Source organism: Bacillus sp. BACIII, from assembly GCF_057836745.1.
Genome location: NZ_CM174437.1, coordinates 1,572,461 through 2,387,500 on the forward strand (window position 1 = coordinate 1,572,461; position 815,040 = coordinate 2,387,500).

Below are 815,040 nucleotides of genomic sequence, written 5' to 3' on the forward strand. Positions count from 1 at the left end.
GCTGTTCTTCAATTAAGGAAAGTATTTGTTTGATCTGCACTATTTTCCCTCCAGCAGCTGATAAACTTGGTCAGCAGAAAGTTCACCGTTTTTCAATTGTTCTAATAAGAAGAGAATTTCCCGATCTTCATTTTTACGTCCTGCGGTTAATTCTCCCCCGGTCATTTTTCTGACAGAAAAGTCTTTCATGCTCACGGCTATTTCGCCGCTCTCGTTAATAAAATCAATGTTATACGTATAAAAACCGGTTTCTCTCACCGAGACATGGCATCGGGCAGTAAGCGCCCTCTTAATGTGAAGCTCTCTAAGTGAATATGGAACAAATAAGCCCTCTTTCTCATTATCTCTTAACAAAAATGCCGCCGCCTGAAAACCGCCGTCAATTAATGAAGGATGGAGTGTAAAATGTGAAAACCCGTTCGCTAAATGAGCCGGGAGCTCCAATTCTGCCATTAACTCCATATCACTGCGGTATACGGCTTTCAACGTTTGAAAACTGCTATAATATGTCAGGCCCATACGACTGAAGCGGTGATAACACTCTTCCCGGGTTATGGCAGCCTTACTGCTGCGTTTGAACTTATCAATATCGACATACTCAGGATTGCTGTTTATGTCTCCGAATACTGTTTCACTTTGTGTGCAGATTTGCTGCACGCCATCCGGACCCTCTTTACATATCGTTACGTTCAACTTACCTTGTTTCATTTCCAAGTCGGTATAAATGTGCAGCGTTTTTCCTTTATATAATATAGGTCTGTTCCACATCACGTCTTTTATTTTATATACTTTACTTTCTCCGCTTATTTCCGCACAAACAAGAGCCATTTCAAGCGAAGCGGCTCCCGGCAGCACATAGTCTCCTGAAACAAGATGATCAGTGACGAAAAATTCAGTTCCGGAAATAACAGTTTTAAATGCTTGTTTCTTTAATGTTGAGACATTCTCGCTGATTAATGGGTGAAGACTTTTGCTATTAACCTCGCTTTTGTTCTTTTTCGGAGTAAACCAATAACTCTCTTTTGCAAACGGATAGGTTGGCAGCGGCACTCTATTCAATTTCTGATTGCCGATTGTCTTCCATTCAAACTCGGCTCCATTGGCCCACCATTGTGCGAGCAGCTCCTCTTTTCCGCTTTGAAGAGCCTCCTGAATCATATATTCAGAAACAGCTGTACGCTCTTCAGTGTTTTCGCTTATAAATACGCCTTTTTGCACCTTGCTGTCATCAAGAAAGCTGACGTACTTATCTCTCAGCTCAGTCAGACTCGCTGCACATACGGCAATTCTTTCGTTCATTGCTTCCCGGCCGTTTTGCAATGTAAATTCCATGTCACTGGCATTAACGGTCCTGTCACCGGCAATCACACGATCCAAGTACTGAACCATAAGCCGGATATACTCAAGTAATTGATCTTTGGTTTTCGCAGATAAAACAAAAATGTGTGTTTTACCGTTGTTTTCCGGCACTTCTTTTTGAGGTTCCCTATATTCCTCTAAAACAATATGCGCGTTCACACCGCCGAATCCGAATGAGCTGACACCTGCTCTCCTCGGCAGATCGTTGTTCTCTTCATCTTTTATCGGATTCCACTTTTGAGCGGTTTCTGTGATATAAAATGGCGTATTTTCCAGTTTGATGTATGGATTGAGTTCTGAAAAATGGGCGAGTCCCGGTAGTTTGCGATATTTAAAAGCCAGTAACACTTTCATCACTCCGGCTATTCCGGCAGCGGTTTCGAGATGGCCGATGTTTGTTTTCACAGACCCGATTCCGCAGCATTTCTGTTTCGCAAAGGGAATGTCCCATTCATGATATAACGTTTTAAATGCCTTTATGATGCTGTTCACTTCAATCGGATCGCCAAGACTTGTCCCTGTGCCATGCGCTTCTATATATCCCGCAGTGGCAGGGCTGACCCTCGCCTTCCGCCAAGCTTCGGTTAATAAGTCCGCCTGTGCGTTCGGATTCGGAGCTGTCAAAGAATTGGCGCGGCCGCCGTGATTTACAGCTGACCCTTTAATCAAACCATATATATGATCACCGTCTGCCTGTGCTTTGCTGAGCGGCTTAAGCAATACTGCAGCCGCCCCTTCACTCCTTACATAGCCGTCAGCGCTTTTATCAAACGTTTTGCACTTTCCATCTTTGGAAAGCATACCTGCTTTATCAAAAGCTATAAACAGAGTAGGGCTTGTCATAATATGCACACCGCCTGCAATCGCCATTTCAAAATCGCCTCTTTGAATCCCCTCAGCCGCACGATGAAGCGCAACTAACGAACTTGAACAGGCAGTGTCAATCGGTTCGCTCGGACCCGTCAGATTCAGCTGGTAAGAAATACGATTTGCCAATATACAATGATTTAAACCGGTTGCGGTCTGCGCCTGAACAGAGACACCATTTTCATTCAGACGTTCCGCATAATCCGTTGTGGCGACCCCTGCAAACACCGCGGTTTTCGTCCCTGCCAAATCAGACGGCTTATAGCCCGCATCTTCTATTGTTTTCCATACAGTCTCCATAAAAATTCTTTGCTGGGGATCCATTAATTCTGCTTCGGCGGGAGAAATCCCGAAAAACAACGGATCAAAACTGTCCGCGCCTTTGATAAATCCGCCTTTTTTTATTTTTGTTCTATTGACGTCCCTGATCGGATCGCCGTCAAACTCTTTCCAGTTCCAACGGTCTTCAGGAATGTCTGTAATCATATCCCGCCCTTTTTCAATTCCTTCCCAAAAGTCTTCCAGCGAATCTGTTTGGGGGAAACGGCCGCTTATTCCCACTATTGCAACCGGCTCATTCATATGTCTTTCCTCTTGCCTGGTTTTGTTTTCAGGCTCAGGGGAATGTTCATAGGATTCCGCCGGAGGCGCGCTGTACAATGTTTTTTCGTCAGCTGCAGAAAAAGATTCTGTCTCAGCAAAAAGGATTTCTCCGTATTGCTCGATTACATAATCAGTAAATTCAGCCAGTGAATTGCATTCAAAGAAAATGGACGGCAATAGTTCCGTACCATATTGTTGATTGATTTCATTTCCGAGTCTGGTAAACGTAATAGAATCAAATCCGTACTCGCCGAATGAAGTCTCTTCTTCTATTTCCTTTCTGTCAATCTTTAAAATACTTGACATCATCTTTGCGATGCCCTCAATCAGCATTTCTCTCCGGTCTTTCGCTTCAGATTCCTCCGAAGAAAAAGAGCCGTACAGATGAAGCTCTTCGGAATACTCACTCTTTAAAAAGTCAAGAAGTTCATTAAAATCAGTAAGGCCGAAAAAATCTGACGGCATCATTGATATTTCTAATGTTTCGTTTAATTCGTTGCCCAGCATTGTAAACATAATTGAATCAAATCCGTATTCACTTATCGGCAGTTCAAAATCAAATTCCCGTTCTTCAATTTTTAATACGCCGGTGATGATGCGCGTCAAAGTGCTTTTTAAAGATTCAGTTATTGACAGCTCTTTCGGTTCGTGATTTTCGTCGGCGATTGCCGGGTCACTTTTTCCGCTGTCAATCGTTATCATTCGTTCCAGCTTTAATTCATTACCGCTAAATACCATTATTTGATGTTCACACCCTGTCATTGCTTGATCAAATGCTGCAAGGCCTTCTCGTTTTTCCAGAGGCAGCATTCCGAAACGGTCATAAAGGAACTTCTCTGAATGAATATCAATTTGCATACCGCCTTCTTTCCATAAAGGCCAATTAATCGAGACTGTTTTTCCAGGTTTATTTTCCGCCGCTCTCATTTCCGCAAAATAATCCATAAACCGGTTTGCATAAGCATAATCGGTTTGTCCGGCATTCCCGATTATTGCGCTGATAGATGAAAACATAACAAAAAAGTCCAGAGGTTCTCTGTCTGTATACCGGTCAAGCCATATCGTTCCGTAAACCTTGCTGGCCAAGACTGAATCGAGATCCTCTTCACGCTTATTGATGAGTAATGAATCTTTTATCACACCGGCGCTGTGAATAATTCCTTTAACAGGACCTAATTTGCTTTTGACGAGTTTTATCAGGTTGTTGACATTTTCCTTATCAGAAATATCGGTTCTTACATAAAAAACCTCTGATCCGTTTTTTTCGAGCTCTTTTACATTGCTTACGGCTTCCTCAGAAAGCTCTGACCTGCCGATAAGCACAAGCTTGATTCTCCCTTTTCGCACAAGATGTCTGGCGAAAATCAGTCCCAGACCGCCTGTTCCTCCTGTAATGAGGTAAACTCCCCCTTCTTTTACTTCCATCTTTTTGGGGGGCTCTGCACTTTCAATTTCTGCAGAGTGTTTCACCTGCCTGATTCCATCTCTGTATCTGATTTCTGAAGAAGTATCATCGCTTGTGACTGTTTCTTTCACAAGGTTTTTTAATTCAGGCAGACCGGTGTTCAGCTGTAACTGAATTTCATCGCTGTGTATTTCAATATTTTTACCGGACAACATTGGATGTTCTAAATGAAGCGACCTAAAAAAGCCGCTGATTGCCATTTGATAAGGGTAGATTTGATTGTTCCTTGTGAAAAATACATGTGATATCAGGATTTTATGTCTTGGGATTGTTGCTAGCAGAGCTTTCGTTACATTGAAAACCGGCAAAACAGCCTCTTCCAGCTTTTCATGAATGTTATGCTCAATTCCCGTTTCAGGGCTCATCCCGATTAAAATGACGCGGTCAATTGTCACTTGTCTTTCTTTAAGAATCGCCAGCAATTTCTTATAGCCTTCAAGTTTGACGCTGTTCAATTCAAAGGAATCAGCTTCTTTTTCTTGAAAACTGCCGCCATGGCGGACAAAGATCATGTTCAGGCCGATATCTTTATATGCCTTGCGGATCAGCGGTTCTGATATATCCTGACGGAGTGAAATCACAAGGCAGCTGTTTAAACCGCTGCCTTCAGGCTGATGAAGCATAGGGGCCCGCTTCCACATATCAGTGTAATACTTAGCTGAATGCCGCTCATTTTGAGTCTGCGGTGTAACCCTTAATGCCTTCAACGCTAAGTTTTTTATTTTAAGACTTACAGATCCGTTTTCATCCATAAATAGTATATGAAACCTTTTGACATCATCATGTTGTCTTTCATCGGCAGCTGTAATGTAAGCATAGCCGTTTGCCGAAGGTGCGTGAAGAATCTCCAGCTCACCTAATTCAAAAGGCAAATATGCGGTGTGATCCCCTTCTTGACCGGACATAAACCCGGTTGTGGATTGAAAAATTCCATCCAATAAACACGGTTCCAGCAGCGTGCCGGATTTTTTATGAATGCTCTCAGGAAGTGATATTCGTGCAAGAACAGCATTTTCATGGATAAACAGCTGTTTTATTACCTGAAAGCTGGCTCCATAGTCCAAACCGCTATGCCGGAAGTTCCTATAACACTCTGCGCCGCTGATTAATCTTTTCTGTCCGGTTAACCAGCTGTCCAACTTAAAATGCTCTGTATGAGAGGCATCTTTATCTCCGCATGTGATAATGTTTCCTTGGCAATGAACTGCCGCATCAGGTTGCATATCGGTTTTCACCACAAATCTGCCGTCCTTTTGATTCGGCAGCAGATCTATCATTATCGTCTTTTCTTTTTCAACGGTTATCGGAACCGCCCATACAACCTGACTCAGTTTTATGACTGATTTTCCGTACAGCCTCTCTCCCGCTTCTCTGGCCGCTTCGATGATTGCCGCTCCGGGCAGAACCGTTTTCCCATGCACAACATGGTCTTTTAAATAATATTCAGAATCTAAAAGCGTTTTATAAAATCGGCACTCACCTGCAGAAAAATCAAATAAAGGAGCTGTACCGGCTGCTGATTTTGTTTGCGCCTTATTTGACACCCACAGTCTGTTTTTTAAGAAAGGGTAAGTCGGCAGCGCAATTTTTGCCGGTTTTCTGCCGGTGCGGAAGTCACCCCAGCTTAAATTGCCTCCTGATACCCAAAATTCAGCCATTTCGGCTAATGTAGTTCTGCCGGATTTGAGCGGAAGATCCGATTGCCGCTGTCCGCGTTTATGATTCGGCTTTTTCCCTCTAAATATTTCGTGATCGTCAATTCCATTATAAAAGTGATTTAATTTCAACATCAGATCATCGATATTATTTGAAATGACAGCAAGCCTTTCTGGCATGGCTTCACGCCCTTCAAGAAGGGTATACGCAATATCAGAAAGGTGAAGCGGCTTATTTGTTCCCGCCGGCTGCAAAAACTCGTCCTGCTTATGACGGGCCTTTTGAAGATATTCCTCCAGCTGTTTTGCCGATTCCCGTAAACTCAGTGAATGCTTGGCTGAGAGTACGATAAGTTCCTCACTTTCCTCACAATCCGTATGACAGTCAGCAGCAGACTCATACTCTTCCACAAGGATATGAGCATTTGCCCCGCCCGCTCCGAAAGAACTTAATCCCGCGCGCCGCGGATATTTGCTGTCAGAATGTTTTTCATTCGCGGGTTTTATCCAGTCGGCGGTTTCCTGCTGAAGGCAAAAAGGTGTCTCTTCCAGATAAAGATCCGGATGCACCCGTTCAGCATGCAGTGTTGCGGCAATTTTTTTATACTTCATTTGTAAGATAATCTTTGTCAGGCCGGCAATACCCGCAGCCGCTTCGAGATGACCGATGTTAGATTTAATCGATCCGAGAGAGCAATATGAAACATCTTCGGTATAAGCTCTAAACGCCTTGGTCAGACCTCGGACTTCAATTGGGTCACCCAGCGGCGTCCCCGTGCCGTGGGCTTCAATAAAGCTGACACTTCTGGCGCTCCAACCGGCCGCTTTAAGAGCTCCTTGAATTAAATCCGCCTGTGCGGCAGGATTAGGCACCGTATAGCCATTCGTCTTTCCGCCGTGATTAATTGCCGTTCCTTTAATGACGGCGTACACAGTATCATTATCACGTATGGCATCTTTAAGCGGTTTAAGAATAACGGCCCCGACACCTTCCCCCGGTACGAAACCGTCGCCGCCTTCTCCAAAACTTCTGCATTTTCCCGATTTTGAAAGCATCCCCATCTGACATCGGTATAAATAGTCAGAAGGATGAAGATACAAATTTACTCCTCCCGCAACCGCAACCGAGCACTCACCCTTTGTTAAACTTTGGCAAGCCATGTGAATTGCCGTTAAGGATGAAGAGCAAGCCGTATCTACAGGGACACTGGGACCTGTAAAGTCAAATGTGTAAGACACTCTGTTCGCGAGAGACCATGGGAACGAATTTGGAAGTACATCGTTTTTATCCGTCGGTATTCTTTCGCCGAGCAGCTTGTAAGAATTGGTTGTCACTCCCGCAAATACACCGACATGTTTTTCGGTCTGCTTTCTCAACCCTTCAATGGTATAACCCGAATCTTCAAATGCTTTCCACACGGTTTCGAGAAATATTCGTTCCTGAGGATCCATCGCTTCTGCTTCTCTCGGCGATATTTGGAAAAACAAAGAATCAAATGATTCAGCATTCTTTAAAAATCCGCCCCATTTGCAATAAATTTTCCCCTCATGCGCTTTAGCGGGATCTGGATCATAGTAGGTCTCATAATTCCATCGTTCTTTCGGAATTTCTGTGATTGCGGTTCTCTCTTTTGATAGAAGCTCCCACAATTCTTCGATATTTTCAGCCCCGGGATAACGGCCGCTGATACCGATTACCGCTATCCCGTCAAGATGTTCTTTTTCCTCCGCCGCAGGTGCAGTGATGTTTTGTTCCGGCCTGGCAGGGGTAATGCTCTGAATCTGTTTTCCTTTTTCCTCCCGTAAAAATAAACGCCCCAGCCGATCCGGATATTCCTTTACAAGATGATCTGCTAAATCTCTGATTGTATGAAATTCAAATAAAAGCGTTTTCGAAATTGCTCCCAGTGATTGCTCCAGCTTTGTGTTGCATTGATGAATCATAACCGAATCCATTCCATATTCAGCCAGATGCACATCTTGATCGATCTCTTCCCGTTCTGCACCGATCTCAGAGGAGATGATATTGGTTAAAAACAAAACTGTCTGATCCAAAATATCGCCTTGAGCCAAAGGAATGGCACTGCCTGTCTCTGTTTCGTCCGTCAAAAATCGCTGCTGCATAAATTGTTCAAAGCGCTCATGATCACCGCAGACTGCAATATTATGCAGCTGACCCGAAGTTACAATCCGCGAAAACCATTGCGTTCCGTCTTCAGCAGGAAGTTCTTCGAGCCCGGAACCATGAAAAAGAGACGTCCGCCCTTGACCTGACAGGTTCGCCCCCATTCCGATGTCTTTCCATAAAGGCCAATTGATTGTCAGCGTGCGGCCGCTGCGCAGAGAATTTTGCCGTTTCTGTTCCCGATACTCTGCAAAATGATCTAAAAAGCCGTTTGCATATGCATAATCACACTGTCCTTCGTTCCCTGCAATAGAGACGACTGAAGAAAAAACGGCGAAAAAATCCAATTCCAGCGACTTCGTTGCATGATCAAGATTCAATGCACCATGAACTTTTGGAGCAATCACCTCTGAAAGTTCCTGCTTTGTTTTTCGAAAAAGCAGCGAGTCTCTGATAACTCCTGCACAATGAATGACGCCATGAAGACCTGCATGCTGATCTGTAATACCGTCAATCATTTTTTTTACCGCTTCTTTATCGGATATATTCGCCTGTATATAATAAACCTTTGCTTTAAAGCTGTTCAGGTATTCTAAATGTTTCTGCTTATCTCCGTTTAAAGCAGATCGCCCCGATAGAATAATGGTGGATTTTTCAGTTTTCGCGCAATATTCAGCGACTTTACTGCCAATCCCCCCAAATCCCCCTGTAATTAAATACACTTTATCTTTTTCAGGGTATTGAATGGTCTTTGTGTATGTTTCTCTCTGCTTCTCTAACATCCGTGCATATCTTACGCAGCCTCTGTAAGTGATATGAATATGCCGATCAGGTGCTGTGTTTATTTCTTTATAAAGAATGGCAGCCTTCTCTGAAAATGAAACGGTTGCAGAATCATGTTCAAAGCAAACCGTCTTACAATGCAGCTGCGGATATTCTTGTTTTACCGATTTTAAAAAACCGTTCACACCTTCAAAATACGGCAATTTTTCTTTTTGATCTGCGCTGAATGTATAAATGAACGTTACTTTGTTTATAAGGTTCTCGCTGATTAAAGCCTTAGTCAGATAAAACACGGAATAAATTCCTGATTCGAGTGTTTCTTCCAGTTCAGGCCGTTTTTCAGACCACGTATGCAAAATTGCATCAGGCGCTGCGCCTTTTTCTTTTAACAAACGAATGACACCTTGATAATCTTCGGGACGCTGCCTGTTGATCGTGAAAACACTGTCGCTTATCTGCTCTAAACGGTCACCGGGCATAATAAGATATGCGGACGTATTCTCTCTTTTTTTCAACTCTTCAAAATAGTCTTTGTTTCCGGAGAACAACAAAATAGTACAGGCTTGTCCGCTGTCCGCTTCATTCTCAAGTGCGGTTTCTTTCCATACCGGCGTATAAAGTGCCTGATTCTTCTTTTCTGAAAAAGCCGCGTCTGATTTTACCTGCTGAGGGTTTAAAGAAAATTGACAGCGCTCAAACGGATAAGGCGGAAGCGGGGCTTTTCTTTTATGATAGTCACCTAGTTTCGCCCATTCAATCTCTTCTCCTGAAAGCCACATTTGCATAAATGAATGATAAAGAGCCTCATCAGCTGCTTTGTCCGTTTCAAAAGCAGCCGCTTTGTTTAGTTTTGCTGATGGAGGGAGCGATCCGAATTGAAAAACTGAAAAATCAGAAATATCCATATCCGGCTCCGTTCCCTTTTCTTCCGTGTGATGCGGCATATGATCAGCTATCTCCTGAGACACGGCATCCATTTGATTGTATTCTGTCATCAACGGAAAACGAGTTTTATCATAAAAACCTGCCGGCTGCTCATTCATACAAGCAACAGCCTGTTTAATTCCGTCTTGCTTTTTCAATAACATGCTCAGAAAAAGTTCTTTAGACAAGATTCCTTCGTCCAGTAAATTTAATATTTCCAGAACATAATCATTATTAAAGAATCCATCATAATCTGTTAAATCCCATCTCTTATACAGTCTTCTCAAAGAGGCAAGGATAGCCATGATCGCCGCTTCCTCATCAGCCGGCAATGCGTTTCTTTTATCCGCCGTGCGATTCACAATTAAAGATAAAATCTCGATTTCCTGAGTCTTTCCCGCTTTATCCCACTCTTCTAAAAACCCTTTAAACGTATATTGGTGCTCAAGAAGCAGCCGTGTTTTCCCGTACAGACGGTCTGTAAAATCAGCCGGGAAGCTCAGACCGTTCAGCAGCATCCTTACATAATCTTCATTTAATCGAACCGGCGGGTACGTTTTTGAAGTGTACGGATTGACAAATGGAATGGACGGCGGCTTACAGGATATGTGCGAAGGTTTTTCAGCGCCTGTGATTACAGAAATGGCCTTTTCAATTTTGATGATATCCGCTGCTGCAAGAGCGACGTAATATCCGTCTCCGGCGCCTGTAATGAGGCTTGGCTTAAAACCGGATGCCAGGATACTTTTTATGATTTCCGTATTGATAACTAAAGAATACAAGCGGATTTTCTCAGGCGTCCATTTTCTTTTAAATGAACTGTGCAATGTTGGTATACCCTTCAGCACCGGCCTTACGTTCTTTTCTAAATCAGGGAACACCCGTTTCAAAACGGCAAATTGTTTATAACTTTCCCATTTGAAATCACCGATGGCAAGCGCCCATTCAGAATCTTGTTTCCTCCGAAAACTTAATCCCTCTTTAAGCTGATTTTTAAATTCCTCCTTGCTGCCTGCCAATAAACCAGCCCTGTAATCAAACGATGTCCTTGTTAAAAGGGTGCTGCTGATCACTTCATTTGATATTTTGCAAAATTCCTCTGAATCGTCAGCAAAGGTTCTCCAATGATGTATCATTTGTTTCATGCTTTCTTCACTTTTAGCGGAAAAAAGGAAGGGTACCCTTCCTTTTCTGTCAGATTCGTCTTTTGTATGTATAAATTCTTCGATGATGACGTGAGAGTTAACACCCCCAAAACCGAAGGAGCTGATTCCCGCCCTGAGCGGAGCCCCGTCTGCCGCCTTCCAATCACTTGAATCAAGCGCCGGCCTAAACGGTGTTTTTTCAAACTGTATAATTGGATTTACCGTATGTACATTCAGGCTTTTCGGCACCCTCCGGTGTTTCATCATCATTAGAACTTTTATCAATCCGGCCATTCCCGCTGCTGCTTCTGTATGACCGATATTTGTTTTCACACTTCCGATCCTGCAATATTGAGTATCCTCAGTATATTGCCGATACGCTTTTGTCAATGCTTCTATTTCTATCGGATCGCCCAGAGATGTACCTGTGCCATGTGCTTCTACATAAGAAACCGTCGCAGCATCGACAGCAGCGTTGTGTAAAGCTTCTGAGATGACCCGGCACTGCGCTTCTGCTCTGGGAGCGGTTATGGAACGGGATTTACCGCCATGATTAACAGCTGTCCCTTTTATGATCCCGTATATATGGTGACCGGCTTTTACTGCATCACCAAGGCGCTGCAACAATACAACGCCTGCCCCTTCTCCGGGAACGTACCCGTTCGCCGCTGCGTCAAAAGTTTTACATTTGCCGTCAGGACTCAGCATTCTGGCTTTAGAAAAAGAAATATATTTTCCGGGTTGGAAATTCAAGTTTACTCCCGATGCGATTGCATAATCGCTTTCTTTTGTCCGCAATGACTTAACCGCTTCATGTAAAGCAACAAGCGACGATGCACAAGCGGCATTTACAGACATGCTTTTTCCGGTCAAACCGAATGTGTATGAAAGCCGGTTGGAAAGCATAGCTTCGAAACTTCCTAAACAGGCATAACTGTCGATTTCCGATTCAGCATGACCTGTCTGCCGGTAGTCAGAATTCATAATGCCCGCAAAAACAGAAGTGGTTTTACGCTGGAGATCCTGTAAAGAGACCCCGGAATCTTCGATGCACCGCCAAGTTTCTTCTAAAAGGATTCTTTGCTCAGGATCCATGTTTTTCGCTTCCCGGGGAGAGATATTAAAAAACTTATGGTCGAAATGGTCAGCTTTATGAATAAAACCTCCCCACTTGCTGATTGTTTTGTTCGGTATACTGATATCAGCTGAATAATAAAGATCGGGATCCCACCGTTCAATCGGCACTTCCCGGATGGAATCTTTGCCGCTATTTATGTTTTCCCAGAATTCATGATAATGATCTGCATCGGGGAATCTGCAAGCAACCCCGATTATCGCGATATCCGCACCCTGTTTATTCAAATGAACCATTGGCCTCCACCCGCCCCTTCTTTAGTGTAGAAATAACGTATCCAATCTGCGCCTTAGCAGACTTTCGGTCTCATTCATCAATTTTTCACCAATGTCATCGACATGTCTGTTTCTCCATGATTCCAAATCCGTGCCCTTTACCCAATGATTAAAAGCGCCTAAAGACGGGCCGCAATGAACTTGGAAATTCACCTTTTGTTCTTCCTGCCCTTCCAAAGCAAGCAGACATCCTCTTTGCAAATACCACTTAAATAGTAACAGCATCTTATATTTTTGATTGCACTCAGCTTTTTGGGCCAGGTTCGGCTGTTTTTCTATTATGCTTTCGTAGATTTCATCAAAAGTCTTGTTAAAATAATCATTTTCGAGCTGAATCTTTGTCTTTTCATCTATCTCACTCAAAGACTCATATTGTTGGTAGATTTGAAATAATTTATTTGCCCTGACCGGAAACAGCGTGCCCTTTTTCAGCACCTGAACCTTTGTTCCGAACTCAAACAGAGTCTCCGAAGGCGCATAAGCAGTATCACATATTCCTGTCTCACTCAGCATTTCTTTAATAAAACCGCTTGTTTCGGCTTCAACTGTACATTGATTAATAGATCCCGTCATAATAAAATCAGCGCCCATTAAAAAAGCAGACGCCGCAGACTCGGGAGTTCCGATTCCTCCCGCAGCCCCGACTCTGATCTTCCTTGCGTATTTGTGTGTTTCCATCATCTCATCCCGCAGGTTAACAAAAAACGGCAGCATCGCCGTCAATGAGCCCTGTTCAGTATTACTACCACAATCTGCTTCAATAATGATATCGTCTGCTGCCGGAATACGGCTGAGCCACTCCGCCTGCTCTTCCGTCAGCATACCGTGCTGACACATTCTCTTTACGATACTTTGAGGAGGCGGACTCAGAAATGCGGCCGCAACTTCCGGCCGTGAAACTTTGGCAATGATCCGATTATGAGGTATAACCCTGCCGCTTTTGTCTATCTTCAACTGATGCGCTTTGTAATAAATTAATGGTGCGCTGACGGAAAGATACGAAGACGCTTCTATTACTCGTACGTCATGCTTGATATATAAATCTATCAATTCCTTTTCTCTATCTTGATGATCCGGCTCAAATCGCAGATTCATTCCGTAGGGCTGACCATTTTTGAGTGTCTTCTTAATAGAAATAAGGGCCTGTTCAATTTCCCTTATAGGTAAACCCGCTGTGCCAAAGAACCCCAGCATTCCTTTCTTCCCGAGGCGGATCAGCATTTCAGCAGAAGAGATCCCTCTATGCATCGCACCTGCCAAATACGCGTATGTCAAACCGTAATCTTCTTTGAAAGATTGATCACCCAATCGGGACACCGGTGAAGCTGTACCGCTCTCTATATTTTCGGCCAAGAGGCTATGCTCTTTCCCGCTTTCCGAATTGTCCTTGTTCCCTTCAGAAAAAAAGAGACTGTCTTCCGGCGCACTGATAGTAAGCGGTTCCTCATCTCTTTGTATGGTGTGAATTAATTTAGTCAGAATGTTGCCGGGACCGATCTCTTCAAACACAGTTACGCCTTGTCCCATTAGATACCTGATGCTTTCAGTCCATTTTACCGAGTTTGTTATTTGTTCAATTAAATTCCGTTTGATATCTTCTTGTTTATAAGGTCTTGCCGTATAGTTAGAAATGACTGGGAAATTCAATTCAGAAAAATGAAACTCCTCGATAAATTCCGCAAATTCACGCTGTGCACTTTCCATGAAACGAGAATGAAAAGCTCCGCCGACTTGCAATACGATATAAGCTTTCGCCCCTTCTTTTTCAAAAAAAGGGGCTGCCCGCTTTATCTCATCTGCAGCCCCTGCTATCACAATTTGTGAAGATGTATTGTAATTGGCGATATCTATTTGGCCGAATTCATACTTTTGAAGTATTTTTTTTATGTGATGCTCATCCAGTCCGATCACAGCAGCCATTCCGCCCTCGGAAGCCTCACTCATTAACTCGCCTCTTTTAGCAACCAGCCGGAGACCTGTCTCAAAATTAAAAACGCCGGCCGCCAAAAGCGCAGTATATTCACCCAGACTATGTCCTGCAACAGCATCAGGGCGTATATGACCTTCTTTTAAACTCTTTAAATATTGCAGTGCGCTCACTGTATAAATTGCAGGTTGTGTATACTTTGTATCAGTCAGCCTCTCTTTTTCATCTGAAAGGCATAAATCCTTTATGGAGTATCCTAAAATATGATCTGCCTTTTTAATGAGCTCACTGAATTCATCGAATAAGTCTCTGCCCATTCCTTTAAACTGCGCTCCCTGTCCGGGAAAGACGTAAGCAAGCATTTGTTTTCCTCCTGTTCCGTATTTCTGCCGTTTCTTTTCGTTCCGATTTTGATTAACTTTTTCACTTCAATTTTAAAATTGTCGTTTACTCTCAGCACCCTTACTTGCATTACTAAGCAAAATAAAAAAACCTTTATGCCGGATAAAGGTTTAAAAGCAAAAAGCATGTACAAATACCATGTTACCGTAAATATAAATAGATAGAATTTTCTGATAATTAAAATCGCATTTTCATTCTGCTTTATATATATATCAATATAATAAAAACATTCCAACGTGCCGAAACAACGATTGGTTTTATGTGAATATTTCCCTAAATAAATCCTATACCATGATTTACTTGTTGTCAATGGGAAACACACGTAAATACCAATTCTTCAGCCGCCTTTTTACAGGCGGCTGAACTCGGTTGTTATCAGTTCATCAGCCCATGCCGATTTGCCTTCACTATACTATTTGCGGAATAATAGTTCTTTCTCTTTGTTGTAGTCTTTAGTATATTGATTGAACTCATCTGCTTGTTTATGCACCTTTTCGTAAACTGAGTTTACTTTGCTGATTTGCTCTTCCAGCTGCGCTAATGTGAGCTTTTTATCTTTTATCAGTTTATAAAGGTCCTGATCAAGTGAAATGGCTTTTTCGTACTTTTTGTACAAAAGATCATAAGATGCATACCTTTTCCCCATTAAAGCGACAGCATGCCCGGCTTTTTCTTTTACTTTCTTATCCTTTATTTCTTGAGAAGTTTTTTTTGCGGATTCAAACGCTTTTTTTGAATCATCAATACTGTCTTTTTCTGCTTTCAGATGTTTTTTTCGCTGATTTGCATTGCTCAGAGCCTGATCAGACAGTGTGACAATTTTCTGGTAATCATCCATATTCAACTTAACCGCGCTGTCGTATAGCTGATGCTCTTTTTTCTCCAATTTTTCTAATGTTTTCTGCTCTTTTTGAAACGGTTTTTCCGCCTGTACGGCTTTTTCCATCGAATCATGAATCGTTTCAACCGGGTCTTTCCCCCCGCAGCCTGCAAGCAGCATACTTGCGGCGGCGAGCGCTCCGATTCCCGCCAGCATCTTTTTTTGTAACATATTCACTTAAAATCCCCCAATCTTGACAATTTCCACTATAGAAGCCCGAACGCCTTTTGACAATAGCTGAGCTGTAATTGGTATTCCCGGAATTTTTGGGAAAAGACATTCATGGCGCCGCGAGAGCGTACTTGCGTAAAAAATTGAGAAAACAGGGCGGATGACCATACATCTTTTTGGCTTTTACATAGTTTATAGTAGACGCCGGCCCTGCTGAAAAGGGTCAGCGTAATTAAAAGAGGAGGTTTTTTTATGTACGGATATGGATTTGGCGGCGGATTTGGCGGCGGTTGCTGCGGCGGATACGGTTATGGCGGCGGATACGGATATGGCTGCGGAGGCGGTTACGGCCGCACATTCGCATTAATCGTCGTATTGTTTATCTTATTAATCATCGTCGGTGCCGCTTATTTAGGCTGCGGCTGCTGACCTTATACACCATGAACATCGGCCGGCCTGCTATGGCCGGCCAATTGTTTCGTTGCGCCGCGATAAGGAAGTTCGCTATAATTTACATATTAAGCTTTAGGAGTGAAGTTTCTTGATTACTATGGAAAATATTGTCCGCGACGGACATCCCGTGCTCAGAGAGATCGCTGAAGAGGTCCGGCTTCCCGCTTCTGACGAAGAAAAACAGCAACTTGCTGATATGATTGAGTTTGTGAAAAACAGCCAAAATCCTGAATTAGCCGAGAAATACAACCTTCGTCCCGGAGTCGGTCTTGCCGCTCCTCAAATAGACGTAAAAAAACGGATGATCGCCGTTCATGCTGAAGATGCGAAAGGCACTTTATACAGCTATGCCCTTTTCAATCCTAAAATCGTCAGCCACTCAGTGGAAAAAAGCTACTTGACGAGCGGAGAAGGCTGCCTGTCAGTAGACGAACCCATTCCCGGCTATGTGCCGCGCTTCGCACGCATCCGAGTAAAGGCGACGACGCTTGAAGGGGAACAGATTGACATCCGCCTCAAAGGTTTTCCGGCCATCGTGTTCCAGCATGAAATCGACCATTTGAACGGTGTGATGTTTTACGATCATATCGATCAGGAAAATCCATTAAAAGAACCTGAAAACGCCATTGCTATTGACCGTTAAAAAGAACCGGCACTTCTTGAAGTGCCGGTTTTCTTCATTTCAAAAGCCCCAGTTCTTTGACAGCCCAGATGATTCCCTCTTCATCAACCGGCTTTGTGACGAAATCAGCGGCATCCTTTAATTCCGGAACTGCATTTCCCATCGCCACCCCGGTACCGACAAAACGGATCATCTCAAGATCATTTAGTCCGTCTCCGAAGGCATAAGTGTCGCTTATGCTGTACGGAAGGCGCTCAAGCACTCTTTTAATGCCTTCCGCTTTTGAACCGCCCTTCGGAAGCACATCCGTTGACAGTTCATGCCAGCGGACATAATCAAACTCCGGAAAAGCAGCGTATGCTTTTTCTTCATGTCCGCGGCAGAATAAAAGCAGCTGATAAATATCTTTTCCTTTATAAAATGTTTCATCAACTTCGGGATAAGGCGCTTTCAGACTGCCGATTCCTTCCGAGACGTGCGGATGTCCCGGAACGGTCGTTTTCATCGTGTCTTCCGCCATGAATACGACGGGGTGCTCCCCTTCCGCCGCCTGCTTTAATAAACGCGCGACCGCATCTTCCGGCAGCGGATTTTTATAAATAACATTGCCTTCAAACACGACAAACTGGCCGTTGTATGAAATAAATGATTCAATCTCCAGCTCTTCCAGAATCGGTTTTACCATAAACGGAGACCGCCCGCTGGCGATAAAAACGTGATGGCCGGCCTCTTGAAGCGCCGCCACGGCGTTTCTTGCGCTATCGGGGATATGTTTATCATGGTCATAGATCGTGCCGTCAATATCAAAAAAGATCAGTTTTGGTTTCATGTCAATTTCTCCTTTATCCCGTTATCAGTCGTGTCTTGTTCAATATCATCATACAGAAAGTTTTTCTTCCGGCAAACAGCCTTGATGAAATTCCAATTTTACCCACGAAAACAAATCCGGTTTTGCCGCATACTACTGCTATAAAGGGCTTTAAAGGAGGTATATGATGCTGCGCCGATTACGGAAGAAACTCAGAAGACAGTGGGGCGGAATGCTCCGGAAAAAAGTCATCGCGTAGAAGGGATCTTTCGGTTTTTGAAAGTCCCTTTTTTGCTCGAGACTTTCCTTATAATCCGTTTTCGAATATAATAGAATAAGCGAGTCTAACATACGGCATTTAAGGAGAGATTTGGATGATTTATAAGGTATTTTATCAAAAGAAGGCTGACGAAGTACCTGTTCGGGAAAAAACAGATTCACTTTACATTGAGGGCGTTTCAGAACGGGACGTCAGAACGAAACTGAAAGATAAGAAATACAACATTGAATTTGTTCAGCCTGTGGACGGTGCTTTTTTAGAATATGAGAAGCAGAGCGAAAATTTTAAAGTATTGGAGTTATGAGCGGAATGAAATTTGTAAAAAATGACCAGACTGCCGTTTTTGCCCTCGGCGGATTGGGCGAGATCGGGAAAAATACGTACGGGGTGCAGTTTCAGGATGAAATTGTACTGATTGATGCGGGAATTAAGTTTCCTGAAGATGAACTTCTCGGCATTGATTACGTAATCCCCGATTACACGTATTTAGTAAAAAACGAAGACAAAATTAAAGGTCTGTTTATCACCCACGGTCACGAAGACCATATCGGCGGTATTCCGTACCTGCTCAGACAAGTAAATATTCCCGTTTACGGCGGTAAACTCGCGATCGGCTTACTTCGGAATAAACTTGAAGAGCACGGGCTGTTAAGACAGACAAAATTAAACATCATCGGTGAAGACGACATCGTTAAGTTCCGGAAGACGTCTGTATCCTTCTTCAGAACGACACACAGCATTCCGGATTCATACGGAATCGTCGTCAAAACACCGCCGGGCAATATCGTACATACCGGGGACTTTAAGTTCGATTTCACACCGGTAGGCGAGCCGGCAAACTTGACAAAGATGGCCGAAATCGGGAAAGAAGGTGTTTTGTGCCTGCTTTCTGACAGCACGAACAGTGAGGTGCCCGATTTCACCATGTCAGAACGCCGTGTAGGCGAAAGCATTCACGATATTTTCCGAAAAGTGGACGGCAGAATTATATTTGCGACATTCGCTTCGAACATACACCGTCTTCAGCAAGTGATTGAAGCTGCCGTTTTAAACGGCAGAAAAGTTGCCGTATTCGGACGCAGTATGGAATCGGCTATTGAGATTGGACAGACTCTCGGTTACATCAGCTGCCCTAAAAATACGTTTATTGAGCATAACGAAATCAATCGTATACCCGCCAATAAAGTAACGATTTTATGTACGGGCAGCCAAGGTGAACCGATGGCGGCGCTATCACGCATCGCTAACGGCACGCACCGTCAGATATCCATTAATCCCGGAGATACGGTTGTCTTTTCTTCTTCTCCGATTCCCGGAAACACAATCAGCGTAAGCCGCACCATCAACCAGTTGTACCGTGCGGGCGCAGAAGTCATTCACGGTTCGCTGAATGACATCCATACATCCGGACACGGCGGACAGGAAGAACAAAAATTAATGCTCCGTCTGATTAAACCGAAGTTCTTCATGCCGATTCACGGGGAATACAGAATGCAGAAAATGCACGTCAAACTCGCGACTGATTGCGGCATTCCTGAAGAAAACTGCTTTATCATGGACAATGGCGAAGTGCTGGCGCTCAAAGGCGAAGAAGCCGCTGTGGCAGGCAAAATCCCGTCCGGTTCCGTGTACATTGACGGAAGCGGAATCGGTGACATCGGCAATATCGTGCTCCGCGACCGCCGCATTCTTTCAGAAGAAGGCCTTGTTATCGTTGTTGTCAGCATCAACATGGACGACTTTAAAGTATCGGCAGGACCTGATTTAATTTCAAGAGGTTTTGTATACATGAGAGAATCCGGTGATTTAATCAACGACGCACAGCAGCTCATTTCGAACCATCTTGAGAAAGTAATGGATCGGAAAACAACGCAGTGGTCCGAAATTAAAAACGAAATTACCGACACGCTCGCTCCGTTCCTATATGAAAAAACAAAACGCCGTCCGATGATCCTTCCGATCATTATGGAGGTCTAAAAAAAAACTGCACTCGTGATGAGTGCAGTTTTTTTATTGCAGCGGAATATGCTGAAAGGCTTTGACATCAAACAGACCGGCTGCCGTCATTTTAATATCCGGAATCACCGGAAGCGCTAAAAACGATAATGTAAGAAACGGATTGAAATTACCGGTGAATCCGAGCAAAGGAAGCTTTTCATGAAGCACGCCCAGGCTGTCATTCACCCATTCCGCAGACTTATCAGACAAAAGCCCGGCGATCGGAAGCGGGACAGAGTGAAGCAATTCTCCGTTTTTCACGGCTGTCAGCCCTCCTCCGGTGTCACGCAGTCTGTTGATTGCTTTTGCCAAATCGGCATCGTTTGTACCGACAGCGATGATGTTATGGGAATCGTGAGAAATGGTTGTGGCAATGGCGCCTTCTTTTAACCCGAACCCTTGTACAATCCCGAGACCTATCATTTTTTCTCCGCTGTGGCGTTCAACGACGGCGATTTTTAATAAATCATTTTCTGTATCAGGGCAAAATGTGCCGGCAGACGGTGCAGGGACTTCTCTTTTCCTCGTCTCTAAATGATTTGGTATAATTTCGATTACATTCATCAGCCTGCCCTCTTGAATCGGCATGCGAAAATCTGATTCAGTCAGCGGCGCTTTCAGCCGTACTGTATCTAACAGCGCCTGATCCTGAGAATAAGAGCCGGCGGACTGCTCATAAACCGGGCAGCCGTTCTCGGCAACGGTCCGGCCGGCGACCAAGGTCTTTGTGACGGCAGCCTCCCGTAAATCTGAAATAAACAAGAGATCCGCGTCAAAACCCGGTGCCACCGCGCCTTTTGTTTCAAGGCCGTAGCACTCGGCCGCATTTAAGCTGGCGAGCTGATACGCAAGGAATGGATCAAGTCCCGCTTTTATTGCCATTTTGACTTGGTGGTTCACACTTCCTTCTGAAAGCAGATCGTCTACATGTTTATCATCCGTACAAAAGAAGAAGCGGCGCGCATTTTTTTCGTTCACCGCCGGCAGCACATTAAGCGTATTTTTGGCCACCGATCCTTCGCGCAGCATGACATACATTCCCCGCCGGATTCTGTCCAGCGCCTCTTCTTTTGTCGTCACTTCATGATCATTTGACACTAACGCGGTTCTGTATATATTGATGATATCTGAAGACAGGCCGGCTAAATGTCCGTCAATCCGTTTTCCGTGAAGCTTGGCGTCAAGCAGTTTCTGAAGCATATCCTCTTCACCTTCGGCAACAGACACGTAGTCCATTACTTCCGCCAGTCCAAGCACCTCTTTTTCCTGATAAAAAGGCTTTAAATCTTTGGCTTTTAATACGGCTCCCGAGCGTTCAAAGCTTGCGGCCGGAACACAGGAAGGAAGCATGAAACGGATGTTCAGCGGCGCTTTTTTCGCCTGCTCTATCATAAATGAAATGCCTTTTGCCCCGGAAACGTTCGCGATTTCGTGAGGATCAGTAATGACAGTCGTCACTCCGTGAGGGAGGACTGCTTTTGCAAATTCAATCGGAGTAACCATAGAGGACTCGATATGAACATGTCCGTCAATAAAGCCCGGAACGATCATTTGGCCTTCTGCATCAATGACTTCTTCCCCTTCATACTCGCCCAACCCGACGATCACTCCGTCCGTAATGGCGATATCTGCAGAAATCCATTCCTGGTTAAATACATCCATGATTTTTCCGTTTTTAATGACGGTATCGGCTTTTTGTCGGCCGGCCGATGCATTCAGCCGTTCAGCCAGTGTTTCTTTGTTCAAAATGAGGCCTCCTCTTTTTCTTTATATGGTACAATATGCTATCGGATCGCCTGATCATAGTCAATAAAAACTGCAGAATATACCGCTTACACGATAAATGTCTTTCTATTCTGACATATAAAAAAGGCCGTCCTTTTACGGACGGCTTTTCACTTTGTATGAAGCACTCTTTTTTCAAATCGGGAAATGTCCGTAAGAGAGCCGATAACGATGAGAATATCTTCTTTTTGGATCATTTCAGTCGCCAGCGGAGATACGATTACTTCTTTTTCTCTCTTGATGGCCACGATGTTAATGCCGTACTTCGCGCGTATGTCCAGATCAAGCAGTGTGTTGCCCGCAAGCCTGCTGTTGGCTACGATCTCCACGATGCTGTGTTCGTCAGACAGCTCTAAATAATCAAGCACATTATTTGATACGATGTTGTGGGCAATGCGTTTTGCCATGTCACGTTCAGGGTGGACGATGTGGTCGGCCCCGATTTTCGCAAGCACTTTTTCATGATAGTCGTTCTGCGCTTTGACCGTGATCGTGTTCACGCCGAGTTCCTTTAAGATCAGCGTCGTTAAAATGCTCGCCTGTATATTTTCGCCGATTGCCACAATAACGTGGTCAAAATTGCGCAGCCCCAGATTTTTCAGCACCGATTCATCGGTTGAATCGCCGATGACGGCGTGTGATGCGATTTTGGCATATTCATTTACTTTATCTTCATCAATATCCATTGCCATGACTTCAAGGCCTTCTTCACTTAATGCTTTGCAAATACTCCCGCCGAAGCGTCCGAGACCGATAACGGCAAACTCTTTTCTCATAACAGTACTCCTTTAAACAATATCTCTAATAGGAATAGTATCACATTTTCGGCAATGAGTTCATATGGCGTTTGAGCTTTTCTGAAAAGGCGGGCGATAAATACAGGTCTGCTCCGCGTTCGATTTCTTCCTGATAGTGACCCGGAGGCGCAATTTCCTCAGCTTTATCAAGCACAAGAAACGTCAGGCAGCCCCTGTATATACGGCCGCCGGCATTCACTTCTATGAACGCGGGACGATATGTATGGCTATCAACACCTTCCCTTTTATACAGATAGGTTGCCGCTTCAAACGGGAGCTTGTACAGCACGCCTTCAGTACGGCCGCCGTCTTCAACAAGATCGGCTCTGGAACCGTCAGGACGCCTTAACGTGAATCTCGTCGAATACCCTTTAACAACCGCCCCTCCGACCGGCTCGGCGAAAAAGTGATCGACCCCCGCCTGTTTAAAACGGGCATTATCCATACATGAACCGTAAGCGAAATAATAAACCGGGCTGTCATCCTCCCGTTTCATAAAACGATATTCTTTCCAGTCTCCGCTTTTGATCCGGCTGAATGAAGCACACTGCTCGGGCTTTACGACATATGCGAAGGCCGTTTTATTCCCGAGATCCGTCGTCACAGCGACTTCCTCCCGGTCAAAATCGGCATAATGCGCATCCAGCTTACGGATCATCTGATGATCTGTTTCATACAATTCTCCGTATACAAAAGCTGTTTCTGCTAAAGACGCCGCGGGCTGGCCTTTTTCTGTTTTATACAGCACGCCGTTTATCGCGGCCTGCTCGCACACACACGGAGCGCCTTTCAGCAGCTCATGATTTTCTTCACGCTTCCGTAACAAACCGTATACAAAAAGAAGCAAGTTATTTTTCCTCCTTTTGGACAGCATCCGCTTCTAACGGCAGAAATACCTGAAACGTACTGCCTTCTCCATTTTTGCTCTTAATGTTAAGTTTACCATTATGCTCCTTGAGAATTCGTAAACAAATCGGAAGGCCGAGGCCTGTCCCCTGATCTTTTGTCGAGAAAAACGGTTTCCCGATGTTTTTAAGCTTTTCTTTTGACATGCCGTTTCCTTCATCCTGTATGCTGATCACCGCGTATTCTTCATCCCGTTTTGTGTAAATATGAATATTCCCGCCGTCAGGCATCGCCTCAATCGCATTTTTAATAATATTGATAAATACCTGTTTCAGCTGGTTTTCGTCACCGTTGACCATACAGGACTCAGTCTGCCTGAAATCCTTCTCAATCACAGTGTTTGACAGCACTGCGTTTGTGTCAAGAAGCGTCGCCACCTGCCTTAAAATATGGTTGAGATGATGGGCGGTAAACGTCACGGTCTGCGGCTTGGCGAGCAGTAGCAGCTCTCCCAGCACAAGATCTATCCTTTTAATTTCCGAAAAAATAATATCGAAATAATCCGTTCGTTCCGGATACTGAGCTTTCATCAGCTGAAGAAAGCCGCTGACTGATGTTAAAGGATTTCTTACTTCATGGGCGATTCCTGCCGCAAGTTCACCGGCGATAGCCAGCTTTTGAGATTGCATGGCAAGCCGTTCATTCGTTTCCAGAAGCTCATCAACCGCTTTTTTCCGTTCACTGATATCAGACATCGTCCCCAGGCTTCCGACAAATTTCTGTCTGCGGTCATAATACAGCTTATAATGAACTTCTCCCCAAAAGATAGTGCCGTCTTTTTTAATATATTTAGCCGTGAACATTCCTGACGGGGACAGCTGCTTAATTTGGGAGATAATATAATCAATGATATGCTTCTCTTTTATAAAATAATCATTATACATCGTGCCCATACATTCGCTGATGGAATAGCCCGTAATCGCCGTCCAAGCTTGATTCAAATATGTAATATTCCCTTGTGAATCCGTCTGAAAAACAATTTCCTGCAGATTGTCCATGATCCGGTTTTTCTCATCTGAAAGCGCCTTTGCTTTCTGCTCGCTGTCCTTCAGCTCCGCCAGCAGCTGCTTTTTATGATCTACATAATAAGCCAGCAGCCAGACGCTGATTAACGTGACGGCGGTAAAGGTGATATCAACAGGCCAGTTAATCGGATTCCGCTCAATTATGTAAAATAAATAATCCCAAAACATAATAAAAATCATTGCCAAGATTAATGAAATGATACGCGCTTGATATTTTCCCATAGTCCCACCTGCCGCTAGCATTTCTACATATATTGTAACATTGTTGACCGCATTATTGACTAAAAAATGATAACTATTCCCAATTATTTGAGCAGGTTTGCTTGATTTTACCGTGAGTTTTTGCACAAGTTCATAATAAAAGGACGGAATGACGCTCCGCCCTTTTTATCATTATGATTTATCTTTTAACGCTTCCTCGATTTCCTCAAGCAGCATTTTCGCTCCTTCAGGGCTTAAGATGATTTTACCGTTGCCGTATTCCTGATTGTCGGGGGTAATTTCTCCGGTCATTAAGCAAATGCCGTGCGGTTTGTATTTTTTCAAGACAATTTTGTCTCCGTCAACAAAAAATTCAATACTATCTTTAATAGCGATATCCAATGCTCTTCTCAATTCAATCGGCATGACAATACGCCCTAGTTCGTCTACTTTTCTTACTACACCAATTGATTTCATAGAAATCCCCTACTTCCTTTAATGTCTCTTATATATGTCCAAGGAAAATCCTTCATAAACGTAGACGAAAGTAACGGAGCAAAAGTTTCTCCGCATCCGGTAATGAATGTTTTTTTACAGAAGAAAGCCTTTTTGAAATACGGGATACAGACTTTCCCTCCTTTTTTACAAAAACATTTCATTCCCGGCGGAAACCCCCAAAAATCGTGGTTTTTCTCAGAAACTTTAAATGTAGAATCAATTAAATCAGGATAGGGATTGGGTGAAAATATGTTTCAATCAACTGAGATCGGAATCGACTTAGGAACCGCTAATATACTTGTTTACAGTAAAAATAAAGGAATTATTTTAAACGAGCCTTCCGTTGTCGCTGTAGATACAACAACGAAAGCGGTGCTTGCCATCGGAACGGATGCCAAAAACATGATCGGAAAGACGCCGGGGAAAATCGTCGCCGTACGGCCGATGAAAGACGGTGTCATTGCTGATTATGATATGACAACTGACTTATTAAAACACATTATGAAAAAAGCCGGAAAAAAAATCGGGATGACCTTCCGCAAACCGAATGTCGTCGTCTGCACGCCTTCAGGATCAACAGCCGTTGAACGCCGCGCCATCAGTGACGCTGTCAAAAACTGCGGAGCAAAAAACGTTCACTTAATTGAAGAACCCGTAGCAGCTGCAATCGGAGCCGACCTGCCGGTTGACGAGCCGGTCGCAAACGTCGTCGTGGATATCGGAGGCGGTACGACTGAAGTCGCCATCATCTCATTCGGAGGCGTCGTGTCCTGCCACTCTATCAGAATCGGCGGCGACCAGCTTGATGAAGATATCGCTTCGTTCGTCAGAAAAAAATACAACCTGCTGATCGGAGAACGTACGGCAGAACAAGTGAAAATGGAAATCGGTTTTGCATTGATTGAACATGTGCCGGAAACGATGGAAATCCGCGGCCGTGACCTCGTAACCGGTCTGCCGAAGACGATCAGACTGCAGTCTAATGAAATTCAGCACGCGATGCGTGAATCGCTCCTACATATTCTTGAAGCCATCAGAGCGACTCTTGAAGATTGTCCGCCGGAACTAAGCGGGGACATCGTTGACCGCGGCGTCGTGTTAACCGGCGGGGGTTCGCTTTTAAACGGGATGAAAGAATGGCTGACAGAAGAAATCGTCGTTCCCGTTCATTTGGCCGCAAATCCGCTTGAATCAGTGGCTATCGGCACGGGGCGTTCGTTAGACGTCATCGACAAGCTGCAAAAAGCGATTAAATAATAAGATTGTGCTTCTTTTTTCTCCGGCCGGCTCATATTGTGAGAACTGGAGAAACATTAAGGAGGAAGCATATGCTTAGAGATGTGGGAAGACGCATAGCGGTAGCTGTCATTTTAAGCGGAATTATCTTGGGGGGTATGAGCATTTCGCTGGCCAATATGCCCCATTCTCCGGCCGGCAGCACCGTAAAACTGAATCATCCGTAAAGACGCAGCAAAGGCTGTGTCTTTTTCATTTGCGCTCCTTTCTTTTCTTTATGAGGCGATATTTGATATGATGAGAAAAACCGATGAGGAGGAATGAACGATGAGTTCGTTTACTGAAAAGTTAAATACATATGCTCGGCTGGCGGTAGAAGTCGGCGTCAATGTCCAAAAAGGACAGCATGTCGTCATCAATGCCTCAACCGATGTCCGGGAACTTGTCAGACTGCTGGCCAAACATTCGTATGAAAAAGGCGCAAAAAACGTCACCGTAAATTGGCAGGACGATGAATTGTCCAGATTAAAATACGAAATGGCTCCGTTTGAAGCGTTTGAAGAATATCCTGAATGGGAAGCGAAAGGCAAAGAAGAGCTCGCGAAAAAAGGAGCTGCGTTTATTTCTGTCGTCTCATCCGACCCCGACCTGTTAAAAGGCACTGACGGGAAACGGATTGCAGCGTTCCAAAAAGCCGCCGGAAAAGCATTGCATACATACAGACAATATATTCAATCAGATAAGGTCAGCTGGACGGTGATCGGAGCCGCTTCAACAGGCTGGGCGAAAAAAGTGTTCCCGGATCGGCCGGAAGAAACAGCCGTTCAGCTTTTATGGGAAGAAATTTTCAAAACGACCCGCGTAAATGAAGAAAACCCAGTGGAAGCATGGAAAAAACATGACCAAAACCTTCATGAGAAAGTGGAACACCTGAATAAAAAACATTACAGCGCCCTGCACTATCAAGCTGAAGGAACAGACTTAACCATTGAATTGCCGAAAAAACATGTATGGGCGGGTGCGGGAAGCGTGAATGAGAACGGGAACGAATTCATGGCCAACATGCCGACAGAAGAGGTTTTCACTCTTCCGCAGCGTGATGGGGTGAACGGCACGGTTTCCAGCACGAAACCGCTGAGCTACGGCGGCAACATTATTGATAACTTTACACTTACCTTTGAAAACGGCCGCATTGTTGATGTGAAAGCTGAAAAAGGCGAGGAGATTTTAAAAGGCATCGTCGAAACCGATGAAGGCTCGCATTATCTCGGAGAAGTGGCCTTAGTGCCGTACGATTCACCGATTTCAACATCGAATATTTTATTTTACAACACACTGTACGATGAAAACGCATCAAACCACTTGGCGATCGGCAGCGCGTATGCCTTTAATATCGAAGGCGGCAAGCAAATGACACGGGAAGAGCTTGTCAAAGAGGGCTTAAATGAAAGCATTACGCACGTAGATTTCATGGTCGGCTCCAAAGATATGAATATCGACGGGATTACCGCTGACGGCAAAAGAGAACCGATCTTCAGAAACGGAAACTGGGCATTTTAATAAAAAAGGAGGCGCTTCGGCCTCCTTTTTTATTTTGCTTCATACATTTGCAGGTTGGCAAAGACAGTTTCCAAAACAGGGGTATCAACTGACAAGCCTTTCGCTTTCTCAAGCAGAAAACCGTGTAAATGATCACCTTCTGTCACCCGGCCCTTTTCCATGTCTCTCAGCATCGACGATTTCATGTGATAAGACATGCTTGTCAACGTACGATAACTCTCTTCTTCAAGGTCAGCGTCCTTCGGAATGCCCGCAGCCTTGAAAATGGCTCCGATTTCTGCAAAAAGACGCTTTGCCGTATTGCGGCCGCCTTCTGTATCTAAAATCGGTCCGACCGGCTGTTGAAACAAAGTGGTCACTCCCGCCTGCGCGGTAATGAACATGTACTTTTTCCAAATATCCTTTTCAATATCCCGGCTGATGATGACATCCGCTTTCACACCCGCAAACGCTTTTTCCAGCTCATTTATACGTTCTGTGCGTTCCCCGCTCCATTCACCGAACACAAAGCGGTGGGCAGCGCTCGTATGAAGAATGTCCCCTTTTTCGTTAAGAGCGCTCTCAATAAAGCAGAGGCCTCCTAACACCTGCCGTTTTGAAAAAGCTTCGAACAGCTCGTTATAGTGCCTGTACCCGTTTAAAAAAGGAATAATGACCGACGAAGGTTTGACAAACGGTTTGACATCTCGAATAACATCCTGTAAAGAATACGCTTTTGATGCGATGATAACGGCGTCAAACTCTCCTTCTTCGCCCGCCATGATTATTTTCGGCTTGATTGAAACATCACCATTTGCACTTTTGACGGTCAATCCCGTCTCTTTTAATTGTTCCGCCCGCTTCTGACGGACGAGAAACGTAACGTCATTTCCCTTCTCTGCAAGACGTGCGCCGATATATCCGCCCACTCCCCCTGCTCCGACAACTAAAAACTTCATGATGCATTCCTCCGTCTCTTTTCAATTCATATGTTCCTTTATTGTAACGGGAAGTCAGAAGATTGAAAACTTTTCCCGCAAATAAAAAGCAGAGTCTCCTCTGCTTTTTTATTACGCGTATAGCTCTTCAAGCTTTTTCTGCACATCCGCATTTTCAAGAAATTCGTCATAAGACATTTGTTTGTCAACGATGCCTTTAGGCGTTAATTCAATGATGCGGTTGGCAATTGTCTGTACAAACTGATGGTCATGAGATGAAAACAGCATAGCGCCTTTAAAGCTGATTAAACCGTTGTTAAGCGCCGTAATGGATTCCAGGTCTAAGTGGTTTGTCGGTTCATCCAGAATTAAAATGTTCGCGCCGGAAAGCATCGCTTTTGAAAGCATGCAGCGTACTTTTTCTCCTCCGGAAAGAACGTTTGATTTTTTGTTGACTTCTTCCCCAGAAGAACAGCATGCGTCCTAAGAAGCCGCGCAGAAAGCTTTCGCTTTGGTCATGCGGCGAGTATTGGCGGAGCCAGTCTACAAGGTTCGCATCGCTACCGTCGAAATATTCGCTGTTGTCTTTCGGGAAGTACGCCTGAGAAGTGGTGACGCCCCATTTGAATGTGCCGCTGTCAGCTTCCATTTCCCCGGAAATGATTTTGAACAATGTCGTAACGGCAAGCTCATTGCGGCCCGTAAACGCGATTTTGTCTTCTCTGTTCATAATAAAGCTGACGTTATCAAGCACTTTAACGCCGTCAATCGTTTTCGTTAAGCCTTCTACCCGCAGCACGTCATTTCCGATCTCGCGTTCCGGCGTGAAATTGACGTAAGGATAACGGCGTGATGACGGTTTGATATCATCAAGCGTAATTTTATCAAGGAGTTTCTTTCTTGATGTCGCCTGCTTTGATTTAGAGGCGTTGGCGCTGAATCTGGCCACGAACTCCTGAAGCTGTTTAATCTGCTCTTCTTTTTTCTTATTGGCTTCCTGAGAAAGCTTTAAAGCAAGCTGGCTGGATTCATACCAGAAATCATAGTTGCCGACATACACTTGAATTTTATTAAAATCAAGATCGGCGATGTGCGTGCACACTTTATTTAAAAAGTGACGGTCATGGGATACGACGATGACTGTGTTCTCAAAGTTGATCAGAAACTCTTCCAGCCACTGAATCGCTTTCAGATCCAAGTGGTTCGTCGGTTCATCAAGCAGCAGAACATCCGGCTTGCCGAACAGCGCCTGCGCCAAAAGCACTTTCACCTTTTCAGAACCGCCTAAGTCCGCCATTTTCTTCGTATGCAGGTCTTCAGAGATGCCCAGACCCTTTAACAAAATAGCGGCTTCACTTTCAGCTTCCCATCCGTTTAATTCCGCAAACTCTCCTTCAAGCTCAGCGGCGCGGATGCCGTCTTCATCAGAAAAATCCGGTTTCATATAAATCGCGTCTTTTTCCTGCATGACTTCGTATAAACGTTTATGTCCCATAATGACGACTTTCAGAACTTCGTAATCTTCATATTCAAAATGGTTCTGCTTCAGAATGGCAAGGCGTTCGCCCGGGCTCATATGGACATCGCCGGTCTGAGGCTCCAGTTCACCGGATAAAATTTTCAAGAATGTTGATTTTCCGGCACCGTTTGCGCCTATTAATCCGTAGCAATTGCCCGGCGTAAATTTAATATTGACATCTTCAAATAACTTGCGATCCGCAAAACGCAAGCTCACATTATTTACAGCAATCATTTATAATCCTCCATCGTGTCTAACATCAATAAAAGTATACCATGAATAAAGGGGAAGAGAAATGTTTCCCTGCGAATATAAGGGTTTTGAAAAGACGCAAGCGCCAAACCCGAAGCCCTGTGATACAATAGATATATATACATATTCATCACGGAGGAACAAGTTGAAGCTTTTAACACTCACAGAATATTGTCTTATGATTTTCTTTACCGGGGTTTTTCTGGCCGTCACAGGCTTTACCGCACGTGACATCGGCTTGTACGTCGGAATCGCCCTCATTTACACGTTTTCGCATCTCTTTTCAAAACGGATGCTTGAAAAACGCGGCAAAGAGAAGCAGCAGGTGAATCTTTTTTTCAGCGTTCTGGCCATTGTCGGATCAGTGCTGGCCACGGTAATGTTCATCGCCATCGCCGCCTCGTTTGCCAAATGAAAAACGCCGGCCGTCCGAATCGGGCAGCGCGGCGTTTTTATTTTGTCTGACGCATATCATGAAACGGGAAGAACACAAACTTCGAGGTGCCAACGATCCGTTTTTCGGCAATTAAACCGAGTCCGTTCCGGCTGTCCATTGAGTTCAGCCGATTGTCGCCCATGACGAAGTATTTGCCTTTCGGAACCTTTACGGGGCCGAAATCTCCCGTCAGGTTGACTCCCAGTTTTTTCGCTTCTTTTTTATTGCTCGCGAGGTACGGTTCATCGATTTTTTTGTCGTTTATATAAAGCGTGTCATTTTTCATTTCCACCGTTTCCCCGGGTTTTCCGATAAGCCGCTTTACATAATGGACTTTCGATGTATCGCCGTTAATAATGACGATATCCCCCCGCTCGATTTCTCCGATATAATTGACGCTTTTGTTGACAAACAGCCTTTCACCGTCATGTAATGTCGGGTACATTGATGATCCTTCCACTAAGTACGGTTCAAACAGGAAATGGCGGATTAAAAGCGCAAGAGCGACCGCTATAATGATGGCCTTTCCCCATTCCCAATACGTGTTGGATTTTCTTTTTACCGATTTTTCAGAAGTAGGTTTTTGTTCTTCAGTCAACGTGGTTCCTCCTAGACGATCACTGTTACGGTTCATGTACTATCTTTACTTTATCACAACTCATCACAAAATACATAACGCTTCTATGCGCATATGATTGAAAAAAGCGCCCGTAAAGGACGCTTTTTGTTTATTTCTCTACTACCGGTTTTTTGACGATTCCCAAGATAACCGCTGTTACAACCGCTCCGATCACGATGCTCATTAAGTAAAGCAGCGGATGGTTCGTAATGAATGCAACGAATATTCCTCCGTGCGGTGCAGGGAGTGTTACCCGGAAAAACTCTGTCAGTCCGCCCGCTACCGCGGAACCGATAACGGCTGCAGGGATGACGCGAAGCGGATCAGCCGCTGCAAACGGGATGGCGCCTTCTGTAACGAAAGCAGCTCCCATGAAGTAGCACGTAATACCGGCTTCACGGTCACGTTTAGAGAATTTATGTTTAAAGAATGTTGTCGCCAGTGCAATTCCAAGCGGCGGAGCCATTCCGCCCGCCATGATGGCTGCGTGCGGGGCATAGTTTCCGGCGCCGATCATCGCAATACCGAAAGTGAACGCCGCTTTATTGAGCGGGCCGCCCATGTCGATAGCCATCATACCGCCTAAAATAATCCCCATTAAGACAAGGTTTCCGGTTCCAAGGCTTTCAAGCCAATTTGTTAAGAAATTCATAAACGCTGCTACAGGTGTGTTAATGACAAACTGCATCAGGACACCGGTGATAAAAATACCGAGCAGCGGATAAATCAATACAGGTTTTAATCCGTCAAGAGTCTGAGGAATAAAGACAAACAGCTTTTTCAGCAGGACTACGACATAACCGGCTAAGAATCCGGCAATCAGTCCGCCCAAGAATCCGGCATTCGCCTGCGTAGCCATAAATCCGCCGACCATACCCGGCGCAAATCCCGGACGGTCCGCAATACTCATTGCGATGAATCCGGCAAGAACGGCAACAATCAGTTTTAACGCATTATCGCCGCCGATAAAGTTCAGCGCTGCAGCAAACGTGTTGTATGTCGGATCTTTCGGATCAGCTGAATGAATTCCCCAGAAGAATGAAATCGCCACGAGGATTCCGCCGCCGACGACAAATGGCAGCATGTTGCTGACACCGCTCATTAAGTGTTTATAGAAAGTGCTTCCGATGCTTGTGCCTGATTTCTGTTTCGGGCCGTCTTCATTAGAAGAGGCAGATCCTCCGCCGCTGCCTTCGTAAATCGGGGCATCTTGATTAACGGCTTTTTCAATCAGTTCTTGAGGACGTCTGATACCGGCCGTTACGGGCACTTGAAGAACATGTTTGCCTTTAAAGCGCTCCATTTCAACCTGTTTATCAGCCGCTACGATAATCGCAGGCGCATCTTCAATTTCCTGAGCCGTCAGCTTATGCTTGATTCCGCTTGAGCCGTTTGTCTCTACTTTAATGTCGACGCCGAGCTCTTTCGCTTTTTCTTTCAGTGCGTCAGCAGCCATGAATGTATGGGCGATACCTGTCGGACATGCAGTAACCGCAAGAATTTTGCCCTTTCCGGACGGCGCTGCCTGTTCTTCCTGCTCTTCTTCTTCCTCATCGTCATCTTTGTCATGCTGATTGATGATGTCAATGATCGCATCTTCTGATTCAGCCTCAAGAAGCTGTTTGCGGATTTCTTCACGCATGAGAAGCGTTGAAAGTCTTGATAATGCTTCAAGGTGCGTATTGTTTGCTCCTTCGGTTGCCGCAATCATAAAGACCAGGTGTGCCGGCTGGCCGTCTAATGATTCATAATACACACCTTCTTTTGAACGTCCGAATGCGATGGCCGGGTTAATGACGCTCGCCGTCTTCGCGTGAGGAATGGCAATGCCTTCGCCGATTCCCGTCGAGCTTTGGCTTTCACGATTTAAAATGGCTGCTTTGTAAGCCTCTCTGTCATTTAATCTGCCGGCTTTGTCAAGCACTGTCACCATTTCATCGATAACGTTTTCTTTCTCTTTGCTTTCTATATTGAGATGAATTGTATCTCTTGTTAACAGCTCAGTTATCTTCACTTTTCTTTCCTCCTCTATAGACGTGTGACTTTAACTTCAGGAAGAAGCTGCTGTACAAACTCTTCAGTTCCGAGCTCCTCAGAAAACGCCGTCGCGCTTCCGGAAGCAACACCTAGACGGAACGCGTCTTCCAAAGGCAGCTGTTTTGAGATTCCCGCAAGGAATCCCGCGACAACGGAATCACCCGCGCCTACCGAATTGACCAGCTTTCCTTTAGGAACATTAGCGAGGAAAACCGCCTCTTTCGTAAATAAAAGCGCACCGTCGCCAGCCATCGAAACAATCGCATGTTCAGCGCCTTGTTCAATTAATTTTTTGCCGTACGGAACGGCTGCTTCGGCTGAGTCAATGACCGTATTGAACATTTCGCCAAGCTCGTGATGGTTCGGCTTCATCAAAAACGGTTTCATTTCTGTCGCTTTCATCAGCGCTTCACCGGAGATGTCTACCACTACCCGGGCATTCTGCTTTCTGCATGCCTCAGCAATTTTTTCATACGTGTTATGCGGAAGAGACGATGGGATGCTTCCCGCTAAAACGACGATGTCTCCTTCTTTCAGAGCGGAGAACTGTTCTAAAAAGGCACTGAACACTTCGTCTGAAATCGTCGGGCCCTGACCGTTAATTTCCGTTTCATCGCCTGTTTTCAGTTTTACATTTATACGCGTGTCTTCATCCACCTCAGAAAAAGCCGTTTCCAGACCTTCCTGCTGCAAAAATGACGTGATATAATTTCCGGTAAATCCGCCGACAAACCCCAATGCTTTTGACGGCACATGGTGTCTTTTCAGTAATCTCGAAACGTTAATGCCTTTCCCGCCGGGGTACTTCGTGTCATAGCTGGAACGGTTTAAACCGCCTACGGCAAAATCTTCAACGTGAACGATATAGTCAACAGACGGATTGAGGGTTACAGTGTAAATCATGATTTCACTACCTTTACGACAGTTTTTTCTTGGTAATTATCGAATGCAAGTTCTTCAGCTTCAGTGGTAATGATAACGGCATCGCCCAAAGCGGCGAACGCTGCGAAAGAAATCTCGCCGAATTTGGAAGGGTCGGCTAAAACATACGCGTTTTTCGCCTGTCTCACAGCCTTTGTCTTCAGAAGAGCCTCATCCGGATCGGGTGTTGTAAAACCGGCTTCAATGTGCACGCCGTTCACTCCGAGAAAGCTTTTGTCAAACCGGTACTGGCTGACTGCTGTTAATGAGGCGCCGCCGATCATCGCACCTGTTCGATGCTTCACATATCCTCCGAGAAGATAAAAGGGGATCCCTTTCCTTATTAAAGCGTCGATATGCATAACTCCGTTTGTCACAACCACAATGTCCTTTGTTTGATCTATAAAATCAATCATGTGCAATGCAGTTGTTCCCGCATCAAGATAAATACAGTCACCTTCTTCTAATAAAGATGCCGCTTTTTCTGCAATCTTCAGCTTATCTTGAAGGTTTTTGGAGGATTTTTCAAGCATATCGGGTTCTTGCCGGCTGTTGGAAAGCTTAGATGCCCCGCCGTGAACGCGCTTTAAAAACCCGCGCTCTTCAAGCGTTGATAAATCCCTTCTGATTGTTGATTCAGAAGCGTTTGTCATGCTTATCAGCTCTTGAATCTTTACCACGTCACGCTTTTCAATCTGATCAAGGATCAGCTGATACCTTTCAGGAGTGAGCATATTCCGCCTCCTTTGAAAACGTATTCATTTCACCTACAAGATTATTGTAAACGCTTTTTTTACTTCGAGCAACTAAAATCACTCAAATTCATTCAATAACTATCAAAATCTTTCACATTTGTTCATATTAACGTATGTACATAGGGTTTGTAAACTGTAAATTCGACAAAAAGGGGGACAATTGTACGACATTTCTTTTTATCATAAATGAAAAAAGTCTATTATATTCATTCAATCTTTAAAACACAGAAAAAACCCCATGCGGACTGCATGGGGACGTTTCACTATTCATACCGTAAAGCTTCAATCGGATCTAAGCGGGATGCTTTGTTGGCCGGCAGCATGCCGAAGATGACACCGATCAGCATACTGAACAGCACGCCGATACAAACCACCTGCCAGGAAACGAGCGACGGCCAGCCCGCGATAAGGGAAACGAGTGATGCTCCCCCGTAGCCGAGACCGATTCCGATTAAGCCGCCGATTAAAGTAAGCACAACGGATTCAATTAAGAATTGTGTCAGAATCTGGCCTCTCGTGGCACCGAGCGATTTGCGGATGCCGATTTCTCTTGTCCGTTCCGTTACTGATACGAGCATAATATTCATGACCCCGATTCCGCCGACGACGAGAGAAATACCGGCGATCGAACCGATGATTGTCGTCATGACGGTCGTGACCTGACCGATGCCCGCGGCGATTTCTTCCATATTCATGACTTGATAGGCCTCTTTTGTGCCGTGATTGTCATTTAAGAGGCGGGCCGCTTCTTTACCTGTTGTTTTGATTTGATCAGCGGATTCCGTCTGAATCGAAACGTTGCTGTAGTCATTTGTGCCGAAAGACGTTTTCAGCATGTTGAACGGGACATACATTTCACTGAGCCCTAATGATAAAAACCCGCTCTCTTCTTTTAATACACCGATTACTTCTACGGGCTGTCCGCCGGCCCAGACGATTTTTCCAAGCGGAGATGTTTTCCCGAACAGCTTTTCAGCCATTTTTTTCGAGATGATGCCCGCTCTTTTCCCGGAAAGGAAATCGTTATCCGTAAATGTCCGCCCATCCTGAACGTCCAGCTTTTTTACGTCCGTGTAGCCGCTGTTAATGCCATTCAGCGTAATGTCCGTTTCTTCTTCATGATAACGGGCCGTCATTGATTTTACAGCGGAAGCGACAACCTGCTTTACGCCGTCCACTCCTTTTAATCCATTAATATCTTCTTCTGTAAAACTCGCTTGCTGCAAAGCGTTCGGATTGGCTGTTAATTCTTCATCGCTCGGCAGATAATACAATTCAATTGTATTGCCCGGCCCGCTGATGGATTGCTTCAGCATTTGCTCTCCGCCCTGGCCGACAGCCACAACAACGATTACTGAACCGACGCCGATAATGATGCCGAGCATCGTCAGAATCGATCTCATCTTGTGAGCTCTGACGGAGCTGAGAGCCATCCGGAGATTTTCTAACAGGCTCATTCCCCCACTCTCCTCTGCTCAGAATCGCGGGAAACGATACTGCCGTCACGGACGAAGATCACTCTGTTTGTACAATCCGCCACTTCAGGCTCATGTGTGACAAGCACCACGGTCACGCCCTCTGCATTAAGCTCTGTGAACTGCTCCATAATGGAAATGCTTGTTTTCGTATCCAGCGCGCCGGTCGGCTCATCAGCCAAGATAAGCTTCGGTTCGTTAACGATGGCTCTTGCAATCGCGACACGCTGCTTTTGGCCGCCGGACAGCTCATTCGGCATGTGAAGCATCCGATCCGCTAAGCCGACTTTTTCCAGCGCATATTCGGCCCGTTCCTCACGCTCTTTTTTGCCGATACCTGCGTAAATCATGGGAAGTTCGACATTTTTTCTTGCATTCAATCGCGGCAGCAGCTGAAATTGCTGAAAAACAAATCCGATTGATTTGTTCCGGACCGCCGCAAGCTCTTTTTCCGTGCATGAAGATACATCTTCTCCCGCAAGTCTGTAACTGCCTGATGTCGGTCTGTCCAGACAGCCGATGATATTCATAATCGTAGATTTACCTGATCCCGACGGTCCCATAATGGATACATATTCCCCTTGTTCAATCGTCAGGTCGATTGAACGGAGGACATCAAACGTTTCCTTGCCGATCTGATAGCTTTTTTTCACCTTTGAAAGCTGAATCATCTATGCTTTCACATCCGTTCCGTCAGTCAAACCGTCAGCCGGATTCAGAATGACTTTATCATTCTTTGAAAGTCCCTCTTTTATCTCCGTTAACTGATTCGAGGTGTCGCCGACTTTGACTTTCACGCGTTTGGCCTTCCCGTCTTTTACCGTAAAGACCCAGTGCTCATCTCCGTCTTTTTTGACTGCGGAGGACGGCAGCGTATCGGCTTTCCGCTTGTCGGTTTCAATGTTCATAATGAGTTTAAACCCCGGTTTGCCCTCCGGAAGCTTTCCGATCAGCTTGACCTGAAACGGATACTGCACGGCTTGTTCCGTGCTTTCACCCGAAGCAGCTCCTGACTTTTGTTCCGGAACGAGACCGACAGCCGTCACTCTTCCCTTCCATGTTTTATCCGGAATGGCGTCTGATGTAATTGTAACGCTTTGTCCCTTTTTCACTTTCAGTGTGTCGTATTCAGACAAATTGCCGGCAACGATCAGGTGTTCCGGGTCGCCTATATGTATTACCGGTTCTTGAATATCCGATTTTTTAGAAGCGGCTTCTTGATTTACCGAGATAACCGTTCCGTCCATCTCACTCTTGACATTGAGATTCGCCACCTGGTTTTCAAGAGATTGCTTTTGCAGGTCAGATTGCTTTAATTCAATTTCAGCCGTTTTTTGCTGAAGCTGCAGATCAGTCCGTTCGGATTCAATCTGTTTTTTGGCTTCCGCTTCTCCCGCTTGTTTTGCCAAATCTTTTTCTTTACTGTTTAAGGCTTGTAGTTTTTCTTGAATTTGTTCGATTTGCAGCCGTTTTGATTGTTCTGTCAACTCATTTTGCTCTTTATCAAGGTTGAGCTGTTCGTTTGTATACGTGACTAGCGACGACCCTTTTTTTACTTTGTCGCCTTCTTTTACTTTTACTTTATCAAGGGTTCCTTTATCCGCTTCATAAAAAACATACTGTTCTTTGGAGAATTTAAGTGTTCCCGGAACCATGACCGCAGATGAGATTTCTCTTTTTTCCATAGTCCCGGTATCAACTTTTTCCCCGGCGCTGCCGCCCGCGGGAGCGGCCGACTTATAAATATTGATACTGATGAATACTGCAACAATGACTGCGATGCCGATTCCGATCCAAAGTTTTTTCATGTTATACACCTGCTGCCACTGAATTTAACAGTCCCCCGACTGCCGATACCAAAAGCATAATAACAAACAGGACAATTGCGGAAATCCAGCCTGCTTTTTTAGAAATGCCGCCGGTATAGCGCAGACCTAACGCGAGCAGAATATAGCTCCAGATGCTGAAAATATCGATCGCGCTTAAAAAGACCGATACGCCGTCTCCGGCCGGTATGACACTCGCCAAAGATGTGACAGGGTACAGTGAGCCCGCACCGGTAAAATAAATGACAAGTCCGTTAATGACTAAGCCGATGTTAGTAATAAATGCAGTAAAGAGGCCGAGTGAGAGCATTTTTTTATAAGTTGTCACGCCGCCTGAAATTTTGACGCACAGCCAATAAATAAGCGGAACGATAAAGAGAGCGATAATGCCTCCGAAAATCCCTCCGAAAATCGAGCCGAATTTCGCGATGGTTTTGGTCATTTCAACCTGATCATCGGTCAATCCGTCAAGAGATGAGCTGTTCAGCAGTTCTTCATAATTCATTCCGAGCCCGCGCAAAATACTCCCCGCCGCGATGAGAATGATGACAATCAGGAGAGGAATGCCGATGACCGGGTGTTCTCTTAATCTTTTAAACTGCACAACAGGACTTGTAATGACGCCGAAAATTGACGGCTTTTCCGTTACTGCCGTATTGTTTTTTTCCAGATTTGGTTCCATATTGCTGATGCCTCCTATGTATTATTCTGTTTATACGTACGCATCCAGCTTATAAAAGTTTCAATTTTTTTGCCGTTTGCGTATTTATGCTAAATTGTAACACAAATTCTTAAATGTACGTTCCATAATTATGTAAAAAATGACCAGCGCCGGACTGATATGAAAGCAGGCTCAAAATCTTGTGGTGACACCTTTTTAAGCCTATGTATGTAAAGAAAACCGCACAATTAAAAATTCCTTAAAGTTCCATTTGGTTTCCCTCTGGAATTCAGCCTTTCTTGCCGATGTTATCGGCGTACTGTGCAAAAAAGCCGGATGACAATAATGCACATCCGGCTTTTATTCACCCTCCGCTTACAGGCGGGATAAAGGCAATGGTATCGCCTTCTGTTACGATGCTGTTGTCTTTTACGTAAGTTTCATTGATTGCGATCATGGCATTGTCTATCGTCTGAAGGCCGTACCGTTCTTTTAACAGCGTTTTTACAGCAGACGCTGCCGCCTTCTTTTCGTCAAGTTCAATGACCGGTGTTCCCGCCTGCTCCGCAAGCCCGGCAAACAAAAGTACTTTAATCATCGTGATTCCCCTTTATTTAAATCCGGTTTTCCGTTCGGATAAGGCGTCGTTTCCAGCTGATCGCCTATCCATTCTTCGCCGTCTTCCCAGATCTCTTTTTTCCAAATCGGAACAATCTGTTTTATCCGTTCAATGGCATATTCATTCGCCTCATATGCCGCCTTTCTGTGCGGAGAAGACACGGCGATTACGACCGCTGCTTCTCCGATATCAAGGACGCCGACGCGGTGAGTGATCGCAGCTTCGGCTCCCTCCCATTTCGCGCTGATTTCATCGCCGATTTGAGAAAGCATTTGAACAGCCATCGGTTCATATGCTTCATATTCAAGACGCACCGTCCGCCGTCCGGCAGTCCACTCTCTGACCGTGCCGATAAACGTTGTGATGGCCCCGGCTTCGCGCTTTTCAACTTTTTTCACGATATTTTCCGCAATGATAGGTTCCCTTGTAATTTGAAAACGTTCCATTTATGCAGATCCCCCTTTCAGCTGCGAAAGCACAAACATAATGGCATCCGGATCATCCGCATGGAATACGGGTATGCCCGCATCTGCAGGCATATGCTCCGTACTTCTGCTGACAACCGCGAGCACGCGCTCCAAATGCTTCAGCTTTTGCCAATCTTCGCTGCTTTTAATCATAATGATTTTCGGATGCAGCGCATGTTTAAAACCCTCAATGAGAAGACAGTCGATTCCCACATATTCATACAGGCCGATCAAACCAGCCAGATCCCATTTTTTTCGCGCCGTAAGCTGCAAGACCCCGTCCCCTTCTACTGCCGTAACCGCGGCACCGGCTTTTGATAAGCGTTCTGAATCCTTTCCGTCAGAAAAAGGTTCCGGCTCTCCGCCATGTCCGTGATGCTTTAAACATCCAACCGTGCATTCTTTCGGCGCCGCTTTCAGTATACGTTCGATAAACGTTGTTTTACCGCTGTTTTGAAAGCCTACGATCTGGACGATCGGGAAAGAATTGACCACGGCCATTCACTTCCATTCTCATCGCGGATGAGAAGCACGTGAACCGTCCGTCCCGCTTCATATCCCCTCGTTCCTCCCGGCAGAAGGATAAACGCGTTTGCTTCAGCAAGAGATGTGACTGAGCTTGACTTGTCGAGACCGACCGGTGACGCCATCATCTTTCCATCTTTGTGATAAACAAACGCCCTCACAAATCTCGCAAACGGATTCGGCTTTGGAAAGTCGTTTGTTAACACGGCTTCCGCCCATCCGGCGTGAGGTTTTTCATTCAGAAGCCACGACTGAATCATCGGTTTGACAAACAGGGTGAAACCGACGTAACATGCCGACGGATTGCCTGAAAGGCCGAACAGCAGCATGTCATCAGCCCGTGCGACAGTTGTCACACTCCCCGGGCGCATTGCCACTTTGTTAAATAAAACGTCCGCTCCCAGCTTAGCATAAATGTCAGGAAGAAAATCAAAATCACCGACTGACACGCCGCCGGTCGTGATCAGAAAATCGGTTTTTTTCATGGCTTCCTTCACCGCCGCATAACTGTCATCAAAATCATCGGAAATTTTGCCTAAGTTCAGCGGCACCGCACCCGCTTCAATGATCTGGGCATACACCATGGCCGCGTTGCTATTGCGGATTTTCCCGGGTTCAAGCGGATCGCTTACATGAAGAAGTTCGGTTCCCGTGGCGATAATCCCGACCACCGGCTTTCTCACTACAGGAACAGAAGAATAGCCGAAGGTTGCCAAAAGAGCGGTGACGCCCGGCGTGATTTTCGTTCCTTTTTTTAAAAGCGAGCTGCCCTTTTTCGCATCTTCTCCTTGGTATGATATATTATCACCCGCATGGAAAGGGCGTTTTACCGACATGTAATCCGTGCCGTTTTCAGAGTGCGTTTTTGTCAGCTCAAGCATCACTACGGCATCCGCGCCTTTTGGAATCTGCGCCCCTGTCATAATGCGGACCGCTTCATACGGTCCGAGCTCTTTTTCTGACACGGCGCCGGCTCCGATATGGTCAATGACTTCAAACGTGACGGCATTGTCACGGGAAGCCGTCTTTGAATCGCACGCCCTGATGGCAAAACCGTCATACGGAGAACGGTCAAAGGCAGGCACATCATGGTCCGCCTTAACATCTTCCGCCAAATAGCGGTGAAGGCTGTCCTCCAGCGGCACCCATTCGGTATCCCCCTGTTTTTTATATCGGCTCACTCGGCGGACTGCTTCGCCCACCTGTATCGGCGTTCTTTTTTCAAGCATAGCAATACCTCCCCTTACTACAGTCCGATCACTCTGGCCAGAACTGAATTTGCTTCTTTGATGTCATTTGTACCGTGAATCAGAGCCCGTCCGTCTTGAAAAATAACGATTCTGAAGCGCTCGTATGCCATGTGCAGCAGAAATTCATTTGCTTCGACTTTGCCGATCTGCTTCAGACGTTTGACGAGCTCTTCTTTGTCCAGCCTCTTTAACGCTTCCGATCTGATTTGAACGGTGTCTCTTCCGCACAGCACGCTTGCTTTCGGCCTGTTTTCAGGCTGCAGGTACGGGTATACGGGCTCCGCGCCGCAGGAAGGGCAATGATCCCGTTTGGTCTGATCCACATTTACGCTCATATTGGTGTTATTCCACACATCAAACGTAAAAAAGCGCCGATTGACCGCTTCATGGTTACCTGTCAGCAATTTCAGCGCCTCAGCCTGCTGATAAGCAGAGACGATATGAACCGCCGGAGGTATGATGCCTGCTGTATCACATGTCGCTCCGCCTACGGGTATTTGCTCAAACAGACAGGATAAACACGGCGTAACCTCAGGGATAATCGTCATACACATCCCCTGACTGCTGACACAGGCACCGTAAATCCAAGGCGTTTTCGTTTTCAGCGCCAGATCATTGATGACCATTCTCGTTTCAAAATTATCTGTCGCATCCACGATGCAATCCGCTTGTTCGATCAGCGGTTCGAGCGTTTCCGCCGTACCTTCGGCTGCATAAGCATCTATATGTATGTCACTGTTTATCGCCAAAAGACGCGTCTTTGCCGCCACGGCTTTCGGCAGGCGTCCTCTCGCGTCTTCTTCTGTATACAGCTGCTGTCTTTGTAAATTGCTCCATTCCACATAATCCCGGTCAATAATCGCCATACGGCCTGCTCCGGCTCTTGCCAGCCCCTCTGCTGCGGCTGTTCCGAGGGCCCCGGCCCCGACAATCAGGACACTGCTGTCAGCCAGCGCCTTCTGCCCTTTTTCCCCTATCGGCTTAAATCTTGTCTGCCGCGAATAGCGCTCTTCCATCTGTGTTGTCCCCTTGCATTTTTATTTCCATCATACCATGTTTCCTCACCATCAGTCCTGATGTGAAGACTCGATAAGCGCCAAAAGTCTGGCGTAATCATCCCGGGTGTTGATATTGACGAACTCTTCCGGCCCGGCGCCGATGTCTTCAGCCTGAACATAACAGACAGACAGATGTTTCAGCGTGTCTGCCATTTTCAGCTTGTTTTGTGCCAGCTGATCAAAAAGCACCTCTTGCACCCGTTTATGATAAACCGCCAAGAGAGGCTGCGCTCTGTTTTCACAAATCGGAATGACAGCGTCCACATTTCCGGTCAGCTTCATTTCAAGCGCTGCCATGGTCTTTCTAGTCACGAGCGGCGTGTCACAGGATATGACCGTGTATGTTTCGCCTTCCGTTTGTTTCATTGCCGTATATATGCCGGCCAGCGGCCCCATTCCCCGAAACTGCGGCACATCGGCAAAAACATGTCTCTCTTTGTTTGCTAAGAACCTTTTTATATGTTCAGGGCGGCTGATCATCACCGTCTCTCCGCAGCCGAAGGCTTTTTTCGCCTGTTCATAAAACATGCCGCCCTTCCACTTTGCAAAAGCTTTCGGTTCCCCGAACCTTCGGGAAGCTCCCCCTGCTAATATTACATTCACCCGTTTCATGTCATCTCTCCCCATTCTATATAAAAGCATAGCAAACGCCTCAGCCGAAATACAATATTACAGTGCTTGTCAGTTTAATTAAGAGGAATAGCCGTCTGTCCCATCCCATATTGTAGTGTTAACATCATGAGGGAGATGGTTCTTATGAAAATATCAGGTCCGTTTTTCCACGACACTTCTCAAGAGAACCTTTATTTGAAGTCTGAACTTTCGAGATGCAGAAAACTGATTTCTGAGTTTGAAGCAAGCTACTTTCATCAAAAAAACAATAAGCTTCAAGAGGAAAACGCTAATATTAAAGAGCGGCTTCACAAGCTTACTGACGAACTGGAAGCAATGGCTCAAAAACACAAACAGACAAGTAACACGGAACGGTCTCTGCATGAAATCAGGGCCGGGCTGCTCGATAAAATCGTCATTCTGCAAGAACTGCTGCAGAAGGAAACGTTTCGGCGGAAAAATGAGATGGAAGAAAAACACCGTCTCCATCTTACGAATGTAAAATTTGAAGAAGAAAATAAAAACTTACATACCCGTATCCGCTCACTTGAGACCGCCATGGAAACCGAACAGACTGCTCACGAAGATACGAAACGGCGTTTTCAGGCTGCTGCAGAAGAAAATATCCGGCTGCAAACACAAATGACAGAAAAAGAATACCAGCTCAAACATATTAAAATAGAAATTAATCATATGAGAGATCGAATACTAGAAACAAAAGAACGGCTTGTAGAAATAGAAAAAACGAAAGAAAAGTTATTTCAAGAAACCATTCTCTCGTACAAAAGGCAGCTGGACGAAAGTGATGCTTGGATTGCCGGCCATTTTGCTGATATTGACAGCCGGACGGCGGAACCGGCAGAAAAAGAGCTGGAGCTTCCTTCCGCTGCGGCCGGGACTGTTCAGGCAGAAGACTTGCTTAAAGCGGTCACCGAACAAGTCATCTCCCTGCAAAAACAGTTTGCACAATCAGAGTCCCGTGATCAGTCGTTTGAAGAAAAGCTCGACGCGTTGAAAGAACGGGCTGATGAAGAAAAACCGTTCCAGAAATATGTCGTCAAGCTTGAAAAAAAGGCGTTAAAAGATACGCGGGACAACGCAAAAAAACTGCTTGAGTAACGCAAGCAGTTTTTTACTGTTTATTCAGCAGCCGTATCATTTGCCGTTTCTTCTGTTTCCTGAGAAATTTCTCCCTCAAGAATATATTGGCCGCGGTATGGTTTTTTCACTTCCGGATACATTTTAATTAAACTTTGCATAAACGTTGTCATATTAGGGATTTCAAGGCCGCTTTCCTTCTCAATTTCCTTTTGCAGCTCCGAACTTTTGATCGCCGCATTGTGGCGCTTCAATGTTTTAATGGCTGCTTCGCGCAGTTTTGCCGCTTTTGAACCCGGTCTTGCCGTCCCTCTTCTTCTTCTTGTAGAACCGTCCGGAATGCCGGCGGGAAGAGACGTAATAGACTGCATTTGCGACTGTGAGGATTGAGGCTGTGTCTGCGGCTTTTGGTAGCTTCTCATTTCCTGTGCCGCAAGCTCTGCAAGCACTGGGAGAGAGTCACTTTTTTTCTCCGGACGAAACTCTTTTTTTGTATCGGACAGGCTGCCCGTATTGTCTAATTCTCTCAGTTTTGCATATATTTTATCACGTTCTATTTGATATTCACGAATGACTTTTACCTCTGCCTCGTTCAATTGTTCTAAACGTAAGCGCAGCGCTTCTCTTTCATTAAACATGTGTAAAACCCCCTGTCAAAAATTTAAACGCTTTTATTTAGATATTAGATTACAAAAGTAATTTTATCAACTATTATTTTAGCATTTTACTATTTTATTTACTCTATGAAAAATTGCTTATTTTCTGAAAATGGTACTTTCTATACAAAAACCCTTATCATATAGGGGATTCTGGGCGGTGTTCCATTTTATTCAATCACTTCAAAATATAACTTGAAATTACTTGTTTAATGAAAATTAGCGTAATATCTACAATTTTCGACTATAATATGTAAAAGCTAAAGATACGGAGAAAACATGCGATACAGCGTGTTTTCTCCTGTTTTTCTTCATTTTCGTTTTCACTCCGGCTCAACAATCACGCATGTCATTTTGGAATTTTTTATCCAATAAGCACAAAAAAACCCTATTACCTAACGGCAAAGGGTTTGCAGAACCGAGACAATAGTCCGATGGAGATTGTCCCAATTATTCAGAAGCATGCTCCATTTCTGAAAGTACGCGGCTGACGCGTTTTTCAAGCATTGTCATCCCGTCTCCTCCCGCTTGAAAATGACGGAGCTGTCCGGTTTTATCAAAAACGTAATAAGCCGGCACATATTGATTCTCAAATGCTTCAGTCAGCGTATGGTTGCTGTCCACGTAAATCGGCTGAGAGATATCGTGTTCAGCCGCTGTTTCCTTGATTTTCTCAAGGTCAAGATCATCTTCGGAACGGGGCATATGAACGGCTGCCACATTCAACTGATCTTTATATTTATTACGAAGCCCGTTCACCTCAGGCATCGCTTCTTTACACATGCCGCAGCTGACGGACCAGAAGTGAATCAATACCGGCTTGTCACCGATCAGCTGTTCCTTCGTGACTACTCCGTTAATCCAGGCTTTGGCGCCTGTCAATTCAGGCATTTGCTGATGTAATTTCATCTGATGTCCCTCCTTATGAAAAAGATTTGTGAGCTTTCGTCCGCACTCTCATTTCGATCGGGCAACATCAGGCTGTTTTCCCCTCTAAAGTAAATGATTTGGCTGAACTGCCATGTTAAAATGAGAGCGGAGAATCTTTAGTTAATATCTTCACGAAAATAATGAGATTGAAACCGTTCAATAGAAAAAATCATAACGGTAAATAACTGATTTCTATTAAAAGGTTTATTCTATTGGAAAACGGGTAAATAACTTTTAGCTTTTTCTGCAATAGACTTGAAAGGAAGACATCACTATGATTGATTTAAAACACTTTGATTGGGCCGGGCTCATCACTTCTGCGGGGATTTTCATCGTCAAGCTGGCACTTATTATTTTAACGTATTTTATTTTCAGAACGGCAGGCAAAAAGCTGATTAAACATCTGTTTCAGAAATTCGAGCAGCAAAACAACCTCTCCACGGGCCGCGCTTATACTTTGCGGAGTCTCGCGCTGAATGTGTACGGATACATACTGATTTTCGTTTTTATCGTCATGATATTGGATTTATTTCACTACAATCCGAGCGCTCTCATAGCAGGCGCCGGCGTGGTCGGTCTTGCAGTCGGCTTTGGCGCTCAGGGGCTTGTCAGTGACATTGTCACTGGATTTTTTATCCTTTTGGAAAAACAGATCGATGTCGGTGATTATATTACGGTTGCCGGCTACAGCGGCATTGTCGAGCAGGTCGGGCTGCGTACGACGCAAATCCGGAGCTTTGACGGCACGCTTCACTATCTTCCCAACCGGGGGATCACGAATGTGAGCAACCATTCCCGCGGAACGATGCAGGCGCTTGTCGATATTAAGGTGCCGCTTGAAAAAAACCTTGATGAAACCATTCAAGTCCTGCAAAACGCCTGTGACAAAGCAGCCCTTGAGCTTCCGCAGATTAAGGAAGGACCGGATGTCATCGGGGTTCAGGATTTAAGCACATCAGAAATGGTCATCAGAATCATCGCCAAAACAGAAAATATGGAGCAATGGCGGGTTGAACGCGTGCTGCGGAGAGAAATGAAAATCGCGCTCGACCGTTTGAAAAACGCCTCTTCTGCCGAATAGAAAAACCGAAGCATAAGCTTCGGTTTTTTCTTTTTAATGAAATTTTTTTTCTACTTCGCTGCAGATTTCGTCAGCTGTCATTCCGGAAGCCGTAATGACGGGAGCCTGAGTTGACGTATCGGCAATGCCTTGGACATTGCTGTCAAGTCCGGTTACGACACAGCAGTCACAATCCTTCGCATCCTCAGGAGTCTTCATCATCACTACGTCATATCCCTTTTGTTTTAACGCCTGTTCTACATCCGATAAAGATTGTTCAATTCCAATTTTTTTCGTCATATTGAACACCTCCGTTACGTAGAATGCTCAATTTTTGTTAGATTATTCTTCTTTTCGGATTTAATTGGCATACTCCGAAAAATATCCGACCATGACATTTACTGCGGTTTCCATCGCAGCTTCATCCGGATTCAGCTTTGCGTGATGAAGCCCGTGGGAAGAATCGGCACCGAGCCAGAACATGAAGCCGGGATATTTTTTCAGCATATACCCGAAATCTTCTCCGGTCATCGCTTCTTTCGCCGTCTTCACTTCTGCAAGATGATGATCACTGACAAATTGCATAAATTCTTCGGTCAGGCCGCTTGTATTATAAACTTGATGATAAACGGACGGGTACGTGACCTTTCCTTTACAGCGGAAGCCGATTTCAATTCCTTTGACGAGTTCTTCAATCCGCTTTTTCACCATATGCATTGATTCTTCAGAAAGCGTCCGGATCGTTCCTTCCAGATGAGCACGCTCTGCGATGATATTTTGCGCCGTGCCTCCGGTAATCGTTCCGACAGTAATGACCGCGCTGTCAAGCGGGTCCGTATTTCTGGATATGACCGTCTGCAGCTGCGTGACAAGCGTACTTGCGGCGACGACCATGTCATCTGCTGTATGCGGATATGCCGCATGTCCGCCTTTCCCCTCAAGGTCGATGACAAGCTCGCTCGTATTTGCAAACAGCAATCCGCTTTTGGTGGAGATTGTGCCGACCGGCAGCTCAGGTGCTATATGGAGAGCCGTGATCAAATCCGGCGTCCATTTTTTCAGCACATCGCTTTCAAGCATCGGTTCCGCTCCGCCCGGTCCTTCTTCAGCCGGCTGGAATAAAAAGAGCAGATCATGCTTGACCGGGTGATGGACAAAATGATCAATAATGCCGAGCGCGATGGTCATGTGCATATCGTGGCCGCATGCGTGCATAAAACCGGGATGTTCAGATGCAAACGGAAGCCCCGTCTGTTCTTCAATCGATAAAGCATCTATATCCGCTCTGTAGGCGAGCATTTTTTCCGGAGCCGTGCCGTTGACTTTGACAAAGATGCCGGTTCTCCACGTTTCGATTTCAATTCTATCTTCCGGATATTGTTTTAATATATTCAGCAGGTACTGCTGTGTTTTATATTCCTGAAAGCCGATTTCCGGGATGCGGTGCAGATCTCTCCGGATTGCTATGAGCCGCTCTTTTTCCATATGTATTCCTCCTTAAGATAAGAATAAGGCGTGGATTTTATCATCCACGCCCATTCTATCAAACCATTCCTTACAGCTGGCGTAATTCCTGTTTGATTTCTGTTTTGCCTTTTGTTTTTTCATCGATATCTTTGATTTTTTTCGCTGGTGTTCCTGCTACAACGGTATATGGCTCAACGTCATTTACTACGATGGCTCCCGCAGCGACAACCGCGCCTTTTCCGATTGTTACGCCTTCAAGCACAACCGCATTTGCGCCGATGACAACATCATCTTCCACGACAACAGGCTTAGCGCTTGGCGGCTCAATAACGCCCGCTAATACAGAACCCGCTCCGATATGACAGTTTTTTCCGACAGTCGCGCGTCCTCCGAGCACAACGTTCATATCAATCATTGTGCCTTCGCCGATGACTGAACCGATATTAATGGACGCCCCCATCATGATAACGGCATTATCGCCGATTTCGACTTGGTCGCGGATAATAGCGCCGGGCTCGATGCGCGCTTTTACATCTTTCAAGTCAAGCATCGGAATCGCAGAGTTGCGGCGGTCATTTTCAATGACGTAATCCTCAATTTTGTCTTTGTTTTCTTCAATTGCCGCTTTAATGTCAGTCCATTCGCCAAAAACAACGCCGGATTGGCCGTTCAGGAATGTTTTAGCGGAATCGCCAAAGCTGATTCCCTCAAGATTGCCTTTTACATACACTTTTACAGGCGTTGATTTTGTACTATTTTGAATAAATGAAATAATTTCATTTGCATCCATCATTTTCATATGTATTGTCCTCCTCTGATTTTCTACCTCATTACTGTAACAAAGGAAGGATGCAAAAACAAGAAAAAAAGGAACAAGCCTTTATTCTGCCGGCTGTCTGCACATTGCGGCAAACTGTCTTCCGAATTCCCTGAGCTCTTCTTCCTCGCTGCCTTCAGGGTTGTTTTCAATTTTGACCGATGGCAGCACCACCCGTCCTCCCCGGGCCGTGATCACTTTTTCCAATTCGTCAACCGCTCCGCAAAAAAACGCATAGGACGTATCTCCGGAACCGAACAGAGCAAATGTTTTCCCTGCAAACTCCAGGTTTTCCATATCTTCAGCGATATCGAGCATTTCATCAGGAAGATCCCCGTCTCCCCACGTATATGTGCCTAATAAAATATACTCGTAGTCATTAAAAAGTTCGGCATCGATATCCATCGCTTCATATCTGTCTACAGATGCTTGTGCTTCGATCAGCCCTTTTTCAATCAAATCCGCCATTGCCTCGGTGTTTCCTGACATTGTCGCATAAACAAGCAATACTTTCCCCATCTCCGTCTCTCCTTTATGTATAGAAACTAATGTGCGAGCCGGGCCGCCTCATACGGTCTGACAAACTTACATTCGTAAAGGCCCGCGCAAAAAAAGCTTTCTTTCTGATTGGCCACCCGCCATCCGTGACCGCGGATCGTATCAAACCATTTTAATTCTCCGGCGGCGAAATCAGCTTGGTAAATGCGCGAAAATCCGTTTTCGTCCTGTGCCGAAGTGACATAAATAATACCGTCATCCTCAGAAACGTCGAGAAATGATTTTTCCCGTACGGCGGGCGCGGCTGTAATGGCAAACGCCTCTTGCGTCCGCACGTTTCGGACGGCAACCTCGCCCCGTTCTCCCTTTGCCGCTCCCTTTGCGGCAATGAGCCAGTCCTTCTTGTACATGAGCATGGAAGCCGTCATGCGCTGTCTTTCACGGCTTATACGCCGGATGCGGTCTTCTGTCAGATCATACGCCCAAATGCCGCCATAATTCATATGAATCCGGGTGCCGATATAAATCGTCTGACCGTGCAAACAAAGCGAGCGGATGACAGGCGGCTCCTTTAAATGTGAAAAGGGCTTAGCCACATGCCAAGTGACGCCGAAATCATCAGATAAGTAGAGGCAGTGCGTGCCGTGCGCACAGACAAAACCGTCATTCCGCCCGGCAACGGCCCAAACGGAGGCGCTGGTCGGAAATCGAGATGCCGTCCAGGTCTTTCCCTGATCGGCCGATCTGAGGACGGCGCCTTTTTCCCCCGCCGCGAATATGTAAGGTCCGATGTAAGTCAGCACATGAATCTTGCTTTTCATCCGGTACAGTCTATTCCAGCCTTCTTCTGCAGAAAAATGAAAAATGCCTTCGCCTTTTACTGCGACAAAAAATCCTGAAGACACTGATGCCATGACAGCCGTCGCGCCTTTATGAAACATGGCACCGGTCTCCTTGGTGAGCAGCCCATGCAAGAAAACCGCGGACAAATTCTTTGCAGCATTCCTGATCCTCAGCCGTCTCAGGCGCCAATTCGATTTTCAGCGTTTCCGGATATAAATTGGCTCCGGCCTGTTCAAACGCATCGCAAAACAGCGTAACCGCTTCACAAAACTTCGGATAGGCGTGATCGCCTGAACCGAAACAAGCCGTTTTCAGTCCGTTGAGCTGGCGGTGCAGAATATCTTCATAAAAATCTTCCGCTTCGTAAGGAAGATCACCATCTCCCCATGTGTACGTGCCGACAAAAACATAATCATATGCTTCGAGACAATCTGCATCTGCCTCATCCATGTCAAGACAGTCAATTGCAATCTGATGCTCGCTCAGTGTTTCTTTTATAATGCCGGCAATATCCTCCGTATTCCCCGACATGCTTGCGTATATCATTAATGCTTTCTGCATATGATCACCCCGTAATTGATAATGATTTTCATTGACATATACATTACTTTAAATGATAATGATTTTCATTGTCAATAAAAAATAAAAAAAGACAGCTTAATTGCTGTCTTTCTAAAAAGGGCTCTCCTGCTTCAGCATATCTTTGATGACAGAAACGAAAGCCTGCACCTGTTTTAATTCAAATGCCGGCTCATAACCGAGCAGCCATGTGTCGCGGCCGATCGGATGGTCCTTTGCATCAAGCAGGGGCATTTTATTTACTTTGTCTTCCTCAGCTAAGGTGACTGACGGCAAAATGGCATAACCGATTCCGTGCAGCGCCATCTGCTTGCACGTTTCAATCTGATCGACGAGGATCGTCTGTTTCGGCGAGGTTTTGAATTTTTGATGCCACCAATGCTGAATTTCCTGAAAATATGTACTGTCACTTTTGAACTGGATAAACGGCCGGTCGGTATGGGCTATATCATCAATGCAGGAAATTTCCGTATCGACCAAATATAAATGATCGGTCATTAGATATTCTTTTCGGCCTTTCCATTCCGGGTTTCCCCGGATAATGCCGATATGTACCTGATCTTCATACAGACTTTTCAGCATTTCGCTGCTCCATCCTGTAATGAGGGAAACCTTTGCATTCGGGTATCGCTCCACATATGTTTTTAACACTTTCGGAAGCCAGTGCTGCCCGATAATGGAGGCGACGGCAAGCTTCAATGTGCCGTGAATTTCCCCTTCAAGTTCATCAATATTTTCTCTTATTCTCTCTTGCCGGTCCGTGACATCATTTGCAAATTGGATGATTTTTTCTCCTGCCGGCGTTACCGTGAGTCCTTTTTGAGATCTTAGAAAGATCTTTGTTCCCCAGGCTTTTTCAATGGTCTGCAATCGCTGGGACAGAGCCGGCTGTGACACGAATAACCGTTCGGCAGCCTTCCTCATGTTTAATTCCTCAGCTAAAATTACGAGCATATGAAGCTCTTGAAGCTGCATGTCGTCCTCCTTTTCAATGCCTTTTCGTATTTCTTATCTACCATTCTAATAAATTAAAGGCTGCCGAAGCAAGTGCGACCAATATGTATACGTTTTCTTTTTCTGGCGTGCAAAGAACAAATAGGCCGATCGTGCAAGCCTACTTATTCAATGACCTGATGTGACTGCTCAGCTGCTTTAATACGACTCTTCTCGTAAAGATGCCTTCAAAGACGCCTTCATCATTTTCAACGCAGACAAAACCGTTGTTAATGACCATGCTGAACCCTTTGATAATCGGATCATTGATGTGGAGACGGGGAATGTCTTTCAACATGACCTCCTCAACCGTAATTTGATCCAGCTTCTCAAACTCAATCCGCTCAAGTCCGAAAATGCTGTTCATAATCATATTTGTGCCAATCAAACCGTGCAGACGGTACGAAGCGTCAAGGACTGGAATAGCGGTATAGCCGGTTTTCGTCAGCACTAAAAGAGCATGCTCAAGGTTGTTTCCGACTTGTACGTGCGCCACTTTATCCGCCTCGATCATAAATTGTCCGACTGTTGCATCAAGAAGCTGATCTGATTGTAAGCTAATCATGTCACTTCGACCCCTTTACATTTTTCATCAAAACATGTATTCCCTATATCGCAATAATATAAACATTATCATTTTTTGTCGAAAAGTTTCCGTCAATAAAAAAGATACTCTTTGCAATCGAGTATCAATTTTTAGGCCGCTGATTAATTTTCGTTCCGGAAACGGTCATAAAGCGTTACGAGTTTTTTATAAGTGGTTCCATCAACGCTTTTTGACCCTGCTTCTATATCGTTGATTTCGCTGGTCAAAAGCTCAATGGCATATTCATGATTGATCAGGATATTCAGCAGAAGTTTTTGTTCTTCTTCCGTAAATCGTTCACCGATAAGACTCATACGTAATCAGGCCCCCTATTTTTAACTGAATACCTCTGAAAGCAAGGTTATATTTGCTTTCAGCTCTACCGCTAGAATAAGTAAACAGAAAAAAATCGTCAACCGCATAATTCGACAATTTGCGGATTCTGTATGACATATTATTTTGTGTAACGATTGGCATAACTGAATGCTGTGCAGGAATCGGGCTTGATTTTTGCTTCAATGCCCATCGAGGTAATACGGCCGGTCATTTCTTGTATCAATTCTTTTGTCAGCCCTTTTTGGCCAATATCCAAGTGCACTTCAAATGTAAGATCCGCCCCTTCATCAGCGAAAGGCAGGAGCAAATCGGTAATTTCCATGAAACGTCCGTCGAGGATATGCGCAGCCATCTCCTGGCTGAATGCGGTTTCCAGCGATATTTTTTCGCGAAGGCTATGTATCGGTCTGGCGAGATCGTGATTTTTCAAACAGCCCCAAGCTCCCTTGCCTGTACGGTGCAAGTGTATAGCCGTAATAAACTTCGTGAAGTCGCGGTAAACTTGTGAATCAGTCCCCACAGACAGCACGTATGCTGATCGGGGGTCTTTATTGACAAAGCGTTTCAGCCGCTCCATCACGTCTTGAAAGGTCATCTGTGCCTCAGAAAGATTATAAAACAGAAAAGAATCAGCCATGTACGGACACTCCTCTTTCCAAAATCTACAACCAAACGAACGAGCACGGTTCCTTTGCATGATTTAATAAAGCTCCGCTTGCTAAAAGACGGGAAGCTTGGTCAGCCTGAAAAATCAAACCAAATTACTGAAGGAGCTCAAAAATTTCAATAGAAATCATGTCAATGTTATCAAACGGATATGTGTTAGGTTTTTCACCTTTTTGGAAAACCGTCAGCTCAAACGTTTGATTCTTTTCAAAATATTTAACACTGCATATTTTCTCACCATTTACTTCGAAATAACGCTGCATCGGCTCATTAGCCGCTTCGGCTGTTTCTTGCAGACTTTGCAGCCGTGTGATGATACCCATTAATTGTGACATTCTAAAAAAAGACTCCTTTCAAAAAACAACTTCAAATCAACAAGTATTTATTATAATACAAGTTCTACAGAGCATCATACCATAAAGTAGACCGGGATGGCATTTTCCCGCTGGATTTTCAATAAGAAAATCAACGGGAAAACCGTGTTTTCGAATAGTTTGAAGCTTTTTTCGGAATGTCATACACCTTTTATAAATGATTTTTCGCTTTTTGAGCCGCCATTGTCAGATGTATGTGAGAAGAAGCCTTTTTATGCGCAGGAAGGCATAAAAAAACTTGGCGGGGGTAGCGCCAAGCTTTTTCGGATCTTGATCTGATAGAGGGGTTGGGGAACAGAGAGTAACTTCTCTCTATAACTAAATGATAATGATTATCAGTATCATTGTCAATTGTTTTTTTAAACTTTTTCACATTTATAAAAAAAAGCGGCTTACAGCAGCCGCTTTAAAGTAATCCGTCCTGTTCATATAAATAAGAGTAAGGCAGATCGATAAATAAATACATATTGTCATCCATCGGGTATGAAAAGGTTCTGATCATCTCACCCGTTTCAATATCACTGTACAGGTCACTAAAAAAGCCTTTTCTTGAATTACGCATCTTCATGATGTTTTCTAAAAAGTACGGACGCCAGCTCCAGTTTTTCTCCCTGTATTCAGGCTGATAAAGCCATTCGCCTGATTGCTTGAACACATTTCCCGTCAGCTGATAGCCTTCTTCATCACACATATAAATTCTGAAACAGCAGTCCGTCAGGTTTTCCGCCAGTTTCTTAATAAACTCATCATCCGCCTGATGGGTTTTCTTCAGCTCGGAAACTGCCTGATTGACCCGCTTATAAAAATTCTCAGAGTGTTCGTATACTGTCTCCAGCTTCTTTTTTTCTCTCGTGATAAATTGCTGAAACTCCGTTTTCAAGCGTGCTTTTAACAGGCTCCGGTCTATAAAATCGCCGCTCGGCGCCTGCAGATAATAGCCTTGAAAAAATCGGCCTCCGTTTCTCCATGCGTACTGGAGCTGGAAATCAGCTTCTATATCTTCATACAGCAGCGCGGCGCCGATTTTTCTCGCCAGCAATGAAATGCTGTACAGCACATGCTCATAGGATGGTGACGGCTGAGATACCTTCAGCGCCTGCAAATCTATTTTCAGAAGGTCCGGTGAAAGAAGCGCGATTCTGTCCAGGTTGCTGCTCTCCTTACCTATATTGTCCACTGCGATTTTAATGCCGTATGTACGATAGTAGGCAAGCATATGGTACAGCTGTTCAATGTCGCCTTCGAAATTGTGCTCGGTGATCTCAAGCACAATACGGTTCAATTCAATGCCCTGCTCTTCGTATTCTTTCAAAAGCTCAAGAAAGCTTTCGCCGTGGTCAAGCATCAATACATTCGCATCCTGATTGATAAAAATCAATAGATCACGATCAGCTTCTTTAAACCTCTCCAGCGCCTGCCTGATGACTCTGTCATCGACCTCAAGCTTATATTCTTCCGGAATGCCGGAATCTAAGAAAAACGGCCCTAGGCTCTCAATCTCCGTATCTGCCAAAATCCGGCCAAGCACTTCGTAGCCTGCGACTCTTTGTTCCTCAGCGTTAAAAATCGCTTGGTAATACGGAATGACATCATCAATATTCGTCAGTATATCAAGTGGGTCCAACATGTTATCACCTGCTTCTCTATCTTTGTCTGATTATACACAATTATATCAGCACCACAAATGTTTAGATTAGGGGAAAAGGAGGCAGTATGGCAGCAGCTTAAATAAAAGGGGGGACATTTTTAAGATCACTCTTTAGACCGGTTCATTAAGGACGTTGTTCATTTGTTTCACAATCACAAATAAAAGGATAAATATAAGAGCATTATAACCGGCAGCTGTCCAAAAATAATGGCTCCAATCAGTTCTGTTATATATCCAATCATCCTCATGTTCCAACTGAAAGAAAGTTCCTTTTTTATCTAAAGTGCCAAATGTAAGAGTTGTTAACCCGCCAACACTCTTGGAAACGTCAACTCCATACATTGAACCGGCATGATCAGTATGATTTATTGGCATATACGTATAATCAGATAAAATTGTTTCCGCCAGCTTAGTTGGCAGAGACACATATACTACAGCCGATGTATCGCCTCCGAGCCCACTCAAATACTCCCTGGCTTTAATAAATTTCGTTTCATCAGGAAAATCGATGTGATATAGCTTTTCAAATCTGATTATTTCATCAGATGTAAGATTGGTATTTTGATAATACTGTGGAGTAAAAGCACAAATCATAAAGTACCAAATATTAAAGATGATAACTAAACTGCTTAAAAATAGTACAACGAACCATTTTAATAATTTCTTCAATTAATCGCCCCTTAATCTTTCAAAATTATATCATAATTTTGAATAGAAAATAAAACAAGCGAACAGCCGGCTTTGGCGTTCGCTTGTTTTGCAAAATAGTCAATATACGAAAAATTAAAACGGATAAGGATTCAGCCACTGCCCGCCGTCCATTGTGATACAATCCCCGTTTATGTAGGACGCTTCATCAGAAAGCAAAAACGCTGCCAACGCGGCGATTTCTTCCGGTGTGCCCAGCCGGCCAAGCGGGACACTGTTCATAGTGCAGGACATTGCTTTTTCCGATTCAAACAGCTTTTCCGCACCGCCTGTTCGTTCAATCGGGCCTGGGGCTATCGCGTTTGTGCGGATGCCGTATTTGCTCCCCCATTCAACGGCCAGCGTTCTTGTCAGTGACAATACCCCCGCTTTGGCTGCAGCGGAATGAACGACCCCTGCTCCCGCTCCCCATGCGTATGTGGCGGCCATATTCAATATGACACCCTTCTGCTTTTGCTCGATCCAATGTCTTGCCGCAGCTTGGCTGCAAAAAAAAGTGCCGTTTAAAACAATCTCAATAACCGCTTTCCATCCGTTGGGCGTCAGCTTTTCTGCCGGGCAAATAAAATTACCGGCCGCATTGTTAATCAGCGCATCAAGCCGGCCAAAGACTTTTACCGCTTCTGTCATCATGTCTGAAGCGGCGGATTCTGAACGGACATCCATTTGAAAACAGGCGACCTGTCCCTCAAAGGTCTCAATTTCTTTTCTTGTTTCCTCAAGTGCTTCCTGGTTCCTCCCCGTCACCATGACGTGCCATCCCAGTTCAGCCTGTTTTTTCGCCATGGCTTTTCCCATGCCGCTTGAACCGCCTGTAATGATTACCGCTTTCTTATCCATAACAACCCCACCCCTTTTATTGAATGAATAATCATTCATAATTCTATCACAGATGGCTCTGCCCGTCATTACATGCTGAGAAGGGATTTTCCGGCCAAGCTGATGATATAATAGAAAAACTCTGACAAAGGTTGGTTTTACATATGGAGAAAATGACGAGAAGAACATTTTTAAAAAGAGGATTCGGCATTTTTGGCGCGGCTCTTGCGACGGCTTGCGGAGGCTACGGCTATGCCCGGTATATTGAACCGCGCATGATTGAAATCACCCGGCATACAATTACCAGCCGCCTGATTCCACGCGGCTTTGACAATTTTAAAATCGTTCAATTCAGCGATACGCATCTCAGTGACGTGTTTACAACAGAAGACTTGAATAAAACAGCGGAAAAGATCAATCAGCTAAAGCCTGATCTGCTTATCTTTACGGGAGATTTAATTGATAAGCCGCATTTATATCATGATCATCAGCATGCGCTCGCCGTGCTGGAAAGGCTTGAAGCTCCTTTCGGCAAACTTTGTGTATACGGAAACCATGACCACGGAGGCTATGGCACGAACACGTACAAGACCCTGATGGAAGCAGCTGATTTTCAAGTGCTTCGAAACGGCTTTCGTCAGGTGCAGCTGGCAGATGGAAGCCGGATTGAACTTGCGTCTTTGGATGATTTAATGCTCGGAAAGCCAGATTATGAAGGCACTCTATCCCGTCTTTCCGAAGATGCGTTTTCCATTTTACTCGTTCACGAGCCGGATGCCGCACTCAAGATCGGCGGACATCCCGTAAACCTGCAGCTGTCGGGACATACTCACGGCGGTCAGGTGCAGCTTCCGTTTTTCGGGCCTCTCATTACGCCCCCTTACGGAAAAACGTATACCGACGGCATGTATTCGCTGCATGACACAACCGTTTATGTCAATCGCGGGCTCGGTACGACAAGGCTGCCGTATCGATTTTTAGCAAGACCGGAAATCACGCTGTTCACATTGAAAACCGCACAAAAATAAGACTTTTATCCCGATGCGCAAACAGCCCCTCCTTAATATGTATATGGAAAAGAACAAAAAGGAGGGTGATGAAACTGCTGACCTATCAAGTGAAACAAGGAGAAACCATCTCAAGCATTGCGCAAGACTTCAGAATAAGCACGGCCGCTCTCCTTCAGGCAAATCCCTCAATCCAATCGGTCATTTATGCGGGACAGCATATTATCATACCGAATCTTCCCGACCCATCCACTATTCCCTATTCCATTGTCGTGTATATCGGAGCGAAGAAACTGGAGTTATACCGCCTTGGCAGGCTCATCCGTACGTATCCGATCGCAGTCGGAAAAATATTGACGACCACGCCGACCGGAGAATTTTACATCGTGAATCGCCAGCCTAAGCCCGGCGGTCCGTTCGGCGCTTATTGGCTCAGCCTCTCTAAGCTCCATTACGGCATTCACGGGACAAATAATCCTTCCTCCATCGGCAAAGCGGTATCAAAAGGATGCATCCGCATGTATAATCAGGACGTCACTGAACTTGCCGCTACCGTCCCTAATGGAACAAGGGTGACGATTATAAGATAGAAAGATCTCATTTGTTTATGGAACGAGCTGATGATAATATATTACAGTGGGACCTTTAGGGTAAGGAGCGTGTTTATGGATATATTTAAAAATCGCAATTTTGTCCGTTTATTTTTCGCAGCACTCGCTTCTCAAATGGGAACGACTGTAGGTAATATGGCTTTCGCTTTTTACTTGCTGGATCGCTTTGCCAACCAGCCGGCATACACGACTTTGGCAGAGCTCATGTATTCGCTGCCGACAGTTTTCGTATTTCTGATTGTCGGTGTCGCAGCTGACCGGCTCGACAGGAAAAAGGTCGCAGAAAATTGTGACTGGATCAGGGCGGGACTGACGATCGTATTGTTTGCGGCATTATACAGCGGGAATATTCCTCTCGTGTTCTGCATTTTGTTCATCAGAAGCGCCGTGACCAAGTTCTTTTTCCCGGCAGAAGCCAGCCTTGTACAAGCTATTCTGCCTAAGGAGCATTATGCGAAAGCAGCGGGGCTTAACCAGATCCTGTTCAGCATCTTTATGGTATTCGGCGTCGGTATGGGTGCGTTTATGTATAAAACGATCGGTGTTCACGGAGCCATCATCCTTGATTTTGTCAGCTTTATTGTGTCAGGCTTTCTGATCCGCGCCTGCCGCATTCCGATAGAAGCCCGTCAGCCGAACGGCCCTTTTAAATGGGGAGATTCGTTTCTGAAAGACTCGGTCGCTGATTTTAAAGAAGGGATCGTATATATTATTAAAAACAAATTGCTTGCTTCTCTTATTTTCGGCTTTTTTATTTTTGGATTTGTCAACGGCGGCTTTGCCGTACTTCCGATGTTTACGATGAAATACGGACTAGCGCCCGATCATTACGAATCACACACTTCCATCTTCACCGTCGCACTCGGCTTCGGTTTGCTTGCCGGAAGTGTGATCGGAACGATGATCGCAAAAAAAGTCAAACCGCATCATTTGATGTCGCTTCCGATTTTGGCTGCCGGACTGCTCATTTTTGTCCTCGGCTATACGGATCAGCTGTGGATTTATTATGCGGCGGCTTTTGTCCTCGGCATGTGCATCGGCCCTGTCAATATCGCCATCGGCGGCTGGATGCCGAAAATCGTTCATCCGAAAATAATGGGCCGGGTCAGCGGCTGGCAGGATCCCTTTATGATGTTTGCCCAATCGATTACACTCGGACTTGTCGCCCTGTTATTCCCGAAATTCGTTTCCAATATTGATTACCTTTATTACGGCATGGGAATCGTGATTTTGGCGGTATTTGTGTTCTATTTTATCGCCCTTCCGAAGTACAGCGCCGAGGCGGCGGAAATCGATGTGCAGCAATCATTAAAAGCTGATTCTGAAAAACATGCAAATCCTGTCTAATAAAGGAAAAAAATGCGCCCTTTTCATCAGAAAAAGGCGTATTTTTATATTCAATATTTGCATTTCAACGCTAAAAAAGTATAATCTATATATGAACTTGATCAATGCAAAGGAGAGAAATAATGGACGACCACGCTTATTCGAAAGAGCTGCAGCCAACCATCGAGAATCTTTCAAAAGCTGTTTATACTGTGAACCGCCATGCCAAAACCGCCCCCAACCCTAAATACCTTTATCTGCTGAAAAAACGGGCATTACAAAAGCTTGTGAAAGAAGGCAAAGGGAAAAAAATAGGGCTTCACTTTTCAAATAATCCCAGGTTTAGCCAACAGCAGTCAGACGTACTTATCTCTATCGGAGACTACTATTTTCACATGCCTCCAACAAAAGAAGACTTCCAGCATCTTCCGCATTTAGGTACATTAAATCAATCGTACCGCAATCCTAAAGCACAAATGTCTTTGACAAAAGCGAAAAACTTATTGCAAAAATATGTGGGCTTAAAGGAAAAACCGCTAGCCGCCAACAGGCAGCAGCCCGCTTATCATAAACCCGTGTTTAAAAAACTTGGTGAGAGTTATTTTTAATTCCACTGCAAAAAAGCCGATGCATGACGCATCGGCTTTTTTTCTATTCAATCACGTACGTATCCACTTTTTTAATTAACTCGCTGATTTCAGGCTTGCTGATCTGTTCATCCGCTCCGACGACTTCGCCCCGGTGGCGCAGATCATCCGTAATCAGGGACGAAAAGATCATAATCGGCACGTCAGAGCTTTGCGGGTTATCCTTAAGGAGCTTCGTCAAACGGTGCCCGTCCATTTTCGGCATCTCAATGTCGCTGATGATCATGTCAATATGGTCTGACAGATTTGCTCCTTTATCCGTTAATTCCACGACATATTCATACGCTTCTTTTCCATTTTCAAACGTAACGATTTCACTGTACCCCGCTTCAGTCAGTTCATCCGTCAAAAGGCGCATCAGAAGCGGAGAATCTTCTACGATAATCAGTTTTTTACCCGCCCGTCTTTCATCAAATCCTTCCTGATGGACATGGTAAGTCTCAACTCCGGATGCCGATTCAATGTCGTAAATGATCTTCTCATAATCAGGTAAAAAGATCATCGTGTCTTCCAGTTTAATGATACCCGTTAAGTGCCGCTCCATGCCCTGATTCAGCGAAGTCGGCTTTTCAATCGCCTCCCAGGACACCCTGTGGATCTGTGATACGGAACCGACGTGAAAGACGATTTTCCGCTTGTTGAATTCCGTCACGATATATTTATCGTCTTTTGCCCCTTCGGCATCAACGCCGAAAAAGGTATACAGGCTGATGACGGGAAGAATTTCGCCTCTCAGCTTAATCATCCCTTCTACGTCTTTGTGAGACTGGGGCACAGATGTGACATCTACCGGCTGAATGATTTCCCGGACTTTCATCACATTTATGCCAAATGTATTGACGCCTACTTCAAATTTGACGATTTCTAATTCATTTGTGCCTGAATCCAATAAAATATCGTATTGTTGTAAAGACAATTCAATCCCTCGCTATCCGCATTCAGTATTGTACTGTTTATATCGGCTGTAAACGGAAAAAGTGAATGTATTCAGGCCAACTGGCTATTAACTCTTTATAAAAAGATTCTTTTTTCTGATATCCCATTGACTTTTTGACATCGAGTGGTAAAATAGTCAAGGATTTTTCAGGAAGAAGGGTGTAATAAATGGGTACAGTAGTTATATTCGACCAAGATCAAATGACGGTGCTAGAAGATATCAGTAAAACGGCTTACCTGCAAATGAAAAAAGAAGCGAATGAGTGTCCCGATAAGCCCGCTCCGTATATCGTATGGCGGGAAAACATCAGCTTTGAATACGGGTATTAATGACATTCGCCACATATCACAATAGATAGATCATGATACAATGAAGACAATCATTTCAGCTGGTTGTCTTATTTTTTTCTGAAAGAAGGTATGTTTTCACATATCGGACATATACTCGGGATAGTTCACTTAAATAGATGACAAATGCTCAGCTAGTGGTAAAATAGGATAAACTCAATATATAGTATAAGGTGATGAATTATGGAACATTTGCTTAATCCGAATGTAAAAGAAATTGAAATTTCAGGAATTCGCAAATTCTCAAATCTTGTAGCTCAGCACGATAATGTCATTTCGCTTACGATCGGCCAGCCGGATTTCTTCACGCCGCACCATGTCAAAGCGGCGGCCAAAAAAGCAATCGACGAGAACGCTACGGCGTATACTCCGAATGCGGGCGGTCTTGAGCTGAGACAGGCCGTACAGCTTTATATGAAGAAAAAAGCGGATCTGAATTATGAGGCCGAAACGGAAATCATCGTCACAACCGGGGCGAGCCAAGCGATTGACGCGTCTTTGCGGACGATTTTATCTCCCGGCGATGAAGTCATTCTGCCCGGACCGATTTATCCCGGCTATGAACCGATTATCCGCATGTCCGGCGCCGTTCCCGTTCATGTGGACACGACGACACACGGATTTAAGCTGACGGCGCGGCTCATTGAAGAATCGCTGACGCCTAAAACAAGATGCGTTATTCTTCCTTATCCGTCAAATCCGACCGGAGTGACATTGTCAGAAGAAGAGCTGAAAAACATCGCAGCCGTACTGAAAGGCAGAAATGTTTTTGTACTGTCGGATGAGATTTACAGCGAATTAACCTATGACAGGCCGCATTATTCGATTGCGTCTTATTTGAGAGACCAGACGATCGTGATCAACGGCCTGTCAAAATCACACAGCATGACGGGCTGGAGAATCGGTTTCATTTTCGCACCGAAAGACATTGCCAAGCACATCTTAAAAGTTCACCAATACAGTGTGACATGCGCCTCCTCGATCTCCCAGAAAGCGGCGCTTGAAGCGGTGACAAACGGCGTTGATGATGCGCTTATTATGAGAGAACAGTATAAAAAGCGGCTTGATTATGTATATGACCGTCTTGTGTCAATGGGGCTTGACGTCGTAAAGCCGTCAGGCGCATTTTATATCTTCCCTTCCATTAAGTCATTCGGAATGTCATCGTTTGATTTTAGTATGGCTCTTTTAGAGGATGCAGGTGTGGCTCTGGTGCCCGGCAGCTCATTTTCAAAGTTGGGTGAAGGGTATGTGAGGCTGTCATTCGCATATTCACTGGATACATTGAGAGAAGGTTTGGACCGGCTGGAAGCGTTTATTTTAAAAACGAGAGAATCCATGCAGACTATTTAAACAACGGCGTTACGCCGTTGTTTTTTATTGTTTCGGGAATGTAATGTGAAAAGCTGTGCCTTTATCCGGTTTGCTGTCTACTTGGATCGCTCCCTGATGGTTTTTAATAAGGTTGAATGTGACCATCAGCCCCAGGCCGGTTCCTTTTTCTTTCGTTGTCAGAAACGGTTCGCCTATTCGTTTCAGCACGTTTTCTGGTATCCCGTCACCCTCGTCTTTGATCGTCACCTTAACGGAATATTCATCTTCTGTCATGAGAATGTGGACCGTTCCTCCATCAGGCATCGACTCAACGGCATTTTTTATCAGATTGATAAACACCTGCTTCAGCTGATTTTGATCACCGTTAATAAACATGCTGTCCCGTTCGTAATCCGTTTTGATGAAAATCCCTTTAAGATTTGCCTGCGTCTCTAAAAGAGCGGTTACTTCACTTATAATTTTCTTTAAGTTTACACGCTCTTTCACTGCGTTATGCTGAGGTTTGGCAAGCATTAAAAGTTCACTTAAAATCAATTCGATTCTGCTCAGTTCAGAAAACACAATTTCAAAATAATGTTCGTTTTCTTCCATCGTCGGCTTCATGAGCTGTAAAAATCCTTTGATCGCCGTCAGGGGGTTGCGGATTTCGTGAGCGATTCCCGCCGCCAGCTGCCCTGCGATAGACAGCTTTTCCGACTTCAGCATTAATTCCTCCGTCTGCTTCCGCTCAGAAATGTCACGCAGAATGACCTGCACGGCCGTTTCTCCGAAAAACGTCGTCGGAATGCAGACCATTTCCGTGTAGATCAGCCGGTTTTTAAAAGTAAACCACGATTGTTTAATGATTTCGGACTCGGTCTTTCGGTCGATAATATGTTGAATCCGCTGTCTCACGTCGTCATGATCACAGGGATGAAGCTGATCATAGACGTTTTTTCCGATTAAATCTTCATAGGTTTCGGCTTCAAACAGCGAAATACCCGACTCATTCATGAATACCCATTTGTCATTGTGAATCACGGCGATCGTATCAATTGAATTCTGAATGAGGAGCTGATAGCGCTCTCTGCTTTTTTGAAGAATCGTCTGGAATTTTTTCCGTGAAGAAATATCAATCAGAAGCAGTAATTCCGCCCGCTGATTTTTATATGTCGTCGGCGCCGCCTTCACTTCTAAATGAATGGGCGTGCCGTCAAGCCTTCTCCACGTCTGTTCAATCATTCCGACTTCCATTCCTTTTTGCATCCGCACAATTCGGTTTTTCACAATGTCATGATACTCTTCTTCGATAAACTCATAAGAGCGCCTGCCGATCACCTCGTCTTTGCTTTCGGCTCCCAGCATGGCAAGCATCGCGTTATTGGCATAGGCGATTGTGCCGTTGATACTGACGTATAGAGGATTCGGCAGCGTTTCAACAAGACGCTCAAATTCGCCGTTTCCAGCCGCTTCTGCTGACTGTTGTTCTGCCTTTGGCTTCTTTTGTTCATACATATAAGACCTGCACGGTGTCTTCTCCTTAAGCACCTTGATTTTAAGGATAATTTCCCGATCTGTCCCCTCCATTTGCGGTGTGACAATTTCCACACCTGCTTCAAGCCAAACAATGGTATGATCTTTTTTAATAAGGCGAAAGGTGCAAGGCATTAAATGATGCTCATTATAGAAGTAACTTTCAACCAAAAATTGATCTTCCTCATGCAGGAACGTTTTGAGAAACGATCCGATCATCTCTTCCTGGGAATAACTGAAATACGATTTGCAGTTTGCAGAAATATACATAATACGCCCATTAGACGTCAAAACGGCATGAAGATCGGTTTTCGATTGAAGCTGTTTGACATGCTGAGTATCCTGTTCCACAGAATCCCTCCTTTGCATTTTACTCACACTGCAGGCTGGTCACAGGCTGATATTAAAAGAATTTCCACTAGATTGATTCGCTAAAAAATGAGCATTCTCCTTCTATTCTTATTGTGAACGTCAATTTTCCTGAATGAAAGAAAGGGCGCACGATATGTTCGGCCGCCCTTTCATTTGTTATTTTTTATTGTATTTCTTTTCAAGCTCTTTGTAAGCGTCAACTGCTCCCTTGGCAATGTTTTTACTGACGGGATCGTGATCATCTCGAACAGACGGAACGACGACGCTGAATGCCACTCGTGGATGTTCTGACGGATAATAACCGACAAAGGTCAGATTATACGGCTCTTTTCCCCACCAGTTTTTGTTCGTGCCGTAATAGTGCGTCTGCGCGGTTCCCGTTTTTCCGGAAACATCAGAGCCGGAACCTTGGAATGTTGAATAAGCCGTTCCTTGAGGTGAGCTTGTGACCAATTTCATTCCTTTATGAACCTGATCAAAATCGCTCGGGCTGTTATTTACTTTGTTCAAAACTTTAATATCACGCTGTTCAATCGCTTTTCCAAGTTTGTTTTTGCTGTCCGGTTCATGAATGCTTGTGACGATCCGCGGCTGCACGCGATATCCGCCGTTTGCGATGGCCGAGATATATTGAGCCATTTGAAGCGGCGTATATGTATCAAACTGGCCAATCGCAAAGTCAAGCAGCAATCCCCCGACCAATTGCGGATTTGACTGCATTCCCGCTGATTCCTGAGGAAGGTCAATCCCGGTTTTCACACCTAGGCCGAATTGGGCGTAGTAGTTGCGCATTTTTTTAATATCGTCTAATCCGGCCGGCAGTGTGCCGTACGGCTTGTAGGTAATGCCAGCTATATGCATGGCCACATGAAACATATATACGTTTGAACTTCTTTGCAGCGCGGTCAGCTCAGTAATGGCTCCCATTTGTGTCCACGATTGTTTTTTCGTTCCGCCTTTAAACGTAAGGGGCGCATCGACAAACGTTTTATAATGCGGGAGGCCGCTTTGGTAACCCGCAAGAACAGTCGCTCCTTTAACAGAAGATCCCATCTCATATTGGGTCGTAAATGCTCCGATCGCAAAATCCTGTGTTTTATTCGTTTCGAGATCAATGCGTTTTCCCGCCATTGAGAGAATATCCCCGTTGTTCGGATCCATCATGACGGCAAATCCTCGGTCAACCATATAGTTGCCGGCGGCGCGGCTTCTTCTCAGCTCTTTTTCAATGACTTTTTCGACTTTCGACTGTAATTCCATATCGAGCGAGAGCTGCAGATCGTAGCCTCTGCTGCCTTCATCGACGGGCTTTTGGCTGATGACTTCACCTTTGCTGTTTTCCACATACTCTACTTTTTCTTTATGTGCGTTTAAATAGTCTTCATACTGATATTCAATGTAGCTTTTACCCACCCGGTCATTCAGTGAGTAGCCTCTTGTGACATAATAATCTTTCCGTTCGCCCAACAATCCCTGTTCCGGTGTCGTCACACCGCCGAACAGAGAGTACAGCGTTTTGTCGTACGGATATTTCCGCGTCCAGTCATTGATTACGTCAATGCCGGGGAGCTCTTTCAGGTGCTCGGATACGACGGAAACTTCTTCATATGTCAGGTCGCTTTTCGGTTTCTGTTTGTTGTTTTCATGTTCGTCAAGCAGTGAACCGCTGTTTCCGTTTCCGTTCAGCTTATTCGGGTCCATTGATTTGACGACTTGCGGCTGATAGGCGTTTCCGCTTGAAAAACGCGTATAAATCGCCGCAATTTGCAGCTCTTTTTTATCTTTTTTGATCGCATCAATCTCCTGCTTCGGGACGCGTTCAATCTGGCGTTTGTACACTTCTTGGGATTTCAGGCTGTTTTCTGAATCCTTCATAAGCTTTTCCGCCTTCTTCGGATGTGCGGCAAGCCAGTAATCAATGATATTTCGATCCTTCATAAATTCAGTATCAATATGGATCAGTGCGGCAAGATTTTTTGCCGTTTTCAATTTGTCCTTTGCCGAGGTTTTTGAGGTAGAAACGTATACAATTTCAGGCACAGCCTGGTTATCAACCGCCACTCTGTTCCGCTTGTCATACATCTTTCCCCGCGGTGTCGGATAATAGGCGGTTTTTGCATTTGCTTTCTCCGCATCCTGGCGGTGTTTATCCCCTTCGACAATCTGGACGATGCCGAGTTTAAAAATCAGTGCCGTAAAGAGAAGGAAAACAACTAAAAAATAGAGATTCATTCTCAGCGCTCTGTAACGTTTCGTTTTTTTCTTTGGTTCACGCGCGACTTCAGCCACTTTCTGTTACACCTCTCAAATCATTGAATATATTTACATAAACAGATTTTAATTGTAACATTTTTGTAAAAGTTGTTACAGCGAAAACAGGTAAAAAAAACTGTCAAGATCAAATTATCTTAAAAAATATCTAACACTTCAAATAACTTGAAGTGATGTAACGGATTTTAAAATATAAATACAGATCGTTTTTCCTGATATAAAGCCATTTTTCTATGCTCAATTACAATTATGACAAACGTTTGTTGTCAAAGGAAATAAATGCCTGCATTATGACAAAAAAGCTGTGATAAGATTTTTCATGTAGAAAAAAACAACTTCTCTGGGAGGCTATAAACTTATGAAGAAAGCATTTCTCTTATCTGCCGCCGCGGCAGTCAGTTTGATTACATTCGGAGGCATTCAGCAGGCATCTGCCAAAGAGCTGTCATGCCAGCACGTCGTTACTGTGAAAAAAGGAAACACCGTACAGCATCTGACTCTTCAAGAGGCTGTTGAAAAACTACATATGAAAAAGAGCGCGAAACAGCTGAGCTTTAAAAATGAGAAAGAACTGAAACAACAGCTGCAAAAACACGCAAAGCATTCTGATATGACAGTTAAAGACGTTCAAAAAGAAACACCGGCAAAAACGGCACCGGCAGCTGCTGAAAAACCGAAAGCCGATCAAAACCAGACGGCTGACAATGCAAAACAGACAGATAACACAAACAACAGCAGCGAGAAAACTCCTTCATCTGTCAGTGCGTATGAAAAGAAAGTCGTTGAATTGACAAACGCAGAGAGACAAAAGCAAGGCTTAAAACCTCTGCAGATTGATGATAAACTAAGCAAATCAGCTCACGCAAAATCACAAGATATGAAAGACAAAAACTATTTCGATCACCAAAGCCCTACTTACGGTTCACCTTTCGATATGATGAAGTCTTTCGGAATCACTTATAAAACTGCCGGTGAAAATATCGCCAAAGGGCAGCCGACTCCGGAAGCAGTCGTCAAAGCTTGGATGAACAGTGAAGGCCACAGAGAGAACATCATGAATCCTGAGTTCACTCAAATCGGTGTCGGTTATGTAGAATCAGGAAACATCTGGACACAGCAATTCATCGGAAAATAAACAAAAAAAGATTGCCCCGCGGGGCAATCTTTTTTCTGTCGAAAAAGTGAATGAGACGGCGCAAAAGTGCTCAAAACCGGTAACCCGGAGACGCCAAAATCTTTATTTATGAAATTCACAACATAATCAACATGCGTACGGGCAAGGGCCTGACATTTTATAAATTTATAAACTTTTGAAGCTCCCGGCACCTCTGTGCCGGGAGCTTTTTTGTAAAATCTTAAACGTGAGGATTAAAGTGGTTTTGCTAGCCTTTACTTCTTTAGTAATACTTTTTTATAATAAAAAGTAGAATTTACCTATTTTTCCGTTGAATACTTTTCCAAAATTTATTAGTATAGTGAATGGGTTTCTAAATAAATGGCGAAAGGAAGTTTCAATTGAAAAAAATTGTAATGACACTATTCACAGCTGCTCTTTTGACATTCGGGATTTTCTCAAACAGTTCAGAAGCGTTAGCCATGACTTCAAAAGGAGCAATTAAATTCCAAACAGATGCTAATACTTACTCAAAACACGCTACTTCTATTGTCGTAACAGGTACTGTGCCTTCAAAATATGAGGTAAACTGGGGTGTTACAGTTTTTCTTGAAAATAAAAAAGGAGATATAGTCAAATATATAGATGTTAATAGACATAATGTTCGCAATTTTAAAGTAAGCTTTTTGACGAAAAATATTCCAGCAGGCAAGTATGATGTGCAAGTAGCATTGACCTGGGGAACTCAAACCCATATAGGAGAACTGAAACACTATATTACTGTACAACATTAAAATTCATATTATTAACAAATGGATTTAACGTTGATTTCATCTGGAATTCTCAAAAAACAACATGTAATGATGAAATCTCTGAATCGAGGATGTTTTCGTAAATCTCTTGAATTTTTACGATACATCCTCTTTTATTTTTCAGTTTTGCTAGAAGGCTAATCTATAGTATTTCAATTTTCGGATGCCAAATTATTAGGTTTTAATTGCGGGAATCAACTCGATTTATTGCTATGTACATTTGGGTTACTCGAATTCATAGTTGAATCAAACATGATACATCCTACTGTTGGAAAGTTGTATTAATCCTTATAATTATTCGGAAATCCCCCTTTTGATTTATAATAGACAATCTGCATCAAACAAACGAGGGGGATTCCAAACAGTAGAATATTATAAACGGATATACATTAATACATTATCCTGCCAAGTTCCTGTCTTCATTAAGGCCCTAAGAATACAAGGTTTGCAGATCATTGTTTACAAAACACTACCAACAATATCGTAAGTATTCGCTTCCTCGGCATCCATAAAATAGTCGCGTTCGGGCAATCTTATTTCATTTCACCCAAAGCTTATAAATACTTTGAGTCCCGCTGTTTTCTTCTCCTTGCGCGGAAAGCTTGTCGTATAATGATTTGGCCAGCGCCAATCCAGGCATTTCTTCTCCCATGAGCTCCGCTTCTTCAAGAGCAATTCCCATGTCTTTAATAAAGTGTTTCACGTAGAATCCTGGTGCAAAATCGCCTTTCAGCATACGGGGAGCGAGGTTGGACAATGACCAGCTTCCGGCAGCTCCGGTTGTAATGCTTTTCAGCACTTGTTCCGGGTTCAGACCGGATTTTTCAGCGTAAGCCATCGCTTCAGCCACTCCGACCATTCCCGCTGCAATCGCGATCTGGTTGCACATTTTCGTATGCTGGCCGCTCCCTGCCGGCCCTTGATACTGAATATTTTCCCCCATTACGGAGAAAAGCGGCAGACATGCTTCAAACGCTTCTTTTTCTCCTCCAACCATAATGGCAAGCGTTCCGTTCCGGGCGCCGATGTCACCGCCGGAAACGGGTGCATCCAGGGCGTGAATTGATTTTTCTTTGGCTTTCTCCGCAATCTTCTTCGCCAGAGACGGTTTTGATGTCGTCATGTCAATGACAAACGCCCCTTCTTTTGCATGACGGAGAATGCCGTTTTCACCGAGATAGATTTCCTCGACATCACTCGGATAGCCGACCATGGTAATCATGATGTCAGCTTTTTCCGAAAGGTCTTTGACCGTCTCCTGCCAGACCGCTCCCTTATTCAGAATCTCTTCCGCTTTTTGTTTCGTCCGCGTGTAGACTAAAACAGGATAGCCCGCTTCTAAAATGTGCGATACCATACTGTTTCCCATGACACCTAAACCGATAAATCCGACCGTTTTGTTCACTGCGCTTTCCTCCCCTGCTGCGTTTCATATATACTATTTCATGTCTATATTACCATATGACAGGCTGATAGAGCCCGCGTTACAAGGTGAATTTAGAAATGGCGCTGATCAGATCTTCGCTCGCGCTCTTTAACATGTCGGTCGATTGCTTCACTTTTTCAAGCGTAACTAGCTGTTCATCAGTTGAAGCATTCACTTCTTCCGCGGCTGCCGCTGATTCTTGAGAAATGGCGGAGATGCTTTGAATCGCTTCTTGTATCGCGGCTTGTTCTTCACTCATTTTTTGAATGTCATTGTAAATATGATCTATTCCTTGAACGAGAGACTGCATTTCCGTCGTAATCAGATTGAGCACTTCGCCCGTTTCATGAATGGCGCTGTTTTGTTCATCATTCATTCTGCTTGCCTCGATCATTGCGTGCGACGCTTCTTTCGTCTCTGATTGAATCAGCCGGACCGTCTCACTGATATGGCCGGAGGAAAGAGCTGATTGTTCAGCAAGCTTGCGGACTTCTTCAGCGACAACGGCAAAACCCCGTCCGCTTTCTCCCGCTCTTGCGGCTTCAATACTCGCATTCAGCGCCAAGAGATTCGTCTGATCCGAAATCGCGGATATTGCCGTTACGACTTCCTCTATGTTTTTCGTTTGGTTTTCCAGATCAGTCAGCATTGCCTCTACTTTTTTCGTTTCTGAATTGGCTTCATTTGACTTCATCAGCAGCTGGCCGAGCGCATCCAGGCCTTTGTAGCTGGCGTCCTCTGAAGATTTTGAGAGTTGTTTTATGCTGCCCGCGCGATCGGCGATTCCTCTTATTTTGACTGAGAGATTTTCAGATTTTTCATTGATCGTCTCAACCTCTGACGCTTGCTCAGTCGCTCCGGCGGCGACTTCCTCTATCGCTTTTGCAATTTGTCCGCTCGTTTCATTTGTCTCTTGTGAAATGACGGTTAATTGGTCAGATGTATCGGACACTTTTTCTGAAGAGGTCTTGACCTGTTCGACCATGTCTTTCATATTTTCAACCATTTGGTTAAAGTCTTTTGTTAATTCGCCTACTTCATCTTTTGATTTTGTCTGGGCGCGGACGGTTAAATCTCCCGCTGAGACCGAATTTGTTTTGGCGATCAGCTGCTGAATCGGCCCGGTTATCGTTTTCGCAAGGAAATAGCTGAGCCCGATCGTAATCACAAGGGCGATCAGCGACATAAAAATACTCACTGTATTCATTTTGTCGGCTACTCCCATCAGCTGATCTTTTTCAAACTGCGTTCCGACTTTCCATCCGGTTTCTTTTATCGTTTGATAGACGACCATATTCCCTTGCAGCTCTTTGATGCCTTCTTTGTCTGAACTGATGTCTTTTAATGCCTGATCTTCCGAAATATTTTTTCCCTGTTTTGACGGATGCGCCAGAAGAGAACCGTTTTCATCCGCTAAAAACGCAAATCCTTTATACGGAACCTTTTGCTGATTGACCATGCTCTGAATGGAGGACAGCTTCAAATCTAAGCTCGCCACTCCGATGACGGTTCCGCTGTTTTGAATGGCTTTTGAAGCCGTCACGATCATATCCCCTGTCACAGCATCTTTATAAGGCTCAGTCCAGACAACCTTATCAGGTTTTTCTGCCGCCATTTTATACCACGTTCTATTTGTCGGATCATAGTCTTTGGCAAAGTCAGCCTTCGGATATGTATACATTTGTTTGTCTGCGGTTCCGACGTATGCAAGCGCGACATATTTGTCATTCTGTCCGATCTGCTTTAACTCATCGTTAAAGAGCCGCGCTGTTTCTTTATTCCCATCTGTCAAAAATGTGCGGGACAATTCACTGCCTGCTAATCTCAATAATACAGTCTCATCATTTTTCAGCTGAAGCTCAATGTTCTGACCGAGTGAATTGGTGACATTTTCTGTCGTGCGCTTTGCTTCATCTGTCATCATCGGCTTTAATGTCAAATATGAAGATACCGTTAAAAAAACAACCGTTACGATAAGCATTGCCGATACAAACACAGCAATTTTAATATGCATTTTTTTAAACATAACCATCCCCTCCTGAGAGTTATATCGGTCTTTCGGCCAAGAAAATGAATAAACCTTGAAATAAATATCAAAAATTTCCGTCATTTGGCGCAGCAAAAAAAGAGCCGTCATGCCGACAGCTCCGCCTTACGTAAAATATTCGATTTTCGCTTTCGGAAAATAGGTTTCGATATAAGACTCGAGCGTTTCCCTTAAGGCATGTTCTTCGTCCTTTTGGTATATATACTTGCCGATTCCGTAACGTCCCCATTTGTATCTTCGCTTTTCTTCATCCAGCTCAAGCTTTGTTTTCGGATAGTTCTTCTCGATCACCCGTTTGGCCGGTTTTGTAAAACGGTGCTGGATCAGTTCAAATGTAATATCATGCCGAACATCTTCATCAAGTGCCGCATCCAGTTTCTCAAACAGTTCCTTATAGCCTTCCTCCCAGCCATCATGAATATAAATGGGCGCCACAATGAAGCCGAGCGGATAGCCCGCTTTAGCGACTTTGACGGCGGCTTCAATCCGTTTGTCGAGCGGAGAAGTTCCCGGTTCAAAGTTTTTAATGACATAATCCGCATTGATGCTGAATCTGAATCTTGTCTTTCCGTTATGCTTCGCATCAAGCAAGTGATCGACATGATGAAATTTGGTCACAAATCTGAGCTTTCCCAATTCGCTTTGTCCGAAATGCTCAATGGCTCTTTTTAATGTATGTGTCAGATGATCAATTCCGACGATATCAGACGTACAAGAGGCTTCAAATCTTGTAAAGTCCGGCGCCCGTTCTTTCATATACTCATCAGCCTGATCCAGAATCTCTTCCACATTGACATATGTCCGGATGTAAGGCTTTGACCCCATCGTCGTCTGCAGATAGCAATAGTGGCAATGCCCCATACAGCCCGTCGCAAACGGAATAGCATATTCGGCGGATGGCTTTGAAGAATCGAATTTCAATGTTTTCCGGACGCCGATCACCAAGGTTGATTTCGCGTTCCGGTATTGCTGCAAATGATTTTTCCCCGGAATATTCCGGACTTGATTATGCGATGTCGTTTCTCTGATTTCAAGCCCCATGTTTTCAAACTTATGTTTCAGCTCTTGTCCTAACGGGTATTCGAGCGCTCGCGGTTCAATATAAACAAGCTGGGGAACAAACGGCTTCAGCATAGACAGACACTCCCTTTACATAGTCTCATGTTGTTACTTTCCGTCCAAAAGAGAGTGAATATGCGTTGTAAACATTTCCTTTGATCAGCGGTGCCGGTCTTCTTCAAAAAGCTCGCTGTAAAGCGCTTCTGCTTCTTCATATGTCGAAAAGACCGCATCATCTTCGGCCAGCGGATGATAGGTTTCGTGTAAAAAAAGAGACAGTTCCCCCTCATGGTATGGGTGATGAACGATCTCCGCCTCTTTAATATGGGCAACATTGGCCGCATGCGGATTACGGTAAATGACGTAGACCGTATCCCCCGCTCCAAATGATTTTGTCATGATAATCCCTCCTGTTGAATGTTATTGTTCCCCCCTTTTTTCCGAATATGAAAAAAACCAGACGGCTTACACCGTCTGGCTGTTGTATTACTTATTGAAAGTTTCTTTAACGAATGCGACAACCTCTTCAGTCGTGCTCATAGACAAGATTGTTTCTTTGAATGATTCAGCTTCTTTTTTAGAAAGCTTGCTGATCTGCGTTCTTGCCGGAAGGATGGACGTAGCGCTCATTGAGAACTCATCTAAGCCTAAGCCGAGAAGAATCGGAATCGCAATTTCGTCTCCTGCCATTTCTCCGCACATGCCGACCCATTTGCCCTCTTTGTGAGCGGCTTCAATGACAAGCGTGATAAGACGGAGAATCGCCGGATTGTATGGCTGATACAGATAAGCCACGCGCTCGTTCATGCGGTCAGCAGCCATTGTGTATTGGATCAAGTCATTTGTTCCGATACTGAAGAAGTCAACTTCTGTGGCAAACTGATCTGCGATAACGGCTGTAGACGGAATCTCTACCATCATACCGACTTCAATATCGTCAGAAACCGTTACGCCAGCTTTGACGAGTTTTTCTTTTTCTTCAAGAAGAATCGCTTTCGCCTGTTTAAACTCGTTTACTGTCGCAATCATCGGGAACATGATTTTTAAGTTTCCGTATGTACTTGCACGAAGCAGCGCACGCAGCTGAGTTCTGAAGATTTCTTGTTCTTCAAGGCAAAGGCGGATGGCTCTGTAGCCCAAAAACGGGTTCATTTCTTTAGGAAGCTGCAGGTAAGGAAGCTCTTTGTCGCCGCCGATATCCAATGTCCGCACGACTACTGATTTTCCTTCCATACGCTCAAGAACCGTCTTATAAGCGTCGAATTGCTCGTCTTCTGTCGGAAGCTGGTCGCGTCCCATGTAAAGGAATTCCGTACGGTAAAGCCCTACAGCTTCTCCTCCGTTTTCAAGAACGCCTTTTACATCATCAGGGGTGCCGATGTTTGCGGCAAGCTCTACATGATGGCCGTCTTTTGAAACAGTCGGTTCATTGACGAGCTTAGCCCATTCAGCTTTTTGCGCCAGGTAGGCACTGTGCTTTTCTTCATATTTCTTTAACGTTTCACTGGAAGGATCGATGATCACATCACCATCGATGCCGTCTACGATCACCGTAACACCGTTTTCAATTGTGCCTGTAGCCGCTTTTGTTCCGACAACAGCCGGGATTTCAAGCGAACGGGCCATGATTGCGGAGTGTGAAGTGCGTCCGCCGATATCAGTTGTAAAACCTTTTACAAACTGACGGTTTAATTGCGCCGTATCAGACGGTGTCAAATCTTCAGCCACGATGACAACCTCTTCTGAGATCATGCTCGGGTTCGGAATTTCCACGCCCAGCAGGTGCCCTGTCACACGTTTTGTTACGTCACGGATATCCGCCGCACGCTCTTTCATGTATTCGTTATCCATTGATTCAAACATGGTCACGAACATGGAAGCCGTTTCTTTCAAAGCGAATTCCGCATTAACTGAATCTGTGCTGATTTTTTCCTTTACCGGGTTTAACAGCTCAGGATCACTCAGAACCAAAAGGTGCGCGGAGAAAATGTCAGCTTTGTCTTGTCCCAGTTCTTTTAAAGCATGCTCTTTAATTTTCTCAAGCTCTTCTTTAGAACGTACAATCGCTTCATCAAAACGGCTTACTTCAGCCGCAGCATCAGCAATGTTTTTCTTTTCAACCGTTAAGTCCGGCTCTTCAAGCCGGTATGCTTTTGCAATCGCAATTCCGGCTGAAGCGCCTATTCCTTTTAATTCTTGCATTACTCGCCGAGTCCTTCGCTTTTCATTGTTTCTTCTAAAGCGTTAAGAGCGTCGTTTTCGTCAGCACCTGCAGCGGAAATTGTGATTTCAGCGCCTTTAGCGATACCTAGAGACATAACGCCCATGATAGACTTAAGGTTTACTGTTTTGCCGTTATATTCTAAGTTTACGTCAGCATCATATTTGCTTGCAGTCTGTACAAGAACTGTCGCAGGACGAGCGTGGATTCCGGAATCTGCTGTTACTTTAAATGTTTTTTGTGCCATGATTATCATTCTCCTTTAAATTAAAGCTATTTTACTACACAATATTATATCATACAGCCGTACTTGTCATCTGACAAGCACGGCGTATTTATATGCTTATTTTCCGATTTTCACAATATCTTTTTGTTCCCGTTTTACAGTACCTTCGGCCGAAAGGGAAATCGTTTCACCCTCAGCAAGATTTGTAAAGACAATCGGTGTCATTAATGAAGGAACATGAGGTTTAACCGCCTCAAGATCAACTTCAAGCATCTTTTGCCCCGGTTCAACCCGGTCACCCTCAGAAACAAAAGAAGTGAATCCTTCACCTTTCAGGCTGACTGTATCGATTCCGAAATGAATCAGGATCTCTCTTCCGCCGTCAGACTGGAGGCCGATCGCATGTTTTGTCGGGAAAACATTCAGCACTTTTCCGCGGACAGGCGATACGACGATTCCTTCTTCCGGAAGAATCGCAAAACCGTCACCCATCATTTTGCCTGAGAACACCTGGTCAGGCACATCCGTAATCGGATGGATTTCGCCGGTGATCGGAGAAGCGAACACTTCTTCACCCTGCTCGTTTTGGAGCGGATCCGCGATAACCTCTTCAACCTGCTGGCTGACTTCTTCTTGTGCGGATACTTTCGGTTCAGGGCGCGGCGTGCGTCCTGCGATGATATCCTGCATCTGAGTTTTTAAACCGTCAGAGCGCGGGCCGAAAATGGCCTGAATGTTGTTTCCGACTTCAAGGACGCCTGATGCGCCAAGCTGTTTCAGACGGGCCTTATCCACTTTCTTCTGGTCGTTGACCGTCACACGAAGTCTCGTGATACAAGCATCAAGGTGTTTAATGTTTTGCTGATCACCCATCGCCTGAAGGATTTCATAAGGAAGGTCGCCGGCTTCGCCTGATGCGCCTGCCCCTTCATCCGCAGCTTCTTCTTCACGGCCCGGCGTTTTCAAGTTGAACTTCCTGATCGCAAACCGGAAACCGAAATAGTAAATGAGGGCTAATCCTAAGCCGACCGGAATGACAAGCCACCAAGCCGTCCGGTTAGGCAGAATTCCGAACAGGAAGTAGTCAATCAGACCCCCTGAGAAGGTCATACCGATTTTTACATGCAGCAGCTGCATGAGCATAAAGGAAAGTCCCGCGAATACGCAGTGAATCGCAAACAGGATAGGAGCCACAAACAAGAATGAGAATTCAAGCGGCTCGGTGATTCCCGTTAAGAAACTTGTCAGAGCGGCAGAACCCATGATTCCGGCTACAAGTTTTTTCTTTTCAGGCTTCGCTTCATGATAGATTGCAAGCGCTGCCGCCGGAAGGCCGAACATCATAAACGGATATTTCCCCGTCATAAATGTACCTGCCGTCAGCTGTACGCCGTCTTTAATCTGAGCCATGAAAATCCGCTGATCTCCGCGGATAATGTCTCCGGCTGCATCTTTATAGCTGAAAAATTCATACCAGAACGGCGAGTAGAAAATGTGATGAAGACCGAACGGAATCAATGACCGTTCAATCATTCCGAAAATAAAGGCCGCCAAGGTTGGATTCGCTTCCACAAGTCCCGTTGAGAAGGAATTCAGACCATGCTGGATCGGAGGCCAGATTACTAACATAATAAGACCGAGAATTAATGCGGAAATTGATGTGATAATCGGGACGAACCGCTTACCCGCAAAGAATCCGAGATACTGCGGAAGTTCAATTTTATAAAACTTGTTGAACAATAACGCGGCCAGAACCCCGACGATAATACCGCCGAACACGCCCGTCGCCAAAGTCGGTATCCCCAGCATGTTAATATAGGCCGGGTGGTTTTCCGCAAAAAACTTAGCACGTTCAATTTTGTCAGACGGAATACTGCCGTTTGCCATAAGCACGGCGCTCATGGATACGTTCATGACCAAGTATCCGATAATGGCCGCGATTCCGGCAACGCCGTCTCCGTTCGCAAGACCGATCGCAACCCCTACTGCAAAAAGAAGCGGCAGGTTGTCAAATACGATTTGGCCGGCGCTTTCCATAACGTTCGCCACAAGCTGAACGTTATCATTGCTTAAGAAATGCATGACTTGGATCATATCTTTGTTCTGCATGGCATTCCCTAACGCAAGCAAGATCCCCGCAGCCGGTAAAATCGCAACCGGAAGCATAAGAGCACGGCCGATTTTTTGGAGAACGCCGAATAATGCTTTAAACATAAAGAATGTACCTCCCCTGTTAGCTAGTGTGACCTTACAGCGAAAATTCATGACAACGAATTCACAGGCGCAAGTCTTCAGTTTAACCGTTTACATTTGCCCTTTTACACAACAAAAAGCATGAGTAAATAAGGGTGTGCAAAATAACGGGGCCGTTCTTCCCGTTTTTTACCCTCAATCACTCATGCCTGATCGAATCAGTGACACGTTTTTAAAGGTCTCAACTGAAATTATGAAATTTTATTGGTTAATCGGTACAGATGAAGCGTGAGATAAACCGCTTCCGCCTCATGAACTGGTTTTTTCAGCATTTGCTGTAAGATTTTTATCAGTTTCCAAGCAGTATTGTAGCATAGCGGGTATTCATTTTTCAATAATAACATTAACTTTTCTGGTTCTTTTGTCTGCTCTTCCCGTTTAATCCTATCTATGGTAAATCTGATATGCCGGATCAGCCGCAAATAGTGGACGCTTTCTTTATTGACTTTCATTTGGAAAGATTCCTCTATCACCTGAACGAGCCGGGACATCAGCTGCGAATGCTGGTTGACCTCTGAAAGGGAACGGTTCGTCAGGGCGGAGTGGATATGAAGAGCGATAAAGCCGATCTCCCCTTCCGGAAGGCAGATTCCAGTCTTTTCATTAATCATGCCGACGACTTCACGGGCAATCTGAAATTCTTCCGGATAAAGCGTTTCGGTTTCCATAAGAAAAGGGTTTTTAATGTCAAAGCCCTGCTGCAGCCGCTTTACCGCAAAGGCGATATGATCCGTCAGCGCAATATGGATATGTTCATTTAACGGTTGGCTTGTTCGGTTCCTGATATGATAAATGACGTCATTGGAGATGTCGACAAGTGTCTCGTCCACATAACCGAGGAGCTTTTTAAATTGTTTTTGTTCTTTTTCATCCTTTAAGATGAACATCTTGTCATACCCTTTATCTTCAATGACATCCGCTTGTTTTTTTCCAAAGCCGATTCCTTTTCCGATCAAGACGACCTCACTGTATCTATCATGTGTTGCGATCAGCACATTGTTATTTAATACCTTCTCAACTGTAAAGGACCCCTTCATGATCCTCAGCTCCTTTGTCATTCAATACCTCATATCGTACAAAACGAACAGAAAGCGCGTCAATTCTTTTTTTAGACGGTTGATCGTTCAATAAGACGGTAATCAAAAATCTTCCTTGCCGGAGGCCCGCCGCTGATCCGATTCTTAAGCATGTGAAAAGCCTGCTTTCCCATTTCTTTCGTTTGTATATCTATTGTGGAAATACCTAACATCTTGCTGATATCATGATTGTCGATGCTCAAAATCGCCAGCTCTTCCGGAATGCGCGTCCCGTTTGCCTTGGCTTCAAGGTAAAGACCTGCGGATACTTGATCATTCGCCGCAAACAGCGCAGTCGGTTTGTCATCCCAGCTCTTCCATCTGTGAAAAAGGGCTTTCCCGTCAAGCAGCGTCAGCGCCTTTTCCACAACCAGCTCTTCCCTGTAAGGCCGGCCGATCTTCTTCAGCGCCTCTTTGTATGCGGCAATGCGGACTTGACTGTTTTTCCCCTTTTTTCTGGCCAGGCTGATCGCTATTTTTCGGTGTCCCTTTTCTATCAGATAATCCAGGCCGTGCCGAAATGCTTCCCCATGCGGATTACTGATTGAGGACAGCTCAGCCGCATCAGTGTGCTGGCAGAGGATAATCGGTTCTTTCACGGTAAGCAGCTGCTCATCGGAAATTGCTTTGGAGCAGATAATCAGGCCATCCACCTGGCGCTCCTGTAATTGCGATAAAGCAAAGCGTTCTCTTTGCTGCTGATAATCCGTCTGGTATAAAGAAAGATGCACGCCTGACGCTTCGGCAGCCTCGGCAATACCCGTGACAAGGTCTGCAAAATACGGAAGATTCACCGACGGCAGCACAACGCCGATCATATCGGAAAAGCCTTTGGATAAATGCACGGCATGGATGTTGCGCGTATAGCCGAGCGATTGTACCGCTTTTTTCACTCTTTCTCTTTTGTCTTCGCTTACATAAGGATGATCGTTTAATACTCTTGATACCGTTGTAACGGAAACCCCGGCAGCGCCGGCAATGTCTCTGATCGTAGCCATGGCGTCCCCCCTTTCTTTTTTCCCTTGATCTGGAATGCGTTTCATACAGTAAGCTAAAAACAAATACAGCCTATTCATTTGAAAGGAGAATAACAGTGATGGGGATTCTTTGCTTAATCGGTTTGTGTCTGGCCATACTCGGCGGCAGTTATCTTGCTATGCGGCCGCTGCGGGAAAAGCATGATATCAAACCATTTCAGCATTTTGATGACTTTTTCATTTAACAAGGTGATAAAAAAGGACGCTGCGTTCCAGAACCGTCCTTTTTTATCACAAAGCTTAGCTTTCTATTTCAGGATCGTTAATTCTTTCGGATATTGCGTTAATGCTTCGGCGCCGGCTTTTGTGACAAACACATCGTCTTCAATACGCACGCCGCCTACATCCGGCACGTAAATCCCCGGTTCTATCGTGTACACCATACCTTCTTTGAGGAGCGTGTCGTTCGAGCTGCTCATTGATGGATATTCATGAACCGAAATCCCGAGTCCGTGGCCGAGGCGGTGGGGGAAATAGTCTCCGTATCCGGCTTTTTCAATAATGCCGCGGGCTTTTAAATCAAGATCGCCGATTCTCACACCTGGTTTGCTTAATTGAAGCGCCGCCTTTTCAGCTTTAAGCACCGTTTCGTAAATCTCTTCCTGTTTCGGGCTGATTGATTGGTATGCGAATGTCCTCGTAATGTCTGAGCAGTAGCCGTCAAGAATAACACCCAGATCAAATAGAACGAAATCGCCTTTTTTCAGGCGGTCTGTACCCGGATTGCCATGAGGCTCGCCTGATTTTTCTCCGAACAGCACCATCGTTGAAAACGACATGCCCTGCACGCCTTTTTTCTTCAGCTCAAACTCTATCTGCGCCAGCACTTCAGTTTCACTCACGCCCTCTTTAAGCGCTGCGACACCGACTTCAACTCCGAAATCCGCAAGTTTTGCCGCTTCCCTGAGAATGCTGATTTCTTTCTCATCTTTTACGAGACGGAATTGGTTGAGCGTTTCTTCTGCCGAAGCGAACGCGGCGCCCCCTGAAGCATGCTTGAGTTGTTCTGAACGGGCAAGCGAGATCGAATCCTTTTCAACCGCGATGGAATCAAGGCGCACATTTCGTTTTGTGAGCTCGGCTTTGATCAGGTCCCACGGGTCTTCGTGATCGCCGTAGCCGATAATTTCATGCTCCCACCCGGCACTGCGGGCTTGTCCTGCTTCCATTCCCGGACAGACGAAAAACGGCTCCTGTTCTTGAAACAGGAACAATCCCATTAACCGCTCATGCGGATCCGTATAAAAATCAGTTAAATAAAATACGTTTTCCTTTGTATGTATAAACGCTGCATCGTGTCCTTCTTTTTTCAGCCAATCTGAAACACGTTGTAATCTATTCATTTTTGTTTTTCCTCCTTACCAAAGTGGCTCTTTATTCATTCTATCAGTTTTCCGGCGTTTATGCTGTGAACGAACATTTAACAAAACAGCCGCCCGATGTGCGGCTGTTTTGTTTATTTTAATAATCTGAGTCCGTTCAGTATGACCAGAATCGTGCTTCCTTCATGCCCGATAACGCCAAACGGCAGTTCCATCACCTGCAGGAAGTTGGCGCAGATCAACAGGCAGATGACCGAGAGCGAAAAAACGATGTTCTGCTTAATAATCCGGTTCATTTTCCGTGAGAGCCTGCACATTTTCACAAGCTTATGAAGATCATTTTTCATCAGGACCAAGTCAGCCGTCTCTAAAGCCACGTCCGTTCCCCCTCCCATCGCAATACCGACGTCAGCGGTTTTCAGAGCGGGCGCGTCATTAATGCCGTCTCCGACCATGGCGATTGTGCCGTACGTTTCTTTCAGTTTCTTCACTTCCTCTGCCTTTTGGTCAGGCAGGCAATCGGCAACAACCGTCGTCATGCCAGCCTCGTTTGCGATGGCAGCCGCTGTTTCAGGCTGATCTCCGGTAAGCATGGCTGTTTTAATCCCGAGTGATTCAAGCTCAGCCATTACGGCTTTGGCTTCTGGCCGGATTTGATCCTTTAACGCAAAACAGCCCGCTATCCTGTCATCTTTCTTAACAAAAACCAGCGTACAGCCTTTATCTTTTAACTCATTTCCCGACGTGTTCAAAAAAGCGTCTGCCTCCTCTTTCCCTGCAAATCCAGCTTTTCCGATCATCCATTTGACGCCTTCTATATCGGCCTGAACACCGAATCCGGACGTCTCGTCAATCGATGTATGGCCTGCAGGCGCGGCGCCCCGGCTTTCGGCAAATTCAGCTATCGCCTTTGCAAGCGGGTGGCTTGATTGCTTTTCAATCGTATACACCGCTTGCATGATCTCATCCTCATTCACATATTCCGCCGCTTGGAATGCAGCAACTGCCGGCTGTCCCTTTGTGATCGTGCCGGTTTTGTCAAAAGCAATCATCCGGACGCTTCCCAGCTGCTCTAAAAACACACTTCCTTTAACCAACAATCCGTTGCGGGCTCCATTTGAAATAAGGGAAAGCGCAGCGGGCATAATGGAAGCGACAAGAGCGCACGGGGAGGCGACCACCATAAACACCATCGCCCGGTAAAAGGTTTCACTCCAGCTCCAGCCTAAAGCAAAATGAGGAACGAATAAAAGCAAAGCCACGGCTAAAAGCACGCCTTTTACATAGACACTTTCGAAACGCTCAATAAATGCCTGAGCCGGTGACACGCTGTTTTGAGCCGATTCCACCAGCCGGATGATTTTTCTGAATAGAGACTGCTCATTTGTTTTCGTAACTCGGACCGTTAAAGAGCCGTTTCCGTTTACCGTTCCTGTAAACACAGAATCTCCGGCTGTTTTTTCCGCCGGCATCGATTCACCCGTCAGCGCCGATTCATCAAGACTCGTCGCGCCTGACTCGATGATCCCGTCGGCCGCTACGCGTTCGCCCGGCTTAATGACGATCATGTCGCCGATCATGAGTTCAGCGGCCGGCACCCGCTTTTCCTGTCCGTCTTTAAGCAGGGTCGCTTCCTCCGGTTCCAGTTTCATCAAGGAGGTTAAATCACGGCTGCTTTTATTCATCGTATACGTTTCCAGCGCGCCGCTTAACGAAAAAATAAAGATAAGAACAGCGCCTTCCGCCCAATACCCGATAAGGGCAGAGCCGACAGCCGCAAAAATCATCAGAAGTTCAACATTTAAAGCCTTCGTCTCCAGCGTATCTTCAATTCCTTCTTTCGCTTTTGCAAATCCGCCGATCACAAAGGCCAGGATATACAAAGTAACGGACAGGCCTTTTGCTTCGGTGAAAAACCAGGCCGCAAGAATAAGCGCGCCCGATACGAGAGCCGCAATGAGTTCCGCATGCTGGAGCCACTTTTTTCCGGACCGCTCTTCTTGAATCTGCTGTTGTGAATGGGTTTGAGTCACCACTTGTTCATTCATTATGAATTCTCCTCTCTAATTGAGAACGCAAATCATCTTCATTTCCCTGATAAAAGCAAAACTGCCGCCTTACAGGCAGCATTTTCACAGTAATATCGCGGTGTTTTTCTTTATTATAGCACGCCGGCGAAAGATTTCAATTATAATTGTTTTAATTTCTTTTTGATAATAATTATCATTAGAATCCCTTCAGCTGTTCATGATATGCAAAAAAGGTGCGGGAGGAAATCCCCCCGCACCTTTTTATTTCTCAGACCATTCTTTTAATTGTGAAGCGGTCATCGGACCGACGATCTTTTTTTCGATTTCTCCTTTTTCATTCAGCAGAAATGACGTGGGAATCGTCATGATCCCGTATTCCTTCATAAGCTCGCCCTTAGAGTCAAGAACAACCGGGAATGTGAGATGGTGCTGATTGACAAAGTTTTGAACGGCCTCTTTGTTTCGCTCAGCATTCATAAGATTTACCGTTACAAGACTTACATCATTGGATTGATGCTGTTCATAATACGTTTGAAACTGAGGCAGTTCTTTTTTGCACGGCGGACACCACGATGTCCAAAAATGCAAAATGGTTTTCTGCCCTTTATTCGGGACCGATATCTCGTCTCCTTCAATCGTCTTCATCAGAAACACGGCGGGAACTGCCTGTTTTTCTGATGAAGCTTTTGCTTCAGGCATCCAGAGAGAGGCAGCTATCAAAAGGACTGCGCATGCAATAAGACGGTTTTTATGCATAAGATCTTCCTTTCACGCGTTTCGGATAGCTTGCCCCTCCTTACTGAAATGTATCAGCCTTTTCAGCTCTCGATCCGGGGCGCTGTTCTTCCGCCGCCAGTCAGGAACACGGAGACACCGAGGTCTTTGCAGATCGTCGCGTAATGTAAACTTGTCAGAAGAATCATGCCGGTATTCATGCCAAGTATAATGCCGAGCATTTGCAGATTCGGCATAGAACCAAGTACATACATCATCGAAAGACCCACAATGCTGCTCCATACATTATGATAAAACGCCGTTTTCACATGACCAATGCCGATCAGACAGGCCTGAAGCGGCATCACAAACAGCTGAAAAAGAAAATACGGCCACAAAAGCTGCAAAAAATACTGCGCTTCCGGAGACTGAAAAAATAAATGGGTCAGCGGGCCGGCGAACTGAAACATGATCCAGACTGCCGGAATGCCATAGCCGAACGTAATAAAAATCGCTTGTCTCAGCCGTTTCAGTACAATGTCATATTGAGACAGCGCGTACGCTTCTGAAATGCTCGGAATCATGACAACCATCAGTGAATGAGCGATAAATGCGGGAAACGAACCGATCGTCACCGCTACACCGGCAAGCATGCCGTATTGATCAATCGCGGCTGCCCCGGCCGCCCCTGAGGCCAGCAGCGCTCCTTTTACTAAAAACGGTTCAATGGCATTTGTCACCGCGTGAAAAATACGAAGCCCCGTTGTCGGAATGGATACCGCCAGAAGACGTTTCCGCACATCCTTGCCGCGCAGATGAATGTGCTGATGGCCGGAAAGCGTCCTCCTCGCCAAAATAAACTGCGTATACAAGTATACGAACACCACGACATCACTTGCGACCAGCACAAATAACGAAATGAGCACGGCCATATCAATTTCAAAAGAGTACCATTGAAAAAAGATAAACAGACAAAGCACTTGAATGATTTTTTTCAAAACATTCGCAACCGCGATTTTCCCCATCTGCTGCACACCCATAAAATAGCCTCTGGCGATGGATGTAAAAGCGACGACGGGGATGAGTCCGATGACAATCCCTTTAATAAAAGGGTGGTACGTATCGAATACAGGAATGAACGGCAGCGCGATGCTTGCGGCCGCGGTTGAAAACGCGGTAAATACGGCGGTCATTCTGAAGGCATGCCGGAGCATGCTTTCATGCAGCTTCTGATTGGATTCCGCGATGAATTTTGAGATGGAGATCGGAAGCTCCAGACTGGCGATCACGATAATGAGAAAAATGGTGGGCAGAATGCTCATGTAAAGCCCCATCCCATGCTCGCCAAGCTCCCGCGCCAGTATCATATTCACGACAAATTCCAGACATTCAGCGAAAAAGGCGGCGATGGATAAAAGAATGATCCCTTTCACAAATCGATTCATGGTGTCTCTCCTTGTCTCTCGTTCTTTCATCATCATATGAGACAAGTTCTGAAAATATTTTCGATTTCTTAAAATTGAAAAAAGCATAGCCGGGATATTTGGTCCCGCTATGCTTACATAGCAAATACGTGTCTGCCGATCCGTTCGATAATTTTTCGGGAACGGATCCAATGGTCAGAAGCTGTTTTCGGATTGTAGAAAAACAATGCGCTCGTTTCTCTGCCAGGATGGTTAAGCGCCTCATTTGCGGCGGCGATGGAATCCTTATCCGGCTTTTGATTAATGCTTCCGTTTGCTACCGGTTCAAATGCATTCCTTTGATAAATCACACCCCGAATGGTATCCGGGAAGCCTTTCTTTTCAGTCCGGTTCAGCACGACGCTGGCTACCGCGACCTTTCCTTTATAAGACTCACCCTTCGCTTCTGCGTGCACGAGACGTGACAGAAGTTCCCTGTCGGCACTGGAATACGTTTTTTTCGGCGGCTGATAAGCCGTTTTCTCCGGTTTGGCTTTCTGCTCAAGATGAGATGACAGCTTTATCAGATGGATCGAATGCTTATGATCCGTATTTGAAAGCTTCGGAACCGAGCTTTTTTTATTTAAATCAGCAACCAGTGTGCTGGATTCTTGCTTTGGCTTCTTCGCTAAAGTAAACAGAGCTTCTGTATGTTCAATTTTTGTTGCAGGCATAAAACATAGAAAAAAGACAGCCAAGGCAGCAAATTTTGTCGTCATACGCTTTCCTCCTTAAATACTTCACTACCTTAACAAGAGCAGTGCGCAAATTCACGGTTAAAGATTTTCCAGCACTCCCAATCAGCTTTTATGATGGAAGAAGTTCGTTAACGGCCTTATTATTGGCAGAAAAACGGCCGTCATTTTCACAACATTAACCAAATTGCAGTAAAAGTATCCATCGGAGGGATTTTACATTTTGTTTACATCTGTTACAGCAAGATGAAATGAGCAGCGAAAACAAAAAAAGACTCCTCATATGCGAGGAGCCGTCAGCTTCTTGGCTGTTCTAAATACTGGAAAACAACATCTCCGCCCTGCTGTGCAATACCGCGGAAATGCTTAAAATCTTCCTGCTTCGATAAAACTGCTCGAAATGCAAGAAAATGTTCTTTCTGCACCCTGAATTCTTTGATTTCACCGGTGCGTATTTGGTTGATACGTTCTGATATTTCTTCAGGCAGCAACGAACACAGCCCCCTTTTCTCGGCTTTTTCCCGAGAATCAATATACCATCTTTCCCCCGCCGGGACAATGATTGAGCAGGCCGATACCCATATCGCTTTACTTCTTAAAGAAAATACTGCAAAATATTTTCAAACAGGATTTATGATAAAGGAGAGGAAGCTCGTGAAAATTGCTAAGGTTGGAAACGTCATTGAATTTAAAAACGGATTAACCGGTGTTGTTGAAAAGGTAAATGAAAACTCCGTCATCGTTGATGTAACCATCATGGATAATTATCGTGATCTTGAATTAGATTCCCTCACTGTCGTCAACCATAAAAATTATAAAATCATCAGAGACTCCTATTAACCCCCACTGAACATCCGAACCATTTACATATCCCGCACAAAAGCTGCCGCCCGGCAGCTTTTTCAAATGTTTCAGATTTCCGTCATTTCAACGAAAAAATCTCCGGTCTCATCTTTATTATAAAGATTTGCGATGGATGTATGGTAGTTGGTTATTTTGCCGCGGAATTCAAGACCCCGATCGGGCGCCTTAATTTCAAATGTTTTTTCATACAAAAGGACGGCAATGTCATGATACGTTTCAGAGGTCACCTTCAGTATAAATGAGATGACGCGGCCGTTTTTTCCCGCACTTTCTTTACAGTCATACATTTCAAGCCTTACACCGTTTAACTCTAACGGCTCCATGACAAACACTCCTTCTTTTTACAGGACATGCTATCATGCTGATCATTCATTTACAATTGATCCGCTCCGGATAAGAAAAAAACGGCGCAGGTCTTCACAAACATACGTTCCCTATTTTATAATAAAACAGACGAGCTGCCATCCAGCACCCGTCACGTAATGAAGCGGCGAGTACACTCCCCCCGGGTTTACTCGTCTTTTTCTTTTCTCCAGGTGATTTCTCTTTTCATTATACAAGGTCTATGCGGATATCATGCACCTTTCCGGCGGCGCGCCACAGACGAAAAATACCCCCGCTTAAAAGGCGGGGGTATTTAGGCTGCGCCTGGAACATTAACGGTTGTCAATCGTCTCCGGATAGATATCATGATTCATCATCCGATGTTCAGCCATTTTTTCATATTTTGTTCCCGGTCTGCCGTAGTTTGTATACGGGTCAATGGAGATTCCGCCTCTTGGCGTAAATTTGCCCCATACTTCAATGTAGCGGGGGTCCATTAATTCGATCAAGTCATTCATGATGATGTTCATGCAGTCCTCGTGGAAGGAAAGGCAGGTCAAAGTCTTGTCCCATAAGTACTTGCTTCAGACATTAATCATGAAGTCACACCAATTTCACACCTTACCAAACGATTGATTTTAACCTTTTTTGGGGACTATTTGTAATCTCTGCGCAGTGAAATTATACCTGTGCTAGCCCGCCATCTACGAACAATTCAACACCCGTCAAGTAACTGCTTTCGTCTGAAGCAAGGAAAGATACAGCGTTTGCTACTTCTTCAGGTGTCCCAACTTTTCCAGCTGGAACAGTATTTCTGGTATTTTCCATTGCTCCTTCTAGTGCATCACCAAAAAGCTCATCGTATGCAGGTGTAAGAATAGCTCCTGGACTAACCACATTTACACGGATTTCAGTACCTTTTAGGTCAAGAATCCAGTTGCGAACCAGTGCTCTTAATGCTGCTTTAGATGCTCCATATACACTAAACGCTGGGTTGCCAATTGATCCAGCAGTAGAGCCCGTTACAATAATAGAACCTACTTTGTCCGGGAATAGTGATAACGCTTTTTGAACAGTAAAGATGGTTCCTTTAACGTTAATGTCGAACGTTCTATCAACCTGCTCTTCAGTAATTTCACCTAATGGAAGGAAGTTGCCGATGCCTGCATTAGCAAAAAGAATGTCCAACTTACCTTTTTCCTGCTTTATCATGTCATATAGTTTGTCTAAGTCTTCAAGCTTAGAAATATCACCTTGAACACCGGTTACGTTCTTGCCAATTTGGTTAACAGCTTTATCAAGTTCGTCTTGTCTACGTCCCGTGATATAAACATATGCACCTTCGTTTACAAATTTTTGTGCTGTAGCAAGACCAATCCCACTTGTTCCACCCGTTACAAGCGCTATTTTACCTTCAAATTTACCCATACTTAACACTCCTTTAGAATTAATTTTATTTTATGTCTAGTACCTTTACGTACTTGAAGAACAACTTACAAGATATAGTATCCTTCAGTAAGCACATTATCGGAAGTACCCACTTTTTTGTGATATAGTAACTAAAAAGTAATAAATGTGGAATGGAGAGCTTTAGACATGAAAAAATTTAGTTGTGGGTTTGAAGTGACAAAGGAAGTTATTGGAGGAAAATGGAAAGGCCTTGTATTATACTTTTTAATGAATGGACCAAAGAGAACGAGTGAATTAAAGCGCATTATCCCAAATATAACTCAGAAAATGCTGATTCAAACACTTAGAGAGCTTGAAGCCAGTGGACTTGTGAGCAGAAAGATGTATAATCAAGTACCGCCGAAGGTTGAATATTCATCCACTGAACTTGGAGAATCTCTTAAACCTATCTTGCAGGAGCTCTGTCAATGGGGAAGCCATTATGCGGAGCAAAAGTATACAGAAGGTGAATATGAAATTGTACAACCAGAACAACTAAGTTAGGATTGATGTAGCTGCTGAAGTAAATGCTAAACAACTTCAATACCATCACCTAACAGATGAAGAACAGTCAGAAATAAATGAGATATTCAATTTTGAAAGTGAAGTTCTAATAAGAAGTGTCATCGACTATATTCAGGAGAACTTTGATGACATTCAAAAAAGAGCTGTTTCAAATGTTAAAGAGAAGGTTCAGAAACTTAGCCAAAAAATAAATGAAGATATTGATAATAATATTTAATGCCTATGATCTCTAGATAGGCATTTTTTCATTCGGATAAAAAAGAAAAGACGTACAAATTGTACGCCTTAATCTGCTTCTGTACTATCAATTTTTCACTGCATAAAAGTCACAGTTCAGGTTGCACCTCAGGTCACACTTTTATTGAGCTTAGTGCGGGTCACACTTCGCTGTGACTCGGTTACAATTCCGCTGAAAATTAACGCTGAATGTTCGGATTTTACTGTGACTCCACTTCGTTTCACACTCCGTATCACACAACGGAATAATTAACGATTATCAATTGTCTCCGGATACAAATCATGGTTCATCATACGGTATTCGGCCATTTTCTCATACTTCGTGCCAGGCTTTCCGTAGTTTGTGTACGGGTCAATGGAAATTCCGCCTCTTGGCGTGAATTTGCCCCATACTTCAATGTAGCGCGGGTCCATTAATTCAATCAAGTCATTCATGATGATATTCATGCAGTCCTCGTGGAAGTCACCATGGTTTCTGAAGCTGAATAGATACAGCTTTAATGATTTGCTTTCAACCATTTTTTCGTCCGGAATATAGCTGATGTAGATGGTTGCAAAATCCGGCTGTCCCGTTTTCGGGCAAAGCGACGTAAATTCCGGGCAGTTGAATTTAACGAAATAATCACGGTTCACGTGTTTATTCGGGAATGATTCCAAAACCTCCGGCGCATATTCAAATAAATAGTTTGTCCCTTGATTCCCCAGGAGTGTAACTCCTTCTAATTCTGATTCTTTTCTTGTCATGTAAATTCTCCCTTTCTATTAAACTCCCCGTTTATTGCCCCAAAGCAATGTATGAAGCTGAGGCAGGACTCTGACGAGATTCAGATCCGAATCGGCAGAAACCTTATCAACGAGTTTTTCATATTTTTCGAGCAGATGCGCAATTAATGCCTGGTCATCCGTCGTGTGGACATTATCGTTTCCGACCTGAAGATAAAACGGGATATTCGGATACCGCTTATGCACGGTTTTCGCGAATTGCAGATCTTCATCATTAAAAATGACGACCTTTAAACTGACTGCGCTAAGCCTTTCAGCCGCATCAAGCGAAGACACGATGTGATCGAGCTTTGCAAAGTCGGTTGTCATCCCTGAACTCGGCGGCTTCGGTGAAATCGTCAAGTCGTTAATCATTGTAAACCAATCCTGATAGACCGTTCCCTGCGTTTCTAAAGCGGCGCGCACACCATGTTCTTTCAGCAGCAGAATCAGCGCGTCAAGCTGCTTTAACAGCGCCGGGTTTCCTCCTGAGATGGTAACATGAGAAAAGGCATCTCCGCCGATTTCTCTCAGCTCGCGGTAAATGTCTTCCGCCGTCATCCAGCGGATATCTTTTTTGGCTGAGCCGTCCCATGTAAAGGCGGAGTCGCACCAGCTGCAGGAGTAGTCACAGCCTGCCGTGCGGACGAACATGGTTTTCTGGCCGATGACCATGCCCTCTCCTTGTATCGTCGGTCCGAAAATTTCTAAAACCGGGATTCCTTTAGCCATTCAAATCACCTTTTTTCGGGCGGTAAACGCAATAGCTTGTCGGGGTTTCCCTGACAAAAACCTGGACGCAGACCGGCTGATTCTCCAGTGTTTCGAGGTAGGACTGAACTTTATCGTAAATCGTTTTGGCTACGACTTCGGTTGTCGGCAGCGAATATCTGTCATCATCGGAAAATTCATCATGGTCATTCAGCAATGTATGATCGTAAGCGCCGTGCACCAATTTCTTCAGCACGCTGAAATTCACGAGAAAGCCTGAATCATCCAGTTCATCCCCTGCAACTGTAATATTTACTGTATACGTGTGGCCGTGGACTCTGCTGCACGCTCCGGCACTTTCACGGGGAATAAAGTGCGCTGCTGAAATGTGCATGTCCTTATTCAGCTCAAACGAATAAGGATGCTGAACCTGCGGGTAAATTTGAGAAAGCAATTAGTTCCGCTCCCCTTTCATTTTCATATATTCATCATATCCTTTATTGCGAAGCAGACATGCCGGGCATTCTCCGCATCCGTCCGCAATGATGCCGTTATAGCAAGTCAATGTGTTATTCTTTACAAAATCAAGCGCGCCGAGCTCATCAGCAAGTTTCCATGTTTCCGCTTTGTTCAGCCACATAAGCGGCGTATGAATGACGAACGGCTTTTCCATCGCCAAGTTGACGGTGACATTGCAGGACTTGACAAACTCGTCCCGGCAGTCCGGATAGCCGCTGAAATCAGTCTCGCATACACCGGTGATGATGTGGCGTGCGCCGATTTGATATGCAAGAATCGATGCAAAGGATAAAAATACAAGGTTGCGCCCCGGCACAAATGTTGTCGGCAGTTCCCCGTCCTTCGCTTCAATTTCGATATCATCCCGTGTCAGCGCGTTTGGCGCAAGCTGGTTTAAAAGAGACATATCAAGCAGATGATTTTTGACACCGAGCTTTTCGGCAATCGATTTAGCTACATCAATTTCTTCTTGATGACGCTGATTGTAATGGAATGTAACGGTTTCTACTTCTTCAAAGTTTTGCAAAGCCCATAATAAACACGTCGTGCTGTCTTGACCTCCGCTGAATACCACAACCGCTTTTTCTTTTTTCATGTCTTTCTCTCCCTTATCTATCATTCAATAAAAAAAGCGCCTTTCTCGGAGAAGGCGCCCTAAAAAACATAAAAAAACCGTATCCAAGGATACAGCTCGTCCTTAGTTTTTTATAGAGGGTGTAGCTAGAACCTCTCCCGCATCAATACGGATTTTCTTCTTTTTTCACTTTTGCTATCATACCATAATGCCGTTTCCCCTGACAATAAAAAAAACAGCCTGAAACCTGTGTCAGGCTGCAAAAGCGGGATTAAGCCCCGCGTTTTTTCCCGGGAAATACCATCAGCGCAATCCCGATCAGCACAAATAAGGCGGGCCAGAAAACAGAAACCGGGATGATCGGCTGATACATCAGCGTAAAGCATAGCGCGGTCAAGGTCAGAACCGCAACCGGAATGAGCAGCGCCTTTTGTTTCCCGCCGAACAGCCACAGTTCAAATAAACCGAATGCCGCCGCCAACAGGTAAACAGGCCATGTCATATCGGAATAGGCCCAATGGGTCGCCGTTTCAAAAACAAACAAGATCCCCGTAACCAATAAAATGCCGCCCGGTACGAGAAGTCCTGCGTTTTTGACCGGTTTCGGACCGAAAATCGGAATGTGAAAAGCGGCTGCAAGCAAAAGAATGAGTGCGGGCCAGCCGCGTTCGCTGATGACTTCATTTATATTGGTGAATATGCCGAAAATCCCCATTGCGCACAGAATCGCAGCAGCAGCCAATAGCCCCCTTTGCTTTCTTCCGAACAGCCAGGCTTCAAACAGGCCGAACGCGACGGCAAAGAGGTAGACAGGCGATGTCATATTTGCGTATGTCCAGTCTGTCAGCGTTTCAAACCATAATAACCCGCCGATCACAAGCAATGTTCCGCCCGGAATGAGAAGGCCCGTTCTTTTTTTCGGCTGCATGAAGGCAGCGGCGTGAAACAGAAGCGCTACTGCAATGATCAAAAGCGGCCACAGCCCTGTCAACAGCATACCGGCAAAGCATAGGGCGCCCGTCCCTGCCAAAATCATAGCAGGAATCAATACGCCGACCTGTCTCCCGCCGAAGTACCACAGCTCAAACAGACCGAGAGCAGGCGCCCATATATAAACAGGCCACGTCACGCCTGAATACGCCCATCCTGTTGCCGTCTCAAAACAAAACAGGCAGCCCAGCACAAGAAAAAGACCGCCGGGAACGAGTAGTCCCGTCTGTTCAGGCGTTTTTTTCGAAAAAACAAATCCGGCGTGAAACCCCGCGGACATTATAATGAAAAGAAACGGCCACGCCGAACCGGCGGAAAGATGTATAACTCCCGCCTTCTGTAAAAAAAACGCAATGCCGATACAAATAAAAAGAAATCCCAATAATACACGTCGATCTTTCATCTCTTACTCCTCCCCATCATTTCCCAGTTCATTATACAGAAATGACAGGAAAAAAGAAGGGGGATTTCCAAAAAATACAGACATTTTCCTTATTTACGTTGTTTTTCTCTCGGGACTTTTTTGCAAACCAATGCGCCGATAAAGGCCAGACTCACATATCCAAACACCGGATAAACGGTGGAAATCAGCTGTCCGTAGCCGATTTGACTGACAATAAACGCAAACATCAAAATGCCGCCGTAAATATATGTACTTTTTATATGAAGAAAACTGTTTAATTGTTTTTCCAATCCATATAAATTGCCGATAACCGACGTAAACACTTCCCCGAAAATAATAAACAAATAGATGATATGAAGCGAGCGCGAATACAAATACACAACTTGAGCCATCGGAATGTCAAACTCCAGCACATCGGGCAGCACCGATAATGATAAGAAGCTCGCGGCAAGCACCAGCGTCAAAAGAGCGCCGCCTAAATAAGCCCCCCTTCTGATCACCTTCTCTGATGACATTTCATTCGCAAGCGGCACAAGAACAGCTTGGGCGAGTGATAAATTTAACGCGCCGTAAGAGACGGCGGACAAAACCCAATTCCACTTGTCAGGCCATACCCATTCGTCCGCATTTCTCGCACTTGTAAATACAAAAGAATCAGCGGCAACGATAAAAGAAAAGGAAATTAAAAGCGGCACAACCAATACATTGACGCCGAACACACCTTTTACGCCGCTTGTCATGACGGCAAAACTCAGGACGATTGTCAGAAGGATCCCCGCTTGTGCAGGCCAGCCAAGCTGTTCATGAAACAGCGCTCCCGCTCCGGACAGCATGACGGAGGTCACTCCAAGCAAGATAAACATCATAAATATGTTCACGGCGCGTCCGATGGACCGGCCGAATAAATATGTGTTCAATTCCTGATAAGATGATGCATGAATCCGTTTGGATATAATCATGATTTTGGCGCCTAAATAGATAAACATCAGGCCGCTTACCATAATACCGAACAGACCGATCCAGCCAAACCTCAGAAAAAATTCAACGATTTCCCGTCCCGTGGCAAAACCGGCTCCTACAACCGTTCCTACGTATACGAATGCAAGCTGACTTGCAGAACCTTTTCTTTGTCCCATTTCACCCTCCGGCTAAGCTCAGATTTGTCCAGGCCTTTTTATCAGCATATGAGACAAGTCGCCTGAAAAGAAGAACAAATCATCCTTCCCCAAAAACGAATTCAGTTCTCCCCTTTAAGCAAAAATATTGAAAGAAAAAAAGGACCGGCGTATACTCTTCATCAAGAAAGGTCAAACACTTCAAATGCCGCTTTTCATGCTGTAAACTTTGATTTTTCGCGGTTTAAAACAAAACACTTGAAAGTCAAAGAAGGTCAGAGTATACTATTAATCAAAGAAGGTCAAAGTTAAGGCCTTATTTTCTAATTCATTTGGTCAAAGAAGATCAAACAAGGAGGTTTTGGCAAATGCGTTGTCAACACTGTCAGAAAAACGAGGCGACGATTCGCCTGAACATGCAAGTCAATTCCATTCAAAGACAATTCGTTTTATGTGAAACATGTTATACAGAGTTAACCCGCAAACCGGCTATGAGCATGGGTCCGCAATCTTTCGGATTCCCGTTTGAGCAAGGCTTCGCTCCCGGTCAAAATAAACAGCAGGACAGCCGTAAAAAGGGTCTGCTCGATGAGCTCGCTCAAAACGTCACAAATGGCGCAAAAGCAGGTCTGATTGACCCTGTGATCGGACGCGATGATGAGGTGGCGCGTGTAATTGAAATTTTGAACCGCCGGAATAAAAACAACCCGGTGCTTATCGGTGAACCCGGTGTCGGCAAAACGGCTATTGCAGAAGGTTTGGCGCTTAAAATCGCTGAAGGCGATGTGCCGAACAAACTGAAAAACAAAGAACTTTATCTGCTTGATGTCGCTTCCCTCGTTGCCAACACAGGAATCAGAGGCCAGTTTGAAGAAAGAATGAAACAATTAATGAACGAATTAAAAGAGCGGAAAAACGTCATTTTGTTCATTGACGAGATTCACCTTCTCGTAGGCGCCGGCTCTGCTGAGGGATCAATGGATGCCGGAAACATCCTGAAACCGGCGCTGGCCAGAGGCGAACTGCAGGTCATCGGGGCGACAACGCTGAAAGAGTACCGCCAGATTGAAAAAGATGCAGCGCTTGAAAGACGCTTCCAGCCTGTCATGGTTCATGAGCCTTCTATCGAACAAGCCATCAGCATTCTTGAAGGCATTAAAGATAAATACGAGAAATACCACGGCGTCACATTCAGCGATGAAGCGATCAAAGCGTGTGTTACACTTTCTTCCCGCTACATTCAGGACCGCCATCTGCCGGATAAAGCGATCGACTTGTTAGATGAAGCCGGTTCTAAGGCAAACCTGGAGCTTGATACCGTAAATGAAGAAGATGCGGCTGAGAGACTCAAAGCAATTGACGCGGAGAAAACAAAAGCGCTTCAGGAAGAAAATTATGAGCTTGCCGCGAAACTGCGCGATGAAGAAGCGGCGTTGGAAAAGCAGCTGGCGCATGAAACACCGGCCGCTTCTTCAGAAATCGGGGCGGAGCATATTCAAGCCATCATTGAACAGAAAACAGGCATTCCGGTCGGAAAGCTCCAGGCTGATGAACAAGTCAAAATGAAGGAACTTGAAGAGCGCCTTCATGAGCGCGTCATCGGTCAGGAAAAAGCCGTGAAAAAAGTGGCGAAAGCAGTCAGACGAAGCCGCGCCGGCTTAAAATCAAAAAACAGACCTGTCGGCTCCTTCCTCTTTGTGGGACCGACCGGGGTCGGAAAAACCGAGTTATCAAAAACACTCGCAGATGAACTGTTCGGTACAAAAGATTCCATCATCCGGCTCGATATGAGTGAATACATGGAAAAACACGCCGTTTCTAAAATCATCGGTTCACCGCCGGGATATGTCGGACATGATGAAGCCGGGCAATTAACGGAAAAAGTGCGACGCAATCCGTACAGCATCGTGCTGCTTGATGAGATTGAAAAAGCGCACCCTGACGTCCAGCATATGTTCCTGCAGATTATGGAGGACGGCCGTCTGACAGACAGCCAAGGCAGAACGGTCAGCTTCAAAGATACCGTTCTGATTATGACAAGCAACGCGGGAACCGGCGAAAAACAAGCAAAGGTCGGGTTCCAGTCTGAAGAAAGCGTCATGGAAGAACAAACGCTGATTGATTCACTGAGCGCGTTCTTCAAACCGGAGTTTTTAAACCGGTTTGACAGCATTATTGAATTCCAATCTCTGAAAAAAGAACATCTCGTGAAAATCGTCAGCCTGCTTCTCGCAGAGCTTGAAGACACATTAAAAGAGCGCGGTATCAGCCTGAGCGTCACCGATGATGCGAAAGAAAAAATCGCTGAAATCGGCTATCACCCTGCTTTCGGAGCACGCCCGCTCAGAAGAACCATCCAGGAATTGATCGAAGACGAAATGACAGATCTCTTATTGGATGACAATGAAATAAAAGCCTTCCATGTCGTAATGGAAGAAGACGGCATCAAAGTCCGTGCACAATAAGAAAAAGCGGTTCCCTGTCTGGGGAGCCGCTTTTTTGTATCTTTTGCCATGCCGGAGGACAGAAACTGTGAAGAATTCGGCAACAATTTCGCAATCACCCTAAAGTTCCATCCACTGCCACCGATATTAACCATAGAAAGCTAGTATAAAGGATTTGGTGAAAACTATGGATAAAACATCGATTATCGGTATCATCCTCGCCCTGATTGCTTTAAGCGTGGGCATGGTGCTGAAAGGGGTCAGCTTAAGCGCACTCGCTAACCCGGCAGCTATTCTGATTATTTTGTTCGGTACGATTTCTGCGGTGATCATCGCATTCCCCGGAAAAGAAATCAAAAAAGTGCCTGCCCTTTTTAAAGTGCTGTTTAAAGAAAACAAACAGCTGACCATTGCGCAATTAATTCCCATGTTCTCTCAATGGGCGCAAATCGCCAGACGGGAAGGTCTGCTCGCATTGGAAGCAAGCATCGAAGACGTGGATGACGCGTTTTTGAAAAACGGACTGAGCATGGCGGTTGACGGACAAAGCGCAGAATTTATCAGAGATATTATGACTGAGGAAGTTGAAGCGATGGAGGACAGACACCAGGCCGGCGCGGCTATCTTTACCCAAGCCGGCACATATGCGCCGACACTCGGCGTTTTGGGTGCGGTCATCGGCCTTATCGCCGCTCTTTCCAATATGAACAATACCGAGGCGCTCGGACATGCCATCAGTGCGGCGTTTGTCGCCACCCTTCTCGGAATCTTTACGGGATATGTACTATGGCATCCTTTCGCCAACAAGCTGAAACGCAAATCAAAACAGGAAGTCAAACTGCGTGAAATCATGATTGAAGGCGTTCTGTCGGTGCTTGAAGGACAGGCGCCGAAAGTGATCGAACAAAAACTTCTCATGTATCTCCCTGCGAACGAACGAGCAAAAGTCATTGAACAAGAAGGAGAGGCAAACAATGGCGAGAAAAAAGAAGAAGAAGCATGATGACGAGCATGTGGATGAGTCTTGGCTGATCCCGTACGCGGACCTTCTCACCCTTCTTTTGGCTCTGTTCATTGTATTGTTCGCCATGAGTTCTGTCGACGCGGCGAAATTCCAAATGCTGTCTAAATCATTTAACGCCGTTTTTACAGGAGGCACGGGGGTCCTTGAATATTCAAGCGTCACCCCTCCCGAAAATGAAAAAGACGGCGTTGACCAGTTAAAAAAAGACAAGGAAAAAGATAAAGAACAGAAAAAGAAAGAAAGAGAAGCAGCCGACCGCGAAGAGCTTGAAGGTGTGCAAAAGCAAGTCAAACAATTTATAAAAAACAAAAAGCTTGAACATCAGCTGGAAACAAAGCTGACAAAAGAAGGCCTCTTAATTACCATTAAAGACAGTATCTTTTTTGACTCAGGACGGGCGGATATCCGCCAGGAAGATATTCCGCTTGCGAAGGAAATCTCGAATCTCCTTGTGCTGAATCCGCCAAGAAACATTATCATCAGCGGGCATACGGACAATGTGCCGATTAAAAACTCGCAATTTCAATCAAACTGGCATTTAAGCGTCATGCGTGCTGTCAACTTCATGGCTATTCTTACAGAAAACCCGAAACTTGACGCAAAAGTATTCAGTGCCAAAGGTTTCGGCGAGTATAAGCCGGCTGCGTCGAACAAAACCGCGGAAGGACGCAGCAAAAACAGGCGTGTCGAAGTATTGATACAGCCGCGAAACGCCGCCCCTGACGAAAATCAGTAATATAAAAAAGGAAGCCTTTCAAATGGCTTCCTTTTTTATTTCTGATGAAAATGTTTAGCGTTTAATCCCACTCTTTTCAGCATTTCCGTACACATTTCTATCTCTTCATCACTCAGCACACTGATCATTTCTTTAATTTCGGCTGCATGATCAGGGAAAATATCGTCCAAAAGACGGATTCCCTTTTCGGAAATCTGTGCGAAAGTCACCCTCCTGTCAGTCGGCGAGGCTTTTCTGATGAGAAGTTCTTTTTTCTCTAATTTGTCAACAACGTATGTAATACTTCCGCTCGCTAATAAAATTTTGTCGCCGATCTGCTGCAGCGGCTGGTTGCCTTTATGATACAGCAGCTCAAGCACAGCAAATTCCGTCGGATTCAGGCCGTGCTTATGAATATGTTTATTCATATGGTCGTTTATGGACCGGTACGCACGCGACAGTACAATAAATAATTTCAATGAGTTTTCTGTTTTATCCGTCATACATTCAATCATCCTTTTACAAAAGAAACCGTTACAGAGAAACATTAATAAACAAAATGAAAAATGTCAACAAAAATGTTTCCAAAATTTCTCTTCTTTTTGACGGACCTTAATAAAATAATTTGTTTTTATAGCATTTTGGTTATTTTTTCTTATTAAAGAAGTATAAACAATGATATAATACCTCTATTCAAGTGTAATGTTGGAGCGATGCAGAGTGAATACATTTAAAGGTGCCCGGGGAAAGATCAAACTTTATCTCTTATTGGTGATCATCCCGGCACTTATTATCAGCTTTTTCATATATGAAAAAGAAAAGCAGAAAATAGCCGATAAACACATACAGGAAGCCAGTATGATGCTCAATCTTCACCGCAATAAGCTCAATTATTTAATCGGTGAAACAAAAGCCCGGATGACAACACTTGCGATCGCTGTCGATAAGCCTGTCAATGAAGAAAAGATAAATGAAATTCTCGATCAGGCTTTTGAGGATGAACCAAGATTCAGCGGATTGTATATGCTGAATTCCAAAGGTGACGTCATCGCAAGCACGACCGATCTGAAAACAAAGGTGAATTTGGCCGACAGACCGTATTTTACGAAAGCAAAAAAGACGAAAAAAACGGTCATCACAAACGACTACTCCAGCAGAATTACAGGCCAGCGCATCTTTACGATCTGCGTGCCAGTGTTAGACGCAAACCGGGAGGTCACGGATTATTTAGTGGCCGCCATACAAGTCGATTATTTGAGAAATATGATCAATATGCTGAGCCCCGACGTTTATGTCAAGGCAACCCATGAGGATAAAGTGATATTTGCCAGCGGACGGACAGATCAGTCAGAAGGCGTGAAACCGGTCAGCGGCTATCTGGATGATATTAATTGGAACATCAATGTTTACCCGAAACCGGTAGAGCTGAACGAGCTGACCAAAAGCGTGCTGCTGCCGATGTCCAGTATTGCCGTGCTGCTGAATATTCTGTTCATCCTCGTTCAATATTATCTGCTTAAGCGCAAGACCGAGCTGGAGCGCGCTCAAAACGAGGCGCAAAAATTGGAGCTGATCGGAACGCTTGCCGCAAGCACCGCTCATGAAATACGCAACCCGCTTACAGGGATCAGCGGCTTCATTCAGCTTTTGCAGAAAAAATATAAAACGGAGGAAGATCAACTGTATTTCTCAATTATTGAGCAGGAGGTTAAACGGATCAATCAGATTGTCAGTGAGTTTTTAGTGCTCGGCAAACCGACCGCGGAACGATTGGAAGTGAACTCGCTGCAGGATATTCTTGATGAGATTATGCCGATTATTTATTCCGAAGGGAATCTTTATAATGTGGAAGTGAATGTGGAGATTCTCGTCAATCGGCCGCTCAAGGTCAACTGCACGAAAGACCATATTAAACAGGTGATCTTAAATGTCGCGAAAAACGCGCTCGAATCAATGCAGGAAGGCGGCAGGCTGTCCATCTATTTAGAGGCCCTCGACGATAAAGCGGTCATTAAAGTGGCCGACAACGGAATGGGTATTTCTGAAGATATGCTTGAGCACATTTTCCTTCCGTTTGTCACATCAAAGGAAAAAGGCACCGGCCTCGGTCTTGTCGTATGTAAACGGATCGTGCTGATGTACGGCGGTTCGATTGACATTCAAAGTGAAGTCGATAAAGGCACAGAGGTCACCATTACCCTCCCTGCCGCTTCACGATGAAAAAACACCCTGAAAGAGGGTGTTTTTTATATAAGAAGAATATGTGTAAGAGGATATACAGGGGAACGGCATCATAGCCGGCAGATAGATACGAGGCGCTTCGTGAGCTGTGCCAGCGGAAAAGCCCGCTGACTGTACGCGGTCATCTTTTTAGATGCGGCGGTTGATCATGAAGCGCATTCAGTCTTCGTTATCTGTTTATCATCAATCATTTGTTTGCTTCATATGCAGGCATGACGTCACCGCGGGAGAACAAGCCTATTTTCTTCACAAGGCCCTGTATTCCTTGGTGATGTGTGCGTTCACGGTTTATCAGCTGCTGATACGCGTTCATCAGACTGTCCAGTTCCTGGCTGTGTCTGATCGTGTCATATCCCGTAAATCCCTGCCTGTTAGCCGCATCTATCATCATTTTTCTCTTTTCATCAATAGATACTAGCAATTTTTCTTGTTCAGAATAACTGCCCATTCACTTCACCCCTCACCGCTAAAAGAATAGGAAACAAGTTTGATTGGGTTATTGAGCATTATTACAGATTATACTTTATTTGTAAACATTTTTTTACTAAATAACTTAATTTTTCATTTCATATTGGAATCTTTACTATGATTACGAGAATAATACCCATTCAGGTAATGATATAAACAAAATGCGCCCATTTAATGCATAAAAAAACAGAGATTTTATATTACAATAAAAAACCTCTCATGCGGCTGACCGCATGAGAGGTTCGGACATCTATCCGTTTTGCACACTTTCATTTTCATAAATCGGCACCCATCCTTCAGTCGTCACGAAGATTCGGATTGCGACGACCCGGCGGTCCTCCTGAAGCGTAAAGTAGTGGCGGATGTTCTCCGGAACCGAAATCAAATCCCCCGGATTTAAACGGACATCAAAAAAAGTGCCGTCTTTGCCCTGAATGACGAAGATGCCGTGCCCGCTGACGATAAATCGGACTTCATCATCCGTGTGGTGATGTTCTCTTTGAAAATTTTTCAACAGCTCATCAAGATTGGGTGTTGTATCTGATAAAGAAATGACATCCTGAGACCGATAGCCGCGCCGGGCTGAAATATCCTGAATCTCCTTGTCAAACACCGTGAGAATCCGGTTTTTTTCATCTTCGGTTAGATCGTATTTCTCCGAAAGCTCAGGCGGAAGTTTTTCAATGTTCCACTGCTCATAGATCACCTCTTGTTCGTCTAAAAAGCGCGCTACTTCTTCCTGATGTTCAATGATCGTATTCTTTTCGTCATGAATTCTGATTGTCGCCATTTTGCATTCCTCCTTTTATTTTACAAGCTGCGGCCGAAGTGACAGAAGCTTGATGTGACAGCTGAATAAAAATTCATAGGCTTCCAGCACCCTTTTCGCCTCAAACGCGGTCCGCCCCCATGCTGTAATGCCGTGATTGCGGATTAATACCGCGCCTGATCCGGCGTCTGCATGGCGCGCGAAGCTTTCGGCCAATGCCGGGATGTGCGCCGGATTGTCAATGATCGGAACGGTCACCGACGCGTTTTCCTCCCACAATCCGAGCGCCTTAATAATCTCCTGCCCCTGAAAGGTGATCTGTTTTTCATCCCCGTAGAGCTCTGAGATGACATTATTATTAACGGTATGGACATGCAGACAGCAGCCCGCGTCTGTCTTTTGGTATAAGTACGTATGGAGAAGCGTTTCTGCCGAGGGTTTTAAGGAATGGCCGGTCTCAGCGGGCTCCCCGTTCTCATCGACTAAGAGAAAATCTTCGTCTGTTTCTTTTCGTTTGTCTTTTCCGCTTGCCGTAACGAGAAACGTCAGCGGCCCGTCGGATACTTTGATGGAAAGATTCCCGCTTGTAGCCGGGAACCAGTCTCTTTCAGCCAGCTCACGCTTTACTTCGGCAAGTTCGCGCCAGCGTTCTTCTTTTGCAGCCATGCCTGCACCTCCCCGATATTTTCGATGCCTGTTTTCACTTCATGAAAATCTTGAAAAGGCTGATGCCGAAGACCAAGCTCTTTGCATTCAGTCAAAAGATAATCTCTCGCAAAACACATATCGGATAACTTTGCAGCCTCGACATCCGTCACCGAATCACCGATCATAATGAGAAATTTCTGCCGGTCGGATAGCTTCCGGATGACTGACGGTTTGCAGCAGCCGCACTGATTCGTGCAGGCTTCGTCACAGGCGTGCGGCCAATTGATATGAATATATTCATTGTCAAAGGATGCATGATTGCAAAAGATCCGCTCTTTTTCTACGATGCCTTCTAAAAGCGGATGCACAAAAAAGTCCATCCCTCCGCTTACGATGTAAAACGGGAGATCGTTTGACCGGACAAACGAAACAAAATCCAAAAAGCCGTCCCGTATTTTCGCATCCTCCAGAATAAAGTCCGTCAGCTCTTCTTTTAAGCTGCTCGGCAGCAGCCCGAACATCCGGCCGACTCCTTCCTGAATTGATATACTTTTAGACAGAACACCGTCTTTTAATTCAAGCCACTCAGGGGGTGCGAATTTTTTCATCATACTGACAATGTTGTCGTTCATGGTGACTGTTCCGTCGAAATCACAAATAATCAGCGGTGTGCGGGTCATACGGTTTCCGCCTTTCCCCATTTGTCTAATGCGAGCTGAAGATCTTTGCACGACGCGGCTTTTTCTTCAATCGGCTGTGCTTCAAGCACCGCATCAATGATGGCGCGGAACGCTCTTCCGCCGCCCTCGGCTCCTTTCGGATGGCCGTGGATGCCTCCGCCTGCATTGATGATGTGATCAATACCGAAATCACGCATCAGCAATGGCACCATGCCGGGATGAATGCCTGCTGACGGGACGGCAAACGTCGGGTGAAAGACGTCGTCTTTTACACATTCATGATGGATCGCAAGTGCGGACTCCTTCGGAAGAGCAACAGATCCGTATGGTGACGGAAATAAGCTGAAATCGGCGCCGCAATAGCGGTTCAGCTTGCCGAGCAAAAGGGCGTGCGATAAACCGTAAACTGGAGATGATGTAAACGCGCCGCTGACCGCCGGATGCGCCATAATCGGAAGCGGGATTTCCCCGTCTTCAGCAAGGCTTTGCATGACGTCTAAGCCGTAGGCGAACACATTCAGTAAGAGGGCGTCTGCCCCGAGTTCTGCCGCGCGTCTTGCTTTATCCCGCAATTCAGAAGTCCTCCCCGTCAGGTTTACGGCGTACAGCGTGTTATGCCCCGTCTCCTCCCGCGTTTCCTTCAGGACTTGTTTTCCTTCGATAATGCGGGTCTCAAACGGAGCCAGTTCATTTTCAAAGAAAATTTCGTCATCTTTAATAAGATCCACGCCGCCGAGCGCCTGTTGTCTGAGCTGCTCTTTAATGTCGGCAAGATCCCGTCCGATCACCCCTTTAAAGATGCTCATCAGAAGCGGTCTTTCAAATTCGCCCAACAGTTTGCGAATGCCGTATATACCGAATTTCGGCCCGGGAAGGGAGCGTTTAAACCCTTCGGAAAATTCAAGATCAGTCAATTTTATTTTTCCGTCCAGTGACAGCTTTCCGAATACCGTCGTCAGGACGGCCGGTATATCTTTTGAAAAGTTCGCCTCAGGATAGGCGATGGTGATAATGGATTGTGTTTCGTTTTCTTTGGCCCCTTCTTTATCCTCAACTTTCACGACCCGGCCTTTATGCTTTCTGAGCTGTTCCTGTTTCACCAGGGGCAGATCCGTCCAGGAGCCTACCGTCAGCCCCGCCGCAATCTGTTCCGCCCGCTTTTCACTGTCCTTTGTGTCTGTCAGAAGATATGTTGCCAATACTTCGCTCATGCGTGAACGCCTCTCTTTCTTTCGCAAAATATAAAAAAGCCTCTTCCTTATGAGCAGAAAGAGGCTTCGTGTTATGTCCGAATCTTATCTCTCAGCTCCTGCTGCAAGAATTAGCACCGTGCTTTATCAGTCGGTTGCCGGGCTTCATCGGGCTCGTCCCTCTGCCTGCTCTTGATAAGAATAATGATTTTATAAAGTATTTTGAATTATCGCATTGTTATCCTGATATGTCAATGCTTTTTCGGGTGAAAAGATTCAGCTTCCCGATCCGTTCCGCAGCTTCTTTAAGTCTTTCTTCACTTGTCAGAAGACCGACTCTTATATAGCCTTCTCCCCATTTTCCGAACCCGTTTCCGGCTGCGACCGCGACATCCGCTTTTTCCAAAAGCAGATCTGAAAACGACTGCGACGTATAACCGTCCGGCACCGGAAGCCATGCAAAAAAGGAACCCGCCGGAGCCGTCACATCCCAGCCGATATCACGGCAGGCTGCAATCCAGGCATTGCGTCTCGACTCATATCTGTCATTTTGCGCTGCGACGCACGTCTGATCCGCCAAAAGAGCGGCGGCTGCCGCCTGCTGCGCCGCGGGAAACAGGCTGACAAACATATGATCTTGATAAAGGTTGATCGCTTCGATGACAGACGCGTTTCCGACGGCAAATCCGACCCGCCAGCCCGCCATGTTATACGTTTTGGACAAAGTATAGATTTCAATCCCCGTTTCTTTTGCGCCTTCTGTCTGCAAAAAGCTCAGCGGTTTATGCCCGTCAAAACCCACGGCCCCGTATGCGAAATCATGAACGACACAAATGCCGTTTTGTTCCGCAAAGCTGACTGTCTCCTCGAAAAACGCTTCTGTCGCCACAGCGCCGGTCGGATTATTCGGATAATTGAGATACAGCAGCTTCGCCTCGTTCTGCACCTTTTCAGGAATTGCGCTGTAATCGGGGAGAAACCCTCTATCTTCCGTCAGCGGCATCATTTCCATTTTCGCTTTCGCCAGGGCGACCCCCGACCAGTAGTCAGGATATCCGGGATCAGGCACAAGAATGGTATCTCCCGGGTTCAAAAGACATTGCGGAAGCTCAACAAGCCCCGCCTTGCCTCCGAACAGCACGGCTACTTCCGTTTCCGGATCAAGCGTCACCCCATACTCCCTTTCATAAAATTCAGCCGCGGCTTTTTTGAAGCTGTAAGCGCCCCGGAATGATGAGTATTTATGATTTTCCGGCCTTTCGACGGCGCGCTTCATTTCTTCAACGATATGCTGAGGCGTCGGCTGATCGGGGTTTCCCTGTCCTAAATTGATGATGTCTTTGCCTTCTTTCAGCTTTTGATTGACCTTTTGCACCAAAGATGCAAAAAATTGTTCCGGCAGCTGTTTGAGTACATCTGAGACTTCAAAGTTCATATTTTCACCTTCTAAAAATGTCTTGAAATGATAGTCCATCATCATATATGGTTAAATAAAAAAAGTAAAGAGAAACTTGAGGTGTATAAAAAATGAAATGGACCGTTTCCTGTTTGCAATTTGATATTTCATACGGAAATCCTTCAGAAAACTTCAAAAAAGCAGAAACTTTAATCGAGCAAGAAAGCCGCCATGCTGATGTCATCGTGCTTCCTGAGCTGTGGGCGACCGGCTATGATCTCACACGGCTTGACCAGCTGGCGGATGAAAACGGCGAAGTTTCGGAACAATGGCTTAAAAAAACGGCCAAAGCATACAACGTACACCTCGTTGCCGGATCTTTTGCGGTCAAAGAAGGCGAAAACGTCTATAACACTATGTACATCGCAGATAACAGCGGGCAGATCGTGAAGCGGTATCAGAAAGCCCATCTGTTTCAGCTGATGGACGAACATCTGCATTTGGCGGCAGGAAACAGTGACGGTTCCTTTGAGCTTGACGGTGTCAAGTGCGCCGGGCTGATCTGCTATGATATCCGGTTCCCCGAATGGATCAGAAAGCATACGTCCCAAGGAGCGAATGTCCTGTTTATCTCTGCGGAATGGCCTCTGCCCCGCCTCGATCATTGGCGGAGTCTGCTTGTCGCCAGAGCCATTGAAAACCAATGTTTTGTCGCGGCCTCTAACTGCACGGGGTCAAATCCCGATAATGAATTTGCCGGCCACAGCCTGATTATTGACCCGTGGGGCCGGATTTTAGCCGAAGGAGATCGGACGGAAGGCGCAGTCCGGGCGGAAATCGATGTTTCAGAAAGCGCGTCCGTACGCGAGACCATCCCGGTATTCAAAGATTTGCGACGTGATTTATATTAATTTTCAAAAAAATGTTGACAAGAATATCCGGCACCTGCTAATATTTTCATCAACTGATTAATCCGAATTGTGATACAAATCAATATATTTTTCTCTTATCGAGAGTTGGGCGAGGGATTGGCCTTTTGACCCCAACAGCAACCGACCGTAATTCCATTGTGAAATGGGGCGCGTACATTTTGCGCCGAGACGATTGTCTCATAGGGCACGGTGCTAATTCCATCAGATGTTATCTGAGAGATAAGAGGCGGACTGCACTGTTTCGGCCTCCTTCTCTTTCAGAGAAGGAGGCTTTTTTTCGGGCGTATTCTCCGTCACGATCTCTTACTGCCACTACATAATTGGAGGGTAAATCCATGTCTGCAACTAAAACAAGTCTTTATGAACAATTAACGGAAAGCTCCGCCGCAGCGTTAGCTGTGAAGCTCGGCTTATTTCAAAGCAAAAGCACTCTCACATGCCGTGAAATCGGCGACGGCAATTTAAATTACGTCTTTCACGTTTTCGATAAAGAAAACAAAAAGGGACTGATTATTAAACAGGCGATTCCTTACGCGAAAATCGTCGGGGAAAGCTGGCCGCTTACGATTGACCGGGCGAGAATCGAAAGCAGCGCCCTCATCCGCCAGGGCGAACACGTGCCCCATCTCGTTCCGGCCGTTTACTATTCCGATACTGAAATGGCGGTTACGGTAATGGAAGACCTTTCGCATCTGAAGATCTCAAGAAAAGGACTGATGGAAGGAAAACACTATCCGAATTTATCAGCCCATATCGGTGAGTTTCTGGGAAAAACGCTCTTTTACTCATCCGATTATGCGCTTGATGCGAAAGTAAAACAGCAGCTCGCAAAGCAGTTTACAAATCCCGAACTTTGCAATATTACAGAAAGGCTTGTGTTTACAGAACCGTTTTTCGACCATGAAACAAACGATTTTGAAGAGGAGCTGCGCCCATACGCAGAAAAAATTTGGAACAATTCCCGGCTGAAAGAAGGCGCTGATGAATTGAAAGCCGTCTTTCTGAATTCCGCGGAAACATTGGTTCACGGCGATCTGCATACGGGAAGCATCTTTGCCGATGAACATGAAACAAAGGTCATTGATCCCGAGTTTGCTTTCTTCGGACCGATCGGCTTTGACATCGGCCAATTTATCGCAAATCTGCTGTTAAACGCCCTCAGCCGGGACGGTGACGACAGACAGCCGTTATATGACCACACCGCCGCCGTATGGGACACATTTGTAGAAACATTCAGTGAAGCATGGGAGAAAGACTGCCTGCCTTCCTGCAGACACCTGCTGGAAGATACACTGAAAAACGCGTTTGAGGAAGCGGTCGGTTTTGCGGGATGCGAACTGATCCGGCGCACGATCGGGCTCGCCCATGTGGCTGACTTGGATGAAATCACTCCGTTTGATAAACGAATTGAACGGAAGAAGCTGGCGCTTGAAATCGGCGCCTATTATATCGAAAACAGAAAAGAACTGAAGCATATCACTGAGGTTCTGGATCAATTTAAGCTCCATGTAAAGGAATGATGCAGCATGACAAATGAATTTGCCATCCCCCGTTCCGTGGAATGGAAAGAAACACACATCCGCATTTTAAATCAGCAAAAGCTCCCTGATGTCACTGAGTATGCGGATCTTGAAACAAAGGAAGATGTATTCGACGCGATTGTCACACTGAAAGTAAGGGGCGCTCCGGCCATCGGTATAACTGCGGCGTTCGGACTCGCGCTTGCCGCCAAATCGTTTGAAACCCGCGATCTTTCTGATTTCCGCCGTCAGCTCGCCGATGTCAAAGCATATTTAAACAGCTCTAGACCGACTGCCGTCAATCTCACTTGGGCGCTTGACAGACTGACGGATTCCATCAGGAGTGCAATCTCAATCAATGAAGCGAAGACAACACTCGTTCATGAAGCCATTCAAATTCAGATTGAAGATGAAGAAACATGCCGGATGATCGGCCAAAATGCGCTGCACCTTTTTAAAAAAGGAGACCAGATCATGACCATCTGCAATGCGGGTTCAATTGCCACAAGCCGGTACGGTACGGCGCTTGCCCCCTTTTACTTAGCGAAACAAAAAGACCTCGGCCTTCATATTTACGCATGTGAAACAAGGCCCGTTCTCCAAGGATCGCGGCTGACGGCGTGGGAGCTGATGCAGGGCGGGATTGATGTCACGCTCATTACTGACAGCATGGCCGCCCATACAATGAAGGAAAAACATATTTCAGCAGTCATTGTCGGCGCTGACAGAATTGCTAAAAACGGAGATACGGCCAACAAAATCGGAACGTACGGCCTCGCGATCTTGGCAAACGCCTTTCAGATTCCGTTTTTTGTGGCCGCACCGCTTTCGACATTTGACTTGCAGATTGAAAACGGCGATCAGATTCCGATTGAAGAAAGAGATCCGGATGAGGTCAGACAGATCTCAGGCATACGCACCGCTCCCGAAGATGTGCCGGTCTTCAATCCGGCCTTTGACATCACACCGAGCAGCCTGATTTCAGGCATTATCACCGAGAAAGGAATTGTGATGGGTTCTTACACGGAAGAAATTGAACAATTATTCGCAGACTGCCAGCTGAGCTGAAAAACCGCTGATGATGTTGCCTCAGGCAATGTCAGCGGTTTTTTTGTCTGCATAATGTCAGCACTTCATCTTTTTGGGCGGCTGAAATCAGATGCATTTTAAAAAACAGCTCTGCATAACCGGCTATCTTTTGCGGACGGCTCATTTTCATCAGGCTTCGTCCTCCTTTTTCATCAGACCAACTTTTTTCACTTAATAAAATGATATGTCGGACGTAAAAAAACGGAACGTGCCATATGCTTTATTTTTCTTTATAGGATATTTGTTCGATGTTCAGCAGCGCCGCTTTTACATCCGTCTTCGTGCCCGCGTATCCCGTTAAGGCGCTGTTTTTGCCGATTACCCGATGGCACGGGACAAAAATCGGCAGCCGGTTGCGTTTATTGGCCTGTCCGATGGCGCGCACCGCTTTCGGCTTGCCGATAGCTTCAGCTACATCGCCATAGCTTCGTGATTCACCGTAAGGAATCATCGCCAGCGCGTTCCATACCTTTTCCTGAAAGAGTGTGCCTTGTTGTTTCAGAGGCAGTGCGAAATGCTTTCTCTCTCCGGAAAAATATGATGTCAGCTGCTGTTTCGCCTCCGACAGCAAATCGGTTTCGCACGATTTTACGCCGGACGTATCTTTCCGCCATTCCTCAAAATCTTCCCCGGTGAGAAACAGGCCGGTAATAAAGCCATCTTCCTCCGTCAGGCTGACCGTTCCAAACGGTGCGTTCACACTTGTAAAGCAGATCATTCGCCGCTCCTTCTTTCTTCTGTATTCTGCCGGATCGGAAGCGTCAAATGAAAAACCGTGCCCTTCCCTTCTTCACTTTCCACATGAATGCGGCCCTGATGCTCTTCGATGATTTTATAACTGACCATGAGACCGAGGCCCGTCCCCCTGTCTTTTGTCGTGTAGAATGGCTCGCCCAGACGTTTTAATTTGTCTTCAGAAATGCCTGTTCCTTCATCTTGAAGGGATATCAGAATGTGGTCTTTATCAGAAGGCTGGATCGTCACGTAGATATTGCCGCCGCCCGGCATGACTTCAATGGCGTTTTTTAAAATATTGATAAACACCTGTTTTAATTGATTCGGCTCACAATAAATCGGCGGGATGTTCCCGGTCTGGTTCAAATGGATCTGCACATTGACAAGATTGGCCTGGGCATTCAAAAGATCAGCCGTGTCTTTCATAATCTGCGTCACGTCTTTTTCTTCATATAATATTGCCTGAGGTTTCGCTAAAATTAAAAATTCGGTAATGATAGACTCGATGCGTTTTAATTCTGAGGTAATGACGTTAAAGTACAGGGAATATTCGCCTTCAATGCTTCCTTGCAAAAGCTGAATGAACCCTTTCAGCGCAGTCATCGGATTTCTGATTTCGTGGGCGATGCCGGCCGCCAGCTCTCCTACGACGTGAAGAGTGTCGGATTTCCGCAGCCTCTCCTCAAGCTCTTTGGCCTCGGTGACATCTTTAAAGATGGCCAGGTTCATATTTTGAATGATATTCCTTTTAAAGGAAAATTCCAATTTGCGGCTGTCACTGCTGCTTAACAGGAAGGGAATTTCATTATCCATTCCTTCCAGATCGATCTTTTTGGCGGGTACACCCGCGTTTTCAATTTCAAATAAAGAAAGAATATCCGGAACGGTATGCGCTCTCAGCTCATCATCGGGCATGCCGAGTATACGGCTTGCGAGAGGATTCGCGTCAATTATGCGGAATTGGTTGTCAAACAAGACTTTTCCGTCCATTGAGCCGTTGAATACTTTTCTGAATTTCAGCTCGCTTTCCCGCAATTCTTTTTCCATCCGCTTACGATCGCTGACATTTCTTAAAATGGTTAAATGCTGACCTTCGAGTATGGTTCGTTTTGATGTGAACTCAAGCTCTTTGTACTGGCCGTTTGCCATTTGAAACAGCATCTCTTCCCGGATTTCCCCGTATTTTTCATATTTCTTCTTAATCTGCTTGTATTTTTTCTGGGGATCAACGATAAACGTACATAAATTCGTCTCCGTCAGCTTATCCATCGGCAGCTCAAAAATGCGGCACGCCGACTCATTTGCTTTGGCAATTTTTCCGTCATCAGACCAAATGACAATCGCGTCCATGGCGTTTTCAAAGATTTCGCGGAAGCGCTCTTCGCTTTTAAAAAGTTTCAATTCCATCGACCGTTTCTCCGTTATGTCTCTCATAATAGACATGTAAAACCCGCTGATTAAGTTGGACGTAATCGTAAACTCAAACAGCTTCTCCTCGCCGGACCGGAGCTTGACCGGCAGTTCTCCTTTGGCGTTTCCTTTTCTCCGGAGGGTGTCCCAGATTTCTTTCAGGTGCTTTTTGTTTTCTCCGTCGGTAAAATGGCGGAGCGACAGATGGGACAGTTCATTCTGGCCGATCTCAAAGCTTTTGCAAAAAGAGAGGTTCGCATCAATAAACCCGCCGTCCTTATCAAACAGCACGATGCCGTCGACAGCTCTGTCAAACAAATCTTTGAACAGCTGCTCGTTCATGGAGAATTCACGCTCTAAGATTTTTTTAGAGGAGATATCCCTCATGACCACAAAAAAATAATCCTCCCCAATTCCGTCTCTGGCGAGGAATTCAATGTATTTCGTCGCGCCGCTGTCAAGCTTAATCGGCACCTCTTTCCACAGATAGCCCTTTTTCAAAAATTTTTTCACGGCCTTATTCAGTTCTTCCTGAGGCACGGAATATAAAAAGTCCAGAACGGAGCGGTTCATGAGGCTCTCTGCCTCAATCTGCATCATCCGGGCCGCGGCCTCGTTCGCCTGGACGATTTTCATTTCCTTATGGCATATAAAAATGGCATCAAGCGTGTTATTCATAATCACATGATACCGGTTCAAATCACTCTTCAGGCGGTCATTTTCCTCCTTCAGCCGCTTCAGCTGCTCTTTCAGCGACTCCTTTGTCTGCAAATCCAGAGTTTCAGCCATTCAGTACACTCCTTCTTCAAAAACCTATCCTTCAATATTTCTACAAAATACCTCATCTTCCTTCATTCGCCCTATACATTTCAGAAAATTTCAATGATATGACAAGTTAGAGTCTTTTTCTACGATCCTTACCTCCTCGTTACATCATCCTAACAATCCCTTTTTTCCTCCTTCAATTTTTTGTTTTTTATTTTAAAATGAACATCATCAGGAAATAATCATGCAGTGGATGATTTTTGAAGAGAAGGTGATGCTATGACAAAATCGCGAGACAGTTATTTTGACAACGCCAAGTTTATCTTGATTTTTCTGGTGGTGTTCGGCCATATCCTCCGGTCATTTATTAACGGAAATGAGTTTATGCTCCATCTCTACAAATTCATTTATACTTTTCATATGCCGGCCTTTATCCTGGTTTCCGGCTATTTCGCAAAAAACTTTAAGCGGAAAGGTTATGTAAAAAAGCTGGCTGTGAAGCTGATTATTCCGTACTTGATTTTTCAGGGCATCTACTCGGTTTTTTACTATTTGATTCAGGATGAAAGCATGACAAGCGTCAATCCGATTGATCCGCAGTGGTCTCTTTGGTTTTTAGTCAGCTTATTCTTTTGGAATCTGCTGCTGTATCCCTTTACGAAGCTGCCGAAAATGTGGGCGCTTGGGGCAAGCTGCGGGCTTGCCGTCATGATCGGGTATCTTGATTTCATCAGCAGCACGCTGAGTCTTTCACGGACGTTTGTCTTTCTTCCGATGTTCCTCGCCGGGTTTTATTTGAAAAAACAGCACTTTGATTTACTTCGGGCCAAAAGGGGCAGGCAGATTGCCGCGGGCGTACTGGGCATTGTTTTCCTCTTATGCTGGTGCATTGATTTTGATTACTCGTGGCTGTTCGGATCGGAGCCTTATTCTACATTCGGCACAGTGACGCTTTTGAGCGGTCTGTCGCGGATCGGCTGGTATGTATTGGCCTTTGCCGCCACCTTCAGCTTTTTGGCGCTCGTTCCGCAAAAGCGTTATTTCTTTACGAAGTGGGGGACGAGAACGTTTTACGTCTATCTGCTGCATGGATTCATTATAAAAACGCTGCGGCAGATTGGGCTTGAAGATCATCTGTCCGATTACCAGAATTTAGTTATTCTCTTGATGTTAACGGCCGCCCTCACGTCCATTCTCTCCAGCAATGCGGTGAAAACGGCCGCACAGCCGTTTATTGAATTGCGGATCACCGGCTGGCTTGAAGCGATTAAAGGAACAAGGAACGGGGCTTATTCGAAATAATGTGAAATACCTCTTAAGCGTTATCGCCTAAGAGGTATTTTTTATTTTTTGCCGTCTTCTTTTTTCTTTGGCTTCGTCTGTTCAAGCGTTTCAATCCATTTTCCGGCGTTATAATCTCCGAGCTCACTTGAAAATTCTTCTTCAAGCAATTTAGGGTCCATCGGCTTTTTATGATTTTGCATGTCTTTGCTGTGCCGGTTTGTTTTCGTCATATTATTCTCCCCCTTGTCTGCCGTGCTTTGATTTGCGGTTTGCCCCTCTCAGTCCGGGATCGCCGTCATATTGTGTTTTGTATGCATCTTTATCCATGCTCTCAGTCGGTGTATTGTTGTTGGTCAAAGCTTCATTCTTCGCTGCTTTTCGTTTCATTTGATTTCCTCCTTCTGTCTGCAGATCTGTTTTGAATTCATCAAACATTTTTTTAAGGTCGCGCACTGTCACATTTTTGGCATCATCAATGAGCTCATAGCCGATCTGTCCGTTCGGCTCAAGCAGCACATATTTAAAATCCTGTATGTCCCCGAGGCCTTCCTGCCTGATCCGCATGGAGAGCTGCGCCTCGGTGAAACGCATCTTTTTTAAATTTTCCGGGATGACTTTTCCGTCTCTGACAACGGCGACGGTTTTCCCTGAAAACAAAAACTCAAAAAAGTTTGATTTGATTTCTAAATATTCCATCAGAATCAGTACTGCGATAAAAATCGACGCCGCGAAAATGGTTTCCCATAAATTATGTTCAATAAACGGCTGAATAATAATCGAGCCGATGGAAATCATGATGACCGTCTGAGTCACCGACAGCTGGCTGATCGATTTCCGTCCGGCAATTCGCAATAAAAAGGTACCGACAGCTATCATAATCAAAGATTTCCAAAAAACGGCAAGCAATGACGTCACCTCTTTACGAATTAGAATCTCCAACGAAACGGTTTCCACCCATCCATTTTCCGGTAATAAAAAAACACCGCTTTTCAAAAAGCGGTGTCAGCCGATAATGATTCTTTCCTTCGGATAGTGATAATTTGCTTCGATTTCCTTTCTGCCGATTAAATAAAGGAACGTCAAAATACCGATTCGGCCGATAAACATGACCACCATGATCACGCATTTTCCGATGTCGCTTAAATGCGGAGTGATTCCCAGCGAAAGCCCGGTCGTTCCGAAAGCGGAACAAACTTCAAACAGCAGTCCCAGCAGCGTCTGATTTTTCTCCGTCACTGCCAGAATCAGCGTTGACCCAAACACGAGCAGAATCGCCATCATCGTAACGACCAGCGACTTTATGACATCAGCCTGATGAAGCTCGCGCTTAAAGACCTTGACCGCTTTATTTCCGCGGGCAAAATGAAACAGGGCGAGAAGGTTGAGCGCAAATGTCGTCGTACGGATTCCGCCGCCGACCGAGCTCGGCGATGCGCCGATGAACATAAGGGCGCAAATGAAAAATAATGTCGGCGCCGACAGCTGGCTGATATCAATCGTCGCAAGCCCGCCGCTTCTCGTAGCGGTTGATTGAAAGAGACATAAAAATAAAACATCATGCCAGCTTTTTCCCTTCATGACATGGGTGGCTTCAAGCGCGTATATTCCGACAGCCCCGAACAAAACGAGCAGTCCGAACGTTACGGTCGTAATTTTCGTGAACAGCGTAAATGAGTATCTGCGCTGTTTTGAAAACAAAAAGTCCTTCACTTCTACGAGCACCGGAAACCCGATCGCACCGAAAACAATCAGAAGCATCGTAATAAACTGCACAAAATAGTCATGCCTGAACGGAACGAGTGAATTTCCCGTAATATCAAAACCGCCGTTCGTCGTTGCGCTGACGCTCGCAAAGAAGCCGTGCAAGTACGCCTGTTCAAACGAATCATAGTACGTTAAAAAATAGGTTCCTAAAATGATGCCGCCTAAAAACTCGATTAATAAAATCAAAAACAGCACTTGCTTCATCAAGTTGACGATACCGGAAAACTGCGATTGATTCTGGTCCACCATAATGAGCTTCCGTTCCCGCAAACCGATCCGTTTGCCCATAATAAGCCAGACGAATGTTCCGAGCGTCATAATGCCGATCCCGCCGAATTGAAGCACGAAAGCCAAAATGACAATTCCGGCCGTGCTGAATGTGTCAGCCGTGTTGACGACCGTTAAACCGGTGACACTGACTGAGCTGACCGCCGTAAACAGCGCGTCTATAAACGACCAGCTGGCCCCTTGTTTGTGGGCCGCCGGCAGACTTAACAAAATAAATGCCACCGTCACAGCAAGAAAATAATATAACGCAATCAGCTGTGCAGGCGACAAAACCTGTATGAATTTCTTCAGCTTTAATTTCATAAGATAGTTCCTTCTGCCTCTCAAATGTAGTACGTAATTATTCTAATGATATTGGGAGATTTTTTAAAGGGCTTTTTAGAAAGATTTTTCATTACCTTATGTAATTTGCCGATCTTTAAACAAAAAACCTCTGAAACGATTGTCAGAGGTTTTGTTGATTATTTGGCTTCCAGCCTGCGGATGCGCTCATCCAGATCAGGGTGTGTGGAGAACAGTGACGAATGCTTTTTGCCGTTAATTTTCAACGTCTGCACCGCCGTCTGGTCCTCTTCATTCACATGTCCCGTATAAGACTTCAGCGTACGCAGGGCGTGAATCATTTTATCCTTTCCGGCAAGGTCGGCACCGCCGCGGTCAGCGTGGAACTCTCTGTGACGCGAGTATGCGAAGACGACAAGACTGCCGAGAATGGAAAAAATAATCTGAAACACGATCATCGCGATAAAATGGACGACCGGCGCGAGATCTTCTTTGACAAAGCGGCTCGCAATCCATGCCGCGATACGGGAAAGGAATACGACGAACGTATTGACGATTCCCTGAAGCAGCGTCATCGTGACCATGTCACCGTTTGTAATGTGTGCGACTTCATGGGCAAGAACCCCTTCCACCGCAGCATCATCCATCTGCTGCAATAAACCTGAGGAAACCGCGACAAGCGAACGGCGCTTAGAAGGACCGGTCGCAAAGGCATTGACCTCAGGTGAATGATAAATGCCGACTTCAGGCATTTTCGTCATACCCGCTGCACGGGACAATCTGTGCACACGGTCAACCAATTGCTGCTCTTCATAGCTGAGTGACTGCTTCTTCGGATTTAACACCCGGACGCCCATCATCGTTTTGGCCATCCATCTGGACATACCGAGAGAAATAAAAGAACCGACAAAACCGACGACAAGACTGAACACGAGCAATGCCATCAGATCAATGCGCCCATTTTGTATATACGAGCCGACACCGGTAACGCTTGTAATAATCGTAAGCACAATTCCGATTGTCGTAATGACCAAAAGGTTCGTTAAAATAAACAGAAATATTCTTTTCGCCATAATTACCTCCGTCTTTTTTAAGATCAAAAGAACTTATTTAATTAAATTATAAATGATCTGTTTGAAAATGCAACAATTTCGACGTATGATGTTAATGTAATTCTCAGTGATATAAGAAAGTGAACACACGTAATCAATCAGAGGTGAACCATGAACACGTTTAAACTGACCCGAACCGATATGGTGCGGCTTCTTTACGCGTTAAAAGGCCAAGGAGACGCAACCCCTCTCCAAATCTTACTGCAATCAGCGGACATGACATTGGATGAAGCGGAAAGCCGGCTGCACATCCCTGAATTTCTGACGAGATTCGAACGAAAAAAAGAGAAAAAGGAATACGGGCTTTCAACAAACGAGATTGTCGAGCTGGGAAACCTGTGCGAGCTGACGTCTTTAAAATCAACCGCCGTCCAAAACTGGGTGAAGCGCGATATTAAAGATTTAATCGGACACCCTTTACTCGGAAAAAAATATACAATTGAACAAGCTGTCATCCTTCTCATTGTACGTGATTTAAAATCAATTTATGACTTCGAACATATACGCGCCATATTAAAAATCGCTTTTAACACGATCACCGACAGATCAGATGACGTCATCAGCCCGATCAGCTATTATGAGAGCTGCGCCCAGGTGATTGATTATCTTCATCATAAGACAAACCCGCCGATGAAGGAAACGAGCCTGCAGGAGCTCGTTGAACAGCAGACGGACAAGCTCAGAGGCTGCTTTAAAGAACTCGAAAGCGGGCAATGGAACAATATCAGGTCCATACTCGCGGTTACCGTGCTCTCCGTTTTGACTTTCCATATCCAAGCCTCCGCCTACAAAATGACCAGCCATTTATTATAATTCATACGTTTTTTTGCCCCGGTGTCTGCGCCGGGGTTTTTTCAGGTGCACAACAATTGCCAGCATAATCAATACCGTTCCGTTTGAAACTAAAACGCGTAAAAACATCTTGCCAGAGAAAAGGAGATGAAAAAGATGGCGAGCAGAAATAAACTCTTAGTTCCAGGGGCTGAGCAGGCACTTGACCAATTTAAATACGAAGTGGCTCAAGAATTCGGCGTGAACCTTAGCTCTGATACAGCAGCACGCGCAAACGGCTCTGTAGGCGGGGAAATGACAAAGCGGCTTGTACAGCAGGCTCAATCACAATTAAACGGCAAAACTCAATAATGCAGCTTATTCGCCGGGATTTCTCGGCGAATTTTGATGTTTATCAGCATTCTCCCTTCCGTGGCGGTAGCCGTTCGGGTTCCTTCGGTCTGACGGATCTTCATGGCGCCGATAGGATTCCCAATGTTCATTTCGTTCATGATTCCAGTAATGATTGTTATACCTCTGCTTAGGCTCTTTGTCATTTCCGTTTTCCTGAGGATTTTGTGTTTGGGGCTGCTCTGTTTCCCCATCTTGTTCCTTCTGGGTATTTTCCTCTGATCCGGAAACTGCTTTTTTTTCGTTTTGCTGATTGCCGTCTTGACTGTCCGGCTTCGCATCTTCCGTGCCGGGCGTTGTTTCATTGTTATCCGGCTGCTCTGCTGCCTTTTCTTCATCAGGAGCCGTGTTGTCATCAGCCGCCGGTTTTTCTGTGTCCGGCTGCTTATTTTGATCGGTATCTGTTTCAGTGTTTTTCTGTTCGTTTTCACTATCGTCGGTTTTCTTTTCAGGCTGTTTATCTTCTGTTTTCTTTTCGTTTCTTCTTATGTAGCTGCCTGTTGACATCCCTTCCTGTTTTGCTTTTTCCCTTGTTTCCATATCCGATTCAAGAGATTGAAGCTGGTAGGTGCCCTTATATTTTTCAGTCATGTCAGCCAGCTGTTTTTTAACGCCTTTTTTATATGTATTGTCATCTGTATTTTCGTAAACCGTGGAAATTAAAATCTCTTTTGATTCCTTTACATATCCATGCTTGCTGCAATCGGTAATAATATTACTGATGACTTCCTTAAAATCGCTGCTTTTCCAGTCTCCGATGTCACTTATGACCTTTTGGGCGTCATGGTTCAGCGGTGTGAGTTCAATGACTTCGTATTTGCTGTTTAAAGCCATTTCAATGCTTGGATTAATGTCAAGCGTCATATACGCGTAAGCTTTGTTATCAGAAAAAACCGGGAGCATGATTAAAATAAATAGGATAATAGCAGTCATTGTAAACACTCCCAATTTAAAAGGGCGCAGTTTCAGAAAATCAAAAAAGCTGGCCCTTCTTCCCATACGCGTTTCGCCTTCAAACGTAATTTCCTCTCCGATTTCACAAGCGCGGTGATCATTTTTAGTTTTCAAAAATTGTCCGTCAGGGGTTAGCAACGTGACGAATTTTTTATTTTTCTCTACTATGATCCCTCTTCTCATGAGTGCAACACCCCTTTAAGATAATCTTTTAAATAAATATAATCACCGGAAATAATAATACTCATGGCGATGATATATTTTCGGTTCCGTTCGATCGTTTTTCTGCTGACCGACACGAGCTGCTCCAGCTGTTTGACCGGAAGCTGTTTCTTCTGGTGCAAAATAGACGCCAGCTCTTCATTTTCCACAAGCGTGTAGGCTACCTTAATCGCATTCTGCCTCGCATCTGTATGCTTCGGCGATTGTTCCAGCAGCTCTTTAAAAGACAGACCGTATTCTTGCAGCTGCTTCTGAAAAAAAAGAATTTCCTCCCGGCGCTGCTCCTGTTCTATCTGTTTGCGGTATTCATCAATGGAAAGCTCCGCTTCAATAAGGCTTTGCGAAGACTCCTGGTCGTCGCCTTCCTGCACATCCATATTGATATGCTGGGCGGCTCTTGCTTCTTTTCTGATATAATCTATTACTTTTCTTTTTATAATCAGCTCTGCAAATGCAAGCAGCGAATTACCTTTTTCAGCCGAATATTTTTCAATGGCTTCGTTAAACGCGATCAGCCCGATGCTGAATTCGTCGTCTTTTTCATCTATATATCGTTTACAAACGGATGAAACCGTCTTCGCGATAAAAGGCTTATATTGCTGTATTAAATCGTTCTGCAGATCTTTGTCGCCTTTTTGTATTTTTTCAACAGATGTTTCAAGCGTTTGCTTCTTTTTTCCCAATTTAAACAAAAGGCTAAGCACTGGTTTCACCTCAGTTCCTCCCTATAACTACTCATAATCATAGCTAATTTAGTAGGGATTCGCAAAGGAAGAAAAAGAGAAATCGATTTCATTTGTCACAATTATGACAAGCCAATAAGACGTACTATACATGATTTCGTGCGATCGGGCAGAATTAAGGGGGTTTTCTCTGTGTTTTTTGTAACAAGGCTGTTATAAAATTGTTATCATATGTCTTAAATGTAAGCGTTTCAAACAAAAAAGGGAACCTGTTTTTTAAAAAACAGTCCCCTTTAAGATTCCTTTTACGCGTGTTCTCTTTCCGCCGATGCCGCGTCCTGCTCTATTTGTTTTGTTCCTGACATAAACCATCCGCAAACCGCAATGGCTGCCAAAACCGTCCAGAAAATGATTTTCCAAGCCGCAGAGTGAATAACATCCGCCGGAATGGCGCCGAGTTCCTCATGAGCCAGAGTATAAAGAGCGAGCTTCACGCCTACCCACCCGACAATAACAAATGCCGCCGTTTCAAGGCCCGGTCTGGTTTTTAATAAGGAAACAAACATGGACGCCGCAAAGCGCATGATGATTAAACCGATAACACCGCCGGCTAAAATAACGAGAAACTGACCGCCATCCAAGCCGCCGATGGCAGGAAGCGGCGTTTCCGGAAGCGTTACGGCAAGCGCGACCGCCGCTAAAATGGAGTCAACGGCAAAAGCGATATCAGCCAGCTCCACTTTCAATACAGTCTGCCAAAACCCGCTCTCTTTCTGCGTTTTCTGCCCTGTGCCTTGTTTGAATACATACCGCTTCAGCAAATGACTGACCGCGATGTAAAGCAGATATAAGGCGCCCAGAGCCTGAACCTGCCAGACATTCACCAGAAAAGAAATGGCAAACAGCGACCCGAAACGTAAAATAAAAGCGCCCGCCAATCCGTAAAATAAAGCCTTCTTCCTTTGTTTTTCCGGAAGATGCCTCACCATCACAGCCATCACCAGCGCGTTATCCGCCGCTAAAATCCCTTCCAGCCCGATTAAAACGAGAAGAACCCATCCATACTCCAATAATAATGCAAAGTCCAATCCAATCCCTCCGTTTCTTTTCTATCATCCGAGCTTATACCGGCGTTTTTTTACGCAAAAAAGACCTTTGCCGATATAAGGCAAAGGTCTTGCTAGACATGAATGATTGGCATGCCAACAAAGCCGATGGATATGATCCATGAATTGACGACTTTGTTTCCGGAACATCCGGACGCTACTCCCCTTTGGGATTTCAAGAAATATTTTGTTTATACGCTCATGATAAAGCCTGTTTCATCATTTGTCAACGCTTAACTTTTTTAGCAAATTGAGAAATTTTTTCTGTTTTATCCCGATGTTTTCCTCTTTTTAAAAGCAGATAAAAGACAAGAAGCAACACAATGAATATACCGAGCGGCAGCATATATTGATCAAGAATGGAACCGACGCTTTTCCAATTTTCCCCGAGCTTCATTCCGAGGTATACGTAAACAAACGTAATCGGGAGCATCGCTGCATATGTATAAAGAGAAAACACCCAGACATTCATTTTCGCAATTCCGCACGGCAGAGAAATCAGCGTCCTGACCCCCGGTATAAAACGGCCGCTGAACGCTACCAAACCTCCGTGTTTCTGAAAGAAATGATCTGATTTCTGAAGCGATTCGGGTTTTATCCATACATACTTTCCATACTTCAGCAAAAACGGCCGGCCTCCCAGCCTTCCGATTCCATATAAGACCAGCGGACCCGAAACACCGCCGAGCGATCCGGCAAACACGGCTCCGGCAAGCGTCATATCCCCTTTTGACACCCAGCAGCCCGCAAGCGGAAGTACAATTTCCGCCGGGATAAATTCTATACTCAGCGCCAAAAAAATTCCGGCGTAGGATAAGCTTTTAAACGCTTCTATTATTGATATGATAAAACCTTCGATCATTTATCACTCCAGGCAACTTGTATTCTGAATCTTAAGAATCATTTTAACACAAAACCTCGAAACTGAAATATTTTTATGTCTCGCCGATATAAATGAGGATCGTTTCAGATCGGTAGTAGTAGGAGGAATCATCTTTTGGAATTACATGTACAATACAATGTCCCGCTTGTCGGGCTATCCATCCTGATTGCTTGTCTGGCGGCATTTACTTCACTTGAAATTTCCAGAAAAATAACGCTCAAAACGGGGATTCACAGTAAGCTGTGGCTGTTTGCGGGTTCAGTTATCATGGGTTTCGGCATATGGTCAATGCACTTTGTCGGAATGCTTGCCGTTTATATGAACATGCATATGAATTATGAAGCTGTGCCGATGTTCTTTTCTGCAGCCGCCGCGATTTCCGGATCTTTTGCGGCTTTATACATCGTCAGCCGGAGAATCTTAACATTCAGCCGGCTGATTACCGGATCTGTTTTTATGGGAGCGGGAATTTCTCTCATGCATTACATGGGGATGTCGGCCATTTCCCGGGTAATGATTATGTATAATCCTTTTATGTTCTGTATGTCTATTCTGATTGCCATGGCTTCTTCTTTCATTTCGCTGAAAGTATTTTTCGGTTTGGCAGCAAAGAAACCGACGGAACCTTTTACTTTTCACAAAATCATCGGTTCTGTATTCATGGGCGCGGCCGTTTCAGGGATGCATTATACCGGAATGATGGCTGCCTCATTTTATGAAGACATGAGAAAGCCGGCAAACGATATGGAAATTCATTCGTTTCATTGGTCCGTTTATATTACGCTGATCATCTTTTGTTTTCAGATGTTATTGTTTTTCAGCTCACATTTCGATCGTCAGTTTTTCCGCCACAATGAACGTATGAAAGACCATGAACAGCGGTTTCAATCATTAATCAATCATAATATTGACCCGATTTTCATCCTATCTCCTGACGGTAAAATTCTTTACTCTAATGAAGCAGGGGCCGAGATGAAACACAATCTCGGACTGGACAGCCAAAATTGGCGCCGGCATATCAGCAGGCAGCTGAAAACCTATTTTAAACAAGTAAAAAAAGAACAGCAGGCCCTGCATATTGATGCTGATCTGAAAACAGACGTCGGCTTATTTTATATTAATGTTACCTTTATCCCCGTTTTGGTCGATAACGGACTGGACAGTATATATGTCATCTGCAAAGACATGACCAAACAGCGGAAAGCCGAGAAGGACATTCACCGTATGGCGCATTATGATTCTTTGACAGACCTGCCGAACCGCCGGCATGCCGTTCAGCGGTTGACAGAAGTTCTGGAAAGAGATCATTCATTCGGACGCTTGACCGTTGTGTTCTTTCTCGATTTAAATCGGTTTAAAATTATTAATGATGCGCTCGGGCACAATGCCGGAGACGGACTTCTTCAATCAGCGGCTCAGAGACTCTCCTCCATCATCCCGGATAATGGTTTTATCGCCCGTCTTGGCGGTGATGAATTTATTATTATTTTAACTGACGTCCCTTCTGAGAACGATGACATTGATGATTTAGCAAAACAGATCATCCTGCAGTTCGAAAAACCGTTTACCATTCAGGAGCATGAGCTGATCACCTCTGTCAGCATCGGCATCGCCGTCTCTCCAAAAGACGGGTCGGACGGAATGGAACTGATGAAAAAAGCCGATATGGCGATGTACGCCTGCAAAGACCGAAACAAAAGCAAATACAAATATTACTCTGCCCAAATCGGAGAAAAAGAAGCGAAAAAGCTTCGGCTTGAGATGGAGCTGAGAGAAGCGATTGAGAAAAAAAGGTTCGTCCTTCATTATCAGCCTCAATACAGCGCTTCTGATCAGCTCATCACGGGAGCTGAAGCGCTTCTGAGAGTGGCCGGCGCGGATGGGAAACGGCAGAATCCCGGAGACTTTATCCAGGCCGCCGAAGAAACCGGGCTGATTATTGACCTCGGCAAATGGATCATCACCGAGGCGTGCCGGCAGGCGAAGGAATGGCATGAAAAAGGATATCACCTTCCAGTCGCCATTAATATTTCGGCCAAACAGTTTCAATCAGAAGAACTGGTTCCGTTTATTCAGAAAACACTTTCCCATTACAAGCTTCCTCCCCGGCTGCTTGAAGCAGAAGTGACTGAAAGCATGACAATGGAAGATCACGAGCACAGCAAAAAAGTGCTTACCGCACTAACTGAGCTGGGAATCAGTGTAAGCATTGATGATTTCGGAACGGGTCACAGTTCTCTCAGCTACTTGAAGGACTTTCCGATTCACAGATTGAAAATAGATAAATCATTTATAGATGATCTTCAGACACATCCTAAATCTGCGCAGATCACCGGCGCCATTATTGCCATGGGCCATCAGCTTTCTCTTTTAGTCGTTGCTGAAGGGGTTGAAACGGCGATGCAAAAAAAGATTTTAGATGAAAAAGGATGCGATTTTCTCCAGGGATACTATTTCAGCAGGCCATTGCCTCCTGAGGAGATTGAACAGCTCCTCAATGAAGCGCCGGGCCACCCATAAGTTTCTACACATGGAACGGACCCGATTATCCACAATAAAGAAAAAAGGAGTTTTTATTCATGCACACGATGTGGAAGGGTTCGATCAGTTTCGGCCTCGTCAATATCCCGGTCAAGCTCTTTGCGGCCACTGAAGATAAAGATATAAAATTCCGCAGTCTTCATAAAGAAGATCATGCGCCGATTAAATACGAAAAGATCTGTACCGGGTGTGAAAAGAGTCTGGAGCCGGATGAAATCGTTAAAGGCTATGAGTATGTAAAGGGAAAATACGTCATTTTGACAGACGAAGACCTGAAAGACGTAAAACAGGAACACGAAGAAAAAGCGGTTGAGATTGTTGACTTTGTCCAGCTGCAAGAGATTGATCCGATTTATTTTAACCGGTCTTATTATGTCGGCCCTGGAGACAACGGCACAAAAGCCTATACACTTTTGCGGGAAGCGCTGAGGACGACCGGTAAAATCGGGATTGCCTCTATTACGATCCGTTCTAAGCAGCAGCTTGCGATTCTTCGGGTGTATGACAACTGCATCGTGATGGAATCCATTCATTATCCGGATGAAGTCAGAAATGCCGGACATGTGCCGGGCGTTCCGGAGCAGACAGCGGTTAATGAAAAAGAGCTGCAGACGGCGATTACGTTAATTAATGAGCTGACAACCGAGTTTGACCCAGAGCAATACGAAGACACATACCGGAAAGCCCTTCTCGCCAAAATTAATGATAAGCTTGAACATGAAGAAGCGGGCGTAACACCCGCTGCTGCCGGCCCGCGCGAAGATGTCATTGATCTTGTCAGCGCCCTTCAGGCAAGCATCGACCGGACGAAGCGGCCGAATCGCGAGCAGGCTGCACCGGCGCGGACAAAAGACGCCGCACCTGCAGGCGGCGAAGGCAAAAAGCGGAAGACGACCAGACAAAAAGCCGGAACGTCTTAATCATGGTGCTGACGATGCAGCCGATTTTGACCTCTTCACCGCCCATAGGCAGTGAGTGGCGCTATGAGGTAAAGTATGACGGATTCCGCTGTCTTCTCCGCATAGACGAAAGCGGGGTCACATTGACCAGCAGAAACGGCCAGACGCTGACGAATCAATTTCCGGAAATCACAACCTTTGCCGTCCGGTGTTTTCAGCACATGAAAGACCGGTTCCCCATTACGCTTGACGGAGAGCTTGTCTATTTAATCAATCCGTACAGAGCGGACTTTGAACATATTCAAATCCGCGGGCGTTTAAAACGGGCGGAAGCCATTGAAAGCACCGCCAATAGACGGCCGTGCCGCTTTCTGGCATTTGATCTCTTAGTTCTGGAAGGTGCCGGCACCGTCTCATTGCCGTATGTGAAGCGGAAGCGCGCCCTTTTCAAACTGTTTGAAGAAGCAAATCTTCCGAAAAGCCCCCATCACTTAGCGGAAGAATCCATTCAATACATTCCGGAACACACTGACTTTGATGCGCTTTGGGACAAGGTCGTCCGCCATGACGGAGAAGGTATCGTAGCAAAAAGGGCTTCCAGCGGCTGGGCGGAAAATAAACGCTCCCCCGACTGGCAGAAGTATAAACATATGAAAACGGCTCACGTGCTATTAACCGGGTTTAATCCGAAGAACGGGTACGTGACGGCCTCGGTATTAAAAGACGGCACCATTGTCCCGATCGCTTCCGTTTCCCACGGCATGCAGACGGAAGAAAAAAACGCCGTCAGAACCATTATGGAGACTCACGGCAAAAAACAAAAAAGCGGCGAATATATACTTGAGCCTTCCATCTGTATGACCGTGCAGTATTTAACCATATTGCAGGACACGCTGCGTGAAGTATCTTTTGTTTCTTTTCAGTTTGAAATGGATTGGACTGAATGTACGTATCAGCAGCTTATCCTCCGTTCTAAAACGCTGCCGCCGAAACTGCAGTTCACAAGCCTGGACAAGACCGTTTTTAAGAAGTCTGAAAAAAAGAAAGAGGATTTCCTTTGTTATATGGTGAAGATGAGCGATTTTCTTATGCCTTTTCTTAAAGATCGGGCCGTCACGGTGATCCGTTATCCGCATGGGGCGCCGGGCGAATCTTTTTTTCAAAAAAACAAACCGGATTACACGCCTGACTTCGTCTCAAGCGTATTTGACGGAAGCCATGAACACATCGTATGCAGCAGCGTATCGTCTCTTTTATGGCTCGCCAATCAGCTGGCACTGGAATTTCACGTTCCGTTTCAGACGGTGCATTCTGAAAGGCCCGCAGAAATCGTCATTGACCTTGATCCTCCGTCAAGGAATGATTTTCCTATGGCCGTGGAGGCGGCGCATGTGCTGAAACAGCTGTTTGACTCATTCAGCATTACATCATTCCCGAAGCTCTCCGGGAATAAAGGCATTCAGCTCTACATCCCGCTTTCACCGGAAGCATTCACCTATGAGGAGACCCGTACGTTCACAATGCTCATCGCCGATTATTGCGTCAGGACGCGTCCGGATCTTTTTACGACAGAGCGGTTTATCAAAAACCGAAACGGCAGGCTCTACCTTGATTATTTGCAGCATGCCGAAGGAAAAACGATCATCGCTCCTTATTCGACCCGGGGCAATGAACTAGGAACGGTTGCCGCCCCTCTTTATTGGAACGAAGTCAACTCCTCTTTAACACCCGATGATTATACGATTGATACAGTGGTGAATCAGGTCAGGACAGAGGGAGATCCGTTTTATGATTTTTACCGGAATCCGCAGGACGGCCCGCTTTCAAACGTGCTTGAGCAAATCAAGAGAAAGAGCTGACGCTTTTCGTCAGCTCTTTTCAGTCTGATACGTGCACATCAGTTTATCTTTGGAAATGAATAAATAGCAGGAATAAGGAATGTTTTTGAGGGTGAGCTGTTTTTCAGTAAAATATAAAATTGGAATATGTGCCGCTTTTTTAAACAGCCTGTAGCAGCAGCTGGACGGCTTTATTACATCAAATCCGAGTCTTGCCGCCCCTTTATGAAGCATTGTAATGCCGACGACGCCTTTAATCTCGTCTTTCCGTTTATGCTGGTTAATATAATCAGCTAAATGAGGCATGGATTGATAAACCTTCTGATATAGCATAATCCCCCTTCTGACCGCGCTTTCAATAGGCTGCAGTTCTTTCAGGAGTTTGACGTTATGAAGATGAATCTTGACTAACACGTCGTTTTTTTTAATTCTGGTTCCGTCGCTCAGGATGACCTCTTTCCCTTTATATCTTGTCAAACGAACGCGGAATACATTCGATTGCTGTTTATCAATCAGCGTCAGCCGGGTAAAGAAGAAATAAAGCGGATCAAGTAAGTACCATATAGTCAGCAGACAGCTTCTCACACGTTCACCTTCTTTATATTCAAAGCACTTTCATATTTTGGCATGGGGCATGTCACATTATGATTGGTAAATAATGATGCCGCCCTGTATCAGCATATGCAAAATCCGCTTCAGGCTCTACCGTCGGACAGAAAAAAACACTCTCCTTGAAGAAGAGTGTTTGTATCCGCTTTCTTTTAACGGAAAAGCAAGTGCTGGCTGTGGATCCCCGCTTTTTTCAATAAGGCGATCAGCTGTTCCTGTTCCTCAGGCATCAGTCCTGAAAACGCTCTCGCAATTCTCAATGAATGAATCGGATAAATTTTGTCTAAATACTCATTTCCTTTATCAGTTAAATGGGCGTAAACAGACCGTTTGTCCTTCGGGTCTTGTTCTCTGACCAAAAACCCGTTTCTTTCAAGCTTGTCGATGACATAGGTGACATTCCCGCTGACAAGCAAAAGACGCGACCCAATTTGCTGGAGCTTTTGCGGGCCTCTCGTATACAGCAGCTCCAAAACGGCAAATTCAGTCGGATTAAAACCGTGTTCTTTACTGTCGCGGATGCTGTGTTCAGACACACTTTTGAAAGCCCTCGCAAAAACTTTGTACAAATTCATCGAACGCATCACTTCTTCTTCGTTAAATGATAATCTCATCATATCTACCCCGTATTTAAGATTTTTATAAAAAAATAATGTAAACCCTTACAAATCATAATAGTTGTTCTTTGTTTTATATTCTATTCGTGCCGTTTTTCAGAATTCCTTCTTTTTTATATAAAAAAATACCCTTATACATCATTTAATTTGTATAAGGGTTTCGTTCTTTATAGGGAATGTTCCGGAAAAAATACGCGTATTCCTTTCTCAGCTCCGTGATTGTCATGGAGTTCAGTATTTCTTTTGTATAGACTCCGATCTGAAGAAGCTTTTTGGAATAATGGTTTCTCTCTTTGTCCAGTGCATTTTGAAACAAATGACTCATGACGCCCTCCTTTGTTTTCCGTTATTCTATGATCAGAATACCGCTTTTATTTCAATGACGTATGAAGCCATTGTAAAACTTATGTGGAATTATGATGTTTTTCGGTAAAGTCCGTTCTGAACGGCTCTGAGCAGCGGAAAAGCGTGTTCCCCGGCAAGCTGCATAAACGTCTCCAGCATTTCATCGCGTTTCATATCTAATTCAATGATTTCTTTTGCCAGCGAAACCGCTTTTTCTTTCTCCATTCATATCCTTCCTCTCATTGTATCTGTAAAGTAAGCATAAAACGGGATACAGAACCATGCATTAACCTTGTTAATTTTTCTGACGCTTTTTTCTAAAATCTTCTATTTCACGTCAGAAAACCTGACAAGCGTCAGGTTTTTTCTCTTTTTTTCTTATATAATATGAGTAAAAGACATCCAGGGGTGGAAAAATGACGACAGACGAACAATCTTACAAAGATAAAAAAGTAATCTCGATCGGCATTGTAAGCGAATTAACCGGATTGTCAGTCAGGCAGATCAGATACTATGAAGAACGGAAATTAATTTACCCGCAGCGCTCATCGCGGGGAACGAGAAAATATTCCTTCGCGGACGTTGAGCGGCTGATGGATATTGCCAACAAGCGTGAGGACGGCGTGCAGACGGCTGAGATTTTAAAAGACATGCGCAAAAAAGAGCAGGCCCTCAAAAACGACCCGCAGCTCCGCAAGAAAATGCTGGAAGGACAGCTTAATGCTCATTTTAAATATAAAAACCGCTGACAAAAAAAGGTCCGCCTCCTGTGAGACGGACCTTTTTTTATAAAGCATGAAGAAATGCAGTTGCAATGCCGAAATAAATTAATAAGGACAAAATATCGTTCAGCGTCGTAATCAGCGGCCCGGATGCAATCGCCGGGTCTATGTTCAGTTTATGAAGAATAATAGGGACGATCGTTCCGGCCATCGTACCGATAATCAGCGTTGCAAGCAGCGATGAACCGACGACAAAACCGAGCGTTAAGTCTTTCTGCCAGACGGTTGCGACAATCGTAATCGCAATCGCACAGACAATACCGATGTAGATGCCGGCTCTTAATTCCCGGAAAATCAGTTTAAAGATGGTTTTTTTATTCATTTCTTCTTTAGTCAATCCTCTGATAACGACGGCGAGTGACTGTGTGCCTGTATTTCCCGTCGTTCCCGCGATCATCGGCATGAAAAATGCGAGGGCGACGACTTTTTGCAATGTATCTTCAAAATAATTCAGGATGCTTCCGGAAATCAATCCGATAAACAAAAGGAGAATGAGCCACGGCAAGCGGCGGTACGCCGCCACGTACGCTTTCGTATCAAATGTAATCGCCTTACCGGAGGCGGCGAATTTTTCGTAATCTTCATCAGCCTCTTTAATCACGACGTCGATAATATCATCGACAGTCACGATGCCGACAAGCACATTATTTTCTTCAACGATGGGAATGGCTAAAAAGTCATACCGCTGGATCAGCCGGGCGACTTCTTCCTGATCCTGGAGCACCCCTGCTGAGATGACACGCGTAAACATGAGATCCTGCACTTTATCGTCAGGCTCGCCGAGAATTAAATCTCTGTAAGACAGCACCCCGACAAGCTGCTTACTGTCATTAATCACGTACAAGTAGTTAATTGATTCTGCGATTTCCGCAAAGCTTTTCAGCTTCACGACCGCATCTTTTACTGTATAATGCTGCGAAATCCAGACGAAGCGGTTCGTCATCATCCGGCCCGCGGATTCTTGCGGATAGTTCATCAAAAGCTGTACGGCCTTTGATTCCTCGGCCTCCATGCTGGACAAAAGCTGCTCTTTCAGCTCTTCATCCATCTCTTCCAGCAAAGCGGCGAGATCGTCGTTATCCATTTTATTCATTGCGAGAGTGGCTTTCGTTTTACCGACTTTATGGAGAACGGCAAGCTGAAATTCCCGCTCCAGCTCTCCGATCATGTCGGTGATGTCATCAACCGTCATATATGACAGATAGCGGGCCCGGTGCTTTTCCGGCATTTCTTTAAATAAAAAGGCCATATCATAGGGCTGAAGCTCGTCTATCATGTTTCGGAATTCTTTTATTTTTCCGTCCCGCAATAAAATGATAATGCGTAATATGAGTTCGTCATAGGTCATATTTTGGACCATCGGGACTCGTACCTCCTTTACGGAGACGCGCCGTCCGTCAAGGGAAGTGCGGCGGTTTGTCTCCTCATCATGTCGTCACTGGTTATCTGGCTGTATATGGGTACTTCTTCTGACATACTCGAATGGGGAGAATCCATACTCCGCACCTCCTTATCATGCTCAGTCATGTACGTTTTGAGGCATAAAAAAAACCTTCCGAAATGAAGGCGAAAACAAGCACGGCAAATAAACGTGCGGGGCCTTCATTCGTAGAGCTTTAGCACTGTATGGCATAGGACAATCATCCAGCTGCGTTAAGAATCACCTTATGTCGATGATTCCTGTTGACCCATTGGCGTCTTTGGACATTTTTGGGCAGCAGCGTATCTCCATACAGGAGCCTCACCTAACGAAGTTGTTATTTGAATTGACACACTGAGATTACAGAAAAAAAAGGAATGTGTCAACCTTTAAATTGTTATTTCAGCATATGCCTATAAAATAAACGGAATAAAGGCATAAAGCCCTTATTCCGGCAAATCGCTTTCATCCTCTTCTGAAAGTAAATGATAGGATTCATGCAGCATGAGCGCGTATTCCCCTTCTCTTGTCGGGTGCGGTACATACTCAGCCTCGTTGATATACTGCTCTTCCCTTTTCTTCACAGAACAGACCTCCTTTTCAACTTTAGATTGTCCAAAAGAAGATCCGTTATCATAAGAAAGAAAAACTCTCCGAAAAAGCGGGATAATGCGGTTATATTTTTCGGATGGTGAAAAAGTTCCGCAACAGCCACGGACCCGGTTTGAAGCCGAGCGTTAATTGCCACGCGCCGATCGCCTGCAGTCCGAATTCCCGCACGAGAACCATTTTTTCACTCATGCTCCGCACATCCTCGAACCATACTTCATGCGTTCTTCCATTTTCATCCGTATACCGGAAGTAAGGGGAACGATCCCTCTGAGAGTAGCGGATCACTGATTGATATTTCATGGCGGTTTCCATGGCGCGCTGATTGGAGATCGCCGATCCGATCGTCCCGGGGCGGTACGGAATCACCCAATCATATCCGTACAGCGGCACACCGAGAATCACCTTTCTTCTCGGCACTCTGCTGATGGCAAAATTGATGGTTTCTCTGACCTCCGTCAAAGGCGCTACGGGTCCCGGCTCACTGCCGGCGTGGTGCCAGTCGTACGCCATGATGAACATATAATCGACGACGGCTCCGATTCCCCCGTAATCATATCCCCTCAGCCACGGCACCGCTTCATTTGTTTTCGCCGGAACCGATATCGTTAGCGCGAGCTGGTGCTCTGAGAGCCGGGTTTTTAACTGCCGGAGAAATCCTGTAAACAGGTCCCGGTCGGCTTCCCTGATCCGTTCAAAATCAATATTTACACCGCCGTATCCCTTTCTTACGGTCAGGTAGACGATATTATTGACGAGATTCGTTCTCGCCGTCGGGTTCTGCAGGACTTGATGGGCTAATTCCGGGCTGAACCCTCCTTCTGTCAGATTCGTGATGACCGCAAGCGGCCGCACTCTGTTTTGCCATGTGGTTTCTATCGCGGTTCTGTCGTTTAAATCATTCATGATATCTCCGTTTGGGCCAAAATGATATTCAAACAAAGAAATCGCCGATGAATAGGGTGCAAAATCATTAATGAGCTCTCTGTCCGCTTCAGGTGTCCGAATGACGTAAAATTGCAGGGTTCCCGCCAAATAGTTGGAGATATCCGGAATTCTCACTTTTAAACCCGGCCGCAGCCGGTTCGGCGGAATATCCGGGTTTGCCTGCATCAGCTGCATCTGCGGAACATAAGTCTTACTTGCGATAACGGCATACGTATCATTCGGCTGAACCGTATATTCATTAAGAGGGATCAAAAGCGCCTGCCCCGGAACGATATTCGTTTCCTCAAGCCCGTTGACGCTTCTGATGCTGTCAACAGGGTATCCGTACTTTCTGCTGATGGAAAATAACGAGTCACCAGACTGCACTGTATGAACAAACATAGATGTCCTCCGTTTCCTTTTGATCAAAAGGGCTCTTCTTATCTTTATGAATGATCTTCCGGTCCGATTCCAAACTCTGTTTAGAGAAAGGCTGTTTACAAATCAGATATGATCAACTATGATGATGTCATCATAAAAAACTGTATAGGAAACGCACTAGGGGTGCTGTTATCGGCTGAGATAAAACATGCGGCAGGCGTGTTTTGATCCCTTATAACCCGATCTGGATAATACCAGCGTGGGGAAGTGCAGATTGACCGGAGCGCAGGGTTTTTTCCATGCGTTTTCGTTCTGCTGCTGCATATTCCCTCGGATATGCAGTTTTTTATTTTTCATTAAAAAACGGGGGAGGACACCGCAATATGAAACTTACGATCAATCGTCTTTCGTAAAATCAACTCTTTCATACATACGACTATCCGATAAGAAAGCAGGAGATCACAATGAAAAATTGGAAAATGAGAGAAATTGTCGTCATGTCCGTCATCAGTGTTGTATTTGCTGTCGTTTATTTATTATCAACTCATGCAAGCAATATAGCGGCAGGGTTTTTCGGCCGGATGAGCTACGAACCGATTTACGGTATTTGGTTTATCGTCTCGGTGATTGCCGCCTACATTATTCAAAAACCGGGAGCGGCGCTTGTTTCTGAAATCATCGCCGCGTTTGTGGAGTGTTTACTCGGAAATCCGTCAGGGCCGATGGTGATTCTGATCGGCATCGCGCAGGGAATCGGTGCGGAAGCGGTCTTTTTTGCGACACGCTGGCGGGTGTATACCCTGCCCGTGCTCCTTTTATCCGGTATGGGGTCTTCTGTTGCGAGCTTCATTTATGACTTGTTCATTTCCGGATACTCTGTTTTGAATCCGGGTTTATTAGCCGTCATGCTTCTCATCCGCCTGGTCTCAGGTGCGCTTCTTGCCGGCCTTCTCGGCAAAGCAATCAGTGATGCGCTGGCTTACACAGGGGTGCTGAACGGCATGGCGCTCGGAAAAGAATTCAAGAAGAAGAAACAGGTGAACCAAGATGCAGGCATCTGAACCCCTTCTATCGGCCCGCCGTCTTACCTTTTCTTATGAGCAAGATGAGAAGCCGGTTTTTCAAGACGTGTCATTTCAGCTCCGCAAAGGAGAACGGGTTTTATTGCTCGGGCCGAGCGGATGCGGCAAAAGCTCGCTTGCACTTTGTTTGAACGGTCTGTACCCGGAAGCCTGCGATGCGGTTCAAACGGGAACCGTTTCCTTATACGGAACACCTCTTTCGGAGCTGTCAGAACCCGCCGCCCGATCTATCGGCGTCGTGTTTCAAGATCCGGATCAGCAGTTTTGCATGCTGACGGTTGAAGATGAAATAGCCTTCGGTCTGGAAAATTTGCAATATACAAAAGAAGAGATGGACTCAATTATTGAGGATGTTTTGGAAAAATTAGAAATCACTCATCTGAAAACACGGACGATCGCCTCGCTGTCAGGCGGTTCAAAACAAAAGGTCGCGCTCGCCTGTATCATTGCGATGGAGCCGGAACTCATTATTTTAGACGAACCGACGGCACAGCTTGATCCATATTCCGTGCGTGAATTGGTGCGGCTGATCAAAGAACTGCAGGCCGAAAAAGGCTTCGGACTTCTCGTTATCGAGCATCAGCTTGATCATTGGACGCCGTGGATGGACAGGACGATTGTCCTTGACGGAACGGGTCAGAAAGTGATGGACGGAGAGACGGGCGCGATCTTTGAAACAAAACTTGAAGAGCTGACACAGCTCGGCATTCCGATTCCGCAGGTGATCTCATTGCAGAAGCAAGTCAGCATCCCTTTTACATTGTGCAAAGAAAGACTGTTTCAGGAACCTGTACCGCCCTTTCCCGGCCCCTGGCCCGCCGCGCTTTCGACAGAGGACGCGCTGAGTGTTCACGGGCTGTCATTCATAAGAGGAACAGACACCATTTTTCAGGACGTGAGCTTTTCCGTAAAAAAAGGGTCAATCACCGCGATTGCCGGCCCTAACGGAACCGGAAAATCCACGCTCCTGTCCGCCGCGGCCAAACTCATCCGCCCTGTGAGCGGCGACATCAAAATAGACGGCAGACCAGTAGATTCCTATTCGGAAAAAGAGCTTCGGCGGCTGATAGGGTATGTTTTCCAAAATCCTGAACACCAGTTTGTCACAGATTCCGTCATTCAAGAGCTGCTGTTCGGCTTTGAAGACGGTAAAGCCGCAAAGGAGAAAGCTCTTCAGCTCTTAACCCGGTTCGGCCTGAGACGCTATGCCTCACAGCATCCGTTCTCTTTAAGCCAAGGACAAAAACGCAGGCTCAGCGTCGCGACGATGCTTATGCATCAGGTGAAAGTTTTGCTGCTTGATGAACCGACTTTCGGGCAGGACGCAAAAACGGCGCGTGAGTGCATGCTGATGCTTCAGGAGATCCAAAAGGAAGGAACGGCTGTTTTAATGGTGACACATGATATGGAGCTCGTCTCAGATTATGCCGATACGATCCTTGTGCTCTGCGGCACGAAGCTTGTGTACCGCGGAACGCCCGACTCATTGTTTTCTGATCATATCGGAATCGCGGAGCGGGCGCATTTAGCTTTGCCCCTGCGGTATGAATGGATGAAACACGACAGGAGGCGGAGAAATGAACCTGCGGCTGGAGGCTGTTAACCCGTCAATTAAGGCGGCGGCTGTTTTGTTATGCGTTGTTATGCTGTCGTTTATTTATAACCCGTACACGCCTGCTTTGTTTTATATTATCATTGCCGGAGGCGTCCTCTTGGCGGGACATGTGCCGCTGAAAAAATGGCTGCTGTTTACGGTTCCGTTTGTCATTCTTGCCTTCGGATCTTTATGGACAGCCGCCGTATTCGGAAACGTCCCGACAACCGAAAGCAATCTGCTGTTTAAGCTCGGACCGATTGCCGTCAACAGTGATAATGCGGCGCTCGGGATTTCTATCGCGTTTCGTATTTTATGTTTTTCCGCTTTGTCGATGATGTTTCTTTTCACAACCGATCCGATTCTGTTTATGCTCAGTCTGATTCAGCAATGTAAGCTCCCGCCGAAGCTTGCTTACGGCGTGATCGCCGGGTTCCGGTTTCTTCCTCTTCTGAAAGATGAAATCCTGATTATCAGACAGGCGCACAGAATCAGAGGCGCGGCGTCTGATTCCGGGCTGAAAGGAAAGCTCTTTGCCTTCAGGCGCTTTACCATCCCGCTTTTGGCAGGCGCCATCAGAAAGGCGGAACGCACAGCGATCGCAATGGAATCTAAAGGTTTTACAGGGAGCCGAAACCGCACGTTTTACAGAACGGTTACTGTGCGCCGCGCCGACTGGTTCTTTTTCATGCTCGTGCTCCTTTTATTCGGCGCAAGCTGTCTCATTTCACTGTTGTTTTTATAAAAACAGGCCGCCGGAGTGATTCGGCAGCCTGTCTTTATATGTATGTTACTGATGATAATTGAGAGCCTGGGCGAGGTTGGATTTAATCGTAATATCCGAGAAATTAATGCCGAGCTGTACGGCGGTTTGGGCAATTTCCGGCCTGATCCCGGATAAAGTGGACGAAACGCCGATCAGGTTCAGCGCCTCAATTAATTTAAAAATCTGGTGCGCCACCATTGTATCGACAACCACTACGCCCGACAAGTCGATTAACAGATGCTCAATCAGCCGGTTTGCACATGTACTCAGCGTATTTTCAAGAATGTATTTGGCGCGTTCCGTGTCAATATTGCCGACAAGCGGCAGAAGCCCCGTCCGATTGCTCAGCGTAATAACCGGCGAGCTTAATTCTAAAATCATTTCTCTTTGTGCATTCAGCTGCATTTTCGAATTATATTCGGCGTGATCGACAAATGTGTAAATCGTAAAATCAAATACTTGAACGATTAAATTCTCCCATCTCTTCCTTTCTCCCTCGGCAAACGAAGATTCATGTTTATCGGCAAACGCATCATAATAACTGATGTACAATCTCCGGTTTCTCATGAATTCACGGACCACATACTGGACCGGGGTATCCAGATGCTTCTGGTCTTTCGCAAGCTCAATCACCCATCGCTCGAACTCTTCTAAAAATTCTTTTTCCGGCATGATATACATTTTATTAATATGCCGGTAAAATTCTTTATCTTGCTCCATCAGCTCTTCTATGATGACGGGATTTGTCAAAGAGTAAATCGAATTCGGATCCGAATCTTCCATCGTTTCAATCCATTCTTTCGCAATTTGATCCACCCGTTCGGAAAAATAGTCGTACAATGCTTCATTTATCTTCATACCTCTTCTCCTTTCCCATTTCCAATTATAGCGTCAGCTGATGCCGAATCAAAATAAAAGCCGTTGAACCATCCAATTATTTGAAATTATTTAGTGCAATAGATTGCGCCTTTTTTATGAAAATGCTTCAAATGACTCTTTCTGAACGGCATAATCTGCCATAAAATAGTAGCAACACCCTTGAATCCACTCGCAAGCATAAAAAAGGAGGGCTTTTTTATGAATGGTGAAATGCGGTTGATTCCTTATGTCACGGATGAGCAGATCATGGATGTGAACGAGCTTCCTGAGGGTATTAAAGTGATTAAGGCGCCAGAATTGTGGGCAAAAGGGTTTAAAGGAAAGGATATTAAAATCGCGGTGCTTGATACAGGCTGCGACATTAATCATCCTGATTTGAAAGACCGGGTTATCGGCGGAAAAAACTTCACCGATGATGACGAAGGCAAAGAAGACGCGATTTCCGATTACAACGGCCACGGGACACATGTTTCCGGAACGATTGCCGCCAATGATTCAAACGGCGGAATTTCAGGTGTTGCGCCGGAAGCGAGCCTTTTAATCGTTAAAGTTCTCGGCGGTCAAAACGGCAGCGGCAAATACGAATGGATCATTAACGGCATCAACTACGCCGTTGAACAAAAGGCGGACATTATTTCCATGTCACTCGGCGGCCCGAACGATGTGCCTGAACTGAAAGAAGCCGTCACAAATGCGGTAAAAAGCGGTGTACTGGTCGTTTGCGCAGCAGGAAATGAAGGTGACGGAGACGAGCGGACAGAAGAACTGTCGTATCCGGCCGCTTACAATGAAGTGATCGCCGTCGGATCAGTCTCAATCGCCCGTAAATCGTCAGAATTTTCAAACGCAAATAAAGAAATCGACCTCGTGGCGCCCGGAGAAAACATTCTCTCCACCCTTCCCAACCATAAATACGGGAAGCTGACGGGCACTTCAATGGCCGCCCCGCATGTGAGCGGAGCGCTGGCCTTAATAAAAGGGCTTGAACAGGACTCGTTTCAGCGGACGCTTTCTGAAGCCGAAATTTATGCCCAGCTTGTGCGGCGTACTCTTCCTTTGGGCATCGCCAAAACATTGGCCGGGAACGGGTTTCTGTATTTAGACGCACCTGATGTGCTCATGGAAAGAGCCGAACAGGCACAGCTGCTGTCTTTCTGATATTTTTCTCATATAATGATTGATCCGCTTGTCAACATCACCAATTTTTAAAATGTGAGATTTTCTATTGACAGTGATCTGAATAAGCTGATAAGATAACCAACAAATGATGTAACTTTTCAAAAAAATTGAAATATTTTCTCTTATCGAGAGTTGGGCGAGGGATTGGCCTTTTGACCCCAACAGCAACCGACCGTAATTCCATTGTGAAATGGGGCGCGTGATTTTTGCGCCGAGACGATTGTCTCCTAAGGCACGGTGCTAATTCCATCAGACGTGATCTGAGAGATAAGAGAGGCTTACATTTTGATGTTAAAGCCTCTTTCTCTCATGAGAAAGAGGCTTTTTTGTTACATCTCACTTAAAGGAGGAGACTTAATGACTACAATCAAAACTTCAAATCTCGGTTTTCCGAGAATCGGCTTGAACAGAGAATGGAAAAAAGCGCTTGAGGCTTATTGGAAAGGAAACACTGATAAAGAAACGTTTCTTAAAGAGCTTGACGGTTTATTCTTATCAGCTGTCAAAACACAGCTTGACCAAAATATCGATATCGTGCCGGTCTCTGATTTTACTCATTATGACCATGTGCTTGATACAGCCGTCAGCTTTAACTGGATTCCGGAAAGATTCCGCAGCATCACGGATCCTGTTGATACATATTTCGCGATTGCCCGCGGTGTTAAAGACGCCGTTTCCAGTGAAATGACAAAATGGTTCAACACCAACTACCATTACATCGTTCCTGAATATGACGAAAGCATTGAATTCCGTCTGACGAGAAACAAACAGCTTGACGACTACCGCCGGATCAAAGAAGAATTCGGAGCGGAAACGAAACCTGTCATTGTCGGTCCGTATACATTCGTCACACTTGCGAAAGGATACGAAGAATCAGAGGCGAAAGCGATTCAAAAGCGCCTTGTTCCTCTTTATGTACAGCTGCTGAAAGAGCTTGAAGCAGAAGGCGTCAAATGGGTTCAGCTTGATGAGCCTGCCCTTGTGACAGCCTCTGCTGAAGATGTCCGCGCCGCAAAAGAACTCTATGAATCTATTACAAAAGAGCTTTCAGGGCTGAATGTCCTCCTGCAGACATACTTCGATTCGGTTGATGCATATGAAGAACTCGTTTCGTATCCTGTACAGGGAATCGGGCTTGATTTCGTGCATGATAAAGGCAGAAACCTTGAGCAATTGAAAAAGCACGGCTTCCCGAAAGATAAAGTGCTGGCAGCCGGTGTGATCGACGGCCGAAACATTTGGAAAATCGATGTTGAAGAACGCCTTGATGCGGCTTTGGATATCCTCAGCCACGCTGATGTTGAGGAGTTATGGATTCAGCCTTCAAGCAGCCTTCTGCACGTGCCGGTGGCGAAACACCCTGACGAGCATCTTGAAAAGGATTTGCTGAACGGCCTGTCATACGCTAAAGAAAAACTGGCGGAACTCGGCGTCTTAAAAGAAGGGCTTCTGTCCGGCAAAGCGGCCGTCAGTGAGCAGATCGAAGAGTCAAAAGCGGCACTTAAAGCTTTGAAAGCATTCGCAACAGGAGCGAACTCAGCTCAAAAAGAAGAATTGAATCAGCTGACAGAAAAAGATTTCTCCCGCCCTGCAAGCTTTGAAGAACGATTGGCGCTGCAAAATGAATCACTCGGTCTTCCCCTTCTGCCGACGACGACGATCGGAAGCTTCCCTCAATCTGCAGAAGTGCGGAGCGCACGGCAAAAATGGCGGAAAAAAGATTGGACGGATGAACAGTATCAAGCGTTTATTAATGCGGAAACGAAGCGCTGGGTTGACATTCAGGAAGAAATCGGCTTAGACGTGCTCGTTCACGGAGAATTTGAACGGACGGACATGGTCGAATACTTCGGTGAAAAACTGGCCGGGTTCGCCTTTACGAAATATGCATGGGTGCAGTCTTACGGTTCACGCTGCGTACGTCCGCCTGTCATTTTCGGAGATGTCGAATTTATCGAACCGATGACGGTAAAAGATACGGTCTACGCCCAATCGCTGACAGAAAAGCACATGAAAGGCATGCTGACGGGACCTGTCACCATTTTAAACTGGTCATTCCCGCGCGTGGATATTTCAAGAAAAGAAATCGCCTTCCAGATCGGGCTTGCCCTCAGAAAAGAAGTAAAAGCGCTGGAAGATGCCGGTATTCAGATTATCCAAGTGGATGAACCCGCGCTCCGTGAAGGACTGCCGTTAAAAACGCAGGATTGGGATGAATATTTAACTTGGGCCGCAGAAGCTTTCCGATTAACGACGTCTTCTGTGAAAAATGAGACGCAGATTCATACGCATATGTGTTACAGCAACTTTGAAGATATTGTCGATACGATCAATGACCTTGACGCTGATGTCATCACAATCGAACACAGCCGAAGCCACGGAGGATTTTTAGAATATCTGAAAGATCATCCTTACGTGAAAGGCCTCGGACTCGGTGTATACGACATTCACAGCCCGCGCGTGCCGGCTACTGAAGAAATCTATCAAATTATCGATGATGCGCTTGAAGTGTGTCCGACAGACCGCTTCTGGGTAAACCCGGACTGCGGGCTGAAAACAAGACAGCAGGAAGAAACCGTTGCGGCATTAAAAAATATGGTCGACGCTGCGAAACAGGCGCGAAAAAAACAAGCTCAGCTTGTATAATGAAAACAGCCATCCCTAATGTGCGGATGGCTGTTTTTTTGAGCATGTTACTTATTCTTCAGCGCCTCTGCAAGTTCACTCAGTGAATCATGCTGCTTAATTTGATAGCCCCGCCCTTCTTTCTGCAAATACCCTTTTTGGCAGAATTGCGTCAGCACATGCAAGAGATGACGGTAAGATACACCTAAATAATCACAAACCGTTACGTGCTTCTCTTTAAAATCCTTCATACGCCGTCTGCAAAATAAAATCAGCAAGCCGATTTTCAACCGGGAACGCCAGACTTTGTGAATACTTTGAAGCCATAAGCGTTGCCTTATCACTTAAAAACTTAGCCAATTCACGCAGAAAATTCGCATCCTGCAGCAATTGCGCGCGGCAGCGGCAAATCGGCAGAGCGAAACAAACAGTCTTCGCTGAGGCCTGAATGCCTTTTGTGTAATATACTTCATGTAATAGTTCCATCTCTCCGATGTAATCATTTTTGTTGATAAAATTAATTAACGATACTTTTCCGTTTTGATGGGTTACATATATTTTCGCTTTTCCTTCAATCACGTAAAACAGGAAGTCCGGCCTCATGCCCTCTTGAATCATCCATTCATCCCGCTGATATTCCCGCACTTCCATATACTCTTCAGCGGGAAAAGAAAATAAATGCGCGATTGAGTGTTTTTCTATCTGATGCCGTTTTTTCTCACCTTTATAAATTTCCATCGTCCACCCCGAAATATATGAGATATCTCATATTATCTTTACGTTTTACATGATAACATGCCAATGAAAAGGAGGAACGGGAATGAACGCATATCGCTGGATGAGTCTGCATTTTTTTAGCTTTTTTATGACATGGGGGATTTTTCTGCCCTATTGGACGGGATGGATGGTTCATATAAAAGGGGTTTCCGTATCCGAAGCCAGTTTCATTATGAGCTTAGGTCTGGCGGCAAGAGGAATTTCCACATTGCTTTTCTTTCCTTATTTATCCGGAAAATTCAGCAGCAGAGCCATATTGAACGGAGCCAGAATCGGTACGCTTCTTGCGCTTTTATGTTATATTCCGGCTGACTCTTTTCAAAGCCTGCTTCTTGTCACATTAGGGCTGCATGTGTTTTATCCGGCTTTGATGCCTGCTTTGGACAGCGCTTGCGGCGTTTTGGTACAGCATAATGAATTAAGAGATTACGGAACCAGCCGGCAATGGGGGTCCGCCGGATTTGTTTCAGCCGGCGTCATCCTGTCCGTCTTTACAGGTATATTTGGAGATCAAGTGATTTTATGGGCACTGCTTTTGGGCACTCTGATATTCGTATGCCTCAGCTTTATGCATGCGCCCGCTGTTCTTTCAAAACGGCCGAAAACAGATTGTACAAAAAAAGAGGGCATGCTTGCCTTATTCCGCATCAAACATTTCGGTCTGGTGCTCGCAATCGTTATCTTGCTGCAGGCGGCACATGCGTCTTACTACAATTACGGTTATCTCTTTTTGCAGGAAATCCATGCACCCGCATATGCAATCGGAATCATCATCAACATCGCCGTCATTGCGGAGATCATTTTCTTCGCAATCGCTGACCGATGTTTTCATCAATTTACGGCTGGTGCTTTGCTCGCTTTGGCTGCGCTTGGTGCAACCGTACGCTGGATACTCGTATTTGCCTTTCCGCATGTCATCATTTTCTGCCTCGCGCAGACGCTGCATGCCTGTTCATTCGCGATGGGACACTATGCATTTATGAAATATTTAATTAAACATATTTCCCCTGCGCAAGTCCCGAAAGCCCAAGGCATATATTCAGCGCTTGCGCTCAGCTGGAGCACTGCGGTATTTACTATTTTCGGAGGTTTTTTATATGAAATTGAACCCCGGTACGCCTTTATCGGAATGATTGTTTGTACGATCCCCTCTATGCTTCTTGCCCTTTTATACAGAAAACTGGAAATGAAAAAGAGAGTTTTTGCAGGACATGCACAAGATATATAGACAAAGCTTTCTTTATATATATGATCCCATTTCCGGCTGTTATTTTGACCGATTTGCCAATGTTTTAAGATGTATCTTCCGCTATAGTTAAAGTAATCGATCAACCGAGGGGGATTTGAGATGAATCAGCATATTTCATTTTTAAAGAGGGCGGTCACGCTGGCAGTTGAGAGCGTAGATGAAGGCGGAGGGCCTTTTGGCTGCGTCATCGTTAAAAACGGCGTCATTATCGCCGAAGGGCGGAACAATGTGACCTCCAGCAACGATCCGACAGCCCATGCTGAAGTAACAGCGATCCGGAATGCGTGCCGGACGCTTCAAACATATCAGCTTGATGATTGTGTGATTTACACAAGCTGTGAACCCTGCCCTATGTGTTTAGGCGCCATTTATTGGGCGAGGCCAAAAGCGGTATATTACGCATCCAGCCACTCAGATGCTTCTGACGCAGGCTTTGATGACACCTTCATATATGATGAAATCAAGAAACAGCGGACGGAGAGATCAATTCCTTTTTATCATCTCAGCTTCTCCGATCATACCGCGCCCTTTGACGTCTGGAAAACTTCCGCCCGCAAAAAAGTATATTAATCCAGAATAACCTGCTTACAACGCAGGTTTATTTTTCGTGAACGCAATTGATTCATTAAGGTCATTCTTTCAGAAAAATGGACAGCACAAGTGAATATATTGATACAGTACTGCTTTACGCTTTTTTTCGGGGACTTTATACGTAATGAAGACATTTTCTGTCAACTCATAAGGAGGGACATTGTGTCACAGCCTAATTTACCTAACATCACCCCTGTCGTGACCCATTTCAGAGACGATACCATTGACCTTCTTCTTTCATCAATTGCTATGGAAGAGCTGGGAATGGCACATATTCTGAATGCGGAAGGAGAAAAAATCCAATATGCGCTCGGAACGATTCCCGGATTAACAGGGCCGCCGTCAAGTCTTGCGGATATTTTGAACTTGAATGAGAGCGTCCGTCATACGCTTGACAGTTTAATGAAACAGGAGCTTCTTCTCGGTTCAAAATTGGACAGTATCTCAAATATCTCTGCACTGGCGGGGCCGACTGGGGCAATCGGGCCTGCTGGAACGACGGGGCCGACCGGGCCCACAGGCAGCACTGGTGCTGCCGGAGCCACCGGACTGACTGGACCCACTGGTATCACTGGAGCCACCGGCGCTGCGGGTGTTACCGGAACAAGTTTAACGGCGACTTCCGGATTTGCAAGTAATACGGGCGGCGGTGTTGTCGCTGTTGTTATCGGCGGCACAGCCATTTCCTTGCCGAATGATCAAAACCTTTCCGCAGATATTACGGCTAATGCTGCTAATACTATGTTTACCGTTGCGCCGGCAGGGCGGTACTATATCTCCTACCAGATTAATTTAGCAGCCGGCCTGCTTGTAAGTTCACGGATCCTGATTAACGGCGCCCCGCCTGCAAGTTCAATTATTGCACCTGCCGTGTCATTGGCAAACTTCACCAACTCCTTCATTGTGAATTTGACAGCAGGCAGCACCATCCAGCTTCAGCTGTTCGGATTATTAGGTGAGGCGGCATTGCTTGGAGGAAGTGCCGGTGCGGCGTTGAACATTATTCGATTATGTTAACGGAACAAAAAAGGATCAGGCGTTTGTCCGCTGATCCTTTTTTAATTGTGTCAGAAGTTCTTGTGCAGGTTTAAATTGAGGATTAAATTTCACGGATTTTTTGGCGTAAGCGACGGCCGTCATATCATGGTTTAATGCAGCATGGCATTTCGCCATATGATAAAAAGCTCTGAAATCGCCGGCACCTTTTAAATGTAAGTGGCCAGCATTTTCTTCTTCAATCTTCGTTCCGTTTTCAAATGCTTTGATCGCCGCTCTGTACTTTTCCAAATGATATAATATAAGGCCCTTATAATAATGAAGATTGCAGTAATCAGGATAAAGCCTGAGCACCTTGTCAATCCCTTGCTCCGCTTCTTCATACCGTTTCAGTTCAAGCAATATTGTATATTTTAAATGATACAAGAGAGACGGAGGCATTCTTTTTTCACTTAAAAATTGAAAAATTGAGCCGTTGACAAGATGTAATGCTTTTTCATAGTCTTTTATTCTATAGCATTCGCTTGCCAAATGATAAATAAGCCACGGATCCGGATTTTCCTCTGAAAGCTCTTCATTTAAAATGCTGATATTCCGTTTATGTTTTTGTTTGATCTTTTCTTCCTGCTCCAAATAACCGTAGTGATGAATCACACAAGGAAGCGTAAAAAAAGCATTGTTTTCTTCCTCATTGGAAGAGGTGATATTTTCGTGTATTCTGCCTTGATACAGAAGGCCTTCATGATTACGGAACAGTCTCGGCTGCATGCTTTCAAACGCTTCATTTTCATCCAGCTGCTTCCCCGTGTAATTGATGATTTTTAAAAGTCCCCGGCTCGGTAATTCATCATGAAGCAGCGAAGTGATAAAGCGGCCGCTCTCTTGATCGAGCTCTTCATCCGCGTCAAGCATTAAAATCCAATCCCCTTTTGCATGCTGCAGGCCGTAATTTCTCGCCTTGGCGAAATCATTCTCCCATTCTAAATCAAACACTCTGGCCTGAAAACTTTTGCAGATATCTTTTGTATTATCTTGTGATCCGGTGTCTACAATGACGATCTCGTCCGCAATATCTTGTACACTTGATAAACACCGGGAGATATATCTCTCCTCGTTTTTTACAATCATGCAAAGCGTCAGTTTACATTCAGCATTTCCGCTCATGTTCTCACCTTTCCCGCTTTTGGAGTTGTTGATTGAACCAAGGCTTTTCAGGTGTGCCGTTCATCGTTACGAAGACAGGCCGCCCCCATCTGACAGCAGGTTCGGCAGATGATTCCGGATCCCATTCCCGAAGCTGCCTGACCGCCCGTTGCGTAATGGGATGCGTCCGGAATTCTGGCGGGCTTTCAGAAATGAATTTTTTCGTTCGTTCCGTCACTGTCTTCATTTCATGAAAGTGCCGCTCATACATTCGCTTCTGCTCTCTTTCCATGCTGATCATTAAAAACAGCCGCCCGCCTGTTTCCGCCTGCCAGCGGCACAATGCGGAGAACAGCCTGATTTCTTCTTTGTAATTTGAATCCTTTCTTTTATCAACGGTCACAGCTAATATATGTAACAGCGCAATTGTGAGACAATGCATCGCTTCAAAAGATGTCTGTTTCGCTTTTGAGAGGCTTTGATACGGCATATGCTTCACCCATCTCTTCCTTTTGAACGCTCCCCGCCTTTCCTCCGCCATTCGCATTCCTCACACTCCTCGCACTCACAGCAGCCAATGCGGCCGTAAAACAGACCGTCGCACGGATCTTCAGGCGGAGGATTCGGAAAGCGCGGATCACATGAGTCGCTTGGGTTGTCGCACGGGTCATCCGGCTCATCACGATCCCAAGGTTCATCTGGGTCCCGCGGGTCATCCGGATCATCACCATCGCAGGGTTCATCTGGATCCCACGGGTCATCCGGGTCATCAGGATCGTCCGGGTCACTCGGATTGCTTCGGTCGTCAGGATCCATGCAGGCTTCAGAATCCTGTAAGTAGATAATGTCCTCAAGCTTCGTCTGCAAAAGGAGCTGGGATTTCATGACTGTGCGCAGAAGCCGTTCGGTGCTTCGATTGATGGCTGACAATTCCCCCAGAGAAGGATCACAGGAAGCGCCGAGAAACGTTTGAATTCGATCTGCTTCCGCCTGCAGAATATGGGATAGTCCGATTTCTTCCATAGCCACAGATGAAAGAAGGAAGTTCAAAGTCTCACATTTGGAGAGTGTAATGTCGGGGGTGATGTTCGGGATATTTGGAAGAGACATCGATTTCTCCCTCGTTTCTCTTGGTGTCATTATGCAAAAGTGCTATATCGTATTCTTATTCCGGGGGAGAAGAGTTCATTACTGATGTTTTCGTTAATAAAATATCCCGGATTTTATATCCGGGATATTCGTTCGTTTAATTATTTGAGTTCAAGTTTTACGTCAACATTTCCTCTTGTCGCTTTTGAATACGGACAGAACTCGTGAGCGGCGTGTACAAGCTTCTCCGCCGTTTCTTTATCAAGGTCTTTTGTATCAATGACGAGCGTTACGCCGATTTTGTATCCCCCGTCACTCTCATCTTTTAAAAGGCTGACCTGCCCTTCAATTTCAGAGGTCATGTCGATATTCTGTTTTTTGGCAGCGAGCTCAAGCGCTCCCCCGAAGCAGGCAGCATATCCTGCCGCAAAAAGCTGTTCAGGGTTTGTGCCCGTTTCTCCGTCTTTTTTTGCATTCGGCATGATGATGTCAAAATCCAGCACCCCGTCTTCGGATTTAATATGTCCTGACCGTCCGCCGACTGCGGTCGCTTTTGCAGTAAATAATGCCATAATTATCAGCCTCCTCATTGTACTTATTGTTTATATTACCCATGCTCATATTTTTAAACATATTAGAATAGGAAATGGGCCGTTTTTCGGCTACAATAGGGGTAACGTTAACAAACAAAGAGTTGGTGAAGAAGTTATGGCAGAAAAAGAATTTGAACATATGAAACTGGAGAATCAGCTTTGCTTTTTGCTGTATGCAAGCTCAAGGGAAATGACGAAACGGTACAAGCCGCTGCTTGATAAGCTCAATGTGACCTATCCGCAATATTTGGCGCTTCTTTTATTATGGGAGCATGAAGAACTGAATGTAAAACGGATGGGTGAGCTTTTGCACCTGGATTCAGGAACGCTGACACCGATGCTGAAACGGATGGAGCAGCGCGGAATCATTATAAGAAGGCGGTCGCCTGAAGATGAGCGCTCCGTGACGATCAGGCTGACAGATGAAGGATGGGCCATGCAGAAAACGGCGGCGGATATTCCCATTGCCATGCTGGAACAGACAGGACTGTCAAAAGAGGAATTAAAGCAGGTAAAGCAGTCGCTTTATGAGGTTTTGAAAACGCTGCACGGCGTAAAATAAGGATGCCCATTCGGGGCATCCTTATTTTTATTCTGCTGCCAGAAGCTTTACTTCTATATTTCCTGCCGTCGCTTTTGAATACGGGCAGACACCGTGCGCTTTTTGGATAAGTGCTTCCAGCTCCTGTTTCTCAATGCCGGATGCTTTAACCTCAAGCGTAACGCCGAGTTTATATCCTTGATCTGCTTCATCTTTCAGCAGACTGACATGCGCAGTGACCTCTGTTTCAATACTCAGGCGCTCTTTTCTCGCTACGAGCTGAAGGGCGCTGTCAAAGCAGGCTGAGTACCCTGCAGCAAACAGCTGTTCAGGGTTTGTGGCGTGTTCGAGACGTTTCGCTCTTGGCGTTCCCGGCATGGCAACATCAAGATTCAGCACACCGTCAGAAGACGTGACTTTTCCCTCCCGTCCGCCGGCGGCTGATACTGTTGCTGTAAATAATGGTTTTGTCATGTGAATTCACCTCTTTTATATTTTGTACAATTAAATTTTACACAATATATAGTGAATCGTCAATCTTTCTGTATAAAAAAAGCCTACCCTTTTTTCAGGATAAGCTTAAGAGACTATACTCGAATTTGTCCGTTTCCTTTGATGATGATTTTTGTAGATGTTAACGCCGGAAGCCCCATCGGCCCTCTCGCGTGAAGCTTTTGCGTGCTGATGCCGATTTCGGCCCCGTATCCGAATTCAAAACCGTCTGTAAACCGGGTTGAAGCATTATGATACACGGCAGCGGCGTCTACGGCCGTCTGGAAGTATGCCGCATGCTCGGCGTTCTCCGTCAGAATGGCTTCTGAATGGTTTGTGCCGTACTGCTGAATGTGGCGGACAGCCTCCTGTACGTCCTGCACCGTTTTCACACTGAGAATCGGCGCCAGGTACTCCGCTCCCCAATCGGCTTCTTCTGCTTGTTTCGCTTGAGGTTCCAATCTGCAAATCACCTGGTCTCCTCGGAGCTCCACCCCTTTTTCTGTCAGCTGATTCAGCAGCTTTCGCCCGTGTTCTTCGGCCCATTTTTCATGAATCAAAAGAGATTCAATCGCGTTGCAGACGGAAGGACGCTGTGTTTTGGCGTTGATGACGACTTCGCTTGCCATATCTGGATCTGCGGACTCATCTATGTACACGTGGCAGTTTCCCGCTCCGGTTTCTAACACGGGTACGGTGGATTCCCTGACCACAAGATCAATTAAATTTTTGCCGCCGCGCGGGATCAATACATCCAGCCCGTCATTTAATGTAAAGAGCTGTTTGGCGGTTTCTTTGCTTGTATCTTCTATGAGCTGAACGGCATCAATCGGAAGCTTTGACAGCCCAAGTGCGCGTTTCATCACACTGACAAGCGCTATGTTGCTGTGGACGGCGGAAGAACTTCCTCTGAGCACAACCGCGTTTCCGGTTTTCAGGCAGAGTGTGGCCGCGTCTACGGTAACGTTCGGTCTGGCCTCATAGATCATGCCCACTACTCCGAGGGGCACGCGGATTTTTTCAATGGATAATCCATTCTCTTTTTGAATGGTCTCCAACGACTCACCGACGGGATCTTCAAGACCGATTAACAGTTCCACAGCGTCCGCGATATCGAGCAGGCGTTTTTCATCAAGAGTCAGCCTGTCAATAATGTCAGGTGTCAATCCTCTTTTCTGTCCTGCTTCAATATCTTTCTGATTCTCTGTTAAAATCAGCCGGCGTTCATTTCTGAGTCCGTCTGCGATACATTGGAGCGCTTCGTTTTTTTCAGCCGTCGTTTTCATGACCATTTCGGCAGCGGCTGCTTTTGCCAAGGCTGCTTTTTGCAATACTTCACTCATTTGTTTTCCCCCTCGTCAAATAAATTCACCCAATCATCTCTGTGAATCACTTCCACCTGCTTCGTGTCCGGAAGCTGATCGCTCCGCTTCCCTTTAGCTTCTAAAATCTCATCGGATGAGTACTGCGTCTGGCCTTTTCCGATGATGCCGGCGGGCCCTCTGACTTCCACCACAGCCCCTTTCGGAAAACTGCCGCAGACATCGGCGACACCGGCCGGGAGCAGACTTGACCCGTTATGGATCATCGCCTGCTCCGCTCCCCCATCAATGATGATTTCTCCTGATATCGGAGAATGAAACATGATCCATTGCCGTGTGTTATTCACTGAGGACAGCTCTTTATCGCCGATATATGTGCCGTCACCTTTTCCGTCTAAAATCACCCTCAGTTTTTCCCGTCCGGAGCCGGTTCCGATAAACACCTTCACTCCAAGCGACAATGCGGTCTGGGCGGCGAGAAGTTTTGACTTCATGCCGCCGGTGCCGACCTTTGAGCCTGTTGATCCGGCATACCCGAGCAATTCAGGTGTGATGTCATTCAGATAGTCAAACCGCTTTGCGTCCGGGTTTTCATTCGGATTGGCATCGTACAGGCCGTTAATGTCTGTGAGAATCATTAATTGGTCTGCATGAATCAAACCGCTCACAAGCGCCGACAGCATGTCGTTATCACCGAACGTCAGCTCTTCGACAGATGTGGAATCATTTTCATTGATAATCGGCACGACTCCCCGCTCCAGCAGCTCCATTACCGTAGCGTACGCATTTCTGTACCGCTCTCTTTTTGAGAAATCATTTCTTGTTAATAAAATTTGCGCCGGCGTCAGACCATATCTTTTTAAATGGTCCATGTATTGCTGCATTAAAAGCGTCTGGCCGACCGCGGCAGCCGCCTGCTTTCCTTTTATCGTAACGGGGCGCGACGGATAGCCGAGAGCGGAAAAACCCGCGGCCACAGCGCCTGAGGTAATGAGAATGACTTCATGCCCGTCTTCTTTTAATAATGAAATGGCTTCCGTATGCTCTTTGATTTTGGTTTCATCAATGCTTCCGTTACTGTTGGTGAGCGAGCTGCTCCCGATTTTCACAACAATTCTTTGCTTTTTCATCGTTTCTCCTCCGTGGCAATCAATCCAAACCGGCTTTCTTCAATAAAAAAAGCCCATTCCGTCCTGAAAAATAAGGACGAAATGGGCTTTCCGTGGTACCACCTTGTTTGAACGCGTTTTGCACGCGTCCCGCTTTCCTGTAACGCCAGGTTATCGCGCCTGAGTTTTCCCCTCAGGACTCCAAGGCAGGTTCGGCAGGTTTCATGCGGCAAAATGTTTCAGCGGGCCATTTTGCTCTCTGTCACAGAAATTTCTGCGTACTGATCCTCTTCAACGCTCAATGATTTTTTTATATTATGCAAAGAAAAAAGGTTCTTGTCAAGACATTTTTATCCATAAAAACAGCCTGCCTCCCCGGCGGGCCGCTATCAATTAAATACGATCGTTTTGTTTCCGTGAACGATGACACGGTCTTCCAAGTGCCATTTTACGGCTCTCGCCAACACGCTGCGCTCAATGGTTCTGCCGATATTCTTCAGATCCTCCGCGTGATCTCTGTGATCGACGCGTTCAATATCCTGTTCAATAATCGGGCCTTCGTCAAGATCGTCCGTCACATAGTGAGATGTCGCCCCGATTAATTTCACTCCGCGCTCATAAGCCCGTTTATACGGATTAGCGCCGATAAAGGCCGGCAGGAATGAATGGTGGATGTTAATAATCCGATTCGGATGGGCAGATACAAAATCTGACGTCAAAATCTGCATGTAGCGGGCAAGAACGATCACATCAATCTCATACCGCTCCAGAAGCTCAAGCTGGCGCCGCTCCACTTCGGCGCGGATGTCTTTGTTGGCTTTCATGTAATGGAACGGAATATTCAGCGGCTCGACCACTTCTTTCGCCTCTTCATGGTTGCTGATGACGACAGCAATTTCGGCCATCATATTGCCGCTTTGCCACTCCCAAATGAGTTCATGAAGGCAGTGCAGCTCTTTGGATACAAAGATTGCCACGCGCTTCAGCTCACTTGCCAGAGAGAGGCTCCATGTCATGCCGAATGTCTGGGCGATTGAAGTGAACGCCTGCTTTAAATCCTCTTTTTTCTCACGAATGCCCTTGCAGTCGAATTCAATTCTGAGAAAAAACGTCCGCCTTCAGGGTCAGTCGTATATTGATTTGATTCAATAATATTTGCGCCGTGGTCAAACAAAAACGCGGACACAGCCGATACAATTCCCGGCTGATCGGGGCAGCTGACAAGCAGGCGCCCTTTTTCCTCATTCCCGTCGCGGTATTCTTTCAGCCGCTGTGTCATATATGAATTCATATGCTTTAATCCCTCGTATCTTCATAATTCGTAACTTATTATAGATTATACTGAAAATTTGATAAAAATCAATTTATGATAGAATTTTCAGCCCTGCGGCGGCGCACAAAATAAGCGCAATGAAAAAGATGCGCTTCGCATCCTTCTGCTCGCCGTAGAAAAGAATGCCGGCTAAAGCGCCGCCCGCCGTGCCGATACCGGTCCAGATCGCATAGGCCGTTCCCATCGCAATCGTCTCCATCGCATAAGAAAGCAGGGAAAAAGAAGCCGCGAATCCGACGATAATGAAAAGAATCCATTTGACTTTCTTTTCTTTCTGGAATTGATTCATTAAAATGACCCCGAGCATTTCACAAAGGCCCGCGGCAATCAGACTGATCCAATGCATTACGCGTTCTCCCCCTTCGTCTCAGGCTCATCCTGTGTGACCAGTTTTAATCCGATGACACCGATCAGCAAAACGCCGATCAGCACGATTTTCACCGGATCGGCCTGCTCTTTGAAAAGCAAAATTTCACTAAGCACGGTGCCCGCTGTCCCGAGTCCGGTAAAGACCGCATATACCGTTCCAACGGGCAGGCTGTTTGTCGCCTTGATTAATAGATAAAAACTGATGATGATTCCCATAATTGTGGCGCTCCACGTCAGTGCCGAATCAGCATGTTTCAGGCCGGTGACCCATACAACTTCAAATACGGCCGCTATGACCACTAAACCCCATTTCATGTTCTTCACCCTTTCTGTTTCCGGACAATACAAAAAGCCCGGATAGTCGTCTCACATGAGATTGACTCTCCCGGGCTTTTTTCCCTCCGTGTGCATACGCGGGAATATGTCCGCATATGTGTTTTCTCTCGGACCAGGCCATGTATGAACATGCGGAACCCTAGAAAACATGTCTGTTCGTATCATACTACATTTCGCCGAAACGTTCAACGCCAGATGTGATATCAAAAACCGTCAGCTGCCTCTCCCATTTGTTAACAGTCTCTCCTGGCACCATGCCGATTTTTTCCGCGACGCGGACGGAAGCAAGATTATCCGGGTCAATCAGCGCCGTGATGCGTCCGTATTGCTGTGTATGAAAACCGTAGTCCAGACAGGCTTTTGCAGCCTCCGTCGCATAACCGCATCCCCAGAGGCTGCGGGCAACCATATAGCCGATTTCCATCAATGTGTTTCCGTTTACCGTCTGCGGAACGATTCCGCATTGACCGAGAAATGCGCCCGTCTCTTTATCCTCTGCGATCCAAAGACTGACGCCGTATCCTTTGGCCAGCCGTTTGTTCCAGGCAATCCATTCCTTCGTTTCACGCCTGCTTTTAAGAGAAGGATAATATTTCATGACCTCTTTGTCGGTAAACAGCCCGTACAAATTGTCTTCATCGTCATCCCGCATGGTCCGCAGGCGGATACGCCCGGTTGTCAGGATGGTGCCGGAAGATTTATGTTTCATCATACACGCCACGCTCCTTTCCCTGTAATAGATTATGGATCCGGCAGGAAAAGTCCTTTTTCAGCGTAAAAAAACCGCCTTTTTAAAAAAGCGGTTTGACGATTGATTACCAGGGCTTATCTGTTCCAAGCGCCTCAGCCAGGGCCTTGCTGTGTGTTAAGCGGTTTTTTCGTTCTCCGGCGCGCTGAACGGCCGTCTTGTGAAGCATGATTTCTTCCTCGGTTTCAGGCACGATCCGCGGAACGGCCACCGATTTCCCGTTTAAATCAAGCGCGACAAAGGTCAGAAACGACGTTGCCGCAAGCTCGCGTTCACCCGTCATCAAATGCTCTTTAATGACTTTGACAAACACCTCCATAGACGATGTGCCGACCCATGTGACGTAGGATTCAAGACATACGGAATCCTGTTGGCCGATCGGGCGCAAGAAATCTACAGAGTCCATTGAGGCCGTGACTGTTTCACATCGGCAGTGGCGGGCTGCGGAAATTGAGGCGATATCATCTATGTAGCTCATCAGCTTTCCGCCAAACAGCGTATTGTGATTATTCGTATCGAGCGGAAAAACCCTGCTTGTCTTGACAACCCTTGTTTCTTTGCAAAACCTTGATTCTGGCAACTTCATATGATTTAAACTCCCCTTTGTGTCTGGTCGTACTGCATCTGTACTTTATTAAACAATAATTTGACCATTTTGTCTAAAATTTTAAATGTTAAGTTGGTTAGATATTCTATCAGAAATGTTTCATTAATCATCGCATCCGGGAATAATAAACGCACATTGATTACTGATAGGAGGCTGTCACATGGACGTATCCATTACCAAATCCACACAGAAACCGGCATGCCGCAGTGAATATGATGCTTTGAAGACCGTTATCTTATGCCGGCCGGAACACATGGCCATCAAAGATATTATTAACGGAACACAAAAACATTTCAAACAAGAAAATATTGACATCCCCGCCGCCCTCAAACAGCATGATGCATTTATTGACATTTTAAAATCCCATCAGATTGAAGTCGTCCTGCTTCCCGCAGATCCCGGATTGCCCGAGCAGGTATTCACCCGGGATATCGGATTTGTCTTAGGAGAGACGGCGTTTATTTCAAGCATGGCGGCTTCAGTCAGGCAGGGAGAAGAAAAAGTCTTTCAAAACCTGCTTGACGAGGAGAACATCCCTTATACACGGCTCAGAAAAGCGAACATTGAAGGCGGCGACGTCATGATCGCAGACGGCACTGTTTATGCCGGGCTGAGCGAGCGCACGGATAAAACGGCTGTCCGGGAGCTGCAGGAAGCGCTGCCGGAGATGACCGTTGTGCCGATCCCTCTCAAGTCGGATTTCTTACATTTGGACTGTGTATTTAATATGATCTCGGAAACGGAGGCGCTATACTGCAAAAATGGCTTGGGGCAAAAAGAAATTGATCTTCTCGCCGAACGTTTTGAGCTGATAGAAGTGCCTGAAGAAGAGCAATTTACGCTCGGCCCGAATATCCTGTCCATCGGGAATCAGACAATTATCAGCCTGCCCCAGCACCGTCATACGAACCGCGAGCTTAGAAAAAGAGGATATACAGTCATTGAAACCGAGTTTTCCGAAATTATTAAATCAGGCGGTTCCTTCCGCTGCTGCACCCTTCCGCTTGTCAGAACATCTTAAACATTTACAAGGCAGTTTCCTTCAAGATACGTTAATATAGAGAAGACAAGACTTAAAGGGGGAAACCGAATGGCGAAGTACATAGGATATGCAGGAACATATACAAAAGGCGGAAGCGAAGGCATTTATTGTTTTGAACTTGATACAGAAGCAAAACGGCTCAGCCGGCCGAAGCTGGCTGCAAAGCTCGGCAACCCGACGTACGTCACACCGAACTCTGATAACAGCATGCTGTATTCCATTGAAAAAGCAGACGGTAAAGGCGGCGTGGCAGCCTATCAGATTCATCAGAACAGCGGGGAATTAACTTTTGTGAACCATCAGCTGATTGAAGGCCCGTCACCGTGCCACGTCAGCATTGATGAGAAACATGAATATGTGTTAACCGCGAATTACCACAGCGGAAAAGTGCACGCCTTTCCGGTCAATGAGGACGGAAGCCTGCGGGAGCCGGCAGCCGAAGCCGCTCATGCGGGGACCGGCCCTCATGAAAGACAAGAGAAACCGCATGCCCATTTCGCAGGCTATACACCTGAGCATAACTACATTGCAGCCCTCGATTTAGGGACGGATACGCTGTATACGTACCAAATGAAAAACGGTGCGCTCACTGAGGTGAAAACCCATTCTTTCGCGCCCGGTTCAGGGCCGCGCCACATCGTTTTCCATCCGGCGGAGAAATACGCCTATGTCATGACGGAAATCAGCAATGAAGTCATTGCGCTTGAATACAACCCGACCTTAGGTGAATTCAGAGAGCTTCAGGTCATTTCCGCTTTGCCTGAAGGATTTACGGACAAATCGCAGGGCAGCGCGATCCGCATATCTAAAGACGGCAGATTTCTTTATGCGGCCAACCGCGGACATGACAGCATCGCCATCTTTAAGATCAACCAGTATTCCGGTGAATTGTCTCTTATTGAATGGGTGCCGACAGAAGGAAACTGGCCGCGTGATTTCGCGTTTGATCCGTCCGAAACATTCCTTGTCGCGTCAAATGAAGAAACGGGAAATCTGGTTTTGTTTGAACGTGACCCCGAAACGGGCGGACTGACTCTGCTTCAATCCGACGTACCGGTTCCGTATCCGGTCTGCGTGTCATTTCTCCATCAGGTTTAATCAAAAAGAAAGCTGACGGCATAAGGTCAGCTTTCTTTTTTATATAAGTGGCAGGCGACAAAACGCCCTGTCTTCACTTCCTCAAGCTCAGGCGTTATTCTGCCGCAGATCTCCATCGCTTCAGGACATCGCGTCCTGAACACACAGCCGCTCGGCGGGTTAAGGGGACTCGGCAGCTCCCCTTTCAGAATGATCCGTTCACGCTTGTCCTCAAGAAGCGGATCAGGAATCGGGATTGAGGATAAAAGCGCCTTCGTGTAAGGGTGAAGCGGTTCCTTATAAAGCGCAGCGCTTTCTGTGATTTCCATCATGCGCCCCAAATACATCACGCCGATCCGGTCGCTGATATGCTTAACCATTGATAAATCGTGGGCTATAAATAAAAATGTCAGCCCTTTCTCTTTCTGAAGCCTTTTTAACAGGTTGACGACCTGGGCCTGTACGGACACATCAAGCGCGGAAATCGGCTCATCCGCCACGATAAACTCGGGGTGCAGAGAAAGCGCTCTGGCAATCCCGATTCTCTGCCTCTGTCCGCCGCTGAATTCGTGGGGATACCGGCTGCCGAAATCCGGATGAAGCCCGACAGATTCAAGCAGTTCATCGGCCATCATCAGCCGGGCTTTACGTGTATTGTAAAGATTATGGATTTCCATCGGCTCCATAATAATTTCCCTTACGGTCAAACGCGGATTTAACGAGGCGTAAGGGTCTTGGAAAATCATCTGCAGCTTGCGGAAGAGGACGGACCGCTGTTCTGCCGCGGCACGGTGTATGTCCGTCCCTTCATATGATACCGACCCGGCCGTCGGGTCATACAGACGGAGAATAACCCTTCCGAGCGTCGATTTACCGCAACCCGATTCCCCGACGAGTCCGAATGTTTCCCCTCTTTGAATGTGAAAACTGACACCGTCGACTGCTTTGACGGCTTTCTTTCTTCCGGCGTCAAAATGCATTTTCAGCCCGCTGACTTCAAGGAGCGGAGATGCCGTCATATTCATTCCCCCTTTTCGCTTATACAGCGGCGTACGGTGCATAATTCTTTTTCATAGACGGTTCCTTTCAAACGCAGCACTTCGATGGCTTTTCCCGTTTTCGGGGAGTGGAGCATCCTGCCGTCTCCAAGCGCCAAACCGACATGGTGTATCGCGCCTTTTCCTTCTTCATAGGCGAAAAACAAAAGGTCTGCCGGCCGGATATCGTTTACTTCTGCGCCGCGTCCCGCTTTTGCCTGGTCCCGGGCATCCCGGGGAAGGGTATAGCCGTTTGCTTTAAATATCGAATACATCAATCCGGAGCAATCAAACCCGAAACCGCTCAGTCCTCCCCATAAATACGGAAGCCCGAGAAACATCATTGCCGTTTCGATAACATCTGCGGCGCGCCCTTCCGTATGCCGAAATTCGTCTGCGTCAGCTTCATTTATGAGCCGTTCCCCGAGCGGCGTCATCACGCGAAAAAAGCCTTTTCCACGTCCTGATGCCGGAAGACGCGTTAAGAAACTCACTTCCAAGTCCGGTTCGCCGTTTGTGTGATATAAAAAAGCTGTCGGTTTGGTAATCCAGACGGCAGGAGAAGATGTTTGAAAGCCGGATGCTGAAAGCTGGCTTTTCTTCATCCAGCCCGGATATCCGCGCGTGTCCTTTTTTGAAGGCTGACCGGGAACGGCAACAAAAGCCCACTCTCCTTCTTCTTTGAGAATGATCACCTCTTCTCCGAAAAGCACTTGCGTTTGGACAAGATTTGCCGTGCATAATTGGAGCCGCTCTTCATATCCCATAGCCGCCAGCCATTTTCTGATCTTGGGCGGGTTTTCGAGCATCGGTGCATCATGCGAACGGGGAGATGACGGCAGCGTCCATATGTTGGCTGCCGCCGCAGTTACGGCTGCACTCATTGTTTCGCCTCCTCTTGTACCGACACACCGGTAATGCCGAGACCCGGTTTATCGGGGATCGTAATCTGGCTGCCGCTGTATGTGATGCCGCCTTTAATGAGATCATTTTTCAGCATAAGCGGCGCATCAAAATCAAACTTTGTCACATTGCGTTTGCCCGCTGCAAAATGGGCTGCGGCGGTGATGCCGAGCTTGGTCTCAATCATGCTGCCGACCATGCATTCCACACCGCACGTTTCCGCCATCGCATTGATTGTTTCCGCCTGCTTGATGCCGCCCGCTTTCATCAGCTTAATATTGATTAAATCGGCGCTTCTCGTCTGCAGCACGTGAAAGGCCTGACGTGGCGTAAACACGCTCTCATCCGCCATAATCGGCGTGTCTACGGCATCGGTGACCTGCTTCAGCCCGCCGATATCGTCTTTGTGAACAGGCTGTTCGACAAGCTCAATGCCGAGTCCGGCGTCTTCCATCTTTCGGATCGCGGTCACGGCTTCTTTCGGCGTCCAGCCTTGATTCGCGTCCAGTCTCAGTTTGACGTTTGCGCCGACACGTGATCTGACCGCCTGAATCCGCGCCAAATCGTCTGATATATCACCTATGCCGACTTTTATTTTTAAAATACGAAACCCTTTATTTACATAATGGTCTGCGTCCCCCGCCATCTCCTCTGGAGAATTGACGCTGACGGTAAAATCCGTTTCCAGTGTATTCCGATAGCCGCCGAGCAGCCGGTAAAGCGGCTGCCCGTGCATTTGCGCCCATCCGTCATATACAGCCATATCTACAGCGGCTTTTGCGCTTTGATTCCTTTCCAATAGCCGGCTGATATCATACAGCACAGCTTCCATGCCGGAAAGGCTCCGCCCCAAGAGAGCGGGCTTCAGCACATCGCAGACGGCGCTTTCAATACCGGCTACGCTGTCGCCTGTAATCACAACCGTCGGCGGTGCCTCGCCCCAGCCGGTCAGACCGTTGTCAAATGTGAGCTTCACAATGACCGATTCAGCATGGTATACCGTGCGCATTGCGGTCTTAAACGGCTTTTTCAGCGGGACGGATATCCGCCCCGTTTGAATATCTGTTATCCTCACGCCTGATCACTCCCTTCCCGAAACCCCCGATTCAATCGTTACCGCTTTGGCCGCCGTATCCATAACCGCGCGGGCTCCGATCGGAACGGCGAAGCTCGGTGAACAATGGCCGATTTTAAAGCCTTTAAGCGCAGGCTTTCCTGACTTAACAATGTAATCGTTCAGCACTTGCTCTAAAGTAAGAGACTTTTCTTTATTCTTCGGTTCGCATTGGTGAAAATCACAGACCAAAATTCCTGCTGCGTCTGACAGTTTTCCGGCCATTTTTAATTGATTCAGCATTCTGTCGATTTGATACGGTTCCTCATCAATATCCTCGATAAACAGCAATTTGTTTTTTGTATCAATTTCAAACGGCGTGCCGAGTGTCGATGTAACGAGGGATAGATTGCCGCCCGCAAGCTCTCCCTCGGCTCTTCCGTCTGTCAGCACCTCTAAGGGGGAAATGTCCTCCGTATAGGTGAATTCCGTTTCTGCAAAAAGCTGGTGATATGACGCCTTTGTCAGCGGATCAGCATCATCCAGCCCGACATCCGTACTCAGCATCGGGCCGTGAAATGTGACGAGTCCTGTATTTTGATGAATGGCGGTATGTAAAAACGTAATATCGCTGTATCCCCAGAAAATTTTCGGATTGCGGCGGATTAAGCCGAAGTCGATATCAGCGGCAATGCGGCCCGTGCCGAATCCTCCGCACGCGCATATCACTGCTTTGACTTTCTGATCGCTAAACATGTCATGAAGATCATCGAGACGCGCGCGGTCCTCTCCCGCCAAATAGCCGTGACGGGCTTTCAGCGCCCGGCCGAGTTTCACTTGAAGACCAAGCTCATCTTCTAAAAAAAGCAGCGCGGTTTGCAGCGTCCCGCTCTCAGGCGGGCTCGCAGGGGCAATCACACCGATCGTGTCGCCTTTTTGCAGTGCTTTCGGTTTATAGTTCATGGCTTTTTCAATCTCCTTTTCCATGGATTGAAAAGTGAAACAGACCGCTCCTTTAACGTCAAAAGAGCGGTATTTGTTTCCGTTGTGATATCAGGACTTTTCCGCCCATTTCAGATCAATGTAACCGACGGGATGCCGGACAATCCCTTTCACGCCGCTGTTCTGCAGATGCACCTGATTGTAAAAATAAATCGGAATGATCGGTGCCTCGTTCATGAGCAGCTTTTCCGCTTTATGCATGAGCGCAAAACGTTTTTTTGCATCGGCTTCCTGTTTTGCCTGCTTGATATATTCGTCGTAATCCGCGCTGCCCCATCCTGTGCGGTTCATGGAATTCCCCGTCTGGAAGGCTTCAAGAAAACTGATCGGATCTGCGTAATCCGGTAAAAATGAGCTTTGAGAAAACTGGAACTTCAGTCCTTTCTGCTCCTCTAAAAAGACGTTCCATTCCATATTGGCGAGCTTAATGTCTATACCGAGCACACTTTTGAGCTTCTGCTGCATCGCTTCCGCTATTTTCTTATGCTCCGGTTTTGTGCTGTATGTCAGTGTGACTTCAGGCAGCTTATCATAATGCTCTTCTGCCATGCCCTTTTCCAGCAGTTTTTTGGCTTCTGATTCATTCGGGGTTAATAAACTGCCGCCCGCTTCGCGGAAATCTTTCCCGTCAGGCTGCGTAAATCCCGGAGATACGAAAGCATGCGCCGGCTTTTCCCTGTTTTTGGTCACATAATCCGTGATTTCTTTTTGATCAATAGCTGCAGCAAACGCTTTTCTGATCTTTTCATTTTGGAACGGCTCCATTTTTACGTTAAAGCGATAGAAATAAAGTCCGGCCTGATCCCACGTGCGGACGTTTTTTCCGCTCATCAGCTGCTCACTCAGCTCTGCCGGCACGAAAGCGGTATCCAAATCCCCCGACTGGAACATTTGATAGTCTGTATTCCGGTCACTGACCATCGCCCATGTGACTTGATCCAGTTTCACCGTCTTTTTATCCCAATACGTCTCGTTTTTGACCATCGTCATGCTGTCATCATGCTTCCATTCCGTCAGCTTGAACGGTCCGTTGCCGACAAAGGTTTTCGCTTCAGTGAACCATTTCGGATCAGCCTTGGCGGCCTTTTCATTAATCGGGAAATACGCCGGATTGGACACGACACTGAGAAAATAATCCTGCGGTGCCGCCAATGTGACGACCAGTGTTTTTTTATCTTTTGCCTCAACTTTCACGTCTTCTTTTTTGCCTTTTCCGCTGTTAAATTCTTCCCCGCCTTTGATCATGTAGCCGAGAAATGCGGATGATGCGCCCGTTTTCGGATCAAGCATCCGTTTCCAGGCGTAGACGAAGTCTTCCGCCGTGACGGGATCGCCATTTGTCCATTTGGCGTTATTACGGATATTGAAGGTATATGTCAGCTTATCAGCGGACACCTTCCAGCTTTCCGCCATAGCCGGTTCGGGCTTATTATCTTTTCCAAGCCTCGTTAAACCTTCCATGATGTTATTCAGCGGCTGCCAGGAAACATTATTAAATCCGATCGGCGGGTCAAGTGAGGTCGGCTCATTTTCGTTATTGAGCCGGAGCACCGATTCGCCCCCCTGTTCTTTTGCTTTGCCGGGTTCTGTCCCCGCCTGCTCATTGGCCGTACAGCCCATCAAAGCAAACGAAACAACAGCAATCACTCCGATCGCCCATTTCTTTTTCATTTGAATCCCCCTTTTTCCTCTGGTGCCGTCAGCTGTTTGTGCTTCAGCCGCTCGGCACGGTGATCCTGAAGCCAGCAATTGACGAAATGGCTTTTGGATTTCACGGTTGTTTCCGGATATACCTTTTCACAGACGATCATCCTGTCCGGACAGCGGGCGGCAAACGGACAGCCCGGCGGCGGATCGAATAAATCAGGCGGAGTCCCGTCAATCGGCGAAAGCTCACTGTCCTCCATATCCAGCCGCGGCACTGAGCGGAGCAGCCCCTTTGTGTAGGGATGAGCCGGCCGGTAAAAAATATCATGCCTCGTGCCGATTTCGGCGATTTTTCCCGCATACATGACGGCGACCCTGTCAGCGGTTTGAGCGACAACACCGAGGTCATGCGTGATCAGAATTATAGATACGCCTGTTTTTCTTTGAATCTTCTTAAATAATTCAAGGATTTGCGCTTGAATCGTCACATCAAGAGCCGTTGTCGGTTCATCGGCGATCATGATTTCCGGCTCACAGATCAGCGCCATCGCGATCACGATCCGCTGCCGCATGCCCCCGCTTAATTGGTGAGGATACTGCTTCAAGCGGGATTTCGAGTCAGGGATTCCGACCAGATCCAGCATGGCGAGAACCTCGGATTCAGCTTTTTTTCTCGTCATGGCGCGGTGTTCCAACAGCGCTTCCGAAAGCTGCTCCCCTATGGTTAACGTCGGATTGAGCGCCGTCATCGGGTCCTGAAAAATCATAGAAATGTCGCGCCCCCGAATTCCCCGCATTTCCCGCTCCGTCATTTGACAAAGGTCTTTCTGTTTAAATTGTATGCTTCCGGATTCAATCTTTGCCGAATGTTTCGGAAGAAGACCCATCACGGCTTGTGACGTCACGCTTTTTCCGCAGCCCGATTCACCGACGATCGCAAACGTTTCACCTTTATATAAATCAAAGCCGACGCCTCTGACGGCTTTTACGGTGCCGCCGTATGTCGAAAAAGTAACATGCAGATTTTGAACTGATAGAATTGGCTGCGTCATTTTCCCTACCTCCTCAGTTTCGGATCTAACGCGTCCTGCAAGCCGTCTCCAAGCACGTTAAACGCGTACATCGTTAAGGAAATGAAAAAGGCGGGGAAAAACAGCCGCCACCAATGGCCTGATAAAATCGCCGGAAGCCCGTCGTTTGCCATGACGCCCCAGCTTGCAAACGGCGCCTGAATGCCGAGTCCGAGAAAACTTAGAAATGATTCCGCAAAAATCGCCGCCGGCACCGTCAGCGTCATTTGGACAATAATGGCTCCCATCGTATTCGGCAGCAGATTTTTCTTAATGATCCGAAATGTTTTCGCTCCAAACGTTTTCGAAGCAAGCACGTGTTCATCATGCTTCATCCTCAGCACCTGCCCTCTGACAATCCGCGCCATGCCGACCCATCCCGTCACGGTCAGAGCGACGATGATGGAACCGAGCCCCGGTCCCATCAGCACCATTAACAAAATGACAACGAGCAGATACGGCAAGCCGTAGAGAACTTCGATGATTCTCATCATGGTGCTGTCTGTCCGCCCACCTTTGTAGCCGGAGATGCCGCCGTAAATGACGCCGATCAAAAAGTCAATTAATGCCGCCATCACACCGACAAATAAAGAGATCCTCGCTCCGTACCACGTTCTTGTAAACACGTCCCGTCCCAGTTCGTCGGTTCCGAACCAATGTGAAAAAGACGGCGGAAGATTCTGCTCGGCGAGCGTCTGCCTCGTCACACTATGCGGTGATATCAGCGGACCGAACACAGCTGAAAGAAACAGGCAGCATAAAATCACAAGGCCGGCCATCGCCAATTTGTTCTTTTTAAGCCGCCGCCACGCATCCTGTGTGTAAGACAGGCTCGGACGCTTCACCGACTCGGTTTCACCCTTTCTTTCCATGCCCGGCTGAAACCAGTCATCTGGCACTTCTGTGTGTTTTACCGTTTCTTGCGGGAGATTCATCAGGCTCACCCTTTCTTATGAAGTTTTATGCGCGGATCCAGCAGGCCGTATGCCAAATCAACCAGAAACAGCATGACGATCAAAATCACACTGTAAAAAACGGTCGTTCCCATAATCACCGGGTAGTCACGTTGATTGATGCTTTCCACGAAATATTTGCCCATTCCCGGAATGGCAAAGATTTTCTCGATGACGAAACTGCCCGTCAGGATACTTGCAGCAAGCGTGCCGAGTACTGTCACAACGGGCATAAGAGCATTTTTCAAGGCGTGTTTGATGACAATTTTGACAGGGGAAAGACCTTTTGCTTTTGCCGTGCGGATATAATCCTGAGTCAGCACTTCGGCCATGCTTGACCTTGTCAGCCTCGCGATAATGGCCATAGGGCCGACGGCAAGCGCCACAGTCGGCAGCACCATATGTATGGGACTCGTCCAGGTGGCTGCCGGAAACCATTTCAGATGAACAGCGAATTGCTGAATCAGCAGTGTCGCCATAATAAAATTCGGAATGGAAATCCCCAGCACCGCAAGGCTCATGGCTGCATAATCGAGAAAGCCGCCGCGTCTGAGAGCGGCCGTTATGCCGAGCGCGAGCCCTGATATAACTGCGATGATGATCGCCGTTATCCCAAGCTCAAAGGAAACGGGAAATCCGCGTTCAAGCATGGCGTTTACACTGTCTGACGGTTTTTTGATTGAAGGACCGAAATCAAAGGTGAGAATGGATTTTAGATAAATGGCGTATTGAGTGATAAGAGGTTCGTTCAGATGGTAGTAGGATTCGAGATTTCGCTGGACCGCTTCGTTTGTGCCCCGCTCTTCGTTAAAAGGCGAGCCGGGTATCACTTTCATCATGACAAATGTCAGAGTGGTGATGACGAGCACGGTCACAATCATGGCGATAAAACGTTTGATAAAATACCGCAGCATGCCGTTCACCCCTTTAACAGAATGTTGTTCTCATGGCGAGTTCTGTCATGACGAGCATGGCCTGATAAGCTTCCGGCATGTCTTTTGCCTGAAATTGAACGGTTGTCGTTTTCGGTACAATTTCTGTGCCCGGCATTAAATGGGCCCATTCAGCCTGTCCGTAGTTGGCAAATTCAATGCCTAATACAGGTCGATCAGGCGGTGTCAGCGGCTTGACCTTATCTTTATTTTTGAGCGCATAAGCTGTTTTTTCCGTCAGGAGCCGCCCGGCTTTTTGAGGAGACAGGCATTTGACAGCGGTTCTTGAAATGGTTTGTTTGACAGCGGCAGTCGTCACATTCGGTATCAGCTCCTCCGCTTCTTTTGCGGCGCAATCGTCTCCTGCTGCCATGATAACCGGGACGCCGTAAAATCCGGCGAGGTAGGCATTCAGCCCCAGTTCACCGACCGGCTTATCATTTATGTAAAAATGGCGCACGCCGAAAATCATACTGTGTGACATGACGCCCGGCATCGAGGCTCTTGCATGATAGCCGATAAACATCGCGCCCGCATATGATTCATCAAGCCCCTGCATCATAGAAAACGGCTTGACATCCCCCGTGATCAGCTCTGCCTCAGGATGAAGTTTTTCTGCAAGCAGATTATTCATCTTAGAATGGCTGTCATTTACGGTCACTTCCGTGCATCCGTTATTAAACGCTTCAGCGATGCACCAGTTTGCTTCTTCGGTCATCAGAACCCTGCCGCGCTCATAATTGTGCATGCGGGAATTGACAAATGTTTCATCCGGCAGTCCGGAAATCCCCTCCATGTCTACAGATAGATACAGTTTCATATAATGCCTCCTTTTTTATTTAAAATTCCGATATTAAATTATGAATATTCTAACAAATTATATTAAAAAAGGATGAAACATGCAATATATCATTATGCCATTATAGGAAAAAACAAACCCTTTTCACGGGGAAAAGGGTTTGCTGATAGAAAAAGTTACATACTGTTTTTGTTTATAGGGTGACCCTGAAACTGTCTGACCGCACTTCTATATTCGCGATCGGGAATGACCTGATGCCTGATCGGTTCAGGAGCCTGCGGCGAAGGCTCTTCAGCCGCCTGCCTGCGTACGGCATGCGGTTTATGCGCCAGCTTATGTCCCATGCCTGTCGCATTCATCACAAATGATAAACACACTAAAAGCAGGCTAAAGATAAAAGCAATAAGAAACAGATCGCTGTATGTCCCCATCAGCTGGTCATAGTGCGATTGTGTGCTGTGCGCGCCCCAAAGCGTGCCCGAAGCATCTCTTTTCGTAAAATACCCGATTAATACAGGCGCGCCCATATAAATGAACAGCCGTAAAAACTGAACGGCCGTCATGCGTTTCACCAGTTCCGGAAGCGGCCCGCCCAAAGCTGCGCCCATCAGTCCGGCCGCCACGATAAGCCCTGTTCCGGCCGCCAGCATCACGAAAAGACCCGCAAATAGAATAAGCGGCATATGATGATCCGTCGTCATCCATTGAAAATTCACGAACACCAATATCACAGAGCCTGTTATGCCGAGCATGCCCGGGCCGACTTTATCATATGCGAAAGCACTGATGACAGCGGCAACGGCCACGCCTCCCAAAAGGCTCGCATATAAGAAGATTAAATGGGTTTGTGACAAATGGTATGCGGTCTGAAGCTCCCCGCGAAATGCAGAAAGGCTGACCGCTATGGAAATGCTGGCAGCAGCGATCATGAAAACACCCAGAATCGGCTTTGGAATCAGCATCAGTTTAATCGAAATCAGCGCATGTTCGTTTCTGTACTGCATAATCAGCAGAATCAGCAGAATGACGAAGCTTCCGCCAAATCCCGCCAATGTATGCCAAGACGAAAAGCCCCATTTCGGCAGATGAATAAACGTATAAGCGGTCAGCACAGCTGATACACCCGCCAAAAGAAAACCGATGCCGTCAAATGGAGATTTTTCAGCATTTTTATGAGCATCATCCCGCAGCCACACATAACTGAAAATCAAGCCGAATAAAGACAGCAGGCCAAAAATGATAAACAGCCAATGCCAATGGCCGGCGCTTGCCGCCGCCGTGCCTAAAACGGTTCCCATAATGACAGACCCGTAAAATCCGCCGATTAACACAAATAAGGCGTGATTGCGGCGCTCAATCGGAAACGAAAGCACCAGCATCGGAATCATAATCATCAGCATAGTGCCCGCCGCAGCTCCTTGCAGCAAACGGCCCGCAGCGAGCAGGTAAATATCATTTGTCACAGCAGCAAGCAGCGCACCGATGACAGCTGCAGCCATAGAAACCATATAGACAGGCCGGGAGCCGAACCTTTTTCTTAAATACGGCCCAGCCGGCACAAATAAGGCGAATGCCATATTACCGATAATAATCGGATGAAAAGAGTCAAAGTTTTCCCCGCCGACCGTCTGCCGGACAAGGCTTTGGACAGCCGCAAGAGCGGTGTTCGACATCAGTCCCGGCCCGACCGCCAGCACAGCAAGCAGAGAAATAATCCAGTGATGTTTTTCTTTCATTTGACAGCCCCTTTCTAAAATTTGACAAAGCGAAAAAGCTAACAGATTCCCCCCATTAGCTTGACAGAATTTTCATATCTTTTCATGTGAAGGATTGAACATAATATCTTATTTATTATTTCAAATCCGATGGAAATTGTCAATATAGAGCGCCGCCGTCCGATTATGTCTTTTTCACAATTTCCCACAATCTTTTCATTATTATCCCACACTTTTTGTTTAAGATGGAGTCAGTAATAATAGGCAAATCATGCTATGATGAAATAGAGAAACGGAGTGAACATGATGGATAACTATCGTGATGAAAATCGGACAGACCAAAAAGAACAGGAAGTCCTTTTAGTAAAAGAAAATCAGCAGCCGGCGAGATATTCCGCGCCGGACGAGGACAAGAAAAAACGAAGCTTCGGCTGGTTCAGACCGCTTCTCGGCGGGGTGATCGGCGGAGGGCTCGCTCTCGGCATCTATACATTTACGCCGCTTGGGGACCATCAGACTCAAGATACTTCAAATCCGGCTCCCGCTCAGGAAACGTCTTCAGTAACCGCTAAGCAGACATCTTCTGATTCCGGCAGCGGCAAATCGGCAAACAGCTCATCCGCAAATTCAAGCAGCATTTCGAATATGGTGGAAGACATTTCACCGGCGATCGTTGGAATCACGAATCTGCAAAAGCAGCAAAACAGTTCAGATTTATTCGGATTCGGTTCCGGTTCAGATTCGAACTCAAATTCATCGGGTGAAGATGCGGAAACAGGCTCAGGTTCCGGCGTTATCTTTAAGAAAGCAAACGGCAAAGCGTATATTATTACGAATAACCACGTGGTTGAAGGCGCCTCTTCCCTTAAAGTGTCATTATATGACGGCACCGATGTAACAGCTAAACTCGTCGGCCGTGATTCACTGACAGACTTGGCCGTATTAGAAATCAGTGATAAACACGTAACAAAAACGGCAAGCTTCGGCAGTTCATCCGCTCTCAGAACGGGTGAATCCGTGATCGCCATTGGTGATCCGCTCGGCAAAGACCTGTCCCGCACCGTCACACAGGGAATCGTGAGCGGCTTAAACAGAACGGTCTCGATTTCCACGTCAGCCGGTGAGTCAAGCATCAACGTCATTCAAACCGATGCCGCGATCAATCCCGGAAACAGCGGCGGGCCGCTCTTGAATACAGACGGCAAAATCATCGGTATCAACAGCATGAAAATCAGTGAAAATGATGTAGAAGGCATCGGCTTTGCGATTCCGAGCAACGATGTAAAACCGATTGCCGAAGAGCTTCTCACGAAAGGACAGGTGGAGCGCCCATATATCGGGGTGAGCATGATCGACTTGGAGCAAGTGCCGCAAAACTATCAGGAAGGCACACTCGGGCTTTTCGGCAAACAGCTGAATAAAGGGGTTTACATTCGCGAAGTGGCACAGGGATCCCCTGCAGCCAAAGCCGGATTAAAAGCAGAAGACATCATTATCAGCTTGAAAGGGAAAGAAACTGACACGGGCAGCGAACTTCGCAATATTCTCTATAAGAATACGAAAGTCGGCAGCACCGTTGACGTGAAGATTATCAGAAACGGCAAGGAAATGACGAAAAAAATGAAACTGACTCAAAAAGAAGAAACTTCGTCTTAACAAAAATCCAAGGCAGCAGCCTTGGATTTTTTTACATCAATAATGAAACTTTAAAGCGCAGACCGTCCGTATGAAAGATTGTACAAAGGAGGATACATACCTATGAAACATACCGGACTTTTGCTGGTCGTTACCGGACTTATCTTATTGCAGCTGAGCATTCAGCTTCCTCAGCAAAACGTTGCTTGGGGCATGACGCTGGGTGCAAGCATTTTATTGAACCTGACGGGAACCGGCCTGATCATGCGCTCTCTGCACATCCAGACCGGCCGCAGATGAATGAAAAAATCCGCGGGACACAATGTGTTCCTGCGGCTTTTTTTTTTGACATAAAAGCACCCTGCCCGGGTGGCCGGACAGGGTGTTTCGGTTAAGACATATGCTGATCCCGATAAACCTTTTCGTTTTTAATGCCGTACGCTTTTTGCACGATATAGAGCGGACGGTCTTTTGCTTCATCATAAATCCTTCCGATATACTCGCCGATCATTCCGAGCATTAAAAGGACGATGCCGCTGAATAACAGCTGTATCACAATCAGAGAGGACCAGCCCGTTATGGTGCTGTCTGTAAAGAGTTTCATATATAAAACGATAAACATATAGAGAAAACCCGCCCCGGACATCATCATTCCCGCGTAGCTTGCCGCCTTGAGCGGTTTATGGGAGAACGTTGTGATACCGTCCATGGAAAGCTTCAGCATTTTTTTAAGCGGGTATTTCGTTTCTCCCGCAAGCCTCTCATCACGTTCATATTCAACAGCAGTCTGCTTGAAGCCGACCCAGCTGACGAGCCCCCTGACAAAAGGATTTTTCTCTTTTAATCTTTTCATTTCGTCACAGACTTTTCGGTCCAGCAGGCGGAAATCTCCGGTATCGAGCGGAATATCAATATCAGTCACGCTCCGAAGCAGCCGGTAAAACATAGAAGCCGTCTGTTTCTTGAAAAAGGTTTCTCCCTTTCGTTTTGTTCTGACGGCGTACACGACATCGTAGCCTTCTTTCCACTGTTCAATCATATCAAGGATTAGTTCGGGAGGGTCCTGCAAATCGGCGTCAATGACGACGATTGCATTTCCCTCTGCGTAATCCATGCCCGCGGTGATCGCGATCTGGTGTCCGAAGTTTCTGGAAAAATCAATAATTTTCACTCTCGGATCAATCAGACTGTGTTCTCGTAATATTTCAATACTGCGGTCTTTGCTTCCGTCATTGACAAAGATTAATTCATAATGATCTTTTGTTTGATCCATGACTTCTTTCAGGCGCTGATAGGTTGTCTGAATGACGGGTTCTTCGTTATACACCGGGACGACAATTGAATATTGAATATGTCTGCTCATATTTTTTCCTCCTATTCATCAGATTGCAGTTCGTATAGTGAAGCTGACTGATTCATTCCGCCGGGGCCGCCGCCCATCCGGCTGTTTTTACTTGTAGCCTTGCTGCGCTTTGTATCAGCTGCATCATGATTTTTCGTTTGCTGATCTGTGCTTGTTTGCCATTTATCTGAAGATACTTTCTTACCGTTTTTCTCAACCCATTCAACAATTTCGTTGTTTCCGCCTTTGCCCATTCCGGATGTTAAGAAGTATTTTACTTTTCCTTCTTTTACGAGCTTTTTAAATTGAGTCAGCGTGATGGCCGGGTCAGATCCGCTGAATCCGCCGATCGCCATGACCGCTTTTTTCGTTTTGATAATGTAAGGCGCCGCTGTGTTGGAATCGGTTGTTGCAAATAGATAGTCCGCTCCGGCGTTATGTTTCTCTAAATAGTTGATCAGTTTTTTATTTACAGAGGCGTTATTCATTCCCATGCCTTTTCCGCTTGTTGACGCAAGCTGAGGGCCTGTTTCAGGCAATGAGCTGTTGCCCCCGTACAGAAGCGGTGTGCTCGCCCAATATATCGGCATCACCAGCAAGGCGAGAAGAGCGGCAAGTGACAGATAATAACTGAGCGGTTTTTGGCGCTGTTTGAACACGGACAGAGCGATTGCAGACAAAGCTCCGATAACGCCAACACCGATGCTCCAGCCTGCGCCGATTTGGTCAATCCAGTTTCTGAGGATAAACAGCTCAAATCCGGTTGTCACAAGAATAGCGGCCGGCAGAAGCCAAGACTTCCAGCCTGTCTCCGTGCGGTACAGATGGACGAGGGCGACCCATCCCGCACCGGCAAGTGCCGCAATCGGAGGCGCCAGCATAATGAGATAATAATGGTGGAAAAACTCCGCCACACTGAAGAATCCGGCAATCGGCACTAGCCACGCTGCCCAAAAGATCGTTTCCTTCTGTTCTTCTGACAATCTTCTTCTTTCTCTCGCTCCGGCGATCAGTAAACCGGCCATTCCAAAAATCGCAAACGGCAGGAGCCAGCTGATCTGATCAGATAATTCTTGTTGGAAGAGTCTCAGCGGACCGGGGGTTCCCGTACCGAACATTCCTGAACCTGATTGCATTTTTGAGCCGGTGCCAGCGCCTCCTTTTCCTCCGCGGCTTGGAGGGCCTCCTTGACCGCCATTCGGCATTTGCCCGTTAGATGGAGGTCCCGTCATGTTGCCGTTTTGAGATTCGCCTTCGCTTGAAGACTGTCCGGGCGGCGCCTGCAGTTGTGAAGAACCGGCGGAAGAAGCCTTTTCTTTCGAAGCGTTTCCGTGCGGCATGCCCTGACCGCCGCCGGAACTTTGGCCTGTCAGCCGCTGAATCCCGTTATATCCGAAAGCCAATTCCAATACGGAGTTGGTCTGGCTGCTTCCGACATATGGCCGTTTGCCGGCAGGGATATTGTCAACAATGAGCGGCCATGACAACGAAACGGCCGCTAATACGGCCAGCGCGCTTACCAATGAAATGATTTTTTTCTTAATGGTTGTGTTTGCCGCAATCATATAGAACAGCAAGAAAGCCGGTAAAATCATATAAGCCTGAAGCATTTTTGTATTAAAGCCTACCCCGACGACAAAGAACGCCGCCAGAAGCCAAATCAGTTTTCCTTTTCGAATCGCTTTAAAGAGGAGCCATGTAGCGAACAGCAGGAAAAAGACGAGTAAAGCATCGACATTGTTTGTCCGCGCGACCGCTGCAGCGATCGGGGTGCATGCCATGACAAATGAGGCGATGCGGGCCGCCGTTTTTCCGAACGTCGGCTTTATTAATAAGTACATGAATAGAACTGAGCCTACACCTGCCAATGCTTGAGGCAGGATGACACTCCACCCGTGCATACCGAATATCAGCGCGCTGATCGTTTGAATCTGGTATGTAACAGGCGGTTTATCTACCGTGATAAATCCGGCTGCGTCAAATGAAGCGTAAAAGAAATTATGAAAGCTTTGAAGCATACTCGTTACCGCTGCGGTGTAATAAGGGTTCACCGTATCGTCATTCCAGATGTTGTACATATTCAAGAATGCGGAAGCGAGTAAAATGAGGATTAAGACCGCGTCTATCTCGCGTTTTTTCATTTTCACCTGTGTTTTCACTCCTTTGGTTGAACTTTGAACAAGTGTAACAACCAAATGTGAAAAATTTATTAATAAACAAAGACAATTATTTTGCCGTTGACAAATGGGTAAAAAGAAGGACAAAACGGTTTTAGAAAGCAAAAAAAGATGCCTCCCTCAAGCCGGGAGGCATCTGTCATTATTCCTGATTTATTGAATCGGTTTCAGCCGCGCTTCTATTTCAGAACGGCGGTGTTCGAGATAAGGCGGAAGCGCCACCGTTTTGCCGAGCTCCTCAGGTTTTTCATCAACCATAAAACCCGGACCGTCCGTTGACAATTCAAACAGAATTCCGTTCGGTTCCCGGAAGTACAGCGCTTTGAAATAATAACGCTCTACGATGCCTGAGTTGCTGAAGCCTTCTTTTGTAATGATGCGGTGCCATAAAGCAAGCTCCTCTTCATTCTGAACGCGGAAGGCCACATGGTGGACGCTGCCTTTTCCCGGACGCTCGCGCGGAAGATCGTTTCTTTCAATCAGATGGACTTCCGTGCGCGCGCCTCCGTTTCCTGATTCCAGCACTGTAACTGAGCCACGGTCTTCATGCGTTTCTTTTCCGATTTCAGTGAAGCCGAGCACATCGGTTAACACACGCAGCGTCGGCTCCGCATACGGGACGGTCAATTCAACGGGCCCAAGACCGCGGAAAGAATATTCTTCCGGAATGCCGCTTTGTTTCACCGCTTCACCGATGTCTTTTCCTTTTTCGTCAGCCGTCAGTACAAGCCGCTGTCCTTCGTGATCCTGAAAAGCGAGTGTCTCTCTGCCCGCTATTGTCATGATGTCGCCATGAGCGACCTGATGCTCTTCAAATCGTTTTTTCCAATATTGCAGCGCTTGTGCGTCCGGGACACGCAGGCCGATTGAAGAAATACTGTTTGTTCCCGCATGAAACGGCGCAATCCGCGGAATTTCGAAAAACGTCAATTCAGATCCCGGATTGGCTGTTTCATCACCGTAAAACAAATGATACATCGTCGGTTCATCTTGGTTTACGGACTTTTTCACAAGTTTCAGTCCCAGGATGTCCCGATAGAAATCTAAATTTTTCTGCGCATCAGCCGTCATTGCTGATACATGGTGTATTCCGTTAACTTTCATTATGTTATCCTCCACTCAATTATCTCGATTTCGAGATATTTTATATATACAATTTATGTTATCCGGAGCATAAAGTCAACACATCTGCTTTGCCGACGGTCTGCAGATTTCCGCCTTTAAAAACAACGAACTATAGGGATTTAAAAACTCTTATTGTTCGTTTTTAAAATAAGATATTTTCCTTATCAAAAGCGAAAACCTTTGTTTTTAAGCAAAAAACCGAAATCAGAAAATTTATTTTATTCGTGTTTCAGCAATTAGGGTTTACAATATGGAAAATAGTTTTTTCAGCATGACGATTTTACATCTGGAGGGAAAGGATATGCAGATTGAAGAAAACGGACTAAAAAAAGAGATCGGCCTTACCATCGCCCTCTCACTTGTTATCGGCACCATCATCGGTTCCGGCGTATTTATGAAACCAGGCGCCGTGCTTGCCTACTCCGGTGATGCAAAAACCGCGCTTATCGCGTGGCTGTTAGGAGGCATTTTGACGCTTGCAGGCGGCTTGACCGTTGCGGAAATCGGCACTCAAATTCCGAAAACGGGCGGACTTTATACATATCTTGAAGAAGTGTACGGCGAATTTTGGGGCTTTTTGTGCGGCTGGGTGCAAATCATCATTTACGGACCCGCGATTATCGGAGCAATCGGCTTGTATTTCGGCTCTTTGATGGCGCACTTGTTCAATTGGGATTCCGGCTGGTCTAAATTGATCGGAATTGCAGCCGTTTTGTTTTTAAGCATCATTAATATTATCGGAACGAAATATGGCGGCATCGTCCAGGGAATTACGACGGTCGGCAAATTGATTCCGATTATCTGCATGATTGTGTTCGGTCTTTGGAAAGGCGATCAGCATATTTTCACAGCCGTCACAAGCAGCATGTCGGAAATGAATTTCGGCGCTGCCGTACTGGCTACCTTGTTTGCCTATGACGGCTGGATTCTGCTTGCGGCTCTCGGCGGTGAAATGAAAAACCCGGAAAAACTTCTCCCGAGAGCGATGACGGGCGGACTTTTGGTTGTCACCGCCATTTATCTTTTCATTAACTTCGCACTGCTGCACATTCTTCCCGCGACCGACATTGTCAAACTCGGTGAAAACGCCACAGGCACCGCTGCCGGAATGCTGTTTGGCGGCATCGGGGGAAAATTGATCAGCGTCGGGATCATCGTCAGCATTTTCGGCTGTTTAAACGGAAAGATTCTCGCTTTTCCGCGTGTCTCGTTTGCAATGGCGGAACGGAAACAGCTGCCGTTTGCCAGACAGATTTCACGGGTGCATCCGACGTTCCGCACTCCTTGGATTGCCGTGTCATTTCAGATCGCGCTGGCCATTATTTTTATGATCATCAGCAATCCCGATAAACTGTCTGAAATCTCTATTTTCATGATTTATATTTTTTACGTCATGGCCTTTTTCGCCGTTTTCATCCTAAGAAAAAAAAGCGGCGGAAAACCGCGCGCCTACAGCGTGCCTCTGTATCCGGTCATTCCTGTTTTGGCCATAGCGGGTTCACTGTTTGTGCTGATCAGCACGATCATTACAGATACACTGAGCTGCGGGCTTTCCATCTTGATCGGTCTTGCCGGACTCCCGCTTTATTTTTGGCTGAAAAACGGCAGAAATGACTGACAAAAACGGTTCCTTTTACGGGAGCCGTTTTTTTTCGGCAAAATCACGTGCAAAAGTTGACAGCAAATTCACATCTTTTGTTATACTTTTTAAGCAAGAGGTCTGAATTCGAAGTATGTTACGTTTTTTTGGCAAAGTGGGTAACATAAGAAAAACAGGATGAGACACGTTTTTACGAAAAAATCAAGAGGCGTTTTTTTCGACTTTATCTGTTTTTTTTCGACAAAAGGCTATATAATAATTTGATGTGTGCATTGTCTCATTCAAACAATGGAGGGTTTTTAATGATAAAAAGAAAAAAAGATAAGTTCTCACTCCTTTTAACAGAAATCGCAAAAAATATAGATGAAACTGCAGAGTATTTTGTGAACTTTAAAGTCACAAACCAAACAACACTTAAAGAATTTGCAGATACGTTAAAAGAATACGAAACAAAAGGTGACAATCATGTTCATGTCATGATTAAAGAGCTTAACAAAGCATTCATCACTCCTATTGAACGCGAAGATATCCTTCAGCTGACAAACAGCCTGGATGATGTGCTTGACGGAATTGAACATTTCTCTGCCATGATGGAGATTTTCTCAATTACTTCATCAGACGAGCATATCGACAAATTCAGCGGATATATCAGAGAATGTGCGAAAGAAATTTTAATTGCAACTGAGCTGTTGGCAGAAAACCGCTTAAAGGACATTCAGCCTCACGCCATCAAAATTAAAGAGTATGAGCACAACTGTGACAACCTGCACAGAAAATCATTAAAAAATCTTTTCGGCCATGAAACAGATCCGATCAAAGTGATCCAATATCGTGAAATTTACGAAACGCTTGAAGAAATTGCTGACTCTTGCCAAAGCGTTGCCAATAATCTTGAAACCATCATTATGAAAAACGCGTAACGAGGGGTTATAATGGATACTCTATTACTTTTAACGATATTAATTGTCATTTGCGCTTTGGTATTTGACTTCATTAACGGATTTCACGATACCGCCAACGCAATCGCCACCTCAGTTTCGACAAAAGCGCTGAAGCCGCGGCACGCGATTATCATGGCCGCCATCATGAACTTTCTCGGAGCGATGACGTTTACCGGTGTGGCGAAAACCATTACGAAAGATATTGTGAATCCTTATACATTAGACAACGGATCGGTTGTCATTCTTGCTGCTTTACTCGCCGCAATCGTCTGGAACTTGATCACATGGTATTTCGGCATTCCAAGCAGCTCTTCACATGCGATTATCGGAGCGATCGCCGGTGCGGCCATTGCAGCATCAGGTTTTGCGACGCTTAATTATAAAGGGTTCATTAAAATTATCGAAGCACTTATTTTATCACCGATCATCGCCTTTGTTCTCGGCTTTATCGTCTATTCGATCGTGAAGCTGATTTTTAAAGACAGCAACCTGGCGAAAACAAATAAACGCTTCCGCAGAGTGCAGATTTTGACGGCTGCCATTCAGTCCTATACACACGGAACAAACGACGCGCAAAAAGCGATGGGTATCATTACGATGGCGCTTATGACGGCCAATTTACATAAAAGTGATACGATTCCTTTCTGGGTGCAGCTCTCCTGTGCCCTGGCAATGGGTCTCGGCACATCCATCGGCGGCTGGAAAATCATTAAAACCGTCGGCGGTAAAATTATGAAAATCCGTCCGGTAAACGGCGTATCTGCCGACTTAACCGGCGCAGCCATTATTTTCGGGGCCACGTTTATTCATCTCCCTGTCAGCACGACGCATGTCATTTCGTCTTCCATTCTCGGTGTGGGCGCTTCCCACCGCGTAAAAGGCGTAAACTGGGGAACGGCTAAACGGATGCTCATTACATGGGTCATCACCCTGCCGATTGCAGGTACACTCGGCGCCATCGCCTTTTTCATCTTAGATCTCTTTTTCTAATGACGGCATCCGCTTCTTTACAGAAGCGGTTTTTTTTGTGACAGGAAAATGATGTCATGACATAGAATGAACATAGCAGACCATTTTTCGAATTGTGAGGGATGCTCATGCTTATGTTTTTTCAGATTATGGTGTGGACGATGGCCGCCGCACTCATTTTATATGTGTACGCATCCTGGCGGTATGAGGCAAAGGTAAAAGAAAAAATGTTTGCCATCCGTAAAACGTGGTATTTACTATTTGTACTGGGCTCCATGGTCTATTGGACATATGATCCCGAATCGCTCTTTTCCGCATGGAGACAATATTTGATTGTTGCCGTCTGCTTTGCTCTTATTGATGCGTTTATCTTTTTGAGCGCATATATCAAAAAGCTCGCCGGCAATGAATTAGAGACGGACACGAGGGAGATTTTGGAAGAAAATAACGAAATGCTTCACTCCTATCTTGAAAAACTGAAAACCTATCAATATCTGTTGAAAAATGAACCGATCCATGTATATTATGGAAGTACAGAAGCTTATGCAGAAGGCATCAGCAGACTGCTGGCCGCTTATGCAGAAAAAATGAATGTCACGGCTTCATTGTGCGACTATTCGGCACAGTCGGATAAGGACCGATTGACGGAGCATATGCCTGATGCGGCAGACGTTCAGTCCCGCCTTAACCGAAAAGACGTCTACTATGATCAAAAGGGCAGGCTTGTGCTTATTCCGTTTACAGTCCAGGACCGCCATTATGTGATCAAACTGACGTCAGAAACCCTGTTGACGGAATTCGATTATTTGCTTTTCACATCGCTCACGAGCATTTATGATTTAATGCTGCCAATAGAAGAGGAAGAGGAAGGTGACGGATAATGGAGCAGGCATTTCAAAACGGGCAGCCGGAACAAAGAGCGAAACCGTTCAAAATGTTTAAAAAACGCTCAATGACAAGTATCGCAAGTTACCAAGTCAGCCCTCATACCGCCAGAATTTTCAAAGAAAACGAACGGCTGATTGACAAGTATAAACAAAAAAAAGCTTGATTACACTAAGGACAGGAGACACGGCTCTTGTCCTTATTCCTTTTTTCCTTATATTTCATATAATAAAATCAACAAAGAGATGCGACAGGTGATGATGTGAAGAAAATTGTAAGGCGTGTAAAGTTTGTGGATTACGGACGGTTCGGGCTTTCCGCTTATTCGCTGAGGATGCGGGCGAGGAGTCTCGGGCTATTGAACCGATTAAAAAAGAAGAAAGGCTGAATCCCGTAATGTGATCGGGACCCAGCCTTTTATTTTTTAAAGCTGCATCAGAATTTTCGCTTTTACAGCGGGACCGTAGATGCCGTCAGACGGCAGTCCGTTTACAGATTGGAATCGGGCCACGGCATTTGCGGTTTTCGGTCCGTAGATGCCGTCAATGCCGTTATTGACAGCTCCTTTTTCAGGGTAAAAATAAAGCGCGGCGAGCGCGTTTTGCACCTGGTATACTTTTTCACCGGACGTGTACGGCTCTGTCAGCTGAATCACCTCATCAGGAAGAGGATACAGTGCTTCAACCGGCGGGCTGACAAACAGCACTTGTCCGACTTTAATCAGGTTCGGGTCTGCGATGTTATTCCATTTCTGCAGATCAGCCACGCTGACGCCGAATTTTCGCGCGATGGCCGACAGCGTATCTCCTTTTTGAACAGTATACGTCTGTCTTTCCTCAGAACCGATTCCCGCTTTAAACTCGTCCCATGTATCCAACAGTCTTCTCGGGCAAAGCTTTCCTGACCAATGTTTGTGCGCAACGACATTTGAAAGCGGGATGCCGTGCGACGTCATTAATGTGCGGATGAGCCATTGGGCGTTTGCCACGGCCTTTGAAAAGTTGCCGTCGGCGTTTTCACAAATTTCAATACCGATAGATTTGCGGTTGCCGTCCCCGTTTCCGTCTCCGGCATGCCAGCCGCTTTCGTTGAGCGGAAGATGCTGATAAATTTCTGTATCATCGACTGTGAAATGCCAGCTTGTCGGCGTATCGGGGTTTTTCACATAGTTTGCGTGACTTTTGGCGTTAGCGCCGGCTGCGGTATTGGCCGTATTGTGCACCGTAATGTAAATCGGTGTCATTGCATAGCCGGGGCGGTTATTGTTTCCTTCCGGGATAAAATCCTGTGTGATTTTCACCATGTTCTCATCTCTCCTATTTCGATAAATTGTTTATTTTTAATAAAGCCTGCTGTTTTTTCCCTTTTGCTGTGACGTAATTGTTTTTAAACCAGGCTGCGGCTGTCGTTACGATCGTAAAAACGGCCGACCCGGCGGCATACAGTGTATCTGCAAGCTGGCTGACCTGGTCCTCCTGAATATCAAGCGGCGATTTGCCGAACATCAGCAAAGTCTGGTTTAATAAAGCAAGCAAAAGAAGCACCGTCCTGACGACCGTGCCTTTGTCCGCGAATTTCATATCGGTTTCCCCCTTACTTTTGCAGCAGATTGTACATGATGGCGATGGCTCCGCCAATGACGCCCGTGCAGATTGCTGTCACGATCGCTCCTGTAATGGTCCGCTTAATCCATGTTGTGTTTTCGTCAATTTTGTTCAGTTTTTCATTCAGCGTCATGATTTGCTGATCCTGCCGGTCGGATACCCGCTCTAATGCGGCCACCCGCTGTTCAAGCACCTTTTGTTCACCTTTGATGCCAGCGAATTCTTTTTGCACCGCTTGTTCATCCAGAAGCACTTCTGCTCCCCCCTCTTACATTGTTCTCACCTCCCTTCGGAAGCTTCATTCTTAAGAAAATGCCGTGCCTTTGACAGACAGGCTGCCACCGGAAATGCTCTTGATTTCCATGACGATTTCTTTAAAGCCGGCAATATCAAATAACCACACTTCTTCTGTGCCTGACGTGCCGGCGGCTGGGGTTCCGTCGTCAGATCTGATTCCCCTGATCGGCACATTTTTCCCCGAGATAGACCTTCCCCAAAACGCGACATGGCTCGACTCAGCCGTGCCGGTGATTTCGACGAGCAGTTTTTTCTCCTTATTTACAGAAAAAACAGCTCCTTCGGCGGTGCTTTCGGTCTGATGATGAAAAACAAAGTCGCTCTGGCTTTGATTAATGTCTACAGGTAAGGGCTTTGTTTTTTGCAATTGAATATCGATTTCTCCCGCACCAAGTGATTGATAAAGGACAAATTCAGATTGCTGCAAATTCCCGTTCACATATCGGAAACGATAATACCTTTTAGTAAGATACACCCATTTAGACGCAGAAAGCTCACCCGGAGCAACCTCAATTGCTGCAGTGGTTGACCATGAAAAGTTATTGTCACTTTCTTCAATAAACAGCGTGCCTCCGCGATCAGCATAGGCAAATCCTTTTACTTTAGAAATAAGCACTGCACCAAGGCGATCCTGTCCGTATTGATTGTAGACCTCTGTCGCTTTCAGAACCGAGTTAGTTAACAGCTCGGCCACGCCCGATAAATGAGATACAGGTGTTACAAAATCTGTTTTTTCTCCTCTGTAAGGCTTTACAGCACCTGCTTTTCCGCTCCGGTCTGCCGGAAACTCATATTGATATTTCACGATCATCATCCTCCTTTTTCTGTTTATTTCAAAAAAAACCAAAATAAAAAAGCCTTACATGGCTTTACCTGTGATCTCCTCATATTGATCGGACGATATCAGAGACTGACGAACCCCTTCTTGCAGATCTTCTATCGAACAGTCTTTATAACGCAAAGCTTGTTTAACCATATCTGTCGTCGCCCACTGATAATGAAGCGCCAGCACCCAAAAATTCATTATGCATTTTCTCCTTTCAATGATAAAAGTGTAAGCTTAACGTCTGACAGTGCATTTCCGAGCTTTCCGTTCAGCTCTTCCAGCTGCTTGCGCGCAAGTTTTTCCTTTGACAGCTCCTGTGCAAGCATTTCTATTTGATCAGCCGGCTCATATGGCGGATTTTTTTGCAGTTCCTCCCACCACGCCTCAAGCTGTTCTTTAGTAGGTATGGGAGCGTTGAGGTTCCATTGAGCTATATATGACGAAGTACCGTTCCCGTCATTTTGAACAATGAAGTCTTTAGTGGGATCTGATTTTGGATATTGATATAGAATTGCTTTCCCTATATTCATTATTTCCTCCCTGAGTTGCGTTAGTCTACTCTCGGATAGTTCAGTCCTCCGATTTCCTGTATATCAAAAAAATTAAACATCCCTTTTTGATCAGCTACACCTCTTTTCAGAGACATATCTCCTCCATAGTTGCAATAACAATAAATCTCTAAGTAATCACCTTTATTCATCGGGACTGTTGCATTGCCATTTAAGGATACATTCATTTCTGTTGAACTATTGTTGAAGTACCCCCTCAGATGATCAAGATTTTTATAATGCGTCCCATTTAAATATACCTTCACAAGAAAGTTAATATATGACGGATAATTAATCATATAAAGTCCGGTTCCAACCATATACATACCATCATTCGGGGCTATAAACCTATTATTATTTATATCAAACGCATTGTGGCTGTCCTTTATTTTTCTGTTAAATTTAATTTTCGTATGCTCAGTGCTGTCTAAATATTGAACACCAGTCGTTCCAATGTTAGCATGGGCAAACCCTGAAATTTTACTCCATCTTGTCCATCCTGAACCACTCCACCAATGTCGTAACCATACCCCCGTACTATTGAAATAAGTACCGGATTCATTACCCGTCCCATAAAAATATTGTGCGAATCTATAGTCGGAATATCTCTCGTTTTTTACTACTCCATAGGTAAGCGGATAACCAGTGGTGTTCCCTTGCCCTATATCCATCATCGTAATTCCCTTAGGATATTCATCGCCACCTGTTCTTGCATCAGTTATCGCGTTTGATCCAGTAATAATAGTGAGCCTATCATTTGAATAATTTTCTTGAACAAAGGATTTCGCTTCAAAAAGAGCTTTGTCTGCTTTTTTCTGGGATTCCGTTTCAGTCTCAATCTTATTCCATCCTTTAAACAAGCCGTCTGTATGAATGGTTGCCATCCAAAAGGTTCCGTCATAACTTTTGGATGCTAATATAGTTTTTCGGCCTCCATTGCCTGTTTCAATAACATCATAGTTATACCAAGACGCATCTCCTGCAACAGGATTATTTGTTACCACATTTCCTACTGCAAAATAGAGGCCAGTGGGCAATGTTAATAAATCAGTACCATCGGGGATCTTAGTTCGGAAGCCTTGGGCATCAGTTAATTTATATAACTGTGCATTATTCCATTTGTCCTTATCGGATTTTGTTACGTGAATATCTGTTTTATTAGCATGGGCATCTATCTTTGATTGCACATCAGTTGTAGACTCTATAGGATACCAATTGATTGCTGTTTGATTAGAGTTATAGTAAAACCACCATGCGTTACCCTTCACATCTACGGCATAACCATTACCTATTCCCGGCTGCCCCACTAATTGCATGCCGCGTAAGCTTGTATCTGATGGGTTGTCTGTTACTGCGTTGGTTCCGTAAAAAGTTACAGAACCAACGTCTTTTAACGAGTCATAAAACGAGCCGGAAGTTAAATTGATTTTTTGAGTGCCGTTATCGGCGGTGATTTTAAACAGCTGCCCGTCATTCCACTTCTGGCGCTCTTCCTTCGTCACATGCCGGTCCTGATCTTGATGGTGCTGGTCGAAATCTTTTTTTGCTGCCTGCTGGACGTTATCCACGTTTCCGAGGCCGATTTGCGCCTTTGTCGTTTTGTGCGGGTTGTTCATGTCATTTTTATGGGCCGCCAGATCCGTGTGTGCGTCTTTTATGCCTTTTTCCCAGCGGTTGACGTCATCTTCGTTAATCGGATCGTCCGGGAGCCAGTCTGTTTTTTCTTCGTAAGCCATCGTTACACCACCTCAAAAGTAAATCTTAAATCAAGCGTTCTGTTATTGCTGAGGTCCAAATTTGTTTTTCGTTCTGTGATGATGCTCCCTGTTTCGTCAAGCATCTGCACGGTTTCAATATGTTTAATGTCTTCTTCCCTGCGTGTGAGAACGGTGACTGCGGCATCTTTTACAGAAATGTCCGCAATCGGTGTTTCTTTGCCGTTTAACAGCACTTTTGTGATCCTGTTTTTCAAATCGGCTGCGGCACGCTGTCTATATGCGGCTGATATCATGGTAAGACCACCTCGTTATTGTTGAGTGTGACGGAATAACCGACCTTCAGTTCGCTGACTTTTCGGTATCTCCGATTGTTGAGAATGACCCGGTCTTTGATTTCCAGTGTTTCGTTTAATGCGGCTCTGAGTGTATACGCCAAATGAGCGGGTTTGATTTTTTCAAGCGTTTCAATCAGGTCGTTCATGTGCTGCAGGTCATCAAGCTCCATATCGGCATAAAAACGATATTCCCCCGGAAACATCCGAACGTAAGCTGACGGATGTTTTAAAAAACGGTTTAGCGCCTGTTCGATCGCTTGATGGGTGATGGGCGGAATATTCGACATCTTCGAGATCAGCCTGAGCCGTCTCATGTCTTCCGTGTCACCTGACTCCCGCGGTATTTTTAATATTTTTTCCCAGCGGTCAAGCCCCCACGTCGCCGTCGTAATAAAAAGCTGGTCTGTCAAATCGAAAATATCGTTATTCTGCCGCTCAAACTCGGGAGCTTCCGCCTCAAGAATTTCCGCCATCTCTTTTAATTGAGTTAAAAACGGCGGGAGGTATGCCGTCATCTCATCGAGTCTGCTCAAGGATTGTCACCTCTTTGAGTTTAGGAATTTCCACATCACTGAGCACAAGATTTTCCGCCGCACCGTTCATTTTGATATCTGCGTAGTCACTGACGGATGCCGCGTTATAAACGATGTTGTTAATTTGTGATAAGCGGACGGTGTTTTCTTCGAAGGCCATTTTCTTAAATAAATTCAGGATGCCTTTTTCAATCTCCGCTTTCACGTCATCGATCGAGCTGTTCAGCTCAGGCAGCACGGAAGCGGAGATTTCAATCTCTTTCCATACCGCGCTTTCCACTGTTACTGCAGCTCCGATCGGCGCCTGGCCTTCTCCCTGGCCTTCATCGGGATCAATATAATCCTTTACTTTCTTGATCAGAATATCTGATGCCGGTTCCAAATTCGCATTTGTGATGACAACTTTCACCGTTCCGTCTCCGTTCCAAAGCGGGAAGATTTTCGCTCTGCCGACACCGTCCACTTCTTCAGCCCACTGTTTATAATGCTGTTTATTTGCGCTGACTGCCTCCCGGCGGACTCGGGTAAAATATCGTGTCCTTAAGCTGCTGTCATCTTCTTCCTCACGGCCGGGAATTAATATATCGCCCATGACCGCTTTCTCAAGCCCGGGAATCGTATCAAGCGGCAGCAGATTTTGACCTGTAATGCCGGCATTCCCCGCTTCTCCGGCCGTTTCACATTCGAGCGTTCCATCCTCCGTATATTGAAAATACAGGTTATCGACGAAAAAACGGGAGCCTGTCGGAATGGTGATGCCCGCTGTGAATTCTCCGGCTCTGACCGCTTTTGTGGCAGGTGTTCGTTCAATTCCCGCTTCGGCAGCCCGCCTGTCCAAAAATTCTCCTTGAGCCGTATCGGAAAAAACAAGCTCCAGCACGGTATCAAGCCAAATATAAGACTTTGCGAGCTCAGCGGCCGCAGGCGCGAGCGCATTGTAAATGACGCTTCCTTCTCTCGTATCAATATCCGCCGTAATGCGCGCCAGCATTCTGTCCATAATGCCGTCAAACGTCTGAGCTTCAAACATCCTCTCCCAGCACCTCCTCTATCTCAAGCATGCCCTCATCCGCTTCAACGGTAAAAGAGACGATGAAGGCATCATCTTTTTTCTCAATCTCAAAATTGGCAACAGCCAAAATCCGGTCATCATACAGCAAGGCTTCTTCTATCAGTCTTGGAATCTCCATTTTTTTATAAGCATCCGTCGTGTTCTGATCAGAAAGCACTTCCTGCAGTTCATTCCCGATATCATGGCTGAAAACCGAATATGAATACCGTTCTGTGTGAAGAGCGATATAGACGAATTGTCTGATGGCGTCCAGTCCGTTTATCAGTTCATTGGTAATCCGGTTGTTTTCAAAATCAATTCGGTAGGTTTGTGAAGTTTCAATGGCCTCACTCGCATCCTCCAAATCTTCAAATTCGATTTCCGGTGTCAGGGCCATTGCACCCGCTCCTTTTTGATTTGTTCATGTGAAAAAGCCCTCTTCAGAAAATGAAGCGGCTTTAACAGGCTGATATCTTTAATACATTTCTGTCCAGACGGATGAATTTTCAAAGTCACACTCCCGGCATTCATCGAATGCGGTTAGATTTTATCCAGCACAAAAAAGGACTGTCCTCCTGTTAATGCGGCGGTCATCACCCGGTCTCCTGCCTGAAGCTGATCATCTTCCCCGGATTTCAGCCGCTTCGGCACAATGAGTGCATCAGACGGAATCAAAAGTTTGTCGTGATCTTTCAGCTTCAGCTCGAGCGGCGAAACCGAGGTCACTTCGGCCGTCATCAGCTCAACCGGCGCTTCGGCGTCTACCGCCCCGACGGCTAAATGTTTAATGGCATCGCTTAATCTCATCAGGATGTCCCCTCCGGAAGTGAATTTTTCTCCGTGACATCAATCGTCATGGTATGCTTTGTTCCTTGGAATTCATGGCGGTCCGTATCTACATAATAGGTTTTCTTCAGTCCGATTTCCGGAATTGAGATATAGACCGGCAATCCGCTTTCCAACCCCGGAATACCGATCGCCTGTATATTTTTCAGCTCTTTCTTAACGCCTTTTTTCTCAGCCTGCTTCACTTTTGCGCGCTGTTTCAGCTGGGCTTCGTTAATGTCGTCAGAAACCGTTTCGGTATACTGTAAAACGCCGAATGTTTTCATGCCCGCGCTGTCTGACGCGGAAGCTTTCACGGTTTTATCGTCTTTTTGCAGCCGCATGACGACACGGGTTGCGGTATCATCAATTGAGGTGCTGTATTGATACCCTGTAATATTAACTCCTGTTTCCAGCACCCAAATGTCAGACGGGTCCGGCCATTCACGCAAGCCGAGTCTGCCTTTTTCTGAATAGAGCTGATAATTGCGGCCCGTCTGGCTTTTTGTCTGTTTTAACGCTTTTAACATCATATCGTAAAGGCTTGTATCATTTTTGAAAACGAGTGATTTAATGGTATGCCCTGTGTTGGCAATGGATGTCACGGGAATTTGAAAATCGCTGGCGATCCTTTTTAATATTTGATCGGCGCGCTTGTTGGAAAACACATAAACGTCCTGGTTTTTCACAAGGTATTGGAGCATATCATATGCGGTGAAGGCGACGGTATGCTCATCCGGCGTTCTTGCAAAGACAATGCCGCGGAACAGCTCTTTTCCGTTCCATTTGAACAAAACCGTATCCCCTTCTGATACGCCGTAATACGTCTGGCTGCCCTGCTTTACGACAATTGTCGCTTCGATGGAGCGGGGCGCCTGATATCTGTGTCCTTCCAGCGTTACGCTTTCTGTGACAAGCTCAAGCCACTCCGTTTCTTTTATGACAAATAGTTCAATCATCTTCTCACCCGTTTCATTGCGGTATCTTTAGCTTCTGCCCCGGGAAGATCCAATGCCCCGGCTGCCGGATATTCCGTTTGCTGCGCTTAATCATGGCGGTTTTATTCGCGTTCCAGATTTTCCGCCACTCCGTGTGGTTTCCGTAAAACTTGCCGGCGATGTCCCAAAGTGTATCCCCTTTTTTGACGGTATAGGTTTTGGGTGAAGCTTTGGACGGGCGCTTCGCTTTCGTTTTTTTCTTTTGTTTGATTTTTCTTGGCGAAGCGGTTTTATATTCTTTCAGTACGATATCAAAATTCCGGTCGCCGATTTCATTGTCACCTTCGCTGTAATTGAAACTTTCAATACTGCATGTGACATTGATTTTTGTCCCTGTAATCAAAAACTGAACGGGTTTTTTCGCTTTCATCCATGTTTCAATGGCTGAAATGGCTTTTTCCGGTGAAGGAATGCTTTGATATTCGGCAATCGGGGTGTATCGTTTCGGAAAAAAAGAAGAGAACGAAATTTCTTTCGCTCCCGGTTCTTCAATAAACGTCACCTCTCCAAGACCCGTGACTTTCACGGAATCATTCTGCACGCTGTTTGCGATATCAATCGCTTCAGGGAGAACGGGAAGCCGAAGCTTGTCCTTCCCCTGTGACAGCCAAAATTCGTAAACAGATTTAGTCAAAAGCAACAGCCCCCTTTGCTCCGGTATAAATGTCTTTTTGCAGTTCATCAATCAGCGCCTGTTTGATTTTGGCGGCGAGGCTGTCGGCGTCCTGTCCGTTATGGAAATGCTGATCGCCGCTGAATTCGATTTTAATTTCTTTTGTTCCCGTTTTTTGAACGGTTTGTCCGCCGCCTTTAACAGCTGCGGATACCGTGCCGGCTGAAAGTGCCGCCGGTTCCGTCTGAGACGGATCGGACACTTCCATGCCGAGCGCTTGAGCCGCTTTTTGAAGCAGATAACGGCCGCGGATGCCCCGTTCTTCAGGGATGATCCACTCCCGTTTGTTCCCTTCGCCGACACGGGCGATCTGCTCCTTCGTAATCAGACCTCCGTTGGCATAACCGACGTATGGGCCGCCGCGCGCCATACTCTTAATCCCCGGCACATTGTTGATCGAGCCGTATCTGCTTTTAATATAGCCGATAGCGGCAGCGGCGTTGTGGATTGGATTTCTGATATCATTCATTCCCGGCGCTTTGTGAGATTCAAAGGTGCTCGGAATTGTCTGCATTAAGCCCTGTGACGGGTGTCCGGCTTTGGCGTTGCTGTCCCATAAGTTAATGGAATTAGGATTGCCGCCTGATTCATTCTGTGCGATCGTCATTAATCCGGGAAGCCAGCTGATCGGAGTATTGGTCGCTTTCATTGCGGCCAATAGCCACTCTTTGACGCTTCCTCCCGCTGCACCCATGCCGGAAAAGGCCGCTGCAAGCGAGCCTGCCTGTTTTTCGGCGTATTTTTTCACGTCAACTGAGCTGAGCCCTTTGACGACGCCGACTGAAGCAAAGCGTCCGAGACTCATCATGACACGGGAAGGAGAGTGAATATCAAGCTCTTCCCTGAATGCGTCCTCGACTTTTTTGGCCAAATCTTTGGCCGCCTGTTTGACTTCGCTTCCTTTCGCAGTCATCCCTGATACGAAGTGTCCGATCAGGCCTGACCCCCAGCCGTTCGCAGAATCTCTTGATTGCACAAACGGTTTATTGATGTGTGTGCTCACGTATTGCGCGGTTCCCGTATCTTTTGCATTCTGTCCGGCCGAAAATCCTTTAACTGTGGCGGTTCCCCACGAGGACGATTGATTGACCGCCGATTGATAAGGTGTTTTCACCTTTGTTTTTAAAAACGAATCGGTGCCCGTCTGTGACGTATTCTGACCTTTCACATAGCCCGCAACGACTTGCTTTCCGTAATCGGGCGAAGACGAAATGAGGGCGTTAAACGGCGTACTGATATTTTTCTCTTTCCAGCCGTCCATATCCACCGCTTTATTGCTGATCCCGCTGTCAAAGCCTTCTGTAAACTGTTTGCCGAGTGATGAAGCCGTCCCGGCAAATCCGGAAGCATCCATAGACGCAGCGGCCGATACAGACGCCGAAGAAGAAACACCGCCCGCTCCCGCCGGTGCAGCGGAAGACTGAGCCGAAGCCGCGCCCATATCGTCGACGACACGCATGCCGAGCTTAGACGCAGCTTGTGAAAGCAGCATTTTCCCGCGCCCGCGGTTGTTGTCAACGGGAATAACAAATTCTTTACCGGCTTCACCGATCCACGAAATGGTCGGCTTTGTAATGTAGCCGCCTGTGGCGTTTTTGTCCGGTTTTTTCTTTTTATCTCCGCCGCCTGTGACGAAGTCCATTACGCCTGAAATCAATTTGCCGCCGGTTTTATCCCAAATCTTTTTCACCCAGTCGAATGCTGCAGAAAAAGCATCTGATATGGCTGTTCCCACTTTTACAAGAGGTTCTTTTATATTTTTCTCAAACCAGCCGCTTAACCCTTTCCATATATCCTTTACCGTATCTAAAGCAGTCGTGAAAGCGTCTGATATTCCTTTTCCGACTTTCTCCACCATGTCTTTCACCGGGTTCCAGACAGTATCCATGAACCAGCCGGATACCGTACTGAAAACAGATTTAATTTTATCCCAAGCTCCTGTGATTTTACTCCAAATGGACGTCGCTACTCCGACTACAGCCGATTTTACGGGCTCCCAGACAGTGCTCATAAACCAGCCGGATACTGTGCTGAAGACACCTTGAATCGTCGTCCACGCATTCACGATATTTGACCAGATGCTTGTCGCCACTCCGACTACTGCCGTTGAAACCGGCGTCCATACATTCTCCATGAACCAGGATGACACCGTGCCGAAAATCCCTTGAATCGTCGTCCATGCATTCACGATATTTGACCAGATGCTTGTCGCCACTCCGACTACAGCCGTTGAAACCGGCGTCCATACATTTTCCATAAACCAGGATGAAACGCTTCCCCAAGTATCTTGTATTGTTGTCCAAGCACTTTGTGCCGCTTCGGAAATATCATTCCACGTGTCTTTCAGAGCCCCTGAATCAAAGGCCTCTCCTAAGCTGGAACCGCCTAAACTGCCGGCGATGCCGCCTACCGCGCCGCCAATTAATGTGCCCACTCCGGGAACAACGCTGCCTATTGCCGCGCCGGCCGCTGCCCCGGCAAGACCGCCTCCCGCCGAGCCGACTTTTTCTCCTGCATTATCTTTATTGATGCCGGCCAAATCAGTAAGTGACAACAATTCACCTATGCCTGGAATTCCTTTAGCGGCACCTTTCAACCCTTTCATACCGCCTTTCAGCGCCTTTGAACCTCCCAAGTCTTTCAAAAATGCGCCGATTCCTTTTCCTGCCCCTTTTGTTTTCGGCGTGTTTACAGATGCCTGTTTGCTTTCCTTTACAGAGGAGCCTCTTTTCGAAGATTTATTTCGCCCTTCGACTTTACTGCTTTTGCCCATTGTCACCCCGGTACAGCAGCAGCATCCCCCAAGGGCCCCGCCGGTTTTTTTGGCTGACTTTCCTGAAGATTTTGGCGCTGTTGCCGTGCGCTGTGAACCCTTTGTCAGATCAGGACGCTTCGGGCCGTTGGAGCCGCCGGCAGAAAGGCCGCCCTTACTCTTTTCTTTTTTCGTGCCGCCGCCTAATAATCCGCCGATATTGAGTTTGCCTAATTTTTCGGCGATGCCTGCGAATATTTTTTCTATTAATTCCCCGGCTTTTTCGATGATTTTGTCCGGGCTGAATTTCTCAAATTTCTTTGCAATCTTGCCGACAATTTTATCAACAAATGCCTCAGCTTTTTCGATGATCGCATCAGGACTGAACTTGCCGAACTTTTTATCAATGCCTCCGAACAGTGAGGATGTAAACTGCTCCACTTTTTCCAGAATCTTATCCGGATTGAGAAAATCGAATTTCTCAGAAATTCGGTCGATCGTGTCATTTACAAATTGTTCGGCGCGGTCGATTAGCTTATCAGGACTGAATTTACCGACAACGTCGTCGACTTTCTTCATAAACGAATCAGTAAAATGATCCAGCTCTTTCAATATGGCTTCCGGACTGAATTTGCTGACAACGTTATCTATCTTTTTCATAAATGAATCAGTGAATTTATCCAGTTCTTTCAATATGGCTTCCGGACTGAATTTGCTGACAACGTCATCTATCTTTTTCATAAACGAATCAGCGAATTTATCCAGCTCTGCTAAAATTGTCTCCGGGCTGAATTTACTTGCGATTTCATCCACTTTTCCCATGAATGACGTCGTGAACTTGTCCAGCTCCGCTAAAATCGTTGCCGGGCTGAATTTATTTGCGATTTCGTCCACTTTTCCCATGAATGACGTCGTGAACTTGTCCAGTTCGGTTAAAATTGTCTCCGGGCTGAACTTGCTCGCGATTTCGTCCACTTTTCCCATGAATGACGTCGTGAACTTGTCCAGCTCCGCTAAAATCGTTGCCGGGCTGAATTTATTTGCGATTTCGTCCACTTTTCCCATGAATGACGTCGTGAACTTGTCCAGCTCCGCTAAAATTGTTGCCGGGCTGAACTTGCTTGCGATTTCATCCACTTTTCCCATGAATGACGTCGTGAACTTGTCCAGCTCCGCTAAAATCGTTGCCGGGCTGAATTTGCTTGCGATTTCATCCACTTTTCCCATGAATGACGTCGTGAACTTGTCCAGCTCCGCTAAAATTGTTGCCGGGCTGAATTTGCTTGCGATCTCGTCCACTTTTCCCATGAATGACGTTGTGAACTTGTCCAGCTCTGCTAATATCGTTGCCGGGCTGAATTTGCTCGCGATTTCGTCCACTTTTCCCATGAATGATGTCGTGAACTTGTCCAGTTCGGTTAAAATCGTTTCCGGACTGAATTTGCTTGCGATTTCGTCCACTTTCCCCATGAATGATGTCGTGAACTTGTCCAGCTCGGTTAAAATCGTTGCCGGGCTGAATTTGCTCGCGATTTCGTCTGCCTTTTTCATAAAGTTTGCGGCGAATTTGTCCAGTTCCGCGATAATCGTTTCCGGATAGAACTTGGATGCGATGTCATTGACTTTTTTCATGAAGGTGTCTGCAACGGAATCAAGCATTGAAAAATCGGTTTTCGGCGAAGCAGGAGCAGCGGATGCAGAAGCTTTTCCGAAGTCCGGCATATTCTTTTGCATTGCAGCCAGCTGTGCTGTCACCTTTTCGTTTAACGATAATTGAATGACATTGTTTTTTCCCGTCAGCGAATCAATGCCCGCTGAAATTCGGCCGACTGTTTTCATGACATGATCTATGACGCGTATAGTGACGGAGTACCCGTTTTTTAACGCAGATTGCATGTAGCGTTTGATGCGTTCCATGGCAGGAGTCACTTCGTCTGACGCATACAGTGAAACGGTAAATCCTTTGAAACCCGCAGCCAGATTCCGCAATCTCTCAAATGCCGCTGTCGCGCTGTCTTTTGCTCCTATTTTAATGGTTAAAGACGCAGGCAGACCCGCTAATTGGGCTTGCACCTTTTGAATGACGGCACTGGCTCCGTCTTCAGCTGAAATAGAGATCGTTTGTGCGCCCAGCTTTCTTTTCATAGAGCGCTGAATGCGGTCAATTGTTCTTAAAACAGATTTACTCTCTTTGCGTATATCAATTTCACTTTGGCGTTTTGTCATTTTCCTGTATTTCTCAAGCGCTCTGAAGCCATTTTGGATTTTCCTTATTTTCTTTGAAACCCGATCTTCCAATTCAAAACGGGCGGTCAGCTTTGCCATGATGTCGCTCCCCCTTTCTTCGCTTGTTTTTCAAGAATGTCCAGCTTGTAACCGATTAAACCGTACAGCAGCGCCTTAAAATGCCTCGGTGCTTCATATAACTCTTTCAGTTCTGATGGAGAATAATGAAGCTCGTGCATCGCGTAATAAAGATACACGGCTTCCTTATTCCCATCTTTTATCAGTTTTTTGCTTCTTGCTCCAGATCTTCTAATTCATCTTCAAAACCATTGATCTCAATCGCTTTATTCAGCCAATTTGCATATTCGCCGCCGACGGAAAGAACGCGTTTTGCGACTTCGACCGGATCTGCCGTTTTGTAGGCATCACGGAGCTCCTTAGACCGAAAATCAGGGTAAATCGTAGATTCAACTGCGATCCGCGCATAAAAACGCTGGCTGTCTAAGTCTTTTACGCGGCCTCTGCCTTTTACATTTTTATAAGTCGTGCTTTCCTTTTCCAGTTCATCAATGCGTTCCGTCGTAATGGCTTTAAAAATAAAAGGCACGATGTTTCCTTTTTTATCGACAAAACGCTTTGAAAGCGGAACGCGGATCTCCTCAGCCTCGACTGTTTTACCCGGCATAAAGAATGACAGATCATATACTTGTTCGTTTTTTTCGCTCATGATGAAAACTCCCTTACTCTTTTTTTTATAAAAAACAGGCCTGTACAAGGCCTGTTTCATTCATACTGATTTTGATTAAAACGTTTCAGAAAGCTTTTCCGGCACATCGAAATCTTCAAAGGTAAACGGCACTTCTTCTTCAAGCGCCTCTGAGTCTACGTCCAGTCCGGCGATTTTTGCAGAATCAAAGTTGACGTCATACAGGGTGACGCGTTCTGTTCCGCGCCCTGATGATTTGTCATCAAGAACGGCTTGCAGCGTAAAATACGGGTCGCTGCCTTTTTTCACGTAATCCATCATAAGCACAGCGAATTTGGATGTGACTTTATAGAACGTCGCCGTGCCCGTTCCGTTGGCGCCAGTCGTTTTATGCCCCGTCATGCGGCGTCCCATGATGTTTACTTCTGATTTATTTTTTTCTACGTTTGCTTCAAAGGTTTTAATATGCGCCATCTCTTCTCCATCGAGAAATAAACGGCCTTCTTTTCCTGAAATTGTGTTTTGCGCTTTTAATGCCATCTTAGTTTACCTCCACATTAAAGTAGAATTTTTCTGCTGCATCCACAGGCTGCACGGCGAGATCAATTAAAAAGCCGTCGCGGTCTTCATTAAGGCCGATTGTAATGTCTTTATCTGAATCAAAGTTAGCGATGCCGCCCGCATCCTGAAGCGTTGTCAAATATTGAATAATCATCGTTTTGACGAATTGAAGGCCGTCGTTTGTCGCAGGAAGATCGCTTCCGGTGCCTTTTTTCGATTTAATTAAGGCTTTCAGTTCACGTGTCAAATCGTTATTCACCGCATCAAGCACACGGACGATTTTATTTTTCGCGAACTTTTTGTTTTTCTCTGCCGTAAATGTCACCAATGAGTTGATATCTTTTTCAACGCTGACTGACTTATCACGGGCGTCATAAGAGAAAAGGAATTCACCTTTGGAAAGGCGTTCGATCACTTCATCATGAGTCAGACGATGCAGCACATCGACCGCGCCTTCGTATTCAACGAAAGTTAAGGATTGGTTAAATGCAGCGCCGGCACTTGCGCCTGCCACCCACGCGGTCGCATCTTCAGCTTTAATTTCGGTTCCGTCTTCAAGCAGGACGCCCTCAGTCACATTGATGATACCTTCGTAATCTCCGTTGTAATGGGCAGTCACCCCTTGCACTTTCTGTCCCTGCGCATCGCGAAGGCGTTTAATGAATGCGGCAAATGTCGCTTTCAGCTGATCGTTATCCGCGACAGGAAGAGCGATGACATCGAAATTCTCCGTTTCAGCCGCAGCTAAAAAATCCGTATAGTCTGAGTTGACCGGCGCTTTATCAGTTCCTCCCGCAAGACGGATGCCTGCCTGCGGATTTAACGTTTCTCCGGACTCCTCGTCAGTGCCTGTCAGCGGGATGGAAGCCGACAGCTCGCCCGTTCCCGTGAATGTGACATAGCCGTTTGCTTTTAATTCTTCGGCTTTTTTCACCGTTTGTTTGTCAACTTCCGCTTCATCCATGTATGTGGTCACATCGAAAGCAGTCTGGTCAAGGACGTTCTCACTGATGCGGATGATGATGTCATTTCCTTTTGAACCGCCGTACAAAGCGGTTGCTTTTACACCTTGCGAAAGATCGGCGCTCGCTCTGATTCCCTCTGTCAGACGGTACATCAAAACGGTTTTTGCTTTCTTTTTCGCCTCGCGCAGCAGAATCAGTGACGGATCTTCAATACTGAGCCCTACTTTTTTATTCAAATCTTCAATGCTTGAAATAGAGACGAATGTTTTCGCTTCCCCCCAGTTAGATGCGACGGGAAGGGCGACAATCCCCCGTTCACCGATTGTGACCCGCTCTTGGGCAGTTGTCTTAAAGTTAAAATAGATCCCGGCACGTTCTTTTTCTTTTCCTTGCGTAAATGTTCCGCCGTTCATTATTGCATGACCTCCTTGGTTAAAAATGCTTGAATGTAAGTCTGGGCTTGCGCTTTTGTCATTTGTTTCTGCTTCACGCCGAATAAAGCCCCCTGGAGAATCTCAGGTTTTACGCCGAAAAGCTCCTTTGCGTGCTTTGTTAAATCCGCCGTGTCAAAAAGAACGGCTCTTTCTGCCGTTGCGGCGTTTTTCTTTTTATGTTCTTTCACTTTTGTTTCACCCCGCTGTTAATGTCCACATCCCGCAGTGCGGGAGATGTTTGTTTCTGATAGTAGTAGCGGCTCGTCCAGCGGATGGTGATCACTGCCTCGCCTTTGTCTCCGACTCTTGTTTCGATACGGCTGATGCGGACGAAATCACCCGTATCCTCTCCTGATTCCGTAAGCAGCGGAATGATCTGTCTTGATTCTCTCACCGCATCAGCGATCCGGTCGGCTGCAGAGAGCGCCTGCACCGAGTCAGCATGAAACAGCTTCACATTCAGACTGTATGTCTTCTTAAAGGTGGAAACTGTGTCATTCTCGTCAAAAACATACGGGGGCGGGATGTAAAGGGACGGCACCTGAAATTGTTCAGGCAGTTCATTTTCATATACGGGCACGCCGCACTGCTGATACAAAAAAGCGGCGATTGAACCGGTCTCGCGATTCATCCGTTATCTCCCCCTAACGTGCTGAGCCACTGATTGAAGCGCTTGTCCAGCGAACCGGCAAAGATTGTTTCATACATAAGAAGGGCTTTGTCCCAAAACCCATTCCCGCTGATCCACTGTTTTTTAAGGGCCATTCCGGTTGAAGCTGACGGATCATAGATGAACCGGGAGCCTTGAAAATACCCGGGCACCCATCTGACATTTTCATCTGAGACGGTCCAATGTCCGTCATTTATGAATGAGGCATACTCTACATTGGTGCCGATTTCAAGGGTCAGTCCCCCGTTTTCAATGATCCATACATGATCCTGCGCTCCTTTTCGGAAGGAAGACAGCAGGTTTTCTGTATCAATCCCTCCCGAATGCATAAGCTCCTCCCGTACCAGGTCGAGAAAATCCTCCCCTGATTGTTCCAGCCATCGGCCAGCCTGACGGGCAAATTCTCCGGATGATGCCTTTTGCAGCGACCGATTCCATTTTTCCAGGCTCTTTTTGCTCATAGTCTGTCATCTCTCACAGCGATGGCCTCCCAATGGTGCTGTCTTGCTTTCTTCGGCATTTCCAGAATATACGCCTGTCCTTCCCAAATGATTTTGTCATTCACACGCACTGCAGCCTCTTTTGGAAAATGAACGAGAAACCGCTGATATACTTTATGATCAGGCGCAAGCTGAATAAGCCGCTGCTGTTTTTCAACAAACAGGCACGGCACTTCTTCAGCGTCGGGAACGTCCGGATAAGTAAAAACAGGCTGGAGCTTTTCAGCGGGAATGCCGAAGCGCCCGGCCTTCGGAGCTGACACCGTCTCATGATAAATATCGCATCTGTCAGTGAGCAGCCGTTCATAGCTCATAACGGTCTCACCTTAGCGCTTATAGAAACCGGGGAATAGCCCGGCGCGATATATTCACAGAGCAAATGGTATACCGCCGGTTTTCGGATTCCGCCTTCACCAGACACTGTATAGGAATAGTCGCCTATCTTTTCAGATTGATAGGCGGAAGCGGCGGCTTCATTCTGATTGATCAGCGCAAAATATTGAGAAAGCTTTAATAACGCAAGCTTAACCTTCTCGGGAAGCGGTGAGTAAACAGGATCAGTGAACGAGTGCCCCGCCATTCTGGCCGCTTCCGCTTCCGCCTCCAGAATGTCCTGTATAAGCAGCGGCTCCGGCCTGTTTTTGACTTCATCATAAACTGAATATGAGACAACGTCAGACGGCTGAATTAACATAACTGCCACCCCCGGCTTATTCTTTAACGTTTACGATTTTGGCGCTTGCATCTTCTTCTTCAAATTTGCTGTCAAGTTTAGCCGTCAGTACGATAATAAATTTGCGGCTGCGGATATCTTTATCTACTTCGATTCTGATATTCCGTGAAAAACCGAGAATGATATTTTTCGGATGAGTCAAAATGATGTCAGACGCATCGTACTGGGAATCACCTTCCCCGACTGAGTACGGCTGCAGGTTGGAAACCCCTTTGACCGGAACGCCGAATGCTGAGGATAAACCGCCCTGCACCGCAAGATCACCCAGGTTGGTCTGACGGTCAGCCACACGGTCTTTCCATTCAATCTCCATGCCTTGAGACGTGTAAAATCTGAATTCCTGAGGCAGGCGTAAATATTTTGCCGGAATGGCTTTTAAACCTTTTTTAAATGTAGCTCTGGACAGTTCTTCCCCGTTTCCGTCGATGACGTGAGACACAGTCTGTTTACGGATTCCGTCAAGCTGTGCCAAATACGGATCAGAAGAAGATGTATCGCCGTTTACGACAAGCTCCTCAATATCGACTGCCGCCCGCTCCGCCAAAATCTGCATGATCGTCTGCTGCAGGCCGTCTTTTTCAATATTATTTTCAAGCGTGTCATAGGTGATATTAATTTCCGCAATGACTTCTTTCGTATTCAGCTGCACCGTACTTGTTGCCGGGACGGTCAGCTGATCGTCAGTTAAGGCTTTTCCTTCCTCAGCGGCACGCAGAATCCGCTGGCCGAAACCGATTTTTTCAAATTTCTGCGAGTCATTTTCCATTTGAATCACACGCGATTCGCTGAAAATAGTCGGCGTGTTCTGCACCATGCGGATAAATGCTGAAGCTTGTGCGGGGTTCATTAAACCGCCGCTTTTTAAAGCGGAAAGTGACATTTCCGCCTTTCTGATGATATCTTGATTTCTCACTCTACAGTTCCTCCTTCTGACTGGGCTTAAAGCAGTCCGCTCCAAATGGATTTTTTAACAGGCTCTTGGCCGCCCGTCTCTTCTTCCGGCTGCTTTGATGCGCCTCTTACTTTTTCAAGCGCTTCAATGCGTTTAATAATCGGCGCCAGCATGTCCTCAACAAGCGTTTTCAGCTTTTCTTCATCAGACGGCGCAGCCGCCCCGTCTTTGTCTTCCGTGTTTTGGTCCAAGCTGTCAAGCCGCTTTAAAAGCGGGTGCAGCGCGTGTTCAATCGATTCTCTTACGTCTTCTTTTCTCATCTTGTTCAAGTCCTCTCCCTTGCGGTTTCTTGATTTGCGGTCACGGTCGAGAAATTGCTTGACCGCGCCGAATAAGCCGGCTTGCTTTTCTGCCGGCTCTTCGTAAACGTCAGCGGTTCCCGCCATGCTGTAGCCCGTAATGATACCGGCTTTAATCTGATCCCATACTTCATCCGAAGCTTTGGTGACAAGCACCCAAGATCCTTTCCGGATCACAGCATTCCCGATTTCAAAGTCATCCGGGGCGACGTACGACTCCACCACCTCGCCGGTCCCGCCTTCAAAATTATGATTTGTATCGATGTTGCGGGCGTCCGCCAAAAAACCGTGAGCGGCCTTTTCAATCTCTTCAGCCGTCATATAATCGCCATGGGCATCCGGGACATCCGGCTCGTAAACGATGCCGTAAACAAGCTTCTGCTCATCCGATTCGCTTTTTGTAAACACCTGCACCTTTTTTTCAAATGACGGAAGGCCTCCGGCTGCTTTTGTGAAAAAAAATTCCGTTTGGTTCGCCGCCTTATCGACATAGCTCACAAAACTGATGACGGCATTTCTCAATTCTCTCGGCACGAGATGTTTTCACCCCCTTTCAGGATTGCTCCTTTTTCCCTTTCAGCACCGGCCGGCTGTAGTACTCTTCAGGCCATTCCTCAAGCGTCTTGCCGAGCACTCTTCCGGCCAGATCACGGAGGTCATTAGGAGAGACCGCGCCGGCGGAAATAAATGGCGTAAGCACCTTCGCAATTTCAAGCGGATCGCGAAAATCAGGCCCCTTTAATGTGAGCTGTACATCGTGGAGACCCAGTTCAGGCAAAAATAACGTGTTGAGCTTATTAATCAGCGTTTTCCGCTCCGGCTGAAACACCTGCTCCTCCGTGATTTTGCGTGCCGTATCGGCTGTGGCTTTGTTGTATTCCTGCGCCTCGCCCGTATAAAGCGGCGGGAGACGAAACGCGGAGCGGAGTTTATTTCTGCTTTTGTCGTCATATTCAAGAAACAGCGCATCCTCCTGCAGAATTTCCGCAAGTGATTTAATTTCCACAGACACAGGCGTAATGTCTTCGCCTCCGTGAAGGTCTTTTTCCTTCGCAATGCCTTCCGCCTCAATCAGCAAAAATTTGTGGGCGTTTTCCACCCCTTCAAGGTCATTCATATAATCGTGTAGCTCTTTGTACGATGCTTCAGACAGCATGCCGTTTTCAACCGTAATGGCAGCCGGTACGTGGCGGCCCTGTTTGAAATACATAAAATTCAGTTCTTCCGCTTTCCGGGCGCCGTACAAGTTGACGATATTGCCGACCCAGCGCGGAATACCGTACGTGCCGCTTCCGATTTTCAAGTGAACGGCTTCATTTGCCCTGTACTTTTCAGGCAGGGTTTTTACGTATTCGCCGGTTCTCATGTCCATCATGCGGGGATCGCCGTATTCTTTGAAAAACACTTTCCGTCCGTTCAGCATCTGAACATATTTACGGAACCGTTTTTGCCTTTTAATCGTTTTGGATGCGCCGTTTTCTTCATAGGAAAACGCGACCTCAACAGGATCAGTCACACCGCATACCCGCATATGCTTTACATCCAGATATTCAATCCCCGCCGGTTTTCCCAGCCCGTCCCGGAGCACCTCGAGAAAACCGTTGCCTGTTTTTTCACGGTCTTCTATCGCATATCCGAGGATCGTCTCAGCCGATTCATCAAAATGAAGACATTTGTAAAAGCTCTCCAGCTTCATCCAGTTTTTTTCGGCCCGCTCCTTTTTGCCCGGAGAGCAATCTGAACTATTTACGTCAAAGGTATATTCCACATCGAATCCAAAACCCGTAATATTAACCCGGTATGCGTCAATGCACTGCTGAAGAATGGTCGAGTATTCGGCGATCGTTTTCAGCTCGATCAGATTATAGGGCGGTGAAATGATATCTTCTCCGTACAGATCGGCAAATTGATCTTCGTGCATCTGCCTTGCCTGCGGCGCGGCTATTTTTGATTTAATGACGGTGGCTCTAACGTTTTGATTGTTGGGCAACGTTTACCTCCTCCTTTCCCGATTCGGACGCATCCGTTTTTGCGATGACTCTTTCAGATCCGCCGCGTCATAATCATCCAGCGCGTACCAAATGGCTGAAAGTGTGTGGGGATCAATTGAAAACTCATCTTCCGACAGAGCGCCGTTTTTGTTTTTCGCATATGTTAAGTTCTGCAATTCGCGGATCGTATTTTCACAGCTGTCTGAGCAATAGATGTGTCTGAACCGTTTCAGCTTTTTCGTATACTGGAGCCTTGAGCCGGGAAATTTTTTGGCCGCGACCATGCAAAAGCCCTGCCTGCGGAAATATTGGATGCTTTTCGGCTCGGCCGAATCCGCTTTGATCAGCTCTTTTTGATCCGCCAATTCCTGAAGCTCTTCAGCTGTCTGGTCATCGGTCATTTTGTTTTTGTAATACTCCCAGAAAATATAAAGCTCTTTTTGATCGGGATCGACGGCAAGCCGGATGACCGCATTGTATGACTCTTCAAAACCGAAATCCATGCCCGTCCGAAACAGAGGGCGCCTGATGGCGGCAATCCGCTCAGTTACTTCGTTGTGCTCCAGGACCTGAAATTGCGGAAATACACGGATGCCGTTCACGCCGAACTGTCCTTTGCGGGCGATCCGGTACAAATCGGGATCGTATTGCCGTAAGCTGTCCAGCTGCTTAATATAGCTTTTCGGCAAAAACAGATTGTCGCACGCAGTGGAATGATGGTAATACGTATCTCCCTTAACGACGGTGCCTTTTTCATACAGCATCTGATCATCCAAAACGAACCGTTTTTTTTGCTCATCACGAAAAAAATGCCGGTACGTCCAATTGGAAGTGCCGACGGGATTTGTGGTGCATATCATATGAAGCGAAAGCTCGGGATGGCGCAGACGGCCGATCAGCTCCTTAAAGCCTTCATATTTCACTTCTGAGCATTCTTCAATCCAAATCAGAGAAATATGATGAATGGATTTCAATTTGGCCGGGTTGTCCATCCCCTTAAACATAATCCGGCTTCCGTTTGAAAATCTCAGCTGCATCGGTGAAGATACGGCCTTTACGGCATGTCCCAGCTCAAGCTCCTCGATAATGTCCTCAAACAAGGCAAAGGTAGAATCTCTGTGCGTATCGAAAACTTCCCGCACCACAAGCGCCGTCCGCTTTTCACGAAGCAGCTTCAAGATGATTTTCAGCGCGGTATGATAGCTTTTTGACGACCCATAGCCTCCGACGAGAAATTGGTATGTTTCATTCCAATTGAACAAATAATCTTCAAAGCGCGGGTTGACCGCTTTTTCAATCATGGCCGTTCCTCTTTCCGCGTAATGACAATGTCAATCGGCTTTTGGCTGTCTTCTGATTTTTCCAGCTTCTGCTGCGCCAGCTTTAATTTTTCATTTTCAATTTTTTGTTTAAATTGATCGGGGAAAAGGTCAAAGTACAAAGACAGCTTTTCAAGAGCCTTCATTTTGTCGGCAAGTTTGATTGCAATGCCTTCTTTCCCGAGTTTTGCCTCCGTGACGATCGTTCCGTCCAGCAGATTCGAATCTTTAACATCAACGTAGCTGATCTCCTGCATAATCGGATTATCATTTTCGTCAAAGAGCGGCCCTGATTTTCCGAAGGCCTGAACCTCTTTTTTTCCGAAGGTTACATAATCGGTAATGTCGGCAAAAGCGATTTTCACATAGACTTGAAGAACGTCCATCGCTTCGACAAACACTTTATTGACCATTTCCTTTTTCATGCGGCTGATTTCTTTGGCGACTTTTTCGTTTTTTAACAGCCTGCTTCCCGTGACATGCGCGCTTTCCGGTGAATACCCGGCTTTTATCGCAGATTGGGTGGCGTTAAAGCTTTTCACATAATAAAGACAAAACAGCCGCTGCCGTTCGTTTAACTCATCACTTTCGGCCGGGGCGATTTTCCCGCCGCTTTCCGCGTTCTTATCGAGCGCCTCGTCCCAGCGCCCTTCTTTTTTCCATCTGCCGATCGTTCTTGCGGACACGCCTGATTTGCCGGCAAGGGCGCGGTTTGTGATGCGGCCTTTATGAGACTGATAGATTGTAAATGCCTGTTCTCTTTTTGCGTTTTTCATGCTACGGCATCACCGCCACCTCCGACATGGATGTCTATAATAAAAAGCGGCTTCTTTCGGGCCGCTTTTTGTAATCGTCTGTTCACTTCTAAGTGGCAAACGTATGACAACATTTTAAGCAGGCGACTGATTTCTTTGTTCCTGCTGTTTTTGAATTTTTAGAAGCGCCCGTTTGACCGTCGTCTGTACGGTTGATTTTTTTACATTCAGCAATGCGGCGATCCGTTCATATGAAAAGCATTCCGCTTTGTGGAGCAGCAGTATTTCTTTTTCTCTTTCCGTTAAAACGGCTAATGCTTCCCGCAGTCTGATTCTGTCTTCTTCAGTCACATTCCCGGAAGGTTCGAACATCAGCGCCTGTGAATAGGTATCTATGATGCTCGGATCTTTAATCAGCATCCTCTGATAAGCGTCTCTGCGGTCTATTGCTCTTCTTATGCCGGGCTGCCGGCCTTTTTCAAGCCATTCGGTGATATATTCCAAATCTGTAATGATCGTTCTGATGATTTTTTTATCTTTCAGTTCTTCTGAAGTCAGCGCCGCTTCATCGGCTTCCCCCAGCTGCTTGTACCATTTTTTCGTCTCTTTCAGCGTGCGTTTATATTCAAATAGTAAGTCTTCCATCATAGATCCTCCTCTTTTTCGGACAAAAAAAGGACACCAACCAATGCGCAGCATATGCGCGATTGATCAGTGTCCGCAGGCTTTCCGTCTTGGACGTATTTTGTTTTCTCGATTAATTCAATTTAAAGCCGATTTCATATTCGACACGGGCCAGGTCGCCTTTTCTCGTTTCGACAAGCGTTTTGCCGTGCTCCGGCGCCTCGGCGAGCCAGGCTTCATTCTTCAGCCCGTCTACAATAATCACCCGCACCTTGCCTTCTTCCAGCTGGCTTTTTAATGTTGTATGTTCAATGTCTGACAGTTTTTTAGGATTCATGTTTTACGTCCTCCGTCTTTTTCAGGATATTCACTTCATGTATGAGGCTTTCGAGCTCATTTATGAACGCTTCTTTTTCTTCAGCACTTTCTCCCCGGAGCAGGCGGAGAGCCGTTTCGGCCGCCTCAAAAAGTTCCGGGGCTTTCGCCATCATTGCCGCGTTGATCCGCTGTGAGTATGAACTTAAGTTGAAAACGGCCGCGATAAGCCTTCCGTTTGAATAAGGAAATTTCTCTTTTTCCGCTTCGCTGTAAGCAGAATAAATGTAAATGGGTTTTTCTTCTCCGCTGTGTACGGCCCGCCATGGAGCGGGGCTGTTGTTTACTTGCAATGTTTATCCTCACTTTCCATCAGCCTCATGCCATGCTTCAATTTGCTTTTCGATCCGTTTCGCCCTGAACAGCAGGCAAAAAAGCCATTTGATATATTTATACACGTGCATCAAGCCTCGCTTTTGCGTCTTGAACCATTCGCTCAAGACGTTTAATGACCGGCGTTAAATCAGTTCCTGTTTTGCAGTTCGGGCAAGGGTGAAAGACAGCGCCGAAACTTGTTTCCGTCACAACGACCCTCTTTGGCCCGCACAGTTTACACATTATCTCGCCCCCTCTAATCTGTGGTTGACTTCGTATGGGTTTCCATTAATGATGACTAAATAATCGCTGCACATCTCATATATTCTTGTGCCCAATGCTTCATCAACCTGCACCAGCTCGTCACACGCCAGCTCACTCGAGATAAGAAGCGGTTTATGATTTAAATAGCGGTAATTCACGACGGCGTACATTTGTTCAATCTGCCAATCGGTCGCCCGAGGTTTTCCGTGCAGCGGTTTGAACAGGTCGTCAATAAAAAGCACATCCGCCCGTTTCATACGGGTCAGTTTTGTATCGAGCAGATCAAAATCATTTTTTAAATCTGTAAATCCCTCCACAAAAGGAAAATACAGCACCGGTGTCTGCTTCTGTCTCATGACATGATTGCTGAGAGCAGTCAGAAGGTGGGTTTTCCCCGATCCCGGACGCCCTAATAAGGCAATGCTGTTTTTCCGGCAGTTTTTAATCTTGTCGAAGTTGTCAGCAAATTCAAGGGCGCATTCATATGCGTCAACGATCGCCTGAGGCTTGCCCTGCGTAATAAATCCTTTGAAATCCAGCTTCCGAAAAGCGCCTGTAATCTCACTTGCGCTGAGGATGCGCTCTGCTTTTCGTTCTGCGGCGCAGCGGCACTTAACCCACACATCCATGCCGAGCTGTTTTTCGAGATAACCGCCCTGATCTTTACAGAGCGGACAGTCAAAGCGGCTTTCGTCTGATTCTTCCGGTCTGTCCGCCAGTAATGGACGTTTTCCGTTTTTCAGGTCGGCCAGTATCTGCTCGATCGTTCGTTTTGTCATGTATCGTATTCCTCTCTTTTTTTGTTGTGATTGTCCTTCCCGCAATTCGTGCATTCAAGCGGTCTTCCATAAACTTAGCGCAATAGCTGAAAGCCTTGATCGTTTCAGCTGAAGAGGTGCGCCGCTGTTCAAAAGCGGTAAAGCATTCGCCGAGCCATTTGATTGCTTCTTGTGCTGACGCGCCGAGGGAAACAATACGGGCGATGGCCTGATAATCTCTTGGCGACGGGTAAACACTCCGCCCCTCCTGTGCAGACCTTAATCTGATAAAATGGGCGGCAATGTCGTTAATCGCTTCTTCAGCAGTATGATTTTTTGTTATATCTATTTCTCTCCGGACATTTTTGTCCCGGTGATCTGCCGATATTGTCCGGTCAGTTGCTTCCGGGCGGGTCAATGTCCCTTTTTGCGAAAATCTTTTCGAGTGTTTTACGGACATGATAAGTCCGTAAGGCGCGCGGACGGTTTTGATATACTCATGCTGTTCCAAGCTCTCGAGCCACCGCCTGACGGTTTTTTCACTGACTGCGAATATATCGGCCATTTCTCTGGCTTTTATTGGCTTATGTCCGAGGACGAGCCCCCACTTGACGCCGTCTTTTACGTGTTCCTTTGTCGTTGAACTGATGAGCCATAAAAACAGCCATAAAGCGGAACCTATTTTGTCATAATGTTCAGAATTCAATAATCCGGAATAGATAAAAAACGGGTAGCTTTTACGATTCATAACGGACATCTCCGTTTTTCTTCAAACTTATATAGTGTTCATACTGCAATCGGTTATCAAATCGGAACACCGGAAGTCCGCAAGCGGTAAAAGATATCGACCCGCCTGCTTTTCCTAAACTTCTTTGGTCAGCCGGATTGCTGCTGAAACGGATGATAATCGGATGCATCTCTCACCCTCCTGATCAATTTCTTATCACTTTTCGATACATTTTGTATCCCTGTGATGTTGATTATAAACGATACTTTTCGTATCATCAAGACCTTTTTGATACTTTTTTTATCATCTCTTTATTTTGATACATTTTGTATCTATAATGATAAGTAACTTAGGGTGTTGAAAAAAGAGAGGTCGTTCGGATGATAGGCGGAAGATTGAAAAGTCTCAGAGGAAAAAAAACGCAGGAAGAAGTCGCAAATCATATCGGTGTCTCGCGCGCCAGATATTCTCATTATGAAAACGGCCGATCTGAACCCGATTATGAAACGCTGCAAAAGCTTGCGGATTATTTCAAAGTGTCGACGGATTATTTGTTAACCGGAAAAGAACCTTCAGATGAAGACATGTTTGCCGATCCCGACCTGCAGATCGCATATCGGGACATGCAGGACTTTTCACCGGAAAGCAAACAGCAGGCCATTGAATTCATTAATTATTTAAAAGAAAAAGAGAAAAACCGCAAGCCGAAACATAAATAATTCGCTCTTTTCTTTAAAATGCTTAACGTTCAGCCGATATAATATCTGAATGTTTATTTTTGAAAGAAAAGGGAATTGATTCAAAGTCCGATCAGGGCTTTTCTTTCTCGCTTAAAAAAGAACATATGTTCGAAAGGGTGTATTCAATTGGGCGATTTTTTAACACATCTTGAGGAATACGTCAAAAACTTATATTGCCGCATGGGAATGACCGCCCCCCTCCATATTGATATGCAAACGATTGCCAAGGAGCTTGACATTTGGATTCATTTTGAAGATACGCACAGCATGATGCTGAAGCGGGACGGCATGTACAGCATCGTCCTGAACCAAAGAAAGTCACCCGAGGAACAATGGGAGGATTTTGCACACGAACTGTGCCATGTGCTGAAGCATACCGGGAACCACTTTTACATGAACAAGCTGTTCAGGGAACTGCAGGAATTCCAGGCCAACCATTTTATGTACCACTTCTGTGTACCGACCTTTATGCTGTTAAACATGGAGCTTCCCCAGCGGAGGAACCACGCCGTCATTTTAATCGCAGCCGCTTTCCGGGTGACGGCGTCATTTGCGGAAAAAAGGCTTGAGCTGTTTGAACGGCGTAAAGCAGGTATTCAATTTCAGAAGCGGCTCACTTGTCTGCTATCCGACAAGCGGCCGAATGTGTATTACGAAGGCAGGCAGACACACTTGCATGCCGCTGAAGAACAATCGCCGTATTTTATTGAAAATTAGCGATTCTCTGCCGGCTTAAAACGCAGCCGGCAGAATGTCATCATGTTGACATCGGAGGAAAGGTTCTTGCATCATGAAGCTGTTCTCACCGTGCTGCCAGCCAAGCACTTCTTGCTCCCCACAGACCCTGTGAACCCTGTTCATTTATCATAAAAACCGAGTTTGACGGCATCTACATACCGAAAAAACAGATCCGTTGGCGTGTATTCTTCTCCCCGGCAGCCAAAATTGCTGAACAGCGCATTTCTCTGTGCCGTGCTTACTTCCAATTGCAGCCCCATTTTCCTTTTTGTCCGATTCACAATATTCCCGGGGTTTACACCTGCCAGCCGGTCGTTCATGTCCGTCAGCTCGGCGCTAAAACCCACTTCACGCAGCAGATCACAAATCAGTCTGGCTTTTTCCAGATCCGCGCCCCCGACGAGTGTATTTGCCGTTTCCCGATCATGGTACCCATGAAAAGCCAATGCATAATGATGAGCGGTCACTTTTTCTAAAGCCAGCGGTTCATCAAAGCGTGTGCTTGTCAAGTGGAGGGAGCGGTTGCCGCACTGCTTTGTGCCTTCAAATAAGTAAATTGAGCTTTCGTCAGAAAATGCCCGCACCAGTTCACTGACACCGGGCTCAATTCTGCCGCCGTGGGGTGCGAGGACGATACGTTCACTTCCATCATTTTCTTCATAGATAATTCTGTATTCCGATTCAGCAGCACAAAGAGCTGCGAAGCTGTCATATCGATCTTTCATGTTTAACATGCTCTCCTTTTTCAGTCAGCACCAGTTTACTCTACTCATCTAGGAATGAAAACCTTTTTATCGTATGATTTGAAAGAATACGTATCAGGAGGGATATGTCATGGGGTTTATCAATGGATTGCTGGGTAATGCGTCGACAATATCGACGGCTGAAGCAAAAGAAGAACTGGCCCGTATTCTGCTGGAAGGTGAGAATGTCAACGCCGCGTTTAAACTCGTCCGCGATATCATTGTCTTTACGGATAAGCGTCTTATTCTTGTTGATAAACAGGGACTTACGGGTAAGAAAACAGAGATTCAATCCATTCCGTACAAAAGCATTTCCATATTCAGCGTAGAAACCGCCGGCCGCTTTGACTTAGATTCAGAGCTGAAAATTTGGATTTCCAGCGCGGAAATTCCCGCTGTCTCAAAGCAGTTTAAAAAAGATGAAAGCATTTATGATATTCAAAAGGCTCTTGCCGCAGTTTGTATGTAAAAAAAACGGAAGCCCGGGGAGCTTCCGTTTTATTGATTACAGCTTTTCCTCGATTTTTGCCTTCGTTTTCGGGCCGTAAATTCCGTCTGCCGTTAATCCGCTGACGGATTGAAAACGTTTTACGGCATTTGCCGTTTTCGGGCCGTAAACGCCGTCAGCCCCGTGATGTTTTGCGCCTTTATCAGGATAAAAATAAAGGGCGGATAAAGCGCTTTGCACTTGTTTCACGTTTGTCCCTTTCGTCAGCGGGTTTGTCACTTTAATCACTCCGGACGGGAGCGGATAGGAAGACGCAGCCTGACTTTTCGAGGAAGATCCCGTCTGAGACAGCTTGATCACCTGCCCGACTGTAATGAGATTCGGGTCGGTGATATGGTTTAAACTTTGCAGCGATTTTACACTGACACCGTGTGTTGCGGCAATCTCCGACAAGGTGTCGCCTTTTTTCACATGGTATTCAGATACCGAAGAAGAAACGGCGGCCTTTTTCGCCGGCATACTGCCGTTTAATTTCTTTTCAATTTTCGCCTTCACTTCATCCCAGCGGCCTTCAGACAAAATGCGGTGCGGGCAGTACTTTCCGTTCCAGTCCTGGTGCTTTCTGATTCTGTCAATCCCCCATCCCCGCTCCTTCAGAAGCTGAGCGGCAAACTCAATCGCCAGTTCTTCTGCGGCTCTGTACCGTTCGCCGCCTGACTTGCTGTAACAGATTTCGATAGCAATCGACTTCCGGTTTCCGGTGCCGTTTGTGCCGTCTCCCGAATGCCAGGCATTCCGATCCAGCGGAATGCCCTGAATCACTTCTTTGTCATCGACTGCAAAATGATAACTCGTTGATTCGCTGTTCCCCGTCATATAGCTGATTTCATTGGCGGCGGATGCGTCGTTTGCCGTGTTATGGATGGTAATATACTCCGGCGTCATTGGGTTCGGACATTTTAACGCATATTTATCAGCCGATACGAGCCGTTTTTTCACTTCAATCCCCACTCTTCATCTCTCCTTATGCCTTTTTCATAAATAGGTGGCATTCGTAGGACAGACGCCTTGAGTATATAGACCCCCGCAATCGGATAAAAGTGGAATGTTTGCGCTTAGGCAAAAAAAAGACCCTTCCTAAGAAGGGTCTTTACTTATGTTTGGTTGCGCGCGGCAATATGAAATGTGCCGTCCGCTTGGTTTTCCAAATGGCTTTCATGGCCGATTCCCTGTGTAAAGCTGAACCCGACAGCAACAAGCAGCAATCCTGACAACAGTTTAGATTTCATATAGACAATCTCCTCTCTGGATTTGTTTTTGGGCGTGCACCATTTTTTCATAAAACGTGAGCGCTTTTTCAGGCTGTCCGTGCTCCATGTAAAATTTAGCTGCGTCATGCGCCAATTCTTCAACATACGGATACAGCATGTGCTCCTCCAGAAACTCAAAGGTGTGCCTGACGCATGCGTTATCCATCTTGCCGTATAACGCATGTAAAAATTGAAACAGCTTGACAAACAATTCATCATTGTATTCGCGGGCGATACTAAGCCCGAGGCGGTATTGCTTCTCTGCTTCGGCAGTGGTGTTCTGTTTATAAAGGACCTGTGTTAATGAGTAAATAGAATGCGGAAGATTATCGAACTTTTCTGACTTGCAAATGGAAACGGATGTCTCAAAATATTCGGCTGCTTTAGAGAGGTCTCCCATTTTTTCATAGCAGTTTCCGAGATTATATAAGGCTGAACTAATAAGACGGGGATTGCCTTCTTGTTTCGCAAGATCTAAAGCAAGTTCTAAGTGGGGCAATGCTCTTTCTGGATACTGCATGTCATCATAATTCCCTGCAATAACGAATTCACATTGGATTCTGCGGACGTTGTACGTCTCATACGATTGGTACGTTTCAAGGGCTTGTACGGCATAACTCATGGAGACGTAGGTTTGTTTCAGGTTGTAAAATATCTCGGCCATTTTAAAAGCAAACTCAGCTTTCTCGATGTCATCAGAAACGAGTGCAAGGTTTTTTTCAGCCCGTTTGTAATACATCATGGCGTTTAGGAACATCTTCTGTTTAAATTCATACATTCCTCGAAAAAAATTAAAATAGTAATCAAGCAGTCCTGTCAGCTTATACTGGCTGCCTTCAATGTCTTCCAATAATTCTGAAAACTCAGGCTGAGAAGGGTCCTCCTTTAAGGGCTTAATGTAATCCAGCATGACGCGGTGTCTGAATTCCATTAATGAATAATACAGCAGCAGATCCTGATCTTCTTCCATATCCTCGATCTCTCTCTCTACTTCACGTTTGACGCGCTCCGCCTCAAGGACGTGAAACTGCCGGATATGGGTATACCATTCATTAATTTTGAGCCCGACAAAAGAGGACGGAATAGTCTGCTTCATCCTCAATTAATCCCCCCTTTTGGAATGACCGAGATATGTCATATTTTATCATATTTGCTAGAAAAAGAAGAACGCAAAAAGACCGCAATTGTCGAATTTCGGAAATCCGCAACGATTTATCTTCATCAAGAGCTTATTGCTTGTTTCTTCCGTGCCGTTGATATAGCATATCCTTGCATCATTTTAATTCTTGATCAAATGGGGGTTTTCACATGACAGCACAAAATCAATTGGTCAGCCACTTTCTGTCACATCGAAACGTGACGATTGAGCTGGCGGAAAAAATCAGCCGCGAACATTACGATTACAAGCCGGCAGAGACATCAATGTCCGCTCAGGAACTTGTAAAACACATCGTTTATTCTTTTCTCATGTTTGCAAACGTCATTAAGGACGGAGACGGATCAGCCATCCAGAACAAGCCGAAAGAAGAAGCGGAAACAGACCTCGTCAAACTGGCGGAAGCATGTACTGAAAAAACGACAGACATCCTGTCACAGCTGACTGAAGAGCAGCTGAACCGCGAAATTGACCTGACTGCCTCTTTCGGCAGAAAAATTACCGGCTCCGCTCTCCTTCAGCTTGCCATGGAACATGAAATTCATCATAAAGGCAATCTTTTCGTGTATGTAAGAGAAATGGGCCACACGGAACTTCCGTTTTATCAGCAAAAATCATAATCCGGCCATCCGCCGGTCTGCGAAATAACAGCAGGCCGGCGGATTTTTTTGTTCTGTATAAAATTTTCCGAAAATTTAATTGATAATCGCCCCTTAATCATATATAATCTGATAAAAATAGTAGGATTATTCAGGAGGCACACAGATGACTGTAAGCATTGTGTTTATGGGGTTCATTGTCGGAACGCTGGTCGGATTGACGGGTGTGGGAGGAGCGGCGCTTTTGACTCCTTTACTGATCGTTTTGGGAATCAACCCGTCAATTGCCGTCGGCACGGACCTTTTATATAACTCTATCACCAAACTGTTCGGTGTCGTTTCTCATTGGAAGCAGCGCACCGTTCATTTTAAACTTGTCGGCTACTTGGCGCTCGGAAGTATTCCCAGCGCAACAGCCGCCATCGGCATTCTTCACCTGTTTCCCGCTTTTCACCAGCATCAGGAGCAGATTATCAAACAGGCGCTCGGCTACGTGCTGACTCTTGTCGCCATTTCCATTATCGCCCGCCTTTTTTTCGATAAAAAACTGCGGCCGAACCGCTGGCAGCAAAAAACGCTTGAAGAAAAACGGACACTTATGATACTGATCGGCGTCATTTTCGGTTTCATCGTCGGCTTGACATCTATCGGGTCCGGCTCATTATTCGCGATCGCTATGCTGTACCTGTTCAGAATGAAAACTGCAGAAGTGGTGGGAACAGATATCGCACATGCCTTTCTGCTCGTAACGGCCGCAGGTCTGTTAAACGCAAGCTTCGGCAGCGTCGATTATCTGCTCGTATTGAATCTTCTGCTCGGCTCCGTACCGGGTGTGCTCCTCGGCAGCTTCTTTTCGCCGAAATTTTCTCCGCGCCCGCTGCAGTTTGTGATGGCGGCGATTATTTTGATCAGCGGAATAAAATTAATATAAAAAAAGCGTCCTTTACAGGAACGCTTTTTTATTTGGAAAATACCCCCAACGAGGCACCTCTATTATTACCTTACACTTATTAAAATATAAACAGCAAACGTAACAATGTATACCAGAAATGATCCAGCCATAAATTTCACGGGTTTTCTTGAGACGTTTAATACTCCTCTTAATCCGTCATTCAAAATCATTCCGAAAAATGTCACCAGTGTAACTCCTAAAGCGAGCATTGAAATCAAAAAAAATAACCTGCTCCATGTCAAATTATCCTCCATTTACATTCTATTTTTTCAAATATGCCGATTAGTCTGGGAAAAAGATAAGACGATTGCGACCGGACATTTTCATTACCAGAAATGAAACGTTACGAGGTTCATAGCAGCAGAAAAAAATGTCTCTATTAAAAAACCATTCCGTATTGATTGCTCTTTAAAGTGTCATTCCATGATTATAACTTAATCAAGTATGCAGTAACATTTTTCTTCTGCCTGCATTTTCGGGACTTCCCATTTTCACAATCCAATTCAAAAACAAAAAAGCAACCCTTTCACGGATCGCCTTTTCCCTTATAACGTCACACCGGACTTAAAAATCGATCTGCCGGACTGATAAAGTCCGCAAGAAATTGCCTTCACCGAACTGAAGGAATTTTTCAGGATATTGAATGCAGCTGCCGCAAGCTGTCCGCTTCCTGCTGCATTTATGCACACGTTAACATTTTTCCGTACAAAAAACCCGGATATTCAGACGGGCGGTTTATGTGAGTTTTTTGATTGAATCTCTTATCATCACCTCAGTGTTTTCATATATTTTTTCCGCCGCCGTATTCGGATCAGCGATAAGCGCCAGAATCTTCTCGGCGCCGAGGATACTGATTTTTTCAACCGGGCGTTTTACGGTCGAAAGCCTCGGCGTCATGTACTGTGAAATGCCGATGTCATCAAACCCAATGACGGATATATCTTCGGGAACGTTCAGACCTTTGGCGAAAATGGCGTTCATCGCTCCGATCGCCATATCATCATTTGAACAAAAAACAGCGGTAGGCGGTGATTGAAGCGCCAAGAGTTTTTCCATCGCCTGACTGCCGCTCTCCATATCGTAGCGGCCTTTTACACTGTATTCTTGCTTAATCGGAATAGAATGATCAATTAAAGATGACAAATATCCTTCTTTCCGCTGAGAAGTTGACCTGAATCCTTCTTTTCCCTCAATGATCGCGATATCTCTGTGTCCGTTTGCGATCAGGCAGTCGACCGCCTGTCTGGCGCCTTCTTTATCGTTTGACAGGATATTCGTGATGTTCCGGTCATCAATGTCCCGGTTCAGCACAACGAGCGGGATGTTTTTCTCACGGATATGATAAATAAAGGAATTATCACTGTCGCTTTGGCTCATTAAGATGATTCCGTCATATCTCATGGGCGTAATGGTTTCAAAGCTTTTCAAGTCGTCAATCGCGCGGACGAACAAATTGTATTCCTCACTGATTGTGCGGTTTACTCCTCTGATGGTATCGGAAAAAAGCTGTGTGAAGTTCCGTTTGTGATGCTTGTAAAAAACAGTCCGATCGTATGGGACTTTTGCATGGCAAGGCTTTTTGCATTTACATTCGGTGTGTAATTCAGCTGTGAAGCGAGCTTTAATATCTTCTGTTTTGTATGCTCTTTAATGTAGGGGCTGCCGTTCAGTGCCCGGGATACCGTTGTGTGGGATACGTTGGCGAGTTTTGCGATATCTTTTATGGTTACCATCTGTTTTCCTTTCTCCCTGTATACTGTCATTTATTTCTATTGTACCATTAACGGACAGTCCATAAAATCACTAAAGTTGAGGTTTTGCATGATGTAAGTCCTGAACGGGCTCGGCATGCTGCCTGTCTGTCAGCTTATCCATCATACCGATAACAGCATGGCGCACAGCAAAAGGAGCCTAAAACGTGTCTTTCGTCTGAGATGTATTCGGGATATAGCCGGTATTGATCAGCCTGATGCCTGAAAGAAACACTGATGACGAAAGACAGAAATTCAGCGCATCAGCCGCGGCGCTGACTGTGCACGTTAACATTTAGATAAAAAAACACTGCCGAGAAAATCAGCAGTGTCATTTGAAGGATTAGTAAGCCAGGCTGAATAATCCTTTGATATGTGTTAAATAACGTACGTTACTTGCTTCTTTCATTAAAGATGCCGGAAGACCTTTCAGCGGAGTAGAGTTCGCTCCGATGATGGCAACCGCGTCTTTACGTCCGAGACTTGCAAGCGTACCAGAGTTTACAGGCTTGAATGTTTCAAGCGTTTTTCCTTCTAAGTAAGCGAACAGGTTGTAACCGACAAGTTCACCCATCTGCCATGCGATTTGCGCTGTAGGCGGGTATGGACGGCCGTCCGGCGCAAAGTATACTGCGCTGTCTCCGACAACAAATACATCTTCGTGAGAAGTAGATTGTAAGAAATCATTAACAGTCGCGCGGCCGCGGTTCACTTCAAGACCTGATTCGCCGACTAACGGGTTGCCTTGTACGCCGCCTGTCCATACAAATGTGTTGGCAACGACTTTTGAACCGTCTTTCAGATCAATGACGTTTCCTTCCACGTTTGTAACAGGAAGACCTGTCAAGAACTCTACGCCGCGTTTTTCAAGACTTTTTGTCGCGCGTTCGATAAGATCATCAGGAAGAACAGGAAGAATTTTCGGACCTGCTTCAACTAGTTTCAGTTTGATTTCTTTATGGTCTACACCGTATTTTTTCGTAAGGTTCGGCATGATGTCAGCAAGCTCACCGACAAGCTCAACGCCTGTTAAGCCGCCGCCGCCGATAAGAATTGTTGCATCAGCTTCGTTTTTCGTTTTAGAGTATTCACGCACACGGTCTTCCACGTGTTTGTATACTTTGTTGGCATCCGCAGCAGATTTGAGCACCATGCTGTTTTCTTCGAGTCCAGGAATGCCGAAATAAGCCGTAACTGAACCAAGTCCGACAACAAGCGCGTCATAAGACAGCTTAGAACCGTCAGAAAGGGCGACTTCTTTTTTATCAACTGAGAAAGAATTGACTTCTGCGATTTTAATGTCAACGTCTTTTCCTTTAAGAAGTTTTTCAAGCGGCATAGCAACAGCCTGTTCAGACACGTTGCCGGCTGCAAGGCGGTGCAGTTCCGTAATAATTTGGTGAGTCGGGTATTTGTTCACAACGGTTACGCGTGCTTCATCTTTACTGTAATGTTTGCGAACGGTTAAAGCAGAAAGAACTCCGCCGTAACCAGCGCCTAAAATGACAATATGTTTTGACATCGTATATCCTCCGTCCTTTATATCAATTTGAATCTGAGATTATTTTTGTTTTTCGTTCATGATTTCAAGATAGCTGTTAGCAAAACGGAACAGCTTTTGCGCTTGAGGATCTTTCAGCATGCGCAGCAGGCCGAAAAGTCCGATCGTGTCATTGCTTGCATCCGCGCGGTCTTTTGCTTCGATCGCAGTAGCCGCAATATCTTTCGCTGTTTCTTTCACAGGCTCAAGAATTTCTGTAAGCGCACCCACTGTATCGCTCTTCAATACTTCGTCTGTCGCTACAGACTGTGCAAAATCATAAGACTTCGTTAAAATATTTACTAACTCAGTCAGTTTTGGTAGCTGATCCACTAAAACAGTCAGTGATTCTTGAACTTCAGGTTTTAGCAGCTGATCAATAAGATCGCGTTGGCCTTGGCTGACAGATGCATTTGTTTGATCGATTGTTTCTGGCATATCCGATTCTCCTTTACTATAAGCAGTGTGCTGATTTTTTTGGAAAGGGTAGCCTTTCCCCTTTCATGCAGAAAAGCATGAAAAAGCAAGATTGTGAATCCGTGCACAATCAGTTACAAAAATAAATGTTTACTACCCAGTTTTTCACTTTGCCATATTCAGTATTATTTTTATATCAACAAAAACAATTGAATAAGTCAAAATTTCTTTTTCCTCTCTGAAAATAGCAAACATAAAAAACCCCAATTTGAATTACTCTTATATAATAACACTTTTTGAACAAAATTTGAACGTGAATTGTTTCGTTTATGAAATTATTTATATGGCGGGGGTGTCATAACGTTTCTTTTAGGCTATTTTTTTACAGACCATCCGCTTTTCCCCTGTCATTTCTCCCACATTTTTATAAGCGGGCCCGTTTTTCCCGTAAAGGGATCATATTCCGGGAGCGGGACACGGCTGATTTCTTCTGAAGTTCTATCATTTTTCTCCGTTTTTGTATCGTACTGCCGGCCGCCCGGGTAAGCCCCGATCACGGTAAAATCAGAACTGGCCGACAGTTTTTTATGTCCGGTGCCGGCCGGAATGACCGCTGCGTCTCCAGTTTGAAGAACGGCGTCTGCGCCTTGTTCCCCGCCGAACCTCAAAACCGCGTTTCCTTTTACCGCGACGAGAACTTCGTGGGTGGTGCTGTGAAAATGGTGATACGGAAATACTCCGCCCCTCCAGCTGTTCGACCAATCGTGCCGGCGGAGGACGGACTCCGCTTTTTGTACCGTTTCTTCATTAAATACCGCTTTATAAATGACAAGCGGGAGATTCGGGTTATTCGGAATGCGGCCGTCATCTTCAAAATAAAGAACTTCAATATCCTCTTTCTGCATTGTGTTCACCTCCGTATATGTCTGTTTCCCATTCATCAGTTGTTAAAACGCTATTTTCACATATTCCATTGCGAAGCCTGCCGGTGAATAGTATAGTATAAAAAAATATGTGTCAAAATGAGGGATTTCATGAAAGCCATCATATTCGGAATATTGGCATCTCTGTTTTTTGCAGTCACATTTATTTTAAACAGGGCGATGGAGCTTTCCGGCGGAAACTGGATGTGGAGCTCTTCACTGCGTTTTCTTTTTATGGTTCCGTTTTTATTTTTGATCGTTTATGCGAAAGGAAAATGGGTGCCGCTCTGGCATGAAATCCGGAAAAAACCGTTTTTTTGGCTGAAGTGGAGCTTTACCGGCTTCGTGCTTTTTTATGCTCCGATTACCTTTGCGGCGGCATACGGGCCGGGCTGGCTGATCGCCGGCACGTGGCAGGTTACAATTGTCGCGGGTGTGCTCCTGTCGCCGTTTTTCTATGAAACAAAAGATTCACCGGCGGGCCCGGTTCCCGTCAGACAAAAGATCCCGCTGATTTCGCTGGTTACTTCTGTCATCATCCTGATCGGAGCAGGCCTGATTCAGCTTCAGCATGCGGGCTCTCTGTCCGGGCGCACGATACTATTCAGTGTTGTGCCGGTCGTCATCGCCGCATTTGCCTATCCGCTCGGCAATCGAAAAATGCTGGAGCAATACGGCGGTAAACTCGACACGTTTCAGCGCGTGCTCGGCATGACGCTCGCAAGCCTTCCGTTTTGGCTTCTGATCGCCGCTTTCGGCTGGCACAGAGACGGGCTTCCGTCAATGGGACAGACATTTCAATCTTTTATCGTCGCGCTCAGTTCGGGCGTTATCGCGACAGTGTTATTTTTCCGCGCCACCGATATGGTGAGGAATGAGCCGCAGAAGCTCGCTGCTGTTGAAGCGACGCAATCCGGAGAGGTTCTGTTTGCGCTGATCGGCGAGATCATCTTTTTATCCGCAGCGTTTCCGTCACTTCTTTCGTTTGCCGGACTGTTCATTATTATTGCGGGAATGGTCATGCATACATTCGCTTCCCGGCAGGCAGACCCGAAAACGGGGGAACAAACGGCAGCCGATCTCACCGGTTCCTGATTTTTTTACGAAAGGTGTCATCCTGTATGAAAGAAGAAATTCCGGCAATATCTTTTCTGTCGGCCGGCAAACGCTATAAACAAAACAATACGTCCTTTGATGTCCTCAACCAGGTAACCGGACATATCCAAAAAGGCTCTATTACGGCGTTGATAGGGCCGTCCGGCGCGGGGAAAAGCACGCTGCTGTCACTGTGCAATCTGATGAATACACCTGATGAAGGCGAAGTGCTTGTATTCGGAAGAGAAATAAGGCGCTGGGACATCAGAGAGCTCAGAAAAACCGCGGGCCTTGCATTCCAGTCAGCTCCCGTCATCGACGGCACGGTGCGGGACAACCTTCTGCTCGCAGAAAAACTTCACGGCGTGCAGCACTATACGCCTGAAGAACTCGCAGACTTCACTGATCTTCCGCACGGGCTTCTGGATCAGAATGCAAAAGAATTATCCGGCGGACAGCGGCAGAAGCTCTCGTTGGCGAGAACCCTCGCCAGCCTGCCGTCTATCCTGCTTCTCGATGAAATTACATCGGCTCTGGACCCCACATCTGTTCTCATCATCGAAAAGCTGATTACAAAGCTCCATCGGCAAAAACAGCTGACGATCCTGTGGATCACTCATAACCTTGAACAAGCGGAACGGATATCCGATACGGTGTGGTTTATGGCCGAGGGCAGGCTTTTAGAGATCGCGGAAACGAAAACGTTCTTTAAAGAACCGAAACACGAAAAGGCCCGGGCGCTTTTACAAGGGAGCGGGTGCTGATATGGATTATCTCTCTCTGTTATTTACAAGTGTATTTGTCATTATCGCTTTATTTCTGTCTAAATCTTTTAAAGCCGGCGTAGAAAAAGATATGATCATCGCAACCGTCAGGGCCGTCATTCAGCTGCTCATCATCGGCTATGTGCTGTCGCTGATTTTCCACGGTGATCACCCGGTGTTTATCCTACTCATGGTGCTTCTTATGCTCACGGCCGCTTCGCATAATGTCGCCAAACGGAAAAAAATGCGGATCGGTTCATTTTGGCGCGTTTTTCTGACACTGGCTATTGTGGAAATCGTGACACAGGGAATTTTACTGGCTCTTCATATCATTCCGTTCACTTCAAGATATGTCATTCCGATAAGCGGCATGGTCATCGGAAATTCCATGGTGCTTTCAAGCCTGTTTTTAAACCGGCTCAGTTCGGAAGCGGATCTGCGGAAGGAAGAAATTCAGCTGATTCTCTCTCTCGGCGGAACGCCTAAGCAGGCAGTCCGCCATATATTGACGTCCAGTATGAAACTCAGTATGATACCGACACTGGAAAGCCAGAAAACATTAGGTCTCGTTCAGCTTCCCGGCATGATGACGGGGCAGATTTTAGCGGGGGCTGATCCGATACAGGCGGTGCGCTTTCAGCTGTTGATCGTATTTACAACGATGGCCTCCGCTCTTCTTACATGTATCATACTCAGCGCCTTAACGTATCCATCCCTTTTCACGGAACACTGGCAATTAAAAAAATTCAGCAGGGAAGCTTAGGCTTTTCCCTGCTGAATGATTGTTTATGACAAGGTCAGAGATTCATAGTAACGGGATAATTCAATAATCATCGCTCCCATCCGCTCAATGTCCGGAGCAAGGACCCTCTCCACCCCTTCATCCTTGATCGCTTCAGCCGTCACTTTGCCGACTGCGGCGGCAAGAACATGGTTTTCGAAAGCTTGCTGCAGTTCTTTAGCGGACCCTTTTTCTTTTGCATAATCAAAGAGAGAACGCACTTGAATGGCTGTCGTAAAACATACGGCGTCAACCTCGCCGTTTAACAGCTCTCCCAGCAGTTTATCAACCGTCTCCCTTTCAGGCGGAATATGCTGATAAGGCAGAACAGGGAATACCTCCGCTCCGTTTTTCTCGAAGAATTCTGTTAAAACGGGCGCTTTTTCGCCATGAAGCTGTATCATGACTTTTTTGTCTTTAAAGTCAAACCGTTCCAAGGACCGGATCAGCCCTCTTGTTGTACCGTCTTCATCAGAGGCATGCGGCGTGATGCCGAGCTTTTTTAAGGCCGCATACGTTTTATAGCCTCTGCAGCCGATTTTCGCTTCGTGTACGGCCGCTAGAAATTCTTCTTTCAGACCTATTTTTTCTGATACGGACAATAACGTTTCTGTCCCGATGCCTGTGGTGAATATGACCCAGTCGGCTTTTTGCTCAGCAAATGTTCTTACGTCAGGTTCTATCTGATCCTCCGCCAAGTATACGGTTCCTTGGAGGGAACGGGTGACTGCCGTTCCGCCCTGCTTTTCTATTAATCTTGTGATCTCTTCTGTTTTCCGCGAACCGCCGATGGCAATCCGTTTACCTTTCAATCCTTTTCCCATCGCTGTTTTTTCTTCCCTTCAGATGCCGGGCGCCCCATGGCAGGCCGTCATTTATTTCTATTATTGTTACGCAATCAGCCGGGAAAATCAAGCTATGCTCCGTTGAATCCCCCGTGCAGTTGCTGTATCATTAACCGGGCAGAATGATTTGATTCGCGGAGGGACTTTCAATCATGGAAACAAAAAAAGAGTTCGAAACAAAAGGTTACGATACTTCGGTCATTTATGAGTTCAATGAATATCCTGATGTTCACAGCGGCCGATGTGATAATTGCGACTATACGCTGTTTAAAAGCTCAGTGAAGGGCGGAAAATTTTTGCGGGAATGCCGGAGATGCGGCATGAAGAAAAATATATAACAAAACAGGCAGCCGTCCGGCGCTGCCTGTTTTTTCAATCAATTTTCGACGGACGCCTCTTTCAGAAATTCTTCAATGGCACAAACAGCCTGTTTGGCGCCGCCGGTTTCTTCTATTTTCTGCTGCATGCTTTTCACACGGCTGAGGATGTTTTTATCACCGTAAACTTTCTGAACCTCTTTTTGGAGACGCGCCGCAGTGACTTCCTTCGGCGGCAGATGCACGCCGAGCCCCAATTCATCCACGCGCTTTGCAGTGACCTCTTGTTCGTGCATTTGCGGAACGACAACGAGCGGAACACCCGCATTCATCGCCTCCATTGTACTATTCATCCCGCCGTGAGATACGAACAGCTTTGCTTTCTTTAGTACATCAAGCTGCGGAACATGCTGGCGGATGATAAAGTGATCGGGCACATCCGAAAAACTGTCCGGATCAATTGTTGTGCCGACTGACATAATAACCCGCCATTCTGAGTCCCGAAACGCATCGATACACATTTGGTAAAATTCAGGCCAAGCGTTAAACGCAGTTCCCAGTGAGATGAGCATAAGCGGACGTTCATCAGCCGCATCAATTTCCAAACTTCCCGTATTTGTGCGTTTCCCAAGGGACGGACCGGCAAAACAAAACCGTTCATCAAAGGTTTCCTGTTTCGGCTGAAAGGCTCTTGGCATAAAGACGATATTCAGTTTTTCAGGCATGAAAAACTCTTCCATCGTCATCCGTTTCAGTTGTTCATTTTCAATTTTCTCCTGATATTCTTCTATCGCCTGTTTGGCGGCTTCCATCGTTTCTTCGTCTCTTCCTAATTGAAAATACTCATTCATTGCATAGCTTGGGCAGAACTTTACGGCCGGGATGCCGCCATTATCCGCAAATAACTTTCCGGCAAGCGCTAAAAAATCAAACAGGACGATGTCGGGAAGGTCGTCTTTGTACAGCTCTTCCAGCTGCGGAAGCACTTCAACCGCTTCTTCCAGAAACATCACAAACGCGTCATTTTTATTGACCCGTTCTTTTATCGTCTTCGGATCCGCCTTAATGCTTGTGCGGTATAAAAGAGGAACGGCACCCGTTTTGGCAACGGCAGCCTCGAATTCCTCAGTCGTAGCGAATGTCACTCTGTGCCCGCGATTGACAAGCTCTTCGGCTACGGGCAGCGTGGGATTGACATGGCCGTGAGCGCCCACATTAATAATGGCGATGTGTGTTTGTCTCATCTTTGTTCCCCTCCCTTATTTTCGTTTATCTCCGCTTCTAAAGACTCCAGCCCGTACATGACACTTTTTCGGATCGGCTCAATCCGGACGGGCTCCAGGTGTGGAAAGGACTTTATAATTCCTTTCAGTGCGGCTTCCGCTTCAAGTCTGGCAAGCGGAGCTCCTAAGCAGAAGTGTACACCGAACCCGAAGGAGAGGTGCGGATTTGACCGGCGATGAATATCAAATACGTCAGCCTGCTCAAATTTGTTTTCATCACGGTTGGCAGATGCAATATAGCAAAGAACGATATCCCCGGTTTTCAGACGGCGGCCGCACAATTCAGTATCATGCCGGACCGTCCTTCTGACAAATGGAGCGGGGGCGCGAAAACGCAGTGTTTCCTCCACCGTTTGCGCGATGAGAGAAGGGTCCTGCCTCAATTCTTCATAAAGGCCGGGCGTCTCTAATATACTGTAAACCGCATTTGAAATGAGATTAGTCGTTGTTTCATTTCCCGCTACTAAAAGCAAATTACAAAACGGAATCAGGTCTTCTGCCGAGAGCTTCTCCCCCTCTTCTTCCTCTTTGATCAAAATAGAAATAATGTCTTGGCCGGGCTGTTTTCGTTTGCTTTCTATGATTTCCGCAAAAAACGCCGCCAGCTCCGCCTCACATTGGTCACGTTCCTGCTGATTTTTCTCCGCCGCTTCAGGACTCGCATCTTTCGGCATGCTGACGAGAATGTCCGACCATTTTTTAAACTGCTCCATGTATTCGGACGGGACGCCTAATAATTCTGAAATCACCGTGACCGGCAAAGGATAGGAAAGATCTTTCACGATATCAATCCGCCCTTTGTTCTTTGCCTGTTTCAGCAGATTCTCTGTAATGTCTTCAATTCTCGGCTCCCATTCCTTCAGTACGCGCGGAGTGAAAGCGCGATTGACGGCCGATCTGATTTGGGTATGCTTCGGCGGGTCCATATTCAGCATGGACTTTGCAATCGAGCTTTTCACGTCTGGCATAAGGCTTGAGAAAGTCTCTTTATCACTGATGACCCTTTTGACATCATCATATAAAAACACACTCCATACCTTAGTTTCTTCATCAAATTGAATGGGGCTTTCCCGTCTCATTTTTTCGTACCAAGGAAAAGGGTTGTATACGTCCAGGCCGTTTTTTCCTTTCATCAGGGTTCTTTGGATGGCTTGTCTCGGGCTCCTCAGCTTACTCATGTTTTATCACTCCTGATTGTTTCATATTTGAACAGTTGACCTACTTTGAATTTTATCCTAGCACATATTTTCAATTTTTTTCTATTCATAACCTTAACTATTAACATAACACAACAAAAGTCATGAATCCGGAGGTGAAATTTTTCCCAAGAAAGCAGCGTGAACGCACAAAAAACCCGAGCCGCAAGAGAGGCTCGGGGGATTGATGTTCACTCATTCGGCTGCGGTTCCTGATGGTGCTTTTGGTCTTCAGGGGGCCGTGTATTTCTCTCCATATCGCTTGTATCAGCACCCATGCCTTTCAGGAAAGAAAACAACAGCGTGACGGCCTTGTTGATTTCCGGGTCTTTTAAAGCGCGGACGATATCAAAATAACCCGTCTTTTTGCCGCTGTCTTTCTCCTCAACAGCCTTTGTGACGCCCGCGTTGATTTTGACGATAAACGGCTCAAGCTGTTTTACATCAAGCATGCCGAGGACGCCGGTTAACAGCAGGAGATTTTTCAGCATATTGGCCGTTTCCGGCGTATTCGCCTTCTTCACGAGGATATCCATCACTTTGTCGCCCTGGCCGAAAAGCCCGCGCAGAAGCGCCAAAACGCCGCGCTCATTCATGTGCTGAAGAATGTGCAAAGACTCCAAAATCGCGTCTTTATTTTGCAGAAGAGCCGTCTCAATCTCTTCTAAATCCTTTCTTCGTTTGTCTTCTTCCGTGACGGTCTGTTTTCGGATGGTGCGGGTTGCTTTAGCCATTTTGCTGTTTCCCCCTTTTTACCGCGTCTCCCGGAAATACATAATCTTTTCGCGCCCATTTCCGCTCAACCTGGACACCGATCTGCGGCTGCGGGTTTCCGTAACGGAAATTGATTTTCGGAAGCGGATTAATGCCTTCTTTTTTTAAAATCTCCATCTTCGCTGAGGTTTCTTTATAGGCTGGTGTATCCGTATCCTTATCCGCATAGCTGCTTGTTAAAAGGTTAATGGCGGCATCTTTTGAATCGTTCATCGGCAGATAAACCTGTTTGCCTTTTACCCGGTCTGTAATGACGCATTTGACTTTCACATTTCCATACGGTGATGTCAGGCGGACAAGCGTCCCGTCTTCAAGCCCTCTTTCTTCAGCGAGTTCGGGTGAGACCTCCAGAAACACACTCGGTGTTTTTTCGGAAATTCCTTTTGACCGGTAAGTCAGGTTTCCTTCGTGAAAATGCTCAAGCAGCCGCCCGTTATTCACATGGAGATCATACTCTTCATCAAATTCTTTCGGCTCGGTCCACTGAACGGGATAAAGAACCGCTTTGCCGTCTGAAAACGGGAACTTCTCCGTAAATAAAAGCGGTGAATCGGTTCCGTCCGCCGCAACGGGCCATTGCAGTGAATTGTAGCCTTCGAGACGTTCGTAAGTGACGCCTGCGTAGAGCGGTGAAAGCATCGCCGCTTCTTCCATAATGTCTGCCGGATGTTCATAGCGCCAATCAGCGCCCAGCCGGTTGGCGATGTCCGTAATAATCTGCCAGTCAGGCTTTGAATCGCCCAGCGGTTCAAACACTTGGTAAAGGCGCTGCACCCTCCGTTCCGTATTCGTAAACGTGCCTTCTTTTTCAAGGCTCGGGCTTGCCGGGAGCACCACATCGGCGAACTCGGCCGTCCGCGAGAGAAAAATATCCTGTACAACGAAGAAATCAAGCTTTTCAAAGGCGGCATGAACATGGTTGATGTTGGAGTCTACAAGCCCCATTTCTTCTCCTTTTAAGTACATGGACTTCAGTTTTCCCGAGTGGATGCCTTCGATCATTTCATGATTTGTCATTCCGATTTCTTTCGGCAGGTCTGCTCCCCAGCCCTGTTCATACTTTTTGCGGGCTTTTTCATCCGTTACTTTTTCATAACCGGGGAAGCTGTCAGGCATGCTGCCGAAATCACTGGCACCTTGCACGTTATTATGGCCCCGAAGCGGATATGAGCCTGCCCCGGGCTTGCCGTAATTTCCGGTCACAAGCAGCAGGTTGGAAATGGCCGTGCTCGTATCACTTCCTCCGATATGCTGGGTAACCCCCATCGCCCACAGCGCGCACACACTGCCGGCTTCATGGATCATCCGTGCTACCTTAATTAAGGTCTCCTTGTCCACACCGGTATGTTTTTCAGCATATTCCATCGTGTAAGGTTCAAGGCTTTTCACGAATTCATCTAATCCGTTCACTCTTTCATTCAGAAATGCGGTATCCGCCAAATCGTGATCAAGCAGATACTTCGATACGGCGTTCAGCCAGACAATATCCGATCCGGCACGCGGCTGGAAAAACACGTCGGAGCGCTCGGCCATTTCATGTTTTCTCAAGTCCGCCACGACGAGCTTCTGTCCGTGCAGCTTATGGGAACGTTTAATACGTGTAGACAGAACGGGGTGAGACTCAGACGTATTTGAGCCGATAATCAGTACGAGCTCAGCTTTCTCTATATCTGTAATCGATCCTGTATCGCCGCCGTATCCGACCGTTCTGAACAAACCGGCCGTAGCCGGAGACTGGCAGTAGCGTGAACAGTTGTCGACATTATTTGTGCCGATGACGGCTCTGGCAAGCTTCTGCATCACGTATGATTCTTCATTCGTGCATTTGGAAGATGTGATAAAAGCAAGCGCGTCCGGGCCGAAATGTTCTTTTATATCGGTAAATTTATCGGCGATCAGCTGCAGCGCTTCATCCCATTCCGCCTCCCGAAACGAATCCCCTTCCCGTATAAGCGGTTTGGTAAGGCGCTTTTCACTATTGACGAAATCCCAGCCGAATTTCCCTTTTACACACGTCGAAATTCCGTTTGCGGGCGCCTCGGCCTGAGGTTCTACCTTTAAAATGTCTCTTCCTTTCGTCCATATATCAAAACTGCAGCCGACACCGCAGTATGTGCATACGGTTTTCGTCTTTTTGATTCTTTCATCTCGCATGGCCGATTCCATGTCTGATATGGCTAAGATCGAGCCGTAGCCGGTTTCGACGCCTTTTGTGATGTCAATCATCGGCCGAAGCGTCTCTTCATTGATGCCTGTTAAATAGCCCGCTTCGCCTTCCATGCCTTTTTCCATCATGGCATTGCACGGACATACGGTTGAACAATGTCCGCAGGAAACACATGATGATTCATTGATCGGTACATCCTGATCCCAAATGACCCGCGGGCGTTTGCGCTCCCAATCGATGCTTAAAGTCTCGGTTACCTGTACGTCCTGACAGGCTTCGACGCAGCGTCCGCATAAGATGCACTGATCGGGATCATACCGATAAAACGGATTTGATTCATCTTTAGGATACGGTTTTTGATCGAACGGAATGCTTTGATGATTGATTTTCATTTCCTTTACGGTATTATGTACTTCGCAGCTCCCATTGTTGTAATCACAAACCGTGCAGTATAATTCATGGTTGTGCAGAATGTTGTCCATGCCGATAATCTGCGCTTTTTTCACATCGGACGAAAGCGTATCAATGACATCTCCGTCCTTTATTTGCGCGGAACACGAACGGACGAGTTCCCCGTTAACACTGACGATACAAGTATCGCACGTTTCAATCGGGCCGAGACTCGGATGATAACACACGTGCGGCACGTCAATTGAACTATTGTTCAAAAGCTGCAAAACGGTTTGTCCGTCTGCGGCTTCCATTTCAACCCCATTGATTGTAACCTTCTTTGTATCAGCCATTTTCTTTTCCCCTTTCTGTACCCCTCTATACATCCTCTATGATTCCCAACCGGCCTTTCACTAAAACATCTCGTTTATCTCAGGAAACATACGGGTATGAGCGGTAAAAAGGAGGCATTCACATATGCTGAAGAAAAAAACACTCGCCACGGGATTGTCGGCCGTGATGCTCACAGGCGGCGCATTCAGCGCAGAAGCAGTTTCGGATACACAGTCTGTTCATGCCGAATCCGCTTCAAAAACGGAAAATCAACGTGCACAAGAACTGGTGAACAGCCTTTATCAATCGGCGTTTCAAGGGGAAATGCCGCAACACGTGAAAGGCCTGAAAATCAACCAAAGCACAAGACAGGACGTTTACGATAAAATCGGCTAGCCGGAACAGAAAGCGGACAGCCGCAATCCATTTGATTTATACAGCTGGAACATGTGAAAGCCCGGTTATGGATTTTCCTATCATAAAACGGCAAAATCTCAGAAATCCGCTATTTCGGGACAGGGGTGGAGCGGCGTTTAAATCTCGGCAGCGTCACACCTGACGTTTTAAGCAAACAAATCGGCAGTGATCAAACAGCAGACCATGTCAACCTAAAAGAAAGATAATCCGAAAAAGCGGCCTCCCGGGCCGTTTTTTTCATAGACAGCTTCTCCGTCATTCCTTACAATACATGGGAGTACAAAAAAGGGGAACAGTGTGAAGTGAATAGACATCGATTGACATACGGGGCATTGACCGTTTTTATCATCGCCCTCGGTTTACTATCCAGAACCGCCTGCATTACCAACCTATTGCCCGGCATGATAAACGCTTATTTAGGAGATGCCCTGTGGGCGGCAATGATTTTTACCGGATTCGGTTTTTTATTTCGAAACATCCGGACGGAAACAGCCGCTATCCTGAGCCTCTCGTTTTGCTGTCTGATTGAATGCAGCCAGCTGTATCATGCGCCGTGGATTGACGCGATCAGAAGCAGCACGCTCGGCGGGCTGATCCTCGGCTGGCAATTTGTCTGGAGCGACATTTTCGCCTATACCCTCGGAGTATGCGCGGCCGCGCTTTTAGAATGGGCCGTCAAAAGAAAACGCCGGCTCTCTTCATAATCGGAGCACGCCGCCGATATGAAGGGATAAGGAGGTGGAAGCTATGGATATCCCTGCGTTATCAATCGCTATGCACCAGGCAACTCTGGCGCAGAATGTAAATATCGCGTTAACAAAAACGGTCATGCAGAATGCCCAGGCCGCTGCGGAAGAAACCGTAAAAATGCTGCCGGCCCAGCACCCGACTGCCGGCCATTCCATTGATGTGAAAGTGTAAAAAAAAGATGCCGGATGATAACCGGCATCTTTTTTCTGCCCGGAGTACGCACATCATACCGGGCATGCAGGAATATGGTAAACGAAATAATGTACGATTCTTTTTATCATGAATACACAGCCGAGAGCCATGAACGGGTGCCGTATATCCCGTTCTATCCTTGGTATTAATAATTGAAAAGAAATGACCGTAAAAAGGGGAGCTTCCCCTTTTTGCTATTCAACTTTAACGGACAGGATATACGGGAGGGATTGAACTTTCTCCATCACCGCGGCTTTGCCGCTTTTGCTTTTCACCCTTCCCTTCACTTCAAGCACCGCCTTATTCAATTCATAGGACGTGATGAGAATTCCCTTTGCTTCAAGCGAAGTTAAAATTTCATGCATAACGGCTTTCTCCTCAATCTGGAAACTGACAGACAGAGAATGCGCCGCCGGTTTAAACAGAAAATTTAAAAGTTCAAGCCCGATTAACGCCAATATCGTGCCGCTGATCCCGATGACATACATCCCCGCCCCGATCGTCAGCCCGATCCCGGACGTGGCCCAAATCCCCGCGGCTGTCGTAAGCCCCCGCACGACATGCCGCTGCAAAATAATCGTGCCGGCCCCTAAAAATCCGACGCCGCTGACGACCTGTGCCGCCACCCGGCTCGGGTCAAAAGACGTATGGCTGTTGGATAACAAATCAAAAAAACCATATTTGGAAACAATCATCATCAAGGCGCTGCCGACGGCCACTAGAAAATGCGTCCTCAAACCGGCTTCCTTCGCCCTGAATTCTCTCTCCAATCCAATCAGGGCCCCAAGCAGCCCCGCAACCGCCAGACGAATCACAAAATCAAGTTCCATCCGTCTCTCTCCTTTCCTTATCTTCTTACCCGCTTTTACAACCCAATCATGCGGTGTATCTTTTTTAAAAATGCACCGACTAATTGACATAAGGAGGTTTTATGAAATATATTCTGTGGTTTTTTATATTATTGTTATTTAGCTTATTTATTTTGGGAGGATATAAAGCATCCGTTTCTCACCCGGATTTCCCGGTGCCATTATTCGCTATGCACAGCAAAACAAAGGAATATGAAAAAGGAAAATACGTTTCAAACTATACATACCGTTTCGCTAAAGAAGAAGAAGGTCCGAGCGGTTTATACCAATTGGAAATAGCCGAAAAAGGCTGGAAACTTAAAAATCAGGAAGGACTTATCAGAACCTATGAAAAGCGAGGGGAACGTGTTTCACTTTTTTTCGGTACGGGGGAAATAAGCGTCATGGAAGAATGAGGCGAACACCTTTCTGATCCAAAAAATGCCGCCTCCGATGAGAAAATCATTATAAAAACAAAAGCGCAACTGAAAAAGGATGAGCACCTCATAAAAAAAAGCCCTCTTTTTAAAAAGAGGGCTCAGCTTGTAGAGAAAACGATGTTTTTTCTACAAGCTTTTTTGTTTTATACAGTTTCTTTAGATATTCATCAGGTTTCAGATGCAGAAAAAGAGCTCCCACATGCCTAGCCTTGTTTGGCTAGGTATGTGGCAATCTTCTTCATATTCTGGCATGCGGCTGTGAGGAGGACTTGCTCGCTCACATTCCGCTTTCCCCTCAACCTGCAATAGCGAAGCCCATGCAGCTGTTTTGAATCTGCAAAGCTTCGCTCTATTTTTTCTTTTCTTTTTTTGTAGAGGTTTTTTCCTGAAACAGACAAGCGATTTTGTCTGACCCTTTCTTTATGGTCCTCCCATACATGCCGGGTGATGACCTTTTGGCGGTTCTTTGATTTTGTGCATTGTGCAAGCAATGGGCATGCGGAACAGATTTCAGGATTTGATTTATATGACCGGTAGCCTTTTCGGTCAGTTGTTGAGTATGTAAGTGTTTGGTGATTTGGACAAATGTATCTATCTTGTTCACTGTCATAATGAAATTTCCATTTTGGAAACAAGCCTCTGGCAGGGTGATATCGTCTATAGGCAATAACGCCAAAAATATGGCGGTCAGCTAATCCTTTACAGATCGGGGTCGTTAAATAACCAGAATCAAGAGCGACGGCTTCTACATCAAAATCAAATCGTGCGATTTGGTGATCCAATCGGTCAAGATAAGGTACAGAATCATGGACATTTCCGGGCGTGACATAGGCGTCGGTGATAATGTTATGTTTCATATCCGTTGTTCGGTGATCTAAATAAAAGAAACCCTCCGGTTTATTTTCACGATACATATATCCACTTTCCGGATCAGTTGTACTGTGGCGGATCTCTTTTTCAGCTTTCACCTCCTCTTTGACTTTTAACGGCTTTTTTCCGTGTTCCTCCCGATCCTCTTGTATGGCTTCATTTAAATCCTTGATATAGTTTTGGGTATCCTGCGCAATTGTTTTTCTTGTGTATTTATGCTTGTTGGCATTGGCTTTCAGATGAGTTGAATCAGTGAATAGGACACGTCCGCCCACCATGTCATGATTGATGGCCTGAAGAACGATCTCATCAAAGATGTCTTGGAAGATGGTTGTATCTTTAAAGCGTGTGCGTCTGTTCCAGCTGATGGTGGAGTGATGCGGAACTGGATCATTTATGTTCAATCCGAGAAACCATCTGTATGCCATATTGTAGTAAATTTCTTTTTCGAGCTGTCTTTCTGAACGGATACCGTAGAGGTAGCCGATAAACATCATTTTGAATAAAATCAGCGGATCGAGTGAAGGGCGGCCTTTGTTTTCGCTGTAGTAAGGCTTAACCTTTTCAATGATAAAAGAGAAGTCTATGTGTTTATCAATTTTTCGAAGCAGATGATCTTCTTCGACGAGTTGGTCAAGCAAAACAAATTCGGCTGTGTTTTGAGAAGAGTTTCTTGTGTGGAACATGAGAAAGACACCGTCCTTTTTAGTCTTTCTTTTATTTTAATACAGGAGAATGGATATTTTAAGGAAAAATAAAGGCTGTCGAGATTTTCTCGACAGCCTGAGCCCTCTTTTTAAAAAGAGGGCTTGCTAAATAGGACTTTTTCTATCTTCAACATTGTAAACCCTATTATGAAGAACAGCTGTTGAAGTGTTTTGCAAAGCTCTTAAAATTTTTTGCGATTCCACCTATCCCAAGCAGATTTATATCCATTTAGAACTCCTTCTGTTATGTCTTTGAACCATTTCTTTAGTTTGACCGCATACTAAAGAATCTCCCCATCAAAAACTTCGGTTTCTGTTGCACATATATTAATAGGGAGCGTTTTTCCAACACCAAATTTTTTGATAATGTATCAAAAGATCTTACATAAAGGTCACCATCAATCCAACTGCATCTCTCAAACAGAATGTCCGGCAATCACCTCAAAAAACGAGGTGAAATCAGTCAGTATCCCGTCATCCGCCAGCTGTTTTTCTTCAAATAACGCGCGGTTTTTTCCGAACGGGTCAATGGCCATAATCTTGCCCGCACCTGCTTTTTTCGCCGCTGTGAGCCCGGAAAAGGCATCTTCAATGACTAGGCACTCTTCAGGTTTAAGGCCTAATTTTTCCGATGCGATGATAAAAATATCCGGCGCCGGCTTTCCGGGGAAGCTGCCGTCATCAAACGTGACTTTGTCAAAATCAAACCACTTCCCCAAATGAAAAACGTCAAAGTAAAACTCGACATTTTCCTTTACCGTAGCCGTGGCGATGGTCATCGGCATTCCTGACTTTTTCAGATGGTTCAAGACGCCGGTCAGGCCCTTCGTCAGCTTTAACTCAGCTTTGTTTTCAAGGCATAATTCTCTGTAGTAGGCTTCTTTTTCAAAAGACATCTTCTCGATTTCTTCATTTGTTAAATCGCCGGAAATAAAATGCGTCAGGATTTCACTGTTTGTTCTTCCGTGAATGTTAACGAAAATATCTTCATCAGAAATCGCCTTCGGAGAGTATTTTTTCACCATGTAAAACCACGCTTTTTCATGGAGATGTGAATCTTGAAACATCGTGCCGTTGAAATCAAAAATAACCCCTTTCATCGAACCGCCTCCCCTTTTTATTTTTTTGCGATTTTGACATCCACATATTGCTCATAATGAATCTGAACATCTTTCATCACTTTATCATCCGTGATCAAATAATCCATATCGTGTAAGTTGTAGAACACGTAAAAATCTTCCCGGTTGAATTTTTTATTGTCCGCCAGCAAAAATTTCGTCCGCGAATTATTCAGCGCGATTTGATGGGCTTCTCCTTCTTCAATGCTGTAAGAAGAAATCTCATCATTATGTATGCCGTTTGCGCTGATGAAGGCTTTCGTAAAATTGAATTTCTGCAGGTTGCCGTTCACAATAGGCCCGACGAATGCACCGGTGTTTTTTCGGAAATCGCCGCCAATCAGGATGGTATCCGCAGTGTCGCCATGCTTTAAAATATCAAACACGGGGTAGTTGTTGGTGATAATCCGGATTCTCTTATGCAGCAGGTGTTTCGCTAAAAGTTCAATTGTCGTGCCCGGTCCTAAAAAAACGGTATCGCCGTCATTTACATATGAAGCCGCGAGTTCCGCGATTTTCCCCTTCTCCTCCATTTGAACATCCAGTTTTTCATTATGCGATAATTCGTGGTCAATAGAATAAGAAATGCTCTGTGCGCCTCCGTGAATACGCACGATTTTTCCGGCCTTATCCAGCTCATCCAGATCTCTTCTCACCGTCATATCAGAAACTTCCAATTCATCGATAATATCACTCACCGTAATAAACCCCCGCGAGTTTACGATATCGATGATTTTTAAAAGACGCTCTTTTTTTAACATGCTCAATCATCCCCTCAACTTTACACACAATCTAACACACCGCTGCACTCCGGTCAACAAAAACAAACATTAACAAACAACATTATCAACATATAAAACATTGAAAAACTTGTTTCATCCTTGTAAACACAGCTGTTATTTCCTTATGAAGCTATTGACAACAAAAATGTATGCGTTTACTATTAAACAAAAGATAACATTTACAAACATTAACAAACTTTCAATTCACACATTGGCGAAGGAGGATTCAGTAATGCTCAAATTACCTCATGACTTTATTTTCGGCGGGGCGACTGCGGCATACCAAGCGGAAGGCGCCACAAAAGAAGGCGGCAAAGGGCCTGTAGCCTGGGATGAATTTCTTGAAAAACAGGGAAGATTCAGCCCAGATCCGGCAAGTGATTTTTACCGGCAGTTTCCGGAAGATATAAAACTATGCGAGAAATTCGGAATAAACGGCATCCGCCTTTCTATAGCATGGACGAGAATTTTTCCTGACGGCACGGGCGAAATTAATCAGGAAGGCGTTGATTACTATCATCGTATTTTCTCAGAGTGCCAAAAACGCAACGTCACCCCTTTTGTCACGCTTCATCATTTCGATACGCCGAAAAGATTATTTGATCAGGGAGATTTTCTCAACCGCGACGCAATAGGTGCGTTCGTCAGGTATGCGGAGTTTTGCTTTAAAGAATTCAGCGAAATCCGATATTGGAGCACGTTTAACGAAATCTATCCCACAGCCACCAACCAGTATTTACTCGGCGTTTTTCCGCCATCTGTTAAAAGTGATATCACAAAAGTCATTCAATGCCTCCATCACATGATGGTGGCGCATGCGATGACCGTCAACCTCTTTAAAGAAGGCGGCTATCCGGGAGAAATCGGTGTCGTCCACTCACTGGAAACAAAATACCCCGCCAGTGACTCGGAAGAAGACCGCCATGCCTGCTTTCTCGATGACGCGTTATCAGTGAGATTCCTCCTGGATGCCACCTACCTCGGCTATTATTCTGAGGAAACCATGCGTGCTCTGGAAGAAATCTGTGAGGCAAACGGCGCTTCATACGAGTTTTCAGACAGCGATTTTGACGTGATGAAAAAAGCGTCAACACGCAATGATTATCTCGGCATCAATCATTACCAATGCCATTTCGTCAAAGCGTACGACGGAGAGACCGCTATTCACCATAACGGAACGGGCGATAAAGGCACTTCGGTCTATAAAGTAAAAGGGATCGGCGAAAGAATTTACAAAGAAGGCCTGAAACGGACCGATTGGGACTGGCTGATTTATCCTGAAGGCATGTATGACATGCTGATGCGCATCAAACGGGACTATCCGCAATATAACAAAATGTACATTACCGAAAACGGCATGGGCTATAAAGATGAGTTTGAAGACGGCATCATTATGGATAAGGCAAGAATCGACTATTTAAAAGTATATTTAGAAGCCGTCAGTAAAGCGATTAGCGACGGGGTCAACGTAAAGGGATATTTCTTATGGTCCTTAATGGATTTATTTTCATGGACCAACGGCTACAACAAACGTTACGGTCTTTTTTACGTCGACTTCGACACCCAAAAACGGTATCCGAAAGAATCGGCCTACTGGTACAAACTTGTAAGTGAAACAAAAACAATCATTTAACGATCATACATGGTGAAAAGAATCTCTTTTCATCATGTATGCCGTCTTTAGGAGGGGTTTTTCATGACAAAGGAAGAATTGCAGATGCTCGGTTTTGAAATCGTCGCCTATGCCGGCGACGCCAGAAGCACTTTATTGACAGTCCTGAAAGAAGTCCGTGCCGGAAACTTCGAAAACACGGAAGCAGCATTAAAAAGTGCAGATGAAAATCTAACCCTCGCCCACAATGCGCAAACGAAAATGTTAGCTGAAGAAGCTGACGGCAAGGACATGGAATTAGGGTTTATTTTCGTTCACGGTCAGGACCATTTAATGACAACCCTTCTGCTCCGTGATCTTATTCAGGATTTTATAGAACTCTACCGAAGCCGCCGATAAGGAGTGGAAAAATGAACGGTATCATCAAGCAAATCGAAAAGGGAAAACCGTTTTTTGAAAAAATCTCAAGAAACATTTATTTAGGCGCGATCCGCGACGGCTTCTTAACGGCCATGCCTGTTATTTTATTCGCCAGCATTTTCATCCTCACCGCGGCTGTGCCGGAAGTATTGGGTTTCACTTGGCCTAAAAGTGTTTCTGAATGGCTTTGGAAAGTTTATAACTATTCAATGGGCGCCCTCGGCCTGATTGTCGCGGCAACAACTGCGAAATGCCTGAGTGAATCAATGAACCGGAAAATGCCGAAAAACAAAGGGATCAATCCCGTTTCAGCGATGCTTGCTTCAGTCGTCGGATTTCTCATTTTAAGCGTCACTCAAATCGACGGCGGGTTCTCGACGGAATATCTCGGCACAAAAGGACTTTTAGCCGCTTTTGTATCCGCTTTCATAACAGTGAACGTATACAGATTCTGCGTTCTGAAAAATATTACGATTAAAATGCCGAAAGAAGTTCCGGGAACCATTTCACAAACATTTAAAGATGTTTTTCCGTTCGCCTTTTCCGTTTTGGCCATGGTGATCATTGATTTATTGATCAGGAATACGCTGAACGTATCGTTCGCGGAGGCTCTCTCCTCTCTCTTATCGCCGTTTTTTACCGCTGCAGACGGTTATCTTGGGATTTCTGTCATTTGGGGAATGATGGCGCTGTTCTGGTTTGTCGGCGTTCACGGGCCTTCTATTGTGGAGCCGGCCATCGCGGCTATTATTTACGCAAATGTGGAGGCGAACCTGCAGCTTCATAATGCCGGTGAGCAGGCGTCCAACGTGCTGACCGTCGGGCTCGGGAACTTCGTCGGCACTATGGGAGGAACCGGCGCAACCCTTGTTGTTCCGTTTATCTTTCTTCTTTTCGCGAAATCCAAGCAATTGAAAGCAGTCGGAAAAGCATCCGCGGTTCCGGTGTCTTTCGCAGTAAACGAACCTCTTCTCTTTGCTGCGCCGATCATTTTAAATCCATATTTTTTCATTCCGTTTGTTGTAACGCCGATGGTGAATGTCTGTCTGTTTAAATTTTTCGTTGACGTCATCGGAATGAACAGTTTTATGTATGTTCTTCCGTGGGCTGCCCCCGCTCCCGTCGGCCTGATTCTGGGGACCGGGATGGGGCTTTCGGCTTTTGTTCTCACAGCTGTGTTAATCATTGTCGATTTCCTGATATACCTGCCATTCTGTAAAGCTTACGACAATGTATTAGCGGTGAAAGAAGCCCAACACACCGAATCTGAAACCGCGCCGCAAACATCCCGGGAGATACAGCCCGCAATGGCCGGCGCCTCAGAAGACGCGGCCTCCGTCATCAGCACAAATCTTCAGGAATCCTCATCTGCCTTGGAACACGGCACCAATGTGTTAGTGCTGTGCGCCGGAGCGGGAACGAGCGCCATGCTTGCCAACGCACTGACAGAAGGAGCCGAGGAATATAACGTGCCGATCACCGCCTCAGCAGGCGCCTACGGATCCCATTACGACATCATGAAAGACTTCGATATGATCATTTTGGCTCCGCAAGTCGGCTCTTATTACGATGACATTAAAGAAGATGCGGACCGCCTGCATGTGAAACTCATCGCAACAAAAGGAGCGGAATATATCAGCCTCACCAGAAATTCGCAAAAAGCCATTCAGTTCATACTGGAACATACCTCAAAATAAAATCGGAGGGTTATCATGGATGCCAAACATTTGAAATCAAGATTTAAAGACGTTTTCCAGAGAAGTAACGGGGAACTGTTTTTCGCACCCGGCCGGATCAACCTGATCGGGGAACATACGGATTATATAGGCGGCCACGTTCTTCCCTGCGCGATTACGATCGGAACATATGCCGTCTGCGCAAAACGCGGAGATCATCAGGTTCGGTTATTCTCAGAAAACTTTCCGGACAGCGGCATTGTCTGCCTTGATCTCCACGATACAGCATACAAAAAAGAAGACGGCTGGACCAATTATCCGAAGGGAATGATCCGTTACCTTCTCCAAGCCGGCGGCCAAATAGACAGCGGAATGGATATTCTTTTTCACGGTACGATTCCAAACGGCGCCGGATTAAGTTCCTCCGCTTCTATTGAAATGTTAACCGGTGCCATTTTAAGAGAGTTATTCAGCCTGGATGTTTCCGATACTGAACTGGCGCTTATCGGAAAAAGAGTCGAAAATGAATTTATCGGCGTGAATTCAGGCATTATGGATCAATTCGCAGTGCAAAAAGGCAAAAAGAACATGGCCATTCTTTTAAACTGCGATAAGCTTGAGCACGAAATGATTCCGGCTGCTTTTAACGGATATAAAATCGTCATCATGAATACGAACAAGCGCCGGGAGCTGGCAGCTTCAAAATATAATGAACGCCGCAGTGAATGTGATGAGGCTCTTTCAGAACTTCGGCAATATCGGAATATCGCATCACTTGCGGAATTAACGGCAGAAGAATTCAACAAACTCGAACACCTTCTCTCCCGTGAAACATTGCGCAAAAGAGCCCGGCACGGAATCAATGAAAACGAGCGGACCCTCTCAGCCGCGGAAGCTCTCAAATTGAATGATTTGAAAACGTTCGGGGAGCTGATGAATGCGTCCCACCGTTCGTTACGCGATGATTATGAAGTGACCGGTGCCGAATTAGACGCGCTCGCTGAAGCAGCCTGGAAGGAAGGTGCGCTCGGGGCGCGGATGACGGGCGCGGGGTTCGGGGGCTGCGCCATAGCCATTGTGGAAAGCGGAGAAACCGCCGGCTTTATCCGGGCCGTTTCATCTCAATACCGCAGCAGGACGGGACTTGAAGCTTCTTTCTACATCGCGGATATAAGCGATGGCGCTGCTGAATGGAGGGAGAAATAAGCGATGGCTATTCTCGTTCTCGGCGGAGCCGGCTATATCGGTTCTCATGCGGTTGATCAATTAGCGGCCAAAGGATATGAAACGATAACGGCGGATAACCTGCAGACCGGCCACCGGAAAGCTGTTCATGAAAAGGCAGTTTTTTACCATGGAGATATCCGTGACAAACCGTTTCTTCGCTCTGTTTTTGCGAAGGAGAACATAACAGGCGTTCTCCATTTTGCCGCTCAATCCCTTGTCGGCGAATCAATGAAAGACCCGCTTTTATACTTCAATCATAATGTGTACGGCACACAAATTACACTGGAGGTCATGCAGGAATTCGGGGTGAAACACATTGTATTTTCTTCATCTGCCGCTGTATACGGCGAACCTGAAAAAGTGCCCATCACAGAAGACATGCCGGAAAAGCCGGAAAGCGCATACGGCGAATCAAAACTCATGGCAGAAAAAATGCTGAAGTGGTGCGATGCCGCCTGTGGCATAAAATATGTCTCCCTTCGATATTTTAACGTGGCCGGCGCGAAAACGGACGGTTCCATCGGAGAAGATCATCATCCGGAAACCCACCTTATCCCTATCCTTTTACAAACCGCGCTCGGTCAGCGGGACGAGGTTTTGATATTCGGCACTGACTATGATACTAAAGACGGCACGTGCATCCGCGATTATGTTCATGTTTCTGATTTAATCGATGCCCATATTCTCGCTCTGGAATATTTGCAGAACGGCGGAGACAGCGGCATTTTCAATTTAGGCTCAAGCAGCGGATTTTCCGTATTAGAAATGGTCAATGCAGCCCGGCAAGCAACCGGGAGAGGCATAAAAATAAGAGCGGCCGAAAGAAGACCCGGTGATCCGGGCACGCTCATCGCATCAAGCGATAAAGCACGGAACATTCTCGGCTGGAATCCGAAACAAACGGACATAACGGAAATCGTTGCATCAGCATGGAATTGGCATCAGCATCATCCAAACGGATACAAGGACAAATGAAATGGAGGCGGCGGTCATTGAAGTTTTTGAATCAGTGGCAGGGTTTCTGAAAGAAAGCACTGTCTTAGGCGACATAAATGAAACAGATGTGATTTACACAAGAAACAGACTTCTCGATCTGCTCGGACTGACGGATTATGCAGAACCGAAGCATATCAAGAAACAAAACAGGCTTCTCTATTTGGACGAAATGGTGAAAGACGCGGTAAAACGGTCAATCATCAACGATACACCGGCTGAAAAAGACATGCTGGAAAGCAGGATCATGGATGTAATCACACCGGCCCCTTCTCTGATCAATGCCACATTCAGCGGATTGTTATCAGATTGCCCGAAAAAAGCAACAGATTATTTTTACCGTCTGAGCCAAAACAACGATTATATAAAGGCGCGGGCCATCCGAAAAAATATCGTGTACCGCTCACCAACACCTTTTGGCGAATTGGAGATCACAATTAATTTATCAAAGCCGGAAAAAGACCCTAAAGACATCGCCGCGGTTAAAAACAGTCCGGAAAACCGTTATCCGAAATGTCTGCTCTGTATGGAAAACGAGGGATATGCCGGGACTTTACATCACCCAGCCCGTTCAAACCACCGCATCATTAGGCTTGACTTAGCGGGAGAACAATGGGGTTTTCAATACTCACCTTATGCGTATTACAGCGAGCACGCCATTTTCCTTTCAAGCGTGCACAAGCCGATGAACATCAGCCGAGGCAGCTTCAGAAGGCTTCTGGCCATTACGGAAATCTTCCCGCATTATTTCGCGGGATCAAACGCAGACTTGCCGATTGTAGGGGGATCTATTCTTTCACACGATCATTATCAAGGCGGCGCCCATGAATTTCCGATGGCAAAAGCGGACTCCCTTTATCCTTTTCAGATGCGTCATTTTCCAGACGTTCAGGCTTTTGTCGTGAAGTGGCCGGTATCAGTAATCCGCCTTCGGGCAAAAGATCCGGATTTGCTGACTGAGACGGCTGCATATGTTTTTGAAAAGTGGCGGGAATATACAGACGAAACCGTCGGCGTCATTGCAAAGACGAATGAATCCCATAATACCGTCACTCCAATTGCCAGACGCAGGGGAACGGATTTTGAAATCGATCTCGCCCTCAGAAACAACCGCACCTCCGAAGAATATCCGGATGGCATTTTTCACCCGCATCAAGACGTTCATCACATCAAAAAAGAAAACATCGGTCTGATTGAAGTCATGGGGCTTGCCGTTTTGCCTCCCCGCCTGAAAGATGAGCTGGCAGAAGTAAAAAAGTATTTGCTGAATGAACCTCATGACATCAAAGACATTCATCTTCCGTGGGCCGAAAACATCAAAGCGGATAAAGACGTGATACCGGAAAATGCAGCCGCTGTTTTACAAAGAGAAACCGCGAATGTATTTTTACGTACGCTGACCGATGCAGGCGTTTTTAAAATGACAGCCGAAGGCATTCAGGCGTTTCAGCGTTTCACGAAGGTGCTAGAGAATGGCAGCTGAAACATTCAGAGTGAACTCAACCAACAATCTTTTTTATCAGGAGGTATTGTGATGTTCAAAAAACGTGTATTTGTAAACGTCATCTGTCTTTCCCTCATTTTCACCGCTTTTACATTCTTTGAGAAGTCTCCTAAAGCAAAAGCGGATGCCCCGTTTGCCTATGGCGCTGATATAGGTTGGCTGAAACAAATGGAGGATGAAGGTGTGCGCTGGCTGGATGACGGCGGGAAACAGAAAGATGCCTTGCAGATTCTTAAAGATCACGGAATAAATGCCGTGAGACTGAGAGTGTTTGTGAATCCGCCAAGCAGCTATTATTGGCTGAAAGACGGCACAACATGGACCATGCTCGGCTATAGTGACAAAGCGGGCGTACTTGCTGCGGCCAAAAGGGCAAAAGCGTTAGGAATGAAGGTCATGGTTGACTTCCATTACAGTGATGTATTCGCTGATCCCGGCCATCAGATTAAGCCGAACCAATGGACCGGCTATTCAAACAGCCAGCTGCAGGCAGCGGTGTATAACCATACGTACGACGTCATGAAAGAACTTAAAAATCACGGCATCTCCCCTGATTGGGTGCAAGTAGGAAACGAAATGAATTCAGGAATTATACTGCCCGACGGCAGCACGAATGATTTCAGCAAATTGACCGCCTTATTGAACAAAGGCTATGACGCCGTGAAATCCGTCAGCCCGGCCACCAAGGTAATCAGCCATTTGGCACACGGCACGGACAACAGCCTATTCAGATGGTGGTTTGATCAATTCTTTAAAAATGGCGGCAAAACCGACATCATCGGCGTTTCGTTCTACCCCTATTGGGAGGGTAAGCCGTATTGGGAGCTCACCGGCCAATTAACCTCTAATTTAAATGACATCGCCTCCCGCTACAACAAGGAAGTCATGGTGGTTGAACTGGGCGGAGATGAAAATAATCCGAAAGATTCCTACTGGACCATAAAAGACACCATAAAACTGGTAAAAGCGGTTCCGAACGGTAAAGGAACCGGCGTATTTTACTGGGAGCCCGAAGCTCACTCCAGCGTTCTGTCAGACGCGTATCCATTAGGCGCAACCGCAAAAGTGTCTAAAAACGTCTTGAAATATACAACCGCAATCGACGCTTTTTATGACGCCGCAACAGGAAAATGATTGATTCGATTCTAAGCAGGCTCATTGTGCAGCCTGCTTTTTTATAAGATGTTATGAAAAAGAGCAAGTAACGAATCCGGAAAGAAAAACACCCGAAAAACCACGTTTCGGTTAACTCTCAGTTCTAATAAGAACTTTACGATTGTTGAAATAGAAACAAAAATTTTATAATATTGTGTAAGCACCACCGAGCAGGAGGACGGGCCATGGACAAAAAAGAACAGCTCCTTACGAATTTCAGGGACTTTTTTAACAAGATGGTGTGGCTGAATAGGCTGAAGATGGAAGAAAGCCTTAAGGGGCATAAACCTTCTGAAGTGCATTGCATCGAATTCATCGAAAAAATTGAAGACGCCAATGTGACTAAACTCGCGGAGTCCCTTTATATGACAAGAGGCGCCATCAGTAAATTAACGAAGAAGCTTATCAATAAAGGCCTTATCGAAAGCTATCAGAAGCCGCTTAACAAGAAAGAAATCTATTTCAGGCTTACCGAGCAAGGAAAAGTCATTTATAAAATTCACGAGGAATTGCACAAAGAGTTTCAAGAACGGGATAAAATCGTGTTTGAACAAGTAACTGATGAACAATTTGACACGATGCTGAACTTCGTGGAAACATACAGCAGGCATTTGGATTCAGAAATAAAGAAACTTGGTGCAGACATGAAATCGGAATAAATATGAATATAGCCACCGGCAGCCCTGCTCCATGAAAACGGGCTGCCTTTTTATATCCCTCTTATTGTTGACAAAGAAACAAAAACATTCTATTATTTTGTTGACAAGGAAACAAAGATAGCAATTTTGAGAGGAGAATAATATGTCAACACATAAAAGCAAGGAACTTCGTCTGCCAAAAGAAGTTCTCACAGCCGCCTGGGCTATTGCACTGGGAGCAATCGCTCCTATGCTTGACTCTACGATGGTAAACATCGCCATCGGCAAACTGACTGAAGACTTCAACACGACATTGGATACCATTCAGTGGTCCGTTACAGGCTTTATGTTAGCCCTTGCGATTGCAGTACCCGTATCCGGCTGGCTTATGAACAAATATAACGGCAAGAAAATCTTCATCGGCTCAGTCATCGCCTTTGGTGTCATTTCTGTTTTTGCGGGAATGAGCCGTGACGTTTCCAGCTTCATCTTCTTCCGTTTGCTTCAAGGATTCAGCGCCGGTATTATCACTCCGCTTATGTCAACACTCTTGGTTAAAACGGCAGGTCAGGAAAACCTGGGAAAAGTGATGGCAATCGTCAGCACCCCTATGATCTTCGGCCCGATCTTAGGACCTGTCATCGGAGGCTTCATCGTCCAAGGTGCTTCATGGCATTGGATTTTTTACATCAACGTGTTCATCGTTTTGATTGCTGCACCGCTTATGATGAAAACCATTCCGGACTTTGAACCATTCAACAAAGATCGGAAACTCGATATTTTGGGGATTATCAATTTGTCATTAATGAGCGCGGCGCGGCATTGATGTACGGTATTACGAAAGCGGCGGATCATGCATCATTTAACAATAGCGACACGATCTTTTGGGTGGTCATCGGTCTTGTTTCAGCAGCGATTTACCTCGTATATAATCTGATCAGAAAAAATCAAACCGTGCTGCCGATGAATTTGTTTGCTCACAAGAGCTTCTTAGCATCAGCGATCGGGTTGTTCTTAGCGAATGTTGCCATCATGGGGCCGATGTTAATACTTCCGCTGTTTTTTCAAAACTTCCGTCATTTCACGGCAGTCGAAGCAGCACTCGCTTTAATCCCTCAAGGAGTCGGAATGCTCGTGACTCGTCCGCTGATCGGAAAAATGATTGATAAGATAGGTGCGAAATACGTGGTTATGATCAGTCTTGTTCTGTCGCTGATCGGATCAGTCCCGCTTATTTTTATCACCGATAGCACAAGTATGATTTGGATTTCCGTCATATTGTTTATCCGCGGCACCAGTTTTGGAGGAATTATGCTCCCATTGATGAGTGACGCTTATACAGGTCTTGACAGCAAACAGCTTCCGGAAGCGGGTGTCGGTATTCATATGATTGAAAACCTCGGTTCCAGCTTTGGGTCAGCTGTGATCGCAACCGTTACCGCAACTGTCATACAAGGATTGCAGCCGACGATTTCGAACAGTTTAAAAGGCTACCATGCCGGATTTTTAGTATCCGTCATCATCCTTGCGGCCATCTTCATTCCAAGTCTGTTCCTTACCCATAAAAAGACTGCAGTATAAAGAACTTTTTAAAGTAAAAAACCCTTGCTGTGCAAGGGTTTTAGTGAATGAAACTGATGATTGTTGCTGGAAGAGCCGCCAACAACAGACAAAGCCTTTTACTCACTCACATTGCTTTTCATTAACCATTCTACTTCCGTTAATTTTTGTTTTTGAACGTCTTTTGTGTGTTTTTTCGTGAAATGGACTTTAACAGCTTCTTCGTTTTCCCAAATCTCCCAAAGCATGATTTTGCGTTCTGATGGTTCAAGCGGATGAGCATGGAACTGAATACAGCCTTCTTCTTTGTTCGTTTCTTCCTCAAGTTTTTTGAATTCCTTCATTATTTCATTAAGGTCTCTGTCGCTGATGATTTTTAAGCATGCAGTTATGTAATGCATCGCAATTCCCCTCTTCCCATCATTTTATGGCTTTACATTATCACATTTATCGGAAAAAACACCGCGTTCTCAACATATAAAAAACCGGCCATAAAAATGAACGGCAATGTTTATTTAAGGCCATCAAGGGCGGCTTTTGCAGCCTCCGAGATAAGAGCATTATGATAATTGGCATCTTCCGTAAACCGTTTTGACAGGATTGCCAAAACAATTGGAGCTCTGTCAGGCGGCCAAACGATCGCAATGTCGTTTCGTGTGCCGTAGCTTCCGGCTCCGGATTTATCGCCGACTTCCCATCCTGCAGGAGCGCCTGCCCGAATCAGTTCGTCGCCGGTAGCGTTGCCCCGCATCCAATCTGTTAAAATCGTGCGCTTGTCAGCCGTGAGAGTATTACCCAAAGCGAAAGTCTTAAGGTCAGTTGCCAGTGCTTTTGCGGTGCTTGTGTCACGACGATCCCCGGGAATCGCCGAGTTTAAATCCGTCTCGAATCGATCAGCTTTCGTTACATGATCCCCGATCTGTTTCAGTGATTTTTCGAAACCTTTAGGACCGCCAAGCTGCTGGAGCAATAGGTTCCCGGCGGTATTATCGCTGTAACGGACAGCGGCTTCGGAGATTTCTTTCAGGCTCATGCCTGTATCCAGATGTTTTTCTGTGATTGGAGAATATGTAACAAGATCATCTTTGGTGTAGCGGATGATGTCATTAAGTTTTTCAGTTGAGCTTGTCTTCAGAACAGCAGCCGCGGCCAGAACTTTATAGGTTGATGCGTAAGCAAACCGTTCATTCGGCCGGTAGGTGATTGTCTTGTTTGACCCCGTATCAATCGCATAAACCCCGAGCCTGGCATCAAATTTTTTCTCAAGCTGAACAAATTTTTTGTTCGTTGTACAGCTTGTCATTTTTGTGTCTTCTATGGATTTTGCTTCAGCATGCGTTGAGCCGAATAAAGGGCTGAAACCGGTAAAGCTTAAACATAAAAGCCCAATGCATATTCCAACTTGTATTCTCGCTTTATTTTTCACATCCAGACCTCCTCAATATAATGGTTTTGTATACATCTTCTAATTAACATTACGAACAGGATGAAAGTCAATATATTTCCTGTGAGACGTTTTCTGTGACAGCTAGGAAATCAGCTGAAAAACACCCGCTGACGGTAAACAGCCAGAGTCCATCAATCGAGCAGAAATGTTTACTGCCTCGACGAAGGCGGTCAAGGCCCGCACTCATTTACTGAGCCCGATAAAATGCGCCGCTCTCTAATGGAAATAAAACCAGAATCCTAACCCCATCAGCAGAAAAACTATTCTCAGCGCCATCGAATCCCCCTTATTTGATTTGACAATTGACTTATTCAAATGTTCCGATGTAGTTCCCCTTGCCGGAGTCCAGCTGGATGGCATAGGTTCCCTTTCCGATCTTATTCCGGATTGTTTTCACGTTGAATAATTTCAGAGGTGTTGCCGTTTTATAGCTGCCCTGCTGCGCTTCTTGTAGGCCGCTGTATTCGGATTGATTTTGCCAGCCGGATCAAGCTGCGGAAGCAGACGGCGCAACAGCCGCCGCTCCCGTAAGTAATACCGCTGATAGAATTTCCTTGTTATTGCTTCTCCTGCTTTTTGTATTCTGCGATTTCCTTAGGGGTGGCCATCCGGATTCCGTCTGTGTCTGTCCTGTTTGCCGCTTGAACGCCTTCCATGTTTTTCACCTCGCCGACTACTCCCAAATGCTTTAAATACACATGATCACCAATCTTGAAACGATTCTGTTTGGCCCGCTCCTCGATCACGCTCCTGTATTCAGCCGCGGCTTTCTTTTTTAAATCAGCCAGACACTTTTCACAAAGTGTTACTGTTACAGAATTGCCGTTAAAATCAGTAAACGAAACTGATCTGACAGATTTCTTTTCCGGGTGCATCGTGCATGTTTTCTTCATAGGCGATGGCCGTGTAAATTTAATCATTCCGCTTCCTCCTCAAAACATGTCTTTTCGTCCCTCTGACATAACAGCGGATGAATGGGAAGTTCCATTCACCCGCATCCGAACCGTCACGACCCATGGAGATTGCCTTTCCTTCGCCGTCTGACAGATATTCATACATCCTTCATAGCTGTAAGCCTATATTTCTTTATATTCCCAATGCTCGCCGGATTTCCCTGTTATGATGAAGTTTCTAAGACTGTTGACCAGTTGCCGCATGTTGGCTCCATGCGAAAAGCCGTTTGGGCAGCCATATCCCAATTCATACGGGTAAATTTCAGCCCTCTCATATGTGTGTATGCTTTTTAAAGGAGGTGCATCACATGATGTTCTAACAACCAATTCAACTTAAACAAAGTGATTTAGTCGACAAAAAGATTGTCAGGAGCAAAAAGAAAGGTGAATCTAAAAGCAATTGATCTATTTGAATATGGATTGTTAGTCAACGCATTTTCCAAATTAATAAGAAGCCCCCCTCATAGTTAATGGTGAGGGGGTCTTGATAACGTGGCCGATATTTCTTTATTGAACTCAAATGTCTGCATCTCAATAGAAAGGAGGATTATATGCCAGAACGTAAGCTTAAAAAAAGAGAAAACTGCAAGGTAACAACTGAAATAAACGAAGAGATGCAAAAATGGATTGATGAGGTGATGATTTCCCCTTAAAAAGGAAAAGAATTAAACAAGGAGTTAGATGGTTTAAATTAAGTCCTTCAGAGCGATGGTGAAGAAACATAAAGAACTTGCTTAATGCGGATTTTTCATCCTTTAATGCATTGCTTTATTTTTCACTTTTGTTATTAAGATAAGAGAACCACAATAAACTTATGAACCCAGCGGCTCCTATAATTGTAGATATAATGTAAGTCCAATTAAGTAAATCCATAAACTTTCTCCTCTAAGAAAAAATTTCAATACGTCTAAATAAAATGATTATTTCATAACTGTAAGGAATTTTAACATTTTATGTTTTTTCCTGATTAATAAATTCTTTAGTCTTTCTCAAATTTTTTTATTCTGCTTAACATTTTCCTATCATTTTCCGAAGCTCTTTTCAGCGATTTTTTCTCATATGATGTTCCTTTATTAATCACAACAAAATCAGAATTATTTTGCACATAAACTTGAGAGTCAGATGATTCATAGTAACCCGTAACGTTTTCTAAAACCGTCTTGGAATTGTCTTTATTATATAGATTATAGTTGACCGGCGGTCTGCTGATTGCAAATTTCCCAAAAACAGCAACATCATCCTTACCGGGAGTATGGCTCGCTCCTTTAATAAATATTACGCTAAATATTAAAATCAAAAAAATTGCAATTAAAGTTCCTGCAAACATAAATTTTTCGTTTCTTTTCCAGTTCAACATAAACAACCCTTTTCTTTATCATGCCGTGTTGATATAAGTAAATTTCACAATTTATGTACTAACAAATTTAAACAAGCAGCTTTCATTCAACATACGTAAATCGCGTCGCTGCTGATAAAGGTCTTCCAGGATTGATGCCCATTCACCCCAGCCTTCCGCAACAATGCTTTTTTCTCTCCATCCTCAATCCATTCACTTCAAAGTTACTCACCCTTCCGAAATTGTACAATATTTGAAGTGAAGGGAAGAACTGATGAATATAAAAAGGTATTTTTATTTAGAGTTCAGTTACTTAACCCGTAACTTTCTGTACAAGAATAGAGTCCCAAAGCCAAAAGATCAGAGCAAATAATACGCTGAATAAATAAATCTCATAACTCGCTAGTATAGACCCTATTGGGTTATAAGGTTCAAAGAGCACCGCCATGATTAGCCATGCAACAAATGAAAACACTGTGTATATTAAGAGATATTTAAAATTGAATCTTCTAGGTTTTCGGTTTAAGAAAAACTGCAATGGCAATTCAAAAATTGAATAACATGTCAACATGATCCCGCTAATGATAAGATAAGGGACATATTCAGCTTGATTTAAGGTGATAACATATACCAGTGCAGAGCATATGGCCGACAAAATAAGGACAGCTACGTATCTTACTGCCATCAAAACTATCTCCCCTTACGATTAAAAATCAAACATGCTTGCAATTGCTATTTTTCGTAATAATAAGATTTGACCCAAGGATAGCTTCTGCCCTTATTTTCACACCATTCAACAAATCCCTTTGATTGTTCTTCTTTAAACAACAACCAGTCATTCAACAATTCTTGATAATAGTTAAGCTGTTCGTTATTGCTTTTTCTTGTTTGTTGACATTCTATCTTGTTGTTCAGCTGCCGGAACTTGGTAAGAAGTGCTTGATCTTCTTTCATATCGCCTAAGTATAAATCTTCGGATATGTGATGAAATGAATACCACAAGGCGTTCAAATGAATATCGATTAACGTTAATAAAGATAATTGTTCATTACTGCCACCTAGTCTAAGTGCATTATTTAAGTAATCGACACGGTTTTCAGTATTTAAAAACACACCATACCACCTGTTTGGTCTTGGATCTTCGGGGTTAGTCTTCATCCATGCTTCAAGCAAAGGCTTTAAAAGATCCATTTCTAAAGGGTGAACAAGTATATGGTGAATATCATCTGATGTTTCTAATAAAGCAAATAGCCAACAAGCAAAATTCTGTTGTGCATGATTATCCCACGTCTTGGCTTCATCGATAAACGAAGATAATGCTTTAAAGGATTCTTTACGCAACCCTTTTTCTTTGAGAGAGCAAAACTTTTTAAATAATGGGTATTCATCCAGTCTGTCATTTTTTAAGATATGAGTTAAGACATGTATCATGATTCACATCTCTCTTTGCCTGAAGTAAACTTAAACAATTTGAAATACGACATACAATGCAACTTCAGCTACAAGCAAACAAATCATATATCTGGCATAATTTAATACATTTTCATCAGTATTTTTCTCTTTTTTAAAAGTCCATGCAAATAACCCTAATACAGTTGCCACTCACACGATTTCAATTATTGTTAAAATTGACATACCTTCCTCCTAAAAAAGAACAGGATAAATAGACTTATGTTAATTTTCATTGAATTAAGTCTCTTCAGTCAGGATGTATCTTATGAAAAATTTCCATTTCTTCATGTTCATCACCTTCAATGAGTTCAAAGCCGCCCGGTACATTATACATTATTTTCCGTTAACATATCAATTCCGGTTAATAACGCACCTTTATCCTGAATTACACCATTTTCATCTTTTACACACTACAATTCAATATCTAATATACTGTATTTTTCAATGAAATTGTTTCATAATTATTTCTCCTTATTAAAGTAATATTGTCTTTAATAAGACTGTTCCAACTATTTTACCCCGCTTAATCTTTCCAATTCACTTAATTCAAAACGCTGCCGAGTAATTCCCTGCACTCCGGTTTCTCATCTATAAGCTCTCTTCTCAAATGCTTAATCACAGAATTATAAGGACAAAGAATTAGGTCAAATGATTCATTTTGCCATTTTAGATAGTACATTGACCTTATTCCTCATTCCTCCATGGTAATATCTTGTTAAAGTATTTCGTATGAAAGGATATGGTCATGAAAGTTTTCGAAGCAAACAGCCTGCTGGCCGCTGCCAAACAGCGTGCGGGTGAATACAAAAAACTGCGCGGTCAGATGGTTAATCTGAAAAAAGCGTTTCAAGGTATGGCTGATCTTGGTGACAATGATTTCTCAGGCCGGGGCGCAAATAACATTAAAGCTTTTTTCAAGGACCACGCCGGCGTCACAGACAGTTGGCTTGATCTGATCGATATGAAAATCGCATTTCTCACAAGCCTCCCCGGCAAGGTCGAAGATGCCGGACTTTCCAATTCACATGTGGAGGAATCATTTCTGGAGCACGAGCTCACTCATGCCCTCAGTAAATCAAAGGCGATTATGGAAGAGCAAAAAAAGGACATGCGCTCCATCCTCGGAGAGATCGAAGACATCATCTCGCTTGATCTGTTTTCAACCGAAAACACGGATCAGAAGCTGTCTTCAGCTGACAAAAAAAGAAAAGAAACGATACATAAACTCGGCAAGCTTGATCACGATCTAACGAAAGAATACGCAGAAACCGAAGCAAACGAACAGTTCATCCAAGCCGACTTTCAGCAGCTCCAAAACGCCACAGGCAAAGGAAAAAGCGCCACGCCGCTTCACTACAATGCCAAAGCGTACCGAGAAAGCGACATCCATAAGAAAAAAGACGAGATTGCAAGACATTCGGATGCTTATTTGACGATTAAAAAGGAAGAGGCGAAAGAGCGGGAAATCAAAGATCTGAAGAAAAAGCTGGCTGATGGTGTAACCGACCCGGATGAGTACTTGGAAATCGCGAAGAAAATCGGCTATGAAAACCTTGAACCCGCTCAGGTGCAATATGTGATGCAGCTCGAACAAGCAAAACAGCTCGAAGAAGTCGGCGAAACGGCTTGGGATATCGTCAAAGGAATAGGCGTCGGCCTTTATGATGTCGGGAAAGACACGATAACCGGCGTCAAAGATCTGGCTGTCGGCGCATGGGATTTTTACCATCTCTCCGATGAACAAAAAGTCGCTAAAACCATATCGGCTGTATTGAACACGCCCTCCTACGCAAAAATCATATGGACAAACCTGGCGGATTCATGGAATGATAAAATGGTTAACGGGGATGCGTATTCAAGGTCACATTACATCACCTACGCCATCGGGAGCATCGTCGGACTAAAAGGTTCCGGCTCAGCTGTAAAAGTATCAAGCAAGCTCGCGAAAACAGGCGCCGCCAAAGTGGATAACGTCTTGGAAGCCGGAGAAAAAGCGGCTGCAAAACATGTAAAAACCGGGATTGAAAAAGGACAAAACTACATCAATTCCGTTTCAAAAAACAAGTACGAACCCGCACTTGCCGGAATAGCACAGGATATTGAAAATACTCACAATGTGAAGAATACGCCTTTGTTGAAAAGTGTTATTGAAGAGCAGAAAGAAAGTGTGCTCAGTAAATCTGTGACTTCTGGCAATAGCGATATACATAGTGTTAAACAAGGCGACAGCAGTCCTCTCGCACCGGGCGGGGGTTTAGCTGCTCACGAGGCAAAAGGCGGACATTTATTGGAAAAACATGTTGGAAAAACAGATAAAGAATTAATAGAAAGACTGAAAACTGATCCTAACCCACATATTACAGCTTCATCTACTTTTAAAGATAGGGCTACCGCTGAAAGAATTGCTAATTCAGTTTTAAACGATCCAAAAAATATAAAGAAAATCGAAAATTGGATTGATGATCCTAGAAAACCTAAATTAATGTTAAGATACAAGGGCGATGGAGAAATAATCGGCAGAAGTGTATCAAGAAATTCAGATCTAGTAGAAAACGTTACAAACGCAAAAATTATACTCAAAAAAGAGAATAACGGTAACTTTATCCTTACAGGATATCCAACCAAATAGAAAGAGAGGAAGTATCATGGATGAAAGGTATGATTTCTTAGATGAATTAGAAAATTTTTTAGGTGCAACATTTCATCAAGATATCCAATCCCCTGAACACGCCTTAGACGAATTTATTGAAGAAATTAGTAAAGAAGGTTTGCTATTTACAGTAAAGTATTGCGAAGAGTTTCTAAATAGCGATCTACCTAAAGAAGAGAAGGAAGACATTATAAAGTGTAATGCAGAAATATATTTCCCGACAATTGGCTTACCACCTATAGAATGGTTGAAAAGTGTAATAGAACAACTAAAAGAAGCTATTTAAAAGAAACACTGAAAGGCCCCCATTTTATGAGAGGGCCTTTTTATATTGATACTGAATTTTTTGGCTTTCTTATCCGGATAGAAATGCGATACCGACAGTGCGGTTTGGATCTACTTGACGGCATCACTAGCTGAACTTTTCAACTATTTTGATCCTAAAAAGAGATACGGCCCATAATTCGAAGGTATCCTGTTCCGTTACTCCACCAATGCTCTTAGACATATAGACTGGACGAATCGTTCACCCAGCTTCTGACATCGTGAAATGCGACTAACGTCTTAAAGAAAACGCTAATGTATTAATCGTCACCGGTCCAAGTCCTTTCGTCATATGCTCGTCCTTCTTAAAATAATGGTCTCGAATTTAACCCATACATCTTGCATGTACACGAGATACTTACGAATTACTTCTCGGCTCATTTCGTGAATGTATCGCGCGATCCCCTTACGATCCAGAAATTCAAGAAAAAATCCGTAATTGTCTTCGTATTGGTTGAGCGTTGATTGCGCCCGCCCCTCCGATTTCTTAATTGCGCGAAACTGTACGAAAAGCACATCGAGATTGCTCGTAGTCTTCCGTAAAGTACGTTCCTTTTTGACGCGTTTTCCTGTTCTATTTGCGGACATATTACCGCCTTCGTTCGGTTAAGTCACGAAATAAAACCGCTACCTTGTCGTTGGTAGGACCGCTACCCTGCGCCTTAATACGCCTAACTCATCGACTAAGTCAACGCAATAAAAAACGGCTAGAAACGTTGATATAACGCCTCTAACCGCAGTGTATGATTCCGACTGGGCTCGAACCAGCGACCTCTACCCTGTCAAGGTAGCGCTCTCCCAGCTGAGCTACGGAATCATGATATGTATGTGTTGCTGGGTATGTTGTTGTCTCTCTGACATTTATAATTATATATCCTGATTTCTCATTCGTCAACACTTTTTTATCTACAATAAAAAAAGGGCGCGTCGCAAAAATTGACGGCGCCCTTTTCGTTTATGATCTGACGTTGGCGGGAGTTATTTTTTTCAATGCCTGTTCGAAGTCGCGTTCTAAATCTTCGGCGTTTTCGACTCCGACGCTCAGGCGTAGAAGGCCGTCTGTGATGCCGCGTTTTTCCCTTTCCGCTTGCGGCATGGCGGCATGCGACATGGCTGCAGGGTATGAGAGAATGGATTCAACGGCGCCGAGGCTGACCGCAAATACCGGAAGAGATACATGTTCGACCAACTTTTTGACGGCTTCTTTGCTTTCCAGTTCAAAGGACAGGACGGCGCCCGCTCCGGTTGCTTGCCGTTTATGGGTATCGGCTCCCGGGTGTCCGGCAAGGCCGGGATAGTAAACGTTTTTGACGGCGGGGTGCCCGTCAAAAAAGGCAGCCAGCCGTTCAGCCGTCCGGCTCGCTTTTTCCAGTCTGACCTGCAATGTTTTTAAGCCTCTCAATACGAGCCAGCAGTCCTGAACGCCGAGCACCGCTCCAAACGAGTTTTGCAGCTTATACAGCTGATTGCCGAGCTCTTCATCCTTGACGGCGGCAAGGCCTGACAGCACATCACTGTGACCGCTTAAAAATTTCGTCGCGCTGTGAAGCACGATATCTACGCCGAGATCAAGCGGCCGCTGCAGTGCAGGCGTCATGAAAGTGTTGTCAAGGTATGTCAGACAGCCGTGTTCTTTTGCCAGCTCGACGACGGCTTTTATGTCCGTAATGCCGAGCGTCGGGTTTGACGGTGTTTCCATATAGATGGCTTTCGTATTCGGCCGGATGGCGCGGGCGGCCGCTTCTGTGTCCGTCATATCGACAAAGGTGTGTTCGATTCCGAAACGGGACAGCACTTCTGTCACCATGCGGAATGTTCCGCCGTACACATCCTCCGTGACAAGAACATGGTCGCCTTGGGATAAGAGCAGAAACGCCGTCGAAATCGCCGCCATTCCGGAGCTGAAAGCAAAACCTCTCGTTCCGCCTTCAAGACCTGCGATCGTTTCTTCAAGCGCTGTTCTTGTCGGTGTGCCGGAGCGGCTGTAATCATATGTTCCGAATTCTTCAAAGGAAGACTGATGAAATGTGGAAGCATGCTGAATCGGCACGCTGACGGCTCCGGTAGCTCCGTCTGTTTTAAATGGATTGTGCACGAGCTGGGTTTCCAGCGTCCAATTTTGATTACTCATATGACACGGCCCCCTCTTTTACTTGCTGTAATGCCTGCTTTACATCCCGCTTCAAATCTTCTGCATGTTCAATTCCCACTGAAAATCTCAGCAGGCGGTTGCAGACGCCGTTTGCGATACGGATATCTTCCGGAATGTCCATGTGCGTCTGTGTCGCGGGGTATGTAATAAAGCTTTCCACCCCGCCGAGACTTTCTGCGAAACAGATCGTTTTCAGCGCCTTTAAAAATGGATTGACCCATTCCTCTTTTTGCAGCCGGAAAGACAGCATTCCGCCTTTTCCGGGATATAACACGTCGGCGATTTCTTCTTCCTGTTCTAAAAATGCTGCAAGTTCACGGGCGTTTTCTTCATGACGCCGCATTCTGAGCCCGAGTGTTTTCATCCCTCTCATTAAAAGCCACGAATCAAACGGCGGGAGAACGGCTCCGATCGCATTTTGGTGATTAAACATGATGTCGCCGAGCTCTTCATCCTTTACGACAGCAAGACCGGCAAGGAGATCATTGTGCCCGCCTAAATATTTTGTGGCACTGTGAATGACGATATCGGCTCCCAGTTCAAGCGGGCGCTGGATGACCGGGGTATAAAACGTATTATCGACAATCAAAAGCAGGCCGGCTTCTTTCGTAATCCGGGCGATTTTTTCAATGTCCGCCTCCTGCATTAACGGGTTTGTCGGCGTTTCAACAAATACCGCCTTCGTGTTTTCCGTTATTTTGGAGCGTAAACAGTCTTCATCGCTGAAATCATCATAAATAAAGCTTAAGCCGTATTTTCTCCATTCATTTTCAAACAAACGGTATGTGCCTCCGTATAAATCGGAGGATACAATCAATTCATCCCCGCTTTTAAATAAAGCCATAATCGTTTGAATGGCTGCCATTCCCGAGCTGAAAGCAAAGCCTCTCGCACCGTTTTCCAACACGGCGATAGCGTCTTCAACGAGCTGGCGTGTCGGGTTTTTCGTGCGCACGTAATCAAAGCCTGTAGATTCTCCTATTCCTCTATGTCGGTAAGCGGTGGACAGATAAATCGGCGGACTGACCGTTCCCGTTGCTTCTTCGCTTCTATTTCCAATTTGGGCTAATTTTGTTTCGACATGCTGCGTCATCAGTAAGCACCATCCTTTTTCAAAAATAAAAAAGCTCCCTCTTCATAAGAAGAAGGAGCTTTTCTCTTCCTCTTATCTTCCAAGCATGTGAATCGCTTGCTGGATTTAGCACCTTGGCACTTTGCCTTCCCGCGGCAAAGCAAACCGGTTGCTGAGGTTTCAAAGGGCCAGTCCCTCCACCTCTCGTGATAAGAATATTGTTTTGTATTTTCTGATTGTTCTATATTAACGCACTATAAAATGGATTTCAACAACTTTTTAATTTTCTGAACTCTCACAAGAAGTGCATCTGAAGAAAGAAATTTCTAATAATTCATGGTACAATAGGGAAAAACCATCAAGACAAGAAGCGGCCTGGAGGAATGCGAAGTGGCACCGAAAACCGGAATCATTCATGAGAAAAAACTTTTCTCTCATGAGCTTGAAGAAGAAATGACCGTTTTGGTCTACCTGCCCAACACTTACTCCCCCCTGTATAAATATCATACGGTCATCGCCCAGGACGGCCATGATTATTTCAGATTAGGGAGAATCGGGCGGCAGGCGGAAGAGCTCATGGCAAAAGGGGAAATTGACCGCTGCATCATTATCGGCGTCCCATATAAAAATGTGCGGGAGCGAAGAAACACATACCATCCCGAAGGCTCTAAGTTCGCCTCATATAAACGGTTTATCGCAAATGAGCTCGTCCCTTTTATCGACAAAGAATACCCGACTTATCAAGTCGGATACGGACGCACCATGATCGGGGATTCCCTCGGCGGAACCGTCTCGCTCATGACGGCGATTGACTATCCGAACATGTTTGGAAACGTCATCATGCAGTCCCCGTATGTTGACGGGCACGTGCTGGATGCCGTCCGGCAGTCGGAGGATCTCAAACAGATATCCGTTTATCATCAAATCGGAGAAAAAGAAACCGACGTCCACACGACGGACGGCCAGGTGCTTGATTTCACCGCGCCGAACGAAGAGCTCAAACAGCTGCTGGAAAGCAAAGAGTCTGAATACACGTATGAAACCTTTGACGGGGATCATAAATGGACATACTGGCAGCCGCTCATCACGCCGGCGCTGAAAAAAATGCTGTAACCATTCATTAAGGAGGGAACTTTCATGAAATACGGTATTGTTTTATTTCCATCAAAAAAATTACAGGATCTCGCAAATTCGTACCGGAAACGCTACGACCCGAGCTACGCGCTCATACCGCCGCATCTGACGGTAAGAGATCCGTTTGAAGCGACAGAACAGGAAATCGAGCAGATCGTATCACAGCTGAGACAGACGGCGAAAGAGTCGCATCCGCTCGTTCTGAAGATCACAAAATACAGCTCGTTTTCTCCTGTGAATAATGTAATATATATGAAAGCGGAGCCGACGGAGGAATTAAAAACGCTGAGTGAGAAATGCTACTCAGGAGCATTATCGGGTAAGCCGGAATACAGCTTCGTTCCGCATGTCACGGTCGGCCAGAAGCTGTCGTCAGATGAACATTCCGACGTACTCGGACAGCTGAAAATGCAGGACATTTCCCACGAAGAAGTCATTGACCGTTTTCACCTGCTCTATCAGCTGGATAACGGCTCATGGACTGTGTACGAAACATTTTTATTAGGCGGAGGAGAATAACTGTTTGGAAGCCATCGTTGCAAAAACTGAAAAACATCTGAACGACGCTTTTTTCGTCAGAAAAGAGGTCTTTGTTAAAGAGCAGCACGTTCCGGAAGAAGAGGAAATTGATCAATTCGAAGACGCCTCAGAGCATATTGTCATTTATGACGGCGGTCAGCCGGTCGGAGCCGGCAGATGGCGCTTGAAAGACGGGCGCGGAAAATTAGAGCGCATCTGCGTGATGAAAAGCCACCGCTCTCTCGGTGTCGGAGCCATCATTATGCAGGCGCTTGAAAAAGCGGCGGCCGCCCAGGGCGCCGGCAGCTTTATCCTACATGCGCAGACGCAGGCGGTTCCGTTTTATGAAAAACAAGGGTACCGCGTCACATCCGGCGAAGAATTTCTTGATGCCGGCATCCCCCACCTGGAAATGATAAAGGAACACAAACGATAAAATCAAAAGCACTCCTGTTGATATGGCAGGAGTGCTTTTTTTATGAAAATATTACTTTTTCATGAATTTTATTGCATTTTATGGAAGGTTAATGTATGTTTAGTATACGAAGTATTACAATTCATACAAAAAATACAATTCACACAACGGAGGGATACACATGACAGCACCTAAAGGAAAGCATATATTCGGGACCGTTAAAGTTGGCACAAAAGGCCAGATTGTCATTCCTAAAGAAGCAAGAGATGTTTTTGATATAAATCCCGGGGACTCACTGCTTATGCTCGGGGATGACCAGCAGGGTATCGCACTTGTAAAACAAGAACTCTTTTTCGAATTTGCAAAAGATATTTTAAACGCAAAGCCAATCGATGCAGATGGCGAGGATGAGTAAATGCACGCGATTGAGCTGAAGCAATTAACGAAACATTATAAAGAAACCGCCGCCGTTGACCGCCTTGATTTTTCAGTTGAAAAAGGAGAATTTTTCGCTTTACTCGGTGAGAACGGAGCCGGAAAAACGACATTAATCAGCATGCTCTGCGGCCTCCTTTCTCCGGATGAAGGTGATGCATCAGTGCTCGGCTTCAGCATTTTGACTGATTTGGATAAAATTAAACCGAAAATGAATATATCTCCGCAGGAAACAGCCATCGCCCCTCATTTAACCGTACGGGAAAACTTAGAGTTTATAGCCGGAGTCTACGGAATTCCGAAAAAAGAAGGAAAAAAAAGAACGGATGAGATGCTCGAATTATTTCAATTAAAAGAGAAAGAAAGAGCAAAAACAAAAACATTATCAGGCGGAATGCAGCGCCGGCTCAGCATCGCCATGGGCATGATTACAAAGCCGGATATTTATTTCTTAGATGAGCCGACATTAGGGCTGGACGTCCGTTCACGCCGCGAGTTGTGGAAAAATCTTGAGGCATTAAAGGGAGACATGACGATTATTTTAACGACACACTATTTAGAAGAGGCCGAAGCCCTGGCAGACCGTATTTGCATTTTAGAAAATGGGGCATTAAAAGCACTGGGTACGGCGGAGGCTCTGAAAAAGCAAACTCATTCAGCCACATTTGAGGATGCCTTTTTAGCGATTTGTGACGGGGAGGCGGGTCTTTATGCTTGATTTCGCCATACGCAACCGCAAAGAGATTTTTCGTGATCCCCTATCTATCATCCTTGGAATCGCACTGCCTGTTATTCTATTGTTTCTGTTTACGGCGATTGAGAAAAATGCGCCGCTTGACACCTTTAAAGTCCAGCATTTAGCACCCGGACTCATTGTTTTCAGCTTTGCTTTCCTTACGATGTTCTCTGCATTGCTGATCGCAAAAGACAAACAGACCGCTCTTCTGACCCGTTTGTTTGCTTCCCCTTTAAAAACAGCAGATTATGTCATCGGTTATGCACTGCCGATGCTGCCGTTAGCCGTTTTACAAATTGTCATTTGTTTTACCGCAGCAGCGGCTGCCGGTTTGTCAGCCAAGTGGATCAATCTTCTCGCCGGTATCGCTGTACTGCTGCCGATTGCGATGATGTCCGTTTTCTTCGGTATATGTTTAGGTGCTGTGTTTACGGACAAACAAATTTCGGGTATCGGAACGATTTATATAACACTCGTGCAATTTCTGGGCGGAGCTTGGATGGATGTCAATTTGCTCGGTGAGACGTTCAAACATATCGCTTATGCCTTGCCGTTTGTCCACTCGATCGAGCTGGCTCAGGAAGTCATATCCGGAGATTATTCTTCATTTCATCAGCATGTTTGGCCGATAGCGGGATATGCCGTTTTGGCGCTTGCACTTGCTTTCCTTTGTTTTATGAAAATCAGGAAGAGATAAAAAAGCCGGCACTCCGTAATGGGAGCGCCGGCCTTCTTTATTGCTTTTCTTTCAGGAGACTTATCGTATGAGGCAGCAGACGGTCATCTCCCGGGCTGCCATGGCCCGGAACGACAATACTGATATCTTGATATCTTTTCATCACTTTGATATTTTCCGGGTTTTTCACACGTATTGATTAATCAATCGGCCTTTTCCCATAATTTGCGGCAAGCGGGAAAGAGAGCGCTTACGTTTTTCCTCATGTACTTTCTTTTCTGCGGCTGCGGTGTTTTCCTGGCGGCGCTCCACCTCTCTGTACAGCCTGTCATTGGCGAGGGCGGCCGCTTTCGTAATGCCGGCGTAATCAGGCCTATAACCCGCTGTCCGGTTTGCGTATTGAGTATACTGCTGGTTTTGAATCCGTCCTGCATAAATCATATGTACCCTCCCCTTCGCTTTTCATTTCCCTTAATCTTACTTTTTGAAACGCGGTTCTTTTGTTATGATATTCTTTGTCTATCAAATGGATGAACACCTTTTAATGGGAGGACCCCTTTTTGAAATGCGCCCGACTGAATAACCGAACGATACATTTACATACATATTCTAGAGAACATTACCAATTCCTTTTTGAAGAAGCTCAGAAAGGAAATATTTTTTGCGCACATTGTGACCAGCCCGTCTTCATGCGGCTTTCGATTTTAGAGCAGCCGGCGTTTTATCACCGGCAAAAGGGAGACTTTACCGCCTGTGAAAAAGCATGCGCGGCCAAGGAGCCAAAAGCGGAGAAGGAAAAGGAAGAGTATAAGGAAGCCGGCATGTTCCGCCTGCCGAAAGGAAAAGCGATTTCAGAGAATCCGAAACCGATCGTCTCAGAATGGAAAAGCCCGAAAAAAGTGCCTGCAGCCGAGCCGTTTTCCCCAACATCTGAAGCGGCTGATACATCGCTGTTTCCCGGTATCGGCCTGAACCGTGAACAGATGCGGGCAGTCACAGAAACCGACGGGCCCCTGCTGGTGCTCGCCGGAGCGGGAAGCGGAAAAACGAGGGTGCTGACAGCCCGCGCCGCCCATATGATTGAACATCTCGGCATTTCACCTGAGAACATGCTGCTTGTGACCTTTACGACAAAAGCCGTCGCCGAAATGAAAGAGCGGATGGCGACTGAGTACGGGCTGGCAGCCGGCAAAGTCTCCCGCCTCGTGACGGGAACATTCCACAGCTTTTTCTATAAAATACTCTATCATTTTGATTCTTCAAAATGGAACGGCAGCCAGCTTCTAAAAATGGAATGGCAGAGAGAGCAATATGTGAAAAAGGCGCTCTATGAAGAACATTTGGACGAAAAAGAGTTTCCTGTCGACCAGGCGCTTCAGCTTATCGGCTGCTGGAAAAACACGTACCTCCCCCATGAGACAATCCCGCTTGCGGATGACTGGGAGAAAAAAGTATACAGGCTCTATGAACATTATGAACGGCAAAAGCGGGAAAATCGGCAGTTTGATTTTGATGACATGGCTCAAGGCTGTTATGAGCTGTTAAAAAGCCGGCCTGATATTCTCGCACAGTATCAAAACAGATTTTCTCATATTTTGATTGATGAGTTTCAAGATATTAATCCTGTACAGTATAAAATTATGCAGCTGATCGCAAGCCCTGAGAATAACCTGTGCTGCGTGGGGGATGACGACCAATCCATTTATGCGTTCCGCGGAAGCAGCCCGTCTTTCATCCTTGATTTTCAGAAAGACTATCCGGCAGCAACAACCATTTACTTAACGGCAAATTACCGCTCGCCGCACCCGATCGTCTCAAGCGCTCATACCGTCGTAAAGAAAAATAAAAAACGGTATGAAAAAACACTTTCTGCCGTCAAAGACGGCGCTCATGATCCCGTGATGTTTTATCCTTACGATGAGGAAGAAGAAGCGACCATGATCGTTTCGGATATAAAAGAGAAAATTCAAAACGGGGCGAGCCCTGGCGATTTTGCCGTGCTTTACCGGACAAACAGCGCCGGGCGGGCCATTTATGAAAGACTGCATCAATCATCAATCCCTTACCATGCCGACAGGGGCGTGCAGACGTTTTACAGCCGCAGAATCGTCCGGCAGATCCTCGCCTACTTATACGCGAGCCAGAACGAGGATGATACGGATGCAGTGAAAGATCTGCTTCCGGCCTTATTTTTAAAGCAATCCGCCCTGCAAACGCTAAAGGCGCTGTCAATCACAGAAGATTGCACGATGATTAAGGCGCTGACGAAACTGCCTGACCTGAAGCCGTTTCAAATAGGGAAAATCAAGCAGATCGTTCCGTTTTTCGCCAGCATCCGGACAATGAAGCCCGTTGAAGCCATCACCTTCGCCGAAAGCAAAATGGGCTTTTCCGAGTATTTAAAAAAACGGGGCAATGAAGGAAACAAGCTGGAAAAAGGCTCTGATGATCTCCGGGACGTCAAAGTGGCCGCCAAAAAATTTAAAACCATTCCGGATTTTCTTGCGCATGTCGATCATATGCGCGCCGCCGAGAATCTGAAAACCGATGAAAACGGCGTCGAACTGATGACCATTCACCGCTCAAAAGGTCTTGAATTCAATACGGTCTATATTTTAGGGGCGGCTGACGGCTCGATCCCCCATGACTTCGCGCTTGAGACGGCGAGACAGGGCGATCCCGCTCCGCTCGAAGAAGAAAGACGGCTTCTGTACGTCGCAATGACAAGGGCCATGCAGCATTTATATGTATCATGTCCCGCGAACAGACGGGGGAAAACAGCGCGCAGTTCAAGATTTCTCGAGCCCCTTCTTCGGATGGACAGACGGAGCGCATTCAGAATATAAAGAACCCGGCAGATCACTGCCGGGTTCTTCTCACATAAAAAGGCCTTCAATAAGGCCGGCTGACGCCTATTTTTTGTCCATCATTTTAGAAATGGTGCCAAAATCAAGTTTCTCTTTACCGCTTGTAATCGATTGGACGATTTTGTCTTCCAATTCTTTCGGTACACGTTTGTTAGCCAGCTGGGATACCTTCTGAATGACACCTCTCACCGTGTTTTCATCTTTGAAATTTGCATTTTGCAATGATCCCGCGAGGTTCATGACATCCTTCATGCTGACGCCTGTTTTCTTCTCAATATTTTTAAAAAATTGATTATCCATGTTGTGCCTCCTTTTTGTGGAGTAATACGATATTGTATGAACTAAGGGCGGAACATGTGCCCGTAAGACAACGGAAAAATTCCGCTACCCCGTTTTCATACGCCTTCATACATCAGGCAAGCACGGGACTGAATGGTCCCGCGCTTATCCTGGGTCTAGCTAAGGTTTAGCCGAAAAAGGATGCACCGACAATGATCAAGAGGATGAACAATACGACAACAAGAACAAATGTTGAGCCGTATCCGCCGCCTCCGACATAGCCGCCACCGTATCCGCCGCAGCCGCCGTAGCCGCCTCCGTATCCGCCATATCCGAATCCCATACTTAAGCACCTCCTTTACTCTCTATACTCTATGTGATGAGACTTGTTTGGCTTGGATAAATGCATAGGGCCGGTGCGGATTTCATTTCATTTTATTGAGAATGCTCATTTTTCTTCAGTTTTGCTTCGGTTTCAGCGGCAAACGCATCTATCCATTCCTCGAAGCGCAAACCGGCTTTATCAAACTCTGACAGCTGCTTTTCAATAGATAAGATATGTTTGTTATGCTCCCGCTGATTTTGATTGTGTCTGCGGTATTTTCCATTGATCAACGATTCAAATATATTCATAACAACCCCTCCTCCTATGATCTATGCGGAACAGGGACCGGTGTTCGGCAAAAAACAAAAAAACCGGAATCCCCGGTTTTTTTTAGAAAACGGCTATCTCGGTTTTTTCTTTTGGCCGCAGCCGCAGCCTTTCTTTTTAATTTTTTTTTCGTAAGGCTGATACTCAGTGGATTTGTATGGAGTGTTTTGGGAAGGTTTGCTTGATTGATTCATGTTGATCCTTCCTTTCCTTATGTCATATATACCATTTTATGCAGAAAATAATGGTAAGTTGCTGATGGAACCGCCTTATTCCTGGAGAAGACGCGAAACCGCAGCTTCAATGATCCCCGCCGCGCCGGCTATGGCTAACAGCAAAATCAGCCATTGCGCAGCCTCAGGAATCACAATCTGCGCCGCAATTAAAAAGGCGGCGCACCATACGCCCGTACACCAGTAACAGCTGAGCAGTTCTCCGATAAAAGCCCTGATGCCTTTGCCTTTTATGACAATATAGGTTTCTGTCGTGCCGTCTGGTGCGGTTTCTGTTTTTTCCTCGTGAAAAAGGCTCCGGAGCGGCGCCATTATGGTGTCAAATACGAAAAGCCTGGCCAGCCGAAAAACGGCAAACGATAACAGAATAAATGAAAGCCAATTGATAACCACCTGTTCACTCCTTTTTAAAACTTGACCTCTTAATATATATGCGAAAACCCTGTTCTTCATGAATCGCACCTTGTCCGGGAAAAAAATAGGTGCGGTTTAGTTGTTTTTCTTATTCCGCTCGGCGTTTCATTTGCATTATATAAAGTATGAATGAGAAAGGAGTGAAGGTTATGTCGTTTGAAGAAAATGTTGAAACACTGCAACCGCAAATATTCGAACAATTATCCAACGAATTCGAGCAGAAGATCGAAGTGATTGATTGCGAAAATGTCACAGTAGATACAACACATATAACGGCCGCTCTTTCTATACAAGCCTCAGTTACTGCGGCGATTATCCTCGCGACACAGCTCGTGATAGCAGATGAAGACACAGCCGACCAAATGGTAACCGAACTGCTGATCCTGGATGATTGCCAAATAAAAAAGAGGACCGTCATTCAAGTTCTGAACAGCCGCAATGTCAAAATCACACTGGCAGCAGACGATATCATGGCCTTTGTACAAATTTTGTTTCAATTATTAAATATACTTTTTGCTGAACTAGACATCCTTTAACTCTTTCTATTCAAATTTTTAAAATTAGAGGTGAGAACAAATGGCAGATAACGAAAAATTAAAAAAAGAACTCGAAAATCTACCAGAAGTGGATCCGCTTTTAAAAGTGCTTGTCAGCAATGTCTTCAAAAAACACGGCGTGACAAAGGACAAAATGCGGGAAATACCTGATGAAGAAAAAGAAATGCTGATCGCATTAGTCAAAGACATGCAGGCAAAAACAGAAGCTTTTCTTGAAAGCCAGAAACAGAAAAAAGAGCAGGAAAAAGCACAAGAACAGCAGACAACTCCGCAAACCCGCAGAGAACAATTAATCGAACAGCTCCGGCAAAGACGCCAAAATCCCGGTCAATAACTAAAAAATAGTGATTTTTATCAGGATATATGCCTGAGTCAAAGTAAGGGGCCGGCTCATTTAATAATAGTAAAAGAAAAGGAGGAATAGATATGGAAAGCAGACCATACTCTTGGGTTGCACTTGATCCTGAATGCGAACATCCGCGAGAAGAAAAAGAAGAAAAAGAAGGCAGAAGATGCAGTGTTTGCTGTAACGGAAACGGATTCGGCGAAGATAACGCCTTCCTTGACCAAGACCTGGCCCAGGCGAACATCAACAAACAAGTTTCTGAAGAAGCGATTATTATCAGAGACTCTTGTGATATTAATGTGACGTCAACAGACGTTCAAGCAGTCGCTTCAGTCATGACAGCAATTAATGCAGCAGTCGTAACAGCTACTCTCACTTCAATCGCTGACGGAGTCATCGCTGAATTGGTCGCACAAGACTTACTGCAGCTGACAGCCAACAAACAAATCAACCGCCAAAAACTGCTCATCGAAAACTCCCGCGGCGTAAACGTGACAACAGTAGATGCCGATATCGCAGTGTTGATCTCAACAGCGACAAATTTACTGATTGCTGTCTTAGTCATCACCCTCGTCCTCTAAAAAGAAAAGCAGAGCTAAAAAACGCTCTGCTTTTTCTTATTTTCTCCGCATATGATGAATATATAGACGTTCACCCACACCAAGTGAGGCTCGCGTACATATGTTGTTAAAGACAAAAGTCAAATACCCTAAAAGAAGGAGCTGAAATCCATGAGCTGCGGAAAACACCATGGCCGAGATGAAAATTGTGTATGCGATGCAGTCGAGAAGATTTTAGCAGAACAAGAGGCTGTTGAAGAACAATGCCCGACTGGATGCTATACCAATCTGTTAAGCCCGACAGTTACCGGTAAAGATACCATCCCGTTTCTCTTGTTTGATAAAAAAGGCGGTTTGTTCTCCACATTCGGGAACGTCGGAGGATTTGCGGATGACAGCCAGTGTTTCGAGTCTATTTTCTTCCGGGCAGAAAGAGTTTGCGATTGCTGCGCGACGCTTTCCATATTGCGCCCCGTAGATGTGCACGGCGACACCCTCAGCGTCTGCCATCCTTGTGATCCGGATTTCTTCGGTTTAGAAAAAACAGATTTTTGCATTGAAGTTGATCTGAGCTGCTTCAGCGCCATTCAATGCCTTTCACCCGAACTTGTCGACCGGCCTGCGCCGCACAAAGAGAAAAAGCATCACGGATAGTCATTGATTCGCATCTTTTCTAAAGAGGAATCCCCTTCCAACCTTCTATTACAGATGCAATCATCAGCCCGCCCGGACGCCCGGGCGGCTGACTCTCCGATATCGTTTAATCCGGTGCCATTAAAACGTGAAGTCAGGAGGGAAATTATGAGTAAGAATACAACATACTGTGTGCGTGAAGCGGTGGAAAATATTGAGGACCTGCAAAATGCGGTTGAGGAAGATTGCCCGGCCGGATGCTATTCCAACCTTTTATCGCCGGGTTTTTCATTAGGCGATACAGTGCCGTTTGTGCTTTTCACTTCTAAATCATCGCCGTTTATCGCCTTCGGAAATGTCGGCGAGCTGGATAACGGTCCGTGCTTTAATACTCTTTTTTTCAGAGTTGAAAGAGTCTGTGACGGCTGTGCCACATTAAGCCTGCTTATTGCTTTTGACGAACATAAGCACATTCTTGATTTTACAGATAAAGATTCTGTCTGCGATGTATTCCGTTTAGAAAAAACAAACTATTGCGTTGAAGTCGATCTTCACAGCTTCTGCGCCATCAATTGCCTTAGCCCGAGACTGCTGAACCGCACACATTCTTAACCGAAAAGCATAAAAATAAGCTGCCGGAGTAAAGAATTCAGGCAGCTTTTTGTATGGTTAAAAACCGAGCGGATGCAGCGAGGTGATATCGCTGATGGCAAGCTCCGCAGGCGCACCGTTGCTCGTCGTCCTCAAATAGATGGCATCATTTTTTCTGCCGACAATTACGCCTCTGTAAGTTTTCCCGTTGGCTTCTATCAAACAAAGCGCCCGGGGCATATTATGCGGCAGTTTCGTTAAGAAATCAATTTTTTCAAGAATAGACATTCTGCTCATCGGCTTTTTCACGCGCTTTGGCGGAACCCTCTCCTCCGAGGCGTCATTGTGAACCGCTTCAGGCTCTTTTTCTGCGGCGTCGGGCTCAGCAGCACCCTGCACTTGCGCCGGAATTTCTTGTGCGGCTTCCTCTGTGCGGCTGTGCTGTTCAGGTGTCTGCTTTTCTGGTTCGGCAGGCGCTGCTTCGACAGGCTGAGCTTTACTTTTTTCCTCCTGCTTTCCGTGAGCGGGCTCTTCTATTGGCGGCTGAGGTGTTTTCCTTTTGATTAATATATCCTGCATTGATGATTGCGTGTCTGAATAATCCGGCTGCACAATATACATGAGCGGTTTTTTGTCCGCGTTTCTGTTTTGTTTTGACATCTTCATCCCTCCGATTCTGTCATGTTTTATCTATATGACGGAATGATTAAAATCAGAAGAAAGAAAAAGCAATCCCTAAAAAGGGACTGCTTGTCAATTAACGTGCGGTAATATGGAAACCGGAATCAACGTGAAGATTTTCGCCCGTGATGCCTCTTGACAGATCACTGAACAAGAATGCGGCCGTGTCGCCCACTTCTTCAGGTGTTGTCGTGCGGCGCAGCGGCGCACGCTCTTCGATTTCTTTCAGGATAGAATTGAAATCACTGATTCCTTTTGCAGAAAGCGTACGGATCGGTCCTGCTGAAATGCTGTTGACGCGGATGTTTTCTTTTCCTAAGTCAGCCGCTAAATATCTGACACTTGCATCAAGAGACGCTTTTGCAACACCCATTACGTTATAGTTTGAAACGACGCGCTCGCCGCCGAGGTAAGTGAGTGTGACGATGCTGCCGCCTTCAGTCATGATCGGACGAGCCGCTTTTGCGACCGCTGTCAGAGAGTAAGAACTGATGTTATGCGCAAGCAGGAATCCCTCACGGTTCGTATTTAAATATTCACCGACAAGCTCCTCTTTGTTTGCAAACGCGATGCAGTGCGCAATGCCGTGAATCACGCCGACCTGCTCTTTAATGCTCGCAAAGCAAGTTTCGATCTCAGCGTCATTTGTCACATCACACGGAAGGATGAGAGAATCATTTCTTTCTAATGTAGCCGCAAGGTCATGAACTGATTTTTCCAATCGCTCCCCTGCGTAAGTAAAAATGAGGCGCGCTCCGGCTTCGTGAAGCGAGCGGGCGATTCCCCAGGCGATACTGCGTTTATTGGCAACGCCCATCACAACGATGTTGCGGCCTTCTAGTGAGAAATTCATATGTATAAAGCCTCCTGTAATCGTCTTAAAGACATAATTTAGTACCTGATCTTAATTTTTATCATATCATAACCTTGTCCAGATTGAAAGCATGGGAAAAAGACCGCCGGGTGTTGAAGCGGTCTCTTTTTATCTCGTCTGCAGACTGTTTCTTTTATAGGCAAAATGATTTGTCGGCCCGTGTCCCGCTCCGATGCTGAGCGTATGTTCCACGGCTTCACGCACAAAGTTGGCGGCTGTCTCAAAAGCGGCTTGAATATGTTTTCCTTTTGCGGTTTCCGCCGTCAGCGCAGCCGCAAATGTACAGCCCGTTCCGTGGGTATGTTTCGTGTCAATATAGGCGTGACTGATTCCGGTAAAAGATGAACCGTCAAATAATAAATCAACGATTTTCCCCTGTTCAGGCTGGTGTCCGCCTTTTATGATGACGTTCTTTGCGCCAAGCTGGCAAAGGCGTTCGGCTGCTTTTTTCCGGTCTTCAAACGTACGGATTTCCATTCCGGTCAATGCCTCAGCTTCCGGAACATTCGGCGTAATCGCATAACTGCGCGGAATTAACAGCTCTTTTAACGCGGCCTGTGCTTCCTCACGCAGCAGGGATGCGCCTCCTTTGGCAATCATGACGGGATCGGTGATGAGATGCTCCAGTCTGTACTGATCCATTTTTTCCGCAATTTCCGCAATCATCTCAGCGCTCCACAGCATTCCCGTTTTTATTGCGTCAGGCCGCAGATCTTCCGCCACCGCGTCGATCTGGCTGCCGAGCGCTTCCCGGGTGAGCGGGTAGATGCCGTGAACACCCAATGTATTCTGGGCGGTTACCGCTGTAATAGCTGACATCCCGAAGACGCCGAGCTCCTGAAAAGTTTTCAGGTCCGCCTGTATACCGGCCCCTCCTCCTGAATCTGACCCGGCAATCGTCAATGCTTTGCAAATGCTCATGCTGTTTTTCTCTCCTTTCGCATTATCCGATCCATTTATGATAAAAAGATTTCGCTCTGCTGATGTCGCTTGTGCCGTGAATGAATGCTCTGCCGTCACGAAACAGAACCATCTTGAAACTGTCTGTGCGGAAAGAAATTAAATACGGATTGGCCGAAACGTCAAGCCCGGCCCGTCTGAGCTGTCCCGAAAGCCTTTGCAGGTCAAACGGCTCTGAGATTCCCGTTCTGATCTGTACCGTGTTTCTCCCGCACAGAACAGCCGCTTTTGACTGATTCTCGTAAGATAAAAACGGAAAATCGTTTGTGCCGCAGCTCGGGCAATCAGCTTTCTTGAGACGGGCAACGTTTATTTCGGACCGTTCATTTTTCCACAAATCAAACGAACGGAGAACATGCTCAACAGGTCCGCCCGTTAACAGCTTCAGCGCGTCTGCAGTCTGAAAAACAGCCGTCTGTAATACAGCCGGACTGATAATTCCCGCCGTATCACATGTCATACCGCCTAAAGGCAATGTCTCAAGCAGACAGTGGAGGCACGGCGTGACACCGGGAATGACGGTAAAGGAGAGTCCGTAGCTGCCGACACAGGCGCCGTACAGAAAAGGAACTCCTTTCTGTACAGCCGCATCGTTCACAATCAGCCTCGTTTCAAAGTTGTCAGTCGCGTCAATGATAAGAGATGCGTCACAAATCAGTCCGGGTGCGTTTTCCGCAGTGACATCCATGACAAATCCCTTCACATCTACATCGCTGTTTATGGATGTAAGCCGTTTTTCAGCTGCCGCAGCTTTCGGCATTTCCTGTCTGACGTCATCTTCGGTATAAAGCTGCTGGCGCTGGAGATTACTCCACTCCACATAATCTCTGTCAGCGATCGTTACCTTCCCGACCCCTGCTCTGACAAGCATCTCCGCATTTGCCGCGCCAAGCGCACCCGCGCCGATAATCACGGCATGAGACGACCGGAGCTTCTCCTGTCCGGAGGGACCGATCGGCTGATACAGCTCCTGTCTGGAATATCTGTCCGTCATACCGGAAGACCGTCCCGCGGACTGCTTGCAGTTCCGTAATCTTTCACCGGAATCCGCCCGGCTTCATAAGAAAGGCGGCCCGCTTCTACGGCAAGCTTCATCGCCCGGGCCATTTTGACCGGATCATCAGCGCCTGACACGGCGGTATTTAATAACACGCCGTCCGCTCCCAGCTCCATCGCGCAGGCAGCGTCTTTTGAAGAACCAATGCCGGCATCGACAATGACCGGAACTTTCGCCTGTTCAATGATGAAGGACAGATTCAGCGGATTTAAAATTCCCTGGCCTGAACCGATCGGTGAAGCGCCCGGCATAATAGCATGGACTCCAAGCTCCTCAAGACGCCTTGCGAGCACGACATCATCTGACGTATACGGAAGAACGATAAATCCCTCTTCAAGCAGCTGCTCTGATGCTTTCAGCGTTTCAACCGGATCAGGCAAAAGTGACCGGCTGCATCCGATGACTTCCACTTTTATCATGTCACAAAGCCCTGAAGCTTTAGCAAGCCTGGCGATTCTGACCGCCTCTTCAGCCGTTGCGGCACCGGCCGTATTCGGCAGAAGCGTGTACTTAGACAAATCAAGCTGTTCGAGAAAGTTTGGCTGAGACTGTTCAAAGATATTCATCCGCCGCACCGCAAAGGTTAAAATATCTGATTCCGAGACGGCCACCGCCTCTTTCTGAATCTCAAAACTCGGATATTTTCCCGTGCCTAACAGCAATCTTGACTGAAACTGTTTTCCGCCTATTGTTAACATCCTCATCCGCCTCCTACAAAATGGACAATTTCGATGACATCGCGATCACACAAACTTGTGTTTTCATAATTCTTTTTTTCGATGATTTCTTTATTTCTTTCTACAACTACGATTCTTTGATCAAGCTGATACGATTCAAGCAAATCCTGAACCGTCCCCTCTTTTCGATTCCAATCAATTTGTTTTCCGTTCAGCTGAAGGATCATATTTGAACAGCCTCCTTGCGATCAATTCGAAACGCTTCTTCCCATTCATGTTTAACCTGTCTTCCCAGGATCATATCCCGCACCATTTCAGCCGTTGCCGGAGCTAGCAAGATGCCGTTTCGAAAATGGCCGGCGGCGAATATGATGCCGCTGTTATCAGGATGCCGCCCGATAAACGGCTTTCCGTCTTTTGTTCCCGGCCTAAGCCCCGCCCAAAACCGGTCTATTTTCATATGTTCAATGGCGGGCAGCATGGTTTTCGCTTTCGCAATGATAGCCTCAATCCCGCCGACGTCAGGCGTGTCGCTCCAGTCGCCCCGTTTCATCGTGGCGCCGATGACAAGCCGCCCGCTTTTTCTCGGAACGACATAACTTTGATTATGGTAAAGGGTTTTGGTCAGCGGGATTTCGTCATTCCACACAGAGAGGCATTCTCCTTTCACAGGGAAAAAAGGCTGCCCCAAGCCGAGCTGGCTGAAAAACCGGCCGCTCCATACACCGCTTGCAACTGCGACTTTGTCAGCATAAACATCCCCGCCGGACGTTGTGATGCAGTATTCCCCGTTCATCCGTTTTACGGAAGTGACTTGTGTATGCTCATATATGTCAGCGCCATAACGCCGCGCCCCTTTTGCATACGCTTTGCAAACATAGTAAGGTTCGACATGGACATCGTCTTTTATAAAACATGCGCCGAGAATGTCCTTTGAAGCGTAAGACTCTTTTTCAAGAACCTCTTCCGCTGAGAGCCAAGTGACGGAAGGTAAATCATCCATCTTCCGTAAACGGGTCATGTCTTCTTCTGTATACGCCAATTTAAGCATTCCGCCGTTATGGCGCCTGATGTTAATGCCGCTGGCTTCCTCAAGCTCTTGCCCCGCCGCTTCATACAGTCTTTGGCTGTGCATAGCAAAATCAAAAAACGCATCACGGTTTTCACATTCCGCATGAGCGCCAAGCATTCCCGCCGCAGCGCTTGTCGTTTTTCGGCCGATTGCTCCGTCTTCAAACAAGACAACGTTCTGCTGCATCTTCGCCAACTCATAAGAAATGGCGCATCCGATAATTCCGCCCCCGATAACCGCCGTATCATAGTGCTTCTTCATCATCAGCCCCCCTCACCGCGCGTGCATACCGTTTTGCCGCCTCCTCAGGGTTTTCAGCTGAGAAAATGCCCGACATAACGGCAATTCCGTCCGGTTTCGCCTGCTTTGTGAGCCCGATCGTCTGCAGTGTCATTCCGCCGATTGCAATGACGGGGATGGAAAGCGTACGTGTGATATCTGAAAGCAGGCCGATGCCTCTTGCCTCAAGTCCTTGTTTACATTCCGTTTCAAACACATGGCCGAACACCACGTAATCCGCATCTTCTTTTTCAGCTTGGACGGCTTCTTGCAGTGAATGAACCGAACGTCCGATATGGAGATGGGGAAATCTGCTCCGCACCTGCTTTACGGAAAAGCTGCTGGACGGAAGCTGAACACGTTGTATATTGGCAAAAAGCGCGATATCTGCCCGATCATTGATGATCAATTTGTCCTTATCCGCACCGCCTTTTTTCAACAGTGACAAAAGCTGCATGATCTCTCCCGCTGTTTTGCCCCGCTCACGGATATGGATAAAGCTCACTTCGCGCTGAATCGATAGAATATCCTCGGCCAGCTCGGCAACGGGTTTGCGATTATCAGTTACGGCGTGCAGCTCCAAAGGACTCCACCTCTTTTCCGCCCTTCTCCGACCAGCCTTCTTTTTGATAAGCCATTCCCCAAAATTGATATTCATAATAGCTTGAAATCACAAAATTCTCTTTCATTTTCGCGCGGATTTCCTCTGTGCTGTTTTCAGCAATCTCGTCAAAACGGCTGATCTGTTCTTCGACCTGCTGTCTGAACCAGTCTCCGCCGTATGTACCGATCCATTTTTCGTAAATCGGATGTTCCGGTTTGCATTCCTTTAAGCGTTCGCCAACTTCATAATAAAGCCAATAGCAGGGCAGAAGCGCGGCTAAAATTTCTCCAAAACGGCCGCTCATCACCGATCTGTACATATGAGACGTATAAGAATAGGCTATCGGTGCCGGCTTAAATGCCGCACGCTCTTCTTCTGTAATCCCTAAAAGCTCCGTAAATTCGCGGTGCAGCGCCATTTCCGCTTCATATGTGCCCTGAGCGTGGCCCGCCATCCTTCCCGTCGTAAACAAGTCTTCGGCATATGCGGCTGCAAACGCCTGAACTTTTGCAAAATGCGTCAAGTAGTAGGAATCTTGCAGCACGTAATAACTGAAACGGTCTAACGGCAGGCTTCCATCACCGATCCCTGTTACAAACGGATGAACAAAGCTTCCGTCCCACCATTCGGCTGCCGCCAGTCTGCATTCTTCAGAAAATGTCATAAAGTTTTCCCCCCTGATAAAATAAAAAAACCACTTTCCCGCATCGGAAAAGTGGTTTGGAATTTATCTGGATAAAAGGAACCCAAAAAATACCGCTCCACTTCCCTACGCAGGTCTGAACCTGTTCAAGTTATGAGGGTCTAAAAGTCTCACTTTTATCTCAGCCCTTATGAAGGACACCCCTAGTGGTCATACGATTATCATTTACTTGTTATGCCTTCTATCTTATCACGAAATGCAATTTGGTCAAGCTTCAAGGATTTTTCTCAGCTCCGACACGTAGTTGCGCGAGCCCGTAACGATGAGACGGTCTCCTGTTTTCAGCCTCGTGTCCCCGTGCGGAACGATGCTGTCCACACCTCTGAAAATCCGGACGAAAATCACATCGCCCATCAGCGGAAATTCGCGCAGAATAATGCCGTTATACGCCGTGTTTTCCAGATTGATCTGATAAAGCGAAGACTCTTCATTCGTCAGAAGGTTCATCACGCCCGGCGCCTCAATTAATGCGCGCAAGAGCGTCTTTGTAGACAGAAGGATAGAAAAAATACTGATGCCCTCTTCCTTCAGTTTTGTTTCATGTTCAACCGAGCCGACGCTTGCGATGATGCGCTCAGTCCCTTTCTCTTTCGCCATTAAGGCGATTTCAGCGTTCACATCTTCATTTCCCGTCGCCACGACCAGAATATCCGTTTTAAAAATACCGTGCGACTCAAGCGTGCCGGGCTCGTAATCAGAAATCGTTTCAACAGAAAAAACGGATTCCGCAAGCTTTTCCCCGGCATTTTCCTGATACACATGGACGACCCGCACATCATATTCCTCATCAGGCAGCTCCAGCGTCACCGGAAGCGTCATTTGGTTGGCGCCGATAAATGTAATGCGCTTCTTTTCCTGCGGCGCACTTTGCCGCTTGAATAATTTTTTAAAGCCGATCGGTGAGATGATGCTGGCGATAACCGCAACCAAAGTCAGCGCGCCGGACATATTGGCGCTGATAATGTGAAGCCTTTCTCCGATCGTAGCCGCCGCGATAACAAGCGACAGCGTAGAAGTCAGCAAAAACCCCGAAGCAAACACGGTTCTTTTGTCATACCATTTCTTTAAATAAAACACCGGGAACATTTTGCTGATAAACAGCGCCAGCAGAAGCAGCGGAATCATCGTCAATGTTTTCGGATCTTGGAAGAGCGTCCATATATCCAGCTTCACCCCGACCATGACGAAAAAGATCGGAATTAAAAACCCGTAGCCGAATGAATCCAGCTGCTCCACCATTTCTTTATTCGGCGACAGAAGCGATACCAAAACGCCTGCTAAAAATGCACCGAGAATATTTTCCGCCCCGAGAGATTCCGATAAAGCGACAAGCACGATAATCAGTGTAAAAATGGCTCGCGTGCCGATCTGGACGGTGCCTTTAGACATCGACTGCACAAATGAGCGGTGTTTAAAGATCCTGCCGAAGAAATACAGCACCACACCCGCGGCAAAGAGAATCAGAAGAAGCCACATATTTCCGCTGTCTTCCCCATAAAGAGAAGAAAAGAAAGCGAGCAGAATCATCGTAGCCAAGTCCGCAATAACGGCGACAAGCAGAATAATCTGGCCGATATTGGAATTCATGATCCGTTCTTCCTTTAAAGTCGGAACCACCACACCGAGTGATATTGTCGAAATAATAAGCGTCATTAAAAACGCGTTTTGAATAAAACCGGCTAATACAAAGGCATAGGACAGCAGCAATGATAAAATAAAGATGCCGAAAAATATGATCAGTGCGGCAGAAAACGTATTGGGTGCTTCCTTGCCGTTCGGAAGGAATTGTTTTTTCTTTCCTTTCTCAAATGACGAAAAGTCAATTTCCAATCCGCTTAAAAACATTAAAAAGATAAAGCCGAGAACAGACAGCGTCTCCAGCCACGTGTCTCCCTGAACGACGAGATTCAGGCCGCTTTTTCCGATAATAAGCCCCATGATGATTTCCGCGACGACGACCGGAATGCTGAGCTTAAACCGATGTAAAAGGAGCGGCGTCAAAAAAGCGACGATCAGAACGACGACTAAAGAAGCGACTGATGTATGTTCCATTTGTAAATACCTCCTTAAAACAAGGGTTATAAAAGCCCGCTTAAAGCGGGCAATACCTTACTTTTTTTAAAAACATAACGCATATTCTAACAAGGCTGGCGGCGAAAAAAAAGTAATAAGGCATTATTTCTTCAAATTCTTTTTTTAATTTGTACCAAAACAGCGTAATTAGGTAAAGGAATTAGTCCCATAATAAATAAAAAACCGGAAAAGGGAGGCTGACAGAATGGCTTATGACATCATCAGCGATATACACGGATGTTATGACGAAATGATCGCGTTAATGCAAAAGCTCGGATATGAAGTGAAAGACGGAATGCCCGTCCATTCTGAAGACAGAACGCTTGTCTTTGCGGGGGATTTAACAGACAGAGGCCCCAAATCCGTAGATGTGATGCGTTTCGTGGCAAAAGCATATGAAAAAGGCATCGTCCGTTATGTCCCGGGAAATCATTGCAACAAACTGTATCGTTACTTAAAAGGAAACCCCGTAAAAGTGATGCACGGACTGGAAACGACGGCAGCCGAACTGAAAGAGCTGTCTCCCGCCGACAGAACGGAAGTCTCCAGACAATTTATCCGATTATATGAGTCAGCGCCGCTTTATGACATTCTACATAATGGCGATCTCGTTGTCGCCCACGCCGGCATAAAAGCTGACGATATCGGTAAATACTCGCGTAAGGTAAAAGAATTTGTGTTGTACGGCGATATCACGGGTGAAACGTATCCCGACGGCAGACCCGTCAGAAGAGACTGGGCCGCCGCCTATGAAGGGAAGGCATGGATTGTTTACGGCCATACCCCTGTAAAACGCCCCCGGATCGTCAACCGTACAATCAACATTGATACAGGATGCGTCTTCGGGAATCAGCTGACAGGCTTTCGCTTTCCGGAGCATGAAACCGTCTCTGTGGAAAGCTCAATGCCCTATGATGCTTCACGCTTTCGCGAAGATCAAGGCAGTCAGACATGAAAAAAAGCCCGAAACCGGTAAACGGTTCGGGCTTTACATATGTTCAATCAATGTTTTCATATCGTCAGGAACGGGGGCAAGAAAAACGAGCGTTTCTCCTGTTATGGGGTGTACGAATGAAAGCCGCTCACTGTGAAGCGCCTGCCGTGCAATTCCCTCGTTTTTTCCGCCGTACAGCGTATCACCGACTAACGGATGGCCGAGGTAACTCATGTGCACCCGGATTTGATGCGTCCGCCCCGTCTCAAGCCGCAACTGCGCAAGCGTAAACACACGTCCGGTTTTTTCTGTTTGAAAATGCGTTACCGCTTTTTGTCCCTCCGGCGTTACCATCCGCTCAATAATGCTGCCGGGTTTTCTGCCGATTGGCGCGTCCACCGTTCCTTCTTTCTGCTGCATGACGCCGTGTACGACAGCGAGATACCGCCTGCTGACAAGCCCCTTCCTCTGCGCTGCCGACAAAAGAGAATGAGCAAGCCGATGCTTGGCGATCAGCATCGCTCCCGACGTATCCCTGTCAAGACGGGTGACGAGATGAACCGTGGACTGTACGCCGCTTTTTAGGTAATGGCTGATCACTCCGTTAGCGATGCTTTCCGACGGGTGTTCCCGTGATGGAATTGAGGAAACAAACGGCTGTTTATTGACCACCAGCACATGGTCATCTTCATAAAGAATGTCAAGCGGAACCGGCTCAGGCAAAAGCGTTTCACTCACATGCTCCTTTGGGAATTCAATCTTAAGCACATCCCCTGCCGCTAATACGGCGCGGACGGTTACATGCTCTCCGTTGACAAGAAGATCTCCCCCGCCGAATTTGATGTCAGCGAGAAGCCGTTTGGAAATGCCGAGCTGCGCCGTATATTCTTTTACCGTCATGCCGGCTTCCCGGGCTGAAATATTCTTTTGAATAAAAAAGTTGTTCAATCCGTTTCCTCTTTCTATTCGCCTTTTCCGATAAAGGAGTCCTGCACTCTTTTCCAAAACGGAAAAGGGCGGAATCTTGCAAATCTGACTTTTTCATTTGCCACCCGGCATAGAATAGATTTGACATCCTTATGCAGCAAGGTCAAATGATCAATCGTGACTTGGAAGTCGACGTCGTTTCTCGGTTTGATGACACAGTTATGATGATCGGGAAGCAAAAGCGGCGAACCGACAGTCCTGAACACTCTGTTGTTGATGGATGCCATTTCCGCGAGCTGAATCGCTCTGATGGAAGGATGGATGATCGCGCCGCCTAACGCTTTATTATAAGCCGTGCTTCCGGAAGGCGTTGACAGACATAAACCGTCTCCCCTGAACGTTTCAAACAGCTGGCCTTTAATTTCAACGTCAGCGACGAGACTGCCTTCTATGCTTTTGATTGTACATTCATTCAAAGCCAGATACCGTTCTTCACGCTCTTCATCATGATAAGTGACAACCACTTCAAGAAGGGGATATTCCACGGTATGATACGGCGTTTTGGCGATGGCAAGAACAAGCTTTTCTATCTCCTGCGGAACCCAATCGGCATAAAAACCCAAATGCCCCGTGTGAACCCCGACAAAAGCCGTTTTATCCAGACGGTCGCTGTATCTGTGGAATGCGTAGAGAAGTGTTCCGTCACCGCCGACGGAAATAACGATTTCCGGCTCTTTTTCATCCAAGGTCATATCAAAATCAAGTAAATACGCCTGTATTTTGCTTTTCAGTGTATCTGAAACTTCGTCTCCTTTTGAAGAAACGGCAAATTTCATGCCATTCCCCTCCTTTCTACTGGTGGCCTCCCGCTTTTTTCTTTCGTGAAAACGCGGCTTGGGCTTCCTGAATCTCTCCGCGGATTTCAGACATTTCTTCATCGAGACGGGATGCGGCTTCCGAGGCCCGCTGCAGCCTCAGCTTTACTTTTTCGGGAATGTTCCCGCTGTATTTGTAATTCAGTGAATGCTCAATGGTTGCCCAAAAGTTCATGGCAAGCGTCCGAATCTGTATCTCCACAAGAACATGCTTTTCTCCGGACGCAGTTTGTAAAGGATATAAAACGACAAGGTGGTAAGACCGGTATCCGCTCTCTTTATGCTCTGCTATGTAATCCCTCTTGTCGACAACGGTAAAATCTTTTCTGGCAAACAGCATATTTTTGACGATCTGGATATCATCGACAAATTGGCACATAATACGCAGTCCTGCGATATCCTGCATCGTTTCAATCTGATGAAGCGGTATGCTTTTCCGTCTCGCTTTTTCAAGTATGCTTACCACCGGCTTCACGCGGCCTGTCACAAACTCAATCGGTGAGTGGTCATCTTCATACTCATAAAGGGTTCTGACGCCTTTCAGCTTCACCTTTAATTCCTCAACAGCCTGGCGGTATGGCGCTAGAAATTGCTCCCATTGTTTGTCATCCATCGTACATCCCCCAATTCCGAACCTGTTCTAAAGAAATACGCTTTTCACTTTTTCTTCCATATCTCCGTAGTTTGCATTATCTTTAATATTTTCAATAAGATAATCGAGTTCTTCATGCAGCCCTGAAAGTTCAACCGTTTTGCCGCCGGCCTCCAGCACCGCCGGTTTTCTTTTGTCAAAGGCCTCTTTCAGATCCGGCCATACATGTTCTTTTATAATGACATATTCAAAAGAGTCAGCTGTTTCAAGTATGTATACAAAAGCAAAGTGATCGGAATCAACAAGCATTTGACCTGAGGCTTTGCGTTCCGCTCCGCTTAAGTCCTCTCCGCACTTCAGGCGGAGCACGTCTTCTGTTAATGATGCATTTTGAATTTCAATTCTCTTTTGCATAATGTTCTCCTTTTTTAACAAAGTACAGCATTTATTTTATCATATCAAGGTCGATATTGATAAACGTAACCTCTAAAGAGATAATGGGAATTATACAATTTTTCGTCCTGAAAGGAAGACTGTCATGACCCAAGAAATAGAAATTGAATTCAAAAATCTGCTGACAAAATCAGAATTTCAGAAGCTAAGTGAAGCACTTGGCATGAAAAAAGATGATTTTAAGCAGCAATTCAATCATTACTTCGATACAAAAGATTTTGCTCTGAAACAAAAAAAATCAGCCCTCCGCATCCGTGAAAAAAACGGCGCGTTCGTCCTGACTTTAAAAGAGCCTGCCGCGGTCGGTCTTCTGGAAACGCACCAAGAGCTTGCAAAACAGCCTGACCTTGACAGCTTCAAGATCCCCGAAGGCCCCGTAAAACGGCAGCTGGACGGTCTCGGCATCCATTCAGAAGCCATTTGTTACTTCGGAACGCTGTCGACTGAACGCTCGGAAAAAGAATCAGAAAAAGGCTTAATCATTTTAGATCACAGCCGATATTTAGAGAAAGAAGACTTTGAATTGGAATTCGAGGCTGCTGACTGGGACGAAGGAAAACGGGCGTTTGAACAATTGCTCAAGCAATTCGGCATCCCTCAGCGGGTTACTAAAAATAAAATCCAGCGTTTTTATGAACAGAAACAAAAAAAGGTGGAATGACACAGTGAATATAACGAATTGGGCGGCCCTTCTCCAGCTTCAATCAATGGCGCTGCAATCAATGTCTAATACAAGCACCGCTTCAAGCGGACAATCTGCCGAAAGCCCGCTTTCAAATTTCAGCGCGCTGCTCAGCCAATATACGGGCACAGCCGTCCGGCAGCAGCCGGAAGCGGGTATTTTAAACGGGGTGCGGACCGATCATACTTCATATTCACCGAGAATTCCGGTTTCAGTCAGTCCCGCGGCCTCTTCACAGACCGCTTCTTCCGGCATAAAACCTGCGCATACAGCTTCTGACATCAGCACCGGAAACTTTTCAATAGACAGCGCCATTCAAAAAGCGGCCGAAAAATACGGAGTCGACGAAAAGCTGATCCGTGCCGTTATTAAACAGGAATCAGGCTTTAATCCGAAAGCGGTCAGCGGTGCGGGGGCGATGGGACTGATGCAGCTCATGCCTTCCACGGCTGAATCACTCGGGGTGTCAAACCCGCTTGATCCCGTCCAGAACGCTGACGGCGGGACGAAATACTTAAAGCAGATGCTCACAAAATACGACGGAAATGTGTCTCTGGCGTTAGCCGCCTACAACGCAGGCCCCGGCAACGTAGATCAGTACGGAGGCATTCCGCCGTTTAAAGAAACACAGCAATATGTCAAAAACATCACCCAACAGTATTACGCGTAAACCAGAGAGGCTTCCTTCTCTGGTTTTTTTGCGGAGTAAATCTTACACATGAATGAAGTCGATGTGATATGATATGAAATACAAGCGCCTGACAGAAAGGCACTTTGTTTGTAGAAATAAAATGTTATTGCTAAAATATACAGTAACTGAAGATAGTAAAACTGAAAGATAATTTTGCAATAGGAATTATGATTCCTATTAGCCATATAAAAGGAGTAGTCAACATGGGACAATCGTTTAACGCACCATATGAAGCGATTGGAGAGGAACTTCTATCGCAACTTGTTGATACTTTTTATGAGCGTGTCTCGTCTCATCCCTTGCTGAAGCCGATATTCCCAAGTGATTTGACTGAAACGGCCAGAAAACAAAAGCAATTTTTAACCCAGTATTTAGGCGGGCCTCCCCTCTATACTGAAGAACATGGCCATCCCATGCTCAGAGCAAGGCATCTTCCCTTTCCGATTACGGCAGAAAGGGCTGATGCGTGGCTGAGCTGTATGAGCAGAGCGATGGATCATGTCGGGCTAGAGGGCGATATTCGTGAATTTCTGTACGGGCGTCTGGAATTAACGGCCAGACATATGGTAAACCAGTCAGAAGCGGAGGATCGATCATATTGACGAATTATCAGCATGAGCAATACTTCGCCCATTGCCACGGACATCCAAAAAAACCGCTGGAAATTTACATGTTTGTCGACCCTTTATGTCCTGAATGCTGGTCGCTGGAGCCCGCCATAAAAAAATTAAAAATCCGATACGGACGTTTTTTTACGCTGCGGATCATTGTTTCCGCGAGCATCACATCGCTGAATAAGCAAAAGCGCAAAAAACACCTTCTTGCCGAAGCTTGGGAAAAAATCGCGAACCGTTCCGGGATGCCGTGTGACGGAAGCCTTTGGCTTGAGCAGGATCAGCCCCTTTCATCACCTTATCTTGCGGCACTCGCTTTAAAAGCGGCCGAACTGCAGGGAAGAAAGGCCGGCATCCTGTTTCTCCGCAACATGCAGGAAAGTCTGTTTGTCTCAAAGCAGAATATTACAGATGAAGACGTTCTTTTAGAGATTGCCAAAAAGACGAAATTGGATGTCGAAGAATTTAAACGTGATCTCCATTCACAAAGCGCGGTAAAAGCGCTGCAGTGCGATATGAAAATCGCGGCGGAAATGGACGTCACCGTTAATCCGACATTGACGTTCTTTAACAGCCTGCATGATGATGAAGGGCTGAAAGTGCCCGGCAACTACTCTTATGAAGTATACGAAGAAATCTTATTCGAAATGCTCGGCGATGAACCGAAGCCTTCTGAAACGCCGCCTTTGGAATGTTTCATTGAATATTTTCGATTTGTCGCATCGAAAGAAATTGCACTTGTTTACGATTTAAGCCTTGACGAAGTTGAAAAAGAAATGAAAAAACTGGCGTTCGCCAAAAAGGTCGCCAGAGTGGATGCAAAGCACGGTCTGTTTTGGAAATCCTTAACCGGAACCAAAGAGGATGTCACCTGCTGCGATCATTAAAAAAAGCTGATTCCTTACGGAGCCGGCTTTTTTTGTGCAAATAAAGAAACCGCGCCGGGATAAGCGCGGTTTCATATGTCTTAACGACAACAAAGGGGATGGGAGAAATTTTTCACGGTCAAACAAAGGGGTAATGTTTGTTTGTGATCAATTTCACATCCTTATCATATCAAATCTTGTCGAGTTTTGACAACCCATAAGCTTAATGTTCATATTTTTGTCACAAAACATAACTGACTGCTTGTTTTCATAGAATATATCAATGTAAAACAAGGAGGGACATACATGCTTCGCACCGTATTGACCATCGGAATGATTGTGTTTTTCTTCTTTTTAAATCTGCTGGCCATGATGCACATGCTGCCGATTTACATCACATCTCCCCTGCTGTTTCTGTCGATATTGTTTGCCCTGTACCGGCTGAATCACCGAAAAACGTTTAAAGGATTTTAAAAAGCCTGCGCATCTTCTGCACAGGCTTTTTCTATTATGAAGGGTTCACTTTCGAAAGCAGTTCTTCCATTTCATTCAGTTTCTCTTCAAACATTTTGCAAGCCGCCTCGATCGGTTCAGGCGATGTCATGTCGACTCCCGCTTTTTTCAGTATGTCGATCGGGTATTCTGAGCTTCCCGCTTTTAAGAATTCGGTATAACGCTCAACCGCATGCTTGCCTTCTTTTAAGATCTGGCTGCTCAGCGCTTGGGCCGCACTGTAGCCTGTCGCATATTGATACACATAATAATTGTAATAGAAATGCGGAATTCTTGACCATTCCAGGCTGATTTCTTTATCAATCACCATATTGTCTCCGAAATACTTTTTATTGAGATCATAATAAAGCTTGCTCAGCAGTTCAGGCGTCAGCGGCTCGCCTTCTTGCGCTTTCGTATGAATCAGATGCTCAAATTCAGCGAACATCGTCTGTCTGAAGACTGTGCCTCTGAAACCTTCAAGCATGTGGTTGAGCAGGTACAGACGCTGTTTTTCATCTTTTAAGCTGTTCAGCATGTATTCACCAAGCAGCGCTTCATTGGTCGTAGAAGCGACTTCAGCGACAAAAATGCTGTAGTTTCCGTACGGATACGGCTGATATTTTCTCGTATAGTAGCTGTGCACGGAATGGCCGAACTCGTGAACGAGCGTAAACAGGTTGTTGACATTGTCATGCCAGTTCATCAAGATGTACGGATTCGTGCCGTATGTACCGGACGAATAAGCACCGCTGCGTTTTCCTTTGTTTTCGTATACATCGACCCAGCGGTTTTCAAGTCCTTCTTTTAAAATAGACGCGTATTCCTCGCCTAACGGAGCAAGCCCTTTGAGCATATAATCTTTTGCTTCCTCATATGTGACCTTCATTCCCGAATCTTTTACAAGCGGTGTGTACAGGTCATAAATATGGACTTCATCAAGGCCGAGCACCTTTTTTCGCAGATCAATGTAACGGTGTAATAACGGAAGGTGTTTATTTATCGTTTTGATCAGGTTATCATAAACTTCTTCAGGGATGCTGTTATTAGATAAAGCCGCTTCCCGTGCTGATTTGTATTTTTTCACGCGGGCGTAGAAATTGTCTTTTTTCACAGTGCCGCTGAGTGTAGTCGCCATCGTGTTTTTATACTGTCCGTATGTTTTATATACGGCTTTAAAGGCTTTTTTACGGACTTCCCGGTCGCTGCTTTCCAGAAAATTAATAAAGTTGCCGTGTGTGATTTGAGTTTCCTTGCCGTCTTCATCTTTAATCGACGGAAACGTAATATCAGCGTTATTTAACACACTGAATGTATTGGAAGGCGAAGACAGCGCTTCTGACGCTTCCGCAAGCAGGGCCTCTTCTCTTTCACTCAGCACGTGCGGACGCTGTTTTGTAATTTCTTCAATTGCATGGGAATAAAGCTTCAGCTCCTCTTTTTCCAGAATAAACTGATGCAGCTTGTCCTCCTGAATCGCCAGAATTTCCGGTTCAATATAAGCAGTCGCGCTGGCAGCCTGAGAATACAGACTTGCGGCTTTGTCGTTCAGCCCTTGGTAGAAAGAATTTCCCGTATCCTGGTCTGAACGCATATGCGCGTATGCATAAAGTTTCCCCAGACGGCTCGTCACTTCATCCTGTGCGGTAAGCGCCGCGTATAAATTATCGGCTGAATGAGCAAGCGTGCCTTTAAAGGAAGATAAATTCGGAATTAATTCTTTAACCGCTTGAAATTCTTTATTCCAGGCCTCATCACTAGGAAAAATATCCTCTAGTCTCCATGTATGCTCTGCCTTTACTTCACTTCTGTCAGGCAGCTGTGCTGCTTTATTTTCCTCAGTCATGGTGATCCCCCTCGTTTTCTTTACTTCAAGCCAATTGAAAAAACGATTGTTTCTCCAAAAACTTGTGTTGTGATTATCTTCCGGCTTTTCACTGCCTTTTGTCAAATCATATGCGGCATATAAGACCAAGCATACCAATAATCCAGTGAAAAAACGAAAACAAAATGCCCGTACGCCCTTCACATTCAGCCACCACCTTGACGTTAGGGTGAACGAAATGACGCATTCTCATTCCCCAAAAAAGAGCCGATCCCGCTGACGCAGCTCTTCAGCCGTTTGGCGCTTCTGTTGAGATGAGGGCATATATACTTCATTCTCAGTTTCCTTTAAAAAATCCTGCAAGCATAAGAAATCCGCATATTGTTTCACCGCCATTCCGATAAGATGTTCGTGAGAATCGTACCGCATCCGGATTTCCTGACGGCGGATGTTATGCCGTACATTTTGAATCATGCCGGATAATCGGATCGGTGCTCCTTTTTCAAAAAGCTCCGCAAGCCGCAAGTATAAATGGCCCTGCCACACGAAAACGGGACTTGCAAACACAAATCCCGCTGAAACGGGAATAAACACTTCAGAAGGCAGAAAAGGAAATGCAACCTGGTGTCTCTCGTAAAAAAGCCGCCGGATGAGACCGGCATCCTCAGATAAAAACCGGCCGCTTTTTGTGCGGAAGCCGGCTACGGCGCGTCTCCAAGAGGAAAGTTTGACGCTGTGCCGCTCTTCCCGATGACAAATGTCTTTCAGGTTTGCTTTGTGAAGTGGGATCGTGGTTAAGCCGGCATAAGAATAGCCGGTGTAAAACGGGGTGATGGAATGCAGTTTGTAAAAGGAGCGGGCGTCGGGGCAGTAAAACATCAAGGCTGAAAATGAATTGACTTCAAAGAACTGCCAGTGATATGCAGAAAGCCGGAAAAAATGCGCAGCCAGCCGTTTCAGGCGTTTTGCCCCGATGATCCAGACCGGCCGGTATCCGGCGTTTTTCAGGCCTGCCGTCCGGCTCTTTAAAGAGTCTGCCGAAAGGTTCGCACATTGAAATTCAATAGCCAGCCTCTCTTTTCCATTTTCAGCGGTCAAGTCAGGCCGCTGACCTGCGGAAGTCAGATACGGCTCTAGGCTGACGGTGCACCCTTGTGCCTTAAGCCAGAGAAAAAGCTGTCTTTTTCCTTCCAGATGGTATTCGCTTTCAGGCTCGGATTCTCCCGGACAGAGCCTGCTTTTTTTATGGGCGAAATGCGGCAGTTTCTCCCGTCCCAGTTTGATATCAAGCTCACTTTTACACACGGGGCAGAACCAGCGCTTTTTTCTCAGTTCCGCCGCCTTTTCCTTTGAATAGTTTCCGGCCAGCTGAATGAGCCGGCCGTCGGCATTCACAGCACTGAACATGTTGCATCTTCTCCTTTCCTGAATCTTGATGTATTCAGCAGAAAGAAGGCATACTCCTGTTTGCGGGTGAGAGCCGTTAGGGGGTTTTCAGCCGTTTATCATGTCATTCAGAACAAAAAAAACCGATTTCTGCTGAGAGAAATCGGTTTTTTATGATGCAAAGTGTTTTTTTATCGTATATAACGCATGATCAGCGATCACCAATTTTCCGTATTCTTCAAGACGGTGAATGCTGACTGACGATTCGTGCGCGTACTCCAACAGGATGCTTAGCTGATTTTCAACCTCTTCATCAGTTTGCTCATAAAAATCTGCATATAAATAATATCGGTTTTCAAACGAATACAGGGTCGTTTTAATTCCGTTAAGATTCAATTTTGATAGCGAGATGAGATCCTCAAAATCATCGAACCGCAAAGTGAACTGAAGCTTTTGCTCCTTATCTTCCTGGCTCTCGGCCTGCTCTTCTTTCTGGAAATCATCAAGTAAAGCATCGAGATTTTCATCTGCCGGCTCTTGTTTTTTATCTTCCGGGATCGGCAGTTCGAGTTTTTGTCCGTCCTTGGAAAGCTGGGCTTTTGTTACGATTATTTCCAGTCCTTTGTCCAATGCCTGAACCTGAATCCAAAGAGGACCCTCGACAGCGAATTCTTCTTCATCATGAACTTCATCCATGACTTCCCAGAACAGTTCTTCACTGCGCTCGCGATTGTACCAGATTTCTTCTCTGTCAAAACCGCGATCTTCAATATCACCATAAGACATATAAAATTTTACAGTATGCTCATTAATTCTTTCTATTTCCATTTTGCCAACCTTCCCTTCTTTATAAGATGTTGAAGGGACATCTAAGCTCCCGATGAATAGTACTTTACTACACTTTACCCATTCCGTCCACATCTTAACCTTATAGAAGACAGCACAAATTCTGTATATTTCTATTTTATGATAAAACAGTTATAAAAGAAATAAAAAAGCATTTTCGCGCCGAAAAACAGGCTTTCTCCCGGTTCCCATCATAAATGGCTCACTGCTTCATATATTAGCTGTACAAGCAACCGATCTATAAGCGAGGTGTTACCATGCCGCACGATTACCTGCTGTCCCTTCTGCTCATTATCGGAATTGATCTCATTCTCGGCGGTGACAATGCCGTCGTCATCGCGATGGCCAGCCGGAATCTGGCGCATAAACAAAGACAGCAAGCGATCCTCTTCGGAACGTTTATCGCAGTCGTCTTGAGAATCGTGCTGACGAGCGCCGCGGTCTATTTATTGAATGTTCCTTTTTTACAATGCGCAGGCGGTGTGTTTTTATTGTATCTCGGCTATCAGCTTCTGATTGAGAAGAAAGATGCACAGCATGTGAAAAGCAGTTCTTCCCTTTGGAAAGCCATCCGCACAATTGTTTTGGCTGATATCTTTATGTCTCTTGACAATGTCATCGCAGTAGCCGGCGCTTCTCACGGTGAGCTGACGCTTGTAGTGATAGGGCTTTTCATCTCGGTGCCGATTATCATTTGGGGCAGCAAGCTCGTTCATGCCGCTATGGAGAAAATGCCTTTACTGATGTACGCCGGAAGCGGCCTTCTCGCATTTACCGGCGGTGAAATGATTGCCGGGGACAGCAAGCTGTCTTTTTTCATGACAGAACACGGCACTATACAGATGATGCTGCCGATTTTGACTGTCGCTTTTGTCATCCTCGCCAGTATGATTTATCAGCAGACTGAAAAATAATAAAAAGCCCAAACCGCGACGGTTTTGGGCTTTTTCCATGCTTATCGTAAGCTTATATCAGTTAGCCAGACGCTGTGCTTCTCTTAATTGGAAAGAACGTACTTTTCTAGGCAGGAATCGTCTGATTTCATCTTCGTTATAGCCGACTTGCAGACGTTTTTCATCAATGATGATCGGACGGCGGAGCAGTCCCGGATGCTCATTGATCAAAGTGTACAAGTCTTGAAGCGGCATTGATTCAACATTTACGTTCAGTTTCTGGAATACTTTAGAACGGGTAGAGATAATTTCATCCGTACCGTCTTCAGTCATACGCAGAATCTGCTTGATCTCATCAATTGATAACGGCTCAGAGAAAATGTTTCTTTCTTCAAACGGAATCTCGTGCTCCTCAAGCCAAGCTCTTGCTTTTCTGCATGACGTACAGCTAGGTGATGTGTATAATGTAACCATTAATCTTCACTCCTCTAATTAGTAGGATGAACATGTTTGTATTCTCAAATTGAAATGACTTTAAAAAAGGAATCTTTATAGGTATTATACTATAAAAAAGTAAGTATGAACAGTCTCCTGAGAAAAAAATGTGTCAATCCGGCAAATTTACGTTTTGCGGATTATTTCCCATTCTCAATTAGCTCAGCTGATCGAAAATGTTTTTTCGTTTGTTCTCCTCAATGACTTTGAGAACTTCATCCGTTTTTTCGTATGATTCTCCGTACCATTTTTCATCTTTATAAGTGTGAATGTTTTCATATGTCTGTTTCATCGCTTCAAACATTTCTTCTTCAGATTCCGTCTTAGGCGACCAGTACAGAATCTCCATTTTGTTCACTTCATTCGTAGCCAATGACCGGCGCCGATACCCGATTGACTGCGCGTGCTTGAAATGCTCTCTTTGATAAAAACGCAAGCGCTTCTGTGTGTCCGTGTCATCCTCGTCAACAGGCTCCACTTCGAGAAGAATCGGTTTGTTTTTCTTTTTCAGCCTGCCGATCAGCTTGCTTCCGAGACCTTGTCCTCTGGATTTCTTCGACACAAACAGGTAATCAATAAAGATGAAAGAGTCAAATTCCGCATACATCAGCACGTGGTACTGCCCTTCTTCTTTATGATAAACATCGCTTCGCTCCTTTAACAGAGCTTCCATATGCGCTTTTGATTTCATTTCTTCAATCGGAAAATATTCACTCAGCTTTTCGTACCAGTTCATTCATTTGCTCCTTATGGGTTCGTTGTCTTCACACTTTTAGATATACCCCATTTCCGATTGTTTAAACAATCTTACATCTATTAAGACGTGTGACCCTTTGACATGGTTTCAATTTTTTTAAAATGGTGTGTAATCGACATTTTTTGTATAACGGTTTGCCGCATCCCATAATAAAAATTCGTCAATTCCTTCATCATGCAGCGCTTTAATCTGGTCTTCCACCTGGCTTTTCCCGTACTTTTGATAATTTCCGCTGCCAAGATAAGAAGCCGTGAAGTCCTGAAGCCACGGGCGCGACACAGGCGGGTGTTTCAGCTTAGACAGTTTGTTATTTTCCACTTTCGCGTATTCTTTGATGACATTGTAAGGCTCAAGATCCGGTTTATCAATGCCGAAATAGCTTGTCCAATGGCTCGGATAAATCATGGATGAAATGACATCGACCTGTTCTGAAATTTTGCTGAAATTCTGGCCGATCCCAGGCGCTTCCGGCAGTGTGGCAGAATAGCCGAAAATATCAACCGACACATTTGCGCCATACGGCTTGAGTTTTCTCTTCGCATATCCGACAAAATCGGTGACGGCATGAACGCGTTTTTGCACATTGCTGTCTGCTGTTTTTCCGTAATCGCCGTGTCCGTATGTCAGTTCGCCATCACGTTTTTCAAACCCTTCAGGAAAACGGACATAATCAAACTGAATTTCCTGAAAACCCATTTTCGCAGCTTGTTTTGCAATCTTTACATTATAATCCCATACTTCTTTCATAAACGGATTGACGAACGATTCTCCGCGGCCGTTTTTCCAGACGCTTCCGTTTTTTTCTTTAAAGGACCACTCCGGCTTTTCGTTCGCGAGTTCGCTGTCTTTAAATACGACAATACGCGCGATCGGATAGATCTTTTTTTCTTCCAGCTTTTTCATCATCTTTTTTGGATCTTTAATGTACGGTTTAGCGATTTTGTCATACTCAGAATGACCGTCCGGTTTAAAGGTAAGATTTCCGTTGTCGTCCTTCACATCAATCACCATTGTGTTGAGCTTCGATTTGTCCACAAAGTCTGTCAGCTCCTCGAATTTGCTCCCTCCCGCTGAATGTCCTGTGACGTAAATGCCCCGGACCTTATCAGGATGCGTAAAATGCAGCCCTGACGGATAAGCAAACCTCTCATTTGTTTTTGGCAGCTCTTTTTCAGTCAGCGCTATTTTTACAAGCGGCTGCTCTTCTTTTACAGCCGCCTGTGCCGGATAAGCGGCTGCACTGAAAAACAGTCCCGCCGCAAAGGCGCATAAAATGGTTTTCATACTGATCTCCCCCTTTTTTTCCATTATAGGAAAACGGGAGCAGGCTGAATAAACTTGGATGTGCGCAAAAAAAAATCCTCCAAGACTGAGTCTTGAAGGATGCTGCATTTATAGATAGGTTTTAAATTCAGCTTCTGTGCACATAACAAAATGTCCCGGTTTTACTTCGCGAAATTCCATCTTTTCTCCGTCTTGGAGCTGATGAATTGACGGATCGTATTTCTTTCGCACGCGATTTCTTTCGTAGTCCGGATCAGGAAGCGGGATAGCGGACAGCAATGATTTCGTGTAAGGGTGAAGCGGATTTTCGTAAAGCTCATCCGCCGGCGCAAGCTCCACCAGCTTCCCGAAATACATGACGCCGATGCGGTCGCTGATGTATTTGACCATTGATAGATCATGGGCGATAAACAGATAAGTGAGCCCTTTTTCTTGCTGCAATTCTTTCATTAAATTGACGACCTGCGCCTGAATGGAAACGTCAAGCGCCGAAATCGGTTCGTCCGCAATGATAAACTCCGGATCAACCGCCAATGCTCTGGCGATTCCGATACGCTGGCGCTGCCCGCCCGAAAATTCATGCGGATAGCGGTTGGCGTGCTCTTTATTTAAACCGACCGTTTCCAGCAGTTCGTGAACCCGCTGCATCCGCTCTTTTTTCGTTTTGGCCAGGCGGTGAATATCTATTCCCTCGGCAATAATGTCGGCGACTGTCATTCTCGGATTTAACGAAGCATACGGATCTTGGAAAATCATCTGCATTTTCCGGTTAAACTCCAGCAGCTTCTTGCGGGATTTTTTCCCGTGGACATTTTCCCCGTTAAAGAGAACTTCCCCGCCGGTTGCCTCATACAGCCGGATGATACTGCGTCCCGTCGTTGATTTACCGCAGCCCGATTCTCCGACAAGGCCGAGCGTTTCGCCTTTATAAATATCAAATGATAAATCATCTACGGCTTTTACCGTTCCTTTCGGCGTAAAAAAATGCTGTTGTAAATGTTTGATTTCAAGCAGTTTCTCAGTCATTTTTTTCACCTTCCTTCATTAAAACAGGCTGCTGATACGTATTCGGCAGCTGACGGATTTTAGCCTTCACCGCTTCTGGCGGCTCGACCTTAGGCGCATCAGGATGCAGAAGCCATGATTTTACAAAATGCGTGTCGGACACTTTATACATCGGCGGTTCCTGTTCAAAGTCAATTTTCATCGCATACGAGCTGCGGAGCGCAAATGCGTCCCCTATCGGAGGGTTTGTGAGATCAGGCGGCGTGCCCGGAATGGCCGTCAGTTTTTCCTGATCTGTGCTGTCCAGACTCGGCATTGAGGCAAGCAGTCCCCACGTATACGGATGGCGCGGATCATAAAAGATTTCATCCACCGTGCCCGATTCAACCACCTGACCCGCGTACATGACGGCGACCCGATCGGCGACATTGGCGACAACGCCGAGATCGTGCGTGATGAAAATGATAGACGTATCAATTTTCTTTTGCAGATCTTTCATCAGCTCAAGGATTTGCGCCTGAATCGTCACATCAAGTGCTGTTGTCGGTTCATCGGCAATTAACAGCTTCGGATTTGCCGCAAGCGCCATCGCGATGACGACGCGCTGTCTCATACCGCCTGAAAATTCATGCGGGAATTGGCCGACCCGTTTTTCAGGCATCGGGATTCCGACGAGATCAAGCAGCTCTATGGCGCGTTTTTTCGCCGCTTCTTTTGAGATTTTTTCATGTTTGAAAAGCACTTCCGTAATTTGTTTGCCGACTTTCATCGTCGGGTTCAGAGAGGTCATCGGATCTTGGAAAATCATTCCGATTTCCCTTCCCCTGATGGCCTGCATTTCTTTTTCGGACATCGGCACGATATCGCGCCCGTCAAAAAGAATCTGTCCTCTTTTAAAATAGCCCGGAGGCATCGGGATCAGCTTCATAATCGCCTGAGATGTCACACTTTTTCCGGAACCTGACTCCCCTACGATCGCCAGCGTCTCTCCTTTATTCAAATGGAAATTCACGCCGCGGATTGCCTGTACCTCTCCGCCGTATGTTTTAAATGAAATGGCTAAGTCTTTTACTTCTAGCAAGCGTGTCACTCATATCACTCCTTATTTGCGTAACTTAGGATCCAGCGCGTCTCTTAACCCGTCGCCGACAACGTTAAAGCCGAACATCGCCAGGCAGATAAATCCTGCAGGGAAGAACAGACGCCAAGGGTAATAGGTTAATGCAGGCAATCCGTCTGAGGCCATCGTCCCCCAGCTCGCGAGCGGCGCAGGTACGCCAAGCCCCAAATAACTTAAAAACGCTTCTGTAAAAATCGCCGTCGGAACCGTGAGTGTCATCGTTACAAGTATAGATCCCATCGCATTCGGGACAATATGCTTAAACAAAAGCCGGCCGGTTTTGGCACCGAGTGTCTGTGAAGCAAGCACATACTCCTGATTCTTTAATTGCAGCACCTGTCCGCGGACGATTCTCGCCATATTGATCCAGCCCGTGATCGTCATGGCGACGATAATGGTCAGCAACCCTTTCGGCAGAACAACCATCAGCAGAATCACCATTAATAATGAAGGAACAGCCCACAGAATGTCGGCGATGCGCATCATCACTTCATCTGTGCGTCCGCCGCGGAATCCGGAAATGCTGCCCCAGATTACGCCGATTAATAAATCAAGCACGGCAGCTGCGACACCGATAAAGATGGAAATCCGCGCGCCCACCCATGTCCGGACAAATATGTCCCTTCCAAGGTCATCCGTGCCGAACCAATGATCTTTCGACGGTGCTTTATCAGCATTTAATAGATTGGTAGTCGCATAATCATATTTTGAAAAAATAGGAGCAAAAATCGCCATAAGAATAATAAGAACGATCAGTACCAATCCGACCATCGCAAGCTTATTGCTGCGGAAGCGGAGCATGGCGTCTTTCCAGAGGGAAAGGCTTTTTTTACTTATTTTTTCGGCATCGCCGGCATTAGCTGAAGCTGGTTCAAACATATTTTTAGGAATGTTCTGCATGGTCTAGGCTCCTTTCTTTGCTTTAGAAAGCTTGATTCTCGGATCGATTAATCCGTACAGCACATCTACAATCAATACGCATAAAAGCAGGATCACACTGAAGAACACGGTAACTCCCATAATGACCGTATAATCACGGTTTGTAATGCTGTTTACAAAATGCGCGCCTAAACCGGGGATTCCGAAAATCGATTCAATGATGAAACTTCCTGTTAAAATGGATGCCGCCATCGGCCCCATATATGTCACGACGGGCAAAAGCGCGTTTCGAAGCGCATGGCGCACTGTGACTGACGGCCGGGAAAGGCCTTTTGCTTTTGCAGTCCGTATGTAATCGCTGTTTAACACTTCAATCATGCTTGAACGGGAGAGTCTGGCAATGAACGCCATCGGCATGGAAGCGAGCGCAATGGAGGGCAGAAAGGTGTATGCCCAGGATTCCCACCCTGCGACCGGGAACAGTTCTAATTTAATGGAGAAAATATATTGCAAAATCGTCGCCAATATAAAACTCGGAACTGAGATCCCAAAGATCGTTAAAATCGCAATGGTATAATCCTGCCATTTATTATGGTACAGGGCAGCCAGCACCCCGAAAAGCACACCAAACGCTAATGCGAGGAGAATTGCTTCTGCACCGAGAGTGAATGAGACGGGGAAGCCGGAATTGATTAAATCATTAACGCTTTGGCCTTTATATTTAAAAGAAGGCCCAAAGTCCCACATCGCTACAGATTTTAAGTAGCTGACATATTGAACGAAAAGAGGCTTGTCCAGACCATAGTGTTCGTTTAAGTTTGCTTCAATTTCAGGCGTCAGCTTTCTTTCGCCGGAAAATGGTCCGCCCGGGGCTGCCTGCATTAAGAAGAAAGTGGCGGTGACAATCACAAACAGCGTGATGATCATGTAAATGAATCGTTTACCGATGTATTTCAGCAAGGTGAACACCTCCATATTTTTTACCATTTTAAACTTAATAAGCAAGAAAGGTATACGGGGACATCCTCCCCATATACCTTGGGTCTTTTGTTTTCAGAACCGCCTGTTATTCAAAAGAAGCGTTTCTGAAGAAAACGTCACCTGTTCCGGTCAAGATTACATTTTTGAGGTTTTTATCCTGCACCCAAGTATCTGTATAGAAGTAAACTGGCGCGACCGGCATTGCGTCCATAAAGATTTTTTCTGCTTTTTTCAGCTCTTCGATACGTTTATCCGGATCCGTTTCAAGCTGAGATTGGTTCAGCAGCTTTTTAAACTCAGGGTCTTCCCATCCTGTATCATTGTTTCCCCCATCTTTATCGCGATAGGCTTCAAGGAAGTTAATTGCATCATTAAAGTCGCCTAACCAGGCCATACGCCCGACCTGATAATCTTGGCTGTGCAGCTTATCGATGTACACATTCCATTCGGAATTATCAAGCTCAGCTTTGACACCTAAGTTCTTTTTCCACATTTCCTGTACGGCCTGCGCGATTTTCGCATGCGCATCATTCGTATTGTAGGACAATTTGATTGCCGGAAGGTCAGAGACGCTCTTGACTCCTAATTCCTTCAGTCCTTTATTTAAGTATTCTTTTGCTGTTTTGACGTCATTGTCTTTGAAATAGCCTTTTTTGTTATCCTCGAATCCCTTCATTGACGGCGGCACTGCAGCCATGGCCGGGATTTGTTCCCCCTGCGTCACATTTTTCACGATAGATGAGCGGTCGATCGCATAAGCAAGGGCTTTACGGATGTTAACATTGTTCAGCGGTTTCGCTTCTGTGTTGAATTTGTACCAATACACACCTGCGATCGGTTCAACATGGAGCGATCCGTCCTTTTTCAAAGTCGGCAGAGATTCGGTCGGAAGCTGGCCGAGCGGCATTCCTGCCCAGTCAAGCTCACCGGCCTGGAATTTTTTCAGTTCGGTGTTGTCATTGTTAATCATCACCATGTTGATTTTCTTCAATTTCACAGCGTCTTTATCCCAATATTGATCGTTCTTTTCAAGCGTGATAGAACCGCTGTGTTTCCAGGCCGTCATTTTGAACGGGCCGTTTGACACGTAATTTTCGCCTGCGTTTGTGTTCCAGTTTTTATGTTTTTCAGCAATTTTCTTGTTGATCGGCATATACGTATAGAATGAAGTTAATTGCAGGAAGTAAGGTGTCGGGTTGTTCAGTTCAACCTTTAATGTTTTGTCATTTACGGCTTTTACGCCTACGTCATCAAGCTTGCCTTTTCCTGTATTGGCGGCTTCAGCGCCTTTGATGTAGTAGAGCTGATAAGCGTATTGTGATTCGTTGTTCGGGTCAAGCACCCATTTCCATGCATATTCAAAATCCTGCGCAGTCACGGGGTCGCCGTTAGACCATTTCGCACCGTCACGAATCGTAAATGTATAGGTCTTTCCGTCTTTGCTTGTTTCAATTTTAGATGCCATTCCTTCTTCAGGCTCACCTTTGGAGTTTACGCGTGTCAATCCTTCATAAATCTGGCGGATTACGCCTCCTGAAACGGAATCATTCGCTAATCCCGGATGCATTGAAAACGGCTCAGTTTTAATATTGATATTAAGTGTAGTCTGTCCTTTGGTGTCTTTTTTACCGTCTCCTGATCCGCCGCTGAATCCGCCGCACGCACTTAACACAAGCGAGAAGATAAGCATCAAACCTACAATAGACCAACGCTTTTTCATGCACTAACCCCCTAATCAAATTTTCAGCCTTTACTACTAAATACTCAGAAATATCAGACAAAATAACGTAATATTTTTCTAAACTTTAATTGTGTTCCGTCTTTTCTGATTATTTTATGTAAAGAAGCTGTAACAATAGAGTGAACAAGTTCATTATAATGAAATGAATAATTTATTGCAATACTATTTTCTCAATTTAAAATATTTAAATTTGGTCAGTTTTTCTGCCAAAAAGGTGATACACTTCTATAGTTTAAAGCATGACCTAACTAAATATTTTTATTGTAATTTCCAGTTCATATTGCTTTTTACATATAATATTCGTTATACGAAATGTTGATATCCGTTATCATTTAGGCATTTTCAGTTCTTTTTGTGGATTTTCAGCCCTTAAGCAAATTGGAAATAAGCTTGTATTCTTCTGATGACATTTGGCTATAATTGATTTATAATAGATCAATCAAAGAACATTTTGTTGTGATTGCTATGATGAAGAGTAGTACACATATCAACCCGTTTGAAGAGAGCCTGCGGTGCTGGGAGCAGGTAACGGGCCCTGTGGAATGGACTTCTGAGCAGCTGACCGAACGTAAAGTAGGCCCAGCCGGAGCAGCCTCCGTTACCAACGTCTCGAGCGATTCCATTGTAATGGAATAATCAGGGTGGCACCACGGTTCATTCGTCCCTTTTTTCTACGGGAAGAATGGGCTTTTTTTATTATGTTTTAAGAAATGAGGTAAGAACTATGAAGAAAACGATTTTTTCAGGCATTCAGCCGAGCGGCTCCGTTACCCTCGGCAACTACATCGGCGCCATGAAGCAATTTGTCGATTTGCAGCATGATTACAACGGATATTTCTGCATCGTCGATCAGCATGCAATTACGGTTCCGCAGGATCGGCTTGAGCTGCGGAAGAACATCCGCAATCTGGCGGCTCTTTACCTGGCCGTCGGACTTGACCCCGAGAAAGCGACCCTCTTTATCCAGTCAGAGGTTCCCGCTCATGCCCAGGCGGGGTGGATGCTCCAATGTGTCGCATATATCGGCGAGCTTGAGCGGATGACGCAATTTAAAGATAAGTCAAAAGGCAAAGAAGCCGTCGTGTCAGGACTGTTAACATATCCGCCGCTGATGGCCGGTGATATTTTACTGTACGGCACGGACCTTGTTCCGGTCGGAGAAGACCAAAAACAGCACCTTGAACTGACCCGCAATCTGGCAGAGCGCTTCAATAAGAAATACAATGACATCTTCACGATTCCTGAGGTGAAAATCCCTAAAACAGGCGCACGCATCATGTCACTGGCTGATCCGCTCAAAAAAATGAGCAAATCAGACCCGAACCAAAAGGCATACATCACGCTGCTTGATGAGCCGAAACAGCTTGAAAAGAAAATCAAGAGCGCCGTGACTGATTCGGAAGGCATTGTAAAGTATGATAAAGAAAACAAACCGGGTGTTTCTAACCTTTTGACGATCTATTCTATTTTAGGAAACACATCAATTGAAGAATTAGAGGCAAAATATGAAGGCAAAGGTTACGGTGAATTCAAAAGCGATTTAGCCGAAGTCGTTATCGGCGCTTTGTCACCGATCCAAGAGCGCTATCGTGAATTAATTGAAAGCGACGAGCTTGACCGCATTCTCGACGAAGGGGCAGCACGCGCAAACAAAACCGCCGGCAAAATGGTGAAAAAAATGGAGAACGCCATGGGTCTCGGACGGAAAAGAAGATAAAGAAAAGAGGCGGGATGATCCCCGCCTCTTTTTAGTTCACTTTTGATTCCTGTTCCATTTCCCAAAGCTTTTCGAAAAACGGCTGCCCTTTAATCAAATTTTCACAGAACGCAAGATGCTTGTCTGACCAGCCTTCGATTGTTTCATTATAAAGCATGTCCCAAATCTCTTCAAAGCTCATCCGTTTGATCTGCTCGTACATATGCGGATTCCATTCCGTGTACCAATACACTATTTCCGCGCGGTTCTTCAGCCCTTTAAGCTGGTCAAGCGCCATAAACATCAGCTGCTTGATCTGCCGTTCTTTTCTTGTCAGCCCTCTGACATGCTCCGGCGCCAATGATAAAATGTGATATTCCTTTGAAGACTCCAATTGTGCAGGCTCAAATTGAAACGATTCCGGCTCTACATCCTTTACCATTTCATAAACAAGCTGCTCCTGCCTCGGAATCAGGCGGCTCTTTCTGACCGGAATGGTATACCCGATCGTATCCACGGCAATGATGCCGATTCCGTCAGTCACGACAAAACAGTACTCAAGCTTCGTCCGTTCATGATTTTTTCGCACATATGACTTTTGATGCACTTGTTCCAGCAGCTCTTTCGGAAGCTCTGATAAGTCGTTTTCTATGTAATGAAATAATACCGACGGCACTCTGAGCAGCGGCGTCTGATCCAAAAGCTCAACCGTGTCTTCCTTCCGCCATTCGTGAAAATGGCATACATTGTAGCCATTCTCTTCCCCTTCAAACCAATTGACCCACACATCATGAAGAAATAACATATTCGACCCCTCACTTTATAAAAACTGTTGTCCACAGTATAGGCAAGGGATAGATAAATTATTCCATTTTGATATGAGATTTCCTCAAGAGGGGGCTGGATTTCCCCTTGCATCGCAACAAAAAAAATCTCCCGTTCCGTCCGGGAGATCATTTCACATTTTTCGGATCAAGCGCGTCACGCAGCCCGTCTCCGACAAAGTTGAAGCACAATACAGTAAGAAGAATCAACAACCCTGGAAATAACGGGTACCACCAAGCCTGAATCATAATCGTAAAGTTTTGAGCATCCTGAAGCATATTCCCCCAGCTTGCGATCGGCGGCTGAATCCCGAAACCGAGATAACTCAATGTAGATTCTGCCAAAATAACCGTTCCGACCTTTAATGTGGCCGAGACAATAATCGGCCCAAGCGCATTCGGCAATATATGAGAAAAAATAATATGATGATTTTTTGTACCGATCGTCTTTGCAGCCAGTACAAATTCTCTGGAACGAAGCGATAAAAACTCCCCTCGCACAAGACGTGCTGTTGTTGTCCAGCCTGTAAGGGAGAAAATTAAAATTAATTTATCCATTCCGGGCTGAAAAATCGTAACAAGTGTAATAAGCAAAAATATATCAGGTATGGATAATACGATATCCACAGTTCTCATGAGAACGGCATCGACAATCCCCTTAAAATAACCGGCAACAGCTCCGACAACAGTTCCGATTGTAATTGCACCGATCACAGATGCGAATCCGACAAGCAAGGAAACGCGCGCCCCGTACAGAACCCTCGTAAAGATGTCTCTTCCGAATTTATCAGTTCCCATTAGATGTTTTAAACTCGGCGGCTTCAAACGATTGACAAGAGATTGACTCTCTGGAGAGTAAGGAGCGATTACCGAAGCGAATAAAGCTGACAAAATGATGATGGTTAATATAACGGCTCCGATTACAGCAAGTTTGTTTTGAAAGAACTTTTCGAAAAAAATCTTAGTCATTGTTTCCGGTTTGGATTGAATATTTTCTTTTAATTTTATTTCACTGGGGGGTGTGCCGGTATTTGGCTGTAACATTTGACCTCTCACCTCTCTTAGTTAATATTCAATACGCGGGTCAGCCAACGCATATAAGATGTCTGCAATTAAATTCCCCACTACAACCAAAACAGCTGAAATGACCGTCATGGCCATGATAACCGGATAATCTCGTGAAAAGGCTGAATCAATAAACAATTTGCCGAGACCCGGCCAAGTAAAAATCTGTTCTACCACTACCGCTCCCCCGATAAATGACGGTATCATCAGACCAAAAATAGTGATGACAGGAAGAAGTCCGTTTCGCAAACCGTGCTTAAAAATCACTTTATTATCTCTGAATCCTTTCGCACGCGCCGTGCGTATATAATCCTGTTTTAACACATCAAGCATACTGGATCTTGTGTATCTCGTTATTCCAGCCATGTCTGCCGTTGCGAGCACAAAAGCAGGCAGAATCAAATGATGCAAACGGTCAAATATGTTAAAGTCAGCATTCAAAGTGCTTACTCCGCCAGTGGGAAACCACCCAAGATTCACAGATAAAACCATAATTAAAATCAAACCGAACCAAAAATTCGGAATAGCAAGCCCTAAGAATGAAGTAACAGTTATCCCGTAATCCAATTTTGAATAAGGACGTTTCGCTGACAAAACACCAAATGGAATAGAAATCAGAAGAGCGACAAGGGTTGAGAAAAGCATAAGCACAATCGTATTCGGTAAGCGGGATAAGATAAGTTCAGAAACAGGGGTGCCTTTCTTCACAATAGAAGTCCCGAAATCGCCTTGCAGCATATTCCCCAGCCATTTCACATATTGAACCGGTTCCGGATCGTTCAATCCGTATTTTTCAATGAATTTCGCCCTGTCCGCTTGACTGATTGTAGGGTCCATCATAAGTGACATCGGATCTCCCGGCGCTGCTTTCATGATGGCAAACGACAAAATTGTAATGCCTAAGAGAATCGGCAAGGACATTAATGTTCGCCGTAAAATATATGTAACCATATTCTTGTCCCCTTTTTAAATAGGATAAGAGAGGAAAGGAACCTCCTTCCCTCTCAAGGGCTTTTGCTATTTTTGATCCAGCCACCATTTTTCAATATTGTACAAGTCATTTTTAGGGTGGAATACATAGCCTTGTAAATTATTCGGCATCGCTCTGTGATAGTTGTAATAGAATAAGAAGCTGTACGGCTGATCTTCCGCAATCAATTTGTATATCTCTTCATATTTCTTTTGGTATTCTTTTCTGTCAGTAATTGACTTCGCCTCTTCAAGCAGCTTATCGACTTTCGGATTTTTGTACCAAATATTATTCAGCCCGTTTTTAGATTGGCTTGAATGGAAGATGGAGAACTGATCCGGGAACGTAGCAAGACTCCATCCAAGAAGAAGAGCGTCATAATCCCAATTAGGGGCACTGGTCTGTTCAATTAACGCACTGAATTCAACAATCCGCGGCTTTGCCTCAATTCCTACTTCTTTTAATTGCTGCTGAACGACAACCGCTAAATCTTCACGAATTTTATTGCCTTGATTCGTTTTAATTTCAAAAGAGAATTTTTTCCCGTCTTTATCAAGGTAGCCGTCACCGTCATGATCTTCCCATCCGGCTTCTTTTAACAGCTGCTTTGCTTTTTTCGGATTATAATCAAATGTCGGCACTTTAGACTTCGGATAATTCCATGACAGCGGACTTTCAGGAACATCCGCTACCTTACCGTCTCCGTTCAGCACTTGATCTACCATTGCCTGCCTGTCAAGAGCGTAAGTCAATGCCTGACGCACTTTTTTGTCCTTAAAAAGCTCTTTTTTCTCATTCCAGCCGATATAGCTGTAGTTTAAGCCAAGATCAGATTTAACCTTTACGTTCCCAAACGTCTTAACCGTATCAAAATCTGTGCCCGGCACAGCGAAGAAATCAATGTCCCCCGCTTTTAACTGGGCCACGGCTGCGTTGGAATCAGGAATTGTTTTGACTGTCACTGTATCAAGATATGGTCTGCCTTCAAAGTAATCATCATTTGCTTTCAGTTTGACATACTCGCCCTTTTTCCACTCGACAAACTTAAACGGACCGGAGCCGATTGGGTTTTTACGGTTAAATTCATTTTCTCCCAGATCAGCAACCGGGACCTTACCCAATATATGTTTTGGCAAAATGCCGTAACTGCCGAGAACGACATTGTAGAAATAGGCATCTTTTTTCTTCATTTTAAACTGAATTTCATATTTTCCTTTTTTCGTTACGGATTTAAGTGACTCAAAACCTGAGCCCCGCTCACCGTTGTAATCTTTGTTAAGAGGAATGCTGTAGGTGAACACTACATCATCGGCCGTGAGCTCTTTTCCATCATGGAATTTTACGCCTTTTTTCAGTTTTACATCATACGTTAATCCCCCGTCAGACTCTGTTACTTTTTCAGCCAGCGACGGCTTGACGTTCAATTTCTCATCGGTTTCTAATAATGTGCTGTAAATCATTCCTTCAATATCGGAACTTGCAACATCGGTGGAGTAAAGAGGATTAAAAAGCGTTGGTTCCCCAGTTGACCCGACAACCAAATCTCCGCCTTTTTGCGGTTTTCCGGCCGGTTTGGATTCGGTGCTTGTGGATTTTGAGCCGGAGCAGGCTGACAGGAAGATGGCGAGCGCCATAAAAACACTTAGCATCATCAGTGCGGTTTTACGTAATTTCATATCAATTCCCCCTTTGTGATATATATGCAGCAAACAGGTTATGTAATCCGGCATACCCCCTCTCGATGCTTGTCATTTCAGGTATATAAATGGCAGGCGACGTAATGGCCGGGAGCGGCTTCTTCAAATGCCGGGATTTGTTCCTTACAGATCGGTTTGGCCATCGGGCACCGCGTGTGGAACACGCAGCCTTTCGGCGGGTTTGCCGGGCTCGGCAGTTCTCCTTTCAGGATGATTCGTTCCCGCTTGACGGCGTCTTTTTTTCTCGTGACGGGCACTGAAGATAACAGCGCTTGCGTATAGGGGTGAAGCGGATTGTCGTACAGCTCATGTTTATCGGTCAGCTCCATCATTTTTCCCAGATACATAACGCCGACTCTGTCACTGATATGGCGGACAACACTTAAATCATGGGATATAAACAAATAGGTCAGGTTGAATTCTTCCTGCAGTTCTTCCATCAGATTGATGACCTGAGCCTGAATGGAGACATCAAGCGCGGATACGGGTTCATCCGCAATAATCAGCTCGGGATTCAATGTTAAAGCCCGCGCAATCCCGATCCGCTGACGCTGCCCTCCGGAAAATTCATGCGGATAGCGGTTCGCAAAGCTCGGATGGAGACCTACTTTCGCCAGCAGCTCCTCTACTCTCTCGTTCCGCTCGCGAATGCTGTACATATGGTGAGTCTGGAACGGTTCTTTAATAATGGAGCGCAGCGTTTTTCTCGGATTAAGCGATGCGAAGGGGTCCTGGAAGACCATCTGGATGTTTTTGCGGACACTTTTTCTCAGCTTTTCTTCTGATAAGCCGGAAATATCCTGGCCCTTAAAAAGAATCCGGCCGTCTGTCGGTTTGTATAAACGGATCATTGTCCTTCCCGCCGTTGATTTGCCGCATCCTGATTCACCGACGATGCCGAGCGTCTCGCCGCGCTTCAGTGAAAAAGAAACACCGTCGACAGCCTTGATGTCTCCGACTTTTCTTTGAAAAAAACCGGAACGGATCGGGAAATATTTTTTTACGTCTTTCAGCTCTAATATCGTTTCTTGGTTCACAGCTGTCATTTTGATTGGGCACCCTCTTCCTCATATAAAAAACACCTTACAGAACGGCCGCTTTCATGTGTTATCAGCTCAGGCTTCCCCGTTTTGCATTTGTCCATCGCCTTCGCACACCTCGGAGCGAATCGGCAGCCTTCCGGAAGATGATCCGGTGTCGGGACACTGCCTTTGATCGCTTTTAATGTATCAATCTCTCCGTCTATCACCGGTATGGAGTTTAACAGCCCTTCTGTGTACGGATGAAGGGGGTTTAAAAATAAGTCTTCCACGCTCGCGCTCTCAACGACTTGTCCGCAGTACATCACGATCACCCTGTCGGCGGCTTCGGAAACGACGCCTAAATCGTGAGTGATCAGCAGAATGGAAGTATCGAATTTTTTGCAGAGGTCTTTCATCAGCTCCAATACTTGGGCTTGTATCGTCACATCAAGCGCCGTCGTCGGTTCATCGGCTATCAGAAGCTTCGGGTTGCAGCTGAGCGCAATGGCGATCATCACCCTCTGTCTCATTCCCCCGGAAAGGCGGTGCGGATATTCTTTCATTACTTGTTCCGCTCTTGAGAATCCGACGAGCTTGAGAAGCTCAACGGCTTTATTCGCGGCTTCTTTTTTACTCATTTTTTTATGGTATTCAAGCACTTCGGTAATTTGTTCGCCGATGGTCAGCACCGGGTTTAGAGAAGTCATAGGTTCCTGAAAGATCATAGAGACGTCATTTCCGCGGATTTTGCAATATTCGTTTTCGGTGAAGGAGGCCAGGTCCCTGCCTTCCAGCTTAATCGAGCCGTCCACAATTTTCCCGCCCGAGCCTTGGACAAGTCCCATAATAGAAAGCGAGGTGATGCTTTTACCCGAGCCGGATTCTCCTACAAGGGCGACGGTTTCGCCCTTGTTAATGTGAAAATCCACCCCGTCGACTGCGGGAATCGGCTGTTTCTTTCTGAAAAAATAGGTCTTTAAGTTATTCACTTCTAATAGTGTGCTCATGATACGCCCCTTTCTCATTCCGCTGCAGCAGAGGGAAACATACGTTTCGCTATCACAAAATATAGAATAGTCAAAAATTTTATAGTTGTATATTATTACATCATTATTACAAAAGCAAGAATTTTTTAGGATAAATGTAATATCATCAAATAATTACCATTCTTTCATTCTTTTAAAGCGTTGCTTCCAGAAAGGTTTTTGAAGGGATGGCCAATGCTTCTTTTACTGTTTTTTGATGATCGGTTAAATATTTTTTTACTATATTGAATCCGACGGCATAACCAAGCATTGAGGGGAAGTATCCTTTTCCGTATAAGAGCTGTGAAAACATTCTGCTGTCTCTCGTTAATCGGAGGTTCGGCTTGACTCTTTTTTCAAACAGAAAATCAAGCTGCTCAGACGTATAGTAGGACGTCCATTCCGCCGTAAGACTTGAGCCGAATCGCTCATATACAGCATATTCTGCCAGCCCCTCCATCATGATTGTATCAAGTAATGTCTCATCTTTTTCGTCCTTTGTCACATGTTCTAACCGGCAGACGTGATTATATTCATGTGTCATAAGGGCGGAAACAGCTGAATTGGAACTATCCGACGATAAGAAGAGAAACATTTTGTCCCGGAAAGCAAGACCGGATTTTGACCCGAATTCCAGACGGATTTTCCGGTTTCGTTCATCAACGGGCAAAACAACGATCGGCACGTCCGGCCCGTTCCACTTCTCCTTTAAATAAGCTTCCTCCTTTTGGATATGGCTGTAGCTTCCTCTTTCTTTCAGCCGTTTACTGGTCCTAACGCCGTCCTTCAGATGGCGGAACATTCCGTGGTTTTGCAGCATGCCGAGTATCGGCTTCCACTCTTTCTTTTCGGCCCCTGAAAAAAGCGGCAAAAGGTGCGGGGCCAAATCATTCATGGATGCCGCCTTTTCCATCCATTTATATGTCTGCTTGACGCTCATACCGGTTCGCCTCCTCTTGTTGTTATCATATGCACGCACAAAAAAACCGGCCGCCTTTTTCAGGCAGCCGGTCAAAAAACTGTATTATTGATATTTTTTAAAGATCAAAGTGGCATTATGTCCGCCGAATCCGAGCGAGTTGCTGAGAACGATGTTAACATCCTGCTCGCGCGCTTTGTCCGGTACATAATCTAAATCACACTCTTCATCAGGTGTTTCGATGTTAATCGTCGGCGGGATAACGCTGTCTTTAATCGCCATGACGGAGAAGATGGCTTCAATTCCTCCGGCAGCGCCTAACAAATGGCCCGTCATTGATTTTGTCGAGCTGATGGCAAGCTTGTACGCATGATCGCCGAAAACGGTCTTAATGGCTTTTGTCTCGTATTTGTCATTGTAGTACGTGCTTGTGCCGTGAGCGTTGATGTAATCAATTTCTTCAGGCTTGATGCCCGCATCTTTGATTGCTTCCTGCATCGCTCTCGCACCGCCTTCCCCGTCTTGGGCAGGCGCGGTAATGTGGTAAGCATCACCCGTTGAGCCGTAACCGACAATTTCTCCGTAGATTTTCGCACCGCGGGCAAGCGCGTGCTCAAGCTCTTCAAGTACGATGATCCCCGCGCCTTCTCCCATGACAAAGCCGTCACGGTTTTTATCAAACGGGCGGCTTGCCGTTTTCGGATCAGGATTTGTAGAAAGGGCTTTGTTTGCGCTGAAGCCCGCAAATGACATTCTTGTCAGCGGCGCTTCCGTTCCGCCCGTAATCATCGCATCGGCATCGCCGCGCTGAATGACTTTAAACGCGTCACCGATAGAGTTTGTTCCCGTCGCACATGCCGTCACCGTACAGGAGTTGACTCCTTTTGCTCCGAGAGCGATTGAGATTTGGCCTGTCGCCATATCCGGAATCATCATCGGAACAAAGAACGGGCTGACCCGTCTCGGCCCTTTTGTCAGGAAGATTTCGAATTGGGATTCAAGCGTTTCAAGGCCGCCGATTCCGGAACCGACCCAAACGCCGACTCTTGGCGCGATCTCTTCTGTGATGTTCAGACCGGCATCTTCAACAGCCATTTTCGCTGCTACGACAGCATATTGCGTGAAGCGGTCCATTTTTCTCGCTTCTTTTTTATCCATGTAGTTTTCAATATTGAAATCTTTCAGTTCAGCAGCTACTTTCGCCGGATACTCGTCCGATTCCACACGTGTGATCGGTCCGATTCCGGATACGCCGCTAATTGCATTTTTCCAGCTTGTTTCGGCGTCGTTGCCAAGCGGAGACAGGGCTCCAAGTCCTGTAACGACTACTCTTTTTTTATTCATCATGTGTGCACCTCACCTTTTTTCTATCGTCCCCAGCGTATCGCTATGGCGCCCCATGTCAATCCTCCGCCGAAACCGACCATGACGATGACATCGCCGTCTTTAATTTTACCTGCTTCCAGTTCCTCTACTAATGAAATCGGAATGGATGCTGCGGATGTGTTTCCATATTTATGGACTGTTTTAGACATCTTTTCAACCGGAAGCTCCAAACGTTCCCGTGCCGCTTCCATAATGCGGATGTTTGCCTGATGGGGAATCAAAAAGTCTACGTCCTCTTTGGAAAGACCGGCTTTTTCAATGACATTTACACTTGATTCACCCATTTGCCGGACGGCGAATTTGAATACTTCTCTTCCATGCATGATTGTATGCCCTTTTTCATCTAAGTACAAGTGCTGACCGCCTGTACCGTCTGCTCCGAGCTCAAATGACAGTATGCCTCTGTCGTCGCTGACCGGTCCGATGACAGCCGCTCCGGCCCCGTCCCCGAACAGAACAGCCGTATTGCGGTCTTCCCAGTCAGTAATGCTTGAAAGCTTTTCGACTCCGACCACAAGGACATGTTTGTATGTTTGCGATTCAATGAATTGTTTGGCGGTTACGATACCGTACATAAAACCGGCACATGCAGCGCTGATATCCATCGCGCACGCTTTTTTGGCCCCGAGCTTTTCTTGTATCATACAGGATACGGTAGGGAAAGACTGGTCGGGAGTGACCGTCGCCACGAGGATCATATCAAGCTCCTCAGCGGAAATGCCCGCCTGATCAAGCGCTTTTTGTGCAGCCTCAGCGGCCATGCCGGATGAATACATATCTTCAGCGGCGATTCTTCTTTCTTCTATACCTGTTCTCGTACGAATCCACTCGTCCGATGTATCTACCATTTGTTCAAGATCATGATTTGTCAGCACTTTTTCCGGGATATAACGGCCGACACCAAGAATTCCAGCTTTCATAGGAAAGACTCCTTTTTATAATGAATTTAAAACTAATTAGTTATGATCAATTGTTAGTATCAGGTACTAATTCTACCCTATTTTTTTTCTGTTGGCAATATATTCGTCTAAACTATCGGCTCCCGCTCTTCATAGAATATAAGGAAGATGAAAGGAGGCTTTATTATGGATATTTTCACTAAAATGATGTTCGGCAATTCCGGGGACCGGGATAAAGAACCGGAAGAAAACGAAAAAAACGAAGAAACCCCCGAACAGCCTCAGGCTGAAAACGAAGGTCCGGTCGATTACAACCACGTGATGAATCAGCTCGGCTCCATCATGAACTCCCTCGATCAATTAAAGCCTGTATTTAAAGACCTTGGGCTTGGATCGATGGTATCCGCCATTAAGAAAAAAATCATGTGAAAAGCCACTTCATGAAAAAGTGGCTCTCTTTATTTATTCAGCTCTCCGGCATCAGATCTGCCAAGCTCATACGCTTCCGCCATGACCGATGTAAATAGATCCATAAACGGCTGAATCATTTCCATAGACAGATCAATGCCGGATTTCTCAAGCTCCGCCTTTGCTTCCGGCAGGTATTTCATTGCGATCTGCATAAATTCAAGAGACTTTTCATGCTGCATGTGTATCCACCTCTATTCATTTGACGGCAGTTCATTTGTTCGGTTATACGTTTTTACAAGGTCTGAGATTTTGTCTTGAAATGCTTTGTCCACCAGAGGGCTGAACGTCCCCATTTCAACGACTCCTTCCCTGAAATCGAAGTTGTGATCTCCGCTCTTGAGCGTGCCGTTATTATATTGCTCGGCGATTATTGTATAGGCTTTGTCTACATTTTGCACGGTGCTTGTCAGCACCGTGTTTTTGCCGAGGTTCGATTGCTCGGCGACATAGCCGATGGCGTAAAGCCCGTCTTTTTTAATTTGCTGAATGACAGGAACATTATACCCGTCTCCGGCCGGATATACAACATCCGTGCCTTCTGCTTTTAACTTCTTATAAAGATGCAGTGCTTCATTGCCGTTATCCCAATGGTCCGTAAATTCAGTATTGACGGTGATATCGGGCTTTTCATATTTTGCCCCTTTAATAAAGCCGTCTACCTCAGGCTGCCATAAAAACGAGGCGATGACGCCGACCTCATTGGTTTTTGACATATGGGCGGCCGTCATTCCCCCAAAAAAACCCATCGCTTCTCCCATAAGGTGAACGCTTGTGACATTATCGTTTTTCGCCGTTCCGTTTGCGACGACGAATTCCATGTCGGGATAATCCTTACTGATCATATTGAAGATTTCCTCGTATTCATTTCCGTGCCCGTATAAAAGATTGACTCCTTTTTTATGCAAATCATCTATCGCTTTTAAAATATCTTCATCAGATCTGATATTTTCTTTATAATAAACGTCAACGTTAAATTCAGATTGTATCGCTAATAAACCTTTGTAACCTTTTGTGCCCCATACCAGGTCACTGATGGTATCGGGAAACAGCATTCCGACCTTCTCAATTTTCCCTTTAAACGGAGTTTGTGCGCATCCGCTCAATAAAAGGAGGACAGAAAAGACCATGACAAGCCTGGTGATCAAGCCGTGTTCAACCCCTTTTTTACTCATAACATGTATAATTGGTATACATTTATTGTAGCGGTAATGCACATAACATGGAAGGTATTTCTTAAAAATTGTCGAATGTTGATGAAAATTGTCTTTTCCACTCTTGAATTTTTTCTTCCGCTTCTGTTTTTTGCGTTTTTTCTATTATTTCCAGGGTAATAACCTGACTTTCGTCCTCTGTGCCGTCCGCCTGAAGCTTATTCATCAGCCCGCAGGCTGCGTCTTCTAAAAAGACCCTGCTTTCGCTATCTTCTTTCGCTTCCGTCCACGGGCCGTAAAGCGGCGGAAGAATAATCGTTTTAACCGTGTCCCGCTGGCCGCTTTTTTCCCAGTCTCCGTGATCCTCGTTGTAAACAATCCAATATATAGGCTCCGTTCTGTCTTCAGGCAGACATCCGCTCCCGTATTGAACGCAGATTCGATCGTATTCCTTGTCACCGATTTCATCTATGATTTGAAAAAGCCCGTTTCTCCCGAGCCACATTAAACGTTCTTCTAAATACAGCTGCCTCGTTTTGTCCTCCGGCTCATCCAAAATGACATCAACATGCACACCTTCATCCATCATCCGTTCGCATAATGAAAGGCCGAGAAATTCATCTGCTCCAATGATCAGCGCTGTCTTCATCGCATATGCCGCCTTTCCGGTTTTTCATTCACGTACAAGCCAAACAGCCCTCTGAAAAGAGATGGCTGTTGTATACTATTCACTACAGGTCTTTTTCATGACTGCGGAAAAAGCGGCAGACGGCTCTGTACATCCGCGCCGGATTCTCGAGCATGTGATACGTGATATCAGTCTTGCATCCGGTCTTTTCCCGGGCTTTTTCATATGCGTTCGCATGCAGGGTATACGGATACGGCGCTCCGGTCGTTCTTTGCCATATATGTACCGGCACGCTGGTATGGCAGCCGGTGATGGTCTGATAGGTCAGCGAGCTTGCCTCTTTTTCAGAAACACCGAAGCTTTGAGCCGTTTCTCTCAGAAACTGCTTATAAAAAAACTTATTTTCTTTCTCTGATTCAAAATGGGCTTGAAGGTCAAGACAAGGATCTAACATTGCTGCTGAACGGATATGCTCCGGCGAAGATTGCAGCAGTTGATCGGCGATGAGAGCGCCCATGCCTTCTGCGAGCAAGTGTATTTTCGGGTTGAGGGTTTCTTGTTTCAGTACATAATGAATCAGCTGTCTGGCGTAAGCGGCGGCTTTTTCCGATCCCCAGTGCCTGCCGTATAAATTGCTGTTGAAGATTGTATAACCTCTGTCACGCAGCGTATTTAACAGCTGGTTTCTCCCTTCATGTTCAAGCCAAAAGCTTGAATCCCCGCTGACAAAGTGAGTTCTGTCCCCAAGAATAAAGATACAGAAGCCGTTCGGCCGATACGGCAGATGGATGACGTTCAGCTCAGATCCGAGTTGGAAAAATCTTTCCGTTATCCCCATGCCTTTCCGCCTCCTTTTACTCCTAGTTTCTCTATTGGCTATCATATGTAAGAAGAATGAAAACGGATCAGTTAAACCCCTATTTGCTTCTATGTTTTGGCTATTATTCCGGTGCGGGGACCGTATTTTCCGTCAGACGGCCGGACAGGCGGGAAAAAGTCAGTTTTAGGGCGGGTCTTTTTGATGCGAAATTGACCTTCCGCCCGCGCCTTATGTATGGTATGATACAACGTAGAATAAAATGAAGGACGAGGTGGAAACGTGCGGTTAGTTATCGGTTTTATTTGGACGTTCCTTTTAACACATATGGCCTGTTATTTGATCGCCTCCATGAACAGCGCGGCGTACAACTTCAAGCAATCATCCGTTATCGCCGTGGTTATCGCGGTGCTTGTGTTTGTTCTTGCGGAAGTCATGCCTGTCAAACAGGATGCAAGCCAGCATTAATTAAAAAAACCTGCTATTCAGCAGGTTTTTTTGTATTCACGGTTTTCGTTGATATGTCCACAATCTGTTGTGATTTGAAGTCTCAGGAAACATTTCTCCCGCCGTAAGCTTGATTTTTTGCGGATTTTTGACCATACTTCCCGTTTCGCCGATTTCAACGTACACACCGTTATTCGGCGCTTTTTGTCCCGGTCGGAATTGATGCTGCTGTCCCACGTCATTTCCTCCTTTTTCTTTTTCATGTAGTATGCGCTTGTATGCGGGAAAATATTAAAAAACCGCTGAATGAGGCTCAGCGGTTTTTTGGTTCATCCTGTTTGTAAAGAAGAGCTTTCAAGAGCGCTTTTTGCGCGTGAAGCCGGTTTTCCGCCTGCTGGAATACCGCAGAGTTCGGGCCGTCAATTATCTCGGACGTGACCTCTTCCTCCCGATGCGCGGGCAGACAGTGCAAAAAGGTATAGTCAGGTTTGGCGAGACTGACGAGTGAGGCGTTGACTTGGTACGGGGCAAACACGTTCAGCCGCTGCTTCATCTCTTCTTCCTGTCCCATGCTCGTGAAGACGTCTGAGTAAATCACGTCTGCATCCCGCACCGCTTCCTGCGGATTTTCGGTAAGGATGATCTCCGCTCCGGAAACAGCCGCAGCTTCTTTTGCGGCATTTACCGCCTCTTCCTCTGCTTCATAGCCTTTCGGCGAAGCAATCGCAATGTCACAGCCCATTTTTGCGCATCCGATCATAAGTGAATGCGCCACATTATTTCCGTCACCGATATAGGCGACTTTTACTCCTTTCAGTTTTCCTTTTATTTCTTGTATCGTTAACAGATCCGCGAGTGCCTGACACGGGTGGTACCGGTCGGTCAGCCCGTTTATGACAGGAATGTGTGCATGCTCGGCAAGTTCCTCGACTTTTTCATGCTCAAAGGTGCGGATCATAATGGCATCAACGAATCCGGACAGCACCTTCGCCGTATCCGCGACCGTCTCTCCCCGTCCAAGCTGCAAGTCGCTGCTTGAAAGGAATAGTCCTGTTCCCCCGAGCTGAGCCATTCCCGCTTCAAACGATACACGCGTGCGGGTTGAAGATTTTTCAAAAATCATCGCCAATGTTTTTCCTTGAAAAATCGGCTGTATCGGATGCTGTTTTAATAATGAAGCTTCTGTCAGAAGCCCGTTAATGTCAGACGGGCTGAAATCCTTCAAGGAAAGAAAATCTTTGCCGTACAAATGGGTTAATGTATGTTCCTCTTTTACTGTGTGCATGATGCCACATCCTTTTGATAAAGATCTTTAAGCGATACAGGCTGAGGTTTGCCGGAGCCGCTTGCTAAAAATGCCTTTGCGGTTTCCGGTTCAGTAAAGACCGTCACGCCGTGCGTCATGGCTTCAATCCGCTGTTTACGCGCTTCTTCAGAATGATTGAAATTAATATGGACCGCTTTATCCTTCCGATCCGCCCAGGCCTGAAAAGAGTCTTTGCACACGGTGAATCCCGCCGCTTGTGCCTGCCGTGCCAGTTCCTCATCTCCGCCTTCCAGATAGACGCTTCCTTTTTTCTCCCAGACATGCGCATAGATTTTTTTCAGGGCGCTTTCTGCGTCAAACGCGACACACATTCCTTCTCCTGTCGACTTCATTTCCGGTCCCGGCTTTACGTCAACATCCTGAATGGCGTGAGAAGAAAATACCGGGAATTTCACAGCCGTTCCATGCTGATTTTGAACCTCGGGCTTGAGGTCTTTAAGGGAAGCTCCGGCCAGCAGTCTGGCGGCAAGCGGGATCATCGGCACTCCCATCACCTTAGACACGACAGGAACCGTGCGGCTTGCCCGCGGATTCACTTCAAGAACGAGAATATCCCCTTTGTCATCAATGACAAACTGAATGTTCATAATGCCTTTGAAACCCAGTTTTACCGCAATTTTTTCGGCAGCCTTTTTTATATCCCGCTGCATATCAAGTGTGACGGACGGACCCGGGAGAATCGCAAAACTGTCGCCCGAATGGACGCCTGCCCGTTCAATGTGTTCTGTGTAAGTCGGAACGAATACTTCATGTCCGTCGGAAATCAGATCGATCTCCAATTCTTTTCCTGTAATGTACTGGTCGATCAAAATCGGATACGGCATGCCCGCTTCTTTTTCCAGCAGGTCTGACAGCTGCGCTTCTGAATCAACAATGATCATGCCCATTCCCCCGATGACATAAGACGGACGGATCAGCACAGGATACCCGATGCGGATTGCTTTTTCCGCGGCTTCTTCTTTCGTATAAGCCGTTTCCCCTTTGGCATGTTTTAGATCCAGCTCATCAAGCAGCCGATAAAACAGATCCCGATCCTCCAGCGCATCCAGGGTTCTAAAGGATGTTCCGAGCAGCTGAACGCCCGCTTTTTCCAATGATTCAGCGGCATTGATAGCGGTCTGTCCCCCAAACTGGACGATGGCAAAATCAATGTTTTCATGTTCCGCCACGTTTAAAATATGCTCTGCCGTCAGCGGTTCAAAATAAAGCCTGTCAGCAATTTCGTAATCGGTGCTTACCGTTTCCGGATTGTTATTGATCATAATTGTTTCATAGCCCAGCTTTTGCAGGGTCAGGACGCCGTGGACTGCGCTGTAGTCAAATTCCACACCTTGACCGATACGGATCGGGCCTGATCCTATAATGAGCGCCCGTTTTTTCTCTTTTCGGCTGATATCTCCGTCGCTTTCTCCGAGATAGGTGGAGTAGAAATAATTGGTCTTGGCATCAAATTCAGCGGCGCATGTATCTACGATTTTAAACGACGGGACGATATCTGCTTTCTTTCTGAGAGCGCGGATGTCTTCTTCCGTTTTTCCCGTAAGAGACGCGATCATGACGTCCGTGAAGCCTTTTACCTTCGCCTGCTTTAAAAGCGGGACAGACAGATGATCTCCTTCTTCCATCAGCTTGTTTTCCAATGTGATGATATTACGGAATACATGAAGGAAAAACGGGTCAATTTTCGTTTTAGAATGAATGTCTTCTATCGTTACACCGCGGCTTAACAGTTCCATGACGACGAAGAATCTCCGGTCATCCGGCGTTACCGCTAAGTCCCACAGCTGATTGACCGTAAAGCCGCCGAGTTCGGGAAGGCGGGTGCCGATCGTTTTCAGCTCAAGGGAGGCCGCCGCTTTTTGAATAGCTGCTTCCATGTTTCTTTCGATCGCCATGACCTCTCCCGTCGCTTTCATCTTCGTTCCGAGCGTGCGGTCGGCATGTTTAAATTTATCAAACGGCCAGCGCGGGAACTTGACGATAACATAATCCAGCGCCGGTTCAAAGCTTGCATAAGTAGAGCCCGTCAGCGGATTTTTCAGTTCATCAAGCGTATAGCCGACGGCAAGTTTCGCCGCCATTTTGGCAATCGGATAGCCGGTCGCTTTTGACGCAAGAGCTGAAGAGCGGCTGACACGCGGGTTCACTTCAATGACATAGTACTGTTTGCTGAACGGATCCAGCGCAAATTGAATGTTGCAGCCGCCGACCACATCAAGCGCTGAAATAATCGCCAAACTTGCTGAACGCAGCATCTGATATTCTTCATCCGTTAACGTCTGGGACGGCGCGACTACGATGGAGTCTCCTGTATGCACGCCGACGGGATCGATGTTTTCCATGTTGCAGACGGTGATGCATGTATGATTTCTGTCACGCATGACCTCATATTCAATTTCTTTAAAACCGGCGATGCTTTTTTCGACGAGGCATTGGCTGATCGGGCTTGCCAACAGCGCCTGTTTAATCAGCGTCTGAAACGCTTCTTTCGTTTTCGCGATTCCGCCTCCCTTTCCGCCTAACGTATACGCCGGTCTTAGAATAACCGGAAATCCGATAGACTCAGCGAAGCGGAGGGCATCTTCTTCGTTGTCGACGATTTCGCTTTCCGGAACGGGCTGATCGAGCTCTTTCATCAGGGTCCGGAACCGCTCCCGGTCTTCGCCTTTTTGAATGGTCTCCACTGATGTTCCTAAAAGCTTGACGTGATGCTTCTTCAGCACGCCTGCTTCTTCAAGCTTAACGGCTAAATTCAATGCCGTCTGGCCGCCCAAATTGGCAAGGAGACCGTCCGGTTTTTCTTTTTCAATGATGGCTTCGATGCTTTCGGTCGTGAGCGGTTCAAAATAAATTTCATCAGCAAACGCCTCATCCGTCATAATCGTTGCCGGGTTGTTGTTGACGAGAATAACACGGTATCCTTCTTCTTTCAGAGCCATGCATCCCTGCGTTCCTGAATAATCAAATTCAGCCGCCTGGCCAATGATGATCGGGCCTGAGCCGATGACTAATATGCTGGAAATGGTTGTATCTTTAGGCATGAGCGATTTCTCTCCTTGCTGGTATCACTTTCTCTAGAAATTCATCAAATATCCACTCGCTCTCAGCCGGTCCGGGATGAGCTTCAGGGTGGAACTGTACGCTTAATACAGGAAGGCTGTTGTGAATGAGCCCTTCCACTGATGTGTCATTGACATGATGGAATCTGATCGACAGCTCGTTTTGGTCAATTGATGCTTCATCGACGACGTAGCTGTGGTTCTGGCTTGTCATAAACACCCGTTTCGTTTTCCGGTCAATAACGGGATGGTTAGCTCCCCTGTGCCCGAACGGCAGTTTATACGTATTCCCTCCGAAAGCGAGGGCAATCAGCTGATGTCCGAGACAAATGCCGAGTGCGGGGAAAGCATTCAGTAAAGCCTTAATCCGGGTCATGTACGGAGCAATCGCTTTCGGGTCCCCAGGTCCGTTTGAAAGCACGATTCCGTCAGGCCGAATATCATAAACGGCGTTCATCTGGTGATAAGGAACGACTGTTACTTTACAGCCGCGCTTTACAAGCGACGAAGCGATTGATTTTTTATAACCGAAATCAATCAGCGCAATATGCCGGTCTCCGTCCCCCATAGAAGTGATTTCTTCGGCCTGCGCCAGCTCAGCCGGGTTTTCTGTTCCGGATGCTGCGGGAAGTTCTCCTGTTGTTGACACGGCAGCGTTCATCGTGCCGCCGGAGCGGATGGTTTTGACGACGGCCCGTGTGTCCACTTCGGTTAAAAGCGGGATGTTCCATTTATTTAAATACTCTCTCAAACTTGAGACTGCTTCATGGTGAGAAAAATGTTCACACGCTTCATACACGACAACGGCCTTGACTTGAGGAATTTTACTCTCAAGGTCTTTTTCATTAATTCCGTAGTTTCCGATCAGCGGATACGTAAAAACGATGATCTGGCCCTTATATGACGGGTCCGTAAGCACTTCCTGATAGCCCGTCATTCCGGTGAAAAAAACCGCTTCGCCAACACAGCATGCTTCTTTTTCAAGATCACCGCCGAATGATGTTCCGTCTTCCAATACTAAATAGCCTTTCATCTAAAGCCCACCTCTTGATGAATAATTAATTAAAAACATGAATTTTTATACTCTTATAGCGAAAAAAAATTATCGTTTCACTGCGGAATGCGCTTCTATCGCTGCTTTCAGCATACTGACGGCCGAGAGCATTTCCTCTTCAGAAACCGTAAGCGGCGGGAGCAGCCTGATGACATTCGGTCCGGCCGGAAGCACGAGAAGTCCGCGTTCCTGCAGGTCTCCGATAATGCCGGAAACGGAACCTGCACATTCAATGCCGATTAATAGCCCTTTTCCGCGGATATCTTTTACAAAAGGCCCTGTCAGCTCACTTTTCAGCCGGTCTTTTAAAAAAGAGCCTTTGCCGGCCGCAGCCTGGAGAAAGTCCGGCTGAAACACAATGTCCAAGGTTGCATTCACAGCTGCCATGGCAAGCTTATTGCCGCCGAACGTCGTACCATGCGTACCCGGCGTGAAGGCTTCGCCAAGCTTCTTTTTGCCGATCACGGCTCCGGCGGGAAAACCGTTTCCAAGCCCTTTCGCAACGGTGATGATGTCCGGAGAGATGCCGAAATGCTCATAGCCGAATGCTTTTCCCGTCCGGCCGATTCCGGTTTGAATCTCGTCTATGATAACCAGCGCCTGTTTGTCTTTGCAAAATGTCTGTAAGGCTTCGATGAATTCCGGGTCGGCGGGATGGACTCCCCCTTCTCCCTGCACCGTCTCAAGCATGACGGCGGCGATATCATCCTCTTTTGAAAGCGTGCTGAATGCTGACGGATCATTAAACGGAAGATAGTGAAATCCATGGAGCATCGGTCCGAAACCGGTTTTGATTTTGTCTTGTCCGGTGGCGGCCATTCCCGCATATGTCCGTCCGTGAAAGGATTGCCGGAATGTCACGATTTTTGTTTTTCCCGTTGCTTTACGGGCAAGCTTAATGGCGCCTTCATTCGCTTCAGCCCCGCTGTTGCAGAAGAAAACCAGGTCCCCCGCGCTATGTTCGGCAAGCTTTGCCGCGGCTTTTTCCTGAAGGTCATTTTCAAACAGATTGGAAACGTGCCATACGCTGTCAAGCTGTTCTTTGACCGCTTCTGTCACCGCATCATGACAATGGCCGAGATTGGAAACGGCGATGCCCTGAATAAAATCCAGATACGTTTTTCCGTTTTCATCCTCTGCGATTGTCCCTTTCGCTTTTTTGATATCGATAGGCCAGCGGCTGTAGGTTTGAAATAAACTGCTCATGACACGCTCTCCTTTTCCTTGACGATTTTTGTTCCTTGGAAGGCTTGATCGGTGAAAAACGCTCCTTTTCCGTTTACGATCATAACTTCCGCGACATCTTCACTCAGTGCCGATAATGCCGACTTCACCTTCGGAATCATCCCTCCCGAAATGACGCCGCCATCGATGAGGGTCTGAATCTCCCGCGGCGTCAACGTCTCCAGCCGGTTCTCTCCGTCCATAATTCCTTCGACATCCGTGACAAATAAAAGTTTATCGGCTTGTAAGGCTGAAGCGACGGCTGATGCCGCTGCGTCTGCGTTGACGTTCAGCGTTTCAAAATCACTTGTCATGGAAAGCGGAGCGATAACGGGAATGATGCCTTCTTTCATTAGTGCTTGAATAATGGACGGATCGGTTTTCCGGATTTCACCGACTTCTCCGTATTTGTCTTGATCAAGATAGGATGCTTGAAGGAGACCGCCGTCCTTTCCTGAGATTCCCGCAGCTTTCAGCCCGTTTTTCGCGAGTTCGGTTACGAAAAATTTATTGACCGTTCCTGACAAGACCATTTCGGCTGTTTCCAGCACCGGTTTGGTCGTTTTCCGCTGCCCATCGACAAATTCCGTTTCAATCTGCAATGTTTTCAGCATTTGTGAAATTTCCGGACCGCCGCCATGCACGACGGCAATGTTCCAGCCCGATTGCATAAGCTCTTTTACATTTTGAAAAAAAGCGGCGGATAACTCGCGGATCACGCTGCCGCCGCACTTAAAAACAATGGTTTTCTTCATGCCGCTCCCCTTTGTTATGTGCGATAGCTCGCATTGATTTTGATATAGTCATAGGTTAAGTCACAGCCCCATGCCCGGCCGCTGCCGGCGCCTTCTTGCAGGCGGACTGCAATCGTAATTTCATCACCTGATAAGTACTCCTTGGCGTCAGTCTCTGAAAACGGCTGAGGTTCGTTGTGTTTAAACAGACACTGACCGCCGAGGAAAACTTCCACTTGTTCGGCCGTTACGCTTGCCGCACTGTGCCCGATTGCGCCGACGATGCGCCCCCAGTTGGCGTCAGTGCCGTAAACGGCGGTTTTCACAAGGCTTGAGCCGACGATTTTTTTGGCGATGATATTCGCTTCGAGATTATTTTTCGCGCCTTCGACTTTGGCTTCAATTAATTTCGTCGCTCCTTCACCGTCTCTGGCAATATCTTTGGCAAGGTCTTCGCATACAAGCTTCAGCCCCTTTTTAAAAGCCGGCCAGTCGGAATGCTGCTCCGTCAGACACTCATTCCCCGCGCAGCCGTTCGCCATCACGAGCACCATGTCATTCGTCGATGTTTCTCCGTCAACGGTGATTTGGTTAAATGAAACATCCGTGATCTCTCTGAGCGCGTTTTTAAGCGCCTGTTCTTCCACGGCCGCATCCGTTGTGACAAAGCCGAGCATTGTCGCCATGTTGGGATGAATCATGCCGGAGCCTTTCGCCGCTCCGCCGATCGTGATGATGTCTCCGCCGATCACCAGTTCATAACACGTCTGTTTCGTCACTGTATCCGTCGTCAAAATGGCTTCTTCAAAAGCTCCGGACACTGCAGGCGCTTGACCGAGCTGCTCAATGCCCGCCTGAATTTTTTCCATGTCTAACAGCTCGCCGATCACCCCGGTTGACGAAACCGCAACAAGCTCCGGCTCAATCCCGAGCCGGCTTGCGAATCCGTCCCGCATTTCATAAGCGTCCTTTAAACCTTGGTCTCCCGTACAGGCGTTGGCAATCGCGCTGTTGACAATAACCGCCTGAAGCACAGCCTCTTTTTTCAAGCTCTCTTGCGTCACTTTCAAGGGTGCTGCCTGAAAATGGCTCTGCGTATATACCGCTGCACTGACTGCAGGCGTCTCGCTGATAATCGCCCCGAGATCTTTTTTTGAATAGCGCAGCCCGCAGTGAATACCCTTTGCCTCAAACCCTTTCGGCGAAGATACGCCGCCTTTGATTTTCGTGATTTTCTCACTCAGCTGAATCATATTTTTGAATCCCTCTTTCGTTCTATGGATAGACTGGCGTCATCATAAGTCCCGTTTCTTCCTGCCAGCCATTCATGATATTTAAATTTTGAACCGCCTGCCCGGCGGCGCCTTTCATCAGATTATCTATGACAGAAACGATGGTCACACGGTTTGTTCGTTCATCCACAGTGACACTGATGTCACAAAAGTTGCTGCCGTACACTTCTTTCGTCGCCGGGAATTCACCTTCCGGCCTGATCCTCACAAAATATGAATCTTTGTAAAATTCGGAATAAAACTCTCTTAATTGTGCAGAAGACATTCCCGGAGGGGCGTCGGTATACATCGTCGCCATAATGCCCCTTGTCATCGGCGCCAAATGAGCGGAAAACGTGATCGGACCTATGCCGGGCTGCCATGCCGCCAATTGCTGTTCAATTTCCGGAGTGTGCTGATGCTCATTGACCTTATAAATTTTGAAATTATCATTCAGCTCAGAATAATGAGTGCCCATGGAAGCTTTTCGGCCGGCGCCGGATACGCCTGTCTTCGCATCAACAATCAGAAATGAATCTTGTAAAAGCTTATTTTTCGCCAGCGGGGCGAGCCCGAGAAGCACAGCCGTCGGAAAACACCCCGGATTGGCAATCAGCTTTGCATTCTGAATTTCTTCTTTTTGCAGTTCGGCTAAACCGTAAACCGCGTTTTGAATCGTTTCTTCCGGGGCGGCCTGCCGCTTATACCACTTTTCATACACGGCCGGATTTTGAATCCGCAGATCGCCGGAAAGATCAATGACCGGAATGCCCGCCTCCGCCAGCTTCGGCGACCACTCCCCGGAAACGCCGGGCGGAGCGGCTATGAACATCACATCAATTTCGTTGCGGATCGTTTCTATATGAAGCGGCTGAAGTGATTGCGGCGCTATATTTCTCAAATGCGGATATGAAGCATCATATGCCTTCCCTTCATCGCTCGATGAATATAATATACAATTGTCTGTATAAGGGTGATGGTTAAGAATCCTGACAAGTTCGGCGCCTCCATAACCAGTTGCGCCTATAATACCAATTTTCAACGGGTTCACCTTCTTGGTTTTTGTGAAATTATTTAACATTATAACATGAATAAAAATTAATTCAATTGTATATTTAATATTCTTCATTCATTTTCCATCCGTTTTGGCCAACAAAAAAACAGGCTGATTTGATCAGCCTGTTTTCTTCAGCATCATCAGCCCGCTTATAAAAAACAAAATAGAACTTGCGTAAAAAATAATGTGAACCGTAAAGAAGTCAGCAAGAAAGCCGCCCAGAATGATGGCGGCAGCGGAAAATACGGCCGTCCAAAAATGATAGCTGCCGACTTTTTTCCCCCGCTCCCCGCCATCGGTGTAATCGGCGATCATGATTTTTTCGCCGTGTTTTTGCATGGCGCCGAACAGGCCCAAAAGCACCTGCACAACATAAACCTGGTGCACGCCGGTGATGTGCGGGAGCGTCAGGAGAAGCACCGCCATGCCCCACGAATTCGCCATAAGGAACCAGCGGGGATCAAGTCTTGCCGACAGCCGGCCGAGCAGTGGATGGATCAAAGCGCCGCTCAGGCCGAACAAGCCGTATGACAAACCGAATTGCGTGTAGCTGGAACCGATGTTTTTAATAAACAAAATATAAAAAGGAAAGATCAGGCTGCCGGCAAAAAAGACACTGCTCTGAGACAGGATCAGCCATTTTAAATGATTGTGTTTCATGATTTGTACCTCTGATAAAAATAATTCATAAACAAGTCATCCGGATCATACTTACGCTTTTTCTGAAAGAACATGTCGCTCTTCGGATACGCCTTGCGCATCTGCTCTTTCGTTTGGTACAGCATATATGGCAGATAATAGCTGCCGCCGTGGCGCAATGCCGTGTCCGTCATTTTTCTGACGATCCGCGCCGCACTCGCCTGACTGTCTTTTGAAAACCCTTCATTGATTAATAGAACGAGCGAAAACATATCATCCTTTGCATATGACAGGTCGGCTTTTTCATTTTTTTGCACGTAGCGGATCGTAATATTTACAAGATTGAGATCTTCGTGTGACAGCGCCGTGCGCAAATCATGAATGTACGGCGCAAATTCGCCGACAGGTACGAAGTATTCCTGAAGCACGTCGGTATTGTCCGTGTTTTCATATTCCAAAAATTTCGATTCTGACCTCATGACATTATTTCTGGAGATTTTCACGCCGTTTTGGCCGAGAAAATAAGACTGCTGGGCCGACCAGAGCCAATTTCTTCCCCAGTCATACCGGCGGGAGAGGCCGAGCGCGAATTTCGTAAGCGCCGGATGCTCATCTTCTTTCAGTTCATTGTGCTGCTTTAATTCAGTCTGATTGTCTGAGAGCGTGTAATCAGTCACATACATATCGTGCAAAAAGCCTTTATCCCCTGTTGCGATCCGTGCAAGATGCATGCGCACGGCAGGATTGTGCTGTACATGCCGGGTAAAATATTGACTGTATGTATCAGCGTTCATGCGTTTCGTTTTCATTTCGTATAGCTCATCATCTGTCAGCTCAATATCTGCGTCAAGTATCACACCGAACAGGCCGTACCCGCCGATGACGGCTGAAAACAGGTCATCTTTCGGAGTGACCGTAACGATTTTGTCGTCCGCCTTTAAAAGATGAAACGATTTAACCGTATCAATCAGCGAGCCGTACCGGATATCCCGGCCGTGAGCGTTGGCGCTCAGTGAGCCGCCGATCGTAAAGATGTTTTGCGACTGCATGACCTTTACCGCGAGTCCGTACGGATTGACATACCGCTGAATATCATTCCACGTCGCCCCCGCCTGCACCCTGATGATTTTTTTCTTTCGGTCGAGACCGAGTATTTTGTTGTACCCCGTCATGTCGAGAACGATACCGTCTTCATAATACGTCTGGCCGCCCATTGAGTGCTGGGCGCCTGCGATCGAGATCTTCAGATGCTTTCTTTTTGCTTCCGTAATCGTTTCGACCAATGTTTCTTTCTCTTTTCCTTTGACCGTCTGCTTAATTTTCACCGGCATGAGACGGCTGACATCCGTCATTGTTTCCGCCTGCTGATGCCGCTCTTTGTGGAAGACAGAAACAGCGAACAGCGTCGTATAAACTAGGATGCTAAGGATAATGAGAAGTATTTTTTTCTTCATATGTTCCTCCCTCGCGTACAGCCGGTCTATTATATCACGACTCCGCCCTCTTTTTTCCTTTTTATCCCGATACCGAAAAAAACCCCGAATGCTGGAACACTCGGAGTTTTTTAGTGATTTGCCCTTTTTTCCGCACGCCGGCCTGCAGCGACCGCTGAAAATTTTTTTAGTTGGTATATACTCTTTATATATAATAAACATGTTAAATGAGGTGGGAACGTGAACATAAAAGGAATCAATCATCTTCTTTTTTCTGTTTCAAATTTGGAAAAATCCATAGAATTTTATGAAAAAGTATTTCATGCACAGCTCCTGGTTAAAGGGCAAAAAACAGCATATTTTGATCTGAATGGGCTTTGGCTTGCGCTGAACTTAGAGGAAGATATTCCAAGGAATGAAATACATAAATCCTACACACATACGGCTTTTTCAATTGATCCAAGCGATTTTGATGAAATACATCAAAGGCTGGAAAATCTAAATGTAAATATATTAAACGGACGGCCCCGAGATCAGCAGGATCAAAAATCAATTTATTTTACTGATCCTGATGGACATAAATTTGAATTCCACACAGGCACACTCCAAGACAGACTGTCCTATTACAAAAAAGATAAACCCCATATGACGTTTTATATATAAAGGTTTTATGCAGACAAAAGAAAAGCACCTCCAAACTTTAGGGTGTACCTAAAATCCGGGGTGCATTTTCTTATTACTGAATCCCTAATGCGATTTTCGCGTAGCGTGACATTTTGTCTCTCGTCCACGGCGGATTCCAGACGATGTGAACCTCCGTCTCTTTTACATCCGGAATGTCAGCGAGCGCTTTTTTCACCTCGTCGACGATGATCGGAGCGAGCGGGCACCCCATTGATGTCAGTGTCATTGTAACGTGCGTCAGGCCGTCGTCATCCATATCGACATCGTATACGAGGCCGAGGTTGACGATATCGACGCCGAGCTCAGGGTCAACGACCTGCTCCAAGGCGCCCATGATGTTTTCTTTTAATGCTTCTTCCACGTTCCATCACTCCTTTTTCCTCAGTATAACGTAAAAGCGGCTTTTGTTAACACCTTTGTGCTTTATAAATGCTTATCGAACCAGGCGACTGTTTCTAAAACGGCGTATCTCGGGACTTTATGATCAGCCCGTTCGTCTTTCAGAAACTGAAGATGCTCTGGCCGGCTGCTGTAATGCGGTTTAATCGACTCATAAAAGCCGCGGGTCGGTGCATACGGTACGACTTTGTCCTGAACGCCGTGCCAGAACAACAGCGGGCGGCTGCGGAGTTTTTCCGGTTCCAGACTGAGATCAAACGGTTTGAGCCGCGCAAACAGTTCATCGACCTGTTCTTTTGTGACATCAATTTCGATGTCCTGCTTTTGAATGTGGTCAATCTGCTGCTGAAAAAACGCCGTGTAGTTCGGGCTTCCCATCAGACTGACCCCGGCTTTGACCCAATCATACGCAGCCATCGCGCCGAATGTCGTAATCCCGCCCATTGACGTGCCCGCAAGACCGATCCGCCCGTCTTCAATCAGACCGCGCGTTTCAAAATCCTTTTTCAGCACGTCAAGCTCCTCAATTTCATTTAATACAATGTCCCAAAAATGGACGGCGAGCTCTTCCGCTGACAGCTGTTCAGCGCGTTCACCGTGGTAAAGAGCTTCCGGCAGCACGGCTCTGAAGCCCTTTTCAGCAAGCAGGTAAGCGAAATGAAGATTATGTTCCTTCGCGCTTGTAAAACCGTGAATAAAGAAAACAAGGGGAGCGGGACGGTCCCGATTTTCTTCTTTTACAATATGTAAAAACGGAATGCCTGATACGGTTTGATGATCAATAAGAATCACGTTGACTCCCTCCTTAGGATAACCATAATCATAAGTGTAACATGTAGACAATAAAGATGGTAAAAAGCTACACTGTACATAAGATAAAAACAGCAAATCATATGACAAAAGGAGTTATTTATGGAGACAAAACCTTATCTCATCGCCTTAGATCTGGATGGAACATTATTAAAAGATGATAAAACCATTTCCCCTGAAACGGCACGGACGATTCAGACGCTGAAAGAAGCGGGCCATCATGTCTGCATCTCAACCGGCCGCCCTTTCCGTTCCAGTTCGATATATTATGACGAGCTTGGGCTGACAACGCCGATTGTCAATTTTAACGGGGCGTTTGTCCACCATCCGAAAGACGAGTCATGGGGACGCTACCACACGTCTTTATCTGTCGATGTGGTCAGACAGCTTGCCGAACTTACAGAGACCTATCAAATACATAATGTGCTCGCTGAGGTCATTGATGATGTGTATTTTCATTATCATGATGAGCATTTAATCGAGGCGTTTCATATGAATACGGCGAATGTCACGTTCGGTGATCTGCGTGAAACGGTCAAAGAGGATGTGACGTCCGTATTAATTCACGCGAAGGAAGAGGACGTGGCGGACATACGCGCACATTTATCCGATGTGCACGCCGAGGTCATTGACCACAGAAGATGGGCGGCTCCGTGGCATGTGATTGAAATTATTAAACATGGGATGAATAAAGCGGTCGGATTGAAGAAAATCAGCGACTATTACCAAGTGCCGAGAGAACGGATCATCGCGTTCGGCGACGAAGACAACGACCTTGAAATGCTCCGGTTTGCCGGGTGCGGTGTCGCGATGGGAAACGGCACGGATGAAGTCAAACAAGCTGCTGACCGCGTCACGGGCTCAAATGAAGCGGACGGAATCGCCGGGTTTTTAAAATCCTATTTCTCCCTATGAGATTTTCCCGCTCATAACCCGAAGCCTTCCGCCCATACTAAAACAGACGACTCATCTCGTCTAAATATGGAAGGGGGACATTGCAATGGGTAAACGAAACAAATCAAAACGGTTTATTCAGCAAGGCAAGGACTCTGTCAGTCTTCATGACGCAAGATTTCCATATCGGTCTACATTAGAGGAAGCACAGCATGATGCATCAAAAGACGCAGCCGAAAGACAGGTTGACTTTTAATGAGAAACGAACTGTTCTCTCAAGCCAAGTCATTTGTCCAGCAGGCTGTCATGATTGCTAATGGTTTCGAGGACGGCGACCGGGAAAAAGCTGTCTCACGCGCCAAAAATGCCGTGTCTTCCGCGTACGCCAATTCGACGGATGCAGAACGTCAGCAGCTGCACCAATTTCAGGATCAGCTGGATAAATTGCAATAAAAAAAGGCGCCCCGTCTGGACGAGGGCGCCGCTTTTTTATTTTACTTCAAATGTTTTTACCGTTTTCAGTCTTTTTCCGATCTGATCGGACTTTCCTAAAAACGTCACGGTGACCGTGTATGTCCCCGGTCCTGGCGCGTTTTTCCACACATCTGAAAAGTCATACGTTTCATTCGGCATTAAGGTCATGGTCTGAAACGCCTGGGTAAACATTCTGTCTTTTGAATAGCGGTACAGTTCTTTGTTCTGTTGATCATGTACGGTCAATTCGAATTTCTGCCCTGAGCTGAATGTGAAATCGATCGGACTTTCGCTTTTGTTTTTTAAAGACATTTGAAATTCGATCTGCTGATCCGTCTGCACAGGATTTACGGCTAATTCCGCTTGCTGTTCATTCATCTCTCCGGATACCTCCTCAGCGGGCTCCTTCTGCCCGGATTGACTGCTGCACCCGATCAATAAAATGACCGGTAATAACAGGCCAAACAGCCACTTCATTCTATCCGCTCCTATCAGTCTTTTCTGAAGAAACCAAAGATTCCCGTCGTTTGCACGATGTTTGTGAAGGCTTTCGGGTCGACCTCTTTCACGATTTTCTCAAGATCATACAATTCGTACCGCGTGATGACGATGATCATCATTTCTTTCTGTTCGTTTGTGTAAGCGCCTTTTGCCGGCACCGTCGTAATGCCGCGGACCATTTTTCCGTAAATCGCTTCTTTGATTTCATCGGCTTTTTTCGTAACGATCATAGCGGTCAGTTTCATGTGGCGGGTATGAATGGCGTCAATCACCCTTGTTGTGACATAAAGAGCGACAAGGGTATATAATGCTTTCTCCCATCCTTGCAATAATCCTGCCGTCAAAATGATAATCCCGTTCAAAATGAAGAAATACGTGCCGACCGGTTTATCCTTCCATTTGGCCAGCACCATCGACACGATATCAAGACCCCCTGTAGACGCGCCGAATTTCAGCGTTAAACCGATGCCGATGGCTGAGATGACTCCTCCGAATACGGTATTCAGGAGAATATCGTGCGACAGTCTCATTTCCGGGAGAATTCCCATAAAGACGGACGTCAGCGCTACACTTAATATGCTGTATACGGTGAATGATCTGCCGACTTTCAGCCACCCTAACACACCGATGGGAATGTTTAAGAGGAACATGAGAACTCCTGTCGAAATATAAAAAGGGGCGTATTGATCAACGACGCTTGACAGCAGCTGGGCGACACCGGTAAAACCGCTGGCATATACATTCGCCGGTATCAGAAATAAATTCAGCCCCGCCGCATATAGAAACGCGCCGATGACGACGATTGCTAATTTTTTTACTTGTTCAAGTACCATGGCTTGCTCCTCCGCTCATTTTCATTATTAGCTTTTCCCTTAAAACAAAGTTTTGAACACTATTTTGCCACATTTATATGATATAGTTGGCATCACTCTCACCAAATGGAAAGAAGGGAATTATGATGACAGTTCACCTTATTGCTGACAGCGCCTCTGATCTGCCGCAATCTTACATTGAAGAAAACCGGATCGGGTTCATTCCGCTGCACGTAACACTCGATGGAAACGAATATGAGGACGCGGTCACCATTCAGGCGGATCATATATTTCAAGCGATGCGGGATGGGAAAGTCCCGAAAACATCCCAGGCATCACCGGATACGATAAAAAAAGTATTTTTACAATACGCGGAACTGGGAGAGCCGGCGATTTACATTGCCTTTTCTTCAGGTCTTTCCGGCACTTATCAGACGGCCGTGATGGTCGCCAATGAAATCAAAGAGGAATTTCCCGAATTTGATTTACGGATTGTAGATTCCAAATGCGCTTCATTGGGCTGCGGCCTCGCGGTGATGCATGCGCAAACACTCTGTGTTAACGGGAATACAATACAAGAAATCGAAACGTCTGTAAAGAGCTTTTGCGCACGGATGAAACATATATTTACGGTCGATGATGTCGCCTATCTCGCGCGGGGCGGCAGGATTTCAAAAACGTCCGCTTTTGTCGGCGGGCTTTTGAACATCAAACCGATCCTGCATGTGGCTGACGGCAGACTCGTGCCGCTCGAAAAATTGCGCGGACAGAAGAAACTGTTTAAACGGATTTTAGAAATGATGAAGGAAGAAGGCGGCGATTGGCCGGATCAAACAGTCGGAATCAGCTATGCCGACAATGAAGAGACGGCGCTTCGCATGAAAGAGATGATTGAAGATGCGTTCGGTCCGAAAGAGATCATTCTTCATTCAATCGGTTCCGCCATCGGCGCCCATTCCGGTCCGGGAACGCTCGCGATTTTTTTCCTGAAGCCATAATTTCCAATGCCGGCGGGCATCCTATCGTAAAGAAGGGAGGCTTTGCCATATGAAAGATGATGACAAAAAACCGCTGGATCATAACGCCTTAAATCAAAAAAAGAACCGGCTTGCCGAAAAAAACCGGCAGGCGGGAAAAAACCAGAATTCAAAAAAACCGGACCATCTGTAAATGCAAAACAGCCCTCTTACCTTAGAAAAAGAGGGCTGTTTTTTCTGTACGGCCATAAGTTCGCCAGTTACATAGTAAACCGGCGGATCTGATAAATAAATGCAGGATATAGCGGATTTTGAGGAAATAAAAAACATCGGTTTTTGTTCACCGATGTTTTTGCAGAATATTTATTGTTTTTCGTATGTCCAGCCGTTTTCCTGATACACTTTGCCGTTTTTCATCAGGTGCCCGAGCGCCCGCTTAAAGGCGGCTTTGCTTAAATGAAACCGTTCGCGGATATCGTCAGGATGGCTTTTGTCTCCGTAAGGCATTGCGCCGTTTCTTGATCTCAGATAGGTCAGAATCTCTTCTGCGTCAACCGAAAGCGCGTCCTGCTTTCTCGGCAGCAGCGACATGTTGACGGACCCGTCTTCCTTCACCTCGATGACACGCCCTGTCACGCGGCTGCCGAGTCTCGGCTCTTCCTTTCTTTCTGAAGGGTGAATAAACGCGCGGATGCCTTCATCTGTAATCAGAAAAGAGCCAGATGCGATCAGTCTGTACACCGTGCCTGTCAAGTCTTTATTCATGACGTCTTCCTCTGCATCCGTAAATAATTCGCTGATGATATCCTCCGGCGCCGGCTTGGCAAACATGCGTCCGCGGCTTGTCACCTTCAGCATGCAATACAGTCTGTCGCCTTTCTGCGGCCAGACGGATTTGTACGGAGGCAGGTGCTCCGTTGCGACAAGCGCGTCTTTTGACAGACCGACGTCGACGAATACGCCCATATCTTCCACAGCGTCCGTCACTTCCACCCATCCGTAATCATAAAAGCTGATAAGCGGCTTTTTCATCGTCGCCGCGAGTCTTTCCTGATGGTCGACGTAAATAAATACGTCCACTTCATCTCTGTCTTCGATATCTTCCGTGATTTCACTGTTATGTAAAAGAACCGTATCCTCGCCGTCCGTTAAAAAATAACCGAAATCGGTCTGGTGATCTATACTAAGCGTGAGCTGCTGCCCTGGTTTCATGTTATCGTCCTTCCTGCTTCGCCCGTCAGAGGCTGATGTTTTTCTCATTTTTTCCAATTCGCACAAATTCATGCTTTGTGCTGTTGGACATTTCTCTTTATTCTACTATAATCAACACATAAGTGAAATGTTATAGGAGGTTTTCTCATGGCAAAAGAAAGTTCTTTTGATATTGTATCCAAAGTTGAATTTCCTGAAGTGCAGAATGCGATTCAGATGACGCTGAAAGAAATCAGCACGCGCTATGACTTTAAAGGATCTAAAAGCGATGTGACTTTAGAAAAGGAAGAACTTGTTCTGATTTCTGATGATGAGTTTAAATTGAATCAGCTCAAGGATGTGCTGAGCGGCAAGCTGATTAAACGGGACGTGCCGACGAAAAACATTGAATACGGCAAAATCGAAAATGCATCGGGAGGCACGGTGCGCCAGCGCGCGAAGCTTGTACAGGGGATTGATAAAGACAACGCCAAAAAAATCAACGCGGTGATTAAAAACTCCGGCTTGAAGGTTAAGTCGCAGATTCAGGATGACCAAGTGCGCGTCACCGGAAAAAATAAAGATGATCTGCAGCAGATTATTGCAGCTGTCCGCGGAGCAGACCTGCCGATTGACGTTCAATTTATTAATTTCAGATAAATTATGTGATTCCTATTGATTATTGTCTCTATTTTCGGTAAATTTGGAGAAAGGGATTTTCACAGTTAAGTTTTGGAAACCCATGACAATTACATGAACGTTCTTATCAAGAGAAGCCGAGGGACTGGCCCGACGACGCTTCAGCAACCGGTGTAGTGGTTTACCCAAACCATGACCAAGGTGCTAAATCCAGCAAGCTAAAAACAGCTTGGAAGATAAGAAGAGAGACAAATGATTACAAAGTCTTCTTCTTAAGAAGACTTTTTTTATTTCTCTTTTTTCCTTGCTGAATGTGATGAAGGAGGCAAACAATGGGACTATTACAAGACTTAGAAGAACGGATTTTAATCGGAGACGGCGCGATGGGCACTCTCCTCTACTCCTACGGCATTGACAGATGTTTTGAGGAGCTGAATGTATCTAAGCCCGATGAGATCAAGCGGATACATAAGGCATACGTGGAAGCAGGTGCAGACATCATCCAGACGAACACGTACGGCGCGAATTTTATTAAGCTCTCCAGATACGGCCTTGAGGATGAAACGAAAAAAATCAATCAGGAAGCGGTCAAAATCGCGCGCGCTTCCTCAGACAGCGCTTATGTATTGGGAACGATGGGCGGCATCCGCACCTTTAACAAAAACGCCTACAGCCTTGAAGAGATTAAACGCAGCTTTCGGGAGCAGCTTTATTTATTGCTGCACGAAGAGCCGGACGGCCTGCTTTTGGAAACATACTATGATTTAGAAGAGGCGCGCGAAGTGCTGAAGATCGCCAGAAAAGAAACTGAACTTCCGATCATGCTGAACGTATCCATGCACGAGCAGGGCGTGCTTCAGGACGGAACGCCGCTTCGGGAAGCTCTCAGTTCAATTGCCGATCTCGGCGCTGATATAACGGGAATCAATTGCCGGCTCGGCCCGTACCACATGATTGAAGCGCTGACAGAAGTGCCGATTTTCCGTGACGCTTATTTATCGGTCTATCCGAACAGCAGTCTTCCGTCCTTAGAAGAAGGCCGGCTTGTTTATGATACGGATGATGCCTATTTCCGGGAAAGCGCCGTACAATTCCGCACTCAGGGCGCTCGCATTATCGGCGGCTGCTGCGGCACGACGCCCAACCATATCAGAGCCATGGCTGAAGCGGTCCGCGGACTTTCACCCGTCACTGATAAAGAAGTGAAAATCAGGCGGGAAGAAGAAGTCATCTCAGTCCGGGATGAACGGACCGAGCCGGGTTTAAACGAAATCGCCGCGCAAAAACGGTCAATTATCGTAGAGCTTGACCCGCCGAAAAAATTGAATTTTGACAAATTTCTGCAAGCGGCGGCAGAATTAAAGGAAACCGGCATAGAAGCACTGACGCTCGCCGACAATTCATTGGCGACACCGAGAATCAGCAATGCCGCCTGCGGTTCATTGCTGAAAGAACGCCTTGATATCCGTTCTCTCGTCCATATTACATGCAGAGACCGCAACATCATCGGCCTTCAGTCACATTTAATGGGGCTGGATACGCTCGGGCTTACCGACATTTTAGCCATCACCGGCGATCCTTCAAAAATCGGCGACTTTCCGGGGGCTACCTCCGTCTATGATTTAACGTCCTTTGACTTGATCAGACTGATTAAACAATTCAACGAGGGCATTTCTTTATCGGGGAAACCGCTCGGCAAGAAAACAAACTTTTCCGTAGCCGGGGCGTTTAACCCGAATGTCCGTCATTTGGATAAGGCCGTAAAACGGCTGGAGAAAAAAATCGAGTGCGGCGCTGACTACTTCGTGTCTCAGCCTGTCTACTCAGAGCAGCAGCTCATTGACATTCATCATGAAACAAAACATCTCAATACACCGGTGTATATCGGAATCATGCCGTTAACGAGCAGCCGCAATGCAGAGTTCATTCATCATGAAATCCCGGGCATTAAGCTGTTCTGACAGCATCCGCGAAAAAATGGCGCTCGCCGGCGAAGACAAGCGGAAGCAGAAAGCCGAGGGCCTTGCCATCGCCAAGTCGCTTCTTGACACTGCGTGCGAACTGTTCAACGGAATTTATTTAATCACCCCGTTTCTCCGGTCTGATTTGACGTCAGAGCTTGCTGCTTATATTAAGCAAAAGGATGAAAAGCGGGCCGATGTATATTTGCATTAATAATCAAGAAGCCGCCTGATGTGACAGGCGGCTTTTTATCACAGCAGAAGACACGTACGCAATCAGACACGACGTGCTGCGCGGCATGGCGGCGCTTGAGGAATACCGGACGCAAAAAGCGGGAAGCACGTTAGATGTCACGTAAAGGGATATTATGAAAAGCTCGGCTGGAAAAGCACCGGCGGCCCCTTTGAATACCCGGCACCGGCCCCCCATGTGATCATGTATAAAGAATTCTCCTGAAACAGAAAAAGCCCCCAGAGAAGCATCCTCTGAGCGCTTTTGCATCAGCTGCCGTATTGACGCCTCCCCGCTTTTTTATTACCCTTTGTTCATAAAGCAACATGCAATTCGGCAAGGACACCGGGTATGAAACGATATCTGTCAACTGCTGATCAGCTATTTTTTATGAAAAGGGAGTATGAGATGAATACGATCCAAAAACCGAAAATCCCGAAAGAGCTGCCGGTGCTTTCTTTCGCTGAAGCGCTTCAGGACGATCAGATCAAAGAAGCGGTCATTGAAAACGGCATCATAAGCGGCAAACTGCACGGCCTGCGCGCCGAAAAAGTCATTTTCAGAAATACCGTTTTTACAGATGTCTCTTTCAGACATATGGAATGTACGGATGTTTTGTTTGAAAAATGTGATGTTTCAAACGCAGATTTCAGCGGAAGCATCATCCATAGAACAGTCTTTCAGCATTCAAAACTTCTCGGTTTGAATCTGGCCGATGCTGCCATGCGCAATGTACGGTTTGAAGACTGCCTCGCAAATTACAGCTCCTTCAGCTATTCCAATATGAAGCATGTCCGGTTCGACACGTGTGCTCTTACAGAAAGCGAGTGGAATGATGCCGCGCTTGAACACACAGATCTTGAGGCATGTGATCTGAACGGCGCGAACTTCATCGGCACATCCCTTTTTAACATGGATATCAGCACGTGCACATTTGATCACCTGCACATCTCACTTGATAAGCTGAAAGGATGCCGAATCTCTCCGGCGCATGCCGTTACATTCGCAGAAGCGCTCGGAGCCATTGTAACGTGACCTTTTATCAAACGAAACGGCGGGCGATGTCCGCTATCGTTTGAATGCCTTTTTCCAAGTCCGGTAAGGATGCGTACGAATAGGAAAGACGCAGGCTTTTCCGGTCTTCGGGAAGATAAAGAGCGCCCGGGTTGATCAGCACGCCGGCATCCAAGGCACGGGTGAAAAACGTTTGAACGGCGAACGCTTGATGAAAGGTGACCCAAATATAAAACCCTCCCTCCGGCACACGCCACTCCGCAATATCTCCCGCGTATCTTTCAAGAAAACGCAGTGCCGCATCTCTTCTGATTTTGAGTTCCTTTCTGAGACGCAAGAGACGCTTTTCATAGCGGCCGCTTGACAGCCATTGACATGCGGCCCATTGAGATAAAGCGCTGGAACCGTAATCCGTCTGCATTTTAATATCGGCGAGCCTGTCTGCAACCCGCTCAGGGGCGACGACCCATCCGATGCGCAGACCCGGGCTTACGGTTTTTGACAGTGTGCCGATATAAAGCACATTCCCCTCACCATCCATCGATTTTAACGGAGGCGGCGGTTCTTTATCGATCCATAAATCACCGTATGCGTCATCTTCAATGACAGGCAGGCGGTGATTTCTTGCAAGTGCGATGAGTTCCTTTCTCCGCTTAAGTGACATCACCGTTCCCGCCGGATTATGGAATGACGGAATGGTGTACAGCAGTCCCGCTTCGTATTGCCGACGGTAAGCGGGAAGAAGGTCCGTTTTGATTCCGTTCTCATCCATCGGCACTCCCTTAAGCGTGACGCCCGCTGATTGAAACACGCGCAGGGAGTGGAGATACGACGGATTTTCAGTCAGCATGACGGAGTTTGGTTTTAGCAGCCCGATTGAAATGAGCTGAAGCGCCTGCAGCGCGCCCGAGACGATGACGATGGAGGCCGGGGACGCGTGAATCCCCTTTGTTTTTAAATGTTCCGCAACGCTTTGCCGAAGCTGAAGGCTGCCCTTCGGTTCTTCATAGCCGAGCGCAAAAATGTTAGTTCCCGCTTCACGAAACAGTTCCGCCGTCTCCTGCTCAGGCAGCAGCTCTTGACTCAGCTCACCTGTCCCCAGCCTGATCAGATCCGGACGCGGCTCGTTTTGATTAATGGCCTGAATCAAGGCTGAATTCGGCTGATGACTTCCCGATGTCACATATGCGGTCCAATCAAGCGGCTTAGCCGCCGCCATCATGCTCCACGTATTGTTGACGACTTTTGTGCCTCCCCCTCTTTTTCCTTCCAGAAGACCTTGGGCGATTAACTCATCAATTGCCGCCGTCACTGTGCTTCGATTGACTTGAAGCTCCTCGGCGAGCTTTCTTTGCGAGGGAATTTTCGTGCCGATCGTCCATTCCCCATGAAGTATTTTTTCTTTGATATGCTGTTCAATCTGAAGATAAAGCGGTATGTATGACTCACGATCCGGACGCCAGCTTTTCATACGAATCCCTCCTTGTTTACTCATTATACATTTGGCTGGTTCAAGCGTCAGCCAAATGGCCGGAGACATCCGCACACGGGGCGTTTACAATAGTTTTCAGTTGATGATTGGAGGAGTTTACGACATGAATGCTATTCTTCACGGAGTGATGCTCGCTTTCGGTCTTATTTTGCCATTGGGCGCGCAAAACGTGTTTATTTTTCAGCAGGGAGCCTGGCAGAAACATGTGTGGCAGGCGTTTCCCGCAGTCACAGTTGCCGCGATATGCGATACGATCCTCATCAGCGCCGCCGTCGCAGGCGTGTCAGTCATTATTGCAGAGATTCCCCTCTTTCAGACCGTCATGCTTATATGCGGCTTTTTGTTTCTCAGTTTTTTAGGCTGGCAGACATGGCGAAGCAAGCCGCAGGCCGAACAGGCGGAAAAAACGGTTTTCACGGCGAAAAAACAGGCGGCCACAGCCGCCATGGTGTCCCTTTTGAACCCTCATGCGATTTTGGATACCGTCAGTGTCATCGGCACAAGCTCCGCCGCCTATCCGGGAATTGATAAATGGCTGTTTGCCGGTGCTTGTATCGCGGTGTCCTGGGTATGGTTCGCCGGACTGGCATTTGCGGGACGGCTCGTTCAAACAGCGGATACAGGCGGCAAGCTGCTCGGCATCCTGAATAAATGCTCGGCATTAGTGATGTGGGGTGCGGCTTTTTATTTTGCGGCGCTTTTGCTCAGATAAAAGGAATTCTCCCAAGCCATGTTGAATGTATCGAAAGGAAAAGGGGGAATTGGAGTGTCAGACATTGTAAAGCTTTATCACTATCACAGATGGGCGAATAAGGAGGTCCTCCAGCATCTGAAGACCTTGCCCGCTGCAAGCTTACAGCAGAAACTGCAAAGTGTTTTTCCGACTGTGAACGCCGTGCTTGTGCATATATACCGGGCTGATTACATTTGGCTTCATGTGCTTTACGGAGAAACTTACGAACAAATCGTCTCGCAATTTGACCAATTTGAAAAGCTCGGCGGAGATTTTGCGGCGATTGAACATAGAATGACTGAGCTGGACAAAGAATACAACAAATTTTTAAGAGAATTGGAGAACCCGGAAAGTCCGATCTCCATTTCCCACCCGCGTCTGGGATCGCTCCAGACGACATATGCCGATGTGATCCGCCATGTTGTGAATCATGGCACATACCATCGCGGCAATATAACCGCGATGCTTCATCAAATGGGATATAAAGGCGTGCCGACTGACTACATTTTTTTTTTCATACGAATCATAAAAAAGCAAAGGCTGGCTGAGCCTTTGCTTTTTTACTTCAAATCTATCATCATCCGGCATAGCTGGAAGCGCCCGCTTTTTCGGCCACGTCGTAAATTGTTATTTTCATGCTTGCTGATCCCTTCTGTTCTCTGGTATTAGGTCAGTCCGTTTTCCGGCTTACGAATTTGCGGTATTCAAGCGGCGAAATGCCTTCAATCTGTTTAAACAGTTTAGAAAAGTAGGTCGGGTCCTCCATGCCGATGGCGTCCGCGATCGCCCCCATTTTGTCATTGGTTGCGGACAAAAGACGCTTCGCCTCCGTCATTCTGACTTTGTTCGTATACTGGCCGGGCGTGACGCCGAGCACCTGCTGCATACAGCGGGTCACATAGTCTTGATTGTAATGAAGAGCCGAAGAGAGCGCTTTGATGGTTGTTTTCTCCTGATAGTGCTCCTGCAGGTACCGGGCGGCCTCCCATGCGACTCTTTCCTTTGCGGACGGTATTTGGAACGCTTCCTTTTGAAGGTGAAGCAGCAGCTCCTCAAACAAAATTTGCTTTCTCAGCGGCAGGTCGGAGTTCTCAGCGCTGTCATCTGTCAGGACACTGAATTGCCCGGCCATAAACTGCGGGCGTCTCACTTTTCCTTTTTGCGGCAAGGACAGACGGTAGCGGGCCGGCTCTTCAAAACTGCCTTTTTTCCGCCTCAGCTCCGCCCAGTTGTTACCGGCTGTTTCCGCCACCTCATAATCCGCTCCCTCAAAATGAAGCCACAAATAGGAGGTCGTTTCTTCACTGCCTTTTGTTCCGTAATGTTCAAGGCCTGGAGAGAGCAGAATATATTCTCCGGCTTCAACGGAAAAGGCGTTTTCGCTTTCTGTAATGTGAAGGACGCCTTCTTTCACATACAGCAGATCAAACACCGGGAAGACCCGTCTCACATGGGTTTCGCCTTTTTTGAACACCCCTTCTCCCGCAGCGATAAAGACCGGGAACGGAGGGACTGTGAACTCGAGAAAGGTCATATTTTCGGCCCTCCTTTTTAAGTCGGATTTTTGCAAGAAGTTTCGTTTCTCTCCCTTTTTATTATAAGAAAATGGAGGTACACTGTTAAACGTTGATTTTGTCAGGAAAGGGGTTAAAAGAAATGAAACAAGCGATTTTAAAACGGGCTGCATTCAAACAATCTTCTGATCACAAACTCTCATTATACGCGCTGACTTGGCCGATTTTTATTGAGGTTTCATTATATATGTTTATGGGAAACGCCGACACTCTTATGCTTAGCCAATACTCTGACAACAGTGTGGCGGCCGTGGGCGTCAGCAATCAGATCTTAAATTTAATTATCGTGATGTTCAGCTTTATCGCAACGGGTACGACAATTGTAATTTCGCAGTTTTTAGGCTCTAAACAGAAAAAAGAAGCGCAGGAAGTGGCTTATGTATCGATAGGAGCGAACTTCGTCATCAGTCTCGCCATCAGCGCCGCCGTGTTTTTCTCGGCTGTTCCGCTCCTTCATGTCATGGGTCTTTCCGATGAATTGATGCCGGATGCCAAAGTCTTTTTGCAGGTGGTCGGCGGGCTGTCATTTATTCAGGCACTGATTATGACGTTCAGCGCCATTTTAAAAAGCTACGGCCATACGAAAGATACGATGTTCGTTACGATTGGGATGAATATATTAAATATTGCCGGAAACTTTCTTGTCATTTTCGGGCCGCTCGGCCTGCCGGTGCTGGGCGTCGCCGGAGTTGCGATGTCAACGTCCATCGCGCGGATCATCGGACTGATCGCTATGGTTGTGATCGTCAAAAAACGTATCGGACTCGGTCTTACATGGAAAAAGATCTTTCACGTTCATAAAGAGCACTTGCGGAAACTCCTGAAAATCGGAATTCCGTCTGCAGGTGAACAGCTGTCTTATAACATTTCACAAATGGTTGTCACTTATTTTATCGCCATTATGGGCGCCCAGGCGCTTACAACAAAGGTATATACACAAAACATCACCATGTTTATCCTGCTGTTCGGAACGGCGATCAGCCAAGGCACCCAGATTTTGATAAGCAGGTACATCGGCGCCAAACAGTTTGACGACGCTTATGACCGCTGTATGAAAAGCCTGTACTGGGCGCTTGGCATTGCCGCTATGACATCGGTTATCATGACCTTGTTTTCAAAGCAGCTGATCGGAATTTTCACAAGCAGCCCTGATATTATTGCGACGGCGAGCATGCTGATTGCCATGACGATCATTCTTGAGCCCGGCCGTTCATTTAATGTCATTATCATCAACTCGCTCCGGGCTGCCGGAGATGCAAAATTCCCCGTCTATATGGCGATGATTTCCATGTGGGGCATCGGTCTGCCTCTCGCTTACCTGTTCGGCATCCATTTCGGATTGGGGCTTATGGGGATTTGGATTTCATTTATCGCGGATGAATGGGTCAGAGGCATTCTTATGTACAGAAGATGGCGGTCACGGATTTGGATTCAAAAAGGGATTGCATAAACGCCCGAAGCTTCATTACGAAGCCGGGGCGTTTTTTTTATGCTTGAGAAAGCCGTTTTCTCATGCCTTCGAGCTCTGACCGGTAATGAGCCAGCAAACCGGTAACGGCGGGCCTTGAGTATAACGGAAACAGCTCCAGCTCTTCAGACGCCTCCTCAAAATACGCCTCAGCTTCGAATGCGATATACTCCCATACATTCACAAAAGCTTTGTTGATCGTGCAGTTCTCCAGCTCTTCTTCCGTATAGCCGAATTGCGCCATCACCTGACGCGGAAGGCGCTTTTTCATCCGCTCATCCGCACAGACCCCGGTGAGAACCCGGCTCAGCTGAATGGCAGCTCCTAATGAAACGGCTGCATGGCGGAGTTTCTCTTGATTTCGGCGGGCGCAAACCGGCAGCAGAAGCAGGCCGAGCGCTCCGCCTGTTTGGCCCGCGTACATCAGCAGGTCGTCAAACTCTTGGCAGGTCTCTTTTTCTCTGTCAGACCTTTGACCGGCAATAAACTCACGTAACGGTTCTTCTTCGAGTGCAAATTGCTGCCTCACATCGGCGAGCGCTTTCCACAAAAAGCCGTCGGCGCCTGTCCCGTTCATAAAGTCTTGTGCTGCCTGTTCAAATCCCTCAAACTCCCGGACATCCGCAAGCTGTTCAGCTTCATGAAACAAAGCCAGCACCGCCCACGCGGCCTGTCTGTTTTTTGGCGGCAGGGATGAAAAAATCCGTTTATATAAAGGAAAGTGCGCCTCGGCAAGCTGCGCGCATGTTTCGTATTCAGTCATGGTATCACTCCTCTGTTTTTTAGTGTACCATATGTTTCACAATAAAAAGACCGATATCCTCAGCGGAAACCGGTCGCGGCACTGTTATTCTTCTATATCAATACGATACGCCTCAAACCATGTATGGATCTGGGCGAGATGGGCGATCAGCTGCGGGCCTTTCATCAGCTGGCCGAACCACGGAACCTGAAAAGACGAACCCTCTGTCTCCAGCAGCATTTCCAGCTTCTTTCTGTCCAGCAGGGTGTGAAGCACGGAATCTTTATGCTGCAAAATCGTTTTAAGCCACTCTGTGACCCCTTGTGTGTATTTCGGATGATGGGTTTTCGGATAAGGGCTTTTTTTGCGGTACAGAACTTCTTCCGGAAGCAGCCCTTCAAGCGCCTTCCGCAAAATGCCTTTTTCCCGGCTGCCGTGCATTTTCATTTCCCAAGGGATGTTCCAGACGTATTCTACAAGTCTGTGATCGGCGAACGGCACGCGCACTTCCAGACTTGCTCCCATGCTCATGCGGTCTTTGCGGTCGAGCAGATTTGTCATAAACCAAAGCATATTTAAGTAGAAAAGCTGCCGTCTCGCTTTGTCTGTTCCCGTCTCACCGTCTAACAGCGGCGTTTCCGCAATGGTTTCTTCATATCTCGCATTCACGTATTCTCTTAGGTTCAGACGTTTTTGCCATTTTTCGTCCAAGAGGGTGATTCTCTCCTCAGTGGATCTCATCCAAGGAAATCCGTCTTCTTCGGCCGCGGTGTGAAACCATGGATATCCGCCGAAAATTTCGTCCGCGCATTCCCCGGAAAGGCTCACGACAAAATCTTTTTTAATTTCACGGCAGAACCACAGCAGCGAGGAATCAACATCCGCCATGCCCGGCAGGTCTCTGACGAGAACGGATTCCTCCAGATGTTCAACCAGCTCATCCTGCGTAATCACACACTTATGGTGCTGTGTGCCGAATGCAGCTGTCATTTTATCGATCCACGGGCCGTCATCATTCGGCTGAAATGAACTCGCTTTAAAGAATTTGCCGTTCTCCTCATAATCAATGGAATAAGTATGGAGGGGATCTCTGCCTTCTTTCTCAAAATGAGCGGCGGCTATCGAGGTAATCGCGCTCGAATCAAGCCCCCCAGACAAAAACGTACAAACCGGCACGTCAGATACGAGCTGCCGCGTTACGGCATCCTGAAATAAGTACCTGATGTGAGCTGCAGTGTCATCGAAGCTGTCTGTATGCTTTTCGCTTTTTACATTCCAATAACGCCATATGGACAAACCGTCCTTTGAAAAAGTGAACGCATGAGCGGGACGTACTTCGTGAATTCCTTTAAATACCCCGCAGCCCGGTGTTCTGGACGGCCCAAGCCCGAAAACTTCCGCAAGTCCGCTGCTGTCTGTGCGGGCTTTCACATCAGGATGGGCAAGGATGGCCTTCAATTCCGATCCAAACAGAAAGGAAGAGCCGTGTTCTTTATAAAAAAACGGTTTGACGCCGAGCCGGTCTCTTGCCCCAAACAGCCGCTCCCGTTTTTCATCCCAGATGGCAAAAGCGTAAATACCGTTTAAGCGGTCAACGCACTCCTCCCGCCACTCAATATAGCTGTGCAGCAGCACTTCTGTATCAGAGGTCCGTTCAAAACGGTGGCCCCTCGCCTGCAGCTCCCTCCGCAATTCTTCCGTATTATACAGCTCGCCATTATAAATGATGGTGTACGTTTCCCCTTGATGCGTGCAGCCCATCGGCTGGCGGCCGCCTTCAATATCAACGACCGAAAGTCGTTTATGTCCGAATAAAACATGGGGCTCTCCCCAGACGTTTGAATCATCAGGCCCTCGTTTTGAAAGAGTGTCTATCATATTGTTCATAATATGTTTCTCTTGGACGAGCTGCTTTTGAAAATCGATCCAACCCGCAATTCCACACATGTGATATCAGCTCCAATCCCGTTTCTGTCGGTATCAAATTCGTTTCTATCAGCACTTTACCCAGTTTATGCAAAGAAACGCAGATAGTTGATTTGTCCCACTAAGAGTTGTATGAGACAAGCCTGATTTGGAAAGAACGGAAGAGAAGAAACAAACAAAGGAGACCGGCACCGATATGAAACGAAAACAGCTTTTCTCAGAAAAAAACAAATGGGGGCGCGGCACTCTGATCATAGAAGACGGCATCTGTCTCGTCGAAAACGATGAGGGCGATATCCTGCTGGCAGACAGTCTAGGAAACGCAGCCGTCTTGATGAAACGTGACGGCAGATGGCAGCCGGCCCGGATTCACGGCGCTGCGGCCGAAATCGGCGCAGGCACGGTTGCCCTGTTCGGCGGAGAAGAGATCCGGTATGAGAAAGCGGTCAAACGGCCGCTGTTAACCTTGCTCGATTCGCTGGACGATGAAACGTTTCTGCTGTTTCTCAGCCATCTGCACGGGTTCGGCCTGTCTGTATATGATTGCGTATTTTCCTACAATCAGACGCTGTTTTCCGGTGAAGGGGTCTCGTTTTATCACTTTTCGGCAGATGACGCCCAATGCGCCCTGCAGCATCACCGCGGCAGCCCGGGTAAGCATGACAGATTTGAATGGACGGCATCTGACGGGCGGCGCTCCATTATGTATTCAGCGGCCAAACACGGCGGAACAGCGTAAAAAACAGGCGGTGCCTTTTAAATAGGTGCCGCCTGTTTTTTACGCTGATTTACGCCCGGCGTTTGCTTTTACCCTTCACAGCCGTAGCTTTTGCGGTCACAAGAGTGATTGACGCTTTTGGCATCCTGCACATCTCCTTCGCCTCATCAACATCCCCCTGTCACGGCATTTCTCATTCAGCAGCACAGTTGCGCAGAATGTATGCATAAATAAAAAAACCCGGATTACATCCGGGTTTTCAAGCAATTGATTAAAATATGTGAAAGCCGATCGGCAAGTGAAGGCCGAGAAGCACCGTCAGGATGAGCACGATAATAAAACCGATCCACAGTCCTCCGGTCGATTTGCCTTTTTTCTTGCGGATGACGAGCATTTCCATCAGTCCGATGGTAATGATGCCGAGCAGCATTTTTCCGGCGTATTCTCCGTTCCAATTCGCAAAACGGACAAACAGTTCAGCGCCGGTCAAAATAATAATAATGTAGAATAAGCGCAGAATCATATGCGTTATTTTTGCGCCCTTCGCTTTTCCGGAGCCGTACAGCCCGTAGCTGACAAACACCAGGATAAGCGCAACGACCCATGAAGTAATATGCCAATGTGTCATTATGTTCAATTCCCCCCTATCAGATCAATCTGCCTCACTTATGGTACCACAACAAGCCGCTGTGAGCATAATCATTCTCAAGAAAAACACTCAATTATCCGATTTGGTTCGACAGCGTGCCGATCGGTTCAATTGTAATATCAATGCGGTCTCCCGGCTGTAAAAATATCGGCGGCTTAAATCCTTTCCCGACACCGGACGGCGTCCCCGTCGCGATAATGTCCCCGGCTTCAAGCGTCATTCCTTTTGACAGCGTCTCGATTAATTCAGCAATCGGAAAAATCATGTCGCCCGTTGATCCTGATTGGCGCAGTTCCCCGTTCACCCGCGTTTCAACTTGCAGGCTTTGCGGATCACTGACAGCTGATTTATGTACAATGACCGGTCCCATCGGGCATGTCGTATCTAGGCTTTTGCCGATAAAAAACTGTTGATGCTTTTTCTGCAGATCGCGCGCTGTTATATCATTTACTATGGTATAGCCGAATATATGATCGAGCGCATGTTCTTTGGAGATATGCGATCCGCTTTTTGATATGATAACCGCAAGCTCCCCTTCATAATCAAGCTGCTCCGTTACGTCCAAGTGGCTTTTCACCGTTTCTCCGTGGCCCGTAACGGCGGTCGGGGCTTTTGTAAAGACCATGGGATACTCCGGGATATCCGCCTCGCTTCCCATTTCAACGGCATGATCACGGTAATTTTTCCCGATGCAGATCACGTTTTTTGAAGGTCTCGGAATAGGCGCGCAGAGCTTCACGTCAGACAGCGCATACATAAATGAACCCGACTCATCATTCGGTTTTTTCGCCCATTCCGCAAGCTGTCCGGCATGCGCGACGAACTTTTCCCCCTTTTGAATGCACTCGATCAGCGAACCCGGAATCGTCTCAAGTTCAAACAGTTTCTTTTCAGCCTTTTGCAGATCTAAGATTTTGTCATCATCAATGATCAGACCGACAAATTTCCGGCTGTTCAGTTCCCCTGTCGCAAATTTCATGTTAATCCCCCATCATTTTTAAATCTGGCATCTTTATGTATTCTTTCTGCAGGCGGGAAATTCCTCTTTTGAACAGGCTGAAAATCATCGTAAAAGAGTATCAAAAATTGTCACTTTTTTAGTCATATTGACGAAATAAAACCTTCTCAGCCAAAATAGGTTATACTATTATCATCCTATGTTTTCCAAAATAATCGAGAATTGGAGATCGCACGATGAACAGAAAAATTGAAGAAAAAAGATTGACTTTATTCGAGACAGCGCAAAAATTCGGAATCAATGCGACGGAGACCATCAGGTGCAGCCAGGAGCTGGACAGCCTCTTAAACGGGTGCCGGGGCGGGCTCATCCAACAAACGAAAGACGGCAGGATGAACCCGGCCGCACAGATTCAGCCGGAGTACACAGCAGGAAAAAAACAGGCTTTCTCATAAACATGATATGTATATAGATCTGAATCATTTGTTTTAAGACCCGGCATGCTTAAAGCGCCGGTGTTTTTTTATGTCTAACGTTTTTTCCGCTCACAAAAATGTGCGTTTGTCATAAGCTATTTTAGGCAGGCAGCCCAAATAAGCTCCTGGAGTGTATTCCATTAAAATTTTCACGAAAAGGATGTGCTCGTATGCCCGCAATTGTCGGAGCGTTTAAAATTAATGCCGTCGGTACGAGCGGAGTCGTTCATATAGGCGACTGCATCACCATTTCTCCAAAAGCAGAGGTTAAGACATTTGCCGGAGCGGGCAGCTTTAATACCGGAGACAATCTCACACTGACGAATTACAGGAATACAACGAATGTGTATGATAATGATGTAATCGATCAGCCGATGGCAGGTAACGCATAAAGGAGGCGCCGTATGAATTTTTACGTCAATCAGTCGATCCATATCAATTATATGCGTGTAGAATCTGTCAGCAATTCCTCCATACTGCAAATCGGGAGCGCCGGTTCAATTAAATCTCTTTCCAACCTGTATAACACAGGGAGTTATGTAGAGCCGGCGCCGCCTGTCACCGCGGGGCAGCAGACTGTAACAACAGGGGGAGGCCCCGGCACCTCATCATTTGTACCGCTCCAGCCGCCAAGCCGGTAGTTCAATGAAGGAAACGAGACGCGAGGTGAATGTCATGTATGATCAATCGGTTTCATCCTACCTGCAGAATTTAAATTCCTTCGTCCAGCAGCAGGCGCTTCAGATTCAGGAGCTCGAACGGCAGCTGAAAGAATTTCAGAGTGAAATATCAACTTTGAAACAGCAGCCTTCCACAAGGATTGATCGGCTCGAATATAAATTTGATCAGCTGAAAATTGAACGGCTGGAAGGAACGCTGAATATCGGATTGAATCCGACTGATCCGAATGCCGTACAAAATTTTGAAGTCGGCCAGACAACTCCGCAGGTCGGAATGATGCAGCAGGAACAGGCGGGCCAGCAAATGCAGCAAATCCGCCAAAACGTCGATATGTACCTGAATGAAGAAATCCCCGTGCTGTTAGAGCAGCTCGAAACACAGTATGAGAGCAGGCTGGACGAAACGAACAAATATCATATTATAGAAGATATCAGAAAGCAGATGGACAGCCGGATTAAGTATTACCTGTCCCAAGTCCAGAAAGAAGAAAACACGACGCCCTCGCAATACGCAGAGCAGATTGCCGAACACGTGAAGCGTGATATTGTCAGGGCCGTCGAGCATTTTATTAAACACATACCAGGTGAAATGAAAGGTGATGATCCGTCATGATTTTTACAGTGATTAACCGGAATATTGAAGTCGGCGACATCCGGTCTACCGGTGTGTCCAGTTCTTCCCTATTATTAATCGGCGACACCGAGTCCGTCTATCTGTCTTCCATCTTTGATACACCTCCGGAATCTCTCATTATCGGCCCTCTTGTGCCGCTGGCTCAGGAATAATGTTAAAGCGGATTTCACGCCTCAGGAACGCCAAAATCAATTCAGTCGGGATCGGGAGTGTTTTTCAAGCAGGCGATTCGAATGAAATCAATATGAAAGTCAAAGTATTGGCCGATCAGCGCAGTGTTGCTGTATACAGAGACGATGAGGGCTCGTTTAACACAAAAGAATATCAGATCTTTCGGCAGCCGGCCGTCATGCCGTTACCGGAAACGGGAGTTCAAAGTGCATTCAGCCATGAAAACCCTTCGATTCGGGTAAGAAATCTGAAAGTCCAAGGGGTATCGTCAGCGTCCGTGGTTCAAATCGGATCAACGTCGGTCGTGCTGGGCGATTCGAGGCTGAAACATATTAGGCAGATCGAGTCACCGAGCTCACAATCGCCGCAGCCCTGACATATAATGACGGTGAGACTTCTATAAAGGGTGTCGTTTATGCCAGCAATTACCGGACCTATAGCTATCAATTCCATATCGGGCGGAGTCGTAAACTTTGGTGATTCCTTTTACCTTTCTCCAAAAAGCTCTTCTAAATCTGCGCTCGGTTCGGGAGCAGGCAATACCGGAGATTTCCTGTTATTAAACAACGTTGTCAATGCGACAAACTATATAGACCCCGATGTCAGCGATCAGAATGTGACCGGAAACGCATAAAAAGCAGCCGCTCTTTAAAGAGAGGGCTGCTTTTTGTTCAGCGTTTTTTTCGTTCTTTTGCTTTTTTTGTTTTCACAAGCTTTTCCGGCGGCTGTTTTCTGATCCATTTCACAAACCGCGCAAGTTTCGGATCATGCCGCAGTTCTTCTCTTCCCGCAAGCCTTGCCGCAAGCTCCCGGTTCGTATAAAGGGCGTGAATCTGTTTATGGCAAGGGATGCAGAGCATTGCGGTCGGAAGGAATGTCCCGCCTTCTTCCTTTGGCGTCAAGTGGTGCTCTGTCAGCCGCACATGGCGGCGGCCGCATAATTCACATGTGCCCTCGGCAGAATCGGCCATAATCCCTTCTCCTTTCTTACATGATCTCCAATGTGACCCGGGTGCCTTTTCCGCCCGGTTCGGACGGATGAACGATTAATTTTTTCGGCAGGCGCGCTCTCAGCTCCTGCACATGGCTGATCACCCCGACGGACAAATTATCCGATTGCAGCTTTTCCAGCGCTGTGACAACGGTGTCTAAAAGCCCTTGGTCAAGCGTCCCGAATCCTTCATCTAAGAAGAAGAATTGCAGCGGGTATTGACCCCGCAGCTGAATTTGGGCGGACAAAGCAAGCGCAAGCGACAGCGATGTCAGAAACGTCTCCCCGCCGGAAAGGCTTGATACGGGCCGTTTGACGCCGCCGTTCGCGTCATCGCGCATGACGAAGCCGCCTTCTGAATCAACTAAAATGGCATACCGCTGCCTTGTCAGTGCTCCGAGCCGGGCAGAGGCGTCCCGGGCCACGCTTTCCAGCTGTTCTTCCGCTAAAAATTCGACGAATGTATTGCCTTTGCATACAGACTGCAGCTTATCAAGTCTGTCAATCTGCGTCTGCCAGCTTTTCAGTTCGGCTTCAATTTCTTTAAAGCGCTTATGCTGTTTTTGCATAACCGCAAAGGCTTTTGCCTGGGCGCCCTTTTCCTCCATGGCTGCGCCTGACTCAGCCTCCGCCTGCTTCAGCAGAGAAACCGATGCTGTCCATTCTTCTTCCGTTACCCGGCGGTCAGCTAATTTTTCAGTGACACGGCGGATATTTGCCGAAAGCTGCTTTGAGGTGTCGAGAAACTCATCAATTTCTGTTTTCATTTCCTCTGCACGGGTTTGCGGAAGCAGGCTTTTTTTGACTTGGTCCGGCTCGGCAAACCCGGTATCTTTTGATCTCACGCGCCAGTCATTTTGCGCTTTCTCAAGGGCGGATTCAGCGTCCCGCAGTGACATGAGACTTCCGGATTCCCGGCCTTTTGCGTCATTCAGTGATTGCTGAGCCTGCTTCAGCGCATCGAATAAGGACTGTTCTTTCGTTTTTAACAGCTGTAATTCCTGCCGTACCGCTTCAAGCTTTGCGGAAATTGATGTTTCTTCTGCTGCTGTGCCGAGCTCTTGTTCATACCCGTCAATCACCTGCTGCAGGCGCTCTGCTGCATAGTGAAGCTCGAGCCGTTCCCGTTCAAGCTGATGCTTCTTCTCCTGCAGCCGCTCTTTCTCTTCTTCATGTTCCTTGAGAAATGCGATGCTCGTTTCAATGCGCTTCTCAAACTCTTCTGCCTGCCGGTCTTTATCGTCTATCGAAGCCTGCCAGGCGTCAACCTCATTTACCGGAATATCCCCGCAGACTTCGTTGTACTGATTTAAGCGGCTTTCTGAGAGTGATTCAAGCTCTTGTAATGAATGTCTGAGGCGATCGGCTTCTTTTTCCTCATAGCGGATTCGTTCAGCCAGCTGCTCAGCTTGTTTCACCGTCTGCTGATACGCGCTGATCAGTCTCGTGACCTTCTCTTTTACCGACAGCATATCCTGCTTCATTTGTTTCCATTCCAAGCGGACGGCGCTGAACGCTTCATCAAGCGGACGGCCGCTGATGGAAGAAGCGGCTTCCAGCTCTGGGGTCCGGGCGCTTTGCAGGAACGGACATTCTTCGGTAAAACGCCCCGACTGCTCTTCTAATGCAACCTTGGCCGTCAGCACTTCCTGAGAAAGAGCCGCCGCCTCGGACAGCAGCGCTTCAACCTGCTGCAAACGTTCCTGCACATCCGTATCTGGCGAATGTGTTTCATGAGCGGAGCGCGGACGGTCATGCTGCGTCGAGCCGCATACAGGACAAGGCTTTCCTTCAATCAGTTTTTCCGATAATTCTTTCGTTAATGCAGCCGTTCTCGCTTCCTCTGAGCGCCTGCGCAGGTCGGCTTGCGTTTTGCCGGCCCGTTCGGCTGCGGCTTTTAGTGACCGTTCCGTTTCACAGACCATATGGTAAACGGTTTGAAGCGTTTGATAAGCGCGCGTAATGTCTTCTTGTTCCGTTTTCGCCTTTGCGCTGAGCGCCTCGCTTTCTCCGTTCAGCTTCTCCATGTTCTTCATCTGCGTTGTCAGATTGGCCCGTTCTTTCGTGATTTGTTCCTGTGTCTGCTGAAAGCCGGCTGCCAGCTGTGCGGCGGTCTGGCATTTTTTCCGTTCATCAGCGGTCACCTGAACTGCCTTCAGCTCTTCTTTCAGCTCATTCTGCCTGTTTTGGCCGCGGATCAGGCGGTCTTTCACTGCGTTCAGCTGTTTCGAGGCGGCTTCGTATTCTTCCTCTTTTTTACGGTGCTCCGCCTTTGTTTGTTCCGCTTCTTTTTTTGCTTCAAGCAGCTTTTGTTCAACGGCTGACAATCTTTGATACAATTCTTCTTCCTTGACAAGCTTCGGCTCTTGTTCAGCCTTATGAACCCGCCACGCTTCATAGGCTTCATTTTGCCGGGTAAATGAAGCGGTTTCCGCCTCTGATTTCCGTTTGGCCAGTTCGTGCTCCTGTTCGGCGCGCTGCTGCCGGCGTACGGCTTCCGAATAGCGTTCTGCGTACGGCTCAAGGGCGAGAGCGGTTTCCGCCTCTTTAAGACGCTCAGTCAAATCCGTGATATACGGGCGCCTGTCCTCAAGCTTTTTCAGGCGGCGCTCATATTCATCTCTTTCTGTCTGCAGGTTCCAAATCTCCTGGTGACTTTCAAAACGCTCTTTTGCCCGGACCCGTTTCTCCTCAGCTGCTTCAAGCCGTTCGTTCGCTTCGTGAAACTGCTGTTCCGCCTGCTTCAGCGCATCTTCACCCGCGTCTCCGAGGCCGGATTGTTCGGCAAGCATTTCATTTTTTTTCGCCGCCGCTTCCTGCGCGCGCTTCCTCAGTTTTTTGACAAGCCTGTCCCCGTACTGTTCCAGATTAAAAAGACGCTGCAGCATATGTCTTCTTTCCGCGCCTTTAAGCGACAGAAACTCGGCAAACTTCCCTTGCGGCAGCACGACGGCTCTTGTAAAGTCGTCAATGGTCAGGCCAAGAAGCTCTTCCACCTTTTTGTTCACTTCATTCGCTTTATCAGCAAGCACGGTTTGTTCGTCTTTGATTTCAATCAAGCGGCAGAGGGCGGTTTTCACTTTCGTTTCATCCGTTCTCTTAAAAACGCGCTCGACCTTATAGGACACCCGGTGGCCTGATTGAAGCGCGAATGTAAAAGAGACGGCGAGCTGATCTTCGGCATGGTTCAAGATGCCGTGCGTATTATTTGCGGCGCGCTCCACCTTTCCGTATAAAGCGAGTGTCATGGCATCAAGGATCGACGACTTTCCGCTTCCCGTCGGGCCGAAAATTCCGAACACGCCTGCTCCGGACAGTCCGGCAAAATCAATCGTCTGTTCTTCTCTGAAGCTGTGAAGCCCTTTTATCGTTAACAGAATCGGCTTCATGTCGCATCCTCCTCATCATCTGCTGACGCAAGCTCTAAAAACAGCTTGACCATCTCCTCATCCGGCACGGCGCCGCCTGTTTGCTTTTCATAAAACTTCTTAAATCGGTCCTCAATTGATATGTGCTTCACTTCAATCCGGTCATTGCCTGTCTCTTTTTCTTCAAAAACCGGCCTGATATGGATAAAGCCGGGATGCGCCTTTCTCAGCCGGTGAATTTCCTCAAGAGAAAGCTGATCCGTCAAATGGATATCAAGGTCGATCCAGGCATTCCGGTCACGCCCTTCATCAAGCCAGCCGTGAACCTCGCTCAGCCCCTGCGCTTTCCATTTAACGAGCGGTTTACCCGAGGACAGAAAAATCTCTTCCCACTTCGCTTCTCCTCCGGGCTTCGCTTCTACCACCGTCACCGATTTGGCATAACCGGCTTCTGAAAAGCTGTATGCCAGCGGAGAGCCGGAATAGCGGGCAGCCGTTTTGGCGCGCTTGATCGTTTGCGGACGGTGGAGATGGCCGAGGGCCACATAAGCCGCATCAGCCGGCAGGCTTTCTGCGGCGACCGTGTAAGCGCCCCCGACTTCAATCGGACGCTCTGAATCGGTCTGATTTCCTCCCGCGACATAAATATGGCTCGCCGCGACTTTCACGGCATCATCCCGGCACAGTCCGCACATGCGGGCAAACGCCTCTCTGATTTTCACATCGTAATGATCGCGAAGAAGCTTTTCCTCAAACGTATCAGACAGCACTTCGTTTAATCTCGCTTCTGACGGATAGGCCAGCGCGGCAACGGCTAACAGCTCGCCCGCCGACGGCACCTCGATATGGACGGGTTCTGTCCGCGGATAGCCGATTAAATGAATGCCCCGCTCATCTGTTAACGGAGAAGCCGCCGCCAGCCTGTCAGGATTGTCATGGTTCCCGGCAATGACGACAACCGGGCGTTTTCCGCCGTCAGAAAGCGCGGAAAGACTTTCATAATACAATTGTTCAGCGAGCGCAGGCGGATTGACCGTATCAAATACATCTCCTGCCATAATGACCGCATCAATGTTTTCTTCTTTGACAATGGTATTCAGCTCTTCCAATACCTCGGCCTGCTCACTCAGCCGGCTTCTGCCTTCAAGCGTTTTGCCGAGATGCCAGTCAGCTGTATGTAAAATGCGCATAGCATTCACCTCACTTTTCTGATAGAAAAAAAGATCCGCTCCAAAAAGGAGCTTCGGATCTTGTTACAGTGTAAGAACGTGACCTCCATCGAAGAAATAGAGCGCACGCCCTTTCACTTTCGTTTTTGTAATTTGTTCAATCGCTTTTGTATACAATTCGATTTGTGTTTCATACCTTTTTTGCAGGATCGGGGCCGCGCCTTCAAATCCGTTCCGGAATTTCCCCTCTATCCGATCTGTTTTATAGTCCAGCAAATAGAGTCCGTCCGCCGTTTCGTAGAGGCAGTCAATAATCCCCTGCACGAGCAGCGGTTCACCGGCCGTTTCGGCATCCTTGTACACCTCGCCGGCCGGAAGCGCCATACTGAACGGCACCTCCCGATCAATCCGCCGCGCCCCGAGAAGATCTTTCCCGATTTCAGTTTCGAAAAACTGTATAATGTCTTCGATATCAATAGCGTCCCGCTGTTCTTCTGTCAGCAGCTCTTTTTCGTGAAGCGTCTGAACCGTCCGCTCCGCTTCTTCGGCAGTCGGAACGTGCGTCAGCGGTATATGCTGCATCACCGTATGCATCGCCGTCCCTTTTTCGGCGGCTGTCAGCCCTTTTTTCATCATAAAACCGGGACGCCTGTATAAAAGCGTGTCCCCTGACGGTTTGATGAGAGAGCGGCCGCTGTATTCATCCTCGTATTCTTGCTTTCTCTTCAGCTCAGAAACTGACTGCTTCGTTCTGATAGCCGTCAGCTCTCGGTACGGGTATTCCCATTCAAGGAGACGGCGCGCCTGATCATCAAATGAAAACGAATCAGGAATCGGCTCGCCCTGCTGAATCGCCTTGAGACGTTTGCTCTTTTCTTCAGCCCGTTCTTTTGGGTTATCTTCCAGCAGCTCACTTTGCTGCAGCATCCGGATGTGAAAACGGGACGGATCGTGCGCGATATCCTCCGGAGCCGAAAGACCCGGCGGCCTGTGCGCCTCCATGTCACGGTGGCGGATAAGCGCCGGCCCGATAAAGTCCAAATAAGATGTCGCCTGATAGCGGTCGAATTCAGAGAGAAGCCAATCGGCCCTGTCCGCTTGCGCCTGCCATTTGGCCAGCTGTTTTTCCCGGTTTTTGCAGGAACCGATGAGAAACAGCTTTTCCTTCGCTCTTGTCAGCGCCACATATAACACGCGCAATTCTTCTGATAAAAGCTCTCTGCGCATTTTTTTCTTCATCGCCACAAGCGGCAGAGTCGGATAGCTGATTCTGAGTTCCGGATGAATATACTTCGTTCCGAAACCGAGCTCTTTATCAAGCAGGTATGATTTGTTGAGATCCATCATATTAAAACTTCTGCCGAGTCCGGCGGTGAAAACGACGGGGAATTCAAGTCCTTTGCTGCTGTGGATCGTCATCAGCCGCACGACATCCTCCTGCTCGCTGAGCGCCCGCGCCGTCCCCAGATCATCGCCGCGCTCCTGCATCCGTTCAATGAACCGCAAAAAGCGGAATAACCCGCGGAACGCCGTCGCTTCATACGAGCGCGCCCGGTCATACAAGACGCGCAGATTGGCCTGGCGCTGCTTTCCGCCAGGCATGCCGCCTGCATAATCAAAATACCCGGTATCGCGGTATACTTCCCAAATCAGCTCAGCTACCGAATGATTCGTCGAAAATGACCGCCACTTTTGCAGATGGTCATAAAATGTTCTCAGCTTTTGATACAGCTCGTCATGTCTGTCACCGTTCGCTATATATGCTTTCAGCGCTTCATAAAACGGCGCTTTTTTCTTTTCCAGGCGTATCAGCGCAAGTTCATTTTCGTCACAGCCGACAATAGGCGAGCGCAGTACGGAAGCAAGCGGAATATCCTGATACGGGTTGTCAATCACCTTTAAGACCGAAAGCGCCGCAGCCACCTCCACGGCTTCAAAATAACCCGACGTCAAATTGGCGTAAACCGGAATGCCCTGGTTTTTCAGTTCTTCCATCAATTGCGGCGCCCAAGGCATGGAACGCAGCAAAATCACGATATCCCGGTACTGGATATTCCGGTGTGTTTTGGTTTTGCCGTCATAGACCTTAAACGGAGATGAGACAAGCTTCCGGATCTCCGCGGCTATCGCTTTTGCTTCCCAATGCACGGTTTCAAAATCTTCGGCATCCTCGGAGCTGTCTGCATCATCAGCACTGTCAATCAGCAGCAGTTCCGTTTCTGCCGCGTCATTCGGCGGATACGACGCACCGAGTTTCAATGCCGCCTGTTCATCGTAGTCCACTTCGCCGATTTTGCCGCCCATCAGCTGCTTAAACAAGAAATTCGTACTGTCCAAAATATCGGAGCGGCTGCGGAAGTTTCTGTTCAGGTCAATTTTCTGTCCCGCGCCTTCCCCGCTTTCTGTAAACCTTTTATATTTCCCGAGAAACAGCAGCGGCTCGGCAAGTCTGAATCGGTAGATCGATTGTTTGACATCGCCTACCATAAACAGATTTCCCGCCTCTTCATTCCCGCTTTTCACAAGCTGCAGAATAGATTCCTGTACAAGATTGGTATCTTGATATTCATCAACCAGAACCTCATGGAACTGCTCTTGATAATAAACGGCCGCTTCACTCGGCACCCGCCGGCCGTCTTCATCAGCCGCAGTTAAAATCGCCAGACAGTAATGTTCCAAATCTGAGAAATCAATGATTGATTTTTCTTGTTTCGCCGCTTCAAATCGTTTTCCGTACGATATCACGAGCTGAACGAGCGTTTCAATGACAGGCTTCATGTCTGTTAAACTCTTTACATGATCTTGCGGGCTTCTTGTAAAGTAATCGGTCTTTAATTTTTCGATCAGTTTTTTCGCGCCGTTTCGCAAATCGGTCGCTTCATCCAAAAGCGCCTTGTCAAATTCATCACCTTTTACCGCCTTAGCCCGCTTAAATGTGACCGCGGGGACCCGTTCATACAGCGCCTCAAAGTCATGCCGGCAGCTGATCAGCTCTTCTATCTGCTGAAGATCATCCAGAAAATGATCAGCGCGCGGCGCCGGCCCGCCGGGCGCTTTTGTCAGTTCAAGCGCCTTTTCAAGCTTTTGCTTTGCCCCGAAGAGCGCCATTTCAGCATCTTCTCTCACATACTCGTAAAACGGCAGCTCTTCCATTTTGCTTTCTTCCGTCACATCATATAGGCGGACAAAGCTTTTCAGCCACGCTTCCGGATCAGGATGAGACCGTGAATACTCGTACACCCGCTTGACGAGATCTTGAAGATCCAAATCATGCCTGTCCGTCGTATATCTGTCCACAAGCTCAAAAAACGCTTGATTCCCTTTTGCGTATTCATCCTCAAACAGCTCATCAAGGACTTCGTCTCCGAGCAACTCGCCTTCCGTCTGGTCAGCCATCCGAAAGCCCGGGTCAAGATCAATCATATAATAATATTTTTTAAGCACCTGCAGACAGAAAGAGTGCAGCGTCGAAATGCTCGCCCGATTTAATAGAGAGAGCTGCCGTCTGATATGGAGAGATCCCGGATTTTTGGCGAGCTCTTTTTCTAATGCTTCAGCGATCCGATGCTTCATTTCCGCTGCTGAGGCGTTTGTAAAGGTCACCACAAGGAGCCTGTCAACATCAACCGGATCTTCCTCCGCGGTTATCTTTCTGATCATCCGTTCCACGAGCACGGCCGTTTTACCTGATCCGGCTGCGGCTGCGACCAGAATATCGCGGCCGGAAGAAACGATGGCGCTCCATTGGTCATCCGTCCATATGCTGTCTTTCGGTTTAGGAATTTGCATCATCATCCGCCTCCTTTTTCAGCCAATCCAGTATGGTGCCGTCTTTTTCCGCTTTCAGGCTGCGGTATTCATTTTCCTTAAGGGACTCATCAAACTGGCACACCGATTTAAACGCACAGTACGTACAAGGCGTCTTATCTTTCAGCTTATACGGGGTAATGGACACAAGCCCGTCCGTTATCGCTTCGCCCGCCTGTTCAAATGTCCGCCGCACATGGTCTGTCAGGAGATGAAAATCCCGTTCGCTGACTGCGGCTGAATCGGATCTTAAAGAACCGTCCTTCTTCAAACCGGCATTAATGATATTTGAACGTCCTTCCTCCAAAGTCGTATCCATCAGGCTGATTGCCTCCCGGTCACCGAGGAGAAGGCCTTTCATTTTAAATTTCTTGAAAATTTCCTGCTCGATTTCATCAAGCCCCATCGGCAGACTGGCCTGAATCATCGGATCATGGATATGGAAATACAAAACGCCTGCGGGGGTCGCTTTCATGCCGAGCCAATCCGCTGAATGTGTAATCGATAAGTCAAGGTACGTGAGCATTTGCAAAGCGAGCCCGTAATATACCTCAGCCAGATCAAGCCCCTTGTCGCTTGATTTATAATCCACGATTCTAAGCAGCAGGCCTTTTGAACTTTCCGCTTTATCCACGCGGTCGATCCGGCCGACGAGTTCCATCGTACAGCCGTTTTTCAGCGTGAAAGTGAGCGGAGGCAGCGGACCGTTTCCGCCGAAACCGAGTTCAAGGCCGATCGGGACAAAACCGCTCGCCTTCGCATGCTCGCTTAATATGCCTGAGACACGCGTGACGATCTTCTGCAGTTTTTCCTTCACATAAAAGTGTCTGTTTGAACTGAGCAGAATTTCTTTTTGCAGCCTTGGCGCAAGCCGTTCCACCGCTTCATAGGAGAAATTCCGGCACTGATCTTTCGTCAGATCGCGCCATTCCAGCTTCTGCTCACGAAGCCGGTCTGAAATCAGCTTGAGGCTGGAGTGAAACAGCTGTCCGATATCCGGCGCTTCCAGCTTGAAAAACTGCCGCTCTTTTAATTGCAGCCCGTGAGATGCAAAATGAGAAAACTGGCAGGCATTAAACGCCTCCATCCGGGAGACGCTTCCTTTAATGTGCTCGCCGTAAAGCTGGCGCGAAACAGGACGTTCAAGACGCTTCGCCTCATTGCGGAAAAACAGGCTTGAAAACAGCTTTTTCGCGCGCCGGTGATCAGGCTCTTTCATCAGCACATTGTATGCGCTCCACCATACATCACTGATTTCATATTCTCTTGTCCACAGCCTGAGCTGGCTTGCCGTATACGTCTGTGCCACCTGTTTATTGACGAGATATTGAAGCTGCTCTTCTTCGCTTACCTGCTCGGGATCAGCAGCCGACAGTTTTTCCTGATGGTCGGGAAACAGCTCGCCAAGCCTGTTTACAACAATTGACGGCAGGAGCGTTTTTCCTTCCGCATCGGCAATCGGATATGACACATACAGACGGTCAGACGGACTTGACAGCGCCATATAGATGAGAAAATGCTCATCAAGCAGCCGCTCACGCCCCGCGGAAGACAGCTCCACTCCGACCGCTCTCAGCCACTCCCGGTCATCATCGGACAGCACGCCGTTTTCATCCGGGCGCGCAGGAAGAACGCCGTCATTGGCCCCGATGACAAACGTGCAGGACGTGCCGTACATTCTTGACAGGTCCATATTCCCTACAAACACTTGGTCAAGCGCAGGGGGAATTAAAGAAAAATGAAGTGATTCGGTTCCCGTTTCAAGCATTTGCTGGAACAGCGCCAAAGACATTTCATCTTCACCCATCATGCCGGCAAACTCCTCGAGAAGCTGGATAACGGCGTCCCATGCCTGGCCGTGCTGCTGCGCTTCGATCATGTTTCCGGCCTCTTCGGCCTGCTGCCTTTTCCGGTCCAGCTTCAGGGGAACATCGGTATCTTCCAAAAAGAGATAAAGAGCTTCCGCCATGCTTTGAACCGTTTTCGCTTTTTTCATCCGGTTCTGAAGCCGGACGAGGGGCGCGGCCATCCATTCTCTCGTCTCATTCAGCATTTGCTCCATCTCTATTTCCTGATCCGTCTGCGCGAAATCCTCATCGAGCGATACGAAGCGCCTGTATACAAACCGCTCGCCGTTCGTCCAGCGCTCCCCTTTAATTCCGTAGGCGATACAATAGTTTTCAAGCTGATCGACCTGCTCTCTTATTTTCTGCACCGGCTGATCAAGCGGGAATAACAGTTCGGTTTTCGCACAGCGGAACACCGCTTCATATCTCCAGTTCCCCTTTACGACATCCAAACTTGAACGGATGAATTCTATAAGCGGGTGATGCTGCATAGAAGCTTTTCCGTCAATAAAATAAGGAAGCCCGTAATCTGCAAACACTTCCTTCAGCAAATCTTTATAATCTTCCGGCTGGCGGATGAGAATCGCCATATCCCTGTACCGGTATCCTCCGTCCCGGACAAGTGATTGAATTTCCCGGGCAATACCCTCAAGCTCGGCTCTTCTGTTTTGTGCCTGTATGACGGTAAAAGCTTCCTGCCCGCCGGTATACGCCGCAGCGGGACGCACATCGTACTGCGATTCTAAACAGGCAAGCTCCGGCACATGCTGATGCCGTTTCGTGCCATGCAGTTCCTTGCAGGAAATATCGGCATTCAATTCCTTTGCCATCTGATAAAGCTTATAGTATGTGCTTCCCGTCATTCTGAACAGATTGAGCTCATCCGGTGCCTGTTCTCCCGAAGGGCTGTCCGCCGTCAGCGAGAATGTGACATGTTCAGCATGCATGATCAGCTGCTCCAGCACCCTTAATTCCTGCGGTGTAAATTGATAGAAGCCGTCGACGTAAACTCTGGCGCCTTTTACAACATCCGTTAACGGAAGCTGCTGGGCGAGCAGCGTCAAATAATCCTCTGAATGCAGATAGTTGCCGGCGAGGCTTCTTTCCATCTGCTGATATAAAATGCCTAAGTCATGAAGTTTTTCAGACAGCATCCGCTCTCCGCGATATTCTGACGCCGTTCCGCTTTCCGCCATGCGGCGGACGTCTTCAGGCTCAATACAGTAACGCTTAAACTCTGTCAGCATCCGTTCCACCTGCTCAGTGAACCCGGCTTTGTCACTCGCTTTTTGATACACTTTAAAATCGTGCTTATGCTCTTCAATCAGCTTCCTCAACAGCATCTGCACACCCGTCGTCGTCACAAACGGACGGTTCATGCCTCCGGTATGCTGAAGCACGCGCCACGCCAAACGCGAAAAACTGAACACTTGAGCGCGTATCATGCCGCCAATATCCGGCGTTTTAGCAAGCTCATATTCCATTAAAAACGTCATTTGATCCGGGACTAGAAAAATGATCGGTTTCCCGAACGGCTCCCGGCGCAGTTCATCTTGAATGCTGTCGATAATCAGCCTCGTTTTCCCACTCCCCGATCTGCCTACTAAAAACTCAACACCCAAATTAGAAGACCCCTCTCTTTTATTCTTTCTACATTTTATCGAAAGTTGACGAAAATGACCAATCTCATCTGCTGGTAAAAACGGGATGACTGTTTTAAAAAATATCATTCTTGACCAGATTAAAGAAAAAAAGGATTAAATATAATGTCAGAATATCTCGAAGTGATTGTGCGAACGATTCTGTCGTTCAGCATTTTGTTTATCGGCGCCCGGATACTCGGAAAACAAACCATTTCACAGATGACGCTTTTTGATTTCATTGCGGCCATCTCGCTCGGCGCCATCACAGCCAATCTGTCGTTTAATACAAAACTGCCGATTCATTTTACTGTCAGTGCTTACACGATTTTTGTGGTCATCATTTACCTGGTCGCATATCTTTCTATGAAAAACAGAACCGCCAGGGGTTTCTTTGCGGGCAAACCGACCATTATCATTCAAAACGGAAAAATACTTGAGCATAATATGAAAACGATGCGCTATACCCTCGACTACCTGAACCAGCAGCTTCGTGTAAATGATGTATTTGACATTTCTCAGGTTCAGACGGCCATCATTGAAACAAACGGCAGCATGTCCGTGGAGGTCAAACCGGAATTCGCGCCCGTTACAAGACAGGATCTCGGCATTTTTGCAGGACACGAAAAGAACTTTGCCGTTGAGCTCATTATGGACGGCCAGCTGGTGACGAAGAATTTCGAAGAAAACCACGTATCGGAAAAATGGCTCAGAGAAGAATTAGACAAGAGAAACCTTACACCCGAAGAGGTCGTATACGCGGTGCGCGGAAGCAACGGCCAGCTGTTTGTCGATACATATAATGACCATATCACATCGCCGCTTGATCAAGAATAAGCATGATATCCGCACATGTCACGGGCTATCGCCGTATAATACCCTATAAACATCCGGGGGTGAGTCCAATGCACGAGAATTTTTTTCATTATACAGCCGTCTGCGGCGACGACTCTGTTCTTATAAAAGATCTGATAAAATCCATTAACGGCGAATACAGCGCTGTGATCTGCTACTCGATATTAGCCGAAAAAGCGCCGACCGCAGAAATCAGAAGACGAATCGAACATATCAGAGAGGAAGAAATGCGCCACCTGCATGCCTTCTCCTCACTGTATACTTCAATTACCGGAAACCAGTTGACGCCGAAACAGACGGAACTTTGTCCGCACACATACAGAGAAGGACTGAGGGCGGCGTTTTATGATGAGCAGAAAACGAATGATTTTTATTTGCAGGCATCCGATAGAGCGGTGCACCCGGAAGCAAAGCGGTTATTTGCCCGCACGGCATTTGACGAGCAGCGTCATGCCGTCTGGTTTTTATACGATATGACCCACTCTCCTTCCCACCACACAGGAGGGACGGTATCAAACGCGCCGAACACGAGCTATACCCAGGCAAATACCGGAAAATAACGCTCCCCCGCCGGGAGCATTCAGGCCGCAGACAAACCCCATTCTTTCAATAGGAGAGAATGGGGTTTATTTTTCAAGCTGCGTGACCTCTCTAAAAAACCGCCGACTTCTTCATTGTATAATCAGCAAAAACACTTTATAATAAAATAAACCAACCGGTCGGTTTTTAAGGGGCCGAACCTCACTTGGCGGAAAGGATTTGTGTGATGTGACAAGTACAAAAGGCGGCGCCGGAAAGAGCGAAAAGACGAAGAAAAAGCTCGTATCCGCTTCGCGTGACTTATTTGCAAAAAAAGGTTATTCAGAAACCTCAATCCGGGATATCTTAGAGGCGGCCGAGATCAGCAAAGGCAATCTTTATCATCATTTTAAAGGAAAAGAGTTTCTGTTTCTTCATATCATGGAAGAGGATCACCGCGTGATGATCGAGACGTGGAGGGAAATGGAAGCTGATCTGAAAGACGCTGCCGAAAAGCTGACGGGCTTTGCAGAACTGCTCAGCCGGATGAGCATCAATTACCCGCTGATGAGAGCAAGTGAAGAGTTTTATGCGAGCGCGTTTACGTCGGAGGAGGTCGTAAAACGTCTCAACAAAATTGATATTGAATATGACGATGTGATGAGAGAGATCTTAACAGAGGGAAATCAAGACGGCAGCTGGTCCATTCATCATGTCGAATCAAAAGTGAAAATCCTGCTGTCCGTCTTTTACGGGTTGGATGTGTTATATAAAAACGATTCCATTCAGCAAAGAAGAGAATTGCAAATAGAAGCCATCTCCGTGTTTATTCACGGAGTCATCAATGCAGATCAACAGAATCAGGGCAGCTGATAAAGGAGAAACAACATGCAAAAACCGATTAGAGAACAAAAAGCTGTACTCATCATCTTATTAAGCAACATATTTATTGCGTTTTTAGGGATTGGGTTAATTATTCCCGTTATGCCGCTGTTTATGAATGTGATGCACTTGACGGGCAGCACAATGGGATACCTTGTCGCTGCCTTTGCCGTCGCGCAATTAATCACATCCCCCATTGCGGGAAGATGGGTTGACCGCTTCGGCAGAAAAATCATGATTCTCGCAGGGCTGTTTCTGTTCGCGTTATCCGAGCTGACCTTCGGGTTGGGCACACATGTCTACGTTTTGTATTTTGCAAGGGTGCTGGGGGGCGTCAGCGCCGCTTTTATCATGCCCGCTGTTACAGCGTATGTCGCAGATATTACGACAGTGCAGGAAAGATCTAAGGCGATGGGCTATGTATCTGCCGCCATCAGCACAGGGTTTATCATCGGGCCCGGCATAGGAGGATTTATCGCCGATCACGGTGTCCGTATGCCGTTTTTCTTTGCGGCGGGAATTGCATTTATCGCAGTGATTTCCTCTGTCTTTATGCTGAAAGAGCCATTATCTAAAGAGGAACGCGCCCAGCAGATGGAAAGCGTCAAAGAGTCAACCTTCTTAAAAGATTTGAAAAAGTCGATTCACCCAAGCTACCTGATCGCCTTTATCATCGTCTTTGTGCTGGCATTCGGGCTGTCGGCGTACGAAACGGTGTTCAGTTTATTTACAAATCATAAATTCGGCTTTACGCCAAAGGATATCGCCGTTATTATTACGTTCAGCTCCATTGTTGCGGTCATCATCCAAGTGCTCGCATTCGGCAAGCTTGTCAACTTCCTCGGGGAGAAAAAAGTCATTCAGCTTTGTCTGGTCATCGGGGCTGTGCTGGCTTTCGTTTCTACGGTGATGTCAGGATTTTTGCCCGTGCTTGCTGTCACCTGCATTATATTCCTTGCGTTTGATTTACTGCGCCCGGCACTGACCACTTTCCTATCGAAAATCGCAGGAAATCAGCAGGGGTTTGTCGCCGGAATGAATTCAACATACACGAGTTTAGGCACCATTTTTGGCCCGGCTCTGGGCGGTATTTTATTTGATATGAATATTCACTTCCCGTTTCTGTTCGCAGGCGTGGTCTTATGTCTCGGTCTGGGACTGACCCTTGTGTGGAAAGGAAAGACTGGCGAGGTTTCGGAGTAGGGTGCACTCCCCCTTCTCCGGAGCTTTTTTGTTTATGATAAGAAAAATGAATGGATTATGAGAAATAATTCATCATTTATTTATCTCAAAATCTATACTATAGTAATAGTAAGGTTAACGAGCTTAACAATTTAATATGAATGTTTCAGGAAGAAGGGTTTTCATTGAAGAAAGACAAACATCTCCTTACGGATATCTGGTTTATTCTCATCAGTGCGGCAGGGGGGTTTCTTCTTTCGCTTACAGGAATGTCGATCGCCTGGATGCTCGGAACGCTGGCCGCCGGCTGCATCCTCTCCATGACGAGGCCCCGCTGGCTGTTCATGGCGGCTGACAGAAGAGGGATTAACCGCAGATGGCTTGCGGCGGGACAAATGATTCTTGGCATCGAACTCGGCCAAAAACTGAACCTGTCCGTTCTTTCAGTTTTACGGGATCATTGGCTGCCGGTTGGCTTCATGCTGATTTTCTCTATCGCGATGGCGCTTGTTTCCGGATATGTGCTCTTTCGGTTCAGCCGGACGGACATGATGACAAGCTTTGTAGGCACGGCGCCGGGCGGTTTATCCGCCATGCCCGGTATCGCCCAGGAAGTCGGCGCAAATACCGCGATTGTAAGTCTCATTCAGCTGACACGCGTCCTTTTGGTTGTCATGACAATACCGTTTCTCGTCATTTTCTTATTTACCAAACAAAACGGTACGGCTCAGACATCAGCCGGAGCCGTTTCAGCAGGAGCTTCACATCCGGGCCTTATTCCCGTCTTGTTAACGGCCGGATTTATTTTGGCTGCCTGGCTTGCAAGTAAGGCCGCAAAACGGCTGAAATTTCCCGCTCCTTGGCTGCTCGGCAGCATGATCGGCGTTGCTGCCGCGGAAATCGGCGTGTCGGCTTTAGCGGGAAAAGACATGCTGGCCTGGTGGCCGCCGGAAGCGAACCAGCTGTCACAAATTTTTCTCGGCGCCACAATCGGTTCGAAAATGTACAAAAGCATGTTCACCGGCGTGTCCAGAGTGCTTACGATCGGATTTATTTCCTCCGTCGGATTAATCGCCGCAATGATCCTTAGTGCGGTTGCCGTTTCTAAATTAACGGGCATCTCCATGATTACATCCGTTCTCGCCTTCTCTCCCGGCGGAATCGCCGAGATGGCGGCGACTTCGATCACGCTGCATGAGGACTCGACTTTCGTCGTCGCGGTTCAGGTCATCAGGATCGTTCTCGTCATCGCCATGCTTCCGCCCTTCTATCGCCTGCTGCACCACCTTTCTCAGCTGAAAAAGGCGCACGGCGATAGAGGCCGGGCAGAAAGAGGAACATGAGCCGAATAAAAAACACGCATCCATATGCGTGTTTTTTTATTTCAACAGCTGCCCGACGCCATTTACAGAGCGCCAGTTTGCTGAAAGATCACGGAACAGCCGTTCAGCAAATAACAGTTCTTCATCTGTATAGCGGTCCAAAAATGCCAAGAACCGCTTTTTTATCATTTCGTGGTATTCGTGATGAAGGGAATGCAGCTCTTTTCCGGCAGGAGTCAGCCGGAAATAGACTTCTTTTTTATTGTCGCTCAGCCGGGTTCTGCGCAGAAAGCCGGCTTCCAAAAACTTCGCGCAGCTTCTCGACACGGTCGGTTTTGTCGTCTTCATTTTTTCTGCTATTGATGTGACATTGATCGGTTCATGATCTCCGATACAAGATAAAATGTGTATTTCCGTCAAGGTCAGCTGAAGTTTTTTGCCGTTTTCTTCTCGGAGTTCGTCCATCCGTCCGGCCAACGACGCCCTGATGTCCTCCTGACACCTCTCCTGCTCGTGGAAAATGTCTGTCAGCCCTTCAAGAATCATGTGTTTTGCATGGTCTGGCTGTCTTCTGTCCAACTGCGGGTCACCCCTTCCGTATGAATTGTTTCTTTTACTATAACGTTTTGTTACGGAAGAAACAATCACACAGGCGCATAAAAGGGTATCAGATAAGTCCCCATCTCTCCAAACCGGCCAGTACGGCTTCTTCCGCTTCACGTCCCGAGCCGCCGGCCGCCCAAGCCGCGTGGCCGTCCGGCCGGATCAAAACAGAATAGACGTCACCCCAGCCGGCACGTGTTTCAGAAAGCGCCGCCCTGACAGTCGCCACGCTGTCCGTATCAATATCGGCAGGAATGCTTCCTCTTAATGATAGCAGCACAAAGCCGCCTTTGTGAAGAAAATCATACAGCCGGGCCGCCCGGCCGTCATAAAGAATCAGCTCTATATCGGGCAGCCGTTTTCCGTTCAGGATATGCGGCGGCAGCTCCGGGTCCGGTTCATAATGCAGATCAAGCGCGGATACTTTTCCCGCCAATAAACGGTTGGCCTCCTGAAAATCGAGCAAAGCGGTCATCGTATCTCTTAATGCCATCCCTGACTCGGTAAAATCCATGAGCTTGATCTGGGTTTTTATATTGTGCAACACTTCTTTTCCCGCGCTGTGCCTTTCCTGATGATAGCTGTCCAGAAGATGAGGCGCCGCTTTCCCCTTCATTTCCGCCCCCAGCTTCCAGCCGAGGTTGAAGGCATCCTGAAGCCCCGTGTTCAGCCCTTGGCCGCCTGCGGGAAAATGAATATGCGCCGCATCACCGGCCACAAAAACCCGGCCTGAGCGGTATTGTTCGGCCTGACGCTCGGCATTGCCGAACCTTGACGTCCACACCGGATCACTCAATCCGAAATCAGTGCCGCATATCTGCCGCAGGTCTTCTTTCAGCTCTTTTTCTGTGACCGGCTCTTCTTTCCGCTTTTGCGGAGCGTGCGGAGAAACGATCAGGACGCGGAAAAGCCCGTCCGTAAGAGGGACAATGACAACCGATCCCGCCAGACGGCACGTTGAAAAGAAGGCAGATTCAGGCGGAGTTTTCAAAACGGCATCACAGAGGGTTCCTATTAAGTCGGCATCAGTGCCCGAAAAAAGCGATGCCCGCCTGTTTCCGGACAATGCTCCCCGCTCCGTCTGTACCCGCGGCATATAAGCTGCGCAGGGTGCGGATACCGCTTTCATCCCGGAACACCGTCTCCACTCCGTCATCCGTCTGGGTAACGGACACCGCTTCCGCCCCGCGGATGATATCTGCGCCTAAACTTGATGCATATTCTTCCAAAAGCCGCTCCGTATCTGCCTGAGGCAGCATTAACGAATAATTCTGCTTAGAATCCAGCCGGGAAAAATCCAGCCGTGTATCCAGCATCGAAAAATGGCCGGATGACACCTTCGTCCCTTTATCCAAAAAGCGTTCCAATATGCCTCTCATGGCAAAAAGCTCCAGTGTGCGCGGATGCATAATAAGCGCCTTGGAATAGGGCACCGTCTTCTTCAATCGTTCAATGACAGTCGTTTTCACTCCGGCCAGTGCCAGTTCTGATGCAAGCATAAGCCCGACCGGACCTCCCCCGATAATGGCAGCCTGTGTTTCCATCTCATCAGCCCTCTTTCATATTTTTTGTTACAAACGCAACAAAATCACTAAAAATAAAACACCTGATTTTTGTTTCACGCGTAACAATCCTCATTATAGTCTTCCCTCTGCTTTTTGACAATCATTTCCGAAAAAAAGACGCCGTTCACTTGGCGTCTGATTCACTGATCACCCCGACGATGTCTTTATCCTTAATCGGTCCGAAATGACGGCTGTCGAGGCTGTATATGCGATTGTCGCCAATAACGAAATATTGTCCTTTCGGTATGCTTTTGCGCCCGGTCGTTTCCTTCAATGTATAATCACCGGTCACATGGCTGCCTGCGGACAATGATGACTTTAACGGTTTTAAAAACGGTTCTGAAACCCGTTTTCCATTCACATACAGCTGGTCTTCCCTGTAAGCGATCGACTCGCCCGGGAGCCCGATGACACGTTTGATCAGCACTTTGTGGTGCGGGCCTTTAAACAGGACAATATCGAAACGGCGGATCGTTTTGTAACGATGGGAAAACTTGTTGACTATCAGCTCATTTCCTTGTTTAAAGGTCGGATTCATGCTGATTCCTTCGACTTTGTAATCAATAAAAATGGCATTTTTTAATTGTATGGCCAAAACAACGATAAGCACGCCGGCTATAAACCAAAATCGTTTTTTCAAGATTCCTGTCTCCCTCCGTCTTTCTCATGCTGACTGATCCTCGTCTGTAAACGCCGTTCGATATGCTTTCCTGCATACCACAGCACCGCGATCACCGTTAAGGCGCCCGCCATCCTGAAAGGCTGTGTAAAGAGCGCGTGAAGGTCATACCCGATAAAGCTGATCATAAAGATCATGACCATTTTCCCCATAGCGGCGGCTGATACAAACTGCAGCGCCCCCACACGTGACAGGCCGGCAACGATATGAACCGCAGCGGACGGCGTAAAGGGGAAGCAAAGTAAAATAAACAGCGGACCGAAACCGTGCCGCTCAACCCACAGCATCATCCGCCTTATGGTCTCATGCCTGCGGATGAAACCGAAAGCTCTTTTCTGTCCGAAACGGCGGACGGCATAAAACATAAGCAGTGATCCTGCCGCAGATCCGAGCCACGACAGAAAAAAACCTTCCCACAGCCCAAATGCATTCGTATTCGCCACCACAAATACAACAAGCGGCAAAAACGGAAGAAACGCTTCAATAAAAGGCAGTAAAACCGCAGCCGCCGGGCCGAAAGCTCTATAGCTTTGGAACCATTCCGTCAGCTGTTCCTCAGTGAAATATGATAAAAATTGCTCCAACGTTTATACTCCTTAACGAGTTTGTCTATCCTTATTCTACACATTATCTCCAAAAAACGAAAATGTTTACGAGATTTTCCGACTTGAAATATCGTGTAAGTGAGTATAAAATAAGAACAAATGTTCTCTTTTAAGAAAGAAGGAGTATTTATGCCTGACATCCGGAGCGGCACCCGCGACCTCATCGAAAAAGGGCTGTTTCTGCCCATGGCGGCCGCCATTCTGAATCGGGATTTCGAAGCGCTTGATTCGTGCCCGTTCAAATTAAAACAACCCTATAAACAGCTTATCAGCTGCTCTTTAAAATTAGCACAAAAGGATTTGAGTGATGTTCGAAAAGAGTTAAGAAAGCGTAAAATCAAAATATACGAAGCCCAAAGAGATGAAGCATTTACGCTTTATATATGCACCATTAACGGCTATGAAGAAAAACACCGTTATTTCAACCCGAGAATACGGGAACAGGTAACCGCCTTAGTGGAATATTACCTGTCTCTTGCGACCATTTAAAAAGCAGCCGGGACTGCTTTTCCTTTTGAAACTATAAAATTCAGACTATTCACACTATACATTCGACATGATTTTCTTTATAATTCGGTACACGCTTTTCAAAGGAGGAATGTTATGAAACTGATTCATGTTCTCGCTGCCCTGCCCTTTTTCGGAATTCTCGCCGGCATTCCATTCGCCAACCGGGTGACGCCTTATGTTTTCGGAATGCCTTTCATTCTCGCATATGTCGTCATCTGGGCCGTTCTGACTTCTGTTCTGATGGCTGCGGTTTACAAATTGGACAAAGAAAACAAGGCGGGTGAGACGGAATGAACGCCGCATTTCCCGTAATGGCCGCCGTGCTCCTGTTTTGTGTATATCTCGGAATCCGCGCCCGAAAAGGAAAAAAGATGGACCTTGAACAATGGACGGTGGGCGGACGCGGCTTCGGCACGATGTTTGTCTTTTTATTAATGGCGGGAGAAATTTACACGACCTTCACATTCCTCGGCGGAAGCGGATGGGCTTACGGAAAAGGAGGTCCCGCCTTTTACATTATCGCTTACGGCTGTCTTGCCTACATTTTGTCATATTGGCTTCTGCCTGCCGTGTGGACATACGCCAAACAGCACAAACTGATGTCGCAATCTGATTTTTTTATTTCAAAATACAACAGCCCGCTCCTCGGCATTCTCGTATCGCTCGTCGGCATCGCATCTCTCATCCCCTATCTCGTCCTGCAGCTGAAAGGGCTCGGATTAATTGTTTCGGCAACGTCGTACGGCCAGATTCCGCCATCAGCCGCAGTCTGGATCGGCGCTGTCTCCATCACGATTTATGTGATGATTTCAGGAATCCACGGTTCAGCGTGGATATCAGTCGTCAAAGATATCATGATTTTAGGCATCGTCCTGTATTTAGGCATTTATCTGCCCATTCATTACTACGGCGGTTTTTCAGAGATGTTCAAACAAATCGACGCCGCAAAACCCGGATTTCTCACACTTTCTGAAACCGGACAAAGCCCTTCATGGTTCAGCTCAACCGTCCTGCTGACCGCTCTCGGCTTTTATATGTGGCCCCACACCTTTGCCGCTTCCTATTCGGCGGAGCATCCGCGGGTGTTTCGGAAAAACGCGATCATCATGCCTCTTTATCAGCTTGTCCTGCTGTTTGTCATCTTTACCGGATTTGCGGCGATTCTGCAGGTGCCCGGTTTAAAAGGGGCGGACACGGACCTCGCCTTATTAAAGCTGTCAGTGAAAACCTTTGATCCTTGGTTTGTCGGACTGATCGGATCAGCGGGCATTCTGACGGCGCTTGTCCCCGGTTCAATGATACTCATGGCCTCAAGCACGCTGTTCGCCAAAAATGTGTACAAAGCCATTCGGCCCGGCACGACTGACAAAAAAGTTTCGCGGCTCGCAAAATACGCCGTACCCGTTATCGCGCTGATTTCCGTATATTTTACGCTGAAAGGCGGAAATACCATCGTCACCTTGCTTTTAATGGGCTACAGCCTTGTCACCCAGCTTTTCCCCGCGCTTTTATTCAGCCTGCCGAAGCGGCGTTTTATCACAAGCCACGGCGCTTTTGCCGGCATAGCGGCCGGGGTCGGGACGGTCGCCTTCATCACGCTGACCGAATCAACCATCGGAACCCTCTTTCCGTTTCTTCCGCAGATCGTGAAAGACATGAATACAGGCATCATCGCGCTGATGTTAAACACTGCCGTCATGTTTGCAGTCAGTGCCGCAGTCAGAAAAAAACAAATCAGCGCAGCCGAAAAGGCGGCTTAATGATAAAATAGCGGTAAGACACATGGAGGGGGCAAGCCGCATGATCATGACCACAACTGAAACCGTCGCCGGAAAACAGATTACGGAAGTAAAAGGCCTGGTGACAAGCAGTATCGTCCAGTCCCGTCACATCGGAAAAGACTTGCTTGCAGGCTTAAAATCTGTCGTCGGCGGCGAATTAAAAAGCTATACCGAAATGCTGGAAGACTCCAAAAAAGCGGTGAAAGAACGGCTGATCAGAGAAGCGGAGCAGCTCGGTGCGAACGCCATCGTTGGCCTGCGGTTCGAACTGACCGCCGGACAGAACACATCCGAATTAATCGGATACGGAACCGCCGTCACCATCGAATCAATGTAAAAAAACAAGCCCTTTAAAGAGGCTTGTTTTTTTATTTCTCACATGCGATATAGTCTTTATCACGATCAAGTCTTTTATTTGCATCGTAAAGCGCTTTTGAGACATATGGCTTGTACTTTGTTCTGCCGCCTTTGTTTTTCACTTTTGACGTCCGGGCCACGCCGCCCTTATACACCTTATTCAGCGCCTTGCAGTTTTGATACGTTTTCACCTTTGTTTTCGCTTCCGCCGTCTGCCCCGCCCCGTATGAACATCCGAATACCAGACCGAAAGACAAAAGCACAGCTGCCGTCTTTTTCATCCTCTATCTATCCCCTCTCCTGAGTGATGCGGTATTGCTGAACATAGCATAGTTCAAATAATCTCCATTTACAAGATAAATAGGAAAAAAGTTTCGTTTTACATTTGCCCGTATCTCTTTTATGGAATTTCTTCCAAAACCTTTTATAATATGAATTGATAGCGCTATCTGACTATGATGATAGGAGGAGAAATGATGATGAAAAAAGGGCTTCTTGCGGTTGTGCTCACTTCAGCCGTTCTATTCGGTGTATGTACTGCGGATATTCCCGGGGTCATCAGCCCCAATACGGCGGAAGCGGCGTCCCAGCTCAGCAAAGGAATCGGCGGAAGGGCCTACCTGAACAGTACAGGCTCTGTTCTCGTCACGAAAATTCAGCTTCCGAGCTCGATTCAGGTGTCAAATGGGACAGCCTATATTTACTCAGGATTTACCGGAGGCACGGAGGCCGATATCGGGCTTCAGTACAGTGAAACGTATCATGTATGGAAACCGATCATGAAAGTCGGCTCAAAAGGGCAAAGCCAGGTCCGGTATCTGGAAGGAGAAAGCCAATTCACCTATACGAAAGGCTTTCGGCCCGGCAGCACCGTACAACTGACCATTTACAAAAATCTGAACGGCAATACCCGCGCCACATATTGGGGCACGAATAATGACGGATACACCGGCCGCATCATCTCAGAACTCGCCCAAACAAATGTAGGTTCAGTCTCAAAATGGAAAGCGCTCGCCACCGTTGCGGTCACATCAGAGGATCAGCGCCCTTACATCAAATCAAACTTCTCAACAGCTTTTACAAATATCACGATCGACAATAAAGCAGTCACACCTGTGGTGGATACACAGGACTTTGCCAAAGTGACGGTGTCAGGCAGCAGCGTCAGCATGTCTGTCGTCAAATAAAGAATTCTGAACGCACGATTCCTGCCATCGTGCGTTTCGTTATGTCAATCCCGCTCTTTACCGCGAAGATTTGCCTGAAGGAAAGGGTCGGTCGCCGAACCGGGTATTCAAGCGATGAACGCATGATGATCCTCAGCCGGAAACGCAAATCCCTTAGGATTACTTTTCATAAAAAAGCTCCTGATCAGGTTTGTGCTTTAATATTTTTTCGTTCATTTCCGCCAAAACGCTGAACAGTCTGCCTTCTCCTGAATATTAAATTGAATCATGCTTTCAAGCAGATCATAATGCACCGGTTCAGTCCATTGAATTCTGAACAAACGGGAAGTGGCGCTGTAGCCGGCGCGGGCGATGTCATCGGCAAAGTGCGCAATCCCCGCTTCTTCGGGGGAAACACTTAGATGATGCTTCGCTGCTGCAAAGCCGATAATAAAGGTGCCGTGATCAGTAAACATCGGCGTATTCCACTTGATCTGCGGCTGTAAATTCGGGAATCGGTCAGCCGTCCAAGACAGGATTTCCTCTAGTTTGAGCCGGTGATCCGGGTTGTCGATTCCTGATACATATTTTGCAAATACATTCATGCCCATCTCTCCTAAAATATAATGTCATGACTCTTTCCACCATCATAGCCAACAGACGGAGACGATACAACTCTGCCCGGGCATGTAAATCAAAAAAGCCCTCTCCAAAAAGGAAAGAGCCCGTCCCTTCACATCACAGCTTTCTCTAATATCTCTCCCCCAGCTCCCGCAAAATAAAGTCGTAAATCATTTTAGTCCGCTCTTCTTTCGGGTACAGCATGAATTCCTGCCGCTTCGGGATATGGCTGCCCATCCTGTCCTGAAAAGTGGTTCTGAGATAGGCGGTTCTGTAAACCTGGTTTTCAAAAGAATGATAAGATACTTCCAGCTCCATCGTCTTGCCGTTTGAGAATGTGACCGCTGTATCATCGAATGCGGTCGGTTGAAAATCTTTAACATGCACATGAGATATCCAGCCGCATTGAGGCCTTGCAGAAGAAAGTGTAGGGAATAAAAAGATGTGATTTGAAGGGTCCACCATAATCGGCGGCTTGTGAGAAATTTTAATCGCTTCATACGTTCCCGCTTTTCTCCCGGCGTAGCTCGAGCCAAAGTAGCGGCAGCTTCTGTCAATGATGTGAATCGGCTTCATGCTGACATACAGAATGCAATCTTTTTCAATGATCTTCGACCCCATTTTACCGTCTATTTCCTCAGGCAAAACAGCGATGGTTGAACGATTTACTTCGTAGCTTTCTAAGGGTGCGTGTGTTTTCTGGCACATAATGTGCAGCCTCCAATCCTTTTCTTGAAAATTTATACTAATAATCTATCATCTGTCATTGGAAAACGACAGGTTTTTTTTGAATATAGCTAAAAATCACCTTTTAAAGATATAATTTAGTCTTAATTTACTACTTAAAGATTATTTTTCACTCTCGTTTTCACAACATTTATACAATGTTATTTTTCAATTTTTCGTCAGTTTGCAGGATATGTCGATATATTTCCAAGTATTAGTTGTCTAAAGATTATAAAAATTAATTGATTTTTCCGGCTGTTATCCATATACTATAAAAAAGGCATTGGGGGGATTCTTTATGAAAGAGAAAAAATCGTACACTGAGCTCATGAAGTCCCGCAACACGCAAAAAGCAAATGAATTCGATGTGACAATGGCCGATATTTACATTCAAATGGTGCTCGACGAATCCTTGTATAAACGCCGGCTCCACACGCTGACAAAACAGATTGATAAAGCGCTTGATGATAAAAATAAAGAAGCGTTCCTTACGCTTTCTAAAGAATATGCTGCACTCAAACTGAGTGAATAAGCCAATCCAAATGGATTGGCTTTTTTATATTATCCGTTTACGATGGTGCCGCCGTTCACATGAATTGTCTGTCCCGTGACATAGGAAGAATCATCGCTTGCTAAGTACAAATAGCTCGGTGCCACTTCAACAGGCTCTCCCGGGCGCTGCATCGGCACGTCTGAGCCGAAGACTTCCACTTCCTTCGCCGAGAAGCTCGCCGGAATGAGCGGCGTCCAGATCGGTCCCGGCGCCACTGCGTTCACCCTGATGCCCTGAGTGACAAGAGACTGGGACAGAGATCTTGTAAACGTGACGATCGCCCCTTTTGTCGCTGAATAGTCAATCAATGTTTTGTGGCCTTTATAGGCGGTAATGGAGGCCGTATTAATGATTGAACTTCCTTTTTTCAAATGAGGGAGCGCGGCTTTCGTTAAGTAAAACATTGAAAAAATATTCGTCTGAAACGTTCTGATGAGCTGGTGGCTCGTGATTTTCTCAATCCCCGGCTGCACGTGCTGCTCACCCGCATTGTTGACTAAGATGTCAATGGAAGGGAAGGCTTGGCCCGCCTGACGGATGACATCGTTGCAAAAGGCTTCGTCGCCGACATCACCTGCGATCAGCAGACACTTTGCCCCCTCTTTTTCTACATATTGCTTCGTCTCTTCGGCATCCTGATGCTCATCAAAGTAAACGATGACCACATTTGCGCCTTCCTTCGCGAACAAAACGGATACGGCACGTCCGATTCCGCTGTCTCCGCCCGTGATAATCGCAGTTTTTCCTTCAAGTTTTTTCGCCGCTTTCGGTTTGTCAAATACAGGGCGCGGGTCCATTACATATTCAAAGCCCGGCTGCCGGTTTTGATGCTGCGGCGGCAAGGTTTTCTTCTTCTGATTCGCCAATTTAATCACTCCTTTACATTAATTACTATATTATGAGTAATTTGAGCATCTTATACGACTTTCATGTATGAATATAGACTTATTGGGAAAATTAAGAATATACAATAGAGGAGGTAATTTGAAATGACTGCTTTTTCAAACGAGGAATCTGCTTCCTATTGGAAAGCAACAGCTGACATTCCTTCCTTTCCCGCCCTGACTGAAGATACGGAATGCGACGTTGCGGTTATCGGCGGAGGAATTACGGGCCTGACAACGGCATACGAGCTGACGAAAAGAGGCTTCCGTGTCGCTGTCATTGAAGCAGACCGGATTTTAAACGGGACGACCGCGGGCACGACCGCAAAAATCACCGCCCAGCATGATTTCATCTATGCCGATCTAATTCAGCAGATCGGACTGACCAGCGCAAGGCTCTATTTCGAAGCCCATCTTCGCGCTATGGAAGACATGAAGCAGATCATCAAGGACCTTTCGATTGACTGCAGGCTGATTGAACAAGACGCGTATATTTACACGAATACGGAATCAGGCGTCAAAAAAATCCGCAGCGAGCAGGAAGCCTACACCAAGCTCGGCATTGAACACGAGCTTGTGAAAGAACTTCCCGTCCCCGTTGATTGCAGGCTCGGCCTTGCCATGAAGAATCAGGCGCAATTTCATCCGCTTTTATATGGCGCGGCGCTTGTGAAGGAGATGGTCAAAAACGGAGCGCGGATTTTTGAACAGACGGCGGCAATTGACATTAAAAAAGAACCGCAGCCTGAGGTGGTCACGAAAAACAGACACGGCATCAAGTGCCGCTACATTGTCTGCTCCTCCCACTTTCCTTTTTATGACGGCGGAGGGCTTTATGCCGCCAGAATGTATGCCAGCAGATCCTACGTGCTGGCGGTAAAACCGAAGCAAGCGTATCCTGACGGTATGTTTCTCAGCATAGACAAGCCGTCCAGATCACTGCGCTATACAGAGCTGAACGGTGAAAAACTGGTGCTCGTCGGAGGCGAAAGCCACAAAACAGGCCAAGGAAAAGAAATGTCCGAGCATTACGAAGCGCTGAAACAATTTGCAGAAGACACAATCGGAGTCGAAAGCATCCCATATCATTGGTCTGCGCAAGACCTTGTCACCATTGACAAAATCCCGTTCATCGGTCCGATCTCAGGCGATGAAGAATATATTTTGGCGGCGACCGGTTTTAAAAAATGGGGCATGACAAGCTCAGCCCTTGCGGCGAAGCTTTTGGCCGATCATATCCAAAACAAAAAGAACCCGTTTTCCGGCCTGTTTATCCCGTCACGTTTCCACGCAGATCCGGGGCTGAAAAAACTGATTTCCTATAATGCCGACGTAGCCAAACACCTTATCTCGGGCAAACTTGAAAGGCCGGACGCTTCACCTGAGTCCCTTCAGCCCGGAGAGGGAAAAATCGTAACCGTAAACGGCAAACGGGCCGGCGCCTATAAAGATGAAAAAGGCTGCCTGCATCTTGTCGACACGACATGCACCCATTTAGGCTGTGAGGTTGAATGGAATGACGGCGAACGGACGTGGGACTGCCCTTGTCACGGCTCCCGGTTCACACCTGACGGCGGGGTTGCCGAAGGTCCCGCCATCAAGCCGCTGAAGCGTATCACGCAAGATTAACTGAACCATTCTGTATGAATGGTTTTATTTTTTCGGCATTAAAATATTTTTACCGGATTCCTTCATTCAAGTTCCTTCCAAACCGATAAAAAGAAAAAGAGAATATCTGGGGGAACTAATATTGTTATTTAAAAAAGACCGCAAAAAAGAAACAGCTTATTTTTCAGAAGCCGACGGCAAAAAACGCATCGAGCTTTCAAATCAATATGCAGATGTCAAAAAGCAGCTGAAAATGGTCAGGCTTGGAAACGAAGAGCTTCATGTGCTTGAAGAGCTGCAGCCGTTAATCAAAGAACATATTTCCACAATCGTCGATTCCTTTTACCGAAACCTGGATCACGAAAAATCATTAATGACGATCATTAACGACCACAGCACGGTCGAGCGCCTGAAAAAAACATTACGCCGTCACATCCACGAAATGTTCGCCGGCACGATTGATGATGAATTCATTGAGAAAAGACAGCGCATCGCTTCCATTCATTTGCGGATCGGCCTTGAACCGAAATGGTATATGGGGGCGTTTCAGGATCTGCTTCTGTCGATGATGAACATATATGAAGCTTCCATCCCGGATTTGCATGAGCTTTTAAAAGCGATCAAAGCGACGACTAAAATACTGAATCTCGAACAGCAGCTCGTCCTTGAAGCGTTCCAGACCGAATATAACTGCCAGCGGGACGAGCAAGAGGAAAAGAAAGCCCGTCTTCATCAAAAAATTCAGGAAACATCCGGATCACTCGCTGATCTGTTTTCAGAAACGAGCAGAGCCGTGCAGGAGCTGGTCGATAAATCAGAGGACATTTCCGAGGCGTCAAAAGCCGGCACCGTCACTTCCGTACATGTAGAAGAAAAGTCAATCGGCGGAAAAAAAGAACTTGAAAGCCAGCAGAAGCAATTGAATAAAATCGACGCCAGCCTTCTGCATATTGAAGAAGAAATGGATAAGCTGAATGACATTGCCCAGCAAATCGAAAAAATCTTCGGCATCGTGACGGGGATCGCCGAGCAAACAAATCTCCTGTCATTAAACGCTTCAATAGAATCTGCGAGAGCCGGGGAGCACGGCAAAGGCTTCGCGGTTGTCGCAACCGAAGTAAGAAAGCTTTCAGAGGATACAAAAAAAACCGTTTCCACCGTATCAGAGCTTGTGAACAATACCAATACACAAATCAACATCGTATCCAAACATATTAAAGATGTAAACGGACTTGTGGGTGAAACGAAAGAAAAAATGATGCAGATCAACCGTCTGTTTGATGACATCGTCCAAAGCATGAAAACGAGCAAAGATCAGACAGGCAAAATCGACGTTGATTTACAGGCTTTTCTCGGCGGCCTTCAAGAAGTCAGCCGCGCCGTTTCCCACGTTGCATCATCCGTTGATTCACTTGTTATCCTCACAGAAGAATAAAGATAAACCGGCCGGCCTTTTTTATAAAGGGCCGGTCTTTTTAATGTAAACCAAAAATATAATGATGTTGACATATATAAAGACTCGCTTTATTGTATAAACATATTTTGATAAGCTGGAGGAATACATAATGAAATTGACAGAAATGATGCATATTGCCGTGTTTACCGCCATTATGGGACTTTTGGGGCTTCTCCCCCCTCTTTTCTTATCCTTTACGCCAGTTCCGATTACACTCCAGACGATCGGTGTGCTTTTATCAGGAAGCATCCTAAAACCGAAAGCCGCGTTTTTAAGCCAATTGCTGTTTTTGCTGATTGTGGCATGCGGAGCGCCTCTCCTTTCGGGCGGAAGAGGCGGGTTCGGGGTTTTTTTCGGGCCGAGCGCCGGATATCTCGCCGCATATCCGCTTGCGGCATTCCTGCTTAGCCTCAGCATCCGAAACCTTCGCTCAGCCAGCGCACCCCATTTGTTTATCAGACAGTTTTTGTTCGGCGTGCTGTTTTTGTATGTCATCGGCATTCCCGTTCAGGCTTTTATGATGCACATTGATATCTTGACTGCCGTAAAGCTCAGCCTCATCTATGTGCCCGGAGATCTGCTTAAAGCGGCCGCAGCCTCATTCGCAGCCGTAAGAATCAGAAAAACTCTTCAAGCAAGCCGGCTTTTGCCGACGAAAGGAAGCTGATTTTACTCATCATGATTACATCATCATATTCAGATACAGCCGGACAAGCGCCGGAACACATCGCCATTCAGACAGAAACAGAACAGATCAACTATCAAACCTGGAACAGGCTAGTAAACCAAACCGCAAACTGGCTTGGCAGCCTTTCAGGTAAGCCGAAAAACATTGCAATATTACTGCCGAATGAAATCCCTTTTTTACAACTATTCGCAGGCGCGGCGCATGCCGGCTGCACGGCGGTTCCGTTAGATCCCCGCTCGACAGCGGCGGAATTCGCGGATCAGCTGCACATCAGCAAAACCGATCTCGTCATCTGTGACCGCCGGCTGAGCGGCAGATTGAACGGCGTCAAAACACCCGTCATTCTGTGGGATGAATGCAGATCTTGTATCGAGGCGGAGAACACAGAAGGCGCCTTTATCAAAAACGCCGGCCTGCCCTTTTATACCGGGTTCACCTCGGGTTCGACCGGAAAGCCGAAAGCCTTCACCCGCTCCCACCGTTCGTGGCTGGAGAGCTTTTCTTGTACGAAACGTGAATTCGGCATTTCCCCTGATGACAAAGTGCTGGTACCGGGCACGCTGCGCTCATCTCACTTTTTATACGGCGCCGTCAGCACTTTGTTTATCGGCGGAACCGTCATCCTTCAAAGAAAATTCAACCCGGCCGGAATGAAAGACCGGCTGAGACAAGCTGATGTTCTGTATACCGTACCGACAATGACCGACGCCCTGCTCTCGGCAGAAGCGTTTCCGGATAAACCGCTCAAGGTAATTTCTTCCGGTGCAGACTGGCCCGCTTCGTCTAAACAAGCGCTGTCAGACCGCTATCCTCATTTGCGGTTATATGATTTTTACGGAACGTCCGAGCTGAGTTTCGTGGCTTTCTTATCGCCTGAAGACGGCGCAAAAAAGCCAAATGCGGCGGGCCGGCCGTTTGATAATGTTAAAATCGAAATCCGCCGTCCCGGAGGAGAGCGCTGCATGCCGGGCGAAACGGGGAAGATTTTTGTGAACAGCCCGATGAAATTTTCGGGATACATCGGCGGCGCAAAGCCTGATGATTCCGGATGGATGACGGTGGATGACATGGGGTATGCCGACCGTGACGGCTATCTATATATCGAAGGACGTGAAAACGGGATGATCGTATCCGGCGGCCTGAACGTGTTTCCTGAAGAGATTGAACGTGTGCTCAACGGCTGTCCGGGCGTCAGAAAAGCAGCCGTAACCGGTGTGCCTGATGCCTATTGGGGCAGCATCGCCGTTGCGGTGATCGACGGACATGCGGATGTAAAGGAACTGAAGAAAAGGTGCCGCGAACAGCTGGCGGCATATAAAATCCCGAAAAAATGGCTGTTTTCAGAAATACCGGAAACAGCCGGCGGAAAGATCGCCCGTGCCGCCATACGAAAGCAGGCAAAGGACATGATGGAATGGAAGCGGTAATTACGGATGCGAAACGGACGATTTTTGCCCGGGAAAACGGCCTGTTAAAGGACTGTCTTCCTGAGGATTTAGCAGCTCCGCTGATCCGCCATTTGAGCCGGAACACACCCGAAGACATTGATGAAGTCCTGATCGGAAACGCGACGGGCCGCGGCGGAAACCTCGCCCGGCTGTCAGCCTTGGCGGCCGGACTTCCTTTGAGCGTGTCCGGAACGACCATCGACAGACAGTGCGGCTCCGGGCTTGATGCCGTGAGAATCGCGTGTCATTTTGTAAAAGCCGGCGCAGGGAGCACGTATATCGCGGGAGGAGCGGAGAGCAGCAGCCGCTCCCCTTTCTCATCGCGCGCGCGTTTTTCACCTGAACATATCGGCGATCCTGATATGGGCATAGCAGCCGAGTATACGGCACAGGCTTACGGGGTAACGAGAAAGATGCAGGACGAATATGCCCTTCTCAGCTATGAACGGAGCGTCAAAGCGCACGAAGACGGCCTGTACCGCCGGGAGATCCTCCCCTTTCGCGGATTCGATGCTGACGAAAACATGCAAAAAAAGCGGAACATGGAGCCTCTCATCGCCCGCGCCAAACCCGTCTTTCAGCCCGGAGGCTCCGTCACCGCCGCCAACAGCTGCGGAATTTCTGACGGGGCGGCGGCAGTCTGTGTGATGGAAGAACAAAAAGCGCGGTCTCTCGGTTTAAAGCCGGGATTGCGTTTTATCGGAAGCGCGGTAAGCGGCGTCCATCCGCATTATCCTTCAGCAGCTCCGGTGTATGCCGTCCAAAAACTGCTGACGGAGCTGGACCTGTCACCCGATGACATTGATATATACGAAATCAACGAGGCGTTTGCCGTCAAAATATGCGTCTTTTCACAGCAGCTTCAAGTGCCGTATTCTAAAATAAATGTCCGGGGCGGCGCTCTGGCCGTCGGACATCCGTACGGGGCTTCCGGAGCGGCGCTTGTCACCCGGCTTTTTTATGAAGCAAAAAGGCGGCCGGATGCCCGATTTGCAGCAGCAGCGATCGGCAGCGGAGGCGGAGTCGGACTGGCGCTTCTCTTTGAAGTGTTAACGTAACGGCAGTATAATAGATGATATCGATAAAAAATGATCGGAGTGGAGACTTTATGACTGCCGTTTGTTTAGTAAGACATGGAGAGACTGATTGGAACGCCCAAAAGAAGCTTCAAGGCAAATCGGATATTCCGTTAAATGCGACGGGAGAGCGTCAGGCGAAAGAAACAGGAGAATACTTAAAAGGTTTCAAATGGGATGTCATCGTCTCAAGCCCGATGAAACGGGCCAGAAAAACGGCTGACATTATTAACGGGTTTTTGAATCTTCCCATTGTCGTCATGGAAGATTTCAGAGAACGGAGCTATGGGGATGCGGAAGGAATGTCTTTACCGGAACGGTCGAAGCGCTATCCGGATAAAAACTATCCGAACATGGAGACCGCAGAGGAGCTGACAGACAGAATGCTGGCCGGTTTAGTGAAAGTTCAGGAGCGCTTCCCTGATCAAAAAGTACTGATCGTCGCTCACGGCGCAGCCATTCACGCCCTCTTGTCCGCCATTTCTGACGGTGACACCGACATACAAAACGCAAAGCTTGTCAATGCTTGTCTGAGCAATATTGAACGGATTGAAGATCAGTGGCGCGTCAAGGATTACAATGTAAGCAGCCACCTTTCAGAATCATAGCAAAAAGGCCCGCATTCAGTGCCGGGCCTTTTTGGCGGGCATTTTTTCCTGCAGATCATGTAATATGGCGTCCGCACCGTCAATACTCCGGCGTTCCGTCCAAACCGCCCTGTCCGCGCGGTAAACATGTCCGTTTTTCACGGCTTTAAGCTGTTTCCAGATCGGATTCTTTTCGAATTCTTTCTCTCCGCCCAACAGCACGATGTAATCAGGATCGATATGCAAAAGCTTCCCGTGCGTCATTTTGATAGGCTCAGATTTTCCGCCGGAAGCTGTCTGGACCGCATAGGTAAACCCTGCGAGCGTTAAAAGCCGGGACGTAAAAAACTGATCATCCTTTACGAAAAAGCTGCCGTTTACAGCGTTCATTATTAAAATCGAGGCGCCTTCTGCATCCAGTTTTCTTTTGATGTCATTCAGCTTTTCTTCTTGAGCCGACAACTGTTTCTCTATGATGCCCTCTTTACCGGCCGCCTTTTCAATGGTAAGGGCGGCGTCAACCGCATCCTGATAATCCGCATCTTCATTTTTTAAAGCGATTGTCGGAGCGATCTCCGTCAGCTTATCGTATATCCCTCCGTGCAGGTCTGAGTCCGCAATGATGAGATCGGGTTTCAGCGAAGCGATCTTTTTCAGGTCGGGATGTGACCGGGTGCCGGCGTTTCCCGCTGACCGGTTATCGGCCGCAGCCACAGGCTTTATGCCGAGATCATGAAGGGTATCATTAAAACCCGGATTCAGCACGGCGACGCGCTGCGGATGCGCTGGCACATGTGAGGTCCCCAGATCATGTCTGATGGCAGTCTCATGCTCCGGCCCTGAACATGCCGATATGAAGAGGACGGCCAAGATCGGCATCAGCATACTGAATCGTTTCATCTGTTCCCCTCTTTCGTTTTTCCGCAATTATATCATGAGCAAGATAAGCATCAATGATATTCATAATCATTATTTTTATAAAATGGTTTCATGGCTATTCTCCACCAAGGAAGTCAAAGGCTGATTCATGCTGAAGCTTTTTCTCATTCCGCTTTCACCTCCATCAGTCTTCTGCATTCAACAAAAAGTGACATTTATCCTGTTTTTGGTACAGCATCCAAAAATGGAAGCAAAACATTCGACCCAGTAAACAAGCAAGTCATGGCGCTTGTGTACATTTACTCATGTCCTTCCATCGGTTTTTTCCATTAAAATTTAAATATTTCGGGTTCCTACTAAATGAAAGAGAGTTGATATACCTAAATAGAAATAAAACGGGATGAAAAAAATTGGGCCTACTAAAATATTATTCCATACTATACAATTAATCCACAGAATAGTCAGTCTATTGGTTATTCTGCAAATGAAAAAAAGGAGAGGATAAAGAGTGAGAGGCAAAAAGGTATGGATCAGTTTGCTGTTTGCTTTAGCGTTAATCTTTACGATGGCGTTCGGCAGCACGTCTTCTGCCCAGGCGGCAGGAAAATCAAACGGGGAAAAGAAATATATTGTCGGGTTCAAACAGACAATGAGCACGATGAGCGCCGCTAAGAAGAAAGATGTCATTTCTGAAAAAGGCGGAAAAGTACAGAAGCAATTCAAATATGTAGACGCAGCTTCAGCTACATTAAATGAAAAAGCTGTAAAAGAGCTGAAAAAAGACCCTAGCGTCGCTTACGTTGAAGAAGATCACGTTGCAAAAGCGTACGCGCAATCCGTGCCTTACGGCGTATCTCAAATCAAAGCCCCTGCTCTGCACTCTCAAGGCTTCACCGGATCAAATGTTAAAGTAGCGGTTATCGACAGCGGTATCGATTCTTCTCATCCTGATTTAAAGGTGGCAGGCGGAGCCAGCATGGTTCCTTCTGAAACAAATCCTTTCCAAGACAACAACTCTCACGGAACTCACGTTGCCGGCACAGTTGCGGCTCTTAATAACTCAATCGGTGTATTAGGCGTTGCGCCAAGCGCATCCCTTTACGCGGTAAAGGTTCTCGGCGCTGACGGTTCCGGTCAGTACAGCTGGATCATTAACGGAATTGAGTGGGCGATCGCAAACAAAATGGACGTTATTAATATGAGCCTCGGCGGACCTTCTGGTTCTGCAGCGTTAAAAGCGGCAGTTGACAAAGCCGTTGCTTCCGGCGTCGTAGTCGTTGCGGCAGCCGGTAACGAAGGCACTTCCGGCGGCTCAAGCACAGTGGGCTACCCTGGTAAATACCCTTCTGTCATTGCGGTTGGCGCTGTTGACAGCAGCAACCAAAGAGCATCTTTCTCAAGCGTAGGTTCTGAGCTTGATGTCATGGCACCTGGCGTATCGATCCAAAGCACGCTTCCCGGAAACAAATACGGCGCGTACAACGGTACGTCAATGGCATCTCCGCACGTTGCCGGAGCGGCTGCTTTAATTCTTTCTAAGCATCCGAACTGGACAACCACTCAAGTCCGCAGCAGTTTAGAAAACACCGCTACAAAACTTGGTGATGCTTTCTACTACGGAAAAGGGCTGATCAACGTACAGGCGGCAGCTCAGTAAAACATAAAAAACCGGCGTCGGCCTTGGCCCCGCCGGTTTTTTATTATTTTTCTTCCTCCGCATGTTCTATCCGCTCCATAATCGACGGATGGCTTCCTTTGAAAATCTTGACGAGAAACGGAGGATTGACCCGGCTCAGTCCCGTAACGGCCAAATCCTGAAACGTCTCAATCGCCGCTTCCCGGTTTCCGGTCAGCTCGATGCCGTAACGGTCGGCGGCGTTTTCCTGATACCGGGAGACGGCATTCGTAATCGGATCAGAAGCAAAACTGAGCACGGATATGAGCAGCAATAACAGCGGGAGAGCGGCCAGATCTTTAGGCCCCTCTATATGGAGCATCCGGCTGAAGGATTTCGCCAGCCGCCTGTAAAGCTTGTCAATGATATAGAACCCGGCCAATGACAGCAGCAGATACCCGGCAAGTCCGATGTACACGTGCTTCATCACATAGTGCCCCATCTCATGCCCCATTATGAACAAAATTTCCGGATCCTTCAGTTTGTTAAGAGTCGTATCCCACAAAACGATGCGCTTATTCGAACCGATGCCCGTCACATACGCATTCAGCGCGTTCGTTTTCTCCGACATATTTACTTCATAAACATGGCTGGCGGGAATATCGGCCTTGTCGGCAAGCGACAAAATTTTGCTTTCCAGCTCCTTGTCTTTCAGCGGATAAAAATCATTGTATAAAGGATCAATGACGACCGGCTGCAGGAAAAACAAAAACAGGGTAAACGGCACGGTCAGACACCATGCGTAAAACCACCATTTTTTTGTATGCTTTGTGATCAGCCAGTAAAACACAAGCACACACGCGGCAAACAGCGGAAAACTGATCCAGAAATCAATGACATGGTCTCTGATCCAGCTTGTTGCGGTCTGGGTCGAAATATGATACGCAAGCGAAACCCGATAGCCGATCCACTCAAGCGGAAGCGAAGCCGCCGTAACGATGAGTGAAATGACAAATACGAAGCTTACGATTTGCAGCACCCGAAAGCGCACCGCTGCTTCCAGCCATTGCTTTATTTTTTTGGCAAGCCCAGTAATGAGCAGCAGAAAAAATAAAAACCAATCTAACGGCGCCCCGATAAAAAACAGAAAATCTTTTACATTTGAATAGTTTTCAGCGGCTGCCAGGCGGCCCGGGTCCATAAACGAGGCCGGATCAGCTTTCGTTCCCTTTACGGCCTCCGGGACCGCGGAGTCTCCTGTCATAAAGAAATACCAATAGAAAAAAAGGCCGTACAGCACATAGGCAAGTCCCGCTGCCGCAATCCATTTGCGCATGGAAGTCACCCTCCTTACCCTTATGACTTACTCCTATTGTAAGCATAAATGCAAATAAATAGAACCAAGCCTCCGAAACGGATGTTAATCTTTTCACAACAGAAAAGAATGGAACAACAGGAAGCGGGAAAGACTAAAAGACGGAGTGATGAATATGAAAAAAATAATCGCATTTATTGTAGTAATCGCCCTTTTGGTTATTGCTTTCTTCTATGTATACAGCCGGACCGGCGATGTGTTTCCATCAAGCAACGCAGATCTGATTATTCTGTCTGAGCACGGAAAAAAAGAAATCAAAATTAAAGACAGGCAGAATGTAAAAGATATGCTCGATATCTTGAACCAAGGAAAACAAGTCAAACTGACCAAAAGCGTGTCTCCCGATTACAACGGAACGGTCAAATACCATGAAGACCGTTTTGATTCATTCAGCATGTGGCTCGAACGCGGCAATTATATGACGTACAAGCATAAAAACACGTATTACAAACTGACCCGGCATGATACGTTGCTTGTGCAAAGCATCATTAAGGAAGAATCGCAGAGCTGACCGGATCAGTTCATGTAAAAGCGAAGCCCTCAGGCTTCGCTTTTCGTCTGTCATTTCGGAAGCATGTCCCGGACCGCCCGTCTCAGCAGCTTCCCGGTCGCGTTCTTCGGAATCTCATCAAGAAAAACCACTTCCGCCGGGCGCTTATATTTTGCTAAATGCTGTTCACAGTAATCAACAACGGCCTGCTCTGTCAGCTCACCATCGGCAGGCACTATATAAGCATGCACCGCTTCCCCCGTTTTGGCGTCAGGAACGCCGATAACCACGGCTTCTTTAATGCCCTCATGGCTGTAGAGCACTTCTTCTACTTCACGCGGATAGACGTTGTATCCGCCGACGAGAATCATATCTTTTTTTCTGTCGACGATATAAAAATAACCGTCTTCATCGCGCTTCGCCAAATCACCAGTGTATAGCCAGCCGTCCTTCAGCGCATGTTCCGTCTCCTCCGGCATCTTGTAATAGCCTTTCATCACATTCGGCCCTTTCACAATCAATTCCCCCACTTGATGGGCGGGCAGTTCTCGACCGAGCGTATCAACGACTTTATTTTCGACATGCAAAATATTCGTCCCGATTGAGCCGGGCTTTCTCCCCCGGTCAAACGGATTGAAACAAGTAACCGGAGACGCTTCAGAAAGTCCGTATCCTTCCAAAATGGTGACATTAAAGGTTTGTTCAAACGTCTGCAGCAGAGCGACCGGCATCGAAGCGCCGCCTGAAATGCAGAGCCTGATAGACGCAAAATCCTCCGCCTTGCCGTGCTCATATTGATACAGGTAGTTATACATCGTCGGAACGCCTGCAAAAATAGTTGCCTGCCGGCGTTTAATCAGTTTAAACACAGAGGCCGGGCTGAATTGCGGCTCGATTAATACACACGCTCCGCTCATCAGAGGCGCATTCATACAAACAGTTAAACAAAAAACGTGAAACATCGGCAATGCGGCTACAATTTTATCTTTCTCATTCATTCCTAAGTATCCGGCGACATCATTCGCGTTGGAAAAAAGATTCTGATGGGTGAGCATGGCGCCTTTCGGTTTTCCCGTCGTCCCTGAGGTATATAAAATGACGGCAGTATCATCTTGGGACAATGTCGGATAGGTTCTGGTGCGCTCCGCCGGACGGAGCATTTTTGTAAACGTTGTCATTTTCAAGCGCAATTGAGGGTCTTCTGTCGATGGAGCGTTCTCCGCGGTCTGACTGATGATGATATGCTCCACTAGCGGCAGTGAGCCGTGCAGGCTTTCAAATACGGGAATTAAAAGGTCGATGCCGGCGATCGCTTTGACATCGCCGTTTTTCAGCATATATGCGATCTCTGAAGGTGTGTATGCCGGATTAACAGGTATAACGACAACTCCCGCTTTTAACGCACCGAAAAACGCAATGACAAAATCAGGCGTATTTCCGAGCAGCAAAGCGAGATGATCCCCTTTTTTCAGTCCCCTGTCTTCCAATCCGTTTGCAAATGCTTCGATTTTACCTGCCAGCTCCTCATACGTCATGTACTGATCTTGAAACAGACAAGCTGGTTTTTCCGGTTTCTGTGATGCCGTTTCTTCCAATTTGGAAACCAGATTCATTTTCCCACCCCTTTAAAAATGTAATGAATGAATAGTCATTCATTTCTCCGGAATAAACGTTCACTTTCATTATAGAAAAATATAGAAAAACACTCAAGGGCTAAAAGCCCCGAGTGCCGTAAAACCGGAAACTATAATTGTTTCAGCGCTTCTCTGATGGGCGTGCTGCCCGCCGTCAGATCGAACGCCTTTTCATACGTATTCGGTTCATTAAGGGATGCGATAACGGTCTTGGCGACATCGTCTCTTGAAATGGAGCCTCTTTCTAAATCGGCGGCGGCATTGATATTGCCCGTTCCGGGATCATTTAATAACCCGCCGGGACGGATAATCGTATACGTCAAACCGCTCGCTTCAAGAATTTTGTCCGCATAATGCTTTGCGGCATAATACGGCTTCAGCGATTCATTCCAGTTGGCCCGGTTATGAGCCTGAAGGGCGCTCACCATAATAAACCGCTTAATGCCGGCTTTCTTTGCCGCTTCTATCGCTTTTGCCGCTCCGTCAAGATCAATCAAAAGCGTCTTATCGTATCCGGTGCTTCCGCCTGATCCGGCGGTAAAAACCATCGCGTCACAGCCCTCGGCGGCTTTCTTGATGTCTTCCGCACTTCCTTCGAGATCCGCAAGAACGGCTTCTGTTCCCGCAGCTTGAAGCGCTTCTTTCTGCTCTTCTTTCCGGACCATCGCCCGCAGCGTATGGGTGCCGTCTTGTTGAAACAGCCCGGTCAGCCGCTGTCCGATCTGTCCGTTTGCTCCGATGAGAAATACTTTCATCATGATCCCTCCCTATCTATTATGGTTCTATCATTTCATAAAAACGGGCGCTGATTCAAATCATGCGGTTCGGCAAGTGTTCTAATAAATCAGTTCGAGGAAGTCTTCCAGCTCTATTTTGCCGAAATACTGTTTCAGCTCAATTCCGGCCAGCGCCTCCCTGATCGCGGTTCTGTCATACTGTTTTCCGATCAGCGCCTGTTCGACTTCACTCACATCTTTCGCACCGAAAAAATCACCGAAAATTTTGCAGTCTTGAATGATTCCTTTTTTCACTTCAAGGCGCAGATCAATTGATCCGACCGGATAACGTTTGGAATGCTGAAGATTGAATGCCGGCGACCTGCCGAAATTCCAGTCCCAGTTTTGATAACGCTCTTCAGAAATCTTCCGGATCGCTTTCCAATCTTCATCCGTCAGCTTATATTCCGGCACTTTGGAAAGATCATTTGTATTAAAAATATGGTGAAGCAGGTGCTTTTTGAATTCATCGGCCGTCATTTTGTCATCAAGAAACTCGCTGATGTTGGCGACACGGCTTCTGATTGATTTAATGCCCTTTGATTCGATTTTGTCTTTTTTCACTTTCAGTGCTGACACAACATGGTCAATGGCCGAATCCAGCATTAATGTTCCGTGGCTGAAAATCCGCCCTTTCGTCGAGAATTGAGCGTTGCCGGAAATTTTTCTGCCATCTGCGACAATGTCGTTGCGGCCGCTTAATTCAGCTTCCACACCGAGCTGGCGCAGCGCCTGAATGACGGGTTCGGTGAATTTTTTAAAATTGTGAAAGCTGTCTCCGTCATCCTTTGTGATAAAACTGAAATTCAGATTTCCTAGATCGTGATAAACCGCGCCGCCTCCTGACAGTCTGCGGACAACGATGATTCCGTTATCTTCTACGTATTTCGTATTGATTTCTTCTATTGTATTTTGATTCTTCCCGATGATAATCGACGGCTGATTGACATAAAAAAGCAGGTATGTCTGTTCAGGGTCGAGATGCTTCACGCAATATTCTTCGATCGCGAGGTTGATCCTCGGATCGGTTATGTTTTGGTTATCAATAAATAACATGGTGCTCCTCCTCTATTTCTCCCACTTCAATCCGGAGGCCGCGATTTTTACTTCGCCCCCGAATACGGTTTCCGCTTCTTCTTTCAGCTTGCGGTGCTCGCCGAAATGAGGCAGATGCGTGAGAATCAGCTCCCCCGCTCCCGCCTCCTTCGCGATACGTCCGGCTTCCAAGCTGTTCATATGACCGGCTGACGTGCCGTCCTGGTCTGCGTAAAAATTACACTCACAGATCAGCAGATCGGCATTTTCCGCAAACGGAATAAACGAGTCCTGATAGCTTGAATCAGCCGTATACACAACGGAAGCGGAACCGTCAGTAATCCGCATCGCATAACAAGTGACGGGATGTACCGTTTTCAGAAAGGTAATCGTGAACGGCCCGGCAGAAAGCGGGCGGTCCGGCTGATAGGCCACTCCTTTTGTATGCGTTTTGTATGTAAGACGCTCAAACTGTTCTATATCAGCATCATGCCCATAAATCGGCAGCGCATCCGTTCCTTTTCCAAGAAATGAGCCGACCTGCTTGGCAAATTGAAGCGGCCCGATATCAGCGATGTGGTCATGGTGATAGTGGGACAAAATCACGGCATCAAGCTCTTCTGCCGGTACATAGGCAAACAGCTTTGATAATACGGCGCTTCCGCAATCGACGAGCAAAGAATAACCGCCGGACTGAAACAGATAGCCTGAAGTTGCTTCATTTGCGGCCGGAAACCCGCCGCAGCATCCAATAACTGTAACTTTCATAGCATCCTCCGAATGTTTAAGATAAAAAGATCCTTTCCTTCAATATACCTATTTTTCGTATAAATTGCATGTTTTAAACATTGTGCCAAAACAGCCGTTGATTTTCGTTAACTGTTATAATACAATGTAGAGAAAACACAACGAAAGAGGGATGGGTATGTTGGAAAAGATGTCGGATTTTTTCAGAAATTTACCCGGTAAGAAATGTGAAGAATGCGGAAATGAGATTGTTGAGCAGTATGAGTGTCACATTAATCTGTGCAATGACTGCTTGAAAATTAAGGATATGTGACAATAGGGCGCCGCACAATTCTAAGTTGTGCGGCGCCCGTTTTTTTCGGCCCTCATCATACTTTCTGAATAGGGCGTTATTCACCATTATTAGCAATTATATGTACGTTTTAAAAGATTCAGTATTTTCAATCTATATTTTTTTATAGACGGATTGTTTTCTTTTCTATTATAATTTGTTCTAATAGCTATCTTTTTAGATACTTATTGCACTTTTTTCTTCGGGAGGTAATCTATGAAAAAATTACGTTTTGGATTAGCGACGCAAATTTTCGTCGGACTCATACTAGGGGTTGTAGTCGGTGTCATCTGGTATGGCAATCCTGCTGTTCCAACTTATTTACAGCCTATCGGCGATTTGTTTTTACGCTTAATCAAAATGATAGTGATTCCTATCGTCGTCTCCAGCTTAATCATCGGCGTTGCCGGCGCGGGAAGCGGAAAACAGGTCGGAAAATTAGGCTTCAAAACGATTTTGTATTTTGAGATCATTACCACTTTCGCCATCATTCTCGGACTGGCTTTGGCGAATCTTTTTCATCCGGGAACAGGCGTTAATATACATGAGGCTCAAAAAACAGATATCAGTCAATATGTTGAAACAGAAAAAGAACAAAATAATAAATCCATCGCGGACACATTCCTGCATATTGTACCGACAAACTTCTTCCAATCATTGGCCGAAGGAGATCTGCTTGCCATCATCTGCTTTACCGTGCTGTTTGCACTCGGCATCTCGGCAATCGGTGAAAAAGGAAAGCCCGTATTGGCCTTCTTTGAAGGTGTTTCTCATGCGATGTTCCACGTTGTGAACCTGGTCATGAAAGTTGCTCCGTTTGGTGTTTTTGCATTGATTGGTGTTACCGTTTCCAAATTTGGGCTCAGTTCCCTGCTTTCACTCGGTAAACTGGTCGGTTTAGTATATGTAGCTTTGGCTTTCTTTCTCATTGTTGTATTCGGAATCGTCGGAAAGCTTGCCGGGGTTAACATTTTCAAATTCCTCGCCTATATGAAGGATGAAATTTTATTGGCGTTCAGTACGTCAAGCTCCGAAACTGTACTCCCCCGCGTTATGGAAAAAATGGAGAAAATCGGATGTCCGAAAGGAATTGTTTCATTTGTTGTGCCGATCGGATATACCTTTAACTTAGACGGATCTGTGCTGTACCAATCTATCGCCGCATTATTCCTCGCTCAGGTATACCACGTTGACTTGTCCATTTGGCAGCAGATTACCCTTGTGCTTGTCTTGATGGTCACTTCCAAAGGAATGGCTGCCGTGCCCGGGACTTCTTTCGTCGTCCTGCTTGCGACACTAGGCACAATCGGCGTTCCTGCAGAAGGCCTTGCATTCATCGCCGGTGTTGACCGGATTATGGACATGGCCCGTACGGTCGTCAATCTGACCGGAAACGCGCTGGCATCCGTTGTGATGTCAAAATGGGAAGGCCAGTATGATCCCGCTAAAGGCGCGAAGGTCATGAGCCTCGCCAAAACAGAACAAAACACAACCATCTCAGGTTAAACGAAAACCCTGCACGGAACTTTTCCGCGCAGGGTTTTTTTATGCCATCGGCGATAGAACGTACCGGTACAAAAGCTTCGCCGTATTAAGAAGCGATAATTCGTGCGTGCGTTCAAAGGCGTGTGACGCGTCAATTCCCGGGCCGATCAGCCCGTGGACGATGTCATAGCCCGAACGGATGGCTGCTGAAGCATCAGAACCGTAATACGGATAGATATCAAGCTGATAATCAATGCCATAGCGCTCCGCAAGCCCGGCCAGATGTTTTCTGAGCTGATAATGGTACGGGCCGCTTGCATCCTTCACGCAAATAGAGACGGTATATTCATCCGTAGATTGGCCGTCGCCGATCGCTCCCATATCAACAGCCAAGTATTCGACGGTTTCAGGCGGAATGTTGGAATTGCCGCCGTAGCCGATTTCTTCATTATTAGAAATCAGAAAATGCGTCGTATACGGAAGTTCGATTTTCTCTTCTGTGATGCGGCGGATTAAGTTCAGGAGCAGGGCCACACTCGCTTTATCATCAAGATGCCGGGATTTTATAAAACCGCTCGGCGTCATTTGCACGCGCGGATCAAATGAGATGAAATCGCCGACTCTGATGCCGAGATCGGACGTCTCTTCCTTCGTCCGGACAGGCTCATCAAGGCGGACTTCCATATTCTCCTGATTCCGCTCTGCCTTGCCGGCGTCCTTGTAGACGTGCACTGAAGTCTGATGCATTAAAATGGTGCCTGTATAGGTTTTGCCGGAAGAAGTTTGGATTTCGCAATATTCCCCTTCAATCGAGTTGTATCGGAAGCCGCCGACCAAATCAATCTTCAGCCGGCCGTCCGCCTTTATCTCCTTTACCATCGCGCCGAGCGTATCGACATGCGCCGTCAGCAATCTGTGTTTCTTGTCATCACGGCCGGGAATCGTGACAAAAAGACCGCCTTTGCGGTTTCTGTAAGAGGAGACGCCCCAGTCTTTTAAAAGACTTTCTGTATAAGCGATAACCTCGTATGTATTGCCCGTCGGACTCGGAATCGACACCAGTTCTTTAATCAGTTCCATCGTATGTTTCATATCTGCCACAGGTCATTCCTCCTATCAATTTGATTCTTCTTAAAATATACTCTTTTGATCCACAACCCGTCCAATCTTTTCCTTCTCTTTTTTCATAAGATGAAGGGAGCATGGGGATAGGAGGGAAATGTATGATCAGCCGTAAACCGCACAAGCGGAAAAGGTTTCATAATGATTGGTTTGAGGATTGGTTTGAGGATGATTGGTCTGGTGCAGCCTTCTGGGGCTGTAAAAAAGAAGAAGATCACTGTAAAAAGAAAAAAGAAGACCCTTGTAAAAAGAAGAAAGAAAAAAAGAAGCATCATCATTCATGCCGCCACTGCTGCCGTCATTGGTAATATCACACAAGCCCGTTTTATAAATAGATGTCTCATGCTCCCCAAACAGCGGATGCTGCTTGGGTTTTTTTATTAATATTAGTACCAAGTAATAATATCTGGTGTTATAATCTGATTATAAAGGAGTGATTCATCATGTCAAAATCTAAAATTACAGCAATCGGTACATATGCTCCGGCACGCCGATTAACAAATGCGGATTTGGAGCGCATCGTCGATACATCTGATGAATGGATCGTCCAGCGTACCGGCATGAAGGAAAGACGTATTGCCGGCGAACATGAATTCACATCGGATTTATGTATAGAAGCGGTGAAAAACCTTGCGGAACGATACAGCGGGACCCTTGATGATGTCGATATGATCCTTGTCGCTACAACGACCGCGGACTATGCGTTTCCAAGCACTGCGGCACGCGTGCAGGCTCATTTCGGCTGGCCTCACACCGGCGCCCTTGATATTAACGCCACATGCGCCGGACTCACATACGGCCTTCAGCTCGCAGACGCATTAATCACCGCCGGTTCTCATCAAAAAGTGATCGTGATTGCCGGTGAAACATTATCAAAAGTAACGGATTATACTGACCGGACGACCTGTGTCCTTTTCGGAGACGCTGCAGGCGCCTTATTGGTGGAACGCGACGAATCAGCGCCGGGCTTTTTGGCAGCCGTGCAAGGAACGGCCGGGAGCGGGGCGGACGTGCTGTATCGGACGGGACTGAGCGCTGAATTAAACGGCGAACCGCTTAAAGGCGGAGGAAATATGGTCCAAAACGGGCGCGAAGTATATAAATGGGCGGCCAGAACCGTGCCTGAGGAATGCAACGCTCTTTTAGAAAAAGCCGGCTTTTCAAAAGACGATCTGGATTGGTTCGTTCCTCACAGCGCCAACATGCGGATGATCGAATCCATCTGTGAAAAACTTCCCTTCCCGCTTGAACGGACGCTGACAAGCGTTGAATATTACGGCAACACTTCATCGGTTTCTATTATTCTCGCTTTGGATGAAGCTGTGAAAGCGAAAAAACTGTCGGAAGGCCAGACACTGGTATTATTCGGGTTCGGCGGCGGATTGACTTATACCGGATTGCTGGTGAGATGGGGATTTTAATAGAACGATGATCGAAAACTGAAAAAAGAGGCCCCGAGCATCTGCCCAGGGCCTCTTTTTCTTATGCTGTGATTTCTTCTTCCGCTTTGTGTTCTTTTTTGCTTTGCACCGTAAAGTACACGATGGTCAGCACGATCATGACAACGGCAATGCCTAATAGAATCGATGCCTGCTGCCACATGTAGCCGTAATCGCCATTTGAAATGACGGCACGGAATCCGTTGATGCTGTACGTCATCGGCAGTGCCCCGTGGATCACTTGATAGAATCCAGGCAGAAGTTCAAGCGGGAAGGTTCCTCCGCTTGCCCCGAGCTGGAGCACCAGAATGATGACAGCGATAAAACGTCCCGGATTTCCCATCGTAGTCGCTAATAATTGAATCATGGACAAAAACGCGATGCTCGTAATCATCGTAAAGAGATAGAATCTCCAGGTGCTTTCCACATCAAGTCCGATTCCTTTTAACAGAACCGTTGCGACAATAACAGATTGAATCAGGCCGACGAGCAGAATAACGCTGAATTTGCTGAGGAACCATTCAAACCCGTTTCTCGGCCGGCCCGAAGCTTCTGTCAGAGGGAATACGACCGTCAGCATCAATCCGCCGACATATAAGCCCATAGACAGGATATAAGGCGTCAGTCCGGTACCGTAGTTAGGCACGGAATGAATCGCGTTATCGTCTGTTTTTACCGGATCGGCAATCATGCTGTACGTTTTGTTATCTGTCTTAATGTCTCCGGTTTGATCGGCCGCATCTTTCAGCTGGCTGGACAATTGTCCGGTGCCGTCTAAAAGCTTGCTTAAACCGGTGCCGAGTGACGCTTGGCCCTGCTCAATTTTGGACGAGCCGTCATGGATTTTGTTTTGTGCGTCAAGCAGTTTCGTTAAGCCGCCTGATACTTGGCCGCTCCCTGACACTAACGCTTCTGATCCTGATTTGAGCTGGCTGAACTTGCTGTTGTATTCGCCGATGCCGGCCGTCAGTTTGTTTTGGCTTTCAAAGACGGTCTGCGCTCCGCTGTATAATTTATCAGTTCCCGCTGTCAGCTGGTTAATCGCGTCTTGTACCGCCGCCGCGCCGTTATACAGTTTCGATGTGGACTGCGGCAGTGCTTTCAGCTGATCAGCCTTCGCTTTTACATCTTCCAGCGCGCTTTTTATCACTGACATATCCGGAAGCTGAACATCTCCGCCGGACGGAAGCTGGCTGACGATATTATCTAAATCCGGAAGGTCAGCCTTCGGAATCTTCTCATTCAGAAGCTGAACCAGTTTCGTTTTTTGCTCACCCGTTAAGAAATCACTGTCCTGAATCACCTTTTTGACCGCGTCATCCCGGGCGTCCAGGCTGTTTTTCAGATCGGAAAGCTTTTTCTTAAACTGCTGCAATTCCTTTTCAGTCTGCTCAAGCTCCCCAACCGCTTTTTCAATATCTGAGAGGTTGACTGAATTGATCGCATCTTCAAATGCCGCCGCTTTTTGCGATACTTCCTGCGCCTTGCTGTTTAACGCGCTTAATCCATTCGTTAAATCCGGAAGCTTTTGCTGGAGCTGCTTTTGTGCGTCAAGGCTCGTTTTCAGCCCGCTGGCCACTTGGCCTCCTCCTGAAGCAATCTGTCCTGATTTGTCTTGAATGTCGGCGCTTGCGCTCTGCAGTTTTGCGATAGAGCTGTTAAGCGTTTGAATTCCGCTTGTCACTTTCGCCGCTCCGTCGGTAAGCTGCTGCGTTTTATCGCTGATGGTTGCGGTGCTTTCAGTAAGCTTCGCTAAATTTTCCTTCAGCTTGGCGCTGCCGTCTTTCGCGTTTTTCGTGCCGTCGTCTATTTTCTTGGCGCCGCTGCTGGCTTTGCCGAGTCCTTTGGCAATATCTTTAAAGTTGTCAAAAATGACTTTTGCGTATTGCTCTGTCACTTCTTTCGACACGGAGGCTTTCAGTTTATCGATTGCCTTTTCGCCGATTGTCGCCCCGACATAGTTGGATCCGGCGTTCGTATGATATTTCAGATCCAGCTTTTTCGGATTTTTATCCATTACCGTGCTGGCGTTTTTCGAAAAACCTTCAGGAATCTCGACCACTAAATAATATTTAGCATTTAATAAGTCCTTTAACGATTGATCAAGATCGCTTGAAAAATGCCAATCAAAATTATCATTTTTCTTTAATTCTTTCACAAGATCGTCACCGATCTGAAGATGTTTCCCTTCGTAGTCCGCCCCTTTATCCTGGTTGACAACGACAACCGGCAGCTGATCCACCGTGCCGTACGGGTCCCAGTACGCCTTCAAAAACACTCCGCTGTAAATCAGCGGAACGAATAATATGGCAATGATGGGGATTAACAGTTTCTTGCTCGTTACAATGTCTTTCCACTGGCTTTTTATTGTATTCAACCCTGTTGCCTCCTTCCGCAAACTGACTCATTTGACAAAACGGTCACGGCACCTAAAAAGTGAAGGATCATCTATTTAGATAATCCTTGACCAACATACATTTCCAGCAATTCGGCGATCGTCTCTTTTTCAAGAGGCGGATGATTTTTTTCCCAGTCAAATATCAGCGCGATGTAAAGCTTAAGCATGACAAAAGCGGTCAGCTCCGGATCGCACGGTTTAATGCTCCCGTTTTCAATGGCATATTCTATCTTTTCTTTAATATATGACAGAATGGCCCGCTCCATTTTCGCAATGACATCCTGAACGGCTATTGTACCAATCTCGGCGTTCTCCTGAAAAATTTTAATAGTCAGCTGGTGTGTTTTTCTGAATTCCAAAATCGCGACAAGCGCCCGGTGGACATTTTCGTGAAATGAAAGCTCCGGTTTCATCGCTTCATCGGCGTGTTCCTTCATTTCTCTTAAAATAGTGGTGAAAATGTCATCAAACAGTTCTTCTTTGTTTTTGAAAAACGTATAGATGGTTCCCTTCCCCACATTTGCAAGCTTTGCCACCAGATCCATTGTCGTTGCTTTGTAGCCGAATTGTGTAAAAGACTTCGTTGCCGCTTCCAGAATGAGCTTTTTCCGATCGACGGACATGTTTCCCACCTCGTTAAATTGACCGTTTGAACGTTTTAGTCATTTTGTACATAAGATAACTTATCACAGTCGCAAAGAAGATTCAAATGTTTTTTCTTTTTATTGGTGTTCCCTTTACAGAACGGGAACATGCAAAAAAAACCTCCGTTTTAAGGTAACGGAGGCTGGTACGTTTCAAATAAATAAGCCAGTGAATCATATACGACCGCTTTTCCCTGGTCGATACAGTCTGGGATGCCCACCCCTTCAAAAGACGCGCCTGTCGCGTATACACCCGGATAGGAAGCTCTCAGCGCGTCTCTGAACTCTTTGATGCGCTCTTTATGGCCGACATGGTACTGCGGCATGCTTTCGTTCCAGCGGGTCACACAGGTCATTTCCGGCTCGCCCTTGATATTCATTACTTTTTTCAAATCTTCCATTACGATTTTAATGATCTCGTTATCTGAAAGATCTACGATGGATTCATCTCCGGCTTTTCCGACGTACGCCCTGAGCAGTGTTTTGCCCTCCGGCGCCGCATGCGGCCATTTTTTGTTCGTCCATGTGCAGGCCGTGATGGAGAAGTCGCTGTTTCTTGAGATAACGAATCCCGTACCTTCATGCTCCATCTTGACGGCTCCCTCAGGAAAACCTAAGGCGACGTTGGCGACGGACGTAGAATGCATGTCTTTGAGACATGAAACCGCCGGCAGATCAGAAAGCATTTTCGCCGCGGCTTTATGCGGCGCTGTTACAATGCATCCTTCCGCATGAAGCACTTTGCCGTTATCCAGCATCACGGAATATCCTTTCTCCTCGCGGCCGATATGGGTGACTTTCGTGCCTTTCATCACTTTTGTCAGCGTAAGCTGCTTTTCCAGCTCCTCCACCAACGTTTGAAGCCCTGTTGTCAGCGTTAAAAACTGCCCCTGCTTTTTGGCCGTCAGCTGCTGTCCTGAAGGCTGCGGACGCGATTTTTTCATGCCGAGAATCAGACTTCTGTGCTTTTGCTCAGTCTGATAGAATTGCGGAAATGTGGACATGAGGCTCAGCTTATCAATATCTCCGGCATAGATCCCTGACAAAAGCGGTTCTATTAAATTCTCAACAACTTCGTCACCGACGCGTCTGCGGAAAAATTCACCCAGAGACTGATCTTCCTTCGGTTTGCTCGCAGGCAGAACAAAATCCAGCGCCGCCCGCGCCTTTCCGGGAACAGAAAATAAGCCGGTGGAGATGAACGGTGCGATTTTTGTCGGGATGCCCATCACCGCGCCCTTCGGCATCGGATGAAGCGTCTCGTTGACGAGCACGTAAGACTGGCCGGTCGCATTGTTGATGAGCAGATGCTCAAGCCCTAAATCTTTTACGAGCTGGGGAGCGCTTTTTTTCCTTTCGAGAAAAGAATCCGGCCCCCGCTCAATGATGTAGCCGTCTTTATGCGCCGTCTGAATTTTGCCGCCCGCTCTCGGGCCCGCTTCAATCAGGGTGACCTCAAGCAGCAGCTGTTTTTCTTTGATTTCTTTTTCCATGTAGAAGGCGGCGGCTAATCCCGTTATGCCGCCGCCGATGATGACCAGATGTTTTTTATCGCCACTCATTTTTATCGCCTTCTTTACCGTTTAGTTCTACTTGTCCAGCTCTTTCAGCACGACCGCTGCAAGCGCGTCGATAAATTCGGGCTGTGCGTTCGGCATGGCCGGACGATAGTAGCTTGCGCCGACTTCATCGGTCACAGCTTTGCATTCGTAATCATTATCGTAAAGCACCTCTAAATGATCGGCAACGAAGCCTGCGGGCACGTATACAAATGCTTTATAAGGATGCTTTTGATACAGCTCGCGCGTGAGATCCTGCACGTCCGGCCCGAGCCACGGATCAGGGGTGTTCCCTTCGCTCTGCCAGCCGACTGCGTAATCGGTAATTCCGGCGCCTTCGGCAATCAGTTTTGCGGATTCCTCCAGCTGGTCAGGATACGGATCGCCGTATTCTTTAATTTTTTCAGGAAGGCTGTGCGCTGAGACGATCAGCATCGCGTCATCCCGTTCTTCTTTCGGCATTGATTCATACGTTTTCTTCACCTGGCTGACCCAATAATCAACGAATTTCGGTTCATCATACCAGCTTTCAACCGACTTGATGGTCAAGCCGCCAAGCTTCTCCGCTTCTTCTTTGGCGCGTTTGTTGTATGACTGGACGCTGAATGTTGAAAAATGAGGGGCGAGCACCAGGCTGACAGCTTCTGTAATACCGTCTTTATGCATGTCCGCCACCGCGTCTTCGATAAACGGTTCAATATGTTTTAATCCGATGTACACTTTGAATGTGACGTCGTCCTGGATTTCATTTAGACGCTGTCCGAGCTTCTCCGCCTGCTCCTTCGTAATTTTTGCAAGCGGCGAAATGCCTCCGATCGCTTCATATCTGTCTTTTAAGTCTTGAAGCATGTGCGGCTCCGGCTTTCTTCCGCGTCTGATATGTGTATAATAACGTTCTATATCTTCTTCTTTGTAAGGCGTTCCGTAAGCCATGACGAGAAGTCCCATTTTCTTTTTGCTGCTCATTTTGTTAAACACCTCTTTTGATGGTCTGTCTATCTTGATTTTGACAGGAAAATCTTCTTATAACCAACGATCTGCTCAGGAAGATTGTTCCCCTATTTTAGCCGCGGAGTATTCATGCACAAACGCCGTCAGCCTTTTCAGCGTTTCCGGGTTTACATCAGGGAACACGCCGTGTCCTAAATTGAAAATAAACCGATCCGTTTTCATACCCTGGTCAAGAATCGCTTTCGCTTTTTTCTCGATGACCTCCCAAGGCGCAAGAAGAAGCGACGGATCAAGATTGCCCTGAACCGTTTTTGTGATGCCTTGTTTTCTGGCTTCATCTATGCTGAGTCTCCAATCAAGACCGACAACGTCAAGAGGAAGGTCATGCCAGTCTCCGGCCAGGTGGCTTGCGCCTACGCCGAACATGATCAGCGGAACTTGTTCTGCTGAAAGCTCCCGGAAAATCCTGTCCATCACCGGTTTTATAAATTGCCGGTAATCTTCGCGGTTCAGCGCGCCGACCCAGGAATCAAAAATCTGAATGGCTTTTGCGCCGGCGTTAATCTGCGCTTTTGCATAAACGATAATCATATCCGCGAGCTTGTCCATCAGCATCTGCCACGCTTGCGGCATACTGTGCATGAACGCTTTTGTTTTGTTGTAATTTTTAGAAGGCCCGCCTTCAATCATATAACTGGCCAGCGTAAAAGGCGCTCCCGAAAAACCGATGAGCGGGACATTCAGCTGTTCGTTTACGAGTAATTTGATCGTTTCCAGCACGTAAGGAACATCCTGTTCGGGATTCAGTTCGCCGAGCTTTTCAATATCCGCAGCAGAGCGCACCGGCTGATCGATCACCGGGCCGATTCCGTTTTTAATTTCAACATCCACTCCGATATAAGGAAGAGGCGTCATAATATCTTTATATAAAATGGCAGCGTCCACTCCGTACTGCTCGACCGGAAGTCTCGTCACATACGCGCACAGCTCGGGCTGATGCGTAATTTCGACTAAGCCGTACTTTTCCTTCAGCTTGCGGTATTCCGGCTGTGACCTCCCCGCCTGTCTCATGTACCAGACAGGGACGTGATTTGTTTTTTCTCCCCGTGCCGCTTTTAAAAACGTATCATTAAACGCTTCTCGTTTACTCATCTGAATTTCCACCTTTCCTCCTGCAACCATACGTTCGTGTTCTTCGCCCATTACACTATACCTTGTTTTTTAAAAATGGTATAGAATTGAGGCCTAATGTTCAAAAAATCGCCGAATTCATCATTAAGAAGAGAAAAGCTTCGGCTGAACGTATTCCGTTCCCTCTCCTTCTTGATTCGTCTGTGAATTATATGGAACGACTTTGTATGAAGCCCCTGAAAACAGGTTGGCGTATGGTATGTCAAAGCTGCCTTTTCCTTTCACCGAATCCAGAAGCTTCTCTTTTCCGTCTTTCTTTTCATATATTCGGTAAACAACCCGATCATCCTTTTGGGCATCCCATTTTAATTGAACCGTAATCAGTCCCATCGCCTTAAATGTATAACCGGCCGACAGGGACTTCACCGCTTTCAGCTCAATCGGGCTTCCCAGTTCTTTCACATTTTCGGGCTTTTTGAATGTTTTGCCGTTTTCCCCCGCTTTTGTGACGATATCTTTAAAGAGTCTGACAGGATACTGGCTTCCGCCTTTCAGGTAATGGGTTTTATCTGTTTTGTCATACCCCATCCAGATGGCTCCCGTCAGTCCGGGAGTGTATCCCGCAAACCAGGCGTCCTTCGTGGCGCCGGGAACGCCGGTAAATGACGTCGTGCCGGTTTTCCCCGCCAGGCCGCCCTGATAGCTGCCTTGTGAAGCGGTTCCTTCTTTTACGACCTGCTGAAGCATCCTCGTCATATTCCATGCCGTCTGTCCGCTGAAGACGCGCGTTTTGCCGTTTTTAGGCCCGGATATCGTTTCTCCGTCTTCGTCCGTGATGTTCTCTATAAAAAATGGCTTCGTATACATTCCGTTTGCCGCAAATGTATGATAAGCCCCGGCCAGCTGAAGCGGGGTGACGCCTTCTGACAGACCGCCCAGCGCAATCGCGAGTCCGTTGTCAGAAATGTTTATGCCGTTTTTATTAAGATACGATTTTCCCGTATCCACGCCGATCTGCTTCAATGTCCAGACAGCGGGCGCATTTATGCTGTAGGTGATTGCGTCCTGCATCGTCACTTGCCCCTTGTACTGTCCGTCATAATTTTTCGGTTCGTACCCGTTGTAAGACTGCAGTTTGTCTTGAAGAAGCGAGTATGGTTTGAACTTGTCCTCCTGCATGGCGGGCCCGTATACGGCAAGCGGTTTAAACGTTGAGCCCGGCTGCCGCGGCGCCGTTACCCTGTTGTATCCTTTTGTCACGTAGTCGCGCCCGCCGACCGCCGCGCGGACGCCTCCGGTTTTATTATCAATAAAGACGGCGCTTCCCTCCGCCGCCTGATCCGTTCCCGGAAAATAGCCGCTTTCCCTCATGAGCGTATATGCCGTTTTCTGCAGTTTGGAATCAAGCGATGTCCGGATCGTATAGCCGCCTTGAAGAAGCTGTTCGCCTGACATCGAATAACGGGATTCCGCCTCCTTGATGACAAGATCGATATAACTGTCAAACCAAGGCGTTTCAGATGTTTTCTTGATATGAAGCCCCAATGTCCTGCCCTGGGCTCTGACGGCTTCTTTTGCGCTGATATAGCCTTGATCGTTCATCATGGAAAGAATCGTATCGCGCCGCTCTTTATTTTTGCCGGGATGCTGAATCGGCGAATAAAGGGAAGGCGCCTTCGGTATAGCCGCCAGAACGGCGCCTTCTGCAACGGTTATATCTTTTACTTCTTTATTAAAATAGTAGTGAGACGCGGCTTGAATGCCGTAAACGCCATGGCCGAAATAGAGCTGGTTCAGGTACATTTCAAGCAGCTTATCCTTGCTGTAATCACGCTCAAGATTGATGGCGATAATGACTTCCTTCGTTTTGCGCAAAAATGTTTTATCATGAGTCAGAAAAATGTTTTTCGCCAGCTGCTGGGTGATCGTGCTTCCGCCCTCCACCTTGCCGCCCGCTAAAATATCCCGGAACATCGCCCGGCCGACAGACTTCACGTCAATGCCGTGATGTTCGTAAAACCGTTTATCTTCAACGGCGATAAAGGCATCTCTCACATCTTCAGGGACTTCCTGAATGGATACCGGTTCGCGGTTTTCGGTATAAAGACTCGCGATTTCATCACCGTTTTGATCGACGATTTTTGAAGATGCGTGCAGGATTAATTTCTTTTCATCGATGACATAATGGCCGAGAAATATAATGATAATGTATCCGATTAACGCGAGAAAAGCGGTTACCGCCGCAATTACAGCCGGAATAAAGAATCTTTTTTTCTTTTTCAGCATAAGTCACCTCGCCTTTCTTAACTTGTAGTATGGGAAATATTGTTTCGAATTATGTCAGAATGAGTCGCCAATAGAAACTTATACCACTCTTTTGTTATACTAGCAAGCAGGAGGTGGCTGATATGAAGGTTTATATTACATATGGGACAGCCGATTTTTTAAAAACGATTGCAAAGAAACACCCAAATGAGAATATGGTGCTGATGCAAGGAGAGGAAAATGCGATTTTAATCCACGAGACAAATGGAGAAACCGTTTTTCAGGCGCCCCATTCCTATGAAAGCATCGACAGTGTCGGTGAAATCAAACATCCGGGCTACGCCGTCCTCAATAACATCGCCGTTACCCAGGAAGGCCGTCCGCTGTTTGAAAACCGGTTTAAAAACCGCGCCGGCAAAGTGGAAAATGAACCCGGCTTTGAAGCCATCCGCGTATTAAGGCCGCTTGAAGGCGACACGTATGTCATCCTGACCCTGTGGGAAGAGGAAAAAGCCTTTCAGGGCTGGCAGCAGTCAAACTCTTATCAGGAAGCCCATAAAAAACGCGGAACATCAGCCGGCATCGACACGACGTCCATTTTCTCCCGCCCGTCTTATGTAACCGCTTATTACGCTATAGATTAAAACCGCCGGAGATTCTCCGGCTTTTTTAGTCCCGATTTTCCGCCTCCTCTTTGCACCTTCCGCCCGCCTATGAATAACCTGTAGCAATCCTATTTATAAACGGAGTGGTTCAATTGGGGATCGGCGTCTACTCGGTACATCTGCTTTATGTTGCTTTTATCGCGGCCATTATCGTTTTTATGCTTCTCAGAAAAGATACAACCTTTATTTCACTTGCCGGTATTTTTGTGATTGCGCTATGGACTACGCATTCATTCTCCGCTTCGGTCAGCAGCCTGTTTCACAGCTTCACGTATGCCGCCGGGGAATTGCTGCCGACGATTTTTATTATTTGTTTTATCGTGGCGATGAGCGGCCTTTTGACCAAAACAGGTATTAATGAAGCGATGATTTCTCCGTTTGCAAAGCTGATGAAGGGGCCGGCTGCCGCGTATTGGATCATCGGCTGCCTGATGTTTGCCATCTCTCTTTTTTTCTGGCCGTCACCCGGTGTGGCGCTGATCGGCGCTGTGCTGCTTCCCGCGGCGATCCGGGCGGGCCTTTCTCCGATCGCCGCGGCAATGGCGATGAACCTGTTCGGCCACGGATTCGCTTTATCAGGTGATTACGTCATTCAGGCGGCGCCGAAATTGACAGCCGATGCCGCGGGCGTTCCTGTGGGCGATGTCATGCAGGCTAGTATTCCGCTCGTTTTAATCATGGGGTTAACGACGACAATCACCGCTTTTTTTCTCATCATGCGGGAGCGAAAAAAAACGCAGGTCCCCCTCTCCTTTGACAGCACCGGTTCTTTGGACACAAGCATGTATCTCCCGAAAAAACTCAGAGTGACTCTGGCTGTTCTCATTCCGCTTGTTTTCCTCGCCGATATTATCTGCATGATCGTCTACCGCCTGCAAGGAAATGATGCGACGGCGCTCGTGGGGGGAACGGCGATCGGCATTCTCCTGATCATTCATTTCATCGTGCATAAGCAGCGGCATTTAGAAAAGATCACTGAGTATTTTATCGGCGGTTTTCAATTCGGCTTTAAAGTATTCGGCCCCGTCATTCCGATCGCGGCTTTCTTTTATCTCGGTGACGCGGGGTTTAAAAGTATGTTGAACACCTCGCTGCCGAAAGGATCTGCGGGTATCGTCAATGACCTCGGCCTGGCGCTGTCCCACTCCTTTCCGATGTCCGGGGAATTCGCCGGCATCGCCCTGACCGCAGTCGGCGCGATTACCGGGCTTGACGGTTCAGGCTTTTCCGGTATTTCTCTTGCGGGCTCGATGGCAAAGCTGTTTTCAGCAGCGCTTCATACGAATCCGGCCGTTTTAACGGCGCTGGGCCAGATTTCAGCGATCTGGGTCGGGGGCGGAACATTGGTCCCTTGGGCACTTATTCCCGCAGCGGCTATTTGTAAAGTTGACCCGTTTGAGCTTGCCAGAAAAAACTTTATCCCGGTGACGGCCGGACTTATCGTCACGACGATTGCTGCCATCATCATTCTTCCGTAGCAAAAAGATTGAAATCTTCTGACATTTTCTATACAATCATGGGAAAAGCAGACGAGGGGGCACCGCTTTTGACATTAACGACACTTCAAAAAAGCTTGTACGCTCAGCTTGACGGGCTGTATGAGGAAATGGTTGAAATCAGACGTCACCTTCACAGGAATCCCGAGCTTTCCTTTAAAGAGAAGAAAACACCGGCATTCATCGCTTCGTTTTATGAAAAGCTCGGCGTTCCCATCCGGACGAACGTGGGGGGAAACGGTGTCACAGCCTATATTGAAGGCGGAGAACCGGGACCTTGTGTCGCGCTCAGGGCTGATTTTGACGCTTTGCCGATACAGGATGAAAAAGATGTGCCCTATGCTTCACAAATTCCCGGCGTCATGCACGCCTGCGGCCACGACGGCCATACGGCGGCTCTGCTTGCTGCCGGAAAAGTGCTTTATCACAACCGGGAAAAACTGAAAGGAACATTTGTAATGATCCACCAGCACGCCGAGGAATTATCTCCCGGCGGAGCAAAATCAATGATTGAGGACGGCTGCCTTGAACATGTCGATGCCGTTTTCGGCACACACCTATGGGCGACTGAACCCGTCGGAACGGTCTTATGCCGCCCGGGCCCAGTGATGGCCGCCGCTGACGGCTTTACGATTAAAGTCATCGGCAAAGGGGGCCACGGTGCGATCCCTCACGATACGAAAGACGCCGTTTTAATCGGCTCACAAATCGTCACAGCCCTTCAGCATATCGTGAGCCGCCGTGTAAACCCTATGCAGCCGGCCGTCATCTCAGCGGGCTCATTCATCGCTGAAAATCCGTTTAACGCCATTGCTGATCAGGCAGTTATCACAGGCACCGTACGCTCGTTTGATGAGGAGGTGCGCAGCCTGCTCGAAGCAGAAATAGAAGCTGTCGTAAAAGGGATCTGTTCCATGCACTCCGCTTCCTATGAGTATCGTTTCAAACGCGGCTATCCCGCCGTCGTCAATCATCAGGAGGAAGCGGCGCACGCTGCGGCAGCCGCCGCGGAAACAGACGGCGTCACGAAAGTCGTTGAAGGAGAGCCGCAGATGGCGGGAGAGGATTTTTCCTATTATCTGCAGCATACAAAAGGCGCTTTTTTCTTTACGGGCGCCGCTTTAGACGATGCGGAATCTATTTACCCTCACCATCATCCGAAATTTGATTTTAATGAAAAAGCGATGCTGACCGCCGCCAAGGTGCTGATCGGCGCCGCAGTGAGCTACCCCCGATAGGCACTAAAAACAGCCGGTACATTACGTACCGGCTGCTGTAATTCTTAAATGAAAAACGTGCCTTGCCGTCTCACCGAGCTGTGACAGCAGTTTATAATTGGCCGCTCCGCCCACGGCGGCTCCGACGACCGGCAAAAGCTGAAACAATTTCACCACGTCCAGATAGTCGCGGTATTCCTGCTGAAAAACTCTCCAATCAACTTCATGCTTTTTTGAATCCCAATGTTCAATGATTGAATATATGCGTTTCCGCTGTTCACCGCTTGAGAAAGCAAGCTGAAAAATATACAGCAAAAACAATCGTTCATCTCTATCTTTCACATCATAGCCGTAAATGGAGGCAAGATCGAACAGACATTTCATTTTAATGGACAACAGCAAAGGAAAGTCGGCCATCCCCAAAAAAATTCCGCCGGCCCCCGTACCGATGCCCTCGGCTGCCGCCACCTTTTGATAGGATGCGATGGTTTGTCTGGCGAGGGCATCTTTTTCTGAAAGCGACATGCCGTTTGTATCCCGCTTGCTTTTTATCAGGTTTGACCCCGCCATTGTTGCTTCGGTCATTTTTTTAATGCTTTCTGTGATGACGGCATGAATTTTTCCGGGAATCCGCTCATTTATTTTCGCCTGCATGCCTTTAGAAAAACGTTCAAACATGGAATCCTTACGCAAAAAACGCGCTTTCCATTGCAGGGCTTCCTGTATCAGCTGCTGATCGCCGGCCATCCGCGTCTCCTTCTTTCGTATAGGTTTCAAAAAACCGTTTGATTACAGCCTGCCGTACTTTTTCAATCTGCCGCCCATATACGAAGGCATCATCACAAAGATCAGGACGGCTGAAGCGATAGCGGCATAAAGCGCCCCGCTGACTCCCGCGGCATAGGCTGACGCTGCCGAAAGCAGCAGTGCCTGCACGGTTAACGCCGATTTCATCAGTGAAAAGAAACTTTTCAGCTTCGCTTTCTGATTGACCGGGTAAAGCTCCTGTAACGACAGATGATGAAAATGCCCGAACAGCGGCAAAAGCTGTATCCCCGTAATAAAGACGGTAAATACGGTTAACGCCGCCGTTATCAACGGATTGGCGGAAGCGAGCATAATAATCAGGATAAAAATAATCGTGAGCCTGACCTGAATGCCCAGATAATCATTTGAACGAAGAAAGGCCCGCGCATACATATAGGAGAACGTTTTCCGCTGTTCGAACGGAATCATTCTGAGCAAAAAGTCGAGATATGCCCGGCGTTTTGCCTGTTTCTTCAAGTGAGGCACATCGGTAAACAGATTGGCGACTCTGTAAAACCGCTGCTTCCTTCTTAATTCATATTCAATATGAGCTTCCCATTTTAACGATTTTTGTTTCGCGGCTGATGTGAAATAGACATAAAGGCCGGCCATCACAATGTAGACGGCGGCAGCGTACAGATAAAACGATTGTAAGACGAAGTATAAAAGCAGCATGTTGCAGCTAAAGCGTATGACTGCATCCATCATTTTCATACTTCTGTCATTCATAAATGTCATCCGCCACTCCATGGCCTGATTCCACGCCTTCACCGCCAGCATCTGAATAAAAACGGCGGCATACGACGCAAGCGACGCCCCCGGACTTACAGCGAAAAACAGAGGCATGCATACAAGCGACAGAGCGATAAGCGGAAACAGCTGTGACAGATAGCTGTACTTGAATGCATGCTTAAAGTAAGTCCCCATTTTCGGTTCAAGCGGCAGCAGAAACACGAGATCCGCTTCCTTTAACAGCGTCCGGACGTATGAACCCGTCAGCACGATAGAAAAGAGCACCGCCATCACCCAAAAGGACGGGAAATAAACGGGAATGTCTTTGACCCATTTGCTGTACCAGCTCGCAGCGCCGGCAATAAAAAAGATCAGGACAATGACGAGATGATCATTGAGCATATATTTCATATACATTCTGGTTTCCTTTATATGCTCCTCAAGCCGGGACCGCCAAATCGCAGACATATTATTCATGGCCGGCGTCTTCCTTCGTCAGTTCAATATATAAATCATCAAGAGCGGCGTCTCTCATGCCGAACTGCTCTCTCAATTCTTCCAGCGTGCCGCTTGCGCGTACTTCGCCGTTATGTAAAATGATGAAAGCGTCACAGTAGCGCTCTGCCGTCGCCAGTATATGCGTTGACATCAGCACGCTTGATCCGGCTTTTTTCACGGCGTCCATCCGCTCCAGCAATGCATTGATCGCAAGCGGGTCAAGCCCGAGAAACGGCTCGTCAATAATATAAAGCGAAGGCTCCGCGAGAAACGCACACATGATCATGACCTTCTGCTTCATCCCTTTGGAAAAGTGAGCGGGAAACCATTTCAGCCTTTTTTCCATTCTGAATTCTTTCAGAAGCGGCGGAAGCCTTTTTTCAAGCGTTTCTTTCGAAAGGCCGTACGCCATGGCCGTCAGCTCCAAATGCTCTTTGAGCGTCAGTTCTTCATACAGCACCGGCGTTTCGGGGATATACGTAAATTGCGAACGATAGCCCTCTTTATCCTCTGAAAACGTCTTGCCGTTCAGCTCGATCGAGCCTTTATGCGGGTCCATTAAACCGATAATATGCCGGATCGTCGTGCTCTTGCCCGCGCCGTTTAATCCGATGAGTCCGACAATCTGGTTCGGCTCAAGGGTGAATGAAACATTTTTTAAAACCGGGTTTCTCGTATAACCGCCGGTTAAGTCTTTTACCGATAGCAGAGACATAATTTCTCCCCTTCTGATTCGTTTTTCTTCATAGTACCAAAAATAAAGGCTGATTTGAAACGATTCCCTTTTTTTCTCACGTAAAAAAGCCTGCATAGTTATCGTGATAGCGGACATCATAATGTGTGTAGAAGGAAACAGCTTTAATCAACTGAAAATGAGGTGTTTATAAAAGACGTCTTAGAACAGTTGGATGAAAATCAACATGTCTTATGCTTACAATTTCTTCACACACTGCTTTGATGATGTTCTTCAGTCATGATGAAATAATCAAATGAGGTGTTTGTCCCAGGAATGATCAAGCAGACCCATAAGTCTTCATTTTAAAAACAAATGAGGTGCTTACAAAAGGCATATTCAATTTTCTGTGATAAAGCTCGTACTTCTGCATCAGGATGAACGCCAGCCGTTCATCCTGTTTTTTATTTCATCGGGTTTTGTGGTACGATGAGAATATACATATATTTCTTTTCAGGGAGGAAACCCATCTATGCACAAAGCGGACGATTGTATTTTCTGCAAAATCATTGCCGGTGACATTCCGTCTTCAAAAGTATATGAAAACGAACACGTCGTTGCGTTTCTTGATATCAGCCAGGTCACAAAAGGCCACACGCTCGTCATTCCGAAAACACATATCGAAAACGTGTACGAGTTTACGCCTGAGCTTTCTAAAGAATATTTTGAAGCGGTGCCGAAAATCGCGCGCGCCATCCGGGATGAATTCGAGCCGATCGGGCTGAATATTCTCAATAACAACGGTGAAAAAGCGGGCCAATCCGTGTTCCATTTTCACATGCATATCATTCCGCGTTACGGAAAAGGCGACGGATTCGGAGCCGTCTGGAAGACACATGCCGAAGACTATACGCCTGACGATCTTCAGGAGATCGCGTCAACCGTCAGAAAACGGCTTGCCTCATCTTAAGGATGAGGTTTTTTTGCGTCCGAAACATAAAATACATAAAATAATATTTTTTCATATCAAAAAAATCTAAAAATTGTGATAGGATAATTGTATTATTTCTTACACTAAAGCGGAAAACAGGGAGAGATCGTAAAAATGGAACGTACAACGAATTTCAATGCAGGACCCGCAGCCCTTCCACTGGATGTGCTGCAAAAAGCACAGAAAGAATTTATCAACTTCAATGATACCGGCATGTCTGTCATGGAGCTGTCCCACCGGAGCACAGAATATGACGCGGTGCATCAAAAAGCGAAAACCCTTCTGAAAGAACTGATGGATATCCCCGACGATTATGATATTTTATTTCTCCAAGGCGGAGCAAGCCTTCAATTCTCAATGCTGCCGATGAACTTTTTAACGCCGGAGAAGACGGCGCACTTCATTGTGACGGGCGCATGGTCTGAAAAGGCCCTCGCTGAGGCGAAACTGTTCGGAAACACATCCGTCACGGCAACAAGCGCAGATTCAAACCACAACCATATACCGAAAGCGGACCTCTCACAGATAAAAGACGGCGCCTACTTGCATATTACGTCCAACAACACGATTTTCGGAACGCAGTGGAAAGAGTTCCCGAATTCACCGATTCCACTCGCAGCCGACATGTCAAGCGACATCCTGAGCAGAAAATTTGATGTCAAAAAGTTTGATGTCATCTACGGCGGAGCCCAGAAAAACCTCGGGCCGTCCGGCGTTACGGTCGTCATCATGAAAAAATCATGGCTTGAAAACGAAAACGCCAACGTCCCTAAAATTTTGAAATATTCCACCCACACAAAAGCTGATTCACTGTATAATACGCCGCCTACATTTGCGATTTATATGCTGAGCCTCGTCCTCGAATGGCTGGCTGAAAACGGCGGTGTCGAAGCGGCTGAGCGGCGCAACCGGGAAAAGGCGGATGTCCTGTACAACACAATCGATGCAAGCGGCGGATTTTACGCGGGCCATGCCGAAAAAGACAGCCGTTCTCACATGAATATTACATTCACCCTCCGCGACAGCAGTCTGACGAAAAAATTCGTTGAAGAAGCGAAAGCGGCAAAAATGACCGGACTCGCCGGCCACCGCTCAGTCGGAGGCTGCAGGGCGTCTGTTTACAACGCCGTCAGCTTGGCTGATTGTGAAAAACTGGCTCAGTTTATGAGAAAGTTCCAGCAGGAAAACGAATAAATTTCTTCTACCCTGACAGTTCCTTTGATATACTGTTGGCATATCATTTTTCCGGCCATCGCAATAAATGACGAGCATATTATTGGATGGCGAAAAAGCTTAGCAGAGGAGAGCTTAGTATGAAAACAAAAGAATTAGTCATTATGGCCCTGTTTGCGGCAATCGGAGCGGTGCTTCATTCCATTATGCCGCCGGTATTATTCGGAATGAAACCCGACATGATGCTTGTGATGATGTTCATGGGAATTCTGTTATTCCCCCGTGTGCAGAACGTGCTGATGATCGGGATCGTTACGGGAATCATTTCCGCACTCACGACATCTTTTCCGGGGGGACAGCTTCCGAATATCATTGAAAAACCGGTAACGGCGTTTCTGTTTCTCGCGCTGGCGCTTTTGGTGAAAAAAAGCGTGAAAACAGCGGCGGCTGCCGTCATTACGATAGCCGGCACTTTCATCTCCGGTGTGATCTTTCTGGCGCTGGCCCTTTTGATTGTCGGCCTGCCTGGCGGATTCACGGCATTGGTGCTCGCGGTCGTCCTTCCGGCGGCTGCGCTGAACGCGATCGCCATTATCATCATGTATCCGATTGTGCAGACGATCTTAAAACGGTCCAATATGATTGAAACGGCAAAATAGCCGCATACTGAAACCTCTTCCGGCCGGAAGAGGTTTTTTAATGTGTTTCAGCATGTTTCATACGAGAAGTTTTGTGAAAAAGATAAGGAACAATGCGAGGGCGGTTCCTGCTGAGCAGACAATGGCCTTTTGGCGGACGACCCGCTTCGGCGGATAAGAAGCGGCCTGGCCGAGCAGTTTCAGGTAATAAACGGCGCCCGCCGCAAAGACAAGAGCCATACAAGATAAAACAATCATGAAGACAGACAACCTTCTCCCTCCTTTTCCCTTAAAAAATATGCTAAAATAAAGCAAGCTATGTATAGAAGTTTATTCTTCTGAACAAAAATGGTAAAAGCTTATGAGAAAAAAAACGGGGTGATTTCAAATGGCTGACGGACGTTCCCTTTTAACAGGCCTTTTCGTAGGCGGATTGATCGGAGGCGCAGCGGTTTTGCTTTCGGCTCCTTCATCCGGAAAAGAGCTGCGGGGCAAAATCAAAGCGAATTGTAATTCTATTGAGGACACAATCAAACGGTTAAAAAAAGACGGAATGGCGCTGAAAGACCAGCTTGTCCAAACGGCGAAAGAAAGCGCCGAAGTCATTAAAGACGTAGGCGGAGAGCTTCAGACAAGCATTAAAAGGTGGCAGGAGGAAATCAAGCCGCACCAGCAGGATCTCCAAAAGGAAATCGCTGATATTGAAGAGAAAATCAGACAGCTGGAGAAAACCTTACAAAACTAATATCCTATACAACCAAAAAAAGTGCGGACATATTGCGTTCCGCACTTTTTTTTGCGGTTTAAAGCCTTTCACAGCAACGGATCGAGAATTTATTATAAAATTCTTAAATTTTCATCTTTATTAATCTTTATTTTATTGGCATAATAGAGGAAAAGAAAATGTGAAGCAGGTGATCTGTATTGAATCATGTTGAACCGCCTTACGATTTAAAAGAAGCTTTAATCTATACCCAAAAAATGGCGCAGCTGTCCAAAGCGCTGTGGAAATCTATCGAGAAAGACTGGCAGAATTGGCTGAAGCCGTACGATCTTAATATTAATGAACATCATATATTATGGATTGCTTATCAGCTTAAAGGAGCTTCTATTTCGGAAATCGCCAAATTCGGCGTTATGCACGTATCAACTGCATTTAATTTTTCAAAAAAACTTGAAGAACGCGGGTATCTGAATTTTTCCAAGCGGCTGAATGACAAGCGGAACACGTACATTCAGTTAACAGAAGAAGGGGAAAAAGTATTTGAAAGTCTGCTAGAGGAGTTTGACCCGTCGAGAAACGCGGTGTTTAAAGGTTCACAGCCGCTCTACCACTTATTCGGGAAGTTCCCGGAGATGGAAGAATTGACCTGTGTCATCCGCCACATTTACGGGGAAGATTTTATGGAGATATTCGAGAAATCATTGACCAACATAAACAATGATTTTGAAAGTGAAGACGGAAGCCTGAAGAAAAAAACGGGCGGATCGGCTGCCCATGAAACGGCTGAAGAGCTGGAACCGGTCAGCAATTAATCAAAGTGCTTCATAATCTCGATGAATTCTTCCATCAGCGCTGTATAAAGCCCCTGCTCGTACAAAGCAAAAATCGTTTCATGAACATCTAATTTTTCGTTCAGCTGTCCCGCAAAAAGCGCAAGGAGCTTGTCGAACGTCACAAAGCCTTGCGCTTTTTGCGACTCCAGCTCGTCCTCCAATTCGCGGCAGATCCGCCCGACCTCTTCACCTTCCTCTTCGGTCAGCCCTTTTTCAATCATCATCGCATAAAAAGGGTACTTATCCATATCCACCGTTTTCACCAGCAATTGTATGTAATATTCTAACCGCCCGATACGCTGATCCATTGAATCCATCCGTTTCACTTCTTTCTATCTTTAATCTTATTTTAGCTGATAATGAATGGAGAAGAAAGGTTAAACCGTACATTTCCATGTTTCACCGCTCTCTTCTGTTCTTCTCTTTCCAGGTTTATTTTTTTCTTTAAAAAAGGATTGATTTTTTCTCCTGAAGAGAGTAAATTATTTTGAGATTGTATTCCATATTTGTACGGAAGGATGACTCTGATGAATTGCTGGAAAACCATTAATCTGATTAAAGATTATGGTGCGGTTCGTTTATTATTGACTGCTGTAGGTTTTATGATCCTGTTTTTTATATGCAACTTCTTGGCATTCGGGCTGCTTCGTCCGAATATCAGTTTAAGTGACGGGCATGTATTAGCTTTTTGCGTTCTGCTCGTCGTTACTTTATTTGTACATAAAGTCATACATGTCCTGCCGATGTTTTGCAAAAAAAGAAAAAAGGAAATGAAAATGTACTTTTTGCGGATGCCGACATGGAAAGGCATACCGAAAACAACGATGCTGATTTCAACGATCAGCCCGTTTTTATTCATTACGCCGGTGTTATTTTATGCAGGCTTGGCATTTCCGAGACACGCCCATTACTTTTATATGATTTCGAGCATTCATGCGGGCTATTGCCTGCCTGACCTTCTGTTTACGCTGCATCTGGTCAAAGCGCCAAAATCATGTCTGATTGACCAGGAATCCGACGGCTTTGATATTTTAGTAAAAAAAGTGCCGGAGTCCTGATGTCCCGCTGATTTTTCAGCTTACATTCTATCTTTTTCAATAAATATTTGGTAATGTAATATGGGAGCAGTTCAGAGAGAGGGGGAATCTCCCATCATTTTATTCTATTTTATCGTGGCTGCCCTGTTTATTCTTTATTTCATAAACAGGCTCACAAATACATTATGCCTTGTCAGAGAGATTCCTGAAGACCGGCAGGATAAGGTATTCCGTTTTATTAATGTTTCTATTTTAATTTTACTGATCTCTTCGTTCGTCGAGATCTCCTTTACTGTGTAAACAGGCAAAAAAAAGATGGCTGCCGGCGGATTAACGCGGAGCCATCTTTTTTTCTTAGTAAATCCAAGAAGCGCCGATGATGATCAATAAGATGAACAGAACAACCAACAACGCAAAACCGCCTGCAAATACTTCACCCATCTCCAGAAGCACCTCCTACAAAACGTTTTATTTTTCCAATTACATCATATGCAATTCACTTCAGAAACGATTAGGCGCCCGGGTAAGAAAATGGACCGCTTTTGGAAAAAGCGATCCGTTTCGCTTAGCAAATGTAAGCTGCACCTACAATGACAAGCAAAATGAACAATACGACGAGCAGTGCAAAACCGTTTGAATATCCTCCGCCCATGGTTCATTACCTCCTTTTCATGATCAATATATTTGTATGTATCAGGAAAAAGTTTGACTAGACGAATGCCCTTTATTTAAAATCTTTTTACAGAAAGCCACAATATGTTATGATACGCATATGCAATTTAATTTGGATGATTAGGAGTGTTTAAAGGAATGAAGAAAATCGCGATAGCAGCTATTACGGCAACGAGCGTCCTGGCTCTCAGCGCTTGCAGCAGCGGCGACAACGACGTGATCGCCAAGACGGATGCCGGCAATGTAACAAAAGGCGAGCTCTACACGAACATGAAAAAAACCGCGGGCGCAAGTGTGCTGACACAGCTCGTACAAGAAAAAGTATTAGCCAAAAAATACAAAGTATCGGACAAAGACATTGATAACAAGCTGAAAGAGTATAAAACGCAGCTTGGCGATCAGTACAGCGCCCTTAAACAGCAGTACGGCGAAGATTACCTGAAAGATCAGGTGAAATACGAACTGCTTGCCCAAAAAGCGGCGAAAGACAACATCAAAGTGACTGACTCCGACACGAAAGAATATTACGACGGCTTAAAAGGGAAAATCCGCGCGAGCCACATCCTTGTCGCTGACAAAAAGACAGCTGATGAAGTGGAGAAAAAGCTGAAAAAAGGCGAGAAGTTTGAAACGCTTGCGAAAGAATACTCAACCGACAGCTCAAAAGACAACGGCGGCGACCTTGGCTGGTTCGATAAAAAATCAATGGATGAAACATTCAGCAAAGCTGCATTCGGCCTGAAAGTCGGACAAGTCAGCGATCCGGTTAAAACAAAATTCGGTTATCATATCATCAAAAAGACGGAAGAACGCGGCAAATATGATGACATGAAAAAAGAACTGAAAGAAGAAGTTCTTAAACAGAAATTAAACGACAACTCAGCCGTGCAGGCAGCGATTCAAAAAGTCATGAAGAAAGCTGACGTAAAAGTTGAAGACAAAGACTTAAAAGACACGTTTAACACTTCAGCATCAGCATCTTCTCAATCTAAATAAAAAAACTGTGCAGGCTCTCCGTGAGCCGCACAGTTTTTTTATGCGATCGAATGATTGGAATTTTCTTCTTCATCTCCGTTTTCATTTTCGGGCGCCGCCATACGGCGCTCGCGTTCCTGCTCCATCCGTTCAATATACACTCTTCCTTCTTTTTCAATAAACGACTGGTCAAGCTTTTCCTCTTCTTTAGCTGTCGTAAAAAGCTTATAAGCGCTGAAAATAATCCCGATAATGCAAAGGTATACCCACCAAGGAAAAAATAGCACGTTGTTTCCTCCCTTTTTACCCAAAGTCTTTATTTTAAGCTATGCCTGATAAAGACAAGTTATGAGAGCTGAACGTAAAAAAGACCGATCTAAAGGATCGGCCTTTTTTTCTTATTGATGGAAAGTCGGTTTGTAGAAAGAACGGTTTTCAAGCGCAAATACACGCTCGGTGTATTCGCCCGGCTTCACCCGTTCAAGCGCTCTGTCCATCATGATCATTTTTGCATCCAGATTGTCAATGTAGTGCAGAATTTCCGCTTCTTTCACCATCGGCGGTTTCGGGCTTCCCCATTCCGCTTTTCCGTGATGGCTTAAAATCAAATGCTTCAGAATCAGCACTTCTTCAGCGTCAATCTGAAGCTCTTCGGCTGCTTTTGAAAGCTCTGTCACCATGATTGAAATGTGTCCCAGCAGATTCCCTTCCACGGTGTATGTTGTGGAAACAGGGCCTGAAAGCTCTTTTACTTTGCCGAGATCATGCAGGATGACTCCCGCATACAGTAAATCCCGATCAAGAGACGGATACAGATCGGCAATCGCTTTTGCCAGGTTCAGCATCGACACAACATGATACGCAAGCCCTGAGACGAACTCATGGTGGTTTTTAGCAGCCGCCGGGTAATCCATAAACTCAGCGGCATATTTTTTGACCAGATGTCTCGTGATCCGCTGGATGTTTGGATTTTTCATTTCAAAAATGTATTGAGTGACGGTCTCCATCATTTCATCTTTCGGAATCGGCGCCGTTTCCAGAAAATCATCAATGCTGACATTTTCATTTTCGCCGGCCGGCCGGATGTTTCTGAGCTTAAGCTGGTTTCGTCCGCGATAGTGATGTACATCTCCGATTACCTTCACGATCGTCTGCGCCGCGTATGTTGCTTCATCAGTCGGCTTGGCATCCCACAGCTTCGCTTCGATATCCCCCGATTGGTCCTGCAGCATTAACGTCAGAAATGGTTTTCCGTTGCTTGCGATTCCTTTAGTCGAAGATTTAATCAGAAAGTATTGATCGACCTGCTCGCCGACCTCGTGCAGCATAATACCTTTTGCCATTCTATTAAAAGCTCCCTCCATATCTTACATAATACCAGTATAGCACATACCTCTTTTTTGAAAATAAACTCTTTTATGACAGGAGCCGCATGACTTGTCCGTTGTGAAATGACCGGCTCACATGCTCATGGCAGGTGAAATAAAGTATCTGCCGCCCGCCTTCTGTAAGCTGATTCAGCACATCAAACAGCCGCTCCAGCCGCTGCCTGTCAAAATGAACAAAACTGTCATCGAGTAAAAACGGCAGTGATACCGCAGATTCCCGTTCTGACGCAAGGGCAAAACGGATCGCCGCGTAAAGCTGCTCGCATGCCGCCTGTGACAGCTCGCTTGCAGAAAAAACCGTACCGTCTTTCTGCATGACCATAATGGAATCATCGGCCTCTGAGAAATACAATTTGTGATAGCGTCCGTCCGTAAGCGGTCCGTACAATGCGCCGGCGGTTTCTAACAGACGGGGAAGCGTCACCTTTTTATGCCGCTCCATTTTTTCTCTGATCACATGTCTGACCGTCTGCAATGCGGCCCACTCTTTAGCTGTTTTTTTAACGCGTTCCTTCTGCATTTCCGTCTGCTGTTTTAAATCGGACACAAGCCCCGAGGACTCCAGCTGCTCTTGCTTCACCGTTAATAAAGCGATCTGCTCACGGAGATGCGCGCTTTTTTCCTCGAGTGTTTCTTTCTCTTTTTCCTTCTGAGCGAGTGTATGTTCAAGTTGGGTCACTGTACGGCTCATGTACGGCGCCAGCTGTTTTTGGCCTATGCCGGACAAGTGCGTATCGATTTCGCGCAGCTGCCTCTCTGTTTCCCGGCGGTTTTCATTCAGCCTGGCGAGCTCACAGAAGTGTCCGCGGTTTTTTGCGCCTGCCGCCATAAAAAGCTGTTTTACCTGCTGTTCGTAGTAATGAACTTCTTCGTTTAATTCGCGCATTTGCTCTTGGGCATGCAGCAGATCCGTTTCGAGAGCCTGCTTTCGTTTTGCGTCCTCACGGGCCCGTTCCGCCTGCGCCAGCAAAGAACGCAATCTTTCTTTTACGGACAGCTCCCGGCCGTCTGAAGGACTCAGCTTTTTGACCCGTTCCTCAAATGATCTTTGCAGTTTTTGGAGCCGGCCCGCTTCAATGGTCAGTTCATGCTTGTTAAGAATTTCTTTTTTGACATCTTTCATCACATGATATGCGTCAAGAAGATGGGACGGGCTGCCCGAAAACCCCAGTTCCTTCATAAAATGTTCCGCCTGTTTTTCAGACGGCGCCATTTCGGCCTCCCATTCTTCATATTGGCGGATGACTCTTTCATATGCCGCTTCTTTCTGTTCAAGCACGGCTTGGTCCGCAATCAGCTGCTGGCGGTGCCGGCCGTCACGCCAAAGCTCTTCCTGCAGAATGTCAGCCTCTTCTTTTGAGATCGGCGGCTGCTGCTTTTTGTGATGGGCACCTCTTCTTTCTGACGGCAGCGGCTTCTGTATGCCAGACAGCATATACAGCATCAAAGCGCCGGTAAAAAGGGCGGCGGGCAGCCATTCCTTTAACACAGCGAAAATCGCAATGAACACAATGCCCGCACCGAGAAAGAGCTTTTTTTGTTTGGCGCGCTGTTTTTCCAGCTGCTGAACATGCGCCTGCCATTCGTTTCCTTCAGTATCAGCCATTTGCTTATATGATTGTAAAGCGGCTTCTTTTTCTTGCCTGACGGCGGGAGCCAAGATGTTTTCCGCCGTTACGGCATGCTTTCGTTCGGCGTCTTCCAGCTCCAGACGCGCTTGTTCGAAAATCGCATCAAGCTGTTTTTTTCTTTCTCTTGCCTGTCCGGCGCTCTGCACGGCTTCTTGCAGCCGCCATTCATATTCATAATCGGTGTTCAGCGAAAGAATGCCGTCTTCCTCATGCCTGCCGCCGAGCTGCTGTAACCCTGAAGAAACTCGGGCCGATATCTGCCTGATTTGTGATTGGATGGCGGCAAGCTGTTCGCCGCGTGATTCGTACATATGCTGCTCGCCCGAAAGCTCCTGCAGCTGCCGTTCTTTTTGCAGCAGGTCCTCATTTGGCGCGAGCAGCTCAGCCTGCCGCCTGATTTCAGCCGTTTTTGCCCGAAGCCCCTCAAGCCGGGCCGCTTTCGGATGGAGATGCGATTCGTATTTTTCGAGCTGATGCATTCCATCCTTCGGGAATTGCTCCAATGCTTCCGGATAAGAAGAAAGTTCGCCTTCCAACGCTGTTTTTTTGTCTGCAAGCGGCTTTGCTTCTATCGCAGCTTTTACTGTTTTGATTTCTTCAGTTACATCTTTCAATTGTGCTTCGGCATCCTGCAGACGGCCGCCGGCGCTTTTTTTCTCTTCCAGAAGGCTGTGATAGTCCGCTTCCGCAGCTTCCGCCTGTTTCAGCCGGGCGCTGAGCCGCTTTAACGTATCTAATTCCTGATTTAAACGGGGGTTCCGTCCGTTCGGCTTATACATTCTGTCGAGCTCTTTCGCCAGTCTGCCGTCAAGCTTTGCCGCCGCTTCAGATCCGAATAAGCTGGAAAACAGGAGAAACTCGCCGATTTTGTCCCGGTTAAAGGCTTGAATCTCCTGCAGTCCGAATACATCAAACGAATAGATTGCTTCGTACAGCGCCCGATCCGTACCGAAAAGCAGCTGTTTGAGCCATTCTCCGTCCTTGATTTCACCTGAAGGCAAATACACTCTGACTTTTTCGGTAGCGCCTTTTGTGCGTTCAATTTTAACAGCGCCGTAATCGTTATGCTTCAGTTCCACAACGCCGCCGTACACCCCGCCGTTTTTCGGTTCGTATTTTTTTGATTTCGGAAAACCGAACAGTACGCTTTTGATAAAGGACATCAATGTCGTTTTGCCCGCTTCGTTTAAGCCGTAAATCACTTGGACGGGCGAATCTGACAGCTGGAAGCTTCGATTGGAAAATTTCCCGTACTGGTAAATCAGCATCTTCGTTATTTTCATCGCTGAAGCTCCTTCAGCTGGCGCTTTAAAACGGCTTGAGCCTGCCGTTTAATGTCCAGTATCTCTTCATCTGTAAATAAAGTCATCTGCCGCCGGTATACGGGATGACGCTCGAGCGCTTCGAATACACCATTCATGTCCGCGCATTGTTCTATGTCCTGAAGAAGCCCTTTAAAAAACGGGTCCGGCGGCACGGTGTCTGTTTCATCCGTCCGATCCTCAATCGCAAGCGGCCAGATGAAACATTCCTCTTCAGCCTCTTCCTCCTGTAAAGCGGAAAGAAGCTCCTCCGCAATGCCTGCGGGCGCCTCCGCCCAAAAGCGGGGCGCCTCGCCGCGGAGCACCAGTCTGACACATGCCGGGCGGCCCGCGGCACGCAAGCCGGTGAACATATCCGATGCCGTTTTCATCAGTGAGGTCATATGCTCGGCTTTGGAAATATCAAGATCAATTTCCTCCCATAAGACATCGTGCGCTTCTTTGAATTCCCAAGACATCTCACCGTCTGCCGCCCGGACGAGATAATATCCCTTAGGCCCGGTTTCTTTTAAATGGCGGGCCTGAATATTTCCTGGATAAATGGCGGCGGGATGCTGAGCGGACAGAACCTGCCGCTTATGAATGTGTCCGAGCGCCCAATAATCCATGCCGCTTTTTTCAAGGTCTTCTTTCGTAAACGGACAGTACGGGTCATGTCCCTCCGCTCCTGATAACATGCCGTGGAGCATGCCGATATGATAAGGCGCGCCGGTCATTTTCCGGTAACGGGCTGCCTGATTGTCCGTTACGCTTCTTTCCTGATAGCTGCATCCGTATATGCTTGCCGCGAGCTCTCCGTTTTTAAAGAAGGATTTTTCCTCCGGTGTATCCGAAGTGAAGATATGTACATTTTCCGGCCATTCAATCGGTGTCCACTCACCGCCCAAATGATCATGGTTGCCGAATATGACGAACACTTGGATATCCGCTTCCTGTAATCTGGTAAACTGCTTTCTCAAAAACAGCTGGGCTTTTAAACTTCTGTTGGCTTCATCAAACAGATCTCCCGAAAGCAGCATGAAATCTGCCTGCTCCCGGAGCGCCCCGTCGGTAAGACGGCGGACGCTGTGAAATGTGCTTTCTTTAATACGCGCATATACCGGTTCAGGCAGATGCGAAATGCCGTAAAACGGGCTGTCCAGATGCAGGTCAGCGGCATGAATAAACGTCAGATCAGCCATCTCGCCCTCCCCTTTCTGTAGGTTGAATTACCCTTATTCTAGCATCGTTTTCATGCGAATGCACGTTCTGCACGATAAAAAAACAGCCCGGCTGTCCCGGGCTGTTTCACTTATTTTTTGGAGATGCGCAGCGCTTGTTTGATCGCTTTGAATCCGCCGGCATTTCCGTAAATCAAAACGCCGCCTTTGTAAATTTTCGCGCCGACCGCTGCAAAGATCACGATAGTGACCAGTGTCAGGGCGATTCCGGCCGCCGCCTGCCAAAACGGGATATCGAGCATCCCCACGCGTAAAAACATAATCATCGGCGTGAAAAACGGAATGTAAGATGTAACGGTAATAAAACCCGCATCAGGATTGCCAAGTCCGAACATGGCGATCATAAAACCTGCCACGATTAAAAATACCATCGGCTGAATCGTCTGCTGAACGTCCTCTATCCGGCTGACAACACTGCCGAGAAACGCGGCAAGCGTCGCGTAAAGAAAATAGCCGAGCAGATAGAAAATGACGGCATAGACAATCGTCGAGACGGGAACATCCGTAAAATTGAGAAATGCACTGATCGGCGACGACTCATCATTTTGAGGGTTCAGCTTCAGTGAGAGAAAACCCGCCGCAAGCAGCACCGCAAACTGTGTGATCCCGACAAGCGCGATACCGAACAGTTTAGCAAACATCTGCTGAATCGGCGGCATGCTTGAAATTAAAATTTCCATGACCCGTGACGATTTTTCCGTCGCCACTTCCATCGCAATCATACTTGCGTACATGATAACCGAGAAGTAGATGACAAACAGCATGATGTATACAAGCCCCATCACCTGACCGAGCTCTTCCTCAGATTTTGCCCCTTTTTCCAGCGCGTCTTTGCTGACTTCAGGCGGAGTATAGAGGCTGCTGACTTTTTCTGCCGAAATGCCGAGCTTGGCGGTTTCAACAGCGGTTTTTGTTTGGGTTAAAGCCTGCTTGAGAAGTTTATACGCTGATTCATCAGAAATGGTCAGCGCCTTGTAGGCTCCTGTTATCGTTCCTTTTTGATCTTGTCTGATGATAAAAAGCCCGTCCCATTCACCGTCTTTGACACGCTTTACGGCATCTTTTTCGGACTCCTTCGTCTCCATCGCCTGCAGATCATTGTCTGTATCTGCCGCTTTAAGCTGTTTTGCAAACGCCGGGTACAGCCCGCCCGTTTCATCAATCACCGCGATCTGCTGCTTGCCGTCATCCGATTGAAACACGGAAATAATCGATTGCAGGTTGGTCACCGCTAATACTAATAACACGGTAATGGCGGTCGAAATAATGAATGACTTTGTCGAGATTTTGTTTTTATATGTATGAAACAGCATAATCCAGAATTTATTCATAAACGGCCCCCACCTTTTCTATAAAAATATCATGCAGTGACGGCTCTTCTAATTCAAACTTCCGTATAAAACCTTTCCCTTGCAGCGCCCGGAAAATATCCTGGGAAACCGGTTCATTCGCGACCTGCAATCTGATCCCGTCATTTGTTTCCTTCCATTTCACGACACCTTCATGCGTTTTTAAAAAGCTGAGATCATCATCTGAATGAACGGTGACATTTTTTTTGCCGAAAGACCGCTTAATGTCTTTCAGATTGCCTTGAACGACGGGTTTTCCCTTCTGGAGAATGCACAAATTCTCGCAAAGCTCTTCTACATGCTCCATTCGGTGGCTTGAAAAAACGATGGAAACGCCGCTGTTTTTCAAAGAAATAACCGCTTCTTTCAGCAGTTCGACATTCACCGGATCAAGACCGCTGAAAGGCTCATCGAGAATCAGCAGTTCAGGCTTATGCAGGACGGCGGAAATAAACTGGATTTTTTGCTGGTTTCCTTTTGACAGCTCTTCGACTTTCTTATTCTTGTAATCTGTAATGCCGAACCGCTCGAGCCATGTCATGAGCTCTTTTTCCGCCTCTTTTTTGCTCATTCCTTTTAATCTCGCAAGATAGACAAGCTGGTCACTGACCTTCACTTTCGGATACAGCCCCCGCTCTTCCGGGAGATAGCCGATTTTTTCGCTAATAGAATAATTGACCGGCTTCCCTTTCCAGCTGATCTGCCCGTCAGTCAGGCTTAAAAGCCCCAAAATCATCCGAAAGGTTGTCGTTTTTCCCGCGCCGTTTGCGCCGAGGAGCCCGAACATTTCCCTTTCAGGTATTTGCAGGTTCAAATTGTCAACAGCGGTAAAGCTGCCGAATCTTTTCGTTACGTTTTCAATTGTAAGCACGAATCCAACTCCTTCCTTGACCCATTATATACTAATAATGGGTAAAAATTAATGGAGGATTTTAAATTCTTTATGAGAATATCATTCTATAAAGGAGGTGACGTGATGGGACAATATGTATTGACTGCATTCCATGCGTCGGGAGAAACACTGCTGGATGAACGGATCGAAGCAGACAACGAGGCGGAGGCAAAGGCTGCCGGAGAGGCTTTGTTAAAGGAAAAAAAGTTCGAGAACACTACTCATCGTTTGGTAAATGAAGCCGGAAAGCTGATTTTATTCCACAGATAACAGAAGCTTTCCGGCTTCTGTATGTTACCGGTTAAATTGCGGCGTCCGTTTTTCTAAAAAGGCGCGGATGCCCTCTTTATGATCATCCGTTTTTCTCATATTTTCCTGGGCCTTTCGTTCAAGAGACAAAACGTCTTTTAACCGGCTGATATGAAGGCTTTGATAAATAGCCTTCGTTTCAATCATTGCTGCCAGCGGCGCATGTAACAACCGGTCGATATACGGCTTTGCCCCTGCCGCAGGGCCGCCGCTGAACAGCCCGTCGGCAAGCTTGAGCTCCACCGCTTTTTCAGCCGGCAATTTTTCGCCGCTCCAAATCAGTTTTTTCGCTTCAATCTCACCGACGCGTCTCATTAATAAATAATGGCCTCCTCCGTCGGGAACCAGTCCGATGCCGATGAAATTCATCGCGAGGCGGGCGTTTTCTTCGGCGAGAACCACGTCGGCACACAGCGCGAAACTCAGCCCGAGCCCCGCCGCGGCTCCGTGGATGGCGGCTATCACAATTTTTTTCATATCATAGAGCGTCAGTGTAATGGATTCGATCATTTTCATGAGCCGTTCATATTCTTCTGGATCATGATTCGATGTCATCATCTGAATATCACCGCCCGCGGAAAATCCCCTGCCTTCCCCCCGCAAAAGGACGATAAGCGCCTCGCTGTCAGCTGCCATCACGCATGCATTCTCCAATTCCCGGAGCATTTGTTCATTGAGCGCATTGTAACTGCCAGGCCGGTTCAGCACAATCTCTGCCATCTTTCCCTTTTCTTCATATCGAATATACTGCATGTTTACACCCTCCTTGTATCCGCTTACATATTTTGTTCAAATGATATATTCCTTCCGCCGAAGCGAAACTCCTTTATTTTTCAAGGTCAACAGATACCGAAAAATGCATATCATTTGAAAATGAACATACATTTTTATATAGTGAAATTGACATACAAAACAAAAAGGGGGGAGGAACGCCGATCATGAAATATGTGATACTCAGCTTTTTATTGAGCTTTTTTATGGTGCTGTTCCCCCCTTCGGATGTCGCCCTTCCTTCCCAATTGGTGACAGAAACAGACAGCCACGTTCAAATTTCGGTTTACCCGCAGGAAACGGACTCGGCAAAGACGCCGGCCCCTGCCAAAACCGCTCCGCACGGCTTGTCAAAAGGGTACGGTGCGTTATCCCGAATGGTCACCCTGTTATCTGTCAAACCTCTTGATCAATTCATTGATTCCACACTGGAAAGGACATGCGCCATTCCGATACAATACCAGTCAAATTACCTCCGGCATCAGACCATTTCTCATTGCCAGTCTGTATTTACGGTGTAAAAACAGTCTATTCCGGAGGGATTTTTTATGAATATTAAGGAAAACGATCTGCCCGGCATCGGGAAAAAATTCGAAATCGAAACGAGAAACCATGAAAAAATGACGATCATCATTCATGACGACGGCAGGCGGGAAATATACAGATTTGATGACCGCGACCCTGATGAGCTTCTGGCAAGCATTTCTCTTGATGATGCGGAAGCAAGACAGATTGCCGCGATTATCGGCGGGATGGTGTACAAACCGCAGGCGCTTGAATCGATTGAAATGGCGTTCAGCGATCTGATTATCGAATGGTTTAAAGTTGAAAAAGGGGCAAAAGCGGCAGGGCGGACGCTCGGCGAACTGGATGTGCGCCAAAACTACGACGTAACGGTCATCGCCATCATTAAGCATAACCAGAAAAAGTTTTTAAACCCGGGCGCTGATTCGCTCCTTGAAGCAAACGATACACTCGTCCTCTCAGGTGAAAGAAAGCATTTGAAGAAACTGATCCAAGACTTTCTCTCCAGAGACGGAGTGTGATCTGTTTATGGATCATCTCGTATTTGAAGTCGGTACGGCGCTAGTTCTCGTGGCCATTGCAAGTGTCATCGCCAATAAAATTAAATTTTCGATTATTCCCTTCCTGATTATTTTAGGAATGCTTGTCGGGCCGCACGCGCCCCAAGCGGGCATCATTGACCTGACATTTATCGAAAGCCGGGAAGTGATTGATTTTTTCGGACGGATGGGCGTCCTGTTCCTCCTCTTTTACCTCGGGCTTGAATTCTCGGTCGGAAAATTAGTCAAATCCGGACGTTCCATTGCCGCCGGCGGAACGATTTATATTCTGATTAATTTCAGCTTAGGACTGATATACGGCTTTATCACGGGCTTTTCCTTTTTGGAAGTGCTTGTATTGGCCGGTGTCATCACGATATCATCAAGCGCCATTGTCGCAAAAGTGCTTGTCGACTTAAAGCGCACAGCCAATCCGGAAACGGAGCTGATTCTCGGCATCATTATGTTTGAGGATATCTTTCTGGCGGTTTACTTATCCGTCGTTTCCGGGCTTGTATTGGGAGACGCGACGTCTGTCGGGGGCGCGCTGCTGTCAATCGTGATCGCTTTCGGATACATGCTGCTGTTTTTCATTGCCGCGAGAAAATTGCCGCCTCTTCTGAACAAACTGCTTGATATCCGTTCAAACGAGGTATTTGTCATTGTCATTTTCGCCGCGCTCTTTTTCATTGCCGGCTTTTCCGAAACGATTCATGTCGCTGAAGCAATCGGTGCGCTTTTACTCGGACTCGTCTTTTCGGAGACGGCTCATTCTGACAGGATTGAGCATCTTGTCGTGCCGTTCCGTGACTTTTTCGGGGCCATGTTTTTCTTCAGCTTCGGACTGAGCATTGATCCGTTTTCACTCGGAGATGCGGTATGGCTTGCCCTCGGCGCCATTTTGCTGACGATTGCCGGAAATTTTATCGCCGGCATGATTGCCGGGCGCCGGGCGGGGCTTTCTCATAAAGCATCGTCTAACATCGGGCTGACCATCGTCTCCCGCGGCGAATTCTCCATCATCGTAGCGAATCTCGGCATCGCCGGCGGTCTGTCCGCCTCACTAAAACCCTTCGCCGCCTTGTATGTTTTGATACTGGCCATCTTCGGCCCTTTGCTCACGAAAGAATCGAAGCGGATATATCTCCTGTTGAACAGCGTTTTCAAATGGAAAAAGCCTGAAAAGACGCTACAGAAATCATAAAAAAACTGACCCCTTACTAAAGGGGTCAGTTTTTTCGCGCGGGAAGAAATTGCTGAAAAGCCGTTTTTTTATTAATGGAGAAATGCTCTTTTCCCAGAATGGTATTAATGATTTTTTGATTTCTGTAAACAGACAGCTTCAAATTCGTAGCCCCTGTTCCGTGGGCGTGGTCAAGATTCGTTAATGTGAAGAAATGATGCCGCCTATTGTCCTTAAAGACGAGGCGGGAATCGGCCGTCACTTTAAACCGTTTCTCATCCTCCCATTCAATATCGGGAGAAATGGCCGAAAACCAATCCGGAATATGCGGCTTGAAGCCGGTCGCCAAAATCACTTTTTCTGAATCGGCCGTAAAGGTTTCATCCATCTGCCATTGATGAAAGCTCAGTGCGCAACGGCCGTTTTTCTTTTCAATTTTTTTAAGCTCCGCCATCGGCTGAATATAGACATCAGGCGAGCCTCCGCTGATCGACCTGTGGTACAGGGCATCGTAAATGTCAGCAAGTGTGTCAGAATCAATGCCGTGGCGCAGTCCTTCCAGCTCAGGCAGTGTATTCAGCCGTTCCTGAAAAGGCAGGCGGTTAAAATATTCCACATAATCGGGTGTAAACATTTCCTGTCCGAGCTTGGCGGTTTCCAATTCTCGAAATCCGGCGGAGCGTGTCACCCATTGCAGCCGGCAGCGGCGGTATTGTTCATCATGCAATAAATCAGAAAAGATCTCCGCTGCGCTCTGTCCGGAGCCGACTACTGTAATTGATTCGGCGCCGGCGAGTTCGTCTTTCCGGAACAAATATTCCGTGCTGACCATCGTGTCCTGACGCGCCCCGTCATCAATCTCTGCTGGAATAAGCGGCTCAGAACCCGTTCCCATGACGAAATGCTTCGTTTGATACACGCTGATGCTTCCGTCCTCAATGTTCTTGACGCTGACTTCATAATGGCTGCCGGCATTTTTCACGCCGATTACCTCTGAGCCGAACCGGCATGATTTGATTTCGGAAGCCGCCCAGCTCAAATAGTCGTTAAATTCCCGTCTTGGAATATCAAATTCGTTAAACGTATAAAACCGGTAAAGCCGGTCATGTTCATGGAGAAAGTTCAAAAATGTGTAGCGGCTTTTCGGATTGGCAAGCGTGACCAGGTCCGCCAAAAACGCCACCTGTAAATCCGTTCCTTTAATTAACAGGCCCGGATGCCACGCAAATTCTGTCTTTTTATCGAAAAAAAGAGCGTCTGTTTCGGGTATATCCTCTAACAAAGCGGCAAGCCCTAAATTAAACGGCCCGATTCCCGCTCCTATGACATCATACATAATAACACCTCTTACGAATTACAGTCTGATGATCTTTTTCCCGTTTTCACATACGGATAAACATAAAAAAACGGCACGCTGATTCCGTGCCGTTTTTCATATTACAAAGCGGATTTGACGAACATCTCATCTAAGTATTTGATTTTCTCTTCTGTATAATGCTCGAATCGGTCATTATATGATTTCGGGTCTTTCGGATTGGCGAAGTGCGTGATTTTTCCGGTTTCCGGATGAATGAATTTGCTTGCCGCGCCGCAGCCGATACCGATAATCGTCTGCACTTCTTCCATAATCATAATGTTGTAGATGCTCTCCTGACCCGGGAAGGAGTAGCCGACATTTTCAAGATTTCCGAGAATGTTTTTCTGCCGGTACAGGTAGTACGGTTTATAGCCGTGCTCTTTTGTCCAGCGGACGGCGTCATCCATCATGCGGGACACTTCCTGCCTGTCGGCAACTTTATATTTATGCTTGTTTCTCGTCATTTCTGACGCCCGTTTGAAAGAAAGCGTGTGAACGGTCAAAGATTCAGGCATCAGCTTTTCCGTTTCATCAAGACTGTGCCTGAACTCACCCGTCCCTTCTCCCGGCAGGCCGATGATCAAATCCATATTGATGTTATTCATGCCGTGTTTGCGGGAAAGGCGGTACTTTTCAATGGTTTCTTCGACTGTATGATGTCTGCCGATGGCCTTAAGCGTTTCGTTTTCATAAGACTGCGGATTGATGCTGATTCTGTCAATCTTATACTTATTTAAAACGGCAAGCTTTTCCTCCGTAATCGTGTCGGGACGGCCCGCTTCAACGGTAATCTCTCTGATATTTGCGACATCCGGGAAAGAACGGACCATTTCTTCATATAAAAGGTCCATTTCTTCAGCGGTAATGCTTGTCGGCGTACCGCCTCCGAAATAAATGGTCGTCACTTTGATATCATGCTGTTTCAGCCATTCACCGATTTTTTGCATTTCATAGTGAAGCCCCCATAAAAAGGAGCCGACTCTGCCTGCCTGCCCTTGGATGGCATAAGCCGGAAACGTGCAGTAGGCGCACTTCGTCGGGCAGAACGGAATACCGATATAAATGCTGACTTCATCTTTGACCCGGTACAGATCGGGAACCGCGGCAAGCTGGCGGTCGACAATCTCCTGCATCAGATTGATTTTTTCATCATGGATCAGATAATCTTTTTTCAGATCGGCATGCGCCTCTTCTTTTGTCAGGCCGCTTTGCAGCTTTTTATGAAGAAGTTTAGTAGGCCTGATTCCGGTCAGGATTCCCCATTTTTGCGTCATGCCCGTATGCGATTGAAGAAGATTTAAATAGACGTATGACAGCGTGTTTTTCACCTGTTTAAATACTTCTTTGCCGCTCCATCCGGCAAGAATCGGTTTCGTGTGATGCTCCCTTTCGCCGGTTCCTTTGATTTCTCCCGATACTGACACGCTGTCTGCATCTTGAGAAATGGCAAGTGAGATGACGAGATCAGAGGGTTCCTCCGTTTCGGCGTATGCAAGAACACACTCCTCAAAAAATAAATTCGCGATGTTTTGCAGCGGACGATGCAGCCTGTCATCCGTTATGCCGTCTATTTTTATTTGCAATGTGATCACCTTATTTTTCAGATTCAAAACTTTCTTTAGTGTACAGAAAGAACAGGCTAAAATCAATCCGCGAAAAAGCCGCAGACCGGCGTTTCGCGTCTGCGGCTCTTTATTACGGCCGTTTCATGTGGAACTTATCGAGAAATCCTTTGCGGTGCTGCATGCGGAAGTATTCCTTGATCATATAGGCGACGCCCTGTTCATCATTTGACCTTGTCACCCAATCCGCTTTTCTTTTTAATTCATTGGAGGAATTCCCCATCGCGACACCGAGGCCTGCCAGCTCGATCATCGGCAGATCATCTTCCTGATGACCGATAGCCACCACCTCTTCCATTGATAGCCCGAGTTCAGCCGCGACCATCGAAAGTCCGCTTTCTTTTGAAACCCCTTTAGGCACGATGTTCAGCTTTTCTTCGTTAACGCGGATCACGTCCACGGCCGGGAATGCTTTCACGATCGTATCTGTTATGTCAGCCTGCAATCCGTTTTCAGCATACACCTCAATGACGGGCGCGGAAACCGGTTCATCAAGGAGCAAATCGCTTAATGATTCGACAAACTGAACCGGGTAAAAAATCGGGTCAGACGGATGAATCATCGTTTTCCCGACCAGATTGGAGTTCACTTTCTTCTTGTTTCCGATCGAATATTTTTCGTGCAGAAGCCGGATATTGCATGGATAGCTTTCCAGCACCTGGACAATATTAAACGTGTGATCTTCCGATATTTTCTTTTCGAAAAACGGCTCATCTATTTTTTCGGAAATGTATGCGCCGCTGTGGGTAACCAATTTTGCATTCAGTTTTAATATTTTCGCTACTTTTTGAGCGGAGCGAAAATGGCGGTTTGTGACCAGTGTGACGTAAATCCCTTTTTTCTTGACGTATTCGATGGCATCCTTTGTCGTCTGATGCATTTTGCCGTTGGAGCGAAGAAGCGCTCCGTCTATATTTAACGCCAGCATTTGTTTTGACACAGAGAAGTCCCCCTCCTTGATGACTGTACTTGTCATTAGGATATGACCCTGTCTCTTTGTTTAGAACAACCTTTTCTCAGCAGCAAAAAAGCCTGCCTCAAGCAGACTTCGAACTGTCATTTTGTGGGATACGATCGATTTGCTGCCTTCTCCCCAATGTGTATTTCTATATCAGGAACCCCTTATTTGACCGTTGATGCGCTCGTTTCACTTACTCTCTGTTGCTACCCCTTAACATAACAGGCAGTATAGACGACCGTATCCTTGGACCATCTGTAAGTGTAGGCGCTTTCAGGGTTATTATCACACGTTTACTGTTAAAAGACAAGGGTTTTTTTAACTAAAAAAATCAGAGGGACATCTATGATGAATGTATGATAAAGTTGAAAGAGAACATATATTCGCATATAATAAAAGAAAAAAAGCGGTGACTGTCATGTCTCTATTAAAAGATATTTATAACGAAGAATTTGCAGAAGCACTTCTGAACAGAATCAAATCGGCGCATCCGGCTTTTGAGCGGGACATGTGCCGGGCGCTGATGTTTCAGGAAGATTGGCCCGAACTGGCATTAAAACAGCGGATGCGCCGGATCACAGACTCTTTATATGAAACACTGCCGAAGGATTACATACGGGCGCTTGACGTCTTATATGAGACAGCTCCCCATTTCACAGGGCTCGCCGGGATTATTTTTCCCGATTATGTCCAACAGTACGGAACGGATCACTGGGAAGAATCAATGAAGGCGCTTCAGTTTTTCACTCGTTTTTCCACTTCCGAATTTGCGGTCCGCCCGTATATCAAGCTTGACCGGGAGCGGATGTTCAAAGAGTTCCTTTCCTGGACGGAGCATCCGGACGAACATGTCAGAAGGCTTGCCAGCGAAGGCTCAAGACCGCGCCTGCCGTGGGGAATCTCCATTCCGGCTCTTCTTGACGACCCTTCTCCGATTCTCCCTGTTCTGGACCGCTTGATGCAGGATGACTCGTTATATGTCAGAAAAAGCGTGGCGAATAACCTGAATGACATCTCCAAAACACATCCGGATCTTCTGGCACAGATCGCAGCCGATCGGTTCGGAAGCTGTCCGCACACGGATTGGATTTTGAAGCACGCCTGCAGGACACTGTTAAAAAGAGGAGACAAACAGGCGCTTGCGATTTTCGGGTTTGAAGACGCCTCCCGGATTTCATTGGAACGGTTTACACTGAATTCGGAAACGGCCGCCATCGGAACAAGCATACATTTTTCTTTTCAGATCCGCTCATCCGCCCGGCAAAAAGTCAGGGTTGAATACGCGATTGATTTTGTAAAGAAAAGGGGGCACCGCAGCCGCAAGGTGTTTAAGATGTCGGAGTCCGCCATGGATAACGGAGACGTAAAAGCCTTCAGCAAACATCATTCCCTTAAAGATTTAACCACCCGCAAGCATTATCGGGGAATTCACACTCTGTCTGTCATCATTAACGGAATGGTAAAAGATTCGCTTGATTTTTCTGTTGAATAAATAACCCCCTCCATTTCATAGATGGAGGGGGGTGAAGCTTATTGCGGGTTTCCGTAAAGCTCTTCAAGAGGTTTCATGATAATTTTGTTTAACTCGCCGATCAGCATGCTCATGCGCTGTTCCGCTTCCATCAGCTGAGAAATCAGTTCATGCTGCTGTACAAGAGCAACCGTTTTTTGCGCCTGCTCTACCTCTTCCTGAGTGATTTCTTCACCTGACATCTGTTTCTGCTGCAGCTGCAGCTGTACATTGCGGAAATTATCAAACATGCGTTTTGCGGATTCATCTGCGTTTACTTGATCATAAAGCCCTCTTAAACGGCTGTATTCATCACTGTTACGCAAAGCTTTTTCAAGATCATATGCTGCATCATAAAAATGAACTGCCATTGTAACCGCTCCTTTCTTCCTTTCAGACATACCACTCCACTATAACAGACTGCGGAGCGACTTTCATCCTCGGCCGATGTTTTCCTTAGAAAAGAATGACAAACAAAGCTTGGATTGCTCCGATGATCCCGCCGAGCAGACCGCCTAAATACGTAATCATCTTAAATTCTTTCTTGGAAATCGACAGCACCATTTCCTCCAGCCGCTCAACCGGAAACTGATCAACCTGCTCTTTGACCACTTCCTCAAGACGAAGGCGTTTGAGCACATCTTCCAAATGAGCGGCAATACTGCCGAGCGCTGCATCAAGCAGCTTCGGCGCATACGTTCCCGTAATCTCCCCTTCATAGCGGGAGATGATGTCACCGAGCCGTCCCTCAAAAAAGGGTGCGGTTTGAAGCGCGGCCAAAGCCCGTTTTTTCAGGCTGAACAGCAGCTCTTTCGCATTCCACTTTTCGTCGGCCTCATAAAGTGTATAAGATTTGAGCTTGCCCCATTCTTGAGAAAGCAGATCAGTCAGAAGCTTTTTTGTTTCCTCATTGTGCAAAAACTTTAACAGCTCAGGCATCACACGGCCGGCCAGACTTGAATTGCCGAGGAACATCTGCACCATGCTGCCGAGCATCCCCCGTGCATTCAAAAAGTCGTCAATCATATTGCCGAGTCTGTCTTTGCCTTCTTCACTTTCAAAATAATCAATGCTCCGCTTCAGGATATAATCGGCGGCCATCGGAACTTTTTCATCCAGCTTTTTCTGCAGCTCATCAGGAAGCCAGTCCTTTATGGCGCGGTGTTCATATTTCCGGTACAGTTCCGAAAGCTTTTCATCTGTAAAACGGTCAATCCAGGCATCCGTCTTTTCCTGCGGATTCCGGATGCCTGCAGCGGCCAGAGCTTCCTGCACCGTCATATCGGAAGCGGTCATTTTTTGCGTGAATTGTTCGGCGAACACAAGCGCCTGGTTTTTAACGGTATCTGACAAAAGCCGCTTTTTTATGCCTTCCGGAGTTAACAGATGGTTCGTCACCATGAGCCCCATCTGTTTTGCCAATTCGTCCCGTCTTTTCGGGATCAGCCCCGGAGTAAACGGAATCCGTTTTCCGAACAGGTAATACGGACGGTACGGACGAAATAACATCTGAATGGCAAGGTGATTTGTCACCGCGCCGATCGCGGCTCCGATCACAATCATAAATATAAACGTTCCTGCTATGCCCATTCCTTTTCTTCTGCCTCCATCTTATGTTCTATTTTTCTAGATGATATATCTATTCGTATTATAGAGGCTGGCGTGAATGCGGGCAAATGAAGAACCTGAATTGTTGTTTCTCAGGAATAAGGCAAGATGCTGTTTCGTACTCTTTACAGTAGATCATCTTTTATGCTGCGCTTAACATGTCTATTGGATGGAAGGGCCGTTTCATCAGCGGCTTTTGAATAAAGGGGGAGTAACAACATGACAACACTCGGTTTTATGTCCGTATCCCGCCGGCACGAAGAAGATTTCGCCGGTGAACTGGCTGAAAGAGCGCCTCAATACAATGTGCGCTTTGCCCGCTTTACACCGTTTGATATTTATCCGGATTCTTTACGCGTAAAAGCGCTCGTGTATCATCCGAAAAGCGGAAAATGGAACGAAACGGAAATTGATATTCCCGAATTTATTTACGATCGCTGTTTTTACGGAAAATCTGCTGAAGCTCAAAAAGCCAAACCGATCGTCGAATGGCTGAAAAAATATCCGAAAACGGAATTTATCGGCCGCGGGCTTCCTGATAAATGGACGGTTACGAATGCGCTCCAAGAGCATCATCTGATCAGTCCCTATATTCCTGAAACGGTCGAAGTCAGCCGCTATGAAGAGGTGCAATCATACTTAGCGAAAGAAAAAGCATGTATACTTAAGCCCGCTTTCGGCGCGGGAGGAAGAGGCATCATCCTCCTTAAAGCAGGGAAAAAATCAATTTCAGCCACTTACTATATCGGGAAAAACAAGCAAACAAAAACGTTTTCCAACCACGTGTCTTTTAAGTCCTGGTGCAAAAAAGTGCTGCAGCACCGTTATTTGCTTCAAGCCTACTTAAATATTCAGGATAAGGAACAGCACCCGTGCGACATCCGCATTTTCATGCGCAAAAATGAGTCAGGAGCTTGGGAAACGGTCGGAAAAGCGATCCGAAGAGGTTATCAGAACGGTCTTTTATCTCATTTGCGGGGAGGGTCCGAACCGATTAAATTTGACACGTGGTTTGAAGAAATTCCGAAAAAGCAGCAGGCCGTTTTATTGGATGATGTCTTTTCGATCACCCAGTCCGTCCCTTATTTTCTTGATGAACAATTCGGACCGCTGTTTGAGCTGGGGCTCGATATTTGTTATGCCAAAGACGGGCGCATCTGGCTTTTGGATGTCAATTCAAAACCGGGACGGAACGCCATTTTAAGCGTGGCTCCCGAGGCGAAAGAGGATTTGTACACCAGTCCGCTGAAACGCTTCCGCGATCTTCAGTCACAGGAAAGCCGGAAAGGAGCACTTCCGCGTGAATCATAAAGGGATGATGGTCGGCATCGATAAAAAAAGCAAAAATACGCTGTATCTCCCCTCCGCCATGAAACGGGAAGGGATTTTATCCGCTGCCTTCGGGACCAAGGTTGTCAAATGCCGTGTAGCCTTTTCTCAATCTCTTGAAAAAAGCGCGCTCCTTTCTGAAGACTTATTTGAGGAGCTGATGATACCGCATAAAAGCCGGGCTGATTTTCTCATCCACGGCCAGACGGTGCATATCGGACCGCTGATCGGCGTTTTTACAGCAGGGTTCACATCATCGACGCAGCGCCCGTTCAGAGACCGCACATCCTTCTTTACCAAGCTGCTCTCCCTTCACGAGCAGGCGAACGGATATTGTTTCGTTTTCGGGGCACATCAAATCAACTGGGAAGAAGGCACAGTCCAGGCGCTGATTTATAAAGAAAACAGCTGGAAACGGGCGGACGTCCCGCTTCCGAATGTTGTATATGACAGGCTCCCGAGCCGAAAAACGGAAAAAGTTCCTCTTTTACAGCAGACAAAATATAGGCTGATGAATGACTATCAGATTCCCTGGTTTAATCCGCAATTCTTTAATAAATGGGACATTCACAAGCTTCTGGAAAAAAACAGTCTCACGGCTTCTCTCCTGCCAAAAACAATCCTGCAGCCGAATGCAGAAGCGATAGAGACGTTATGCAGCACGTTTGACACCGTATTTATCAAGCCTGCAGACGGCACACTCGGAACGGGAATTTACAAGCTGGAAAAAACAGACGCCGGCTTCTCAGTCAAATACACGAATGAAGAAAAAACGGTGGTGACGGCAGATTATGCAGATGCGGCATCCTTCATGAAATCATTTGAAGAAAACAATGACCCGTCCGCTTTTTTATTGCAGCAAGGCATTGATCTGATCCGGCTTGACGGGCGTCCCGTCGATTTCAGGGTGCATACGAACAAAAATGCCGAGGGAAAATGGACAGTGACGGCGATCGCAGCAAAAATTTCCGGCAGAAACAGCATTACAACGCATCTGGCAAACGGCGGGGAAGTCAGAACGTTAGCTGAATTATACGGCGATCCGAAAGAGAGAGTCGGCATGATCCGGAAGCTTTCGAAAGCCGCCTTGGCGGTCAGCCGTGTGTTAAATGAACATATTGAAGGCTTTATCGGCGAAATCGGCTTTGACCTCGGCGTTGATGAGGCGGGGAAAGTTTGGATGTTTGAGGCCAACTCCCGCCCCGGGCGGAGCATTTTCTCGCATCCGAAGCTGAGATCAGTCGATTACCTCACAAAACGGAGAAATTTTGAATACGCGTCATATTTATCAGAACGGTCCATTACCGCTCCGGAAAAACTTTGGCGGTGAGGCCGCCTTTTTTTCGTTGACCCGGGACAGGCACAGAACTGATGAGCTACAATGAACAGGATCAACATTTCCCGATAAGGAGCGTGAACGTCATGATTTCGCACTTCAGCTGGAAACCGTTATTCAAAAAAGAGAAACTGCCCGGATGGCGGATTTCGTTTTACTGGCAGGGTACGCATTACGAAGGAATTTACCACAAGTCCGGAGACATTGAATGGGGGCACACACATCCGGGGAAAGAAGAGCCGGCTCTCGTAAAAGAGCTGCATGAATTAATGCTTTATCACATATATGACTGAAAGCTAAAAGCTCAGCCGCAAAAGGCTGGGCTTTTCTTTTTCCTTCCGCTATTTACCACCCGGTTTTCCGAATGAGATGCCTTTTGATTCACCATAATACGTAGTACAAAGCGGCAAACACCATTGGGTGAAGCCGAGCTGGCAATGGTTTTCATTCCGGAAACCATCAGCTGGTGCAATTCCAGCAAACCCAACCATACTACTTTATAAAGGAGATCATACAAATGGCAAACAACAACTCTTCAAACCAACTTTTAGTACCTGGCGCTGCTCAAGCAATCGACCAAATGAAATACGAAATTGCTTCTGAGTTCGGCGTAAACCTTGGCGGAGAAACAACTTCCCGTGCAAACGGTTCTGTCGGAGGAGAAATCACTAAACGTTTAGTATCTTTCGCGCAGCAGCACATGGGCGGACAAGGCGTACAATAACTCAATAAATGGCTTACAGAAGGCGCGGGATACCGCGTCTTCTTTTTATTGCCGTCACTCTTTTTCCTATTCCACATACCCTAGGAAAAAAGGAGGGAAAACATGTCATTCATTGCCTCAGTCAATTGGGAGCTGTTTCAGTTCGTAACGGTTTCTTTGGTCAATGAATATGTTGCCCACCATCTCCCCTTTATTCACAGGTATTCTTTTCCCCGCTGCTTTGAATGATATAATGAGCGGCGAGGAGGTTTTTTACATGAAAATCGCTTTACTCGGAGCAACGGGAAGAGTCGGACAGGCTTTTATAAAAGAAGCGCAGAAACACGGAGACATTGAGATATTTGCTCTTGTCAGATCTGCCGGAACGGCCCTCCCCATTCCTGAAAAACATATCATAACAGGGAATGCCAGACGGCGGGAGGATATCGGCCGATTGATTTCTAAAGCGGACACAGTCGTGAGCTGTCTCGGCACGGACGGTGACGATACCCTTTCAGCCGCTATGATCCATATAATAGACAGCATGAAACAGCATCATGTTCAGCGTCTGATTACGATCGGAACCGCGGGTATCCTTCAATCACGGCTTATGCCTGACAAATACCGTTTTGAATCGTCAGAATCAAAACGAAAATCAACAAGAGCCGCAAAGGAACACGCCCGCGTATACGAGATGCTTCTGGCAGAGGATATTGACTGGACGATCATCTGCCCCACCTACCTTCCTGACGGAGAAGCTGCCGGAGTTTACCGGTTCGAACAAGATCAGCTTCCTGAAGGCGGGACTGAAATCACCGTCGGAGACACGGCGCATTTTCTTTACCGTGAACTGATGAACCCGCGGTTTGTCAGAAAACGGGTGGGACTGGCTTACTAAATTGAAAAAGGGCGAATCTTTTGATTCACCCTCCTCCTGATTACACCGCGGACTGCGCCGTTCCTTTCTGCAATTCATACATTTGATGGTACTGCCCCTTTTGCGCCATTAATTCGTCATGGCTTCCTTTTTCAATGATGCGCCCCTTTTCCAAAACGAGAATCTGGTCTGCGTGTCTGATCGTGGAAAGCCGATGGGCGATAATAAATGTCGTGCGCCCTTCTTGCACCACGTGCAGCGCTTTTTGAATGATTGCTTCTGTTTCGGTGTCAATGTGCGCCGTCGCCTCATCCAAAATTAAAATCGCCGGATCGAACGCGAGCGCCCTTGCAAAAGAAATCAGCTGGCGCTGGCCTGAAGACAGTGTCCCGCCTTTTTCCGTGACGGGCTCCATAATGCCCTTCGGCAAGGATTGCAGAAGGCCTGCGGCGCCGACTTGCCGAAGCGCTTCTTCAGCCTGCTGCAGGGAAATACGCTGATCATCGAGGGTCACATTGGAGCCGATCGTTCCAGAGAAAAGATACGGATCTTGCAGCACGATCCCCATATGCGATCTCAGCTCCTGTCTTGACATGCCGTATATGCTTTTTCCGTCCAGCAGGATATCGCCTTTTTCGGCATCATAAAAACGGAACAGAAGATTCAGGATGGAGCTTTTGCCTGAACCCGTATGGCCGACGAGGGCGACCGTCTCGCCTTTTTCAGCTGTAAAGCTGATGTGTTTCAGCACCTCTTCTCCCTTTCGATACCCAAAAGAAACATCGCGGAATTCCACAGTCCCTTCCGCCTTTCTGTCTGCGGGAGAGCCTGTTTCTTCCGTTTCCTCCTCCTGTAAAAGCTCAAATACCCTGCCCGCGGAAACACGGGCCAATTCAAGCTTTGAAAATTGGTTGACAATCCCCGTAACCGGCTGGAACAAACGGTTTAAATAATCAACAAACGCATATAAAACGCCGATCGAAACAATTCCGGCCGCACTCAGACTCGCGCCTCCGAAATACCAGATCAGCCCGACAAACGCCAGATTGCGCAACACATTGACAAGACTGTGGGACATGAGGGAATTTAAAGACAGCATTTTGTTCTTATAGCGGAAATGAGCTTCATTCAATTCTTCAAATTCCTTCATCGTTTCCTTCTCGCGGCGAAACGCCTGAATAATCGGCATCCCTTGAATGGACTCATTCATTTTTGCATTGATGTCACTGTTAATGGAACGGATTTTTTGGTTGAAGACGGATGCGTATTTGCGGTACACAACCGACCAGATCATTAAGATCGGAATAATCAAAAGGCAGACGGCGGCCAGTCTGACATCAAGCATAAACAGCGCCGTAAAAATACCGAGCATGTAGACGCCGCTTGTGATAAACGTAGACAGCACCGTTACATATAAATCTCTGACCGCTTCTGTGTCATTCGTAATGCGGGCCACGACTTTTCCGGCAGGCAGATTATCAAAGTAGCGGATCGGCATTTTTTGAATGTGTGAAAATACATCCTGCCTCATACGCTGTATGATTCGGTTCGCTCCCATCTGCAGCAGGTAATGCTGGCCGTAATGAAAGCACACGGAAAACATGAGCAGTCCCGCGTAAATGGCGGTCAACGTCAGCAGCCCTTTTATTTCCGGACGGTAAAATTGAAAAATTTCCTGTTTGGATAACGCAATAGCGGGATATGACCTGCTTTCTTTACCGTTTGATATCGTCAGCCGGCCGTCAGTCACCGAACGGTTTCCGTCAAAACTGACGGGACCCTCAACAAAATAGTAGGCCGCACCGACTTGATAAATGTGCGCCTCTCCGGTTTTCTCCGCCCCCGGTTTGAGCCGGTCCTCCCTGACATAATCATGCCCTCTGAACGTGACGGCGTCCGGATCGTCCCCAGAGGCTTTAACCCATGTTTTTTCAACGCCGAGAATATGGTCGTCAATCATTTTTTTTCCGATAAACGGGCCGGTCAGCTCAGTGCCGACCGCAATAATGAGCAGAACGACCGCCCATATCAGCAGCTTTTTATATTGAAGCGCGTAATTCCATAATCTTCTTCCGGTCTTCATGCGCCCGTCCCCCCTTCTTCAAGAGAGGACAGCTGCTGCCTCTCATATTGTTCGCGATACCAGCCATTCTTCGCCAACAGCTCCTGATGCGTGCCTCTTTCAGACACCCGGCCTTCGTCCATGACGAGAATGAGATCTGCATGTTCAACTGCCGAGAGCCGGTGAGTCGTGATAATCGTTGTTTTATGCCGCCGTTTTTTACGGATGCTGTCAATGATGGCGGCTTCCGTTTTCGCGTCTACCGCAGAAAGCGAATCATCTAATATGAGAATGTCCGGATCTGTCAAAAGCGCTCTCGCAATTGAGATGCGCTGTTTTTGTCCGCCCGAGAGCGCTACCCCCTTCTCGCCGACAAGCGTCTCAAGCCCTTCTGAAAGCATGCCGATATCTTGTTTAAAATGCGCATCCTTCAGCACGCTGCCGATTTCCTCTTCGGTTGCGTCCTGCCGACCGTAAAGCAGATTTTCCTTCACTGTCTTTGAAAATAAAATATGATCCTGCGGCACATAGCCGATCCACCCTCGGAGCTTCTCAAGCGGAATCTCCTGAATCGGAACGCCTGTAAACGTGATGGCTCCCGCACCGGGCGGATATTCACGCAGCAGCTGCTTAATAATCGTCGTCTTTCCGCTTCCCGTTTTTCCGACGATGCCGAGTGTCTGCCCTTTTTCAACGGAAAATGATACATCGGAAACAGCCGGTCCCGCTCCGCTCGGGTACGTAAAAGTCACTTGTTCAAAAACAAGACGCCCGGGCTCCTTGATATCGACGGGCTGCTTGGGCCCTGTCACATCAGGCTCATAGGAAAGGGTCTCATTGACACGGTCTAAGGAGGCATTGCCGCGCTGCATGATATTGATTAATTCTCCGATCGCAAACATCGGCCAGATCATCATTCCGAGATACACGTTAAACGATACCAGCTCTCCCAGCGTCAGCCGGTTTTGAAAAACGAGATAGGCGCCGTAGCCGAGACCGATGAGATAGCTGAGCCCGACTAGAAGTTTCACAGTCGGTTCAAAGAGTGAATCGATAAACGCCACCTTCATGTTTTTCTCGTATACATCCGCCGTCATATCACCGAAACGGCTGACATCATTTTTTTCCTGCACGAAAGCCCGAATGACCCGGACGCCGGATACCGACTCCAGCACCTTGTCATTTAATGATCCGAAAGCATCCTGCGCTTCCGTAAACCGCTCATGGATCTTTTTTCCGTACAGACTGACCGCAGCCGCCATAATCGGCAGCGGGATAATCGCGGCAAATGTCAGCTTCCAGCTGATGAGAAGCCCCATTGTCAAAAATATCGTCAGCATATACATCGTCGAATCGACGAGCGTTAAGACCCCGAAGCCCGTCGTCATACTGACGGCCTGCAAATCATTCGTCCCCCGCGCCATTAAATCGCCCGTTCTGTATTTCTCAAAAAACGGCGGTGACATTTGAAGAAGCCTTCCCATCAGTTTTGATCGGAGAATTTTCTCCATGACATTCGCCCCGCCGAAAAGCTGGTACATCCAAAAATAGGACAGCAAATAAACGGCTGCCGTTAAAGCGAGAAACACACATATGTAAAACAGCATCCCGCTTTTCGTAAACACGCCCGCCTTCATATCGTCTATTGCGTTACCGAGAAGTTTCGGCGGGAACATTTCGATGACATTCACAATCAATAACAGAACAATCGCTGTCGTATAGCGCAGCCAATAGGCTTTAAAAAACCAAGCGAGCTTTTTTAATACAGTAAACAAATACCGTCATCCCCTTTCATGAATCAGCCGCCCTCAAGTTTTTCCGGATTGTTTTTCATTGTTTTCGCTAATACCGCCACATGCATCACACCTGTCTTTCATTCATTTTTTGTATAAAAAAAGACATGAAGCGTCAGCTCCATGCCTCTTATTATTATAAATAAGGTACAGACCCGCCTGATATGCGCGACTGCACCGTTTTTAAGCAAATGTTCAGAAAACGGAAGGTGTATGGCAGTCACGCCGATATTCAGCTGAAGATGAGTTGACAAGCTTTAATTCTGACATGATCCATACCTCCTTTTTTCCTATATTATTCCTTTATCATATAAACGAATCCTTTTTTTGTCAATACAGGTTTTAGATTTCTTCCGTACGGGTATCGTTTTATAAACCTTTTTTACTGAAAGGATGAGGCCGATGTTTCACGCGGACCGGTTGATTGCAGCTTTTGACGGAAGTCATGACAGCAAGAAAGCGCTTCAAAAAGCGATAGACCTTGCAAAAACATTTCACGCGAATTTAACGGTCGTACATTCTCACAATGCAAAAGATACCCAGACGATTGTCGATCCCCCGAGGCCGGGAGCCGGTGCCACGTATATCGGCGGCGGGATTGCAAGCGTTCCCGACCCGCTTCAAGCGGAAAGAATCCCCCCTGACCCGATGATTTATGAAGACCGTACGGAAGAAATCATTGCCGAAGCGAGAATGCTGATGAACGACAGCCAGATTGACGGGGATATCGACATTTTAGAAGGTGATCCCGCTGATGCCATTATCGAGCATGCCGACCGCATATCGGCGGATCTGATCGTCATGGGGAGCAGGGACCAGAACAGGCTGAAAAAACTTTTATTCGGAAGCGTCAGTGAAAAGCTGTCATCGAAATCCGACATTCCGGTGCTGATCGTAAAATAATCCTTTCTGTACAGCAGCTTAATCAAAAGCTGCTTTTTTTAAAGCTCCCGGCTGTTTCCTCTTTTTTTCGGCATCACAAAAAAACTCGCCATGATCAAAAAATCAATGCACAGCACGACAGACCAGCCCTTCAACAGCCCGCTGAGCGCTTCGGTGCGGGAAGCGTCCTGAATGAGAAATACCGTTCCGGCTAAAAGAACGCCGCCGATGACAAACGCTAATACATGCCTTCCCCATCCTTTTGCATAATGTTTGGCATAATCCAGTCCGTACCGCTTCACCGGTTTTGCCCCTTCCTTTACGACATAATAGCGGAAACGCTCATCCGCCCATTGAATCATGCTTTTTCCGAAGGCGACAGACACTCCGATATAAACGGCCGCCACTGCATGCGCCATAGTCGCCGTCGCCCCTCTGTATAAATCAGCTGCGGCCGCCGCAAACAATACGGCATCAAGTAAAGGAATGAGAGCGAAAAAGAACATTCCGAGCTTTTGCCGCCTGAATAAATACCGCGCCGCCAATCCGAAGATGACAGCCGCCCAAAAAGCAGCCTCACAAATGACAATCAACCAAGCAATCGCGTTCAATCCGGTTCCTCCTTATCGTTTTCTAAAGAGCATTGTAACACCTCTTTTTATTTAATACAATTGTATTATAAAATTGCAAGAAATATTTTTTCCTGTTACACTGGAGACATGCCTAAAATCATCGATCATGAAAAAAGAAGAAAACAAATAGCCGAAGCCACTTGGCGGACGATTTTGGAGCGGGGCATGGAAGGAGCGACAGTGAGAAACATCGCCCGGGAAGCGGGTCTTTCTTTAGGCGCGCTGAGGCACTATTTCACCACCCAGGATGAGCTTTTAGGGTATGCGATGACCCTCGTAAAAGAAAAAGCGGCCGCCAGAATTAACGAAGTTGCCATGAAAGATCTGCCGCCGAAAGAAAAAGCGGTGCGTCTGATGCTTGAAATCATCCCGACAGATGAAGAAACGATGGCTGAAATGGAGGTATGGTTCGCTTTCACAGCTTATGCCAGACATAAGGGAGAAGAATTTCATCCCCAGCACGACGGGATCTTGGCATATATCCGCGGTCTGATTGACTGGCTGGATGATAATAAGCATCTGAAACCAAATCTTGATAAAGAGACAGAAGCGGAGAAATTGTATGCCATTGCCGACGGATTGGCGCTGCATGCACTGCTTGAACCTGAGCGTCTCTCAAAAGAGAAAATCTCCCGCGTGCTCGTTCAGCATATCGAGTCTCTTTTTATCTGACAGAAGCAAAAAGGCCGGATGTGTTTCCGGCCTTTTTCCGTTTATGACTGAACGCCGATCTCCTGCTGAATGCTCAATTGAAAAGCCTCTTGAATCGTTTTGGCTACAGGACCCGGCACACCGCTGCCGACCGGTTTTCCGTCAAGAGTTACGATCGGGATTAGTTCAGAGGTTGTCGACGAAATAAAAATTTCATCCGCGTTTCTGAGTTCGTCTTCAGTAAGGGGCTTCTCCCGCACCTCAATCCCGTTTTCTTTCATCAGCCCTAAAAGTTTCATCCGCGTAATGCCGTTTAAAATCAGCTCATTTGCAGGATGCGTCCGGACGGTGCCGTTTATGACGGCGTATACATTGGAAGAGGTTCCTTCCGTGACTGCTCCGTCCCTTATCAGCACCGCTTCATAAGCGCCTGCTTCATAGGCTTTTTGTTTTACCATCACATTATACAGTAAATTCAGACTCTTAATGTCACACCTCAGCCAGCGCTTGTCTTCGGCCGTTATGGCCTGCGCTCCGGCTTTTTGTTCATTTTCCGGTTTTTTCACTGAAAAGGTGTATGCCGTCGTCTGCGGCTCCAATCCTTCATCATACTGGTGCTTCCGGGGCGCCTTCCCTCTCGTCGTCTGAATATAGACCCCGCCGTCAATGAGTTTGTTTTCCTGTACGAGCTTTTGGAGATCCCATTCTATGCCTTCTGCGGAGAACGGCAGGGTGATGCCGATTTCTGCGGCGCTTCTGAAAAGACGGCCGATATGCTCATGCAGACCGAATAAAACGCCGTTGTATACTCTGATGACTTCATACACACCGTCACCGAATTGATATCCGCGATCCTCAATATCAACTGCGGCTTCTTCACGATCAATCAACTGGCCGTTTACCAATGTCTTCATGTAAACCCTCCTCATCGTTATCTGCCGTGATGCGGATTCTCAGCTGTTATTGTCAACTATTCTATCATATTGAACAAGCAGGCAGCGGAGTTTATTTTTTTCTTAAAATCTTATGATTCGACATATTTTCTATGTCTTTTCCAGTTTTGTTCCTGTATACTTGATTCGACATACATATGCTGTTAACTTATGGTACTATGCAAGCCTCTGCTGTTATCGGCATTATGAAGAAATTTATGCTACTGGAGAGATTGTTATGCGCAAGACAAAAGAAGGTGCTTCCCCTTCTCTGTTTTCATTAGCTTTTAAACTTACGAGTTTAGCAGTTTTGTGCGGACTGCTTCTGGTAATCGTCATAATGGGTTATTCCGCTTCCGCCGCAAAAAATAAACAGGTCACAGTGACTGCAAACGGGCAGCTTCGAGATGAAACAGAAAGCCTGCGGCTGAAAAACGATTCTCCCGACATCCTGCTTAAACATTTGCAGAAAGAGCGGGACACGGGAAAAAAAACGGTATATTTAACCTTTGACGACGGGCCGTCTCCTTATACTGAACAGCTGTTGAATGTATTGAAGGCAAATGGCGCAAAGGCCACTTTTTTTATGCTTGAACCGCGGATGAAAGCCTATAAGCATTCCGTGCAAAGAGCGAATCAGGAAGGAATCGCGCTCGGCCTGCATGGCGTGACGCACGATAATCACCTGTTTTATCAAACACCGACATCGCCGCTGAAAGAAATGCAGCAGGGACGCGATACGCTCCAGGCCATCACGGGAGTGAAAACGGATCTTGTCCGCACGCCTTACGGCAGCAAACCGTCATTGACAGACACCCAGATCAAGCATCTCGAAAGAGGCGGCTTTGTGTACTGGGACTGGACGATTGACAGTGAGGACTGGAAATACAAAAATGCCCGGTACGTGCCGGAAGTACTGAATCAGCTCGCATATTTGGAAAGCGTCCATACGAGCAGGCCGCATGTCATTTTAATGCACGATCTGCCTGCGACCGTGCATGCTTTGCCGAGCCTGATCCAAAAACTGAAAGCCCAGGGCTACTCCTTTGATATTCTGACGGACCAAATGATTCCCGTCCATGAATAAGAAAAAGCCGGATCTGTATATGATCCGGCTTTTTTTATATCGCAGCGCTGATCCGCTTTGCAAGTTCACCGATCTTCTCATGAATGACAAGATCAAATAAATGGTCGCAATATGTCGGCTCAAGGTTAATGATCACCTGCTTCAAACCGGGAATCCGGCTCGCATCCTCAGGTACAAACCTTGCCGGCGCCACCTCAAGCGAAGTGCCGATCACAAGAAGGAGATCAGCTTGATCAAGCTTTTCATAAAGGGTTTCAAAATGCTGGACGAGATCGCCGAAAAGTACGACATCCGTCTTTAATACAGTGCCGCAAACCGCATGATCTCCGGTTTCCGCCGTACATTCCGGCACTTCTTCCTTCAGCAGATGAGAAAGCCCATAGCGCGCTCCGCAGCGGGGGCATGCGGCGGTCTGAATTGAACCGTGAAGCTCATAGACACTGCTGCTTCCCGCTTTCTTATGCAGCCCGTCAATATTCTGCGTGAAAATGTCTACCTGCTTTCCCCGCTTTTCAAGGTCTGCCAAATACTTATGGCCGGCATTCGGTTCATAGCTTCCGCTCATTTTCATCTGAAACAGCTGTTTGAATTTGGGCCAGAAGTCACGCGGACGGCGTTCAAAGTATTCCCTGCTCATCGCTTCCATTCTGGAGGTGTCTTCGGTCCATATACCGCCCGCCGAACGAAAATCCGGAATGCCGGATTCCGTGCTCATTCCCGCTCCCGTCAGCACCGCGATACGTTCAGCCTGATTGATCAATGTCATAAACGCTTCCACTCTTCCACCGCCTTTTCTTTTTATCATATCATGAAAAAAGAACGGCGCCCGTTATGCCCGTTCTTTTTCTCCGGAATGATCCTTCACATGAACCGGATCATCGTGGCTTTTCTGTTTTACGAATACATTCTGGCCCGGATAGGCGAATTCCACGCCTTCCTCCGCAAAAATATCAATAATCCGGCGGTTGATATCCTGCCGCACGTCCAGGCTTTCCGCCCAAACGATGGTCTTTGTGTAAAAGTTAAAAAAAAGATTGTAATAGCTGTCCGCAAACACGTCAAAGTTAACCATAATCGTATCATCATGCACGCCTTCATGTTCACGAAGCATTTCTCTGAGCCTTGTGATGCACCGCTCTAAACGATCAATCGGCGTCGCATAAGAGACACGAACGGAAAACGTGATCTGGCGCTTCGTCATTCTCGTCCAGTTTGTGATGGCTTCCATCGACAGCGTTGAATTGGGCACAGTGACGAGCGCCCCCTGCGCCGTCCGGAACCTTGTGCTTCGGAATGTGATATCTTCAACGCCTCCCGTCACAGATGACGTCTCGACCCAGTCGCCGATCGTAAACGGCTTTTCCGTAATGATGATAATGCCGCCGAAAAAATTGCTGATCGTATCTTTAGCCGCGAGCGCGAAGGCCAATCCGCCAAGTCCGAGTCCGGCCACAAACCCATTAACATCATAATTGAATTCCTGTGCGATCACGCTGACGCTGAGTGCGAGAATGACAAAGCGCAGCACCTTGGATAAAAACGGCGCCAAAATGTCATCCATATCAAGCTCAAAGCGCTGATTGACTTTATGAAATAAAAAGGAAGACGCCGATGTCAGATTGCAAAGCCCCCAGGCGATCAGCGCTATGATCAGAGAGCGGTACATTTTTTTAACAATGTCCATCTGCCCGTCTAAAAACGGCGAATACTCAATCGCTAAAAACAGCCCCAGCGCCACGAAAAACCATCTGGCCGGCTTATCAAACGCTACAGCAATCTGTTTGAATATATCGGTTTTCGGTTTGTTCGCCAATTTGTAAACAAGCTGGAAAAAGTATTTGACAAACAGTTTTCTCAAAATGAGAAAAGCCGCTAAAATCCCAATGCTGATACAGATCTGCAAAATATGGTCAAGAGTAAAAAAGCTCTTAAAGTGTGTCACCATGGCATATACTCCTTTGTCTTGTCGAAAATCTATTATACTAAAACATTCGGACATCAGCTTCTTTTAATGTCTTTATGAAAGCCTGAAAAACCCCGGCAGCAGAACACAGCCGGGGTTTTTCACAAATTCGTTCATCTTTCAGCCAGATACAACAGGGGCAGGCACTATTTCTTCTTCGATTGTGTCTGTTTCAGGAGAGTCGCTTTTTGGATCTCAGCATCGGTTTCGGCTTTAATTCTTTCCTCCACTTTCAATCTCCCTTTTCCCATGATCTCGCCTCCTTTTTGCCATTATAAATCATCACTGCGGAATGTAAACCGAAAAAAGCACTATCTTTATTCCAAAAAATACTGTTTCGCACATTCACCAGTTTGAATCGCTGTGCATATATGAATTTGATATAATAACAGAAATGCCCATGAGGGGAGCTGACAAGCTTGTATACCATCGCTCATCGCGGCGCATCCGGTTATGCGCCCGAAAATACATTTGCGGCATTTGATATCGCTGCCGAAATGAACGCTGATTTCATTGAGCTTGACGTCCAGCTCACAAAAGACGGACACATTGTCGTCATACATGATGACAGAGTCGACCGGACGACGGACGGCTCTGGTTTTGTAAAAGATTTCACGCTGAAGCAGCTGCAGTCCCTGGACGCCGGCAGCTGGTACGGGGCTGAGTTTAAAGGGGAACGGATTCCCCTGCTCGAAGAGGTCTTGAAGCGTTATCATTCTAAAATCGGATTTTTAATTGAACTGAAAGGGCACGCTTCTCAAGTCGGTCTTGAAAAAGCAGTCGGCCGGCTGTTAAGCAGGTTTTCCTTTTCCATGCATCATATCGTTCAATCTTTCAGCCTGAAGTCGATTCAGGCCTTTCATGATATGTATCCGTCCGTTCCGACTGCAATTATTGCCAGGCCCAGCTTCGGGAGGTTTTCCAGAAGCCAGCTGAACGCCTACAAATCAGCCGCACATTATGTCAATATTAAATATACCCGCCTGAATCGGTTCTTGATTTCCACCGCTCACAAACACGGCCTGAAAGTATTTGCCTGGACGGTCAGAAATCAAAAGACGGCCGAAAAGCTGCAAATGATGGAAGTTGACGGCATTGTAACTGATTTTCCGGATTTTATTTCTAAGGATGGCTGATATGAAACAATACATCGCAATTTTTATCGGAGGGGCGCTCGGCGCTTTGCTCCGCTTTGAAATGAGCACACACATTCACAGCCGGTCTTTCCCGGCGGCTACTTTCCTCGAAAACGCGGCGGGAAGCCTTTTACTCGGTCTTATCACGGGTTATTTTCTCATTCGGGCTAAACGCCCTCTCCTGACCGCCTTTTTCGGAACCGGTTTTTGCGGAGGTTTCACGACGATGTCCACCTTCGCAAAAGAAACCGTCTTTTTGCTGCAATCGTCTCCCGCAGCGGCTTTTTGTTATGCTGCCGCGACTTTATTCGCCGGTCTTGCCCTTGCATACGCCGGCATTTTCTGGGGACGGTGGATTGCTCTTCGCATCGCGGGAAGGGAGCATGATACGCCATGACGATTGTCTTGATGCTTATTGCAGCGGGAATCGGAGCGGTATTACGGTTTCTGCTGGGGCAAACCGTTTCAGAAAGGACAAAGGGTTTGCCGATTCCGCTTGGAATGGCTGCGGTCAACCTGCTCGGCTCCTTCGGCCTCGGCATGTTCACCGGATTGGGTCTGGATAACCCTTCAGCCGGCATCATCATTGCGACAGGCTTTTTCGGTGCGTTTACGACCTTTTCCACCTTCAGTATTGAAGCCGTGCAGCTGATGATGAACAACCGCATAAAGGAAAGCCTGCTTTACATCGCAGTTTCAGCAGCCGGAAGCCTTTTGGTGTTCTGGTGCGGCTTCATTATCATTTCCATTTAAAAAAACCTTGAGCTTATTTTTCGCTCAAGGTTGCGTTATGAAGCATGACCGTTTCAGGCACGGGCAGCGGGCGGTTTATTGTCCCCTGACCGCCCGGGCGGCCCTGTTCTTCTTTTAATTCAAGCTGTTTAATAAACCGGCCGTCCATTTCTAAGATGAGGGCAGTGTATCCCCCAATCTGTATCGACTCCCCCGCACAAATATCAATATTCCGCTTCAGCACAAGGCCTCCGATCGTGTCGACTTCCTCTTCAATCTCTGCGCCGAGCAGATGATTCACCTGATCGATCCGAACTTTTCCGTCCAGAATATAATGACGTTCGGACAGCTTTTGAATCAGCGGCTGTTCATCTTCATCAAATTCGTCTCTGATATCCCCGACGATTTCTTCAAGGATGTCTTCGGTCGTCACAAGACCGGACGTCCCGCCGTATTCATCAGACAATATCGCCAGATGAATCCGCTCTCTCTGCATTTTTATCAGCAGGTCGTGTATCGGAATCGTCTCAATGACTTCAATGACCGGGCGGACGTAAGACGTGATGGATACTTCCGCTTTTTCATCTTCTGTCATAAACAGCAAGTCTGAAAAAAGATGCTTCGTATTGATCATGCCGATGACGCTGTCTTTGTCCCCGTCTGTTACGGGCCATCGCGTATACTTGTCTTTCAGCATCATATCGAGCATTTCCGGCACGGTCATATCAGTGGAAACAGCGGCGATTTCTTTTCTCGGAATCATGATTTCCTTGGCGATCCGATTATCAAATTCAAAAATTTTATTCACAAATGTATATTCGGACGGATTGATTTCTCCGTTTTTTAAACTTTCTGACAGCAGGATCCGCAGCTCTTCTTCAGAATGGGAGCCTTCATGCTCAGATGCCGGCTTTAATCCGGCCAGACCGGTTAAAATCCTCGCGGAGCCGTTTAAGACCCAAATAAACGGGAACATGAACACGTAAAATAACCGAAGCGGCCCGGCAATCCATAGCGTCAGCTTTTCCGCTTTTTGAATCGCAACCGTTTTAGGCGCAAGCTCACCGACGACGACATGTAAAAACGTAATCAGCCCGTACGCCGCAGCAAAAGCAATCACATGCTCAGCAGAATCCGGCAGCCCCATACTCTGTAACACAGGATGAAGCATCCGCTCAAATGCAGGCTCTCCCAGTACGCCGAGCCCGATAGATGTCAGTGTAATGCCGAGCTGCGAGGCGGATAAATACTCATCAAGATCCGTAATGATACGCTTTGCGAGCACTGCCCGTCTGTTCCCTTCTGAGATGAGCTGATCGATTCTGGATCTCCTCACTCTGACGATCGCAAATTCACTCGCCACGAAAAACGCCGTTAACGCAATGAGCACACCGATTAAAATCAAACTGTCAATATCGTCCATTTCACCTTATCCCGAATTGAAGGATAAGGACGTCACCTCCTGATTTCATCGTTTTTTCTTAAGCGAGAGGAACGAAATGGGCGATTGACTACACAGAGGGCCCCATCCTGCCACCTCCTAAGTCAAAGTATGATTGTCATTTGTATATTTTATTGTATCATAACTCCATTCTTTCATCATTTTCAGATTTTTCATCATATAAAAAACAGCCTTCAAAAAAGAAGACTGCCGTTATCTGCTTCGGAAATGATTTTCTAAACAAAGCGCCGTATTAATCCCCCCGAATCCCATACTTAAACTCAACGCATGGTGTACGGTATGGGCGCTCGGCCCGTCGGTCACCCACTGAAATGAATCGTCAATCGGCTCCGTTAAATTGCGGGTCGGATGAAGCTTGGATTCCCGCATCTGCAATAGTGCGGCAATGATTTCCACCGTTCCGGCCGCACTCAGGCCGTGTCCGGTGATCGATTTTGTCGCATTAATCCGCGCGTGGGCCAGACCGCTTTCAGAAAGCGCCCGGCACTCAGTTTTATCTCCGATCGGCGAACCGGTGCCGTGGGGATTGATGTAGTCAATCTCTTTCGCTGAAAGACCGGCCCGCTCCAGCGCCTGGCGGATCACCGTCATTTCGCCTTCTGCTGAAGGATTCGGGTTGCGGTTCGCATCAGAAGCCATCCCCCAGCCCTTTAAGCCGGCCCACGAACGCGCGCCCCTCTGTTCGGCAGATTCAGCGCGTTCCAGCACAATCGCCCCGCATGCTTCTCCGAATATAAAACCGTCCGTATGCCGGTCAAACGGGCGGCAGGCGGCTTCAGGATGTTCAGCGAATTGATCAGTGCCCATTGCTCCCAATGAGCGGAGAGCGTGACACTCCATATACGACAGATCGGCCAGCGCCCCGATCACGATACAGCGGTCAAACAGGCCGCCATTGATTCCTTGGACAGCCTGGATAACAGCCGCCTGGCCGCTTGCCGACGCGCCGCCGACCGTAAAAGCCGGCCCTTTTATCCCGAATTGCTCGGTGCAAAGCCCTGATAGATCAGTATCCATAAAAGAAAGCCCGTACACCGGATTTACAAATTGCGGCGTTTCGCCGTTTTTCTCAAAGGTCTGCAGCAGTTCGCGCTGCGTCGTATTCGAGCCGCCGACGATCAGACCGGTGCGGCTGTGATCAGCACCGTCTAATTGAGCGTCATGCCACGCTTCATATAAAGCGATAAGCGCCGCCTTTCCTGATAATGCAGCCCTTCGGTACAAGCGTTTCGACAGCGCATCCGGCGGCGTTAATTCGCTAAGCTCCGCGCCGATAAACGAACTGCCCTTCTGCCGGCCGGGGCGTTTCATCACATCAAAGGCGTGCCGCCCTTCCATAAGCGCATCAAGAAACGCCTCTTTGCCCTGTCCGACCGCAGTTAAGACCCCGATTCCTGTAATGCTGATGTCTGACGTGCCAACACTTCTCCTCGACATTTGCCCGTTCTCCCATCTATATGTATTGGAAGCTATGAAGAAAAATCTTGATACAGCGCTTTGAAAATGTCCCGCGACTGTCTGATCTGTTCTATAGGCACGCTGAAAGATAAGCGGAAATAGCCGCTTCTTCCAAATCCGCTGCCGGGTACGATCAATAGTTTGTATTTCTGTGCGGCATGCATGCAGAATGCCACCTCGTCTTCAATCGGTGATTTAGGAAAAACGAAAAAGCCTCCTTTCGGCATTTCAAATTCGAAGCCGGCTTCTGTGAGGATGTCCACCATAAGGTCTCTGCGCTTACGGTAAGGTTCAGCGTCAATCGAAAGATCATCCATTTTCGCCACGGCGCGCTGCATCATGACCGGAGCGTTCACAAAGCCGAGCGTCCGGTTGCAGAAAACGAACGCATCCGTCAGAATATCTCCCTCAGGCATTTGGGCGTCAACTGCGATATACCCGAGCCTTTCCCCAGCAATGCCGAGATCTTTACTGAACGAACTGACTAAAATCACGCGGTGATGCGCCCGAAACGGATTCGCCTGCTCTTCGCCGTAGATCAGCTGGCTGTAAGGTTCGTCAAATAAAATAAAGATGCTTTGTCCGTTCCGTTCCTCGGCTTCTTTTAATAAGGCGCCCAATTCATTAAGATTTTTCTGGCTCAGCACAGTTCCCGTCGGATTATGCGGCGTATTGACGATCAGCCCTTTCGTACGGGGAGTGATCGCTTCTCTCACCGCTTCAATATCAATCTCAAATGAGTCAGTCAGCGGACAGATGACGGGTCTGCCGCGGTAATTTTCAACATACGCTTTGTATTCCGCAAAATAAGGCGAAAGAAGGATGACTTCTTCCTCCGGGTTCAATATGCTCTTGAGCGCAACATTCAGCGCTCCGCCGGCTCCGACCGTCATCACTGTATGCCTGGCGGAAATTTCAGTCTGAAACCGCTTTGACAAAAAGCCCGCAACCTTCTCTCTCGCCTCCGGAAGCCCTTGGTTTTGTATATATCCGTGCCGTCCTGTTTCAGCCGCTTCGCATAGCGCCTTTTTAAATGTTTCCGGAGGCTCACAAACCGGATTTCCTATAGAAAAGTCAAACACCTTATCGGCGCCGAATTCTTTTTTCAGCCGCGCGCCTTCATCAAATAGTTTGCGTATCCATGATCCTTTCTCCAGATTTTCTGTCACTTCCCGTGATAAACCGCCCATTGTCATCTGTCCCTTCTGTCTTTTTCTGCCGTTTCTATTTACAATGATTATGAAAGATTTACATAGCGCAGTCAACGCTTTTTCAGGATCATGCCGCCCGGTTTCAAGAGAAAGACGGAAAACAATAAACTTGTGCAAACTCCCCTTCATATATTAAACTATTCTCATAACTATAACGTGATGGTTGGGGAGGGATTTAGATGGGGCTGAGACTTATCGCATCAGTGAATTAGCAGAGCTTGCCGGTGTAACGAAACGCACGGTGGATTACTACACAAACCTCGGGCTTTTAAAGCCTGGCAGGTCTTGTTCAAACTATCGTTACTACGATACACTTGCACTCAATCGGTTAAAGTTTATAGTCGCTTGTAAAAAGCAGCGATTGGCCCTGTCTGATATAAAAGACCGACTGGAGAACCAGTTTCCCTCTTCAGCCTTGCCTGACGATATTGGAAATCTGGCATCGGAAATTGATCACATGAATCAAAACATCTCCGGGATCTTGCATCGGTTTGAAAAGCTTGAACCAGAGGAGCGCGCACAGCTGAAAAAAAAGCTGGCTCCTGAAAAGCTTGCAGTGCTTCAATCATTTATGCTGCTGTTAAGTTAAACCATTATCTTACTAACAGGAGGTGTTACCTTCATCTTCCCAAAAGGAGTGAAGGTTCTAATTGGACATTGTGAATTTGATTTTAGTCGCGGTTTTAATCGCGCTGACGGCATTTTTCGTAGCATCTGAGTTTGCGATAATCAGAATCAGAGGCTCACGGGTTGACCAGCTTATAGCAGAAGGAAATAAAGCCGCAATCGGTGTCAAAAAAGTGACCACGCATTTAGATGAGTATTTATCAGCGTGTCAGCTCGGCATAACATTGACTTCAATTGGTCTTGGTGTCTTAGGCGAATCAACGATTGAACGCCTGCTTCATCCGCTTTTCACAAAGATAAACGTACCAAGCTCACTATCGCACATTATTTCATTTATTCTCGCCTACGCGGTCATTACGTTTTTACACGTGGTCGTCGGAGAATTGGCGCCGAAAACAGTCGCCATCCAAAAAGCGGAAGCCGTTTCGATGCTGTTTTCAAAACCGCTCATTTGGTTTTACCGCATCATGTTCCCGTTTATATGGCTTCTGAACAACTCCGCCCGTCTTTTAACGAAGATGTTCGGCCTGGAGCCGGTGTCAGAAAACGAGCTTGCCCACTCTGAAGAAGAGCTGCGCATCATTTTATCGGAAAGCTATAAAAGCGGTGAAATCAACCAGTCTGAATTTAAATACGTGAACAAAATCTTTGAATTTGACGACAGACTTGCAAAAGAAATCATGATTCCGCGTACGGAAATCGTCAGTCTGCCGCATGATATCAAAATTTCTGAAATGATGGACATCATTCAGATTGAAAAATATACCCGTTACCCTGTCGAAGAGGGTGACAAAGATAATATTATCGGCGTCATTAACATTAAAGAAGTGCTGACCGCCTGCATCAGCGGCGAAGTATCCGTCGACTCGCCGATTACTGAATTTGTCAATCCGATCATCCATGTGATTGAGTCGGCACCGATTCACGACCTGCTTGTGAAAATGCAGAAGGAGCGGGTTCATATGGCGATTCTGTCGGACGAATACGGCGGAACCGCAGGACTTGTCACCGTTGAAGACATCATCGAAGAAATCGTCGGGGAAATCCGTGATGAATTTGATATAGATGAAATCAACGAAATCCGCAAACTCGGCGACGGCCATTACATGCTTGACGGTAAGGTTCTGATTGATCAAGTGAACGAACTGCTCGGCATCCATTTGGAAAATGACGAAGTCGACACCATCGGCGGCTGGTTCCTTACACAGAAATACGACGTCGAACAATACGACTCGATTATCGAAGAAGGCTGTGAATTTATTATTAATGAAATTGACGGCCATCACGTCGCATATATCGAAGTAAAAAAACTGGCGTTTGATGAACTGCTGGAAACCGCTGAACAAAAAGAAGCATAACCAAAAAAAGCTTGCCCGTCTGATACAGACGGCAAGCTTTTTTGTTTACATTTGTTCCAGTTTTTTCTCAAGGTCTTTAATTCTGGCATTCAGCTCTTCTGTCATGGCCGCAAGCCTCTCCTTCGGCGCAAGGTCGGCAAAGTCCTCCAAAAAAATCGGCTTGCCGATGATAAGCCGCATTTTTCCCTTTTTAAACAGCTCTTTTCCCGCAGACGGTCCGCTGTATGCGGCCGGAACGAGCGGCGCTTTTCCCATTTGGGCGATGGTCACGGCCCCTCTTTTCAGCGGGACGTCTTCAGAAGTTCTCGTGCCGCTTGGAAAAATCCCGACAATCTTCCCTTCCTTCAGAAGCTTAATCGGCGTTTTAATGCTGCTCGGACCCGGATTTTCACGATCAACCGGAAACGCGTGAATCTTCTTCAAAAAACTTCCGATCCACTTTTTCTGAAACAGCTCTTTTTTCGCCATATAATGAATCTGATGAGGCAATATTCCGACTCCGAGCGTGAGGACGTCCACCCAGCCCGCATGCGTGCAGGCGATAACGAACCCTTTATCAGACGGAAGATTCGCTTTATTGTATACTTTGACTCCTCCGCGCAGAGAAAGAATGAATTTGATGGCATTTGCACAAAACTTATACATAACGCACTTCCTTTGTTGTAATGATCAAAAGTGTTCTCTCTCTATTATAACAATATTTTTTATTACCTGGTACTAATAAATATATTTTTCCTCCGCCGATCTCTATCTTTTATGACGGATTTTGGGTACTATAGAGAAATGGTGTTTGATGAGGTGAAAATGAAATTAAGCCGTTTGCATGGAACGTGCAACTTTAAACCTTTCTTATGCGTGTATAACATAGAGGGGAGAAAAGGCAGTGACGATCGATGAAATTTACCAAATGTATATGAATGATGTTTACCGGTTCCTGCTCTCCATGACAAAAGACAAGCATCTCGCTGAAGATTTGCTGCAGGAAACCTTTATGAGGGCATACATACACATTCACTCCTACGATCACAGCAAAGTAAAGCCATGGCTTTTTCAAGTGGCGAGAAATGCGTTTATAGATTATGTCAGAAAACATAAGAAGGAAGTGACCATTTCCGATGACTTAATTGGGAGCCTTTTTCAGACGGCTGTTCAAAGCCCGGCTCATCAGATTGAAATCAAGGAAGTGCTGACAGGGTATATGTCCGAACTTCCCGACAATTATCGGGAGGCCTTAACACTGTATTATTTAAAAGAACTGAATTACAAAGAAGCATCCCATATTATGAATATTTCAGAGGCTAATTTTAAAAGTGTTTTATTTCGTGCCAGACAGCGGCTGAAAGCACTTTATAATAGAGGTGTTAATGATGAATGAAGAATTTAAAAAGCGTTTTTACCAATACAAAAATGGAGAAATGAGCGACCGGGAAATGGCCACCTTTGAAGAAGAGCTGGAAAAGCTGGAAGTCTATCAGGAGCTGATTGAAAGCGAAATGCAGGACGACCGGGAATGGGACGTCGGCATCAGCCCCGAAAAACAGAAGGCCATTTTATCATACGGAAAACGCAAATCGTATTTGCGGATTTCAGTTCTCGCCGTCATCTCCACTTTGATGATTTTGCCGCTTTGCACTTTAGGAAGCTACCTCTATTATGGTTTGGGAGGAAAAGAAAGCACCGGTAATCAATTAATGGAGACCGCGGCCGTGACGGTGGCGACCACAATGCCGAACGTCCTCGTCGATACCTCCGGACTGAAAAGCCAGGTGAAGCTGTTTGGAATGAATACGGAATTTCCGCTGCAAAAGCAGATCGGCACAAAAACGAAATCCGTCGGCGGAGAACGGATTGAAATGTTTTTAGATACGGTCAAATCGCCTGCCGTGAACTACTATGATTTAGACGCGGCACAGGCAAAGCATTATTTCGCCCATCCTTCCGGCTTAAAGAAGCGTACGGTCGACAAAGCCGGACAGACATTAAAAAAATTGCCTGAAGGCAGCGTGGCTGAGGTCTATCTTTCCTATGACCGGGCCTACCCTTCTTCCCAAGTATATTCAGCCTTTAAAAAATACGATGTGAAGTTTTTATGGAACGCGGTCGAAACGGAGAAAAATCTGAAAGACAGTCCTTATGCCGAGCCGTTAGGATTTCCCGGGAAAGATTCTAAGATGGCTTCCTCTTTTGAAGCGCAGGGACAGACAGACAGAGAACAATTCACCAGCGCTCTTGAATTTATGTCCCGCCATAAAAAATGGGCGCATGCGATATCGAAACGCAAAGACATGAACCTGAGCAGCAGAATCGACTATGTCGAACATCACGGAATGAATGTATACGGCTCTGTCGTGACGGGGCCGACAAAAGAAATCGAACGTCTGCTGAAAAACAAAACAGTAAAAGCAGCAAACATCGGTGAGGTGGAATTATGGAATTGGTAAGAATTTTTAAAGAGCATAATGTTTTCGGCTGGATATCAGTCGGTACCGCGATTTTGTCGCTGCTGCTGTTGAACGTGGCAATCATCAGCAATGTAACTTTCTATTCTTATCAGATGCTGCCGTTTGCAATGGCCGCCGTGCCGTTCGGCATCATTGAGCTGTTTATTAAAAAAGGCCGGACGGGCCCGGGGCTGCTCGGCGTCATCCTCAACCTTTTCATCATTGTCTGTGTATATACGATCGTTGCCGTTGATACGAATCTGCAATTCGGTTTTTAACCATAAAATAAAAACAGGCCCTTTGACAGGGCCTCAGGCTGTCGAGAAAATCTCGACAGCCTTTATTTTTCCTTAAAATATCCATTCTCCTGTATTAAAATAAAAGAAAGACTAAAAAGGACGGTGTCTTTCTCATGTTCCACACAAGAAACTCTTCTCAAAACACAGCCGAATTTGTTTTGCTTGACCAACTCGTCGAAGAAGATCATCTGCTTCGAAAAATTGATAAACACATAGACTTCTCTTTTATCATTGAAAAGGTTAAGCCTTACTACAGCGAAAACAAAGGCCGCCCTTCACTCGATCCGCTGATTTTATTCAAAATGATGTTTATCGGCTACCTCTACGGTATCCGTTCAGAAAGACAGCTCGAAAAAGAAATTTACTACAATATGGCATACAGATGGTTTCTCGGATTGAACATAAATGATCCAGTTCCGCATCACTCCACCATCAGCTGGAACAGACGCACACGCTTTAAAGATACAACCATCTTCCAAGACATCTTTGATGAGATCGTTCTTCAGGCCATCAATCATGACATGGTGGGCGGACGTGTCCTATTCACTGATTCAACTCATCTGAAAGCCAATGCCAACAAGCATAAATACACAAGAAAAACAATTGCGCAGGATACCCAAAACTATATCAAGGATTTAAATGAAGCCATACAAGAGGATCGGGAGGAACACGGAAAAAAGCCGTTAAAAGTCAAAGAGGAGGTGAAAGCTGAAAAAGAGATCCGCCACAGTACAACTGATCCGGAAAGTGGATATATGTATCGTGAAAATAAACCGGAGGGTTTCTTTTATTTAGATCACCGAACAACGGATATGAAACATAACATTATCACCGACGCCTATGTCACGCCCGGAAATGTCCATGATTCTGTACCTTATCTTGACCGATTGGATCACCAAATCGCACGATTTGATTTTGATGTAGAAGCCGTCGCTCTTGATTCTGGTTATTTAACGACCCCGATCTGTAAAGGATTAGCTGACCGCCATATTTTTGGCGTTATTGCCTATAGACGATATCACCCTGCCAGAGGCTTGTTTCCAAAATGGAAATTTCATTATGACAGTGAACAAGATAGATACATTTGTCCAAATCACCAAACACTTACATACTCAACAACTGACCGAAAAGGCTACCGGTCATATAAATCAAATCCTGAAATCTGTTCCGCATGCCCATTGCTTGCACAATGCACAAAATCAAAGAACCGCCAAAAGGTCATCACCCGGCATGTATGGGAGGACCATAAAGAAAGGGTCAGACAAAATCGCTTGTCTGTTTCAGGAAAAAACCTCTACAAAAAAAGAAAAGAAAAAATAGAGCGAAGCTTTGCAGATTCAAAACAGCTGCATGGGCTTCGCTATTGCAGGTTGAGGGGAAAGCGGAATGTGAGCGAGCAAGTCCTCCTCACAGCCGCATGCCAGAATATGAAGAAGATTGCCACATACCTAGCCAAACAAGGCTAGGCATGTGGGAGCTCTTTTTCTGCATCTGAAACCTGATGAATATCTAAAGAAACTGTATAAAACAAAAAAGCTTGTAGAAAAAACATCGTTTTCTCTACAAGCTGAGGCCCTTTGACAGGGCCTGTTTTTTTAAAATGAAAGAACGCCGATTAAATGCAGCAATACGACAATGATAGCCAGCGGCACAAGATATTTCAAAAGGAAATACCACAGCTGAAAGAAACGATAGCCGACGGCGGAACCGCTTTTCATCTCGGCAAACAGCTCCCGCTTCGGTATTTTCAGCGGGATGAAGATTGATATTAATAAAGCGCCGAGCGGAATCAGCACATTGCTCACTGTGAAATCCGCCAGATCAAAAAACGTTTTTCCGAACAAATGAACATCACTGAGAACACCGTATGATAAACACGACGGAATTCCGACTAAGAAAATGAGCAGACCGCTTGTCCACGACAGCTTCTTCCTTTTCGTTTCATCACCTTTCCCTACAGTCGCCACGATAATTTCCACCATCGAAAAGGCCGAAGTCAGTGCGGCAAAGAAAAAGACCGCCAGAAAGCTGATGAAAAACAGCGAGCCGAACGGCAGCCGGTCAAACACAGCCGGCAGTACGGTAAACAGCAGTGTAGGCCCTTCATCCGGTTTAAAGCCGAACGAAAAAACCGCCGGAAAAATGGCCAGTCCCGCAAACAGCGTGACGAGCACATTCATGATGACAATGGAACCCGCCGATCCCGGAAGGTTTTGGTTTTTCGGCAGATACGAACTGTACGTCACCATGACCGATACGCCGAGCGTTAATGTAAAAAACGCCTGTCCTAAAGCATAAAGGATGGATTCCGGCGTCAAATCTTCAAAGTGCGGAACCAATAAAAATTTAATTCCCTCAACGGCATGGTCAAGCGTGACAGAACGCAGCACAAGCAGCAGAAACAGCACGAATAAAATCGGCATCAGCACCGCACTGACACGTTCAATCCCTTTCTGCACGCCTTTTGCGACGACCGCCACCGTCATGATCATAAATACCAGCTGTGCGGCGAGAGTCTGGAGCGGATTTTCAATGACCGTCCCGAATACCGTGCCGTACTGCTCCTGAGTGAGCCCGGATAAAGAACCGGTAACGGCTTTCAGCACATAGAGCAAAATCCACCCGCCGACAACACTGTAAAAAGACAAAACTAAAAAACAGGCCGCCACACCCACATAACCCGTAAGGTGCCATACCGACTTCGGCGCGGCTTGTTTGTAGGCATCAATCGCGTTTGTCTGGCTCCGTCTTCCGAAAATAAATTCACCGAGCAAAAGCGGATAGCCTAAAAGCACGGTAAAGAGGACGAATACAAGAAAAAAAGCGCCTCCCCCGTTTGTACCCGCTACGTAAGGGAACTTCCAAATGGCTCCCAGGCCGATCGCCGAACCGGCGGCGGCCATAATAAATCCTATTTTTGAGGCCCATTGAACCCTTTTTTGGTCAGACACCACTTTCCACTTCCCTTCCGCCCTATATTATCCCTTATTCACCGCGATAACTTAAGCCCATTTCAATATGTTTAACTATTCTGAAAAACACAAAAAGAGCGGCAGATACCGCTCCTTTTGCCAATTATCCGTTTAATTTCGAATGCTTTCTCGAATATAAGAAATAAATCACCAGACCTATGATCAGCCAGATAAAGAAACGGATGATAGTGGCAGCGCCAAGGTTAATAATCAAAAACACGCAGAACAGAATGGACAACATCGGAATAAAGGGAACTCCCGGACATTTAAAAGCCCTCGGCAGATCAGGCTGTTTCTTTCTCAGCACGATAACCGCCACGGAAATCATGACAAACGCGGCAAGCGTTCCGATGTTTACGAGCTTCGCCAGTTCATCAAGCGGGACGAGCGCTCCCAGCAATGCCGACAGAATACCGAACACCCACGTCACCACGTGCGGCGTTTTATGCTTCGGATGGACTTTTGAAAGCGCCCCCGGCACTAAACCGTCACGGGACATGGCAAACATCACCCTCGTCTGGCCGTACAGCATGACGAGCATCACCGTCGTCATTCCCAACACTGCGCCGATATCAATAATCCCGGCCACCCAATTCTGACCCGCCATCTGCAGGACGAGAGAAACGGGATGGTCAACGCCTTCAAAACCGGCAAACGGTACAACGCCCGTCATAATCGCCGATACGGTCACATACAGCACGGTGCAGATGATTAATGAAAAAATAATTCCTTTCGGCAGATCCTTCGCCGGATTTTTCGTTTCCTCTGCGGCGGAAGAGACGGCGTCAAAACCGATAAAGGAGAAGAAAACGAGCGCCGCGGCACTGAAAACACCGCCGAACCCCATCGGCATAAACGGCTGCCAGTTGTGCGGTTTGACATATACGGCCGCAACGGCGATAAACAACAAAACAACCAGAATTTTCAGAATTACCATAATATTATTGACCCGCTTCGATTCCTTAATGCCTAAGTAGAGAAGGAATGTAATCGCAAGCACAATAACAAATGCTGGAAGATTAAAGAATGTGACCGTGCCTTTAACAGAACCCGGAGCGGCCGTTAATGCGGTCGGAAGATGGATGCCGACCCCCGCCAAAAATGATTGAAAATAACCGGACCAGCCGACCGAAACCGCGCTGACGGCGAGCATATATTCCAAGATTAAATCCCATCCGATGATAAACGCGAGAAGTTCACCCAATGTCGCATAAGTAAATGTGTAGACGGAACCTGAAACCGGGACGCTTGAAGCAAATTCAGCATATGACAAAGCCGCAAATAAACATGCTAAAGCGGCTATGACAAATGAAACGGTCAGCCCGGGTCCAGCCGTAACTGCGCCTGTTCCGGTTAAAACAAAAATACCCGTTCCGATGATGGCCCCTATCCCGAGAAGGGTCAGATCAAAGGCCCCCAATTCCCTTTTCAGCGACTTTTCGCCGCCCGTTGCGGCAAGCAGGTCCTGAATGCTTTTCTTTCTGAATATGCTCCCCTTCATCCGCTTCACTCCTTGTATATCAATCTCTTAAGTTAGAATATTCAGATAACAACAACGATAATGACTAAATTCTTATTTTTCGCATGAAATGTCTCAATACATCATTCCTTTCTCCTACATCATATTATAACGAAAAATAAAAAAATGAAAATAACTTTTTTGAAAATTCTCTATATTAAATTTAATGTATTTACAAAACAGAACATGAATGGGAAAACGTCCCGTTATTACAGCGGGTTAACGCCTATTATCATCTTTGAATTCACGATTGACCTGACGACAGGTTTTTTAACATTATATAGAAATAAAAATCCCGCACTTTTAAAAGTGCGGGATAAGACTTAAGGATTATGTTGAAATAAATCTGCCTCCATTTACGTGAATGGTCTGTCCTGTCATATAGGAAGATTCGTCTGAAGCCAAAAGCACGTAGGCTCCGGCGTGTTCAGCAGGCTGTCCCGGTCTTCCCATCGGGGTATCCAGACCGTGCTTTTCCACCTTTTCTTCAGTAAATGTCGCAGGGATCAAAGCGGTCCAGATCGGGCCCGGGGCCACTGCATTTACCCTGATCCCCTGATCGGCCAATGACTTCGCCATCGAACGTGTAAAGGAAACGATGCCGCCTTTCGTGCACGAATAGTCAATCAATGATGTATCGCCCTGATAAGCGGTAATAGATGTTGTGTTAATAATGGCGCTCCCTCTTTTCAGATGAGGCAGCACAGCCTTTGTCATATGAAACATGGAAAACATGTTTGTGCGGAAGGTCTTCTCCAGCTGTTCAGCCGTAATATCAAGGATCCCGTTTTGCGGATGCTGCTCAGCGGCATTATTCACAAGAATATCAATTTTTCCGTAGTGATCCAACACTTGCCGGACCGCCTTCTGACAATGCGCCTCATCACCGACGTCTCCCGGAATTAACAGGCATTCGGCCTGACATTCTTCCGCACGCTTTTTCGTTCTCTCGGCATCGGCATGTTCGTCAAGGTACAGGATGGCAAGATCTGCTCCCTCCTTCGCGTAAGCAATCGCAGCCGCTGCGCCGATGCCGCTGTCTCCGCCCGTGATGACGGCGACTTTTCCTTTTAGTCTGCCCGACCCTTTTACATCCGGGTATTCCAAGAGCGGTTTCGGCTCCATTTCTGACTCAGTGCCGGGCTGGCGGTTTTGCACCTGCGGTTTTTGACCTTCTGTCTGTCTGTCCATCGGATTCATGTTCTCACACTCCTGCATTTGGTATTACTGAGACGATACCACGGAGTGCGGATCACTAAACGGACAAATATGCCGATGCTTAAAGCTGCTGAGCCGTTTCGGGAAAGGCTCCGGTGTATTGCGCAGACGGCCTGAAAATCATGTTGTCAGCTGACTGTTCAAGCACGTGTGCGCACCAGCCCGCCATTCGGCTTGCCGAAAAAGTCGGCGTAAACAAAGCATTATCCACATCAATAGCCTGCATGACGGCCGCCGCGTAAAATTCTACATTTGTATACAGCTTCCGTCCGGGCTTATATTGCTCTAATAAACGGATAGCTTCCTTCTCCACATAAAGCGCCAAATCAAGCGACGGATCATTTCCGGCCACCTCTTCAGCCTTTATGCGCAATGCTTCCGCCCGCGGATCTTTTGTTTTGTATACTCTGTGCCCGAAGCCCATCAGGCGCTCTCCCCTCATAAGCTTTGCTGTCAAATATGCTTCTGCGTTTTCTTTCTGTCCAATGTCTTCAAGCATTTTCGTTACACCGGAAGGCGCGCCTCCGTGCAGCGGCCCTTTCATCGTGCCCAGTGCGGAAGTGACGGCAGACACTAAGTCGGATTCAGTGGAAACGGTGACTCTCGCTGAAAAAGTCGATGCATTCATCCCGTGCTCCATCGCCAGAATCATATACGTTTCAAGCGCTTTCTTTTGAGCTTCGGACGGCTGCCTGCCGGTCAGCATATACAAATAGTTTTCAACGTGCCCGTATCGCGCCTCAGGCGGCAGTGCTTCCTGCCCTTGTTTACGGCGGTATCTGTACGCAATAATCGTCGGTGTGACGGCAATCAGTTTAATCGCTTCTTCCGGCTTAGGCGGATATGTAAATGAATCTGTCCCCAAACCTGAAACAGCCGTTCTCAGCACCGCCATATCGTCCATATTGTCCGGAAGCGTTTCCAGCAGGTCGATCAGATGTTTCGGCAGTCCGCGCTCGGCTGCAAGTTTTTCCTGAAACGCAAGCAATTGCTGTTCATCAGGAAGCGTCCCGTTTAAGATGAGATACGCCGCTTCTTCAAAACTGGATTGGAGCGCGATATCCTTCGCGTTATATCCGCGATATATCAAATGCCCCTTTTCTCCGTCAATGTGGCTGATCGCCGTTTCTGCACAAGTAATTCCTTTCAATCCATGATAAATCAATTTCATTCCCCCTTATCCTCTTTCTGTTATTATAGTAAATATAATATTTAAAAAATAATGAATATTTTTAAGGGAATTAATTAAAACTTTTAATCAGAGGAGTGCATCTATGGATTTTAAATGGCTTCACACCTTCGTCACCGCAGCAAAATATGAGAATTTCAGAAAAACGGCGGAAACACTTTTTTTATCCCAGCCGACCGTCACCGTTCATATAAAATTGTTAGAGAAAGAAATCAGCTGTAAGCTGTTTCAGCGAAGCGGCCGGAAAATACAATTGACGGAGGAAGGAAAAGCATACGTTCCGTTTGCCATGAGGCTTTTGGAAGACTATGAAAACAGCATGGCGGAGCTGCACAGGGTTCGCCAAGGCTACTTCCACACGCTGACGCTCGCTGTTTCGCCGCTTATCGCCGACACCGTTCTTCCGTCTGTCATGAAGCGTTACACAGAGGACAATAAAGAGACCGAAATGACGGTCACCATTTACGAATCGGAAGAAATCGCCTCTCAAATCAGAAACGGCTCAGCCGATATCGGACTGAGCTGCTTAAAGGTGCAATCATCTTCCCTCACATGCCGCCCCCTGTACAATGACCCCGTTGTGCTCGTCGCGCCCCCCGGCCGAAAACCAGAATCAGGGAAAGCGGATGAAGTGAAAGACCTGCTCGGACGATATCTGCTTTTGACCCATAACCATCCTGACTATTGGGATGATTTGCTCCGTCAGGTCAGAATACAGTTCCCCTTTGTCAGAACGATGAAGGTGACACAGACACATATTACGAAACGATTTATTAAAGAGGGGCTGGGCGTCTCATTTCTGCCTCTGTCAGCGGTACGGGCCGAACTCGCCGAAGGCAGCATAATAGAAATCCCGTGCGATTTCGCCCAGATGCCGAGCGCGGGCGCCTACGCCATCGCCCTCCATGAAAATGAAAAAAAGAAAACCTTTTTAGATTTTTTATCACATTTTCATTTTTAGGTGAAACATATGGAGCGCTGTTCCCTCTAAATAAAAAACCCGTTCTGATGAACGGGTTTCTCTGGCTGCTAGAATCTTTTCGCGCCCAGGTAGCGCGGCTTCCAGTAGCTGTTATTCAGGTCACTTGTTGCGACGCCGTCGGAACCGGCATGGATGAACTTGTTGTTTCCGATGTACACACCCATGTGTGAAGGGCCGGCCTGATAGGTTGTAAAGAAGACGAAGTCGCCTTTAGACGGGCTGGACACGCTCTTCATTGAGCTCCAGTAACCCGCAGTGCTTGTTCTTCCGACACTCGTCTGTTTGTTCAGAAGGTACCAGATAAATCCGCTGCAGTCAAAGCCGGAAGTCGTTGTTCCGCCCCATACATACGGCGTGCCGATTAAAGATTGCGCATCAGAAATCAGCTTGTTTACATTCAGGCTCGTCTGTGCAGCATTATGGCTGGATGAAGGCTGCTTTGATGACGAAGAACCTGAAGACGCTGAACCGGAAGTTGATCCTTTTACTTTAAGCACTTGCCCGATGCGGATCATGTCCGTTTTTAAACCGTTTAAACTTTTCAATTGGTTTACAGTCATTTTATATTTGTTCGCAATTTTCCAAAGGCTGTCGCCTTTTACGACTTTATATGTAGACGATGATGACTTGCTGCCCGAATTTGAACCTGAAGATGATTTACCATTGATCGAAAGCGTCTGGCCGATGTAAATGATATCCGATTTTAATTTGTTCTCAGATTTAATGGAATTAATTGACGTTCCGTACCGATTTGAAAGTCCCCATAATGTATCGCCTTTTTTTACCTTAATTGTTTGCGCAGATGCCGCACCCGCAAACAAAGTCGTCCCTAAAACCACTGCCGTCGTTGCTGTAACAAGTTGCTTTTTCATTTTTTCCTCCCTGAATGATTCTATCTATTTTATAAGTCTCTTTTTTAAAGTTTTTATCTGTTTCCTATTATAAGGTTCAATTTCCACTAGAAATAGACTTGACTTCCCGTGACAAATTTCTTACTAATTCGTTTTTGAAAAAAGTTTTTAAGGGTATTAAATATTTCAATTTGATTTCAAACGTGACGAAAAAAGAGTCTTTTTGTCATGTTTTTTTCCTGTGATCCTCGCGTTTTGGAAAATAAAGAAATTTATTTTCCATATTACCCCTTGTTAAAAAAACCCTCATCTTTTTTGAAAAAGTGAATGATTTTCACTTTTTCTTGAAAACATAACCTTACTTGGGAATTTACATTTCTAACAATGTTTCACCTGAAATTTACAGGAGGGACAGGCGTTCTTTACAAACATCCCCTACCATTAGACATGCAGACCACGATTAAAGGAGGACGATTTGAGAATGAGTCTATTTAAACAGGTTCGGTCAAAACTTCTGCCGGCGGCAGCCGTATCCGTGCTGACAGCCGGTTTGATTGCGGGTGCGGGATTTCAGCACTCCGAACAGGCTGCGGCAAAAAAACAGCCTGACAAAAATGAGATCAGAAACGTCATCTTCATGGTCGGAGACGGAATGGGAGCGCCTTACATGAACGCCTACCGTTCGGTCATTAACAAAGGAAAGCCCTCAGACGGCATGAAACTGACGGCATTTGACCCCAATCTCACCGGCATGATGATGACTTATCCTAATGATCCTGATTCCACTATCACCGATTCCGCGGCAGCCGGCACGGCAATGGCCACCGGCGTGAAAACGTATAACGCGGCGATCGGAGTCGATAAAAAAGGAAAGCGGGTAAAATCTGTCCTCGAAGAAGCGAAACAAAGAGGCAAATCCACCGGACTTGTCGCAACTTCAGAGATTGCCCACGCCACCCCTGCGGCTTTCGGCGCGCATAACAAATCAAGAAAAAATATGGATGAAATCGCAAGCAGCTACTTTGATGACCGGATCAACGGGAAGCAGAAAGTGGATGTACTCCTCGGCGGCGGCAAATCAAACTTTATCCGTAAAGACCGCAATATAACGAAGGATTTCAAAAAAGCGGGATACAGCTACGTGACATCAAAACAGGAGCTTAAAAAGGACCGCAATAAAAACGTTCTCGGCCTGTTTGCCGATGGCGGACTCGACAAAGCAATCGACCGCTCAAACGACGTGCCTTCATTAGAAGACATGACAACAGCGGCGATCGACAGATTGAATAAGAATAAAAAAGGGTTTTTCTTAATGGTCGAAGGCAGCCAAATTGACTGGGCCGGACATGACAATGATATCGTCGGCGCAATGAGCGAAATGAAGGATTTTGAAAAAGCGTATAAAGCAGCGATCGCATTTGCCAAAAAGGACAAACATACGCTTGTCATTGCCACTGCTGATCATACGACCGGCGGATTGACGATCGGCGCGAATAACGATAAAAACTGGCATGTTGAACCGATTCTTGCCGCGAAAAAAACACCGGCATTTATGGCTGACCAAATCAAAGCGGGCAAATCCGTATCTTCCGTACTTGCGCGTTATACCGGCCTGAAATGCTCAAAAGCCGAAATCAACCAGATCGAAACGGCGGCAAAGCAGGATAAGGACAAGGGCGCCTACAAAGCGATCATTAAGCTCTTTAATGCGAAAACCAACAGCGGCTGGACAACCGGCGATCATACGGGCGAAGAAGTTCCGGTTTACGCATACGGACCGGGAAAAGAATCGTTTACAGGACTTTTAAACAACACGGATCAGGCGAAAAAGATCTTTCACATTCTAAAAAACGGCAAATAAAAAAAGGATGCGGGGTTTCCCTGCATCCTTTTTTCTTTACAGATATCTCCGGTGCACTCCTTTGCCGTCATACGAGAACATCACTTCCTTATCTTCAAGAACTGATTCGATATGCACGCTCCTGCCCCACAGCTGGTACAAGTACGGCAGCACCTTCTCCAAATATTTCAGATCAAGCTCAATTCCCTCATACCAATGCTTAATATAAAGCTCATTATTCTTCAGATAATCCCCATCATTGACAGTCAGATAAGGAAACCCGCCGTTTACCCGCATGTTCACGAGCTGATCGCGGACGGCCTTCCATTCCTTGTCGATCACTTTATAGTCCCTGCCCTGCTTTTGGAATAAATACAGATCCTCGCGCAGCACGAGATCTTTCGTCAAATAATTGCGGATAAAAGAAATATCTGATTCAATTTCCCTGACCTCAAACATTTTTTCACGGCCGGAACCGGGCTTTACCCCTGTTTTTTTCATTTCTTCTGTCGGGTTGTCGTAGCGCTCTTCAATGTCTTCAAAAATTTTCAGCCCTAAATAATACGGGTTGATTCCCGTTTTTGACGGCTGAACGACGCCTGCGTTCAGCTTCGCAAATTCGATGGCTTCATCTGAAGTCAAATCAAGCTCGCGGATAATCCGCTGATGCCAATAGGATGCCCAGCCTTCGTTCATGATTTTTGTTTCCAGCTGAGGCCAGAAATACAGCATTTCTTCTCTCATCATGGTTAAAATATCTCGCTGCCACGGTTCAAGCTCCCGGGAATGCTCCTCGATAAACAGCAGAATGTCTTTTTCCGGCCGGGGCGGAAACGCTTTTTTCCCTTTTTTCTTTTTCACCGGCTTCGGCTTATCCATTCCCCATAAATCATCGTAAGGCGATGACGCGTTTTCCTCTTCGTCGTCCTCCTCGTCATCGATGCTCCACTGCAGCTTCGGCCTGACGAGCGACGGATCAATATGCTCCTGAACCGCCAGAATGGCATCTAAAAAGGACTCCACCTCTTTAATTCCGTGAATTCTTTCATAATGCTTAATCCGCTCCGCCGCAGCCGCCATACTCTCGACCATGTCCCGGTTCGTATTTTGAAAGCGGCAGTTATTTTTGAAAAAATCACAATGGGCCAGGACATGGGCTACAATTAATTTATTTTGGATCAGCGAATTGCTGTCCAGCAAAAAAGCGTAGCAAGGGTTGGAATTAATGACAAGTTCATAAATTTTGCTCAAACCGAGATCATAATGGAGTTTCATCTTGTGAAATTGTTTGCCGAAACTCCAGTGGCTGAATCTCGTCGGCATGCCGTACGCGCCGAATGTATAAATAATTTCAGCCGGGCAAATTTCGTATCTCATCGGGTAGAAATCAAGGCCGAATCCCTTCGCAATGTCGGTTATTTCCTCAATTGCCCGCTGTAAACCTTTTGTCTCCTCCGCGTTCAACCGAATCCCCCCTACTTGGACTTATTTATAATGTATGACCCCTCCTCTCAAAAGATGAAATAACAGGCGGGTTTCCGTCTGAAAACTTTCGGCACATCCGTCCCGTTTGCTTTATATGTAAGTGGGTAAAACACACACCATACCCCATAAAAAAAAGAAAAAGGAGCGATTCTACTTGAACACAGCAGACATGCTTACTACGTATCTCAGCAAACTGCCGAATCTGATCATTGCACTGCTCGTCCTGCTTATCGGCTGGGGCATTGCGAAAATCATTGAAAAAGCCGTATACAAAGGCCTGCAAAAAACAAAAATCGACGACAGGCTGTTCGCCGAAAAAAAGCCGGCGCGCTATTCCTCGGAAAAAGTCATCAGTAAAGTCATTTATTTTATCGCATTAATTATCGTTTTTATTCTATTCTTTAACATTCTGCATCTGACAACCGTGGCTTCGCCTTTTGTCAGCATGCTGTCGGCGATAACGGCGGCTGTGCCGAGCATTTTAAAAGCCGGTTTGATTCTGCTCTTGGGATGGGCGGCTGCTTCGCTTTTCAGCTATCTCGTCAAAAAAGCGGGCATGAAACTGGCTGAAAACGGCTGGATCAGAAAATGGACCATGGTTTCTGAAGAGGCGGAGATGAGCAAGTCCGTTACGGCCGCTTCACGAATCGTTTTTTATTTCGTCTTGCTCCTGTTCCTGCCGGGCGTCTTGTCCGCTCTTCAAATCAGCGGAGTATCAGGGCCGTTTACACATATGATCCAAAGCGTGTTATCCTTTATACCGAAATTATTCGCCGCGGCGCTGATTGTCTTAATCGGCTGGCTTGTTGCCCGTCTCGTCCGTGATATCGTCACAAACTTTCTGGCGAGTATCGGCACGGAAAGACTTGCCGCACGTATGGGGCTTTCTATTTACCTGAAGGATACAAGCCTGTCGGCAATCATCGGAACGATTGTCTACGTGCTGATTTTCATTCCGGTGGTCATTTCTGCGCTTGACCGGCTTGATATTGCGGGCATTTCTGAACCCGCCTCAGCCATGCTGAACACGGTCTTTACAATGCTTCCTAATATCATCATCGGTATTGTGCTGATTATCGCCAGCATCTGGATCGGAAAATGGGTAAACAGTATTGTATCAGGGCTGCTGCACCGGGCCGGGTTTGACTCTCTTCTCGGAAAAATGGGCTTTGAACAGGCGGATCGTCCGAAGCTTACGCTTTCTCAAACGGTCGGCATGATTGCGCAGATCATCATCGTCCTGCTCTTTACGGCAGAGGCGCTGCAGCTGGTTCATCTCGAATTTCTCGTCGTCATCGCGACCGGGATTATCGCTTACCTGCCTAATGTTCTGGCCGCTGTATTTATTCTCGGAATCGGGCTTTTGGCCGGACAGCTTGTCAGCAGACTGCTTGTCGGCATGCTGAGCGGGAAAGAATTCAGATTCCTGGCGCCTCTTGCGAAATATACGATTATCACGCTCTCAATCTTTATGGCGCTGGATCAGCTCGGTGTCGCCGACACGATCGTAAATGCCGCATTTATTCTGATCCTGGGCGGTTTCGCGCTTGCCTTCGGACTTTCATTCGGTCTTGGCGGAAAAGAATTTGCTTCCCGTTATCTGGCGAAATTGGACCGCAAAATTGAAAAACATCAATCGGCTGATGACCGTAAACCGCCGATGTCTTAACGAAAAAAACGTGTGCTCGGAAGGAGCGCACGTTTTTTTTTTTGAGATTGATGGGCAAATTCCTTTTTTTTCATTTTGAAATCCTATATGATAAACTGTAACAGAAGCAAAATCTCTTTTTTCGAGGTCATTCTATGAAATTAACGAACTATACCGATTATTCTTTACGCGTTTTGATTTTTTTGGCTTCCAGACATTCCGAAGAACTTTCCAACATAAAAGAAATCGCCGACACATATTCCATCTCTAAAAACCACCTCATGAAAGTCATTTACCGTCTCGGACAGCTCGGGTATGTGGAAACGATCCGGGGCCGCGGAGGCGGAATCCGATTAGGAATGAAACCGGAAGACATTAACATTGGAGAAGTCGTTCGGCATACAGAAGACGACTTCAACATCGTAGAATGCTTTGACTCCCAAAAAAATCTCTGTATCATATCTCCCGCCTGCAACTTAAAGAATCTGCTGAATGAAGCCCTGCAAGCTTATCTGGCCGTTTTGGACAAATATACGTTAAGGGACCTGGTCAAAAATAAAGAGGAGATTATGAGACTGCTCAGAAGCTGAAGGAATGCCCGCATTCCTTCTTTTTTTATGCCTGCATAAGAAAAAAGAACTATTTCTACTAATATGATAAATGATTGCAGACAAGTGCCGATATAAAGATTATCATTACTGTTATCCTCACCTTGCGGCTGCAACGAATGGGGATAGTAAAATCATCGCAGGAAAAAGGAGATTCACTATGAAAAAAAAGGTAGCGGTCGGTTTGACTGCATCTGCGATTGTCGGGTCTGCGTTAGCTGTAACACCGGCAGAAGCACAAACGATTAAGGTCAAAAGCGGAGATTCATTATGGAAGCTTGCCCAAACCTACAATACAAGCGTGGATGCCATTTCATCAGCCAATCATTTAAAATCCACCGTTATTTCCATCGGGCAGACGCTCAACATCCCTAACGGCAAATCAGATTCCGGCAGCCCGGCGCCATCTTCAAAGAACAGCAGCAAGACGACAAGTGTGTATACGGTGAAAAGCGGAGACTCGCTGTGGCTGATCGCGTCTGATTTTAAAATGTCCGTACAGGAACTGAAAAAACTGAACGGCCTGTCAAGCGACTTAATCCGCGCCGGACAGAAGCTGCAAGTGAGGGGGAACGTTTCCTCAAGCACCGACAAGACAAAAACCGTGCCGGGCAGCAGCTCAAACAGCAGTAAAAATCAGTCATCTTCATCTTCCGGGACATATAAAGTCAAACTCGGCGATTCGCTCTGGAAGATCGCAAACAGCGTCAATATGACCATTGCGGAACTCAAAGTATTAAACAACTTAAAAACGGATACGATCTACGTAAACCAAGTCCTGAAAACAAAAGGAACGTCTTCTTCGGGAAACACGCCGTCAAAAGACAATTCAAACAAAAATCAAAACCAGACGCAAACATCATCTTATACAGTAAAAAGCGGAGACTCGCTCTGGAAGATCGCAAACGCATACAATATGACGGTTCAGCAAATCAGAAGCATCAATAAACTGACGTCAGACATGCTGCGGGTCGGACAAGTGCTGAAGCTGACAAAAACGTCATCTTCCGGTTCTTCGTCTTCACCGTCAGCTCCGAACCCGTCCGGAGATACAGGGAAAACCACTACATATACCGTGAAAAGCGGGGATTCTTTATGGGTGATCGCCCAAAAGTTCAATGTGACCGCCCAGCAGATCCGCGAGAAAAACAATTTGAAAACAGATGTGCTTCAAATCGGACAGAAGCTGACGATTACAGGACAGCAGTCAAACACGACACCGAATCAGTCCGGCAGCACAGGCGGCACAGGTTCAACAAGCGCGAAGATTAATGTAATGATCGATGCCGCAAAAGCTCAGCTGGGTGTACCGTATGTATGGGGCGGGACAACGCCGAGAGGCTTTGACTGCAGCGGTTTTATTTATTACGTTCTTAATAAGGTCACTTCCGTATCCAGACTTTCAGCCGCAGGCTACTGGAATACGATGACATCAGTCAGCCAGCCGGCGGTCGGTGACTTTGTCTTTTTCTCAACTTATAAAGCCGGTCCTTCTCACGTCGGCATTTATCTCGGAAACGGACAGTTTATTAATGCCAACGATTCGGGTGTCGTCATTTCCAGCATGAACAATTCCTATTGGAAACAGCGCTACCTCGGAGCGAAACGATTCTTCTGATACAGACAAGCTGCACAGCCGAAAAGGCTGTGCAGCTTTTTTTACAGCCTGAAAATATTAATGCTGATCACATGTTTAGTCACGGGGTGAAAATACACTTCAGCACGGGAGGAAAACGTCTCTTTTTTTGTTTGCACCGTTACGCGAAACACGTCTTTCGTCTGTTCCCGGTTTACTTTCGTACGGCCCATGTACGAATAATCGGTAAGCTCGGCCCCCTTGTATTCACGTTCCAGCTGGTTCCATGCAAGCTGCTCCCATTTTCCGGCTGATGGATCGAGGTGTTCTGTATGCCCTTTTTCAGCGATTGAGGCAATGAGAATGCCGCAAAACAAGAGGGCAAGCGTAAATGGAAGGAATTTCATCTTTATGTTCTCCTGAGTCGTTTTTGTCAATCTTAGCGTGTCCAAAGAAGAGACGGATATGCGTTTTTATTTTATGTCTCCCTCATATTGCTATGCCCAATTTATACGGACACCAACTTTTCCCCCGTTGCATCCGGGCTTCGGCGGCATACACTAACGGAGAACTTCTCATTGAAAGGGGAAGCGTAAGATGGATCATGCCGATTATGATAAAGCCTTATATTACACACACCGGTCTCAATGGGACAATTTATTAATTTTGATGGTGCGTACGAAAGATGATTTGTTATCAAAGCGTATTGAGCACTTTCTGCATGCATATCATTTTGAACTTGATTATGCGGTGCTTGAAAAAGAGCTGTATTCCCTTCTCAGGTATATTGATCATGCGGCAGAGCTCGCGTATGAAGATCAATTAGCCATGCTGACATAAAAACAATCCCGGCGTCACGCGCCGGGATTCCCCATGTTTGTAAACATATTCAGCTCTTCCATCATGTCTGTCAGGCTGACCGCCATATCCTCAGATACGGTCCGGCGCTCCATGTCGATGTGAATCGGGTCTAAGACCAGCTGTTTCGGGATGACATTTGCATAGACGCCCCTCATCACAGTCCGCATATTCGCCAGCGCGTTCATGCCGCCTTTTCCCCCGCCCGCCGCTGCAATGATGGCCGCCGGTTTGTATCTCCAGCAGTCACTGCTTAAAAAATCAATGGCGTTTTTTAAAGCGCCGCTCATGCCGCTGTGATACTCGGGAGATAATAAGACGACGGCAGACGACTTTTTCACCTGCCGCCTTAACTCTTGCACTGAGGGCAGATCGTTCTGTTCTTCTTCACCGTTATAAAGCGGCAGTTCACTTTTGCTTAAATCAATAAAATCGGTTTGAAACCGGTCTCTGTTATACGAAGCGGCAATTCTTGTCCGCCCGTTTTTTCTCGGCGTGCCGCTGATCACTAATATGCTCATTTAGTTTACCGCCTTTCCGGAAACATTGTATTTTACGGCATACAATGCCGCTTGTGTCCTGTCTGAAAGATTCAGCTTTGACAGCAGATTGGACACATGGGTCTTCACTGTTTTTTCAGAAATAAACAGAGCTGCGGCAATTTCCTTATTGCTTTTCCCTTTGGCTATTTCTTGAAGAACATCTTTTTCACGGGGAGTCAGCTGATCATATTTTTCCTTATCCTGATCCTCCTGAACCATATGTGTCAGCACGTGAGGCACAATATCCGCAGAGAGCCGGTACCGTCCGGAATACACTTCCCGGAGTGTTTTCACTAAATCATCGGGCTGGGCGTCTTTCAGCTGATACGCTTTGGCCCCGGCTTTAAGGGCGGGAATGACATGCTGCGGGTCGGAATAGCTCGTCAAAACGACGATACGGATGTCCGGAAATCGTTCAGCCGCGATTTTTGCCGCTTCAATGCCGTCCATATCAGGCATTGATAAATCCATTAAACGATGTCAGGCTTCGTTAGTTCAGCTTGCTGAAGCGCTTCAGCACCGGTAGACGCCTCACCGACAACTTCAATATCTTCCTGAGTGGCGAAGAAAAAGCGCAGTCCTTTGCGGACAACGTGATGATCATCAGCGATCACAATTTTCATCAATCAGACCTCCTATCCCGTAAAATGGAAGCCGAACGGAGACAATCGTACCGGCGCCAAGCTCAGATTGCAATGCAAACCGGCCTCCGATTGCTTCGGCGCGCGATTTCATACCCGCAATGCCAAGTGACGGCAGTCCCGCATGCGCATCAGCGCTGAAGCCCGCTCCATGGTCGATAATGCGAAGCTCAGCATGATCCGGCTTTTTAACGGCAGAAATGATAACCCGGTCCGTTCCCGCATGCTTTTTACAGTTATTCAAGGCTTCTTGAGCGATCCGCCAAAGCGCGTGTTCCTGTTCATCCGTAAGCTTCAGTTCATCTTCCATGTCACAGACGGCTTCCAGACCGATGAGAGCGGCATAGCTTTTGATCGACGCATACAGCCCTTTCGTTAAACTTTCCGGTCTCAGCTGCCAAATAAGCGTCCTCATTTCTGTCAACGCATCCTGCGACAGCTCTTGGATGAACGTAATCATCTGCCGGAGCCGTTCATCATCTGTAAAGCTTTTAGCGGCTTTTGCCGTTAAGCTGACGGAAAACAGCATCTGATTGACGGAATCATGCAGCTCTTGCGCCAGTCTGCTCCGTTCCATCAGCAGGGCGTTCTGCTGCGCAAATTCGGCCAGTTTCATCCGCTGGATCGCCGTTCCGATTTGGAATGCGACCCCTTCAAGAAGATGCAGTTCTTCTTCGCTGAAAAACGTCTTTTCTCCTGCAGCGACGTTTAATAAACCGAATGTCCGGCCGCCGTCTTCAAGCGGAACAGTCGCATGATGGGTAATGCCTTCGGTGTCGCTGCAGTCCGTCGTCTGTTCCGCAAATTCAATCCGTTTACAATTCATAATGTTTACAGCCTTGGTCAATCCGCCATTGCTGAATTTGGTCAGACAATAGCAGTCCCCGCTGCACATTAATGCGTTTTCCCGCTGACCGAGAGCCGGCGGTAAATAAGCGGATGCGGCGAGCGTATAGGACCCGTCCGGATCAATCAGAAAAATCCACCCTGTCTGCAGCCCGGTCAGGCTGAGCAGTTCGCGCAGGACTTTATCAAGCGCTTCCTTCATATCGTGGCATTGGTTTAAGGTTTCCGCAATCGCTTTTAAGGTTTTTAAGGTTTCTACCGTCGTTTTCGTCAAACTCCCTCACTCCGGCCATTCAGAATTATCCATATTATATCAATTCTAATCTGTATTTGCCTTTGCTTCAGCATGATTTTTCCTCATACTTTCGGATGAGGCGTAAAAAAACCGCCGGATATCGCTTCCGGCGGTTTTTTGTTTATTTCGTTTTTTCCACTATGGCATCCACCGTTTTCATGACGGCTTCAGATAATGCGGCAAGACGCTGTTCGCTGTCTTGTAAAGAAGTTCCCTTCACTGCGAAGTAGAACTTGACTTTCGGCTCCGTTCCGGATGGACGGAGGCAGAACCAAGAGCCGTCTTCAAGGAAATATTTCAGAACATTTGACTTCGGAAGATCAATATCTTCTTCACGATGATCGGCAAATACAGTCCGTTTTCCCGTTGAATAGTCTTCAGCCTGCGTGATTTGTTTTCCGGCCATCTGCTTCGGCGGATCGTTTCGGAATGACGTCAGGATAGCGGAAATCTGCTCTGCTCCCTGTTTTCCTTTTAACGTCAATGACTTCAAACCTTCACGGTAATAACCGTATTCTTTAAAAATGGACAGCAGCGCGTCATAAAGCGACATGCCCTGCTTTTTATAAAAGGCGCATACTTCGACGGCTAACAGCGCAGCCTGGATCGCATCTTTGTCACGCGCGAAATCGCCGATTAAGTAGCCGTAGCTTTCTTCATACCCGAACTGGAACGTGTATTGTCCGGTTTTTTCATATTCTTTGATCTTTTCACCGATAAATTTGAAGCCTGTCAGCGTGTCGACCGTATCTAACCCGAACGATGAAGCGACGGCGCGGCCCAATTCACTTGTGACAATCGTTTTCATGACGACGCCGTTCTCAGGAAGGACGCCCTGTTTTTTCTTTTCAGAAAGCAGGTAGTGCAATAAAAGCGCGCCTGTCTGGTTCCCCGTCAGCACCGTATACTTGCCTTCACTGTTTTTTGCGGCAATGCCGAGACGGTCGGCATCCGGGTCCGTAGCGACGAGAATATCGGCGTTTTGTTCTTCTCCCAGTTTAATGGCATATTCGAATGCCGCGTGCTCTTCAGGATTTGGCGATTTGACGGTTGAAAAATCCGGATCCGGAAGCTCCTGTTCCTTTACGACAGTGACGTTTTTGTAACCTAGCGCTTCGAGACCGCGGCGTACCGGTTTATTCGCCGTGCCGTGCAGCGGAGTGAACACGACGCTCACGTCGACTTCTTCCGAAAGCTCGGGATGGACGGAGATGGAAGTCAGTTTTTCAGTATAGGATGTATCAATTTCTTCGCCGATGATCTTAATTAAACCTTTTTCCTTCAACGCCTGTTCATCTTCAACTTGAATCGTTAATTCATTTTCAATCGCATTCACTTCCGCAATGACGATGTCCGCTTCTTTCGGCGGCAGCTGTGCCCCGTCATCGCCGTACACTTTATATCCGTTATATTCAGGCGGGTTATGGCTGGCCGTCACGACGATACCCGCATAAGCGTTCAGTTCTCTCACCGCAAAAGACAGCTCAGGCGTCGGGCGGAGCTCATCAAATACGTATGTTTGAATGCCTTGGGAAGCAAGGGTTTTGGCTGCTTCCATCGCAAACTCAGGAGATTTATGACGGGAGTCGTACGCGATCGCAACGCCTCTTTTTTTCGCTTCTTCTCCTTGTTTTGCGATATACGCAGCAAGCCCGGCGGATGCTTTGCGGACCGTGTAAATGTTCATTCTGTTTGTGCCCGGCCCGATTTCTCCTCTCATGCCTCCTGTTCCGAACTCAAGATTTTTGTAGAAAAAGTCTTCCAGCAGCTGCTCGTTTCCTTCTGCGTCCGCCAATAATTTTTTTAATTCTGAATCTAATTGTTCGGCCTGATTCCAGCGTTCGTAACTCTTACTCCAACTCATGTTCGTCCTCCTATAATTTCAGCTTATGACCATATTTTAATATGAAGCGGCTGTCCGTGTCACTTGATAACTTAACACAGCGCTTTATGTAAAAAGAAGGGCTCATGCCTTTTCGGCACAGCCCTCCGGTTATTATTGTTCGAGCGGAACAACCGCATCGTGCAGCAGCGTGTTTAACCACTCGGTATGTTTCGCTTTCGTTTCGTCATCCCATTGGAACCGGTCGCTCATGTAATCAATCACAGCCGTTTTATACGTTTGCACCCATTTGATGTCGAAGAACAGTCTGCCCGTTCTGCGGACGAAGAAATCAGCAGGTGTCGCAGCCATCTCTTCTTCAATGCTGTAAGCCGCTTCCGCCAGAATGTGAACCGGAATCTGGCGTTTTGCCGCTTCATCTTTCAGGCCTTCAATCCGGCTGAATACATTTTCGACGTTAGAGCCGTATCTGATGGCTAACTGTTTAGCTGTTTCCTGTGATAAACCGATTTTCAATCCGTCTTTTGTCTTTGCTTCCACAAATGACTCGAAGTTTTTAGAGCCGCCGACATGTCCGCCGGAAATCGGCATCGTCTTCGTCTTACAGCCGCCGAAGTCCTGGCCGCCCTCTTCTTTTAAGCGGTCGCGGACAAGATCGACAATGTGCTCAGCCATTTTACGGTAGCCCGTCAGTTTTCCTCCGGCGATTGTGATCAAGCCAGATTGAGATGTCCAGATTTCATCTTTACGGGAGATCTCGGACGGATCTTTTCCTTCTTCGTGAATGAGCGGTCTGAGGCCGGCCCAGCTTGATTCAATATCGTCCGCCGTAATATTCAGTTCCGGGAACATATAATTGATGGAGCTGACGACATAATCACGATCCTGCACCGTCATGCGCGGATGCTCAAGCTTTTGTTTATAAACCGTGTCTGTCGTGCCCACGTATGTTTTTCCTTCACGCGGAATGGCGAACACCATCCGTCCGTCCGGCGTGTCAAAATATACAGCCTGTTTAAGCGGGAATACGGATTGGTCGAATACGAGATGGACCCCTTTTGTATGCTGGAGATGCTTTCCGCTTTTGCTGTGGTCTTTTTCTCTCAGCTCGTCGACCCAAGGACCTGTCGCATTGACGATTTTTTTTGCGTAAACTTTGTATTCCTTGCCTGACAGCAGATCTTCAATTAAAACGCCGACGACTTTTCCTTTTTCATAAAGCAGCTCTTTCACTTTAGAATAGTTGACAGGCTCCGCACCGAACTTAACGGCTTCTTTCATGACTTCAATCGTCAGTCTCGCGTCGTCCGTCCGGTACTCTACATAGTAGCCTCCGCCTTTTAAGCCGTCTTTTTTGACGAGCGGTTCTTTTTGCAGCGTTTCTTTTGCAGACAGCATGCTTCTGCGCTCTGATTTTTTTACCCCTGCTAAATAGTCATATACACGCAGACCGATGGACGTAGAGAATGAACCGAATGTGCCTCCTTTATGGAACGGAAGCAGCATCCATTCCGGCGTCGTGACGTGCGGGCCGTTTTCGTATACAATGGCACGTTCTTTACCGACTTCAGCCACCATTTTGACTTCGAATTGCTTCAGATAACGCAAACCGCCATGGACAAGCTTTGTGGATCGGCTTGATGTGCCGGCCGCGAAATCCTGCATTTCGCTCAAAGCGACTTTCATTCCCCTTGAAGCAGCGTCAAGCGCCGTACCGGCACCCGTAATGCCTCCGCCTATAATAAACAGATCGTATGTTTTTTTAGTCATGTCTTCCAGCATATGATCCCGTTCCAAACTCGAAAATTGGTGATTCATCATTACGTTTCCTCCTTGTTGTCACGGTATAGAAAAAGAGACCACAACAGCCAAAGCGCATGTTATCACTTTGGTGCTGTGGTCTCTCCTCATCTCAGGACCGTTCCTATTAACTTGTTTTCAGTATATCATAATTTGATCTTACTTAAAAGCCATAGCTGCATTTACTGCTTTTTTCCATCCGCCGTACAATTCATCGCGTTTTTCATCTTCCATTTCCGGTTTGAATTGCTTATCCAGATTCCACTGATCGGCGATTTCAGTGCTGTCCTTCCAGTAGCCGACAGCGATTCCGGCCAAATACGCGGCACCGAGCGCAGTCGTTTCATTAATTTCCGGACGTTCGACCGGCACATCAAGCAAGTCGCTTTGGAACTGCATAAGGAAATTATTTTTAACCGCTCCGCCGTCTACACGCAACGTTTTTAAAGAGATGCCTGAATCAGCTTCCATGGCATCAAGCACATCTTTCGCCTGATAAGCGAGAGATTCAAGCGTAGCCCGGATAAAATGCTCCTTCGTCGTTCCGCGTGTCAGGCCGAAAACCGAGCCGCGCACGTCACTGTCCCAGTACGGTGTGCCCAATCCGACGAAAGCGGGTACGACATAAACACCGTCAGCGGAATCCACACGCTCTGCGTATGTCTCGCTTTCTTTCGAATCATGGAACATCCGCATGCCGTCTCTCAGCCATTGGATGGCAGAACCTGCGACAAAGATGCTTCCTTCCAGCGCATACTCGACTTTTCCGTCTAATCCCCAGGCGATCGTCGTCAGAAGGCCGTGCTCTGAAGCAATGGCTTTTTCTCCGGTATTCATGAGCATAAAGCAGCCTGTGCCGTATGTGTTTTTCCCCATGCCTTCTTCAAAGCACGCCTGACCGAACAGCGCTGACTGCTGGTCTCCGGCCGCACCCGCAATCGGAATATTTTTGCCGAAGAAATGATAATCAACCGTTTTCGCGTACACATGAGAAGACGGTTTCACCTCCGGCAGCATTGATTTCGGCACGCCTAAAATGTCAAGAAGCTCGTCATCCCATTTTAATTCATGGATATTAAACATCAGCGTTCTTGAAGCGTTGGAATAATCCGTTACGTGCGCCGCGCCTCCGGACATTTTCCAGATGAGCCATGAATCAATCGTTCCGAAAAGGAGATTTCCGTTTTCCGCTTTTTCCCGCGCGCCTTCTACATTGTCAAGAATCCATTTGACTTTCGTTCCTGAGAAATAAGGGTCGATCAGAAGTCCCGTTTTTTCTCTGAATGTATCATTATATCCTTTTTCACGAAGCTCTTCGCAAATGCCGGATGTTTGTCTCGATTGCCACACAATCGCATTGTATACCGGCTTTCCGGTATCTTTATCCCATACGACCGTCGTTTCCCTTTGGTTCGTGATGCCGATGCCGGAAATTTGGTCCGCGCTGATTCCGGACTCTGAGATCACAGTCGCGATAACGGCGAGCACCGATCCCCAAATTTCGTTCGCATTATGCTCCACCCAGCCCGGCTGAGGGAAGTGCTGTGTGAATTCCTTTTGAGCGGAATGCACGATTTTTCCTTCTTTATTAAAAAGAATCGCTCTTGAACTTGTTGTGCCTTGGTCAATTGATAAAATATAGGTCTCCATGATGCCGCTCTCCTTTTTAAATATATTCAGAATTTGATAATGTTTTTCGTGATTGAGATTTCTTGGTATAAACATAGAGTATGAAAAGCAATACAACCATTATAACGCTTACAAACCAAAAGCTAGATGTCACATTTCCTTTAAACGCGGCATTGTAAAATACGCCGCCGAACGCACCGCCCATGATCGGACCGATAACGGGAATCCAGGCATATTTCCAATTTGACGGCCCTTTTTTCGGAATCGGCAGAAAGGCGTGCGCGATTCTCGGCCCCAAATCCCGCGCAGGGTTGATCGCATACCCGGTCGTTCCTCCGAGAGAAATTCCGATAGCCACGATGAGGAATCCGACAATCAGCGGGTTCAGCCCTTTTGTAAATTCATTCGCTCCGATTGCCAAAATGCCGAGCACAAGCACAAATGTCCCAATGACTTCACTTATCATATTCCCAAATGTATGAGGAATACTCGGTCCGGTCGAGAAAACGCCCAGCTTAGCGGCCGGATCATCCGTCGCCTTCCAATGCGGCAGATAATGAAGGTACACAATAACCGCACCGATTATTGCTCCGATCATCTGTCCCGCAATATAGACAGGGACTTCTTTCCAAGGAAAACTGCCTTCAAGCGCAAGGCCTATCGTTAAAGCCGGATTCAAGTGAGCGCCGCTGATTCCGCCGACAGCATATGCCGCCATGGCTACTCCAAGCCCCCAGCCGAATACAACAACAATCCATCCGGATTGGTATGAAAGCGATTTCTTTAAATTGACTCCCGCACAAACGCCGCCGCCGAAAATAATAAGCAGCATTGTACCGATTACTTCTCCCCAAAATGCTGTCATCATCATTCCTCCTAAATGACATAATAGCAGGTTTGACAGAGTTATAGAGAATAAAAAACCCACAACAGACCGCTTTACGCTTTATTGCTGCCGTAAAGAGCTGTTGTGGGTCTCCGGGTCTCCATCACATAGTATTAACCTAGGTCTATTGTAACAACGGGTGTAAGCGGTGTCAATCTTTTTTTGTCATAGAATGTTCATATTTAGCCCACAGCTCGGTGTCTGAAGTCGTGACAGCCGTGGCCCCCGCCTGCAAAGCGTTTTCAACATCCTGTTCCGTGCGGATAAAGCCGCCGGCAAAAATCGGAATGCCCGTCATCTCTTTAATTTCCCGGATTAAAGTCGGAACGATGCCCGGGAGAACCTCGATAAAGTCAGGCTTATGCTTCCCGACGAATTCCATGCTCTTTTCCATCGCGCTCGTATCCAAGAGAAACAGACGCTGGATCGCATATATTTTCTTTTGTTTCGCTTTGACGATGACGGCCGATCTCGTCGAAATGATGCCGGCGGGCCGGATGTCCTGACAAATAAATTCAGCCCCGTATTCATCATGCTTAATGCCGTGAATTAAATCGACGTGAACCATCAGGTGTTTTCCGTGTTTTTTCGCTTCATTCACGACACCTTTTAATTGACCGAGGTGAATATCTAAAATAACGCCGTATAAGAACGGACTTTCTAAAAATGCATCGAATTGCTTCATGTTCCGGATAGCCGGTAAAATCTGCTGGTTGTGAAAACTCATGTTTTACTCCTTTACATTAAAAATCAATGCTCAGCACGCTTTCTTTGACCGTTGAAATGATGAAAGAAAGCTCCTCGTCAGAAAGGCAGAAAGGCGGTGAAAGCTGAATGACATTATTATATCCCGCTGCGGTATCGCCATTTTTCCCGACGAGCAGGCCTTTTTTCTTACAGGCGGTGATGACGTGCTGGACAGCGGCGGCATCAGCGGGTTCTTTCGTGATTTTGTCCTTTACGAGCTCGATGCCGGCAAGAAGGCCCTTTCCCCGTACATCTCCGACCGCGGGATGTTCTCTGAGCGGCTGAAGCTCCCTGAGCAGCCTTTCGCCAAGCTCCCGGGAACGGGCGATCAGATTTTCCTCCTCCATCAATTGCAGGTTTTTCAAAGCAAGGGCGCAGGCTGCCGGATTGCCTCCGAATGTATTCACGTGCCGGAAACGGCCGTACGGCTCACCGTCCGAATACGCTTCAAAAATCTCCCGTTTCACCGCCGTCGCCGACAGCGGCAGGTAAGCGCTCGTGATGCCTTTTGCCATTGTGACGATGTCCGGTGAAACGCCGTAATGCTGAAATCCGAACGGCTCTCCCGTGCGGCCGAAACCGCAGATGACTTCATCACTGATAAGCAGCGCGCCGTGGCGGCGGCAAATGTCCTCTACCTTTGCCATATACCCGTCCGGGGGCATCAGTATACCTCCGCCTGTAATAATCGGTTCCATAATAACGCCGGCAATCGTTTCGCTTAATTCCCACGTCATGATCCGGTCGATTTCATGTGCGCTTTCCAATGTGTCAGCATCGGCGGGATTCCGATAGAGATCAGGCGGCGCCGCATGCAAAAATCCTTGGGAGAGCGGCTCGTATTTGTATTTTCTCTGCGCCTGGCCGGTAGCGGCGAGCGCCCCCATCGTATTGCCGTGATAGCCCCTGTACCGGGAGATGAATTTGAAGCGGCTGTGATCGCCGTTTTCAATGTGGTATTGGCGGGCAATTTTGAACGCGGTTTCATTTGCTTCCGATCCGCTGTTGGAAAAGAAGATTACATAATCGCCGCCGAGCCATTCATTCAGTTTTTCCGCAAGTTCAATCGCAGGTTGATGGCTTTGGGTCAGCGGATAATAAGGAAGCTCCTTCAATTGGCTGTATGCCGCATCGGCAAGCTCCTTTCTCCCGTATCCGATATTGACGCACCATAGTCCTGACATGCCGTCCAAATACCGCCTGCCGTCAATGTCCGTAACCCAGGCGCCTTCCCCTTTTTGGACGATTATGCTGTCATCCGGCTCCGCCCCTTTCATCGCGTGCCAAATCAGCTCTTTATCCTTTTGTTTGAGTGACTGATTTTTTTGTACATGTTCCACACCGCTCATCTCCCTTTCAATATCATTGCACTGTATCGAAAGCTGCCCGGCTTCTGACGCCGATTCTCTTGGTGAAGTTTTCCTCTTAATAAGAATATAAAGGCGCGGCATGGGCGAGTCAATAAAGCGGCGGCAATTAAAAAAACGCTTTCTCCCAGAAAGCGAAAGGGCTACAAGAGCATATCCCGAAACCGGGGACGGTGCAAGTATTTTTATAAAAAAACCCGCTCCTTAAACCGGAGCGGGCTTTCTTCATTTAAGATGCGTAATCCGGTAGATGTCTTTGCGCCGGTCTTTCAGCTGGCGCACGGTTCCGTTTTCACGCTGCCTTCTTAAAATTTCAAGGTCAACGTCCCCGATCACAACCATTTCGATATTCGGGTTCGTTTCACCGACGATTCCGTCTCTGGCAAATTCAAAATCAGACGGAGCAAAAATGGCTGACTGTGCGTATTGAATATCCATATTTTCTGTTTGCGGCAGGTTCCCGACCGTACCTGAGATGACAGTGTAAATTTGGTTTTCAACCGCTCTCGCCTGAGAGCAGTATCTTACGCGCAAGTAGCCTTGGCGGTCTTCAGTGCAGAACGGCGTAAAGATAATTTTCGCCCCTTGATCCGCGGCAATTCTCGCAAGCTCCGGAAATTCAATATCGTAGCAGATCTGAATGGCGATCTTTCCGCAGTCTGTATCAAATACGCGCACTCTGTCTCCGGCGCTGATGCCCCACCATTTCCGCTCATTCGGCGTAATGTGAAGCTTATACTGTTTTTCAATCGTGCCGTCACGTCTGAATAAGTAAGCGATGTTATAAATTTTCCCTTCTTCTTCAACGAAGTGGGAGCCGCCGATGATGTTGACATTATATTTCACCGCGAGGTCTGTAAAGAGGCTGATATAGTCCTCTGTATATTCGGTAATCCTCTGAATGGCCAGACTCGGAGAACGCTCCTCGAGGAATGACATGAGCTGCGTCGTGAAAATCTCCGGAAATACCGCGAAATCAGATCTTGCATCGGAAGCCACATCCACATAATATTCAACCTGATTGGCAAATTCCTCGAAGGAATAAATCTTTTTCATTTCATACTGAATGACGCAAATACGCACCGGAAATGCCGATTTGTAATAGCGCTTCGACTGCGGCAGGTAATCGACATTGTTCCACTCCATTAATGTCGCATATTTAATGGACGCGGTGTCATCCGGGAGATAATTCGGATTGATCCGCATGAGCGTAAATCCGTTCATCAGCTGAAAGGAAAGCACCGGATCATAAATCTGATGGCGCGTCACCTGTTCGACATAGGCTCTCGCCGTCATTTCTTCCGCATATTTATGGTAATTCGGAATCCGTCCGCCGATAATGATGCTTTTCAGGTTTAATCGTCTCGCCAGGTCTTTTCTCGCTTCATACAGCCGGTGTCCGATCTTCATCCGTCTGTATGCCGGATGCACCATCACTTCAATTCCGTACAGGTTCATTCCGTCCGGATTGTGGTTCGTGATGTAACCGTCGTCTGTAATGTCCTGCCATGTGTGGCGGTCATCGTATTCATCGAAATTGATGATCAGGCTGGAGCATGATCCGATAATTTCCCCTTCATACTCGGCGCAAAACTGACCTTCCGGAAAATGCGCGAGATGGCTGATTAAATGCTCAGGCTCCCAAGGCTCCATCCCCGGGAAACAATCCTTTTGCAGCTCAATAATTTTGTTGATATCTTTCTCTTCCATGTTCCGTATGACCATTTTCTTTTCAAAACGGGTCAGATCAAGTTTCTCAGACAATGCCGCTTCCCCCTGCCGATTCGTTTTGATTGTTCAAGCGCTGTAAAAGTAATTCAAGTTCCATTTCCGCCATCGATTCCAGTCTGTGATCGTATTCTTCAAACAACAGGGCGCTTGTTACCTTATTCGGTACGATCACACATTTCATGCCGGCACGTTTGGCTGCGATTGAGCCATTGACGGAATCCTCAAAAGCAAGACATTCGGAAGGTTCGACGCCTAAATGTTCCGCCGCTTTCAAATAGAGTTCCGGATTCGGCTTCACTTCTTCTACGTCATCCGCCGTCTGAATCACTTCAAATTCATCAAACAGGCCTAACTCCTTCAGGTGGCCCGATACCCATTTGAAATCTGAGCTTGAAGCAAGCCCCACCTTCAATCCTAATTCTTTCGCCGCGGCTAAATAAGCCTCCACCCCGGGACGCGCCGTTTCCGTTTTCATCCGCTGATCGAAGCGCGCACGTCTGATCGCCGTCAGTTCGTCATGATCGAGCTTTCTTCCCAGCTGCTCCTCTAAATACGCGAACGGCTTAAACCCCGCGGCCGTTCCGATCACCTTTCCCCAGACAGATAAAGGCAATGTCGATCCGTGTTCTTCAAACATTTCTTGCAGCACTTCATATTCATGGGTTTCTGTATCTAAAATTAACCCGTCAAAATCAAAGATTAATGCTTTTATCACTGCTTACAGCTCCTTTAGTTAACGTACTGTGACCTATGTATACACTATACCGTGAATTTCTTTCGCGTTCAAAATGTAACATTCGGACGGAAAGAAGAGCCTGCATGAATGCAAGCTCTCTTGATCCGTTACTGTGAGTTTTGGCTGGAAATATTAGAAAGAGCTGCTCCCGCAGACTCGTTTGAACGCTGATCGACCGCTAAGTCTCCAAGCGCAACGATCCCGACCAAATGATTTTGATCAACAATGGGAAGGCGGCGGATTTGGTGTTGGGCCATCAGGTGTGACGCCTCTTCAAGACTCATCTCCGGGTTTCCGGATACTACTTTAGAAGACATCACGTGCGAAACAGGTGTTTGGCCGTCGCGGCCTTGAGCCGTTGTTCTCAATGCGATATCACGGTCTGTCAGCATTCCTTTTAATTCCCCTCCGTCAACGACGGGAATCGCTCCGACATTATGCTGATGCATCAGCGCGGCCGCTTCCTGAATCGTTTGATTGGGAGAAACGGTAGCCACGTGGGTAGTCATTGATTGTTTGATTGAACTCATTGTAAAGCACCCCTTTCGCCATTTATTATGCTCAGGGGTTTGTCTCATTATAAAGGGAGTTAGAGGAAAGAAATTGTGGTATCATGTCAAAGAAGCAAAAAAGAGCCTGTAAAAAGGCTCTTTACATCCGTCAGATCAGTCTTCTGTGACCGCAGGCTTCTGATTCGGCTCTTGTCTCGAAATCATCATAGGTAAACGGAAAATTCATTCCGCAATCATTCAGCAAAGCGCAATTTTTATCAAACAGCGCCCGCTCTTTGGCATCATATACCGCGTGCGGCTTTGACAGCATGATATGTACCGTTTGCAGACAAGCCATAATTTGAAATGCTTCTTTTAACGTTCCTTGGTAAAGTTGGTTTTGTAAAGACAATACGCCCCTTTTTTTAAAGCGCTGCATTTCCAGTTCGGAGAAATAAAGAGGAAAGACATTTTGGAACAGTTCAGAGGAAAGCTCTTGTATCGCGCTTTCTTGTCCGTCAGTCGCTGCGTTGACAATTCTCACATCAATCACCTTTCTTGCCATGTGAATATCCTTAATCTTTATCAAGAATAGCACAGAAAAAAACGCGAAAGCTAAGGTAAGTGTTTCCTATTGAAACAGCCGCTTTCCGCTTGAAAAAGGAGCTTTATGATATGAAACAAAATGACCGCGGGCTGGAACTTCTGATAACGGAAAAGCACGCCGGACAATGGCTGTTTTCAGTCCTGAAATCAGAATTTCAGGCATCAAAACCCGTGATAACCGAATGGATGAACCAAGAAAGCATTCAGGTCAATCGCACATCTCCCAAAAACAACATCATCCTGAAAACCGGAGACCGCCTGTTCATTGATCTTCAGGAAAAAACGGAGTCATCGGTGATCCCGGAATACGGGGAAGCGGAAATCTTATTTGAGGACAATCATATGCTGATTGCAAATAAGCCGGCGGGGATGCCGACTCATCCGAATGAAGAGGGTCAGACCGGAACCCTCAGCAATCTGATCGCTTACCATTTTCAAATCAACGGCGAACAAGCGAAAGTCCGCCATGTTCACCGGCTTGACCGGGACACGTCAGGTGCGGTCGTTTTCGCTAAACACCGCCTGGCTCATGCCATCCTCGATCGGCAGCTTGAAACCAAAACATTAAAACGAACCTATATCGCCGCAGCGGAAGGAAAAGTGACGCCGAAAAAAGGCACGGTTGATTCGCCGATCGGCCGCGACAGGTCACATTCCGTCAGACGGCGCGTCTCACCCGGCGGACAAGCCGCCGTCACCCATTACAAGGTAAAAGGCTATCATTCCGGCGCGCAGCTTTCTCTGGTCGAGCTTGAATTGGAAACCGGAAGAACACATCAAATCAGAGTGCATATGGCAAGCATCGGCCATCCGTTAGCGGGAGATGACCTGTACGGCGGAAGCCGGGCGCTGTTTCACAGACAGGCGCTTCACGCCAAAAAGGTCAGCGTCGTCCATCCGGTCTCCGGAGAAGAAATCATTGCCGAAGCGCCTATGCCCGCTGATCTGGCACACTTTGCCGACACGTATTTTTCTTAAACCGGGTAAGCATATATAATATATCGTTTCGGTGCATTTCCGATGTAAGAAAACGGATAGCAAGTGGTCAGGATCAGTTCCTCCCGCTCGTGCTGAAGGGTGATGACGGACGTATCATCCCGGCTGACGATTTTTGTATGGCTGATTTTATAAGAAAACGCGCCGTAAGACAGAATCACGTTCAGCCTGTCTCCTTTTTTCAGTTCGCCGGTCCGTCGGAACACCGTGTCCCTGTGGCCGGATAATACGATTTGGCCGTGTTCATCCGGATAATAGCTGTCTTTATAATGGCCGACGCCTTTTGCTAAATCGTCTGCGTCAGTCCCTTCCAAGATCGGGAGCTCAGCATCAATTTTAGGGATTTCTAAAATACCGCTTGCTTCACCTGTTTTAGGATGAAATTCTTTTTTGCGCTGCGCCAAAACGGCTCTATTCGTTTCTTTCTTTGCCAGAACGGGTTCAGCCGTTTTTTTTGCTTCTTGAAGCGATTGGTTTGTCTTCATATGTGAATCGACGATCTTCCAGCTTCCGTAGCATGTGACGATGACACCGATAATGATGACAAGAAGCGGAATATGTTTCAGTTTATTCATGGTGTGCGGTTGCTCCTTTTCCCTCTGAAAAGCCAGTATACGCCGGCGCCTGTGATCACCAGTCCGGCCAGTGCCGTCTGATGGCTGCCCGCTGAAGTGTCAGGCAACGGGCGGCCTTTTTGTGTGCCGCTTTCAGTCTGTTCTGTGCTTTTTTCCGGATTTGCAGCCGGAGACGGACGGGTTTTGGAAGCTGTTTCTTTTATAACGGGACGCTCTGGGTTTTTTGCTTGATCAGGCTGTTTTGCAGCATCCGGGTTTTTAGCGGGTTTTTCCGCTTGGGGTTTTTCTGTTTTATCGGGTCTGGTGCCGCCCGGTGTTTCCCCGCTTCCCGGCTGACTGCCGGTGTCATCAGGTGTTTCGGTTGCGGATGCCGTGCGGATGCGGCCGTTGCTTTGATAAGAAATCGGAGCGGAAAAGCTTTTGACATAGTCTACTGTCGCTTCCAAATCCTCAGGCCCCGTCACCGGATTCTTGCCGAGTTTCCCGATCGGGCCGTATTTTGCCCCCGCTGCCGTTGCCATAAATTGATTGACTGTTAATGTATATCCTTTCTCGGGCTGTATGTCTGTCCCGTCCGCCATTTTCATATCAATCGCTTTTCCGGTTTCCGGGTTCCATGTATAGGAAAATCCGCTGATGCTGTAATCCGGTCCGTAAACCGGAGAAATTTGCGCGTTGATGATCTCCCGCAAATCTTTTCCTTTGATTTCAAGCTTCGTCAGCACATTGCCGAACGGCTGAACATTATAAAGGTCTCCCCATGTAATCGGCCCTTTTTTTATGCCGTCCCGGATGCCGCCGCCATTCATTAGCGCAAAATCGGATTTCATCTTCGCTTTCATACCGTCGGCAATCAGATTTCCAAGCGCCGTGTCGCCGTCATTTGAATAGCCGCCCGTTATATCATGGGCCGCTTCCCCGACCTCTTCGCTGATAATTGGTTTCACTTTCTCTTCATATTTGCTTAATATGCCTGCCGCATCCGGGTCCGGCTTGATTTTACTTTGGTCGATATATTGGATCTCCGCTGATTTTTTCACGATATCCTTCGACTCTTTATCAAGTTCAAGATCGGCGATTCCGATTGCTTTTCCGTATTCAAATGCCTGCACGATAAGCTTGCCGTTGACTTCTCCGTTTACGACTTTATGATTGTGCGCGGCGAAAATCACGTCAATCTCTGAGTCTGTCCCGGCGGCAAGCTTTGCGGCTTCTCCCGTAATCGCACTGCCGTTTTGTTCAGCAGACATATGGGCGAGCACGGCGATAGCTTTAATTCCTTTTTTCTTCAGGTCAGCGGCGGCGTCATTTACGGCTTTTACCTCATCCGTAAACGTGATGTTTTTAATTCCGTCCGGAATGACCATTCCTGCTGCCGATCTGGTTACAACTCCTATAAATGCAACCGGAATTCCGGAAACGTATTTGATTTCATACGGCGGCAGAAAGGGCTCTCCTGATTTTAGTTTACAGTTGGCGCAGACGAGCGGGAAATTTTGGCCGTCATAACCGCTTGTCCCCTTTCCGTCCGGATGATCTCCTCCATTGATGATCCGTTTAAGCTCATTTGTTCCTTCATCGAATTCATGATTGCCGACAGTCCCGGCGTCAAACCCGATGTCTTCCATCAGTTCTACTGTCGGTTCATCTTGAAAAAGGGCTGACACGGGAGAACTGCCCCCGATCATATCGCCCGCATGCACCACGAAGGCATGTTCTTTTTCGGCTTTTGCTTTTTTAATGTACGCCGCAGCGTAGTCCATTCGGCCGAACGTGCCATCCGGTTTACCATCTCCGTTAAGATCAAGCTCATATTGCTGATCAATTTTTCCGTGCAGATCATTCATGCTGATGATTCTGAGCGGGACACGGCCGGTGTCTTCAGTCTGCTGGTCTTGATACGCCTTAGCCGTTCTACTCTCATTCAGCGGTCCGGCTTGTCCGATTGCTGACGCATCTTTCACGCCGGAGACCATAAAACAAACCATCAGCAAACAGCACGAAAGACGCATCCCCCTTTTTTTCTTCATTCATTTCCCCCCTTGTCTTCTAAGAAATACGTTAGCTTATTTTCTTAAAAATCACACCACTTTTTTGTAAAGATTGTCTTCACTGGCGCAAAATAGTAAATAGTCCCCATGTAACGAAATAGGTCTGCATGTATAACGGATCAGCTTTTTTCACATCTTAATGATGATTTGACATGAAGGAGGAAAACAATCAGTGGAACAGCAGCAGAATCAGCAGCAGCCGCCAGTAAATCAGGGGATGCCGGGTTCACCGCAAGTGAATCACGGAGGACATGAGCTTTTCGATATGCATGAAGTCCTGGCCGGAACAGTCGGCGTCCTGGATCAATTTATGATGCTCAGACAATTTATACAGGATCAGCAGCTGGCGGATATTCTTGACCGCCAATACCAATTCATTCTCGGACTTTATAATCTGACGGCAGAATGCTTTAAGACCGGCCAAAAGCCTTCTCAGGAAACTTCGACATATATGATGAAGGAACAGAACCAAGCCGTGTACGGCATAAAAGCGACACAGCCGAAAAAACCGAATCAATCATTAAATGATGTCAAAGATCTCGGGATAAGCGGCCATATGCTCGGCCTGATTAAAGCTCAAGCTTCTCTTTTGACGATGAGCTCGCTTGAAATGACCAATCCCGTGACAAGAAGAGTGCTCTCCGCCCAAATTCAGCAATATGTTGAAATGGCATTTGAAATCTTCCTGTACCAAAACAAACACGGTTATTATCAGGTTCCTCAGCTTAATGCACAAGATATGCAGACGATGCTGAATTCATTCGGGCCGGCTCAGGGACAGCCGCAAATGCCTCCGATTAAAGGACAAATGGGACAGCAGCAAAACCTGCATTGATTAAGAAACGGCGTTGGATACCCGACTCTCCAATGCCGTTTTCTTTTTTTCATATGTTTTTGTGAAATCACGTTCAAACTGTTTCAGGGTTTCTTTGGCGGCCGCTTCAAAGCCTTTTTCAAAATCCTGTGTTTCGGCGGTTTTGTTGATAATGGTTAAGATAATGCCTTCTCCGAATGTATCGGTTAAATCCTTTATCATATAGAAGCTTTGCAAATATACATCCGTCTCATATACCATCCGCGATTTCTGCCATTTTCGGTCGGTCGTTAATTGATCAAACGGCACGACGGAAAATGCAATCGGATCAATGACTACATCATAATGCGCAACCCATTCGCTCAGCCCCTCATGAAACCAAAGCGGAAATTCAGACGTAGACGTTCCCATTTGCCGCGTTTTTTGATGAAACGCATAGTGCGTATATTCATGAATAATCAATTGTTTATACATAAAAACGGCCAGCTCATCTTTTTTCAAAAGCTGTTTTTTCTCTTCAGGCAAAAGCCCCATCATCTGCTCCTGCTCTGAATAAAAACCGACTACGTTTTTCAAGCCGGAATATTGCTCAATTTCAGCTTCATCCGCAAAGAAAATAAGTTCAAGAGGCGCTGTTCCTTTATAGCCGACAATGATTTGATTGATACGCTTTGCGTAGTCTAACGTAAGCTTGGTCAGGTCCAAGAGCGGCTTTTCATCCGCCGTATAGTAAATCGCTGTATGTTTGTAAATTTCTTTATTCATGTGTTCAGTCACTTGTTCCTTCGTCGGAACAAAGCGGCTGTTTTGGCCCGACAGGACGTACATCAAACTTACCGAAATGGCTGAACTGACAGCCAATATGACAAGGACCCCGCACAGGATCAGAGTGAATGCCGCCCGTTTCCCCATGCCGTCACGCAAACAAGCTCCCTCCCCGATCCTTCAATTTTCATCTCATTCTTTACTTTATGCGCCGGAAGGTTTGGCCGTGACGGCAGATAAAATAAAAAAGCCGCAGCAAATGCGGCTTTTCCATTCATTTCATTTATTTATTGGGGGTTGGGAATACACGCTGCACCATTTGGCCGAATTCATCAAACAGACCGGATACCGGGTGGCCGTTTTTGATTCGTTTTCCGTAGCCTTGCATACGTTCCACGAAATCCGGATTCGCTGATACATATACTGTCCGGACATGTTTATCGGCTGATTTCACCTTATCGGTAATCTTATTTTTCAAATGGTTGGCGATGGCGCCTTTTTGCCCGTTTGTCAAAACAACAGCAACATAAGCGGTGTTTCCGGCAATGATCACAGTTGCATTTTTAACTTCTTTCAGATCAGTCACCTTGTCTGCGGCTTTATCGGCAACGCTCAGGTTACGGTCGTTATTGTGATCTGCGGTGTTTTGGTTATGACGGTTCCCTGTATTCATATTTGTCGCACCGTCGTTAGGCGTGTTGCGGTAATTTACATTTTGGGTGCGGTTGTCATTTCGTTTTCCTTCTCCCTGGTTTCCCATACTGCACCCTGCTGTAATCAGCATCGGCAGAAGAAGGGCAGAGATAACTGCTTGTTTTTTTATCATGTGAATTCCTCCTTTCTCACTTTACGTATAGGTTTTTCTATTCGGCTGGATTTATGCACTCCGTTTGCATTTTGAGCGGTTTGGATAAATATCAGAAGGAAAGGAAAAGATAAATGTAATCACTAGAATGAGGAGGGATTTAACTTGTTCAGACAAAAAAAAGGCATCAGCCCGACAGCGCTGCTGATCGGCTCATCACTTTTGATTGCAGCTTTATCACCGGAAATCCGCCGCAAAATCACCGGAATGGTTTCAGGCCGAATGCAGCATAAAGATGACGCACACTCCATGCAGCCTGCTGAGATGATTAAGCAGGCTTTCGGCGGAGAATCCGGCGGACAGCAGCACACGGACAAAGCACGGCACTCACAAGGCGGCTCCATGCAGCCTGCCGAGATGATCAAACAGGCTTTCGGCGGAGAATCCGGCGGACAGCGGCACACGGACAAAGCACGGCATTCACCAAGCGGCTCCATGCAGCCCGCCGAGATGATCAAACAGGCTTTCGGCGGAGAATCCGGCGGACAGCGGCATGAGCAGACTTCCGGCCAACACTCCGGCTCATCTTCATCGTCTCATGAACATAGCCGGAGCCATACGGACGGACAGGCGGACCGCCGAAAAGAGACTTCGGCAAAGCCTCACTATACGGAGCCGATTCACTTTGAAGAAAGCGCGGTAAATGTTTTAAATGACAGCACCGTGATGAATATGCTGGAAGATCTGGAACCCGGAAATCATTAAAAATACGCGACTTCGTTTTTTAACCGATTTGAAGAAGTTCCCTTAATCATAACGCCGGGGAGCGGATAATGTTGTTCCCGCTAAAAAAGCCTTAACTTCAGGTGAAGTTAAGGCTTTTCAGATTGAGGAAAGATCTTGCTAACCATACAGTGCGGCTTCACAGCAAAGTGATGCGTCACGGCTGGTTTTTGCTGATGATCCTCTTTTTAAGCTTCTTCAGCTTCAACGACGATTGAGGAATCATTGTAAACCGAGGTATCGGTTTCCTTCGTCATTTTACTTGTTAACAGTCCCGCGGTCATGCTGCCGCTGACATTTAAGGCAGTGCGCCCCATGTCAATTAACGGCTCAATTGAGATGAGCAGCCCGGCAAGCGCAACAGGCATATTTAAAGCGGATAAGACGAGAAGAGCCGCAAATGTCGCGCCGCCTCCTACGCCTGCTACACCGAACGAACTGATTGCCACTATCGCGATGACCGAAATAATAAATCCGGGTTCAAACGGATTTTGCCCCACTGTCGGCGCAATCATCATCGCGAGCATTGCCGGATAAATGCCGGCACAGCCGTTTTGACCGATCGATAAGCCGAATGAACCGGCGAAGTTCGCAATTCCTTCCGGTACGCCCATGCTTTTTTGCGTTTTAATATTGAGCGGCAAAGCCCCTGCGCTTGAACGGGACGTAAACGCAAACACCATGACCGGAAATGCTTTTTTCACGTATGTGATCGGATTTAAACCGCTGAACGTAATCAGCAGCAAGTGAATGATAAACATGACGATAAGCGCGGCATATGATGCGATCACAAACATCCCCAGTTTCGCAATGCTGTCGATGTCGCTTGTCGCGATCGTTTTGGTCATAATCGCCAACACCCCGTAAGGCGTCAGTCTTAAAATTAATGTCACGACGCGCATAATAATCGCGTAAACCGCATCGACAATTCCGCTGAATGTCGCGGCGTGCTCCGGCTGCTTCCGTTTCACGCCAAGGAAAGCGATGCCGAGAAAAGCGGCGAAAATAACGACTCCGATGGTGGAAGTCGGTCTGGCCCCGGTGAAATCAAGAAACGGATTTCCCGGCAGAAGCTCAACGATTTGCTGAGGAAGCGTTTTAGCCGTCATATCCTCCGATTTTTGCTGAAGCTCCTGGCCTCTTGATAGCTCAGTGCTCCCCTGGTCGATATGAACGGCCTTCAGATCAAAGGAAAGCGCCGAAACAATTCCGACTGCCGCGGCAATTGCTGTCGTGGCGATCAAAATTCCGATGATCAGGCCGCTGATTTTTCCGATGTTATGGGTCAGTTTCAGCTTCGTAAATGCGCCCAGAATGGAAATAAAGACAAGCGGCATGACGATCATCTGGAGCAACTTGACATAACCGCCGCCGGCGATATTAAACCAATCAGCTGTTTGTGTCACGATATGTGAAGCCGGTCCGTAAATCAATTGCAGTGCAAAACCGAATACAATGCCTAATCCGAGCGCGGTAAAGACACGTTTAGAAAAGGAAACGTGTTTTTTTTGCATCACAAACAGACCTGCTATAAGCAGAAGCATAATGAAAACATGTAAGACTACAAATAAATTCTCCAAAACAGGTAAACACTCCCTTGCTCATTATCCTTACACACTATATTATATGAATTCCGATCGGTCAAGTATGATTTTACAATATATGTATTTTTATAGACTTTTCTCTTTTCTTTCCACCCTTTCTTTAGTAACTTATATAAGGGTGATTGTTATGCTGAAGGAACTGTTTCTTAATTTGACGATTTTAATCACATTTAATTATCTCTTCACCCTTCTTTTTAAAGAGTCGCTGTCGTATAAAGAAGACCGTCCGATGTTTCAATTACTGAAGGGGGCGGCTTGCGGGCTTTTAGGGGTTTTTCTGATTGCTTTCGGATTTTCTTACTCTGATTCTATCATTGATCTCAGAAATATCCCGATTATCATCGCCGCTCTTTACGGAGGCTGGGTGTCTACGGCAGTTGCCTTTATCATTATTGTGGCAGGCCGTATCCTGATCAATTTCAATGCCAGCGCCATTTATTCCATCGCCGCAGTCGGCATGATTGCCATACTTTCTGTGGCAGTATTCAGAGGAAAAAAGCCGAATCGCAAAAAGGCGTTCGTTATGCTGCTTTTCTCAAACGTTATTTTCACCCTGACGCTGCTGTTTCTTGTGCCTGAACAGCCTGCCGGGATCCTCGTTTATTATTGGCTCATTTCCACTTTGGGCGGAATGCTGTCACTGTATATCATCAAACACGAAGCCGATGCCCGACTTTTATTCAAGAAATACAAGTTTCAAGCGAATTATGATTTTCTGACGGGGATTTTTAATAAAAGAAAATTCGAGGAGATCTCGCGTGTCCTGTACGACCGGGCATCTCAATCATCCTCATCTCAGCTTGCGCTTATTTATTTAGATATTGATCACTTTAAACAGATCAATGATCAATACGGCCATTATGAAGGTGATCAAGTGCTGAAAGAACTGGGGACGCGGCTGAGGTTCTTAATCAGCAGTTCTGATCCGTCAGCCCGTATCGGCGGCGAAGAGTTTGCGGTGCTTATACCGAATTGCACGTATACAAAAGGGCTTCACCTCGCAGAAGAAATCAGGCAGACGATGGACGGGAACCCGATTCTGCTGACGAGCGGAGATACAATTTTCGTGACCGTTTCTATCGGCATCGCGCACTATCCGACAAATACGGCGGATCCGCAGACCCTGCCTCTGATCGCAGACCGGATGCTGTACAAAGCGAAAACCTCAGGACGCAATCAAGTGTGCAGCACTGAAAAAAAAGAATGATCGCCGCAGGGAGAATCATTCTTTCTTTTCAGTGACAACGGCGCCCGGCTGGAAAACGAGAATCAGGCTGTCCTGATATTCGATACAAAGACAGGAGTTCTTGCAGCCGCATGAAATCCTGCTTTTTTGGCGAAAACTGCTGCGTCACGCCTTTTCTATGTAATCAGCCCGCCTCCTGCATAAGAAAGAGCGCTCTGCCGAAACCCGCAGCTTCATCAGGCATGATCCACTTCGTCCGGTATATCCTTCAGCCGTTTATACTGCTTGGAATAAATGCCGAGCACACGCCGCATACGTCGTTCTTAAAGGGGCAGCTTCTTTTTTCCAATAGTCGGCAAACATTTAAAATAAGCAACGGTTTGAAATGTATCTGCATCAAAATCCCCGCCGGCAAGTGCCAAATCAGCCTCGGCATAATCTGAAAGCGCCGCCAATGAAAGTTCTAATCCTTCCTCTCCGACTTTTTTGCGACAAATCCCCAGATAAATGGATGACATTCATTGATTCCGATAGTAATGGCTCGATTCCAAGCGGGATCGTGGCATGAAGTAAGCGGCATGATCAAAATGAAGAGAAACCAGACTCTTTATAATCCGCAGCTTCAAGATGACCTACTCCCTATCTATTTTTATGTGCAGCACTGCACCATGCATTCGGGCTCATGATTAAGTTAAGGTTGTAGAGAGCGGCTTTTATGAGCTGCAAAATGTGCTGTTCAATCTCAGATCAGCCTTCCGTATCCGCGCGATTTCGACTTTAAAAATGTTATTTCAAAAAAAGTTACATTTAGCAGTTGTTTTTTCTCCGGATTACTGGTAGAGTAAAGGTAATTATTTTTGTTCGAACTATCTTTAAGAAGAAAGTTTTGTAAGAGTTTTCGTCTTGGAAGTTTGTTTTAGAGCAAGAATAGTGAATTTAAGCGTTATGTCGCTTTAGGAGGAAATTTCATGTTAGAAGGTAAAGTAAAATGGTTCAACTCTGAAAAAGGATTCGGATTCATCGAAGTAGAAGGTCAAGACGATGTATTCGTTCACTTCTCTGCTATTCAAGGCGAAGGCTTCAAAACTTTAGAAGAAGGCCAATCTGTTTCTTTCGAAATCGTTGAAGGAAACCGCGGACCACAAGCTGCTAACGTAACAAAAGCATAAATGTCTTAAAAAAACCTGCCGGTGCAAGCCGGCGGTTTTTTTTATATCAAAAAGCTGTTTTGCCTAGGCAAAACAGCTTTTTTACATCAGGTAGCAATATCCCGTTTTAAGAAGACGCCGAATGCGAGCGCCATAAAAATAATGAAGTAAATCACAAGCATCACAACCGAAAATGTCATCGTCATCCCCTCTACTAAAGGAGTCCCGTTCATATATTGCGACAAATCCGTGTTCGCAAATAAAATATATTTCGTCCATTCAAATTTCGTGGCAAGAAATACAGTCGCCGTGTTGCCCATAACCAATAGAAAAATAGAGAATCCGACCGCTAACGAGCTGTTCCGGAATACCGCAGACAGCATAAACGCCATCGTCGCAAGCATAAAAGCGGAGACAGATTCATAGATATATGTTTTAGCGAGAAAGGCGATGATATTTTGTTCAAAAACACGGCCGTCTTTGTATACGAGATGGACATTGGCCGCAGTATCTCCGCCTGTACCGAAAAAGAGCGATCCCAACAGAGCGGAACCGGCAAATAAAATCACAAGCATCAACAGTCCGAACAACAGCACCGTCATATATTTAGAAAGCAAAATTTGAAAACGGCTGAGCGGACGGATGGCCAGCAGTTTGATGGTTCCCCAGTTGAACTCATTCGCCACGATGCCTGCTGCTATGATAATCGTGAACAGGCCGGTCAAAACCGTCATCATCGAAGAATCAGCTATGTATGACCACACGGTGTACCCTGTATCCTCGGGGATATTATGATCCATACGGTATTCATTTATCGCGATATTCTGTTTCAGACTATCAATGACAGTCTGATTTCCGGTTTCCTTCATCTGCTGTTTCATTTCTTTGTTTGCACCCTGGAGCTCCTGCTTCCAATTCGGATTGGCTTCGTTGGAGGTAAAGTGGTTTGACAGAAGTGCAAAGCCGGTCATCGCAAGGCCTAAAATCACAATCATAGCCCACGTGCCGACACGGCTGAAGATTTTAATCCATTCATTATAGATCAGTTTAAGCATATTGAGCCTCCTCTTTCGTCCCGCCGGTAATTTCCAGGAAACGGTCTTCTAAAGATTTTGTTATGATTTTCACTTCATATAAGCGGATATTTTCACGGACGAGAAGTGAAATCACATCAGGCACTTCCTGTTTTGACAGCTTGATCTCAAAGCCGCTTGTCTTCTTCACACAGTCAAACTGACTCAGGACGGCAAGCGCCTCTTCCTTTTGTTCAATATGGAAAAAGTATGTATCTTTTTCTTCTGTTCCTTCATCTCTTACCTTTTGAATATCAACAAGCTCTCCTTTTTGCAAAATCCCGATTCGATCGCACATCAATTCCATTTCGGACAGCAGATGGCTCGAGACGATCACCGCCATTCCTTTTTCTCGTGTCAGTTTTTTCAGATGATCTCTGATTTCCCTGATACCGGCGGGATCAAGGCCGTTTGTCGGTTCATCCAGAATCAGCACCTTCGGGTTATGCAGCAGACTCTGAGCAAGACCGAGGCGCTGTCTCATCCCGAGAGAATAGGTCTTTACTTTGTCATGAATTCTGTCCTGTAATCCGACGAGCTCGATGACCTCATCTATTTTTTCTTTCGTAACGCCTTTTACCATTCTGGCGTACTGCTGTAAATTTTTATAGCCGCTCAGGAATTTGTACAGCTCCGGATTTTCCACGATGGCTCCGATATGCCTGACCGCTTTTGCATAGTTCTTCGTAATGGATTCTCCGCAGATTACGATGTCTCCATGAGACAGTTTCATTAATCCGACCATCATTCTGATCGTAGTCGTTTTCCCCGCTCCGTTCGGTCCCAGAAACCCAAACACTTCGCCTGCCCGGACGGAGAAGCTCAGATCATGAATAATCGTTCGTCCTTTAATCGTTTTCTTTACCTGTTGCAATTCCAATACTGTTTCCAATTAGAATCCCCCTTCTTTTTCGTACGCCTGCATAATGCTTTTATACCATTGCAGCACGGACATTCCTTCCTGCTCCCTGAGCTCTTCGACTTCACGCCGTTCAGCGATTTTCCCTTTTCTGAACACCATCACTTCGTCCAAAAGCGTCTCAATCTCATCGATCTCATGTGTGGCGATAACTACGATCTGACTGTCAAAATCAATATACGATACGAGACTGTTGACGATTGCTTCCCGGACCGCCGGATCCAGACCGGAAAACGGCTCATCCAGCAGAATGACGGATGCTTTTCTCGACAGGGCCAGGACGATTTTCAGCCTGCCCCGGCTGCCTTTAGACAGCTCTTTTATTTTCTGCTCCGCTGAGAGATTCATTTCCGATAATAGATTCCGTGCTTTTTCCAGCTGAAAATCCGGGAATTGTGAATGATAAAATGTGAGCATATCACCGACAGTCGTCCGGGCGAAAAACGTATCATGTTCGGTTAAATAAGCCGTACGAAAAAGCATTTTCCGGCTTACGGCACGTCCGCCGATCCGAACAGCGCCCGAGGTGGGAAATGCAAGCCCGGCAAGCATTTTCAGCGTTGTTGATTTACCGCTTCCGTTCGGTCCTAATATTCCGTAGATCTTACCCGGAGACAATGAAAATGATACATCGCTGACCGCGAGCCTGCGGCCGTATTTTTTTGTAACGTGTTCAAAATCAAGATTCATCGTCTGCTTCCTCCGCATATTGTTTGATCCCGTCGAGCATTTCTTCAGGAGATAACCCCAGCTCCGCCATTTCCTGAATAAAGCGTTTGAATACGTCTTTTGTCAGCCTGTCTTTCAGCTCTTCTTTCAGATCGGGCCTTTCAGCTATAAAGGTTCCCTGTCCTCTTCTCGTTTCCACGATCCCCAGCCTTTCCATTTCACTGTACGTTCTTTGTATCGTATTCGGATTCACTTTCATCTGCACGGCCATCTCTCTTACGGACGGCAGTTTGTCACCCGGCGAAAGCTCGTTTCGAATCAGCCGGTAATATACACGGTCGGCAATTTGCAGATAAATCGGCTTTGATGATTGAAATTCATGCTTCATCATTACACCTCAACCTTGCGATTCAGCAGCATTGAGGCCAGCGCGAGACAGAGCGCCGCAAGCACAATCACGGCCAGGAAGCTGAAAAGCGAGATGTGGACGGCGTTCAGCTCCATCGTCCAGCCGGCCAATTTTGTATAATGAAATTCAAAATTCGCATACACTTTTACCGGCCATAGATCGTGTTGAGATGAAGTGAAAGGCGTAATGAGTTTATCGTCAATATAGGCCCAGACAAACGCAAGCACGATGCAGATCACCCAGCGGAGAACGGGGAAATATTTTAACGAGTGAAAAACAGTCCAAAATATGGCCACGATCACAGATAAGTATGCTGAGCTGATCAGCAGGTAAGCATTCAGTCCTGTTAATGTGCCGGCCAGGGGAATGGTGTGTTCCAGCGCTCCTTTTGCAGCAAGCATCCGGTACATCCAAATACCGTAGCCGGTCAGCGCCAGCTGCCCGATAAACTGATACAGCAGTGAGGCCGTCAGCTTGGAAGCCAGCAGATAAAACCCGCCATTCGGATTGTAAAGCCACAGCTGATTTTTCCCTTCTTTGCGGAGGTGATAGTACATAAAAAGCGGCGCCGCAAGAAATTGAAAAAACCCCATTGCCGCAAAAAAGCCGAAAATGACGAGCGGTTCTTTCTGACGGACAGCAATAACGTGGGCTGCCGCCGCCCAGAAGATCATGCCGCAAAGCCAAACCGCCAGCCAGACCCATGAAACCTTCGCATCTTTTTTCAGCAGACCTAAAAACGATGTCATTCTTTCTCTCTCCATTCGGGACCAGTGTATGAGTCACATAGTACACTAGATCATCACAAATTACAATATCTTCAATAAAAAAAAGGCAAATCCGCTCTTACGCAGATTTGCCTTTTCAATTACTTCTTTTTGTTTTTTAAGGAGAGCAGCGCATCACGATAGCTGCTATCCTGCATTTTGCCGCCGCTTTCGGGATCTGTTGTTTCCTGATCCGTCTCAGAAGTCTTGAACTTCTGAAGCGCCTGACGGTACACATCATCGCCCATTGTATTCTTTTTCTCGCGGGGAGATTCAGATTTTACAACGACGGGAACATGCTCGGCTGAGCGTTCCTCGGCCGGATCATGCTTTTCCGGCTGTTCGGCTGTAGTGCCGATCGCTTCTCTCTTTTCTTCTTTGACATCCTGTCCTGCAGCAGTGCTGCGGACATTGAATGTGATAAGAAGTGCAATCACAATGACAGCAGCAATAACCGCTATAATAATGGCCATATAACCCTCTCCTTACTGTCGTCCGGCAGTTAAATTACCTGTGACCTGGCTGACACGTCTGCCAAGCGCACGGCCTAATTGAAGGCCTTCTTCCGTCATCAGCACATCGCTGTCAACCGGGCATGTGACGCCCGCGCCGTAGTAAGAACCGTACAGCGCATTTTCAGGAACGTTGCCGGGAAGACCGACAACAATCATGCCTTGGTGAAACATAGGAGTGATCAGATTGTGCATTGTCATTTCTAATCCGCCATGGGTTGTCGCAGTCGTACAGAATACGGCGCCGACTTTATCAATCAGCTCGCCCTCAGCCCACAAATAGCCGAGTCTGTCGATCCACGCTTTTAAGCCTGAACTGATGGTGCCGAAGTGTCCAGGGCATCCCCAGATAATCGCATCCATGTCCTTCAGCTTGCGGATGTCGGCTTGATCGACATGGTCAATCAAGACTTCAGCATCAGCGTTTTCACTTGCTCCTTCCGCAATGGCTTCGGCAAGGTATTTTGTGTGTTCGCCTTCACTATCGTACACTACGTAAATTTTCATTCAGGAAACCTCCCATTCAGATGATTAAGATTCCTTCACTTCTTTAGGGGCCGGAAGCAATGACAGCTCCTCTTTTTTCTTCGCCCGCTGTTTGTCTTTCCGTACGTCACGCAAGAACAGGCTCAAGACTACGCCGATAACCGCAAAGATCGTCGCCCACATAAATGCGTCATTAATTCCCATAACGTTGGAATTAAGTGAAGCCGTTTTGTAGAGATAGGCATAAACGGTTTGTTTCGCCGCATCAAGCGACATGTTCATGTTGACCATTAAATTCGAAACCGCGCTTTGGAACGACTGCATGAAGCTTGGATCTGCCGTGCTTGTTTTATCCGCAATCTGCGAATAATGCATCGTCGTGCGGTTCGTATAGATCGTTGTGATCAAACTTGTTCCGATTGAACCGCTGATCTGGCGGAGCGTGTTGCTCATCGCCGTGCCGTGGCTGTTCAACCGTGCCGGAAGCTGGTTCATTCCGGCTGTCATTACAGGCATCATTAACAGTGACATACCGAATGCGCGGATGGCATAGACAAGCATGATATGCGTATAAGGTGTGTCAATTGTCAATTTTGTATACTGGAATGTCGTTGCGACCGTAATGACCAGTCCGACGATCGCAAGCGGTCTCGGACCGATTTTGTCAAACAGAATACCGGAAATCGGCGACATGATCAGCATGACAATCGCGCCCGGCAATAGCAAGAGGCCTGATTGCAGCGCCGTAAAGCCGACTAAGTTCTGCAGATAAATCGGAAGCAGGAACATTCCTGTGTAAAGCGCAACGGTAATAATGATGTTAATCACACTGGAAAGTGAGAAAATATCATATTTAAATACCCGGAAGTCAAGCATCGGTTTTTCAGAGCGCAATTGCTGAATGACAAACGCGGCAATCGCGACGATACCGACAATGACGGTAGACAGAACGATTGGGTCTCCCCAGCCGTCGCTTCCCGCTTCACTGACTCCGTAAAGCAAGGAGGCGAATCCGACAATGGATAGAATCGCACCCAAGCTGTCGAGTTTGATTTTTTGCGGTTCCACCAAGTTCTTAAAGAGGAAAAACGCTATGACAATAACGATCGCCCCGATCGGAACAAGGCCGTAGAACATAATGCGCCATGTGTAATGCTCAATGATCCAGCCGGAAAGAGTCGGTCCGACCGCCGGAGCAAACATCATCGCAAGACCGAAAATCCCCATTCCTTTCCCCCTGCTTTCAGGCGGGAAGATAAGCAGAATGGTTGTCATGACCAGCGGCTGCAAGATACCGCCGCCGACCGCCTGAATTAACCGGCCGATCAGCATGGTTGAGAAGTTAGGCGCGATTCCGCAGACTAACGTTCCCGCTGTAAAACAGAACATGGCTACGAGAAAGAGGCTTCTTTGCCCGAACCGGGTAATTAAGAAGGCCGATAACGGAATCAAAACACCGTTGACCAGCATGTATCCGGTCGTCAGCCACTGAATCGTCGTCGCACTCACACCGAACTCGGTCATTAAGTGCGGCATCGCCACGTTAAGAAGCGTTTGGTTCAAGATCGCCAGGAATAACCCGGCCATAAGCACAATAAGCAATGTTTTAGGACTTTTTACTTGATTATCTGATTTAGCCACCTAAGACAACCTCCCTTCATGGTTTGATGACTGATCTGTATTATTCAGAGATTTTTACAGATGCGTTCATACCAGGAAGCACCTTGTCAGATGGGTTGCTGAGTGAAATTTTAACAGGAACTTTTTGCGTTACTTTTGTGTAGTTGCCGCTTGAGTTTGAAGAAGGCAGCATATCAAAAGTTGAATTTGTCGCATAGCCGATTTCTTCTACAGTTCCGTCAAATGTTGTATTAGGGTCACCGTCAACAATGACGTCTACTTTGTTTCCTACTTCAATGTCTCTGATGTCAGTTTCTTTAATGTTTGCAGTGATGTAAAGGTGTTTCATGTCAATTTCTTGGGCAATTGTCGTACCGGCTTGCACCATTTGACCGTTTTTCACTTCGTTTTTCACGATTGTTCCATCCATGATGGCTTTAACGTCAGCATTTTGCTGTCCTTTGATTTTTGCAACAACGTCGTTTTTGCTTACTTCTTTCCCCTCATCAAGGTTCCAGTCAGTTACTTTACCCGCAGCAGGAGCTGTGATAGCAGCCATGTCGCCGGCAACTTTTGCTTCATCGGTTTTTACATAGTGCGTGCTTTGATAATAGTAGTAAGCACCTCCGCCTATAATTGCAAGAACAACAATCAAACCGATAATGTTGGTCAGAATTAAACGTCCTCTGTTCATTTTGTTTTCTCCTTTCGTTTCTTCCTCTATCATTTTGTGGAATGATGATAAAAATATGTGGGGATTTTTTTATTTTCCGTTTTTCACTGCACAGCCGTTTGCAAGCTTCGTTAAACTTTCCGCCAGCTTGCGCAGGTACTGCAGTTCAGCGGTATTGAGCTGCCGGTATAAGACCGCCGCTTTTTCGGCATATTGAACAGCAGCTGTCTTTAGAAGTTCTTCCCCCTCTTCGGTTAACTGAATCATAACAACACGCCGGTCGTCGTGATAGTCGCTCCGAACCATTAAGCGGCGCTTATACAGAATATCGGTCATTCTCGTGACAGACGCCGGTTTCAGATCAAGCGACAAAGCCAGCCTTGAAAGCTGCGTGCTTTTGCTCTTATGTATTTTGAACATCAGCAGATACTGCAGGACTGTAATATCAAAAGGTTCAAGAACTGTCTCCAAGATCATTTTCTGCTTTTTGTAAATTGATCTGGAAGTATCAAACAGTTGTTCAAAACTGAGCAAAGCGAGCTCTGATTCAATCACCGTATTTTCACCTCATTCCCTTAATAATAGTTCACAAGATAAAATATTAATAAATGAAAGAAGATTTGTAAAGAGAAAAGTTTTATTTTTAAAGGATTTTTTTTATGTCTTTTTTTCTCTTTATTTTTAATTTAAAAAAGCCGGGTGAAGAACCGCGGCCGCACGATTCTTCACTCGGCTTTATGTTTAATAATTATGCTTTGCTTACCCCTGCTTCCTCTTTTTTAAAGAAGCTTTTCAGCGCTTGAAAAACGTCTGATTTCTGCTTTAAGATGTAATATTTAAATTTATCATCTTTGACGTTTTTATAGGCGGACATGAGTGTTGAATGCCTGTTATATTGATTAACCTCACCGTAGCAGAACAGATTCGATTTTTTCATGATGTCATTGACGAGCTTTACGCATCGGGCGTTATCCGATGTTAAATTATCCCCGTCTGAAAAATGGAACGGATAGATGTTGTAGCGGGCGGGGTCATATTTTTCATCAATTAATTCAAGAGACTTCCGGTAGACGGAGGAGCAGATGGTTCCCCCGCTCTCGCCTTTCGAGAAGAAATCTTCTTCCGACACCACCTTCGCTTCCGTGTGGTGGGCGATAAATTCGATATCTACCGTTTCATACTTTGTCCGTAAAAATCGTGTCATCCAAAAAAAGAAGCTCCTCGCCATATACTTTTCCCATACGCCCATCGAACCGCTTGTATCCATCATGGCTAAAACGACAGCTTTCGATTCCGGCTTCGTCACATCATTCCATGTTTTGTATTTCAGATCTTCCGGATAAATCGGATAAAACGACGGCTTGCCTGACATGGCGTTTCGTTTATAGGCAGACAGCATCGTTCGTTTCTTATCAATATTCCCTGTCAGCCCGGTTTTCCGGATATCATTAAATTCAATATCGGTATGAACGATATTGTCCCTTTCCTTTTGCTGCAGATTCGGCAGTTCTAATTCCTGAAACAGCGCTTCTTCCAGGTCCATCAATGAGACCTCAGCTTCATAATAATCCTCGCCTGCCTGATCGCCGGCTCCCTGGCCTTTTCCGGCCCCCTGCTTTTTATCTGCGCCGTCTCTTGCGACGACATCGCCGATTTCGCTGTCGCCGTCACCTTGGCCGACATGTTTGTTTTTATCATAGTTATAACGGATTTTATATTCATCAAGCGAACGAATCGGGATTTTCACGACATCTTTTCCGTTGGACATAATAATGCTTTCCTCAGTGACAAGGTCCGGAAGGTTATTTTTTATCGCTTCCTGTACTTTCTTTTGGTGACGCTGCTGGTCGTCAAAGCCTTTGCGATGGAGGGACCAGTCTTCCTCTGAAATCAAAAAATTTCCGCTGTCATTACGGGACATGAATTCCCCTCCTTAACCGTTATGGTCGTTTTACATGTGTATTCCGGCTTGGTCCTGTTTATGAAACAAGTCCGGCGAAAAGATTTATTCTTATCTTATGCCGGACGGACTTTTCAATTGACAAACAATTTTGAAACATAGACAAAAGAACCCGTCCTTGTACGGACGGGCCTTTCATCAATCAAGCATCAGCGGTTGAGCAGGCTTCCGACATACTTCAGCAGTTCATTTGCGCTTGTCGAATTATAACCGTGTTCATCTATTAACCGCGCCACTACCTCATTAACCTTTTTAAGCTGCTGCTCATCCGGCGTTTTGGTTGAGGTCGTAATTTTCACTACATCTTTTAAGTCTGCGAAAAGCTTTTTCTGAATCGCTTCGCGGAGTCTTTCGTGTGAGTTATAGTCGAAGCGTTTTCCTTTTCTTGCATAAGCGGATATGCGGATTAAAATTTCTTCGCGGAATGCTTTTTTGGCGTTTTCCGAAATGCCGATCTGCTCTTCAATGGATCTCATCAGCTTTTCGTCAGGGTTCATTTCTTCTCCTGTCAGCGGATCGCGGAGCTTATTTTTGTTGCAGTACGCTTCCACATTATCTAAATAATTATCCATGAGTGTTTTCGCGGATTCTTCATATGAATAAACAAACGCCTTCTGCACCTCTTTTTTGGCGATGTCATCGTACTCTTTCCTGGCGGCGGAAATAAAATTCATATACCGCTCTTTGTCCTCAGCGGAAATGGACGGATGCTGATCGAGTCCTTCCTTTAAGGAACGCAGCACGTCAAGCGAATTGATGGATTCCATATTTTTTCTGATAATCGTTGAGGAAATACGGTTGATGACATAACGCGGGTCAATTCCGCTCATTCCTTCATCATGGAATTCCTTCTTCATATCCTCCAGATCAACGGAATTGTAACCTTCAACGCTTTCTCCGTCATAGAGCCTCATTTTTTTAACGAGATCAATATCAGACCGGTTCGGTTCCTTCAGCCGGGTCAAAATAGAAAACATCGCGGCCACTTTTAATGTATGGGGGGCGATGTGAACGTCAGAAACATCACTTTCCGAAATCATTTTTTCATAAATCCGTTCTTCCTCGGACACCTTTAAATTATAAGGAACAGGCATCACGATGATTCTGGAGTGAAGGGCTTCATTTTTTTTATTGGCGATAAACGAGCGGTACTCCGTTTCGTTCGTATGCGCAACAATCAATTCGTCGGCTGAGATGAGCGCAAACCGTCCGGCTTTAAAATTCCCTTCCTGTGTGAGTGACAGAAGGTGCCAGAGAAATTTTTCATCGCATTTCAGCATTTCCTGAAACTCCATCATTCCGCGGTTCGCTTTATTTAATTCACCGTCAAACCGATAAGCGCGCGGATCTGATTCCGAGCCGTATTCGGCAATCGTTGAAAAATCAATGCTTCCCGTCAAATCGGCGATATCCTGTGATTTCGGATCAGACGGGCTGAAGGTTCCGATTCCGGTACGCTTATCCTCCGAGAAGAAAATGCGTTCAACCTTTACATCCTCAATTCTGCCGCCGTATTCTTCTTCAAGCCGCATGACATTAAGCGGAGACAGGCTTCCCTCGATTCTGATCCCGTATTCTCTGTAGAAGTCTTCGCGCAGATGATGGGGAATGAGATGGAGAGGATCTTCATGCATCGGGCAGCCTTTGATGGCGTAAACTGCCCCGTTGTCTGTCAACGAGTAGGCTTCAAGCCCTTTTTTCAGCATGGTGACAAGGGTTGATTTCCCGCCGCTGACAGGCCCCATTAATAGTAAGATCCGTTTTCTTACATCGAGCCGTTTGGCAGCCGGGTGAAAGTATTCCTCCACGAGCCGTTCCAGAGATTCTTCAAGGCCGAACAGTTCCCGCGAGAAAAAACTGTATGTCTTTTTCCCGTCATCCTCCTCGATTCCGCTGTCTTTTATCATATTAAAAACGCGAGAATGAGCAGACTGCGCGACCAATGGATTTTCTTTTATGATCTCCAAATAATCAGCGAACGTCCCTTCCCATTTGAGACGCTGCTCTTCCTCTCTGTACTTTTCAATTTTCTTTAATATATCCATAAGAACCTCCTCTATCATGGTTAATGCACTAGAAATAAGGTACTTTGTTACAATCTATGCGGTGACGTGATAATACATGCTTTTCGTTTCTTAAAAATAAAGGCGGCTCAAGGGCGGTCATTGACAAGGGTCTGGTGCACCGTTCATAATGAAAGAAATACAGTTTCATCCAGACTCGGACATCAAATGGAAAAGCAAAGAGGAGGAGAAATGATGAAAACGATCATCTTACTGGGGGTCATTCTCACTTTTTTAGTATCCATTTTTACGGCGGGTTACGACAGCAAACCTGAAAACGAATAACGGCAAAAAGGGTGCTCCTTATGAAGAGCACCCTTTCCTGTACAACATAACAATGTTTCACATTTGAATGTGTTCTTGGACAGTTGATTTTTCATGGGCTTTGCAGCTTGTTTGATACTCGATTTTTCCGATTTTGCAGCCCGGGCCGATTTCCACACGCTTTCCTCTGACGATGTCCGCTTCCGTGTATTCGAGGTAAATCGTATCTCCCTCGATCAATTCAGCCGAAAGCATGCCGGCTTTCCGTTTCAGAAAACCGGGTTTCCGCCTGACTGTGATCGATGTACCGCCGATTTCCTTCACGTTGCTTCGGTCATAACGCAAATGGATATTGACGTCTCCCGCGTTTAACAATCCCGCCACATTGATACAGCCTGTTACATGAAGCTGCTCTGTCTCGCAATCGCCGCCGACGGTGAGGCTTCCTTTAATATGACACTGCTCTCCCGCGGCCCCGCCGGAAATGTCGGCAAGTCCTTTCAGCCTCATCGTGGTAAAACGCATGGAGCCGCCGATTTTCAGCGTGCCGATCACATTTGCGGAACGTGCCGATAAATCTCCATCAGTTTCATGTTCCCCGAAAATTTTCAGCCGATTAATTTCGGCATCTCCGAGAAAACGCCCCGTACCGAATATCCGGCAGCGCTCGCTTTGAAGTCCTTCGCCGACAATGCCTTCTCCTTTAATGCTTACATTCTGGTAGGAGCCCCCGGCGGCGTGTCCGGCTCCGTACATTTTTAAATGACTCAATTTTTTTGTTGTGTCCACTGAAGCTCCTCCTATATTTTTACGGCTTTGTTTACTAAAGCTGAAGGATCACATGTAAAATCTCCGCTGTATTCCACCGTCTCAATGATACAGCCTGCGCCGATCTGCACAGAATTTCCGCGGACTGTCTTCGCATGCGTGTCCGCCAATTCAATGATGTCACCTTCAATCAGCTCTGCGGTCAGCACCGGAGCCGGCATCAGCTTAAACCGCGCAAGCACGCTTTTTCTGCTCATCACCTTTAAATGACGGCAGCCGATTTCTTTCACACGGCTCTCGCCCGCCGCCAGCTTCATATTGACGTCATCGGCGTTCAGCAGGCCGCCGATTTTGCATTTGCCTTCCGAACGGAACGTCTCTGTCTCGCAATCCCCTTCAATCCCGGCTTTCCCGGATATGAAAATATCATCAGCTTTTACACCGCCGCCGAAAGATGAAAATCCCGCGACGTTCAGCCGCTTCGTTTTGACATCACCTTTAATGACACCCGTTCCGTTGATTCGGATGGATTCGGCTTCGGCACTGCCGGAAATTTTCCCCGAACCGCTGATCGTCAGCGTTTGCGTTTTGACATTTCCGTCTGTTTTACCGCTGCCGTTAAACAAAAGGCTCGTGCACTCTACGTCACCTGACACCGTGCCGCTTCCGTTGATCTCCACCGTATGAAAACGGCCTCCTTTTGAACTTCCTGAACCGTTAATGACTAATTTATCTGTTACATCCATTGATGGTCCTCCTGCATCCATTTTGTTTTTAATTCTTCTGATGCCGCAGCAAGCGCCACTCGTTCAGCCACTTTGACAGACGGTTCAAACAGAATATGTTCCGCGTCAGCGATGAAGCACGTCGTTACGCCGAGTTTTCGGAGCATGACGAGCTCTGTATTTGCTTTCAGCTCAGAAGCCTCATACGTTTTCAGCACCTCTGCCGCCATTTTTCCTTCTTCAAGACTGATATTGCCCGACTGCAAAAGCCTTTCAAGCACATATAAAGACAGCAGCGCCCGGGACGTGAATGTCACGCCGTCTTCTCCGTAAACTTGCAGCGCGGCCTTTGAAATCAACCCTTTTTGAAGCAGCTCCGCAGACGATATATCGACATCAGCCATTTGCGGAGACAGCATTTCCCTCATTTCATCCAGAGACAGATTTTCTTTCATTTTCTGTATTTTTGAGATGCGTTTTAAGATTTCCGCTCTCGGAAAAAATGTTTCCTGGCCTGTAAACGTTGATTTTCGGATAAACCACTCCTCAGGAATTAAATTTTTCCGCTTCCAGCGATACAGCTGTCCGTATGAGATTGATGTTTCTTCAAGCAATTCTTTTTTAGAAATCAGTTGTTCCTCCATAAATCCAGCTCCTTCGATGAACACATTGTAACATAACACTGTTACGTTTGTTAAGCCTATACATATAACATTGTATGAATCCCCGCTGCATTCAATAAAAAAACCGCCCGAATCCGGGCGGTTTTTTCTCATGTCAAATCTCTGTAATTTTGCTGGCGCAGCGCTTCATATACAAGAATCGCGGCAGTGTTGGACAGGTTTAATGATCTCACATGCTCGGTCATCGGAAGACGCAGGCAGCGGTCCATATTGTTTTCGATCAATTCTTTCGGAAGTCCGCTCGTTTCTCTGCCGAATACGAAGAAAAAGTCTTCTTCCGTATTTGAGTAGTCAAACGATGTATGCGGCTTTTGCCCGAATTTTGTAATGAAGAAAAACTTTCCGTTCTCATATGCCTCAAATAATTCATCCAATGAATCATGATAAACGACGTTGACGAACTCCCAATAATCGAGTCCGGCGCGCTTCAGCATTTTCTCATCGGTTGAGAATCCGAGCGGGCGGATCAAATGAAGCGTTGTGTCTGTTGCCGCACAAGTACGTGCGATATTTCCCGTATTGGCCGGGATTTCGGGTTGATATAAAACGACATGTAATGCCACGATGTTCACCTCTGTTTTTTATTCCGCCCACCATTATATCATTAATTACTCTTTTGTCGTATCATCCGTAATATGAAAAAACGCATATCTGATGGAAGGAGTATATGCCGTTGAATCCTCATATGACCAATATCTCATTCTGCTGTCATATGTTTGGGCATTGACGAGCGGCATATTGCTTTTATCTTTTGCGACCACGATCGTCGTATGGTTAAAACGGCCGTCACCTTCAAAATCATAGCAAATCACATCTCCAGGCATAAGCTCCTCTGCGCTTGACACCTGCACCGCGCGAAGCCCGGCCTTGGATTGGGCCAGATACATCTTCATGGAATGCGCGACCGTCCAGCTGTAGCTCCATGAGCTTTCCTTCATCCACCAGCCTGCGCCTCTGTTCGGATGCCCCCGCATCGGCGCTTTTCCGGCATGTAAACATTGGGAAATAAAATTTGTGCAGTTGTCGCTGAAATTTTTATAAGCAGGATTTCGTTTATTCCAAAACTTTTCCGCGTACTGAACGGCAGCCAGACGGTCGTATTGAAATGCCCGCCCGAAATCTTCCCGTTCACTCCGCTCATATTCGATCACGCTGTTTCCGTCAGAAAATCCGGCCGGTTTTTTCTTTATTTCCCGATCTTTAATCAGCAGCTGGTCATAGAGAAAAGCATTCCGTTCCTCAACCTGCTCTTCTAAATAAAGATGCCCGTCCTGCTCCTTGCACAAATATTCGAAATGAATGGTGTACATGACGCATAACGTGCCGTCATCCTCAAGACTGCTTTTGACAATGACGGCTTTCGCTTTCGCTTTAACGATGTCAACTTTCCGTTTTTCAAACAGCTCTTTTTTTCTCGTCAGGACCTCAAGATCGCCGGCCTGCCCATTGTGCCTCATCTCGGTTCCGTTGACTAAATAATGAAGCCGGGCCTCCGCTAAGTCTTCAATAATATGCTTCAAGCGCTCCACCCACCATACTGTTTTATAAAGAAAAAACACCTGAACTCACGCCAAGTGCTTTTTCTCTATACATATGTCAGGACGGGCCGGTTTTAGTCTTATCAGAAACCGAAAGCAGCTCCAGCCCCTTTTCTATTTCCTGTATGGCTTCCTCATCCTGCTCCTTGTGAAGCGCTTTTTCTAATTCCTTCGCATATTCCGGATCACCGATTTTTCCGATGGCCCAGGCGGCCGTTCCCCTGATGACGGGGCGCGGGTCTTGGTGCATCAAAGCCGTTAATTCGGGAAGAGAAGAAGCATCTTTGAAATGAGCCAATGCTAAAATGGCATTTCGCTGAATCGGTTTCTTGCCGCGCCACGAACCGGATACATGTCCGAATTTTTCTTTAAATTCCCGGTTGCTTATAGTCAGAAGCGGCTTTAACAGCGGCTTGGCGATTTCCGGGTCGGGCTCCATCTGCGGATGAAGATGAAAATCTTTCCCCTTATTAATCGGGCAGACCGTCTGGCACGTGTCGCAGCCGTACAGGCGGTTTCCGATTTTCGTGCGGAATTCATCCGGCAAAAACCCCTTTGTCTGGGTCAGGAATGAAATACAGCGCTGGGCATTAAGCTGTCCGGGATTAACGAGCGCGCCGGTCGGGCACGCGTCTAAACATTTTGTGCACGATCCGCACATATCTTCAATCGGCACATCCGGTTCAAAGGGCAGATTGGTGATCATTTCAGCCAGATAGACGTAAGAACCGTATTCAGGTGTGGTGATCATGCAGTTTTTGGCGCTGAAACCGATTCCCGCCCGTTCCGCCACGGCCCTGTCGGACAATTCTCCCGTATCCACCATTGACTTCGTGCGGATATCCTCATGTTTGCTTTGGAGAAATTTCTCCAGCAGATCAAGCTTTTCGCGCAGCACGTCATGATAATCCTTCCCCCAGGAAGCTCTGCAAAAAATGCCGCGACGGCCGTCCCTCGTGCTCCTCGGCGCATCTTTCATTTTGGAAGGATAGGCAAGGGCGATGGCGACGATCGATTTGGCTTTCGGCAGAAGCAAAGACGGAGTGACCCGTTTTTCAATATCCGGCTCTTCAAACCCGGATAAATAGCCGAGTGATTCCTGAAGAATCAGCCGGTCCCGCAGACTGTCGAACGTATCAGCCGTCGTAAACCCGATTTTGTCGACTCCGATGCTTTTGGCGTATTCGATTAATTCTTCTTTCAGTTTATGAATATTCATTTTTTGCACAGCCTCCTTTCTTTGTGATCAGGCTCCCGCACGGGTATAATAGAGTTTTATCATCCCGAAATGGAGTGAACACAGTTGAACATCAGTTTAGATCCTCTTATTGCTGAACGGGTGCCGGGGATCAAAGCGGCAGCCGTATTATATGAACAGATTGAAGTCGGGCCTGCCCCGCAAATGCTGAAAGGCCGCCTCCGTTTATTTCAAGAATCGCTTTACTTTGATTATGCTGACGGCGGTATAGATGAACAGCCTTTTGTGAAAGAATGGGCGCGTATGATGGAACAGCTCAGTCCCGCCTTTTCAGGACAAAAAACGCCGATGGAGCTTATGCTCGGCGATATTTCCCGGGAGCGCTTCATCGAAAGTGTGAATTCAGCCCATGATACCATACTTTTTTTCTCCTTGAAATATTCATTGCCCATCATGGCGTATGACGCCGCAAAGATGGATGAACCGATTTCAATCACAATCGGAGAAAAAGAACACGTACTGGCTTTCTCCGACTCTGGCGGCATTTTCGGCGGCCTTACCGGACAAATCAACACCCGCCCTGTAACAGCCGGGACAAAGGACATGCTGCAGCTGATCTTTTTTCCGCCTTCAATTCATGTCGACGCGGCAGATGAGCTGTTAACATCCTTAACCAAAATGTTTGAACAAATTCACGGAGGCACACATACCGTCTCTTGGCTTTCATAAAAAGACACGCCTTCCGTGTCTTTTTTCACATAAAAAAACGCAATACTTCGTTTATCAGAGAAACGAAACACTGCGTTAATAACGTATGTATGGAGCGGGTGATGAGAATCGAACTCACGACATCAGCTTGGAAGGCTGAGGTTTTACCACTAAACTACACCCGCATCAAAATGCTTTTTTGTCAGCACCGATTTGATGTTTCTAATATTACATGCATATTTTTTTTTCGTCAAGGGAATGTTAAAAAATTTGTCGAAAAAAATTCTTCTTTTGTCCACATGTTAAGTCAGGTTTACATTTTGTTAAGAATACCATACAATATAAGAAAGAAGAAAACTTGAGGTACGCCTGATGATGAAAAATAAAGTAAAAGAGCTGAGAGCCAGATTCGGCTATTCTCAGGAAACGCTCGGAAAAGAAGCCGGAGCCACCAGACAGACGATTGCGGCGATTGAAAAAGGAGATTATGTGCCATCACTCTTATTGGCGCTTAATATCTGCCGGGCTTTCTCCCTGCCGATGGAGGAAGTATTCTGGCTGGAGGAGGAGAAAAAATGAGTTTAAAAAGAAAAGCGTGTTTTCACCTTGCACTCTACGGATTGGCCTGCTGGACGCTTATTTCCATTATGGAAGCAGTGCCGCGTATCGCACAGTTTTTCCAGACGGAGGGGAACGATTCATTTGAGCTGAACATCACGCCGTTTCTGCTGTTTACCGTTTGTGCCGTATTATATATCTACACTGAAAAGAAAAAACGGAACGGCAAAAAGCACAGGCTTGTGCCCGATGAATTTGAGGAACAGGATGAAAGAGAACGGATGATGACGGCTAAAGCCTGCCGTTCCTCGTATATTGCCGTTTACTTCTCATTGCCGGCCGCAGCCGTTCTGCTTTTGTTTTATCCGCTGATTCAGCCGCATCTTCCCTTTTTTCCGATTCTTTTGATTTTCATTCTGATGATGATTCAGCATTTGGCTTATGTTTTCACATTTCATAAGCACGGCAAAAACTCCGGTTCATGACAGATCCGGAGTTTTTTATGTTACCAGCTCGCTTTTTTCACTCCGGGAACCCGGCCTTTATGGGCCAGCTCCCTGAACGCGATTCTGGACAGTTTAAATTTTCTCATATATCCGCGGGGCCGTCCCGTCACCGTACAGCGGTTATGAAGTCTGGCCGGAGCAGAATCACGCGGCAGTTTGCTCAGCGCTTCCCAGTCTCCTTTTGCCTTTAATTCTCTTCTGATGTCCGCATATTGTTCAACAAGCTTCTGCCGCTTGAGCTCTTTGATCACTTTTGATTTTTTAGCCATTCCAGCACTCCTTTTAAATCGTAATAATTACGTTTTATATCGTATCATCCGTATGTTTATAAAGCAAGCTTCCGGCATAAAGAAAACGGGCCCCCGCTAAGCCCGCTTATTCAGCTTCACATAATAGAGTAATACGTCAGAATGGCTGATCAGCATCTTTTTATCTCGTGACATATGGACATGCTTTCCTGAATTTTTCACACTCGCACCGATCAAAACTGGTTTTCCATAAGTCACTGACTCGGCAGAGGAGATAAACACGGATGATGCTCTGTCATCTCCCTGATTCCGGGTAAAAACAGCGTCTGCAGAGACTTTCCCGCCGTCATCGACGATACCGAAACGAACTTTGTCTTTTTCCTTTTTCCCTTTGTCTTCTCGGTCCGTGTAAAAGATGAATTGCAATTCTTCTGGTTTAGTTGCATCGCCGCTGTAATCTGATTCAAGCGGCCCTGCTTTATCCGTCAGTTTTCCGTTTTGATAATGCTCAATATACATCTGTGCGGCCGCCAAGTCTTTTGTGACCCCGGTCACTGCTGCCGCTCCGCTTTCTGACGAGGCAATTTCCATTCTGTATTTCTCTGTCTTTGATAAATCAGCTTCTTTTATCTGCATGCCGCTGGAATGTCCGCATGCCGTGAATCCAGCCAGCAGACAGCAAGCTGCCGCCCATTTGAATACCTTCAGAAAAAACACCTCTTTTTGATGATTGTATCATTATCAGAAAAAAGAGGCATTTGTTTATTCAGACTGTCGCTTTGTTCCCTCTTGCAAAATGGTCGTTGCCCATTGCTTCGCCCAGTCTGCGCTCAAGCTTTTTCGTCCGCTCGTTTTGAAACGGCAGAAGCGGAAACACGAGTTCAGCCAGATAATAAGCTTCTTCAAGATGCGGGTAGCCTGAAAAGATAAACGACTCAATGCCGAGTGCCCGGTACTCTAAAATTCGATCGGCGACGGTCTGGGGATCACCAACAAGCGCCGTGCCCGCTCCGCCTCTGACCAGCCCGATGCCGGCCCAGAGATTCGGGCTGATCTCAAGCTTCGTCCGGTCGCCGTTATGAAGATCGGCCATCCGTTTTTGTCCTGAAGAATCAGCGCGCCGGAGTGCAGCCTGCGCTTTCGCAATCGTCTCTTCGTCTAAATGGCTGATTAATCGTTCTGCCGCTTTCCATGCCTCTTCCTCAGTCTCCCGGACAATCACGTGAAGCCTGATGCCAAAGCGCATTGTCCTTCCTTCTTGGGCAGCCTGTTTTTTGACGGTTTCAATCTTTTCTTTTACCTGCTCCGGCGGCTCCCCCCATGTTAAATACACATCTGTATGTTTCGCCGCGGCCTCAATTCCCGCCTGTGATGAACCGCCGAAATATAATGGCGGATGCGGAGCCTGTTTTGGCGGAAACAGCAGATTGCTGTTTTCCACTTTGATATGGTCCCCTTCATATGTCACCGTTTCTCCCCGCATGAGTCCGCGCCATACGGTCAAAAATTCTTCAGTCGCCTTATAGCGCTCATCGTGGCTGATAAACATCCCGTCTCCCGCCAGCTCATAAGGATCTCCGCCCGCTACGACATTTACGAGCAGACGGCCGTCTGACAGCCGATCCATTGTCGATGCCATTCTCGCGGCGACAGATGGCTGCATCAGTCCCGGACGGACCGCCACTAAAAATTTTAAATCTTTCGTTTCACCCGCTAAAGCCGCAGCCGTCAGCCATGGGTCTTCACATGATCTCCCCGTCGGCAGCAGAACTCCCGTATACCCGAGTCTGTCTGCCGCCTGTGCCACTTGCTTAAAATAAAGATGATCGGCGGTTCTTCCTCCCGTTTGCGTCCCTAGAAACCGTCCGTCTCCATGCGTCGGAATAAACCAAAGAATCTCCATATGAATCTCTCCTTTTTTAAATAGGCTACCCTTCATAACTGTTCCGCCATTTTAATAGTTTCCGTTCGAGCATTCTGACCAATGCATCCGTCAGCTTGCCGACAGCCGCAAAAATGATAATGCCGACAAACACCTTATTTGTCTGTGAAAATTGTCTCGCATCCATAATCATATAGCCGACGCCCGCGCTCGATCCCATCAGTTCCGCCACCACAAGGCCGAGCCACGCAATACCGAGAGAGAGCCGGATGCCGAGCAGGATACTCGGCAGAGACGCCGGAAGAATCAATTTCGCCATCTGCTGATACCAGTTAAATTCCAGCACCCGGGCGACATCAAACAGCTTTGCGTCCACGCTGCGGATTCCGAGAAACGTATTAATGTATACAGGGAAAAAAGCCCCCAATGCGATCAGCAGAATTTTTGATGTCTCATCAAATCCGAACCACAAAATAAACAGCGGGGTCACCGCTAAGTGCGGAACCGTCCTGAGCATTTGCAGAGACGGATCGAGATACGCTTCCGTCCGTTTTGAGAACCCGACCAGCAGCCCGAAAACAAGCCCGAGGCCCGCACCAAGCAGAAATCCGGCGGCCGCCCGATATAAGCTAATCTCTAAATGGCCCCAAAGCTCGCCTGACAGAAGAAGTTCCTGAAAAGTCTGTAAAATGACGACGGGTGACGGGAGCACCGTTGCCGAGACGATGCCCAGACTTGCGATAAACTGCCATACCGCGATAACCGCAGCCGGGAGTACAAACCCTTTCATCCATTGGTATGAATACCGCCGGGACTTTGCCGCAGCTTTCTTTTCTGATTGGCTCAATGTGCCGGGAGCCGTTGATGCTTCTGCTTTCATTATTTACCGCCCTCCGTTTCAAGCGCCTTTTTGATAAATGAATTGTCGACAACGTCTTTTACATTGATTTTCTTATGAATCGCTTTTGTTTGATATTGAAAATCAGCGGTTTTCTGCTGGACTTTGACAATATCATCATTAATCGGTTGATTAAGAGGCTCTGTATTGTTGAGCACGTTTCTGACGACTGAGGGATCAAGATTTTTGATTTTCGCATATAAAGAGACAGCTTCCTCTTTGTGTTCCTTTTGCCATGTGACTGCTTTATTGAACACTTTCAGAAAACGGACGACCTCATCCGGGTGCTCCTTGGAAAATCCGGTCCTGACTAACGTAAAACCCGGAGAATATAAATCCGTGCTCTCTCCGTTCGCTAATATTTCCGCCCCGTGCTGCAGCGTTTCAATCGACAAATACGGCTCCCAAATCGACCATGCATCAACAGATTTGTTTTCAAAAGCGGAAACCGCCTCATCAGGCTGAAGCTGAATGATGGTGACGTCATCGGCGGAAAGTCCGGCTTTATCCAAAGCTTTATAAAGAAAATCAAAGCCGCTGCTGCCTTTGGCTACGGCGATTTTTTTCCCTTTCAACTCTTTCAGACTCTTAATTCCGCTGCCCTTGTTTACGAGAATGCCGTTTGCCTTTAACCCGTCTTGGGACAGCCCGATCTCTTTAAAATCAATTCCTGCCGCCTGACCGGAAATGACCGGTGAATTGCCGACCTGGGAAAAATCAAGCTTATCGGCGGCAAGACCTTCAAATTGCGGGGGACCGCTTTGGAATTCGACCCATTTTACCTTTATTCCGTCTTTTTTGAAGGCTTCTTCAAACCAGCCTTTTTCCTTGGCAATGAGAAGCGGGCTTAAACTCTGCTGGATGCCGATCCGGATTTCTTTCACCGTTTTCCCGCTCCCTCCTGCTCCGTCGGCACTGCATCCGGCTAACATCATGACTGCTGCGGCTAAAAGAATGATGGTTTTTTTCACTTTGCTTCGTCCTTTCTATATCCCTGATCCATCCGCAAACCGGAGATCTTCCGTTTTCTCAAACTCAGCAAGCACCTTCTGCCGGACGGCCTGAAAATCAGCTGACGTCCGATTGCGCGGATGCGGAAGCTGAATCGGCACCAGACTGTGCAGCCGGCCGGGCTTTGCCCTGAGAATTGCCAGCTTATCGCCTAAATAGACAGATTCGTCAATATCATGCGTAACCAGAATCATCGTTGTTTTTTTCTCGCGCCATATATCAAGCAGCACATCCTGCAAGTGTTTTCTCGTAAAAGCGTCAAGCGCTCCGAACGGTTCATCCAAAAGCAGCACCTCGGGCTCACGCAACAGGGCTCTGGCGATGGCGACCCGCTGCGACATGCCGCCGGATAATTCGCGCGGATAAGCGTCCTCTGCTCCCTGCAGCCTGACAACCTCAATCAGATCATCCACTTTTTGACGAACGGCCGGGTCGTTTATATTGAGATCGGCAGCGATGTTTTGTTTCACCGTCAGCCAGGGAAACAGCCGGTGCTCCTGAAAGATAAATCCCTGCCGGATGCCCGGTCCCGACACATGGCGGCCGTTTATTGCGACAGAGCCTTTATAATCGGTATCAAGCCCGGCAATCAATTTTAAAAGCGTGCTTTTTCCGCAGCCGCTCGGCCCGATGACAGTCAAAAATTCTCCTGATGCAATTGACAGTTCAATATCATTCAGCACCGCTGTTTTCCGTCCTTCATGCTCAAACGCTTTTTCTTGTATGCTGATGGTTACAGCCATCTGTCTTTTCCCCTCTCTTTTTGCCGCATGCGATCGAAAAACAAAAAGGCCCCCATCTCCGTTGCTTGTAGAGATGAGAGCCTTCGGCGGTCCGATCAGCTGCCCGTTTGTTTTTAAATTTGAATATCATGTTAATTCAAATTATTCCGACTTGTCAACTGTTTTTTGTAAGAATTAAAAATGCGCCCTCCGGCATAAACCTGCCAAAGAGCGCATCAGCTGTATCACGTATTTATTTCCTTTTGCGGCTGGTCGATTTTCAGCAATGTCCGCGCATTGTTTCCGAAAATCTTCTCTATGTCTTCTTCCCGCATGTTGATTTCCCGGCAGGTCCGGACCTGCTCCTGAAGATATCTGTATACGTATCCTCTCGGAAATCCGTTCGAATCCGTCCCGAAGATGATTCGTTCAGCACCGATTAATTCGGATGTCTTCCGAAACAGAATTTCCAAATCAAGCGGGTACGGCATCCACCTCATCCACTGGTTTGATCCGGACGTGTCAATATACACATTCGGGCAGCTCCAGCACAGCTGCAGCAGTTCCTGATAATATCCGGCGCCGAAATGCGGAATAATGAATGGTATATCAGCATACTCTCTCGCGACGCGATAGATGGAGAGCGGATTGATGTTGCGGTGGCTGACAATGCCCCCCGCTCTCCCTAAAAGCCCGAAGTGGATTAATACAGGGAGCCTTTTGTCAGCTAAATACGTCCAAAGCTTTTTCAGCGCCGGATCATGAAACTCAATGTCTGTCAGCGGCCCGAATAGTTTATACCCTTTCAGACCGAGCTCTTCTACGGCTCTTTTCAGCTCTTCATATGCATCCTCCCGCTCCAAAGGATGATATGCAAATCCGGTAAACTTCGCAGGATTGGCTTGAATAAACGCCGCCATCCGGTCATTGCTCTCCGCTGTTAAAAAATTCAGTACGCCGATGCCGTACTTATCTAATTCATTCTCCCATTTTGTCATCAAAGGGATTTCCCCGTCATCAGCCTCTTGCGGATCAGGAAAATCCCAAGTCAGATTCATTCTTTCTGACCGCTCCCGATTATAATCGGAAAATGTCTTATCATTTTTGCCGAAATCAAGGCTGTACGGCAGATGACCGTGAATATCAACAGGTTTAAAATGCTGCCGGAAAAGCATACAATCGCCGCCTCCCTTACCGCCGACAATGAAAAAAGGCCCTTATCCCATAAAGAATAAGAGCCTCTTGTGTTCAAGTCAGCGGTTTCTATTTTTTCTCATCTTAAACCCATTATTCCCGTCAGTCAAGTAAGCTTTCAAACCCGAATTCTCTTTCCGATAATAAAAATAATTATTTTATAATCATTATAAAATAATATTGACTTTTTACTGATAGGTGATATTATGTTTTTATAAATCTAAAGAGGTGATCACATGAGTTCAAATAAATTGACAACCAGCTGGGGCGCTCCTGTCGGAGATAACCAAAACTCAATGACGGCCGGAGATCGCGGCCCTGCTTTAATACAAGACGTCCATCTGCTTGAGAAATTGGCGCACTTTAACAGAGAACGCGTTCCCGAGCGTGTCGTTCACGCAAAAGGCGCGGGCGCACACGGTTATTTTGAAGTCACAAATGACGTTACAAAATATACGAAAGCCGCATTTCTGTCAGAAGTCGGTAAACGCACACCGCTCTTTGTCCGTTTCTCAACCGTTGCAGGCGAACTGGGCTCTAGTGACACAGTGCGCGACCCGCGCGGATTTGCCGTTAAGTTTTATACAGAAGACGGAAACTACGACATCGTCGGAAACAATACACCCGTGTTTTTCATCCGCGATGCTATTAAGTTCCCTGACTTTATCCATACACAAAAAAGAGATCCGAGAACACATTTGAAAAACCCGACGGCCGTTTGGGATTTCTGGTCTCTTTCACCGGAATCACTGCATCAGGTAACCATTCTGATGTCAGACCGGGGCATTCCGGCAACCCTTCGCCATATGCACGGATTCGGAAGCCATACATTTAAATGGACAAATGATAAAGGCGAAGGTGTCTGGATTAAATATCACTTTAAAACAGAACAAGGCGTGAAAAACCTTGATGTCAATACAGCTGCAAAACTCGCGGGCGAAAATCCCGATTACCATACGGAAGATTTATTCAACGCGATTGAAAACGGCGATTTCCCCGCATGGAAATTATATGTTCAAATCATGCCGTTAGAAGACGCAAACACATACCGCTTTGATCCGTTTGACGTCACAAAAGTATGGTCTCAAAAAGACTATCCGCTCATTGAAGTCGGCCGCATGGTTCTGGACCGCAATCCGGAAAATTACTTTGCGGAAGTAGAACAGGCGACGTTCTCTCCCGGAACATTAGTCCCTGGCGTCGACGTCTCACCTGACAAAATGCTTCAAGGCCGGTTGTTCGCATACCATGACGCCCATCGCTACCGTGTCGGCGCGAACCACCAGGCGCTGCCGATCAACCGTTCCCGCAATGAAGTGAAAAACTATCAGCGTGACGGGCAAATGCGTTTTGATGATAATGGCGGCCGCTCCGTCTATTACGAGCCTAACAGCTTCGGAGGTCCGAAAGAGTCACCTGAAGATAAACAGGCGGCATATCCTGTATCAGGTTTGGCTGACAGTGTAAGCTATAATCATCATGATCATTACACACAAGCCGGCGATCTGTACCGCCTGATGAGCGAGGAAGAGCGCGCACGCCTTGTCGCCAATATCGTCGGTGCGATGAAACCTGTGGAAAAGGAAGAAATTAAGCTGCGCCAGATCGGCCACTTCTACAAAGCTGACCCTGAATACGGCAGACGCGTTGCCGAAGGGCTCGGACTGCCGTTACCAAAATAACATCAAAAAACCTGCCGGTCTGTCCGGCAGGTTTTTCCTGTGTATTATCAATAAAAAATGCTTTTTCTCAATTATACAAAATGGCATGCTGCAAAATGCTGAGGCCCCTTCTCCGACAGCAGCGGGCTTTTCTCAGCACATATCTTCTCGGCTGCCGGGCATCTCGTTCGGAATTTACAGCCTGAGGGCGGATCAGAGGGACTTGGAATATCACCCTTTAACATCACCCGCTCCCTTTTCGCTCGGGGATCAGGAACGGGCACGGCTGATAACAGCGCTTTTGTATAAGGATGAAGCGGCCGTGAAAAAAGCTCCTCTTTTGACGCGTATTCCACAATCGTCCCTAAATACATAATCGCAACCTTTGTACATAAGTGCTCCACCACGCTTAAATCATGAGAAATGAACAAATATGAAAGCCCGTGCCGTTGCTGAAGGCTGCTGAACAAATTGATCATCTGCGCCTGAATGGAGACATCCAATGCCGCCACGGGTTCATCCATAATGATAAATTGCGGCTTAAGCGCCATCGCTCTTGCAATCACGATCCGCTGCCGCTGCCCTCCGGAAAACTCATGCGGATAACGGTCGATAAAGTTTGCGGAAAGACCGCAGGATTCAAGAACCTCCGCCGCTTTATCACGCGCGTTCCGCTTGACCGCCAATTGGTGCTCGATCATCGCTTCACCGATGGCTTCTCCGATCCGTCGCCTAGGATTTAAAGAGCTGAACGGATCTTGAAAAATGAGCTGCGCTTCCGATCTGAATGTTTTCAGCTCACGCCGGTTCATCCGGAACACATCTCGCCCCTGAAAAAATACCTCTCCCTCTGTTTTGTCATGAAGTCTTAAAATGGTTTTTCCGATTGATGACTTGCCGCTGCCCGATTCACCCGCTAAACCGAACACTTCTCCCTTTCCTATCGTAAAACTGACGCCGTCCACCGCTTTTACGGGATTGTTGCGGGCCTTTCTCATCCCCCCCTGCTCCTCATAATATTTTTTCAGCCCTTTGACCTCCAGCAACACATCACTCATCTGCTTTCTCCTCTCCGTAAAGCCAGCACGCCGCCTGATGCCCTTTCCCGAATTCAGTAAAATGCGGGCTCGACCTCCGGCATATTGCCGTGCTGTGTTCACACCGCTCCGCAAAATAACAAGACGATCCGGACAGGTCTGCAAGCGCGGGAACCTGGCCCGGGATGGTATAGAGCGTCTCTCTCCTTTGACCGATAACCGGTTTTGCCGCGAGCAGCCCTTTCGTATACGGATGCTTCGGATCGGAAAACAGCTCCGCAACCGGTCCTTCCTCCACAATTTTCCCCGCATACATGACAATCACATAATCAGCCATTTCGGCAACCACGCCAAGGTCATGGGTAATGAATAAAATAGACGTGTGAAATTGCTTTTTCACATCCCGCAATAAATCCAATATCTGCGCCTGAATGGTTACGTCAAGCGCCGTCGTCGGCTCATCGGCAATGATCAGTTTCGGATCGCAGCTGAGCGCGACAGCCGTCATAATGCGCTGCAGCATGCCGCCGCTCAGCTCATGAGGATATCGGTGCATCATCTGCTCGGCATGGGGGATCTCCACTAACGTGAGAAGTTCAACCGCCTTCCTCCATGCCTCTTTCTTACTCAGCAATAAATGCTCGCGAATCGGTTCCGTCAGCTGCTCACCGATTGTAAACACCGGATTCAAAGAGGTCATCGGCTCCTGAAAAATCATCCCGATTTCGCAGCCGCGGATTTTCTGCATTTCTTTTTGTTTCAGTTTCAACAGGTTTCTTCCTGAAAAATGCACCGCTCCCCGTTCGATTCTTCCCGCCTCGGGAATGAGCTGCATAATGGACAATGACGCCATGCTTTTCCCGCAGCCGGATTCCCCTACAATGCAAACCGTTTCCTCCTCATGAATCGTAAAGCTGACATCGTCCACGGCCTTTACCGCACCTTCCTCCGTATAAAAAACGGTTTCCAAGTGCCTCACTTCTAAAAGCGGTTTTGTCATTTCACTTTCACCTGCCGTTTTACCTTAGGATCAAAAGCGTCTCTTAAACCGTCTCCAAGCAGATGAATCGCCACAACGGTCAGAAAAATGGCCGTACCCGGCGGTATCCACAGCCACGGGCGGAGTGTAAAATCCATATAATGATTTGCCGCTTCCATCATGTTTCCCCAAGAAGGAGTCGGCGGAGCAACACCGAGTCCGAGAAAACTCAGCGCCGATTCACTCAGCATCGCCCCCGCCACATGCAAAGTCGCCGCTACCATGAGTAACGGCAATGTATTGGGAAGCAAATGATAGAGGATTTTCCGTTTATCACTGAGCCCCAAAACTTCCGCGGCCATCATAAACGGCTGCTCCTTCAGCGACAAAATCTGTCCGCGTACAAGCCGCGCCAAACCGGGCCATCCGATCAGGCTTAACATCATCATAATCAGGTACATCCTGTATTCAGAAGGCACTTTCCACTCCGACATCACCGCAGCCAAAATCAAAAGCAGCGGCAGACCCGGGATGGACATGAGCATATCAGCGATGCGCATAATGATCATATCAGCGGCTCCCCGATAAAATCCCGCCGCAACCCCAAGCAATGAACCAATGACAAGTGACAGCACCATCGAAGCAAGCCCCACGGTCAGAGAAATCTGCCCCGCCAGCATCAGCCTCGTCAGCACATCTCTCCCGTACTGGTCGGTGCCAAGCCAATGATGAACCCCCGGATGCTGATTGGCATTTGAAATATCCGTCCGATCCGTTATGTACGGAGAAAAAGACGGCCCGATAAAACACAATAAAAACATAAAACATAAGAATAGAAGACTGATGACCGTCAGCTTATGATGCAGCAGGCGGCGGTACGTCTGCTTCCAAAGAGAAGGCGGCGCCCCTTTTTGTTGTTTCACCCAAAACACCCCCTATTTCAGCCTGACTCGCGGATCAACCGCGGCATAAGCGATATCCGCCAAAAAATTCCCCACAATCGTTAAACAAGACAAAAACAAAGTAAACGCCATCAAAACCGGGTAGTCCCGATAATGCACAGATTCCAGCTGAATACGGCCGACACCCGGCCATCCGAAAATCTGTTCAATAATAATAGCCCCGGAAAACAGACCCGGCAGTTCAAAAGCAAGCAGGGTGATCGCCGGAAGGAGCGCATTTTTCAGCGCATGTTTCCAAATGACGTTGCGCTCTTTCAACCCCTTCGCTCTCGCTGTTCTGATATAATCCTGCCTGATCACATCAAGCATCCCGGAGCGGAAATATCTTGTCAGTGAGCCGATGCCGAGCATAGATAAAATCACGACCGGAAGAATCATATGTCTGGCAGCTTCAAGCACGTACGAAAAACCAGAACTCGTGCTTCCGGTATCAACCATCCCTCCGACGGGCAATATTTTCAAATCCACTCCAAACCATTTAATAAACAGAAGGCTGATAAAAAAAGACGGGAACGCCATGGAAGCAATCACAAAAAATGTTACGATCCCGTCAAACCATGAGTATTTCCTGACAGCGGATATGACACCCGTTATCATCGCGGCAGACCATGTGACAAGCAAAGCCAAAAACGCGACAAAAAACGAATTCCAGACATATTTCTGAAGCAGTGACAGGACGTTTTCCTGATACTTCAAAGAGAATCCCAAATCTCCGCTGAGCACATTGCCGAGCCACGTCACATAACGCTGCCAAATCGGCTGATCCAGGCCGTAAAGCGCTTTTAGCTCCTTCGCCCTCTCCGGGGTCAGGTTGACATTGGAATCAATGTAATCGCCCGGCAGCATCGCGAATAAGAAAAAAATAATAAAGGACGTACCGAATAAGATCACAAGCATTTGAATGAACCGTTCTGCGGCATACCGTTTCACAAAAAGCCTCTCCCTTCCGCTGAAAGGGCAAAATACCATGGACACCGGGTATTTTGCGCCATTGTTCTACTGAATTGACACGTTTGAGAGACTCGAACTGATTCCCGAATAATTGTCAGGCTCAAGCCCTTTTATTTTTCCGCTGACCGCCCTTGCGCTCTGACGGTAATGAATCAGAATGTAAGGCGGGTTTTCCCCGAGCTCCCGGTACAGCTGGTGATAAATGTCTTTTCTTTTGCTGATATCAAGCGTGCCGGCTCCTTTCTCGATCAGCCGGTCCGCTTTCGGATTGGAATACCCCGTCACATTATTGGGATGGCCGGAAGCCAGCTTTTCCACCGTGTCATTCGGATCAAGAATCTGCGAGGTGGAAACGGCGGCAAGATCGTACTGTTTATCATTTATTTTCGCTACCTCTGTATTAAAATCCATCACTTCCGGTTTTAATGAGATTCCGATGTCCGCGTAATTTTCTTTCGCGATCGGGATGAAATCATCATCCGCTTTAGACGTGTAATAGCTGATTTCAAGCTTTTTGCCGTTTTTTTCACGCACGCCGTCTTTCCCCATTTTCCAGCCTGCTTCATCAAGAAGCTTCTTGGCTTTTTCCGGATTAAACGTATACGGATTGACTCCTTTGTCATCATAAGCCCATGAAACCGGAGACACCGGCACATTAGCGACTTCTCCGTAATGTTTAAAGCGGACATCGACGATTTTTTGACGGTCCAGCCCGTAAATAAGCGCTTGGGACACTTTCTTATCTTGAAAAGGCGGACGCTTATGATTCACGTACACAAGCCCGTAATCATTCACGACCGAGACGCTTATATTCGCAAAACCGAGGCTTTTTAAATGCTCAACCGTATCATCATCAGGAGAAAATGAAGCGTAATCAAGATCACCCGTTTCAAACAGCTGAAGGGAAGTTGACGGATCAATAATTTTATAGATCAGCTTTTCTGTTTTCGGTTTTCCGGAATAATAGTGTTTATTTGCCTGATAGCGTATTTCCTGTCCCGGGAGGTATTCTGTAAATTGATAAGGCCCTGCTCCGAGCGGTTTGGCATAAAGCTCTTTTAAATAGTCCAGTTTGCCGAACCGATAATTCTTTCCGTAGTAAGCTTCCGACAGCACCTGCCCGCCTAAAAGAAGCAGCGACTTCGCACTGACTTTCTCAGTCGTGATTTTAATGGTTCTGTCATCAAGGACGCGAATGCCCTCTATCGTCTTTGCTTTTCCTTCTTTATAAGCCTTGCCGCCTTTAATATAGGCCGTGGTGATATCTTCATAGCCTGCGTAAGCGGGATCATGCAGCAGTGTTAAAGTGAATGCGGCATCCTTTGCGGTGAGCGGCGAACCGTCACTGAAAACGAGATTTTTTCTTAAGCGGAACGTGTAGGTAAGCTGATCTTTGGAAATAGTCCAGCTTTCAGCAAGTGCCGGTGCGGGCTTACCCGTTTTATCCAGCTTGACTAACGGTTCAAAAATAGGATCTGTCGCATTTCCATCCCAGCCGTTTTCATAAAAGTACGGCAGAAACACTCCCCCCGGCGCGGAAATCCCCGCAACAAAAGTGTCCGTTCTGGCTTTCGATTTAACGGGAAGCGCCTCCGGATGAGAAGCTTTAAATTTCTTTGTTTTGACATGGGCGATACGCGTTTCCTGTTTTTTATCCGCCGCAGAAGACGGTTCTTCTCCGGCACTCCCTAACGCGCACCCTGATAACATGAATGATACCGACAGCGCGAGTATGATGCCCGTTGTTTTCATCCTCAAAGTGTTCCCCTTCATTTTGATCGAACCCCCGCATGCTTTTCATCTATCTTTATATAAATCTGCTCCATCTGTTCCTCATTTCTCATAATCTCCCGTTTGTTTTTCTCCACAAGCAGTTCGAAATTCAATGTGTGTTTTCTGTACTTTTTTCGCTTTTTACTTTTTTTGCGCACATGTGATGCCTTTTTTAACGCCACTTTTCATCCCTCCGCTTTTCATCCAATGGCTTTCACGCAAAAAAAGGCCCTTATCTGTTTACAAGATAAGAGCCTTCGGTGATCCGATCAGCCAACGTTTGGAAATATGTACTGACTATGTTAATTCATACAATCCCTACCTGTCAACTATAATTTAAAATATCGTTTCATTCCGGGGGTTTTCCTCATACACTCTCTTATTTTTCCGCATATGTTAGAAGAAATAACAGATCCCGATGAAAGAGAGTGAGAGTGTGGAAAAGACAACATTGACCGGGCGCATCGTCAGAAAAGATGACCCCGACTATAATGAAGCAAGAACCAATATCAATTTAAGCCTGCAAAGATATCCGGACATCATTGTGTTTTGCCAAAACAAACATGATGCCGTCAATGCACTGAGATGGGCGCGTGAGAATAACGTGCCTTTCCGCATCAGAGGCGGAAGACACAGCTACGAGAATTTTTCCCTGTTAAATGACGGGCTTGTCATTGATCTCAGTGAAATGAAGAAAATAAGAGTGAATAAAGATAAACGGCTGGTCTCGATTGAAGCGGGTGCCGATTTGGGAGAAGTGTACCGGACACTCTGGCGGTACGGCTTGACTCTTCCCGCGGGAACCATTGCAAATGTGGGAATCACGGGGCTGGCGCTCGGAGGAGGAATCGGATATTTAACAAGGGCTGCCGGCCTGACTTGCGATCGTCTCCTCCAACTCGAGATGATCACAGCAGACGAAAAAGCGGGTGCTGAATTGATAACAGTCAACCGCTCAAAGCATCCTGATTTATTTTGGGCGTCTCAGGGCGGAGGCGGCGGCAACTTCGGCATTGTCACATCCATGGTGTTTAAAGCCGTGCCGATCTCGTACGTGACTGTTTTTTCTGTCACTTGGGGCTGGGATGATTTCGAAGAGGTATTTAATACGTGGCAGCGCTGGGCTCCATTTACAGATAACCGCCTTACTTCATCCATTCAGTCTTGGCCTAAAGAAGTCAACCGCATAGAAGCGCTCGGCCAATTTATCGGAACAAAAAATGAGCTGAAAGAACTGCTGGCTCCGTTAATGAAAGCGGGAAACCCGACAAGCGGCATGGTCAAGACAGTTCCGTTTATCAGAGCGGCAGCCTTTTTTAACAGCCCGGGAGGCAATGAGCCGCAAAAGATGAAGCGGTCAGGATCCTTTATTGAAAAACCATTGTCAACACGCGCAATTTCTGCTTTAAAATACTACTTGGAGCACGCTCCGAATAAAAACGCCAGTGTCTGGCAGCAATCTCTCGGCGGGGCGGCCGGACGGATCGCTCCGGATCAAACGGCATTCTACTATCGCGATGCAATCATTGCCCAGGAATATATAACAAACTGGACATCTCCTGAAGAGGAAAGACAAAACGTCCGCTGGATCGAAGAGCTGAGAACGTCTCTTTCAAGAGAAACGATGGGGGATTACGTGAATTGGCCTGATATAGACATCAGAAACTGGCTGCGGACATATTACGGAGGAAATGTTGACCGCCTCCGCCAAGTCAAAACGAAGTATGACCCGGAAAACGTATTCCGCTTTGAGCAGAGCATTCCGCCGTTTCGCCGGTCACCGTTTTTCTAAAAAAAGATGAAGATGGACACACTCCATCCTCATCTTTTCTTTTTTATTGATATAAATGGCTTCCCTTCTCGACAAACTCTTTTGCTTTTTCTTTTAATCCTTCATTGAGGGCATCGTCTTCAGTCAGACCGTTTTCTTTCGCATAATCGCGAATATCCTGAGAAATTCTCATGCTGCAGAACTTCGGGCCGCACATCGAACAGAAGTGAGCCGTTTTTGCGCCTTCAGCCGGCAGCGTTTCATCGTGATATTCCATTGCTCTTTCAGGATCAAGCGACAAATGAAATTGATCGCGCCACCGGAATTCAAACCGCGCCTTAGACAGAGCGTCATCCCGGATCTGAGCACCCGGATGCCCTTTGGCAAGGTCTGCCGCATGGGCCGCGATTTTATACGTAATGACTCCCTCTCTTACATCATCACGATTCGGCAGGCCCAAATGCTCCTTCGGCGTGACATAACAAAGCATCGCCGTCCCGTACCAGCCGATCATCGCCGCGCCGATCGCCGAAGTAATATGGTCATAGCCCGGAGCGATATCAGTCGTTAATGGGCCGAGTGTATAAAAAGGCGCCTCTTTACAAATTTCCAGCTGTTTGTCCATGTTCTCTTTAATTTTATGCATCGGCACATGACCCGGTCCTTCGATCATCACTTGCACATCGTGCTTCCACGCGATTTCCGTCAATTCTCCGAGAGTCTCCAATTCCGCAAACTGCGCTTCATCATTAGCATCCGCAATCGAGCCGGGACGCAGCCCATCTCCAAGAGAAAATGCAATATCATACGTCTTCATAATTTCACAGATTTCTTCAAAGTGCGTGTACAGAAAGCTTTCCTGATGGTGAGCCAGGCACCATTGCGCCATAATCGCCCCGCCGCGGGATACGATTCCCGTCGTGCGTTTGGCCGTTAACGGGACGTAACGAAGCAATACGCCGGCATGGATGGTGAAATAATCCACGCCCTGCTCCGCCTGCTCAATCAATGTGTCTCGATAAATGTCCCACGTTAAATCCTCAGCGATGCCGTTTACTTTTTCAAGCGCCTGATAAATCGGCACCGTCCCCACAGGTACGGGGCAATTGCGGATGATCCATTCACGTGTCGTATGAATATCTTTCCCAGTGGATAAGTCCATCATCGTATCGGCGCCCCAGCGAATCGCCCACGTCATTTTTTCAACTTCTTCTTCAATAGAAGATGTAACAGCTGAGTTGCCGATATTTGCATTGATTTTCACATGAAAATTCCTGCCGATAATCATCGGTTCACTTTCAGGATGATTAATATTTGACGGAATGATCGCCCGGCCGCTGGCTACCTCGTCTCTGACAAATTCGGGAGACACATGCTCGCGAATTGCGATAAACTCCATTTCCGGCGTAATGATGCCTTTTCTCGCATAATGCAATTGTGTCACATTTTTCCCTGCCTTGGCCCGCAGCGGTTTCCGCTGTAAACCGGGATATTCGGCGGCACGGCCCTCTTTTTTATAGCCGTTGTCCTCAGGTTTCACGGTCCGTCCGTTATATTCCTCCACATCGCCGCGCTTTGTAATCCACTTTGTGCGGAGCGGCTTCAGACCTTCATGAATTTGAATTTGTACATCCGGGTCTGTATACGGTCCGCTCGTATCATAAACACGGACCGGCGGGTTCTCCTCTTCCCCAAACGCCCCCGTTGTCGGACTAAGGCTGATTTCCCGCATCGGCACTCGTATGTCAGGCGAAGAACCCTTTACATAAACCTTTTTACTGCCTGAAAAACTCGACATAATAGAAATGTTCGCTTGCTGTACTGATTGATTTTGCATACAAATCTCTCCCTTATCCATTTGAATAACAGAACCAAGCTCAGCACCAGCACAAAAAAACCGGATTCATTGGAGAACCCGGTTTTGCAGTCAGAAAGAAACTATTATTGTTTTCCTCAACAATAATAAAACCTTTACTTCCCCACGCTGGTACGAACCAGATCAGGTCCAAAGGGTTAAGAAGCCGCCGCTTCTCTCTCAGCCCGCTCAGACGGGCACCCCCAGTAACTATTGATTTCGGACTCATCTTAACATAAAAACATTCGAAAAAAAAGAGGAATATAGAAAATATTCAGCAAATTCAACCCAAATATTTGACAGGCAATGGAGTTTCAATTATTCCATGTTTCCCCCTCATCACCCGATATGCCCTTGCAACTGGTCTTGAACTCACTGTTTGAAACAGCTGATCATTTATGAAATGAAGAGCCGCTCCATCGTCCGTCGCATAGCCGCCGCACAAGAATTCGTTAGATATCAGCTGGTGATACATCGGTCTCCGGTCCTTTTCGCCGTCATAATGAGGACAAAAGCTCCCTTGCAAAAAACCTAAACTTTTCATACTGGTCAGCGGCCCGGCTGAATCTGTCACTCCTTCTTCAAACCAGCAGATTGCACCCGCGCTTAATCCGGCTAACACCACACCGCTCTTCCATGCTTCTCTCAGAATAAGATCCAATCCCCACTCCTTCCACAACACAAGCATATTCCGCGTATTTCCCCCGCCGACATAAATTACGTCCTTTTCCATAAGAAAAGAAGTTAAATCTGTTGACGGCGGCTTAAACAACGATAAATGAGACGGCACACAATCAAGTGTTTGAAATGCACGATAAAACCGCTGCACATAGTTTTGAGAATCACCGCTCGCCGTCGGCAAAAAACAAATACGAGGCGACTTTCGCTCTGATTGCGTGATGACATATTGATCGAGGGATAAATTTTCCGGCTCCATCGAGAATCCGCCGCCGCCCATCGCAATAATCTGTTTCATCATCCCACTCCCCCCCGAAAAATTTGTTATTCATTATAGCAGTTGTATACACGCAGAGATAAATATTTTCTTAACAGACCAGCATAAAAAAGTATACTGTCGCAATAACAGAAATCGCAAATCTCTGCCTTAGCACAGCGCTGCATGAACAATTAGATGCAGTTGTCCATCTTGATGGTGAACTGTCAGTACTCCTGTCGGAAAAAGGTTGGCTCCTGGATAAACAATTTCAAATTGATTCGCATTTATCTTGCAGAGAACTGAAACAAAGTCATACAAAAAAGACGATGTCTTGAGACACCGTCTCTTTATTTTATTGCTCCACTCTTCTTAAAGCCTCATTTACCGTTTCTTTTATAAACGCGTCTTCACCGCTTAATCGCTCTAAATTGAGATCGCCGTTTCTCAGCCTTTCAGAAATATTGTTTATATCCTCTCTACCGTGATTTGCAGCTCACCGGCTAAAAACATTCTGTGTAATTCATCAGCAATATTATTCTTAGTCTGCCCGAAGGCAGGAAAATAATAGAAAAAAGTATGAATCAAACGAATTCTTTTCCCTCTTTCTTACGTATGTCTGTTGAGAAAAAGGGGAAGATCTAACAGGTCATTTTTAAAAAAACTTTCGGCAAGAGGACTGCGAGGATGGCTGGAAGAGATGTATAATGACGGAGAACAGCTCGTACGTGTCCGCTTCAGCCAATCAAAGCTTGAAGATACAGAAGAGCTTGAAGAGGTGCTAGGAGAGATCCTAGACCAACACTGAATAAATTAGAAAAAGGAGCTCTCAAATAAGCTTGGCTCCTTTCTTAGATCAAATATAAAAACCCGTTTCTTATATGAAGAATTGTGTTTTTCAATATACCGGTGGACCGTATTCTACGTTATACACACATTGATGAAAAGCAGCTTCGTATTGTTGTCAATACGTTCTCTAAATCATGTTACGTTTTTGGTTTATAATAACTCACTTTGTATAAATTCACCACAATAGTGTTCGTTCATAAGTAATAAAATACAGATTATAAAAATGAGTCTAACCATCTTCCTGAATATTTGTCCAATAGTTGGTCTGACCAACGAGTTCATTTCAATGACTGTAAATCATTTTAGCACTTCTTCACTTCTTTTCACCTTAAAGATCTTACTCTGCGGAATATTGGGATTGTGATGAACAACATATGCTTTAGAAAAACGATATAGATACTCTGCTTCATGAGACTTAGGAGTTAAGATTATCATTTTCCGCTTTAATTCCTGTTCATATAACTCAAACACTTTATCTTTACGTCCTTCATCGAGTGCACTATCAAACTCATCGAGTACGATATAGCCTGGTGTTGCTTGAATTGTTTGTAATAATGCCAAAGCAAATAGTAAGGAACTAAGAGACTCTTCCCCACCAGATACCCCTTTTCCTACTTTGCCGCCTCTTGCTTTAACACTTACATCCTCTAATTTTCCTCGATGTCCTTCTTTATGTGCTTTAATATATAAAGCATAGTGGATTTGATGACGTCGGTCTGTTCTCATATCCCAATCTATCTCCCCTTGAAAGCCAAACAGAGACATATAATGGACAAACTTTTGATTAACACCAATAACTTTACTATTAATTGTGCTTTCTAAGTCTTCTTTTAGACGTTCCATACGCTCTGTATATTCCTCTAACAATAGTTTGGATGTCTTCACTTCTGTTGCAGAACGATCATACTCTTCTTTCATTTTTTGATAATTTTCTGGAGCAGCTTCATCAATCCCTGTTTCATTTGCTGCATGAGAGTATTTAATTTTCCCACTTTCTCGCATGTCTTCTGCCTCAGATTTAGTTACATTAGGTAGTTCTGTAAGCTCTAATGCAAAATCTTTTAATTCCTGTTTTACAGAATCTAATAACCTTTGGATGTCATGTTTGATTGTTGAATAGTTCTCTTCATTTGTTAAATATTCTTCAGACCGATGTTTGATTTGCCTTTCTATTGACTCAATTTCTCGGTCTTTGTATAGGAGGCTTTCTTTCAAATCTTCTATGTCCCGATTTAATTTCTTTTCTTCACGTCGCTTCTTATCTAAAAGAGAACCAAGTTGTTCTAACTGTGCATTTTTATTCTTCTTCTCTTCTTCTAACTCAATTAAGTATTGCTTCAATTGGCGTACTTCTGTTATTTTTCCCTTCTCTTTTTCATACTGAATAAAAATTTCCTGATAGTTTTTAAAGGTTTCTACCTTTTGCTTCCAGTCAGCACGCTCTTCATTGAGCCTATTCCACTCTCCCTGAATCTCATCCCTATTTTCTTCGAGTTCAAGTTTTTCATTACTTAGATTGTAATGCTTACTCTTTCGCCATTCTCGTTCATTTTCTTTTATCAAAAAGGCTTCCGCATCTTTTAAAGATTCACGTCTTCGAAATAGCGTACTATTTCTACGTGTTAATTCATCTATTTCATTGGATAGAATGCTAATGTCATTGCCAACCCTATCAAGCTCATCTTCTACTTGTAGTTGATATTTTTTTAAAACTTTTTCACTTAGAATAATCCGCTTTTCCTCTTGAGGACCTCTTATCCCTCTCGCATCGAGAAGCACACCATTTTGAATCTGTGGTTTTTCATTTTCAAAAAAGCTCTTAACCCACCACAGTGCTTTTACCGCAAGCGGATAAAGATTATTTCTTAATTTTTCTTTTATCTGCAAATGTTTACCCGGAAGTTGTGTAATTGTTTTTTCCGGAACAATATTTGGCAATGGGACATGGTATAAATCATTTGGCGCATGAAAATCCTTTTGGTTCACAAACAACGTATACTTTATCGTATCAAACAAATCTTCATCATTCGGCTTAGCTGTTTCATCTAATTCAACAAGCTCCCGCAAAGGATAGACTTCTATATTTCGCTTTTTGAAGTATTGGATAGACACTTCCTGACGAGAACTGTAAACGCGATTCATTCTAAGATTTTCTAGTTCTTTTTCTAAATTGTCTTTTTTAATTATAAGTTTCCCTTTTTCATTTTTTGCATTTTCTAGTCGTTGCTCATTGAACTCCATCTCTTCCTGCACAGCTTGACTACTTTTATATGCATCAATAAGTTTACGCACGTCTTGTTCCCTAGCACTGTCTTGGTCAATCTTCACTTTTAGTTCAGCAATTTGCGGGGTTAGGTCATCTAATTTTTGTTTATTTCTTTTCAACAACTGTTGCTTTTCTTCCATTGAAGCATCAATAGAAACATACTTTTCCTCCGCATTAACCAAAGCTTCATTTACTTCTTCTTCAGTCATGCCTATTCGTTCTACTCTCTTCGTAATTTCCTCGATTTCGTTTGAGATAGCCTCCACCTTATCTGTATGTCTGGTTATCTCTTTCTGTAAATGATTTAGCTCATCGGCTAGCCCGATTTCACGGGACTCCATTTGAGTGATTGCTGACTGAAACTTTTCATGCTCTTCTCTCTGGTCTGCTTGTAAAATTAAATCTTGCTGCTTGTCTGTAATTTTCTCCTCTTTGTCTGCTTTTAGTGTCTCTATTTGATCTTTTAAAGTATTCATTTGATTAAGATGATGTTTTTCCAACCATTTAAGAGCTGAAAGATACTGCTTGAATCCGTCTTCTAACCGCTCATTTCGATTATAATACCTGTCTAATTCCGTTTTCTTTTGAGTTAACTGGAGTTTGTTAAGACCTTGTTTACCCTCTGCTTCCTGCAAGGTCTGCTCCGTTTCTTTTACAAGTTCTTTGCTTTCTTCCCAGTTTTTCTGGATTCTATCAATACCATTCATTTCACTGAAAATACGGAAGCGTTCTTCTGGATGCATCACTGCAAATTGGTTTACCTCTTTTTGATACCAAATCAAATAAAATTCATCCGGATCAACAGCATATTTATAGAGAATCTGGTTTTTATATTCAGTAAAGTTAAAGTTCCGATCTCCAGAAGAATATTTCGTTTCCCGTTCCCACTTGTCAATGATTTCCCCCTCTTGAATATAAAATTCTCTTTTTATCGGATCACCCGGTTTCTGTTCAATGTCTAATCGAAACTGCACAAACTGTGGCGCATCAACCTTGATTTGCCCATCATTTTTAAACAGCAATTCAACCTTTGCTCGCCACGTTTGGTCTGTTGGAAGGTTGTTTGACTTTAACCCTTCAAGATCAACTTTACTTGAATAAAGAACGCCACCCATACAAAACGTAACCGTTGATTTTCCAGCACCATTTGGTCCAGATATTAAAATATGGTGATCTTTATCAGAGAAATCCATAACTGTCGGCGTATAATCCCGTATTCCTGAAAATTTAAGTCTCCATGGAATCATTACTTGTGCCTCCATTCATGTTGTAGCGTTTAAAGAACCGCAAGATATCATCCATGTGCAACTGATTCGATTGACTAAACTCGGTGTATCTTCGTAAAAAGGAATTCGAAAACAAATGAGCACCGATAGATGTAAGTTGATAGGCTTCTTCCTCTGAGCTCGTATCATATACTTCAATTGCCCCAATCTTTTTCAGCGGATCCAAGTTAGCTTGAATTTTTCGTGTTACCTGCAATGATTCGTGACCAAAACTATTAATCAATTGGGAAAAGAGTGTATATTCATTCTGTAGTACTTCCTGGTGATAAAAAATAAACATGAGAATAGCTAGACTTTGTTTATTTAATAGTGTTTTTGCTTGTTTTGCGGGCACGCGCATGAGGACTACCACTTGATTTCTCCGCTCATCATAAATCACTTTCATATAACGACTAACAGCTTGGTTTACTCGCTTGAGAAAAGAAAAAAATGCTTGATCATCATCTGTAATACCAATTATTTTTTCTACTTCCTTACGTGAAAGTCCAAAATTCCCACTTCGAATTGTAGCAGACGATGAGAATAGGATTTGCATAAATGCAAGCTCTTCCTCTGTAGTTAAAAATCCTTTTATCGATTGTAGGGTTGCTAACGGATTAACGTTCGTGATTTCTTCCTCGTTTTCTAATTCCATATGTTCCTTGTTCATCCTCACTCCACCTCCAATCACGTTGATCTTTGTTATCAAGCAGTTTCTTTTTCGCATATTCATCAATGTCAGCTTTTTTATTAGCCACTAGTGCTGAAACACCAATTAATCCGTTGAGTACGTCACTCCATTTGGATGATCCAGACCGAATAATTAGTTCGTCAAGGCCCGCTTCTTCTACTTCCTCCAGATATGCTTCAATCCGCTCTGTGTGTATCATTTGTTTCGTCATTTGCCATTTCGAATCACCCATTATTTCATCCAACTGATTTTCCATTATTTCTTCTGTGCCTGTAAATTCTTCTTCCACTGTTTCCTCTATCTCTTCTGTAATAGGTTCATAATTTTCGATATAGTTAATTCCCTCATCAATGGCCCTCGGTGATAGCGGGCTAGCAAATTTCACTGGCGCCCATAGACCATCTATATTTTCGTCCTCGTATTGTCCTTGTTCCATGAAGCTTAGTATTTGATGTGCATTCGGTATTTCTGAACCAAGAGGCGGATCAAACGATTTTACGATGAACGTGCGAAACTCTTCTGGCTTGATTCTATGGTTAAAATCCGTTTCTTGTAGGTGGGCGAACTTTAGAATTTTATTAATTGTCCCAAGGCTAATTTTTGTCCCATCACTAATCGCAGCCGTACCTCGTTGTTTTATATCGGAAAACACAAGCTCTTGATCTACTGTTTCAAATTTCTCCATTCGTTCTGCCATCTTACCTTCTAGCTCTGTCATCAGATGATGAATCACTTCTACTTGTGTTAATGCATTTCGGTCTGCTAAATACTCAAGCTCCCTCTCATAGAGAAGCAATACAGCTTCTTCCACGTTTTTAATCATACTAGCAAGCTTATTCCCGCCAGAAATCCCTTTATCATCATATGCTTCACTTAGTTCTGCATCTCTTTTTGCTTGAAAGAGAGACCTTGCCACATCATCATTAAGATAATAAGCAAGAGAATCATTAGCTAAACGAATTAGTACATCCATCATTCGTTTTCCTACATCACGCATTTTAATTCGTTTTGCTGTTTTTGCTACCCAATTGAATTTTCCCAAAACGAACACAAGATGTTTCATGTAACCCTGCGTAATTGCTTCATCATAGCCATATACATTGCGATAGCGATAAAATAACGTTTCCTCGCTTTCAATTGGTTCTGCGATACCGAGTGCTTCTAGATTAATAATATTTAACACTCGGAGGAAACGAAGTACGTGGATTGGTGACTGAAAATATTCCTTATCACTTAATTCCGTTAATACACCCGAAAGTTGGGCAATATCACGCATCGATTGTAGTAGCTCAGGTTTATCATCTGTAACAGCAAAGATCGAAATTAATGATTGATCCACTTTTTCCACAGCTCTACTCCTCCAATTTCTTGTTCCTGCTCTTCTTTCCTCATTTGTATGGATTGTTGATATTTATTTGCAAAAGTTTCCCATTCAGTCACCACGGTTAATGGTGGCACTATCCATTTTGTTAGGACATGTTCATCTTGTGTTAACTTATATAATTTCTCGGCAATCTGATAACCTGCTTCATCAACGTCGGTCCAAATAATAACTTGACTGACACACGTTACTACTTGCGAAATTAGTAGTCTATGTGCAGACCTAACTTGTCCATCCACACCTAATACAAAGCTTTTCGTACCTCTTAAAAATTCTTCCTCGTAGGCCATACGTGTTAACACACCTCTATTTTCAACCAGCCACAACACGTCTGCTTTCGTATTAAACGTCTCCGAAAAAACAGCTAGATCTGTCGTTGCATGGACAGTACCATAACTATAATCCACGTAGTCCCCTTGCATTGGCCCAGTAAAAAACAATGGTGTAATTGTCCCCATACTTGCCAGACCTAACAATTGAATTGGACGCTGAAGAAGGTTTTCTGTTTCTTCAATAAATTCCTTTTTATAAGCATCAAACTGCTTTGATCCACCTATTATCCGATAGTAGGTGGCACCTATTTGCTTCCAATCAAAATGTTTTTCCGTACATGACAGTTGGTATAAAGCAATCAAAAAATGTAGGAATACTACTTGTTTCCTTAAACGCCAAGATGGATGAATACTCTTAATTAATTTTGCCTCCCCAGCTAAAACCCTATCTGTCTCACTTGCAATTTCATCTAAGTGCTTTGCTAATAGGGAAACAACATCTGCGCGCTGGTCTTGTTCAAAACCTGGCACATTGCTACGCCTGGCAACTTCCCACTGCTTATTCCAATCACTTATCCAGTTTCTACTCTCCTTTTCTGATTCTAGTTCTGCCTTTAAGCTCAGTTGATAAAGTATAAAGCCCATTCGGTATCGTTCTGTTTTTACTGTTCTCTCATCTTTTTCTAAACGAATTTCACGAATTATCCACCCAAAACGAATCCATTCATAGGTTTCATCAGAAAGATCAACCTGCTTTTTCGTATTCGGACTTTTAAAACTGTTCGTTAGTTTTGTTGGAATTTTATCTATTCCCTGTAAGTCCGTATTAATCCCAACCATTAGCCTTGCAACAATCCTTCTTGTTCTCGCCGTTCGCTTAATTACTGATATATGAATAATGCCATTCTCTTCCGATGCATCCCTAACATGTAAACTCTCATTTTTTAATACAATATGGTATTGCAAATAATCTTGTAACTCCACAGAAACCAAGGTACAAACCTCCTCTATTATTCCTTTATTTTACCATGGGTCTAGGTGGTAGTACGATGGGATAGTAAGGAATATTAAGAATTCACTTAATAGTAAGTCGTAACCTTTATTTGAACGAATATCTTTCATCTCATCCATTTCTTCACTCCATTATTTTATAATTTTCAATAACAAAAAGAGACAGGGAATTACTTCCTGTCTTTTTCGGTAATAGTATTTAATAAATTGTGTACTTAGATTTTATACCAGTGGCCGGGGTCGAATAAACCCCTCGAACCATTGATATATAAAGGTTTTCTTTTACCCTTGCAAAATTTGTGTAAAAATATTTTAAGTGTTTTTGTTTGTGTAATTCCGATAATCATGAACATTAAAAAACAAGGGGTTTATTGTACAAGATCGCGCGTATTCTCGGCGATGTTCAAGCAACCAAAAACGGCACACTCGGAAAAAGGATGGCCCGTCGTGCTGCAGGCAAGGCAACAAATAAGCTATTGAGAAATTTATTCAAGTAGGAAAGATTTATCTTCATATGTGATATTCTTGCTTCATAAGCATAAAGCGGGAAATATTACAAATGAAGAAATATTGTATTTTATTATTGTCTGCATTCATTTGTTTAGCTTTATCTGCATGTGATAGTAACAATTCTAAAACTCTTACCACAGAGAACACGGAAATTTCTGCTGAAAAGTCCACTGATACAACCAACTCAAAAGAAGAAAGAAAGACATTGAATACTGTAGGAGATAGTGTAGAAGATCCCAATGTGGGTACAGTCACTTTAGAATCATCTAAAGATCTGAACCAAGTTTTAAAAGTTGGAGATTTAAGTGTTTATCTTACAGGTGTAAAAGTTCTTACTGTGAGTAATATGGCTGATCAATACCATAGCGACCTTCAAAACTCATTAAAAGAAGATTTAAGTACCTTCATCTATGCCCAGATTACATATTCATTAAAAAATAATTCTGATGATCAATTAGATTGGTCAGGATTTGAATATGCCGTTGTTAACGGTGTTCAAAAAGATTTAGGATACAATCGTATGATGCGTTTTCCTAACCCCGAAAATATTGAGATTCTTGGGGATTCTTCTCAAGAAAACAGCTTTGTAACTGTACCAGTAACCACGCCTACAAAGAAAGTGCGTCTGAAAACAGCTGGCTGTTTAAAGGTGTTTTGATCCCTGTCTCAAAAACAGGAGTCAGTCCCAGAGATGAAAATGAGACAGTAAACATTTTTGAGGAAATGGCCGCCAATGAGGTTCCTGTGTAAAATTTGTGCAAAAAGATTTAAAAACATATCGTTTTGTGTCTTGTTCTTCAAAAACGCAAAACGCCCCTGAACATTGGTAGACCAACATTCAGGGGCGTTTTGAAATTTCTTATCGGCTCTTATAAAGAGCAAGTAATACCGGTGGCCGGGGTCGAACCGGCACTCCAGAAGGAACACGATTTTGAGTCGTGCGCGTCTGCCAATTCCGCCACACCGGCATGTAATACGTCGTGTTCAACTGACGTATATAAATATAACATGCATTTTATAAAGTGTCAACGGTTTTAGTAAAGTTTTTTTATGGTAATGCAGTATACACAATAAAAGCAAGAAATTTATATTCATAGTCTTGACGCTTTTATTATATAAAAAAAGTGATCTGCAATATGCAAATCACTCTCATATATGTTTTGTAATATAAAAATTGATGACCAATTTAACATGTTGCGTCCTAAGTTAAATTGGTGCCGAGGGCCGGACTTGAACCGGCACGGTAGTCACCTACCGCAGGATTTTAAGTCCTGTGTGTCTGCCAATTCCACCACCCCGGCAAAAGAAAGGCGACACCCGGATTCGAACCGGGGATAAAGGTTTTGCAGACCTCTGCCTTACCACTTGGCTATGCCGCCGTAATTTGGAGCGGAAGACGGGATTCGAACCCGCGACCCCCACCTTGGCAAGGTGGTGTTCTACCACTGAACTACTTCCGCAGCATGTAAAGAACTTAATACATCTTATGCAGTTATTTTAAAAAAATGCAACTGGGCTAGCTGGATTCGAACCAACGCATGACGGAGTCAAAGTCCGTTGCCTTACCGCTTGGCTATAGCCCAATGATAATATGGGGCGATTGATGGGAATCGAACCCACGAGTGCCAGAGCCACAATCTGGTGCGTTAACCACTTCGCCACAACCGCCATAATCTAAAGATGAATAAATAATATAGTGGCAGGGGCAGTAGGAATCGAACCCACACCGGAGGTTTTGGAGACCTCTGTTCTACCGTTAAACTATGCCCCTATTTATAAAATGGTGGAGGGGGGCAGATTCGAACTGCCGAACCCTGAGGGAGCGGATTTACAGTCCGCCGCGTTTAGCCACTTCGCTACCCCTCCATCATTTAGAGTGCCGGCCAGAGGACTTGAACCCCCAACCTACTGATTACAAGTCAGTTGCTCTACCAATTGAGCTAGGCCGGCAAATGGTGGCTCGGGACGGAATCGAACCGCCGACACACGGATTTTCAGTCCGTTGCTCTACCAACTGAGCTACCGAGCCTTTTTATATAAATGGCGGTCCGGACGGGACTCGAACCCGCGACCTCCTGCGTGACAGGCAGGCATTCTAACCAACTGAACTACCGGACCATTTTTTTGGTTGCGGGGGCAGGATTTGAACCTGCGACCTTCGGGTTATGAGCCCGACGAGCTACCGAACTGCTCCACCCCGCGATGATAATGGTGGAGGATGACGGGCTCGAACCGCCGACCCTCTGCTTGTAAGGCAGATGCTCTCCCAGCTGAGCTAATCCTCCATCATATAAGTGACCCGTACGGGATTCGAACCCGTGTTACCGCCGTGAAAGGGCGGTGTCTTAACCGCTTGACCAACGGGCCCTGGTATTTTTTCGTTTGTTATGTATTAATAATTAGTGGCGGAGAGCAAGGGATTCGAACCCTTGAGACGGGGTTACCGCCTACACGATTTCCAATCGTGCTCCTTCGGCCACTCGGACAGCTCTCCATAAATGGCTCCGCAGGTAGGATTCGAACCTACGACCGATCGGTTAACAGCCGATAGCTCTACCACTGAGCTACTGCGGAATGAAGTCTGCCTGGCGATGTCCTACTCTCACAGGGGGAAACCCCCGACTACCATCGGCGCTGAAGAGCTTAACTTCCGTGTTCGGCATGGGAACGGGTGTGACCTCTTCGCCATCATCACCAGACATTTTAGTGACATGTATTATTATACTATGTATTTCAGAAAAAGCAAGAGTTTTTTTGAAAAAATTCTCTCAAAACTAGATAACAATAAGCACACATTCAAAAATGGTTAAGTCCTCGATCGATTAGTATCTGTCAGCTCCATGTGTCGCCACACTTCCACCTCAGACCTATCAACCTGATCATCTTTCAGGGATCTTACTTCCTTGCGGAATGGGAAATCTCATCTTGAGGGGGGCTTCATGCTTAGATGCTTTCAGCACTTATCCCGTCCGCACATAGCTACCCAGCGATGCCCTTGGCAGAACAACTGGTACACCAGCGGTGCGTCCATCCCGGTCCTCTCGTACTAAGGACAGCTCCTCTCAAATTTCCTGCGCCCGCGACGGATAGGGACCGAACTGTCTCACGACGTTCTGAACCCAGCTCGCGTACCGCTTTAATGGGCGAACAGCCCAACCCTTGGGACCGACTACAGCCCCAGGATGCGATGAGCCGACATCGAGGTGCCAAACCTCCCCGTCGATGTGGACTCTTGGGGGAGATAAGCCTGTTATCCCCGGGGTAGCTTTTATCCGTTGAGCGATGGCCCTTCCATGCGGAACCACCGGATCACTAAGCCCGACTTTCGTCCCTGCTCGACTTGTAGGTCTCGCAGTCAAGCTCCCTTGTGCCTTTACACTCTGCGAATGATTTCCAACCATTCTGAGGGAACCTTTGGGCGCCTCCGTTACCTTTTAGGAGGCGACCGCCCCAGTCAAACTGCCCACCTGACACTGTCTCCCCGCCCGATAAGGGCGGCGGGTTAGAAGGTCAATACAGCCAGGGTAGTATCCCACCGATGCCTCCACCGAAGCTGGCGCTCCGGTTTCCAAGGCTCCTACCTATCCTGTACAAGCTGTACCAACATTCAATATCAGGCTGCAGTAAAGCTCCACGGGGTCTTTCCGTCCTGTCGCGGGTAACCTGCATCTTCACAGGTACTATAATTTCACCGAGTCTCTCGTTGAGACAGTGCCCAGATCGTTGCGCCTTTCGTGCGGGTCGGAACTTACCCGACAAGGAATTTCGCTACCTTAGGACCGTTATAGTTACGGCCGCCGTTTACTGGGGCTTCAATTCGCACCTTCGCTTACGCTAAGCGCTCCTCTTAACCTTCCAGCACCGGGCAGGCGTCAGCCCCTATACTTCGCCTTACGGCTTCGCAGAGACCTGTGTTTTTGCTAAACAGTCGCCTGGGCCTATTCACTGCGGCTCTCTCGGGCTTGCACCCTAACAGAGCACCCCTTCTCCCGAAGTTACGGGGTCATTTTGCCGAGTTCCTTAACGAGAGTTCTCTCGATCACCTTAGGATTCTCTCCTCGCCTACCTGTGTCGGTTTGCGGTACGGGCACCTCTCACCTCGCTAGAGGCTTTTCTTGGCAGTGTGGAATCAGGAACTTCGCTACTATAATTCGCTCGCCATCACAGCTCAGCCTTCACGGGAAACGGATTTGCCTATTTCCCAGCCTAACTGCTTGGACGCGGATATCCAATACCGCGCTTACCCTATCCTCCTGCGTCCCCCCATTGCTCAAATGGTGAGGAGGTGGTACAGGAATATCAACCTGTTATCCATCGCCTACGCCTTTCGGCCTCGGCTTAGGTCCCGACTAACCCTGAGCGGACGAGCCTTCCTCAGGAAACCTTAGGCATTCGGTGGACGGGATTCTCACCCGTCTTTCGCTACTCATACCGGCATTCTCACTTCTAAGCGCTCCACAAGTCCTTCCGGTCTTGCTTCACAGCCCTTAGAACGCTCTCCTACCACTGTTCGAAGAACAGTCCGCAGCTTCGGTGATACGTTTAGCCCCGGTACATTTTCGGCGCAGAGTCACTCGACCAGTGAGCTATTACGCACTCTTTAAATGGTGGCTGCTTCTAAGCCAACATCCTGGTTGTCTAAGCAACTCCACATCCTTTTCCACTTAACGTATACTTTGGGACCTTAGCTGGCGGTCTGGGCTGTTTCCCTTTCGACTACGGATCTTATCACTCGCAGTCTGACTCCCAAGGATAAGTCATCGGCATTCGGAGTTTGACTGAATTCGGTAACCCGGTAGGGGCCCCTAGTCCAATCAGTGCTCTACCTCCGAGACTCTTACCTTGAGGCTAGCCCTAAAGCTATTTCGGAGAGAACCAGCTATCTCCAGGTTCGATTGGCATTTCACCCCTACCCACACCTCATCCCCGCACTTTTCAACGTGCGTGGGTTCGGGCCTCCATTCAGTGTTACCTGAACTTCACCCTGGACATGGGTAGATCACCTGGTTTCGGGTCTACGACCACGTACTCATGCGCCCTATTCAGACTCGCTTTCGCTGCGGCTCCGCATCTTCTGCTTAACCTTGCACGGGATCGTAACTCGCCGGTTCATTCTACAAAAGGCACGCCATCACCCGTTAACGGACTCTGACTACTTGTAGGCACACGGTTTCAGGATCTATTTCACTCCCCTTCCGGGGTGCTTTTCACCTTTCCCTCACGGTACTGGTTCACTATCGGTCACTAGGGAGTATTTAGCCTTGGGAGATGGTCCTCCCGGATTCCGACGGAATTTCACGTGTTCCGCCGTACTCAGGATCCACTCTGGAGAGAACGAAGTTTTGACTACAGGGCTGTTACCTCCTATGGCGGGCCTTTCCAGACCTCTTCATCTACCTCGTTCCTTTGTAACTCCGTACAGAGTGTCCTACAACCCCAAGAGGCAAGCCTCTTGGTTTGGGCTGATCCCGTTTCGCTCGCCGCTACTCAGGGAATCGCATTTGCTTTCTCTTCCTCCGGGTACTTAGATGTTTCAGTTCCCCGGGTCTGCCTTCTCATATCCTATGTATTCAGATATGGATACCACTCCATTACGAGTGGTGGGTTTCCCCATTCGGAAATCTCCGGATCAAAGCTTGCTTACAGCTCCCCGAAGCATATCGGTGTTCGTCCCGTCCTTCATCGGCTCCTAGTGCCAAGGCATCCACCGTGCGCCCTTTCTAACTTAACCGTTAAAAAGAATCACTACGTGATATCTTGCATTACAATTGAATGTGAATTACTTCTGTTATCTAGTTTTCAAAGAACATTATCTCGAAGAATCGAATGATCCTTCAAAACTAAACAAGACAGGGAACGTTCTGTTTATAAGACCCAAGGTCTTATATTCCGTTAAAATCCTTAGAAAGGAGGTGATCCAGCCGCACCTTCCGATACGGCTACCTTGTTACGACTTCACCCCAATCATCTGTCCCACCTTCGGCGGCTGGCTCCATAAAGGTTACCTCACCGACTTCGGGTGTTACAAACTCTCGTGGTGTGACGGGCGGTGTGTACAAGGCCCGGGAACGTATTCACCGCGGCATGCTGATCCGCGATTACTAGCGATTCCAGCTTCACGCAGTCGAGTTGCAGACTGCGATCCGAACTGAGAACAGATTTGTGGGATTGGCTTAACCTCGCGGTTTCGCTGCCCTTTGTTCTGTCCATTGTAGCACGTGTGTAGCCCAGGTCATAAGGGGCATGATGATTTGACGTCATCCCCACCTTCCTCCGGTTTGTCACCGGCAGTCACCTTAGAGTGCCCAACTGAATGCTGGCAACTAAGATCAAGGGTTGCGCTCGTTGCGGGACTTAACCCAACATCTCACGACACGAGCTGACGACAACCATGCACCACCTGTCACTCTGCCCCCGAAGGGGACGTCCTATCTCTAGGATTGTCAGAGGATGTCAAGACCTGGTAAGGTTCTTCGCGTTGCTTCGAATTAAACCACATGCTCCACCGCTTGTGCGGGCCCCCGTCAATTCCTTTGAGTTTCAGTCTTGCGACCGTACTCCCCAGGCGGAGTGCTTAATGCGTTAGCTGCAGCACTAAGGGGCGGAAACCCCCTAACACTTAGCACTCATCGTTTACGGCGTGGACTACCAGGGTATCTAATCCTGTTCGCTCCCCACGCTTTCGCTCCTCAGCGTCAGTTACAGACCAGAGAGTCGCCTTCGCCACTGGTGTTCCTCCACATCTCTACGCATTTCACCGCTACACGTGGAATTCCACTCTCCTCTTCTGCACTCAAGTTCCCCAGTTTCCAATGACCCTCCCCGGTTGAGCCGGGGGCTTTCACATCAGACTTAAGAAACCGCCTGCGAGCCCTTTACGCCCAATAATTCCGGACAACGCTTGCCACCTACGTATTACCGCGGCTGCTGGCACGTAGTTAGCCGTGGCTTTCTGGTTAGGTACCGTCAAGGCGCCGCCCTATTTGAACGGCACTTGTTCTTCCCTAACAACAGAGCTTTACGATCCGAAAACCTTCATCACTCACGCGGCGTTGCTCCGTCAGACTTTCGTCCATTGCGGAAGATTCCCTACTGCTGCCTCCCGTAGGAGTCTGGGCCGTGTCTCAGTCCCAGTGTGGCCGATCACCCTCTCAGGTCGGCTACGCATCGTCGCCTTGGTGAGCCGTTACCTCACCAACTAGCTAATGCGCCGCGGGTCCATCTGTAAGTGGTAGCCGAAGCCACCTTTTATGTCTGAACCATGCGGTTCAAACAACCATCCGGTATTAGCCCCGGTTTCCCGGAGTTATCCCAGTCTTACAGGCAGGTTACCCACGTGTTACTCACCCGTCCGCCGCTAACATCAGGGAGCAAGCTCCCATCTGTCCGCTCGACTTGCATGTATTAGGCACGCCGCCAGCGTTCGTCCTGAGCCAGGATCAAACTCTCCGATAAATGGATCACAGACTAAGTTCACTGCATCCTGCAGTAACGTCTGTGTGATCCGCATCATGCAGACCTTAGTTTGACTGACTACGCACATCACTGTGCGATTTATTTAAAACTTTGAATTAACAGGTACGTTTTGTCTTGTTTAGTTTTCAAAGATCATCTTCAACCTCATCTTGAGGCGACTTTCTCAGTATAACATTTCAGCGAGTTGCTGTCAAATGTTTTTTTGTTTTTATTTCTCCGCCGCTGTGTGCTTTTTGTCGAAGCGCATCAGCGACGTTTAAAAATATAACACGCCTATAATTCAGCGTCAACACTTTTTTTGAAAGAATATCCTCGATGATATACTTCCTGCCCTTTTGTCTCTATTTGAGATACTTCAATAAAACCTTTTTCCGTCAGGTAATCAAGCATGACACCGAGATCTTGGGTGAAAGGCGCCAGCTCAGGATGCTGGAGCAATTCTCCAAACTGCCACATTTCTTTTTCACTCATAACTTGAAAAAGATGCGCCGAACCGATTTCAGCTTTTGAATGGATGAGAAAATCATTTGCTAAGAATAATAATTCGAGCCTTTTCTCCAAACTTTCGTGACTCTCAACAAGTTCGGAATATAACTTATATACCTGCGGCTCAATATGGCGGACCTGATTCCAGACAGTCGTTTCAGGATAGAACCCCCGGTCAATCACTTCTATGCGGGCCAAGTGGTGAAGAGCATGCACGACCGCATAATATGCATCCAGAAAATGATCAGCTTCAAAAAACGCTTTTCCTTCTACAAACCTTCTGATCAGCTTGCCGTATTCCATTCCGATCTTTAATTTCCGCTCGGCGAAAGGAAAAGTGCTGAGCCGGTCATTGAGTTCAGATATATATTCATTGCGGTCAAACAGCACCTTGCCGTTTATGATCCAATCTATAACTCTTCTATTTGTCCCCAGCAGAATCCATTCCTGGAGCAGGGCATCCGTTACAATATGTAAGGAAGCGGTTTTGTGTTCGAATTCATAATGCTTTATAAAAAGAGGCTCTTCAGCCTGTTTGACAATGACAAGCATGACCGCATCAAAGTTATCTGTGATGGATGATGCTTTGCTCCTTCTCTCAATCATAAGGACGGCCAGCGTATCGGGATGACTTGCTCTTTCTTGGTAAATTGGACGGAGAAGATTGTCCATTACGATTCCTCCAATGCGATTGTTTCACAAGCTTTTGTTTCTACATTTCTATGATAAAACATGAAAGTCCTTTTTTCTAAACACATTGAACTATTATAACAAATTTCCTTTCAGCTGCCATATCTATTCTTCCCTTTTCTTACGAAAACATGAAGAATATGCCATCTGATTTGTGCTATAGTTAAACCAGAGGGGGATGGACATGGCGAAATACTCAAGCAAAATTAATAAGATCAGAACGTTTGCGTTAAGTTTGGTTTTCGTTGGGTTTATCATTATGTACATCGGGCTGTTCTTTAAGCAGTCTGTTTTGCTTGCCAGCTTGTTTATGATTCTCGGCCTGCTGTCGATCGGGCTCAGCACCGCCGTTTATTTTTGGATCGGCATGCTGTCCACAAAAGCGGTCCGGGTGATGTGCCCCGCCTGCGAGAAAGAAACGAAAATTCTGGGCAGAGTAGATATGTGCATGCATTGCAGAGAGCCGCTTACATTGGATAAAGGTTTGGAAGGCAAAGCGTTCGATGAGTCTTATAATAGAAAAAACAGTGTGAAATAAACAAAGCTGACCGTATCAAAGCGGTCAGCTTCGTTTAATGGTTTTCTTTTTTGGAGCATTCTTGGCAGACGCCGTAAATCTCCAAACGATGGTGGCTTACCTTAAACCCCGTTACGTGAGCCGCAAGCTGTTCCACTTCGTCAAGGCCAGGATAATGGAAGTCCACGATTTTTCCGCAGTTTTCACAAATGGCGTGATAATGGTCAGAGGTGACAAAGTCAAATCTGCTGGACGCATCTCCGTACGTAAGCTCCTTTACAAGCCCCGCTTCCCGGAATACACGCAAATTGTTATAAACTGTCGCAACACTCATATTAGGGAATTTCCCTTCCAAGGCTTTATATATATCGTCCGCTGTCGGATGAGCCATAGAGTCCACGAGATATTCCAGAATGGCATGACGTTGAGGAGTAATCCGGACTCCCGTATCCTTCAACGTGTCTAAGGCTTCTTTTAATTCATGTGCAGCCATCCGTCATGCACCTCTCTTCTAAAAAAGATTCTTACTTTATAATGTTTATAATTAGTGTACATCTTTTTCCGGTCTCCTGTCAAATGCAATCTGACGAAAACCCCGTGAGTTCAGCATTTGTCCATTAATTAGACGCAATTTGTTCCAATTCGCGAAGCGCTTCCGCAACATGATCTTTTACTTTTACCTTTCTCCATTCCTTCACGAGACGGCCTTCTTTGTCTAACAGAAAGGTGGAGCGTTCGATTCCCATATATTCTTTCCCAAAATTCTTCTTCAGCTTCCACACATCAAAAGCTTCCGCCAGTTTGTGCTCATCATCGACGAGGAGCTGGAAAGGAAGATCGTGTTTCTGCTTGAATTTTTCATGTTTGTCACGGCTGTCAGGGCTTACTCCGATGATAACCGCATCAAGTCCCGCGAAACTTTCGTGCTGATCACGGAAATCGCATGCTTCCGTCGTGCATCCGGGTGTCATGTCTTTCGGATAAAAATAGAGCACGACGTACTTTCCTCTAAAATCCGTTAATGATACTTTTTCTCCGCTGTCGTTCACTAATTTCATATCCGGTGCTGCTTGTCCGATTTCAATCGTCATTTCTTATACCTCCGGGTTTTTTATTAAGCGTATCCAATTCGCGTTAAGATTACAACCGTTATCCCCCGCTCTTTTCTGGAAGCAAGAACCGTTGTGCTCACATTGAAGCATGCTACAATAGAATATGATGTAAGGAGATATTAGGAGGGTCATTTTTTGTATACAAAATCAGTTGAACTTCATAAAGAAGCGTTAGAGCATATCGTGGGAGGCGTGAACAGCCCGTCCAGATCCTATAAAGCGGTAGGCGGCGGTTCACCAGTTGCGATGGAAAAAGCAAACGGCGCTTATTTCTGGGATGTAGACGGGAATCAGTATATTGATTATTTAGCGGCTTACGGTCCGATTATTACCGGACATGCCCACCCGCATATTACAGAAGCGATTAAAAAAGCCGCTGAAAACGGCGTACTGTACGGAACGCCGACTAAGCATGAGGTCACTTTCGCCAAAATGCTGAAGGAGGCCATTCCTTCACTTGATAAAGTGCGGTTCGTAAACTCGGGTACTGAAGCTGTGATGACAACGATCCGGGTTGCACGCGCTTATACAGGCCGGACAAAAATCATTAAATTCGCCGGCTGCTATCACGGCCATTCTGATCTCGTGCTCGTCGCTGCGGGTTCAGGTCCGTCTACGCTCGGCACCCCCGATTCCGCCGGTGTGCCGAAAAGCATCGCCAAAGAGGTGATTACCGTTCCTTTCAATGACATTGACAGCTACAAGGCCGCATTGGACAAATGGGGTTCAGAAATTGCAGCGGTTCTTGTCGAGCCGATTGTCGGCAATTTCGGCATCGTTGAACCTAAAGAAGGCTTTTTGGAACAGGTCAATGAATTGACCCACAAAGCGGGCGCGCTCGTCATTTATGATGAAGTGATCACGGCGTTCCGTTTTATGTACGGAGGCGCGCAGGATCTTCTCCAAGTAAAGCCTGATTTAACGGCGCTCGGAAAAATCATCGGAGGCGGGTTGCCGATCGGCGCTTACGGAGGCAAAAAAGAGATCATGGAGCAGGTCGCTCCGCTCGGTCCGGCATATCAAGCCGGCACGATGGCCGGAAATCCCGCATCCATCTTATCCGGTATCGCCTGTCTGGAAGTGCTGAAGGAAGAAGGCGTTTATGAGCGGCTTGATCAGCTCGGCGCCAGACTTGAGCAAGGCATTCTCGCCCATGCGGAGACACATGGCATTACCATTACCGTCAACCGTTTAAAAGGCGCGCTTACGGTTTACTTCAGTGATGAAAAAATCGTCAATTATGAGCAGGCGGAAAATACGGACGGAGAAGCATTTGCCAAGTTCTTCAAGCTGATGCTAGAACGCGGGATCAATCTCGCCCCGTCGAAGTATGAAGCTTGGTTTATCACAACCGCACATACTGAAGAAGATATCGACGCCACTTTAAAAGCGGTTGAAGATGCGTTCAGACATATGAAAAAATAACTGCTGAAACAAGCGGGAGCCCGGGGCTTCCGCTTTTTCTTTTTGTCCGATTTGTGAGATAATGGTTTTTTCAAAAAAAGACCTTGAATAATTGGTATGATCCCTGTATATTACTTTATTGTTTAGCAAATAAACCGACAGGGAAATGTAAGTGTCAGCCGTTCGTTCGGCACATAATTTATTAGAGAAAGGAATGCACGCACAAACCAATGAAACTTGGTGCCCGCATTTTTAAAACAGGGATTGCGATTACGCTCGCCCTCTACTTAGCATCATGGATCGGACTTCCGTCGCCGATCTTTGCCGGGATTGCAGCTATATTTGCCATACAGCCCTCTATTTACAGGTCTTTTCTTATCATTATTGATCAGGTGCAGGCAAATATCATCGGCGCTGTCATCGCTACAGTATTCGGACTGATTTTCGGACCGAGTCCGATTATGATCGGATTGACCGCAGTCATTGTCATTACGATTATGTTAAAACTGAAAATTGAACACACCATTTCGATTGCGCTCGTTACGGTTATCGCGATTTTGGAAACACCGGGAAACAGCTTCCTGACGTTCGCTCTGATTCGAACAAGCACCGTTATTTTAGGCGTGCTGTCTTCCTTTATTGTGAACCTTGTGTTTCTTCCGCCGAAATACGAAACGAAACTGACTCATCATACGGTTGAATATACCGATGAGATCATGAAATGGATCCGACTGACCATGCGCCAGTCGACGGAGCACTCGATATTGAAAGAGGATATTGAGAAGCTGAAGGAAAAGATGATGAAGCTTGACCATACGTATCTCCTTTATAAAGAAGAGAGAAGCTACTTTAAGAAGACGACGTATGTAAAGTCGCGCAAGCTTGTTTTATTCAGACAGGCCATTATTACGGCGAACCGGGCGCTTGATACGCTGAAAAAGCTGCATCGCTATGAAAACGAGATTTATCATATGCCGGAGGAATTTCAGGAGACGCTGACAGAAGAAATTGATTATCTGCTTCATTGGCACGAAAGAATTTTGATGCGGACTGTCGGCAAGATTAAGCCGCATGATGACGATGCTGAAGAAAGCATAAGATATAAACAGCTTTTGACGAAGTCTTTCTTGAAAAATCAGCAGAACTGTGAGGATGAACTGCTTGATTACAATATGCTCAGCATTATGGCTGCGGTTGCGGAATACCGCGAGCAGCTGGAACATCTTGATACACTGATTACGAGTTTTCAGACATACCACCCGAAAGACAGCGAATTAGAAACAGACGATGATGAGTAACCCGGTGCTAAGAAGAACCGGGTTTTTTGTATAAAAAAACTTATGCCGCCCATTCGGTCGGCATAAGTTTTTCAGTCAATTTAAATTCTGGATCGTAAATAAATGTCTGTACTGGCCGTCCCGCGCCATTAATTCTTCGTGCGTGCCGGTTTCAATGACGGAGCCGTTTTCCATGACGACAATTTTATCCGCATGCGTAATCGTGGACAGCCTGTGGGCGACGATAAATGTCGTCCGGTTTTTCGCAAGCTTGTCCATCGCTTCCTGAATGTAGTGTTCACTTTCAAGATCAAGAGCCGATGTCGCTTCATCCAAAATCAGCAGCGGCGGATTTTTTAAGAATACACGGGCGATCGAAATCCGCTGCTTCTGCCCGCCTGACAATTTGACGCCCCGCTCGCCTACTTTGGTCTCATAGCCTTCGGGGAAACCCATAATAAATTCATGGGCATTTGCCGCTTTCGCAGCCGCAACCACCTCATCCAGAGACGCTCCCGGTTTACCGATGGCGATATTTTCACGAATCGTCTCACTGAACAGAAATGTATCCTGAAGCACCATTCCGACTTGATTGCGGAGGCTTCTCGCTTCATAATCGCGAATATCTGTGCCGTCAATCAGCAGGCTGCCGCCGGACACATCATAAAAACGCGGTATGAGGCTGACAAGCGTCGATTTTCCGCCGCCGCTCATCCCGACAAGCGCAACGGTCTCCCCTTTTGTCACCTTTAAGGAAACGTCCCGCAAGATCTTTTCTTTCCCTTCTTCATAGGAGAACGAGACATTTCGGAATTCAACCTCGCCTTTAATGCCGTCAGCTTTGACGGCATTCGGTTTATCAGTCAATTCATACGGCTCGTCGATAAATTCAAATATGCGGTCCATTGAAGCAATCGACTGGGTCAGCGTCGTCGATGAGTTGATCAATCTTCTGACCGGATTGTACATTCTGTCAATGTAACCGACGAATGCAACCATTGTTCCTACTGTCAGCGGGCCGTTTATGACAAAATAGCCCGCAAACGCGATAACGAGCAGCGGCGCTAAATCCGTAATGGTGTTTACGACCGCAAATGTTTTGGCGTTCCAATTCGTATGACGGATCGCTTTGTCCAGAAAATGTCCATTTTTCTCATCAAAATTGGCTTGTTCATAATTCTCAATGGCGAAGCTTCTGATAACGGGCATCCCTTGAACTCTTTCGTGCAAATGGCCCTGCACCTGAGCGAGAGCCTGAGAACGCTCGCGTGTCAGTTTTCGGAGACGGCCGTAAAAGTATTTCACTGAAATTCCGTATAACGGAAATAAAATGACAGATATCAGTGTCAGCTTGATATCGAGTGTGAACATAATACAGATGACGATCAGCACCGTCATCATATCAAGCCAGATATTCATCAGTCCCGTTATGACAAAGTCTTTTGTCTGTTCGACATCATTTATCACCCGGGAAATGACTTCGCCCGTCCTCGTATTGGCATAAAACCGCAGGCTCAATTTTTGAATATGGTCAAACAATACTCCTCTGATATCGTAGAGCACCCGGCTGCCCGTCCATTGCGCGAAATATTGCCGATAATATTCTACCGGCGGACGCAGCACTAAAAACAGCACGAACATGATGCCCATAATCGTGAATAGTGATGACGTTTTAGCGCTTGCCGTGCCGCTCCCTTGAATAATGTCGTCGACTACGTATTTTAACAGAAGCGGGAGAGCCAGCGGGATGGAGAACTTTATAATACCGATACACACTGTGATAAAGATTTGTTTTTTATAAGGTTTTACAAATTGCATATAGCGTCTGATTACGCCCACACTTTATCCCCCTCTCTCTTTAAGGCGTGTGAGCCCATGTGAAAAACCTGTTGACACCCCAACAGGTTTTTATTATATTCTTTATTTTGTATAGCGCAGATACCGTTCATACCACATATCAACAAATTCCGGAGCAAACGGTCCTTTCCGCTGATGAATCCAGTGCAGCAGCGTATTCAGATACTCCTTCAGAATGCTGTCGATCTCTTTAGGGTAATTCATTGATTTGCGGTGATCATCGTATTCATCTTCGTCAAGAATGTTATACGTCATATCCGGAAACACCTTGACATCCAAATCGTAATCAATATATTTGATGGCCTCCCCGTCATAAGCGAACGGCGAGCTGATGTTGCAATAATAGTGAACCCCGTCATCTCTCAGCATTCCAATAACGTTAAACCACTGACGGGCATGAAAGTAGCAGATCGCCGGTTCTCTCGTCACCCACGTCCGTCCGTCGGATTCGGTCACCATTGTCCGGTCGTTAGCTCCGATGATACACAATTCCGTACTTTTTAAAATCGTCGTTTCATTCCAAATTCGATGAAGCAGCCCGTTATGCTTATAGCTGTGAATTTGAATGGTTTCTCCTTCCTTGGGATATCCCATATTTCTCCCCTACTTTCTGTAAAGCCCTGCAGTCAATGCAGCCGCAATTGCTTTCCGACAAGTCTTTTCACTATTATACCGTTACGAATTAAAAAATGAAAATAAAAGAACCACTCCGCTTCCGGAATGGCACATTCATTTCTGCACATAGGAAGACGGCTTTTCCGTGCTGCGATAAGACTGGATGACTTGCTCTGTCTGCCTTTGGAATAACTCCTGTATGCCGGCCAGATCTTTTCGCTTTGTCGCAATTTCGTCCTGTACATTGTCCAGCTTCGCATCTCTCTCCAGACTGATGAGTTCCGCCTCCACCTGCCGGCAGCGGTCGAGTTCTGACTGCAGCTCGAGAAGCTGATCCATGATCTTCATCTGTTCACTTACAAGCTTTTCAAACTCTGACATCGGGTTCCTCCTTAGGCTTTTAGGTTGATACTCCTTACCATTTCGATTTTCTGCAGGAAAACCCTTTGACTCATTCTGTAGAGGAATCACAAGTTTTGTCGTTTGGATAAAAGAAAAAAGCACTTCCACCCGAAGATGAAGTGCTTTTTTGTTTCAGTGATTAGCTGTTTTGCTGTTTGTTTTGTTCAGCAGATTGGTTTTGCTTTCTTACCTGCTGTGCATCAGTTTCACTGCCGAATTCAGTGCCGTATTGACCTTGACCGGAAGCTGATTGCTGGTTTTGTTTTTTCACCTGCTGAACGTCTGTTTTGCTGTATTTTGAGTTTGCCATTGTTATCACCTCCACGCACTTTAGAATGTGCAGGAGGTGTTAAGGCTATTCATGTTTTTTAAAAACTTATACGAGCAGAGAGCGTCCGCCGTCGATAATGATGGTCTGGCCGCGGATCATGTCCGCTTTTGAAGAAACTAAAAACTCCACCGTATCGATCATATCTTTAATTTCGACCATTCGTCCGGCCGGCGTATTTTGGCGGGCATCTTCAAGCAATTCGTCTCTGTTAGGGAAATGCTTCAGCGCGTCCGTATCAATCGCTCCGCCGGAAACCGCGTTTACGATGATGTTTTTCGGAGAAAGCTCAACCGCCAGGTAACGGGTTAACGCTTCTAAAGCAGCTTTTGAGACACCGACCGTCGTATAGTTCTCAAGATAGCGGATGCTGCCGAGCGAGCTGATGCTGACGATGTGGCCGCCTCCGTTTTTCTCCATCAGCTTTGCCGCTTCCTGAGCGCAGAAAAGCAATGCTTTCGCGTTGATATTCATCGTCCAGTCCCAATGTGTTTCTTCGAGTTCCATGACCGGTCTCAGCACGCCTGAAGCCGCGTTATTGACGAATACGTCCAGTCTGCCGAATGTTTCGTCGATCTGGCGGAACATGTCTTTAATTTTTGCCGGCTGGCCGACATTGGCTTTAATGACGAGCGTTTTAACGCCGAGTTTCTCAATTTCTTCGGCTGTTTCTAGTGCCGCTTTTTTACTGCGGGCGTAATTGATAACGATGTTGTAGCCTTTTTCCGCGAGTCTGATGGCTGCCGCTTTTCCGACGCCTCGGCTGCTTCCTGTGACCAGTGCGCATTTATTTTGTTCCATTTTTCCTCAGCTCCTTGCTGCGTATAGTTCTTTTCATTCAACAAACAATAAAAGCAATAATTGTTGAAAGGGGTCTTTTTATATGTATGTCGGACGTGATATGGGCGAATTGGCTATGATGCCCAAACAAGATTGGAAAGATTCAGAGCTCGCCTATTTCCACCATGCCTTCCAGCAAATTATGCCGTATTTAAACGAGGAAGGCCAGTCCAAATACCGGGAACTGATTCAGGAAATCAAAGCCCGCGGCGGACTGAAACGGAATGAGGCGGATTACAGCCACGGCACGCGCGTCAGCTATGACTGACGCTTTTTACCGGCGGCCGCTCTCGTCCGCCATTTTCCAAATCTTTTGATGGGAAACGGGAAAAGCATATTCCCCGAGTTCCTCTTTTGTGACCCGTATTAATTCTGATGTATCCGACACTTGTTTTACTTTACCGAAAAAGACCGAAATATTCCAGACGAGATGAGTAAAAACATGCTCAACGATGCCTTCCAGCTCCCCGATTTTAGCGGTTGTTCCCATCTCTTTTTCTAAAAAGGCTTCAAGCTGCTCTCTTTCGGTTTTGATTCCTTTTTGGGTTTCGGTGTTCGGAAACTCCCACAGATTGGCGAGCAATCCTTTTGGCGGCCGTTTATGAATATAGACATTGTCCTGGTCGTCTGTCAGCACAACGGCTGCCATTGTTTTCACCCCGGGTTTTTTCTTTTTGCTTTTGACGGGCAGCTCCCGCTCTGTCCCTTCCGCAAATGCCGAACAGTGCTTTTGCACGGGGCACAGCAGACAGGACGGCGATTTCGGGGTGCAGATGATCGCGCCGAGCTCCATTAAACCCTGATTGAATTCAGAAGGTTTTTCATGAGAAATGAATGCGGATACCGCCTGTTCGAAAATGGTTCTCGTTTTCGGTTTTGCGATATCGTCCCATATGGAAAGAATTCTCGACATGACACGCATCACATTGCCGTCTACGGCCGGAATCGGCTTGTTGTATGCGATGCTGAGCACGGCGCCTTTTGTATAAGGGCCGACACCTTTCAGTCCGCCGAATTCCTTTTCCCCGTCAGGAACAACTCCCCCATACCGCTCGTGCACTTCTTTTACGGCGCTTTGCAGATTTCTCACACGGGAGTAATAGCCTAACCCTTCCCAGGCTTTGAGCACTTTTTCCTCATCGGCTTCAGCGAGCGCCGAGACGGTCGGAAATTGCTCAAGAAACCGTTGAAAATAAGGGATGACGGTATCTACGCGCGTCTGCTGCAGCATGACCTCTGACACCCACACCCGATACGGGTCCTGATTTTCTCTCCACGGCAGAATTCTCTGTTCTCTTTCGAACCATGTAACTAAGTCCTCACGAAATGCGTCTATATCTTTTTGTTTCAATTTTTCTTCAAGTGCGTTCATATCTTCTCCTCAGATGTTTCGGGTCCCGCTTTTCTTGACACTGTATTTTGGTGTAAACTAAGGGCACGTTACGATAATATGTTACATTAAATAGTGATAAAGAAAAAGCGGAAACATATGAGAACGGCGGATAAACGCCATGATTGGGCAAACAGAAAATGGGGAATATCTTATAATGCGAAATATGCGGGCGACTGATGTATAACGCCTGCTAGGAGGTCACCAATGGATACTGGCACTCACGTTGTCATGGGCATCGCGCTTGGCGGAATCGCAACTCTCGATCCTGCCGTCGGCATGCATACCCCCATGTCTCAGGCAGTTATGATCGCCGCTCTTGCCGGCTCTCAGGCACCTGATATTGATACCATATTGAAGCTGAAAAATAATGCCGTTTATATTCGAAATCATAGAGGGTTCACGCACTCCATTCCCGCCGTTTTATTTTGGTCCATTCTGATTCCGGGCATTCTGTTTATGTTTTACCCGGAAGCGAACTTTCTGCACTTGTGGCTGTGGACGCTTTTGGCTGTCGTTTTGCATGTGTTTGTCGACATTTTTAACGCGTACGGAACGCAGGCCCTCCGCCCGTTTTCGAAAAAATGGGTCGCTCTCGGTCTCATCAATACCTTTGACCCGTTTATTTTCATCAGCCATTTGGCCGCGATTGCCGTGTGGTATATCGGAGGCCATCCGGGCGTGACATTTTTGACGCTGTATATCATCCTCGCGGGATATTACGCCGTACGGTTTTTGATGCAGCTGCGGATTAAGCGGCGGCTGCGTGAGATGATTGAAGAAGAAATTGAAACCATCATTATTTCGCCGACGATGAAATTCAGGCAGTGGCGAATCGCCGTAACGACGGCGCACGCGTTTTATGTCGGCAGAAGCCTTGACGGCCATGTGGTGATATTGGATACATTCAACCGCGTGCCCGTACCGGAAACCGATGTGATGAAGGCCGCGAAACAGGATGAAAATATTGCAGCTTTTCTATCGTTCTCGCCCGTTTACAGGTGGGAGGTCGATACCTTTAAAGATCATTATGAGGTGCGCTTTATTGATTTGCGCTATCGAAGCAAAGGGCACTACCCCTTTGTCGCCATCGTTCACCTCAGTCATGATTTAGAGCCTCTTTCTTCTTACACGGGCTGGATTTTCAGCGAGGAAAAACTGCAGAAAAAATTAAAGCTCGGCTCTGTTTAAGAGCCGGGCTTTTTTTGTCTTCTCACATATATGGCGGCAAACACGAGGCTGATCACCGATAGAGCAGCAGACGGTTTAAAAAACGGCGGGTAATACGTTAATCGAATATCATTTTTTCCTTTTTGCGCTTTAAATCCGATAAAGGAATAATCCGCTTTTTCAACCTGTTCTTGTCTGCCGTTTATCTTCAGCTCCCAGCTCTTTTCATATGGAATCGGAAGCATGATATACGGCGCGCCGGTTTTGTTTTCATACGAGATATGAAGCGTATTTCCGCGCCAGCTGAGATCGGCCGGCGGTTCTTTTTCCGCTTTTCGGTATGCATTTTTTAGTGTTCCGTACCGTTCTTCGTAAAGCGCCAGTCTGTCGAGCTGATACGTTCCTTTCGGCAGCCGGATTTGAATATTTTTTGTTTTTGGCACTCTGACGGTGAGATCATTTACACCTGTTTTATAAATGGATTGATTCGATTTTCTCGTTGTCGTGTAATCGTTCACTTTTAATGTAAATCCCTGGTCCTTCGCTTTGTTCAATAAATAAAAGCTGACATAATAATCTCCGCCGCCAGCCTCAGCGCCGTGCGGTGTAATGATCAGGCCGCCGCCGTCTTCGTTTACCGTCAGGACGCCGTCTTGATAACCCGCATGGTCGGCCGTTACCTTTGCCTGACGGATCATATTTTTCGCTTCTGGCGCTTTTTTCGTTTTTACTGTGCTCGATTCCGTGATAATCCCATCAAGCATCGCCCGCTCCCTGGCAAGGGCGGGCGCTTTTTTCAGGTCGCCCTCGTTATATACACGATCGGCTGTCCGGACGAACGGGAGCACATATTGATTTTGATAAACCGCATAGCGGGATGACTCCATGATTTTTTTGAATCCGTAAGGGACGCCGGCCTCGTTTGTTTTTTCCGTCATATAATATTTTCCGTAAAGCAGGCTGTATAAATTAGCCCTGTTTCCTAATGTTGCATAGCGGCTGACGCTTTCCCTGCCCATATCAATCTGGAGGTCGTTCCAGTAAAAGGACAGCAGATTGCGGTTCAGGATGCTTGAGTATACGCTGAATCCGTTGAACCCGTAAATGATCGGGGTATTATTGAATACTCCGTTCATCCAATCTAAACGGGCAAAGGGGTCCGGGTTTTTTTCTTTCAGACGCTGAATAAGCTCTGTTTGTTCTTTGCCCTTATAGTCAGGACCCGTCATAAAGGTATGCGATACCGTATAAATCTTCCCGCCTTCTGATAACGCATATTTTTCATATGTATTAGCCGTCAGCACCGCCGTCAAGAGAATGACGGCATAGACGGCGGGCACCGCGCCTTTCAGTCTTGTCTTTGCTGCAAGGAAAGCGGCAATGGTCAGCCCCAGAAGGAGCAGGACAGGCAGGTTGGCCTGATCAGAAATATCCAGGCTGAACCGCCTCACCTGGCTCCAATAGAGCAGAACGGCGAGTACGGCGGATATCAGCATACTCTTCATGCTGATGTCTGAAAGCTTAGAAAGCCCTGCTGCGACCGTTCCGGCAATCGTGAAGCACAGGACGTATTCAAACCTGTTTTGCGGAGCTGAAAAACCGTTAAAGGCACTTGCCGCAAACGGACTGAAGTGAAACAGAATGTACAGCAGACTGATTCCCGCAAACAGCCGGAACAGCCGGTTTTTGTATAAGGAAAATGTAAATAGAAAAAGCAAAAAAACCGCCGGCAGAATGATTATCCGGCTTGAAAATAAAATGTTGTCGGAAAAATCAAGCCAAGCAATCTGCCCTGAATACGGCGGCCGCAGATTATGAAGATATCCGTATACGACAGGGATAAAGGAGACTGCGCTTATGCCGAAGCCGAGCAGGCCTGACAGAATAAACATTCTGCATTGAGTGAGCTTTTTGGCTTCATTGTCTTCAAGATGAATGATCCATCTGAATAAGATGTAAATGCCGATGAAAATCAGATTAATATACGCAAAATAAAAGTTGTTAATCAATGTCAGCGCACAGGCGAAGATAAACCATGCCGGCTTTTTTTCTGTGATGATTTTTTCCGCGCCGAGCACGAGCAGCGGCAGCCACACCATACTGTCAGTGAAAAAGTCCCAATACACCTCATGCCGGAAGTAGATAATCGAGGCCCCGTACAACACGGCGCCGACAAAAGCAGGCACCGTCCGTTTGACGAAATAACGGAACACACAGGCTGCCGTGAATATGACGAAACTCTGCTTGGCGATGCTGATAAAAACGGAGGCCTGGGCCCAAAACAGCGCATCCGCGTCACCCGACAGCTGCATAAGCTGCAGGATGCGGACAGCGGCGGAGATAAACAGAAAGAGAAAAGAAGTAGAGAAATAATAGCCGAGCTGACTGTACACTCCCCCGCCCATTCCGAACGAATAGCTGTAAAACAGCCGGCCGTTCATATATTGGTCAAACAACAGCTTTTTGAAGACCGCCATTTGGGCGATCCCGTCTCCAGACCCCGTCATATAGCGGCCTTCTGACCACTCCTTCAAGAAAAAAATATGAGCGGCTGCCGCGGCCAGCACACAGGCTGCCGGCAAGATCCATTTATTTTTTTTCATACAACGTCTCCAGACCCTGCGCATAGCGGCGGCTGTTTAATGGTTCCACTTGCGCTTTTTTGTATAATTCGTTTCATTTTGTTCTCCGTACGTAATATTCGCTTCTTTAATTAAATAGTGCGGGCGTTTTTTCGTTTCATAGTAAATCCGGCCGATGTACTCGCCGATGATGCCGAGACTCAAAAGCTGGATGCCTCCTAAAAACAGCACGGCGGAAATAATGGTGAAGTATCCGGGAACGGACACGCCGTTTGTCAGAATATGAATAAAGGTCGTTACAATATAAACCATCGACAGAAGCAATATCAGAATACCGGTGAAAAAGCAAACCCTCAGCGGTTTGTTGTTAAAGGAGACGACACCGTCCATTCCGTAGTTGAACAGATTGCTGAATGACCATTTGGACGTGCCGTTCTTCCTTTCGACATTTTCATAAAATACGATTTTCTGGTCAAACCCGATCCAGCAGAACAGCCCTTTTGAGAAGCGGTTCCCTTCACTCAGCTTCAAAAGGGCATCAACGGCCTGCCGGCTCAGCAGGCGGAAATCGCCGACTCCGTCACGCAAATCCACTTCGACGGCTTTGTTAATAAATTTATAATACAGGGAAGAAAGCACGGAACGCACGGGGCTGTCCCCTTTTCGGTTGCGCTGCGCAATGACTTGGTCATACCCTTCTTCATAGCCTTGAATGAAGTCTTTCAGCAGATGCGTCGGGTGCTGCAGATCGGCGTCCATCACGATTACCGCTTCGCCCTGCACGTGTTCAAACCCCGCCAAAATGGCCGCTTCTTTCCCGAAGTTGCGGGAAAAAGATATGTATTTGACGCGATGGTTTCTGGCGGCCAGTTCCTTAATCTGCTGAAGGGTGTCATCCGCGCTTCCGTCATTAATGTAGAAAATTTCATAGTCATAATGAATCGATTGAAACTCTTTTTTTAAAGATTCATGGATGAGCTTGACGTTGTTTCCTTCATTGTAAGACGGAATAATAATTGAGATTAACCTTTGTTTCATGCAGGCACCTTCTTTGTATTATTCTTTTTTTAATACGGCCTTAGTGGAATAGTCCGCAAAACTTCAGTAAGGCTTTTCCTTTTTTTAAAGTCGTTTAAACCCTTTTTTCGTTACAGGGAAAGAAAAATTTTTCTGCATATGGTTATATATTTTTATTTTGTCATGTTTTTCGGCAGATATGAGAAAAAAAAGAAAAAGTCTGTACGCGGGACAGACTTTATTGCTGAAGGTATTCATGAATCAAATGGCTGACGATGCGCGGTTTTTCGTGAATGACCCAATGCGAGGCATCGTCTATGAAGATTAAGTCGCCGTTTGGAATCATCCGTTTTGTTTCCGAAGCGAGCTTTTTGCTCAGCGCGCGGTCATTGACGCCCCATATTAATCGGTACGGAACAGGCATTTTAAGCGGAACGGCAGGGCCTAAACCGCCGCATCTGATCGCCCGGTACCAGTTCAGCATAGCCGTGAGGGCTCCTTTTCTGCCCCACGCTTCTTTGTAGCTGTCGACATCTTCCCGTGAAAAAAGCTCCGGGCGTTCGGATAAGCCGATGGCGTGATCCAATACGCGGTAATTGTCTTCAGATAATCTCCGCTCAGGTTTTTCCGGTAGCTGAAAGAATGCGATATAAGAGCTTTTCTTCCATTGCGGCGGGTAGAACGGTGTGACCTTCCGCATAACCGCCGGATGCGGGATATTGACCGTGATCAATTTTTCAACGTATTGCGGCCGCGTGGATGCCAAGTGCCAGGCTACGGCTCCTCCCCAATCGTGACCGATGACGACAGCCTTGTCATCTGTAAAGTGAGTGATCAGCCCGATAATGTCATCCCTGAGTTTATCAATGGTATAGTTTTCAATGCCCTCCGGTTTATCACTGAGATTATAGCCGCGCTGATCGGGCACGACAACATGGTATCCGGCATCCGCAAGCGGTTTGATCTGGCTCTTCCAGCCGTGCCAAAATTCCGGAAACCCGTGCAGCAGCACCGCCAAAGGGCCGTCTTTCGGACCCGCTGAAGCCGTGTGCAGCGTCACTCCGTTTGTTTCGATCATGTGAAAAGTGATGTCATTCAATCGGTTCTCCTCCCCTTTTGTTTTAATCTTCTTTCTGTTAAGGCTATGATCAGCGCGCTGATCGCGATCAAACATACGGCCTGGACGATCAGGCTGTACGGCTGAGTGAGCGGAATGAGCAGGCTGCCCGCAAATCCGGCCGCAGCCGTCAGAAGGCCGAACAGAATCATGAGGATCGCACTGAAACGGTTGCCTTCTCTCCACTGGGATTCATCCGCCATAGAGCGTTTTGTCCGATATCCGTACAGGCTGTTAATTGACTTCGGCGGGAAAAGTGTGACTAAAATGCCGGCTGCAGCCATCAGAAGGCCGCCGATTACCATTACCATATCCGTCACTCTCCTTTTCATTTCATACGAAAGGAAAGGCGGAAAGTTTCAGAAAAAAAGCAGGCTCATCCGCCTGCCTGAATCTTTATTTTTGAACTAAGTCGGCCGTCTTCACATAACCTGCTTTCCCGCCGTATGTGACGTACGCCCATTTACGGTCAAATCCTCCGTCATGGCTGAATCCCCAGCCGAGCACATTGACGGTTTCCCCCGCTTTCACGGAGCTTTTTTTGCCGGTTTCCAAAGTCGGCGTATAAAAAGCGGTTTGTTTCGCGGTCACTGCCTTCATCGGCTGCTTCATCAGAAAATGAGTGGAGATATAGGCTTTCTGGCCTTTGTAGTTAATCTCGGCCCAATCTGCCCCTTCAAACTGTTTAACCTTTACGGCATCTTCTGAACGGAGCGTGCCGACAATCCGCCCTTGTTTATTTGGTTCTTTACGGACGTTAAGTTCTCCTGCTTTCACGATATATGTATCTGCTGCGGTGTCTAGTTTTGTCTGCTGAACTGCTGCGGCATTCGCTGCCGGATCAAAAAAAACAGTGCCTGCGGCTAAAAATAAGCAAAGTCCTGCGGCCGGAATAATTGCGGTTAACCCTTTTTTCATGTTCATTGTGGTTCCTCCCCGCTATTTTATTAAGTTATTACACAATTCCACACTTTGCGGGTCATCAAACATGATTTTCCTATTTCTTTTATAAAAAGAAAAAACCGCCGGAAGATTCCGGCGGAACGCACTAATTATGTTAATGCAGGAGTCCCCTGCTTTGATCCAAATAATGAGAAACGTCTTCCCGCATGCTTTGGAACATATGAAGCTTGCTGCCGTACGATTCAATCCATTCCTTGACGACGCGTTCTGTCATTTGCTCTCCTTGATACGGGCGGCCGGCTTTTGCGTAAGTCGCTTCGAAATCTCCCCATAAAAGCTCCACCCAAGTACGCGCTTGCAAATAGCTGAGCATATCATTTTTCTCAAGCAGCAAATTCGTCAGTTTGTCGATATATGTATTCATGTCTCTGTCTCCTTTCCTTGGGAAAACCTGCTGCTTTTACGCAGCTTGTCACAGGCATATACTAACTTTACGTCTTCAGTCCAGAAGGCGCAACCTTTTGATATTGGCCGAGGGGGAAAACAAATGGTCCGGAACAAAGCAAAAGGATTTCCTAATCAGAACAATAATAAGTTTGAAGGCGAACCGCGGGCAAAAGATGACTACGCTTCTAAACGGGCGGACGGTTCAATTAATTCGCACCCGCAAGAGCGCATGAGAGCTTCAGGCAGACGATAAACAGACCGTAAAGAGACCGGGAATGATCCGGTCTCTTTTTTGCATCCGAAAAAATCCTCTTGAGTCCGTAATATGTCAGTGAAAAACCGCTGCCCGTTACTCTCGCGGACGGCTCACCGTGATGAAAACTGAAAAAGCTTGCGGACGGAATATCCGCTGCAAGCTTTTTGTTATCCTTTATGCATTTGGTATTCATAAACGTCCTTCTTCTCAGACAGATGAGCGAACGTGGACAGCACAAGGCCGAGAGCGGTCATCAGCGCACCGCCGGCAAACAGCCATGAGTACGATCCCGTTCCGCCGAGAATCAAACCGCCGATCCAGGCGCCGAGCGCGTTTGCCAGGTTAAAGGCGGAAACGCTCACCGCGGCGGCGATCGTCGTGCCGTTTTCAGAGGAAGATATAACCTTTGTCTGTAAAAGCGGCGGCGTGCCGAACGCACATGCACCGAATAAAAACGTCGCCGAAACGGCTGCGGCGGGAAAAACAGCGATATAAGGGAAAATCGCCATGACGCCGATCAAGCCGATCATCACGCCGATCATTGTGCGTGTCAGCAGTTTGAGCGGCACTTTCCCTGCGAAGAAATTCCCCGCCACTCCGCCGAGACCGTAGGCAAATAACGCGCCTGTGATGCCGACCGTGCCGAATCCCGCTGAATCTCTTAAAATCGGCTCGATAAACGTGTAAGCGATAAAAACGCCTGAGTAGCCGAGAATGGTGATCGCAAAGGAAAAAATGACTTGCTTATGCTTAAAGACACTCCATTCATTCATCAGCATCGGAATCACTTTCGGTTTTTGATTCGGTACGACCAGCATCAGGCCGATCAGTCCGATCAGGCCTAAAACAGAAATAATGAAAAAGACGGCACGCCAATTAAGGGCATCCCCTAAATAAGAGCCGAACGGAACGCCGAGCATCAGCGCCACGGTTAATCCTCCATTCATCGAGGCAGCGGCAGCGGAACGTTTTTCAGGCGGCACCATTTCACTTGCAAACACCATAGCAATCGCAAAAAAGGCTCCGTGAATGGATGCGGATAAAATTCTGGAAATCGCCAGCACGGCAAAATTTGGCGCAAAGACGCTCATCAGGTTGGCAAGGACGAAGATGCCCATCAAACCGAGCAGCACCAGCTTTCTCGGGAGCTTAACCGCGATAATGGTTACGATCGGACCCGTCAGGCAGACGCTTGCCGCGTACGCCGTAACAAGCATGCCCGCTGAGGACACATGTATATGAAAGTCATCGGCAATCGACGTCAAAATACCCATGACAGCATATTCCGTATACCCGATGGAAAACGTGCAAATCATTAAAACAAAAATCATTAATTTCACTGATGGCTGTTTCATTTTGATATTCAACGCGAATCGCCTCCTTTTTAATAAAAAAACAACGAATTTCATCTTAAAAGATATCGAAATTGAATTCAATCATTTTTTACTGAACGTTTGAAACGAATGTGCCCGAAAAAAAGAGGCCGGAACCGGCCTCTTTTGTTAACTTTTTTCTTTCAAAACAGAAATCGGCAGCGCCTCTTCCCGGTCAGGCGACGAAGATCTGTGCCCCCAGGCGAATACGCCGTTGATGTAATCAATGCTGAATGTGTCATCAGAACCTTCTATCTGATACACTGCGCCGGGCCGAAAGTCTTCAGGCTCCAGCATGTAGGCTTTGGCCATCGTGATTTTCCGTTCAAGCACGGCCAATTCATTTACAATGCCCATCTGTTCCGCTTTTCTCGCTTTTTCCGTCAATCCCGCAATTTCTGTCTGTAGTTCATGAGGCGTCATTTGACTGTATCGTTTGTCCATTTCGGTTTACTCCTCTTCCTGCAAAAATTGTTCAATATCGTCAATTGAGAATCCTTTTCTGAATAAGTACTGTTTGACCTTCATTCTGCTTTCATAGCTGCCGTCATAGCGGTATTTCCTGATCGCCTTTTCCGCATGAATCTTCAGGGCTTCCATCTCAGTTTCGTCATCATTCTCATACTCCGTCTGCTCCAGGGCGGCGTTGATAACGTCGAATGGAAAACCTTTTCGCTGAAGCTGCATCTGCGCCCGCTGTCTGATCTCTTTTGTGGACAGCTTTTTGTCTTTTTTCAGGATTTTCCCGATATGTTTCAGCGCTTCTTGTATCTGCTCATCAAATGTAAACGCACTGAGCGTCTCCTTGATGGTATCGTCGTCTATTCCTTTCGCTTTCAGCTCGCGGAACAAGACGTCAGGGCCTTTGCCGTTTGTTTTCTTGTGGGTGCTTGCATAGGCTTCGGCAAATTCTTTGTCATTTAAGTAGCGGTAATCGTACAGTTTATGGATGACTTCAGGAATGACCATCTCAGGTGTTTCTTTTTTCTTCAGATGGTCCCGGACTTCTTTTTCAGAGCGCATCCGGTATGATAAAAAATCTACGGCGCGGTTAAAGGCTTTTTTCGCTTCATCGCCGTGCTGGATTTCAAGAATGTCAAGCTCGTCCAGTTCTTTCCCTTTTTTCAGGTCAAAACGCACAAGCACGTCGGCGTCGACGCTGAATGCATATTTCTCATCAAGAAAGATGTTGAAGCGCTCAGTGTTTTTCTTTTGGGTCGATATTTTTGTAATAAACGGCATACCGGTCTCCTTTCCCGCCCCGATGTTCAGGCGTTTTTCTTTTCGGCAAATGAGGTACAGTATATGTATCAACGTGTAAGGAGAGATGGATATGAATATCGCGATGACAGGCGGCACGGGTTTTCTCGGCCGGCATCTGACAGATGTATTTACCCGCCGGGGACATCATGTCTATATTTTATCAAGAAAACAGAGAGAAACCGAACAAAAAAATGTGACATATGTTCAATGGCTGGCCGAAAACGCGGTGCCTGAGCGCGAGCTTCCCCCTATTGATGTATGGGTGAATCTCGCCGGCAAATCCATCTTTGACCGCTGGACGGACACAACGAAGGAACAAATTATCTCAAGCCGGGTAAAAGCGACGAGAGAAGTCAGACGGATTATGAAGCAGCAGCCTCAAAAACCGCGGGCTTTCATTCAGGCTAGCGCCGTCGGCATTTACGGCACCAGTACAGAGAAAACGTTCACTGAGCAGTCCGATACGTCAAATGAAGACTTTCTCAGTCATACGGCTCATATGTGGGAGCGTGAAGGCCAGAAAATTGAAGCGCTCGGCATCCGGACGGTATATGCCAGATTCGGCGTGATGCTCGGTGAAAAAGGCGCCCTGCCGCTCATGGTTCTCCCTTATAAACTGTTAGCGGGCGGCACCGTCGGCTCGGGACGGCAATGGCTGTCATGGGTTCATGTCGATGACGCCGCGGAACTCATCGCGTATGCGGCGGAGCATGATGACTTGTCCGGCCCGATGAATGTGACATCGCCGAACCCCGTTGAAATGAAGCAATTCGGAAAGACGATCGCAAGCGTCCTGCACCGCCCCCACTGGATTCCCGTACCGGAATTTTTTCTGGAGAAAGCATTGGGAGAGATGAGCCTGCTGATCGTAAAAGGCCAGCGCGCCCTGCCTAAACAGGCGCTGACATCCGGTTTTCAATTTACGTATGAAGAACTTGATTTGGCTTTAAAGGATCTCTTATCTGCATAAAAACGGAAATAAAAGCCAATCCTATTGGTATTCTGTTTTGAAGGAGGGTCTTCTTTTATGGAAAAGAAGCGCGAAAAACATCAGCAGGGAGCCAATCTCAAAAAAATGCAGGAAGTCCTTTATTCCGGTGAATTCAAAAAAGCGGAAAGAGCAGCCAAACGGAAATAAACGAATAAAGATCGGGACCGGGCAGATACTATGTTTGTTTGATATCACTTTTTTCAGGGGGCGATTGTTATGGGCAGAAATCATACTCACAAAAACCGTGATAAAAACAAACAAAAACTTCCTCAAGTTCCGGCTGCTTTGAAACGTGAAACAGACGGCACATATGAGGAATATTCAAGCGAGCTTGCTGATTCCGCTGACCGCGAAGCGCAAGCGCGGATGAAAGCCGCTGACAACAGAGCAAAAAGCAAAACCCGCTAATACAAAATCCCCGCCTCTTCTTGAGGACGGGGGTTTTTTTACAGTTCGGTAAACAGGCTTTTTGCCGGCGTCCGTTCTTTCGCCTTAGGCTGTTCATCCGGATAGCCCGTTTGGATGATGGCGGCGAAGCGTTCATTGTCTGCAAGGCCGAAGTCTTGATGCACCTGTTTGTCATACATAATGCGGCCGCTTTTCCAAACCATGCCGATGCCGTTTTCATGTGCGAGAAGCTGAAGGTTTTGAATCATGCCGCTCAGCGCCGCGAAATCATCATTTCGCGTAAATTCATTTTCATCTTCTTTTAAGACGACCAACAAAAATCCCGGAACGGCACTGAGATTTTTTCTCATGTTCCGCTCTTTTTCCTCGTTGAAATCATCTTTTATTTTTTTGAAAAATGAGACGTAGCTGTCCGCAAGCTTTTCTTTTCCCGCTTCGCTTGCCGCGTAGATAAAACGCCATGGCTCCGTCAGTCTGTGGTTCGGTGCGTAAACGGCCGTTTCGAGCATATCTAATATGACTTCAGAAGGAACGGTTTCCGGTTTAAATGACCGGATGGATCTTCTGTTTCTGATCGTATGTTTAAGACTCTCGTTTTGCTGTAATTGTTCGGTTTTCGGCATGCCGATTCACCTTCCTATTCAATTGAAAATGATTATCATTTATAATATAACGGATAGAACCGGCTTTTGTAAACCGTTACGGAAGCTGAAAATGAATTGATTCGGCATACACGGCCGTTCCCGTCATCTCGATTTTCACCTCGCCGTCTTCCTCCGTGATCCTGATTTCCACTTTTCCGTCTTTCCCTATTTCCTGACCTTGTTCAATCGTGAGGCATTCGGCTTCAGAGCCCCCGTATTGCCGCATATAGGCCGCCATGACGCCTGAAGCGGTTCCCGTGACGGGGTCTTCGGTCGTTCCGGAAAAAGGAGAAGAAAAATGGCGTCCGTGCAGATCGCTTTCCTGATGAACAGTTTCCAGAGAAAAAGGATGAACACTCGCTTTCGGAAGATCTTGCAATACAGCGGGAAATTGTGAGTTGTCCGGCACCATATTCCGTGATGCTTCCAGTGATTTCAGCGGAACAATCAGCGTCCAGATTCCCGTTGATCCGTAAACAATCGGAAGCTCGCCGTGGAAATCCTCAGCCGTTATCCCGAGCGAAGCCGCAAGCTTTTCTTTGTCTCCCGTAAACGGCAGAAATTGCGGGGGAGCCTGTTCAAGCGTGATGTATACCCGCCCGTTTCGTTCAGCGGCTTTTACGGGAAGAATACCGGCTTTTGTCTCAATCCGATACGCCTGATCAGCGTGAAGCCTTCCCTTTTCAATTAATGCGTAGAGAGAGGCAACGGTAGCATGTCCGCATAAATTCATTTCATGGCCGGGTGTAAAATAGCGGATGCGCAGATCGGCTTCTCCGCTTTTACAGAGAAATGAGGTTTCATTGTACCCTGCCATTTCGGCGATCATCTGCATCTCTTCATCTGAATAATCATCACCGTTAAAGACGATTCCAGCGGGATTTCCCAGATCAGGAATATCGGTAAACGCTTCATATTTAAATACAACTGCCTGTTTCATTCATCAGTCTTCCTTTCGTCTTATGGTATGTTATTCAGTATAACAAAAGAAAATTAGAATTTTTAGTTAATTACATTACAGGAAAAAAAAGACGCCTTTTAACGGCGTCTTTTTTTTGTTTTTCCGATCAGGCGGGTGACGAGAAACATCGTGACAGACAGCGATCTGTTTTTGCGGTACGCCAAGTATTTCCCGCGCCATTCCGGTTTGTATTTTTCTTTAAAGGCCCGCAGCCCGCTGAAGCTGTACATATACCGGACGTTGTTGAAGATGACGGCTGCGATTCTTTCCGACCAGAAAGATGTAAAGGCCGTTCCTACGTTTGACAACGGAGCCATCCCCATATTAAAAGTGGTATAGCCTTTTTCCTGCGCCCAGAGAAACAGACGGATGAAAAGCGCGTCCATGATACCGTTCGGCGCGTTTTTCCGATAACGCATCAAGTCGACTGATATTTCGCCTTCCTGGTACATCGGCATAAGGTTGGCAAAAGCGATGATCTCCCCTTCTGTGTCTTTTACGTAAGCAATCGGAGCCTGTTCCAAATAGTCCCGATCGAAGAAACCGAGAGAAAAGCCTTTCTCTTTTTTCGGTCCGAGCCATTCGTCCGAAATGTCTTTCAGCTTGGCCATAAACTCGGAAGAAAACGGCGGTTCCCCGACATGAAATGTGTAGCCTTCGCGGTCAAATTTGTTGTTAATCGCCCGCAGCCCCGCTTTTTTCTTTCCTGACAGCGTAAATGCCTCCATATCCACGAGAGCTTCTTCTCCAAGCTTGAAGAAGTTATAGCCGAAGTCGTGGTACAGCGCCATGTCTTCACGTTCAATCTGATAAAACATGACGCTCAGTCCCTGCTTATGCGCTTCGTTCAGAAATTCCTCGATCACCAGCGGAAAAGAGTCTTTCTGTCCCGACGGATCACCGAGCACGACAAGTCTTCTCGAAATCTGGCCGAACAATAAAAGCGCTTTGCCGTCGCTTGAGAAATAAAACCGCTTATCCCCGAGAAAGCCGAGATGGCTGAGCGCATTTCCGCCTTGTTCCGCCAAAAAGGTCTTCAGCCGTTCAGGATCGGCCTCTTCCCCGATCGGCTTCAATCTTTTATGATAAATTGCCGTGAAGACAAAGAAAAACAGAGGCACGACAATAATGGCCGTCATCGTCGCATATGTAATGTGCGAATTATTATGGACGAAGTAATCGTGGCGCAGCAGCCGGTTCATTTTATCCCAAATAAAACCGGCAATGAGATTATAGTTAAACAAGGCGATAATAAACAGAGCGGCCGCAAAAATCATCTGGCCGAGTGTATACGATGCCTGCTCCCTGATAAACTGCCGCTTCAGCAGCACAAGCACGACGATGACGACAGGCAGAATAAAGATTGCACTGATGTTCATTCCTTTTAAGAAACTGAACACAAAACCGCCGACCAGCGCGGCGACCGCCATTGAATAAGAGCGTTTCGTCCGTTTGTATAATTCAATCGGCAGGATTAATAGAATCAATGCCGCACTTAGCGATAGCGCGTTAAACGCAAGGAGCGCCGGGCGCGGAATGTGCGGAATGACCGTTTCTCTGTCAATCGGCAATGCGACGGACGCAAGCACGACCACTCCCGACACGAAAACCAAAAGCGACAGCGAACCGTAAAGCACTCTGATTAAGATCCCGCGCTGCAATACGAGAAGCACGTTCGTCGTTTCTACGGCAGGCGCCATCTTCGGATTTGATTCCAGCCGTTTCAGCGTGTTTTCCGTTAAGTCGCCGGCCGCAAAGAACAGCCCGAACACAAACGGAATAAATGAATACACAATCCGGTAGATGACGATGGATGTCACGACTGCCTCCTGCGGAAAGCCCATATTCTGCATGCCGAGCAGAAACAGGAGGTCAAACGAGCCGAATCCGCCCGGCACAAGGCTGATGATTCCCCCGATAGCGGCTATCGCGAATACACCGAATACATGGCGGACATCTGCGTGAATCCCCATGACGTGCAGTGAATAATACATAACGACGGCCGCCGCAAACCATTCGGCAAACGAAGCTCCGATATAAGAAAAAATCGGATGCCTCAGTTTTGCTTCACCATCTTCCGTTCGAGCTTTTTTATTGTTGATCCAAGCGGCGATTAAGGCCACCGGCACAATAAGCGCCACGCCGGCGATGACAGCCCACAGCCACGGCTTCTCGCCTGTGATTTCGCCCACCGGCAGCACCCGGGCGAAAGTCAGAATACTGAAGACCGACAGTCCGAGCAGCGCTGAAGAAGTAAGCCAGGCAATGCCTGCGACAAGTCGTTTTACGTCGCTCGTATGCTCTTTGTACAGCATCGTCCGCAGTCCGACGCCCGCCAGACCCCCGAATCCAAGGACATTGTTAAAGGAATTGGCGATAAAGGAAACCCTGAACACTTTCCAATTCGGAATGTTGAGCCGCAGCGTCCGTTTCAGCACAAAGTCATAAAAGGACATCGCACTGACGGCAAGGAGGCCGAGCAGAACGAGGATAAATAAATCGTACCGCTCAATCCCGTTAATAATGTACAGCGTGCGTTTAAAAGAAAGATCCGTCAATTCCTTCTTCGACTGATAAATGACTAAAAGCAAAACTGCAATAGGAAATAATACTTTTAATATCGATAAGGCATTCTTTTTAGTCAGCAATATTCTCTCCAATCATCATAAAATAGCTTATTTATTATAATTCCCCCAATAATCTCCAACATATTATACACTACCACCTCCTATTCAAACAAAACTCGCCTGCAACTTTCTTTCTCAGATGAAAATCAGTAATATGGTATGAAGGAGTATGAATGAGGAAGTGAGACGATGGATTACAACCTGCATGATACAACGGTCTTGGGTGGCGATATTTTTTCTCCTGAGGAACGGGATATTTGGGTGCTGTATATGAAAGTGATGACGTCGGCTGGACTCGGCGATGTGTCCGAATGGATGAAGCTTGATATGAGCATGCCGCAAATGAAGGTGCTGATGCTTCTGAACAACCACGGGACGCTGAAGGTGAGTGAAATTGCAGAAAAAATGGGCGCTTCCCTTTCAAATACGACGGGGCTGCTTGACCGGTTGGAAAAATCGGATTTCGTTACACGCGCCCCGTCAGAAGAAGACCGCCGTTCAGTCGTCGTTCAATTGACGGAAAACGCGAAAGACATTTTCCGCAGCCTTTATCAAAAAGGGCATATAAAATTGAAGCGTTCATTGGAAACGCTGACCGCTGAAGAAAAACAAACGGTTAATCAAGGGCTCGCCTTTTTGGCAAAAGCACTGGAATCCTCCAAACAGGCATAAAGATGAAAAAGGCCTGCCGTATCGGCGGCCTTTTTTCATTTGACATTTAATTCACTCAAAGTGAATAATATATTTTGAGTGAATTAAAATGGAAGGATTGATCAGTATGCCGAGACGAGTGCAAACAGGAAAAAACCAGAGCTGGGCCATCACCCTTTTTACGATCGGTGTGTTCATGGCGGCGCTGGACAACGGAATTATTTCCGCTGCTCTGACGACGATTAACAGCTCTTTTGATATTTCTCCTTCATGGGGATCGTGGGGCGTGACCCTTTACACATTGGGACTCAGTGTCAGTGTGCCGATTGTCGGCAAGCTGTCGGACCGCTACGGGCGGAAAAAACTGTTTATGATTGAAGTCGGACTGTTCGGTCTTGGCTCTTTGCTTGTCGCACTCAGTCAGAGCTTCCCGATGTTTTTGGCGGCGCGGCTCATTCAGGCCTTTGGCGGCGGGGGAATTTTTATTATCGGCAGCTCACATGTGCTGGCTGTGCTTCCGAAAGAAAAACAGGGAAAAGCTCTCGGGCTTTTAGGGGCGATGAACGGTATGGCGGCCGTCCTCGGACCGAATATCGGGAGTTTTTTGCTTGATGTAACCGGGTCGTGGCATTGGCTGTTTCTGATTAATCTGCCGATAGCCGCCGCTTTGGTTGTGTGCGGCGGTTTGTTTATCGCTGAAACGAAAGAGCCTGAGGCGAAAAAGCTTGATCTTGCCGGCACGATGATGTTGTCTCTGGCAATTTTATCTTGCATGATCGGTATCACGAACCTCGATGGGGCAAAGCTTTCAGAAAGCATAATGGACGTGAAGGTGTACGGATATCTTCTGGGGGCGGCATTTCTCTTTCTTGCGCTGCTTAAGGTTGAAAAGCGGGTTGAAAACCGCGGGGGCGATCCGATTCTCGCCTACTCGCTGCTGCAAAATAAAGTGTTTCAATGGACGCTTGTCATCGGGTTTTTATCGGGCGGGCTGCTCGCTGCGGTCATTTTTATTCCTTCTTACGCGGAGCAGTATTTGCACGTATCGGCGGAGAAAGCGGGTTATTGGATGACGCCGCTCGCGTTGGCATCAGGCATCGGCGCATGGCTCGGCGGGGCGGTCACGGATAAAAAAGGGCCGGTCTTCTCTGCTGTTGTATCAGGCGCTATCGCATTTGCCGGCTTCAGCCTGTTTCCGTTATGGGTGACGGATAAATGGGAATTTGTCACAGCGAGTGTCATTGCGGGGACCGGTTTCGGATTTCTGCTCGGAGCTCCGCTGAATGTGCTTGTATCAGAAACGGCGGGCCAAAACAAAGGGACGGCGCTCGGCACGCTTTCCCTCGTGAGGCAGGTCGGGCTGACGCTCGCCCCGGCCTTATATGCCGGCTTCATTACAGCCGGCTTTGACCGGATCGGAGATGACATCAAAAACCGTTTAGCAAAAAGCGGCGTTCCCGCTGATCAGGCGCAATTGCCCGATATCAGCGGCGGGATTTCTTCGTTGCAGGAACAGGTAAGCCGAATCCCCGTTCCCGCCGTCAAAAAAGCGGTTTCTGATGCGATTGAAACGGGCATTGCCAGCGGCTATCATCATCTTTATACGGCAGCCGCCGTCATTTCGTTATGCACGATTGTGTCCGCGGCTGTTTTGGCGTTTTTCCGGAGGCCGGCATCCTCTAAGACAAATGCCAGCCCATCCGCTGGCAAAGCTCAGTAATATGGGCGATATGATGGTCAGAATGCCAGACATATAATCCGAGCGCTTGTTCCAGCGTAACCGTCTCTTTGGAAACAGGATGGAAGTATGTCCGTTTGAATTGGGCTTCCGTCATGGAGCGCAAAAGAGCGGCCCATCTTCTGTGCAGGATTGTTAACAGCTCAAGCGCATCCCCGCAAGCGGCGGTTTTTGAATCATGAAGATCCGCCCAGCCTTTTTCATCATAGGGACGGATTTCCGGTTCATCTTCTGTTAAAGCCAATTTAAACCGGGTATAGCCGTTCATGTGGCTGTCCGCCAGATGGTGAACCACTTGACGGACAGTCCATCCCCCTTCGCGGTACGGCGTATCGAGCTGATTGTCCGACATCGCTCTGACAGCTTGTTTCAGTTTGGCCGGAGCATGTTCCAGCGCATTGATCCATTCTTGTTTCTGTCCGCCCGAAATCGATTCAGCCGGCTGATATTCTCCAATCGGATAGTTGAGGGTTTGTTTTTCCATTTTTGTCTCTCTCCCGTTGATCGTATTATGAAAGTATGATGGTGATATCGCAGCCTTCCGCTTTCGCTTCACGAAAGACTTGAAGCACACTCTCGGCGCCGTTTTCTGTAAGCTGCTTGCTTTGTTCAAACTGTCTCCATTCTAAAACGAGAGGGTACTCGACCCAGCCGGTCAGACAATCCCATAAAGCGTCAAGGTTTTCACCGTAGTATTCAGGAAGGGCAAGCTCCTTTTTCAATGTCTTGTGCAGGTCGCTCATACTTCTGATTTGTTCCCCGTTAATGATTGCTTTTTTCATGTGCGGCTCCTTTCTCATGATTTTATTCTATCAGTTTACCATTTTCCTCTTCAGAAGTGACCGGAGTCTGCCGCGGTTCCAGCTGGACGATGCCTTGCCCGCCGTCAACGGCCACCCTGTCCCCCGTTTTCAGTTTTGACGTTGCATTTCCGCACCCGACAACAGCAGGAATCCCCAGTTCCCGGGCGACGATCGCCGCGTGGGACAAAGGGGCGCCGACGTCCGTTATGATAGCAGCCGCTCTTGGAAAAAGCGGGGTCCAGCCTACATTGGTTGTCGAAGTCACTAAAATTTCCCCCGCCGCAAAAGAATCCCCGTCTTCCGGGACATCAAGGACACGGACAATGCCCTCCACTCTCCCGGCCGCTCCCGCGAAACCTTTTAAAGTGTGCGCATCATCAGTTTCCGCAGGCATAAAAGCATCGTAATAATCCGCTCTTCTGTCAGGATCCTCAGCCCATTTAAACGGATTGAATCTTCCGTTAATAACGGATGGGAACGGCGGCAGTTTTTTATAGGTTTCATAGTTTTGCTTTCTCGCTTGAATCGACGCAACCGCCGGCTCTTTCCCCGCGAGCAGATCGGTTATTTCATGCAGATACAAGAAGAAAATATCGTCCTTCATGCCGGTCATTTCCGCCGCTCTGAGCGCGAATGCTCTGGCTGTCCGGTACACCCTGACAAATTCGGATCTGGTTGTTTCTCTAATATTCGCGTATTCTGACGCTTTTTCCATTTTGGCTTTGAGCCATTTGACCTTATGAGGAAACTTTTCTTCAAATCTTCGGAAGGCCTGTTCATGCGCCCGCTGCTGTTTCAAAAGCAGTTGTTCGGCATCAATACCCGACTCCTTGTGTTCTTTGATCTGCTTCGTCAGCCAATCCCGGTTTTCTCCCGGATGCGGTATGGAAAGTTCGTATTCATGCGGGCCTCGGTGGCCTTGGTTCCTGAGATATTCTTCCTCGCTCATACGGCCTTTCATGACTTGATCAATGCCGATAATCGGCTCCAGGCTGGCCAGTCCGCCTTTTCCCCTCAGATTGGAAAGCAGGAGATTCGCATCTTCTATGCCTGCGAGTTTTGTTAATTGAGAGGTTAATGACGAAGAGGATTGCGCAGAATCACGCCCGCCGGATATTAACGCAAACCACGCGTTGCATAAATACGGATAGATCTCATTGTTCCATATCGCTAATAATGCCCGCTCCGTTTCGGCACGTTTCAGCTTTTCCTCAATATTCCGGCACCACTCCGGCGATTCGTCTAAGTAGGAGGACATGTTTTTTTTTGCGTGCTTCATTTTCGACAGATACGGTTTCAGTTTTTTCGAGATGATCTTCAAAAGTTCATACTTTGAGAACGGATATAAAGGAATCTTCATTTCCGCCGGGATTTCTCCCAATGTATCGCTCATCATTTTTCCTATTTTACCGCCTTTCGGATTCAGACCGAAAGCGGCGAGAACGGAAAGCGGCTGGCTCATATTGTTATAGGCTCTTCCGCAAATATTGCCGGACCAGACATAATAACCCGGAATAATGCCCGACTCTTCATCCAGATTCCGGAGGAGCGACCATGTCAGCGGCGTCATCACATCGGGAATCGCTTCTCCTATATTTGTGTTTGTCCATAAAAAATCACCGCTGAAAGAATCATTCCATTCATAGGTTTCCAGATTTCCGGCTTGTAAGGTCGTAATCGGGCGGGATTGAAGAATATACAATGTCCCGCCCGCGGCGGCCCATTCAATATCCTGCGGCCCTCCAAGATCTTTTTCCAGCTTTTTCGCCAGTTTATAGAGCTTTGACGCATATTTACGAAATTCCCCGGGGCCGTCATATTTTTTCTTGGGCCGTGCCAGTTTAAAAGAATAGGCATCGGCTTCCCCGGAAACGAGCTGCTCCCCGAGACCGTAGACGTAATTGCCTGTCATCTCCCGCCTGCTCCCCGTAATCGGATCTGCGGTAAACAGCACTCCGGATATCTCAGACGGTATCATCAGCTGGATGACGATTGCGATTTCATGCTCATCTTCCATTCCCTGAACGGCGCTGTACGCTTTTACCCTTTCTGACTGTGCCGATCGGCGGACTTCATCAATCGCCTTGGACATGTCTTGATCTGTTTTGACATTCAACACCGTATCGAATTCTCCGGCAAAGGAAGCCTGAGCGGAATCCTCGCTCAGCGCAGATGAGCGTACGGCAAACAACGCAGATGCATGGCGGCTGCGGATGGAATTCACATATTGATCAATAGCCTCTCTCGCCTGATGGCGGAGCTGTCCGTCCTGAAAGGCTGACGGCAAAATCACAAACCCTTCAGGCACAGGATACCCGCTTTGATACATTTTAGAGAGAATGCTTCCTTTTCCTCCCGCAGAGGAATAAAGTTCGGCCGGAAGTTCTCCGAATGTTTTGACACAGTCATTCATAATGTCCCCGCTCCTTTTTAGTCGTTCATCCAAGCTCACCGTTTTTCTCTTTTTCACTTTTTTTGAAAGTATTTCCTATAAGTATACAATATATCGGTCTTCACAAGGGAGAAAATCGATGGCGTTATTTTGTCATAAATGCATCCGGTCAAAACGGATGCAGGCGGGGGTCTTCAGCCTTACAGTGAAAGCGCTATTAAAATTAGAGATTGGCCGCCCGATACCGCTTACCTGGCATTCTCTGTCGGCTTGCCGCGGGGGGCTTTGTATGCAGGATGTACAACTATCCGTCCTCGTGCCGGATAAAGCGGACCCGTATCAAAAAGGCGGCCGAAACGCCGCCTTTTTTTCAGACTGTGCGGCCTTGATGCGCCGCCGTATTTCTTTTAATCTGCTTCGGCTGATACACTTTCCCGACAAACAAGTATCCGTATCTGAAATGGTTGCACCCCCAAGATATGAAAATGGGACCGAGCGTGCAGATCAAAAATAACAGAAGGATGGCAGCCGGCAAAGGCATTGACCGCAAATAGCCTTCCAGAAGATATCCGCTGATTAAAAAGTAGGAGTGCAGCAGATAGATTGAAAACGAATAGTTGCTGATCATCATCACAATCGCGGGCACTTTTTTAAGCTTTGAAAACAGATGAAAACACAGAAAGATCATACTGACCGCGTAAATCATAATATCCGGACGCTTAGAGGAAATGGAGCCGCCGCTGACATATGAAACCGTCACAATCAATATGGCCGATACGGCCGCACTGAAGTAAACCGCATAACGGTATTGATTGATGAGCGCTAAAAAACGCCGGTATTCCTTTCCGCAATAAAATGCCAGACAGAAATAAAACAGCCAGCCCGGAAACGGAACCCAAAAGAACGGAAAAATAGAATCAAGCCCCGATGAAGCAGGCGGACGAACGATTGAAAAATAGGCCAGATAGACGGCGTTGATGATAAACGAAACAGCCAGCACCCACACGGGAGATGTGTTGCTCAGCCAGCGGTGCAGCAGCATATGGAGAATGTAAAATTGAAAGATCACAAGAATGAAGTACCCGATAAAGTTTCCTAAAAAGACGTTTTCTAAAAATTTACCGAAAACTGAAACGAAACCGGCTCCCTCTTCTGCGACACTTTTCATTAAGATGGCATCCACCGCGGCGATAAACAGAAACGGCACGAAAATAACTTTTCCCCTTTTCTTTAAGAAACCTGCGGGGACGCCTTCCGGATAGGACCTGGCAAGCAGAAATTCCGAGATAAAGATAAACGCCGGCGTGCTGAACATCAGCAAGGTCCGGAATGCATCAACCGTATGGGCGGCGCTTGCTAAGGACTCTTCCTGAATCATCAGCACCATTGATACCACGTGCAGCAGAACGACACTTAAGCAGGACAGACAGCGGATCACGAAAATTTCTTTTATCTGCATGCGGCCGCTCCTTTTTCACAAGCGCGGCGGACTTTGGCGTATGCCTGGCGAAGCCGCTTTTCCCGCAGCTCGGGTGTGCTCGTTTTAACTGAGGGCATAAAGTTCCGTTCGGCTTTTTGAATGCCGCAACATTGCAGAATTCCTTTTTTCAGCGTAATCCAGTCCGCTTTTTTTCGGAACCACTTTAAGTGCCTGTTCGGGGAGTCCGCCGTATAAAACACCTGTGCCGTCTCTGCCCGCAGCAGTCCTTTTACACGGCCGTTTTCAAATGTGTAGGCTTCTCCGGCGACAAGCACTTTGTCAAAAAAGCCTTTCATAATCGCCGGAACGCCTCCCCACCACAGCGGGTAGATGAAAATGAGATGATCCGCTTCTTTCACCAGTTTCCGGTATCTCTTCGTTTCAGCGTCCCGGTTCATATCCGTCCGCTTTTTTTCATCTCCTGCCTTCAGCACGGGATCAAATTGATCGGCGTATAAGTCAATGACAGTATAGCTTTTGCCGCTGTCCTTCAAAGCCATGGCGACGTATTTTACGATAGCCGCATTGAAGCTGTTCTCATCCGGATCTGCATACACAATCACCGTCTTCATATGTCCCTCCCAGTATTTTTTAATTTTTACAATAATTATATCATGATGTCATATGAATAAGGCAAAGACATGATGAAAGGCGTTTCAAATCTGTATGCGGCGGAGGATTGCCGCATCCGGCACTTCTGCGTTTTTTCGCAGTCGTGTGGTATACTAGCTGTCAAATGAATGGGCTTGGAGGACAACATGAGAATTTTAAAGTACGCGATTTTAGGGCTTTTAAGAAAAGGCGAATTGAGCGGATATGATATATCGAGCTATTTTAAAGAAGAGCTCGGCCAGTTCTGGAGCGCAAAGCACAGCCAGATTTATCCGGAATTGAAAAAACTGACGGCTGAGGGGTTTATTACGTTCCGCACTGCGATCCAAGGAACGAAGCTTGAGAAAAAAATGTACACGCTGACCGGCAATGGAGAACGGGAGCTTGCCGCCTGGCTGACGAAAAAAGATCCGATTCCGGAAACGGTGAAGGATGAATTTATGCTGAAGGCTTATTTCATCTCAGCTTTGACCCGGGAGGAAGCGGATGAGCTATTCACCGATCAGCTCGTAAAGCGGAAGGAGAAATTGTCCGACTTGGAAAACAGTTATCACGAACTGATGACATCGTCCGAGGATGCGGATTCGTTTTCGTCTCCCGATTTCGGCCATTATCTCGTGCTGACAAAAGCGCTTGAGCGGGAACGCAATTACATTTCCTGGCTTGAAGATATTTTGGCTCTCATCAAAAAAGCATAAACAAAAAAACGGGCGGCTCTGTATCTATAAGCCGCCTGTTTACGTACTGAGAACCGCCGTGATCAACGAATCAGCCATTAAAATAAGAAAAAGCAGGCTGAAATATACAATCGAATACAAAAACATCCCCTTCGACCATTGCGTGTCATCCGCCGCCTGAAAACCTTTGACGCTCCGGTACAGCCAGATGGCTCCGAGCAGAAGAGCGGACGCGGTATAAAGCGGGCTGACATCTATATAGAAAGGAACGAGCAGCGAAACCGCAGTCAGAACGGCGATGTAACGCAGCATTTTCATTTTTGTGACGCGGTTGCCTTTTACAATCGGCAAAAGCGGAATACCGGCGGCACGATACTCTTCCTTTCGCCTAATCCCGATCGCCCAAAAATGCGGCGGCTGCCACAAAAACATAATCGCATATAACAAAATCGCGGGCATATCAATACACCCGGCCAGCGCGCAATAACCGATTAAGGGCGGAGCGGCTCCCGGAAAGCTGCCGACAAATGTGCTCCAGACGGATTGTCTTTTAAACCAAAGCGTATAAACGACGGCATACAGCAAAAACGCAAGCAGGCCAAGAACGGCAGTCAGTACATTAAGCGCAGCAAGCATGATGAATCCGCATGCGCCGAGACAGATGCCGTACAGGATCATGACCGGCGGCGGTATTTTCCCCGTGACGCTTGCGCGGGTGCGGGTTCGCGCCATCTTTGCATCCATGCCGCGGTCAAAGAAGTTATTAAAAACAGTGCTTGATGCCATGACAAGCGCCGTTCCGATCATGGCGATCGTCATAGCAGCAAATATACCGGGCCCTCCGCCCGTCCTTTCTGACTGAAGCCACGCGATCCAAAATCCGCCCAATGCGGCAAGTGAATTCGAGATGATAATCCCCGGTTTGGCAAGGATGATAAAGTCCTTGACCGTCACCCGGTTTTTATTATGCTTCATCGGCTGTTCCGTCTGTGCTGCATTAGAATTCATCAGTTCAGGTTCTCCTTTTTCGGCTTATCATATCAGGAAGAATAAGGAAGTTCAATTCATGCCGGTTACTTTTCACAAAATTGTAAATAGTATACGAAAAGCCGCATCTTCTGACCGAATGCGGCTTTCGGCTCCTGCCGGACGTACACAGTTTTCAATTCAGCGGAGGTTCTGAGCGCGGGCCGGCGATGGCGGGCTCCAGGCGCCATTTTTGCGCGTCACTGTGATTTTCGCTCTCTTTCGAGAACACTTCAGAAAAATAAAAAACCTTGCCGGCAGACGGCAAGGTTTCTTTCTTACAATGTAAATGCGATATCCGCCCCTGACACAGGGTCTTTGACGAATATGCCCGCTTGTTTTTCTTCAATCTCAAAGCCGGCATCGGTCAGCGCTTTTGTCACACGTGACAGCTCTTTTTGATGCGGAAGCACGATGGTGTAATAATCCAGTCCGCTTGCGTTTCCCGGTTTCGGCGGCGCATGTGTTCCGGCCCATATATTCAGGCCGATGTGATGGTGATACCCTCCCGCTGAAACAAACAGGGCGGACATGGCGGCGTAATTGCCGACAATGTCAAAACCGAGGATATCGGTATAAAAAGCTTTAGCTTCCTGTAAATCCGTCACATGGAGATGGATGTGACCGATTACGGTTCCTTCCGGGAGACGGCTTTTCCGTTCAGCTCCGGCTTCTTTCAAAAGCCCGTCCACATCGACGGGCGCCGTTTGCATGACGTAATTGCCCTCTGCATCGCGCTGCCACGTGCTGCGGGGACGATCGGCGTATATTTCAATGCCGTTTCCGTCCGGATCAGACAGGTAAAGAGCCTCACTGACCGCGTGATCCCCCTGACCGAGCGCGATGCCGTTTTCAATCAGCCGGGCCAATACGATGCCGAGTTCTTTCCGGTCAGGCAGAAGTATCGCGAAATGGTACAGGCCGGTGACAGACCGCTCCGGTAGAATGACGGCGCTTGGATTTTCTTCAAGCATCAGCAGGACGCGTTTTCCGTCTGCTGACAGTTCTGCGGAACGATCGGTTTGCGAGATGACTTGAAAGCCGATCACATTTTGGTAAAAGTCGAGCGACCGTTCCAAATTTTTGATGGTCAATTTGACATAACCGATTGCTGTATCTTGATGAATGCCGGTCATTTGAACGCCTTCTTTCTTATGCTGAAAAAGTTTCTCCCTTTTTTGATTTGAAAAGGAGCTGGTCCAATGAAAGCAGACGGCTTCCTGAAAGCGCTAAGTGAATAGATGCCGCCAGTAAGATGAAATCAAATTCCGAGCCGCCCATAAATGGGGAGGAAAGCTTCGCCGTAAAGATGGCGCCGACTAATGTGAGGGCAAACAGAACGCCGATTATGCGCGTCGCCAAGCCGAAAAAGATCAGAACCCCGCCGACAAGCTCAATCGTTGCGATGACATAGACCATAAACGCCGGGAGCCCGATGCTTTGGAAAAATTGTGTGGTGCCTTCTAATCCTTGGAACTTGGATAAACCGTGTACAAAAAAGATAATACCTGTTACAACCCTTAAAAGCAGTGTTCCTGTTTCGAATGATTTATTCATAAAATCCTCCTTGAAAATTATTATCACTTACTTTATGTAAGCTAGTATATATACATAACTTATTTACGTCAAGTAATTTCGTTACATTTCACGAAAATAACTGAAAAGTACTATTTATCCGCATAAAAAAAGACCTCCGCACTCTGTCGGAGGTCTTTGTCCCTATTTACGATTCCCGGAACTGGCTTTCATATAATTCTTGATAAAAACCATTCTGGCTGAGAAGTTCGGCATGGGTTCCTTTTTCAGCCATTTCGCCGTCTTTCAGCACAAGAATCTGGTCTGCTTTTTGAATCGTGTTCAGCCTGTGAGCAATAATGACGCTCGTTCTGCCTGCCATTAAACGGCCGAGCGCTTCTTGTATTTTCACTTCGGTCACTGTATCAATGTTGCTCGTCGCTTCATCCAAAATGAGCAGAACCGGGTCCGCGAGCACAGCTCTCGCGATGGAAATGAGCTGCTTTTGTCCTTGGCTGATGCCCGCGCCGTTTTGGGTAAGGACGGTATCATAGCCTTTCGGGAGCCGTTCGATGAATCCGTGGGCATTGGCGGCTTTTGCGGCTTCCTCCACCTCTTTGTCAGAAGCATCCAGCCGGCCGTAGCGGATGTTCTCCCTGATGGTGCCCTGAAAGAGAAATGAATCTTGCAGAACAAACCCCATGTTTTTTCTCAGACTGGATCTTGTCAGTTTTTTGATGTCCGTTCCGTCAATGAGGATTTTTCCTTCATTCGGCTCGTAAAAACGGGCGATCAGGCTCGTAACGGTTGTTTTACCCGCTCCCGTCGGACCGACGAAGGCGATTGACTGCCCTTTCGGAACGCTGAAGGACAGATGTTTTAAGATCAGGCTGTCTTCCTGATAGCCGAAGGAGACATTGCGGAATTCGATGTCACCCGTTTTGATCGGCTGGTGCGCCGCATGCTCTTCATCTTCCCGCTCCTCTTTTTCATCAAGCACGTCAAACACCCGTTCAGCCCCGGCGATTGCCGATAACATCGTATTGAACTGATTGGCTAAATCATTCAAAGGGCGGGTGAACTGCCGCGAGTATTCGGCGAATACGACAATGGAACCGATCGAAATCCACCCTTTCAGCGCAAACAGCCCGCCGACCGCCGCTATAATCGTAAAGCTTAAATTGTTTAAAGAGTTCATTACTTTCGGAATGAATCCCGAAATTGTCTGCGCCCAAAACCCTGATGATTTTAACGCCGCGTCTTTTTCTAAAAATTGCTCCATGACGCGGTCTTCTCTGGAGTAGGCTTTAATGACCTTCGCTCCTGATACCGACTCTTCAATAAAACCGTTCAGCTCGCCGAGGTTTTTCTGCTGCTGCTTAAACAGGAGTCCCGTCCGGTTGGTGATCCATTTGATGCTTAAAAACATGATCGGAATGATCAAAAGCGTGATCAATGTTAAAAGCGGGCTCATGTACAGCATCACGGCGATTGTGCCTGCGAATGTAATGACGCTAGAGAGCACCTGAATGACGGATGTATTTAAAGTGGAGCTGACATTTTCAATATCATTGGTGACCCGGCTCATCAAGTCGCCGAGCCGCTGTTTATCAAAAAACGGAATCGGCAGCTCATGCAGATGGGTAAACAGCTCGCTCCGCATTTTAAACACGGTGCTTTGCGAGATATTGATCATCCAATAGTTTTGAAACCATAAGGACAATGATTGCACGAGGTAAATCCCAAACAGTATGAACAGCACACCCGCCAATCCGTCCGTCGTCCGTCCGACGATGAAATGATCAATCGCTTTCCCGATGACGAACGGTCCGAGGAGGCCGAATATGGCGCTTATGACTACCATGATAATCACAAGAGTCAATAGCCCTTTTTTCTCTGCTACATACGACCAGATTCTGCGCAGCGTGCCTTTTGCATCTTTTGCTTTCGCGCGTTTTCTGCCGCCTTCACTCGATTTGAGCGGTATTTTCGGATAACGGAAAGGTTTACGAATGTCTTTCTCCACTGTCAGCTCTCTCCTTTCCGAATTGGGATTCATAAATCTGCCGGTACAAATGAGACTCTGCCATCAGCTCTTGGTGCGTGCCTTTTGCCAGCAGTTCGCCGTCTTCAAGCAATAAGATGGTGTCAGCCTTCATTGCGGTCGTTATTTTTTGCGTGATAATCAGTGTCGTGCATTCATATGATCTGATCGCTTTTAAAAGCTTTGCTTCCGTCTGAAGATCCAGCGCGCTCATACTGTCGTCTAACAGCAGGAGGGACGGCTTTCTGATAAAAGCGCGCGCGATGGAAATGCGCTGCTTCTGCCCGCCTGACAAATTGACGCCCCGCTGTCCCAGCACCGTGTCGTATCCGTTTGACAGCTTCATAATCGTTTCATGGATTTGCGCGTCTTTGGCTGCTTCTATTACTTCATCTAGTGAAGCATCCTCCCGCCCCCAGGCGATATTTTCACGGATTGTGCCCGAAAACAGGAGCACTTCCTGCGGAACATAGCCGATTTCCCTGCGCAGCCCGTGAGCGGAGAATTCACCGATCGGTTTTCCGTCTATGAAAATACTGCCTGAATCAGCCGTGTACAGGCGCGGAATCAGCTGAAAGAGCGTTGATTTTCCTGAGCCTGTCGCGCCCATAATGGCAACCGTTTCTTTCGGGCTGGCAGAAAAGGAAACGTGATGCAGCGCGTCTTTTTCCATGTCCGGATAGCGGAAGGACACTTCGCGAAACTCAATTTCGCCTGCAAGCGCTTGTGCCGGGTCATGTCCCGTTCCCTCGCCGCCTTCTGTTTCCAGCACCTCGCCGATTCTTTCTCCGGAAGCCTTCGCCCGGGAAAATACCATAATGAGAAATGGCAGGACGGACAGCGCGCCTGTAATCCGCGTCGCATAGTTAATCACGGAAACGATATCTCCGACCTGCGCCCCTCCCTGGTCAATGCTTTTGGCGCCGAACCATAAGATAAACAAAATGCAGCTGTTCATCAGCAGCATTAAGATCGGCATCGCCGCTTCCACGAGACGAAAGGCGGATACTGTTTTTTCCATCAGCTTCGTATTCGATTTCAAAAAACGTTTCACTTCGTGGTTTGCACGGAGAAGCGCTTTAATCAGTTTGATCGCCGTCAGGTTTTCCTGCATGATCGTATTGACCTGGTCAAGCCGCTTTTGGACAGACCGAAACAGCGCGCCGCCTCTTTTCAGCACCCACAGCAAAAACAAAAGCAAAATCGGCACCGTGATCAGCAGAAAAAAACCGAGTTTCGCATTGACGGTCAGCGAGAGAATAATGCCGCCCGCGATCATTAACGGCGCCCGAAGCATAAACCGGAGACTCATGAAAAGCATATTTTGGACCTGCGTCACATCGTTTGTCAGCCGGGTGATAAACGATGTGGACGAGAATTGCGCAAACGTCGAATAGGAGAAGGACTGGATTTTTTGAAATAGCCCTTTTCGCGTATCATACGCATAGCTTTGGCTGATGTGGGCGGAGTAGAACGAATTTAATATGCCCGATGCAAATGAAACAACAGTCAGTCCGATCATCACGCCGCCCCACAGCCAGACCGTTCCGAGCTCCTGCTTTAAAATTCCTTCATCGATGATTTTCCCGATCAGCAGGGGCTGTATCAGCTCTACTGCAAGCTCGATGAGCATGAAAAACAGAGCGATTCCCGCCAACAGAGAATACGGTTTTACATATGATAAAGCCTTTGACATGTGTAAGCCTCCAAATTCTTTGTTCAGTATGTATGTATGTATATTTATTTTATTTGTTTGTCTTAAATGAATAAAGGATTAACCCTTGAACCCGCACCTTTTATTATGTACTTTGTGAAGAAAAAACGGAAATCATTGAAGATCAAAATTGAAGGAATGAGGGATGCAGATATATGGAGGCTGTCTTATCTTTTCTTTTTACCAGCTCCTGAACCGGAGCCTTGATTTTAAACTGAATGAGCGGAGCCTTTAAAAAGGCGTCCGCTATTCAGGATGGTCATTTATGCTTTGTCATTTCATTTAACGAATAAAAACGAGAGCGACCCCGAATCCTTTATCGGCATCAAACTCTTTGATCACTTTCATGACCTGCCAGCGCTGGTTTGGGGCGTCGGATTTTGCTGCAATCCCGTTATGGGCATGAATAAAATCTCCGGCTTTCACAGTCTCATCGCATTTGACATATACCTGACCGATAAGCCCGACAATGTTCCACTCGTCTCTTTCTTGTCTTGAAGTGTAGTCTTCTTCAGGGCGAAAGTCCGGATTTTCTTTTGGCGCCATGACCGTATGGCCGTTCGCATCTTTCTGTTCTTCATAAATATAGCCGCCAAACTCATTCTTTACGTATCGTCCCGACCAGTGAAAACTCGACTCACCGAGAATCACTCCGGCAGTCTCGGAAATAACCCCAAGCATGAGATCACCCTCTTCAGCCGGTCTGATCTTATCACCTTCAAGTGTGACAAGTGTTCCCGTCGGAATTTTCTCCCCGCTCAGGCTCTCAAAATACTCGGCGTAGTCAGAGAATGTCGAGGAACCTGTTACGCCTCCGGAAGCCTTAATTGTTCCTTCTTTTGCGTGAAGCTCAATTTTTCTGTTGGCTGATGACGGAGTGCTGCCGGCACCCCAGCCAAGTGCTACAGAATCTGAATTCGGGTTAATTGTATTGTACGAAGAAAGCACTGAAGATTGTGCCGCTCCGGCCGCTCTTCCCCGAACAGAACCAGCCACAAAATTATTGTTCCCTGTAGCATGAGATTCACGGGAGCCAATGACTCCGCTTCCTTTATGTTTGAATAAGAAATAAGGAGTGACTGCTCCTCCAATGTTAAAGTCAGTTTCATAACCTGAAAAATCACAATTGGATACATTAAGGTCTGGATCTGAGGAATAAATTCCAACTGTCCCGCTATTATTTTTTGGAGATCTCTGTCCCCAAACATTGCTAACAACAGACTCGTACATTCCGCTGCCGAATGCAACTCCTTTTTTTCCTGAGTCAATCAATGTGACACCATCCACCATCACTTTCCCTACTGAGTTATCCCCGCCGACAATATATAAGTCGTTGTCTGCAGTTTTAAATCCGCGGATGGTTATATTCTTTAGACTGATTAAGCGTCCTTTATAAAATACGCTGACTACCGAATTCCCCTTATAATCAATTGAACTGTCATCACAAATAGCATGGAAATTCACAACGCTCACACCATCATATCCGGAGATTTGCAACGCGTTTGGACCCGCCCCTTTGTATAGATCATTTGGTTTAGGGTTATATGAGATACAATTCGCAAGCTGCACATCATGTGCTGTCGCTGACTGAGGATCGCTTGCTGTGTGGTGATCGATATGGCGAATGCTATATCCAATGGCATTTTCGTATGCGCGACAATTAACAAGCTGTACTCTCTTCGCAGCCGGTGCATAACCGTGTGCTTTAATTTCAAAGCCTCGGACTCCTCCAATTGAGATACAACTATCAATCATTACGTCTTGAGAGCCGTCATCAATTTCAAAACAATTCGTGTTAGAAGTTCCGTCGTTTAGCCCCATTGGATGGTAAGAGAGGCAATGACTGAAAGTCGTGTGTTTCCCAAAATGACAAGTAAAGTTATCATCGCCGGACCCTGTTGCTTCACAATGAGAGAACGTTACAAAGTTACAGCCGTTGGGCTGATAATAAGTGGGGTCGTCCATTTCTCCATGTCTGTTATAGTTCGGGCTTGTAGAATCAAAGCCATGCAGGCCGGCGTTCTTCGCAAACACATGCTCGACAAAAGAATAGTCAACATTCGCAAAAAGCAAACAGCTTGAAGTAGGGCCCTTCGGAATCTTCCAGCCGGCAGGACGCGTATCCTTGTTCCAGTCCAGCGTAAGATGGCCGACGTAAATATTTTCATTACCGTTCGTATAATCACTGTTGGTCAGAACAGAATGGCCGACCGGTGTTTCGTCTAATAATTTAATGACCGTTCTTTTCTTGCCTGCTCCGACAAGCATTGTATTTGACGGAACAAACAATCCGGATGTTCTGAATACACCCGCAGGAACCGTTACGACATAACCTCCGTCGGCCATAGCATCATGAAATGCCTGCGTATCATCTGTTACTCCGTCACCTTTAGCTCCAAAATCCATAACGTTTCGCTCTGTCACATGTTCAAATCTGTTTTCATACATTTTAAGTCTTTCATTTAAATTTTCATAAGTTGACGTGCCATCGCTAAGGGCAGCACCGATTTTGCTGTCAATCGCTTCAAAGTTTTGAGCAATGCTTTCAACTTCAATCCCCTCAGTTTTATCGGGTTTGTACAGTCCTAAAAACGTCGTATAGTTTGTCATGATCTTGCCCTCCCATTTTTTAATTGCTATTTGAAATATCGCAGGAGTCATTCCGTTTTTGCATCTCCCACTTTCACTCCTGCATGTACAGGTGGCAAAGGTATGACAAATTCATACATTTTTTCAAAACATAAAAAGAGCGCCGGATTAACAAGCGCTCTTCCCATTCTGCACATAGTCTGCTGCAGTATTTTAACCGTTCAATATTTTCTCGACACGCTCCCGTATTTGCGGAACGCTTAATCCGACAATGACCTGAAGCGCCTTGCCTTTTCTGACGACGCCGTGGGCTCCCAGCTCTCTGAAATCGGCATCACTTTTAACCTTTGATTCATCAGCGACAGTGACACGGAGACGGGTGGCGCAATTGGTGACCTCTGTAATATTGTCCTTTCCGCCCAGCGCTTCAATATACAAAGCAGCTGTATCCCGCTGTGTTTCGTCTGCCGCCGCTGTTTCTTTTGAAGCCTGCTTCCGTTCTCTGTAGTCTTTTTTCGAATAAAGCTTTGTTTCCTGTCCTTCCTCTTTCTCTCTGCCCGGGGTGGCGATGTTGAATTTGAGAATGAGGAAGCGGAAGACGAAAAAGTAAATGGCGGTAAAGCACAAGCCGATGATGATCTGGTATACATACGTCAAACCGTGGCTTGGCGCCAGCGGAATCCAGTTCAAGGTCGCCGCTTCAATCAAACCGCCGCCCATATTTCCGACAACGCCGGCCATATACATGACGGTCGCCATGGAAGCGGCAAGCAAAGCATGAACCGCAAATAAAAACGGCGAGATAAAAAGGAATGTAAATTCAATCGGCTCCGTAATACCGGCGACAATGGACGTCAAAGCGACCGGGATCAAAAGGCCGGCAACGATTTTTTTCTTTTCCTTTGAAGCCGTAGCGTAAAAGGCGAGCGCGATTCCCGGAATGCCGAAGATTTTCGAGTTGCCGTGAAGCGCGAAGCCCCCCTGCGGGAACAATTCTTTCAGCGGTTTGACGCTTTGGGAGTATTCTCCGAGATGCTGGGCCCAATAGGTGACGATACCGCCTTCAGCTACAGCCGGCCCGTAAACAAACGGTGAGTAAATAAAATGATGCAGACCCGTCGGAATTAAAATCCGCTCCAGGAACGTGTAAATCCACACGCCGACCGCCCCGGAAGAAACGAGAAAGCTTTGCAGCGATCCGATTCCGGACTGAACCATCGGCCATACGTAGGCCACCGCAAGTGAAATCGGTATCATAATGAAAAAAGAAATAATGACGATGTACGAAGATCCTTGGAAAATCCCCAGGAAATCCGGCAGTTTTTTATCAAAATACCGATTGTGCAAGTAAACGACAATAGATGAAATAAAGATGGCGCCGATAATATTCGTATCAAGCGTTTTGATGCCGGCGATCATCGTCAGCCCGCTCGTTCCGCCGGCTTCCTGGTTCATATCGACATGAAAAGCCCCGCCCCAAACCGTCAGAATCGCATTGATAAAGTAATTGAATGTAAGATAAACTGTAAGCGCTTCCAAACAAGCCCGCGCCTGCGCTTTTTTCGCTAAAGCGACAGGGATGCCGATCGCAAACAGGAGCGGCATTTGATTAAAGACGGTCCAGCCGCCTTGTTCAATGACGTACCAGCATTGATACCAAAGCCCGTCTGGATCAGCCAGCGGCCCCATCAGCGTTTTATTTTTAAAGAGCGTACTCAGACCGACAATAATACCGGAAAATGCAAATAACAAAACAGGCACAAACATCGCGCTGCCGAAGCGCTGGACTTTTTGCATCATTTCACGTGACCCCCCGCTATTTATCAAAATTTTCAAGCTCTTTATAATCAACATATGCACGGAATAACGCTTCGCCCACCAGAAAAAACGGGGCAAATGCGACAATTTCCGTTTTATCGCTTAACGTCACCGGCTTGCTGGTCGCATAAAGATTATACGGCGTCGTCTGCGCCAGTACGTTGTTTTTCAGATTGGTGATTGAAATGAACGGAACTCCCTTTGCGGACAAGGTCCTTGCCTGCGGAATTAATTCGGGTGTTTCCCCGGATAAAGAAATAATGATGAATACGTCATCAACCGTAAAATCATCACACATGATATCAAACTCTGTGATGTCCTGTATTAAAATCAAATACTTCCGCCGGGATACAAACATCCGCTGCAGCTCGCGGGCGCACACCCTTTGAGCCGTGCCCGATCCGTAAACGAAAATCCGTTTTGCTTCATCTATCAGCCGGCACATCTCCGTCATATCTTTTGACTTTACGTATTTTACGTTGGCTTCAATATCATCCAGCAGCTTTTCAAATGTCATATTCTCGCCTTCTTCAGGCTGATCCTCCCATTTCAGAAAAACCCGGAATTCACTGTAGCCGCTGAAGCCGAGCTTTTGGGCGAGCCGCAGGATCGAAGACCGAGAGACATTGCAGGCTTTTGCCATGTCATTGATACCGAGATGGTAGCACGTATGCTTATTGTTCAATATATATTTTAAAATATAAAAATCGTTGTCATTTAATTTCGCGTAATGCTGATTCACCAGTTCTTCAAGACTCATCCCAAAATCCCCCCGTTTTCTTTCTATTATATAGAATAACAGATGAAGAAAACGGGGAAGATTGTCATCAGGAAATATGAGACGGACTTACATCAAGCTCAGGCCAGTAATCCTTATTGGCCTCCATCAGATCTTCAAGAATCAGTCTTGCCACACGGGCATTCGGCACTGTTTTTGACAGGATCAGCGCCTGCCACAGCTTTTGAAATGACCGCTCTTCCCATGCTTCAGCCGTCAGTTTTTCGACAGATACCTGCTGTTCCATCAGGCCTTTTTGAAATTGCGGAATATTCCCGACGGAGAGCGGTTCAGGTCCGTTTGAACCTACGAGACAAGGAATCTCAACCATGGCTGATGGATCAAAATTTGCGATCGCGCCGTTATTTTCAACGATTAACAGCATTCTCTCCCCGGTATTGTAAGCGATGGCCCGGGCAAGATCGACGATATAGGAAGCATGATCGTCAATTGTAATTTCACTGTTTTCCGATGACTGCTCGCGCGTAATCATATCACATTGGCTGAAAATGAAAGCTTCGCGCCCTTCCATGACTTCGTTGGCTCTCGTATGATTCGGATTTGATTTTTTCACCATATCATCCGGGAATAAGTAATATTGCAGATATGTGTTCGGAAGTGTATCCGGATCGGCCGCCTGAACGTCGCGCGCCTTTTTGAAGGTGTCATTCCAGCTTGCTTCGGTCTGTTCGGCCTCCGTCTTCGGAACGTAGCCGTATTCACGGACATGCTCTTTCAGCTTCGGCATTAAATCATTGCCCTCTCGATCAGTGATGGACGTCCACCAGCCAAAGTGGTTCAAGCCGTAATAACGGACCTTCATTTCTTTTCTTGACGATAATCCGAGGATGTTCGCCATGCGATCCTCAATTCCGACCGGCATGTCGCAGATGTTCAATATTTTTGAATTCGGTCTGAGGCGCCGTGTCGCTTCGGCCACAATCGCCGCAGGATTGGAGTAATTCAGCATCCATGCGTCAGGCGAGTACGTTTCCATATAATCAAGGATTTCCAGAACGCCGCCGATAGACCGCATGCCGTATGCAATTCCGCCCGGCCCGCATGTTTCCTGCCCGACGACACCGTACTTCAGCGGGATTTGTTCATCCAGCGCGCGCATCGCATATTTCCCGACGCGGATATGCGCCATGACGAAATCAACATCCGTAAAAGCCGTCTCCGGGTCATCAGTTGCCAAAAATTCAATGTCCGGCGCTTTTTCTTTTATGAATACCTCACACGCACCCGCAATCCGCTCCTGCCTTTCTTTATCATTGTCATAAAGTTTCAGCTTTCTGATCGGAAACTCTTCCAGGTGATTCAAAAGCATTAATACAATTCCGGGGGTAAATGTGCTGCCGCCGCCTGCAATAACGATTGAGAATGATTTGTCTGTCATGTGAAGCCCTCCTCTGATAACGTTTACATTTTATTTATATCATGAGAACGGCTTCTCTGTACCGGGTTTGTGGGAGTTAGAACATTTAATCATTTTTAGTTATTTTTCTCAAAAAGCGGGAAAATTCTCACAGGAACAAAAAAGGCCTGCTGTGATCAGCAGACCTGTGTCTCAAAAATGCTCTTGTAAATCAGAAAGCTGCACTTCCTGCTCAAATTGAGGATTTCCGATCGGAAAAATCCTGGCTGTTTCCTTGTCCTCGTTGACATGCTGAATATAAATCGGGACGCCTTCATATGTCACATACGCCATGGCAGCGGATTCAGCAATGTCTTTCGCACGCTGTGTGTTCACGTCTCAAACCTCCTTTAGGCCTCACACATAACGTGTCCGGCAGCCAAGAGAAGTATGCTTGTTTCTTACAATTGTCCGGCGGTGAGTTTGAATTTTTTGAGGCGTTTGTAAAACGTGCTCCGCGGAATTCCCGCCATTTTGGCGGCCAGCGTGACATTTCCCTTTGCCGATTCAAGCGCGTTTACGATGATGTTTTTCTGAATGTGCTCTCGGAAGGAAACAGGAGGCGCTTCTTCTTGGCTAAAAGACTGAAACTCTTCTGTGAGGCCTGACGCTTCAAGCAGAGATGGGAGAGGGCGCCCTGACAGTCTTCCGTCCGGGAACATGACGGACAGACGTTCAAACACATTAAACAATTCTCTGATATTTCCCGGCCATTTGCGGTTCTTTAAGATGTCTAAAAAATCATCAGGAAGCTCTCCCGGCCAGCCGCGGTTCCGCTGAAATTCAAAGAAGAGGCCGGGAATGTCTTCGGTGCGTTCTCTTAATGGCGGGAGATGAATCGGACAGACGTGAAGCCGGTAAAATAAATCCTCTCTCAGCTTTTTGCTTTCGACAAGCTGTTTCAGATCAGTTTGGGCGGCGGTGATGATTCTGATGTCAACGGGAATTTCTTTCGTCCCGCCGATCGGAGTGACCTTCCGTTCCTGCAGCACCCGTAACAGAGCGACCTGCATGGTGTGTGATATTTCTCCGATTTCATCGAGGAAAAGCGTGCCTTTATCAGCTTTTTGCAATGCGCCGATCTGTCCTTTCCGTTTGGCTCCGGTGAAGGCGCCTTCCGTGTAGCCGAATAGTTCGCTTTCAATCAGCTTCTCGGGGACCGCTCCGCAGTTCACTGCGATAAACGGGCCGTTTTTTCGGGAGCTGTTGTCATGAATCGCCCGGGCGGCAACCTCCTTTCCGGTACCGGTTTCTCCGGTCAGACAGACGGTTGCGTCCGTTCGGGCGACAAGCTCCAGCTGCTGCAGCATATGTCGGGATGACGGGCTTTCGCCTGCCGCGCCATGAAATATAAAAGACGGCTTTTCTTCTCGTTTGGTTACATAAAAGCATGTGAAGCCGTTCTCCTCCCGTTTCGCCTGCTTCATCTGAAAGCCCTGTTCCTCAAGCTCGCGCAGCGTATGCCCGGTAAAATGCTGAACGGGTCGGCTTGCCGCGATAATCCGATTGATCTCATTGCAAAGCACGATCGGTTCATGAGACTTGGTGAGTTCCTCAAATTTTCCGATCATATCAAGTTCTGTCATCTTCATCTTTAAGGCGAGCTCCCGTTCCGCCGTATAAGCGATGGAGGAAGCAATTCCGAGCATAAATGGCTGAGCGCGGGCGGCAGGGCAGGAAATATCAATGACACCGGCCAGCCGCCCGTCTTCATAACGGATCGGAGCGGCGGAACAGCTCCACTGATGGGAAGCGAGCGAATAATGTTCAGAGCCGTGTATCATGACCGGCTCATTCGTATAAAGGGCCGTCCCGATCGCATTCGTGCCGACCGCCGTTTCCGTCCAGCAGGCGCCTTTTAAGAAATTGATGCGGTTTGCTTCATGAATGGTGCGCGGGTGGCCGTTAACTGAATGGACAACGCCGTCGGCATCAATCAGGAGAACCATCATTTCCATTTCCCGCATCGCCGTCTTCATTTTTTCTGCGTGCGGCGACGAGGCCGCCAAAAATAACGCATGCTTCTCGGCCTGCCTTTCTAAATGATCTGCCGGCATTACCTTCGGCCCCTTTTCCAGATAAGGGTTGACGTCGGCGTTTTTGCAGCGGTGCCATGAGGCTGCGATCCGCTTCTGAATACGGGATTCATCAAGCACGCCTTCTTTCACAAAGCGCTTCCAGGTGTTAAAATCATTCCGAATGACATTCATCGTATCCGCTCCCCCCTGTTCAGACCATCTTTTCATATATTGTAGGGGAAAAGTAAAGCGCTTTCAATAAAAAATACCCCTTCTCAGTCTGAGAAAGGGTATCCCGGCTACACGGAATGCACCGCAAGTCCGGTGACATTCAGCAGAGCTTCCTGAAGTGTTTCTGAAAGAGTCGGATGCGCGGCGATCAAGTGCTCTGACATATCCGCCGTCATTTCACCGTTCATCAGCATGACCGCCTGGCCGATCAATTCTGTTACGTCCGGCCCGATCATTGACACGCCGACGATTTCTCCGAATTCCGGTTCGGCAATGATTTTCATTTTGCCGCCGTGCTGATGTTTAATTAACGCTTTTCCGTTAGCAGAAAATGAGCATTCTCCGATTTTCACGTCTCCATATTTCTCTCTCGCCTGCGTTTCCGTCAGTCCGACAGCTGCCATTTCCGGCGATGTATAAATGCAGCGGGGCACCGCCCGCATATCGACTTTGCTGTCCTTTCCCGTGGCATGCGAAGCGGCGGTGACGCCTTCATGAATAGCGGCATGCGCCAGCTGCATTCCTCCGGCCGCGTCGCCGCATGCATATATATGCGGCACATTTGTCTGCATATGGTCATTGACTTCAATGCCGCGCGGAGAATATCGGATGCCTGCCTGCTCGATGTTCAGCTTTTGCAAACGCGGTTTTCTGCCGATTGCAACTAGAATGTGATCAGCCTTGGCCTCAATTTCTTTGCCGCCTTGTGTCCACACGGCGGTTTTCCTTTCTCTGTCAATCCGCTGCAAGGCGGCTTTCGTCTGAATATTAACCCCGCTCTCTCTTAAAGAGTCTTCAAAAGCGGCCGCGATTTCTCCGTCTTCTGCCGGGAGCAGCCTGTCAGCCGATTCAATCACCGTTACTTTCGTTTTAAACCGGCTGAATAAAGAGGCAAACTCGCAGCCGATTACACCTCCTCCGACAATGAGAAGAGAAGAAGGAATGTGCTGCAAAGAAAGCGCATCTTTGCTGTCGATCACCCAATTACCGTCAAAAGGGGCAAACGGCAGCTCCGCCGGTTCAGATCCGGATGCAATCAATATCCGGTCCGCTTCCAGAATGTCTTTTGCGCCTTCTTCTTCTTCAATCAGCAATGTCTGATCTGTGAGAAATGAAGCAGTCCCGCGGATGACCTTAATCTGATTTGCTTTCATTAAGTATTGAATTCCCTGCACGAGCTGGCTGACGATTTGCCGTTTGCGCCCCTGCATGCGGGCCCAATTGAGTGTAATGTTTTGCGGGAGTTCGATGCCGAATGTATCTGCGTGCCTGATTTTATCAAGCACATTTGCGCTTTCCAAAAGCGACTTTGTCGGGATGCACCCTTCATTGAGACACGTGCCCCCGAGCGGTCCTTTGTCTATCAGAACGACTTCTGCTCCCCTCCGCGCGGCAGTCACGGCAGCTGCATATCCGGCCGGCCCGCCGCCGATAATGGCTAGTTTCATTTCTTCACCTCTCTCTATAAAATCAATCCGGCAGGCTCTTCAAGCAGCGTTTTGACCGTTTTCAGGAAGTCCGCAGCCGGGGCACCGTCACATACTCTGTGATCAAAGGTAAGGCTCAGCGGCAGGATGGTGCTTTTGACAAGCTCATCTCCTTTGAACGCCGGTGTTTCATAGCTTGCGCCCACTCCGAGAATACCGGCTTCAGGCGGGTTGAGGATCGGGGTGAAATGCTCCACTCCGTAACCTCCGAGATTCGTAATAGAAAATGTCGATCCGCGAAGGTCATCGCCGGAAGCATTGCCTTCCCGCGCCCGCCGTGCAGATGTGCTGATGTGATCCGCAAGCTCAAGGAATGAAAGCTTTTCCGCATCCCGGATCACCGGCACAACAAGGCCGTTTTCGAGTGAAACCGCCATCCCGAGATGGACATATGGATGGGTGATAATCCGCTCCTCTTGATAAGAGCTGTTCAGTTCAGGATGCTGTTTCAGCGCAAGCACCGCCGCCCGGGATACGAAGTGCGTGACTGTCAGCTTAACTCCGCTCCGCTTTTTCGCACTGTCAGCGAGCTGCCGCTGCCATTTCAACAGCTCTGTAATGTCGGCTTTCATGGTCAGCGTCAGCTGGGCGCTGTTTTGCAGGCTTTTGTGCATTCGGTCTGCAATCACTTTTCTCATCGCTGAAGCCGGTTTTCCCTCCGGCTGTGCCGTCTGAACCGAAGACTGCGGTTCAGCTTCCGTCTTCATGGCCTTGATGACGTCAGCTTTTACAATTCGGCCTCCGGGACCCGTCCCGTTCAGCGTATCGACTTTCAATCCGGCTTTCTCGGCCATTTTTCGGGCAACGGGAGATATTTTCACGCGGTGTTTACGCTTTTGCCCGGCTTTGGGAGCGGGAATATTTTCAGGTTCAGCTTGCGGTTTCCCTTCATTTTCAGGCGCCGGTGTCTCTTTTTCCCGCACTTCTTCGCCGTTTTCCCCGATATAACAGATGGCCGTTCCCGGCGGGACTCCCTCTCCCTCTTTGACTTTAATATGAAGAAGCGTGCCGCTTTCAGGCGCTTCAATGTCCATTTCTATTTTTTCAGAGTTGATGCTGGCGATGCTTTCTCCCTTTTCAACCGGGTCGCCGACTTTTTTATTCCAGACGGATACTTCACCTTTTTTCATCGCCATTCCAAGCTTCGGCATCACTACTTTTACAGCCATTCTTTATCCCTCCTTTAATACGCCAAAGGTTCTCCTAAAAGCTCAAGCGTCTCATTTACGATACGTGCCGGCGTCGGAAGATAGATATCTTCTAAGACCGGTGAAAACGGAACAGGCGTATGCGGAGCCGTGATTCGTTTTATCGGTGCGTCCAGCAGGTCAAAGCCTTTATCCGCAGCAAGCGCCGCGATGTCTGTCGCAATGCTGCAGCGCGGATTGGCTTCATCAATAATGATCAGCCTGTTTGTTTTTTCAAGTGACGCAAGGATAGCCTCTTCATCAAGCGGGGACAGACTGCGGGGGTCAAGCACCTCTGCTTCGATCCCTTTTTTCGACAGCTCTTCCGCGGCTTCCAGCGCCGTATTCACCTGCTTGCCGACTGCAAAAAGTGTCACATCGCCGCCTTGGCGTTTAATATCGGCTTTGCCGAGCGGAATCGTATAATATCCTTCAGGCACCTCGCCTGTCATGCTGTAGGACGTTTTGTCTTCAAAAAAGAACACCGGATCATTGTCCTCAATCGCAGCCAGAAGAAGTCCTTTTGCATCATAAGGATTTGAAGGAACGACGGTTTTCAGGCCGGGAATGCTTGTAAACAGAGCATACATGGCTTGAGAATGCTGGGCGGCCGCTCTGAAACCCGCTCCGTAAGTCGTTCGCACTGTAATCGGCACTTGGGCTTTCCCGCCGAACATATAGCGGAATTTCGCCCCCTGATTAAGCACCTGATCAAAACAGGTTCCGATAAAGTCATTGAACATCAGCTCGGCAATCGGTCTGAGTCCGGTGGAGGCCGCAGCCATGGCCGCTCCCATGTAACCCGCTTCAGAAATCGGCGTATCAAGCACCCTGCTTCTCCCGAATTCCTGAACAAGCCCCTTCGTCACACCAAGCACGCCGCCCCATGCTTCATCATTCTGCAAATGGTCGACATCCGCGCCTCCGGCCACATCTTCACCGATTAACAGCACATTTTCATCTCTTTGCATCGCAAGTCTCATCGCTTCATTGATTGCATCAGACATGCTCACGATTCTTGCCATTTCAACATTCCCCCTTTTTTAATAGCTCACATACACATCGGTCAGAAGCTCAGATTCGCTCGGATACGGGCTTTTCTCACTGAAAGAAACCGCTTTTTCAACCGCTTGTTTCACATTGTTTTCAATATCGGCGAGCTTTTGTTCCGCTGTCTTTTCCTGAAGCAGATATGCTTTAAAAGCGCTGATTGCATCACGGTCTAAGTGATCCGTCTTTTCCTCTTTCGGCTTATACGTCTGGGCGTCTCCTTCGAAGTGGCCGTAATTTCTGTAAGTCATGCATTCAATTAATGACGGCCCTCCGCCGTTTCTCGCCCGCGTGATCGCTTCTTCTGCGGCTTCATAAACGGCCAGCACGTCTTTTCCGTCCACAGTTACGCCGGGCATCCGGTAAGCCGCCGCTCTGTCGGCAATAGAGTCACAGGCCGACGCGTACGAAAACGGCGTCGCTTCTCCGTAGCCGTTGTTTTCCGCGATAAACACGACAGGAAGATTCCATACAGCCGCCAGATTGAGCCCCTCATGAAACGTGCCTTGGTTGTTTGCGCCGTCCCCGAAGAAGCAAACGCTTACATTATTAGTCCCTTTATATTTAGCCGTCAGCGCTGATCCGCAGGCAAGCGTAAAGCCTCCGCCTACAATTCCGTTTGCGCCGAGCATGCCTTTATCCAGATCCGCAATGTGCATAGAACCGCCCTTGCCTTTACACAGTCCGGTCGCTTTCCCGAATATTTCCGCCATCATACCATCCAGATCACAGCCTTTGGCGATACAATGGCCATGTCCTCTGTGTGTGCTTGTAATGCTGTCTCCATCATTCAAATGAGCGCACACCCCTGCAGCTACCGCTTCCTCACCGGCATACAAATGGACGAATCCTGGAAGCACTCCCTGCGCGAACAGTTCATGGACTTTGTCTTCAAAGCCCCTGATTTCCAGCATCTTTTGGTACATCCACAGCGCTTTCTCCTCAGTTAATGACAAGCCTTCTCGTTTTAACAATTCCATTTTTTGTGCGCCTCCTTCTATTTAGGGTTCATATTTATAAATGCAAGAAGTGTGCCAGCTTTTAAAGCCCGTAAAATCAATGTTTTTATTTTATACTGTGAGACAGTTTGATACAGGTGTCTCATTTTGTCTCGATCTATATCCATTTGTCTCGTTTTCAGGTATACAAAAAAGACCGGATATCACCCGGTCTTTGACAATGATCGACGTATTTATTTCCTCGGAAATCTTTTAACAGCTTCATACTTCTGCACTGCTTGTCTGAATGGCTGTTACAGTTCATGCTTTTCTTCTGCAGCCTTCTTCAGCGCTTGAAGCATGTAGCCAATGCCTTTGTACGATGACAGAGGCCAGCTGACATGCTGATGCTTTTCGATAACGGCGTTTAGGACGCTTCGGTATTTTTTCCCGCCAAGCATGACAATTTCAACGGTGTCAGAAAAGCCTTTTTCACAAAATTGGCGCTGCAGCTCCTCCGCTGCCATGATCTCCGGATGACCGGTTCCAAAAGTGACATCGTAATTTTCAGGAACCATATCATCCGGACGAAGGAATCCGTGCTTTGCCGACAAAATCACCCACTCATCGAAAAAAGCTTTCGCGTATCGCTCGCATGCTTGATGAAATGGGCTGAGATAGGCGTCCTCCGCCTTTACCGGCCCTGTATCCGGATTGATGTCCCAGATTTTTTTCTTGCCGCAGGGGATGATGCACAGTCGTTTCATTTTCTCTCCCCCTTTATGCAGTTTCTCATATCAATGTACCATTATCTGCTGATTTACGCATGATAAAACGTCAGACAGAAGCCCTTGGAGAACGGGACATAGATCTGCTTTCTGTAATCAGGGTGCAGGCGGGGGAAAGGCTGCACACAAAAAGACCCGGAATTCATACTGAAATCCGGGCCGGATGAGGAATTGTATATATCACTCTTGCTCCATCCCATCAAGATACTTTCTCTCAAAGTCATCGAGCAATGCACGCACTTCATCTGTTGACTTTGTATTCATGCATTGATTTCTTAATTCACTTGCTCCCCGGAATCCGCGGAGATAAATCTTAAAAAAGCGAGGGAGCGGTTTGTATGCTCTAGCTTCTTCTTTTGAATATTCATCATGAAGATCCAGATGCAGTCTCAAAAGATCAAGCAATTCCTTACTGCTATGCTCTTTCGGCTCCTTTTCAAAGGCGAATGGATTTGTAAAAATGCCTCGTCCAATCATAATCCCGTCAACACCGTATTGTTCGGCAAGCTTTAACCCGGTTTCCCGGTCAGGAATATCCCCGTTGATCGTCAAAAGGGTATCTGGCGCTATCTCGTCACGAAGTTTCTTGATTTCCGGGATCAACTCCCAATGCGCATCTACTTTACTCATTTCCGATCTGGTGCGCAGATGAATGGAAAGGTTAGCAATATCCTGTTTCAATACGTGTGTCAGCCAGCCGCGCCATTCGTCTACATCCGTGTAGCCAAGTCTGGTCTTCACACTTACCGGCAGCCCTCCCGCTTTCGCTGCCTGTATTAATTCGGCTGCAACTTCAGGACGGCAGATCAGGCCGCTTCCCTTTCCGTTCCCCGCCACATTAGGCACAGGACAGCCCATATTGATATCCAGCCCTTTAAACCCTAATTCCGCCATCCCAATACTCATTTGGCGAAAGTTTTCAGGCTTATCTCCCCATATGTGGGCTACCATCGGCTGTTCATCCTCTGTGAAAGTCAAACGGCCGCGCACACTATCCTTCCCATCCGGGTGACAATAGCTTTCTGAGTTTGTAAACTCTGTAAAAAACACATCAGGCCTGCCAGCTTCACTCACCACATGGCGAAAAACGACATCCGTCACATCTTCCATTGGCGCCAATACAAAAAATGGCCGCGGCAATTCACGCCAGAAATTATCTATCATAACAAATTCATATCCTTTCATTAGGGAATAAGGCTGCATCATTTATTAAAAAACTGACCATGCTTTCCTTTTACACTTATAGCACGCGAAAGCTTTTCTTATCAAACGATAGTAAATTTTGAACATTTCACTTTTTACACGTAAAAAAGTGAAAAAGCAAACTGAAGCAGAACACATGAATTGAGTTAACGTAATAGACTATCGCTATAGTTATCCTCATATCGTTCATTTCTGATCAACTCAGTCAACTCCTTAACCTTTAATAGGTTCTAAGAGAAAAAGTGTGATGATTAAGTGCACCTTATTTATATTGTGGTTATTAATAGTAGCGCTGACCTTCATCTTTCGCAGCAGCCTTACTTATGAGCTTTTTGGATAAAAAGGATTCCAACCTAAATAGAATATCATATGAGTTCTCCCGATTACCAATGCAAAATAATTGGCCTGTTATCGCAGATAAAATATTTTACGCTGCACCATTTCCGTATATCAATATCATAATTTCAAGAAATCATTTGATTAAGCAAATAGGGCTGGGGGGTATATCTGAGTACTGAAGAGAATGTAAAAAGAAAAAGCCTTAACTTACCGCTTATGAATCACATGGAGTAATGAGGATGGGATGAGAAAATAAACTCGAACTTAACAAATTGCAAGAACTTCAATCTCATTTGGAATTTGCTCATCGTTTAGAAATAACCAACGCAACAAATGGCAACCTGACAAAGATTAGTTATTACTTATAAACAAAATATCTGCATAAAAAATAAATAATTACTTTTATAAGACACTGCCAGAAATCACTATATATGTTTGGATAAGGTTTCGATTCGGTAACCCTGATCCAAAACAAAAAATAGACTGCTGACTAAGTGCCGCAGTCTTCATTTCGAATATCCTTTTTTATACCTGTGATGATTTGTATAACAGTGAAAACAGTGACAATATTAAACCATGGATTCTCATAGAATGAAAGATAGTTTTGAAAGAAATCCAGTTCAACTATATTTGCTGGGAATCCATTCATTTCTCTATACTTAGGACCCCATCCCGTTAATTCTCCAAAGTTAAAATAAAGCTGTGAAACTAAAAATGCCAAGACCGTGAGAAACCAACTTCTTTTATATAACGGTCGTTTTTTGTTTACTTTATCCATTTAACCAGTTTCCTTTTCTGCAATATTTTTACTAAATGTCCATCTAAAATCATTATATTATGAAGCAGCAGATGTGCCAACTTCTTTTCTCACTACCTTCATAAGTCTGTACGTGAACTGTTTTCATTCCAACCTTCAATGATTATCATCGAACGATAAGTGTTAGAGTTTTAACTGTTATAAAATTCTTTTTTGAAACGATCAATTTTTATTATTGGCTGCCGATATAACGGATTTGAGAACTAGAGTTATGCCGGCACTTTCGGAGCAGTAAAATCTCTTCCCTTTTACGATGTACTTTTCCTAAATCAGACCTTCCAACCCGAAGTCCACCGTTCGAGTTGTAATAGACTTTTCCTGCATACTTTTCTGCTCGACATTAGCTGTTTTCATTCGCTTATCTCACGTTTTTCAACTCTTTTCGTCAGTTAAAATAAGTATCCGCACATGAAAAAGATCCGGAAATCGGCAATGTTCATTCTGCCGAAATCCAGATCTGATGAGAAATTGTTTAATTTTAGTGAGACGATTTCAATACAAGCTTCGCCACAGCTTCCACATGAGCCGTCTGCGGAAACATATCCACAGGCTGAATATATTCGACGCGATAGTCTTTCGACAGCGCCTGCAAGTCTTTGGTCAGTGTGGAAGGATTGCAGGATACGTAGACGAAGCGTTTCGGTTTTACTTTTTTGATGGTGTCTAAAAATGTTCTGTCACAGCCGGTTCTCGGCGGGTCGACGATGACCACGTCAGGGCGGAAACCTTCTTTCGTCCATTTCGGGAGCCAGTGTTCGGCTGTTCCTGTGACATATACCGCGTTTTTGATGCCGTGTTTTTTGGCATTCTTCTTCGCATCATCAATTGATTCTTTAATGACGTCCATGCCGCGGATCTCTTTTGCGCCGCTTGAGACCCACATGCCGATCGTACCGACGCCGCAATATGCGTCAACGACTTTCTCTGTTCCGGTCAGCTGCGCCGCTTTTTTCACTTCGTCATACAGCTTGACCGTCTGCTCAGGGTTGAGCTGGAAGAAAGCGCGGGCGCTCAGTTCAAATGACACGTCGCCGAGCACCTCTTGAATGGCATGGCTTCCGGCCAGCGCTTTTGTTTTGTCACCGAAAATGACGGATGTGCGCGCGCCGTTGATGTTTTGAATAATCGATTTCACTTCCGGCAGACGGTTTTGAATGGCTTTGACGATTTCGTCTTTATTCGGCAGTGTCTCCTTCGCAGTGACAAGCACAACCTGCACTTCGCCTGTTTCAAAACCGACTCTCGTCACGATGGTGCGGACATCGCCTTTTTTGGTCCGTTCGTTATAAACAGATACGTTGTGTTTTTCCAAAATGCGGCGGACGATACCCGTTGTTTTGTTTGTCGCCGGATGCTGGACAATGCATTCCTTGATCGGAACAATTTTATGGGAGTCAAGTCCGTATAAGCCGGCAATGATGCTGCCGCTTTGCGAGCGTCCGACTTGGAACTGGCTTTTGTTCCGGTAATTCCACGGGTTGTCCATTCCGATCGTTTCTTTAATGTTCATTTCTTCGGCATTGAATCTCGTATGACGTTCCAAAGACTGAATGACGATATCGCGTTTTTCGCGAAGCTGCTGGGTGTATGCCAGATGCTGAAGCTGACAGCCGCCGCATTGGTCATAGACCGGACATGGCGGTGTGACGCGGTGTTCAGACGGCTTGCGGATTTTTTTGACGCGTGCTTCTGAAAATTTCGGCTGCACATTTGTCGCTTCGGCAACGACTTCTTCGCCGGGCAGAGCGCCGGGAACGAAGACAACCTTTTTCTTAAAATAACCGACGCCCTCTCCATTAATGCCGAGGCGTTTGATGGTCAGCGGAAATGTCTGTCCGATTTTCAATTCGGCAGGCGCCTTTTTTTGATGTTGGTTCACGTTTTTTTCTCTCCGTTTCTATATAAAGCCTTCCTCATGGGAAAACGGCTGATTTGAAATACCGCATCTTTTCAGTATAACATGCAGCCGGCGGTTCCTTCATGTTTTTCATTGGAAGTTTCCAAAAAATGATCAAAGCGGTTTTCATTCAATACTTCTCCACAAATATAAGGACGCATAGCTTAAATACGGCGCCCATTCGCTGCTTACCTGGAGCATCATGTCTTTTGACGGTTTATCCTCAAGGGCGAAGCGGCGTTTGACGGCGTTTTGCAGGCCGATGTCCGCCAAAGGAAACAGATTCGGGCGGCCGAGGCCGAACATGAGGACGTTTTGGACGGTCCACGGCCCGATGCCTCTGATGGTGATCAGCTTTTTCATAATGTCTTCATCCGATAGATGGGACAGTTCCGCCAGATTGAGCGCCCCGTCTGCAATCATCCGTGAAATGTCAATCGCATATTCCGCTTTTCTCATACTGAACTGGAGCTCCCTCAAGTCCTGATAATCAAGCGCCGCAATCGTTTTCGGCTCTGGATAGCACCAGACGCCGTCTTTTTGTTCACCGAAGGCATGGACGAACCGTTCCGTTAACGTAAAAGCGAAGGACAGATTGAGCTGCTGGTGGATGATGCATTTCATAAGACAGTTGTAGACGTCATATTCTAAGACGAGCGGGGTTCCCGCATGCTCCTCAAAAAGCGCCGACAGATTTGTTTTTGAGAAATGATCAAGCACCGGCTGAAGCGGCTGTTCCCACTGAAAAATGTGTTTGATCCGTTCAATCATCTCCGCGCGGTCACTTTCTCCGCTGACGAGAAAAACCGGGTCTGCGGCGGTGCCTTCCGCTTGAACCGTGATGACGGACAGTTTGCCGTCCCGTGTTCTGAGCGGCACTTTGATTGATCTTGCTTTAAGATCGACCGCATTCAGCGGATCGAGTGACAGCCTTTCAAGCACTTTATCAAAATGATACGGCGGCGTGACCGAAACCGTTTCCTCCCACATATGCTCCACCCCTTTTTGTCCAAGTATATCATGAAGCGGCCCGGCGGCAATTCGTATACTTTTCTTCATAACGCCGCATGATATAATGGCAGGCGGAGGGTTGTTTATGATACATATAACCGCAATCACAACACATAATGAGATATTAGATAATATCCCCCTATCACGTACAGAACAACCGGACATCGCATGGTACTGGGTTGATTTTTTCGGCGCCGAGAATGATGAAACCGAGCTGCTGCGGGATTATTTTCATTTTCATCCGCTTGCGATCGAGGATTGCTTTCAGCACATGCAGCGGCCGAAAATCGACCACTATGACGGCTACCGTTTTTATGTGCTCCACGCTTTAAACCCGGACACACTGGAAATGGAAGAGGTGGACATCTTTCAGTCCGACCGTTTCATCGTCAGCTTCCATTTGCACGAATCGCCCGGCGTCTCAAGGGTGAGAGAACGGTTTTTCGCTTCTCCGGGGTTAGCCAAAAAAGGGCCCGGACATATCACTTATATGATTATGGATCAGCTTGTCGATGAATATTTCCCTGTGCTGTACAAAATTGAAGACCGGCTGAATGAAATTGAAGACAGCAGAACACATAAATCTTACGGCACTTTAATGAATGAAGTGTTTGAATTGCGGACTGATCTTTTGAACCTGAGACGGACGATCATTCCGATGCGCGATTTAATGTACCGGATTTTGAGCCTTGACCATGTAAAAGAAAGCCGTGAAACGAAGGCGTATTTCAGCGATATTTATGACCACCTGTTAAAACTGGCTGAGCTGATCGAGTCAAACCGTGATATGACGTCAGATCTGCGGGACAGCTACGTGACGCTGAATTCAAACCGGATGAACGCCATTATGATGACGTTAACCATCGTCTCGACCATCTTTATACCGCTGACGTTCATCGCGGGGGTGTACGGTATGAATTTTGATAACATGCCTGAGCTTCACTGGAAATACGGATATTTTATCGTTTTGGGCGTCATGGCCGTTCTTGTGGCCGCCATGCTGTTTTGGTTCGCCCGCAAAGGCTGGTTTAATATTTTCAAGTAAGAACGGCTGCCGGCTGTTCTTTTTTTTGAGAAAACATGATATGTTGGAAAAAAACGTAAAGAGGAGTGCGCCGTTATCATGCTTTCTCACAAAACCATTTCTTCTGTCCTCCTGCTTTTTTGTGTCATGTCCATTGCCCCGCTGTATAACGGCTGTACGATGTCTGATTACATCTTTGAATCGCTCGGCTTTTCTCCCTGGTCTGAAGACGGAGCCCATATCTCCGTCATTCCCGGAGTCGTCCTTTACTTTGCGACGTTAATCTGGTGTGCCGCCGCGTTCAGGCGGACGCTTCCCGCGGCGGGGCTGTTTTTGATCTTTCTCAGTATGGGGGCCGCTTCCGGTATCAGCCCCGCCACCGAATATGCCGCTTTTTCCTTAAAACAATTCGCGCCCGAAAAAGAGGCTGTCGAATATTTGAAGCACCGCAGCGAATGCAGCCATTTCATTGAGGGAAAAAGAGCGAGCATGAGCTGTACGCTTTATGTCAATCACTACGGAAAAGGGGAACAAGCCATTTCTGTCACGCCGGATTTATCTGATAACATAAAAGGCGTCACATTCAAATCAAAAACGTTCACAGTAAAGCCCCGTTCAAAAACAATCATCAAGACGCGGTTTACCGGGTTTTATAAAGGAAAAGCCGCTTCAGACTCCGGATGGTCTTCAGAACCTGAATTAAAAGTGGCAAGCCTGAACACAGCAGAATAAACACGTTGCCTATATAATGATGGAAAACACGTAATTGGAGGGATTGTTAAATGAAGATCGCCATCGTCGGACTCGGCAATATGGGACGCCCCATCGCCGAAAATATCATGAAAGCCGGATACAGTCTGACTGTATATAACCGGACGAAGGAAAAAGCGGCTGATCTGCTGGAAAAAGGGGCTGAATATGCCGAAACGCCCCGCCAGGCAGCTGAACATGCGGACATTGTACTTTCAATGCTGTCAGACGATGAAGCCGTAACAGGCGTGACGTTCGGAGCTGACGGCATTATTGCCGGGTTATCTGAAAATGGCATTCATATTTCAATGAGCACCATCAGTACGGCGCTGTCAGAACAGCTTTCCGCTGCACATTCAGGCAGAGGCCAATCCTTTATTGCCGCTCCCGTCCTCGGCCGGCCTGATGCCGCTGAGAAGGCCGAGCTTCGCATCATCACAGCCGGACCGGCAGAAGCGAAGAAAAAGGCCAAGTCTTTGCTAAAAAGCCTGAGCCAGCAGATATTTGACGTCGGTGAAGAAACAAAGACCGCAAATGCCGCGAAAATCAGCATCAATTTCTTGCTCGTTTCTATGCTGGAGGCGCTATCTGAATCATTCTTAATGATGGAGAAGTACGGTTTAGAACGGAAACAATTTTTAGAAATCGCCAGCGCGCTCTTTGGCTCTCCTGTCTATCAAAATTACGGCACCATTATGGCTGATGAGGCATTTGAGCCGGCCGGTTTCAAAATGTCTTTAGGGCTGAAGGATACCAATCTGGCGCTCACCGCCGCGGAACAGGTTTCGGCCAAACTCCCTCTTGCCGAGCTGGCCAAGAGCCATTTTGAAAGCGGGATCGAACAAGGATTCGGGGATCTGGATTGGGCCGCTTTGATTAAATGTCTGAAATAACAAAACACCTCTCCGTTATCGGGACTGACCCCATAATATGAGACAAACAAAAAACACCTTCAAGTTTGAAAACGGATCGTTGTTATCCGAAATTAGACTTGGAGGTGTTTTTCTATGAGGGCAAGAGTGAGTTATCCGGTTGAAGTCAAACAGAAGGCTGTAGAAATGAGATTGGCGGGCGTGCCTGTGAAGGAGATCATGCAGGAATTGAATATAAAGAATAAGACGCAGGTTCAGACATGGGTCAGGTGGTATAAAGCTGGGGATACACATCGATTCGAACAACCTGTCGGAAAGCAATATTCTTATGGAAAAGGTCCAGAGTATTCTTCCGAATTAGAGAAACTGCAGGCAGAAAATCGTTATCTGAGACAACAGAATGAAGTGTTAAAAAAGTACAACGAATTGGAAAGGAAGCTGATAGCGAAACGCCAGTCGAGCTTGTAGAAGCATTGCGCGGCACAATGACCATAAAGGATATCTGTATTCATTTAGGTATCTCACGAGCATCTTATTATCGTTGGAAGAAGAATCTGATGAAAGATAACCCTAAATACCATTTAGAAAAACAAATCGGCACGTTGTGCCGAGAACACAAGTATCGATATGGCTATCGGAAAATCACAGCCATATTAAAAAAGGGAATGCGTATAAATCATAAAACGGTTCAGCGCATTATGCAGAAGAATCAGTGGCAATGCCGGGTTAAGGTGAAAAAGCGCAAGAAGAATGGGCAGCCATATGCCGTGGCCGAGAATATATTGGATCGGAACTTTCAGTCTGATCGCCCTCTGGAAAAGCTAGTAACGGATATCACATATTTGCCTTATGGGCAGAAACAATTGTATCTTTCCAGTATATTGGATTTATACAATGGAGAAGTGATTGCTTTTACGATTAGCGATAGACAGGACACAGACTTTGTCTTACACACACTTGATCAGCTGCCCGCACTGCCAGAGAACTGCGTGTTACATAGTGACCAAGGTTCTGTTTATACATCTTATGAGTATCAGAAAGCTGTTAAAACAAAAGGCATTACCATGAGCATGTCCCGCAAAGGGACGCCCGCTGATAATGCCTCCATCGAATCGTTTCATTCCTCACTAAAGTCTGAAACGTTCTACCTCGACAGGTTGGAAAGCACTACGACGACCATCGTAGAACAAACTGTCGAAACCTATATACACTATTATAACAACATTCGTATTCAAACGAAACTAAACAACCAGCCGCCGGTCACATACCGACAGCTGGCTGCTTAAAGGTGTTTTGATCCCTGTCTCAAAAACGGGGGTCAGTCCCATCAGGAGAGGTGTTTTTTACAGACGCGGCAGCTTCATTTCTTTCTCAAACATCAGGTCATCAATGCTTTTAAACGTGTATCCTTCTTTTTTCAAATCGGTAATCGCATCGTCCAAAGCTTCAGAATTGTCCTTTGAAACAGTGTGGAGAAGGTAGATCGCGCCGGGATGCGCCTGTTTTATCATGTGATCATAGGCGTATTTTTTCCCTTTCTGCTCGTTAACCTTCCAATCGACAAATGCGACGGACCAGAAAACGGTTTGGTAGCCGAGGCGCTTCGTTTCTTTCAGGACATATTCGCTGAACACGCCGCGCGGCGGACGGAGATACAGATTGTCCCGCTTTCCGGTAATGTTGTAAACAGCTTCTGTGACGGAATCGAGTTCATCTTGAATCTGATCGCCCGTTTTTGTCGTCAGATCAGGATGATGAAAAGAATGATTGCCGATAATATGGCCTTCCTTTGACATCCGTTTAATCAAATCAGGCTGCTCTTTCACAAAATGGCCTGTGACAAAAAAAGTGCCTGTGACATGATGTTTCTTTAAAACATCAAGCACTTTCGGGGTATACCCATTTTCGTATCCGTTATCAAACGTTAAGTAAATGGTCTTTTCTTTCGTGTTGCCTAAATAAAACGCATCGTATTTTTCGACAAGATTGTCCAGCTGTCTGCCGGCATCCGGCGGCTGATGATTGACGCTGCGTTTAAATCCCCAATTTATCCGTTCATTCGGCACGGCCTCTGCACTGTTCATGCCTCCCGCAAGTAAGACAGCCATGCAGCAAATTGAACAAAACCATTTCATGCCCAGCACTCCTTCTGCATTTTTCCTTATTTTGCAGTAGGCTCACCCCTTTTATACAGCCGCATTATGGAAAGAGAAAAACCCCGGCGGGCTGCCGGGGTTTATTCCCAATCCTTTTTGAAGCGTTCGTATTTTGCTTCCAGATCATCAAGCATGCCGATGAGCCGGTCTATATCTTCAACGTCCGTTGATTCAGGGTCTAATGAATCAATGACATTCATAAACATATCGAGTCTGTTCTTCAAGTAATCGAGCTGCTGATCTTTGCTGTTTACTGCATTCCCCATACTTCCACTCCATTCATTTTTTATAATGGTAGCGTATTTTTTGCCGTTTTTCAATGGTTCCGCTACTTGCGATCTTGGCAGATCAGGTCTAAAATTAACACTTGGCAGACGTTAGTATGCCCATTTATAAAGGAGTTAGATAGTCATGACACAAAACACAGCACTGCGTCCGATCACACCGGAGTACGATCCTTGGGAAGCGTACATGGATGTCGACCAGTATGGAGATATGAAACTGACGAACGTTGAATTTACAACGACGACCTTGTGCAATATGAGATGCGAGCACTGCGCGGTCGGGTACACGCTTCAGCCGAAAGACCCGAATGCGCTGCCGATTGACCTTTTATTAAAGCGGCTTGAAGAAATTCCGCTGTTACGCTCGATCAGCATTACGGGCGGCGAACCGATGCTTTCGCTGAAATCGGTAAAGGAATATGTCGTCCCGCTTTTGAAATATGCGCATGAACGCGGCGTACGCACACAGATCAATTCAAACCTGACGCTTGATATCGGGCGCTACGAACGGATTATTCCTTATTTGGACGTCCTTCACATTTCCCACAACTGGGGAACGGTCGAGGACTTTGCCGACATCGGATTTGCGATGATGGAGAAAAAACCGACATTTGAACAGCGGGCGCGCTATTTTGACAAAATGATTGAAAACAGCCGCACGCTGGTCGAAGCGGGTGTAATGGTTTCAGCGGAAACGATGCTGAATAAACGCACGCTGCCGCATATTGAACATATTCACCGGCAGATTACGGAAGAAATGAAATGCCAGCGCCACGAAGTCCATCCGATGTATCCGAGTGATTTCGCCAGCGCGCTTGAATCACTCAGCCTGAAGGACATGAGACAGGCCATTCATCATCTGCTCGATATTCGCGATGAAGAAACATGGATGCTGTTCGGCACGCTCCCGTTTTACGCATGCAGTCCTGATGAAGAAGACCAGAAGCTCCTCCGCCGCCTGCGGGAAGCGAAAAACGTTACGGTGCGAAACGATCCTGACGGCCGCTCCCGCCTGAACGTCAACATCTTTGACGGAAATATCATTGTCACGGATTTCGGTGATACACCGCCGCTCGGCAATATTAAAACTGACAGCCTTCCTGAAGCGTATGACAAGTGGAGACAGACGAAGCTGAGCAAAGAGCTGAACTGCCGCTGTACAAACGTCCGGTGCCTCGGTCCGAACGTCCTTGTCAAAAACAGTTATTATCAGGAGACAGATTTTTCATTACGAAAAGCCAGAGGTTAACAGAAGATGGAAACGACAATTACGGATATTTTAAAAAGCAAAGTGGTTGAGATCATCATCGTCGCTCTCGTGCTTTACGCCGGTGTCTTTCTGATCAACCGTTTTGTACAGGTGTTATTTAAACGCACAGATTTCTTGGAGGAACGGAAAGGGAAAACGATTGAGAGCCTCGTCCGATCCATCACCCAGTATACGGCGACGATCGGATTTATCTTTTACGTCATTTCTTTATTCGTTCATGATTTCGGCAGAATTTTAGCCGGGGCGGGCGTTGCCGGTATCGTCATCGGTTTCGGCGCCCAGTCTTTAATCAAGGACATTTTGGCCGGTGTCTTTTTAATATACGAACGCCAGCTGCATAAAGGCGATTACGTGACGATTAATAATCTCTTCAACGGTACAGTGGAAGAAATCGGACTCCGTTCCCTGCAGATCCGTGAGTGGACCGGCAAGCTGCTTACCATTTCAAATGGTGAGGTGAGACAGCTTCAAAACTATAACATTGATTTTATGCGGATTACCGAGTCTGTCGTGATCAGTTATAAGGAAGATCCTGAGCGGGTATATGCCGTCTTAGAAAAAGCCTGTGACATGCTCAATGATGAGCTTCGCGATTCACTGAAGCGGGATGAATTTCTCAATGCGACGGAACCGTTTCAAGTGCATGGAATCATGAGTCTGAACAAATTGACGAGAGGCATAGAATTTACCGTCAAAGGCATGGTTCAAGACAAAGAATATTTCTCGGCGAGCCTTGCGGTGAGACGCGTTCTTGCCCAGGAACTGTACAACAACAATGTGCAATTGCTTGAAGAGATGAATTATACACAAAAAAGCTGATTCCCAAACCGGAATCAGCTTTTTTATTTATCTCGGCTGCGCTGTCATTTGAAAACCGAATGTGACATGATCCTGCACCGGAATCCAAGCGCCGATTCCTTGCGAGGTCACATTTTTGACGACAAGTTTCCGCTTGCTGCCTTTCAGCACCAAATACACTTCGCCGTATGTTACTTTTCCTTTCTCATTAACGGCCGGGGCATAGGCGTGCAGGTAGCCGAGCCGCTGCGGAGAAATTTTATAAATCTGATCGCGTTTTGTGCCGGCGCCGATGACCGTTTCAAACGCGAGCGGCAGTTTTGTTTTCTTCATCGCTTTTTGCATCATCATGCTTTTCACGTCTTCTGCGTTCGGCACTTTCGCTGTGAGCCCGCCTTTGATTTTGTATTGCTGTTCTTGGGCGTATGAGATTTCCGCGGCTTGCTGCCCGCCCCGGTTATCCGCTCTGTTCGTGTTGATTTTTTTATATTCCCAGTTGGCGACCGTTTCGTTCGATTGATAGCCGAGCGCCCATTTCCCGAGAAATATTGTCGCCCGGTATCCGATGGCAAGCGGTGAACCGGAAACCGAAGATTCATTCAGCATCTTTATCAGATGCGGATTTTCGATGTTGATCTCTGATGTATCTAACAATTCCTTTGCCAGTTTGCTCGGCTGAAGCATCGGCTGGTCCTGTGAAGCATTCGGATACGTATTTTCCTTGGAAATGCTGACGACAGAGTTGGGAACCTTAAACGGTTTCTTTGCACCGGCAGACGGCGCTGCAAAAAAACTAAAGGATAACAGCAGAATCAATGTGGCATGAAACAGCTTTTTCATCATATCACTCTTTCTATAGCATTTTCCTTTAGTCTTTTCCTCCGTAATCGTTGTTATCCGCATTTTTTACAGGTTAAAGCAGGAAAAATCCGATCGCCATGATGACATAAGCGGCAAGGAGAGTAGCCCCCTCAAACCAGTTCGAATCACCGTCATTTGAAATCATCGTCATCAAAAGGACGGATGATATCATCGCGACAAGCTCAGGCAATGTGAATACCAGCGGCATATTCACCGGGAAAAAGACGGAACAGATCACGAGCACCGGAGCGACAAACATGGCGATCTGCAAAGTCGAGCCGACCGCGATTTCAACGGCGACATCCATTTTGTCTTTGTACGCCATAATGATGGCCGACGCATGCTCTGCGGCATTTCCGACGATTGCGACGATAATCACCCCGATAAACAATTCGCTCCAGCCGAACTGTTCAGCCACCGCATGAAACGTATGGACAAGATTTTCAGATATGTAGGCGACAATAATGGTTGCGATAAATAAGACGGCTGTCGCTCTTTTCCCCGACCATTCAGGCTGCTCCTCTTCTTCCTTGGCCTCCGGCTGGTTCGGCTGATAAACGCCGCGGTGGGTGACGAGCTTGAAATAAAGAGCCGCCACGTATAAAAGGATCATGATGATGCTGATGCCGACACTCAAATCAAGCTTGCTTTTTTCCCCCATATCCATGGAAAACACTTCGGGAATGACAAAAGCTACGATAATGGCAAATATCAACAGGCCTGAATTATGCCGGGCATCATGAATATTGAATTCCTGCCGCTTGTATTTCAAACCGCCGATAAAAAACGACAATCCCGCGACGAGCAAAAGATTGCCGAGCACCGAACCTGTCAGTGAAGCAAGTACGATGCCCGTCAGCCCTTCCTTTAAGGCAAATAGCGATATAATCAGCTCTACCGCATTTCCGAACGTGGCATTCAGCAGCCCCCCGACCCGCGGACCCGCGATAATGGCCAGAGTTTCAGTCGCTCTCCCCATATAACTTGCAAGCGCTATAATCGTCAAGCAATAAATCATAAACAAAACAGCTGACGGCCAGTGCATCAGGCTTCCGATGACTGACAGCGGCACTCCCGCCGCAGCGGTAAAGAAAAAAATCCGATTCATATTCTGCCTGGCTCCTTTTTTCGAATGAGTCTTTTTATATCCTTCTCAAAAACTCTCTCAATTACACTTCCGGAGAAATCCCAATTGGCATTTTCAGGTTGCCGGACGCGAAAAATCTGTGTACGATCAAGAAAGATACTGAAGAAGGAGAAAATACGCGATGTCACGACTGCACTTCTTTATTTTGGTTTTGCTTGTTTCCATCTCCGGTTTTTCCCAAGGCATGCTTCTGCCGGTCATTTCCGTCATTTTTGAAACGAACGGTGAATCAGCCGCTATAAACGGCCTGCACGCAACCGGCCTGTATATCGGCGTGCTTCTTGCTTCGCCATTTATGGAAGCGCCGCTGAGAAAACTTGGATTCAAACCTCTGATGGTCATGGGCGGATTTCTTGTCATCATCAGCTTATTCAGTTTTATTTGGCTTCAATCCATCTGGTTATGGTTTTTTCTTCGGCTGCTGATCGGAATCGGCGATCATATGCTGCATTTTTCAACCCAAACGTGGGTGACTTCAAAGTCAACACCCCAAAACAGGGGAAGAAACATTTCGCTGTACGGGCTGTCCTTCGGGCTAGGATTCGCTGTCGGTCCGTTTATGGTCGCTCTCGTAAAAACAAGTCCGTCCCTTCCGTTTATCGTATCCGGCTGTATCAGTCTTGCCGCCTGGCTGTTTGTATTTGTCTTACGTAATGAGCACCCGGCGCAAGGTCCGGATGAAACATCCGGGGACAACAGCGCAAAACGGTTTTACCGCGCCCTGCTTTTCGGCTGGGTCGCTTTTCTTCCGGCATTCGGCTACGGTTTTTTAGAAACGGCGCTGAACGGAAGCTTCCCCGTGTACGCCCTGCGCTTAGGCATATCCGTTGATGCCGTCGCATTGATATTGCCCGCTTTCGCCATCGGAAGTATTGTATTCCAGTTTCCGCTTGGTTTATTAAGCGATCGGTTCGGGAGAAAACGTGTCCTGCTCGTCATTTTACTGACGGGCGCCCTGTGCTTTTTGACGGCCGGATTGTTTCCGTCGCCTTCTGTCATCGACGGCTGCTTTTTCATGGCGGGGATGGCGGTCGGCAGTATGTTTTCCCTCGGCATCAGCTATATGAGCGACCTGCTGCCGTCCCATCTTCTTCCGGCGGGCAATCTGCTCTGCGGGATTTCGTTCAGCCTCGGCAGCATGATCGGGCCGGTGGCGGGCGGCTGGTATATGCAGCGGTTTGAAAGCGCCAATTTGTTTTACTTTATTACAGTGATCCTGGTCTGTATTTGGCTTGCGCTCGTCTTCGGGGAAACAAAGCACAGCGCCGCATCCGAATCCCATTCTTTTCCCGCCTCATAAAAAGCCGCCTGATTTAGGCCAGGCGGCTTTTTTCTAGTGGTATCCGTTCTGCCCGTTGGCGCTTCCGCTTGTTTTATTCTTCGGGCCGTTTTTTGAGTTTTGTTTATTATGGCTTCCGCCTTTTTTCGTATGCTTGGTCATAGCGATTCCCCTCCGTTTTTCAGCTTGAACGTCATCCGTTCCTCTATAGCTTGCTCCCGCGGTACGGATTTTCATCAGGAAGCTTTTTACGTTTATGTAAAAGCGCGTTGATTTCTCCTCCTAAAATCAGCAGGGTTCCCGTAAGGTAAAACCAGATCATAAGGACGATAATTCCCCCGATGCTCCCGTATGTGGCGCTGTAGTTGGCAAAGGTGCCGACATAAAATGAGAACAGCATACTGACGATAATCCAGCCGGCTGCCGCGAATACGGCTCCCGGCAGCACAAAACGGAGGGAAAGCCTTTTATTCGGCGCGAAAATGTAAAGCGCGGTAAAGACGATTAAAAGGATAAGCGGACTGATACCCCAGCGGACAACCGACCACACCTGCAAAAACAAGCCGGGGGCGCCGATGAAATCTGCGACCAGCAGTCCGATTTCTCTGCCGAACACCGGCAGAAGCAGTGCGATTAAAATCGTAACCACCATCGCGATGGTTAAAAAAATTGAGGTCAGGCGAATGATGATAAATGAGCGGTTTTCCTCGACTTCGTAGGCATGGTTAAACGCTCTGACAATCGCGTTCATACCGTTGGAAGCCGACCAGATGACGGCGATTATCCCGAATGACAAAAGTCCGCCGCTGCGTTTGTTCAGCGTTTGCTCCGTAATGGATTTCACCATGGACATTGCGCTGTCAGGCGCGTATTGATCGACTGCGCCGAGCACGTCTTCTGCCGATATGGGAAGATAGGCCGTGAGCGTCAGCATGAAAATCATTAACGGAAACAATGACAGAAGAAAAAAATACGCCAGCTCCGCCGATTTACTTTGTCCTTCATGCAGAGAAAATCTTGCAAACAGCTCCTTTATAAAACTCATGACATCCCACCTCAATGATCGTTTTTCGAAAAATGCTCCTTCGTCTCTTTTAACAGACCAATGACCTGCGGCGTCGTCTGCTTCAGCTTGGTGATCTGCCCGTTTAAAAAACTCAGATCGTCCGATACGGTATTGGCGATGCTTTTCACTTGATCCAGTTTTGCAGAAGCCTCCTGTTTCAAGGCTTCGGGATTATTCCGGTAAAATGCCGCACGCCGCCTGCACGCGTCCATGTTCCGGAAACATGCCTCTCTTGTCGGCTTATGTAATAAAGAAAGTGCTCCGCCGGCGGCAGCGCCGATCAGAATCGCTTTTGCCATGATGCGTGTCTGCTTCATCGGTCAATCCCCCTTATAAATGATGGTCTTTCTTTATTGTTTCCAGCAAATGACGGCACCCGGACTCGATCAGAGCGTACACTTCGCTGAAATTCCCGGTATAATACGGATCAGGCACGTCCGCAAGATCCGACTCCGGTACATAATCAAGCAGCCTTGCGATACGCGGCGCCGCTTTTTTATAACCGGCCATGCTGCGCAGATGCCCGATATTTTCAGCATCCATCGCAATGACGTAATCAAAATCGGTCAGATCAGACTCACGGACCTGTCTCGCCGTGATACCGCTTGTGCTGATCCCTTTCTCTTTAAGGATCTGCTCCGTTCCCTCATGCGGCGGATTTCCCGCATGCCAGGCGCCGATTCCCGCTGAATCAATGTTAATCTGCCCGTTCAGCCCGTTTTTCTTCACCATATCAGAAAATACCGCCTCTGCCATAGGCGAACGGCAAATATTTCCCAGACAGACAAACAGCACATGTATCATATCGATAACCTCCCTATTCTTTCCCCACATTTTGAGGATCAAAAACCTTATCATCATCTTAGCAATTTTTCTGCGGCTGTGGAAATAAGCTTTTATTCTAAATGAATTCTGTTAGAATAAAGGGTACGAAAACGGTCATGAAAGGATGCATGAATTTGCCGAGCCAACAAACAGAAACGTTAAACAAAATGATTGAAGACATTTCGCAGAAGCTCAACATGCTCAATGTCGGCGTCATCAGAGCGGAAGATTTCAGTGATGAAAAAATAGAAGATCTTACATACCTTCATCAAATGGTCATGAAAAAAACATCATTCAGCCCGAGTGAAATGCAGGCCATTGCTGAGGAACTCGCCTCTCTCAGAAAATAAACCCGTGTCAGCCCCGCCAAAAAACGGCGGGTCTTTTTTGATTTAAAAAAGCGAAAAATAAAAGTTCATCGGTTTGACACATATAAAAAGAAGGGGTATAGTAACTGCGAACTTTGGCAGAACGAAATATGCGGTCTTCTAATTTGTTTTTTAGTATAACGATATACTTACTGTCTTATCAACGTTAATCAAGTATACATGCAGCCGTTTTATCAAACCAGTTTTTTAAAGAAAGGCAGTGGTTCAATAAAGGGGAATGGTTCTGTGCGTTCATCAATAATTTAACTTTAATAACCGCATTAGGGGATGTCATCATGAAAAACATATACACCAAAATGGCAGCGGGTCTTTATATCAACTATTTCCTGCTGGGCATGATCAATATTATGATCGCATCGAATATGGAAGCATTATCAAAACAGCTTCATACATCAGCAGCCGGAGTCAGCTATTTGGTCTCCGCCATCGGCATCGGGAAGCTGATCTCGCTTCTTTTTGCCGGAAAGCTCTCAGATACATTCGGGAGACGGCCGTTTATCGTGGCGGGCGCATTTCTGTATCTGATTTTCTTAATCGGAATTCCGCTTTCGACAAACTATACGGAAGCGTTTATCTTCGCTATTTTCGCAGGGATCGCCAATTCATTTTTGGATTCCGGCACATATCCGGCGCTTATTGAAGGATTTCCGAAAAACGCAAGCTCTGCAGCCGTGTTAATCAAAGCGTTTGTATCCATCGGCGCGACGGTGCTTCCGTTTTTTATCGCATTTATGGCGGACAGGCATTTGTTTTACGGGTGGACGTTTTTCGTGCCCGGCATCATTTTCTTCCTGAACGGCTTTTTCCTGTTGAAAGTTCCGTTCCCGAATCATAAGCAAAAAGAAGACGGCGGCCGGGCGGATGCCTCTCCGTCTGATGACGCGTTCAAATCACAGCCGTCGATATGGCGTGAAGGCCTTGCGATTATTTTGTTAGGCTTTTCATCAACAGCGCTGTTTATGCTCGTTCAAGTATGGCTTCCTAAGTTCGGTCAATCCGTTTTGGGCATGCCCGAAGTGCAAGCCGTCAAATTGTTGAGCTATTACAGCATCGGGGCGCTTGTGTCCGTGTTATTGCTGGCTGTGCTGTTAAACAGAGTGATTCAGCCGATTACGGTAATGGTGCTGTACCCGGTGATCGCGGCAATCGCGCTGCTTGCTCTGATTTTCATTCAGCAGCCGGCCGTATCGGTCATCAGTTCCTTCGTCATCGGACTTTCAACTGCGGGCATTCTGCAATTGGCGATGACGGTTATGGCTGTTTTATTCCCTAAAAATAAAGGAACCATCACATCTTTTGTTAATATAGCATCAAGCTTATCTTTTATTGTCATTCCGCTTATAACGGGAGAGATATCCAAAACGGCCGGCCTGACCCCTGTTTTTCTGCTTGATATCGGAATTGCGGCTGTCAGCGCCCTCCTCGCATTGTTTATCGGTATCCGTTTTAAGCAATTGATGAAAGCCTGACTATTTTTTAAAGGGAGAGAACCTATCATGCAATCTATTACAATCAGAAACACGGTCATCGGCGAAGGACTTCCGAAGATCATTGTGCCGCTGATGGCAGGCGGAGAGAAAGAGCTCCTTGAAGAAATTGAAGCCGTCAACAGGCTTAACCCGGATATCATTGAGTGGCGGGCGGATGTATATGAACACGTTGAAAGCCCGGACGCCGTAAAAGGCATGCTTGAAAAGGTGCGGAAAGCCGCAGGCGCAACACCGCTCCTTTTCACATTCAGAACCCATAGAGAAGGCGGAAATAAAGTTATTGACGTCCGCCTTTACATTGAATTGCTTAAAACCGTAATCGAAACAAGACACATTGACCTTGTAGACGTTGAATTGTTTACGGGAGAAGCGGAAGTCAAATCAATTGTGAAAACTGCTGAAGACAACGGCGTATATGTCGTCATGTCCAATCATGATTTTCATCAGACACCGAAAAAAGAAGAAATCATCTCCCGGCTGCGGAAAATGCAGGCGTACGGCGCGCACATCCCGAAAATCGCGGTGATGCCGCAAAGCACTGAAGATGTTTTCGTCTTATTGGATGCCACACATACGATGAAAACACAATACGCAGACCGGCCGATCATCACGATGTCAATGGCGGGAACGGGCCTGATCAGCCGGCTGGCCGGGGAAGTCTTCGGCTCGGCGTGTACGTTCGGCGCGGGCAAAGAAGCATCTGCGCCCGGACAGATTCCCGTTGCTGAATTGCGAAGTGTACTCAGCATTTTAAATAAAAATATGTAACCAGCGTTTTTCTTCCCTCAAGCGGAATGAAAAACAGATGAATGGACTAACGGAGGAATACATCATGAAGAAAGATTTAGGACGGATTAACGGAAAAACGCAGCTTATCGGATTATTCGCGACACCGATCGGACACTCTTTATCTCCGGCGATGCACAACCTGGCGTTTAAAAAATTAGGGCTGAACTACGCTTACCTCGCATTTGAAGTCGGCAATGAACAGCTTGAAGATGTGGTGACGGGAATGCGCGCCTTAAACGTCAGGGGCTTCAATGTCTCGATGCCGAACAAGATGAACATTCTCCCTTACCTCGATGAACTCGCGGATTCAGCGAAATTCACCGGTGCGGTGAATACAGTGGTGAATGAGAACGGAAAATTGATCGGACACTCCACTGACGGTATGGGATATGTCCGCAACCTAAAAGAACACGGCATCGACATCACAGGCAAAAAAATGACGCTGGTCGGTTCCGGCGGAGCCGCCACTCCGATTGCGATTCAATCCGCATTGGAAGGCCTCGGCGAAATCTCAATTTTCGCCCGCAATGACGCGTTTTTCGAAAAGGCGGAAGAGAATGTCCGCATCATCAATGAAGAAATGAAGGGCTCTTCTTGTAAAGCGAATCTTTTCCCGCTCGAAGATCAAGATGCGCTGCGTGCTGAAATCGCTTCAAGCGATATTTTTACAAACGGAACGGGTGTCGGCATGAAACCGCTTGAAGGCTTGAGTGTTATTGAAGACACATCCATGCTCCGTCCGGATTTGATTGTGACAGACGTCGTTTACACCCCCGTTACGTCGAAATTGCTTGAACAGGCTCAAGCGGCCGGCTGCAAAACCATTAACGGCCTCGGCATGATGCTTTGGCAGGGCGCCAAGGCGTTTGAATATTGGACAGGCCGTGAAATGCCGGTTCAGTATATTAAAGAGCAGATGTTTGAATAATCTATTGTGATAGAAGCGCCGAAGGACAATCCGTCTTCCGGCGCTTTATCTTTTTCTCCCCCTCTCTCTTTCTTCTCACGCGCCAAAACGCTTATAATGGAGGTAACGAATAATAACCAAGTGAGGAATGCGACGTATGAAACAGCAAAAAAAACGCCGGGTGACATTGCAGCAGGTCGCTGAGCATGCCGGCGTCTCAACATCCACCGCCTCATTAATCGTCCGCAATAATCCGCGTATTTCCGAAGCGACCCGTGAGAAAGTGCTGCAATCCATGCGGGAGCTTGGGTACGTATATGATCGGGTCGCCGCGAATTTACGATCACAGACGTCCACAACAGTAGGATTGATTATCACAGACATTTCCAATACGTTTTTCTCAGAGTTTCTGATCGGCGTGCAGAATACACTCGAGGAAGTCGGATTAACAGTGCTCTTAGGCACGACATTTGATTCCGTCGCCAAGCAGGAGCAGCTGATCTCGACCATGCTGGAACACAGGGTCGGCGGATTGATTTTATGCCCGGTTTCAGGCGCGGCCGAGGAAACCCTTTCCCGCCTTGAGCAGCTTGATATTCCGGTCGTGCTCGCCGTCAGGGAGATTGCCGATGCGGACTGTGATTTTGTCGGAGCTGACTATGAGGAAGGCACCTATAAGGCAGTGCGCCATCTCATTGAAAAAGGGGATCAGGAGATTGCGTTTCTGGGCGGCGTGAAGCACTCATCAACATGGACGAAACGGATAAAAGGGTTTAAAAAAGCGCTCCGTGAAGCGGATCTTGCAGTGAAAAGTGAATTTGTGATTGACAGCGCGCCGACCCGCGAGGCAGGCTATGAAGCTGTGATGAAGCTGCTCCGCCGGCCTGAGCGCCCGGCCGCGATTTTCTGCTTCAGTGATTTGGTCGCGTTCGGCGTCATGCAAGGGATCAGAAAAGCAGGACTCATCCCGGGCGAAGATATTGATATTGTCGGCTTTGACAACGTGCCGGAAGCTGAAATTTCTTATCCCCCGCTTACAACCGTTGCTTCTTTTCCGCGGCAGTCGGGAAAAGAAGCGGCTCAATTGCTGCATCATAAAATCACCAATTCCCAGCACCAAAAACAGCGCATTATTTTGGCGCCTGAGCTGGTCATTCGTGAATCTTCACAAAAAAAGCGGAACGCCTGATACGGCGCTCCGCTTTTATATTATGCAAGCAGTTTTAATGACTCGCGGTTGAATGCCGGAATGTCATCCGGTGTGCGGCTTGTGACCAGCTGGTTCTGGCAGACGACGACTTCTTCATCCACCACATTTGCGCCTGCGTTTTCCATGTCAATACGAATGGATGTAAATCCTGTCGCTTTGCGCCCGTCCAATGCTTTCGCGTTGATAAGAAGCTGAGGGCCGTGGCAGATGGCGAAAACCGGTTTTTTATCATCCATAAACGCTTTGGCAAATTGGACGAATCGGTCATCCGCACGCAGCATGTCAGGTGAGAATCCGCCCGGGATCAGCAATGCGTCAAAGTCTTTCGGATTCACATCATCTATGGACGCATCCACTTTCACTTCCGCTTCCCCTTGTTTGCCTTTGACTGTTTTTCCTTTTTCCTGTTCAATCACTGTTAATTCATGACCCGCATCTTCAAAAGCTTTCACAGGTTCTGTATACTCGACGTCCTCAAAATAATCCGTTAATACAACTGCAATTTTTTTACCCATAGTTACTACCTCCTGCTTGATGAAGTCTACATAAATCCATGTACCCCAGCCACACTAACATCAAACATAAAAGACTCATTTGCCGCCCATTCGTTTTGCATAGGTCATTATCCTCATTTTTCTTCTTTTTACAAGAATCATCATGAAATCTATATAAACTTTCACAAAATATTCTTACAATGGTACTGCATGACAAAATTTGTTGAAAGGTGGAGAACAGGTGAGAATACAGAAAAAGACGATGCAGCGTCAATAAGACACTCCGTATTCTGCTGCCCCTAGTTATGATACTTAGTCTAATCCTCCCAATAACACCCATTAAAGCAGAAGAAAACAAATCCTCCAGTGTGAATCTCAGCATTTTAGCGACAACTGACGTTCACGCCAATATGATGGACTACGATTACTACAGCGACAAACCGACAACGGAATTCGGGCTGGCCCGAACGGCTCAGCTCATTGCGAAGCACAGAAGCGAAAATCCGAATACGCTGCTTGTCGATAACGGAGACCTGATTCAAGGAAATCCCCTCGGAGAATACGCTGTAAAATATCAGAAAAACGATATCATTTCAGGCGCAAAGACCCATCCGATCATTGAAGTGATGAATAGTCTGCACTATGACGCAGGAACACTCGGCAATCATGAATTTAATTACGGGCTGGATTTTCTGGACGGGACGATGAAAGGCGCTGATTATCCGATCGTCAACGCCAATGTGAAAACATTGAGCGGTGAAAACCGTTATACGCCTTATGTCATAAAAGATAAAACCGTCACGGATGAAAACGGCGGAAAACATCAGCTAAAAGTCGGCTACATCGGCTTTGTCCCTCCCCAAATCATGACGTGGGATAAAAAAAATCTTGAAGGACGCGTTCAAGTCGAGGACATTGTGGAATCCGCGAAGAAAACCGTCCCGAAAATGAAAGCTGAAGGTGCTGATATCGTCATCGCCCTCGCCCACAGCGGCATCGAAAAAAAAGCACAGTCCTCCCGTGCGGAAAATGCCGTTTTTGATCTGGCAACGAAAGTCAGCGGAATTGATGCGATCGTATCAGGCCATCAGCACGGTCTGTTCCCTGATGGCGAATACAAAGGCGCTGATCAATTCGACGTCGATAAAGGCACGATTAACGGCATCCCCGTTGTCATGTCAAGCAGCTGGGGCAAATATGCGGGCGTCATCAACCTCCGGCTTGAAAAAACAGACGGCGCATGGCATGTGGAAGATGGAAAAGGCAGGATCGAGCCGATTGCCGGCAATGTGACTTCGGAAAACGAAACCGTCGTCAATACCGTCAAAAAAGCGCATGAAAGCACACTGCAATACATCAGAGAACCCGTCGGCCAGACAAAAGCCGATATCAACAGTTTTTTCGCCCAAGTCAAAGATGATCCGTCCATTCAAATCGTGACGGATGCGCAAAAATGGTACGCCGAAAATAAGATGAAAGATACGGAATATAAAGATCTGCCAATCCTCTCGGCGGGCGCTCCGTTTAAAGCCGGCGGGCGGAACGGTTCAAACTACTATACAAACATTTCCGCAGGTGACCTCGCCATCAAAAATATCGGCGATTTATACCTGTATGACAACACGGTTCAGATCGTCAAGCTGAACGGCAGCGAAGTGAAAGACTGGCTTGAAATGTCCGCAGGGCAATTTAATCAGATCGATCAGGCAAAAGGCGGCAGCCAAGCGCTTTTAAATGACGCCTACCGCTCATACAATTTTGATGTCATTGACGGCGTCACCTATCAGGTCGATGTCACTAAACCGGCGAAATACAACGAAAACGGAACAGTCATTCATCCCGATGCAAGCCGGATCGTCAACCTTTCTTACCAAGGAAAGCCTGTCAGCGCCAAGCAGGAATTTCTGATTGTCACAAATAATTACCGCGCTTCAGGAGGCGGAGGATTTCCTCACTTAAGCAATGATAAAATCGTATACTCATCAGCCGATGAAAACAGGCAGGTCTTAATGGATTACATCATCCAGCAGAAAACAATTAATCCGCAGGCTGATCATAACTGGTCCATCCTTCCGGTCAAAGGGACGAACCTGACATTTGAATCCTCCTTGGCCGCAAAGCCGTTTGCCGACCGCGCAGATGACGTCGCCTATATCGGAAAATCACAAAACGCCGGCTACGGACAGTACAAGCTCCAGTTCAAAGATGATGAACCGGGCACAGATCCGCCGAAAGATGACGCATGGAAACTCACCGTTATGCATACAAACGACACGCACGCCCACCTTGATAACGCGGCGAGGCGAATGACGAAAATCAAAGAAATCAGAAGCGAAACAGACCGCAGCATTCTGCTTGATGCGGGAGACGTTTTCTCAGGCGATCTTTATTTTACGAAGTGGCAGGGGCTGGCTGATTTAAAATTGATGAACAGCATGGGCTACGACGCAATGACCTTCGGAAACCATGAATTTGATAAAGGCCCGGGTGCTCTCGCCAGCTTCTTGAGCGGGAACGGAAGCGCGGCGGACCCGTCCGGAAAGTACAATTTCCAAGCGCCTGACTTTCCGCTTGTCAGCTCAAATGTCGATGTGTCCAAAGAGTCAAAACTCAGACCATTCATGAAAAAAGCAGACACCTTTACGGCAGGGAAAAAGAAAAAAGCAGGCATCTATCCATACATTCTGCTAGATGTAAACGGAGAAAAAGCCGCCGTATTTGGCTTAACGACGGAAGATACGTCCGTCACATCAAGCCCGGGTAAAAGCATTGTCTTTAATGATGCCTTCCAATCCGCACAAAATACGGTAAAAGAGATACAGAACAAGGAACATGTCAATAAAATTATCGCCCTGACCCATATCGGGCATCAGCGTGATCTCGATCTTGCCAAAAAAGTAAAAGGCATCGACTTAATCGTCGGCGGACATACGCATACGCTTGTAGATAAAATGGAGATTGTCAAAAACGAAGAGCCGACCATCGTCGCCCAGGCAAAAGAATACGGCGAATATTTAGGCCGGGTGGATGTCGCATTTGACAAAAACGGGGTCGTTCTGCCGGAACAATCCTCTCTTCAAGCGCTGCCGGTGAACGAGCAGACGAAAGAAGACCCGGATCTGAAAACAGAGCTTGATCCGTTTAAAAAAGAGCTCATCTCCGTCAAAAATGAAAAAGTCGGCTCCACGAAAGTTGCGCTTGACGGCCGGCGCGAGCATGTCCGCTCCAAAGAAACCAATCTCGGAAACTTCATCGCGAACGGCATGCTGCAAAAAGCGAAGGAAGCCTCCGGCGCCCAGATCGCGATCACAAACGGGGGCGGCATCCGCGCAGGCATTGATAAAGGAGACATCACACTCGGCGATGTGCTGAATGTGATGCCGTTCGGCAACACGCTTTACGTCGCGGATTTAACCGGGAAACAGATCAAACAAGCCTTGGAACAAGGGTTAAGCGGAATTGAGGCTCAAGGGGGCGCCTTCCCTCAAGTTGCCGGTTTAACATACACGTTTACACTGAATAAAAAGCCGGGACACCGCGTTCTTCAAGCTGCGGCCGTGCAGGATGACGGCAGCGTAAAGCCGATTTCTGATAAGAAAACATACAGAGTCGCCACCAGTAACTTTGTCGGTGAAGGCGGAGACGGATATTCCGTCTTTAACGAAGCGTCCCATAAAGAAGACCTTGGCTTTGTCGACTATGAGGTCTTCATCGAGCAGCTTGAAAAAGCGGGAAAAGCGGTGGAACCGAAAGTTGACGGCCGCGCGCAAGAAGTGTACCTGCCGACGAAGCAAAAAAACGGCTCGTGGACGCTTGAAGATGACAGCGCATTTGCGGCCTATGCCAAAAACGCCAATACACCGATCGTATACTACGACAAGAATGACGGCGCCAAAAAGCCGATTGATCTCAGCGTAACCAAAAATCAGATCGGCCTGTTAAGGGACAGAACATCTGATTCTTCCCTTACGATCCTGCATGACAAGTTCAGCATGAAAATGCCGATGGCAAACGCTGCAGCTAATGACACACGGTTCGGCGTGACGCCGAAAAAGAAAGTAAGCGGCGCGCTTTCAAATGTATACGACTTTACAATGAAGCAGAAAAACAAAGACATCAAAACATTCAAAGCGCCTGTAAAGCTTACCATGCGCATTGAGAATACGAAAAAGGCGAAACAGCCGGGCATTTATCACATAGACCGGAAAAAGAACGTCTATACAAAAACAGACAACGGATCGGTTTCACACGATCTCGTCACGGGCTATACCAATCATTTCAGTGAATACGCCATATTAAACGCAAACACGAAGAGCGCGCCGCCGACAAGCGGAGATCACGGCTCCGGAAAGCAGCCAAACGGACAAAACCCTTCATCCGGCCAAGCGCAGGACGGAGTATCGCCGGGCGGCCTGCTTCCTGATACAGCCACAGCGATGTATTCCATCCTCCTTGCCGGGTTTCTCATCAGCGCGCTCGGAACGGCACTGTATCTGTATCAAAGAAGAAAAGCAAAAAAAGTGAATGAAGCATAAAAAGGCCGCTTTTCTCGGCCGGTTCATCCCAAAAGCTCTCCTGATCTGATGTCAGGGGAGCTTTTCCCGGTCCGCCTTCTGAATCGACAGCGGTACGGCCGAATGATAAAATATGAGCGTTATTTATGCAGCAGCTGCATAGCTTGACACTTCACAGCGGGGCCTGTTTGGAGGACTTTTTTTGAAAATAACAAAAAACAAACGCAACAGCATGACTTACAAAATAAAGCTGTTTTACGTGATAACAGCGCTTTGCTGTATCAGCTCGCTCATTTTCGTCAATTACAACGCTTCTTTTTATGAGCGCCCGATTGCCAAAGTGACAAAAACAGCATTGGAACACCAGTCTGATGTGCAGGACATGCACAAAAACAAAGATAAGATTTTCAATCAGACGATTACAGCCAAACTTGAAAACGGCAGTCAAAAAGGAAAGCTCATTCATTTGTCCAATCAGTATTCCTCATCCGGAGCGAATGATCAAAAGTATCAGCCCGGCGATGAAGTATTCGTCTCTATTGATAAAGGGAAAACATCAAGTAAGGATATATCCGGAAGCATTATAGATAAAAAACGGGATAAACAGCTTTTGCTGATCGCTTGGATTTTCATATTCACCTTACTGATCGTCGGCAAAAAACAAGGCTTCTTTTCGATCATCAGCCTGATGTTTAACGCTGTTTTATTGTCTTATGCATTAGATTTGTACCGAAAGCACCCGAATATCGGGCTGATTTTCATCTGCGGTATCTGCATTCTCATCTTTACTGTCATTTCATTGCTGCTTGTCAGCGGTTTTCACGAGAAAACATATGCCGCCATAGCCGCGACGCTCGCAGGCACTTTTGTCTCCCTGCTCATTACGTATTTGGTGATGGCGGCAACCGGAGAAAAAGGTCTCAGATATGAAGAAATGCAGTATTTAACCCGCCCTTATCACACGGTGTTCATGGCCGGAGTATTTATCGGATCACTGGGAGCGGTCATGGATGTGGCCATTACCATGACGTCATCTGTCTTTGGATTATATGAAGAAAACAAGAGTATCTCATTACAAGCACTCAAACGTTCCGGAATGGAGATCGGTAAAGACATCATGGGGGCGATGACCAACATTCTGTTTTTTGCTTATATCAGCGGCTCTATACCGATGATGCTTTTGTATTTGAAAAATGATTCCCCGATAGGATTCACTCTTTCTATGAACATTTCCTTGGAAATAGCCAGAGCATTGGCCGGGGGAATCGGAATTGTATTAACCATCCCCGCCAGTCTGTATGCTTCTGTCTTTTTTATTAAACGAAAGAAGGCAAGCTCATGAATGTCATCGTAATTCTTGCGGCGATTTTATTTCTATTGATGGTTCTCATCGGCGGTAAAAAGGGAGCGAGGTCTTTTATTGCGCTATTTTTAAATTTCGGCGTTCTCTTTCTCACCATCATTTTAATGACAGACCCGCACATTAATCCGATTGTTTTAACGTTGCTCTCTTCCGCCGCGATTTGCAGCATTACACTTTTTTATATTAACGGGGGAAACGTCAAAACCGTAACCGCCTTTATTTCTGCCATGCTGACGATCGTATTAATGCTGTTTTTTATTCTGGCCGTCACGAAACAGACTTCGATTCAAGGGTTTGGTGAAGAAGAACTGGGTGATATCGGCATATTCACACTTTTTGTCGGGGTGGATTTTGTGAAGGTTACAGCGGCTATGATCATTATGGGCACGATAGGGGCAATTACCGATGTCGCGATCTCCATTACATCACCCATGAGAGAGATTTACAGCTATAATCCGTCCATGAGCCGAAAAGATCTGTACAAATTCGGTTTAAGCATCGGAAGAGATATTTTAGGAACGAATACGAATACGTTATTCTTTGCTTTTTTCGGCAGCTATTTGGCTTTAATTATCTGGTTTAAAGACTTATCATACTCTGCTGAAAAAATAGTGAACTCAAAAGTCTTCAGCGCGGAAGCCGTCACCATTCTTTGCGCCGGGGTCGGGATCGGCATCATCATTCCCGTTACGTCCTGGATCACCGCCTGTTTTTTAGCGAAACAGACGAAACGTTAAAAGCTGCCGGGAAACTCCCGGCAGCTTTTTTTATTTACCTTATACCCACTTTACAACGTCTTTTGCGGCAGATCTTGTTTTCGGACGCGGTTCTCTGACACGGTAACCGAATGCGGCCATGACAGAGATGTCGAAACTTCCGTTTTCCAGAAGTCCTTCTTCTTCAAGAATCCGGTGGATTTCTTTGTAGTTGAAGCCTTCTACAGGGCAGGAGTCGATTCCGATCTGCGCCGCGGCTGTCATCATATTGCCAAGGGCGATGTATGTCTGTTTTGAAGCCCAGTCAAACAGCGCGCGATCTGATTCAAGCAGATTGAAATCATTTTTCTGGAAATCTTCTGTTTTGCTGATATAGCCTTCATACATATCTTCCGGCATTTTTTTGACTTCCTTCAAGTGGTTTTTGACATAATCGGCGTCAAAACGGATATCCTTTGCCGTCCGGGCAAGCAGAAGTACGAAGTGGCTTGCAGTCGGCAGCTGCTTTTGCGCGCCCCATGTGAACTCGCGGAGTTTTTCACGAAGCTCCGGGTTTTGAACGACGACAAATTTCCAAGGCTCCAAACCGAGTGAGCTTGGGGACAGTCTTCCCGTTTCTAAAATGAATTCAAAATCGCTTTCTGAAATTTTTTTCTCAGGATCAAATTCCTTTGTGGCGTGTCTGAATTGATACGCTTCGATGATCTGCTGTTTTTTATCTGACATTCATGATCTCTCCTTTTTATCTCGTTATGTACTATTGTAGCCATTATTTTTGAAAGTACCAGTACGCACATTTTTGTTGGATAGTATTCATTTTGATACTGACAAAAAAACGGGCTGCCGATGCAGTCCGTTTTTATTTTTCTCTTCTCGCAAAGCCGACGAAACCGAATATATCGAGCCTGTGCCGGCTTTCTGTGTACTGAAAGAGGCTGGCGCCCTCCAAAAAGATACGGTTTTTCACGACCGCCATATGGCTGAATCCGGGCGGAATTCACAACAGGAGCGCAAAAAGCATACAGTACTGTACAACTAAGTTAAAGAGGTGTGAAGAGATGCCATCCACTGTTATCAACCTGTACTATCTGAAGATTAACAGTATTTCTGGCAACGGATCTATTACGATTGGGGAAGCGGCATACAACAGTCCCACCACAAACAACAAATCACAAGGACTGAACTCTTCATTCGGCGATACGTCACCTATAGAATCGATGATGGAGAACTTGTTAAATGATCCTGATGTAAACGACCAGACAGCCATCGGAACCGCAGATACCGCAAATATTACGCCGGTGCCGCCCATTATAGATTAAAGGGGTTTTTATGAATGCCTTACCAAATTAACGTCGTCAATATAAAAGTAAACGGAGCCACCCAAAACGGAAACGTCGATATCGGTCAGACCGTACAAAACAGCCACACCGCCAACAGCAAATTTGTCGGCGCGAACTTTTCTTTAGGAGACTTTTCACCGGCCGCCGGATGTTTGAATTCGGGCCATCTTGATCCTGATGTGAGCGACCAGGATCAGATCGCCAACCCGTCAATGCCGATCGCAAATCAAATATAAGGGGGGTTTGCTGAAGTGGATATCGAAAAAATGAGAAAGTGGCTTGAGATTACAAACGAGCACAAGCCCAGCGACTTTTGGACCAATGTCCTGAAACGGAAATCTCCCGAAGAGTTTTTCTCCTTACAAAAAAACACCCTGGTTTATGATATCTATCAGGATGAACAGCACACATTTGTCATTGTGGAAATGCCCGGCGTTTACGAAGAAGAATTGACATTGAGGCTGGTGTCAAGAACGCGGCTGCATATAAAAGGAAATATCACGCCCCTTTTTCCAAAGGACATGGGGATCTGCCAAAACCGGTATTACGGAGAAATTGATGAGACGATTGAACTTCCTGAACCGGCTGAGCCCCATCTGCTGCAGGCGCAGTGCATGAACGGCCTGCTACACATTTCCTATCCGCGCCTTATGGAATACATTCCTTTTCAGCAGAAAATATAAGGAACCGGTTTACGGACGGTTCAGGCGTCTGTACACTTTCTCCTTATAATGAGAAGATGCGGGTTCTGAGAACATGTCTCTCTCCTCCGTCAGCTTGTCGAGTCTGACTTGTTTTTCCGTCCGTTTGTTCCGCAGGTGATCCAGCTCCGTTTCATTGCGGCACTTGGCGATCAAATAATCGAGCGTCATCAGCTCTTTCTTCAGCGCGCCCTCATCCTCGGCGATCCCGGCATTTTTCAACATGCGGTAGCCCATTCTGAGCGACTCCGGAAGATGTGCGGCATCGTCTTTCGGCAGGGGCTTTCCCATGCCTTTGATGCCGGCGAATTCTCCATCCTTAATGGCGCGCTTGATTTTATCTTCAGCCACGATATGGGCAATATCCATCACTTGTTACCTCCTTTTTTCAATTAAACCGGATCATATCCATACAAAAATCCATATCCCATTTTGTTCCATTCGAATTTTTCATAGCCGGCTTTCAACAGATAAACCTCCGTTGCGACAGCGTTTTTCGCCCTTTTTCCGATGAGCCTTTTCCACCTTTTCTATTTGCTGGTTTCATGGTATATTGATTACGTTCGTTTTTTCTATCGTTCCGTGTAAACCGTGATCGGAAAAAAGGAGTGTAACAATGAAAACATTTATAAAAGAAAGAGGACTTGCCTTCTTCTTGATAGCGGTCGTGTTATTATGGGTGAAAACATATGCTGCTTATATTTTAAACTTTAACCTCGGCATAGACAACACGATCCAGAAAATATTGCTTTTTGTGAATCCGCTGAGCTCCGGACTGTTCTTTCTTGGATTTGGACTTCTTTTCAAGAAAAAATTACAGCAGACAGCCATTATTGTGATTCATTTTTTATTGTCTTTTTTGCTTTATGCAAACATCGTCTATTATAGATTCTTTAATGATTTCATTACCATCCCGGTCATGATGCAGGCAAAAACAAACGGCGGCCAGCTCGGAGACAGCGCGTTCTCATTAATGAGATGGACAGACGTCTTCTACTTCCTGGATACCGTCATTTTGATTATTTTGGCCATTAAGATGAAAAAACCGGCTGAAAAACCGGCGAAGAAATCATTCAGAATCGTTTTGGCTTCCGCCGTGCTTGTGTTCCTGATCAACCTCGCCGTAGCGGAAACCGACCGTCCTGAGCTTTTGACACGCTCATTTGACCGTAACTATCTGGTGAAATACTTGGGCACGTACAACTTTACGATTTACGATGCCGTGCAGAATGTGAAGTCAAACAGCCAGCGCGCGCTTGCCGATTCAAGCGATGTAACGGATGTGGAAAACTATATGAAGGCCAACTATGACGTGCCGAACAACGTCTACTTCGGTAAAGCCGAAGGAAAAAACGTCATCTACGTCTCATTAGAGTCTCTGCAGTCCTTCATCATTGATTACAAAATTAACGGCAAGGAAGTGACGCCGTTTTTAAACAAACTGGCGCATGACAATCAAACATTCTACTTTGATAACTTTTTCCACCAAACGGGACAAGGTAAAACATCAGATGCGGAATTTATGATGGAGAACTCTCTGTACCCGCTCTCGCAAGGTTCGGTTTTCGTCAATAAAGCGCAAAACACGCTGCAGTCCGTTCCTGCGATTTTAAAAGGCAAAAACTACACGTCTGCCGCTTTCCACGGAAATACGCAGACGTTCTGGAACCGTAACGAAATGTACAAAGCGGAAGGCATCGATAAGTTTTTCGATTCTGCTTATTATGACATGAGCGAAGAGAATACGAAAAACTACGGCATGAAAGACAAACCGTATTTCAAAGAATCCATGCCGCTCTTAAAGAGCCTGCCGCAGCCGTTCTATACGAAGTTCATTACGCTGTCAAACCACTTCCCGTTCGGGATGGATAAAGAAGACACAGACTTCCCGGCGGGAGACTTTGGCGATTCGGTCGTCAATAACTACTTCCAGTCCGCGAACTATCTGGATGAATCAATCGAACAGTTCTTTCATGACCTGAAAAAAGACGGCCTGTATGATAAATCGATTATTGTGATGTACGGAGACCACTACGGCATCTCTGAAAACCATAATAAAGCGATGGCGAAAGTGCTTGGCAAAGATGAGATCAATGAATACGAGAATGCCCAGCTTCAGCGGGTTCCGCTCTTTATCCACGCTCCGGGCGTGAAAGGCGGCCGCAATCATAAATTTGCCGGCGATGTCGATGTCGCGCCGACCGTTCTCCATCTGCTCGGCGTCGATACGAAAGATTATCTCATGTCAGGTTCAGATATCTTATCGAAAGAGCACAGAGAAGTGATTCCGTTCCGTAACGGCGACTTCATCTCACCGAACTACACGAAAGTATCCGGCAAGTATTACGATACGAAAACCGGAAGACTTTTAGATGATTCAGAAGTCGACAAAAAAGAAGACTCACTCGTCAAGACTGAGCTTGAAATGTCTGATAAGATCATCAACGGAGATCTGCTTCGCTTCTATCAGCCGAAAGGCTTCAAGAAAGTGGATCCTTCACAATTCGATTATACAAAGCGTGAAGATTCTTCAGCAGATGATCAAAAAGAATAAACAAAAGCCAGATCATATCAATGATCTGGCTTTTTTATGTTCAGCTCCCGGCAGCGGCCATAGAGCGCTTTTGCAGGCTGTCGGAAAGAACCGAATAAGCGACGACTTTCTTTTTCTGCTGTTTGACGACATCTACATGATCTTCGTAGCTGTATACAAACACCGTCACATCTTTTTTCCCTTTTCTCGTCTTAATGACAAGCGGGTCGGCTCCGTTCTGCGGATGAAGATACCGCTCTTCATCACCTGGGTATATATAATGCCGTTCGATAAATACGGCTTCATTAAAATCATCAATCACCCGGCGTTTGTCTTCGCCTTCCAGACGTTTTCCGCCGAGGGATACGGCAGCGGACGCCTCACTGAGCTTCGAATGGGTTTCAAATTTTCGGAGAATCCATTCCACCGCTCCGGTAGGAAGGCATGTCAGCACAATCTTAATCAGGCTTATGACAACAATTGAAACAACTGCAATCCACGTCACCTTACATCATCTCCATACTTGTTCTACATGAATCTTACCACAGAAGGAAACGTTGTTTTTTGTCCATTATGTGAAACTTGATATATGTTCACAAAAAACCCGGATCACATAAATGATCCGGGCTTCGGTCTACTTCTGACCGTCATGACGGACGGCCTCTCTCAGCTCTTCTGCAACAAATTCGACGTTCGGCCCGATAATGACCTGCGCCGTTTTATTCCCCGTTTTGATAACCCCTTTTGCTCCCGCTTTTTTAAGTGCCGTCTCATTAATGAGGGATGTATCCTGAACGGTCAGTCTGAGGCGGGTCGCACAGTGGTCAATCGTTTCGAGATTTTGTCTGCCGCCGAGCCCCTTGAGCATGGCATGTTCTTCAACCGAACCGGCCGTATCCTCACTAAGCACTTCTTCCTCTTCCTCATCATCTTCCCGTCCCGGCGTCTTCAAGTTTAACGATTTGATGAGCACGTAGAAGACGGCAAAATAGATCACCGCATAACAAAGCCCGACAACGAGCAGCAAAAGCGGTTTTTCCGCAATACCGTAGCTGAGAAGATAATCTATCGCCCCCGCTGAGAACGAAAAGCCTGATCTGATGCCGAGAATATTGACGATAAATAAAGAGAATCCGGTTAATAAAGCATGAACCCCGTACAGAAGCGGTGATAAAAACATAAATGCAAATTCAATCGGTTCTGTAATTCCGGTAATAAATGCCGTCAGCGCAAGACCGATCATCATCCCGGCCGTTGCTTTGCGCTTGCTTGGCTTAGCTGCGGCAATCATTGCCAGACAAGCGGCCGGAAGCCCGAACATCATAATCGGGAAGAACCCCGTCATATAAGTCCCGGCCGTCGGATCCTTCGCAAAGAAGCGGGCCAGATCTCCCGTTTTTCCGTGAAAATCGCCAAATTGGAACCAAAAAATATTATTCAGCACGTGATGAAGACCGAATGGAATCAAAAGCCGGTTAAAAATCCCGAAAATTCCGGCACCGATGCCCCCGAGCCCGATCATCCATTCCCCGAATGACGTAATCACCGACTGAATCGGCGGCCACACAAAGCCGAAAATACCGGCCAAAATAATGGTAATCAGCGCCGTTACAATCGGAACGAGCCTGCGGCCGCTGAAAAATCCGAGATATTCAGGCAGCTTCGTATCCTTAAAGCGATTATACGTGTATCCCGCAATTAACCCCGCGATAATCCCTCCGAAAACGGCCATATTATTTGTCGAATTGATTGATTTTACAGCCGCGTCCAGCATGATATAGGAAATTGCTCCCGACAGAGCGGCGGCCCCATTGCTGTCTTTTGAGATCCCGATCGCGATTCCGATCGCAAAAATCAGCGGCAAATGATCAAATACCGCTGTCCCCGCCGCATAAATGAACGGAATATTTAATAAATCCTCTCTGCCGATGGCCAAAATAATACCCACGGCGGGCAGAACGGCAATCGGAAGCATAAAGGATTTTCCGAGTTTTTGCAAAAATTGAAGCATTTTACCCATCCCCCTTCTTTTTTCTTAAATATATCACATAAGTTATCTAGTGATCTATACCAATTTTCCCTTCATTTATGCACATAAGGCTTGTTGGTTTTCTATTTATAAAGCAGTTGTGGTAAGCTTGAATCAGATGATTAAACATAGAAAGCGGGAATGACAATGATTGTAACGAACGATCAAGAATTAGAAGGTCTTAAAAAAATCGGCAGAATCGTCGCCCTGGCGCGTGAAGAAATGAAGAAAAAGGCAGAGCCCGGCATGAGCACGAAAGATCTTGACCTGATCGGAAAGGCGGTGCTTGACGAACACGGAGCTGCTTCCGCTCCGGAGAAGGAATACGATTTCCCCGGCGTGACATGCATCAGCGTAAATGACGAAGTCGCTCACGGCATTCCGAGCGCCTCTAAAATCTTAAAAGCCGGGGATCTTGTAAATATCGATATTTCGGCGGAGTTCGGCGGTTTTTATTCCGATACGGGAATTTCATTCGTGCTCGGAGAAGGCGATGAACGTCTGCAAAAGCTTTGTAACTGCGCACAATCCGCGTTTCAAAAAGGACTGGATCAGGCAAAAGCCGGCAAACGCCAAAATCAGATCGGCAGAGCCGTCTACCATGAAGCCCGCTCCAACGGATTTACCGTCATTAAAACGCTGACGGGCCACGGAATCGGCAGAAACCTCCATGAAGCGCCGAACCACATCATGAATTACTACGATCCGTTTGATAACGCGCTGTTTAAAAACGGCACCGTGATCGCGCTTGAGCCGTTTATTTCCACGAAGGCTGAAACCATTGTTGAAGCGGGAGACGGCTGGACATATAAAACACCGGATAAAAGCCTTGTCGCCCAAGTGGAGCACACCATCGTCATCACAAAAGACAAACCGATTATTTTAACGGCATTGTAATGTTTCATCTCCCTTCCAAACAGGTATACAACAACTAACCCGAAGGAGGGAGACGCATGAAAAAAGATAAAGAAAAAATCAAAATCGAAAACGAAATACACGCCATGCACGGCGTAACGAAACAGCAGATTTTAGAGGATTTCGAGGAATTTAAAGCGTACCTTCACCAGAAAATTTCCGCCGGAAAGAAACTAGGCCTGGATGACAGCAAAATCATCAAAAGCGCCGCCATCCTCGGGGACTATCTCGCCAAGCACGAGGAGCCCCGCAATGCGGAAGAAAAACTTTTACAAGAGCTGTGGGATATTGCGGATGACAATGAAAAACAGCATTTGGCCCAGCTTCTCGTCAAACTTGCCGGACACTGATACAGTGCCCGGCTTTTTATGTTTCGTGACAAGAGATGTGCTACACTGGACATATGTCTGTGAAAGGAGCCATTTTTCAACATGTGGTTTATTATCTTCGGGTTTATTTTCTTTATTGAAAGCATCATTCTTACCGTTTACGGGGTGAAGAAAAAGAAGGGGATGCTGATTTATTTCGGCGTCGTATTCGGAATTATGACACTCGGCACGGTGCTGTTAAAATTAACCGGCCATTAAGCATGAAAAGACCGCCCTTTACATATATATGTAAGAAAGCTTTACATCTCTGAATCGAAAGGCTCAGTTTTTGCTTTACCCCTTTTCAGCGTCTTTTTATAGATGTTACAATGCCAAAAGTTTGGCAAAAACTGAAGAAACTCTCCCCTGAGGGAGAATGAGAAAGGAGTTTTCTGACATGCATTATGGCAGTAAAGGCTGGTATGTAGAAGAATTAAAGAAAAAAGGAATTACCCACTATGAAGGAAGAAAGCTTCAAAGCTTCAAAAAGTATTTCCTTGCCAATCTGCTGGAAACAAAGAAACAAGCATAACGTCAATCAGCCGTGCTGTCAGTGCAGCACGGCTTTTTTTCTATACATTCAAGAGCCGGTCTCTTTTTTTAAGGAAGGACTCCCTCCAGCTTTCTGACAGCGCTTCTTCCCGCAGCACTTCTTCAATGGCCGGCAGATTGCCTGAATCACGGTACTTCACTTCATTCGCATACCAGACGGAAATGCTTTCTTTGCCTCGCGACAAACGCTTGAGGACCGGATGCGGATCGACATATCCTTCTTCAAGCACCCTGAAATAAAAGCCGGTAAATCCCGTCTGCTGTACACGGAGCACCATATCTTTGATGCCGTACTTGAGGGCGAGTTTGACGCAGGGCTGGCGCGGCTGGCTTACTTGCACGACGGCTTCGCCCAGCTGAAACACGTCTCCGATCCATACGTCCTGTTCGGCCAGCCCTTTGACCGTTACATTCTCTCCGAACGCTGCGGCGGGCAGCTTTCTCGCAAGCATTGTTTCCCAATATGAATAATGCTCGGCGGGATACACGCACACCGCTTTATCAGCGCCGCCGTGATTCTTCAGATCGGCTTGTCCGTCCCCCGCAAAATGGTTTTTATACAGCATGACGGAAGAATCCGCAGGCCGCTTGACGATGCCGGAATTGATTTGTCTGCCGGCAAATTCATGAATTGCCGGCATTCCGAGATTGATAGATAAGACAGAATAGTCTTGCGTCATCCCGTTCACATCCTTTGCGAAATATCATATCTTTCCTTTATCATAGTAGGAAAAAGGTGGTTTTTCCATGCTTCAATATCATATGTTTGCAGACGGCCGGGTTCAAGGCGTCGGTTTTCGCTACTTCGTCCAGATGGAAGCAGACAGACATAAGATTACCGGCTGGGTCAAAAACCGCGATGACGGCCGGGTTGAAATCCTTGCCGAAGGCCCTGAAGAGTCGTTAAAACACTTTGCCGAAGCCGTCAGAAAAGGCAGCCCCTTCTCAAAGGTAACAGGCGTAACCATCGAAGAATCACGCCAACTGAAAGGGTACCGCACCTTTTCCATCAGTTACTGATAAGGCTTGTCCTGATAAAAATAATTCGGCTTCACAATCGTATTGTCGTATGATGTATGGAAAATGTGGGTGGAAGCCGGCGAGATCGGCGGAATCAGCCAGGTCCAGTCTCCCGTCAGCTTTCTGCCCGCGTCTTGTTCCTGCTCTTCAAAGCGCTTAAATTGATTTGCCGCCGTATGATGATCGACAATGCTGACACCGTGTTTTTTGTATGAATAGAGCACTGCCTTATTCAGTTCTACAAGCACCTGATCTTTCCACAGGTCGGTATTCAGGCTGGATGAAATCCCTATGGCCGACGCGATTTTTCTGAGCAGATCATACCGTTTCTCATCAGCGAGATTCCTTGCGCCGATTTCGGTTCCCATATACCAGCCGTTAAAAGGCGCCGCGTTGTACGACAGTCCGCCGATTTCAAGCCTCATATCGGCGATAATCGGAACCCCGTACCATTTGATATTCAAATCGGCAAACTCTACTATATCAGGATGGGAGATCGGCACCTCTTTCACGAGAGCCTGAGGCAGGTCGTACCAGACCGGCTGCTCGTCCCCTTTCATCCGGAACAGCAGCGGCAAAATATCAAAATCAGTCCGCTTTCCGCGCCAGCCGAGCTTTTCGCAGACAGCCGTCAGCTCATACGATGCCGGATCGCCGATTCTTCCTTTTTCAGTCTCATATCCCGCATAGCGGATGAGCTGATGATTCCAGATTTCCACCTGTTTCTCCCCATTCTTCTCAGGAGGGAAAATCGTAATTGTCGGTTTAATTTTTCCGCCGTTCGTTGCGATTTCGATATGTTCAAATAAAGCGTCGCGCACCTCTTCTTTCGTATTCACACCGCGACGGTCAATGACGTTCAGCGATTGCCAGAACAGACGCCCGATACAGCGGTTGCTGTTGCGCCATGCCATTTTCGCCCCGTGTTCAAGCTCTTCCGCCGTATGGACGTAACTGCCCGTCCGATCTATCTCATCTTTTATCGCGTGAAGACGCGCATTGATTTGCGATTCCATGCCGAGTTCCTGATAGCAGACCTCAATAAAATCCTTCGCCTCATCCCAGAGTAATTCCGTATGTTTCAAAAAACTCTCTCCTTCAATTTACATCTGCTTCCCATTGTATCGTTTTTAAGGGTGAACACAATGGTTTTTTTGTCTCATACTGGAAAGTGCAAAGAAAAAACACCTGTGATTTTCGCAGGTGTTTCACAAAACGGAATGCAGTTTTTCAGCCAGTGTAAGCAAATCATCACGGTAGCTTTTTCCTGACATCGGAATCCCATGACCCGTCAAAAGCGCTTCCGGCTCCAGTTCAGCCAGTTTTTGAACGGATGCTGCCGCAGTCTGCGTATCCGCTGTGAAATAGGCGGGCGGCCCGTGAAGCTCTTGCTTTTGAATGACAACGTCCGCAAGGGATTCCTGTTCAACAGTGATCACGGCATCACCGGCAATCAGAACGCGGTCTTTCTCCCGGAATAATGAAATATGGCCGGGGGTGTGGCCGGGCGTATGAATCCATTTCCAATCTTCAAGCAATGGAACGGCGCCGTCTGAAGGCAGCGCCTGAACGGACGGAATGCGGATCGTATGGCGGGGAAACAGCGGGGACAGCTTTGCGACAAGCCCTTTTTTCGCATCGGGCCTGGCAGGCGGGTAATCCGCTTTTCCCGTGACGTACGGGAGCTCCTGTTCATGAATATAAACCGGTACATCCCAAAGTTTAAGCAGCTCTTCCATCGCACCGACATGGTCAAAATGGCCGTGCGTCAAAATGACCGCCTTCAGCTGATACCCCTCGCCGAACCGGCGTTTCATTTCATCTGTAATCATTTCTGCCGATTGCGGCATTCCCGCGTCAACCAGAATGATTTCCCCCGGAGCTGAGGGATTTTCGATAAAGTAAACATTCGCAATCTGCACGGTCAGTCCGTAAACGCCGTCCGCCGCTTTAAAACCGACGCCGCTTTTAACCGAAAAAAGCGGCATAAACGGATCACTCATCATGGCACCTCCTCTGATGCCTTTAGTGTGCGACGAACAGGCTGTTTTATGTTAAAAAATCGTGATCGCGCCGATAAGGAGTGCAAAGGCAGTCATGACGATAACGGCGAGAACCGCCCATTTCATCGCAAATTTCTGATGCTCATCAATGGTTACCCCGGCAAGCCCGACTAATAAATGCGTCGACGGCACGAGCGGGCTTAACATATGAATCGGCTGGCCGATAATTGAAGCGCGGGCGATTTCCACCTTATCAACACCATACGCCACGGCGGTTTCGGACAAAATGGGCAGTACGCCGTAAAAATAGGCGTCATTGGGCATCAGAAATGTAAAAATACCGCTCGTTAAGGCAACAATCGCCGGAATAAATCCCCCCAGCTGCTCCGGAATAAGCGAAACGAGAGAGATGGCCATTTCATCAACCATCTTCGTCCCCGTTAAAATTCCGGTAAACACGCCTGCGGCAAAAATCATCGACCCGATCGCCAGCACATTGCTCGAATGGGCTGAAATGCGCTCCCTTTGATCGTTAAGCTTCGGATAATTGACAATCAGCGCGATACAAAACGCGATGATGAACAGCACGGTTAAATTCACTTTTCCTGATACTAAAAACCCGACTAAAGAAAGCGTTAACAGTAAATTGAACCACCACAGTTTCGGCCGCTTCCATTCATCTTCCGCAGCCGCAGCCGTTTCATTTGTATGGGACGGCTGCTTTAATTCGATCACCCCGAGCCGTTTCCTTTCCATCCTTCCGAGTACATAAGCGACCGCAATCATACACACCATGCCGCTCGCAATAACAGGCAGCATCGGTCCCGTCAGCTCCGCCGGGTCCACGCCGAGCGCGCTCGCCGCACGCGGCGTCGCGCCGCCCCATGGAATCGTGTTCATAATCCCCATGCCGACCCCGGCGATTCCTGCTAAAATAATCGGACGGATTCCGAGCATGATATATAAAGGCAGCATTGCGCTAGTTGTAATCATATACGTCGTCGAACCGTCTCCGTCCAGCGCGACAAGCATGGTCAGCACGGCTGTTCCGACAACAATTTTGAGCGGATCGCCCTTGACCAGTTTTAAAATACGCGCAACCATCGGATCGAATAAACCGGTATCAATCATAATGCCGAAATAAAGAATCGCAAACATAATCATGACTGCAATCGGCGCCACCTGTTCAATACCGGAGATCATCATCCCGCCGACCCGATTAAATGAAAAGCCGGCAATCAGCGCAAATACGATCGGCGTCAATACGAGCGCCGTTAACACCGAAAGCCGTTTTGTCATAATCAGCACCATAAAAACAACCATCATAAGAAAGCCTAAGATTGCTAACACAGTATGTCCCCCTTATTATGAATACGCTTACATTTTAAAGGCCCGATTCCCCTTTATCCGCCTTTTTGCTATATTATGAGAATTGCATATTGAAGTAAATATTTTGGATTTTAAAGATTTTTAATTTTTTATAACCTTTTCGTTCATTTTGTTCATTTATAAATAAAAAGGATTCCGCATATATGCGGAATCTTTATTTTTCGCTGCTCATCATTTCTTTATAAAACTCGGTCTGCTCTTCTAAAAAGTGTTTTGCGCCGCTGCTGTTTTTATAAAAACTCTCCCAATCCCGTTTTTTCATCATTTGTTTCCACTCCGCAGATGAGGTAATCTGTTTCAAAGCCTGATCCCAATAAGCGATTTCGCCTTCGGTCATGTCTTTCGGTCCCATGATGCCTCTCCAATGCGCAAAGACAAACGGCACCCCCTGTTCTTTCCATGTCGGAACATCGCTGAAGCCTGAAAGCCTTTTGTCAGAAGTAACGGCCGCTAATGTGATTTTTCCTTTCTCATAGGTGTCTCTCGCTTCTGAAATGGTCATCGAGGCGGCATCTATATCGTGGTTGATAAGAGCTTCAATGACTTCATTGCTGCTCCCGTATTGAAAAAAGCGGATATCAAACGGCGAAATTCCCGCCATTTCCGCGGCTCTCGCAAAGGAGAGCTGGTCATCATTTCCGAGACCGGGCGCAAATCCGATCTTTATGCCGCCCGGATGTGTTTTAATATCGCCGAGCAGCTGCTTTCCGCTTTTTATCTTTGAATCTTTCGGAAGAGCGACAGTCTGCCACTCTTTTGCGATAATGGCCAAAGGTGTAAAATCATCTGCCTTCAGCCGGCTTTGTCCTAAAATTTCATTGCTTAACAGCAGGCTTGAATTCATACTGATGACATCCGTTTTTCGTTCGTTTACATATTTCCAGCCGCTGTCTCCGCCTCCGCCGGGCTTATAGACAATCTTTACGGGCCGGTCTAATATATGCTTCCGCTCTATTACCGATTGCAAAGCTTTTGCCGTTACATCCCAGCCCCCTTGAGGCGCTGCGGGTACGACGATTTCAATCGGCCCTCCGGCTGAGCGGATGCCCGCCATCTGCCGTCCGTCAAATGAAACCAGCGCCGCCAGCAAAACAAGGAGCACTCCCAACCGCTTCATTTCTCCCCTCCCTTATTCATGTGCTAAATAATATTTCCGTTCCGGCCTGCCGATAATGCCGTACTCTAATTCAGCGAGCGCTTCTTCCTGAGAAACGAGAAACTCGGCGTAGCGCCGCGCCGTTGTTCTGGAAGCCCCCATTTTTTCACCCAGTTCTTCAGCCGTCATCCCTTTTTCGGCAGTCCTGAGCGCGTTTTTTATCTTTTGGAGTGTAATAGAATTAATGCCTTTGGGCAGATCATTGAGCTGTTTTTGTTCTTTCTGGCCGCTTCCGAAAAACATATCGATGACGGACTGGCTCAGCTCCGGCTGTGAGTGCAGCCATTCTCTTTTTTCACGGTACTGTAAAAGCACTTCTGTAAATTTATGTGCCGAAACCGGCTTTATGACATAGTGGGAAACGCCTGATCTGAGCGCTTCCTGCAGCAGTCTTGTTTCGGCAGAAGCCGTAATAATGATGATATCAACAGAAGGAAAACGGCAGCGGATGAGCGGAAGCAAATCTGTTCCCAGCTCATCCGGCATATAAATATCCAAAAGCAGCAGATCAGGCTGCCGGTTCTCAAGCAGCGATATGGTGTCTTTGGCATTGATTGCTTTGCCGATGACATTGAATCCATCAAGATGTTCGATAAATTTTTCATGGATTTGCGCGATTCGAAAGTCGTCCTCTGCAATCGCGATGTTAATCACACGGATTCCCCCTTTGGCCTTTCTTTCGGTATAAACACCGTAAATACGGCACCGCCGCTCTTTTGCTGCGAAATCTCTATCCATCCCTGCAATTCACTGACGGCTTCCTTCAGATTGGCTAAGCCGTATCCTCTCCTTGTCCCCTTTGAAGAGTATCCCTTTTCAAATATCGTTTCTGTTTTTTCCTGAGGCACCCCGTCTCCTGAGTCCGCCACTTCTATGACAATATCCCTTCCGATATCGGTCATAAAAAAGGATACCTCTTTTTTCTCTTTTTCGGCGACGGCTTCGAAAGCGTTATCAATGAGATTTCCGATGATTGTAATGAGCTGGGATGAGCCCACATGCGCCGGCAGCGATTCTAAAAAGCTGTTTTCATCTATTGAAAGCTTCACTTTCTTCTCAGATGCCTTTCCCATTTTTCCTAATAGTATGGCCTGAACCCGCTGTGAATGAATGTTTTGAAAGAGGATTTCGTGCTGTTCATTCTGGATGGCGTACTCTTCTTTAATCAGTTCAATGGCTTCATCGTATTCTCCCAGTTCCAACAGACCGAGTATCGCGTAAAGCTTATTCGAGAATTCATGCGTTTGCGCACGGAGATCTTCCGAGTATTTTTTTATTTCAGTCAGCTCGTTAATCAGCTTCTTGAGCTCCGTTTTTTCGCGAAAGCTTATGACCGCTCCGTATACTTGCCCGGCCTGTCTCATCTCTTTCACGTTTAAGATAAACACTTTATCCCCGGCTCGCACCTCCACGTTCGGCGGTAATTCTCCGCCTGCAAAAACCGGCATGAGCCTTGCGCCCGGCATGATTTCTTTTATATGCCTTCCGATCATCGGTTCAGGAAGATGCAGCATATCAGCCGCAGACAAATTCATCATGGTCACCGCGCCTTCTTTGTTTACGGCGATAATCCCTTCTTTAATCGCAAGGAGCATCGCATTCCGCTCCCGGTACAGCGCCGCAATTTCATGCGGTTCAAGGCCGAGTGTATCTTTACGGATGCTTTTTGCGAGCGCCGCTGCTCCTCCGATGCCGATAAGAAACACCAAACATGCAAAATAGCTTAAGTGCCGCAAATGCGCTTTCATATCTTTTTCTATCTCATCTTGCAGAAACTCGACTGTCACCGTTCCGACGACTTCGTTATGATTTTTTTCCTCCAGAATAACCGGTGCGCTTCCCCGGACGGCCTTCATTCCGTCAGAAACCGGAGCCCCGCCGAACATGACGGCTTTGTTTTTCAGATTTTGATTGTCTTTCGGAATGCTGCTGCGGTCCGAATGAAACACGGCACGCCCTTTTTGATCGGTCATGTAGACGGCGTGCGCACCTGCCTGTTCTTTCATTTGTTCAATGACGTCTAACTTTTTAAAAGCATTTTGATCCGCAAGCCGGAATGCCTCTTTTACAGGCGGCATGTATGATATGGTTTTTGCCGTCTGCACCGCCAGCTGTTCCGCCTGCTTCTGGCCTTCCTTTAATTGCTGAAAGGCAAATATAACAGTAAGCGTTCCGATGACAAGTATTAATAAAGCCGTAATTAATCCGGCGATTTTCATTTGCAGAGAGACATAAAACCGTTTCTCTTCCAACACAGCACCAGCCGTCCTTTCCTCCTAAAATCATACCACTTTTTATATCCTTATTTTTTATTTTTAAGAATTTTCGTGATCTTTTTCTCTTGCCGATTTTCAAAAAGGATGATAGGCATATTTTCACTTTTGAGGATTTATATAACAAAAAAAAGAAAGCTGACCGTTCCGATTAATCCGCCGGCAATCGTGGTCACGGCAGTCGGAAGACCTGAAGCATAAGGAATGATCGAGCCTGCTCCGGTTGCTCCCGTTACTCCGGTTGCTCCCGTTACTCCAGTGGCTCCGGTTAAACCTGTTGCTCCTGTTATTCCTGTCGCTCCGGTTACACCAGTGGCTCCTGTTATCCCGGTTACTCCCGTTGAGCCGGTTACCCCGGTAGCGCCGGTTACACCAGTTGCCCCCGTTACTCCGGTTACCCCAGTTGCTCCGGTTATCCCGGTTGCTCCCGTTATCCCGGTGGCTCCGGTTATCCCTGTTGCTCCCGTTACTCCGGGGTCGCCTGTTACTCCGGTCGCCCCGGTGAACCCCGTTGCTCCTGTTATTCCAGTGGCTCCCGTTACCCCGGTTGCTCCCGTTATCCCGGTTGCTCCCGTTATCCCTGTTGCTCCTGTTAACCCAGTTGCTCCTGTTAACCCGGTTGGCCCTGTTACCCCGGTGGCTCCTGTTACCCCGGTGGCTCCGGTTATCCCTGTTACTCCCGTTACTCCGGTGGCTCCCGTTAACCCGGTTGCTCCTGTTAACCCGGTTGGCCCTGTTACTCCGGGGTCGCCTGTTACTCCGGTTGCTCCAGTCAGCCCCGTTGCTCCAGTCAGCCCCGTTGCTCCAGTCAGCCCCGTTGCTCCGGTGAACCCCGTTGCTCCGGTCGCGCCTCTCATATGATAATGATTTGGATGACAGCACGGACACCATCTTTCATGTCAGCAAGAGTTTTCACAGCAGCATCCTTCACAGCAATGTGCTCGATTATGGTAACTGCGCCTTTGATTTCTTCTTTTATGTTGGGAATGACAGCAACAATCATTACAATACCGGCAGTCATAATCTCCAGAGTCGTATCTGTTATACCAAGTATCTCCTTTTCTCATTACACCACCTCTTCTTGCATAATATTTTTTCAAAAACAAATGGTGTTTCAAAAACCCATTTAAATGATCAACTGGTCTCTAAGAGTGTATGTTGCACAGCGTTTACGGAAAAAAAGACCTAACCGCGTATCAGTCAGGCCTTTCATCTTTAAAATATCAGACTGCTATTTTCATGAGGTTGTCGGAAAATTTATGCTGTTAAAATCAATATTGAGAGCAGTTGCTGTCGTTAAATTATTAGCAGTTGTGAAAATAACCCTGAGCTGGTAAGTGTTCGTTCCTGCGGTCGGCGCAGTATCCACTGTTGTATCAGCAATCGAAAAACTATCCGTAGCTGCGGTAGTACTAGTTCGCGACAGAGTTCTTGTATGAATTTGTACTGCTCCCCTATATAATCTCACTTCAAAAACAAAGTTTGAATTTGCTGCAGTTGTTAACGCGACACTGAGTGCATAATCAAGCTTTACATTCTGCAAAGCATTAACTGGAATTGCCAGCGTAGCAACGGGAACTTCTGTATTTAACGGCGGATAAACAGTGAGCGGCCCATTAGTTCTTGTGAAGAGCAAGGTTGGTGCACTGCCTGTGGCGCCGGTTGGACCTGTTGAACCGGTTAATCCTGTTGCTCCAGTTACACCTGTTACTCCGGTGGAGCCGGTTGCTCCAGTTACCCCAGTTGCTCCTGTTGCCCCGGTTGCTCCCGTTACTCCAGTTGGACCTGTGGCTCCTGTTATCCCAGTTGTTCCTGTTACTCCGGTTGGACCTGTTGCCCCGGTTGCTCCCGTTACTCCGGTGGCTCCCGTTACTCCTGTTACTCCGGTTGCCCCTGTTGATCCTGTTTCTCCAGTTGGACCCGTTACACCGGCTACACCTGTTGCTCCAGTTAAGCCAGTCGATCCGGTTGGTCCTGTTGGACCAGTTTCTCCAGTCACTCCAGTTGAGCCTGTTGCTCCCGTTACTCCTGTTGTTCCTGTTGGACCTGTTGCCCCGGTTGCTCCCGTTGGGCCGGTTTCTCCTGTCGCTCCTGTTGAGCCTGTTGCTCCTGTCGGGCCGGTTTCTCCTGTTGATCCTGTTACACCAGTTTCTCCTGTTGGACCTGTTTCTCCAGTTGGACCCGTTACGCCAGTTGCTCCGGTTGGTCCTGTTGACCCGGTTGGACCCGTTGGGCCGGTTTCTCCAGTCACTCCGGTTGAGCCTGTTGCTCCGGTTGGACCCGTTGGGCCGGTTTCTCCTGTTACTCCGGTCGCTCCTGTTGCTCCAGTTGAGCCGGTTTCTCCTGTTGCTCCAGTTTCCCCGGTCGATCCCGTTGCCCCAGTGGCTCCGGTTTCCCCGGTTGCCCCAGTTTCACCTGTTACTCCAGTTTCCCCTGTTGCTCCCGTTACACCAGTTTCCCCGGTTGCTCCCGTTACTCCAGCTTCCCCGGTTGGGCCGGTTACTCCGGTTGGACCCGTTGGCCCTGTTGCTCCGGTTGCACCCGTTGCTCCGGTTGATCCGGTTGCTCCGGTTGCTCCCGTTACCCCGGTTGCTCCGGTTGCTCCTGTTACTCCGGTTGGGCCTGTTGCTCCTGTTACTCCAGTTTCCCCGGTTGCTCCTGTTACTCCTGTCGATCCGGTTACACCAGTTGCTCCGGTTGCCCCGGTTGATCCGGTTACACCAGTTACTCCTGTTGATCCGGTTGCACCCGTTGGACCGGTTGATCCTGTTGTTCCTGTTACTCCAGTTGGGCCAGTTGGGCCTGTTGCTCCGGTTGGACCCGTTGAGCCTGTTACTCCTGTTAAGCCAGTTGCACCTGTTGGGCCAGTTTCTCCAGTCACTCCAGTTGAGCCTGTTGCTCCTGTCGGGCCGGTTTCTCCTGTTGCTCCTGTTACACCAGTTTCTCCTGTTGGACCTGTTTCTCCAGTTGGACCCGTTACGCCAGTTGCTCCGGTTGGACCCGTTGGGCCGGTTTCTCCTGTTACTCCGGTCGCTCCTGTTGCTCCAGTTGAGCCGGTTACTCCGGTTACTCCTGTTGCTCCAGTTAAGCCAGTCGATCCTGTTGGGCCGGTTTCTCCAGTCACTCCGGTTGAGCCTGTTGCTCCGGTTGGGCCTGTTGCCCCGGTTGCTCCTGTTTCTCCTGTTGCCCCTGTTACACCAGTTGCCCCGGTTGTTCCTGTTGGGCCGGTTACTCCGGTCGCTCCGGTTGAGCCGGTTACTCCGGTTGCTCCAGTTAAGCCAGTCGATCCGGTTGGACCAGTTACTCCTGTTGCTCCGGTTGAGCCTGTTGCTCCGGTTGGGCCGGTTACTCCGGTCGCTCCGGTTGAGCCGGTTACTCCTGTTGCTCCAGTTAAGCCAGTCGATCCGGTTGGACCAGTTACTCCTGTTGCTCCGGTTGCCCCGGTTTCTCCTGTTGATCCTGTTACACCAGTTGCTCCTGTTGGACCTGTTTCTCCAGTTGGACCCGTTACGCCAGTTACTCCTGTTGGGCCAGTTGCTCCGGTTGGTCCTGTTGACCCGGTTGGACCCGTTGGACCAGTTTCTCCAGTCACTCCAGTTGAGCCTGTTGCACCCGTTACTCCTGTTGTTCCTGTTGGACCTGTTTCCCCGGTTGCTCCCGTTGGGCCGGTTTCTCCGGTCGCTCCGGTTACACCAGTTACTCCTGTTGCTCCGGTTGGACCTGTTTCCCCGGTTGCACCCGTTGGGCCGGTTTCTCCAGTTGCTCCGGTTGAGCCTGTTGCTCCAGTTGAGCCGGTTACTCCGGTTGCTCCAGTTAAGCCAGTCGATCCGGTTGGACCAGTTACTCCTGTTGCTCCGGTTGAGCCTGTTGCTCCGGTTGGGCCGGTTACTCCGGTCGCTCCGGTTGAGCCGGTTACTCCTGTTGCTCCAGTTAAGCCAGTCGATCCGGTTGGACCAGTTACTCCTGTTGCTCCGGTTGCCCCGGTTTCTCCTGTTGATCCTGTTACACCAGTTGCTCCTGTTGGACCTGTTTCTCCAGTTGGACCCGTTACGCCAGTTACTCCTGTTGGGCCAGTTGCTCCGGTTGGTCCTGTTGACCCGGTTGGACCCGTTGGACCAGTTTCTCCAGTCACTCCAGTTGAGCCTGTTGCACCCGTTACTCCTGTTGTTCCTGTTGGACCTGTTTCCCCGGTTGCTCCCGTTGGGCCGGTTTCTCCGGTCGCTCCGGTTACACCAGTTACTCCTGTTGCTCCGGTTGGACCTGTTTCCCCGGTTGCACCCGTTGGGCCGGTTTCTCCAGTTGCTCCGGTTGAGCCTGTTGCTCCAGTTGAGCCGGTTACTCCGGTTGCTCCAGTTAAGCCAGTCGATCCGGTTGGACCAGTTACTCCTGTTGCTCCGGTTGAGCCTGTTGCTCCGGTTGGGCCGGTTACTCCGGTCGCTCCGGTTGAGCCGGTTACTCCTGTTGCTCCAGTTAAGCCAGTCGATCCGGTTGGACCAGTTACTCCTGTTGCTCCGGTTGCCCCGGTTTCTCCTGTTGATCCTGTTACACCAGTTGCTCCTGTTGGACCTGTTTCTCCAGTTGGACCCGTTACGCCAGTTACTCCTGTTGGGCCAGTTGCTCCGGTTGGTCCTGTTGACCCGGTTGGACCCGTTGGACCAGTTTCTCCAGTCACTCCAGTTGAGCCTGTTGCACCCGTTACTCCTGTTGTTCCTGTTGGACCTGTTTCCCCGGTTGCTCCCGTTGGGCCGGTTTCTCCGGTCGCTCCGGTTACACCAGTTACTCCTGTTGCTCCGGTTGGACCTGTTTCCCCGGTTGCACCCGTTGGGCCGGTTTCTCCAGTTGCTCCGGTTGAGCCTGTTGCTCCAGTTGAGCCGGTTACTCCTGTTGCTCCAGTTAAGCCAGTCGATCCGGTTGGACCTGTTGGGCCAGTTTCTCCTGTTACTCCTGTTGCCCCGGTTGCACCCGTTGGGCCTGTTGCCCCTGTTATACCAGTTGAGCCAGTCGATCCGGTTGGACCCGTTGGGCCAGTTTCTCCAGTCACTCCAGTTGAGCCTGTTGCTCCTGTTTCTCCTGTTGCCCCTGTTACACCAGTTGCTCCTGTTGTTCCTGTTACTCCAGTTGGACCGGTTGACCCTGTGATCCCAGTCGATCCGGTTGAGCCGGTTGCACCCGTTGGACCTGTTACTCCTGTTACTCCAGTTACTCCAGTTGGACCGGTTGACCCGGTGATTCCAGTCGATCCGGTTGAGCCGGTTGCACCCGTTGGACCTGTTGCTCCTGTTGTTCCTGTTACTCCAGTTGGACCGGTTGACCCGGTGATCCCAGTCGATCCAGTTGAGCCGGTTGCACCCGTTGGACCTGTTACTCCTGTTACTCCTGTTGATCCTGTTATACCAGTTGGACCTGTTGACCCGGTGATTCCAGTCGATCCAGTTGAGCCGGTTGCACCCGTTGGACCTGTTACTCCTGTTGATCCTGTTATACCAGTTGGACCGGTTGACCCGGTGATTCCAGTCGATCCAGTTGAGCCGGTTGCACCCGTTGGACCTGTTACTCCTGTTGATCCTGTTATACCAGTTGGACCTGTTGACCCGGTGATTCCAGTCGATCCGGTTGCTCCTCTTGCACCCGTTGCTCCCGTTACTCCGGTTACTCCAGTTGGACCTGTTGACCCGGTGATTCCAGTCGATCCGGTTGAGCCGGTTGCACCCGTTGGACCTGTTGCTCCTGTTGTTCCTGTTACTCCAGTTGGACCGGTTGACCCGGTGATTCCAGTCGATCCGGTTGCTCCTCTTGCACCCGTTGCTCCCGTTACTCCGGTTACTCCAGTTGGACCGGTTGACCCGGTGATTCCAGTCGATCCGGTTGAGCCGGTTGCACCCGTTGGACCTGTTGCTCCCGTTACTCCGGTTACTCCAGTTGGACCGGTTGACCCGGTGATTCCAGTCGATCCGGTTGCTCCTCTTGCACCCGTTGCTCCAGTTGCTCCCGTTACTCCGGTTACTCCAGTTGGACCGGTTGACCCGGTGATTCCAGTCGATCCGGTTGAGCCGGTTGCACCCGTTGGACCTGTTGATCCGGTTACCCCAGTTGCTCCTGTGGGGCCTGTAACGCCAGGTTCACCCCCGGTTTGTGCCAATGAAACATCGTCTATTAAAACCGTACCGGAAGAAACTTTACTTAATACAATGACAGCAGAGGCCGCGCCAGAGGGCACACTGCTTGTTTTATAGATTTCAGACCATGTATGAAAGAGCACGTTCGGCAAATTTCCGGGTGTGATATTTTCTTGAACGGAACTGATTTGTTCACCTGCTGCGCTGACATATATGATCTGGAGGGTTACCTGGGGACTTGGCTCATTTCCGAGCGTTGCCAGTGATACGAATAGAGTCAGTGACTGAGCTGAAATGGGGATGATTTGACTGAGGTAAGCATATGGCTGAGTTCCAATAAATTGTGCAGAATATCTCCCTGAATGTGCAAACAAACTGTTAATCTGGGTATTTGCCGAACTCCAACCCTCTAATGTACCGGTTTCAAAGCTCCCATTTATAATCGGATTATTCATTCAAGCTTTTTCCCTCTCCTTTCTGTTGCGGATAACCTTACTTTTTAAGACAGCATATTAATACGGGCTGTCTTTTGACAACCTAAATAAAAAAGGTGATTTCTATTCATCACCTTAGTCCGATCCTTGAATGGGGAATCCCGTTGCAATGAGGGAACGGTTTGCCGCTGTGACTTGTGTGACATGATTCGAAGACAGTACAGATAAAAAGAGCTGATACGCAGCTGTTTCTCCCGCCGTCATTTCCTCGATGTACGTAAAAGGAATCCCCAAGATTTGCCCGCCTGAAGAAAAGAGGTTCAGCTCTTGTCTTAGTGTTTGAATAGATACCCCATTTCTTTGGAGATCGACAGCTAAGTCTAATGAAAAATTAGAAGCGAGCAGATCTAATTCCACATTTACTTGTATGACGGCATCCGTTTTTACCAATTGATCTGTCGGCGCATCTACCACAGTGCTTAATACATTTATCGGTGTTCCTTCTAACGGAATCGTCATTTGTTCTGCTGTATTTTGAAAAGCTACAGCCGGAACCGCACCGGGCGGACCCTCAGGCCCCGGGGGACCGGGCGGACCTGCTTCCCCTTGCGGACCGCGGGAGCCGGCGGGGCCTCTTTTGCCTTCGGGACCCCGCATCTGGGGCACGCACAGGGCAGATCGATTTTCATCTAAAGACGGAAACTGTTTTTCCGTCACTATTTCCGTTTTTTCATTATCATATAGTAATTGTTCATACCAGCGTTTCATATGTCTGCTCATATATTTGTAAGGTTTCTGTTTCAATATCATGTATTGATTACGGCCGCTGCTCATATTATCACCCCGGCTATATTGTATTCACGCTGAAGCCATCATGTGCAGGGCCTTCCCGCCTCTTATCAAAACAAAAAAAGGCAGACCTGAGTCTGCCTTTTTTCTTCTACCATAAACCTAATACTTTCCACCATAATCCGCCAATCACAAGCCATGTCACAATATGGACGATTGACAGGATAAAGCCGATGGACCACCATTTGCTTTGCGAAATATAGCCCGCTCCGAAAAAGACCGGAGCCGCTCCTGAGCCGTAATGCGTCGTCGAACCGAAAAGGTTGCTGAAAAACGCCAGGCTGAGCGCCGCCAATAACGGCGGAGCGCCTGCCGCCACGATGACGGCGAGAAATGCCGCATACATGGCGCTGATATGCGCGGTTGCGCTCGCAAAGAAGTAATGGGTGTAATAATACACAACGATCAGAATCATAAATGCCACAATCCATGAAAAACCGGAAACAGAGGATTTCATCATATTACTGAACCAAGACACCATGCCGAGTTCATTCAGGAAATTCGCCAGCATCACAAGCGCCGCGAACCAAGTCAGTGTATCCCACGCACCTTGTTCCTTTTTGATGTCCTCCCATGTTAATACCTGTGACAAAAGCAAAACGGATAATCCGATCAGGGCCGTCGTCGTTGCGTCGATATTTAAGCTTCCTCCGAAAATCCACAGCGCAAGCACCAATAAAAAGACGATGACCATGGAGAGCTCGGATTTTTTAAACGGACCCATTTCTTTCAATTTTTCCGTTGCGATTTTAGCCGCATCCGGTGTTTCTTTAATTTCCGGCGGATACAGCTTATAAATGACAAGCGGTGTAATGATTAAGCTCGCCAATCCCGGGACAATGGCCGCAATTGCCCAGCTTGTCCATGTGATGTCCACCCCTGCGACATCGTGGGCCAGCTTGGCGATCAGCGGGTTCGCCGCCATTGCCGTCAAAAACATCGCAGACGTAATCAAGTTTCCTTGGAAACCGGTCTTTAATAAGAAAGCGCCGATTTTCCGCTCTGTTCCGTCTGCCGGCGTTGACCCGAAAGTTTCGGATAATGATCTGATAATAGGAAAAATAATGCCGCCCGCCCGTGCCGTGTTACTCGGAATGGCAGGTGATAAAATTAAATCACTGAACAGCAGTGAATAAGAAAGGCCGAGTGTTTTCTTCCCGAACCGTTGTACGAATACGTAAGAAATCCTGGCGCCGAGCCCGGTTTTGATAAATCCCCGGGAAATAAAAAAGGCGATGACAATCAGCCAGATTGTCTTGTTTCCAAATCCGCTTAACGTATTTTCAATAGAAAGCGTTCCCGTTAACGCGGTGACTGCCAATGCAAAAATTGCAATTGCGCCCATTGGCAAGGGCTTGGAGATAAAGCCGATAATTGTTGCGACAAAAATAGCGAACAAATGCCATGCTTTAGGTTCAAGTCCGGACGGCGCGGGAATAAACCAAATGATTAATCCCACAGCAACAGTAATAAGCAAAGGAATGATTTTTACCGCCTGCTGTTTTTTTGCGTCTTTTTCTGAAGCCATTACAGGTCTCCTCCTATTTTGTTGTCTTCCATCCCCCATTCCATTTTACTACTTAACTAAGTTAATAAACGTTTTTGTTAATTAAAAAACACAAAGGGAAATATTCCTTTGTGTTTCTTATTTTAACGTACCCGAACCGGCTTTAGATATAACATCCGGTTTTACATTTGCGGATGAGCCGATAGAGCCGTGCAATGCCGGTGTCCAGCCGACAGACTGACTTAATCCGTTGGCGGCTGACGCGTTAATGGCAGCGCCGTTTAAAAGAGTGCCCTCTTCATGAAGCGCTTTTCCGCCGCTGAAGACACTGATGACCTTACCAGCAGCCAGACCCGGCACCTCAAAAACATTATTCTGTGCATATATTTTTGACGCATATCCTGCGCCCCATGCATAACTGAACGGGTATGCGGCGCTTTTCGAGCCTGCGTAAAAATTATTATAAATATGAACCTGCCCGTACCGGACCCGCGGGGCGCGCTGGACGATGTTCTGGTAATAGTTATGGTGAAGGGTCACCTTCAGTTTTCCTTCATCCGACGTCTTGCTGTCGCTGTTTCCGATGACGGAGCCTTTGTCATGGTCATGATATTTATTATAGGATAATGTCATATAATTCGCCCCGTTGGCTATATCCGTCTGGCCGTCATGGTGCTGATATTTTCTCCCGTAATAGTAGGGAAAACCGCTGTCGGGATTCGATCCGTCATTGAAAGTGCAATGGTCGATCCAGACGTGCGTCGCGCCGTTAATGGTAATATTGTCATATTCCGAGTTCCAGTTGCCGCTGCTGCCGTCAGTCGGGTCCCATTGCGGAAAATAGTCGTATGCGTCTTGAAATTCGATGTTGCGGATGATGACGTTGTCGACGCCGTTCTTCATATTAAAATTTCCGCCTGTCACTTTGGCGTTTGAGCCTGACCCGATGATCGTCGTATTTGAAGGGATATCAATCACGACCCGCGCTTTCTGGTTTTTTTGGGATCGCTGTCTGGCGTCTTCCTGGGTGCCTGACGGTGCTTTTTTCCCCCATTTATCCGGATCGTACGCCTTCAAATAGGCGTTGAGATCATACGCCGGATCTTTATAATCTTGAAAGCCGAGCGTTTTATTGCGGTCGTCGGTATTCATATTGATTGTGCCTTGTATGTAAATAATCTTCGGCGTGCTGTTGGCGCTTCCCCCTAATGCAGAAACGAGCTGCTGTCTGTTTGATACGGTGTATACATTCGATGAAGAGGCTTTCGCGCCGCCGGTTGTCCCGCCGGAAGCGGCTCCCCAGCCGTCATTTGCTCCTAACGTCTGCCGGCCAAGGTCAGCGGCATGGACACCCGCAGGAATCATCAATAAACAAACCGCCAGCATAAATAACATTTTTTTCATGAATTGTGTTCCTCCTGATTTTCGATTCCAATTTATTACAACCGAATTGTATCAAATCAGTTGAGAAACAGCACCGAAAATGTACAGAATGTGTCTTTCGGTTTTATTGCGGAAACCGCAAAAAAATCCCAAGGGACCGAAACCCCTTGGGACCTGATCGGCTTACGCCCATGATTTTACTTTTTCGTTATCCGTGACAAACAGAAGAACTTTTCCTTCATCTAAGCGCTTTTCAAATTGTGACGCTTCCTCTTCTGAAAAGCCGATTTCGTGAATTTTGTTGCGGAGCTCGTCGCCCTTTTTATTAAACATATTGCCGACCGCGTGTTTAATGCCCGTTTCTTTTGCTCCGATGGTATTAACATCCGTATTGTCGGCCAGTCGTTCCGTTCTGTCGTCATCATGAGCAAGCACGTATACATCTTCTTTTGCGACACCCATTTGCTGAAGCTCTTTTACGTCCTGCATCAGTTTTTGATCGTTTGTATACTCTCTTACTACCGGTTTCATTGAGAAGTCCTCCCTTTTGTTTTTGTATATTGTGTGTTTACCCGCTTCACCAAGTGCCAAACAAAAGAAAGAGCGTTCAGTGAAAAATCGGGCAGATTGTCGGTGGATATTTTCTTCCGGGACATGTTACAGTAGGAGAAGCTGCTTTTATCAGAAAAATAAAAATTTTCAAGAGCCGATCACGCAGGGAGGTGGTTCCTATTCATTATTTTTCACCGGAACAGCGATTTAACGCTTGGGTTGTCAGTGATTTAGTGAAACAGGTATTCCGCCGGCATACCCGCTGCCCGGATGGAATAAAAGAGCTTACGGCCTTTGCTGAAGATACCTTTCATATTAATATTGATTTCGTTTTCTCTATTATTATCAATATCGGTGATATCGAATCCGTTCTGCCGAAAGAAATTGAGAATACGCTGGGTACTTATCTGACCACGCTTCAGCCCGTCATTAACGCTGACATGCTTCATTCTTCTAAAACAAATGCCTATGAATATTTGGAACATGAGAAAAACACTGAGATGTTCCGGCTGTTCTATTAAATGACGCATAGGAAAGAAGGGCCCGGGCCCTTCTTTTTTTGTTGCCGGCCGACGGTTTGATTTTGTATTCGGGAAATGGTTCGTGTTACATTTGGAACAAACACTCATGTTGAAGGAGGATGCATCATGCCGAAAAATCAGCAGCAGATTCAATTGGCGAGACGCCCTAAAGGCGTTCCCGCCCATGACGATTTCCGTTTTGAAACGATTGCCGTTCCCGAGCCGCAAGACGGTGAAGTGCTTGTAAAAACAAATTATGTGTCCGTTGATCCGTACATGCGCGGACGAATGCAGGATACAAAATCATATGTCGAGCCGTTCGCTTTAGATGAAGCCATAACAGGCGGAGTGATTGCCGAGGTTCTCACAGACGGCAATAAGCTGAAAAAAGGCGATATCGTGATCGGGAATCTCGCATGGCAGGAATACTCAGCAGTGAATGAGTCCGCCCTCCGCAAACTGGACACGGATATCGCACCCGCCTCGGCGTATCTCGGCATTTTAGGGATGACCGGACTGACCGCTTACTTCGGGCTGCTCGATATCGGCCGTCCGAAAAAAGGCGAAACCGTCGTCGTTTCAGGGGCTGCGGGCGCCGTCGGCTCAACGGTCGGGCAGATTGCCAAAATCAAAGGCGCGCGGGTTGTCGGCATCGCCGGTTCTGACGAAAAAATCGCGTATCTGAAAGAGAAGCTTCAATTTGATGAAGCCATTAATTACAAAACGGCGGATGATATTCAAAAAGCGCTTGAACAGGCATGCCCTGACGGCGTCGATGTCTATTTTGACAATGTCGGCGGACCGATTTCAGATGCGGTGATAAACCTGCTGAATGAATTCGCCCGCATTCCGGTATGCGGAGCGATCTCTTCATATAATACCGAAAGTGAAGAGGAAGACATGGGCCCCCGCGTACAGCCGAAACTGATCAAAACTAAAGCGCTGATGCAGGGATTCATCGTCGGTGATTATGCTGACCGCTTTTCCGAAGGCGCGAAACAATTGGCTGAATGGCTCAAAGACGGGAAGCTTCATTATGAAGAAACGATTACGGAAGGATTCAGCCATATTCCTGACGCGTTTCTCGGTTTGTTTAAAGGAGAAAACAAAGGCAAACAGATCATCAAGGCCAGTGATCCAAGTTAACATGATGATGAAAAAAAGGAGGGCTTTGTCCCCTCCTTTTCTGCTTTTTCGGATCAGCTGCGAAGAATCAAAGTCAGAAAGCCGTCTTCATCCGGCTCCGTATCTTCCAAAGTGAATCCCGCTGCTTGAAAGCAGGCTAAACTGATTCGATTGTCTTTTTCGATGCTTGCCGCCCATTCCCGCACACTGGTAAACCCAGGGTCAGTCAGGAGTTTTTGCAATATCCGTTTTCCGTACCCTTGAAGCTGGCACAATGGATTGACGATCAATCCGATATACACCCGTTCCTCCACAAACTCTATAGAGACTATGCCTGCCGTCAGCTGCCCGTCATATGCCATAAGGACAGTATCATCTTCATCTTTATTCAATCGTGCATACCACGCATCTAATGGCAGCATCGCATCCATTCTCCGTCGGATATTATCGTTTTTAAACCAGTGCTCAAGTATTTTCAGCTCACGTTCCTTCAATTTTTGAAATCTGTCTATTGAAACCATCTTCCCGCCCCCCGCGCGAACCTTTTCTATTATTTCACAACAAAAAACGAAGGGCTTCCCGCCCTCCGTTTCTTATTTCTCAGATAATTTTCCGCCTGAATAAACGGCCTCTTTCAGCTCAATTCCGAGTGATTTGGCCATCTTTTTCAGTTTGGATTCTTCCATCGGCGTGACAAGGCTGAGTACCGTTCCTTCTTTACCGGCCCGCCCCGTCCGGCCTGATCTGTGAATGTACCCGTCTTCATTCGGGATGTCCGCGTGAATGACGTACGGAAGATCGTCGATATCGAGTCCGCGCGCCGCTATGTCAGTCGCCAGAAGCAGCGGAAATTCTCCTCGTTCAAACGCTGATAATATCTTTGCCCGCTCCATTTTTTTCGCTTCTCCGTGCAGGATGCCGAGATCCACGTGATGATAGGCGAGTTTTTCCGCATAGACGCTTAAATTGCCGATATCTCTGACGAACACGAGCGCCTGCATGCCGTTCAGCCGTGACAGCTTTTGCAATAGCTTCACTTTATCCCGCTGATCGCAGACGAGATATTGATGCGTGACGCGCGCTTTTTCCGCCGTATTCCGCTCCACCTTCAAAACGGCCGGTTCGTGTGCAATTCCATTCAGCACCTCTTCTGTCTCCGGCTGCAGCGTAGCAGAAAAGCTTAAAAGCTGGCGGTCTTTCAGCGTCGTTTTAATGATTTTTTTCATTGTTTCGCGGTGTTCCTTTGTCACGAGCTGATCTGCTTCATCAAGAACGATCGTCTTGACTTCATGCATTTTCAGCTTTTTCGCCTGAATCAATTCGAGCACCCTGCCCGGTGTGCCTGCAATGATATGCGGTTTATTTTTGAGCTTTTCCACCTGCTTTTTCACGTTTGCTCCGCCGATTAAAGACAAGGCGCGAAGATCGGCGCCTTTTGTCCAATCCTGAATCACCTGAAAAATCTGCATCACAAGCTCGCGGGACGGCGCTAAAATAATCACTTGCGGATGTTTTTGCTCCGGATTGATCCGCTCCAGAACCGGAAGCGTATACGCCAATGTTTTTCCCGTTCCCGTCGGGGATTCGGCGATGACGTCTTTCCCTTCCATGATCACCTGAGCGGCTTTTTCCTGAATGTCGGTCGGCTTCTGAAAGCCAGACGCCTTCCAGTTTTCGGCGATAAATGGTTGTGTATGCTGTAAAAATGGCCATGTTTGGGTCATGTCGTTCTCCTCAATTCTTAAAATCTACTCCATAGTATCTCAAATGCACGCGGCAAACGCAATTTTCTTTTTCCTTCCAAGCCTTTTAACAAACGGTCTCCTCCTTTATAATCATTAATGAGAAAGACACATAATGAAAAAACGTGTCTGATAACGATAGAGGTGTAATGATGAGTATTTTATCCGTAAAAGATTTAAGCCACGGCTTCGGTGACCGTGCGCTTTTTAACAATGTATCGTTCCGTCTTTTAAAAGGGGAGCACGTCGGCTTAATCGGAGCTAACGGCGAAGGTAAATCAACGTTTATGAATATTATTACCGGAAAGCTTGAGCCTGATGAGGGAAAGGTTGAATGGGCGAAAAACGTGCGCGTCGGCTATCTCGATCAGCATACCGTGCTTGAAAAAGGCAAAACGATCCGCGACGTGCTGAAAGATGCGTTCCATTACTTATTTGCGATGGAAGAAGAAATGAATGAGATTTACAACAAAATGGGCGAAGCGGACCCCGATGAGCTTGAGCAGCTGCTTGAAGATGTCGGTGTCATTCAGGACGCCCTGACAAATAATGATTTCTACGTGATTGACAGCAAAGTTGAAGAAATCGCCCGCGGCCTCGGCCTGCAGGATGTCGGCCTTGACCGCGATGTCACTGACTTAAGCGGCGGACAGCGGACGAAAGTGCTCCTCGCCAAGCTGCTTTTGGAAAAACCGGAAATCCTCCTGTTGGACGAACCGACCAACTACCTTGATGAGCAGCATATTGAATGGCTGAAACGCTATTTGCAGGAATATGAAAATGCGTTCATCTTAATTTCTCACGACATTCCGTTTTTAAACAGCGTGATCAATTTGATTTATCATGTGGAAAATCAAGAGCTGACGCGTTATGTCGGCGACTACCATCAGTTTATGGAAGTATACGAGGTGAAAAAACAGCAGCTCGAAGCGGCCTACAAAAAGCAGCAGCAGGAAGTCGCAGAGCTGAAAGATTTCGTCGCCCGCAACAAAGCGCGGGTCAGCACGAGAAATATGGCGATGTCCCGCCAAAAGAAACTCGATAAGATGGATATGATTGAACTGGCGGCTGAAAAACCGAAACCGGAATTCCATTTCAAGCCGGCGAGAACGTCAGGCAAGCTGATTTTTGAAACGAAGGACTTAGTCATCGGCTACGATACCCCGCTGTCACGTCCGCTCAACCTCAGAATGGAACGCGGACAGAAAGTCGCCCTGTACGGCGCGAACGGCATCGGGAAAACGACGCTGTTAAAAAGCCTGCTCGGTGAAATTCAGCCGCTGGAAGGCACGGTGGAACGCGGCGAGCATCAATACACAGGCTATTTCGAGCAGGAAGTAAAAGAAACCAATAACAATACGTGCATCGAAGAAGTGTGGAGCGAATTTCCTTCCTTTACCCAGTACGAAATCCGCGCCGCCCTCGCCAAATGCGGCCTGACCACTAAACACATTGAAAGCCGCGTCTCCGTATTAAGCGGAGGAGAAAAAGCGAAGGTCAGACTGTGCAAGCTGATCAATTCAGAAACAAATCTGCTCGTGCTTGACGAGCCGACAAACCACCTGGATGTCGATGCGAAAGAAGAGCTGAAACGCGCGCTGAAAGAATACAAAGGCTCCATTCTGCTCATTTCCCACGAACCTGAGTTCTATATGGATATCGCGACGGAAACATGGAACTGCGAGTCTTGGACGACGAAAGTGCTGTAAACACAAAAAGGAACTCCCGCCTGTGCGGAAGTTCCTTTTTTTCTTAATGTCCGGCTTTTATTCCGGAGAGATGTTTGCGTCCTATGAGAAGGACAAGCATGCCGACAAAAACGACGATCCCGCCAACTGTATATGGTGTGCTTGCGGTAAAGTGTTCTGACAGCATTCCGGCAATCCACGGAGCGAGCGCACCGCCGATAAAGCGGACTGAGCTGTAGGCTGAAGACGCGATTGAACGTTCAACCGGCGCAGAACCCATCACAGCGGTTGTCATGATCGTATTCACCATACCGAGCACGGCACCGGCGACAACGATACATGTAATGATCAATGTCTGATGGTCAGTCCAGATCCCCATAACGATGAGAATGACCGCAAAGGCGATAAAGAGAACGACGAGCGAACGCACTGTTCCCAGCGCTTTGTGCAAGAGCGGCGCCGTAAAGACTGACGTAATTGCCAGCAATAACCCCCAGCCGAAGAAGACGTATCCAAGACCGTGTTCATCTAAATCCAGAACGAACGGAGAATAAGCAAGCAAAATAAAAAATCCAAAGTTGTATAAGAATGCCGATACTGCCATTGTCAAAAGGCCTTTATATTTGAGCGCCTTCATCGCATCAAACACACCGACGCGCTTCGCCGGTTTCGGAAGCTTCGGCAGCATGAGTGAAATCGCGCAAAGCGCTATAAACATCAGGACAGACACTCCGAAGAACGGAGCGCGCCATGAAATGCTGCCAAGCTCTCCGCCAGCAAGCGGCCCGACGGAAATCCCCAAGCCGAGCGCGGCCTCATACAAAATAATCGCTTTGGCGCTGCCGCCGACAGATACCCCGACAATGACGGCAAGCGCGGTTGAAATAAAGAGAGCATTCCCAAGCCCCCAGCCGCCGCGATAGCCGACAAGCTGAGCGATTGAACTTGAGCTTCCGCCAAGGGCGGCAAACACGATGATAAAAATAAGTCCGAGAAGCAGCGTCCATTTCGCGCCGATCCGGCTGGAAATCGCGCCGGAGAAAAACATCATAAAACCGGTAACGAGTAAATAACTTGTAAATAACAGAGATACTTCACTAGGTGAAGCATGTAATTGTGCGGCAATCGCCGGAAGAATCGGGTCGACGAGTCCGATTCCCATAAAGGAAATCACACAGGCAAACGCAACCGCCCAAACGGCTTTCGGCTGGCTGAATAAGCCTGTTTTCTGTTGTGATGATGTATCCATTTGATCAGACCTCCTATTTAATCCATTAAAAGAAACGCTATCTTCATAGCGTTTACAGCAAAATCATTCGATTGATTGAATGGCGCGGTCAGCTTTTTCTTTCATTCCGTTAAGGCGCTCTTTAAAATGCAGAAATGTGCCGATCTTCTCATCAATCATCTCAAGCTGGTGGTTCAATGCGTGCTGAATCTCTTCCAGCTTTGCTTTCCGTTCCTTCGGATCCAGTGACAACAAGTACCCCTCTTTGTTTAATTCCAGCTGACGGCTCATCTCCATAAACTGCTGAAGCTCCTGAAGGGAAAAACCGAGCACTTCTTTTGTGCTGGTGACTTTTTCGAGCTCCTCCATATCATCTTCAGAGTAAAGCCGGACGCCGCCTTCTGTCCGTTTAGGTGCAGGAATCAAACCAATCTCCTCGTAAAAACGAATGGTTCGTTTTGTCAATCCGCTTCGTTTGGCAACTTGATCAATCTTCATCCATTCCAAGGTGAATCCCCCTCTTGTCGTTTCTGTTTCTATTATACACCTTTTGAACCTTAACGTAAACGTAAAGTTTTGAAAAGGAATTTTTACTGGATAAACATCCATACCGCATAATGAACATCTGCTCATGACAAAAAAAGCCGGTATGACCCGCCATTTTCTCGGGGGCCGTACCGGCTTTTCTTAATTCTCAAGTTCTTCAATCATCAGTGACAATTCGGTCCAGCGCTCCATCGCCGCTTCAAGCTCTTCAGCCGTTTTTGCCTGTTCGGCCATCAGTTCTTGAATCTTTCCGAAATCACTTCCCGCTTCAGCGATTTCCGCTTCCAAACGCTGATGCTTTTCTTCAAGGCCGGCAATTTTGTCTTCGATGCCGTCCCATTCGATCTGATCCTTGTATGAAAGCTTTTTGCGCTTTTTCTTCGGCTCTTCTTCCGCCTTTTTCTCTTCGGCCGGCTGTTTTACCGCAGTCTTCTTCGCTTTTGCGTATTCCATGTATTCACTGTACGAACCTTGGAAACGCGAAATGACGCCTTGTCCTTCAAATACGATCAGGCGGTCCACGACACGGTCAAGGAAATAGCGGTCATGGGATACGGTAATGACGACGCCCGGAAACTGTTCGATATAATCTTCGAGCACGCTTAATGTTTCTGTGTCCAGATCATTGGTCGGCTCATCTAAAAACAGCACATTCGGCTCCTGCATCAGTACATTCAGCAAGTACAGACGGCGCTTTTCCCCGCCTGACAGCTTTCTGATATATGTCTGCTGCATCGGGCGCGGGAACAGAAAGCGCTCAAGCATTTGTTCCGCGGTGATGACATCACCTTCCGCCGTCTTGACGATTTCAGCCGTCTCTTTTATATAGTCAATGACTTTCATATCGCCGTTCATTTCGCTGTGGTCCTGGGTGTAGTACCCGATCCTGACCGTCTGCCCGATGGTAATATTGCCGCTGTCTGGCTGAATTCTGCCGGCGAGGCTGTTTAAAAGTGTCGTTTTCCCGATTCCGTTCGGCCCGATGATGCCGATTCTTTCACCCGGGATGACAAGCTCGTTAAATTGGCTGATCAGCGCTTGGCCGTCGTAGGTGAGGGTGACGTTTTCCGCTTCTATCACCTGTTTTCCGAGACGGTGGGACCCGATCGCGAAATCGAGCGATCCTGAGACTGCCGGCCCTTTTTGCTCCTTGAGCGCCTCCGCTCTGTCCACTCTCGCTTTTTGTTTCGTCGAGCGTGCTTTCGCTCCTCTTCTGAGCCACGCCAATTCGCGGCGCAGGAGGTTTTGACGTTTCGTTTCTTTCTGCTCTGCCAGCGCCTCCCGTTCGGCCCGTTTTTCCAGGAATACTTCATAGTTTCCCTTATACGTATAAAGGCTGCCTCTCTCAAGCTCGTAAATTCTGTTCGTCACCCTGTTCAGAAAATACCTGTCGTGCGTGACAAGCATGACGGCACCCGGATATTGCGATAAGTAGCCTTCCAGCCATTCAATCGTTTCATTGTCCAAATGGTTTGTCGGTTCATCCAAAATAAGCAGGTCCGCCGGCTGGATGACGTTTTTCGCAATCGCGACGCGCTTTTTCTGGCCGCCGGACAGCTCGCTGACATCCTTCATCAAGTCGGTGACACCGAGTTTGGTTAAAACCGTTTTGGCTAATGTATTCGCCTCCCACGCGTCATTCGCGTCCATTCTCGCCTGCGCATCAAGCAGGTGCTTTTGGCGCTGTTCATTTTCCGGCTCTTCATTCAGCTCCTGAAGCGCTTTTTCGTACTCCCGCATCGTTCTCATGACGGCTGAGTCGCCGGAATAAATATGCTCAAGGACGGTTTGTCCGGCAGGAAGCTCAGGGTCCTGATGCAAAAACTCAATATGCACGTTTCCTGAAGCCGTCATCTCGCCTTCCTCCGTTGATTCGAGGCCGGCAATGGTTTTCAGAAGCGTGGACTTCCCCGTTCCGTTCGGGCCGATTAAACCGATTCTTTCATTCTCTTCAATATGAAAGGAGATATGGTCGAATAATGTCTTTTCTCCGTATGTTTTATAAAGGTTTTCCGCTTTTATGATGCTCATGGTTCCTATCAATCCTCACGTAAGTTCATGTGTTCATTTTAAATCAGGCGCTGGAATAAAACTAGTAAAAGGGCAGACAAATTTCTTGGAAGCGATCATTTTGTCCGAAGAATGTTTCCGCCTCTCCTTTTATACACTGGAGGTGAAGAGGTGATGACATGATCAGCATCAGTTTATGCGTTATCGTGAAAAATGAAGAGGAAGTGCTTGCGGGCTGTCTTGATTCCGTCAAAGACATTGCGGATGAAATTGTGATTGCTGATACGGGGTCGACCGACCGGACGAAAGAAATCGCGGCCCGTTATACGGATAAGATTTATGATTTTGAATGGATCGATCACTTTGCGGCCGCCCGTAATTTTGCGTTTTCGAAAGCGGAAATGGAATATATTCTGTGGCTGGACGCCGACGATATGCTGACGGAAAAGGATCGTGAAAAACTGATTGAACTGAAGGCGTCGCTTTCAAAAGAGGTGGACGCGGTATCCATGTATTATCACGTCGGCTTTGATGATCGGGGAGAGGTCAGCTTCAGATACCGCCGCAACCGTCTCGTCAAGCGGGAAAAAGGGTTCCGCTGGATCGGAGCCGTGCATGAATATCTGGAAGTATACGGAAACATCATAGAAACCGATATCGCCGTCACACACCGCAAATCCGAGAAAAAGCACTCGCCTCCCTCAGACCGCAACCTGAGGATTTACGAGAAAATGGCGGAAAACAGTGAAACGATGACACCGCGCGATTTATTTTATTTCGCGAATGAATTAAAGGATCACGGCCAGTATCAGCGCGCCATTACGTATTATCACCATTTTCTTTCCACTAAACAGTGCTGGATCGAAGACGAGATCAGAACGTGCCAATATCTATTCGATTGCTACAGGGCGGTCGGCCATGAAGAGGCCGCCATGACGTCGCTCTTAAAATCATTTTTGATTGATTGTCCGCGGCCGGAGTTCTGCTGCAGGCTTGGCGACTATTTTGCGGAGAAACGGCAATACCGGCAGGGCGTGTTTTGGTATGAGCTCGCCCTATCCGCCACATACAGCGATTCAGGCTTTACCCAGCTCGAATATTCCACCTGGTATCCTCATCTGCAGCTCTGCGTCTGCCACTGGCAGCTCGGCGACAGAGAAAAAGCGAAGATTCATAACGACAAAGCCGCCTCCTATCACCCGTCACATCCGAGCGTACTGTATAATCAAAACGTGCTCGGCACATAACATCAAAAAAAGAGCTGCCCCCTGTAAGAGGGCAGCTCCTTATTCATTACGCCGTCGGAATACCTCCGCTGACACTGTAGATCTGGGATGTCACATAGCTCGATTCTTCTGAGGCCAAAAAGACATAAATCCCTGCAAGCTCCGCGGGCTGGCCGGCACGCTGTAATGGCACGGCCGGTGTTTCCTTGCCGAATTTCGGAATGTTTTCACCGGGCTGTCCTCCGGAAATCTGAAGCGGCGTCCAGATCGGCCCCGGCGCTACAGAGTTGACTCTGATTCCTTTATTCGCCAGCTGCTTTCCTAAGCCGACGGTAAAGCCGATAATGGCATGTTTCGTCGCGGCATAATCCAACAGCATCGGACTTGGATTGTACCCTTCGACAGAAGTTGTCGTGATAATAGACGCACCTTCCGGCAGATACGGAAGCGCGGCTTTGACGAGCCAATACAGCGAGAACACGTTGACTTCGAATGTTTGATAGATTTGTTCTGTGGCAAGATCGCTGATATCATCCACTGCCTGCTGTTTGCCGGCGACAAGAGCGAGCGTGTCAAGACCGCCAAGCTCTTGATACGCTTTTTCCGCCAATTCTCCGCAAAACGCTTCATCGCTTAAATCTCCCGGCAGCAGAACGGCTTTTCTTCCCTCTTTTTCAATTAACGCTTTCACTTCTTCAGCATCCGGCTGTTCCTCAGGCAGATAGTTAATCGCCACATCCGCCCCTTCCCGGGCATAAGCAATCGCGGCGGCCCGGCCGATCCCCGAATCGCCGCCGGTGACGAGGGCTTTTCTTCCCTTCAGCTTGCCGGCTCCTTTATAGCTTGTTTCGCCGCAGTCCGGCACAGGCTTCATCTCTTTCTGCAAACCGGGCGGTTCTTGATATTGTTTTGGAAATTCATCATGATCATATTTCGTCAGCGGGTTGTGCAGATTTGCATCAGACATACAAAACTCTCCTTTATCATTGGTGATGTATTGGTATGTGTACCCCTGAGCATAGCGGATCAAACGTATGAAATGCAGTTTCCGAATAATGGAGAGAAAACAAAAAAGGAGCCCATAAGCTCCCCTTTTTTATGAATCTCCGAGCACATTTTCAGCCATTTTCGCTAAATGCTGGGCGCTTCCTGAAATCTCCTGCATCGTGGCAGAAATTTGTTCAACCGCCGCCGCTTGGCCGTCTGTGTTCTGGTTGATGGATTCAATAGAGTCCTCCAGCCCTTTCAGCAGGCTGTGGATTTTTTTCGTAATCTGGTCAATTTGTCCGACGTTGTCTTTTGAATGAGTGGCAAGCTTGCGGATCTCGTCCGCCACCACGGAAAAGCCCTTTCCGGATTCTCCCGCTCTCGCGGCTTCAATGGCCGCATTCAAACCGAGCAGATTGCTTTGATCTGAAATGCCCTTGACAGTGACGGAAATGTCGGCGATTTCTCCCGCGCTTTCACTGACTTGTTTCGCCTGAACGGAAATCCCGGACATCTGTGATGAAAAGCCGCTGATGGATTCTGAAATATCCGCGATGGCTGAAGCAGTCTGTTCCACGACGGCGGACAGGCTTTCAGCGACATCATGAAGCTTGGCTGATTTTTCAAGGCTCGTGCCGAGACCGACGCCGCCGATGACTTTTCCGTTTTCATCGTGAAGCGGGATCGCTCTGGCGATCAGCGGAAATCCGAACAGCTCTTTCGGCACCATGCTTGTCTTTTTCTGATTCAAACGGATTGCGTCTGTAATGATGTCTCCTTTTTGGAGCGGGTCTCCCGGCTTTACATTAAGAGAAAACGTTTTAGCCGGAATATTCACGATTAATTTTTCTGTATCATAAATCCCGATGGTGATGTCATCTTGGATCAGGCTGTTTAAAAAAGGCGCAACTTTGACAAAAGCGTCAAGCAGGCTGTGCGTTTGCTGTTCCGTCTGTATACTCATTTCTTTCACTCCTTCTTAATATGGGAATTGCCGTTTTTCATGCTGAACCGAAATCCATTTCAGCGTAGTGAATTCTTCCAGGCTCCATTCGCCGTTCAGCCTGCCGAGACCTGATTGCTTCTCGCCGCCGAACGCGACATTCGGTTCATCATTAATAGTCGTATCGTTGACGTGAATCATGCCGGTTTCGATCCGCTTAGCAAACTCAACGCCGCGCTCAACGTTTGCCGTATGCACGGCTCCGCTTAAACCGAACGGTGTCGCGTTTGCGATGCTTACCGCTTCATCCTCCGTTTCAAACGGCATGATGCAGACGGCCGGACCGAACAGCTCCTCCTTCGCGATGCTCATCTCAGGTTTCACATCTTTTAAAATGACGGGCTCAGCGACCGTTCCGCTGAATCGGCCGGACAGCACCGGAACCGCTCCCTCTTCTATCGCTTTTTCGACAGACCGTCTCAGACCTTCCGCCTGCCTCTCATTGATTAAAGGCCCGATCACCGTGTCAGGGTCCATCGGATCGCCGACTTTCAGCGATGACACTTTCGCTTCGTAAAGCTCTGTGAATTTGTCATATACAGATGTGTGTACGAGCACCCGGTTCGCCGACATGCAGATCTGGCCTTGATGCGTAAACCGGCTGAATACACCCGCATTGACGGCGTATTCGAGATCAGCGTCCTCAAGCACGATCAGCGCGCTGTTTCCGCCAAGCTCCAACAGCGGTTTTTTAAAGTGTTTGATCGCAAGCTGTCCGATATAGCTGCCCACTCCGGTTGAACCCGTAAATGAGATAATCCGCGGCACGGGATGCTCAACAAAACTGTCGCCGATCTCCCCGATATCCGTCACGATGACATTCAGCAGCCCGTCCGGTACGCCGGCCGCTTCAAAAATCTTCGCAATCAGTGTTCCGCCGCAGATCGGTGTTTCTTCATGAGGCTTCAGCACAACGCCGTTGCCAGCTCCGAGTGCCGGCGCAACTGATTTCACCGAAAGGAAAAACGGGAAGTTAAACGGGCTGATGACCCCGACGACGCCGGCCGGTATTCTGTACAGCCTGTTTTCTTTTCCGTCAATCGTGGACGGGAGAATTTTCCCTTCCATCCGCACCGGAAATGTTGCGGCTTCTTTTATCATATTTTTGACAAGTCCGATTTCAAACTCAGCCTTCAGCCTTGTTCCGCCAAGCTCCTCCATGATTAAGTAAATGATCGCTTCTTCGTGCTCTTCGATGAAAGATACGGCTTTTTCCAAAATGGCCCGCTTTTTAAAAGGATTGACTTTGTCCCATTCTTGTTTCGCAAGAGCCGCGGCGCGATACGCCGCATCTACGTCATCAGGCGTCGCTTTTCGGAATGAGGTGATGACTTTCTGAGTATAAGGATTCCTGTTTTCCAATACGTTCCGGCTGCTCCCATCCCTCCATCGGCCGCCGATAAACTGCTTATTTAGTTCTTCATATTGAAACATGTAAACATCTCCCTTTCACCGAAACTTGAAAATAGTTGATGAGTCATTTTTTGTATCGGTCTTAACGTAAGAAAATTGAACTATTTCACAATAAAATTACTGTTCCTTCCGCACATCGACGCTTTTGAGCTTTTTCCTTTTAAAGTGGAAAATTCTTTAATTGACTGTGCGAAATTTCGACAATATAATACAAACGTCAGTGTATATAATGATATGAATATTATGAATTTTCAGGAGGACCCATATGTCTTTATTATTTCGGAAAAAGCCGATCGCCGACTTAAAGGCCCAGAGCAAACAGGCCGGTCTGGCCCGCTCGTTAAGCGCTTTTGACTTGGTTTTACTCGGAATTGGCTGTGTTGTCGGCACGGGGATTTTTGTAATTACCGGGACCGTGGCCGCAACAGGGGCAGGGCCGGCTTTGATTCTGTCGTTTGTGCTCGCGGGTCTTGCCTGCGCGCTCGCAGCGTTTTGTTATGCGGAATTTTCTTCAACCATTCCGATTTCAGGCAGCGTATATACTTACTCCTATGTCACTCTCGGAGAATGTCTCGCGTTTTTGATCGGATGGGACTTAATGCTTGAATATGTCATTGCGATCGCCGCCGTCGCAACCGGCTGGTCATCGTATTTCCAGTCGCTTCTTGCGGGCTTCGGGCTGCATCTTCCGGAGGGGCTGACCGCCGCACCCGGAAGCAAAGCGGGCGCCGTGCTCAATCTGCCGGCCGTTATTATTATTTTGATGATTACCGCGATTGTTTCAAGAGGCGTGAAAGAAAGCACCCGCTTTAATAATGTCATTGTTTTGATGAAAATTGCCATCATTTTGCTGTTTATCATCGTCGGATTCGGCTACGTGAAACCGGAAAACTGGTCGCCGTTTATGCCGTTCGGAATGAAAGGCGTCATCACGAGCGCCGCGACCGTTTTCTTCGCGTATCTCGGATTTGATGCTGTGTCCAACGCATCGGAAGAAGTGAAGAACCCGCAGAAATCAATGCCGATCGGGATTATCGGCGCGCTCGCCATCTGCACCATTCTTTACATTACCGTATCGCTCGTTCTGACGGGAATGCTTTCGTACACTAAATTAAATGTCGGAGATCCGGTATCATTTGCGCTGCAGTTTGTCGGCCAGAACAAAATCGCGGGCATTATTTCCGTCGGCGCGATTATCGGGATTACAACAGTCATGCTTGCTCTGCTGTACGCTCAGGTGCGTCTCACATTTGCGATGAGCAGAGACGGTCTTTTGCCCCGCGTATTTTCCAAGGTGCACCCGCGTTTTAAAACACCGTTTCAAAACACCTGGGTGACGGGGATCGTTGCCGCCGGGCTCGCCGGTTTGATTGATTTGGGAACATTAGCCCATCTCGTCAATATGGGAACCTTGGCGGCCTTTACGGTCATCGCGATCGCCGTCATCGTTTTAAGAAAGAAACATCCGGAGATCAAATCTTCCTTCCGTGTTCCTTTCGTTCCTTTTGTGCCGATCATCAGCGCATGCTTCTGCCTCTATCTCGCAAGCAGCCTGCCCGGCGTGACATGGCTTTCCTTTGTCATCTGGATCGCCGCCGGGATCGTCGTTTATATGGTTTATTCGAGAAAACACAGTTTGTTAAACAAATAAAAAGGGAGGCTCTTTTTTCGATTTGAGAAAGAAGAGCCTTTTTTGCTCTTGATCATTCATTCACCTTATGAATAATATGGTGTATGCTTTGCTTACATAAAAGGAGGAGAATCACTTTGGCAATTGCCGCACCGATGAAAGAAAAACCTGTCCATCGTCCCGATACAACCATGTATTCCATTTTATTGATTATCGGGATTTGTCATTTGCTGAACGATTCACTGCAAGCGGTGATTCCGGCGATGTTTCCTATTTTGGAACGTTCCATGAGCCTTACCTTTACACAGCTCGGAATGATCGCCTTTACGCTGAATATGGTGTCTTCCGTGATGCAGCCCGTCATCGGCTGGTATACGGATAAACGCCCGATGCCGTATGCCCTGCCGCTCGGACTCACCGCAAGCATGCTCGGCATTTTAGGTCTCGCGTTCGCCCCGTCTTTTCTGACGATTTTATGCTGTGTATTTTTTATCGGCCTTGGCTCCGCCGTTTTTCACCCTGAAGGATCGCGTGTCGCTTACATGGCCGCCGGCGAAAAGCGCGGCTTGGCGCAATCGATTTACCAAGTCGGCGGAAACACCGGTCAGGCGATGGCGCCCCTGATTACCGCGCTGATTCTCGTTCCGCTCGGTCAATTCGGCTCTGTCTGGTTTACGCTTGTCGCCGCAATCGCTGTGCTGTTTCTCATTTATATCGCCAAATGGTATAAAGGCCGCCTTATTCATTTGCGTGCCGCAAGTAAAAAATCACCGGCTGCCGCTGTGGAGACTGTGATTACAAAGCCGATTATTCTTGCCCTTATCATGATTATCTTCCTGATTTTCGCGCGTTCCTGGTATGTGAGCGCGATCGGCAACTTTTATACGTTCTATGCGATGAATGCCTATCATGTCAGCATTCAGCAGGCACAGAGCTACATCTTCGTCTTTTTATTCTTCGGGGCTGTCGGAACGTTTCTCGGCGGGCCGCTGGCAGACCGTTTCGGAAAGCGGAACGTCATTATCGTATCAATGATGGCATCGGCTCCCTTGACGATTTTCCTTCCGTTTGCGGGACCTGTCATCGCCTATGGCGTACTGGCGCTGATCGGCGTTGTCCTGATGTCCAGCTTCTCTGTGACCGTTGTCTACGCGCAGGAGCTCGTTCCGGGTAAAATCGGCACGATGTCAGGGCTTACGGTCGGGCTCGCCTTCGGAATGGGCGCGATCGGAGCCGTTGCACTCGGCGCCCTCATTGATTCCGCGGGATTGACGCCGACCATGACAGCCGTCGCCTTTCTGCCCGTTTTAGGACTGCTCGCGTTTGTCCTGCCGAGCGACAAAACATTAAAAGAATGGCATTCATAAAAAAATCCCTGCCTTTTCGGCAGGGATTTTATGTTTCAACCGTATAAAAATGAGTGTCAGGAACCGCATATTTCGGAATAAACCCGTCTCTGAAATCAGGAAACGCCTTTTGAATTCCATCAATCCATTTTTTTATGTTTTTGATGTACGGCACGTAAATCATATTGACTGTCGCCTCGTCATCAATGTGATAGTACCAGCACAGATTGAATTCGTTCTCCGTGACGAGCGTAAAGCCTGAAAAATGATAAAAAATCAGCGGGGTGTCATTGACATATACAGCCCCGTCACGCAGGCTGACTTCGTATTGCTCAATATTCCACAGCGCGGCATTCGCGCCGATCGACTCCGTGACATGAACGTTCTCAAACTGCGCGGGCCATTTTTCAACATACCTTTGGTCACCGTATGTCTTTTTTTCTTCATTCATCTCCACCGTACAATAGGAGATGCAATCCTGTCTCCACTGCCAGACCGCCCGATACGCTTCCTCAGTATTCCGCGCGCCGACAAACCCGGTGTTGTACTGCCCGGTCAGCTTGTAATAAGACGCAAACCGTTCTGAATTGCGGTGATCCGTCAGGAAAAGAGAAGCATCCGGCTTTTCCGCAAACAGCTCGCCCGCATCTGAGAAGAAAAAGAGATCGGTGTCCAAATGGGCAAAATATTCGGCTTCATCATACTCCGTCATCACATGGAACAGAAATGCCGGCTTCAGCGTCCAGCAATATTCATGAAACGTCCGCCCGCCCTTTGCTTCAAGCAGCTCCGGGTCCTCCATTTCATGGAGCTGAACCGCCGTGACATGCTCCCACGGCACCTGCTGAAGCAGTTCATACGCCTTCTTGTCGACACACAGCACATACAGATGAAAATCACGGCAATGCTCATGGAGAGAATGAATCATCGGCATCAGTTTAAAGATATGCGTTCTTGAAACAATGGTTGAAAAATGATATTTACTCACCATATCACATCCAATTTATTTAAAATCCACATGCAGTAAATCAGCAAACAGCGCTTTGAACGCTCTTGCAAAGTGCGTAACGCCCAGCTTTTTTTCCGCTTTTGACAAAAGCTTTTGGGCCTCCGGCAGATGAAAGCTGTTCGCCGTGATACGCGGGCTTTTCGTCCTCCAGTCCGGATCGAGGTTGCGGTCTTTAACCGCGTGCATCAGCTCAAGAAAGATGTACAGCAGGCTTTCATATTTCTCATAATCAAGCAGCACTTCGATGTCTGCCATAATGCTGTTGGTTAACTCCGCATCAAACGGGCCGTTAAACGCGAGGTGCACGTCAAGCGAATGAATGTCATTGTACTTGTCGCACATGTACGCGATATTCGCCCTGATGTCATCAACGGAAGCACAGTTGCTCGGATGCTCCTGATGGACGCTCATGATATCGCGCCGCAGCTGAAACGACAAGCCCGACTGGTGAAGCCTGATGCCGAGATCATAATCTTCAAAACCGTATCTGACAATGCCTTCATCAAACAGACCGAGATCTGCCACGTGCTGCCGTTTGACAGATGAATTGTTCGTAATGAAAAAACGCCACGGCAGACGGTAGCCTTTCAAGCCGTCTCCGTATTTTTCCAAAATGCTTTTCAGCACACGTATAAAATCGGTATCTAAGTCAAAGCATCGGTCGAGAAAGCTTCCGTCTCTGATGGCACTTTCATCAAGAAGCGGCTCTTTATCGCCCGGCAGCTCTTCATACAGTTCGGCGAGCTTTTCCTTATGCTCTTTTTCAAAACGGTCATAATAAAAGCTGTACAGCCGCTTCCAGAACATACCGCATACGACAAGATCGTCCCGGTTCTCATGAGCCTTGATATGCTTCGCCACCAAATCCTTTTCGGCAAGCATGTCACTGTCATGAAAAATCAAAATATCGCCTCTGGCATTGCGGACCGCCTGATTCCGGCCGTAAGCGATCCCTCTGTTTTCTTTAATTCTCACAAAAATCAGCGGAAAATTCGCGCTGAATGATTCGAGCATGGATAAGGTTCCGTCTTCCGAACCGTTGTCAGCCACAATCACTTCGAACGGCTCTGTGCATTCCTGTTCATTCAGGGACAGCAGACTGTTATAAAGCCGCTCCCTGGAATTATATGCGGGAACAATGACGCTTGCCTTCACTTTTGTTCACTTCCTGTATATAATCATTTATTTGTTATCGTCCTCAGATGCAAAGCCGCTGAACTCCGGACAGACGGCGCTGACCGTCCCGATCACCTGCTTCAGAATGTCTTTGTAAAGCTGATGGACAAACGGCAGGTCGGTCCGGGTCTTCTCGTGAATCTGCCGAATGTCGCCGGCTGTGATGATCCGGTATCCGCTGAAATGATAGAAAATCAGCGGACTTTCGTCTTCGAGCACAAGACGCCCGTCCTTCCATGAAAATGTGTGCCGGCCGTAATTCCAATGGCCGATATTCACACCGGGCGTTGTAATGTCACACACATTCGGGAATAGATCAGACATGTAATCCAAGTAGCCCTGATCTCCGAATTTTCCTTCACCCGGCGCATTTTTGCATTCTTCAAGACAGCGTTCTTTCCACCATCTGAGACAATCTGTGCCGGCCCGGTCGTTTTTGAAGCTGAGAAAACCGGAGTTATACCGGCCTAAAAGGCGCTGCAGCATGTCAATTTCCTGTTTTTCAAATGAGGGGATGACGATATCGCCCCGTGACAGAAGCACCGAACAATCCGGCTGATTTTCAAAAATCGGGCGCGGATCAGCGAAAAAAAACAAATCGGCATCAATGTACGTGACACGCTCTAAGTCCGGATGTCCGTCCAGCACGAATTCGAGAAATACCGGCTTCACCGTCCAGCAGTATTCGCTCTGATCTCTCGTCCGCTTCAGTTCAAGGAGCTCCTCATTTTCCAGTTCAGACACCGGAATCAGGGTGACATTATCCGGCTGCATTGCCTGAAGCACGTCATAGGTGTCTTGATCCATACACAAAGTAAAAATGGGGGCGTCAGCCTGAACCTCTTTCAATGAGCCGAATAAAGCGATGGCCTGATACAGCCTTCCTTTTGATAAAACTGTGCAATATGCGCTTGTCACGTCTTTATCACCTCTGTTTCTGTTACTTTTGAAAAAAGGCTTTATACCATTCGATCGTTTTTTCCAACCCTTCATCAATGGTATGCGCGGGTGTCCAGTTCAGAAGCTTTCTCGCCTTTTCCGCCGACAAATATTGATGCTTAATTTCGTGGCTCCCCTGGTTGAGCACTTTCGGCTTCAAGTCACTGTCCATAGCCTTAAGAATTTTTTCTACAAGTTCCAGCACCGTCAGCTGAATCTCATTGCTGAAGTTGAACGCTTCTCCCGCAAGATTGAGCTCCTCCATCTTTTCCGCCAGCAAAAGGTACGCCTCGACCGCATCCTCAATGTAAAAATAATCACGGATAAATGTGCCGTCGCTGCGGATTTCCGGCGCTTCACCGTTCAGCACGAGCTGAATCGTCTGCGGGATAATCCGGTTGAAATTCAAATCCCCGCCGCCGTACAAGTTGCCGCAGCGCGTAATACAAACCGGAAGGCCGTACGTATTAAAATATGTGTGGCTTATCAGATCGGCACAGCTTTTTGACACATCATACGGATGTTTGCCCTGAAGAGGCATGTTTTCATCGTACGGCAGTGCCGGCTGGTCGCCGTACGCTTTATCACTGGAGGCGACGATCACCCGCTTGATGAGCGGATGCCGGCGGCACGCTTCAAGGATGTTCCATGTGCCGAGAATATTGGCTTCAAATGTGGAAATCGGATTGCGGTTTGCGACGCCGACGATCGCCTGTGCTGCTAAATGAAAGACCGTGTCGATTTCATATTCGCCCAGCGCCCGCTCAATCACATCCAGATCTTCAAGAGCGCCCTGCACGATATTCATTTGCTTCACTTGCTCTCCCTGATACAGATTAGATTTGGGCACAGTGTCACGGACAAGTCCCGTCACATTGGCCCCCTGATCGATCAGTTCCTTTACCAAGCAGCTTCCTAAAAGACCTGTACATCCCGTCACAAACACATTTTTATTTTTCCAGAAACTCAAACTTGATCACCATACCTTCCATACATGTTGTCCCCTGTCCCACATCTTGTTGATTTCCAGCAGGTTTTTATACGTATCGATCGCCGTCCAGAAACCGTAATGCCGATATACCGCCAATTCGCCGTCCTTCGCCAGCTCCTTCAGCGGTTCTTCTTCAAACATGACATCGCTGTCTTTCGGCAGATAATCGAATACCTTCGGGCTGAGCACGAAGAATCCGCCGTTGATGATGCCGTCACTCGAGGTTTTTTCAGAAAAGCTTTTCGCCATGCCGTCTTCGACTGTCAGCGTCCCGAATTGCGAGGTCTTTTCAATACCGGTGACGGTTGCCGCAGCCCCTTTTGATTGATGATAGCTGATCAGGTGAAACAGGTTGATGTTGGCCAGTCCGTCTCCGTATGTCATGAGAAAGGTTTCATCACCGATGATGTCCTTTGCCTGTAAAAGCCGCCCCGCTGTCTGCGTGTGTTCCCCCGTGTCTAAAAAAGTGATTTTCCACGGCTCGGATTTTCCCAATATCCGCACTTCTCCGGTAGAGCTGTCGAGCGTCATACTATGATTCTTCCAGTCATAATCTAAGAAATATTCCTTAATCATCTCTCCTTTGAAACCAAGAAGCAGGATAAATTCGTTCACGCCATAGTATTGATAGAGTTTCATAATATGCCATAGAATCGGTTTTTCGCCTATCATGGCGAGCGGTTTGGGACGTTCATTGGTGATTTCGCTCATTCTCGTTCCTTTTCCGCCGCAGAGAATGACTGCTTTCATCTCTACCCCTCTTCTCTGTGAATATTGGATTCGAAACCGCCCGTATAAGAGAAACCCAACCGGATAATTTGTCCGATTCTCTATCACCGGTTTCAAAATCTACTGTAAGATATGAGAGATTGGCGCCCTTTGTGATCGAAAGCTCTCTCTTTTTTCAGATTGGTGAAGATACACACAAAAAAAGAGCCTCACGGAAATTCCGTAAGGCTCTTTCTATTATTTATTATCCTCATTAAGCTTTTCTTTGCCGTAATGATATTTAGACGGATCAACCGGCGTAAAGTCGCTCAATTTGTGGAATCTGAGCAGGTCTTTGTACATCACGCTGTCAGACAGCTTCAGCTGCTCTGTGACTCTGGCTTTCAGATTTTTCGTTTCCTGATTGCCTTTCAGTTCTTTTCCTGTCTTCGTATCGTATACGACATTGGAGATAGAAGTATATTTCGGCGTGACGTAGTCTCCGTTACGGAACGTCACCGTATCATCATGGTCTTTCGAGAAGAGATCGGTTCCGAAATTAATATATTTCTTAGAATCAATGCCTTCCAAGTGAAGGATCGTCGGCACAACGTCCATTTCACCGCCGAATGTATGGTTCACTCCGCCTTTTTTGCCGGGGATGTGAAGCATAAGCGGCACACGCTGGTTCTGCGCGTTTTGATAAGGCGTAATTTCTTTGCCGAGAATTTCTTTCATCGCGCGGTTATGGTTTTCAGAGATTCCGTAATGGTCTCCGTAAATCATAATCACCGAGTTGTCATATAAACCGGATGACTTCAGATCTTTAAAGAACTGTTCAAGCGCTTCGTCGAGATAACGAGCCGTCTGGAAATAGTCATCTACAGTCGCATCACCTGTTTTCGCTTTTTCAATCGTTGCATCTTTTTCATCAAGCGTAAACGGATAATGGTTCGTCAGCGTGAGCAAATGCGCATAGAACGGCTGTTTCAGCGATTTAAGCTTCGGAATGGATTCTTTGAAGAACGGTTTATCCTTCAGTCCCATATTGACAAGGTTGTCATCAGACATATCGTATGTGCTGGCGTCAAAGAATTTGTCATAGCCGATATGTTTGTAAATCTGGTCACGGTTCCAGAATGATTTGTAGTCACCGTGTAAAACGGCGCTTGTATAGCCTTCACTTTGGTCAAGGATGGCAGGAAGCGATTGATACGTGTTTTCCCCTTTTGTCACGAAGGCTGACCCTTCAGGCAGTCCGAACAGGCTGTTATCCATCATCAGCTCGGCGTCAGATGTTTTACCTTGGCCTGTTTGGTGGAAAAAGTTATCAAAGTACGTCATGTCCTCACCGCCGCGGGCGAGTTTATTCAGGAACGGCGTGACTTCTTTTCCGTCAAGTTTGTAGTTGATTAAAAACGATTGGAAACTTTCCAAGTGAATCTTAATGATGTTTTTGCCTTTGGCCTTGCCGAAATACTCGGCGTTCGGCTTCGCATAATGCGACGATGTGTAGTTCTCAACGCTCGTCAGGTCATCGCTGCTTGCATATGCCCGCTGCGTTTCCGTCTGCGCCGTCTGCACGCCGTCATAAATCGTGTAATTATAAAGACCTAAGTATTTTACAATGTAATTGCGGTCAAACGTTCTTGTCAGCAGCTCCGGGCGGTCCTCTTCGGCAATCGCCAAGTTAACAAAGAACAAAACAATACCCGTCACGATAATTAAAGACGTATACCGTTTTTTCAGCTTGAATTCCTTCAGCTCACGTCTCCACACCAGAAGTGCGATTAAAATAATAATGTCAACAAAGTACAAAATATCATGGCCGGACATAATGCTGAAGATGCCGTCTCCCATATTTCCGACATTACCGGATTGCTTTAAGTTAGGGAATGTCAAGAAATCATCGAAGAATCGATAGAATAGGATATTTGCATACAAAATAAACGTCATGATGAAATCAATAATCACCATGATAATCGCTGATTTGCGGCCTTTCGCAAACAATGCCAGTCCTAAAAAGAAAATGGCGCTTGAGAACGGATTGATCACTAGCAGAAACTGCTGCGTCGGCCCCTTCACCCCAAGGTTGAATTCAGCATGATAGGCTAAATACGTTTTGGCCCAAAACAAAATAATAGCCAGTACAAAAAAACTAAGTCTGTAAGAAAATAATTTCTTCATGGCAACCTCTACTTTCCTAAACACTTTAAATCTGTATTCTTACTTTTTGCTTCAATTCCTGCTTTCCGAGCAAAACGAAAGCATCACACAGCCCCATAAACACACCATTTTAATAAACGATATATTTATCATTCGTGTCATGCCCATTGAACATCTTATCCCGCCAGCCATTAGACGCAGGATATCCGTTCTTCGTTTCACATTTTTTTCTGGCATTAAAAGGCACCGTTTCAGACCCAGTCTGAAACTAGGAGATACCAAATATAAGAATAACACAAACTACTTAAAAACGAAAAATGAATATCAAAGGCAGCCGCCCGACAGGCGGGCTGAAGTTATTGTATGCAAAGGGATTGAAAAACTTGAATATTTTTTTCCGCCGATGCAAAAAAGGACTGGAGTCATCCAGTCCTTTTCATCAAAGCGGTTAAATGCCGGCCCAGACATCTTTTGCGTAAATGCCTTTTGTTTGGAGATCCAAAAGCCATTCTTGTGCTTGCCGTGCATCTGTTTCGTGAACCGACTGATACGCTTTTTGCAGTGCTGCCTCTACATCAGGCGCCATTTTGCTTCCGTCGCCGCATACGTATAGATGCCCTCCCTGGTCAAGGATCGAAATTAAAGCTTCGGCATCCTCCGTCATGACGTGCTGCACATACGTTTTCGGCACGCCTTCTTTGCGTGAAAACGCCGTATGAAGCGTCACGACTCCGTCTTTTTCATAACCTTCAAGCTCATCACGGTAAATAAAATCATGATCGTTTCTGCATCCGAAATACAGATGAGCTTCCCCCAGCTCTTTCCCTTCTTCTTTTAACGCCGCGCGTGCCTGCAGAAATCCGCGGAAGGGGGCGACTCCTGTGCCGGGACCGACCATAATAATCGGTTTTTCCGGGTCTTCGGGCAGCCGGAATCTTGTTTCCGGAGTGCGGACAAACATCACGATACCATCATCAGGTCTGCGTTCCGCCAAATAATTCGAAGCGACTCCGCGATACTCCCCCAAACCGCTCCGGGCGGGGCCGCGAACGACGCCGACGGTAATTGAAGCCTGTCCGGGATGTTTCCGCGGTGAGCTGGAAATCGAATAATAACGCGGCTTCAGCGGACGCAAAAGCTCCAGAAATCGCTCAAACGGCAGTTCACACGCTTCATATTTTTCAAGGAGATCGAGCATTGAGACGCGCAATGTTAAGATTTGCTCCTGATAGACGCCCTCTCCGAGTAAATCTTCCAATTCCCGTTTGTGCGGCGGGCAGACCGTATAAGCGGCCATTTCCCGGATTTGCGCCCTTGATGCTGCTTCCTGCAATTCGACACAGCTGCTCAGAAGATCGTGCAGCCTGACCGGCCGATCGAGCGGGAGATGAGCCGCGCTCTGTCCGCTGGCCGTCAGCAGCACTTGGTCGTTCCCGTTCAGATTATACCGGCGGAGAACACGGCCGACCTGCTCTTTGCTGTTTACAGGCAGCACGCCGAGATGATCCCCCTCATTGTAAGCAGCCTCTTTCGGCAGAATGATTTCAATATGCCTTGTGCTTCGGCCGCTTTCCGGCGCCTGAAGCTCCCTGTTTACCGCAACGGATGCGTAAACCGCTTCATACGTCTGTGCCAAAGGGGAGCCGCCAAGCCCGCTCACAAATTGAAGGCCCAGCGTACTCCGCTCTTTTTCGGCATTTTCATTCAGCTTGAGATCGAACGCTTTCATGGCGTCCGCCCACATGCTTTTTTTCCATTCATCAAGCTTTCCTTCAAAATCGCCGCTGACGTCCCCTTCGCCTCGGGAGGAAAATCGTTCCGCCCCTTTTTCGGCAAGCTTTTCATCAATCAGTCTCGGAACGGCCTGATATGTCGCCGCCCAGTTATGGTCACCGCAGCCGAAGACGGCATATCGGACGCCTTTCAGTTCCCCGGGTTTGACTTCTTCAAGCCATTGCACGAATTGCCCCGCGTTGCTCGGAGGCTTTCCGTTATAAGAGGATGTAATGATCAAGAGCGCTCCTTCTTTCGGCAGTTTTCCGATCCGGTCATTTAAAGGCGCCGTTTCAGTCCGGACGCCGTGCATTCCGGCAGTATCGGCAAGCTCCCGCGCCACGCCTTCTGCAGTTCCCGTATCTGAGCCGTACAGAATCAGAAGCGGACGGTTATCAAGTCCGATAATGGAAGCGCCTTTTGTCTCCTCTTTTTCTTTTTTGACGCCTTCCCCCGCTTTTTCAGCCGCCGGGAGAGCAGCTGAAACGGCTTCTTTGTTTCGCGGCCGCACCCGAATATGAAAATCGCCGGGCTTGAGCGTTAATGTTTGTTTAATATCGAGCTCATAATCGGTGTGGTCTGTAAAGGTAAAATGCTGAAGAATCATACCCAGAACAAGAGTTGCTTCGTGCAGGGCGAACTGCATACCGATACACGCCCTCTGACCGTTTCCGAACGGCTTGTACGCATGGTGGGGCACTTGATCCGGATCTTCAAACCGCTCCGGATAAAATTCCTCCGCATTGTCTCCCCACGCCTTTTTATCACGGTGAAGCTGAGGAATTAAGACGGAAATTCTGTCTTTTGCCGTGATCGGATATTTCCCGCCAATCACCGTATCCTCTTTCGCATAAAGACTGAACGCAGGCGCGGTCGGCCATAAGCGCAATGACTCCTGCAAAATCATCCGGATATAAGTAAGATCCAGCACTTGTTTATATGAAGGAACGGGATCGGTCAATACCCGATCGGCTTCCTCATAGGCTTTTTCCAAAACACGGGGATGCTTCAGCAGAAAGTAGATGGCAAAAGAAAGCAGGCCGCTTGTCGTTTCATGGCCGGCAATTAAAAACGTGATGATTTGAAACCGGATATTTTCATCGTCAAGTTTGTCGCCTGTTTCCGGGTCTTCCACATTCAGCATTCTGGCCAGCAGATCCTTTTCATCCCGGCCGCCGTCTGACTTACGCTCTGCGATAATACTGTCTACTAACGAAAACATCGCCTGAATGTCATGATGAAATTGGCGCTTCGTTCTGATCATGAGCTTATCCTGAACATCAAGGCGCTGCATTTGGTGCATCGCTTCATCAAGGGCGCGCACCATGCTGTTGATAAACGGATGAGGCGTTTCCCTGTAATAGCTGTTAAACCGATAGTTAAAACCGCACAGCCCGATCGTATCGAGCGTCAGCCGGGTCATATCGGCAGGCACATCAACGGCCTCATCCGGGTTCAGCCTTGCCCATTTTTGAATCAGCTGCACTGCGATATCCGTCATCATCGCATGATAATCTTTCATCGCGCGCTGGCTGAAGGTCGGCATCAGAATATGATGCGCCTTTCGCCAGTTAGGCTCATGCGTCCAGCTTGTAAACAGCCCGTCACCGGCAAACGCGCGGACTTTCTCCAAAGCCCCTTCAATGCTTTTATCGAACCGTTCTTCATCACACACCTCTTTCACCAGTTCATGGCCGGACACGACGATAATCGTGCCCGCCGGCGTATGCAACTGAAAAATTGGCCCCTGCTCATTTGCCAGTTTGAGAAGCGATATGGTGGGCTTGTCTTTATCAAGCAAAGGAAGATTTCCGAGCGGGCCGAACGTCTTTGGCTGCGGAATCGGACTTGTTTCCTTCATGAATAACACCCTTTCTTAAACGGAATGCGTTTCTTCCAACTACAGTGCCCTTTTCACCCGCCGATTATCCGCCAGAGCGGGCAATCCTCATTGACGATCATTAACGGTTTTTTCTATACTGGAGAGGCTTGTCAAATACAGAAATAAGGTGAGTTCATATATGGATTTTGAAATCAAGTTTTTATCGTTTTATGTCATTCAAGTGGAAGGAAAAGACGAACAGGCAAACAAACAGTTCAAACATTTCCAGACGCTTGATACGGAAGAATTTGAAGAAAGCGAGCTGAAGGATTTCCTGGACGGGGAATTGAAGAAAATCGTCAAACGGAAAGCCGAACGGCATCCGCAATCCGAGCAAGTCCCCACAAAAATCGGCCATTTTATCACGGAGCCGGGCCATGAGCTTGATTCAAATCCGAATTACAACCTTTTCAACCGCGCCAGACTTGCGGATACGAAGGACGCATTTATCGAAGCAAGCGAGCAGTTCGTCCGCACTTATCTGGACACGAGCGCCGTTCGCGGCGGTGTTTTTATCGTGGCATCGGCCGTGCCGCGTAAATATTTTGAGGACAAGTTCGTCTTTATGATGAAATGCGATTTCGAGCCGAAAGTCGCCCGGATCTCAGACGCCTCATCTCTCATTAAAAAAGTCGAAATGGCCATCACGACAAAAAACATGAAAAGCATTCAATATCCGTATATGCCGGAAGAAGGCATGACGGAAGAGCACGAGCTAAAAATCCACCAAGCCTCGCATGCCCGTTATTTTGAGGACTTTCTCAAATTTGTCGAATACGGCGAATCGATGCCGGAAATCATGAAAAACCAAGTCATGAACATGGTGCAGGAGCACGTGTATGAAACTTTTGAAGAAAACAGCGAAGAGCTTCAGCAGTTTGAGCACGACATTGAAATTTGGGAAGCGAGTGAAAAGCGGGAAATTCAGGAGCGCCTCGACACCCATCAAGTCATCGAGGCATCTGCCCAGATCATTGAACATACGCCGGAAGCCGAGCTGAAAATGAAAGTCGGAGAAACAGAGATTAAAGGATTGCTGGCCGATTTCGGCGAAACCATCCATCTCGCAAAAATAAACGGGCGCTATGTCGCGCTCATTGAGGCGGAGACGATCTCGTTTGAAAAAGGCAGTTCGCCGGTGGAGTTTCACAAGCCTGAGGGGCTGCATGAGGTGATTGAACGGATACGGAATAAATCTGAACAAGACTGACAAAAGTCCAGACGCCATGTTCTGGACTTTCTTTATTTAATAAGGCTCTTTGAGCAATCGATAGCATTCACCGATGATGTCTTGGACGCCGGGCGTTCCCTTTATCTCGCGGCGGACGATTTCAGATGAGAGATTCTGCACCCGTAAAGCCCGCTCCGCCCGTCGTTCGAAGTATGCCTGACATGCAGTTTCATAGTTTTCGTGTTTTTGCAGTTCTTCACTAAGCACGATCGCGTCTTCGATCGCCATCGCCGCTCCCTGCGCCAATGTCGGCGCTCCTGCATGGACGGCATCCCCGCCCAGAACAACGCGGCCTCTGTGCCACGGTTCTTTGACCGCCATCTGCTCAACCTTATGAAACAAAACGGGATATTCCTTTGACATATGATCTGTCACAAACTTCACTCCCGGAATTCCGCGCAGCAAGTCTTTCACCCGTTCAAAACGTGTGTCCTCATCATCCCTGAAGTCAGCGTCATACGGCCGGATGATAAATACGTATCCTGTTTTTTCGGACAGCGGCACGACCCCGACCTGTGTCTGCCCTTTTTTATACATCAGTGTTGAATCATGAAATATCGGCTCGGGAAAAGAGATGTAAAATCTGTGCGCCCCCATGCCGAGATACTCCGTTTTCACTTTTCTTTGCAGCATTTGATCGCGGACAGCAGAGCGGATGCCGTCAAAACCGGCGAGAATGTCAGCCGTCAGCGCGGTTCCTTCTGCGAAATGCACCGTTATTTCATCTGCTGTTTCTTCGTAAGATACGACTTTTTTACCGAGCAGAATCGTAACCCCCGCCGCTTCAGCATGCTTTCTGAGGACATCATTTAAGGTTTGCCGAAGTATATTATTCCTCCCAGGCAATGAATCATCTAAAAACGCCTCACTTACTTTAAACAGCAGCACTCCGTTTTCATCATGCTGCTTCAGCCATTCCGTTTGAAAGCCGTGTTGGCAGCATTCTTCATACACACCGATTTCCCTCAGCACCCGCAGCGCATTTTGAGGCTGGAGAATGCCCGCTCCGCTTTTTCGCATATCGGACGCCGCCTCGCAAAGGGTCACTTCAAAACCCGCTCTCCCGAGAGAAATCGCTGCGGACAAGCCGCCGATCCCTCCGCCCGCTATGATGATCTTCTTCACTTCATGGTTCATCACGATACCGCCTTCTCTATTTATTTACTATCCATTAACTATTAGCCACCTTACTATATAAGCTGAAAAACTGTCAATCTTTATAAGTTGCCTTTTGAATCCGGCAAGCTTATACTTTGAATCACAAAAATGTACGGAGGCTTACAAAATGGAATTGAGAGATTTGCCGGATTACTCGCAGATTGCCGGACACGCTGAGATTTACGCCGATATGGACGCTGACTCATTGAAAACATTTTTGACTTTATTTGATATGGCGAAAAAAATGAATCATGTCATGGAGCATTATTTCTCAAGTCACGGATTGTCAGAAGGCAAATTCAAAATTTTAATGTTTCTGTTTGACGCACCCGGCCGCAGCCTGAGTCCGACGGAGCTGGCGAAAAAATCCAACGTCACCAAAGCGACCATCACCGGATTGATCGACGGACTCGCACGGGACGGCTTTGTAAACCGCAGCCGGCATACCGGCGACAGACGAAAAATCAGCATCGAGCTCACAAAGGAAGGAAAAGAAAAGCTGATGCTGTTCCTCCCCGGCCACTTTTCTAAAATTTCAGGTGTCATGGAAAACTTCACCGCTGAAGAAAAAGCGGCCTTCACAAAAATGCTTGAAGTATTATTTGATAAGATTCTGCTGTTTTCCGGAGACAGAACATAAAAGGCGCCCCTTTAGAAGGGCGCCTTTTTCGCGCGGTTAATCATCACTGTTTAAAATCCCGAAAAACCGAAGCAGGTTGATAAACAGGTTGATAAAGTCGATATAAAGCGTCAATGCCATCAAAGGAATCAGATCCGCCGTGATGTCACGGTGTTTGATCTGGTTCAGGTCGTATAAGATGTACATTGAAAACACAATCGTTCCGATGACGGAATACGCCATCATGGCGGCGGAATTCAGCGGGCTGAAAATATTAAAGATCCCCACCGCGAGAAGCGCGATAACAGCGACAAGCAAGAAGGACCATAAAAACGACAAGTCCTTTTTCGTCTTAGCGCCGATCGTGCCGAGCACCGCAAAAATCACAAACGAAGAACCGAATGCTTCCAATACGACATAGGCGCCCGCTGCGGACGCATAATGGCTGATAATCGGAAACAGCGTCACTCCGGAAATAAAAGCGAATGAAAACACAAACGCATATCCGACGGCTTTTTTTCGGCGCAGCCAAAACGCCGCGAAGATCATGACGACCTCTAAGAGCGACAGCGGCAGCATCAATGCCGGCGGAATGAACTGGCCGGTATACAGGCCGATTGTCGCAACTAACAGCGTAAACACAAATACCGTTATAATGCGCTGCATAATAGATTGTTTGCTCTCATAAGCAGCAGTTTGCATGTCAAAAGTCCTCCCAAAAATTGATCGTAATAGGTCTATTATAAATAAAATGGGAGAAATTTGCATGATTTTAAGAAAATTTTAAGGATATCAGGCCTGGCGTTTTGCTGCACACTCCTGCATATTCATGAAATCATACAGTTTTTTCGTCAATCCGCCGTGCCCGAATCGGATATTCCCCTTCTGTCCCGGCGTTTTCGCATAATCGAGAAACGCCAGCACATAAAGGCGCCTGACGGGAATGGGAATGATGCCCGCATCATAAAACCAGCCGTCAATTGTATTCAGCACGCCTTTATTTATGCCGTACTGCTTCGTGCACCAATGCAGAAAGCGCACTTCGGGCAGGTGCAGATACCGGCTCTCCCGGAAAGGAACAGTTGAATGCTTCATATGTACCGCCTCCTGTCATTGGCCGTTTTTTAAGATTGCTTTACTTCTTTGCTCTTCAGGGAAAATCGATATTTCTCCACCTTATCAATTTGTGTCACTTGGGAATTATGAACCGTAATCTGAACAGTCCCGAAATCGATCGTTTCCAGCGCACTGATAATCTTTTCAACCACATGCGGATCTACGTTTCCTTTGGACGTCATCATGCTCCCCCTTTATGTCTGGCCGTTCGTCTTGAAGACAATGGTTTTTAATTCATACTATTCTGATAAGAAATATATAATTATACTATTATGTTTCCCTCCAAAAATCAATAACATTTACACGATTTTTGGATATGATTTCGTTGCGAATACTTTCACTTCCTTCGCTTTGACATAAACTGTGTCACCGACACCGGCCCCCAAGTCGTCATATTGCTCCTTTGAAAGCTCAATCTCCAAATGCTGGCCTGTGTCAGTACGGACGGCTTCCACTCTGACGGACGGCCCGATGGCGCGGATATGCGCCGCCTTTACTTCAAACGAATTCAGACCGGACGGATTTTTTTCTACGGTAAAATGATGGGGCCTCACATAAGCGATCCCCCTGTCCTGATCAGCATGCCCGACAGGTAATACCGCATTTCCGGTGATCAGCTTTCCGCCTTCCACTTTTCCTTCAAATACATTGACACTGCCAAGAAAGTCGTACACAAACGGGTTTGCGGGGTAATCATAGACCTCCTGCGGCGTTCCGATCTGTTCAATCACGCCTTCATTCATGATGATGATCCGGTCAGCCACATCAAGTGCTTCTTCCTGGTCGTGAGTGACGAAAATACTTGTCATGCTGAATTCATCATGAAGCCGCCTGAGCCATTGTCTCAATTCTTTTCTTACTTTTGCGTCGAGCGCGCCGAACGGTTCATCCAAAAGCAAAATTTTCGGTTCTACGGCCAAGGCGCGTGCGAGGGCAGCTCTCTGCCTTTGTCCGCCTGACAGCTGCGAAGGGTAGCGCTTTTCATAAGGTTCCAGTTTTACAAGAGCGAGAAGCTCTCTGACCTTTTCGGCAATTTCTTTTTTGGCAGGGCGCTGCTTTCGCGGACGGACTTTTAATCCGTAGGCGACATTTTCAAAGATTGTCATCTTGCTGAATAACGCATAGTGCTGAAACACAAAACCGACATGTCTGCTTTTCACATGCGTATTTGTCACATCTTGTCTTCCGAACAGGACACGCCCCCCATCCGCCTGCTCAAGGCCGGCAATAACTCTCAGCAATGACGTTTTGCCTGAGCCTGACGGGCCGAGAAGTGCGACCAGCTCGCCATTATTGACGTGAAGATTAATATCCCGCAATGCCTGATAGTTTCCGTAATGCTTAGAAATACTGTCGATCGTAATCTCCATAATGACTCCTTCCTCACCCGGCTTTGGCAGAGCGATAACCGGCTTTCCATTCAATGATGTTTTTCAAAAACAGTGTCACAATCGCAAAAACCGACATGACAGAAGCCACCGCAAAAGCGGCCGTAAACTGATATTCGTTGTACAAAATTTCGATATGAAGCGGGAGCGTGTTGGTAACACCCCTGATATGGCCGGAAACGACTGATACAGCGCCGAATTCGCCGATTGTCCGGGCCGTGCTTAAAATCACCCCGTAGATCAGCCCCCATTTGATATTAGGAAGCGTGACATGCCAAAATGTTCTCCAGCCTCCAGCACCAAGGGTGACGGACGCTTCTTCTTCAGCATTTCCCAAGCTTTGCATAAGCGGTATTAATTCCCGGGCGATGAAAGGGAGCGTCACAAACAAGGATGCAAGCACGATTCCCGGGATGGCGAATACGATTTTTATCTGGTGATCAAGTAAAAATGGACCAAGCCAGCCGTGAAGCCCGAACAAAAGGACAAAGATTAAGCCCGCGATTACCGGAGACACGGCAAACGGCAGATCAATCAGTGTCATAAACAGACTTTTCCCCCTGAATTCATATTTGGTCACAGCCCACGCCGCGGCGACGCCGAACATTGTATTCAACGGAACCGTGATGAAAACAACGAGGAGCGTCAATTTCATCGCGGCAAGGGAATCCGGATGCGTGACAAAGAGGATATAGGCCTCCGCCCCCTTTTTAAAAGCTTCAATAAATATAAATGCAAGCGGCATGATTAAAAATATGGACAAAAAGAGCAGAACCGCTGAGATCAGCACCCATTTCACAACGGGTGATTCCCGCATCTCCCGCTTTGGCGCGGCTGTTTTGGCGGTTTCCAGCTGCATGGCATATCCCCTACCTTCCTGCGTATTTTCTCGCGGTGAGCCATTGCAATCCATTGATGATGAATAAAATGAAAAATGTGATGACAAGCATGACTGCCGCAACAGCCGTGGCCCCGGCATAATCGTACTGCTCTAGTTTCGTCATAATGATCAGCGGGGAAATCTCGGTTTTAAACGGCATATTGCCCGCGATAAAAACAACAGAACCATACTCCCCGAGAGCGCGGGCAAAGGATAATGCAAAACCCGATAGAATAGAAGGAAACAGCTCCGGCAGAATGACCCTTCGAAAGGTTTTCCATTTTGAAGCTCCGAGTGAAGCAGATGCTTCTTCCGTTTCTTTTTGGAGACTTTCTAAGACGGGCTGAACCATCCTGACGACAAAAGGCAGCCCGATAAACGTTAATGCGATGACAATGCCGATCGGCGTAAACGAGATACGGAAAGGAACCAGCTGTCCGATCCAGCCGTCCGGCGCATACATCGCCGTCAATGTTATGCCTGCGACGGCGGTCGGCAGTGCAAAAGGCAGATCAACCAGGCCGTCAGCCAGCCTCTTCCCCGGAAAGTCATATCTCGTCAGCACCCAGGCGATGACAACGCCGAAAACCGCATTGATCAAAGCGGCGCAGCCCGCCGTCATGAAGCTCAGACGATAGGAAGCTGCGGCTCTCGGCTCAGAAATGATACGCCAGACGTCCCCGGGGCCCATTGACATGGTTTGAAAAAACACCATTGAGAGCGGCACGATAACCAAAACGGCCATATATAAAAATGTAAATCCCATCGTTAATCCGAAACCCGGAATCACGGACGGTTTTGTTTTTTTGAAAAGCAGTGTTCTCATCATCGTTTCCTCTTTCTATTTCCCATAGATGCTGTCAAAGGTTCCGCCGTCATTGAAATGGGTTTCCTGCGCTTTTTTCCAGCCGCCGAATTCCTTTTCGACCGTCACTGTTTTGATATGCGGGAATTGTTTTTCATACTTTTTCAGAACCTCTTTATCGCGTGGCCGGTAAAAATTCTTCGCGGCGATCTCCTGTCCTTTTTTGCTGTAGAGATAGGATAAATATGCTTCAGCCGCTTTTTTTGTTCCTTTTTTATCCGCCGTTTTGTCGACGACAGAGACAGGAGGCTCAGCAAGAATGCTGATTGACGGATTGACAATCTCAAACTTTTCTTTGCCGAATTCCTTCAATGTGAGATAGGCCTCATTTTCCCAAGCGATCAATACATCCCCCATCCCTCTTTCTGTAAAACTGGTCGTTGCCCCCCGCGCCCCTGAATCAAGTACTTCCACATTGCCGTAGAGGTCTTTCATAAACTGTTTGATTTTCGTTTCGTCATGATGATACGTTTCATCCGCATATGCCCAGGCCGCTAAATAGTTCCATCTGGCTCCGCCGGATGTTTTCGGATTGGGCGTAATGACAGAAACACCCTTTTTCGCTAAGTCAGCCCAATCAGTGATATGTTTCGGATTTCCTTTTCTGACTAAGAACACAATGGTTGACGTGTAAGGAGTTGATTGATCCGGCAGACGGGATTGCCAGTTTTGATCAATGAGATGGGCTTTTTCGGCTATCGAATCAATGTCATAGCCCAAAGCAAGTGTTACGACATCAGCGTCAAGTCCGTCTATAACGGATCTGGCCTGTTTCCCCGAACCTCCATGCGATTGCTGTACGGTTACCTCTTGACCCGTTTTCTTTTTCCAATAAGAAGAAAAGGCCTGATTATACTCTTTATACAGCTCCCGCGTCGGATCATACGATACATTCAGCAGCTGAACGGTTTTTCCGTCTGATGAAGCGCTCCCGGACTCAGACTGACAGGCTGACAGCGCCCCTGCCAGTAATAGTAATACTAAAAATGCCGTTATTTTTTTCATTTTCCTGATTTCTCCTCTCTCTCTGCATAAAAAAAGGCATATTATCTCCTTTTTAAAAAAAGAAAATAATATGCCTTCAGTTGACTGATGGGCCATTATACCGGTATTAGATATGGGCAATACGGCCAGCTTTCGTTTGTGTACGATCAGCTATTGGTGCCGGTTCGATGTGTATAAGAATAATTCAAACTATCCCTAGCTGTCAACTAAGTTTTTGAATATTTAAATTGTTTCCCGCTGACAAAAAAAGCGCCCCGCCTCTGGCCGGAGCACTTTTTTTCTCACACTTTTGTTTCCTCAATAGTACATGTGACACCCATGCTGGCGAGCGCCTGCTCCAGAGAGCCGTAGGTTTGATACGCTGAAAAATCAAGCCCCAATTGGATAGAAGTCTGTGCCACATCAGGCCGAATGCCGGAAAACACGGTTCTGATGCCGAGGAGAAATAACGTTTTCGACAGCATGTACAATTGTTGCGCCACCATCGTATCGACAATGGGCACACCGGACAGATCAATCACAAGGTTTGTGATCCGTTTAGCGACACAGTTTTCCGGCACCGTCTCCAATATCACGCGCGCCCGTCTCGTATCAATCGCGCCGATGAGCGGCAGAGTGCCGATCGTATCCGCGATCAAAATAACCGGACAGCTCAATTCGGAAATAAGCTCCTGCTGAGATGACAGCCTCGCGATCATTAATGTCTGATACTGTTCAGTAAAATCCGTCATCAGCTGATCAAATGAGCCGTTAACAAGATGATTCCAGCGGCGGACATCCTCTTTTGTTACGATATCCGGATTCTCATCTATAAAACGGGTGACCGCTTCCCAAAAGACGGTTCTTGAATTGCCGATCGCTTCAACGACCTCATGAACCTGCGCGTCCTGCTCCACTCTGCTTTTCGCTACCTGTGCGGCCCATTTTTCTTTGTTATGCTGAAAAACAGCCGGGTCTTCCAAAAAAGCGCTTGCGACGGCCGTGTTCGTAAAGGTATGCTGCTCGATCAGCAGCCGTTTCATTTCCTCACTTAATTGATCCGCAGAATAAAAATGCCCTCTCAGCTTCCGTCTCAGCTTGAGCCATTTTTCCGTCAGCTCGGCCGAATGTGTAATAATATAATCATGAAGTAATTGGTCTTTGTTCACTGCCGTCTCCTCTTTCAAGAATATGTCCTTTTGTCTAAATTATAAATCGGAATTGCCGATCGTACTAGAGAAATAAAAAAAAGCCGGCACATTAAAGCTTTCGGTTGCTTTTTTCGCCTGCAGGACACACTATAAAAGAAATGAAACAGGAGGTCAGTAAGATGATCAAAAAAATCGCGACAGTCGCCGTATACACTGATGATCAGCAAAAAGCAAAAACATTCTGGACGGAAAAAGCGGGATTTGAAACCGTAGCCGAACATCCGATGGGCCCGAATGCCTTCTGGCTTGAAGTAGCGCCAAAAGGAGCCGAGACTCATTTGGTTATCTATCCGAAAGCGATGATGAAAGGGGCCGAGCATATGAAGGCTTCAATCGTATTTGAATGCGAAGATGTCTTTGCCGCATACGAACAGATGAAAAAAAACGGCGTCACATTTATAGATGAACCGAAACAAATGGAGTGGGGCAGCTTCGTGCAATTTAAAGACGAGGAAGGCCATGTCTTTCTCCTCAAATCATGAGTCTCAATTGACTTTGAGAATCATTTTCATTTAAAATAAAGCTTGAAAATGATTGGAGAGATGCCAGATGTTCGTGCAAATCAGAAAAATGACCGTAAAAGAAGGACATGCCGATAAAGTGATCGAACGCTTCAGCTCAGAAGGCGTAATCGAAAAGCAGGAAGGCTTGATTGACGTAACAGTCCTGGAGAAAAAAGTCCGCCGCGGCGACGAAGAAGTCGTCGTCTTAATCCGCTGGGAGTCAGAAGACCATTGGAAACAATGGGAAAAAAGCGAAGATCACATCGCGGCCCACAAAGCAAACCAAGGCAAGCCGAAACCTGATTACATGCTTGGGACGGACGTCGGTATGTATCATGTCAAAGCCGTTAAAACAGGCGTACATGGAAAATAATAAAGAGCGTTTGCCCCAGGGCAAAGCTCTTTTTATTTTTTCTCCTCATACGGCAGGACAAACAGCGGTTTATCGGGCTTCCATTCCGCATACAACACGTCCTCCGTTTTTTTGATGTTTTGCTTTTTCAGGTCTTGCATCAGCTGTTCTTCTTCCACCCCGGCTTCTTTCAGATTTTCGTGCAGCACTTCACCGTCAATAATCAGTGTGACGGGTAAAGAGACCTGCTTCGGTTTTATTTGCATGTCGCCGTTTTTCGTCGTGTCGTACGGAAATTTCGGCAGGACGCTGACCATCCCGTTTGTTTCTAAAATCGCATATTCCGCTTCCTGTATGGAAAAGCAGTTCGCCTGTCTGAGAAGGCTCTGCAGCTGATTTATGTCCAATTTATTCTTTTTCAGCACATCATATTTCAGTTTTCCTTTATGGATGACAATGTTCGGCTCGCCTTCCAACAGCTTTCTGGAGCTTTTCACTTTCTGCGTAATCAGTTCGATGAAATAGATTAAAATCCCCCATAACAGAGAAGCAAAAATGATTTCAACGATCCTGACGCCTTTATCATACACCGCATTTCCGACCAATTCGCCGAGGATAAGCGCCGAAATAAAATCAAACGGCGTAATCTGTGAGAATTGAGTTTTTCCGAGCAATTTTAAAATCACAAATAAAATACCCAAACCGCATACTAATTCCCAAGCCACTGTAAATAAATGTCCCATATCTGCACCTTCTTCTTAAAAGTCATTACCATTATGGACATCCGCCTGTTTTCTATACAGCGGCCGAAAACACAAAAAACGCAGCCGAAGCCGCGTTTCTCAGTTTAATGTTTTTGATTCGATCTCACGACCCGAACGCATGTCTCAGCGACATAACCGACGGCCGCTCCGAAGCCGGCAAACATCGCAGCAAGGCCCACGCCCATCCCTTCCCAGCCGCCGACACCGAAAATACTGTAAACAACCGTACCGAATGCAGCAAGGCCCAGGACCGCCAAAAGGCATTCAGGCCACATCTTTTTCGGCCATTTTTTACGGAGAACAACCGATACGGCAAAATTAAGACAAAACGCGGCCAGACAGATCAGATAAAAATATCCCATGTCTCTTGCACCTCCGTCATGAGGAGCTTTTTATTTGCTCATCTCTTTTTCAAACAAATGATAACCTGATGCAAATCCTTTTGATTCGTATCCCATCCCGCTGTAAAACGACTGAAGCGCCTTGTTGTCAGACACGCAATCGAGCCGGATTTTCGTTTTTCCCGGACAAGACACCCCCGTCTCCGCCCATGTCATGATCGTCCGGCCGAGTCCCGCGCCTGCAAACCGCCTGTTAATCGCTAGCCGATGCAGATATACGGATTCTCCATGTCCTTCATTGCCCCATAGACGTCTGTCCCACTCGCTTGCTTCGGGAAGCAGCATGACGACACCGGCCAGCTCTGCTTTCTGCCTGAATAAAAAAACATGTCCTTTGGCAATCGCCTCCCGCATATTGTGGGTATCTTCCCCTTGCAAAAGCCCGCTCCACTGGTTTGATCCTTTATCCCGAAGCCATTCCGCCGCTGACACGAGCAGCTCCATCACCTCTTTTGTATCATCCTTCCGGGCGGGGGTGACCCGGAAGGCTCCCGCCGTCTCTTCCGTCATCGTAAATGGTGTCATATAATCCTCCCGTAATCAGAATATTCGACACCATTATTATAGACCAAACGCAGAAAGGAAAAAAACAGCCGTCATGTTTGAGGGCCGTTTAAAAAATTTTCTTCTTATCACGTTCTTCTTTTAAAATCTCAACCGCTTCCCTGAAACGCATGGAGTGAACGATTTCACGCTCACGCAGAAAACGGAGTGAATCATTCAGGTCAGGGTCATCGGAAATATCAATAATCCATTGATACGTCGCTCTCGCCTTCTCTTCAGCCGCGATATCTTCATATAAATCAGCGATTGGATCTCCCTTTGCCTGTATGTAAGACGCCGTGAACGGAACTCCGGCCGCATTATGATAAAACAGCGCACTGTCATGGTTGACGTAATGGTCGCTGAGCCCTGCATCACGCAGCTGCTGCGGGGTCGCATCTTTTGTCAGCTTATAAATCATCGTCGCAATCATTTCCAAATGGGCAAACTCCTCCGTGCCGATATCCGTCAGCAGGCCGATCACCTTATCGGGAATCGTGTAGCGCTGGTTTAAATACCGGAGCGCGGCGGCTAATTCGCCGTCAGCCCCGCCGTATTGTTCAATCAAAAACTTAGCCAGCATCGGGTTGCATGTGCTCACTTTAACCGGATACTGCAGCTTTTTTTCATATACCCACATTTACAGATCCCTCCTTATACTTGCCACGGCCAAGGACCGCGGCCCCAATCCCACTGCGCGCCAACCTGACTCACGCCAAATTGCAGAAGCGGTCCGTACTCAGGCTCAAACCGCTTTCTCAGCTGCCTTGAGTACCGGGAATATTCATGAAACTGCTGAAGCGCGAGACGGTCATGGGGATGCGTATCCAGATAAAGCGTCAGCTCCACTAAGACAAAGTCCGCCGCCTGGATTTGCTCCAGCAGCCGATAGTATTCATCATCAATCTTTTTCGCCATATTCGATTCCCCCCCGATAAGGATTATCATAGAAATCGTAAAGATCCTTCCAAAGGGTCCCTTTTCTCAATGCCTCCATCGGAGAAAACTGCTCCAAGTGATACGGCTGAAACCGCATATAAAGATGCGGCGGCGTTCTGTAGTATTTTCTCCCGATCGGCGGGCAGGGATCAAACCGGCTGTGGAAGGGCTTATAAGATTTGACCGGTGTAAACGGCTGATTTTCTTTCATTACGATCCTCCTTTCCTAAACACATGACCTTAATAGGTATGAACCCGTAACGGCATTTATGCCCCGCAAGAAATGAAAAAAGCCCGGCGCTTAGAAACGGTCACAAAAAAAACACTCTTGCTGTCCAAGAGTGCTTTTTCCCGAATGGTCAGATATATTGACTGTCCCGATGATGGAACGGGTAACCGCCGTAGCCTCCGCCATAGCCGCCAAAACCGTACCCCGGATAGCCTCCGAAGCCGCCATGGCCGCCAAAGCCGCCAAAGCCGCCGTAACCTCCGTAACCTCCGTAACCGCCAAAACCGTATCCCGGGTAGCCTCCGAAGCCTCCGCCGAAGCCGTACCCCGGATAGCCTCCGAAGCCTCCGTAACCGCCAAAGCCGTGCCCCGGATAGCCTCCAAACCCTCCATAGCCGCCGCCAAAGCCGCCGTAAATCGGTCTTCTTTCATCCATGATTTATCGCTCCTTCACATAGGTTACAGTCCAGTTTATGACATTCGGAGGGAAACGTATGGGCAGCCGCCCAGTTTTGGCGAATTAATCAATTATAGCTTTACGGATTGCAATACAGGCTGAACGCACGGGCAAAATAAAAAGCCGGAACATAAGCAGTCCCGGCCTTTTTGTCTTTATTCGCCTAAATCTACATTGTGATAAACCTGCTGTACGTCTTCCAGGTCTTCCAGCACATCGATCAGCTTTTCAAATTGAGCTTTCGCATCTTCGGGAAGCTCGATTTCATTTTGCGCAAGCATCGTCAGCTCCGCAACTGTGAACTCTTCAACGCCGGCATTTTTGAATGCCTCTTGTACAGCATGGAATTGATCAGGCTCGGCATACACGATCACACTGTCATCCTCTTCCAAAATATCGCGAACGTCCACATCAGCCTCCATCAGCAATTCCAGCGCTTCATCCGCCGTCTTGCCTTCAACGCCGATAACGGCAGTCGCATCGAACATGTAAGCGACAGACCCGCTCACACCCATATTTCCGCCGTTTTTCCCGAATGCGGCGCGCACTTCAGGCGCCGTGCGGTTTACATTATTCGTTAACGCATCCACGATGATCATTGAACCGTTCGGCCCGAAACCTTCGTAACGCAGCTCGTCAAAGTTCTCCTCCGCGCCGCCTTTCGCCTTTTCAATCGCACGCTCAATAATGTTTTTCGGCACACTGTACGTCTTCGCGCGCTCAAGCACCACTTTTAACGCCTGGTTCGATTCCGGATCAGGCTCGCCCTGTTTTGCCGCCACATAAATCTCACGGCCGAACTTCGCGTAAATCCGGCTCGTATTTGCGTCCTTTGATGCTTTCTTTTCTTTAATATTGTTCCACTTACGGCCCATTTTGTTCCACTCTCTTTCACGAATTGAATCTGTATGATTAAATACTCTGTTTCTATTATACCTCAGCGATTAGGTTGTTTCGAGTGTAAGACATTAGAAAAAACAGGCACGCTCAAAATCACCGCGCGCACTAAGCCGAATTTGAGGGTTATTGTACAACCCTTCATACAGGAAGGAAGTCGCAAGCCAAAAGATTCATTTTGTTCTCATTACCTATTTCCTACACTGTATCCCCTGACTCGCGTGGTAAAATTTTGATATCGAACAAAAGAAAGGATATGGTCATGAAAGTTTTCGAAGCAAACAGCCTCCTCGCCGCCGCCAAACAGCGTGCGGGTGAATACAAAAAACTGCGCGGTCAGATGGTTAATCTGAAAAAAGCGTTTCAAGGCATGGCTGATCTTGGTGACAATGATTTCTCAGGCCGGGGCGCAAATAACATTAAAGCTTTTTTCAAGGACCACGCCGGCGTCACAGACAGTTGGCTTGATCTGATCGATATGAAAATCGCATTTCTCACAAGCCTCCCCGGCAAGGTCGAAGATGCCGGACTTTCCAATTCACATGTGGAGGAATCTTTTCTGGAGCACGAGCTCACCCATGCCCTCAGTAAATCAAAGGCGATTATGGAAGAGCAGAAAAAGGACATGCGCTCCATCCTCGGTGAGATCAATGACATCATCTCGCTTGATCTGTTTTCAACCGAAAACACGGATCAGAAGCTCTCTTCAGCTGATAAAAAAAGAAGCGAAACCATACATAAGCTCGGCAAACTTGATCACGATCTAACGAAAGAATACGCAGAAACCGAAGCGAACGAACAGTTCATTCAAGCTGACTTCCAGCAGCTCCAAAACGCCACAGGCAAAGGAAAAAGCGCCACGCCGCTTCACTACAATGCCAAAGCGTACCGAGAAAGCGACATCCATAAGAAAAAAGGCGATATCGCAAGACATTCGGATGCGTATTTGACGATTAAAAAGGAAGAGGCGAAAGAGCGGGAAATTGAAAAACTGAAAGAAAGACTGAAAAACTATGATTATGCGAATGCCGATGAATTCTATGAAATGGCCAAAACGATCGGCTATAAAAACCTGACAAAAGAACAGCAGCGCTACTTCACTCAAATTGAAAACACGCGTGAACTCACAGACGGTTTCAAAGGCGTTGCCGTCGGCCTTTATGATTCCGGAAAAGACGCGGTCACAGGCCTGTGGGATATGGTCACAGATCCGGGCGGAACGGTTGAAGCTATTACAGGAGCGGTGGCTCACCCGATCAAAACGTATGCAGCGATTTCAGCGGCAATCGAAGAATCGTACCAAAAAGACATGGTGAATGGCGACACCTACTCAAGAGCAAGATGGGTGTCATATGCAGTGGGCACAGTTGTGACATCAGTTGTCGGTACAAAAGGCGTCGGCGCCGTCTCAAAAACAGGCACAGCCGCCAAAGTGACGACCAAAGTCAAAACAGCAGCAAGCAAATCCGCCACAGCTCAAAAAGCGATAACGGTCTCAAAACAAACCATTGACCACATCAAGCAAAAGGTCAACACAGGCATCGAAGTGTCAAAAAAACGCATCAAAACCAAGTTGAATCAAATCGGGGATCTCACTCTGGCTGACATTCTCCCGTATCATCCTCGTCACGACTTAGTGCCGGCAGGCGTTCCTTACAACGCAGTCAACGGGGTCACACTTAAAGAAGGACTTCAGAAATTCGCCAAGGTCATCCTGCCGAAACCGTACGGAACCTCCGCAAGCGGCAGACGGACACCGGCACCGCATGTACCGCCGGTAACGGTCAATTACGGCGAGCATTTTGCGAAATGGACCAGAAAGAAAGTATTGAAGCCGAATGTCATCTACAAAACAAAAGAAGGCTACACGTACACCACTGACAACTATGGTAGAATTACAAGTGTCAAAGCAGACTTGCAGCTGGGAGAAGCAAAACGCAACCAATATGCACAGTCAAAAGCAGGCAAACCAGACCGTCTGACAGATGACGACGGAGGCCACCTAATCGCCACCCAATTCAAAGGCTCAGGCCAATTCGACAATATCGTGCCGATGAACTCTCAGATTAATAGGAGCGGCGGGAAATGGTACAAAATGGAGCAAGTGTGGTCAAAGGCATTGAACGGAAAACCTCCTAAGCAAGTAAAAGTTAATATAGAACCCGTTTATCAGGGAGATTCACTAAGACCTGTATTATTTAATGTTGAATATAAGATAGGTAATCGTAGAGCGAGACAAGTTACTATAGAAAATAAACCAGGGGGTTAATCTAATGGAAACAAAAAATATGGAAGTGCTATATCAAAAGATAGCAGAACAAATTATTGATATGATCCCTTCCGAATGGAGCAAAGTTGTTCTTTATGCAGAAATATTAGACGGTTCCAGAGAAGTGTATTTTTTCTTTCAAACACCAGAAAATGATGAATATATATACTCTCATGACATTCCAGAACAATTTCAAGTTAGTAAAAAAATTTATACCGAACTATTAATAGATCTTCAAGAGTTATTTAAGCAGTTACACACTGAATTTAAAGAAAATAACCCCGAAGCATGGACAAATTTGACACTGAATCTTGAAAGCGATGGAACGTTCTCAATTGATTATGATTATGAAGATGTTATTGAATCTGATTTGGACGAATACGAAAGACAAATGATTTGGGAGTTCAATAACTTGGGTATTTTCCCCGAAGATGAAGAGGATAAAGAATTTGTTAAGGATTATCTAAATATTAAATAATGGCTTCAACAATTCAAAGGTAGAGGATCATCAATGGAAACTGAAAAAATGGAACAACTATATCAAAAGATTGCTGAAAAAATAAATGATATGATTCCCTCTGAATGGATGAGGGTCACTCTATACGCCGAAATGTTGGATGACTCCAGAGAAGTTTATTTTTTCTTTAACACACATGAAGACGAAGAATATATTTATTCATACGATATTCCTGAACATTTTCAAGTAAGTAATCGAATTTACAAAAATATGCTGCTAGACCTTCAAGATTTATTTGATGAAATAAGGGATGAATTTAAAAAGCAATCCTCAGATATTTGGACTAACCTCACACTAAATTTAGATAGAAACGGTGAATTCTCAATTGATTATGATTATGAAGATGCACTCGCTTCAAAATATACTGATACTGAGCGACAAGTAATTTGGGAATATAAGCACTTGGGAATTACTCCAATAAGCGAGAGCAGCAGAAAGTTCCTTGAACAATATCTAAATGAACAATGAAAAAATGGAACAACTATATCAAAAGATTGCTGAACATCTAAATGAAATGATTCCATCTCAATGGGAAAAGATCGTTTTATATGCTGAAATACTTGATGACTCAGCAGATATATACTTTTATTAGCTATTTGATGAACTAAAAGAAGAATTTAAGCTAGGCAATCAAGATATTTGAACAAATCTCACTTTAAAATTACAAAACACCGGAAAGTTTTCAATTGATTATAATTATGATGATGTTTTATCGTCTGAACTTGATGACCTTCAAAGACGAGATGTTTGGAAATATGGATATTGCCTAAAGATGAGGACGAAAAAGAATTTGTAATAAGCTACTTCGGTCTATAAATCAATAATGGCTCAGCGCTTTACTGCTGGGCTATTTTTTATAACTAAGATCTCTCGACAATAGGAGTTTAAAAGGTTGGAAACTAAAAAAATGCAAGATTTGTACCAGTTTATTTGTGAGAAATTAAATGACATCATACCTTGTGAATGGGCAAAAGTTTACCTTTATGCAGAAGTATTAAATGACTCTACCATGGTTCTTTTTTACTTCAGAACACCAGAAAATAATCAAATTATTTATTCACAAGATATACCTAGCCATTACAACGTAAGCAAGGATATTTTCAAGACGTTGTTAAGAGAATTAAGAGAACTTTTTGAAGAATTAAAAACTGAACACAGAAATAATAACGATGATGTTTGGACTAACCTTACACTAACATTGGATCGTAGCGGAGAATTCCAATTAGATTATAATTATGATGATATTTTAGCATCAGAATTAGATGGATATGAAAGAAGCGCAATATGGGAATATAAAAACCTTGGTATTTTGCCTGAAGATGAGGATGATAAAGAATTTGTAATTAGTTACCTCGGTCTATAATTAAAAAATAGATCAGCCCTACTCTGCTGGGCTTTTTTTGATATCAAAGTCTTTTCGATTGTATCCACGAATTCCCCTCCTTCACACTAACCCCAATAATTCATTAATATCTATTTTGATTAAATCAATTAAAGTTGCTGACCGTCCAGCATGTCTCGGGTCGCCATGTTCTGTTAAGATTGTGTTTGTATTTCCCATATTAAATACAAAAATATCTTTATCAGTATTCGAATTTACCTCTATGATTTATATACTTGAGAATAGTAATAAAGGTTGTGTACAGTTTTCACATTTAGTTTCCCCCATGCAAGGACAACTATATCTGAATCATTTATCATTGAACTAACTGTATTAATATTATTCTTTTGAATATGATTTAACAGATTTGCACCGTGAATACTTTTCAATTTTGCTGAGGTGTCTGCTGGATTTGGAGCATAGATAGGTATAACATTTCCTATGTGAAGTTTTTTCACTTGAATTTTCTTATGGGTATAACAATAGAAAAAATCAATTAATTTATTTACAGTTCTATCTGAAATATTTGAATTAGCTTCCGATGGATTCATTAATATTACTGTAACAGTAATACCTTCCATTCGATTTATAAAAGGAATTGATAAGCTATATCTTAAATTTACACCCAGTATAATATTTTGCCTATCATTAATAGTAATAGACGAAATATCTACCTTATTAGAATCGTAAAAATACGTCAATAAAAACTTCCTTTCTGTAAATAATATAAGTAACGGAGCCAAGACTAACCTTAAAAGATTAAAATCATAACTCCGTCCAAACTAAAAAGCTAACTATTCACTTCTCCATAAACTTCATTCATCATATCTTCCATAATATAAGCCTTAAACTCGTCGTTCTCTAAAATCTTCATAAAGAACTCTTGATTGCTGCTCATGCGGTCAATGACGAAATCCATAAAGGATTTTTCAAAGGCGAATTTGAAGTTTTCTTTTGTGTTGTTTTTTGCTTTTTGGCGAATGTCTTCGTCATTTAGCATATCCTCTTTCACTTGCTCACGAGAAAGGAAATCTGTTTCTGTGAATTGCGTGCCAAAGCGGTCATTTAACTTTTCTAACACGCTCGATAAACGAACCTTCTCATCTTCAGCCGCACCCCCAGCACCATGCTCCTGAGGATCTAGGTCGTAGCCGCCCGTTTTCTCAAGCTCAATGCTGCCTTCAAATACTTTTTGATTGCGGTAGTATTCAAGTGCTACATCATCCGCCAAGTAAACGTCCTTATCTCCTCGACCCCGTGGCAATTTACGTAACAAGTACGTCAGGTAAATATATTGCTTGTGTAGATCTAAATCAATAAATGTTACAACTTGTAGCACAAAGCCATAAGTACGTGTAAATTTCGTAGCCACTTGTTTAAATGCGAATTGTTCTTCTCCCGAAAGTTTTTTAAAACGCTCCACACCTTTATCGAGAAGCGCATTTAACTCGGCTTGCGCCTTCGTAGACTTCTTCACACCACCCGTTACTTCAAGCTCATTTACCTTTTGCACCTCTTCCTCAGTAAATACTTGATATGGCTCTAGCTCGGCCTGCATATCATAAAGGATATTCGGATCAGAAATTTTTGATAGACTTGTCGATTCATAATAAGGCTGGAAAGACGCTCTTATGTCTTCTGGATCATTTACAAAATCCAAAACAAATGTATCGTCCTTACCAGGGCATGTGCGATTTAAACGAGATAGTGTTTGCACTGCCTTAATACCGCTTAATGGCTTATCTACATACATTGTGTGCAACAGTGGTTCATCAAATCCAGTTTGATATTTCTCAGCAACAAGTAGCACTTTGTATTCATCAGAATTAAATTTTTCAGGTAACTCTTTTTCAGAGAACTGATTCATTTCTGACTCAGTATAATGAATCTCACCATCTTTCACAGTACCGGAGAAAGCAACTACTGTTTTTAAATCATCGTAGCCCATTTCATTAATATACTTATCGAAAGCCATTTTGTAACGTACTGCGTGTAAACGGCTTGCTGTAACAACCATTGCCTTTGCACGGCCGCCAATTTTGCGCTGTACGAAATTGCGATAATGATCGATAATAATTTCTGTTTTTTGTGCGATGCTATGTGGATGTAGTGACACGTATTGTGCTAGCTTTTTAGTAGCTTGTTTTTTTGATACCTCTGGATCATCTTCAACTGTCTTTGCAATTTTCCAGAACGTTTTATAGGTCGTATAATTTTCAAGTACGTCTAAAATAAAGCCTTCTTCAATCGCTTGGCGCATTGTGTATTGATGGAATGCAGCTGGCTTACCATCAATACCAACCGTACCAAACTTTTCTAACGTCTTGGGCTTGGGAGTCGCTGTAAATGCAAAAAACGATACGTTATCCTGTTTTCCACTTTTCAAAATGGATTCCACAATTTTCTCGTCTACATCAACTAAGTTTTCTTCGGCAATCCGGTCTTCCTCATATGCTGCTTCTAACGTCTTATCTGATAGAACATTTGTTAACGCAGTAGATGCTTTACCACCTTGAGATGAGTGCGCTTCGTCGATAATAACTGCATATTTTTTTCGCTCTAAACCCGCTACTTTCTCCAAAATAAATGGGAACTTTTGGAGTGTTGTAATAATAATGCGTGTTTCACTATTAATAGCACGTGCTAATTGCTCTGAGTTTTTATCGACTGGTTCGACCATTCCTGCTTTATGCTCTAACTGATACACTGCGTCTTGCAATTGCTTATCTAACACTCGGCGATCGGTAATCACAATCACACTACTAAAGATCGATTCATTTTTCTCGTTATGTAGCTTAGCTAAACGGTGTGCAAGCCATGAGATCGAGTTCGTCTTACCAGATCCCGCAGAGTGCTGAATTAAATAATTATGACCGACAAGTTTTTGTGCAACATCTGCTTCTAACTTACGTACAACATCAAGCTGATGGAAACGAGGAAAAATGAGCATTTGACGCTCACCTATTGTTTCACCGTTTGAATCTTTAATGTCGTCTTTCTTAATAAAGATGAAGCGATATATAATATCGAGCAAGCTATCAGGTGCTAAAATGTCATCCCATAAATAATGCGTTCGATAGTTGTCACCGTAAGTTAACGGATTGCCTTTCCCACCATTATTGCCTTTGTTAAATGGGAGGAAGTACGTTTTGCTCTTATCAAGCTTTGTTGTCATAAACACTTCATCTGGGTCAACGGCAAAGTAAACAGCAACACGCTCATTAAATTTAAATAGCTGCTCACGTGGATCACGGTCATTCTTTAATTGTTTCATCGCATCTTCAACTGTTTGATTTGTTAATGGATTTTTCAGCTCCATCACTACAAGTGGTAAACCGTTTAAAAACAGCACCATATCTAAGCTATTGTTATGTTTATCACTGTAAAACACTTGGCGAGCAACATTAAAACGGTTCTTCCTATACTGCTCATTTAATGTTTTATTCATATCGGTCGGTGGCTGGTTATACGCAAGTTGTAATGTGACACCACGGTCTTTAATCCCTTTACGTAAACATTCAATCAAACCTTGTTTATGTAGCTGACCTTTAATGCGCTTTAACACTTGTTCTTTATAAGTAGGGCCATACGATTTTTCTAACGTACGCATTCGCTTTTCCTGCGTATCTTCTAAAAAAGCAAATAGTTCTTCTACGTCGATTGCATGCTTCTTGAAAGAGCTACTTGCCTCACCTTCTAACACACGCTTTTTATAGCCATTCGCGATTAATGCTAATTCGATATTTGTCTCAAAACCTGTCTCTGTCGTATCGATCGCCATTACCATTCACCTCACTTCATCAAGTTCCATATCACGTACGTCGATTTTGCCTGTTACTGCTTCGTAGATCAGGGATTGACGGTATTCTTTTAATTTTTGTATTTGGTTTTCGACAGCTTTTATTACATTATTTACTTCTGATACTTTAAGCGTTAGATAACTAGCTATTTCTTTTTGTTCTTCAAAGTTAGGGATAGGTAATTTCAAATTTTTTATTATACTTAAATTTACTCTTGAACGTGTTGTACCATTTGCAAAAGATTCTGCTTGAGCGATGGTAAAAGGAGTATTCATAGCGAAATTAATATAGTGATTCAAATAATTTTCTTTTAACTTTAATTTAATACAGTCGGCAACAATGACATAATTCTCGTACGTTTTAGGCACAACTGCTGATCTAGCAATTGGGGATGCCATTTTTGCTATTACTAAATCACCTGGATATGCAATATGACGTTTTAATTGCTCCGATTTCTCCTTAGTTACAAAATTCATATTAATAACTCGTAAATCACCATTTTTAATGTTATTCAATTGAATAACTGGTACTCCTGAATCGACATATTCTTCATTTTTTAAATCCGAACCAAATGGCCCATCTACAAATGAATGTTTCTTTTCACTAGCTATATGTTTTAAAGCTAAGATCGACCAATGCTCAGGAATCTCACCAATCCATTCAACACCTGAATCTTTCATTTTCACATTCGGATTTAAACCTTTTGTAACAGCTTCTGTGATGATTGATTGACGTTGTTCTTCTAATAATTCAATGAGATCTTCTTTTTGTTTAATAATAGTCTCAAAGATTTTAGTTTTTTTATCAATATATTTTCTAATAACTATCTGCAAATCATATGAAGGCAAATTTACTTCTAAATTCTTTATTGTATTTACAGCTAGACCAGGTTGCGCAGCCGAAATAGAATATTGATTTAAATTCATACTTTCTAATAAATAATACAACCATTCATTATCAACACCAGAATTGTGACTAACTACAACTGCATGTTCAGAAGCAAAAAATTTACCGTTTACTTGTCTTACACTACCGCAATTAGCCCCTTGTCTTCCAATTAATATATAATTCCCTTCATGCGTATAACTTTCAGTATATCCACGTAAAGCTCCTCCACCATAAACAGGATAACTTCCCTTACCATCTATCGAATCACTTGTAATACTGTCTCCACTACGCATATTAGCTAAATATTTTAACTTTACTTTCTTCCAGCTCATTGAAGCACCTTCTTCAACTGCTCAGCAATCTCTACTTCTAACGTACGAATCTCGTCCATAATTTCTGCTGAGCTGCGTAATGCTGTGTATTTGTAGAAATGGCGAGTGAATGGAATTTCGTAGCCGATTTTTGTTTTTGATTCATCAATCCATGCATCTGGAACATGTGGTAATACTTCACGAGCAAAGTATTCATCAATATTTTCTTTTAACGGGACGTTTTCTGTATCACGTAAATCCGTATCTGGTTCGATATCTGTTTTATTTTTCATACATATGTCAGCTGTTTCATCTTTTTCAGAAAGCCCCGCTAAAATTGCCTTTAAAACTGGTGCTCCAATAGTAATGCCCGCTTGTTTTAATGCATCTTTTAGTACTTTCGTAAACTCGTCTCGATTTTTATATAATGTATCGCTTTCTAACGTGCGTAAAACATATAAAATTTGCGTTTGCAGCTTCTTACCTTCCTCAATTTCTAAGTGACCTGCATCACCTTTTTTCTTCGATGTGGCTAAGTTCGCAAAGCCTTTTTGCTCTACTACACGTGCCAAACGCTCTTCATTTACTTGGAAGTTTAAACGTAATGGACGTTCTACTGTAATTTTCGCATAGCCAAAGTCTTCATTCTCAAAAATCTTCACGTACTCATTTGGTTGTGCATCACCGTATAAACGAACAATCTCATTCATTTGCTCTTCCGTAATTTCGTTACGCTTGCTACCCATCGACTTTTTCATTTTTTTCGAGAAGTCTACAGCATTGACTAACCGTACTTTCCCTTTATGAAGTGGTGCTTTATTGTTTGTTAAAATCCAAATGTACGTTGCAATGCCTGTGTTGTAGAAGAGATCGTTCGGCAATGCGACGATACCTTCTACTAAATCGTTTTCAAGCACATACCTTCGAATTTCGCTTTCACCAGAACCTGCATCACCTGTAAATAACGGCGAACCATTCATAATAATGGCTAAACGAGAGCCTTGTGGATTTTCTGCTGTGACTGGCTTCATTTTTGAGATTAAGTGCATGAGGAATAATAGCTGCCCGTCACTTGTACGAGGCGTACCAGGTCCGAAACGGCCATCAAAACCTTGTTTCTCATGTTCATTTTTAATCGCCTTTTCATATGATTTCCAGTCCACTCCGTAAGGTGGATTTGAAATTAAGTAATCGAATGTATCATGTGGGAATTGATCGTTTGATAACGTGTTTCCTAAACGAATGTTACGTGCTTCTTCACCTTTAATGAGTAAGTCTGCCTTACAAATTGCATAGGATTCAGGGTTAATTTCCTGACCAAAAAATTCTAAATGTGCTGTTGGATTTTGATTAAGTAAATATTCTTGCGCAACTGAACCCATACCACCTGTACCAGCTGCACAGTCATACAACGTTTGTGTTAAACCTGGTTTCGTTAAAATACTCGCATCATCATGTAAAAATAACAAATGTGTCATTAAGCGAATAACTTCACGTGGCGTGTAATGATCCCCTGCTTCTGCATACTCATTGAAACGACGAATTAGTTCCTCAAATACATAACCCATCTCAATGTTTGAAACTGTTTCTGGATGTAAATCGATTTCACTAAAACGTTTAATCGTTAAGTATAATAAGTCATTTTGATCAAGCTTATCGATTTGGCGATCGAAGTCGAAGTGCTCCATGATATCACGAGCCACTTTTGAGAAACCATTTATATAGTCACGTAAGTTATCAGCGATATTATCAGCGTCTGTTAATAGCTTGTTAAAGTCATATTTACTTATGTTGTGGAAGTTTTGCTTAGAAACACGATTTAAAATCTGCTCACGTGCTTCATATGTCATATTTGGATACTGCTCTGCTTTCGCTAACACTTCTTCTTTTGTACTTTCTAATACGCAGTCAAAACGACGTAATACAGCTAATGGCAATATAATTTCACCGTAGTCTTCCGGCTTATATGGTCCACGTAAAATCTCAGCAATTGACCAAATGAAGCTTACTTTATCTTGGAAGTTAATCATGTTATATACCTCATTTAATAATTTTTTTCGAATCTACTTTTCATGTAGCTAGATTGAGATAATTTGAGAAGTTTTTAGGATGCTTATCTCATTGTAATAACTGAGCATTTTTTCGCTCATATCACCTATTGACGACCTACTATTCACTGATTCATCAAAATAGATATCATTACCTACTATTATAGGAGTTTGCACAACAAAAAGTAATACCATATAGAAATCTCCCTCTCATTTGCTACTATATGTTTCTTTTTCTTAGTAAGCATCCAAATTTTATGGAGTCTCCCTATAAAGTAAAGGGGTGGGGCACAAAACCCCTTTATCTGATGAGAGGTCAAACGATACAAACATTCTGACTTCTTGAAAAAATCCGCTTATTATACTAACTATTTAGATTATTAAAGAATAATAGAGAAAAATTTATGTATTCAAATTGTGTTACTACACACATCATCAATCCTGAGCGAAATAGTGCCTATTTCTACTCTTAAATATTAATATTAGAAATCAGTTGTGATCACTACAAGTCATTCTAAATGACTTAAAACATCTAGCATCAATTTGGACAATCAGGAAATTTTGCATATCCTTGAAAACAATCTACTCAACAGAAAAAGAAGTCACTCAATTTGTTTATTGACGAAAAAATATCCAAAGCAGATTATGATGGAGTGTCATCGATATCAATAACCACACGTACATTATCAATTCTAAAACCGAGCAATTGAAATCTTCTCTTGAAACCAATATCAATGAAATTAAACAACAGTTAGATGCTTTTATGGAATTTCAAGAATTAACTCAAGAAATACTTCATCGCTTTCTTGAGTTAATTCTTGAAATAAAAGCAGATGAAGTTCGAGAATTTTTTTATTCGATTCTCGAACCCACCTGCTTCCTTATTTAATTAATTCCAGCACAGCCACACACTCCACATGATTCGTATGCGGGAACATATCCACGGGCTGCACTTCGAGCATCGCATACCCGCCATCCTCAAGCACCCGCAGGTCTCTTGCAAGCGTTCCTGGGTTGCAGGACACGTACACCACCCGCTTCGGTTTCATGTCGATGATTGTCCGCAGGAGGGCTTCGTCGCAGCCTTTTCTTGGCGGGTCGACGACGAGGGTGTCGGCCGTGATGCCTTCTTCGTACCACTTTGGAATGACGGTTTCTGCTTCTCCGACTGCAAATTCCGCGTTTGTGATGCCGTTCAGCTCAGCGTTGCGTTTTGCATCCTCGATGGCTTCCGGCACGATTTCGACGCCGTACACTTTTTTCGCCTGCTTCGCCAAGAAGAGAGAAATCGTTCCGATGCCGCAGTAGGCGTCGATGACGGTTTCTTCCCCTTGAAGCTCCGCGTACTCAAGCGCTTTGTCGTAGAGCACTTTCGTTTGCTCTGGATTAACCTGATAGAACGATCTGGCGGAGATGGCGAATTTGACGTCTCCGATGAGGTCGTAGATGTATTCTTCGCCCCAGATGACGTTTGTTTCGTCCCCAAAAATCACGTTTGTTTTATTTGGGTTGATGTTTTGCACGATGGATTTAACGTGCGGGAATTGCGCCGTAATGTCTTCGATGATCTTCGCTTTGTGCGGGAAGTCGTTTGTTCTTGTGATGAAGACGATCATCATTTCGCCCGTGACGACGCCGTATCTGACCATGATATGGCGGAGCCAGCCTTTGTGGCGTTCTTCGTTGTAGGCTTTGACACCGTAGTTTGCGCAGATGTCCTTGACGGCTTGGACGGCTTCGTCGTTTTTGGATTGCTGAATCAGGCAGGCGCTCATGTCGATGATGTCATGGCTTCTTTGCTGATAAAAGCCGGCGACGAGTCCGCTTTCTCTTTCACCAACAGGCACCTGTGCTTTGTTTCTGTAGTTCCACGGGTCTTCCATGCCGAGCGTCGGGTGCACGGTGACTTTAGAGAGATCCAGCTTGCCGATCCGTTCTAAGACGTCTTTGACTTGTTTCTGTTTAAATAATAGCTGGCCTTCATAGGTCATGTGCTGAAGCTGGCAGCCGCCGCATTGCTTGTAGATTGGGCACGGAGCATCCGTTCTGTGCGGGCTTTCTTCCTTCAGCTCAATCAAGCGGCCGAAAGCGAAGCCTTTTTTGACGCGTGTCACTTTGATTTGCGCTTTTTCCTCAGGCAGGGCGTTCGGCACGAAGATCGGGAAGCCCTCAACCTTTGCGACGCCCGCTCCTTCGTGCGTCAAATCCTCAAATGTCACGTCATAGTATTCATTTTTTTCTACCGGGGGTTTCATTTTCATCTATAATCACCTCTAGTTTTACCAATAGCCTTGTTTCAGCGTGCTGGCAAACCTTCAAATTCAGGCCTTCAAAGGTTTCCGATCACGCTGAAAAGATGACAAAATCCTAAAACGAATACTGTTTTAGGATTTTGTCCGCGTATTAATCATCCAGCTGTTCCGCTTTCTCCTTCGGCATGATGACATGAATATGCCGATACAGATTCACGAATTCGCCGGGCAGCATGCCGCCGTATTCGCCGTCCAGGTTCAGCTGCATCTTTTCTGATACATTGACTTTCACACGGTTCGCTTTTGTGTAGATAATGTGCTGATCGTTAATATGATCGCCTCTGAGCGCCATGCTCGCGACTCTGATAAACTCCGCGAGATTGGCTTTTTTCAAAATAATTAAATCAAACATGCCGTCATTCAGGCTGGAATCAGGGGCCAGCTTCTCGAATCCGCCGACCGAGTTGGTCAGCGTCACTAAAAACAGCATAATTTCGCCTTGAAACAGCTTGCCGTCATATTCAATCTCGACTTCTGTCGGTCGAAGTGAAGGCAGCATTTCCATTCCCTTTAAATAATAAGCAAGCTGGCCGAGCATTGTTTTCAGTTTGCTCGGCACATCATACGTCAGCTCCGTCAGACGGCCTCCGCCGGCGATGTTGATGAAGTACTGACCGTTCACCTGACCGATGTCGATCGGGCGGGCTGCGCCGTTAATGACGGTATCAGCGGCATTCAGTATACTCTCTCTCGGAATGCCCAGCGCTCTGGCGAAGTCATTTGTCGTGCCGACCGGAATGATGCCGAGTGTCGGGCGTTTGTCTAACGGCGCAAGGCCGTTGACGACTTCATTAATCGTTCCGTCTCCGCCGGCTGCGATAATCAGGTCAAACTCCCGCAAAGCGGCTTCTTTTGCGGCGTGAGTGGCATCCCCCGCGCATGTGGTGGCATGGGTGGAGGTTTCATAACCGGCTTGTTCAAATTTTTGCAGGACCTGGGCAAGATTTTTCTTAAAAAGCTCCCGTCCTGAAGTCGGATTGTATATTATGCGTGCACGTTTCATTATCTCATCATCCTACTTAAGAGTATCCGATCCATTATTAACACTAACAACCTTTAATTATACTATGACTTGAGAAAATCGCAACAATATGTACAGGAATTGCCAGAAGAAAAAAGGCCTCGGCTCCTTTTAAGGAGCCAAGGCCCGCTGTCTTACTCTTCTTCTGTTCCTGGTTTTTTCTTACGGAATTTCGCCAATACTTCATATACGATCGGCACAATCAGAAGGGTAAGCAGAGTCGAACTGATTAAACCGCCGATAACGGTGACACCGAGTCCTTTAGAAATGACCTGGCTTCCGCCTTCAAAGCCCAATGCCAATGGAAGCAGGGCGCCGATTGTCGCGATCGCCGTCATCAGAATCGGACGCAATCTCGTAGAGCCGGCTTCAAGGAGCGCTTCTCTCGTCGATAAGCCTTCCGCTTCTTTATGAATGACGCGGTCAATTAAGACAATCGCGTTTGTAACGACGATTCCGATCAGCATCAGCATACCGATCATGGCATTCAGACTGATCGTCTCTCCGGATACATACAGTCCGGCTAATGCGCCGATGATTGTAAACGGCAGCGAGAACAGAATCGCAAACGGCGCTAATGCTCCGCCGAACGTGATCACAAGTACGAGGTATACGATGGCGATTGCGGCAAGCATCGCTAAACCGAGTTTCGTAAAGGAATCAGCAATATCGGCTGATACACCGCCGGTATCAATGGAGACATTGTCCGGCTTATCCAGTTTGTCTACTTTCTTTTGAACGGCTGATGACACCTTCGTGATGTTGTCAGAAGTGACGGTTGCCGTTACATCAGCGTACACTTTGCCATCGCGTCTGGAAATGGTATCAGATGTCGTGCCGTTTTTCACTTTCGCCACATCGCCGATTTTTACTTCTTGGCCTGCAGGCGACGTGATGGTTTTATCCTCTAATTCTTTTACACTCTTATACTGGTCTTTTTCTGTTTTGATGTTTACGTCAAGCTCTTTGCCGTCTTTTTTCACCGTTGTCAAAGGAGACTGTGACGTTTGCGGCATCAAGGCTTGGGAGATTTGCGAAGCCGTCAGGCCCAGCTTGCTGAGCTTCTCCTGGTCAGCGGTGAACGTGTACTCATCATATGTGCTTGAAAGGCCTGAGTTGACGTCTTTCAGATCCTTCTGCTTTTTCATGATGCCTTCGATGTCTTTGACCGTGCCTTTAATATCAGACTCTGAATCTCCGTACACATAGTACGTTAATTCGTTGTTGTTGCCTGACGAGCTGAAATTTTGTGATTTCCATTCGCCGCGGCTGGATGTTTTTTTGACTTCTTTTAAGACATTGTCTTTTTCTTTGTCAAAATCAGGCGTGTCATCCTCGTATTTCACGTAGAACAATGCCCCGTTTGAGCTTCCGCCGAGCGGGCTTTGCGAGCCTAATGAATACTGGACGGTATCGACATGTTTGCGTTTAAGCAGCATGTCTTCCGCTTTTTGCGCAGCTTTTTCAGCTTCGCTTTTCGTTTCGCCCGGTTCAGGCGTGTATGTGAGCTGCATTGTTTTGTCCGCTTGCGCAGGCAGGTAGCTCGCGCCGATCAGAGGTACGAGGAACAAACTGCCGGCAAGCATCAGAACCGCGATAATAGATGTAATCCATTTATGGCTTAATGACCAATTCAGCACTTTTTTATAGAAATCGGCCAATCTGCCCGGCTTATGCTCTTTCGCTTTAACAGGCGCGCCTGTGAGCGATTTTTTGAATAAACTGTGCGCAAGCATCGGCACCAGGGTGATGGAAATCAACAATGATGCGGCAAGCGCGAAAACGATTGTTAGGGCAAACGGCATAAACAGTTCGCCGATCTGTCCGCCGACCATGGCAAGCGGCAGGAATACGGCAATGGTTACGATCGTTGATGACATGATCGGTTTAAACATTTCTTTTGTCGCTTCACGCACCAATTGCTTCCCGCGTAAAGGCTCATCTTTCAGCCTCATGCGGCGGTAAATGTTTTCGATAACGACAATGGAATCATCGACTACCCGTCCGATAGCGACCGTCATCGCGCCGAGTGTCATAATGTTCAATGTGACATCGAGCTGATTCAGCACCAGAAGCGCAATCAGCAGTGACAGAGGGATGGAAACGATAGAAATCATCGTTGATTTAATATCTCTTAAGAATAAGAGAATAATCACGACCGCAAAAATCGCGCCGAAAATCGCTTTGCTTAACATCGTCTCCACTGACTCTGTAATCGGCTTTGCCATATCAAGAGTCGAGCTGTACTTGAACCCTTTGTGGTCTTTTTTGTATTGATTCAGTTCATCTTTAATCGCATCGGCCACTTCCACCGTGTTGGCGTCATTGGCCTTTACGATATTAATTCCGATGCTGTCCTTTCCGTTCGTGCGGGAAATGGATTCAGCTTTTTTCACATCTTTAATGTCGGCAATGTCAGAAAGCTTGACTGTCGGCACCCCTGCTGATGCGCTTTGCTGTGCCTGCTGCGCAGCCTGAGCGTCCGCCGCGGATGCCGCACCAGCTCCGCCCGCTTGACCTTGAGCGGCAGAAGAAGATGTGACCGGAATTCTCATATCTTTCAGATCTTTAATTGACGTAATATTTCCGTTAACGACAACTGATTTTTCTTTGTTGCCGAACGTGTACAATCCAAGCGGCGTATTGACGTCAGAGCCTTGGATCACTTTCTTGACGGTATCTTCATCAAGTCCGTACTCTTTCATTTTTTTGTCTTTGAAAGAGAATTCCACCTGCTCTTCCTGCTGTCCGGAAACTTGCACGGACGCAACGCCCTGGATGCCTTTGAGCTTAGGAACGAGAGTGTTTTCCACATTTTTGGTCAGATCTTCAAGCGAGCTTTTGCCGCTTGTCACACTGAGCGTCAAAATCGGGAAAGAGTTGATGCTGTAACGGGAAATGTCAGGTTTTTTCGCGTCGTCAGGAAGGCTGACACTGTCCAGCGCTTCAGCGACTTCAGTTTTCGCCTTGTCCATATCCTTGCTGTAATCATATTCAATCGTAACCGATGAGACGTTTTCAGAGGATGTGGACGATACGACGCTCACTCCTTCTAAATTCTGCACCGCCTGCTCAATTGGTTTCGTCACGTCATCCGCAACTTGACTCGGAGCAGCTCCGGGATAAGTCGTATTTACTGAAAGGTAAGGCATGTTGACGTCCGGTATGGATTCCTGTTTCATATTCAGACCGGCATACAGCCCTGCTACAGTAACGATAATCGTCATCAGCCAAACTGCGAATTTGTTCTTCAGTACAAAGTTAATAATGTGGTTCATCATGTCCTCCGTTATTTTTTATTGACTGACTGGTCATTCTATATAATACTAAACGGTATAACTCAACATCGTCAACTAATAAGGCAGTAAATTTTTCTAAATTTTTCAGGATTAAGGGGAAGCACGTCATGAACGAAAAAAAAGAGAAAATCATAAAAACAGGCATCCATTTATTTGCCAAAAAAGGGTTTTCTTCAACAACCATTCAGGAAATCGCCGGTGAATGCGGAATTTCAAAAGGAGCCTTCTATCTCCATTTCAAATCAAAAGAAGACCTTTTGCTGTCCGCATGTGAGTATTACATCGGCATGTCTATGGAAGAAATAAAGAAGATCAAAACAGAACATCAGCATAAACCGCCTAAGGACGTATTCCAAAAACAAATCGCATATCAATTCCAGGAATTTATGGAGCATAAGGACTTTATCATTCTCTTGCTGAGCGAAAAGGTCATCCCAGAAAATCAAAAGGTAAAACAATACTTTCATGAGGCGAATATTCAATTTAACATGCTGTACCGGGATGCTTTGCTTTCCGTTTACGGAGATGCCGTCATACCGTTTTTAGCGGACGCATCCGTTATGGCCCAAGGAATTGTGAGCTCTTATATTCATTTCTTGATTTTCAATGAAAATACGGCATTCCGGACGGAAAACGTGGCCCCCTTTCTGATCGCCAGGATCGATGATCTGATTACCGGACTGATAAAAGACAATCCTGATCCGCTTTTGCCTGAGGATATTTTCACTCAGCCCGCGGCGGACAGAAAGAGACTGCTCGCGGATATTCAAATGGCAAAAGCTCAGCAGGGGCTGCCTGAGGACGTTCTCGTTTCGCTGGAAGTCATTGAAGAAGAAAGCGCAAAGGAAGAGCCGCGAAAACCGATTATTAAAGGTATGCTGTCTAATTTGGCAGGCAGCGGAAATAAACAGATTGAAACGCTGCGTGCTTCCATTGAAACCTATTTCAGCTTATAAAAAAAAGAGACCGGCGCATACCGGTCTCCGTGTCAGCAGCGCCTTTACAGGCGGCTGCTTTTTTTATCGTTTTTTGATTTCTTCAAGTAAGATTTTGTTGACCATCGGCGGGTTGGCCTGTCCTTTTGAGGCTTTCATAATCTGCCCGACAAGGAAGCCGATCGCGCGGTCTTTTCCGTTTTTGAAGTCTTCAATTGACTGCGGGTTGCTGTCAAGCGCATCTGTCACAAGCTTCAGAAGCACGCTTTCGTCAGAAATCTGCACGAGGCCTTTTTCTTTGACGATTTTTTCAGCGTCTCCGCCTTTTTCAATTAATTCTTTGAAGACTTTCTTCGCGATTTTAGACGAAATGGTCCCTTTTTCAATCAGCTTAATCATGCCGGCAAGGCCTTCAGGCGTCAGTGCGACATCCTCAAGCTCTTTTTGTTCGGCGTTCAGGTAAGCTGACACTTCACCCATCAGCCAGTTTGATGCCTGCTTGGCTTCTGCGCCTTTATTGACCGTTTCTTCGAAGAAATCAGCCATTTCTTTCGTCAGCGTCAGAACCATTGCGTCATAAGCCGGCAGGCCGAGCTCTTCGATATAACGTTTGCGGCGCTCATCCGGAAGCTCAGGAATGGTTGCTCTTACGCGTTCTTTCCATTCGTCATCAATGTAGAGCTCGACAAGGTCAGGCTCTGGGAAATAACGATAGTCATCCGAACCTTCTTTGATACGCATCAAAATGGTTTTTTTCGTCGCTTCATCGTAGCGGCGCGTCTCCTGCTGAATGACGCCTCCTGACAGAAGCACCTGCTCCTGGCGTTTTTCTTCATGCTCAAGGCCTTTTTGCACGAATGCGAAGGAGTTCAGGTTTTTCAGCTCCGTTTTTGTGCCGAATTTCTCCTGGCCGATCGGACGGAGAGAAATGTTGGCGTCACAGCGCAGTGAACCTTCTTCCATTTTACAGTCAGACACGCCTGTGTATTGGATAATTGATTTCAGCTTTTCGAGATATGCGTAAGCTTCCTCCGGTGTACGGATATCCGGCTCAGATACAATCTCGACAAGTGGCGTGCCCTGGCGGTTGAAGTCAACGAGGGAATAGCCGTCGCCCGTATGCGTCAGTTTTCCCGCATCTTCTTCAAGGTGAAGACGGGTAATGCCGATTTTTTTCGTTTTTCCGCCGACTTCGATTTCGATCCAGCCGTTTTCGCCGATCGGCTTGTCAAATTGAGAAATTTGATATGCCTTCGGGTTGTCCGGGTAGAAATAGTTTTTCCGGTCAAACTTCGTATCCGTTGCGATTTCGCAGTTCAAAGCCATTGCGGCTTTCATCGCGAATTCGACCGCTTCTTTGTTTAAAACGGGCAGCACGCCGGGATACCCAAGGTCAATGACGCTCGTTTGGGTATTGGCTTCCGCTCCGAATGGCGTCGGTGAGCTTGAGAAAATTTTAGATTTTGTTTTTAATTCCACATGGACTTCAAGTCCGATTACCGTTTCAAAGTTCACTTCATTTCACCCCTTACAGTTCAGGTTTCGCTTTATGATGATCTGTTGCCTGCTCAAAAGCATGAGCGACGCGGTATACAGTGCCTTCATCGAAGTGTTTTCCGATGATTTGCAGTCCGAGCGGCAGTCCGTCCGCAAATCCGCACGGCACGCTGATTCCCGGCACACCCGCGAGATTGACAGGGATCGTTAAAATATCGTTGGCGTACATTGTGAGCGGATCGCTGGTTTTTTCGCCGATTTTGAAAGCCGGTGTCGGCGTTGTCGGTCCGACGATGACATCGTATTTCTCAAAGACGTCTTCAAAATCTTTTTTAATGAGCGTGCGCACTTTTTGCGCTTTTTTGTAATACGCGTCATAGTAGCCTGAGCTGAGCGCGAAGGTGCCGAGCATGATGCGGCGCTTCACTTCGTTGCCGAAGCCTTCAGAGCGTGTCTGTTTATAAAGGTCGATCAGGTTGTCCGCATTGTCTGAGCGGTATCCGTAGCGGATGCCGTCAAAGCGCGCAAGGTTCGCAGACGCTTCTGAAGATGACAGCAGATAATACGTCGCAAGCGCGTATTTGCTGTGCGGCAGAGATACTTCTTCCCATGTCGCTCCAAGGTCTTCAAGCACTTTTAAAGCGGCTAAAACCGATTCTTTCGCTTCTTTGCCGACGCCTTCCCCGAGGTATTCTTTCGGCACGGCGATTTTTAAGCCTTTAATGTCGCCAGTTAATGAAGAAAGAAAGTCCGGCACTTCGACATTGGCGCTCGTAGAGTCCATTTTGTCCGCGCCTGAAATCGCCTGAAGCAGGAATGCGTTATCTTCTACGTTTCTTGTGATCGGTCCGATCTGGTCTAATGAAGATGCAAAAGCGACCAAACCGTAACGTGACACGCGTCCGTATGTAGGTTTTAATCCGACGACGCCGCAGAAAGAAGCCGGCTGACGGATGGAGCCGCCGGTATCAGATCCGAGTGAAAACGGCACTTCGCCGGCCGCAACCGCAGCTGCGGAACCGCCGCTTGATCCGCCGGGAACCGTATCAAGATTCCAAGGGTTTTTCGTCGCTTTGTACGCGGAGTTTTCAGTAGAAGAACCCATCGCGAACTCGTCCATATTCAGCTTTCCGATCGTGACGGCTTCAGCGGCCTGAAGGCGCTCTACTACCGTCGCATCGTAAATCGGATCGAAGTTTTCGAGGATTTTGCTTGAGCATGTTGTGCGAAGCCCTTTTGTCACGATGTTGTCTTTGACGCCGATCGGCATTCCGAAAAGAAGACCGTGTTCAGACCGGCCGTCAACCGCTTCGTCAAGCTCTTTCGCGTAAGCGCGGGCTCTTTCTTCGTCAAGCTGCAAAAACGCCTGCACCTTATCATCCACGGATGCGATCCGTTTGTAAGATTCGTCAACAAGATCGGAAATCTTGATGTCTTTATTATGTATCATTTGTTTCAGTTCTGTGATTTTGTGATCAAATAATGACATACTGTCTCCCTCCTTTAATCCAGAATAGATGGCACACGGACATAGCCGTCTTTATGATCGGGAGCATTCTTCATGACATCCTCGACCGGAAGGCCTTTACCCGCTTCATCTTCTCTCATTACGTTTTTCATTTTCAGCACGTGTGTTGTCGGTTCCACGTTATCCGTGTCCACTTCATTAAGCTCCTCGGCAAACGAGATAATGCTGTCAAGCTGTTCTGTGAACATTTCAGCTTCTTCATCTGTAATGGCGAGTCTCGCCAAATGAGCGACATGTTTTACTTCTTCTATAGAAATTCGTGACATAAGATCCACCTCCGCATAATTCTCCGTTTCGTCATATAATACTGATCATATCAAAAACGAGCCCTCTAAAGCAACAAAACGCCGCCTCCTGAGGCATGATGAAACCCTCTCTATTTTATCCTAAATCGGGGAGAAAGAGAAACGAATTATATGTCAGAAAATTTTTACTTTTATAATTTATTGGTAGCGTTTTCATCTTTAAGCTGTTCTATGTTGCCGGGGATTTTTTCCTTGAATGGGCCAGGTTTCGAGAGTTGATTGATCGGGGATACTTTGTTAGGTTTAGTAACCATAGCCTGCACAAAATCATGCATTCGGCATGTCATGATAACTAAAGGCTTGCCGCCGGCGCAAAAGTCCGGCACTACTAATCTGCAGAGGTGATGCAACATTTACTTAAAAGAAGAGAGGGTCCAGAAACGTGAGTATTGAATTAATTATATCTCTTGGCATTTACTTTGCCGCCATGCTGTTAATCGGCTGGTACGCATTCAGAAAGACAACGAATATTAATGATTACATGCTGGGCGGAAGAGGACTCGGCCCGTTCGTAACGGCGCTGTCCGCAGGTGCGGCGGACATGAGCGCATGGATGCTGATGGGAGTTCCCGGCGCAATGTTCGCAACGGGATTATCGACCTTATGGCTGGCGCTCGGTTTGACGATCGGCGCATATTCAAATTATCTGCTGCTTGCTCCGAGGCTGCGCGCCTATACGGAAGTTGCGGATGATGCAATTACGATTCCCGATTTCTTCGATAAACGGTTCCGCCATTCGTCATCATTGCTGAAAATTGTTTCCGCCGTGATTATTATGATCTTTTTCACACTGTACACATCGTCCGGAATGGTATCCGGAGGCAGGTTATTTGAATCGGCATTCGGCGCCGACTACAAATTCGGTTTGTTTTTAACGGCCGGTGTTGTTGTGCTTTACACGCTGTTTGGCGGTTTCCTTGCTGTCAGTCTGACTGACTTCGTACAGGGAGCGATCATGTTTGCGGCATTAGTGCTTGTGCCGATCGTTGCTTTTACCCAGCTCGGGAGCGTTTCAACGACGATTGATTCGATCAACGCCGTAAACCCGAAACTATTGGATATCTTTAAAGGCGCGAGCGTCATTAGCATTATTTCTTACTTGGCATGGGGACTCGGCTATTACGGCCAGCCTCATATCATCGTACGATTTATGGCGATTAAAGAAGTGAAGGATTTAAAACCCGCCCGCAGAATCGGGATGAGCTGGATGGTTATTTCAGTTATCGGTTCACTGCTGACCGGGATTATCGGGGTTGCGTATTCTCATCACTTCGGGGTCTCCGTAAAAGATCCGGAAACGATTTTCATTATTTTTTCTAAAATCTTGTTCCATCCGCTGATTACGGGCTTCCTGCTGTCCGCGATTTTAGCGGCGATTATGAGTTCTATCTCCTCACAGCTTCTCGTAACGGCAAGCGCCATTACAGAAGATTTATACCGCGCCTTTTTCAGACGGGAAGCGAGCGATAAAGAATTGGTCATGACCGGACGCTTGTCGGTATTCATCGTGGCCGTGATCGCCATCCTGCTTTCCATGAATCCGAACAGCACCATTCTTGATCTGGTCGGATATGCGTGGGCAGGCTTCGGTTCGGCCATCGGTCCGGCGCTCCTTCTCAGTCTGTACTGGAAACGGATGAATGAATGGGGAGCGCTTGCGGCGATGATTACCGGAGCTGCGGCCGTTCTAATCTGGATTACGACGGGGCTTGCCGCTTCAACCGGCATATACGAAATCATTCCGGGGTTCTTCCTCAGTCTGATTGCCGGTATTGCCGTCAGTCTGCTGACCAAAAAACCGGCCGATGCTTCTTATCAGCTGTTCAGCCGGATGGAAGCTCTTTTGAAAAAGAAGAAATAGACAAAAAGCCGTCAGATTTTATCCCTGACGGCTTTTTTCTTCCGCACTTGTCCTGCTATAAATACTGTGAGAAAATCATATCAATTTACTATAAGAAAAACTGCGGAGGTGCTGTGCAAATTGAGCTGGCCTATCGATCCGGACATTTTATTAAAACTGGGCATTGCCACGCTGATCGGGATGATCATCGGTCTTGAGCGCGAGCTGAAAAATAAACCGCTCGGACTGAAAACCTGTATCGTCATCGCCGTCAGCTCCTGTATGCTGACGATCGTCAGCATTAATGCGGCCTATCATTTTCCGAAATATTACCGTATTATGATGGATCCGCTCCGTCTTCCCGCCCAAATCATTTCCGGCGTCGGCTTTATCGGTGCGGGCGTGATTCTGCGTAAAAGCAATGACGTCATTTCCGGCCTGACGACATCGGCTATCATCTGGGGTGCAGCCGGACTGGGTCTGGCCACAGGCGCCGGCTTTTATAAGGAGGCGTTCGCAAGCCTCTTGTTTATCCTGATCAGCGTCGAGTTTCTTCCATGGCTGATCAGAAAAATCGGCCCCAACCGCTTGAAGGAGAAAGATATCCGCGTGAGGATGTCTCTTTCCGACAAAGACAAAATGACCGAGATTTTAAAGGAAATGAAAAGCAAACAGCTCCGCATTCACTCCGTCCGGATAGATGATCTGCATGAAAAAGAATTTCCGATTATGGAAGTGAAAATCAGCGTTCATAAAAACCGCTACACCACGGACGTGTATTATGATATTAAAGAAATTCAGGGTGTCGTCGGAGTGAAATGCGATACGTTATAAAAAAACGCCGGACTGATGTCAGCCGGCGTTTTTCTATTTATACGAATGCAGAAAAATGATATTCAGTAATCGGTGTTTCGTTTTCAATATCGCGTCTGAAGCCTTTCAGCATCTCAAGCTCTTCATCTCCGAGTGAGTCTAGGTCAAACGCCTGATGCAATAATCCGTAGATCAGCATATGGCGCAGCCGGAGGAAATCCGGGATTTTTTCAAGCCATACGGGATCAAGGTCATTTTCTTCCCTGTAGCCTTTCATAAAGTGTGTCATGAATTCACCCGTAAACGCGGCCTTGTCTTCATACGGGATGACCGGATACCACAACATGTTGTACAACAAAATACTGATATCATTCACAAACCAATTGTAGCCGATATCATCAAAATCAAAGGCAGTAATTTTTCCGTTGTCCCAGTTGAAATTGCCATGGTGCAAATCGGCGTGCACCAGGCCGTAGCTTTCCGGGTTCTTCGGCAACTTCCGCAGTTCTTCCATTAAAGCATCCGCCCGCTCAAATACGAGATGCTGATCTGCGGGCACGTATTTTCTCAGCTTCAGCTGCTCCTCTTCGTCCCATTCCTGTCTTTTATATTTCGGGTCGCTCAGACGGTAGCTTTTCGTCAGCCGATGCATGTTCCCCGTATACTTGCCAAGCTCATAAAACAGAGTTCCGTTCCAGTCTGATTCTTCTACTTTATGGCCCGGCGCTTTTTCATAGACTCTTAATAAAAACGCTCCGCCTTTTCCATCCGGCACTTCTTCGACATCTCTGCCATTTAATGAAGGAATTGGTTTTGCTGCTGAAAGCCCTCCCTTTGTGAGATGATGAAGCCATTCCATTTCTCCCAGAATATATTCCGGTGTTCTGCGGATCGTATGCGTAATTTTCAAGATATAAGGTTCGTTATCTTTCACAATTTCATATACGTAGTTCTCTGCGTCTGCGATAAATTGAAATTTGGTAAAGCCGTATATTTCACCGGCTTTAGCGAGCACCTTATCTTCCTCAAAAACCGCTTTAATATCTTTATGCATGCTGATTCACCCTCTTCATATCTTGTGGCAGTGACATGTGTACTCAGCATAAGTCATTCATCAACATCCCGCCCTTCTTTTTGTTCCTAACAGATTAGTAACATCCGCCTATAAACAAAAAAGTTTTTCCTGTTAATCCCTATTTATACAAATATCATAACATACGTCACTTCTCTCACCAACGATATATACAAGAAAACCCTTGCTCATCAAGAAATGAACAAGGGCGCTTAATTAATCGTAAATATGGACGGTCGGTTCTTTGTCACCCGCATTGCGGACGATCAGCGCTTCCTGGCCGTCTGATGAGGTGATATTGATTTCAACATCGACTGAGCCTTTTGAATAATAATCCATGAGCTCACCTGTTAAGTATTGGGTAAAGGCGATGACTTCGCTTTTACCGTAAAATTGCATCGGAATTTCTATTTTCATTTTTCTCATTTCATCATTTTCGTACATCGCCGTTCCGACTACTCCGGTGTAGTTCGGGAAGTAGCTGTCGATCGCGTTTTTGAAGCGTTTAAACACTTCGGAATCGTCAGGGTATTTCTTTGCCGTGTCTGTATCCGCCGGATAGAACACGTATTTTTCTTTGACATCATCCCAGTTTGAAATGGTGGATGAGCCGGCTTTGACTTCTGTTTTTGCAATGTAATTTCCCGGTACGATTGATGTTTTCGGCGCTTGTTTATAAAGGGCGACGGTAATCGGCACATTTTTCAGGTTATCCATTTTCCGGAGACGGTTAACGACTTCCTGGGCGATTTCTTCACCGTGGCTGCGGATCGTTTTGTCGCTGAGCTCTACTTCCTGCTGCGGATCACCGGTTTTTTCGCGGTAATAGTAAACAGAGTTGAGAGCGAGACCGATCATGACACCGCCAAGCTGGATGGAATTTTTATCTTTTCTTACTAAGTAATCCTGTTCAAGCATAGACGCTAAGTAAATCGGGCTGTTTTCGTTTTTCTCTTTTGCCGATCCCGAACTTGGCAGCACCGGGTTTAAACCGAGATTCTGAAAATTGGCGTCTGCCTTTTTCGCCTTTTTCAGATCACTGCCTTCTTTTTTACGGTCAAGCCAGCTGAGTACCGTATCCTCATCTAAATACTGGCCTTCCTGATACAAATAATCATCCGTCGGGAACGTGTCTTGGGCGAGCCGCATCAGCCCCGTCTCGAATTCGTCGATGTCCAGCCTCGTATTCAGCCGGTCCGCGGTCAGGCCGCGCGCTTTTCCAGCCTTAAACGGAAGCACCATCTTATAGTAGGAATCAGAGATATTATATTTCGGTATGATCGCTTTTTCAGAAGACTTTGCGGTTTTCTGCGTGATCTCTTCCTCTTTTTTTCCTCCGAAACTCGGCGAACAGGCTGACAGCATCAATACTGCCGCGGTCGCCGTCGCCGCCAATGCCAACATCTTTTTCAATAGAAAACACTCCTCTTATTTCTTTAGCTCTCCCAATAGCTGTGCTTCATTCCATACTTCAATGTTTAATTCCTGCGCTTTTTCCAGCTTGCTTCCGGCCGCTTCTCCGGCGATCACCAAGTCTGTTTTTTTGCTGACAGATCCCGTCAGCTTTCCGCCGAGCGCTTCGATCTGCGCTTTGGCTTCATTTCTGGACAGCTCTTCAAGCTTTCCGGTTAACACGATGGTTTTTCCGGCAAAATAAGAGTCGCTGTCCTCCGCTTTTACTTTTTTCGGGCCTTTATAGAGTGTGTTCACACCGAGCTCTTCCAGTTCATTCAAAAGCTCAAGCATTTCTTCTTTTCGGAAGTAGGTGATGACGGCATCAGCCATCTTTTCACCGATTTCGTCTACTGCAAGCAGCTCTTCCTCTGTGGCTTGTTTCAGATTTTCCAGGCTTTCAAAATGCATGGCCAGTGTTTTGGCCGCTTTTGAACCGATAAAACGGATGCCGAGACCGAACAGCAGCCGTTCCAGCGAATTCTCTTTCGACTTTTGGATGGAGCTGATCAGATTGTCAGTTGATTTTTCCCCCATCCGCTCAAGCCGGATGACCTGTTCTTTTGTCAACTTATATAAATCAGCGACATTACGTACGAGATGTTCACGGAAAAGCTGTGTGATGACACGTTCTCCGAGGCCGTCAATATTCATCGCGTTGCGTGAGACAAAATGAATCAGGCCTTCTCTGATTTGCGCCGGGCATTCCGGGTTGATACAGCGCAGCGCGACCTCTCCTTCAATGCGGACAAGTTCGCTTCCGCACTCAGGGCAGCCGGTCGGCATATTGAATTCTTTTTCTTCTCCGGTCCGCTGTTCAACTAAGACATTGACGACCTCAGGGATGATATCGCCCGCTTTTTTGACGACCACTTTATCGAGAATGCGGATATCCTTCTCTTTAATTAAATCTTCGTTATGAAGGGATGCTCTTGAGACCGTCGTCCCCGCGACTTTTATCGGCTCCAGGACTGCAGTCGGCGTAATGACGCCCGTTCTTCCGACATTCAGTTCGATATCAAGCAGTTTTGTCACGACTTCTTCTGCCGGGAATTTATAAGCAATCGCCCAGCGCGGGCTTTTTGCCGTATACCCGAGCTCTTCCTGCTGATCGAGCGAATCCACCTTGATAACGATTCCGTCAATTTCATACGGGAGATCGGCCCGCTTCGCCTGCAGCTCTTCGATCATTTCAATCACTTCATCTATCGTGGCGCATTTTTTCCGTTCCTGGTTTGTTTTAAAACCGAGCTCATCCAGAAAATCCAGGCCTTGACTCTGTGTTTCCACACCCATTTCGTCAAGCTCCGCTATACTGTAGACGAAGATGTCAAGATTTCGTTTCGCTGCAATTTTCGGATCGAGCTGCCGGAGTGAGCCCGCAGCCGCATTCCGGGGATTGGCAAACGGCTCTTCTTCATGTTTCAGCCGTTCTTCGTTGAGTGCTTCGAATGACTGTTTCGGCATGTACGCCTCTCCGCGCACTTCTATGGAGAGGTTCCGTTTCATTTTCAGCGGAATGTTTCGGATCGTTTTTAAGTTTTCCGTAATATCTTCGCCCGTCGTTCCGTCTCCTCTTGTCGCGCCTCTGACGAAATAGCCGTCTTCATAACGGAGAGAAACAGCAAGACCGTCTATTTTCAGCTCCACATTGTAAGCGACGCCGTCGCCGACAGCCTGACGGACGCGGCGGTCAAAATCGCGAAGATCGTCATCGTTAAATGCGTTGCCGAGACTGAGCATCGGCGTGCCGTGCTGCACCTTTTGAAACGACTCAAGCACCGCTCCTCCGACCCGCTGTGTGGGCGAATCAGGCGTTCTGAGCTCCGGGTGCTCTTCTTCTATGGCCATCAGCTCCTGCATCAGTCTGTCGTACTCGGAATCCGGCACGCTCGGTTCATCTAGGGTGTAGTATTCGTAACTGTACTGATCGATGGTGCGGCGCAATTCTTCTGCCCGGTGTTTCGCTGTTTCTTTGTCCATCATGTTCTTCCTTTCTCTTCAGGTTACTGCTTTTCAATCGGGGCAAAGGCGGCCAGCAGACGTTTCACGCCGACTGGGCTCGGGAATGCGATATCAAGCTCTGTGCTTTCGCCTTCTCCTTTTACGCTGACAACCGTTCCGGTGCCCCATTTTTTATGGCCCGCTTTATCGCCGACCGCCCAGCTGAGCGAGTCGCCGCCTGTTTTGTTCGCGTAGGAAACAGGACGGGATACGGGCCCGCGTTTCGGCTGCATTTTTCTTCCCGGCTGCATGCGCGGGGTTTTCTTCTCATTTAGGTTCTCCAATAAATCGTCAGGTATTTCCCTGATAAAGCGGGATTCCGGATTCATATTGGTGCGCCCGAACAAGGTGCGCATTTTGGCATTCGTTAAGTACAGTTCTTCTTCCGCCCTCGTAATGCCTACATATGCGAGCCTGCGCTCTTCTTCCATCTCGGCTTCTTCCATCAGGGAGCGGCTGTGCGGGAATACGCCTTCCTCCATGCCCATTAAGAACACGACAGGAAATTCAAGCCCCTTAGCGGCGTGCAGCGTCATTAACGTGACGGCATCCTTTCCGCCCGATTCCTCTTCCTTCTGGTCGAGCTGGTCAATATCCGCAATCAGCGCCAGGTCGGTCAGAAACGCGACGAGAGACTTGTCTTCGCTTTTTTGTTCGAAGTTTTTCGTGACAGAAAGAAACTCGTCGATATTTTCAAGACGGCTCTGGGCCTCAATAGACTTTTCAGCCTTCAGCATTTCTCTGTATTCCGTTTTATCGAGAATTTCTTCCGTGAGTTCCGTAATGGACAGGTAATCCTGCATATTCGTCAGATTTTCAATCATCGCGCCAAAGCCGTCAAGCGCGTTTGCCGCTTTCGCGCTGACGCCGATGAAATCAATCTGTTTGATCGCCTGGAACATTGACATGCCGTTCATCGCCGCGTATGAAGCGATTTTTTCAAGCGAAGTGGCGCCGACGCCCCGTTTCGGCACATTGACGATCCGCGTAAAACTGATGTCATCGTCCGGGTTTGACACAAGGCGCAGATACGCGAGAATGTCTTTAATTTCTTTTCTGTCGTAGAACTTGGTTCCGCCGACGATATTGTAGTTCAGACCGGCTTTTAAAAGGGTTTCCTCGATAACGCGCGACTGGGCGTTTGTCCGGTATAAAATCGCGATATCGGAAAGCTTCCGCCGGCCTGAGCTGTTCAGCTCATAAATTTTGCCCGCGACGAATTGGCCTTCGCCGAATTCATTGTCGCCGCTGTAATAAGCAAGCTTGACGCCTTCGTCATTCTCCGTCCACAGATTTTTCGGCTTGCGGTTTGAGTTGTTTTTGATCACTTCGTTGGCCGCCTGCAGAATCCGCTTTGTTGAGCGGTAGTTTTGTTCGAGCAGAATCACGTTTGCGCTCGGATAATCTTTTTCAAAGGAAAGGATATTCGCGATATCCGCCCCGCGCCATCTGTAAATGGACTGGTCGGAGTCACCGACGACGCAGATATTTTCAAGACGGGCCGCAAGCTGCTTAACGAGCAGGTATTGCGCTCTGTTCGTATCCTGATACTCGTCTACGTGAATGTACTGGAATTTGCGCTGATAAAACTCAAGCACTTCCGGCACACGCTCGAAAAGCTTGATCGTCGTCATGATTAAATCATCAAAATCGAGCGATTGGTTTTTCAGCAGTTTTTTCTGATAATCGGTATACACGTCACTCGTGACCTGATCGTAGTAGCCGCCGGCCGTTTTTGCGAATTCCTCAGGTTCGATCAGCTCGTTTTTTGCGCTGCTGATCGAGCCTAAAATACTTCTCGGATCAAACTTTTTCGGGTCGATATTCCGCTCTTTCAGAATCCCTTTAATAACGGAAAGCTGATCAGCCGTATCAAGAATGGAGAAGTTTCGGTTGATGCCGATTCTGTCAATGTCCCTGCGCAGAATCCGCACGCACATGCTGTGGAAGGTGGATATCCAGATTTCATCCGCGCCGGGGCCGAGAATGCTCTCCACCCGCTCCTTCATTTCTCTGGCGGCTTTATTTGTAAATGTAATCGCCAGAATGTTCCACGGCGCCACGTGCTTTTCCGCCATTAAGTACGCGATTCTGTGCGTCAGCACCCGTGTTTTTCCGCTTCCCGCACCTGCCATCAGAAGCAGCGGACCGTCCGTCGTCTTGACCGCTTCCTGCTGAACGGGATTTAATCCGCTTAATAATTGATTGCTAATGTAATTCATATCCGTTCACCGCCTATCAAACATATGTTCTATCATAAATCAAATTCGTCCGCTTAGCTACTTTGTCTTTACAGCCGCCACCGTTTTGAGCGCCTGGTCAAAATCTTCATATACGGCATTTCCCACAACGATGACATCGGCATGACGGCCGAACCGTTCCGCCGTTTCCGCGTCTTTAATGCCGCCGCCGTAAAACAGGACGGACTTGTCCAGCACAGCCTTCGTTTTCTCCACTGTTTCTATGTCCGCCAGCATCCCGCTGTATTCCAGATAAAAAATCGGGAGATGAAGCAAATTCTCCGCGACCCGCGCATAGGCGAGAATATCTTCTGTTTCTATATGTGTATCCGCCTCCGTCAAAGCGGCCGCCTTACAATCAGGATTGACGATGCAATAGCCCTCGGTCACGATTTCCTCCATTGACATGAGCTCGCCGTATTCTTTCATCGCCTGGTGGTGCATGCCGACAATCCAGTCCGCATTTTTGCTGTTAAGCACACTCGGAATGAAATAAAGATCAAACCCGGGCACAATGGAATCAATCGTTGACACCTCAAGTACGCACGGCACTAAAAACCGCCGCACCTTTGACATCAGCCTCAGCACATTGTCCTCGGTGACATTGTCGCTTCCTCCGATCACAATGGCGTCAGTCCCTGATTCACAAAGCCGTTCCAGCTGTTCATCCGGTAAATCTTTATTCGGATCGAGTTTAAAAACGTGCTTCCACTCGTTAACATCGTACATGCGTTTTCGTTCCTCCATTCGTTTCTTGCCATTTAAACATTATAACAAATTCATTTGGCCCGGAAAAACGGAAAAAGACGTCATTCACCTGATTCACAAAAAAAGATTGCGCTCCGCCTGCTGGGATACGCCTATGTTTCAAAAAAGACAAAATGTGGAATGTCAAAGAGAAAAAAGGCAAGGAGTCTGATTTCAATGGAACAAGCCATTATCATACTGATTTGTATATTAATTTTGATTATTTTAGTTCCCGCCGCATTGTTTCTTTGGATATACATAAGAGACGAAAAGCAGGAAGAGCATTCAGTGCTGCGCAATTATCCCGCAGCGGGAAAGCTGCGTTATATATTTGAAAAAATCGGACCTGAGCTGCGGCAGTATTTGTTCAGCAATGATAACGAAGAGCAGCCGTTTTCCCGGAGAGAATATGAACAGACAGTCATGTCGGGAAAGTATAAAAGCAGAATGATGGGCTTCGGATCAGAACGGGATTTCGATCAGCCGGGCTATTATATCCGTAACGCCCTCTTCCCGAAACAAAGGGAAGAGCTGCGCACAGATCAGACGCCGAAGATCGAGACGATGGTATACAAAATTGACAAGGACAATCTGCTGAAGCGCAACGAGCACCGTGAAAAAGCGAAAGCAGACCCTTATTACCTGCATCCGGACGATGTGCAAATAATCGGACGTGACACATGCAAAAAGCCGTTTTATGTAAAAGGATTAATCGGACAATCAGCGATGAGCTACGGCTCACTTGGCGACCGGGCAATTACCGCCCTGTCAAAAGGGCTGCACCAAGCCGGAGGCACATGGATGAATACAGGCGAAGGCGGCCTGTCAGAGTATCACCTGAAAGGAGGCGCGGATATTATTTGCCAAATCGGCCCGGGGCTGTTCGGCGTCCGCACCGAAGAAGGAGAATTTTCATGGGAAGAATTTAAGAAAAAAAGCCGTCTCAAGCAGATTAAAGCCTTTGAATTAAAGCTTGCCCAAGGGGCGAAAGCAAGAGGCGGGCATATTGACGGCTCAAAGGTGACCGAAGAAATTGCCGCCATCAGGAATGTGCAGCCCGGACAATCCATTGACAGTCCCAACCGCTTCAACGAGTTCTCAAATGTTCCGGACATGCTTGATTTCATTGAGAAATTAAGGACTGTCGGTGAAAAACCGGTCGGCATTAAAATTGTCCCCGGCAGCCGCAAAGACCTTGAAGACCTTATTTCCTGCATGAGTTCATCAGGCAAACATCCCGACTTTATTACGATTGACGGCAGTGAAGGGGGAACCGGGGCTTCTTTCCATGAGCTGGCGGATTCCGTCGGCCTGCCGATTCTGACCGGCCTCCCCCTAGTTGACGGCCTTTTGAAGACATACGGTATAAGAGATAAGCTGAAAATTTTCGCATCCGGAAAGCTGCTCACTCCGGATAAGATTGCCGTCGCCCTCGCGTTAGGCGCGGATTTTGTCAATATTGCCCGGGGAATGATGTTTTCAGTCGGCTGTATCCGCGCTCAAGTATGCCACACCAACCATTGTCCTGTCGGTGTAGCGACAACCGATCCGAAGCTTCAGCGCGCGCTCAGTATCGAAGACAAACAGCACCGCGTCTGCAACTACGTGCTTTCCCTGCGTGAAGGGCTGTTTCACCTTGCCGCGGCGGCGGGCATCAGCTCGCCGATTCATTTCTCAGCTGAACACATCGTATACCGGGAGGAAGACGGAAGCCTGAGGGAACTTCCCAGCCTTATGGATCAGCACGCATAAAAAAAACCGCCTGCCGTCACCGGCAGGTCGGTTTTTTACGTTGCTGAGGAGGATTCTCCTTTGTTTACACGGTCAAGCGCCATTTCATAGGCGTCATTTCCGTAATTTAAGCAGCGCTTCACTCGGGAAATCGTCGCTGTGGAAGCACCCGTTTCGCTTTCAATTTTGTGGTACGTATTTCCTTCGCGGAGCATTCTTGCCACTTCCAAACGCTGCGCCAGCGATTGAATTTCATTAATCGTACAAAGATCGTCAAAGAAACGATAGCATTCCTCCAGATCTTTCAGCGATAAAATAGATAAAAATAACTGGTCCAGTTCTTTTCCGCGTAATTTATCGATTTGCATCGTCAAACACCTTCTCCTTTACTAATGGAAGCTGCATCGAGATCAGGAACGATATTAATCCATGTCTTTCCCGGCACAAACGGAAGAATCTCACCGCCTTTAACAGGCAGAATACGGCCGTCTTTGTATTCCCAGTCTGACTCAATAACATCGCCGTGCTGAATCAGGAGGCCTTTCCCTCCTGATTGAATATCGATGGCCCGCCTTCCATCTTTGTCTGTCATGCGATGGCCGGCTTCAACAATAAAAATGTTGCGCATGGCTAAAGGCTTTCCGGTCTCCCGGTCTGTCGCTTTCACACCATCAGAGCTTCTTGTATAAGTATCAGCTTTTTTATCATAATCGTATTCGACAAGATTTGTAACGTTTTGTGTTCCATAATCTATCCGAATATTGTAGGTTTCGTTTCCGGGTTTTGCTTCTGATGTCTGAAATGGAAGCGGTTTTGTTTTTCCGTTCAGCTTGTATCCTTTTTGTTCCGCCGCCTTTTTGATATTGTCATAAGACGTGTAGGAATTGTGGGGCGGCTTGCTGAAATCGGCCCGCCAAAACAGGCTTCCGTCAAAATCCAAACCGTTTATATAATCGTAAGCACCGGACTCCAGTTGCTTTTTAGCGCCGGGACTCCAGCCATGATGGATAAATATGCTGTTAAACCCGCTGCTGAGGGTGACAAAGTATTCCCTCGCGCTCCGCACAGGCCCGACCATTTCCGGCATCTCACTCTGAAAAATCGCGAGAAACCGCGTAATCCTGCCTTCCGCAAGCGCTTCGATGACAACATCCGCCTTTGACAGCCCGGATTGGGGCCTCGCCTTCGGATGATTGTTCACTATCACTGCAATCGGACGGCGTTCTGCAAGTTTCCGGTCAGTTTTTAACCCCGTTAAAGGAGCTTCCGCCTCTTTCGGCTTCACCTGATCGGCATCATTCTGCCGGCAGGCGGCAAGCAGCAAAAACGCAAAACAAAGCATACAAACGGTTTTCCATCTTTTCATATGTCGGCTCCCTGCTTTTATATTTTAACGCATTATCGATGGAAAGAGTACAGTTTTTTTCATCACGTCGAATATTCCTCTCGGCGTAATGCGAATATAAGGCAGGTGTGTGCTCTGCAAAAAGAGCAGCGTATAGATCGGATCGCAGAATCGGTAGCCCCGCTCCTCCAGCAAAGTCCTCAGCTTATGCTCTTTTTCAAGGACGTCTTCAAAACTCTCCGCAGATGCAGAACCGTTCAAGGCAAGGGGAATTTCATGAAGAATCTTCCCGTTTTCGGCAAGCACGATTCCGCCGCCGATTTCTTTCATCCGTGAGAAAGCAAGCAGGATATCTTCCTTATTTTTTCCCGCTGCGATAATATCTCCGGTTGTCGTGTAAGAACTGACAAAGCCCTGCACCCGCTCGGCAAAACCTTTCAGCATTGTATTGACCCGCCATTTTCCATGCTTATCGAGAAGCGTGAGGTAACTTTCATCATGATCAAAAGAAAGCTGGTCAACAGAATTATCAATCGCAATCATATACGGCTCCATAATGACCGCATTGCGCATTTTCACACCCATCGGCATTGAAAACTGTAAATCATCCATCGTCATATCATATGAAAGCTCAAGAGGGACAAGACCGCCTCTTTTCCAATCCGTTTTTGTAAACGCCTTCATATTTCGGCCGTCTTCTTTCAGCAGGATGCCTTTAGAGATCACCGTGACCGGGTCCGGGTTCATCGGGTCGTCAAGAATGTTCAATGAGGCAAGCCGTCCCGGACCGACCACACCGAGAAAGTCATCCATCTGATAATACTTCGCGATATTAAAAGACGCCATATTGTAGGCGTCAATCGCCGGAACCCCTTCTTCCAAAGCGATTTTGATCAATTCATTCGTCATGCCGCCTTTATAAAAATGCGGCGCCGCCCCATCCGTCGTGTAAAAGAAATGATCATAATGCCGGAAGCCTTTTTGATGGAGATCCTGCAATATCGTTCTCAAATCAGGGCGGATGGATGAATGTCTGAGTGAGACATAGTAGCCCAATTCAAGCCGTCTCATCACCTCGTCACCATTCATGGCCTCGTGGTCGGAATCAGCTCCGAACAGTTTCATCTTCGTCAATGTTTTCTCAGAAGCGCCGGGAAAATGCCCTTCGATCCGCTTGCGCAGTTTTTTCGTCGCCTGCATGCAATGAAGCATTAAGTCATCGCCGTCCATCAGGCGCGGCCACCCGGTCAATTCTCCGCCTTGAATGACATCCGGGTGCTCAATCCATTGTTTGCGGACATCAAAAGAAAGCAGCTGATCCTCATTCAGCACTTCAGTCTGCAGGTCGTATCTGGACCACCAGAAATATTGCACCGGCTGTTTTTTCAGTTCCTCTAATATAGTAAGCGCTTTCTTTTTACCGCTGTTCAAAAGAAAAAACAAGTTATCATTCACAAACGTCGTTGTTCCGAATTGAGACACATATTCGGCGAGCGTTTGGGGATTATATATTTGAAAAGGATGTGTATGCGGTTCAATGTAACCTGGCACAATGTATTTTCCTTCACAATTTATGGTATGAATGTGCTCTGCTGCATCAGGAAGCTCATCACCAACATATACGATTCGGTCTCCGTAAATCCAGATATTCTTATTCAGCCATTGTTTTAAAAAAGGATTTAAAACGAGAGCGTTCCGTAAAAGCAGCGTTGGAAGCAGCTTTGAGTCTACAACATCCGCCTGTGATCTGATGTCTTTATTTTTCCAGTTAAAGGTACGTTCGGACATTCACATACTCTCCTTCGCTTATATTAGACCCATCGTATCACATCCGCACAATTATCGCACGGCTGAAACGTTACAAATTATTGAAGATGAATGAAAAAACTTTTTCTAAGGGAGCTGAAATGATGAAACCGAATATCAGTTTATTGAACGCCGTTATGCGCATCACTTGCGGCCTCACCATTTTGTCTGCTGCGTCAGCGAAATATACGAGGAAACCTTGGTGCAAGATGCATCTCTTCTGTATGATGATGGGCGCGATGAAAGCGGCGTCCGGCATCCTCCGCTTCTGTCCGGTGACATATATGTTCCAGGCCGGAATGAATCAGGATGACAGCCATCAGCAAGAAAAATAACAAGCCGCAACGGCTTGTTATTTTATTTTCTCCTGTTATCACGATTCCGAGAAGAATCATCTCTCACGGCAAATCAACAACCTTAGTCGTCCTTTCAGAAGAAAACCCGCGTCTTATATGACGCGGGTTTCCCTCTTTATCGCTGCGAAGCTTTCAGCGCACGGGCGCCGATGTCGCTTCTGTAAAACAGTCCGGGTTTTGTCAGCCCTGAAACGGCGCTGTACACTTTATCCCTCGCCGCTTCAAATGTTTCAGCAAATGCTGTGACATTGGCGACCCGGCCGCCGTTTGTGACAAATTGGCCGCCGGCTTTTTTCGTTCCGGCATGAAAAACGGCGATCCCGTCTTCAGCGGCCGTCAAACTGCCGATCGGTGTGCCTTTCGCATAGCTTTCAGGATAGCCCTCAGAAGCCAGCACAACGCTGACGGCGGCCGTATCCTTCCATCTTAGGTCAACATCTTTCTCATGCAGCAGATCCAAAAGCACCTGAATAAGGTCTGATTCCATTCTCGGCACGACGACCTGCGTTTCCGGATCTCCGAAGCGCGCATTGAATTCAATGACTTTTGATCCGTTTTCCGTTAGAATCAGCCCCGCGTACAGCACGCCCGTGAAGGAGCGCCCCTCTTTCACCATTGCTTTTGCCGCCGGCTTCACAATCGTTTCGACAGCGCTTTTGACGATATCATCGGAAATGTGCGGCACCGGTGAATAGGCGCCCATTCCGCCCGTGTTCGGCCCTTTGTCTCCGTCGAAGGCGCGCTTATGGTCTTGGGCGATCACCATCGGATAGACGGTCTCCCCCTTCACAAACGCCATTAAGGAAAATTCTTCGCCGGCGAGGAACTCTTCAATGACAACAGATGCGCTCGCCTCGCCGAATTTCTCATCCTCAAGAAAATCGTGCAGGCATTCGATCGCTTCTTCTTCCGTCATCGCGACCGTTACACCTTTTCCGGCCGCAAGCCCGTCGGCTTTAATGACAATCGGCGCGCCTTTTTGCCGCACATAAGCTTTCGCCTCTTCAAATGAAGTAAATGTCTCATACTCCGCCGTCGGAATGCTGTATTTTTTCATTAAATCCTTGGCAAACTGTTTGCTTCCCTCAATGATTGCCGCTTTTTCGGACGGTCCGAAAACAAGCAGTCCTGCTTTTTCAAACTCATCCGCTATCCCTTCGATCAGAGGAACTTCGGGGCCGATAATCGTCAGGCCGACATGATGTTCTTTCGCAAAGGCGATGAGTGCGGCATGATCGCTTTCTTCGATGCTGACCAGCGTTGCGCAATCCGCCATACCGTCATTTGCGGGCGCGGCGTACACCGTGTCAACAAGCGGGCTTTGCGCTGCTTTCCAAGCCAGTGTATGCTCTCTGCCGCCTTTACCGATAATCAATACATTCACGCTTCGTTCCTCCCCTTAATGTTTGAAATGTCTGATGCCGGTGAATACCATGGCGATGCCGTATTCATCCGCTTTTTTAATTGAATCTTCGTCGCGAACCGATCCGCCGGACTGGATAATTGCCGTGACGCCCGCTTTTGCGGCTTCTTCGACTGTATCCGGCATCGGGAAAAACGCGTCTGAACCGAGCACGCTGCCTTTTGCTTTTTCTCCGGCCTGCTCAATGGCGATTTTGGCTGAACCGACGCGATTCATCTGTCCTGCGCCCACACCGACCGTCATATGGTCTTTTGCAAGAACGATTGCGTTGGATTTCACGTGTTTAACGACTTTCCAGGCAAGCTTCAGATCTTCCCACTCCTGCTCGTTCGGCTCTCTTTTTGTCGGAATGCTGATGTCGGCGTCATCAAATCCATGGACGTCTAAATCTTGAATCAAAAGACCACCCTGTACAGAAGTCAGCTGTTTTTCTTTCTTTCCTGAGGCGTTCACATCAAGCGTGAGCAGACGAAGATTTTTCTTCGCCGTCAGCACGTTCAGCGCTTCTTCACTGAAAGAAGGGGCGATAACGATTTCTAAAAAGATGCCGTGAAGAGCTTCAGCCGTTGCCTGATCAACTTCACGGTTCAGCGCGATGATGCCGCCGAAAATGGACGTTTTATCAGCTTCATACGCTTTATTGAATGCTTCCTCAATTGAAGCTCCCGTACCGACTCCGCACGGGTTCATATGTTTAACGGCAACAGCCGCGGGTTCTGCAAACTCCCGGACGATTTGAACGGCCGCATCCGCGTCCTTAATATTATTGTAAGAAAGCTCTTTGCCGTGAAGCTGTTTTGCCGCCGCGATGGAGCCGGAGACAGGCAGTGCGCTTTGATAGAAAACAGCCTCTTGGTGAGGGTTTTCGCCGTAGCGGAGCGATTGTTTTTTTTCAAATGTAACGGTGAATTGCTCAGGGTCTTTCTCACCGGCCTCGCGTGTTAAGTAATCAGCGATTAATGCGTCGTATGCCGCGGTGTGGCGGAATACTTTTGCCGCAAGCTCGCGTTTTCTTTTAAGCGAAACGCCGCCGTGTTCTTTAATCTCATTGAGCACTGAGCTGTAATCGGCCGGATCTGTGATGACCGTCACATCCTGATGGTTTTTCGATGCGGCGCGCAGCATGCCGGGGCCTCCGATATCAATGTTTTCTATCGCTTCATCATATGTTACGTCTTCTTTTGAAATCGTTTCTTTAAACGGATAAAGGTTGACGACCACAAGATCAATGGGGGCAATGCCGTGCTCATTGATCTGCGCCATATGCTCTTCATTGTCTCTTACGGCAAGCAGTCCGCCGTGAATATTAGGATGGAGCGTTTTTAACCGTCCGTCCATGATTTCAGGAAATCCGGTCACTTCCGAAATGCCGATGACATCCACACCGTTTTCCTGGAGAAGTTTTTTTGTTCCTCCGGTCGAAATGACTTCGACGCCGAGCTCTGTCAGTTCCTTTACGAAAGGTACGAGATTTGTTTTATCAGAAACACTGATTAGTGCGCGTTTGATTGTCATGCCTTTTCACCTCTGTTATTTAGTCCCAGCAGCTGTTTCACAACGCTCGGATACCATTTGTGCTCAAGCTCGTGTATCGTATGTTCTATATCTTCAAGCGTATCGTTTTCCTGTATCTCGAATGCTTTTTGCGCGATAATTGGTCCGGTGTCCATGCCTTCGTCGACGTAATGAACGGTAATGCCCGCCACTTTCACACCGGCCCGATACGCCTGTCCGACAGCGTCAATTCCCGGAAATGCCGGAAGAAGCGAGGGATGTATATTAACAATGCGGCCTCCGTAAGCTTCAAGGAGCGTATTTCCGATCAGTCTCATATAGCCGGCGAGAACGATTAGTTCCGCCCCGTGCAGACGAAGCTGTTCAATAATGGCCCGTTCAAAGGCGGCCTTGTTTGCAAAAGCTGACGGCTCAAAGGCGAATGACGGGATATGTAAAGCCTCCGCCCTTTCCGCAGCCTTTGCCTGGGGCTTATCCGTCACGAGAAGGGAGAGCTCCGCGTCCCACTTCTCTTCTCTCATACGTTTGGCAATGGCCTCAAAGTTCGATCCGTTTCCTGAAGCAAATACCGCAAATTTCTTCATGAAAGAGCCGCACCGCCGAAAGAAATGCCTTCGCCGCGTTTGACCCGTCCGATCAAATAAGCCTTTTCGCCTTGAGCTTCAAGCGTTTCGATAACGTCTGTCAGGTCCTCTTCTTTAACGGCAAGGACAAAACCGATGCCCATGTTAAAGACATTGAACATGTCTTCTTCTTTCAGCTTGCCGTGCTCCTGTAAAAACGGAAAAATCGGCGGGATCGGCCATGATCCGTGATCAATTTCCGCGCTCAATCCGTCCGGCAGCATCCGCGGGATGTTCTCGATGAATCCTCCGCCTGTCACATGCGCCATGCCGTCCACCTTACCGCTTTTCACCGCCTCAAGCACCGGTTTCACATATATTCTCGTCGGTTCCAGCAATTCTTCTCCGAGAGGCCGCGCAAACGGTTCATAGACAGTATCCAAATCAAGTCCGCCATCATCAAGAAGCACTTTTCTCACAAGGGAAAACCCGTTGCTGTGAAGGCCGCTTGAAGTAAGTCCGATTAAGAGATGCCCTTCTTCGATATGTTCACCGGTGACGATTTCGTCTTTTTCCGCAACACCGACTGAAAATCCGGCAATATCGTATTCATCAGCTGTATACAGCCCCGGCATTTCCGCCGTCTCACCGCCGATAAGCGCTGATCCTGACTGCTCACAGCCGTCTGCCACACCTTGAACGATCTGCTCAATTTTCACCGGATCGGCCTTGCCGACTGCCAAATAATCAAGGAAAAACAGCGGCTCCGCTCCCTGGGCGAGCACATCGTTTACACACATCGCGACCGCATCGACGCCGATCGTGTCATGCTTATCCATTGAAAATGCGAGTTTCAGCTTGGTGCCGACACCGTCTGTTCCTGAAATTAAAACGGGCTTTTGATACGGGAGCTCTGACAGATCAAACATTCCGCCAAAACCGCCCAAGCTTCCCATAACGCCGAGCCTTTTCGTGCGCTCCACGTGTTTTTTCATTCGTTTGACGGCTTCATATCCGGCTTCGATGTCGACTCCGGCATTTTTATAAGCATCAGACATCCCTATCACTCCTTGTCAATTCGTTTCTCCTTAAAGGCAGAAAGAGAAAGGCAGCCTGAACTCGCGCTGCCTTTATATCATTTTCAAACTTTATTTTGTCAGCACCGCTTCTTTTACGTGAGGAAGCACTGTATCCTGATAAATTTCCGTCGGATATTTGCCCGTAAAACAAGCGAGGCATTGTCCGCAATTGGTGTCTTCAAATTTTCGGCCGACTCCTTTTAACAATCCGTCTACACTTAAGAAAGACAGCGTGTCGGCACCGATGATCTGGCGGATTTCTTCCACGGAATGGGCGGAAGCGATCAGTTCCTCATGGGTTGATGTGTCAATGCCGTAGAAGCACGGATGGGCGATCGGCGGTGAACTGATCTTGACGTGCACCTCTGTTGCTCCCGCTTCTCTGAGCATTGTAACAATCCGGCGGCTTGTCGTTCCGCGCACGATGGAATCATCAACCATGACGACCCGTTTTCCTTCAACAACACCGCGTACGGCCGACAGCTTCATTCTCACGCCTTGCTCACGGAGAGCCTGTGACGGCTGGATAAACGTTCTGCCGACATAACGGTTTTTAATGAGACCGAGTTCGTACGGAATGCCCGTTGCCTCGGCATAGCCGATGGCGGCAGAAATACTGGAATCAGGCACGCCTGTGACGACATCCGCTTCAACTGCGGACTCCTGGGCAAGCATTTTCCCGAGATTCTTCCGGGCGCTGTGCACGTTAATGCCGTCGATATTGCTGTCAGGTCTTGAGAAATAAATGTACTCCATGCTGCAGATGGAACGATTGATATTCATGGAGAAACGCTCTGATTTCATGCCTTCATCATTGATGATCAGCATTTCGCCCGGCTCTACCTCGCGAAGGTATGCCGCGCCGACCACATCGAATGCGCATGTTTCTGATGCCACGACGTAAGCGTCGCCGAGCATGCCGAGCGAGAGCGGTCTGAGTCCGTTCGGATCAAGCGCTACAATCATCTCTGTTTCTGTCATGATTAAAAAGGCGTAAGCGCCTTTCAGCATGGACAGCGAATTTTTGATCTGATCCTTCAGCGAAAAGTGGCCGCTGCGTTTAATCAGATGAGCCAGCACTTCCGTATCGGAGGAAGTCTGAAAGATGCTCCCTTGGTTTTCAAGCTGCTGCTTCAATTGTGTAGCGTTGACCAAGTTGCCGTTATGGGCGAGCGCGAGGCTGCCGTTGTTTTGCGAATGGAACAGGAGCGGCTGGACATTTTCATATCCGCCTCCGCCGGCCGTCGCATAGCGGACGTGGCCGATCGCGCCTTTTCCCTTCACTTTGCTCAGTTCGCCGTTTTGAAAAACCTCGGTAATAAGCCCCTGCCCTTTATGCGCCGTCAGTTTTTCGCCGTCGGTCGCCACGATGCCGGCGCCTTCCTGTCCTCTGTGCTGCAGACTGTGCAGGCCGTAATACGTAATCTGCGGAGCCTCTTCATGACCCCAGATGCCAAACACACCGCATTCTTCATTCAGGCCTTTGATTTCAGCAAGCATGGAATAGCTCCTTTCCACGCGCGCTCAAGTTCTTTCGTTTGCGCGTGAACCAATTGTTGTCCTTCTTGGCTTCGGATCGTCAGCTGTCCGTCTCCTGTCACTTCACCGATATGAACGGCATCTGCCGCAGCCGCTTCAAACGCCGCCTTGTTTTCTTTCTTCACGGAAACGACAAAGCGGGATTGAGACTCAGAGAATAATAACGCCGCTTCCCCTTCTACAGTCACGTTCGCGCCAAGGTGTTCCGTCGTCATGACGATTTCCGCAATCGCCACGCCCAAGCCGCCTTCTGACACGTCATGGGCGGATTGGATCAGACCTTGTTTAATGGCGTTAAGAAGTGATGTTTGGCGGGCTTTTTCAACGTCCAGATCAATTTCAGGCGCTCGGCCATAGATTTTTCCTTCGGTCATTTTCTGAAGTTCACTGCCTGCATACTCAGGCTTCGTTTCACCGATGACGTAAATCAAGTCTCCGGCCGCTTTGACATGCTGTGTCGTAATATGAGCCGTATCTTCAATTAAGCCGACCATGCCGATAACAGGCGTCGGATAGATAGCCGTTCCGTTCGATTCATTATAAAGTGATACGTTACCGCCAATAACCGGTGTGCTGAGCACATTGCACGCCTCGCTGATGCCATCGGCTGCTTTTTCGATTTGCCAGAAGATTTCCGGTTTCTCCGGATTTCCGAAGTTAAGGTTGTCTGTGACCGCAAGCGGTTCTGCACCTGAGCAAATGATGTTGCGCGCTGCTTCGGCAACAGCGATTTTTCCGCCTTCTTCCGGATCAAGATATAAATAGCGGGCGTTGCAATCCGTCGTCATCGCCAGCGCTTTTTTTGTGCCGCGGATTCTGAGCACTCCCGCATCAGATCCCGGAGCGACCACCGTGTTTGTACGCACCATGTAGTCATATTGATCGTACACCCACTCTTTGCTGGCGATTGTCGGCTGCTGCAGCAGGGCAAAAAGCGTCTCTGTCGCATCTTTCACTTCAGGCGCGGGAACTTCCGTTTCCTGAAACTCTCGGTAGTACGCGGGTTCCGCTGACGGCTTGTGGTACACAGGCGCTTCTTCCGCCAGCGCGTCGACCGGAAGTTCGCAAACAACCTCTCCGTTATGGCGGAGGCGGAGCATTTTATCATCCGTAACATGACCCACGGAAACCGCTTCTAGATCATATTTATTAAAAATATCGACAATTTCCTGTTCACGCCCGCGTTCAATGACGAGAAGCATGCGTTCCTGAGACTCGGAAAGCATCATTTCGTAAGCGGTCATACCTGTTTCCCGCTGCGGAATGAGGTCAAGGTTCATTTCAATGCCGGAGCCGGCTTTGCTTGCCATTTCCGCACTTGAACTGGTCAGACCGGCCGCCCCCATATCCTGAATGCCGACTAACGCGTCGCACTGAATGACTTCAAGGCAGGCTTCCAAGAGAAGTTTTTCCATGAAAGGATCGCCGACCTGCACCGCGGATCGTTTTTCCTCAGACGAATCAGACATTTCTTCTGATGCGAAAGTAGCGCCGTGGATGCCGTCGCGCCCCGTCTTAGCGCCCACGTACATGACCGTGTTGCCGACACCTTTCGCCTGGCCTTTTTTAATATCTTTATGATCGATTAAGCCGACGCACATTGCATTGACAAGCGGATTGCCCTCATAGCTCGGGTCAAACTGCACTTCTCCGCCGACGGTCGGAATGCCGATACAGTTTCCGTATCCCGCGATTCCCGCCACTACTTCTTCAAACAAGTACTTCACTCGAGGTGAAGTGAGTTCACCAAATCGAAGAGAGTTTAATACAGCTATCGGACGGGCGCCCATTGAGAAAACGTCACGGATGATGCCGCCCACTCCCGTCGCAGCACCTTGGTATGGCTCAAGTGCTGACGGGTGGTTATGCGATTCAATTTTGAACACGACCGCCTGATTGTCACCGATGTCAACGATTCCCGCGCCTTCTCCGGGACCCTGCAGCACGCGTTCGCCGCTAGTCGGGAATTTGCGTAAAACCGGTTTTGAGTTTTTATAGCTGCAGTGCTCTGACCACATCACGGAAAAAATCCCGATTTCCGTATAGTTCGGCAATCTTCCGATAATCGATTCAATCAGTGCAAACTCGTCATCACTGACACCCATTTGCTGATAGAGTTTCTCTTCTTTTATTTGTTCTTTACTTGGTTCAAGCAGTAGCGACATGAGTTTCCCTCCAATTTTTCACAATAGACTGGAACAATGCAAGACCGTCTGCGCTGCCGAGCAGTTCATCGACCGCACGCTCCGGGTGAGGCATCATGCCTAATACGTTGCCTTTCTCATTCACGACGCCGGCAATGCCGCTTACGCTTCCGTTAATATCGCTTCCGTATGTGAAGGCGATTTGATTGTTTTCTTTTAATCTTTCAAGCGTTTCGTCATCACAGTAGAAATTGCCTTCGCCGTGGGCAACCGGAATCGTAATCGATTGTCCCTCTTTATAAGAAGATGTGAACATTGTTTCGCCGTTCTGCACGATTAATTCAACCGGGCGGCAGATGAATTTTAAATCTTTGTTGCGTCTCATCGCGCCTGGCAGAAGTCCGAGCTCCTGCAAAATCTGGAATCCGTTGCAGACGCCGAGAACCGGTTTGCCTTCAGCAGCCGCTTTTTTCACTGCCGGCATGATGTTTGCGAATCTGGCGATGGCGCCGCATCTCAGGTAATCGCCGTAAGAGAAGCCGCCGGGGATGAGCACGCCGTCAAATCCGTCAAGGCTTGTTTCCTCGTGCCAGACATACTCGACTTCTTCGCCGAGTTCGTCCTTCACGGCGTGGAACATATCAATATCACAGTTGGAGCCGGGTAACACAATCACCGCAAATTTCACTGTGCGACAACCTCCTCAACTTCATATCGGTAGTCTTCAATGACTGTATTGGCTAGGAGCTTCTCACACATTTCTTTCACGAGCGCGTCAAGATCACGGTCAGATTTTTCGATCGTCATCTCCATGTATTTTCCGATTCGCACATCCTGCACTTCATTGTAGGTCATACTGTGCAATGCATGCTGCACCGCGCTTCCTTGAGGATCGAGCACACTTTCTTTTAAGCTGACATAAACTTTCACTTTATACATTATGAAATGCCTCCCAGTCTTTTGAAAATCTCTTCATATCCGTCGGTTAAGCTTCCCAGGTTCTGTCTGAACAAATCTTTATCAAGCTTTTCGTTCGTGTCTTTATCCCACAGACGGCACGTGTCAGGAGAGATTTCATCTGCTAAAAGCACCCGTCCCTCTGCGTCTAAGCCGAATTCCAGTTTAAAATCTATTAATCTGACACCGCAGTCTTCAAATATATGCTGAAGTTCTGGATTCACTTGATTTGTAATTGATTTGATCGTTTCGACCTGCTCCGGAACCGCAGCTTTTAAGAGCCAGATATGATCTTCGGTAATGAGCGGATCACCGAGTGCGTCGTCTTTATAGTAAAATTCGATAATCGGCTGCGGAAGCTTAGTTCCTTCAGGGATGCCGAGGCGTTTCGACATGCTTCCGGCGGCAAAGTTTCTGACCACGACTTCAATTGGAATGATGCTTACCTTTTTGATAAGCTGCTCTGATTCTGAAAGGCGCTTTACAAAGTGATTGTCAATTCCTTTAGCATGCAGATGTTTGAAAATCAGGCTTGAAATTTCATTGTTCAGACGGCCCTTTCCGCTGATCTCCGCTTTTTTCTCACCGTTAAAGGCTGTTGCGGAATCCTTGTAGACCACGCGGAGAATCTGTTCGTCTTCTGTTTGATAAATTCGTTTCGCTTTTCCTTCATAAAGAAGATTATTGTTCATAATATTCACGGAAGGCCTCCTAACCCGAATGTTGGGAATATTCAATCTACAGCGGCTGAAGAAGCCGCCTCCGGCTGGCTTCTTCTATAAACCTAAACGCTCAAAGATCAAGTCGACGTTTTTCAAATGATAATTGTAGTCAAAGCAATCGGCAATCTGTTCCGGTGTAAGACGGGACGTGATTTTTTCTTCCGCTTCGACAAGCTGGCGGAACGGGACTTGTTTTTCCCACGCTTCCATCGCTTTCGGCTGAACCGTGTCATATGCTTCTTCACGAGGCAGACCCGTGTCGATTAAAGCGAGCAGCACGCGCTGAGAATAGATTAAACCGAGTGTGCGGTCCATGTTGCGTTTCATATTTTCCGGGAATACCGTTAAGTTTTTGACGATATTGCTGAAACGGTTCAGCATGTAATTCAGCGCGATTGTCGCGTCAGGAAGAATGATGCGTTCAGCTGATGAATGAGAAATATCACGCTCATGCCATAACGGAACATTTTCGTATGCCGTCAGCATGTACCCGCGGATCACGCGCGCCATGCCCGTCATATTTTCCGACCCGATCGGATTCCGTTTATGAGGCATAGCCGATGAACCTTTTTGTCCTTTTGCAAAAAACTCTTCCACTTCACGTGTTTCACTCTTTTGCAGACCGCGGATTTCCACTGCGAATTTTTCAATACTCGTCGCGATCAAAGCCAGTGCCGCCATATAATCCGCATGACGGTCGCGCTGCAATGTCTGAGTGGAAATCGGCGCCGCTTTCAGGCCGAGTTTTTCACAGACATACTGCTCTACGAACGGATCAATATTTGCGTACGTGCCGACCGCGCCGGAAAGCTTCCCGACTTCGATCCCTTCTTTTGCCTGCTTGAAACGTTCAAGGTTGCGTTTCATTTCTTCGTGCCAAAGTGCGAGCTTCAGGCCGAATGTCGTCGGTTCCGCGTGTACGCCGTGCGTGCGGCCCATCATGACCGTGTATTTATGTTCTTTCGCTTTTTCTTTTATAATGTCAACAAATCTCTCAATGTCCTTGAGCAAAATCTCATTCGCCTGTTTTAATAGATAGGAAAGAGCGGTATCCACGACATCTGTTGACGTCAGGCCGTAGTGGACCCATTTTCTTTCTTTGCCTAATGATTCTGAAACCGCGCGGGTGAATGCCACGACGTCATGGCGCGTATCCTGCTCGATTTCCAAAATGCGGTTAATGTCGAAAGACGCGTTTTCGCGCATGACTTTAACATCTTCTTTCGGAATGACGCCAAGCTCAGCCCAGGCTTCACAGGCTAAAATCTCGACTTCCAGCCATGCCTGGTATCTGTTTTCGTCCGTCCAGATCGCGGACATTTCAGGTCTTGAATAACGTTCGATCATTATGCTCGTCCTCCGTCTCTTTTCATCCATATGTTCGTGATGTCCTGAATCCATTTTTCATCAGGCTCCCGCAAAAACGTTATATGCCCCATTTTGCGGCCTTTTTTAATCTCATGTTTTCCGTAGAGATACAGTTTGGCTTCTTTTAAAAGCTCCGTATGCTCCTCCGCAAGCTTCACTTCATCACCGAGAAGATTCACCATCATTCCCGGTTTGAGCAGATCGGTTCGGCCGAGAGGAAGTCCGCAGACCGCTCTGATGTGCTGTTCGAACTGGCTCGTTTCACAAAGGTCGAGCGTATAATGCCCCGAATTGTGAGGACGCGGCGCCAGTTCATTGATCAAAAGGTCTCCGTCTTCTGTGACGAACATTTCCACCGCAAGCGGCCCGACAAGCTCCAATTTCTCCGCGAGCTGAACGGCAAGCGCCTCTGCCCGCTTCTGAACCGTTTCCTCCGCTCTCGCGGGCACGATGCTTTGGAACAGAATATTATTTTTGTGGATATTTTCAGCAGCCGGAAAGGTTGAAATCTCTCCGTGCACTGATCTTGTCACGATAACGGAAAGCTCCATCCGGAATGACACCCAGCTTTCCAGTATGCACGTGCCGTTTTCTAGCAGCGCGGCCGCTTCATCTGTCTGTCCTTCTTCCTTAATGACAAATTGGCCTTTGCCGTCATATCCGCCGCGGCATGTTTTCAGCACTGCCGGAAGCCCCAATGACTGAACGGCTTCCTCAAGCTCCCGTCTGCTGTTTACGATCCGATAAGGAGCGACCTGACATCCGGCTGACTGGATCGCCTTTTTTTCCGTTTCCCTGTTTTGGGTGATAAGCAGCAGCTCGCTTCCTTGGGGAAGGTATGCATGTTCTTTGAGCCAGTTGAGCGCCTCGTAATCGATATTTTCAAATTCGTACGTAATGATGTCGCTGACTCCGGCCAATTTTTGAATCGCTTCACGGTCATTATACTGGGCGGTAATCTCAATATCGGCGATCTGTCCGCATGGCGAGTTTTTAACGGGATCGACGACTGCGACTTTATAACCCATCTGTTTTGCGGCGACAGCCATCATTTTTCCGAGCTGTCCGCCTCCGATAATGCCGATGACGGCGCCGGGAAAAATCGTTTTTTTATCAGACAAGCTGATCACTGCTTTCCAGCACCATTTGTTTTGTCGCATTTCTTCTCGCCTCTAGTTTATCCGCAATATCACCGTCAAATGCCGACAAAATTTGCGCGGCTAACAGACCCGCGTTCACTGCGCCCGCTTTCCCGATCGCCGTCGTCGCGACCGGCACGCCGCCGGGCATCTGTACGATAGACAGAAGAGAATCAAGCCCGTTAAGTGATTTCGTCTGAACCGGTACGCCGATCACCGGCAGCGTCGTTTTGGCCGCTGTCATTCCCGGCAGATGCGCCGCTCCCCCGGCTCCGGCAATAATGACTTTTAAGCCTCTGTCCCTTGCGCTTTCTGCATATTCAAACATCAAATCAGGCGTCCGATGCGCGGATACTACCTGTTTTTCATAAGGAATGTGAAGTTCGTCAAGTATGTCGCATGCATGTTTCATTGTCTCCCAATCGGAGGTGCTTCCCATGATGATTCCTGCTAGCGGCTGCATTCTGTTCCCACCTTCTCATGCTTTGTTTTTCAGAAAAAAAAGCCCGGCTTATATTGCAACTATGAGGAAGCAATACAAACCGGGCATGGCGCGCGTATCGTCAGTCGTTCGCTTCTGCGATATCCATGTCAGCTGTTTATCACTTTCCTGCATAGTCCGGCCGTTTACGGCAGCCGGGTAGAAACTTATGGGCCATATTCCCAAGATTATATGAGGTCGTGTTTTGATTTCATGTTTATCTTAACAACGGACTTGGATAATGTCAACGACATTATCGAACGATATAAAAATTCTTTCTTTTAATGTTCGTGTTTAGATCAATTTCCCTTCAAATACGATTTTTTTCCCGCAAGGAACGACTTGAATTGATCCATTTTCTTTCTTTTCTGTAAAGATCGGCTCTTCCATCCGCCGGACGGGCATATAGCCCTCTTCCTTCATTAAAGTGAGAATGGTGTCAATCGTTTCATGTTCCGTTACTTCAAACCGTTTCTTTTTTGGCTTTGTCATTCCTTAATTCTCCTCTTCTTCACTGCTTTCACCCAGAATCCGCCATGGATCGCTTTCGGCTCAAAAGCGATGATAAACGCTTTTTCATCGAGCGTTTTAATCGTATCATACAGCTGAAGCTCATATTTGCGCGGCGTCAGAATCTGCATGGCGGTCCGGTCCCCTTCAAGGCCGCCCGCGACCCAGCTTGTGACTCCGTATCCTTTTTCCCGAAGCTGTTTCGGCAGGTCCAGATCAAGCTCTTTCGTAATGACGTTGACTGTTATGTAGCCGAGCGCCAGTTTTTCTTCAATTTTCATTCCCACTATGACGCCGAGGCCGTAGCCGAGCGCGTAGGCAATGACGTTTTGAATCTGATTCAGATTGCCGAGCACGAGACTCAAGCCGGTCACATACACAAGGATTTCAACCGTACTGATGCCTGCTGCGAAATAGCGCTGCCCCTTTAATGTAAGGATCATCCTGATCGTAAAAAAAGAGACATATATAATATTAATGATGAGAATAATGAGAACCATACCTATACTGTTGGATAAAATCGTCTGCATCATTGATTCCCCCTCCTCTGATAATTTGAAAAGCCAATCTTTCAATTAAGGATAGTTTACCCTCTTTTGATCATTTTCAAAAGAAAAAAAAGCCCGCCCCAAGGCAGACTTTCAAACTCTTTTCAGTGAAGCTCAGCTTTCTTCAATCGTTTGACCGCTTCATATTCCTTTTCAAGCTCGCTCAGCGTGTATCCGGACAGTTCCTGAACATGGTTTTGGTATAACCCTGAGCGGATCAGCTTTGTCCTCAGATGCTGTTTTTTCCGATTAATGGCTTCTCGCAACAACGGGGCCATCCTCATCATCCTTTCCGAATCATAAAGATTAATGCCGCTTTCCAATTTCTGTTGCTCCCATCATATATCGGACGGCTTTTCAAAACAACACGCTATATTAGAAATATTTGTAAACATTGTGAAAGACAAATTTCGACTTACAAAGGGATCAGCGAGGCAGTAAAGTACTCTGAAATAAGCGGCCATGTCACAGCCGTAAAGACGAGCATGATGATGACCGCCGCAGAAATACAGTACATCACGTCGACGGCAGGATTCTCAGCCGATTTGTACAGAATCTGCACAAACTGCACCATCGCCGATGCAGCGAGAAATAAGGTCAGCGCCGTAAACACTACGGTGATAACCGGCAGATTCAATATCGCGAAAATCATCCACACGATAGAGCAGACGACAGCCGGAACAAGAAGTGAGCCGACTCCCGCGGCCGCATCCCGCATCGTAATTTTCTGTTTCAGCAGATAGCGTGATACAAGCCAGACCGCGCCGGCCGCAGCGGCAAAAAAGACGAGCGAATACACGAGAACGACGGTAAAGCCGTCAAAAAACGTGTGATGCCGTTCCCCGTATCCGAGCGGTCTCTGCTGGCTCGCCCTCAGCTGAAACCAATTTCCGATTGAGAAAAAAATACTGAATACAAGCATTGAAATAAGAGCATATTTAAAGCGGGAAAAGCCGTCTTCTCCAACGACCTTCACCGGTGATGTCAAAATGCGCAATGCGAAACGGCAATAACGTTTGACCGCGGCCCATACAGAAGCGAGTTTTTCCGTAAAAGCCGGAGCCGGGCGCCGTTCCTTTTCTTTCTTCTTTTGCTTTTGATAACGTCCCGCTTTTCTGGACATTCTCGAGAGCGGTTCTTCATCAGTTCCCTGATGCTGTTTTTCTTCTTCCAACGTTTCTTTTCTTTCTTCCGTCATGTCAGCAACTCCTATCAAAAAAATACGGCGGAATTTGTCAAGCAAGAAAATAAAACACTTATATAAGGTACCGAAGCGTCCTTCATCAGTCAAGCGGTTTTCTTCACCCGGACACTCACATGACGTTTTATATGATGTATTGGTTTTACGGAATAGGACAAAAACAAAAAACCGGCTGTCCTCAGCCGGTTTTTCCGTTATTTCAAGAAGATGAAATACAGGATAAAGATGACGAACAGCCCGTACATAATCGGGTGGACGCTTTTTCCTTTTCCTTTGCAGATCATTGTAATCGGGTAGAAAATAAAACCGATCGCAATCCCCGTCGCAATGCTGTATGTCAGCGGCATCATAATCATCGTTAAAAATGCCGGAACAGCCACCTCGAATTTATCCCAGGCAATCTTACCGAGCGGCGCCACCATCAGCGCGCCGACGATAATCAAAGCCGGAGCCGTCACATTCGTGGTGACAACTGACAGAAGCGGCGAGAAAAACATCGCCAGCATAAAGAGAATGCCCGTCACAACAGCCGCGAACCCGGAGCGCGCTCCCGCCGCAACGCCTGAGCTTGATTCAACATAAGAAGTCGTTGTAGACGTACCGAGCACGGCTCCGATAACGATTGAAGTTGAATCTGCCAAAAGCGCTCTTCCCGCGCGCGGAAGTTTGTTTTCCTTCATCAGTCCGGCCTGTGTCGCTACAGCTACCAGCGTACCGGCCGTATCGAAAAATCCGACGAACAGGAAAGTTAAAATGACAATCAGCATTTGTACGGAGAAGATATCCGGAAGGTGCATCCACGCCTGTCCGAAAGTCGGCGCAAGACTCGGCACGCTGCCGACAATGTGTGTCGGAACCGGAATCAGCCCGCAGATCATTCCGGCAACCGCCGTCAGAAGCATTCCGATAAATACGCCGCCGTTTACGCGAAGCACCATCAGAATGACCGTCACAATAACACCGAAAACCGTCAGCAGCACAGGCCCGCTGTGAATATTGCCGATAGATACCAAAGTCGATGAGTTCGCTTCAATAATGCCCGAACCCTGCAAACCGACAAATGTAATGAATAAACCGATACCCGCGCCGACCGCCAATTTCAGCTCAGGCGGAATCGCATTAATGATTTTTTCCCGCAATCCCGTCAGCGAAAGCGCCACGAAGATAATTCCGGAAATCAAGACGCCGGAAAGCGCAGCCTGCCATGAAATCCCCATGCCGAGGACGACAGAGAAAGCAAAAAACGCGTTTAATCCCATACCCGGCGCAATCGCGATCGGATACTTTGCAATGAGCCCCATTAAAATACATCCGGCCGCAGACGCAAGGGCTGTAGCGGTGAACACCGCGCCCTGATCAATTTTTAATGCTTCCGGAAATCCTTTCACACCGTTTAAAGACAATGTCAGCGGATTGACGAACAGAATGTACGCCATTGACAAAAAGGTCGTTAAACCGCCGATGATTTCATTACGATAGCTTGTCCCCAGCTCATCAAACTGAAAAAATTGCTTCAAGCCAATTGCCTCCTTCATTCTCTCCCATTTATTCTGCCCGTTATCCGCCAAATAAAAAACGCCCCAAATACATTTGGGACGCTTGACTACATACGTTCAGTCTGAATAAATAAGAATGGATTATTTATATCAAACGATTGAGATTGATCCGTAGTCAAGCCATTTACGGTAGCTTGGTAGAAACTTGCGGGCCATATCCCCGCCATTATACGATATCTGCATATTTGATTTCTGAGTCTATTGTATCAATTCAATTTTGAAAACTCAATAAAAAAACGAACAATCTTGTTTAAAAAAATTAGTTTATTCGTTAATTGACCAATAATGGAAGACGGCAAAAGCCGCCTTCCTGACATCATTTTCCGTCCGCAGGCCGCACCGGCACCGAGAATGTGATCTTGCCGTCACCTGCTAAAGTGTTCATGGCCGTTTGATTGACATACAAAGCGTATGAATCGAATGAGAAATCGCGCAATGAATATTCTTTATCGGATGAATCATCTAATTCAAAAACGGATTCCATTTCACCCGTTTTAAGATTCGTGACTTTCGCCTTATTCCCTTTCAGATAATAGCCTTTTTCATACTCATTAAGCGATGGCCATGTTTTCATTTTTTTCGTATTGCCAAGACCTATGGACTCACCGATATTCATCAGCTGATCCTCATCCGCCTTGCTTAGATTAATTCCGCTAAATTGATAATCGACAATTACCCGTCTGCCTTGCTGTTTGATCTTTTTGATGGTGATGCCGATATGATGATGTTTCGTTTTATAACTGACGGGCAGTTTTGTTTTCAGAGGGACGATTTCTCCCGGCTCTGATTCTGATTTTACATCACCCGTTATGAAAAGTGTTTTCGCTTTCGGGTCTATCGGTTTGCTGAATTGAGTTTGGCCGCGTACTCTTTTCCCGCCGCCGGGAAGGTTCTTCCGGCTGCCAAGTTCAATAGCCGCCAACGTCATTTCATAATGGTTTCCTGCATCATCCGTTGCTTCGTGAATCGAGATGGTATCATTTTTAGCTGCATCTTGAAAGTCGACTGAAAATAAGAGAGCCGATCCCATCGTTCCGTTTTCCGCCCGGATATCGAAAAAACGGTATAGTCCGTGATTTACATTCACAGCTTTCGTTCCTTCAAGAGAAACGGACTTTTGTTTTTTAATCGGGAGTGTAAAGCGCCAGTTTCCGGGAATATCCTTGATTTGTTTAATGACAAGCGGAAGCTTATCACCGTCTTTCATCTTTGGGCCGTCCGCAAAAAAGCGAAGCTGCCCCCCGTACTGCCCGTCTTTCATTTTTTTCATGCCCTGACTGTCATAATCCTCAGATAATATATTCCGGGTATCTTTATAATCAACTTGAAAAGGAATACTCTCCTCATCAGATTTCAAATTGTCAACAATAAAATTATAAACGAGCTGTCCGCTGTCATAATATACACTTTTTACTGTCACCGTGATTCCGCGCGATTCCGCTTTCTCGTTCAGTTTTGTCACCAAATTGCTTTTAAACAGCGCAGAACCTGCCTTATCCTGAAATACCCTGTAAATCTGCCCGGCAACAGGGATGTTTCCCATAGCCGTATTAACGGAGGGCATGAACAAGCCTGAGGACAGATACAGAATAAACAAAGCAGCAGCAACTGCGAGGCCGTTTATCACTTTTCGTCCCCATCTCCGTCTGACGGCGCCTTCTTTTCCGGCACGGACAGCGGCGCTATGTATCACGTTTTTCAATTCAGCTTTCGGCACGTCAATGTCCTGATACAATTGCTTCATTTGATGCTTTTCCATATTTGCTTATCCTCCTTTTCCAGCTCCTGCTTCAATGCTTTTCTCGCCCTGTGAAGATGCGTTTTTACAGTGCCTTCCGCCATACCGGTCTGTTCAGCAATCATGGCAATCGAGAAATCTTGAAAATAATAAAGCTGAATGGTCAGCTGTATATGTTCGTCAAGCGTTTCCATGGCATTCCGAAGATCTATGTGTTCTTCAATGTTCTTATTCTCCGCGCGTGTATCATGTTGCGGCTCAAACGGGATGACGTCTCCGTTCTTTTTCCTCATTGCAAAAATCGTATTAAGCAAAATCCGGATCAGCCACGTTTTAAAATATTTCGGCTCCTTCAGCTGCGCGATATGAAGAAAAGCCTTGTAAGCCGTTTCCTGCACTGCGTCCAGCGTATCTTCCTTGTGATGCAAATAGAGATAAGCTGTTTTATATAAAGTATCTTGATGGGTTGTGATCAGTTTTTCAAAGGCTGAGGCATCACCTTTTTTCGCCTTTTTGATCAATCGTTCTTCCTTCACCTTATCCACCTCCTATGCTGTTAGATATGAATCGGGCCAAAACGGTTTCAAAAAGATGAAAAAAAACGCCTCTTTTTTAAAAAGAGGCGTTTTTTTATTGATTTATTCCCACTCAATGTTCTCTAAACAGTATAAGAGTTCTTTGATTAAAGCATATCTTGATTTCTGTTATTTGTAAATCGTTTGCACTCTTTTACAATGATACTTTTTATTTGTGGACTTTGTAGGAAATCTTAAATATGTAATCAAAACGAAAAAAACCTTAACGACTACTTTTTTAGGCTAAAGATAATTTAGATACTCATCATTCCATTCAACCATTTGAAATTGACTCTGACCGATTAAAAATGATTTCCCGTAGATCATGCTAAGTCTCATAGAAACTTGATTTCTAATCATAAATGTTAAAAGAAATTTAAAAAATTTGATGATATAATTTAAAAGTAGAGAAATCTACCTTTAAATTATAGACAAAGTGGGGTGTTTTTTTGCAATTAGATCAATTTTATAGAGATTCGCTATATAGTAAAGCATTGGAGTATTGGTATGAAGAATGGAAATCTTTAATATCACAAGTGAAAAATGGGACAATAGGAATTGATATAGTTAATATTCGTCTTGTGTTATTGGATGTGATTAATGAATATGAACTAAATAAATTTGAGAGTGACAACAATCGTAAAGTTTATATAAAATTAATCGAAAATCTTATTAGTGAAAGACATATGAAATTATATAGAGATGAATTACTCATTTTAAAAGGGAAATTGGAAAGGAAAGATAGTCAGGCAGTTTATGTTATTGCTAAGGAACTTTCTAAAAAAATTTCTAATGCAAATTTTGCACAAATATTATTTGACGAATTATTAGAAATTATCGAAAAGAAATTATTCTTAAAAAAAGATAGAACTAAAATTAAAAATTTAACTAAGGATATCATTATAGACTTAGTAACTTCAGGGAAAAGTGTGAAGGATATCGAAAACTTACTCAGTGACGTATTCCAAACATATAATGTACATGGAGAAGATATCTTTATTCTTTTCAAATATACTCCTGCTGGCTTGTCTCCTGAACAAGCCAAAGTATATATTGATAATTTAAGTGTAAAAGATAGATTAGAGATATTTAGAAAAAATTTAATAGCAAAGAAAAGTGACTATCTTTTTATATTTCCTGTATGGGGAATGATTGCACCTCCTCTTAAAGATGAAAACGATACAATATTTGGTTTTTATGTATATGATCCAGTCCGAGAAAAAAAAACTCCAGATGCCGAATTGTTTGACGAAACGTTTAACACAAAAAAACAAGAAGAAGTTGTTGAAAATACATATAAATTTGATAGTAGATGTAATGTACTAGTTAAAGTACAGGCTATTTCTAATAATGTGGCGAAAAAAATTGCAGAAGAAAAGTATTTAATTTTTTTAAGGTTAGCAAATTTGAAGTTTGCTAGCAAGTTTAAAGAGTTTTTTTGGGATGGACAGTATATAGGAAAAAATCTTGATAGCGAATCTAGTTTTGGTACTGCATTTAGCTTAGGTAGAGATGACAGAGTTTTTAGAAGAAAACTCAGCAAAGATAATCCAGTTTATTTTAGTAATGAAAAGTTTAAACAAATGAAAGATTATTCTAAGGTAATTGATGCCCTTGAAAAAAGGAATATGTTCATTGAATTAAATTCTATTATTAATGTAATTGAATTGATGTCTAATTCTATTTGGGAAACCGAGAACAATAAGCTGTTGAATTATTGGATTTGCATTGAAAGTTTAGCAAACATTTCAAAGGCATATAATGAATCTAAATTTACTTTTATTAAAGAAGCAATATCAAATATGTATTTTCTTTGGGAACAATTTAGACCAATTCATAATCTCTTTTTATTAACTGTAAAGTATACTGAACACTCATTTAGAAATGATGATTCCATCAATATACCGGAGGAATTTGCCCATGATGTTGGCATTTACCAAGCGCGGTCTGAGGACTCAGTAGTTTCACTGGTTAAATTTCACAAACGGATGAAGGATTTATTGTCTTATACCACAAAAGAAAGCTTTTTAGATAGTATTGAAGATACTCTTGATTTTTATCAAAATAATAAAAAGGCTTTACAGATGCTCCGAAACAAAAAAGATGAAGTTAAGTTAACAATTGATTATATATATAAGTCTAGAAATCAAATTGTTCATAATGGTTATGTAGCAAAAAACCTTATACCTTACTTAGTAAATTTTGCAGAGAGTTATGCAGAGTCATTATTCCAGAGAATTATAGACGTATATCTTGAAGATGAATTTGATCTTCAGAACTATTTTATCAAAGAACAATATGAAGGTGTTTTATTGGAAAAGAAGCTTTCAAGTGGAGACTTTTATAAAATTGGTTTAGAAGAATAAATTTATTTTTTGAAAAAACAAGAGCTTAGAACCCTTATAAACCAAGGATTCTAAGCTTCTTTTGACTATTCCCACTCAATCGTTGCAGGCGGCTTGCTCGTAATGTCATACACGACGCGGTTGATGTGTTTCACTTCGTTGACGATCCGTGTTGAAATCACTTCAAGCACATCCCAAGGGATACGCGCCCAGTCAGATGTCATGCCGTCGATTGATGTTACGGCACGGATACCGATTGTGTAATCATACGTTCTCGCATCTCCCATGACGCCGACGCTGCGGATGTCAGGAAGAACCGTGAAGTATTGCCAGATGTCGCGCTCTAGGCCGTGGTTCGCCACTTCTTCACGCAGAATCGCGTCTGATTCCCGAACGATTTCAAGTTTTTCTTCCGTTACTTCGCCAAGTACGCGGATGCCAAGGCCAGGGCCAGGGAACGGCTGACGCCATACGATATCATCCGGAAGGCCGAGCTCTGTGCCAAGCGCGCGCACTTCATCTTTGAAAAGGGTGTTTAACGGCTCGATCAGTTCAAACTGCATATCTTCAGGAAGTCCGCCGACATTGTGGTGAGATTTGATCGTTTGCGCCGTTGCAGTACCGCTCTCGATAATATCCGTGTAAAGCGTTCCTTGCGCAAGGTAATCGATGCCTTTAAGCTTGTCCGCTTCATCATCAAACACGTAAATGAATTCGTTGCCGATGATTTTGCGTTTTTGCTCAGGATCAGAAACACCTTTCAGCTTGTTTAAGAATCTGTCTTTCGCATCAACTTTAATGACATTCATATTAAAGCCTTCGCTGAACGTTTTCATGACGCCTTCCGCTTCGCCTTTACGAAGCAGGCCGTGATCGACGAAAATACAAGTCAGCTGGTCGCCGATCGCTTTATGAATCAAAGCAGCCACAACAGAGGAATCTACACCGCCGCTTAGCGCGCAAAGAACCTGCTTGTCTCCGACTGTTTCGCGGATTTTTTGCATTTCGATTTCGATAAAGTTTTCCATTGACCATTTGCCTTCACAATCGCAAACGCCGAAGACAAAGTTTTTCAGAAGATCATTGCCGTATTCAGAGTGGCGCACTTCCGGGTGGAACTGAACGCCGTACCAATTCTTGTCCGCTTTGCTCATCGCTGAATTCGGGCAGTGATGGCTTGTGGCGTCAACAGTGAAGCCTTCAGGAACTTCTACAACCAAATCGCCGTGGCTCATCCACACAACCTGTTCTTCCGGAAGATCTTTGAACAAGTCAGGAGTTCCTTGAATCTGAATGTTCGCTTTTCCGTATTCGCGCTGGCTTGCCGCCTCGACTTTCCCTCCGAGATAATGAGTCATCAGCTGCATGCCGTAGCAGATGCCTAATACAGGAATATCGAGTTCAAAGATTTTTTCGTCACAGCGGAAAGATCCTTCATCATATACACTGTTCGGTCCGCCTGAAAGGATAATTCCTTTTGGATTCATTTCTTTGATTTCCTCAGCTGTCAACGTATGGGGATGCAGCTCGCTATATACGCCAAATTCACGGATCCGGCGGGTAATCAGCTGGTTATACTGACTGCCGAAATCAAGAACAAGAATCATTTCATTCACTAACTTCGTCATGGTTGTCACCTAATCTCCTCTAAGTTTTTGACACAGAAAAAACGGAGGACAAACGTTCAGCCCTCTGTCGCGCAAGACTTGTCCGGAAGCCCGGCTTTTTAACGCTCCCGGGCTCCCATTTAACATTCATTTATTCTAACAACAGGACGATATACGGTCAAGACTATCTTGTTTTAATTATATTTTCCCACAACTGTCCCGATTCATTCCAAAGCTCCGCGGCATTATCCCTGCGGTATAAGGCCCGCTCATAGCGCAGCGTCAGCTCGGACATGTCGTTTGTATCGTATGCCTCGTCAATCCTCGCGGCAAAATCGCGCAGCGTTTCTCCGTCTCCTCTGCTGAATCCTTTTCGTTTCAGCTGGCGGAGCAGCGCGGCATATGCATCGAAAAAGACGTCTTCATCCGTACGCCGCTTCAGTCTGGCTGCTGCAGCGTACGGAATCCAGCGCGCGCGGAGCAGCCAGGCGAGCGCCGCCGCGGCAGAAATCACGATGATGACGGCTGCATACGGCCACAGCTGTGCCGCGGTATTTTTGCGGATCACAGGATGCGGTGCCGCACTGTGCTCCCGCTTTTTCGGCGCTTCTTCTTTTTCAGGCTTTGTTTCCTGACGCTGCTTGTCAGACGGTGTATCCGAATTCCCCGCTGAGCTTCCGCTGTCTTTTCCAGCTGTTTGATTTTGCTCTGACGTAAACTCCGTCGGATTGGTGAAGCCTTTCGTCGGCTCAAACGTCACCCAGCCCTGATCGGGAAAATACACTTCAACCCACGAATGGGCGTTGTTGTTTGTGACTTCATAAATGTGGCCGTTATGGTCGCCTGCGCTTTTATACTCGCCGGATGTATAACCCTTCACCCAGCGGGCGGGAATTCCCGCAGATCGGAGCAGCACGGCCATAGCCGATGAAAAGTTATCACAATATCCTCTTTTCGTTTCAAACAGAAATTGATCGACATAATCCTGATTGTGCTCCGGAATGGCAACATCCTGCGTATCATACGAAAATGCGGAAGATCCCAGATAGTCCTCGACGGCCTTCGCTTTATCAAACATATTATGATGATCCCGCGTCAGCCTGTCCGCAAGCTGTCTCACTCTTTCCGGAACGCTGTCCGGAAGCTGTAAATACCGATCATTAAATTGGTTCTGCTCACGGTATCGTTTCACTTTCACTTTTCTGAGATCATTCAGCTTAAAGACGGGCGCGTGAAAAGTCACCGTGTACCGTCCCATATTGCGGATGTTGCCCACTTGTTCACTGATCGGCGTGATTTGCTCGGTGTTTCCGTTCATTTCAAGCTGAATCGAGTGCTTCGGTTTAATATTGGAGAGGCCGATCGGATACATGACGTGATTATAAAGATAATTTTCATCAATGGACACCTGCGCCGTATAGCGTCTCGTCTGCACACTCCGATCAAACCATATGTCTTCCACATTGCCGCCGTTCAGTTTATAGGACATGCCCTGGTCGGTCTCCACCCAGCCTTTTCCCGTATATGTATCTTTCGTTTCCACCCGGAAGTACGACCGCTCTTTTCCCTTCCATGTAAAAACCGGCGTATCGTCCTGCTGAAAAGGGCCGCCCAATGTTTCATCATGATTGCCGTAGCCGATTTTGCTTTCAGCGGCGGGCACTTCTTTGTGATTTGTTATTTTTTTTAGAAACGGCACGGGGTCCGGCCAATTCGGATCTGATTTCGGAGCCGCCAGACCGAACACGACGGAAGCGCAGATAAACAGCGCCAGCGGCAGAAACCATTTGATAATCAATCTTTTTTTAAATGCTATGTGTTCTGTCAGGCGGATGCGCTCCATATACAAAAGCCCCATCATCAAAAAGCCGATAAAGACGATCCGGATGACGGCGTATGCGGCATCATAAGGAGTAAATGTATCAAGTACGGTAATATACGCCACCGTCATGATAAAAAAGAATAAGATTTTCCGCTGATAGATCACCCAATAATGCAGCAAATACACAAGCAGCCATAAAAGCACAAAGAACAGCAGTGTGCGGAATGACGGGTTCATATCATTCCATCTTCCGGTTCCGATGTGCCGGACATTCAGCATCACGTCCCGTAAAAAAGAAGCAAGCCATTCCGGCTGAAAAACCGACCCTTTATAAAACAGCATGTGAATACTGATCAACGTAAACAGAATGCAGGACGGCACGGTGACGTACCACCTCATCCGGAAGAATGACAGCAGAAATGCCAAACCGATAAAGACGATGAAAAAACCGGTATGCTTTGTATCCGTAAAATTGTGCAGCGGCCTGAGCCATTCCCACAACAATAAAAAAGCGAGAAAATAAAACAGCAGCAGACTCAGCCTGCTTCCCTGGTTCTCGTCATGCGGCATGGCGCGCCACCTCTCTTTCTAAACAACATGGGACACCCGTTTGTCCCTGATCATTTGCACCTTGATATTCTTTTGAGCGAAGATGAGAGCGAGATTCCGTTCTTTTTCCGAAAGCACGGCATTCGTTTCTTTCGCCAAAAACACCGTCATGTCAGGGCGGACGGACTCAGCCTGTTTGAGGAGATTTTCTGTAAGACTGCCCGTCACGACGGCAATAAAAGCTTTGCGGACGCGCGGATTCGCCAGCTCTTTTCCTAAACGCCCGCCTGCACCAGCTTCTTCCGATTCAGAAGCTGATGCCAGGTAACGCAGCACATTTCTGAAATGCTCTTCTCCCTCCCGGACGGGAAAAACAGTCCGGTCCCTCCCTAATGAAATAAATCCTGCGGGAGAGCCCTTCACAAGCGCGGTGTAAAGCAGAGATGCTGAGGCTGACACAGCGGCTTCAAATGAAGGAGACGGATTGCAGTCCAAAACGAAAATCATATCCGTGCTCTGCAGCGGGTCAAATTCCTTCGTCATCAGTTCATTGCGGCGCGCGGACGTTTTCCAGTCGAGAGCGGAAAACCGGTCGCCCGGCTGATAATTTCTGACGCCCGCGGCTATTGCGGAGCGGTGAACCTGAAACGGCGTGCCGGCACCCGCACCTTCTTCGCCTGATGCAGCCTGCTGCTTATCATGAACAGACCCGTACGCCGGGAATACTAAGACCGTATCCGTTACGGAAAATGAAGCCGTCTTGTCCAAGAGCCCGAGAACATCTCCCGTCCGCACTCTTATCGTATGGAAATGATGCTCCCCGCGCGGCGCCTGCGGCAGCTCATATTGTAACGTCAGCTTCTTTTGAAACCACGGAAACACGAGCTGTTTTGCACTGCGCCTCTCGCCGAGCGTTTCCGGCATCACGTCTTCAATGATCATATATGTCAGCGGAAACGGCAGGCGCCTCGTCAGACTGATAGTGACAGACAGTCTGTCACCAGAGGTTAACCGGGCGGAAGAAATCTCACGCGCCGCCTGAAACGCCCGCAGCGGATACACGGCGACCAGCCCGGCGTAAACGATAAACGGCAAAAACGCATAAAATAAAAACCAGCTCACAAATCCGCCCTGGAACATGGCATAAGAAAAGACCGCCGCCGTCAGCACAGCCAAAATAAGCAGCTTCCAGCCGTATAACAGCCAATGCACTTTCTTTCTCATTAGCGGACCGACATCCTTTGAACGGGAACTTTTTCCGTTTGCATGATGTCTTCGATAACCGCTTCCGGCGTGACATCATTAAATTTCGCATCGGCAGTCAAGATCATTCTGTGCGGCAGCGTATACGGAGCCAAATACTGGACGTCATCAGGAATGACGTAATCGCGGTCATGAAGCAGCGCGTACGCCTGCGCGGCTTTCATTAATGAGATCGAACCGCGCGGACTTACGCCCAAATGGACGGACGGATGCTGGCGGGTATGCTGAGTGATGCCGACGATATACGCTTTAATTCCATCATCTACCCGCACCTGCTCCAGTTGTTGCTGGAGGGTGATGAACTGTTCTTTAGAAATGACGGGCTCGAGTGTTTCGAGCGGATTGCGCCCTTCCTGCAAAGACAGTACCCGAAGCTCCTCCTCGGCAGTCGGATAGCCCATGCGCAGCTTAAATAAAAACCGGTCAAGCTGCGCTTCAGGAAGCGGATACGTCCCTTCATATTCAACCGGGTTTTGTGTCGCCATGACGAAAAACGGCTCAGCCAGCCGCATTGTCTTTCCGTCAATCGTGACATTTCCCTCTTCCATCGCCTCAAGCAAAGAAGACTGCGTTTTCGGCGAGGTTCTGTTAATTTCATCGGCCAGCACGATGTTCCCCATAATCGGTCCGGGGCGGTACTCAAATTCCATCGTTTTCGTATTATAAATAGAGACACCCGTCACATCTGACGGCAGAAGATCCGGCGTGAATTGAATCCTCTTAAAGTCAGCACCGATCAGCTTGGCCAAAGCGCGGACCATCATCGTTTTTCCGACTCCCGGCACGTCTTCCAGCAGCACATGCCCTTTTGCGAGAATGGCGGCCAGGCTGAGTATGGCGATGTCCCGTTTTCCTATGATGATGTTTTCAATATGCTCAACGGCTTTCTCCAGCAGCGGATGCAGCTCTTCTTTATAAGCCATTCTTCTCCCCCTAGTCATCTCTCAAATTTCAATTATTGTAACCTAACTTTACCACAAAATATAATTAGTATAAAAAAACGTTTCAGTGAATTGTGTCCAGTCCGAAAAAGCAAAAAAGCTCCCTTTAAAAAGGAAGCTTTATTTCAGCTGGAGAGGCTCCATATGAACATGTGAATGGCCGATGGCGTGTTCCTCTTTCATCCTGCGTTCTGCCTCATTTGCGATATCATGGCTCTCTTTAATATTCAGATCAGACGGCACTTCAATGACAACATCAATATGAACGGAGCTGCCAAGATATCTCGCTTTAATATCTTTTAAACGGCTGACGCCGAGATTTTTCGATCGTCTGTTTATAAGCTGAAATGTCCGTTACATCGGAGCCACTGTCAAAGAGCGGGATGATTCTTTTCAAAATAAGGAGACCGATCACACACCGTGACTGTATCAATCCAAGCAAGGCAGATTTGCAACTCAATGGTTAAGTTCACCTTAGGATTACATCGTTTCCAATGATAATGGTTTTATGTATTCATATGCAGGCTGATAAAATTGATCAAAAAAACTTTTTCCATCCATTTTGGATTTACGAAATAGATAAGATTCATAGGTTAAAGCTATCGGAAACACTAAGCTGTTTTCTATAACTAACTCTTCTACTTTTCTATACATTTTATTTCTCTTATTCATATTAATTTCTTTTTTCGCATCTTTGAGGAGACCTCTAATATTCATAAGAGTTCCAGTATTCGCACGATAGATTTCTTTATCACTGCTGAAAAATAAAGATAAATCTTCCGGATCATTATAGTTAAAACTTGAGGAACTGACTAATATATGCTGCTGAGTATCTAAAAGGCTTTCATGTAAGGAAGAAAGTTCTGTTTTAACTACGTCGAAGCCTTTGGCACTCAATAAATGATATAGCTTGTTCTGCATTTTACGCAAATGAGAGTGTTCACTATAATTATTGTAAACAATGATACTTAATTGAGGAATATAGCCCCATTTTAAAAGATAATTTTCCTTAGCAGCTTGGAAATTAAAATTTATTAATTCTTCCTCATGATTAGGCACATCTAATATAGTTTCAGGTAAGAAACTATGAGCAGGCGAATATATTGACCTCTCTGTTTTCGGTATGCTGGATAATATATCTTCTTTGTTTAATGCTAAGTTAATTAAACTTCTTAATTCCTTCCACATCTTATCTTTATCATGTAAAACAAAATATTCTATAGCTATTGTGACGCTTATAGGGCTTTTCAAAATGTCAAACTCGTTTTCTGTTTGATTTTCCACTTCGGCTAATAAATCAACTTGACTTACGTCTGTATATACCACAAACTGTAATTTATCAAAAGAATCGATTCTTTCCTCCAAGTAATCCTCATTCTTTTTTAAAGTCAAAACCTTAGAGTCTTCACTTAGGCTTTCATAGCAGTAAGCTCCAACTCCTATGGGGTTGTCTTTCCACACCCAGAGATCATTTTCTAAAAACTCTTCTCGCGGAACAATACTTAAGGCACTTCGAGTAAAGTATTTTAGAAAAAGCAAATTTAGATGTTTCAATTTTATTTTTAGTCTGTAATCATCAATAACCTTTATGCCGGAACACATATTCGGAACATATTTATTTGTCTGACTTACCTCTTCGTAACCTTCTATATCGGATAGTAATTCTGAAAAGGTAGATCTTGCCCCCTTCATCATTCCTCTGCATAAAGAAAACTCAATATCTCGAGCTAAAGCCTTTCTGCCATTGTGAAAGTAAATATCTTTTCTAAGTACAAGGAGGTATTCATTATCACAATCATTAATTTCCCATTGTTCAATAATGTTAGGCAATAAATGCCCTTCTTTGGACATCTTAAATAATGGAGGAAAAAGAGCTCTGCATATTTCATAATCACATGAATAAATATTAAAAGGAGAGATATTTTTAGAAATAGCCGAAACCCCAACTTTCAAGGTACTATTCATTCTTCCCACTCTCCAAGCCCTCTTTTATATATCTTTCTACTAGTCTTCTCGCTAGTATCTGAGAAGAATCATATATCTTGAGTTTAGTATGATTCGTACAAAAAAATAAATCAGTACAAGCACAAACTACTTCATTTATCCCTTCTGTTAAAAGAATATCTTCTATCGTTTTCCATTCATCCGTTACTTTTGAACAAACTCCTAATGTTTTAGTTTTTAAAATTAATTCATCAACTCTTTTTTGATACTCATCGTTCCAAAATACATTTTTACCTTTTAACTTTAGTTTTTCTTGATATAAATTGCTTTCCACAGTCCCTCTTGTAGCAAGTAAGCCGACTTCATTTCCTTCATTTTCTAATTCATTTACTGTTTCATCAATTATATTTAATATGGGTATACTTGTCATTTGGCACAATTCTTTATAATATGAATGAACCACGTTACAAGGTATTGCTATAATCGAACAATTAGAATTGTTTAGTGAGTCAATTCCGACTTTTAATGCCTTTAACATCTCGCTGTCATCAATCGCTTTTTTAGGATGAAAAGGTGTTGGCAGCGAATATATTATCATATGGGGAAAATCATTATCGAACTTTGCTCCATATAAATTTTCACAGCAGTCCAGAACAGATTCTAAAAATGGACCTGTTGATCTTGGTCCCATCCCTGCAAGAATTCCAATTTTATAAACCTCACTATTATTCATTCTGGTTCTCTCCTTGTTAATATCTTAGAGGTTAACAATTTAAATAAACCATACACTTAGTTAAACAATAAAATTTATTCTAAGTGTATGATTTAAGAATTTTATATTAAGCTAACTGCATAAAACGACAATTTACTTTAATTTGAGTTCATATTTTAGAGGTATGCATACATGACTGCCAGGGCTTCTGCTAAAACTAGATCGGCCTAGATCATTCACTGTAAACATTCTTTGAAGCCAACGATCATTCCCATCGTATTGTGGGGTAAAGGATGAGCGAGCGTGCGCTGCTAATCTGTTGTCGATAATAATAAGGTCCCCAGGACAGAGAGGTACTTTTATAGAAACCTTACTTAATGCTTCTTTTAATAATTCCAATGCCCATTTTGCTTCTTCAGTTATTCCTTCCATTAAGGAACAATGAATGACCATTTCTGGTGCTTGAATGCTGCCTGAAAGCACGGGTATGATCTTTGATAAGTCATCCGAATTAAATGAAGCAGGCGGGCTTAATTTATACAGAGGCTCTCTTAATGTTAATACTACTGAACTTGGCAGTAATTCTAAAGCATTAACTATAGAAGCAGTTTCTGTTTGTGCTTCGTTTTTATGGTCTGATCGTAAGCAATATAAAGCAAGGTGATCAGGTCTGTATGGATGTATAGCGTCTTCAGTATGATAAGTAAAAAAGACTTTCGATCCAGAGTTTTCCAAACCGCTTTCTTTCCCCTTAATCGGACAAATATCATGAATGAGTTGTCCATTTTTTTCATCAGCATACCCAATCGGCTCACCCATATACAGCATGAATAGCATTAGACATAATTCACTAACAAAGGAGATCTTATCCAAAGAGGGATTGCCATCATCAGGAGTCTGAGGTAAACTATCGTCTGTAGGCAAGTTTCTAAATAAAATCGTTCCTTCTCTGTTAGAATTTCGCTTAAAATTAATTAGAGCACTCTTTACTCTGTCTGGAAGATTATGCGAAACAAATTGTAATCTATTTAGGGCAGAATTATTAATAACATTTGGATTGAAATTAATTTCCTTTATTAAGTTCTCAATCAGTTCTTTTTCAGCCTGTGATATTTCTAAAACTACACCTTCACTCATACCTAGAGACGAACTTTTTTCTTCGGTAAGCAAGGTTGACAATTTAATCTTCCCCTTCCAAAACTCAAGTTAATGAATCTTATAAAATTATTTTTTATTGTAATATTACTGTTTTACAAAGCTTTTATATTCATACTGATGTTCTTTTATAGCATTCATGACATCTTTATAAACTTGATTTGTTTCCCCTTTAAAGATGTATCTGGCCGGAATCTTCAAATATCCGCCGCTTCCATCCAGTACTTCTCCTTTACTCCGTAAATACTCTTCTACTAAAGTTGACAATTTCCCTTTAAATGAAGTGTTTTTTTCCATTAAACAAGGCAGTTCTGCTGGAAAAGGAATTAAGAGATAGCCTGAAGACACTCCTTCATCCAGCCGCACATCCGAAACTTCTTCCCCTAATTCAACTTTTAACTGATCAGTTACAGCATCTCGGCCAATCAATAGACTTACACATCTTGGGATATCTGCTCCTCCCATACGGGCTCCAATTTCCATAAAAATAGGTTCGAGCTTGTCACTTTTCTCATCTACAATTATTTCAAGATGGAACATAGTATTGTTTATTCCCAAGGCATTAACTGTCTTTTGGGTAAAGTCGATGAGCCCCTCATATAACATAGTCTCATTCTTATCTACAGAAACCGATCCCAATGGACTTTGTTGAAAGAATTTTATTGGCGGATTGATATACCGAAACGGAATACAAAATTTTAATTGATTGTCCTTTACTAATCCATCAACGTGAAATACTGTTCCCTCACAATATTCCTCGCATTCCAAGTCCTTAAATTCTATGTGTGGCAATATTTCGTCATACTCCTCTTGATTATGAAGAATATGAACTCCTTTACTAGCAGCCATTCTCCTAGGCTTTATGACAATAGGAAAGCCTGCTTGGTTAATAAATTGTTCTAACTCCTCTACACTATCACATTTACTAAATTTAGGAGTTCTTAAGCCAGATTGGCTGACAATCTCTTTCATCCTTACCTTATCTCTGGCATTTAGAGCCTGTTCAAAAGATAGACCCTCTAATCCCTTTTCATCTCTTAATTTCCCTGAATTCAATATATCCCATTCACTCAGAGCTATTAACCGATCTATACTTCCACCTTTTTTTTCAATCGTTTCAAATGCTGTACGAATGTTATCCAAAGAGTTAATATCCTCAACAAGCTCTATAATAGAATTTTCTAAAATATTTTGAGATAAACCTTTATTGCCTTCAGCATCAACAATATAACTTACTTTATATTCGTTATGATTCATTATCTTTTCATAATCAGGTTTTTCAGAATCCCACCCTACTGACCAGCGATTAATAATACATATGTGTTTAGTCATAATACTTGTCCCCTTTATCTTCATATTATAATTCTAAAACATCTTTCTGGGCAGCATGACGTTTATTATAAAAATAATAAGTAAATATTGTGGAGTTGACTATAATCCAAAAAATCGAAACTCCTAATATTACTTCTTGAGGTCCTGTAATTTTAGTAAAGGTAGAAGTTATTAATCCAGCAAGGGGCAGGCTTAGACGATTAAAGAAAACAATAGTTCCCATACTCTTACCTAAATGATGTTTCGGTATTAACTTAACTCGTTCTGTTCTTAGAAATACATTAAAAATCCCTATTCCACAAACCAAAAGGGCGTAGCCGATAACATAAATGTAAAATTGATTGGCTATTCCCAAAATGACGCCAGATAATGTTAACAACACAATAGATGCTATGCCTATATTATTAATACTCTTACTTTTTTTCAAAAATACAGGAATTAACAAAACCACTATAGATCCCGTGATCCCGCCAAACATCGCCAATAATGAATACTCTCTAGAGGTTGCACCAAGAACCCCTTGGGCTACAGCCGGATTTAAAGCCATTACAGTCCCCATCACAAGATTAATAAGCATTGTTGCCAGTACCAACAGCCGAAGGAAGAAATTTTTAGCTATAAACTTAAACCCATCCCCAATTGTTCCTAGAACTCGTTTAATGGACTTCGTTTCCCTAACAACCAGATTTTTAGCCTTATTGGGAAGACCCAGTACTCCGAAACCTGTTATTGCAAATGCAATACCAGTAATAATAAGAAAATCCATCTCTTTTATAAATAGAACCAATATACTTGCCAAAGCCGGTCCCATCACTTGGGAACTAAGCTCCAATCCTTGGATTAACGATTGGATGCGGGGAATATCGTTATTGTCAAAGTTCCTACCGATAGTTGTTTCTAATGTGACAAAGTTTAATGAGTTTAAAATAGCGAACAAAGATGCTGCAACTGAAAGTATAATAAATGTTTGGCTTGGCATATAGATTAATAATAAGAAGCCTGATATGGAAACTAATGCTCGCAGGCTATCGCCAATAATATAAAGTTTTTTTTCTTTATAAGTATCTACAAGCACTCCTATGAAGGGGAGTAATAATACTGCCGGCAGCCACTCTATAAGGAATGCTAATCCTGATTTGGACGCTTCTCCGGTGTATTGAAAAATTAATAAAGGGATAGCAAATAGCAGAAGTTGTTCGGATACTGTTGATACAAATCTGCACCCAAGGAACAAAATCAATTTAGATGTATAGATACTATTAGACTTTTTCAAGATAGTCTAAAGGCTCCTTTAATTCCATATTATAGTACACAGGTTTTATCCATCCGTTATGTAGAGTTTTTACTCTTATAGAATCTACATCTTTAATTACGTCTTCCTTTAGTCCAGAAAGCATTCCCAGCCAACTCCAATTACTGCTTCCCATAGCGGAAACGGTGTCCCCTAAATTTTGGGCCTGTGTATGCTTAGATTTCATATTTTCCGCATACTTAATTTCAAGTACTCTATCTTGATTAGGAATTCCGTAAGCTATCCCTAAGCTATCCTTACATTCTTCTCCCCAAAAGGCCGTTGGAATGATCTCTTTTTCATTTAGGACTAACTCCATTGATTGTCGGTAAATACTATGTGGTTCAATTCCGTATGAACAAGCTATAATCTCAGTAATATTTGCTCCGCCAGGCCTTCCAAAGTTACAATCTATTAATTTAACTTGATTTTCTGAAACAATAAATTCAGTATGAAAAAATCCTCTGCTATACCCGCTTCTCTCCACTAGAGTTTGAACAATCTTGCACAATTCTTTCTGAGCTATAGAATGATAAGGGAATATGAATACCGATTCTGCATTTTCCGTCTTCCTTCTGCCAGTTACTCCAATTGGAATTACTTTACTCTCTAAAACGTATCCCTCTAAGCTTACAAGTTCTCCGTCTATTATTTCTTGAACGACATATTCGTCAGGGTGCAGATGCTTAGGTAAGGTTTTATCAAATAATTTTTCTATATTCTCAATATCATTTTCATCCTCTAATACACTTATACCTTTAGCACCAGCTGCAAAGGATGGTTTTAGTATCAATCCATTCTGTGAAGCTGATAACATTTTTTTTATCTCTGAATAAGGAATCGCCCCTGTAGTGAAAGAAAGTGATAGCGGCGTAAATTCTGGGATAATGTCATTGACATACGCCTTATCCTTAAGTAATTCAATTTTTGGATCAATTCCCTTTATATCTAAAGCGCTGCATAATTTAGAGCAAATTTCTAATTTACTATCTAAGAAAGAGATAACTCCTGCAATGTCCTCTTTTGGAAAAGTTTTTATAATCTCATACAGCTCTTCAAAAGAATTAGTATTACAATTAATAAACTTATAAGATGTAAGTTGAGAGAGTGCATCTCCTTCCTGACTATTTAAGTTTGTCAAGAACAGAACATTCAGATTCATTTCCTTTGCCGCTTTTACAATATACTCTGGCCCAATAACAGAAGAATCAATAACAAATAAGGTTTTCACGTTTTTCTAATTCTCCCTTCTATACGACTCAAAAGAAAGAAAAGGGTTAGAATTTAATTCCTTACCCTCTCCCCTATCAGAAGTTATTATTTTTGATTAGGACGTGTAATCGTCGTGTTTGGACCTGCATCATGATATTGAATGAAATCTAAAATACTTTCTGCGCCAGAGATAAACTTTAACAATCTCTCCAGTCCAATTCCAAATCCAGCTGTTTGCACTTGTGATTTATCTTTCCATTGAGCATATTCCGGATGATAAGAATTGCCGAGCGTTTTTGATTGGTTAATAATCTCCTCTCCGCTAGTTGGACGGATACCCCCGGTAGTTAGTTCACCGTAGCCAAAAGGCAACATTAAATCGTAAGTTTGAAAAACACCTTTTGGACTTTCGTGATAAATTGAATCTCTAACTCCTGCTGGATAGTTATAAATCCAAAAAGGTGTGTCGAATTGGTTAGAGAGAAGTGCGTCTTCTTCAGAAGTAAGATCCCCTTCTGAATCTTTAGATCGTCCTACTCTTTCTAAGGCTTCTTCAAATGTTATTCTAGGATATGAGCCTTTTACCAAGCTCTCTGTGTTGCGTTTTGCTAAAGGAGTTAACGTCAAATCATCATTATTATCAATTAGAGATAAAATCTTATTGCCTGCTTCATAGAGAATCTTCTCCCCTAAATCGAAAACATCTTCCATTCTCTCAGTTCTCCATTCAATTTCAAATTGAAAGAAGGAATAAATATGTTTTGCAGATAGCTCTTCCCCTTCCATCAATAATCGAAGGCATGGGGCAAGGCAATAAACCTTAGGTAAATATTCCGTTGCCATCTGTTTTTCTACAACATGACTAACACTCATATAGTAGTACTGTTCACCCGCCACCTCAACTTTTGAATTAAAGGAGGAGTCATGATCCCCATTTTCTTTAATGTCAGGTAAAGTTTTATCCCCTAGTACGATTACTGAATGCTTGGCACCTGGCTCATATCTTCTAGAAAAGGGAGTCGGAACAATTTCGTCAAACTTAAATAAATCCATTGAATTTCTCAGCGACTTTAAAAGAGTTGAAGTCCACGCATAAGTTTCATTATAAGCGAGTTTTCTAGTATCTAAATTTTCAATTTCAACCTTCATTTGTTACACCTTCCTATTCTGAATATTAGTAAATAAACATAATTAACCTTTAAATTTAATTACAAAAATAAGAATAAATTGTATATTTGTAATTAAATACATTTACAGAAAACAGATTATTATAACGAAATGATTCTGTCAATTAAAAATATATTAAATAGTCCAAATTATCTGTTCTCTCCTGTAATTCCGATAACGTGCTGATACTGACGAATGCCTCGAAATTTATTATCACCAGTTTCCTAATATTGTCTGGCAGACTACAAACATCAGGGCTGCATGCCCGCTGTCGTCCAAGCTTTTGGCATCTCTTGTCTAGCAGAAAATATAGATTCCAACAGCACTAGCAGTCCGACAACCATCACAATAAAAGATTCAATAAGCGATGCGATCGTTTCCGCCCGAAAGCGGCCGTGAATGGATGCGATTATCACAGCCACCGAAACAATAATGTCAGTTATTATTAAACCTCTGCAGTAAGTGCTTCTGAGTGAAAAACATAACCGATGATCTTTGCAGATAGAACAGGATAAGCAGCAATAGTGACCATTGTCCCAGATTCTCCCTTTTTTCAGTTCATCTTATCTCTCCTTACCAAAAAACTCCTCTCTGCTCGTATTTTCCTATTAATGAGACACATCACTGAACCACAGTGGGTCTATAGAAACACCTTGCGTCATTTTCTGCGTACAGATGAGAAAAGAAGTCACATTTTCTCACATCATTAACAAATGTCTCATGCATGTATGATAGAATAATATTTGTCGGAATATTCAGCATAAAATAACCCAAAAGGAGGCAAAGAATGAATCAGCCTAATTCTTTATCGAAGGGATTAAAAACCCGGCATATGACCATGATTTCAATTGCCGGCGTGATCGGCGCCGGATTATTTGTCGGAAGCGGATCCGTCATTCATTCCACCGGACCCGGAGCGATTGTCTCCTACGCATTAGCAGGACTATTAGTGATTTTTATTATGAGGATGCTGGGGGAAATGTCCTCCGTCAATCCGACAAGCGGTTCGTTTTCACAGTACGCGCATGACGCCATCGGTCCATGGGCCGGTTATACCATTGGATGGCTGTATTGGTTTTTCTGGGTCATCGTCATTGCCATTGAAGCCATTGCGGGCGCCGGAATCATACAGTACTGGTTCCCTGGGATTCCGTTATGGCTGACGAGTCTGCTTCTGACCGTGCTATTAACACTGACGAATATTTATTCAGTTAAATCGTTCGGCGAATTTGAATACTGGCTTTCCTTAGTGAAGGTAGCGACGATCGTTGTCTTCTTAATCGCGGGATTTGCTTTCATTTTCGGAATCGTCCCCGGCAGCAAACCGGTCGGGCTGGAAAATCTGACAGGCAACGGCGGATTTCTCCCTAATGGCCCAAGTTCCGTTCTGCTCGGAATCGTCGTCGTCATTTTCTCTTTCATGGGATCTGAAATCGTCGCAATCGCAGCGGGAGAAACGTCAAACCCGGTCGAATCCGTCACAAAGGCGACCCGCTCAGTCGTCTGGAGGATCATTATTTTTTACGTCGGTTCCATTACGGTTGTGGTCACGCTGCTTCCGTGGGATTCAGCCAATATTTTGGAAAGCCCCTTCGTTGCCGTTTTGGGACATATCGGGGTTCCCGCAGCCGCTCAGATCATGAATTTCATTGTCCTGACAGCCGTTCTGTCCTGCCTGAACTCCGGGCTTTATACAACGTCACGGATGCTGTATTCACTGGCGGCGCGAAATGAAGCGCCGCGGCGTTTTATGAAACTGAGTAAAAGAGGCGTACCGGTCCAAGCCATTATCGCCGGCACCTTTTTCTCCTATATTGCCGTTGTCATGAACTACTTTTCTCCCGACTCCGTATTCTTATTTCTGGTCAATGCATCAGGGGCAATCGCACTGCTCGTCTATCTCGTCATCGCCGTCTCACATCTGAGAATGAGAAAGAAAATCGAACGGACAAATCCTGAATCTCTTAAAATCAAAATGTGGTGCTACCCATACTTAACCTACCTGACAATCATTGCTATTTGCGCCATCTTGTTATCTATGCTGTTTATCAGTTCAATGCGGTCTGAATTTCTGCTGACAGGATTTATTACACTGCTGGTGCTCGCCTCCTATGTATTCCGCAAAAAACAAAAACCGAAAGAGAGCGCTTCCGCAAACCGGGTTGCGCAATAACCGAAACACCCGTCCTCAAAAAAGGGCGGGTGTTTTTTTAACCAACTTGTTCCAGGCGGCATTATCTATAGTACAGGAATTCAATAAATGATAAGGACAGGATAAATAATGGCACTTGAAAAATTTGCAGATGAACTGCCGATTATCGAAACACTGGAGCCGCAGAAGAAATCAGACGGCAGCACGTATTACGAAGTCACAATGAAGGAATGCTTTCACAAGCTGCACCGCGATCTCCCGCCGACCCGGCTGTGGGGGTATAACGGTTTGTTTCCGGGCCCGACGATCGACGTCAACCAAGGTGAAAGCATTTATGTTAAATGGATGAATGACTTGCCAGATAAGCACTTTCTGCCCGTAGACCATACCATTCACCACTCAGAAAGCGGCCATCAGGAACCCGATGTCAGGACCGTCGTCCATTTACACGGAGGAGAAACGCCGCCTGACAGCGACGGCTATCCGGAAGCCTGGTTCACACGGGATTTTAAGGAAACGGGGCCTTATTTTGAAAAAGAGGTATACCATTATCCAAACAAACAGCGCGGGGCGCTATTATGGTATCACGACCATGCCATGGCAGCCACGAGGCTTAATGTGTACGCCGGACTTGCCGGGATGTATATCATCCGTGAGCGAAAAGAAAAGCAGCTGAAGCTTCCCGCCGGAGAGTACGACGTACCGCTTATGATTTTGGACCGCACGTTAAATGACGACGGTTCCTTGTCTTATCCGAGCGGGCCGGATAACCCTTCCGAAACGCTGCCCACCCCTTCAATCGTCCCGTTTCTTTGCGGAAATACCATTCTCGTCAACGGAAAAGCATGGCCGTATATGGAAGTTGAACCGCGGACATACCGTTTCCGCATTCTTAACGCCTCAAATATGAGAACATTTACTCTCTCGCTCAATAACGGCGGCCGGTTTATCCAAATCGGTTCTGACGGCGGACTGCTCCCCCGCTCTGTCAGAACACAGACCATCAGCTTAGCCCCGGCAGAGCGGTATGATGTGCTGATTGATTTCTCCGCTTTTGACGGAGAACATATCATTCTGACGAACGGCACCGGCTGCGGGGGCGACGTCAACCCGGATACCGACGCCAATGTCATGCAGTTCCGCGTCACAAAACCCCTGAAGGGAGAAGACACAAGCCGGAAGCCTAAATATCTTTCAGCCATGCCTGATGTGACCTCAAAACGAATACACAATATCAGGACGCTTAAACTCACAAATACGCAGGACAAATACGGCCGGCCGGTTTTGACGCTTAATAACAAGCGCTGGCATGATCCTGTGACAGAAGCGCCGAAGCTCGGCACAACGGAAATCTGGTCGATTATCAATCCGATGGGGGGAACCCATCCGATACACCTGCACCTTGTTTCCTTCCAAGTCCTTGACCGGCGTCCTTTTGACTTAGAGCGTTATAACAAATTCGGCGACATTGTGTATACGGGCCCCGCCGTCCCGCCTCCTCCAAGTGAAAAAGGCTGGAAAGACACCGTGCAGGCGCACTCGGGAGAAGTCATCAGAATCGCGGCGACATTCGCTCCTTACAGCGGACGCTACGTATGGCACTGTCATATTTTAGAGCATGAAGATTACGACATGATGAGACCGATGGACATCACGGATAAGCAGTAAACAAGAATCACCCCTTTTTCAGAAGGGGCTTTTTTTATTTATCCAAAAAGAAAAAATAAGAAGCTGCTTATTTGCATATACTGTAATAACAGGAAGACGATGCACCCTCATTGGAAATATGGATAGAAAAAGGAATTAGGAGATTAGGGAAAAGTATGAGACAATGAAGGAGTGCACGAAAATTCATAAGGGAAGAAGTGACTTTATGTCTTACTACAACAAACGTAATCAGGAACCGCTGCCTAAAGAAGATGTCAGTACGTGGGAATGCACGAAAGAGGACTGTATCGGCTGGAGCAGAAAGAATTTTGCCGGCACCGGCAGTGATACCCCGACTTGCCCCCTTTGCGGCAGTAAAATGATCGACGGCGTCCGTTCGTTGGTGAATCTCCAAAACAACAATCAAACGGCATCAAGTTAGACCTCCCTTTTACGAGTCTCAACATAGAGAAGGCCTCCATATCCCATGAGAGGCCTTTGCGTTATCATGTCCTTTTATGATGAAAAGGAGCAATGAACATGAAAAACGATCAGCAGCAAAAAGACCTGAAGGAAATGGCGAAACGGAAGAAAAAGAACCTTGCCGCACAGTCATTCATCGAAACACTCCATTTTGCCGTTCCGATTCTCCGTTTTTTCAAATGGCTCGCCTCAGCCGCAGCCAGCTTTGTTTATTAAAAAACACCCAGCTGGCGCTGAGTGTTTTTTTCATTATTGGATAACGGAAAAGCTGTTGATAATGCCGCTGTCATTTTCCCAGACTTTTTCACATTTTTTCGTATCCAAATGATAAGCATAAATGGTCCGGACCTTCGCGTTCCGCCCCGTTTCATCCTTCAAGCGCTTAGCGCCTTTGGCTTCCGCCATGAAATAAATGATGCTGCCGTCTTTAGAAAACTGCGGCTGGGCATCTATCAGCGGAGAGAAATCCTTCCCGTTTGTAATAATCGTTTCATCTTTTTTCGTTTTGACATTCATCAGACGGATGGACGCTTTTTGTTCCGTCCCTTTTTGTGTATAAGATGTAAAGACAAGGTTCTTTCCGTCCGGTGACATCGCGACGTCGCTGATAAACTGTTCAAGATTGGTCAGATCCTGAAGGTTTTTGCCCGCCCCTGCTGCAAACCGGATATTCGTCGGTTCAGGGTCAATCCCCTTCTCATTTGCCTCATCCGTTTTTTTATAATCCTCTTTAACGGAATAATGCAGAAGCGCAAAATCGTTTTGGCTGCGGTTATAAAAGAAACTGCTCACACTGTCGTCTTTCTCATCCGCCGCCGGATACAGATTTTGATAACGCTTCGTTTTCAAATCAAAAGATGCGAGACGGAAAATATCTTCATCCGCTTTACCGAGACGGAAATAAATGTGCGTCAGGTCCTTTGATAAAAACAGACTGTCAGCGCTCGCCGATCCTTTATAAAGCACCGTCTTCTTTTTCGTCTTCAGATCAAGCTTATACAGACGCATTTCATTTTGATCATTATTACCGACAAAATAGAGCGCCTGGTGAGCGTCATCCAGCGCAAACGCCGGATATGCCGAAAGCTTTTCCTCGTACAGCATGCGGCTGTCTTCGTAATATTTCGTCATCAGATCTTTGTCTGTAAGCGAAACAAGCAGCTTGTCATGGCCGCCGGAAACAACGGCTTTTCCGCCGCTGCCGCTTTTTCCTTTGATCAGCAGAACGGCTCCGATGACGGCCGCCGCCAAAACAGCGGCTGCGAGGATCCAAATCCATCGTTTCTTCTTCATTATCAATCTCTCCGTCAATCAGAAAAAGCAAGAATCAGTCTCCTTGCTTTTTAAGATGGTCTATTTTAATAGCTGTAATGTCCGGATACTCTTCCTTTGCTTAACGGATATCCGAGCGCTTTGAACGCTTTCGGGCTGACATCCAATACGGCATTCGGCAGACGGCCTACATCATTTTTGTATACTGTGATAACCTTTTTCGGTTTTGATTTCGCATAAGCTCTGATTTTCGTTCCGTTTCTCGGAACGTCAAATCCTAATTTTGTCGCGCAATCCCAGTGTCCCAGTTTTTTACCGGACGATCCTTTTTTACCGACTCCATTATACCATGTAATATTTCCGTTCACTTTTTTAGCACTTGCATCAGAAGAGAAACTGATCGCTCCCAGCGTGCTTCCTGCTAAAATCAATAAGGCTAAGAATAACTTCTTCAAGCTTTCATCCTCCTGATTCTTTATTCTAGGCAAAATTATACACCAAGAAGACGTTTATAATATTTCAATCACTTTACATGTTCATTACAACGTGACGGAGACACGCACTCAATTGATGACACAAACTTCTGTTCTATATAATTCCATGGTAAATTATACTACAAAATTTAATACATTAGCGTTATAATATTCATAGAGTATTTCTGCATTCAATATGGACTTTTTATAAGGCCTATTGATAGTTGCGTAATATGATATAGTTTGTGAAATCAGGCTTCAGGAAGCATTTCTTCCTTTTAACCGTGGTTCATATTGATCATGTACCTATACTCGTTTCTATCAGACTAGGAGTGATAATCAATGAAAGCGGCAAGATGGCACAATCAAAAAGACATTCGAATCGAAAACATTGATGAACCTAAAGCAGAACCGGGAAAAGTCAAAATTAAAGTCAAATGGTGCGGGATTTGCGGAAGCGACCTTCATGAATATCTGGGAGGCCCGATCTTTATTCCGGTCGGCAAACCTCATCCGTTAACAAACGAAATGGCGCCCGTCACGATGGGTCACGAATTCTCAGGAGAAGTCGTGGAAGTAGGAGAAGGCGTCAAAAATTACAGCGTCGGCGACCGTGTCGTCGTGGAACCGATTTTTGCCACACACGGACATCAGGGAGCCTATAACCTTGATGAACAAATGGGATTCTTAGGCTTAGCCGGAGGCGGCGGCGGATTTTCTGAATATGTGTCCGTTGACGAAGAATTGCTGTTTAAGCTTCCTGAAGAGCTTTCTTACGAACAGGGCGCGCTTGTTGAGCCGTCAGCGGTAGCGCTTTACGCCGTCCGCCAAAGCAAATTAAAAGCGGGCGACACGGCAGCCGTTTTTGGCTGCGGACCGATCGGACTGCTTGTGATTGAAGCCCTGAAAGCGGCCGGCGCAACGGATATTTACGCGGTCGAACTTTCACCGGAACGTCAGGAAAAAGCGAAAGAACTCGGCGCTATCATCATTGATCCGTCAAAAACGGACGATGTCGTTGAAGAAATCGCTAAACGCACAAACGGCGGCGTTGACGTTTCTTATGAAGTGACAGGCGTTCCTGTCGTTCTCCGCCAGGCGATCCAGTCAACAAACATTTCCGGTGAAACGGTTATCGTCAGCATCTGGGAAAAAGGAGCGGAAATCCATCCGAACGATATCGTCATCAAAGAACGGACCGTAAAAGGCATTATCGGATACCGTGATATCTTCCCTTCCGTTCTCGCACTGATGAAAGAAGGCTACTTCTCAGCAGATAAGCTCGTCACGAAAAAAATCGTGCTCGACGATTTGATTGAAGAAGGCTTCGGCGCTTTAATCAAAGAGAAAAACCAAGTGAAAATCTTAGTCAAACCGAACTAAGCCGTTTGGCAAAACACCATACACATTCGAAAAAGAGCCGTTCAGGCTCTTTTTTTTCGTCTCTTCCTCTTCCCTTCCTTTTCCTTTTAAAAATGATCCGCTCTGCGCAAACTATTTTTCACCCTGTCCCGTCTATCCTTAGGCAGCAGCCTATGATACGTATTTTTTAAAAAGGAGCCCTTTGAAGCAATGAAGAACGAAACAGCCAAAGCGTCGCTTGTGACGTGCATAACTGAGCGCAAAGAAGACTTTTACCGGCTTGCGTACAGTTATGTAAAGAACAAGGATGACGCGTTAGATATTGTTCAGGAATCAATTCAAAAAGCGTTGACATCGGTCGAATCCGTCAAAAACCCCGATGTGATCAAAAGCTGGTTTTATAAAATTTTAGTGCGCACGGCCATTGATTTTCTCCGCAAACAGAAAAAGCTTAAAGTGATGGACGATGAAACGATCGAGTTTTTAAGCCGCGGAAAGGAAGATCACTACAAAGACACAGACCTTCACGAAGCGCTTGACGACCTGCCGCATCCATATAAAACCATTATCATTCTGCGTTTCTTTGAAGACCTGAAATTAGAAGAAATCGCAGACATCACGGGGGAAAACATCAACACCGTTAAAACACGCCTTTACAGGGGGCTGAAGCTTATGCGCATTCAGCTGACGAAGGAGGATCTTTCTTAATGGAAAAGAGATTAGAGCAATTAAGGGAAGAGTACAAAAGTGTGCCCATTCCTAAAGAATTGGACAGCATTGTCGAAAAAGCCCTTCAGCCAAAACCGAAGAAAAAACGAATCGTGATGTGGCCGACATCCGCGGCAGTCGCTGCGGCAGTCTTATTTACCGCCGTTGTCAATATCAATCCGGATGCCGCACAGGCTATGTCCAAAATCCCCGTCATCGGCAAAGTCGTCCAAGCCATCACGTTCGTGGAGATGAAAGAAGAAAAGAACCAATCAAGCATTGATGTGAAAACACCCGCTCTGTCCGGCCTTTCCAATCATAAACTTGAAGACAGCATCAACCGGCATTATATGAAAGAAAGCAAAGAGCTGTATCAGGAATTTATGAAGGCGGCCTCAAAAAGCAAAAAAGGCCACCTCAGCATCTACAGCGATTATGAAACCGTGACTGATACAGCGGATCTGATCTCAATCCGCCGTGATATCGAAAAAACACAAGCTTCCGCTTATACGCAAAGCCGATACATCACGATTGATAAAAAAAATGAGGCCGTGCTTACGTTAAAGAGTTTATTCAAAGATGACCGTTATATCAAAGTGATCAGCCAAAATATTAAAGAACAAATGAAAAAACAGATGAAAGAAGACCCGAATAAAATATACTGGGTCGAAGATGATGATATGGCGGAGCCTTTCAAATCCATCCGCGCTGACCAAAACTTTTATATTACAGATCAGCACAAACTTGTCATCTCATTTGATGAATATGAAGCGGCACCCGGATATATGGGCGTTACAGAGTTTACAATACCGACCTCTGTCATCTCCAAACTGCTTGTCGGAGACCGCTATATCCGGTAAAAGAAAAAAATCCATGATATCCGCAGATCATGGATTTTTTCTTTTTCCCCGCAACAGCCATTGCGCAAGGGAACCCTTTCATATAACAGACGCCGGACAGGGGCAGAAAAGTTTAAGAGAATCAGAACATTTCATTCATTTTTTCTGAAACAAAATCCCCTTCCGGATGAGTCTATTTAACGGAACAAATGGAAGACTGTACAGAAATCTGCCATAGCCATCCGCAAAACAGCGAGAATTTCCGCACACATTATTGGAGGAATACCATGTCAGACAAGTCACTGCACCACCGCTATATTCCCGGACTGGATGGACTTCGCGCCTTTGCCGTCCTCGCCGTGATCGCATATCACCTGAATTTTAATTGGGCAGACGGCGGTTTCATTGGTGTTGATATCTTTTTTGTTTTATCGGGATATTTAATTACATCTATTATATTGCCTGCCCAAGGCAATGACATCACTCTCGATTTGCGTGATTTTTGGGTGCGCCGGATCAGACGGCTTCTGCCGGCGGCTTATCTCATGATTATCACGACAGTTATTTGGGTCGTACTGTTTAACAGCGAGCTCCTGCATACCGTACGCGGAGATGCGGTCTCCTCACTTTTTTACATAAGCAATTGGTGGTTTATCTTTCATAAACTTTCTTACTTCGACAGCTTCGGATCCCCTTCGCCATTAAAAAACCTGTGGTCGCTGGCGATTGAAGAACAGTTTTATATCATATGGCCCTTTTTGCTGCTTGCGGGAATGTACATATGTAAAACACGGGCCCGGCTTGCAGCCGCGGTCATGTTCCTCGCGTTTTGCTCAGCAGTCGCAATGAGTATGATGTATGTGCCCGGCGGAGATCCGAGCCGCGTTTATTACGGGACGGACACCCGTTCATTTGAATTGCTGATCGGCTGCGCTTTAGCTTTAGTATGGCCGATGAAACGATTATCTTCCAAACGGCTGCCGAGCAGCATGAAACACCTGCTTCACGGGGCAGAGCTTGCCGCCTTTGCCGCACTGGTGCTTTGCGTCTTTTACACGGATGAATATGAACCCTTCCTGTACAAAGGCGGCATGCTTTTGATCAGCATCACCGCAGCGGTTCTTGTTGCATGTATATGTCATCCGAGCAGCTTTATAGGATATGTCCTTTCATGGAAACCGCTTCGCTGGATCGGAACGAGATCATACGGAATCTATCTTTGGCATTACCCGGTTATCGTGCTGAGCACCCCGGTGCAGGAAATCGGAAATCCGGTTTATTGGCACTGCGCCGTCAGAATCGGCGCCACTTTCATTTTGGCCGAGCTTTCTTATCATTTCATTGAGAAACCGATCCGCACTGCGGGCTTCCGGCCTTTTTTACGCCGCGTGTTTCTGAACCGCTTTTTGGAATGGAAGACGGCCTCTGTCATCAGCAGAATGTCGCTCGGCCTCATTCTTGCCGCCATTCTCGTATTTGCGGGCGGGCTGTCAGGGATAGCCGAAGAGAAAAAACAGCCGCAATGGACGTACGCGCAAAGCGAGCAGCAAGAAACAGCCGTCGCTTCGCACAAAACGGCCGATCACAATCAACCTGCTAAAGAAGATGACAGCAAGAAAAAACACGGCGGCGAAAAAACGGATACCGCATCAGACAACAACAAGAATAAACCAACAGGCAAATCAGATACGAAGAAGACGAAACACAAAAAGGAACAGTCATCTCAAAAAACGGCTGATCCAAAACAAACACAGCCTCAGCAAGACGTGCTGGCCATCGGTGACTCGGTGATGCTGGACATTGCGTCATACCTGCGGCAGTCCCTTCCTCATGTCACCATCGACGGAAAGGTAGGAAGACAAGTCTCTCAAGCACTCCGGCTCACTTCGGAATATGCATCATTTAATCAGCCGGACAAAGCGGTCATCATCGAGTTAGGAACGAACGGCTATTTCACAAACAGCCAAATTGAATCATTGATCAGCTCCTTCTCAAAAGCCGATATCTATCTTGTCAACACACGTGTGCCCCGGCAGTGGGAAAGCAAAGTAAACGAGTCATTGCGCCGGCAGGCCGAGTCACGCAAGAATGTGACCCTTGTCGATTGGCACGCAAAAGCATTGCAGCACCCTGAATACTTCACACCAGACGGCGTCCATCTCATACCCGAGGGATCAAAAGCGCTGACATCCCTCATCGTTCAAACAATGAAATCATGACAAAAAAAGAGGCCCCCAAAAGGCCTCTTTTTCGTATATCGTCAGGCAAGCTTCTGTCCGCAATTCGGGCAAAAATTCGCGCCTTCCGTTTTCGTTCCGCAGTTCGGACAAAATTTCGGCTTAGCCGCTCCTTCCGAGCCGTTTGCCTGCGCCGCCCCCTGATTTTGCTGACTTTGATTCTGCTGCGGCTGGTTCTGCTGATTTTGATTCATTTGGTTCATCATTTGATTGGCCATATTCATTCCCATCATCATGCCCGCCATGTCAGAGGCAGCACCGCTTCCGCTCATTTTGCCGGATGACATTCCGTCCGTCATGGAAATCTGCTGATAGCGGTTCACATCGCCCACCATGCCGAAAGAAGCGTTTTTCGTAATCATATCCTGCACTTCCTGCGGATAGTTAAAGCTCATAATATTGAAGCCCGTAATCGACATCCCGTCTCCGATCAGCTGCATATCAAGGTCTTCTTGAATGCCTTTTCCGATTTCAAATGAATTCGACTGCAGATTGAACATGTCTTTTCCTTCTTTTGTGATCCATTTCATCAAAAGCTGATCGAGAATAGACGTAATCCGGATTTTAATGTCATCCACTAAATAGCTGTCCTTGACACCCGCAATCTTATCAATCAATCCGATGTAGTCAATGACCTTGAAGTTAAATGTGCCGTTTGCTCGGATCGGCATACCGCCCGGCATTCCCGCCGCCGGAATGTTAATGGCGTTTTTCGTGCCCCACTTCACCGTGAACTCCTTCGTATTCACAAACAGAACTTCAGCCCGCATGCCGCTGTTAAAGCCAAACTTAAATCCTTTTAATGTCGATAGAAACGGAATGATTTCTGATTCGATATCATAATCGCCGTCATCACGGAAAATCCCTTCAATCTTTCCGTTGTATAAAAAGATGGCATCCTGCCCCGGCCGGATGATCAGACGGCTGCCTTTTTTAATTTCACGGTTGTTCCATTTATAAAAAACCATGTCGTCTCTGAATTCTTCCCATTCCACCACATTTGCTAACTGATTTCTGAAAAAGCCCATGTATGTTCAAATCCTTTACGTTAAATTTAAAAGCTTCCCTTGCTTCCGCTGTAAGACGTGCCGCCTCTCGTGACTCCGCCGTCATTGTCATTATCTTTGTCAGGCTTTCTTTCTCTTGTCACGTCCGTTCGGATATATGTGTCGTGCTGGTCCAGCACTTCAGACGTATCGTGATCCATATACGTGCTTCCGGTGACGGTGACCCTGCCGCCGGAATTGTACACCATCACTGTGACGGCGATACCGGCTGCGGCTGCGGCGATAATCAGCTGAAACCACCATGTGAGCAGCAGATTGTCAGACTTGCTGTCCGGGCTTTTCCCCATATCTTTATAAGACATTTTAATGTAGGTCTGAAATGCCTTTTCATAATGACCTGCGGAAATGTCTGACGAAATCGTATTCCTGATCGTATTCAGCCGGCTGCTGTTCAAATACGTCTCCGCCTTTTTATACCCGGAGATAAACACTTCCCGGTCCTTCATATCAATGGTCAATATCGCCGTGCTTCCGCTAAAATGACTGTCATAAAAATCACCGGCATACTGCTCGATGTCCTTACCGCCCGTTCCGTTTGCGGTAAGAATGATAAAATCGGTATGGCGCTTTGCCCCGAGCTTCCCCGCCAATTCCTCAAGTTTCTTCGTTTCATCCTTCGTTAATAAATGAGCATTGTCATAAACGTATTGCTTCTGTTCCGCAGCAGACGCTGTTGTATGTAAAGAAAAAGACAGCATCAGAAAAAGGACGAAGCACAAGAGACACGCTTTTTTCATCGATCCTCTCATCAAAAACCGCCTCCTATCATAAGGGAGACAAGTCTTAATGCTAAAAACGCACCGGCGGTTATGCCGCCGAACCACGCGGCCACTTTTCCGGCGCTGATCGGCGGTTTGCCGACAACCTTGCCCGTCTGCCCGTTCATTGCGAAAATATGTTCAGTCCGTTCAAAATCGTAGCTGACCATCCAGACCGGAAGCAGTACGTAAAAGCTGCTGATCTTATCCGTCTGAATCTGTTCATCCGTTATGTCAGCCGTCGTATAGCCGGAGAAGGTGGATCTGACATAAGAATCAATATAATGGCTGATTTTATCCTTCGCCCGCGGAAAGAGATCGTCATCGGTATAATTGTACTTTTCCGCTATATAGCCAGCTAAATAAGCCGTATTAAACTCCTTCAGCTCACTGTAAGCGTAAGGCTCCAATTTGTCCATTAATTCATCATTCATTTTTTCTGAAGCGTCGACCGGTATTTTGAGATAATCGAGATTGATATCACGATACGCGTTGTAATACTCAGTCTCAGTCACCCGGTATTCTCCTTCATCATAATGATGCACTCTCGTACAAACGGCATTGACCTGAACCTTGCTGTTTAAGTCAAACATCCAAAACGGCACGTACATACCGGTTATGCTCTTCACCCGATCGGCAGTCATAAATCCCCTCGGTGTCAGCCGGCCGTTTCGGCACCACTTTTTAAAAGCGCTCATGGCCTCTTCTTTACTGATCGTAAAAGGAATCACCATGGAAGGCGCGAGGTTTCCTGATAATCGGTCGGCGAGAACGGCGGCTCCTCCGCAAAATCCGCACGTTGTGGCCGTCGTTTCCGCCTCAGTCATCAGAACCGCGCCGCAGTTCTCACAGCGGTACTCGTTCGCCTCATTTTCGGAAAATCTCGTCGTAATATACTCCTTTGGCAGGCTTTCAATCTGATCCTGCCGCCCGCAGCTGTGACACGTCAGCATGCCGGATGAACTGTCAAAGACCATATCATCTCCGCAGTTCGGGCATTTATAAGAAATGATCATTCTGTTTCTCTCACTTTCTCTTTATATCGGACAAAGCTGCAGCCCGCTTTCTATTGGTCTTTACTGAAAAGCATTTTCTGCTTGAGCGCCGCCAGTTCATCATCAACACTGCTTTGATTGCTGTCATATTTAGCCGTCAGCTCGTCAATATCGTCTTTCGGAGACGCGTTCAGCTCCGCCATCGCATTGGCATGATCAAGCGCCCGGTTGACCTTGTCTTCCATTCTGCCAAAAGCGGTCAGCGATTGGCCCGCATTTGACACAGAGGACCCCAGTTTATTCATTCTTTCCTGTGTTTTCGCCACAGACCACTTCGCTTTGATGGCATTTCGCCGCGACTCAAGCTCTCCGATATCAGCAACAAGCTTGTCATGCATTTTGCGCATTTGAGACGCGTTGGAAGAAGCGAGCTGATAAGCTGTTTGCAGCTCAGTCAGTCTTGATTCAACAGCCGCTTTCCTTTCCAAAAATGTCCGCGCATCGGCTTCATTTCCTGCCTGTAAAGCTTTCATCGCGTAGCTTTCCATCTTTTCGGCATCGGCCTGACATTCCGTTAACGCTCTTTTCGCCCGCTGTTCCTCAGCCATGACAGAAGCCGTCTCCGCCTTCACTTTTCCTAAATCACTGTTCAGATTCCGCAAATATTGATCAACCATTTTCTCAGGGTTTTCAGCTTTATCCAGCAACGCATTGATATTACTTGACATAATGTCTTTAAATCTTCCTAAAATACTCATTTTTCATTTTCCTCCTAAAGTTAAATAGTAACAAATTCACAGTTATATATACTGATTTTTTTCGAAAAAAGTTTCAATTTCTCATGAATTTATGTATTTTTATATGAAAATAGTCTCATCGAGCCCGTTTTTGCCGGCGGATATTCTTCATGACCAGATACAGTGAAAACAAAAAATAAATAAACAGCCCGATCATCAATCCGCTCACTAACGGATAATGCTTAGCAGAATACACGAAGAAATCCAGCTGCGATATCTGCTCGGGCCTTGTAATTGTATCCGTCCCATTCAGCAGCTTTGAAAATTTAGCCGTATAATTCCAATCAAACGAATCAGAAACAAGCTCACTCCCCTGATACCAATTCACAGCAGCGAGACAGAAAAAACAAAAAACAGAAAACGCGCATTGCACAATAAGAAAAATATGTTTCATGAACATTCCTCCGCAGTCCAATATTTAAAGACCGTCACCCTGTACATGACGGCAGCAGCAGAAACTTGGTTTTACTCGGGATCTGATAAAAACGTTATTGTATGTACTTCACAATGGTTCAATTTACTGGATATCTCTATAGAGTATACCGTATATCGAAAAGGGTTTCAGTCCTAAATAAAAAAGGATGCTTCCCGAAGTCCGATGACTTTCAAGAAACATCCTCCATATTTTAAAGTGATACTTCAACCTCTTTTAAGGTCGGCAAAGCATCGATCGCACCGATTTTGGTGCACACGAGCGCCCCTGCCTTATTGGCAAATGAGACAATATCACGCAGCTTCGCAAAATCAGCGGCTGCCGTCTGAATCTCATCAATGCGCGCCAGCTGATACAGCGCCGCTCCGACAAACGCATCTCCCGCTCCCGTTGAATCTATTGATGTCACCGGAATACTCGGAATGATGTCAAGATCCTTTCCATTTGAAAGAAGGGTCCCGCTTTTTCCGAGTGTCACCGCCACAATGCCGGCCCCGATCTCATGAAGGATCGCAACACCTTCTTTATGATCCTTCGCACCGCTGATGATCTCAAGCTCCTCGTCACTGACTTTCACAAAATCACTTACGGCAATTGCTTTTTTTGCGGTGTTTATAAACTCTGAAACTCTTCCCTTCCATAAATCCTCCCGGTAGTTAGGATCGAAGGAAACAAACTGTCCATTGTCTTTCGCAATCGACATCAGCCGTAAATAGGCTGAGCAAAACGGATCTGATAACAGTGCCGTCGCTGAGCCGAAATGAAGGATTTTCGCATCGTTGACCCTTTCCTGATCAATATCCTCAAGCGTAAACAAAGCGTCCGCTCCTCTGTTAAACACAAAGTCGCGCTCCCCATTTTGTTTTAATGAAACAAACGCCAGCGTTGTAGGCGCTTTCTCATCCATGACGAGCATAGAGGTATCGACGTGTACGGCGTCTAATGTCTGCTTCAGAAAATACCCGAACGGATCCTTGCCTGTTTTTCCGCTGAAAGCCGCGTCTCCGCCCAGTTTGGCAATCGCTGCCGACACATTCGCCGGTGCCCCGCCGGCACTTTTTAAGAAATTGCGCCCTTCCGTCAAATCGACATCCACATCGGTACAAAAGAAATCAATTAATAATTCTCCAATACAAATAACAGATTGGCTTCCCACATTATCACACTCATTTATCAATTCTCGATTATAGTTTCAGTATAGTGCTTTCTGTCATAAATACAACCGTTTACATTGAATATTTTAAATTTTACATATACTTATCTTGCAGCTCTTTGCTCCAGATCAGACATCATCTGCTGATATTTTTTTTCAGTTAAAGGATAAAAAGAAATAAGAATAATGGACAGCAGAATGAACAATCCCGGGATGAGCGCATTCATATTTTTAATCGCATTCAATGACGATGCCGCCTGTTCGGTATTCGCGGCATACCCGGCGATTTCGAGATAAACGGCCGAAAATGACCCGGCTAACGCAACGCCGAGCTTATTGATAAAACTCATGCTCGATATCACCACGCCATCAGCCCGGACTCCGGTTTTCCATTCCGCATAATCGACACAATCGGCAACCATTCCCCAAGCAAGGGTATTCAAAGGCGTCGTGAAAAATCCAGAAACGAAAAGCCAAAAGAAAATAAGCGGAATCGAGGAATACGATGTAAACTGAAGGCCCGCATAAGAAATCAGCGATAGCGCCGCCGTGATGATCATGACCTGCTTCCGGCCCCGCTTCTCAGCAAAGAAAGGAATAAACAGATTGCTGATCAGCGCCGCTCCGAAAAACAATACGGTTCCTAAAAACACAAATTCCTTATGGCTGACGTTATACGTAAAATAGTACACCATCGTGCTGAGCTTAATGTTAAACCCGATCGCAAACGCTAAAAATGAAGAAACCAAAATAAGCAAAGGCTTATTTCTGAACAAAACAGATAACGTTTTTTTCATTCCTTGTTTTTTTCTTTTTTCAGGCTGAATCCGCTCCCGTACAGTAAAGAAACTGAACAGATTCAATGCGATGCTCACCGCCGCATAAATAAGCGCCGTCATCTGGAAACCAAACGCCTGGTCTTTCCCGCCGATGGCGTCCGCAAGCGGTGCCGCACAGGAAATCGATAACAGAATTCCGATATAAACCAAAATCATCCGTGTCGTCGTCAAAACCGTCCGTTCCTCCACGGAATTCGTCATCCGCCCCGTTAAGCTGTTGACCGGGATCGTCTGCATGCTAAAGGACATCCCAAGCAGAATATAGGTGATGTACGCGTATACCATGTTTCCCGTCTCGCCGAAATGAGGGGTCGTGAAGCATAAGAACGTAAATAGCGCAAAAGGAAACGCCACCCACAGCAGATACGGCCTTGCCTTCCCCCATCTAGTATTCGTCTTGTCTAAAATCACACCCATAATCGGGTCAAAAATAGCGTCCAGCACCCTTACGATCAGAAACAAAGCTGCAATAACCGCAGGCTTAATGCCGCCGACGTCTGTATAGTAGAATAATAAGTATGCGTTTACAAACTGAAAGATCATATTGTACGACATATCGCCGAATCCGTATCCGATCCGTTCCATCCAGGACAGGCCGCGATGTTTCATCTTTATTGCCGCTGCTTTTTCTGTTTCAATCATCATATCCCACCCCAAGAATCCGTTTTCATTTTTGATAAGCAAGAGGGAGAATGCAAAGATCCTCCCCGTTCACTCAGCGATTTGGATACACCATCACTTTTAAGCATTCATTTTTGTATTGAAGGGCGCGTTCCATCGCCTCTTGCGTCTGCTCAAGCGGATATTGGTCCGTTACAAGATGCTTCGTGTCCACAATGCCGGAAGCGAGAAATTCAATTCCCTTCGGATACGTATTGGCATAACGGAAGATTCCGTATATATCAATCTCGTTATCTGCAATAAACGGCACATTGAGCGGAATCTCGTTCTGAGAAGGCAAACCGACAATCGCCAGTTTTCCGCCCCGGCGCACGGAAGCCAGTGCGGATTGCAATGCCGCCGGATTCCCCGCTGTTTCCCAGGCAGCATCAACACCTCTGTCATTTGTGATCGTTTTGATTTCTTCACCGACATCCTGTTCACAGACATTGATGACATGCGTCGCTCCTATTTTCTTCGCGGCATCTAACCGCAGCGGCTCCAAGTCGGTCACAATAATTGTGCCTGCCCCGTATGCTTTCGCTGCCGCAACAGCCATTAATCCAACAGGCCCCATTCCCATAATCGCAACTGTTGATCCGGGTTGAAGCTTCGTTCTCGCTGCTGCATGAATACCGACAGAAAACGGTTCAATCAAAGCCGCATCTTCATAGGAAAGTGAATCCGGAATCGAAAAAACAAAGTCCTGACGCATTTTGATGTATTGGACAAACGCGCCGTCAACCGGCGGCGTCGCCAAAAACTGTACATCCGGACAAAGATTATAACGCCCCTCCTTGCACGCCTCACAGCGTCCGCATGTGACACCCGGTTCGACAGCGACCCGGTCTCCTATTTTAAATTGATCGACAGACGATCCGACGGCGGCAATTTCTCCCGCGCATTCATGACCGAGGATAAATGGTTTTTCCACTACATAATTGCCGATTCTGCCATTTGTATAGTAATGCAGATCAGATCCGCAAATTCCGACAGCCACCACCTTTATCAATACTTCATCATGATTGATCTCAGGCACGGGCAATGTTTCGATTTTGATTTCTCTCGTGTTATGCATAACCGCCGCTTTCATGTTTTGAGGCACTGTGTGAGTCATTTGGCAAAATCCTTTCTCTGCTCTGAAATGTAAGTGCATACATTTTTGTTTTCTCTGTTACTGCCCCCATTTTATCTGCTTTTCAAGACATGCAAAAGCTTTCCTGCTGTATAAAAGGACAGCGGCACTGTACTTTTTATTTTTTCATATACAAAAAACACTGAATTGATAAAATAGTACTAATAGGAGGTACAGGCTAATGGCTGAACTTGAAAACCGGACACAATTTTCAGAACTGCTGGCGCCTGCCGTCAAATCGCTGAAACTTCAGCCTGATTACAACATCAAAAGGACAAAGAACGTAAAAGCAGGACAGTCTTATATAGACAAAATTGCACTCCGATTAGGCGTATCCTCTAACACGATCAAAAGCTGGATCGGACAGATGGGCGCACACTACATTCCCGGACGAATTGACGACGGAAAGCTGTTCGGCATGATCTGGATTATTATAGAAAAGACCGACATGGATCCTGAATGGCTGACCGGCCTTCTGGAAAACACCACGATTCCCGTCATCACACCCGCATTGCCCGTTTGGACGGCGTCTTGTCTAAAAAAAGCAAAAATACGCCGGAAAGACGGATCATTCGGAGCACCGACTGATGAAGATGTTGAAAAAGCAGTGAAGCGGCTGTTTCAGGACAGACCAAGCCATAAAACGAATGCGCTTACAGAACAGTCCGTCACGCATAACTTACCATCACGTCGGACCGGAAACTTTATCGGCCGCGGCTTTGATATAGAAGCGATCCGGCAATGGATACTTTCTCCGTCACCGGTCTGTTTAATCACAGGCTGGGCCGGCATGGGAAAAACAACGATCGCTCTTGAAGCAGCCTGCCTTTGTGCCGGAGGTTCTTCAAATTGGCCGGCATTCAGCAGCATTATCTGGATCAGCGCTGACTGGAAAGGATTAAGCTTCAGCGATTTTTTAAACACGATTGCCTACCAGCTCGGACGCACCGAACAAATCGACAAATCCATCAACGAAAAACGGTTCGTTGTCCGCAATGCATTAGCCGCTCATGCAAATGAAAAACCCGTGCTGCTGATCGTTGACAGCATCGATACAGCGGAACGTGACATTCACGAATTTATCATCGGCCTTCCGCAAGGCGTAAAAGTCCTGCTTACGGCACGTGAAAATGTAAAACAGACATACCGGGACGGCTTCGGAGAACTGGCGGCCATCCAGCTGAGCGGTCTTGAACAAACGGATGCCCTTGATTTTTTTCACCAAGAAGTGCACCGCTGTCTGCAAACATGCAACTTCCCGCAAAAACGGGAAAAGCTGGAGCAGCTGTTGCAGCTATCACCTGACCTTAAGAATGAATTTGTCTCGGCAGCCGCCGGCAACCCGAAGGCCATGGCACTGAGCATTGCATACATGTCAGACGACGACATCCCCGCTCCCCAGCTCATTCAAGAGCTTAAACAAGCGGGTTACTCATTATTGGAATTGTTTGAGGTTCTCTTTGGCCGCACATGGGAAAGGTGTCATGAAGACACACGGAAACTATGGCAGACGCTTTGCTTTTTCGCTAAGCCCCCTGACGAAAAAAGCTTGGCTCAAGCGGCCGGATTAGACGCACGGCGTTTTCATTACGCGATTGAGCAAATGCGGTCATATGCTTTAATACAGCCGGAACGAAGCGAAGGAAGAATTCAATATTCAGCCCATCAAACCGTTGTCGCTTACGGAGAACAGCACTTATCCGAAAATCACGAATTTGCAAAAGAAGCCCGCAGCCGCTGGGCGCATTATTATATGGATTATGCGGAAACCCATATAAAGCGGGAACAGCCGAATTCCATCTATTGGAGCTACCTGCTGGGACGGAATTTAGAGCAAATGAAAAAGGAATGGCCGAACATCCTAAAGGTCATCGAATGGTCGAGCGAAACCGGACAACATGAAATCCTGATCAAACTCATCATCCGTATCAGCCATTTTCTAAGCAGAATCAACCTGCCCCTGCGAATCAAATACGGATTAAAAGCCGCCGATGCCGCCCATCAATCAGGCGAACACACACGGGAAGCCTACTTCAGGATCGACACGGCAGGCTGGGCGCTGATGGAAGTCAACGATTCAGACGGAGCTCTCAAGCAAATAGAAGCCGGCCTGAAGATACTCGAACAATCAGGCGCGCCGGATCACGATGACTTGAAAGTATGGGGAATCGCCCTGCAAGCAAGGCTGCTGTTAAAAATCGGAGAACCGGACAAAGCGGCAGCAATGCTGGACGGCATCAAAGATCAGCCCGTCTCGCCCATTATCCGGCACAGGGTTCTTCTGGTCCGCGGCGACCTGAGTTTCGCCCGCTCTCACTATGAAGAAGCCATCACATTATACGAAGCGGCAAACACCACCAGCGCCGCATACGGCGGCGAAAAAACAATAGAAGCCTATTTCAACCTGGGCATGGCTTACGTCAAGTGTGATCAACTCGAAAAAGCGGAAAAAGCCTTTGAACAGATGCTCTATGACAAACACAACGCCAATCAAGTTGAACTGATCTACTATCATTATGGGATCGCACAACTGTTGTACCGAAAAGGAGAGAAAACGAAAGCAATAGAATCGAATCAGAAGGCGATGCGTTTGATTGATTCGTGGGAGCCTGGGATTGGGATTCGGGGTGAGGTGGAGCAAATGGATATTCTCATTTAAAAGACAAATACATTGCGGCTAGCGGTACGAGCTTTGAAAAACACTCATGACCTTGTTGTTTTTAAAGATAAAAAGGTATCTTTATCAGTACAGTAAATTGATTAAGATACCTTGATTGAAAAATTAATATTTCACAGAAAACAAATTTCTAAAGTTAAACTTTTTAGCAACAAGAGGTTAATACTTATACAGCCGTATTAATGCTGTACTGTAATATAATGTTTTAGTTCACCTGACCAATATCTTCCTCCCCAATCCTGTCCAACTTGCACATCATACTTACCTGCAGGAAGATTTTTCGTTGAAAAACTCACACGAAAATTACGTGAACCAATACTATGCGAAATATCTTTTCTGGCAAATACTTTACCTTTATTATTTAATATAATTACTGAAAAGCCATTATCTAAATCCCTAGCCAAAGTACCCGTAACCACAATGGAAGTAGCACTTTTCGTATATGTATTAGCATCTGTTTTAAATTTGATTGTACCTTTCGAATCCATAGCTAAGGCTTCTGACCCGCCTGCGAAAATGGCAACTCCCAAAAGTACTGCTGTAAACAGGGTCATTACTAACTTTTTCATCTTTAGAATTCCTCTTTTCTTTTTAATATTTTAAATCCACAATTATAATAACATATTTTCCTAAAAAAAACAGAGGTTTTTCCATATATTTCTTCTGAGAAATGAATAAGTATGATAGAAATTTATTAATATTAATGCATATTTAAGATTCTTGTGAAATGAAGCTTAAAATTTGAAGTATAGTATCATCTATAAAACCTTTGCCAAGGTGTCCTTCCAAGCGCCCAATGGATATGGGGTAGAAAACACAATGTGAATAACAGCATGATAAGTTCCTCATGTTTCCCCCTTTCTCTTTCCTTCCATACTATTAAACAAGACTATTCTAATACCCTTGAACTGCATTTAAAATTGGTTTAGTGTTATTATTTAATAAAGATCTGTGCAATGAAAACTCTTTCTGTCCGATATACCCTTAAGTATTCCTAATCAACATTATGCTGGTGAGTTCAAATATTTCTTAATTCAAACTCTAGTTCTTCTGCTCTTTTTCAAGATCCAAACAAGTAATGCAATAAAAACGACGTTAATTAAAAACGCAGAAATAACATAAGTTTCATCTGAAACGCCAATATACTTCCCTCTCGATTCTAAGAGATTCCTTACTTGCTTACTCCATAAAGAACCATTCAGCGAACTATCGTCTGCTCCAAATGTAATTTGTGCTGTTTCCTTATTGCTGCTTGTAATATTAACACCATAAAATACTGTATACCTATTGTTATAAAAGATAGGCATATAAGAATAGTCAGAAACTAAAGGCTTTACCTTTTTGGCAGGTAATGCTACGTACAAAATCGCAGAATAATTACCTACCCCTGTTTCAAATTGCTCTGCTTTAATAAACTTCGTGTTTGAAGGTAGATCAATATTATAAAAATGCTCAAAAATTTGAATATCTTCTTCCGAAAAATCTGTTAATTGGTAGTAATGCGGATCAATAATACATTTATGAAAATACCATCCATTAAACAATAAAAAACAGGCACTTATTAAAATTACTAATACTGCCTTATATATAATCTTTAACTGTATCACAATGATATGCGCCCCCTCATAATATGCATTACTTTTGGGAAGAATTAATTATTCAGATTTTATTTTTCTTTAAGGCAATCTGCAAATGCTTGTGCAATTGTTTGACCATCCTCTTAGGTATAATTATTAACAGTAAAATGATGTTTAAATTTCAAATAGACAGGATTGTTGGTGTTTAAATAGTACTCTGCATCCTTAGTAACTGCTTCAAATGAATTATTAAATCTGTTTTTGGAAAATTGAGAGTATCTTGTACTATAGCCGATGCTAACTTAAATAAATTAGCATCATTCATTCGTAATTTGAGATGAATGATAGAAATAAAAAAAGCCCCTCACAAATTCATTGAACTTGTGAGAGACCTCGTATGGCATTACATCTGGCAACCCCTTATGTCCAAACAGGGATCATAATTTTTTACATCATTCCACCCATACCGCCCATTCCGCCCATGTCAGGCATTCCTGCACCGCCGGCGTTTTCTTCCGGTTTGTCAGCGACAACGGCTTCAGTTGTCAGGAGCATTGCTGCTACAGACGCAGCGTTTTGCAGAGCAGAACGCGTCACTTTTGTCGGGTCAACGATACCTTTTTCGATCATGTTTACCCATTCGCCAGTTGCAGCGTTGAAGCCTACGCCGATTTTTTCGTTTTTCAGGCGCTCAACGATGACAGATCCTTCAAGACCAGCGTTGTGCGCGATTTGACGGATCGGCTCTTCAAGCGCGCGAAGCACGATGTTGATACCTGTTTGCGCATCGCCTTCAGCTTCAACTGCAGCGACTTTGTTGTATACGTTGACAAGCGCTGTACCACCGCCGGATACGATGCCTTCTTCAACAGCTGCGCGAGTTGAGTTGAGGGCGTCTTCGATGCGAAGTTTACGCTCTTTCAGCTCAGTTTCAGTCGCAGCGCCGACTTTGATGACAGCTACGCCGCCGGCAAGTTTCGCAAGACGCTCTTGTAATTTTTCTCTGTCGAATTCAGAAGTTGTTTCTTCCACTTGAGCGCGGATTTGGTTAACGCGTGCAGCGATTTTTTCAGTATCGCCGGCGCCTTCTACGATTGTTGTGTTTTCTTTCGTTACCACAACTTTAGAAGCGCGTCCCAATTGTCCGATTTCAGTAGATTTCAGGTCAAGACCTAAATCTTCTGTGATCACTTCTCCGCCTGTAAGAACGGAAATGTCTTCAAGCATTGCTTTACGGCGGTCACCGAAGCCAGGAGCTTTAACGGCAACAGCGTTGAATGTGCCGCGAAGTTTGTTGACAACGAGTGTAGCAAGAGCTTCACCTTCAACATCTTCAGCGATCAGAAGCAATGGTTTGCCTTGCTGTACAACTTGCTCAAGCACAGGAAGGATTTCTTGGATGTTTGTGATTTTTTTGTCTGTGATTAAAATGTAAGGATTATCAAGAACCGCTTCCATCTTATCAGAGTCAGTCACCATGTAAGGAGATGCATATCCGCGGTCGAATTGCATACCTTCCACAACTTCAAGCTCAGTTGTGAAGCCTTTAGACTCTTCGATTGTGATGACGCCATCGTTTCCTACGCGCTCCATTGCTTCAGCGATAAGGCTTCCGACTTCCTCATCAGCAGCAGAGATCGCAGCAACCTGAGCGATAGACTCTTTGCCTTCGATCGGCTTAGAAATTTCTTTTAAGTTTTCGATTGCAACGGTTACGGCTTGTTCCATACCTTTACGCACGCCGACAGGGTTAGCTCCCGCAGTTACGTTTTTCAGGCCTTCACGGATCATAGCCTGCGCAAGAACTGTTGCAGTCGTTGTACCGTCACCGGCAACGTCGTTTGTTTTGCTGGCTACTTCAGCCACAAGCTTCGCACCCATGTTTTCAAACGCGTCTTCAAGTTCAATTTCTTTTGCGATTGTTACACCGTCATTTGTAATTAATGGAGAACCGAATTTTTTCTCCAGAACCACGTTGCGTCCTTTTGGCCCTAAAGTTACTTTTACAGCGTCAGCAAGCGCATCGACACCGCGAAGCATAGCGCGGCGTGCTTCTTCACTAAACTTAATATCTTTTGCCATGTTAACGAAACCTCCTCGAATTTTTAAAAGTATTTATTTGCTTAGCCGATAACAGCTAAAATGTCGCTTTCACGTAAGATTAAGTATTCAGTACCTTCGTATTTCACTTCAGTACCGGCGTATTTTGAGAAGATAATGCGGTCGCCCTCTTTTACTTCTAAAGCAACGCGCTCTCCGCTTTCCAACACGCGACCTGAACCGGCTGCCACGATTTTGCCTTCTTGCGGCTTTTCTTTTGCAGAATCCGGTAATACGATTCCGCTGGCAGTTTTTTCTTCAGATTCTACGAGTTCAATGACAACGCGATCACCTAATGGCTTTAACAATGTAATAACCTCCTCAATAGTATGAATATGTAATTTTAGCACTCAGCTCTAAAGAGTGCTAACACAATTATTATAATAAAGAATCTCACTTCCAATTTCAAGTCATAAGAATAAAAAATTTTCACGCTTACATCATTCTCTCTTACAGCGATTTTCTCCTTTTTTCACGTCTGGTTCACTTATGTTACAATAAGAACAAATAAGTTGATTTTATAGGATAAAGGAGTACATATCATTTGAGAAAACAGTATTGGTATATCATTTTGACATACGTTATCATGCAGCTTTCCGCATTGATCGGCATTCCTTTAATGTACAAATTCGGCTACGCGGGCGGGCATCCTACGAATGCGAATCTCACCATGGCTCAGGGGATTTATTCCGTCGTAAGCTTTTTTATCTGCCTGATTATCGTTCTCTTGATTTTGAGAACCGCGCCGAAGCAGACATTAAGAAACGGGAAGAAAGCATCCGCCGGCATGTCCGTTCTCTGGGCGGTCGCGGGAATATGGCTCGCTTTATTTTCTCAGGGTATCGCCGGAATGATTGAGCAGTATGTCTTTCACGTGAACAGCGGTTCCGAAAACACGAAAGCCATTCTCAACATTATAAAAGCCATGCCGCTCATGATTATCGTTTCTTCTATCGTCGGGCCGATTCTTGAAGAAATCATTTTCCGGAAGATCATCTTCGGTGTATTATATGAAAAAACGAATTTCTTTTTCGCCGGACTGATCAGTTCCGTCATTTTCGGCATTGTGCACCAGGACCTCACACACCTGCTGCTATATACGGCCATGGGCTTTACCTTTGCGTTCTTGTATGTGCAGACGAAACGGATTATTGTGCCGATATTCGCCCATGTCATGATGAATACCATTGTCGTGGTCATGCAGCTCGGCCCCGCCCAAAAATATATTGAACAGCATAGTGAACAAATGCAATTAATTATTGGAGGATTGTTTGTATGAGGAACCCAATGACTTGGGGCTTGATTTATTTCGCAGTCGGCTGTATCTTTACGTATTTGGCCGCAAGCTCGCCGGGAAGCATGTGGTCTTTTTATTCCATACTGCTGATGGTTTTCGCCGCTTATAATATCAGCATCTCGTTTAAAATGTTCGCTTTCTCATTTAAAGTGAAGAAAAATCAAAAATAAAAGAAAAGCCATTTCTCATCATGGAGAAATGGCTTTTTTTATGCTGATACGTCCTGGTCGGATTCGCTGCTGCCGGTCTGCCTTTTCCGATACGCCGCTTTTGAAATCAGGATACTGACCTCGTATAAAATGCAAAGCGGAATCGTAATCATCAAGTGAGACAGCAGCTCAGGCGGCGCAATCATCGCTGCGATCACAAGCAGCACAAAATACGCGTACTTCCTGATCTTCGATAAAAACATCGGCGTGATAACACCGAGTCTCGTTAAAAACATGATCAGCACCGGCATCTGAAACAGCAGCCCGAACGGAATCGTCAGCTGCAGCAGAAAATGAAAATACTCGCTGATTCCGATCACTTGGTTGACATCGAGGTCATTCGAGACCCGCTTCATAAAATCAACGACCAGCGGAAATAAAATATAATAAGAAAATGACACACCGCCGACAAACAGCACGATCGAAATCGGAATATAGCTGAGTGTTACTTTGCGCTCCTTCTCATACAGCCCCGGGCTGACAAACGCCCAAATCTGATAGAGAATAATCGGCGAAGTCAAAATGATGCCGATAATAAACGCGAACTGCAAAAAGATAAACAGCGGATCCGTCAGGTTAAAAGCATTAAGGGTGAGCTCTTTTACTTCATCGGCTTTTTGAAGATACACAATGATAGGTTTTGCCAGAAAAAAGCCGGCAATAAAGAAAACCGTAAAGGATAACGCCACAATCAGCAATCGTTTCCGAAGTTCGGCAATATGCTCCACAAGCGTCATTTGATTCACTCTCATACGCGTCATCCTATCTTACTGTTCTTCTTTCTTTTTTTCCTCTTCTTCACCGGCTAATCCCTTAGTGGCGTTCTTAAATTCACGAAGCGTGTCCCCCGCGGCTTTTCCTAACTCGGGAAGCTTCTTCGGACCGAAAATAATCACCGCCACCACACCGATAACAGCCAGGCTTCCAGGACCGATCATGTGCAGCTCCTCCTTTCGTTATTCAATTTCTTCCAAAACAGAATAATGCTTTAAGAAATAAACCAATGATTGAAGCTCTACAGCTAAATCTATATGATGAATTCGAATGTGATCCGGCACATTCAAACGGGCCGGCGTAAAGTTAAGGATTCCCTTGATTCCGAGCGACACGAGCCGATCGGTGATTGACTGCGCGGCAACCGCCGGAACGGTAAGAATCGCCACGGGTTCATCCTTAATGTGAAGCTCTAAATCATTAAGAGCATAGACAGGCACGCCGCCTACCTCAGTTCCTATTTTACTCTGATTCACATCAAAAGCCATAGATATTTTTGTGTTATTATTTTTTGTGAAATTATAGTGAAGAAACGCCGTCCCTAAATTCCCGACACCGATCAAAATGACGTTCGTCGTTTCATCCTGATCCAGTGTTTTTCTGAAAAATGACAGCAGGTAATCCACATTATAGCCGTATCCTTTTTTGCCGAGCGCCCCGAAATAGGAAAAATCCCGGCGGATCGTGGCCGAATCGACTTTTACCGCATCGCTCAGTTCAGCAGATGAAACGCGCTGCTTTCCTGACGCGTGTAAATTCTTTAAAAAGCGGTAATAAAGCGGCAGCCGTTTTGCTGTCGCCTGCGGAATTTTTGATTGATCCTTGTTCATGATTGGTCCTCCACTTTATACTCAGATGCATCTCTTTTAAAATCACCGTTTTTGCCTCCCGTTTTTTCCATGAGGCAGGTCGGGCCGATGACCATTCCTTTATCCAGCGCCTTGCACATGTCATAAACGGTCAAAGCACAGACTGAAGCGGAAGTTAGCGCTTCCATTTCCACACCTGTACTCCCTTTTGTTTTTACGCTTGCCTGTATATGAAGAACGGCTTCGGAATCCTTTTCCTCCCAGCCGAATGAAATGTCGACGCTGCTTAAAGAAAGCGGGTGGCACATCGGGATAATCGCTGAGGTCTGCTTTGCAGCCATGATTCCGGCCACCTGTGCGACAGCCAGTACGTCTCCTTTTCCGATCTCGCGTTTTTTGATTCTGCTGTACACGTCATGCTTCATGTGTACGCTGGATATTGCAGCGGCAGTACGGACTGTTGAAGATTTATCGCTTATATCCACCATGCGGGCACGGCCTTCTTCATTAAAATGAGAAAATCCATTCATATTTAAACTCTCCTTACTTCTGATCATACACTATTTTCTCCCTGATGTCTTATCCTATAATGTTCCAATTCTGATGTATTGTTTGCTGACAGCAGGTTGATAAGCTACACTTAACTTATTATAACAGAGGTGAAATAATATGATGATCTTACAAATTAATCAGCTGTCCAAATCTTTTGGCGCTGATCCTATTTTAAACAATATAAAGCTTGAAGTCAGATCTCGGGATCGCATCGCCATTGTAGGCAGAAACGGAGCCGGCAAATCAACTCTCCTTAAAATTATCGCAGGTCACCTTTCATATGAAAAGGGTGAATTAATCAAACCGAAAGAATTAACGATGGGATATCTTGCCCAGCACACAGGCTTGGAATCCCAGCTTACCATAAAAGAAGAACTGCTGAGTGTTTTTGATTTCCTGAAAGCAATGGAAAAAGAAATGCGTTCTATTGAAGAAAAGATGGCTACGGCCGCCCCCGCGGAGCTTGAGACACTGATGAAAACCTATGACAGGCTTCAGCAGGACTTCAAGGATAAAGGCGGCTATCAGTATGAAGCGGACGTCCGTTCTATCCTTCACGGCCTCGGTTTCGGAAAATTTGACGATTCCGTGAAAGTGCAAAGCCTGAGCGGCGGTCAGAAAACAAGGCTTGCACTCGGCAAGCTTTTGCTGACCCAGCCTGATCTGCTTATTTTGGATGAACCGACGAACCATCTCGACATCGACACGCTTACATGGCTTGAGCATTATTTACAGGGATATTCAGGCGCCATCCTGATTGTCTCCCACGACAGATATTTCCTTGATAAAGTCGTCAGCCAAGTGTACGAGGTCTCACGGACAGAAAGTAAAAAATACCTCGGCAACTACAGCGCCTATTTAGAACAAAAAGCTGAGCAGTATGAGAAAGACCTGAAGCTGTATGAAAAACAGCAGGACGAAATCGCCAAGCTCCAAGATTTTGTCGACCGCAACCTGGCCAGAGCATCAACAACCAAAAGAGCCCAAAGCAGACGAAAGCAGCTTGAACGGATGGACGTCATGGCAAAGCCGCTCGGTGATGAAAAATCAGCCGCCTTCCGTTTTGACATTACAAAACAGAGCGGAAACGACGTCCTTCGCGTACAGGATGTTTCCATCAGCTATGACGGCCAGCCGCCGCTTTTGAAAAACCTGACCTTCGGCATTACAAGAGGGGAAAGCGCCGCCCTCGTCGGACCGAACGGGATCGGCAAGTCAACCCTGCTGAAAGCCATTAACAATACGCTCAGTCCGAAATCCGGGTCGATCACGTACGGCTCCAATGTCACAATCGGCTATTATGATCAGGAGCAAGCCGAACTGACCTCATCCAAACGCGTCTTGGACGAGCTGTGGGATGAATATCCGGACATGCCGGAAAAAGAGATCAGGACATGCCTCGGCAACTTTCTGTTCAGCGGAGACGATGTCCTGAAACCTGTCCGTTCTCTAAGCGGCGGTGAGAAAGCAAGAGTTGCGCTTGCCAAGCTGATGCTGCAAAAAGCAAACTTTCTCATCCTTGATGAACCGACAAACCACCTTGATCTGGACAGTAAAGAAGTGCTGGAAAACGCCCTGATCGACTATCCGGGAACCCTGTTATTTGTATCGCATGACCGCTACTTTATTAACAGGATCGCCACAAGGGTGCTGGAGCTGTCTCCGGATCATGCAGAAGAATATTTGGGTGACTATGACTATTACACCGAGAAAAAAGCCCAGCAGCTGGAATTGGAAGAAATGAAACGGCAGGAAAAAGAGCAAGCACAGCCTGCCGGCAAGGTCAAACAGGATACAAAAAGAACATACGAGGAAGAAAAAGAATGGAAAAAGAAAGAACGGCAGCGCCTGAGACGCATTGAAGAAATCGAAGCAGCCGTCTCATCCGCCGAAGAGAAAATCAGCGCCAATGAGGAGCTGCTGTGCGACCCTGACGTGTATCAGGATCATGAAAAGGTACAGACCATTCACACAGAGAACGAAGCTCTGAATCAAGAGCTGGAACGATTATTAGCGGAGTGGGAAGAACTCTCCTCAGAAGAATAGAAAAAGTCAAGCACCTCTTTAAGGGGTGCTTTTTTATCCACAGCTTTTCTCCTTGCCTGCTATTTAAGTAAGCGCTTTATACACACTATCCACAAAATTTTCTGACTTTATCCACTTTACTAACAACTTTCAGACCCTTATTCAGCCTGGATTTCTGAATATATTCACAATCCTGTGGATATGTTAGAATTATCTGTTAATAAATTAAAAAAGCCTCACGTTTTACAACGTGAGACGCTCAAAAGATGTTAATTCCAAGCCGGGCTGTCCGTTCATATCATATGAACCCCGGATTCCTTTTTCAAAAGCAACGGTTCCGGCAGCCGCAATCATCGCTGCATTGTCTGTGCATAAAGAAAGCGGCGGGATAACAAGCTCAGGATCTCCCGGATGGCTGAATTCCTGCTGCAGAGCGGCTCTCAGCCCTTTGTTGGCGGCTACGCCTCCTGCCAGCAGCACTTGTTTAACCCCGTATTCTTTCGCGGCTTTAGAGGTTTTTGCCGTCAGTACATCAATGACACTCTGCTGAAAGCTCGCAGCAAGATCCTCAGGAGGAATCACCTCATTTTTTTGCGAGGCGTTATGGAGCGTGTTAATCACGGCTGACTTCAGCCCGCTGAAGCTGAAATTGTAAGACCCCTCATCCAGCCACGCACGCGGAAGCGGAATAGAATCCGTTCCCACAGCAGCCAGCTTATCAATCTGCGGCCCTCCCGGATAAGGAAGCCCCATCGTTCTCGCCACTTTGTCGTAAGCTTCGCCTGCGGCATCATCCAGCGTTTCTCCGATAACCTCGAATGAACCGTGCTCTTCCATATAAACCAATTCCGTATGTCCGCCCGACACAACCAAAGCAAGCGCCGGGAACTGAAGCTCCTCTACCAGTCTGTTTGCATAAATATGGCCCGCAATGTGATGGACGCCGACTAACGGTATTTGATGGGCAAAGCTTAACGCCTTTGCCGCATTGACTCCGATTAACAGGGCTCCGACAAGTCCGGGTCCTTCCGTTACCGCAATCGCATCGAGATCACCAAAGCCCATCTCCGCTTTTAAAAGAGCTTCCTCAATCACTAAGGTAATCTGCTCCACATGATGTCTGGACGCAATTTCAGGCACGACCCCGCCGAACCGTTTATGGCTTTCAATTTGCGAAGCGACTACGTTTGAAACGATTTCTTTACCGTTTTTCACGACTGAAGCCGCTGTTTCATCACAGCTTGTTTCAATTCCTAATACATAAATATCTTGTTTTTCACTCATGTAATGTCACCCACATTAATAACGCATCTTCCCCGTTATCTGTATAGTATTGTTTTCTGATTCCTCCGGCCTGAAGACCGAATTTTTTATATAAGGATTGGGCGGGATGATTCGAGACCCTGACTTCGAGAGAGAGCCTCCTTGCCTTTTTTTCTCTGCACAATTCTACCGCAGCGCGAAACAGAGCTTCTCCCAATGATTGGCCCCGGTATTCCGGCTTAATGGCTATATTCGTAATCTGCGCGTCATCTATAATAATCCAGATTCCGCAATACCCCGCCAGACAGCCGTCCTTTTCAATGACAAGGTAGTGCGCATACGGATTTTCCAAAAGCTCATGATAAAATGAATCCTTCGTCCACGGAGAAGTGAAGGATGCTGTTTCAATTTCATAAATTTGATCAATATCTTCCGGCCGCATGCTTCGAATCGCCGTTTTCGTTTTCATCCCCATCACCCTATTTTTGAGATTCCATCCATTTCGCTTCAGCCTCTGCCAGACGCAAATAATCTGGAACAAGGCTGTGGACATCCGCTTCTTCTTTTTCCAAGCCTAAAAACGCCAGCTCTGACGGCCGCGGATTATGCTGTGCAGCCGTTCCCATCACTGCTTGAGATGTCAGTTCATGCAGAATGGTTTCTTCATGAATGGCTGTATCATGCCCTAAAAATAAAACCGGAGACGCTTTTTCTTTCAGCATGCCGAGCCAATCCGTCAAAAGCACATTCTGATCAGGAAGAACGGATTGTAATCGGCCGTCCTGATATTCATAAAGTCCCGTATACACCTGTCCGCGTCTGGCATCAAATAACGGGCAGATCAGACCTTGAAAATGCCGTCCGTTCGCCGCCAGCACCTCAAGGCTCGACACAGCGGAAATCGGAAGCTTCAGCGACCAAGCCAAAGTCTTCGCCAGCGTCACACCGATTCTGACACCAGTGTACGATCCCGGTCCTTTCGCCACCGCTATTTTCGTAAGGTCCTGCGGTGTTAGGCCGCAATCCTCCAGCAATGAATTGACAGCAGGCATCGCCCGCACGGAATGATTCTTTTTTAAATATGTAATATACTCCGCCATCACCGTTTTCTCACGAACGAGCGCGGCACCCAGCGTGTAATTTGACGTATCAATTGCCAGTATTGTCATGTTTATTAATCTCCTCACAAAGCGTTTCATACCGTGTTCCGCAAGCCGTAAAGGTAATGTCCCTTTCCTCATCACCGGCTCTCTTGATGACGATCTGCAGCCGTTCAGCGGGCAGCTGATCCTGAATTAAATGAGCCCATTCAATTAAACAGACGCCTTGTCCTTCAAAATATTCTTCAAGGCCTAAGTCTTCGCTTTCATCCTCCATGCGATACACATCCATATGATATAGAGGAAGCGAACCATCATGGTATTCTTTTATAATTGTAAAGGTCGGGCTGTTTACCACTCTTGTGATCCCCAGTCCTTCGGCAAACCCTTTTGTGAAAGTCGTTTTTCCCGCTCCCAAGTCGCCTTCCAGTGTCAGAATGTCTCCCGGCTTTGCCAATGAAGCGGCAAGCTTGGCTACGGCTTTCGTTTCTTCAGGGTTTTTCGTTCTCCATTGTAATGTCGTCAAAGTGAGTCACCCGTCTTATTTAAAATGATTGTATCCTTTTTTCTCAAGGACGATTTGTCTCTGATCATTGGCTGTCAAAAGAACACTTGCTTCCTTCCGTTCAGTCACCGCTCCAATCTTCGCAATCCGAATGCCTGATTGCGTGCA

General features: G+C 46.5%; 783 protein-coding genes, 18 tRNA genes, 3 rRNA genes, 30 pseudogenes, 13 riboswitches and 2 other annotated features (2 of these 849 only partly in view). Of the genes and pseudogenes, 266 read left to right on the forward strand and 568 right to left on the reverse strand.

Annotation, left to right across the window (positions count from 1 at the left end):
* From ACXN9U_RS07330 to ACXN9U_RS07345, 4 genes are all read right to left on the reverse strand, one after another.
* A protein-coding gene (locus tag ACXN9U_RS07330) for a type I polyketide synthase (protein ID WP_489202374.1) crosses the window boundary here: on the reverse strand, positions 1 to 40 show its beginning. Its footprint begins 4,724 nt before the window's first position; 40 of the gene's 4,764 nt are visible here — the first part of the coding sequence; its start codon is at positions 38 to 40; the stop codon falls past the left edge of the window.
* Complete coding sequence (locus ACXN9U_RS07335; protein ID WP_489202375.1) at positions 40 to 12,297, reverse strand: SDR family NAD(P)-dependent oxidoreductase; 12,258 nt, start codon at positions 12,295 to 12,297, stop codon at positions 40 to 42. The genes ACXN9U_RS07330 and ACXN9U_RS07335 overlap by 1 nt, the downstream gene beginning before the upstream one ends.
* Before the next feature lie 21 nt (positions 12,298 to 12,318).
* The gene (gene fabD, locus ACXN9U_RS07340; RefSeq protein WP_489202376.1) at positions 12,319 to 14,625 is read right to left on the reverse strand and encodes an ACP S-malonyltransferase; all 2,307 of its coding nucleotides are present in this window, start codon (positions 14,623 to 14,625) and stop codon (positions 12,319 to 12,321) included.
* Positions 14,626 to 15,077: 452 nt separating this feature from the next.
* Positions 15,078 to 15,716, reverse strand: coding sequence for a YkyA family protein (locus tag ACXN9U_RS07345; protein WP_060965044.1), 639 nt, complete (start codon positions 15,714 to 15,716; stop codon positions 15,078 to 15,080).
* Positions 15,717 to 15,968: 252 nt separating this feature from the next.
* On the opposite strand from ACXN9U_RS07345, the gene ACXN9U_RS07350 reads away from it, so the two are divergent.
* The gene (locus ACXN9U_RS07350; protein ID WP_060962889.1) at positions 15,969 to 16,145 is read left to right on the forward strand and encodes a YjcZ family sporulation protein; all 177 of its coding nucleotides are present in this window, start codon (positions 15,969 to 15,971) and stop codon (positions 16,143 to 16,145) included.
* A 112-nt stretch (positions 16,146 to 16,257) separates the two neighbouring features.
* The gene (gene def, locus ACXN9U_RS07355) at positions 16,258 to 16,812 is read left to right on the forward strand and encodes a peptide deformylase (RefSeq protein WP_489202377.1); all 555 of its coding nucleotides are present in this window, start codon (positions 16,258 to 16,260) and stop codon (positions 16,810 to 16,812) included.
* A gap of 34 nt (positions 16,813 to 16,846) precedes the next feature.
* On the opposite strand, the gene ACXN9U_RS07360 is transcribed toward def, so the two are convergent.
* On the reverse strand, positions 16,847 to 17,620 hold the full coding sequence (locus ACXN9U_RS07360) for a Cof-type HAD-IIB family hydrolase (RefSeq protein WP_060962891.1): 774 nt from the start codon (positions 17,618 to 17,620) through the stop codon (positions 16,847 to 16,849).
* 353 nt (positions 17,621 to 17,973) lie between these two features.
* Between ACXN9U_RS07360 and ACXN9U_RS07365 the strand changes: the two genes are divergently transcribed.
* Together ACXN9U_RS07365 and rnjA are read left to right on the forward strand one after the other, a co-directional pair.
* On the forward strand, positions 17,974 to 18,183 hold the full coding sequence (locus ACXN9U_RS07365) for a DNA-dependent RNA polymerase subunit epsilon (RefSeq protein WP_060962892.1): 210 nt from the start codon (positions 17,974 to 17,976) through the stop codon (positions 18,181 to 18,183).
* Positions 18,184 to 18,188: 5 nt separating this feature from the next.
* Positions 18,189 to 19,856 (forward strand): ribonuclease J1, encoded by a 1,668-nt coding sequence (gene rnjA / locus ACXN9U_RS07370; RefSeq protein ID WP_029575210.1) that lies wholly within the window; start codon positions 18,189 to 18,191, stop codon positions 19,854 to 19,856.
* Positions 19,857 to 19,889: 33 nt separating this feature from the next.
* Here the strand turns inward: rnjA and ade are convergent, their stop codons facing one another.
* The 5 genes from ade to abhA all read right to left on the reverse strand — a co-directional run bounded on the left by ade (position 19,890) and on the right by abhA (position 25,068).
* Positions 19,890 to 21,623, reverse strand: a complete 1,734-nt coding sequence (gene ade / locus ACXN9U_RS07375) for an adenine deaminase (RefSeq protein WP_060962893.1) — start codon at positions 21,621 to 21,623, stop codon at positions 19,890 to 19,892.
* A 149-nt stretch (positions 21,624 to 21,772) separates the two neighbouring features.
* Entirely contained in the window at positions 21,773 to 22,438 is a 666-nt protein-coding gene (gene ktrC, locus ACXN9U_RS07380) for a Ktr system potassium transporter KtrC (protein ID WP_003154554.1), read from the reverse strand.
* Between the two features lie 40 nt (positions 22,439 to 22,478).
* Positions 22,479 to 23,306, reverse strand: a complete 828-nt coding sequence (locus ACXN9U_RS07385; RefSeq protein WP_082761601.1) for a gamma-glutamylcyclotransferase family protein — start codon at positions 23,304 to 23,306, stop codon at positions 22,479 to 22,481.
* A 1-nt stretch (position 23,307) separates the two neighbouring features.
* Positions 23,308 to 24,612 carry an ATP-binding protein gene (locus tag ACXN9U_RS07390; protein WP_060962895.1) on the reverse strand — a complete coding sequence of 435 codons (1,305 nt, stop codon included), beginning with the start codon at positions 24,610 to 24,612 and terminating at the stop codon, positions 23,308 to 23,310.
* 171 nt (positions 24,613 to 24,783) lie between these two features.
* Positions 24,784 to 25,068 (reverse strand): transcriptional regulator AbhA, encoded by a 285-nt coding sequence (abhA, locus tag ACXN9U_RS07395; RefSeq protein ID WP_013352109.1) that lies wholly within the window; start codon positions 25,066 to 25,068, stop codon positions 24,784 to 24,786.
* 270 nt (positions 25,069 to 25,338) lie between these two features.
* Here abhA and mreBH point away from each other — a divergent pair, with 270 nt between their 5' ends.
* The 3 genes from mreBH to ACXN9U_RS07410 all read left to right on the forward strand — a co-directional run bounded on the left by mreBH (position 25,339) and on the right by ACXN9U_RS07410 (position 27,885).
* The gene (gene mreBH / locus ACXN9U_RS07400; RefSeq protein WP_029575211.1) at positions 25,339 to 26,346 is read left to right on the forward strand and encodes a cell shape-determining protein MreBH; all 1,008 of its coding nucleotides are present in this window, start codon (positions 25,339 to 25,341) and stop codon (positions 26,344 to 26,346) included.
* A 71-nt stretch (positions 26,347 to 26,417) separates the two neighbouring features.
* On the forward strand, positions 26,418 to 26,552 hold the full coding sequence (locus ACXN9U_RS07405) for a protein YkpC (protein ID WP_101605501.1): 135 nt from the start codon (positions 26,418 to 26,420) through the stop codon (positions 26,550 to 26,552).
* A gap of 100 nt (positions 26,553 to 26,652) precedes the next feature.
* A complete protein-coding gene (locus tag ACXN9U_RS07410; RefSeq protein WP_060962896.1) occupies positions 26,653 to 27,885 on the forward strand; it encodes an aminopeptidase in 1,233 nt (410 codons plus the stop codon).
* A gap of 29 nt (positions 27,886 to 27,914) precedes the next feature.
* On the opposite strand, the gene ACXN9U_RS07415 is transcribed toward ACXN9U_RS07410, so the two are convergent.
* Complete coding sequence (locus tag ACXN9U_RS07415; protein WP_489202378.1) at positions 27,915 to 28,823, reverse strand: ketopantoate reductase family protein; 909 nt, start codon at positions 28,821 to 28,823, stop codon at positions 27,915 to 27,917.
* A 111-nt stretch (positions 28,824 to 28,934) separates the two neighbouring features.
* A pseudogene (locus ACXN9U_RS07420) lies at positions 28,935 to 30,555 on the reverse strand (ABC-F family ATP-binding cassette domain-containing protein).
* A gap of 163 nt (positions 30,556 to 30,718) precedes the next feature.
* On the opposite strand from ACXN9U_RS07420, the gene ACXN9U_RS07425 reads away from it, so the two are divergent.
* Positions 30,719 to 30,988 carry a hypothetical protein gene (locus ACXN9U_RS07425; protein WP_015239771.1) on the forward strand — a complete coding sequence of 90 codons (270 nt, stop codon included), beginning with the start codon at positions 30,719 to 30,721 and terminating at the stop codon, positions 30,986 to 30,988.
* Between the two features lie 37 nt (positions 30,989 to 31,025).
* Here ACXN9U_RS07425 and lepB (ACXN9U_RS07430) read toward each other — a convergent pair whose 3' ends face one another.
* The 14 genes from lepB (ACXN9U_RS07430) to ACXN9U_RS07495 form a co-directional block, all read right to left on the reverse strand.
* Positions 31,026 to 31,643 carry a signal peptidase I gene (lepB, locus tag ACXN9U_RS07430; protein WP_489202379.1) on the reverse strand — a complete coding sequence of 206 codons (618 nt, stop codon included), beginning with the start codon at positions 31,641 to 31,643 and terminating at the stop codon, positions 31,026 to 31,028.
* 94 nt (positions 31,644 to 31,737) lie between these two features.
* Positions 31,738 to 33,642 (reverse strand): PTS fructose transporter subunit IIABC, encoded by a 1,905-nt coding sequence (locus ACXN9U_RS07435; RefSeq protein WP_489202380.1) that lies wholly within the window; start codon positions 33,640 to 33,642, stop codon positions 31,738 to 31,740.
* Positions 33,643 to 33,656: 14 nt separating this feature from the next.
* Complete coding sequence (pfkB, locus tag ACXN9U_RS07440; RefSeq protein WP_016936279.1) at positions 33,657 to 34,568, reverse strand: 1-phosphofructokinase; 912 nt, start codon at positions 34,566 to 34,568, stop codon at positions 33,657 to 33,659.
* Complete coding sequence (locus ACXN9U_RS07445; RefSeq protein WP_060962899.1) at positions 34,565 to 35,320, reverse strand: DeoR/GlpR family DNA-binding transcription regulator; 756 nt, start codon at positions 35,318 to 35,320, stop codon at positions 34,565 to 34,567. The genes pfkB and ACXN9U_RS07445 overlap by 4 nt, the downstream gene beginning before the upstream one ends.
* 284 nt (positions 35,321 to 35,604) lie before the next feature.
* Positions 35,605 to 36,798 (reverse strand): ABC transporter permease, encoded by a 1,194-nt coding sequence (locus ACXN9U_RS07450; RefSeq protein WP_045926920.1) that lies wholly within the window; start codon positions 36,796 to 36,798, stop codon positions 35,605 to 35,607.
* Positions 36,795 to 37,487: an ABC transporter ATP-binding protein gene (locus ACXN9U_RS07455; RefSeq protein ID WP_438421818.1), complete on the reverse strand. Its 693-nt coding sequence runs from the start codon at positions 37,485 to 37,487 to the stop codon at positions 36,795 to 36,797. The genes ACXN9U_RS07450 and ACXN9U_RS07455 overlap by 4 nt, the downstream gene beginning before the upstream one ends.
* A complete protein-coding gene (locus ACXN9U_RS07460) occupies positions 37,488 to 38,624 on the reverse strand; it encodes an efflux RND transporter periplasmic adaptor subunit (protein WP_438421817.1) in 1,137 nt (378 codons plus the stop codon).
* 1 nt (position 38,625) lies between these two features.
* Entirely contained in the window at positions 38,626 to 39,324 is a 699-nt protein-coding gene (yknW, locus tag ACXN9U_RS07465; protein WP_489202381.1) for a YknW family membrane protein, read from the reverse strand.
* A 343-nt stretch (positions 39,325 to 39,667) separates the two neighbouring features.
* Positions 39,668 to 39,901 (reverse strand): molybdopterin converting factor subunit 1, encoded by a 234-nt coding sequence (gene moaD / locus ACXN9U_RS07470; protein WP_060962903.1) that lies wholly within the window; start codon positions 39,899 to 39,901, stop codon positions 39,668 to 39,670.
* Positions 39,898 to 40,368: a molybdenum cofactor biosynthesis protein MoaE gene (locus ACXN9U_RS07475; protein ID WP_045926916.1), complete on the reverse strand. Its 471-nt coding sequence runs from the start codon at positions 40,366 to 40,368 to the stop codon at positions 39,898 to 39,900. The genes moaD and ACXN9U_RS07475 overlap by 4 nt, the downstream gene beginning before the upstream one ends.
* Entirely contained in the window at positions 40,369 to 40,890 is a 522-nt protein-coding gene (gene mobB / locus ACXN9U_RS07480; protein ID WP_060962904.1) for a molybdopterin-guanine dinucleotide biosynthesis protein B, read from the reverse strand. It lies immediately after the preceding gene.
* Positions 40,851 to 42,143, reverse strand: coding sequence for a molybdopterin molybdotransferase MoeA (locus ACXN9U_RS07485; RefSeq protein ID WP_060962905.1), 1,293 nt, complete (start codon positions 42,141 to 42,143; stop codon positions 40,851 to 40,853). The genes mobB and ACXN9U_RS07485 overlap by 40 nt, the downstream gene beginning before the upstream one ends.
* 17 nt (positions 42,144 to 42,160) lie before the next feature.
* A complete protein-coding gene (locus ACXN9U_RS07490; protein WP_060962906.1) occupies positions 42,161 to 43,180 on the reverse strand; it encodes a MoeB/ThiF family adenylyltransferase in 1,020 nt (339 codons plus the stop codon).
* Between the two features lie 51 nt (positions 43,181 to 43,231).
* On the reverse strand, positions 43,232 to 43,834 hold the full coding sequence (locus ACXN9U_RS07495; protein WP_060962907.1) for a molybdenum cofactor guanylyltransferase: 603 nt from the start codon (positions 43,832 to 43,834) through the stop codon (positions 43,232 to 43,234).
* Between the two features lie 144 nt (positions 43,835 to 43,978).
* Between ACXN9U_RS07495 and ACXN9U_RS07500 the strand changes: the two genes are divergently transcribed.
* On the forward strand, positions 43,979 to 44,953 hold the full coding sequence (locus ACXN9U_RS07500; protein ID WP_489202382.1) for a sporulation protein: 975 nt from the start codon (positions 43,979 to 43,981) through the stop codon (positions 44,951 to 44,953).
* Between the two features lie 20 nt (positions 44,954 to 44,973).
* On the opposite strand, the gene rok is transcribed toward ACXN9U_RS07500, so the two are convergent.
* On the reverse strand, positions 44,974 to 45,570 hold the full coding sequence (gene rok, locus ACXN9U_RS07505) for a transcriptional regulator Rok (protein WP_060962909.1): 597 nt from the start codon (positions 45,568 to 45,570) through the stop codon (positions 44,974 to 44,976).
* Between the two features lie 468 nt (positions 45,571 to 46,038).
* On the reverse strand, positions 46,039 to 46,497 hold the full coding sequence (locus ACXN9U_RS07510) for a TlpA disulfide reductase family protein (RefSeq protein ID WP_060962910.1): 459 nt from the start codon (positions 46,495 to 46,497) through the stop codon (positions 46,039 to 46,041).
* A 295-nt stretch (positions 46,498 to 46,792) separates the two neighbouring features.
* On the opposite strand from ACXN9U_RS07510, the gene ACXN9U_RS07515 reads away from it, so the two are divergent.
* A complete protein-coding gene (locus ACXN9U_RS07515; protein ID WP_489202383.1) occupies positions 46,793 to 47,599 on the forward strand; it encodes a mechanosensitive ion channel family protein in 807 nt (268 codons plus the stop codon).
* 33 nt (positions 47,600 to 47,632) lie between these two features.
* Here the strand turns inward: ACXN9U_RS07515 and ACXN9U_RS07520 are convergent, their stop codons facing one another.
* The 14 genes from ACXN9U_RS07520 to fadH all read right to left on the reverse strand — a co-directional run bounded on the left by ACXN9U_RS07520 (position 47,633) and on the right by fadH (position 57,933).
* Positions 47,633 to 47,878 (reverse strand): YkuS family protein, encoded by a 246-nt coding sequence (locus tag ACXN9U_RS07520; RefSeq protein WP_013352084.1) that lies wholly within the window; start codon positions 47,876 to 47,878, stop codon positions 47,633 to 47,635.
* Between the two features lie 60 nt (positions 47,879 to 47,938).
* Positions 47,939 to 49,063, reverse strand: a complete 1,125-nt coding sequence (locus ACXN9U_RS07525; RefSeq protein WP_060962912.1) for an N-acetyldiaminopimelate deacetylase — start codon at positions 49,061 to 49,063, stop codon at positions 47,939 to 47,941.
* 70 nt (positions 49,064 to 49,133) lie between these two features.
* A complete protein-coding gene (gene dapD, locus ACXN9U_RS07530; protein WP_060962913.1) occupies positions 49,134 to 49,844 on the reverse strand; it encodes a 2,3,4,5-tetrahydropyridine-2,6-dicarboxylate N-acetyltransferase in 711 nt (236 codons plus the stop codon).
* Between the two features lie 81 nt (positions 49,845 to 49,925).
* Positions 49,926 to 50,381 carry a flavodoxin gene (locus ACXN9U_RS07535; RefSeq protein ID WP_489202384.1) on the reverse strand — a complete coding sequence of 152 codons (456 nt, stop codon included), beginning with the start codon at positions 50,379 to 50,381 and terminating at the stop codon, positions 49,926 to 49,928.
* Positions 50,382 to 50,407: 26 nt separating this feature from the next.
* Positions 50,408 to 51,301: a WD40/YVTN/BNR-like repeat-containing protein gene (locus tag ACXN9U_RS07540; RefSeq protein WP_060962915.1), complete on the reverse strand. Its 894-nt coding sequence runs from the start codon at positions 51,299 to 51,301 to the stop codon at positions 50,408 to 50,410.
* Positions 51,291 to 51,764, reverse strand: a complete 474-nt coding sequence (locus tag ACXN9U_RS07545) for a flavodoxin (protein ID WP_016936300.1) — start codon at positions 51,762 to 51,764, stop codon at positions 51,291 to 51,293. The genes ACXN9U_RS07540 and ACXN9U_RS07545 overlap by 11 nt, the downstream gene beginning before the upstream one ends.
* A gap of 111 nt (positions 51,765 to 51,875) precedes the next feature.
* Positions 51,876 to 52,757 carry a transcriptional regulator CcpC gene (gene ccpC, locus ACXN9U_RS07550; protein WP_489202385.1) on the reverse strand — a complete coding sequence of 294 codons (882 nt, stop codon included), beginning with the start codon at positions 52,755 to 52,757 and terminating at the stop codon, positions 51,876 to 51,878.
* A gap of 139 nt (positions 52,758 to 52,896) precedes the next feature.
* Positions 52,897 to 53,340 (reverse strand): cyclic-di-AMP-binding protein CbpB, encoded by a 444-nt coding sequence (cbpB, locus tag ACXN9U_RS07555; RefSeq protein WP_003154608.1) that lies wholly within the window; start codon positions 53,338 to 53,340, stop codon positions 52,897 to 52,899.
* Positions 53,341 to 53,483: 143 nt separating this feature from the next.
* Complete coding sequence (gene abbA, locus ACXN9U_RS07560) at positions 53,484 to 53,675, reverse strand: antirepressor AbbA (RefSeq protein ID WP_013352076.1); 192 nt, start codon at positions 53,673 to 53,675, stop codon at positions 53,484 to 53,486.
* Positions 53,676 to 53,815: 140 nt separating this feature from the next.
* Entirely contained in the window at positions 53,816 to 54,334 is a 519-nt protein-coding gene (locus ACXN9U_RS07565) for a ribonuclease H-like YkuK family protein (protein ID WP_016936302.1), read from the reverse strand.
* A 124-nt stretch (positions 54,335 to 54,458) separates the two neighbouring features.
* Entirely contained in the window at positions 54,459 to 54,698 is a 240-nt protein-coding gene (locus tag ACXN9U_RS07570; protein ID WP_003154613.1) for a YkuJ family protein, read from the reverse strand.
* A 445-nt stretch (positions 54,699 to 55,143) separates the two neighbouring features.
* The gene (locus tag ACXN9U_RS07575; RefSeq protein ID WP_060962919.1) at positions 55,144 to 56,364 is read right to left on the reverse strand and encodes an EAL domain-containing protein; all 1,221 of its coding nucleotides are present in this window, start codon (positions 56,362 to 56,364) and stop codon (positions 55,144 to 55,146) included.
* A 132-nt stretch (positions 56,365 to 56,496) separates the two neighbouring features.
* Positions 56,497 to 57,054 carry a hypothetical protein gene (locus tag ACXN9U_RS07580; protein ID WP_489202386.1) on the reverse strand — a complete coding sequence of 186 codons (558 nt, stop codon included), beginning with the start codon at positions 57,052 to 57,054 and terminating at the stop codon, positions 56,497 to 56,499.
* A 114-nt stretch (positions 57,055 to 57,168) separates the two neighbouring features.
* Positions 57,169 to 57,933, reverse strand: coding sequence for a 2,4-dienoyl-CoA reductase (fadH, locus tag ACXN9U_RS07585; protein WP_489202387.1), 765 nt, complete (start codon positions 57,931 to 57,933; stop codon positions 57,169 to 57,171).
* Positions 57,934 to 58,076: 143 nt separating this feature from the next.
* Between fadH and ACXN9U_RS07590 the strand changes: the two genes are divergently transcribed.
* The 4 genes from ACXN9U_RS07590 to ACXN9U_RS07605 all read left to right on the forward strand — a co-directional run bounded on the left by ACXN9U_RS07590 (position 58,077) and on the right by ACXN9U_RS07605 (position 61,464).
* A complete protein-coding gene (locus tag ACXN9U_RS07590; protein WP_489202388.1) occupies positions 58,077 to 58,940 on the forward strand; it encodes a metallophosphoesterase in 864 nt (287 codons plus the stop codon).
* A 74-nt stretch (positions 58,941 to 59,014) separates the two neighbouring features.
* Positions 59,015 to 59,509, forward strand: a complete 495-nt coding sequence (locus tag ACXN9U_RS07595; protein ID WP_095240832.1) for a L,D-transpeptidase family protein — start codon at positions 59,015 to 59,017, stop codon at positions 59,507 to 59,509.
* Positions 59,510 to 59,584: 75 nt separating this feature from the next.
* Positions 59,585 to 60,877 (forward strand): MFS transporter, encoded by a 1,293-nt coding sequence (locus ACXN9U_RS07600; RefSeq protein WP_060962922.1) that lies wholly within the window; start codon positions 59,585 to 59,587, stop codon positions 60,875 to 60,877.
* Between the two features lie 122 nt (positions 60,878 to 60,999).
* On the forward strand, positions 61,000 to 61,464 hold the full coding sequence (locus ACXN9U_RS07605; RefSeq protein WP_013352067.1) for a YkyB family protein: 465 nt from the start codon (positions 61,000 to 61,002) through the stop codon (positions 61,462 to 61,464).
* Between the two features lie 43 nt (positions 61,465 to 61,507).
* Here the strand turns inward: ACXN9U_RS07605 and cheV are convergent, their stop codons facing one another.
* Entirely contained in the window at positions 61,508 to 62,419 is a 912-nt protein-coding gene (cheV, locus tag ACXN9U_RS07610) for a chemotaxis protein CheV (protein ID WP_060962923.1), read from the reverse strand.
* Positions 62,420 to 62,607: 188 nt separating this feature from the next.
* Between cheV and ACXN9U_RS07615 the strand changes: the two genes are divergently transcribed.
* Together ACXN9U_RS07615 and ACXN9U_RS07620 are read left to right on the forward strand one after the other, a co-directional pair.
* Complete coding sequence (locus ACXN9U_RS07615) at positions 62,608 to 62,769, forward strand: hypothetical protein (protein WP_167388676.1); 162 nt, start codon at positions 62,608 to 62,610, stop codon at positions 62,767 to 62,769.
* A 201-nt stretch (positions 62,770 to 62,970) separates the two neighbouring features.
* Positions 62,971 to 64,184 (forward strand): annotated as a pseudogene (locus ACXN9U_RS07620) (aminotransferase A).
* Here ACXN9U_RS07620 and ACXN9U_RS07625 read toward each other — a convergent pair.
* On the reverse strand, positions 64,165 to 65,985 hold the full coding sequence (locus ACXN9U_RS07625) for a PAS domain-containing protein (RefSeq protein WP_060962925.1): 1,821 nt from the start codon (positions 65,983 to 65,985) through the stop codon (positions 64,165 to 64,167). The pseudogene ACXN9U_RS07620 and the gene ACXN9U_RS07625 sit on opposite strands and share 20 nt — an antisense overlap.
* Before the next feature lie 177 nt (positions 65,986 to 66,162).
* Complete coding sequence (locus tag ACXN9U_RS07630) at positions 66,163 to 68,295, reverse strand: peptidoglycan D,D-transpeptidase FtsI family protein (RefSeq protein ID WP_060962926.1); 2,133 nt, start codon at positions 68,293 to 68,295, stop codon at positions 66,163 to 66,165.
* 340 nt (positions 68,296 to 68,635) lie between these two features.
* Between ACXN9U_RS07630 and ACXN9U_RS07635 the strand changes: the two genes are divergently transcribed.
* Positions 68,636 to 69,412, forward strand: coding sequence for a CAP domain-containing protein (locus tag ACXN9U_RS07635; RefSeq protein WP_060962927.1), 777 nt, complete (start codon positions 68,636 to 68,638; stop codon positions 69,410 to 69,412).
* Positions 69,413 to 69,792: 380 nt separating this feature from the next.
* Positions 69,793 to 70,185, forward strand: coding sequence for a hypothetical protein (locus ACXN9U_RS07640; protein ID WP_082761602.1), 393 nt, complete (start codon positions 69,793 to 69,795; stop codon positions 70,183 to 70,185).
* A 556-nt stretch (positions 70,186 to 70,741) separates the two neighbouring features.
* Here the strand turns inward: ACXN9U_RS07640 and ACXN9U_RS07645 are convergent.
* The 9 genes from ACXN9U_RS07645 to ACXN9U_RS07685 all read right to left on the reverse strand — a co-directional run bounded on the left by ACXN9U_RS07645 (position 70,742) and on the right by ACXN9U_RS07685 (position 81,509).
* A complete protein-coding gene (locus tag ACXN9U_RS07645) occupies positions 70,742 to 71,608 on the reverse strand; it encodes an NAD(P)-dependent oxidoreductase (protein WP_489202389.1) in 867 nt (288 codons plus the stop codon).
* A gap of 79 nt (positions 71,609 to 71,687) precedes the next feature.
* Complete coding sequence (locus tag ACXN9U_RS07650; RefSeq protein WP_489202390.1) at positions 71,688 to 73,655, reverse strand: methyl-accepting chemotaxis protein; 1,968 nt, start codon at positions 73,653 to 73,655, stop codon at positions 71,688 to 71,690.
* A 126-nt stretch (positions 73,656 to 73,781) separates the two neighbouring features.
* Positions 73,782 to 74,810 (reverse strand): spore photoproduct lyase, encoded by a 1,029-nt coding sequence (gene splB / locus ACXN9U_RS07655; RefSeq protein WP_060962929.1) that lies wholly within the window; start codon positions 74,808 to 74,810, stop codon positions 73,782 to 73,784.
* Positions 74,811 to 74,894: 84 nt separating this feature from the next.
* On the reverse strand, positions 74,895 to 75,134 hold the full coding sequence (gene splA / locus ACXN9U_RS07660) for a splAB operon transcriptional regulator SplA (RefSeq protein WP_047475280.1): 240 nt from the start codon (positions 75,132 to 75,134) through the stop codon (positions 74,895 to 74,897).
* Positions 75,135 to 75,221: 87 nt separating this feature from the next.
* Entirely contained in the window at positions 75,222 to 76,937 is a 1,716-nt protein-coding gene (ptsP, locus tag ACXN9U_RS07665) for a phosphoenolpyruvate--protein phosphotransferase (RefSeq protein ID WP_013352056.1), read from the reverse strand.
* Positions 76,937 to 77,203, reverse strand: coding sequence for a phosphocarrier protein HPr (locus ACXN9U_RS07670; protein ID WP_010334034.1), 267 nt, complete (start codon positions 77,201 to 77,203; stop codon positions 76,937 to 76,939). Before ACXN9U_RS07670 ends, ptsP begins: the two co-directional genes overlap by 1 nt.
* Positions 77,204 to 77,299: 96 nt before the next feature.
* A complete protein-coding gene (ptsG, locus tag ACXN9U_RS07675) occupies positions 77,300 to 79,396 on the reverse strand; it encodes a glucose-specific PTS transporter subunit IIBC (RefSeq protein ID WP_060962930.1) in 2,097 nt (698 codons plus the stop codon).
* Between the two features lie 230 nt (positions 79,397 to 79,626).
* Entirely contained in the window at positions 79,627 to 80,472 is an 846-nt protein-coding gene (gene glcT, locus ACXN9U_RS07680) for a glucose PTS transporter transcription antiterminator GlcT (protein ID WP_032864752.1), read from the reverse strand.
* 71 nt (positions 80,473 to 80,543) lie between these two features.
* The gene (locus tag ACXN9U_RS07685; protein ID WP_060962931.1) at positions 80,544 to 81,509 is read right to left on the reverse strand and encodes a LacI family DNA-binding transcriptional regulator; all 966 of its coding nucleotides are present in this window, start codon (positions 81,507 to 81,509) and stop codon (positions 80,544 to 80,546) included.
* A gap of 98 nt (positions 81,510 to 81,607) precedes the next feature.
* Between ACXN9U_RS07685 and ACXN9U_RS07690 the strand changes: the two genes are divergently transcribed.
* A complete protein-coding gene (locus ACXN9U_RS07690; protein ID WP_016936325.1) occupies positions 81,608 to 81,733 on the forward strand; it encodes a hypothetical protein in 126 nt (41 codons plus the stop codon).
* A gap of 63 nt (positions 81,734 to 81,796) precedes the next feature.
* Here the strand turns inward: ACXN9U_RS07690 and ACXN9U_RS07695 are convergent, their stop codons facing one another.
* The 6 genes from ACXN9U_RS07695 to ACXN9U_RS07720 form a co-directional block, all read right to left on the reverse strand.
* Positions 81,797 to 82,891, reverse strand: a complete 1,095-nt coding sequence (locus tag ACXN9U_RS07695; protein WP_489202391.1) for a M24 family metallopeptidase — start codon at positions 82,889 to 82,891, stop codon at positions 81,797 to 81,799.
* A 113-nt stretch (positions 82,892 to 83,004) separates the two neighbouring features.
* The gene (locus ACXN9U_RS07700) at positions 83,005 to 84,918 is read right to left on the reverse strand and encodes a heavy metal translocating P-type ATPase (protein ID WP_489202392.1); all 1,914 of its coding nucleotides are present in this window, start codon (positions 84,916 to 84,918) and stop codon (positions 83,005 to 83,007) included.
* Between the two features lie 243 nt (positions 84,919 to 85,161).
* Positions 85,162 to 85,656, reverse strand: coding sequence for an endospore biogenesis thiol-disulfide oxidoreductase StoA (gene stoA, locus ACXN9U_RS07705; RefSeq protein WP_489202393.1), 495 nt, complete (start codon positions 85,654 to 85,656; stop codon positions 85,162 to 85,164).
* A gap of 62 nt (positions 85,657 to 85,718) precedes the next feature.
* Entirely contained in the window at positions 85,719 to 87,059 is a 1,341-nt protein-coding gene (locus tag ACXN9U_RS07710) for a polysaccharide biosynthesis protein (RefSeq protein ID WP_016936329.1), read from the reverse strand.
* Between the two features lie 113 nt (positions 87,060 to 87,172).
* Positions 87,173 to 87,796: a cell wall hydrolase gene (locus ACXN9U_RS07715; RefSeq protein ID WP_060962935.1), complete on the reverse strand. Its 624-nt coding sequence runs from the start codon at positions 87,794 to 87,796 to the stop codon at positions 87,173 to 87,175.
* Between the two features lie 272 nt (positions 87,797 to 88,068).
* Positions 88,069 to 88,263 carry a hypothetical protein gene (locus ACXN9U_RS07720; RefSeq protein WP_060962936.1) on the reverse strand — a complete coding sequence of 65 codons (195 nt, stop codon included), beginning with the start codon at positions 88,261 to 88,263 and terminating at the stop codon, positions 88,069 to 88,071.
* A 163-nt stretch (positions 88,264 to 88,426) separates the two neighbouring features.
* On the opposite strand from ACXN9U_RS07720, the gene ACXN9U_RS07725 reads away from it, so the two are divergent.
* A complete protein-coding gene (locus ACXN9U_RS07725; RefSeq protein ID WP_003232446.1) occupies positions 88,427 to 88,612 on the forward strand; it encodes a YkvS family protein in 186 nt (61 codons plus the stop codon).
* 71 nt (positions 88,613 to 88,683) lie between these two features.
* On the opposite strand, the gene ACXN9U_RS07730 is transcribed toward ACXN9U_RS07725, so the two are convergent.
* The 3 genes and pseudogenes from ACXN9U_RS07730 to ACXN9U_RS07740 form a co-directional block, all read right to left on the reverse strand.
* A complete protein-coding gene (locus tag ACXN9U_RS07730; RefSeq protein WP_060962937.1) occupies positions 88,684 to 88,959 on the reverse strand; it encodes a DUF3219 family protein in 276 nt (91 codons plus the stop codon).
* A gap of 333 nt (positions 88,960 to 89,292) precedes the next feature.
* A pseudogene (locus ACXN9U_RS07735) lies at positions 89,293 to 89,505 on the reverse strand (tunnelling fold family protein); the annotation flags it as partial.
* Positions 89,506 to 89,641: 136 nt separating this feature from the next.
* On the reverse strand, positions 89,642 to 90,388 hold the full coding sequence (locus ACXN9U_RS07740) for an SDR family NAD(P)-dependent oxidoreductase (protein ID WP_060962938.1): 747 nt from the start codon (positions 90,386 to 90,388) through the stop codon (positions 89,642 to 89,644).
* 168 nt (positions 90,389 to 90,556) lie between these two features.
* Between ACXN9U_RS07740 and ACXN9U_RS07745 the strand changes: the two genes are divergently transcribed.
* A complete protein-coding gene (locus ACXN9U_RS07745; protein WP_015715792.1) occupies positions 90,557 to 90,913 on the forward strand; it encodes a winged helix-turn-helix transcriptional regulator in 357 nt (118 codons plus the stop codon).
* 507 nt (positions 90,914 to 91,420) lie between these two features.
* Here the strand turns inward: ACXN9U_RS07745 and queF are convergent.
* The 6 genes from queF to ACXN9U_RS07775 all read right to left on the reverse strand — a co-directional run bounded on the left by queF (position 91,421) and on the right by ACXN9U_RS07775 (position 96,266).
* The gene (gene queF, locus ACXN9U_RS07750; protein ID WP_021493777.1) at positions 91,421 to 91,915 is read right to left on the reverse strand and encodes a preQ(1) synthase; all 495 of its coding nucleotides are present in this window, start codon (positions 91,913 to 91,915) and stop codon (positions 91,421 to 91,423) included.
* An 18-nt stretch (positions 91,916 to 91,933) separates the two neighbouring features.
* Positions 91,934 to 92,665: a 7-carboxy-7-deazaguanine synthase QueE gene (gene queE / locus ACXN9U_RS07755; RefSeq protein WP_060962939.1), complete on the reverse strand. Its 732-nt coding sequence runs from the start codon at positions 92,663 to 92,665 to the stop codon at positions 91,934 to 91,936.
* On the reverse strand, positions 92,658 to 93,098 hold the full coding sequence (queD, locus tag ACXN9U_RS07760) for a 6-carboxytetrahydropterin synthase QueD (RefSeq protein WP_016936345.1): 441 nt from the start codon (positions 93,096 to 93,098) through the stop codon (positions 92,658 to 92,660). The genes queE and queD overlap by 8 nt, the downstream gene beginning before the upstream one ends.
* Positions 93,099 to 93,758, reverse strand: a complete 660-nt coding sequence (gene queC, locus ACXN9U_RS07765) for a 7-cyano-7-deazaguanine synthase QueC (protein ID WP_003154679.1) — start codon at positions 93,756 to 93,758, stop codon at positions 93,099 to 93,101.
* Between the two features lie 96 nt (positions 93,759 to 93,854).
* Positions 93,855 to 93,899, reverse strand: a riboswitch (PreQ1 riboswitch).
* 109 nt (positions 93,900 to 94,008) lie between these two features.
* Positions 94,009 to 95,130 (reverse strand): hypothetical protein, encoded by a 1,122-nt coding sequence (locus ACXN9U_RS07770; protein ID WP_060962941.1) that lies wholly within the window; start codon positions 95,128 to 95,130, stop codon positions 94,009 to 94,011.
* 89 nt (positions 95,131 to 95,219) lie between these two features.
* Positions 95,220 to 96,266 (reverse strand): YkvI family membrane protein, encoded by a 1,047-nt coding sequence (locus ACXN9U_RS07775; RefSeq protein ID WP_060962942.1) that lies wholly within the window; start codon positions 96,264 to 96,266, stop codon positions 95,220 to 95,222.
* Between the two features lie 347 nt (positions 96,267 to 96,613).
* Here ACXN9U_RS07775 and clpE point away from each other — a divergent pair, with 347 nt between their 5' ends.
* The 3 genes from clpE to motB all read left to right on the forward strand — a co-directional run bounded on the left by clpE (position 96,614) and on the right by motB (position 100,449).
* Positions 96,614 to 98,710, forward strand: a complete 2,097-nt coding sequence (clpE, locus tag ACXN9U_RS07780) for an ATP-dependent protease ATP-binding subunit ClpE (RefSeq protein ID WP_049628371.1) — start codon at positions 96,614 to 96,616, stop codon at positions 98,708 to 98,710.
* 166 nt (positions 98,711 to 98,876) lie between these two features.
* Positions 98,877 to 99,692 carry a flagellar motor stator protein MotA gene (motA, locus tag ACXN9U_RS07785; RefSeq protein ID WP_013352039.1) on the forward strand — a complete coding sequence of 272 codons (816 nt, stop codon included), beginning with the start codon at positions 98,877 to 98,879 and terminating at the stop codon, positions 99,690 to 99,692.
* Positions 99,664 to 100,449 carry a flagellar motor protein MotB gene (gene motB, locus ACXN9U_RS07790; RefSeq protein ID WP_060962943.1) on the forward strand — a complete coding sequence of 262 codons (786 nt, stop codon included), beginning with the start codon at positions 99,664 to 99,666 and terminating at the stop codon, positions 100,447 to 100,449. Before motA ends, motB begins: the two co-directional genes overlap by 29 nt.
* Before the next feature lie 35 nt (positions 100,450 to 100,484).
* Here the strand turns inward: motB and mhqR are convergent, their stop codons facing one another.
* The gene (gene mhqR / locus ACXN9U_RS07795) at positions 100,485 to 100,931 is read right to left on the reverse strand and encodes a MarR family transcriptional regulator MhqR (protein WP_016936351.1); all 447 of its coding nucleotides are present in this window, start codon (positions 100,929 to 100,931) and stop codon (positions 100,485 to 100,487) included.
* 199 nt (positions 100,932 to 101,130) lie between these two features.
* Between mhqR and kinD the strand changes: the two genes are divergently transcribed.
* Positions 101,131 to 102,648 (forward strand): sporulation kinase KinD, encoded by a 1,518-nt coding sequence (kinD, locus tag ACXN9U_RS07800; RefSeq protein WP_489202394.1) that lies wholly within the window; start codon positions 101,131 to 101,133, stop codon positions 102,646 to 102,648.
* Between the two features lie 208 nt (positions 102,649 to 102,856).
* Here kinD and spo0E read toward each other — a convergent pair whose 3' ends face one another.
* The 6 genes from spo0E to ACXN9U_RS07830 all read right to left on the reverse strand — a co-directional run bounded on the left by spo0E (position 102,857) and on the right by ACXN9U_RS07830 (position 107,859).
* Positions 102,857 to 103,117 (reverse strand): aspartyl-phosphate phosphatase Spo0E, encoded by a 261-nt coding sequence (spo0E, locus tag ACXN9U_RS07805; protein ID WP_016936353.1) that lies wholly within the window; start codon positions 103,115 to 103,117, stop codon positions 102,857 to 102,859.
* 270 nt (positions 103,118 to 103,387) lie between these two features.
* Positions 103,388 to 103,927: a 1,2-dihydroxy-3-keto-5-methylthiopentene dioxygenase gene (locus ACXN9U_RS07810; protein ID WP_047475314.1), complete on the reverse strand. Its 540-nt coding sequence runs from the start codon at positions 103,925 to 103,927 to the stop codon at positions 103,388 to 103,390.
* Positions 103,928 to 103,942: 15 nt separating this feature from the next.
* Complete coding sequence (locus tag ACXN9U_RS07815) at positions 103,943 to 104,572, reverse strand: methylthioribulose 1-phosphate dehydratase (protein WP_060962945.1); 630 nt, start codon at positions 104,570 to 104,572, stop codon at positions 103,943 to 103,945.
* On the reverse strand, positions 104,530 to 105,234 hold the full coding sequence (gene mtnX / locus ACXN9U_RS07820) for a 2-hydroxy-3-keto-5-methylthiopentenyl-1-phosphate phosphatase (protein WP_060962946.1): 705 nt from the start codon (positions 105,232 to 105,234) through the stop codon (positions 104,530 to 104,532). The genes ACXN9U_RS07815 and mtnX overlap by 43 nt, the downstream gene beginning before the upstream one ends.
* Positions 105,231 to 106,445 carry a 2,3-diketo-5-methylthiopentyl-1-phosphate enolase gene (mtnW, locus tag ACXN9U_RS07825; RefSeq protein WP_489202395.1) on the reverse strand — a complete coding sequence of 405 codons (1,215 nt, stop codon included), beginning with the start codon at positions 106,443 to 106,445 and terminating at the stop codon, positions 105,231 to 105,233. The genes mtnX and mtnW overlap by 4 nt, the downstream gene beginning before the upstream one ends.
* 81 nt (positions 106,446 to 106,526) lie before the next feature.
* A riboswitch (SAM riboswitch) is annotated at positions 106,527 to 106,626 on the reverse strand.
* A 36-nt stretch (positions 106,627 to 106,662) separates the two neighbouring features.
* Complete coding sequence (locus ACXN9U_RS07830; protein WP_060962948.1) at positions 106,663 to 107,859, reverse strand: pyridoxal phosphate-dependent aminotransferase; 1,197 nt, start codon at positions 107,857 to 107,859, stop codon at positions 106,663 to 106,665.
* Positions 107,860 to 107,951: 92 nt separating this feature from the next.
* Here ACXN9U_RS07830 and ACXN9U_RS07835 point away from each other — a divergent pair, with 92 nt between their 5' ends.
* The 3 genes from ACXN9U_RS07835 (at position 107,952) to mtnA (ending at position 111,340) form a co-directional block, all read left to right on the forward strand.
* Positions 107,952 to 108,731: a carbon-nitrogen family hydrolase gene (locus tag ACXN9U_RS07835; protein ID WP_489202396.1), complete on the forward strand. Its 780-nt coding sequence runs from the start codon at positions 107,952 to 107,954 to the stop codon at positions 108,729 to 108,731.
* A gap of 92 nt (positions 108,732 to 108,823) precedes the next feature.
* Positions 108,824 to 108,978: riboswitch (SAM riboswitch) on the forward strand.
* Between the two features lie 109 nt (positions 108,979 to 109,087).
* A complete protein-coding gene (gene mtnK, locus ACXN9U_RS07840) occupies positions 109,088 to 110,272 on the forward strand; it encodes an S-methyl-5-thioribose kinase (RefSeq protein WP_489202397.1) in 1,185 nt (394 codons plus the stop codon).
* Between the two features lie 6 nt (positions 110,273 to 110,278).
* Positions 110,279 to 111,340: an S-methyl-5-thioribose-1-phosphate isomerase gene (mtnA, locus tag ACXN9U_RS07845; RefSeq protein ID WP_489202398.1), complete on the forward strand. Its 1,062-nt coding sequence runs from the start codon at positions 110,279 to 110,281 to the stop codon at positions 111,338 to 111,340.
* Between the two features lie 241 nt (positions 111,341 to 111,581).
* Here mtnA and ACXN9U_RS07850 read toward each other — a convergent pair whose 3' ends face one another.
* Positions 111,582 to 112,079, reverse strand: coding sequence for a methylated-DNA--[protein]-cysteine S-methyltransferase (locus ACXN9U_RS07850; protein WP_489202399.1), 498 nt, complete (start codon positions 112,077 to 112,079; stop codon positions 111,582 to 111,584).
* Positions 112,076 to 114,295, reverse strand: a complete 2,220-nt coding sequence (locus ACXN9U_RS07855) for a PAS domain-containing sensor histidine kinase (RefSeq protein ID WP_060962953.1) — start codon at positions 114,293 to 114,295, stop codon at positions 112,076 to 112,078. Before ACXN9U_RS07855 ends, ACXN9U_RS07850 begins: the two co-directional genes overlap by 4 nt.
* A 255-nt stretch (positions 114,296 to 114,550) precedes the next feature.
* Here ACXN9U_RS07855 and ACXN9U_RS07860 point away from each other — a divergent pair, with 255 nt between their 5' ends.
* Positions 114,551 to 115,573, forward strand: coding sequence for an acyltransferase family protein (locus tag ACXN9U_RS07860; RefSeq protein ID WP_489202400.1), 1,023 nt, complete (start codon positions 114,551 to 114,553; stop codon positions 115,571 to 115,573).
* A gap of 41 nt (positions 115,574 to 115,614) precedes the next feature.
* On the opposite strand, the gene ACXN9U_RS07865 is transcribed toward ACXN9U_RS07860, so the two are convergent.
* From ACXN9U_RS07865 to htpX, 4 genes are all read right to left on the reverse strand, one after another.
* Positions 115,615 to 115,785, reverse strand: coding sequence for a hypothetical protein (locus ACXN9U_RS07865; protein ID WP_016936366.1), 171 nt, complete (start codon positions 115,783 to 115,785; stop codon positions 115,615 to 115,617).
* 1 nt (position 115,786) lies between these two features.
* Positions 115,787 to 116,461, reverse strand: a complete 675-nt coding sequence (locus ACXN9U_RS07870; protein WP_049628360.1) for a DUF421 domain-containing protein — start codon at positions 116,459 to 116,461, stop codon at positions 115,787 to 115,789.
* A gap of 96 nt (positions 116,462 to 116,557) precedes the next feature.
* A complete protein-coding gene (locus ACXN9U_RS07875; protein ID WP_438421760.1) occupies positions 116,558 to 117,910 on the reverse strand; it encodes a TrkH family potassium uptake protein in 1,353 nt (450 codons plus the stop codon).
* A gap of 158 nt (positions 117,911 to 118,068) precedes the next feature.
* Positions 118,069 to 118,962, reverse strand: a complete 894-nt coding sequence (htpX, locus tag ACXN9U_RS07880; RefSeq protein WP_060962957.1) for a protease HtpX — start codon at positions 118,960 to 118,962, stop codon at positions 118,069 to 118,071.
* Positions 118,963 to 119,112: 150 nt separating this feature from the next.
* On the opposite strand from htpX, the gene ACXN9U_RS07885 reads away from it, so the two are divergent.
* Together ACXN9U_RS07885 and ACXN9U_RS07890 are read left to right on the forward strand one after the other, a co-directional pair.
* Positions 119,113 to 119,814, forward strand: a complete 702-nt coding sequence (locus tag ACXN9U_RS07885; RefSeq protein ID WP_060962958.1) for a DUF1836 domain-containing protein — start codon at positions 119,113 to 119,115, stop codon at positions 119,812 to 119,814.
* Between the two features lie 135 nt (positions 119,815 to 119,949).
* Positions 119,950 to 120,144 (forward strand): alpha/beta-type small acid-soluble spore protein, encoded by a 195-nt coding sequence (locus ACXN9U_RS07890; protein WP_013352019.1) that lies wholly within the window; start codon positions 119,950 to 119,952, stop codon positions 120,142 to 120,144.
* 6 nt (positions 120,145 to 120,150) lie between these two features.
* On the opposite strand, the gene ACXN9U_RS07895 is transcribed toward ACXN9U_RS07890, so the two are convergent.
* The 4 genes from ACXN9U_RS07895 to ACXN9U_RS07910 all read right to left on the reverse strand — a co-directional run bounded on the left by ACXN9U_RS07895 (position 120,151) and on the right by ACXN9U_RS07910 (position 124,010).
* Positions 120,151 to 121,320 carry an anti-sigma-I factor RsgI family protein gene (locus ACXN9U_RS07895; protein ID WP_060962959.1) on the reverse strand — a complete coding sequence of 390 codons (1,170 nt, stop codon included), beginning with the start codon at positions 121,318 to 121,320 and terminating at the stop codon, positions 120,151 to 120,153.
* Positions 121,317 to 122,072 carry an RNA polymerase sigma factor SigI gene (gene sigI, locus ACXN9U_RS07900; protein ID WP_016936372.1) on the reverse strand — a complete coding sequence of 252 codons (756 nt, stop codon included), beginning with the start codon at positions 122,070 to 122,072 and terminating at the stop codon, positions 121,317 to 121,319. The genes ACXN9U_RS07895 and sigI overlap by 4 nt, the downstream gene beginning before the upstream one ends.
* 275 nt (positions 122,073 to 122,347) lie before the next feature.
* On the reverse strand, positions 122,348 to 123,130 hold the full coding sequence (locus tag ACXN9U_RS07905; protein ID WP_060962960.1) for a TerC family protein: 783 nt from the start codon (positions 123,128 to 123,130) through the stop codon (positions 122,348 to 122,350).
* 244 nt (positions 123,131 to 123,374) lie between these two features.
* Complete coding sequence (locus ACXN9U_RS07910) at positions 123,375 to 124,010, reverse strand: DedA family protein (RefSeq protein ID WP_101605505.1); 636 nt, start codon at positions 124,008 to 124,010, stop codon at positions 123,375 to 123,377.
* A 135-nt stretch (positions 124,011 to 124,145) separates the two neighbouring features.
* On the opposite strand from ACXN9U_RS07910, the gene ACXN9U_RS07915 reads away from it, so the two are divergent.
* The 3 genes from ACXN9U_RS07915 to ACXN9U_RS07925 are packed head-to-tail and all read left to right on the forward strand — an operon-like array spanning position 124,146 to position 129,330.
* Positions 124,146 to 126,551, forward strand: coding sequence for a bifunctional diguanylate cyclase/phosphodiesterase (locus ACXN9U_RS07915; RefSeq protein WP_489202401.1), 2,406 nt, complete (start codon positions 124,146 to 124,148; stop codon positions 126,549 to 126,551).
* 59 nt (positions 126,552 to 126,610) lie between these two features.
* Positions 126,611 to 127,492 (forward strand): non-homologous end joining protein Ku, encoded by an 882-nt coding sequence (ku, locus tag ACXN9U_RS07920; protein WP_060962962.1) that lies wholly within the window; start codon positions 126,611 to 126,613, stop codon positions 127,490 to 127,492.
* A gap of 2 nt (positions 127,493 to 127,494) precedes the next feature.
* The gene (locus tag ACXN9U_RS07925; protein ID WP_489202402.1) at positions 127,495 to 129,330 is read left to right on the forward strand and encodes a DNA ligase D; all 1,836 of its coding nucleotides are present in this window, start codon (positions 127,495 to 127,497) and stop codon (positions 129,328 to 129,330) included.
* A 9-nt stretch (positions 129,331 to 129,339) separates the two neighbouring features.
* Here the strand turns inward: ACXN9U_RS07925 and ACXN9U_RS07930 are convergent, their stop codons facing one another.
* The 4 genes from ACXN9U_RS07930 to ACXN9U_RS07945 all read right to left on the reverse strand — a co-directional run bounded on the left by ACXN9U_RS07930 (position 129,340) and on the right by ACXN9U_RS07945 (position 131,105).
* A complete protein-coding gene (locus ACXN9U_RS07930) occupies positions 129,340 to 129,894 on the reverse strand; it encodes a YkoP family protein (RefSeq protein WP_060962964.1) in 555 nt (184 codons plus the stop codon).
* A 176-nt stretch (positions 129,895 to 130,070) separates the two neighbouring features.
* Positions 130,071 to 130,535 (reverse strand): MarR family winged helix-turn-helix transcriptional regulator, encoded by a 465-nt coding sequence (locus ACXN9U_RS07935; RefSeq protein ID WP_007610911.1) that lies wholly within the window; start codon positions 130,533 to 130,535, stop codon positions 130,071 to 130,073.
* Between the two features lie 142 nt (positions 130,536 to 130,677).
* A complete protein-coding gene (gene fbpA, locus ACXN9U_RS07940; protein ID WP_016936380.1) occupies positions 130,678 to 130,860 on the reverse strand; it encodes a Fur-regulated basic protein FbpA in 183 nt (60 codons plus the stop codon).
* 89 nt (positions 130,861 to 130,949) lie between these two features.
* Positions 130,950 to 131,105 (reverse strand): hypothetical protein, encoded by a 156-nt coding sequence (locus tag ACXN9U_RS07945; protein ID WP_101605506.1) that lies wholly within the window; start codon positions 131,103 to 131,105, stop codon positions 130,950 to 130,952.
* Positions 131,106 to 131,296: 191 nt separating this feature from the next.
* Between ACXN9U_RS07945 and ACXN9U_RS07950 the strand changes: the two genes are divergently transcribed.
* A complete protein-coding gene (locus ACXN9U_RS07950) occupies positions 131,297 to 131,629 on the forward strand; it encodes a MerR family transcriptional regulator (protein WP_003154734.1) in 333 nt (110 codons plus the stop codon).
* A gap of 37 nt (positions 131,630 to 131,666) precedes the next feature.
* Here the strand turns inward: ACXN9U_RS07950 and mgtE are convergent, their stop codons facing one another.
* The 3 genes from mgtE to ACXN9U_RS07965 form a co-directional block, all read right to left on the reverse strand.
* Positions 131,667 to 133,022, reverse strand: coding sequence for a magnesium transporter (gene mgtE / locus ACXN9U_RS07955; protein WP_489202403.1), 1,356 nt, complete (start codon positions 133,020 to 133,022; stop codon positions 131,667 to 131,669).
* A 234-nt stretch (positions 133,023 to 133,256) separates the two neighbouring features.
* Positions 133,257 to 133,422, reverse strand: a riboswitch (M-box (ykoK) riboswitch).
* A 106-nt stretch (positions 133,423 to 133,528) separates the two neighbouring features.
* Positions 133,529 to 133,666 (reverse strand): transcriptional regulator SplA domain-containing protein, encoded by a 138-nt coding sequence (locus ACXN9U_RS07960; protein ID WP_145930737.1) that lies wholly within the window; start codon positions 133,664 to 133,666, stop codon positions 133,529 to 133,531.
* Positions 133,667 to 133,757: 91 nt separating this feature from the next.
* The gene (locus tag ACXN9U_RS07965; RefSeq protein WP_060962966.1) at positions 133,758 to 135,020 is read right to left on the reverse strand and encodes a glycosyl hydrolase family 18 protein; all 1,263 of its coding nucleotides are present in this window, start codon (positions 135,018 to 135,020) and stop codon (positions 133,758 to 133,760) included.
* 148 nt (positions 135,021 to 135,168) lie between these two features.
* A riboswitch (TPP riboswitch) is annotated at positions 135,169 to 135,282 on the forward strand.
* Positions 135,283 to 135,463: 181 nt separating this feature from the next.
* On the opposite strand from ACXN9U_RS07965, the gene ACXN9U_RS07970 reads away from it, so the two are divergent.
* The 3 genes from ACXN9U_RS07970 to thiX are packed head-to-tail and all read left to right on the forward strand — an operon-like array spanning position 135,464 to position 138,420.
* Positions 135,464 to 136,060, forward strand: a complete 597-nt coding sequence (locus ACXN9U_RS07970; RefSeq protein WP_060962967.1) for an ECF transporter S component — start codon at positions 135,464 to 135,466, stop codon at positions 136,058 to 136,060.
* Positions 136,047 to 137,684 carry an ABC transporter ATP-binding protein gene (locus ACXN9U_RS07975; protein WP_060962968.1) on the forward strand — a complete coding sequence of 546 codons (1,638 nt, stop codon included), beginning with the start codon at positions 136,047 to 136,049 and terminating at the stop codon, positions 137,682 to 137,684. The genes ACXN9U_RS07970 and ACXN9U_RS07975 overlap by 14 nt, the downstream gene beginning before the upstream one ends.
* Positions 137,659 to 138,420, forward strand: a complete 762-nt coding sequence (gene thiX, locus ACXN9U_RS07980; protein WP_489202404.1) for an HMP/thiamine ABC transporter permease ThiX — start codon at positions 137,659 to 137,661, stop codon at positions 138,418 to 138,420. Before ACXN9U_RS07975 ends, thiX begins: the two co-directional genes overlap by 26 nt.
* Before the next feature lie 45 nt (positions 138,421 to 138,465).
* On the opposite strand, the gene ACXN9U_RS07985 is transcribed toward thiX, so the two are convergent.
* Positions 138,466 to 139,299 carry an STAS domain-containing protein gene (locus ACXN9U_RS07985; RefSeq protein ID WP_489202405.1) on the reverse strand — a complete coding sequence of 278 codons (834 nt, stop codon included), beginning with the start codon at positions 139,297 to 139,299 and terminating at the stop codon, positions 138,466 to 138,468.
* Positions 139,300 to 139,518: 219 nt separating this feature from the next.
* Between ACXN9U_RS07985 and ACXN9U_RS07990 the strand changes: the two genes are divergently transcribed.
* Positions 139,519 to 140,478 carry a S8 family peptidase gene (locus tag ACXN9U_RS07990; RefSeq protein ID WP_060962971.1) on the forward strand — a complete coding sequence of 320 codons (960 nt, stop codon included), beginning with the start codon at positions 139,519 to 139,521 and terminating at the stop codon, positions 140,476 to 140,478.
* 140 nt (positions 140,479 to 140,618) lie between these two features.
* A riboswitch (SAM riboswitch) is annotated at positions 140,619 to 140,773 on the forward strand.
* A gap of 83 nt (positions 140,774 to 140,856) precedes the next feature.
* Entirely contained in the window at positions 140,857 to 143,145 is a 2,289-nt protein-coding gene (metE, locus tag ACXN9U_RS07995) for a 5-methyltetrahydropteroyltriglutamate--homocysteine S-methyltransferase (protein WP_060962972.1), read from the forward strand.
* Positions 143,146 to 143,192: 47 nt separating this feature from the next.
* Here metE and yeiL read toward each other — a convergent pair.
* A pseudogene (gene yeiL / locus ACXN9U_RS08000) lies at positions 143,193 to 143,862 on the reverse strand (transcriptional regulator YeiL).
* A gap of 82 nt (positions 143,863 to 143,944) precedes the next feature.
* On the opposite strand from yeiL, the gene ACXN9U_RS08005 reads away from it, so the two are divergent.
* From ACXN9U_RS08005 to ACXN9U_RS08015, 3 genes are all read left to right on the forward strand, one after another.
* Positions 143,945 to 145,129 (forward strand): MFS transporter, encoded by a 1,185-nt coding sequence (locus tag ACXN9U_RS08005; RefSeq protein ID WP_060962973.1) that lies wholly within the window; start codon positions 143,945 to 143,947, stop codon positions 145,127 to 145,129.
* Between the two features lie 120 nt (positions 145,130 to 145,249).
* On the forward strand, positions 145,250 to 145,720 hold the full coding sequence (locus tag ACXN9U_RS08010; protein WP_060962974.1) for a nucleoside deaminase: 471 nt from the start codon (positions 145,250 to 145,252) through the stop codon (positions 145,718 to 145,720).
* 183 nt (positions 145,721 to 145,903) lie between these two features.
* Positions 145,904 to 146,758 (forward strand): BclA C-terminal domain-containing protein, encoded by an 855-nt coding sequence (locus tag ACXN9U_RS08015; protein ID WP_060962975.1) that lies wholly within the window; start codon positions 145,904 to 145,906, stop codon positions 146,756 to 146,758.
* Positions 146,759 to 146,773: 15 nt separating this feature from the next.
* On the opposite strand, the gene ACXN9U_RS08020 is transcribed toward ACXN9U_RS08015, so the two are convergent.
* The 4 genes from ACXN9U_RS08020 to ohrB all read right to left on the reverse strand — a co-directional run bounded on the left by ACXN9U_RS08020 (position 146,774) and on the right by ohrB (position 149,541).
* A complete protein-coding gene (locus tag ACXN9U_RS08020; RefSeq protein ID WP_060962976.1) occupies positions 146,774 to 147,901 on the reverse strand; it encodes a glycosyltransferase family 2 protein in 1,128 nt (375 codons plus the stop codon).
* Positions 147,902 to 147,905: 4 nt separating this feature from the next.
* The gene (locus tag ACXN9U_RS08025; protein ID WP_060965048.1) at positions 147,906 to 148,370 is read right to left on the reverse strand and encodes a hypothetical protein; all 465 of its coding nucleotides are present in this window, start codon (positions 148,368 to 148,370) and stop codon (positions 147,906 to 147,908) included.
* Positions 148,371 to 148,375: 5 nt separating this feature from the next.
* Complete coding sequence (locus ACXN9U_RS08030) at positions 148,376 to 148,990, reverse strand: alpha-helical endospore appendage domain-containing protein (protein WP_060962977.1); 615 nt, start codon at positions 148,988 to 148,990, stop codon at positions 148,376 to 148,378.
* 140 nt (positions 148,991 to 149,130) lie between these two features.
* Positions 149,131 to 149,541: an organic hydroperoxide resistance protein OhrB gene (ohrB, locus tag ACXN9U_RS08035; RefSeq protein WP_060962978.1), complete on the reverse strand. Its 411-nt coding sequence runs from the start codon at positions 149,539 to 149,541 to the stop codon at positions 149,131 to 149,133.
* Between the two features lie 136 nt (positions 149,542 to 149,677).
* Between ohrB and ACXN9U_RS08040 the strand changes: the two genes are divergently transcribed.
* A complete protein-coding gene (locus ACXN9U_RS08040; RefSeq protein ID WP_047475364.1) occupies positions 149,678 to 150,124 on the forward strand; it encodes a MarR family winged helix-turn-helix transcriptional regulator in 447 nt (148 codons plus the stop codon).
* A gap of 27 nt (positions 150,125 to 150,151) precedes the next feature.
* On the opposite strand, the gene ACXN9U_RS08045 is transcribed toward ACXN9U_RS08040, so the two are convergent.
* The 8 genes and pseudogenes from ACXN9U_RS08045 to ACXN9U_RS08080 form a co-directional block, all read right to left on the reverse strand.
* Positions 150,152 to 150,577 carry an organic hydroperoxide resistance protein gene (locus ACXN9U_RS08045; RefSeq protein ID WP_049628340.1) on the reverse strand — a complete coding sequence of 142 codons (426 nt, stop codon included), beginning with the start codon at positions 150,575 to 150,577 and terminating at the stop codon, positions 150,152 to 150,154.
* 113 nt (positions 150,578 to 150,690) lie between these two features.
* A complete protein-coding gene (locus ACXN9U_RS08050) occupies positions 150,691 to 151,938 on the reverse strand; it encodes a glutamate-5-semialdehyde dehydrogenase (RefSeq protein WP_060962979.1) in 1,248 nt (415 codons plus the stop codon).
* Positions 151,935 to 153,047: a glutamate 5-kinase gene (proB, locus tag ACXN9U_RS08055; RefSeq protein ID WP_060962980.1), complete on the reverse strand. Its 1,113-nt coding sequence runs from the start codon at positions 153,045 to 153,047 to the stop codon at positions 151,935 to 151,937. Before proB ends, ACXN9U_RS08050 begins: the two co-directional genes overlap by 4 nt.
* A 69-nt stretch (positions 153,048 to 153,116) precedes the next feature.
* Positions 153,117 to 153,330 (reverse strand) — a binding site (T-box leader).
* A gap of 85 nt (positions 153,331 to 153,415) precedes the next feature.
* Positions 153,416 to 154,317: pseudogene (purU, locus tag ACXN9U_RS08060) on the reverse strand (formyltetrahydrofolate deformylase).
* Between the two features lie 73 nt (positions 154,318 to 154,390).
* A complete protein-coding gene (locus tag ACXN9U_RS08065; RefSeq protein ID WP_060962981.1) occupies positions 154,391 to 154,705 on the reverse strand; it encodes a DMT family transporter in 315 nt (104 codons plus the stop codon).
* Positions 154,705 to 155,043 carry a DMT family transporter gene (locus ACXN9U_RS08070; RefSeq protein ID WP_060962982.1) on the reverse strand — a complete coding sequence of 113 codons (339 nt, stop codon included), beginning with the start codon at positions 155,041 to 155,043 and terminating at the stop codon, positions 154,705 to 154,707. The genes ACXN9U_RS08065 and ACXN9U_RS08070 overlap by 1 nt, the downstream gene beginning before the upstream one ends.
* Positions 155,044 to 155,108: 65 nt before the next feature.
* Positions 155,109 to 155,218, reverse strand: a riboswitch (guanidine-I (ykkC/yxkD leader).
* A 12-nt stretch (positions 155,219 to 155,230) separates the two neighbouring features.
* Complete coding sequence (locus tag ACXN9U_RS08075) at positions 155,231 to 155,776, reverse strand: GNAT family N-acetyltransferase (RefSeq protein ID WP_060962983.1); 546 nt, start codon at positions 155,774 to 155,776, stop codon at positions 155,231 to 155,233.
* Between the two features lie 103 nt (positions 155,777 to 155,879).
* A complete protein-coding gene (locus tag ACXN9U_RS08080) occupies positions 155,880 to 156,398 on the reverse strand; it encodes an acyl-CoA thioesterase (protein ID WP_060962984.1) in 519 nt (172 codons plus the stop codon).
* Positions 156,399 to 156,579: 181 nt separating this feature from the next.
* Here ACXN9U_RS08080 and ACXN9U_RS08085 point away from each other — a divergent pair, with 181 nt between their 5' ends.
* Together ACXN9U_RS08085 and ACXN9U_RS08090 are read left to right on the forward strand one after the other, a co-directional pair.
* Positions 156,580 to 157,440: a dimethylarginine dimethylaminohydrolase family protein gene (locus ACXN9U_RS08085; protein ID WP_489202406.1), complete on the forward strand. Its 861-nt coding sequence runs from the start codon at positions 156,580 to 156,582 to the stop codon at positions 157,438 to 157,440.
* Positions 157,441 to 157,509: 69 nt separating this feature from the next.
* Positions 157,510 to 158,559 (forward strand): lactonase family protein, encoded by a 1,050-nt coding sequence (locus ACXN9U_RS08090; RefSeq protein ID WP_489202407.1) that lies wholly within the window; start codon positions 157,510 to 157,512, stop codon positions 158,557 to 158,559.
* Between the two features lie 26 nt (positions 158,560 to 158,585).
* On the opposite strand, the gene ACXN9U_RS08095 is transcribed toward ACXN9U_RS08090, so the two are convergent.
* The 10 genes from ACXN9U_RS08095 to ACXN9U_RS08140 all read right to left on the reverse strand — a co-directional run bounded on the left by ACXN9U_RS08095 (position 158,586) and on the right by ACXN9U_RS08140 (position 169,671).
* Complete coding sequence (locus ACXN9U_RS08095) at positions 158,586 to 159,557, reverse strand: ABC transporter ATP-binding protein (protein ID WP_016936410.1); 972 nt, start codon at positions 159,555 to 159,557, stop codon at positions 158,586 to 158,588.
* Between the two features lie 2 nt (positions 159,558 to 159,559).
* Complete coding sequence (locus ACXN9U_RS08100) at positions 159,560 to 160,459, reverse strand: C40 family peptidase (RefSeq protein WP_489202408.1); 900 nt, start codon at positions 160,457 to 160,459, stop codon at positions 159,560 to 159,562.
* The gene (locus ACXN9U_RS08105) at positions 160,456 to 161,553 is read right to left on the reverse strand and encodes a mandelate racemase/muconate lactonizing enzyme family protein (protein WP_489202409.1); all 1,098 of its coding nucleotides are present in this window, start codon (positions 161,551 to 161,553) and stop codon (positions 160,456 to 160,458) included. Before ACXN9U_RS08105 ends, ACXN9U_RS08100 begins: the two co-directional genes overlap by 4 nt.
* Before the next feature lie 6 nt (positions 161,554 to 161,559).
* Positions 161,560 to 162,519 carry a S66 peptidase family protein gene (locus ACXN9U_RS08110; protein WP_167388677.1) on the reverse strand — a complete coding sequence of 320 codons (960 nt, stop codon included), beginning with the start codon at positions 162,517 to 162,519 and terminating at the stop codon, positions 161,560 to 161,562.
* 66 nt (positions 162,520 to 162,585) lie between these two features.
* Positions 162,586 to 164,205 (reverse strand): peptide ABC transporter substrate-binding protein, encoded by a 1,620-nt coding sequence (locus tag ACXN9U_RS08115; protein WP_060962989.1) that lies wholly within the window; start codon positions 164,203 to 164,205, stop codon positions 162,586 to 162,588.
* Positions 164,202 to 165,233, reverse strand: a complete 1,032-nt coding sequence (locus ACXN9U_RS08120) for an ABC transporter ATP-binding protein (RefSeq protein WP_489202410.1) — start codon at positions 165,231 to 165,233, stop codon at positions 164,202 to 164,204. Before ACXN9U_RS08120 ends, ACXN9U_RS08115 begins: the two co-directional genes overlap by 4 nt.
* Positions 165,234 to 165,238: 5 nt before the next feature.
* Positions 165,239 to 166,186: an ABC transporter permease gene (locus tag ACXN9U_RS08125; protein ID WP_489202411.1), complete on the reverse strand. Its 948-nt coding sequence runs from the start codon at positions 166,184 to 166,186 to the stop codon at positions 165,239 to 165,241.
* Positions 166,187 to 166,191: 5 nt separating this feature from the next.
* The gene (locus ACXN9U_RS08130; RefSeq protein ID WP_489202412.1) at positions 166,192 to 167,118 is read right to left on the reverse strand and encodes an ABC transporter permease; all 927 of its coding nucleotides are present in this window, start codon (positions 167,116 to 167,118) and stop codon (positions 166,192 to 166,194) included.
* 13 nt (positions 167,119 to 167,131) lie between these two features.
* Positions 167,132 to 167,956 (reverse strand): M55 family metallopeptidase, encoded by an 825-nt coding sequence (locus ACXN9U_RS08135; protein WP_060962993.1) that lies wholly within the window; start codon positions 167,954 to 167,956, stop codon positions 167,132 to 167,134.
* 155 nt (positions 167,957 to 168,111) lie between these two features.
* Positions 168,112 to 169,671 carry an MFS transporter gene (locus ACXN9U_RS08140; RefSeq protein ID WP_489202414.1) on the reverse strand — a complete coding sequence of 520 codons (1,560 nt, stop codon included), beginning with the start codon at positions 169,669 to 169,671 and terminating at the stop codon, positions 168,112 to 168,114.
* A gap of 285 nt (positions 169,672 to 169,956) precedes the next feature.
* Here ACXN9U_RS08140 and htrA point away from each other — a divergent pair, with 285 nt between their 5' ends.
* Both htrA and ACXN9U_RS08150 read left to right on the forward strand, forming a co-directional pair.
* Complete coding sequence (gene htrA / locus ACXN9U_RS08145) at positions 169,957 to 171,306, forward strand: serine protease HtrA (protein WP_156133000.1); 1,350 nt, start codon at positions 169,957 to 169,959, stop codon at positions 171,304 to 171,306.
* Between the two features lie 102 nt (positions 171,307 to 171,408).
* Positions 171,409 to 171,585, forward strand: coding sequence for a hypothetical protein (locus tag ACXN9U_RS08150; RefSeq protein WP_173425957.1), 177 nt, complete (start codon positions 171,409 to 171,411; stop codon positions 171,583 to 171,585).
* Between the two features lie 91 nt (positions 171,586 to 171,676).
* On the opposite strand, the gene ACXN9U_RS08155 is transcribed toward ACXN9U_RS08150, so the two are convergent.
* The 3 genes from ACXN9U_RS08155 to ACXN9U_RS08165 all read right to left on the reverse strand — a co-directional run bounded on the left by ACXN9U_RS08155 (position 171,677) and on the right by ACXN9U_RS08165 (position 175,908).
* On the reverse strand, positions 171,677 to 172,648 hold the full coding sequence (locus ACXN9U_RS08155; protein ID WP_045925705.1) for a glycosyltransferase family 2 protein: 972 nt from the start codon (positions 172,646 to 172,648) through the stop codon (positions 171,677 to 171,679).
* Between the two features lie 11 nt (positions 172,649 to 172,659).
* Positions 172,660 to 174,774, reverse strand: coding sequence for an ArnT family glycosyltransferase (locus tag ACXN9U_RS08160; RefSeq protein ID WP_489202415.1), 2,115 nt, complete (start codon positions 174,772 to 174,774; stop codon positions 172,660 to 172,662).
* Between the two features lie 183 nt (positions 174,775 to 174,957).
* On the reverse strand, positions 174,958 to 175,908 hold the full coding sequence (locus tag ACXN9U_RS08165) for a ring-cleaving dioxygenase (protein ID WP_060962997.1): 951 nt from the start codon (positions 175,906 to 175,908) through the stop codon (positions 174,958 to 174,960).
* 322 nt (positions 175,909 to 176,230) lie between these two features.
* Here ACXN9U_RS08165 and ACXN9U_RS08170 point away from each other — a divergent pair, with 322 nt between their 5' ends.
* The 6 genes from ACXN9U_RS08170 (at position 176,231) to ACXN9U_RS08195 (ending at position 180,712) form a co-directional block, all read left to right on the forward strand.
* Positions 176,231 to 177,547, forward strand: coding sequence for an APC family permease (locus tag ACXN9U_RS08170; protein WP_489202416.1), 1,317 nt, complete (start codon positions 176,231 to 176,233; stop codon positions 177,545 to 177,547).
* 284 nt (positions 177,548 to 177,831) lie between these two features.
* Entirely contained in the window at positions 177,832 to 178,449 is a 618-nt protein-coding gene (locus tag ACXN9U_RS08175; RefSeq protein WP_032874614.1) for a DUF47 domain-containing protein, read from the forward strand.
* A gap of 12 nt (positions 178,450 to 178,461) precedes the next feature.
* Positions 178,462 to 179,460: an inorganic phosphate transporter gene (locus ACXN9U_RS08180; RefSeq protein ID WP_044802872.1), complete on the forward strand. Its 999-nt coding sequence runs from the start codon at positions 178,462 to 178,464 to the stop codon at positions 179,458 to 179,460.
* Between the two features lie 107 nt (positions 179,461 to 179,567).
* Positions 179,568 to 180,320, forward strand: coding sequence for a type II toxin-antitoxin system SpoIISA family toxin (locus tag ACXN9U_RS08185; RefSeq protein ID WP_060962999.1), 753 nt, complete (start codon positions 179,568 to 179,570; stop codon positions 180,318 to 180,320).
* Positions 180,320 to 180,490 carry a type II toxin-antitoxin system SpoIISB family antitoxin gene (locus tag ACXN9U_RS08190; protein WP_003154807.1) on the forward strand — a complete coding sequence of 57 codons (171 nt, stop codon included), beginning with the start codon at positions 180,320 to 180,322 and terminating at the stop codon, positions 180,488 to 180,490. The genes ACXN9U_RS08185 and ACXN9U_RS08190 overlap by 1 nt, the downstream gene beginning before the upstream one ends.
* Positions 180,491 to 180,586: 96 nt before the next feature.
* Positions 180,587 to 180,712, forward strand: coding sequence for a hypothetical protein (locus ACXN9U_RS08195; protein WP_141228459.1), 126 nt, complete (start codon positions 180,587 to 180,589; stop codon positions 180,710 to 180,712).
* 36 nt (positions 180,713 to 180,748) lie between these two features.
* Here the strand turns inward: ACXN9U_RS08195 and ACXN9U_RS08200 are convergent, their stop codons facing one another.
* The 36 genes from ACXN9U_RS08200 to ACXN9U_RS08375 all read right to left on the reverse strand — a co-directional run bounded on the left by ACXN9U_RS08200 (position 180,749) and on the right by ACXN9U_RS08375 (position 207,848).
* A complete protein-coding gene (locus ACXN9U_RS08200; RefSeq protein WP_489202417.1) occupies positions 180,749 to 181,627 on the reverse strand; it encodes an N-acetylmuramoyl-L-alanine amidase in 879 nt (292 codons plus the stop codon).
* A gap of 13 nt (positions 181,628 to 181,640) precedes the next feature.
* The gene (locus tag ACXN9U_RS08205; protein WP_016936430.1) at positions 181,641 to 181,904 is read right to left on the reverse strand and encodes a phage holin; all 264 of its coding nucleotides are present in this window, start codon (positions 181,902 to 181,904) and stop codon (positions 181,641 to 181,643) included.
* A 13-nt stretch (positions 181,905 to 181,917) separates the two neighbouring features.
* Positions 181,918 to 182,181, reverse strand: coding sequence for a hemolysin XhlA family protein (locus ACXN9U_RS08210; protein WP_003154815.1), 264 nt, complete (start codon positions 182,179 to 182,181; stop codon positions 181,918 to 181,920).
* A gap of 51 nt (positions 182,182 to 182,232) precedes the next feature.
* Positions 182,233 to 183,033, reverse strand: a complete 801-nt coding sequence (gene xepA, locus ACXN9U_RS08215; RefSeq protein WP_060965050.1) for a phage-like element PBSX protein XepA — start codon at positions 183,031 to 183,033, stop codon at positions 182,233 to 182,235.
* A gap of 51 nt (positions 183,034 to 183,084) precedes the next feature.
* A complete protein-coding gene (locus tag ACXN9U_RS08220) occupies positions 183,085 to 183,249 on the reverse strand; it encodes an XkdX family protein (RefSeq protein ID WP_060963001.1) in 165 nt (54 codons plus the stop codon).
* The gene (locus tag ACXN9U_RS08225; RefSeq protein ID WP_060963002.1) at positions 183,249 to 183,581 is read right to left on the reverse strand and encodes an XkdW family protein; all 333 of its coding nucleotides are present in this window, start codon (positions 183,579 to 183,581) and stop codon (positions 183,249 to 183,251) included. The genes ACXN9U_RS08220 and ACXN9U_RS08225 overlap by 1 nt, the downstream gene beginning before the upstream one ends.
* Before the next feature lie 20 nt (positions 183,582 to 183,601).
* Positions 183,602 to 185,335, reverse strand: a complete 1,734-nt coding sequence (locus ACXN9U_RS08230) for a hypothetical protein (protein WP_060963003.1) — start codon at positions 185,333 to 185,335, stop codon at positions 183,602 to 183,604.
* 2 nt (positions 185,336 to 185,337) lie between these two features.
* Positions 185,338 to 185,610 (reverse strand): hypothetical protein, encoded by a 273-nt coding sequence (locus tag ACXN9U_RS08235; RefSeq protein WP_016936435.1) that lies wholly within the window; start codon positions 185,608 to 185,610, stop codon positions 185,338 to 185,340.
* The gene (locus tag ACXN9U_RS08240) at positions 185,607 to 186,185 is read right to left on the reverse strand and encodes a YmfQ family protein (protein WP_060963004.1); all 579 of its coding nucleotides are present in this window, start codon (positions 186,183 to 186,185) and stop codon (positions 185,607 to 185,609) included. The genes ACXN9U_RS08235 and ACXN9U_RS08240 overlap by 4 nt, the downstream gene beginning before the upstream one ends.
* Entirely contained in the window at positions 186,169 to 187,215 is a 1,047-nt protein-coding gene (locus ACXN9U_RS08245; protein ID WP_060963005.1) for a baseplate J/gp47 family protein, read from the reverse strand. Before ACXN9U_RS08245 ends, ACXN9U_RS08240 begins: the two co-directional genes overlap by 17 nt.
* Positions 187,208 to 187,633, reverse strand: a complete 426-nt coding sequence (locus ACXN9U_RS08250) for a DUF2634 domain-containing protein (protein WP_060963006.1) — start codon at positions 187,631 to 187,633, stop codon at positions 187,208 to 187,210. Before ACXN9U_RS08250 ends, ACXN9U_RS08245 begins: the two co-directional genes overlap by 8 nt.
* Positions 187,634 to 187,776: 143 nt before the next feature.
* Complete coding sequence (locus tag ACXN9U_RS08255; RefSeq protein WP_060963007.1) at positions 187,777 to 188,043, reverse strand: DUF2577 family protein; 267 nt, start codon at positions 188,041 to 188,043, stop codon at positions 187,777 to 187,779.
* On the reverse strand, positions 188,043 to 189,020 hold the full coding sequence (locus ACXN9U_RS08260; protein WP_016936441.1) for an XkdQ/YqbQ family protein: 978 nt from the start codon (positions 189,018 to 189,020) through the stop codon (positions 188,043 to 188,045). Before ACXN9U_RS08260 ends, ACXN9U_RS08255 begins: the two co-directional genes overlap by 1 nt.
* Positions 189,021 to 189,033: 13 nt before the next feature.
* A complete protein-coding gene (locus ACXN9U_RS08265; protein ID WP_016936442.1) occupies positions 189,034 to 189,693 on the reverse strand; it encodes a LysM peptidoglycan-binding domain-containing protein in 660 nt (219 codons plus the stop codon).
* Positions 189,686 to 194,809, reverse strand: a complete 5,124-nt coding sequence (locus ACXN9U_RS08270; RefSeq protein ID WP_489202418.1) for a transglycosylase SLT domain-containing protein — start codon at positions 194,807 to 194,809, stop codon at positions 189,686 to 189,688. The genes ACXN9U_RS08265 and ACXN9U_RS08270 overlap by 8 nt, the downstream gene beginning before the upstream one ends.
* A complete protein-coding gene (locus ACXN9U_RS08275) occupies positions 194,797 to 194,949 on the reverse strand; it encodes a hypothetical protein (RefSeq protein ID WP_015239684.1) in 153 nt (50 codons plus the stop codon). The genes ACXN9U_RS08270 and ACXN9U_RS08275 overlap by 13 nt, the downstream gene beginning before the upstream one ends.
* Before the next feature lie 41 nt (positions 194,950 to 194,990).
* Complete coding sequence (locus ACXN9U_RS08280; protein WP_003154836.1) at positions 194,991 to 195,437, reverse strand: phage tail assembly chaperone; 447 nt, start codon at positions 195,435 to 195,437, stop codon at positions 194,991 to 194,993.
* 75 nt (positions 195,438 to 195,512) lie between these two features.
* Positions 195,513 to 195,956: a phage tail tube protein gene (locus ACXN9U_RS08285; RefSeq protein WP_003154837.1), complete on the reverse strand. Its 444-nt coding sequence runs from the start codon at positions 195,954 to 195,956 to the stop codon at positions 195,513 to 195,515.
* A 1-nt stretch (position 195,957) separates the two neighbouring features.
* On the reverse strand, positions 195,958 to 197,355 hold the full coding sequence (locus ACXN9U_RS08290; protein ID WP_045925721.1) for a phage tail sheath family protein: 1,398 nt from the start codon (positions 197,353 to 197,355) through the stop codon (positions 195,958 to 195,960).
* Positions 197,355 to 197,564 (reverse strand): YqzN/YkzM domain-containing protein, encoded by a 210-nt coding sequence (locus tag ACXN9U_RS08295; RefSeq protein WP_016936445.1) that lies wholly within the window; start codon positions 197,562 to 197,564, stop codon positions 197,355 to 197,357. The genes ACXN9U_RS08290 and ACXN9U_RS08295 overlap by 1 nt, the downstream gene beginning before the upstream one ends.
* On the reverse strand, positions 197,561 to 198,007 hold the full coding sequence (locus ACXN9U_RS08300) for a hypothetical protein (RefSeq protein ID WP_016936446.1): 447 nt from the start codon (positions 198,005 to 198,007) through the stop codon (positions 197,561 to 197,563). Before ACXN9U_RS08300 ends, ACXN9U_RS08295 begins: the two co-directional genes overlap by 4 nt.
* Complete coding sequence (locus tag ACXN9U_RS08305; RefSeq protein WP_060963010.1) at positions 198,004 to 198,507, reverse strand: HK97 gp10 family phage protein; 504 nt, start codon at positions 198,505 to 198,507, stop codon at positions 198,004 to 198,006. Before ACXN9U_RS08305 ends, ACXN9U_RS08300 begins: the two co-directional genes overlap by 4 nt.
* A complete protein-coding gene (locus ACXN9U_RS08310; protein WP_060963011.1) occupies positions 198,504 to 198,860 on the reverse strand; it encodes a DUF3599 family protein in 357 nt (118 codons plus the stop codon). The genes ACXN9U_RS08305 and ACXN9U_RS08310 overlap by 4 nt, the downstream gene beginning before the upstream one ends.
* A complete protein-coding gene (gene yqbG, locus ACXN9U_RS08315; RefSeq protein ID WP_016936449.1) occupies positions 198,857 to 199,240 on the reverse strand; it encodes a protein YqbG in 384 nt (127 codons plus the stop codon). Before yqbG ends, ACXN9U_RS08310 begins: the two co-directional genes overlap by 4 nt.
* A gap of 16 nt (positions 199,241 to 199,256) precedes the next feature.
* Positions 199,257 to 200,192 (reverse strand): phage major capsid protein, encoded by a 936-nt coding sequence (locus tag ACXN9U_RS08320; protein WP_007407274.1) that lies wholly within the window; start codon positions 200,190 to 200,192, stop codon positions 199,257 to 199,259.
* A gap of 26 nt (positions 200,193 to 200,218) precedes the next feature.
* Positions 200,219 to 201,064 (reverse strand): XkdF-like putative serine protease domain-containing protein, encoded by an 846-nt coding sequence (locus ACXN9U_RS08325; protein WP_060963012.1) that lies wholly within the window; start codon positions 201,062 to 201,064, stop codon positions 200,219 to 200,221.
* Between the two features lie 19 nt (positions 201,065 to 201,083).
* On the reverse strand, positions 201,084 to 202,520 hold the full coding sequence (locus ACXN9U_RS08330; protein ID WP_060963013.1) for a phage portal protein: 1,437 nt from the start codon (positions 202,518 to 202,520) through the stop codon (positions 201,084 to 201,086).
* 3 nt (positions 202,521 to 202,523) lie between these two features.
* Positions 202,524 to 203,822, reverse strand: coding sequence for a PBSX family phage terminase large subunit (locus ACXN9U_RS08335; protein WP_060963014.1), 1,299 nt, complete (start codon positions 203,820 to 203,822; stop codon positions 202,524 to 202,526).
* Entirely contained in the window at positions 203,819 to 204,616 is a 798-nt protein-coding gene (locus ACXN9U_RS08340) for a terminase small subunit (protein ID WP_016936453.1), read from the reverse strand. The genes ACXN9U_RS08335 and ACXN9U_RS08340 overlap by 4 nt, the downstream gene beginning before the upstream one ends.
* Before the next feature lie 114 nt (positions 204,617 to 204,730).
* Positions 204,731 to 205,240 carry a sigma-70 family RNA polymerase sigma factor gene (locus ACXN9U_RS08345; RefSeq protein WP_060963015.1) on the reverse strand — a complete coding sequence of 170 codons (510 nt, stop codon included), beginning with the start codon at positions 205,238 to 205,240 and terminating at the stop codon, positions 204,731 to 204,733.
* A 112-nt stretch (positions 205,241 to 205,352) separates the two neighbouring features.
* Positions 205,353 to 205,556, reverse strand: coding sequence for an XtrA/YqaO family protein (locus ACXN9U_RS08350; RefSeq protein ID WP_045925401.1), 204 nt, complete (start codon positions 205,554 to 205,556; stop codon positions 205,353 to 205,355).
* A complete protein-coding gene (locus ACXN9U_RS08355) occupies positions 205,546 to 205,887 on the reverse strand; it encodes a hypothetical protein (protein WP_060963016.1) in 342 nt (113 codons plus the stop codon). Before ACXN9U_RS08355 ends, ACXN9U_RS08350 begins: the two co-directional genes overlap by 11 nt.
* 97 nt (positions 205,888 to 205,984) lie before the next feature.
* Positions 205,985 to 206,152 (reverse strand): hypothetical protein, encoded by a 168-nt coding sequence (locus ACXN9U_RS08360; protein ID WP_095240868.1) that lies wholly within the window; start codon positions 206,150 to 206,152, stop codon positions 205,985 to 205,987.
* Complete coding sequence (locus tag ACXN9U_RS08365; RefSeq protein ID WP_060963017.1) at positions 206,152 to 206,952, reverse strand: ATP-binding protein; 801 nt, start codon at positions 206,950 to 206,952, stop codon at positions 206,152 to 206,154. Before ACXN9U_RS08365 ends, ACXN9U_RS08360 begins: the two co-directional genes overlap by 1 nt.
* Complete coding sequence (locus ACXN9U_RS08370) at positions 206,852 to 207,679, reverse strand: hypothetical protein (protein WP_060963018.1); 828 nt, start codon at positions 207,677 to 207,679, stop codon at positions 206,852 to 206,854. The genes ACXN9U_RS08365 and ACXN9U_RS08370 overlap by 101 nt, the downstream gene beginning before the upstream one ends.
* On the reverse strand, positions 207,669 to 207,848 hold the full coding sequence (locus ACXN9U_RS08375; protein ID WP_047475424.1) for a hypothetical protein: 180 nt from the start codon (positions 207,846 to 207,848) through the stop codon (positions 207,669 to 207,671). The genes ACXN9U_RS08370 and ACXN9U_RS08375 overlap by 11 nt, the downstream gene beginning before the upstream one ends.
* Before the next feature lie 190 nt (positions 207,849 to 208,038).
* On the opposite strand from ACXN9U_RS08375, the gene xre reads away from it, so the two are divergent.
* The gene (gene xre, locus ACXN9U_RS08380; RefSeq protein ID WP_060963019.1) at positions 208,039 to 208,377 is read left to right on the forward strand and encodes an HTH-type transcriptional regulator Xre; all 339 of its coding nucleotides are present in this window, start codon (positions 208,039 to 208,041) and stop codon (positions 208,375 to 208,377) included.
* A gap of 147 nt (positions 208,378 to 208,524) precedes the next feature.
* The gene (locus tag ACXN9U_RS08385; RefSeq protein ID WP_060963020.1) at positions 208,525 to 209,115 is read left to right on the forward strand and encodes an ImmA/IrrE family metallo-endopeptidase; all 591 of its coding nucleotides are present in this window, start codon (positions 208,525 to 208,527) and stop codon (positions 209,113 to 209,115) included.
* A gap of 140 nt (positions 209,116 to 209,255) precedes the next feature.
* On the opposite strand, the gene ACXN9U_RS08390 is transcribed toward ACXN9U_RS08385, so the two are convergent.
* On the reverse strand, positions 209,256 to 209,861 hold the full coding sequence (locus ACXN9U_RS08390; protein WP_060963021.1) for a poly-gamma-glutamate hydrolase family protein: 606 nt from the start codon (positions 209,859 to 209,861) through the stop codon (positions 209,256 to 209,258).
* 109 nt (positions 209,862 to 209,970) lie between these two features.
* Between ACXN9U_RS08390 and ACXN9U_RS08395 the strand changes: the two genes are divergently transcribed.
* Positions 209,971 to 210,348, forward strand: a complete 378-nt coding sequence (locus ACXN9U_RS08395; protein ID WP_060963022.1) for a PH domain-containing protein — start codon at positions 209,971 to 209,973, stop codon at positions 210,346 to 210,348.
* Positions 210,349 to 210,384: 36 nt separating this feature from the next.
* Here the strand turns inward: ACXN9U_RS08395 and ACXN9U_RS08400 are convergent, their stop codons facing one another.
* The 3 genes from ACXN9U_RS08400 to ACXN9U_RS08410 all read right to left on the reverse strand — a co-directional run bounded on the left by ACXN9U_RS08400 (position 210,385) and on the right by ACXN9U_RS08410 (position 212,739).
* Positions 210,385 to 211,338 carry an N-acetylmuramoyl-L-alanine amidase gene (locus ACXN9U_RS08400; protein ID WP_060963023.1) on the reverse strand — a complete coding sequence of 318 codons (954 nt, stop codon included), beginning with the start codon at positions 211,336 to 211,338 and terminating at the stop codon, positions 210,385 to 210,387.
* Between the two features lie 143 nt (positions 211,339 to 211,481).
* Entirely contained in the window at positions 211,482 to 211,616 is a 135-nt protein-coding gene (locus ACXN9U_RS08405; protein ID WP_016936467.1) for a PhrA family phosphatase inhibitor, read from the reverse strand.
* Positions 211,606 to 212,739: a Rap family tetratricopeptide repeat protein gene (locus ACXN9U_RS08410; RefSeq protein WP_095240872.1), complete on the reverse strand. Its 1,134-nt coding sequence runs from the start codon at positions 212,737 to 212,739 to the stop codon at positions 211,606 to 211,608. Before ACXN9U_RS08410 ends, ACXN9U_RS08405 begins: the two co-directional genes overlap by 11 nt.
* Before the next feature lie 206 nt (positions 212,740 to 212,945).
* Between ACXN9U_RS08410 and ACXN9U_RS08415 the strand changes: the two genes are divergently transcribed.
* Together ACXN9U_RS08415 and ACXN9U_RS08420 are read left to right on the forward strand one after the other, a co-directional pair.
* Positions 212,946 to 213,413, forward strand: coding sequence for a DinB family protein (locus tag ACXN9U_RS08415; RefSeq protein WP_016936470.1), 468 nt, complete (start codon positions 212,946 to 212,948; stop codon positions 213,411 to 213,413).
* Between the two features lie 145 nt (positions 213,414 to 213,558).
* Complete coding sequence (locus ACXN9U_RS08420; protein WP_047475431.1) at positions 213,559 to 214,323, forward strand: sulfite exporter TauE/SafE family protein; 765 nt, start codon at positions 213,559 to 213,561, stop codon at positions 214,321 to 214,323.
* Between the two features lie 756 nt (positions 214,324 to 215,079).
* Here ACXN9U_RS08420 and ACXN9U_RS08425 read toward each other — a convergent pair.
* The 4 genes and pseudogenes from ACXN9U_RS08425 to ACXN9U_RS08440 all read right to left on the reverse strand — a co-directional run bounded on the left by ACXN9U_RS08425 (position 215,080) and on the right by ACXN9U_RS08440 (position 218,957).
* Positions 215,080 to 216,077, reverse strand: a pseudogene (locus ACXN9U_RS08425) (LacI family DNA-binding transcriptional regulator).
* A 361-nt stretch (positions 216,078 to 216,438) separates the two neighbouring features.
* Positions 216,439 to 217,617 (reverse strand): NAD(P)/FAD-dependent oxidoreductase, encoded by a 1,179-nt coding sequence (locus tag ACXN9U_RS08430; RefSeq protein WP_060963026.1) that lies wholly within the window; start codon positions 217,615 to 217,617, stop codon positions 216,439 to 216,441.
* 39 nt (positions 217,618 to 217,656) lie between these two features.
* Positions 217,657 to 218,073 carry a helical membrane plugin domain-containing protein gene (locus ACXN9U_RS08435; protein ID WP_016936474.1) on the reverse strand — a complete coding sequence of 139 codons (417 nt, stop codon included), beginning with the start codon at positions 218,071 to 218,073 and terminating at the stop codon, positions 217,657 to 217,659.
* 386 nt (positions 218,074 to 218,459) lie between these two features.
* Positions 218,460 to 218,957: a cupin domain-containing protein gene (locus ACXN9U_RS08440; protein WP_060963027.1), complete on the reverse strand. Its 498-nt coding sequence runs from the start codon at positions 218,955 to 218,957 to the stop codon at positions 218,460 to 218,462.
* A gap of 129 nt (positions 218,958 to 219,086) precedes the next feature.
* On the opposite strand from ACXN9U_RS08440, the gene ACXN9U_RS08445 reads away from it, so the two are divergent.
* Genes ACXN9U_RS08445 through ACXN9U_RS08455 form a run of 3 tightly spaced genes read left to right on the forward strand, consistent with a single transcriptional unit; the run spans position 219,087 to position 221,597 of the window.
* Positions 219,087 to 220,070, forward strand: a complete 984-nt coding sequence (locus tag ACXN9U_RS08445; protein ID WP_060963028.1) for a DMT family transporter — start codon at positions 219,087 to 219,089, stop codon at positions 220,068 to 220,070.
* Positions 220,071 to 220,096: 26 nt separating this feature from the next.
* The gene (locus tag ACXN9U_RS08450) at positions 220,097 to 220,834 is read left to right on the forward strand and encodes an ABC transporter ATP-binding protein (protein ID WP_060963029.1); all 738 of its coding nucleotides are present in this window, start codon (positions 220,097 to 220,099) and stop codon (positions 220,832 to 220,834) included.
* A gap of 1 nt (position 220,835) precedes the next feature.
* Positions 220,836 to 221,597: an ABC transporter permease gene (locus ACXN9U_RS08455; RefSeq protein WP_049628300.1), complete on the forward strand. Its 762-nt coding sequence runs from the start codon at positions 220,836 to 220,838 to the stop codon at positions 221,595 to 221,597.
* Between the two features lie 23 nt (positions 221,598 to 221,620).
* Here the strand turns inward: ACXN9U_RS08455 and ACXN9U_RS08460 are convergent, their stop codons facing one another.
* A complete protein-coding gene (locus ACXN9U_RS08460) occupies positions 221,621 to 222,439 on the reverse strand; it encodes a uroporphyrinogen-III synthase (RefSeq protein WP_060963030.1) in 819 nt (272 codons plus the stop codon).
* Between the two features lie 173 nt (positions 222,440 to 222,612).
* On the opposite strand from ACXN9U_RS08460, the gene ACXN9U_RS08465 reads away from it, so the two are divergent.
* Positions 222,613 to 222,798 carry a DUF8096 family protein gene (locus ACXN9U_RS08465; protein WP_003154919.1) on the forward strand — a complete coding sequence of 62 codons (186 nt, stop codon included), beginning with the start codon at positions 222,613 to 222,615 and terminating at the stop codon, positions 222,796 to 222,798.
* A gap of 38 nt (positions 222,799 to 222,836) precedes the next feature.
* On the opposite strand, the gene ACXN9U_RS08470 is transcribed toward ACXN9U_RS08465, so the two are convergent.
* The 4 genes from ACXN9U_RS08470 to fdhF all read right to left on the reverse strand — a co-directional run bounded on the left by ACXN9U_RS08470 (position 222,837) and on the right by fdhF (position 228,940).
* Positions 222,837 to 224,021, reverse strand: a complete 1,185-nt coding sequence (locus ACXN9U_RS08470; RefSeq protein WP_489202419.1) for a macrolide family glycosyltransferase — start codon at positions 224,019 to 224,021, stop codon at positions 222,837 to 222,839.
* Entirely contained in the window at positions 224,018 to 225,238 is a 1,221-nt protein-coding gene (locus tag ACXN9U_RS08475; RefSeq protein WP_489202420.1) for a cytochrome P450, read from the reverse strand. Before ACXN9U_RS08475 ends, ACXN9U_RS08470 begins: the two co-directional genes overlap by 4 nt.
* Positions 225,239 to 225,447: 209 nt before the next feature.
* Positions 225,448 to 225,990 carry a helical membrane plugin domain-containing protein gene (locus tag ACXN9U_RS08480; protein WP_489202421.1) on the reverse strand — a complete coding sequence of 181 codons (543 nt, stop codon included), beginning with the start codon at positions 225,988 to 225,990 and terminating at the stop codon, positions 225,448 to 225,450.
* On the reverse strand, positions 225,983 to 228,940 hold the full coding sequence (gene fdhF / locus ACXN9U_RS08485) for a formate dehydrogenase subunit alpha (protein ID WP_489202422.1): 2,958 nt from the start codon (positions 228,938 to 228,940) through the stop codon (positions 225,983 to 225,985). The genes ACXN9U_RS08480 and fdhF overlap by 8 nt, the downstream gene beginning before the upstream one ends.
* A 124-nt stretch (positions 228,941 to 229,064) precedes the next feature.
* On the opposite strand from fdhF, the pseudogene ACXN9U_RS08490 reads away from it, so the two are divergent.
* The 3 genes and pseudogenes from ACXN9U_RS08490 (at position 229,065) to ACXN9U_RS08500 (ending at position 230,258) form a co-directional block, all read left to right on the forward strand.
* Positions 229,065 to 229,543 (forward strand): annotated as a pseudogene (locus ACXN9U_RS08490) (DUF4309 domain-containing protein).
* 96 nt (positions 229,544 to 229,639) lie between these two features.
* Positions 229,640 to 230,041 (forward strand): ribosomal maturation YjgA family protein, encoded by a 402-nt coding sequence (locus ACXN9U_RS08495; RefSeq protein WP_326350945.1) that lies wholly within the window; start codon positions 229,640 to 229,642, stop codon positions 230,039 to 230,041.
* 43 nt (positions 230,042 to 230,084) lie between these two features.
* Positions 230,085 to 230,258, forward strand: coding sequence for a YjfB family protein (locus ACXN9U_RS08500; protein ID WP_489202423.1), 174 nt, complete (start codon positions 230,085 to 230,087; stop codon positions 230,256 to 230,258).
* 454 nt (positions 230,259 to 230,712) lie between these two features.
* Here ACXN9U_RS08500 and ACXN9U_RS08505 read toward each other — a convergent pair.
* Positions 230,713 to 231,109, reverse strand: a pseudogene (locus ACXN9U_RS08505) (MgtC/SapB family protein); the annotation flags it as partial.
* A 101-nt stretch (positions 231,110 to 231,210) separates the two neighbouring features.
* On the opposite strand from ACXN9U_RS08505, the gene ACXN9U_RS08510 reads away from it, so the two are divergent.
* Positions 231,211 to 231,543, forward strand: coding sequence for a hypothetical protein (locus tag ACXN9U_RS08510; protein ID WP_489202424.1), 333 nt, complete (start codon positions 231,211 to 231,213; stop codon positions 231,541 to 231,543).
* A 227-nt stretch (positions 231,544 to 231,770) separates the two neighbouring features.
* On the opposite strand, the gene ACXN9U_RS08515 is transcribed toward ACXN9U_RS08510, so the two are convergent.
* The 3 genes from ACXN9U_RS08515 to ACXN9U_RS08525 form a co-directional block, all read right to left on the reverse strand.
* On the reverse strand, positions 231,771 to 233,123 hold the full coding sequence (locus ACXN9U_RS08515; RefSeq protein WP_060963187.1) for an IS1182 family transposase: 1,353 nt from the start codon (positions 233,121 to 233,123) through the stop codon (positions 231,771 to 231,773).
* A 437-nt stretch (positions 233,124 to 233,560) separates the two neighbouring features.
* Positions 233,561 to 234,244 (reverse strand): HAD family hydrolase, encoded by a 684-nt coding sequence (locus ACXN9U_RS08520; RefSeq protein WP_489202425.1) that lies wholly within the window; start codon positions 234,242 to 234,244, stop codon positions 233,561 to 233,563.
* Positions 234,245 to 234,261: 17 nt separating this feature from the next.
* Positions 234,262 to 235,023 carry a DeoR/GlpR family DNA-binding transcription regulator gene (locus tag ACXN9U_RS08525; RefSeq protein ID WP_045925377.1) on the reverse strand — a complete coding sequence of 254 codons (762 nt, stop codon included), beginning with the start codon at positions 235,021 to 235,023 and terminating at the stop codon, positions 234,262 to 234,264.
* A 253-nt stretch (positions 235,024 to 235,276) separates the two neighbouring features.
* Here ACXN9U_RS08525 and lacG point away from each other — a divergent pair, with 253 nt between their 5' ends.
* From lacG to ACXN9U_RS08570, 9 genes and pseudogenes are all read left to right on the forward strand, one after another.
* Positions 235,277 to 236,677, forward strand: a complete 1,401-nt coding sequence (gene lacG / locus ACXN9U_RS08530; RefSeq protein ID WP_489202426.1) for a 6-phospho-beta-galactosidase — start codon at positions 235,277 to 235,279, stop codon at positions 236,675 to 236,677.
* A gap of 63 nt (positions 236,678 to 236,740) precedes the next feature.
* Complete coding sequence (locus tag ACXN9U_RS08535; protein ID WP_438421662.1) at positions 236,741 to 237,055, forward strand: PTS sugar transporter subunit IIA; 315 nt, start codon at positions 236,741 to 236,743, stop codon at positions 237,053 to 237,055.
* A gap of 11 nt (positions 237,056 to 237,066) precedes the next feature.
* Positions 237,067 to 238,773: a PTS lactose transporter subunit IIBC gene (locus ACXN9U_RS08540; protein WP_489202427.1), complete on the forward strand. Its 1,707-nt coding sequence runs from the start codon at positions 237,067 to 237,069 to the stop codon at positions 238,771 to 238,773.
* Positions 238,774 to 238,788: 15 nt separating this feature from the next.
* Complete coding sequence (locus ACXN9U_RS08545) at positions 238,789 to 239,958, forward strand: galactokinase (RefSeq protein WP_489202428.1); 1,170 nt, start codon at positions 238,789 to 238,791, stop codon at positions 239,956 to 239,958.
* 3 nt (positions 239,959 to 239,961) lie between these two features.
* On the forward strand, positions 239,962 to 240,954 hold the full coding sequence (gene galE / locus ACXN9U_RS08550; RefSeq protein ID WP_489202429.1) for a UDP-glucose 4-epimerase GalE: 993 nt from the start codon (positions 239,962 to 239,964) through the stop codon (positions 240,952 to 240,954).
* 1 nt (position 240,955) lies between these two features.
* Positions 240,956 to 242,455 (forward strand): UDP-glucose--hexose-1-phosphate uridylyltransferase, encoded by a 1,500-nt coding sequence (galT, locus tag ACXN9U_RS08555; protein WP_489202486.1) that lies wholly within the window; start codon positions 240,956 to 240,958, stop codon positions 242,453 to 242,455.
* A gap of 51 nt (positions 242,456 to 242,506) precedes the next feature.
* Positions 242,507 to 243,610: a glycoside hydrolase family 53 protein gene (locus tag ACXN9U_RS08560; RefSeq protein ID WP_489202430.1), complete on the forward strand. Its 1,104-nt coding sequence runs from the start codon at positions 242,507 to 242,509 to the stop codon at positions 243,608 to 243,610.
* A 206-nt stretch (positions 243,611 to 243,816) separates the two neighbouring features.
* Complete coding sequence (locus tag ACXN9U_RS08565) at positions 243,817 to 244,290, forward strand: MarR family transcriptional regulator (protein ID WP_082997858.1); 474 nt, start codon at positions 243,817 to 243,819, stop codon at positions 244,288 to 244,290.
* Positions 244,291 to 244,432: 142 nt separating this feature from the next.
* Positions 244,433 to 245,850, forward strand: a pseudogene (locus ACXN9U_RS08570) (MDR family MFS transporter).
* Positions 245,851 to 245,948: 98 nt separating this feature from the next.
* Here ACXN9U_RS08570 and ACXN9U_RS08575 read toward each other — a convergent pair.
* The 9 genes and pseudogenes from ACXN9U_RS08575 to ACXN9U_RS08615 all read right to left on the reverse strand — a co-directional run bounded on the left by ACXN9U_RS08575 (position 245,949) and on the right by ACXN9U_RS08615 (position 250,996).
* Positions 245,949 to 246,253: pseudogene (locus tag ACXN9U_RS08575) on the reverse strand (putative quinol monooxygenase).
* An 87-nt stretch (positions 246,254 to 246,340) separates the two neighbouring features.
* Positions 246,341 to 247,261 carry a class A beta-lactamase gene (gene bla / locus ACXN9U_RS08580; protein ID WP_489202487.1) on the reverse strand — a complete coding sequence of 307 codons (921 nt, stop codon included), beginning with the start codon at positions 247,259 to 247,261 and terminating at the stop codon, positions 246,341 to 246,343.
* A 322-nt stretch (positions 247,262 to 247,583) separates the two neighbouring features.
* Positions 247,584 to 247,826, reverse strand: a pseudogene (locus tag ACXN9U_RS08585) (hypothetical protein).
* 7 nt (positions 247,827 to 247,833) lie between these two features.
* Positions 247,834 to 248,196 carry a hypothetical protein gene (locus ACXN9U_RS08590; protein ID WP_489202431.1) on the reverse strand — a complete coding sequence of 121 codons (363 nt, stop codon included), beginning with the start codon at positions 248,194 to 248,196 and terminating at the stop codon, positions 247,834 to 247,836.
* 159 nt (positions 248,197 to 248,355) lie between these two features.
* Positions 248,356 to 248,514: pseudogene (locus ACXN9U_RS08595) on the reverse strand (hypothetical protein); the annotation flags it as partial.
* Positions 248,515 to 249,208: 694 nt separating this feature from the next.
* Positions 249,209 to 249,586: a hypothetical protein gene (locus tag ACXN9U_RS08600; RefSeq protein WP_489202432.1), complete on the reverse strand. Its 378-nt coding sequence runs from the start codon at positions 249,584 to 249,586 to the stop codon at positions 249,209 to 249,211.
* A 51-nt stretch (positions 249,587 to 249,637) separates the two neighbouring features.
* Positions 249,638 to 249,774 (reverse strand): annotated as a pseudogene (locus ACXN9U_RS08605) (hypothetical protein).
* A gap of 104 nt (positions 249,775 to 249,878) precedes the next feature.
* On the reverse strand, positions 249,879 to 250,250 hold the full coding sequence (locus tag ACXN9U_RS08610) for a UPF0715 family protein (RefSeq protein WP_489202433.1): 372 nt from the start codon (positions 250,248 to 250,250) through the stop codon (positions 249,879 to 249,881).
* Positions 250,251 to 250,297: 47 nt separating this feature from the next.
* Positions 250,298 to 250,996 (reverse strand): hypothetical protein, encoded by a 699-nt coding sequence (locus tag ACXN9U_RS08615; RefSeq protein WP_489202434.1) that lies wholly within the window; start codon positions 250,994 to 250,996, stop codon positions 250,298 to 250,300.
* Between the two features lie 766 nt (positions 250,997 to 251,762).
* On the opposite strand from ACXN9U_RS08615, the gene ACXN9U_RS08620 reads away from it, so the two are divergent.
* Together ACXN9U_RS08620 and ACXN9U_RS08625 are read left to right on the forward strand one after the other, a co-directional pair.
* Positions 251,763 to 253,646, forward strand: coding sequence for a ribonuclease YeeF family protein (locus tag ACXN9U_RS08620; protein WP_489202435.1), 1,884 nt, complete (start codon positions 251,763 to 251,765; stop codon positions 253,644 to 253,646).
* A 16-nt stretch (positions 253,647 to 253,662) separates the two neighbouring features.
* Positions 253,663 to 253,953 carry a contact-dependent growth inhibition system immunity protein gene (locus tag ACXN9U_RS08625; protein ID WP_489202436.1) on the forward strand — a complete coding sequence of 97 codons (291 nt, stop codon included), beginning with the start codon at positions 253,663 to 253,665 and terminating at the stop codon, positions 253,951 to 253,953.
* A 782-nt stretch (positions 253,954 to 254,735) separates the two neighbouring features.
* On the opposite strand, the gene ACXN9U_RS08630 is transcribed toward ACXN9U_RS08625, so the two are convergent.
* From ACXN9U_RS08630 to ACXN9U_RS08640, 3 genes are all read right to left on the reverse strand, one after another.
* Positions 254,736 to 254,808 (reverse strand) — tRNA-Val (locus tag ACXN9U_RS08630).
* Between the two features lie 138 nt (positions 254,809 to 254,946).
* Entirely contained in the window at positions 254,947 to 256,122 is a 1,176-nt protein-coding gene (gene metC, locus ACXN9U_RS08635) for a cystathionine beta-lyase (protein WP_489202437.1), read from the reverse strand.
* On the reverse strand, positions 256,115 to 257,236 hold the full coding sequence (locus tag ACXN9U_RS08640) for a methionine biosynthesis PLP-dependent protein (RefSeq protein ID WP_489202438.1): 1,122 nt from the start codon (positions 257,234 to 257,236) through the stop codon (positions 256,115 to 256,117). The genes metC and ACXN9U_RS08640 overlap by 8 nt, the downstream gene beginning before the upstream one ends.
* Before the next feature lie 69 nt (positions 257,237 to 257,305).
* Positions 257,306 to 257,431, reverse strand: a riboswitch (SAM riboswitch).
* A gap of 174 nt (positions 257,432 to 257,605) precedes the next feature.
* Between ACXN9U_RS08640 and ACXN9U_RS08645 the strand changes: the two genes are divergently transcribed.
* From ACXN9U_RS08645 to ACXN9U_RS08670, 6 genes are all read left to right on the forward strand, one after another.
* Positions 257,606 to 258,328 (forward strand): esterase family protein, encoded by a 723-nt coding sequence (locus ACXN9U_RS08645; protein ID WP_489202439.1) that lies wholly within the window; start codon positions 257,606 to 257,608, stop codon positions 258,326 to 258,328.
* Between the two features lie 24 nt (positions 258,329 to 258,352).
* Positions 258,353 to 258,868 (forward strand): YjcG family protein, encoded by a 516-nt coding sequence (locus ACXN9U_RS08650; RefSeq protein ID WP_016938190.1) that lies wholly within the window; start codon positions 258,353 to 258,355, stop codon positions 258,866 to 258,868.
* 4 nt (positions 258,869 to 258,872) lie between these two features.
* Positions 258,873 to 259,304, forward strand: coding sequence for a GNAT family N-acetyltransferase (locus ACXN9U_RS08655; RefSeq protein WP_464862809.1), 432 nt, complete (start codon positions 258,873 to 258,875; stop codon positions 259,302 to 259,304).
* A 160-nt stretch (positions 259,305 to 259,464) separates the two neighbouring features.
* On the forward strand, positions 259,465 to 259,698 hold the full coding sequence (locus tag ACXN9U_RS08660) for an AbrB/MazE/SpoVT family DNA-binding domain-containing protein (RefSeq protein ID WP_060963064.1): 234 nt from the start codon (positions 259,465 to 259,467) through the stop codon (positions 259,696 to 259,698).
* Positions 259,699 to 260,436, forward strand: coding sequence for an ABC transporter ATP-binding protein (locus ACXN9U_RS08665; protein WP_095240932.1), 738 nt, complete (start codon positions 259,699 to 259,701; stop codon positions 260,434 to 260,436).
* Positions 260,429 to 261,151, forward strand: a complete 723-nt coding sequence (locus ACXN9U_RS08670) for an ABC transporter permease (RefSeq protein WP_489202440.1) — start codon at positions 260,429 to 260,431, stop codon at positions 261,149 to 261,151. Before ACXN9U_RS08665 ends, ACXN9U_RS08670 begins: the two co-directional genes overlap by 8 nt.
* 37 nt (positions 261,152 to 261,188) lie before the next feature.
* Here ACXN9U_RS08670 and ACXN9U_RS08675 read toward each other — a convergent pair.
* Positions 261,189 to 261,296: pseudogene (locus ACXN9U_RS08675) on the reverse strand (subclass B1 metallo-beta-lactamase); the annotation flags it as partial.
* A 20-nt stretch (positions 261,297 to 261,316) separates the two neighbouring features.
* Entirely contained in the window at positions 261,317 to 261,571 is a 255-nt protein-coding gene (locus tag ACXN9U_RS08680) for a hypothetical protein (RefSeq protein WP_438421622.1), read from the reverse strand.
* Positions 261,572 to 261,690: 119 nt separating this feature from the next.
* On the opposite strand from ACXN9U_RS08680, the gene ACXN9U_RS08685 reads away from it, so the two are divergent.
* Positions 261,691 to 263,976, forward strand: a complete 2,286-nt coding sequence (locus ACXN9U_RS08685) for an ATP-dependent helicase (RefSeq protein WP_489202441.1) — start codon at positions 261,691 to 261,693, stop codon at positions 263,974 to 263,976.
* A 66-nt stretch (positions 263,977 to 264,042) separates the two neighbouring features.
* Here ACXN9U_RS08685 and spoVIF read toward each other — a convergent pair whose 3' ends face one another.
* The 4 genes from spoVIF to ACXN9U_RS08705 form a co-directional block, all read right to left on the reverse strand.
* Positions 264,043 to 264,297 (reverse strand): sporulation-specific transcription regulator SpoVIF, encoded by a 255-nt coding sequence (gene spoVIF, locus ACXN9U_RS08690; RefSeq protein ID WP_016938198.1) that lies wholly within the window; start codon positions 264,295 to 264,297, stop codon positions 264,043 to 264,045.
* A gap of 166 nt (positions 264,298 to 264,463) precedes the next feature.
* On the reverse strand, positions 264,464 to 264,619 hold the full coding sequence (locus ACXN9U_RS08695) for a YjcZ family sporulation protein (protein ID WP_060963069.1): 156 nt from the start codon (positions 264,617 to 264,619) through the stop codon (positions 264,464 to 264,466).
* 92 nt (positions 264,620 to 264,711) lie between these two features.
* Positions 264,712 to 264,909 (reverse strand): hypothetical protein, encoded by a 198-nt coding sequence (locus tag ACXN9U_RS08700; protein WP_060963070.1) that lies wholly within the window; start codon positions 264,907 to 264,909, stop codon positions 264,712 to 264,714.
* A gap of 288 nt (positions 264,910 to 265,197) precedes the next feature.
* The gene (locus tag ACXN9U_RS08705) at positions 265,198 to 265,554 is read right to left on the reverse strand and encodes a DUF1360 domain-containing protein (RefSeq protein WP_015388440.1); all 357 of its coding nucleotides are present in this window, start codon (positions 265,552 to 265,554) and stop codon (positions 265,198 to 265,200) included.
* A 170-nt stretch (positions 265,555 to 265,724) separates the two neighbouring features.
* Here ACXN9U_RS08705 and ACXN9U_RS08710 point away from each other — a divergent pair, with 170 nt between their 5' ends.
* The 5 genes from ACXN9U_RS08710 to cotZ all read left to right on the forward strand — a co-directional run bounded on the left by ACXN9U_RS08710 (position 265,725) and on the right by cotZ (position 268,283).
* Positions 265,725 to 266,111, forward strand: coding sequence for a spore coat protein (locus ACXN9U_RS08710; RefSeq protein ID WP_060963071.1), 387 nt, complete (start codon positions 265,725 to 265,727; stop codon positions 266,109 to 266,111).
* Positions 266,112 to 266,151: 40 nt separating this feature from the next.
* Entirely contained in the window at positions 266,152 to 266,466 is a 315-nt protein-coding gene (locus ACXN9U_RS08715) for a hypothetical protein (RefSeq protein WP_060963072.1), read from the forward strand.
* 92 nt (positions 266,467 to 266,558) lie between these two features.
* Positions 266,559 to 267,059, forward strand: coding sequence for a spore coat protein (locus ACXN9U_RS08720; RefSeq protein ID WP_017417463.1), 501 nt, complete (start codon positions 266,559 to 266,561; stop codon positions 267,057 to 267,059).
* A 150-nt stretch (positions 267,060 to 267,209) separates the two neighbouring features.
* Complete coding sequence (cotY, locus tag ACXN9U_RS08725; protein ID WP_047478023.1) at positions 267,210 to 267,692, forward strand: spore coat protein CotY; 483 nt, start codon at positions 267,210 to 267,212, stop codon at positions 267,690 to 267,692.
* 147 nt (positions 267,693 to 267,839) lie between these two features.
* Entirely contained in the window at positions 267,840 to 268,283 is a 444-nt protein-coding gene (cotZ, locus tag ACXN9U_RS08730) for a spore coat protein CotZ (RefSeq protein ID WP_016938206.1), read from the forward strand.
* A gap of 57 nt (positions 268,284 to 268,340) precedes the next feature.
* Here the strand turns inward: cotZ and ACXN9U_RS08735 are convergent, their stop codons facing one another.
* The 10 genes from ACXN9U_RS08735 to ACXN9U_RS08780 all read right to left on the reverse strand — a co-directional run bounded on the left by ACXN9U_RS08735 (position 268,341) and on the right by ACXN9U_RS08780 (position 277,221).
* The gene (locus ACXN9U_RS08735; protein ID WP_060963073.1) at positions 268,341 to 268,922 is read right to left on the reverse strand and encodes a CotO family spore coat protein; all 582 of its coding nucleotides are present in this window, start codon (positions 268,920 to 268,922) and stop codon (positions 268,341 to 268,343) included.
* A 97-nt stretch (positions 268,923 to 269,019) separates the two neighbouring features.
* Entirely contained in the window at positions 269,020 to 269,796 is a 777-nt protein-coding gene (fabI, locus tag ACXN9U_RS08740) for an enoyl-ACP reductase FabI (RefSeq protein ID WP_013351851.1), read from the reverse strand.
* A gap of 129 nt (positions 269,797 to 269,925) precedes the next feature.
* On the reverse strand, positions 269,926 to 270,738 hold the full coding sequence (thiD, locus tag ACXN9U_RS08745) for a bifunctional hydroxymethylpyrimidine kinase/phosphomethylpyrimidine kinase (RefSeq protein WP_101605558.1): 813 nt from the start codon (positions 270,736 to 270,738) through the stop codon (positions 269,926 to 269,928).
* A gap of 22 nt (positions 270,739 to 270,760) precedes the next feature.
* The gene (locus ACXN9U_RS08750; protein WP_060963075.1) at positions 270,761 to 271,771 is read right to left on the reverse strand and encodes a thiazole biosynthesis adenylyltransferase ThiF; all 1,011 of its coding nucleotides are present in this window, start codon (positions 271,769 to 271,771) and stop codon (positions 270,761 to 270,763) included.
* Positions 271,768 to 272,538, reverse strand: coding sequence for a thiazole synthase (thiG, locus tag ACXN9U_RS08755; protein ID WP_095240937.1), 771 nt, complete (start codon positions 272,536 to 272,538; stop codon positions 271,768 to 271,770). Before thiG ends, ACXN9U_RS08750 begins: the two co-directional genes overlap by 4 nt.
* Positions 272,535 to 272,738 (reverse strand): sulfur carrier protein ThiS, encoded by a 204-nt coding sequence (thiS, locus tag ACXN9U_RS08760; RefSeq protein ID WP_003155008.1) that lies wholly within the window; start codon positions 272,736 to 272,738, stop codon positions 272,535 to 272,537. The genes thiG and thiS overlap by 4 nt, the downstream gene beginning before the upstream one ends.
* A complete protein-coding gene (thiO, locus tag ACXN9U_RS08765; RefSeq protein WP_489202443.1) occupies positions 272,735 to 273,844 on the reverse strand; it encodes a glycine oxidase ThiO in 1,110 nt (369 codons plus the stop codon). The genes thiS and thiO overlap by 4 nt, the downstream gene beginning before the upstream one ends.
* Positions 273,828 to 274,445, reverse strand: a complete 618-nt coding sequence (gene tenI, locus ACXN9U_RS08770) for a thiazole tautomerase TenI (protein WP_489202444.1) — start codon at positions 274,443 to 274,445, stop codon at positions 273,828 to 273,830. The genes thiO and tenI overlap by 17 nt, the downstream gene beginning before the upstream one ends.
* Positions 274,423 to 275,130, reverse strand: coding sequence for a thiaminase II (gene tenA, locus ACXN9U_RS08775; protein WP_489202445.1), 708 nt, complete (start codon positions 275,128 to 275,130; stop codon positions 274,423 to 274,425). The genes tenI and tenA overlap by 23 nt, the downstream gene beginning before the upstream one ends.
* 85 nt (positions 275,131 to 275,215) lie before the next feature.
* Positions 275,216 to 275,324: riboswitch (TPP riboswitch) on the reverse strand.
* A gap of 52 nt (positions 275,325 to 275,376) precedes the next feature.
* Complete coding sequence (locus tag ACXN9U_RS08780; RefSeq protein WP_438421612.1) at positions 275,377 to 277,221, reverse strand: monovalent cation:proton antiporter family protein; 1,845 nt, start codon at positions 277,219 to 277,221, stop codon at positions 275,377 to 275,379.
* Between the two features lie 226 nt (positions 277,222 to 277,447).
* On the opposite strand from ACXN9U_RS08780, the gene prpE reads away from it, so the two are divergent.
* The gene (gene prpE, locus ACXN9U_RS08785) at positions 277,448 to 278,197 is read left to right on the forward strand and encodes a bis(5'-nucleosyl)-tetraphosphatase PrpE (RefSeq protein ID WP_045925339.1); all 750 of its coding nucleotides are present in this window, start codon (positions 277,448 to 277,450) and stop codon (positions 278,195 to 278,197) included.
* 33 nt (positions 278,198 to 278,230) lie between these two features.
* On the opposite strand, the gene ACXN9U_RS08790 is transcribed toward prpE, so the two are convergent.
* Genes ACXN9U_RS08790 through ACXN9U_RS08805 form a run of 4 tightly spaced genes read right to left on the reverse strand, consistent with a single transcriptional unit; the run spans position 278,231 to position 280,984 of the window.
* A complete protein-coding gene (locus tag ACXN9U_RS08790; RefSeq protein WP_060963079.1) occupies positions 278,231 to 279,124 on the reverse strand; it encodes an RluA family pseudouridine synthase in 894 nt (297 codons plus the stop codon).
* A 14-nt stretch (positions 279,125 to 279,138) separates the two neighbouring features.
* Positions 279,139 to 279,939, reverse strand: a complete 801-nt coding sequence (locus ACXN9U_RS08795; RefSeq protein ID WP_047477853.1) for an NAD kinase — start codon at positions 279,937 to 279,939, stop codon at positions 279,139 to 279,141.
* Between the two features lie 16 nt (positions 279,940 to 279,955).
* A complete protein-coding gene (gene yjbM, locus ACXN9U_RS08800) occupies positions 279,956 to 280,591 on the reverse strand; it encodes a GTP diphosphokinase (protein WP_016938218.1) in 636 nt (211 codons plus the stop codon).
* A gap of 27 nt (positions 280,592 to 280,618) precedes the next feature.
* Positions 280,619 to 280,984: a UPF0738 family protein gene (locus tag ACXN9U_RS08805; RefSeq protein WP_016938219.1), complete on the reverse strand. Its 366-nt coding sequence runs from the start codon at positions 280,982 to 280,984 to the stop codon at positions 280,619 to 280,621.
* A 124-nt stretch (positions 280,985 to 281,108) separates the two neighbouring features.
* Here ACXN9U_RS08805 and ACXN9U_RS08810 point away from each other — a divergent pair, with 124 nt between their 5' ends.
* The 5 genes from ACXN9U_RS08810 to ACXN9U_RS08830 all read left to right on the forward strand — a co-directional run bounded on the left by ACXN9U_RS08810 (position 281,109) and on the right by ACXN9U_RS08830 (position 284,350).
* Positions 281,109 to 281,684, forward strand: coding sequence for a CYTH domain-containing protein (locus ACXN9U_RS08810; protein WP_489202446.1), 576 nt, complete (start codon positions 281,109 to 281,111; stop codon positions 281,682 to 281,684).
* 4 nt (positions 281,685 to 281,688) lie between these two features.
* Positions 281,689 to 282,375, forward strand: a complete 687-nt coding sequence (locus ACXN9U_RS08815) for a lytic transglycosylase domain-containing protein (protein ID WP_489202447.1) — start codon at positions 281,689 to 281,691, stop codon at positions 282,373 to 282,375.
* Positions 282,376 to 282,599: 224 nt separating this feature from the next.
* Positions 282,600 to 282,998 carry a globin domain-containing protein gene (locus ACXN9U_RS08820; RefSeq protein WP_016938222.1) on the forward strand — a complete coding sequence of 133 codons (399 nt, stop codon included), beginning with the start codon at positions 282,600 to 282,602 and terminating at the stop codon, positions 282,996 to 282,998.
* Positions 282,995 to 283,897, forward strand: a complete 903-nt coding sequence (gene spxH, locus ACXN9U_RS08825) for a protease adaptor protein SpxH (RefSeq protein ID WP_060963082.1) — start codon at positions 282,995 to 282,997, stop codon at positions 283,895 to 283,897. Before ACXN9U_RS08820 ends, spxH begins: the two co-directional genes overlap by 4 nt.
* Positions 283,898 to 284,182: 285 nt before the next feature.
* Positions 284,183 to 284,350 carry a hypothetical protein gene (locus ACXN9U_RS08830; RefSeq protein ID WP_016938224.1) on the forward strand — a complete coding sequence of 56 codons (168 nt, stop codon included), beginning with the start codon at positions 284,183 to 284,185 and terminating at the stop codon, positions 284,348 to 284,350.
* 34 nt (positions 284,351 to 284,384) lie between these two features.
* Here the strand turns inward: ACXN9U_RS08830 and pepF are convergent, their stop codons facing one another.
* From pepF to mecA, 3 genes are all read right to left on the reverse strand, one after another.
* Positions 284,385 to 286,214: an oligoendopeptidase F gene (gene pepF / locus ACXN9U_RS08835; RefSeq protein ID WP_489202448.1), complete on the reverse strand. Its 1,830-nt coding sequence runs from the start codon at positions 286,212 to 286,214 to the stop codon at positions 284,385 to 284,387.
* A gap of 228 nt (positions 286,215 to 286,442) precedes the next feature.
* Positions 286,443 to 287,600 (reverse strand): competence protein CoiA family protein, encoded by a 1,158-nt coding sequence (locus ACXN9U_RS08840; RefSeq protein ID WP_489202449.1) that lies wholly within the window; start codon positions 287,598 to 287,600, stop codon positions 286,443 to 286,445.
* 150 nt (positions 287,601 to 287,750) lie between these two features.
* Positions 287,751 to 288,407 (reverse strand): adaptor protein MecA, encoded by a 657-nt coding sequence (mecA, locus tag ACXN9U_RS08845; RefSeq protein WP_060963084.1) that lies wholly within the window; start codon positions 288,405 to 288,407, stop codon positions 287,751 to 287,753.
* A gap of 275 nt (positions 288,408 to 288,682) precedes the next feature.
* Here mecA and ACXN9U_RS08850 point away from each other — a divergent pair, with 275 nt between their 5' ends.
* A complete protein-coding gene (locus ACXN9U_RS08850; RefSeq protein ID WP_489202450.1) occupies positions 288,683 to 289,339 on the forward strand; it encodes a TerC family protein in 657 nt (218 codons plus the stop codon).
* A gap of 57 nt (positions 289,340 to 289,396) precedes the next feature.
* On the opposite strand, the gene spx is transcribed toward ACXN9U_RS08850, so the two are convergent.
* The 8 genes from spx to ACXN9U_RS08890 form a co-directional block, all read right to left on the reverse strand.
* Positions 289,397 to 289,792 carry a transcriptional regulator Spx gene (spx, locus tag ACXN9U_RS08855; RefSeq protein WP_003327578.1) on the reverse strand — a complete coding sequence of 132 codons (396 nt, stop codon included), beginning with the start codon at positions 289,790 to 289,792 and terminating at the stop codon, positions 289,397 to 289,399.
* A gap of 178 nt (positions 289,793 to 289,970) precedes the next feature.
* Entirely contained in the window at positions 289,971 to 290,549 is a 579-nt protein-coding gene (locus ACXN9U_RS08860; protein WP_045925331.1) for a GNAT family N-acetyltransferase, read from the reverse strand.
* Positions 290,550 to 290,666: 117 nt separating this feature from the next.
* Positions 290,667 to 291,854 carry a putative glycoside hydrolase gene (locus ACXN9U_RS08865; RefSeq protein WP_489202451.1) on the reverse strand — a complete coding sequence of 396 codons (1,188 nt, stop codon included), beginning with the start codon at positions 291,852 to 291,854 and terminating at the stop codon, positions 290,667 to 290,669.
* Between the two features lie 108 nt (positions 291,855 to 291,962).
* Positions 291,963 to 292,880, reverse strand: coding sequence for an oligopeptide ABC transporter ATP-binding protein OppF (gene oppF, locus ACXN9U_RS08870; protein ID WP_016938232.1), 918 nt, complete (start codon positions 292,878 to 292,880; stop codon positions 291,963 to 291,965).
* On the reverse strand, positions 292,873 to 293,949 hold the full coding sequence (locus ACXN9U_RS08875) for an ABC transporter ATP-binding protein (protein WP_060963088.1): 1,077 nt from the start codon (positions 293,947 to 293,949) through the stop codon (positions 292,873 to 292,875). The genes oppF and ACXN9U_RS08875 overlap by 8 nt, the downstream gene beginning before the upstream one ends.
* Positions 293,950 to 293,961: 12 nt before the next feature.
* Entirely contained in the window at positions 293,962 to 294,879 is a 918-nt protein-coding gene (oppC, locus tag ACXN9U_RS08880; RefSeq protein WP_049628257.1) for an oligopeptide ABC transporter permease OppC, read from the reverse strand.
* A gap of 3 nt (positions 294,880 to 294,882) precedes the next feature.
* On the reverse strand, positions 294,883 to 295,818 hold the full coding sequence (locus ACXN9U_RS08885; protein WP_016938235.1) for an ABC transporter permease: 936 nt from the start codon (positions 295,816 to 295,818) through the stop codon (positions 294,883 to 294,885).
* A gap of 106 nt (positions 295,819 to 295,924) precedes the next feature.
* Positions 295,925 to 297,559 (reverse strand): peptide ABC transporter substrate-binding protein, encoded by a 1,635-nt coding sequence (locus ACXN9U_RS08890; protein ID WP_060963089.1) that lies wholly within the window; start codon positions 297,557 to 297,559, stop codon positions 295,925 to 295,927.
* A 477-nt stretch (positions 297,560 to 298,036) separates the two neighbouring features.
* Positions 298,037 to 298,249, forward strand: a binding site (T-box leader).
* A 55-nt stretch (positions 298,250 to 298,304) separates the two neighbouring features.
* On the opposite strand from ACXN9U_RS08890, the gene trpS reads away from it, so the two are divergent.
* On the forward strand, positions 298,305 to 299,297 hold the full coding sequence (trpS, locus tag ACXN9U_RS08895; protein ID WP_060963090.1) for a tryptophan--tRNA ligase: 993 nt from the start codon (positions 298,305 to 298,307) through the stop codon (positions 299,295 to 299,297).
* A gap of 31 nt (positions 299,298 to 299,328) precedes the next feature.
* Here the strand turns inward: trpS and ACXN9U_RS08900 are convergent, their stop codons facing one another.
* From ACXN9U_RS08900 to ACXN9U_RS08940, 9 genes are all read right to left on the reverse strand, one after another.
* Positions 299,329 to 300,081 (reverse strand): YjbA family protein, encoded by a 753-nt coding sequence (locus ACXN9U_RS08900; protein WP_016938238.1) that lies wholly within the window; start codon positions 300,079 to 300,081, stop codon positions 299,329 to 299,331.
* Positions 300,082 to 300,229: 148 nt separating this feature from the next.
* A complete protein-coding gene (opp4C, locus tag ACXN9U_RS08905; protein WP_060963091.1) occupies positions 300,230 to 301,144 on the reverse strand; it encodes an oligopeptide ABC transporter permease in 915 nt (304 codons plus the stop codon).
* A gap of 21 nt (positions 301,145 to 301,165) precedes the next feature.
* Positions 301,166 to 302,116 carry an ABC transporter permease gene (locus ACXN9U_RS08910; RefSeq protein ID WP_045925327.1) on the reverse strand — a complete coding sequence of 317 codons (951 nt, stop codon included), beginning with the start codon at positions 302,114 to 302,116 and terminating at the stop codon, positions 301,166 to 301,168.
* Between the two features lie 66 nt (positions 302,117 to 302,182).
* Positions 302,183 to 303,811, reverse strand: a complete 1,629-nt coding sequence (locus ACXN9U_RS08915; RefSeq protein WP_060963092.1) for a peptide-binding protein — start codon at positions 303,809 to 303,811, stop codon at positions 302,183 to 302,185.
* Positions 303,812 to 303,888: 77 nt separating this feature from the next.
* Complete coding sequence (locus ACXN9U_RS08920; protein WP_060963093.1) at positions 303,889 to 304,878, reverse strand: ABC transporter ATP-binding protein; 990 nt, start codon at positions 304,876 to 304,878, stop codon at positions 303,889 to 303,891.
* Positions 304,875 to 305,861 carry an ABC transporter ATP-binding protein gene (locus ACXN9U_RS08925; RefSeq protein WP_060963094.1) on the reverse strand — a complete coding sequence of 329 codons (987 nt, stop codon included), beginning with the start codon at positions 305,859 to 305,861 and terminating at the stop codon, positions 304,875 to 304,877. Before ACXN9U_RS08925 ends, ACXN9U_RS08920 begins: the two co-directional genes overlap by 4 nt.
* 172 nt (positions 305,862 to 306,033) lie before the next feature.
* Positions 306,034 to 306,819, reverse strand: coding sequence for a DUF2268 domain-containing putative Zn-dependent protease (locus tag ACXN9U_RS08930; RefSeq protein ID WP_045925325.1), 786 nt, complete (start codon positions 306,817 to 306,819; stop codon positions 306,034 to 306,036).
* Positions 306,820 to 306,903: 84 nt separating this feature from the next.
* The gene (gene fabF / locus ACXN9U_RS08935; protein WP_060965052.1) at positions 306,904 to 308,142 is read right to left on the reverse strand and encodes a beta-ketoacyl-ACP synthase II; all 1,239 of its coding nucleotides are present in this window, start codon (positions 308,140 to 308,142) and stop codon (positions 306,904 to 306,906) included.
* A gap of 23 nt (positions 308,143 to 308,165) precedes the next feature.
* Positions 308,166 to 309,104 carry a beta-ketoacyl-ACP synthase III gene (locus ACXN9U_RS08940; RefSeq protein WP_060963096.1) on the reverse strand — a complete coding sequence of 313 codons (939 nt, stop codon included), beginning with the start codon at positions 309,102 to 309,104 and terminating at the stop codon, positions 308,166 to 308,168.
* Between the two features lie 165 nt (positions 309,105 to 309,269).
* Between ACXN9U_RS08940 and ACXN9U_RS08945 the strand changes: the two genes are divergently transcribed.
* Positions 309,270 to 309,512, forward strand: coding sequence for a hypothetical protein (locus ACXN9U_RS08945; RefSeq protein ID WP_489202452.1), 243 nt, complete (start codon positions 309,270 to 309,272; stop codon positions 309,510 to 309,512).
* 29 nt (positions 309,513 to 309,541) lie between these two features.
* Here ACXN9U_RS08945 and ACXN9U_RS08950 read toward each other — a convergent pair whose 3' ends face one another.
* The 4 genes from ACXN9U_RS08950 to ACXN9U_RS08965 all read right to left on the reverse strand — a co-directional run bounded on the left by ACXN9U_RS08950 (position 309,542) and on the right by ACXN9U_RS08965 (position 312,171).
* Positions 309,542 to 309,733, reverse strand: coding sequence for a ComZ family protein (locus tag ACXN9U_RS08950; protein ID WP_003155061.1), 192 nt, complete (start codon positions 309,731 to 309,733; stop codon positions 309,542 to 309,544).
* 12 nt (positions 309,734 to 309,745) lie between these two features.
* Entirely contained in the window at positions 309,746 to 310,699 is a 954-nt protein-coding gene (locus ACXN9U_RS08955; RefSeq protein WP_095240949.1) for a BMP family ABC transporter substrate-binding protein, read from the reverse strand.
* 88 nt (positions 310,700 to 310,787) lie between these two features.
* On the reverse strand, positions 310,788 to 311,354 hold the full coding sequence (locus ACXN9U_RS08960) for a hypothetical protein (RefSeq protein ID WP_489202453.1): 567 nt from the start codon (positions 311,352 to 311,354) through the stop codon (positions 310,788 to 310,790).
* Positions 311,355 to 311,436: 82 nt separating this feature from the next.
* Positions 311,437 to 312,171: a lipase family protein gene (locus ACXN9U_RS08965; protein ID WP_489202454.1), complete on the reverse strand. Its 735-nt coding sequence runs from the start codon at positions 312,169 to 312,171 to the stop codon at positions 311,437 to 311,439.
* Positions 312,172 to 312,432: 261 nt separating this feature from the next.
* Here ACXN9U_RS08965 and ACXN9U_RS08970 point away from each other — a divergent pair, with 261 nt between their 5' ends.
* Positions 312,433 to 312,618 (forward strand): YjzD family protein, encoded by a 186-nt coding sequence (locus tag ACXN9U_RS08970; RefSeq protein WP_016938251.1) that lies wholly within the window; start codon positions 312,433 to 312,435, stop codon positions 312,616 to 312,618.
* Between the two features lie 36 nt (positions 312,619 to 312,654).
* On the opposite strand, the gene ACXN9U_RS08975 is transcribed toward ACXN9U_RS08970, so the two are convergent.
* The 10 genes from ACXN9U_RS08975 to ACXN9U_RS09020 all read right to left on the reverse strand — a co-directional run bounded on the left by ACXN9U_RS08975 (position 312,655) and on the right by ACXN9U_RS09020 (position 324,416).
* A complete protein-coding gene (locus tag ACXN9U_RS08975) occupies positions 312,655 to 312,834 on the reverse strand; it encodes a YjzC family protein (protein WP_016938252.1) in 180 nt (59 codons plus the stop codon).
* Between the two features lie 76 nt (positions 312,835 to 312,910).
* On the reverse strand, positions 312,911 to 313,882 hold the full coding sequence (gene argF / locus ACXN9U_RS08980; RefSeq protein ID WP_489202455.1) for an ornithine carbamoyltransferase: 972 nt from the start codon (positions 313,880 to 313,882) through the stop codon (positions 312,911 to 312,913).
* Positions 313,870 to 316,965, reverse strand: a complete 3,096-nt coding sequence (gene carB, locus ACXN9U_RS08985) for a carbamoyl-phosphate synthase (glutamine-hydrolyzing) large subunit (protein ID WP_489202456.1) — start codon at positions 316,963 to 316,965, stop codon at positions 313,870 to 313,872. Before carB ends, argF begins: the two co-directional genes overlap by 13 nt.
* Positions 316,958 to 318,016 carry a carbamoyl phosphate synthase small subunit gene (locus ACXN9U_RS08990; RefSeq protein WP_489202457.1) on the reverse strand — a complete coding sequence of 353 codons (1,059 nt, stop codon included), beginning with the start codon at positions 318,014 to 318,016 and terminating at the stop codon, positions 316,958 to 316,960. Before ACXN9U_RS08990 ends, carB begins: the two co-directional genes overlap by 8 nt.
* Before the next feature lie 69 nt (positions 318,017 to 318,085).
* On the reverse strand, positions 318,086 to 319,243 hold the full coding sequence (argD, locus tag ACXN9U_RS08995; RefSeq protein WP_489202458.1) for an acetylornithine transaminase: 1,158 nt from the start codon (positions 319,241 to 319,243) through the stop codon (positions 318,086 to 318,088).
* Complete coding sequence (gene argB / locus ACXN9U_RS09000) at positions 319,240 to 320,016, reverse strand: acetylglutamate kinase (RefSeq protein WP_060963104.1); 777 nt, start codon at positions 320,014 to 320,016, stop codon at positions 319,240 to 319,242. The genes argD and argB overlap by 4 nt, the downstream gene beginning before the upstream one ends.
* Before the next feature lie 14 nt (positions 320,017 to 320,030).
* Positions 320,031 to 321,248 carry a bifunctional ornithine acetyltransferase/N-acetylglutamate synthase gene (argJ, locus tag ACXN9U_RS09005; RefSeq protein WP_489202459.1) on the reverse strand — a complete coding sequence of 406 codons (1,218 nt, stop codon included), beginning with the start codon at positions 321,246 to 321,248 and terminating at the stop codon, positions 320,031 to 320,033.
* 22 nt (positions 321,249 to 321,270) lie between these two features.
* Positions 321,271 to 322,308, reverse strand: a complete 1,038-nt coding sequence (gene argC, locus ACXN9U_RS09010; protein ID WP_489202460.1) for an N-acetyl-gamma-glutamyl-phosphate reductase — start codon at positions 322,306 to 322,308, stop codon at positions 321,271 to 321,273.
* A 132-nt stretch (positions 322,309 to 322,440) separates the two neighbouring features.
* Positions 322,441 to 322,983: an MFS transporter gene (locus ACXN9U_RS09015; protein ID WP_489202461.1), complete on the reverse strand. Its 543-nt coding sequence runs from the start codon at positions 322,981 to 322,983 to the stop codon at positions 322,441 to 322,443.
* A complete protein-coding gene (locus ACXN9U_RS09020) occupies positions 322,980 to 324,416 on the reverse strand; it encodes an FAD-binding oxidoreductase (RefSeq protein ID WP_489202462.1) in 1,437 nt (478 codons plus the stop codon). Before ACXN9U_RS09020 ends, ACXN9U_RS09015 begins: the two co-directional genes overlap by 4 nt.
* A 219-nt stretch (positions 324,417 to 324,635) precedes the next feature.
* Here ACXN9U_RS09020 and fosM point away from each other — a divergent pair, with 219 nt between their 5' ends.
* On the forward strand, positions 324,636 to 325,058 hold the full coding sequence (gene fosM / locus ACXN9U_RS09025) for a FosM family fosfomycin resistance protein (protein ID WP_489202463.1): 423 nt from the start codon (positions 324,636 to 324,638) through the stop codon (positions 325,056 to 325,058).
* A gap of 73 nt (positions 325,059 to 325,131) precedes the next feature.
* On the opposite strand, the gene ACXN9U_RS09030 is transcribed toward fosM, so the two are convergent.
* Together ACXN9U_RS09030 and ACXN9U_RS09035 are read right to left on the reverse strand one after the other, a co-directional pair.
* Positions 325,132 to 325,440, reverse strand: coding sequence for a metal-sulfur cluster assembly factor (locus tag ACXN9U_RS09030; RefSeq protein WP_003155088.1), 309 nt, complete (start codon positions 325,438 to 325,440; stop codon positions 325,132 to 325,134).
* 62 nt (positions 325,441 to 325,502) lie between these two features.
* Complete coding sequence (locus tag ACXN9U_RS09035; RefSeq protein WP_316100675.1) at positions 325,503 to 326,270, reverse strand: prolyl oligopeptidase family serine peptidase; 768 nt, start codon at positions 326,268 to 326,270, stop codon at positions 325,503 to 325,505.
* A 120-nt stretch (positions 326,271 to 326,390) separates the two neighbouring features.
* Here ACXN9U_RS09035 and ACXN9U_RS09040 point away from each other — a divergent pair, with 120 nt between their 5' ends.
* The 3 genes from ACXN9U_RS09040 (at position 326,391) to ACXN9U_RS09050 (ending at position 327,635) form a co-directional block, all read left to right on the forward strand.
* Positions 326,391 to 327,203: a Cof-type HAD-IIB family hydrolase gene (locus tag ACXN9U_RS09040; protein ID WP_489202464.1), complete on the forward strand. Its 813-nt coding sequence runs from the start codon at positions 326,391 to 326,393 to the stop codon at positions 327,201 to 327,203.
* 85 nt (positions 327,204 to 327,288) lie between these two features.
* Positions 327,289 to 327,438, forward strand: coding sequence for a hypothetical protein (locus tag ACXN9U_RS09045; RefSeq protein ID WP_269775536.1), 150 nt, complete (start codon positions 327,289 to 327,291; stop codon positions 327,436 to 327,438).
* Positions 327,438 to 327,635, forward strand: a complete 198-nt coding sequence (locus ACXN9U_RS09050) for a DUF3813 domain-containing protein (protein WP_269775535.1) — start codon at positions 327,438 to 327,440, stop codon at positions 327,633 to 327,635. The genes ACXN9U_RS09045 and ACXN9U_RS09050 overlap by 1 nt, the downstream gene beginning before the upstream one ends.
* Positions 327,636 to 327,671: 36 nt before the next feature.
* Here ACXN9U_RS09050 and ACXN9U_RS09055 read toward each other — a convergent pair whose 3' ends face one another.
* Together ACXN9U_RS09055 and ACXN9U_RS09060 are read right to left on the reverse strand one after the other, a co-directional pair.
* Positions 327,672 to 328,133, reverse strand: coding sequence for a BsuPI-related putative proteinase inhibitor (locus ACXN9U_RS09055; protein WP_438421589.1), 462 nt, complete (start codon positions 328,131 to 328,133; stop codon positions 327,672 to 327,674).
* A 14-nt stretch (positions 328,134 to 328,147) separates the two neighbouring features.
* Entirely contained in the window at positions 328,148 to 328,990 is an 843-nt protein-coding gene (locus ACXN9U_RS09060; RefSeq protein ID WP_003155101.1) for a YitT family protein, read from the reverse strand.
* A gap of 125 nt (positions 328,991 to 329,115) precedes the next feature.
* Between ACXN9U_RS09060 and ACXN9U_RS09065 the strand changes: the two genes are divergently transcribed.
* Both ACXN9U_RS09065 and ACXN9U_RS09070 read left to right on the forward strand, forming a co-directional pair.
* Positions 329,116 to 329,967, forward strand: a complete 852-nt coding sequence (locus tag ACXN9U_RS09065; RefSeq protein ID WP_438421588.1) for a DegV family protein — start codon at positions 329,116 to 329,118, stop codon at positions 329,965 to 329,967.
* 49 nt (positions 329,968 to 330,016) lie between these two features.
* Complete coding sequence (locus tag ACXN9U_RS09070) at positions 330,017 to 330,139, forward strand: DUF3941 domain-containing protein (protein ID WP_101605560.1); 123 nt, start codon at positions 330,017 to 330,019, stop codon at positions 330,137 to 330,139.
* Positions 330,140 to 330,309: 170 nt separating this feature from the next.
* Here ACXN9U_RS09070 and ACXN9U_RS09075 read toward each other — a convergent pair whose 3' ends face one another.
* The gene (locus ACXN9U_RS09075; protein WP_201025258.1) at positions 330,310 to 331,206 is read right to left on the reverse strand and encodes a CvfB family protein; all 897 of its coding nucleotides are present in this window, start codon (positions 331,204 to 331,206) and stop codon (positions 330,310 to 330,312) included.
* Positions 331,207 to 331,305: 99 nt separating this feature from the next.
* Here ACXN9U_RS09075 and ACXN9U_RS09080 point away from each other — a divergent pair, with 99 nt between their 5' ends.
* The 4 genes and pseudogenes from ACXN9U_RS09080 to ACXN9U_RS09095 all read left to right on the forward strand — a co-directional run bounded on the left by ACXN9U_RS09080 (position 331,306) and on the right by ACXN9U_RS09095 (position 335,004).
* Complete coding sequence (locus ACXN9U_RS09080) at positions 331,306 to 331,797, forward strand: YajQ family cyclic di-GMP-binding protein (protein WP_060562135.1); 492 nt, start codon at positions 331,306 to 331,308, stop codon at positions 331,795 to 331,797.
* 100 nt (positions 331,798 to 331,897) lie between these two features.
* A riboswitch (SAM riboswitch) is annotated at positions 331,898 to 332,019 on the forward strand.
* An 89-nt stretch (positions 332,020 to 332,108) separates the two neighbouring features.
* Positions 332,109 to 333,951, forward strand: a pseudogene (locus ACXN9U_RS09085) (bifunctional homocysteine S-methyltransferase/methylenetetrahydrofolate reductase).
* A 76-nt stretch (positions 333,952 to 334,027) separates the two neighbouring features.
* Positions 334,028 to 334,194, forward strand: a pseudogene (locus ACXN9U_RS09090) (GNAT family N-acetyltransferase); the annotation flags it as partial.
* Positions 334,195 to 334,377: 183 nt separating this feature from the next.
* Positions 334,378 to 335,004: a pentapeptide repeat-containing protein gene (locus tag ACXN9U_RS09095; protein WP_060963109.1), complete on the forward strand. Its 627-nt coding sequence runs from the start codon at positions 334,378 to 334,380 to the stop codon at positions 335,002 to 335,004.
* A 7-nt stretch (positions 335,005 to 335,011) separates the two neighbouring features.
* Here the strand turns inward: ACXN9U_RS09095 and pdxR are convergent, their stop codons facing one another.
* Positions 335,012 to 336,454, reverse strand: coding sequence for a MocR-like pyridoxine biosynthesis transcription factor PdxR (gene pdxR / locus ACXN9U_RS09100; protein ID WP_060963110.1), 1,443 nt, complete (start codon positions 336,452 to 336,454; stop codon positions 335,012 to 335,014).
* A gap of 124 nt (positions 336,455 to 336,578) precedes the next feature.
* On the opposite strand from pdxR, the gene ACXN9U_RS09105 reads away from it, so the two are divergent.
* Complete coding sequence (locus ACXN9U_RS09105) at positions 336,579 to 337,187, forward strand: LysE/ArgO family amino acid transporter (protein WP_060963111.1); 609 nt, start codon at positions 336,579 to 336,581, stop codon at positions 337,185 to 337,187.
* A gap of 54 nt (positions 337,188 to 337,241) precedes the next feature.
* Positions 337,242 to 337,877, forward strand: coding sequence for a DinB family protein (locus ACXN9U_RS09110; RefSeq protein WP_489202465.1), 636 nt, complete (start codon positions 337,242 to 337,244; stop codon positions 337,875 to 337,877).
* Position 337,878: 1 nt separating this feature from the next.
* On the opposite strand, the gene ACXN9U_RS09115 is transcribed toward ACXN9U_RS09110, so the two are convergent.
* Complete coding sequence (locus tag ACXN9U_RS09115; RefSeq protein WP_060963113.1) at positions 337,879 to 338,742, reverse strand: AraC family transcriptional regulator; 864 nt, start codon at positions 338,740 to 338,742, stop codon at positions 337,879 to 337,881.
* A 122-nt stretch (positions 338,743 to 338,864) separates the two neighbouring features.
* On the opposite strand from ACXN9U_RS09115, the gene ACXN9U_RS09120 reads away from it, so the two are divergent.
* Positions 338,865 to 340,232, forward strand: a complete 1,368-nt coding sequence (locus ACXN9U_RS09120) for an MATE family efflux transporter (RefSeq protein ID WP_060965055.1) — start codon at positions 338,865 to 338,867, stop codon at positions 340,230 to 340,232.
* Between the two features lie 37 nt (positions 340,233 to 340,269).
* On the opposite strand, the gene ACXN9U_RS09125 is transcribed toward ACXN9U_RS09120, so the two are convergent.
* Both ACXN9U_RS09125 and asnB read right to left on the reverse strand, forming a co-directional pair.
* Positions 340,270 to 341,013, reverse strand: coding sequence for a squalene/phytoene synthase family protein (locus ACXN9U_RS09125; protein WP_489202466.1), 744 nt, complete (start codon positions 341,011 to 341,013; stop codon positions 340,270 to 340,272).
* Positions 341,014 to 341,097: 84 nt separating this feature from the next.
* Positions 341,098 to 342,939 (reverse strand): asparagine synthase (glutamine-hydrolyzing), encoded by a 1,842-nt coding sequence (gene asnB, locus ACXN9U_RS09130; protein ID WP_489202467.1) that lies wholly within the window; start codon positions 342,937 to 342,939, stop codon positions 341,098 to 341,100.
* Between the two features lie 175 nt (positions 342,940 to 343,114).
* Between asnB and ACXN9U_RS09135 the strand changes: the two genes are divergently transcribed.
* On the forward strand, positions 343,115 to 343,657 hold the full coding sequence (locus ACXN9U_RS09135; protein ID WP_489202468.1) for a DUF2777 family protein: 543 nt from the start codon (positions 343,115 to 343,117) through the stop codon (positions 343,655 to 343,657).
* A gap of 250 nt (positions 343,658 to 343,907) precedes the next feature.
* On the opposite strand, the gene ACXN9U_RS09140 is transcribed toward ACXN9U_RS09135, so the two are convergent.
* Together ACXN9U_RS09140 and ACXN9U_RS09145 are read right to left on the reverse strand one after the other, a co-directional pair.
* A complete protein-coding gene (locus ACXN9U_RS09140) occupies positions 343,908 to 344,264 on the reverse strand; it encodes a YisL family protein (RefSeq protein ID WP_045925301.1) in 357 nt (118 codons plus the stop codon).
* A 94-nt stretch (positions 344,265 to 344,358) separates the two neighbouring features.
* Positions 344,359 to 345,264 carry a fumarylacetoacetate hydrolase family protein gene (locus tag ACXN9U_RS09145; RefSeq protein ID WP_489202469.1) on the reverse strand — a complete coding sequence of 302 codons (906 nt, stop codon included), beginning with the start codon at positions 345,262 to 345,264 and terminating at the stop codon, positions 344,359 to 344,361.
* Between the two features lie 215 nt (positions 345,265 to 345,479).
* On the opposite strand from ACXN9U_RS09145, the gene ACXN9U_RS09150 reads away from it, so the two are divergent.
* From ACXN9U_RS09150 to ACXN9U_RS09180, 7 genes are all read left to right on the forward strand, one after another.
* The gene (locus tag ACXN9U_RS09150; RefSeq protein ID WP_060963118.1) at positions 345,480 to 345,698 is read left to right on the forward strand and encodes an aspartyl-phosphate phosphatase Spo0E family protein; all 219 of its coding nucleotides are present in this window, start codon (positions 345,480 to 345,482) and stop codon (positions 345,696 to 345,698) included.
* 191 nt (positions 345,699 to 345,889) lie between these two features.
* Positions 345,890 to 346,111, forward strand: coding sequence for a spore germination protein (locus ACXN9U_RS09155; RefSeq protein WP_016938282.1), 222 nt, complete (start codon positions 345,890 to 345,892; stop codon positions 346,109 to 346,111).
* A 12-nt stretch (positions 346,112 to 346,123) separates the two neighbouring features.
* The gene (locus ACXN9U_RS09160; protein ID WP_007409164.1) at positions 346,124 to 346,360 is read left to right on the forward strand and encodes a spore germination protein GerPB; all 237 of its coding nucleotides are present in this window, start codon (positions 346,124 to 346,126) and stop codon (positions 346,358 to 346,360) included.
* Between the two features lie 34 nt (positions 346,361 to 346,394).
* The gene (locus ACXN9U_RS09165) at positions 346,395 to 347,012 is read left to right on the forward strand and encodes a spore germination protein GerPC (RefSeq protein ID WP_489202488.1); all 618 of its coding nucleotides are present in this window, start codon (positions 346,395 to 346,397) and stop codon (positions 347,010 to 347,012) included.
* On the forward strand, positions 347,009 to 347,185 hold the full coding sequence (locus ACXN9U_RS09170; RefSeq protein ID WP_045925299.1) for a hypothetical protein: 177 nt from the start codon (positions 347,009 to 347,011) through the stop codon (positions 347,183 to 347,185). Before ACXN9U_RS09165 ends, ACXN9U_RS09170 begins: the two co-directional genes overlap by 4 nt.
* Positions 347,185 to 347,580 carry a spore germination protein GerPE gene (locus tag ACXN9U_RS09175; protein WP_095240969.1) on the forward strand — a complete coding sequence of 132 codons (396 nt, stop codon included), beginning with the start codon at positions 347,185 to 347,187 and terminating at the stop codon, positions 347,578 to 347,580. Before ACXN9U_RS09170 ends, ACXN9U_RS09175 begins: the two co-directional genes overlap by 1 nt.
* 39 nt (positions 347,581 to 347,619) lie before the next feature.
* Positions 347,620 to 347,838 (forward strand): spore germination protein, encoded by a 219-nt coding sequence (locus ACXN9U_RS09180; protein WP_045925297.1) that lies wholly within the window; start codon positions 347,620 to 347,622, stop codon positions 347,836 to 347,838.
* A gap of 37 nt (positions 347,839 to 347,875) precedes the next feature.
* On the opposite strand, the gene hlpB is transcribed toward ACXN9U_RS09180, so the two are convergent.
* From hlpB to addB, 5 genes are all read right to left on the reverse strand, one after another.
* Positions 347,876 to 348,175, reverse strand: coding sequence for an HNH nuclease-like protein HlpB (hlpB, locus tag ACXN9U_RS09185; RefSeq protein ID WP_489202470.1), 300 nt, complete (start codon positions 348,173 to 348,175; stop codon positions 347,876 to 347,878).
* 16 nt (positions 348,176 to 348,191) lie between these two features.
* A complete protein-coding gene (gene sbcC / locus ACXN9U_RS09190) occupies positions 348,192 to 351,584 on the reverse strand; it encodes an exonuclease subunit SbcC (RefSeq protein ID WP_489202471.1) in 3,393 nt (1,130 codons plus the stop codon).
* On the reverse strand, positions 351,581 to 352,753 hold the full coding sequence (gene sbcD, locus ACXN9U_RS09195) for an exonuclease subunit SbcD (RefSeq protein ID WP_047476740.1): 1,173 nt from the start codon (positions 352,751 to 352,753) through the stop codon (positions 351,581 to 351,583). Before sbcD ends, sbcC begins: the two co-directional genes overlap by 4 nt.
* A gap of 63 nt (positions 352,754 to 352,816) precedes the next feature.
* Positions 352,817 to 356,521, reverse strand: coding sequence for a helicase-exonuclease AddAB subunit AddA (addA, locus tag ACXN9U_RS09200; RefSeq protein ID WP_489202489.1), 3,705 nt, complete (start codon positions 356,519 to 356,521; stop codon positions 352,817 to 352,819).
* Positions 356,508 to 360,008 carry a helicase-exonuclease AddAB subunit AddB gene (gene addB, locus ACXN9U_RS09205; RefSeq protein ID WP_489202472.1) on the reverse strand — a complete coding sequence of 1,167 codons (3,501 nt, stop codon included), beginning with the start codon at positions 360,006 to 360,008 and terminating at the stop codon, positions 356,508 to 356,510. The genes addA and addB overlap by 14 nt, the downstream gene beginning before the upstream one ends.
* 144 nt (positions 360,009 to 360,152) lie before the next feature.
* Between addB and ACXN9U_RS09210 the strand changes: the two genes are divergently transcribed.
* The 5 genes from ACXN9U_RS09210 to ACXN9U_RS09230 all read left to right on the forward strand — a co-directional run bounded on the left by ACXN9U_RS09210 (position 360,153) and on the right by ACXN9U_RS09230 (position 364,807).
* Entirely contained in the window at positions 360,153 to 360,863 is a 711-nt protein-coding gene (locus ACXN9U_RS09210; RefSeq protein ID WP_489202473.1) for a DUF421 domain-containing protein, read from the forward strand.
* Positions 360,864 to 360,931: 68 nt separating this feature from the next.
* Positions 360,932 to 361,441: a ferritin-like domain-containing protein gene (locus ACXN9U_RS09215; protein WP_060963125.1), complete on the forward strand. Its 510-nt coding sequence runs from the start codon at positions 360,932 to 360,934 to the stop codon at positions 361,439 to 361,441.
* A gap of 208 nt (positions 361,442 to 361,649) precedes the next feature.
* The gene (locus ACXN9U_RS09220) at positions 361,650 to 362,273 is read left to right on the forward strand and encodes a TetR/AcrR family transcriptional regulator (protein ID WP_489202474.1); all 624 of its coding nucleotides are present in this window, start codon (positions 361,650 to 361,652) and stop codon (positions 362,271 to 362,273) included.
* A gap of 15 nt (positions 362,274 to 362,288) precedes the next feature.
* Positions 362,289 to 363,485, forward strand: coding sequence for an MFS transporter (locus ACXN9U_RS09225; protein ID WP_489202475.1), 1,197 nt, complete (start codon positions 362,289 to 362,291; stop codon positions 363,483 to 363,485).
* 164 nt (positions 363,486 to 363,649) lie between these two features.
* On the forward strand, positions 363,650 to 364,807 hold the full coding sequence (locus tag ACXN9U_RS09230; RefSeq protein ID WP_016938296.1) for an AbrB family transcriptional regulator: 1,158 nt from the start codon (positions 363,650 to 363,652) through the stop codon (positions 364,805 to 364,807).
* A 36-nt stretch (positions 364,808 to 364,843) separates the two neighbouring features.
* On the opposite strand, the gene ACXN9U_RS09235 is transcribed toward ACXN9U_RS09230, so the two are convergent.
* The 4 genes and pseudogenes from ACXN9U_RS09235 to ACXN9U_RS09250 form a co-directional block, all read right to left on the reverse strand.
* Entirely contained in the window at positions 364,844 to 365,365 is a 522-nt protein-coding gene (locus tag ACXN9U_RS09235) for a MarR family transcriptional regulator (protein WP_016938297.1), read from the reverse strand.
* 88 nt (positions 365,366 to 365,453) lie between these two features.
* Positions 365,454 to 366,933 (reverse strand): annotated as a pseudogene (locus ACXN9U_RS09240) (monooxygenase).
* A gap of 145 nt (positions 366,934 to 367,078) precedes the next feature.
* The gene (lepB, locus tag ACXN9U_RS09245; protein WP_045925291.1) at positions 367,079 to 367,594 is read right to left on the reverse strand and encodes a signal peptidase I; all 516 of its coding nucleotides are present in this window, start codon (positions 367,592 to 367,594) and stop codon (positions 367,079 to 367,081) included.
* On the reverse strand, positions 367,591 to 368,217 hold the full coding sequence (locus ACXN9U_RS09250) for a TVP38/TMEM64 family protein (protein WP_438421564.1): 627 nt from the start codon (positions 368,215 to 368,217) through the stop codon (positions 367,591 to 367,593). The genes lepB (ACXN9U_RS09245) and ACXN9U_RS09250 overlap by 4 nt, the downstream gene beginning before the upstream one ends.
* A gap of 150 nt (positions 368,218 to 368,367) precedes the next feature.
* Between ACXN9U_RS09250 and ACXN9U_RS09255 the strand changes: the two genes are divergently transcribed.
* The 4 genes from ACXN9U_RS09255 to ACXN9U_RS09270 all read left to right on the forward strand — a co-directional run bounded on the left by ACXN9U_RS09255 (position 368,368) and on the right by ACXN9U_RS09270 (position 370,866).
* Positions 368,368 to 368,727: a YhjD family protein gene (locus ACXN9U_RS09255; protein WP_159353986.1), complete on the forward strand. Its 360-nt coding sequence runs from the start codon at positions 368,368 to 368,370 to the stop codon at positions 368,725 to 368,727.
* A gap of 114 nt (positions 368,728 to 368,841) precedes the next feature.
* Positions 368,842 to 369,042 carry a DUF3311 domain-containing protein gene (locus ACXN9U_RS09260; protein WP_003155162.1) on the forward strand — a complete coding sequence of 67 codons (201 nt, stop codon included), beginning with the start codon at positions 368,842 to 368,844 and terminating at the stop codon, positions 369,040 to 369,042.
* A complete protein-coding gene (locus ACXN9U_RS09265) occupies positions 369,039 to 370,508 on the forward strand; it encodes a sodium:solute symporter family protein (RefSeq protein WP_438421563.1) in 1,470 nt (489 codons plus the stop codon). The genes ACXN9U_RS09260 and ACXN9U_RS09265 overlap by 4 nt, the downstream gene beginning before the upstream one ends.
* Before the next feature lie 40 nt (positions 370,509 to 370,548).
* Positions 370,549 to 370,866, forward strand: a complete 318-nt coding sequence (locus ACXN9U_RS09270) for a YbjQ family protein (RefSeq protein WP_016938304.1) — start codon at positions 370,549 to 370,551, stop codon at positions 370,864 to 370,866.
* Between the two features lie 31 nt (positions 370,867 to 370,897).
* Here the strand turns inward: ACXN9U_RS09270 and ACXN9U_RS09275 are convergent, their stop codons facing one another.
* Positions 370,898 to 371,167, reverse strand: coding sequence for an excalibur calcium-binding domain-containing protein (locus ACXN9U_RS09275; RefSeq protein WP_016938305.1), 270 nt, complete (start codon positions 371,165 to 371,167; stop codon positions 370,898 to 370,900).
* A gap of 195 nt (positions 371,168 to 371,362) precedes the next feature.
* On the opposite strand from ACXN9U_RS09275, the gene ACXN9U_RS09280 reads away from it, so the two are divergent.
* Entirely contained in the window at positions 371,363 to 372,073 is a 711-nt protein-coding gene (locus ACXN9U_RS09280) for a YrpD family protein (RefSeq protein ID WP_489202476.1), read from the forward strand.
* A 212-nt stretch (positions 372,074 to 372,285) separates the two neighbouring features.
* Here the strand turns inward: ACXN9U_RS09280 and ACXN9U_RS09285 are convergent, their stop codons facing one another.
* Together ACXN9U_RS09285 and comK are read right to left on the reverse strand one after the other, a co-directional pair.
* Positions 372,286 to 372,657: an iron chaperone gene (locus ACXN9U_RS09285; protein WP_060963133.1), complete on the reverse strand. Its 372-nt coding sequence runs from the start codon at positions 372,655 to 372,657 to the stop codon at positions 372,286 to 372,288.
* A 145-nt stretch (positions 372,658 to 372,802) separates the two neighbouring features.
* Positions 372,803 to 373,381: a competence transcription factor ComK gene (comK, locus tag ACXN9U_RS09290; RefSeq protein ID WP_045925287.1), complete on the reverse strand. Its 579-nt coding sequence runs from the start codon at positions 373,379 to 373,381 to the stop codon at positions 372,803 to 372,805.
* 316 nt (positions 373,382 to 373,697) lie between these two features.
* Between comK and ACXN9U_RS09295 the strand changes: the two genes are divergently transcribed.
* On the forward strand, positions 373,698 to 373,931 hold the full coding sequence (locus ACXN9U_RS09295) for an IDEAL domain-containing protein (protein ID WP_016938310.1): 234 nt from the start codon (positions 373,698 to 373,700) through the stop codon (positions 373,929 to 373,931).
* Positions 373,932 to 373,960: 29 nt separating this feature from the next.
* Here the strand turns inward: ACXN9U_RS09295 and ACXN9U_RS09300 are convergent, their stop codons facing one another.
* Positions 373,961 to 374,818, reverse strand: a complete 858-nt coding sequence (locus tag ACXN9U_RS09300) for an SDR family oxidoreductase (RefSeq protein WP_007610477.1) — start codon at positions 374,816 to 374,818, stop codon at positions 373,961 to 373,963.
* A 123-nt stretch (positions 374,819 to 374,941) separates the two neighbouring features.
* On the opposite strand from ACXN9U_RS09300, the gene ACXN9U_RS09305 reads away from it, so the two are divergent.
* The 7 genes and pseudogenes from ACXN9U_RS09305 (at position 374,942) to ACXN9U_RS09335 (ending at position 381,720) form a co-directional block, all read left to right on the forward strand.
* Positions 374,942 to 376,465 carry an FAD-dependent oxidoreductase gene (locus ACXN9U_RS09305; RefSeq protein ID WP_060963134.1) on the forward strand — a complete coding sequence of 508 codons (1,524 nt, stop codon included), beginning with the start codon at positions 374,942 to 374,944 and terminating at the stop codon, positions 376,463 to 376,465.
* 232 nt (positions 376,466 to 376,697) lie between these two features.
* Positions 376,698 to 377,072, forward strand: a pseudogene (locus ACXN9U_RS09310) (protoglobin domain-containing protein); the annotation flags it as partial.
* 9 nt (positions 377,073 to 377,081) lie between these two features.
* Positions 377,082 to 377,879, forward strand: coding sequence for a methyl-accepting chemotaxis protein (locus tag ACXN9U_RS09315; protein WP_420913154.1), 798 nt, complete (start codon positions 377,082 to 377,084; stop codon positions 377,877 to 377,879).
* Positions 377,880 to 378,009: 130 nt separating this feature from the next.
* Positions 378,010 to 378,567: a biotin transporter BioY gene (locus ACXN9U_RS09320; RefSeq protein ID WP_060963136.1), complete on the forward strand. Its 558-nt coding sequence runs from the start codon at positions 378,010 to 378,012 to the stop codon at positions 378,565 to 378,567.
* Positions 378,568 to 378,578: 11 nt separating this feature from the next.
* Positions 378,579 to 380,015, forward strand: a complete 1,437-nt coding sequence (locus ACXN9U_RS09325) for an acyl-CoA synthetase (RefSeq protein ID WP_489201542.1) — start codon at positions 378,579 to 378,581, stop codon at positions 380,013 to 380,015.
* Positions 380,003 to 381,094, forward strand: a complete 1,092-nt coding sequence (locus tag ACXN9U_RS09330) for an acetyl-CoA C-acyltransferase (RefSeq protein ID WP_489201543.1) — start codon at positions 380,003 to 380,005, stop codon at positions 381,092 to 381,094. The genes ACXN9U_RS09325 and ACXN9U_RS09330 overlap by 13 nt, the downstream gene beginning before the upstream one ends.
* A gap of 50 nt (positions 381,095 to 381,144) precedes the next feature.
* A complete protein-coding gene (locus tag ACXN9U_RS09335; RefSeq protein ID WP_016938316.1) occupies positions 381,145 to 381,720 on the forward strand; it encodes a histidine phosphatase family protein in 576 nt (191 codons plus the stop codon).
* Between the two features lie 15 nt (positions 381,721 to 381,735).
* Here the strand turns inward: ACXN9U_RS09335 and ACXN9U_RS09340 are convergent, their stop codons facing one another.
* A complete protein-coding gene (locus ACXN9U_RS09340) occupies positions 381,736 to 382,599 on the reverse strand; it encodes an ABC transporter substrate-binding protein (RefSeq protein WP_060963139.1) in 864 nt (287 codons plus the stop codon).
* Positions 382,600 to 383,086: 487 nt separating this feature from the next.
* On the opposite strand from ACXN9U_RS09340, the gene ACXN9U_RS09345 reads away from it, so the two are divergent.
* Positions 383,087 to 384,235, forward strand: a complete 1,149-nt coding sequence (locus ACXN9U_RS09345; protein WP_060963140.1) for a S8 family peptidase — start codon at positions 383,087 to 383,089, stop codon at positions 384,233 to 384,235.
* A 43-nt stretch (positions 384,236 to 384,278) separates the two neighbouring features.
* Here the strand turns inward: ACXN9U_RS09345 and ACXN9U_RS09350 are convergent, their stop codons facing one another.
* Complete coding sequence (locus ACXN9U_RS09350; RefSeq protein ID WP_060963141.1) at positions 384,279 to 385,529, reverse strand: M48 family metallopeptidase; 1,251 nt, start codon at positions 385,527 to 385,529, stop codon at positions 384,279 to 384,281.
* A 154-nt stretch (positions 385,530 to 385,683) separates the two neighbouring features.
* Between ACXN9U_RS09350 and ACXN9U_RS09355 the strand changes: the two genes are divergently transcribed.
* Positions 385,684 to 386,079 carry a YhfM domain-containing protein gene (locus ACXN9U_RS09355; RefSeq protein WP_060963142.1) on the forward strand — a complete coding sequence of 132 codons (396 nt, stop codon included), beginning with the start codon at positions 385,684 to 385,686 and terminating at the stop codon, positions 386,077 to 386,079.
* A gap of 50 nt (positions 386,080 to 386,129) precedes the next feature.
* Here ACXN9U_RS09355 and ACXN9U_RS09360 read toward each other — a convergent pair whose 3' ends face one another.
* The 4 genes from ACXN9U_RS09360 to ACXN9U_RS09375 form a co-directional block, all read right to left on the reverse strand.
* Positions 386,130 to 387,671 (reverse strand): fatty acid--CoA ligase family protein, encoded by a 1,542-nt coding sequence (locus tag ACXN9U_RS09360; protein ID WP_060963143.1) that lies wholly within the window; start codon positions 387,669 to 387,671, stop codon positions 386,130 to 386,132.
* 131 nt (positions 387,672 to 387,802) lie between these two features.
* Positions 387,803 to 388,447, reverse strand: a complete 645-nt coding sequence (locus ACXN9U_RS09365; protein WP_489201544.1) for an SDR family oxidoreductase — start codon at positions 388,445 to 388,447, stop codon at positions 387,803 to 387,805.
* Positions 388,448 to 388,528: 81 nt separating this feature from the next.
* Positions 388,529 to 389,524: a lipoate--protein ligase gene (gene lplA / locus ACXN9U_RS09370; protein ID WP_049628217.1), complete on the reverse strand. Its 996-nt coding sequence runs from the start codon at positions 389,522 to 389,524 to the stop codon at positions 388,529 to 388,531.
* A 12-nt stretch (positions 389,525 to 389,536) separates the two neighbouring features.
* A complete protein-coding gene (locus tag ACXN9U_RS09375; RefSeq protein WP_047476707.1) occupies positions 389,537 to 390,271 on the reverse strand; it encodes an MBL fold metallo-hydrolase in 735 nt (244 codons plus the stop codon).
* 169 nt (positions 390,272 to 390,440) lie between these two features.
* On the opposite strand from ACXN9U_RS09375, the gene yhfH reads away from it, so the two are divergent.
* Together yhfH and gltT are read left to right on the forward strand one after the other, a co-directional pair.
* Entirely contained in the window at positions 390,441 to 390,563 is a 123-nt protein-coding gene (yhfH, locus tag ACXN9U_RS09380) for a protein YhfH (RefSeq protein WP_370465857.1), read from the forward strand.
* A gap of 234 nt (positions 390,564 to 390,797) precedes the next feature.
* Complete coding sequence (gltT, locus tag ACXN9U_RS09385) at positions 390,798 to 392,087, forward strand: glutamate/proton symporter GltT (RefSeq protein ID WP_060963146.1); 1,290 nt, start codon at positions 390,798 to 390,800, stop codon at positions 392,085 to 392,087.
* A gap of 39 nt (positions 392,088 to 392,126) precedes the next feature.
* Here the strand turns inward: gltT and ACXN9U_RS09390 are convergent, their stop codons facing one another.
* Positions 392,127 to 393,158 (reverse strand): M42 family metallopeptidase, encoded by a 1,032-nt coding sequence (locus ACXN9U_RS09390; protein WP_060965057.1) that lies wholly within the window; start codon positions 393,156 to 393,158, stop codon positions 392,127 to 392,129.
* A gap of 131 nt (positions 393,159 to 393,289) precedes the next feature.
* Here ACXN9U_RS09390 and ACXN9U_RS09395 point away from each other — a divergent pair, with 131 nt between their 5' ends.
* Positions 393,290 to 393,496, forward strand: coding sequence for a hypothetical protein (locus tag ACXN9U_RS09395; protein ID WP_060963147.1), 207 nt, complete (start codon positions 393,290 to 393,292; stop codon positions 393,494 to 393,496).
* Positions 393,497 to 393,631: 135 nt separating this feature from the next.
* Entirely contained in the window at positions 393,632 to 394,609 is a 978-nt protein-coding gene (gene fabHB, locus ACXN9U_RS09400; protein WP_060963148.1) for a beta-ketoacyl-ACP synthase III FabHB, read from the forward strand.
* Between the two features lie 61 nt (positions 394,610 to 394,670).
* Here fabHB and ACXN9U_RS09405 read toward each other — a convergent pair whose 3' ends face one another.
* The 6 genes from ACXN9U_RS09405 to ACXN9U_RS09430 form a co-directional block, all read right to left on the reverse strand.
* Positions 394,671 to 397,004 carry a YhgE/Pip domain-containing protein gene (locus ACXN9U_RS09405; protein WP_060963149.1) on the reverse strand — a complete coding sequence of 778 codons (2,334 nt, stop codon included), beginning with the start codon at positions 397,002 to 397,004 and terminating at the stop codon, positions 394,671 to 394,673.
* A 71-nt stretch (positions 397,005 to 397,075) separates the two neighbouring features.
* Positions 397,076 to 397,648: a TetR/AcrR family transcriptional regulator gene (locus ACXN9U_RS09410; RefSeq protein WP_016938331.1), complete on the reverse strand. Its 573-nt coding sequence runs from the start codon at positions 397,646 to 397,648 to the stop codon at positions 397,076 to 397,078.
* Between the two features lie 149 nt (positions 397,649 to 397,797).
* Positions 397,798 to 399,231: a protoporphyrinogen oxidase gene (gene hemY, locus ACXN9U_RS09415; RefSeq protein ID WP_489201545.1), complete on the reverse strand. Its 1,434-nt coding sequence runs from the start codon at positions 399,229 to 399,231 to the stop codon at positions 397,798 to 397,800.
* A 27-nt stretch (positions 399,232 to 399,258) separates the two neighbouring features.
* A complete protein-coding gene (gene hemH, locus ACXN9U_RS09420; protein ID WP_016938333.1) occupies positions 399,259 to 400,194 on the reverse strand; it encodes a ferrochelatase in 936 nt (311 codons plus the stop codon).
* Between the two features lie 75 nt (positions 400,195 to 400,269).
* On the reverse strand, positions 400,270 to 401,331 hold the full coding sequence (gene hemE, locus ACXN9U_RS09425; RefSeq protein WP_029575331.1) for a uroporphyrinogen decarboxylase: 1,062 nt from the start codon (positions 401,329 to 401,331) through the stop codon (positions 400,270 to 400,272).
* A 123-nt stretch (positions 401,332 to 401,454) separates the two neighbouring features.
* Entirely contained in the window at positions 401,455 to 403,596 is a 2,142-nt protein-coding gene (locus ACXN9U_RS09430) for a transglycosylase domain-containing protein (protein WP_060963151.1), read from the reverse strand.
* Positions 403,597 to 403,718: 122 nt separating this feature from the next.
* Here ACXN9U_RS09430 and hmoB point away from each other — a divergent pair, with 122 nt between their 5' ends.
* The 3 genes from hmoB (at position 403,719) to ACXN9U_RS09445 (ending at position 406,974) form a co-directional block, all read left to right on the forward strand.
* On the forward strand, positions 403,719 to 404,219 hold the full coding sequence (gene hmoB / locus ACXN9U_RS09435; RefSeq protein ID WP_016938336.1) for a heme-degrading oxygenase HmoB: 501 nt from the start codon (positions 403,719 to 403,721) through the stop codon (positions 404,217 to 404,219).
* A gap of 113 nt (positions 404,220 to 404,332) precedes the next feature.
* The gene (locus ACXN9U_RS09440) at positions 404,333 to 405,718 is read left to right on the forward strand and encodes a hypothetical protein (RefSeq protein WP_060963152.1); all 1,386 of its coding nucleotides are present in this window, start codon (positions 404,333 to 404,335) and stop codon (positions 405,716 to 405,718) included.
* Positions 405,719 to 405,786: 68 nt separating this feature from the next.
* Complete coding sequence (locus tag ACXN9U_RS09445) at positions 405,787 to 406,974, forward strand: M20 family metallopeptidase (RefSeq protein ID WP_060963153.1); 1,188 nt, start codon at positions 405,787 to 405,789, stop codon at positions 406,972 to 406,974.
* A 21-nt stretch (positions 406,975 to 406,995) separates the two neighbouring features.
* On the opposite strand, the gene ACXN9U_RS09450 is transcribed toward ACXN9U_RS09445, so the two are convergent.
* From ACXN9U_RS09450 to ACXN9U_RS09460, 3 genes are read right to left on the reverse strand one after another with little or no spacing between them, the layout of a single operon-like run.
* Positions 406,996 to 407,700, reverse strand: a complete 705-nt coding sequence (locus ACXN9U_RS09450) for an EcsC family protein (protein WP_060963154.1) — start codon at positions 407,698 to 407,700, stop codon at positions 406,996 to 406,998.
* A 42-nt stretch (positions 407,701 to 407,742) separates the two neighbouring features.
* On the reverse strand, positions 407,743 to 408,969 hold the full coding sequence (locus ACXN9U_RS09455; protein WP_060963155.1) for an ABC transporter permease: 1,227 nt from the start codon (positions 408,967 to 408,969) through the stop codon (positions 407,743 to 407,745).
* Positions 408,962 to 409,705 (reverse strand): ABC transporter ATP-binding protein, encoded by a 744-nt coding sequence (locus ACXN9U_RS09460; protein WP_060965058.1) that lies wholly within the window; start codon positions 409,703 to 409,705, stop codon positions 408,962 to 408,964. The genes ACXN9U_RS09455 and ACXN9U_RS09460 overlap by 8 nt, the downstream gene beginning before the upstream one ends.
* Positions 409,706 to 410,195: 490 nt before the next feature.
* Here ACXN9U_RS09460 and ACXN9U_RS09465 point away from each other — a divergent pair, with 490 nt between their 5' ends.
* From ACXN9U_RS09465 to ACXN9U_RS09475, 3 genes are all read left to right on the forward strand, one after another.
* Positions 410,196 to 410,633, forward strand: coding sequence for an HIT family protein (locus tag ACXN9U_RS09465; RefSeq protein ID WP_007409220.1), 438 nt, complete (start codon positions 410,196 to 410,198; stop codon positions 410,631 to 410,633).
* A 135-nt stretch (positions 410,634 to 410,768) separates the two neighbouring features.
* Positions 410,769 to 411,848: a 3-phosphoserine/phosphohydroxythreonine transaminase gene (gene serC / locus ACXN9U_RS09470; RefSeq protein ID WP_489201546.1), complete on the forward strand. Its 1,080-nt coding sequence runs from the start codon at positions 410,769 to 410,771 to the stop codon at positions 411,846 to 411,848.
* Positions 411,849 to 411,967: 119 nt separating this feature from the next.
* Positions 411,968 to 412,486 (forward strand): tryptophan transporter, encoded by a 519-nt coding sequence (locus tag ACXN9U_RS09475; RefSeq protein ID WP_016938343.1) that lies wholly within the window; start codon positions 411,968 to 411,970, stop codon positions 412,484 to 412,486.
* A gap of 57 nt (positions 412,487 to 412,543) precedes the next feature.
* Here the strand turns inward: ACXN9U_RS09475 and yhzF are convergent, their stop codons facing one another.
* Complete coding sequence (gene yhzF / locus ACXN9U_RS09480) at positions 412,544 to 412,735, reverse strand: membrane protein YhzF (RefSeq protein WP_007409223.1); 192 nt, start codon at positions 412,733 to 412,735, stop codon at positions 412,544 to 412,546.
* 118 nt (positions 412,736 to 412,853) lie between these two features.
* Between yhzF and ACXN9U_RS09485 the strand changes: the two genes are divergently transcribed.
* Both ACXN9U_RS09485 and ACXN9U_RS09490 read left to right on the forward strand, forming a co-directional pair.
* Positions 412,854 to 413,210, forward strand: a complete 357-nt coding sequence (locus ACXN9U_RS09485; RefSeq protein ID WP_007409224.1) for a YtxH domain-containing protein — start codon at positions 412,854 to 412,856, stop codon at positions 413,208 to 413,210.
* A gap of 179 nt (positions 413,211 to 413,389) precedes the next feature.
* On the forward strand, positions 413,390 to 414,001 hold the full coding sequence (locus ACXN9U_RS09490) for an HTH-type transcriptional regulator Hpr (RefSeq protein WP_489201547.1): 612 nt from the start codon (positions 413,390 to 413,392) through the stop codon (positions 413,999 to 414,001).
* Here the strand turns inward: ACXN9U_RS09490 and ACXN9U_RS09495 are convergent.
* Positions 413,998 to 414,339 (reverse strand): YhaI family protein, encoded by a 342-nt coding sequence (locus ACXN9U_RS09495; RefSeq protein ID WP_003155243.1) that lies wholly within the window; start codon positions 414,337 to 414,339, stop codon positions 413,998 to 414,000. The genes ACXN9U_RS09490 and ACXN9U_RS09495 overlap by 4 nt on opposite strands.
* Before the next feature lie 210 nt (positions 414,340 to 414,549).
* Between ACXN9U_RS09495 and ACXN9U_RS09500 the strand changes: the two genes are divergently transcribed.
* On the forward strand, positions 414,550 to 415,080 hold the full coding sequence (locus ACXN9U_RS09500; protein ID WP_489201548.1) for a DUF3267 domain-containing protein: 531 nt from the start codon (positions 414,550 to 414,552) through the stop codon (positions 415,078 to 415,080).
* A gap of 60 nt (positions 415,081 to 415,140) precedes the next feature.
* On the forward strand, positions 415,141 to 415,359 hold the full coding sequence (locus ACXN9U_RS09505; protein WP_003155245.1) for a hypothetical protein: 219 nt from the start codon (positions 415,141 to 415,143) through the stop codon (positions 415,357 to 415,359).
* Between the two features lie 54 nt (positions 415,360 to 415,413).
* Here the strand turns inward: ACXN9U_RS09505 and yhzE2 are convergent, their stop codons facing one another.
* Both yhzE2 and ACXN9U_RS09515 read right to left on the reverse strand, forming a co-directional pair.
* On the reverse strand, positions 415,414 to 415,500 hold the full coding sequence (gene yhzE2 / locus ACXN9U_RS09510) for a sporulation protein YhzE2 (RefSeq protein ID WP_013351705.1): 87 nt from the start codon (positions 415,498 to 415,500) through the stop codon (positions 415,414 to 415,416).
* A gap of 124 nt (positions 415,501 to 415,624) precedes the next feature.
* On the reverse strand, positions 415,625 to 415,711 hold the full coding sequence (locus tag ACXN9U_RS09515; protein ID WP_016938346.1) for a YjcZ family sporulation protein: 87 nt from the start codon (positions 415,709 to 415,711) through the stop codon (positions 415,625 to 415,627).
* Between the two features lie 158 nt (positions 415,712 to 415,869).
* Between ACXN9U_RS09515 and prsA the strand changes: the two genes are divergently transcribed.
* Complete coding sequence (gene prsA / locus ACXN9U_RS09520) at positions 415,870 to 416,727, forward strand: peptidylprolyl isomerase PrsA (protein WP_489201549.1); 858 nt, start codon at positions 415,870 to 415,872, stop codon at positions 416,725 to 416,727.
* A 38-nt stretch (positions 416,728 to 416,765) separates the two neighbouring features.
* On the opposite strand, the gene ACXN9U_RS09525 is transcribed toward prsA, so the two are convergent.
* The 6 genes from ACXN9U_RS09525 to ACXN9U_RS09550 all read right to left on the reverse strand — a co-directional run bounded on the left by ACXN9U_RS09525 (position 416,766) and on the right by ACXN9U_RS09550 (position 424,487).
* Positions 416,766 to 416,993, reverse strand: a complete 228-nt coding sequence (locus ACXN9U_RS09525) for a sporulation YhaL family protein (protein WP_489201550.1) — start codon at positions 416,991 to 416,993, stop codon at positions 416,766 to 416,768.
* A 111-nt stretch (positions 416,994 to 417,104) separates the two neighbouring features.
* A complete protein-coding gene (gene yhaM, locus ACXN9U_RS09530) occupies positions 417,105 to 418,049 on the reverse strand; it encodes a 3'-5' exoribonuclease YhaM (protein ID WP_489201551.1) in 945 nt (314 codons plus the stop codon).
* Positions 418,050 to 418,122: 73 nt separating this feature from the next.
* A complete protein-coding gene (locus ACXN9U_RS09535) occupies positions 418,123 to 421,008 on the reverse strand; it encodes an ATP-binding protein (protein ID WP_489201552.1) in 2,886 nt (961 codons plus the stop codon).
* The gene (locus ACXN9U_RS09540; protein WP_489201553.1) at positions 421,005 to 422,228 is read right to left on the reverse strand and encodes a metallophosphoesterase family protein; all 1,224 of its coding nucleotides are present in this window, start codon (positions 422,226 to 422,228) and stop codon (positions 421,005 to 421,007) included. Before ACXN9U_RS09540 ends, ACXN9U_RS09535 begins: the two co-directional genes overlap by 4 nt.
* A 110-nt stretch (positions 422,229 to 422,338) precedes the next feature.
* Positions 422,339 to 423,598, reverse strand: a complete 1,260-nt coding sequence (locus ACXN9U_RS09545; protein ID WP_489201554.1) for an ABC transporter permease — start codon at positions 423,596 to 423,598, stop codon at positions 422,339 to 422,341.
* Positions 423,591 to 424,487: an ABC transporter ATP-binding protein gene (locus tag ACXN9U_RS09550; RefSeq protein WP_489201555.1), complete on the reverse strand. Its 897-nt coding sequence runs from the start codon at positions 424,485 to 424,487 to the stop codon at positions 423,591 to 423,593. The genes ACXN9U_RS09545 and ACXN9U_RS09550 overlap by 8 nt, the downstream gene beginning before the upstream one ends.
* A gap of 105 nt (positions 424,488 to 424,592) precedes the next feature.
* On the opposite strand from ACXN9U_RS09550, the gene ACXN9U_RS09555 reads away from it, so the two are divergent.
* Entirely contained in the window at positions 424,593 to 424,778 is a 186-nt protein-coding gene (locus ACXN9U_RS09555) for a YhzD family protein (protein ID WP_060963165.1), read from the forward strand.
* A gap of 24 nt (positions 424,779 to 424,802) precedes the next feature.
* Here the strand turns inward: ACXN9U_RS09555 and ACXN9U_RS09560 are convergent, their stop codons facing one another.
* Complete coding sequence (locus ACXN9U_RS09560; RefSeq protein ID WP_060963166.1) at positions 424,803 to 425,570, reverse strand: enoyl-CoA hydratase; 768 nt, start codon at positions 425,568 to 425,570, stop codon at positions 424,803 to 424,805.
* Between the two features lie 185 nt (positions 425,571 to 425,755).
* On the opposite strand from ACXN9U_RS09560, the gene ACXN9U_RS09565 reads away from it, so the two are divergent.
* From ACXN9U_RS09565 to ACXN9U_RS09575, 3 genes are read left to right on the forward strand one after another with little or no spacing between them, the layout of a single operon-like run.
* The gene (locus ACXN9U_RS09565; RefSeq protein WP_060963167.1) at positions 425,756 to 426,109 is read left to right on the forward strand and encodes a hypothetical protein; all 354 of its coding nucleotides are present in this window, start codon (positions 425,756 to 425,758) and stop codon (positions 426,107 to 426,109) included.
* Positions 426,110 to 426,136: 27 nt separating this feature from the next.
* Positions 426,137 to 426,634 (forward strand): cation:proton antiporter regulatory subunit, encoded by a 498-nt coding sequence (locus ACXN9U_RS09570; protein WP_014469990.1) that lies wholly within the window; start codon positions 426,137 to 426,139, stop codon positions 426,632 to 426,634.
* A gap of 7 nt (positions 426,635 to 426,641) precedes the next feature.
* The gene (locus ACXN9U_RS09575; RefSeq protein ID WP_489201556.1) at positions 426,642 to 427,856 is read left to right on the forward strand and encodes a cation:proton antiporter; all 1,215 of its coding nucleotides are present in this window, start codon (positions 426,642 to 426,644) and stop codon (positions 427,854 to 427,856) included.
* A gap of 25 nt (positions 427,857 to 427,881) precedes the next feature.
* Here the strand turns inward: ACXN9U_RS09575 and ACXN9U_RS09580 are convergent, their stop codons facing one another.
* From ACXN9U_RS09580 to ACXN9U_RS09590, 3 genes are all read right to left on the reverse strand, one after another.
* Positions 427,882 to 429,171, reverse strand: coding sequence for a lysine N(6)-hydroxylase/L-ornithine N(5)-oxygenase family protein (locus ACXN9U_RS09580; protein ID WP_489201557.1), 1,290 nt, complete (start codon positions 429,169 to 429,171; stop codon positions 427,882 to 427,884).
* Between the two features lie 101 nt (positions 429,172 to 429,272).
* Complete coding sequence (locus tag ACXN9U_RS09585) at positions 429,273 to 430,775, reverse strand: coproporphyrinogen III oxidase (protein ID WP_489201558.1); 1,503 nt, start codon at positions 430,773 to 430,775, stop codon at positions 429,273 to 429,275.
* Positions 430,776 to 430,887: 112 nt separating this feature from the next.
* Positions 430,888 to 431,754 carry a Cof-type HAD-IIB family hydrolase gene (locus ACXN9U_RS09590; RefSeq protein WP_489201559.1) on the reverse strand — a complete coding sequence of 289 codons (867 nt, stop codon included), beginning with the start codon at positions 431,752 to 431,754 and terminating at the stop codon, positions 430,888 to 430,890.
* A gap of 370 nt (positions 431,755 to 432,124) precedes the next feature.
* Between ACXN9U_RS09590 and ACXN9U_RS09595 the strand changes: the two genes are divergently transcribed.
* The gene (locus ACXN9U_RS09595) at positions 432,125 to 433,264 is read left to right on the forward strand and encodes a DNA alkylation repair protein (RefSeq protein WP_489201560.1); all 1,140 of its coding nucleotides are present in this window, start codon (positions 432,125 to 432,127) and stop codon (positions 433,262 to 433,264) included.
* A gap of 38 nt (positions 433,265 to 433,302) precedes the next feature.
* On the opposite strand, the gene ACXN9U_RS09600 is transcribed toward ACXN9U_RS09595, so the two are convergent.
* Both ACXN9U_RS09600 and ACXN9U_RS09605 read right to left on the reverse strand, forming a co-directional pair.
* Positions 433,303 to 433,653, reverse strand: a complete 351-nt coding sequence (locus ACXN9U_RS09600; RefSeq protein WP_045927096.1) for a YlbF/YmcA family competence regulator — start codon at positions 433,651 to 433,653, stop codon at positions 433,303 to 433,305.
* Between the two features lie 85 nt (positions 433,654 to 433,738).
* Positions 433,739 to 434,872 carry a DUF445 domain-containing protein gene (locus ACXN9U_RS09605; protein ID WP_489201561.1) on the reverse strand — a complete coding sequence of 378 codons (1,134 nt, stop codon included), beginning with the start codon at positions 434,870 to 434,872 and terminating at the stop codon, positions 433,739 to 433,741.
* Positions 434,873 to 435,109: 237 nt separating this feature from the next.
* Between ACXN9U_RS09605 and ACXN9U_RS09610 the strand changes: the two genes are divergently transcribed.
* The 6 genes from ACXN9U_RS09610 (at position 435,110) to ACXN9U_RS09635 (ending at position 439,156) form a co-directional block, all read left to right on the forward strand.
* On the forward strand, positions 435,110 to 436,201 hold the full coding sequence (locus tag ACXN9U_RS09610) for a YheC/YheD family endospore coat-associated protein (protein WP_060963173.1): 1,092 nt from the start codon (positions 435,110 to 435,112) through the stop codon (positions 436,199 to 436,201).
* On the forward strand, positions 436,191 to 437,549 hold the full coding sequence (locus ACXN9U_RS09615; RefSeq protein ID WP_060963174.1) for a YheC/YheD family endospore coat-associated protein: 1,359 nt from the start codon (positions 436,191 to 436,193) through the stop codon (positions 437,547 to 437,549). Before ACXN9U_RS09610 ends, ACXN9U_RS09615 begins: the two co-directional genes overlap by 11 nt.
* A gap of 83 nt (positions 437,550 to 437,632) precedes the next feature.
* The gene (locus ACXN9U_RS09620) at positions 437,633 to 437,848 is read left to right on the forward strand and encodes a YheE family protein (RefSeq protein ID WP_012117190.1); all 216 of its coding nucleotides are present in this window, start codon (positions 437,633 to 437,635) and stop codon (positions 437,846 to 437,848) included.
* A gap of 224 nt (positions 437,849 to 438,072) precedes the next feature.
* Positions 438,073 to 438,279 (forward strand): alpha/beta-type small acid-soluble spore protein, encoded by a 207-nt coding sequence (locus ACXN9U_RS09625; RefSeq protein WP_016938365.1) that lies wholly within the window; start codon positions 438,073 to 438,075, stop codon positions 438,277 to 438,279.
* 102 nt (positions 438,280 to 438,381) lie between these two features.
* A complete protein-coding gene (locus tag ACXN9U_RS09630; RefSeq protein WP_016938366.1) occupies positions 438,382 to 438,507 on the forward strand; it encodes a hypothetical protein in 126 nt (41 codons plus the stop codon).
* A gap of 28 nt (positions 438,508 to 438,535) precedes the next feature.
* Positions 438,536 to 439,156 carry an NAD(P)-dependent oxidoreductase gene (locus ACXN9U_RS09635; protein WP_489201562.1) on the forward strand — a complete coding sequence of 207 codons (621 nt, stop codon included), beginning with the start codon at positions 438,536 to 438,538 and terminating at the stop codon, positions 439,154 to 439,156.
* 40 nt (positions 439,157 to 439,196) lie between these two features.
* Here ACXN9U_RS09635 and bmrD read toward each other — a convergent pair whose 3' ends face one another.
* Together bmrD and bmrC are read right to left on the reverse strand one after the other, a co-directional pair.
* The gene (gene bmrD, locus ACXN9U_RS09640; RefSeq protein WP_489201563.1) at positions 439,197 to 441,218 is read right to left on the reverse strand and encodes a multidrug resistance ABC transporter ATP-binding protein/permease BmrD; all 2,022 of its coding nucleotides are present in this window, start codon (positions 441,216 to 441,218) and stop codon (positions 439,197 to 439,199) included.
* Complete coding sequence (bmrC, locus tag ACXN9U_RS09645; protein WP_489201564.1) at positions 441,215 to 442,972, reverse strand: multidrug ABC transporter ATP-binding protein BmrC; 1,758 nt, start codon at positions 442,970 to 442,972, stop codon at positions 441,215 to 441,217. The genes bmrD and bmrC overlap by 4 nt, the downstream gene beginning before the upstream one ends.
* Before the next feature lie 420 nt (positions 442,973 to 443,392).
* On the opposite strand from bmrC, the gene ACXN9U_RS09650 reads away from it, so the two are divergent.
* Positions 443,393 to 443,893 (forward strand): universal stress protein, encoded by a 501-nt coding sequence (locus ACXN9U_RS09650; protein WP_016938372.1) that lies wholly within the window; start codon positions 443,393 to 443,395, stop codon positions 443,891 to 443,893.
* A gap of 38 nt (positions 443,894 to 443,931) precedes the next feature.
* Here ACXN9U_RS09650 and ACXN9U_RS09655 read toward each other — a convergent pair whose 3' ends face one another.
* The gene (locus tag ACXN9U_RS09655; protein ID WP_060963179.1) at positions 443,932 to 444,483 is read right to left on the reverse strand and encodes a hypothetical protein; all 552 of its coding nucleotides are present in this window, start codon (positions 444,481 to 444,483) and stop codon (positions 443,932 to 443,934) included.
* A gap of 108 nt (positions 444,484 to 444,591) precedes the next feature.
* Between ACXN9U_RS09655 and ACXN9U_RS09660 the strand changes: the two genes are divergently transcribed.
* On the forward strand, positions 444,592 to 445,176 hold the full coding sequence (locus ACXN9U_RS09660; RefSeq protein ID WP_489201565.1) for a TetR/AcrR family transcriptional regulator: 585 nt from the start codon (positions 444,592 to 444,594) through the stop codon (positions 445,174 to 445,176).
* Positions 445,177 to 445,217: 41 nt separating this feature from the next.
* On the opposite strand, the gene dat is transcribed toward ACXN9U_RS09660, so the two are convergent.
* Positions 445,218 to 446,069 (reverse strand): D-amino-acid transaminase, encoded by an 852-nt coding sequence (gene dat / locus ACXN9U_RS09665; RefSeq protein WP_489201566.1) that lies wholly within the window; start codon positions 446,067 to 446,069, stop codon positions 445,218 to 445,220.
* A 256-nt stretch (positions 446,070 to 446,325) separates the two neighbouring features.
* Here dat and ACXN9U_RS09670 point away from each other — a divergent pair, with 256 nt between their 5' ends.
* Positions 446,326 to 447,174: a polysaccharide deacetylase family protein gene (locus ACXN9U_RS09670; protein ID WP_047476674.1), complete on the forward strand. Its 849-nt coding sequence runs from the start codon at positions 446,326 to 446,328 to the stop codon at positions 447,172 to 447,174.
* 34 nt (positions 447,175 to 447,208) lie between these two features.
* On the opposite strand, the gene ACXN9U_RS09675 is transcribed toward ACXN9U_RS09670, so the two are convergent.
* The 3 genes from ACXN9U_RS09675 to ACXN9U_RS09685 form a co-directional block, all read right to left on the reverse strand.
* The gene (locus ACXN9U_RS09675; protein WP_489202490.1) at positions 447,209 to 447,940 is read right to left on the reverse strand and encodes an NAD-dependent protein deacylase; all 732 of its coding nucleotides are present in this window, start codon (positions 447,938 to 447,940) and stop codon (positions 447,209 to 447,211) included.
* A 63-nt stretch (positions 447,941 to 448,003) separates the two neighbouring features.
* The gene (locus ACXN9U_RS09680; protein WP_016938378.1) at positions 448,004 to 449,119 is read right to left on the reverse strand and encodes a mechanosensitive ion channel family protein; all 1,116 of its coding nucleotides are present in this window, start codon (positions 449,117 to 449,119) and stop codon (positions 448,004 to 448,006) included.
* Between the two features lie 164 nt (positions 449,120 to 449,283).
* Positions 449,284 to 449,388 (reverse strand): YhdX family protein, encoded by a 105-nt coding sequence (locus ACXN9U_RS09685; protein WP_003155299.1) that lies wholly within the window; start codon positions 449,386 to 449,388, stop codon positions 449,284 to 449,286.
* Between the two features lie 168 nt (positions 449,389 to 449,556).
* On the opposite strand from ACXN9U_RS09685, the gene ACXN9U_RS09690 reads away from it, so the two are divergent.
* Genes ACXN9U_RS09690 through crcB form a run of 3 tightly spaced genes read left to right on the forward strand, consistent with a single transcriptional unit; the run spans position 449,557 to position 451,026 of the window.
* Entirely contained in the window at positions 449,557 to 450,273 is a 717-nt protein-coding gene (locus tag ACXN9U_RS09690) for a glycerophosphodiester phosphodiesterase (RefSeq protein WP_060963183.1), read from the forward strand.
* A 1-nt stretch (position 450,274) separates the two neighbouring features.
* Complete coding sequence (locus ACXN9U_RS09695) at positions 450,275 to 450,670, forward strand: fluoride efflux transporter FluC (RefSeq protein WP_060963184.1); 396 nt, start codon at positions 450,275 to 450,277, stop codon at positions 450,668 to 450,670.
* The gene (crcB, locus tag ACXN9U_RS09700; RefSeq protein WP_045927082.1) at positions 450,667 to 451,026 is read left to right on the forward strand and encodes a fluoride efflux transporter CrcB; all 360 of its coding nucleotides are present in this window, start codon (positions 450,667 to 450,669) and stop codon (positions 451,024 to 451,026) included. Before ACXN9U_RS09695 ends, crcB begins: the two co-directional genes overlap by 4 nt.
* A gap of 13 nt (positions 451,027 to 451,039) precedes the next feature.
* Here the strand turns inward: crcB and ACXN9U_RS09705 are convergent, their stop codons facing one another.
* The 3 genes from ACXN9U_RS09705 to ACXN9U_RS09715 all read right to left on the reverse strand — a co-directional run bounded on the left by ACXN9U_RS09705 (position 451,040) and on the right by ACXN9U_RS09715 (position 455,121).
* Positions 451,040 to 452,428 (reverse strand): hemolysin family protein, encoded by a 1,389-nt coding sequence (locus ACXN9U_RS09705; protein WP_060963185.1) that lies wholly within the window; start codon positions 452,426 to 452,428, stop codon positions 451,040 to 451,042.
* Between the two features lie 231 nt (positions 452,429 to 452,659).
* Positions 452,660 to 453,904 carry a beta-ketoacyl synthase N-terminal-like domain-containing protein gene (locus ACXN9U_RS09710; RefSeq protein ID WP_489201567.1) on the reverse strand — a complete coding sequence of 415 codons (1,245 nt, stop codon included), beginning with the start codon at positions 453,902 to 453,904 and terminating at the stop codon, positions 452,660 to 452,662.
* Positions 453,905 to 453,936: 32 nt separating this feature from the next.
* The gene (locus ACXN9U_RS09715; RefSeq protein ID WP_489201568.1) at positions 453,937 to 455,121 is read right to left on the reverse strand and encodes a pyridoxal phosphate-dependent aminotransferase; all 1,185 of its coding nucleotides are present in this window, start codon (positions 455,119 to 455,121) and stop codon (positions 453,937 to 453,939) included.
* Between the two features lie 178 nt (positions 455,122 to 455,299).
* Here ACXN9U_RS09715 and cueR point away from each other — a divergent pair, with 178 nt between their 5' ends.
* Together cueR and ACXN9U_RS09725 are read left to right on the forward strand one after the other, a co-directional pair.
* Positions 455,300 to 455,725 (forward strand): Cu(I)-responsive transcriptional regulator, encoded by a 426-nt coding sequence (cueR, locus tag ACXN9U_RS09720; RefSeq protein ID WP_016938386.1) that lies wholly within the window; start codon positions 455,300 to 455,302, stop codon positions 455,723 to 455,725.
* Between the two features lie 61 nt (positions 455,726 to 455,786).
* Positions 455,787 to 457,121, forward strand: coding sequence for a hemolysin family protein (locus ACXN9U_RS09725; protein ID WP_016938387.1), 1,335 nt, complete (start codon positions 455,787 to 455,789; stop codon positions 457,119 to 457,121).
* A gap of 45 nt (positions 457,122 to 457,166) precedes the next feature.
* Here the strand turns inward: ACXN9U_RS09725 and ACXN9U_RS09730 are convergent, their stop codons facing one another.
* Complete coding sequence (locus ACXN9U_RS09730; protein WP_489201569.1) at positions 457,167 to 457,766, reverse strand: lysophospholipid acyltransferase family protein; 600 nt, start codon at positions 457,764 to 457,766, stop codon at positions 457,167 to 457,169.
* A 238-nt stretch (positions 457,767 to 458,004) separates the two neighbouring features.
* Between ACXN9U_RS09730 and sigM the strand changes: the two genes are divergently transcribed.
* The 4 genes from sigM to ACXN9U_RS09750 all read left to right on the forward strand — a co-directional run bounded on the left by sigM (position 458,005) and on the right by ACXN9U_RS09750 (position 461,327).
* On the forward strand, positions 458,005 to 458,496 hold the full coding sequence (gene sigM, locus ACXN9U_RS09735; protein WP_003155312.1) for an RNA polymerase sigma factor SigM: 492 nt from the start codon (positions 458,005 to 458,007) through the stop codon (positions 458,494 to 458,496).
* Entirely contained in the window at positions 458,489 to 459,562 is a 1,074-nt protein-coding gene (locus ACXN9U_RS09740) for an anti-sigma factor (RefSeq protein WP_489201570.1), read from the forward strand. The genes sigM and ACXN9U_RS09740 overlap by 8 nt, the downstream gene beginning before the upstream one ends.
* The gene (locus ACXN9U_RS09745; RefSeq protein ID WP_489201571.1) at positions 459,550 to 459,840 is read left to right on the forward strand and encodes an anti-sigma factor; all 291 of its coding nucleotides are present in this window, start codon (positions 459,550 to 459,552) and stop codon (positions 459,838 to 459,840) included. The genes ACXN9U_RS09740 and ACXN9U_RS09745 overlap by 13 nt, the downstream gene beginning before the upstream one ends.
* 134 nt (positions 459,841 to 459,974) lie before the next feature.
* Positions 459,975 to 461,327, forward strand: a complete 1,353-nt coding sequence (locus ACXN9U_RS09750) for an IS1182 family transposase (RefSeq protein WP_060963187.1) — start codon at positions 459,975 to 459,977, stop codon at positions 461,325 to 461,327.
* 129 nt (positions 461,328 to 461,456) lie between these two features.
* Here ACXN9U_RS09750 and ACXN9U_RS09755 read toward each other — a convergent pair whose 3' ends face one another.
* The 4 genes from ACXN9U_RS09755 to ACXN9U_RS09770 form a co-directional block, all read right to left on the reverse strand.
* The gene (locus ACXN9U_RS09755) at positions 461,457 to 462,812 is read right to left on the reverse strand and encodes a sodium-dependent transporter (RefSeq protein WP_049628811.1); all 1,356 of its coding nucleotides are present in this window, start codon (positions 462,810 to 462,812) and stop codon (positions 461,457 to 461,459) included.
* 124 nt (positions 462,813 to 462,936) lie between these two features.
* Positions 462,937 to 464,334, reverse strand: a complete 1,398-nt coding sequence (gene bcaP / locus ACXN9U_RS09760) for a branched-chain amino acid transporter BcaP (RefSeq protein ID WP_060963188.1) — start codon at positions 464,332 to 464,334, stop codon at positions 462,937 to 462,939.
* A gap of 348 nt (positions 464,335 to 464,682) precedes the next feature.
* Positions 464,683 to 465,552 (reverse strand): SDR family oxidoreductase, encoded by an 870-nt coding sequence (locus ACXN9U_RS09765; protein WP_060963190.1) that lies wholly within the window; start codon positions 465,550 to 465,552, stop codon positions 464,683 to 464,685.
* Positions 465,553 to 465,631: 79 nt separating this feature from the next.
* Complete coding sequence (locus ACXN9U_RS09770; protein WP_060965061.1) at positions 465,632 to 466,735, reverse strand: citrate synthase/methylcitrate synthase; 1,104 nt, start codon at positions 466,733 to 466,735, stop codon at positions 465,632 to 465,634.
* 109 nt (positions 466,736 to 466,844) lie between these two features.
* On the opposite strand from ACXN9U_RS09770, the gene citR reads away from it, so the two are divergent.
* Entirely contained in the window at positions 466,845 to 467,720 is an 876-nt protein-coding gene (gene citR, locus ACXN9U_RS09775; RefSeq protein ID WP_489201572.1) for a transcriptional regulator CitR, read from the forward strand.
* A gap of 68 nt (positions 467,721 to 467,788) precedes the next feature.
* On the opposite strand, the gene ACXN9U_RS09780 is transcribed toward citR, so the two are convergent.
* A complete protein-coding gene (locus ACXN9U_RS09780; RefSeq protein ID WP_489201573.1) occupies positions 467,789 to 468,613 on the reverse strand; it encodes a C40 family peptidase in 825 nt (274 codons plus the stop codon).
* A 460-nt stretch (positions 468,614 to 469,073) separates the two neighbouring features.
* On the opposite strand from ACXN9U_RS09780, the gene phoA reads away from it, so the two are divergent.
* The gene (phoA, locus tag ACXN9U_RS09785) at positions 469,074 to 470,453 is read left to right on the forward strand and encodes an alkaline phosphatase PhoA (protein ID WP_438421506.1); all 1,380 of its coding nucleotides are present in this window, start codon (positions 469,074 to 469,076) and stop codon (positions 470,451 to 470,453) included.
* A gap of 36 nt (positions 470,454 to 470,489) precedes the next feature.
* Here the strand turns inward: phoA and ACXN9U_RS09790 are convergent, their stop codons facing one another.
* Positions 470,490 to 471,896 (reverse strand): SpoVR family protein, encoded by a 1,407-nt coding sequence (locus ACXN9U_RS09790; protein WP_489201574.1) that lies wholly within the window; start codon positions 471,894 to 471,896, stop codon positions 470,490 to 470,492.
* A gap of 175 nt (positions 471,897 to 472,071) precedes the next feature.
* Here ACXN9U_RS09790 and ACXN9U_RS09795 point away from each other — a divergent pair, with 175 nt between their 5' ends.
* The 3 genes from ACXN9U_RS09795 (at position 472,072) to lytF (ending at position 475,791) form a co-directional block, all read left to right on the forward strand.
* Positions 472,072 to 473,586: a mechanosensitive ion channel gene (locus ACXN9U_RS09795; protein ID WP_060963195.1), complete on the forward strand. Its 1,515-nt coding sequence runs from the start codon at positions 472,072 to 472,074 to the stop codon at positions 473,584 to 473,586.
* A 134-nt stretch (positions 473,587 to 473,720) separates the two neighbouring features.
* On the forward strand, positions 473,721 to 474,155 hold the full coding sequence (nsrR, locus tag ACXN9U_RS09800) for a nitric oxide-sensing transcriptional repressor NsrR (RefSeq protein WP_060963196.1): 435 nt from the start codon (positions 473,721 to 473,723) through the stop codon (positions 474,153 to 474,155).
* A gap of 178 nt (positions 474,156 to 474,333) precedes the next feature.
* Positions 474,334 to 475,791, forward strand: coding sequence for a peptidoglycan endopeptidase LytF (gene lytF, locus ACXN9U_RS09805; RefSeq protein ID WP_060963197.1), 1,458 nt, complete (start codon positions 474,334 to 474,336; stop codon positions 475,789 to 475,791).
* A 41-nt stretch (positions 475,792 to 475,832) separates the two neighbouring features.
* Here the strand turns inward: lytF and ACXN9U_RS09810 are convergent, their stop codons facing one another.
* Positions 475,833 to 476,156 (reverse strand): DUF3889 domain-containing protein, encoded by a 324-nt coding sequence (locus ACXN9U_RS09810; RefSeq protein ID WP_060963198.1) that lies wholly within the window; start codon positions 476,154 to 476,156, stop codon positions 475,833 to 475,835.
* 190 nt (positions 476,157 to 476,346) lie between these two features.
* On the opposite strand from ACXN9U_RS09810, the gene ACXN9U_RS09815 reads away from it, so the two are divergent.
* Positions 476,347 to 476,589: a YhdB family protein gene (locus ACXN9U_RS09815; RefSeq protein WP_016938402.1), complete on the forward strand. Its 243-nt coding sequence runs from the start codon at positions 476,347 to 476,349 to the stop codon at positions 476,587 to 476,589.
* Between the two features lie 14 nt (positions 476,590 to 476,603).
* Here ACXN9U_RS09815 and ACXN9U_RS09820 read toward each other — a convergent pair whose 3' ends face one another.
* The 13 genes and pseudogenes from ACXN9U_RS09820 to ACXN9U_RS09880 all read right to left on the reverse strand — a co-directional run bounded on the left by ACXN9U_RS09820 (position 476,604) and on the right by ACXN9U_RS09880 (position 490,726).
* Positions 476,604 to 477,128, reverse strand: coding sequence for an NADPH-dependent FMN reductase (locus tag ACXN9U_RS09820; RefSeq protein ID WP_060963199.1), 525 nt, complete (start codon positions 477,126 to 477,128; stop codon positions 476,604 to 476,606).
* A pseudogene (locus ACXN9U_RS09825) lies at positions 477,129 to 477,772 on the reverse strand (response regulator).
* Complete coding sequence (locus tag ACXN9U_RS09830) at positions 477,753 to 478,910, reverse strand: GAF domain-containing sensor histidine kinase (RefSeq protein ID WP_060963200.1); 1,158 nt, start codon at positions 478,908 to 478,910, stop codon at positions 477,753 to 477,755. The pseudogene ACXN9U_RS09825 and the gene ACXN9U_RS09830 overlap by 20 nt, the downstream one beginning before the upstream one ends.
* 142 nt (positions 478,911 to 479,052) lie before the next feature.
* Entirely contained in the window at positions 479,053 to 480,795 is a 1,743-nt protein-coding gene (locus tag ACXN9U_RS09835; protein ID WP_060963201.1) for a phospho-sugar mutase, read from the reverse strand.
* A gap of 132 nt (positions 480,796 to 480,927) precedes the next feature.
* Complete coding sequence (gene glpD, locus ACXN9U_RS09840; RefSeq protein ID WP_016938407.1) at positions 480,928 to 482,595, reverse strand: glycerol-3-phosphate dehydrogenase; 1,668 nt, start codon at positions 482,593 to 482,595, stop codon at positions 480,928 to 480,930.
* A 138-nt stretch (positions 482,596 to 482,733) separates the two neighbouring features.
* The gene (gene glpK / locus ACXN9U_RS09845) at positions 482,734 to 484,224 is read right to left on the reverse strand and encodes a glycerol kinase GlpK (protein WP_060963203.1); all 1,491 of its coding nucleotides are present in this window, start codon (positions 484,222 to 484,224) and stop codon (positions 482,734 to 482,736) included.
* A 16-nt stretch (positions 484,225 to 484,240) separates the two neighbouring features.
* A complete protein-coding gene (locus ACXN9U_RS09850; protein WP_060963204.1) occupies positions 484,241 to 485,068 on the reverse strand; it encodes an MIP/aquaporin family protein in 828 nt (275 codons plus the stop codon).
* A 172-nt stretch (positions 485,069 to 485,240) separates the two neighbouring features.
* Positions 485,241 to 485,816: a glycerol-3-phosphate responsive antiterminator gene (locus tag ACXN9U_RS09855; protein WP_016938410.1), complete on the reverse strand. Its 576-nt coding sequence runs from the start codon at positions 485,814 to 485,816 to the stop codon at positions 485,241 to 485,243.
* Positions 485,817 to 485,832: 16 nt separating this feature from the next.
* Positions 485,833 to 487,185 (reverse strand): aspartate aminotransferase family protein, encoded by a 1,353-nt coding sequence (locus tag ACXN9U_RS09860; protein WP_101605564.1) that lies wholly within the window; start codon positions 487,183 to 487,185, stop codon positions 485,833 to 485,835.
* A gap of 243 nt (positions 487,186 to 487,428) precedes the next feature.
* Positions 487,429 to 488,967 (reverse strand): bifunctional GNAT family N-acetyltransferase/carbon-nitrogen hydrolase family protein, encoded by a 1,539-nt coding sequence (locus ACXN9U_RS09865; protein ID WP_016938412.1) that lies wholly within the window; start codon positions 488,965 to 488,967, stop codon positions 487,429 to 487,431.
* The gene (locus ACXN9U_RS09870; protein ID WP_060963206.1) at positions 488,960 to 489,649 is read right to left on the reverse strand and encodes an HAD family hydrolase; all 690 of its coding nucleotides are present in this window, start codon (positions 489,647 to 489,649) and stop codon (positions 488,960 to 488,962) included. The genes ACXN9U_RS09865 and ACXN9U_RS09870 overlap by 8 nt, the downstream gene beginning before the upstream one ends.
* A 128-nt stretch (positions 489,650 to 489,777) precedes the next feature.
* Entirely contained in the window at positions 489,778 to 490,200 is a 423-nt protein-coding gene (locus ACXN9U_RS09875) for a CBS domain-containing protein (RefSeq protein WP_016938414.1), read from the reverse strand.
* A gap of 130 nt (positions 490,201 to 490,330) precedes the next feature.
* On the reverse strand, positions 490,331 to 490,726 hold the full coding sequence (locus ACXN9U_RS09880; protein WP_224988504.1) for a DUF5365 family protein: 396 nt from the start codon (positions 490,724 to 490,726) through the stop codon (positions 490,331 to 490,333).
* 110 nt (positions 490,727 to 490,836) lie between these two features.
* Here ACXN9U_RS09880 and ACXN9U_RS09885 point away from each other — a divergent pair, with 110 nt between their 5' ends.
* Positions 490,837 to 491,745, forward strand: a complete 909-nt coding sequence (locus tag ACXN9U_RS09885; RefSeq protein WP_060963208.1) for an RluA family pseudouridine synthase — start codon at positions 490,837 to 490,839, stop codon at positions 491,743 to 491,745.
* Here the strand turns inward: ACXN9U_RS09885 and ACXN9U_RS09890 are convergent.
* Together ACXN9U_RS09890 and ACXN9U_RS09895 are read right to left on the reverse strand one after the other, a co-directional pair.
* Positions 491,742 to 492,338: a class D sortase gene (locus ACXN9U_RS09890; protein WP_224988508.1), complete on the reverse strand. Its 597-nt coding sequence runs from the start codon at positions 492,336 to 492,338 to the stop codon at positions 491,742 to 491,744. The genes ACXN9U_RS09885 and ACXN9U_RS09890 overlap by 4 nt on opposite strands.
* Positions 492,335 to 494,368: a 5'-nucleotidase C-terminal domain-containing protein gene (locus ACXN9U_RS09895; RefSeq protein WP_224988510.1), complete on the reverse strand. Its 2,034-nt coding sequence runs from the start codon at positions 494,366 to 494,368 to the stop codon at positions 492,335 to 492,337. Before ACXN9U_RS09895 ends, ACXN9U_RS09890 begins: the two co-directional genes overlap by 4 nt.
* 193 nt (positions 494,369 to 494,561) lie before the next feature.
* Here ACXN9U_RS09895 and ACXN9U_RS09900 point away from each other — a divergent pair, with 193 nt between their 5' ends.
* The gene (locus ACXN9U_RS09900) at positions 494,562 to 495,224 is read left to right on the forward strand and encodes a spore coat protein (RefSeq protein WP_489201575.1); all 663 of its coding nucleotides are present in this window, start codon (positions 494,562 to 494,564) and stop codon (positions 495,222 to 495,224) included.
* Here the strand turns inward: ACXN9U_RS09900 and ACXN9U_RS09905 are convergent, their stop codons facing one another.
* Together ACXN9U_RS09905 and ACXN9U_RS09910 are read right to left on the reverse strand one after the other, a co-directional pair.
* Entirely contained in the window at positions 495,225 to 496,127 is a 903-nt protein-coding gene (locus ACXN9U_RS09905) for a hypothetical protein (protein ID WP_060963212.1), read from the reverse strand.
* 124 nt (positions 496,128 to 496,251) lie between these two features.
* Positions 496,252 to 496,794, reverse strand: coding sequence for a YhcN/YlaJ family sporulation lipoprotein (locus ACXN9U_RS09910; protein WP_060963213.1), 543 nt, complete (start codon positions 496,792 to 496,794; stop codon positions 496,252 to 496,254).
* Between the two features lie 144 nt (positions 496,795 to 496,938).
* Between ACXN9U_RS09910 and ACXN9U_RS09915 the strand changes: the two genes are divergently transcribed.
* A complete protein-coding gene (locus tag ACXN9U_RS09915) occupies positions 496,939 to 497,538 on the forward strand; it encodes a hypothetical protein (RefSeq protein ID WP_060963214.1) in 600 nt (199 codons plus the stop codon).
* 206 nt (positions 497,539 to 497,744) lie between these two features.
* Here ACXN9U_RS09915 and ACXN9U_RS09920 read toward each other — a convergent pair whose 3' ends face one another.
* Positions 497,745 to 499,136, reverse strand: coding sequence for an L-cystine transporter (locus ACXN9U_RS09920; protein ID WP_082761611.1), 1,392 nt, complete (start codon positions 499,134 to 499,136; stop codon positions 497,745 to 497,747).
* A gap of 151 nt (positions 499,137 to 499,287) precedes the next feature.
* On the opposite strand from ACXN9U_RS09920, the gene ACXN9U_RS09925 reads away from it, so the two are divergent.
* Complete coding sequence (locus tag ACXN9U_RS09925; RefSeq protein WP_489201576.1) at positions 499,288 to 500,367, forward strand: GGDEF domain-containing protein; 1,080 nt, start codon at positions 499,288 to 499,290, stop codon at positions 500,365 to 500,367.
* A 302-nt stretch (positions 500,368 to 500,669) separates the two neighbouring features.
* Here ACXN9U_RS09925 and ACXN9U_RS09930 read toward each other — a convergent pair whose 3' ends face one another.
* On the reverse strand, positions 500,670 to 500,864 hold the full coding sequence (locus ACXN9U_RS09930) for a MetQ/NlpA family ABC transporter substrate-binding protein (RefSeq protein WP_489201577.1): 195 nt from the start codon (positions 500,862 to 500,864) through the stop codon (positions 500,670 to 500,672).
* Between the two features lie 450 nt (positions 500,865 to 501,314).
* On the opposite strand from ACXN9U_RS09930, the gene cspB reads away from it, so the two are divergent.
* Positions 501,315 to 501,515, forward strand: coding sequence for a cold shock-like protein CspB (gene cspB, locus ACXN9U_RS09935; RefSeq protein ID WP_003155376.1), 201 nt, complete (start codon positions 501,315 to 501,317; stop codon positions 501,513 to 501,515).
* An 86-nt stretch (positions 501,516 to 501,601) separates the two neighbouring features.
* Here cspB and ACXN9U_RS09940 read toward each other — a convergent pair whose 3' ends face one another.
* The 18 genes from ACXN9U_RS09940 to queG all read right to left on the reverse strand — a co-directional run bounded on the left by ACXN9U_RS09940 (position 501,602) and on the right by queG (position 517,842).
* Positions 501,602 to 502,549 (reverse strand): ABC transporter permease, encoded by a 948-nt coding sequence (locus ACXN9U_RS09940; RefSeq protein ID WP_489201578.1) that lies wholly within the window; start codon positions 502,547 to 502,549, stop codon positions 501,602 to 501,604.
* Positions 502,542 to 503,459 (reverse strand): ABC transporter ATP-binding protein, encoded by a 918-nt coding sequence (locus ACXN9U_RS09945; protein ID WP_489201579.1) that lies wholly within the window; start codon positions 503,457 to 503,459, stop codon positions 502,542 to 502,544. The genes ACXN9U_RS09940 and ACXN9U_RS09945 overlap by 8 nt, the downstream gene beginning before the upstream one ends.
* Positions 503,460 to 504,176 (reverse strand): ABC transporter ATP-binding protein, encoded by a 717-nt coding sequence (locus tag ACXN9U_RS09950; protein WP_489201580.1) that lies wholly within the window; start codon positions 504,174 to 504,176, stop codon positions 503,460 to 503,462.
* Positions 504,166 to 504,543, reverse strand: a complete 378-nt coding sequence (locus ACXN9U_RS09955; RefSeq protein ID WP_029575338.1) for a GntR family transcriptional regulator — start codon at positions 504,541 to 504,543, stop codon at positions 504,166 to 504,168. The genes ACXN9U_RS09950 and ACXN9U_RS09955 overlap by 11 nt, the downstream gene beginning before the upstream one ends.
* A 2-nt stretch (positions 504,544 to 504,545) precedes the next feature.
* On the reverse strand, positions 504,546 to 505,313 hold the full coding sequence (locus ACXN9U_RS09960; RefSeq protein ID WP_489201581.1) for a hypothetical protein: 768 nt from the start codon (positions 505,311 to 505,313) through the stop codon (positions 504,546 to 504,548).
* A gap of 119 nt (positions 505,314 to 505,432) precedes the next feature.
* Positions 505,433 to 505,804: a hypothetical protein gene (locus tag ACXN9U_RS09965; RefSeq protein WP_438421488.1), complete on the reverse strand. Its 372-nt coding sequence runs from the start codon at positions 505,802 to 505,804 to the stop codon at positions 505,433 to 505,435.
* Positions 505,805 to 505,816: 12 nt separating this feature from the next.
* A complete protein-coding gene (locus ACXN9U_RS09970) occupies positions 505,817 to 506,350 on the reverse strand; it encodes an NAD(P)H-dependent oxidoreductase (RefSeq protein WP_016938430.1) in 534 nt (177 codons plus the stop codon).
* A gap of 24 nt (positions 506,351 to 506,374) precedes the next feature.
* Positions 506,375 to 507,970 (reverse strand): MFS transporter, encoded by a 1,596-nt coding sequence (locus ACXN9U_RS09975; protein ID WP_060963221.1) that lies wholly within the window; start codon positions 507,968 to 507,970, stop codon positions 506,375 to 506,377.
* Between the two features lie 40 nt (positions 507,971 to 508,010).
* Positions 508,011 to 508,676: an HlyD family secretion protein gene (locus ACXN9U_RS09980; RefSeq protein ID WP_007610259.1), complete on the reverse strand. Its 666-nt coding sequence runs from the start codon at positions 508,674 to 508,676 to the stop codon at positions 508,011 to 508,013.
* A gap of 36 nt (positions 508,677 to 508,712) precedes the next feature.
* A complete protein-coding gene (locus tag ACXN9U_RS09985; protein ID WP_016938432.1) occupies positions 508,713 to 509,177 on the reverse strand; it encodes a MarR family transcriptional regulator in 465 nt (154 codons plus the stop codon).
* 193 nt (positions 509,178 to 509,370) lie between these two features.
* Positions 509,371 to 510,543: a sporulation protein YhbH gene (yhbH, locus tag ACXN9U_RS09990; RefSeq protein ID WP_060963222.1), complete on the reverse strand. Its 1,173-nt coding sequence runs from the start codon at positions 510,541 to 510,543 to the stop codon at positions 509,371 to 509,373.
* Positions 510,544 to 510,731: 188 nt separating this feature from the next.
* The gene (prkA, locus tag ACXN9U_RS09995) at positions 510,732 to 512,627 is read right to left on the reverse strand and encodes a serine/threonine protein kinase PrkA (RefSeq protein WP_016938434.1); all 1,896 of its coding nucleotides are present in this window, start codon (positions 512,625 to 512,627) and stop codon (positions 510,732 to 510,734) included.
* 360 nt (positions 512,628 to 512,987) lie between these two features.
* Positions 512,988 to 513,698, reverse strand: coding sequence for a hypothetical protein (locus tag ACXN9U_RS10000; RefSeq protein WP_489201582.1), 711 nt, complete (start codon positions 513,696 to 513,698; stop codon positions 512,988 to 512,990).
* An 11-nt stretch (positions 513,699 to 513,709) separates the two neighbouring features.
* Positions 513,710 to 514,423 (reverse strand): polymer-forming cytoskeletal protein, encoded by a 714-nt coding sequence (locus ACXN9U_RS10005; RefSeq protein ID WP_489201583.1) that lies wholly within the window; start codon positions 514,421 to 514,423, stop codon positions 513,710 to 513,712.
* Positions 514,414 to 515,046: a YhbD family protein gene (locus tag ACXN9U_RS10010; RefSeq protein WP_060963225.1), complete on the reverse strand. Its 633-nt coding sequence runs from the start codon at positions 515,044 to 515,046 to the stop codon at positions 514,414 to 514,416. The genes ACXN9U_RS10005 and ACXN9U_RS10010 overlap by 10 nt, the downstream gene beginning before the upstream one ends.
* A 128-nt stretch (positions 515,047 to 515,174) precedes the next feature.
* Entirely contained in the window at positions 515,175 to 515,657 is a 483-nt protein-coding gene (trmL, locus tag ACXN9U_RS10015; protein WP_489201584.1) for a tRNA (uridine(34)/cytosine(34)/5-carboxymethylaminomethyluridine(34)-2'-O)-methyltransferase TrmL, read from the reverse strand.
* A gap of 36 nt (positions 515,658 to 515,693) precedes the next feature.
* Positions 515,694 to 516,605, reverse strand: a complete 912-nt coding sequence (locus tag ACXN9U_RS10020; RefSeq protein ID WP_489201585.1) for an amidase domain-containing protein — start codon at positions 516,603 to 516,605, stop codon at positions 515,694 to 515,696.
* Between the two features lie 76 nt (positions 516,606 to 516,681).
* A complete protein-coding gene (gene queG, locus ACXN9U_RS10025) occupies positions 516,682 to 517,842 on the reverse strand; it encodes a tRNA epoxyqueuosine(34) reductase QueG (protein ID WP_489201586.1) in 1,161 nt (386 codons plus the stop codon).
* A gap of 84 nt (positions 517,843 to 517,926) precedes the next feature.
* Between queG and ACXN9U_RS10030 the strand changes: the two genes are divergently transcribed.
* Complete coding sequence (locus tag ACXN9U_RS10030) at positions 517,927 to 518,550, forward strand: hypothetical protein (RefSeq protein WP_489201587.1); 624 nt, start codon at positions 517,927 to 517,929, stop codon at positions 518,548 to 518,550.
* 90 nt (positions 518,551 to 518,640) lie between these two features.
* On the opposite strand, the gene ACXN9U_RS10035 is transcribed toward ACXN9U_RS10030, so the two are convergent.
* Positions 518,641 to 518,714 (reverse strand) — tRNA-Gly (locus ACXN9U_RS10035).
* 190 nt (positions 518,715 to 518,904) lie between these two features.
* Here ACXN9U_RS10035 and ACXN9U_RS10040 point away from each other — a divergent pair.
* Together ACXN9U_RS10040 and ACXN9U_RS10045 are read left to right on the forward strand one after the other, a co-directional pair.
* Positions 518,905 to 519,108, forward strand: a complete 204-nt coding sequence (locus tag ACXN9U_RS10040; RefSeq protein ID WP_003155407.1) for a helix-turn-helix transcriptional regulator — start codon at positions 518,905 to 518,907, stop codon at positions 519,106 to 519,108.
* Positions 519,105 to 519,572, forward strand: a complete 468-nt coding sequence (locus ACXN9U_RS10045) for a hypothetical protein (RefSeq protein WP_060963229.1) — start codon at positions 519,105 to 519,107, stop codon at positions 519,570 to 519,572. Before ACXN9U_RS10040 ends, ACXN9U_RS10045 begins: the two co-directional genes overlap by 4 nt.
* A gap of 20 nt (positions 519,573 to 519,592) precedes the next feature.
* Here the strand turns inward: ACXN9U_RS10045 and rpsN are convergent, their stop codons facing one another.
* The 7 genes from rpsN to ACXN9U_RS10080 form a co-directional block, all read right to left on the reverse strand.
* Positions 519,593 to 519,862 carry a 30S ribosomal protein S14 gene (gene rpsN / locus ACXN9U_RS10050; RefSeq protein ID WP_014417259.1) on the reverse strand — a complete coding sequence of 90 codons (270 nt, stop codon included), beginning with the start codon at positions 519,860 to 519,862 and terminating at the stop codon, positions 519,593 to 519,595.
* A 96-nt stretch (positions 519,863 to 519,958) separates the two neighbouring features.
* Entirely contained in the window at positions 519,959 to 520,477 is a 519-nt protein-coding gene (locus ACXN9U_RS10055) for a sulfur oxidation protein (protein ID WP_235588402.1), read from the reverse strand.
* Positions 520,478 to 520,607: 130 nt separating this feature from the next.
* Complete coding sequence (gene ssuD, locus ACXN9U_RS10060; RefSeq protein WP_060963230.1) at positions 520,608 to 521,744, reverse strand: FMNH2-dependent alkanesulfonate monooxygenase; 1,137 nt, start codon at positions 521,742 to 521,744, stop codon at positions 520,608 to 520,610.
* Between the two features lie 25 nt (positions 521,745 to 521,769).
* Entirely contained in the window at positions 521,770 to 522,606 is an 837-nt protein-coding gene (locus ACXN9U_RS10065; RefSeq protein ID WP_101605567.1) for an ABC transporter permease, read from the reverse strand.
* Positions 522,603 to 523,592: an aliphatic sulfonate ABC transporter substrate-binding protein gene (locus ACXN9U_RS10070; RefSeq protein WP_060963232.1), complete on the reverse strand. Its 990-nt coding sequence runs from the start codon at positions 523,590 to 523,592 to the stop codon at positions 522,603 to 522,605. The genes ACXN9U_RS10065 and ACXN9U_RS10070 overlap by 4 nt, the downstream gene beginning before the upstream one ends.
* 15 nt (positions 523,593 to 523,607) lie before the next feature.
* Positions 523,608 to 524,375, reverse strand: a complete 768-nt coding sequence (locus ACXN9U_RS10075) for an ABC transporter ATP-binding protein (protein ID WP_060963233.1) — start codon at positions 524,373 to 524,375, stop codon at positions 523,608 to 523,610.
* A 224-nt stretch (positions 524,376 to 524,599) separates the two neighbouring features.
* Positions 524,600 to 525,529 (reverse strand): amidohydrolase family protein, encoded by a 930-nt coding sequence (locus tag ACXN9U_RS10080; protein ID WP_060963234.1) that lies wholly within the window; start codon positions 525,527 to 525,529, stop codon positions 524,600 to 524,602.
* 255 nt (positions 525,530 to 525,784) lie between these two features.
* Here ACXN9U_RS10080 and katA point away from each other — a divergent pair, with 255 nt between their 5' ends.
* Entirely contained in the window at positions 525,785 to 527,230 is a 1,446-nt protein-coding gene (gene katA, locus ACXN9U_RS10085; protein ID WP_060963235.1) for a catalase KatA, read from the forward strand.
* 71 nt (positions 527,231 to 527,301) lie between these two features.
* Here the strand turns inward: katA and ACXN9U_RS10090 are convergent, their stop codons facing one another.
* The 6 genes from ACXN9U_RS10090 to ACXN9U_RS10115 all read right to left on the reverse strand — a co-directional run bounded on the left by ACXN9U_RS10090 (position 527,302) and on the right by ACXN9U_RS10115 (position 533,093).
* Positions 527,302 to 528,267 (reverse strand): ABC transporter ATP-binding protein, encoded by a 966-nt coding sequence (locus ACXN9U_RS10090; protein WP_489201588.1) that lies wholly within the window; start codon positions 528,265 to 528,267, stop codon positions 527,302 to 527,304.
* On the reverse strand, positions 528,260 to 529,246 hold the full coding sequence (locus ACXN9U_RS10095; RefSeq protein ID WP_060963237.1) for an ABC transporter ATP-binding protein: 987 nt from the start codon (positions 529,244 to 529,246) through the stop codon (positions 528,260 to 528,262). Before ACXN9U_RS10095 ends, ACXN9U_RS10090 begins: the two co-directional genes overlap by 8 nt.
* Positions 529,243 to 530,148 carry an oligopeptide ABC transporter permease gene (gene opp4C, locus ACXN9U_RS10100; protein ID WP_060963238.1) on the reverse strand — a complete coding sequence of 302 codons (906 nt, stop codon included), beginning with the start codon at positions 530,146 to 530,148 and terminating at the stop codon, positions 529,243 to 529,245. The genes ACXN9U_RS10095 and opp4C (ACXN9U_RS10100) overlap by 4 nt, the downstream gene beginning before the upstream one ends.
* A gap of 12 nt (positions 530,149 to 530,160) precedes the next feature.
* Positions 530,161 to 531,117 (reverse strand): ABC transporter permease, encoded by a 957-nt coding sequence (locus ACXN9U_RS10105; protein WP_489201589.1) that lies wholly within the window; start codon positions 531,115 to 531,117, stop codon positions 530,161 to 530,163.
* A gap of 66 nt (positions 531,118 to 531,183) precedes the next feature.
* Positions 531,184 to 532,911 (reverse strand): ABC transporter substrate-binding protein, encoded by a 1,728-nt coding sequence (locus ACXN9U_RS10110; protein WP_489201590.1) that lies wholly within the window; start codon positions 532,909 to 532,911, stop codon positions 531,184 to 531,186.
* Positions 532,908 to 533,093, reverse strand: a complete 186-nt coding sequence (locus tag ACXN9U_RS10115; RefSeq protein ID WP_060963241.1) for an FbpB family small basic protein — start codon at positions 533,091 to 533,093, stop codon at positions 532,908 to 532,910. Before ACXN9U_RS10115 ends, ACXN9U_RS10110 begins: the two co-directional genes overlap by 4 nt.
* Positions 533,094 to 533,347: 254 nt before the next feature.
* Between ACXN9U_RS10115 and ACXN9U_RS10120 the strand changes: the two genes are divergently transcribed.
* Positions 533,348 to 534,703, forward strand: coding sequence for an FAD-binding oxidoreductase (locus ACXN9U_RS10120; RefSeq protein WP_060963242.1), 1,356 nt, complete (start codon positions 533,348 to 533,350; stop codon positions 534,701 to 534,703).
* 43 nt (positions 534,704 to 534,746) lie between these two features.
* On the opposite strand, the gene thiC is transcribed toward ACXN9U_RS10120, so the two are convergent.
* The 3 genes and pseudogenes from thiC to ACXN9U_RS10135 all read right to left on the reverse strand — a co-directional run bounded on the left by thiC (position 534,747) and on the right by ACXN9U_RS10135 (position 537,984).
* On the reverse strand, positions 534,747 to 536,519 hold the full coding sequence (gene thiC, locus ACXN9U_RS10125; RefSeq protein WP_060963243.1) for a phosphomethylpyrimidine synthase ThiC: 1,773 nt from the start codon (positions 536,517 to 536,519) through the stop codon (positions 534,747 to 534,749).
* Positions 536,520 to 536,641: 122 nt separating this feature from the next.
* Positions 536,642 to 536,752, reverse strand: a riboswitch (TPP riboswitch).
* A 68-nt stretch (positions 536,753 to 536,820) separates the two neighbouring features.
* The gene (locus tag ACXN9U_RS10130) at positions 536,821 to 537,513 is read right to left on the reverse strand and encodes a Type 1 glutamine amidotransferase-like domain-containing protein (RefSeq protein ID WP_060965064.1); all 693 of its coding nucleotides are present in this window, start codon (positions 537,511 to 537,513) and stop codon (positions 536,821 to 536,823) included.
* Between the two features lie 313 nt (positions 537,514 to 537,826).
* Positions 537,827 to 537,984 (reverse strand): annotated as a pseudogene (locus tag ACXN9U_RS10135) (hypothetical protein).
* A gap of 157 nt (positions 537,985 to 538,141) precedes the next feature.
* Between ACXN9U_RS10135 and ACXN9U_RS10140 the strand changes: the two are divergent.
* A pseudogene (locus ACXN9U_RS10140) lies at positions 538,142 to 538,279 on the forward strand (sporulation protein); the annotation flags it as partial.
* Positions 538,280 to 538,617: 338 nt separating this feature from the next.
* On the opposite strand, the gene ACXN9U_RS10145 reads toward ACXN9U_RS10140, so the two are convergent.
* Genes ACXN9U_RS10145 through ACXN9U_RS10160 form a run of 4 tightly spaced genes read right to left on the reverse strand, consistent with a single transcriptional unit; the run spans position 538,618 to position 545,179 of the window.
* Positions 538,618 to 541,833, reverse strand: a complete 3,216-nt coding sequence (locus ACXN9U_RS10145) for an AAA family ATPase (RefSeq protein ID WP_489201591.1) — start codon at positions 541,831 to 541,833, stop codon at positions 538,618 to 538,620.
* Positions 541,814 to 542,521: a hypothetical protein gene (locus tag ACXN9U_RS10150; RefSeq protein ID WP_060963244.1), complete on the reverse strand. Its 708-nt coding sequence runs from the start codon at positions 542,519 to 542,521 to the stop codon at positions 541,814 to 541,816. The genes ACXN9U_RS10145 and ACXN9U_RS10150 overlap by 20 nt, the downstream gene beginning before the upstream one ends.
* Positions 542,469 to 543,890 (reverse strand): hypothetical protein, encoded by a 1,422-nt coding sequence (locus tag ACXN9U_RS10155; RefSeq protein WP_060963245.1) that lies wholly within the window; start codon positions 543,888 to 543,890, stop codon positions 542,469 to 542,471. The genes ACXN9U_RS10150 and ACXN9U_RS10155 overlap by 53 nt, the downstream gene beginning before the upstream one ends.
* A complete protein-coding gene (locus tag ACXN9U_RS10160) occupies positions 543,866 to 545,179 on the reverse strand; it encodes a toprim domain-containing protein (protein ID WP_235588412.1) in 1,314 nt (437 codons plus the stop codon). The genes ACXN9U_RS10155 and ACXN9U_RS10160 overlap by 25 nt, the downstream gene beginning before the upstream one ends.
* A gap of 586 nt (positions 545,180 to 545,765) precedes the next feature.
* Between ACXN9U_RS10160 and ACXN9U_RS10165 the strand changes: the two genes are divergently transcribed.
* Positions 545,766 to 546,374, forward strand: a complete 609-nt coding sequence (locus ACXN9U_RS10165) for a hypothetical protein (RefSeq protein ID WP_489201592.1) — start codon at positions 545,766 to 545,768, stop codon at positions 546,372 to 546,374.
* Between the two features lie 228 nt (positions 546,375 to 546,602).
* Here the strand turns inward: ACXN9U_RS10165 and ACXN9U_RS10170 are convergent.
* From ACXN9U_RS10170 to ACXN9U_RS10265, 20 genes are all read right to left on the reverse strand, one after another.
* Positions 546,603 to 546,684, reverse strand: a tRNA-Leu gene (locus ACXN9U_RS10170).
* Positions 546,685 to 546,928: 244 nt separating this feature from the next.
* Positions 546,929 to 547,017: transfer RNA gene (locus ACXN9U_RS10175), tRNA-Leu, on the reverse strand.
* 7 nt (positions 547,018 to 547,024) lie between these two features.
* Positions 547,025 to 547,095: transfer RNA gene (locus ACXN9U_RS10180), tRNA-Cys, on the reverse strand.
* 6 nt (positions 547,096 to 547,101) lie between these two features.
* Positions 547,102 to 547,176 (reverse strand) — tRNA-Gly (locus ACXN9U_RS10185).
* A gap of 51 nt (positions 547,177 to 547,227) precedes the next feature.
* A tRNA-Gln gene (locus ACXN9U_RS10190) sits at positions 547,228 to 547,299 on the reverse strand.
* Between the two features lie 9 nt (positions 547,300 to 547,308).
* Positions 547,309 to 547,384: transfer RNA gene (locus tag ACXN9U_RS10195), tRNA-His, on the reverse strand.
* A gap of 29 nt (positions 547,385 to 547,413) precedes the next feature.
* Positions 547,414 to 547,487: transfer RNA gene (locus tag ACXN9U_RS10200), tRNA-Trp, on the reverse strand.
* Between the two features lie 10 nt (positions 547,488 to 547,497).
* A tRNA-Tyr gene (locus tag ACXN9U_RS10205) sits at positions 547,498 to 547,582 on the reverse strand.
* An 11-nt stretch (positions 547,583 to 547,593) separates the two neighbouring features.
* A tRNA-Thr gene (locus tag ACXN9U_RS10210) sits at positions 547,594 to 547,666 on the reverse strand.
* A 3-nt stretch (positions 547,667 to 547,669) separates the two neighbouring features.
* Positions 547,670 to 547,745 (reverse strand) — tRNA-Phe (locus ACXN9U_RS10215).
* A 12-nt stretch (positions 547,746 to 547,757) separates the two neighbouring features.
* Positions 547,758 to 547,834 (reverse strand) — tRNA-Asp (locus ACXN9U_RS10220).
* Between the two features lie 7 nt (positions 547,835 to 547,841).
* Positions 547,842 to 547,918 (reverse strand) — tRNA-Met (locus tag ACXN9U_RS10225).
* A 7-nt stretch (positions 547,919 to 547,925) separates the two neighbouring features.
* A tRNA-Val gene (locus ACXN9U_RS10230) sits at positions 547,926 to 548,001 on the reverse strand.
* 10 nt (positions 548,002 to 548,011) lie between these two features.
* Positions 548,012 to 548,083, reverse strand: a tRNA-Glu gene (locus ACXN9U_RS10235).
* 36 nt (positions 548,084 to 548,119) lie between these two features.
* Positions 548,120 to 548,210 (reverse strand) — tRNA-Ser (locus ACXN9U_RS10240).
* 5 nt (positions 548,211 to 548,215) lie between these two features.
* Positions 548,216 to 548,290, reverse strand: a tRNA-Asn gene (locus tag ACXN9U_RS10245).
* Positions 548,291 to 548,299: 9 nt separating this feature from the next.
* Positions 548,300 to 548,415 (reverse strand): 5S ribosomal RNA (gene rrf / locus ACXN9U_RS10250).
* A 103-nt stretch (positions 548,416 to 548,518) separates the two neighbouring features.
* Positions 548,519 to 551,447: ribosomal RNA gene (locus tag ACXN9U_RS10255) — 23S ribosomal RNA — on the reverse strand.
* A gap of 174 nt (positions 551,448 to 551,621) precedes the next feature.
* Positions 551,622 to 553,171, reverse strand: a 16S ribosomal RNA gene (locus ACXN9U_RS10260).
* Together the 16S, 23S and 5S rRNA genes with 16 tRNA genes alongside form the textbook arrangement of a ribosomal RNA operon.
* Before the next feature lie 294 nt (positions 553,172 to 553,465).
* Complete coding sequence (locus ACXN9U_RS10265) at positions 553,466 to 554,350, reverse strand: nucleotidyltransferase-like protein (RefSeq protein WP_016936703.1); 885 nt, start codon at positions 554,348 to 554,350, stop codon at positions 553,466 to 553,468.
* A gap of 202 nt (positions 554,351 to 554,552) precedes the next feature.
* Here ACXN9U_RS10265 and ACXN9U_RS10270 point away from each other — a divergent pair, with 202 nt between their 5' ends.
* The gene (locus ACXN9U_RS10270) at positions 554,553 to 554,906 is read left to right on the forward strand and encodes a YgzB family protein (protein WP_007408568.1); all 354 of its coding nucleotides are present in this window, start codon (positions 554,553 to 554,555) and stop codon (positions 554,904 to 554,906) included.
* Positions 554,907 to 554,940: 34 nt separating this feature from the next.
* Here ACXN9U_RS10270 and perR read toward each other — a convergent pair whose 3' ends face one another.
* Together perR and bcp are read right to left on the reverse strand one after the other, a co-directional pair.
* Positions 554,941 to 555,378, reverse strand: a complete 438-nt coding sequence (perR, locus tag ACXN9U_RS10275; RefSeq protein WP_013351502.1) for a peroxide-responsive transcriptional repressor PerR — start codon at positions 555,376 to 555,378, stop codon at positions 554,941 to 554,943.
* Positions 555,379 to 555,502: 124 nt separating this feature from the next.
* Positions 555,503 to 555,976, reverse strand: coding sequence for a thioredoxin-dependent thiol peroxidase (gene bcp / locus ACXN9U_RS10280; protein ID WP_060963248.1), 474 nt, complete (start codon positions 555,974 to 555,976; stop codon positions 555,503 to 555,505).
* A 156-nt stretch (positions 555,977 to 556,132) separates the two neighbouring features.
* Here bcp and ACXN9U_RS10285 point away from each other — a divergent pair, with 156 nt between their 5' ends.
* Positions 556,133 to 557,422: a glutamate-1-semialdehyde 2,1-aminomutase gene (locus tag ACXN9U_RS10285; RefSeq protein ID WP_016936705.1), complete on the forward strand. Its 1,290-nt coding sequence runs from the start codon at positions 556,133 to 556,135 to the stop codon at positions 557,420 to 557,422.
* Positions 557,423 to 557,631: 209 nt separating this feature from the next.
* Positions 557,632 to 558,699 carry an aromatic acid exporter family protein gene (locus ACXN9U_RS10290; protein WP_016936706.1) on the forward strand — a complete coding sequence of 356 codons (1,068 nt, stop codon included), beginning with the start codon at positions 557,632 to 557,634 and terminating at the stop codon, positions 558,697 to 558,699.
* A gap of 75 nt (positions 558,700 to 558,774) precedes the next feature.
* Here the strand turns inward: ACXN9U_RS10290 and ACXN9U_RS10295 are convergent, their stop codons facing one another.
* From ACXN9U_RS10295 to fabL, 5 genes and pseudogenes are all read right to left on the reverse strand, one after another.
* Positions 558,775 to 560,517: an ABC transporter ATP-binding protein gene (locus tag ACXN9U_RS10295; protein ID WP_049628142.1), complete on the reverse strand. Its 1,743-nt coding sequence runs from the start codon at positions 560,515 to 560,517 to the stop codon at positions 558,775 to 558,777.
* A gap of 81 nt (positions 560,518 to 560,598) precedes the next feature.
* Entirely contained in the window at positions 560,599 to 561,129 is a 531-nt protein-coding gene (ntdP, locus tag ACXN9U_RS10300; RefSeq protein ID WP_003155475.1) for a nucleoside tri-diphosphate phosphatase, read from the reverse strand.
* 135 nt (positions 561,130 to 561,264) lie between these two features.
* Entirely contained in the window at positions 561,265 to 561,531 is a 267-nt protein-coding gene (locus tag ACXN9U_RS10305; RefSeq protein WP_003155476.1) for a YgaB family protein, read from the reverse strand.
* Positions 561,532 to 561,691: 160 nt separating this feature from the next.
* A pseudogene (locus ACXN9U_RS10310) lies at positions 561,692 to 561,844 on the reverse strand (gamma-type small acid-soluble spore protein); the annotation flags it as partial.
* Positions 561,845 to 561,928: 84 nt separating this feature from the next.
* A complete protein-coding gene (gene fabL, locus ACXN9U_RS10315) occupies positions 561,929 to 562,681 on the reverse strand; it encodes an enoyl-[acyl-carrier-protein] reductase FabL (protein ID WP_101605569.1) in 753 nt (250 codons plus the stop codon).
* Between the two features lie 82 nt (positions 562,682 to 562,763).
* Between fabL and ACXN9U_RS10320 the strand changes: the two genes are divergently transcribed.
* A complete protein-coding gene (locus ACXN9U_RS10320; protein WP_489201593.1) occupies positions 562,764 to 562,988 on the forward strand; it encodes a hypothetical protein in 225 nt (74 codons plus the stop codon).
* A 6-nt stretch (positions 562,989 to 562,994) separates the two neighbouring features.
* On the opposite strand, the gene mutY is transcribed toward ACXN9U_RS10320, so the two are convergent.
* Positions 562,995 to 564,092: an A/G-specific adenine glycosylase gene (mutY, locus tag ACXN9U_RS10325; RefSeq protein ID WP_489201594.1), complete on the reverse strand. Its 1,098-nt coding sequence runs from the start codon at positions 564,090 to 564,092 to the stop codon at positions 562,995 to 562,997.
* A 225-nt stretch (positions 564,093 to 564,317) separates the two neighbouring features.
* Here mutY and ACXN9U_RS10330 point away from each other — a divergent pair, with 225 nt between their 5' ends.
* Complete coding sequence (locus ACXN9U_RS10330; RefSeq protein ID WP_016936711.1) at positions 564,318 to 565,301, forward strand: metal-dependent hydrolase; 984 nt, start codon at positions 564,318 to 564,320, stop codon at positions 565,299 to 565,301.
* Here the strand turns inward: ACXN9U_RS10330 and ACXN9U_RS10335 are convergent.
* From ACXN9U_RS10335 to ACXN9U_RS10360, 6 genes are all read right to left on the reverse strand, one after another.
* Complete coding sequence (locus ACXN9U_RS10335) at positions 565,298 to 567,883, reverse strand: YfhO family protein (RefSeq protein ID WP_489201595.1); 2,586 nt, start codon at positions 567,881 to 567,883, stop codon at positions 565,298 to 565,300. The genes ACXN9U_RS10330 and ACXN9U_RS10335 overlap by 4 nt on opposite strands.
* Positions 567,884 to 567,919: 36 nt before the next feature.
* A complete protein-coding gene (locus ACXN9U_RS10340) occupies positions 567,920 to 568,900 on the reverse strand; it encodes a glycosyltransferase family 2 protein (protein WP_060963290.1) in 981 nt (326 codons plus the stop codon).
* Positions 568,901 to 569,117: 217 nt separating this feature from the next.
* A complete protein-coding gene (locus tag ACXN9U_RS10345) occupies positions 569,118 to 569,978 on the reverse strand; it encodes an alpha/beta fold hydrolase (RefSeq protein ID WP_489201596.1) in 861 nt (286 codons plus the stop codon).
* Positions 569,975 to 570,307 carry an SdpI family protein gene (locus ACXN9U_RS10350; RefSeq protein ID WP_489201597.1) on the reverse strand — a complete coding sequence of 111 codons (333 nt, stop codon included), beginning with the start codon at positions 570,305 to 570,307 and terminating at the stop codon, positions 569,975 to 569,977. Before ACXN9U_RS10350 ends, ACXN9U_RS10345 begins: the two co-directional genes overlap by 4 nt.
* An 85-nt stretch (positions 570,308 to 570,392) precedes the next feature.
* Positions 570,393 to 570,920 (reverse strand): SH3 domain-containing protein, encoded by a 528-nt coding sequence (locus tag ACXN9U_RS10355; protein ID WP_489201598.1) that lies wholly within the window; start codon positions 570,918 to 570,920, stop codon positions 570,393 to 570,395.
* A gap of 133 nt (positions 570,921 to 571,053) precedes the next feature.
* A complete protein-coding gene (locus ACXN9U_RS10360; protein ID WP_016936717.1) occupies positions 571,054 to 571,323 on the reverse strand; it encodes a YfhJ family protein in 270 nt (89 codons plus the stop codon).
* 123 nt (positions 571,324 to 571,446) lie between these two features.
* Here ACXN9U_RS10360 and ACXN9U_RS10365 point away from each other — a divergent pair, with 123 nt between their 5' ends.
* Positions 571,447 to 571,599 (forward strand): small, acid-soluble spore protein K, encoded by a 153-nt coding sequence (locus ACXN9U_RS10365; protein WP_003155495.1) that lies wholly within the window; start codon positions 571,447 to 571,449, stop codon positions 571,597 to 571,599.
* Between the two features lie 170 nt (positions 571,600 to 571,769).
* Here ACXN9U_RS10365 and ACXN9U_RS10370 read toward each other — a convergent pair whose 3' ends face one another.
* The 3 genes from ACXN9U_RS10370 to recX form a co-directional block, all read right to left on the reverse strand.
* Complete coding sequence (locus tag ACXN9U_RS10370) at positions 571,770 to 572,963, reverse strand: MFS transporter (RefSeq protein ID WP_101605618.1); 1,194 nt, start codon at positions 572,961 to 572,963, stop codon at positions 571,770 to 571,772.
* Between the two features lie 141 nt (positions 572,964 to 573,104).
* The gene (locus ACXN9U_RS10375; protein ID WP_060963295.1) at positions 573,105 to 573,419 is read right to left on the reverse strand and encodes a YfhH family protein; all 315 of its coding nucleotides are present in this window, start codon (positions 573,417 to 573,419) and stop codon (positions 573,105 to 573,107) included.
* A gap of 6 nt (positions 573,420 to 573,425) precedes the next feature.
* Positions 573,426 to 574,217 (reverse strand): recombination regulator RecX, encoded by a 792-nt coding sequence (gene recX, locus ACXN9U_RS10380; RefSeq protein ID WP_060963296.1) that lies wholly within the window; start codon positions 574,215 to 574,217, stop codon positions 573,426 to 573,428.
* A gap of 91 nt (positions 574,218 to 574,308) precedes the next feature.
* On the opposite strand from recX, the gene ACXN9U_RS10385 reads away from it, so the two are divergent.
* The 3 genes from ACXN9U_RS10385 to ACXN9U_RS10395 all read left to right on the forward strand — a co-directional run bounded on the left by ACXN9U_RS10385 (position 574,309) and on the right by ACXN9U_RS10395 (position 575,637).
* A complete protein-coding gene (locus tag ACXN9U_RS10385) occupies positions 574,309 to 575,208 on the forward strand; it encodes a TIGR01777 family oxidoreductase (RefSeq protein WP_489201599.1) in 900 nt (299 codons plus the stop codon).
* Between the two features lie 57 nt (positions 575,209 to 575,265).
* A complete protein-coding gene (locus ACXN9U_RS10390; protein WP_003155504.1) occupies positions 575,266 to 575,376 on the forward strand; it encodes a YfhE family protein in 111 nt (36 codons plus the stop codon).
* A 69-nt stretch (positions 575,377 to 575,445) separates the two neighbouring features.
* Positions 575,446 to 575,637: a YfhD family protein gene (locus ACXN9U_RS10395; protein WP_016936722.1), complete on the forward strand. Its 192-nt coding sequence runs from the start codon at positions 575,446 to 575,448 to the stop codon at positions 575,635 to 575,637.
* A gap of 38 nt (positions 575,638 to 575,675) precedes the next feature.
* On the opposite strand, the gene ACXN9U_RS10400 is transcribed toward ACXN9U_RS10395, so the two are convergent.
* The 3 genes from ACXN9U_RS10400 to mprF form a co-directional block, all read right to left on the reverse strand.
* Positions 575,676 to 576,260: a nitroreductase family protein gene (locus ACXN9U_RS10400; protein ID WP_016936723.1), complete on the reverse strand. Its 585-nt coding sequence runs from the start codon at positions 576,258 to 576,260 to the stop codon at positions 575,676 to 575,678.
* A gap of 76 nt (positions 576,261 to 576,336) precedes the next feature.
* Positions 576,337 to 577,221 carry a PhzF family phenazine biosynthesis isomerase gene (locus tag ACXN9U_RS10405; protein ID WP_060963298.1) on the reverse strand — a complete coding sequence of 295 codons (885 nt, stop codon included), beginning with the start codon at positions 577,219 to 577,221 and terminating at the stop codon, positions 576,337 to 576,339.
* Positions 577,222 to 577,319: 98 nt separating this feature from the next.
* Positions 577,320 to 579,890: a bifunctional lysylphosphatidylglycerol flippase/synthetase MprF gene (mprF, locus tag ACXN9U_RS10410; RefSeq protein ID WP_489201600.1), complete on the reverse strand. Its 2,571-nt coding sequence runs from the start codon at positions 579,888 to 579,890 to the stop codon at positions 577,320 to 577,322.
* 168 nt (positions 579,891 to 580,058) lie between these two features.
* On the opposite strand from mprF, the gene ACXN9U_RS10415 reads away from it, so the two are divergent.
* Both ACXN9U_RS10415 and ACXN9U_RS10420 read left to right on the forward strand, forming a co-directional pair.
* The gene (locus ACXN9U_RS10415) at positions 580,059 to 580,541 is read left to right on the forward strand and encodes a MarR family transcriptional regulator (RefSeq protein WP_060963300.1); all 483 of its coding nucleotides are present in this window, start codon (positions 580,059 to 580,061) and stop codon (positions 580,539 to 580,541) included.
* 106 nt (positions 580,542 to 580,647) lie between these two features.
* A complete protein-coding gene (locus ACXN9U_RS10420) occupies positions 580,648 to 582,240 on the forward strand; it encodes an MFS transporter (protein ID WP_489201601.1) in 1,593 nt (530 codons plus the stop codon).
* Here the strand turns inward: ACXN9U_RS10420 and ACXN9U_RS10425 are convergent.
* The 5 genes from ACXN9U_RS10425 to ACXN9U_RS10445 form a co-directional block, all read right to left on the reverse strand.
* The gene (locus ACXN9U_RS10425) at positions 582,200 to 582,742 is read right to left on the reverse strand and encodes a YfiT family bacillithiol transferase (RefSeq protein ID WP_489201602.1); all 543 of its coding nucleotides are present in this window, start codon (positions 582,740 to 582,742) and stop codon (positions 582,200 to 582,202) included. The genes ACXN9U_RS10420 and ACXN9U_RS10425 overlap by 41 nt on opposite strands.
* Before the next feature lie 25 nt (positions 582,743 to 582,767).
* On the reverse strand, positions 582,768 to 583,040 hold the full coding sequence (locus ACXN9U_RS10430) for a ribonuclease inhibitor Barstar (RefSeq protein ID WP_060963303.1): 273 nt from the start codon (positions 583,038 to 583,040) through the stop codon (positions 582,768 to 582,770).
* 22 nt (positions 583,041 to 583,062) lie between these two features.
* Positions 583,063 to 585,474: a PEP/pyruvate-binding domain-containing protein gene (locus ACXN9U_RS10435; RefSeq protein ID WP_489201603.1), complete on the reverse strand. Its 2,412-nt coding sequence runs from the start codon at positions 585,472 to 585,474 to the stop codon at positions 583,063 to 583,065.
* 349 nt (positions 585,475 to 585,823) lie between these two features.
* Complete coding sequence (locus ACXN9U_RS10440; protein ID WP_489201604.1) at positions 585,824 to 586,912, reverse strand: acyltransferase family protein; 1,089 nt, start codon at positions 586,910 to 586,912, stop codon at positions 585,824 to 585,826.
* The gene (locus ACXN9U_RS10445) at positions 586,903 to 587,505 is read right to left on the reverse strand and encodes an NAD(P)H-dependent oxidoreductase (protein WP_489201605.1); all 603 of its coding nucleotides are present in this window, start codon (positions 587,503 to 587,505) and stop codon (positions 586,903 to 586,905) included. Before ACXN9U_RS10445 ends, ACXN9U_RS10440 begins: the two co-directional genes overlap by 10 nt.
* Positions 587,506 to 587,691: 186 nt before the next feature.
* Here ACXN9U_RS10445 and ACXN9U_RS10450 point away from each other — a divergent pair, with 186 nt between their 5' ends.
* Positions 587,692 to 588,243, forward strand: a complete 552-nt coding sequence (locus ACXN9U_RS10450; RefSeq protein WP_016936735.1) for a PadR family transcriptional regulator — start codon at positions 587,692 to 587,694, stop codon at positions 588,241 to 588,243.
* A 39-nt stretch (positions 588,244 to 588,282) separates the two neighbouring features.
* On the opposite strand, the gene cyoE is transcribed toward ACXN9U_RS10450, so the two are convergent.
* The 20 genes and pseudogenes from cyoE to ACXN9U_RS10550 all read right to left on the reverse strand — a co-directional run bounded on the left by cyoE (position 588,283) and on the right by ACXN9U_RS10550 (position 614,068).
* Complete coding sequence (cyoE, locus tag ACXN9U_RS10455) at positions 588,283 to 589,230, reverse strand: heme o synthase (protein WP_060963307.1); 948 nt, start codon at positions 589,228 to 589,230, stop codon at positions 588,283 to 588,285.
* A gap of 296 nt (positions 589,231 to 589,526) precedes the next feature.
* Positions 589,527 to 590,384: a catechol 2,3-dioxygenase gene (gene catE / locus ACXN9U_RS10460; RefSeq protein WP_489201606.1), complete on the reverse strand. Its 858-nt coding sequence runs from the start codon at positions 590,382 to 590,384 to the stop codon at positions 589,527 to 589,529.
* Positions 590,385 to 590,400: 16 nt separating this feature from the next.
* Positions 590,401 to 590,805, reverse strand: coding sequence for a DoxX family oxidoreductase CatD (gene catD / locus ACXN9U_RS10465; RefSeq protein ID WP_060963309.1), 405 nt, complete (start codon positions 590,803 to 590,805; stop codon positions 590,401 to 590,403).
* A gap of 166 nt (positions 590,806 to 590,971) precedes the next feature.
* Positions 590,972 to 592,789 carry an ABC transporter ATP-binding protein gene (locus tag ACXN9U_RS10470; protein WP_489201607.1) on the reverse strand — a complete coding sequence of 606 codons (1,818 nt, stop codon included), beginning with the start codon at positions 592,787 to 592,789 and terminating at the stop codon, positions 590,972 to 590,974.
* Complete coding sequence (locus tag ACXN9U_RS10475; protein ID WP_060963311.1) at positions 592,770 to 594,503, reverse strand: ABC transporter ATP-binding protein; 1,734 nt, start codon at positions 594,501 to 594,503, stop codon at positions 592,770 to 592,772. The genes ACXN9U_RS10470 and ACXN9U_RS10475 overlap by 20 nt, the downstream gene beginning before the upstream one ends.
* A 300-nt stretch (positions 594,504 to 594,803) precedes the next feature.
* Complete coding sequence (locus ACXN9U_RS10480) at positions 594,804 to 597,131, reverse strand: peptidase G2 autoproteolytic cleavage domain-containing protein (RefSeq protein ID WP_489201608.1); 2,328 nt, start codon at positions 597,129 to 597,131, stop codon at positions 594,804 to 594,806.
* Between the two features lie 192 nt (positions 597,132 to 597,323).
* Positions 597,324 to 598,910: an alpha-glucoside-specific PTS transporter subunit IIBC gene (locus tag ACXN9U_RS10485; protein ID WP_489201609.1), complete on the reverse strand. Its 1,587-nt coding sequence runs from the start codon at positions 598,908 to 598,910 to the stop codon at positions 597,324 to 597,326.
* Between the two features lie 16 nt (positions 598,911 to 598,926).
* The gene (locus tag ACXN9U_RS10490) at positions 598,927 to 599,688 is read right to left on the reverse strand and encodes a MurR/RpiR family transcriptional regulator (RefSeq protein WP_016936741.1); all 762 of its coding nucleotides are present in this window, start codon (positions 599,686 to 599,688) and stop codon (positions 598,927 to 598,929) included.
* A 67-nt stretch (positions 599,689 to 599,755) separates the two neighbouring features.
* Complete coding sequence (gene glvA / locus ACXN9U_RS10495; RefSeq protein ID WP_060963313.1) at positions 599,756 to 601,105, reverse strand: maltose-6'-phosphate glucosidase; 1,350 nt, start codon at positions 601,103 to 601,105, stop codon at positions 599,756 to 599,758.
* Between the two features lie 171 nt (positions 601,106 to 601,276).
* Positions 601,277 to 601,459 carry a small acid-soluble spore protein H gene (locus ACXN9U_RS10500; RefSeq protein WP_016936743.1) on the reverse strand — a complete coding sequence of 61 codons (183 nt, stop codon included), beginning with the start codon at positions 601,457 to 601,459 and terminating at the stop codon, positions 601,277 to 601,279.
* Positions 601,460 to 601,524: 65 nt separating this feature from the next.
* Positions 601,525 to 603,333 carry a sigma-54-dependent Fis family transcriptional regulator gene (locus tag ACXN9U_RS10505; RefSeq protein ID WP_060963314.1) on the reverse strand — a complete coding sequence of 603 codons (1,809 nt, stop codon included), beginning with the start codon at positions 603,331 to 603,333 and terminating at the stop codon, positions 601,525 to 601,527.
* Between the two features lie 107 nt (positions 603,334 to 603,440).
* Positions 603,441 to 604,820, reverse strand: coding sequence for a dihydrolipoyl dehydrogenase (lpdA, locus tag ACXN9U_RS10510; RefSeq protein ID WP_489201610.1), 1,380 nt, complete (start codon positions 604,818 to 604,820; stop codon positions 603,441 to 603,443).
* Between the two features lie 14 nt (positions 604,821 to 604,834).
* Positions 604,835 to 606,028: a dihydrolipoamide acetyltransferase family protein gene (locus ACXN9U_RS10515; protein ID WP_489201611.1), complete on the reverse strand. Its 1,194-nt coding sequence runs from the start codon at positions 606,026 to 606,028 to the stop codon at positions 604,835 to 604,837.
* Positions 606,029 to 606,042: 14 nt separating this feature from the next.
* Entirely contained in the window at positions 606,043 to 607,071 is a 1,029-nt protein-coding gene (locus ACXN9U_RS10520) for an alpha-ketoacid dehydrogenase subunit beta (protein ID WP_060963317.1), read from the reverse strand.
* A pseudogene (locus ACXN9U_RS10525) lies at positions 607,056 to 608,076 on the reverse strand (thiamine pyrophosphate-dependent dehydrogenase E1 component subunit alpha). The gene ACXN9U_RS10520 and the pseudogene ACXN9U_RS10525 overlap by 16 nt, the downstream one beginning before the upstream one ends.
* A 272-nt stretch (positions 608,077 to 608,348) precedes the next feature.
* Positions 608,349 to 608,801, reverse strand: a complete 453-nt coding sequence (locus tag ACXN9U_RS10530) for a DUF6884 domain-containing protein (RefSeq protein WP_060963318.1) — start codon at positions 608,799 to 608,801, stop codon at positions 608,349 to 608,351.
* A 201-nt stretch (positions 608,802 to 609,002) separates the two neighbouring features.
* A complete protein-coding gene (locus tag ACXN9U_RS10535; protein ID WP_489201612.1) occupies positions 609,003 to 609,986 on the reverse strand; it encodes a tRNA dihydrouridine synthase in 984 nt (327 codons plus the stop codon).
* A gap of 868 nt (positions 609,987 to 610,854) precedes the next feature.
* Entirely contained in the window at positions 610,855 to 611,142 is a 288-nt protein-coding gene (locus tag ACXN9U_RS10540; protein WP_489201613.1) for a YfzA family protein, read from the reverse strand.
* Between the two features lie 517 nt (positions 611,143 to 611,659).
* Positions 611,660 to 613,060, reverse strand: coding sequence for a 23S rRNA (uracil(1939)-C(5))-methyltransferase RlmD (rlmD, locus tag ACXN9U_RS10545; RefSeq protein ID WP_489201614.1), 1,401 nt, complete (start codon positions 613,058 to 613,060; stop codon positions 611,660 to 611,662).
* A 144-nt stretch (positions 613,061 to 613,204) separates the two neighbouring features.
* Positions 613,205 to 614,068, reverse strand: a complete 864-nt coding sequence (locus ACXN9U_RS10550) for a DNA-3-methyladenine glycosylase family protein (RefSeq protein WP_060963321.1) — start codon at positions 614,066 to 614,068, stop codon at positions 613,205 to 613,207.
* A gap of 106 nt (positions 614,069 to 614,174) precedes the next feature.
* Here ACXN9U_RS10550 and corA point away from each other — a divergent pair, with 106 nt between their 5' ends.
* The 4 genes from corA to ACXN9U_RS10570 all read left to right on the forward strand — a co-directional run bounded on the left by corA (position 614,175) and on the right by ACXN9U_RS10570 (position 618,021).
* Positions 614,175 to 615,134 carry a magnesium/cobalt transporter CorA gene (gene corA / locus ACXN9U_RS10555; protein ID WP_016936755.1) on the forward strand — a complete coding sequence of 320 codons (960 nt, stop codon included), beginning with the start codon at positions 614,175 to 614,177 and terminating at the stop codon, positions 615,132 to 615,134.
* A gap of 78 nt (positions 615,135 to 615,212) precedes the next feature.
* A complete protein-coding gene (locus tag ACXN9U_RS10560) occupies positions 615,213 to 615,845 on the forward strand; it encodes a hypothetical protein (protein ID WP_489201615.1) in 633 nt (210 codons plus the stop codon).
* Between the two features lie 50 nt (positions 615,846 to 615,895).
* A complete protein-coding gene (locus ACXN9U_RS10565) occupies positions 615,896 to 616,756 on the forward strand; it encodes an NAD(P)-dependent oxidoreductase (RefSeq protein WP_489201616.1) in 861 nt (286 codons plus the stop codon).
* A 114-nt stretch (positions 616,757 to 616,870) separates the two neighbouring features.
* Positions 616,871 to 618,021, forward strand: a protein-coding gene (locus ACXN9U_RS10570) for an IS3 family transposase (RefSeq protein ID WP_489201617.1) whose coding sequence is annotated in 2 segments (ribosomal slippage) — positions 616,871 to 617,144 and positions 617,144 to 618,021 — 1,152 coding nt in all. Because the reading frame shifts where the segments join, the coding sequence is not laid out codon by codon here.
* 57 nt (positions 618,022 to 618,078) lie between these two features.
* On the opposite strand, the gene pdaA is transcribed toward ACXN9U_RS10570, so the two are convergent.
* On the reverse strand, positions 618,079 to 618,870 hold the full coding sequence (gene pdaA / locus ACXN9U_RS10575; RefSeq protein WP_489201618.1) for a delta-lactam-biosynthetic de-N-acetylase: 792 nt from the start codon (positions 618,868 to 618,870) through the stop codon (positions 618,079 to 618,081).
* Between the two features lie 101 nt (positions 618,871 to 618,971).
* Entirely contained in the window at positions 618,972 to 619,157 is a 186-nt protein-coding gene (locus ACXN9U_RS10580; protein ID WP_003155558.1) for an SE1561 family protein, read from the reverse strand.
* 145 nt (positions 619,158 to 619,302) lie between these two features.
* Here ACXN9U_RS10580 and yfkAB point away from each other — a divergent pair, with 145 nt between their 5' ends.
* Positions 619,303 to 620,424 carry a radical SAM/CxCxxxxC motif protein YfkAB gene (gene yfkAB / locus ACXN9U_RS10585; protein ID WP_016936759.1) on the forward strand — a complete coding sequence of 374 codons (1,122 nt, stop codon included), beginning with the start codon at positions 619,303 to 619,305 and terminating at the stop codon, positions 620,422 to 620,424.
* A 6-nt stretch (positions 620,425 to 620,430) separates the two neighbouring features.
* The gene (locus ACXN9U_RS10590; RefSeq protein WP_489201619.1) at positions 620,431 to 621,264 is read left to right on the forward strand and encodes a mechanosensitive ion channel family protein; all 834 of its coding nucleotides are present in this window, start codon (positions 620,431 to 620,433) and stop codon (positions 621,262 to 621,264) included.
* Between the two features lie 27 nt (positions 621,265 to 621,291).
* Here ACXN9U_RS10590 and ACXN9U_RS10595 read toward each other — a convergent pair whose 3' ends face one another.
* Positions 621,292 to 622,086 carry a YfkD famly protein gene (locus ACXN9U_RS10595; RefSeq protein ID WP_095242108.1) on the reverse strand — a complete coding sequence of 265 codons (795 nt, stop codon included), beginning with the start codon at positions 622,084 to 622,086 and terminating at the stop codon, positions 621,292 to 621,294.
* Positions 622,087 to 622,156: 70 nt separating this feature from the next.
* Positions 622,157 to 623,212, reverse strand: a complete 1,056-nt coding sequence (cax, locus tag ACXN9U_RS10600; protein ID WP_489201620.1) for a calcium/proton exchanger — start codon at positions 623,210 to 623,212, stop codon at positions 622,157 to 622,159.
* Positions 623,213 to 623,372: 160 nt separating this feature from the next.
* Here cax and ACXN9U_RS10605 point away from each other — a divergent pair, with 160 nt between their 5' ends.
* Complete coding sequence (locus tag ACXN9U_RS10605) at positions 623,373 to 624,551, forward strand: MFS transporter (RefSeq protein WP_489201621.1); 1,179 nt, start codon at positions 623,373 to 623,375, stop codon at positions 624,549 to 624,551.
* A gap of 184 nt (positions 624,552 to 624,735) precedes the next feature.
* Here ACXN9U_RS10605 and ACXN9U_RS10610 read toward each other — a convergent pair whose 3' ends face one another.
* Genes ACXN9U_RS10610 through ACXN9U_RS10620 form a run of 3 tightly spaced genes read right to left on the reverse strand, consistent with a single transcriptional unit; the run spans position 624,736 to position 626,400 of the window.
* Complete coding sequence (locus ACXN9U_RS10610; protein ID WP_060963329.1) at positions 624,736 to 625,575, reverse strand: YihY family inner membrane protein; 840 nt, start codon at positions 625,573 to 625,575, stop codon at positions 624,736 to 624,738.
* Positions 625,576 to 625,586: 11 nt separating this feature from the next.
* A complete protein-coding gene (locus tag ACXN9U_RS10615) occupies positions 625,587 to 625,913 on the reverse strand; it encodes a hypothetical protein (RefSeq protein ID WP_060963330.1) in 327 nt (108 codons plus the stop codon).
* Between the two features lie 13 nt (positions 625,914 to 625,926).
* Positions 625,927 to 626,400 (reverse strand): low molecular weight protein-tyrosine-phosphatase, encoded by a 474-nt coding sequence (locus ACXN9U_RS10620; RefSeq protein ID WP_016936767.1) that lies wholly within the window; start codon positions 626,398 to 626,400, stop codon positions 625,927 to 625,929.
* A gap of 155 nt (positions 626,401 to 626,555) precedes the next feature.
* Here ACXN9U_RS10620 and ACXN9U_RS10625 point away from each other — a divergent pair, with 155 nt between their 5' ends.
* The 5 genes from ACXN9U_RS10625 (at position 626,556) to ACXN9U_RS10645 (ending at position 631,185) form a co-directional block, all read left to right on the forward strand.
* A complete protein-coding gene (locus tag ACXN9U_RS10625; protein ID WP_012117077.1) occupies positions 626,556 to 626,771 on the forward strand; it encodes a DUF1128 domain-containing protein in 216 nt (71 codons plus the stop codon).
* A 314-nt stretch (positions 626,772 to 627,085) separates the two neighbouring features.
* On the forward strand, positions 627,086 to 628,279 hold the full coding sequence (locus ACXN9U_RS10630) for an MFS transporter (protein ID WP_489201622.1): 1,194 nt from the start codon (positions 627,086 to 627,088) through the stop codon (positions 628,277 to 628,279).
* A gap of 27 nt (positions 628,280 to 628,306) precedes the next feature.
* On the forward strand, positions 628,307 to 629,068 hold the full coding sequence (gene aroD, locus ACXN9U_RS10635; RefSeq protein WP_489201623.1) for a type I 3-dehydroquinate dehydratase: 762 nt from the start codon (positions 628,307 to 628,309) through the stop codon (positions 629,066 to 629,068).
* A gap of 64 nt (positions 629,069 to 629,132) precedes the next feature.
* Positions 629,133 to 630,017 carry a shikimate dehydrogenase gene (locus ACXN9U_RS10640; protein ID WP_060963333.1) on the forward strand — a complete coding sequence of 295 codons (885 nt, stop codon included), beginning with the start codon at positions 629,133 to 629,135 and terminating at the stop codon, positions 630,015 to 630,017.
* Positions 630,018 to 630,153: 136 nt separating this feature from the next.
* On the forward strand, positions 630,154 to 631,185 hold the full coding sequence (locus ACXN9U_RS10645; RefSeq protein ID WP_489201624.1) for a LacI family DNA-binding transcriptional regulator: 1,032 nt from the start codon (positions 630,154 to 630,156) through the stop codon (positions 631,183 to 631,185).
* Positions 631,186 to 631,205: 20 nt separating this feature from the next.
* Here ACXN9U_RS10645 and ACXN9U_RS10650 read toward each other — a convergent pair whose 3' ends face one another.
* A complete protein-coding gene (locus ACXN9U_RS10650; RefSeq protein WP_060963335.1) occupies positions 631,206 to 631,721 on the reverse strand; it encodes a type 1 glutamine amidotransferase domain-containing protein in 516 nt (171 codons plus the stop codon).
* A 284-nt stretch (positions 631,722 to 632,005) separates the two neighbouring features.
* On the opposite strand from ACXN9U_RS10650, the gene ACXN9U_RS10655 reads away from it, so the two are divergent.
* The 3 genes from ACXN9U_RS10655 to ACXN9U_RS10665 all read left to right on the forward strand — a co-directional run bounded on the left by ACXN9U_RS10655 (position 632,006) and on the right by ACXN9U_RS10665 (position 638,314).
* Positions 632,006 to 636,235: a multifunctional 2',3'-cyclic-nucleotide 2'-phosphodiesterase/3'-nucleotidase/5'-nucleotidase gene (locus ACXN9U_RS10655; protein WP_489201625.1), complete on the forward strand. Its 4,230-nt coding sequence runs from the start codon at positions 632,006 to 632,008 to the stop codon at positions 636,233 to 636,235.
* A 181-nt stretch (positions 636,236 to 636,416) separates the two neighbouring features.
* Complete coding sequence (locus ACXN9U_RS10660) at positions 636,417 to 637,556, forward strand: YibE/F family protein (protein WP_060963336.1); 1,140 nt, start codon at positions 636,417 to 636,419, stop codon at positions 637,554 to 637,556.
* A complete protein-coding gene (locus ACXN9U_RS10665) occupies positions 637,553 to 638,314 on the forward strand; it encodes a YibE/F family protein (protein ID WP_047476487.1) in 762 nt (253 codons plus the stop codon). Before ACXN9U_RS10660 ends, ACXN9U_RS10665 begins: the two co-directional genes overlap by 4 nt.
* A gap of 39 nt (positions 638,315 to 638,353) precedes the next feature.
* Here the strand turns inward: ACXN9U_RS10665 and ACXN9U_RS10670 are convergent, their stop codons facing one another.
* On the reverse strand, positions 638,354 to 639,019 hold the full coding sequence (locus ACXN9U_RS10670; protein ID WP_016936776.1) for an NAD(P)H-dependent oxidoreductase: 666 nt from the start codon (positions 639,017 to 639,019) through the stop codon (positions 638,354 to 638,356).
* 133 nt (positions 639,020 to 639,152) lie between these two features.
* Positions 639,153 to 639,281, reverse strand: a pseudogene (locus ACXN9U_RS10675) (trehalose operon repressor); the annotation flags it as partial.
* 70 nt (positions 639,282 to 639,351) lie between these two features.
* On the opposite strand from ACXN9U_RS10675, the gene ACXN9U_RS10680 reads away from it, so the two are divergent.
* Genes ACXN9U_RS10680 through ACXN9U_RS10690 form a run of 3 tightly spaced genes read left to right on the forward strand, consistent with a single transcriptional unit; the run spans position 639,352 to position 640,316 of the window.
* Entirely contained in the window at positions 639,352 to 639,612 is a 261-nt protein-coding gene (locus tag ACXN9U_RS10680) for a spore germination protein (protein ID WP_007408496.1), read from the forward strand.
* A gap of 14 nt (positions 639,613 to 639,626) precedes the next feature.
* On the forward strand, positions 639,627 to 639,869 hold the full coding sequence (locus ACXN9U_RS10685) for a spore germination protein (protein ID WP_003155595.1): 243 nt from the start codon (positions 639,627 to 639,629) through the stop codon (positions 639,867 to 639,869).
* A gap of 15 nt (positions 639,870 to 639,884) precedes the next feature.
* On the forward strand, positions 639,885 to 640,316 hold the full coding sequence (locus ACXN9U_RS10690) for an Hsp20/alpha crystallin family protein (RefSeq protein WP_016936777.1): 432 nt from the start codon (positions 639,885 to 639,887) through the stop codon (positions 640,314 to 640,316).
* 9 nt (positions 640,317 to 640,325) lie between these two features.
* Here the strand turns inward: ACXN9U_RS10690 and ACXN9U_RS10695 are convergent, their stop codons facing one another.
* A complete protein-coding gene (locus ACXN9U_RS10695) occupies positions 640,326 to 640,703 on the reverse strand; it encodes a DnaJ family domain-containing protein (protein ID WP_016936778.1) in 378 nt (125 codons plus the stop codon).
* A gap of 247 nt (positions 640,704 to 640,950) precedes the next feature.
* On the opposite strand from ACXN9U_RS10695, the gene ltaS (ACXN9U_RS10700) reads away from it, so the two are divergent.
* A complete protein-coding gene (gene ltaS / locus ACXN9U_RS10700) occupies positions 640,951 to 642,888 on the forward strand; it encodes a lipoteichoic acid synthase (protein ID WP_060963338.1) in 1,938 nt (645 codons plus the stop codon).
* A gap of 40 nt (positions 642,889 to 642,928) precedes the next feature.
* On the opposite strand, the gene ACXN9U_RS10705 is transcribed toward ltaS (ACXN9U_RS10700), so the two are convergent.
* Together ACXN9U_RS10705 and nagE are read right to left on the reverse strand one after the other, a co-directional pair.
* The gene (locus tag ACXN9U_RS10705) at positions 642,929 to 643,372 is read right to left on the reverse strand and encodes a YfmQ family protein (protein ID WP_489201626.1); all 444 of its coding nucleotides are present in this window, start codon (positions 643,370 to 643,372) and stop codon (positions 642,929 to 642,931) included.
* 129 nt (positions 643,373 to 643,501) lie between these two features.
* Positions 643,502 to 644,878 (reverse strand): N-acetylglucosamine-specific PTS transporter subunit IIBC, encoded by a 1,377-nt coding sequence (gene nagE, locus ACXN9U_RS10710; RefSeq protein ID WP_060963339.1) that lies wholly within the window; start codon positions 644,876 to 644,878, stop codon positions 643,502 to 643,504.
* A 165-nt stretch (positions 644,879 to 645,043) separates the two neighbouring features.
* Between nagE and map the strand changes: the two genes are divergently transcribed.
* From map to ACXN9U_RS10730, 4 genes are all read left to right on the forward strand, one after another.
* Positions 645,044 to 645,793 carry a type I methionyl aminopeptidase gene (map, locus tag ACXN9U_RS10715; RefSeq protein WP_064778125.1) on the forward strand — a complete coding sequence of 250 codons (750 nt, stop codon included), beginning with the start codon at positions 645,044 to 645,046 and terminating at the stop codon, positions 645,791 to 645,793.
* A 56-nt stretch (positions 645,794 to 645,849) separates the two neighbouring features.
* Positions 645,850 to 646,161, forward strand: a complete 312-nt coding sequence (locus ACXN9U_RS10720) for a DUF3243 domain-containing protein (protein WP_003155607.1) — start codon at positions 645,850 to 645,852, stop codon at positions 646,159 to 646,161.
* An 81-nt stretch (positions 646,162 to 646,242) separates the two neighbouring features.
* Complete coding sequence (locus ACXN9U_RS10725) at positions 646,243 to 646,398, forward strand: hypothetical protein (protein WP_003155608.1); 156 nt, start codon at positions 646,243 to 646,245, stop codon at positions 646,396 to 646,398.
* 178 nt (positions 646,399 to 646,576) lie between these two features.
* Positions 646,577 to 646,711: a YflJ family protein gene (locus tag ACXN9U_RS10730; RefSeq protein WP_003155609.1), complete on the forward strand. Its 135-nt coding sequence runs from the start codon at positions 646,577 to 646,579 to the stop codon at positions 646,709 to 646,711.
* Between the two features lie 40 nt (positions 646,712 to 646,751).
* Here the strand turns inward: ACXN9U_RS10730 and ACXN9U_RS10735 are convergent, their stop codons facing one another.
* Positions 646,752 to 647,411 carry an MOSC domain-containing protein gene (locus ACXN9U_RS10735; protein ID WP_060963340.1) on the reverse strand — a complete coding sequence of 220 codons (660 nt, stop codon included), beginning with the start codon at positions 647,409 to 647,411 and terminating at the stop codon, positions 646,752 to 646,754.
* A gap of 67 nt (positions 647,412 to 647,478) precedes the next feature.
* On the opposite strand from ACXN9U_RS10735, the gene ACXN9U_RS10740 reads away from it, so the two are divergent.
* A complete protein-coding gene (locus ACXN9U_RS10740; RefSeq protein WP_060963341.1) occupies positions 647,479 to 647,751 on the forward strand; it encodes an acylphosphatase in 273 nt (90 codons plus the stop codon).
* Here ACXN9U_RS10740 and nosA read toward each other — a convergent pair.
* From nosA to ACXN9U_RS10805, 13 genes and pseudogenes are all read right to left on the reverse strand, one after another.
* Positions 647,745 to 648,836, reverse strand: coding sequence for a nitric oxide synthase (gene nosA, locus ACXN9U_RS10745; protein WP_060963342.1), 1,092 nt, complete (start codon positions 648,834 to 648,836; stop codon positions 647,745 to 647,747). The two genes, ACXN9U_RS10740 and nosA, sit on opposite strands and share 7 nt — an antisense overlap.
* A 123-nt stretch (positions 648,837 to 648,959) precedes the next feature.
* The gene (locus ACXN9U_RS10750; protein ID WP_489201627.1) at positions 648,960 to 649,754 is read right to left on the reverse strand and encodes an MBL fold metallo-hydrolase; all 795 of its coding nucleotides are present in this window, start codon (positions 649,752 to 649,754) and stop codon (positions 648,960 to 648,962) included.
* A gap of 51 nt (positions 649,755 to 649,805) precedes the next feature.
* Entirely contained in the window at positions 649,806 to 651,104 is a 1,299-nt protein-coding gene (gene citM / locus ACXN9U_RS10755) for an Mg(2+)/citrate complex secondary transporter CitM (protein WP_016936787.1), read from the reverse strand.
* A gap of 193 nt (positions 651,105 to 651,297) precedes the next feature.
* Positions 651,298 to 652,260, reverse strand: coding sequence for a tripartite tricarboxylate transporter substrate binding protein (locus tag ACXN9U_RS10760; RefSeq protein ID WP_060963343.1), 963 nt, complete (start codon positions 652,258 to 652,260; stop codon positions 651,298 to 651,300).
* 12 nt (positions 652,261 to 652,272) lie between these two features.
* Positions 652,273 to 652,953 carry a response regulator gene (locus ACXN9U_RS10765; protein WP_047476460.1) on the reverse strand — a complete coding sequence of 227 codons (681 nt, stop codon included), beginning with the start codon at positions 652,951 to 652,953 and terminating at the stop codon, positions 652,273 to 652,275.
* Positions 652,950 to 654,554 carry a sensor histidine kinase gene (locus tag ACXN9U_RS10770; protein WP_060963345.1) on the reverse strand — a complete coding sequence of 535 codons (1,605 nt, stop codon included), beginning with the start codon at positions 654,552 to 654,554 and terminating at the stop codon, positions 652,950 to 652,952. The genes ACXN9U_RS10765 and ACXN9U_RS10770 overlap by 4 nt, the downstream gene beginning before the upstream one ends.
* Before the next feature lie 149 nt (positions 654,555 to 654,703).
* A pseudogene (locus ACXN9U_RS10775) lies at positions 654,704 to 655,423 on the reverse strand (exosporium glycoprotein BclB-related protein); the annotation flags it as partial.
* A gap of 2 nt (positions 655,424 to 655,425) precedes the next feature.
* Complete coding sequence (locus ACXN9U_RS10780) at positions 655,426 to 655,593, reverse strand: hypothetical protein (protein WP_489201628.1); 168 nt, start codon at positions 655,591 to 655,593, stop codon at positions 655,426 to 655,428.
* A 216-nt stretch (positions 655,594 to 655,809) separates the two neighbouring features.
* Entirely contained in the window at positions 655,810 to 661,143 is a 5,334-nt protein-coding gene (locus tag ACXN9U_RS10785) for a beta strand repeat-containing protein (RefSeq protein WP_489202491.1), read from the reverse strand.
* Between the two features lie 114 nt (positions 661,144 to 661,257).
* On the reverse strand, positions 661,258 to 661,956 hold the full coding sequence (locus tag ACXN9U_RS10790) for a hypothetical protein (RefSeq protein ID WP_060963347.1): 699 nt from the start codon (positions 661,954 to 661,956) through the stop codon (positions 661,258 to 661,260).
* Between the two features lie 106 nt (positions 661,957 to 662,062).
* Positions 662,063 to 663,499 (reverse strand): anion permease, encoded by a 1,437-nt coding sequence (locus ACXN9U_RS10795; protein WP_007408966.1) that lies wholly within the window; start codon positions 663,497 to 663,499, stop codon positions 662,063 to 662,065.
* A gap of 117 nt (positions 663,500 to 663,616) precedes the next feature.
* A complete protein-coding gene (locus ACXN9U_RS10800; protein WP_489201629.1) occupies positions 663,617 to 664,882 on the reverse strand; it encodes a pectate lyase in 1,266 nt (421 codons plus the stop codon).
* Positions 664,883 to 665,044: 162 nt separating this feature from the next.
* Entirely contained in the window at positions 665,045 to 665,392 is a 348-nt protein-coding gene (locus ACXN9U_RS10805; RefSeq protein ID WP_489201630.1) for a YflT domain-containing protein, read from the reverse strand.
* Positions 665,393 to 665,583: 191 nt separating this feature from the next.
* Between ACXN9U_RS10805 and ACXN9U_RS10810 the strand changes: the two genes are divergently transcribed.
* Positions 665,584 to 665,934: a DUF3212 family protein gene (locus ACXN9U_RS10810; RefSeq protein ID WP_060963349.1), complete on the forward strand. Its 351-nt coding sequence runs from the start codon at positions 665,584 to 665,586 to the stop codon at positions 665,932 to 665,934.
* A 126-nt stretch (positions 665,935 to 666,060) separates the two neighbouring features.
* Positions 666,061 to 667,080, forward strand: coding sequence for an NADP-dependent oxidoreductase (locus tag ACXN9U_RS10815; RefSeq protein ID WP_489201631.1), 1,020 nt, complete (start codon positions 666,061 to 666,063; stop codon positions 667,078 to 667,080).
* Positions 667,081 to 667,133: 53 nt separating this feature from the next.
* On the opposite strand, the gene ACXN9U_RS10820 is transcribed toward ACXN9U_RS10815, so the two are convergent.
* Both ACXN9U_RS10820 and ACXN9U_RS10825 read right to left on the reverse strand, forming a co-directional pair.
* Positions 667,134 to 667,580 (reverse strand): GNAT family N-acetyltransferase, encoded by a 447-nt coding sequence (locus ACXN9U_RS10820; RefSeq protein WP_489201632.1) that lies wholly within the window; start codon positions 667,578 to 667,580, stop codon positions 667,134 to 667,136.
* Positions 667,581 to 667,652: 72 nt separating this feature from the next.
* Positions 667,653 to 668,783 (reverse strand): DEAD/DEAH box helicase, encoded by a 1,131-nt coding sequence (locus tag ACXN9U_RS10825; protein WP_489201633.1) that lies wholly within the window; start codon positions 668,781 to 668,783, stop codon positions 667,653 to 667,655.
* A 170-nt stretch (positions 668,784 to 668,953) separates the two neighbouring features.
* On the opposite strand from ACXN9U_RS10825, the gene ACXN9U_RS10830 reads away from it, so the two are divergent.
* On the forward strand, positions 668,954 to 670,510 hold the full coding sequence (locus ACXN9U_RS10830; RefSeq protein WP_012117051.1) for an ABC-F family ATP-binding cassette domain-containing protein: 1,557 nt from the start codon (positions 668,954 to 668,956) through the stop codon (positions 670,508 to 670,510).
* Positions 670,511 to 670,553: 43 nt separating this feature from the next.
* Here the strand turns inward: ACXN9U_RS10830 and ACXN9U_RS10835 are convergent, their stop codons facing one another.
* The 3 genes from ACXN9U_RS10835 to ACXN9U_RS10845 all read right to left on the reverse strand — a co-directional run bounded on the left by ACXN9U_RS10835 (position 670,554) and on the right by ACXN9U_RS10845 (position 674,294).
* Positions 670,554 to 671,738, reverse strand: coding sequence for an MFS transporter (locus ACXN9U_RS10835; RefSeq protein ID WP_489201634.1), 1,185 nt, complete (start codon positions 671,736 to 671,738; stop codon positions 670,554 to 670,556).
* Positions 671,739 to 671,801: 63 nt separating this feature from the next.
* Positions 671,802 to 672,224 carry a MerR family transcriptional regulator gene (locus tag ACXN9U_RS10840; protein WP_489201635.1) on the reverse strand — a complete coding sequence of 141 codons (423 nt, stop codon included), beginning with the start codon at positions 672,222 to 672,224 and terminating at the stop codon, positions 671,802 to 671,804.
* A gap of 180 nt (positions 672,225 to 672,404) precedes the next feature.
* On the reverse strand, positions 672,405 to 674,294 hold the full coding sequence (locus tag ACXN9U_RS10845; protein WP_489201636.1) for an ABC-F family ATP-binding cassette domain-containing protein: 1,890 nt from the start codon (positions 674,292 to 674,294) through the stop codon (positions 672,405 to 672,407).
* Between the two features lie 158 nt (positions 674,295 to 674,452).
* On the opposite strand from ACXN9U_RS10845, the gene ACXN9U_RS10850 reads away from it, so the two are divergent.
* Entirely contained in the window at positions 674,453 to 675,520 is a 1,068-nt protein-coding gene (locus ACXN9U_RS10850; protein ID WP_060963359.1) for a tetratricopeptide repeat-containing glycosyltransferase family 2 protein, read from the forward strand.
* A gap of 46 nt (positions 675,521 to 675,566) precedes the next feature.
* Here ACXN9U_RS10850 and ACXN9U_RS10855 read toward each other — a convergent pair whose 3' ends face one another.
* The 3 genes from ACXN9U_RS10855 to yfmT form a co-directional block, all read right to left on the reverse strand.
* Positions 675,567 to 676,466 carry an SDR family oxidoreductase gene (locus ACXN9U_RS10855; protein ID WP_032858503.1) on the reverse strand — a complete coding sequence of 300 codons (900 nt, stop codon included), beginning with the start codon at positions 676,464 to 676,466 and terminating at the stop codon, positions 675,567 to 675,569.
* A 129-nt stretch (positions 676,467 to 676,595) separates the two neighbouring features.
* Entirely contained in the window at positions 676,596 to 677,450 is an 855-nt protein-coding gene (locus ACXN9U_RS10860) for a methyl-accepting chemotaxis protein (protein ID WP_060963360.1), read from the reverse strand.
* Between the two features lie 15 nt (positions 677,451 to 677,465).
* Positions 677,466 to 678,923, reverse strand: a complete 1,458-nt coding sequence (gene yfmT, locus ACXN9U_RS10865) for a benzaldehyde dehydrogenase (protein ID WP_060963361.1) — start codon at positions 678,921 to 678,923, stop codon at positions 677,466 to 677,468.
* A gap of 244 nt (positions 678,924 to 679,167) precedes the next feature.
* Between yfmT and bcaP (ACXN9U_RS10870) the strand changes: the two genes are divergently transcribed.
* Positions 679,168 to 680,553 carry a branched-chain amino acid transporter BcaP gene (gene bcaP, locus ACXN9U_RS10870; RefSeq protein ID WP_060963362.1) on the forward strand — a complete coding sequence of 462 codons (1,386 nt, stop codon included), beginning with the start codon at positions 679,168 to 679,170 and terminating at the stop codon, positions 680,551 to 680,553.
* Between the two features lie 116 nt (positions 680,554 to 680,669).
* Complete coding sequence (locus ACXN9U_RS10875) at positions 680,670 to 681,899, forward strand: MFS transporter (RefSeq protein ID WP_016936965.1); 1,230 nt, start codon at positions 680,670 to 680,672, stop codon at positions 681,897 to 681,899.
* 28 nt (positions 681,900 to 681,927) lie between these two features.
* Here the strand turns inward: ACXN9U_RS10875 and ACXN9U_RS10880 are convergent, their stop codons facing one another.
* The 7 genes and pseudogenes from ACXN9U_RS10880 to ACXN9U_RS10910 all read right to left on the reverse strand — a co-directional run bounded on the left by ACXN9U_RS10880 (position 681,928) and on the right by ACXN9U_RS10910 (position 692,501).
* Positions 681,928 to 682,866 (reverse strand): putative nucleotide-diphospho-sugar transferase, encoded by a 939-nt coding sequence (locus ACXN9U_RS10880; RefSeq protein WP_060963363.1) that lies wholly within the window; start codon positions 682,864 to 682,866, stop codon positions 681,928 to 681,930.
* Positions 682,863 to 684,042 (reverse strand): annotated as a pseudogene (locus ACXN9U_RS10885) (glycosyltransferase). Before ACXN9U_RS10885 ends, ACXN9U_RS10880 begins: the two are co-directional and overlap by 4 nt.
* Positions 684,043 to 684,069: 27 nt before the next feature.
* Positions 684,070 to 684,981: a putative nucleotide-diphospho-sugar transferase gene (locus ACXN9U_RS10890; protein WP_489201637.1), complete on the reverse strand. Its 912-nt coding sequence runs from the start codon at positions 684,979 to 684,981 to the stop codon at positions 684,070 to 684,072.
* Between the two features lie 22 nt (positions 684,982 to 685,003).
* A complete protein-coding gene (locus ACXN9U_RS10895) occupies positions 685,004 to 685,972 on the reverse strand; it encodes a GDP-mannose 4,6-dehydratase (RefSeq protein ID WP_045927122.1) in 969 nt (322 codons plus the stop codon).
* Between the two features lie 6 nt (positions 685,973 to 685,978).
* Positions 685,979 to 686,743, reverse strand: a complete 765-nt coding sequence (locus tag ACXN9U_RS10900; protein WP_060963367.1) for a glucose-1-phosphate cytidylyltransferase — start codon at positions 686,741 to 686,743, stop codon at positions 685,979 to 685,981.
* A gap of 216 nt (positions 686,744 to 686,959) precedes the next feature.
* Positions 686,960 to 688,888 (reverse strand): lipoteichoic acid synthase, encoded by a 1,929-nt coding sequence (gene ltaS / locus ACXN9U_RS10905; RefSeq protein WP_016936959.1) that lies wholly within the window; start codon positions 688,886 to 688,888, stop codon positions 686,960 to 686,962.
* 427 nt (positions 688,889 to 689,315) lie between these two features.
* Complete coding sequence (locus ACXN9U_RS10910) at positions 689,316 to 692,501, reverse strand: bifunctional cytochrome P450/NADPH--P450 reductase (protein WP_489201638.1); 3,186 nt, start codon at positions 692,499 to 692,501, stop codon at positions 689,316 to 689,318.
* 160 nt (positions 692,502 to 692,661) lie between these two features.
* Between ACXN9U_RS10910 and ACXN9U_RS10915 the strand changes: the two genes are divergently transcribed.
* Positions 692,662 to 693,732, forward strand: a complete 1,071-nt coding sequence (locus tag ACXN9U_RS10915) for a DUF3900 domain-containing protein (RefSeq protein ID WP_045927125.1) — start codon at positions 692,662 to 692,664, stop codon at positions 693,730 to 693,732.
* A gap of 36 nt (positions 693,733 to 693,768) precedes the next feature.
* Here ACXN9U_RS10915 and ACXN9U_RS10920 read toward each other — a convergent pair whose 3' ends face one another.
* Positions 693,769 to 694,890, reverse strand: a complete 1,122-nt coding sequence (locus ACXN9U_RS10920; RefSeq protein ID WP_489202492.1) for an FAD-dependent oxidoreductase — start codon at positions 694,888 to 694,890, stop codon at positions 693,769 to 693,771.
* Positions 694,891 to 695,038: 148 nt separating this feature from the next.
* Here ACXN9U_RS10920 and ACXN9U_RS10925 point away from each other — a divergent pair, with 148 nt between their 5' ends.
* Entirely contained in the window at positions 695,039 to 695,551 is a 513-nt protein-coding gene (locus tag ACXN9U_RS10925) for a MarR family transcriptional regulator (RefSeq protein WP_489201639.1), read from the forward strand.
* A 36-nt stretch (positions 695,552 to 695,587) separates the two neighbouring features.
* Here the strand turns inward: ACXN9U_RS10925 and ACXN9U_RS10930 are convergent, their stop codons facing one another.
* From ACXN9U_RS10930 to ACXN9U_RS10965, 8 genes are all read right to left on the reverse strand, one after another.
* Complete coding sequence (locus tag ACXN9U_RS10930; protein WP_489201640.1) at positions 695,588 to 696,232, reverse strand: Bax inhibitor-1/YccA family protein; 645 nt, start codon at positions 696,230 to 696,232, stop codon at positions 695,588 to 695,590.
* A 90-nt stretch (positions 696,233 to 696,322) separates the two neighbouring features.
* Complete coding sequence (ribR, locus tag ACXN9U_RS10935) at positions 696,323 to 696,625, reverse strand: FMN riboswitch-binding regulator RibR (RefSeq protein WP_060963373.1); 303 nt, start codon at positions 696,623 to 696,625, stop codon at positions 696,323 to 696,325.
* A gap of 29 nt (positions 696,626 to 696,654) precedes the next feature.
* Positions 696,655 to 696,828 (reverse strand): YezD family protein, encoded by a 174-nt coding sequence (locus ACXN9U_RS10940; protein ID WP_082761615.1) that lies wholly within the window; start codon positions 696,826 to 696,828, stop codon positions 696,655 to 696,657.
* Positions 696,829 to 696,945: 117 nt separating this feature from the next.
* Complete coding sequence (locus ACXN9U_RS10945) at positions 696,946 to 698,016, reverse strand: sulfate/molybdate ABC transporter ATP-binding protein (protein ID WP_489201641.1); 1,071 nt, start codon at positions 698,014 to 698,016, stop codon at positions 696,946 to 696,948.
* A 13-nt stretch (positions 698,017 to 698,029) separates the two neighbouring features.
* On the reverse strand, positions 698,030 to 698,893 hold the full coding sequence (cysW, locus tag ACXN9U_RS10950; RefSeq protein ID WP_489201642.1) for a sulfate ABC transporter permease subunit CysW: 864 nt from the start codon (positions 698,891 to 698,893) through the stop codon (positions 698,030 to 698,032).
* A 10-nt stretch (positions 698,894 to 698,903) separates the two neighbouring features.
* Positions 698,904 to 699,740, reverse strand: a complete 837-nt coding sequence (gene cysT / locus ACXN9U_RS10955) for a sulfate ABC transporter permease subunit CysT (RefSeq protein WP_049628050.1) — start codon at positions 699,738 to 699,740, stop codon at positions 698,904 to 698,906.
* A gap of 15 nt (positions 699,741 to 699,755) precedes the next feature.
* Entirely contained in the window at positions 699,756 to 700,784 is a 1,029-nt protein-coding gene (locus ACXN9U_RS10960; protein ID WP_489201643.1) for a sulfate ABC transporter substrate-binding protein, read from the reverse strand.
* Between the two features lie 281 nt (positions 700,785 to 701,065).
* Positions 701,066 to 701,932 carry an STAS domain-containing protein gene (locus ACXN9U_RS10965; protein WP_438421383.1) on the reverse strand — a complete coding sequence of 289 codons (867 nt, stop codon included), beginning with the start codon at positions 701,930 to 701,932 and terminating at the stop codon, positions 701,066 to 701,068.
* A gap of 161 nt (positions 701,933 to 702,093) precedes the next feature.
* Here ACXN9U_RS10965 and ACXN9U_RS10970 point away from each other — a divergent pair, with 161 nt between their 5' ends.
* Positions 702,094 to 702,456: a VOC family protein gene (locus ACXN9U_RS10970; RefSeq protein ID WP_016936946.1), complete on the forward strand. Its 363-nt coding sequence runs from the start codon at positions 702,094 to 702,096 to the stop codon at positions 702,454 to 702,456.
* Between the two features lie 67 nt (positions 702,457 to 702,523).
* Positions 702,524 to 702,850, forward strand: coding sequence for a heme-degrading oxygenase HmoA (gene hmoA / locus ACXN9U_RS10975; RefSeq protein ID WP_016936945.1), 327 nt, complete (start codon positions 702,524 to 702,526; stop codon positions 702,848 to 702,850).
* A gap of 32 nt (positions 702,851 to 702,882) precedes the next feature.
* Here hmoA and ACXN9U_RS10980 read toward each other — a convergent pair whose 3' ends face one another.
* From ACXN9U_RS10980 to ACXN9U_RS11015, 8 genes and pseudogenes are all read right to left on the reverse strand, one after another.
* Complete coding sequence (locus tag ACXN9U_RS10980; protein ID WP_045927133.1) at positions 702,883 to 703,572, reverse strand: YetF domain-containing protein; 690 nt, start codon at positions 703,570 to 703,572, stop codon at positions 702,883 to 702,885.
* 104 nt (positions 703,573 to 703,676) lie between these two features.
* On the reverse strand, positions 703,677 to 703,955 hold the full coding sequence (locus ACXN9U_RS10985; RefSeq protein WP_489201644.1) for a YesK-like family protein: 279 nt from the start codon (positions 703,953 to 703,955) through the stop codon (positions 703,677 to 703,679).
* A gap of 30 nt (positions 703,956 to 703,985) precedes the next feature.
* Positions 703,986 to 704,519 (reverse strand): GNAT family N-acetyltransferase, encoded by a 534-nt coding sequence (locus ACXN9U_RS10990; protein WP_438421382.1) that lies wholly within the window; start codon positions 704,517 to 704,519, stop codon positions 703,986 to 703,988.
* 88 nt (positions 704,520 to 704,607) lie between these two features.
* On the reverse strand, positions 704,608 to 705,177 hold the full coding sequence (cotJC, locus tag ACXN9U_RS10995) for a spore coat protein CotJC (protein WP_013351314.1): 570 nt from the start codon (positions 705,175 to 705,177) through the stop codon (positions 704,608 to 704,610).
* Between the two features lie 14 nt (positions 705,178 to 705,191).
* Complete coding sequence (gene cotJB / locus ACXN9U_RS11000; protein WP_007408934.1) at positions 705,192 to 705,455, reverse strand: spore coat protein CotJB; 264 nt, start codon at positions 705,453 to 705,455, stop codon at positions 705,192 to 705,194.
* Positions 705,439 to 705,687: a spore coat-associated protein CotJA gene (gene cotJA / locus ACXN9U_RS11005; RefSeq protein ID WP_003155704.1), complete on the reverse strand. Its 249-nt coding sequence runs from the start codon at positions 705,685 to 705,687 to the stop codon at positions 705,439 to 705,441. Before cotJA ends, cotJB begins: the two co-directional genes overlap by 17 nt.
* A 250-nt stretch (positions 705,688 to 705,937) precedes the next feature.
* A pseudogene (locus ACXN9U_RS11010) lies at positions 705,938 to 706,033 on the reverse strand (hypothetical protein); the annotation flags it as partial.
* A gap of 284 nt (positions 706,034 to 706,317) precedes the next feature.
* The gene (locus ACXN9U_RS11015) at positions 706,318 to 707,037 is read right to left on the reverse strand and encodes a YebC/PmpR family DNA-binding transcriptional regulator (RefSeq protein WP_014469866.1); all 720 of its coding nucleotides are present in this window, start codon (positions 707,035 to 707,037) and stop codon (positions 706,318 to 706,320) included.
* Positions 707,038 to 707,321: 284 nt separating this feature from the next.
* Between ACXN9U_RS11015 and ACXN9U_RS11020 the strand changes: the two genes are divergently transcribed.
* From ACXN9U_RS11020 to ACXN9U_RS11040, 5 genes and pseudogenes are all read left to right on the forward strand, one after another.
* Positions 707,322 to 709,328: a T7SS effector LXG polymorphic toxin gene (locus ACXN9U_RS11020; protein WP_489201645.1), complete on the forward strand. Its 2,007-nt coding sequence runs from the start codon at positions 707,322 to 707,324 to the stop codon at positions 709,326 to 709,328.
* 4 nt (positions 709,329 to 709,332) lie between these two features.
* Positions 709,333 to 709,806, forward strand: coding sequence for an antitoxin YezG family protein (locus ACXN9U_RS11025; RefSeq protein ID WP_489201646.1), 474 nt, complete (start codon positions 709,333 to 709,335; stop codon positions 709,804 to 709,806).
* A 33-nt stretch (positions 709,807 to 709,839) separates the two neighbouring features.
* Positions 709,840 to 710,313, forward strand: coding sequence for an antitoxin YezG family protein (locus ACXN9U_RS11030; protein ID WP_489201647.1), 474 nt, complete (start codon positions 709,840 to 709,842; stop codon positions 710,311 to 710,313).
* A pseudogene (locus ACXN9U_RS11035) lies at positions 710,303 to 710,661 on the forward strand (immunity protein YezG family protein). The gene ACXN9U_RS11030 and the pseudogene ACXN9U_RS11035 overlap by 11 nt, the downstream one beginning before the upstream one ends.
* Positions 710,662 to 710,737: 76 nt before the next feature.
* Positions 710,738 to 711,208 (forward strand): TIGR01741 family protein, encoded by a 471-nt coding sequence (locus tag ACXN9U_RS11040; RefSeq protein ID WP_489201648.1) that lies wholly within the window; start codon positions 710,738 to 710,740, stop codon positions 711,206 to 711,208.
* Between the two features lie 239 nt (positions 711,209 to 711,447).
* On the opposite strand, the gene ACXN9U_RS11045 is transcribed toward ACXN9U_RS11040, so the two are convergent.
* From ACXN9U_RS11045 to ACXN9U_RS11075, 7 genes are all read right to left on the reverse strand, one after another.
* Positions 711,448 to 711,927 (reverse strand): DUF1643 domain-containing protein, encoded by a 480-nt coding sequence (locus ACXN9U_RS11045; protein WP_489201649.1) that lies wholly within the window; start codon positions 711,925 to 711,927, stop codon positions 711,448 to 711,450.
* Positions 711,928 to 712,016: 89 nt separating this feature from the next.
* The gene (locus ACXN9U_RS11050; RefSeq protein WP_489201650.1) at positions 712,017 to 715,007 is read right to left on the reverse strand and encodes a type I restriction endonuclease subunit R; all 2,991 of its coding nucleotides are present in this window, start codon (positions 715,005 to 715,007) and stop codon (positions 712,017 to 712,019) included.
* A 6-nt stretch (positions 715,008 to 715,013) separates the two neighbouring features.
* Positions 715,014 to 716,246 carry a restriction endonuclease subunit S gene (locus ACXN9U_RS11055; RefSeq protein WP_489201651.1) on the reverse strand — a complete coding sequence of 411 codons (1,233 nt, stop codon included), beginning with the start codon at positions 716,244 to 716,246 and terminating at the stop codon, positions 715,014 to 715,016.
* Positions 716,243 to 718,255: a type I restriction-modification system subunit M gene (locus tag ACXN9U_RS11060; RefSeq protein WP_489201652.1), complete on the reverse strand. Its 2,013-nt coding sequence runs from the start codon at positions 718,253 to 718,255 to the stop codon at positions 716,243 to 716,245. The genes ACXN9U_RS11055 and ACXN9U_RS11060 overlap by 4 nt, the downstream gene beginning before the upstream one ends.
* Positions 718,256 to 719,154: 899 nt before the next feature.
* The gene (gene rlmD, locus ACXN9U_RS11065; protein ID WP_489201653.1) at positions 719,155 to 720,534 is read right to left on the reverse strand and encodes a 23S rRNA (uracil(1939)-C(5))-methyltransferase RlmD; all 1,380 of its coding nucleotides are present in this window, start codon (positions 720,532 to 720,534) and stop codon (positions 719,155 to 719,157) included.
* A gap of 142 nt (positions 720,535 to 720,676) precedes the next feature.
* Entirely contained in the window at positions 720,677 to 721,588 is a 912-nt protein-coding gene (locus tag ACXN9U_RS11070; RefSeq protein ID WP_060963386.1) for a diacylglycerol kinase, read from the reverse strand.
* Between the two features lie 152 nt (positions 721,589 to 721,740).
* Positions 721,741 to 724,884 carry an efflux RND transporter permease subunit gene (locus tag ACXN9U_RS11075; RefSeq protein WP_489201654.1) on the reverse strand — a complete coding sequence of 1,048 codons (3,144 nt, stop codon included), beginning with the start codon at positions 724,882 to 724,884 and terminating at the stop codon, positions 721,741 to 721,743.
* A 128-nt stretch (positions 724,885 to 725,012) separates the two neighbouring features.
* On the opposite strand from ACXN9U_RS11075, the gene ACXN9U_RS11080 reads away from it, so the two are divergent.
* Positions 725,013 to 725,861 (forward strand): TetR/AcrR family transcriptional regulator, encoded by an 849-nt coding sequence (locus ACXN9U_RS11080; RefSeq protein ID WP_060963388.1) that lies wholly within the window; start codon positions 725,013 to 725,015, stop codon positions 725,859 to 725,861.
* 63 nt (positions 725,862 to 725,924) lie between these two features.
* Here the strand turns inward: ACXN9U_RS11080 and gatB are convergent, their stop codons facing one another.
* From gatB to gatC, 3 genes are read right to left on the reverse strand one after another with little or no spacing between them, the layout of a single operon-like run.
* Positions 725,925 to 727,355: an Asp-tRNA(Asn)/Glu-tRNA(Gln) amidotransferase subunit GatB gene (gatB, locus tag ACXN9U_RS11085; RefSeq protein ID WP_016936997.1), complete on the reverse strand. Its 1,431-nt coding sequence runs from the start codon at positions 727,353 to 727,355 to the stop codon at positions 725,925 to 725,927.
* A 13-nt stretch (positions 727,356 to 727,368) separates the two neighbouring features.
* The gene (gene gatA / locus ACXN9U_RS11090; protein WP_016936998.1) at positions 727,369 to 728,826 is read right to left on the reverse strand and encodes an Asp-tRNA(Asn)/Glu-tRNA(Gln) amidotransferase subunit GatA; all 1,458 of its coding nucleotides are present in this window, start codon (positions 728,824 to 728,826) and stop codon (positions 727,369 to 727,371) included.
* Positions 728,827 to 728,840: 14 nt separating this feature from the next.
* Positions 728,841 to 729,131: an Asp-tRNA(Asn)/Glu-tRNA(Gln) amidotransferase subunit GatC gene (gene gatC, locus ACXN9U_RS11095; RefSeq protein ID WP_003155732.1), complete on the reverse strand. Its 291-nt coding sequence runs from the start codon at positions 729,129 to 729,131 to the stop codon at positions 728,841 to 728,843.
* A 421-nt stretch (positions 729,132 to 729,552) separates the two neighbouring features.
* Between gatC and putP the strand changes: the two genes are divergently transcribed.
* Positions 729,553 to 731,031 (forward strand): sodium/proline symporter PutP, encoded by a 1,479-nt coding sequence (gene putP, locus ACXN9U_RS11100; RefSeq protein ID WP_489201655.1) that lies wholly within the window; start codon positions 729,553 to 729,555, stop codon positions 731,029 to 731,031.
* 120 nt (positions 731,032 to 731,151) lie between these two features.
* Positions 731,152 to 731,844 (forward strand): MgtC/SapB family protein, encoded by a 693-nt coding sequence (locus ACXN9U_RS11105; protein ID WP_045926645.1) that lies wholly within the window; start codon positions 731,152 to 731,154, stop codon positions 731,842 to 731,844.
* Between the two features lie 37 nt (positions 731,845 to 731,881).
* Here ACXN9U_RS11105 and ACXN9U_RS11110 read toward each other — a convergent pair whose 3' ends face one another.
* The 5 genes from ACXN9U_RS11110 to pcrB form a co-directional block, all read right to left on the reverse strand.
* On the reverse strand, positions 731,882 to 732,877 hold the full coding sequence (locus tag ACXN9U_RS11110; protein ID WP_489201656.1) for a phosphotransferase enzyme family protein: 996 nt from the start codon (positions 732,875 to 732,877) through the stop codon (positions 731,882 to 731,884).
* Between the two features lie 234 nt (positions 732,878 to 733,111).
* Complete coding sequence (locus ACXN9U_RS11115; RefSeq protein WP_016937002.1) at positions 733,112 to 734,308, reverse strand: CamS family sex pheromone protein; 1,197 nt, start codon at positions 734,306 to 734,308, stop codon at positions 733,112 to 733,114.
* A gap of 15 nt (positions 734,309 to 734,323) precedes the next feature.
* The gene (ligA, locus tag ACXN9U_RS11120; protein WP_489201657.1) at positions 734,324 to 736,330 is read right to left on the reverse strand and encodes an NAD-dependent DNA ligase LigA; all 2,007 of its coding nucleotides are present in this window, start codon (positions 736,328 to 736,330) and stop codon (positions 734,324 to 734,326) included.
* 23 nt (positions 736,331 to 736,353) lie between these two features.
* The gene (gene pcrA, locus ACXN9U_RS11125; RefSeq protein WP_045926642.1) at positions 736,354 to 738,573 is read right to left on the reverse strand and encodes a DNA helicase PcrA; all 2,220 of its coding nucleotides are present in this window, start codon (positions 738,571 to 738,573) and stop codon (positions 736,354 to 736,356) included.
* 57 nt (positions 738,574 to 738,630) lie between these two features.
* Complete coding sequence (gene pcrB, locus ACXN9U_RS11130) at positions 738,631 to 739,320, reverse strand: heptaprenylglyceryl phosphate synthase (protein ID WP_047476393.1); 690 nt, start codon at positions 739,318 to 739,320, stop codon at positions 738,631 to 738,633.
* A gap of 195 nt (positions 739,321 to 739,515) precedes the next feature.
* Between pcrB and ACXN9U_RS11135 the strand changes: the two genes are divergently transcribed.
* A complete protein-coding gene (locus tag ACXN9U_RS11135; RefSeq protein ID WP_489201658.1) occupies positions 739,516 to 741,090 on the forward strand; it encodes an FMN-binding glutamate synthase family protein in 1,575 nt (524 codons plus the stop codon).
* Between the two features lie 35 nt (positions 741,091 to 741,125).
* Here the strand turns inward: ACXN9U_RS11135 and ACXN9U_RS11140 are convergent, their stop codons facing one another.
* Genes ACXN9U_RS11140 through ACXN9U_RS11150 form a run of 3 tightly spaced genes read right to left on the reverse strand, consistent with a single transcriptional unit; the run spans position 741,126 to position 744,202 of the window.
* Positions 741,126 to 741,437, reverse strand: coding sequence for a YerC/YecD family TrpR-related protein (locus ACXN9U_RS11140; protein WP_003155745.1), 312 nt, complete (start codon positions 741,435 to 741,437; stop codon positions 741,126 to 741,128).
* Positions 741,438 to 741,439: 2 nt separating this feature from the next.
* Complete coding sequence (locus ACXN9U_RS11145; protein ID WP_489201659.1) at positions 741,440 to 742,435, reverse strand: DUF3048 domain-containing protein; 996 nt, start codon at positions 742,433 to 742,435, stop codon at positions 741,440 to 741,442.
* Positions 742,436 to 742,459: 24 nt separating this feature from the next.
* Positions 742,460 to 744,202 carry an adenine deaminase gene (locus ACXN9U_RS11150; protein WP_438421363.1) on the reverse strand — a complete coding sequence of 581 codons (1,743 nt, stop codon included), beginning with the start codon at positions 744,200 to 744,202 and terminating at the stop codon, positions 742,460 to 742,462.
* A 122-nt stretch (positions 744,203 to 744,324) separates the two neighbouring features.
* Here ACXN9U_RS11150 and ACXN9U_RS11155 point away from each other — a divergent pair, with 122 nt between their 5' ends.
* Positions 744,325 to 744,555 (forward strand): YgaP family membrane protein, encoded by a 231-nt coding sequence (locus tag ACXN9U_RS11155; protein WP_003155749.1) that lies wholly within the window; start codon positions 744,325 to 744,327, stop codon positions 744,553 to 744,555.
* A gap of 136 nt (positions 744,556 to 744,691) precedes the next feature.
* Here ACXN9U_RS11155 and purD read toward each other — a convergent pair whose 3' ends face one another.
* The 19 genes from purD to ACXN9U_RS11250 all read right to left on the reverse strand — a co-directional run bounded on the left by purD (position 744,692) and on the right by ACXN9U_RS11250 (position 763,595).
* Positions 744,692 to 745,960: a phosphoribosylamine--glycine ligase gene (gene purD, locus ACXN9U_RS11160; RefSeq protein WP_060963395.1), complete on the reverse strand. Its 1,269-nt coding sequence runs from the start codon at positions 745,958 to 745,960 to the stop codon at positions 744,692 to 744,694.
* Between the two features lie 15 nt (positions 745,961 to 745,975).
* Complete coding sequence (purH, locus tag ACXN9U_RS11165; protein ID WP_489201660.1) at positions 745,976 to 747,514, reverse strand: bifunctional phosphoribosylaminoimidazolecarboxamide formyltransferase/IMP cyclohydrolase; 1,539 nt, start codon at positions 747,512 to 747,514, stop codon at positions 745,976 to 745,978.
* On the reverse strand, positions 747,511 to 748,098 hold the full coding sequence (gene purN / locus ACXN9U_RS11170; protein WP_049628026.1) for a phosphoribosylglycinamide formyltransferase: 588 nt from the start codon (positions 748,096 to 748,098) through the stop codon (positions 747,511 to 747,513). The genes purH and purN overlap by 4 nt, the downstream gene beginning before the upstream one ends.
* Positions 748,095 to 749,135: a phosphoribosylformylglycinamidine cyclo-ligase gene (gene purM / locus ACXN9U_RS11175; RefSeq protein WP_047476378.1), complete on the reverse strand. Its 1,041-nt coding sequence runs from the start codon at positions 749,133 to 749,135 to the stop codon at positions 748,095 to 748,097. Before purM ends, purN begins: the two co-directional genes overlap by 4 nt.
* A gap of 90 nt (positions 749,136 to 749,225) precedes the next feature.
* Positions 749,226 to 750,656, reverse strand: a complete 1,431-nt coding sequence (purF, locus tag ACXN9U_RS11180; protein ID WP_060963397.1) for an amidophosphoribosyltransferase — start codon at positions 750,654 to 750,656, stop codon at positions 749,226 to 749,228.
* The gene (gene purL / locus ACXN9U_RS11185; RefSeq protein ID WP_489201661.1) at positions 750,632 to 752,860 is read right to left on the reverse strand and encodes a phosphoribosylformylglycinamidine synthase subunit PurL; all 2,229 of its coding nucleotides are present in this window, start codon (positions 752,858 to 752,860) and stop codon (positions 750,632 to 750,634) included. The genes purF and purL overlap by 25 nt, the downstream gene beginning before the upstream one ends.
* Complete coding sequence (gene purQ, locus ACXN9U_RS11190; protein WP_016937015.1) at positions 752,844 to 753,527, reverse strand: phosphoribosylformylglycinamidine synthase subunit PurQ; 684 nt, start codon at positions 753,525 to 753,527, stop codon at positions 752,844 to 752,846. The genes purL and purQ overlap by 17 nt, the downstream gene beginning before the upstream one ends.
* Positions 753,524 to 753,778: a phosphoribosylformylglycinamidine synthase subunit PurS gene (gene purS, locus ACXN9U_RS11195; protein ID WP_489201662.1), complete on the reverse strand. Its 255-nt coding sequence runs from the start codon at positions 753,776 to 753,778 to the stop codon at positions 753,524 to 753,526. Before purS ends, purQ begins: the two co-directional genes overlap by 4 nt.
* The gene (gene purC, locus ACXN9U_RS11200) at positions 753,778 to 754,497 is read right to left on the reverse strand and encodes a phosphoribosylaminoimidazolesuccinocarboxamide synthase (RefSeq protein WP_489201663.1); all 720 of its coding nucleotides are present in this window, start codon (positions 754,495 to 754,497) and stop codon (positions 753,778 to 753,780) included. Before purC ends, purS begins: the two co-directional genes overlap by 1 nt.
* Before the next feature lie 75 nt (positions 754,498 to 754,572).
* Complete coding sequence (purB, locus tag ACXN9U_RS11205) at positions 754,573 to 755,865, reverse strand: adenylosuccinate lyase (protein WP_060963401.1); 1,293 nt, start codon at positions 755,863 to 755,865, stop codon at positions 754,573 to 754,575.
* Positions 755,865 to 757,046, reverse strand: coding sequence for a 5-(carboxyamino)imidazole ribonucleotide synthase (gene purK, locus ACXN9U_RS11210; RefSeq protein WP_060963402.1), 1,182 nt, complete (start codon positions 757,044 to 757,046; stop codon positions 755,865 to 755,867). The genes purB and purK overlap by 1 nt, the downstream gene beginning before the upstream one ends.
* Complete coding sequence (gene purE, locus ACXN9U_RS11215) at positions 757,000 to 757,488, reverse strand: 5-(carboxyamino)imidazole ribonucleotide mutase (protein WP_060963403.1); 489 nt, start codon at positions 757,486 to 757,488, stop codon at positions 757,000 to 757,002. The genes purK and purE overlap by 47 nt, the downstream gene beginning before the upstream one ends.
* Before the next feature lie 132 nt (positions 757,489 to 757,620).
* Positions 757,621 to 757,722: riboswitch (purine riboswitch) on the reverse strand.
* A gap of 78 nt (positions 757,723 to 757,800) precedes the next feature.
* The gene (locus ACXN9U_RS11220; protein WP_003155772.1) at positions 757,801 to 757,998 is read right to left on the reverse strand and encodes an NETI motif-containing protein; all 198 of its coding nucleotides are present in this window, start codon (positions 757,996 to 757,998) and stop codon (positions 757,801 to 757,803) included.
* Positions 757,995 to 758,549 carry a DUF2179 domain-containing protein gene (locus ACXN9U_RS11225; protein ID WP_016937019.1) on the reverse strand — a complete coding sequence of 185 codons (555 nt, stop codon included), beginning with the start codon at positions 758,547 to 758,549 and terminating at the stop codon, positions 757,995 to 757,997. Before ACXN9U_RS11225 ends, ACXN9U_RS11220 begins: the two co-directional genes overlap by 4 nt.
* A gap of 119 nt (positions 758,550 to 758,668) precedes the next feature.
* A complete protein-coding gene (locus tag ACXN9U_RS11230; protein WP_076982558.1) occupies positions 758,669 to 758,842 on the reverse strand; it encodes a Fur-regulated basic protein FbpA in 174 nt (57 codons plus the stop codon).
* A gap of 137 nt (positions 758,843 to 758,979) precedes the next feature.
* Positions 758,980 to 759,762: a DUF6574 domain-containing protein gene (locus tag ACXN9U_RS11235; RefSeq protein ID WP_045926631.1), complete on the reverse strand. Its 783-nt coding sequence runs from the start codon at positions 759,760 to 759,762 to the stop codon at positions 758,980 to 758,982.
* Between the two features lie 197 nt (positions 759,763 to 759,959).
* Positions 759,960 to 761,282, reverse strand: a complete 1,323-nt coding sequence (locus ACXN9U_RS11240; RefSeq protein ID WP_060963404.1) for an NCS2 family permease — start codon at positions 761,280 to 761,282, stop codon at positions 759,960 to 759,962.
* Positions 761,283 to 761,413: 131 nt separating this feature from the next.
* Positions 761,414 to 761,515: riboswitch (purine riboswitch) on the reverse strand.
* A 122-nt stretch (positions 761,516 to 761,637) separates the two neighbouring features.
* Positions 761,638 to 763,080 carry a DUF4179 domain-containing protein gene (locus tag ACXN9U_RS11245; protein WP_489201664.1) on the reverse strand — a complete coding sequence of 481 codons (1,443 nt, stop codon included), beginning with the start codon at positions 763,078 to 763,080 and terminating at the stop codon, positions 761,638 to 761,640.
* Entirely contained in the window at positions 763,062 to 763,595 is a 534-nt protein-coding gene (locus ACXN9U_RS11250; protein ID WP_489201665.1) for a sigma-70 family RNA polymerase sigma factor, read from the reverse strand. Before ACXN9U_RS11250 ends, ACXN9U_RS11245 begins: the two co-directional genes overlap by 19 nt.
* 488 nt (positions 763,596 to 764,083) lie before the next feature.
* Between ACXN9U_RS11250 and ACXN9U_RS11255 the strand changes: the two genes are divergently transcribed.
* Positions 764,084 to 766,000, forward strand: coding sequence for a hypothetical protein (locus ACXN9U_RS11255; RefSeq protein WP_489201666.1), 1,917 nt, complete (start codon positions 764,084 to 764,086; stop codon positions 765,998 to 766,000).
* Between the two features lie 65 nt (positions 766,001 to 766,065).
* Here the strand turns inward: ACXN9U_RS11255 and guaA are convergent, their stop codons facing one another.
* From guaA to ACXN9U_RS11320, 13 genes and pseudogenes are all read right to left on the reverse strand, one after another.
* The gene (gene guaA / locus ACXN9U_RS11260) at positions 766,066 to 767,607 is read right to left on the reverse strand and encodes a glutamine-hydrolyzing GMP synthase (protein ID WP_007408887.1); all 1,542 of its coding nucleotides are present in this window, start codon (positions 767,605 to 767,607) and stop codon (positions 766,066 to 766,068) included.
* A 163-nt stretch (positions 767,608 to 767,770) separates the two neighbouring features.
* Positions 767,771 to 769,978: a DUF4129 domain-containing transglutaminase family protein gene (locus ACXN9U_RS11265; protein WP_489201667.1), complete on the reverse strand. Its 2,208-nt coding sequence runs from the start codon at positions 769,976 to 769,978 to the stop codon at positions 767,771 to 767,773.
* Positions 769,979 to 769,996: 18 nt separating this feature from the next.
* Positions 769,997 to 771,181, reverse strand: a complete 1,185-nt coding sequence (locus ACXN9U_RS11270) for a DUF58 domain-containing protein (protein ID WP_489201668.1) — start codon at positions 771,179 to 771,181, stop codon at positions 769,997 to 769,999.
* Positions 771,181 to 772,143 (reverse strand): AAA family ATPase, encoded by a 963-nt coding sequence (locus tag ACXN9U_RS11275; RefSeq protein WP_060963409.1) that lies wholly within the window; start codon positions 772,141 to 772,143, stop codon positions 771,181 to 771,183. Before ACXN9U_RS11275 ends, ACXN9U_RS11270 begins: the two co-directional genes overlap by 1 nt.
* Positions 772,144 to 772,281: 138 nt before the next feature.
* Positions 772,282 to 772,622 (reverse strand): annotated as a pseudogene (locus tag ACXN9U_RS11280) (cation transporter dimerization domain-containing protein); the annotation flags it as partial.
* Positions 772,623 to 772,641: 19 nt separating this feature from the next.
* Positions 772,642 to 774,126 (reverse strand): ABC transporter substrate-binding protein, encoded by a 1,485-nt coding sequence (locus tag ACXN9U_RS11285; protein ID WP_489202493.1) that lies wholly within the window; start codon positions 774,124 to 774,126, stop codon positions 772,642 to 772,644.
* A complete protein-coding gene (locus ACXN9U_RS11290; protein WP_060963411.1) occupies positions 774,119 to 774,838 on the reverse strand; it encodes an aspartate/glutamate racemase family protein in 720 nt (239 codons plus the stop codon). The genes ACXN9U_RS11285 and ACXN9U_RS11290 overlap by 8 nt, the downstream gene beginning before the upstream one ends.
* A 132-nt stretch (positions 774,839 to 774,970) precedes the next feature.
* A complete protein-coding gene (locus ACXN9U_RS11295; RefSeq protein WP_060963412.1) occupies positions 774,971 to 775,996 on the reverse strand; it encodes a TauD/TfdA family dioxygenase in 1,026 nt (341 codons plus the stop codon).
* A 63-nt stretch (positions 775,997 to 776,059) separates the two neighbouring features.
* Entirely contained in the window at positions 776,060 to 777,304 is a 1,245-nt protein-coding gene (locus ACXN9U_RS11300) for an ATP-grasp domain-containing protein (RefSeq protein WP_489201669.1), read from the reverse strand.
* 25 nt (positions 777,305 to 777,329) lie between these two features.
* On the reverse strand, positions 777,330 to 778,577 hold the full coding sequence (locus tag ACXN9U_RS11305; RefSeq protein ID WP_489201670.1) for an MFS transporter: 1,248 nt from the start codon (positions 778,575 to 778,577) through the stop codon (positions 777,330 to 777,332).
* The gene (locus ACXN9U_RS11310) at positions 778,564 to 779,826 is read right to left on the reverse strand and encodes an ATP-grasp domain-containing protein (RefSeq protein ID WP_489201671.1); all 1,263 of its coding nucleotides are present in this window, start codon (positions 779,824 to 779,826) and stop codon (positions 778,564 to 778,566) included. Before ACXN9U_RS11310 ends, ACXN9U_RS11305 begins: the two co-directional genes overlap by 14 nt.
* A gap of 86 nt (positions 779,827 to 779,912) precedes the next feature.
* The gene (locus ACXN9U_RS11315; RefSeq protein ID WP_489201672.1) at positions 779,913 to 780,956 is read right to left on the reverse strand and encodes an amino acid--tRNA ligase-related protein; all 1,044 of its coding nucleotides are present in this window, start codon (positions 780,954 to 780,956) and stop codon (positions 779,913 to 779,915) included.
* 281 nt (positions 780,957 to 781,237) lie between these two features.
* Positions 781,238 to 781,506: pseudogene (locus ACXN9U_RS11320) on the reverse strand (transporter); the annotation flags it as partial.
* 255 nt (positions 781,507 to 781,761) lie between these two features.
* Here ACXN9U_RS11320 and gabP point away from each other — a divergent pair.
* The 4 genes from gabP to ACXN9U_RS11340 all read left to right on the forward strand — a co-directional run bounded on the left by gabP (position 781,762) and on the right by ACXN9U_RS11340 (position 785,472).
* Complete coding sequence (gene gabP, locus ACXN9U_RS11325) at positions 781,762 to 783,147, forward strand: GABA permease (RefSeq protein WP_060963417.1); 1,386 nt, start codon at positions 781,762 to 781,764, stop codon at positions 783,145 to 783,147.
* 108 nt (positions 783,148 to 783,255) lie between these two features.
* Positions 783,256 to 784,794 (forward strand): outer spore coat copper-dependent laccase CotA, encoded by a 1,539-nt coding sequence (gene cotA / locus ACXN9U_RS11330; RefSeq protein WP_489201673.1) that lies wholly within the window; start codon positions 783,256 to 783,258, stop codon positions 784,792 to 784,794.
* 205 nt (positions 784,795 to 784,999) lie between these two features.
* The gene (locus tag ACXN9U_RS11335) at positions 785,000 to 785,215 is read left to right on the forward strand and encodes a cold-shock protein (RefSeq protein WP_029575254.1); all 216 of its coding nucleotides are present in this window, start codon (positions 785,000 to 785,002) and stop codon (positions 785,213 to 785,215) included.
* 98 nt (positions 785,216 to 785,313) lie between these two features.
* Positions 785,314 to 785,472, forward strand: coding sequence for a hypothetical protein (locus tag ACXN9U_RS11340; RefSeq protein ID WP_047476356.1), 159 nt, complete (start codon positions 785,314 to 785,316; stop codon positions 785,470 to 785,472).
* A 33-nt stretch (positions 785,473 to 785,505) separates the two neighbouring features.
* On the opposite strand, the gene ACXN9U_RS11345 is transcribed toward ACXN9U_RS11340, so the two are convergent.
* Complete coding sequence (locus tag ACXN9U_RS11345; protein WP_095241931.1) at positions 785,506 to 786,549, reverse strand: TolB family protein; 1,044 nt, start codon at positions 786,547 to 786,549, stop codon at positions 785,506 to 785,508.
* Positions 786,550 to 786,614: 65 nt separating this feature from the next.
* Entirely contained in the window at positions 786,615 to 786,983 is a 369-nt protein-coding gene (walM, locus tag ACXN9U_RS11350) for a cell wall metabolism protein WalM (protein ID WP_016937044.1), read from the reverse strand.
* Positions 786,984 to 787,343: 360 nt separating this feature from the next.
* On the opposite strand from walM, the gene ACXN9U_RS11355 reads away from it, so the two are divergent.
* From ACXN9U_RS11355 to ACXN9U_RS11370, 4 genes are all read left to right on the forward strand, one after another.
* Positions 787,344 to 788,384 carry a 2,3-butanediol dehydrogenase gene (locus tag ACXN9U_RS11355; RefSeq protein ID WP_060963420.1) on the forward strand — a complete coding sequence of 347 codons (1,041 nt, stop codon included), beginning with the start codon at positions 787,344 to 787,346 and terminating at the stop codon, positions 788,382 to 788,384.
* Positions 788,385 to 788,573: 189 nt separating this feature from the next.
* A complete protein-coding gene (gene sigV, locus ACXN9U_RS11360; RefSeq protein WP_045926857.1) occupies positions 788,574 to 789,071 on the forward strand; it encodes an RNA polymerase sigma factor SigV in 498 nt (165 codons plus the stop codon).
* The gene (rsiV, locus tag ACXN9U_RS11365; protein WP_060963421.1) at positions 789,071 to 789,931 is read left to right on the forward strand and encodes an anti-sigma-V factor RsiV; all 861 of its coding nucleotides are present in this window, start codon (positions 789,071 to 789,073) and stop codon (positions 789,929 to 789,931) included. The genes sigV and rsiV overlap by 1 nt, the downstream gene beginning before the upstream one ends.
* A gap of 266 nt (positions 789,932 to 790,197) precedes the next feature.
* Complete coding sequence (locus tag ACXN9U_RS11370; protein WP_060963422.1) at positions 790,198 to 792,129, forward strand: acyltransferase family protein; 1,932 nt, start codon at positions 790,198 to 790,200, stop codon at positions 792,127 to 792,129.
* A 41-nt stretch (positions 792,130 to 792,170) separates the two neighbouring features.
* Here the strand turns inward: ACXN9U_RS11370 and ACXN9U_RS11375 are convergent, their stop codons facing one another.
* The 8 genes from ACXN9U_RS11375 to gutB all read right to left on the reverse strand — a co-directional run bounded on the left by ACXN9U_RS11375 (position 792,171) and on the right by gutB (position 799,966).
* The gene (locus tag ACXN9U_RS11375; protein ID WP_060963423.1) at positions 792,171 to 793,175 is read right to left on the reverse strand and encodes an SPFH domain-containing protein; all 1,005 of its coding nucleotides are present in this window, start codon (positions 793,173 to 793,175) and stop codon (positions 792,171 to 792,173) included.
* A 26-nt stretch (positions 793,176 to 793,201) separates the two neighbouring features.
* Positions 793,202 to 793,963, reverse strand: a complete 762-nt coding sequence (locus ACXN9U_RS11380) for a TPM domain-containing protein (protein ID WP_047476350.1) — start codon at positions 793,961 to 793,963, stop codon at positions 793,202 to 793,204.
* Positions 793,963 to 794,988 carry a TFIIB-type zinc ribbon-containing protein gene (locus ACXN9U_RS11385; protein ID WP_489201674.1) on the reverse strand — a complete coding sequence of 342 codons (1,026 nt, stop codon included), beginning with the start codon at positions 794,986 to 794,988 and terminating at the stop codon, positions 793,963 to 793,965. Before ACXN9U_RS11385 ends, ACXN9U_RS11380 begins: the two co-directional genes overlap by 1 nt.
* Before the next feature lie 50 nt (positions 794,989 to 795,038).
* Positions 795,039 to 795,725, reverse strand: a complete 687-nt coding sequence (locus ACXN9U_RS11390; protein ID WP_060963426.1) for a PspA/IM30 family protein — start codon at positions 795,723 to 795,725, stop codon at positions 795,039 to 795,041.
* A 115-nt stretch (positions 795,726 to 795,840) separates the two neighbouring features.
* Complete coding sequence (locus ACXN9U_RS11395) at positions 795,841 to 796,158, reverse strand: YjdJ family protein (RefSeq protein ID WP_060963427.1); 318 nt, start codon at positions 796,156 to 796,158, stop codon at positions 795,841 to 795,843.
* A gap of 232 nt (positions 796,159 to 796,390) precedes the next feature.
* Positions 796,391 to 797,353: a carbohydrate kinase family protein gene (locus ACXN9U_RS11400; RefSeq protein WP_438421341.1), complete on the reverse strand. Its 963-nt coding sequence runs from the start codon at positions 797,351 to 797,353 to the stop codon at positions 796,391 to 796,393.
* 101 nt (positions 797,354 to 797,454) lie between these two features.
* Positions 797,455 to 798,831, reverse strand: a complete 1,377-nt coding sequence (locus ACXN9U_RS11405) for an MFS transporter (protein WP_060965070.1) — start codon at positions 798,829 to 798,831, stop codon at positions 797,455 to 797,457.
* A gap of 73 nt (positions 798,832 to 798,904) precedes the next feature.
* The gene (gene gutB, locus ACXN9U_RS11410) at positions 798,905 to 799,966 is read right to left on the reverse strand and encodes a sorbitol dehydrogenase (RefSeq protein ID WP_489201675.1); all 1,062 of its coding nucleotides are present in this window, start codon (positions 799,964 to 799,966) and stop codon (positions 798,905 to 798,907) included.
* Between the two features lie 199 nt (positions 799,967 to 800,165).
* On the opposite strand from gutB, the gene ACXN9U_RS11415 reads away from it, so the two are divergent.
* Positions 800,166 to 802,643, forward strand: a complete 2,478-nt coding sequence (locus ACXN9U_RS11415) for an NB-ARC domain-containing protein (protein WP_489201676.1) — start codon at positions 800,166 to 800,168, stop codon at positions 802,641 to 802,643.
* A gap of 197 nt (positions 802,644 to 802,840) precedes the next feature.
* On the opposite strand, the gene ACXN9U_RS11420 is transcribed toward ACXN9U_RS11415, so the two are convergent.
* From ACXN9U_RS11420 to groES, 4 genes are all read right to left on the reverse strand, one after another.
* Complete coding sequence (locus ACXN9U_RS11420; protein ID WP_025284353.1) at positions 802,841 to 803,230, reverse strand: hypothetical protein; 390 nt, start codon at positions 803,228 to 803,230, stop codon at positions 802,841 to 802,843.
* 465 nt (positions 803,231 to 803,695) lie between these two features.
* Positions 803,696 to 804,268 carry a hypothetical protein gene (locus ACXN9U_RS11425; protein ID WP_060963431.1) on the reverse strand — a complete coding sequence of 191 codons (573 nt, stop codon included), beginning with the start codon at positions 804,266 to 804,268 and terminating at the stop codon, positions 803,696 to 803,698.
* A 417-nt stretch (positions 804,269 to 804,685) separates the two neighbouring features.
* The gene (gene groL / locus ACXN9U_RS11430; protein WP_003155941.1) at positions 804,686 to 806,320 is read right to left on the reverse strand and encodes a chaperonin GroEL; all 1,635 of its coding nucleotides are present in this window, start codon (positions 806,318 to 806,320) and stop codon (positions 804,686 to 804,688) included.
* Between the two features lie 41 nt (positions 806,321 to 806,361).
* Positions 806,362 to 806,646: a co-chaperone GroES gene (groES, locus tag ACXN9U_RS11435; RefSeq protein ID WP_003155970.1), complete on the reverse strand. Its 285-nt coding sequence runs from the start codon at positions 806,644 to 806,646 to the stop codon at positions 806,362 to 806,364.
* Positions 806,647 to 806,882: 236 nt separating this feature from the next.
* On the opposite strand from groES, the gene ACXN9U_RS11440 reads away from it, so the two are divergent.
* The gene (locus ACXN9U_RS11440; RefSeq protein WP_060963432.1) at positions 806,883 to 807,617 is read left to right on the forward strand and encodes a CPBP family intramembrane glutamic endopeptidase; all 735 of its coding nucleotides are present in this window, start codon (positions 806,883 to 806,885) and stop codon (positions 807,615 to 807,617) included.
* The gene (locus ACXN9U_RS11445; protein ID WP_003155975.1) at positions 807,614 to 807,805 is read left to right on the forward strand and encodes a YdiK family protein; all 192 of its coding nucleotides are present in this window, start codon (positions 807,614 to 807,616) and stop codon (positions 807,803 to 807,805) included. Before ACXN9U_RS11440 ends, ACXN9U_RS11445 begins: the two co-directional genes overlap by 4 nt.
* Before the next feature lie 38 nt (positions 807,806 to 807,843).
* On the opposite strand, the gene tatC is transcribed toward ACXN9U_RS11445, so the two are convergent.
* Genes tatC through moaC form a run of 4 tightly spaced genes read right to left on the reverse strand, consistent with a single transcriptional unit; the run spans position 807,844 to position 809,957 of the window.
* On the reverse strand, positions 807,844 to 808,605 hold the full coding sequence (tatC, locus tag ACXN9U_RS11450) for a twin-arginine translocase subunit TatC (RefSeq protein ID WP_101605578.1): 762 nt from the start codon (positions 808,603 to 808,605) through the stop codon (positions 807,844 to 807,846).
* A 6-nt stretch (positions 808,606 to 808,611) separates the two neighbouring features.
* Positions 808,612 to 808,782: a twin-arginine translocase TatA/TatE family subunit gene (locus ACXN9U_RS11455; protein ID WP_003155981.1), complete on the reverse strand. Its 171-nt coding sequence runs from the start codon at positions 808,780 to 808,782 to the stop codon at positions 808,612 to 808,614.
* An 18-nt stretch (positions 808,783 to 808,800) separates the two neighbouring features.
* Positions 808,801 to 809,448: a redox-sensing transcriptional repressor Rex gene (locus ACXN9U_RS11460; RefSeq protein WP_060963434.1), complete on the reverse strand. Its 648-nt coding sequence runs from the start codon at positions 809,446 to 809,448 to the stop codon at positions 808,801 to 808,803.
* Positions 809,445 to 809,957 (reverse strand): cyclic pyranopterin monophosphate synthase MoaC, encoded by a 513-nt coding sequence (gene moaC / locus ACXN9U_RS11465; RefSeq protein ID WP_060963435.1) that lies wholly within the window; start codon positions 809,955 to 809,957, stop codon positions 809,445 to 809,447. Before moaC ends, ACXN9U_RS11460 begins: the two co-directional genes overlap by 4 nt.
* Before the next feature lie 139 nt (positions 809,958 to 810,096).
* Between moaC and ACXN9U_RS11470 the strand changes: the two genes are divergently transcribed.
* Positions 810,097 to 812,025 (forward strand): ABC-F family ATP-binding cassette domain-containing protein, encoded by a 1,929-nt coding sequence (locus ACXN9U_RS11470; RefSeq protein ID WP_060963436.1) that lies wholly within the window; start codon positions 810,097 to 810,099, stop codon positions 812,023 to 812,025.
* A gap of 222 nt (positions 812,026 to 812,247) precedes the next feature.
* Here ACXN9U_RS11470 and tsaD read toward each other — a convergent pair whose 3' ends face one another.
* The 5 genes in view from tsaD to thiL are tightly spaced (at most 15 nt apart) and all read right to left on the reverse strand, a layout consistent with a single transcriptional unit that may run on beyond the window.
* Complete coding sequence (gene tsaD / locus ACXN9U_RS11475; protein WP_060963437.1) at positions 812,248 to 813,288, reverse strand: tRNA (adenosine(37)-N6)-threonylcarbamoyltransferase complex transferase subunit TsaD; 1,041 nt, start codon at positions 813,286 to 813,288, stop codon at positions 812,248 to 812,250.
* Positions 813,281 to 813,736 (reverse strand): ribosomal protein S18-alanine N-acetyltransferase, encoded by a 456-nt coding sequence (gene rimI / locus ACXN9U_RS11480; protein ID WP_016937067.1) that lies wholly within the window; start codon positions 813,734 to 813,736, stop codon positions 813,281 to 813,283. Before rimI ends, tsaD begins: the two co-directional genes overlap by 8 nt.
* A 10-nt stretch (positions 813,737 to 813,746) precedes the next feature.
* Entirely contained in the window at positions 813,747 to 814,436 is a 690-nt protein-coding gene (gene tsaB, locus ACXN9U_RS11485) for a tRNA (adenosine(37)-N6)-threonylcarbamoyltransferase complex dimerization subunit type 1 TsaB (RefSeq protein WP_060963438.1), read from the reverse strand.
* Positions 814,417 to 814,893: a tRNA (adenosine(37)-N6)-threonylcarbamoyltransferase complex ATPase subunit type 1 TsaE gene (gene tsaE / locus ACXN9U_RS11490; protein ID WP_060963439.1), complete on the reverse strand. Its 477-nt coding sequence runs from the start codon at positions 814,891 to 814,893 to the stop codon at positions 814,417 to 814,419. Before tsaE ends, tsaB begins: the two co-directional genes overlap by 20 nt.
* A 15-nt stretch (positions 814,894 to 814,908) precedes the next feature.
* Positions 814,909 to 815,040: the final stretch of a thiamine-phosphate kinase gene (thiL, locus tag ACXN9U_RS11495; RefSeq protein ID WP_060963440.1), read on the reverse strand. The gene runs 846 nt beyond the window's last position; only the last 132 of its 978 coding nucleotides appear in the window; its start codon lies off the right edge, out of view; its stop codon occupies positions 814,909 to 814,911.

What these genes read in the sequence shown, in the direction of transcription:
- ACXN9U_RS07335 (WP_489202375.1), bottom strand. Translation starts at nt 12,297, where the DNA reads ATGGTTCATTTGAATAAACAGGGTGCGGATATCGCGATAATCGGGGTT.
- fabD (WP_489202376.1), bottom strand. Translation starts at nt 14,625, where the DNA reads ATGCTTGCTTACGTCTTTCCCGGACAGGGAGCGCAGTTTAAAGGAATG.
- ACXN9U_RS07345 (WP_060965044.1), bottom strand. Translation starts at nt 15,716, where the DNA reads ATGTTACAAAAAAAGATGCTGGCGGGAATCGGAGCGCTCGCCGCCGCA.
- ACXN9U_RS07350 (WP_060962889.1), top strand. Translation starts at nt 15,969, where the DNA reads ATGTACGGATATGGATTTGGCGGCGGATTTGGCGGCGGTTGCTGCGGC.
- ACXN9U_RS07360 (WP_060962891.1), bottom strand. Translation starts at nt 17,620, where the DNA reads ATGAAACCAAAACTGATCTTTTTTGATATTGACGGCACGATCTATGAC.
- ACXN9U_RS07365 (WP_060962892.1), top strand. Translation starts at nt 17,974, where the DNA reads ATGATTTATAAGGTATTTTATCAAAAGAAGGCTGACGAAGTACCTGTT.
- rnjA (WP_029575210.1), top strand. Translation starts at nt 18,189, where the DNA reads ATGAAATTTGTAAAAAATGACCAGACTGCCGTTTTTGCCCTCGGCGGA.
- ktrC (WP_003154554.1), bottom strand. Translation starts at nt 22,438, where the DNA reads ATGAGAAAAGAGTTTGCCGTTATCGGTCTCGGACGCTTCGGCGGGAGT.
- ACXN9U_RS07390 (WP_060962895.1), bottom strand. Translation starts at nt 24,612, where the DNA reads ATGGGAAAATATCAAGCGCGTATCATTTCATTAATCTTGGCAATGATT.
- abhA (WP_013352109.1), bottom strand. Translation starts at nt 25,068, where the DNA reads ATGAAATCAATTGGTGTAGTAAGAAAAGTAGACGAACTAGGGCGTATT.
- mreBH (WP_029575211.1), top strand. Translation starts at nt 25,339, where the DNA reads ATGTTTCAATCAACTGAGATCGGAATCGACTTAGGAACCGCTAATATA.
- ACXN9U_RS07405 (WP_101605501.1), top strand. Translation starts at nt 26,418, where the DNA reads ATGCTTAGAGATGTGGGAAGACGCATAGCGGTAGCTGTCATTTTAAGC.
- ACXN9U_RS07410 (WP_060962896.1), top strand. Translation starts at nt 26,653, where the DNA reads ATGAGTTCGTTTACTGAAAAGTTAAATACATATGCTCGGCTGGCGGTA.
- ACXN9U_RS07415 (WP_489202378.1), bottom strand. Translation starts at nt 28,823, where the DNA reads ATGAAGTTTTTAGTTGTCGGAGCAGGGGGAGTGGGCGGATATATCGGC.
- lepB (WP_489202379.1), bottom strand. Translation starts at nt 31,643, where the DNA reads ATGAACCGTAACAGTGATCGTCTAGGAGGAACCACGTTGACTGAAGAA.
- pfkB (WP_016936279.1), bottom strand. Translation starts at nt 34,568, where the DNA reads ATGATTTACACTGTAACCCTCAATCCGTCTGTTGACTATATCGTTCAC.
- ACXN9U_RS07445 (WP_060962899.1), bottom strand. Translation starts at nt 35,320, where the DNA reads ATGCTCACTCCTGAAAGGTATCAGCTGATCCTTGATCAGATTGAAAAG.
- ACXN9U_RS07450 (WP_045926920.1), bottom strand. Translation starts at nt 36,798, where the DNA reads ATGAGCCTGTTAGAAAATCTCCGGATGGCTCTCAGCTCCGTCAGAGCT.
- ACXN9U_RS07455 (WP_438421818.1), bottom strand. Translation starts at nt 37,487, where the DNA reads ATGATTCAGCTTTCAAAGGTGAAAAAAAGCTATCAGATCGGCAAGGAA.
- ACXN9U_RS07460 (WP_438421817.1), bottom strand. Translation starts at nt 38,624, where the DNA reads ATGAAAAAACTTTGGATCGGAATCGGCATCGCAGTCATTGTTGCAGTA.
- yknW (WP_489202381.1), bottom strand. Translation starts at nt 39,324, where the DNA reads ATGGAACCAAATCTGGAAAAAAACAATACGGCAGTAACGGAAAAGCCG.
- moaD (WP_060962903.1), bottom strand. Translation starts at nt 39,901, where the DNA reads ATGATTAAAGTACTTTTGTTTGCCGGGCTTGCGGAGCAGGCGGGAACA.
- ACXN9U_RS07475 (WP_045926916.1), bottom strand. Translation starts at nt 40,368, where the DNA reads ATGGAACGTTTTCAAATTACAAGGGAACCTATCATTGCGGAAAATATC.
- mobB (WP_060962904.1), bottom strand. Translation starts at nt 40,890, where the DNA reads ATGGCCGTGGTCAATTCTTTCCCGATCGTCCAGATCGTAGGCTTTCAA.
- ACXN9U_RS07485 (WP_060962905.1), bottom strand. Translation starts at nt 42,143, where the DNA reads ATGCTTGAAAAAAGAACGCCGATACAGGTGGGCGAAGCAGTCCGCCGA.
- ACXN9U_RS07490 (WP_060962906.1), bottom strand. Translation starts at nt 43,180, where the DNA reads ATGGAAGAGCGCTATTCGCGGCAGACAAGATTTAAGCCGATAGGGGAA.
- ACXN9U_RS07495 (WP_060962907.1), bottom strand. Translation starts at nt 43,834, where the DNA reads ATGAAACGGGTGAATGTAATATTAGCAGGGGGAGCTTCCCGAAGGTTC.
- ACXN9U_RS07500 (WP_489202382.1), top strand. Translation starts at nt 43,979, where the DNA reads ATGAAAATATCAGGTCCGTTTTTCCACGACACTTCTCAAGAGAACCTT.
- rok (WP_060962909.1), bottom strand. Translation starts at nt 45,570, where the DNA reads ATGTTTAATGAAAGAGAAGCGCTGCGCTTACGTTTAGAACAATTGAAC.
- ACXN9U_RS07510 (WP_060962910.1), bottom strand. Translation starts at nt 46,497, where the DNA reads ATGAAATTACATCAGCAAATGCCTGAATTGACAGGCGCCAAAGCCTGG.
- ACXN9U_RS07515 (WP_489202383.1), top strand. Translation starts at nt 46,793, where the DNA reads ATGATTGATTTAAAACACTTTGATTGGGCCGGGCTCATCACTTCTGCG.
- ACXN9U_RS07520 (WP_013352084.1), bottom strand. Translation starts at nt 47,878, where the DNA reads ATGACGAAAAAAATTGGAATTGAACAATCTTTATCGGATGTAGAACAG.
- ACXN9U_RS07525 (WP_060962912.1), bottom strand. Translation starts at nt 49,063, where the DNA reads ATGGAAAAAGAGCGGCTCATAGCAATCCGGAGAGATCTGCACCGCATC.
- dapD (WP_060962913.1), bottom strand. Translation starts at nt 49,844, where the DNA reads ATGAAAATGATGGATGCAAATGAAATTATTTCATTTATTCAAAATAGT.
- ACXN9U_RS07535 (WP_489202384.1), bottom strand. Translation starts at nt 50,381, where the DNA reads ATGGGGAAAGTATTGCTTGTTTATGCGACAATGTCAGGAAACACCGAG.
- ACXN9U_RS07540 (WP_060962915.1), bottom strand. Translation starts at nt 51,301, where the DNA reads ATGTTTCATAAAGGCGCGACGGCTGTCATGGCATCAGTGTCTTCAGGA.
- ACXN9U_RS07545 (WP_016936300.1), bottom strand. Translation starts at nt 51,764, where the DNA reads ATGCAGAAAGCATTAATGATATACGCAAGCATGTCGGGGAATACGGAG.
- ccpC (WP_489202385.1), bottom strand. Translation starts at nt 52,757, where the DNA reads ATGCAGCTTCAAGAGCTTCATATGCTCGTAATTTTAGCTGAGGAATTA.
- cbpB (WP_003154608.1), bottom strand. Translation starts at nt 53,340, where the DNA reads ATGATTAGCTTACAATCAGATCAGCTTCTTGATGCAACAGTCGGACAA.
- abbA (WP_013352076.1), bottom strand. Translation starts at nt 53,675, where the DNA reads ATGAGTCTTATCGGTGAACGATTTACGGAAGAAGAACAAAAACTTCTG.
- ACXN9U_RS07565 (WP_016936302.1), bottom strand. Translation starts at nt 54,334, where the DNA reads ATGGCTGATTCTTTTCTGTTTTATAATCTTTCTGAGGCACAGATGACC.
- ACXN9U_RS07570 (WP_003154613.1), bottom strand. Translation starts at nt 54,698, where the DNA reads ATGTCACAATTAATGGGTATCATCACACGGCTGCAAAGTCTGCAAGAA.
- ACXN9U_RS07575 (WP_060962919.1), bottom strand. Translation starts at nt 56,364, where the DNA reads ATGTTGGACCCACTTGATATACTGACGAATATTGATGATGTCATTCCG.
- fadH (WP_489202387.1), bottom strand. Translation starts at nt 57,933, where the DNA reads ATGGATAAGAAAGCGGTAATCATTACAGGCGGTTCAAGCGGCATGGGA.
- ACXN9U_RS07590 (WP_489202388.1), top strand. Translation starts at nt 58,077, where the DNA reads ATGGAGAAAATGACGAGAAGAACATTTTTAAAAAGAGGATTCGGCATT.
- ACXN9U_RS07600 (WP_060962922.1), top strand. Translation starts at nt 59,585, where the DNA reads ATGGATATATTTAAAAATCGCAATTTTGTCCGTTTATTTTTCGCAGCA.
- ACXN9U_RS07605 (WP_013352067.1), top strand. Translation starts at nt 61,000, where the DNA reads ATGGACGACCACGCTTATTCGAAAGAGCTGCAGCCAACCATCGAGAAT.
- ACXN9U_RS07615 (WP_167388676.1), top strand. Translation starts at nt 62,608, where the DNA reads ATGGGTACAGTAGTTATATTCGACCAAGATCAAATGACGGTGCTAGAA.
- ACXN9U_RS07635 (WP_060962927.1), top strand. Translation starts at nt 68,636, where the DNA reads ATGAAGAAAGCATTTCTCTTATCTGCCGCCGCGGCAGTCAGTTTGATT.
- ACXN9U_RS07650 (WP_489202390.1), bottom strand. Translation starts at nt 73,655, where the DNA reads ATGTTTAAAAAAATGCATATTAAAATTGCTGTGTTTGTATCGGCAATG.
- splB (WP_060962929.1), bottom strand. Translation starts at nt 74,810, where the DNA reads ATGCTGAAGCCGTTTGTTCCCCAGCTTGTTTATATTGAACCGCGAGCG.
- splA (WP_047475280.1), bottom strand. Translation starts at nt 75,134, where the DNA reads ATGACAAAATCATTTGGAGCGGGGGATACGGTCTACGTCATTTACCGT.
- ptsP (WP_013352056.1), bottom strand. Translation starts at nt 76,937, where the DNA reads ATGCAAGAATTAAAAGGAATAGGCGCTTCAGCCGGAATTGCGATTGCA.
- ACXN9U_RS07670 (WP_010334034.1), bottom strand. Translation starts at nt 77,203, where the DNA reads ATGGCACAAAAAACATTTAAAGTAACAGCAGATTCCGGAATCCACGCT.
- ptsG (WP_060962930.1), bottom strand. Translation starts at nt 79,396, where the DNA reads ATGTTTAAAGCATTATTCGGCGTTCTCCAAAAAATCGGCCGTGCTCTT.
- glcT (WP_032864752.1), bottom strand. Translation starts at nt 80,472, where the DNA reads ATGAAGGGGTCCTTTACAGTTGAGAAGGTATTAAATAACAATGTGCTG.
- ACXN9U_RS07685 (WP_060962931.1), bottom strand. Translation starts at nt 81,509, where the DNA reads ATGGCTACGATCAGAGACATTGCCGGCGCTGCCGGGGTTTCCGTTACA.
- ACXN9U_RS07690 (WP_016936325.1), top strand. Translation starts at nt 81,608, where the DNA reads ATGGGGATTCTTTGCTTAATCGGTTTGTGTCTGGCCATACTCGGCGGC.
- ACXN9U_RS07695 (WP_489202391.1), bottom strand. Translation starts at nt 82,891, where the DNA reads ATGAATAGATTACAACGTGTTTCAGATTGGCTGAAAAAAGAAGGACAC.
- ACXN9U_RS07700 (WP_489202392.1), bottom strand. Translation starts at nt 84,918, where the DNA reads ATGAATGAACAAGTGGTGACTCAAACCCATTCACAACAGCAGATTCAA.
- stoA (WP_489202393.1), bottom strand. Translation starts at nt 85,656, where the DNA reads ATGCATAAAAACCGTCTTATTGCATGCGCAGTCCTTTTGATAGCTGCC.
- ACXN9U_RS07710 (WP_016936329.1), bottom strand. Translation starts at nt 87,059, where the DNA reads ATGAATCGATTTGTGAAAGGGATCATTCTTTTATCCATCGCCGCCTTT.
- ACXN9U_RS07715 (WP_060962935.1), bottom strand. Translation starts at nt 87,796, where the DNA reads ATGACGACAAAATTTGCTGCCTTGGCTGTCTTTTTTCTATGTTTTATG.
- ACXN9U_RS07730 (WP_060962937.1), bottom strand. Translation starts at nt 88,959, where the DNA reads ATGGAGCCGTTAGAGTTAAACGGTGTAAGGCTTGAAATGTATGACTGT.
- ACXN9U_RS07740 (WP_060962938.1), bottom strand. Translation starts at nt 90,388, where the DNA reads ATGGGTAAATTTGAAGGTAAAATAGCGCTTGTAACGGGTGGAACAAGT.
- ACXN9U_RS07745 (WP_015715792.1), top strand. Translation starts at nt 90,557, where the DNA reads ATGAAAAAATTTAGTTGTGGGTTTGAAGTGACAAAGGAAGTTATTGGA.
- queF (WP_021493777.1), bottom strand. Translation starts at nt 91,915, where the DNA reads ATGACAAGAAAAGAATCAGAATTAGAAGGAGTTACACTCCTGGGGAAT.
- queE (WP_060962939.1), bottom strand. Translation starts at nt 92,665, where the DNA reads ATGGCTAAAGGAATCCCGGTTTTAGAAATTTTCGGACCGACGATACAA.
- queC (WP_003154679.1), bottom strand. Translation starts at nt 93,758, where the DNA reads ATGAAAAAAGAAAAAGCGGTTGTGGTATTCAGCGGAGGTCAAGACAGC.
- ACXN9U_RS07770 (WP_060962941.1), bottom strand. Translation starts at nt 95,130, where the DNA reads ATGAAAGATCGACGTGTATTATTGGGATTTCTTTTTATTTGTATCGGC.
- ACXN9U_RS07775 (WP_060962942.1), bottom strand. Translation starts at nt 96,266, where the DNA reads ATGGGACAAAGAAAAGGTTCTGCAAGTCAGCTTGCATTCGTATACGTA.
- clpE (WP_049628371.1), top strand. Translation starts at nt 96,614, where the DNA reads ATGCGTTGTCAACACTGTCAGAAAAACGAGGCGACGATTCGCCTGAAC.
- motA (WP_013352039.1), top strand. Translation starts at nt 98,877, where the DNA reads ATGGATAAAACATCGATTATCGGTATCATCCTCGCCCTGATTGCTTTA.
- motB (WP_060962943.1), top strand. Translation starts at nt 99,664, where the DNA reads ATGGCGAGAAAAAAGAAGAAGAAGCATGATGACGAGCATGTGGATGAG.
- mhqR (WP_016936351.1), bottom strand. Translation starts at nt 100,931, where the DNA reads ATGACGGATAAAACAGAAAACTCATTGAAATTATTTATTGTACTGTCG.
- kinD (WP_489202394.1), top strand. Translation starts at nt 101,131, where the DNA reads ATGTTGGAGCGATGCAGAGTGAATACATTTAAAGGTGCCCGGGGAAAG.
- spo0E (WP_016936353.1), bottom strand. Translation starts at nt 103,117, where the DNA reads ATGGGCAGTTATTCTGAACAAGAAAAATTGCTAGTATCTATTGATGAA.
- ACXN9U_RS07810 (WP_047475314.1), bottom strand. Translation starts at nt 103,927, where the DNA reads ATGGCGACAATCAGAATTCATGACGAAAAGAATACGATCATTGAACAT.
- ACXN9U_RS07815 (WP_060962945.1), bottom strand. Translation starts at nt 104,572, where the DNA reads ATGGCTGCAAAAGAAGAACGCTGGCGCGAACTTGCCGAAGTAAAGCGT.
- mtnX (WP_060962946.1), bottom strand. Translation starts at nt 105,234, where the DNA reads ATGACCCGCACACCGCTGATTATTTGTGATTTCGACGGAACAGTCACC.
- mtnW (WP_489202395.1), bottom strand. Translation starts at nt 106,445, where the DNA reads ATGAGCGAAGTATTGGCAACATATCTTCTGACAGACACAAAGGACAGT.
- ACXN9U_RS07830 (WP_060962948.1), bottom strand. Translation starts at nt 107,859, where the DNA reads ATGAACTTTGAAGTCTCAGATGTACTCAAACAGCTGCCGGAACAATTT.
- ACXN9U_RS07835 (WP_489202396.1), top strand. Translation starts at nt 107,952, where the DNA reads ATGAAATGGACCGTTTCCTGTTTGCAATTTGATATTTCATACGGAAAT.
- mtnK (WP_489202397.1), top strand. Translation starts at nt 109,088, where the DNA reads ATGTCTGCAACTAAAACAAGTCTTTATGAACAATTAACGGAAAGCTCC.
- mtnA (WP_489202398.1), top strand. Translation starts at nt 110,279, where the DNA reads ATGACAAATGAATTTGCCATCCCCCGTTCCGTGGAATGGAAAGAAACA.
- ACXN9U_RS07850 (WP_489202399.1), bottom strand. Translation starts at nt 112,079, where the DNA reads ATGATCTGCTTTACAAGTGTGAACGCACCGTTTGGAACGGTCAGCCTG.
- ACXN9U_RS07855 (WP_060962953.1), bottom strand. Translation starts at nt 114,295, where the DNA reads ATGGCTGAAACTCTGGATTTGCAGACAAAGGAGTCGCTGAAAGAGCAG.
- ACXN9U_RS07860 (WP_489202400.1), top strand. Translation starts at nt 114,551, where the DNA reads ATGACAAAATCGCGAGACAGTTATTTTGACAACGCCAAGTTTATCTTG.
- ACXN9U_RS07865 (WP_016936366.1), bottom strand. Translation starts at nt 115,785, where the DNA reads ATGACGAAAACAAACCGGCACAGCAAAGACATGCAAAATCATAAAAAG.
- ACXN9U_RS07875 (WP_438421760.1), bottom strand. Translation starts at nt 117,910, where the DNA reads ATGAAATTAAAGCTGAAGAAATTCATACAGGTTTTGTCGCCTGCACAG.
- htpX (WP_060962957.1), bottom strand. Translation starts at nt 118,962, where the DNA reads ATGGCGAAAAGAATATTTCTGTTTATTTTAACGAACCTTTTGGTCATT.
- ACXN9U_RS07885 (WP_060962958.1), top strand. Translation starts at nt 119,113, where the DNA reads ATGAACACGTTTAAACTGACCCGAACCGATATGGTGCGGCTTCTTTAC.
- ACXN9U_RS07890 (WP_013352019.1), top strand. Translation starts at nt 119,950, where the DNA reads ATGGCGAGCAGAAATAAACTCTTAGTTCCAGGGGCTGAGCAGGCACTT.
- ACXN9U_RS07895 (WP_060962959.1), bottom strand. Translation starts at nt 121,320, where the DNA reads ATGAGAAGAGGGATCATAGTAGAGAAAAATAAAAAATTCGTCACGTTG.
- ACXN9U_RS07910 (WP_101605505.1), bottom strand. Translation starts at nt 124,010, where the DNA reads ATGATCGAAGGTTTTATCATATCAATAATAGAAGCGTTTAAAAGCTTA.
- ku (WP_060962962.1), top strand. Translation starts at nt 126,611, where the DNA reads ATGCACACGATGTGGAAGGGTTCGATCAGTTTCGGCCTCGTCAATATC.
- ACXN9U_RS07925 (WP_489202402.1), top strand. Translation starts at nt 127,495, where the DNA reads ATGGTGCTGACGATGCAGCCGATTTTGACCTCTTCACCGCCCATAGGC.
- ACXN9U_RS07935 (WP_007610911.1), bottom strand. Translation starts at nt 130,535, where the DNA reads ATGATGAGATTATCATTTAACGAAGAAGAAGTGATGCGTTCGATGAAT.
- fbpA (WP_016936380.1), bottom strand. Translation starts at nt 130,860, where the DNA reads ATGAGTCATTTGTTTCAAAATGCACTGGACAAAGAGAGAAACCATTAT.
- ACXN9U_RS07945 (WP_101605506.1), bottom strand. Translation starts at nt 131,105, where the DNA reads ATGGAGAAAGAAAAAGCGGTTTCGCTGGCAAAAGAAATCATTGAATTA.
- ACXN9U_RS07950 (WP_003154734.1), top strand. Translation starts at nt 131,297, where the DNA reads ATGACGACAGACGAACAATCTTACAAAGATAAAAAAGTAATCTCGATC.
- mgtE (WP_489202403.1), bottom strand. Translation starts at nt 133,022, where the DNA reads ATGGTCCAAAATATGACCTATGACGAACTCATATTACGCATTATCATT.
- ACXN9U_RS07965 (WP_060962966.1), bottom strand. Translation starts at nt 135,020, where the DNA reads ATGTTTGTTCATACAGTGCAGTCTGGTGACTCGTTATTTTCCATCAGC.
- ACXN9U_RS07970 (WP_060962967.1), top strand. Translation starts at nt 135,464, where the DNA reads ATGAAAAATTGGAAAATGAGAGAAATTGTCGTCATGTCCGTCATCAGT.
- ACXN9U_RS07975 (WP_060962968.1), top strand. Translation starts at nt 136,047, where the DNA reads ATGCAGGCATCTGAACCCCTTCTATCGGCCCGCCGTCTTACCTTTTCT.
- thiX (WP_489202404.1), top strand. Translation starts at nt 137,659, where the DNA reads ATGAACCTGCGGCTGGAGGCTGTTAACCCGTCAATTAAGGCGGCGGCT.
- ACXN9U_RS07985 (WP_489202405.1), bottom strand. Translation starts at nt 139,299, where the DNA reads ATGAAGATAAATGAAGCATTGTACGACTATTTTTCCGAACGGGTGGAT.
- ACXN9U_RS07990 (WP_060962971.1), top strand. Translation starts at nt 139,519, where the DNA reads ATGAATGGTGAAATGCGGTTGATTCCTTATGTCACGGATGAGCAGATC.
- metE (WP_060962972.1), top strand. Translation starts at nt 140,857, where the DNA reads ATGACTACAATCAAAACTTCAAATCTCGGTTTTCCGAGAATCGGCTTG.
- ACXN9U_RS08005 (WP_060962973.1), top strand. Translation starts at nt 143,945, where the DNA reads ATGAACGCATATCGCTGGATGAGTCTGCATTTTTTTAGCTTTTTTATG.
- ACXN9U_RS08010 (WP_060962974.1), top strand. Translation starts at nt 145,250, where the DNA reads ATGAATCAGCATATTTCATTTTTAAAGAGGGCGGTCACGCTGGCAGTT.
- ACXN9U_RS08020 (WP_060962976.1), bottom strand. Translation starts at nt 147,901, where the DNA reads ATGAGCGGAAATGCTGAATGTAAACTGACGCTTTGCATGATTGTAAAA.
- ACXN9U_RS08025 (WP_060965048.1), bottom strand. Translation starts at nt 148,370, where the DNA reads ATGCCGTATCAAAGCCTCTCAAAAGCGAAACAGACATCTTTTGAAGCG.
- ACXN9U_RS08030 (WP_060962977.1), bottom strand. Translation starts at nt 148,990, where the DNA reads ATGTCTCTTCCAAATATCCCGAACATCACCCCCGACATTACACTCTCC.
- ohrB (WP_060962978.1), bottom strand. Translation starts at nt 149,541, where the DNA reads ATGGCATTATTTACTGCAAAAGCGACCGCAGTCGGCGGACGGTCAGGA.
- ACXN9U_RS08040 (WP_047475364.1), top strand. Translation starts at nt 149,678, where the DNA reads ATGGCAGAAAAAGAATTTGAACATATGAAACTGGAGAATCAGCTTTGC.
- ACXN9U_RS08045 (WP_049628340.1), bottom strand. Translation starts at nt 150,577, where the DNA reads ATGACAAAACCATTATTTACAGCAACAGTATCAGCCGCCGGCGGACGG.
- ACXN9U_RS08050 (WP_060962979.1), bottom strand. Translation starts at nt 151,938, where the DNA reads ATGAGTGAAGTATTGCAAAAAGCAGCCTTGGCAAAAGCAGCCGCTGCC.
- proB (WP_060962980.1), bottom strand. Translation starts at nt 153,047, where the DNA reads ATGAAAAAGCAAAGAATTGTTGTGAAAATCGGGAGCAGCTCGCTCACC.
- ACXN9U_RS08065 (WP_060962981.1), bottom strand. Translation starts at nt 154,705, where the DNA reads ATGCATTGGATCAGTCTGATTGCCGCGGGCCTTTGTGAAATGCTCGGG.
- ACXN9U_RS08070 (WP_060962982.1), bottom strand. Translation starts at nt 155,043, where the DNA reads ATGAAATGGGGTTTAGTGGTCATAGCGGCCGTATTTGAAGTTGTATGG.
- ACXN9U_RS08075 (WP_060962983.1), bottom strand. Translation starts at nt 155,776, where the DNA reads ATGATGAAACATAAATCTTCCGGCACCATCCTGACAACCGGGCGTATC.
- ACXN9U_RS08080 (WP_060962984.1), bottom strand. Translation starts at nt 156,398, where the DNA reads ATGAAGTTGCCAGAATCAAGGTTTTGCAAAGAAACAAGGGTTGTCAAG.
- ACXN9U_RS08085 (WP_489202406.1), top strand. Translation starts at nt 156,580, where the DNA reads ATGGACGTATCCATTACCAAATCCACACAGAAACCGGCATGCCGCAGT.
- ACXN9U_RS08090 (WP_489202407.1), top strand. Translation starts at nt 157,510, where the DNA reads ATGGCGAAGTACATAGGATATGCAGGAACATATACAAAAGGCGGAAGC.
- ACXN9U_RS08095 (WP_016936410.1), bottom strand. Translation starts at nt 159,557, where the DNA reads ATGACGGCATCTCCGCTCCTTGAAGTCAGCGGGCTGAAAATGCATTTT.
- ACXN9U_RS08100 (WP_489202408.1), bottom strand. Translation starts at nt 160,459, where the DNA reads ATGAGTGCAGCCGTAACTGCGGCGGCAGCCAACATATGGACGCTGCCG.
- ACXN9U_RS08110 (WP_167388677.1), bottom strand. Translation starts at nt 162,519, where the DNA reads ATGGAAAAGGAGATTGAAAAAGCCATGAACTATAAACCGAAAGCACTG.
- ACXN9U_RS08115 (WP_060962989.1), bottom strand. Translation starts at nt 164,205, where the DNA reads ATGAAAAAGAAATGGGCGATCGGAGTGATTGCTGTTGTTTCGTTTGCT.
- ACXN9U_RS08120 (WP_489202410.1), bottom strand. Translation starts at nt 165,233, where the DNA reads ATGACGCAGCCAATTCTATCAGTTCAAAATCTGCATGTTACTTTTTCG.
- ACXN9U_RS08125 (WP_489202411.1), bottom strand. Translation starts at nt 166,186, where the DNA reads ATGAATCTCCCGCAAGAAACGGTAAAACACACAGAAGTGCCAGATGAC.
- ACXN9U_RS08130 (WP_489202412.1), bottom strand. Translation starts at nt 167,118, where the DNA reads ATGCTGCGGTATTTTATCAAACGTTTTATCGCCATGATTGTGACCGTG.
- ACXN9U_RS08135 (WP_060962993.1), bottom strand. Translation starts at nt 167,956, where the DNA reads ATGAAACTGTATCTATCTGTAGACATGGAGGGGATTTCCGGACTGCCG.
- ACXN9U_RS08140 (WP_489202414.1), bottom strand. Translation starts at nt 169,671, where the DNA reads ATGAAAGAAAAACATCACTGGATTATTTCTCTGCTTGCTGTGCTGGCG.
- htrA (WP_156133000.1), top strand. Translation starts at nt 169,957, where the DNA reads ATGGATAACTATCGTGATGAAAATCGGACAGACCAAAAAGAACAGGAA.
- ACXN9U_RS08150 (WP_173425957.1), top strand. Translation starts at nt 171,409, where the DNA reads ATGAAACATACCGGACTTTTGCTGGTCGTTACCGGACTTATCTTATTG.
- ACXN9U_RS08155 (WP_045925705.1), bottom strand. Translation starts at nt 172,648, where the DNA reads ATGAGCAGACATATTCAATATTCAATTGTCGTCCCGGTGTATAACGAA.
- ACXN9U_RS08165 (WP_060962997.1), bottom strand. Translation starts at nt 175,908, where the DNA reads ATGAAAGTTAACGGAATACACCATGTATCAGCAATGACGGCTGATGCG.
- ACXN9U_RS08170 (WP_489202416.1), top strand. Translation starts at nt 176,231, where the DNA reads ATGCAGATTGAAGAAAACGGACTAAAAAAAGAGATCGGCCTTACCATC.
- ACXN9U_RS08175 (WP_032874614.1), top strand. Translation starts at nt 177,832, where the DNA reads ATGATAAAAAGAAAAAAAGATAAGTTCTCACTCCTTTTAACAGAAATC.
- ACXN9U_RS08180 (WP_044802872.1), top strand. Translation starts at nt 178,462, where the DNA reads ATGGATACTCTATTACTTTTAACGATATTAATTGTCATTTGCGCTTTG.
- ACXN9U_RS08185 (WP_060962999.1), top strand. Translation starts at nt 179,568, where the DNA reads ATGCTTATGTTTTTTCAGATTATGGTGTGGACGATGGCCGCCGCACTC.
- ACXN9U_RS08190 (WP_003154807.1), top strand. Translation starts at nt 180,320, where the DNA reads ATGGAGCAGGCATTTCAAAACGGGCAGCCGGAACAAAGAGCGAAACCG.
- ACXN9U_RS08200 (WP_489202417.1), bottom strand. Translation starts at nt 181,627, where the DNA reads ATGGTGAAAATCACACAGGATTTTATCCCGGAAGGAAACAATAACCGC.
- ACXN9U_RS08205 (WP_016936430.1), bottom strand. Translation starts at nt 181,904, where the DNA reads ATGAAATTCGCGGACAAAGGCACGGTCGTCAGGACGGTGCTTCTTTTG.
- ACXN9U_RS08220 (WP_060963001.1), bottom strand. Translation starts at nt 183,249, where the DNA reads ATGAATTTTTGGGTGCTGGCGCTTCATTATCAGTGGGCGACGACAGAT.
- ACXN9U_RS08225 (WP_060963002.1), bottom strand. Translation starts at nt 183,581, where the DNA reads ATGAATATAGGGAAAGCAATTCTATATCAATATCCAAAATCAGATCCC.
- ACXN9U_RS08230 (WP_060963003.1), bottom strand. Translation starts at nt 185,335, where the DNA reads ATGGCTTACGAAGAAAAAACAGACTGGCTCCCGGACGATCCGATTAAC.
- ACXN9U_RS08235 (WP_016936435.1), bottom strand. Translation starts at nt 185,610, where the DNA reads ATGATATCAGCCGCATATAGACAGCGTGCCGCAGCCGATTTGAAAAAC.
- ACXN9U_RS08245 (WP_060963005.1), bottom strand. Translation starts at nt 187,215, where the DNA reads ATGTTTGAAGCTCAGACGTTTGACGGCATTATGGACAGAATGCTGGCG.
- ACXN9U_RS08250 (WP_060963006.1), bottom strand. Translation starts at nt 187,633, where the DNA reads ATGGCCCTGACACCGGAAATCGAATTTGAAGATTTGGAGGATGCGAGT.
- ACXN9U_RS08255 (WP_060963007.1), bottom strand. Translation starts at nt 188,043, where the DNA reads ATGAGATTAAGCGATGCCATTAAACATTTAGCCGTCGGGGCGGTAGAC.
- ACXN9U_RS08260 (WP_016936441.1), bottom strand. Translation starts at nt 189,020, where the DNA reads ATGATTGAACTATTTGTCATAAAAGAAACGGAGTGGCTTGAGCTTGTC.
- ACXN9U_RS08270 (WP_489202418.1), bottom strand. Translation starts at nt 194,809, where the DNA reads ATGGCAAAGCTGACCGCCCGTTTTGAATTGGAAGATCGGGTTTCAAAG.
- ACXN9U_RS08275 (WP_015239684.1), bottom strand. Translation starts at nt 194,949, where the DNA reads ATGCACGAGCTTCATTATTCTCCATCAGAACTGAAAGAGTTATATGAA.
- ACXN9U_RS08280 (WP_003154836.1), bottom strand. Translation starts at nt 195,437, where the DNA reads ATGAGCGAAAAAAACGAACAAGTATATGATCTGTCATTCTTTATGCCG.
- ACXN9U_RS08285 (WP_003154837.1), bottom strand. Translation starts at nt 195,956, where the DNA reads ATGGCATTAAAAGCGCAAAACACAATTTCAGGAAAAGAAGGCCGTTTA.
- ACXN9U_RS08290 (WP_045925721.1), bottom strand. Translation starts at nt 197,355, where the DNA reads ATGAACGGCGGAACATTTACGCAAGGAAAAGAAAAAGAACGTGCCGGG.
- ACXN9U_RS08300 (WP_016936446.1), bottom strand. Translation starts at nt 198,007, where the DNA reads ATGAATCGCGAGACCGGTTCAATCGCCGCTTTTTTGTATCAGCAGTGC.
- ACXN9U_RS08305 (WP_060963010.1), bottom strand. Translation starts at nt 198,507, where the DNA reads ATGAGCAAAAAGAGCCTGGAAAAATGGAATCGGTCGCTGCAAAAGGCA.
- ACXN9U_RS08310 (WP_060963011.1), bottom strand. Translation starts at nt 198,860, where the DNA reads ATGAGCTATGAACGGCTGCTCACTGACAGATGCGATATTTATCATGAG.
- yqbG (WP_016936449.1), bottom strand. Translation starts at nt 199,240, where the DNA reads ATGTTAATTCAGCCGTCTGACGTTGTCTCATATTCAGTTTATGATGAA.
- ACXN9U_RS08335 (WP_060963014.1), bottom strand. Translation starts at nt 203,822, where the DNA reads ATGATTGAAAAAGCGGTCAACCCGCGCTTTGAAGATTATTTGTTCAAT.
- ACXN9U_RS08340 (WP_016936453.1), bottom strand. Translation starts at nt 204,616, where the DNA reads ATGAAAAACGCAAAAAGAGAACAGGCATTTACAATCTATCAGTCTCAT.
- ACXN9U_RS08345 (WP_060963015.1), bottom strand. Translation starts at nt 205,240, where the DNA reads ATGGAAGACTTACTATTTGAATATAAACGCACGCTGAAAGAGACGAAA.
- ACXN9U_RS08350 (WP_045925401.1), bottom strand. Translation starts at nt 205,556, where the DNA reads ATGAATCCTAAAAAACTGTCAGACATTGAACATACAACATTAAAAAGC.
- ACXN9U_RS08360 (WP_095240868.1), bottom strand. Translation starts at nt 206,152, where the DNA reads ATGTGTAAACTGTGCGGGCCAAAGAGGGTCGTTGTGACGGAAACAAGT.
- ACXN9U_RS08365 (WP_060963017.1), bottom strand. Translation starts at nt 206,952, where the DNA reads ATGACAAAACGAACGATCGAGCAGATACTGGCCGACCTGAAAAACGGA.
- ACXN9U_RS08370 (WP_060963018.1), bottom strand. Translation starts at nt 207,679, where the DNA reads ATGAATCGTAAAAGCTACCCGTTTTTTATCTATTCCGGATTATTGAAT.
- ACXN9U_RS08375 (WP_047475424.1), bottom strand. Translation starts at nt 207,848, where the DNA reads ATGCATCCGATTATCATCCGTTTCAGCAGCAATCCGGCTGACCAAAGA.
- xre (WP_060963019.1), top strand. Translation starts at nt 208,039, where the DNA reads ATGATAGGCGGAAGATTGAAAAGTCTCAGAGGAAAAAAAACGCAGGAA.
- ACXN9U_RS08390 (WP_060963021.1), bottom strand. Translation starts at nt 209,861, where the DNA reads ATGAAAGATCGATATGACAGCTTCGCAGCTCTTTGTGCTGCTGAATCG.
- ACXN9U_RS08395 (WP_060963022.1), top strand. Translation starts at nt 209,971, where the DNA reads ATGGGGTTTATCAATGGATTGCTGGGTAATGCGTCGACAATATCGACG.
- ACXN9U_RS08405 (WP_016936467.1), bottom strand. Translation starts at nt 211,616, where the DNA reads ATGAAATCTAAACTGTTGTCAGGATTGCTGCTTGTTGCTGTCGGGTTC.
- ACXN9U_RS08415 (WP_016936470.1), top strand. Translation starts at nt 212,946, where the DNA reads ATGACAGCACAAAATCAATTGGTCAGCCACTTTCTGTCACATCGAAAC.
- ACXN9U_RS08420 (WP_047475431.1), top strand. Translation starts at nt 213,559, where the DNA reads ATGACTGTAAGCATTGTGTTTATGGGGTTCATTGTCGGAACGCTGGTC.
- ACXN9U_RS08430 (WP_060963026.1), bottom strand. Translation starts at nt 217,617, where the DNA reads ATGTCAAAACATATTGTCATTTTAGGCGCTGGTTACGGCGGAGTTCTT.
- ACXN9U_RS08435 (WP_016936474.1), bottom strand. Translation starts at nt 218,073, where the DNA reads ATGCCAGAAACAATCGATCAAACAAATGCATCTGTCAGCCAAGGCCAA.
- ACXN9U_RS08440 (WP_060963027.1), bottom strand. Translation starts at nt 218,957, where the DNA reads ATGCAGAAAGAGGATATTGAAGTTCTTTATTTTGAAGATGACGGCCGC.
- ACXN9U_RS08445 (WP_060963028.1), top strand. Translation starts at nt 219,087, where the DNA reads ATGAAAGCCATCATATTCGGAATATTGGCATCTCTGTTTTTTGCAGTC.
- ACXN9U_RS08450 (WP_060963029.1), top strand. Translation starts at nt 220,097, where the DNA reads ATGAAAGAAGAAATTCCGGCAATATCTTTTCTGTCGGCCGGCAAACGC.
- ACXN9U_RS08455 (WP_049628300.1), top strand. Translation starts at nt 220,836, where the DNA reads ATGGATTATCTCTCTCTGTTATTTACAAGTGTATTTGTCATTATCGCT.
- ACXN9U_RS08460 (WP_060963030.1), bottom strand. Translation starts at nt 222,439, where the DNA reads ATGGGAAAAGGATTGAAAGGTAAACGGATTGCCATCGGCGGTTCGCGG.
- ACXN9U_RS08465 (WP_003154919.1), top strand. Translation starts at nt 222,613, where the DNA reads ATGGAAACAAAAAAAGAGTTCGAAACAAAAGGTTACGATACTTCGGTC.
- ACXN9U_RS08470 (WP_489202419.1), bottom strand. Translation starts at nt 224,021, where the DNA reads ATGAGACAAACACACATCGCCATTATTAATGTGGGCGCTCACGGCCAT.
- ACXN9U_RS08475 (WP_489202420.1), bottom strand. Translation starts at nt 225,238, where the DNA reads ATGAGTAAGCTGAGGAGCCCGAGACAAGCCATCCAAAGAACCCTGATG.
- ACXN9U_RS08480 (WP_489202421.1), bottom strand. Translation starts at nt 225,990, where the DNA reads ATGGCTAAAGCAACCCGCACCATCCGAAAACAGACCGTCACGGAAGAA.
- fdhF (WP_489202422.1), bottom strand. Translation starts at nt 228,940, where the DNA reads ATGGCTGATACAAAGAAGGTTACAATCAATGGGGTTGAAATGGAAGCC.
- ACXN9U_RS08500 (WP_489202423.1), top strand. Translation starts at nt 230,085, where the DNA reads ATGGATATCCCTGCGTTATCAATCGCTATGCACCAGGCAACTCTGGCG.
- ACXN9U_RS08510 (WP_489202424.1), top strand. Translation starts at nt 231,211, where the DNA reads ATGAAATATATTCTGTGGTTTTTTATATTATTGTTATTTAGCTTATTT.
- ACXN9U_RS08515 (WP_060963187.1), bottom strand. Translation starts at nt 233,123, where the DNA reads ATGTTCCACACAAGAAACTCTTCTCAAAACACAGCCGAATTTGTTTTG.
- ACXN9U_RS08520 (WP_489202425.1), bottom strand. Translation starts at nt 234,244, where the DNA reads ATGAAAGGGGTTATTTTTGATTTCAACGGCACGATGTTTCAAGATTCA.
- ACXN9U_RS08525 (WP_045925377.1), bottom strand. Translation starts at nt 235,023, where the DNA reads ATGTTAAAAAAAGAGCGTCTTTTAAAAATCATCGATATCGTAAACTCG.
- lacG (WP_489202426.1), top strand. Translation starts at nt 235,277, where the DNA reads ATGCTCAAATTACCTCATGACTTTATTTTCGGCGGGGCGACTGCGGCA.
- ACXN9U_RS08535 (WP_438421662.1), top strand. Translation starts at nt 236,741, where the DNA reads ATGACAAAGGAAGAATTGCAGATGCTCGGTTTTGAAATCGTCGCCTAT.
- ACXN9U_RS08540 (WP_489202427.1), top strand. Translation starts at nt 237,067, where the DNA reads ATGAACGGTATCATCAAGCAAATCGAAAAGGGAAAACCGTTTTTTGAA.
- ACXN9U_RS08545 (WP_489202428.1), top strand. Translation starts at nt 238,789, where the DNA reads ATGGATGCCAAACATTTGAAATCAAGATTTAAAGACGTTTTCCAGAGA.
- galE (WP_489202429.1), top strand. Translation starts at nt 239,962, where the DNA reads ATGGCTATTCTCGTTCTCGGCGGAGCCGGCTATATCGGTTCTCATGCG.
- galT (WP_489202486.1), top strand. Translation starts at nt 240,956, where the DNA reads ATGGAGGCGGCGGTCATTGAAGTTTTTGAATCAGTGGCAGGGTTTCTG.
- ACXN9U_RS08560 (WP_489202430.1), top strand. Translation starts at nt 242,507, where the DNA reads ATGTTCAAAAAACGTGTATTTGTAAACGTCATCTGTCTTTCCCTCATT.
- ACXN9U_RS08565 (WP_082997858.1), top strand. Translation starts at nt 243,817, where the DNA reads ATGGACAAAAAAGAACAGCTCCTTACGAATTTCAGGGACTTTTTTAAC.
- ACXN9U_RS08590 (WP_489202431.1), bottom strand. Translation starts at nt 248,196, where the DNA reads ATGATTAAATTTACACGGCCATCGCCTATGAAGAAAACATGCACGATG.
- ACXN9U_RS08600 (WP_489202432.1), bottom strand. Translation starts at nt 249,586, where the DNA reads ATGTTGAACTGGAAAAGAAACGAAAAATTTATGTTTGCAGGAACTTTA.
- ACXN9U_RS08610 (WP_489202433.1), bottom strand. Translation starts at nt 250,250, where the DNA reads ATGGCAGTAAGATACGTAGCTGTCCTTATTTTGTCGGCCATATGCTCT.
- ACXN9U_RS08615 (WP_489202434.1), bottom strand. Translation starts at nt 250,996, where the DNA reads ATGATACATGTCTTAACTCATATCTTAAAAAATGACAGACTGGATGAA.
- ACXN9U_RS08620 (WP_489202435.1), top strand. Translation starts at nt 251,763, where the DNA reads ATGAAAGTTTTCGAAGCAAACAGCCTGCTGGCCGCTGCCAAACAGCGT.
- ACXN9U_RS08625 (WP_489202436.1), top strand. Translation starts at nt 253,663, where the DNA reads ATGGATGAAAGGTATGATTTCTTAGATGAATTAGAAAATTTTTTAGGT.
- metC (WP_489202437.1), bottom strand. Translation starts at nt 256,122, where the DNA reads ATGAGTAATCAAAATTGGACGCTGGAAACCCAGCTCGTGCACAATCCA.
- ACXN9U_RS08640 (WP_489202438.1), bottom strand. Translation starts at nt 257,236, where the DNA reads ATGACGCAGCATGTCGAAACAAAATTAGCCCAAATTGGAAATAGAAGC.
- ACXN9U_RS08650 (WP_016938190.1), top strand. Translation starts at nt 258,353, where the DNA reads ATGAAATACGGTATTGTTTTATTTCCATCAAAAAAATTACAGGATCTC.
- ACXN9U_RS08660 (WP_060963064.1), top strand. Translation starts at nt 259,465, where the DNA reads ATGACAGCACCTAAAGGAAAGCATATATTCGGGACCGTTAAAGTTGGC.
- ACXN9U_RS08665 (WP_095240932.1), top strand. Translation starts at nt 259,699, where the DNA reads ATGCACGCGATTGAGCTGAAGCAATTAACGAAACATTATAAAGAAACC.
- ACXN9U_RS08670 (WP_489202440.1), top strand. Translation starts at nt 260,429, where the DNA reads ATGCTTGATTTCGCCATACGCAACCGCAAAGAGATTTTTCGTGATCCC.
- ACXN9U_RS08680 (WP_438421622.1), bottom strand. Translation starts at nt 261,571, where the DNA reads ATGATTTATGCAGGACGGATTCAAAACCAGCAGTATACTCAATACGCA.
- spoVIF (WP_016938198.1), bottom strand. Translation starts at nt 264,297, where the DNA reads ATGGATAATCAATTTTTTAAAAATATTGAGAAGAAAACAGGCGTCAGC.
- ACXN9U_RS08695 (WP_060963069.1), bottom strand. Translation starts at nt 264,619, where the DNA reads ATGGGATTCGGATATGGCGGATACGGAGGCGGCTACGGCGGCTGCGGC.
- ACXN9U_RS08700 (WP_060963070.1), bottom strand. Translation starts at nt 264,909, where the DNA reads ATGAATATATTTGAATCGTTGATCAATGGAAAATACCGCAGACACAAT.
- ACXN9U_RS08710 (WP_060963071.1), top strand. Translation starts at nt 265,725, where the DNA reads ATGTCGTTTGAAGAAAATGTTGAAACACTGCAACCGCAAATATTCGAA.
- ACXN9U_RS08715 (WP_060963072.1), top strand. Translation starts at nt 266,152, where the DNA reads ATGGCAGATAACGAAAAATTAAAAAAAGAACTCGAAAATCTACCAGAA.
- ACXN9U_RS08720 (WP_017417463.1), top strand. Translation starts at nt 266,559, where the DNA reads ATGGAAAGCAGACCATACTCTTGGGTTGCACTTGATCCTGAATGCGAA.
- cotY (WP_047478023.1), top strand. Translation starts at nt 267,210, where the DNA reads ATGAGCTGCGGAAAACACCATGGCCGAGATGAAAATTGTGTATGCGAT.
- cotZ (WP_016938206.1), top strand. Translation starts at nt 267,840, where the DNA reads ATGAGTAAGAATACAACATACTGTGTGCGTGAAGCGGTGGAAAATATT.
- ACXN9U_RS08735 (WP_060963073.1), bottom strand. Translation starts at nt 268,922, where the DNA reads ATGTCAAAACAAAACAGAAACGCGGACAAAAAACCGCTCATGTATATT.
- fabI (WP_013351851.1), bottom strand. Translation starts at nt 269,796, where the DNA reads ATGAATTTCTCACTAGAAGGCCGCAACATCGTTGTGATGGGCGTTGCC.
- thiD (WP_101605558.1), bottom strand. Translation starts at nt 270,738, where the DNA reads ATGAGCATTTGCAAAGCATTGACGATTGCCGGGTCAGATTCAGGAGGA.
- ACXN9U_RS08750 (WP_060963075.1), bottom strand. Translation starts at nt 271,771, where the DNA reads ATGACGGACAGATATTCCAGACAGGAGCTGTATCAGCCGATCGGTCCC.
- thiG (WP_095240937.1), bottom strand. Translation starts at nt 272,538, where the DNA reads ATGAGGATGTTAACAATAGGCGGAAAACAGTTTCAGTCAAGATTGCTG.
- thiS (WP_003155008.1), bottom strand. Translation starts at nt 272,738, where the DNA reads ATGATCCTTCAGCTGAACGGAAAACAAATTGATTGGAATCGAAAAGAG.
- thiO (WP_489202443.1), bottom strand. Translation starts at nt 273,844, where the DNA reads ATGAAGAAGCACTATGATACGGCGGTTATCGGGGGCGGAATTATCGGA.
- tenA (WP_489202445.1), bottom strand. Translation starts at nt 275,130, where the DNA reads ATGACATTTTCTGAAGAATGCAGACTGGCGGCAGCCGAATGGTGGGAC.
- ACXN9U_RS08780 (WP_438421612.1), bottom strand. Translation starts at nt 277,221, where the DNA reads ATGGAACATACATCAGTCGCTTCTTTAGTCGTCGTTCTGATCGTCGCT.
- prpE (WP_045925339.1), top strand. Translation starts at nt 277,448, where the DNA reads ATGGCTTATGACATCATCAGCGATATACACGGATGTTATGACGAAATG.
- ACXN9U_RS08795 (WP_047477853.1), bottom strand. Translation starts at nt 279,939, where the DNA reads ATGAAATTTGCCGTTTCTTCAAAAGGAGACGAAGTTTCAGATACACTG.
- yjbM (WP_016938218.1), bottom strand. Translation starts at nt 280,591, where the DNA reads ATGGATGACAAACAATGGGAGCAATTTCTAGCGCCATACCGCCAGGCT.
- ACXN9U_RS08805 (WP_016938219.1), bottom strand. Translation starts at nt 280,984, where the DNA reads ATGCAAAAGAGAATTGAAATTCAAAATGCATCATTAACAGAAGACGTG.
- ACXN9U_RS08810 (WP_489202446.1), top strand. Translation starts at nt 281,109, where the DNA reads ATGACCCAAGAAATAGAAATTGAATTCAAAAATCTGCTGACAAAATCA.
- ACXN9U_RS08820 (WP_016938222.1), top strand. Translation starts at nt 282,600, where the DNA reads ATGGGACAATCGTTTAACGCACCATATGAAGCGATTGGAGAGGAACTT.
- ACXN9U_RS08830 (WP_016938224.1), top strand. Translation starts at nt 284,183, where the DNA reads ATGCTTCGCACCGTATTGACCATCGGAATGATTGTGTTTTTCTTCTTT.
- pepF (WP_489202448.1), bottom strand. Translation starts at nt 286,214, where the DNA reads ATGACTGAGGAAAATAAAGCAGCACAGCTGCCTGACAGAAGTGAAGTA.
- ACXN9U_RS08840 (WP_489202449.1), bottom strand. Translation starts at nt 287,600, where the DNA reads ATGTTCAGTGCTGTGAATGCCGACGGCCGGCTCATTCAGCTGGCCGGA.
- mecA (WP_060963084.1), bottom strand. Translation starts at nt 288,407, where the DNA reads ATGGAAATAGAAAGAATTAATGAGCATACTGTAAAATTTTATATGTCT.
- ACXN9U_RS08850 (WP_489202450.1), top strand. Translation starts at nt 288,683, where the DNA reads ATGCCGCACGATTACCTGCTGTCCCTTCTGCTCATTATCGGAATTGAT.
- spx (WP_003327578.1), bottom strand. Translation starts at nt 289,792, where the DNA reads ATGGTTACATTATACACATCACCTAGCTGTACGTCATGCAGAAAAGCA.
- ACXN9U_RS08860 (WP_045925331.1), bottom strand. Translation starts at nt 290,549, where the DNA reads ATGAACTGGTACGAAAAGCTGAGTGAATATTTTCCGATTGAAGAAATG.
- ACXN9U_RS08865 (WP_489202451.1), bottom strand. Translation starts at nt 291,854, where the DNA reads ATGAAAACCATTTTATGCGCCTTTGCGGCGGGACTGTTTTTCAGTGCA.
- oppF (WP_016938232.1), bottom strand. Translation starts at nt 292,880, where the DNA reads ATGACTGAGAAACTGCTTGAAATCAAACATTTACAACAGCATTTTTTT.
- oppC (WP_049628257.1), bottom strand. Translation starts at nt 294,879, where the DNA reads ATGCAGAACATTCCTAAAAATATGTTTGAACCAGCTTCAGCTAATGCC.
- ACXN9U_RS08890 (WP_060963089.1), bottom strand. Translation starts at nt 297,559, where the DNA reads ATGAAAAAGCGTTGGTCTATTGTAGGTTTGATGCTTATCTTCTCGCTT.
- trpS (WP_060963090.1), top strand. Translation starts at nt 298,305, where the DNA reads ATGAAGAAAACGATTTTTTCAGGCATTCAGCCGAGCGGCTCCGTTACC.
- ACXN9U_RS08900 (WP_016938238.1), bottom strand. Translation starts at nt 300,081, where the DNA reads ATGTTATTTCTTCATGATGTGTGGGTCAATTGGTTTGAAGGGGAAGAG.
- opp4C (WP_060963091.1), bottom strand. Translation starts at nt 301,144, where the DNA reads ATGTTACAGCCAAATACCGGCACACCCCCCAGTGAAATAAAATTAAAA.
- ACXN9U_RS08910 (WP_045925327.1), bottom strand. Translation starts at nt 302,116, where the DNA reads ATGGTTACATATATTTTACGGCGAACATTAATGTCCTTGCCGATTCTC.
- ACXN9U_RS08915 (WP_060963092.1), bottom strand. Translation starts at nt 303,811, where the DNA reads ATGAAATTACGTAAAACCGCACTGATGATGCTAAGTGTTTTTATGGCG.
- ACXN9U_RS08920 (WP_060963093.1), bottom strand. Translation starts at nt 304,878, where the DNA reads ATGACAGCTGTGAACCAAGAAACGATATTAGAGCTGAAAGACGTAAAA.
- ACXN9U_RS08925 (WP_060963094.1), bottom strand. Translation starts at nt 305,861, where the DNA reads ATGAGCACACTATTAGAAGTGAATAACTTAAAGACCTATTTTTTCAGA.
- ACXN9U_RS08930 (WP_045925325.1), bottom strand. Translation starts at nt 306,819, where the DNA reads ATGAGCGTCAAGCAGACATATAAATGGATGGAAAAGGCGGCATCCATG.
- fabF (WP_060965052.1), bottom strand. Translation starts at nt 308,142, where the DNA reads ATGAATAAAAAAAGAGTAGTCGTTACAGGACTTGGAGCCCTGTCTCCG.
- ACXN9U_RS08940 (WP_060963096.1), bottom strand. Translation starts at nt 309,104, where the DNA reads ATGAAAGCTGGAATTCTTGGTGTCGGCCGTTATATCCCGGAAAAAGTG.
- ACXN9U_RS08945 (WP_489202452.1), top strand. Translation starts at nt 309,270, where the DNA reads ATGGATATTTTCACTAAAATGATGTTCGGCAATTCCGGGGACCGGGAT.
- ACXN9U_RS08950 (WP_003155061.1), bottom strand. Translation starts at nt 309,733, where the DNA reads ATGCAGCATGAAAAGTCTCTTGAATTTATGCAGATCGCAATGAAATAC.
- ACXN9U_RS08960 (WP_489202453.1), bottom strand. Translation starts at nt 311,354, where the DNA reads ATGAAGACAGCGCTGATCATTGGAGCAGATGAATTTCTCGGCCTTTCA.
- ACXN9U_RS08965 (WP_489202454.1), bottom strand. Translation starts at nt 312,171, where the DNA reads ATGGGGATAACGGAAAGATTTTTCCAACTCGGATCTGAGCTGAACGTC.
- argF (WP_489202455.1), bottom strand. Translation starts at nt 313,882, where the DNA reads ATGCACACAGTAAAAGAGGAACATACATTAACCCATTTGTACGGCAAA.
- carB (WP_489202456.1), bottom strand. Translation starts at nt 316,965, where the DNA reads ATGCCTAAAGATACAACCATTTCCAGCATATTAGTCATCGGCTCAGGC.
- ACXN9U_RS08990 (WP_489202457.1), bottom strand. Translation starts at nt 318,016, where the DNA reads ATGAAAGGCTATTTAGTATTGGAAGACGGAACATCATTCGGCGGTGAT.
- argD (WP_489202458.1), bottom strand. Translation starts at nt 319,243, where the DNA reads ATGAGCAGTTTATTTCAAACCTACAGCCGCTGGCCTATCGATATCAAA.
- argB (WP_060963104.1), bottom strand. Translation starts at nt 320,016, where the DNA reads ATGAAGAAAACCATTGTTTTTAAGTGCGGCGGCAGCGTGATCCGCGAG.
- argJ (WP_489202459.1), bottom strand. Translation starts at nt 321,248, where the DNA reads ATGATTCAGCTGAGTGAGAAAATCACGAAAATCAAAGGCGGCGTATCT.
- ACXN9U_RS09015 (WP_489202461.1), bottom strand. Translation starts at nt 322,983, where the DNA reads ATGAAACACAATCATTTAAAATGGCTGATCCTGTCTCAGAGCAGTGTC.
- ACXN9U_RS09020 (WP_489202462.1), bottom strand. Translation starts at nt 324,416, where the DNA reads ATGAAGAAAAAAATACTTCTCATTATCCTTAGCATCCTAGTTTATACG.
- ACXN9U_RS09040 (WP_489202464.1), top strand. Translation starts at nt 326,391, where the DNA reads ATGGAGACAAAACCTTATCTCATCGCCTTAGATCTGGATGGAACATTA.
- ACXN9U_RS09045 (WP_269775536.1), top strand. Translation starts at nt 327,289, where the DNA reads ATGGGTAAACGAAACAAATCAAAACGGTTTATTCAGCAAGGCAAGGAC.
- ACXN9U_RS09050 (WP_269775535.1), top strand. Translation starts at nt 327,438, where the DNA reads ATGAGAAACGAACTGTTCTCTCAAGCCAAGTCATTTGTCCAGCAGGCT.
- ACXN9U_RS09055 (WP_438421589.1), bottom strand. Translation starts at nt 328,133, where the DNA reads ATGAAGTGGCTGTTTGGCCTGTTATTACCGGTCATTTTATTGATCGGG.
- ACXN9U_RS09060 (WP_003155101.1), bottom strand. Translation starts at nt 328,990, where the DNA reads ATGGTACTTGAACAAGTAAAAAAATTAGCAATCGTCGTCATCGGCGCG.
- ACXN9U_RS09065 (WP_438421588.1), top strand. Translation starts at nt 329,116, where the DNA reads ATGACAGTTCACCTTATTGCTGACAGCGCCTCTGATCTGCCGCAATCT.
- ACXN9U_RS09070 (WP_101605560.1), top strand. Translation starts at nt 330,017, where the DNA reads ATGAAAGATGATGACAAAAAACCGCTGGATCATAACGCCTTAAATCAA.
- ACXN9U_RS09075 (WP_201025258.1), bottom strand. Translation starts at nt 331,206, where the DNA reads ATGAGAAAAACATCAGCCTCTGACGGGCGAAGCAGGAAGGACGATAAC.
- ACXN9U_RS09080 (WP_060562135.1), top strand. Translation starts at nt 331,306, where the DNA reads ATGGCAAAAGAAAGTTCTTTTGATATTGTATCCAAAGTTGAATTTCCT.
- ACXN9U_RS09095 (WP_060963109.1), top strand. Translation starts at nt 334,378, where the DNA reads ATGAATACGATCCAAAAACCGAAAATCCCGAAAGAGCTGCCGGTGCTT.
- pdxR (WP_060963110.1), bottom strand. Translation starts at nt 336,454, where the DNA reads ATGAAAAGCTGGCGTCCGGATCGTGAGTCATACATACCGCTTTATCTT.
- ACXN9U_RS09105 (WP_060963111.1), top strand. Translation starts at nt 336,579, where the DNA reads ATGAATGCTATTCTTCACGGAGTGATGCTCGCTTTCGGTCTTATTTTG.
- ACXN9U_RS09115 (WP_060963113.1), bottom strand. Translation starts at nt 338,742, where the DNA reads ATGACCTTTCTCGAGTTCACAGTCCCTCCGTTCCCGGTCTTTATCGCT.
- ACXN9U_RS09120 (WP_060965055.1), top strand. Translation starts at nt 338,865, where the DNA reads ATGAAACAAGCGATTTTAAAACGGGCTGCATTCAAACAATCTTCTGAT.
- ACXN9U_RS09125 (WP_489202466.1), bottom strand. Translation starts at nt 341,013, where the DNA reads ATGACTGAATACGAAACATGCGCGCAGCTTGCCGAGGCGCACTTTCCT.
- asnB (WP_489202467.1), bottom strand. Translation starts at nt 342,939, where the DNA reads ATGTGTGGAATTGCGGGTTGGATCGATTTTCAAAAGCAGCTCGTCCAA.
- ACXN9U_RS09135 (WP_489202468.1), top strand. Translation starts at nt 343,115, where the DNA reads ATGAAACGAAAACAGCTTTTCTCAGAAAAAAACAAATGGGGGCGCGGC.
- ACXN9U_RS09140 (WP_045925301.1), bottom strand. Translation starts at nt 344,264, where the DNA reads ATGACACATTGGCATATTACTTCATGGGTCGTTGCGCTTATCCTGGTG.
- ACXN9U_RS09145 (WP_489202469.1), bottom strand. Translation starts at nt 345,264, where the DNA reads ATGAAATTTGCGACAGGGGAACTGAACAGCCGGAAATTTGTCGGTCTG.
- ACXN9U_RS09150 (WP_060963118.1), top strand. Translation starts at nt 345,480, where the DNA reads ATGAACAGAAAAATTGAAGAAAAAAGATTGACTTTATTCGAGACAGCG.
- ACXN9U_RS09155 (WP_016938282.1), top strand. Translation starts at nt 345,890, where the DNA reads ATGCCCGCAATTGTCGGAGCGTTTAAAATTAATGCCGTCGGTACGAGC.
- ACXN9U_RS09160 (WP_007409164.1), top strand. Translation starts at nt 346,124, where the DNA reads ATGAATTTTTACGTCAATCAGTCGATCCATATCAATTATATGCGTGTA.
- ACXN9U_RS09165 (WP_489202488.1), top strand. Translation starts at nt 346,395, where the DNA reads ATGTATGATCAATCGGTTTCATCCTACCTGCAGAATTTAAATTCCTTC.
- ACXN9U_RS09170 (WP_045925299.1), top strand. Translation starts at nt 347,009, where the DNA reads ATGATTTTTACAGTGATTAACCGGAATATTGAAGTCGGCGACATCCGG.
- ACXN9U_RS09175 (WP_095240969.1), top strand. Translation starts at nt 347,185, where the DNA reads ATGTTAAAGCGGATTTCACGCCTCAGGAACGCCAAAATCAATTCAGTC.
- ACXN9U_RS09180 (WP_045925297.1), top strand. Translation starts at nt 347,620, where the DNA reads ATGCCAGCAATTACCGGACCTATAGCTATCAATTCCATATCGGGCGGA.
- hlpB (WP_489202470.1), bottom strand. Translation starts at nt 348,175, where the DNA reads ATGGCCGATTCTGCCGAGGGCACATGTGAATTATGCGGCCGCCGCCAT.
- sbcC (WP_489202471.1), bottom strand. Translation starts at nt 351,584, where the DNA reads ATGAAGCCGATTCTGTTAACGATAAAAGGGCTTCACAGCTTCAGAGAA.
- sbcD (WP_047476740.1), bottom strand. Translation starts at nt 352,753, where the DNA reads ATGCGCATTTTACATACAGCTGACTGGCATCTCGGCAAAACGCTTGAA.
- addA (WP_489202489.1), bottom strand. Translation starts at nt 356,521, where the DNA reads ATGCAAATTCCTAAACCGAAAGACAGCATATGGACGGATGACCAATGG.
- ACXN9U_RS09210 (WP_489202473.1), top strand. Translation starts at nt 360,153, where the DNA reads ATGTCAGAATATCTCGAAGTGATTGTGCGAACGATTCTGTCGTTCAGC.
- ACXN9U_RS09215 (WP_060963125.1), top strand. Translation starts at nt 360,932, where the DNA reads ATGCACGAGAATTTTTTTCATTATACAGCCGTCTGCGGCGACGACTCT.
- ACXN9U_RS09225 (WP_489202475.1), top strand. Translation starts at nt 362,289, where the DNA reads ATGCAAAAACCGATTAGAGAACAAAAAGCTGTACTCATCATCTTATTA.
- ACXN9U_RS09255 (WP_159353986.1), top strand. Translation starts at nt 368,368, where the DNA reads ATGCCTGACATCCGGAGCGGCACCCGCGACCTCATCGAAAAAGGGCTG.
- ACXN9U_RS09260 (WP_003155162.1), top strand. Translation starts at nt 368,842, where the DNA reads ATGAAACTGATTCATGTTCTCGCTGCCCTGCCCTTTTTCGGAATTCTC.
- ACXN9U_RS09265 (WP_438421563.1), top strand. Translation starts at nt 369,039, where the DNA reads ATGAACGCCGCATTTCCCGTAATGGCCGCCGTGCTCCTGTTTTGTGTA.
- ACXN9U_RS09270 (WP_016938304.1), top strand. Translation starts at nt 370,549, where the DNA reads ATGATCATGACCACAACTGAAACCGTCGCCGGAAAACAGATTACGGAA.
- ACXN9U_RS09275 (WP_016938305.1), bottom strand. Translation starts at nt 371,167, where the DNA reads ATGAAAAAGACGGCAGCTGTGCTTTTGTCTTTCGGTCTGGTATTCGGA.
- ACXN9U_RS09280 (WP_489202476.1), top strand. Translation starts at nt 371,363, where the DNA reads ATGATGAAAAAAGGGCTTCTTGCGGTTGTGCTCACTTCAGCCGTTCTA.
- ACXN9U_RS09285 (WP_060963133.1), bottom strand. Translation starts at nt 372,657, where the DNA reads ATGAATGTATTTGCAAAATATGTATCAGGAATCGACAACCCGGATCAC.
- comK (WP_045925287.1), bottom strand. Translation starts at nt 373,381, where the DNA reads ATGTGCCAGAAAACACACGCACCCTTAGAAAGCTACGAAGTAAATCGT.
- ACXN9U_RS09295 (WP_016938310.1), top strand. Translation starts at nt 373,698, where the DNA reads ATGAAAGAGAAAAAATCGTACACTGAGCTCATGAAGTCCCGCAACACG.
- ACXN9U_RS09305 (WP_060963134.1), top strand. Translation starts at nt 374,942, where the DNA reads ATGACTGCTTTTTCAAACGAGGAATCTGCTTCCTATTGGAAAGCAACA.
- ACXN9U_RS09320 (WP_060963136.1), top strand. Translation starts at nt 378,010, where the DNA reads ATGAAATTGACAGAAATGATGCATATTGCCGTGTTTACCGCCATTATG.
- ACXN9U_RS09325 (WP_489201542.1), top strand. Translation starts at nt 378,579, where the DNA reads ATGATTACATCATCATATTCAGATACAGCCGGACAAGCGCCGGAACAC.
- ACXN9U_RS09330 (WP_489201543.1), top strand. Translation starts at nt 380,003, where the DNA reads ATGGAAGCGGTAATTACGGATGCGAAACGGACGATTTTTGCCCGGGAA.
- ACXN9U_RS09335 (WP_016938316.1), top strand. Translation starts at nt 381,145, where the DNA reads ATGACTGCCGTTTGTTTAGTAAGACATGGAGAGACTGATTGGAACGCC.
- ACXN9U_RS09340 (WP_060963139.1), bottom strand. Translation starts at nt 382,599, where the DNA reads ATGAAACGATTCAGTATGCTGATGCCGATCTTGGCCGTCCTCTTCATA.
- ACXN9U_RS09350 (WP_060963141.1), bottom strand. Translation starts at nt 385,529, where the DNA reads ATGCGCAAATGGATTGCGGCAGCGGGACTTGCCTATGTGCTGTACGGC.
- ACXN9U_RS09355 (WP_060963142.1), top strand. Translation starts at nt 385,684, where the DNA reads ATGAAAAAAATAATCGCATTTATTGTAGTAATCGCCCTTTTGGTTATT.
- ACXN9U_RS09360 (WP_060963143.1), bottom strand. Translation starts at nt 387,671, where the DNA reads ATGAATCTGGTTTCCAAATTGGAAGAAACGGCATCACAGAAACCGGAA.
- ACXN9U_RS09365 (WP_489201544.1), bottom strand. Translation starts at nt 388,447, where the DNA reads ATGAAAGTATTTCTCATCGGAGCAAACGGACAGATCGGACAGCGGCTG.
- lplA (WP_049628217.1), bottom strand. Translation starts at nt 389,524, where the DNA reads ATGTTATTTATTGATAACCAAAACATAACCGATCCGAGGATCAACCTC.
- ACXN9U_RS09375 (WP_047476707.1), bottom strand. Translation starts at nt 390,271, where the DNA reads ATGAAAGTTACAGTTATTGGATGCTGCGGCGGGTTTCCGGCCGCAAAT.
- yhfH (WP_370465857.1), top strand. Translation starts at nt 390,441, where the DNA reads ATGTCGGATTTTTTCAGAAATTTACCCGGTAAGAAATGTGAAGAATGC.
- gltT (WP_060963146.1), top strand. Translation starts at nt 390,798, where the DNA reads ATGAAAAAATTACGTTTTGGATTAGCGACGCAAATTTTCGTCGGACTC.
- ACXN9U_RS09390 (WP_060965057.1), bottom strand. Translation starts at nt 393,158, where the DNA reads ATGAAACATACGATGGAACTGATTAAAGAACTGGTGTCGATTCCGAGT.
- ACXN9U_RS09395 (WP_060963147.1), top strand. Translation starts at nt 393,290, where the DNA reads ATGATCAGCCGTAAACCGCACAAGCGGAAAAGGTTTCATAATGATTGG.
- fabHB (WP_060963148.1), top strand. Translation starts at nt 393,632, where the DNA reads ATGTCAAAATCTAAAATTACAGCAATCGGTACATATGCTCCGGCACGC.
- ACXN9U_RS09410 (WP_016938331.1), bottom strand. Translation starts at nt 397,648, where the DNA reads ATGTCCGTCGATCGGAAAAAGCTCATTCTGGAAGCGGCAACGAAGTCT.
- hemY (WP_489201545.1), bottom strand. Translation starts at nt 399,231, where the DNA reads ATGAGTGGCGATAAAAAACATCTGGTCATCATCGGCGGCGGCATAACG.
- hemH (WP_016938333.1), bottom strand. Translation starts at nt 400,194, where the DNA reads ATGAGCAGCAAAAAGAAAATGGGACTTCTCGTCATGGCTTACGGAACG.
- hemE (WP_029575331.1), bottom strand. Translation starts at nt 401,331, where the DNA reads ATGAGTAAACGAGAAGCGTTTAATGATACGTTTTTAAAAGCGGCACGG.
- ACXN9U_RS09430 (WP_060963151.1), bottom strand. Translation starts at nt 403,596, where the DNA reads ATGCTGAAAAAGAAAAAAAGATTCTTTATTCCGGCTGTAATTGCGGCG.
- hmoB (WP_016938336.1), top strand. Translation starts at nt 403,719, where the DNA reads ATGAAGGTTTATATTACATATGGGACAGCCGATTTTTTAAAAACGATT.
- ACXN9U_RS09450 (WP_060963154.1), bottom strand. Translation starts at nt 407,700, where the DNA reads ATGGCCGGCGATCAGCAGCTGATACAGGAAGCCCTGCAATGGAAAGCG.
- ACXN9U_RS09455 (WP_060963155.1), bottom strand. Translation starts at nt 408,969, where the DNA reads ATGAATAATATGTCTGCGATTTGGCGGTCCCGGCTTGAGGAGCATATA.
- ACXN9U_RS09460 (WP_060965058.1), bottom strand. Translation starts at nt 409,705, where the DNA reads ATGTCTCTGCTATCGGTAAAAGACTTAACCGGCGGTTATACGAGAAAC.
- ACXN9U_RS09465 (WP_007409220.1), top strand. Translation starts at nt 410,196, where the DNA reads ATGCACAAAGCGGACGATTGTATTTTCTGCAAAATCATTGCCGGTGAC.
- serC (WP_489201546.1), top strand. Translation starts at nt 410,769, where the DNA reads ATGGAACGTACAACGAATTTCAATGCAGGACCCGCAGCCCTTCCACTG.
- ACXN9U_RS09475 (WP_016938343.1), top strand. Translation starts at nt 411,968, where the DNA reads ATGAAAACAAAAGAATTAGTCATTATGGCCCTGTTTGCGGCAATCGGA.
- ACXN9U_RS09485 (WP_007409224.1), top strand. Translation starts at nt 412,854, where the DNA reads ATGGCTGACGGACGTTCCCTTTTAACAGGCCTTTTCGTAGGCGGATTG.
- ACXN9U_RS09495 (WP_003155243.1), bottom strand. Translation starts at nt 414,339, where the DNA reads ATGGATTCAATGGATCAGCGTATCGGGCGGTTAGAATATTACATACAA.
- ACXN9U_RS09500 (WP_489201548.1), top strand. Translation starts at nt 414,550, where the DNA reads ATGAATTGCTGGAAAACCATTAATCTGATTAAAGATTATGGTGCGGTT.
- ACXN9U_RS09505 (WP_003155245.1), top strand. Translation starts at nt 415,141, where the DNA reads ATGGGAGCAGTTCAGAGAGAGGGGGAATCTCCCATCATTTTATTCTAT.
- yhzE2 (WP_013351705.1), bottom strand. Translation starts at nt 415,500, where the DNA reads ATGGGTGAAGTATTTGCAGGCGGTTTTGCGTTGTTGGTTGTTCTGTTC.
- ACXN9U_RS09515 (WP_016938346.1), bottom strand. Translation starts at nt 415,711, where the DNA reads ATGGGCGGAGGATATTCAAACGGTTTTGCACTGCTCGTCGTATTGTTC.
- prsA (WP_489201549.1), top strand. Translation starts at nt 415,870, where the DNA reads ATGAAGAAAATCGCGATAGCAGCTATTACGGCAACGAGCGTCCTGGCT.
- yhaM (WP_489201551.1), bottom strand. Translation starts at nt 418,049, where the DNA reads ATGGCAAAAGGTATTATGCTGCACGAGGTCGGCGAGCAGGTCGATCAA.
- ACXN9U_RS09535 (WP_489201552.1), bottom strand. Translation starts at nt 421,008, where the DNA reads ATGAAAATAACGAAGATGCTGATTTACCAGTACGGGAAATTTTCCAAT.
- ACXN9U_RS09540 (WP_489201553.1), bottom strand. Translation starts at nt 422,228, where the DNA reads ATGGCTGATCTGACGTTTATTCATGCCGCTGACCTGCATCTGGACAGC.
- ACXN9U_RS09545 (WP_489201554.1), bottom strand. Translation starts at nt 423,598, where the DNA reads ATGAATAAATTCTGGATTATGCTGTTTCATACATATAAAAACAAAATC.
- ACXN9U_RS09555 (WP_060963165.1), top strand. Translation starts at nt 424,593, where the DNA reads ATGGGACAATATGTATTGACTGCATTCCATGCGTCGGGAGAAACACTG.
- ACXN9U_RS09560 (WP_060963166.1), bottom strand. Translation starts at nt 425,570, where the DNA reads ATGCAGTATATTCGATATGAAGAAAAGGGAAAGATGGCAGAGATTGTG.
- ACXN9U_RS09565 (WP_060963167.1), top strand. Translation starts at nt 425,756, where the DNA reads ATGAAATATGTGATACTCAGCTTTTTATTGAGCTTTTTTATGGTGCTG.
- ACXN9U_RS09570 (WP_014469990.1), top strand. Translation starts at nt 426,137, where the DNA reads ATGAATATTAAGGAAAACGATCTGCCCGGCATCGGGAAAAAATTCGAA.
- ACXN9U_RS09575 (WP_489201556.1), top strand. Translation starts at nt 426,642, where the DNA reads ATGGATCATCTCGTATTTGAAGTCGGTACGGCGCTAGTTCTCGTGGCC.
- ACXN9U_RS09580 (WP_489201557.1), bottom strand. Translation starts at nt 429,171, where the DNA reads ATGTATGATGTCATAGGAGCGGGAATCGGGCCGTTTAATTTAGGGCTT.
- ACXN9U_RS09595 (WP_489201560.1), top strand. Translation starts at nt 432,125, where the DNA reads ATGTATGATAAAGTTGAAAGAGAACATATATTCGCATATAATAAAAGA.
- ACXN9U_RS09600 (WP_045927096.1), bottom strand. Translation starts at nt 433,653, where the DNA reads ATGGCAGTTCATTTTTATGATGCAGCATATGATCTTGAAAAAGCTTTG.
- ACXN9U_RS09605 (WP_489201561.1), bottom strand. Translation starts at nt 434,872, where the DNA reads ATGGGCATAGCAGGAACGTTTATATTTATGATTGTGATCGGAGCCGCG.
- ACXN9U_RS09610 (WP_060963173.1), top strand. Translation starts at nt 435,110, where the DNA reads ATGACAACACTCGGTTTTATGTCCGTATCCCGCCGGCACGAAGAAGAT.
- ACXN9U_RS09625 (WP_016938365.1), top strand. Translation starts at nt 438,073, where the DNA reads ATGGCAAACAACAACTCTTCAAACCAACTTTTAGTACCTGGCGCTGCT.
- ACXN9U_RS09630 (WP_016938366.1), top strand. Translation starts at nt 438,382, where the DNA reads ATGTCATTCATTGCCTCAGTCAATTGGGAGCTGTTTCAGTTCGTAACG.
- ACXN9U_RS09635 (WP_489201562.1), top strand. Translation starts at nt 438,536, where the DNA reads ATGAAAATCGCTTTACTCGGAGCAACGGGAAGAGTCGGACAGGCTTTT.
- bmrD (WP_489201563.1), bottom strand. Translation starts at nt 441,218, where the DNA reads ATGAAGACCGGAAGAAGATTATGGAATTACGCGCTTCAATATAAAAAG.
- ACXN9U_RS09650 (WP_016938372.1), top strand. Translation starts at nt 443,393, where the DNA reads ATGTTTCACGCGGACCGGTTGATTGCAGCTTTTGACGGAAGTCATGAC.
- ACXN9U_RS09660 (WP_489201565.1), top strand. Translation starts at nt 444,592, where the DNA reads ATGCCTAAAATCATCGATCATGAAAAAAGAAGAAAACAAATAGCCGAA.
- dat (WP_489201566.1), bottom strand. Translation starts at nt 446,069, where the DNA reads ATGAAGACATTGGTAAACGGCCAGTTGATTGATCGTGAAGAAGCCGCA.
- ACXN9U_RS09670 (WP_047476674.1), top strand. Translation starts at nt 446,326, where the DNA reads ATGCGCAAGACAAAAGAAGGTGCTTCCCCTTCTCTGTTTTCATTAGCT.
- ACXN9U_RS09675 (WP_489202490.1), bottom strand. Translation starts at nt 447,940, where the DNA reads ATGACATTGATCAATCAGGCTGAACGTATCGCGGTGCTGACGGGAGCG.
- ACXN9U_RS09680 (WP_016938378.1), bottom strand. Translation starts at nt 449,119, where the DNA reads ATGGTGACACACTTTAAGAGCTTTTTTACTCTTGACCATATTTTGCAG.
- ACXN9U_RS09685 (WP_003155299.1), bottom strand. Translation starts at nt 449,388, where the DNA reads ATGGGAAAAGGGAGATTGAAAGTGGAGGAAAGAATTAAAGCCGAAACC.
- ACXN9U_RS09695 (WP_060963184.1), top strand. Translation starts at nt 450,275, where the DNA reads ATGAAACAATACATCGCAATTTTTATCGGAGGGGCGCTCGGCGCTTTG.
- crcB (WP_045927082.1), top strand. Translation starts at nt 450,667, where the DNA reads ATGACGATTGTCTTGATGCTTATTGCAGCGGGAATCGGAGCGGTATTA.
- ACXN9U_RS09705 (WP_060963185.1), bottom strand. Translation starts at nt 452,428, where the DNA reads ATGGACGATATTGACAGTTTGATTTTAATCGGTGTGCTCATTGCGTTA.
- ACXN9U_RS09710 (WP_489201567.1), bottom strand. Translation starts at nt 453,904, where the DNA reads ATGTCGAGGAGAAGTGTTGGCACGTCAGACATCAGCATTACAGGAATC.
- ACXN9U_RS09715 (WP_489201568.1), bottom strand. Translation starts at nt 455,121, where the DNA reads ATGACAATGGGCGGTTTATCACGGGAAGTGACAGAAAATCTGGAGAAA.
- ACXN9U_RS09730 (WP_489201569.1), bottom strand. Translation starts at nt 457,766, where the DNA reads ATGTATAAGTTTTGTGCAAATGCCATCAAATTCATTCTTTCTCTGCGC.
- ACXN9U_RS09740 (WP_489201570.1), top strand. Translation starts at nt 458,489, where the DNA reads ATGAATGAAGAATTTAAAAAGCGTTTTTACCAATACAAAAATGGAGAA.
- ACXN9U_RS09745 (WP_489201571.1), top strand. Translation starts at nt 459,550, where the DNA reads ATGGAATTGGTAAGAATTTTTAAAGAGCATAATGTTTTCGGCTGGATA.
- ACXN9U_RS09750 (WP_060963187.1), top strand. Translation starts at nt 459,975, where the DNA reads ATGTTCCACACAAGAAACTCTTCTCAAAACACAGCCGAATTTGTTTTG.
- bcaP (WP_060963188.1), bottom strand. Translation starts at nt 464,334, where the DNA reads ATGAAGGGGAGCATATTCAGAAAGAAAAGCATTCAGGACCTGCTTGCC.
- ACXN9U_RS09765 (WP_060963190.1), bottom strand. Translation starts at nt 465,552, where the DNA reads ATGAATCCGATGGACAGACAGACAGAAGGTCAAAAACCGCAGGTGCAA.
- citR (WP_489201572.1), top strand. Translation starts at nt 466,845, where the DNA reads ATGGATTTTAAATGGCTTCACACCTTCGTCACCGCAGCAAAATATGAG.
- ACXN9U_RS09780 (WP_489201573.1), bottom strand. Translation starts at nt 468,613, where the DNA reads ATGAAAAAGCAACTTGTTACAGCAACGACGGCAGTGGTTTTAGGGACG.
- phoA (WP_438421506.1), top strand. Translation starts at nt 469,074, where the DNA reads ATGAGTCTATTTAAACAGGTTCGGTCAAAACTTCTGCCGGCGGCAGCC.
- nsrR (WP_060963196.1), top strand. Translation starts at nt 473,721, where the DNA reads ATGAAATTAACGAACTATACCGATTATTCTTTACGCGTTTTGATTTTT.
- lytF (WP_060963197.1), top strand. Translation starts at nt 474,334, where the DNA reads ATGAAAAAAAAGGTAGCGGTCGGTTTGACTGCATCTGCGATTGTCGGG.
- ACXN9U_RS09810 (WP_060963198.1), bottom strand. Translation starts at nt 476,156, where the DNA reads ATGAAATTCCTTCCATTTACGCTTGCCCTCTTGTTTTGCGGCATTCTC.
- ACXN9U_RS09815 (WP_016938402.1), top strand. Translation starts at nt 476,347, where the DNA reads ATGGATCATGCCGATTATGATAAAGCCTTATATTACACACACCGGTCT.
- ACXN9U_RS09820 (WP_060963199.1), bottom strand. Translation starts at nt 477,128, where the DNA reads ATGAGCATATTAGTGATCAGCGGCACGCCGAGAAAAAACGGGCGGACA.
- ACXN9U_RS09835 (WP_060963201.1), bottom strand. Translation starts at nt 480,795, where the DNA reads ATGAGTTGGAGTAAGAGTTACGAACGCTGGAATCAGGCCGAACAATTA.
- glpD (WP_016938407.1), bottom strand. Translation starts at nt 482,595, where the DNA reads ATGATGAATCACCAATTTTCGAGTTTGGAACGGGATCATATGCTGGAA.
- glpK (WP_060963203.1), bottom strand. Translation starts at nt 484,224, where the DNA reads ATGGAGACCTATATTTTATCAATTGACCAAGGCACAACAAGTTCAAGA.
- ACXN9U_RS09850 (WP_060963204.1), bottom strand. Translation starts at nt 485,068, where the DNA reads ATGACAGCATTTTGGGGAGAAGTAATCGGTACAATGCTGCTTATTATT.
- ACXN9U_RS09855 (WP_016938410.1), bottom strand. Translation starts at nt 485,816, where the DNA reads ATGAGTTTTCACAACCAGCAGATTTTACCGGCTATCCGGAACATGAAG.
- ACXN9U_RS09860 (WP_101605564.1), bottom strand. Translation starts at nt 487,185, where the DNA reads ATGAGCGGTGTGGAACATGTACAAAAAAATCAGTCACTCAAACAAAAG.
- ACXN9U_RS09875 (WP_016938414.1), bottom strand. Translation starts at nt 490,200, where the DNA reads ATGAGTTCAATCAAACAATCAATGACTACCCACGTGGCTACCGTTTCT.
- ACXN9U_RS09880 (WP_224988504.1), bottom strand. Translation starts at nt 490,726, where the DNA reads ATGGCAAGAAAGGTGATTGATGTGAGAATTGTCAACGCAGCGACTGAC.
- ACXN9U_RS09885 (WP_060963208.1), top strand. Translation starts at nt 490,837, where the DNA reads ATGAAACAAAATGACCGCGGGCTGGAACTTCTGATAACGGAAAAGCAC.
- ACXN9U_RS09890 (WP_224988508.1), bottom strand. Translation starts at nt 492,338, where the DNA reads ATGAATAAACTGAAACATATTCCGCTTCTTGTCATCATTATCGGTGTC.
- ACXN9U_RS09895 (WP_224988510.1), bottom strand. Translation starts at nt 494,368, where the DNA reads ATGAAGAAAAAAAGGGGGATGCGTCTTTCGTGCTGTTTGCTGATGGTT.
- ACXN9U_RS09910 (WP_060963213.1), bottom strand. Translation starts at nt 496,794, where the DNA reads ATGATAAAAAAACAAGCAGTTATCTCTGCCCTTCTTCTGCCGATGCTG.
- ACXN9U_RS09925 (WP_489201576.1), top strand. Translation starts at nt 499,288, where the DNA reads ATGCTGAAGGAACTGTTTCTTAATTTGACGATTTTAATCACATTTAAT.
- ACXN9U_RS09930 (WP_489201577.1), bottom strand. Translation starts at nt 500,864, where the DNA reads ATGTCATCCATTTATCTGGGGATTTGTCGCAAAAAAGTCGGAGAGGAA.
- cspB (WP_003155376.1), top strand. Translation starts at nt 501,315, where the DNA reads ATGTTAGAAGGTAAAGTAAAATGGTTCAACTCTGAAAAAGGATTCGGA.
- ACXN9U_RS09940 (WP_489201578.1), bottom strand. Translation starts at nt 502,549, where the DNA reads ATGCTTAAACTGATCTATAATGAATGGATTAAAATCTTCAGCCGTGTC.
- ACXN9U_RS09950 (WP_489201580.1), bottom strand. Translation starts at nt 504,176, where the DNA reads ATGAATCTTGATTTTGAACACGTTACAAAAAAATACGGCCGCAGGCTC.
- ACXN9U_RS09955 (WP_029575338.1), bottom strand. Translation starts at nt 504,543, where the DNA reads ATGAAGCATGAATTTCAATCATCAAAGCCGATTTATCTGCAAATTGCC.
- ACXN9U_RS09960 (WP_489201581.1), bottom strand. Translation starts at nt 505,313, where the DNA reads ATGACATCGTTTTTAGGTCTGCTGAAAAAAGATGCGAAGGTTTCATGG.
- ACXN9U_RS09965 (WP_438421488.1), bottom strand. Translation starts at nt 505,804, where the DNA reads ATGGCCATTATTATAGCGGTTATTGCTGCTGTCATTGTGATTGCACTT.
- ACXN9U_RS09970 (WP_016938430.1), bottom strand. Translation starts at nt 506,350, where the DNA reads ATGAAAATTTACGTAGTGTACGATAGTGAAGGCGAACACACAAAATAC.
- ACXN9U_RS09980 (WP_007610259.1), bottom strand. Translation starts at nt 508,676, where the DNA reads ATGATAGAGGAAGAAACGAAAGGAGAAAACAAAATGAACAGAGGACGT.
- yhbH (WP_060963222.1), bottom strand. Translation starts at nt 510,543, where the DNA reads ATGTCCCGTAATGACAGCGGAAATTTTTTGATTTCAGAGGAAGACTGG.
- prkA (WP_016938434.1), bottom strand. Translation starts at nt 512,627, where the DNA reads ATGGATATATTAAAGAAAATTGAAAAGTACAGAGAGGAAGAGCAGCGT.
- ACXN9U_RS10005 (WP_489201583.1), bottom strand. Translation starts at nt 514,423, where the DNA reads ATGGATGTAACAGATAAATTAGTCATTAACGGTTCAGGAAGTTCAAAA.
- ACXN9U_RS10010 (WP_060963225.1), bottom strand. Translation starts at nt 515,046, where the DNA reads ATGGAGGAACAACTGATTTCTAAAAAAGAATTGCTTGAAGAAACATCA.
- queG (WP_489201586.1), bottom strand. Translation starts at nt 517,842, where the DNA reads ATGAATATTCATAAACTGAAAGAAGAATTAATCGAATACGCCAAAAGC.
- ACXN9U_RS10040 (WP_003155407.1), top strand. Translation starts at nt 518,905, where the DNA reads ATGAAAAATAAAGTAAAAGAGCTGAGAGCCAGATTCGGCTATTCTCAG.
- ACXN9U_RS10045 (WP_060963229.1), top strand. Translation starts at nt 519,105, where the DNA reads ATGAGTTTAAAAAGAAAAGCGTGTTTTCACCTTGCACTCTACGGATTG.
- rpsN (WP_014417259.1), bottom strand. Translation starts at nt 519,862, where the DNA reads ATGGCTAAAAAATCAAAAGTGATCAAAGAGCTCAAGCGGCAGAAGCTT.
- ACXN9U_RS10055 (WP_235588402.1), bottom strand. Translation starts at nt 520,477, where the DNA reads ATGCAGATAAAAGAAGCTGATTTATCAAAGACAGAGAAATACAGAATG.
- ssuD (WP_060963230.1), bottom strand. Translation starts at nt 521,744, where the DNA reads ATGGAGATTCTTTGGTTTATTCCGACGCATGGAGACGGACGGTTTCTA.
- ACXN9U_RS10075 (WP_060963233.1), bottom strand. Translation starts at nt 524,375, where the DNA reads ATGGCTGTAACCATCAGCATACAAGAAAAAGCGTTTGAGCATGAAGGA.
- ACXN9U_RS10080 (WP_060963234.1), bottom strand. Translation starts at nt 525,529, where the DNA reads ATGCTTTTCCGGCAGCATTTTAAACCTGTTGATATTCACGGTCATCTG.
- katA (WP_060963235.1), top strand. Translation starts at nt 525,785, where the DNA reads ATGAGTTCAAATAAATTGACAACCAGCTGGGGCGCTCCTGTCGGAGAT.
- ACXN9U_RS10090 (WP_489201588.1), bottom strand. Translation starts at nt 528,267, where the DNA reads ATGAGTGATGTGTTGCTGGAGGTCAAAGGGCTGAAAAAATATTATGAG.
- ACXN9U_RS10095 (WP_060963237.1), bottom strand. Translation starts at nt 529,246, where the DNA reads ATGACAAAACCGCTTTTAGAAGTGAGGCACTTGGAAACCGTTTTTTAT.
- ACXN9U_RS10110 (WP_489201590.1), bottom strand. Translation starts at nt 532,911, where the DNA reads ATGAAGGGGAACACTTTGAGGATGAAAACAACGGGCATCATACTCGCG.
- thiC (WP_060963243.1), bottom strand. Translation starts at nt 536,519, where the DNA reads ATGCAAAATCAATCAGTACAGCAAGCGAACATTTCTATTATGTCGAGT.
- ACXN9U_RS10130 (WP_060965064.1), bottom strand. Translation starts at nt 537,513, where the DNA reads ATGAAACAGATTATTGCGATGGGCGGCGGCGGATTCTCGATGGAGCCG.
- ACXN9U_RS10145 (WP_489201591.1), bottom strand. Translation starts at nt 541,833, where the DNA reads ATGATTCCATGGAGACTTAAATTTTCAGGAATACGGGATTATACGCCG.
- ACXN9U_RS10150 (WP_060963244.1), bottom strand. Translation starts at nt 542,521, where the DNA reads ATGAACAAGGAACATATGGAATTAGAAAACGAGGAAGAAATCACGAAC.
- ACXN9U_RS10165 (WP_489201592.1), top strand. Translation starts at nt 545,766, where the DNA reads ATGAAGAAATATTGTATTTTATTATTGTCTGCATTCATTTGTTTAGCT.
- ACXN9U_RS10265 (WP_016936703.1), bottom strand. Translation starts at nt 554,350, where the DNA reads ATGGACAATCTTCTCCGTCCAATTTACCAAGAAAGAGCAAGTCATCCC.
- ACXN9U_RS10270 (WP_007408568.1), top strand. Translation starts at nt 554,553, where the DNA reads ATGGCGAAATACTCAAGCAAAATTAATAAGATCAGAACGTTTGCGTTA.
- perR (WP_013351502.1), bottom strand. Translation starts at nt 555,378, where the DNA reads ATGGCTGCACATGAATTAAAAGAAGCCTTAGACACGTTGAAGGATACG.
- bcp (WP_060963248.1), bottom strand. Translation starts at nt 555,976, where the DNA reads ATGACGATTGAAATCGGACAAGCAGCACCGGATATGAAATTAGTGAAC.
- ACXN9U_RS10290 (WP_016936706.1), top strand. Translation starts at nt 557,632, where the DNA reads ATGAAACTTGGTGCCCGCATTTTTAAAACAGGGATTGCGATTACGCTC.
- ntdP (WP_003155475.1), bottom strand. Translation starts at nt 561,129, where the DNA reads ATGGGATATCCCAAGGAAGGAGAAACCATTCAAATTCACAGCTATAAG.
- ACXN9U_RS10305 (WP_003155476.1), bottom strand. Translation starts at nt 561,531, where the DNA reads ATGTCAGAGTTTGAAAAGCTTGTAAGTGAACAGATGAAGATCATGGAT.
- fabL (WP_101605569.1), bottom strand. Translation starts at nt 562,681, where the DNA reads ATGGAACAAAATAAATGCGCACTGGTCACAGGAAGCAGCCGAGGCGTC.
- ACXN9U_RS10320 (WP_489201593.1), top strand. Translation starts at nt 562,764, where the DNA reads ATGTATGTCGGACGTGATATGGGCGAATTGGCTATGATGCCCAAACAA.
- mutY (WP_489201594.1), bottom strand. Translation starts at nt 564,092, where the DNA reads ATGAACGCACTTGAAGAAAAATTGAAACAAAAAGATATAGACGCATTT.
- ACXN9U_RS10330 (WP_016936711.1), top strand. Translation starts at nt 564,318, where the DNA reads ATGGATACTGGCACTCACGTTGTCATGGGCATCGCGCTTGGCGGAATC.
- ACXN9U_RS10335 (WP_489201595.1), bottom strand. Translation starts at nt 567,883, where the DNA reads ATGAAAAAAAATAAATGGATCTTGCCGGCAGCCTGTGTGCTGGCCGCG.
- ACXN9U_RS10340 (WP_060963290.1), bottom strand. Translation starts at nt 568,900, where the DNA reads ATGAAACAAAGGTTAATCTCAATTATTATTCCGTCTTACAATGAAGGA.
- ACXN9U_RS10350 (WP_489201597.1), bottom strand. Translation starts at nt 570,307, where the DNA reads ATGGTAATGGTAATCGGCGGCCTTCTGATGGCTGCAGCCGGCATTTTA.
- ACXN9U_RS10355 (WP_489201598.1), bottom strand. Translation starts at nt 570,920, where the DNA reads ATGAACATGAAAAAAGGGTTAACCGCAATTATTCCGGCCGCAGGACTT.
- ACXN9U_RS10360 (WP_016936717.1), bottom strand. Translation starts at nt 571,323, where the DNA reads ATGAATACATATATCGACAAACTGACGAATTTGCTGCTTGAGAAAAAT.
- ACXN9U_RS10365 (WP_003155495.1), top strand. Translation starts at nt 571,447, where the DNA reads ATGGTCCGGAACAAAGCAAAAGGATTTCCTAATCAGAACAATAATAAG.
- ACXN9U_RS10375 (WP_060963295.1), bottom strand. Translation starts at nt 573,419, where the DNA reads ATGGACAAACGATACAGTCAAATGACGCCTCATGAACTACAGACAGAA.
- recX (WP_060963296.1), bottom strand. Translation starts at nt 574,217, where the DNA reads ATGCCGTTTATTACAAAAATATCGACCCAAAAGAAAAACACTGAGCGC.
- ACXN9U_RS10385 (WP_489201599.1), top strand. Translation starts at nt 574,309, where the DNA reads ATGAATATCGCGATGACAGGCGGCACGGGTTTTCTCGGCCGGCATCTG.
- ACXN9U_RS10390 (WP_003155504.1), top strand. Translation starts at nt 575,266, where the DNA reads ATGGAAAAGAAGCGCGAAAAACATCAGCAGGGAGCCAATCTCAAAAAA.
- ACXN9U_RS10395 (WP_016936722.1), top strand. Translation starts at nt 575,446, where the DNA reads ATGGGCAGAAATCATACTCACAAAAACCGTGATAAAAACAAACAAAAA.
- ACXN9U_RS10400 (WP_016936723.1), bottom strand. Translation starts at nt 576,260, where the DNA reads ATGCCGAAAACCGAACAATTACAGCAAAACGAGAGTCTTAAACATACG.
- ACXN9U_RS10405 (WP_060963298.1), bottom strand. Translation starts at nt 577,221, where the DNA reads ATGAAACAGGCAGTTGTATTTAAATATGAAGCGTTTACCGATATTCCT.
- ACXN9U_RS10415 (WP_060963300.1), top strand. Translation starts at nt 580,059, where the DNA reads ATGGATTACAACCTGCATGATACAACGGTCTTGGGTGGCGATATTTTT.
- ACXN9U_RS10420 (WP_489201601.1), top strand. Translation starts at nt 580,648, where the DNA reads ATGCCGAGACGAGTGCAAACAGGAAAAAACCAGAGCTGGGCCATCACC.
- ACXN9U_RS10425 (WP_489201602.1), bottom strand. Translation starts at nt 582,742, where the DNA reads ATGGAAAAACAAACCCTCAACTATCCGATTGGAGAATATCAGCCGGCT.
- ACXN9U_RS10430 (WP_060963303.1), bottom strand. Translation starts at nt 583,040, where the DNA reads ATGAAAAAAGCAATCATTAACGGGGAACAAATCAGAAGTATGAGCGAC.
- ACXN9U_RS10435 (WP_489201603.1), bottom strand. Translation starts at nt 585,474, where the DNA reads ATGAATGACTGTGTCAAAACATTCGGAGAACTTCCGGCCGAACTTTAT.
- ACXN9U_RS10440 (WP_489201604.1), bottom strand. Translation starts at nt 586,912, where the DNA reads ATGCAGATAAAAGAAATTTTCGTGATCCGCTGTCTGTCCTGCTTAAGT.
- ACXN9U_RS10445 (WP_489201605.1), bottom strand. Translation starts at nt 587,505, where the DNA reads ATGAAGACGGTGATTGTGTATGCAGATCCGGATGAGAACAGCTTCAAT.
- ACXN9U_RS10450 (WP_016936735.1), top strand. Translation starts at nt 587,692, where the DNA reads ATGAGAATTTTAAAGTACGCGATTTTAGGGCTTTTAAGAAAAGGCGAA.
- cyoE (WP_060963307.1), bottom strand. Translation starts at nt 589,230, where the DNA reads ATGAATTCTAATGCAGCACAGACGGAACAGCCGATGAAGCATAATAAA.
- catE (WP_489201606.1), bottom strand. Translation starts at nt 590,384, where the DNA reads ATGACCGGCATTCATCAAGATACAGCAATCGGTTATGTCAAATTGACC.
- catD (WP_060963309.1), bottom strand. Translation starts at nt 590,805, where the DNA reads ATGAATAAATCATTCGAAACAGGAACACTGCTTTTAAGGGTTGTAACA.
- ACXN9U_RS10475 (WP_060963311.1), bottom strand. Translation starts at nt 594,503, where the DNA reads ATGTCAAAGGCTTTATCATATGTAAAACCGTATTCTCTGTTGGCGGGA.
- ACXN9U_RS10480 (WP_489201608.1), bottom strand. Translation starts at nt 597,131, where the DNA reads ATGACAAACTATACGACGTTTTTAGGACTGTACAAACCCGATAAAACT.
- ACXN9U_RS10485 (WP_489201609.1), bottom strand. Translation starts at nt 598,910, where the DNA reads ATGATGCAAAAAGTCCAGCGCTTCGGCAGCGCGATGTTTGTGCCTGTT.
- ACXN9U_RS10490 (WP_016936741.1), bottom strand. Translation starts at nt 599,688, where the DNA reads ATGAGTCTTGAAGAACTGGTGAATCAGCATTACGCGAAATTAAATGAC.
- glvA (WP_060963313.1), bottom strand. Translation starts at nt 601,105, where the DNA reads ATGACAGACAAATCATTCTCAATCGTTATTGCAGGCGGCGGCAGCACA.
- ACXN9U_RS10505 (WP_060963314.1), bottom strand. Translation starts at nt 603,333, where the DNA reads ATGAATGTCATTCGGAATGATTTTAACACCTGGAAGCGCTTTGTGAAA.
- lpdA (WP_489201610.1), bottom strand. Translation starts at nt 604,820, where the DNA reads ATGAAACTAGCCATTATCGGCGGCGGGCCGGCCGGATATGCAGCTGCC.
- ACXN9U_RS10515 (WP_489201611.1), bottom strand. Translation starts at nt 606,028, where the DNA reads ATGGCTGTAAAAGTAGTGATGCCGAAGCTTGGAATGGCGATGAAAAAA.
- ACXN9U_RS10520 (WP_060963317.1), bottom strand. Translation starts at nt 607,071, where the DNA reads ATGGCAAGAATCGTGAGCATGTCTGATGCAATCAATGAAGCGATGAGA.
- ACXN9U_RS10530 (WP_060963318.1), bottom strand. Translation starts at nt 608,801, where the DNA reads ATGAAACGACTGTGCATCATCCCCTGCGGCAAGAAAAAAATCTGGGAC.
- ACXN9U_RS10535 (WP_489201612.1), bottom strand. Translation starts at nt 609,986, where the DNA reads ATGATAGATAATTTCTGGCGTGAATTGCCGCGGCCATTTTTTGTATTG.
- ACXN9U_RS10540 (WP_489201613.1), bottom strand. Translation starts at nt 611,142, where the DNA reads ATGGATAAAGTAAACAAAAAACGACCGTTATATAAAAGAAGTTGGTTT.
- ACXN9U_RS10550 (WP_060963321.1), bottom strand. Translation starts at nt 614,068, where the DNA reads ATGTGGGAGGAAACGGTTTCGGTCACGCCGCCGTATCATTTTGATAAA.
- corA (WP_016936755.1), top strand. Translation starts at nt 614,175, where the DNA reads ATGATACATATAACCGCAATCACAACACATAATGAGATATTAGATAAT.
- ACXN9U_RS10560 (WP_489201615.1), top strand. Translation starts at nt 615,213, where the DNA reads ATGCTTTCTCACAAAACCATTTCTTCTGTCCTCCTGCTTTTTTGTGTC.
- ACXN9U_RS10565 (WP_489201616.1), top strand. Translation starts at nt 615,896, where the DNA reads ATGAAGATCGCCATCGTCGGACTCGGCAATATGGGACGCCCCATCGCC.
- pdaA (WP_489201618.1), bottom strand. Translation starts at nt 618,870, where the DNA reads ATGAAATGGTTTTGTTCAATTTGCTGCATGGCTGTCTTACTTGCGGGA.
- ACXN9U_RS10580 (WP_003155558.1), bottom strand. Translation starts at nt 619,157, where the DNA reads ATGGGGAATGCAGTAAACAGCAAAGATCAGCAGCTCGATTACTTGAAG.
- yfkAB (WP_016936759.1), top strand. Translation starts at nt 619,303, where the DNA reads ATGACACAAAACACAGCACTGCGTCCGATCACACCGGAGTACGATCCT.
- ACXN9U_RS10590 (WP_489201619.1), top strand. Translation starts at nt 620,431, where the DNA reads ATGGAAACGACAATTACGGATATTTTAAAAAGCAAAGTGGTTGAGATC.
- ACXN9U_RS10595 (WP_095242108.1), bottom strand. Translation starts at nt 622,086, where the DNA reads ATGATGAAAAAGCTGTTTCATGCCACATTGATTCTGCTGTTATCCTTT.
- cax (WP_489201620.1), bottom strand. Translation starts at nt 623,212, where the DNA reads ATGAATCGGATTTTTTTCTTTACCGCTGCGGCGGGAGTGCCGCTGTCA.
- ACXN9U_RS10605 (WP_489201621.1), top strand. Translation starts at nt 623,373, where the DNA reads ATGTCACGACTGCACTTCTTTATTTTGGTTTTGCTTGTTTCCATCTCC.
- ACXN9U_RS10610 (WP_060963329.1), bottom strand. Translation starts at nt 625,575, where the DNA reads ATGAGTTTTATAAAGGAGCTGTTTGCAAGATTTTCTCTGCATGAAGGA.
- ACXN9U_RS10615 (WP_060963330.1), bottom strand. Translation starts at nt 625,913, where the DNA reads ATGAAGCAGACACGCATCATGGCAAAAGCGATTCTGATCGGCGCTGCC.
- ACXN9U_RS10620 (WP_016936767.1), bottom strand. Translation starts at nt 626,400, where the DNA reads ATGATACATGTGCTGTTTGTCTGTCTGGGAAATATTTGCCGTTCGCCT.
- ACXN9U_RS10630 (WP_489201622.1), top strand. Translation starts at nt 627,086, where the DNA reads ATGAAAAACATATACACCAAAATGGCAGCGGGTCTTTATATCAACTAT.
- aroD (WP_489201623.1), top strand. Translation starts at nt 628,307, where the DNA reads ATGCAATCTATTACAATCAGAAACACGGTCATCGGCGAAGGACTTCCG.
- ACXN9U_RS10640 (WP_060963333.1), top strand. Translation starts at nt 629,133, where the DNA reads ATGAAGAAAGATTTAGGACGGATTAACGGAAAAACGCAGCTTATCGGA.
- ACXN9U_RS10645 (WP_489201624.1), top strand. Translation starts at nt 630,154, where the DNA reads ATGAAACAGCAAAAAAAACGCCGGGTGACATTGCAGCAGGTCGCTGAG.
- ACXN9U_RS10650 (WP_060963335.1), bottom strand. Translation starts at nt 631,721, where the DNA reads ATGGGTAAAAAAATTGCAGTTGTATTAACGGATTATTTTGAGGACGTC.
- ACXN9U_RS10655 (WP_489201625.1), top strand. Translation starts at nt 632,006, where the DNA reads ATGATACTTAGTCTAATCCTCCCAATAACACCCATTAAAGCAGAAGAA.
- ACXN9U_RS10665 (WP_047476487.1), top strand. Translation starts at nt 637,553, where the DNA reads ATGAATGTCATCGTAATTCTTGCGGCGATTTTATTTCTATTGATGGTT.
- ACXN9U_RS10670 (WP_016936776.1), bottom strand. Translation starts at nt 639,019, where the DNA reads ATGTCAGATAAAAAACAGCAGATCATCGAAGCGTATCAATTCAGACAC.
- ACXN9U_RS10680 (WP_007408496.1), top strand. Translation starts at nt 639,352, where the DNA reads ATGCCATCCACTGTTATCAACCTGTACTATCTGAAGATTAACAGTATT.
- ACXN9U_RS10685 (WP_003155595.1), top strand. Translation starts at nt 639,627, where the DNA reads ATGCCTTACCAAATTAACGTCGTCAATATAAAAGTAAACGGAGCCACC.
- ACXN9U_RS10695 (WP_016936778.1), bottom strand. Translation starts at nt 640,703, where the DNA reads ATGGATATTGCCCATATCGTGGCTGAAGATAAAATCAAGCGCGCCATT.
- ltaS (WP_060963338.1), top strand. Translation starts at nt 640,951, where the DNA reads ATGAAAACATTTATAAAAGAAAGAGGACTTGCCTTCTTCTTGATAGCG.
- nagE (WP_060963339.1), bottom strand. Translation starts at nt 644,878, where the DNA reads ATGCTTCAATTTTTGCAAAAACTCGGAAAATCCTTTATGCTTCCGATT.
- map (WP_064778125.1), top strand. Translation starts at nt 645,044, where the DNA reads ATGATTGTAACGAACGATCAAGAATTAGAAGGTCTTAAAAAAATCGGC.
- ACXN9U_RS10720 (WP_003155607.1), top strand. Translation starts at nt 645,850, where the DNA reads ATGAAAAAAGATAAAGAAAAAATCAAAATCGAAAACGAAATACACGCC.
- ACXN9U_RS10725 (WP_003155608.1), top strand. Translation starts at nt 646,243, where the DNA reads ATGTGGTTTATTATCTTCGGGTTTATTTTCTTTATTGAAAGCATCATT.
- ACXN9U_RS10730 (WP_003155609.1), top strand. Translation starts at nt 646,577, where the DNA reads ATGCATTATGGCAGTAAAGGCTGGTATGTAGAAGAATTAAAGAAAAAA.
- ACXN9U_RS10735 (WP_060963340.1), bottom strand. Translation starts at nt 647,411, where the DNA reads ATGACGCAAGACTATTCTGTCTTATCTATCAATCTCGGAATGCCGGCA.
- ACXN9U_RS10740 (WP_060963341.1), top strand. Translation starts at nt 647,479, where the DNA reads ATGCTTCAATATCATATGTTTGCAGACGGCCGGGTTCAAGGCGTCGGT.
- ACXN9U_RS10750 (WP_489201627.1), bottom strand. Translation starts at nt 649,754, where the DNA reads ATGAGTGATCCGTTTATGCCGCTTTTTTCGGTTAAAAGCGGCGTCGGT.
- ACXN9U_RS10760 (WP_060963343.1), bottom strand. Translation starts at nt 652,260, where the DNA reads ATGAAGCGGTTGGGAGTGCTCCTTGTTTTGCTGGCGGCGCTGGTTTCA.
- ACXN9U_RS10780 (WP_489201628.1), bottom strand. Translation starts at nt 655,593, where the DNA reads ATGACTGCCGGTATTGTAATGATTGTTGCTGTCATTCCCAACATAAAA.
- ACXN9U_RS10785 (WP_489202491.1), bottom strand. Translation starts at nt 661,143, where the DNA reads ATGAATAATCCGATTATAAATGGGAGCTTTGAAACCGGTACATTAGAG.
- ACXN9U_RS10790 (WP_060963347.1), bottom strand. Translation starts at nt 661,956, where the DNA reads ATGAGCAGCGGCCGTAATCAATACATGATATTGAAACAGAAACCTTAC.
- ACXN9U_RS10795 (WP_007408966.1), bottom strand. Translation starts at nt 663,499, where the DNA reads ATGGCTTCAGAAAAAGACGCAAAAAAACAGCAGGCGGTAAAAATCATT.
- ACXN9U_RS10800 (WP_489201629.1), bottom strand. Translation starts at nt 664,882, where the DNA reads ATGAAAAAAATGTTATTTATGCTGGCGGTTTGTTTATTGATGATTCCT.
- ACXN9U_RS10805 (WP_489201630.1), bottom strand. Translation starts at nt 665,392, where the DNA reads ATGAAACCGGTAGTAAGAGAGTATACAAACGATCAAAAACTGATGCAG.
- ACXN9U_RS10815 (WP_489201631.1), top strand. Translation starts at nt 666,061, where the DNA reads ATGCCGAAAAATCAGCAGCAGATTCAATTGGCGAGACGCCCTAAAGGC.
- ACXN9U_RS10820 (WP_489201632.1), bottom strand. Translation starts at nt 667,580, where the DNA reads ATGGTTTCAATAGACAGATTTCAAAAATTGAAGGAACGTGAGCTGAAA.
- ACXN9U_RS10825 (WP_489201633.1), bottom strand. Translation starts at nt 668,783, where the DNA reads ATGACCCAAACATGGCCATTTTTACAGCATACACAACCATTTATCGCC.
- ACXN9U_RS10830 (WP_012117051.1), top strand. Translation starts at nt 668,954, where the DNA reads ATGAGTATTTTATCCGTAAAAGATTTAAGCCACGGCTTCGGTGACCGT.
- ACXN9U_RS10835 (WP_489201634.1), bottom strand. Translation starts at nt 671,738, where the DNA reads ATGGATACATCATCACAACAGAAAACAGGCTTATTCAGCCAGCCGAAA.
- ACXN9U_RS10845 (WP_489201636.1), bottom strand. Translation starts at nt 674,294, where the DNA reads ATGAGCATCATAAAAGCGGAAAACCTTTATAAAACATACGGAGAAAAG.
- ACXN9U_RS10850 (WP_060963359.1), top strand. Translation starts at nt 674,453, where the DNA reads ATGATCAGCATCAGTTTATGCGTTATCGTGAAAAATGAAGAGGAAGTG.
- ACXN9U_RS10855 (WP_032858503.1), bottom strand. Translation starts at nt 676,466, where the DNA reads ATGTCTGATGCAAATCTGCACAACCCGCTGACGAAATATGATCATGAT.
- ACXN9U_RS10860 (WP_060963360.1), bottom strand. Translation starts at nt 677,450, where the DNA reads ATGAGTATACAGACGGAACAGCAAACGCACAGCCTGCTTGACGCTTTT.
- yfmT (WP_060963361.1), bottom strand. Translation starts at nt 678,923, where the DNA reads ATGTTTCAATATGAAGAACTAAATAAGCAGTTTATCGGCGGCCGATGG.
- bcaP (WP_060963362.1), top strand. Translation starts at nt 679,168, where the DNA reads ATGTCTTTATTATTTCGGAAAAAGCCGATCGCCGACTTAAAGGCCCAG.
- ACXN9U_RS10900 (WP_060963367.1), bottom strand. Translation starts at nt 686,743, where the DNA reads ATGAAAGCAGTCATTCTCTGCGGCGGAAAAGGAACGAGAATGAGCGAA.
- ltaS (WP_016936959.1), bottom strand. Translation starts at nt 688,888, where the DNA reads ATGAAGAAATTATTTTCTTACAGACTTAGTTTTTTTGTACTGGCTATT.
- ACXN9U_RS10910 (WP_489201638.1), bottom strand. Translation starts at nt 692,501, where the DNA reads ATGAAGGAAACAAGTCCGATTCCGCAGCCAAAGACGTTCGGCCCGCTC.
- ACXN9U_RS10915 (WP_045927125.1), top strand. Translation starts at nt 692,662, where the DNA reads ATGGATTTTGAAATCAAGTTTTTATCGTTTTATGTCATTCAAGTGGAA.
- ACXN9U_RS10920 (WP_489202492.1), bottom strand. Translation starts at nt 694,890, where the DNA reads ATGAACCATGAAGTGAAGAAGATCATCATAGCGGGCGGAGGGATCGGC.
- ACXN9U_RS10925 (WP_489201639.1), top strand. Translation starts at nt 695,039, where the DNA reads ATGGAATTGAGAGATTTGCCGGATTACTCGCAGATTGCCGGACACGCT.
- ACXN9U_RS10930 (WP_489201640.1), bottom strand. Translation starts at nt 696,232, where the DNA reads ATGCAAACTGCTGCTTATGAGAGCAAACAATCTATTATGCAGCGCATT.
- ribR (WP_060963373.1), bottom strand. Translation starts at nt 696,625, where the DNA reads ATGAAGCATTCAACTGTTCCTTTCCGGGAGAGCCGGTATCTGCACCTG.
- ACXN9U_RS10940 (WP_082761615.1), bottom strand. Translation starts at nt 696,828, where the DNA reads ATGACGTCCAAAGGAAACGTAGATCCGCATGTGGTTGAAAAGATTATC.
- ACXN9U_RS10945 (WP_489201641.1), bottom strand. Translation starts at nt 698,016, where the DNA reads ATGGAGATTACGATCGACAGTATTTCTAAGCATTACGGAAACTATCAG.
- cysW (WP_489201642.1), bottom strand. Translation starts at nt 698,893, where the DNA reads ATGCAGCTGGAAACCGCCAAAACAGCCGCGCCAAAGCGGGAGATGCGG.
- cysT (WP_049628050.1), bottom strand. Translation starts at nt 699,740, where the DNA reads ATGAGAACACTGCTTTTCAAAAAAACAAAACCGTCCGTGATTCCGGGT.
- ACXN9U_RS10960 (WP_489201643.1), bottom strand. Translation starts at nt 700,784, where the DNA reads ATGAAAAAAATAACGGCATTTTTAGTATTACTATTACTGGCAGGGGCG.
- ACXN9U_RS10970 (WP_016936946.1), top strand. Translation starts at nt 702,094, where the DNA reads ATGATCAAAAAAATCGCGACAGTCGCCGTATACACTGATGATCAGCAA.
- hmoA (WP_016936945.1), top strand. Translation starts at nt 702,524, where the DNA reads ATGTTCGTGCAAATCAGAAAAATGACCGTAAAAGAAGGACATGCCGAT.
- ACXN9U_RS10980 (WP_045927133.1), bottom strand. Translation starts at nt 703,572, where the DNA reads ATGGGACATTTATTTACAGTGGCTTGGGAATTAGTATGCGGTTTGGGT.
- ACXN9U_RS10985 (WP_489201644.1), bottom strand. Translation starts at nt 703,955, where the DNA reads ATGGGATATTTTTATCTGATCTGTCTGGCCGCGTTTTGTCTTAATTTT.
- ACXN9U_RS10990 (WP_438421382.1), bottom strand. Translation starts at nt 704,519, where the DNA reads ATGACACCATTTACGATGACGGAAGAGACGGCGGGAGCCTTCCGGGTC.
- cotJC (WP_013351314.1), bottom strand. Translation starts at nt 705,177, where the DNA reads ATGTGGGTATATGAAAAAAAGCTGCAGTATCCGGTTAAAGTGAGCACA.
- cotJB (WP_007408934.1), bottom strand. Translation starts at nt 705,455, where the DNA reads ATGGCGAAAAAGATTGATGATGAATACTATCGGCTGCTGGAGCAAATC.
- cotJA (WP_003155704.1), bottom strand. Translation starts at nt 705,687, where the DNA reads ATGAAAGAAAATCAGCCGTTTACACCGGTCAAATCTTATAAGCCCTTC.
- ACXN9U_RS11015 (WP_014469866.1), bottom strand. Translation starts at nt 707,037, where the DNA reads ATGGGCCGTAAGTGGAACAATATTAAAGAAAAGAAAGCATCAAAGGAC.
- ACXN9U_RS11020 (WP_489201645.1), top strand. Translation starts at nt 707,322, where the DNA reads ATGAAAGTTTTCGAAGCAAACAGCCTCCTCGCCGCCGCCAAACAGCGT.
- ACXN9U_RS11025 (WP_489201646.1), top strand. Translation starts at nt 709,333, where the DNA reads ATGGAAACAAAAAATATGGAAGTGCTATATCAAAAGATAGCAGAACAA.
- ACXN9U_RS11030 (WP_489201647.1), top strand. Translation starts at nt 709,840, where the DNA reads ATGGAAACTGAAAAAATGGAACAACTATATCAAAAGATTGCTGAAAAA.
- ACXN9U_RS11050 (WP_489201650.1), bottom strand. Translation starts at nt 715,007, where the DNA reads ATGGCGATCGATACGACAGAGACAGGTTTTGAGACAAATATCGAATTA.
- ACXN9U_RS11055 (WP_489201651.1), bottom strand. Translation starts at nt 716,246, where the DNA reads ATGAGCTGGAAGAAAGTAAAGTTAAAATATTTAGCTAATATGCGTAGT.
- ACXN9U_RS11060 (WP_489201652.1), bottom strand. Translation starts at nt 718,255, where the DNA reads ATGATTAACTTCCAAGATAAAGTAAGCTTCATTTGGTCAATTGCTGAG.
- rlmD (WP_489201653.1), bottom strand. Translation starts at nt 720,534, where the DNA reads ATGAAAATGAAACCCCCGGTAGAAAAAAATGAATACTATGACGTGACA.
- ACXN9U_RS11070 (WP_060963386.1), bottom strand. Translation starts at nt 721,588, where the DNA reads ATGAAACGTGCACGCATAATATACAATCCGACTTCAGGACGGGAGCTT.
- ACXN9U_RS11075 (WP_489201654.1), bottom strand. Translation starts at nt 724,884, where the DNA reads ATGAACCACATTATTAACTTTGTACTGAAGAACAAATTCGCAGTTTGG.
- ACXN9U_RS11080 (WP_060963388.1), top strand. Translation starts at nt 725,013, where the DNA reads ATGAACGAAAAAAAAGAGAAAATCATAAAAACAGGCATCCATTTATTT.
- gatA (WP_016936998.1), bottom strand. Translation starts at nt 728,826, where the DNA reads ATGTCATTATTTGATCACAAAATCACAGAACTGAAACAAATGATACAT.
- gatC (WP_003155732.1), bottom strand. Translation starts at nt 729,131, where the DNA reads ATGTCACGAATTTCTATAGAAGAAGTAAAACATGTCGCTCATTTGGCG.
- ACXN9U_RS11110 (WP_489201656.1), bottom strand. Translation starts at nt 732,877, where the DNA reads ATGCATAAAGATATTAAAGCGGTTTTTGAGGAAGATAAGGTGCTCGCT.
- ligA (WP_489201657.1), bottom strand. Translation starts at nt 736,330, where the DNA reads ATGGACAAAGAAACAGCGAAACACCGGGCAGAAGAATTGCGCCGCACC.
- pcrA (WP_045926642.1), bottom strand. Translation starts at nt 738,573, where the DNA reads ATGAATTACATTAGCAATCAATTATTAAGCGGATTAAATCCCGTTCAG.
- pcrB (WP_047476393.1), bottom strand. Translation starts at nt 739,320, where the DNA reads ATGTACGATGTTAACGAGTGGAAGCACGTTTTTAAACTCGATCCGAAT.
- ACXN9U_RS11135 (WP_489201658.1), top strand. Translation starts at nt 739,516, where the DNA reads ATGGAACAAGCCATTATCATACTGATTTGTATATTAATTTTGATTATT.
- ACXN9U_RS11140 (WP_003155745.1), bottom strand. Translation starts at nt 741,437, where the DNA reads ATGCAAATCGATAAATTACGCGGAAAAGAACTGGACCAGTTATTTTTA.
- ACXN9U_RS11145 (WP_489201659.1), bottom strand. Translation starts at nt 742,435, where the DNA reads ATGAAAAGATGGAAAACCGTTTGTATGCTTTGTTTTGCGTTTTTGCTG.
- ACXN9U_RS11150 (WP_438421363.1), bottom strand. Translation starts at nt 744,202, where the DNA reads ATGTCCGAACGTACCTTTAACTGGAAAAATAAAGACATCAGATCACAG.
- ACXN9U_RS11155 (WP_003155749.1), top strand. Translation starts at nt 744,325, where the DNA reads ATGAAACCGAATATCAGTTTATTGAACGCCGTTATGCGCATCACTTGC.
- purH (WP_489201660.1), bottom strand. Translation starts at nt 747,514, where the DNA reads ATGACAATCAAACGCGCACTAATCAGTGTTTCTGATAAAACAAATCTC.
- purN (WP_049628026.1), bottom strand. Translation starts at nt 748,098, where the DNA reads ATGAAGAAATTTGCGGTATTTGCTTCAGGAAACGGATCGAACTTTGAG.
- purM (WP_047476378.1), bottom strand. Translation starts at nt 749,135, where the DNA reads ATGTCTGATGCTTATAAAAATGCCGGAGTCGACATCGAAGCCGGATAT.
- purF (WP_060963397.1), bottom strand. Translation starts at nt 750,656, where the DNA reads ATGCTTGCTGAAATCAAAGGCCTGAATGAAGAATGCGGTGTGTTTGGC.
- purL (WP_489201661.1), bottom strand. Translation starts at nt 752,860, where the DNA reads ATGTCGCTACTGCTTGAACCAAGTAAAGAACAAATAAAAGAAGAGAAA.
- purS (WP_489201662.1), bottom strand. Translation starts at nt 753,778, where the DNA reads ATGTATAAAGTGAAAGTTTATGTCAGCTTAAAAGAAAGTGTGCTCGAT.
- purB (WP_060963401.1), bottom strand. Translation starts at nt 755,865, where the DNA reads ATGATCGAACGTTATTCAAGACCTGAAATGTCCGCGATCTGGACGGAC.
- purK (WP_060963402.1), bottom strand. Translation starts at nt 757,046, where the DNA reads ATGCGACAAAACAAATGGTGCTGGAAAGCAGTGATCAGCTTGTCTGAT.
- purE (WP_060963403.1), bottom strand. Translation starts at nt 757,488, where the DNA reads ATGCAGCCGCTAGCAGGAATCATCATGGGAAGCACCTCCGATTGGGAG.
- ACXN9U_RS11220 (WP_003155772.1), bottom strand. Translation starts at nt 757,998, where the DNA reads ATGACAAAGCCAAAAAAGAAACGGTTTGAAGTAACGGAACATGAAACG.
- ACXN9U_RS11225 (WP_016937019.1), bottom strand. Translation starts at nt 758,549, where the DNA reads ATGATGCAGACGATTTTATCCAACAGTATAGGTATGGTTCTCATTATT.
- ACXN9U_RS11230 (WP_076982558.1), bottom strand. Translation starts at nt 758,842, where the DNA reads ATGGCCCCGTTGTTGCGAGAAGCCATTAATCGGAAAAAACAGCATCTG.
- ACXN9U_RS11235 (WP_045926631.1), bottom strand. Translation starts at nt 759,762, where the DNA reads ATGACGGAAGAAAGAAAAGAAACGTTGGAAGAAGAAAAACAGCATCAG.
- ACXN9U_RS11245 (WP_489201664.1), bottom strand. Translation starts at nt 763,080, where the DNA reads ATGGAAAAGCATCAAATGAAGCAATTGTATCAGGACATTGACGTGCCG.
- guaA (WP_007408887.1), bottom strand. Translation starts at nt 767,607, where the DNA reads ATGACGAAGTTAGTGAATGAAATGATTCTTGTTCTTGATTTCGGCAGT.
- ACXN9U_RS11265 (WP_489201667.1), bottom strand. Translation starts at nt 769,978, where the DNA reads ATGCCGCATGACGAGAACCAGGGAAGCAGGCTGAGTCTGCTGCTGTTT.
- ACXN9U_RS11270 (WP_489201668.1), bottom strand. Translation starts at nt 771,181, where the DNA reads ATGAGAAAGAAAGTGCATTGGCTGTTATACGGCTGGAAGCTGCTTATT.
- ACXN9U_RS11275 (WP_060963409.1), bottom strand. Translation starts at nt 772,143, where the DNA reads ATGGCTTATAAAGAAGAGCTGCATCCGCTGCTGGAGAAAGCCGTTGAG.
- ACXN9U_RS11285 (WP_489202493.1), bottom strand. Translation starts at nt 774,126, where the DNA reads ATGAATAGTACCTTGAAAGTTGGGGTTTCGGCTATTTCTAAAAATATC.
- ACXN9U_RS11290 (WP_060963411.1), bottom strand. Translation starts at nt 774,838, where the DNA reads ATGAATAATAGTGAGGTTTATAAAATTGGAATTCTTGCAGGGATGGGA.
- ACXN9U_RS11300 (WP_489201669.1), bottom strand. Translation starts at nt 777,304, where the DNA reads ATGACTAAACACATATGTATTATTAATCGCTGGTCAGTAGGGTGGGAT.
- ACXN9U_RS11315 (WP_489201672.1), bottom strand. Translation starts at nt 780,956, where the DNA reads ATGAAGGTTGAAATTGAAAATTTAGATACTAGAAAACTCGCTTATAAT.
- gabP (WP_060963417.1), top strand. Translation starts at nt 781,762, where the DNA reads ATGAATCAGCCTAATTCTTTATCGAAGGGATTAAAAACCCGGCATATG.
- cotA (WP_489201673.1), top strand. Translation starts at nt 783,256, where the DNA reads ATGGCACTTGAAAAATTTGCAGATGAACTGCCGATTATCGAAACACTG.
- ACXN9U_RS11335 (WP_029575254.1), top strand. Translation starts at nt 785,000, where the DNA reads ATGTCTTACTACAACAAACGTAATCAGGAACCGCTGCCTAAAGAAGAT.
- ACXN9U_RS11340 (WP_047476356.1), top strand. Translation starts at nt 785,314, where the DNA reads ATGAAAAACGATCAGCAGCAAAAAGACCTGAAGGAAATGGCGAAACGG.
- ACXN9U_RS11345 (WP_095241931.1), bottom strand. Translation starts at nt 786,549, where the DNA reads ATGAAGAAGAAACGATGGATTTGGATCCTCGCAGCCGCTGTTTTGGCG.
- ACXN9U_RS11355 (WP_060963420.1), top strand. Translation starts at nt 787,344, where the DNA reads ATGAAAGCGGCAAGATGGCACAATCAAAAAGACATTCGAATCGAAAAC.
- sigV (WP_045926857.1), top strand. Translation starts at nt 788,574, where the DNA reads ATGAAGAACGAAACAGCCAAAGCGTCGCTTGTGACGTGCATAACTGAG.
- rsiV (WP_060963421.1), top strand. Translation starts at nt 789,071, where the DNA reads ATGGAAAAGAGATTAGAGCAATTAAGGGAAGAGTACAAAAGTGTGCCC.
- ACXN9U_RS11370 (WP_060963422.1), top strand. Translation starts at nt 790,198, where the DNA reads ATGTCAGACAAGTCACTGCACCACCGCTATATTCCCGGACTGGATGGA.
- ACXN9U_RS11375 (WP_060963423.1), bottom strand. Translation starts at nt 793,175, where the DNA reads ATGGGCTTTTTCAGAAATCAGTTAGCAAATGTGGTGGAATGGGAAGAA.
- ACXN9U_RS11380 (WP_047476350.1), bottom strand. Translation starts at nt 793,963, where the DNA reads ATGAGAGGATCGATGAAAAAAGCGTGTCTCTTGTGCTTCGTCCTTTTT.
- ACXN9U_RS11385 (WP_489201674.1), bottom strand. Translation starts at nt 794,988, where the DNA reads ATGATCATTTCTTATAAATGCCCGAACTGCGGAGATGATATGGTCTTT.
- ACXN9U_RS11390 (WP_060963426.1), bottom strand. Translation starts at nt 795,725, where the DNA reads ATGAGTATTTTAGGAAGATTTAAAGACATTATGTCAAGTAATATCAAT.
- ACXN9U_RS11395 (WP_060963427.1), bottom strand. Translation starts at nt 796,158, where the DNA reads ATGAAACATATTTTTCTTATTGTGCAATGCGCGTTTTCTGTTTTTTGT.
- ACXN9U_RS11405 (WP_060965070.1), bottom strand. Translation starts at nt 798,831, where the DNA reads ATGATTGAAACAGAAAAAGCAGCGGCAATAAAGATGAAACATCGCGGC.
- gutB (WP_489201675.1), bottom strand. Translation starts at nt 799,966, where the DNA reads ATGACTCACACAGTGCCTCAAAACATGAAAGCGGCGGTTATGCATAAC.
- ACXN9U_RS11415 (WP_489201676.1), top strand. Translation starts at nt 800,166, where the DNA reads ATGGCTGAACTTGAAAACCGGACACAATTTTCAGAACTGCTGGCGCCT.
- ACXN9U_RS11420 (WP_025284353.1), bottom strand. Translation starts at nt 803,230, where the DNA reads ATGAAAAAGTTAGTAATGACCCTGTTTACAGCAGTACTTTTGGGAGTT.
- groL (WP_003155941.1), bottom strand. Translation starts at nt 806,320, where the DNA reads ATGGCAAAAGATATTAAGTTTAGTGAAGAAGCACGCCGCGCTATGCTT.
- ACXN9U_RS11445 (WP_003155975.1), top strand. Translation starts at nt 807,614, where the DNA reads ATGAGGAACCCAATGACTTGGGGCTTGATTTATTTCGCAGTCGGCTGT.
- tatC (WP_101605578.1), bottom strand. Translation starts at nt 808,605, where the DNA reads ATGACGCGTATGAGAGTGAATCAAATGACGCTTGTGGAGCATATTGCC.
- ACXN9U_RS11455 (WP_003155981.1), bottom strand. Translation starts at nt 808,782, where the DNA reads ATGATCGGTCCTGGAAGCCTGGCTGTTATCGGTGTGGTGGCGGTGATT.
- ACXN9U_RS11460 (WP_060963434.1), bottom strand. Translation starts at nt 809,448, where the DNA reads ATGAACAAGGATCAATCAAAAATTCCGCAGGCGACAGCAAAACGGCTG.
- moaC (WP_060963435.1), bottom strand. Translation starts at nt 809,957, where the DNA reads ATGAATGGATTTTCTCATTTTAATGAAGAAGGCCGTGCCCGCATGGTG.
- ACXN9U_RS11470 (WP_060963436.1), top strand. Translation starts at nt 810,097, where the DNA reads ATGATGATCTTACAAATTAATCAGCTGTCCAAATCTTTTGGCGCTGAT.
- tsaD (WP_060963437.1), bottom strand. Translation starts at nt 813,288, where the DNA reads ATGAGTGAAAAACAAGATATTTATGTATTAGGAATTGAAACAAGCTGT.
- rimI (WP_016937067.1), bottom strand. Translation starts at nt 813,736, where the DNA reads ATGAAAACGAAAACGGCGATTCGAAGCATGCGGCCGGAAGATATTGAT.
- tsaB (WP_060963438.1), bottom strand. Translation starts at nt 814,436, where the DNA reads ATGACAATACTGGCAATTGATACGTCAAATTACACGCTGGGTGCCGCG.